This window comes from Enterococcus sp. FDAARGOS_553, from assembly GCF_003812305.1.
In the GTDB taxonomy this organism is placed as follows: Bacteria; Bacillota; Bacilli; order Lactobacillales; family Enterococcaceae; genus Enterococcus_D; species Enterococcus_D gallinarum.
The window spans coordinates 288357-1047500 of the sequence record NZ_CP033740.1 but is presented as its reverse complement, the minus strand read 5'-3'; the positions used below and the strand labels follow the sequence as shown (position 1 = coordinate 1047500).

Sequence of the window (759144 nt, the reverse complement as noted above, 5' to 3'; positions counted from 1 at the left end):
TTCGATTCCGGTCCTCGGCATTTCTTAATATGCGCCCATAGCTCAATTGGATAGAGTGTTTGACTACGGATCAAAAGGTTAGGGGTTCGACTCCTCTTGGGCGCGTAGTCTTTTTATTTTTTTAATATCTATTATCGGGAAGTAGCTCAGCTTGGTAGAGCACTTGGTTTGGGACCAAGGGGTCGCAGGTTCGAATCCTGTCTTCCCGATTTTTTGTCTGAAGAGTCTTCTTCAGGCTTTTTTTATTGGTGAGAAATTTATTCATGAGTTATAAATATGTTACAATAAAAAGAAATGAGGAGGAGAATTTTTGAAAGGACAAATAATCAAAGCTCTTAGTGGATTCTATTATGTAGAGTCTGAAGATACTATCTTTCAAACTCGAGCAAGAGGAAACTTCAGAAACAGAAAAATCACGCCGCTTGTTGGGGATGAAGTTATTTTTGAAAGTAGTAATCCAACTGATGGATACTTGTTAGAGATACTGCCGAGAAAAAATGAATTGATACGTCCACCAGTGGCCAATGTGGATCAAGGTGTAGTGGTGACAAGTTTGATCCAGCCTAATTTCTCATTTAATCTATTAGATCGGTTTTTAGTTACACTGGAGTATAAAGAGATTGAACCAATTATCTTTTTGAGTAAAACAGACTTAGTGAGTGATCAAAGTGAGGTTCAAAAAATTGCCGCTTTGTACCAACAAATTGGTTACCAAGTCATTGTTTCAAAAGCAGATAATAGCGATCTTCTGGAGTTACAAAGAATTTTCCCGGAACGACTGACAGTTTTTATGGGACAATCTGGCGCAGGAAAATCCACATTGCTTAACCGAATAGTCCCAGAGCTAGATTTGGAAACGGCCGAAATTTCTGAGTCATTAGGTCGAGGGAAACATACAACGCGACATGTAGAATTATTGACATTATATGATGGGTTAGTGGCTGATACCCCTGGATTCAGCTCAATCGATTTTTTGGAAATCGATAGTGGACAATTGCCCAAACAGTTTCCAGAATTTTTAGCATTGGCACACCAATGTCGTTTTCGTGAGTGTATGCATTTAAATGAGCCAAATTGTGCTGTAAAAGAAGCAGTTGAACAGCAAACAGTTGCACTTACCCGGTATAAAAACTATGTTCAATTTTTAGAGGAGATTGAAAATCGTCGTCCAATTTATAAAAAGAAAAATAAGTGAGGGAAACGAATATGATTAAACTAGCACCATCAATTTTAAGTGCGGATTTTGCGAATCTGCAACGGGACATTGAACTTGTAGAAAAAAACGGCGCGGATTACATCCATATAGATGTAATGGATGGCCAATTTGTTCCTAATATTACTTTAGGACCAAATGTTGTCAAAGCTATTCGTCCGATAACTAAGTTGCCACTGGATGTTCATTTGATGATTACTCAACCAGAAAATTATATTCATGCGTTTGCCGAAGCTGGTGCCGATATAATTGGAGTTCATGCCGAAGCTACTCCCCACATTCATCGCGCAATTCAAATGATTTTAAATGAAAATGTAAAGGCGGAAATTGTTATCAACCCTGGTACGCCAGTAGCCGCTATTCAACATGTACTATCCATGTGTGATCAAGTATTGGTAATGACTGTGAACCCTGGATTCGGTGGACAATCTTTTATCGAAGAAACAGTTGCTAAAATCAAGGAACTAGCACAATTGAAAGAGAAAAATGGGTATCACTATGATATCGAAGTAGATGGTGGAATCGTTCCAAAAACAGCTCGGATCTGTTTAGAAGCTGGTGCCAATGTGTTTGTTGCTGGTAGCTACATCTATGACGCGGACAGTCCTGCTGATCAAATCAAAGCATTGAAAGAAGTGTTGTAATAAATGAATATTCTTCTAGTTGCAGGTGGCAAAAAGCAAACTTGGCCGTCTCTAAAGAAGTATGATAAATACATTGGTATTGATCGGGGATCATTTTATCTGCTTGAGGAGGATTTGCCTTTAGATTTTGCGATTGGTGATTTTGACTCTCTTTCTTCTGAAGAAAGAGAACGAGTGCGACAGAATGCAAAAAATTTTTTTCAAGCTCCGGCAGAAAAAGACGATACGGATACGCAACTCGCATTATTGATGGCTATTGAGCATTTTCCCAATGCAAAGATTGATATTATCGGTGCAACTGGTGGAAGAATCGATCATTTTTTAGCAAATTTATGGATTGTACTGGAGAAACGGTTTCAGCCTTTCGCTCATAATATTAGTCTATTAGATAAGCAAAATGTCATTCGGTTCTTTTTGCCAGGGAAGTATTCCGTACGTAAAGAAAAGGGCATGAAATATCTGGCATATTGTTGTCTGACTCCCATTGACAATCTTTCATTAATGGAAAGCAAATACCTATTGGAAAATGTGAAGGTTGAACATCCTACATCATTTGCTAGTAATGAATTCATAACGGATGAAGCATCCTTTATATTTGAAACGGGAATTATTGCTGTTATTCAAAGCAAAGATTAAGAGACAGTCAAGTCTCTTTTTTTATTTTTGAAAATTTCAGAAAGCTAATTACAAAAAAAGCATTAAGACGTACAACTTAACTTTTGTTTACATCGTTTTAGTGGTAAAATAAAGGCTATCAGTTTGGAACTCATTGAGGTGTCTTTGTGAAAAAGTTTAATCCTAATAAAAATATCATAATCACGTTAATTATTGTGATTTTAGTTGTTTCTGTGTTGAGTGTGACGATTGCTAGAAGAGCAGTTGGGAATTCATCCAGTTTTGTGCAATCGGCAGTCAACGACACGATTGGTATCGTGGACAAGGTGATTACAGCTCCAGTACGGTGGATCGAAACCGGTGCAAACTCTGTAAAGAAACTTTTTGTCACGTATGAAGAAAACGAACGTTTAAAAGAGAAAATCGATAGTTATGATGAGATTGCTCGATCAAATGAAAATTACAAGCGAGAAATCGAATCATTGAAAGAAGAGCTTGAGTTAAACGAAACATTGACTAACTATGAAAAAATTACTGCCAATGTTATTAATCGTTCACCAGATACATGGCAAGACATGCTTGTTGTGGATCGTGGCACGAAAGATGGTGTCGAAGTAAATATGGCGGTTATGTCCCAAAAAGGTTTGATTGGGCGTGTGATTGAAGTGAATGCAGCATCTTCAAAAATCGAATTGTTGACTTCTGAAAATCAAAATTCAAATCATTTTCCTGTTCGAATCAGCGGGAAAGACGGCGAAACTTTTGGAATTCTAAGTAGTTATGATCAAAAAGAGAAGTCCTTGGTTATCAGTCAATTGACTGGAAGTACACAATTGAAAGAAGGCGATGTTGTACAAACCTCGGGATTAGGAGGGAATTCTCCAGCCGACCTTGCTGTTGGGACAGTTGTTAGTACCACCAAAGATGAATTTGGATTAGATACAAAAGTATATGTAAAACCTTATGCACAAATGTATGATATTCAAGCAGTTACTATTATCAAACGTTTGGCGGGTGACAAATAGGCATGAAAAAAAATACGTATTTAAAGTACTTTGCCGGAGCATTTTTTTTCTTGATGATGTTGTTAGATGGACAATTAACCCGTTTACTTGAGCGCTGGACGCAAGATAATTATATAGCGAGTGCACATTTACTATTGATTGCCTTCCTATGTAGTGCCAGATATTTGCCTAAAAACTACTTGATTATAACCGCATTGATCATTGGATGCTTGTATGATCTTTACTATATTGGCATAATTGGTATTTATGCTGTCGCATTCCCGATGATTGTGTGGATCATGTATATTTTAAATAAAACGCTATACCAAAACATATTCACCATGTTTTTTGGAATGATTATTTTCGTTACGGGTCTTGAAATGGTAACTTTGGGGATACAGTTGTTATTTAAAATAGCAACAGTCAATACTTCATTTTTTGTCTCTCGTTTCTTAGCACCGACACTGCTATTAAATATTATTTTATTTGTTATTTTAGTTATTCCATTCATGAAGCTATTCAAAGAAGAATAGCTTCATTTTTTTGTTATGTTTTGTATCGAATCTGGTAGATTATTTGAAATCTGTTTGTAACATTCTTTTTATCTGCTTGACATGTATCTATGTTACAATCGCTTTATCGTAAAAAGACTTTAGATATTCTTATATATTTTAAAATTAACTTAAACTTTCAATGAAAAGTCAGGCGGAGGAATGAAGGGTGAAAAAACGTATTCTATCAGTAATATTAGTGAGTTCCATTGCGCTTACTTCAGTTGTAGCACCAACACTTGTCGCGGCAGACGACTTTGATAGCAAAATCGAACAAAAAGATCAAGAAATCAGTAACCTAAAAAATCAACAAGCTGATGCTCAAGCACAAATCAAAGCATTGGAAAATGATGTTGCAGCTATCAATGAAAAAGCTGAAGCATTATTGACGCAACAATCTACTTTACATGCTGATTCAGAAAAATTACAAAAAGAAATCGACGACTTGAATGTTCGTATTGAAAAACGGGAAAAAGCGATTCAAGAACAAGCAAGAGATGTCCAAGTGAATGGACAAAGCACCAATTTTATCGATGCCGTTCTTGAAGCAGATTCTTTAACGGATGCTATCGGTCGCGTTCAAGCTATGACGACGATTGTTAGTGCTAATAACGAATTGGTTCAACAACAAAAAGCGGATCAAGAAACGGTTAAAACGAAAAAAAATGAAAATGATAAAAAACTAAAAGAAATTGAAGCAAATCAACTTGAACTTGAGAAACAAGTAGGAGCACTTCAATCGAAGCAAGCAGACTTGAATGTTTTGCAAGCAGATCTTGCTTTGCAACAATCATCTAAAGAAGATGAAAAAGCCGACCTAGAAAAACAAAAGGAAAGCTATCAGGCTGAACAGGCACGAATTGCTGCCGCAAAAGAAGCGGCAAAATCAGCTCGAGAACGTGAAGAAGCTGCGCAAGCCGAATCAAGCACAAGTAGTACAACAAAAACAGGCGAATCAACTTCGTCGTATGAGTCAAGCTCAAATGAATCAAGCTCAACAAATGAATCTTCCAGTACTAACAGTACCGGAACAAGTGACTCAGTAGAAAATGATACACCAAAACAAGAAACAATTGTAAATAAGCCTGAAAATAAACAAGAAAACAATACAAACGTTCCTTCACAATCTGTAAACGGGTCAGCAATTGTTTCAGAAGCAATGAAATATCTTGGTACACCATATGTCTGGGGCGGAACGACACCGAACGGATTCGATTGTTCTGGTTTTACTCAATATGTGTTTGCAAAAGTAGGAATTTCATTACCTCGTGTGACCTATGATCAAGAGTATTCTGGCACGGTTATCTCAATCAATGAAGCAAAAGCTGGTGACCTATTATTTTGGGGATCGCGCGGAAGTACGCACCACGTGGCTATTGCACTTGGTGGGGGACAATACATTCATGCACCTACCACTGGACAAAGCGTTTCAGTTAGCAGCTACTCTTATTACGCACCAAGTTTTGCTGTGCGTGTTAATTAAATAAAAAATGGTAAAAATAAGGCAATAACTTGAGCTGACGTTTTTCGTCAGCTTTTTTGGTACATTCAAAAGGAGGAAGCATAATCTATGGTTATTCCTTTTTAGAGAAAACCAAATTATACTAGTGTTAGGTAGGTGAGGAGGATGAAGGGAATAAAAGACAGAGGACAAACAATTCAATTTTTAAAACTCTATACTCATTATTTTTCTGATATGATGATGCCAAATGTAAGTATTTTTATTGCATGGGCAGTCATTGCGTTTGCCGTACCCGTACTACATGCGGATCAGGGGGGGTTGATCAAGTCAGAAGAAGCTATTTTACATTTTCTCTTACCAATATTGCTTGCTTACACTGGCGGAAAAATGGTTGAACCAACAAGAGGTGGAGTTTCAGGAGCAATTGCAATTTTAGGGATGATTTTAACCTCTCAATTTCCACAAGTTTTTGGAGCAATGATTATCGGTCCGCTAACGGGTGGTATGCTTCGATTCTTTGATCATATCTTTTCTCGAAAAGTAAAGACTGGCTATGAGATGCTCTTTCGTAATTTTTCTGCAGGCTTAATTGGAGGTCTTCTATTTTTATGTAACTTTTTTGTATTTGGCCCTTTGCTCGATCAGCTTAGTCAACAAAGTTATCATTTAGTTGATTTTTTTCTCAAGCAGAATTTATTTCCTGCTATTCATCTTTTTCTGGAGCCACTAAAGGTTCTTTTTTTTAATAATATTATCAATCATGGTCTATTTACGCCGTTGGGTGTTGAAGGCGCCAGTATTCATGGAACGTCGATTTTATTTCTGCTTGAAGCCAATCCTGGTCCTGGTTTAGGCGTCTTGTTTGCATGTATGAGGTATGGTTCTAAAAAAGCAAGAAATGGGGCGACTGCTGCTGCATTTGTGCAAGCAATAGGAGGTATTCATGAAGTTTATTTCCCATTTATTTTAATGAACCCATTATTGATTATCGCACCGATTTTAGGTGGAGCTACTGGTACATTTATTTTTCAATTGAGTAAAGTTGGCTTACGATCACCGGCTTCACCAGGTTCTATTTTGGCTATCTTAACAAATACGCCAAATCACATGTGGTCAGGCGTATTAGCTGGAGTATTGGTAAGCACGCTTGTTTCTTTTTTTGTTGCCTATTTTGTTTTGACCTATCACTCAGTGAATGAAAAAAGTACGGAAGGAACAATATGTATGGATAAAGTAAAGAGAATTATCGTTGCATGCGACGCAGGGATGGGATCTAGCGCAATTGGGGCAAGTTTATTAATTAAACATTTAGAAGAAGCAGCCATTTCCATACCTGTCGATTATAATTCAATTTATCAGTTGAAGGATGGAGAAGATCTTTTAGTTATTACCCAATCAGGGCTTGGTGCTTTAGCTCAAACAAAGACACCTCAAGCACAACATTACTTCTTGAGTAACTTTTTAGCGGAATCAGAGTATGAAACACTAGTTAAACTTTTAAAGCAAGAGCAAGAAACGGTAGCAAATGTTTCTTTTAAAGTTGGGGAAAAAATCCCAACATTGATTTTTTTGTATGAAGGCAAGAAAAGAGGCGCTCAAACGATGGCTGTTGCAATCGTTCGTAAAATTGCCAATGAATTAGCCATACCTATTGAGGTAAAGAAAGAAGATATTGAGACAACCCAGTTTAATCCAGAGGCATTATATATCGTTCAAAAAGATTTTCAGCAAATGGCTGCATTAACAAATGTCACCCACTTAGTTGTCGATGATTTAGTGACAACTTCCAAATATCGTCAATTGATGACAGAAGGAGTCGCCTATGTTCTTGACTAAGCGTGAAACTATTTTGTTGACTGAGCTAATGAACAGTAACGGTCCTGTTTCTATGGACCGAATGATGCAGCTTTTGAAAGTAAGTAAGCGGACTGTCTACCGCGAATTAGCCAATTTAGAGAATTCGTTACGTACTGTAGGGGCATCCTTAGAAAAAGAAGGTCGTGGACATTTTCGAGTCATTGTCGGGAATAGTATCACTCAGCTGCAAGAAGCAATTATGTCTGATCCATCCCAAGAGTTTGCGTCAATAGAGCGACAACATAGGATTTTGCTGCAATTAGCAACTACTGCTAAGCCGATTAGTAGCCATCGTTTTTTAGAGCTCTATCAAATCAGTAATACTACTTTTTTTTCTGATATTAAACAATTAGAAGAAAGTTTGGCGCGCCTTCCGTTGACAATTGTCCGTAATCAAGGATATGAGCTCAAAGGACCAGAAAAACATCGACGTTTAGTAGCAGCGAATACGTTGATGATGGAAATAAATGAATACCAGTTTTTTCATTTTCCTGAAGCAGAACAAACGGCGCATTTTTTATTTGAGTTTATTGAAAAACAGTACTTGATTTTAGCGCAAGATCTTATAAGAGAAGTGGTTGAATCTAAATATCCTGAGTTAAGTGATCGCAAGTTGGCTTTTATTGGTATTATGCTTGCTTTAGCCATGGAGCGAGTAGCAACAGGATTCTCAGTAGAGGAAGAAAGTTATCCAAGTCAAATCAACAAAGATTTGCTAAAGGTAGCTAAACAGATTTTTGCTCAAGTTGCTGAACAAACGAAGCGGTTGTATTCGGTTAATGAAATAGTTTTTTTTGCGATTTTATTAGGGGATTTTTCTAATTCTTTTGACCGCGATTTTTTTGAAGAGAATTTTGATACAACTTTGGCATATCAGGTAAAACGGTTGATCGAACTGATTAGCCAGCACACTGAGGTTGATTTTTTTGAAGATGAAATTTTATATAAAATGTTGCTAACACATATTTCTGGGGTAATGACCCGAGCGATTTTGGAAGAGAACCATCTAAACAATCCAATTTTAGAAAAAATAATGAAACAATATGAGGAAATTGCAGAAGCAATCCGTTTAAGCTTACCGCTTGTTTTCCCACAACAGCAGTTTTCAACAGAAGAAATTGCCTATATGGTATTGCACTTCGCAAACTCATTAGAAAAGAATCCTAAAGTGATGGAAGTCAATATTGCAGGTGTATCACCAAGCGGACTGGCTTCAATTAGTTTGTTAGAGATGCAGCTAAGAAAGCAATTTCCATTTATCAATAAAATTACTTTTTTCCGTGTGGGGGATATCGAACAGGATAAAATTGAGGGCAACTACGACTTGGTGATTTCCACATCTTTGTTGCCAGGTTATCGAGGAAAATATAAGCTAGTATCTCCTATTTTATTGGAAGAAGACATTCAGGAACTAAAAGAAGAATTTCGTCTGCTTAGTCAGAAAAAGAGACTTTCTCATGCAATACCTACGCCAGTTTCTACTAGGGAAGATACCTATGAAGATGTTCTAGCATTTATTGAGGAGATTAACCGCTTATTAGAATTGTTTACTCTTCAAACGATTGACAATGGCCCCAACTTAGAAGAAACATTATCTGAAGTGATGAAACATTTTTCCAAAGCGTTAGTGCAAGACAGAAAAAAAGTAGCCAATAAATTAGTGAAGCGCTATTTACAAGCCCCTGTTGGAATACCGAAGACTCACTTTGCCCTTTTTCATGCGTCAAGTACAGAAATTTTGCAACCAGTTTTCAAAATCTTTGATTTATCACAAGGACTATCACTTTATGCGATGGATAAACAAGAGATTAACGTAACTCGCTTGTTAGTTATGCTCGCTCCTTATCCAATCGATGAGCAAAGCAGTAAAATCTTAGGGAGGATTAGCGGTTCCATCATTATGAATGATCTCAATACAGAAATATTTAATTCAGGAAATTTTTCCATCATTTATCAATTGCTTGCTACGCTTTTGATTGAAGAAATCAAACAATAATGGGGAGGAGAAAATAGTGGATATTCCAGCAACACATATTTTGTTAGATCAGCGATTCCAAAGTGCAGAAGAAGCATTGCATGAGATAGGTACATTCTTAGTAGACCAAAAAATGGTTCAACCTCAGTATATAAACAGTTTAATTCAGCGACACAAAAAATATGGTGTTTATATAGGAAACTTTGTAGCCTTGCCTCACGGAGAAGAAGAGGCAGACAAATGGATTAATGAAGAAGGGATTTGTCTTGTTCAAGTACCAGACGGTGTCGATTTTGGCGATGCAAAAGAATCAAAGGTTACTACGATTCTGTTTGTGGTTGTTCTCAAAGAAAAGCAGTTGTCATGCTTGCAAGAAATTGCTTTTTTTTGTTCAGATATCCAAAATGTAAAACTATTAAGCGACGCCGCTACAATAGAGGAAATCCAAAAAATACTATCGCTAGAAGAGTAGAAAAGGGCATTTATTGATTAGTCATGCATTATGCATGGCTTTTTTTTGTAGATAAGAGACAAATTTTGGCACAGTTTCCTGTGACAAAGTACGACTTTCGAAGCTTTCGGAAAGCGCCTACAATCAAGGTGTAAAAACAAGTTGGGAGGAGAATGAAGATGGAACAAGTACAAGCAGACAGGAATGCGTCTTTAAAGTCGAGGGTCCAAAAACTAGGTAGTACATTGTCGAGTATGGTAATGCCCAATATTGGCGCATTGATTGCATGGGGCGTGTTAACGGCTCTCTTTATTCCAGATGGCTATCTGCCAAATGAATCCTTTGCTTCAATGGTCGGTCCGATGCTGACTTATCTAATCCCGATACTGATTGGATACACGGGCGGGAAAGTAATTGCTGGAGATCGGGGCGCAGTTGTTGGGGCAATCGCTACAATGGGGGTCATTGTGGGAACAGACATCCCAATGCTTTTAGGTGCAATGATTATGGGGCCATTAGGCGGATATACGATTAAGAAGTTCGATGAATTTTTTCAAGATAAAGTGCGGGCAGGCTTTGAGATGCTAGTCAATAATTTTTCTGCGGGTCTTCTAGGTTTTGCTTTGGCTCTGTTAGGCTTTGTTGTCATTGGACCTGTTGTAAACACATTGACAGAAGTAATGGCAGCAGGCGTTGCAGTGATTGTCAATGCACATCTGATTCCATTAGCAAATATTTTTATTGAACCTGCCAAAATCCTATTTTTGAATAATGCCATCAATCACGGAATTCTGACTCCATTAGGTACGGAACAAGTAAGCGAGTTTGGTAAATCAATTCTATATTTATTAGAGGCAAACCCAGGGCCTGGATTAGGTGTTTTATTAGCATTCACTTTCTTTGGCAAAGGCGCGGCAAAATCATCTGCTCCAGGAGCAATCATTATCCACTTTATAGGTGGTATTCATGAAATCTATTTCCCATATGTGATGATGAAGCCATTAATGTTTTTAGCTGTTATTGCAGGAGGTGTTTCTGGGAGTTTCACTTTTCAATTATTAGGTGCAGGTTTAAGGGCACCAGCTTCTCCAGGTTCGATTATTGCTATTTTAGCGATGACACCGTTGAATTCGGTGATGAGTGTCGTCTCTGTTTTAGCAGGGATTGCTGTTGGAGCAACCATATCGTTTCTTGTGGCGGCAGCAATTCTAAAAGCCGATGCCAAAGACACTGTAGATAATTTTGATGAGAAGGTACAGGAAATACACCAAGCAAAACAGCGTTCAAAAGGAGTGGCTCTAGAATCGTTAACAGGCATTCAGAAGATTATTTTTGCCTGCGATGCTGGTATGGGTTCAAGTGCAATGGGGGCTTCCATTTTGCGTAAGAAAGTTAAAGATGCTGGTTTGGCTCAACAAGTCACTAATCAAGCAATCAATAATCTGACAGATGATGCGCATACATTGATTGTGACACAAAAAGAGTTACAAGAGCGGGCAAAATTAAAAGCACCAAATGCAACATTTGTTGCTGTAGAAAATTTTTTGAATTCTCCTAAATATAATGAGATCGTGGCCACATTGTCAGGCTCAGGAGTTGAGGAAGAGAAAAAAACGAAAGCAGTAAATTATAAGCCACTGCCTCTAGAGGAATTAAAGGGCATTCATGAAGTTATTCTTGCCCATGACGATCGTGAAGGCTCAGCGACCATGGCGAGAAAGGTTTTTCAAGACTTATTAGCGAAAGAATCTCTCTCATTATCACTTAAAAAGGTTCATATCGATAATCTAAAAGCGGATGCTTCATCATTGGTAATTACCAAAGAAGAGCTGACAAAGCAAGCGCGGTCGCTAGCACCAGATGCAGTCCATCTATCTGTCAGCAATTTGATGCGAACGTCAAACTACCAGCGTGTAATCACAACACTTAAAGAAGCTCTTTAAGGAGGAAGAAAAATGAAACTATTAGAAAAAGAAATGATTGAGCTGAATCAACAGTTTGCGAACAAAGAAGAAGCGATTCGTTATTGTGGGAAAAAACTTGTTGAGGCCGGATATGTTGATCCGGAATACGTCAACGCTATGATCGAACGAGATGCAATGTTATCTGTCTACATGGGGAATTTCATAGCTATACCACACGGGACAGATGAAGCAAAAAAATATGTCAAAAAATCTGGTATCTGCATTGTTCAAGTGCCTGAAGGCGTAAATTTCGGGACAGATGAGGATGAAAAAATCGTTACGGTATTATTTGGCATTGCTGGAATAGGTGAAGATCATTTGCAGTTGGTACAACAAATCGCTCTCTTCTGTAGCGATATCGATAATGTGGTCGAATTAGCGGATGCTTTGAGCAAAGAAGAAGTCGCCGCTAATCTAACAGTGGCATAGGAGGGGAAAAAGATGAGAGCAGTTCATTTTGGTGCAGGGAATATTGGTCGAGGGTTTATCGGAGAGATTTTGGCAGCAAACGGTTTTGAAATAACCTTTGTTGATGTAAATGAAACGATTATTGCTGCGCTTCAGCAACGTAAATCCTATACAATTGAATTAGCAGATGAGAACCGCGAACAGATTTTTATTGAACACGTGACAGGAATCAATAACGCAAAAGAACCGGATGCGGTTGTTCAAGCAATTGTCGAAGCCGATATTTTAACCACTGCCATTGGTCCTGCAGTATTGCCTCGCATTGCACCGCTCATTGCAAAAGGGCTGGATCAGCGAGCAATCAAGAAAAAGGAGCAAGCAATTGATGTCATCGCTTGCGAAAATATGATCGGTGGATCCACTTTTCTAAAAGAGGAAGTAGAAAAGTATAGCCAACAACTCGCTTACCTGGAGAATAGTGTTGGTTTTCCAGATGCAGCAGTGGATCGCATTGTTCCGATGCAACAACATGATGATCCTTTGTTGGTTCAAGTAGAACCATTTTGTGAGTGGGTAGTTCAAGAAACAGCAATGAAATCAGTGCTTCGTCTACAAGGCGTACAATACGTACCAGATCTGAAACCTTATATCGAGCGTAAATTGTTTAGTGTGAACACAGGTCATGCTACAGTAGCTTATACAGGAGCTCTACAAGGCTATGAGACCATCGATGAAGCCATGCGTGACCATCTAGTTGTGATTCAGCTGAAATCCGTTCTAGAAGAAACTGGTCAACTTTTAGTCGCCAAATGGGATTTTGATCCTGATGAACATGAACAGTATATTGAAAAAATTATTCAACGATTCAAAAATAACTACATTTCGGATGCTATTGCTCGAGTAGCCCGCACCCCTTTGCGAAAATTAAGCGCACAAGAACGATTTATCCGCCCCGTCCTTGAATTGCAAATGAGAAATGTGCAACCGTTCCATCTCTATGAAACGATTGGTATGATTTTCAACTATCATGATCCTGAGGACGAGCAAAGTCAACAATTGAGAGAGTTATTGGAAGCAGCTAATCTTTCTCAAGTGATCACAGAAGTCACAGGTGTAGAGGATCAGAGAATCATTGAGAAGATCAAACAAAACATTGAAAAATATGCTTATGTAGCTGCATGATCATTGGCTGCCGATTGCTATTCCAAATCATGGATAAGCCATCGGTAGCCAGTGTTTTTTAGTCTATTTTGACAGGAAGTTTGACCTTCTGAATCATTCACGTGATAATAAAGGGAGAAATGAGGGATCGGGATGGAGAGATGGTTTGAAGAAGCCCAACTACATGTGATTGAATTACCTATCAGTTGGCAAGATGGTCGTCCTTGTTATAGTGCGTTTATTCGAGAATTGCCAATGCTGCAGGCAGAAGGTGGTTCACGGAAAGATGTCTATCGACAATTGGCGGAAGCCTATCAGATCTATTGGGAAAAACACCAACAAACGGAAGAAGAGGAGATGACTTCTTCTTTGCTATCACTCGATGAATTACTTAAATATTATGATGGTGAGACATTTGATGGTTTTGACATTTCTATGGATGAATAGAAATATTAATTAAAAGAACTTGCGAACAAAAACAGCAGGTAAAATCGCTAAAGGATAGAAAAATAGGGGGTACGATATTCGTACACCCTATTTGTGAGTTCTTCGTTTAAAATTTAGGCTTTATTTGTTGCCTTCAAGTGCTGTTGTAATGGCTTGATTAAATGCATCCAAATCATCAGGATTACGACTAGTGATCAAATGATGCGTGTCGTCAATCACCACAGGCTCATCTTTGACAGTAGCACCTGCATATGTTAAATCTGGACGAATGGAATCATAGCCAGTCAATGTTAATTCTTTTGTCAATCCGGTTTGAATAAAGAGTTGAGGTCCATGACAGATAGCAAAAACTGGTTTTTCAGATGTCAGAAACTCTTTGGTCAAAGTGACATAGCGTTCATCTGTACGTAATTGGTCTGGAGAAAAGCCACCAGGAATCAACAAAGCATCAAAATCGGAAAAATTGATTGTATCAATAGACGCGTCAACTGCAAAAGTGGTTCCTTTTTTTCCTGTGACAGTGTCCACGCCTTCATTACTGATAATGACAACTTCATGTCCAGCATTTTCCAGTGCTTCTTTTGGTGAGGTTACTTCAATATCTTCAACTAGATCGGTAATGATAGTGGCAATTTTACTCATCAAATCTCCTCCTTAAAAATTAGCTTTTATTCATCTTCAATTTCTATGCTAACGAAGATTCATACCGCTGACAAATAATCTGTTTAGAGCAAAAATAAATTAGATAAAAAAGAAAGAGAGAAAAAAATGGCAACAATTCAATTATTTATTACAGATGAGCCGCTCGTTTTTGAAAAAGCTGTCTTGCAATTTATGGGTGAAGAGCAAATAGTCGAAAAGAATCTGAGGTTCAAAGATGCTACTATAGAATTATCAAAGGAAGTAGAATCTACATGTGTCTCATTGGTCAAGCAAGGCATTCTATGGCTGGAAGAAACAGGTGAAGAAGAAGACTACATTGACTTGCTTTATTTGGATTTTCAAAATACAACCCACTCAAAGACAACGGCATCTATTTTGTCACGACCTTTTTATCAAGTAGAAGAGACTCTCCAACCTGTTCTTGAGGAAGTTGGAGATGTGCTCGCGGAGAAATTCTTCGAAGAGTGGAGCAATCAACTAGCCGAATTGTCTGATGATGAACTGTCCTATGCTTATTTCATCGACGGTGCTCGGATCACTTTAGAATTGACTGAGCCATTTGAGCTACAAGAATCGATCTTATTAAAAGAGCTGATAGTGGATTATCACTCTGCGTTAACTCGTTCTGTACAAAAGTTTTACGAATTTCTTATTTAGAGCCTAGCAGAAGCTAGTTTTTGTTTGTAACCGAAAACATTTTTACTTTTTTTTAAATCTGTTCCGTTAATCCTTCGTAGTCTTGACCATTTCCAAGGAAAGAACTATAAAGAAAGTAAGTACTCAATGAGTGCAAAAAAGATAAGAATCAAGACAAGGATGGAAAATTATGCGAAAAGTACCTCCTATTTTGAAACCAATTGCTCTCTTGACCATTTCAACCATCATCGCTACTGCAACTGGTGTTGTGAATTCCAGTAGCTATCGGCAGTCAAATGGAACTAGTCACTCGACTGAGATTACTGAAACGACCGAAACCAGCGATGTTAGTCACTCGCAATCGGTAGACAGTCAACCTGTGTCTGAAAGCACAGAACCTTCAACATCAGCTGAAGATCATGGAGGCACTACATCTTCCACAACAAATAATCAGCGAACTGTTCCTTCATCTTCGATAGAGGATAGCTCTACACCACCAGCTACAGATGTCCCTTCTTCAGAGAACGGGCAAAGCGAGGAAACGACGCCGTCAAGTCAGGATCAGAATGCGGCTGACCAAGAAGCAGTCATCAATGAGGATCAAGAAAATGAGTAGGTGAATAAATGACTTTTTTATTAGATATGATCAATGGGATTCATAAGTTCTTAGGTTATCTGGATATTAGTCCTAAATACTTGAATCGGGCCTATACATTACTTAGTTTGATTCCAACGGCTTATATTCTGCGTATTGTTTATGGTCTCTATCTCAATCAAAATTATTTACAGATGGCTTTATACGGGATAGGATTCTGCGTGTTGCTCTATTTCTGGGTTCTAAATATTTTTTATTACTTTTTTGATAAAAATCTTAAGGTAGATATTACTCAGCTTTTTGTGAAGTATTTACCTGATGAAGTATTCAATATTGAAGGAGAAAAAATTAGCACCACACAAATCGATCGTTTATCAACAGAGAAAGCAGTGATTGATTTTGAAGAAGACTATCAACTGGTATTGGCTGACTATTTACAGAAACTCATTTCAAAAGATGAATTAGCAACGAATGCTATCGCACAAGGATTTGTGATTCCTAAAAATACCCTTTATCCCTACTACTTTGTCAAACAACGGTCAGATTCTGAATACTCGTTGCAAATTGGTACGAGCTATAGTGACTTAACAACAATTGGCCGTATTTATTGGAACGGGGAAAAAGCTTTGGAACCAGTTGGGTTGTTCATTACTGGCGGAGATTTTGTCAAAAATGATGTAAAATATCATGAACCTTATAGTTTGAAGCTTTATGTCAAAAAAGAAGAAATACCCACAGCAACAACTCGACAAGCTTATCGTCAAACTGGTAAGGCAAGGTAGAAATACAACAAAAAAGACTTCAGAAACTGATATTTCTGAAGTCTTTTTTACTTTTTGCGATAATTCAATTATTCGATTGGAATATGCTTACCTGGCGCGTCTTTGTAACTTGCCTTTGGTAAATTCAAGGAAAGGACACCATCTTCGAACCGTGCTTTGATCGCTTCTTCATCAATGTCAGGTATAGTGAATGCACGTTGATAAGCACTGCTAGATCGTTCTTTACGCAAGTAGTGACCAAGATCATCTTTCTCTTCGCTTTCTTCAATTTGGGAAGCAGAAATTGTTAGAGTATCATTCACGAAACTAACACGGATATTTTCTTTTTTTATACCAGGAAGATCAGCTTTGACTACATAATGATCTTCATATTCTTTAATATCTGTATTCATTTGTCGTTCTTGCCAGAAACTGTTCATCAATTTGCCTAATAGTTCTTCTCCACCAGGTAGATCTCTAGGAATTAGATTTGCCATAATTTCCCCTGCCTTCTTGATCAAATTTGTTACTCTTATTTTACGAGGAACGATTTCAAAGAGCAACCCAAAAGCTGATAAAGATCAAAAACAGGAGAAATATCTCAACTATCTCTAAAGAATCTGCTATGATAGAACTAGTTAACTATCAGATGATTGGGTGAATAAGATGGAAATTATTGAAAAAGCGCCTGCTAAGATAAATCTAGGACTTGATGTTTTGGGTAAGCGAGCAGACGGTTACCATGAATTGGAAATGGTGATGTCCAGTGTTGATCTAGCCGACCGTCTGATAATGGAAGAGCTAGAAGAAGATAAAATCATTATCGAAACCAATAAGGCCTTCTTGCCGATCGATAAACGCAATAATGTATATCAAGCAGCCAGTATTGTCAAAAAACGCTATGGTATCAATAAAGGTATCTTGATTCGGATCACGAAAAATATCCCTGTAGCAGCAGGCCTTGGCGGTGGCAGTACAGATTGTGCAGCAGCGCTAAGGGGGATGGACCGCTTATGGCAATTAGGTCTGACGATGCCGGAATTGATCGATATAGGAATGGAAGTAGGTACTGATGTCCCTTATTGCATTTATGGAACGACTGCGTTCATCTCTGGTAAAGGAGAGAAAGTCACGCCGTTGCGCCCGATGCCGCAGTGCTGGGTGGTCTTAGTCAAGCCCCGACTAAGTGTTTCAACAGGTAAAATTTTTCAAGAAGTTGATCTAGATCAGTTGCATCATCCAGATATTCAAGAACTTTCTGATGCAATTCTTGCTGAAGATTATCAACGAATGATTGCTGCAATGGGAAATAGTTTGGAATCGATCACGATTCCTAAGCATCCAGTCGTACAACAAATCAAGGAACGAATGATGAAATATGGTGCGGATGTGGCACTGATGACTGGAAGTGGACCGACTGTTTTTGCCTTGTGCCAGAAATACTCACGGGCTCAGCGAGTGTATAATGCTTTAAAAGGTTTTTGTGAAGAGGTTTATCTAGTTCGCACATTAAAATAGTAGGAAACAAAAGGACAAATTAAAAAGCAGATGCACACATTCAAAAAATGTGACATCTGTTTTTTGCTTAGCGGATATATGAATCAATTTTCCCATGTTTTCCGATTTACTGGCAGAGGAACGCTCTAAATCGGAAAACATACGATTTGTCTTGACGAATGAGGTTTCCTTTGGTAGAGTAATTTTTGCTGATAAATCGGATTAGTTCCGTTTTAATAAGAAAAGAGGAATCATCATGAAAAAATTACTAGCTCTATTTTTGCTTACCAGTACTGTTTTATTAGGGGCTTGCGGAAAAGGATCAGAACAAGTCGCAGAAGAAAGTCAGGATTTGCAGGTTATTACGACTTTTTATCCAATGTATGAGTTTACCAAAGAGGTTGTTGGAGATACAGGTAAAGTATCTTTGCTTATACCGGCGGGCACAGAACCCCATGATTATGAACCTAGTGCGAAAGATATGGCAAAAATTATGGATGCAGATGCTTTTGTGTACAATAGTCCGGAATTGGAAACATGGGTGCCAACAATGACAGATTCGATCGATACTGACAAAACAGTTGTGATCGAAGCGGCCAAAGAGATTGATTTAGCTGAAAATGAAGACCATGGAGAAACGGAAGCAGAAGCAGAACATGGGACAGACGCCCATACCCATGAATTAGATCCGCATGTGTGGACAGATCCAGTAATGGCAATCAAAGAAGTTGAAACGATTCGAGATCAGTTAAGCGAGAAATTTCCAACGAAAGCAGCTACATTTAAAAAGAATGCCGCTGCTTATATTGAGCAATTGAACGCATTGGATCAAGAGTACACTGCTGCTTTGAAAGATGCGGTCAATCGAACATTTGTCACACAACATGCCGCTTTTGGATATTTGGCAAAACAATATGATCTAGTCCAAGAATCGATTGCTGGATTATCTCCAGATCAAGAACCAACTCCTAGTCGGTTAGCAGAGCTAAAAGAATATGTTGAGGATCATCAAGTCAAAGTTATCTATTTTGAAGAAAATGCTTCTTCTAAAGTCGCGGAAACTTTAGCGAATGAGACTGGGGTTGAATTGGCTGTATTGAATCCGTTAGAAAGTTTGACGGAAAAACAGATTAGTGATGGAGAAACATATCTCACAGTAATGAAGGAAAATCTGCAAGCTTTACAAAAAAGTATCAAGTAAGGAGGCACATCTGTGCGTTATATCGATGTAAAAGGACTAACGTTTTATTATGATGATGAGCCTGTATTAGAGGATATCTCTTATTTTGTTGAAGATGGGGAATTCGTCATTCTAACAGGAGAAAATGGGGCTGCAAAATCTACCTTGATTAAAGCAACATTAGGGTTGTTGAAACCATCAAAGGGAGAAGTAATACTGGCTACCAAAAACAGAGAAGGACAAAAGCTAAGTGTAGGCTATATTCCACAACAGATTGCCTCGTTCAATGTAGGCTTTCCAAGTACAGTCTTAGAATTGGTCCAATCTGGCCGTTATCCGAAAGACCGATGGTTTAAGAAGCTGACAAAGCGGGATCATGAACATGTTCGGCGAGCATTGGATGCAGTAGGTATGTGGGAAATGCGCAAAAAACGGATTGGTGAACTGTCCGGAGGGCAAAAACAGCGAATCAGTTTAGCACGTATCTTTGCGACTAATCCAGATTTATTTATTTTGGATGAACCAACGACAGGGATGGATGAGCAATCACGAAATTTATTTTATGAATTACTGCGTCACAATGCACACGATCATGGGAAATCGATTTTGATGATCACCCACGATCACGAAGATATTAAGGAGTATGCGGATCGACAAATTCGGTTGGTTCGAAAGGAGGATTCACCATGGCGTTGCTTTCATATGAATTCATGAGGCGTGCTTTTTTGGCTGCAATTTTTATTGCCGGAATCGCACCGATGCTAGGTGTGTTTCTTGTGATCCGAAGACAGTCTTTGATGGCCGATACACTCTCACATGTTTCATTAGCTGGTGTAGCATTAGGCTTTTTTCTTAATTTGAATCCAGATCTCACGACCTTATTAATCGTAATCATCGCCGCGGTCATTTTGGAATATTTACGAACACTTTATCGGAGTTATTCAGAGATCTCAATTGCGATTTTGATGTCAGGCGGTTTGGCATTAGCATTGGTCCTTATGAATCTGAGTGGAGGAAACTCAGCGACCAGTATCCAATCCTATCTCTTTGGTTCCATCGTGACCATTACTCAGGATCAAGTTTGGTTTCTAGGCTTTTTATTTTTAGCTGTATTCGTTCTCTTCTTTCTATTCAAACGTCCGATGTATGTCCTGACTTTTGACGAGGATACGGCTCATGTAGACCGTTTGCCAGTGCGGATAATGTCGATGCTTTTTAATGTTTTGACAGGGATTGCTATCGCTATGATGATTCCCATCGCTGGTGCGTTACTGATTTCTGCGATTATGGTATTGCCAGCTGCAATCAGTATGCGTTTAGGCAAGAGTTTTAATGCGGTGATTTTGATCAGTGTCTTGATTGGTCTATTCGGTATGCTGTCGGGATTGACTAGCTCTTTTTATCTCGATACACCTCCAGGCGCTACGATCACATTAGTATTTATCGGTTTGTTTTTAGTCATCAATGTGGTCAAGCGTATTGTCATTCTTTTCCAACGAAAACAACGGTTAAAACGATAAGAAACGAAAATTTTTCGTTTCTTTTTTTCTTTGATTGAATGAAAAGCGAACAATTCTTTAGATTTTCAAGATAATGCTCGCATTTATACGCAAAAAGCCTTATAATAAGACGAATAAATTAAAGGAGTGGGCATGTGTGAAAATTCGTCGAAGTGAACGATTGATAGATATGACACATTATTTATTGAATCATCCGCATGAATTGATTTCATTGTCATTTTTTTCAAAACGCTATGCTTCTGCTAAATCATCGATCAGTGAAGATCTAGCGATTATCAAAAAGACCTTCAAAGAACGTGGTACGGGAACTCTCGATACAATTCCAGGTGCAGCTGGCGGTGTTTTTTTTGTGCCTGAGATTTCAAAAGAAGAAGCCTATGCCTATGTTGAAGGGTTAGCGGAACGCCTTTCTGAGCAAGATCGACTGCTGCCTGGTGGTTACGTTTATCTCTCGGATTTGCTTGGAGAACCTGAGCTACTGCGGCAAGTAGGCCGTATCATTGCTTCGAAGTATCTGGATAAACAAATTGATGCAGTCATGACTGTTGCTACTAAAGGAGTGCCAATCGCACAAGCGGTATCTTATTATTTAAATGTTCCCTTTGTGATCGTTCGGCGAGATTCTAAAATTACGGAAGGGTCAACAGTCAGCGTGAACTATGTTTCTGGGTCATCTGAACGAATCGAGAAAATGGAATTATCAAAGCGTAGCTTAAAACGCGGTTCCAAAGTCTTAGTCGTAGATGACTTTATGAAAGGCGGCGGCACTGTGAACGGTATGAAGAGCTTGATCGAAGAATTTGAAGCTGAACTTGTTGGCATAACGGTTTTTGCGGAAGCTAAATTCAAAGGAAAACGTGCTATTTCTGATTATAGTTCGCTGCTGTTTGTTGAAGACGTTGATACTCAGACGAAAACGATCTCGGTCGTGCCGGGGAATTATTTTGAAACAAAAGACTGATTTTGAATCAGTCTTTTTTAATTGGTCTAGTTGTGTTTTTCCTTATATATTGAAAACCATCCTTAGTTGGGCTAAACTGGACATATACAGAAATCAATCAGTCGGAATCGATAGGAGTGGAACACGTGGAATCACGTTTTGCAATTATACTTGCCGCAGGCAAAGGTACTAGAATGAAATCCAAGTTATACAAGGTTTTGCATCCCGTTTGCGGAAAACCTATGGTAGAACATATCATGAATCGCGTAGTGGAGACAGAACCTGATGCAATCGTAACAATCGTCGGACATGGAGCAGAAATGGTCAAGCAACAATTAGGGGACCGCAGTGAGTATGCTTTACAAGCAGAACAGTTAGGAACTGGCCATGCAGTTGTTCAAGCAGAGCCTTTCTTAAGAGAAAAACGGGGAACAACGTTAGTAATCAGTGGAGACACCCCTTTGTTAACGACTGAGACATTGAATAATCTTTTTGAGTTCCATCAGGAACAAAAAGCCTCAGCAACGATTTTAACTGCGCAAGCTGAAGATCCGACCGGATATGGTCGGATTGTACGCAATCAAATGGGTGTCGTAGAAAAAATCGTGGAACAAAAAGATGCCTCTGTGGAAGAGGCGATGATCCAAGAAATCAATACGGGAACGTATTGTTTTGACAATGAATTATTATTTGATGCATTGGCAAAATTAGATACCGATAATGCACAAGGGGAATATTATCTAACAGATATTATTGAGATCTTGAAAGCAGAAGGGAAGATTGTAGCTGCTTATCAAACGGATGATTTCAATGAGTCGTTAGGAGTCAATGATCGATTAGCGCTGGCAGAAGCGAATCGTTTGATGCGCAAGCGTATCAATCAGCAGCATATGCGCAATGGTGTGACATTGATTGACCCTGATACTACTTATATTGATGATGGCGTGGAAATTGGAGCAGACACACTGATTGAAGCTGGTGTCGTCATCAAAGGTGCAACGAAAATTGGTGAAGACTGTGTCATCACTGCATCTTCTCAAATCATAGACAGTCAAATCGGTGATGATGTAACGATCAAGGCATCTGTGGTGGAAGAAAGTCGAATCTACAACGGGGCAGATGTCGGACCAAATGCACATCTGCGTCCAAAAGCAGACATTAAAGAAAGAGCCCATATTGGTAATTTCGTAGAAATAAAAAATGCAACGATCGGTGAGGGAACAAAAGTAGGGCATCTCTCTTATGTCGGAGATGCAACGCTAGGGAAAAATATCAATGTTGGTTGCGGCGTCGTCTTTGTAAATTATGATGGCAAAAATAAATTCAAGACAGTTGTCGGAGACAATTGTTTTATCGGCTCTGGTTCGAATTTAGTGGCGCCATTGCAGATTGAGGAAGAAACCATGATCGCTGCTGGCTCTACAATCACAAAAGATATTCCTAAACATAGCATGGCGATTGCCCGAGCAAGGCAGGAAAACAAAGAAGGCTATGCAAAAAAATTGCCTTATTTGAATGAAGAAACTGCGAAATGACTTGATTTATTTAGCAAAAATGACTACTATTTACTAGGAAGAAGATTCTGGTGAACTAGTAGTCTTTTTGCCAGATGAACGCAAAGAAAGTGGAGGTTCTCATGTCAAATCATTATTTTGATCCAAGATTGAAGATTTTTTCGCTGAATTCTAATCGTCCGTTAGCTGAAAAAATCGCAGCTGCAGTAGGTGTGGAATTAGGTAAGTGTTCAGTGAACCAATTTAGCGATGGCGAGATTCAAGTTAACATTGAAGAAAGTATCCGTGGTTCACATGTCTATGTTATTCAATCCACAAGCAGTCCAGTAAACGATAACCTAATGGAGCTACTGATCATGATTGATGCCTTGAAACGTGCAAGTGCGAAAACAATCAATGTAGTGATGCCTTACTATGGTTATGCGAGACAAGACCGTAAAGCTCGTTCCCGCGAACCAATCACTGCTAAATTGGTGGCGAACATGATCGAAAAAGCTGGCGCAAATCGTATGGTTACCTTAGATCTACATGCTTCACAAATCCAAGGTTTTTTTGATATTCCTGTAGATCACTTGATGGGTGCACCATTGATTGCTAATTATTTCTTGGAAAGAGATATTCAAGGAGATGACGTTGTAGTCGTTTCACCAGACCACGGCGGAGTGACTCGTGCGCGTAAATTAGCAGAATTCTTGAAATCACCAATTGCGATCATTGATAAACGACGTCCAAAAGCAAATGTTGCTGAAGTAATGAATATCATTGGTCACGTAGAAGGCAAAACGTGTGTCTTGATCGACGACATGATCGATACGGCCGGAACAATTACTCTAGCAGCGAACGCATTAAAACAAGCTGGTGCAAAAAGTGTTTATGCTTCATGTACTCATCCTGTTTTATCAGGACCTGCTTTGCAACGGATCGAAGATTCAGCTATCGAGCACTTAGTAGTTACTGATTCAATTTTCTTGCCAGAAGATCGTAAATCTGAAAAAATTGACGAAATCAGTGTTAGTGCATTGATGGGAGAAGCAATCAAACGAATCCATGAGAATAAACCTGTTAGTCCACTGTTTGAATCAAAATTATCGATTTAAAAATGATAACCCAAAAGAAGCATCTCGTCTAGATGCGGTTGAGATGTTTCTTTTTTTATCAGAGCGAGTTTTCTTTTCTTTTTTTTATTTTGTGGTATTCTTGAAGATGACTTGCAGCAGTGCAAGCAAAATAAAATAGAATCTAATCACAAAGGGGAGTCTGAAAAGGCTGAGAATGAGAGTACTCTAAACCCTTCGTACCTGTTTCGATCATGCGAACGTAGGAATTGTGACGAGTTGAAGTGTCTAACACTTCTCCTTTGTGAATTGTGATGATTCTAAAGGAGGAGTTTTTTTGTGGGAAATGGTACAAAAATTTGGATAGAGGGAACGATTATGGCGGCACTGGCGATGGTACTATCGCTGATTCCTTTAGACTTTGGAAGTAGTTTTTCAATTTCTTTAGGACAGATTCCATTAACAATATTTGCTATCCGTAGAGGCTGGAAGCCAGGATTAATGGCCGGATTGGTTTGGGGATTGCTGCATTTCCCATTAGGTAAAGTCTGGTTTTTGAGTGTTCTTCAAGTATTGATTGAGTACCCATTTGCTTTTACATTTGTTGGTTTTGCCGGACTTTATGCAAATAAAATTCATTTGGCGATTAGAAATGGTTCGAAGGGTAGCGTGCAACGACTACTTGTACAAGCAACATTCACAGGCGCATTTGCTCGTTATTTTTGGCATTTCCTTGCCGGTTGGGTTTACTGGGGCGCATATGCTCTCTGGGGGATGAAACCTTGGCTTTTCTCTCTGGTAATGAATACCGCCAGCGGACTTGCTACGGCAATCGTCACGGCAATTATCTTACTAATTGCTTATCGAACATCCCCAGAGGTATTTGTACCTAAGGACGATTATTTAAATCGGACTGCGTAAAAAAAGACTTGTTCTCCAAAATCAAAATAGGAGAGCAAGTCATTTTTTATCGATAAAACCAAAAGCTAGATCATCTTGATCCAATTCCAACTGCCATTCTTTTTTATTTGCAAAGTAGCGAAGCGTTGCCACTTGATAGTCTTCTTTCAGAGAGAGGTGACTATTTTTGAGCCCAGATTCCTCGACTAAGTAAATCGGGATTGTGTAGGTTTTATCGACCAATTGTTCTTGATGGAAACATAAGATGATTCCTTCCTGCATGACCCCCCGCAAGTCTTTGAGAAGATTTAAATCAAGTTTAGAGACCGGAGTAGGCTTTTTGAAGAAAGAAAGTCGATCATTTATTTTTTCTAGAACGATGTGCGTGATTTTGTCAGCTAAAATTCGGTAATATTCTTCCAGGTAGCGGTAGTAAACACGGGAACGCTGATCTTTGAGGTCGAAATAAACAAAGTTGTTTTGCAGTTTGTAGAAAAACGGAGAATGAAGATGCGTTTTCATATGCCCAAAATATAACAATTCTGAAATTTCTAGCGGTGTTAGCTCCTTTACCATTTCTAAATCATTAAAGTCGATCCATTTGATTTCTTCTGTGATCCGTCCGCGGTTGAGTTGTTGAAAGAAAAGGTGGACATCTTCAATGCCTCGGATAATCTTTAGCCCTGTATGCGACTCAAATTCACCAAATTCACTAGAGGGATCAAGCAACAACAGATTTTTTGGCTGGTGAACGATGCTCTTGTTGAAATCTTGAGCATCCACTCCGCGAGTCGAAACGGCATTGCTGGTTGTATCAATATGTACATAAATCGTGTTCGACATGCCAATTAATCCCTCCCTGATAATAAGTTCATTCTACAATAAAGTGTATCAAATTGCTTGTATCTTTTCGTTTAAAGTTATATTACAAAATAACGGAAAAAACAATTTTTAAGATTACGTTTTTTTATGAAGCAAAAAACTTTGCTTTTTTATTAAAAAAAATCCAAAATTGGCGCTTCTGCAATGATTTTGTTATGATAGGAGTAATAAAAATTGGAGACGAAAAACGATGAAAAAGAAACGAACTTTGTTCCATTGGCTCTCGAATCTATTTTTGGTCCTTTTGTTATTGATTGGTCTTGCTTTGATTTTTAATAATCAAATCAAAAATTTTCTGATCAAACACAACGGAGATGCTTACGCAGTTTCCGAGATCTCTAGAGCCGATGTCAAAAAAAATATGGAGGCAGATACTACTTTTGATTTTGATGCCGTTGAACCGGCCAGCTCAGAAGCAGTTCTTAAAGCGCAACTAAGTAACAGCACATTACCAGTGATCGGTGGTGTTGCGATACCTAGCGTAGCGATTAATTTGCCGATTTTTAAGGGGTTATCGAATGAAGCTTTGCTATATGGAGCAGGAACTCTTAGCCCAACACAAAAAATGGGCGAAGGAAATTATGCACTAGCTAGCCATCGTGCGCAGTCGCCAGACCTTTTGTTCACACCTTTAGATGATGTGGCTATTGGCGCAACAATTTATATTACGGATTTAGAAAATATTTATACATATACAGCAACTTCAACCGTGCGGGTTCAACCAACAGATGTTTATTTATTGGATGAAGTAGCAGGGAGAAAAATGATCACATTAATTACATGTGGTGAAATGGGTGGAGTAACCAGACGTGTGGTTCAGGGTGATCTTGAATCGGTTACACCAGTTGCTGATGCGACAGACGAGATGCGGGCCGCATTCAATATGGAACAGCGGACTTTTTAAATGATAAGAATACCACGAATGATGTCAGAAATTTTCATTGATCATCCGTGGTTTCTTTTTTGCATTTGAGGAGGAGTCGGATGAAGACAACAAAAATTTATTTTTCTGATTTATATGTATCCCAAGATGTGTTTCAACAAAGCCGACTAGTTTTCCCTTTTTTTTCTAGTCATTCGGAGGCGCGAGCCGCTTTTCAATCAGTGGTCAACGAACAGGGGTGGCGATTGACGAATCAACACGGCACAGTCTATCTGTCTTGTGTCCATGAAGGGCCGCTTCTGACCATTCAGAATTTGTTGCAGGTGCCAAGTGATGCATTTACTTGGGAGACACTTGTTTCGATGACTGAGAGTTTTGCTAGAAGCCGTTTCGTAGACCAGATACTTTGGGAAATGACAAGAAACCCCATCATGGATCAGTGGTTTGTGGGACGTGGATATGGTAGGGTGACACAGGGGTACCACAAGCAACTGGACTACCATACAGCTTTCGTCCTAGGTGGAGGAGGCGCCCATGGCGCCTATCAAATTGGCGTATGGCAAGCGCTGAAAAAACATGGAATCATATTTGAGTGGGTAGCGGGGACGTCAGTTGGTGCATTGAATGGTGCATTGGTTTTAATGGACGATATTGAAGCTGCTGAGCAATTATGGACGAATATTTCTAGTGAACAGGTCCTCCAATACCCAAAAGCTGCTGCTAAAAAAGAAACCTTATTAGATATGATGGAGCAATTACGCTCACTCGTAAAGACAGCACTTAAAGACAATGGTGCGAGTACAAAACCATTAGCACAGCTGTTAGCAGCGACTTTTGATGCAGAAAAATTTAATGCCAGCAAAAGCCAGCTCTTACTTTGTACGACTCGTCTGCCGGATTTCAAAGAGGTTGTTTATCAGTTTGATTCCAGCAAAATTGATTATAGTTTGCAATGGTTGCTAGCATCAGCGTCTTTTTATCCAGCAATGCAGGCACAATTGATTGATGGGATCTATTATATTGATGGAGGGTACCGCAACAATCTGCCAATTGATGTAGCCATTGAGCGAGGCGCTACAGAAGTCATTGCCGTCGATGTCCAAGGGCCTGGAATCAATAAGAAGGTTCAGGTCTCAGAATCAATTGCGCAGATTCAAATTGCTTCACCTTGGACTCTAGGTAGTTTTTTGATTTTTGATGCCAAACGTTCTCTAGAAAACATGACTCTTGGGTATTTAGAAACGATGAAATACTTTGGCAAGTTCAGTGGCTATTGGTATACTTTTGATGAAGAGGTCTTCAACGATTCGTGGAAGCCATTCGTTCATTTGCTTCGACAAGATGCACCGCGATTGTACGCATTTATGAAAAAAAAGGAATTTTGGAAGAAAGTGCGTAAGTTATATCAGCAAGAGGTCCCCTTGGAAATTTGTGGGCGCGTCTTTTTTGAATGCATAGGCAGATTACTACATCTTACACCGACCGTCATTTATACAAAGGAATCTTTCCTGCAAGCGATACGTGAGAAAATCATGGCAGAACCAACGAAAGAAACAGAAGTATGGTCAGTGTCAGAATGGTTGTATTACTATCGCGAACAGTTCTTTTTGTTATCTGAACAAAAACGGTTCTTGTTTTTCTATCGAACCCAACAAATTGAAACACCGGCATTTCAGCAGATTCGTGCGCGGTATCCAGAATTGGCTGTGCTGTCAGCCTATCTGGCTTATTTTTTAAAAGGAGAGGAACACAATGGATAATTTTTCTTATGAGATCGTAGAGGAGATCGCCGTTCTTTCGGAAAATCCTAAAGGGTGGCGTAAAGAGCTTAATTTAGTCAGCTGGAATGGTCGCCCGCCTAAGTTTGACTTGCGTGACTGGAGTCCAGGACATGAAAAAATGGGTAAAGGCTTAACGTTATCAAATGAAGAATTCACCGAATTGAAAAAAGCACTGCTTTCTATGTGAAAGGAAGAAATGAATGAAAAGCATGACAGGTTTTGGAAAAGGGAATGGAGAAACAGCTGATTATCAAATAGAGATTGAGATTAAAAGTGTCAATCAGCGATTTATGGATTTGCAGTTGCGCATGCCCAAACAATTGAATGATTTGGAAGCACTAATTCGACAAGAAGTCAAAAAAGTATTACAGCGTGGTCGGGTGGAGCTTTATCTGACATTGAACGAAAAGAATGCGGCTCATAAAGAAGTTATAGTCCAATGGGATTTATTGGTGCCTTTTTTGAAGCAGGTCGAAGAAGAAGCTGCTCAAAGGTTGGATATAAAAGAGCTGTCGAAAAAAAATCTTTTGGAAAAATTAATCGTCCATGAAGCATTTCTTGATATCCGAGAAAAACAACAAGAAGATACCCAGTTAGAGCAAGGTGTGTTAGATGCTTTGTCTCAGGCTCTAACAGCTATCGATCAAAGCCGTGAAATTGAAGGACAAGGGATTTATCAAGTGTTAAAAGAAAATCAGCAGCAATTACTTGGTAAAATCATGGAATTACAGACGTTTATTGCCGTTTATGAAGCCGATCATCGCCAACGTTTTGAGAAAAAGCTGACGGAATATTTAGGCGAGCAAGTAGATCAAGAACGTTTGTTGACCGAGATGGCCATCCTGTTGGAGCGGGGAGATATTCATGAAGAGTTGGATCGAATGATGATTCATTTAGATTCTATGACTACTTTGTTAGAGGCAAAATCGCCGATCGGCCGGGAGCTGGATTTTTTGATTCAAGAAATGAACCGAGAAGTAAATACCATAGGTTCCAAGTCAAGCCCAATTGAAATCAAGAATAGTGTAGTACAGATGAAGACGATTATTGAAAAAATAAGAGAACAAGTCCAAAATATCGAATAGGAGTGATCAACAATGAAATACTATGATATTACTTTTCATGAATTAAGCGGAAAAAACGTCATCAAGCGGAGCGTCCCATCAGATAAAGCAAACTTTGATGCTTGGCAAGATGCTTGTGTCGCGATTGATCAAGAGTTCTTGCAAATTTTGGTCAATGGAAATGCGGTATCGTTGAATCGTCGGTATATCGTTCGGATTGATTGCCAGGAAGTAGAAGATCCTACGGAGAAAGCTATCACGACAAAAGATGAGTTGGCAGGTGTGATCAATACGCTAAGCAACATGGGGTTCTAAAAGTAGGAGAGATGAGTAGTAATTTCATGAATTTCCCATTATAATAAAGTAGTTCTTGAAAGTTGCTGAAAAAAAGTGCAAAATAGACGTTAAGCAAAAGTCAGTGAAAGGACGTCATTATGTCAGAGCGAGGATTACTAATAGTTTTATCAGGACCTTCCGGTGTAGGCAAGGGCACTGTGCGAAAAGCAATTTTTGAAAGTGATGACAACGATTTTCAATATTCTGTTTCGATGACAACACGCAACAAGCGTGAAGGTGAGATCGAAGGCGTTGATTATTATTTCCGCACCCGTGAGGAATTTGAAGCCTTGATCGAAGCAGGCGAAATGTTGGAATATGCAGAATACGTTGGCAATTACTACGGCACCCCGTTGTCTTATGTTCAAAAAACATTGGACCAAGGGAAAGATGTTTTCTTGGAAATCGAAGTTCAAGGAGCTAAACAAGTCAAAGAAAAAGTGCCTGATGGGGTCTTTATTTTTCTTACCCCACCTGATTTAGCAGAGCTACGCTCACGTATCACTGGCAGGGGGACAGATTCTGCTGAAGTGATCGATGAACGAATGCGTGTTGCCAGAGAAGAAATCGAAATGATGGCTTTATATGACTACGCAGTCGTAAATGATGAAGTATCTAAAGCAGTACAACGGATTCGAGAAATTATATCAAGTGAACATTTTCGCGTTGATCGAGTAATCGGCAAGTATATCAAAATGTTAGAGGAGCTGTAAAACGAATGATGTTAAAACCTTCAATCGATTCATTATTGGATCGTGTGAACTCAAAGTATTCCCTTGTGATTTTAGCCAGCAAACGCGCGCATGAACTAGATGCAGGCGCCCAAGCAACATTGGAACAATTTGATTCGGTGAAAAGCGTAGGACAAGCATTGGAAGAAATCGAAGCAGAGCTTGTTGTTAATGATCCGCATCCAGAAATCAAACGTGCTCGCTTGAAAATGGAACAAGAAGAGCGCAAAGCGCAAAAAGACCAAGAGCAAAAAGAACTGGAAGCCCGGATTCGTGACGAACAGAATCTGTAGACAATTAAAAAAGCTAGAGCACAATGCGTGTTCTGGCTTTTTCTTTTGAGTCGATAGCCGTTAAATTTTCGTAAGGTTTACAGACAAATGTCTGTCATTTTAGTAAAATAAAGCCTGGAGGAGGTGAGAAGATGACCTATGCAGCAGAAGTGATCGTGGATGTACCAACGATGCAGACAGATCAACCTTTTACATATGAAATACCTGAATATTTGCGCGCTGTAGCAGAGACTGGCATGCGAGTCGAAGTGCCATTTGGTAATGGGGATCGGCATATCCAAGGCTTTATCGTAGGATTGACGGATACACCGCCAGGTCAACCATTGAAACCTATTCTTCGCTTGCTGGATCTTTCTCCTGTGGTGAATGAAGAATTATTACAGTTAGCTGATTACATGAAAAAAACGACATTTGCTTTTAAGATTACCTGCTTGCAGACCATGTTGCCTAGTGTGATGAAAGCAGAATACCAGAAGAATATTCTTTTATTGGATGATACGCACCCAATAAAAGCGCATTTTCCTGAGACGAATAGCCTGAGCTGGCAAGCTGCTGAGGAAGCGGGATTATTGTCGCAATTGAAAGTATTGCGTGAAGAAGCAGTCGTTGAATTGCAATATGTGGTAAAAAATAAAAATAAAGCCAAGAAAATCCGTATGGTGAAACGCCTGATCTCTCCAGAAGCAATTCCAGAGGCAATGAAGCAAATCAGGAAAGGGGCTAAACGGCAACAACAACTATTGACAGTCTTACAAGAATCTGATCAGCTTCCTGTTTCATTTTTTGCAGAAGCAGGCATTTCGACAGCTGTCTTGAATCAAGGGCAAGCATTAGGCTGGCTTGAATTTCATGAGGTTGAGACATATCGGGACCCCTTCAAAGATCGATCATTTCCCCAAACTGCAGCATTAGCATTGAACGAAGAACAAACCGATGCGGTTTCAAAAATTCTGTCAGCAGCAAAAAGACAAGAGGCACAAACCTTTCTTTTAGAAGGCATCACTGGCAGTGGGAAGACAGAAGTCTATCTTCAAACGATCGCTGAGCTGTTGGAACAAAAAAAGACTGCCATTATGCTGGTGCCAGAGATTGCTTTAACCCCACAAATGGTGGAACGATTCAAGAGCCGCTTAGGTAACGCTGTGGCTGTGCTTCACAGTGGACTGTCACAAGGGGAAAAATATGATGAATGGCGAAAAATTGAACGGGGAGAAGCCCAAGTAGTAGTCGGCGCACGTTCAGCTATTTTTGCTCCTTTAAAAAACATTGGCGTCATTATTGTCGATGAGGAACATGAAGCAAGCTATAAGCAGGAGGAGGCACCAAGATATCATGCGCGTGATTTAGCGATATGGCGCGGAGGATATCATCATTGTCCTGTTGTTTTGGGGAGTGCCACTCCCTCTCTCGAGTCACGGGCTCGGGCGCAAAAAGGCGTTTATCAATTGTTGCGTTTGAATCAACGAGCAAAACTCAGTGCTCGTTTGCCGCAGATCAATGTAGTAGATATGCGGGAAGAATTTGCCAACAAAAACTACCAGACCTTTTCTCGCCAATTACAGGAAAAAATTCAAGATCGCTTAGATAAACAAGAACAAATCGTTTTGCTGCTGAATAGACGCGGGTATTCTTCTTTTGTTATGTGTCGTGATTGCGGGTATGTTCTGCCTTGTCCGAACTGTGATATTTCTTTGACGCTTCATATGGATACCAAGACGATGCGCTGTCATTATTGCGGGCATGAAGAAAAGATCCCTCACCGCTGTCCTAGTTGTCATGCAGATAAGATCCGTTACTATGGAACAGGTACGCAGAAAGTTGAAGAAGAACTAATTGCTAGATTTCCAGAAGCACGGGTATTGCGGATGGATGTGGATACTACCCGCAAAAAAGGAGCACATGAAAAAATACTTACTTTATTTGGCGAAAAGAAAGCAGACATTTTACTAGGAACACAAATGATTGCCAAAGGGTTAGACTTTCCGGATATTACATTGGTAGGGGTCTTAAATGCTGACACAGCATTGAATCTGCCAGATTTTCGTTCTAGTGAACGAACATTTCAATTGCTGACGCAAGTAAGCGGCCGAGCTGGCCGGGCGGAGAAAGCCGGCGAAGTAATCATTCAGACATTTAATCCGGAACACTATGCGATTCAGCTAGCACAAACCCAAAACTATGAAGCTTTTTACCAACAAGAAATGTGGGTTCGGCATCAAAGCGGATATCCCCCTTATTACTACACGGTAAAAATTACCTGCAGTCATCTCGAAGAGCAGGCAGCTGCCCAAAAGATGTTTGCCATTTACCAAGAAGTACAAAAAGAATTATCGGGTCAAAGTATTTTGCTTGGACCGGCACCTAGCGCGATCATGCGTGTCAAAAATCGCTATTACTACCAACTGATTATTAAATACAAAAATGAACCACATTTGCCTGAACTGTTGACCCGGTTATTGGAACAAAGTCAGATCGATCAGCGAAAAGGACTCTATGTTTCCATTGACCAAGAACCGTTGAATTTTATTTAAAGGAGATATTATGCGCTATCCGATTATTATTCATCCCGACGATCAGCTTCGTCGAAAACCAAAACCGGTATCTATGATTACAGATGAGCTGGTACAACTACTAGAAGACATGTATGAAACAATGGTGGCGCATGACGGCGTAGGTATTGCGGCCCCTCAGATTGGTAAAAACCTGCAAGTGGCAATCGTTGAAGTAGATGAAGAGGATCGTTTCGAACTGATTAATCCAGAAATCATCGAGTCATCAGGAGAATCTGTTGATGTAGAAGGGTGCTTGAGTATTCCTCATACCTATGGTACGGTCAAGCGAGCAGATGAGATTACGGTTCGCTACTTTGACCGTGAAGGAGAAGAAATGGAGGTTCAAGCTTTTGGCTACTTGGCTCGGGCTATCCAGCATGAGATTGATCATCTGAATGGTGTCTTATTTATTGATAAAATGATCGATAAGATCCCAGAATCTGAACTAGAACAATATATGGAGGAACACGAAAATGACTAAAGTTGTCTTTATGGGAACCCCCGCGTTTTCTGTACCAATCTTAGAAGGATTGCTGGCAGAAGGCTATGAAATTGCAGCGGTAGTGACCCAACCGGATCGGCCCGTAGGTCGAAAACGAGTAATCACGCCAACGCCTGTCAAAGAAGCAGCATTGAAGCACCAATTGTTGGTTTTGCAACCAGAAAAAATCAGCGGTTCACTTGAAATGGAAACGATCAAAGAATTAGCACCAGACATTTTAGTCACTGCGGCCTTTGGCCAATTTTTACCGGAAAAGCTGTTGCAAGTACCAAAATTTGGAGCGATCAATGTCCATGCCTCCTTATTACCAAAGTATCGGGGTGGTGCCCCAGTGCACTATGCCATCATGGAAGGCGAACCGGAAACAGGTGTCACCATCATGGAAATGATTAAAAAAATGGATGCTGGGGGTATTTTTTCTCAAGCTAAACTGCCGATCACTAATCAAGACGATGTGGGGACTATGTTTGAGAAATTAAGTTTATTGGGTAAAGAATTACTGCTGAAAACATTACCTAAGATCCTATCAGGAGAACTGAAACCAATGCCTCAAGCTGAAGAGCAGGCAACATTCTCCCCCAATATTACGCAAGAACAAGAAGCAATTGATTGGACAAAGACAGCACAGGAGATCGACAATCAGGTCCGAGGGATGCGACCGTGGCCAATTGCTTTCACGACTTACCAAGGGAGCCGTTGGAAGATTTGGTCAGTAGCAGTAGTCGATGAAACAACAGATGCCGCGCCAGGAACCATCATACAACGAACGAAAAAGGCGCTATGGATCGCTTGTGGTCAACAGACAGTTTTAGCTTTAGAAGAGCTACAACCAGCTGGAAAAGGTCGTCAATCCATTGCGGCTTTTCTAAATGGCACTGGGCAACACATTCAACTAGGTGATAAGGTTGGTACTCATGAAGCGTAAAATAGGAAAAATCCAATATACTGTTCGCTTTGTTGCATTAGAGGCCTTAGTTCGTATCGAAAGAGGCGGTGCCTATTCGAACTTATTATTGAGAGAACTGATGAATCAAGGCCGTTTAAATGATAAAGATGGACGTTTATTGACAGAAATGGTCTATGGAACAATTAGTCGGCAGCTGCTATTGGATTATTATTTAGCGAACTTTATCAAGAATGCAAAAAAAGTCGATCCATGGGTCAGATCATTATTGCGTCTTTCTCTTTACCAAATGCTGTACTTGGACAAAGTACCTAATCATGCTATTTTAAATGAGGCCGTGGAAATCGCGAAAGCAAAAGGAAATCCAGGAATCGGAAAATTTGTTAACGGCGTGTTGCGTACGATTCAAAGAGAGGGTGTGCCGGCACTTGATCAAATCAAAGATCCCTTGGAGCGGTTAGCTATAGAAATCAGTATGCCATTATGGCTAACTGAAAGATTCGTAGCGCAGATCGGCAGCGATAAAACCCGGGAGTTAGGGCTGTCTTTACTAGTACCTAGCCATGCTAGTGGACGCCTTGATCTACAAAGAATTACTCGCAACGAAGCCATCCTTCAACTACAGGAAGAAGGAATCGAAGCTCGAGAAAGCCAACTATCTCCGTATGGGATTGTGGCTGATAAAGGATTTTTAGCCGGCTCTTCTTTATATCATGACGGATTATTGACAATACAAGATGAAAGTTCGATGTTAGTAGCACCGGCACTGCACATTGCACCAGAGCACCAAGTATTGGATGCTTGTGCAGCGCCTGGAGGTAAAACAACCCATATCGCGTCCTTTCTATCTGCAGAAGCAGGTGGGAAAGTCACTGCATTGGATATTCATCCTCATAAAGTTAAATTGATCACTGAAAATGCTGAAAGACTTGCGGTCTCAGAGGTGGTTCAAGCGGAAGTGATGGATGCAAGGGAAGTCGCTCAACATTTTGAGGAACAACAGTTTGATCGAATCTTAGTGGATGCTCCTTGCTCCGGTCTAGGATTGATGCGTCGTAAACCAGACATCAAATACAACAAGCAGGCAGCTGATCTAGAGCGTTTACCCGAAATTCAGTTAGCGATTTTAGAAAGTGCCGCCCCAACGCTAAAAAATTCGGGTATAATGATCTACAGTACATGCACTATAATGCTAGAAGAAAATCAGGCAGTAGTGGAGGCATTCTTAGCGGATCATCCAGAATTCGAACGAATCGATGTATCGGTAAATGCTGATATTGCTGCGAATATCAATGATCAGATGCTAACGATTTATCCGCAAGATTTTATGACAGATGGCTTTTTCATAAGCTGCCTTCGCAAAAAGTAATGAGGTGAAAAGAAGTTGGAAATCCATTTTCAAACAGATGTTGGTAAACGTCGGAATACGAACCAAGACTTTGCTGCTGTGTATGTCAACAAAAAAAGTATCACATTGGCGATCTTAGCTGATGGGATGGGAGGACATCGGGCAGGTGATGTAGCGAGTCGTCAGGCTGTGAGTGGCTTGGGAATCGCTTGGGAAAAAACAGAATTGACAGATAGTGAAAAGGCTGCTCAATGGCTGATCCAAAAAATCCAGGCAGAAAGTGTCTCGATCTATGAAAAAGGCATCGAGGATGAGGCGCTGAATGGCATGGGAACAACGATCATTGCTGTAGCACTCTTTGAGGATCAATTTACGATTGCGAATGTTGGCGACAGCCGCGCCTATATTTTGCGGGATCATGAGTTGATACAAATTACTGAAGACCATTCTCTTGTCAATGAATTGGTGAAATCTGGCCAAATTACTGCTGAAATGGCACTGAACCATCCACGCAAAAATGTTTTGACTCGTTCTGTTGGAATGCCTAATACAGTAGAAGTAGATGTAGCGATTCATTATTTTGCTGAAAGTGATTACTTGCTTCTTTGCTCAGACGGACTGACAAACATGTTGGCAGATGAAAAGATCGCAGCCATCATTGAAGGCGCGTCGTCCCTTAAAGAAGCAGTTCAGCAGTTGATCGATGCAGCCAATCAACAAGGCGGAGTCGATAATATCACAGTGTTACTGATCAAAGTTGGAGGAACTGCCCATGATTGAAATAGGGAAAAAGTTAAATGGCCGCTATAAAATCATTGGCAATATCGGCAGTGGCGGCATGGCAAATGTATTTCTGGCTCATGATTTGATTCTTGATCGAGAAGTTGCCGTCAAAGTATTGCGATTTGACTTCCAAAATGATAAAAATGCGATTCGCCGCTTTCAGCGTGAAGCATTGGCTGCCACAGAGTTGGTTCATCCCAATATCGTAACAGTGTATGATGTAGGCGAAGAAGATGGGATGCAGTTTTTGGTGATGGAATATGTCAAAGGCATGGACTTGAAGCGATATATTCAAACCCATTACCCAGTTCCTTATCTACAGATTGTCGATATCGTGCAACAAATTTTGTCAGCAGTGGCATTGGCTCACCAACATCGAATCATTCATCGGGACTTGAAACCACAAAACATTCTGATCAATGAAGAAGGCGTCGTTAAGATCACGGATTTCGGGATCGCGATTGCTTTATCGGAAACATCGATCACCCAAACCAACTCGATGTTAGGCTCTGTGCACTACTTATCGCCAGAGCAAGCACGGGGAAGTATGGCTACTAACCAATCTGATATCTATGCGATTGGAATCATCCTATATGAAATGCTGACGGGGAAAGTTCCTTTTGATGGTGAGTCCGCTGTCACAATTGCCTTAAAACATTTTCAAGATGAGATCCCTTCTATTCGTATCTATGATAAAAATGTTCCTCAATCATTAGAGAATGTCGTATTAAAGGCAACAGCGAAAGAGCAAGCCGATCGTTATAAGACCGCTGATGAAATGCGAGAAGATCTTTCAACAGCCCTGTCACCTGAGCGCTTGAATGAACCAAGGTGGGAGCCACATGCGCTAAACGATGAAACTCGAGCGCTGACCCCTATTACCGATGAAATGATAGCTGAACAGCCTGCAGAACCGGCAGTGACGGAGCCAGAAGTAGAAGAGACCGCAGACCAGAAACAAGAAAAACCAAAGAAGAAGCGGAAGAAATGGTGGCTGATCCTGCCAATACTAGTTATTGCAGCGCTGCTGGTCATTGGCGGCTATTTTGTTTTTGGCGGAGGGCGCGGCGATGTTGAGATCCCTAAAGTCAGCGGAGACACAGAGACCGTTGCTCGAGAAAAGCTGGAAGCAGCAGGATTAAAAGTTGCTGATGAAACCGAAGAAATTGCTGACGATGAGATTGAAGAAGGCAATGTCGTTAAAACGGATCCACAAGAAGGAACCGAAGTCAAAAAAAATAGCGAGATCACTTTGTATATCAGCTCAGGGACTGAAAAAATCACCTTAAAAAACTATGAAGAGAAAAATTTTGAAGATGTAAAAGCCGAGTTGATCAAGTTAGGTTTTTCAGAAGACCAAATCAAAGAAGAGACCAAATCCAGTGATGCTATCGGAGAAGGTCTGATCATTAGCCAATCACCAGATGTCGGCGAGAAAGTTTCTCCGAAAGAGGATGACATTACTTTTGTAGTCAGCACGGGACCTGAATCGTTTGCAATGGAAGACTATTATGGTCAAAGAATCGAAGATGTACGGGCGGCATTGACCTCAAAAGGAGTTCCAACCGAAAATATTTATGAACAATCAGCGCCAAGCGATGAACCGGTGGGGACTGTCATTAATCAAGCGCCAGGAGCAGGAGAATCAGTCATTACCTCTCAAACTGTTATCACGCTGACAGTCAGCAGCGGTCAAGAGATGGTTAATGTGCCACGAATCATTGGACAGAGTCGAAATGATGCTGTAGCAGCACTAAATGAGGCTGGGTTAAAATATTCGATCAAAGAAGAATCGGGCTACAATGATTCTGTTCCGGCTGGAGAAGTCACAGATGTTTCGCCAGGTGAAGGGACTTCGGTGGCTGTTGGTTCTTCAGTAAATGTTACTATTTCTAAAGGACCAAAACCAGAGTCCTCTACGAGTGAATCCTCCGCTAGCAGTGAATCAACAAGTACGAGTTCAACGAGCTCTGAAGATTAATCAATAGCTGAAAAAACTATCCGAATGATTTTTAAGTTTACTCTATAGGTCGCAGTGAGATGGCAACCAAAGACTGTAGAAGTAACCACTTGAAGATGCGGATAGTTTTTTTGTGATGCGAAAAAAGAGCTAGCTGTTTAAGTTTCTTTTAGTAATTCCGCATCTCTAGGCGTACATCTTTTCAAGTTTTCAAAAATTGGGTATAATGAAGGTCAGAATTAGTCAAGGGAGGGAATGAATTGAATCATCATAACACTTCCGATTTGATTGAGGCATATTTGAAGAAAATTCTTGAAGACAGCGAAACAATCGAGATTCGCCGAGCTGAAATGGCGAATTTATTCAATTGTGTGCCTTCACAAATAAATTATGTGATCAATACCCGTTTCACTATTCAAAGAGGGTATACTGTTGAAAGCAAACGTGGAGGCGGAGGATATATCCGTATCGAAAAAGTAAAGATCACGGATAACCACCACTACCTTGAAGAAATGAATCAATTATTTGATGAAACCATCTCGGAAAAAGATGCTTATGCAATAATCCAAAAACTTTATGAGGAAGGAATCCTGTCGAAGCGTGAGGGCAATTTATTGTTGACCGTCATTGCGAAGTCAGTATTAGGACGTTCTCCTTATGAAAATCGAACACGAGCAGACTTGCTCCATGCAATTTTAGAACGTTTAAGTTATGAAGACAGGAAGTGAATGAGATGGATGAACTATTTACACAACGAGCGAAAGCTGTGCTGACGATCGCACAGGAAGAAGCAAAGTACTTTAAACATCAGTCCGTAGGTTCAGAACACATCTTGCTTGCCTTAGTCATTGAACAAAATGGCATTGCCGGCAAAACGTTACGGGAAATGAATATCACTGAAAATGATATTCGCGAAGAAATCGAGCATTTAACAGGTTACGGAACTGTTCGCCAATATCCAGAGAATGCCTATCTAGCCTATTCCCCACGAGCGAAGCAAACATTTGTTTACGCTGGAGATGAAGCTAAGCGTTTAGGCGCTCTTCAAATCGGCACAGAGCATCTTTTGTTAGGATTGCTTCGGGATGAAGATATTTTAGCCTCAAGAATCATGTTGAACTTAGGTTTGAGTTTGGCTAAAATGCGGCAGTTATTAAAGAAAAAAATGGGTATCAATGACACAAAAAATGCCGGTGGTGCGGGTCGTCGTCGTCCTCAAGGAAAAGCACAAGGAACGCCGACGCTGGACTCACTAGCTCGAGATTTAACAAAATTGGCAAGAGATAAACGCTTAGATCCAGTAGTGGGTCGAGCAAAAGAAGTGAAACGATTGATTCAAATCCTAAGCCGCCGGACCAAAAACAACCCTGTTTTAGTAGGGGAACCGGGGGTTGGTAAAACAGCTATTGCTGAAGGATTGGCACAAAAAATCATTCACGGTGAAGTACCAGAAGATATGCAGAACAAACGCTTAATGATGTTAGATATGGGTGCTTTAGTAGCTGGCACGAAATATCGCGGTGAGTTTGAAGATCGAATGAAGAAAATCATCGACGAAATTTACCAAGATGGACAGATCATTTTATTTATTGATGAGCTGCATACACTGATTGGTGCTGGTGGTGCGGAAGGTGCTATCGATGCATCGAATATATTAAAACCTGCATTAGCCCGCGGAGAATTACAAACAATTGGTGCTACGACCTTAGATGAATATCAAAAGTATATCGAAAAAGATTCTGCATTGGAAAGACGGTTTGCCCGTGTTCAAGTGGATGAGCCAACGCCAGAAGAAGCAGAAGAAATTTTACGAGGATTACGTCCCCGTTATGAAGAGCATCACGGCGTAGAGATTTCAGATGATGCCCTGCATGCCGCTGTCCAATTGTCGGTACGCTATATCAATTCACGGCAGTTGCCGGACAAAGCCATTGACTTAATGGACGAATCGGCAGCAAAAGTGCGCTTGGATAAAACAGACGAAAGTTCTGAGTTGGCCGATTTGCAAAATGAAATCGCCAATCTGATTGAAGAAAAAGAAGCAGCGATTCGCCAACAAGATTTTGAAGCCGCAGCTCGTTTGCGCATCAAAGAGAAGAAATTGACCCAGCAGTTGACTGAAGTTGCGTTCATGGAAGTGAAAGAAGCTTCTGGCTACGCAGACAGTGTCACAGGCGAAGATGTTGCGGCAGTCGTGTCGCAATGGACGGGCGTTCCTTTACAGCAAATGGAGAAAAAAGAAAGTGAACGGCTTCTCGATCTAGAAAAAATCCTGCATCAGCGAGTTGTTGGTCAAGAAGAAGCTGTGAAAGCAGTCGCACGTTCGATTCGTCGAGCACGTAGTGGTCTAAAAGATCCGAATCGTCCAATTGGTTCATTCATGTTCCTAGGTCCTACGGGTGTCGGAAAAACAGAGCTGGCAAAAGCCTTGGCAGAAGCAATGTTTGGCAGTGAGGATTCACTCGTTCGTGTGGATATGTCTGAGTTTATGGAGAAATACAGTACAAGTCGTTTGATTGGCTCCCCTCCTGGTTATGTTGGTTACGATGAGGGTGGACAATTAACTGAAAAGATTCGTTCAAAACCTTATTCAGTGATTTTACTAGATGAAGTGGAAAAAGCTCATCCAGATGTCTTCAATATTCTCTTACAAGTCCTTGATGATGGTCATTTGACAGATGCCAAAGGGCGGAAAGTCGATTTCCGTAATACAATCCTGATTATGACCTCAAATATCGGCGCACAACAGATTCGTGAAGAAAAGAATGTAGGTTTCAATGTGGTGGATCTTAGCAAAGACCATCAAGCGATGCAAAAACGGATTCTGGAAGAACTCAAGAAAGCATTCCGTCCTGAGTTCTTGAATCGGGTGGATGAAACAGTTGTCTTCCGTTCATTAGGCGAAGATGAAATTCATGAAATCGTTAAAATCATGAGTAAAGCGATCATCAAACGTCTCAGTGATCAAGACATTCAACTGAAGATCACATCTGCAGCGATTGATGTCATCGGTAAAGCTGGTTTTGATCCAGAATATGGGGCTCGCCCAATTCGTCGAGCATTGCAAAAAGAGGTCGAAGACCGCTTAAGCGAAGCACTATTGTCTGGACAGATCCATTTAGGTGACCGGGTGACGATTGGGGCATCGAAAGGCTCAATTACATTGAATGTAAGAGAAGGCCAATCTCGTATTCTTCAACAAGTATAAGCTCTATTAGAAAGAAAAATGAAACTATCTAACTAGCAAACGACTGATGGTCAGCAGAATGCAGGCTGAACCATCGTTTGCTGCTTGGATAGTTTTTTTGTGGGCAAATAGTATTTGTTGGATTTCGAACAATTGAAATGGAGATAAAAACTCATAAAGTTCACAAATTTAAAAGAGCGTTAAAGTTGGATTACCAGTTCTCATCGCTGAGTATTCCTTTTTTTAGTGAAAAAAGTTCAAAAGGAAGTCTTGGAAAGCCGTGTTGCCTGTGATACTATTAGTGAGTTATAGAGGAGGAATATCATGGTTGAGATTATCGCAACGGTGGAGTCGATTGAACAAGCAAAACAGCTCTTACCTTATGTAGATACTATTTTTTTCGGAGAAGAAACTTTCGGTTTGCGTTTGCCGACATCTTTCTCACGAGAGGAACAAAGCGAATTGATCCGCTTAGCGCAAGCAGAAGGAAAACAAGCGATGGCGGCAGTCAATGGCATCATGCACCCGCAAAAAATGACGCTAGTTCCAGAATACTTGGCTTTTTTGAAGGCCAACCATGTTGATAAAATTTCTATCGGCGATCCAGGAATCATTTATCGTATGAAAAAGAATCCGGAATTGGCATTGCCGTTTGTATACGATGGAGAGACGCTGGTCACCAGTGCTAGACAAATCAATTTTTGGGGGCAAAAAGGGGCGATTGGAGCAGTTTTAGCAAGAGAAGTCCCCTTTGGAGAAATGACAGTTTTAGCACCACAGCTAACGATTCCTGCGGAAGTGCTTGTCTATGGGGCAACGTGCATCCATCAGTCGAAACGTCCATTGCTTCAAAATTATTATAATTATACGCAACAGGAAGATGAAAAATCTCGTGAGCGAGGTTTATTTTTATCAGAACCCAAGAAGGAGGATACCCACTACTCGATTTATGAAGACAGTCATGGCACACATATTTTCGCCAATAATGACATCAATTTGATGAATGAATTGCAGTCTCTTTTTGAAACGGGGTACCAGACTTGGAAGTTAGACGGTTTATTTACTCCAGGGACAGCGTTTGTCTCGATCGTAGCTTGTTTTGCACAGGCGAAGCAATTGCTTACTGAAGGCACATGGACTGCTGAACAAGCAGCTAGCTTGAGTGAACAAGTACGTCAGCTACATCCAGCTCAACGGGGGTTAGATACCGGTTTTTATGCGATCAATCCAGAGGATATCAAGTAAGGAGCAATGGAAATGACAGTCAAACAAAAATTGAAACGGCCAGAAGTATTGGCACCAGCCGGTACATTAGAAAAATTAAAAACAGCCATTCATTACGGGGCGGATGCTGTTTATATAGGCGGCAACGCCTATGGCTTACGCAGTCGTGCCGGAAACTTTACCTATGAAGAGATGGCTGAAGGGGTTGCATTTGCTAAAGCTCATAATGCTAAAGTATATGTAGCAGCAAATATGGTCACCCATGAAGGCAATCAAGAAGGAGCTGGGGAATTTTTCCGTCAATTGCGGGATGTGGGAATTTCGGCGGTGATCGTGTCTGATCCTGCTTTGATCGAGATCTGTGCGACAGAAGCACCAGGATTGCCGATCCATCTTTCAACGCAAGCTTCCGCGACAAATTATGAAACGCTAGAATTTTGGCGAGAAGAAGGGCTTGAGCGAGTTGTCTTGGCTCGAGAAGTATCCATGGAAGAAGTCGCCGAAATCCGCAAAAATACGAGTGTGGAGATTGAAGCTTTTATTCATGGGGCGATGTGTATCTCTTATTCTGGACGTTGTACATTGTCCAATCACATGTCGATGCGAGATGCCAATCGTGGTGGTTGCTCACAATCTTGTCGTTGGAAATATGATCTTTTTGATATGCCTTTTGCACAAGAAAGAAAGAGTTTGACAAAGAATGGAACGATCGAAGAAGAATTCTCAATGAGTGCAGTCGACATGTCCATGATCGAACATATTCCTGACTTGATTGAAAACGGCGTCGATAGTTTTAAGATCGAAGGACGGATGAAATCGATCCACTATGTTTCAACTGTTGCGAATGTGTACAAAGCGGCAGTTGACAGTTATATGGAAGATCCAGAGAACTATGTCTGCAAACAAGAGTGGATTGATGAATTATGGAAGGTAGCGCAAAGAGAACTAGCTACCGGATTTTATTACCATACACCGAGTGAAAATGAGCAATTATTTGGTCCTCGGCGTAAAATACCGCAATACAAGTTTATCGGGGAAGTCATGGCCTATGATGACGCAACAAAGATGGCCACGATCCGGCAGCGGAATTTGTTTTCGGTGGGGGACGAGATCGAGTTTTATGGACCTGGATTCCATCATTTCCATCAAAAGGTGGAAGTCATGTATAATGAAGACGGTGAATCGATCGATCGCGCGCCAAATCCGATGATGCTTCTAACGATGCCCGTCGCTGAACCTGTTCAGGTTGGCGACATGATCCGGAAGAAAAAATAAAAACTGTGACAGAAGTATCCAAGGCTGATAAAGGAAAAATAATGAGATTCGAGGGGTAGCGCACTGTGCTAAAAGCGAGTTTGAATTTCGTACATGTTATGTTCCTCTCCCTTTATCATTGACTCGGTGCTTTCTGTCGCATTTTTTTGTAAGATTTGAAAAATCCTTCGATATACACCAAAATGAAGTTGTTCCTAAGGAGGAGACCAATAATGCAAGAGTATGATTACATAGTGATTGGCGGTGGCAGTGGCGGGATTGCTTCTGCTAACCGTGCAGGAATGCATGGAGCCAAAGTTTTATTGATTGAAGGCAATGAGCTGGGGGGTACTTGTGTCAATGTGGGCTGTGTACCCAAAAAAGTGATGTGGCAAGCAAGTGAAATGTTAGAAATGATTAAGCGTGATGCCACGAGCTATGGTATTTATCCACATGTGGATAAATTTGATTTCAAGCAACTTGTGGATAACCGTGAAAAATATATTGATTTTTTACACACAGCATATCAAAAAGGCTTAGATAGCAACAGAGTAGAAGTTATCCACGGTTATGCACAGTTTGTGGATAACCATACTGTGACGGTCGATGGACAAGAATACAGAGCGCCAAAGATCTTAATTGCTACAGGAGGAAAACCTAGTGTCATGTCGATTCCTGGTGGTGAACATGCGATTGATTCCAATGGCTTTTTTGCCTTAGAAGAAGTGCCTAAAGAAATGATTGTCTTAGGAGCAGGGTACATTGCGGCAGAACTTAGCGGAATGAGTCAGCAATTTGGCAGTCACGTTTCTTGGGCTTATCGTAAAGAACGTCCATTACGGGCGTTTGATCATATGTTAACTGATAATTTAGTAGAAATTTATCGAGAAGCAGGAATGGACCTTTATTCCGGCTATGTAGCTGAAAGGATCGAAGAACGTGATGGACAATATACGGTTTTCTTTGAAAATGGTCAAACACTGACGGGGGACTGTGTATTGTTTGCTGGGGGACGAGTGCCCAATACCCAACACCTTGGTTTGGAAAATACAGATGTCTCTCTAGATGAAAAAGGCTTTGTCATTGTTGATAAGTACCAAAATACGACTGCTGAATCGATCTTTGCAGTTGGAGATGTGATCGGCAAATTAGAGTTGACGCCAGTAGCGATTGCAGCGGGTCGTCGCTTGTCTGAACGATTGTTCAATGGTCAAACTGAGGCACATTTAGATTATGATCTGGTGCCGACAGTCATTTTTACGCACCCACCAATTGCAACGATCGGTCTTTCAGAAGAAGCTGCAATCGCAAAATATGGCGAAGAAGAAATCAAAGTATATCATTCACGCTTTACACCAATGTACTTTGCATTGAATGACTATCGTCAAAAATGTGAAATGAAACTTGTTTGTTTAGGAAAAGAAGAGAAGATCATTGGTCTACACGGTATTGGAATTGGTGTTGATGAAATGCTGCAAGGATTCGCCGTCGCCATCAAAATGGGAGCAACTAAGGCAGATTTCGACAATACCGTTGCAATCCATCCGACTGGAGCAGAAGAGTTCGTTACAATGCGATAAACAGTTAAGAGAAAGTGAAGTAAAGAAAAAGAACGATCTCCGATTATAGAAGACGTGTCGTCTAATCAATCGGAGATCGTTCTTTTTTGTCTGAAAGACAGCTAGTTGAAAGCAGCTACCTCTAAATCACTTATCAAACTATTATTTATAGAAAAACCACTCAATTTGTGCGAGCTAGGATTTGGTTTGTGATCTGATACAAATAGTCTTTGGTATTTTTTCCAGGATCAGGTAATTTCTTGATTCCTTGCAGGGCTTTTTTTGTATAACGAGCAGCTAATTGATGTGCTTCTTCAACGCTATGGCTGTCGTGAACGATTTGGTAGACTTGCTGCGCTTCCTGATCGGTCATCTCGGCTTTTTTCTCCAGTAATAGTGTTAGCACTGCCCGCTCTTTTTTCAGTGCCAACAACAACGGCAGTGAGTAGACCCCCTGCTTGACATCTTCAAGGACAGGCTTACCCAAGGCACTTTCGCTTTGGCTGTAATCAAGGATATCGTCCATGATTTGAAATGCTAACCCGATGGATTGACCAATCGTTTTTGCCTGATTGGCTAAACGTAGAGAAGCCCCACTTTCATAAGCCCCGATAAAGCAGCTTAGAGCAAACAGTTCAGCTGTTTTACCGGAAATGTTTTCCAGATAGTCCTCAATCGTCACATTCAGGTCGTAGCGTTTGCTCATTTGTCCTAATTCTCCAGCTAAAATTGTTTCCATGCTGCGAGAATTGATTTGCAGACTTTTGAGAGAACCAGCGTAATCCGCCATTAGTTTAAAACAGCATACAAAGAGATAATCACCCGCGTAAACGGCGACATCATTACCGAATTGTGCACGGATAGTAGGCAAGCTTCGCCGAGTATCGGCTTGATCAACAATATCATCATGAATCAGTGAAGCAGTATGGAGCATTTCGATCGCTGCGGATAGTGCTACTGCTTTTTGAGAATCTTTCTCTTCTCCGAATTCAGAGAACAACAACTGATAGGCCGGGCGGAGCATCTTGCCGCCAGAATGGATCATCGCTAATATCGCTTGTTCTACTGCTTTATTTTTTAGTTTCAAGGATTGTTCCATTAATTGCAGCGATTCAGATAAATCGTTTTGCAACGCAGGATATGCTTGCCACATTGGATGAAGTTTCATAAATGACTCCTTTATTTTGAATCAGAACGCCACTTGACATTGGTTTGCCGTTCATAATCAAGCTGAAATCGCCGTAATGTGTCTACTCTTTGCAAAAGATAGTTGGCGGCGATGCCGATGGCGATCCCTGATAGAATACCGAAAAATGCGAGAACGGGTAGGTAAAGCATGACACTCCAGGATTGAGCAATCCAAGAAGCTGTGACCAATTGGCCAACATTGTGTAAAAAACCACCAGCTGCACTGATCCCGATAATGCTGACGCGCTTAGGTCCTAGTTGTTTTACTAGCAACATACCGAAATAGCTCAAAAGTGAACCACTCATACTATATAAGAATGTTGAAACAGTTCCGCCTAAGAGTGTAGTTAAGATCAAACGTAGCCATATCAGCAAAAAACTGTCTCGTTTAGGCATAGTGAACAAAGCAATGATCGTGATCAGATTGGCTAAACCTAATTTAGCTCCGGGAGCAAAGGCAAAAGGATACGGAATCATATTTTCAATCAAACCGATAACGACTCCTTGAGCAACTAATAATGAGATGAAAATGATTTTCTGTAAACGACTCATAGTATCACGATCAGTAGATTAGATCGTCTGTCTCACTCCCATCTGTTGCACGAACTTCGATCACTAATTTATGTGGCAAACATACGATTGTTTCGCCATTTTTTGAGGCCCAGCCGCGGCGGACGCAAATTTGATCGCCACAGTCAGCTTCTTTGATGCGGATGCGGTCACCAGCGATTTCAATGAGATTGTAATCACCATCTGGATCTTCGTATCGATACGTGTAGCTATCTTGTCCTTCAATCAAATCAAACTCTTTGATCTCCTTGCCATCAACTCGCAAAACAGCTTGTTTGGCGGCAGTAGGGGTACTTTGTGATTGCCCAAAAATCAAAATTGGTAAAAACGAGCTAAGTATCAGTACCAGAATGATGACCCCGTCCCAAGGCTTCAGGTGGGCACGACGGATAAATTCTTTTACTTTCATCAGAAAGACTCCTTTGAAGTTCTGTGTCTCATTCTAGCATAATCCGCTGGTTTTCTACTACTTTTAAGAGAAGGTTTTTCTAGTAGATAAAAAAGTGCTTAACTTGGAAAGAGACTGAGACATTGATCAAAGGATCAGGCTGCCTCAGTCTCGTTTAAAAAGCGATTATTTTTTACCGTATAAGGAACGCGGTGTACCGTACCACCATTTACCAAGTGTACGTTGTAACCATGGGATCACCCAACGATCCAAACCAACGGCACGGCCAGAACCGTTCATTAATGCAAAGGCTACTGGGATGAACCAAATGTTAACCCAATAGAACATACCTGACATACAGAATGTCAAGACTAAAACGATTGTCGTTGCATTCACTAACCAAGTAAACAAACCAGCCATCAATGCTAAAGCTAAAGCAATTTCAAAGAAGACCATGAATTTTTGGAAGAACATTGCTACATCGTTGTTAGGCATAATAAATTGCATCACTTTTGTAAACCAATCTGGTGATTTTTCGATCACGACCATTGGTTGTTCGCCGTAGGCATAACTTAAACCAAAGTGAGCTGCTTGGGTTGCTGCTGCGCCGGCAGCATCGCCTGCACCGCTTGCCGCACTGGCAGCGTCAGCTGCTTCACTCGCGCCGCTTGCTGCATCAGCAACAGTTTGATATTCCCAAGTCCAAGGGAATACGCTGTTTCCTTGGAACCAAGAACCTTCGCCAAACCATGTTCCTGGCTTAAAGACTTCACCATTTGTACCTAGAATTTTCTTGAAGGCTTCAACGAACCATACTAGACCGTAGAAGATTCGCAGTGGAACACTCCAAAGAACGTTTCCGTAACGTGAAGTATGACCACGCGCCACTGTCCGATCATCTTTGATATGGAAGATTTCATGCATCAAGTATTGGAACATGTAGTAGCCAGAACGAATGTCAAAGAAGTATTTCAAGTTGACGATATGTTTCATAATGATTGCTAAGAAACCGCTAAGGTGAATCTTATTGAATAAGTTGGCTACGCCCCATTTAGCGCCAATCGATACCATGAATCCTTGGTAATTTCCTTTAAATTTGTGTTTTTCGCCACCTTTGATCGCTGCGACGATATTTGATGCAGCTGTATGACCAGTTTGTTCAGCGGCTTGAACGATTTGTGGTGTTGGTGTATTTGGAAATTCTTCATAGAAGACCAAGTCACCAATGATATAGATATTTTTGTCTTCATAACCTTTTGCTTCCATATATTCGTTAGCAACAAGGCGGAAACCGCGAGCAGTTTCTAGACCAAAGTCTGCAGCGTCGCTCGTTCCTTTCACACCAGCTGTCCAAATCAGTGTATAAGTTGGGATCGTTGAACCATCTTTTAATTTGATGTGATCTTCAGCCACTTCAACGATTGGTGCGTTCAGAACTAATTCGACATTTTTTTGTTTCAAGTAGCGTTCTGCTTTGGCAGCATCGTTACGATCCAACATGTTAAGGATCGTAGGCATTGCTTCGACCACTTTCAAAGTGATTTCGCTTGGATCCAATTTGTAGTCTTCAGCCAAACGCTCTTTCCAGTCGATCAGTTCACCGATCATTTCAATACCGGTAAAGCCAGAACCGCAGACAACGAAAGTCAACATTGCTTTACGAAGTGCTGCATCAGGCTCGATTGCTGCTTTAGCAACAGTTTTTTCGATGTGTTCACGAATGCGAACAGAATCTTCAAATGACCATAGAGTAAATCCGTGTTCTTTTACTCCTGGAGTGCCGAAGTCATTTGGTTCGCCACCCATACCTAAGATCAAGTAATCAAAGGAATAGCTGCCTTGTTTTGTTTGTACGACTTTCTTTTCTTTATCGATAGCAGTTACCGTGTCGGTTACTAAGCGAACATTTTTCTTACGTGAAAATAAACGTTGCAAGTCATATTGGATTGCGGTCGGCTCGACACGTCCCCCGGCAACCTCGTGCAGTTCGGTCATCATGGTGTGATAAGAGTGACGATCGATCAATGTTATTTCTACATCATTGTCTTTTTTCAATTTTTTTGCCATGTACTTGGTTGCTGAAACACCGGCATACCCTGCACCGACAACGACAATGCTTTTCTTTGCCATTGCAAATCTCTCCTTAAAAAAAATAATCTATGATAATAAATACACAATCGTTCCTATTATATATAGAAATCCATCGTTTGTCTAACTCTTCTGATAGGAAAATACGATATTTCATGAAATTCGTGAAAATTTGCGAAAATCAAAAAAAGTTCAAAAATATTCACAAAAGCCATAGGGAAGCGGTTGACATATTTCTAATTTACTTTAAAATGTTAGATGAATCACAAACTTTTTTTGTGGGAAAATAATTAGTAAAAGGTGGAGCATTATGAAAGCAAAGAAATTAATGGTAGGTATGGCGGTATTTTCATTCTCAGCGTTAGTATTAGCAGGTTGTGGATCTGACAACAACACGTCAGCTTCTTCGTCAACAAAAGAAAGTACTTCACAAGTCGCTAGCAGCGAATCAGCAACAGCAACTTCTGAATCAGAAGCGAAAGTAGTCGCAGGAGCACCATTGCAAGATGGCACATATAAATTAGAAGAAAAAAATTATTCAAACGATTACCGCGTAGTTTTTGAAATCACTGTTAAAGATGGCAAAATCACTGAATCTAAATATGACAACATCAATGCAGACGGCGAATCAAAAACAAAAAATGCGGAATACAACGAAAACATGAAAGCCAAAGCAGGAATCAGTCCAGAAGAATTTATTCCTAAATTCAATGAAGAATTGGTTGCGGCACAAAGCCCTTCAGCAATTGAAGTTGTTTCTGGTGCGACACACTCATTCGATTCATTCCAAAACTATGCACAACAATTGATCCAAGCTGCTCAAGCAGGCAACACAGATACAATCGAGATCGACAACGGTGCAGACTTGAAAGATGGTACGTATAGCTTAGAAGAAAAGAACTATTCAAATGGCTACCGTGTAGCATTCTCAATCACTGTCAAAGACGGCAAAGTGTCTGAATCTAACTATGACTATGTTAACGAAGATGGCAAATCTAAAAAAGATGATGCGGAATACAACGAAAACATGAAAGCAAAATCTGGTACAAACCCAGAAGAATTTATTCCAAACTTCAACGAAGCATTCGTGACAGCAGTAAATGCTGAAGATGGTTCAGTTGCTGATATGGATGTTGTTTCTGGTGCGACACACAGCTTCCACAGCTTCGTGATCTATGCACAACAATTGTTGAACGCAGCAGAAAAAGGGGACGAAACACCTATCCAAGTGGACAACATCGTCACTGAATAATTCATAAATGAACAAGCGGTATTCTGATGTAGAGTACCGCTTTTTTTATGTTCAAAAGCGCTAAATAACCTACCAATAATAAAAAAATTCTAGTAGAAAACCTTCCTACGTGGACTCCCTCTGTCTGATAAAGAAACAGAAGAGATTAAAGAATCGCAAAAGAAACTAAGATTCTGGCGCCAACCCTTTTCATTTTAGAAAAAAAAAGCTATTATAATAAAATTGAATACAACAGAAAAGAGGAAGACCATGAAAAAGAAATTACCGTTTTTTGCATTGATTGTTTTTTTTATCACAATATTATCCGCTTGCGGCAGTGAAAAAGAAACTGTTCAATTAAGAGACGAACCATATTTTCAAGAAGAATTTTTATTAGGCACGTATACACGCATCAGAATTTACGATGAAGGCAAAGAATCTGCGATGAAACCAGCGTTTGCCCGCATCAAAGAATTGGGAGACAAGATTACGATCAACCAAGCAGGATCAGAAGTTGACGAGATCAATGCCCAAGCTGGAATCAAACCAGTCAAAGTTTCTGATGATATTTATTTTCTATTGAAGGATGCCTATGACTATAGCAAAAAATCTAATGGCGGGTTCAATATGGCTATCGGTGCGATCACCCAATTGTGGCGGATTGGATTTGATGATGCTCGCAAACCGGAACAATCGGAAATTGATGAAGCACTAAAACATATCGATTATCGGAAAGTTGAGTTCAATGATGATGAGAAGACCGTCTATTTAAAAGACAAAGATATGATCATTGACTTAGGAGCGATCGCTAAAGGATATATCACGGATGAAGTAGTCAAAGTATTGAAGGAACAAGGGGTTACCTCGGCAATCGTTGACTTAGGCGGCAATGTCTATGTGTTAGGACATAGCAATCGTGGTGAAGACGAACCTTGGAATGTGGGGATCCAAGATCCCAACGAAGCCCGCGGTTCCATTATTGGCAGTATCAAAGAAACCAACAAAACGGTGGTCACTTCAGGAATCTATGAACGCTATTTGAAAGTCGACGGCAAAACCTATCACCATATCTTTGATTCAGAAACAGGGTATCCGTATGACAATGACATTGCCAGTGTATCTGTGATCACAGATAAATCGATCGATGGCGATGGTTTGACGACGGTGGTTTTTGATAAAGGGATCAAAGCTGGTTTAGAATATATCGAGCAGCACACCGACAAAGGAACAGATGCGATCTTCATCACGAAAGAAGGGATCGTCTATGTTACGGATGGAATCAAAGATACCTTTAAGCTGTCTGAAGAATCAGGTTACACGATGGGCGATCGTGCCGATTTAAAATAAGAGGAGGGATCTTGTGTCTCTTGCAGTATTTTTAGAAGTTGTTGAGATTCGGACTAAGGTTGCAAGTATTTTTCCGTTTATTATGGGAATCTTGTTTTCTCTCGTATACTTCCATGAATTCCATCCATTGAACACCATTATATTTTTTGTAGGGATGATCTTGTTTGATTTAACGACAACATCGATCAATAACTACATGGATTTCAAAAAAGCAAAGTCTAAGGTTTATAAGTATGAACAAAATGTGATCGGTCGGGAAAAGATTCCCGAAACCCTTGTACGGAACATGATTTTTGGCATGTTGGCGCTAACGTTGTTGATCGGTCTTTATCTGACTTGGATGACAGGCTGGCTTTTATTGCTGATGGGATTAGTCGTATGCTTTATCGGGGTGTTTTATACCTTTGGGCCGGTTCCCTTATCTCGGATGCCATTGGGGGAAGTCTTTAGTGGAATGACGATGGGATTAGGTATTTTTGCCATCACCATCTATCTGAACACTGTCACACAAAAAGTTTTTTATTTAGACATTGATTTTGCGACCGGAACCTTCGGATTAGTGGGTCATCTGTGGGCGGTATGTGCCATTGTATTAGCATCCTTGCCCCTTGTATTTACGATTGCCAATATTATGTTGGCAAATAACTTGCGTGATTTAGAAACAGATATTGAGAACCACCGGTACACATTGGTTTATTACATTGGTCGGACCAACGGCATTCATCTTTTCCAAGGATTGATGCTGGCATCCTACGGTGCGATTTTGATCGGATTTTTGTTTGGTCTTTATCAGTGGCCGATTTTACTCGTCTTTCTAACCTTACCGAAGATTCGCCAAAACTTGAAAGAGCATCAAGCAAGTTTGCCTCACCCAAGAAGCTTTGGTTATTCAATCAAAAACATGATTTTATTTAACAGTAGCTATGCTCTAGGCCTAATTTTATGCCTGATCTGGCAAATGCTCGTTCACTAAATAGCAAGACAAAAACCCGTCAGACAAAGAATGGCTGCATCGTAAGAGCAGTCTTTCTTGATCTGACGGGTCTTTGTTTGGTTTTTTGAAAAAAATGCTGCTAAGAATATTTCTCCAGACTGATTTCACCAGAAGAAAGGACTTTGACATCATCTGTTGTCCGAACCACTAATTCACCAGTAGCAGTGATGGACTCTGCGACTCCTTCATAGCGGATGCCTTGTTGTGTGAAGCAAACGGTTTTACCAAGAACAAATGATTTCTGACGATAAATAGTTAGATAATCATCAGCCGGTAATTGATCCAACAAGTCAAAGAAGCGTGTCCATACTGCTGCGATCAAGCGCGCACGATTGACAGGAGCTTCCCCAGTTGGAAAGAGAGAGGTTGCCCTTTGCTGGATATCTTCTGGGAAAGCTGTCTGAGGGATCGCAAAGTTGATGCCTATGCCGATGACGATCGAAGCGATGCGGCCACTTTCAAAGTCACTAGTGGCTTCAGATAAAATACCGCAGACTTTTTTTCCTTCTAAGTAAATATCGTTGACCCACTTGATTTGTGTTTCTTTGCCGGTCAACTCATCGATTGCTTGTGCCACAGCTACCGCTGCCAATAATGTGTATTGAGGCAACTCGCTGAAGGTATGATTTGGCTTCAGCAATAAGCTCATATAGATTCCTTTTCCTTTGGGTGAAAAGAAAGGACGATTGAATCGACCATGCCCGCCTACCTGTGTTTCTGCTAAAAATAGAGCCGGAGTCGAAAGTTCAGATAAAGCAGCTAGCTTTGCTTCTTTCATCGTGGTCTCAACTTGGTCAGCGATCTGGATCGTTGCTACCATCGGCAGTGCTTCCTGTAACGTGCGTTGTTCGTAACGATCTGCTGATAAATAGCGATAGCCGCTGGCTGAATGTTCAAAGCGGTAGCCTTTTTTCTCTAATTCTTTAATCGCTTTCCAGACGGCAGTCCGTGATATGTCCAATTTTTGGGCAATTTTTTCTCCGGATAAAACGGAGGTTTCTTGTTGCAACAATGCCAAAATCTTTTCTCTAGTTGTCATAGTTGCTCCTTTCAAAATGTTTCACGTGTAACGCTCATGCTTTTTTTGCTAGCATAGCAAGAAAACAAGAAAATGCAAAGAAATTTCTCGTCATTTTTTCTAATTTTAGAGAATCCTTTCTTAAAGAAAACTTAGAATTTGCATGCATCGGAAAAGCGTTGCAACTTTCAATGAAAGCTTGACATCAATGTGCTTCATCTGTATAATAAGGAGTTGCAAAAACTATCTGAAAGAAAAAAGCAGAAACGAAATATTGTCCGTTTCGGCTTGGGAATAAGGAAACAAAAGTAGAAAATGCCCATTGCATCTGTTCTATTTTTGGTTTTTTTTTGCCTAAAAGCCGCAAAAAATGCTTTCTGTAATATATATTTAATATTTGTTACAGTTTTGTAAATAATCGGATAGCCTTTTTGAAAGACTTTATGAAGAGGTGAAGAGCTTGGCTGGACACGTAGTAAAATACGGAAAGCACCGCGAACGTAGAAGTTTCGCACGGATCAGTGAAGTATTAGAATTACCGAATTTGATTGAAATTCAAACCGACTCTTACCAATGGTTCTTAGATGAGGGCCTAAGAGAAATGTTTGAAGATATTTTGCCAATCGAAGGATTTAACGGCAATTTGTCCCTAGAATTTGTAGACTATGAATTGAAAGAACCTAAGTATACAGTGGAAGAAGCTCGTGCACATGATGCCAACTATTCGGCACCTTTGCATGTCACATTGCGTTTAACAAACCGTGAAACTGGCGAAATCAAGTCACAAGAAGTCTTCTTTGGCGATTTTCCATTAATGACGGAACAAGGTACGTTTATCATCAATGGGGCAGAGCGGGTCATCGTTTCTCAGTTAGTCCGTTCACCAGGTGTTTATTTCCATGGGAAAGTCGATAAGAACGGAAAAGAAGGATTCGGCTCAACTGTGATCCCTAACCGCGGTGCGTGGTTAGAAATGGAGACAGATGCGAAAGACATCTCTTATGTACGTATTGACCGTACTCGGAAGATTCCTTTGACTGTGTTAGTGCGTGCCTTAGGGTTTGGTTCAGATGACACGATCTTTGAAATTTTTGGAGACAGTGATTCGTTACGCAACACAATCGAAAAAGACTTGCACAAAAATGCAAGCGACTCTCGGACAGAAGAAGGACTGAAAGATGTTTACGAACGTCTGCGTCCAGGCGAACCCAAAACGGCTGACAGCTCACGCAGCTTGTTGAATGCTCGCTTCTTCGATCCAAAACGCTATGACTTAGCAAATGTTGGTCGTTACAAAGTAAACAAAAAATTAGACTTGAAAACACGTCTATTGAATTTGACATTAGCAGAAACATTGGTTGATCCTGAAACTGGCGAAATCATCGTCGAAAAAGGAACTGTGTTGACTCACCAAGTGATGGAAACATTAGGTGCCTTTATCGATAATGGTTTAAATAGTGTTACTTACTACCCATCAGAAGACGGTGTTGTTACAGAACCAATGACTGTTCAAGTCATCAAAGTCTTTTCACCAAAAGATCCAGAACAAGAAGTGAATGTTATCGGTAATGGCTATCCAGATACGACCGTTCGTACAGTACGTCCAGCGGATATCATTGCTTCTATGAGCTACTTCTTCAATTTAATGGAAGGTATCGGCAATGTTGATGATATCGACCACTTAGGAAACCGCCGCATTCGTTCAGTTGGGGAATTATTGCAAAATCAATTCCGAATCGGACTTGCTCGGATGGAACGTGTCGTTCGTGAACGGATGTCAATCCAAGACACAGAAACATTGACACCGCAACAATTGATCAATATTCGTCCTGTTGTAGCAAGTATCAAAGAATTCTTTGGTTCTTCTCAGTTGTCACAGTTCATGGACCAGACCAACCCATTGGGTGAGTTGACCCATAAACGTCGTTTATCAGCCTTAGGACCTGGTGGTTTGACGCGTGACCGTGCTGGATATGAAGTACGGGACGTTCACTATTCCCACTATGGCCGGATGTGTCCGATCGAAACGCCTGAAGGACCGAACATCGGGTTGATCAATAGCTTGGCGTCTTATGCCAAAGTCAATAAATATGGCTTTATCGAAACCCCTTATCGTCGTGTTGATCGGGAGACTGGCCGTGTGACAGATCAAATCGACTATCTGACTGCAGATATCGAAGACCATTACGTCGTTGCCCAAGCAAACAGTTTGCTGAATGAAGACGGTACATTCGTGAATGATGTTGTTATGGCTCGTGCGACTTCTGAAAACTTAGAAGTGTCGATCGACAAAGTGGACTACATGGACGTTTCACCTAAACAAGTAGTCGCAGTCGCAACAGCTTGTATCCCATTCTTGGAAAACGATGACTCCAACCGTGCCTTGATGGGTGCCAACATGCAGCGGCAAGCAGTTCCATTGATCAACCCTAAATCACCATGGGTTGGTACTGGTATGGAATACAAATCAGCCCATGACTCAGGTGCTGCATTATTGTGTAAACAAGATGGAATCGTCGAATATGTGGATGCTGCTGAAATTCGCGTTCGTCGCGACAATGGCGCATTAGATGTTTATTCGGTAACGAAATTCCGTCGTTCTAACTCAGGAACAAGTTACAACCAACGCCCACTTGTAGCCCTTGGCGAAAAAGTAGAAAAAGGCGACATCCTTGCAGATGGCCCATCCATGGAAAATGGTGAAATGGCATTAGGACAAAACGTTCTAGTCGCATTCATGACTTGGGAAGGGTACAACTATGAAGATGCCATCATCATGAGCCGCCGTTTGGTGAAAGATGATGTCTACACTTCTGTGCATATTGAAGAATATGAATCAGAAGCTCGTGATACAAAATTAGGACCTGAAGAAATCACTCGTGAAATCCCGAATGTCGGGGAAGACGCATTGAAAGATCTAGACGAAATGGGTATCATCCGCATTGGTGCGGAAGTCAAAGATGGCGATCTGTTGGTTGGTAAAGTAACGCCTAAAGGGGTAACGGAACTATCTGCAGAAGAACGCTTGCTTCATGCAATCTTTGGTGAAAAAGCCCGCGAAGTCCGCGATACTTCTCTGCGCGTACCTCACGGTGGTGGTGGAATCGTCCATGATGTGAAAATCTTTACCCGCGAAGCTGGCGATGAATTGTCACCAGGTGTCAATATGCTCGTTCGCGTGTATATCGTTCAAAAACGGAAAATCCATGAAGGGGATAAAATGGCCGGCCGTCACGGAAACAAAGGGGTCGTTTCTCGCATTATGCCAGAAGAAGACATGCCTTTCTTACCAGACGGTACACCAGTTGATATCATGTTGAACCCATTAGGGGTGCCTTCACGGATGAACATTGGACAAGTATTGGAATTACACTTAGGAATGGCTGCCCGCCAATTAGGAATCCACGTTGCTACACCAGTCTTTGATGGTGCCAGCGATGAAGATGTCTGGGCAACAGTTGCAGAAGCCGGCATGGCTAGCGACGCCAAAACCGTTTTGTATGATGGCCGTACTGGAGAACCATTTGATGGTCGAATCTCCGTAGGTGTCATGTATATGATCAAATTGGCCCACATGGTCGATGATAAATTACATGCCCGCTCAATTGGACCATACTCATTGGTTACGCAACAACCATTGGGTGGTAAAGCACAATTTGGTGGACAACGTTTCGGGGAAATGGAAGTTTGGGCACTGGAAGCATACGGTGCTGCTTATACCTTGCAAGAGATCTTGACGTACAAGTCAGATGACGTTGTTGGTCGTGTGAAGACATACGAAGCGATCGTTAAAGGGGAACCAATTCCAAAACCAGGCGTACCAGAATCATTCCGCGTATTAGTCAAAGAATTGCAATCACTTGGTTTAGACATGCGTGTCTTAGACATTGATGATGCAGAGATTGAATTGCGTGATATGGATGATGACGATGATGACTTGATCACCGTGGACGCCTTAACAAAATTTGCCGAACAACAAAATGCTCGTGAAATTGAGCAACAAGCACAAACAGAAGCTAAAAATGCCGCCGATGATTTGAACCAACAAATCGAGACAGCAGAAGATCGCTTGCAATAATAGAAACGAGGGGACACCCGTCAAAATCAGACGGAGGTCTCAACCTCGTGTTCTATCGGATATGTCCATGAAATGAAATGGAGGGAACCTTTTTTGATCGATGTAAATAAATTCGAAAGTATGCAAATCGGTTTGGCTTCTCCTGAAAAAATCAGAAGCTGGTCTTACGGTGAAGTAAAAAAACCTGAAACCATTAACTATCGTACGTTGAAACCTGAACGCGAAGGGTTGTTTGACGAGCGTATTTTCGGCCCAACCAAAGACTGGGAATGTGCCTGCGGAAAATACAAACGAATTCGTTATAAAGGAATCGTTTGTGACCGTTGCGGTGTTGAAGTCACTCGCTCAAAAGTTCGTCGTGAACGGATGGGTCACATTGAATTAGCGGCACCTGTATCACATATTTGGTACTTCAAAGGCATTCCTTCACGGATGGGTCTAGTGTTAGACATGAGCCCACGTGCCTTGGAAGAAATCATTTATTTTGCTTCTTATGTCGTGATCGAGCCAGGAAACACTAGTCTTGAGAAGAAACAATTATTGACTGAACGGGAATACCGTGAAAAACGTGACCAATACGGTCAAGAATTTTCAGCAGCGATGGGTGCTGAAGCCATCAAACAATTGTTGGATGGTGTGGATCTAGACGGCGAAGTGGCCGAACTAAAAGAAGAATTGAAAAATGCGACCGGACAAAAACGGACACGTGCGATCCGTCGTTTGGATATCTTAGAAGCTTTCCGTGCTTCAGGAAACAAACCAAGCTGGATGGTCATGGATGTTATTCCAGTTATCCCGCCTGATTTGCGCCCAATGGTCCAATTAGAAGGTGGCCGTTTCGCAACAAGTGACTTGAACGATCTTTATCGCCGTGTAATCAACCGGAACAACCGCTTGAAACGTCTATTAGACTTAAATGCACCGAATATTATTGTTCAAAATGAAAAACGGATGCTCCAAGAAGCAGTGGATGCCTTGATCGATAATGGTCGTCGCGGTCGTCCAGTTGCAGGACCAGGTAACCGTCCATTGAAATCTCTTTCTCATATGTTGAAAGGGAAACAAGGTCGTTTCCGTCAAAACTTGCTAGGTAAACGTGTTGACTATTCTGGTCGTTCCGTTATCGTCGTTGGTCCATTCCTAAAAATGTATCAATGTGGATTGCCAAAAGAAATGGCGATCGAATTGTTCAAACCATTTGTGATGCGTGAATTGGTTTCTCGTGAAATCGCGTCAAACATCAAAAATGCGAAACGTAAAATCGAACGCCAAGAAGATGAAGTTTGGGATGTCCTAGAAGACGTCATCAAAGAACACCCTGTTCTTTTGAACCGGGCACCTACGTTGCACAGACTTGGAATTCAAGCATTTGAACCTGTATTGGTTGAAGGCCGTGCGATTCGTTTGCACCCACTAGTCTGTGAAGCCTACAACGCCGATTTCGATGGAGACCAAATGGCTGTCCACGTGCCATTGAATGAAGAAGCGCAAGCCGAAGCACGGATGTTGATGTTAGCAGCACAAAACATCTTGAATCCGAAAGACGGTAAGCCAGTTGTAACACCATCTCAAGATATGGTCCTAGGGAACTACTACTTGACGATGGAAGAAGAAGGCCGCGAAGGGGAAGGCATGATCTTCCGCGACATGGACGAAGCAGTAACAGCTTGGCGCAATGGTTACGTGCATTTACACACCCGTATTGCGATCAATCCAAACACATTAGGGGACAAACCATTTACTGCAGAACAAAAAGAACGCTTGATGGTAACGACTGTTGGGAAAGTGATCTTCAACTCGATCATGCCAACAGAATTCCCTTACTTGAATGAACCAACAGATTTCAACTTGACAGTCCAAACACCAGATAAGTACTTTGTCGAAGCTGGAACAGATATTCCTGCTTTCATCAAAGAACAAGAACTAGTCGGACCATTCAAGAAGAAAAACTTAGGAAATATTATTTCTGAAGTCTTCAAACGTTTCCGCATCACTGAAACATCACGGATGCTTGACCGCATGAAAGACTTAGGGTATAGCCATTCTACAATGGCCGGTATCACTGTAGGTATTGCAGATATCATGAACTTGCATGAAAAACATGACATCATCGAAAATGCCCACAAACAAGTTGAAACGATCACGAAACAATTCCGTCGTGGTTTGATCACTGATGATGAACGTTATGAACGCGTAATCGGTGTCTGGAATGCCGCGAAAGATGAGATCCAATTGAAACTGATGGAATCATTGGAAGCGAAAAACCCAATCTTCATGATGTCTGATTCTGGAGCCCGTGGTAACATCTCCAACTTTACTCAGCTTGCTGGGATGCGTGGATTGATGGCTGCGCCGAATGGACAAATCATGGAATTACCGATCATTTCAAACTTCCGTGAAGGACTTTCTGTCTTAGAAATGTTTATCTCTACTCACGGGGCTCGTAAAGGAATGACCGATACCGCCTTGAAGACAGCCGATTCTGGTTACTTGACTCGTCGTTTGGTTGACGTGGCGCAAGATGTCATCATTCGTGAAGAAGATTGCGGAACCGACCGTGGCTTAGATATTCAAGCTATTCGTGAAGGTAACGAAATCATCGAATCATTGGAAGAACGCTTGATTGGACGTTACACACGTAAATCAGCGATCCATCCAGAGACTGGTGCAGTCATTGTCGGACCAGATCAATTGATCACTGAAGACCTTGCCAAAGAAATCGTTGACGCAGGAATCGAAACTGTTTCGATCCGTTCCGTCTTTACATGTAATACAAAACATGGTGTATGTAAACATTGTTATGGTCGTAACTTGGCAACTGGTTCAGAAGTTGAAGTTGGTGAAGCAGTTGGTACGATCGCTGCCCAATCAATCGGTGAACCAGGTACTCAGTTGACCATGCGTACATTCCATACCGGTGGGGTAGCCGGTGATGATATCACTCAAGGTCTGCCTCGTGTCCAAGAAATCTTTGAAGCCCGTAATCCGAAAGGTCAAGCGGTCATCACTGAAGTTACCGGTGAAGTAATCGATATCTCTGAAGATGCGTCTACTCGTACGAAAGAAGTGACGATCAAAGGGGAAACTGATACTCGGACCTATACTGTACCATTTACCGCACGTATGAAAGTGGTCGAAGGAGACTTTATCCATCGTGGTGCACCATTGACAGAAGGATCAATCGATCCAAAACAATTGCTGCAAGTACGTGACGTCTTGTCTGTTGAAAACTATCTATTGCGTGAAGTACAACGCGTTTACCGTATGCAAGGGGTAGAAATCGGCGACAAACATATCGAAGTAATGGTTCGTCAAATGTTGCGTAAAGTTCGTGTCATGGATCCAGGTGATTCAGACATCTTGCCAGGAACATTGATGGATATCGCTGACTTTAAAGACCGCAACTACAACACATTAGTTGCCGGCGGGGTTCCTGCTACCAGCCGCCCAGTCTTACTTGGTATCACAAAAGCATCCTTGGAAACAAACAGCTTCTTATCTGCTGCATCCTTCCAAGAAACAACGCGCGTGTTGACAGATGCTGCGATCCGCGGGAAGAAAGATCCATTACTAGGATTGAAGGAAAATGTTATCATCGGTAAGATTATTCCTGCAGGTACTGGTATGGCTCGCTACCGTGAAATGGAACCAAAAGAAGTCACTGTTGCGAGTGAAAATGTCTATAGTATTTCCGACATTGAAGCGCAAATGGCTGCAGAAGATGCATTGAACAACCAAAACTAAACAAAAGCCCGCTGTTTCGCTAATGAAACAGCGGGCTTTTTTGTTAAAGGAAACGCACGATGACTAATGCTAAACTCAAACAAGGAACAAAGGGCAGCATTCGTAATTGGTTTCTGACAAACAGCTTATGCAATGAAAAAAACAAGAGCCCGCAGCAGCTAGCGATAATCAACAGCCACAGGAGTTGGTGAGTAGACAGCCAAGGCGCCCAACCACCAATCAAGAATAAGTCACCATCTCCCAGCTGTTCTTGCCAAACGAAAAAGAATAATGGCAGAAGCAGCAGGAAGTTCTGCCAATGAAAAGGCTGTGCGTTCATGAGATTGGTAAAAGCCAATAAAAACAAAGAAGGATAGAGAATCTCTCCCTTGACACTATAATCGTAGAGATCTGTCAAAGTGAGGAGGTAAGCACTGTTCAACCAGACCAACGCCAGCCAACACTCCCCTACGGATGGTTGTAGGAAAGCAAGCCAGATCAGCCAAGCATAAACGCTTTTTGCCAATAAACTAGCAGCAGTGCAATCCAATAAAACTTGAGCATGCTTGATAAAAGGAAAAAATGGCTGCTGGGCCACGGAATAGAAAATAGGAGGTTTTCTATGAAAATCATCAAAATATTCGCTTGGATCATCCTGCCAGTAAATGGTTTGAATAAACGCATATACCGCTGCACCTAAAATATACCCCCACATCAGATACACTGTCTCCTCCTCCTTTGCCTCATAAAGAAATACGTGAAAAGCTGAGAAATTTTCTCAAGTAGTAGGTTTTGGTGTACTTTTTTTTAGATTCATACTATGCTTGAAATAGAGAATTTAAAGGAGGAATCGTAATGAAATTTGAACAAACAAAAGAAGTGTTGAATCAACTCGTTGCTGACTTAAGTCAAATGGCAATGGTCGTTCACCAAACACACTGGTACATGCGAGGACCTGGCTTTTTAACTTTACATCCAATGATGGATGATTTTATGGATGACTTGAATGATCAATTAGATGTGATCTCTGAACGCTTGATCACATTAGATGGCTCACCATACTCAACATTACGGGAAATGGCAGACAATACACAAATCCCTGATGAAATCGGCAACTGGGACCGTACGATCCCAGAACGTTTAGCTACACTTGTTGAAGGTTATCGTTATCTAGCTGACTTATACCAAAAAGGGATTGAAGTCAGTGGTGAAGAAGGCGATGATCCAACACAAGATATCTTTATCGGCTTCAAAACAGATACTGAAAAACGTATCTGGATGATCCAAGCGCACCTAGGTGAAGCGCCTCAAATCGATCCAGCAAAATCACGTGTGCGTCATTGATTCAGTGAGCATAAAAAAGATTTCTGATCAAACTGTATAAATAGAGTGGAAACCGGAACAGAAGTGTGACTTCTGTTCCGGTTTTTTTCTTTTGCTAAAGAACCTGTCCTTCAGATAGTTCGGTTAAATGAACGATTTTACGCTAAATCTGTCCTTTATTAATGATCAGGGCTTCTTTCGATTTCCAATTTTTTATTCCAAAGTCCACTACTACAGGGTTGTTTTGCTAAAAAATACCTTTTTAAAAGCGATAGAAAACGCTTTCGTATCAAGTGGATTGTGTCTGTCATCCAAAAAAGGAGATTTTTTTCGTTTGTTCAAACATATGAATATTTTCCCATTCGATTTAAATTATAGGTGAGGTGAGGAGAAATGATGAAAAAAATGAGTGTTACACAGAGAATCTATCAAACCGGTGCATTAGCAATTGTCCGCACGGAATCCTTTGAACGAGCGTGTGAAATTGCTGATGGGTGTATCGCCGGTGGTGTACCAGTGATGGAAATGAGTTATACATTGAATAGTGCTGGCGACATCATAAAAAAATTGACAGAAAAATATGGGGATCAATTATGTGTGGGTGCAGGGACAGTTTTTGATAGCGAAACAGCCAGACATGCAATACTGCATGGTGCACAGTTTATTATTGCACCGAATTATTCAAAAGAGGTTGCAAAGATATGTAACCGATACCAAATACCTTATGCACCGGGCTGTACTTCCTTTACAGAGGCTGTCGATTCATTGAGTGCGGGAGCTGCTTTCATCAAAGCCTTTCCAATCTCGGATTTTTATGGTTCTAAACTAGTAACTGTCTTTAAAACACCGATTCCAGATATGCCAATTTTAGCTAGTGGCGGGATCAATCTTGAGAACATAGAAACATGGCTACAACGTGGCGTTGATGTCTGTGGTATCGGGAGCCTATTGACAAAAGGAACGGTGGCAGAAATTAGGACCAATGCGGAAGCGATTCATACTGTCGTCCAAAAATACCGTAAGTAGTTTTGGAAAAAAGAGTGGGTAAAGGAAATTTAACAAGCAACAATTAGAAACCGCTTACTAAGTAATAGGAAAGAAAAGGGGAAAATATATGAGTATTGCACTGACAAGAGTAGATTTTAGACTAATTCATGGACAGGTGATCACTCGCTGGCTAAAGCAATGTGATATCAACGAAATCGTGACAGTAGATACAGCACTAAGCAAAGATGAGTTTATGCAAGATGTTTTTAAAATGGCTGCACCTAAAGGGGTTCGGATTCGGATTCTTTCTGTCGAAGAAGCTGTCGCAGCGCAAGAAAATGGCGAATTTGAGAGAAATCGTATTTTGGTTTTACTAAAAAGTGTTCAAGAATTGACCAATGCGATCAACGCCGGTTTGGCATTACCCGAAATTCAAATTGGCGGCTTAGGTGGGGGCCCTGGTAGAAAGGCAGTCAACAATGCCATTACGCTTGATCGCAAAGATGCCGATCAATTATTAGCGATTGAGTCTAAAGGAATCAATGTCTATTTTCAAACGACACCAGATTACCCTTCAGAAACACTTCAAAATGCAGTAAAAAAATTAGCATAAAGAGTAAGGAGTGAAAACATGGTTATTCAATCAGCTTTAGTCGGTTTAATTTATTGGTTAGCAATGGGTCGTGCGAGTTACTTCGTTTCTTTTGCCTTTAGAAAACCGGTAGTTTTAGGTGTTTTTATTGGTCTCGTATATGGGGATGTTCAAGCTGGACTATTATATGGAGCAACGATTCAGTTGATGTACATGGGTGGGATCGAGGCTGGTGGGAATATTCCAAGCGATCAAGCTTTAGCAGCATGTATCGCTATTCCAGCAGCCTTAGCTAGTGGTCTAGAGGCTAGCGCAGCAGTTGCTTTAGCAGTACCATTCGGTGTACTTGGTGTATTGATCAACAATGTTCGTCGTACGATCAACTCATTTTATAATACGCGTGCTGATGCGTTGGTTGAAGCGAATAAATATGATCAATTGTCTTTATTCTCTTTCGTGATTCCTTGGTTAACGAACGGTGTTCTATACTTTACACCGGTATTTATCGCAACCTTATTTGGCACAAATGTCATTCAGGCATTCTTAAATGTTATTCCGGAATGGTTAATGAATGGATTAGCCAATGCAGGAGGAATGTTGCCGGCATTAGGATTTGCATTGACTCTGGTCGTGATGGGTAAAAAACAATATTTACCATTTTTCGTTTTAGGGTTCTTTATGTATGCAGTTCTAGGATTCTCAATGTTGACAGGGGCAGTCTTTGCTGTATGTATTGCAATGATTAGTTCATTATTCAAACAAAATTCTGATGAGGGGGAATTTGCATGAGTGCAGAAATGACAGTTGCTACTGAAAAAAAGGTTACGAAATTGGATTTGTTAAAAGCATGGTGGAAATGGACATTAGCTGTCGAGGTTCCGGTTAGCTTTGACCGAATGCAGGCTTTAGCTTTCAGCTATTCATTAAATAAGACACTTCAAAAAATTTATAAAGATGACCCAGAAGAATTACAAGCAGCGATGAAACGACATGTACAAATGTTTAATACGAATTGTGATTGGGGAAGTATTATTCATGGAATCGTCATTTCTTTAGAAGAACAGCGGGCTAATGGAAATGAAGAGATTACACCTGAAGTCATCGAGTCGTTAAAAATTGGTTTAATGGGACCTTTAGCAGGGATTGGTGATAGCGTCGACCAAGGTATCGTAGCTACAATACCACTCGCGATTTTTGTACCTATGGCTTTGAACGGATCAATTCTAGCAGCATTTATCCCAGGAGTTATCTACATCGCATGGAGTTTTGGCTGGTCATGGTTTTTGATTAATAAAGGATACACTCTAGGAAAGAGTTCTGTATTAAATATTTTGAATTCTGGATCAATCAAAAAAGTCATCGACATTGCGAGTATTGTTGGTCTCTTTATGATTGGGTGTCTGTCTGCGGCGTATGTCAATTTTTCGACGATTCTTGAATTTAGCAATGAAACAGGGACAACCTCGGTTCAAGAAATTATTGACGGTATGCTACCGAGCTTTCTGCCTTTCTGTTTAGTTATGGCAATGTATTTTTATATCATGAAAAAAGGACCCAAATACCTGCAGATCATTATTGCGACGATGCTCTTTGCAATCGCGCTAACCTTTTTTGGTATTTTGTAAGGAAGATTGGAGAAAACGCAAATGAAGATAGTCATTACACCTCGCGGTTTTGCAAATTATGGGGAAAAGGAATTGGACAAACTGCGTTCTCACGGATTTCAAGTGAGTTATAACAACACTGGTCAAGCTTATTCACCTGAAAAATTTCTTGAATTATCAAAGGATGCGGATGGGATTATTGTTGGTGTCGATCTTATTGATCAGGCATTTATCGATCAGTGCCCACAGTTAAAAGTGATTTGCAAATTCGGTGTCGGAACCGACAACATCGATGTTGCTTACGCGGAATCGAAAGGAATTTATGTTGGACGAACCATTGGCTCTAATTCTATCGCTGTCGCAGAACATGTTATGGCGTTAATTTACAGTGAATCAAAAAATATTTATGAAACGGTTCGTGAAGTCAAAGAAGGAGAATGGCAGAAACCTACCGGCAGAGAATTATATGGAAAAACAATTGGTATCATTGGATTTGGTGCGATTGGGAAACAGTTAGCACGACAAGCACAGGGTGTTGGGATGCATGTTCGGATTTATGACGTTTATGATGTGCCGGTTGAAGAGCTGAAACAGTATGATGCAGAGCAACTAGCATTGGAAACATTGCTGCAGGAATCGGATTACGTCTCCCTACATTTACCTTTAACGGAAAAAACTAAAAATCTAATCTCAACTGCTGAATTAAAGAGAATGAAAGATAATGCTTGTTTAATCAATACTGCACGAGGAGGCATTGTTGACGAGGAGGCGTTATCTAAAGCTTTAGCTGGGAAAGTCATTCGCAGTGCTTGTTTCGATGTATTTAGTTCAGAGCCGCCGAAATCTGAGGACCCATTGCTTGCGAGGGAAAACTTCTATCTAACACCCCATACAGGTGCCAGAACGATTGAATCCGAAGCCAGAACTTGCGAAATTTCAACGGATATTGTTTTGAGTAAATTGCTAAACTATGAAGGAGAGAGAAAATGACTAAATTGAATCTAGTCGTGGCAACTCACGGATCATTTGGCGCAGAATTGATTCGTTCGGCTGAAATGATCGTAGGAAAGACGGTGAATGTCTATAGCCTATCACTGCTTCCCGATAAATCTTTTGAAAACTTTTTGGCAGAAGCCAATGAATTATTTGAAACCATTAGTGGGCCAACGATTGCTTTAGTTGATCTATTTGGAGGAACACCCTCCAATGTACTGACGGCGTTGACCAAAAAATACCAGCATAAAGTGGTGACTGGTGTAAACTTGCCAATGTTTATTGATTTATATATGAAAGGCACAACTGCCGAGACGATTGATCTGGATGCGTTTGTTGAGAGTTGTTTTACGGTTGCAAAAGAAAGTGTTGTTTTAACAAATGAACAGTTGTTGAGTGAAGGAGACTAAAAGATGTTTGAAGGAATAATTACCCCAATTGTCACCCCTTTTCATAGAGATACAGCTGAAACCATCAATTATGAGGCAATGGAAAACTTGGTGGATCATCTGATTGAAAAAGGTGTGTCTGGAATATTCCCCTTAGGAAGTAACGGGGAGTTTCATGTGTTAAATTCAGAAGAAAAAATGGCTTTTTCAAAAGCGGTCATTGATCATGTGGCAAAACGAGTACCTGTTTATATTGGAACTGGCGCATGTTCTACAAAAGAAACGATCGAACTATCACAAAAAGCGGAGTCACTGGGAGCCGATGCTTTATCTGTCATAACGCCTTATTTTATAACCCCATCTGATGAAGAAATTTTGCAGCATTATCAAAAGGTAGCGAACAGTGTACAGATCCCAATCATTCTATACAATATTCCTAAAAATACTGGATGTAATATTTCGAAAGAAGTTTTGAGAGAGTTGACAAAATTACCCAATGTTTTAGGAATCAAGGATAGCAGCGGAGACTTGAACAACTTAAAGGACTACCTAGAAGTAACTGAGGGCACAAAGGTTAACGTGTTGGTTGGATCTGACTCGAAAATTTTAGCCGGCTATAAACTAGGCGCATCTGGGGCAATTGCTGGTACAAGCAATTTAATCACGGAAACGATCGTGAGCTTGGATCAGGCAATCAGAGGGAATAACTGGGAATCAGCGGAGAAATTACAAAATGACATTGAAGAATTACGTGGTGCACTAAAATTAGGAACAGTACCTTCAATATTAAAAAGAGCAATTGAATTGGCTGCGATTGCCGAAGTAGGTCCCGCTCGACGACCAGTGAAAGAAACAACAGCATCCGATGACAGGAAAATTTTGTCTATGCTAAAGTATTACAATTTAATTGATTAAGTGTGAGGATTCTTTAAAAATTTGTTGATAAGAAATGTTATGTTTATGCTGGATCCGTATTTTTTAGCTTGAGGTGAATATAATGAATTTGGAGCAAATTTTTAAAGAATTTATTTTTGTTGTACAAGAAAACCCCAAATATACGATTGGCCTTATAGATAATTATGGAAAAGTTATTTCCAGTAGCGATAAAAGAAAAAATGGTACTTTGATCGACCTAAGTCAACAAGGTAAAGACGACCACTTCTATAAAATTGCTGTTGAAGAGAAAGACTATGGTTATTTATGGGTAAATGGACAGGATGATAGTTTAAGTATTGTGGCAAATTTGCTGTCAGAGTCGCTTAAAACAAGAATTATTTATGAAATGAATCAAGAAGCTGCTAGACAAAGTTTAAGTTTGGAAGAACAATTGATCAAAGCACTGATTGCCAAGAGGAATTTTAGCATTGACGAAGTTCTGCGTCTTGTTCAAGAACTGCACATTGATGGAACAAAGCCAAGAGTAGCAATCCGTATAGTCAAAGGAACAGCTTTTGATGTGCAAGAAGTGACAAACTTAAAGTACAAAATCAATGAAGATGAGACTATTTACTCATTGATGGCAGATAATGAGATAATTATGTTTAAAGTCATTCCAAAAAATTTGATGGAGCTGACGGTCAAAGACTATCTCAACAGTTTTATTCGCGATCTGCAAGAATGGGGATTAAGTGACTGCTATTTTTATGTAGGCAGTGTGCAAAATAAGTTGCGGCTATTCCAGTCAAGCTATCAACATACATATTGGCTGAAGAGAAATTTTGCAATGGAAGGACAAAAGATTTACCATTTTTGGGACTACGTCCTTAATTACCTAGCAAATCGAGTTCCTCACCAAGAAGTAACGAATCTGTTTGATTATTTTAATGGAGGAATCAACAAAATTGATACTGCTGAACTGATCAGTATTGCAAGACATTTATACACTAATGATTATAATCTGACACAGACAGCAGAAAGTTTGTTTTTACACAAAAATACTCTAGTGTATAAAATCAAACGATTTGAGGAACTATTTCATATCGATATTCGTGGGAGTTTTCAAGGTAAGATCCAGTTTTATTTACTAGCTAACTATTTAAGTGATAATGACAAGCGTGAGCAGGCAGGTGAGATCTATGAGTAAGAAAGTGAAATTAGTCAGAGTGGACAAACGGTTGTTGCATGCAACAGTGGCATTGAATTGGAACAACTTCATTAATGCTAGTTATATCGCGATTGTAGATCCTACTCATAAAGATGATCCTTTCCTGGAGAAAGTTTTGCAGCTTAGCTTTTCTAATAAAAGTAAAGTTAGTATCTTCTCAGTCGATCAATTATTGGAATTTTTAGCACAGGACACGGAAGAAAAATGCAATGTAATGATTATTTTCAAAAATATTTGTGCGCTAAGAGAGGCTGTGAATAAGGGGTTTTCTTCAAAAGAAGTGCAACTTCCTTATCCAGCAAGTCGAATTCTCTTGAAGAAAATCGATGAATATTTCACTCAGGAAGAAATGACAGCTATACGAGAAATCCAAGAAAAAGGCGTCAAGTTTTTCTTCCAAACGACACCTATGGATACAAAAGATTATTCGGTTTTCAATAAATAGAAATCAGGTGAAAGAATGGGATTGAGTTATGATCAGTGTGTACTAGATGAATTGGCTTTAGCGATGGACAAAATCGATGAAGGATCTTTAGAAGCTGCGAAAGAGACGATTCTCCAAACAGAAGCTGACGGAGGGCGCGTCCATGTAACGGGGATCGGAAAACCCTCTTATGTTGCGGGATATATTGCTTCATTGCTTTCATCCACCGGTACGCCAAGCTATTTTTTAGATGGAACGGAAGCGGTCCATGGATCAAGTGGTCAAGTAAAAGCTGGTGATGTAGTGATCGCTATTTCTAACAGTGGGGAAACCAAAGAACTACTCTATACAGTTGAGACACTTAAGAATAATGGTGCAAAAATTATCGGCGTCTCCAAAAGAAGTGACTCTACGCTCAGTCATTTATCGGATGTTTCCCTATGCGCGGCAGTTCATAAAGAAGGGGATCTATTGAACAAGCCGCCTCGCTTATCGGTTTTGGTACAAATTATTGTTTTACAAAAGCTATCGCTACTCTTGCAAGAAGCTCGAAAGTTAACCCCAGAAATGTATGTGCAATGGCATCCAGGGGGAGCGATTGGCGAGTCGCTAATACAGCAGGAAAATTGCTAAAGGATACGAATTTTGATTAGATGATTTTTGATTAAGATAGGTAACAATCAAAAGGTTAGTTGTTCTTAATCCAACAGGTACTTGTATAGGAAAACGATAACAAGTTTTTCACTATCAGAATTTATAAAGCACAGGCTTTCGTATTTCTGATAGACATAAAAAAGGCTTTGACAGAAGCCCTTCAGCAAACAGAATAATCAAACGATGAGATTGTCTCTGCAGTTAGCAGAACCGATTCGCAAATAGGTAATGGATCACACCATTCATTTATCATCGTTGAGATTATTTTGGTTAGCTAGTTCTTCTGCAGCCTTTTTTTTATGCCAATGCCAAGGATTGCTTGGCGGCTTCGATCTGTTGTTTGACTTGGTCAAATCCGGTACCGCCGTAAGAATGCCGGTTCTTGACTGCCGTATAAGAGTCCAGTTTATCGTAAATGTCAGCTTCGATCACTGGCTGGACTGCTTGATACTCTTCTAGTGGGATATCCTGTAGATAAATGCCTTTACTGAGGCACTCACTCACCAATTTACCAACGATTTCATGGGCTTGTCGGAAAGGAATTCCTTTACCTGCTAAATAATCCGCCAGTTCAGTGGCATTGGAAAAGTCTTTTTCTGTCGAACGTTTCATTCGCTCATGGTTGACTTGCATCGTTTGGATCATTCCGGTCATGATCTGCAAGCTTTTCACAATGGTTTCGGTGGTATCGAACATGCCTTCTTTGTCTTCTTGGAAATCTTTGTTATAAGCCAAAGGCAGACCTTTCATGACCGTCAATAAACTAAAAAGGTTGCCATAGACACGTCCTGTTTTGCCGCGGATCAATTCCGCCATGTCAGGATTCTTTTTTTGCGGCATGATTGAACTACCTGTAGAGAAAGTATCCGTCAATTCCACGAATTGAAACTCATGACTGCACCAAAGAATCAACTCTTCACAAAAACGAGAAAGATGCATCATCAAAATCGCGGCATTACTCAAAAATTCCAGAATAAAATCACGGTCACTAACGGCATCCAGACTATTGCTGTAAATCGAGCCAAAACCTAATGCTTCCGCACTATAGGCACGGTCGATAGGGAATGTGGTGCCAGCCAATGCAGCACTGCCTAAAGGCATGATATCGATCCGAGTGAGACTTTCTGTAAACCGTTCTTGATCGCGGGTCAACATGCTGTAATAGGCTAACAAGTGATGGGCAAAAGAAATCGGCTGTGCATGCTGCAGGTGAGTATAGCCGGGCATGATCGTGTAGATATTGCTTTCAGCTTGCTCCACTAGTACGTGACGGAACGCCGCAATCAAGTCGATGACTTCCTTTACCACATCCTTCAAGTACAAGTGCATATCCGTCGCAACTTGATCATTCCGACTCCGGGCCGTATGCAATTTGCCAGCGACGGGTCCAATTTCTTCATGTAAAAAGGTCTCGATATTCAAATGAATATCTTCGTTCTCAATCGAAAAGGTCAGTTCACCATCCGCTAATTTTTCTTGGATCGCTAACAAGCCTTGAATGATTTTGTTGCCATCTGCTTCATCAATGATCCCCGTGTGGATCAGCATTTTGACGTGAGCCAAACTGCCTTGGATGTCCTGTTTTGCCAATAATTGATCGAAAGGAATCGACGCTCCAAAGGCATCGATCCATGCTTCATTTTTGCCGTCGAAACGACCGCCCCATAATTTTGCCATTTTGCTCACCTCGAAAGAAACTTGACTTCACCCTCAAAAGGAAAAAGTCACCTTATTGACTAAATCAGTGTTTCTGTTAATTGCTGTTGTGCCTGAATCTCTGCGTGGACCTTGCTAGGCAGTCCCCATAATTTGATGAATCCGATCGCCGCGTGTTGATCGAAGGTATCGGCAGACGTATAAGTCGCCAAGTTTTCATCGTAAAGACTGTTCTCTGACTTACGTCCTTCACAGATGACATTGCCTTTGAACAATTTCAAACGTACGATCCCATTGACATAGACTTGTGTGTTTTTTAGAAAAGCGATCAAGGCATCGGTTAAGGGATTGAACCAGAGGCCATCATAAATTACTTGGGCCAGTTGCTGCTCGATGATTGGTTTGAAATGGGCCAGCTCGCGAACAAAAACCAAATCCTCTAATTCTTTATGAGCTGTCATTAGAGCCATCGCTCCCGGACATTCGTAGACTTCACGAGATTTGATTCCCACTAAACGGTTTTCGATGTGGTCGATCCGACCAATACCATGTTCGCCGGCTAGACGATTCATTTTCATAATCAATTCGGCCAGATTCAGTGTTTCGCCATCCAATGCGGTAGGAATCCCTTGATCAAAAGTAATCTCAACGATCGTCGGTACATCAGGAGTATCTTCCAATTCTTGCGTAATGGCATAAGCGCCTCTAGGGGGAGTCGCCCATGGATCTTCTAAGACCCCGCATTCGCAAGCCCGGCCCCAAAGATTTTGATCGATCGAATAAGGGTTATCCAAATCGGCAGGAATCGGCACCCCTTTTTCAGCGGCATAGGCAATCTCTTCTTCCCGGGACCATTTCCATTCCCGAACCGGAGCAATGACTTTCAAGTGAGGGGCTAATGCGGCAATCGCGACCTCGAACCGGACTTGGTCATTTCCTTTACCGGTACAGCCGTGAGCAACGGTAGTCGCTCCTGTAGCGATAGCTAATTCCACCAACTTCTTAGCAATCAATGGACGAGAAAGGGCAGAGACCAGCGGATAGGAGTTCTCATAGAAGGTATTCCCTTGTAAGGCAATCAATGCAAAGTCTTGGGCAAACTCTTCTCGGGCATCAATCGCATAGGATTCGATGGCACCCACATCGAGTGCTTTGTCTTTGATTGATTGTGTATCACGGCCTTCGCCAATATCCAGACAGCACGCCACCACATCATATCCTTGATCTGTCAGCCATTTAATGGAAACAGACGTATCAAGTCCACCAGAATACGCTAAAATTACTTTTTCTTTCATAATGATTAACTCCCATCCTTAAGTTCAAGTAAGATGAAGCTATCGTAACAGAATAAAAATAAGAAATCAAGAGAAAAAGTAAATATTTATACAATGAATTCTTCTTGTGTTTAGCAAGGATATAGATACAGATTGATATAATAATAAAAACCAGAGATACTTATTGCAGGAAGTATACAAATTATGCGTAAAATGTGTATAAAAGTGCAGGCTGTTTGGTCAGAATAACAACTGAAAGTTTTCGGAAAAGAATTGAAGGGAAATTTCAAAAAAACTGCGAAACACGTTGACATGTGGCGCTTAAGACGGTATTATGTTATATGGTATTGTTTGCCCCACGAGAGCCCCGGAAACTCAAGTGTATGTCAAACATTCGTGAAATTGAATTGGAGGAAAAAAATCGTGCGTACAACATATATGGCCAAACCAGGCGAAGTAGAACGTAAATGGTACGTAGTAGATGCAACGGATGTTCCTATGGGACGTCTTTCAGCAGTTGTGGCATCTATCTTACGTGGTAAAAATAAACCAACATTCACACCTCATGTGGATACAGGTGATTTCGTAATCGTCATTAATGCAGAAAAAATCAAATTAACAGGTAACAAAGCAAGCGATAAAATTTATTACCGTCACTCAAACTTCCCAGGCGGATTGAAATCAGTCTCTGCGGGAGAACTACGTGCTAAAAATTCTCGTCGTTTGATCGAAACTTCTGTTAAAGGCATGCTTCCTAAAAACACTTTAGGACGTAAACAAGGAATGAAACTTCATGTTTATGCTGGCGCTGAACACCCACATGCTGCACAACAACCAGAAGTATTGGACATCACAAACTTAATCTAATAGGAGGGAATTTCATTGGCACAAGCTCAATATATCGGCACAGGCCGTCGTAAAAATGCAGTAGCTCGCGTACGTTTAGTACCAGGTACTGGTAAAATTACTGTTAACAAAAAAGATGTTGAAGAATACATTCCACACGCTGACTTGCGTGAAGTAATCAACCAACCATTCGGCGTTACAGAAACTAAAGGATCATATGATGTTTTTGTAAACGTAAATGGTGGTGGATATGCTGGACAATCAGGTGCAATCCGTCACGGTATCGCACGTGCATTGCTACAAGTAGATCCTGATTTCCGTCTAGCTCTTAAACGCGCTGGTTTACTTACTCGGGACGCACGTATGGTCGAACGTAAGAAACCAGGTCTTAAGAAAGCTCGTAAAGCTTCACAATTCTCAAAACGTTAAAAACAGCTTCATATCAGTACTTTCAGGCGTTTCGCAATTCATTTTGCGAAGCGTCTTTTTTTGAGTTGACACCATTGTTGACACCATTCCGGTCTGACTCTTTTTGAGACAATTTACGATAGGCAATTTCACCAATAGGCATTTGAATCACATTTGGTGTATTTACATAAGTTCTTGTGATGTTGGTATCGCTGTGAGTCAATGCTTCAGAAATCTGTTCTAGAGCGATACCAGCTTGTTTGGCTAAAGTTGCCCCAGTATGCCGTAACTTGTGTGGAGTCGCATGGGTAAGGTGTTTATGTCGTCGCTCAATGGATTTCATACGGTAGTTCAAATAATCTGTATGAAGCCTTTGATTGATATTTCCTTTATCATCAAAGAAGGTAAAGAGTAGCTGTTCTTCGGTTTGTTCGATTTCAAATTGAGATAGTTCTTCTTTTTGTTGGACTTTCCACTGTTGAAGTAATTGCTTTAGTTCATTTGGAATATGGAAAATTGTCGTTTTATTCCCTTTGGTGCTTTTTTCATTGCCGAATTTATCTAAGGCTTTGCCAATCGTAATCTGGGAAGTAGTGAAATTCACGTTCTTCCATTTGATGGCGTAAGTTTCTGATTTACGATCAGATAAAAAGAAGGTAGTTAGAAATAATACATAGTCCTGTAAAGTCAGTCGCCCACTTTCATAATCGTTTTGGACGGCAGTTAGCCATTCTTGAAGTTGTTCAAAGGAGAGGTATAAATCTTCTTCTTTTTTAGCTTCTTGCAATTGGTTTTTCTTAGTAGCATTAATCCGTTTAAGAGATTTTTCTAGTTTATTCCGTTCAATGTATTCAAGCTCTTCCGCCCAATCGAAAATAGAATTAACGTAGCTACGTAGTATTTTGAAGTTTGCGTATTCGGCAGCCTTTTGAGTCATGATTTTTAAAACAAAGGCTTTGTTTTGATTCAGATAGTTCAATGTGTATTTCCCAAACATTGGTAAGATGTGAAGTCGAAAAATATCTTTTGTATTCGCGATTGTGACGGGAGTAGGAGACTTTGTGTTTCGAGAAGTTAAGCCAGCTGTATAAGCATCAATCCAGATATCTTCATAGAAATCTTTGAACAGTGCTTCGCCACCTAGTTCAAAAGCGTTCTTTTCTTTGTTTTCCCGTAGCTCTTTAATCTTGGCATAAAAATCAATTTCTGCTGCTTTTGCCTCCTTTCTAGTTTTAAAAGTTTTGGAATAAAGTTTGTTTACACCTATCATCTCTTGGATATCTTGTGGATAGTAAAGCCGTAAACGGTAAGTTTCATTTTCTGTTTTGCTAATTGCCATAGTATTTCCCTCCGAGTTTGCGAGCCGAAATCAAATACTATATATGGAGTATAACGATGTCGGAATTATTTTGCTAGGCTTGCTAGCCATTGATCAATGGCAATACGGTCAAATCTATTTGATCTGTGGATTTGAATGAAGGGCAAGCCATCTTTAATCCAGCCATCTAACGTATTATTGGAAACTTGTAGATAGTTACAAGTTTGCTTTTTATTCATATAGCGGTGTTGCAGGTTTTCCTGTGTCTTAATTTTTTCGATTTCAGTTGTGATTAAATCAGATAGTTGAGTAGAAATGATGCCCATCTGGTCATCACTGAGTAAAATTTTCATTTCGGTCATATTCTCACTTCCTTTGAATTTTGCGTAGGGAATAATGAATTATTTTTTTATCTTGGTATAACGAACAATGCTTTCTTGAAAATCCATCACTTGTTCTGGATTCCCATCTTCATTAACAGCACTGTAAAAAATCGGACGCCTTACGAGATACTCATTGGTATATAGCACGTCTTGGTTGGTGGTATCAAAAGGTTGCTCCACCAGTTGTTTTGTGACACTGGGCACTTTGAGGTTACGGGATTTGAAGAACGCTTTTTTCTTGTGATCTTTCATATCCAAATTCTTATCGAAGTATTTGCTGATGTAGCGCCCACGATTTTCGATACTATCCACATCAATCTTGTTGATTTTGACAAATCCATGTCCCCAGATGGTGGTAAGGCGATTCACGGAGATAAAAGGGAAGCCGAATAAGATAATGTGGTAATGGATCGCGCCTCGTTCTTGTTTTTCCCACGTGGCTAGGTATTTTAGATGTGCTTTTTTTGTGTGATAGAGTTCGTAGTTTAGTCGTTTGATAAATTTTTTGAATTCATTATTCGCATAGGCAATGTCTTGAATATTTTCTTTGAAAGTGAGGGTTAAAAATTTTGTCTGATTGTCAAAGTTTGTATCTACGAGTCGGGCAATTTCAAAACGCATATTTTGATAGTATTTTTGTTTTCGTTTTAAGCTGTCGTATTGCCCTTGAGCAGATAGGTCATCATAGTTTTTTCTTTTATCAGTAGTCGTATTTTCTTCTTCATAAAGCCAGGCTAATTCCTTTTTTCGTTTTGGATTGGTTTCATTTTTGTCTGCTTTTTGTTTAGGAGTAATTATCGCTTCATAATCATAAATTTCAAGGTACGTGGGAGTTTCAATGATTTTCTGATTATAAGCTTTCAAAAATCATCACTCCTTGATGTGTATTCAGTTGTCAAAGAACCATCATTTTTCGCCTGATGTTGTTCTATAAATCAAGTTAAGGGGAAGTCCTGCAAAGCAGTCCTTCCAGCCTATGTGTTCATTGGGCGGTTTTAACGGACAGAAGCGGCTCTATGGCGCTGCCTCGCCGTTTCGTCCTAACCACCCAACAAACCCATAGGAAAATTAGTTTTGCGCAGTGGGGCCTTGTTTTTTCGGAATCAAAGTTGCCGCATCTGCCGTGGCCGATAAGCCATAACTGGCGAATTGACCGTTGGAGCGCCCCCAAGGTGTAATTACTAAATTGGTAAATGTAACCATGGCTAAACCTTGTTGGGTAAGCTCTTCCGGAGTGATTATAGGCTTTTCAGATTTGACTTTGACACTGATTTTTTCGTAGCGGAGTTTTGGTAGGATACATTCATAACTCCAACCTAAAATTTCTCCGTCTTTTTGCCAGCGAGTGACGTTGACGACTTGGTATTCTTTTTCGAGTTTTTCTTTTGGTAAGGTGAGATCATTGATTTTAATTGGCATAATAGCCCTCCTTTTTTTGATATACGATAATTTATACGGTTGGTTTAAAAAAATATAGACGGCCGTCTATGATTTGTATTTTATACGTTTGTTTATACGAAGTCAAGAGATTTAGCAAAAAATATATACGAAATTTTATACGAGTGATATAATAGGGAAAAATGACAAGGAGGAAGTAATCTATGTTTGGCTTATTACAACCCGATAAAGTGAAGGTAGGACAACGAATCAAAGAAATCAAAGAGAGTATGAATTTGTCTTTTACAGAGTTGGGCAATCGCTTGGGGATAAAGAAACCAACAATCAGCTCGTATGTTCAAGGCTATGCGTTAGCCCCTGAAAGTGTCATTAACCAATTATCTAGTATTAGTGGGAAACCGGTAGGCTGGTTTTACTTTGGTGACATTGAAGAGTATATTGCGGACTACTTGCAGTTAAAAGGGCAGAACAGGATTGTGCTAGAACATCCAGAAGTTGTGAAAGCGATCAAAGAAGAGTTTTACACTGGGGAGTTTAAGAATCCGGCATGGGAAAATGAAATTGGTTATCCATGTGAGGAGTTTATGGATGATTATTTCTATGAGTTGCAGCAAGACGTAATCAAAGAAGAAATTCAAAAATTGACAGCCAATGAGATTGATCGTTTACCATTTTCCAGTGAATTATCTGATGCGAAAAAAGATGAAGCAATCATCATTATTATGAGTGATATCATCGAATACATGGATGTAGCCGGTGAATTTAATTATGAAAAAAAAGATGATATGATTAATCTGGTTAAGCAGGAAGTCGATAAGTACGATTTTTTTGCAGACAGTAATTTTGAAGATCGGTATTTAGTAGGAAAACTAATAAATATCTTAGCAGATCAACAAAAAACTGTCGAACTTATCAATCGATTGTCCGAAGAACTGACGAAGAAATCTTTTTCCGGAAGATTTGGTGGGGAAGAATTGATAGAAGCATTTGAAACGTTACGTCCGGCACTAATCAGAATTTATAGTAAAGTTACTACGGATGAAATGGAGGATTGGTTTAGAGAGGATATTCGTTAACATATAGATGACTTTTCTAATAAAAAGAACTATATTTAAAAAAATACGACAATGGAAGTAAACCTGAAATATGCATAAACAGTATACTGAGTGAGAGTCCATTTCAGCCTTATTTTTAATATAAAAAAAAGTTTTTTTCGATAATCGCTAAAAAAGATTGGATTGAGACTTTTCGAGAGAGATGTTTACTTTGCTAAGGCTTCATTCAAAAAAGTCTAAGAAAATTTTTATGGGTTTATGATTGTTTAAGAAATAAATCAAAAATGGGGGAAAAACGTGGAGGATAGATATAGTAATTTTTTAGATGAGATTAATGGAAAAAATATTAGCTTTTTGATTGGATCTGGTGCATCGGCTGGGATAGTCCCAACGTTGTGGATTGACTCATTCTCAAAGTCTTTCGAAGAATTGTTGACTTCAACAGAATATGATGATAATCAAAAAATAGTGCTTTATTATATATGGTTCAATCTTTGGATTAAAAAAACGCAAATATTGGAAATAAAAAGCGAACCTAAAGAAGTTTTTGAAAATTATGAAAATTTTATTTCTAATTTAATTACTATATCTAATCATGAAGGGTTTGACAAACCAAAAAGAATAAATATTTTTACTACGAATTATGATTCTTTATTTGAGGTTTCATTTGATAAGTTGGCTTCAAAAAATAGACTTACATTTTTCAACGATGGTAGTAGAGGATTTATAAAAAAATATGTCTCTTCAGAAAATTTTTATATCACTGCTTCACACTCAGGTATTAGTGATGGCTTCCAAAGGAGTATTCCAACTATTAACTTAATCAAATTACATGGATCGGTAACCTGGAAAAAAAATAATGAAAAGATTGAAATGAGCTTGGAAAATAAAATTTTTGAAGAGCTTGTTGAACGGACTGAAACAATCAATGAATTGATTTTGGGAAAGAAGGAAGAGGATTATCCAATTTGGGAATCTTCTGTTTTAAATGAAGCCATTGATTTTTTTGATAATAAAAATATCGAACAATCCATTTTTGATATTAATCTTACAGAAGAGACATTAAGAAATTATATTAATCAAATTTACTCTATTGTTGAAGAAGAGCTAAATGACTTTAAGAAGTGTTATGACTCGTTACCCATAGTAAGCCCAACGAAGAAGAAATTTTCCGAAACTGTATTTGAACAACATTACTATCAGATGTTGAGGATGTTAAGCTTTGAGTTGGAAAAAAAAGATAGTATTTTAATTGTCTTTGGTTTTTCTTTTGCAGATGAACATATATTGGAAATAGTTAGAAGATCTATGGTAAATCCTTTTTTAAAAATATATGTTATTGCATACAATGAACAATCAAAAAAATTGATAGAAGAAGCTTTGGGAAAGGGAACCCAAGTTGAATTTATACCAAAGTTTAATGAGGAAGCAGATGGTGGTTGTGTAAATGGGGACTTTAGTTTTTTAAATAATTTGTTAGGTGGTAGAAATGGATGAATGAGTCAAACGATAATTCTTCCCTAAACTTTGTGGTTGGTGCAGTTCGTGAGATTAGAGGTACTTCCGTACTGATAAGACTCTTCGAAAATACAAGTCAATTAGTGCATTTCTTTCATGGAGAAAAATATTCAGGCATAATCATAGGATCATATCTGGGAATTATTCGTGGGCAATACACAATTGTTGGTAAAGTGGAAAAGGAATACGCTTATGATCAAATGAAAGATTCTACTGTACAAGAGTTTCGAAAAGACCGGTTTGTTAGAGAAATTGAAGTGAAAATAATTGGTAGTTTCAAGAGAAATGAATATAAATCAGGTATGGTTGCTTTTCCACAGATATTTAATGACGTCATTTTATTGTCAGATAGTCAAAAAGGAAAAATTATTGGCGGATATGAAAGCTGCACTGATTCGAAGGACTTGATGATTCCGCGAATAAGTATAGGAAAAGTATGGCCTGATGGAATTAGATTTAATTTGAAATGGTATCGACTTTTTAATAATCATCTAGCTATTTTTGGGAATACAGGAAGCGGGAAATCGAACACTTTAGCCAAACTATATCACGAATTATTTAAACTGGATTTTGAAAATCAATTGTTGGATTTTGGAAAATCAAAATTCGTACTGTTGGATTTTAATGGTGAATATACAGGTGAGAAAACAATAACTGATAGTAAAAAAGTATATAATTTGACTACTAATAGAATTAAAGATAGTGGAGATAAAGAAATTGACTATTTAAATATTCCCGAAGAAAGATTTTGGGATAAGGATATGTTATCTGTTCTTTTTGGAGCAACTGAACAAACTCAACAGCCTTTTTTGAGTAGGGTTTAAAACTATTATTTTGAAGAAGAAGGAAGCTTTCAAGATAGCTTACCTCGATATATTGCTGAAGCTTTCTCTAATGTTTATATTGTCTCGAATAATAATAGTTTGGATCTCTTTAAGCAAGTTATAAAATTACTAGAGTTGAAAAATGAAGATGTTTCGGACTGGATTGACAATACATTATATAATAATACTAATGAAAATTTTTATTCAAAACAACCTTTAGATGGCTGGAACTGCCAGGGAAAATATTCTTACTGGAACCCAGATGAAGATTTATTACGTGAAGAAAAGCAAAAAGTTTTATCAAAGCTAAATGGACGAACTTTTAATGTAGATAATCCAATGAAAAATTTACAAATTGCTTCATATTTAAAAATGATATTTGAATTAAGACAGCATACAGTTCAGTACGATCATATAGCACCTTTACTTCATAGAATTGAATCCCGTGTAAATGATTTTTCCAAGGTATTTAAAATAGTAGGTGGTGACAAAGAAATATTTAATGATACCATCAACGTGGTATCATTCAAAAACGTTAACCAAGACATGAAGATGTTAATACCCATGGTTATAGCAAAAATGACTTATGAAATGAATCGTGAACAAAATAGCGATCGAGATAGAATTTTTAACTTGATTATTGATGAAGCTCATAACATCCTTTCAGAAACATCTAGCAGAGAGTCGGAGAAGTGGAAAGATTATAGGTTAGAAGTATTTGAAGAAATAATCAAAGAAGGAAGAAAATTTGGATATTACTTAACTGTTTCTAGTCAGCGACCGGCTGATATTTCTGCAACGATTGTCTCTCAAGTTCATAATTATTTTATTCATCGGTTAGTTAACGATAATGATCTACGACTTCTAGATAGAACAATGTCCTCGCTAGATAGTGTCTCAAAAGAAAGTATTCCCAATTTAGCCCCAGGACAAGTGATATTAACAGGTGTGCTATTTGATCTTCCAATAATTGTACAGGTTGATCAATTGAAAAAGGAAGAAGCTCCAAATAGCGAAAATACACCTTTATTGGATATTTGGAACTTGAAAAGTAGTAAGTTCAATTGAAGATCTTACAAGTTCATTCAATCAAATTTATAAATAGCAATGAGAAATAAAAAATATGTAAAGTAATCTTTGAGTTACTTTATAGTACGGAGGTGAATACTAATGATAAAGAGTAAGAGTATATGGGAAACGTATATAGATAATTTTCTTAGCAATGATGTAACCATTACTGATATTACAAATTTTTTAAAAAATATATATAACATCAAATTAGAAAAATATGAAATAAATGTTCAGCCTCGCACACATTGGAAAACTAAACTAGAAAAAGAAATAAAAGACAAAAAAAATATTGTATATATTAACTGTTATGAGATCAAGAATTATGGAAGTAAGCCACTTATTTGTGGAGTTACTAAAACTGGAAAATATGGTACAGTAGATTTTGATTTTAATAAAAATGCCAACAAAGATACACAAAATTATTCAATTACAGGGAGAGCCTTTTTAAATGATAAGGGTTTTGATTATGATAAACATGCAATTTATTTGTTCGGATGTCAGGATAAGCAAGAAGCATATCTATTAGAGCGTGAAATACAGCAACGCTTTCATTTGTTCGGGAGCTAATTATCAAATATGGAATTTTGTTCGAAATTTTTAATATACTCTGTATAGAGGTTTATTAAACAATTAAATCTTATTAGAAATTTCTTAGTAAGGAATTATTTTATTTCCACTCCATGAAATCATAAAAATAAGATTTATTTTATTGAAAATTTTAAAATGTTGGTAACAAAAATGGGTACTACTAGTAATTGTTGCTGAATGGTTAATGTAGAGGAATGGTGGGTTATGGAATACTTATATCATTATACTAATGTGGATACGTTAAACCTTATTATAAAGAATGGAACATTTCGATTTAATTCTTTACAAAATGTAGATGATTTGGAAGAAATGGAGACTGAAGATTTTGGAAATTTAGGGAGATTCTGCTATGTTAGTTGCTGGACTGATGAAATGAAGGAATCAATACCTATGTGGAAGGAATATACTTCTCCTAAAAAAGGATTAAGAATACGGTTGCCAATAAGTATTTTTGAAGAAGTACAAGATATAGGGTTTACTAGAGAACAATTAATACAATTGGGTGCTAAAAAGAAAGAAATTCAAGCTTTTGCTGGTTTTCCTTACACAAAGGGATTAGCTAGCTATGAAAGAGAAAATTTAGTTAAGTTTATGCCGCAGATTGTAGAATTATTTCCCGTAACATATACAAAAGATTCTAAATTACTTAGATATAGTGTTTATAACGAGGATGAAAATAGTTCCAGACTCGAAACAAAACTAATTGGGAAATTTAAAAATATTGATTGGAATTATCAATCTGAATGGCGATATAAATTATTTGCTTTTCCGCTTGGATTATTCACTATAGCTGCTAATCCTCAATTGATGGCTGATCCACAACAAATCTTAAAAATTATAAGGACGGTTCCTATTCCTTACGATTACTTTGATATTCCCTTCAGGAAAGAGTGCTTAAGTGAATTAGAAATTCTAACAAGTCCGATTTTTGATGAAGAGGCTAGCCAATTGTTAACAACTATTGTTGATACTTTACCAAATGTAAAGGTAAAACAATCAACGCAGCGATGGGTGAGATAATTTGAATAGATTATATTTTTGAGAGATAAACTATTTTTTGATTTGATTGACGATGTAATGATATTTGTTAATTTTGAAATGTTTTATGTATATCTATTAAATAGTATTGGATCGGCTCGCAAGTAATTGACACCATTGCTTTCAAATAATTTGAAAGTCAATAAAGTTTTTCGTGCTTTTATCTCTCTAAATCGTTGCCATTAAAGCATTATGAAGCTGTTTGAAAAGATGGTTGGGCTAACCAGGTCTTAAGAAAGCTCGTAAAGCTTCACAGTTTTCAAAACGTTAATATCCTTTATATATCAACGTTCAAGACGCTTTCCAATTATTTGGAAAGTGTCTTTTTTTTATATTTAGAACACATTAATTAGATTTTTGTAATCCTCGCTGAAACGCTTCGAACACAGCTTTATCAACTAAATCAGGTGTATTCACATAAATTTTTGTAGTTGAAATACCTGAATGTGTCAAAGCGTTAGAAATTTGATTCATATCAGCCCCACCTTGTCTAGCTAAAGTTGCGTAAGTATGTCGAAGTTTATGAGGAGTTAAATGAACCAAATGGGATGTCTTTTTTTTATAGAATTAATTCGATAATTTAAGTAATCAGTATGGACTGGACAATTTACTTCACCAGAAGGTTTGGAGTAACTAAAAAGATATTGGTCAGGTGTCTGTTTAATTTTCAACTTCAATAGTTGTTCAGCTTGCACTGATTTCCATTCTTGCAATAGTGTCATTACAATTTCCGGAACTTGGATAATAGTATCTTTTCGACCTTTTGTAAATTTCTTTTTTGTGTGTTTATCCAAGGCATATTTAAGACGGACTGTTTGGTTTTCAAAATCAATGTATTTCCATTGCAAAGCATAGGTCTCACTCTTTCTATCCCCAAGATATAAAGTAAGCATAAAAAGAGTGTAATCGTGAAAGGAAAGTAATTGATCATTGAAATCATCTCTTACAGTGTCTAACCAATCAGTGAGTTCTTTCGAAGATAAAGCTTGTTTTCCTTCTCGTATTCTTTTTTCTTCCAGAGCAACTTTCTTAGGTGCAGTAATACTTTGAATTATTTTTGTTGTACGATTAAATTCAATATAATTTAGAACCTCTGCAATATCAAACATGGAACGAACATAGCATTTAATGATTTTTATGTTTGCATATTCCTTCGACTTTTTTGTGAGTTCATCTGATATTATTTCGGTATTTGCATTAAGATAGCTCATGGCATACTCACCAAATATAGGCAGAATATGCAATCGAAATAAATTCTTTGTATTAATGATGGTTATATCGCTTGGAGCTTTATGGGATCTAGTAGTTTGCCCTAACTGATATCTAGGAAGCCATTTAGATTTATAAAACTCCTTGAATTTTATTTGACCTTTGAGCTCTAATGAATTTGCATTCTCCTCTCTTAAGACTTTTGCGATTTTCTTTTTCATTTCATTTTCGGCTTTAATAGCCAATTGCCTAGTTGGAAATGTTTTTTGGAATTTTTCTGAACTGATACCTGTAATTTCTTTAAATTTTTTTGGATATCTCAAATTAGTTTTATATTTTCCATTTGAAAGCTTCGTAGGCAACTTCCTCACTCCTTAATAAAAAAGTAAGGCAGTATATTTCGCTACTTTTAGTATATGCAGTCAAAAGTAAAATTCAAATCTTTTTGAACGTATCCATAAAGCCTTTGATATCTTCTACATCAAAGCGAATTATACCGTCTATTTTTATTACGGGAAAATTATATATACGAATCCATTTATCTAAAGTATTGTTATCAATTCCTAAAAACTCACAGGTTTGTTTTTTGTTTAGATAGACTATTGATTTAATAAAATCATCCCCTTATAAATGAACTAAAATTTTTGAATTGCCTTGGGTAAGCACATAGGAATTTCACCTCTCCCCAGTTTACGGCGAGCCTTACGGAAGTATCATTATCTACTGCTATTGTCATGGCATTTTGTCTTCCCAAAACAAAAAGAAATCTCTAAGTAGTTATCGCTAAATAGGTCATGGCGTACTTGAATTCTTAGCTCGAATAGCAGGGAACGTTATTCAAAAATTATATTTAATTGTCAATGGTCAAAATAGGAATATCATCCTAGTCACTATTAACAACGAAAAACCATATGAAAAGGAAACAAAAATGCTAAAAAAGATTTTAAAATTGGAAAACATATTTAGAAATGAACAATCATATTTTTTTGACAGATTATTTAGTTTTTCATAAACAGGTATGTAAAAATTTAAAATAATAAATTCTGATATTGAAATAAAGATAGAAAATTAAAAGGGATTACCTTTATTTTAATTCAAAAATTATGAAAAATAGGGTGGAGTTGCTGGAGAGAATCAATTAGGTTGTAGTATTAAGGATAACCAAGAGCTAAAGAACCATTTGCGCATATATTTGCATCTAAGCAGAAATTACTAAAATAAACTATCAAAAAGCCAACTGTTCTTTAGTTGGCTTTTTGCGATGTCACTACAATTCGAATGATTCTCTAGAAGTCAGGTCGTCCTGTTTTTCTTACCTAGATAGGCGTGCAATTGTTTCTGTGTACATACGACAGGTATGGTAAGGGGCCTTTCCAAGCGTTGGCGATATCTTCTGTAGAATCTGGTGTCCATCATTGATGAGGTAGGCATACCATTCACTGTTAGATCGAGTATCCACAAAGTTTCATTCTACCATTTCGAAGTGGTGAGTAGCCAATTCATAATAGACCTTACTATTAGTTAATTGATACAGGTTGTAAAAGCCGATGATTGCTTCTGCTAGCGTCCACCAAGTTTTTCGAGTCGAGGTTTGAAGGGTATTTGAATGATCACAAATGATTTTGTTGTTATCGAAGCCTTTGGTAGCTACTTGAGTACCAAGATTTTCAATAAATTGACTGACTTGCACATCTTTGATACCAGTAACAGTCAAAGTCCGTTGCAATACCCAAATGGTTTCAATGTCATGGCTAAAACTGATTTCTTGGCTTAGAGGACACCAATCAGCATTGAAAAATTGGAGGCAGTTTGCTGGGGTCGCAATCTTATCTGTAAAGACAATGAGTAATCTTTGCAAGGTAGTTTTTACATCGAATGTTGGCGTCGTCATGTAGAAATTTATGTATGCCTCTAAAAAGTGCAAATGGGTATTAGTGGTAAAGTCTAGATCTGGCAAATCGCTGGGTCCGATTGATTGGGAGGGAACGGGCTACCAGTTGTGGGAAAAATCCTCCTGATAACCATTTGTAAGAGGGTCATAAGACTTCTTTTCGAGAAAACTAAAGAGCGTGGTTGCCATTTTTAATGCAGACAGATCATGAAAGTCTAAGTAATACTCGCTAAGAACATAGAGGGCAAAACTATTAGCATAAGTGGTTTTATTGGGATCAGAGAGTATTTCAGTTGCGGTTAGCTCCCAGAAGATCCCCTGGGTTTTCCTGGTCCCAACAGACTTACCGGAAAAATTCATAGGCAGGATTCGCAGCAGTCTTTAGGCTAGCTAAAAAAGACTCAGTTAAGGATTTGTCTTGTAAAATGCGGCAGCAATGACTAAAACTCCATAAATACCGGGCGTTCATCAAGCAGCTCTTATTAGTAGTGGGATCTTATCCCGGCGACCGTAAAAACCATCATGAATTAGATCCATCTTACCTTGCCAGAAGGGGATGATTTTTTGAGTGAGCTGCGTGTACAATTTTTTCTTATCCAAAAAAGACCTCCAATTTTATTATATTTACTATATAATATTGTATAAATCATTATAATCAAAAGTATATATTTTTGTTGTTTTTTTCTTCTTCGTCCTTTATAATATAGAATTGAAATCGATTACAAAATAAAACGTGGAGAAGTGAAAAGATGGAAACTATCAATGGGATAACTTTTGGGTTTATGAGCCAACGGGGAGACTGGCAAGATCCAATGAGTCGAGAATCATTACGCATGATGAAAGAAGAGTTAGCTGCAAGTCATGTGATATTACCAATTACTGTCACACAAGCTCATCCTCAGTCTACCAAAATCGATTGGCAAAGTGACAACGTTTTAATAGATGCAGAAGTGAAAGGGATGATCGCTTACGCTCAGGGAATCGGGTTGAAAGTAATCTTGAAACCCATGGTCAATGTGGCAGATGATACGTGGCGAGCGCACATCAATTTTTTTGATTACGATGTTCCCTGCGAGCCGACTTGGAGCCAATGGTTTGATTCCTATCGTGAATACCTGAATCACTATGCAAAACTCGCTGAAGAGACAGGGTGTGTCATGTTGGTAATCGGCTGTGAATTGGTTAATAGTGATCGACGGGAAGCCCAGTGGCGGGAAACTATTTCCCAGATTCGACAGCATTACAATGGTCTACTAACTTATAATTGTGACAAGTATCAAGAAAATAATCTAACTTGGTGGGATGCTGTAGATGTCATCTCTTCATCAGGCTATTATCCGATTGACAAATGGGAACAAGAATTGGATCGGATTGAACAAGTGGTAAATCACTACCAAAAACCTTTCTTCTTTTGTGAAGTGGGTTGTCCAAGTCGTGAAGGAAGTCAATATCTACCCAATGATTGGAGTTTTTCAGGGGAAGTTAGCATGATAGCGCAATCACGATGGTTTGAAAAGATGTTTACTGCTTGTGACAAGAGAAACTGGATTCAAGGCTTTGGTATTTGGGACTGGAAGGCGCGGTTATATTCGCGAGAGATGGCGCTCAAAGACGACGATTACGGGGTTTACGGTAAACCGGCTGCGGCGATCATTCGAGAATTTTACAAAAGTACAAAACAATATATATAAAAGTATATACTTTGAAATGGGAATGTAGTATTATATTTATGTAATCGTTTTCCATTTCTGACGTAACAGGCCATGAACAGTTTTTGGTAACAGCACTTTATTAATTTATAGGAGGAAGTAACATGAAGAAAAAAATGCTAGGTTCAATGATCGTCTTGGGAGTAGCAGGTTTAGTTCTAGGGGCATGTGGAAACAACAAAGATTCAGCTAATGACAAGGATGGTGGGAAAACTGAGACCATTACCTTCATCAACCACAAAACCGACTGGGAAACCAATGGAAAATGGGATGAATACATGACAAAATTCAATGAGAAGTACCCGGATATCAAAGTAGAAATTCAAACGATTACAGACTATGCTGGCCAAATTAAAACCCGGATGAATAGTGAAGAATATGGGGATGTTTTGATGATTCCAGGAGATATCAAGCCAGAAGATTATGGGAACTTTTTTGAACCACTTGGTAAAAAGGAAGAGCTCAGCAAAGAGTATATGGGTTTAAATGATCGGTCCTATGATGGCACGAGTTATGGCTTACCGTCACAGATGAACGCCACTGGGATGGTGGTCAATCAAAAGGTCTTCAAAGATGCTGGTATTGACGAATTTCCACAAACACCAGAAGATTTTGTAGCAGCATTAAAAACAATCAAAGAAAAAAATACTGATGTGATGCCGCTATATACTAACTATGCGGCTGGTTGGACATTATCAAACTGGGACTTTGTTCGCAGTGGTGCTTCTGGTGATAAAGACTTTACCAATAAGATGACTTCAGACAAAGAGCCATTTGCAGCGGGTAAAGTGATGAATACGATTTATAAAACCCTATACGATGTTAGCAATCAAGGGTTGATTGAGGCTGACCCAACTACATCTGATTGGGAACAATCAAAAGTAGATATGGCTAATGGTAAGATTGGGATCATGGTTTTGGGAAGTTGGGCGGTACCACAAATCAAAGACATCAATGCTGATACTGCTGAGGACATTATCTTCCAACCATTTCCAATGACTGCCGAGGATGGTAAACAATATTTGCCAATTGGAGCAGATTATAACTATGGGATCAACGTTCATAGTAAGCACAAAGAAGCGGCGCGCAAGTTGATCGACTGGTTAGTCAATGAATCAGACTACGCGGAAGAAAACGGGGGCTTGTCAGCAAAAATTGGAGCAGATTATCCAGAATCATTGAAGGCTGCACAAGATGCTGGGGTTGAGTTAATTGAAGAAAATCCAGCACCAGCCGGAAAAGAATCATTGTTTAGTTCAATCAATGACCAATCTGAACTAGGTTTGGGTACGACAGATGCTGAAAAGCAACGAATCATCGATGCAGCAGTTGGTAACTCTAACGAAAGCTTCGAAGCTATTATGAAAGACTTCAATACACGCTGGTCAGATGCGATAGCAGAAGTGGGAGAGTAAAATTTTTTTAGAAGTCACCCTAGCAGTTAGGAAAAGACTTTTGATTGATAGCAAATAAAGTTTTGATTGTAGGCACTAACTTTTGTCTGGCAACTTGTGCCAGGCAAAAGCACAGTGTCGTAAAGAAAACTTATCTTGGTAGTAACTTCTTTTGCAGGAGTACATAGCGATTGCGGACCGTGGTCGATATGAGGGGTTTTAGAATAAGGAGGAGCCAACATGAATAAACAGGGAGAGTTTACCATGAATAAGACGGTGAAAAAATCCCGTTTTAGCCAAAAAACTGAAAAAAGAATCTTGATCTTTACTTTTACCATTATTCCGGTATTTTTATTATTAATGTTATCTTATTATCCTTTAGTGAAGATGTTCCAGTACAGTTTGACAGAGTGGAATGGTTATTCCCCAGACAGTAAATTTGTCGGACTAGATAACTACAAGACAGTCTTAACCAATCCAAAATACTTTACCGTTTTTAAAACCAGCTTGTATTACTTCTTTGCAACTTTTTTGCAATTGGGTGTCGCTTTATTGTTTGCAACGATTTTGTCCTTTAAGGTCAAATTTGCTAATTTTTGGAAGGGGATTTTGTTTTTCCCTTATTTACTAAATGGGGTAGCAATTGGATTTATTTTCTTGTACTTCTTTAAAGGTGATGGAACTTTGGATACAGTGCTATCGGCGCTAGGTTTGGAGAGTCAAATTCGGCTATGGTTAGGAGATCGCTCCATCAATAATATTTCTTTGGCCTTTACTTCCTTGTGGCGTTATACCGGCTTTAACTTTTTGATTTTTTTAGGAGCAATCCAGTCGGTCAATCCAGAAGTTTATGAAGCAGCCGAAATAGATGGGGCTAATCGTTGGGATGAGTTTCGTTATATCATCGTACCAAGTATTCGCAAAATCATCTTCCTAAATCTGATTTTGGGCATAAGCGGCTCCTTGAGTGTCTTTGATATTCCATATATTATGACTGGAGGATCCAACGGCACCATGACCTTTGTAATCCAAACCATCGATACTGCCTTTAAGTATAATAAAGTTGGTTTAGCTTCAGCGATGGCAGTTATTTTACTCGTGATTGTCTTAGTGGTGACGTTGATTCAACGGAAATTTATTAGCGAGAAGGAGGCATAGAAGATGAAAAGACAATTTTCTATCGGACGTATACTTCAATATTTGATTTTGATTATCGGGGCAGTGGTTGCCGTACTACCAATCCTGGTAGTTTTTATTGGCTCTTTCAAATCCAATAATGAATTTTTGTCTACCAGTGTCTTGTCGCTACCAAAGTCATTGGACTTTAGTAATTACAAAACTGCGTTTATCAATGGTCAGATGTTGACAGGTTTTAAAAATACGTTGCTTATTTTTTCAATTAGTATGGTAGGTAAGCTTTTGTTAGGCTCGATGTTTGCCTATGTTATGAGCCGTTTTGATTTTAAACTGAAAAAGCCGATTATGGCTTTGTTTATGATGGCAATGTTGATTCCTGGCATTACTAGTCAAGTAGCGACGTTCCAAATCATTGAAGGAATTGGCTTGTTCAACACGATTTGGTCAGTTATTTTACTAAATTTGGGAACAGATGTGATTTCCATCTATGTTTTTTTGCAATACTTAGATGAAATCCCAGTCTCTCTAGACGAATCGGCCTATTTGGACGGGGCCAACTATTTTGGTATCTTTTGGCGGATTATTTTACCGAACTTAAAGGCACCTATTGTCACTATGCTAATCATCAGCGGTGTGGGTGTTTACAATGATTTCTATAATCCATTCTTGTATATGCCCGATCGTAAACTAAAAGTGATCTCCACGGCACTCTTTGCATTCAAAGGCCCTTATGGAACCAACTGGCCAGTGATCTTAGCCGGGGTAATTATTGTTATTTTACCGATTTTGGTTGTCTTCTTGGCTTTGCAAAAATACATTTACAATGGTGTTGCTGGTTCTGTGAAATAAGCTTACCGGAAAAGGAGGGTTACTGGTGACCGAGAAGTCCAGTAAATTAGTAGTTGCAGTGGAATTACTCTATGTCCTAGTAAAGTGTTCCTTGCATTTTTGGGGCTGGTTAGTCACTGGTGGCTTTATTTATGGCTGGGTTAGTAGCCATAAAAAGTTAGTTTTTTGTGTCGACCATCCAGAAGCCTTACAAGAAAAGCTCTGTCGACTAACCAAGAAGCTACCACCTACGAAACTGTGCGAAAAAGTGCTATCTGTGGGCGTATTTTTGTCCTTGGCGATCTTTTTATCTGGTGCGTGGCTCGGTAGCACTTCACTAGGCTTGTTTTTTAAAGTTACTGGGGGATTATCTTTGCTTCTTTTCTTACTCTATAATGCACACTGGGTCTTGGGAACAGCGACGTATGACGAAATGAAGGAAGCTCCTGTTGCTATTGGGTATCAGCTATTACTTCAGACATTACGACCCAGTTTGCTAAATGGCTTCATCTTGGGGACCTATGCCTTTTGGATCCTATTATTGCTGGTCAGTCCCTTGCTGTTTTTCTTGGTGGCTCCTGGCGGAGTGGCCTATTTACTGAAAAAAGGCTCGCAAAAATTTCGTGAAATGGAAGGAATAAATCATGATTAGTGTCAATCCTGAAAGAAGAGAGTTTCACCTAAAAAATCAGAACATTAGTTATATTTTTCGGGTAATGGAAGAGTTAGACGTCTTGGAACAACTCTATTTTGGAAGTAGTATTCCTATTTATGATCAATATGATTTTTTGATTGAAAGAGAAATACGTCCCGCTAACAACCAAATCAAGCAAAACTACACTACTTCGTTGGAACATATCAAACAAGAAGTGGGCCTCTATGGTACCACTGATTTTCGCTATCCCATGCTACGGGTACGCTATCCAAAAGGAGATCGTATTAGTCACTTTACCTATCAACACTATCGGATTGAATTAGGAAAACAGGCACTTTCTGGCTTGCCTGGCAGTTTTGGTGAAGCGGGGGAGACTTTAATTATCACCTTGCAAGATCGTTATTCACCTTTGCAAGTCGAGCTTTACTATACCTTGTTTGGTGAAGAATCTGTAGTGACCAGACAAATGAAGATCATCAATCCTAGTGAGACGACCTTTGAGTTATTGGACTGTCTGAGTTTTAATCTGGATCTTCCAAATCAGCACTATGATTGGCTACACTTGGATGGAGCTTGGGCGAGAGAAACCCAGATTAGTAGAAATTCCATTGCTTATGGTGTGCAAGAAGTCGCCAGTACTCGTGGAGCCAGCAGTCATGTCCACAATCCTTTTATGGCTGTTTGTGAGTCCAATGCGACGGAAGAACAAGGAAAGATCTATGGCTTTAGCTTAATTTATAGTGGCAATTTTGTGGCACGTTTGCAGCTGGATACTTATGACATTTTGCGAATTCAAATGGGTATCAATCCTTTTGAATTTGCTTGGCAATTAACTCCAAAAAGCACATTTTTGACACCGGAAGCAGTACTGGTGTATAGTGAGGCCGGTTTTAATGGTATGAGTCAAAGCTTCCATCATTTTTTCCAAGAGCACTTGATATCACCTCGCTGGTCTCATAAGCAACGACCTGTTTTAATCAACAATTGGGAAGCCACTTATTTTGATTTTGACAGTGAGAAATTATTACAAATCGCTGAAAAAGCAGCAGCAATCGGTGTGGATCTGTTTGTGTTGGATGACGGCTGGTTTGGTACTCGGAATAGTGATAACGGCTCTTTAGGTAATTGGCAGGTGCAGCTAGCCAAAATACCAGAGGGGATCTCTGCCTTTGCGACGAAAATCAATCAATTAGGTTTGGAATTTGGGCTGTGGTTTGAACCCGAAATGATTTCTACGGATACACCCTTGTATGAGATGCACCCTGAGTGGGTAATTGGTAATTCTGAGAAGCAAATCTCTCATGGACGGAATCAGTTTGTCTTGGATTTTAGCAACCCAGAAGTGGTGGAGACAATTTTCCAGCAAATCGATTGCGTTCTTGCTTGTGGCAAAATTACATACCTGAAATGGGATATGAATCGTTATATTTCAGAACCATTTTCCAATTACCTCGCCGATGGTAATCAAGGAGAGTTGTTCCATCGCTACATTTTAGGTGTTTATGACCTGTATGAAAAAATCTTAGCAAAATACCCCGATTTGTTGATTGAATCCTGCGCTGGTGGCGGTGGCCGTTTTGATCCTGGGTTACTCTACTATGCACCCCAGACTTGGGCCAGTGATGATACTGATGGGGTCGAACGCTTGAAAATTCAATACGGGGCTTCGATGGTTTACCCATTAGCTAGTATCGGTAGTCATTTGTCACAGATTCCCAATCATCAAGTAGGGCGTTCGCCAGGACTGACTTTTCGTAATCAGGTAGCGATGTTTGGTACTTATGGTTTGGAGTTGGATATTACGAGGATGTCAGATGTAGAGCTACAACAGGTAAAAGCAGCGATTGCCACCTTTAAAGAATACCGAGAATTGATCCACGAGGGGCGTTTTTATCGTCTCAATAGTCCTTTTGATAATACCCAGTGTAGTTGGATGGTAGTTTCAAAAGATTTGAGTGAAGCTTTGGTGGCGGATTATCAAGTGTTGGGTAAACCGAATCCGGCTTATCGTCGTTTATTATTGGCCGGTTTAGATTTGGAAGCTAATTATCAAATCAATCAACTGCCACAATTACGTTCCGGTAAGGATCTTTCTAGCATTGGCTTGATTATGGGTGGCAACTATGTCGGTCGAGCAAAAGACTATTGGTCCCGTCAATTGCCGGGGGATTATGCGTCTCAACTGTATCATTTACGACGAGTAGATAAATAATTTCAAAAGGACAGTGGCTGGCTATTTCCATTCGGTAGCAGATAGGATAAGATATTAGGATAAGCCATAAGTGGAGGTAACATGACGATGAAAAAATATATCCTTATTTCCAGTGATATCCGTAAGAAGATACTGGAAGGTGTATATCAAGCAAATCAACAAATTCCCTTCGAAAAAGATCTTTGTGTGGAATATGACGCTAGTAAGATGACGGTGAAAAAGGCCTTAGATATGTTAGTGTCAGAGGGATTGATTATCAAACGTCGTGGATCCGGTACTTTTGTCAAGGATTTGGCGACCGATGAAATAGAACGAATTGCGGTGGCTAATCAGTTTCGTGGGACGACTGCTCTCAATCCAGGAAAAGAAGTTAAAAGTAAAGTTTTGGAGTTTAAGGTAATAGAAGCGGATAACTTGGTAAAAAATAAATTAAATATGCAGGAAGATACTTTCGTGTATGATATTTATCGGGTGCGTCACATTGATGGCAAGCCGTTGGTTATGGAAAAAATGTACATGCCTATCGATTTGATTCCTGGTTTGAAAAAAGCCAATATTGAAGGGTCCATTTATGAATATATTGAAGAAGATCTCGGTTTGAAAATCCAAAGTGGGCATCGACGCGTCAGTGTCCGAAAGGCGACTGAAATCGAACAACAGTATCTAGAATTGGATTCGGGAGATCCGGTGGCAGTGGCAGAGCAAATTGCTTATTTTGATACAGGCATCGCTTTTGAGTACTCCATTTCAGTTCATCGTTATGATAGTTTTTCGGTGGAGTTTGTCTTAACGAGAGAATAAGTAAGCGGAAAAATCCTCTTTCCGCTTTTTATTTTGATTTTCAAATTTTAAAAGTATATACCTAAAAATAAATAACTACTTACAATGAAAATTAGTGTAGGTAAGTAGACTGAGAAAGTAGGGGGAATTCTTGAGTATTTTAGCAATTGATATTGGGGGTACGAGTATCAAATATGCTCTGTGGGCAGCAGAAGCCTTGACCGAAAAAGGTTCCTTTGTGACACCCGTGACTTGGGAGCAAATGAAGATGGACCTAAAAGCCACTTTGCATAATTTAACCAGTTGTAGTCAGACACCGATTGAAGCGGTGTCGATCAGTGTACCCGGAGCAGTGGACAGTGATCAGGGGATTATCGGGGGCTACAGTGCGATCCCCTATATTCATAAAATTCATTTTGTTGCAGAATTAGAGGAGTTATTGGAAAAACCTGTCTTCGTGGAAAATGATGCCAATTGTGCAGGGTTAGCAGAAGCCTTTTATGGTGCTGCCAAAGATGCCAAAAGTTCAGTTTCTTTCATCATTGGATCGGGAATCGGTGGAGCCGTGGTGTTGGAGCGGAAACTAGTCAAGGGGCATAACTTATTTGGAGGCGAATTTGGCTACATGTTGGCGGAAAATGGACAAACGTTAAGTGAGTTAGCCAGCCCTGTTCATGCTGCAAAGCGCTATTGCGAACAGAAAGGTTTGGTATCAGGTATTACAGGTCGAGAACTATTTGATATTGCTGACACTGGAGATCAATTGGCTCAACAAGAAGTTCAACAATTGTTCCGAGCCTTGGCGATTGGTATTTATAATGTTTGCTTGGTCATCGATCCTGAAGTAGTCTGTATCGGTGGTGGCATATCAATGCGCAAAGATCTATTGGCTCCGGTAAAAGCCCAATTATGTTTGTTACAACAACATCATCATTCAGAGGACCAACGAATTACTGTGAAGATTTGTCAGTTTCAACAAGATGCTAATCTGATAGGAGCAGTGGCAAACTATCACTTACGAAAGGAGCAAGTTTAATGTATGCAATAGATGCAAAAAAAAGGTGGCAAAACTATCAAGGGAGTCAGCGAAAGCCTGCTGATTTTGAAGCTTTTTGGCAGGCAGGGTTTCAAGAGGTAGATGATTTGGGGACAGACTATCATTTAGAGCCTCATCCCTTGAATTCTTCAGTAGCAGAAGCATTTGATTTAACTTTTACAGGTGTTCAAGGAGCCACCGTCCATTGTCAACTCATTCGGCCTAAACGTCTGCAAAAAAAGTCTCCCCTCTTGCTTCAATTTCATGGGTATCACTCAGATGCTGGGGATTGGTCAGACAAGGTCGCTATGGCTGCTGAAGGCTTTTGGGTAGTGGCACTCGATGTTAGAGGACAAGGTGGTTTGTCAGAAGATGTGGGATTGACCACGAAAACCAGTCTGAAAGGGCATATAATCCGGGGAGTGGAGTCTGGACCAAATGATTTATTTTATCGAAGTGTGTTTCTCGATATTTACCAGTTGACTCGGCTAATGGTAGCAGAACCCCAAGTGGATACCAGCCAACTGTATACCTATGGTGCGTCACAAGGAGGAGCTTTGGCGTTGATTTGTGCGGCTGTTGCTCCGGAAATCAAGGAATCTTTTGTTTGTTATCCGTTCCTAAGTGATTATCGCGAAGCTTATCGCTTAGATGTAGAAAACTCCGCCTATGAAGAGTTGGCTTATTGGTTTCGCTTTAAAGACCCCTTGCACCAACGAGAAGAAGCTTTCTTTGAAACATTGGATTACATTGATTTGCAATACTTTGCTCCTTGGATCAAAGGGAAGGTGCATTGGGCAATTGGCCTTGCAGATACAGTCTGTCCACCGAAAACCCAGTTTGCTGTGTACAATCAGCTAAGTAGCGCAGCTGACAAAGAAATGCTATTTTATCCAGAGTATGGCCATGAATACTTGCCAAAATTTGGCGATCATATGCGGCAGTGTTTAGCCGACGTTTTGAGAGAAAAGGAGTAGAATGCTATGTTGACATTTCCAAAAGATTTCTGGTGGGGTGCAGCCACATCTGGTCCCCAATCAGAAGGCCGTTTTCAAAAGAAACATGCCAATATGTTTGATCATTGGTACGATATTGAACCTGAAGTTTTTTATGACCGAGTGGGGCCAGATATGGCTTCGAACTTTTACAATAGCTACCGAGAAGATATCGCATTGATGAAGCAAACGGGATTGAATTCCCTTCGCACCTCGATTCAATGGACCCGTCTCATCAAGGATTTGGAAACCAATGAAGTGGATCCAGTGGGTGTTGCTTTTTACAATAATGTGATTGATGAGTTCCTCTCTCAAAATATCCGACCGATTTTTAACCTCCATCATTTTGATTTGCCAGTGGAGCTTTACCATAAATATGGCGGTTGGGAATCGAAGAAAGTTGTCGATTTGTTTGTGGGATTTGCTGAACAATGTTTTGCTTTGTTTGGTGACCGTGTGAAAGACTGGGTGACCCACAATGAGCCGATGGTGGTAGTAGATGGGGAGTACTTGTTCCAATTTCATTATCCAAAATTGGTGGATGGCAAGAAAGCAGTACAAGTGGCATACAATTTAAATCTCGCTTCCGCTAAGGTCATGGCGAAGTTTCGCGAAATGGGTCAACCACAAGCTGGTGGCCGGATTGGTACCGTGTTAAACTTGACGCCAACTTACGCAGCTTCAGATGCTGAAGCAGATCAAGAGGCAGCCCGAATTGCCGAACTGTGGAACAATAAAATGTTTCTCGACCCAGCCATCAAAGGGGAATTTCCTGTGGAATTGCTAGAATTGCTGACTAAGGATGGGGTATTGTGGCAGTCAACTGCTGATGAGTTAGCTTTGATTAAGGAAAATACTGTTGATTTTATCGGAGTGAATTTCTATCATCCAAACCGGGTCAAGACACCTGACATTGCTCCAAATTCAGTGGGTGCCTGGATGCCTGATCGTTATTATGATGCATATCAAATGCCTGGCCGTCGCATGAATATTGACAAAGGTTGGGAAATCTATCCCAAAGCAGTGTATGACATTGCCATCAATATTCGCGATAATTATGGCAATCTACCTTGGTTTGTTTCTGAAAATGGCATGGGGGTTTCTCGGGAAGAACGCTTTATGGATGAAAAAGGGCAAATTCTAGACGATTACCGCATAGAATTTATCAAAGAGCATCTCCAATGGTTGCATAAAGGGATTGAAGAAGGTTCCAACTGCTTTGGCTACCATCTATGGACTCCTATCGATTGCTGGTCCTGGAGCAATGCCTACCGTAACCGCTACGGCTTAATCGCTAATGATATTCACACTCAGATTAAGACGATTAAGAAATCTGGGGAATGGTTTAAGACATTGGCGGAGAATAATGGTTTTTAAGAAGATTTAGGAGGGAGGAGTGAATTTGTTTTCAAAAACTCCTTTGTGTTGGAGTAAATGGAAAATCTGAACGAACAATAGGGTTTATTGATGAAAAGTCATTCTAGTTTCTTCAGTGCTTTGTCAAATGGTGTTGTTTTGACCAAATCACACTTTAGGAAATGCTTTGGCATTTCCTTTTTTGATGTACCCTGCACGGGTAGCAACTTTGTAGCTGATGGAATCTGAAGGAAACCTAAAGCAAAAAATTATATCATAGTTCATCCATTTTATAACTAAATCAAATATCATTCGAATTCAAGGAACAGTGGATGTGTTTATTGCGATAGGTGGTTCTTTTGGAGGCGCAATAATAGCTTTGTTAATATTTATTTACCTTAACAAAAAGACCAATAAACATAGCTAATAAAGTTCAAGTAAAGAGATATACTGCATCCAACGATATTTTTTCATAAAGTTATTCTTAACTTTATGATTCTTGATTTAGATCAATGCCAACACCAACTTTATTTCCTAAAATAGGACCATAAAAGTGAAAAGGAGTGACTTCAATATGTCAGATTACAAAAAAATTTACGAAACAACAGCGACTAATACCGGTGGCCGTGATGGAGTGAGCTATTTAAATGATGGATCATTTGAAGTGAAGATTTCTACACCTAAAGAAATGGGAGGATCTGGGAGTGGAGTAAACCCAGAACAATTATTTGCTTTAGGATACAGTGCTTGTTTTCACGGGGCATTAGAAATTGTTAAGGGTCAACGTAAAATTCATCAATCTTCACAAGTTACACATACAGTAAAATTATACAAAAAGCCAGACGATGTGGACTTTAAATTAAGTGTTGAGATTCAAGTTGCAATTCAAGATTTAGATTTAGAAGAAGTTCAAAAAATTGCTGAAGAAGCGCATAAAGTTTGTCCATATTCTAAAGCAGTAAAGGATTCCATTGAAGTTTCAGTACGCGCTGTTCTTTATGATGCAGATAAAGAAAAATAAGTATAGAAAATCGTTCACTGATGATATTACATGAGTGAACGTTTTTTTATGCTATACTAACCACAAAAAGAGGAGTAGTAAGAACATGATTGATTTCACAAAATATGATCATTGTATAAGTACAATGCCTTTATTTCAGGGATTGTCCCTCACTGAAATTCAATTTATCCAAAGTGATATTACAGAACAAGCTTTTTCTGCAGGACAGTTTATCTATCAAGCAGAAGATATACTTGAATCTCTTTATCTTATTCAAGAAGGAAAAGTAAAAGTTTATCGCTTAGGTTCTTCAGGTAAAGAACAGGTGATTCGTATTTTAGAACAGGGTGATTTTGTGGGCGAGCTGGCATTATTTGAAGAACAACATTATGGATGCTTTATAGAAGCAATATCACCAACTAAAGTATGTACCATTCAAAAGGACAACTTTAAGCGGATTTTACTATCGCATCCCCAAATAGCTCTATAACTTTTATCAGAAATGGCGAGACGTCTTGATAATACAGAACGATTAACTGTAGGAATCACGACTGAAAGAGCAGAAACACGCTTAATTCAGTATTTGTTAGAAGAAAATATAAAGCAAAATACAGAGCAGATAAAATTGGAAACTACGAAAAAAGAACTTGCTTCTTATTTAGGGATGACTCCAGAAACACTTAGTAGATATTTAACAAAACTCACTAGGAATAATCTAATAAAGCAGCCAATTCCTAATATAATCGAGTTAACAAATGTAACTGAATTGAAAAATTTAATGGATAAGGTGAGGTAGATAAGAAGAAAGGGAGAAGCAAAATGCATCTCCCCAAAATGAGCTTATTCCTTGATTTCAAATTTTGAAATTGCTAGATAGACTGCAATCATACATTCTTGATAACAATCTTGATCGTATTTTCCGTTTCTCCACGATTTTTTGTGCATCAACGAGCTGAATCTTTTAAGAATGGCTTCAATGGCTTCTTCATTTCCAGCTTTTGCTAAAATAAAATCTTCTTTCAGTGTATTCATAGACCATCTTCCTTTCCATAAATTTAAATATTATTTATGGGAGGTGGTCGTATTAAAAGTGAAATCGAGTAAGTTTTAAATAAGCATAATTTTCTCCTGTTTTATAATTGGACATTTTTTTCATCTCTAAACTTCTATTAATCATTCGATTGTAGAAATCATCTATACATTCAGAAATATCTTCTTTCTTGTAATAGACATTTTCCATAACTGTACCTAAATCAGCTGTAGGGCTTCAATAATTGTAAGAATGAAATATGTCTTCCCACCACCGGTACCGGGAGCGTCAATAATTTTGTGTAAATGATTCTTCCCTACTGCAGATTGTTTCTAATTCTCAATCAGTTGGCTTAGCATTTGTTCAAGTTCGCCTTCGGCCTGTTGAAAGCCTTTATGACTGCGACCTAGGAATTTTTGGCTGTAAGTATCAAAAGACGAGACTAAGAAACGTTCCATCGACTCTTCGTTTTGGAACTGTTCCTTGCGGTGGCTGTATTTCTTGATTTGCTTATTAAAGGATTCAATCAAGTTCGTAGAATAAATACTCTTGCGTATGGCCAAGGGGAAATCATAGAAAGTGAGCAAGTGATCGTTCGAAAGAATCGATTCCACCATTTTTGGATAGCTGGTTTTCCATTTTTCCGCAAAAGCACCACGTGCTTCCAACGCCACCTCTTTAGATGAGGCTTGATACACCATTTTAAAATCATCACAGACTTCCTTACGATCATCGACACGCACTTTGTGACTGATATTACGGGAAACGTGTACACAACAATGTTGAAAACGAGCTTTGGGATAGAACCGACTAATCGCTCCTACCATCCCCTTTAAGCCATCCGTGATGAACAGGAGGACATTTTTCAAACCGCGCTCTTGAAGGTCCAATAAAATTTCCTCCCAAATCGTGATGGATTCAGTCGGTGCAATCGCATAGCTCAATACTTCCTTTGATCCGTCCGGGCGAATGCCAACTGCGATATGAATAGCTTCCTTGGCGACGGTTTTCCGCTTTAACGGAATATACGTTGCGTCCATATAAATAGCAGCATAACGGTCATGAAGCTCCCGCCCTTTAAACGCCGTTACCTCTTCTGTAAATGATTTTGTTATATTGGACATGGTTTGGGGCGTGTAGTGATGCCCATACATTTTCTCAATCAAGTCTGCGATTTCCGACATGGTAATACCTTTTCGGAAGAGGTGAATGACGGTCTCCTCTAACGTGTCATTCGTCCGTCTATAAGCAGGAACAGTCTGTTGCTTGAACTCACCATTGCGGTCGCGCGGAATCTGGAGATGAAGTTCCCCATACTCGGTCTTGACCGTACGGTCATAGGAGCCGTTACGAGAATTACCCGTGTTAAAACCAATGCGATCATACTTTTCGTAATCTAGGAAAGCCGTTAACTCCGTTTTGAGAAGCGTATTGACTGCTTTCTCCAAATGGACACGGAATAATTCATTCAAATCGCCTTTGTTCGCTAGAGTCTTTAGAATTTCTGTAGTAAAATCGTTCATAGGGAAGTCCTCTCTTCTGTGAATGTGTTGTGGTAACTCTATTCTACAGAAGGGACTTCCTTTTTTCTATTTACACAAAATATTTTACACTCTCGAAGCAATTAAGCTCTACTGAATGTTTTAAACTGTCATAAAATTTGTAAATGCTAGGTAAATGAAGTGAAAAAATGTTGGTCATAGAATATGGTTTTAAGTGGAATGAATAATACATTGTGTTCTATGGTTGCGCTGGTTGGCAAACAAAGAGAGTAGTTAAAAATGAAGAAAATCAGTAGAATTTTATGGGTAATGGTAACAAGTTGTTTTGTGTTTCTATATACAGAGAAGAGTACTAATGCAAAAGAAGTTTCCATTTCAGAAGCAGACATCAGTGAAAATTATTCTGAACAGTCTGCTGTTGAAATAACTGATGAAAGCTTAGCCAATTTAGCTTTAAACTTTGCAAAAGAATTTAAAGGAACTGAAGATTTGGTTGTTTCTTCTATAATTCCCATTTATGATACAGAAGAAAAAATTATTTCTTATAGTGTAGATTTTATTAAAGAGGGTGTGACACACGGTTACGTTATAATTGATTTAAGAATGGAAGGTACTTATATTGCTCAATTTTCTATAGAACTTGGATCAAAAAGTTTATATGATTTTTAGCAGATAAATCACAAATGAAAGTTGATAATACTGAGGAATCTTATTTAATTGAGACTTTTCCCACTGAATATAATTTAGTTGTAGAAGACAAAGATTCAGTCATCAGTACCAACGGTGAGAACTTTTCACTAAATGAATTTGAAAAGTATGTAGAAGAAGTACAGCCTGTTGCTGAAATGGAAATAGAACACTTTTCTAGATATAATTCTCGTTCTACAAAGTATGACCATGCAAGCGCGGTATTTAGTAATTATCCAAGTAATTTACACTTGACAAGTGCACATTATTTAGCAATGTTTAATGCGCTATCCCAGAGTAGATCTGAAAAAGCCACTGGGAAATACGCTTGTGCAGTACATGCATTAGCAACTATAAGTTCTTCCTATAGATTCTTTAATTCTGGAAATGATTCGGAATTAAAGGTGGCATACAATTCATTGTGGAACTATTCAGGAACTACCGTATCTTCAACCAATAATGGAATCTCTTATGGAGGGACACAACCTGACCAAATTGGACCAGCACTAGTAAAATACGCAAAAGATAAAAGTGTTAGTTTAACATATCAGAGAAAAGTGTCTCCTTCGTTTTCGGATATCCAAACGAAAATTGCACAGAGTTATCCAGTAGCATTTACTTATTTTTACTATAAACCTAACGGAAGTATTGGAGGACATACGGTATTTACCCAAGGGGCATTATCGGGCACTATGAATGGGGCACAAGCAAACTTTATTGTAGTGGCAGATGGTTGGTACGAAAATGCTACTTATTTGAATTACAGTACGATTCCAAAAACTTTACAAAGTTACGAAATTTCAAGTTGGACTGGAAAAAAATTATTTCAATAATAGCAAAAAATTACTATGATCATTTTGCGGAGTCATTTTTAGTAAAGCTACCATTTTTTGAAAACAGTTTTTGTATGAAATGTCTATATTTTCAATGGTCAAAAGAATAAATATAATCTTAATAAATAAGACGTTCCCAAAATCATAATCGGTTTTAGGAATGTCTTATTTATTTTTAGGATAAAAAATCACTCATTTCCACCAGACTATCCATCTTTTTCATCCCCTATGTTGAAACTTTTCCTCAATGCACAATATTCTTCACCCAAAGATCGGATCGAATCAAACGATACCCAATCCCACTCTTGATCAGCTCTGCTAGTTGGCAGAACAAGTAGACTAAGACAATCGAAAGACTGGTGTGAGTGCTTAATACAAAGGCTAGAGGCAAGACGATCACCCAGGTAAAGACACTGTCAAATAAGAAGGTGATCAAGGTTTGCCCACCTGAACGTAAAATAAAATAGCTGGCATGATTAAAGGCGTACATAGGCATACACAGTGCGGCGACTTTGATGAATTGACTCGCCAGATGTTTGACTTCGGGTTCGGTTTGATAAATTTCTGGAAAGAATGGTGCGACTAGGATCATCAAAAGACCAAGTACAAGACAACTCATGACGGAAAAGAAAAGCAGCTTCCGGGCGCTGTCTTTGGCTTCTTCAAATTTAGCGGCTCCAAGAAGTTGCCCTACCATGACCGCAACGGCACCGCCGAGTGCCATATAGACAATATTGAACAAATTGGAGACGGTGGATGAGATGTTCAAGGAAGCAATCACTGATAGTCCTCGAACAGAATAAGCTTGAATAATCATTGTCTGCCCGATCGCCCAAAGGATTTCATTTGCCATCAATGGCGATCCTTTACGCAGAATCTGTTTCACCAAATGCAAAGGGACATGGAATTGATGGTAGACCCGAATGGCAAACGGATTCTCTTCCTCATGGCGATGTACCCAATACATCGTGATGGCACATTCGACGATGCGGGCAATCAATGTGGAGATCGCGGCACCTCGCACCCCTAAAGTGGGGAAGAAAAACAAACCAAAAATCAATAAGAAATTCAATGCTGTGTTCGTGACGACAGCGATACTGCTGGCAAACATCGGTACCATGGTTTTGCCCATTTCGCGTAAAGAACTGGCATAAGCTTGAGAAATAGCAAAAAACGGCAGACTAAACAAAAGAATGACTAGAAATTCTTTGGCAGACGTCAAAGCAAGTGTCAGTTCTGCACTGTCACCGGTACCGTGTAAATATAAGCGAATCAAAAAATCTTGGCAAAAAAACAGCAGCCCCATCGCCAACAAACAAATCAAAAGATTGCCCGCTAGCTTGAAACGAAAGGCATCTCGCATCCCTTGATAATCCTTTTTCCCATAAAATTGGGTACCAAAAATACTACCGGCAGAAACAATGCCAAAGATACTTAAGTTAAAAACGAAAATTAGTTGGTTAACGATCGCCACGCCAGACATTTGGGCCGTTCCGATTTGTCCTACCATTAAATTGTCTAATAAACCGACAAAATTAGTGATGGCATTTTGGATCATGATCGGAATGGCGATCGTTAAAACAGTCCTGTAAAAAGCTTTGTTTCCAATAAATTTTTGCATGGTTCCTCCATAAACAATAAAAATTTCGATATGTTCAATTAGTATAGCAAAAAGTGATTCGAGAAAAAAGAAGAGTTCTATGATGAGAGGATTAAGAAAGAAGTTTTTAGCGTATCGTCTCCTCAACGAAAGATGCTGGTTACAGAATGTGGAACATGCAAAGCTTATTCCATTCTACTAGAATAGTTATCTTAGGTAATGATGGTCTGTTCCATTGGAAGGGTCTTTTTTACGTACTTCTAGCCTAGATTTGCTGATATGGATTATAAATTTTATACTCTCTACAAAGCTTGTGAGATCGATTGCTGGGAGTTTACACTAGCTTGGTAATATGTCATATATATTTGATAGAAAAAGAGATAAGTAGTACGCTTGTGTCACATATATATGACTAAATAGGAGAAAAGAATGAATAGAGTCCGAGAATTTCGACAGAAGATGAATTTATCTCAGAATGCTTTAGCTAAAGAGATTGGGGTGGCAAGACAAACGATCAATTTGATTGAAAATAATAAGTATAATCCTTCTCTTGATTTATGTATTAAGCTTGCTAAAGTACTGCAAACGGATTTAAATTCTTTGTTTTGGGAGGTTGAAAGTGATGAAGGCTAAAGAAGGATTGGCAGTAAAAATAATCAAGCGGTTTTATGGTATTTCTGGTGTCTTAGATGAATACAAAAAAAGCCAAGTAGAACATATTGGCAATAATGCGTTTATGCTGATGTTTGGGTATACGCTGGTTGCTAATTTACTGGTAACGCTTTTTGCATCTAAGGAACCAGAAATGGCGCTATGGATTTTTATTGGCTGTAATATATTCTTTACAGTCTTTATCGTTTGCGGTTATGTCCTGTTTGCAACAGCACGCTTAAAATTGACAGAAAACGAAGTAGAAGCCAAAGATATGGCAAAAGAAAAGAAGAAGACGATTCTTAAAGGAATTGGACTGGGTATCTACTTTGCAGTTGCAATTCACTTATTGAATGGATTGCTTAGTATGATGGTGGATGAAGAAGATTTCCTTCCGTACATCGTTTCACCAGACAGGATCGTTGCTTCCCTTCTCGGGGGATGCTTTTTTGGAGGCATGATGTATCTTGTGTTGCGGTTAAGGTTAAAAAAAATAGAAGAATAGTGAAAAATATTTAGCGAACAGTCAATCAGAACCATAGTAAAATATAGCTAGGAGTGGCTGAAATCAAGCGAGTTGCTTTCTTTTTTTATTGTTTGTCTTGAAGGTAATTAGGAGGGAGGCTATCAACGTGAAAAAGATGGTAGCTAATGAAAAGATCGATTGGTTGTATTCGATTATTTTTTTCTTGTTAGGCTTGTTTCTGTTATTTGTATGTAAGGTATTTGACTTTTATTATGAATGGACCTCTTTCTTAGGGTTTATGGTGGTCATTTCTTCGCTAAACGTACCCATGGCTCTCAGAAGAAAAAAACAAATCCAAAAAATCGATGAACTAAGAAAAGAATTGAACTTATCGATCGAAGAAGTAAGAGCGATGGCTGACATCGGAAAGTATGACTTGGTGAACTGGGACTGGAAGAATGCATTTATCTCCCCCAGGAAGTTGTATTTGTTAGAGGACACTTTGGGAAAAATGTATCTAATAAAATTCGGCAAAGAGTTTGAAATGAAGTAGGCGAGTACAAACGGAAGTAGTTTTAACGACAAATGGCATAGCATTAGTGGGTTTTCGTTGGTTCTCAAGTGTATTGATCTTGAACTGTTTCTTCTCCTGATCCAATAAATAGCTGTTCAAAGTTAATCAAGATGGATATGTCTAACGGTTTCATTGATGCATAATCACCTGATTAAATAACAATCAGTCGAGAAAACGAACACGTTCATATCCTATTTCCTGGCACTTTCCAAAAGTTGGAAAGTGTTTTTTGCTGTTCAATGATGTCATGCGGGGAATCGATTTCTGATACATTGAGGTGAAGGGTATCTGTCAGTTGGATTAGTGTCATAAAATAAAAAAAGCAGAAAAAATGGCATCGAGATGTTGTAAAGGGACGACTTAGTGCAATAATTAATGGGTCCACGTTGCGGTTTTGAGGGGGGATAAGCTTGTGAATAAGTTGATGAGTTGTTAAATTACGATCATTTGCACTAAGTTAAGTGCAAACATTTCATATTGTGACTAGTTAAGAAAACGCTTATATTTAGCGGTGTAAGGAGCGAGAACGATGCAGCAGCTTACCAAAAGAGAAAGCCAACTTTTGATTTACTTGTTAGAAATGACAGAACCGGTAACGATCAAACAGTTAGCTGAAAAAGAAAGTGTCAGTGTACGAACGATCAAATATGATCTGGAGGATATCCGTGATTGGTTGATTGAGCGGAATCAAGAACTGCACAGCAAACGGAGCCAGGGTATTTGGCTAAGTGTGAGTGATTCTGATCGAATCAAACTAAAAAGCGAATTGATGGATGTCAATCGTCTGGAGCTGTTTGCCGATCAAGGCTTACGGATCAATCGCCTGTTGATCATGCTTCTTGTTACCAAGGAAGCAATCACGGCGCTAAAGTTAGCCAATGCGCTAGAAGTAAGTAAAGATACGATCATGAATGATTTAGATGAGTTGGAACATCACTTTCTCAAAGAAGGTTTAGTTCTGAATCGCCAAACACGAAAGGGATTTTGGATCACTGGCAATGAACGTTTGGTTCGGTTAACGATCGAGGAGATTCTGCAAAAAGAGTTTACGGACTATGACATCTATAAATTAATGGCGTTGTTGCTAAATGGCAGAGAAACGGAATGTTTCGAAATGTATTCTGCGAAGGAAACGCCGTTGCAGGAGGTCTTTAATCAAGTCATCATTCGGATGCGGCACTTACTGGAATCCGAAAATCTGGAAAAACTAAATTATGCAGAACTACTAAATATTCTGATTCGCGTAACGATCGCCACTGTTCGCTTGCGCAAAGAGGCCACGATTGGACGGTACCAATTGATTCCTGAACACGAAATAGAAAAAAACGATCTTTCGTATCGGGTGATGCAGCAGGTGTTTGATTACTATCAATTGCCATTATTTGAAGATGAATATGACTATATTTATAGTGATACCTTCGATACGATCCATCAGCAAGATGTCATGAAATTGGTAGAGAATATGATTTATAAGGTAAGCAAGAAAATCAATTTTCCGTTTTATCAAGACCCCCAATTATTGACGAATCTCTACGCCCATTTGTCTATGCGTCTCTCAAGAAGGAAAAATTTTGTCAATGAGTACAATCCGTTTAAAGAGGACATCAAACAGAAATATCCTGAATTGTTTGCTGCTATCAATCAAGCAGCCCTCCAAGAAATAAGCGAGAAACTCTTGATCAATGATTCTTTTGTTGCCTACATTGCGTTGCACTTTCTGGTTTCCTACGAAAGAGAAGAAGACTTGCGAAGTGTTCGAGCGGTTTACGTTTGTTCAACGGGTTTAGGCGTGACAAGTTTAATTAAGCAAAAGATCAACGAAGAATTGAACAATATTACTATTGTGGCTTTTGCTTCAGTCTTAAATGCACAAAAGGTGATTGCCGCGAAGGATCCGGATCTGGTCATTAGTATTTTTCCGATCAATGGCATTGATCGGCCTTTCATCAAAGTCCATCCACTGCCGACTGAGCAGGATCTGCAAAACATCCAGCAAATGATCAAAAAAATCCTCGCTTCAACAAGTCAGGATAGGCGGCACCAATTAGTTCTCAATGAAGCACCTATCAATAAGGAAACTCTGGAAGACTTCAGCAAGGAACTGATTTTAAAGGCATATACGATCTATGAACAGTTACTTGTCACATTAGAGTCTGAATTGATCCAAGAGTACCGAGAAGCCTTTTTGCTCCATGTTTTCTTAATGGTCCATCGCATCACATTTGATCAGCAATATTTAGCAGAAGGCAGCCAAGTCGACCAAATCATTTTGAACCGAGAAGCGTTGGTAGGAGAAATTGAAGCAATTTTTGCTGAAAATAATTTAGGCATCAACAAATCAGAAATCAGCGCATTATTTTCATATATAAAAGAAGGAGCGTCAAGCTAGTGAAACTGTCAGCAGAAGCGATAACTATGATCGAGGAAAGTCAAAACCAGGAAAAATTAAAACAAGTGATTGCTTTGGTCGAAGAGCGACTTGCAGAATTTGCCATTGAACCTACTGAACTTCAGTGGACGATTTTGATCAATCACTTGAACGAGATGCTGAAACGCTCTCAAAAAGGAGAAAAGATTCCCGCTGTTGATCGGGAATTGTTCCGAGAAGTATCCAAAGAAGCCATTGCGATTTCCGATGAGGTCGTTCGAACGATTGGTCATTTAAGTGAAGATGAGATCTATGTTTTATCGATTCATTTTGAAACAGCAAAAAATAATTAATATTTAGGAGGAAACAGTCATGATTACAGTAGTTATTGCAGATCGTATGGGAAAAGGACAAAACGTAGCTAAAGGTGTAGAAGCAGCTGGCGGCAAGGCAGTTGTTGTCCCGGGAATGGGCGCAGATATGCGTTTAGGTGATGTCATGCAACAAGAGAATGCCGATATGGGAATTTCTTTTTGCGGGAGCGGTGGGGCTGGAGCCTTAACAGCCGCAAATAAATATGGGTATCCAGAACGTCATGGGATGCGTTCGATTGAAGAAGGGATCACCGCCATCAAAGATGGGAAAACCGTGCTAGGTTTCGGTTTTATGGATCAAGAAGAGCTAGGAAGACGCTTGACGGAAGAATTTATCAAAAAGCACGGAAAATAGAAAGAGGGCACACAAGATGAGCGTTCAAAAGACAACTCAGCAAAAAGTCATCGTCTCCGGTAAAGGAGAAACTAAGCAACATGCCTTTGCATCAGCACTCGCAGAGATCCAAAACAAACTAATGGCATCGGCGAAAGTATTATTGCGCATCGAACCAGTCAATGTGGAGGTGTTGAAGGCGGTCGAAAACAAATACACAGAACGCTTTCTATTCTTCTTTTTTCCCCGGCAACGAGTGAATTATGAAGTCGAACTTTCTGTCACGGTAACTGTGACAGAAATACGTTTGGCAGATGTACCTTTCACTCAACACCTCACAGAAGACCCCAATGGGATTGTTTTACCGTTTGTAACGAAAAAAGTTTGATTTGAATCATAAGGAGGAGGGAATAACGTGGATTTTGTCATTATTTTAACTAAATCGATCATCATCGGGGGCTTACTCGGTTTCTCTGCATCTGTCGGAGCAGCTCGTATGTTTCATGCGCCCAGTACGCAAGGATTAGGAGCTTTTAGAACATTAGGGGAGATGAATGCCTGCATGGGGGATGCTGCCTCCCATTTTTCCTTTGGATTAGGTTTTTTCTTTAATGCTTGGGCTTCTTCAGTTGGCGCTGGAGCTTTCACGCAAGATGTGACCCACCGCATCGTGCCTAACTGGGCAGCTGCGGCTCTCTTAGCCAAAAACAAAGATGTCAGCCAGACAATGCATGATCCGAAAAAAATGGGGATCATTGGCGCTGTTATTGGCGCGTTAGTAGTCGCTTTCTTGAATACGACAGCTGCAGCGATTCCAGAGGCGTTACAAGTAACCGCTGTTTCCGTGTTGGTACCGGCAGCGACGATTCTGATCAATACCGTGATGCCAGTGATCTTCTGGTTGGCGGCTTTAGATGCAGGGAAACGAACAGGTTTCTGGGGGACGCTTTTTGGCGGGATTGCGCAACGGATCATGGGCAATGCGGTTCCTGGCGTTGTTCTAGGAATCTTAATCGGTAAAGGCGTCGATGAGAGTGGTTGGAATCGGGTCACGAAGAGTATGATGATTGCGATTGTTTTACTCTTTGTTTTCAGCGGATTTTTCCGTGGATTTGATATGGAAATGATCAAGAGTTTCCAACTTCAAGTACCTCATTGGCTTGATAACTTGCACAACATCTTTAGTGTGAAATAGGAGGGAAATCATGGAGACAGAAGAACAGGTAAAAGCAGTAGAAGCAAAACGGCAAAAGAGTTTTTGGTTTGCAGACTGGTCTTTCCCATTGATCGTAGGAATCATGTCAGCGGCTGTATTCTCAGGAACCCATATGTATGTCGTGTATGGCGTCGGTGCATTCAATGAAGTTTCGATCGTTGCGATGCTAAAAGCCGGCTTGGATGGCGGTTCCTATGGGGCTGCGGCAGCTTTTGGGGCGAGTTTCTTATTTGCTCGGATCTTAGAAGGCTCTTTGGTAGGGATCTTGGACTTAGGCGGTTCGATTTTGACTGGGATCGGGATTGGCGTTCCAGCCATTCTCCTAAGCATGAAGATAACAGCACCAATCGATAATTTTACCCTCTCGTTATTGACCGGATTGGTCTTGGGTCTGATCGTTGGCGGCATTATCGTGTTGATTCGCAAATTCACCATCAATCAGTCAAATTCAACTTTTGGGGCAGATGTTATGATGGGCGCCGGAAATTCCTCCGGCCGGTTTTTAGGCCCATTGATCATTTTAAGTGCTTGTGCAGCCTCTATTCCCATTGGCATTGGGGCGACATTAGGCGCGTTGGCTTTTTATGCTTGGAAAAAACCAATTGCCGGTGGCGCTATTTTAGGCGCAATGATCTTAGGTGCGATCTTCCCAGCGGTAATTCAATAGAAAGAAGGCAATGAAATGTTTGATACTTTAATCAAAAATGGCAAATTAATCGATGGCAGCAAAGTGGAAGTTGCGTTGGAAAAAGGCATAATCAAAGCAGTTGCTTCAGAGATCAATGAGCCGGCACGAGAAGTGATTGATTTATCCGGCAATTCCTATCTCTCTGCCGGTTGGATCGATGATCATGTCCACTGTTATGAAAAGATGAACCTGTATTATGATTATCCCGATCAAATAGGGGTCCAAAAGGGAGTAACAACGGTTATTGATGCAGGGACTACGGGCGCAGAAAATATTCGCGATTTTTATCAACTGACGAAATCGGTCAAAACCAATGTGTATGCACTAATGAACATTTCTAAATGGGGGATCGTGGAACAAGATGAACTTGCTGACCTGACAAAAATCCAAGAAGATCTAGTCAGAGCTGCATTAGCAGAGCTTCCGGAATTTATTGTAGGGATCAAGGCAAGAATGAGCAAAACAGTTGTCGGCGAGAATGGCATCACGCCACTAGAGTTAGCCAAAAAAATCCAATCAGAAAACAATGACTTGCCATTGATGGTTCATATTGGTTCGGCGCCTCCTGAATTAGAAGAAGTATTGACAAGAATGGAAAAAGGCGACGTATTGACCCATTGTTTTAATGGAAAACCGAACGGCATTTTAGACCAAGCCACGGATCAAATCAAAGACTTTGTTTGGGATGCGTATAAAAAAGGCGTTGTCTTTGATATCGGTCATGGAACAGACAGCTTTAATTTCCACGTTGCTGAAACTGCCTTAAAAGCAGGTCTCAAAGCCAACTCGATCAGTACAGATATTTATATCCGCAATCGTACGAATGGTCCAGTCTTTGATCTGGCTACTACGCTGGAAAAAATGAGAGTAGTAGGCTACTCGTGGGAAGAGATTATTGAGAAAGTCACCTCAGTTCCTGCCAAAAACTTCCACTTGGCGAAGAAAGGTCAATTGACTGTTGGTTTTGATGCCGATTTGACGATCTTTGAGATTGTCGAAAATGAAAAAGAACTGAAAGATTCCAATGGGGTTACACGGATAGCGAAAGAACAAATTGTTCCAGTCCAAACAATTATTGGAGGCGTCATTTATGACAATTAGCTATGAAAAGTTTGCTTTAAAGGAAGTCATCAATGCCTCGGGAAAAATGACGATACTCGGTGTCTCGAAAGTATCTGAAAATGTGCTAGCCGCACAACGATTTGGCGGTGAACATTTTTTTGAAATGAGTGATCTGACTGTGAAAACTGGCGCCTACCTTTCTCAGTTATTGAAGGTGGAAGATGCGCAGATTGTTTCTTCTGCTTCAGCAGGGATTGCCCAATCTGTCGCGGCTTTGATTGGTCAAGGCGACCTGTACCATGTTTATCATCCCTACACGGAAAAAATCACGAGACGGGAGATCGTCGTACCTAAGGGTCACAATGTAGACTACGGCACACCGGTTGAAGTAATGGTTGCTCAAGGGGGTGGACAAGTCGTCGAAGCGGGATATGCAAATATGTGTACACCGGCGCATGTCGCTAGGATGATCACGGAAGAAACAGCCGCACTTCTATATATTAAAAGCCATCATACCGTGCAGAAAAGTATGCTAACGGTGTCGGAGATGGTAGAAGTTGCCAAAGCCCATCACTTGCCATTGATCGTTGACGCAGCCGCGGAAGAAGACTTGTTCAAATACAGCGAAATGGGTGCCGACCTTGTTATCTATTCTGGCGCCAAAGCAATCGAAGGTCCGAGTGCCGGTCTGGTCATAGGGAAAAAGGAATACATTCAATGGATTCGTCTACAGTCTAAAGGGATCGGTCGGGCAATGAAAATCGGCAAAGACAATATTTTAGGCTTTACACAAGCAGTAGAAGATTACCTGCAAAATGGCAGTGAATCCGGTGAGTCCATGAAACAACGATTGGCACCTTTCGTGGCAGCGATCAATCAACTTCCTGATTTATCAGCGAAAATCGTTCAAGATGGCGCCGGGAGAGATATTTATCGTGCAAGTGTCACGGTTGCTGGCAAGAAATCTGCGAAAGAAGTCATTGAAGAACTAAAGGCACAAAACCCAGCAGTCTACACACGGGAATATCAAGCAAATAACGGAATTATTGAGTTTGATATTCGCTCGGTCAACCAAAACGAAATGGAAAAAATCATTAAACGCTTAAAAGAAATCATGTAGGAGGCTTTTAAATTGTCAGTTATTCCAAATTATTATAAAGATCGCGTATGTTTAAATGTATTGGCTCATTCAGTTGAAAATGCGAAGGCTTGTTATGAAGCAGCAGCAGGACATGTCGTACTAGGTGTGTTATCCAAAAACTATACTAGCGATGAAGCAGCGATCGAAGACATGAAAAAATATCAAGCGGCAACGGATAATGCATTGTCCGTTGGGTTGGGCGCCGGAGATCCCAACCAAAGTCAGATGGTTTCCCGTCTATCTGGTACTTTACAACCGCAACATGTCAACCAAGTATTCACTGGTGTAGGAACTTCCCGTGCTTTATTGGGACAAAACGATACAGTCATCAATGGATTGGTTTCACCAACAGGCAAGGTAGGGTACGTCAATATTGCCACTGGACCTTTAAGTTCACAGGCACCGGCGGCAGAGGTTCCCATCGAGACCGCCATTAAAATGCTGCAAGATATGGGTGGAAGCTCCATTAAATACTTCCCAATGAAAGGGTTAGCGCACAAAGAAGAATTCAAAGCAGTTGCGGAAGCTTGCGCCAAATATGATTTTTATTTAGAACCAACCGGAGGAATTGATCTGGAAAACTTCGAAGAAATTCTGCAAATCGCCATTGATGCAGGCGTTAAAAAAGTGATTCCGCATATTTACAGTTCGATTATTGACAAAGAAACTGGCGATACGCGACCAGAAGATGTGAAAACATTATTCGACATGGTCAAGAAAATCGTCAAATAAGTGAAGCATAAAGACTGTTTACTAGATGGGGAATCAGTCATTGGTAAGACACTCAGAGATGGGTGTCTTTTTTGCGTCAAGATTGCTACAAAAACAACTAAGAGACAAGTTTTCTATGTCCGCTTTGATTGCTCTTTGTAACCTAACCACTGGTTAATTTTTTTTAGAAAATAGAATCATTTAATCAATTGTTGCGTGTTCCGATTCTTGTTATGATCAAAGCAGTTACCACTATCAACCGAAAAGGAGACCACAGCGATGGAGATGAGGGAAGTGATTCGCCAGTATCGGAAGAAGAAAGGATTGACACAAGAAGAGCTAGCCAATCGCCTTGGTGTGACAGCGCCAGCAGTAAATAAGTGGGAAAAGGGGCATTCACATCCAGATATCTTGTTGCTAGCGCCAATTGCACGCTTACTAGACATTAGTCTTGATACGTTATTCTCATTTGAAAAAGAACTCACGATAACCGAAATCAATCAGATCATTCGTGAACTGGATCATAAGCTCAAAAAACAACCTTTTGAAGATGTATTTCGCTGGGCCAAAGAAATTTTGGATACCTACCCAAATTGTGAACAATTGATTGGCCAAGTAGCACTGCTTTTAGATGTACAGCTATTGGAACAAGCTGTTCCCGCTAAAGAAACATACCAGAAGCACATTCATCGTTGGTACGAACGGGCGTTAGAAAGTCGGGATGAAGATACCAGAAATCGAGCAGCCGATTCTTTGTTTGGATTTTACGTACGAAAAGAAGCGTACGAGAAAGCAGAAAGCTACCTCCATTATTTTTCCAATCAGAACCCAGAGAGAAAAATCAAACAAGCCTATCTTTACAGTAAGACCGGACGAGTAGCAGAAGCCTATCAAGCTTATGAGGAGCTGCTGTTTTCTGGTTATCAAAGGATGAGTATGGTATTCCAACAATTATATCTTTTGGCGATGAAGGATGAGAATAAAGCAAAGGCGCATCTGCTAGTGAAGAAACAGTCAGAATTGGCAAAATTATTTGAAATGGGGGAATATCACGAGGTATCCAGTGATCTTGACTTAGCTATTGCAGAAAAGGATGCGGATCGAACGATAGAAACAATGGAGAAAATCCTCGCCAGTGTTGCTAAAATCAACGATTTCACCCATTCAACGTTGTATGAACACATGACATTTAAGGAAATCGACAGCAACTTCGTTAACGAACTTTACGAGAATTTATTCCGCATGTTTAGTGATGAAGAAACCTTTTCTTGGTTGAAGACGAATGAACGATGGCAAGTGTTGGTAGGCAAGAGCAGATAAAGAAAGCGTGCTTTTCCAGTAATAAAAATCGACACAAGAACTGTTCCAATTAGTCATAAAAGACATGCAAGTTCTTCCAATAGGTAAAGTAAGAACAAGATAAAATGAGCAAATAAGTGTTAGTTAATTTGACGGCAATGTATTTGGTTAATCATTCAGGAAATCTTCTTGCTATTTTTACAGATCATTGAAACGCTTCATTATCTCTTGCTGTTTGGTAGGGTGTACCGGGGATTATCCAATGCTTAAGAGACAAAAAAGCGTTAAGTTTTGTAGCTGAAATCTATAATTGACAACCTTGCTAATCACCCTAATAAAAACATTTTTTCAGATAATTTTGAGATAGGAATAAAAAGCAGCTCATCAGTAGGTGAGCTGCTTTTTGTGTTGTTTTCTTAGGCATCTGCCTCTTCCGACAGCTGAATCAGTAAGTCTTTGATCACATCATAAACTGCGGCTGTTTCTGGGTAGGGGCTTTGGACGTTCTGGATAATAAACAGGTCTCGGTAACGGTATTCTGGGGCTAGTTCTTGCCAATTCAATGTGTCTGTGAGGGCAAGTTTGGAAATGATCGACTTGCCGATGTTATTCTCCAGTAGTGCTAGAATCATTTCGCTATTGTTGGCTTTAATGATCTGCGGGTTCAAATGATTCGAGTAAAGATACGTTTCATTGATATAGTACATTCCGGAATCATTCTCTCTGAGGATCCAGAAATCGGAATCAATATCTCCTGCTAGAACAAGTTCGTCTTTATAGACGAACTCTTTTTGGATCAAAGGAGAGACGATGGCTTTTTCGATCAGTCCGATATGGGCTTTGTTGGCTTCCACGGCATCAATGACTTCCTGAGAATTCATGATTTTGATTTCGAAAGCAATGAATGGAAAGTGTTCGATCAGCTGGCCCATGATCGTTGGGAGTAGGTGAACACCAGTTGTATTGGAGCAAGCCAATACGCAGTCCGTCTTGAAATTTTTGGCATTTTTAGCTTGTGCAAAGACACTAGCTAACGAATTTAACGAATCCACCACTTTAGGGTACAAGAATTCTGCTTGTTTCGTGGGTAGAATCAATTGTTTTCCTTTGCGTTCAAAGAGTTTGAACCCTAACTCGGTCTCCAATTTTTGAATTTGGACGGAGATGGTTGGCTGGGTCTTAAACATTTGTTTGGCGGCAACACTAAAATTCCTAGTTTCATAAACGACAACGAATGTTTTTAATAGTTCAAACAAAAGAATCCCACCTTTTTCTATTAATATAATTTATAACGGATATATAAAATCGTTATTTTACAAATAGTTAATTTGTGGTTATATTATAGATGACTACAAAAGATAACACAAGTACGATAGAAATTTTTAATCGTTCAGAAAGGATGGATCAATGAATCAAGCACTAAAAAATTTTTTGAATGCAATTCCGATACCTATTTGTGGGTTGATTTTAGGAACGGTTTCGTTAGGAAATTTATTGTTTGCCGAAGGGTTCGAAGCAATCGGCAATATCTTTTGTTTGATTGGTATTTTGATTATGGGATTGTTCCTTCTTAAGCTGTTTTTCACATTTAAACACACATTAGCGGATTTGAAAAATCCGATCATCGCTTCTGTTGCACCTACTTTTACCATGTCTTTGATGGTGATCTCGGTAGTGTTGGAGCGAGTATTTCCTAATTTACTGATGAATGACTTGCTATGGCTGACATCAATCGGGTTGCATTTGGGTCTCATGACTTATTTTGTTGTCGTTCATATTTTACCTGTCGACATTACGTTGGAATATGTGTATCCAAGCTGGTTTATTACTTTTGTCGGCATTGGAGTGATTCCAAATACATCAGCAGTCTTTATCAAAGAACTGGGGGAAATCGTTGTATGGATTGCACTGGTTCTATATTTTGCTCTACTACCAGTGATCCTGAAAAGAATCATGTTCCAAAAGATGACAGAAGCTTCAGCAGTACCTTTGATCACAATTTTGACCGCCCCTGGCTCCCTTTGTTTAGCTGGCTATCTGTCAGTCTTTAAAGAAGGATCGGCTTTATTTGTAGCTTTGATGCTGGTATTGTCCCAAGCAATTTATTTCTGCGTGGTATTTTACATGAAAAAAATGCTGGAAGTTGGCTTTTATCCAAGTTATGCAGCCTTCACATTCCCATTAGTCATTTCAGCAACAGCAATGTTCAAGTCTTCTCAATTCTTTATGGATCGCCCAATTTTATTTGGAGTGACTGAGTTATTGAGTATAGTTGAAACAGTATTAGCTATCGCAATGGTTTGCTATGTATTGCTGAAATACTTCGTTCATTTGTATAGTCAGACAAAGAGTTTGATCGCAGATCATGAATGTTAAGGTATTAATGGACGTGTCTTTGTAAGTTCGAGTAAGAAAATTGTTGTTATTGCGGGATAAATGAAAGTCATATTGTTTCTAAATAATAAAAAAGGATGTGGGTTCATATGAGAAATACAAGTAGAAAAGTAGTTGTCGTTGGAACTGGATTTGTAGGAACAAGTATTGCTTACTCAATGATCAACCAAGGGCTGATCAATGAATTGGTTTTGATCGATGTGGATCGTGAAAAGGCGGAAGGAGAAGCCCTTGATTTATTGGATGGGATGTCATGGGCCCAGGAAAACATCAAAGTTTGGGCTGGCGACTATACTGATTGCAAGGATGCAGATATCGTGGTGATCACGGCAGGTGTCAACCAAAAACCAGGACAAACACGGTTGGAACTAATCGATGTCAACGCGGGGATCATGACTAGTGTTGTAAGAGAAGTGATGGGGTCAGGTTTTGATGGGATTTTAGTCATTGCTTCTAACCCTGTGGATGTATTGACACACGTTGCTTGGCAAGCATCGGGTCTGCCAAGCAACCGCGTCGTTGGAACTGGGACAACGCTAGATACCACCAGATTCCGTAAAGAATTGGCGCAAAAATTAGAGATTGACCCAAGAAGTATCCATGGCTACATTATTGGCGAGCATGGGGACTCTGAAGTAGCAGTCTGGTCACATACGACAGTAGGGGGAAAACCGTTGCTAGAGTTTATCGTCAAAAACCATCGATTGACTGTCGAAGATTTGACAACCATTTCTGATCGGGTGAAAAATAGCGCTTATGAGATCATCAATCGTAAAAAAGCCACCTTCTATGGTATCGGTATGAGTGTTGCCAGAATCGTTCGAGCAATCTTGAACAATGAGCAAGCAGTATTGCCTGTCTCTGCCTATCTCGATGGGGAATACGGCGAAAAGGATCTATTTACAGGTGTCCCTTCGGTGGTTGACCAAGGAGGGGTGCGGGAAATCATTGAGCTGAATATCGACCCAGCCGAGAAGCAAAAATTTGCCCAATCCTGCAGCCAACTTAGAGAAGTGATCCAATCACTGGACAAAACGACTCATTGAGAAAGGAGAGATGCTATCACTATCGGCGATCATCCGCCAAAGTAATTGGTCAGTCGTTTCTCTCTCATAACAAATGACTATTTCCAAAAGGTAGTAGAATGGCGCAACGATTGTTCAGCCGATAAGACCACGATTAGTTGAAAATGAATTCCTTAGTTAATTGATAAGCCGTAATAGAAAAAGAGCAGCGCGAATCAACTCGAGCTGCTCTTTTTTGCTTACTTTGTTGGTAGAAAGATTCTTGGTTTATTCGTGGTATTTATCCAATAGTAGTGTACTGCTGCTTTTCTTGTTTGGCATGATAGGCTTCTACAGCAAGAATGGCTTGCTGGAACATCTCGCGAGTGATGGGATAGGGTACATGAACAATGTCGTTGGTGGTCATGGCTTTATCTAAGATGGCTTCCAAGTCCAATTGGGCATTGAGGTGCATGTCAGCCAAACAGACGGGCAGCTTGTTTTCTTTCATAAAAGCATAGACTCGTTGAAAGAGTTCGGTTTGCTGATCCATCATCAACAATGCTAGAACGCCGTAGCTGACAGAAGCCCCATGCAGATAATTCTCCATTTTTTCCAGAACAGTCGTACCATAATAGAACGAATGGGCCATGGCAGAATTGTAGTCATTGATGACTAAGACAGATACTAACCCGGTGGTCACGATGATATCTGAGACGACTTGTTGGATGGCATCCGAGGGGCGATTGGCGGCACTGTCTTTCAACGCTTGTGTGCCGTAGGTCAATAAGCGCTCCGTGCACATTTTGCTGATCTGAATGCCTAATGCATCGGTATGATCCAATTGATCCCCTCTAGAAGAAAAAGTGGCTTCGATTTCTTTCGATAAGGCGTCACCGATGCCGGCCCACAGGTAACTATCCGGCGCTGCGGCGATAATAGCTGTATCAATAAAGGCATGGACCGGCGGTTTTGAAGGAAAGAACAAGCCATGCATTTCGCCTGCTTCGGTGTAGATCACGCACACGGCTGTAACGGGAGAACAATTTGAGCCAATCGTCGGAAATGTGAAGACGGGCTTGGCTAATTTCTCACCTACGACTTTGACGGTATCACACACACGGCCGCCTCCAACGGCAAATAGGACCTCTGCTGCTTGGACACTTTCTTCCTGCAGTAAGCGTGCTACATTTTCATAGGTAGAATTTCCACCATACCATAGGCTGTCAATGACGAATACGTCTTGTGTCAAGGCAGACTTGATTTTGTGCTCTGCTTTCGCTAGTGCTGTTTTTCCACCAATCAGAACAGCTTTTGTCCCATAACTTTTAACGATATCATTTACTTTTTCGTAAGCGTCTGTTCCGATCGTATAATTTGGCAAAAAGATACTTTGACTCATATTGTTTTCCTTCTTTCTTTGCGACGATATTCGCTAATATTGGTCCTGTGATCTGATGAATGATCATGCCGACAGCAGCTGGAGTAACGGCAGCTGCGATCGTGGCGAAATGAGCATTCGCTAAGGAGATGGCTAATCCGGTATTTTTCATTCCTAATTGAAACATGATCGACTTGGCCTGTTGATCACTGACACCTAGTAGGCGGCTAATCCCGTAGCCTGCACCGTAACCGATAAGATTATGCAGCAAGACAAGGAAGATGACGATTATTCCAGACTGAACGATCACTGCCCCATTTTTCGCCACGGTTCCTGCAACGATCAAAAGGATGCTGACGGAAGAGACTAAGACAAAAGCCTGCATCCACGCATCGATATAGTTGGCAATAAGCTTATGGACGATGATCCCTAAAAGAATCGGCAGTAGTACCATCTGCAAAACCGACAAAAGCATGGCGAAAAATGAGATTTCTGTATACTGTCCAGCTAAAAAATAGACAAGAAAAGGGGTCACCACCGTTGCCATTAGCGTGGAGACAGTGGTCAAAGAGACCGTCAATGCGACATCTCCCTTGCCGATGAAGGTCATCACGTTGCTGGCGGTTCCTCCTGAAACAGAACCCAGCAAGACAAAACCGATGATCAGTCCGGAGGATAATCCGAAAAGCTGTGCCAAGCCATAAGCAACAAGCGGGCTGATGGTAAATTGGATCAATAAACCTAAAAGAAAAGCTTTTGGCTGAATCACCACCATTTTAAAAGCAGTGACATTTAACGTCATTCCCATACAAAACATGATGATGCTTAGTAACGTTGTTGTGCGCGTAGGTATCCACAAAAATGGTTGGGGAAACAGGTAGGAGATCAGCATCAAAAGGACCATGAGATAAATCAGGTATTTATTCACAAATTTGGCAATCGAATTTATTGTATTCATTAAGACTTTCCTTCCATCTTGACGTAAAGGGACTAGCAATCCTATCACCGTTTCCAACACCTGAGATGCTGCGGATCAGAGGAATCAATAGAAAACCAGCACAGCTACCAGCAAAAGTTTTCAACAAGCAAAGCTTTAAAAAGGGTATAAAAAAACATTCCACCCAAGAAGATTCTCTGTTCTTCTGGTGCAATGTGAATAGGGACTCTTTGAATAAAATACTCAAACAGTCCCGACTATAATAATAAAATAATTGCCTCTCTTCTACTAACAGTCATTCAATCACTTCCTTTGTCTAAATTTTCAGAATATTTAAATTGTTTTATCTAGTGTACAAAATAGTTTGGAATCTGTCAAAGGGAAAATGAGATTTTTGCTAATAAAGGAAATTAGAGACGGGATGAGAGAAAAAAGCTCAGAAGCGCAGACATCTTCTAAGCCTTTTTCATTGAAAGTAAAACTTTTCTAGGGTTTCAGTCTGCTTGAGAGGTTCAGATAAATCGAGGAAATAAGGCGTTTGCCAGTTTTGTGTTCGGGATGCGGTAGGATTTAAGTCCTGCACCCATGGTGGATACACGCGAAAAGCCATTTTCCCTGCGGTTGTTTCTGTTTTGATGATGCCGTTGGCGACAAGAACAGAAGACGGGAAGACAAATTGACCTTTTTGCTTGCCATCAAGGACAGTAATCATTCATTTGTCTGGATAGCCGCTTAATGAATAAGCTTGATTCTTTTCATGAGGGTGCTCCCACAATGCAGTGAAATAGCCTTTTTTCTTTGGTGTTTTCTTCGCCAGACGGCTACGAAAAGTCGTGTTTCCAACAACGAAAGTCATGCCTTCATATACGCTGTTTTGTCTCTCCGTTTGAATCTTAGTGGGGCCAGCTATATGGTGCATCTTCAATAATGCAGTCATCAATTTCTCTGATTGCCGCATTTTAGGCCATCACCAATCGTTTCCATTTTCTGATTTTTGTTCGGAAATTAGTGAATGGCGCCACTGAATTAATGTGGATCCATTTATACAGGGGCCATTGTGCTTTGGTTGTAGCCCACTTTCTCTGTCCGGGCTCAAACAGTTCGGTATCTGATAGTGTGCTGATCCATTGGCATAGTTCCTCCACCAGTTGGGTCAACTGCTGTTGTTGTTCTTTTAGGGAAAGCTGCCCATAGCGCTGATAAAATTGATCATAAAGTGCACCTAACTGATTCCACTTATAGCCTGCTGCTGGTGTTTGCACAGCAACGCCGTTTTTTTCTTGGGCTTCCCAGTCTAATAGAAGATGGAGCCACCCTAGTTGATAAGACAAATTTTCAGAGGGACTTTTATCTACCTCATCATGGTGCTGGTGTCTCCATTCTTCTGGAATCTCTTCAAATTCGGTGATGTATTTTTGAAACGTGTCTTGAATGGTTTGGATCAATTCTGCTTTTGTTTGATACTGACGCATTGATTTTCCTCCTACTCATCAGAAAGTGTTTTTTCTTTGGTGATTTGAATGACCAGACCAAACGGATCTTGCAAGATGGCGTAGAAGTCCGCAAATTCATTTTGAATAGGAGACTGATAGATCTTGCTCAATTGGTGTTGGCTCAATTTCTCGTAAATGGTTTGTGCTTTTTCGATCGTATCCGTAATGACACTCAATGACAAGGTATTTCCTTGCTGGCAAGGAATCCTAGGATCAATGGGTTGATCTGTCAACTGCATTTGCGTCTGGCCTATTTGCAGTACTGCGTGGGAAAGCCAATGCTCGGTGCCAGTTTCAATCACAGTATCGGGAGCCAATTGGGTTTTAAATTCTTGGAACGTCATTTTAAATAATAGTTTTCCATCAAAAATATCCTGATAGAAAGCCAGTGCTTCTGTTCCTTTTCCTTCTAAGGTCAAAAAAAGTGCTACATCGATGGATGCCAAAATCAATTCTCCTTTTCTCTATGATAAACTAACTGTAACAGTTAATGGTTTCATTTCATGACACCTTTGGAGGAGAATATGAAAAAAACAGAAAGAATCCAACAAGAAATGTGGTTCTGTTGCAAAGTTTTAAATAAAGAATAAAATCCCTTACGGTATCTATGATTTAAGCTGGGATTCCCAATAATACCTTGATTTCAGTACAGACCGAAAACCCGAAGAGAGTGCCTTCTTTTCGGGTTTTCTTATATAATCCTAGAATGGCTTCCATGCCTTTAATCGTGGTAGAGGCAGTGCGTAAACTTCGATAGAATTTATTGCGTCTCTTTACTGGACGATGGTCTTGTTCAATCAAATTATTCAGGTATTTAATGGTACGATGTTCTGTCCCTTGATAAAAGCCGTATTCTTTTAGTTTCTTAAAGGCACTTGTAATAGAGGGGGCTTTATCTGTGGCTACAACCTTCGGTTCATCAAACTGCTTCACTAACCGCTTAAGAAAAGCATAGGCTGCTTGTGTGTCCCGTTTTTTACGTAACTAAATATCCAAGGTTAAACCATCTGCATCGATGGCTCGATACAAATAATGCCATTTTCCTTTAATTTTGATGTACGTTTCATCCATTTTCCATGAATAAAAGGATTTTTTATTTTTCTTTTTCCAAATTTGATAGAGTAGTTTACCATATTCTTGCACCCAACGATAAATCGTCGTATGAGAAGCGTTAATGCCACGATCATATAAGATTTCTTGGACTTCACGATAGCTAAGGTTATAACGAAGATAGTAGCCCACGGCTACAATAATCACATCCTGCTGAAATTGCTTTCCTTTAAAAGGATTCATCGTCATTCCTCCTGCTATCTTTTTCTATTATTCTACCTTATTTGATAGTAGATTTAAAACTTTGCAACAGAACCCTTGATTGAATCCTTTAATAAGCAAATCAAGAAATACAGCCACCGCAAGGAACAGTTCCAAAACGAAGAGTCGATGGAACGTTTCTTAGTCTCGTCTTTTGATACTTACAACCAAAAATTCCTAGGTCGCAGTCATAAAGGCTTTCAACAGGCCGAAGGCGAACTTGAACAAATGCTAAGCCAACTGATTGAGAATTAGAAACAATCTGCAGTAGGGAAGAATCATTTACACAAAATTATTGACGCTCCCGCTACACTTAAAAAACTATTTGATTTCATTAACTAAAAACCACTTTTCTTTTACTTATCTTTATAAATTATTTTGTCAATCCATTGTTTAGCATCTTCATATGAATCTTGAGATTCAATTGCAGGTGTTAATGGCTCATCTGCATTATGATTCACCCCATCATTTGTTTCTATTGTTCTCGTAGAAAGTCCTAGATAGTAATCATCGTATAGCTTGAATCCTTCTCTGCCACTTAAATACCCTCCAGTGGATTGTCCAATAAATATACTTTGTTCTATATTACTAATAATAGTTAGTAATAATATTTCTGCTGAACTAGCAGTAGTATTGCTACCTAAAACTGCAACTGGTATATTTAATTTTTCTTGAGAACTTATAGGATAATTATAATCATCATAGACTATCTCAGAATCACTTAACCTAACAGGAAATCGATTGCTTTCATTATCCACGAAATTAAAAAGTATTCCGTTTGGTAAAAACTGAGCAAGACTTGCAATCAGCACGTCTAAATTTCCTCCGTTACTGGTAGATAGATCGATAATCACCCCCTTAATGTCCTTCTTATTTAATTCTATAAACTTTTGCACAGTCATTATATACTTCTCTTCTTCTGACGTCTTTCCAGAAAATCCGGGTAGTGTTATCGTAGCTACTTTATCTCTATCAATACTGACGATTGGTAAACTTACAAATTTTGAGTATTTCTCATCTTCTGATTCATATTTAATAATTTCTGTATGCTTGCCATAGTTTGCGGTTAGAAATGGTGTCAAATCTGAAATAGCTTCTGAAAAACTATCATATTTTTCCTTGTATACATATTCGTTCGTTTTTTCTTCCTCGTGTATTCCTTTACGCTTTGATATGTATATGATATCCGAAATAAACTTGTTTTTAGAAGGTGGGATAATATAAATTGCTTCATTCATGATATCTAAAGATATTCTAGGAACCCAATATGTTAAAATTGGTAGTATTATTACTGTGAGTAATACAATCCATTTTAGTCTTCTTTTCATATTGCCACTTCTCTCTTATGTGTATGTTAGTACATTTTATCGCTATTTAATGTACATTACTCAAACGGTATTTTACCACTATGAAAGATTACTTTAATTATTGGACTATAATATCGTCTACTGAGTGAAACTCGCATTATTTGATGCTAACACCAAACCTTACTTATAAATTATTTCCAACACAAACAATTTCAGAGAGTAAGGATTCTTTAATAGTTTGGAATTTATCACAGTCATTGGGCGTTATACATTGGATTTAACGAGTAATTATAAAATAATCGGACATATTACACTACGCATATGAGAAAATCAAAAATCAGCAGAAATTGGATACACTTTAAATAAAACATATTGGAATTTAGGATACGCTACTGAAGCATAATCTGAATTAATTCGTCTAACTTTTAAAAACCTAAAATTAGACGAATTAGTAGCTAATTATGTGATTGAAAATAGATCCAGTAGCCGAGTTTTAGAAAAAAGTTTTTTTGAAATTAAACAAGAAGAAAGAAAATCATTACGAAGAGTAATGTTGAATTATGCATTAATAAAAAAAGTAAATTAGTTATTTAAACCCTTAGTTAACATAATCAGATGTTATACTTAGTTATTTCTTACTCTATTTTTGAAAGTTCCTGTAATAAAGAGTTTAAAAAAGTAATAATGGAAGTATCAATGTTTAAGGAGTGAGTAAAATGAGTGAATCTATCCTATCAATAAAATTAAAAGAATATAGAATTGCTAATTCTCTTACTCAGCAAGAATTAGCTGAAATATTAGATGTTAGTGATAAAAGTATATCTAAGTGGGAGTTAGGTGATACTTATCCTAGTAAAAAAAATGTGATAAAAATATCAGAGTTATTAGGTATATCTATTGAGATATTGCTGATAGAAGAAATAGTTGAAGATAGACAAAAAGAGAATAAATTAATTAGATATATAGTCCCTGTATTGTTAGTTAGTATTTTTATTATGACAGTATTGAATCTTGTCAATTTGAAAACTATCAGAAATCAAGCTGATGAAATAACTGAAAAAAGTAATGAAGTACAAAAGCAGAAAAAAGAGTTAGACAAATTATATAATTACACAGTAACCTTTGTTTTAGCTCCCAAGACACCATACACTGATTTCAAAGAGTTTATTGAAAATTATGTTAATAATCTAAATAATGAGATATATGTATACAACGGAGAGGACCACATAGTTCTTTCATTCAACATGGGAGCTCATAATAATGATGAAATAGAATTTATTTTCCAAGAAATAAAAAGAGAAGCACCAGGGTTAACTAATTCAGAATACCATGCTACTCCTTAGTCAAATAGTTAACATAATGTGCATTAACACAAGACGCCCGTCAATCAAGCGATTGACGGGCGTTCTTTGTGATTTTCAATTGGTCTAGCTAGGTTTGATCACTAAAACGTTGGCAAATCAAGCTTCTTCTCTTTACGTATTTTGTGAAGAAACCGGGGGGGGCGAGTAAAGACGATGTTATGTTCCAAGCTGGACTTGTCGCAAGATAAGCGAAATGTTGCTTTTCTAACAAGCGTAAAATACAGCGGACTTGATCCGCTGTTTTGTCGGACGCTATGGCTAGGCATTCCACAAAGTCAGCAGGCAAGGAGAAAACGGAACGATTCGCTGTCTGCCAGCCGCTGAAGATCGTGGGATCAAATTCATACCGCCCACCCGCCGACAAAAATCACTCACCGACAAACCAAGGTGCCCCACGATATACGCAGTAATCGGATTGTTTTTTAGTAACAAATCGCGCAGTTGCATCATAATTACGAATCTGTGAAGCAGTCTTTTTAATATAACCAGAACGGACTGAAGCAACCACACTTTTACAAAAATGTTGTTCAGACTGCATTGCAACAGCATATTTATCTTGTAATTCAAGCTTTTTATTTTTAACCTTAAATGCCATTGAATGCTCCTTCCCAACAAAAAAAGACTTTTACCCTATCTCGGCAAAAGTCTTGAAAATTCAATGATATTCTAGTAGAAAAAGATATGAATTAAGGACGTTGGTGAGATAACGTTTCTTAATTGGTTAGTAAAGTTGCGTCAACAACTTACTAGCCTCTTTTTTTTTATGTTTTTTTATATATAATTCTGAATTGTTTCTACAAAATTAATTTTACAACTAAAAAATTGCAAACACAACTAAAAAAATCAAACAAAAAGACAAATGTCTTTAAATTCAACATAATAAATTTTCTAAACGAGTAAACAAACATCAAAATTAAAGATATAATAAGTGTGCTGTCTTCCTTTTGGCTGAAATCTTCAGCGAGAAAGGAGGTTAATATCTTGCGTACATTACTTGACGTCTTACTTGGAGTCGCGGTTGCTGTGATTGCACACCACATCAACAAATGGCTAGATTCCAAGGACAAATCAGACAGTTAGCCTCCCGCTTAAAAAAAGTGAAAAAAGAAAGAGCCGACGGTTGCACCCGATCGGCTCTTTTTGGTTAATATCTGCATACATTACTTGTACTTTTATTATAAATGCAAACTACCAAAAATGCAATCAGAGCAACCCTTTTTTAGAAAGTGGCACGAGAAACCTCTAAGTATCAAGAGAAGCTGATCCCTGCATAGCAGGGACCAAAAAAACAAAAGGCAATTCATATCTTTTCTAATAATTTTCTCTTTGATTCTGAAAATTCTTGTTCAGTTATAACACCTTGATCTAACAATTTCTTTAGTTCAGAGATTCTAAAAATCACATCATTTTCATTTTTTTGGTTTTGGGAAGTTAAATTTTCACCAAAATTAACCATCATACGCTTGGTTTCTTGCTTATTTTTCTCAGACCTAGACAAAATACCACCAACAAAATAAAAAGGTTCGAGAGACAGCAAACCACAAATTATGAAATATATAGCCCAACCATCACTATCAGGAATATTTTTAAGCCCAGCATACCCCAGAAATTGCAAAGGAACAAAAATAATAAGAATCGCAGGTACCCAAATAGCAACAATACCTATAAAAATGGTTCTCAGAACCCAACCAATACTCAATACTGTTTGAGCAGTTGAACTACGTATGTTTGAACTACGTACTTTTTCAACTCTTCTATTTATAGATTTACCAGAACCTCCAACAACAAACATTTTAGGATTATATATCCGAGCTTCAGATCGACAATACCACCACCCAACTAAATATATAGGATTGAATGTAAATAAAACTGCGGCTAAAGTAAAATAATTCCATCCATTTTGCACAGGTATTTTTCTAATAGCAAACAACATAATTAATTGAAAAATGATCATAACAGGTCCATTTTTAAAATAGTAATCAGAAAAATCCGAATACGTATATATAATCAAAAAAGTCCACAACCACCATCCAACCGCTACAATATCCCGACCCTTCGAAGGAATGAGCCCCCTCGAAAATAAAAGCATTTCTTTCATTCTTTATTGTCCTTCCAAAAATTATACTTTATTAAAAATTATATCACATATCAATTCAAAACCTTGGGCGCTGTCGCCCCAAACCCAGACGCCTCCCCACCGAATATTAAGCCGTATTCGCCCAGATTCGGATTTTCAATCTAAACTTGTTGTTGCCACACATCATTTTCAATTTTATCTAATAGGCTCCAGTCTGAAGGTTTAACAGCATACTTCACAACCTCTAAAACAGCTGAAGTAGTAGCATCAATAGACTTCCCCTTTTCATCAGCAGCACGTTGCAAATCAAAAGCTTTTTTGTTCAAAGAGCGATCATTATTCAATGCTTGCCATTTTTTAAATAAAACATCTTTTGTAGCATCTAAATCAATATCATCATCAGCTAAAATCAATAAATGAGCATGATAATTAAATAAATTACGAGTAGATTTGTTCAAAACCGCATCACGATTAAGAGTCAATTCAAAACTAACCAACCCGCCCAAAAAGATACCATCGCCAACCAACTGAAGTCCATTTTTACGTGAAGCCCCATCAGTCAAAGCCTTAATAAATTTACTTGTTCTATCTCTAAAAATTGAAGATTGTTCCTGCAATGAACCTTTGGAGAAATTAGGAACTGTCAAAGTCAGCAAAAATGCTTTAATATCGCCGGACACTTCGCCAGTGGCTTCGTGATCAGCTTGCGTCAATCGCTTTGCAACTTCTATTTGCTCAGTGACTAATCGAACACGTTCACTGCTTTTAGACTGTTCTTGAAGCGGTGAAAGACTATCACCACAGCCAAAAACAACTCTCATTTTTCCTGAAGTGTTATCAGAATTTGTTAAAAATTCAACATCTAGCTGTCAACGGCATACACAATCCATCCTTTCAGAGCTATCTTAGGGTTCACGGAAAAAGTGCCACCACTTCTTCTGTCTTTCTTGTTTCGGTCGCACGACTTCATTTTCAGAAGTGAATTTCTCCTCTTGCTCTGAGAGGTCCCTGCGAGCGATCTGAGGCGTTTTAAAATTTTCTGAACCCATTTATTCGATTATTTGTTTAAATCGTCTGATAGGCGTTCCTGTGGCGTCAGAAGCAGTATTTGTTTGTTCGCTTGCAAAGTTAGTTGTTGTTGCTGATCAAGAAGTTTTTGTTGTTGGGCTAATAACGACTGGAGCTGTTCAATTTGTGCGTCCTTTTGTTGCAACTGTGCAAACAACTTCGTTTCTATACTGTCATAGCTTGCTGTGTCAGGAATTTCGAACGCTTCAAGCAACTCGGGACGTCCTAGCTTGTCAGCAAGGTGCACCACCCCCGACCATAGCACTGTCTTGTATCCTTGGCTGTTTTTGCCAAGGTACGTTGGCTTTAGGTTGTCAACATGTTTCCTCATAGCTTGTCTGCTGATACCAAAAAATTCAGCAAGTTCTTTTACTGTCAACATTTGTTTTGGTTATCTGTCCGTTGTCACAAGGGTGCCACCTCGTTTGTTTTTCTTTTAGTATACATGAATTCGCTTTGCCAAGCGAAACCGATTGAATGCAGCAATCAAAGTGGAGGAACATGCCATAAGAAAACTACATGTTTTCTTCTAGGGGTAGCGTCAGGAAAATGCGGATTTACAACGCTAAGCACATTTTCAAGACGATTCCCCATTTTTTAACAACGTTAAGAAAACTTTTCCTGTTTTGCTTTGATTAAATCCTGTCCGTTGTTCGTAAAGTGTATGGCTGGTGTGAACCAATTAGAACGAGATCTTATCCGTATGCCTCAACGAGAAGGGATTGAGCTGGCTAAGAAAGAAGGGAAGTTTAAGGGTCGTTTAAAGAAATATCATAAAAATCAGGCAGGAATGAATTATGCAGTAAAACTATATAAAGAAGGCGGTATGCCTGTAAATCAAATTTGCGAAATTACTAATGTGTCTAGGGCTTCATTATATAGAAGGCTATCGGAAGGAAACAAATAGTTTGTCCTGATTCTATCAAAAGGTTTATTTTTTTTGATACCAACATTTTTAGGCATGAAATGTCGACAATTATTATCTATTTTGTTTTAAAGTAAATATTGAAAGGAAGTAAATTTATGGATTGGCTAGAAAGAATGAACAATGCGTTAAACTACATTGAAAATAGCTTGAATGAAGAAATAGACTACAAAGAGATTGCAAAAGCAGCTAATTGTTCAGAGTTTCATTTTTCAAGAATGTTCTCTTCAATCTCAGGTATATCGCTATCAGAATATATTAGACGTAGACGGTTAACACTCGCAGCATTTGAAATTCAAAAAAGTGATATCCGGATCATTGATGTGGCAATTAAATATGGTTATGTTTCTTCTGATACTTTCTCACGTGCTTTTCAAAAAATGCATGGAGTAACCCCTTCCAACGCTCGTAATAGAGGGGTACAGTTAAAAGCCTTTCCCAGAATTTCCTTTCAAATTTCTATTAAAGGAGATACCGAAATGGAGTACAGAATTGAAAACCTTGATTTTGAATTAAGAATTGTTGGAAAAAGTAAGCCAGTAAAAACAAGCAGAGCATTTAAAACAATCCCTACGCTTTGGAACACTGCGAAAAAAGATGGATTTATGCAAGAACTAGTAGATATGTCATGGGAAAATCCAAAATGCACGCTTGAAAGCCTTCTGGGGGTTTGCGGAAAAGAAGCCGCCATAACAGATGAACAATTTTCCTATTTTATGGGCGTAAGATACGATGGGGAATCCCCAGAAAATATGGAGACGCTTATTATTCCCGCAAGTACATGGGCAGTTTTTCCGAACATAGTGGATGCATGGAAACGTTTATATTCCGAGTGGGTCCCTACCTCCGAGTATGAACTTGCAAATTTACCGTGTATAGAATGTTATTACGGTCCGAAGCATAAACCAAGACACGAACTCTGGGTCCCTGTTATCCCGAAGTAAATTACATATTCAGTAATAGAATGCTGTTTATGGAGTAACGAAAAAAGAGCCGAATTTCTCAATTTAGGTGATGGGAAATCAGGCTTTTTATATTGGAAATTCCTTATCGTTGTAAATCCGCATTTTCCTGACGCTACCCCTTCTAGTAATTTTAGTATATAGTCTTCCGCTATGATCAACCGTAAATGGTCGAAAGGGATTTTTGTGGATTTACTGAGTCGATTCATTTCTTCCTCACTCTTGATCCTTTCATAAATTTTTTGGTTCGTTCGATTCGATCCCATTCTGTATTGGTCAAGTAGCGGGAGAGTTCATAGGTTAACCGAGAATCCTCTGCATCGTGCACAAGATCAACTCCTCTTTTTATGGATTATTATAAAGGCAATAGAAAATAAAGAAACAACTGATCACTTGAATTGTTCATGTTATACTCGTTAATGGCAACTGCCCCGTAAGGGGGTGTCACTATGATTAAGGAACTAATTTCGCTGATTATCGCCCCACTTTTGGTGGGTCTAGTACTTTTGCTAGTTGATCGCTGGTTAGACGATTAGCCGATAGTCGAAGCAGTTGCCATCTGGCCCCAACGCTGGAGTCGCAACAGCGCAAAAAAAGCCCTCCTATTCGCTGTAGGAGGGCTTTTGGTGTAACTATGATTTTAAACTAATTCCGCTTCGCACACTTATTATAGCAAGAAATTTGGAAAAAATCAAAATGCAGCAATCATTACTAACCAGTTTTTCCCACTGAAATTATTGGGAAATTGATATCAAAAAAGGTAGGTCACATTTTCAACTTTCTATGGTCGAAAATGTGACCTACCTTAAAAATGACCAATCCCATACAGCACTAACGTTTTACTGACCTCGTTACATGTAGGAAGTCGTTTCCTAACCCCCCTATTAGTAAATGGGGGTTCACGGTCACTTCAGCTCGCACAGCAAACGCTGTACGCCATTTCTCTTTTTAGCCATAGGGTTCTGTTGCAAAGTTTTAAATAAAGAATAAAATCCCTTACGGTATCTATGATTTAAGCTGGGATTCCCAATAATACCTTGATTTCAGTACAGACCGAAAACCCGAAGAGAGTGCCTTCTTTTCGGGTTTTCTTATATAATCCTAGAATGGCTTCCATGCCTTTAATCGTGGTAGAGGCAGTGCGTAAACTTCGATAGAATTTATTGCGTCTCTTTACTGGACGATGGTCTTGTTCAATCAAATTATTCAGGTATTTAATGGTACGATGTTCTGTCCCTTGATAAAAGCCGTATTCTTTTAGTTTCTTAAAGGCACTTGTAATAGAGGGGGCTTTATCTGTGGCTACAACCTTCGGTTCATCAAACTGCTTCACTAACCGCTTAAGAAAAGCATAGGCTGCTTGTGTGTCCCGTTTTTTACGTAACTAAATATCCAAGGTTAAACCATCTGCATCGATGGCTCGATACAAATAATGCCATTTTCCTTTAATTTTGATGTACGTTTCATCCATTTTCCATGAATAAAAGGATTTTTTATTTTTCTTTTTCCAAATTTGATAGAGTAGTTTACCATATTCTTGCACCCAACGATAAATCGTCGTATGAGAAGCGTTAATGCCACGATCATATAAGATTTCTTGGACTTCACGATAGCTAAGGTTATAACGAAGATAGTAGCCCACGGCTACAATAATCACATCCTGCTGAAATTGCTTTCCTTTAAAAGGATTCATCGTCATTCCTCCTGCTATCTTTTTCTATTATTCTACCTTATTTGATAGTAGATTTAAAACTTTGCAACAGAACCCTCGAGACTCTGTTCACAAAATCAAATAAAAAAGCTCTGTGAAATAAGTATAGTTAACAATAAAATATCCGAACGATAGAGAGAATGAACTGTGATCTAGCAGTTCCTCGTCGCAAATTCACTAGAATTAGCATTATTTACTCTAAATTGTTCGGATATTTTTTCTTGTTTTTAATTATGATTACAGTGCCTATTTTTAACGAAATTTGCTTATTTTCAAAATGTATGATTATATTTTAGTAAACACTTTCAAATATGAAAAGAGGAGCTATTATGGTAGGAATTAGGGATGTTGCAAAACGGGCGGGTGTGTCCATTGCAACAGTATCGCGCGTGCTAAATGAGGATCCGACACTTTCAGTAACCGATGAAACCAAACGAAAGATTGCAGAATCGGTTAATTTTTATCATTATGTCAAAAAAAGTCCCGTTGCAAAAAATTTAACAAATATTGCATTAATAACGACAGTTTCTGAAGTAGATGAGTTGGAAGATCCCTATTTTCGAACGATTCGCAGAGGGATTCAAGTCGAAGCAGAACAAAGCAAAGTCAATTTGAAGAAAATTATTCGTTTGTCAGAAACACCGTTGGAGCAAGACGATTTGCTAAAATGTCAAGGTGTGTTGATTATTGGGCAGGTGCTATCTTCTGTGATTGAAGAAGTATCAGCAATTAATTCGAATGTCGTAGTGATTGATGACCCTAGTATTGAAGCTGAAGTAGATGCAGTTTATACTGATTTAACAAAAGCAACGAATCAGCATTTAGATCGATTGTATAAAAAAGGACACCGAAACATTGCGTTTATCGGAGGAGGACGTGTTCGTTTAGATAGCCAAGGAAATAAACACGTGTCAGATGATGATTATCGAAAAATAGCCTATGAGACGTGGATGAAACAAAAAGGATTAGAAAAATATAGTCAAATTTATTTAGAAGGCTGGACCACACTTGACGGAATGCAGGCAGCAGATTTACTTTTGAAAAAACATGCTAAAGATAAGTTGCCGACTGCTATCATGGTAGGAAATGATCCTATTGCTGTGGGGGTTTATCGTTCACTTCAAAAAAATGGTCTACATATTCCAGAAGATATTTCGATTGTGAGTTTTGATAATATTGAAGTTGCTGAATTTTTAACACCTGCATTAAATACGGTGAATGTGAATACAGAAGAAATTGGAAAACTAGCAGTTCGCATGGTTAATGAACGAATAAAAGAAGTTAGAAATGTTTCGATCAAAGTGATTGTTTCTAATAATATTATTGTTAGAGAAAGTGAAAAAAATATCGATTAAAAAGTAAACATCCAAAAAAGGGTGTTTACTTTTTTGTTTACTAATATTTTTAGTAAAAAATCTCGACAAAACATTAAGTAAACAGTTATGGTGTTGTTAACAAAAAGAAAACGCATTCAAAACAGGAGGAATTAAGATGAAACATTTCAAAAAAATAGCTTTAACAGGGATAGCTGTTTTAACTGGGACATTACTCGCAGCATGTGGTGGGGGAGATAGTAATTCTAAAGACGGGCAAGTAACTTTAAGCTATGCGAGTTGGGATACTGACCAAGCTCCAGGACTAAGAAAAATGTTAGATGAATTTGAAAAACAAAATCCTGATATCAAAGTAGAAATGGAGACAACGCCTTGGGATCAATATTGGGTTAAATTAGAAGCTGCAACAACGGGAGGTAATATGCCAGATGTAGTAACCATGCACTCTAGCGAATCCTATAAATATATGTCACAGAATGCTTTGATGGGACTTGATGATGTTATCAAAGAAAATGATATTGACATGGGAAACTTTACTGAAGGAATTGCTGATTTCTATACGCTTGAAGACGAACTATACGCAATCCCTAAAGATGCTTCTGTAGTGGGGCTATGGTACAACAAAGAATTATTTGATAATGCAGGTGTCGATTATCCAGATGAAACATGGACATGGGAAACACTCAGACAAGCTGCAATTGATTTAACAGATGAATCAAAAGGCATCTATGGTTTTGCATCACATATTGGAACAGAGACTGGCTACTGGCCATTTATTTATCAAAATGGGGGAGAAGTATTTGCCGATGACAATACAAAATCAGGTTTGAATACCCCAGAAGCACAAGAAGCTTTAGCTTTTTATCGAGATATTGCACTTGTTGATCATGCTTCACCAACAATTACAGAATTACAAGATCCTGATAAGTTAAGTCGTTTTCAATCAGGTAGATTAGCAATGATGATTGAAGGAAACTGGTTTGCACCGGGATTTTTGAAAAATGACTATCTAGTTGAAAATGTTGCTTCTGCCGTGTTACCTAAGGGAAAAGTTAATGCAACAATTACAAATGGACTTGGTTGGGCTGCCAGTGCGAATACAAAATACCCAGAAGAAGTGAAAAAACTAATGGCATTTTTAGCTAGTGAGGATGCCAATAAAATCCAAGCGGAAACGGGGGCATCAATCCCAGCACTAAAAGGCTTTGAAGACGAGTGGGCTGCTTCTTCAGATACAATTGATTTGAATGCTTTTGGAAAAATGTTGGAGTATGGAGTCCCTCGTCCATACAATAAAGATGGATTACGAGCTGAACAAGCAGAAGTTCAAATTATTAACCGTATTCTGTCTGGTGAAGTAACTGTTGAAGATGGAACCGCTCAAATTGAAAAAGAAGTCAATGCGATATTGAGCGGAAATTAAATTAGTTAATTATACAATATACAGGCGAAAGGATTCTATTTCGTCTGTATATTAATGGATGAATACCAAAAAGGGGGATATTATGAAAAATCGAATTTTTGGAAAATATCGTAAAGATCAAGTGATATGAGGCTATATTTTTATTTTTCCAACGGCATTAGGATTAATTTTATTAAATATATGGCCAGCAATTCAAACAGCAATTTTAAGTTTTCAAAAAACGGTAGGGTTCGGTGATACTGAATGGGTCGGATTAAGAAATTACCAAAAAATGTTTGCAGACGGTGAAGTTTTTCAGTCTTTATTAAACACATTAATTTATGTAGTGGTTTCGATACCTAGTATTGTTGTATTATCCTTGTTGGTGGCAGTTTTAATGAATAGAAAAGTTAAAGGATTGTCGATTTATCGGACAATTTATTTTCTACCAGTCGTTGCTGCACCATCCGCAGTCGCAATGATTTGGCGCTGGATGTTCAATAATGATTATGGATTGATTAATAACATGTTGGCTAAAATAGGTCTCGATGGACCAGCATGGTTAACGGATCCATCGATTGCGATTTATTCTATTATCATTGTAGGAGTTTGGAGTGCTATTGGTTATAACATGGTGTTATTACTAGCCGGCTTATAAGAAATTCCTAAAGATTATTATGAAGCAGCGGAAATTGATGGTGCTAGTCCAATCCAGCAGTTTTTCAACATTACGTTACCATTAGTTACACCAACATTATTTTTTGTAGTTGTAACAACAGTTATCAATGCTTTCCAAGTATTTGATGTTATTTTTATGATGATTACTCCTAATAGTACCGCCATGTTTAAATCACAATCATTAGCCTATTTATTCTATAAACATTCATTTATTTTAAATGACAAGGGATATGGTTCGGCAATCGTTATGTTCCTTTTAGTGATTATATTAATTATTACTGCAATTCAAATGAAGTTGCAGAAAAAGTGGGTAAACTATTAAGGAGGCTATCAAATTATGAAAAATAAATTTTTTTCAAATGCGCCAATCCATATCATGCTTATTTTAGGTGGTATTGCAATGGCATTACCTTTTATTTGGATGATTTTAACTTCAGGGAAAACGTTGGTTGAATCTACCCAAATTCCACCTACAATTTTCCCTGAGAAATTTCAGCTAAGTAACTATCAACAAGTACTTGATTTATTACCATTCATGGCTTTTTATATCAATACATTTTTAATGGTTGTTGGACGAGTGATTGGCTCGGTTTTATTTTCAGCAATGGCTGCATATGCTTGTGCGCGTCTAAGTTTTCCAGGGAAAAATATCTTTTTCAGCTTAGTACTTATTCAAATGATGATTCCCGGTTCCATTTTTATTACTCCACAGTATTTATTAGCACAAAAATTGGGTATTTTAAATACAATTCCAGCATTAATATTACCAGGGTAGTTAGTGCGTTTGGTACGTTTTTATTAAGACAATTTTTCTTAGGTTTACCTGATGAATTGGAGGAAGCGGCCTATTTAGAAGGTGCCAATATTTGGACGATCTTTTTCAAAATTATGTTGCCGCTTGCTAAATCAGGATTGGTTGCACTTGGAATATTCACAGCGTTGTTTGCATTTAAAGATTTAATGTGGCCATTGATTGTCAATACTTCAATTGATAAGATGCCTTTAGCTCCGGGATTAGCAAACTTACAAGGACAATATGCCACGAACTTCCCACAATTAATGGCAGGTTCGTTATTAGCAATTTGGCCAATAGTTGTGATATTCATCGTTTTCCAAAGAAAATTCATTGAAGGAATTGCTACAACAGGTGGTAAATTATAAAACTATTAATTAGTGATTGGAGAGTAAGTACATGACAAAAATTACATTTATTGGTGCAGGAAGTACTATTTTTGCAAAAAACGTATTAGGCGATGCGATGTTAACTCCAAGTCTACAAGATGCACATATTGCATTGTACGATATTGATGAAAAACGACTAAAAGAATCAAATTTAATGCTTAAAAATATTAATAAAAATTCGAATGAAAATCGTGCTGATATTGTTTCTTATTATGATCGCAAAGAAGCGTTAAGAGAGGCTGATTTTGTTATCAATGCTATTCAAGTGGGTGGTTATAAACCTTCAACAGTGATTGATTTTGATATTCCTAAAAAATATGGGTTGCGACAAACTATTGGTGACACCATGGGGATTGGTGGGATTTTTAGAACCCTACGGACACTACCAGTAATGTTAGACTTTGCTAAAGAAATGGAAGAAGTTTGTCCAAATGCTTGGTTATTGAACTATACAAATCCGATGGCGATGTTAACCATGGGTGTTTTAAAAGCGACGAGTATTAAGACTGTTGGTTTATGTCATAGCGTTCAAGTATGCGTACCAGAATTGTTTGAGCATTTAGGAATAGCCGATCAATATGACTTAAATGACTTTCAATGGAAAATTGCAGGCATTAATCATATAGCATTCTTGTTGGAAATTACAAAAAATGGGGAAGATTTCTATCCAACAATTCGTCAGTTAGCTGCAGAAAAACCAAATCCACATCCAGATTCTGTACGTTTTGAATTGTTGAAACGTTTTGGTTACTATATTACAGAATCAAGTGAACACAATGCAGAATACCATCCATACTTTATTAAATCAAAATACCCAGAATTGATTGACGAATTAGGGATTCCGTTGGATGAATACTTACGTCGTTGTGAACAACAAATTAATGATTGGGAAAGCATGCGAGAGGACATTGTAAATAATGGGGAGTTAACACATACGAGAAGCCGTGAATATGCTTCATATATCATGGATTCTATTACGACAGGAACTCCGTCAGTGATTGCAGGAAATGTCTTAAATAAAGGCTTAATCACAAACTTACCGACAGATGTTTGTGTGGAAGTACCTTGTTTAGTCGATAAAAATGGCGTGCAACCAACCTATGTCGGTGAATTGCCAACACAATTAGCTGCTTTAAATCGGACGAATATCAATGTTCAAGAACTGACAGTAGAAGCCGCTTTAACACTAGATAAATCAAAAATTTATCAAGCAGCGTATTTAGATCCACATCTATCATCTGAATTGTCTTTAACAGATATCAAAAATTTAGTGGATGATTTAATCGAAGCACATGGGGACTATTTACCTGAATATAATTAAAAAGAAGCTGAAAGAGTAAGGAATTTTCAATTCCTTACTCTTTTCTTAGTTAAATTTAGTAAAAATATTGACAAAACACTTAGTAAACAGTTACATTAGTGTTAACAAAAAAGAAAACGCATTCAAATTGTATAAGGAGGAGCATAAAATGAAGTGGTCTAAAAAAATCATTTTAACTTGTATAGCACTAGGAGCAACGATCTCTTTGACTGCTTGTGGAAAAAATCAGGAAGATGCAAGCGGTAAGGTAGAAATAGAGTTTTTTAATCAAAAAAAAGAAATGACTCAAACGATTCAGGAGATTGCTAAAGATTTTGAAGCAAAAAACCCTGATATTCATGTAAAAGTTGTGGATGTACCGAATGCTGGTGAAGTAATTAAAACACGTATGCTTGCAGGCGATGTACCAGATGTCATTAATCTTTATCCTCAAAGTATAGAATTGAAAGAATGGGCGAAAGCTGGTTATTTAGAGGACTTAACCGAAGAACCGTATTTAGAGAATATCAAAAATGGATATGCACAACGTTTTGCTATTGAGGATCGTGTATATAGCATACCATTAACCGCTAATGTCTATGGTTTTTACTATAACAAAACTGCTTTTGAGGAAATGGGAATTCAAGCACCAGAAACTTGGGCAGAATTTGAAAAAATAGTAGCTGAGATTAAAGATCAAAACAAAGTACCGTTTGCGATTGCAGGAGCAGAAGGCTGGACTTTAAATGGTTATCACCAACTAGCTTTAGCGACTGCTGCTGGTGGTGAAGAGGAAGCGAACAATGTTTGGCGTTTCTCAGAAGTTAATGGAATTAATGCTGAAAGCAAAGAAATGCAAAAAGATTTTAATCGATTAGATTTGTTAAGAGAACCAAAAGCTTTGCAAAACAACTGGCAAGGTGCCGGTTATAACGATACAGTAGTTACTTTTACAAAAGGTGATGCGTTGATTATGCCGAATGGTTCATGGGCAATGCCGATGATTCATTCACAAAATCCAGATTTTGAAGTAGGAACTTTTCCTTTTCCAGCAGATGAAGCAGGTCAAAGTCTAACGATTGGCGCAGGAGACCTAGCCTTATCAGTTTCTGCAACTTCTCAACATAAAGAAGAAGCCAAACGTTTTGTAGAATATATGACAACACCTGAAGCGATGCAGAAATATTATGATGTAGATGGTGCACCGTGTGCTGTTGAGGGCGTTATCGAGAATACTCAGGATTCACCATTAAGTGGTTTAACTGAACTTGCTTTTACTGATCGTCATTTAGTTTGGTTAGCCAAAGATTGGAATAGTGAAAATGATTTTTATACCTTAACAACAAATTATTTACACAATGGCAATCAAAAAGCCATGATTAACGCATTAAATGCTTTCTTTAATCCAATGAAAGCTGACGGAAGGTAGGAAAATAAAATGAAAATAAAAGAAATTTTAAATCGTTACTGGGCAATCATTTTTGTAGCAATTCCAATTATTTTGCAGATGATTTTTTTCTACTTTCCAATGGTTCAAGGTGCTTTTTACAGTTTAACTAATTGGACTGGTCTGACTTATAATTTTGATTTTGTGGGTTTGAACAATTATAAGATTCTTTTTTCTGATCCGAAGTTTATCAAATCGATTGGCTTCACTTTAATTGTGACGCTTTGCATGATTGCTGGACAAATTGGTTTTGGTATTTTGATTGCGCGGGCGTTGAACGCAAATATTAAAGGGAAAACATTCTTTAGAGCATGGTTCTTTTTTCCAGCGGTCTTATCGGGCGTGGTTGTTTCCTTAGTATTTAAACAAATTTTTAACTATGGTTTACCAAAAATTGGTAGTATGTTAGGCATTGAATTTTTACAAACCAGTCTTTTAGGAACAACATGGGGAGCGATTTTTGCAGTAATTTTTGTTTTACTTTGGCAAGGAATTGCCATGCCAGTCATCATTTTCTTAGCGGGTTTTCAAAGTATTCCACAAGAAATTATTGAAGCTGCTAGAATGGATGGGGCGAATGATAAGCAAATTTTTTGGAATATTGAAATCACCTACTTATTACCAAGTATTTCAATGGTATTTATTATGGCATTAAAAGGTGGCTTAACAGCATTTGATCAAATTTTTGCTTTAACTGGTGGTGGACCAAGCGATGCCACAACATCTTTGGGGTTACTTGTTTATAATTATGCTTTTAAAAACAATCAGTTTGGTTATGCGAATGCTATTGCTTTAGTCTTATTTATCTTAATTGGGATTGTTTCACTGGCACAATTAAAATTATCGAAAAAATTTGAAATCTAGGAGGTTTCCCAATGAAAACATCAAAAGAAAAAAATATTTCTAAATACTTGCTTTTATTATTAGGGGGCTTCATGATTTTAGTTCCCTTAGTTTCAACGCTATTCGGTTCATTTAAAACAACACCCGATATTATGAATAATTTCTTTCGTTTTCCTAATCCAGCGACTTTGGAAAATTTCCGAAGATTGTTAGCGGATGGAATTGGTCATTACTTTTGGAATTCGGCAATCATCACAATCATTGCAGTAGTTGCTGTGACAGCAATTATTCCTATGGCTGCTTATTCACTAGCAAGAAAAATGACTCGTGGGAAAGCATACGGATTGATGTATTTATTTTTAATTTTAGGAATTTTTGTTCCTTTCCAAGTAATTATGATTCCGATTACCGTTATGATGAGTAAAATTGGTTTAGCAAATATGTGGGGATTAATCTTACTCTATCTCACTTATGCCGTACCACAGACACTATTTTTATATGTTGGTTTTATTAAACTAAATGTGCCTATCAGTCTGGATGAGGCTGCTGAAATTGATGGGGCTAGTCACTTTACAACTTATTTCAAAATTGTTTTCCCAATGTTAAAACCAATGCATGCGACGACTATTATTCTTAATGCTCTATGGTTTTGGAATGATTTCATGCTACCATTATTAATTTTAAATCGTGAGTCTAATATGTGGACACTACCATTGTTTCAATATAATTATACGGGACAATATTTTAACGACTATGGTCCAAGTTTTGCTTCCTATACAGTAGGAATTGTCACGATTACACTAGTTTATCTTGCTTTCCAAAGAAGTATTATAGCTGGAATGAGCAATGGAGCAGTGAAATAACCAATAAATTATTCTCATTATAAAGGAGTTCATAAACTTATGATTATATTTGACAATCACACACAAACATTTCATTTACAAAATAAAAAAATTAGCTATCTATTAGGAATCGAAGAAAATAATTATTTAACGCATCTTTATTTTGGAAAAAAGATTACGCACTATTCTGGTGGGTATCGCTACCCCCGAACAGATCGTTCCTTCTCACCCAACAATGCAAATGCACAAGATCGTTTATTATCTTTAGATACATTACCATTAGAATTTCCAGGATATGGACATGGTGATTTTAGAGAACCGGCGCATAATATTAAATTAGGAAACGGTAGTCGTGTAAATGATTTTCGTTATGATAGCTACGAAATTCAAAAAGGAAAGCCCAGCTTAGCGGGATTGCCAGCCTTATATACGGAAGATGATGATGAAGCTGAAACGCTGATTATTCAATTGAAAGACGCGATTAGTGGATTGACTTTACAGTTGTTCTACACAATTTATCAAAATCACAGTGTAATTATTCGTTCTACGCAATTAGTAAATAATAGTGATGAAACAGTGGAGATTAACCGCTTAGCTAGTCAATCAATTGATTTTTCAAATCGTCCACTCGAGTTAATTCATTTAAATGGTACCTGGGCAAGAGAACGTCAAATGACTAGAGAAAAAATTCACACAGGGATAAAAGTATTAGATAGTAAACGCGGATCAAGCAGCCATCAACAAAATCCGTTTGTTGCTTTAGTAGATGCCAAAACAGATGAATTTCAAGGAGAGGCATATGGATTTAATTTAGTTTATAGCGGTAATCACGAAACGGTGATTCAAAAAGATCCATTTGACCAAACACGGGTCATTATGGGAATTAATTCATTTAATTTTGGTTGGCAACTAAAAACTGGCGACTCATTTCAAACGCCAGAAGTCGTGATGGTTTATAGTAATGAAGGTCTGAATACGTTATCACAGACGTATCATGAATTGTATAATCACCGTTTAATTCGTGGAAACTATCGTTTACAAGAACGTCCCACGTTAATCAACAACTGGGAAGCAACGTATTTTGATTTTAACGAAGAAAAAATCATGAATATTGTCGATGATGCGAAGAACTTGGGCATTGAAATGTTTGTTTTAGATGATGGTTGGTTTGGCGGTCGTGAAAATGACTTCACTTCATTAGGTGATTGGGTTGAAACAGAAGGCAAACTTGCTTGTGGTTTGGAAAATTTAGCCAAGCAAGTGCATGATAACGGGATGAAATTTGGGATTTGGTTTGAACCGGAAATGATTTCTGAAGATAGTGAACTATTTCGAGCACATCCAGATTGGGCATTGGGTATTCCAGGTCGTGACCGCTCAATTAGTCGAAATCAATATGTTCTTGATTTTTCAAGACAAGATGTTCGTGATAATATCTATCAACAAATGACGGCGATTTTTGATCGTGTACCGATTGATTATGTGAAGTGGGATATGAATCGAAATATGACAGAAGTCTATTCTGTCTTGTTGGACTCAACGATGCAAGGTGAAGTGGCTCATCGTTATATGTTAGGGTTATATGAATTTTTAGAAAAGTTAACAACGAATTATCCAACTATTTTATTTGAAAGTTGTTCGGGTGGAGGCGGTCGTTTTGATGCAGGTTTCTTGTATTACATGCCACAAACTTGGACGAGCGACAATACCGATGCCGTGGCTCGTCTGAAAATTCAATATGGAACCAGCTTAGTGTATCCAATTTCAAGTATGGGTGCGCATGTTTCAGCAGTCCCAAATCATCAAACAGGAAGAGAAACGAGTTTAACTATTCGTGGCAATGCTGCGATGGCTGGTGTTTTTGGTTATGAGCTAGATCTAACGCAATTAACTTCTGAAGAAAAAGCAGAAATTAAAGAACAAGTTGCCTTTTATAAAAAGCATCGCCAACTTTTGCAATATGGAACTTTTTATCGCTTGGAAAGTCCGTTTGAAGGCAATGATACTGCATGGATGTTTGTCTCAAAAGACCAAACAGAAGCCATGGTCTTTTATTTCCGAGTATTAGCAGAAGCTGCGCATCCATTAGTCACATTGAAATTAGCAGGATTAGCAGAAGAAGCAACTTATCAAATGGAAGATGTAACATTTGCTGGCGATGAATTGATGAATCTCGGTTTTTATATTGACTCAGAACTACATGGTGATTATGCGACACAACGCTTTTATTTGAAACAGATATAGTAGCTTGAATTTACAATATAAGTGCAACACCAAAAGAGACTCATTCCAAACGAAGAAAATATGTTTTATTTACACGCATTTACTAAAAAGCAGCCTGATTTGAATTGGGAAAATGAAGAAGTACGTGAAGAAATCTATGCAATGATTAACTATTGGTTAGATAAAGGACTAGGCGGATTTAGAATCGATGCGATATTAAACATCAAAAAAAAACTAGAGTATGGCATCTTTGAATCTGATGGAGAAGATGGGTTAGCCTTCATTGGGCCCTGGATTCTTAATCAGTCGGGCATTGAAGTGTGGTTAAAAGAAATGAGAGAGCGGACATTTAAACCACATAATAGTATGACGGTAGCAGAAGCCGATGTTCCTAATGAACGTTTAGATGAATATATTGGTGAAGATGGCTATTATTCGATGGTTTTTGATTTTAGTTATACGGATATTGATGTACCTGAAACTGGTGAATGGTTTAAAGATAGCCAATGGACATGGACGGATATGCGTACCAATATTTTTACGAATCAATTAGTTACGCAAGATAAAGGTTGGGGCGCCTTATATTTAGAAAACCACGATCAACCACGTTCAATTAATAAATATATTCCAGAAGAATGGATCAATGATTATAGTAAAAAAATGTTGGCGACGCTTTTTATGTTACTAAGAGGTACCCCTTTTATTTATCAAGGACAAGAACTAGGAATGACCAACATAGAAATGGCATCATTAGAAGATTTTGATGATGTAGCTACGCATTCTCAGTATAAACGGGCATTAGAATATGGATTGGCACCAGAGCAAGCATTGAAAGCTGTCAATAAACGAAGTCGGGATAATTCTCGCACACCTATGCAATGGAATACGCAAAAAAATGCCAGATTCTCAACTTCTGATAATGTATGGTTAAAAGTAAATCCTAATTATCCAGAACTCAATGCAGAAGCTCAGTTAACCAATCAACAGTCGGTATTCAATTATTATCATCAATTAATTAAATTAAGAAAAAATAGTGTATACAAAGACGTGCTAATCTACGGACAATTTCTACCAGTGAAAGATAAAAATGAACATATTTTGCTTTATGAACGCCAATTAGAAGATAAAATCGTATTAGTTATCTTAAACGTTACAGCAACAGAACAAGAATATTATGTAGATGAACAGTACCAACAAGTATTAATCAATAATTATGAAGATGTTTTATTAGATCAAAGTCGAAAATTGCGTTTACGACCGTTTGAAAGTATTGTATTAGCTAATTATGGAGGACAATTATGAAAATTAAAAACGAAGCAATGCTCATCACCTATGCAGATAGTTTAGGAAAAAACATGGGCGAATTAAAACAAGTCTTAGACAAACATTTACAAGGTGTTATTGGTGGTGTACATCTGTTGCCTTTTTTTCCATCGACAGGTGATCGAGGCTTTGCGCCGAGTGATTATACGACAGTTGATCCAGCTCTTGGAACATGGGAAGATGTGGAAGCATTAGGTGAAGATTATTATTTGATGTTTGATTTTATGATTAATCACATTTCTCGTGAATCAAAATTTTTCCAAGATTTCAAAAAAAACCATGAGCAGTCACCATACAAAGAAATGTTTATCCGTATTCATGAATTTTTCCCAGAAAATCGACCAACACAAGAAGATATTGATTTAATCTACAAGCGTAAAGACAAAGCGCCGTTTCAAACGGTAGAATTTGCGGATGGTACGACAGAAGAGGTTTGGAATACCTTTGGGGAAGAACAAATTGATTTAGATGTGACCAAAGAAGTTGTGAAAGAATTTATTCGAGAAACCATCAAAGATATGGCGAACCATGGCTGTTCTTTAATTCGATTAGATGCGTTTGCTTATGCGATTAAAAAATTAGATACCAATGATTTCTTCGTGGAACCAGATATTTGGGAACTTTTAGACGAAGTGCGTCAAGAAGCAGCGAAATATGACGTCGAATTATTACCAGAAATCCATGAGCATTATTCCATTCAAATGAAAATTGCCAATCATGATTATTATATCTATGACTTCGCCTTGCCAATGGTCACTCTGTATTCACTTTATAGTGGAAAATCAGAACGTTTAGCCAATTGGTTGAAAATGAGTCCGATGAAGCAGTTTACAACATTGGATACGCATGATGGAATTGGTGTTGTGGACGCTCGTGATTTATTAACAGATGAAGAATTGGATTACACCTCTGAGGAATTGTATAAAGTCGGGGCGAATGTGAAGAAGGTCTATTCAAGTGCCAATTACAATAATTTAGATATTTATCAAATTAACAGCACCTATTATAGTGCATTAGGCGATAATGACCGTAGCTATCTGTTAGCACGTGCGATTCAAGTATTTGCGCCAGGGATTCCACAAATTTATTACGTTGGGTTATTAGCAGGAAAAAATGATATTGAACTGTTGGAAGCAACGAAAGAAGGGCGTAATATTAATCGTCATTACTATGATTTAGCCGAAATTGGAGAAGAAGTGCAACGGCCAGTGATTCAACAATTATTTGCACTTTTAAAATTTAGAAATGAATCTGCGGCGTTTGATTTGGATGGAACGATTGAAGTAGCAACGCCATCAGAATCAGAAATAGTGATTACACGTAAAAATAAAAACGGTAGTGATAGTGCAACATTAACGGCTAACTTGGATACGAAAGAATTTATCATTGAGTCTAAAGATATAAAAATTTTCACTAGTGTTGCATTAAAATTTTAACCTATTCCATAGAACAAAAAATCCTTTATACTAGCACTTGGATGACTTATCCAAGACCAATAAAAAGGACTCATACATGGATAAGTATAAAACAAATACAGCATTTAATAAATGGTTTTCTGCCATAAAATTAGGAAAACTTTCTGTCAACTCCCAAAAATGTATTTTTGATTACAATTCGTATCGTAAAAAACTGTCTTTTGAAGCTGTGCTCAAGCTCTTTCTCTACGCAGGGTTCTGTTGCAAAGTTTTAAATCTACTATCAAATAAGGTAGAATAATAGAAAAAGATAGCAGGAGGAATGACGATGAATCCTTTTAAAGGAAAGCAATTTCAGCAGGATGTGATTATTGTAGCCGTGGGCTACTATCTTCGTTATAACCTTAGCTATCGTGAAGTCCAAGAAATCTTATATGATCGTGGCATTAACGCTTCTCATACGACGATTTATCGTTGGGTGCAAGAATATGGTAAACTACTCTATCAAATTTGGAAAAAGAAAAATAAAAAATCCTTTTATTCATGGAAAATGGATGAAACGTACATCAAAATTAAAGGAAAATGGCATTATTTGTATCGAGCCATCGATGCAGATGGTTTAACCTTGGATATTTAGTTACGTAAAAAACGGGACACACAAGCAGCCTATGCTTTTCTTAAGCGGTTAGTGAAGCAGTTTGATGAACCGAAGGTTGTAGCCACAGATAAAGCCCCCTCTATTACAAGTGCCTTTAAGAAACTAAAAGAATACGGCTTTTATCAAGGGACAGAACATCGTACCATTAAATACCTGAATAATTTGATTGAACAAGACCATCGTCCAGTAAAGAGACGCAATAAATTCTATCGAAGTTTACGCACTGCCTCTACCACGATTAAAGGCATGGAAGCCATTCTAGGATTATATAAGAAAACCCGAAAAGAAGGCACTCTCTTCGGGTTTTCGGTCTGTACTGAAATCAAGGTATTATTGGGAATCCCAGCTTAAATCATAGATACCGTAAGGGATTTTATTCTTTATTTAAAACTTTGCAACAGAACCAAATCCTCTACTCTGCTATCCGTAATCTTAAAATTTAATTATTATTGTGAAGTTGTTCTTTTTTATAGTATTATTTAAATATGCATTAGACGTGTTTTTAATAATAAGTTAGGAGCAAAAAGGAGAATAAACAATGAGAGTGGATTTTCATATACATACTCAAAAGTGCAAATCTGGAGATAGTTCCAAAAGAATAATTAGTCCAGAAAATTTTATAAAAAAAATGGATGATAACAATGTAGTTATGTGCGCTATTACAAATCATAACAAATTTTGTAAAGAAGAATTTCAGGAGATAATGGATACGGCACCTAACTTTTCGATTTTTCCTGGAATAGAGTTAGACTTAAAAATAGATGATAAGAAACATTACCATACAATTGTTATTTGCGATCCAAATGAAATGGATCATTTTTATGAAACATTTGATAATGATAATAATAGAGATTACGATAACTTTTATTTAGAATATCAGGATTTTATTAATAAAGTGAAAGAATTTTCCAGCGAAAAAATTGTGATAATTCCTCATTTCTTAGATAAAGATAAGAAAAGAGCGTTTACAATTAAAGATAAAGAAAAACTAATTAATGATTTAGAAAATTATATAATAATTTTAGAACCTGGGAAAATTCAAACAATGGGGATTATAAATGGTCATGACGAGATTTCTTTACTTGGAAGTGATGTACAAGATTGGGAAAAATATAGTGAGTATGAGCTACCTGAAATAAAGTTTAAGATAAACTCTTTTAGTAAATTTTATGAACTTGCTAAAAACCCAAAACAGTTTATAAAACAACAATTAGATGCTGCTCAAAAGAGTGATGTTGTGATTAATGAAAAGCAAAATACAGTTCCTATATATGAAGATATAAATATTGTATTCGGAGAAAAGGGAGCTGGAAAAACAGTATTTATGTCTAAATATCTTTTGCCTCACTTTCAAAGAATGGGGAAAAAAGTATTTCTACACGAGGGCAAAAATTATAATACTGAATATGAAAATATTATAAAAAAATATGAGGATTCAGTAAAAGTAGATGAGTACTTGCAGCAGAATATAAGATATGGTTTTGATAAAATTATTGGATATAACGAAAATAGCATCCCTAATTTTGTTCAAGCAATATTGGAATATCATAAAGCAACAAAAGTTAGTGCAAATGCGCTATTAATTAAAAAAACAGAAGCAACATTTACTGAAACAAATAGTAGTAATTTTGAAAAATTATATAGTACAGCTATACAAAATACTAAAAAAATAAATGATGTAATAAGTATCAATAACGAACTCAGGGATGAGGGAGATAATAATAAAAATAATTTAAACGAAGAATTGGACAAGTTAAACAAGGATGTAATAAAAAAATTAAAGGTTAATTATAAAAATGTTTATATAAATAAGCATACTGATATATTACTACAATTGATTAAAGGATCTGTAACCAAAAAAACAGGAAAAATTGCTAAATTAAATAAGCTTGGATTTTCGGATTTAGTTTCAAAAAGGTTAGAGTTCATAGAAAACATTAATAATATAAACGATCATTTAGAGTGTATTAAACACGGGGGAGAAAGTGTAAGTTTAGGTGAGTTACCTAATAAAGGCACTATTATCTTAGAAGTAAAAATAGTCACCTTATCTCCTGAGTATATCTATAAACAAGGTTCTGTGTTTAATAGAAATAATATTAGTTTGTTTAGAGGTTTAGTAGAAAAAATAAGTCGATTTTCTGTCCAATCATTCATTGATATTAATAATTATTTTACACATTTAGAAAAAGATATTAACGGCAGTACATTTATATCTGAAGTAATAAAAAAAGAAGTAAACATAAAGAAGGAACATAAAAACACTTATGAAATTTATACTCCTTCAGAGGGAGAGAAAGCTATTTTATCAATAAGCGGATTATTAGAGAACACCCAGTTTGATTGCTATCTATTTGATGAAATAGAGAGGGGTCTAGGAAATAAATATATCTCGGATTATTTGATTCCTAAATTTTATGAAATTGATTTCTCATTTGTTTAAACAAAATTATCCTAATTATTTCTAATTGATTCTATAAGCACTTTACTTAGCGATACATAAAAATTGTGATACAATTCAGTTGTAGTTTTAAAGGATATTATGGTCACTAAGTTACACACATAAATTTTTATGGAGGTGTAGTAATATGGCAAATTTCTACGGAAATGATCCTTTTTTCAACAATGATATGGATGATGTTTTCAATCAATTATTTCGGCGCATGGATAATCAAAATTCGGAGCGTGCACGGTATTTAGTTAATGGGCAATCGTTGACACCGGATGAGTTTGCTCAATACCGAGCAACTGGTAAGCTACCCCAAAATAATAAAACAATAGAAGTATCTAAAGATGGTAAACAGGCTGTTAAAAAAGGAGGGATTTTAGAAAAGTTAGGGACTAATTTGACGGAACAGGCTCGTGATGGATTACTAGATCCAGTGATTGGACGTGAGAAAGAGATTCAAGAAACTGCAGAAATTTTGAGTCGTAGAACGAAAAATAATGCAATCTTAGTTGGTGATGCCGGTGTAGGTAAAACTGCAGTCGTCGAAGGTCTGGCACAAGCAATTGTGGCTGGTAAAGTTCCAGAAACGATTCAAGATAAAGAAATCTATTCGATTGATTTATCGTCTTTGGAAGCGGGAACTCAATATCGCGGTTCTTTTGAAGAAAATATTAAACAGCTGGTAGAGGAAGTTAAAGCAGCTGGTAATATTATTCTATTTTTCGATGAAATTCATCAGATTCTCGGCACGGGTGCCACTGGTGGTGAAGATGGTGGCAAAGGATTGGCTGATATCATTAAACCTGCTTTGTCACGTGGCGAGCTGAGTGTAATCGGGGCTACGACTCAAGATGAATATCGCAATACTATTTTGAAAAATGCGGCTTTGGCACGGCGATTCAATGATGTTGTGATTAATGAACCGACGGCCGCTGACACTTTACGTATATTACAAGGTGTTAAAGAGCTGTACGAAAAACATCATCATGTTGTATTACCAGCTGATGTTTTGAAGGCGGCTGTGGATTATTCAATCCAATATATACCACAACGCACTTTGCCAGATAAAGCTATCGATTTGATCGACATGACTGCGGCTCATTTAGCGGCTAAAAATTCGCAAACTGATGTTGAGACATTGGATCAACGCCTTAAAAAATTAGAGGCAGCTAAGGAGGCCGCCATTAAAGCGGAGGACTTTACAAAAGCCGCTGATATCAAGAAGTCGATCGAGGAAACCAAGCAAAAAATTAAAGAAACGGATCAAAAAGAAAAAATCACTGCCACGATTGATGATGTGGCACAATCGGTTGAACGTTTAACTGGTATACCAGTTTCTGATATGGGCGCTAATGATATTGAGCGCTTGAAAAATCTTGATAAGCGTCTGAAAAGTAAGGTAATCGGTCAAGATGAAGCGGTTGAAATGGTAGCAAAAGCAATTCGGCGTAACCGTGCGGGCTTTTCAGAGGGTAATCAGCCGATTGGAAGTTTTCTGTTTGTGGGCCCAACTGGCGTAGGGAAGACTGAATTAGCTAAGCAATTAGCCTTAGATATGTTTGGAAATGAAAATGCGATTATTCGGCTAGATATGAGTGAATATGCTGATCGTACAGCTGTGTCGAAATTAATTGGTACCTCGGCTGGATACGTAGGCTATGAAGATAATGCTAATACTCTAACTGAACGGGTTCGGCGTAATCCATATTCCATTGTATTATTAGATGAAATTGAAAAGGCTGATCCACAAGTATTAACGTTACTGTTACAAGTGATGGATGATGGGCGCTTAACGGATGGACAAGGCAATGTCATTAATTTCAAAAATACGATTATTATTGCTACTTCTAATGCTGGCTTTGGTAATGAAGCATTAAGTGGTGACAAGCAACGAGATCAGTCATTAATGGATAAGTTAGCACCATTTTTCCGCCCAGAATTTCTGAACCGTTTTAATGGAATCGTGGAATTTTCACATCTGACTAAGCAAGACTTAAGTCAAATTGTCGAGTTGATGTTGGCGGATGTACAAAAAACTTTAGCCAAAAAATCCATCAAACTTGAGGTAACTAAAGCGGCCAAAGATTGGCTGATGGAACAAGGCTATGATGAAGCAATGGGTGCGCGGCCATTACGGCGAGTAATTGAACAACAAATTCGTGATAAGGTAACGGATTTTTACCTTGACCACTTAGATGTCAAAAACTTGAAGGCTGATTTAGTGGATGATGAGATTGTGATATCGGCAGCTTAGCTTAAATCAGTGTTCATAAATAACTTTATATAAGAGGAGATTTATTGGGAAGGAGATTGCTTGATAGATCTCCTTTTTTCGTTGATTTTCACCATTTGATATTAATCTATTGAGTAATATGTGTAGCGTCAAGAATCTTGTGTAAATGAAATGCTTCCGTACATATAATATGTAGTTAATTTAAATAAAGGATGATTCCAGGGTGTCCTGAAGTCCTTTGAATCCGCGATGGATTCGCTTCATGGACTTCTCGTTGTAGACATTAAACTGAGAAACCAGGAATCGATCCAGTGAATCTTCCGTTGGAAATTGTTCTTTGTGGTTGGTGTTGCGTTTGAGATGTTTGTTAAAGTTCTCAATGAAGTTGGTTGAATACAATGAACCGCGAATAGCTGGTGGGAAATCCATGAAAGTGAGCAGATTCGGCATTTTAAGCAGATTTTTGATTAACTTGGGATAGGTCTGATGCCAGTTGTTGGCGAAGTCATTCAATTTTCGTACCTGGCATGATATTTAGTGGGACTTCAATACCATGGGGATTTGAATGGCAATAAAAAAGAGGGTGAGCTATCATGAAAAGTTCTAAATTTAAAATTTACCATATAATTTTAGTCGTTGTTTTTATTTTAGCTTTAGTATTTCTAAAATATGATCAAAGTTTGTACCGAAATATTTTTTATATAGTCTTAATTATTTCTTTAATTGTAAAAATTATATATGATTATGTAAAAAAGAATAAAACAACTAAAAAATTTAACTGATAAAAAAATTGTAATGACAAAAGAGCGGATCTATAAAAGATCCGCTCTTTTTTATTTTGCTACTTCAGTACGAGTTAATTCTGGCATATCAGCTTTAAGATAGTTACGTGCGAAATCCAGATCTGTGATCCAATCTTTTATATGATCTCTTTGAATAATAAGCGGCATACGATCATGTATTTGGGATACTGAATCGTTAGGTTTTGTCGTCATAATAATCGATTCCGTTTCAAATCCTGCACCTGTTTTATGCACACGATAAAATCCTCCCAAATAAAAAACATCATTATCCCCTGCAGTAAACAATAGTTTTCGTTTTTCGAAATCCCACTCATAGAATCCGGAGACTGGTATGATGCAGCGAGTTTCTCTGAAGGCTGTAGAAAAAGTCTTCTTTTCTTCTACTGTTTCTGAACGTGCGTTGATCATAAGTTGACCGGGCTTAAATCCTTGGAACCCCCACTGAGTGATTCCTGGTACTACCCTTGAATCCTGATTAAGTCCTAGTGTTACTATATAATTAGTTGGAAAAATTTCATTAAAACCAACACGAAAATGTTTACCTGTAGCATTTAAAACAACGTGATCATAGTAGCTTTTTAGTTCATCTGAAGATAAATCAAAAAAATATCTTCCACACATATTCTTCCTCTCCTTTTCTGATCTGTTTAAAAATCGTGTGCCACAGAGCCATTCTAAGACAATTTCAAAGTTAAATGATGGACAATGGACAATGATCTTCAATCGTCGTCTGCAAAGTCCTGATAATACTCATTTTTGATTAGCTCAATCTCTTTTTCTATTTTACTCGCTTTTTTCTTTTGTTTGTTGCGAGAAGACTCTCTGTCCTGAAAATAATCAACATTAAACCATTTTTCCTCTTTTTTTATGGATACATGTCGGACATCTGTCCAATTGATCGCTTGTTCATTGAGTACAAAATAACCTTCATATGCTTCACCAAGAAATTGTCCTTCGACAGGATCCAAAAATCGCCCAAATTCGTCTTTAGTGTTTAATTGCAGCGATATAGGCTTGTGATAAAGGAACGATTCTGATAGAATTGCGTCGATTTCCTCACGGTTCATTAAATCCAAACCAACAACTTCTTTTGTAGCCCAGGCTTCGTTTTCTAAGATACCTTTCATCAAATCATCCATGGCGTAAGCCGTTGCCCACTTCAATCCGAATGGTCGATCTTTGTATTGATTATAGTCCGTAAAAGTTTTCTTAGTACGTTTTACCATGACCTTCAGCACCTTCAAGTCCAGACATACCACCTGCATGCCCTCCGACAAGGCTGCTGCGAGCGATCGCACGTCCACCTTCCATTATGCTATTTGCATGAACGATCGACTTAAACCCGTATTTTTTGCGTATCGTATCTACCACATAATCGATTTTTAAGTCTTTTACTTGTTCGTCCGGGTTCTGTTGCAAAGTTTTAAATCTACTATCAAATAAGGTAGAATAATAGAAAAAGATAGCAGGAGGAATGACGATGAATCATTTTAAAGGAAAGCAATTTCAGCAGGATGTGATTATTGTAGCCGTGGGCTACTATCTTCGTTATAACCTTAGCTATCGTGAAGTTCAAGAAATCTTATATGATCGTGGAATAAATGTTTGTCATACTACGATTTATCGTTGGGTGCAAGAATATGGCAAACTACTTTATCAAATTTGGAAAAAGAAAAATAAAAAATCCTTTTATTCATGGAAAATGGATGAAACGTACATCAAAATTAAAGGAAAATGGCATTATTTGTATCGAGCCATCGATGCAGATGGTTTAACCTTGGATATTTGGTTACGTAAAAAACGGGACACACAAGCAGCCTATGCTTTTCTTAAGCGGTTAGTGAAGCAGTTTGATGAACCGAAGGTTGTAGTCACAGATAAAGCCCCCTCTATTACAAGTGCCTTTAAGAAACTAAAAGAATACGGCTTTTATCAAGGGACAGAACATCGTACCATTAAATACCTGAATAATTTGATTGAACAAGACCTTCGTCCAGTAAAGAGACGCAATAAATTCTATCGAAGTTTACGCACTGCCTCTACCACGATTAAAGGCATGGAAGCCATCCGAGGATTATATAAGAAAACCCGAAAAGAAGGCACTCTCTTCGGGTTTTCGGTCTGTACTGAAATCAAGGTATTATTGGGAATCCCAGCTTAAATCATAGATACCGTAAGGGATTTTATTCTTTATTTAAAACTTTGCAACAGAACCTTTGCTTTCCCTGGCGTTCATTGTATATTTAGATGAAAGCGTATTTAGGAGGTAGATCGAATGGAAAATAAAGGAACCTCAGTCAGAAGTCTTTTGTTGCGTTATTTAAATAATCAGAAAAAACAAGACAATAATTACTTTATTGCACAGGCGATTCTAAGAAGTTTTTCGAAAATCCCTAAGATGACCATTTATGAACTCGCAGAAGAATGTTTTGTGTCGACTGCAGCGATTTCGCGATTCACTCGAATTTTGGCTTTTTCGTCTTATACGGAATTCAAACAAGCGGTTGAAAAAGAGATCGATATCGTCAGCGATTATTCCAAAAAAGTGATCCAGCCCGTGGAACAATGGGAGGAATTTCTGGACGAATTCACCTCAAATCTTTTGATCAATTTGAGGTACGCCAAAGAACAGCTCTCGGTTTCAGAAATTGAAACAGTGGTCTCTGCGATTCATGAAACAGAAAATGTTGCTTTGTTTGGCTTAGAATTTGCTGCTTTTATGGGACAGCATTTGCAAAGCAAATTAGCAAGCATGGATAAAATTATTCGGATTGGTTTTACAGTGGAAGAACAATTAAAAATTGTGGAAGAAAGCTCGCCAGATAGCTTGGTTTTGATTTTTTCGATGGAGGGTGGTTTCTTTTACTTTAGTGAAAAAGTGATTGCAGCCTTGAAGAAAAAGGGAATCAAAATTATCGTCTTTACGTTTAAGCATTCTCCAATCATTGAACGAAGTGCAGACCAAATTATCCTCTGTGGAGAGATCAACGAAAACACCGAAGGACGGATTGCTATTCTATACATGATGGAGTTACTGATTTATATGTATATGAAAAAGTTCTATTTGCCTCAATAGTTTCATATTTTGAAACAAGACCTTTGTGTTTGAAACCAGAGGTCTTGTTTTGTTGTCGTTAGAATTAATTCTGAATGGTATCGTTTTCTTATAAGGGAAAGGTGGAAGGAACAATGGTCAAAAAAGATTTTTATTGGGGGACATCAACCTCAGCATTTCAAGTAGAAGGAGGCTTTGGTGAAGGTGGAAAAGGGATTGCAACAACAGATGTGCGTCACGTACCGGAGGGAATTGCAGATTCGAAGATCGCGTCCGATCACTATCATCATCTAAGCGAAGACATTGAATTAATGGCAGACTTAGGGATCGATCTCTATCGTTTTTCGTTCAATTGGACACGTGTCATGGGTGATGGTGATCAGCCGAATCAAGAAGGCATCGATTTTTATAATCGTTTGATTGATGGGTGTCTTGAAAAAGGAATCACACCTTTTCCTACCCTCTATCATTTTGAAATGCCGCAAGCATTGGTAACCAAATTTGGCGGATGGAAATCAAGAAAATGTATTGATTACTTTGTTGCTTATGCAAAAGTTTGCTTTCAGCATTTCGGTGATCGAGTCAAGTTGTGGGGAACGATCAACGAGCAATTGATCGTCACAGCAGCTTCTGATTTAAATGGCAATCACGAAACGGATGCAGATGAAAAAATGAAGCAGATGTATCAAATGAGTTACAATATGTCGCTAGCTGAGAAAAAGACAATTCAAGTTTTTCGAAAAATCGTAAGAGATGGGAAAATTGGACCGGTGTGCTCTATGCAAGTTGTTTATCCAGAAACACCTTCGCCAAGGAACATCTTAGCAGCTAAGAACGCCGAAGACTTTTTACAAAATTGTTTTCTCGACATGTCAGTATTCGGCGAGTACCCGAAAAGCTACTGCAATTATTTGAATGAGAAAGGTTGGTATCCAGAAACGGAACCAGCTGATCAAGAAATTTTGAAGAAGAATAAACCAGATCTTATAGGGATAAACTATTACTGTAGTACCTGTATACGTGCCGTTGAACCGGGAGAAGATACAAGCAAACTACCACCATTTTATCGAAATGAGCGATTTACCTTAGGGAACAATCCTTATTTAACGAAGACGAAATGGATGGAATTTGGTATTGACCCTGAAGGATTATATATAGGTATGCGGTCGATTTATGAAAAATACCATTTACCAATGATGGTGACTGAAAACGGTTTAGCGTATTCTGATCGTATTGAAGATGGGCAAATTCACGATGTCTATCGTATTGATTACTTAGAACAGCATATTAAGCAATGTGAGCGTTTTATGGAGGAAGGATATCCTTTATTGGGTTATAGTCCTTGGTCACTACTTGATCTGGTTAGTTCACACCAAGGGTTTAAAAAGCGATATGGTTTGATTTTTGTTGATCGCACAGATGAAGATCCAAAAGAATGTCGACGAATTCCCAAAGACAGTTACTATTGGTACCAAAATAAAATAAGAAACACTAAAAAGGGGTAAGAAAAATGAATGCATTTATCCACTTTATGGAAAAAAGATTTATTCCCGTTGCGAATAAAATTTCTTCGAATCGCTATTTAAAAAGTGTAAGTACAGGTTCGATGTCATTACTAGGCGTTATTATGTTAGGTGCCATCTTTACAGTTATTTCTAGTTTAAGCTGGGAACCGTATCAAAACTTTCTATCAGTGACCAACATTGGTACAGTAATGAATTATATTCCAGCTTACACAATTGATTTATTAGGTTTGTATATGGCATTTAGTATTGCCTACTGTGGAGCAGGAATATTCGGGATCAAAGAACAAGCCTTGGGGACGGGGTTCATCTCATTGGTATGTTTCCTGTTATTAACGCCACTCACTGAAAATCCCGAAGCAAGAGCTTCATTTTTAAGTACCAATTATTTAGGCGCGCGCGGGGTCTTCGTGGCAATTTTCGTTTCACTGATCACGATTCAACTGATGAAATTGTTTGTGGAAAAAAATATTACGATCAAAATGCCCGATGGGGTGCCAGAAATGGTGACCAAGTCATTTACTTCTTTAATTCCAGCAGTTGTGATTGCGTCACTTTTTGGAATTGTTAAATTTGGTTTTAGCGTAACTAGTTATAATTCAGCGACAGATTTTGTTTATACATTGCTTCAAGAACCATTGCAGCGATTGACGGGTTCCTTAACTGCCTTTTTGATTCTTATTTTGATCTCGAATCTCTTATGGTTTTTCGGGATTCATGGTTCAATGACCGTATTGCCGATTCTCATGCCGATTTTCTTGGGTTATCTTGCAGACAATAGTGCTGCTGTGGCGGCGGGAGAAGCAGTCCCTCATGCCATTAATTTTGGGTTATACGATTTGGCATGTTTAGGGGGGAGCGGTGCAACGATTGGTTTAGTGACTGACATGTTTTTATTTTCCAAGAGTAAGCGCTACAAATCATTTTCAAAAATCGTATTTCCAAGCGGTCTTTTTGGTGTAAATGAACCAGTTATCTTTGGAATGCCGGTAATGTTGAATGTGATGCTTTTGATTCCGTTCTTATTGACGCCATTAGTGATCACTTCTCTTGGGTACGCATTGATTTCTATGGGAATCATTACCGCACCGATTGGCATCCTAGGGGCGGGCTCGTTACCTCCGCTGATCCACGGCATCGTTCAAGGGAGTCTCTCTTTTGGTATCTATCAACTATTTGCAGTTGCTATTTCTATGGCTATCTATTACCCGTTCTTTAAAACCTTAGATAATCAAGCAGTTCAAGAAGAACGTTTAGCACAAGAACAAGCTGGATAAGAAACTCGCACAGGATTTACAGTTAACCATAATAACAACAAACGAGCGCAAGAGTGAAGTGATTCTTGCGCTCGTCGTCTGTGAAACTATCGATTGGAGGACAACTCAGTGAGAGAGACAAGAGAAACACTTTTCAAATTTACAGAGACAAGGAAAAAACAAATTCAGAAGATCGTAGAAAACATGTCAGTTATGGAAAAAATTGGTCAGCTTTTTTTCGTGATTGGACAATCAGGTTCTGTAAAGGAATTGACGGCTTTTATTAAGAAATACCAACCGGGTGGAATGATGTATCGCCCCGACAATGCTGAAAAATTGAAGGATCAGCTAAGAGCAGTCCAAGATGCTAGCACAATACCGTTATTTCTTTCAGCAAATTTAGAGTCAGGTGGGAATGGTATTCTTACGGAAGGGACATGGGTCGGTAATCCTATGCAGATCGCCGCTACAGATTGCACCGAAAATGCCTATTACTTAGGAAAAATTGCTGGGCTGGAAGCGGCTCGAATTGGTATTAATATGGCTTTTTCACCGATTGTCGATATTGATTATAACTTCAAGAACCCAATCACGAATACTCGCACATTTGGAAGTGATCAAAAACGAATTATTCGCATGGCTCAAGCGCAGATAGACGGTTTTTCTGAGAGTAACATCATTCCAGTGATCAAGCATTTTCCTGGGGACGGTGTTGATGAAAGGGATCAACATTTACTGAGTTCGATCAATTCACTCTCCGCGAATGAGTGGATGGAATCGTATGGGACTATTTATCGCCAGTTTATTGAAAAAAACGTCAGCTGTATCATGGTGGGACACATTTATCAGCCTGCGTGGGAGCGAAAACTTTCACCAACTATCAGAGAAACCGAATTGATGCCTGCTTCTTGCTCGAAACTTCTAGTTAACGGGTTACTAAGAGATACACTGAGCTTCAATGGTTTGGCTATCACTGATGCAACACCAATGGTCGGTTACACGACGATCATGCCTCATAGAGAGCGACTCGTTGCTTCAATCAATGCAGGAATCGATATGTTGCTTTTTAATAAAAATATTGATGAAGATTATGAAGTGATCGCATCTGCTGTAAAAGAGGGAAGCATTCGTATGGAACGTTTGGATGAAGCAGTCGCACGAATTTTAGCAGTCAAGATGTACCATGGTTTATTTACTGAAGTAAGGGAAGAGACAGTCAATAGTACTCCTAAAAGTGTCATCGATCGTACTGAATATCAGTGGGTAACGAAAAAAATTGCTGATGAGTCGATTACATTGGTCAAAGACAGAGAAAAACACTTACCACTCACCCCACAACGATACCCTCGAATCCGTCTCGTTATTTTGGGTGATTCTGACGACGGTGGATTTAAAGAGGGAGGACGAGTGGGTCCGCTTTTTAAAGCTGGATTAGAAGCTGCTGGATTTGAAGTCAACCTTTTCGATAATCAACAATTGGATTTCCAAGAGGTTTTCGAGGCAGGGGTTGAGGATCTTGGAAATAAATTTGATTTGGCATTGTATGTTGCTAATGTTGAGACCGCCAGCAATCAGACAACAGTTCGTTTGGATTGGAATCATTTGATGGCCGCAAATGCTCCCTGGTATGAAAAGGATCTCCCTACCATTTTTGTTTCTACTGCCAATCCCTATCACTTATTTGACATCCCTTATGTTTCAACTTTTATCAATGCGTATACAGGAAATCCAGAAACAGTGGAGGCTGTAATCCAGAAATTGCTAGGGAAAGAACCGTTTAAAGGTAAGAGCCCGATCGATCCATTTTGTGGGGACTTTTTAGCTAGAGCAAAATAACTTTTATAAGAAGGAGGAGAAAAAATGAGACAAAATCGATTACTGAATGATGGCTGGCAATTTCACTTAGGTGAGATAGAAGAGCCAATGAAAACAGTCAGAAAAGCCGCAGCTATCGGTGGCTTGGCAGCTCCGCTTGAAAATGAAGCGGGGGATACTGTTTTGATAGGTGCTGGTGGAGAACATTTTCTACGGCTGATTGCTCAAGGTGATCGTGAAAAAGGCTTGAGAATGTTGGCGAACACTGCTTTGGAAAGTGAACTTGACGAAGATTGGGTATCTGTTGATCTCCCCCATGATTGGAAAAATGAACTTCCGTATGTTAATGATCCCGATTTACTGATGAGTGGATCAAAGCCAGATGGCATTGCCTATTACCGTAAGACTTTTGCGTTAACTCTAGATGAAGTGAACGAAAAGCAAGTGACTCTCCACTTTATGGGCGTCATGCGTATGGCATCTGTCTGGTTTAATGGTGTATTTCTAGGTGATCATTACAGTGGATACTCTGATTTTTCTTTTGATGTCTCTGAACTGATACGCATCGGCTCAGAGGGAGTGAATGTGGTGTTGATCAAAGTGGATACGACGAAAGGCGCGGAAGGCTGGTGGTATGAGGGAGCAGGTATATATAAGGATGTATATTTAGAAATAAAACCAAAGCTTCAGATTGTGGCAGAAGCATCGTTTATCGAAACAACTGAAATAAACCAGCAGGAAGCGCTCCTTAAAATCACCATTGGTCTTGCTAACCATCATTTTGAGAAAAAACAAAAGTTAACGATCAAAAGTCAGGTGGCTGATCAACAAAATATCCATGAGTGTAACGTAGATCCTTTGGCGACAACAGAATGGAGTTATTGCCAAAAAATCTGCGCGCCTCAGCTATGGTCTCTCGAGAATCCACATCTATACCAAGCTACTTTTCAACTATTTGATGGCGAGAACCAAATCGATGACTATCAGCTTTGTTTTGGTATTAGGACAGTCGCATATACTACGAAAGGTTTTCTGCTTAATGGGGAACGTAAAGAATTAAGAGGGGTCTGTGAGCATCAAGACTTTGGTGGTCTAGGTGTCGCATTACCAAAAGATATTTTACGGTATAAGCTGTTGAAAATGAAAGAAATGGGGGTAAACGCCTATCGCAGTGCACATCACTTTGCTTCCAAAGATCTCCTTGAATTATGTGATGAATTAGGTATCATCGTTATGAACGAGAACCGCATCTTGGAATCTAGTGAGTGGCGGACAAATGAGCTGGTAAAAATGGTGAAGCAAACACGTAATCATCCTTCTCTTTGTTTTTGGTCCCTTTGTAATGAAGAGGTGATTGGTCATACGCCGCTTGCTTACCGAATGGCACAAAAATTAGCAGCTGTGATCCGAACCCATACTTCGCAAAGTCTCATTGTTTCAGCGGAATTACTTAATCCTGCTGGTCAGGTGGATGCTTCTTATATGCGTATTTTTGATGTGAACGGGGTCAATTATCCTGAGTCTGCTGTAAATGGGACAGGTTTAGTTGCTGTAAAGGAAAAGTATCCGCTATTTTCATATCTTAGTACGGAAAGTGCTTCTTACTTTTCGACAAGAGGGGTCTATCAAGATAACAGCGAAAAATGTCATACTTCAAACTTTGGTTCTCTTTATTCTATGGTCTTACCTGGGAAACGAAAGCCTGAAGAGCCAGGAACCGGTGGTACGGCTAAACCGAAAGAAGTACTGCGTTACTTAGAAGAACATGCCTATATGGGAGGTGTCTTCTTGTGGACATTTATGGATTACTACGGTGAGCCAGCACCGTTTCACTGGCCTGGAATCAGTTCTCAATTTGGAATTACAGATACGGTCGGATTTGAAAAGGATTCTTTTTATTATTATCAATCAAGGTGGACTGAAACACCAATGGTTCATGTGTTTCCTCACTGGAACAAAGAAGGGTTAACAATTGACCAAGGGGTTACGGAGGTGAGGACTTTTTCTAATTGTCATACTGTTGAGTTGTTTCTGAACGGGAAGAGTTTTGGAAAGAAAAAAAATGATAAAGATGGCCTATCTTGGCATATTCCTTATGAACCAGGTTGTTTAAAAGCCATTGGTGTCAAAGAGGAACAAACAATTGAAGCAACTCGAAAAACAAGCGGTACGACTGATTCTGTCACAGTTAAAGAACGATTCTGTGGAGCGGACTACTCTCTATTTGAGATCCAAGGAATCGATTCAGAAGGGATCGAGGTGCCAACTGCAGACGAACTTGTAGCGGTTTTGGTAAAAAATGGAACAATCCTCGGACTTGCTAATGGCGATCCCGCAGATCTAGACGGGTATAATTGCCAAGAGAAAAAACTTTTTTCAGGAAAATTAATGGCAATCATAAAAAAAGAACCAGGAAAAGTACCGCTTATCCAAGCAGCACTAAAAAAAGGAAAATAGCATTATAAAAATGTAAGTAATTTGAAAAAGTCAATGTTAGATGGTGACTTTGACGAAGGAACCATTACTATTTCTAGTGGAATAGAGTTTATTAAGTAAATTAAGAGTTGTAGTGATATATATAAGAATTAATGGGCGACGTTAGAAGCAGAAATTATAATTGAAATTTAGGAGAGCAAGTGGGTATAGACGATAAGTCTATTGATAACAAGTTACAAAAGGTGTTCAGAAAATGATGATATGCTCCCTATGGTTCTGTTGCAAAGTTTTAAATAAAGAATAAAATCCCTTACGGTATCTATGATTTAAGCTGGGATTCCCAATAATACCTTGATTTCAGTACAGACCGAAAACCCGAAGAGAGTGCCTTCTTTTCGGGTTTTCTTATATAATCCTCGAATGGCTTCCATGCCTTTAATCGTGGTAGAGGCAGTGCGTAAACTTCGATAGAATTTATTGCGTCTCTTTACTGGACGATGGTCTTGTTCGATCAAATTATTCAGGTATTTAATGGTACGATGTTCTGTCCCTTGATAAAAGCCGCCGTATTCTTTTAGTTTCTTAAAGGCACTTGTAATAGAGGGGGCTTTATCTGTGACTACAACCTTCGGTTCATCAAACTGCTTCACTAACCGCTTAAGAAAAGCATAGGCTGCTTGTGTGTCCCGTTTTTTACGTAACCAAATATCCAAGGTTAAACCATCTGCATCGATGGCTCGATACAAATAATGCCATTTTCCTTTAATTTTGATGTACGTTTCATCCATTTTCCATGAATAAAAGGATTTTTTATTTTTCTTTTTCCAAATTTGATAAAGTAGTTTGCCATATTCTTGCACCCAACGATAAATCGTAGTATGACAAACATTTATTCCACGATCATATAAGATTTCTTGAACTTCACGATAGCTAAGGTTATAACGAAGATAGTAGCCCACGGCTACAATAATCACATCCTGCTGAAATTGCTTTCCTTTAAAATGATTCATCGTCATTCCTCCTGCTATCTTTTTCTATTATTCTACCTTATTTGATAGTAGATTTAAAACTTTGCAACAGAACCACTTATTTTTATCCATTGGCTTTTTAGTCAATTGTATCATTCAATACAAATTTCTTCCGGATCATCCTACTTCTGAAGACTGCAAAGATGTGGATGTCACTAACGGAAATGTTACCGCTTCCCGTCTGCCGAGATGGAAAGAATTGACGACTTATGGTGTATTTATCTTTGCGGTCATCGGTATGTTGCTACAAAGTAAAATCGGCGATGCCGGCTATGCGATGGCTGGTTTATCTGTTGCGGTGATCTTATTGATTGGTGTCTTAGACTTTAAAGAAATCCGTGATGCCATCAGTGCACCGATCATCTTGATGTCAGCCGGGGTCATTGGTGTGGCAGACGCATTAGGAAGTACAGGATTGACCAATTTAGTTGGGACTTCGGTTGCGGGAATGTTGGGAACCAACGTGAATCCTTTTGTGATGATCTTTGCATTCTGTATTTTGACCAGTCTGTTGGCTACATTAACAGGATCGACCATTGGTACAGTCTATGTATTTACGCCGCTAGCGATCGCTACTTGCAGAAGTTTAGGCTTAGATCCTACAGCCGCAGCTTGCGCCATCGTGATCTCAGGTTGGTGTGGTCACTTCCTGCCAATTGATGGGATGCCAGCAATGATTTTAGGAACTGGGAAATACACAGCCGCACAATTTTGGAAATTTACGATTCCTCAATACTTTATCCGTCTCGTATTTCTAACCGTGGGATCGATTTTGATGTTCCCGATGTAATAATAATAACTGGAATCAACTGTTCAACAAGTATGAAAGAGGTGTAAGACAATGGAAAATCACTTTGAATTAGAACATATTGGTATCAACATGGAAAATGAAACCGAAGCACAAGAACTTGCCACCCAACTGAGCATGATCTTTAATCTGACGCCACGACATGGACAGAAATCAGAATTTGCCGGTGACTACTTCGAATGTATGAAAGCACCTTTCTTAGGAAAAAATGGACATATCGCTATGCGGACTTCCAACTTGGAAAGTGCAGTAGAGGAGCTAAAAGCCAAAGGACTCTCCTTTAATATGGATACAGCTGCCTATGACGAAGAAAACAAATTGAAAAATATTTATCTTGCCGGCGAGTTTGGCGGATTTGCCATTCATATCTTAAGAAAATAAAAGCATCCTTTGCGATCTGCTCCTTATTGAATATCAGTCATAGTAGAACCGAATTTCTTTCTGCTATGACATTTTTTGATAAAGGAAGCCAGATTGGTAAAACCGAATGAACGATGAAACTAACATTAGGAGATGAACACAGTGGATTTATGGTTTACCAAATCGAAAGAAGAAGTCTTACGCTCGTTGGATACCAATGCAGCTGCAGGGCTATCCAGTCAAGAAGGTGAAAAAAGGCTGCAGTCTTTCGGAAGAAATGAATTAGAAGTGAAAAAGAAAGAAAGTTTATTGAAAAAAGTGATCGGGCAATTAGAAGATCCAATGATTATCGTACTATTGATCGCTGCTTTTCTTTCTTATGTTTCCAGCGGTTTTGAAGACTGGATCGATTCCGTCATTATTTTGTTGATCGTCGTGATCAATGCCATCATTTCGATCTCACAAGAAAACAATGCCAATAAATCCTTGGAAGCATTACAAAAAATGTCAGCCCCGTTGGCTAAAGTGATTCGCAATGGGAAACTGGAACATGTTGAAACAGCTACTCTTGTTCCGGGAGATATCATTGAATTAGAAGCTGGCGATTTAGTACCAGCGGATGTGCGGATCTTGTCAGCAGCCAATCTAAAAGCAGATGAATCTGCCATGACAGGTGAATCAGTTCCTGTGAACAAAAAAGCACTAGAAGCATTGCCTGAAGATACTGTTTTAGCTGATCGCAAGAACATGCTGATTTCCTCCACAGTGATCACTAATGGGCGTGCAACTTGTGTCGTTACTAGTACCGGGATGAAAACGGAAGTTGGCCGTATTGCGAACATGTTGATCTCTGAAGATGACAATACGACACCGCTACAACGAAAAATGGCAGAAATCTCAAAATTGTTATCGATTATCTGTTTAGGGATCTGTGTCCTGATGTTTATCGTAGGTCTTTTATACAGTCGGCCAATTCTTGAAATCTTCATGATGGCTGTTTCCCTTGGGGTAGCGGCTATTCCCGAAGGACTGGCGGCCATCGTTACGATTGTTCTGGCATTAGGTGTCCAACGATTGGTGAAACGTCATGCCATCGTGAAGAAGCTACCTGCAGTCGAAACTTTGGGGGCTGCTTCAGTGATCTGCAGTGACAAAACGGGTACATTGACGCAAAACAAAATGACCGTAGTTGAAACCTTCGTTCATGGATCGGCAACCCCGCAGCAACTATTGGTCATCGGAGCATTGTGTAATGATTCTAAGTTAACGGTCAATGGCAGTGAGTTCCAAGTGACCGGCGACCCGACAGAAACCGCATTTGTCAGCAAAGCGTACGAAGAAAAATTAGACAAAAATGAGTTAGAAGCAAACATGCCTCGTGTGGCTGAGATTCCTTTTGATTCGGAACGCAAATTGATGAGCACGATCCATAAAACCGAACAAAGCTATCGCGTCATGGTCAAAGGAGCACCTGATGTTTTGCTGAAACGCTGTAGGGTTGATGAAGCAGAAGCTCAAAAAATTGCTGCTAAAAATGCTGATATGGCATCAAATGCCTTGCGCGTTCTAGGTGTTGCATATAAAGACATTACTGAAGTGCCCGAAGAGCTGACTTCAGAAGACATCGAGAACCATTTGACATTTGTCGGGTTAGTCGGAATGATCGATCCTCCCCGTCAAGAAGTCAAAGAAGCGGTGACTCAATGTTACGATGCAGGGATTCGCCCCGTCATGATCACTGGTGACCACAAATTGACTGCGGTTGCAATCGCCAAAGAATTGACTATTTTCCGCTCTGGAGATCTAGCCATGACAGGTTCAGAACTGGACATGATGCCGCAAGAAATATTGGAAGAAGAAGTAGAAAAGTATTCTGTCTATGCGCGAGTTTCGCCTGAACATAAAATGCGGATCGTTAAGGCTTGGCAGGCAAAAGGCATGGTCGTCGCCATGACAGGTGATGGTGTCAATGATGCGCCTGCCTTGAAAGTAGCCGATATTGGTTGTGCGATGGGAATCACCGGGACGGATGTGGCTAAAGGGGCAGCGGATATGATCTTGACGGATGATAACTTTGCCACGATCGTCCATGCGGTCGAACAAGGAAGAGGGATCTTCTCCAATATCAAGAAATCGATTCAGTATTTATTGAGTTGTAATATCGGTGAAATCATCACGATTTTCGTTGCAACTGCATTGAATTTCCATCAGATGCCATTAGTTGCGATCCAACTCCTCTGGTTGAACCTAGTCACTGATTCACTACCTGCATTGGCTTTAGGAATGGAACCAGTTGAGCCAGGCGTGATGAAACAAAAACCTCGCGATTCCCGGAAAAGCATTTTTGCTGATGGCTTTGCTGCAAGTATGATCTTTTACGGCGTTTTGGTAGGAGCAATCACGTTGGCAGCTTATTGGTTAGGGGAATACGTCTTGTCAGATCCAACCGTTGCTGACGGCACAACAAATACGATGACATTTGCTACACTTGTCTTTGGGGAATTGACTCGTGCGTTTGCTGTCCGCAGCGAAACACGTTCTATTTTCAGCATTGGTGTCTTCTCCAACAGTGCGATGAATAAAGCCTTTCTAGTCAGCTTAGCTTTGCAGTTGGCGGTCTTGTTCATTCCATTCTTGCAAGAAATTTTCAAAGTTCAAAGTTTGACAGGAATTGAATGGGTGATCGTGATTCTGCTCTCATTAGTCCCACTGATTGTTAGTGAATTGACCAAAGCTTTTCGCAGCAAAGACGCGAAAGTTTTAGAAGGCAAACTTTCAATGTAACAAACGTCACTGATTTATCGGCATTTTCCTTTTGGGAAATGCCTTTTTTGAATGTTAAAAATTTGTACTTACCTGATTCCTAGAGTTTTACATTTGGCTGTGGTGGCAAACTTATGGATCAAAAATAGTGGTTGCGTTTCCAATTTCTTCGTGGTATTATGCAATTAATAAACAGGCATGTGACTGGTTAAGCAGGCAGGACCTATATAAAGCAATGAGTGAATCGTTCTGATTCATTTGGTTGTTTTAATAGGTGTTGTCTGCTTTTTTCTTTGTTTGGCCAACGAAGAGAAAAATAATCTAAAGGAGAAAAAAACAATGAATGTAAAGGAAACGGCAACTGCCATCATCCAATTGATTGGCGGAAAAGAAAACATCTCTCATTTGGAACATTGTTCAACGAGGTTACGGTTTACCCTGAAAGATCATGCTCTAGTTCAAAAAGAAGCACTAGAAAAAGTGGAGGGTGTCATCGGAGTCCGGCAGAATGTCCAGTGTCAAGTTATCATTGGCAATGATGTTGTGGAAGTTTATGACGAAGTGATGTCACTGTTGGGGCATCAGTTAGACAATGCGGACAGCGGAAGTGCAACAAAGCAGTCTTGGGGAGCTGTCCTGTTGGATTTTGTTATTTCCATTTTTCAGCCACTTATACCGGCGGTTGCCGGAGGTGGTGTTTTAAAATCACTACTGTTACTCGCTTCTGTTACAGGAGTGCTTGATAATCAAAGCCAAACGTATCAAATTTTAAATCTTATAGGTGGAGCCCCCCTTTACTTTTTACCGATTTTAGTCGCTATGACCACGGCAAATAAATTAAAAGTAAATCAATTAGTGGCTGTTTCAGCAGTCGGGGCGCTGATTTTGCCTGAAATAACAGCGTTGCTGACAGATGGAGCAACCTTTTTGGGGATCGGATTACAGAATATTGCCTATGCATCACAAGTTTTTCCTGCAATTTTAACGGTTTTGTTTTATTCGCAAGTCGAAAAACTATTTACTCGTTTTTCTCCAAAACCGATTCGCATCTTCTTTGTTCCGATGATGAGTCTAGTAATCACAGTTCCAGTGGCGCTATTGATTTTAGGACCTTTAGGATTTGAGGTAGGTACAGTTTTCTCTGCAGCGATTATTTGGCTTTATACTCATCTAGGCTGGGTTGCAACAGGTATCTTAGCAGCTGTGTTACCATTGATGGTTGTGACCGGTATGCACAAAGCAATGATCCCTTATGCGGTCTCTTCCATGAGCGAGATGGGGGCAGAATTGCTTTATTTACCGGCTTCACTTGCCCATAATATTGCTGAAGCTGGGGCATGTTTTGCTGTCAGTCTGCGGACAAAAGATCAAAAGCTTCGCTCAACAGCTATTTCTGCTGGAATTTCTGCACTGTTTGGCATTACAGAGCCAGCATTGTATGGGGTAACGATTTTAAACAAACGGGTATTATATGGGGTGATGGCTTCTAGTTTGGTTGGTGGAGCAGTTGCTGGCATCTTTACAATCAAAGCGTTTGCATTAGTGGGTCCGGGTCTTGCTAGTATCACCATGTTCGTTGATGAATCAAATAGTATGAATTTAGTTTGGGCATTAGTCACTTTAGCAGTCTCTTTTCTTGCGGCTTTTGTTTTAGTCCTGTTTCTTTTTAAAGATAAAGTCATGGAGGCCGTTGAAGGAAAAGAAGACCCTCAATCAGAAGTTCTCAGTCAGCCTGTTGCGGGACAAGTTGTTAAGCTAGCCGAAATAAAAGACGATGTCTTTTCCAGCGGAATGATTGGTGAGGGATTCGGTATTATCCCCACATCTGGCGAACTAACAGCACCAGAGGATGGAGAAGTTACTATGTTGTTTGAAACCAACCATGCGATTGGCTTAAAGACCCAGAATGGTGCTGAAATCCTATTCCATATAGGGATCGACACGGTGCAATTAGAAGGAAAATATTTCACACCGCTTGTCAGTGCGGGGGATTATGTCAAAAAAGGACAACCATTGCTTCAATTCGATTTAGAAGCCATCAAACAAGCAGGGTATGACCCGACTGTTATCTGCGTTGTGACTAACAAAGAAAATTTCATTATCAAACCAATTGAACAAACAGAAAATATGTCTAAAAGCGAGGGTGTTTTATCCATCTCTCCATTTGTTTCGTAAAATTCAAGCAGCATAATCAAAAAACGTGAAGGAGAATACAACTATGAGTCAATCAACATTTCCAGAGAATTTTTTATGGGGCGGAGCGATTGCTGCCAATCAAGTGGAAGGTGGGTGGAATTTAGACGGGAAAGGGTTGTCTGTAGCAGATATCGCCACGTATAAACCAGATGTCGACACCAAAAATTTTGCAGCCCATATGCATGTGACGGTAAACGCCGTGAAAGAAGCAATCGCTGATCCAACAGACACGATTTATCCTAAACGTCGGGGAATCGATTTTTATCATCGTTACAAAGAAGATTTGGCGTTATTTGCTGAGATGGGTTTCAAAGTACTACGCTTATCGATTGCATGGACGAGATTATTTCCAACAGGAGAAGAACTGGAGCCAAATGAGTCGGGCATTGCTTTTTATCGAAATGTCTTTCAAGAAATGCAGCGTTTAGGAATCAAACCGATCGTGACACTTTCTCATTATGAAATGCCAGTCGCGTTGAGTTTGAAATATAATGGTTGGGTTGAACGCAAAGTTATCGCTGACTTTGTCCGATTTGCCACAGTCTGCTTTGAGGAATTTGGGGAATACGTAGAATACTGGCTGACCTTTAATGAGATCGACAGCATTCATCGTCATCCCTTTACAACAGCTGGAATTATTCCTGAACAATGTACTCCGGGGAAAGAGCATCAAGAGATCTATCAAGCCTTGCATCATCAATTTGTCGCTAGTTCACTAGTTACAAAAGTTGCACACGAAAAAAATCCTCAAAACAAAATAGGCTGTATGATAACAAAATTAATGACTTATCCGTTAACCTGTGATCCACTAGACGTGGAATTGACATTGAAGAAGAACCTAGAGAATAATTTTTATGCAGATGTTCAAGTAAAAGGAGAATACCCTCGCTTAATTTTGCGAGACTTGGAAAAACGTGGCATCAAGATTGAAATGGCACCGGAAGATCCTCAAATACTAAAAGATTATACAGTGGATTTTCTTTCTTTCAGCTATTATATGTCTATGGCGGAATCTGGGGATCCGCAAGCAGAACGAACACCAGGAAATACTGTACTAGGGGTGAAAAATCCTAAATTACCATCCACTGAATGGGGCTGGCAGATTGATCCTAAAGGACTAAAGATTTCGCTGATCGAGTTATATGATCGCTACCAAATTCCATTGATGATCGTCGAAAATGGAATGGGAGCAAAAGATATCCTTGAAGAGGGGAACGTTCATGATCCGTATCGTAGGGACTATTTCGAAGCGCATTTTAAACAAATGAAAGAAGCAATTGATGAGGGCGTAGATCTGATTGGTTATACAAGCTGGGCACCAATCGATTTAGTTAGTGCTGGTACCTCCCAACTGTCAAAACGATATGGCTTTATTTATGTGGATGCAGATGATGAAGGACATGGCACTTATGATCGATCCAAAAAAGACTCTTTTGACTGGTACAAAAAAGTGATTGAGACTAATGGCGCAATCCTAGCAGGAGAATGACGAAGGAGCGATAGTGCATGATTTATATCAAGAAAGTCTTAAATTCAAGTGTTGTACTTGTTGACAATGAAGGCCAAGAAATGATTGCACTTGGAAAAGGCATTGGATTTGGGAAAAAAGCCGGAGAGCAGATAACGGATTCTCAAATTGATCAAGTATTTCTCCCAATTGATGAAACGAGATCTCTGCAGTTTGCTGAATTAATTGATGAGATACCCATTAGGTTTTTTGAGATGACGAAAGAAATCGTTCAATTGGCCCAACAGTTAATGCCCAATCCGCTAAACTCTACGATCTATTTAACGTTGTCGGATCACTTGCATTTTGCTGTTGAACGCCAAGAGAAGGGGTTAAGTATCACCAATCGTTTGTATTGGGAAATCAAAAACTATTATGCAAAAGAATACGCAGTTGCAGAACAAGCGTTACTTTTGTTACGTGAAAAGTATCAAATCTTTCTTCCAGAAGAAGAAGCATCAAATATTGCTTTTCATTTGATCAATGCCCAATCTGCGTCTGCGGATAATCAGGATGGGTTGAAGAAAGCGAAATTGATTGGGATTATCGTAAACCTTGTCCGCTATTCGATCCAGCAAGATGTGAATACAAATTCGATTCATTATAGCCGCTTTATCACACATGTCCGTTTTTTTGTAGATCGTTTCTTTACAGAAGGATTATTGCAAGAAAAAGACGAAGGACTGTATCGGCAAATGTGGGCCCTTTACCCAAATGCTATGGAGATTGCAACAAAGGTAAAGGCGTATGTAGATAATGAATATCAAACGAAAATCCCTGAGAATGAGATCGTTTTTCTAGGTGTCCATATCAATCGTTTAATGAATCATTCGGCGATTGAACAATAAGAAGCCTGATTTTGGACCTGTCTGTAAGTCATATACCTGTGTAACGATCAGGTATATGACTTTATTCGTAATTTCAAGCAATACTTGATAAAATGACCTACAAATGAATGGGCTATTGTTTTAGACCAGAAGAGGTGTGTATAAAAGATGGAACTAATGAAATATCGAGATGAATACAAAGAAGATGTTGTCAATTATTTTCTGACTGACGAAATGACCTATTTCACAGGGACGCCACAAGAGAATATTGCACTTTCCCAAAAGAATCCCCAGCATCATCCGATCTTGGCTTTTTCCCAACAGAAACTGGTCACTTTTTTTGTTTTGGATGCAGGACCCCAAAAAGCAGACTATACGGATGAAAATGACGCTCTTTTGTTGCGGAGTTTCTCTACTGATGCGAGATTTCTAAGGAGGGGATATGCAAAAGAAGCATTGCGATTATTGCCTGATTTTGTAAAAACTCATTTTCCAGCAATGAAACAAATTGTTCTAGCAGTCAATAAAAAAAATAGTGCAGCAAAAAAACTGTATTATTCTGTGGGTTTTGTAGATAGTGGTGAAGAGAAAATGGGACCCAAAGGACCGCAGCATCTTTTGGTTTATCCGCTTTAACTTGTTTCTTACTAAATGGGTAATAAAGGAGAAAGGTATTCGCCCTTTTCGATTCGAACCATTCAGTGTCACTATCCGTTCTTTTATCGCGCATTAGAGTTATATATGGAAGCGGAGAAAAAAGTCATTGTTTCGGAGTATCCATTTAGCGAGAAGCAAAAAGGACGCTTGCGAGACCTTGCTGATACTTATGCTTATGAAGTAATCACGATTCGCTTAACGGCTGATTTCGAAGTGTTGTGGGAACGGCGTTACCAGCGAGATCGGGAGCCGGAACGGCATTTGAGCTATATCATGGATCACTATCATTATGGCGATAGTCTAGAAGACCGTTCATTAGGAACCAATCATATTACAAAGGAAGAATTCCGACGAATCATCAATGAACGAAAGTACGCTGAATTTGCTTTGGGAACGCTCTATGAATTTGATGTGACGGATTATCAGCGAGTAGATTATGGTCCATTGCTCGATCAGTTAGTGTACCAGATTCAACACGATGAGTAAGTAAAAATGATCGCTGAAATACTGCCACTGGCTTTTTATCGCTCAAATCATTCAATAATTATCTTCATGTGAAACGCTTATTGTTTTCTTACTACTAGTTTTTTGGTAGGGAAAAGGCAATAAGCTTTTTTCGAGATCTGTTAGGAATTGAAGGGTGAAACGCCCTATTGTCTTTAAAGCTTCTTAGAACCAAAAACTAAAAAAAAAGCCATATCCAAACGAATTGTTTTAGTTGTTTAAAAATATCTGAAATTAAGAAAAATTCTCATTGAAAATCACCACGGAATCAGCTAGTATTCTAGAGGTAGGTTTTTTAGATAGGAAAGGAGAAGGAAAAATGGAGTTATCAAAAGGTAGGATCATTTGGCTGTCCTTATTGCTTGGCACATTGAGCGCCTATGGCCCTTTACTAATGGATGCTTATTTACCGGCTTTTCCAGTCATTCAAGAAGAATTAGGAATCAGTGCTTCTCTCACACAAATGAGTTTGACCATGTGTCTGATTGGTTTAGCATTAGGTCCATTAGCAATCGGAACACTTAGTGACCGGATTGGGCGCAAGAAACCTCTTGCTATAGGGATTACCGTAGCGATTCTTTGCTGTTTACTTGTTCCCTTCGTGCGAAATATCTGGTTATTCCTAGCTTTGCGTCTCTTGCAAGGAATCGCCAGTTCCGCAGGGATCGTTTTGACCCGTGCGATTGCGAAAGATTTATTTACCGGCGAACGGCTGACGAAGTTTTTTGCGATGCTGATTGCAGTGAACGGTATTTTCCCGATCATTTCCCCACTGCTAGGCAGTGCGATTTTGGCAGTGGCTTCTTGGCAAACGATTTTTCTTTTTTTGGGTGGTTTAGGCATCTTGCTATTGCTTGGTATTCTCTTTGGCTATCAGGAAACATTACAGCCGCAAGAACACATCCATCAGATGGAATCTGGCTGGCGGGCAGTATTGTCTGATCGCATCTTTATGTTACTGGTGCTTATCCAAGGATTTATTTATGGTGCATTGTTTAGTTATATTTCAGGATCCTCTTTCATGTTCCAAAATGTCTATGGGCTCAGTGATCAAATGTATAGCCTCTTGTACGGTATCAACGGGATCGGTATCATTGTGACTGCGGAGCTTTCGGGGATTTTATCGCGGCGATTGTCCCTAGTCCAGCAATTAGGCAGCGGATTGGTGATCGGTTTTATTGGCAGTGTACTGGTGATGCTGAGTGGCATCAGAAATTCTATTGCATTAGCGATCATTGGGCTATTTCTGGTCGTGGCGACATTAGGGATCGTCAATTCGGTGGTAACTACATTAGCGATGGATCGGCAAGGTGAACACGCTGGGGTCGCTTCCTCGATCTTAGGGATCGGCATGTACAGCATCGGGATCATCTGTACGCCGCTAGTGGGTATCATGGGCAGTCATACCTATCTTCCACTAGCGTTACTGATCTTTTTGTGCGAAATCGGTGCATTAGGCGTCTATCGAGTAATGAAACAAGAAGCGAGACCATGAGTGCGGATGGTCTCGCTTTTTGCTTCTTTTGCTTATTCCTAGTATAATGACTATGTTTTTGTAAGTTGGATCAAAGAAGTGATCCGGTCACTAAGAAATGGAGCGGAAAGCATGACAACAAATTTTTGGGCGGAGTTACCGAAGCCTTTTTTTATTTTAGCACCAATGGAAGATGTGACAGATGTAGTGTTCCGCCATGTTGTGCAGACAGCAGGGGCGCCAGATGTCTTCTTTACGGAATTTACCAATTCAGATAGTTACTGCCATCCAGATGGGATCGAGAGTGTTCGTGGTCGACTGACATTCACAGAAGACGAGCAACCGATCGTCGCCCATATTTGGGGAGACAAGCCGGAATTTTTCCGGCAAATGAGTATTGGAATGGCGGAAATGGGATTTAAAGGGATCGATATCAATATGGGGTGTCCTGTCCCAAATGTTGCCGGTCGCGGCAAAGGCAGCGGCTTGATCTTGCGTCCCGATGTGGCGGCTGAGTTGATTGAAGCGGCAAAAGCAGGTGGGTTGCCAGTCAGCGTCAAAACACGGATCGGCTACACAGAAATGGCTGAGATGGAAGCTTGGATCACTCACTTGTTGCAGCAAGACATTGCCAATCTTTCTGTTCATTTGCGGACCCGCAAAGAGATGAGTAAAGTCCCTGCCCATTGGGATCTGATCCCAGAAGTTCTAGCGATTCGTGATCGAGTGGCACCTCAAACATTGATCACTATCAATGGCGATATTCCAGATCGTCAAGCAGGACTAGCGTTAGCCCAACAGTATGGCGTAGACGGAATCATGATTGGACGGGGCATTTTCAAAAATCCCTATGCCTTTGAGAAAGAACCAAAAGAACACTCATCGGAGGAATTATTAGGGTTGCTGCAATTGCAGCTAGACCTGCAAGACCATTATGCTACGATGGTTCCCCGATCCATTGCCGGATTGCATCGCTTCTTTAAGATTTATGTCAAAGGATTTCCTGGGGCGAGCGATTTGCGCGCACAATTGATGACAACTAAGTCGACAGATGAAGTTCGCAGACTTCTAGCAGAGTTTCATGCTAATAAAGCTGCGGGAACATTGTCTGAAGAAGTATCTGATGCTGCTGAGGAGCACAAATAACTGAGCATTTCTCTCCAAGGAGAGAAATGCTTTTTTTGTATGTAGAAGTAACCTTGACAATAGATAGGTACCTATGTAAAATAGAGAGCAGTCTGTTAAGTAGGTACCTATTTAATTGGTTTTAATGAACAAAAAAGGAGCAATACATATGTCTTACTCAGAGCAAAAGATCGTTGAACGGTTTTTTGAAGTGTATAAATTGAATCGTCGTTATTCTGAAAGAAAATATGGTCCCTTCATGCCTGGGCGGGGACAGTTCAACTGTTTGTTAGTTTTGGACGAGCGCGGCACACTGAATCAGAAAGACTTAGCCGCCTATTTGGCGATCCGCTCGACATCAGCAGGGGAGCTCTTAAAAAAAATGGAGAAAAAAGGCTGGATCAAAAAAGAAACATCTCCGCAAGATAAACGAATCCAGTTGATCTCATTAACGAAAGAAGGAAGAGCTGAAGCTGCTGCGATGAAACAAAAACGCAGCAAAGCACACCAAGATATGCTGACCGATCTAACAGAAGAAGAAAAACAAGCCTTTGGTCGCGGGTTAGAAAAAATTGAAGCTTATTACCAACGCATGGAGGCGGAATCTATTGAACCAACCGAGTAATCTGACAAACCGTAAAAGAACCTTTATTTTTATTAATCTGATTCTTACTTGTATCGCACTAACGATGTTATCCACCGCATTGACCACCGCATTACCGGCCATCGTGGCCGACTTGCAAATTTCTGTGACCACTGGACAGTGGCTGACCAGCGGCTATTCCCTCGCCATGGCTATCGTCATGCCGTTGACCGCTTTTTTGATGAATCGGGTACCTACCAAAAAATTATATCTTTCCGCATTGGTAATCGCTCTTATTGGGATGGTTCTATGTGCGTTAGCACCGAACTTCCCCATTATGATGATGTCTCGTATCCTCCAAGCCATTGGTAATGGTATTTTGATCTCAATGGCTCAAGTGATTCTATTGACGATCTATCCAATGGATCGAATTGGTGCAATCATGGGTTGGTATGGGTTATCGATCACTGCCGCACCAGTGATCGCCCCTACATTAGCTGGAATGATCGTTGATAAATTGAACTGGCATGCCATTTTTTATATTGTCGGTGCCATTGTTTTTGTTTCGTTGATTTGGGCGTTGAATGTCTTTGAAGATGTCTTGGATGTAACGAAGAAAAAATTTGATCTGCTCTCCTTTTTACTCAGCGCTGTGACTTTTGGCGGCTTCACATTAGGATTCGGGAATCTAGGAACCTATGGCTTTGCCAGTCTCCCTGTCTTGGGTGCATTGCTCATAGGTTTGATTGGCGGCATCTTATTTGCCCACCGCCAAATGAAAGCGGCAGTGCCCTTCTTGGATCTGCGGGTCCTCAAAACGAAAGAGTATGCGCTAAGTGTGTTTGGGAGTATTTTACTCTATCTTGTTTTAATGGGCTCTTCAATGCTGATGCCCTTGTATGTACAATCCATTCTTGGAAAATCTGCAACAATCTCAGGGTTGGTGGTATTGCCAGGTTCGTTAGTTTCTGCCTTTTTGAGTCCTATCGCTGGCCGTATCTATGACAAAGTCGGTATCCGCATCATAACGATCATTGGCGGCAGTTCGTTAGTTTTAAGTAATATCGGTATGTTTTTTATTCATATACACACAGGAATTTGGATGGCGGTCTGCCTGAATATTTTACGCTGTGCCGCCACGGGCTGTTTATTGATGCCATTTGTTACCTGGGGCAATAAAAATATCCCGCCAGAATTGACTGCTCATGGTACCGCATTACTGACATCGCTGCGGACGGTCGCCGGCGCCATCGGCACAGCTGTTTTTGTTGGGATCATGAATACGGTCGCCCGCAACAGTCATACATTGACTGGCTCCGCCGCTTTGCTCCACGGCATGAATGTTTCGTTTTTAGTCATGACCGTCGCTTCGGGACTGCTATTGTTCACGGGATTATTTTTGATCAAAGATAGTCGCACAGAAGTTCTGATAGAAGTAGAAAATTAATCAACTAGTCAAATCGCTTCGCTTTTTGCGAAGCGGTTTTTTTTTAATTTTGAATGTTTCTTTCATATGAAAAATCTCTTTTTGAAAAAAATAATCAAAATATTTAATAAAATATTGAAAAAAATAATCAGAAGGTCTATAATGAAGCTGTCACAAAGAGAAAGGCAGTGAATACTATTGAGAACGTTTTACTGGGGCGGTGCAACCGCAGCTAGTCAATATGAAGGTGGATATAAGGATGGGAAAGGGATAGATACACAAGATTGCCGTCCCTATCTTCCTCGAAGTAATAATGCAACAATCCAAACGCGATTGTTGACTCAAGAGGTGATCAATGAAGCAAAAGAATCAGAAACTACCCAATTTTATCCGTTTAGAAAAGGGACGAAAGGATACGAAAACTGGGAGGAAGATCTACAGCTGCTAAGCGAGTTAGGGATTGATTTATATCGTTTCTCGATTAGCTGGTCACGATTATTTCCACTGGGGAATGAAGAGCAACCAAATGAACAAGGTGTGGCATATTATGATTCGATTTTTCGGGAATTAAAGAAGAAAGGAATCAAAATTTTTTTGACAATGAATCATTATGCGGTGCCACTTTATTTGGTGGAAAGCATCGGTGGGTGGAAGAATCGTGAAATGATTGACCATTACCTCTCTTTTGCAGAGTTTGTTTTGTCTCGATGGGGAAATCAAGTGGATTTTTGGTTGCCATTTAATGAAATTAATGCCGGCTTTTTTAGTCCCTATAACGGTACAGGATTAATCAAACCAAGCAATGGTGACTATATCTATCAAGATGTATTTCAAGCACTACATTATCAATTTGTTGCAAATGCAAAAACGATTCAGCTGGCACGAAAAATGGATATTCCTGGAATCTTTGGTTCCATGGTGTCGTGTTTCTGCTATTATCCGTTGACACCAAAACCAGAAGATAATTTGAAATTAGTGAAAGAGGAACAGATTAATCAGTGGTTTTGCAGTGATGTGCTTATGCAAGGGGAATACCCCTATTATATGCATTCTTTTTTTGAGAAAAATTCTGTTGATCTAGATATAACCGCAGAAGATCGCCAGATTCTGAAGGAATATACTTGCGACTTTGTTTCTTTTTCTTATTATTCTTCCAGTGTGGTAACGACCGAGGAAGCAGAAAAAACTGCAGGGAATTTAGTAGTTACAACGAAAAATCCTTACTTAAAAGCAAGTGATTGGGGATGGCAAATTGATCCTATCGGTATGCGAACAACATTAAATAAAGTTTATGACCGCTATAGAAAACCAGTTATAATCGCTGAAAATGGCTTCGGTGCGAAAGATCAACTCGAGGCAGATGGCACAATTCATGATTCCTACAGAATTGATTATTTCAAAGAGCACTTTGCTGAAATAGTTAAAGCTAGAGATATCGATCAGGTCAACGTTATTGCGTATATTGCTTGGGGGATCATTGATATTGTATCCGCAGGCAGCTGTGAGATGGATAAACGCTATGGTGTCATTTATGTTGATGCTGATAATGAGGGGAATGGAGATTATCGTAGATACAAGAAAGATAGCTTTTATTGGTATCGTTCTTTTATTGAAAAGAATAAGAAGGGAAAGTAAATCAAATGAAAAAAGTTCTATTTATCTGTTCTGGTGGGATGTCTAGTGCAATTGTAGAAAAAGCGCTAGACAAAGAAGCCGAAAAAAAAGGAATTGCTCTAACAAGTTCTGCAGTAGGAAGTGGTGAGGCGGATTCAGTTATCCAAGAAAAAGATTGGGACATTATTTTTGTAGCCCCACAAGTAAAGCATCGCTTTAGCTTGTTTAAACAGTCCGCAGATGAAGCACATATTCCTATTGAATTGATCAAACCCACAGATTACAGTCCGTTAGGTGGCAAGAATCTCTTGAAAATTATTGAAAGTTTGAGTTGAGAAAAGGAGGATAAAAATGAATCATTTCTTTGAAATGCTAGAGGACAAGGTTGCGTTACCAATGTCGAAGATCTCTGAGCAACGACATCTTCGAGCGCTTCGTGATGGGGTTGTTTCGGCGATTCCGTTTATTATTGTTGGTAGTTTCTTTCTGATCATTGCTTTTCCACCTGTTCCAGAAAACTGGGCAATTCACCAATGGGCAACAGATCACATTACGGAAATTCTAATTCCCTATCGGATGACATTTTGGATTATGTCTCTGTATATTTGTTTTGGAATCGGATACAATTTAGCGAAAAGTTATCAGTTAGATCCTTTGACCGGAGCACAATTATCGGTGGCAGCTTTTCTATTAAGTATTATGCCGGTACAGTTCGATCAAGGATTGATGTTGCCAATGGAATCACTCGGATCAGTGGGGATTTTCCCGTGTATGGTTTTAGCCATTTTTGCGGTTGAAGTTTTACGATTTTGTAAAACCAAAAAGATTATGTTTAAAATGCCAGAACAAGTTCCTAGCTCTGTCGCACGCTCCTTTGAGGCCGTAATTCCAGCAGCAATTATTATCATAGTGATTGGAACGATTAATGTTGTCTTTAAAGTGAATATTGAACAAGTGATCCAAACTCTTTTTTCACCTTTAGTAAAAGCAGGAGATACTTTCTTAGGGGTCCTAGTTCCAGTTTTCTTGGTTACTTTTTTCTGGCTTTTTGGGATTCATGGTGACTCGATCGTTGGCTCAGTGGCACGTCCGATTTGGCTTCAATTTTTTACTGAGAATGCCGAAAAAGTTGCAAACCATCAAACCCCTACCCATATTGCTCCAGAAACATTCTTTCAATGGTTCATTTGGATTGGAGGATCTGGCGCGACAATTGGCTTGATTATTTGCGCGATTCTTTTTGGAAAAGCCAAGTATACCAAGTCCATTAGTCGAGCTTGTCTGATTCCAAGCATCTTCAATATCAATGAGCCAGTGATTTTTGGATTTCCAATCATGCTAAATCCGATATTCTTTGTTCCTTTTGTGTTAGCACCGATTTTGATGACAACGGTTACTTGGCTGGTATTTAAAGCTGGTTGGGTGCACTTGATGTTTGTGCAGCCACCATGGACTTTACCGGCACCAATCGGCGCGTATTTGGCTACCGGAGGAGATTGGCGAGCTATTCTATTGGTCATTGTTAACATATTGATCGCTACGGTCGTTTATTATCCCTTCTTCAAGATTTATGACAATAAACAATTAATGCAAGAAATGGAAGGCGAAGCATGAGAAAAACAAGAATGCAGTTCAAAGGTGCATTATTTTATTTAGGAACTGTTTTTAGCGTGAACATCCTGTTGATTGCAATCAATTCATACGTTCAGTCTGAGACGTTTTTATTTATAGGGAATTTGGTTTCTATCAGTCTTATCTTTCCAGCGATTGCGTTATATGTTGACCGAAAAGAAAAATTTACCATGAAACGATATGCTTATTTTTCGATTGTAACCTTTGCAGCAATGTTCCTTATTTGCGAGTTGTTTATTTATCAGTTCTAACCATGAAAAAAATGATTTTAAATGAAGTAGGTGATATCATGGAAAATATCGAAGCAGTGATTTTTGAATTAATCGTTCATAGTGGCAATGCGCGAGGAATGCTTTTTGAAGCGTTGGATGCAGCAGAAGCAGACAATCATGAGCAATCGGTAATGTGTATGCAACAGGCAGAAGCAGAGATGACCATTGCTCATAATTTGCAGACGAAATTGATTCAAGATGATCTAAAAGGTCAAGGGCAGATCAGTCTTTTGTTGATTCATGCGCAAGACCAGTTAATGACAACAATGAGCGAGCAAGCATTGATTGAACGACTGATTAAAATGCAACAGCAATTGAATCAATTCAATCAGAACTAACATCCATTAAGCTGTGATAGAAACGATCCTCGACAAATGATACAGTGACTCGTAATCTGCTGAATAAAGCCGTTCATAAAGCAATGGTTTGATAAGGATTTAATGAATAAGCCAAAACCTATTGGGGAAATCCTCTCTTCTTAGCAAGCAGTACTAAAGGAGATATAATGATCCATTATCTTCGAATACTGTTCGAATGCTGATAGTCGTTTTTTATCACTGATCAGATACTCACTAGATTGTCGGAACGTTTCTATTGCAGTTTTTTAGGAGGAAAAGAAATGAATTATGTACTAGGAATTGATGCTGGGGGGACAAAGACCCAATTTACTACCTATGACAAAAAGGGAAGAGCACTCTTTGATTTGCACCTGTCAGCTGGAAATATTGTGGTAGATACAAATCGTACATTAGCAGTTTTGAGACAAGGGATCCAGTCTGTTTTAGAACATCAATCAGGCAATTGCATCGGCGTTTTAGCTGGAATTGCAGGTATAGAGACGAGTGGGTTACATCATCTTGTTCAACATGAGCTGCAGCAGTTTCAAAAAACCAAAGTGATTTCTGATGCTCACTTAGGGTTAATCAATAAACTTGAAGGATCGGATGGCGCTTTGATTATTTCTGGGACCGGATCAGTCGCCTATGGATCTGTTGACAGAAACTTCTATCGAGTAGGGGGCTGGGGACATTTAGTAGGGGATGAAGGAAGTGCCTATGCTCTAGCACTGAAATGCTATCGCCATATTGCACAAGAAATGGACCATGGTTCACCTTTGTCTAGATTCTCCCAAGACTTTCTATCTTTTTTAGATATGAACGATCCAGCTAAAGCAATTAGTGAACTTTATCAGATGAACAAGGCTGAAGTTGCACAAAAATCATTGTTTTTTTCGAAGGCGCATTTAAACGACCCCATCACTCATCAACTATTGCAAGAAACTGCTGACGAATTGATCGAAATGATTCGTTTGTTACTAAACAGAATGAACCAAACCCAAGTGAAGTTAGCTTTAGCAGGTTCAGTGCTAGAAAAAAATCACTTTATTCGAGAATCGGTTGTTGCTCGTCTCCAAGATCAAATTACGGAAGTGGTTTTAAGTGATTCACCAAATACAAAAGGTGCCTTTTATTTTTATCGTAAACTTCTCAGTTCGACATGAATTTAATGTAAAATAGAAGTAACTAATTGCTGAAGCAACTATGCAGTAGAGGGGGACAGAAATGAGTGTAGTAACAACTATTGAAAGTATCAAAAATGAACTTTCGACTACGGATTTGAAGTTAGCAGATTATATTGTCGAGAATCTTGATGAAATACCTACTATGACATCTAATGTGTTAGCCGTTCATTCGAATACAAGTCCAGCAGCGGTCATTCGATTTTCTAAAAAATTGGGATTCAGTAAATTTTCTGACTTTAAGTTAGCCTTAACCAAAGATATTGAAAATCGAATCTATAATGAATATAGCGATATTCAAAATGATGATTCGTTTCAAACGGCTAAAAATAAGATTCTTAGAAACAATAAGATGATTATTGACGCAACGGATCCTATATTAGATGAACAAACCGTGCAACAAGTAGTAGACAAAATGTTTCATGCTAAACGAATCTATGTTTATGGTGTAGGAACTTCCGTTCTAGCAGCAGAGGATATTCGTCAAAAATGGACTCGGATTGGAAAAACAGTGATTTTTGATAAAGATCGGTATCTTCTGACACAACAAATGAAAAATGATGGCGCAGACAGTTTGTTTTGGGGAATCTCCCATTCAGGGAAAAACCGCGATGTTTTATCATTAGTAGAAATAGCGAAAAGCCTTGGTATGCCGACCTTAGGAATGTCTCAATTAGGGCAGAACCAGCTGACTAAAAAAGTAGATACACCTATTCATACAGCACGGACAGAAGATATCAAGAATGGTCATTACGGAAGTGGGGCCACTCATTCGATCATTTTGCAAATTGTTACGATTGATTTGCTTTTCTATTTTTATATGCGCCGCTTATCGGTAAAAGAAAAATAAGGTCGTCTGCTATGAAGTTAGTAACCAATAGAGTATAAGCAACAAATGATTAAACGTTGTTTCTCAAAAATCCCACCGATTTTTCAAATTTTGAAAGCTATCGGTTGGGACTTTTTTTGTTTTTTTCATGAAATACTAGGAAAAAACTTTATTTTCGTTATAATAAGATAACTTATATTTGAGGAGGGAAGTTTTTTTCTTGGACTATGGGTACGTTGACAAGGTAAAAAGCGACTAGGAAAATGAAAAATAAAGGAACCGTGTTGGGAATCACAGCGTATGTGCTGTGGGGGCTGATCACCCTCTATTGGAAACTGATCACTGGTGTCTCGCCATTGGCGATCATGTGCTACCGTATTATTTGGTCATTTGTCTTTATGCTTGGCTTTATCGGACTTAGCGGCAGATGGCAACAGTTTGTTTCTGAATTGAAGCGGATCTGGCAAAACAAAAAGTTTGCAGGAATGATTATTTTGGCGGCGATCTTGATTTCAATCAATTGGTTTACTTTTATATTTACTGTCAGTGCCGGCCATGTTATGGAAGCTAGCCTAGGTTATTACATCAATCCATTGGTCAATGTTTTGTTGGCAACTGTTTTTTTGAAAGAACGGTTGAGTCGGTCGGGGATGATTGCTTGTGGTTTGGCAGCTGTTGGAGTGATCATGCTTTCGGTGCAAACTGGTGCGATCCCTTATGCTTCACTGATCATGGCTTTTTCATTCAGCACGTATGGTCTCATCAAAAAACACATACCAATCAGTTCTGCAACGGGATTAACAGTTGAAACCTTTGTTATTTTGCCGGCGGCATTGATTTATATTTTAGGTTTTTCTTCTGTTGGATTGATGGCTTATCCATTATCTACCAATCTTTTACTTATTGGTGCCGGCGTCGTGACTGCCATCCCATTGTTGCTGTTTGCGGAAGCAACGAAAAGCGTTTCTTACATCACATTAGGCTTTATCCAGTATGTAAATCCGACGATCATGCTATTACTAGCTGTTTTCTTGTTTCACGAATCTTATTCTTTGGCGCAGTTCACCGCGTTTGGATTTATTTGGTTAGGTATCGCAGTATTCACGTATGGCACTTTAGGTGCAGTATGGAAACGCCGGCGAGACCTAAGCAACAACTGACAACAACTCCGTTAAGACCATTTTTGGAAATGAATTGTCTTAACGGAGTTGTTGCGAGCGAACAAGATTCTGAAAAATAAAACAACTATCTAGCTTGTCCATTAGAACCGCTAATTTTTTGGAGAAAGAATCTTGCGTGAAAAGGGTTGCAATCTCAAAAAGGATGTGCTATTATTTTTTCAGTTACATCGGATTGTTACTGTTCGGCAGGCAAAACCAGAATTGACCGCAGATTTATGGGGAAATTCTAGGTTTTTTTATTTTGGAATGAGGGAAAACGATGGTTATTGGAAAAATATTGAATAATAATGTCGTGGTCTCCACCAATGATGCCGGCGAAGAAGTCATCTATATGGGACGCGGCATCGCATTTAAGAAAAAAATCGGCGATGTGATCGACGACGCATTTGTGGAGAAAGAATTTGTTTTGAAGGACTCTTTCACCGCAAATCAATTTCAACAATTATTTGCGGATATTCCTGCAGAAGAGGTCGAAGCAGTCAAGCAAGTGGTCGACGAAGCAGAGCAAGTGTTGGGAGTCGAACTTTCACCGAATATTTACTTAACGCTGACGGATCATATTCACTATGCTTTGATGCGGGCTCGAGAAGGAATTGAAATACCGAATCCACTATTGTTTGAGACTCGAAAATTTTATCCTAAGGAGTACGCTATCGCTGCTAAAGCGGTCGAACGCTTTGAAAAGAACTTTGGTGTTTCGCTTCCCGAAGCGGAGAAAGGATTTATCGCCTTTCACATTGTCAATAGTGAGCAAGCCAATGGAACCATGGAGACGACGATGCAAGCCGTTGAGATCGTTCGTGATGTGTTAGCGATCATCAGTCGTTTCTATGGCAAAGTCTTTAATCCTGATTCCTTGAATTATCAACGGATCACGACTCATCTTCACTATTTCGCTCAACGGTATTTAAGTGATGACCTTTCAGGCGAGAAGGACGAATTCCTGTTTGAACTGATTCAGGCAAAATACCCGAAAGCCTTTCAGACAGTCCAGCGGATCAACGAATATCTGATCAAAACGTATGGCAAGCCAATCGGCGAGTCAGAAATGATCTACTTGACGATCCATATTGAACGCGTTGTCAACGAACCAAATTAACATTCAATCATTAACGGATTGTTACTGTACAGCAGGCAAGACCCAGATTGAAAAGACAGCAGTTAGCAAGTTTGCGCTTGTTAACCGCGTTTTTTCAATCTGGGTTTTTTATTTTATTAAAAAAGGAGTGTTTGGAAATGAGTACAAACAAAGAAATAGCAGTCCGCGTCCTGGATGCGGTCGGCGGCAAAGAAAATGTCAACAGTGTGGTCCATTGTGCGACGCGCTTGCGTTTCAAACTAAAAGATGAAGAAAAAGCGGATACAAATCGGTTGATTCAAGACGATGACGTGATCCAAGTCGTACAAAGTGGCGGACAATATCAAGTCGTCATCGGCAGCCATGTCAGTGATGTCTATCGCGAACTAACAGGGGTCGCCAATTTTGATGGCGAATCAGAAAAATCTGCTGAAAAAGGAAATCCGCTGAATCAATTGATCGATATCATCTCATCGATCTTTACCCCATTTTTAGGCGCAATGGCTGGGGCCGGGGTTCTCAAAGGATTTCTGACATTAGCAGTGACGATGAATTGGCTGGCGGCCGATTCTGGCGTCTACACGGTTTGGTATGCCATTGCTGATGGGCTCTTTACTTACTTACCTGTGATGTTGGCGTTTACAGCAGCGAAAAAATTTAAAACCAATGAATTTCTAGCTGTTTCTTTGGCCATGGCACTTGTTCACCCAAGTATCACAGAATTAGCAGGACAAACATTGAGTTTTGTAGGTATTCCAGTAATCATTGGGGCCAGCGCCTATACCTCCTCGGTCATTCCGATCATTTTGGCCGTCTTTTTACAAAGCTATGTGGAACGTTTCTTTAAAAAGGTGATTCCTAGTTTCCTACAGATCATCTGTGTGCCATTAGCTGTCTTCTTGATCATGGCACCAGTGACATTTATCGTTGTGGGTCCATTGGGAACGATCGTTGGGAACTTGTTAGGCAGCGGCTATGATGCAATCTATAATCTCAGCCCAATTCTTGCTGGAGCAATCATGGGGGGATTATGGCAAGTATTTGTGATGTTTGGAATGCATTGGGGCTTTGTGCCGATTGCGATGGTGAACTTGACACAATTTGGTTTTGATACAATGGTGCCGATGCTATTGCCAGCTGTATTGGCACAAGGTGGAGCAGCACTAGCCGTCTTCTTTATCACCAAAAACGTCAAGCTGAAAGGATTGGCTCTTTCATCAACGATCACGTCATTGTTTGGTATCACGGAACCAACTGTATATGGAGTAACGTTGCCATTGAAAAAACCGTTTATTGCTGCATGTATTAGTGGTGCGATCGGTGGTGCAATCGTCGGTTTCAGTCAAGTTAAGAACTATACTTTTGGTTTAGTCAGTCTCTTGAGCTTACCATCCTTTATCCCTCAAGACACACAAGATATGAGTGGTTTGATTGCCGCTGCGATTGGAACGGCCGTTGCTTTTGGCGCAGCTTTTGTCTTAACTTTTGTTTTGCGCTTTGAAGATCAACCGAATCCCGCAGATACAGATACAGAAAAATCAAAAGTACCTGCACCATCCATTACCAATGAGCGGGTCGTATTAAGCAGTCCATTGGCTGGTAGAGTTGTTCCACTGAATGAAGTGAAAGACCAAGTCTTTTCATCTGGAGCAATGGGCAAAGGGATTGCCATCGATCCAGCAAACGGTACATTAGTCGCGCCTGCTGACGGGACGATTACTACGCTATTTCCAACAGGACATGCGATTGGTTTGACAACGACAGATGGGGTAGAGATCTTGATGCATATTGGAATGGATACTGTTGAGCTTGAGGGCAAAGGATTTGAGATTTTTGTCAAACAAGAGGATCAAGTGAAAAAAGGTGATCTATTAGTCAAATTTGATCTTTCCCTAATCAAAGAAGCCGGGTATTCAACCGTTACGCCAATTGTTGTTACGAATACGCCGAACTATTTAGATGTGTTGGATATGAATCAAGAAGACGTCTTGCAAGGGGAAGATTTCTTAGCGATCGTCAAATAAACCTGGTGCGTCTTAATCAGTGAATTGTAATAGAAATAGCTATCCAACGGAAGGAACATCGCAGTCGCGAGTCCCTATGTTTGGATAGCTTTTTTAGTTATTCTTCTGAAGTTTTTGATGAAGTGTGCGGGTTGATGGATTCTTCGACTAAAAGTCCATCTTGCATGCGATAGACCCGATCGCTCCATTGGGTCATTCTTGGATCATGGGTTACCATGATGATCGCCTTTTGTTTTTCATGCGCTTCTTTAGCCAATAATTTGACAACATCAAAAGCATGTTCCGAATCTAAGCTGGCCGTCGGTTCGTCTGCCAAAATCAGTGAAGGATCATTGAACAATGCGCGTGCGATTGCTACTCGTTGACGTTCGCCTCCTGAGAGTTCTTTAGGGAATTTATTTCTGAGCTCCCAAATATCGAGGGAACGTAAAAGAGACGCTGCTTCTTTTTGGTTGTCTTTGTTCAGCTTGTTTACAAACTCAAACTGTTCACTGACTTTCAAAAAAGGAACGAGGTTTGAACTTTGCAGAATAAAGCCGATTTCTTTGAAACGGGCAGCAGATCGTTTTTTGTCAGGTAAATCAGTAAAGTCTTGCTGACCAATGATGATTTTACCTTCTGAGGGGCGTTGTAGTCCGCCGGCAATCGTTAAGAACGTACTTTTGCCAGATCCAGAAGGTCCAATGATGCTGACGAATTCACCGGCTGTCACTGAAAAATCGATTCCTTTTAGAGCAGTAACTGCGGTATGGCCAGAACCAAATGTTTTTGTAATGTGTTCCATAGATAAGACTGTTTGTGCCATCTTATTCGCCTCCAATCGCTGTAATCGGGTCGACTTTTGTGACTGTTCGAATGGAGAATAAACCACCGATGATCGAGACAAAAATCAGAACCATGCCATAAAGACACCACTGCAGTAAATTGACTGTAAACGGCATCGCAGCTGGCAATACTAGACTAGTCAAATAGCTGAGAACAAAAGCAATCAAAACGCCAGCAATACTTACGATCAATGACTGTCCCACGATGGAACGAACGAGATAGCCGGTAGAAACTCCCTGTGCTTTCAATACACCAAAGAGGGCTGTTTTTTGCAATGTCATCACATAGAGGAAAATCCCGACAATTGCTGCTACCACTACAAATAGAAAGTAAACCATTGCATTCAACGTCAATTTTTCGGCAGAATAACCAGGCAAGTTCTCAACAAAATCATCAAAAGTCAATGCCGTTAGTTTTGTTTGATCCTTTGATTGGATGAGTTTGACGTCAGATTTCGGCTCTTTAGTAGCGATCAATGAAATAGGGCCGTTGCTTTGATCAAACTCTTGATTACCATATTTAAGCTGAGCATAGGCATCTAGGTTGAGATAAAGCACGGGGACCACGCTGTAAGTCGTTGCTTTCGTGACGCCCACGATCGTAAAGACTTGATCATCGCCGCCTAATTGAATGTGATCCCCTAAGGCAAACCCCTCTGGCAGAAGGTTTTCTGAAACGATCACTTCATTTGTAGAGCGATAGTTTCGGCCGTCGATCACTTTTGGGACAACGAATTGATCGGCCTCAGCACCAAAGACGGAGATATTGGTCTTTTCGGTTTTTCCTTTATGGGAGATTGCAGAAGAAGCCAGACCAACTGCGGCTTTTTCTTTTGCTTCCACGCGGGATAAATCCCCGCGAGTCAGAATGGAAGCACTAGCGACCTTATTACTATCTTCGGATAGTACGATCGTCTGAGCGCCCCAGTCGGCGACTGCTTTCTTGTGACCATCTGACAGACCATTGGCCAATCCAGAAAGCATAAATACGACATATGCAACTAATACCATGATGCCAATGATCAAGCTATACCGTAATTTGGCATAGCGGATTTCTTTCCAAGCTAAATACATAATGATTTCCCCTTTCGAAATCCATCATACCTCAACGGTGACATTTTGTCACCGAATTAATTTCGGCCATCTATGCTATAATAAAGCAACGAATTCAAAGAAAGGACTGCGGCTTATGCCTAAGGCGACTTTTAATAATCTTCCTCCTGAGAAAAAAATAGTTGTGCGAAACGTTTTGCTGAAGATTTTTTCTGACAAACCGATTAGCCAGGTGAAAGTCAGTGAGATCGTTGAAGCACTGCAGATGTCTCGGGGAATTTTTTATAAGTATTTTGAAGATTTGAATGATGCTTATGATTACTTGATCCATGACTCAGCAAACAAAGTTCATGGTCGTATCCTAAGAAAAATTGGGAAACATCAGCAGGATTTTTTCAAAGGATTGGAGCTTTTTTTAGTTGAAGCGTTAGAATATGGCAAAGATAGTGAGGAATACAAAGAATTGCAGCTATTGATCCAGAATAGTTATTTGTTTTCATATCGCAGTGAGGATCCTCATGGCGCGGCAGCTTGGAAAAAAGTATTAACAGCAAATAAATTTCGGATCGAAAGTCAAAAAGAGGCCGATAGTTTTCTCTATTTCTCGATGAAACTGGTCATTGACAGCTTAACAGATGCTTACGCCAATCAATGGACAAGCAATGAACTGTTGACGGATTTTGCATTTAAAGTCAAATGGTTAAAGCAAGGCATTCAATAAAACAGCCCTTCAGAATGATGGCTTTCTGAAGGGCTGTTTTATTGAAATGACTAACATGCTATCTGTCAAGGCAACTTTAGAGGAGATAGCTTAGGTCAGTATCTGTAGTTAGAAAGAAGACATTGAATCACAGCTTAAAGAAATAGACTTTGGCAATCGCGGTTCCACTCAGAAGGTTCTCCATACGTAGATCCTTAGAATCTTTAGGAATGACTGAGATTTTCAGCAAGAACTTCTAAAGCAGAGCGGTCACGGATCACATACTTGCTTTTTTGCTTTTCTAAAATGCGGTTCTCACGGAAATTTGTGATCGTTCGTAAGAGATGACGATAGCTAACATTCAAGACAGCAGCACAAGTCGTCAACTGATGCGTAAACACCCCTTTTTCTTCATGAAGCAAAATGAATTTTGCTAAACGAGTTTCTACTGGCTCAGTGAGGGAATTGGCTAAGTTGATCCCTGAATTGAGCCGTGAGCTGAGGAGTTGGCAAATGTTCTGCAAAAACCGAACATCCTGTTGTAAAACAGAACGATAGCGATTCAAAGAAATGCACACGCAGATACAAGGTGTCACGGCCTTTACACTGCTTTTTGGCAATAATTCCCATAAAGAGGACGCTTCGCCTAAAAGAGTGGCGGGTTTGGCATAATCGATAAAGATATTTTGGGTATCAGAAGGGTAAGAGTAGACCATCACGGTTCCTTCCACAAGGAAGTAGAGATAATCGGATACGGTCCCTGTCTGGATCAAGTGCTCATCTTTGTCGAAAGAGTGTAATACCGCCATGTCAGATAACGCCGCATCTAAATAATTTTGCAAAGAAAAGGTGTCGATATAAGCAGATAACTGTTGCGCATCATGGATCTTTTTCATGGAGAAGGACCACTCCTTGGAGGTTTTTCTTTATTATAGCCTAGAATCAACAACGCCTCAACACGAACGATAATTAATATTATATGTAAAATGTATGTAAAAATAAGGTAAAATAGGACATGTGTCACTTCTTAATCTGAAGTTATTTGGTATGATTTACACGTAGTAGAAAACATTCACAGGAGGAATAAAAATGCGTTTCAAACAGGTTGCTAAAGGGATCATGGGAGTTATGTTGGCTGTTGCTTTAACTGGCTGTGCCAGTGGCAATTCAAAACAAGAGGATGCAGCAAAAGAAAAATTAGTGGTGCAGTTCGTACCGACCAACAACGATGGGACGATGGAAGCAAAAGCAAAACCTTTCGCTGAATATTTATCAAAGAAGCTAGATCGTCAGGTGGATGTGACCTTGGCTACGGATTACTCAACGATCGTTGAAGCAATGGCTTCTGGTCAAGTAGATATCGGGATCATGCCGCCAGCTGCCTATGTCCAAGCAAAAGATATGGACGCTGCTGAAGCCATTTTGACTTCGCAATTAGGGGATTATGATCAAGAAACGGGGTTGCCGTTAGAAGGTCAATTGACAAACACTTTCAAAGGGGAGATCTTAGTTCGTGCAGACAGCGGATTGAATGAATTGACTGATTTGAAAGGCAAGAAGATCGCTACTTTAAGTCCTAACTCAGCTAGTGGGTACATCTATCCAGTTGCTGAAATGAAAGATGCCGGAGTAGATCCTACCACCGAAGCGACTTTGACAACAGTCAATGATATTCCAAGTGAGATCACAGCAGTCTTGAATGGTCAAATGGATGCTGCGTTTGTTTTCGAAGGTGCGCGAAATGTCTTTGCTTCTAGCTTTGCAGACAATGATTTGTTTAAAGAGCTCAAAGTACTTTATCTGACCGAAGGGGATATTCCTAACGATGCTATTGCGGTCCAACCAAAAATGGACGATGCCTTGAAAAAAGAAATCAAAGATGTTTTCTTGAACATGAAAGATGACGAAGAAGGCGCAGAAGCGATGTCATTGTGGGGACATCAAGGATATGAAGAAGCAGCTGATTCTGCTTATGATACGATCCGTGAATATACCGAAAAAGCAGCCGAGTAAAACAATGGGCTGCGACAAGGAATAACAGAAAAATGATTGGACGAAGGGTGCAGATCTTTTTGCGAGGGCGGCTGATATAGTGAAAACGAGAGCGATCCCACCAAAGTATCCCTTCGTCTCTCATTCTTTTGGTATGATCCGTGTCACAATGCTTATAAAGATGGGGAAGAAGTATGATAATTTTCGAAAATGTGTCCAAAGTATACCCAAACGGGGTCAAAGGACTACAAAACATTAATTTGACGATCGAAGAGGGAGAATTTGTCTCAATCATCGGTCTGAGTGGGGCAGGGAAAAGCACCTTATTGCGCTCGATCAATCGTTTAGTGCCGATCACTGAAGGGGATATCCGCATTAATGAGACCTCGATCACTAAGGCAAGCAAGAAAGAATTACGATTGATCCGTCGTCAAATCGGATTGATCTCTCAAAGTTTCAATTTAGTCAAACGCAGTACCGTTCAAAAGAACGTCCTATCTGGACGTTTAGGGTATTATTCAACTTGGAAAAGTATTTTAGGATTATTTACAAAAGAAGACTATCAACGAACAAAAGAAGCACTAGCCACGGTTGGTCTGTTGGATAAGCTGCAGACCCGCAGCGATCAGTTGAGTGGCGGTCAGCAGCAAAGGGTCTCAATAGCAAGAGCGCTTGTTCAGCAAGCACCGATTATTCTAGCAGATGAGCCAGTAGCTTCATTAGACCCGATCACGACAGAGAAAGTCATGCAGGACTTGAAAAAAATCAATCAAGAAATGAAAAAAACAGTGATCGTCAACCTCCACTCTGTTCCGCTAGCACGGTCTTACTCCACACGAGTCATTGCTTTGAAAGCGGGAACGGTTGTTTTTGATGGTGTGCCGGAAGCATTGACAGATGAACGGCTGGAACAGATTTATGGCAAGGCGATTTTTGAAGAAAAGGCAGGAGAAACCCATGAAATTGAAAGAGACCGTTCACTTTAAGTGGTACAAGAACCTGCTGATCTTGCTCTTCTTAATTCTTTGCTTTCAAAGCAGTGCATGGATCACAGGGGCTGACTTTGCGCAAGTCTGGTCAAATTCCAACCAAGTAACGGCATTCTTTGCACGTTTCTTGCATCCGGATTTTAGCTATTTACCGAAATTAGTCTCGCCAATGCTTAAAACATTGGAAATGTCTTTAGTTGGAACGGTCATCGGTGTCTGTCTAGCGATCCCGGTCAGTTTCTTGGCTACGACAGTCATTACTGAAAATCGCTGGCTTTCGACGATCTTTCGCTTTTTATTGGGCTTGATTCGGACGATTCCTAACCTATTATTGGCTGCATTGTTTGTTGCTATCTTTGGGATTGGAGAAGCAACAGGGGTCCTGACGATTGCTGTCTTTACATTTGGGATGGTCTCTCAGTTGATGTTCCAAGCAATTGAAACAATCGATTTTGGTCCGATCGAAGCTGCGGCGGCGGTCGGGGCCAGCAAATTGCAGATTGCAGTCTGGTCAGTAGCTCCTCAAGTCATCAGTCAGTTTGCCAGCTATACCTTTTATGCATTTGAGGTCAATGTTCGTGCTTCGACAGTCCTAGGTTATGTAGGGGCTGGGGGGATCGGCGTCATTTTGAATTCGTCTTTGGCATTGCTGAAATATGAACGAGTGTCCATCATTATTTTGACGATTTTAGTCACTGTGGCCATCGTTGACCAATTAAGTGAACGAGTAAGGAGGTCCTTTCTATGATGATTCGTGAAGTGAGTAAAAAAACGTGGCTCCTATGGGGACTATTCGTAGTCCTGTTCCTGTTGTCTGCAATGGACTTAGACTATTCGGGATTAAGCACTTTTTCACTGGCAATGGGCAGAGATGTGTTGAAAGGACTGAGTCAGCCAGACTGGTCATTTTTCTATGACGGCAGCGGGGAAGATTTATTTAGTCTGCTGTTATTAACGATCGGCATCGCTTGCTTGGGAACCATGATCGCCACGGTTTTAGCCATTCCCATCACATTGCTGAGTGCGGCCAATCTCTGGTCAGCAACTCCTTGGGTCGCTAAAATCGGTAAATTTATTTGCAACGTCTTGCGGGCGTTTCCAGAACTGGTCTATGCGATCATTTTTGTTAAAGTCGTTGGTCCAGGACCTTTTGCCGGTGTGATGGCAATCGGTGTCCATCAAATCGGAATGTTAGGCAAGTTGTTTACGGAAGAGATGGAAGCGATGGATGAACGGCTGACCGAAGAGATGCAGGCGGTGGGTGCAAATTTCTGGCAAACAATGTTTTTTGTACGTGTCCCTTATTTGATGCCGATCTATAGTTCCTTTGCGTTGAATCATTTTGAGATCGCTGTGCGTAGTGCGGCAACACTAGGCTTAGTTGGTGCAGGCGGAATCGGTGCACCATTGATTTTTGCGATCCAAACACGTACGTGGAGTAAAGTTAGTATTATTTTGATCGGTGTAGTGATCACCGTCTTTGCTTTAGACCAAATAACAGGAATCATAAGAAAGAAATTGAGATAAAAGATGAATTTATTGCATATATCAGATATACATTTTCGCAGACAATACCCAGACTGCCAAGAGGGTTATCAAGGCATGTTGGCGGCCATGCAGAATCCATTGATTCCATTAACAGAATGTCTTCGCCATGCCCAGCAACGAGCAACGATTGACCTAGTCGTTATCAGTGGGGATTTGACGGAGGATGGAGACGTGGAAGACTATCGTTACTTGAAAGAACAACTGCATAGGCTGCTAGGCGATGTCGAAATAATCGTTACTTTAGGCAATCATGACATCAAAAGCAATTTCCACATAGGCTGGTGCGGTACAGCGGCCTCCGAGTCGCCATATAATCAAGTAAAATGTTATTCAGATATGGCGATTGTTGCCTTTGATAATTCCCGCTATGGAGCTTCTGATGGCGTTGTCGATGAACAACAATTCCACTGGCTGCAACAGACGTTAGCGGAATTAAAAAATCTGCCGATCGTCTTAGTGACCCATCATCATTTACTGGCACATCAAAGTACGACACCGGTGTGGCCCGGTACGGATCGTTTGTTGGACTTGCTGTCCTCCTATAACATTCGCTGTATCCTCAATGGTCACACGCATCATTCCTTTACCGGTGAGATCCAAGGGATTCCTTACTATACTGTCGCCAGTATGTCTTTTGTGGGAGAAGATGAAGGTCAAGGCATCGTGCGCTTCGAAGAACGATATGGCTATAATTTGTATCGTTTTGAATCCGGTAAATTGATTCATCAAACTTCTGAGAATTATTTGCCAAATCGACTGCTGAAAGTTGTAGATATGACCCAAGAATAGAAAACGGCCTTGTGCATCAATCGAAATAATCAGAAATCAACGGTACATCCGCGCGCCACTGATGAGTAGCGAATGTACCGTAAAGCTTTTAATGAGCGCTCTGTTTATGAACGTGACGGCACAGTGCCGTTTTTTGTTATTTAAGAAATAGTAAAGCTGTAGAATCGTATCAAGAAGTGTCTTCACTGATCCAAATATTGCCCAACGCTCACAGCTAGTAACTAAAAGGTTTTGATCACCTCAATGGTTCCATCTAATTGAAACAGCAACGTATACTGATTGTCTGTCTTGATTCCGTCAAAGCGTCGGGCATAGTAACAGACCGCATCTTTGAGCGTTCGCGTCGTTACCCCTAAAAAAGAGGCGCATTCTAGTAACGTTTTGCAGCCCTCTTCAAAGCAGGCGATGATATCGTAAGGTGTGACAACGATTGCTGCACCAATGTCACGTGCCTTACGTTCCTGTTTACGCTTTTCATTGGTATCTTGTGCAGTGATGTCTCCTGCACTTGTTAAATAGTGTCCGATTTCTTCACCCATGGTCCCTAACAAGTCTGCTTTCGATTGTTTTGGATTCAGATAAATATGATCATCGATATATAAGCCTTGTTGACCTTCTGGCATATTTTTATCAAAAATAAAATGCAGATCTGGGTATGCAGCCATTAGTTCTTCAACTTTATCCATATACATCAATCCTTTTGGGCATGCCGCTGTTTTATAAAGTCGATATAATTCAGAATGTCTTCCATTTGTTCATCGGTTACATTTTCATCAATATGGGCAGCTACTGTTTGCACCCGCTTAGAAGGTTGGGTGAAGTTGTCTATGGCATGTCGTCCTAACAAATAGTCTGTGGAGACATGGAATAATTCAGCTAATTTCACGATCGTTTCACCATCAGGCTCGTTTCGATCGTTTTCAAAATGCGAATAGGCGGCCCGGGTGATTCCTAGATGGTCAGCAATCTGTTGCTGCGTTTGATTCATTCCTATCCGCAGTGCTTTTAATCGTTCACCAAGCATGGTGATCCCCCCTTTTCGATCAGTATACCACAATTAGATACGAAGTGTATCTAATTTGATTGAATAAAGATATGCAATGTATCTTTTTAGTTGACGATATGAATCGTATCGAATATACTCCAATTAGTTGATACATTTTGTATCAAAAAGAGAATGAGAGAGGGGTTATCTATGGATACAACAGTTGCCGCAGTCGTTTTACCTTCCTTGATTACCGGTGTTCTAACCTACTTTGCTACTCGGGTGTCGAGCAAAGCAAACTTAGAGCAGACCAATATAGAAAATGCCAAGATCTTATATGAAAAGTATGAAAAGCTCAATCTCGAACTAGAAACAAAAGTGGATGAGCTGGAAGCTAGCGTAAGTGCCGCTCGGAGAGCCCACCAACAAGAGATAATTATCTATCAGGCAGAACTAGCAAAAGCCCGTAGTGAGCAGGAGCGTTTAGCCGCAGAGAACCGCCAACTGAAAGAGACAGCTGTTCAGAATCAGCAAAAGGGATGAATGATATAGATGAGAGAGGCTTGGACTCGTTCCTAGGAAAGACAGGGGATAAAGTGAAGGAGAGGAAAGCATTTTACTAAGAATATGCAGAACTAGCCCACTTCACTAATAAAGAGAAGTAAACTAGTAACTGGTTAAAGATATTCTGAAACAGTAGTAAAGTAAATGATTATGAGGAAAAGCTATCCATAAACGAGGAGCACGTTGCAGTCTTTACTATGGGATGGATGAGTTCAGGGGTGTTTTTTCTTGATTGACCAAATTATTGCATTGATTATGGCGTCAATCTTTATAGGACTGGTACTAGAACTTATTTCTAAGAATCCAATCATCAAAAGTAAGCTGCTTCTAGGACAGTCGCTAGCCGTTGCTTCCAGCACAAAATAAGGGCCGACCTATTCGCAGTAGGTCGGCCCTTTGTGTTGTAACTTGTACCAATTATCGTATTTCGCAAATAAATTATAACGTTAAGGCAATAAAATGAAAGCCACACGCTTTTGAACAGATGTCTTTAGATTTGTAAGATGATTCTAATGAAGGAACTTATAGAGAAAAGAAATACTTTTTTCGATTATTTAAGCTCGATGTAAATACGCTTGTATCCTTTAAAAGAAAGAATAATCGGAATTACAAGATTACAAGGAAGGCTGCTCGAGAGCAACCAGTACGCCAAAAAAGTGGTCTGTTTATGGATAAATTATTTTCGGTAAATCGTATAAAGAAGTTGAAGCAATAATTGGATTCAGTGATAGCACGCTTTCAGAATAAGGAAAAATCGAAAAGGGTAATCTTTCTTCAGTTTTTGATGAATACTAATTATTATTCTCTTACTAACTATTTTCTATTATTGTGTTGGATGAAGTGGACAAACACCGAAAGAACAATTTTATACATTGTTTAGTCGTGTATAATTGTGTGTTGTAATATTGTAAAAGTAATTAATTAAAACGAGGTAGATGAAAATGCTGAATAAGATTAAAGCGATTTGTGTGTGTGCTGCGATAATTTTAGGTGTTGGAACTATTGGGAATACTGTAGCAATTGCATCAGAAGTTAACACCAATACAAATGAAAATGAGTATGTAGATGAAGAAGGAACGTATGGTGTACTACTAGAATATCTTTCAGATGAGGTTATAGCAGAAATCACCAGTATAACTTTCCAAGACCTAATGAATTTAGCAATTGAGAAAGGTTATGATCCAGAAGATATTTGGACCAAGGAAGAAATTGAAATGAATACCAGATCAGTCATGCTACGTAGAGGCGTAAATAAAATGATTGTAATGAGCAATGACTTGAAGTACCTATATTTAGATAGTTCGTATTCAAAAGCAGCGTTAGCTCTAGGAGTTGGGGCTCTATCAAGTTTATTTTCCCCAATTGCAGGTGTTTTCGCATCGACTGCGGCAGCGTTCTTGATAGATAAAGCAGGAAGTGTGGATCTCAACAAAGGAGTAATTATAAGATTTTCGAGGAATAAAGCCCATCTCTTAGTTCCAACTGCTATATGGACACAGGATAGCTAGTAGGATCGAAGGTGAATGAAGTGACGGTAGATAGAAAAAGAAAGATAGCTTATGTAATAACATTCATAGCACTACTATTTTTGTTATTAGGATTTAGGTATTTTCCAAATCACGATACGATGATTATTGTTACAGTCCTATTTTTGATAGTACTTAATGATAAAATAGCATCGCTAATATTAAAAATGTGGAAAAAAAATGACAAAAAAATGTAAGACTCTGCTGCAAAATTTCAAATACAGAAGAGGTAACGGCGTTTAAAGGGCGGGAGCTTCATGACCGTTATGCTGCTATTTATATGGACGCAACGTATATTCCGTTAAAGCGGAAAACCGTCGCCAAGGAAGCTATTCATATCGCAGTTGGCATTCGCCCGGACGGATCAAAGGAAGTATTGAGCTATGCGATTGCACCGACTGAATCCATCACGATTTGGGAGGAAATTTTATTGGACCTTCAAGAGCGCGGTTTGAAAAATGTCCTCCTGTTCATCACGGATGGCTTAAAGGGGATGGTAGGAGCGATTAGTCGGTTCTATCCCAAAGCTCGTTTTCAACATTGTTGTGTACACGTTTCCCGTAATATCAGTCACAAAGTGCGTGTCGATGATCGTAAGGAAGTCTGTGATGATTTTAAAATGGTGTATCAAGCCTCATCTAAAGAGGTGGCGTTGGAAGCACGTGGTGCTTTTGCGGAAAAATGGAAAACCAGCTATCCAAAAGTGGTTGAATCGATTCTTTCGAACGATCACTTGCTCACTTTCTATGATTTCCCCTTGGCCATACGCAAGAGTATTTATTCTACGAACTTGATTGAATCCTTTAATAAGCAAATCAAGAAATACAGCCACCGCAAGGAACAGTTCCAAAACGAAGAGTCGATGGAACGTTTCTTAGTCTCGTCTTTTGATACTTACAACCAAAAATTCCTAGGTCGCAGTCATAAAGGCTTTCAACAGGCCGAAGGCGAACTTGAACAAATGCTAAGCCAACTGATTGAGAATTAGAAACAATCTGCAGTAGGGAAGAATCATTTACACAAAATTATTGACGCTCCCTCTTATAAATTAGACAAGAGAAAATAAATATTCCATATCTACTTTATTGGATCCATAACATGACTAAATTCTGAATACTTTTTAAAGCTTATCATTTGGTAAAACTGAATATAAGTTAATTATATAGACTGAAAATTTAGTCAAGTCCATAAAATTGTGTAAAATACAGTACACTGTTTTAAAGCTTTAACCTATAGGTTAAAATTGAATATATTTTCTGGTAGAGCTTAGCCAGTCTTCGTGACGGTCAATAAGAACTGCACCGATTAAACGATTGGCAGAGGCGTGATTCGGAAAGATTCGGATAACTTTTTCTCTGCGTCTGACTTCTTCATTTAACCGTTCAAGAAGATTCGTGCTTTTTAATCTCGATTGACCTTTACCGACAACGGCGTATTGAAAGGCATCTTCGAATCCTTCATCTAGTTTTTCACAGGCTTTATGGTATTTTGATTGTTCGCTATAGGCACTTACTATAGTATTTTTAGCCTTGCGAGCCGTTTCAATATCCGTAAATTTGAAGAGTGCTTTGACTTCTTCTCTGAAAGGTTTTGAATCTTTCTTAGGGATACAATTGAGAATATTACGCATAAAGTGAACCTGGCATCGTTGCCATGAAGCGTTTGTAAATGACTTCTTGATGGCTTTGACTAAGCCTTTGTGGGCATCGGAAATGACCATTTCCACTTCACTTAACCCTCTGGTTTTGAGGTAGTCGAAGAAGAGAGACCAAGTTTCGTCACTTTCTTCATCTTGAATCATAAAGCCAATAATCTCACGCTCTCCATCTTCTGATATGCCAATCGCTATATGGCAGCTTTTAGATACGACACGATGATTCTCTCTGATTTTGATGTAGATAACATCTGTCATAACATAAGGGAAAGACCTGTCTGATAGAGAACGATTTTGCCATTCAGAGACCATAGGATCTAACTGGGCAGTTAAACTGGAGACAAAGGATTTAGAGACTGATTTACTGCATAGTTCTTCAACGATTTGAGAGACTTTACGTGTAGAGACACCAGAAATATACATCTCTAACATAGAGGCTAACAAAGCCTTCTCATTGCGTTGATACCGCTCAAATACAGTCGGTGCAAATTCACCGTCGCGTGTTCGGGGAACTTTCAACTCAAGAGAGCCAATACGAGTCGTTAATTCTCTTTCATAATAGCCGTTGCGTTGGCTTCTTCGATCGTCTGATCGTTCATAGTTTGTGGCTTGAATATAATCTGTTCGCTGCTCGTCCATCAACTGATTAAATACAGTTTGTAAAATTTGTTTAGCCGCATTATCTTTGACCGACTGGTCAATTAAACTTTGAATATCTTCTGTTTCCAGTGTAAAATGTACTTGGGTCATATGATTGCCTCCTGGGTATGTTTTTAGTGGTTAAAAACATTGTACCGTAAAGAGGCGTTCATATGGCCTTTTTGCTTTTACATAATTATATGGACTTTATCGAAAATTTTGAATTTTCAGAATGGAATAACTTAAAAGTACTGACAAAATTTTTTAAAGGGGCAATATTAATGTTCTGAGATAATCAAATCTTACCGAAAATATCAAAAGCCTAATGTGACACAATCTGATTGTGTTACATTTGATGAATTAAATCTATTAGATCGATATACCAATATGAAGCATTAACATTGATAAAGAAAATTATCGATGTTAATGCTTTTTTGGTTCTATTGATTATTCATCAAGCATAAAAAATACAGAAACGATTGACGATTTATAGATATTTATCTATATTAATGCATAGATAAGCGTCTATGTTCAGGAGGATTAAGTATGAACTATGATGAAATGTCAGTAATGCTTAAAGCACTTGCTGATCCAAAACGGTTAAAAATCATTGATATATTGTCTTGTGGCAGCTTATGCGCATGCGATATTTTAGATCATTTTGATTTTACTCAACCGACCCTTTCACACCATATTAAAGTATTAGAAAAAGTTGGTATTGTGCTTGTTACCAAAGATGGAACATGGCACAGATATCAATTGACAGATAGCTTTGTAGATCAATTTATGGGTTCAATGATGCAATTATTTTCTAATGAAGAGAATTGCATTTGTGATACATCAAACTGTAATTGTAAAGAAGAAAAAGAAGATGAAAAAATGGGAACTATTTGAACCAGCAATGTGTTGCTCAACAGGAGTGTGTGGACCTTCTGTAGACGAAGAATTACTCATGGTGACTTCAGTTTTTGAGACATTTGAGGGAATAGATTCAGTAGAAGCTTCACGTCATAATCTTACAAGTGATCCAGATGCTTTTGTTAATAACTCCACGATTTTAAAGTTGTTACAACAAAAAGGAAATGATATTTTACCAGTTACATTGCTAGACGGAGAAATTGTCAAAGAAGGATCTTATCCTACGTTAGAAGAATTTGGAAAATATGGTGCGATTCACTTTGTTGCTCAGCCGGTTAATAACTCTGGTGGATGCTGTGGAGGAAATGATGGAAGCGAAGGCTGTTGTTAACAGCCTCTTTTCTAGTTTAAGTAAGGAGGAGAATAAATGTTACAATATATGCCCCAAAAGATGGGCTTAACTAAATATCTATTTTTCACTGGTAAAGGTGGCGTAGGGAAAACAACTACCGCTTGTGCGACAGCCACTTCTTTAGCACAAGATGGAAATAAAGTAATGCTGGTTAGTACAGATCCGGCCTCAAACCTACAAGACGTCTTTCAGACAACGTTGACTAATAAACCTACTCCAATAAATGGAATCAATAACTTAATGGTAGCTAATTTTGATCCGATCTCGGCTGCTGAAGATTACAATGAAGAAAATACCTTAACGAGGTGAAAAATAGTGTCTATTAAAACAGAAGAGCTAGTTAGTAAATATTTTTTTGACCTTAATGAGAATGATCTAGCAATCTGGAAATACATTTCTAACAATAAAAAAGAAGCCTCAGAATCAACATTAGTTAATTTGGCAAAAAAATGCAATTATTCCAAATCTAGTATTCATCGTTTTGCTCAAAAAATATCATATAAGGGTTTCTCTGAATTGAAGTATGCACTTAAAGCAGAATTAGAAGCAGAAGATTTGGAAGGAAACTTAATTGATCAGTATGTTTCGATTATCGCTAACTCTATGAATGAAATGAAGTACCGGGATTTCTCAACGATTTTTCAACTTATTCAAAGTAGTAAAAAAGTCTTTATTTATGGTACAGGAACTCTACAAAGGGCTGTCGCACAAGAGATGCGTCGGGTCTTTCTAGCAGGTGATGAACATTTTTACGTAGTTGAGGGGGTTGATGAGATTGGTTCCCTAACGGATACGTTAACGACAGAAGACTTGGTTTTTATTATTTCATTGAGAGGACGATCAGACAACGCTCATTCCTTTGCTAAAGACTTGAAGGTGAAGGGTGTGCCATTTGTTGTGATTACGAGCTTCTCAGAGAATCAAATCGCCCACTTCAGTAATGAAAATATTTTTGTTAATTTGGAGCAAGTTCCTATTGGTAATTGGAAAAAATACAGCGTGTTAGATCCCTATTTTATTTTAGTAAGTATTCTATTCTTACGCTATATGGAATATAAACAGAAAAAACTCTCTAATTAGGGAGTTTTTTTCTTTGACTATCTGGGAAAAATTTCAATTTTTGGGAAAAGAATCTAATGCTGAATCATTTATTTAAGTTCACAGACGCTATAGGCAGAAAAAAAGGATTCGCTTATACTTGAGTCAAATTTAAGAAAGAGGTTTTAACAAATGATGAAAGCGCTAGTAATTGAAGATATTAAAGTAATTACCACGGCTCCAGAAGGCATCAACTTAGTAGCAGTTAAAGTGACAACGAATGACCCAAGTATTTATGGAGTGGGTTGTGCAACATTTACACAGAGATATGAAGTAGTTGTAACAGCGATTGATAAATACTTAAAACCATTTTTGATTGGTAAAGATCCGCAACGGATAGAAGATATTTGGCGCACAGCTTCGGTGAGTAGCTATTGGCGAAACGGTCCGGTATTGAACAACGCTTTGTCAGGAATCGACATGGCACTTTGGGATATTAAAGGGAAACTGGCGAATATGCCGCTTTATCAATTGTTTGGTGGAAAGGTTCGTGATGCTGTTCCAGCCTATATTCATGCCGATGCACAAAGTGTCAGTGATGCTGTTGAGTTAGTGCAAACGCGAGTCGATCAAGGCTGGAAACAGATTCGCGTACAGATTGGCGGGTATGGCGGAAATAATCAGGCGATGCATTTACCTAAGGATAATACTCCCGGTGTTTACTACGATCCAGATGTTTATATGAAGACAATGATTGAAGGGTTTGAAAAATTGAGAGAAAAATTTGGAGACTCGATCAAGCTTTGTCATGATGTGCATGAACGCTTATCTCCCAGTGAAGCGGTAAAATTTGCTAATCAGCTGGAGAAATTTGACTTGTTGTTCTTAGAGGATGCATTGCCGCCAGAACAAGTCCAATGGTTTGAGCATTTACGAAGCCATACCAATATTCCGCTAGCAATGGGAGAACTGTTTAATAATCCCCATGAATGGACGGGGCTTATCCAAAACCGGACAATCGACTATTTGCGATTGCATCTGAGTCAGGTGGGCGGAATTACACCAACAAGAAAAATTATTTCCTTGGCAGATGCTTATGGTGTGCGAACTGCGTGGCATGGCCCAGGTGATATGACAGGGATCGGGCATGCGGTGAATACGCATTTAAGTATTACTTCCACGAACTTCGGTATCCAAGAATGGAGTTGCAGCATTAAAGAGAATACGTACAAAGTATTTCCGGGAACACCGGTTGCAAAGGATGGGTACATTTATCTGAATGATCAACCAGGTATTGGTGTCGATATTGATGAGGAAGCTGCGGCGGCTTTTCCAACACATGATCGGATGGCTGACTGGACATTGTGCCGTTTGCCAGATGGATCTGCAGGAAGACCTTAAGGAGGAGTTAAAAAATGAATCAAAATAAAGATGTTATGGTAGCAAATGCAATCATTGAAGCGATTGGTGGAAAAGAAAACATTCGAGCTGTAGGACACTGTTCCTCACGCTTGCGTTTGACCTTGAACGACAAAAAAGTAGTTAACGAAGCTGAGATTGAAAATATTGATGGGGTAAAGGGGCAATTTTTTGCTGGAGAGCAATACCAGATTATTCTTGGAACGGGATTTGTTGATCGTGTGTATGCTATTGTGGTTGGAAATACGAGTACTGAGTTAAATACAGATATTAAAGGCGATCTATATGAGGGGATGTCTTTACCTAAAAAAGTATCGCGAATTTTAGGGGATATTTTCATTCCAGTTATTCCAGTTTTGGTTGCTACCGGATTATTTAGCGGTTTTATCAATTGTATCAATGCTTTTGGTGTAGAAATGAACCCAAATGTTTTGACAATCGCAACTATTTTGATGAAAACAGCTTTCACATTTTTGCCTGTACTGATTGCATGGGCGGGAATGAAGCAATTTGGTGGAAGTCCAGTGTTAGGGATTGTTCTGGGTTTGATGTTGGTCAACCCGTTGTTACCAAATCCTAGCGATGTCGCTAAAGGGGTAGCAGACGCGATTACATTTACGTTTTTCGGATTAGATTTGAATGTTGTAGGTTATCAAGGTTCGGTATTACCGGCCCTAATGGTGGCGATTATAGCCGCAAAAACGGAAAAAGCACTAAAAAAGAAAGTTCCTGATGTCCTTGATTTGATTGTCACACCATTTACAACGATTTTAGTTGCTGGATTATTAGGTTTGATTATCATTGGTCCAATTTGCCAATACATTGAATTGCTTGTTTTGGGCGCTGCAAAAGCAGTAATTGGTTTACCCTTCGGATTAGGCGGTTTGATTATTGGAGGAACGCAACAAGCCATTGTTGTCACTGGAATGCATCATATATTTTTGGCTTTGGAAACAGATTTGTTAGCGAATACGGGATTTAACCCATTTAATGCAATGATTACTGGTGGAATTATTGCACAAGCAACTGCGGCCTTAGTAACTGGATGGAAAGTTCAGGATAAAAAGAAACGTGGCTTTTTGATGTCGGCTTCATTGCCAGCTTTCTTGGGGATCACAGAGCCAGCGATCTTCGGAGTGAATCTAAAATTTGGCAAACCGTTCCTTTTTGCCTTAACAGGTGGGGCAACTGCGGGTTTAGTTGCAGGATTGTTACATGCTAAAAGTACTGGTATGGGTGTGGCAGCTATACCCGGAATTGTTACTTATTTGTATAGCGCAACTGGTATCAAAGATTATTTCATTATTCATTTAACGGGAATGATTGTATCTGGCGGATTGGTCTATTTCTTTTTCGACCCTAATGAAGCAATGGAACAAGAAGAACAGAAGAAAGGGATTGTCAAAGAAGCTGGACATGAAAAGATCTATAACCCAGTTCAAGGATATGTTGTAAAAATCACAGATGTTAATGATCCCGTTTTTTCAAAGAAAATGATGGGTGAAGGATTTGCGATCAAGCCAGAAAATGGACAGGTGTATGCACCGTTTAATGGAACGATTATGTCAATTTTTCCTACAAAACACGCCATAATCATCAAAGGTGAGCATGGAGAAGAAGCATTGATTCATATGGGGATTGATACCGTGGAATTGCAAGGTAATGGCTATAATATTCTAGTAGAAGAAAACGAAAGAGTCACAAAGAATACGTTGTTAGCAGAAATTGATCTATCTCTTTTGAAGGAAAACAATAAGGATACTTCGATTATGGTTGTTTTTCCTGAAATGAAAGATCCTCATTTAACTATTCAGTATGGGATGCAGATGAATGGAAATGAGATAGGAAGTATCGTTTGAAAGACGGAGAAGGGTGCTAAAGAATGAAACGTGTAGAATTATTAACTAAAATTGAAGAATCAGGTGTCATTGCGGTAGTTCGCGGAGCTTCTAAAGAACAAGGAAAACGATCCTGTGAAGCATTGATTCAAGGTGGAATAAAGGGAATCGAAGTTACTTTTACATTGCCTAATGCTGCAGAGGTTATTAGGGAATTAGTTTCGGAGAACTTGGATTCTAGCGTAGTAATTGGTGCGGGAACAGTTTTAGATGTCACTACTGCCCGTTTAGCCATAATGGCAGGAGCTGAATTTATAGTTAGTCCGACCTTCGATCAAGCAACAGCAGAAGTTTGTAACCTGTATCAAATACCTTATTTACCAGGGTGTCTAACCGTAACGGAGATAAAAGAGTCTCTAAAAGCAGGCGTAGATATCGTAAAATTATTTCCCGGATCGGCATATGGCCCAGCAATCATATCTGCCTTCAAAGCCCCCTTGCCACAGATAAATATTATGCCAACCGGAGGGGTGTCGTTGGAAAACATGAAAGACTGGTTCAGGGCAGGTGTGGTAACAGTCGGCGTCGGGGGCAATCTTTTGAAGCCCGCTGAAACTGGAGACTATAAAGGTGTCACGCGTATCGCTAAAGAATACATGACAGAATTTAAAAAGATTAAGGATGATCTTTATGACTAAAATATTGACACTGGGTGAGATCATGCTTCGCCTTTCCACCTGTAACAATGAACGTCTAAGTGACAATAATTGTCTCTTAGCCCATTTTGGCGGAGCAGAGGCCAATGTTGCAATCTCTTTAGCGGTTCTGTTGCAAAGTTTTAAATCTACTATCAGATAAGGTAGAATAATAGAAAAAGATAGCAGGAGGAATGACGATGAGTCATTTTAAAGGAAAGCAATTTCAGCAGGATGTGATTATTGTAGCCGTGGGCTACTATCTTCGTTATAACCTTAGCTATCGTGAAGTTCAAGAAATCTTATATGATCGTGGCATTAACGTTTCTCATACAACGATTTATCGTTGGGTGCAAGAATATGGCAAACTACTTTATCAAATTTGGAAAAAGAAAAATAAAAAATCCTTCTATTCATGGAAAATGGATGAAACGTACATCAAAATTAAAGGAAAATGGCATTATTTGTATCGAGCCATCGATGCAGATGGTTTAACCTTGGATATTTGGTTACGTAAAAAACGGGACACACAAGCAGCCTATGCTTTTCTTAAGCGGTTAGTGAAGCAGTTTGATGAACCGAAGGTTGTAGTCACAGATAAAGCCCCCTCTATTACAAGTGCCTTTAAGAAACTAAAAGAATACGGCGGCTTTTATCAAGGGACAGAACATCGTACCATTAAATACCTGAATAATTTGATTGAACAAGACCATCGTCCAGTAAAGAGACGCAATAAATTCTATCGAAGTTTACGCACTGCCTCTACCACGATTAAAGGCATGGAAGCCATTCTAGGATTATATAAGAAAACCCGAAAAGAAGGCACTCTCTTCGGGTTTTCGGTCTGTACTGAAATCAAGGTATTATTGGGAATCCCAGCTTAAATCATAGATACCGTAAGGGATTTTATTCTTTATTTAAAACTTTGCAACAGAACCATTTGGAGATTGCCTTATTGATAAGTGAGAAAACCAATTATCAAGTGCAAGTCATTGGCGGTACCATTCGAAATGGCTATCCCTATGTTTCAGGCAGTTCTGTGGCATTGGGATTAGCGGGTTTTTCCGTGGATAAAGTGATTCTAGGCACCACTTCTTTTGACAAGAATTATGGGCATTCAACTCCTAATTATGAAACGGCTGAAATGAAGAAAAGCTTGATCAATATTAGTCGGATCAAAATTGTTCTATGTGAATCCAGCAAGATCAATCAGCGGAGCTTCAAGCAATTTGCTGCACCAGATGAATGTGATTATTTGATTACAGATTCTCATATCACACAAGAGCAGAAAGCTGAACTGGATGGCTTGCGTGTCAACTTGTTGATTGCTTAGGAAAACATATCTAGATATCTGGGTAACGAATTTTGTGAAAGAGCCATCTAAGAGACAGGCCTGAAAGGGAACGAAACATTCCGCTATTCCCTTGAGAGCACGTTTATGTCTTAGTGGCCTTTCCAAACAATTCGATGATTCATTCCAGCAAAAACCACGTCCGAGTGTTTCTAGGACGTGGTTTTCTTTTGATCGGATAATTTTTCTAAAATTGTTTCGGCAACGGCTTGCGGAATGCCCGCTTGCTGGATCTCTGCCACGGAAGCTGCTTGAATGTTTTTCAGCGATTTGAAGGTTTTCATTAGCTGTTGCTTACGTTTTGGTCCTAAACCAGGAATTTCATCCAATCTTGAAGAGAAACTGTTCTTGCTGCGCAATTGTCTGTGGAAAGTAATGGCAAACCGATGAACTTCATCTTGGATTCTTTGCAGCAAAAAGAATTCGACTGAATTTCGTTCGAGCTGAATCGGCTGCAGATCATCGCCAAACAGTAACTCACTGGTTTTATGTTTATTGTTTTTGACAAGACCAGCTACTGGAATATCTAATCCTAACTGGTTATGCAAGACATCTTGTGCGGCGCCTACTTGACCTTTCCCACCATCGATGACGATCAAGTCAGGAAATGGCAATTTCTCTTTCAAAACTCGCGAGTAGCGCCGGTAGATCACTTCCTGCATCGAACCATAATCATCACCGCCTTGTGCGGTTTTGATTTTGTATTTTCGGTAATCATCTTTTGAAGGCTTGCCGTCCACAAAGACGACCATTGCAGAAACTGGATCGGTTCCCATAATGTGAGAGTTGTCAAACGCCTCGATGCGATAAGGGACCGAAATGCCCATGGCTTCACCTAATTTTTCCACCGCACCGATGGTCCGTTCTTCTGTCCGCTCGATGAGAGCAAACTTCTGATCCAATGCGATTTGCGCGTTTTTATTGGCTAAGTCGACCAATTTTTTCTTGTCACCTCGTTGTGGCTGCAAGACTTTCGTTTTTAGCAGCACTTCTAGAGGTTCCCGTTCAATCGTTTGGGGGACAAAAATTTCTTTTGGGATGAAGTGCTCGTTCTTTTGGTAGAATTGACCGATGAATGTCAAAAAGTCTTCTTCCGCTTCGTTGTAAAAAGGAAACAAGGAGACTTCCCGCTCAATCAATTTTCCTTGGCGGATAAAGAACACTTGGACACACATCCAGCCTTTGTCCACACTGTAACCGAAGACGTCGCGATCAAGCAGATCGGTCAAAGTCATCTTTTGACGCGTCATAACGGTATCGATGGCTTGGATTTGATCGCGCAGTTCCGCAGCACGTTCAAATTCAAGGGATTCAATCGCTTCGCCCATTTTTTCCTTTAGTTCTTTTTGGATCTCAACATGGCCACCGTGGAAAAAGTGTTTGACTTGATCAACGATTTTTCGGTATTCCTTGGGATCCATGTGATGAACGTAAGGACAGACGCACTGTCCCAAATGATAGTAGAGACAAGGGCGTTTTTGCGATGCACCACATTTGCGTAATGGAAACAAGCGGTCCAAGATCCGTTTTGTTTCATTCGCTGCTCGGGCATCCGGATAAGGGCCAAAGTAAAGCGCACCATCTTTCAACACTTTGCGGGTGATGATCAATTTAGGATAGCGTTCATTCGTAACTTTGATAAATGGATAGGACTTGTCGTCCTTCAACATAATATTGTATTTTGGTTTGTTTTTTTGAATGAGATTGATTTCTAACAAAAGCGCTTCAGTATTGGATTCAGTGACGACATATTCAAAGTCGGCGATCTCCTGAACTAAGCGTTCCGTTTTCGTGTCATGACTTCCTGTAAAATAGGAACGTACACGATTTTTTAAAATCTTCGCCTTACCTACATAGATGATCGTACCATTTTTGTCTTTCATCAAGTAACAACCAGGTTGATCGGGTAAGAGAGCTAATTTGTTTTTGATCTGTTCCTTCATTTCAGGGTCCTTTCTAGGTGGTCGTTCACATCTGTTTTACTTTATAGGGGAACGTCAGAGCCCCTATTATTCTATCACAAAATAATTAAGAAACAATGAATGAGTTTTTTTACCAAAAAAATCAGTTCAATCGTAAGAAAAGATTAAGAAGTTGCCTGATGGCATCAAGAGATACCGATTATTCCTCCTGCCATTGTCGGATAAAAGAAGCGCAAGCAGCAAATTCTTTATAGGAATCGCGGGTCCGTTTGATCAAATAAAATTGGCGGCGATAACGCTCGCCTAAATCTTCATGGGGGACATCTCTAGCAGCTCGTGCAGAAATGATTGAACAGCCGAAGCCTTTTTTCAACAATGCAACGATCATCTCATTATTGGCGATTTGTAAAATAGGCGTCTGGATATTTTGCTCTTCTAGATAGCGTTTCATATAATAATAAACCCCAGAACTTTGTTCTCGCACGAGCCACGGTCCGACTGCCGGATCGCCAGCCAATACTAGCTGGTCACTCATCAATGGGTATCGCTCCACGGTAGCAGCGGATAAGGGCTTTTCAATGATCCCTAGGTCAAGCTCGTGTTGCTCTACCGCATGCAGGACAGCGGCAGAGTTCATCATCTCTACTTGAAATTGGATGTGGGGAAAGCGAGTGTATAAGCGCATCAGCAAATCCGGCAGCAAATAGATCGCAAAAGTATGGGAAACACCGATCCGACATGGAACCAACTGTTGCGTACCTTGTTGGATCTCTTGATAGAGATGCTGCCAATCGTCCAATAAATTTAGCCCTCTTTGATAAAGCAGGTGAGCTTGTGGGGTTGCTGAAATGTTCATGCGGCCATTTCGAATGAAAAGTTGGGTATTCAATTCTTCTTCTAATTGTTTGATATGGGCGGAGACGGTAGGTTGAGACACGAACAGCAACTCAGCGGCTTTCGAGAAATTCTGTGTTTCGTAAACGATTTTGAACGTTTCTAGTTTTTCCAGCAGTGTAATCACTTCCATTATAAAATCCTATTAAAACTATTATATCAATAAATGTTATAGATGAAAAATGCTGTGTATAATATAAGGCAGTATGAAAGGATGGACAAGAATGAATGTTGAAAAAATCAAACCCGTCAATCTGCAGCCATTTTTACCTGGCTTGTTGTTATCATTTATTGTAGCGGCTGTAGCGAAAGTCTTGGCTCTTTGGCTGCCGCAATTAGGAGGAGCGACTTTGGCGATTTTATTAGGGATCGTTCTAGGCAATACGTTCTTCAATCAAAAACAGTATGCGCAAGGAACGAAATTTGCAGAAAGTCGGCTTTTAGAATATTCGGTTGTATTGCTAGGATTTACTGTTACCTTTCAAACGATCAGTGAGATGGGGATTCGTGGTTTTGTTTTCATCGTATTGATGATGACGATCGTTATTACTGCGGCTTACTTGATTGGCAAGAAGTTGGGATTCAATCAAAAAATGAGTTTGATGATGGCAGGAGGCAATGCGGTCTGCGGTTCTTCTGCGATTGGCGCGATTGCACCAGCCATCCAAGCCGATGATGAAGAAAAAGGGCAGATCATCACACTCGTCAATTTGTTAGGAACAGTGATGATGTTGACTTTGCCGTTTCTTGGTCTGGCGTTGTTTGGTTCGGATGTTTTACAAAAAAGCGCACTGTTGGGAGGAACGCTACAATCCGTAGGGCAAGTCGTAGCGGGTGCCAGCTTACTTGATGCAGAGATTGTCAAATATGCCATGCTGTTTAAGATCGCTCGGATCATTTTATTGGTCGTGGTGGTTTTGATTTTCGAACGAATGGTGTCGCAACAAAATCAATCCGCATCCGTCGTAAAACAAAAACGATCGTTGCGTATTCCTTGGTATGTTTTAGGTTTTTTGCTGATTTGTATCTTGAACAGCTTCGTTGCATTGCCAAGTTGGTTGAATGATGCTGCACATTTCATCAGTACCTGGTTTGAGACCATCGCCCTTGCAGCAATCGGCTTGCGCTTAGACTTCCGTAAATTCATGAAAGAAGGACCTAAGTTCCTTTTCTATGGACTTTCAGTCGGTTTGGTTCAAACAATTGCAGCGCTCAGCTTGATCTGGTTGCTGAAAATCTAATACAGGATAAGAAAGAGGCTGGGACAGAAGTGTTAAACTCCGAGAAATAAGGAGGAATACACGGAAATTACTTTTCAAATTTGGGGGTATTTCGACTTATTTCCGAAGGAGTTGCTTCGCCTCTCACCGTTTAGACGTGTTTAGAGCGTGGAACAAAAGTGTTTTTTACTTTTGTTCCACGCTCTATTTTTGTTGAACGCTCTAAAGCATGGCTTGCAAACTTTTTTCAGCGATTTGTTCAATCGGTAGTAGACCGTACTCTTGGCTACTAAGCAAAAGAATCGGGGTGTGTGGTACGGCTTCTTGTAGTTCTTTTAATGCAAATTGAGCTTCAGGAGTCAGGAGGATCAAATCAGCAGCTGGCGCTTTTTCTGCGACTTTTGACAAGCTGTACATCTCTACCGCAATCGGCTGCCTTTGAACAGTAAAATATTTCTGTAATTTTAACTGCAGACGTTGTGTTTGCAGTTCTCCCTCGGTTATCCAGCTGTTGACACTAAAAATCATGATCTGTTTCTCAGATGAGGACAGCTTGTCTGTTTGGATAGTGGACGGAGTTGCTGGTACTTTTTCCATCGTTTTCCCTCTTTTCTTTTTTGAGAATAAGGAAGCAAAAAAAGTTGGTTTTGTATTGCCTAAAAGAGCATCGGTTGAAATATGGAACAACTGACTTAGCTTGACTAACATATCCAAATCCGGATAACTGATATTTCGCTCCCATTTAGAAATCGTTTGCGGCGTGACATTCAATTGATTAGCCACCTCTTTTTGGGTCATCCTTTTTGCTTTGCGCAACTTTTTGATATTTTCTCCAATCTCTACCATCAGAGTAGCCTCCTTTGATTGCTAGGTGCAAGAAATGAATCGTTGAATCAGGAAATAAAGAACGCAACGATTCGTTGAATTGCTGATATATTCGCATTTTTCGTCATTTGTAAGGGGAACTAGCTGATTAAAATGACATGAAAAATTTGTAGTCTAAACCGCTTTCTTCTACTATGATAATCGAAAAAAGGTGAAAAGGAAATGGTGAGTTCTTGGGTTGAAGGCAAAGAAGGAGTAGCGGAGCATCTAGTCTATCTAAACAAAGAAGGCAAAGAGCTGCAGAAATTGTTGGCGGGAGAAAAGAACGCCATCATCCGTGGGGCAGCAGGGCGCAAATCTCCGTTAGGTGGACGCGCAAAAGTTGGCGACCGTGTCTACTTCGTGGAAACAGGTGGCGATCTTTTAGTTACTCATCGTGGCATGATTGAGAACGTGATTGAAACGGAGAAAATGACACCTGAAGAATCACAACAATTTGTTGAGCAGCACCAATCAGAATTAAATTTATCCAAAAAACAAATGGAGCGTTGGGCAGGAAAGAAATTTTTGGCCATTTATCGAATTGCTGAACTGGAAGCGATTGAACCTTTTACGTATCAACGAGGGAAGAACATGGATGACTGGGTAAAATCACTTCTAGTATAGAGGAAATCAAATAAGAAACCTTAATAAAGCGACCACCTGAAAGAACAGTCTTTTAGGTAGTCGCTTTTACTTTTGGGATAGTAGCAAGACTTCTGTTAAAGTTCTTCACCGTTCGTAGCGATGACCCGTTGATACCAAGCAAAGGAATCTTTTTTCAAGCGTTGCAGACTTCCGTTGCCAGCATTGTCTTTATCAACATAGATCATGCCGTAGCGTTTCTCCATTTCTCCGCTGCCGAAACTGACGATATCGATGATTCCCCAAGGAGTATAACCTAAGACGGGTACACCATCTTCTATTACTGCTTTCTCCAGTTGTTCGATGTGCTGACGTAAATAAGAGATACGGTAGGGATCATGGATCGTGTTTTCTTCTGTTAATTGATCATAGGCACCAAAGCCATTCTCTACGATAAAGAGCGGCAAGTCATAACGTTGATAGATCGTGTTTAAAACATAGCGAAGTCCTACGGGATCAATTGGCCATCCCCAATCCGTCGCGGTGATATAGGGATTACGGACGATTTTTGCGTGAGGGATATCGTCGGTCGGTTGGCCTTCGACAGTTTCCAATGTCGTGATCGTTCCTGACATATAATAGCTGAAACCAATATAATCAACAGTCCCTGCCTTTAGTAAAGCCTTCTCTTCCTCACTGATTTGGATTTTGATCCCTTTTTGCTGCCAGTAAGTTTGTGCATAGGTCGGAATCTTTCCTCTGACGTGGATGTCACTATAGAAGTAACGACGTTCATTGGCTTTGACCGAAGCCATCAAATCTTCTGGTGCACAGGAATAAGGATAGATTGGGACATAAGCCATCATACAGCCGATTTGAAAGTCTGGATTGATTTTTTTCCCCTCAATGACTGCCGCCGCACTAGCGATCAGTTCGTTGACACCCGCTTGAAAGACCAGTTCTTCTTTCTTGCTTTCTTCTTCGATGATCATGGCGGAGTTTGTCCAGACATGTAATGGTTCCTGTCCGTCTGCTTGATTATTGATTTCATTGAATGTCATCCAGTAGGTGACTTTATCTTTGTAGCGTTCAAAAACGCAGGTTGCGAATTTAACGAAGAGGGGAATCACGGCTTTATTGACAAAGCCACCGTAGGTTTCATAAATCGCATAAGGTATTTCAAAATGAGACAGTGTAATGATTGGTTCGATCCCATTGTTTAATAGTTCGTCAAAAAGGTCATCATAATATTGCAGGCCTGCTTCATTGGGCTCGTCCTCTTGGCCGGTTGGAAAAATACGGCTCCAGGAGATCGATGTACGCAGACACTTTAAGCCTAACGCTTTGAATAATTGAATATCTTCTTTGTAGCGGTGATAAAAGTCGATCGCTTCGTGATTAGGATAATACACATCTTCTTTGATGCCTCTCGTGATTTCACGAGGAATCCCGTTTCCTCCAGCAGTCATCACATCAGCAATACTCATGCCGCGTCCTGCGACATTCCAAGCCCCTTCTGCTTGATGGGCAGCAATTGCGCCACCCCATAGAAAATCTTTTGGCATTTTGCTGCTCATAATTCTTTCCTCCTAAAAAAGTTACGCTTCGATTTTTTGTGAACGGTTTGAAGCAATCACGAATGGCAAGTAGATCAATACGGAAATCGCCAGACAGACCACACCAACGATTGCAGCTACTGCATTTCCGCCAGTTCCTAGGAACAAGTTGATGATTCCCGGTGTGGTCCAAGGCACACCGATTGCTGGTGTCGGCATGATCGGCCAAATGACTGTTACAAAATAACCAACTAGAATATTGACCATTGGAGTCAATATAAAGGGAATGATCATAATCGGATTCAAGACGATCGGTAACCCGAAGATAATCGGTTCGTTGATCTGAAAGATTCCTGGAACAAGTGACATCTTAGCGATCTCCCGTTGTTCTGGTCGCTTCGAGGCGATGAAAATGGCAATGATCAGCCCTAACGTCATTCCCGTTCCGCCCATATTAGCAAACATGTCGTTCAAAACGCCCCACGTTTCTTTGTAAGGTACATCCCACAAGGAACCGCCTTGATTGATGAAATCCAAGTTGGCTAAATCTTGTTCTGTAAAAATTGCTGAACGAACGGCATTCAATGTATTTGGTCCGTGAATCCCGATGGAGAAGAGCAGTGTTTGTAAGAAAGCTAAAATCAAGACACCAACGACATTTCCTCCTAAATCACGCAACGGACTTTGGATCCCTTTGTAGATCAATTCATTGATGCCCTCTGGCGCAATCATCAGTACTAGGAAATTGATCAATGCGGTAACTGCTACGATGATCACGATAGGAATCATTCCAGAAAACGAACGGGAAACTGCCGGCGGTACCATATCGGGCATTTTGATCTGTAATCGTTTGACTTTGAATAGTTTCGGCAAGAATTCTCCTACCAGACAAGCAACGATCATGGCGACGAATAAGCCTTGTGCGCCTAAATATTGGGTGGAGATGGCATTGACACCGTCAACTGAGAAAGAAGTCGGATATAAAATCATAAACGCAGCTACACTTGTCAAACCAACTAGTGTCGCATCTGCATCAAAGTGTTTTGCTAGCAGTTGGGCAACCAGATAAGCAATGAATACGCTCATGATATTGATGGTTCCGTTAGCAACAGATGCCAGTACTTGCTGGGCACTTTCTAAATTGGGAAAGATTTTTGAGAGTTGAAATAATTGCACGATAAAACTATCGTTGGAAAATAAGATATTGTTGACCAAAATAACTAATGAAGAAGAAATCGTCAACGGGAAAATCAACATAAATGCATCACGAATCGCTGCGACGTGTCGCTGGTTATTCAATCTGGTGGCAATTGGTACCAAGGACCGGTCTAGTAGATCATTAAATTTTTGCATAACAGTAACACCTTTCTCTATTTGATGGACTTATTATAGCGAAAGGTTGCCTGAAAAAGTAAGCGCATTCGTTTTTAGAATCAAATTCTGTGAGGAAGAAATTTATTCCACAGTCGGAACAAGTGGTTACAAAAAACAGAAAGCAGCAAGACAAACGCTTGATTGCAGCCACTAGTCAGAAAACTGCTGCTGTAAAGCGAGTGTTCTGGCTAGGGCGTTCTTCGTTGTCTGGTACTTTCTGTGCTCGTTCATCATTGAGGGGTAGGTTCATCTTGTAAATAACCAATCAGTGTTTCCACGATGGCGATGGCTGGAAGCTGGCTAGTCAGATCGAGGAAGATGTCTTTGCGCTCTTCTTTGACTGCGTATTCGATCGAGTAGTCACATAAATGGGCAAGAGAACTCTCTTTATTTCTCGTAATACAATATTTTTGGGCAATCGCTTTATTAGCTAATCCAGTAATGACTTCGATCAATTCTTTTGTTTCACCAGAAACACTCAAGAAAACCAGAACGTTTTTTTGATCGGCTCGTAAGAAGCTGCGGATCGGGTAAGTCAATTCATCGATGCTGATGCAGAAGTAGCCGATATTTGCGAGCTTGCGGGCGACATACTGTGCAATTGCGCCAGACGCCCCCATCCCCATAAATAAAATACAGTCCGCATCTCGCAGTGTTTGCGCCATCTTCTTGATTTGGTATTCGACATCGGGATGGAAAATCGTCATGTTCAATCCACGGATGCGTTCTTCAAGGGATAACTGTTTTTGATGTTCTTCATAATGGACTTTTTCTAAATGGGTCTTGATATAAAAGCGAAATTCAGGAAAGGAATCGAATCCCACTTTTTGAACAAAACGAAAGACAGAAGTGGAAGAAACATGGGCATCATCTGCAATATCCCGTACTCGCATATAAGGGATTTTTTCTAAATTATTGACAATAAAGCGATAGATCTCTTGTTCGACTGAAGACAATTTGTTTAAGTTCAAATGCTGAAAAACGGCCATAAATGTTCCTCGCTATCCCATAAGAGTATATGACGAGTATACCATGATTTAGCGAGTGAGTTGCTGATGAATCTGATAAACTGCACCAATTAATCCGGCGTCATTTTGCAATTTGGCAGGCAGCACAGGAGCAATCGTTTTTCCCCGCAAATAGTTGATGGCAGCGTGTTGTGTTTCGACAGTTGTTAATGTCTGTTGCAGTCGTTCAAAGAAATATGGGTTGGCACTGATACCACCGCCAATCAGAATGGCTTCTGGATCGAAACAGCTGATCAAATTGATCAACCCGACGGACAAATCTGTCAGGAACTGTTGGGTCACTGTTTCTGCTAATGTTTCTCCCATCTGTGCGCGCTGAAAAATTTCTCGAGCATCTGTCGTCGCTTGAAATCCTGCCAGCTGACCGCCTTTTTGATTGTAGATCCGAACGAGCCCATCAACGACAGCAGCTTTACGATTGATCGAAACTTCCTCACTATTACCTGTAGAAGGCAAGGCGTCGATCACCATCCAGCCAAATTCTCCTGCCATGCCGTGGGCACCGCGATACACTTGATCATTGATTACGATCCCTCCGCCTACACCAGTTCCTAAGACGAGGCAAAGGTAATTGGAGAAGGATTGGGCATTGCCGATCCATTTCTCTGCGATGGCGGCTGCATTGGCATCATTCTCGACAGAAACTGTTAAACCACAGCATTCTTCTAATGTGGTTTTGAAATTCTCGCCGTACAATGGTTTGATGGCGCCAGCTGTCAGCATCAAACCGTCTTTTTGCACGATGCCCGGCGCACTGATCCCAATTCCGGCGATCGGATAGCGACTTTTAGCTTCATTAATAATTGTGATTAAATTTTGATAGAAAGACTGGGGATCGTAGTTTGTCGGAAGCATATTTTTTTCCAGAATTGCTCCTGTTTCATCAAGAACCCCGTATTTGATCGTTGTGCCGCCAATATCAAATCCTACATACATCGTTATTCCTACTTTCTTCTTTTAATCAGTGTCTTTTCTGCATTGTAGCATGGCACTTGTTGGAATATTTTTCTTTTCGACGGCCAGAAACAAGGGTGGCGTTTGCGTGCTAAGAAAACTGTCAATCAATGATTTCGGCTTTTCCATCTTCTGTTAGTTGCTGCAGGTGGGATAACATCTGTTGAATCACTTCTTCCGAATGCCGTTCCCATGCCCCTAATTCTGCGACGACTTTCAGCGGAGAGGCAGAACGGTAGGAACGGGTCGGATTACCAGGGAATCGCTTATCGGTCAAGTTCGGGTCATTTTCAAAAGGCCCAGTCGGTTCAACCAAATAAATTCTTTCTTGCCCAGTTCCTTTGGCTAATTCGGCTCCCCATTTGGCTGCATCCAATGTTGCGGTGAAGTAAATGTAGTTTGAGATCCGACCGGCTTCAAAGTTGGATTCTTTTTTTGGTTCCAGTAATTCGCCTAATTGTAATGATGCTTTTGTTCCGTGGAAAAAAGGTCCTCGGTCTAATGAATCGTTTGTGTGCTCCATTTGGTTCATCCTTTCTATCATTCATTGTTTTACTTAGCATACAAGAATCCCTCCAGATTGAAAAGCTGTTTGTCTAGTGGTGGAATGGTCACTATGTGATACAATTACCAGATTAATGTGGTAATCAGATATTATTTACTATTATGCGCTGATTCCCTAATATATAGTTAAGGAAGCGCTTCCTGGAGGTGGTCAAATGGATTTGAGTAAAAGAGAGAAAGTGTTGTTGCAATTGCTGCTGACACAAAAAGAGTTCAGACCAGCCGCTTTTTTTCAAGAACAGCTCTATGTTTCTTTAAAAACAGTCTATACAGATTTGGCGAGTCTGGAAGAAAAAATCAAGCCTTACGGGTTGACCATTGCTCGTTTGCCTAGAAGAGGGGTCAAGCTTGAAGGGAATCCCACTGCAAGGGAAAAAGGCTACAAACTCATCGTTACTGAAGGTAAAATCGTTGACGAATATTCTCCTGAATATCGTAAATTGTTTATCTTTGCAAATTATTTCTTCTCGAAAAAGCCAATGCATTACCAAGGATTTGCAGAATATTTCTACGTTAGTTATCAGTCGATCAAAAAAGATGTAGATGAATTATTCGCTTTTTGTCAGAAGAAAAAAGTTCGTGCGTCAATGTCTGCAAAAGGGTTGAAGCTAGAGGAGGAAGAATCTGTTCAACAAGCAACTTTCAAATCTTTTCTTGAAAAACATACAGATTCTGCAAGATTGGATCACTCTGCCATTCAGACATTGTTTGATCCGAAGATCGTTACCTTGACTACAGCACTGATTTCAGAAATATCCTTAACACTTGGTCGCCAACTCAATAGTTATTTTGTGGAATCCTTGACGGTATCGTTGGAAATTTTTCTTTCACGGATTTGTCTAGGAAGACATTTGGAACAGCAAGAGAATTTGGGATTTGAGAAATTAAAACAGATGAAACTGTATATGGTTGCTGTTTCCTTTGCAGAACGGATTGAAAGTGAACTAGCTGTTTCCCTAGCAGAGACAGATATCCAATACATTTGTTCATTGCTTTTAGCTCATGGAATTGAGCCGTATATGCAGATTACGGAAAAAAGAGAAGCCAACGTGATCGAAACAACGGAAGAAATGATCGAGAAGATGTCCCGTTTGCTAGATACTGATTTGACACAAGATAACTTATTGTTGCAAGCACTGCTTTCGCATATTGTCCCTATGATCCATCGTCTGAAAAATGGCATGTTAGTCAAAAATCCTTTGTTGCGATTGATCAAGAAGCAATACTCGACCATGTTTACATTAACGAAATATGCGATTGGCGGACTAGAAAAAAACTTTGCACTCTTCTTGACAGAAGATGAAGTGTCATTTCTAACGATTCATTTTCAACTCGCTTTTGAAAAAATCAAAGTCACAAAGCATGTGCTGATCGTTTGCAGCTCTGGATTAGCCACTTCTGAGCTGATCTTTAACCGGATCAAACAAACGATTTCTGCTACGACAGTTTTAGAGATCATCAGTGCAGAGAAATTAGCCAGTACATCACTAGAATTAGTGGATCTGATCATTTCAACTGTTCCGTTGGAGGAAGTGTCACCCCCTGTTCTCTATGTTTCACCATTACCGACAACTGAAGAAATTGCCATGATTTCGGCAAATCTTTCAAACCTGAATGAAAATGAAAAGAAACTGCATTCATCCAAATACCAATCATCAGAGCTATTGCAGAAATATCTAGATCCGGCATTTTTGTACATTAACCAACCGTTTAACACCAAAAAAGACGTCTTAGATTTTCTTGCAGAGAGTTATTTGAGCCATCATTTAGTCACCAACGATTTTAAGCAGTCACTTTATGCACGAGAAGAATTAGGCAGTACCGGATTAAAGACAGGCGTAGCGATTCCGCATGCCGATCCGCAGACTGTCAAAACAACAAAACTAGCATTTGTTACACTACCTAAAGCCATAAAATGGGGAGATACGGAAGTTCAATTAGTCGTTCTCTTGGCAATCGCTGAAAAAAATATGTCAGAAGCAAAAGAATTGATTGCATCTATTTACGATTTATTCAACTCTCCTGAAGAAATACGATGGGTGGTTAGCAGTAAAAATCGAGAAGAACTTTATCGTAAACTTGTAAAAGGAGGGACCCCGAATGTTTTTTGACCAGCAAATTGCTTTATTAAACAAAGAAGTAGAATCTAAAGAAGCAGCATTTCGGCTACTTACAGAGGAATTTTTAAAGAATGAATGTGTGACAGAGGCGTATCTTGACAACGTGATTAAAAGAGAGGCGGTTTTTCCAACCGGTCTGATGATCAATGGGATTGGCGTGGCGATTCCTCATACAGATAGTCAGTATGTCAAGAGATCGCAAGTTGGCTTTCTTTCATTGACAGATCCATTGCCATTCATTGAAATGGGAACAAGGGACAAAGAAATTTCAGTTTCATTAATCTTTATGTTGGCATTAAAGGAGCCGCACGAACAATTACAAATGCTGCAAAACTTGATCGAAATGTTTCAAAAAAATGGTGTGTTGGAAAAGTTAAGAGACATCCATGATGTTGAGGAATATCGGATGATTTTGCAACAGTATGGATTGGAATAAGGAGGGAATATCATGTTAAATGCGTTACAGTGGTTTGTTGATTTAGGGTCAATCGTTGTACTCCCGATTTTGATATTTATTTTTGGTCTTATTCTGGGAACGAAACCAGGCAAGGCTTTCACATCTGCTTTAACAGTTGGTGTCGGTTTTGTGGGCTTGAATCTAGTGATCGACCTGTTAAGCAATAGCTTAGGACCAGCAGCGCAACAGATGGTTGAGCGATTTGGCTTGAATCTGACGACGATTGATGTTGGCTGGCCGGCAGCAGCTGCGATTTCCTATGGGACGATTCTAGGAAGTCTGGCAATTCCGATCGGTGTTGTGTTAAATGTTGTTTTGATTATTTTTGGCCTGACGAAAACATTGAATGTCGATATCTGGAATATTTGGCATGCGGCGTTCATTTCTTCGTTGGTCTATGCTTTGACTGGCAACTTTGCCATGGGGATCGCTGCAACCGTCATCTATCTAATGATGATTCTTTTGATGGGAGATATTTTAGGACCGATCATTAATAAATTCTATGGTTTCCCGAATATCACTTTCCCACACGGGACCGCTGCTCCAGGATTTGTTTTCGCTTTACCGATGAACTGGTTATTCGATCGTATTCCGGGATTGCGAGACTGGAAAGCTGACCCGGAATCGATTCAAAAACGTTTTGGTGTCTTTGGGGACTCGACAGTTATGGGCTTTCTGATTGGTTTGATCATCGGAATTCTCGCTGGCTATGATGTGGCAGGCACTGGCCAATTAGCAGTTAAAACCGGCGCAGTGATGGTCATTATGCCAAAAATGGTTGCTCTATTAATGGAAGGGCTTACACCTATATCTGAGTCTGCCAATGACTTTGTGAAGAAACGTTTCCCTGGAAGAGAGCTTTACATTGGGATGGATGCGGCGCTTTCTGTCGGACATCCAGCAGTATTGTCTTCGTCATTATTACTCGTACCAATTACGATACTTTTAGCGGTTGTTTTGCCAGGAAATACGACATTGCCTTTTGGAGATTTAGCAACGATTCCGTTTCTTGTCTGTTTGATGGCAGCAGTATTTGGCGGAAATATTATCCGGACGGTTATCGCAGGGACAATTTATATGACCAGTATTTTGTATATCACTTCTTGGGTCGCACCATTAGTAACAACAGCTGCTAAGTCTGCCAATTTTGACTTACAAGGAAATTCAACGATCACAGCTCTAGCTGAAGGCGGACTATGGACTACCTGGCTTTATGTCGGTTTGACAAAAGTATTGAGCTGGGGCGGATTAGCGATCATCGGTGCGATTGTTGTCATCGGTTTGATCTATGTTAACAAGGTGTTACCTAAAAAACAAAGCGTCATGTAGGAGGAAGAACAATGAAAAAATTATTGATCATGTGTGGAACCGGAGTAGCGACATCAACGATCGTAACCAATAAAGTCAAAGAATGGCTAAAAGAAAAAGAACTGACGAATGAAGTCAAATTGTATCAATCCAAAGTCGCGGATGAAATGAACAAGATCGACGATTACGACATTGTTGTGAGTACCACGGTAGTCCCTGATTCCATCAAAGACAAAGTCATCATGGGATTGCCTTTATTGACAGGGATCGGTATCGAAGAAATGTATGCAGAAATCGAAAAGAAAATCAGAGAATAAAGGAGTCTTGCAAAATGCTTGTTACCACAAAAGAAATGTTTGACCATGCAGAGGAATTCAACTATGCCATTCCCGCAGCCAACTTTTTTGATCTAGACAGTGCCCGCACCTATGTTGAAACGGCTGCTAGGCTAGGGTGTCCATTGATCTTGGCTTTTGCCCAATCACATATGGATATGCTGAGTTTGGAAGAAGCAGCCCTGATTGGGAAGTATTTGGCTGAAAAAAGCGCCTTCCCCGTAGCGTTGCATTTGGATCATGGTCAAGATGAGGAAGTCATCAAGGAAGCGATTCGTTTAGGCTTCACTTCTGTCATGATCGATGCGTCAGAAGACCCGCTTGAAGAAAATATCCGCCGCTCCAAAGCGATCGCCGATTATGCCCATCAATATGGGGTGGTCGTAGAGGCAGAAATTGGGCATGTCGGCTCTGGCGGCAGTTTGGAAGCAACGGGGCTTTCTGATTCGATTTATACCGACTTCCATGAAGCAGTAAGATTTGCTGAACAAACGAATGTTGATTCGTTAGCCGTTTCGATCGGCACAGCCCATGGGCATTACCGAGGAACGCCTAAAATCAACTTTGATGTACTAAGTGAGATCCATCAAGCCATTACTATTCCGTTAGTCTTACATGGCGGTTCTTCTTCTGGTGATGAAAATCTTGAAAAATGTGCACAAGGCGGGATCCGAAAAATCAACATCTTTACAGATTTCGTTACAGCCGCAATGACCAAGATTCAAGAACAGCAGCCTGCTGACTACTTTGAACTAAAGAAAGCAGCGAATCAAGGAATGGCAGATACGCTAGCACATTACTATCACGTTTTTCATACAAAAACTTGTTAGGAGGATAAGCATGAGGAAAAAGCAGTTACGAGCACCCTTTTTTGTAGTCAATCCCAAAGCCTATTTATACGGAAAAGAATCCTTGGCACTGGCAAAAGCCGCCGATCAATTAGCGGAAAAATATGACGTTGATATCTTGTTCACGGTGCAGCACGCAGATGCCGCAACGATCAAACAAGCTACGAATCATTTGTTCATTACGGTTCAACACATCGATGGCATGACTGTTGGACGGGGAATGGGCTACGTCTTACCTGAATCAGTAGCAAATGTCGGCGTAGCAGCGACATTTCTCAATCATGCAGAACACCCAATGACATTAGATGAACTCGCAAAAGCGATTAATCGGGCAGATGAGTTGGGGCTCATCACGATTGCTTGCGCGAATTCACTGCAAGAAGCTAAAGCAGTGGCAGCTCTGCAGCCTGACATTATGGTTTGTGAACCAACTGAATTGATTGGTACCGGTCAAACGAGCGACGTTTCTTATATGGAAGAAACCAATCAAGCCATCCGTGCCATCAACAAAGAAATCAAGATTTTACAAGCGGCTGGTATTTCGACCGCAGACGATGTGGCAAAAGCACTGCAATCAGGAGCCGACGGAACGGGTGGCACCAGTGGTATCGTCTGCGCGCCAGATCCGCAGAACGTTTTGACAGAAATGATCAAAAAAGTTGCTGAGCTAAGAGATGAGGGGATTAAAAGATGAAATTCGCGAAAGAACAGCTAACATTGACATCAAATGGCAATCGGGTATCTTATCATAATATTACGCAAAAAGTGAAGGACTTTGTAGAGAGAAGCCAAATCAAAAACGGCATCTGTTTAGTCCAATCCCCACACACAACTTGTTCCGTCATTTTCGAGGAATTCATGCATGATACGGATTTTAATGGGGATGAATTTTTACAAGTTGATCTGAATCGCATTTTGGATAAACTAGTGCCTAGAGAACTCTCGGAAAATACAAATTATCGTTACCCTGGACCGAAACATTTGGAATTTCTGATGAGCCTAGATGATCCTAACTATCCGACAGATCCAGCAACGATTTTAAATGGCGATGCCCATATCCGTTCTTCGTTTTTCGGGGCGAGTGAAAGTTTTATTTTACATGAAGGAAAGCTTGAAATTGGTTCTGTAGGGTATATTTATTTCGTGGATTTTGACCAAAACCGAGTTAGGAATCGAACCTGCCATCTTATGTTGATGGGTGAATAAAGCAACTGCTAGTGGCAACTGGGGCAGCAGTATTCTGCAAGGACATGGGAAAAGTCGAACGCTTGAGCCGAAATGCGTTATAATCAATGAGACAATGAAATTTATGGAGGGATCAATTTGATTATTCGCCCAATGACAGCTAGTGATTGTCGATCAATCGATCAAGCGTTTCTTGCACAACAATGGCCTAGTCGTCAAGCTACATTAGAGAGATATCTTCAAGAACAGAGCCGCGGACTGCGACAGGTCTTTGTCGCGGAAGACTCGGGACAGATTGCAGGCTATGCGACATTGATTCCCCACGCAAAAGCCGGTCCTTTTAAAAAGAATGGCTATCCGGAGATCACCGATCTAAATGTCTTTCAAAACTTTCAGCGGCAAGGAATCGGCGCTAAGCTGCTCCAAGCTGCAGAAGAACAAGCCAAAACATTTTCGTCTGTGATCACCATTGGTGTGGGGCTTCATTCTGGTTATGGCACTGCACAGCGACTGTATTTAAAAAATGGCTACTTACCTGACGGATCAGGGGTCTGGTTTGAGAATCAAGTCTTGGCAATGGGTGCTGCTTGTTACAATAATGACGATCTTGTGCTTTATCTTTCTAAGTCCTTTTGACAAGCAACCAGCGTGTTATTTCTATCTAACAGGTATAATCTACAGAAAATACGATGAACGTCAATGCTAGGAGCATACTAGCCTTGACGTTTTTTTCTACGACCAAACAAGCTTCGACGTATCTCGGTCCTGCTAGATATTTTAGGAAGAATGGTATGACCCGCATATTTGTTCGCCAAAAACAGCGTTCTTTCCTTTGATTAGAAAGGAAGAACGCTGTCTAGATTCTGTTCCATATTCAAAAAAATCAGTAACACTTCTCGCAGGGGGTCAATCCTTTGCTTAAAGCTTCGGACAACGTAGCTGGGAAATAAGTACCATTGCCGCATTTATGGGTGTGATACTTCTTCCCTGTACGGGTGATCATGACATATTCTTCTGCTTGATTGCTTGTGGTTTGATTTGACTGGCTGGCTTGGTTTGCCTGCTGTTCCGCAGCGGCGGCTGCTTGCCGTTCTTGTTCGGCTTTAGCAAGCTGCCGTTCTTGTTCTTCACGAATCGATTGGCGAACAGCTTCAGCTCGCTGCGTCAATCCATCATCTGCTGAGGGAAGCTTGGCAATCGCAGAAGTTGCACTAGCTAAGTTTGCTTCAGTCGGCTCTGCTTCGGCTTTTTCAACAGCTTTGGTCGCTTGTGCTTGCAATTTCGCTTGTGTTTCTTTCTCTTCAACTTTTGTTTGTAAAGAAGCCAGTCGATCTTCAAATTCAGTTTTCGTCAAACTTGTTGCTGCAACAAGCTTGGCAGCTGCCTCAAGGTCTGTTCTGCTTAGACTTTGTTCCGCTTTTTCTAACGCGCTGGCGATCTGCAGATGATCTTGGAGGACGGCCAAACGTTGATCATAATCGTCATATGTTTTGCTGAGAGAATGAACCAATGTTGCTGCTTCATCATAATTTTTTTGTGTTGGTTTAGATTCTGCCAACGCTAGTGCAGTTTCGACCCGTTTAATCAGTTCTTTCTCCGCTTTTTCTGCTTCTAAATAAGCCACAAATTCTTTGGAAGGTTTGATCAAGACTTCCTGTTCTTTTTTCTGATCATTTAAGGCAGCTTTTACCACAACTTGTTGCTCAGTGGCATCATTCAGGTGAACTGTGTAGCTAAAAGAACCTTTGCTGTTTTTGACCGTTTCTCCATTGATCGTTAGGACAGCATCGGCCGTGGCTTCCCCTTCGATAGTCGCTTTTCCTGTTTCATCCGTTTGTATTTCAGGTGAAATAACAGATAGTGTCAAATTGCTCGGAGATAAAATTGCACCAACAAAAAATAGAATAACGCTTCCGCATAAAATAAATCCCAATCTTTTTTTCGGTCGCTTCTTGATGGCAGCGATAATCAACAAAATACCGCTTACAATTACTGCTAAGAAACTGACCAAACTAATCCACATACCCATAACTTTTCTAGTTCCTTTCACTTTTTGATGTCTTTATTATAACATGATTTATATTAAAAACATGAAAAAAATAAGAAAATAAAACTAGATAATAACAATTTGTTTTTACGAATCGTTCTTATTTATAGAATCCTTTTTAGGGAGCGCTAGAAAACGGTTCCTTTTAATTGCTATTTTTTTAATACAGATGAAAATAGTGTATTATTCTTGATAAATAAAAGAAAAGTGCTATTATTAGTCGTGAGATTAATACAGATTTTGAAAAGAGGTAGTACAGTGAGTAAAAAAGGTTCAGAAATTATTGTTGAAAGTTTAGAAAATCATCACGTCCCCTATATTTTTGGGATTCCAGGAGCAAAAATCGATGGTGTCTTCGATACATTAGAAGACCATGGACCACAATTGATCTTAGCCCGGCATGAACAGAATGCTGCATTTATGGCACAAGCCATTGGCCGTTTGACTGGAGAGCCAGGAGTAGTCATTGCTACCAGTGGTCCAGGTGCCAGTAATTTAGCAACGGGATTAGTGACAGCGACAGCTGAAGGAGATCCAGTTCTGGCATTGGCTGGGCAAGTGAAACGTTCTGATTTATCGAAACTGACCCATCAAAGTATGAATAACGCTGCTCTCTTTAGTCCAATAACCAAATACAGCACGGAGATCCAAGATCCCGAAACATTATCTGAAAATATCGCAAATGCATTTCGAATCGCTAAAACCGCAAAAAAAGGTGCCAGTTTTCTGTCGATACCACAAGATGTAACGGATGGCCAAGTCGAAGGAAGTGCCATCAAGCCATTATCAGCGCCAAAATTAGGACAAGCGAATCCAGAGGATATCGAGGATCTCGTTGAACGCATCAAGGAAGCAAAACTACCGGTTTTATTACTAGGCATGCGGGCTTCTGCTGAAAGCGAGACGGAAGCCATTCGTCATTTGATAGCGAAAACGGGATTACCAGTCGTGGAAACTTTTCAAGGAGCAGGAATCATTTCTCGTGCTTTGGAAGACCATTTCTTTGGCCGTGTGGGCTTGTTCCGTAATCAGCCAGGAGACATGCTGCTAAAACGAAGTGATTTAGTGATCGCTGTGGGGTATGATCCGATTGAATATGAAGCGCGCAATTGGAATGCAGAGAAAGACGCACGGATTATTGTGATTGATGAAGTACCGATGGAAATCGATCCATACATGCAGCCTGAAGTAGAGCTGTTAGGCAGCATTGCCAAAATCATTGAGCAAGTGACACAAGCCATCGATCAATATACGTTATCAGCAGATGCACAGAACTATTTAGCTACGTTGCAAGAAAAATTAACCGAAAAGCAAATAGAGGCCCGTGGAACAGAACAAACATTGCATCCATTGGAGATCATTGATACATTGCAGCAAAAAGTGACGGATGAGATGACCGTGACTGTTGATGTCGGCAGTCACTACATTTGGATGGCGCGTCATTTCCGCAGTTATGAACCTCGCCATCTATTGTTTAGTAATGGGATGCAGACATTAGGTGTGGCATTGCCATGGGGAATTGCGGCAGCATTAGTGCGGCCGAATACGCAAATTATTTCCGTATCTGGTGATGGTGGTTTCTTATTCTCTTCACAAGAATTAGAAACGGCTGTTCGCTTAAAACAGAACATCATTCATCTTATCTGGAATGATGGCACCTACAATATGGTGAAATTTCAGGAAGAAATGAAATATGATCGTGCTTCAGGTGTTCAATTTGGTCCTGTAGACTTTGTCAAATACGCGGAAGCCTTTGGGGCAAAGGGATTACGTGCCACAACAAAACAAGAATTGACAGCCGCGATCGAAGAAGGGTTTGCAACTGATGGACCAGTCGTCATTGATATCCCAGTCGATTATTCCGATAATGCCGAATTAGGCAAGACGATTTTGCCGGATCAATTTTACTAAGAGTATTTATTTTACTTATAGAAGGAGCTTCATGATGAACGTGAAAAGCAAAAGTTATTTATATCAACACGGAACTTTAGGCGGGTTGATGGAAGATTTGATGGATGGTACCGAACAAATCGGCAAGATGTTAGCCTATGGTGATACAGGAATCGGTACATTAGCTGGTTCAAATGGTGAGATTATTTTCTTGGAGGGTGTGATTTATCATGTTGACGAAACAGGACAGGTGAAGCAGCTGACAGGGACCGAGACGACGCCGTATGCAGCTGTCGTTGATTTTGAAGCCACGGATGAACTTGCTTTTGACACAGAAGCTACAGATGAAGAAGTCAAGGGAAGACTATTAGCGACCATCAGTCCCAATTTGTTTGCGGCCATCAAGCTTCATGGAATGTTTGATACGATGCACGTGCGGGTAGCGCCTAAACAAGAAAAGCCCTATCCAAAATTCGTTGAAATCATTCAAAATCAACCTGAATTTACGGCGACAGAAATAGCAGGAACTATCGTAGGCTTCTTTACCCCGAAACTTTTCCATGGTGCTGCAGCAGCAGGCTTCCATCTGCACTTTATTAGTGACGATCATCAGTTTGCTGGTCATGTACTGGATTTTAGCTTAATCAGTGGTGAAGCAGAAGTAATGGAAGTAGCCGAGTTTCGTCAACATTTTCCCATTGAGAATGCTGAGTTCTTGCAGCGGGAAATCGACGTGGAAAAAATTGTCCGGGATATCGAAGAAGCGGAATGATTTTTTACTATAGTTAGGTAGATTTTGCGTTGCATTTGATTCTTCACTGATGGATTATTTTCTGAAAAAAAGTATCTGAAATACAGATTAGAAGGTTAGGAAGTAAATAGGAGAAAAGTGCAGATTTCATTGCTGATTTCCGACTTCACTCTGTATCAGATGCTTTTTTAGTATTGAATAGATTTCCTGCAGCTGTACATTCGCCCAAGGGGAAGAATTGTAGTTCTCGGATGGATCAAAAAGATGTGCGCCATAGAATGCAAAAATAAATTTCAGATAAGTCGAACAATTTGGCCTGTTTTTCCTATACAATAGAAAGTGAAAGGGCTTTTTTTGAGAAGGTAATTCCATTAAGGGCCGCTGTCCACGAAACGAATGAGAAAGAGGGAAGACACATGAAAGTTATCATCACGGAAGATTATCAAGAGATGAGCCAAGTAGCCGTACAGCACCTTTTAGGCGTAATGCACAGCCAGCATCGAAAGAATATTTCAATCACCGCTGGATCAACACCAAAAGGGGTGTATGAAATGCTGGTACCACTAGTAAAAAATAAAAAATATTTTGAGCACGTTCACTTTTATAACTTTGATGAGATTCCATTCAAAGGGGAAGAAGACCGCTATGGTGTCACGATGACGAACTTGCACAACCTGTTTTTTGGACCAGCGGAAATCGATCGTGAAAGAATCCATGTCTTGGACTGGACGAATTATGAAACACAAGATGAACGAATCAAAGCCGATGGTGGATTGGATATGGTGTTGCTGGGGGTTGGATCAGATGGCCATTTCTGTGGGAATTTACCGAACACGACAAAATTTGGAGATTTAACGAGTCGCGTGAATGCGAATGCGACACCCGAGATGGCTGACGTTTTGTTAAGTGAGGTTGGTGGAGACAAAGAAAAACAACCTGATTTCTATGTAACAATGGGACCAAAAAGCATCATGCAGGTGAAGAAATTGGTAATGATCGCCAATGGCAAGAAAAAAGCAGGCATCGTCAAACAATTAGTAGATGGAACAGTAATGGAGGACGTTCCGGCAACGCTATTGACGACCCATCCAGATATGACATTGATCGTTGATAAAGAGGCTGCCTCGCTGCTTTCATACTAACCAGCGGAATTTGATTTTTCTCTATATCTTAATGAAGTAGTTCCTAGTAGATTGGACAATAAACACCTGCTATAAATAGAAGTCAATCCCCCTCTTACCATTAGATCCTTTTTGCTTAAAAGGATTCTAATGGTAAGGGGGTTTTTGTTGTACGTTGACAAAGCTTGTTTCAGAAGGAAAGCAGATTGTTTTACGACTTACAAAAAGTAAGTTATTATTATCTCGAATTCGAAATAAATCGAGCGAGGTGAGGAAATGGATCATCAAGAGGAAGCATTGAAGGTCTATATTGGTTTATTACGCAGCAGCAGTCACTTAGAGCAGGTGGCTAAACAAGATGTCCGCTGTTATGGCTTGAATCTGACAGAGTTTTCCGTTCTGGAACTGCTTTATCATAAAGGTACACACACCACCCAAGCCATCAAAGAAAAAATCTTGATTGCCAGCAGCAGCACGACGTACGTCATCGATCAACTCGTAAAAAAAGGCTGCGTTCGTCGAGAAACAAGTCAAACGGATCAGCGAATCACCTATGTCAGTCTGACAGATAAAGGGGCAGAATTGATGGATCAGATCTTTCCAACTCATGCCACAAAAATTGCGGCAATTTTTGCCTCGCTTAGTATTGACGAGTTGCAAACATTAAAAACATTATTACGAAAAATAACTTATAACGAGAAATGAGGAAGAAAAAATGAGAAAACAAGACCAATTACTAGGGGTACACCATGTAACAGCCATGACCAGTGATGTCGAAAGAAACTATCACTTCTTTACAGAGATTTTGGGGATGCGTTTAGTGAAGAAAACCGTCAATCAAGATGATATTTATACCTACCACACATATTTTGCGGATGATCTAGGTTCCCCAGGAACCACGATGACATTCTTTGATTTTCCCAATACCGATCGTGGCAGTAAAGGAACAAATTCAATTACCCGTACAGGCTTTCGCGTACCATCCGATGCTGCATTAGACTATTATAAAAAGCGTTTTGAGACATTTGATGTGAAACATGAAGCGATCACAACAGAATTTGGCAAAAAAGTGTTGCGCTTCTGGGATTTTGATCAGCAATCTTACCAATTGATTTCTGATGAACACAATCAAGGCGTCAAAGCAGGTATTCCATGGAAACAAGGGCCAGTTCCAGAAGAATTCGCTATTTATGGTTTAGGCCCAGTCGAAATCTCCGTTTCTTATTTTGCCGATTTCAAGGGATTACTGGAAAATGTCTTTGGATTCAAAGCCATCGATCAAGAAGGAAATCGCACGCTATTAGAAGTTGGCGAGGGGGGCAATGGGGCAGAAATCGTCTTAGTCGAAGATACCACAAGCCCACAAGCACAACAAGGAGACGGGGAAGTGCATCACGTCGCCTTTCGTTTAGCCGATCGCCAATCTTTAGCCGTATGGCAAGAAGTTTTTGAAAATTTGGGTCTCGCGAATTCCGGCTATGTGGACCGCTACTATTTTGAATCGCTGTATGTACGTGTAGGACATATTCTTTTTGAATTAGCGACAGATGAACCTGGCTTCATGGGTGACGAGCCTTACGAAACATTGGGCGAAAAATTATCACTGGCTCCGTTTTTGGAAGACCAACGTGCAATGATCGAAAAAGCGATCAAGCCGTTTGATACCACTCGCAGCCATAACTAAGGAGATAAAAATGATGCAACCCATTCAACAAATCCACCATATATCCGCAATCGTCGGTGACCCGCAAGAAAATGTAGACTTCTACCGCGAAGTATTAGGCTTGCGTTTAGTCAAACAAACCGTCAACTTTGATGATCCTTATACGTATCATCTCTACTACAGCAATCTGTCCATTGAAAATGGCACGATCATTACCTTTTTCCCATGGGCCAACGCGCATCCTGGTCGTGTCGGTAGCGGACAGGTGGGCACGATTACCTTTCGCATTCCTAAAGGCAGCAGCGACTATTGGAAACAACAATTGGCCCATCATCAAGTCACTGTTCATGAGAGCCATCTATTTGGGCAACCAACATTGGAACTTCAAGATCCTCATGAACTGTCTTTAGCGCTAGTGGAAGGGAAGCAGCGGAAACAAACGCGATTCTTGGGTTCCATGGAGCGGTCTTACTTTCCGCTAAGCCAGAGGAAACATTCAAGACGTTGACCCATGATCTAGGGCTGCAAGTTGTAGCGGAGACAGAATCAAACCGACGATTGGTGACTGCCGGACCAGTGAAACACGAGATTCTCCTACCAACAGAGCCACTGAGACCTGGTACGATCCTTTTTGAGATTGCAACGGAATCTCCGGGATTTCTCATCGATGAACCATTGGAAACCCTGGGGACAGCACTCAAATTGCCCCCTCACTTTGAAGAGCGCCGCGGAGAAATCACAGCTCATTTACCCAAATTGACTGTTTAATTTACAAGTAGGAAGTCATCAATCATACACAAAAAAGAGAAAGCGGTGTTGCATGATTTATTTGGATCCCCAAAATCTGACGCAAAGAGAAAATTATAAATTATTGATCGGCTCGATCATTCCGCGGCCGGTTGCCATCGTAACGACACGATCGGCAGAAGGGACCGTAAACATTGCCCCCTTCAGTTTCTTTTCGATCGTCAGTTCAGAACCCGCCATCGTTTCGATCGCTGTTCAGCGAAAAAAGGGCACGATGAAAGATACGGCTCGTAACTTACTCACAACCAAGGAAGCAGTGATCCATATCTTGGATCGCAGCAATGTGGAAGCAGCCAATCAGGCAGCGGCACTGTTACCTGCAGAACAAAGTGAATTGACCGTCGCAAATTTTACGCCAGTCCCTTCTCAAACGGTTGGCGTACCCGGATTGCAAGAGGCGAAAATTCGCTTTGAAACCACCCTTTACCAACATGTACCGATTAACGAGGAAGAAACCAAGGAAAAAAACAAAGAAGAGATAAAAGTGGATCTGCTCTTACTTAAAATCACTGGGTATCAAATAAATGAACAGGTCTATGAAGAAGGAAAAATCAATCCCAAAAAATTGGCGGCAGTTAGCCGACTTGCGGGAAATTCGTATGCTGAGATCGGCGAGATCTTCGATTTGGCACGACCAAACGAGAAGGAGGACAAATGAACTTTATCTTTCACCAAGGAAAACCAGCTGCTCCCGTACTTGTCTTGTTACATGGAACCGGCGGCGATGAACGCTCTTTGCTTGATCTAGGTCACGACCTAGATCCCCAAGCATCATTGCTAGGTATTCGAGGCAATGTTTTAGAGAATGGCATGCCCCGCTATTTCAAACGATTAGCAGAAGGCATCTATGATGAAGAAGATTTAATGTTCCGGGGGCAAGAACTGGCAGCATTCATTCAAGAAGTCGCTAAAGAAAAAGGTTTCTCAATCGAACAAGTTGTCTTGGTTGGTTACTCTAATGGAGCCAATATTGCGCTCAATCTATTGCTGGAATTCAGTGCTCTTTTTCAAAAAGCGATTTTGTACCATCCAATGTATCCAGTATCGAAATTACCCAATCACTTACTGGCACAAACAAACGTATTTATGAGTTTGGGTCTGAAGGACCCTATCGTTTCTGTGGAAGACAGCAAGTATGTGCAAGCGATTTTTGAGTCTCGAGGTGCACAAATAGAATATGTTTGGACCCCAAGTCATCAACTGACCTATCAAGAGGTTGAAAAATCACGAAAGTGGTTAGAAAAGGCAGATTAACTGGTTGTGAAACAGGGTTTAACACTATATATACTGTAAAAAAACACAACTGAAGACAACAATTTAAAAAAACAGCAACCAAAGGGGCAGACAAGATCCAGTGGCTGCTGTTTTTTTATAGAAAAAGTTTAGAAATTCAGGTAGCGTTTACTGCTGCTTATTTTTATGCCATACTATTGATTAATAGGCAAACCAATTTATTAAATAGACTTTCTATTGAGGTCATAGAAGAAGTGAGAATGCTCTGCAAAAGTATCTGAAATAATCGAACGAGGTTCTTCTTGGAGGTGCCCTCGTGAGAGAGACAACTGATAAAAATAAAGGAGAAAAGAATTGGCAATTTCATTAAGAAAAGCAACAATAGATGATAGCCCACTGATCCAGAAATGGTGGCAAGACGGAAAGGTGATGGCAGCGGTCGGTTTCCCTCAAGGGTTAGCAGTGAGCATTGAGGAAGTACAGCAATCGCTTCATTACTACGAGGAGGTTTCTGGTGAGTTTTTATTGATTATAGACGAAAAAGGCCACCCCATTGGAGAATTTGCCTACAAGCCTATCGAAGCTAAAGGAGCAACGTTTGATATAAAGATTGGTGAACTGTCAAGGCAAAGGCAAGGCTATGGGAAAGCGGCTTTAGAAAAAGGCATGCAAAGGATTGCTGCCCAAAATCGCTTTAATCGAATCGAAATCACTGTCAATTCTACAAATGAGCCGGCACTGAAATTATACGAAAAAGTAGGGTTCAAACAAAGCGGTTTTTTGAAAGATCATTGGGTGAATCAAGTCGGTGAGCGTTGTTCGACAGTCGTGATGGTATATGAATTAGCAGATGCTGACAATGGCCTGAATAAAAGTAATTAAGGCACTAAATCATATTGCTTATTAAAGAGGTCTATCTGGATAAAAATCGCAGATAGCGCAAAAATAGATTTCCAGCAGGATACTGATTAAAGTCATCGGTTACAAGAGTCTTTCATAATCAATATCTTGATGATATCCATCGTTTTAGTTCATTCTCCTCTTTTTTTGAACTGGCTAGTTAGAGCAATGCTCTAACTATTAGGACATTTGTTTGAGCGAAGTCAAGGCATATGAATAAATTCGCTGTTGTAGAGATAACAACCTATGTGCGAAAGGTATTGGTCAACTCCTAAGTTAAAACGTATAATAAAGAAAAACAATATAGGAGCGTATATCATGAATTTAATAGGAATTGATTTGGATGGAACACTACTAAACTCGGAGCAAAAGATCAGTCATAAAAATGCCGCTTCTTTAAAGTCGCTTTCCAGTGATTGATTCCCTTTATTTGTTCGGGTCGAGAAGTAGGAGATATTCAGGCGATCCTCAAAGAAGCTGATTTAGCGATCCCGGCGGTCGGATTGAATGGTGCCATTGGGTACGATCAAGACAAGCTGTTTTTTGATTTTCCATTTGATCCCCAAGCTGTAAAAGAAGTGAGCCAGATCGTTTCAGCGTTTCCAACAAAAATATATACCAATCAAGGCAGCTATGAATCGCAAAACTATCAAGAAGAGATGAAAAACATTTTCTATGCGATTGGTCAAGAATTTCCTGTAGAAGAACTGAATTATGAACTTGATTATGAAAATACCATTCAGTCGACAGCTTACGATGCGATTGAAGAAATCATCAATCAAAAAAATATTAATGTTTATAAACTGTTTGTTTTCGTCCCTAATCGTGAGATAAAAAAAGAGCTATTTCCGCAGATAGAAAATATACCAAATGTCTCTGTTACTGAATCAGCGGCCGTCAATCTTGAAATCGTTCCTCGCTCCGTATCCAAGGGCTTTGTTTTTGATCATCTTAGCCGCATTTATGAATTAGACCAGCCAACAAAATTCGCTATTGGAGATAGTTTAAATGACTTAGAAATGTTTAAGAACGCGGATATAAGTTTTGCCATGGCAAACGGTCATCCAGCAATCAAAGAATTAGCAGATCATGTGACCGTTTCAAATGACGAAGATGGTGTTTCGCAAGCGTTAGCAATGATTAAAGGTACAAGATAAGCATGCTGTTTGGAGAAGGCACAGCCTGCATTTCGCCCTAAAAGTCCCTGCCACTATGTTGTCGCTTGAGAGACAACATAGTGGCAGGGTCTGCTTGTTAACGAAAGGGGACTATTTCATCAGATGGTTTTATAATTCGTGAATGGCCTCAGCAATTGGTGTTTCTCCGCTGATGACTTCAAATTCTTTGCCAATACTGTTTTCATTTTCCAAAACAGCGATCAATGTGGCAGCAACATCTGCCCGCGGAATCGAGCCGAACTCGTTGCGTTTGCCTGCTTTGACGTTGCCTGTTCCCGGATCGTCTGTCAAACCGCCGGGATGGACGATGGTCCAGTCCAAGTCGGTGCGGCTTCTCAACCATTCATCCGCATAATATTTGGCGATCGTGTAAGGCTGCAAACTATTTTGTTTCAACAGTTCTTCCCGATCATTTCTGAAAGTGCTGACCATGACGAAACGTTTGACGCCCGCTTTCTTTGCCGCTTCCATGGCTTTGACGGCACCATCTAGATCGACTGCTATCGTTTTTTCTAGTCCTTTGCCGCCGGCACCAGCACTGAAAACAATAGCGTCAACTTCGTTTGCTGCTTCTGCGATCGTTTCAATCGAGCTGGAAGCCAAATCCAGTAGTACCGTCTCGATCCCTTTCTCTTCAAAGAAAGGAACTTGTTCAGGATTTCGGATCAAGGCTTTTTCCTTGATCTGTGGATGATTCTTCAGTTGCTCGGCGAAATGCTGACCGACTTTGCCATATGCACCAATAAATAAGACTTTCATAGAGATTCTCCTTTTCAGAAAAGGGGATGACTGTAAGTATTTTAATAAACGGAAGATCTGAATACTAAGAGACAGGCTTCTGTGATCTCATAGATTCTGATCACAGCTTTATGAAAAGTATTCGACCGCTCCTCCAACTCAGATCATTTCGTTGGATGTTTACTTAGGTCATAGCCCTTTGTTATTGGTTTTCTCTTCAGAGATTGAAGGGAATTTTTTTAGCTAAACTTATATCGATAGATGATTGATCAAAAATCTTTCTAGATTAAGCATAGCATCCCTCCTACTATTCGACAAACAATGACAACTAGTTCTTTGTCCTCCAAAACAATAATGACTGACTATCCAGTTGCCTGTACCAACTAGTACTGGCTAAACCATTTCCTTAAGCTAGCTAGTGACCTGTCATTCCTCTTTAGTGTTATAATCAAGCCATCAAATAATCATTATTTAGCTAGTATTGGTGATTGATCAAATAAACGTAAGGAGAAAAGAAATGGCTTACGAAGTGGATTTTAAAAATGTAGTGACGGATGGATTAGAGAGCTCTCCTGTTGCAGAAAAATTAGCCGGTCTGCGGGCAAATGAAGCGCGTTACTTTTGGAACAAATACAAATATGTGTATACCACCTATCCAGCTGCTGAAAAGCCTGATTTGGTGGCACTGATCAAGCAGATCTTAAAAGAAGAACGGGATCTAGTTTTTGAATCACCCATTCTTGAAGTAGCACTTTACGAAGATGACGATCTTTTTTGGCCTGAATTCTATTATGAGAGTGGCATGGTCCTTAATTTACTCTATGAAAAACATGGAACCAGTGAAGGAAAGCCTCCGAAACGTGCAGTTGGTATCAAACTGTCGGAAGGGATGCCGGTTCCTGCTGAGCTAGAAGGGAAATTTAAATTCGCTCGTCAGCGTTCGAAACTTGCTGGCGAGATTCGCGGCTCATTTTTTGTTGTAAAGCAAGAATGGCTGTAAACTGTTGAAAGGCGTTAAAACCTGCTGCATTCTTTTTTTGAAGGATGTAATGTGTTTTAACGTCTTTTCTTTGCTTATCTTCCAGTGTAGAAGTTCAGACTTATGGTGGACAATATTTTTTCTCTGCTGTGATATATTTAGGCTGAAAAAATAAGTGGCTACCAGTTTATGGAGGATAGGATGGGAAAAAGAGTGAGTTATCCAGCATTGGATAGAATGAAATATGCAGGGGCTATCATGGTTATTATGATTCATTGTGATACCCTTATTCCTCAAGCGGAGACCAATTTTTTTATCAAAAATATTATTTGTCGTATTGCGGTGCCTTTCTTTTTTGTTAGCAGTTCATTTTTCATCCGTAAGGGGATGCAGATGAGACCGGAATATTTAAAAGAATATTTCCTGCATTTAATCAACTCTTACGTCGTATGGAGCATTCTTTTCCTTCCGATGGGGCTAGACTGGATTCATCAAAATCAAGAAGTGCCAATAGAACTACTTCCTGCGGCTTTGTTTGTTGGATTTGTCCATATCGGCACCTATTATCATTTATGGTACATCCCTGCATTTATCCTTTCGGTCATTTTTATAGTAAATTTGTTGAAACGTTTTTCGTATCAAAAAGTGTTTGTCATTTCACTAGTTCTTTATTTATTTGGAAGTTTGGAGACCTACTATGGTCTTCTACCATCTGGTTGGTTTAAAGATTTTTTTGATCTGGTTATTAGGCTAACATTTACGACTAGAAATGGTCTGTTCTTTGGCATGATTTTCACGCTTATTGGCTTTTTCATCTATGATCATCAGGAAAAGCTATCCCGAATGGGAAAACATAGTTCTAGTTTTCTTTTGTTATTTGGAAGTTTGTTCGTGTTGGAAGGTCTGTTCCTTTCTCACATTCACAGATTGGACATGAATTTTATCTTGATGCTTGTGCCGTTGAGTTTTTTCTTATTTCTTTGGCTGCTCTCAAAAAATCCAACGCAGAACTCCTGCTTAAAAAAATTACGAGAACTGTCACAATATTATTATTTTATCCATCCTATTTGCATTGTTCTGGTGGAAGAGACTGGTAAAGCATTGAAGCTAAGCATGCTCTCTTCCGGAATATTGAGCTTCCTAACCATTCTATTCCTAACCCATGTATTTGCTAAGGTCATTATCCACATTCGCAGCAAACCGTTAAGACCTGCTTTGTTGTTAAAAACTCTGTTTGCCAGTATCGGACTAACCCTTATTTTAGCTGGATCCTTGTATCAGTTCAAAGTGAGCAGCGCTGTGATTAAGTTTGAATTCGTTCCCTGTATATGGGTCATTTCTAGTTTCTTTTCACTCTTCTTTTTTATGAATTGGCGAATGGTTCTTCCTGCAGTCAAGAACTAAGGGTGTTGTCTTGTCTGCTCCTCGGATCATTCCTTATTGAGAGAAAGAGCCGACAGGAGAAACTTTATGAGCTATTTAGCAGATACAGCTTGATGGGGTATTACTTAGTCTCACGCCCGAGAGTAAGTTGTCTGCAGCTTTTTGAAAGCCAACTTTTTATTCAAGCGCCAAAACATGTGTCGGTCTTTTTTTTAGAAAAAAATTATGAAAAAAAATTCGAGAAATCTGGGAATCTATCATAGACTTTTCATATTTGACAGGTTAACTTTTTCGGACTGCGACTCCTCTTTTGAGATAGAATCACGGGTCATTCTTTTGTTAATAGGTTAAGTGAGAAATACGAGAGAAAAATCTCTCATTTTTATCACTGCTTCATAGAATGAGAACGGTTGAAAAAGCCCGGTTTGCTTGCTATTCTATTTTGTAAATCGATAGAGGAGGGCTGACAATGACGTCGTTACAAGAGAATCCTTTTTTGACTCGTCAGGATTACCAAGCGGCACTTGAACAAATCATGCAACCGTTGCGGGCAGCTATTTTGTCCACTGATCGTCCAGGATTGAATTTAGGTAGCAGCGGTGCTGTATATGATCAGAAGCGTGCAGAGATGGAAGCGCTTGTACGTCCGCTATGGGGGATCGCACCTTATTGGACAGCATGCCAAGATGATCCGTTGCGAGATGCCTATGTTGCTAAATTAATGACAGGAACCGACCCTGGCAGCGAAAATTATTGGGGAGAGATCACGGACTATGACCAATATATTGTTGAAGCAGCGGCATTGGCATTAACACTTTTACTACATAAAGAATATGTTTGGGAGCAATTGCCTGAAAGGAATCAACAAGCACTGAAAAAGTGGTTGTCACACGCATTAACCTGTAAGATTCCCAAAAACAATTGGACATTCTTTAAAGTGTTGATCCGGGTGGCATTGTATCAGTGTGGGGATCCATTGGCAAAAAACGAACTTACACAAGAATTAGCGTTGATCGATTCGATGTATATTGGTGATGGATGGTACGTAGATGGAAAAGTAACGCAACGCGATTATTATGTTGCTTTTGCCTTTCATTATTACGGTTTGATCTATGCTACTTTTATGAAAGAAGAAGATCCAGAATGGTCAGAGCGATTTATTGAGCGGGCTACTTTATTTGCGCAAGATTTTATTTACTACTTTGATGAAGATGGTGAAGCTTTGCCTTATGGGCGGAGTCAGATTTATCGTTTTGCTCAAAAGAACCCTCCTTTCTTCTGAAAATTGCTAAAAAACATATTAGCTCTTTTGATTTTCTTTCATTTTATTAAGAATAGTATACAAAATTAATTTTTATTTAAAAAGCAGAAGTTGAACATGTAAAGTAATACGACTAATCTCAGACGATGATATGATAACTGTTTCTCTATAGTATCTTTTCTTCAGTAAAAGAACTTCAAAAGCAAAAAAGAACCGTGAATCCCTTTAGTATCAAAGGATTCACGGTTTCTTTTATTATTCCCACTCAATATGAGTAGCCTCGTAAAGAAGCTATTATATCAGTGCTTTTTCAGCCTATTCCTCATTTTGGTAGGGAAATGGTAGGGTTAGATTTTTACTGCTTGATTTCCATTAAAGTTTGCAACTTTAGATTTTGTTGCACAGGTAAATTTAATGTTTCCTGTCATTTGTTCTGCAATTCCTTCATCATTACGGCTCCATAGATGAGCGTAGTGCTTTAAAGTGATTTCAGGGCTAGAATGGCCTAACCGTTGCGACACGACCAGAATGTCTGCGTTAAACTCATTGATTAGGTAGCTAACATGAGAATGACGTAATCCTTTTCCTTGTATTAGGGGTACCTTAGCTAGTTTGGCATAACGCTGAATAATTCGTTGAACAGTTGAACGATAGAGTGGGAGGTCAGTGTAGCTAAGAATAAATTGTTCTACACCATGATTTTTTTGAATAACTTTCCACTTTTTTAGCACTTCAATTGTATCATCGTCCAGAGAAATGATCCGCAAGCCGCTTTCAGTTTTTGTGTAAGGTTTCCGAATAAAATCTTTTTGATTTGTCATTTCCAAGGTGTGATGAACCCTCAACTTTTTACGTTTGAAGTCCACGTCATTCCAATTAAGTGCTAATCCTTCGCTTACACGAACACCAGTCATGTAATATAGCCAAATCATTACAAAACACATATGTTCGTAGAAATCATCTTTATAAATTTTTGCCAAAACTTCTTCAAATTCTTCTTTTGTCCAGTAAGGAACGATTGATTTTCCTTTTGGAATTGCTTTTGTTCTTTTGGAAATATTCTCATTCAGAAATTGCAGGGTGACCGCATAGTCTAATGATTTACGAAACATACCGTACATAAGTGAACTGTATGCTTGTGAGTATCCGCTATCGTTCAATAACCAAATTCGATAATTTTCACAATCTCGCACATTGATTTCACGAAGCTTCTTATCACCGAAAAATTCAGTAATCTGAATCAATCCACACTCACGAGAACTCCAAGTACTTTTTTGTACGCTAGCTTTGTAGTGTGGAACGTAAGACTGCTCCATAAATTCTTTGTAAGTTAAATCATAATTCGCAAATCCATTTACAACCATGTATTCATTTTTTATACGCATGACTTCTTTGTGTGCTTCACGAGCTGATGAGAATCGTTTTCCTAGAGAATCTTTTGTTCCTTTCTTCTGGATCCTCTTTCCAGTCACTTGATCTGTTCCTAACTCAACTAGATAAGAAAAGCGACCATTTTTATCTTGATACACACAAGGGTATTTTGTTTTCATAGTTATTCCTCCTGTGAAAGAGGAACACCTATAATTTCTTCAATTACTTGTCTGGGTACAACCCCAACTCTTTTATTATTATAGTATGGATATCCCTGATTTACCATTCTTGTTTTTGCTTGTCGGATTATTGTGGTAGCTTGATGTGTTTTAAATCCTAGAGCCTCTAAATCTTTTCGACAAATTGTATTTTTCATTGTATAAACTCACTTTCAAAGAAAACACTATCATTGGGTAATAGTGTTATTTCTTTATTTTTGTATAATGAACGGTACTTTCTTGAAAATCCATCACTTGTTCAGGACTTCCCAACTCATTTAAAGCTAAAGCATTGTAAAAAAATGGACGTCTAACTATATATTCGCTTGTATATAGTACATCTTGATTCGTGGAATCATAGGGTTTCTTTACCATCTTTTTGGTGACAGTTGGTAGTTTGAGATTCCGGGACTTGAAAAAAGCTTTTTTCTTATGCTCTTTCAATTCCAGCTCTTTATCGAAATATTTGCTGATATAGCGCCCGCGATTTTCGATACTGTCTACATCGATCTTGTTGATCTTAACGAAACCCTGACCCCAAATCGTAGTTAACCGGTTAAATGAGATAAAGGGGAAATCAAACAAGATAATATGGTAGTGGATTGCACCGCGTTGCTGCTTTTCCCACGTGGCGAGATACTTTAAATTTGCTTTTTTAGTTTTATAGAGGTCATAATTCAGTCGTTTGAGAAATTTTTTAAATTCATTATTTGCATACTCAATGTCTTGAATGTTTTCTTTGAAAGTGAGAGTTAAAAATTTCGTTTGATTGTCAAAATTCGTGTCTACAAGGCGGGCAATCTAAAATCGCATACTTTGATAATGTTTCTGTTTGCGTTTTAAACTGTCATATTGTCCTTGAGCGGATAATTCATCATAGTTTTTTCTTTTTTCAAGAGTAATATCATTTTCATAAATCCAAGCTAATTTTTGTTTTCGTTCCAGATTTACTTCGTTTTCGATCGTTTTACGTTTGGGAGTAATGATTGCTTCATAATCATAAATTTCAATATACGTGGGAGTTTCAATGATTTTCTGATTATAAGCTTGCAAAAATCATCACTCCTTGTTGCGTATTCGATTGTCAAAGAACCAGTCATTTTCTCCTGATGTTGTTCTATAAATCAAGTTAAGGGGGAAGGCCTGCGTGGAAGCCCTTCTAGCCTATGGGGTGTTGGGCGGTCTTAACGGACAGAAACGGCTCTGTGGGCGCTGCCCCGCCGTTTCGTCCTAACCACCCAACACTCCATAGTATAGTTAGTTTTGTGTAGTGGTACCTTGTTTTCTGGGAATCAAAGTTGCCGTATCAGCGGTTGCCGATAACCCATAACTGACAAATTGTCCATTCGAGCGTCCCCAAGGTACAATCACCAAATTGGTAAATGTAATTATGGCTAAACCTTGTTGGGGAAGTTCTTCCGGCGTGATCACAGGATGTTCAGATTTGACTTTGACACTGATTTTTTCGTAGCGAAGTTTTGGTAGGATACATTCGTAGCTCCAACCTAGAATTTCGCCCTCCTTTTGCCAGCGAGTGACATTGACGACTTGGTATTCTTTTTCGAGTGTTTCTTTTGGTAAACTGAGATCGGTAATTTTTATTGGCATCACAATTCTCCTTTTTTATACGAAAGTTTATACGATTTGATTAAAAAATATAGATGACCATCTACGACTTGTATTATATACGAGAACTTATACGTAGTCAAGAGATTTTCTAAAAAAATATATACGATTTTTTATACGAGTGTTATAATGAAAAAAATGATAAGGAGGAATTTGAATATGTTTGGTTTAGTACAACCTAATAAAGTGAAGGTGGGCCAACGAATCAAAGAAATAAAAGACGGAATGTCTCTCTCTTTTACAGAATTAGGGAATCGATTAGGTTTAAAAAAGCCGACGATCAGTTCCTACGTTCAAGGCTATGCGTTGGCTCCTAAGAGTGTGATCAACCAATTATCTAGTATCAGCGGAAAACCTGTCGGCTGGTTTTATTTTGGGCATGTGGAAGAATATATCCGAGAGTATTTGTTTCTCATTGGTCAGAAACAAATAGTGGACGATTATCCTGAAATCATTGAGAAAATAAAGCAAGAATTTTATACGGGCGAGTTCAAAAATCCTGCTTGGGAGAATGAGCTAGGCTATCCTTTGGAGGAATTTATCCAAGAATGTTTTGTAGAATATTCGAGTGAAATCATGAAGGACTATGTCGTACAGATTACGAAAGAGGTACTTGAAGAATCCAAAACGCTAAACAAACTATCATCAAAAGCAAAAGAAGAAGCTGGCACGATTCTTTCATCTGGATCATTGACTATATCGAGATGAGTGGTGAGATCAAGTATGGAGAGAAAGATCGCATTGCGAAAATGGTGAAAGAATCAATAAAAACCTTTGATGTGAAACAAGACCTGACATTTAATGATTCCTATTTGATTGGAAAGTTGATCAATATTCTTGGTACAGATGAAGATACGGAGCTGTTTCTTTCTTCTTTATCAATGATATTTACTGATAAGCATTTTTCCACTCGATTTGGTGGGGAAGAATTAGTCGAAATATTTCAATCGATGCGACCAGCGTTAATCAAACTCTATCGGGAGAAAACACCAGATGAATTTTATGATTGGTTTGAGAAGTAAAATAAGAAAAGTGGCTTAGATTACAAGTTGGTGAAAAAATTTTTTTCAGCGTAACATCAGTAATCTATAAAGGGGTTGTTGATTATACTGTAGAAGTTAAGTACTCAAGAGATTTTTTGTACGTAAACAAAGCAAAAAAGGGTGCAGTTTCACTAGAAAATGTACTCTTTTTTGTGATTTTTCTTAGTTATAGAGTTTTTTTGAAACTTTAAAAATGAGAAAACATATTGATTTTAAAGAGTGTAGACATAGCTTCTTTTGCTAAATAGATTAAACTTACTGGTGAGTGGTCTTGAACATACTTTTAAATCACATTTTACTGAGTTTTATTGGATTTTATAATTCATTGGAAACCTCGTACTTAATCTGTTTTTATCTATCGACTAGAATCTGTATATATTCTAGCTATCAATGAGGCCGCAGAAAAGGGTGCTTAAAAATAATCTGTTGTTTAAAATATTTTTATCAGAATACTTAGATACAAAATTCTGACACAAAGTAAAAAAAATATTGACTTAAAAAAATTACTGTGGTAATCTATAAACGAAAATAATGGAAACGTTTCCGAAAAACGTCTTTGTTGGATTTTTATTTTTTAAACAAAAATGGAAACGTTTCTAAAATTGTTGGGAGGAGATTGAATTGGAAAAGACATTGGGACCAGGTGGTGAGATAAGGGCAGAACAACGGGATAACAAAAACATCTCGAAGTGGAAAAAATTAAAGAAACAGTTGCGGCGTGATAAGTGGATGTACTTGTTGCTCTTACCAGGTATCATCATGACGTTTATCTTTAAGTATGTACCAATGTACGGTGCTGTGATTGCATTTAAAGACTATAATCCTATGCTAGGAATTTTGGAAAGTCCTTGGGTAGGACTAGATCACTTTAGGGAATTTATCAGTTCACCAAATTTTACGCTTTTGCTGAGCAACACATTAAAAATTAGCATTTATGGTTTATTGTTAGGTTTTTTTCCACCAATTATTTTAGCACTGAGTTTGAATCAAATTATCAATAAAAAAATAAAACAGAAAATCCAGTTGATTCTATATGCGCCGAATTTTATCTCAGTAGTTATTATCGTGGGGATGCTGTTTTTGTTCCTATCCGCAAATGGACCTATTAATGGGTTAGTAGAAAAGGTTACGGGGCAACCAATTATGTTCATGTCTAATCCAGCTTATTTCAGAACGATTTATATTTTATCGGGAATTTGGCAAGGAATCGGCTGGTCATCCATTCTTTACACCGCGACGCTGGCGGGAGTCAGTACCGATTTATATGAGGCAGCAAATATCGATGGGGCAAATATTTTACAAAAGATTTGGCATATCGATTTGCCTGCATTGAAGCCTGTGATGGTGATCAGCTTCATCTTGGCCGCCGGCGGTATTATGAATGTAGGATATGAAAAAGCCTACTTGATGCAAACTTCAATGAACATCCCTGCCTCAGAAATCATTTCCACTTATGTATACAAAGTCGGCTTGCAATCAGGTGATTATGCCTACTCTGCTGCTGTTGGTCTGTTCAATATGATTATTAATGTCGTTTTATTACTGATTGTCAACAATATAACCAAGCGGCTAAACGATGGTCAAGGCTTGTAATGAAAGGAGAAAATTATGAATAGTGCTTTATCAAAAATCGACCGTCAAATCTTATGGTTGAATCGAGTGATTGTAACTTTTTTAGTCGTCATCACCATTGTTCCGCTGATTTATGTACTGGTAGCTTCTTTTATGGACCCAGCTACTTTGATCAATAAAGGTATAAGCTTCAATCCGAAAGATTGGACAACACAAGGATATCAGCGGGTACTTGCAGATGACTCCATTTTACGCGGTTTTATAAATTCGTTGTTTTACTCTTTTAGCTTCAGCTTATTGACTGTATTTATTACGATGATCACTGCGTATCCTTTGTCTCGACCTAACTTGGCTGGGAAAAAGATTATTATGACTTTTTTTGTCATTACAATGTTCGTTGGTGGCGGCTTGATACCTACCTATTTATTGGTAAAGAACTTGGGCATGTTAGATAGTGTATGGGCGATTATCGTACCAGGTGCTATAAATGTGTGGAATATTATCTTAGCCCGTACCTATTTTAGTGCTTTACCCAAAGAACTTTCTGAAGCTGCTACTATCGATGGGGCCAATGATTTGCAAATACTGTTCAAAGTCATGCTTCCATTAGCTAAACCAATTATGTTCGTGTTGTTTCTATATGCCTTTGTTGGACAATGGAATTCATACTTTGACGCCATGATCTATATCAAAGATCCCGACTTACAGCCGTTGCAACTCGTATTAAGAAATATTTTGATCCAAAACCAACCCTCACAAGACATGGTGGGAGCCAATACAGCCATGGCAGAAATGAAACAAATTGCTGAGTTGATCAAATACGCAACGATCGTCATTTCTAGTCTGCCATTAATCATAATGTATCCTTTCTTCCAAAAATATTTTGATAAAGGTGTTTTAGTTGGTTCTGTTAAAGGATAAGTATTGTTCACTATTTGTATGAATAAAAATTATAAAGGAGATTTTAAGATGAAAGCAAAATGGATGCTGCCAATCGTTTTTACTTCCGTACTAATTTTGGGGGCTTGTGGAGGCTCAAAAGAAAAGAGTACATCAAGCCCTGATTATGAACTAGAAAATGTCTCTTTTCCATTGAAAGAAAAAGTATCTTTAAAAATGATGTCTCAAAGTGCCCCTTTGGCTCCCAATGATCCTAATGACAAATTGATTTTCCAACGGTTAGAAGAAGAGACCAATCTCCATATTGATTGGACAAACTACAGTAGTGATTTTGTCGAAAAAAGAAATTTAGATATCGCTAGTGGGGACTTACCAGATGCCATCTTCAACGCCGCTGCAAGTGACTATGATTTATTAAACTGGGCGGAAAGTGGCGTTATTGTACCGATTGAAGATTTGATCGAAGATTATATGCCAAATCTGAAGAAAATTTTTGATGAAAATCCCGAATACCGACAAATGTCTACTGCACCTGATGGTCACATTTACTCTCTGCCTTGGATTGAAGAATTAGGGGAAGGAAAAGAGTCGATCCATACAGTGAATGGGATGGCTTGGATCAACAAGGAGTGGTTGGATAATTTGGGTCTTGAAATGCCGCAAACCACCGATCAGTTGATGACTGTGTTGGAGGCTTTCAAGACGCAAGATCCAAATGGTAATGGTGAAGCAGATGAAATTCCTTTTAGCTTTATTAACAATGGAGGAAATGAAGACTTAAAATTTTTAATGGGGGCATTCGGTCTAGGTGATAATGATGACCACTTAGTCGTTGATAACGATGGCCAGGTACAATTTACTGCTAACAAAGAAGGGTATAAAGAAGCCATCAAATATTTCAATGAAATGAATAATAAAGGTCTTATTGATAAAGAGGCTTTCGAACAAGATTGGAATACGTATGTTGCCAAAGGGAAGGAACATAAGTATGGCGTGTATTTTACTTGGGATAAAGCAAATATCACGGGTGCAGATGATAGTTATGACGTCTTGCGAGTCTTAGCGGGACCAGATGGAACGAAACACGTTACTCGTACGAATGGCATGGGTTTCTCAAGAGATCGTTTCGTAATTACTAGTGCGAATAAAAACTTGGAACTTACAGCTAGGTGGATAGATAAAATGTATGAACCGTTACAGTCTGTCCAAAATAACTGGGGAACCTACGGTGATGAAGCACAGGCCAATATTTTTGAATTAAAGGATGGTATGTTAAAACATTTGCCTTTAGAGGGGACAGCACCGGGGGAACTAAGACAAAAAACCGAAGCTGGAGGACCATTAGCAGTTCTTGATTCCTATTACGGCACAATCACTACTATGCCAGATGATGCGAAGTGGCGTTTAGATTTGATGCATGACACGTATTTGCCATATATTACAGAAGACAATATCTATCCACGTGTCTTTTTAGAAAAAGAAGAAACAGATCGATTAGCAAAAATTGAAACAGATATGTGGGATTACATCTATCGCAAAAGAGCAGAGTGGATCACCGGCGGTAAAATCGATGAAGAATGGGAAGAATACCTTGCTGAATTGGAACGTGTAGGTTTGGAAGAATGGATTCAAATAAAACAAACTGGCTATGATAATTTTTTGAAGGGAGCACAATAAGTGTTAGTAGAAGAAACGGCGATTTTGGATAAAGCAAATCGATTTATTGAAGTGATGCGAGGAAAAGTTAACCCTCAGTATCGACAAAACTATCATTTTTCCGCACCCGTCGGGTGGATAAATGACCCCAATGGGTTTATATATTACAAAGGGCATTACCATCTCTTCTATCAATACTATCCTTACGATAGTCGATGGGGGCCTATGCATTGGGGACATGCGCGCAGTAGTGATTTGGTCCATTGGGAAGATCTACCAGTAGCGTTAGCCCCAGATCAACCTTATGATAGTGGCGGGTGTTTCTCAGGAAGTGCAATTGAAAGAGACGGAAAACTATATTTATTTTATACAGGGTGCCAAGAAATTGATGGTATTAGCCATCAGCATCAATGTTTGGCGGTCTCTGAAGACGGTATTCATTTTAGCAAATACAATGGTAATCCTGTGGTAGCAGAAAAACAACTAGGTGAAAATGGGCTGATACAAGAATTTCGTGACCCTAAAGTAATTGTTCACAACGATGTTTACTATATGGTAGTAGCTACTAAATCTACACAGTCTACTGGTAGAATAGTGATGTTTCAATCGTCAGATTTGTATACTTGGCACTTTTACTCTGTGTTGCTAGAAGGGACTTCAGAGCAAGGAATAATGTGGGAATGTCCTGATTTATTCCATTTAGACGGACGAGATGTCTTAATCATGTCACCGATACAAATCAAGAAGAACGGACTGGAATATCATAATATCAGTTCTACCATGGCTTGTATTGGTGAGGTAAACTGGGAAACAGGTCAGATGATAGTTGATAATTTCCATGAAATGGATTTCGGAATGGATTTTTATGCACCACAAACAACAACAGAACCTAATGGTGGACGGGTGATGATTGCTTGGATGCAGATGTGGGATCGTACATTGCCTACACATGAGTTAGGCCATCTTTGGGCAGGCTCTATGAGTTTGCCCCGAGAGTTAAGAGTGAAAAAAAATCGATTGGTACAAAAACCCATCTCAACTATATATAGTCATTTAGTTTATCAACAAGGCAGTGAAAATATCGCAGTGACTGACACATCAGTCGTATTTCGAAACGCACTGTCGGATTCTTCATATTTACATCTAGTCGCAGATTTGGAGAAAGCAGAAGTTTTTACAATTGAATTACTGCGGTCTAAGACGGATTGTCTCAAACTAGCCTATGACACTGCTACACAGGTTTTTGAATTGGATCGTCAGAAACTAGGAAGAGAGCTTACAGGGGCGGAAGAAGACCCTCTGAATGTCCGAAAAGTTGAAGTACCTTTGATTGATAATCAGCTCGTTCTTGAGATTTTTAGAGATACCTCATCAATTGAAGTTTTTATTAATGGGTTAGAAGTTATGACGGCTACTTTCTATGAGCTGGAAAAAGCTCGAGATATCTTGTTTCATTCGATCGGAGAAAGTCGTATTCAAGCTTTTGAAACAGCTAGTGTGAAATAAATGTTTGATTGCTTAGGCGATGAATCAATTATTTAATAGGTTTTGAAGGATAATGTTTTTAGAAAAGAACAGATAGCTAGATTTCCCATGGATTTGCTATTAGTATTTTGAAAAAATTAGTAATTTATGACAAAATTCATTATACTAAACTTGTGCAGAAATGTGAGGGATCAACTATGAAAGCAACAATGAAAGATGTCGCAAAATTAGCAGGTGTCGGAGTAGGAACTGTTTCCCGGGTATTGAATAACGGCTCTGTTAAAGCTTCTACTAGAGAAAAAGTTGAAGCAGCAATGACAGAGTTAAACTATCAACCAGATTTTTATGCCCGGGGGTTAAAGATGAAGCATACGAACACGGTTGCTTTGATTCTACCCACTGTATGGCATCCATTTTTTGGCGAATTTGCCTACCATGTAGAAACAGCATTAGAAAGACAAAACTACAAGCTTTATTTGTGTAACTCCAGTGGGAATAGTGAAAAAGAACAAGAATATATCCAGATGGTCAGCCAAAATAAAGTAGACGGCATCATTGGAATTACTTATTCAGATATCGATGAATACATTTCGAGTAATCTGCCTTTTGTTAGTATTGACCGTTATTTTACTGAAGAAGTGATTTATGTGACCGCTGACAATGCGGCCGGTGGACGTTTGGCTGCAAATGAACTTTATCGCCGAGGATGTCAGAATGTAGCATATATCGGTGGGTACCAAGAAACACCGAATGAAACGAAGAGTCGTCGAAAATATTTTGAGATCGAGTGCCGTCAATTGGGGATTTCCTATAAAGCGTTAGATATGTTAGAACCTTTAGACCATCTCTCAGAACGTGTAACAAATTTTTTGTTAGAGAATCCCGATATCGATGGTATTTTTACGATCAACGATCCAATGGCATTAGCTGTCATTGATATGCTTGAAAAAATAGGGAAAAACGTACCAGAGGATGTCCAAGTTATCGGATTTGATGGTCAAAAGATGACAGAAGGAGATCCTTATCTAGTCTCAACGATTGCCCAACCTACAAAGCAAATGGCGGAAGTGGCAGTGGCAAAATTAATTGCTGTCATTAATGGAGAGACAGTAGAAAAACGTACCGTATTGCCGATTGAATTTGGCGAAGGTGGCACAACGAAACCTTTAGTGAGAAACGATTTTGCTTAGTGCAAATACGTTTCTTTTTTTGAAAATGAGTGAATGAAAGGTGTAGATAAAATGTTATATGGTGGAATAGAAGCTGGTGGAACAAAGTTTGTCTGTGGGATTGGTAATGAACAATTACAAGTGATAGAACGGAAAAGCTTTCCAACCACAACACCAGAAGAAACGATGAAGCAAGTGTTTGATTTCTTTGATAAGTACAAAGGAAATATCGCATCAATTGGTGTAGGAGCATTTGGGCCTATTGATATTCAAATCGAATCAAGAACTTACGGATATATCACCAACACTCCGAAGGTAGCTTGGCAAAATTATCATTTTGTAGGAGCTTTGGAAAACGCCTTGTCGGTTCCCATCTATTGGACTACCGATGTAAATGCTGCTTGTTATGGAGAATATATGGCAGGTTATGGAAAAGGTAAAAATAGTGTTCTGTATTACACCGTTGGTACTGGTGTTGGTGGTGGTGCTGTAGTCGATGGAAAAATAGTCGCAGGTTTCAGTCATCCTGAAATGGGACATATGCTCTTACAACGTCATAATGAAGATCAATTTGAAGGGATCTGTCCTTTTCATCATGATTGTTTGGAAGGGTTAGCCTCAGGACCCGCGATTGAAAAACGGTTTGGAAGAAAAGCCCAAACCATTTCATTTGATCATCCTTATTGGGCGATTGAGGCAGATTATCTTGCTCAGTGTGTGTATAACACAACTTTACTATATGCACCGGAAGTAATAATTTTAGGTGGGGGTGTAATGAAACAGCCACAACTACTCGAGTTGATTCGCCAAGCGTTTAAAGAAAAAATGGGTTCCTACGTGGATACCCCTACTCTCGAAGAATACCTACTAACTCCAATGCTTGCTGACAATGCGGGCTTGATTGGCTGCCTAGCTTTAGCAATAAAGAAACTCAATCATTAGAATAGTATTTATTAGAACTATTCATAACATACCGGAAGTTTAAAAGAGTATTCTGAAACTTAAATAGTCTCAATTCATTCTTCTTTCTTGAGAATCTGAGTAGAGACTTTTATTCTGTTTCAAATTAATATAATTACGAAATGATATTGAGTACAAGAAAGTTCTTTTTACCAGATCTTTTAAATCGAAAAATCTGATATATATATTTATAGTACTAAAAATCTGATTAGATAAAAAGCTAATTCAATAGGAAAATAAAGGTAGTGAATAAAAGCAAAGCCCTTGTTAGTAGTTAATCTAACAAGGGCTTTGGTAGGGAAAATGGTAGGAAACCATCTTATTTTTTACGAAAATCAGGAACTTTAGTAATTGAATAATGTTGATTTATAGGTATTCCTCATCCATATTATGTTGGCTCTTTATTCCCACTCCACAGTTGCAGGTGGCTTACTCGTAATATCATACACGATTCGATTGACGTGTGCGACTTCGTTCACGATACGGACGCTGATTTTTTGTAAGACTTCCCATGGGATGCGGGCAAAGTCAGCGGTCATGCCATCGATGGAAGTGACTGCACGGATGCCAACAGTGTAATCGTACGTACGGCCATCACCCATTACACCTACAGAGCGGATACCTGGTAGGACAGTGAAGTATTGCCAAATGTCGCGATCCAATCCAGCATTGGCAATTTCTTCTCGCAAGATGGCATCTGAATCACGGACGATCTCTAATTTTTCTTCAGTCAATTCGCCAAGAACACGGATACCTAGACCTGGTCCTGGGAATGGTTGACGCCATACGATGCTGTCGGGCATGCCTAATTGGGTTCCTAATTCACGAACTTCGTCTTTGAACAATGTGTTCAATGGTTCGATCAATTTGAATTGCATATCTTCAGGCAGACCGCCTACGTTGTGGTGAGATTTGATCGTTTGTGCTGTTTCTGTTCCTGATTCGATCACATCGGTATAAAGGGTCCCTTGTGCAAGGAAAGACACGCCTTCTTCACCGGCCAGCTTGGTTGCTTCGTCATCAAAGACATAAACGAATTCATTCCCAATGATCTTGCGTTTTTCTTCTGGATCAGAAACACCAGCCAATTTGGATAGGAAACGCTCTTTGGCATCAACTTTGATAATATTCAAGCCGAATTTTCCGCCAAGACTTTCCATGACTTGTTCGGCTTCTCCTTTACGCAATAGACCATGATCAACAAAGATACACGTTAATTGGTCACCAATCGCTTTTTGTAAGAGAACACCAACGACAGAAGAATCAACACCGCCGGATAGACCTAATAAGACTTTCTTATCACCCACTTGTTCGCGGATCTTAGCGATCTCCATATCAATGAAGTTGTCCATTGTCCAGTCGCCTGTACATTGGCAAACATCGATTGCAAAGTGACGCAACAAATCATTGCCATATTCGGAATGACGAACTTCGGCATGGAATTGGATACCATACATTTTGCGCTCTGCATGTTGGATAGAAGCAATTGGACAGTCTTTGCTGGTGGCAACGACGTCAAAACCTGCTGGCGCTTGGGTAACTAAATCGCCATGACTCATCCAAACTGTTTGTTTCACAGGTGTATTTTGGAAAAGAGCAGCATCGGCAGAAGTGACTTCCAATTCTGCTTTACCGTATTCGCGGTTTTTGGCTGGTTCAACTTTTCCGCCTAATTTATAAGTAATCAACTGCATACCGTAACAGATTCCTAACACGGGGATCCCCAAATCAAAAATCTTTTCATCAATACCAAATGCCTTCTCATCATACACACTGTTTGGACCGCCAGAAAGGATGATCCCTTTAGGATTCATTGCCTTTACTTCTTCAGCAGTAATGCGGTGGCTCAATAACTCTGAGAAAACACCGAACTCACGAATACGTCGGGTGATCAGTTGATTGTACTGACTACCGTAATCGAGTACGATAATTTTTTCAACGTTTGGCATGTTGTCAACGTTTGTCACAATAAATTACCTCTATTCTTTTAGTTTTATTGAAAAAAGGAAGATTCCTTTTCAACAGCATAAGGGTGAATAATGAAGCAGTCAATATTTTCGCAAGAATACTTCATCGATTGAATGGTGCTTTGTTTTATGGAGAATTATATCGGCTCTGCTGCGTGTAGGCAAGATATACTCGTGTAAATTCTTTAAATTCACATTTTTCCATACTTCTTTTGCCATTTTGATTGCTTCACCGCGGTCGCCAATCGCATACTGATAGTAATAATTGTTTGGTTTTTGAAAAGCCGTATCCAAAAGAGATTCAAAACGCTCTAAATACCACTTTTCGATCAGATCGGGCTGCGCATCCACGAAAATCGAAAAGTCGAAGAAATCACTGACATAAATCTGCTGGTTTGCGGGCAGCTGTAATGTATTGATTCCTTCAACGATCAAAATATCTGGCTGATTGATGATTTCAAACGTATCCGGAATAATATTATAAACTTCATGAGAGTAAACGGGGATCTTGATTTCAGATTCTCCAGACTTCACCGCGTTCAAAAAATTGATCAATGCTTCCATGTCATAACTTTCAGGGAATCCTTTTCGATCCAAGATCCCTCGTGCTTCTAGAACCTCGTTTGGGTACAAAAAGCCATCAGTAGTAATCAGTTGCACGGTGCGCCGAGGGAAAAGCCGGCTCAACAGGTTTTGAACCAAACGCGCCGTTGTGCTTTTACCAACAGCGACACTGCCGGCAATGCCAATAATGAATGGCGGCATTTTGACATAACGATGCAAGAAAAGTCCTTTACTTAACGTGAGAGATTCAAATTCTTTCATATAAAGGTGGATCAGATGGCACAGTGGCACGTAAACATCTTCGACATCTTGGACCGAGATGCGGTCATTCAAACTTTTGATATTGTCTAATTCTTCTTGAGTGAAAGGCATCATGCCATTGGTGTAAAAGCCTTGCCATTGCTCCCGAGGAATTTGATAAAAATTCATGGTTTCTTGCATGTTCGACTCCTTCATATAGAACCTGTCTATCTTTGCAGACCGGTACTTGGCCTTCAGAAAAGGCTGATTTTCTGTATCTGGTTGCTGCTCGGAAATATTTTACCATAGAAATGGCAGGAACTTATAAAAAAACCAGGAAAAATCGTTGGCAAAGAAACGAAAATTATCTAAGATTCATTGAGGAAACGATTATCGGGAGTTTACTTCTGCAGGAATTTCGGTATCATGGAAAAGAGTCAGCAAATGAAATGCTTTTGATTGTCAAACAGATAAAGCGAGAACTATCGCTAGTTAAAAGAAAAAAGGGTGAACAAAGATGGGAAATCACTATTATACAGAAAATCCGGAAACAGCACATGATTTTGAACAATGGTCTTTTGAGTTAAAAGGAAAGAAATTTCAGTTTGTGACAGATAGTGGGGTATTTTCCCGGGAGACCGTCGATTATGGCTCTCGCGTACTGATTGATGCCTTTGAATGGGCGGATTTACCAGAGGGAACGATTTTGGATGTGGGGTGTGGCTATGGACCGATCGGGTTGTCATTGGCTTATGCATCCCAGCGTCCAGTGGAAATGATCGATATCAACCAGCGGGCGGTTGATCTTGCCCAAGGCAATGCGAAACGAAATGGCATCGAGAATGCCGACATTCATGCCTCAAACATTTACGAAACCTTGCATCAAGGCGAATACGCAGCAATTCTTAGCAATCCACCTATTCGGGCAGGCAAAGAGGTTGTTCATGAGATCTTGACAGGGGCTCTGCCGCTATTGAAAACGGGCGGCACATTAACGATCGTGATTCAAAAGAAACAAGGTGCCCCCAGTGCCCAAAAGAAAATGCAACAAACCTTTGGTAATGCCGAAATCATCAAAAAAGACAAAGGGTATTATATTATTCAAAGCTACAAAGAATAAGCGCGCAAAGCAGACGTTTTTCACGTTCACAATAGGTTTACCTGTTTTTTAAAGACCACGATCATTTGCTAGGAGCTGCCTAGAATCGCTGGTCTTTTATTTTTTGTTTTCTTTTGTCGATTTATTTAAGGAATGGAGCTGTTTTTTAACCCTTGTAAAAAGAAAATTTTGGAAGAAAGCAAGGGGTGCTATTTTTTTTAGAAAAAATTTGCTACACTTTAGGCAAGAAAGAGGTGAGAAGTAAATGAAACTGACAATCAAGCAGATTGCTGAAATGGCAGGGGTATCTGTAACTACTGTTTCGCAAATTCTGAACAATAAAGGTAGCCGTTTCAGTGAAGAAACCCGCAAACGGGTACTGGATATCGTTAATAAGCACCATTATAAGCCAGATTTTTTTGCTTCGAATCTAATCAATCGCCACTCAAAAACGATCGGTATGATTGTTCCTGACGTTACGGATTTTTTCTTTTCTAAAATCATTGAAGGAGCAGAAAGCTATTTCAATCCATTGGGGTATATGCTGGTATTGTGTAACTCCCGACATAGCCAAGAAAAAGAAATACAATATTTGAGAGAGCTGTCTCATCGATCAGTGGATGGTATTCTTTTGGCAACACCGCATCAGCTGCCTGACGAGTATTCATTGAAGAGCGGTTTTTTTGATGACCGACCAATTATTCTCGTCGATCGGGGAATCAATCAAAGAGACAATGGCCGTTTGATTGTGAAAGAATACGAAGGCGCTTATCAAGCAGTCAGCTATCTGATCAATAATGGCCATCAAAACATCGGTATGCTAAAAGAAAGTACTGGTTATTATCAATTGGAAGAACGTTTCAATGGTTATCGTCATGCGTTGAAAGATCATCAGATCCCGTTTAAAGGGCGTTACGTGGAGTCGGCTGAGTTAACAGTGACCGGCGGATACGATGCCTGCAAGAAATTATTGAAATACCGCGAGCTTACGGCTATTTTTTGTGGGAATGATGCTATGGCGATCGGCTGTTATCAAGCAATCTATGAAGCAGGGAAAAAAGTGCCCGAGGATATTTCTGTGATTGGTTTTGACGCATTGAAGCTAACGGAATACATCACACCACCATTGACCACGGTGATGCAGCCAACCTTTGAGATTGGCTTTACGGCAGCGAAATTTTTGGTAGACGCCATCGAGTTTCCTTCTCGAAGAATTCCAAATAAGATTTTTGATACAAAATTAATTCTTCGTGAGAGCGTGAAGGCATTGACAATTGCGAAATAGTGCGGTATATTTCCAATTGTAAGTGTTTTCATAGTTTTGTTTTATATAGTAAACCGTTTTACTAAAGTGGTTTACCTACAAGAAAAATATTGTATAATGTCAGAGGAAGCGAGGGTCATTTTGATGCGAATGGTGGATTTAATTGAAAAAAAGCGTGACGGTAAGTCATTGACAAAGGAAGAGATCGACTACATTGTAACTGCGTATACTGAAGGAAGTATTCCAGATTATCAGATGAGTGCTTTGTTGATGGCTATTTTTTATGTGGATATGTCCGATGAAGAAATCACAAACCTAACTTTAGCTATGGCAAATTCTGGTGAAGTCATTGATCTTTCTTCAATCGAAGGCATCAAAGTAGATAAACATTCAACAGGGGGTGTCGGTGATACTACCACGTTGATTCTAGCACCACTAGTAGCAAGTGTTGGTGTGCCAGTTGCCAAGATGTCTGGTCGTGGACTTGGTTACACAGGCGGTACGCTGGATAAATTAGAATCAATTCCCGGGTTTCAGATTGAGATTGCAGAAGAAGAGTTTATTCGCCTCGTAAACGAAAGCAAAGTGGCGGTTATCGGTCAGTCGGGGGATTTGGCCCCTGCAGACAAAAAATTATATGCGTTGCGGGATGTCACAGCGACCGTAAGCTCGATTCCATTGATCGCTAGCTCGATCATGAGTAAGAAAATCGCAGCAGGTGCGGATGCCATCGTGTTAGATGTGACGACTGGTGACGGTGCTTTCATGAAGAAAATTGAGGATGCCAAACGCTTAGCACAAACGATGGTTCGGATTGGCAAATTAGCGAACCGTCAGACAATGGCTGTGATCTCAGATATGTCACAGCCATTAGGCGAAGCCATTGGAAATAGTTTGGAAGTAGTGGAAGCTATTGAAACATTGCAAGGAAACGGTCCAGCTGATTTAGAAGAAATGTGCTATGCATTAGGCAGCCAAATGGTTGTTTTAGCCCAAAAAGCAGAATCGTTGGAAGAAGCACGCGCATTATTGGAAGAGGCACTGCACTCTGGTAAAGCGTTGGCTAAATTTCGTGAAATGATCCGTAATCAAGGTGGCGATGATTCAGTGATCGATGATCCAAGCCAAATCTTGACTGCCAATTATCAAAGAGCATTACCAGCAAAAACTTCTGGCGTCGTAACTAAGATCGTTGCCAATGAACTAGGCATCGCAGCTATGATGTTAGGTGCCGGCCGCAAAACCAAAGAAGAAGACATCGATCACGCAGTAGGAATCAAACTGCATAAAAAAGTGGGAGAGTCTGTTGAGCAAGGTGAAGCACTGTTAACGATCTACAGCAACACAGAAGCCATCGATGATGTCATCGAATTGATCTATCAAAATATTGAAATCGGAGAAAGCGGCGGTGAGCCACCGTTGATCCATGAAATCATTACAGAATAAGGAGCGAGTGGAATGGAATTAAATCGCATGATCGACCACACTATTTTAAAGGCAGATGCAACAAAAGAAGATGTCTTGCGCATCATTGAAGAGGCAAAAACCTATCACTTTTATTCTGTCTGTATCAATCCTACTTGGGTAGCTTTGGCAGCAGAAGAATTAAAAGGTGAACCGACGGCTGTTTGTACCGTGATCGGCTTTCCTTTAGGTGCCAATACATCAGAAGTCAAAGCTTATGAAACGGCAGATGCCATCAAGAATGGTGCCGATGAAGTGGATATGGTCATTAATATTGGTGCCTTGAAATCAAAACAGTTCAAAAAAGTTCAAGCGGATATCGAAGCGGTTGTTGCAGCAGCTAAAGACAAAGCATTAGTGAAAGTCATTATTGAAACAGCACTTTTAGACAATGAAGAAATCGTAAAGGCCTGTGAATTAGCGAAAGCAGCAGGAGCTGATTTTGTCAAAACATCGACAGGATTCTCTACTGGCGGAGCGGTTGTTGCTGATGTCAAACTGATGCGTGAAACAGTGGGCCCTGAAATGGGTGTGAAAGCATCTGGCGGCATCCATAACGAAGCAGAAGCAGCAGCAATGGTCGAAGCAGGAGCAAATCGTTTAGGAACCAGTGCAAGTGTAGCAATCGTTACAGGGTCAACGGGGGCTGGCTACTAATTCAATAAAGTGAGGTTCATCATGACAAAAGCGAAAAAAGAGTGGATCGAAACGGCAGTTGCCGCATTAGACAAAGCTTACGTTCCTTATTCTAAATTTCCAGTTGGGGCCTGCTTGGTCACCAAAAAAGGAACCATCTATCAAGGCATCAATATCGAAAATGCTTCGTTTGGCTTAACGAATTGCGCGGAACGCACCGCATTTTTCAAAGCAATTTCAGAAGGCGAAAAAGACTTTCAACACTTAGTTGTTGCTGGTCATACGCCAGAGCCTATCTCACCTTGTGGCGCCTGCCGCCAAGTAATGGTTGAGTTCTGTCAGCCGGATATGCCAGTCACTCTTGTGGGAGACGATGGTATAATCAAAGAGACAACTGTCGAAGGGTTGCTGCCATATTATTTTACGAACAAAGATCTATAAACCATGTTCATTCAGTCGAAGCGGCTGTTGAAAAATAAAAACTATTTTATAGGGGGCTTTACAGCAATGAAAAAAGCAAAATTATTTAGTTTAGGAATTGTTGCAGTGGCTGGGTTGACACTACTTGGTGCATGTGGCAATGGAGGAAAGTCAGGTTCGACTGATTCAACAGGCGGCGGTTCTGCAGACGGCAAAACAGATGCAGCACACAGTGTAGCAATCGTTACCGATATCGGTGGTGTAGATGACCGTTCATTCAACCAATCTGCTTGGGAAGGTTTGGAAGCTTGGGGGAAAGAACATAACATCGCTCGCGGTGTTGGTGGATATGACTACGTTCAATCAAATGAAGCTTCAGAATATACAACAAACGTAAATGGTGCTGTCCAAAACGGATTCAAAACGATTTTTGGTGTCGGTTACCTATTGAAAGATTCAATTGAAGCAGCTGCAGCACAAAACCCTGATACTCAATTTGGGATTATCGATGATGTCATCGAAGGCAAAGACAATGTTGTTTCTGCAACCTTCAAAGACAACGAAGCAGCTTACTTAGCTGGTTTTGCAGCAGCTTATACAACAAAAACAAACAAAGTTGGCTTTATCGGCGGTGAAGAAGGTGTCGTAATCGACCGTTTTGAAGCTGGTTTTATCAAAGGTGTCGAAGATGCTTCTAAAGCATTAGGCAAAGAGATTAAAATTGATTCTCAATATGCAGCATCATTTGGTGACCCTGCAAAAGGGAAAGCCCTAGCAGCTTCAATGTACCAAGGCGGCGTTGACGTAATCTTCCATGCTTCAGGTGGTACTGGTGCTGGTGTCTTCCAAGAAGCAAAAGCAATCAATGAACAATTGAACGAAGCTGACCTTGCAGACAAAAAAGTTTGGGTTATCGGTGTAGATAGCGACCAACAAGACGAAGGTGCATACAAAACAAAAGACGGCAAAGAAGACAACTTCACATTGGCTTCAACACTTAAAGGTGTAGGCGCAGCCGTACAAGATATTTCAACACGTGCATTAGAAGATAACTTCCCTGGCGGCGAACACATCGTTTATGGTTTGAAAGACGGCGGTGTAGATATCACTGAAGGTTTCTTATCAGATGATGCAAAAGCAGCGATCGAAACAGCAAAACAAGATGTGATCGATGGCAAAGTTGAAGTGCCAGAAAAACCAGAAAAATAAGCAAGTTTTTTTAAACAATGAAAAAAAAAGACAAGAAATTCTGAACGATAGTAGAGTTGAGCGATTCGCTATCGTTCAGATGCTCGTCTTGCTAATACATCTTTAGTGGTTAATGTCTTGATGAAAGCTGTTGAGTTTTCATGAGGATAATAACCATCCTAAGCAATAGCATTTATTTGTATTAAAAATTGTTGTGTCACTGAGTGTGAGAGCGAATTAGAAAGTAAGGATGTGAGAAACTTGGCTGAAGAAAAATATGTTGTAGAAATGCGCCATATCACCAAAGAGTTTGGAACCTTCAAAGCCAATGACGATGTCAACTTACAAGTAAGGCCGGGAGAAATCCACGCATTGCTTGGGGAAAACGGAGCTGGCAAGTCGACCTTGATGAATATGCTGTCAGGTTTGTTAGAACCGACATCAGGCGATATCTTGATGAATGGGGAGAAAGTGAATATTACTAGCCCTACAGCAGCTAATAAACTTGGCATTGGTATGGTCCATCAGCATTTTATGCTGGTTGACGCGTTTACTGTCACGGAAAATATCATTTTAGGAAGCGAACCAAATAAATTGGGTGTGTTGGACCGTAAAAAAGCCCGCAAAGAAATCAAACGGGTTTCTGAGCAATATGGCTTATCGGTTGACCCAGATGCTTATGTGCGAGACATCTCAGTCGGGATGGAACAGCGTGTGGAGATTCTAAAAACATTATACCGGGGTGCAGATGTACTGATTTTTGATGAACCAACTGCAGTACTGACACCACAAGAAATCGAAGAATTGATTGTCATTATGAGAGGACTTGTTCGGGAAGGAAAATCCATCATTTTGATTACTCATAAGTTGGATGAAATCAAAGCAGTAGCGGACCGTTGTACAGTGATTCGCCGAGGCAAAGGAATAGGTACAGTCAATGTCAAAGACGTAACGTCACAGCAATTGGCAGATATGATGGTTGGTCGTTCTGTTTCCTTCAAAACACCGAAAAAACCTGCAGAACCAAAAGAAGTCGTCCTGTCTATCGAAAACTTAGTTGTAAAAGAAAATCGCGGCCTAGAGGCTGTTAAAGGCTTAAGTTTGGAAGTGCGGGCTGGGGAAGTTCTGGGGATTGCCGGAATCGATGGCAACGGACAGTCGGAATTGCTACAGGCAATCACAGGATTAAGAAAATCCGAAAGCGGCAAAGTCTTATTGAATGGTGACGACATTACAAATTTCAAACCTCGTAAAGTAACGGAGGCAGGTGTCGGGCATGTGCCGGAAGACCGTCATAAATATGGATTGGTTCTAGACATGATGCTTTCAGAAAACATTGCTTTACAAACGTATTATCAAAAACCGCTGAGCAATTATGGCGTGCTGGACTACGGGGAAATGAATGAATTTGCCCGTGGATTGATCCAAGAGTTTGATGTCCGTACAGTCAATGAGATTGTTCCTGCTCGTGCCCTCTCTGGCGGGAATCAGCAAAAGGCGATTATTGCACGGGAAATCAGCCGTGATCCGGATCTTTTGATCGTAGCGAACCCAACACGGGGCTTAGACGTAGGCGCAATTGAGTTTATCCATAAACGTTTGATCGAACAGCGGGACAAATTCAAAGCTGTCTTGTTAGTCAGCTTCGAATTAGATGAGATTTTGAACGTATCAGACCGAATCGCCGTTATCCATGCTGGTGAGATTGTTGGCGTCGTTGATCCGAAAGAGACATCAGAAAAAGAACTCGGATTACTAATGGCGGGTTATTCATTAGAAGAAGCCCGACGCGAGCTACAAATGGAGGAAGTAGGTGGTTCTGTTGAATAACCGCAAAGAAAAAATTCGGAACCTGCTTGTGCCGATCATTGCTGTTCTGCTTGGTTTTATCCTTGGTGGAATCATCATGGCGGCATTTGGCTACAGCCCAATCGATGGGTATCTTCAAATGTTCCGTACCGTATTTATCAATGGTCAAAACGGCGGATTGAATGCTAGAAATATTGGTGAGATTTTCGTTACAGCTGGTCCACTGATTTTTACAGCTTTAGGATTCGCAGTAGCGAATTCTGCAGGATTCTTTAATATCGGTCTTTCTGGACAAGCATTAGCAGGATGGGTAGCAAGTATCTGGGTCGCATTGTCTATGCCAGATGCTCCTCGAATCATCGTGTTGCCTACCGCTATTCTTGTAGGGGCAGCCTGTGGTGCAATTGCTGCAGCTATTCCAGGTATCTTACGTGCCTTCTTTGGTACGAGTGAAGTTATCGTAACTATTATGATGAATTATATTTTATTGTATACAGGAAATCATATCGTCAATAACGTCATGAATGAATCCATGATCACAACAAAAGGTGTGACCAAAATGGTAGGCGACAATGCCTCTTTACAAACACCTTTCTTAGCAAATTTGACCAACAATTCCCGGTTAAACATTGGTATTTTCATGGCACTGATCTTCCTCGTGTTGATTTGGTTCATGATGAAGAAAACAACGTTAGGTTATGAGATTCGAGCAGTTGGTTTGAATCCAACCGCATCTGAGTATGCTGGGATGAGCAGCAAACGGACAATCATTATTTCAATGATCATCTCTGGAACATTAGCTGGATTAGGTGGCGTCGTTCAAGGTTTGGGAACTTTTGAAAACTTCTTCGTTCAAGGTTCGTCATTGAGTATTGGTTTTGATGGGATGGCAGTCTCATTATTAGGCAGCGGGTCTTCGATTGGGATTTTACTTTCTGCATTGCTGTTCAGTGTTCTTAAACTGGGCGGACAAGGAATGCAGTTTGCAGGGATTCCTTCAGAACTTGTTGATGTCGACATTGCGATCATCATCTTCTTCGTTGCGATCAGCTACGTGATTCGTTTTGTATTAGCTAAAATCTTTGATGGCAAAAAGGAAGTCGCTGTTGTCCAAGAAATTGAAGCAAAGCCAAATAATCAAGATCAGGAAGGAGGAACCATCTAATGAATATCAGTTTAATTTCTTCGATCGTCACACAAACGTTGATTTATGCTGCACCATTGATCCTGACTGCACTGGGCGGCGTTTTCTCAGAGCGAAGCGGGATCGTTAACGTAGGTCTTGAAGGAATCATGGTGATGGGTGCCTTCAGTTCGATCGTTTTCAATATTGAATTTGCGTCACAATTTGGTGCATGGACACCTTGGTTAGGAATGCTAGTCGGCGGGTTAGTAGGAATGGCCTTCTCACTGCTGCATGCTGTAGCCACCATCAACTTTAGAGCAGATCACATTATCAGTGGTACCGTAATGAATTTGATGGCGCCAGCGCTGGCTGTCTTCTTAGTTAAAGCCATCTACAACAAAGGGCAAACAGACAATATTCAACAAACATTAGGGTATTTCAATTTTCCTGTGTTGCGTGATATTCCTGTGATTGGTCCAGTCTTCTTTAACCAAACGTTTTTACCTGCTTACTTTGCGATCTTGATTTCTGTGATTGCTTGGTTTGTCATCTTTAAAACACGATTTGGCTTACGGCTACGTTCCGTGGGTGAACACCCTCAGGCAGCAGATACCTTAGGAATCAATGTCTATGTGATGCGCTATTCTGGCGTGTTGATCTCCGGTTTCCTAGGCGGAATGGGTGGCGCGTTATTTGCCCAATCAATCGCTGGACGTTTTGCTGTAACAACGATTGCCGGTCAAGGGTTTATCTCAATGGCAGCAATGATCTTTGGTAAATGGAATCCGTTAGGTGCGATGGGCGCTGCAATTTTCTTCGGCTTTGCGCAAAACATCAGTATCGTTGGCGGACAATTGCCAATCATTTCCTCCATTCCAGCGGTTTATCTACAAGCAGCACCATATGCGTTAACAATTATTGTTCTAGTGCTGTTCCTTGGGAAAGCGGCAGGACCTAAAGCTAACGGTAAGAACTACATCAAATCTAAATAATTTTTTCTGTATGAAAGGGTGGGGCTATGGGACATGTTTGTGTTGCTGTGCCCTGCCCTTTTTTGTGTGTAGCAGCAAGAAACCCAATATCTCAAACATCCTTAAAGGCAAATCTTTCTTATTTCTAGTATGATAAGAAAAGAATAACAATAAAAGAAAGTAGGGAAAAGAATGTTTAAACGTGTACATTTGATCGTAATGGATTCTGTAGGTATCGGTGAAGCGCCCGATGCAGAAAAATTTGGTGACGTTGGTTCTGATACATTAGGACATATCGCCAAAGAAGCTGGATTGACGATTCCTCATTTGGAACAGTTAGGTCTTGGTACGATCCGACCGCTGGATGGTGTCAAAAATGTAGCAGACCATGACGGCTATGCAACGAAACTAGAAGAAATCTCTGTCGGAAAAGATACCATGACTGGACACTGGGAAATCATGGGTTTGAATATTCAAAAACCGTTTCGTGTGTTTCCTGACGGATTTCCTCAAGAATTGCTGCAACAAATCGAAGAATTTTCTGGACGTAAAATCGTCTGCAACAAACCTTATTCCGGTACAGCAGTCATTGATGATTACGGTGAACACCAAATGAAAACAGGCGATTTGATCGTTTATACGTCTGCCGATCCAGTCTTGCAAATTGCAGCTCATGAAGAAATCATTCCGTTGGAAGAATTGTACCGCATTTGCCAATATGTGCGTGATATTACCAAAGATGAACCATATATGATCGGCCGCATCATTGCTCGCCCTTATGTTGGTGAACCAGGAAACTTCACCCGGACAAGCAACCGGCATGACTATGCACTGGATCCTTTTGGACACACAGTGTTGGATTCGTTGAAAGATGCTGGCAAAGACGTCATCGCTGTCGGAAAGATCAATGACATCTTCAATGGTCAAGGAATCACTGATTCAGTAAGAACAAAGAGCAATATGGATGGTGTGGATCAGCTATTGAATGTGATGAAGCAAGACTTTACCGGCCTAAGTTTTACTAATTTAGTTGATTTCGATGCGCTTTACGGCCATCGCCGGGATGTTGTCGGTTATGCTCATGCCATTGAAGATTTCGATTTAAGAATCCCAGAGATTCTGGATGCCATGGCTGACGATGATTTATTAATGATCACAGCCGATCACGGAAATGATCCAACCTTTACTGGGACTGATCATACAAGAGAATATGTACCATTATTGGTTTACAGCAAACAATTTAAAGGACAAGGCCAACTACCCCAAGGCCATTATGCCGATATTTCAGCAACAATTGCAGAAAACTTTGCAGTACCGGCAACAGAAAATGGGGAAAGCTTCTTAAATCATTTAAATTAGAGGTGGAGAAATGACAACATTACATGAGAAATTGCAGGAAACAACGACATTCATCAAGGAAAAAGGGGTAGGATCTATTGATTTTGGTTTGATCTTAGGTTCAGGATTAGGTGAATTAGCAGATGAGATTGAAAATCCAATTGTGCTGCCTTATAACGATATCCCTCATTTTCCAGTTTCAACAGTCGTCGGGCATGCCGGACAACTAGTTTATGGTACATTATCTGGAAAAAAAGTATTGGCGATGCAAGGTCGTTTCCATTACTATGAAGGACATTCCATGCAGACAGTTACTTACCCTGTTCGAGTAATGGCGGCCCTTGAAGCACATTCACTTGTTGTGACGAACGCATGCGGTGGAGTGAATGAAAGTTTCCAACCTGGTGATTTGATGTTGATCACGGATCAAATCAATTTCATGGGGGACAATCCATTGATTGGGGCTAACGAAGAAGAAATGGGACCACGATTCCCTGATATGAGCCAGGCTTATCATCCAAGCTACCGGGAAACAGCAAAACAAATTGCAGAAACAAAAGGTCTCCACTTAAAAGAAGGAGTTTACATGGGCTTTTCTGGGCCGACTTATGAAACACCTGCTGAAATTCGATTTGCTCGTACGATCGGTGCAGATGCTGTGGGTATGTCGACGGTTCCTGAGGTAATCGTAGCTGTTCATAGTGGCTTGAAAGTGTTGGGCGTTTCATGTATCACCAATCTAGCTGCTGGTATGCAAGCAAGCCTGAACCATGAAGAAGTCGTAGAGACAACAGAACGGGTCAAAGCCGAATTTAAAGCGCTGATCAAAGAAACTTTAGCGAATCTGTAAAACAAGCAAACCCTAAAAAAAGAGCATAAAAGAGAAGTAGAAAAGGAGCGAAAAGATGAGCGTTCATATTGAAGCAAAAGCTGGCGAGATTGCTGATAAGATTTTATTACCTGGCGATCCTCTACGCGCAAAATACATTGCAGAAACATTTTTAGAAGACCCGATCTGTTATAACAATGTCCGAGGGATGCTCGGTTATACCGGTGTCTACAAAGGTGAGCGAGTATCAGTACAAGGAACTGGTATGGGGATGCCTTCTGCGACCATTTATGCCCATGAATTGATCAATTCTTATGGCGTAAAAAAATTGATTCGTGTCGGCACTTGTGGCGCGATTTCTAAAGATGTTCATGTTCGGGACTTAGTGATCGCCCAAGCTGCAGCGACAAGTTCTTCCATGGTAGCAAAGAACTTTCAAAGTTTTCATTTTCCGCCAATCGCAGATTTCGACTTGTTGCGTAAAGCGTATGATACAGCGATTGCATCCGGCTTTACCACCCACGTTGGGAACATTTTATCGGAAGATACTTTCTATAAAGATGATATGGCAGAAACAGTGGAATTGGCTGATCTTGGTGTATTAGGTGTTGAGATGGAGGCCGCTGCGCTTTACTATTTAGGAGCAAAATTCCACGTACAGACCTTAGCGATCTGCACAGTCAGTGATCATATCATCACTGGAGAAGAAACAACAGCGGAAGAGAGACAAACAACATTCAATGATATGATCAAAGTTGGCTTAGAAACAGCTATCTCCTAATCCTTTTTCTTATCCTACAGCCTACAAAAAATTTTTTATTCCTGTATCGCTTTCTGATTGACTCCTTAGACAATGGGAGCCAGTCAGAAAGTGATTTTTTGTTAAATGATTGATTGAATCTTTCTAGCTAGTTGGAATAGTTGCACTTTTGGACGAAAATGGTTTAATTAAAGAAAAGGAGGTTGGAGCATGAATAATTTTACTTTTCAGGTGACAACGGATATACGTTTTGGGAAAGATCGGTTAAATGAGTTGCCGGAAGTATTGAATACTTTCGGAAAAAATGTCCTATTGGTCTATGGCGGCGGCAGTATCAAAAAAAGCGGACTTTATGATCAAGTCATGGCGCAATTGCAAAACAATGACAATCAAGTAACAGAATTAGCAGGAGTTGAACCAAACCCTCGGATTGAAACAGTAGCAAAAGGGGCAGAACTCTGCCGCACTGAAAAAATTGATGTGATTCTTGCAGTCGGAGGCGGCTCCGTGATTGATTGCAGCAAAGTGATCGCAGGTGCTGCTTGCAGTGAGGAAGATCCTTGGACTTTAGTGACTAAACGCAGCTACCAAGGGCCAGCATTGCCATTAGTTACGGTTTTGACATTAGCTGCAACTGGTAGTGAAATGAATCGGGGAGCAGTTATCACGAACCTTACAGCGAAACAAAAATTAGGGGTCCACGGTCCTAATTTCTTGCCGAAGGTTTCTTTCTTAGATCCCACCTGGACCTTTAGCGTCAATCGCTATCAAACAGCGGCTGGTTCTGCAGATATTATGAGTCATCTGATCGAAAACTACTTTAGTACAACAGAGAATACGGATGTACAAGACGGCATCGCAGAAGGGCTGTTGAAAGCGGTAATCACAAACTTGCCGATTGCTTTGGATACCCCAGATGACTATGATGCTCGGGCAAACTTGATGTGGGCAAGTACATTGGCGTTAAATGGGTTGACAGGTAGTGGGAAAGCCGGTGCGTGGTCGTGCCATCCAATGGAACATGAGTTGAGTGCTTTTTATGATATTACTCATGGGATCGGCTTAGCCATCTTGACGCCCCGCTGGATGCTTCATGTGTTGAATGAGACAACAGCACCTAAGTTGGCTCGCTTTGCCCGTGAAGTATTCCAAGTAGAAGAAGCGGTCCCAGAAATGGCAGCTCGGATGGGGATTCAAAAGTTATACGATTTCTTCCTTGCTTGTGGGATCCCAATGACTTTACCAGAAGTGGGGATCGAAGATGATCGTCATTTTGAAGAAATGGCCAAACAAGCAGTAGCATTTAGTTCAATTGCGACAAATGCCTACGTACCGTTGACAGAATCTGATGTCATTGCCATTTATCAAGAGGCTTTGACCCCTTCAGAGTATCTCTAAATGAAGAAATCCTGACAGAATAGACAAATAATCGGTAGGGTAATTGGTATCCTACCGATTATTTGTCTGCGTACTTCTATCAAAGAATTATCTTGAATAATGGATACGGCGCAAGATCTCTTGTGCGATCACACCATGTCCGGCGATTGTTGGATGGACACCATCTTCCCCAGTATAATAAGATGAATGTTTTTTGACAGTACGTTCAGCGAATAAGCCGTCTAAAGGAAGGTAGTCACAACCAAATTCAGCAGCTAGTTCACGAATGGAATGGATCTTGGGATCCAAATCCTTCCGCCATTGTTTGCGATCTGCTGGATAAGGAAGAACAAATGGCTCTAAAAGCAGGATTTTCTTGATCCCACTTTCGGTCACTTGCTGCAAAAATTGCCGATAATCACTAGCAAATGTCGCAGTTGCTTCGGGTGTGCCGAAAGAGGAGGTGCCAATATTGCGCCAGGTATCATTGATACCGATCAAGAAAATCAGTAGATCTGGCTTTAAATCAATGCAGTCTTCCTCGATGCGATTTAAGATATCGCGAATTTTATTCCCGCTAATGCCGCGGTTAACAAATGACAAGTTTGCATCTGGGTATTCTGCAGCTAGATGGGCTGCCACAAAGGCGGGAAATCCTTTTCCCAGATCCGTAGCATCGAGTCGATCACGGCCGCAGTCGGTGATGCTATCTCCAAGAAATAGTAGCGTATCATTTTTACAGAGTGTGGTCATCATTCCAAGCTCCTTTCGTATGCGGTTTCAATTATAACGAATATTTCTCAGGAAACCAATCAAAAAAAGACTGTGCCGTCAGTCAGGAAGAATACTCTTGCTCTGACTTGCAGCACAGCCTTGGCTGTTAATGATTATAAGTAATATTTTTTCGCAACTGTTAGATCATCGTTCAATTCATAAACAAGTGGTTGACCTGTTGGAATTTCAAGATCCATGATGTCTTCATCAGAGATACCTTCGATGTGTTTTGCTAACGCACGTAGAGAGTTTCCGTGAGCGGCAACTAAAACAGTTTTGTTGTCTTTCAATGCAGGTGCGATTTCATCTTGCCAGAAAGGTAATGCACGTTCTAGCGTTACTTTCAAGTTTTCGCCGCCAGGTACGTCGCGAGGATCAAGCATTGCATAACGACGATCGTTTGCTGCAGAACCTTCATCAGATGCATCCATCAATGGAGGCAATACATCGTAGGAACGACGCCAGATGTGAACTTGTTCGTCTCCGTATTTTTCAGCAGTTTCTTTTTTGTTCAATCCTTGTAGTTTACCGTAGTGACGTTCGTTCAAACGCCAAGATTTGATTGTTGGCACCCATAGTTGATCAGAATATTCTAAAATGTAGTTACAAGTTTTGATGGCACGAGTTAATACAGATGTGTAGGCAACATCGAATTCGATGCCGGCTTCTTTGATTTTACGTCCGCCCTCGATTGCTTCTTCGACACCTTCTGGCGCTAAATCTACATCGGCCCAACCAGTAAATTGGTTCAATTTATTCCATTCGCTTAGTCCGTGACGAGAAAATACTAATTTTGGCATGTAAAACTCTCCTTTTAGATATTAGATATTTTTCTGAAATTTTCAATTCCCTGTTTATTGTACACTTTTTCGCAAAGAATTTCTACGTATTTAGCGTAAAACCTTGTTTCTTAAAAAAAGAAACAGAAAAAAACGTCTTTCTTCAAGACGTTCTTTTTTATTTCTGAATCATTTTGTCTGACAGGATCGGCGCACAGAAAAAAAGATGAAGCACCGGATTCAGACAAGTGATTAATGACTGTATACTTTATCCAATTCTTCTTCTGAAAGTTTTATGTATTTATAGCAGGTTCCGACAGAAACACCGCATTTTGTGGAGATGAATTGAATCGTCTCTTTTTTATCGTAATAAAGCTGGCGAATTTTTTTGATGGTTTTTGGATCGATTTTTGGACGTCCGCCAATTTTGCCGTTCTTTCGGGCATTGTTCAATCCGACTAATGTCCGTTCTTTGATTAAGGCTTGTTCCATCGCTGCCAAACCTTCCATTAAATTGAAATAAATCGCCCCCATGGGTTCTCTCGTATCGATGTTTTCTGCTAGAGAAACTAGGTGAAGGTTTCTTTTTCTTAGAAGATCTGTCAATTCAGTTAATTGCCGGGTTGTTTTACCTAAACGATGAAGTTCAGAAACAACCAGCGTTTCCCCAGACTGCATACGAGCAATCACAGATTCTAATGAGTGGTTATCACAGTTTTCTTCGTAGGCATAGGTTTCGTGGAACAATTCTGTACAACCAAATTCTTTTAGTTTGTTTAATTGTTCACTTGATTCTTTATCAATAATTGTTGTGCGAGCATAACCGATGACTTTCATAGCCGCTCCTTCCTATTCTTTTTTATTTGAATGTAGCATAAATGAGGCATAAATGATAGAGAAAACTTGCACAAAAATGAATTTAACTCTAGAAAAATGAAGAAAAATACGTAGAACCTCGAACAAAAGGAGCACTTGCTCCTTTTGTTGCTAGAGGCATCAGCGAACGCTGCGGGTCTCAGGTCCATCTTCTTGTCCAATGATGATCGTATGTACCATATCCAAGAAGAGCCCGTGCTCTACAACACCGACGGTTTGATCTAGTTCATGAGCCAATGCAACTGGTTCATTGATGGTTTGTAGATGAAGATCAATGATGTAATGACCGCAATCAGTTTTTAGCGGGGTGCCATCTTCGGCTAGGCGAAGGACAGGGTGATAGTTTTTTTCTGTAAACAATCGCATCAATTGCTGACTGCCATAGGGAATCACTTCTACAGGTAATGGGAATGCGCCTAATTTTTCAACGATCTTTGATTTATCAACAATCCAAAGAACTTTTTTAGAGTAGGTTGCGACGATTTTTTCAAAAAGCAGTGCGGCACCGCCACCTTTGATTCCATGATAGTCTCCGCTGATCTCATCTGCACCATCGATCGTTAAATCGACACTTGCCACTTCATCGATCGTTTTGACCGGGATCCCTAACGATTCTGCTTGTTTTTTTGATGCCCAGGATGTTGGTACACCAACGATCGACAAGTTTTCTTCTTTCACTCTGCGCCCCAATTCTTCGATCATGTAATACGCAGTTGAACCAGTTCCTAAACCGACGACCATACCGTCAGTGACATAGCTGGCCGCTTCAATACCGACCATCTCTTTTAGATTCATTATTGACCCACCTCTAATAAAATACTATTTTCATCTTTATTATATAGTAAGAAGAAGTAAAAAGGAGGCGCAAGGGAGAGTTTTTTTTATAAAATTTTGGCAGTTGCTCCTTTCATAAAAAATCATTGGAGAGATGGTTGACAGAGTCTTTTTATCATGGTATTCTATCAAAGGTGCTTTATCTACAGGTCTCTCGTTGGAGACGTGCTGACTGTTTATCAAAGCATATTTGATAAGAATGCAGAGAATGCATTATTTTTTATCGCAAAAAAAGAACCACCTGGATGTGTGGAACTATAAAGCGAATCAAGGAAGGAGGAAAACTAGGGATGCCTACAATTAATCAATTAGTACGTAAACCTCGTAAATCCAAGGTTGAAAAATCAAATTCACCAGCATTGAACAAAGGATACAACAGTTTCAAAAAAGCTCAAACGAATGTTAACTCACCTCAAAAGCGTGGGGTAGCTACTCGTGTGGGAACTATGACACCGAAAAAACCGAACTCAGCTCTACGTAAATATGCGCGTGTTCGTTTGTCAAACTTGATTGAAGTGACAGCTTATATTCCAGGTATCGGTCACAACTTGCAAGAACACAGTGTGGTATTGCTACGCGGTGGACGTGTAAAAGACTTACCAGGGGTACGTTACCATATCGTTCGTGGTGCATTGGATACTGCCGGTGTTAACGATCGTAAACAATCTCGTTCTAAATATGGAACAAAACGTCCTAAAGCTTAATTTTGATTCAAACTACAAATGAAACTATTTAATCAGAACTGATATTTCGGAAGGAGGAGTTACGGATGCCTCGTAAAGGTCCTGTTGCAAAACGTGATGTTTTACCAGATCCTATTTATAACTCAAAATTAGTAACTCGTTTGATCAACCGTGTAATGGTTGATGGTAAACGCGGTGTTGCTGCAAATATTATCTACAATGCTTTTGGCATTATCAAAGAATCTACAGGAAATGATCCATTGGAAGTTTTCGAACAAGCAATGAAGAACATTATGCCTGTATTGGAAGTTAAAGCTCGCCGTGTCGGTGGTTCTAACTACCAAGTCCCAGTTGAAGTTCGTCCAGAACGTCGTACAACTCTAGGTCTTCGTTGGGTGGTAAACTACGCTCGTTTGCGTGGCGAACACACAATGGAAGAACGTCTTGCGAAAGAAATCATGGATGCAGCAAACAACACTGGTGCTTCTGTGAAGAAACGCGAAGACACACACAAAATGGCGGAAGCCAACCGCGCATTTGCTCACTATCGTTGGTAAGATCCTCACTGCTTTTTATTGGAAGGTACTGAGACAACCTTAGCTTAGGTTTAAGTAAGAATGAGAGGGGAACAACCTAGAATGGCAAGAGAATTTTCGCTAGAAAAAACTCGTAATATCGGGATCATGGCCCACGTTGACGCTGGTAAAACAACGACAACTGAACGTATCCTTTATTACACAGGTAAAATCCATAAAATTGGGGAAACACATGAAGGTGCTTCTCAAATGGACTGGATGGAACAAGAACAAGAACGTGGGATCACGATCACTTCTGCTGCGACAACTGCGCAATGGAAAGAAAACCGCGTAAATATCATCGACACTCCTGGACACGTGGACTTCACAATTGAAGTACAACGTTCACTACGGGTTCTTGACGGTGCTGTAACAGTATTGGACTCACAATCTGGTGTAGAACCACAAACTGAAACAGTTTGGCGTCAAGCGACAGATTACCGCGTACCACGTATCGTATTCTGTAACAAAATGGATAAAATCGGTGCAGACTTCTTATACTCTGTATCTACTTTACATGATCGCTTGCAAGCAAATGCTCATCCAATCCAATTACCAATTGGTGCGGAAGATGACTTTACTGGTATCATCGATCTAGTAAAAATGAAAGCTGAGATCTATACAAACGATTTAGGAACAGAGATTCAAGAAACTGAAATTCCTGAAGAGTACAAAGAATTAGCTGAAGAATGGCGCGAAAAATTAGTTGAAGCTGTTGCAGATACTGACGAAGAGCTAATGATGAAATTCTTGGAAGGTGAAGAAATCACTGAAGAAGAATTGAAAGCTGGTATCCGTCAAGCGACATTGACTGTTGAATTTTTCCCAGTTCTTTGTGGTTCAGCCTTCAAAAACAAAGGGGTTCAATTGATGTTGGATGCAGTCATCGACTACCTTCCTTCACCACTTGATGTTCCTGCAATCAAAGGGATCAATCCTAAAACTGACGAAGAAACTGATCGTCCTGCTGACGATGAAGCGCCTTTTGCTTCACTAGCATTTAAAGTAATGACTGACCCATTCGTAGGTCGTTTGACATTCTTCCGTGTGTATTCAGGTGTCTTGAACTCTGGATCATATGTCTTGAATGCTTCAAAAGACAAACGCGAACGTATCGGTCGTATCCTGCAAATGCACGCGAACACTCGTGCAGAAATCCAAACAGTTTATTCAGGCGATATCGCTGCAGCTGTTGGTTTGAAAGATACAACAACAGGGGATACATTGTGTGACGAAAAATCACCAGTTATCCTTGAATCAATCGAATTCCCAGAACCAGTTATCGAAGTAGCTGTTGAACCTAAATCAAAAGCTGACCAAGATAAAATGGGTGTGGCTTTACAAAAACTTGCTGAAGAAGATCCTTCATTCCGTGTAGAAACAAACGCTGAAACTGGCGAAACTGTTATCGCAGGGATGGGTGAACTTCACTTGGACGTCCTTGTTGACCGTATGCGTCGCGAATTTAAAGTTGAAGCAAACGTTGGTGCGCCTCAAGTTTCTTACCGCGAAACATTCCGTGCTTCTACGCAAGCCGAAGGTAAATTTGTACGTCAGTCTGGTGGTAAAGGTCAATACGGTCACGTATGGATCGAATTTACACCAAACGAAGAAGGTAAAGGCTTCGAATTCGAAAACGCAATTGTCGGTGGTGTGGTTCCACGTGAATACATCCCAGCAGTTGAAAAAGGACTTGAAGACTCAATGGCTAACGGTGTTCTAGCTGGTTATCCATTGGTTGACATCAAAGCCAAGCTTTACGATGGTTCATACCATGATGTCGATTCAAGTGAAACAGCCTTCCGTGTGGCAGCTTCAATGGCTTTACGTGCTGCAGCGAAGAAAGCTAATCCAGTGATTCTTGAACCAATGATGAAAGTTGTTATCACTGTTCCTGAAGATTACTTAGGTGATGTTATGGGACACGTAACTGCTCGTCGTGGACGTGTTGAAGGTATGGAAGCGCATGGTAACTCACAAATCGTTAACGCGATTGTTCCATTGGCTGAAATGTTCGGATATGCAACAACACTTCGTTCATCTACTCAAGGACGCGGTACTTTCATGATGACATTTGATCACTATGAAGATGTACCTAAGTCTGTTCAAGAAGAAATCATCAAGAAAAACGGCGGCAAAGCTGAATAATTGATGCACAAATGCGAAATTCAGTAAAAAGCTATATTTTTTATGAAGTTTCGTGTACAATATTATCGATGATAAGGGATGGGGGGCTTCGCGCCCTCTACCTATCAAATATAAAAAATAAACTGTATTTTTAGGAGGAACATTTTAAAATGGCAAAAGAAAAATTTGACCGTTCTAAACCCCACGTAAACATTGGTACGATCGGACACGTTGACCATGGTAAAACTACACTTACAGCTGCTATCACAACTGTATTATCTAAAAAAGGTTTGGCACAAGCTTCTGCTTACGACCAAATCGATGGTGCTCCAGAAGAACGCGAACGCGGAATCACTATCTCAACTGCTCACGTTGAGTATGAAACTGAAGCTCGCCACTACGCTCACGTAGACTGCCCAGGACACGCGGACTATGTTAAAAACATGATCACTGGTGCTGCGCAAATGGACGGTGCGATCTTAGTAGTATCTGCTGCTGACGGTCCTATGCCTCAAACTCGTGAACACATCTTGTTATCACGTAACGTTGGCGTACCATACATCGTTGTTTTCTTGAACAAAATGGATATGGTTGATGACGAAGAATTGCTAGAATTAGTTGAAATGGAAGTTCGTGACCTATTGTCTGAATATGACTTCCCAGGCGACGATGTTCCTGTAATCGCCGGTTCTGCTTTGAAAGCTCTTGAAGGAGATCCTTCATACGAAGAAAAAATCATGGAATTGATGGCTGCAGTTGACGAATACGTTCCAACTCCAGAACGTGATACTGACAAACCATTCATGATGCCAGTCGAAGACGTATTCTCAATCACTGGACGTGGTACTGTTGCTACAGGCCGTGTTGAACGTGGACAAGTTCGCGTTGGTGATGAAGTAGAAATCGTTGGTATTGCTGACGAAACTGCTAAAACAACTGTAACAGGTGTTGAAATGTTCCGTAAATTGTTAGACTATGCTGAAGCAGGGGATAACATTGGTGCATTGCTACGTGGGGTTGCTCGTGAAGACATCCAACGTGGACAAGTATTGGCTAAAGCTGGTACAATCACACCTCATACAAAATTCAAAGCTGAAGTTTATGTTTTGACAAAAGAAGAAGGTGGACGTCACACTCCATTCTTCACTAACTACCGTCCTCAGTTCTACTTCCGTACAACTGACGTAACTGGTGTTGTTGAATTACCAGAAGGAACTGAAATGGTTATGCCTGGCGATAACGTAACAATCGACGTTGAATTGATCCACCCAATCGCTATCGAAGACGGAACTCGTTTCTCAATTCGTGAAGGCGGACGTACTGTTGGTTCAGGCGTTGTAACTGAAATCAAAGCTTAATTGACTTGATAAATGCAAAAAGCAGAAGCGCTAGCGCTTCTGCTTTTTTTGCTTGAAAATTTTTATTTGATCAATTTTTGATCTTTTAGAAATTGATCAAAGCCTTGGTCAGGGACACGGCCGTAGAAATTGGCGAATTTTGGCTCTTTGTCAATAAGGACTGATGGGTTGTACAAAATCAAATCTGGGTCAGAATGAACCTCATTCTGGCTCAGATTTTTTGTTATCTTACTTTGATTAATTGATTGATCAAAAAGATTCTAATTCTCATGTTCTCAAATGATTTAAATCCGTAGGATACTCGTTTCATTGTCTTTATATGGGTATTCTTCGCTTCTATTTTTCCATTGGTGTAAGGATAGATCATCGCGTTGGTGATGCCTTCTTCATAGGTCAGAAGGTTTTGGAGCTTTTCCCGAAAGCCGTCATCTAACGTTTCGGGAAGTTCTGCCAATAAGGAGAAAAATAAGTCAGGGTCTTTGTCTCGAAAGGCTTCAACTAATTCATGAAAATAGGGATACGCCTCCTTCAGGGACGTAGAAAAGCCAAGCAATCGATCAATCATCATCGCTTCCGTAAGAAATGGGTATTTTGGTGATCGAAAACTTTTCCATGTTTTGTATTCATAATGGTTGATGTTTGCACGATTTTTTAGCAAAAAGCGCCAGTTCTTTTTCAGTTTTTCTGCCTGACTTTTCTGTCCTACTTTACGAAGTTCATTCATTTCACGGATACGCAACTCATTAAAGGCTTGATTCATGTGTTTGATAATATGAAACCGATCAATCACTACTTTCGCATTTGGCAGAATACGTTTGGTAAGCTGGAAGTAGGCGGCGTTCATGTCTGTGACTAAAAATTTTACTTCTTCAGGATTAGTGCAGCCTAAGAAATAGCTTGTTAATCGAGGCAATTTACGCGTAGGCAAGACATCAATTAATTGTCCTGTTTCGCCATCTGCGCAAATAAAGCTCATTTTATCTTCTATGGAAGCGTGCGAACGAAATTCATCAACCATCAATACTCTGGGGAGAATCCTCTTAGATTGCTTTGGTAAGTAGCTTTTAAACTCTTTCAACGTACGAATAACGGTGGTCAAAGATACCTGACAATTTTTCGCAATAAAAGATAAAGATACTTTTTCAGTCAGCAAAGAAGCAATTTTATATCTGACATGATTCGCGATTGAATGTCTGGGTTGAACAAAATAACTTTGAGCCGTCCAATGGGTTCGACAGTTTTTACAGGTATAGCGCTGCTTTTTTAAGCGCATAACCAAAGGCATGTGATTGTATTGTTCAAAGCGGACAATCGTTTCCTTCTTCCCATTTTTCACTACAATTACTTTCCCGTTTCCATCTACCACAGTAGAACCACAATTTCTACAGGTATGGGGAGCAGGTGAGAAAACAGCATCGACGATCAACGTCTTTTTCTTCTGAAAGGTCTCGTAAGAGACCTCTGTAATCATCAAATCTTTCTCTATTAATCGCAGCATTTTTTTGATAGAATCATTCATATAGCATATCGTCCTCTCAGTTGTTTATTTTGTCGTGATTTAATCATACTAGAGAACGATATGTTTTTTAATACCTAAAATAAAAATGGGGCTGAAGAATCAATTCTGATTCATCAGTCCCATAAATTATAGAGCCCGAATTTTTCGGACCAAGGCATTGTTTCTCTCGCTTCACCGAAGGCGGTCATGATTTGGTCATAGTCTTCGATCGCTTGATAGGAATAATCCTGGTATTTGTTGTAATGGATTACCGCCTCTTGAGGCAAGCGAGGCTTGAGAGCCATATCTACAATTGGTTTGCCAATACTTAATCCAGCCACAGGGTAAACGTATTCTGGCAGTTCGAGCAATTCGGCGATCGCTTTGCTGTCTTTGCGGACACTGCCGGAAATAACTGTTCCTAGACCAAGAGATTCCGCAGCAATGGCAGCTGACTGTAAAGCGATACTAGCATCGGTTGTTGCGATCAACAATGGTTGTAGACCTTCATCAACCAGATAAGGTGTTTGTTTTTTCTCAGCAACTTTCTTGGTGCGGTTTAAATCAGCCAAGAAAAGTAAAAAGATAGAACTTTCAGCGATATGAGGATTACCTGGATTCCAAGTAACCAGCTGTTGTCGAAGTGAACGATCATCGATCACGAGAATGGAATAAGCTTGCCCGTTCATCCAGCTAGGTGCTTGTCGTGCAGCAGATAAAATTGCTTCTAACTGCTCCTTTGATAATTGATAGTTGCTATCGAATTGGCGATAAGTGCGGTGGTTGGTTAATAGATCAATTGTCTCATTCATACAGATGCTCCTTTAATTGTGTTGTGATTTTTCTGAATTGCTGACAAAACAAGTCTAGTTGATTTTCCGAAAGTCGTGTATAGTTCAGACGAAATCCGTTTGTATCATTGCTGAAGAGAAAGGCTGGGGCAACTAGACAATCATTTTTTAAGAAAAGTGTCCAGTCTCTCCGTTTCAGTGGGGCGTGTTGCCATTGCAGCCAGAGGTATAGTCCCCCAGTGGTCTGTTGGAATGCCCAATCCTCAGAAAAAGCGTCCAGTCGCTGAATCAAGGCATGTTGCTTTTGAGCCATCTTTTTTAGCAAGTCCTGTTGTTGTTGAGGGTACTCCATGGAACGGAGAGCAAGATTAGCTAACAGTTGAGGAAAAATCGTTGTCTCGATAGACATCCTTTTTTTAGCTTGAGCAAATTGATCCGCCAATGCTTCAGGAGCTAATAACCAGCCGATTTTGATAGAAGACCCAAAGAGTTTTGATAAAGATCCGAGATAAATGACCGAATCTGGTGCTAGTGCCTTAAATTTTTCGGGTTGCGGCGTAAAGGCTAACTCACTAAAGATATCATCTTCTATGATCGGTACTTGATACCTCTGGCAAATAGCGATAATTTCTTTGCGGCGGCCAAGGCTCATGGTACGACCGGTGGGATTTTGGAATGTCGGATTTAAATAAACAAATTTGATTTTCTGCTCTTTCAATGCTTGTTCTAAGTCTTTCGGTCGCATCCCTTCTTCGTCCTGTTTGATTCCGAGAACGCGGACATTCATTGTTGTAAATAAGGGCAATGAAAACAAAAAGGAAGGATCTTCCGTAAGAATACTATCACCTGAAGTCAACAAAACTTGCATAAGCAGTGTGATACCTTGCGTGGAGCCAGAAGTGATCACGAGTTTTTGTCCAGATAAGGGGATTCCGAAATCTTCCGTCAAGTGCCGCATCAAGACTTCTTGCAATGGTGGATAGCCGGCTGGGGTGCTTTGCAGGCTTTCGTTGCGGATCATCTCCCAAGTAAAGGCAGGAAATTGGAAATCAGGAAGCAGTTCTTGTGGCAGATCACCTGTATAAAGGTCGAGAATTTGGTCTTTTGTGCGCAATCGCTGAATCTCTTCAACAAAGGGGTCTTGCTGTAAGTAGGGACTAGATAGAGACGAGCGGAGATAAGACAGAGGGGTCTGACGGTTGCCCCATCGACCTTCAGAGACTTGTGTGCCGCTGCCTCGTTTGCGCGTGATCCATCCTAAACTCCGAAGCTCATCCAGTGCCTTGACGATCGTTGAACGGTTGACCCCGAATTGAGTGGCTAGTTTTCGTTCGGCGGGCAACTGTTCACCAGGTGTGTAATCGCCATTTTGGATGGCCTCGATAAAGTAAGTGACGATTTGCTGATAGAGTGGTTGCTTCTTCTGTTTATCGATTTGCCAATCGGTCATTAGAGCCCTCCTTTTTTATTGGATGGTATAAAAATAAGCCAATTGGCTGTTTTCGTCAAGGGGACCATTGGTTATACTGAATAAAAGGAGTCGATAATAATGAAGAAAGTATTAACGATCGCCGGGTCCGATTCAACAGGCGGCGCAGGAATTGAAGCTGATTTAAAGACCTTTCAAGAGTATGGTGTTTTTGGTTTTGCTTCGATTGCCTCGATCGTCACCATGGATCCGTCAATGGGATGGACCCACGAAGTGACAGCTATGGACACTTCTTTGATCGAAAAACAATTGATTTCGGCTTTCACGGGGGAACCAATGGATGCCGTTAAGACAGGGATGTTGGGGAATGAAGCCAATATTGCGCAGGCTGCCAAGATGATCCAGCAACAACAAGTGAAACAGGTGGTGATCGATCCTGTTATTGCTTGTAAAGGGACCGCACATATTTTGCAGCCAAAGAGTGTGGATGCATTGATCGAATACTTGCTGCCTTTGGCGGATGTGGTGACACCTAACTTGATTGAAGCTGGAATTTTATCGGGGATGGGGGACTTAAAAGACCTTGTTGCTATGAAAGAAGCTGCGAAAAGGATTTATCATTTAGGCGCGAAGTGTGTCGTCGTCAAAGGAGGTCATCGGTTGCCAGGAGCGCAGGCAATTGACTTAGTTTATGATGGACACTCTTTTACTACTCTAGAAAGCCGGAGGATCGATACTGATTTCAACCATGGTGCAGGCTGTACGTTTTCTGCAGCCATTACTGCTGGATTAGCAAAAGGGCTGCCGTTACTAGAAAGCATTCGCTTGGCCAAAGACTTCGTCGTTGCGGCGATTCGACAAGGGGTTCTGATCAATCCTTATGTCGGTCACGTCTGGCACGGTGCTTATAATCATGCGGAAGAAAGGATGATACCACATGAATGATCACAGAATTCGAAGTATTGTCTTTGTGGCATTGTTTACAGCGTTGACAGTCATTGGTACGATGATCAAGATCCCATTGCCCACCGGCGCCTTTGTGCACTTGGGGAATGCCGTTCTTTTATTAGCAGTTTTATTATTAGGTTATGTGAAAGGCTCCCTTGCTGGGGGACTAGGCTTTGCGATTTTTGATTTGCTGAATGGGTATGCGACAGAGGCCCCTTATTTTATTTTGGAAAGTTTTATTGTGGGGGCTTTTGCATATGGTGCGTTTCTCTTATTTAAAAAACGTCCGCAAGCAATATGGCAGTTAGTGGTTATTGGGTCTGTTACTGGCTTGGCGAAACTTGCTATGACGCAAATCAAAAATACTGTTATGCTTTGGTATCTTGGCAGCAGCTGGTCAGGAGCTTGGTCGGCAGCGGTCATCAAATTGCCGGCAACAGTCATCAATGTAGTGGCCACGATTTTGATTGTCGCTATTGCTTATTTTCCGTTAAAAGCAGCAATCCAACGTGTGACTAAAGGATTAATCAACTAGTAGTAAATCGAGATGATTAGTGGTTTGAAGCGCTTTTTCTGGAGAATTATTCCGGAAGGGGCGCTTTTGCGTTAGTAGCTATGGTTGTTGGAAAAGCTTTTGCTTAGAGCAAGTCATTAGGCAAGGTTTTTGTTGTTTTCAAGAGAAAAGAAAGTTTTCTGAAAAAAACGCAAAAGAATCGTTTCTTTTCATTAAAAAAAGCTTGCAATCAGCGTTTATCCATAATATAATCATAAAGGTGCTGTTTACGTATATGCGTAAGTCACACTGGCAGCAAAGAAAAAACTGCCGGCTACGAAACGAGAGGTTGCGACACGCCCGGACGCTTTGCCATGGACGAGCGTGACGGAAATTTTCGTGGAGCTATGTCTACTTTTCAAAATAGGCGAAGGAGGGAAAACAATGGCAAAACAAAAAATTCGTATCCGTTTAAAAGCGTATGAACATCGTATTTTAGATCAATCAGCGGATAAAATCGTAGAAACTGCAAAAAGAACTGGAGCTGGCGTATCTGGTCCAATTCCATTGCCAACTGAACGCAGCTTGTACACGATCATCCGTGCGACACACAAATACAAAGATTCACGCGAACAATTCGAAATGCGTACACACAAACGTCTAATCGACATTGTGAATCCAACACCAAAAACAGTTGATGCTTTAATGAAGCTAGACTTGCCAAGCGGTGTAAATATTGAAATCAAACTATAATAATTAAGATGGAGGTGTAATCATGACCAAAGGAATCTTAGGGAAAAAAGTGGGAATGACTCAAATCTTCACTGAATCTGGCGAATTGATTCCAGTAACTGTAGTAGAAGCTACTCCAAACGTAGTGCTACAAGTGAAAACAATCGAAAATGACGGCTACGAAGCAATTCAAGTCGGCTACCAAGATATGCGTGAAGTTTTGTCTAACAAACCTGCGAAAGGTCATGTTGCAAAAGCAAACACGGCTCCTAAGCGCTTCATTCGCGAATTCAAGAATGTAGAGCTAGAGGGCTTAGAAGTAGGTTCAGAAATTAAAGTTGATATTTTTGAAGCAGGAGACATCATTGATGTAACCGGCACTTCGAAAGGTAAAGGATTCCAAGGCGTTATCAAACGTCACGGACAAAGCCGCGGACCAATGGCTCACGGTTCTCGTTATCACCGTCGTCCTGGATCAATGGGTCCAGTTGCACCTAACCGTGTATTCAAAAACAAACGTCTTGCTGGACGTATGGGCGGTAACCGCATCACGATCCAAAACTTGGAAATCGTGCGTGTAGACGCAGAACGTAACGTTATCTTGATTAAAGGTAATGTACCTGGCGCGAAAAAATCATTGATTACAATCAAATCAGCTGTGAAAGCTAAATAAGTAGATAGGAAGAAAGGAGGAACTAAGGAATGCCGAATGTAGCATTATTCAAACAAGATGGAAGCCAAAATGGCGAAATTACATTGAACGAAGAAATCTTCGGAATTGAACCAAATGAAACAGTTGTCTACGATGCAATCATCATGCAACGTGCTTCATTAAGACAAGGAACACACGCTGTGAAAAATCGCAGTGCCGTTCGTGGCGGTGGCCGTAAACCATGGCGCCAAAAAGGAACTGGTCGTGCTCGTCAAGGTTCAATCCGTTCACCACAATGGCGTGGAGGTGGCGTAGTCTTCGGACCAACACCACGTTCATACAGCTACAAACTTCCTAAAAAAGTTCGTCGCTTAGCAATGAAATCTGTATTGTCAGAAAAAGTTGCTTCAAATAACTTGGTAGCAGTAGAAGGGTTAAGCTTTGATGCACCAAAAACAAAAGAATTCAAACAAGTTTTAGCTAACTTGACTATTGACTCAAAAGTATTGGTAGTTTTAGAAACAGAAAACGACTTTGCTGCATTATCTGCACGCAACTTGCCATCTGTTTCAGTAGTAACTGCTGATAACGTGAGCGTATTGGATGTTGTTTCAGCAGATAAAATGTTGGTAACACAAACTGCTCTTACTCAGATCGAGGAGGTGCTTGCATAATGAACTTACTAGACGTCATCAAACGCCCAGTGATCACTGAGAAATCTATGCTTGCCATGGATGACAAGAAATATACTTTCGAAGTAGACACAAAAGCGAACAAAACTTTAGTAAAACAAGCTGTAGAAGCTGCCTTTGACGGAGTGAAAGTGGCTAACGTGAATATCATCAACGTACGCCCTAAATTCAAACGCATGGGTAAATATGCAGGATACACAAAAAAACGTCGCAAAGCTGTTGTGACTTTAACTGAAGATTCAAAAGAAATCCAAATTTTTGACGCTGCTGAATAAGCAGACCATATTTAAATACTAAATGGGAGGGAAAAAGACGTGGCGATTAAAAAGTACAAACCTACCACAAACGGCCGTCGTAATATGACAAGTTCTGATTTCGCTGAAATCACAACTTCAACACCAGAAAAAACATTGTTAGCGCCATTGAAAAACAATGCTGGTCGTAACAACAACGGACGTATCACGGTTCGTCATCAAGGTGGCGGTCACAAACGTCAATACCGTTTGATCGATTTCAAACGTAACAAAGACAATGTCGTTGCTACTGTTAAAACGATTGAATATGATCCAAACCGTTCTGCTAACATTGCGTTAGTACATTACGAGGATGGAGTAAAAGCATATATCTTAGCACCTAAAGGATTAGAAGTTGGCATGACTGTCGTTTCTGGACCAGATGCAGATATTAAAGTAGGGAACGCATTACCACTAGAAAATATTCCAGTTGGTACTGTTATCCACAACATCGAAATGAAACCAGGAAAAGGCGGACAATTGATCCGTTCAGCTGGTACAAGTGCACAAGTACTTGGTAAAGAAGGAAAATATGTATTGATCCGCTTGAACTCAGGCGAAGTACGTATGATCTTGGCAACATGCCGTGCAACAATTGGCTCTGTTGGTAACGAACAACATGAATTGATCAACATCGGTAAAGCCGGACGTTCTCGTTGGATGCGCAAACGCCCAACTGTACGTGGTAGCGTAATGAACCCTAATGATCACCCACACGGTGGTGGTGAAGGTAAAGCTCCAATCGGACGTAAAGCTCCAGTTTCACCTTGGGGACAACCAGCACTTGGTTACAAAACACGTAACAAGAAAGCTAAATCAGACAAACTTATCGTTCGTCGTCGCAAGACTAAATAATTTACTTGACCATGTGTCGCACATTTTGAGAGGAGGTACACCATGGGTCGTAGTTTGAAAAAAGGACCTTTTGTCGATGACCATTTGATGAAGAAGGTCGAAGCACAACAAGGCGCTGAAAAGAAAAAAGTGATCAAAACTTGGTCACGTCGTTCCACAATCTTCCCAAGTTTTATCGGATTTACAATTGCTGTGTATGATGGACGGAAACATGTACCAGTTTACATCCAAGAAGACATGGTAGGACACAAACTAGGTGAATTTGCACCAACAAGAACTTATCGCGGACACGCTGCCGACGATAAGAAAACAAGACGCTAATTTTGAGGGGAGGATATCCAAAAATGGCAGAACAAATCACATCAGCGAAAGCAACTGCTAAAACAGTCCGCGTTTCTCCTCGTAAATCACGTCTAGTTATTGATTTGATCAGAGGGAAAAGCGTTGCTGAAGCAATCGCGATCTTGAAGTTCACACCAAACAAAGCGGCTGGAATCATCGAGAAAGTCTTGATGTCAGCTATCGCTAATGCAGAAAACAATTTTGACTTAGATGTTGAAAACTTGATTGTTTCTGAAGCATTCGTCAACGAAGGACCAACAATGAAACGTTTCCGTCCACGTGCGAAAGGTTCAGCTTCTCCAATCAACAAACGTACAAGTCATATTACTGTAGTCGTATCAGAAAAATAAGGAGGGACAATCAGTGGGTCAAAAAGTACATCCAATTGGAATGCGTGTAGGCATCATCCGTGACTGGGATGCAAAATGGTATGCTGAAAAAGAGTATGCTGAATTTCTACATGAAGATTTGAAAATCCGTAAATTTATCGCATCTAAACTTGCTGATGCCGCTGTGTCAACAATTGAAATCGAGCGCGCAGCAAACCGCGTAAATATTTCAATCCACACAGCTAAACCAGGTATGGTTATCGGTAAAGGCGGATCTGAAGTCGAAAACCTAAGAAAAGAATTAAACAAATTAACTGGCAAACGAGTTCACATCAACATCGTTGAAATCAAAAAACCAGATTTAGATGCTAAATTAGTAGGCGAAGGAATCGCACGTCAATTAGAAAACCGTGTTGCTTTCCGTCGTGCGCAAAAACAAGCGATCCAACGCACAATGCGTTCTGGCGCTAAAGGAATCAAAACACAAGTATCTGGTCGTCTAAACGGAGCAGATATCGCTCGTTCAGAAGGCTATTCAGAAGGAACAGTTCCACTTCATACATTACGTGCGGATATTGATTACGCATGGGAAGAAGCAGATACAACATACGGAAAACTAGGAGTTAAAGTGTGGATTTATCGTGGAGAAATTCTTCCAACTAAAAAGAACACTGAGAAAGGAGGGAAATAAACATGTTAGTACCTAAACGTGTAAAACACCGTCGTGAATTCCGCGGGAAAATGCGCGGTGAAGCGAAAGGCGGAAAAGAAGTAGTTTTCGGTGAATACGGCTTGCAAGCTGTTGAATCACACTGGATCACAAACCGCCAAATCGAAGCTGCCCGTATTGCAATGACTCGTTATATGAAACGTGGCGGGAAAGTATGGATCAAAATTTTCCCTCACAAATCTTATACGGCCAAAGCAATTGGGGTACGTATGGGTTCTGGTAAAGGGGCTCCTGAAGGATGGGTATCACCAGTAAAACGTGGTAAAATCATGTTTGAAATTGCCGGCGTTCCCGAAGAAGTTGCGCGTGAAGCGTTACGTCTTGCTTCTCACAAATTGCCAGTGAAAACAAAGATCGTAAAACGTGAGGAAATGGGTGGTGAATCGAATGAAGGTTAAAGAAATCAGAGAATTAACCACTGCCGAAATGCTAGATCAAGAAAAACAATTGAAAGAAGAATTGTTTAATCTTAGATTCCAATTAGCTACAGGACAATTAGAAAACACTGCACGTATCAAAGAAGTACGTAAATCGATTGCACGCATCAAAACAGTATTGCGTGAACAAGCAAAGTAATAGTGGAAGGAGGCCATTTAGCGTATGACTGAAGAAAGAAATCAACGCAAAGTTTACCAAGGTCGCGTGGTATCCGACAAGATGGATAAAACAATCACTGTTGTCGTTGAAACTAAGAAAAACCACCCTATCTACGGCAAACGTCTGAACTATTCTAAGAAATACAAAGCACACGATGAAAACAACGAAGCAAAAGTTGGCGATATCGTGAAAATTATGGAAACTCGTCCATTATCAGCTACGAAACGTTTCCGTCTAGTAGAGATTGTTGAAAAGGCAGTGATTATCTAATCACACGAGATTTTCCTATATAGATTGTGAATTGCAAAATCTGAAAGGAGGATACACATCGTGATCCAAGCAGAAAGCCGATTAAGAGTGGCGGACAACTCAGGTGCCCGTGAAATTCTAACGATCAAAGTCCTTGGCGGATCTGGTCGTAAAACTGCGAATATTGGTGACGTGATCGTTGCTACGGTCAAACAAGCAACGCCAGGTGGGGTTGTCAAAAAAGGTGACGTCGTTAAAGCCGTTATCGTTCGTACAAAATCAGGAGCACGTCGTACAGACGGTTCTTACATTAAATTTGATGAAAATGCTGCGGTTATTATCCGTGACGATAAGAGCCCACGTGGAACTCGTATCTTTGGACCAGTTGCTCGCGAATTGCGTGAAGGCAACTTTATGAAGATCGTTTCCCTAGCACCAGAAGTATTGTAATAGTGATTCTTATCTAAAGGAGGTGCGAAACAAACATGTTTGTTAAAAAAGGCGATAAAGTTAAAGTTATCACTGGTAAAGACAAAAACAAAGAAGGCGTTGTACTTGCAGCGTTTCCTAAGAAAGACAAAGTCGTTGTTGAAGGTGTGAACGTCGTTAAAAAACACCAAAAACCTTCTCAAACAGCTCCTCAAGGCGGAATCGTCGAGATGGAAGCACCAATTCATGTTTCTAACGTGATGGTGGTTGATCCTTCGAACGGTGAAGCAACACGTGTAGGCTATAAAGAAGTTGACGGCAAAAAAGTCCGCGTTTCTAAAAAAACCGGAGAAGTTCTTGATAAATAATCAAATAAAGGAAGGAGGGGCTAACAGATGAACCGCCTTAAAGAAAAATATTCAAAAGAAGTTGTCCCATCATTAATGGACAAATTTAACTACAGCTCAGTTATGCAAGCACCAAAAGTTGATAAAATCGTTATCAACATGGGTGTTGGTGATGCTGTATCGAATGCAAAAAACTTAGATAAAGCTGTTGAAGAATTACAATTGATCTCAGGTCAAAAACCATTGATCACAAAAGCGAAAAAATCTATTGCTGGATTCCGTTTACGTGAAGGAATGCCAATCGGTGCGAAAGTTACTCTACGCGGCGAAAGAATGTATGAATTCTTAGACAAGTTAGTAACAGTTTCATTGCCACGTGTCCGTGACTTCCACGGTGTCAGCAAAAAAGCGTTTGACGGACGCGGAAACTACACATTAGGAATCAAAGAACAATTGATCTTCCCTGAAGTAGATTATGATTTGATCGATAAAGTACGTGGTATGGATATCGTTATTGTAACAACAGCCAACACAGATGAAGAATCTCGTGAATTGTTGTCACAATTAGGCATGCCATTCCAAAAATAAAAAAAGGAGGCGAACTACGTGGCTAAAAAATCAATGATTGCTAAAAACAAACGCCCTGCTAAATTCTCAACACAAGAGTATACTCGTTGCGAACGTTGCGGACGTCCACATTCAGTTTATCGTAAATTTCATCTTTGCCGTATTTGCTTCCGCGAACTTGCCTATAAAGGACAAATTCCCGGCGTGAAGAAAGCTAGCTGGTAAACTATACTCGCATAAAGGAGGTAAATTATCCCATGGTCATGACAGATCCAATCGCAGATTTTCTAACGCGTGTACGTAATGCCAATATGGTAAAACACGAAAGCTTAGAAGTACCTGCTTCAAAAATCAAACGTGATATCGCTGAAATCTTGAAACGTGAAGGTTTCGTTCGCGATGTTGAATATATCGAAGATGACAAACAAGGCGTGATCCGCGTATTCTTGAAATACGGCAAAAACGGTGAACGTGTTATCACAAACTTGAAACGTATCTCTAAACCAGGTTTGCGTGCTTATGTCAAAGCTGACGAAGTGCCAAAAGTATTGAACGGTTTAGGAATCGCGATCATCTCAACTTCTGAAGGTGTTATCACTGACAAAGAAGCAAGAGCAAAAAATGTTGGCGGCGAAGTAGTCGCTTATGTATGGTAATTTAAAATAATCCACAAGGAGGTGCCTCTAAGTGAGTCGTATCGGTAATAAGATCGTCGTTCTTCCTGCAGGTGTTGAAATCAAACAAGATGGAAACGACATTACAGTTAAAGGACCTAAAGGTGAATTGAAACGTACTTTTTCTTCTGATATCAAAATGAATATCGAAGGAAACGAAGTAACATTCACTCGTCCAAACGATAGTAAAGAAATGAAAACTATCCACGGAACTACCCGTGCAAACTTCAACAACATGGTTGTTGGTGTTTCTGAAGGTTTCCAAAAAGCGTTAGAATTGATCGGGGTTGGGTACCGTGCTCAATTGCAAGGTAAAAAACTTGTATTGAACGTTGGTTACTCTCATCCGGTTGAAATCGAAGCGCCAGCTGGAATCGAAATTGAAGTTCCTTCAAACACTTCTGTGATCATCAAAGGATCAGATAAAGAAGTTGTTGGCGAATTAGCTGCCAATATTCGTGGCGTTCGTCCTCCAGAACCTTATAAAGGCAAAGGGATTCGTTATGTTGGCGAATTTGTGCGTCGTAAAGAAGGTAAAACTGGTAAATAGTCGTAAGCATTTACGAATAGCGGCTTAGGCTAGCAAATAAAAAGAGGTGACAATTGTGATTACAAAACCAGATAAAAATAAAACACGTCAGAAAAGACATCGTCGTGTACGTAACAAAATCTCTGGTACTGCTGAGTGCCCACGCTTAAACGTGTTCCGTTCGAACAAAAACATCTACGCTCAAATCATTGATGACGTAGCGGGTGTGACGCTAGCAAGTGCCTCTGCCTTAGATAAAGAAATTTCAGGTGGAAACAAAACTGAACAAGCACAAGCTGTCGGCAAATTAGTTGCAGAACGTGCAGCAGCAAAAGGTATTAAAGTAGTAGTCTTTGACCGTGGTGGATACCTTTACCATGGCCGTGTAGCAGCTTTAGCTGAAGCAGCTCGCGAAAATGGACTGGAATTTTAAGAGAAGGAGGAACACCATTCATGGTTTATATTGATCCAAAACATTTGGAATTAGAAGACCGCGTTGTTGCGATTAACCGTGTAACTAAAGTTGTTAAAGGTGGACGTCGTCTACGTTTTGCTGCATTAGTTGTTGTCGGTGATAAAAACGGACACGTAGGTTTCGGTACTGGTAAAGCACAAGAAGTACCAGAAGCAATCCGTAAAGCAATCGAAGACGCGAAGAAAAACTTGGTAGAAGTACCAATGGTTGGTTCTACAATCCCTCACGAAGTTATCGGTGTATTCGGCGGCGGACGCATCCTTATGAAACCTGCTGTAGAAGGTTCTGGGGTAGCTGCTGGTGGACCCGTTCGTGCCGTATTGGAATTAGCTGGGGTAGCGGATATCACATCTAAATCTTTAGGTTCTAACACACCAATCAACGTTGTTCGCGCAACAGTTGAAGGGTTGAAACAATTGAAACGCGCTGAAGAAGTGGCAGCACTTCGCGGCAAATCAGTAGAAGAATTAATCGGTTAAGGAGGACACTATAATGGCTGAATTGAAAATCACTTTAAAACGCAGTATTATTGGACGTCCCCAAAACCAACGCGATACTGTAAAAGCGTTAGGTCTTACAAAGTTGAATTCAACAGTAGTAAAACCTGCTAATGATGCAATCAAAGGCATGGTCAACACTGTTTCTCACTTAGTGGACGTTGAAGAAGTCTAAGGATCAGCAGATCTAGTTTGATTAAGGAGGTGCCAAACCTATGAAACTTCATGAATTAAAACCATCAGAAGGATCACGCCAAGTACGTAACCGTGTTGGTCGCGGAACTTCATCTGGTAACGGTAAAACAGCTGGACGCGGACAAAAAGGTCAAAAAGCTCGTTCAGGTGGCGGAGTACGTTTAGGCTTTGAAGGGGGACAAACACCATTGTTCCGTCGTTTGCCAAAACGCGGATTTACAAATGTCAACCGCAAAGAATATGCAGTTATCAATCTTGATGTATTAAACCGCTTTGAAGACGGTGCAGAAGTAACACCTGTTGCTTTGCATGAAGCTGGAATCGTCAAAGATGAAAAAGCTGGAATCAAAGTATTAGCAAATGGAGAACTAACGAAGAAATTGACTGTGAAAGCAGCAAAATTCTCAAAAGCAGCTGAAGAAGCAATCGTTGCTGCTGGTGGATCAATCGAGGTGATCTAATGTTCAAACTACTAAAGGACGCCTTTAAAGTAAAAGATATTAGATCGAGAATTTTCTTCACCGTACTTATCTTGTTTGTCTTTCGTCTGGGTACACATATTACTGTGCCAGGCGTAGACGCAAGCCGTTTGCGGGAAATTGCTGATCTACCGTTTCTGAACATGTTGAACTTGGTCAGCGGTGGCGCGATGCAGCAATTCTCGATTTTCTCAATGGGTGTGTCACCATATATTACTGCGTCAATCGTTATTCAGTTGTTGCAGATGGATATTGTGCCAAGATTTGTTGAGTGGTCGAAGCAAGGGGAAGTTGGTCGTAAGAAATTGAATCAAGCAACTCGTTACCTAACATTGGTTTTGGCCTTTGTTCAGTCGATGACGTTAACTGCAGGGTTCAACTATTATACACAACTTGGCTTTGTCAACAATCCAAATATCTCGACGTTTGTGGTGATTGGTTTGATCTTAACAGCAGGTACGATGCTCGTTACTTGGTTAGGAGAACAAATCACAGAACGCGGAATCGGAAATGGTGTGTCAATGATTATCTTTGCAGGGATCATTTCACGCTTACCCGCTAGTATCAAGGAATTGGTAGAAGATTATTTCATCAACGTGGATCCATCAGATATTTGGATGAATGCATTGTTTATGGTCTTGCTTGTCGTTGCTGTTTTGGTCATCATCACATTTGTGACGTATGTACAACAAGCAGAACGAAAGATTCCAATCCAATATACGAAGCGAGTAGCTGGTGCGCCAACAAGTAGTTATCTTCCATTGAAGGTCAACGCTGCCGGTGTAATCCCAGTTATCTTTGCTAGTTCGTTTATTACAACACCAAATGCGATCATTCAAGCATTAGGTAGTTCGTACAAAGGCGAAACTTGGTATGAAGTAGTACAAACGATTTTTAGTTATAACACCGTACCTGGTGCGATCATCTATACTGTTTTGATCGTGGCGTTTACGTTCTTCTATGCATTTGTACAAGTTAACCCTGAGAAATTAGCGGAAAACCTACAAAAACAAGGAAGCTACATTCCAAGTGTGCGCCCTGGTAAAGGAACAGAAGAATACGTCTCACGTCTGCTTATGCGATTAAGTACAGTAGGATCGGTCTTCTTAGGACTAGTTGCGCTGTTGCCGATCATCGCTCAGATGGTTTGGAACTTGCCGCAATCAATCGGTTTAGGTGGAACAAGTTTATTGATCGTTATCGGGGTAGCTCTGGATACTGCGAAGCAGCTAGAAGGACTTATGCTGAAACGGAAATATACTGGTTTTATCAATTAAAGTTATTGAAGTGTTGAGGTCTTCCTCAACACTATTCAAAAACTTACAGGAGGAATTAGAATGAACCTCATTTTAATGGGACTACCTGGTGCCGGTAAAGGTACTCAGGCAGAACGTATCGTTGCTGAATACGGTCTTCCTCATATTTCAACAGGCGATATGTTTCGGGCTGCAATGGCGAACGAAACAGAATTAGGCCTGAAAGCAAAATCTTACATGGATCAAGGCGCTTTGGTTCCAGATGAGGTCACCAACGGTATCGTCAAAGAGCGTTTAGCTGAACCAGACACAGAGAAAGGCTTCTTATTGGATGGCTTTCCGCGGACTTTGGAACAAGCTGAAGCATTGGACGAAATGTTGAAAGACCTAAACAAAAAACTAGATGCTGTCATTGATATTCATGTTCCTGAAGAAGTTCTCGTAGAACGTTTAGCCGGCCGCTTCATGTGCCGCAATTGTGGGGCAACTTATCATAAATTGTTCAATCCGCCAAAAGTGGAAGGAACATGTGATCGTTGTGGAAGTCATGACTTCTACCAACGTGAAGATGATAAGCCTGAGACGGTCAAAAATCGTCTAGCTGTCAATATCAAAAGCAGTGAACCAATCTTAGCTTATTACAAAGAAAAAGGTTTATTGCAGTCGATTGATGGTGATCGCGACATCGATGCTGTATTTAAAGATGTTAAAAACATCATTGACTAATCATAGATTGCCCGTCACCGACTTGCAGCTACAAAACTTTCTCTTGAAACCTTTGACAGAGTATGATAAAATATGTCAGTCCGACTTCTACTGTTATTAAGTAGAAGCATAGTTTGAGAATATCAGGTGGGAACCCCGTTTCCGCCATTTTATCGTGTGAAAATCACAAGTACAAGGAGGTACTGTGCGTGGCAAAAGAAGATATGATTGAAGTCGAAGGTACAGTCGTCGAAACTTTGCCGAATGCAATGTTTAAAGTCGAATTGGAAAACGGACACCAAGTTCTAGCGACCGTTTCTGGTAAGATCCGGATGCACTACATTCGTATATTACCTGGAGACAAAGTGACGGTTGAATTATCACCGTATGACCTGAACCGTGGCCGCATTACTTATCGCTTTAAATAATTGTACTCCGTAAAACCACAGGAGGTATTATCATGAAAGTAAGACCATCAGTAAAACCAATGTGCGAACATTGTAAAGTAATTCGTCGTAAAGGACGCGTTATGGTGATTTGCCCAGCAAATCCAAAACATAAACAACGTCAAGGATAATCGGAGGTGTAACAAATATGGCTCGTATTGCAGGAGTAGATATTCCTCGTGATAAACGTGTGGTCGTTTCACTTACTTATATCTATGGTATTGGTAACACGACTGCAAAACAAATTTTAGCAAACGCTGGCGTTTCTGAAGAAGTTCGTGTTCGTGATCTAACGAATGAACAAACAGATGCTATCCGTGCTGAAGTTGATAAATTAAAAGTTGAAGGTGACCTTCGTCGTGAAGTGAACTTGAACATCAAACGTTTGATGGAAATCGGTTCATACCGTGGTATCCGTCATCGCCGTGGATTGCCAGTTCGTGGACAAAACACGAAAAACAATGCACGTACTCGTAAAGGCCCGTCTAAAACAGTCGCAGGCAAGAAAAAATAATTCCTAAGTGAAGGAGGTTAAAACTTCATGGCAGCAAAAAAAGTGAGTCGTAAACGCCGTGTGAAAAAGAATATTGAAGCGGGTATTGCACATATTCACTCAACATTCAATAATACAATCATTATGATCACTGATACTCATGGGAATGCATTAGCATGGTCATCAGCTGGTTCATTAGGTTTCAAAGGAAGCAAAAAATCTACTCCTTTTGCCGCTCAAATGGCAGCAGAAACAGCTACCAAAGCAGCAATGGAACACGGATTAAGAACTGTAGAAGTAACAGTTAAAGGACCTGGTTCTGGACGTGAAGCAGCAATTCGTTCATTACAAGCAGCAGGTTTGGAAGTGACTGCAATCCGTGACGTGACTCCAGTCCCTCATAATGGATGCCGCCCTCCAAAACGCCGTCGTGTTTAATGAGTGCTGCTCATTTTGAGTGTAACAATTACGTCATTGAACAAGACACTTTTCGTTTTGAAAGGGGTAAAAGATAAGAATGATTGAATTCGAAAAACCAAGAATCGCAAAGATTGATGAAGAAAAAGATTATGGCAAGTTCATCGTTGAGCCTCTTGAAAGAGGATACGGAACTACTTTAGGAAATTCCTTACGTCGTATTTTATTATCTTCTTTACCTGGTGCAGCAATCACCAATATTCAAATCGATGGAGTTTTACACGAATTCTCAACTGTTAAGGGCGTTCGGGAAGACGTTGCTCAAATCATCTTGAATATCAAAGGTCTTGCATTAAAAATGTACGGGGATGAAGAAAAAACCCTGGAAATCGATATTACAGGACCTGCTACAGTAACTGCTGGCGATATCATCGTAGACAGTGATGTAGAAATCCTTAACAAAGATATGTATATCTGCAACGTTTCTGAAGGAGCTTCATTCCATGCTCGCTTAACTGTGAAACCTGGACGCGGCTACGTTCAAGCAGATGAAAATAAAAAAGAAGACATGCCAATCGGTGTTCTTCCAGTCGATTCAATCTATACACCAGTACGTCGTGTGAACTACCAAGTAGAAAATACTCGTGTTGGTCGTCGTGATGATTTTGACAAATTAACGATGGAAATATGGACTGATGGCTCAATTGAACCATTGGAAGCAATGAGTTTAGCTGCAAAAATCATGACCGAACATTTAGACATCTTTGTAAACCTAACGGACGAAGCGAAAAACGCTGAGATCATGGTGGAAAAAGAAGAAACACAAAAAGAAAAAATGTTGGAAATGACGATTGAAGAATTAGACTTGTCTGTTCGTTCATACAACTGTCTAAAACGTGCAGGAATCAATACTGTACAAGAATTGACTAATAAATCTGAACCAGAAATGATTAAAGTACGGAACTTAGGCCGTAAATCTCTTGAAGAGGTCAAAGTGAAATTACACGATCTTGGTTTAGGACTACGTAAAGACGATTAATACGTCTTCGATTACGTTAGTTTCGGCTCGTCTGATCGAGACGACATACGAAAGTGAAGGAGGGAAACCACGTGAGTTATCGTAAACTAGGACGCACATCTAGCCAACGTAAAGCGATGTTGCGTGATTTAACAACTGATTTATTCATTAACGAACGCATCGTTACGACTGAAGCTCGTGCGAAAGAAGTTCGTTCAACTGCAGAAAAAATGATCACTTTAGGTAAACGTGGTGATTTGCATGCACGTCGCCAAGCTGCCGCATTTGTTCGTAATGAAGTTGCTAGCGTTCGTGAAGAAAACGAAGAAGTAGTTATTGAATCAGCTTTGCAAAAATTATTCAATGACATCGCTCCTCGTTACACAGATCGCCAAGGTGGCTACACTCGCATCTTGAAAACAGAACCAAGACGCGGAGATGCTGCACCAATGGTTATCCTAGAACTTGTTTAAAATCACACTTATCATCACTTTATAGATGTTTATTAAGAGTGTTATGATGTTGGAAGAAACTTTCCGAGTCTAGCTCAGCGCCTACACCTCGATGTATTTCGAGGTGTACGCACTCATCATAAAGTGCTTTTTTTTTACTTTCGATGATCTGTCTTGACAGGTCATGGCAAGTGAAAACAAAGTTCTGTTTGGAAATCTCATCGGAATGATTGAAAATAACTTACTTTTTTGGTAGTGTAAGTAAGAATTAACTGGAATGAAGGAGTATATCATGAAGCCGATCATTGAATTGAATGCTATCACCGTTCGTTATACCGAAGAAGATCGTCCGGCGTTGAAGAATGTCTCTTTGTCCATTGAGCAAGGAGAATGGGTTGCGCTTATCGGTCATAACGGTTCAGGAAAATCGACCTTGGCCAAAACGATCAACGGTTTGATTTTACCGCAAGAAGGAAGCGTTGCAGTGGGAGACATGCTGCTTAATGAAGAAAATATTTGGAATATCCGTAAAATGGTCGGAATGGTTTTTCAAAATCCCGACAATCAATTTGTCGGTTCAACTGTAGAAGATGATGTGGCATTTGGTCTAGAGAACCAAGGGATTCCTCGTGACGAAATGGTGATCAGAGTCAAAAATGCTCTAGAACAAGTCCGGATGGAAGAATTTGCAACACGAGAACCAGCCAGACTTTCTGGGGGACAAAAACAGCGAGTAGCCATCGCTGGTGTTGTGGCATTACGTCCCGATATCATCATTTTAGATGAGGCAACTAGTATGCTTGATCCTGAAGGAAGAGAAGAAGTTATTTCAACGATCAAGAAAATCAAGGAAGAAAATAATTTAACTGTTCTGTCAATCACCCATGATATTGATGAGGCAGCCAATGCCAATCGGGTCATGGTCATGCGCCAAGGAGAACTGGTTCGTGAAGGGACGCCGGCAGAAATCTTTTCGGCTGGCCCAGAATTGATCGAATTGGGTCTAGATTTGCCTTTTCCAGAAAAATTGAAGGCAGCTTTGAAGCAGCGCGGCATCTCTGTGCCTGCAGCGTACTTGACAGAGGAAGGAATGGTGGATTGGCTATGGACATTCGTTTTGAAAAAGTAGCATTTACTTATCAACCGCATTCCCCATTTGAGCAACGCGTGTTATTCGATATTGATCTCGAAATCAAAGAAGGCTCGTATACAGCATTGGTGGGTCACACTGGTAGTGGCAAATCAACATTACTACAACACTTGAATGCATTATTAAAGCCAACAGCGGGCAAAGTGACGATTGGTGATCGCGTGATCACTCCTGAAACTGATAATAAGAATTTAAAACCATTGCGTAAAAAAGTAGGAATCGTCTTTCAATTTCCTGAATCGCAATTGTTTGAAGAAACTGTGGCTCGAGATATCGCTTTTGGTCCCCAAAATTTTGGTGTGAGTGAAGAAGCGGCAGCTGAATTAGCGAAAGAGTACATTAAACTCGTTGGTTTAGATGAAAGCTTTCTTGAACGTTCCCCATTTGATCTCTCAGGAGGACAGATGCGCCGAGTAGCCATTGCCGGGGTCTTAGCAATGGAACCGGAAGTATTGGTATTAGATGAGCCAACAGCGGGTTTAGATCCACAAGGACGCAAAGAAATGATGGAGATGTTCCAGCGACTCCATCAAGAGAAAAATATGACCATCATCTTAGTGACCCATTTGATGGATGATGTGGCTAATTTTGCAGATTATGTCTATGTATTAGAAAAAGGACGAATCGTTAAAGAGGGTGCACCGAAGAATGTTTTTCAAGATATCGAATGGCTACAAGAAAAACAATTAGGCGTACCAACAGCAACTGCTTTTGCAGCGTTGTTGCAAGCGAAAGGGTTGCATTTCGAACGCTTGCCATTGACAGCAGAAGAACTTGCGGATCAACTGGTAGCAAAGGAGGCGACCGCAAATGATGAATAAACTAATCTTTGGCCGCTTTATTCCAGGAGATTCCTTTATCCATAAACTCGATCCACGGGTGAAATTACTTGCCAGTTTTTATTTTATTGGAATCATTTTTTTGGCAAACAATTGGCAGAGCTATCTTTTGGCAGCTGTTTTTACGCTATTTAGCATTTTTCTTTCCAAAATTGATTTGGGTTTTTTCGTTCGTGGTGTTCGCCCGTTGATCTGGCTGATTTTATTCACTGTAGCATTGCAGATTCTCTTTACGACGGGTGGAGAAGTCTATTGGTCCTGGTGGATCTTCAATATTACCGAATTTGGTTTGCAGAATGGTGCGTTCATTTTTTGCCGTTTTGTTTTGATTATTTTTATGTCGACATTGCTGACGTTGACGACACCACCTTTGGAGTTGTCAGATGCAATCGAATATATATTACGCCCATTAAAAGCCATCCGATTTCCCGTGCATGAAATTTCTTTGATGCTGTCGATCGCACTTCGCTTTGTGCCGACATTAATGGATGAGACTGAGAAAATTATGAATGCCCAGCGTGCCCGCGGAGTCGATTTCGGAGAAGGCGGGTTGTTGCAAAAGATGAAAGCTATCGTCCCATTGCTGATCCCTTTGTTTGTCAGCAGTTTTAACCGGGCAGAGGACCTAGCTACAGCCATGGAGGCTAGAGGCTATCAAGGCGGTGAAGGGCGGACCAAGTATCGGATTCTTCACTGGCACAACCGCGACACACTCGTAGTGTTGGTCTTTGTGCTCTTTACAGTAGGTTTAGTATTATTAAGAGGATAAAAGTAAATGTCTGGGGAGTGCAATCGGCTCCTCAGATTTTTTTGAGAAAATGAAAGCAGGTGAGAAGATGGTACGTTATAAAGCAACGATTGCTTACGATGGCACCAATTTCCAAGGATTTCAGCGCCAACCCAATGGACGCACAGTACAAGAAGAAATCGAAAAAACATTGACTCGCATGAACAATGGACAAGCAGTCCAAATCCACGGTTCAGGACGGACCGATGCGGGTGTCCATGCTTTAGGTCAAGTGATTCATTTTGACTTTGACGAACGTCCATTAGAAAAAATGCGCTTTGGACTTGATACACAAACACCGGAAGATATTGCTGTGAAACAGGTGGAAATCGTCGATGAACACTTTCACGCCCGCTATCTTGTGCGGGAGAAGACCTATCAATTTCGCGTAGATATCGGCAAACCACGAAGCCCTTTTCGTAGATATTACGCAAGCTATTACCCGTATCCGTTGGACCTAATGAAAATCCAGCAAGCTTTACCCGATTTATTAGGTACGCATGATTTTACCAGTTTTTGTGCCACTGGCAGCTCCGTAGAAGATAAAGTCCGGACGATTCACCAAGCTAGTATGGAAGTGAATGAGGCCGGAGACGAACTACTCTTTACCTTTCGAGGCGATGGCTTCTTATATAAAATGATCCGCATCATGGTCGGAACCCTGTTGAAGATCGGTAATGGACGCTTACCAGCAGATAGCATTCCCGCCATTATTGCCCAAAAAGACCGCAATGCCGCTGGACCTACTGCTCATCCGGAAGGGTTGTATTTGGTTCGCGTAGCCTATGAATAAAAGAGAACTAAAAGAAAGAAGCGCCTCCTAAGGTTCGATTCGTATCGATCCGTTGGGGGGCGCTTCTTTTCGCAGCTGACTGCTATTGTGGCAGATAAAGAAGGTATCGATTGCTCTCATCTGCCTGGCTTGTCTGTGGGTGTGTGTTCTATCTCAGCTGCTACTTTTCTTTGATAGAAATAGCGGAACAAAATAAAGAGCAGTAGGCAGCTAAAGAATAAAATGACTCCGATCACAAAACCTTGCGGTAAATAAGTCAGTTCAAGATGGTGGGTACCGCTTGGGATCTTCACACTGATAAACGCATCTTGGAAAGCGTCAATAGCGATAGGTTTGCCATCCAGTTTGGCAGACCAGCCCTTGTCATAAGGAATCGTAGTGATAAGCTGCTGTTCTTTCTCAGTAGTGATATCGGCTTCGGCATTTTGTTTGCCGACAGTCATCGCAACACCTCTCTCTTGAATGGCATCGATTGCCCGTTGAAAGGCGGTAGTGTCTAATGTCACCACCTGTGGGTTTTGGAAAGAAATTGACTGAGTGCCATAGAAACTTGCCGTAAACTGCACGGTCGTTGCCGTATCATAGTAGCCTAGATCATAATATTGACCATTGATTCCAATTTGACTTTCCCGCTGTTCCCCGTTCACAGTGATCGTAGCTGTAGAACTCTCTAATTCACCGAAGTTTGCCGGATACAGACTAAGATAGGCTTGGGAATGAGCAGGTACTTCTACTTGCCAAGTAATCTCTTTCGCCACATTGCTTTCTTGCTCTTGGAATGTCGTGTACATGCCATTTTCAGTGATATCGGTGTTTTTGCTGTGAATGACAGTGATCGGTTGAAAATCAAAATAGTTTTGTTCAATGTTTGCCAAACCGTTGATCAAATTCTTCTGGCTGGTTAGATTGTCGTTGGCAGGCTGTTGGATCTTATTGATCGAAGGCTCTGCTAACATGGCAAGGGGAAGAGCGTTGCTATTTTGATAAAGCTTGTAGTCTCCAGCTTCTCCTACGCGTTCAAAACCGTATTTTGTTAAGTTTTGTTTGCTAATATTGTATTTGATGCCGGTGAAAGCATCCATTAGCAATGTATTATTCGGATAACGGATATTAAGATTCGTTCCTCTTGAACGAAAACCTAATTTATCTAAGTAACTAGAGGAGTTGCGGTTGCGGATTGAAGAAAACATGCTGACACCGCTGTAACCATAGTTGATACTGTCATTGGAAGAAACGGGATCCAGATTTTCCAAACGGAAAAAGGTCTCATTGTCTTTATCGGCTTGATCCACCAATTGCTTGATTGAAGGATAAGGATCAGTGAACAGACTTCGAGAGGCGTAATTCCAATCATTTAAGATTCCGCGAACCATCCCACTCGTGTTGATCGCCATTTCACCGCAAACGAAAACCAACAAGAGAAGTGCCACTTTCTTTTTAGTTAGCATACCAAGTTGACCGAAACCGATACACAGCAAGTAAAGGGCAAAGAAAACAATCGTTAACGCAAAAGAGGCTGTGGTGACGAATTCATACGAGTTTCCTCCCAGTCCATAAGAAAGTGCAAAGAGAGCAATCGTAGATAGTCCGACAATCACAAACAGACCTCGGTCTTTTTGCTGCAGCTGTTCCCAACCACAACCAGCCAAAAGAATCACTAGAAAGGAGAACAAATAGGCATAGCGGAACAAGAACATGTTTGGGGCATGCATCCCATGCCAGAAGAGATTCAAGGGAACGATATAGAAACTGGCGATCAAAATGCTAAACAATCCAGCATATAGCAGTTTATCTTTTAAAGGAATTCTCTTAGAAACAAAGTATAAAATACAAAGTAGTAATGGCAGTAGGCCAATATAAATAAACGGGATCGAACCGTATTTAGTTGTATCATATACGCCAATCATATTTTTCATTACAAGATCGAAAACACCAGTAGCTTCTGTCTTGAACTTCGTGATAGTGGACAATTCTTCCCCATTTGAACGTAAATCAAGTACAGCAGGCAAAATGATGATCATGGAAGCCCCACCGGCTAATAAAGAAGTGATGCCGTAAGGGATGATTGCTTTCTTGTTTTGCTTCCAATCGCGACCTAATTGCACGAATAGATACAAGACGGAGAACACTCCGATCATGAATCCCATATAAAAACTTGAGATAAATAACAGTAGGTAACTGACAAACAGAAGAGTCGGTTTTTTTTGTTGCAAGAGCCGATCAATCCCTAGAATCACTAATGGCAGGTAAATAAGTGCATCTAGCCACATGATCAATTCGGAGTGAGCAGTGATAAAGGACATCAACGCATAGCAGACAGCAAGCGTAACATGATGCCACCGTTGGATTTTAAATGTTTGACTCGCGTAAAACCAAAATGCGAGTCCGGCGCTGCCGATTTTCAAAAGTGTCAGCACATAGAGCGTATCTGGCATCAATTGATTGGGAAACAATAAAACCAGCGGCGTAAAAAGACCACCTAAATAGTAAGAGATCAGTGCAAGATAGTTCAACCCTAAAGAGGCATTCCAAGTATAGAAGATACTCTGCTTGCCTAATAAGACATTACGAAAACTGGCATGGAAATTCGAAAATTGCGAAAAGGCATCGCTCGCTAAGACACTGCGGCTGCTGCCGGGATAGATTCCGATCGTTAAATAAATGACTGCCATAATCAGTAACGGCAGCAGAAAACTGGCGGTCATATAAGGCCAATGTTGTTTGATGAATGATTTGATAGTAGCCAAGAATAGTCACCTAATCCTTATGAATTTTTTATTAGTGTACCATAATTCAAAGGATTAAAAAAACAATGTCATTAGCTGTTTAAAGAAAAAACAAAGGACATAAGAAAGGAAAGGAGGAATGAAACGGAAGACAACAAAAAAGACCGCTCGCAAGAACGGCCGAAAATGTGTGGTTAAGATTATACGCGCTCAACTTTTCCAGATTTCAAAGCACGAGTTGACACCCAAACTTTTTTAGGTTTTCCGTCAATCATAACGCGAACTTTTTGCAAGTTAGGTTTCACAGTACGTTTTGTCGCATTCATTGCGTGTGAACGGTTGTTTCCACTTGTAGTTTTACGTCCAGTAAAGTAACAAACTTTAGCCATGTGGTTATTTCCTCCTTTGCCTTGATGTTGGAGCGCTATTTCAGCTCATACCATCTGAATTTATCATAGAAAGTTAGAAAATGCAAGGGTAATTTTCAAGAAAGATTGACTTTTAGCAGTAAACATTGTAAATTAAACAAGGTCAGAATACAAGAATATCTGATGCCAAGCCCCTTTTCATAAGTCACATCCTTTTATTTGACTAGCAGCTATGATAAAATGTGAGAGAAGAAAGATGGGAATATCCCGCTTAAGGAGGCTATATTATGGCTGTAAAAATCAAAACCTCATCAGGTATTATTGAAATCAGCAACGAGGTCATCGCCACAGTTGTCGGTGGCGCAGCAACAGATGTGTTTGGTATTGTGGGCATGGCCAGCAAGAAACAGATCAAGGACAACATCAATGAAATTTTACGCAAAGAAAACTATTCTCGCGGTGTCGTTGTTCGTCAAGAAGAAAACGGTATTGCAGTGGATGTCTACACGATCGTTAGCTATGGTACAAAAATTTCTGAAGTTTCCCGCAATGTGCAAGAAAAAGTGAAATATAATCTTGAAACAATGCTAGGCGTTTCAGCAAATTCAGTGAATGTTTTTGTCCAAGGTGTACGTGTACTGCCAGATTAGGCAAGTGATCCGCTTGCGGCGGATGATTTTAAGGAGGATTATCAGTGAAGGTAACGAATATCAGCGCAGGTCAGTTTCAAGAGATGGTGCAGGCAGGCGCGGCTCGTCTACAAGTAAATGCAGAGTTTGTCAATTCATTGAATGTATTTCCAGTACCTGATGGAGATACAGGAACGAATATGAATTTATCAATGACAAGCGGTGCTAAAGCAGTAGCAGATGCCACTTCAGAAAAAGTGGGCGATCTTGCCACAACTCTTTCAAAAGGACTACTAATGGGCGCACGAGGAAACTCAGGCGTCATTTTGTCTCAATTGTTCCGTGGATTTGCTAAAGCGATCCCCACGGTCGAAACATTAACTGCGCCAGAATTGGCACAAGCCTTTACACATGGGGTCGAAACCGCCTATAAAGCAGTCATGAAACCCGTAGAAGGAACGATTCTGACAGTAGCACGTATTGCTGCAGAATACGGTGAGAAAAAAGCACAAACTAGTGATGACTGTGTAGAAGTCATGAAAGCAGTCGTTCACGGAGCAAAACGTGCGCTAGCCAAAACACCAGATCTATTGCCAGTCTTGAAAGAAGTTGGTGTAGTCGATAGTGGTGGCCAAGGATTATTGTTCATTTATGAAGGGTTCTTAAATGCACTGACTGGAGAATATCAAGCCAATGAGGTCTATGAACCAACACCAGCAGCAATGGATGAAATGGTCAATGCCGAACATCATCGCAGCGTTCAAGGACAAATGGCTACAGAAGACATCAAATTCGGTTATTGTACAGAGATCATGGTCAAAATTGGTGAAGGACCAACAGTGGACAGTACGTTTGATTATGAAACATTCCGAAATTATCTAAACGAACTTGGAGATTCTCTTTTAGTCGTCAATGACGATGAGATTATCAAAGTCCATGTACACACAGAACATCCAGGTGAAGTCATGAACTATGGCCAAAAATTTGGTTCTTTGATCAAGATCAAGGTGGATAATATGCGTGTACAGCATGAAACAATTCTGGAGCACGATCAACCCTCTGCTGCAGTGAAACGTCCGCGTACACCTTATGCAATCATTGCTATCGCAGCCGGTGATGGATTAAATAAACTATTTACCAGCTTAGGTGCAGGCTATGTGATCAGCGGTGGTCAAACGATGAATCCAAGCACGGAAGACATCGTGACTGCTATCAATGAAGTGAACGCAGATCAGGTTATCGTCTTACCAAACAATAAGAATATCTTTATGGCTGCACAACAAGCAGCAGAAGTATCGGACATCCCAGTCGCTGTTGTTGAGACCCGTACGATTTCACAAGGGATGACAGCAATGTTGGCCTTCAATGAACAAGCAACGTTAGCGGAAAATCAACAAGCGATGACTGAAATCTTGTCAAGTGTTGTCAGTGGTTCGGTGACACACGCGATTCGTAATACAGCGATCGATGGAATTGAAATCACAGAAGGTGATTTCTTGGGAATGGTTGATGGGAAAATCGTGGTTTCTGTACCCGATTGTTTCTCTGCTTCCATGGATACATTGCAGAAGATGATTTCAGATGAAACAGAAATCGTTACGATTATTATCGGCGAAGAAGGAAAAGCAAAAGAAGCAGCAAAAATCGAAGCAGCATTGACAGAAATCTATCCGGAGATCGAAGTGGAGATCCATCAAGGAGATCAACCTGTTTATCCGTATCTTTTCTCGGCTGAATAAAACTTGAAAGCAGACGGGGCAAAAGTCGCAGGGCGATTTTTGTTTCCGTCTCTTTTTTGATTGATAGAGAAACAGCCTGTTTTTGCTCATCTTTTTTCATTCAAATTCTTCGTAATTTAAACAGAGAAGAGTAAAATAAAGAAAGCAATCTGCAAACAACTAGTTTTGAGGAGGGAAGAAATGCTTGATCAGCCAATCACTGTTTTGTCTGGTGTCGGAGAAAAGCGAGCAAAAGATCTCGCAGCGCTTGGAATCCAGACAATCGAAGATTTATTGCGATATTACCCCTTTCGCTACGAAGATATTCAAGAGCGTCAATTGAACGAGATACAAGATCAAGAAAAAGTCACGATCAAAGGAATCGTTGTTTCCCCGGCTGTTGTAAATCGTTTTGGTTACAAAAAGAGTCGGCTGCAGTTTCGAATGATGCAAGATCATGATGTATTCAATGTTTCCTTTTTTAATCAGCCCTATTTAAAAGATAAAGTTGTTTTGTCTGAAGAAATCGCGGTTTACGGGAAATGGGATGCGAAACGGAAATCACTAGCTGGGATGAAGATTCTTGGCAGCAAGAAGCCAGGTGATTTCGCTCCTATCTATCATGTAAACAAATCGGTACGGCAAAGCGTGCTGGTTGACTTGATCAGGCAGGCATTTGAATCATACGGAGACCAGATCGAGGAAATCTTACCTCTAACTTTAACGGAGAAATATCGGTTATTGGATCGCCAGACTGCTATGCGAGCTATGCACTTTCCAAAAGATCCGCAAGAAAGTCATCAAGCAAAGCGGCGAATCATCTTTGAAGAGTTCTTCCTATTTCAAATGCAGATCCAAGGATTGAAAATTTCCGAAAAGGCTGAAAAGAACGGCTTAGCCATTGACTATGATGTTCAGCGGTTAAAAGCTTTCACCCAGACACTGCCTTTCGAATTGACTGCTGCTCAAAAGCGAGTCACCAACGAGATCTGTCATGACCTCAAAAGTCCGCAACATATGCAGCGACTGCTGCAAGGAGATGTCGGTAGCGGCAAAACAGTTGTGGCTGCTATCGCACTGTACGCCACTATGACAGCTGGCTTTCAAGGGGCGTTAATGGTACCAACTGAGATTCTGGCACAACAACATTTGGAAAGCCTTAACCAGTTATTTGATCCGCTAGAAGTGACAACGGCACTGCTGACAGGGTCCACCAAGACAAAGGAACGGCGAGTGATCTTGGAGCAATTGGCTGCAGGTGAGATCGATATTGTCGTAGGGACGCATGCGTTGATCCAAGAAGGGGTCAATTTTGCCCGTCTAGGTTTAGTCATCACAGATGAGCAGCATCGCTTTGGTGTCAATCAGCGAAAAATATTGCGAGAAAAAGGATATTTGCCGGATGTTTTGTTCATGACGGCGACGCCGATACCACGAACCTTGGCCATCACGGCCTATGGTGAGATGGATGTTTCCATCATCGATGAGATGCCAGCTGGCCGGATTCCGGTCGAAACGCGTTGGGTACGACCACCTCAATTGGAATCTGTGCTGGACTGGGCTCGTCAGGAATTAGCGAAAGGACATCAAATGTATGTGATCTGTCCGCTGATTGAAGAATCAGAAATGTTAGATGTCAAGAATGCTACGGAGATTTACGAGCAGCTGCAGGCTTATTTTGCCCCTAACTACCAAGTGGGCATTCTCCACGGCAAAATGAAAAATATAGAAAAAGACGAGATCATGGAAGAGTTCAAGGACAACCAGTTACAGATCTTGGTATCAACGACAGTTATTGAAGTAGGGGTAAATGTACCCAATGCGACAGTCATGTTGATTATTGATGCAGATCGTTTTGGGTTAGCTCAGTTGCACCAGTTGCGGGGGCGTGTCGGCCGTGGTGCAGATGCTTCTTACTGTATTTTGGTGGCAAATCCCAAAAATGAAACCGGAATAGAGCGGATGAAAATCATGACTGAAACCACCAATGGCTTTGTCGTCAGTGAAAAAGATCTGCAATTGCGAGGTCCCGGGGAAGTCTTTGGTAATCGTCAATCAGGTTTACCTGAATTCGCCGCAGCCGATTTAGTAGCCGATGCCCATATTCTTGAAGTTGCACAAGTAGAAGCAACTCAAATCTGGCAGAAGCACCAATGGCAGATTTTACCGGAGTATCAAGCGCTAGCCGATTATTTAGCAGCAGAAAAACGAGACAATCAATTTTTTGATTAAAGAATATGGTATACTAACTTGGAAAAATGAAGGGAGTGGCGTATGTCATGAAAATTGCCGTAGATGCCATGGGTGGCGATAACGCACCAAAAGCGATCGTTGAAGGCGTCATGTTAGCAAAAAAAGAATATCCAGAAATCGAATTTCTATTATACGGAAAAGAAGATGAAATCAGAAAATATGTGACAGACGAAAGTCAGCTTACAATCATTCATACCGATGAAAAAATCAACAGTGATGATGAACCTGTTAAAGCGATCCGCCGCAAAAAGAACGCATCGATGGTCTTAGCAGCCCAAGCGGTCAAAGAAGGTCAAGCGGATGCCATTTTCTCTGCTGGAAATACCGGTGCTTTGTTAGCTGCAGGTTTGTTTATCGTAGGTCGTATCAAAGGAATCGAACGTCCTGGCTTAATGTCGACGATGCCTGTACTTGGGAAAGAAACTGGCTTTGATATGCTGGATCTAGGAGCGAATGCTGACAATAAAGCAGAACATCTCGTTCAATATGCTGTGTTAGGTTCTTTTTACGCTCAAAAAGTCCGAGGCATTCAACAACCGCGAGTAGGGTTGCTAAACAATGGGACGGAAGAGACCAAAGGCAGCGAGTTAACCAAAAAAGCGTTTGAATTGTTGACCAAAGAATCATCGATTCACTTTATCGGAAATGTTGAAGCTAGGGAACTTTTGAACGGTGCAGCGGATGTTGTGGTCACAGATGGATTCACTGGGAACGCCGTCTTGAAATCCATTGAAGGAACCGCATTGAATATGATGTCGTTATTGAAACAATCCATCATGAATTCCGGAACCAAAGGGAAATTAGGGGCTTTATTATTGAAAGATGCCTTGCGCAATTTAAAAAATGAGATGGATTATGCCAAACACGGAGGGGCTGTCTTGTTTGGTCTGAAAGCACCAGTGATCAAAACACATGGAGCGACTGGACCAGATGCCGTGGCAGCAACCATCAAACAAATCTATACCATGTTGCAGGCAGATGTGGTTCCTCAATTGGTGGCTCATTTTGAAGAAACACCTAAGCATGAAGAGCCAACGCAATGAGACTGCAATCATTGTAATGAAAATGCAAAAAAGGACTAGACAAATTTGCATGTAAGCAGTACAATGTTTGTTAGCCATTCTATGTTTTGTGCGAACGCGTGGAGGTGAAGGCAATTGACGCGAGAAGAAGTATTCAAGAAAGTTGCAGTAGTGATCGCAAACCATTTTGAGATCGATGCAGATAAAGTAACGGATACAATGAGTATTAAAGACGACTTAAATGCTGATTCAATCAGTGTGATGGAATTCGTCTTAGAATTAGAAGATGAATTTGGTACGGAGATTTCTGATGAAGATGCCGAACAGATTGAAACAGTCGGCGGAGCAGTTGATTATATTTCAAGCCATCTTGCTTAAGACAGATACAGGAGCTGAGTCATAGATGACCCAGCTCTTTCTTTATCAGAATTTGTTTAATAACCATTCGTTTCTCGAAAAAAAGTGCCTTTTCTTTGCACCATCCTGAAAAAATGTAAATGAAATGTAAGTATTCTGAAAATTCAGTATCTTAAAAATTTATAGACTTGCAATCTAGTGAGTGATTCTATATAATTATTAAGAAAATATTACACGATGTTAAGAAAGCATTTGGAATTTGACTTATAATTCCTACTTTTTTACATTAGAGGGCACTTCATCTTATAAAAAAGAGAGGGGTATTCGATTGTCAACTGATAATCAATTACTAGATGTTCAAAACCTACATACAGGTTTTCGTATTAAAGATGATTACTATGACGCTGTAGACGGTGTTTCTTTTACGTTGGAACGCAATGAGATTTTAGCGATCGTAGGCGAATCCGGATGTGGAAAAAGTACCTTAGCTACAACGATTATGGGATTGCATGATCCAAACAATACCAAAATCACCGGTGAAATCTTATACAAAGACTTGAATTTGTCAAACTTAAATGAAACACTTTACAACAAAATTCGCGGGAACGACATTGGGATGATTTTCCAAGATCCATTGTCCGCTTTGAACCCACTCATGCGTATTGAAGACCAAATCAAAGAAGGTTTATCTTATCATACAAATATGAATGCGGAACAGAGACAAGCCCGGGCCCTTGAATTACTAGATCAAGTAGGAATTCCAAATCCAGCACGGGTGGGTCGCCAGTATCCCCACGAATTATCCGGTGGGATGCGGCAACGGGTGATCATTGCCATTGCCATCGCATGCAAACCGCCAATTGTTATTGCTGATGAGCCAACCACTGCATTGGATGTAACCATCCAAGCACAGATCCTAGATTTGTTGAAAGATTTGCAGGCTGAAACACAAACGGGAATCATTTTGATCACCCATGACTTAGGTGTAGTGGCAGAAATGGCTGATCGTGTAGCCGTTATGTATGGCGGTCAGTTTGTTGAAGTTGCCACAGCGGAAGAGTTGTTTGCAAATCCAAAACACCCTTATACACGCTCTTTGCTGAACTCAATTCCACAAGAAGATTCTCAAGACAGTGAACTGCACGTGATTGAAGGCGTCGTTCCTTCATTGAAAAACATGCCAAGAACTGGTTGCCGTTTTGCTGCTCGTATCCCTTGGATCCCAGCTAGTGACCACGAAGAAAATCCTGTCCTGCATGAAGTTGCACCAGATCATTTAGTTCGCTGTACTTGCTATAAGCATTTTCATTTTAGAGACGAAGAAGGAGAAGTGTAGATGTCAGAATTAATCACAATCAAAGATCTGAAAGTCCACTATCCGATTCGCAGCGGTTTTTTCAACCGCGTAACGGACTATGTCTATGCTGTTGACGGTGTGGATTTCATCATCGAAAAGGGAAAAACTTACGGTCTGGTAGGAGAATCAGGCTCTGGAAAATCAACAACAGGGAAAGCAATCGTTGGCTTGGAAAAGATTACCAGCGGTGAAGTCATTTACGAAGGACAAGATGTCACAAAGCGCTCTGTCCGCAAAAAAATGAATTACAACAAGGATGTTCAAATGATTTTTCAAGATTCTATGTCAAGTCTGAATCCTAAAAAGCGGGTAGTGGATATTATTGCTGAACCGCTACGGAATTTTGAACGTTTGAGTGACCAAGAAGAAAAACAACGGGTGAAACGGCTTTTGGATATCGTTGGGATGCCAGAAGATGCTTTATACAAATACCCTCATGAATTCTCTGGTGGACAGAGACAACGTTTGGGGGTTGCCCGCGCAGTGGCATCGAACCCTAAATTGATCGTTGCTGATGAACCTGTTTCTGCATTGGACCTGTCTGTACAGGCACAGGTGCTCAACTTTATGAAACGAATCCAACAAGAGTTTGGCTTAAGTTTCTTATTCATCTCTCATGACTTGGGTGTTGTGAAACACATGTGCGACAATATCGCCATCATGTATAAAGGTCGTTTTGTTGAAATCGGTACACGCCAAGATATTTATCAAGATCCGCGTCATATTTATACGAAGCGGTTATTGTCAGCTATTCCTCAAATTGATGTGAAAAATCGTGAGGCGCATAAAGAAAACCGCCGTCGGGTAGAGTTGGAATATGTCACTCACCAAAAAGATTACTATGATGAAACAGGTCGTGTTTATGACCTTAGAACCATCACAGGAACACATCAAGTCGCTTTGAAAAATGGGGGTGCTGAATAATGTGGAAAACAATTCTACGTCGTTTGATATTAATGATCCCGCAAGTCATTATTTTGAGTGTCTTAATTTTCTTGATTGCACAAGCAATGCCCGGGGATCCATTTACAGGATTGATTAATCCGAACCAAGATCCAGCAGTTATTGAACGGATGCGGGAAGCAGCCGGATTGAATGATCCTTGGTATACACAATATTTCCGTTGGATCGGAAATGCACTTAAAGGAGATTTTGGTCAAAGTTTTATCTATAAACTACCAGTAGCAACATTACTTTCAGGACGGATCAGCAACACATTGTGGCTATCTTTGTTAACAGTTATCTTAACGTATGTGATCGCGATTCCTTTAGGAATGTTGGCTGGACGTTACCAAAATTCGATTTTAGATAAAGTCGTTGTCGTGTATAACTTCTTTAGTTTTGCGGTACCATTGTTTATCTTTGCATTGATTGCACTGTTTATCTTTGGTTATCGTTTAGGTTGGTTCCCAACTGGGGGGTCTGTAGCACCAGGCGTAACGGGAATGGCTGAGTTTTGGAGCCGTCTGTATCATCTGATCTTACCGGCTATCACTTCTGCGCTATTAGGTACCGCTGTGACGATCCAGTATCTGCGGAGTGAAGTGATTGATTCCAAATCATTGGATTTCGTGCGAACTGCTCGTTCGAAAGGGGTGCCAACTAGTAAAGTCTTCTCACGTCACGTGTTCCGAAATGCATCCTTGCCGATCGCATCTCAAATGGGGTATGAGATCACTTCATTGATCGCTGGTTCAGTGGTCATTGAAAAAATCTTTGCTTACCCAGGTGTCGGAAAATTATTTATCGATAGTATTGTACAGCGGGATTATGCCGTGATCACTTCGTTGACTTTGATATTAGGTCTGGCGACATTGATCGGTACATTGCTATCAGACATCATTATGAGTATTGTTGATCCAAGAATCAGAATCCAGTAGGAGGGGATAAACGTGTCTGAAAAGAAAGAAAAAGTGTTAAAACAAGAAAGTATCCCACCTATGGGATTACAAATGATTTTTCGTGAATTTTTAAAAGACAAGATCGCTATTTTTTCGTTGGTCTTGTTGGTAGCAGTACTGCTTTTCGTATTCATCGGCTCGGCAGTCATTGATCAAAGCCAAGTCATGCATGTAAGTATTCTAGATAAATATGCTGCACCAGGAGCAGTCTCACCAAATGGCGGCACCTACCTATTAGGGGCGGATGAAGGTGGCCGTGATGTTTGGGGACAATTGATCATTGGAGCGCGTAATTCGATTTTGATTGGGTTTTCCATCACGATCATTACATCGATCGTCGGAGTTGGCTTGGGGATCATTTCAGGTTACTATGGCGGGTTGATTGATAATATCTTGATGCGTATCGTCGATTTTGTCATGATCTTACCGATCATGTTGATCATTATCGTTATTGTTTCGATCATACCTCGCTACAATGTTTGGACGTTTATCTGGGTCATGAGTGCCTTTTATTGGGTCGGAAAAGCGAGACTCTTCCGCAGTAAGACCCTTTCTGAAGGGCGCCGAGATTATGTGAGTGCGTCAAAAACATTAGGGACCAATGATTTTGTGATCATGTTTCGCGAAATCATGCCGAACTTAAGCTCATTGATCATCACCAACTTGACGATGAACTTTGCAGCAAATATCGGTATCGAAACAACTCTAACGTTCTTGGGCTTTGGTCTGCCAACGAATGTTCCAAGTTTGGGAACATTGATTGGGTACGCCAGCAGCGGTGATGTGCTGGTCAACAGACAATGGATATGGTTACCCGCGTCAATATTGATTTTAGTATTGATGTTGAGTATAAACTACGTTGGTCAGGCATTTAAGCGTTCAGCCGATGCACGTCAACGACTAGGTTAAAACAAGGAGGATACAGGATGAAGAAAAATATTTTTGGTATGGTCACACTTTTGTCAGTCTTAGCATTGGCAGCTTGTGGCGGCAATAGTGGCGGAACAGATTCATCAGGCGGCAGCAACTCAGCAACTGAAACAGAAGATATTAGCTCTATGCCGGTTGAAGTCAAAAATGACGCAGAAGCAATCAAAGGCGGTACATTGGACGTCGCAGTAGTTATGGATACACAATTCCAAGGTTTGTTCCAAACTGAATTTTATCAAGACAATTATGATTCTCAGTTCATGCAACCAAGTAATGAAAGTTTATTCTTAACAGATGCTGATTTTCGAATTGTTGATGGTGGGGCTGCAAATCTTAAATTAGATGAAGATAATAACACAGCAACGATTACATTACGCGACAATTTGAAATGGTCAGACGGCGAAGATGTAACAGCAGATGACGTGATTTTCTCCTATGAAGTGATCGGTAACAAAGATTACACAGGAATCCGTTATGACAACAACTTTACAAATATTGTTGGGATGGAAGATTACCACGATGGCAAATCTGACACAATCTCAGGAATCACAAAAGAAAGCGACAAAGTCGTTAAAATTCAATACAAAGAAGTTCACCCTGGTATGATGCAAGCAGGCGGCGGTATCTGGTCTTCTGCTTTACCAAAACATGCGTTTGAAGGTATTGCAGTCAAAGATATGGAATCAAGTGATCCTGTTCGTAAAACACCAATCGTTTTCGGACCTTACGTAATGTCAAACATCGTAGCCGGTGAATCTGTAGAATACGTACCAAATGAGTATTACTACGGTGGCAAACCTAAAATGGATAAATTGTCATTTAAAGCAGTTCCAGCAGCTTCAATCGTAGAAGGTTTAAAAGCGAAGCAATATGATTTAGCATTGTCAATGCCAACAGATACTTACCCAACTTACAAAGATGCAGATGGCTACCAAATCTTGGGCCGTCCTGAGCAAGCTTATACGTATATTGGATTTAAGTTAGGTACTTGGGATGATAAAGAAGGAAAAGTTAACTACAATCCTGAATCAAAAATGGCGGACAAATCATTGCGTCAAGCAATGGGTTACGCACTAGATAATGATGCTGTCGGTAGCCGTTTCTATAATGGCCTACGTTCAAATGCGACAACATTGATCCCACCGGTATTTGGAACATTGCACGATACAGAAGTTAAAGGTTACACACAAGATATCGACAAAGCAAACAAATTGTTAGACGATGCTGGTTACAAAGATGTTGACGGCGACGGCATGCGTGAAGACAAAAACGGTGAAAAATTAACCATCAATTTTGCTTCAATGTCAGGTGGCGAAACAGCTCAACCATTGGCTGATTACTACATCCAACAATGGAATGAAATCGGCTTAGATGTGAAATACACAACTGGTCGTTTGATTGATTTCCAAGCATTCTATGATAAATTGAAAAATGATGATCCTGAAATCGATGTGTATCAAGGTGCATGGGGAACAGGTTCAGATCCTTCACCAACCGGACTTTATGGACCAAACTCAGCATTTAACTACACTCGTTTTGAATCTGATGAAAATACGAAGCTATTAGAAGCAATCGACTCTAAAGAATCATTTGATGAAGCAAAACGTAAAGAAGCATTTGATGCATGGCAAGAATACGCTGCGGATGAAGCATTTGTTATTCCTTCGCTTTACCGTAACCAAGTATTACCAGTATCTAATCGCGTCAAAGATTTCACATGGGCATATGATGCAGATCACAATCCATGGGCAACAGTTTCTGTAACAGCAGAATCTCGCTAATTTAGGAAAAGACGTTCTTTCGGGAACGTCTTTTTTTATTTTGTTCGCGGCAAAATCAATAAAAAACAATGAATCAGTCATGGAAACAAAGAGCAGGAGAATAAACGGTTAAAATTTTTTTATGGAGGCTTCAAGTTTTTGGACGAAACATTTCATAATTAGCCAAAAACCAGTATAATAGGGAAGTGTCGATAAACTAATGAAGGAATGTGGCAAATGAATACACAGCTAATGAACGAATTAAAAGAGGATTACGGCATTGTCTTCCATGATGTAGATTTACTCGAACAAGCGTTTACGCATTCATCTTATGTGAATGAGCATCGCAATTTGCACCTATCCGATAATGAGCGCCTAGAATTTCTAGGAGATGCTGTTTTAGAATTGATCGTCTCACGGTATTTGTACCGTGAACTGCCGGACCTTCCTGAAGGGAAGTTGACAAAGCTGCGGGCAGCAATCGTTCGCGAAGATAGCTTATCAATGTTTGCCAAAGATTGCCGTTTTGATCAATATATTCGGTTAGGCAAAGGAGAGGAAAACTCTGGCGGACGTAAGCGTCCCTCATTGTTATGCGATCTTTTTGAAGCTTTTTTAGGTGCGTTGTACTTGGATCAAGGTTTGGAGAGCGTCGACGGTTTCTTGACGGCTGTTGTTTTTCCAAAAGTAAAAGCAGGTGCTTTTTCCCATGAGATGGATCACAAGACCCGATTGCAGGAAGTCTTGCAGCGATCTGGCGATGTGTCCATCAACTATCGTTTAACGAAAGAAGAAGGTCCTGCCCACGAACGAATCTTTTGGACAGAAGTCTATTGTGACGATGTGCTGATTGGCGAGGGGCAAGGAAAATCAAAGAAATTATCAGAGCAAGCAGCGGCAGAAAATGCCTTAGCAAGTCTTGATCAATAAGAAAGGAATGGCGGAGTGTATTTAAAACGAATAGAGATTGCCGGTTTCAAATCCTTTGCAGACCGCACGATCATTGATTTTGAAAATAGTGTGACTGCGGTCGTAGGACCAAATGGCAGCGGCAAGAGCAATATTACTGAAGCGATTCGTTGGGTTTTAGGAGAACAGTCTGCCAAAAGCCTGCGTGGTGGCAAGATGCCTGATATCATTTTTGCAGGATCTGACACTCGCAAGCCATTAAATGTAGCGGAAGTAACGATTATTTTAGATAATACCGATCACTATTTACCAATGGATTACAGTGAGATCAGTGTGACTCGCCGGTTAAGGAGAACCGGTGAAAGCGACTTTTATTTGAACAAACAAAGTTGCCGCCTGCGAGATGTCCAGGAACTCTTTATGGATTCCGGGCTAGGAAAAGAATCATTTTCGATTATTTCTCAAGGGAAAGTCGAAGCGATTTTCAGCAGCAAACCAGAAGATCGTCGCGGTATTTTTGAAGAAGCTGCCGGTGTTTTGAAATACAAACAGCGTAAGAAAAAAGCAGAACAGAAATTGTTTGAAACAGAAGACAACCTTAACCGTCTACAAGATATTATTTATGAGTTAGAGGATCAATTGATTCCGTTAGCTGCTCAAAGTGAAGCGGCCAAACAATTTTTGTCATTGAAGGAAAAATTAACGGAAGTAGACGTGGCTTTTTCTGTCATGGAGATCCAGACAGCCAAACGGGCGTGGGAAACAGCTACAGAACAGCTGGAACTATTAAATCATCAGTTGGCTGAAATCACGCAGCAAATCAATACCGATGAACGCAGTGTGCAGCAATTGCGGCAGCGTCGAGCAGCCTTCGATGAATCATTGGAGCAGCTCAATCAGCAGCTGTTGCAAGTAACGGAAGGGCTGAAGCAAGCCGAAGGCCAAAAAGAAGTACTGTTGGAGCGCTCCAAGCATACGCAAAAAAGCACAGCAGAATATCAAGAGACCTTGGATGCCGTCAGTGAACGCCTCCAACAGTTGAATGACGAAAAAGCTGAATTGATTCATGAACTGTCGCAAAAGAATCGCAGTGTCCAAGAGGCAGAAGTAGCGATTGCTGATTGTCGAGCGGAACAAGAAAAGTATCAGAAATCGGCCAAAGAGATCATCGAAGAATTACGCAGTCAATATGTTGAAGCAATGCAGGAGCAAGCAACGGTCGGCAATGAGCTCAAATATCTTGAGCGCCAATACCAGCAAGAATCGGCAAAAAATCAAACAGCCGTTACGAAGCAGACAGAACTGTCGACAGCGATCAAAGAAAAAGCGACAGCCGCAGAAATCGTTAATGAACGCTTGCAAGCCGTGCAGCAACAGTTGGACGAACAGCGGAAGCAATATATCCATTTACAAGAGAAAGCCAAAGAGAACAAAGAAAAATTTGATGATGCACAGAAAAAAATGTATCAGTTAATGAACCAAGTCCAACAAGTGCGGGCAAAACAACGGAGTTTACAGGATATCCAAGAAAACTATGCTGGCTTTTATCAAGGCGTCAGACTAGTTCTAAAAAATAAGCAGCAGCTAACCGGTGTCGTGGGTGCTGTTGCAGAATTGATCGAAGTACCAGAAGAATATACAGTTGCTATCGAAACAGCACTGGGCGCTTCTGCCCAGCACGTAGTAGTAGAAACCGAACGTGATGCCAGAGCAGCGATTACCTATTTGAAACAAAATCGTGGTGGTCGGGCCACATTCTTGCCGTTGACGACAATCAAGTCTCGCCAATTACCTAGTTATGCTGTTTCTCAAGCACAACAAGTACCAGGATTTATCGGCGTTGCTAGTGAGCTGGTGCGTTTCAATGAAGATGTAAAAAACATTGCCGAAAATCTATTGGGAAGTATCGTCATCGCAGAAGATCTGACAAGTGCTAATGCATTAGCTAAAGCGCTGAACTATAGCTATCGTGTCGTTTCACTGGAAGGCGACGTGATGAATGCCGGGGGTTCGATGACCGGTGGAGCGACGAAGAAAAATGCCGGCAGCCTATTTAGTCAAAGCAATGAGTTGCAGCAATTAACGGCTCAAGCCGTTCAATTGGATGAACGCCTGCAAAAAACAGAGAAACAAGTGCAGCACTTCGAAACGGTGACAAAAGATGCTCAAGCAGCCTTGGAAGAGCTGCGAACCACCGGTGAAACGGCTCGAATGACGGAACACGAACTAAAAAATCAACTGCAAAACCTCACCAACGAGTTGGAACGGTTGAGAAAAGAGCAGCAAGTCTTTGACTTTGAAAATCGCGAGATTCAGGCCTTTTTTGAAGAGTATAACGAGAAGAAGACTCGGTTGGAATCGGAACAGCAAACCATTGCGCAGCAGCTGAAAAAAATCGATCACGACATTCAAAGCATGAATGCAGAAGAAGATTTAATCGAAGCAAAAAGAAGCCAGTTAGCAGCGACAGCCGCCCAATTACAAGCTGATTTTGCTGTTCAAAAAGAACAAGTGGAACATTTAAGACAAAAAATTGCTGCGAATGCGGAAGCGTTAGCGGAGAATGAAGCACGCCAACAGTCGCTAGAACGGCAGTTAGCAGCAATCAATTCGAATGTGAGTGACCATGAAATTTCGGAAGAAAGCCTGGATCAGCAAATCAGTGATTTTACTCAACGAAAAATAACACTGACACAAGAATTGGCGGACATTCGGCAACAAAGACAAATCGTCCAACAGGAAATTGGACAGTTGGATGAAGCTCTCAGTTTGGCAAACTTGCAACAAAAAGAAAAACTATCCGAAAAGACCAATGTAGAAATTGAGAAAAACCGCGCGGATTTGGTGATGGATAATCGGTTGGCTTACTTGCAGGAAGAATATGCATTGAGCTTTGAAAAAGCGGCCAATGACTATCCAGCAATCGATGACCCGGAAGCTGCAAAACGAGAAATCCAAGATCTAAAAGGAAAAATCGATGCGATTGGACCAGTCAATTTGAATGCTATCGAGCAATATGATCAAGTGGAACAGCGTCACAGCTTCTTGACCAGTCAAAGAGATGATCTGCTTTCTGCAAAAGCACAATTATTCGATACAATGTCCGAGATGGATGAAGAAGTCAAAACACGTTTCGGTGAGATTTTTGATGCGATTCGTCTGCAGTTCAAGCAAGTTTTCCCCAATATGTTCGGCGGGGGACATGCGGAATTGATTTTGACAGATCCAAAGGACTTACTAAATACTGGTATTGAGATCGAAGCCCAACCACCAGGTAAAAAGCTGCAAAACTTGAGTCTACTTTCTGGAGGCGAACGAGCGCTGACAGCCATCGCACTGCTGTTTTCGATCATTCAAGTCCGTCCCGTCCCGTTTTGTGTGCTGGATGAAGTTGAAGCTGCTTTAGACGAAGCCAATGTATCACGCTTTGGCCATTATTTAAGCGACTTCCAAAATGATACACAGTTCATCGTTGTCACACATCGCAAAGGGACCATGGAAGCGGCAGATGTGTTGTATGGCGTGACGATGCAGGAATCCGGTGTATCTAAGACCGTTTCTGTGCGTTTGGAAGATGTCAAAGAAGGCGGAAATTTTGTCGCAGATCAAGAAGGAGTAGCAAAATGATCAAATTAGTCGCAATTGATTTAGACGGTACCTTGCTGGATGGAAAGAAACAAGTATCGCAAAAAAATAAAGAAGTTCTTGCCCAAGCAAAAGCACAAGGAGTAAAAATCGTCCTTTGCACAGGTCGTCCTTTACGGGCAATTCGTCCTTATTTAGAAGAGTTGTCATTGAATGAATCAGGGGACTATAGCATTACTTTTAATGGTGGTCTGGTGCAAAAAAACGATACGGGAGAAATCATGGAAAAAGCCGCTTTGCAATTGGCTGATATTCATGAATTGGTTGCTGTCGCAGCAGAACTGGATTTGCCGCTGGATGTCGTATCCGAAGAAATCGTTTTGTGCTTGCCGACTTCAGCAACGAATCAGTCGATCTATGGTTCGCTGAATCCATTGCTGGATTGCCGCCCGTATGCGATAGAAGCTCTGGATGAGTCGAAACTCTATAATAAAGCTGTGATTGCTTATCATCAAGAAGTACTGGATCCGAAGATTTTGGCAATTCCTTCAGCAATCAGAGAGAAATATGAAGTAATCAAAACTCGGAATAATTTGCTGGAATTTATGCCTAAAGGAATTACGAAAGCCTATGGGATTGAATTGCTGGCTCGGGATTTAGGTATCACTATCGATGAAGTCATGGCGATCGGAGATGAAGAAAATGATCTGCCGATGATTCGCTATGCAGGACTCGGTGTAGCGATGGCTAATGCCGTGCCTTTAATCAAGGAAGCCGCAGATGTGGTAACAGATTCGAATGAAGCAGACGGTGTAGCAACTGTCATCGAAAAATATGTTTTGAAAGGAGGCGTTTGAAATGGGATTTTTTGACAAAATTAAAAAAGCTTTGATTGGTGAATCAAAAGAGCAAGACAAAGTGCAAGGCGAAGTAGAGGAACCAGTTGAATCTCCAGAGTCATCTGTCGATGAGTCATCCGTCGCAGATGACCATTCCGCACAAGAACAAACAGTAGAATCGACGGAACCAACACTGGATTCTCGTCCAGAAACTACTACCGATTCCGCGTTGCAGCCAACAGAAACAGAGGAGTCCGCGGCTGATACTTCATCATCAGAAGGAGCACAAGATCTGAAATCAGCTGAACCATTCGACGTCGTGACACCTAGTGAAACGGTAAAAAAACCTGAAGTACAACCTCAGCCAACAGCGGTTCACAAAGAGGATGTACAAGATAAGTACACGAAGGGACTATCGAAATCTCGCAAAACTTTCGGGCAACGACTCAATGAGCTGTTCGCGAATTTTCGCTCTGTAGACGAAGATTTTTTTGAAGAAGTCGAAGAGACATTGATTGGAGCCGATGTAGGCTTTGATGCAGCGATCAAGATCACGGATGCACTGCGTCAAGAGGTCAAGTTGCGAAATGTCAAGAAGCCGGCAGAGGTTCAAAATGTTATTATTGAAAAACTAGTCGATCTTTACGGTGAAGCAGGTGTCGACGAAGTCAACGAACTAAATATGCAACCTGGATTGACCGTCATTTTATTTGTCGGTGTGAATGGCGTCGGTAAAACCACCAGCATTGGAAAACTGGCGCATCAATTCAAATCAGAAGGCAAGAAAGTGTTGTTGGCAGCTGCGGATACCTTTCGAGCTGGAGCAATCGATCAGCTCGTCGTTTGGGGGGATCGAGCAGGTGTGGAAGTCGTTCGAGGGAAAGCTGGTGGTGATCCGGCAGCCGTCGTATTTGATGCGATGGAACGAGCGAAAGCAGAGCAAGCAGATGTTCTATTAGTTGATACCGCTGGTCGTTTGCAAAATAAAGTCAATTTGATGAATGAGTTAGAGAAAATCAAACGGATCATTCAACGAGTAGAGCCGAATGCGCCTCATGAAGTGTTGCTCGTGTTAGATGCGACGACTGGTCAGAATGCGATGAACCAAGCCAAACAATTCAAAGAAACCACGGATGTTACAGGATTGGTCTTGACGAAATTAGATGGAACTGCCAAAGGTGGGATCGTTTTAGCGATTCGCAATGAATTGCGTTTACCGGTTAAATTGGTCGGATTAGGGGAAGGAATCAACGACCTTGAGCCGTTTGATCCAAATGAGTTTGTTGTTGGGCTATTTAAAGGTCTCATCAACGAAGGTTGATGCTGTTCATCGCTTGAAATAAGACAAAAATATCCGAACTATGTTTGATTATTCCTCTTCATCATCTCGCGATGGCGTTAACGGTAGGAGTAATCAGTAGTAGTTCGGATATTTTTTGTTAAGGAACTTGCATAAAGCTCCTCGGTTATGGAAATAAACTTTATAGGCATACGTTTGACAGCTGCGATGTACATGAAGTACCACAGCAGAATACGTAACAGATGACGTGTGACTTCTGGTTCACAAAACCTCCCCATCAGCAGCTAAAAGGATGTAGCTGCTGTTCCTGAAATTGAAATCATTCCAAGAAAGATTCCTTGTCTTGTCAGAAATGTTCAGCGTGGACATTTCTCTGTGAACAAGAACAACTTGTTTCAGAAATCAGTTTTTTAGCTGTGCTTGCCGCTCTTTGATGATTTTTTCCAAATCATTCAATGTCTCGGCATCCTCACTGTTTTCAATGAAATTCGAGACTAGATTCAGCAACGATTGTTCAGAGAGTTCGGCAGCTAGAAAATCTTCTTGAGAAACATTTGGAGAATACAAGCGGGTCAAGACAGTACCGCTGTAGCCGATGTCAGCTACTTTCAATAAATCATGGTTCTTTAATTTTCTGACAACGGCTTGGATCGTGTTTTTACTTAAGTCCTGTTGTTGAACCGCAATGTCATTTGCAGACAAAGGTTTTTCAGCATTCCAGAAGATATTCATGATCTGACGTTCGCGTTTGGTAAGATTGAGTGGTTTCATTCACTATTCTTCCTTTCAAAAAAGTTGTAATATTGACATAATAATTTACTATTATATAGTAAGTATACTTTATTTAGAGGTCAAATATCAAATTTATTCAAGTAATTTGTAAAAACTTGGTAATTTTTAAAAAACTAGCAAAGAGAATCGCACAATTTCATTTTTTTCTGCTGGATTATTGACTATAATAAGGAAGAATCTAAGACAAAGAGGGCAATGATATGACACTAAAATCACTTTTTATACAAGAAGAACTGCGTCCCTACTTATTTGATGGGCGTTATGGGATCGAACGTGAGGCGCAGCGTGCACGTTTAGACGGAAGTTTTGCTGGGACAGATCATCCTGAAGCATTAGGCAATCGTAGTTTTCATCCGTACATACAAACCGATTTTGCTGAAAATCAGTTGGAATTGATCACGCCAGTCGCGGAAAGCTCAGAGGAACTATTTCGTTATCTGGCTGCGATCCATGATGTTGCTTATCGTTCGATGGCACCTGAGGAGATGCTTTGGCCATTAAGTATGCCGCCTGCGTTGCCGGAAAAAGAAGAGGATATCGTGATCGCAAAGCTGGATCGTTTTGAAGATGTTCTTTATCGTCGGTTTTTGGCAAGGACGTATGGGCGTCGTAAGCAAATGGTCAGCGGCATCCACTTCAATTTTGAATTTGGGGATGATTTTTTAAGAAAGTTATTTACCAAGTCGTCAGAAACAGATTATCGTAGGTTTAAAACAGAACTTTACTTGAAAGTTACCCGAAATTACTTGCATTACCGCTGGTTTTTGACTTATTTCTTTGGAGCAACGCCGCAAACGGAAGCCAATTATTTTATGGCGGGTTCTGGACCGCAAGAACCTGTCCGCAGCATTCGTAACAGCCGCTATGGCTACACGAATCATACCGATGTCAACGTGTCTTATGCCTCTCTTGAGACCTATCTGGCGGATATCGCTGAGCTGGTAGAAACTGGCAAACTATCTGAGGAAAAAGAGTTTTATGCACCAGTTCGCCTGCGAGGGGGGCAAAAGGTTGCCGACTTAGCAACAGCGGGAATTCGTTACATTGAATTACGCAATATTGATATCAATCCCTTTGAAATGTATGGTATTTCGCAAGATCAAGTGAAATTTCTGCACCTTTTCTTGTTATACTTAGCAACGAAAGAGGAGGGCGCTGATGCCGATGCTTGGGTCGAAGAAGGAAATCGCAAAAACAATCAAGTGGCATTGGAACACCCATTGAATCAAACGATCTATCTTGAAGAAGCTAAAGTAGTTGCGGAAGAATTGATCGCTTTTGCAAAGGAAATCAGTCTGCCGACAATGCCTTTACTGGATCAACTGCTGCCAATGTTGGAAGATCCCGGCAAAACTTTTGCCGGTCGTTTATATCAAGCCAGCCAAAGGTCAAGTCAGGCTCAAGTGGCAACTGAACTAGGAGTATCCTATCATCAAGTTGCTTGGGAAAAACCTTATCAGTTAGCAGGCTTCACCAACATGGAACTGTCAACACAAATTTTGATGTTCGATGCGATTCAAAAGGGAATCAAGGTGGAAGTGTTGGATGAATCTGATCAGTTCTTGAAATTATCGATCGATGAACATGTTGAATATGTCAAAAACGCTAATATGACAAGTAAGGATCGTTATATCGTTCCTTTGATCATGGCCAATAAAACGGTCACAAAAAAGATTTTAGCTGAGAATGGTTTTCGGGTTCCTGCAGGAGCAGAATTCGCCACTGTAGAAAAGGCGCTTGCTGCTTACCCGCAATTTGCTGACAGAGGTTTTGTCGTCAAACCCAAAACAACCAACTATGGCGTGGGAATCTCGATCTTTAAGGATGGCGCTTCGTTGGAGGACTATCAAGCTGCTGTCCGTTTAGCTTTTGCTGAAGACCAGTCGATTTTAGTTGAAGCATTCCTTGCTGGAACAGAGTATCGTTTCTTTGTGATCGATGGTCAAGTTGAAGCAATTTTGCTACGAATACCGGCAAATGTAATAGGAGATGGTCGGCGCACGATCAAGGAATTAGTTGCAGAGAAAAATACCGATCCATTACGGGGGACCCACCATCGGACACCGTTGGAGAAGATCCAATTAGGTGAATTGGAACAGTTGATGTTGAAAGAGCAAGGCTATCACATAGATTCTGTCCCAGAAAAAGGACAAATCGTTTACTTGCGGGAAAATTCCAATATCAGCACGGGCGGCGATTCGATCGATGTCACCGATCAATTTAATGATGACTACAAAAAAATCGCTGCAGATGCCGTGACCGCATTACAGGCACGAATCAGTGGGATTGATTTGATTATTCCTGACAAGGAAAAGCCCGCGGAGGATCCGGGAGCATACGGCATTATTGAAGCAAACTTCAATCCCGCTATGCATATGCATATTTACCCGTACCAAGGACAAAGCCGCCGCTTAACCATGTCTGTCCTCAAGCTGCTTTTTCCGGAACGATTTTAACAGCCGCTTAACAGTCAGAAGTTGAAAAAGGAACAGTGACAAGGCTTTTGTCACTGTTCCTTTTTTTAGAATAAATGGTTAGAAGTAGCTTCTTCGGAAATAAGCCGAAATATCTTAAAGCTGACCATTTCTAATACAACTTCTTTTGCTGTTCGTACTAGTGAAGGATCACTAGTAATTGATCCGTTGGTTTGTTTAGCGGAAGAATCGTTCCCAGAATGGTTTTTTTTCTTTGATGGGATCTTCTTCGGAAGATGATTTTGTCTTTTGAGGATACTTTTCTTCGATATCGATTACCTCTTCATTCACTGCCTCATTGGCAACGATCAGTAAACCGATACTGTCAGGATCAGCAGTCTGGGCGTCAGTCACCACTCGAAAATCGAGCTGTTGTTTCGTAATCAATGAAATAAAGGTCGTCTGAAGCGTTTCGGGCAATTTTCCGTTGATCAAGATCAGTGCCCCTTGATAGTTAGGGAGAACCGACTGTAACGTTTCTTGGTTGTCCTTTTTCTTCATTTCTGCTACCGTCATACTTAGATAACAACGTTCACGAAACGTTCCCAAGTATTTTCTTTGTTCATCTGGATTAACACGAGGTGTCCCGTACATTCCTGTATCTAGGCGTTTCTCCAATTCATCGGACATTGAAAATCCTCCTAAGCGTTTTCTTGCTTTATATTATAGCACAAAAAAGGGAGCGTCGATTATTAGAAACATTTAGCTATTTCAGTGAGGTCATAAGAAAGACTAAAAAAGATCAGAAAGAAAGCTGGTGAAAACATGGAAATCCAAAAGAACCACTTATTGATTTTAGCAGAAAATCAACGAATCGAGACACCACGATTATGGTTGCGTCCTGTGACGATGGCAGATGCCAATGATTTATTCGAATACGCAAGTGATGAAGAAACGACGGAGTTTGTTTTTCCGAGGCATCAATCACTTGTGGATACAAAAATCGCCATTGCAACGTATTTTTTAGCGGCGCCATTAGGTAAATTTGCTATTGAAGAGAAAATGAGGGGCAATATGATCGGAACGATCGGCTTGCGGGTGGACCCGCTAAAGGAAGTGGCAGAACTAGGCTATACCTTGAATAAAGCTTTCTGGGGGCAAGGGATCGTACCGGAAGCTGCTCGGATGCTTTTGTCTTTGGGTTTTGAAAAATTAGCGCTTGTTCGTATTTATGCACTGCACGATCAGCGAAATCATCGATCTGGTCGCGTGATGGAAAAAATTGGCATGAAAGTGGAAGCACAGATTCCGGCTGCGCGAAGATTTCGTGGGCAAGTAGTGGACGAAGTGATGCGGGGAATTACCCGAGACGAGTGGCAAAAACGAATCATGTAAAGGAGAATCGCTATGGAAATAACGATTGATATGGATGCAGCAGCAGTAGCAAAAATCTCAGAAGTCAAACAGGAGGGAGATCGAATTTATCTAGATTTTGAAGATGGTGTGGGACCTTTTCCGGCTACGGCGATCTCTTGCCGGTTAGATATTAGTTTTCGCTTGATCCTCGTACCAGCAGATTATCCAGAAGAAGGATTGTCTATCTATGATACGAAGCTGGATACAGCAATTGGAACAGTTTGGTTAAAACAAGGCGCAGCAATGTATTTAGAAGAGCGGACACGCTTGGTGGTCGATCCTGACTATCAGCGCTTGCAGTTGACTAGTGACAGCGGTCTGCTGGCATCTAACGTTCAACTGTTGCGCATGGACAAAAAGGTGGCAGGAAACTGATATGGGGAAATTAGCCGTTATCAGCGATTTGCATGTCGATATCAATCATTTCAGTGCAACAGACTTGCAGCTGATAGCCGAATTGCTAGACGCCAATCAAGCGACGCACTTGCATCTAGCTGGAGATATTGCAAACAAAGAGACAGCAGCGATGACCGTCATTGATTTCTTTCAAAGACAGCTGCCTACTACCTTTCATTGGGGCAATCATGAAATGGCTGATTTATCAGAATCATTGATCGAAACCTATCCTGATCCAGCTTTCTTGAACTTTCAAACAGTCGCTTTATCGGAAAAAACACTCTTGTTAGGTGTCAATGGCTGGTATGACTACGGCTATTCTGACTTGCAAAGCACAGAAGAGATCCTTCGTCTCAAGCACCTCTTTTGGTATGATCGTATGATTCAGCGGACAGGAACCGATCCGGAAATCAGTCATCAGATCAATGAAAGACTGCGTCAAACATTGCGAGGGCTCCCTCAAGATAAAGAAGTCATCGTAACGACTCATTTTGTTCCGAAAGCAACCTTTATCGTCAAACAAACGGGGAAGTATGTTCGTTGGAATCATTTGAACGCGTTTCTAGGTTCACCAGAATTTGGGGCAGTTATTGATGAGGCGGACAATGTGCGTCAAGTAGTCTTTGGTCATACCCATCGTCGGTTTGAAGATCAAGTGATTGGACAGACGATTTATAGCTGTCGTCCTTTGGGCTATTACTATGAATGGCAATTGACCCGACGATTTGTTCTGGAAAATCAGTTGACAGAAAATTTTCAGCCAACAAAGCTACGGGGACTTTTGCGAACTAATCAAGCAGCGTTCAATCAATACAAAGCAGCCCATTTAAGAGCAGAGCTCCAGCAAGCAATCACATGGATCAACTATTGATTCGCTACGAGATAAAAGCGTGCGGGACTGTGTCATAAGTCTCCTACAAGTAAAACTATCCGAACATTAATGATTATTGCTCCTGCGGTGCAGGGACTCCTCGTCGCAAAAGTCAGAGGAATCTATCCTAGCAACAGACTATTATTCGGTTTAACTTGTTGGATGATGACTTATGGCACAGTCCCTCTTTTTTTCGAATAAACGACTAACAGTAGCTTCTTCGGAAATAAGCAGAAATTTCAAAAAAATAAAGCAGCAATTTTCGGCAATTCCTTTTTATTGCTTGAAGCAGTCCACGTTTGCTACTTTCTCTTTTTTTACCGCTGCAATCTTTTCCGCAAGAAAATCCCTAAATAAGCCGCAGCAATGGCTTTGATCACACCGGGCAGAAGGAAGAGAACAAAACCGCCATTGATGGCAGCAGTCCAAGACATAGCGGTGCTCCATTTTAACCATAAGGTACCAAAAAACAATGTTGCTAATGCACCAGCGATATTCGCTAACATCCCTCTCACATATCCGGCGCGGCCTGTTTCCAAAAGTTTCCCCGTCAAGAGTCCATTAAAGATAAAACCAATCAGATAGCCGCCTGTAGGTCCGAATAAGACGCCGATGCCACTTGCTCCGCCGGCAAAAACTGGTAATCCGATCAACCCCAGCAATAAGTAAATAAGGATCGACATGGTCCCTGTGCGCATTCCTAGAAAGGTTACCGCCAAGCCGACAGCAAAGGTTTGGCCTGTCAGAGGAATCAATCCTAATGGGATGGTTAGTTGAGACAGCCCAGCAATAATGATGGCAAAAAAAGCAGCATAGATTTGTTCTCGCAATGGTAGTTTCATAGTATCCTTCTTTCGTTAACACATAATCCAATAGTTGGTTAACGAAATTATAAATCTTGGTTAACGAAAAGTAAAGAGTAAATCAACGTTTTTTTCGCAACGCTTGCAACAAAGTTTCTGTAGCCAAAAAAGGGGTAAACAGTTCAAAAACCTCAGAGGATACAGGAAAGTATCCGACAAGCGTTACTAACGTAGATTCATCGAGAAAAGGTAGCAGGTCTTCAAGCTCTGACAACCGTTGCTCCGGATTCACTGACGCTGCCAGGATCTTTTGAAGAATGCGTCCTAGATCTTGCTTTTCGAGAAAAGGGGCAATATCTTCCAACTCGTACAAAGACAGCGAGTTTGAGACAGCCTGCTCAACTTTTTGGGCTAAGAAAGTGGCAGATAAGTAGGGCGCTGCTTCTTCCAGAAAAGCGAAAGTATAGTCCTCTTTCATCAATTGTTCCAAATGATCTGTCTCTAAAAAAGGTAAAAATTCTTCTAGTGCTTCTTCGGTCAGCGGTTCTGTTATAGGTTTCAATAAAGCAAATAATTCTTCACTGCTCAAAAAAGGTGCCAATTGCTCCACTAACTCAAGTTCAAAAGGCTGGGCTTGAGTCGCAGCTGCCAATTCTTTAGGTTTAATGATCGGCGCCAACGTGGTGATTTCCTGAGAATCGGCGACTCCCTCGTGGTAATGCATTACTGCAACTCCGCTATTTCCTAATAGTTCGTCAATGGATAACTGCAAAATTGTTGCTAGCTGGGGCAATTTTTCGATGTCAGGCAATGTATTGCCTCGCTCCCAATTGCTGATAGCTTGATAACTGACCAATAATTGATCTGCTAAGTTGCTTTGAGTCATATTTAGTTCTCGACGTTTGCTGGCAATCCGTTGGCCGATTTGCCGTATGTTGAATTCATTCATGTGAACTCCTCCTTTCGTGTCTCCAGTATAGGGGAACTAGCAACTGAAATACAATCAAGCCTTCGTTGAGTTGTCTCAAAAAAATTCAAGCCCTCGTTGAGTTGTCTAAAATGACAAGTCAACGAGAGCGGTGAATGATTATGGAGTGATCAATGTGACCAGATAGTCACCGAACGCTTTGGTAGACAAACAATGCGCGTCAGTCATAGCTGCCGCAAAGTCAGTTGTGACTTTCTTTTCCTTGATTGCTGTCTCGATGGCTGTGGTAATAAGAACTGCTGCTTCATCCCACTGGATATATTCCAAGAGCATACAAGCAGAGAGCAACAACGAGCAGGGATTGGCTTTTCCTGTGTCAACGATATCGGGGGCAGTACCGTGGGTTGCTTCAAAGATTGCGGCACCACTTACATAATTGATATTTGCACCTGGAGCGATCCCAATTCCGCCGACTTGAGCGGCTAATGCGTCAGAAAGATAGTCGCCATTGAGATTGCAAGTTGCGATCACTGAAAATTTTTCTGGGTACAAAAGAATCTGTTGCAGGAAATTATCTGCGATCACATCATTGATAATGACTTTTCCGGCTTGTTGTGCAGCAGCAAGTGCTGCTTGAGCCGCTTCAATATTCTGCTCAGATTTAATTGTTGCCCATTGGTTCATCGTGAAGCACTGATCGGCATAATTCGTTTCCGCTAATTGATAGCCCCAATTTTTGAAGCCGCCTTCGGTAAATTTCATGATGTTCCCTTTATGAACAAGGGTGACAGACGGCAAGTGGTGTGCGATAGCATACTCGATCGCTCCGCTGATCAACCGCTGACTGCCCTCTTTTGAGATCGGTTTGATCCCGATGGCGCTGCTTTCTGGAAAGCGAATGTTTTTGACACTGAATTGTGTTTGCAGCACCTCAATTAATTGTTTCGTGAGGGGATCATTTTTTGCAAATTCGATTCCTGCGTAAACATCTTCTGTATTTTCACGGAAAATCACCATATTCGTCTTTTCCGGATGCTTCAAAGGAGAAGGTACCCCGGCAAAGTATCGAACGGGCCGAACACAAGCATAGAGGTCTAATGTTTGGCGCAATGTGACATTGAGGGATCGGAATCCTTTGCCAACTGGTGTGGTCAATGGTCCCTTCAATGCGATTTTAGCCTCTTGGATAGTGGTAAGAGTCGACTGCGGCAACCATTCGCCGGTTTGTCTAAATGCTTTTTCACCAGCTAAAACTTCTTGCCAGTGGATCCTTCTTTTGGGACCATACGCTTGTTTTACGGCCGCATCAATCACAGGTTGCGCTGCTTGCCAAATTTCTGGACCAATGCCGTCACCACTGATATAAGGAATTGTGAGAACAGTGTTAGATAAGGACGCTTCAGAATGCATTGCTAGTTCCTCCTGCTTCTATTTTTTTGCGAATGACCATTGGTAAGATTCCTTGATGTTTCCAGTAACGGATATCTGCTGGTGCATCGAAACGCAGCCGAGTCGGAAAGGTGATCATTGTTTCATCTGTACGTTTGGCTGTCACATCAATCTGCTGATTGACCTGCGGTTCTTCGGGCAGTTGGATAAAGAAGGATTCAGAGCCATCCAATCCCAAGGAAGCGGCAGTTTGCCCAGCAAGATATTCTAGAGGAATCACACCCATCATGACCAAATTGCTGCGATGAATCCGTTCGAAACTTTCTGCCAAGACTACTTTGACGCCTAAAAGTTGGGTCCCTTTAGCTGCCCAATCTCGGGAAGAACCCATCCCATAATCTTTACCAGCTAAAATAATGCAAGACTGTTCGTTTTTCTGATAATTCATGGCAGCGTCATAGATTGACATCGTTTCCCCTGTAGGAAAATAATGGGTGATCCCGCCAGTACTTCCAGGAACCAGCTGATTCTGTAAACGAATGTTGCCGAAAGTTCCCCGCATCATGATGTGATGATTGCCTCGCCGTGAACCAAAAGAGTTGAACTCACGGTAAGGAACAGCTTTGGTTTGCAAAAACCTGCCGGCGGGAGAATCTAATCCAATGCTACCAGCGGGAGAAATATGGTCTGTCGTAACAGAATCCCCCAATTTGGCTAACACTTTCAAATCAGACAAACTTGTTTGGATAGGTAATTCTTTGGTCAAGGAATCAAAATAGGGTGGGTGGGCAATATATGTTGATGTGTCCTCCCAAGCATAACAATCACTGGCAGTTGTATCGATACGGTTCCAACGCTCATTGGCGTCGAATAGATGCGCATAAGCTGCACGAAACGCTTCTGGTCCAACAAAAGCTTGAATATATTCATTGACTTCTTCGTTACTTGGCCAGATATCCGTCAGATAAATTTCTTGTCCTGCTACGACGCCTAGAGGCTCCTTCGTCAAATCTTTCCGGATGGTTCCAGCAATGGCATAGGCGACGACTAACGGAGGAGAAGCTAAATAATTGGCTTTGATCTGTGGATGGATCCGACCTTCAAAGTTGCGGTTTCCAGATAAAACAGAAGCGACCAGTAAATTTTCGTTTTCGATTGCTTCTGCTACGGGTGCTTCTAATGGACCGGAGTTGCCGATACAAGTCGTACAGCCGTATCCAACTAAATAAAAGCCTAATTGTTCAAGATAAGGCAATAATCCACTGGCAGTCAAATAGGTGGTTACGATCTGGGAACCAGGGGCCAAGGAAGTCTTGACCGATTTTGGCACGGTCAATCCTTTTTCTACCGCCTTTTTTGCTAACAATCCCGCAGAGAGCATGACGAAGGGATTGCTCGTATTCGTACAGCTAGTGATAGCTGCAAGTACGATATCTCCTGTCTGCAATGTTTCGGAAGGCTCGTTTGGCCAGTTAACTTGGCTGCTTTTTTGCCATTCCTTCTCCGAAAGACCGAAGCCTTTTGGTCCGATGTCAGCCGTGAGGGAACGATCGAAATCAGTGCCAACTTCCGGTAATAAGATACGGTCCTGTGGTCGTTTTGGTCCTGCCAATGCGGGCTGGATCTTGGCTAGATCGATGGTGACCGTTTTGGTGTAGTCTGGTATCTCCGTCGCATCATAAAAGAGATGATTGGCTTTTGTGTAGGCAGCAACCTTATGGATCAATTCGGGTGTTCGTCCCGTAGTAGCTAAATAGTTGAGGGTCTCTTCATCAATTGGACAAAAACCGCAAGTGGCGCCATATTCTGGTGCCATATTGGCAAGGGTCGCACGGTCAGCTAAACTTAACCGTTGGTAACCGGTTCCGAAATATTCAACAAATTTTCCTACCACTTGCTCCTTTCGCAAGACTTCAGTAACAGTCAACGCCAAATCAGTTGCGGTCGTACCGGCAGGCATTTCGTTCACAAAACAGACACCGATAACTTCTGGAGTCGGGAAAAATGACGGCTCGCCCAAAATCGCTGCTTCTGCCTCGATACCGCCAACGCCCCAGCCCAATACACCGAGACCATTGATCATCGTTGTATGGGAATCTGTTCCTTGCAATGTATCCGGAAAAAGAAACGACTCGCCAGCGATTTTTTTTTCCAAAATCACATCAGAAAGTGATTCAATATTTACTTGATGGATGATACCGGTCTCTGGAGGGACGACTTCAAAATTGTCAAATGAACCCTGAGCCCACTTCAAGAATTGGTAGCGCTCTTGGTTTCGTTCAAATTCACGCGCCGTATTGAAAGCCACTGCTTCCGGAGTCCCTGCACAATCGACTTGGACGGAATGATCGACAACCAAAGTCACGGGAATCTCAGGATTGATCGTATCTGCATTCCCACCTAAGGCAACGATGGCGTCTCGCATCGCAGCAAGGTCTACGACCGCTGGAACACCAGTGAAGTCTTGCAAAACGACACGTTCGGGTTTGAAAGGTACGACGCCTGTGGGCTGTTCAGCGTTCCAATTGACCAAATAATCCAAGTAAACAGCAGTAATCTCTTCATCTTGGTGACGGGCGACACTTTCTAGTAACACGCGAATCGAGTAAGGCAATCTTTTTAATTCAGCGTTAAAGTCAGCCGCGACCTTTGCTAAATCAATAAACGTATAGCGCTGATCATTCACGATCAGGTTTGTGTGCCAATTCATAAGCATCCTCCTTAAATATCAATCTATTAGGAATAATTATACGTTTATAAAAAGAAAAATCAATTAAAATTATGAAAAATATTTCATTTTATAAACATCGTGCTATAATGTTTAAAAGTTTTTATTTTTTGAATCAAATGAAGTTAGTAGCATGTTTACGTAAGGATGTTAGGAGGTAACATGGCTGTGGAAAAATTAGAAAAAGAAAAGAATATCGTATATCTTTCATCATTGTGTCAGAAACACAATCAAATCGATATGAATCTTTATTCAGAGTATGACGTAAAACGTGGACTGAGAGATTTAGATGGAAAAGGTGTCTTAGCCGGCTTAACAACCATTTCTACCATTTATCCAGAAAAAATCGTGGCGGGGAAGCCCCTCGAGGCTTGTGGGGAATTACGTTATCGAGGAATCGATATCAATGAATTGGTTGCAGGATTCGTTGAAGAAAATCGGTTTGGTTTTGAAGAGATTGCATATTTATTACTTTTTGGCGAGCTGCCAAAGTTATCTGAATTGCAGGGATTTCGTCAGTTATTGGCGGATAAACGTACGCTTCCAACCAATTTTGTTCGTGACGTGATCATGAAAGCACCTTCTGCGGATATCATGAATAGTTTATCTCGCAGTATTTTGACATTAGCCAGTTATGATCCGCAAGCCGATGATGTCAGTATTGAGAATGTATTAGAGCAAAGTTTGATGCTGATCAGTGTCTTTCCACTGCTGGCGATCTACGCTTACCACGCCTATAATCACTACAATCAAGAGGGAAGTATGTATATTCATCGCCCTTCGGAGGAATTAAGCACGGCAGAAACGATTTTGACCATGCTGCGTCCTAATAAAGCCTATAGTTTTCAAGAAGCTCAAACCTTGGATATGGCGCTGGTGCTTCATATGGAACATGGGGGCGGAAACAACTCGACCTTTACTACTCGGGTAGTTACTTCTAGCGGTACCGATACTTATTCGACGATCGCAGCCGCATTAGGGTCGCTAAAAGGGCCTAAACACGGTGGAGCCAATATCAAAGTGACGGAGATGATGAGTGATCTGAAACGCCAGATTGCTGATACAACAGATGAAGCTGCAGTTCGTCGTTATTTAGAAGCAGTTTTGGATAAAGAAGCTTTTGATCGCAAGGGCTTGATCTATGGTATGGGACATGCTGTCTACAGTGACAATGATCCTCGAGCGGCAATTTTTAAAAATTATGTAGCCAAACTCGCACAGGAGAAAGGCATCGGCGCTTGGCAAGAATATCAACTTTACACAACTGTTGAACGAATCGCTCCAGAAGTGATTGCTCAAAAACGAAAAATGTATAAAGGCGTCAGTGCGAACATTGATTTTTTCAGCGGCTTTGTTTATAAAATGTTAGACTTGCCAGAAGAACTTTACACACCGATGTTTGCGATTGCGCGAATCGTCGGCTGGTCTGCTCATCGAATCGAAGAATTAGTCAATGCCCAAAAAATCATGCGACCAGCTTATAAGGAAGTGTCTTCTGACCGGAGCTATACAAGGTTGAATGAGCGGTAGGATTGAGGAAGAATCTTTTTAGATAAATCAGATAAAATATAAGAAGCGATCGAGGAAAATATTTTCTGGAATCGCTTTTTTATATTAAAAAAACGTACCTTATTTCGGTAATTTGCAAAAAAAGTATCCGGTAACAAGTGTTTTTCTTTGTAAAAAAAACAAAAAACTTCTATGCTAATAGAGGAGGGGATTTTTACCTATGGTGGCAGATAACCGCAAAAGGTTGTTGGTTTTGGTGGATCTGTTACTAAAAAAAACGTTCTTTTTTCAGAAATGCAAACAAGGAGTGTGAAAAATGGAAAATGAACAAGCGGCAAATGTAGAGACTGCTTCGCTTACCTTTGAGGAGAAAGTCTTGCAGACGATCGTAGGTGTAGCCTTGGCGTCAATTGATGGCTTAATCAGTGCAGATGGAAAATTTTTTTCAAGTATGACGGAAGATTTGGCCGACCAGAGCAATGTGACATCGGGGATCGAAGTGGAAGTTGGCAAAGAACAAGTAGCAATTGATTTGGAAGTTATTGTTGCCTACGGGAAGGATATTCCCCGGTTGTTTGCTCAGATCCAAGAAATTGTTTTGCAAGAAGTTAGTCGGTTGACTGCTTTAGAAGTCAAAGAAATCAACATTCGCATCGTGGATGTCGTCAAACAAGAAACGATCGAAAAAATCACAGATAATCAATAAGAATCCGCAGAAAAATCAGAAAGGAAGAATGATCAATGATTTCACTATACACAACGCCTAGCTGTACATCATGTCGCAAAGCGCGGGCTTGGTTGACCGAAAATGAACTACCCTTCAAAGAAAGAAACATTTTTAGCGATCCATTAAATAGTGATGAACTACTGGAAATTCTTTCTTTGACAAAAAACGGGACAGAAGATATTATCTCAACACGTTCAAAAGTGTATCAAAAATTAGCCATTGATTTGGATGACTTGAAATTAGAAGAATTATTAGCGTTGATTGAGCAATACCCGAATTTATTGAAACGTCCCATCATTGTTGATGGCGACAAACTGCAAGTAGGATATAATGAAGATGATATCCGCAAATTTGTGCCACGCAATATTCGGAAAGTAATCTTTAAAAAGCGTCAGAAAGATTTGCTGTTGTTCAACTATCATCAAAAAAATTCATCCGGAGAGTCCGTCGTCAATATTATTTGAAGTCGACCTGCCGATTAATCGCGAACTGTGTGGTATTTCCTTCGGGAAACCAGCACAGTTTTTTTGATTTCTCAAAAAAGAGGTCATGTCAGAAGTAGTCTGCTTCAAGAGAGATGAAAAGGAGAGTTCGAAAATTGCTTGTCGGATTTCTGTGAAATTTTGACTTCTTTCCGAAGAAGTTATTTCTAACAATTTATAAAAAAAGAAGCTGTGACAAGATTTCTGTCGCAGCTTCTGGTGAAAATTCTTATAGTTTTTGGTTGTAGAATTCAACGACTAGTGCTTCGTCAACTTCTGCAGTCAATTCATCGCGTTCTGGTAAACGAGTCAATGAACCTTCTAATTTTTCATCATCAAAGCTTACAAATGCTGTACGACCAGTAGTTGCTTCGATTGCTTCTTTGATTGTTGAGATGTTTTGTGATTTTTCACGAACGCTGATCACTTGACCAACTTCAACATGGTAAGAAGGGATATCTACACGTTTGCCATCTACTAAAATGTGGCCATGGTTTACTAATTGACGTGCTTGACGACGAGTAGTTGCAAGACCTAAACGGTAAACGACGTTATCCAAACGTTGTTCTAACAAGATCATGAAGTTAACACCGTGTTTACCTTCTTTGATTTTGCTTGCTTTGATAAACAATGTACGGAATTGACGTTCGTTCATGCCATACATATGACGAAGTTTTTGTTTTTCAGTCAATTGCATACCGTATTCTGATTTTTTGCCACGGCTGTTTGGTCCGTGTTGTCCTGGAGCGTAAGGACGACGTGCCAATTCTTTACCAGTTTCTGAAAGAGAAATTCCTAAACGACGAGAAATTTTCCATGATGGTCCTGTATAACGAGACATAATTTAGTTCCTCCAATAAATATAGTTTGGAGTAAAATAATCCGTTGAAAAATTCACATCCGTGCAGTTCGTTCTTCAATCTTCACCTTTGCAGCCGTGGTTACGCAATTGAACCTTTTAGGCAACGAACTGGTGACGAGCTGTTATTTCCCTGCTGCATTATTTTACACAAGGAACAGTATACGATAAAATAAGAGGAAAAGTCAAGGTATGATTGAATTCAATTGCAATGAAAATGTGATGAAAATTTCATATAAAAAGTAACGTTTTTCAGAAAACACTTTACAAATAGGCGTTTGGTTATTAAAATGTGAAGGTATTGTGTACTTTATAACGAACTCAATTATCATACCCATAAAAAGGAGCAGAAAAATGAATCCAGTATCCCCATTATTTGAAAAAATTGATTCTTCCATTGAAAAGAAGGTCGATTTGATCAAAAGCAGTTATTTACGCTATGCTGTACGGGCCATGATGGCATGTCTTTTCTTGACGCTAGGAACAGCGATTGCCTTTGCGATTGCTATGAAAGGTGAGGACATTGCACATGGACTAGGAAAAATGTTGTATGCATTTATGTTTAGTTGGTCCCTTGTCATGATCTTATATATGAACGCAGAATTAGGCACATCAAATATGTTGTATATGACCGTCGGTGTTTATCGCAAACGATTGAGTGTTCCTTTGGCATTGAAGATTTTGTTCACTTGTGTGCTCTTCAATTTAGTCGGTGGTTTGATTTTTGGATCAATTATTTCTTTGACTGGACCTTTTCAAGGGTTGCCTGCGGATAATTTCTTATTGACTTCCATTACCGCAAAACTTGATAAGCCGACACTCCAAATCGTCGTCGAAGCAATGTTCGCAAACATTGTCGTTAATACAGCTGTTTTAGTAAGTATGCGGATGAAAGATGATGCAGGGAAAGTAGCTGCGATTATTTTCATTATCTTTATCTTTGCCTTCTTAGGCTATGAACACGTCATCGCTAACTTCCCAGCGTTTACGTTAGCTTTCTGGGCATCTGGCGGCCACTTAGCTGGTATGACTGTCGGCAGCGTGATTCACAATCTTGTCTTTGCCTTTATCGGGAACTATATCGGTGGCGGCTTGATCATGGGTCTGGGCTATGCATGGCTCAATCAATCAAAATCAACTTATGTGGATTAAACGAAGAAAGAAGCAGCAATGCTTCTTTTTTTTAAAATCAATATTGACACACTAAAATCATTCTGCTATCCTTGTTAAAAATCAATAAGTAAACACGTAGAAAAAGAAAGTAAGATTCTGTGGAATTTCTAACAGAGAGCCCCGACAGCTGAAAAAGGGTGAAAGAAAACGAATCTGAAAATGGCTTTTGAGTGGGTGTTTCGAGAACGCAAGTTTTAGAAGCGCACGGATGTCCCCGTTACTGAGACCCCAATATCACGCAACAGCGTCGCATTGGAGTAGAGGCATTCTTCGTAAGTCGGATGCAAACTAAGGTGGTACCATGTAAATTTATTACATCCTTAAGAGATAACTCTTAAGGATTTTTTTTTACCCAAAAAAGGAGGAGAAACTATGTGCCAAGTGATCAATCATTATGAAATTGTAGGAAGTTTTTTGCGTCCGGAGAAGTTGAAGCAAGCAAGGGAAGCGTTCGCTGAAGGAAAAATCACTCGATCCGAGTTAAAAGAAGTTGAGGATCAGGCGATCAGTGAGTTAGTCGCAAAACAAAAAGAAGTTGGCTTGAAATATGTCAGCGATGGCGAATTTCGCCGTAGTTATTGGCACTTGGATTTTTTCTGGGGATTTCAAGGAATAGAGCATATTTTGATGGATCAAGGCTACTTGTTCCATGGGGAAGAAACCCGTGCTGATTCTGCACGATTAGCTGGGAAAGTCGCATTCAATCCAGAACATCCCGTGTTTGAGGAATATCGCTTTGTCGCGGCTCAAGCAGATGGGGTGCCTGTTCGCCAGAGTATCCCAGCGCCTGCTCAATTGTTTGTCGAACTTGTTCGAGGCAGCAACGAAGAAAAAGTGAACGCTATCTATCCGGATCGGGAAGTATTGCTTGCTGATATTGCGCAAGCCTATCGTGAAACCATTTTAGCCTTGTATGATCTTGGCTGTCGTCATCTAAAATTGGATGACTGTACGTGGGGGATGCTGGTGGACAAAAATTACTGGCAGTCAAGGACCAACGATGAGTATGATACACAAAAATTACAAGAATTGTATCTGCGGTTGAATAACAGTGCATTGGTGGATCTGCCTAACGACCTGCACGTGACTACCCATGTTTGCCGTGGCAATTACCATTCGACATGGGCGGCATCGGGAGGCTATGAGCCAGTTGCGGATTCGCTGTTGGGACATGAAGCGGTCGAAGCCTTTTTCTTGGAGTTTGATGATGATCGCTCTGGGGACTTCCAGCCATTGCGATTTGTCCCAGAAACAAAGAAAGTTGTTCTCGGTCTAGTCACAAGTAAAAATGGGGCTCTGGAAGAGAAAGAAAGCTTGATTGCCCGGATCAAAGAAGCCAGCCAATACGTGCCCTTAGAGCGTTTGAGCTTGAGTCCGCAGTGTGGCTTTGCTTCAACAGAGGAGGGCAACATTCTGTCAGAAGAAGATCAATGGAAGAAATTGCAGCTGATCATTGAAGTGGCAGATGAAGTCTGGGGCACTCAACCAGTCACTGCCAAATAGACAAAGACGATTGAGGCAAACACTTCATGTGGTTGAAAATATTTCAGTTTCCCCAAAAAATGAGCCACCTTCATTGGTAAGCAAGAGTCATTCACCAAGATCCGCCACTTATTGAAATAGACAGCTTTTTATGTTAAGAATAGGGTATGCTTTTTGGAGAGAACATGATCCAAAAGTAAAAATTCTTGTTATTTCTTACAGAAAGAGAGTCTTAGTTTTTTATGGATATGAATCGGAAATTCTTTGCTTTTGATATTGATGGCACGTTACTGGATTCGAACAAGCAACCGTTGGAAAGTACGATTGAAGCATTGGAGTTGCTGCGAAATGCTGGGCATTTCGTGACAGTTGCTACAGGCCGCAGTCGTTTCCATGCGAAAGACATCATCCGCTCCCTTGCTTTTGATAATTATATTTTATGCAATGGCGCTGCTGCATTTTTGGCACACCAACAAGTGTACAAAAATTTATTAGATGAAGAACAGCTAAAAGCATTTGTTGCTGAAGCAAACGAGTTAGGGATCGATACCGCATTTGTGGGAATGGATACGGCTAAACGAGCTTCTTCTTTAAATATTGGCATCATGGATGAAGCAATGCGCTCTTTTGGCGCACAATTGCCTGAATTAGACATGCACTTTCCGGAAGAAAAAGAAGTCTATCAAGCGTTGGCTTTTTATGGGAAAGAGTATGAAGACTATTTTGACGATCGCTACAGTAAATTACGTTTTGTTCGCTGGCATGAAAACAGTGTCGATGTCGTGCCAAAAGATGGTTCAAAAGCAGCCACGATTCTTTCGGTGGCACACCAACTAGGAATCTCACAAAAAGATGTGATTTGTTTTGGCGATGGCCAAAATGATCGCGAAATGCTGCAAGCTGCCGGCGTCGGCGTGGCCATGGGTAACGCGGCTCCCGAGATTCAAGCGATTGCTGATAAAGTCACCGCCAGCAATGATGAGGATGGCATCTGGCAAGCATTGAAAGAACTAGACTTGATTTAAACAAACTGTGTCCTAAGAAACAGACAAACCTGAAATTTTTTGCAACAGCCAAATCAGAGAAATCAGCCCCGCAAATTGCCAGAAGGATTTCCTTCGGTGCCCCTTCTTAAGGTGGCAGCCTACCTATTTTACTAAGGGATCCGGTTGATTCTATGATGGAAGCTCTGTGTAAGATTAGGCAATGTCTTATTCTTGGGAGCACAGTTTCTTTTTTTCAGCAAGTATTGGTACAATGGAAAAAAGAGGAGGAGTGAAGATGAAAATAGCATTGATAGCCCATGACCGCAAAAAAGAATTGATGGTGAAGATGGTCACCGCTTATCGCGAAATCTTGGCACAGCATCAATTATATGCCACAGGAACAACAGGAAAACGAATCCAAGAAGCTACGGGACTATCCGTTCATCGCTATAAGTCTGGTCCTTTAGGAGGCGATCAACAAATTGGGGCGATGATTTCGGAGGATGCGTTGGATATGGTGATTTTTTTGCGCGATCCATTGGCAGCGCAACCACATGAGCCGGATGTGACCGCATTGATCCGTCTGTCAGATGTTTATGAAATCCCGTTGGCTACGAATATCGGTACAGCAGAAATGCTGCTCCGAGGATTAGATGCAGGATTTGCAGATTTCCGACAGATCATCCATGAAACGGACCATCGACCATTATCTTTTTGAAGGAAGTGACGAAAGTGAAGGACAAACCAATGATCGCCGATTTTTTGCGTTATGCCAAAATCAATACCCGTTCCGATGCAAGCAGCCAAACAATTCCTACTACCCCTGGACAAGTTGAGCTGGCACTTTTATTACGGGATCAATTGCAGTCTATGGGGCTTAACGATGTGTTGTACCATGAAAAGAATAGCTTTGTGATCGGACGTCTTGCAGGAAATCCGGACAAAACGGCTGTCGGATTTATCGCACATGTAGACACCGCTGATTTTGCAGCCGAAAACATCCAACCCCAGATCCATGAAAATTATGATGGCAAAGACGTTTGCCTCAATGAGCCGTTGGGGATCATGATGACAGTCGCTGAGTTTCCTAACCTCAAAGACTACATAGGTGAGACGTTGATCACTACAGATGGAACGACGCTCCTAGGTGCAGACGATAAAGCCGGGATTGCTGAGATCATCGATGCATTGCGGATTTTACAAACGATTGATCCACAAGAACGGGGAGATGTCTGGATCGCTTTTGGTCCGGATGAAGAAATTGGGAAAGGGGCGGATCTGTTTGACCCAGCCGATTTCCCAGTGGCTTTTGCTTATACAATGGACAGTGGTCGTGTGGGACATATGGAGTATGAAACCTTTAATGCTGCGCGGATCGATATCCAAATCAACGGAACAAGCGTCCATCCTGGGACGGCTTATGGTCGTCTCGTCAATGCATTAAAGATCGCCAACCAGATCGATGCGGCACTGCCGCAAGCAGAAGTCCCGGAAAAAACAAAAGACTATCAAGGCTTTTACTTACTTCACAATCTTTCTGGACATATCGGGCAAGCAGAACTCTCCTACATCATTCGTGATCACGATCAAACGCTTTTCCAAAAGCGCAAGGAGAAGATGGTGCAGATCATTGAAAAGTTGAATGAGTACTATGGTGAGCGGATCACCTATCAGCTGTATGATCAATACTACAATATGGGCGACCGAATCAAAGAAAATCCTCAAAGTGTTATCATTGCTCGTCAAGCAATGAAAGACTTAGGGATCACACCGATCGAAGCCCCTTTTCGCGGCGGCACAGATGGGTCCAAAATCACTTACAAAGGGATCCCAACCCCTAATCTATTTACCGGCGGCGAGAATTTCCACGGTCAATATGAATTTATCACTGTTGAAGCGATGGCAAAGGCGCGGGACTTAATCGTTGCGATCGTGAAACGTGTTGCTGAATAATGATGACTCTCCAAACGACCAACGTTGTTTGGAGAGTGTTTTATTTTCTAAAGGGTCCTAGAAGAGCAACAAGAGCAGTCGGTAGGAAGGAATTCCTGTAGTTTAAGGTTGTTTGCTGTTATGGAATAGCTCTTTTTTTTCTCAAGAAAAACACTTATAATAAAGAAAGATGTTAAAAGAGAAGAGGAAAAAGTGTGCGGGTATTATTTATTGGAGATGTGGTTGGATCGTTAGGGAGAAATACCTTGACAGAGTATTTACCAAAATTGAAGAAAGCCTATCGGCCGCAAGTGACGATCGCAAATGGCGAGAATGCAGCTGCGGGTCGGGGGATCACGGGGAAAATTTATAAGAAATTTCTTCAAGATGGCGTCGATGTGATCACACTAGGAAATCATACATGGGATAATCGAGATATTTTTGAATTTATTGGTGATGCAAAAAAAATGATTCGTCCGGCAAATTTTCCAGAAGGGACTCCTGGTACAGGAATGGTCTTTGTGAAAGTCAATGCGATCGAATTAGCAGTCATCAATATGCAAGCACGCTCTTTCATGGTCGACATTGATGACCCTTTTCGTAAAATGGATGAGTTGGTGACTATCGCCCGCAAGCGTACACCATTTATCTTTGTTGATTTTCATGGTGAGACAACGAGTGAGAAACAAGCCATGGGCTGGTATCTAGACGGACGAGTTTCTGCAGTCGTCGGCACACACACCCACGTACAAACCAATGATGCCCGAATTTTGCCACAAGGAACGGCTTATTTGTCAGATGTAGGAATGACTGGTCCTTATGATGGGATTTTAGGGATGAAACGAGAACCTATCATCGAAAAATTCTTGACGGCATTGCCGCAACGCTTTGAAGTGATCGAGAACGGACGCAGTATTTTGTCCGCTTGTCTGATCGAGATCGATGAACAAACTGGAAAAGCCAAATCGATTCGTCCAATCCAAATCAGCGAAGACCGGCCTTTTACAGAATAGGAGAATCATGGACCCATTAGAAAAAGAAACAGCAGTAGCACAAGAATTGGCTGCGTTGCGGCAATTATTGGCACAACACCCGGTAGTACAAGAGTTTCAAAGGATTCAACAACGGGCGCAAAAGAATCAAAAGCTGCTGGAGTTAGAAGAAGCAATCAAGCAAACCCAAAAAGAAATCGTTCAGTATGAACATTATGATAAACCGGAAGCAAAAAAGGATGCTTTGCGACGAGTGGCTGAGTTGACCCAACAATATGACCAGCATCCACTCGTGATCGCCTATCGTGCGGCACTTCAGGAAGCAGATGAATTGCTGCACTACGTCACAACAGAAATCCAAAAGCAAGTGAATAAAGCCATCGAGGAGGAAGATGCTCATGCCTCAAAAAACTAAAAACACTCCTATGATGGAACAATATTTAAGCATCAAGGCACAATACCAAGATGCTTTTTTGTTCTATCGTCTGGGAGATTTCTATGAACTGTTCAATGAAGATGCGATCAAAGCTGCACAAATCTTGGAGCTGACATTGACAAGCCGCAACAAAAATGCGGAAGAACCGATCCCAATGTGCGGAGTCCCTTATCATGCCGCCAGTAATTACATTGATACGTTGATCGAACAAGGCTATAAAGTCGCCATCTGTGAACAAGTCGAAGATCCCAAAACCACCAAAGGAATGGTCAAACGGGAAGTCGTTCAATTGATCACTCCAGGGACAGTGATGGATAGCAAAGGGCTGTCCGCCAAAGATAATAACTTCTTGACGGCTGTGATGAAAACGACGCAAGGTTACAGTTTTGCTTATGCAGACTTGAGTACCGGTGAGTTAAAGACCGCGCTTTTAGAAGACGAGGATGCGGTATTGAATGAGGCCGCTGCCTTACAAACCAAGGAAGTCGTTTTGTGCAGCGAAGTTCCTGACTCCCTTAAAGAACTGTTGACCACTCGCTTGAGTGTTGTTTTTTCAAAACAAGAGACATATGAAGAAAATGCTGAATTCCGTTTTTTGACTAGCGGATTGCCTGAAGATGAAAAGACGGTCACTGGCAAATTATTGAGTTATCTCGCAATCACCCAAAAACGCAGCTTGGCTCATATCCAGCAAGCAGTAGAATATCAACCAGATCATTCTTTGAAAATGGACTATTACTCAAAGTTCAATCTCGAATTGAGTCGATCCATTCGAACTGGCCAAAAGCATGGAACACTCTTATGGTTATTAGATGAAACCAAAACAGCAATGGGTGCCCGTTTATTGAAGCAGTGGTTGGATCGTCCTTTGATCCAACCAAAGAAGATCTTTGCACGTCAAGAAATGGTTCAATCATTGTTGGACAGCTTTTTTGAACGAGCAGACTTACAAGACGCACTGACAAAAGTATATGACATGGAGCGCTTAGTTGGGCGAGTTGCCTTTGGCAATGTCAATGGACGGGATCTTCTGCAGCTGAAATCTTCTTTGCAGCAAGTTCCTCTGATCGCCCAGTTGATCAAAGGCATCAATCGTGGAGAGTGGAATGACCTGTTGATCGAATTGGAGCCACTGGATGAGTTAGTGGCATTGATCGATAGCGCCATCGATGAAGACGCACCGCTGCAGATCACTGAAGGAAATGTCATCAAAGATGGCTTTCACGAACAACTAGACAAGTATCGGGAAGCGATGCGCAACGGCAAGCAGTGGCTAGCTGAGTTAGAAGCCAAAGAACGCCAAGAAACAGGCATCAAGAATTTAAAAGTGGGCTTCAACCGTGTTTTTGGTTATTACATCGAAATCACCAAAGCCAATCTGGCTGGTCTCGAAGAAGGCCGTTATGAACGAAAACAGACCCTTGCTAATGCGGAGCGTTTTATTTCACCTGAATTAAAGAAGCTGGAAACAGTGATTTTAGAAGCGGAAGAAAAATCGGTGGATCTGGAATACCAATTGTTCTTGGAAGTACGAGAAGAAGTGAAAAAAAGTATCCTTCGCTTGCAGAAATTAGCCAAAGCCATTAGTGCAGTCGATGTGTTACAAAGTTTTGCGACAATTGCTGAACGCTATCAATATGTACGGCCAGTTTTGAAAAAAGAGCGATCCTTGAATATCGTCGATGGGCGTCATCCCGTTGTGGAAAAAGTGCTGGGGCACCAAGAATATATTCCTAATAGCATCGTGATGCATGAAGACACCGATATTTTACTGATCACCGGACCGAATATGTCTGGTAAGAGTACGTATATGCGGCAATTGGCACTGTTAGTGATTATGGCTCAAATCGGTTGTTTTGTTCCTGCGCAATCAGCAGAAATGCCGATTTTTGACCGCATCTTTACCCGAATCGGTGCCAGCGATGACTTGATTGCTGGACAAAGTACATTCATGGTCGAGATGATGGAAGCCAATCAGGCGTTGCGTCATGCCACACCAAACAGTTTGATCCTATTCGATGAATTAGGGCGTGGAACAGCCACCTATGATGGGATGGCACTTGCTCAAGCCATCATTGAATATATCCATAAAGAAGTCAAAGCGAAGACCCTTTTTTCGACCCATTATCACGAACTGACCATATTGGACGAAGAATTACTGCGTTTGCGGAACATTCATGTAGGAGCGGTAGAAAAAGACGGTGAAGTTGTCTTCCTGCATAAAATGATGGAAGGTCCGGCAGACAAGAGCTACGGAATCCATGTGGCAAAAATTGCAGGACTGCCTAGCGGATTACTACAACGGGCGGCAACGATCTTGAAAGCTCTGGAAGAACATGAACCAACGATCGAAAAGCCTGTGATAGAAGAAACACAACAGCTTTCATTGTTTAGCGAGGTGTCCACAGAAGAAGTTGGCGTCATCGATCAGTTGAAAAAACTGAATCTCTTAGAAATGACCCCAATGGATGCGTTAAATAAGCTTTATGAATTGCAAAAACGAATCTAGAAAGAAGGAAAACAGATGGGCAAGATCCAAGAATTATCTGAACGTCTAGCGAATCAAATCGCTGCCGGTGAAGTCGTGGAACGGCCAGCCTCTGTTGTCAAAGAACTTGTGGAAAATGCAGTGGATGCCGGCAGCACACAGATCGATATCTTCATTGAAGAAGCCGGTCTACGCAAAATCCAGGTGATCGATAATGGCGAGGGGATTGCCGAAGAAGATGTCGTTACGGCCTTCAAGCGCCATGCCACCAGCAAGATCCATAACCGCGATGACTTGTTTCGGATACGGACACTTGGCTTTCGCGGTGAGGCATTGCCAAGTATTGCCTCAGTCTCGATTTTAACAATCGAAACAGCTGTCAAAGATGCTTCTCAAGGCTCATTCCTTCGGTTGAAGGGAGGCACTGTGGAAGAACATATACCAGCGAACTTGCGGCAAGGAACGAAGATCACTGTAGAAAACCTTTTTTATAATACGCCAGCGCGCTTGAAATATGTCAAAACATTGCAGACAGAATTGGCCAATATCGGCGATATCGTGAACCGTATTGCATTGAGTCACCCGGAAGTTGCTTTTCGCTTGGTCCATGAAGGCAATAAAATGCTGACTACTACTGGTAGCGGGGATTTGAAACAAACCATCGCCGGGATCTATGGTGTTGAGACTGCTAAAAAAATGTTAGCTATCAACAGTGAAGATCTTGATTTTAAGCTGACTGGTTATGTCTCGTTGCCTGAAGTGACCCGGGCTAGCCGTAATTATCTATCCACGATCATCAATGGACGATGCATTCGGAATTTTGCCTTGAATAAAGCAATCGTTGCTGGATATGGCTCAAAATTGATGGTGGGACGATTCCCGATTGCGGTCCTGGAGATCACGATGGACCCATTATTAGTCGATGTCAATGTTCACCCCACTAAACAAGAAGTACGTTTATCAAAAGAAGAAGAACTGACCAAATTGATCAGTAAATCGATCAATGACAGTTTGCGAGACGAGAATTTGATTCCGAATGCTGCCGATAATCTTCGTTTTAAGAAAAAAGTGACCACTGAACCTGTGGAACAAACGAAACTGGATCTGGGAACGAGTCCTACGACTTCTTCGGGATTAACTTTCAACCGCGAGACAGGAAAGTTTCAAGTGGCGTCATCAGGTTATCAACAGACTGTGGATAACTTTGTGGAAAACCCTGTGGAGGAAGGTGGAAAACTTCCAGAAAGCGCGGAGCAAAGGGAAAAGGCTCCGGAGTCTTCGGCATATTCTGTGGAAAATCAAGCAGTTTTCGATAGTCTGGAAGAAACACTGCCCAATAAAACGTTGCGAGATCCCTTTGCTGCGACAGTACCTGTGACAGAGATTGTCCAAGAAGTTGATCAACCAGCAGCGTCTGTTCTCGAGGATGCCAGTCAGCAGGACTTGTCGTTAATCGAAGAGCAGGCGCAAGAACGGCTGCATCCTGAACTGCATGCCGGACAGAAAAACTATACGAAATATGTGGATCGTTTGTTAGAAGAAACGCCTGCCAAGCAACGTTTCCCTCATTTAGAATATTTCGGACAGATGCATGGGACGTACCTGTTTGCTCAAAGCGACGAAGGACTTTATATCGTGGACCAGCATGCGGCCCAAGAACGGATCAAATATGAATATTTTCGGGAAAAAATCGGAGAAGTGAGCGACGATCTGCAAGAATTATTGGTACCGATCGTCTTAGATTATCCCAATAATGATGCGATCAAGTTGAAGGAACAAACTAAAAAATTACAAGAAGTTGGGATCCATTTGGAGGAGTTTGGGGCGAACAGCTTTATTGTAAGGGCGCATCCCACTTGGTACCCAGCAGGAGAAGAAGAAAGCATCATTCGAGAAATGATCGACATGCTTTTAGAGACAGGTTCAGTCAGCGTCAAGAAATTCAGGGAAGCAACAGCGATCATGATGAGCTGCAAACGTTCGATCAAAGCCAATCATTATCTAAATGAGGCGCAAGCACGAATCCTGTTGGCGGATCTTGCAAAGTGTGAGAATCCCTTCAATTGTCCTCATGGACGTCCGGTATTGATTCATTTTACCAATAGTGATATGGAGCGAATGTTTAAACGGATCCAAGATCCGCATCGTGCAAGGAGTGGAATGGAATGATTGTCTTAGCTTCTCAATCGCCACGGCGAAAAGAATTATTAGCGGAATTGGTCCCATCTTTTCAGATACAGCCGGCAGATATCGATGAGTCTGTGGTATTTGGAGAGGCACCAGAGGAGTATGTGCAGCGAATGGCGCGGGAAAAGGCAGCAACTGTCACAGCCTGCTTTCCCACAGATCTTGTGATCGCCAGTGACACTACCGTAGTGGTGGGCCAGGAGATTTTCGGCAAACCTGCTGATGAAGCAGATGCCAGACGGATGTTGCAGAAGATGAGTGGAAAGACTCATTGGGTCCATACTGCGGTCGTTTTACAAAAACAAGAAAAACGACGAGAAAAATTGGTTTCTGCACAAGTATCCTTTAGTCTGTTGACGGAGCAAATGATTACCGAGTATCTGAAAACTGGGGAATATCAAGACAAAGCCGGGGGCTATGGGATCCAAGGAGCAGCAAAAGTGTTTGTTGAAGCGATCCAAGGGGATTTTTATACGATCGTTGGCTTCCCTGTTAATACGGTTGCCAAGTTATTAAAAGAATTTCCGGAGGAGCTGGAAAAATGAATCTATCCGGCAGGTGTCTTTGTGGTCAAGTTACGATTGAGCTAACGGAGGTTCATCCCCAAGTGACTGCTTGTCATTGCTCAATGTGTCAGAAATTTCATGGTGGTCCTTTTTTAGCGCTGGCCGCTTGTTCCCGTGATCAAATCACATTTACTGGCGAATCCTTGATTCAACGGTATAACTCTTCTAATTGGGCGCAAAGATGATTTTGCCGCCAGTGTGGCTCTAGCTTATTTTATTATGCACAGGAGACGGCAGAATTCTTCTTTGCCACTGGTTTGTTTCAAGAATTGACAGAAGCAGTTTTCACAGAAGAAATCTATACGAAAGACCAGCCGCCGTTTTATCATTTTGCTGAAAGAACCAGAAGGTGGCCAGAACTGCCCTCTTCTTAAGTAAAGAAGCAAGTTCGTTTACAAACGATTGGAAAAAAGGCAAGATAAGAGAAGAAAGTAGGTGAGAAAAATGTCAGAATCAAAAGAAGATTTGATAGCGAAATTGTCACCGATCGAATATGCGGTCACACAAGAAAATGCGACCGAACGTCCTTTTACAGGGACTTATGATGATTTTTATGAAAAAGGGATCTATGTGGATATCGTCAGCGGCGAACCGCTATTCGCTTCGACAGATAAGTATGATGCTGGTTGTGGATGGCCTTCTTTTTCGAAGCCCATCGACCGCAAAGAAATCAAAGAGAAAGCAGATTTCTCTCATGGCATGCACCGTGTCGAAGTCCGCAGTAAAGAAGCAGATTCCCATTTAGGACATGTTTTTTCAGACGGCCCGCAAGACAAAGGCGGGTTGCGCTACTGCATCAATTCCGCAGCCTTGCGATTCGTCCCATTGGAAGAAATGGCTGAGCAAGGATATGGAGAATATACTTCTCTTGTTGAGTAAAGGAGCAAGCTTCGCTTGCTTCTTTTTTTGTCTTTCAGTCTATGCTACAATAAAGGGAACGTATGTACAGCTAGATGTATAGAAAGGAACGGTTATGTACGAATATATTATTGGAAAAGTCACGGATATCTTTCCGGCGTATATCGTTGTTGAAACGCACGGTATCGGTTATCAAGTGGCATTCGGCAATCCGTATGCGTTCAGCGGCAAGCTGAATCAAGAAGTGAAGATTTATCTGCATCAAGTAATTAGAGAAGATGCCCATAGTTTATACGGGTTTTCTACATTAGAAGGAAAGCAATTATTTTTAAAACTGATCAGCGTCTCTGGGATCGGTCCTAAAAGTGCATTGGCAATTATGGCGAATGAAGACCATGCGGGATTGATCACGGCTGTCGAAAACGGAGATGTCACTTATTTAACCAAATTCCCAGGTGTTGGCAAAAAAACAGCACAGCAAATGATATTGGACTTAAAAGGAAAAGTCGCAGAATTAGTCGGTGAAGAGCCAACGGCACCAGTCACTGTGGCGAATACCGCGTTGGACGAAGCGATGGCAGCTTTGAAAGCATTAGGCTATAGTGAAAAAGAAATCAAGAAAGCTGAGAAATATTTAGCGCCTAATACGACTAAATCAACAGATGAATACTTACGAGAAGCATTAAAATTGATGATGAAAAAATAAGGAGCGAGTTAGGTGACGGATGAACGGATTGTTTCACCGGAAACGAATGAAACAGAAGAATTGATCGAAAAATCATTGCGTCCGCAGTTTCTCGCGCAATATATCGGTCAAAATAAAGTAAAAGAAGAGTTGTCGATCTACATTCAAGCAGCCAAAAATCGGGAAGAAGCATTGGATCATGTGCTGCTTTACGGACCACCTGGATTAGGAAAGACGACAATGGCGATGGTCATCGCCAATGAAATGGCGGTCAACATCAAGACGACTAGTGGACCTGCTATCGAAAAGCCGGGAGACTTGATTGCGATTTTGAATGAATTGCAGCCGGGGGATGTCTTGTTTATTGATGAGATCCATCGTTTGCCGCGAGTTGCCGAAGAAATGCTCTATTCTGCAATGGAAGATTTCTTCGTGGACATCATGGTTGGCCAAGGAACAACTGCGCATCCGGTCCATTTCCCGTTGCCGCCATTCACCCTAGTAGGAGCTACGACTAGGGCAGGGATGCTTTCTGCACCATTACGGGATCGATTTGGGATCATTTCTCATATGGAATATTATGAAGACCAAGACTTAAAAGAAATCGTCTTACGTTCAGCGGATATTTTTCAGACGGAGATCGTGGAAGAAGGGGCATTTGAGATTGCTCGACGATCTCGAGGAACGCCAAGGATCGCTAACCGCTTGCTGAAACGTGTTCGAGACTTCGCGCAAGTGCAAGCGAATGGAATCATTGACCGCCAAATCGCAGATAAAGCTTTGCTGCTTTTGCAAGTCGATCATGCTGGTTTAGATTATGTGGATCAGAAGCTGATTCGAACGATGATCGAGTTGTATGGTGGAGGGCCTGTGGGCCTCAGCACATTATCTGTAAACATCGGTGAAGAAACAGAGACCGTGGAAGATATGTATGAGCCTTACTTGATTCAGAGAGGGTTTTTGAAACGAACACCACGTGGACGGATCGCTACCACACTTGCTTATACCCATTTTGGCTATGAAAATCATTTTGAAGAGCTGTAAAGCTCTTTTTTTTATGGTTTAGTGAAACGTTTTTCTATCGTTCATGTTCTAAAATTAGTTGCTTCGAGAAAAGAAACAACGCAATAAACAGTTGCAAGAGCTGTAGAAAAACAAAAATAAGTGATCTGGTGTAGCGGATAACCTTGTTATTAAAGGTTTTTGTTTGTGAAAAATATCTTTAAAGGATATGTAAGTCATTAAAAATAAGATAATGAAAAATGATAAAACTTTAATGATGTAAAGGCTTGCATTTCTTTCTAGCGCGATTTATAATCAACTCGTAGAAACGTTTCACTAAAAAGAAAAAGATAGGATGAGCGTTGAGACGATAACAGAAAGGGTTTTTGCGTATGAGTAAGCTGAAAGAGATATACCGGCAGCGGCAACTGCATTGGATGGTACTACCAGGCGTGGCATTCATGATCGTATTTAATTATATTCCAATTTATGGAATCATTATTGCTTTTAAGAATTATACGGTCATTGATACGATTTCCTCTGCACCATGGGTAGGGTTAGAGAATTTCCGAATTATTTTACACGACAGTTTTTTCTGGGAAGCAGTTGGGAATACGTTAGCAATCAGTATGATGAAGTTAGGCTTAGGCTTTGCGATTCCAATTATTCTCGCCATTATGATTTTTGAGATGCGGGACGGAAAATTGAAGAAATTTATTCAAACCGTTTCGTATATCCCTCACTTTTTTTCTTGGATTGTCCTAGGCGGTATGATGATTTCATGGTTGTCGACCAATGGGTTTATCAACCAAGTCCTGATGTCTTTAGGAATGATGGATAAAGGTGTCAATCATTTGTTGGATCCTGATAAATATTGGTGGATCGCTGTTTTATCTGACCTTTGGAAAGAAGTAGGATGGGGAACGATTTTATATCTTGCAGGAATGTCTCGTATCGATCCAACTTTTTATGAAGCGGCCAGAATCGATGGCGCCACCAAGTTGACGCAGATTCGGACAATCACATTACCACTTTTGACGCCGATCATTTCATTGAATCTGATCCTAAATGTGAGCGGCATCTTAGGATCTAATTTAGACCAGACATTGGTTTTGATGAATTCACAAAACCAAAACAAATCGGAAGTCATCAACTCATTCGTTTATAAAATGGGTCTGACACAAGGCGATTTCTCATATGCAACAGCGGTTGGCTTGGGAATAGCAATCATTTCTGTCATTCTTCTAGTCATCACCGATCGTGTGACACGCAAATTGAACAATGGCAATTCAGTTATCTTATAGGAGGGGTGACCAAGTGATAAAAAGAAGAACACAAGAGAACAAATGGTTTTATTTCTTTAACACAGTGATCCTCGTTCTGTTTTCGCTGCTGATCATTATTCCAATCTGGAATATCTTAGTCTCATCGGTATCTTCTAGTTCAGGGTTGGCTGAAAACGGTCTCGTTTTATGGCCGCGGGGATTTACTTGGGAGAATTACCGGAAAGTATTTTCCGATGACAGTATCCCACGGGCATTTTTGATCTCTGTACTGAAAACATTGATCGGGGCAGTGACACATACACTGTTTTGTGCCGTTGTGGCATACGGACTCAGTAAATCACGGCTGATCGGCCGGAATATCTACACCACGCTAGGAGTCATTACGATGTACTTCGGCGGGGGGATGATCCCAACCTATTTGCTGATCAAATCGTTAGGGTTATTAGATTCATTTTGGGTCTATATCATTCCAGCGTTATTCAGCTATTATGACGTCGTTATCTTGATGAACTTTTTCCGTGAGATTCCTCCTTCTTTGGAAGAATCGGCGAAAATCGATGGGGCCAGCGAATTTCAAATTTTTTACAAGATTTTCCTACCATTAACGAAACCAGCATTAGCTACCATCATATTGTTCAATGGTGTCGGACAATGGAACGACTTTATGACCACAAAATTGTACATCACCAAAGAATATCTCTATCCGCTGCAAATGAAGATCTATGAAATCATTGTGCAGTCCAACTTAAGCACGATGACCGAAAGCGGTAGTACCGACTTTGTCGTGCAGGCAACGACCCGCGGGGTGCAATTGGCTACTATCGTTATCACGACTGTACCAATTTTGATTATCTATCCATTACTTCAAAAACACTTCATCGGCGGTATGATGGCCGGTGCGGTAAAAGAATAGAAAGAGGGATCAGTATGAAAAAAGTATTAGGCAGTTTATTGGCAGCAACAGCATTACTTAGCTTAGCAGCATGTGGCGGCAGCTCGGATGACGCTAGCAGCTCAGATTTTTCGATCAAAGATCGTTATGAGCTTGATGAGAAAACACCAGCATGGAAACTTGATACCAAAAAAGAACCAACTAAAATCACTTGGTACATCAACTCAGACTGGACGGCATTACCTTTTGGGGAAGATGTTACCACCGCACAGATCAAGAAAGATTTAAATATCGATATCGAATTTATTTCCGGAGACGACTCGAAGTTGAATGCACTTATTTCAAGTGGCGATATGCCAGACATCGTGACATTGATGGACAAAACCAGTCAAGCAGCCACTAAAGCAGATAGCTGGGCTTACTCATTGAATGATCTAGCGAAAAAATATGATCCTTACCTATTGAATGTCGTAACAGAAGATACCTTCAATTGGTTTGCATTAGACGATGGCAAAACATATGGCTATCCAAACTATTCGAATACAGCAGCCGATTATGAAAGCGGCAATATTCCGGTAAATGATAACTTCGTCATTCGTGAAGATGTCTATGAAGCACTTGGCAAACCAGACATTTCTAAACCAGAAAATTTTGTCAAAGTAATGGATCAAATCAAAGAGAAATATCCTGATCTAACCCCAATGGGCTTCACGACTGTCGGTGACACAGCAGGTCCTTTCTTAGATAAATTACAAGACTTCTTAGGTGTTCCATTAGAAGATGAATCTGGTAATTACTATGACCGCAACTTAGATGAAGAATATATCAATTGGTTGAAAACATTCAACAAAGTATACCGTGAAGGCAACATCAGTGATGACAGCTTTACAGATGACGGTCCGACCTATGATGAAAAAGTGAAACAAGGGAAATATGCAACGATGCTTGTTGCAGGAACTAGTGGTCAAGGCGGCAACTTTACTGAATTTATGAAGAATTCTGATACTCGCTATATTGCTATTGATGGACCAGCCAGCACATCAGGCCGGAAACCAACATTGAATCAAACCGGTATCTCAGGCTGGTTGATCAACTATATCACAAAAGATGCAGTCGATCCAGCAAAAGTCACTCAACTATTCACTTACTTGATCGATGAACCAGGACAAATCTTGACGAAATTCGGTGTTGAAGGCGTCACTTATGAATACAATGACGAAGGCAAAATCGATTACTTACCTGAAGTAAAAGAAATGGAGAAAACAGATAACGAAGGGTACAACAAGAAATATGGTATCAGTCGCTTCAACTACTTCAACAATGACCGTGTCAATGCATTGAAAGTAGAAACAGAGAGCGCATTAACCCAAATGCAAGAATGGGGCGAAGGAAAACTTTATCCGCACTTTGTTATTGAGAACACAGATCCAGATGCTGGGACTGCAGAAGCTCGTTCCAATAATTCGATCAAAACAAAACTAAATAGCACAGTCATCTCCTTGATTCGTTCAAAAGATGAAAAAACGTTTGATTCAACACTGTCTGATTTTGAAAGTTTTTTAGATTCCAACAATTGGGATGCAATCAAAGAAGTCAAATCTGAAAAAATGGCAGAAAACCGCGAAAAACTTAAATAATCAGTTATAGAAAGGATGAAAAGAGGAAAGCGAGACCCAACGACCTTTCCTCTTTTTGCTTTGAAACACTGCGATTGGCTTGCAAAGCAAGGCATGCAAGTTCTTCTTGGCGCCAGCCTAGAAGCAACTGTAGGCGAAGCGCAGCGTAGACGAGCAGATGTAGAAAAGTACCTACTCGGTGCTTTGAAACACTGCGATTGGCTTACAAAGCAAGACATGCAAGTTCTTCTTGGCGCCAGCCTAGAAGCAACTGTAGGCGAAGCGCAGTGTAGACGAGCAGATGTAGAAAAGTACCAACAAAAGTATATGTAAAAGGATCTTTTTACTACTTTAGCAAAAGGATAATAAACAAGAGATGAGTAAGAAAACAACAAGAAATCAGTAGGATTGAAACTAGAAAGGGAGCAGGTGAGTGGAGATGAAACAAATTTTCTCTTATGAAGGATGGTACTATCGTGTCTTTTCCTTTGCCACGGATATGATCCTATTAAGTTTTTTGTTCCTTGTTCCTGCGGTCACGATTGTACTGACAGGACCAGCCTTGATCGCCTTGTATCAAACCATCGATCAGCTTTACCAAGAAAAAGATGTTCCAGTTTGGCAACGGTATAGTCGAGCTTTTCTAGCAAATATCAAACGTGGAATCGTACTTGAAGGGATCATCGTGGGGTATGTTGCTGTCACCGCGGCGATCATTTATGGATTGATGGGAATCACCACTTATCTTGGGGTGTTGGCAGTGATACTCAGCAGTTTAGCTGGTTTATTCTTGACGGTGTTTGTCCTACTGTTTTGTTTGTTTTCTTCCACAGTCAAACAAACCGCACACGAAACTGCCTATGCGGTGTTGAGCAGTACCGCAAATGCGATCATCTTGCTAGTGATTCCAGTATTCGTATTTCTATTGCTGAATAAGATCAATTCTTTCTTATTCGTATGTTTAGGTATTTCAGGATTCGCTTATCTGCAAGTACTGTTCTTTCATAAGGTGTGGGCAAAAGAGGGTGACGTCAATGAAATCAATTAGAAATGAACCATCTCAGGAGGAAATCGACCGTTTTTGGCGACAAGTCAAACAAGAAATCAAACAGATTCCATTAGCGTTTGAACGAAAGCAACAACCAGCATTGCTGACAGGAATCGATGTCTATCAGGTCAATTTCCAAAGTTTATACAATGAAACGATTTACGGCTATCTTTTAGTTCCGAAAAATAAGAGCCAACTTCCAATCGTCATCGATTATTTAGGTTATATGAATCACCTACAGGAACCCTTTCAGTTTGCCCACTGGGCATTGATTGATTGTGCCTGCTTGGTGATCGATAATCGCGGGCAAGGCGGCCGTACGAAAGATACACATCCTTATGAAACGACGCAACATGAGGCACCGTTTGGTCGAGGAATTTTAAAAAAAGAAGATTTTTATATGAAACGCATGATTGCAGATAGTCTTCGCCTGCTAGAGGTCGCAGCAGAGCTGCCGGAGATTGATTCTGAACGAGTGATTTTAAGAGGCGGGTCACAAGGCGGCGGGATTGCATTAATTGTCAATGCGCTGGCTGAAACGCCAATCTTTGCGACTTTTGCAGATGTTCCTAGTCACTCGAATATTTCTCACCGCATCGAAAGCAGAACTGGGAGCTATCATGTGATGCAAGAATATATCGATACCTTTCCAGATAGCAAGGAGACCATCTATTACCAAATGGCCTACTATGATTTGAAAAATCTGGCAGCAAAAATCACTGGCCCTGTCTTTGCTTCAGTAGGGAGCCAGGATCCTATCTGCCCAATGACCGATTTTTTTGTCAGTTATCATCGAATCTCAACCCCAAAACAATTAACTGTGTATTTAAACAAAGGGCATGGCGGCGGTGAAGCCAAACAGATTCGAAAAGAAATGCAACAGATCCAAAAATTGTTAAAAAGGATATGAAGAAATGAAAGTGGCAACTTACAATTTACGTGTGGATACGGATTACGATAAAGAGTGGCAATGGTCTTATCGTGCGGACAAAGTATTGGCATTGATCGATTATCATGATTGGGATATTTTGTGCGTACAAGAAGTCCGGCCAACGCAAGTCGCTGATTTAGCAAGATTGACTGATTACGAGTCGGTAACTGCTGAACGAGACGGCGATGGAACAGGAGAAGGTATCGGGATCTATTACAAGAAGACGATGTTTTCTAAAGTAGATTCAGGCTCATTTTGGTTATCTCTGACACCTGATGTGCCAAGTATTCATCCAGAAGCGGAATACTTGCGTCTGTGTTTGTGGACGGTACTAAGAGATAGAAAAGGACATGACTTTTTAGTCATCGACACGCATCTGGACAATATTTCAGAAATCGCCCGTTTTGAAGGGATGAAAGTCATCTTGGAACGGTTAGCGGATAAAATCGCCGCTTTACCCGTTTTACTAATGGGGGATCTCAATGCAGAAGCAGTTGAACGCGTCCATGAATCCCTGCAAACGATTTTTGTTAACGCAAAAGAACAAAATGAAAAAGGACATTACGGTCCCAGAGGTTCCTATCAAAATTTTGACTATCAACTCCCATGGAACCAGTTAGAAGAAATTGATTATATTTATACTAAAGGATTTCGAATCATTAAAACCGGGTGTTTGACGGATTCTTGTGACGGACGGTTTCCTTCCGATCATTTCCCGTTGGAAGCAGATCTCCGATTCGATGAACGATAAAGGTGGAACAAAAATGGAAAAGACAAAATTGACGCACTTACTTGAACAAATGACTATCGATGAAAAAATCGATCAATTATTGCAACTGGCTGCTGCGTTTTATTCAGACAAAGCGGAAGAAAAAACCGGACCGATGAGTGATCTGGGACTGACCCAAGAAACCATCAACAACGCTGGAACAACGCTAGGCGTTTCCGGTGCCAAAGAAGCGATCCGAGTACAACAAGAATACATCAAAAACAATCGCCTGCAGATCCCGACGATTCTAATGGCAGATATTATCCATGGGTTTCGAACAATCTTCCCGATTCCATTGGCTCTAGGTAGTTCGTGGGATCTGAATGCTGCGGAACAAATGGCCGAAATTTCAGCTAGAGAAGCCGCTGTGTCTGGGCTCCATGTGACGTTCTCGCCAATGGTGGACTTAGTCCGAGACCCTCGTTGGGGACGAGTGATGGAATCTACCGGAGAAGATCCCTACTTGAACAGTCGCCTTGCGGAGGCTTTCGTGAAAGGCTACCAAGGAGAAGACTTGACCAATGATTTTGAACGGGTCGCCGCTTGTGTGAAGCATTTTGCGGCGTATGGCGCAGCAATTGGCGGTCGTGATTACAACACAGTCAATATGTCTGAGCGTCAATTGCGGGAAAGTTACTTACCAGGCTACCAAGCCGCACTAGCAGCTGGGGCAAAATTGGTGATGACTTCCTTTAATACGGTAGATGGGATTCCGGCTACAGCGAATCGCTGGTTGTTCCGTGATGTGTTGCGAAAAGAATTTGGTTTTGATGGCGTAGTGATCTCTGACTGGGGTGCGGTCAAAGAAATCATTGCCCATGGCGCAGCAGAGGATGAGAAACAGGCGGCAGAATTAGCGATCAAAGCAGGCGTCGATATTGAAATGATGACGACTTGCTACAACGATTATTTGAAAGAATTGATCGAAGAAGGCGCTGTTGCGGAAGAGTTATTGGATGAAGCAGTATTGCGGATCTTGACCCTTAAAAATGATCTTGGTCTTTTTGAAAATCCTCATCGTGGGGCAGATGAAGCTGCTGAAGCTAGGGTCGTACTTTCGCAAGAACATCGAACAGCCGCGAGAGAAATCGCTCAAAAATCAATGGTTTTATTGAAGAATGAGAACATCTTACCATTTAAATCAACGGAGACGGTCGCGATCATTGGACCAGCGGCTCACTCTAAAGATATTTTAGGTGCATGGTCATGGCAAGGGAAACAAGAAGAAGCCGTTTCATTGATCGAAGGGAGCAAAGCAGTTTCAGAGAACATTCTTTATGGAAAAGAACCATTCGATTATTTTGCGCCAACAGAAGCAGCGATCAATGAAGCTGTTACATTAGCTAAACAAGCAGATAAAGTGGTTCTCGCACTAGGTGAACAAGACTGGATGAGCGGAGAAGCAGCGAGCCGCAGCGATATTCGCTTGCCTGAAGCGCAGTTAGCATTATTCAAACAATTGCAGGCAGTCAATGAGCAACTCGTTGTGACCTTGTATAATGGTCGTCCATTAGATCTTCAAGGCATTGATGAAGCAAAAGCCATCGTTGAAGCATGGTTCCCTGGAACAGAAGGTGGTCACGCATTAGCAAATCTTTTATGGGGACAATACAATCCAAGCGGCCGTTTGAGTATGTCTTTCCCAGAAACAGTTGGTCAAGTACCTGTTTATTACAATACTGAAACTACCGGTCGTCCTTATGAAAGTGCACCTGATGAAAAATATGTCTCGAAATATTTGGATGTCTCCAACTATGCAAAATATCCTTTTGGTTTCGGTTTGAGCTATCACGAGGCTCAGTATAGTGAGTTAAGTTTAGATAAATCACAACTGTCTGCTGAAGAGACACTGACAGTATCCCTTCAGATCAAGAATAATAGCGACTTTGCTGGTGAAGAAACCGTCCAGTTATATCTGCGAGACCTCGTTGGTGAAGTTGTCCGACCAATCAAAGAATTAAAAGGATTCCAAAAAGTATGGTTAGAACCAGGGGAAACCAAAGAAGTAACTTTTTCAATTACGGAAGATATGTTGCGTTACGTCCACAGCAATCAGGAAACATCCAGTGATGCTGGCACATTCCAAGCCATGGTCGGCAGCAACAGTCGCGATCTGCAGATGGCTACATTCAAATTCGTAAGATAAGGATAGGAAGGTTTATATGACACAATATATTACTCTTGAAAAGAATCAGACACGCCTGAGATTTTTGAAAACTGGGGATCTGTATGAAATAGATAGCAATGGCATGATGATCAATCAACTAAATGGCAATCCGTTAGACGGCAGTTTGAATCAATTGTATCTGCGAGTCTATACATCAGAAGGGATTCGTTGGACACCGATGGTCGGTTCTAATTCAGCCAGTAAGTTTGGGTATTCCCAACAGCAGTTGTCTTGGTCAGGAGAGTTTTTGGACGTTCATTATCAAGTGGACTTGCAACTGGCAGAAGATTGCTGGTTTTGGCGAATCCAGTTAACGGGTTCTGGAAAAGCAGATATCATTTATGGTCAAGATATAGGCAATGCACTAAAAGGAGCAGTTCAGTCCAATGAAGCGTATGTTTCTCAATATCTGGATCACCACGTGACTCAGGATAACGGAACGATCGTCGTCTCTTCTCGTCAAAATCAACCGCAATCCGGCAAATTTCCATTAGTCGAACAAGGAAGTTTCCAACCCTTGCGGAGTTATTCAACAGATGGGTATCAATTTTTTGGCAGAACATACAAGGTGACTAATTTGCCGCAAGCCTTAGCGCACGAAACATTAGCGAATGAAGTGTATCAATATGAATTTGCCTACATTGCTTTGCAGTCCGAGTCTTATCAGCTATCTGACGAAACAACAGAAGTCATTTTTTATAGTGCTGTCAAGGCAGATCAGCCACAAGCAGTATCCGGTCCGCAATTCGACCGCCCTTCTCTGAAGGAACAGTTTCAAAAATTGACTTTTGAGTCATTGACGACACAGCTACTTCCGGCAAAACAACTCGGAGCAGCATTGACTGGAGAGACCTTGTCAGAAGCAGATATTTCCGCGCTATTTCCAAAACAGGAAGCAATGGAACGAATCGATGGCCAAATGTATTCATTTTTTACCGAAAACTACCGTCACGTTGTGTTGAAGGAAAAAGAAAGTGCCGTGGAACGGGCTCATGGGCATATATTGCTGAGTGGCAGTGATCTAGTGGTAGATCAGCCGTTGCTTAGTACGACGGTTTATATGTATGGTATTTTCAATTCGCAGATCGTTCTAGGGAATACGTCAATGAATAAATTATTGAGTAACAGCCGTAATGCGTTGAATGTCATGAAACGATCAGGACAGCGGATCTACTTGAAAGAACAGGATACGTGGCGCTTATTGACGATGCCATCTGCGTTCGAGATGGGGCTGAACTCTGCAACGTGGTATTACAAAACAGCAGATGATTTGATCACGGTCACGACGTATACACTGCTTGACAGCCGTGAGATCCGAACGACGATCCATAGCAAAAAGGCTTATTCATGGGCCATCAGCAACCAGTTTTTGATGGGACCAGATGAAGAAGCACCGACAGCGGTTGTGAAAAAAGAGCAGCAAGTAGTGATCACAAGCGGGACTATGTCACCAGTAAAAGAAGCGTATCCAGAATTAACTTATTATCTGCAGGCGGATCAGCCTTTTGATGTGACAGATGATTCCTTGTTCTTACAAGAAAACAGTGATGGCGCACTAACTGTTCTGACATTTGCGGATCAGTCAGAAGTTACCCTTAAGATTCAAGGAACGTTGACCGGAGATCCTTACCGAGAACAAGCGTCTTCTAAGCAGCAAGAAGAAGCAAAATATGTGACGTTCATTGATTCACTGCTGAATCAATTTGAATTGACCCATGACCAAGCAGAAGTCCAAACTCTTAATTTGCTCTCTCGGTGGTACACGCACAACATGCTGGTCCATTATTTGTCTCCTCATGGTTTGGAACAGTATGGCGGTGCTGCTTGGGGGACCAGAGATGTCTCACAAGGACCAACAGAATTTTTCTTAGCAGTCAATCGTCCAGAGATCGTTGCGTCGATCATCAAACACCTCTTTGCCAATCAATTTGCCGACGATGGCAATTGGCCGCAATGGTTTATGTTTGACCGCTACGAAAAACAAAAAGCCGACGAAAGTCATGGAGATGTGATTGTGTGGCCAATGAAAGTCGTCAGCGATTACTTGGAAAAAACGAAGGACTTCGCGATTTTAGAAACGCAAATACCTTATACAGATCGCGAAACGTTCTTAAAGACAAGTCAAACTGCTTCTCTTTATGATCATTTACAGAAAGAGATTGCATATATCGAAGCGAATTTCTTGGAAGGTACGTATCTTTCATGTTATGGGGATGGGGACTGGGATGATACCCTGCAGCCAAACAATAGCAAATTGAAAAAGCAGATGGCCAGCAGTTGGACAGTTGCATTAACTTATGAAGTGATGAAGAAACTAGCGGCACAGCTGAAAGACTATGATCCAAATTATGCTGATCATTTACAAACCATCGTCAGCGGCATTCGTACAGATTTTGATAAATACATTTTGTCCTCAGGAACCATCCCAGGATTTGTTTATATGGAAGACCCTGAACATGTGGAATTGATGATCCATCCAGAAGACAAAAAGACAGGGATTCAGTACCGATTGTTGCCGATGCAGCAAAGCATGATCGGTGAATTACTTTCTCCGGACGAAGCCGAGCACCATTTAGGCATCATCAAAGAACACTTGCAACATCCAGATGGCGTTCGCTTGATGAATCGTCCAGCGGCTTATCATGGTGGGGTCAGTACGAATTTCAAACGTGCAGAGCAAGCAGCGAACTTTGGTCGGGAAATCGGGTTGCAATATGTTCATGCCCACATCCGTTTTACTGAAGCAATGGCCAAATTGGGACAAAAAGAAGAAACTTGGCATGCTTTAGGGGTCATCAATCCTATTCAGTTGCAAGAACGCGTGCCAAATGCAGAACTGCGACAAGCCAATGTCTATTTCAGCAGCTCTGACGGCGATTTCAAAACAAGGCTTGAAGCCCAAGAGAATTTTGGTAAACTTAGAGATGGAAGCGTCGGTGTAAAAGGCGGTTGGCGCGTGTACTCCAGCGGACCAGGTATCTATTTGAATCAATTGATCAGCAATGTCTTGGGCATTCGCGAAATGGCAGATGATTTGTTCCTTGATCCTGTCTTGCCAACTGAGTTATCTGACTTAACGATGACCTACCGGGTCTTTGATCAACCGGTTAAGATCCATTTTCACGAAGCGTCAAAAGAACAGGTATTGATCAATGGCCAACCGGTAGACTATACACTAGCAGAAAACAGCTATCGAAAAGGGGCCTTTTGTTTAGACAAATCAGCAGTGCTGCCGTTGTTCAATAAGGAAATAAATCATATCGATATTTATCGATAGAAAGGAGGAGCCATGGTAGGGATCAAAGATATTGCTAAAAAAGCCGGTGTGTCTATTTCCACTGTATCCTATGCTTTGAACGGCAGCCCTAAAGTGACGGAGGAGACGCGCGCCCGTATCCAAGCGATTGCTCGTGACTTGAATTATGTTCCGAACATGGCTGCTCGTACACTGAAGCGCAGACAAACGAACATCATTGGCGTGTACCTCGCAGACTACGCGGGGAGTTTCTATGGAGAGTTGCTAGACGGGATTAAAAAAAGTCTCGAGACTTTTGGTTACGAAATGATTGTTTGCAGCGGCAAAAAATCCCATTTGTTTATACCAGAGCGTATGATCGATGGAGCCATCATTTTAGATTGGACTTTTCCTTCAGAGGAAATTGAGCGGTATGCTCAGCGGGGACATCAAATCGTTGTACTAGATCGGATCCTCGATCATGAAAATATCCATCAAGTCCTTTTGGATAATAAAGGTGGTGCGGCACTGGCTATTGATAAATTGATTTCAGGTGGCAGCCAACATGTCTTTTTACTTGCTGGTCCTGAAAAAAGTTATGATAGTCAAGAACGGTTAGAAGCCAGTATCAAAGAGCTTACCCGATTTGGCATTTCCTATGATGTAATAGCTGGTGATTTTACTGAACCCTCAGGGTATCGGGGAGCAGAAGAAATTTTAGCAAAAAATCCGCTAAGACCAATCGATATCTTTGCCTTAAACGATGAAATGGCCATCGGGGTTTATAAGTATGTACGTAAAACAGACTTAAAAATCGGAGAAGATATCCGCATCATTGGTTTTGACAATACAGAATTAGGGGCGTTTATACAGCCGCGGTTGTCGACAATTTCTTACTCGAAGCATCGTTGGGGAATGATTGCTTCAGAGAAAATCGTCAAATCGATTCAAGGAGAGCAAGTAGAGGACGAGCATATCTATACAACATTTATTGATGGACGTTCTTTTCCAAATAATTGAAAATGAAGCACCAAACAGAGGACTGTTTGGTGCTTTTTTTGCGCACGGAAATAAAAATACATGCTGTTAAATTAGATTAATAGTTATTTTATTTTTTATGATTGTATTATTTTTCTAATGTTGTTTAGAAAAAATTATAAATTTTTTTTCGGTTATTATACTTTGAGTTATTTTATTTTAGAAAATACAGTGAATTATTATTCGTTATAACATTATTAATTCTATGAAATATAAATGATGTTAGCGATTTCTATATAGGGGCATCAAGTACAAATAATTCGGATAATAGATTAATTTTTCAGTGGTAAAGATTGCTTTATTATGTGATTTTTATAATCTTATTCTAATTATATCTCTTGAACTCTTACGTTTTTTTAGTATGCTAGGTGAAATTAACTCTAAATTTATCCTTTCCAAGCATTTCAAGTAAATGTCAAACAAACTGCCTGACAAGGCCAAAAATGAGAAGAAACAAGCGGTTAGGATGTCAATTTATAATCATAATTTTGGAATGGATGAAAAAAAAATTATAATCCTTTTTTTATTTGGATATAGACTATGGATAGCATAATGCGTGTATTGCGCAATATTTTACTCATTTTCACTCAGTCAGGAGGGATAAAGTGAATCGTTTTTTAACCAATTTTCTTGTTTTTCTATTAGTATCTTCTCCTTGTTTTTCATATACAGAGGTAGTTGCACATGCAGAAAGTATCGCGCAAAAAAGTGAAACAACGGATACTTTAAACGAGTTAGAAAAGCTTAGCGATATAGATAATAAGGAAAGTATCACGAGTAACAGAGAAAGTAGCAGTGAAAGCAGTGAAGGTACCGCAAGTCAGGATAACGAAACAAACGAAACATCTGAAGCGACTGAAACAGCAGAATCGGATGAATCGCCAGCACATTCAGCATCTGAATCTCATTCCCAAGAATCTGTTACTAGTTCTTCACAAGAGTCAGAAGAACTGACGATAACCTTCAAAAGTGCTGAAGGGCGTTTGTTGGAAACAGGAGAAACAAGCCTTCAAATCAGCAAGAAAAAAGGGGAACGTCTTACAGCAACGGACATTCCTTCCTTTAAAAATCCGGCATCCTTTGAAGGCTGGCAGCTAGAAGGAAAAATTTATAGTAATGAAGCATTGCAAAACGTGGACCTAGATCATGATCAGATCCTGCTAGCAGTTTTTAAACAGGGCGTGAGTGTCCGGTCTAGCGGTTCCTTAGTAGACCTGTCCATCAAAGATATTATTGCAAGTGCAGATCCTTCACGACTTGTTGCCGTTCCAAGTCCTGCAGGCGATGGGGAAACTTACGCTGAGTATGCAAATAGTGTCGATGGCTTTCGGCAAGCCTTGTTTGATATGTATCAAAATGGCAATGGCGGTGAGTTTGCTTTGTATGTCGGATCAGGGGGTACCTTGACTTTACCGGCTGATCTGACAGCCAAAACAATACCAAGCACAGTAGACAGTAGCAATATCACGTTTTATGCATTACAAGGGAAAGTTAGTCGCTTGATATTAACTGGTCATGCTAACGATCCCATCACAGATGCGACAACATTGGCTTCAGGCAGTCGACGGGTTGATTTCTCAACGAATAATTATTTTGGCTCGGATATCGTGTTTCGCAATATCGACTATAGGGGATCGACGATTTACATGAACGGGCACAGTCTTTTCCTCAATGGGGGTGCCGTTGGAAATGGCTTTACGATATATGGTGGCACAAACAGTGGGGATCTGGAAGGCAATCCGACGATCCATGTGAATAACACGGGTTCAGGTACTTGGAATATTTATGGGGGCAACCAAAGCGGCGGAACGTTGAAGGGGAATGTAACGATCAACGTAAACAATACCGTCTCTGGGATAAGTACCATTGCAGGGGGAGCCAATGTTGGAACGATCGATGGCAATACAAAAGTAGCGATCAAGCAATTGAATGGCACATTGACAAACTATTATGGCGGTGGTGTTGGATCAAGTGCTACAAATGCAGCCAATGTGACTGGGAATGTTGAAACGACGATTGCTACGAAAAATGCCAATTTTCGGTTGGGAACGTTTGTCGGAGGGGTTCAGTATGGAACGATCGACGGTAGAATCAACAGCACTGTTTCCGGTAGTGGAGGCTGGACTGGGACAGCCAATCGTTTTATCGGCGGTTCCTATTATGGAAATATTGGCTCGGAACCTGCTAAAGATGCCATCGTAACGAATCTTGATTCGAGTCTCTATTCTACAGGCCGGGCAACTTTTGAAGGTGGTAATCGATACTCTGGCACAATCAATGGAAACATCGTAAATACGGTCAAAGCGGGTCCTAGCGCTAGTGTCGGTGGGATCGGTGATTTCAATGGCGGCGGCGGGAACAATGTCAGCACGCTCTCACAAAGTTCGATGGGAGCTTCGAATACAACGACTTACGACAATTATACTCCCGCACAACGGGCTCAATTAGCAGAAGCGGGAGCAAGTTTCAAAGTATACGGCAATATTACCTCCCATCTGGTCAGCGGTTCTTTTTCAAATGGTGCAACATATACTACAGCTGCAGGTCGCGGCGGTTATATTGATGGGAATACCACGATTGAAGTGGGGTCGATTACAGCAGATGGCAGTCCAGGTGGAGACGGTATTGCTTATAAAGGATCAAAACCGACCAACCTTGCTTATTCCACAACAACCAAAAATCGAGGGGAACTATCTGGCTGGGATATTGTCGGCGGTGGGGGAGATCCGGGAACTACCTGGAATATCTACATCAAAGGGAATACTAAAACAATTCTAAATAATACGGTTGCTCGCTGGACCTATGGCGGCTCTTTCTCTGGAGTTATTGAAGGAAATGCATCGAATACATTGAACTCAGGGATCGTAGACACCCTTGAAGGTACTGGCTATACCGGTAGAAGAGTCTATGGTAATGGTGAAACGACAGTCAATAACGGACAAGTGGATTGGTTCTTGTCTGGCGGCGGCTGGAACGATCTCTTGATTGGTGGGAACGTGGCAGTAACGGTTTATGATGGGGTGATCAATGCCTCTCTAGGGGCTTCATACGGAGATTCCAGTTCTCATACGATCAACGGAAATTCGAATAATCGGATTTTCGGCGGGAACTTTTCCGGTACCCCACGAACTGGCTCTAATGGTTTTTCTGGCGGTGTGACTAATAATGGCAGACTATTGGGAAATGCAAGTTTAACATTGGATTTAAGAAATTATGACGGTGAGTTTAAGCTGCCTAGCGGGACCAATATTTCTGGCGGAAATCCATTCAACAGTACAAATATTGTCGGAACAGATACATCCAATACGATTACGCTGAACATCTATACAAAACCAGGATCGGATGTCTTGAACGGTGCCACGATTTATGGGGATGGCGGCCGAACTGCTAGCAATACGAGAAGCGGCAAGATCATGATGAACATTCAAGCGGAAGATTCCAGTATTGGTAATTTATATACCACCTATTACTCGAATATTTCCTCTAATCAGATTTTGCGCGATGTAGAGATGCGTATTCAAGGGGCGAAAAGTATCAATGGGATCTCTGGCGGAAATGCAACGGACAATTTCACCAATGCAATCGTTGCTAACAGCACCAATCAAGTCAAAATGAATTTTGGCGAGAATGTAGATGGAACCAATGCTTACCAAGATGAGCCCATATCTATGACAGGATTAGGTCTCGTGAATTTTACCGAATTAACTGTGACTAACGGATTGACATTGATGGCTACCGGTGGGGATATAAAAAATGGGCGCTCAGCTACAGCGGCCAACCATAGTACGACTTATCACCAGTTTGGGACGATCCAGCTGTCGAAAAATGCCGGTATTGGAATTTCTTCAGCAAACAACATGATTTCAGGCAGTAAGTTAACCATCGAAGATGAGGCAACCATTGAATCTCCTCCGGGTACTGGTCGGATCAACCTTTCCGATTTTGAAGTGCCAGATTCAAAAAAAGATCATTTGACTTGGATCAAAAATACGGAGAATGATGCTGCAGCACGAGCAAAAAGTCAGGGCACTTGGTTTGGAGAAGTCACAAGCTACCAAGTATTGACTATCAATCCAGTTGCAAACAATGCGACGCCGATCACGCCGATCACTTTTAGCGGCATCGAAAAAGCGACTGGTAAAACATTCATTGGGGACAATGATGTGACGGGAGTCAATGGCTACGGAATTGCGATTCCTGGTTCAGTGATCGACTATGAAGTCGAAATGCCCGGTATCGCTGATGGGCAAGGTTCAATCACTCATGACGTGACAGGCGTTAAAGAAAATAATGCGCCACTTGTGATTCAAGCATGGGGAACAGATATTGCTGGCATCCAGGTTCAAAAAGGGCGGCTGCTTATTCCGTATACTGGGTCAAATTTACCGATACTGACCTTTACACCAGAAACCCAGAATAAAGGTTCTTGGTTTTATGCTGGACAGATCCAGTCAAGCAAAGTTGCTAGTGCGACAGAAACAATCCCAGAACAATCGTCTTCAGATCCAGTCGATTGGCAGATTCCCGATGGTGAATACAGCTATCAAGTGAAGGTTTCTTACTCGAATCAAGCTGAACTTCGTGCTCAGAACGCAATCATTACAGAACAAGAAGCTGAGAACCTCACTAAAGAAGATGCACTGGACTATTTGCAGGCACAAGGACGCCCATTCTTTACAGATAGTCTGACGGAAGAAGCAATAGCAGAGATTCAAAAACCATTGGGGTCAGCAACTTCTCGCAAGCATCTTGTTTCATTCAAAGCAGGAGCAGCAAATCAATCATCTGTAGAACAAGCAGTCAATCTGGTAGTCGTGAAAAATGAGAGTGCCTTGGCAAGCAATCGGCAATTCGCTGTCTTTGCCAAAGATAGCCGCTTAACTTTAGGGGAAGCAACGGCTATCACGAATCAAGCTGATTTAGCAGCATATACGGAAGCCGCAACGATTTTTGCTGATGGTCGAGACGAGCAGTTGCCGCAAGTTGCACCAGAAGCACTCGAATCGATCCAGCAAACAAGCGAAGAAGAGCTGCTAAAAAATGTCACAACTACGTATCATTTCACCGAAAATGGGCAAACTGCTGAAAAAACAGTGAATGTGGCGATCGCTGGTGAGTTGACCTTGAGCAGTGTACCGACAACTATCGATTTTGGGGCACAAAAAATCACTACCACCACTCAAACGTATTGGCCTGACATTCAAGGAGATTTGATTGTCAAAGATACACGAGGATCTGAACGAAGTCCTTGGCGGCTCACTGTGAAAGAACAGCAGAGCTTGAGTAATGGGACAGATCATTTAGAAAATACGTTGTTCTTTGTAAAAAATGGGGAAGAGCAATTACTAACAAATGGGGAAATTATCGTTGAAGAGACGCAATTGACCGAAAACGGCGACTATCATGTGAATCAAGAATGGGGAGAAACAGCGAATAAAGGTCTTAAATTAGTTGTTCCGGTAGAAAAGCAAAAAATAGGCGAATATAGCGGAACGTTATCCTGGCAACTAGTATCTGCTCCAGGCAATCCATAAAAGGCAGAAGAGTAAAGATAAAAATAGTCATTAATGCAAGTTTGCTCGGCTGATTATTCTTGTTTTTGGCAACTACCTTAGCTGCTGAAATAGGCGCGGATGACAGCAATGGCGGAACGTCATTTTATGGCGTTTAGGAATATCCAGCAAAAAATCCAAGACCATAGGCGAAAGTACTGAGAAATCAGCCATTCGACCAACAAGGACATAAAATCTTACCCACAACGGGTTCTGACTCTTCCAGTTAACTCGCGATGGGGGTTGCTTGTTGGCAGCACTAGGTATTTTATCAAAAAGGAGCAAATGAAATGAAAAAGAGTTTAATAACGATGGGTATCGTCATCCTTAGTTCAATAATCTTGCCGATCACCGCAGTTGCAGCAGAGTATACATCAAATGGGGCAATTATTTTTGAAACGGATAATGATCTCACTAAACCAGTCGACCCTACCGATCCGGAAAAACCAGTCGACCCGGTCGATCCCACGGATCCAATGGGACCAAATCCAGGAACTGCTGGGCCGTTGTCAATTGATTTTGCCTCCAGTTTCCAATTTGGCAATCAAAAGATCACATCAGAAACAATGGATTACTATGCAAAACTGCAAGAGTTCACTTCAAGTTTAGCAGGTCCGAATTATGTGCAAGTCACAGATAAACGGGGGACTCAAGAAGGCTGGTCTCTTAGCGTCATACAGAACGGTCAATTTAAGACAGCACAGAGTGAAGTGCTAGCAGGGGCTTCATTATCAATTTCTTCCGGAACAGCAATTTCTGTGACAGATAAGCAGTATGCACCAACAGTAGTAGAGAATCACACATTTGTTCCCAATAGTGAAATGAACTTGGTGAATGTCCCGGCAGGCAAAGGGATGGGGACTTGGATCTATCGCTTTGGTGCTGATGCATCAGAAGGAGCGGCAGCTGTAAAATTAAACATTCCTGGTCGTTCGGTTAAATTAGCCAAAGAATATCGAACAACCTTGACTTGGTACCTCAAAAATGTACCAGAGACTGAATAAGAAGGGGCAGAAAAGTGAAAAAAATAGTAACCGCAGCAGTATTCGTAGGATTGGGAATGACGAGCACGATCACTGCTCAAGCAGCAGAAGTGGCAGCTTATCATTCAAATGGTCAAATTGTCTTTGAACCAAACACGGAGCCAACGGATCCAATCAGTCCAATAGACCCAGATCCAGACAATCCAATCAAACCAGTCGATCCCACCACGCCAGATGGCAAACCTGAACCAGGAACCAACGGACCGTTATCGATCGACTTTGCCTCCAGTTTGTATTTTGGCATGCAAAAAATCACTTCAAAAACGGAAGTCTACCATGCCTCATTGCAAAAATATGAGGATGCAGCAGGTGCAGAACAAGAAGGACCAAATTTTGTACAAGTCACAGATAACCGAGGAACGGAAAGCGGCTGGACGTTGCATGTCAAACAAAATGGCCAATTTAAAACAGGGAAAGACCAAGAATTAAAAGCAGCTCAAATTCGCTTGACTAACGGGACGATCGTTACACCATCCGAATCCCCAAAACCTTCTAATTTTAAAAGCACGATTACCCTGGATCCCAATGGGGCTGAATCATTAGTCATGAGTGCCCAAAAAGGGGAAGGAGCCGGTACTTATCTTATGAGCTGGGGTGACAGTTTATTCGCAGCAGTAGATAGTATTGAATTAGAAGTGCCTGGTTCAACAACGAAATATGCCGTGAAGTACAGTACCACATTTACCTGGCTGCTAACTGATACCCCGACAAATCCATAGCAACCAGTCCCTTTAAGTGTAAGGTTTTGATACGTAAGGGTGGTACATAGATAGAGAGGGAAAATCCATCATGAAAAAAAGTAAACAGCTCATTATACTGGTTTTGGCAAGTCTTTTCTTTTTTATTTCGGTAAGAGGCATGGCCTCTGAATTCAATTTTGCAGTAAATTCAGTCATACCAGAGAACCAAATAGACAAATCTAAGACTTATTTTGATTTGAAGATGTCACCAGGTGCTGTTCAAACGGTGGAGGTTCTATTAAGAAATGATACGGATAAGGACGTAGTGATTGAGCCGAAGATCGCTTCGGCAACCACCAATCTAAACGGCGTTGTTGAGTATGGTCAAAATGATATCGAACCTGATGAAACCTTAACGCACAATTTGAAGGATTTGGTAGACATCGCAGAGACCATCACGATTCCCAAACAGTCTCAAGTGACTTTGCCTTTAAAAGTAAGCATGCCTTCAGAATCATTTAAAGGCGTGATTTCCGGTGGACTGACATTAAAAGAAAAGCAGGAAGAAGCCTCTGATCAGTCCGAGGATCAAGGATTAGCGATCAAAAATGAATATGCCTATGTCGTCGCAATTTTGTTGAGACAAACAACGGATGAAATCGTTCCAGATTTGAAGTTGTTAGCCGTCGAACCTGATCAAGTGAATGCCCGCAATGTAATCAATGTGACTTTTCAAAATCCGACCGCTGCCTATTTGAATTCATTTTGTTTGATCAACGATGTCACTAAAAAAGGGCAAAACGACAGCCGCTATTCTTCTGATACTTCTGGTATGCAGATGGCACCAAATTCCCATTTTTCTTATCCCATCTCATTAGAAGGACAAAAGCTTGAAGCAGGTACTTACCTGCTGAAATCTGTTGCCTACAGCGGAAAAAGCGATGAAGGACAATATAAAGTCAAGAATGGTGATGAGGAAGAAAGATATTTATACAGATGGGAATTTAAAAAAGAGTTTACAGTGGCTGGCGATGTTGCGCGAGACCTCAATCGGAAAGATGTCACTATCGAAGAAGATCATACGTGGCAATATTTATTGATTGGACTCCTCTTGGTGATCATTGCATTTCTGATTGTTTGGCATCGTCAGAAAAAGAATGAAGGAGAGTAACTGGTTTTGAAAAGTGATGAGCGATAGCCGATTCATTGCGGAATCATTTTCTTTCCTGTTTCTCAAAGTAAGTCTTATGGAGAAAGATCTCCAGTTAGGACAACAAGTTAGCAGCAAGTAAGAACAGCTGGCTTTTTCAGCTACACCTAATGGTGTGGGGCTGTCTTTGATAGATTCATCGATTATTGATGGTACGTGAGGAGAGGCCCAAGTGAGATGCCAGATAGAACTATGTTAAGGCGGTGAAATAATCAATGAAACGCAAATTTGGCTTTGTTTTAGGAGCCTGTATTATTATCGGAATGATCGACCTTGTTACCGAACAGGTCGTATTCGCTACCATCTATAATCCGCTGAATCCTTCAGAAGAAATCGTTCCGAAAGACCCTCCAGAAATCAACGAGGCGCCTGTTGATGAGAAGACACCAAAAGCAGCAGAACCAGCATCGCCTAAGGAAGAACCCAAATCAAAAGAAAACAGTCAAAAGGAACAGCCGTTACTGAATCTAACAAAACCGTTTTTGGCTGATGGCAAGCAGCTGGCAAAACGCGTGACGGTGGAAGATATCTTCCTTGCAAATAGTCTGTCGGTCGACTTAGCAATGCCAGACGATGATTCAGGTGGTGATGGCAATGATCAGCCGTCTTATCTTACAAGCTTGTGCTATTTATTTACCGGAAGTGTCCTTTATGGGCAAAAGAATGATGGAGGCCTGAAAACGCATGTTTTTGACATTTTTGAATAAAGCGGATAAGCGAAAATTGGTGCTGCTTCAATACTTGGAAAATGCGGTTTCTTTATCCGAGACAAAAGAGGCATTGATGGATAATCTGACAATGTCCGAATTTTTGATCAACAAGACCGTTCAAGAATTAAACACGGACTTTTATGAATTTGGATTGGATGAAGAGTTTGGTATTGTGACTGATGGGACCGTGATCAAATTAAATGCTTCTGGTTTGGCAACCTCTGATAACGTCTTGACCTATTATTTGGACCAGTCACTGAAATTTTCCATGCTGAAAGAATGTTTTTTTGAACAACTGTCTTCACTTTATGAATTCGCTACGAACCATTTTTTAAGCCATACGCCTGTGTATAAAGAATTTAAACAATTCAAGCAGATCCTTAATGATTATGACATTGAGGTGACGAAGGAATTTCGATTGATCGGTGAAGAAAATGAAATAAGGGAATTCATATTATTGTTTTTTATGAAAGAATACTATTTGAATCAGTCGGTTTTTCCGAAAGAAATCGAAACAAAAAGAAAGACTTTCGATGCGCTTAATAGTCAAGGCTGGTTGAACCCTCAGCAATCTGCCCGAATGCAGATCCGCAAAGAACAATACTTAGGAATCATTATTACCCGAATGTGCAATGGTCATTTTCTGCAAAATACAGTTGAGGATGGTTTGATCAATGCTGAACACTTACGAATCATTGAAGAGCTGAAAGACTGGCTGGCGAAGATCTTGCCTACGGTGAGCCTGACTACCTTAGAGCGGGAAGCAAAGGAGATATTGCGGTTTCTGATCGTAGAAGGCTGGTTAGTAGAAAATGACCGCTACATTGATCAAAATCATTATATCACCCAATTAAATGAACATTTCTATACAGAACTTAGTGGTCGTTTTGCTCTTTCCCAAGAGCTTCTAGCACTGCTTACAACTGAATTGACGAACATTCATTACCAACTGCTTTCATTTTCTTTCAGTTCGCGATGCGAGTATCAACATTTGGACGTCACTTATTTCCTGCAAACATACCCTGAATATGTGGCTTTTTGTCGGAATTACCTTGAAGCTAACCGGAACCGACCCATTTTGTGGAACAACAAGGAATTTCTATTCTTTCGCTATCTGATTTTATTGATCTCAACGATCCCATTAAAAGAAATATCTGTTCCTCTCTATGTATGTGTCGATTTTTCTTATGGTCGTTCGTATAATCAAATGATTCGCAACAATATTGAAAAGATTCTCGATTTGAATATTCAGTTTCAAAGTTTTCCGGATGAAAAGACTCATCTGACTCTTTCAAACATGCCTTTTTATGGGGCAATGGGGATCAATCATATTTTGTGGCTGGCGCCGCCGCGTCCAGTGGATTGGGTCAACTTTACCGAGAAAGTCGTGGGCATCCGCAGAGAATTTTTGAAAAAAAAATTTGAGAAATAAGTTCACCCAACCGATTGGGACGTGAAGGATTGCATTATTAAAAAAAGAGCTGAAATTGTTTTCAGCTCTTTTTTTGATCCCAGCTAGTGAAATAGCTGGGATTTTTTCTGCAAGAATACTTTTTTAGTTGGAAATTTGGTATGATAAGGAGAGAATTTGAAAAAGAGGTGTACCATGGCAGAAGGGAATCAAACCAAAGCAGTCATTGGTCAAACATTCGTTGAACTTTGTGAGACAAAAGAATTAAACAAAATCAGCATTCAAGAGCTGGCTGAGATGGCCCAGATCAATCGACAAACCTTTTATTATCATTTCCCGGATAAAAAAGCATTGATTCGTTGGATCTACAAAACAGATGCGCTGATTTATCTAACATCTGAAAACATTTCGCTAGACAATTGGGAAGAAGCAGCTTTGAAAATGTTGAAGGCGATGCGGCAAAACGGAACCTTCTATCGGAAATCTGTTACTTATGACCGGGATATTCTGATGAGTGAGTTTTATCAAATTACGGAGCCTTTATTTCAGCGCTTGTTTGATGAAGTCGATGAAGAGCAACAATTGTCGCAACAAGACATTGCTTTTTACAGCCGTTTCTTTTCTTATGGCTGTAGTGGAATCTTAGAAACTTGGATTCGTGATGATTTTCCGGAAATGCCATTAGAAATCGCGACCCAACTCTTTCGCTTGGCAAAAGATGTGGAATTTTTTTCTTATCAAATTTATCAAAAAGAGGAGCAATAATCATGACGAAAGTTTTATTTGTCTGTTTAGGAAATATTTGTCGTTCACCGATGGCAGAAGGGCTTTTCAAGCAAGCAATAGCAGAACGTCAATTGCCTTGGCAGATCGATTCAGCAGCCACTAGTTCATGGGAAGCGGGTAATCCGCCTCATCAAGGAACTCGTCAACTATTAGCAGATGCGGGGATTTCTTGGCAGAACATGGTTTCCCGCAAGATCACTTCTGAGGATTTTGAAACCTATGACTGGATCATTGGCATGGATCGTAACAATTATGAGGACCTTTCAGCAATGGCTCCAGCAGGTATGCAGCATAAGCTTTACACGTACTTAAGTGTCGTTCCTGGAGAGGGAGAAGATATTCCAGATCCTTATTACACAGGAGATTTCAACCAAACATACCGCTTGATTCAAGCAGGACTGCCCCTTTGGATAGAAAAAGTAAAAAATGCTGCCCAATAAAGGGAATGTTCGCTTGTTTTTTCCTCAAAATTTGTTAAAATAAAAGCAATAAACGAGAACGTATGTGCGGTTTTAGAGAAACCCGCTGCTGTTAGCAGAAAGGAAAGACCAATGGAAAAGAAATCATCTCCCATCAGACAGCTGGGCAAGTTGATTGTCATGACTTCGACAACCTTGTTGGATACTTTCTTCAGTGACAATGCCGATAAAAAAAATCAAACTGAAAAGATCAATGAGATTCGGCAAATTTTGCAAAAAGCGGCCAGTGACAAACATCTGGTCGTCTTACAAGTGAAAACCGAGAAGGTTGGCAATTTTGAAACCGTTACCGGTTGGATCGTTGGAAAAACGGTTGCGAAAGAACAAGTCGTTTTGAAACTGCAAAGTGATCGGCAACAAATTCGTATGATCCCTTTAGCCAGCGTTTTAAAGGTCAGCACATTAAAGGTCAAAGCAACGCGGCCCGAAAAGTAAAAAAAGTCTGTGACGTAAGTAAAACAAGAGACCAAAACAGCAGATAGCAGCCATGTAGGCGGAAGAAGCAATCAAGCTGATCTTAGGACGTTGTTTTATTACACTCACAGACTTTTTTGTTACACTTTTTTAGTTAATCGGTAGTTGTTTTCGCTAAAACTTCTTGCAAACGCCAAGCGGTTATTCGAGCAATCAAATCATAAGGAATAGGTTCTGTAAACGAAAAACGGATTGTTCCTTTACTGGTCTTATAAGACTGCCATTCTTTTTCAAAAGCAAGAATGGCAGAGGGTGTTGGATAAAATCCTATGTGCTCTTTTGCACAGGCAAAGTGGACGATATTCTCTGTTTGGAAATAGGTTGGCATCTGATAACGAATCCGCTCTTCGGCATCCGGCAGGACTGTTTTGATCAAATTTCGGACCTCCTGCAATACAGTGGAATGATCCGGAAAGCCAGCAATATACTGATCAACCGTTTCAATGGTGTTTGTCATAAAGCTCCCCTTTTTGTATTGATTGTACTACAGAAAGGAATTTTACAAAAAAAGGAGCCTGTCAGTGGGTGGCTGACAGGCTAGGAGTTAAAAATGAAAAGTGTTAGTTAGGGTTGTTTGTTGGTATGCTTATACTATAGTCGGCAAATGTGAATTTTTTGTGGAGAAAAGCTTGGAAAGTTTTAAAGATTGCTTTCTAGAGAAAAAGAGACAAAAAATTACCCGCCGGTGGGTGGCCGGCGGGAAGGAGTTAAAAATGAAAAAGTGTTAGGGTTGTTTGTTGGTATGCTTATACTATACTAACTAAATATGAATATTCTGTGACAAAAGTTTTCGGAAGTTCTTAAGAAAAGATAACGATTCGGTTACACGTGCTGATTTTTTTCATTGAAGTATTTTTTCAACGTACGATAAAGATCGATGTATTGAGCATCAGCAGCTGCATAATCCCATAGATAAGTTGCCATCGTTGGGTTCATTTTTTTCATCAATTGATTGGAACTAATCACTAAATCATAGGGTTCCTTCAATTGCGGATCATAAGGATCCGCTTGCACAAAGGTCAGGTCTTGCAGAAATTGATTCAAGGATTGGACAAGTAAAAAGTTGTCTTCCAAAACGACACCGACATGCAGCCGATTGGCGTAGCGGATCTTATCATAGAATGGTAACAAGACGTGAGTAAACATCGCTGCTAACTGTTCTTGATTGGTGTCATTGATATAGTCTACATTATTGGAAGAGCGATAGTCGGTAAAGAATTGATCGATATGCTGATGCAATTGTTCCTGTGGCAGACCATGTCCCATGGAAAGGGTGAGCAGCCGGTAAATATTAGGAAACGGTTGTCGAAAGACGTAGTTGCCAAAGGTCGCATTGATTAGATTACCAATCAAGATAGGATCATCTAAAAGTTCCTGCTGTCCAGCAAAATAGGTCTGTTTCATTTGGGCAAGGAAATCAGAAACTAACGGATAGATCGGATTCTGTTTAGTCGTATAGAATGTCAATGTTTGTTGCAAGGAAGGATCTTCCTCAGACAAGTAGAAGGGTAGCATTTGGGAGAGCAAATAGATAAAACTTGATTCTCCTTTAAGCTGTTTTTCTGTTAATTCAGTATCGGCAGTCAACGTGGTACGCAAGCGATTGAAATCATAATAGCGATTGTTTTTCATCAAAAAATTATAACGGCGGTCGTATTTTGCAAAATTCGCTTTTCTAATGCGTAAAAGGACCAACGCAGCAAAATATTTTAACTCTAGCTTCCCTAGATAAGAACGAGAGATAGGAAAATAGCTAGCAAACTCATCGACGAAAGCTTCTGCATCAGACTCAGAAACGGCAAAAGGCCATTTGATCCCCCGGACGCCTAACCAAATGATATTGAATAAGGAAAGACGCACTAAGCGCTCGTCGCCAACGAGATTCGATTCTGTATAAGTAAAACGCAATTGAAACTGCTTCAAATGGTTTTTTAGATGTTCGAATTTTCGGGATACTGTTGAACGGCTGACATCATATTTCTTGCAAAAATCCGTAATGGTAGGATTTTCTTCATTCAGCATATAAAGAACATATAAGAATGGTACGCTCTTGTTCAAAAGATAAAACCGGTACTCATCAATCGTTGCCGCAATATTTTGGGGCTGCAGCTTGCCACCACGTCCAAGTATTGACAAGTGATCCGGGGTCAACTCGTGTAAATCTTGATCGATCTCAGTCAACTCAATGAATGTTTGCTGATAGCTCAAGTCCATTTCTTTGGCTAATTGCGCGATTGGATGATTTGGATTTTGTAAAGTAAGCATGCGCCGGAATAATTTAAATTTGATCAACGTTTGCGGATCCATCATAAGTTCTTCGTAAAACATAAATATCCTCCTTTAATGGGTCTATTGTACCTGTTTTTGTTTCAACTGTCAGTCTTTTATCAAAAAAAATGGCCTACCTTTCAAAAATGGTAGGTCATTTTTAATGAATTAATGATTTTTGACGGATTTCGGTTCTTTTTTGCACCAAGCCCAAACGAGACCTATGATGAAACCGATGATTGCAGGTGCCAGCCAACCCATGCCGATTTTGAAGAACGGCAAGTATTGCTCTGCAAATTTCAATAACTGCTGAACGACAGCAGTGTCTCTAATCAATGCCGGGCAAGCATTTAATCCGTCAATAACGGCTGCCACCAGGGTGAAATAAGTGGTCATACGGTACACACTGGCACGATGCTGGAACAATGGACTAATGATCGCCAACAAAATCAATGTAATGGCCAGCGGATAGACAAACATCAGAACAGGAGTTGAAAACTCAATGATTTTCGTCAGACCGATATTTGCAAAGATCGCCGGTAGAATGCTGGCAACAGCACTGAAAAACAAGTAGCTTCTTGCAGGAAACAATTCTGCAAAGGTTTCGGCAAATGCGGTGATCAATCCGATCGCAGTTTTCAAACAAGCTAAAATGACGATCAATGCTAAGAGCAGACTTCCAGAGCGGCCTAAGTAATGGTTGGCTACTTGTGCTAAAGTGATCCCACCATTGGCACTGATCGCAAATTTTCCTAGGCTCATCGCTCCCATGTAGGAAAGCAATGTGTAGATGATCCCCATCAGAAAGATACTGATAGAGCCAGAAAGAATCGTATCTTTCGCGATTTCGGAAGGTTTCGTGATACCCATGTTACGGATCGCAGTCACAATAATGATGCCAAAGGCTAATGAGGCTAGTGCATCCAACGTATTGTACCCATTTGTGAAGCCGGTGAAGAAGGCGTGTTCTTGGTAAAGCGGAGAAACAGGCGCCTCTTGGATTGTACCCATTGGCTGCGTAAAAGCAAAGACTAAAAGTAAGCCAAGCAATACCAAAAAGAGGGGATTCAAGAATTTTCCTACGTAATCCAATATCTTACTAGGCTTGCGTGAGAACCACCACGCAGCCCCAAAGAATAATAGTGAAAATACGGCCAACAAGGGTGCTTGGAGATCTTGGGAAACAAAGGGTACAAGTCCGATCTCAAAGGAAGTTGTGGCTAACCGAGGGAGTGCAAAAAAAGGACCAATCACTAAATAAAGCAACACAGTGAAAATAATGGCATAACGGCGGTTGATCCGTGAAGCTAATTCGAAGACACCCGTACTTTGGGAAAGACCAAATGCGATAACGCCTAAGAATGGTAACCCAATTCCGGTCACTAAGAAACCTAAATTGGCAAGGGCTACATTACTACCAGCTTCTTGTCCCATATGCACTGGGAAAATCAAATTTCCCGCACCAAAAAATAGACCAAACAACATAGAACCAACATACAAATAGTCTTGAATACGTAACTTTTTCTTCATATCAACTTACTCCTATAGTTCTCTAGTTTTAAAAAAAATAACAAAAAAATGATCAAATAGCAACTCTTAGTTGACCAAGGCCAAAAAAAGAAACCAGGGAACAAGCGACAAGAAGATGATTCGGTAAGGACAAGCAATGCCCTCTCGTAAGACAGGAAGGCACTGACTGTTCGTCTAAATCATTTTGTCTGCAACTTGTACCCTAGTTCAGCACAGGATCAATTAAGTACCCGCGATAGAAATTCTTTCGTCCGCTGTTCTTTTGGATGGATAAAGATTTCTTCTGGTGTGCCTTCTTCAGCGATCACACCTTTGTCCATGAAGATCACTCGGTCAGAGACTTCTTTAGCAAAGCCCATCTCATGGGTCACGATGACCATAGTCAGCCCAGTATGAGCTAACGCATTCATCGTTTTCAAAACTTCTCCGACCATCTCTGGATCAAGAGCTGAAGTTGGTTCATCGAATAACATCACATCAGGATCCATTGACAATGCCCGGGCAATGGCTACCCGTTGCTTTTGTCCACCAGATAATTGAGCCGGTTTTGCTTTGACGTAGCGGCTCATGCCGACTTTTTCCAAATTCTCCCGAGCAATTTTTTCTGCTTCGGCGCGATTTCTTTTTAGAACAGTGACTTGGCCCGTGACACAATTTTCCAGAACATCCATGTTATTAAAAAGGTTGAAGGACTGGAACACCATCCCTAAATGAGTCCGATAGTTTGGTAAGCTGTATCCTTTTTCTAGGACATTTTCGCCCATATAAATGATTTTTCCACTGGTTGGCTTTTCTAAAAGATTGATACACCGAAGCAGTGTGGATTTCCCTGAACCGGAGGAGCCGATAATCGTTACGACTTCACCTTTATTGACCGAAAGACTAATGTCTTTCAAAACGACATTGTCGCCAAAACTTTTCTTTAAATGATCGATTTCGATAATTGCTGACATCTGTCTTCCTCCTTATTCTGGGTTGATATCTTCTAGTTTGACATAAGAACTAGGACCATCCATTTTGCGTTCAACAAAACGTAAAATTTGAGTCGCAGAGATTGTCAAAACGAGATAGATTGCACCGATGATCGCAAATGTTTGGAAGTATTGATAATTTGTTCCGGCAGCCGATGTTCCTTGGAAGAAAAGATCGGCGACACTGATTACGCTCAACACGGCAGTATCTTTGATATTGATGATGATTTCGTTACCTGTTGCTGGTAAGATATTTCGCATAACTTGTGGCAAGACAACTTTGAACATCGTTTGCCAGTGAGTCATTCCAATTGCTTGTGCTGCTTCAAATTGACCATCATCCACTGCAAAGATCCCGCCACGGACGATTTCAGACATATAGGCTCCTGTATTGATAGAAACGATCAATAATGCCGCAATCGTACGATTCATGGAAACACCAAATGCTAGAGCAGTCCCATAAAAAATGACCATAGCTTGTACCATCATTGGTGTGCCACGGAAAACTTCAATATAGATCGTCAATAATGCATTGATCAATTTTTGGAAAAAGCGACTTACAGGATTTTCAGCAGCTGGCAGCGTCCGAAAGACACCGACTAATAGACCAATCAATAATCCGACGACAGTAGAAACGATCGCAATGAAAAGCGTCAATCCTGCCCCTCGTAAAAATAGAGAACCATAGTCATCGATGATTTTTTTGAAATCGGCCAGCAGACCTTGATTCGCTGAATCTCCGCTGGTGTCCGCAGGCTGCTCTTCGATAGCCGCATCCATGAGTTTCGTGCGTTCACTTTGAGGGATCGTCGCTAGAATCTCGTTGACCTTTTGGACATCGGGGTCACCTTTGCGCATACCAACGGCAACTTGGACATCCTCTGGGTTGGTTTCAAAACCTTGACCTTCGGCAAATTCGATCATCTTCAGATCAGGATTTGCCCCTGTAGCAGTGACGCCTTCAGGACGTTCGCTGACGTACCCGTCAATGATGCCTGAAGCCAACGCGACGCGCATGGAAGAAAAATCTTTCATGGCTTGTTCTTTTTGTACTTCTGGAATTTGATCGATCACTGTGTAATGGAATGTATTTAATTGGGCGGTGATTTTTGCACCTGTCAAATCAGCTAAACTTTTCGCATTTGCGAATTTACCATCTTTTTGAACGACAACGACTAAGTTCGATTCGTAGTAAGGATCGGTAAAATCGATTTGTTCCCGTCGTTCGGCTGTAGGGGACATCCCAGCGATTACCGCATCAATGGTCCCTGATTGTAATGCAGGTGCCAGGCCATCCCATTGTGTTTTGACGATCACTAATTCTTTGCCAAGACCATCAGCGATTTTCTTCGCGATTTGAACGTCATAACCGCCAGCATAGGCAGACCCTTTCTCGCCAGAAATAGGTACCGCTCCATGGGCATCGGTGGTTTGGGTCCAGTTGAAAGGGGCATAACCCGCTTCCATCCCCACTCGAAACTGATCAGCTGGAGTTTGATCATCTGCATGAGCAGTCATCGATACATTGACAAGTGTGAAACAGAGGGCGAAAAATGCCCAAAACCAATTCATTTTCTTCATTTTCTCTTTCCTTTCACGAGTGGCACTACAGACAGGCAAAGGTAACAAAAAAACAGCCGTACTCCATGATTGGAAAACGGCTGTTGACAATTTCGTCGACAAACCTTTCACAAAACATAGCGCAACTTAGCCAAGCTAAGACAGTACGCAAGTTGTTCACTTGCGTCCCAACAAAATAATTCAAGCAAGAATCAGTTTGTTTCGGCGATGTTCCCTAGCTCTGCTTTTGACGTGTTGCTTCACTCAGCAGGATTAATGAACCTCGCGACCTCTACCTAAATGTTAAAGGATACTCGTATTTGATTATGATACTTAATCGAGTGTAGAAGAAAAAGGTGGATTTGTCAATTCTTTTCAACAAAAAAAGCAGTCTCTTTTCTTTGGAAAAGGGAACTGCTTTTCTTTACTTTCGGCTACTTTAAGCAACTTTGGCTTTTGGTTCGCGGCCTAAGACAGCTTGAATAACTGTCAGACCTAGTAATAAGCCTAGAGCTAAATAAATGAGACTTGAGTATTGTGTAACGCCCCAGTCTTGACCTAATGTACGATAAACCAATAGAACGAGTGCTTGAATGATTGCTGTGATGACATTTAAGAAAGCAAACGCCCATAGATTTCCATTTTCTTTACGAGATAAATAGAAAATAGAGAAGTATAAGCTAACTGCCAACCAGCCGAAACTGATGATGATCATTGCCCAATAAATAATAGATGCTACCAATGTATTTCACCTCACTTTGATTCGTGAATAGTTTACCACGTTTTTTGTAGAATGTCATGAAAGAATCAATGAAATGAGCTGAAAATTCCAAGTGAAGATTTCCTTCCTGTTGAGGCTTTTTCAAGGGAAGGTTTGTGAAAAATCGCGGATGATGGTTATAAAAAATGGGGAAATTAGGTATACTATTAAAAAGTAGAACAATCACGGAAGGAGTTCAGCAAAATGTTAGTATCGATTGAAACAGCTGTCGAAAAGATTCAAGCTGCCGAGTCTATCACTTTTTTGACAGGAGCGGGCGTTTCAACCCCTTCCGGTATTCCGGATTACCGCTCTTTGAAAGGGATTTATCATGGCATTGAAGCGCCAGAATATCTGTTGAGTCATACTTGTATGGTCAGAGAGCCGGATAAATTTTATCAATTTGTCAAACATCTCTACCATCCTGAAGCAAAGCCCAATGTGATCCATCAGACGATGGCAGAGTTCGCTCAAGAACGGAACGTTTGGGTAGTCTCGCAAAACATTGATGGCCTCCATCAACAGGCGGGGAGTCAGCAGCGTATTGATTTCCACGGAACCCTTTACCGCTGTTACTGCCGTCAATGCGGTGCAGAAGTTCCTTGGCAAACCTATTTGACAGACTGGCATCATGCCGATTGCGGTGGACAGATTCGTCCAGCGATCGTCTTGTATGAAGAAGGTTTCAGCGAAGAAACAATTACTGCAGCTATCAACGCTGTGGCCAATGCACAGCTAGTGGTCGTGGTAGGCACCTCATTACAAGTCTATCCTTTTGCTGGTTTGTTGCAGTATCAAAATAGCCAGAATTGCTTGATCATCAACCAAACAATGCTTGAACAAAATACGACTCCTCAAGTTTTAGCAAGTGGGGAAACAGTTTTTGCAAAACTCTCACACTAAAATTGAAAAGGAGTATGGAGGCACATTATGACAGAACGTACAGAAAAAGAAAAAATGATTGCTGGTGAATTGTATTTTTCACCAGATCCAGAATTAGTTGCCGATCGCAAATTTGCCAGAGAACAAATGCACTTGATCAATCGGGAATCCGAACCGATGATCAAAGAACAACTGCTAAAAGAGACATTTGGTCAAGTGGCTGGCCGTATCTATATCGAACCGAATGTCCGCTTTGATTACGGCTATAATATTTCAGTTGGAAAAAATTTCTATGCCAATTATGATTGTATCTTTTTAGATGTTTGTCCCATTACCTTTGGTGATAACTGTATGCTAGCACCAAATGTTCGTCTCTTTACAGCTTCTCATCCATTGCATCCAGTCAAGCGTAATAGTGGCCTTGAGTATGGCGCACCAATTACAGTTGGCGACAATGCTTGGATCGGTGGCGGTGCAGTTATCCTTCCAGGTGTTCGCTTAGGCGATAACGTGGTCGTTGGTGCGGGAAGTGTCGTGACTAAATCGTTCCCTGATAACGTGGTGATCGCTGGAAATCCAGCTCGGATCATCAAAACCATTGAATCTGGTGAAACCATCGAAGAGATCGCAAAAGATGTCGTTCCCGCAACTAAAAGCACGACAGAAGTCGTTGCTGCTATCGATCATCAACGGGAGACGATCGATGCGATTGATCGAGAACTGACAGAATTATTAGAAAAACGCATGACAGCAGTCAGTGAAATCGTCCAATGGAAAAAACAGGAACAGACAGCAGTTCTGGATGAATCTCGGGAAGAAGCTGTTTTGAACAATGTTCGCCAGTCCGTTTCCAATAAAGCCTTCGAAGAAACGATTGTCGTAACCTTTGAGTCGATCATGGAACATTCTCGCACTTATCAAAAGAATCAATTGGAGGGATAATGATGGATGGAGCAACACGACGGGAAGCAATCATCAAGCAGTTGCAGACCGCCGAGAAAACGATCAGTGCTAGTAAATTAGCGGGTAAGTTAGGTGTCAGCCGCCAAATCATCGTTGGTGACATTGCCTTGTTGCGAGCAGCAGGAGAGGCTATCGTGGCTACCGCTCGCGGTTACCGCTTAGAAGCTGCAAGTGAGACAGGTCATGTCAGCAAACTTGCTGTGCAACACCGTCCGGAACAAACAGAAGAAGAATTGTTGACATTTGTCTCTTGCGGAATCGAAGTGATTGATGTGATCGTTGAGCATGAGATTTATGGGGAATTAACAGGGAATCTGCGGATCAAAACGGAACAAGATGTCGCAGACTTTATGCGGAAATACCAGCATTCACAAGCCCACCTGCTTTCTGATTTGACCAATGGGATCCATCTCCATACGTTACGCTACCAAGAAGCAGCAGAGTTAGAGCAAGCAAAGCAATTGTTGGCTGATAAAGGAATCTTATACCAAAACTAAAGGAGAAGTGGATGCAAGATATTCTGATCATCGTTGATTTACAAAAAGGCGTGTGTTCAAACAATGGCACCAAACTGGATCATCTCGATTCGCTGCTGTTGTTTGCCAACCAGCGGATCCAAACTTACCGTCATGCACAACGCCCCGTTTTATTTGTGCAGCATGAGGAAGAAGAACTCGGCTACCAAACAGATGAATGGCTCTTACATCCAGATTTGGCTGTGCAAGCAACCGACTTGTTTTTGCGCAAGACTCATGCGAATAGCTTTTTCAATACCTCCTTACAGTCCTTGTTGACAAAGCACCATGTTCGCAGCATCGAATGGATCGGTGCGCAAACTGAATTTTGTATGGATGGCACGATCAAATTTGCCCATGGATTAGGGTATCAGAATGTGTTGTATCAGCAAGCAACGACTACTTATGCATCCGAAGGCTGGTCAGCTGCTGAAATCATTCATTGGTATGAGCGGATCTGGCAAGATCGCTATGCCCAGATTCTAGCATTGCCAAAAAATTCTGAAAAAAAATAGTTTTCTGATTGACAAGGTATCCTTTTTCCGGTAAAGTACATTTCAACAAGAATAACTATCCGTTGATAAGGAAAGTAATCGTAGATACTTTAAAGAGAGACTCTGGTTGGTGGAAAGAGTTAAGTCTGAAACGTTGAAAAATGGCCTTGGAGGATTGATTGTCGATAAGTAGGCAATCACGGAATCTGCTCTACCGTTAAAAGGAGCACCAATCTCTTGATGGAATTTTCTTGATAGACGTTGGGTTGAGGGAAGGGAAACCTTCTGAACAAAAGGTGGTAACACGAGTGATCGTCCTTTTATCAGCAGATGCTGGTAAAAGGACTTTTTTTGTTTTCATCGATCTTTGAAAATAAAAAGCGGCATAAAAAAATAGAGTCAACACGATGAATTGGTAAGTACAAAAGGAATGTTCCTAAACAGAGAGCTTCGGTAGCTGAAAAGAAGCAGGAAACGAATTTTGGAAAATGGCCAAGGAGTGATTCGTCCCGAGCAATGATGCAAGGCGGCGACGGCAGCATCCGTTATCTTGCTAGAGTATGATCGTACTCGAAGAGGAGCTATATGTGAATATAGCTTAAACTGAGGTGGTAACACGCAAAAAGGCGTCCTCAAGCAAGCCATAACTGGCTTGCTTGAGGACGCCTTTTTGCTGTGAATCACTGCGATTGGTCAAAGACCCGAGCAGATGATGAACAGTACTAGGCGACCGGAGGGAGCGTAGTAACCTCACCCCGAATCACTGCGATTGGTCAAAGACCATGCAAGTTCTTCTTAGCGTCAGCTTAGAAGCAACTGTAGGCGAAGCATAGAGTAGACGAGCAGATGATGAGCAGTAGTAGGTGACCGGAGGAAGCGTAGTTGATCATCCCCAAAAAATCAACTAGTTAATCAATCGGCGATAATAAGGAGGAAAAAAATGATTTCATTAAAGGATGTATCGGTGACATTTACACAACCAAACAAGGAGACGATCCAAGCGGTCAAAAATGTGTCACTAGAAGTAGATAAAGGCGATGTTTATGGGATCGTCGGCTATTCCGGCGCGGGTAAAAGTACCCTGGTACGCGTAATCAATTTATTGCAGCGGCCAACGTCAGGGAGTGTCGTAGTCAATCAGACTGAATTGACCGCATTACCGGCTAAAGCATTAAGAGAAAAAAGGAAAACGATCGGAATGATCTTTCAGCATTTCAATTTGATGGATAGCCAGAATGTCTTTGACAACGTGGATTTTTCCTTGAAATATGCAGGAATCTCCAAACAGGAACGTCGTCAAAAAGTGACAGAATTGCTGTCCTTGGTTGGACTGGAAGAAAAGGCAAGGTCGTTTCCTAGTCAACTTTCAGGGGGACAAAAGCAGCGAGTCGCCATCGCACGAGCATTAGCCAACGACCCAGAGATCTTGCTCTGCGATGAGGCGACTAGCGCACTTGATCCTAAGACAACATTACAGATACTTGCATTATTGAAAAAACTCAATCGTAAATTAGGGTTGACGATCGTCATTATCACTCATGAGATGCAAGTGGTGAAAGAAATCTGTAATAAAGTCGCTGTAATGGAAAATGGCGAGATCATTGAACAAGGAAAGAGTGTTCAAATTTTTAGCCAGCCGGCAAAACCGCTGACAAAAGACTTTATTCGGACTGCTACTCATATTGATCAAGCGCTGGAAACGATTCTCGGCAGTGCGAAATTCTCCTCATTGGCTGCCAACGAATGGCTGGTGGAACTGTCTTATGTTGGGGATCAGACCAATGAACCATTGATCGCACAATTGTTTAGTCGTTATCAAGTTACGACGAATATCCTCTACGGAAACGTAGAGATTCTGCAAGATGTTCCCATCGGTAGTTTGATCGTTAGTTTATCAGGGGAATATGGGCAGCGTAAACGAGCATTAGATTTTCTCGCGGATCAAGGTGTTTACACGAATATCATTAAGCAAAATCACGCGGAACCATTGAATAACGTGATTGAAGGAGGATTTTAGATGAGCACTTTTTTTGAACGGTATTTTCCCAATGTCGTTGCTATCTCTGATGAATTTGTAGAAGCAACGATCCAAACATTATACATGACCTTTTGGACAGCACTGATTGCAGGGATTTTAGGAATCATTTTGGGCATTGTTCTTGTCGTGACCCGACCAGGAGGTATTTTGGAAAGCCGCGGGTTATTTGAACTTTTGGATAAAATCATCAACATCGTACGTTCCATTCCTTTTATTATCCTATTGGCTTTGTTAGGAACGACGACTCGTTTGATCGTAGGAACAACGATTGGGGAAACAGCTGCTTTGGTTCCATTGATTGCAGGGATCATTCCTTTCTTTGCTCGTCAAATCGAAATTGCCCTATTAGAAGTTGATCCTGGGGTTATTGAAGCGGCAGAAGCAATGGGAACCAGTCCATTGGGAATTATTGTGCGGGTCTATTTACCCGAAGGGTTGGCTGGGATCATTCGCGTCTCTGCTTTAACGATCATCAATGTGATTGGACTGACCGCAATGGCTGGTGCAGTTGGTGCTGGCGGTTTAGGGAACTTGGCGATCACTCGCGGCTATAATCGTTTCCAAAACGACGTCACCATCATGGCGACACTGATCATTTTAATTTTGGTCTTTTTTAGTCAATTTGTCAGCAATCTGTTGGTTAAAAAAGTCAGCCACTAAAAAGGACAAAAAAAACAAATAAAATTAAGTAGAAACTATTGGAGGAAGAAAATGAAAAAATTACTTAAAGCAATCGTGGTAGGTGCGGCATTATTATTTATTACTGGGTGCAGCAATAGCAATGCTGGAACAAAAGAGAAAGAAGTAACCGTCAAACTTGGAGTGATCGGTGCCGACACGGATGTTTGGGATGATGTCAAAGATCGTTTGAAAGATGAAGGTATCAACTTAGAATATGTTCAATTTTCTGATTATAATCAACCGAATGCGGCGTTGGCAGATGGTTCTATCGATATAAATTCTTTTCAACACCAGTTCTTTTTAGACAATTACAATAAAGAGTTTGGAACGGATCTTGTTTCTATCGGCAATACAGTCAATGCGCCGCTAGGGATTTATTCAGACAAGGTGAAAGATATCAAGGAATTGAAAGAAGGCGCGACAGTAGCAATTCCAAATGACGTCACCAATGGCGGCCGTGCGTTGTTGTTACTACAAAGCGCTGGCTTGATCAAAGTTGATGAAGCAGCAGGCCAGACGCCGACCGTTTCGGATATCACTGAAAACAATCAAAAGTTGAAAATCTCTGAGTTAGATGCTGCCCAAACTGCCCGCGCATTATCAGATGTTGATATTTCAGTAATCAATAGCGGAATGGCTGTGGATGCTGGCTTTGTTCCGACAGAAGATGCGATCTTCTTAGAGCCTGTAGATGAAACGGCTCGCCCATACGTGAACATCATTGCTGCGCGTAAAGAAGATCAAGACAACGAAGTGTATCAAAAAGTTGTTGCTGCTTATCAAACGGACGAAACAAAGAAAGTTATCGAAGAAACATCGAAAGGTTCTAGCGTTCCAGCCTGGGAGACATTTGGCGCGAAGTAAAGAAGAGTATAGCAAGAATGCCTACCTTTCTGAGGCAGGAGCTGTGAGACCACTGACTATTCATACTTATTTATCCATATTAAAGGGAGAGAAAATCATATGACAACAACTGTAAAAACTTCTATTAAAGAATTTATCGCACAACGCTTACCGGAATACCAAGAACTAGCTTTGGATATTCATGATCATCCAGAAGTCAGCAACTATGAATTTTATTCTGCAGATGCGCTGATTGCCCAATTAGAAAAAGAAGGATTCACCGTGGAAAAAGAAGTGGCTGGTCATCGTACAGGGTTCGATGCCCGTTATCAAAGCGGCAAACCTGGACCAACATTAGCTTTTTTGGCAGAATATGATGCGCTGCCCGGCATCGGTCATGCCTGTGGGCACAATCTCTTTGGAACTTATTCTGTATTGGCTGCTAGTGCGTTGCAACCTTATGTAGATGAACTAGGAGGAGAAATCCGCGTTTATGGTACTCCTGGTGAAGAGGGGGGCGAAAATGGCTCAGCAAAGGGCAGTTTTGTGCGTGAAGGATTTTTTGAGGATGTCGATGCTGCATTGTGCGTGCATCCAGCTTATCGCTATGGCAAAACCACCGCATCTTTGGCTAATGATCCTGTCGATATCAAATTTTATGGTCGGGCATCCCATGCGGCAGCGGCACCAGAGAAAGGCATTAATGCGTTAGAGGCATTGATCCAAGTTTTTAATGGGATCAATGGGTTGCGTCTTCATTTGCCGAAAGATGTCAACATTCATGGCGTGATCACTGATGGTGGTGTGGCAGCGAATGTTGTTCCAGAATATGCAGCTGGACGTTTTTATTTACGAGCAGCCAATCGGGCGACACTAGATGAAGTCTATGAGAAAGTGGAGAATATCGTTAAAGGAGCAGCTTTAGCAACAGGAACGACTTATGAATTTGGACTCTTCCAGAATTCAGTCGACGATGTGATCGTAACACCAAGTTTTGATGAACTATTCTTTGCCCATACTCAGGAAGTTGGCGTTCCCCAAGCAGAGATCGATGTGGAAACAAAAGCAAGTTTAGGCTCTTCAGATGTAGGAAACGTCAGCCAAGTGATCCCCACGATCCAGCCAACTGTCTCAATTTCGGATGAATACATTGCTGGTCACTCCGAGGAATTTAAAGCGGCTGCTCGTAGTACCAAAGGACTGAACTCGATTGCGATCGCAGCGGAATTACTCGCATTGACTGCATTAGATCTTTATCAAAAGCCAGAATTGTTGTCTCAAATCAAAGCGGACCATCAAGCCAGCTTGGCAAAGGGAAATTAATCCTAATGAATGACGACTAAAGTAAACAAGAGCGCATTCCCACTTGGGAGTGCGCTCTTGTTTGCTAATCGTTAATCGATCACTAAAATTCCTTCTTTTAATGAGAAAGGATTTTTTTCATTGATGTGATCATAGAACATGACACCATTCAAATGGTCGATTTCATGTTGCACGACGATAGCTGCATAGTTCTTCAAACGAACTTTTTGCTTCTTGCCTTGCATGTCATAATAGCTGATCGTGATTCGGGCGTGACGTACGACATAGCCTGGTACTTCCCGGTCTACAGACAGACAGCCTTCGCCTTCACCTAAACATGCCTCTTGTACGGAGTGGCTTAAGATTTTAGGATTGTACAACACATCTTTAAATTCAGGTTCTGGATTTTCAGGATCGCTACTAGGAACTAAAACAGCAGTGATTCTTTTAGAAATATCTAGTTGAGGTGCTGCTAAACCGACTCCGCCTCGTAAATTCAATTCTTCGGCTTTCACTGGGTCTTGGCTATTTTCTAGAAACTCCATCATGTCTTTCCCTAATTGAATGTCCGCTTCACTTAATGGAAAGGGGACTTCTTTTGCTACTTCCCGCAAAGTTGGGTTGCCTTCGCGAATAATATCATCCATTGTAATCATTGATGATGTGATTCCTCCTACTATGTAAAAATTACGCGCTCGTTGACTCCTTATAAAGTGTACCACAACTAATGGCCGAACCGCATTAGAAAGTTTAAGGGACAACTTTTTCTTAAAAAATACACCGTTATGAAATTATATTTCTTTTTATAATTATATATTACGAAATATAGTTGCAAAAACAAACAGGCCGTTGTATAATCATTTTGTAGAAAACGGTACCAGCAAGGAGGAATCAACAATGTTTGGGTTTTCAGTATTTATGAATGCCGATTTGACTACCACAGACATCGATGCCATCGAAGAAATGGCGCTTCAAGGTTTTTCTGGGATTTTTACATCCATGCATATACCAGAAGATGATGCCGCCAGTTATCGCCAACGATTGACAACACTTGGTGAAATAGCAAAAAAGAATCGGTTGTCATTAATGGTAGATATTTCAGGAGAGGCATTGGCTAAAGCAGGATTTTCCTATAAAGAGTTAAATGAACTGACGGATCGGGGAGTCACTGGGCTGCGAATGGATTACGCGATCGACAATCAGACCATTGCTCAATTATCTCGTAAAATAACTATTAGTTTAAATGCGAGTACATTGACTGAAAAAGATATTAACGAGTTGAACACCTATCAGGCAGATTTTTCTAATCTAGAGGCGTGGCACAATTACTATCCGCGTCCGGAGACGGGATTAGACAAAGAATGGTTTCAGGCCAAAAATCAGTGGTTGAAACAACAAGGTTTTCTTGTACAGGCCTTTGTTGCTGGGGATGCGAATAAAAGAGGTCCTCTTTACCAAGGATTGCCGACACTGGAAGCGCATCGCAGCATGAGCCCCTTCGCAGCAGCACTGGAGTTGTTGAGGGATTGTGCCGTTGATGCTGTCTACATTGGTGATGGTATCGTGACCCCTGCTTCTTTGAAGCAATTCAGTTCTTATCTAGCCGATCAGACCGTCCTTCTTCGCACAAAGGATATTGGTTCTGCCTATTATCAACATATTTTAGGAGAGCATGAGAGCCGGCAAGATGAGGCAAGAGATGTGATTCGCAGTGCAAATGCCCGATTTGCTGAAGTCCCATTGATTTCCCCAGAAACTGCTCAAAAACGGGTTGTCGGAGCTGTGACTATCGATAATCAAGATTACTTGCGCTATATGGGGGAAATCCAAATTTGTAAGCGAATCCTGCCCGCAGATGACAAAGTCAATGTCGCTGCGCAAGTGATTGAAGAAGATCTCCCCTTGCTCCAACAAATCAAAGCAGGAATGCGATTCAAAATAGAAAGAGATGAGAGAAATGACAATGATTAATTTAGAAAACTTAACGACTGAAAGACGAAATCAAGCAACATTTGGCTTGGATGAAATGACTGTGGCAGAGGCTTGTCAGAAAATGAATGCCGAAGACCAGAAAGTTGCTCAATCCGTTGAAAAGGAATTGCCAAGCATTGAAAAAGTAATTCAGCAAACGATTCAATCTTTCAAAAAAGGGGGACGATTGATCTATCTCGGTGCTGGTACCAGCGGACGACTAGGAGTTTTAGATGCCGCTGAATGTGTCCCTACTTTTGGGGTCTCACCGGATATGGTGATCGGTTTGATTGCTGGCGGTGAAGAAGCAATGACTGTAGCGGTTGAGGGGGCAGAAGATTCTGTTGAATTAGGGCGTCAAGACTTGATTGACCTGAAGCTGACGGAAAATGATATGGTCATTGGGATCGCAGCCAGCGGCCGCACACCTTATGTCATTGGAGCACTAGACTATGCAAATGAAATCGGGGCTACCACAGGAACGATCGCCTGCAACAAACAAGCAGAAATTTCAAAACATGCCAGCTTCCCGATCGAAGTGGATTGCGGACCAGAATTTCTGACAGGTTCTACCCGATTGAAATCAGGGACTGCTCAAAAATTGATTTTGAACATGATTTCCACGATTTCGATGGTAGGCATCGGAAAAGTGTACAATAATTTAATGGTCGATGTTAAACCAACGAACGACAAACTCGTTGAACGGGCCAAGAGAATCATCATGCAAGCCACCGAAGCAGATTATGAAACGGCGGCAGACTACTTTGAAAAAGCCGATCAAAATGTGAAGTTAGCGATCGTTATGCTGCTTACCAATAGTGAAAAAGAAGAAGCTGCTGCAAAGCTGGTACAATCAGAAGGGTTCGTTAAAGGAACGTTAGAAGGATAGGAGGAAAAAATCAATGGCAAAAGAAGAACTGACAGTTACACAACTAGCAGAAAAAATATTTCAAGAATCAGGCGGTATCGAGAATGTTGCCTCTGTCACTCATTGTATGACTCGAGTACGGATGACGGTTCGAGATCACAACAAGGTCAGCAAGCAAGGGTTACAAAACATTCCCGGAGTCTTAGGAGTAGTGGATGATGAACAACTGCAAGTGATCATCGGTCCTGGAAAAGTCAATAAAGTAGCAAATGCCATGGCGGCACAAGCGGGTGTTGATCTAGGGCAAGAAATTCCTGTGGCAGCTACCAGTGGAAAAGAGGCTGTGAATGCGAAAGCAGCAGAAATGAAAGCTGCTCAAAAAGCGAAACAAAAACAATCACCAATCAAGTCATTATTGAAAGATATTTCGAATATTTTTGTCCCAATGATCCCAGCGTTTGTCGGTGCTGGTCTCGTTGCTGGTATTGCTTCTGTTATGACGAACTTGATCACTGCAGGAAAAATCGATGGCGACACGTGGAATTATTATGTCATGATTTTAAATATCTTAAAAAACGGGATGTTTTCTTATTTAGTGATCTTCACAGGTGTCAATGCAGCTCAAGTATTTAAAGCGAACCCAACGCTAGGTGGTGTCATTGGGTCGGTCGTCTTATTGACTGGAATGAATCCAGAAGCCCCAATCACCAACCTCTTTACAGGAGATCCTCTGGCAGCTGGACAAGGAGGGATCATCGGTGTGATCTTTGCAGTCTGGTTGCTGGCTAAACTGGAAACTGTTTTGCACCGAGTGATTCCTGAAGCCATTGATATCATCGTTACCCCAACTTTGTGTTTGTTAGCGATCGGTTTGGCAGAGATCTTTTTGATCATGCCATTAGCTGGGTTTATTTCAGACAGTTTGGTTGGCTCAATCAATTGGGTATTAAATGTCGGCGGCGCATTCTCAGGTTTTGTTCTCGGAGCAACCTTCTTGCCAATGGTCATGTTTGGTCTACATCAAATCTTGACACCGATCCACATTCAAATGATCGAAGCAACTGGCAGCACACAGTTATTGCCAATCTTAGCAATGGCTGGCGCTGGTCAAGTAGGGGCGGCATTAGCCCTGTGGATTCGTCTGCGAAAAGATAAAGAACTTTCTGAAATGATCAAAGGCGCTTTGCCAGTAGGGATTTTAGGTATTGGAGAACCATTGATCTACGGTGTAACACTGCCATTAGGCCGACCATTTATTACGGCATGTATCGGAGGCGGAATCGGTGGGGCGGTTATCGGCGCATTGTCGAATATCGGCGCTACCGCCATTGGACCTTCTGGAGTAGCTTTGATTCCGTTGATTGCGAACGGTCATTGGTTAGGCTATGTCTTTGGTTTATTAGCAGGATATGCAGGTGGCTTTGTGGCTACTTACTTCTTTGGGATTCCTAAAGACCGTTTAGCTGCTGTCAATGCTGTTGATGAAGAAGTACCGGCGGCTACTTCAACGACGGCTACAACACCAGCAACGTCTGCAGCACCTGAAACCATTGAACTATATGCAGTTGCTGAAGGAACCGTTCATGCGATTACAGAGTCAAAGGATCCTGTTTTTTCTCAAAAAATGATGGGTGACGGATATTATGTAGCTCCTGCAAATGGAAAAATCTATGCACCAGCTGCAGGAACTGTAACAACGATCTTCCCAACCAAACATGCCATTGGAATCACGACACCAAATGGACTTGAGATTCTGCTGCATATGGGTGTCGATACCGTTGAGCTACAAGGCAAGCCTTTCAATATCCTCGTCCAAGAAGGGCAACAAGTGACTGCCGCTACACAAGTTGCTGAAGTTGATCTGGCAGAATTGGCAGCTAGCAATAAAGCAACTGATATGCTTGTGGTACTCACCAATATGGAACAAGTTATCTCAGAAACCATGACTGCTAAAGGAACAGTCACAAGTGCTAGTCCTGTGATGACTGTACAAGTCAAATAGTTAAAAAACAGCTAGATTCGAATGGTACAATTTTTTCTATCCATGTGTCATTCGGTGATTAAGAACGCTTCGTCCCGTACTGCTGAATGATGATCTCGTTAATGCTTCTGTTAATGTGAATCATCTGAAGTGGTTCGGGATTTTTTGTTAGGGAAGAAGCGGAGTGCATCGGAAGACATTGAATATCTTTTAAATTTCTTAAGGAAGTGCCTTTTTACATTGCGAATAATTTACTATTGTGTTACATTCGTGTTACAAAGAAATCCTGAGAATCCTGAGGAGGTAAAGGAATGAAAAAGAGTATCTGGTTCATGAGCTGTCTATTATTTTTACCAATTACTGCCATTGCAGAGGAAACAACGGAATCATCAGAAACGATTCAATCTACGCAATCAACTGAAGAAATCATTTCGACAGAAGCGACGGTTTCGAATACTGAAATGGAATCAACCGCTGACACTGCACAAAGTAGTGAATCCGTGACGACACAGCCCGAGGATGTGGTAGAAGCCATTGTCGCTCAAACAGGCGTTCAAGCAAGTCCTGAGTCAGAAACCATTACAGAACAAAGTGATTTGCGCTCTGCTTTTACTAGAGGCATCACTGATGGAAGTGTGACAGCTTTCACGCAAGATGAGTTGGATCAATTGACCGATCAGCAATTAAAAGATGCAGAGACATTAGCATTACGATATAGCCAAGATGTGATGGGAATGGATATCGGCTATTTTGCTCGGATCGTTCGCGCTCTTTTTATCGATCATCTCTTATCTTGGGAGAAGATTGAACCGCAGCTAGCCTTTGATCCAAGCAGCTACTCTTCTTTTGCAGCGTTGATTCCAGAACTGGATCGCTTAAAAACATATCTGCAAGTTGTTTACCCAACAAATGGTGTTTATATTTCCCCGGAACAGCCAATTTCAGATGAATGGTTGACATCGATTTTGTCACACTTAGATGAAGAAGTAGCTGCCAGTGGTTCAGAAACATTGTTTCCAGGTCGGATTGGCTGGATCATTTACGCTGTGAATCAAGGTCATTATCTCCCAGCAGCTTCTGAAGTAACGGGGAATACCGAATCTTCTGATACGTCTGCTGCCAACACTTCGTCGGAACAAACAACAACTAGCAAAACAGAAGTAGCTAGTGCTACTTCGGACAGTCGAGCATTGCCAAAAACGGGAGAGACCGTCAATTGGTTTTTGCCAGTCGTTGGAGTCGTTTTGTTAGTCGGAGTAGGCTGTGTCCTGTGGGTTAGAAAGAAAAAATAGATGTTATTTAAAATCGAAAAACGGCTGTTGTGCAGTGGCTTCCTTTCTTAAGGAATAGCCGCTGCTTTTTTTGTTTTCAGAAAAAGACAATGAATCTATTTTCAATGAAATGAAATCACTAAGCGAATTTCCTTTTTATAAAGAAAATGACTTTCATAAAATATTCAAACTTTTTTACTTGCATTCTCTCATGAGGGGTGTATAATGACACAGTGTCATATGACAACCTGTCATAATAATTGTTGTCATTTATCATTTGAACTGAAAGGAGAGATGACGATGCCAACGGATACGTTTTTCCATTTGCCATTAGATAAGCAAAAACGCATTTTAAGCGCTGCTAAGAAAGAATTTTCTCGGGTCCCATTGAAGGATGCTTCGATTGCCAATATCATCAAAGACGCAGAAATCCCTCGGGGAAGTTTTTATCAGTATTTTGAAAATAAGGAAGACTTATACTACTACTATTTTCATACGTTGAAAAAAAACAGTCAGCGGGATTTGATTCGTTCCATTCAACACGAAAAGGGCGATCTGTTTGCTGGCTTTGAATGGTATTTTTCTCGGATGATCGAAGAAGTGTTAGAAGGAAAAAATGCAAAATTTTATCGCAATCTCTTCATGAGTATGGATTATCGTTCTTTGCGAAAAGTGATGCCGGATATCCACAAAAAACCACTCTACGGCTCTCACAAAGAGCATCAAGAAGCGAGACAGAAGTGGGAAGAAGAATTTTTTGCTGAGATCGACAAAGACTTATTACGGGTCAAGGATGATCATGAATTGAAAATGCTCGTCCAACTGTTGATGCACACCGTTTTTTCTACGATTGCTGAAGCATACCGAGAGTTAGCAGAAAATCATGCCTATGATCCTTCGCTAGCAACGACTGATTTCAATAACAAAATCAGCTGGCTAAGAGATGGCGCACAAAAAGAAAGAGGGGAAAAGAATGACAAAGTTGATTAAACGAGTTTCACTCGTTTCGGCACTGATGGCCGTTGCCTTTATGGTTGTACAAGTAATAGCAGATCTCTATTTACCGACATTAACGTCGAATATCATTAATAATGGCGTTGCAACTGGAGACATTGATTATATCTGGCGTACCGGCTTTTTAATGATCGGTTTTTCACTGATCAGTATTCTGGCTGCATTAGGCAATACATTCTTTGCTACTAGAGAATCACAAAAATTGGGGCAAAAATTACGGACAGATATTTATGAAAAAGTAGAAAATTTCTCCGCACGTTCTTTTGATAAATTCGGAACTGCCTCTTTGATCACTCGTACGACTAATGACGTCAACCAAATTCAAATGGTGGCACAAATGTTCTTGCGGATGATGATCAATGCACCAATCACTTTGATCGGAGCAAGCTTCTTGGCCTATCAAAAAGACGCTCAGTTAACCAAAATCTTTTTAGTCGTTATTCCAATTATGATCGTTTTGGTTGGTGGAATCATGTATTTTGCTGTGCCACTTTTCAAAAGCATGCAGAAAAAAACTGACCGTCTGAATTTGGTCTTCCGTGAAGGATTGACTGGAGTGCGGGTCATTCGAGCTTTCGATAAGACCGGGTATGAAGCCAATCGCTTTGATGAAGCCAATAAAGACTATACCCACACGGCCATCAAAGTAAATACTATCGTGGCACTTATGATGCCTTTGATGACATTGATTATGAGTGGGACCAATATTGCCATCACTTGGTTTGGTGGACATTATATTGCTGAAATGACATTAGAAGTTGGGAATCTGATTGCATTCATGACGTATGCCATGCAAATCTTGATCAGTTTTATGATGCTGTCAATGATCTTTGTGATGGTCCCAAGAGCACAAGCCTCTGCAGATCGGATCAATGAAGTATTAGACGAAGAAGAAGAGATCGTTGATGATAAAGCACCTAAGATGATTCAATTAAAAGGTGATCAAGCCACACTTGCTTTTGATCACGTCAACTATCGTTACCACGGTGCAGAAAAATTAGCACTGCAAGACATTGATTTTCAAGCAAAATCGGGTGATTTTGTGGCAATCATTGGTGGTACGGGTTCTGGGAAGACGACATTGGTCAATTTGCTGCCTCGGCTCTATGATATCGAATCAGGAGCGATCCGCATCAATGGAGTGAATATCGCTGAAGTAACACAGCATAATTTGCGGGACTCAGTTGGTTTCGTCCCACAAAAAGCGGTTTTATTTACTGGTACGATTCGAGAAAACATGAAATACGGTAGACCAGATGCGACAGATGAAGAAATCTGGAAAGCACTGGAAATCGCACAAGCCAAAGAGTTTGTTTCAGAATTGAGCGAAGGCTTAGACAGTCATGTAGAACAAGGCGGCGGAAATTTCTCCGGCGGCCAACGTCAACGGTTAGCGATCGCTCGGGCATTAGTGAAACAAGCCGATGTGTATGTGTTTGATGATTCTTTCTCAGCGCTGGACTTTAAGACAGATGCACAGCTGCGAGCGGCATTGAAAAAAGACATGAAGAACAGCATTATGGTTGTAGTCGCACAACGGGTAAGTACAGTAATGGATGCAGACACGATCCTTGTCCTTGACGAAGGTCAATTGGTGGGTAAAGGAACCCATGAAGAATTGATGGCCTCAAACCAAACGTATCAAGAAATCGTATCATCTCAATTGAGAGAGGAGGATGTGGCATGAGTGAACGGAAAAACCAAGCACCTCGCGGCGGTGGACCGATGGGTGGCGGTCCAGGGCGCAACATTGGAGCGAAAGGACCAAAAGCAAAAAATTTCTGGGGAACGGTAAAACGACTTTTCGGTTATATGTCGAAACGTTCTATCGCAATCATTTCGGTATTTGTTTTAGCGATTGCCGCCGTAATCTTCCAGATTCAAACACCAAAGATCTTAGGGGAAGCAACAACCGAAATCTTTAAAGGTGTTATGATTGGTGCAGAGCAAATGAAAGCTGGAAAAACTGTCACCGAATTTCCGATCGATTTTGATAAAGTAGGACAAATCATTATGATCGCTATCGGTATGTATGTTATTTCTGCTATTTTCAATTTCTTGCAACAATTCATCATGACCCGTGTATCACAACGGACCGTCTATGAACTGCGTCGTGATTTAGAAGAAAAAATGAATCGCTTGCCGATTTCTTACTATGATACCCATTCAAACGGAGATATCATGTCACGGGCAATCAATGATATGGATAATATCGCCAGCACCCTCCAACAAAACTTGACCCAATTTATTACCAGTATTGTTACTTTAGTCGGAGTGTTGTGGATGATGCTAACGATTAGCTGGCAGTTGACATTGGTTGCATTAGCAACGGTGCCGCTAAGCTTGATCGTCGTAATGATCGTCGCACCAAAATCACAAAAATTCTTTGCTGCGCAACAAAAGAGCTTGGGATTACTGAATAATCAGGTTGAAGAAACCTATGGCGGCCATACCGTTGTCAAAACCTTTAACCATGAAGCGGCTGATCAAAAAGTATTTGAAGAAGAAAACGATCATCTGTATAGTGCTGGTTGGAAAGCACAATTCATTTCCGCAATCATTATGCCATTGATGAACTTCATCAAGAACTTGGGCTATGTCTTTGTCGCAGTTCTGGGTGGGATCAAAGTAGCGAATGGGAACATGACTTTGGGGGATGTGCAAGCATTCTTGCAATACACGAACCAATTCTCACAACCGATCACTCAAATTGCTAGTTTATTGAATACGATCCAATCAACTGTTGCATCAGCAGAACGGGTCTTTGAGGTCTTGGATGAAGAAGAAATGTCAGATGAACCTTCTGGATTACCCGTGGAAGAAAGCGACTATAAAGTTCGTTTTGACCATGTTCAATTCGGTTATACACCAGACAACTTATTGATGACCGATTTTAATCTAGACGTCAAAGCTGGGGAAATGGTAGCTATCGTTGGACCTACCGGTGCCGGTAAAACGACATTGATTAATCTGTTGGAACGATTCTATGATGTTTCCGGCGGTAGTATTCGCTACGACGGTCGGGACACAAGAGATCTGACCCGTGATGAGCTTCGTAGCAACATATCAATGGTTCTACAAGATACATGGCTATTTACAGGATCAATCTATGACAATATCCATTACGGCAATGACAAAGCGACGAAAGAACAAGTAATCGAAGCCGCTAAAGCTGCTCACGTGGATGACTTTGTTCGCAAGCTGCCGGACGGATATGATACGGTCCTCAATGAAGAAGCTAGCAATATCTCTCAAGGACAACGACAATTGATTACGATCGCGCGCGCCTTCTTAGCTGATCCAGATGTGTTGATCTTGGATGAAGCAACATCTAGTGTGGATACTCGGACCGAGATTCTCATCCAAAAAGCCATGAACAAATTGTTGGAAAATCGGACAAGTTTTGTCGTTGCTCACCGCTTATCTACCATTCGGGATGCCGACAATATTATTGTGATGAATCATGGTTCGATTGTCGAAACCGGAAACCATGACACATTGATGGCTAAGAATGGTTTTTATGCGGACTTGTATAACAGCCAATTTTCAGAAGATGCGGCCTGATACAAGAAGACAACGATTTTATTCAATCGATTTTTGTGAATATAAACAAGAATGAAGAGAAGCGTTAAGCTTCTCTTTTTTTTTGTTGGAATGAATATTTTCGTTATAAAATAAATAAATATTGCAATTTATTCGCTAAAAATGTATATTAATACATAAATATTCATAGGAGGTCGTTGATGGATGAGTCAGTTGTTTCCCAATTATACACGTTTGCCATTAGAGATTGCTGCAGGAAAGGGCAGCTATGTAACAGATACTCAAGGTCGGAGATATTTAGATTTTACAAGCGGTATTGGGGTCGCCAACCTTGGCTATGGGCAGCCTGAAATCCAGCAGGCAATGCTGCAGCAAGCGGACAAATTATGGCATGCGCCCAACCTCTACACCAATTCGTTACAAGAGACAGTCGCGCAAAAACTAACAAAAGGTCCATATCTTGCCTATTTTTGCAATAGTGGGGCTGAAGCAAATGAAGCAGCCTTAAAACTAGCTCGAAAAGCAACGGGTCGGACAAAGATTTTAACTTTTGAGGGCTCGTTTCACGGACGAACATTTGGTGCCATGACAGCAACGGCTCAAGAAAGCATCCATCAGGATTTTGGTCCGCTCGTACCAGATTTTGAGTATTTGCCCTTCAATGAATTTTCCCCGCTGCAAGCAGCGTTGGATGAGGAAACAGCTGCGGTGATGATGGAACTGGTCCAAGGAGAAGGCGGCGTGATCCCAGCTGAAAAAGAATGGGTCCAAAAGGTGGCCGCGTTATGTCAAGAAGCAGGTGCACTGCTGATCATAGACGAAATTCAAACAGGAATGGGACGCACGGGGAGTTTTTATGCTTTTGAGCAATATGGGATCGAACCTGATATTTTTACATTAGCAAAAGGGTTGGGCAATGGGCTGCCGGTTGGTGCCATGCTAGGAAAAACTGATTTACAGCAGGGGTTTGGCCCTGGAAGTCACGGTTCAACTTTTGGTGGTAATTTGTTAGCGATGGCTGCAGCAAATGCCGTATGTACGGTCCTAACCGATTCCCCTGTGTTAGTAAATGTTGCTGCCAGACATCAGCAGCTTATGGCAGGCTTAACGGATCTGGCACAGATCGTGGCTATTCGAGGGCAGGGCCTAATGATTGGCTTAGAGTTGAAGGATAGCACTGCTCTCCAACAGGCGATGACAGAATTGCGTCAAGCAGGGTTACTGGTGTTGAAAGCTGGAACGAATGTCCTGCGTCTGCTGCCAGCATTGACCATAACGGAAGCAGAAATGGCTGAAGGACTCGCTGTTCTACGTCATGTTTTAGGAACGAAAGAAGAAACCACTGAAAGGTGAGAATGAAGAAAGAAGAGCTGCTTTGGTTGTTGAAAGGTTGTTGAAAAAGAATTTGAGAACAAGTGAAAAAGGGGTGTAGTAAGTGAAAGCAGCAATCGTCGGGTTTACCGGCTATACAGGATTGGAATTGGTTCGTTTGATCCACTTGCATCCTGTCTTGGAGATAGGAACGTTACATAGTCATTCAGTCCAAGAAAATTCAGTCAATGTTTATCCCCATCTGCAGCAACTGGTCAACCAAAGGATTTACCCGTTTGATCCGCTGCAGATTATGCAAGAAAATGAATTGGTCTTTTTTGCGACACCGGCTGGTATTAGCAAAGATTTGGTCTCGCCATTTGTCGAACAAGACTTTCCTGTGATGGATTTATCCGGAGATCTGCGTTTGAAAGAAGCAGGTGTTTATCAGCAATGGTATCAGCTGACGCCAGCTGCGGATCGTTTATTGCATGCTGCAACATATGCATTGCCAGAGTTTCAGACGTCCCACGGAAATTTAATGGCCAATCCAGGCTGCTATGCCACTGCCGCAATTTTAGCCGCTGCGCCTTTAGTCAGAAGAAAATGGTTGGCAGGCATTCCCATTTTTGACGGCAAATCTGGGCTTTCTGGTGCGGGGAAAAAACTGTCAGATACCAGTCATTTTGTGACAATTTCAGAAAATATGCAGACATATAAATTGAATCAGCATCAGCATATCCCAGAAATTGTCCAGCAGTTTCAACAATGGGATCCAGAATTGACGGCCATCCAATTTTCCACTAGTTTGATTCCGGTTAACAGAGGGATCATGATGACCCTTTATGTGCCTGTAGCGCCAGAAAGAACAGCGGAAGATATTTATCAGAGGTATCAAGAAGACTATCAAGAACAACCATTTATTCGCTTGCAGCCGTTAGGAAAGCTGCCAGAACTGCGGCAGGTGACAGGAACCAACTTTTGTGACATTGGGTTGGTCTTAAATCCGATGACCCACATCGTGACAGTCATTGCGGTGATCGATAATTTAGTAAAAGGGGCTGCCGGACAAGCAATCCAGAACGTCAATAAATGGGCTGGGCTGGAGGAAACAGCTGGATTACGACAGATCCCTTGGTATCCTTAACGATACTTGGGAATTCGATTAGTTCAGAATAAGGAGCGTGTAACATGAAAGAAATTATAGGGACAATTGTTTCACCAAAAGGTTTTTATGCAGATGGCATCCATTGTGGGGTGAAAAAAAGAAAAGCCGATCTTGGCTGGTTGTTCTCTGAAGTTCCGGCAAGTGCCGCCGCAGTTTTCACAACCAATCAAGTACAAGCGGCCCCCGTCCTAGTAACAAGAGAACAGTTGAAAACAGGAAAGCTTCGGGGAGTGATCGTGAATTCCGGGAATGCGAATGCTTGTACTGGAGAACAAGGAATAGCAGATGCCAGAGAAATGATCGCTTTGGCTGCAGCACAAGCCGGAGTGGCCTCAGAAGAGGTGGCGGTGGCATCTACGGGAATCATTGGTCGACCACTACCGATGGCAACGATTGCTGCTGGGATTCGTCAATTAAGTCATTCTGGCAGTCCTACCGGATTTCAGAAGGCCATTTTAACGACAGACCTTGTTGAAAAAAATCAAGTGATTCAGACGGAGATTGCGGGCCACACTGTCACCATGGCAGGTTGCGCCAAAGGCTCAGGGATGATTCATCCAAACATGGCGACAATGTTGGCATTCGTCACTACCGATGTCGCTATTGCACCGTCCCTTCTGCAGTCATTGCTGCGAAAACTCACGGAAGTCACTTTTAATCAAATCACAGTAGATGGCGATACCTCCACCAATGACATGGTATTGGTGCTGGCAAATGGGCAAGCGGGCAATCCGCCGATTGAAGAAAATACATTTGCTTATAAGCAATTTCAAAAAATGCTACAGACAGTCTTAACGACATTGGCCAAAGCCATCGCTAAAGACGGTGAAGGAGCGACAAAACTGATTGAAGCTGAAACAAAAGGGGCTCCCACCGACTTAGCTGCCCGCATGATCAGTAAAACGATCGTAGGTTCACCACTCGTGAAAACAGCAATCTATGGAAAAGACCCCAATTGGGGCCGGATCCTTTGTGCAATTGGGTATAGCGGACAAAGAATCGATCCTGCCAATGTGGCGATCGAATTAGCGGCGATCCCGGTTTTTGCAGGAGGATCCCCCCTTGACTACGATGAAACACTGATGGAAGAACGCTTGACAGCCTCAGAAGTAAAAATCAATGTCATTTTACAAGAAGGGGCCGGTCGCGGGAAAGCTTGGGGCTGTGATCTTACGTATGATTATGTCAAAATCAATGCACTCTATCATACGTAATGCCTATCTCATGGAGGTATCAAACGAATAGAATCGGAATCATTGGCTGTAAGAATCAAAAAATCGCCACAAGATCCAACAGGAGGAAGAACATATGGAAATCATTGTCATCAAGATGGGTGGTGTTGCTTCAGATAATCTGACCCCCGTTTTTTTTGAACAAGTCGCACAATGGCAAGCTCTAGGAAAGAAAATCGTGATTGTTCATGGTGGCGGCCATTATATCTCGGAAATGCTGCAGAAATTGTCACTGCCGATTCAGATCAAAGAAGGCTTGAGGGTAACGGATGCGCAAACCCTTGAGATCACTCGCATGGTTTTGCTGGGACAAGTCCAGCCAATGATCACGACTTATTTTCAGCAAGCTGGATTTCAGGCAATCGGCTTAAATGCTGGCTGTGATCAGTTGATCCAAGGGGAAATGATCAATCACGCCACACTTGGCTATGTTGGGAAGGCTAAGACTATTAATCAGCAGTTGCTTCAGCTGCTGATCAAAGGCAATCATATACCGATCCTTGCCCCACTTGGGATCACAGCCGAAGGCCAGTGGCTGAATATCAATGCGGACGAAGTCGCTTGTAAAGTTGCCAGCAGTCTGAGAGCAGAACGATTGATTCTGCTGACAGATGTACCGGGAATCAAGAAAGACTCCCAGTGGCTGCAGCAAGTCTCATTGACTGACATAAAAACATTGATCAATGAGAAGGTGATCACTGGCGGGATGTTGCCAAAGTTAGTCAGTGCTAAAAAAGCGCTTATGAGCGGAGTAGCAACTGTCAGTATCACCGACCGATTAGAAAAAAACGGTACTCAGATCAGAAGAATGAAAGAAACAGCCTTCCTTCAATGAATAAAGGTAGATTTAACCACAAAAAAAGAAGTTCAGTGACCTTTTTTGTCGTTAAATCTATTTTTTTGTCAAAAAAAAATGCTTGATAATGGTAGAATGATAAAGGATTTCATTTGCTAGTATAACGGTTTATCAGTACAATAAGGACAAATGCATAGATAAACGCATACATATATAGGGGGAGAAATAATGACAGATTTTGTATTGGGGAAGAGCACAAAGTTGCGGACAATCGCGATTCGAGTAAAAGATCGGGATAAAGCGATTGCTTTTTATCGTGATGTTCTAGGTTTTGATTTGAAACGGGAAGAAAACGAATTAGCCATTTTGGGTTTCAAAGGTGCAGAAGGTGAAGTCATCTGGCTAGAAGAAAGTCCACGGGCCAATGATCATTTTGGGGAAATCAAAAAAATGCAACGGATCCGCTTGACCGTCGCTTCCTTAGAAGAACTGGCAGCAATTTGTAAAAAAGCGAAAGAACAGTCTGCGACTTTTGAAGAATCTATTTTTGAAGGAAGTCAAATCGCAGTTGTTTTGGCTGATCCTGAAGAAAACCGAATCGAAGTTTTTTACGAAGGCACTCAAGAAACAGATTTGCCAAAAACGCTTGAAGCATTGATCGAAGCTGCACCAAGTGAGGTAGTCCTGTTATCAAGCAAAGCTCGCTTCAACCAAATTCATCTGAATGTCAGTGATGTAGCGAAAGAACGCGACTTTTTGGAAGAGCTGTTAGGTTTGACGACCAAAGAAGCAGATGGTTTCTTACATTTGAATGAAGATGATTTTCAAGTTGGTTTGATCGAAGGCCAAGGCGGAACCATCGATTTACCGACACATGAGGTATTGGGATTGGACTTTTTGAAGATCGCTATTGATAAAGAAGACTTATTGACTTTGGAAGCTCATTTGACTGACAGCAAGCAAGAATTCTTTATTGATAAAAAGAAAAACTTACTGACTACCTACGATACCATCGGGATCGAATGGTGGTTCGTTGCAAATAAATAATGCGATTCACCACTAAGATGCAGAAGAATTTCTCTGGAAATCTCTTCTGTATTTTTTTGTGCAATTAGGGCCTGACTGGTATAATCAAAACAGTTTAGAGGCGCACGAAAGGAGGAACTGGTATGTATCCAGAAACGATTCGGCTAATCGCTGAAAAGCAACAGGAGGGCGTCTTACCGGGAGTTGTTTATCGATTCATCCATGGAGAGCAAATGGAGACTCATTGTTTAGGCTACGCGGCTCGGCAGCCCCAAATAGAATCACTTACGACGGAACACCTATTTGATGTGGCTTCTTTGACGAAAGTGGTTTGTACGACGACGGTGATTCTCAAACTATGGGAACAGGGAGTCCTAGCAATCGATGACCCTCTGGTCCGCTATTTGCCTGCTTTTACTGATCAGAAAGTAACGTTACGACATCTTTTAACCCACACCTCCGATATCCAGACTTGGATTCCTCGCCGCGATCAATTGTCTGCTGAAGAGCTACGTCACGCGTATCTTCGAGTCCAAAGCGGACCACAGCTTGACAAGCAAGTCCAGTACACGGATACGGGCACGATTCTTCTAGGCTTCATGTTGGAGGAACTTTTTGGCTGTTCTGTCACCGAGATCTTCCAGCAGGAGGTTCTGCAACCGCTAGAAATGACCAACAGTGGGTTTCCTCCTTTGCCGGCAGCAAGCAAGGTAGCAGCCACTCAGCGCCAAGAAGATGGGACTGTTCTGAAAGGAATCACCCATGATCCCAAAGCACGAGTTTTGGGCAAACATGCCGGAAACGCAGGGCTGTTTTCAACCATTGATGATTTGACTCAATTTGTACAAATGATGTTGAAGAAAGGTCAGACAGCGACGCAATCTTTTCTTTCAGCAGATATACTGGAAAGACTATATCTAGACCATACGCCATCTGAAACAGGACATCGCTCAATCGGCTGGGACTTGAAAGGTACGCCTGTACACCTCTATCATACAGGGTATACAGGGACCTTCCTTTTGATTGGTTCTGATGGCAAAGCATTTATTTTTCTTTCGAATCGCGTACATCCAGAGGATCACAGAGACAGCTATCTGAAACATCGGGATCAAATTGTACAAAGTTATTTAAAAGAATCCGTTCGTTGAAGTTTTTCGTGCTATAATATTAGCGAATCAATAGAGAGGGGATCAACTATGGAACCATTATTTATGAAACCTGTTTTTCAAGAAAAAATTTGGGGCGGTAGCCGTTTACATTCTGTTTTCGGTTTTGATCTGCCAAATGATAAGATCGGTGAAGACTGGGCGATCAGTGCACATCCTCATGGTGTCAGCGTGATTGAAAACGGCCCATTTAAAGGGAAGACATTAGCAGACTTATGGCGGGATCACCAAGAATTGTTTGGTCATTCGGAGGCGCCGGTATTTCCTTTGCTGATCAAAATCTTGGATGCAGAAGACGATCTATCTGTGCAAGTGCATCCAGACGATGCGTACGGCATGGAACATGAAGGTGAACTAGGCAAGACAGAATGCTGGTACATCATTGATGCAGAACCTGGGGCAGAGATCATTTATGGCCACCACGCACAAACCAAAGAAGAATTAAAAGCAATGATCGAAGACGGCCGTTGGGATGATCTATTAACGAAAGTTCCTGTTAAAAAAGGCGACTTTTTCTATGTGCCAAGCGGAACGATCCATGCAATCGGTAAAGGCATCATGATTTTGGAAACACAACAAAGTTCAGATACCACTTATCGGGTTTATGACTATGATCGGACAGACGATCAAGGCAAGACCAGAGAACTGCATATCCAACAATCTGTTGATGTGACGACTGTGCCCGCTAAAGCACCAGAACTGTCGATTCGTGAAATCAAGCAAGGATCTTCGGCAATCGTGACGTATCTGGAAACCGAATTTTTCAATGTTTATGAATGGGAAGTTCGTGGCAAATTGAATCTGGAACAACAAGCAGACTATACTCTGATGACCGTGATTGACGGATATGGTCAACTTGTGATCGATGGTCATTCCTATGAATTGAAGATGGGAACAAGCTGTATTCTGCCTAATCCAATCAAAAAATGGACATTACAGGGAGAACTGACGGTGATCGCCTCTGAACCTGGTGAGAACGCATAAGTGATTACTTTTTCTAAAAAAATACATTGAAGAACCAAATCATTCGCAGCAAGCAGAAGAAAACCTGCTTGCTGTTTTTTGCTATTCTTTTAAACTACCGGAAAATCAATCGTTAGGGATAGACGGTTGGTTTAGATTTGTTATAATGGCTTTAATAAAGGATAGGTGAAACGAATGGTTTATTTAGATCATGCAGCAACGACGCCGATGCACCCGGCTGTCATTCGAGCCATGAATGACACAATGACGACATTTTTTGGCAATCCTTCCAGTATCCATAGGTACGGTCGGGATGCCCATACCAAGCTAGAAGAAGCGCGACAAGTAATCGCCGATCAGTTAGGTGTCAAAGCCCACGAGATCATTTTTAATAGTGGCGGAACGGAAAGCGACAACACAGCGATCCTCGGCACCGCGTATGCAAAACAAGCAGTAGGAAAACACATCATTACTACGACGATCGAACATCCAGCAGTCATCGAAAGCATGAAGTTTTTGGAGAAGCAAGGGTTCGAGATCACTTACTTACCTGTCGATAAAAAAGGACAGCTCTTATCAGAACAAGTAGCAGCGGCACTACGTCCAGATACGATCCTCGTTTCAATTATGTTCGCCAATAATGAAACGGGCAATATTTTGCCGATCCAAGAAATTGGCGAACTGCTAAAAGAACACGCCGCTGTTTTTCATACGGACGCCGTACAAGCTTACGGCAAGCTGCCCATTGATCCTGCTGCGTATGGCATCGATTTGTTGAGTATTTCAGCACATAAGATCAACGGACCTAAAGGCGTTGGTTTCTTGTACAAACGAGACGGCTTGTCACTACCCACTCTCTTACACGGTGGTGAGCAAGAAGAAAAGCGCCGTGCCGGTACAGAAAATTTGGCAGGGATCGTAGGTATGGCAAAAGCTGTTTCCTTGCTGACTCCAGAAGTACAGCGTGCGTACAGTGAGACGTATCAGCAATTTGCTAAGCAAGTTTTTTCTGTTTTGGAAGAGCAAAGCGTTGACTACCGTTTAAATGGAGATCCTGATAGCAAGCTGCCTCACATCATCAATCTGCAATTTCCTGGTGTTACTAGTGATCTACTGTTGATGAAATTGGATCTAAAAGGCATTGCGATCTCGACGGGTTCAGCTTGTACCGCAGGGAACGTGGAACCTTCTCATGTTTTAGAAGCAATGTATGGCAAAGAGCATCCCGCTGTGGGAGAATCTGTGCGTATCAGTTTTGGTCTTGGTAACACAGAAGAAGAGGTCCATAGTTTTGCAGAATTACTTGCTCGAACCGTTTTAGGAACGAAGAAGTAGTACCCATAGTTTCGTGTTTTTAGAGGAATCGAAGGGGCTGCTCCTAGATAAGCGAAAAGAGAGCAGAAAGCAAAAAAAACTGGCACTCATGCAACCATTCATGATAATCTGAAGAAAGAAATACCGGATAGCAAAGAGACTTTCTCTAGAAAAAAGCACTTGTATTTTTTCTAGAGAAGCTTTTTCGGAAATCAAAACGTCGAACGAGGTGGAAAGCAAATGGCATTTGAAACAACAACAACTGTCTTAGGTGCAGAGACCCGCTACCAATTAGCACCAGAAGCAAAAAAGTATACACTGCGGGACAATGGATTTACTGAAACAAACAGTGGCAATTTCCAATTGATCCGCGGGTTGGAAGCAACTCCGCAAAGTAAAGAAGGCTTTAAATTAAAAATCACCGTCGCAAAGGACATCAAAACGTTTAAGATGTCGATTACGACAGCCAATGGATTGAAAGCAGTCAACATCTTTAAAGACCCGCAACACAAAATGCTGCAAGAAAAATTTTATTTCTTGATGGATGGGTTTATTAGTCGCGGATTATTCATCAAAGCGTAAACCATCGCGAACAAAATGATCCGTTATTTAGGAAAAGCAACCAAAAGATTTTCGTTTCAAAAGTGTATCTGGAAGACAATCATGAACAAATTATTCCGTGGACAATGTTGGATCGTCCACAGTAGCGAGTGTGGAGGCTAGCGCTAATCCACTACGTTAGCGGTTCCACACTATCAATGTGGATGTTGTTGTGACTTGTCCCTTGCTCTTTGGCAGAAATGAAATCGTTCGGTTGTTTTTTTGTTACAGTTGAAGGAAAGATCGTGACTTCAATCATGGCTTTTGTTTGCTGTTTTCTTTTTAGGCTAAGCGTATACTGACAGATATGTAAAACATTTACCCTGAGAAAGGAAGAGAAGATGCGCTATTTTACATCAGATACTCATTATTTTCATGAAAAACTATTAGGTTCGAATGATTTTGCCCCACGTCCGTTTGCGTCTGTCTCAGAGATGCATGAAGTCATGGTCGCTAATTGGAATCAGGTGGTTCAAGCACAAGATACGGTCTACCATCTAGGAGATATTGCACTCCATCCCGAACATGAAGCGGGGTTTGCAGAGCTTTTAGCGCTATTAGTACGGCTGCAAGGAAAGATCGCTTTTATCAAAGGCAACCATGATACGCGCGCACTCTTTCGTTATCTAGCAAAGCACGATCCCGGAATTTCCGGAGAGCCGAAGTTTTCTTTTGCGGATGTCGGTCTGTTGTTAAAATTTGATCATCACCAGTATTATTTGAGTCATTATCCGATGCTATTGGGAATGACAAAGAATAGCCGTAACCTTCATGGGCATATCCATCATCATAGTTTTCCTATCGCTGAGAATATCAATGTCGGTGTCGATGCGCCGGAATTAGCATTCCTTCCTCAACCTTGGCCGTTTGGACGACCAATTTCCGAAAACCAATTAGAAAGGATCTTTCAAGCCAAACAAGCAGAAATACACCAAACGTTTCATTGAGAAATAACAAGGAAAACAGTCGGTTAAAGAATTATAGTCATATATCTTTTTAACAATAGTTATAATAGCAAGACAAAATTTCTGCTTCTAGTAAGCTGAACATTGGTTATAGAATGAAAAAATAATCGGTTTCAAGGTTTATCATTTGAAGGATATTTAAGAAATGTGTATGCTTTAAATAGAAAGTAGTAAAGGAGGTTGCCTATGCGTAAGATTTCTAAAGTGATCATGATCATTGGGTTACTGTTATTGTTGCTCGTCTTTTTCTTTGGCATGATTGAGAATCAGCAAGCGGTAGATTTACCATTCTACTTGATTCCACTGCGTGAGTATCCGTGGGTCGGAGCTTCCATGAGCATGTTTTTGTTTTGGACATGTGTCGGCTTTGCACTGCTGACGATCATTGGTATTTTCGTTGTCTTGTTCTTTCCAAAGCGTTCGGATCGTTTGGTTATCCAGCAAAAATCCGGAGAATTGGTGATTCAAAAGAAAGCCTTGGAACATTTTGTTTTAAAGAATGTCCAACAAGCTGATTTTATCCATTCGCCATCAGTGAAGGTCAAGATTATCAAGAATAAAGTCCGAGTCATGATCGATGGAGAAATGAAACAGACCGCAGCCATCCCGCAACAACAAGAAGCATTGGTTGGTGAGATCAGCAGTAAGCTTCAAACGCTATTCGGTGTCACTCATGATATACAAACAGAAGTTGTCTTGAAAGACGCTGAAGAAACAAGAGAACATCACACACAACCCCGTGTCGTTTAGGAGGAGAAATGATGAACAAATGGTTCGAACAAAATAAGATCCCGGTTATCTTTGCTGCATTAGGACTGATACTAGCAATTCTCTTTCTGACAGTCGGCTTTTTGAAAACATTGCTACTACTGATTTTTACAGCACTAGGAGGTTACCTTGGCTTCTACCTCAAAGAGATCGGTTTCTTTGATCAATTTCAAAAGCCGCGGCGTTAGTGATCGGTAACATTTATTATTATAATTTTTATGAAGATATAGGAGGAATGTACAATGGAAAATCAAGTAAAACCAACAACTACTGCAGGTGTTAAAGGAGAATTGACTTACGAAGATAAAGTAATTCAAAAGATTGTCGGGATTGCGCTAGAATCCGTAGATGGACTATTAACGGTTGATGGTGGGTTCTTCTCAAATATCGCAGGAAAATTAGTGAATACGGATGATGTTACTTCCGGTATCAACGTTGAAGTTGGTAAAAAACAAGTAGCCGTAGATTTAGATATCGTAGCAGAATACGGTAGCGACATGACTGCCATTTACGACCAAATCAAAGAAGTCGTTTCAACACAAGTCAACAAAATGACAAACTTGGAAGTTATCGAAGTGAACGTTAATGTAGCAGATGTTAAAACTCGTGAACAATTCGAAAAAGATTCAGAAACTGTTCAAGACAAAGTTAGCAGTGCTGCAGAAACAACTGGAGAATTTGCTTCAAAACAAACACGTAAAGCCAAAGGCGCATTCAACAAAACTGCCAGCCGTATCCAAGAAAACAACGAACCACGAGTTCAATAATTACGGCAAATATAAAAACAGGCTAGCTAATCGGCTAGTCTGTTTTTTTTTGATGGTTCTCAGTCAACAGTGCAAGTCTGTAAGTTGCTTTTGAAAATCAAAGCCAAAAGCACCAATAATTCAATCCTTCAGCAGCAAGCAGTTCATTAGAGAAAGTTTTTTTGTAGTGGTTTTTATCTGGTGAATCATTTGGATCAAGCACTTGAATCCCCCCTTCTCTATTCAAAGCCAATACCATCAAATGGCCTGTGGTAGTAAATGTTCCCGGCTGTACGGAGACAATGACGGGAAATCCTTGCTGAATCATCTTGTAAGCTTCCTCGAAAGAATTTCCCAGATCTAAGAATTGATAGCCAAAATGTTCGGCAAACTGAGGAAAGATTTGCCAGCTAGTTCCTTGATCAGCAAGATAAAATTGGTTGCCTGCCCAGTTGAGAATATTGTCTGGTTCTGGTGCCTGATTTCGCCAAAAAGAATCAATCATTGCTAAAGATGCGATGGCACAACCATTATCGGCAAAGGTATTTTGCTGTTCCCCAGAGCCGTAACGTTTCATCCCCCAACGTTCGTCTCTTTGCAAAATCAAAGGGACTTGTTGGGACTTCGGCAGCACTTCTTGCAGCACTTGATTGGCTTGCTCTGAAAATTTCTTTGGCAATAATACGATATCTTGTGAGTCGGAATGCTTTACTCTTTCAAAGACTAATTGTCGTAAAAGGAAAGAACCGGCGACAATGATCAGTAAGACAAGAATACTTTTTTTGACGGAATTTTTTGGCTTTTTTCTATTTCTGCGGTCAGTCGTTGCGTGATTGTTCATGTTCTGTTACCCCTTTTGTCACTATCTAAGAGGAGTATAGCTGATCCTTGCAACAGACATTTCTGTATTTTATGAAGAAATTCATACGATTTTATGATAGTTTCTTTTTGCTTGAAAGCAGGCTAGCATTAGGCTTAAGCAGCAGCTGTCGGAGGAACTATTTATGTGGGAAAGGTTTTTTTGAATTTAAAGAAGTATCTAAGTTTTTTACAGGAAAAGCTAAACCGATGAAACTCTCCGTGAATTTTTTGCCAATCTGTTGTATAATGCAAATTACTGAAAAGTTGCGACCTTCAAATCGTAGATGATTTCAGAATCTATAATTGAAATGATGGTGAAAAATCATGTCTAACGAAAACACCCGTGTGGTGGTTGGAATGAGTGGCGGGGTGGACTCGTCGGTAACAGCACTTTTGCTGAAAGAACAAGGGTATGATGTTGTCGGGATCTTTATGAAAAATTGGGACGATACCGATGAAAATGGTGTATGTACTGCAACGGAAGATTACAAAGATGTGGCTAAAGTAGCAGCTCAAATCGGCATTCCCTATTATTCAGTCAATTTCGAAAAAGAATATTGGGACCGCGTTTTCGAATATTTCTTAGCTGAATATCGAGCTGGACGTACACCAAACCCAGATGTTATGTGTAACAAAGAAATCAAATTCAAGGCCTTTTTAGATTATGCCATGGATCTTGGTGCTGATTATGTGGCAACTGGACACTATGCTCAAGTCGAAACGGATGAAAATGGGGTTACCCATATGCTGCGCGGAGTGGATAGCAACAAAGACCAAACGTATTTCTTGAGCCAACTGTCGCAAGCACAATTGAGTAAAACCATGTTCCCTTTAGGCGGCATGGAAAAATCTGAAGTACGGGCCATTGCTGAACGAGCTGGTTTAGCAACAGCTAAGAAAAAAGATTCTACAGGTGTTTGCTTTATCGGTGAAAAGAATTTCAAACAATTTCTAAGCAATTACTTGCCAGCAAAAAAAGGCAACATGGTCACATTAGATGGTGAAGTCAAAGGACAACATGATGGTCTGATGTACTATACCATCGGCCAACGTCAAGGATTGGGAATCGGTGGCGGCGGCACTTCACAAGAACCGTGGTTTGTTGTCGGCAAAGATTTAGCAACAAACACATTGTATGTGGGACAAGGATTCCACCATCCAGCATTGTATGCGGATCGGTTGGAAGCAAGTCAAATCCACTTTACGACAGACACGGATCGTCCAAGTGAATTCAAGTGCACAGCCAAATTCCGTTATCGTCAACAAGATGTCGGCGTCTCTGTCCGCTTGCTAGATAATGACCGTGCCGAAGTGATCTTCGATGAACCCGTTCGGGCAATCACCCCAGGACAAGCAGTGGTCTTTTATGATGGCATGGAATGTCTTGGCGGTGGCTTGATCGATGCCGCTTACCAAGAAGCAAAAGAATTGCAATATGTCTAAACGATTCGAACGATTGCAGCAGTGATAATTGAAACGATCCGAATGATCAGTGATGCCTGTATGGATTTGCAGGCATGATCTTTCGGATCGTTTTCTATGTGATTCTAGGAGATTCTTATTGATCGGTACGTCTTTTTTCATCTTCAAAAGCTTCTTGATGCATTTGGAAAAAGCGGTAGTAGGTCTGAACATTTTCCAACTGTGTCCAGCGACGCACATCCACCGGCTTTTGATCCAAATCGTAGATCTTTGCTTCTTTGATGGAGAGGACAAAAGGGCTGTGGGTAGCGATGACAAATTGACAATGTTCGTAGCGGGTCATGTCTTCGATAAATGCGACTAACTCAATTTGTCGTTGGGCCGACAGTGAATTTTCTGGTTCGTCTAAAAGATACAGTCCATTAGGCACGATTTTTTCTTGGAAAAAGCTTGCCGCGTTTTCTCCGTTTGAGAATTCACGGACATTATCCATCAGATTTTTACGTGTGAATTTCGATTGTGTATTGGAACGTGCGAGGTTGATTTTTTTTAATCTCTCATAGTCTTCAAAGCCTTTAAAACGAAAATTTGCATATTTGGCTTCAAAATATTCGTCGAAGATTTCTTCTCGGCGGCGATCAATGCCTTGATTCAAATTGCGAATGTCGAGCATATAGTCGAATACGTCATCGCTGGTCAAAATTTGCTTGATTTTAGGTTCGTTGGTAACTATGCAATGGCATTGATCAAGGTAATCTTCAAAGAAGTTGGAACGATTATAAGCGGCGGACCGTTGCGCGCCGATCTTCTCAGCAAGGACGTTCAGTGCGGTGGTTTTTCCTGAACCGTTGCCTCCGTAAAGGATAGTGATTGGTTCAAAATCGATTTGAGAAAAGGCGTTCTTTGACAAGACTTGATAGGGGTAATAGGAATCATAGACAGTTCGCATAATCCCCGCAAAAAATGACCCTTCGGATTCACGATCAGGAAAAGTAATTTGATTAAGGTACATCAACGCGCCAACTCCTAACAGATTTTTTGTTTAGTGTAACATAATTGTTCTTGCCATAAAAAAATTTTCCAAGTAAAATAATTTCACCTATGTAGAGTTGTTATCTTTTCTTGTTATATTCACATTCCCTGTGTTCTATGCTAGACTAAGGGTAACATCATTTTGATGTCATCTTAAGAGACAGTATAAAAACATAAAAAAACGATGATTTTTTGAATTTTTTAAAGGGTGCTTAATTGTTGAGACTTATTCCTTGCAACTTTTGGTAAAAGTGACTAATATGGGAAAGGAATCTTGAGAGGAGCGATGGGATGTATCAAGTAATAGTCATGTATGGTGATAACGAGCCATGGTGGTTTTTTGAAGGATGGCAGGCAGATATTCAAGAGGCGTTCACATTTGCATCTTTTGCGGAAGCACAGTCATTTTACGAAGAAAAATGGCACGAGATTCGGAAAGAGTATTCGTACATAAATGCAAAAACCAACTTTATGACGGCTTTTTGGAATGAAGACGAAGAACGCTGGTGTGAAGAATGCGACGATTATCTCCAACAATATATTGGGTTGGCACTACTTAAAGAATACCAACAAGTCGTCGATGAAAGCAGGAAAGATTTTTATGAAACAACTAATTCTAGCGGAAAAGCCAAGCGTTGCCAAAGACCTCAGCAAAGTATTGGGTTGTAATCAAAAAAATAAAAATTATTACGAAGGACCCAAGGTAATCGTTACTTGGGCCCTTGGTCATTTATTAGGTCTAAAAATGCCCGAAGATTTAAACAAAGAATGGGCCTCGTGGCAGATGGAAACATTACCGATGGTTCCCAAAACGATCGGGATCAAACCATTGCCTAAGACGGGGCATCAGTTGAAAGCAATCAAACAACTGGCACATCGCAAAGATGTGTCGGAAGTCGTGATCGCTACCGATGCAGGACGAGAAGGCGAGTTGGTGGCCCGATGGATCTTAGAGTGGGTCCGCTGTGACAAACCTGTCAAGCGGCTTTGGATTTCCTCTCAGACCCCTAAGGCTATCAAAGAAGGGTTCTCAAAGTTGCAGCCGGCGAAGCAGTATGATAACTTGTATCATTCTGCCATTGCTCGGGCAAAAGCAGACTGGCTAGTCGGCTTGAATGTGACCCGTGCCTTAACAGTGAAATATCAGGATAATTTAAGCGCTGGCCGAGTTCAAACACCAACGCTTGCTTTGGTTCGCGCACAAGAGAAACAGATTGAAGGTTTCCGCCCCCAAACCTATTATGTCATCAACTTAGAAGTGGGCGACAGTAAAGCAAAGCGGCAACAAAGCAATCCTTATCAATTGAAAGACCGTAGCGAAGCCGAAGCACTGGTTCAAAAGATGAGTCAGCAAAATGGCCGTGTTGCGTCTATTGAAGAGAAGATCAAAACCGAAGCGGCTCCTTTACCCTATGATTTGACGGAGATTCAGCGAGAAGCCAATCATCGCTATGACTTTTCTGCCAAAAAAACGTTGTCATTGGTCCAAAGCTTGTATGAAACCCATAAAATCGTCACGTATCCGCGGACTGATTCAAAATACTTAACCAGTGACATGAAAGCAACGATGAAAGAACGGTTGCAAGCAGTGGCCGATTTTGCTCCTGAAGTCAAAAGCTATTTGAAAAATGGCGGTCAAGTTCAGCAGCAAGCTGTGTTTAATGATAAGAAAGTTACGGATCACCATGCCTTGTTGCCTACAGAGCAACGGGCACGTTATGAAAAATTGAGTAATGACGAACAGCGAATCTATCAAATGATCGTTGAACGTTTTTTGATGCTTTTTGCCAAACCGCATAAGAAGCAGCAGCAAAAAGTTACAGTCAAATTTGGTAATGAAGTGTTTGTCTTTACCCATAACACTGTGATCGAGGCAGGCTGGAAAAAGTCAAAAGAAGAAGCAACCACTGTTTCTTGGCAGGAACAAATGAGTGTCAAACCAACATTCAGTATTCAAAAGGAACTAACGACGCCGCCGAAACCATTGAATGAAGGTACGCTCTTAGGCAAAATGGAAAAACATAGCTTAGGAACGCCTGCAACGAGAGCTGAGATCATTGAGAAATTGATCAAGTCAGAGTTGATGGAGCGAACACCTAGCGGTTTACAAGTTTCGCCAAAAGGCAAGCAGTTGTTGGTGCTAGTCAACCCATCTTTAGTCACTCCGGAATTGACGGAGAAATGGGAAAAGGAATTAGAACTGATCGCTAAAGGAAAATACTCGGAACAAAAATTCCTTGCTCAGATAGAAAAACATACCAAGCAATTAGTCAAAGAAATCAAGCAAAGCGAAAGCAAATATCAAGACTTTTCCTTAACGCAAAAACGATGTCCTGAATGCGGGGAACCATTAAGGGAAAAGAGTACCCGAGATGGCAAGATCTATGTTTGTTCAAGTCAAACCTGTAAGTATCGTCGTCGTAAAGATCCTAAAGTGTCTAACCATCGCTGTCCACAATGTCATCGAAAGATGGAGATCATTGAAGGAAAGAATGGTGCTTTCTTCCGTTGCAAGTTCGATGGGATCACCGAGAAAATGGCAGATAAGAAAGAGCGTAACAAAAAATTGACCAAACATGAAGAACGCCGGTTGATGCAAAAGATCAATCAGGAAGAACCGCAAGAAAGTCCATTGGCTGCAGCATTAAAAGCGGCGATGGAGAAAAAAGAATGACGAACGGCTGAAGGCAAGACGCCAGTATTGATTTTGTTCGTTCAACGATTTTGCTTCTTGCATTATTTGCTAGCCTAAAAAACCAGTCCAGCCTTATGTATAAGGTTGGGCTGGTTTTTTTGAACTTCTGTCAATGGTGGATCTGACGATACTCTTTGGGTGAAATCTGTTCTTTTTTCTTGAATAGGAAAGAGAAGTAATTTGGATCATTGTAACCAATATCAAAGGCGATCTCGGAAAGGCGCAAATTTGTTGTGATCAGTAGTTTTTTTGCCAATGAAAGCCGCTGTTCTGTGAGGTATTCAATGAATGTGGCATCGGTTGCTTGCGAGAAAATCGTACTGAAATGGGCGGGGCTCAAGTTGACTTTTTCTGCAACGACATTCAACGAAATATTTGGATCAGAAAAATTTTTGTCAATAAACTGTTTTGCCTGACTGATCACACTTTGATACTTTGCCATTGCCGGATTGATTTGCTGCTTGACTAAGTATGTAAGCAGTGCAGTCACTTTGTCTTGGTAGTTGTGTGGCTCACTTGTCAGTTGGGATAAATAGTCTAAATCCGCAGTTTGAGCTAGCAAGTCCTTTTGTTCTTTGCCTTCACGCTTTTTTACCAGCGCAATCAATTCTACCAGAACAAAAAAACGATACATTTGGGTTCTTTCTGCAGTTCCTTGAGCGGACATGATTTCATTGACTAAGTCATTGATCGCCTCTGGCTCAGTCTGGGAGATTCGTTCGGCAAGGTCGATTTTGAAAGGATTCGTAGGAGATAATTCTCCTTCTTTCATATCATCCTCATAGCTAATGATCTTTTCCTTGCGGATGCCGCCATACGTTTTCAACATCCCGTTGGCTTTGTGATAGGAAGTTGGAATGTCCGAAAACCGCTCAACTACCGGTCCGATGGCAACTGCCACTTCCTCACTTGAGTCATGGGTGAGCGCTTGTGCCATTTGGTAGGCTTTCTCGAGTACAGCATCTTTGTTGAAATCAAAAAGCAGGAATTTGATGAAGCGACTGGAAATGCTGGAGAATAAGACTGTTTCATCGGAACCATAAGTAGAAGTCAACTGCTTACTGAAGCGGGTATAATCCGAAAAATTCTGATTGTATGGTGTCTTGGCCAACAAGACACAAAATTGTTTACCAGAAAAGGAACGCTTTAGCTCGGTCGCTTGCTGGAAAGCTTCTGAAATTGTGATTTTACTTGCGAAAAGAGTATTCAAAAAGAGATTCTTTCTGACCTCCATTCGCAGGAGTTCATCATCTTGTGAGAGATAGTGTTGTTCTTGGGACTGTTGGTCCAATGCAGCAATGACTTTAATCAATGTCTGTTCAAGGTCCTCATTTTTGATCGGTTTCAACAAATAGTCATCAGCTTGCAATTGTAGCGCTGTTTTTGCGTAATCAAAATCATCGAAGCCGCTAATAAAAATAATTCGAACAAGTGGCAATAATTTTTTGGCCTCTTTGGCAAAGGTCAGTCCATCCATAAAAGGCATTTTGATGTCCGTCAAAATGATATCTGGACGAATGTCAAGAATCGATGCAAGTGCCAACTCGCCATCTGCCGCTTCATTACTATAAATAATGGGGTATTTTTCAGCTAGAGAAATAATCTGATGCCGCAAGTTATCACGGATCAGGTGTTCATCTTCAACTATGAAGACTTTGTACATTAGTGGGCTCCTCCTTTTTTAGGAACGATGATCGAAATCGTTGTTCCTTGTGATTCAATACTCGCGATATCAAATTGTACGTCACTACCGTAATTTAGTAATAGACGACGATAAACATTATAAAGACCATACCCATTTTCTGGATCGGGATCTGTATTTTCTTTCAGATTATGCTGGATGGCCATTAATCGTTCGTGGGAAATGCCAATACCGTTATCACGGACAGACATCTGGATTGTCTGTTCATATTCCTGAATCGTGATGGTGATTTTTCCTACTCGGCGTACAAACTTGGTGCCATGATAGACGGCATTTTCAACTAAAGGCTGTAGGATCATCTTTAAAACTAGTAGGTCTTGGGAAGTGGTCTGCTGGTTGATTTCATAGGTCAGCATCTCCCCATAACGGATCTTTAGGATCGTTAAATAGTCAGCAACATGGCGCAACTCTTTTGAAAGAGGGATCCAGTCGTGCCCTTTGCTTAGTGAAATCCGAAAAAAATCGGAGAGGGCGTACGTCATTTCAGTTGCTTGTTCATATCGTTCTACTTCGATCAAAGAGACGATCGCATCCAAACTATTGTAAATAAAGTGAGGCGTGATCTGTGCTTGCAACACACGAACTTCACTTTGAGCCAAATGGTATTGTTTCAAAGCATTCTCTTCTAATAAACGGGTTAAATCATCCGCCATTTTATTCAAACTGCTCGTCAATGTGCGCAATTCCGGTGTATCAGGCAGGACTGCTCGAAAGCCGAGATGCCCCTTGGGCAAGTTCATCAGATAATTCGACTAGACGATCCAATGGATTTTGGAGATTTTCGCGAACAAAGCGGCGATTTTTAGAAATAAAGTAAATAATCAAAAGAATCAAAAGCAATTGAAAAGCGATCAATAACAAGACAGATTGAATCAAATCTTGATTGGTTTGACTTGCCAAACTAATCTCTACACGAACAAATTCCTGCAGGATTTCAGATAATAATTCAATTACAGAATCCACCTGGACCATCACATATTGATTTTTTTCTAGTGGTTCATCGTTAGCAATATTTTCGATGAGCTTGTTTTGGTAGGTTTCTAATGAATCCAGTGTACGTAAGGCAACAGCCAACGTGTTCTTTTCTTTGGCTGTATTCGTATTTGTTTGGATATGGTCAAGATCCGCGCGCAATTCTTCAATGACGTTATTGACTTGAACATCCGCCACGCTCTTTTGGCCAAAGACAAGATCCCACATTTCTTCTAAAACAATTGCATCCACTTTACCCGAGAGCTGATTGGCTTCTTCAATATTGTTGATCGTATTTTGATAAATAAAAATTTGGCGGGAATAAAAGATACTACTGATCAATAAAGGAAGAAAAGCGACTAAGATCATCAATTTATTGGTTTGTTGGAAGATGCCCTTTATACTTGTCTTTTTCATGAATGACTCCTTAATAATTTCGGGGTGGAATCTGGTCAAAATCCATATCACTTGAAAAAACTGTCTCGTGGACATAGATTTCTTTTGGAACTGCACTTCTGCCCCGACTTAAATAACGGGAAATAGCATTTTTAACGAAGATACCAGCATCGGGATTACATTCAACAACGCAATTAACGATGCCGTTTTTCAAATTGTCGATCATTTCTTTTTGAGCATCAATCGTAACGATAACAATGTCTTTTCCAGGGACGATATCTGTTTGTTTCAAGGCTTCTAACGCGCCGATAGTCATTTCATCGTTATGACTGAATAAAACATCGATGTCGGCCATTTTTCCTTCTGCAATATATTGTTCAATCACTTCTTTGCCTTTTCTACGAATGAAGTCGCCATTCAAGGCATCAGTTACTTGAATAGTGACATTGTTTTTCGCATAATCTCGTTTGATGGTTTCTCGAAAGCCATCTGAACGTAGTTGCGTAGGGGATGTATCACTGAGTCCGGTCAACTCCAGCACGTTGATCGTTTCATTTTCATGATGCTTGAAATAATTGCTGACATAAAGGCCAGCTCGATTGCCTTCCGCTTTGAAACTAGGACCGATATGTGTCAAAAATAAGGAAGGATCTGCCAGATCCACATGACGATCAACGATAAAAACAGGGATACCTGCATTGGCCGCCTCTTCGAGTATTGGTTCCCAACCATCTTCTTGTAATGGAGTAAAGACGATTGCATCTACTTGGTAAACGATAAAACTGCGGATATCTTGGATCTGTCTTTCTTGATTCATATAGCCATTTCGATAAAGTACTTCATACCCTTCTTTCTCTAACTCTGTCCGAATCGATTCAGTATGACGTTTACGCCAACTGCTTTCTGTACCAGATTGCGAAAAGCCAATGACAATGCTCTCTTTAGCAGATTCATTGGTCCCCTCAGCTGGTCGTTGGCAGGCGCTAAGACTGGTCATAAGCAGGATCGAAAGGAAGATGTGTAACCTTTTTTTATCCATAATTTCACCCCCGACCTCTATTTTACCAAAAAAAGGTAAGCGCTTTTCTTAATTTCAAGATTCCGAAAAAAAACAAGGTAATCGAAAGAAAATCAAGGTTTGAATTCCAATGTCCCAAGAAATCAAAGAAACTACCAAAAATAGTTAATGTAAGCGATTGCTGTTTTTTCTATACTTAGCCTGTAAGTAAAAGTATGGAGGGATCAATAAATGAAAAGCACAATGAAAAAAATCGTAGGTATCGCTTCAACCGTTCTCTTGGGAGGGATGTTGGCAGCTTGCGGAAACGGCTCAGATAGTGGTGGAGCCAGCAGCGGGGACAAAGGGTTTGTGGGAATCGCTATGCCTACAAAATCAGCAGAACGTTGGATTGCCGATGGAAACAATATGGTAGATGAACTGGAAAAGTTAGGCTACAAAACAGACTTGCAATATGGCGAAGATAAGGTTGAGAATCAGGTCGCTCAAATTGAAAACATGATCACTAAAGGCGTCGATACATTAGTGATTGCTTCTATTGATGGTTCCGCGCTTACCGATGTTCTCGAAAAGGCTCATAACGAGGACATCAAAGTGATTGCTTATGATCGGTTATTGATGAATTCGGAGTACGTCGATTACTATGCAACCTTTGACAATTTCGGTGTGGGTGTTTTACAAGCTTCTTATATTGAAGACAAGCTAGGCCTGAAAGATGGAAAAGGACCCTTCAATATCGAATTGTTTGGTGGTTCACCGGATGATAACAATGCGTTGATCAATTACAATGGCGTGATGTCTGTTTTTCAACAGTATATTGATAGTGGTCAATTAGTGGTTCCTTCGGGTCAGACGAATTTCAACCAAATCGCAACACTGCGCTGGGATGGTTCTACTGCACAGGCACGGATGGACAACTTATTGAGTGCCAACTATACCGATAAAACATTAGATGCCGTTCTTTCTCCTTATGATCCAATCAGTTTAGGAATCATCTCATCCCTAAAAGGTGTGGGGTATGGTTCTTCTGAAAAACCATTACCTGTAATTACAGGACAAGATGCAACCATTGCTGGAGTTAAATCGATCATTGCTGGAGAACAAACGCAAACGATTTTCAAAGATACCCGAGTTCTAGCCAAAAACACGATCGAAATGATCGAAGCAATCGCCAATGGCGAAGAAGTCCCAGTCAATGATACCGAAACTTATGACAATGGGGTCAAAGTGGTACCGACCTATCTATCTAATCCAGTCTCTGTAGATAGCAGCAATTATAAAGAAGAGCTTGTGGACAGTGACTATTACACGGAAAAAGATCTGGGCTAGTTGTTGACAGTGGGGCTGTCAAAAGCGCAAAAAAGGTAAAAGAGCAGCTGAAGGGATAATGATCGGGGCAAATCAGCGGATACTCCAATGTTTTGCCCTGTTCTTTCTTGTTTGTCAAAGAGCCGTTCTTTTGAATGGATCATTTTATTTCTTCTGCAGAATCTCTGACTACATAAAAAGAAAAGGGTGAAAGGACATGGCAGATTATATTCTCGAAATGAAGAATATCGTCAAAGAATTTTCAGGCGTACGAGCATTAAGCAATGTAAATCTTTCGATCGAACGTGGTGAGATCCATGCGCTATGTGGTGAAAACGGCGCAGGAAAATCTACATTGATGAATGTGCTAAGCGGTTTGTATCCACATGGCACGTATGAAGGTGAAATATATTACGAAGGAGAGCTCTGTAAATTTAAAGATTTACGAGATAGCGAAGAAAAAGGGATCGTAATCATTCATCAAGAGCTGGCTTTAAGTCCTTATTTATCCATCAAAGAGAATATTTTTTTAGGAAATGAACAAGCCAAAAATGGCATCATCGATTGGAATATCACAGAAAAGAAGACCGATAATTTATTAAAAACAGTTGGCTTGCGTCTTGATCCTAATACATTGGTTTCACAAATCGGTGTAGGGCAGCAGCAGCTAGTAGAGATCGCCAAAGCATTTTCTAAATCAGTCCGATTATTGATTTTAGATGAACCAACAGCCGCTCTGAATGAAGAAGAAAGTGCCAATTTACTAGAATTGATCAAAGAATTTCGTAATCAAGGGATTACTTCCATCATTATTTCTCATAAGTTGAATGAAATAGTCAATGTCGCCGATCGCATCACGATTTTGCGCGATGGACAAACCATTGAAACGATGGCTGGCAATCAGATTTCTGAAGAGCGAATCATTCGCGGGATGGTTGGTCGTGACTTGACGAATCGCTATCCGGAACGGCATCCCCAGATTGGTGATCCTTTTTTTGAAGTGAAGAATTGGACCGTTCATCATCCTATCGATACAAATCGAATCGTGAACGAAGACCTCAATTTGATGATCCGCAAAGGAGAAATCATCGGCATTGCTGGGCTTATGGGCGCGGGACGAACAGAATTTGCGATGAGTGTCTTTGGGCATTCCTATGGCAGCAATATCACGGGCGAAGTCTATAAAGAAGGGCAACAAATCTCCGTAAAAGATGTTCCAGCTGCCGTTAGAAATGGGCTTGCGTATGTCTCAGAGGACCGTAAAGCATTAGGACTTAATCTATTGATGGACATTCGGGAGAACACAACGATTGCTAGTCTGAATAAAATCAGTCGCAACGGTGTTTTGGACAAAGAGAAAGAAGTAATTTTGGCAGAAGAATACCGCAAAAAAATGCGGACGAAAACCAATTCAATCTATCAAAATGTTGGCAGCCTTAGCGGCGGAAACCAGCAAAAAGTTGTTTTGGCTAAGTGGTTGATGACGGAACCGGATATTTTATTTTTAGATGAGCCAACACGAGGAATCGATGTTGGAGCAAAATATGAAATTTATACGATCATTGAAGAAATGGCATCTGCGGGTAAAGCAATCTGTATCATTTCCTCCGAGCTGCCGGAACTTTTGGGTATGTGTGACCGGATCTATACGATGAATGAAGGGCGTTTTACAGGAGAAGTATTGCGGCAAGATGCGGATCAAGAACTGCTGATGAACTTGATGACATTAGAAGAGAGTGGGGTTTAGGATGGAAACAACGAATAAATTAAAAAAAGTGCAAAAACATTCTATCAAAGACAAAGCGTTAGAGATTTTTAGCAAATACAGCATGATTATTATCCTGGTCGTCTTATTGATTGCCTTTCAAGCAATGACAGATGGTATTTTCTGGCGACCATTGAACATCACCAATCTTGTTTTGCAAAATAGTCATATATTGGTTTTAGCTGCGGGGATGTTACTAGTTGTCTTGTTAGGGCATGTCGATTTGTCTGTCGGATCTGTCATGGCGTTTGTTGGCGCAATCGCCGGCGTCTTGATGGTCAATAATGGCATGAGTCCCTGGGTGGCTGTGCCATTATGTGTACTGATTGGTGCGTTGATTGGCGCTTGGCAAGGTTTCTGGGTAGCTTATGTGGGGATTCCTGCTTTTATTGTTACGTTGTCTGGACTGTTGATGTTCCGTGGATTGACTCAAGTCGTTCTGGGAGGACAATCTTTAGCACCATTTCCTACCTCGTTTCAAAAAATTTCAACAGGCTATTTACCTGATATTGTCAGCAGCGATCATATTCATCTCCTTTCAATGATTATCGGTGTCGGTATCACGGCACTATTGATTTTTGGTCAATGGCGAACCCGGGAACGCCGCAAGAAAAATTTGTTTGAAGTAGAGTCCACCAGTACCTTTTTGTTCAAAGCTCTTTTCATCGGCGTCGTTTTCATTGGCGCAACTTATGTGTTCGCTTCTTATCAGGGTTACCCGATCATCTTGATTTTATTAGGAGTCATCGTCGCAGCATATGGATTCTTAACAAATAAAACAGTTGCCGGTCGTCAAATCTATGCAACTGGTGGAAATAGGAAAGCCGCTGAACTGTCAGGAATCAAAACGAAAAAAATCACTTTCTGGGTCTTTGTCAATATGGGCGCGATGGCGGCATTGGCAGGTTTGGTTTTGGCTGCCCGATTGAACGCTGCGACACCACAAGCAGGAACCTCTATGGAACTGGATGCCATGGCTGCCGTTTATTTTGGCGGTGCCTCAACTTCTGGCGGAATCGGAACGATCATGGGTGCGATCGTCGGCGGATTAGTGATGGGAGTACTGAATAATGGGATGTCGATTCTAGGTGTAGGGGTCGACTGGCAACAGGCAATCAAAGGATTGATCTTGCTGTTAGCAGTTGTCTTAGATATTTATAATAAGAAAAAGAAAATATCTTAGGAGGCTGTAAATATGGGGACAGAAGCACAAAAGACGATCTTATTGATCTGTACAGCAGGCATCACAACAGGTCTATTAGTGAAAAACATGCAGCGAGCAGCGGATGAACAAGGAATAACTGTCCATATTTATTCAGCACCAGCAATCATTGCTGAACAAATCATTCAAAATCAGACTGTTGATGCATTACTGATTGGACCACAATCGAAATATGAAATCAATCGCTTAAAAGATTTTTTGAACTATAAAGCAGTTCCGTATAAACTAATCACACCAGAAGATTACGAGCTTCTTGATGGTGAAGCGGTCTTAGCAGATAGTTTAACATTATTGCAGTTGAATTAGTTCTCGGCTATTCTGGTGTTGCAATCCTGAACGCAACCTGTGGAAAAAAACTATGTGAAACAAACTAAACTATGTAATTTAGAGTAGTGGCTTGTCAATTCATTTGGCATCTACTACTCTATTTGCTGTAAAGACCAAAAACAAAACAACTGCGGTTAGTGAGCCATCGCCAGTAAGAACACTTATCTGAATGGGTTCCAGTTTGCTGACAATCAGTTGGAGAAAGGGGAAGTGCGATGAAAGTTGAAGAATTGACGGCGATCCGTCCGAGTTACCGTCAACTACTATGGCAAGCACGGGAATTTTATGGCTTTATTCATTTTGGCTTGAATACCATGACGAATCGGGAATGGGGAAATGGGAGAGAATCCTTAGCACTATTTGACCCGCAAGCAGTGGACTGTAAAGAGTGGGTCACGCTTTGCAAATGCAGTGGGATGAAAGGGATGATCTTAACCTGTAAGCACCATGATGGCTTCTGTTTATGGCCCAGCAACTATTCGCAGCAGACAGTCGCTTATACACCTTGGAAAAATGGCAAAGGAGATTTAGTCAAAGAATTGTCGGAGGCTTGTCAAGAAGCAGGGATGGCGTTTGGCATCTATCTTTCTCCGTGGGATCAGCACGCCGCAAGCTACGGCACCGGACAGGCCTATAACGAGGTGTATGTGGGTCAATTGACAGAATTATTGACGCAGTATGGTGAAATAGCAGAAGTGTGGCTTGATGGAGCCAATGGAGAAGGACCTAACGGAAAGCGGCAGTTTTATGACTGGCAAAGATATTATCAACAGATTCGGCAATTACAGCCGGATGCTGTGATTGCCGTTTGCGGTCCAGATGTTCGCTGGATCGGAAATGAAGCCGGGCACACAAGGCAGAATGAGTGGAGTGTCGTTCCCCGTGAGCTATTGGATGCCGAAAAGACGGCCGAAAAATCACAACAAACAGACACAGCAGAATTCCGGACGACAATCTCAAGTATGGCAGAAGATTTAGGTAGCCGATCTGTATTGAGAAACTACGATTCCAACAGAGATTTAGTCTGGTATCCCGCAGAGGTCAATCTATCAATCAGACCCGGCTGGTTTTATCATCCGGAAGAGGATACAGCAGTGAAAAGTGCCGAAACATTATTTTCTTTGTATCGGAAAGCGGTAGGAGGAAACGCGGTATTTTTATTAAATGTTCCGCCAATGCCCAATGGGGCGATCCACCCGAAAGATCAGCAGTCACTGATGCAATTAGGGCAATATCTACGGCCATTACAAACGGATCAGCCGTTGTACCAAGGACAGATCACAGCTTCTTCCCAAAAATCACCCTGGGATCAAGAAAGCCTGCAGAAGGTTACCTCATCAAAGAAGACGTATTGGCAACCTGCGGATAACGATCATGAGCCGTGGGTAACAGTGACTTTTGCACAACCAACACAAATCAATACAGTGATTTTACAAGAAGAAATCCGCGAGAGTCAGAGAATTGAAAAAGCAGTACTTTATTATGAAAAAGATGGCAAGGATTGCTTTTTAGCAGAATGCGGAACTGTCGGGTATAAGAAAATCATTGATGTCGACCCAGTTACTACTAAAAGAATCAAAGTTGTTTTCTTGGCATATCGTCAATACCCAACGATCAAAAAATTTTATGTACGCTTTCTTGAGAAGAGAGCTTCAAAGTAGTCCCTTCACCTAAAGAGAATCCACCCAAAAACAGACAGCCGCAGAGCTGTCTGTTTTCAGGGGATACAAATAAGGAATAAAAGTGGATATTAGTTAATTGCAACTGTCTAGGGGGCAAACCAAGGACAGTGCAAGAAAACTACAAATTAAGGTAACGTGATCACATTCTCAGATGTCTTATCAAAGAAGTGGGCTTTGTTGATGTTGAAAGCAAGATCAATCACTTCACCTGGACGATGGAAGTCACGAGCATCTACTTTAGAGATAAACTCAGTGGAACCAATCTTTGTATAAAGCATTGTTTCAGCACCAAGCAGTTCAGAAACGACTACTTCTGCACGGACAGTTGCTTCTGGTGAAGCTTCCAATGCGATTTGTTCGCTGTGGATATCTTCTGGACGGATACCAAAGACTAATTCCTTGCCTTCGTACCCTTTTTCGATAAGGACTTTGTTTTTGCCTTCAGGAATACGTAAGTTTAATCCATGGCCGTCTGAGATCATGCCGTTTTTCAAAGTAACTGTAAAGAAGTTCATAGCAGGTGAACCGATAAAGCCGGCAACAAACATATTTTTAGGTGAGTTGTACACTTCTTTCGGTGAACCGATTTGTTGAATAAATCCGTCTTTCATAATAACGATTCGGTCTGCCATTGTCATCGCTTCTGTTTGGTCATGGGTTACATAAATCGTAGTTGTTTCAAGACGTTGATGCAGTTTCGCAATCTCCGCACGCATTGCTACCCGTAATTTCGCATCTAAGTTTGACAAAGGTTCATCCATCAAGAAGACTTTGGCATCACGTACGATGGCACGACCCAAAGCTACCCGTTGACGTTGTCCACCAGATAGTGCGGCTGGTTTACGGTCTAGATATTCTGTCAATCCTAAGATCTCGGCAGCATTTTCTACCCGTTTTTTGATTTCTTCTTTATCGTATTTACGTAATTTCAATCCGAAAGCCATGTTGTTGAAAACTGTCATATGTGGATACAACGCATAGTTCTGGAATACCATGGCAATATCACGATCTTTTGGTGCGACATCGTTCATTACTTTGCCGCCGATGGATAATTCTCCTTCAGAAATATCTTCTAATCCAGCGATCATCCGCAGCGTTGTTGACTTTCCGCAACCGGAAGGTCCAACAAAAACAATAAACTCGCGATCAGAAATATCTAAATTAAAATCTGTTACAGAATAATTATCATTGTTGTCGTATTTTTTATGCACGTGTTTCAGAGCCATTTCTACCATTAGGATTACCTCTTTCCATTTAGTTTACACCTGTATCATAAATGAAAACGCTTTGATTCAGCAACGGAAATATGCACAAGAAAAAAAACGTTTTCTTGTGCAAGTTGTTCAATCGGCTGGATGAGCGAAATTTTTGATAAGAAAATAGCACAGCAGCAGATCATCCATTTCTTTTAAGTTCAGATTAGTCATACTTTGGAATTTATCGATCTTATAAAGTAGTGTATTGCGATGCATGAAGAGTGACTTGGCTGTAGAACTGGCATTTCCTTGATTTTTCCACAGCGACTCGATCAAATGGATAAGATCGCTTTCCTGAAACCAATCCTGATAAAGTGTTCGAAATAATAGTTGATAGTCGGAACCGGCAGTGCTTAGCAAATGGATCAGAGATGTAGCCAGATCCAAACTTTTTAAATTGGTTTGTCGAGTCAATTGTTGAAAAAGAGTCATTTCTTCAGTCAGCAGAAGTGTGAAATCATGGCTCGAATGGTGAAACGGCCCTACAAATAAATGCGAGTAGCAGTCAAAATCCATATCTAAAGCAACAAATAAACCATCCAGTTCATCTAAGCGCAAGTTCTCACCAGCCCGCTGTTCAACAATCAACGCACTGTCTTCGGTAACAAAAAAGAGGTCGACGACATGGGGGAGCATTTGCTGGATCTCTTGCAGCCACTCAGTCTGCAATAAATCGATCCCACTCGTAAATTTCACTTGCAACAAGCGATAATCACCGGTCTCATTTATCGGCTGATGTTCAAATAAAATCGGGTACCATGGTCGAAAACGGTTGTCGATTACCGGAAACAGTGCACCGCTGCCTAATTGCAGCATGATTCTTTCTTTTGCCGATAGATCGGCAGTAGGCAGCCAGATGAATTTCTGACCAAATGGAATCGATTCGATTCCTGGATCTGTTGATTTTGCTGGATGCAAAGCAGCGTTTGGGTAATTTTCTTTAATATCTTTAAAAGAGAAAATAGGAAGAACCTCCTTTGCTGTCGTTGTCATTTATTGTATAGCAATTCATCTTTTCTGAACAGTTGCAATTGATCGAATCGTGCATTTAGCAGAGGCTGCCACTGACTATTATATTTCTGCTTCAGGTAAAAAATTGATTTTTACAAAATTACATTGACAAGAAAGCGCATTCTAAATATACTATATGTACGGACAACTTTCGAAAGATGGGATTAATATGACAACGAAGTACGAACAACTTGCGAATGAATTACGGGAAAACATCCGTTTAGGAACCTATAAAGAAGGAATGACGATTCCTTCGGAGGCTGTATTACAAGAAGAATATCATTTGAGCCGACATACCGTGCGACAAGCGATTGCTTTGCTAGTAAACGAAGGCTATTTACGTAAGGAAAGAGGATCTGGTACGTACGTTTCAAAACCTGAGAATCTTCCGCAACGCAGCCATAAAACGATTGGCATCATCATGACGTATCTGTCGGATTATATCTTCCCTTCAATTATGCGCGGAGTCGAGCAGACATTGCGGGAACAAGGCTATTCTTTGCTGTTGGGATCAACAAATAATGACCATGAACAAGAACGAGCTTGCCTTCAACAAATGATGGACCAAGGAGTAGATGGCTTAATCGTTGAACCGACGAAGAGCAGTCAATACAATCCCAATTTGGCCTACTACATGGCATTGAAAGAAGCAGGGATTCCGCTAGTGATGATCAATGCCTACTATGAAGAACTGGATCTGCCTCATATTTGTGTCAATGACACTCGTTCAGGCTATCTAGCCACGAATTATTTATTGGAACAGCAGCATCAACACTTGATGCTGATCACTAAAATTGATGATTTACAAGGGAAATATCGGATGAAAGGTTTTGTCAAAGCTTTGGAACAAGCAAAGAAAACATTTGCTGCTGAAGATGTCGTGACTTATACCACAGAAACCAAAGAGGCTGTCATTGCACAAGCGATTGACCGGTTGAACCAATCGAATGAGATCACTGGAATCGTCTGTTATAACGATGAAATTGCACATGGGTTGATCCAGCAATTAGAAGCCAATGGAAAGCGTGTACCAGAAGATTATTCAATTGTAGGAAATGATGATTCACCTTTAAGTACATTGACTTCACCAGGAATAACCACACTGGCTCACCCAAAGGAAGAGATGGGGATTTTAGCGGCACAATGGGTCACCTCAGGAACTACGTTGGAAGAAACGTTTTATTATGAGCCAGAATTGATTGTTCGCGGCTCCGTCATGAGCCATTCGTGATTTCATGTATATCAAAATTCAAAAGGAGAGAAGAGAAATGGAGCAGCAAATAAGTGAAGCGATTCAAGAAGGGCGCACGGCACTTGGAATCGAGTTAGGATCCACAAGAATTAAAGCTGTCTTGATCGATGAGCAATTTCAAACCATCGCAACCGGTAGTTATGAGTGGGAGAATCAGTTATTAGATGGTGTCTGGACCTATTCTTTGGCATCTGTCTGGCAAGGAATCCAAGAAAGCTATCAAGCATTAGCAGCTTCTGTTCAATCCCGATACGGGGAACCTTTGACGAGAATTGGTTCAATTGGTTTTTCCGCTATGATGCATGGGTATCTCGCTTTTGATGAGAATGATCAGTTATTGGTGCCTTTCCGCACTTGGCGCAATGCCAGCACAGAAGCAGCCGAAAAGGCTCTAACTGAATTGTTCCAATACAATATTCCGCAACGCTGGAGTATCGCTCATCTGTACCAAGCCATTTTGAATCAAGAAGCGCATATACCGGAAGTCAACTTTTTGACGACATTAGCGGGCTATGTTCATTGGCAGCTGACAGGTGAAAAAGTAATCGGTATTGGGGATGCCTCGGGAATGTTCCCAATCGACAGCCTACAAAAAGACTATGATCGACAGATGATGGCCCAGTTTGATGATCTGATCCTTCCAGAAAATTTACCTTGGCAGTTAGCAGATATTTTGCCCAAAGTCTTAGTGGCTGGTGAAGCAGCAGGCACTTTGTCGGCAGCAGGTGCTTTGCGGTTAGATCCAACAGGAACATTGTTGCCGGGTATTCCATTCTGTCCACCCGAAGGAGATGCGGGAACCGGAATGGTTGCGACGAATAGTGTTGCGCAAAGGAGTGGAAATGTCTCTGCCGGAACATCAGCTTTTGCTATGATCGTTCTTGAAAGCGGTCTCTCTAAAGTCTATCCAGAAATTGATCTGGTAACAACGCCAGCAGGAGATTTAGTTGGCATGGTTCATACGAATAATTGTACTTCGGAGATCAATGCATGGGTCAAAGTTTTTCGGGAATTTGTAGAAGCAGCAGGGGTCGAAATGAGCACAGAAGCTCTGTTTACGACATTGTTCAACCAAGCACTGAAAGGAGATCCTGACTGTGGTGGGTTGTTGTCTTATGGGTATTACTCAGGAGAGAATATTACAAAAATAGCAGCTGGTAGACCATTGTTTGTTCGCTCCCCAGAAAGCCGCTTTACTTTAGCAAACTTTATGCGGCTCCATTTGTTTAGTGCGTTTGGTGCGATGAAGATCGGGATGGATATCCTAACTAAAGAACAAGTCAAGATCGACCGAATCGTAGGACACGGAGGGATTTTCAAGACTCCGACTGTTGCGCAGCGGGTGTTGGCTGCTGCGATGGAAGCACCAGTGACGGTGATGGAAACAGCAGGAGAAGGTGGTGCTTGGGGCATCGCTTTACTGGCAGCATTTATGAAAAAAAAATCGGTAGAAGAAACACTTACAGTCTTTTTATCCAGAGTTTTCCAAGGAAAAGAAGGGACAACTTTAGCGCCATTACCTGAGGATATAGTTGGTTTTACTGAGTTTGTTAAGCGCTACCAACACGGTCTGCCGATCGAGCAAGCAGCGATCGATGGATTGATTTAAAACAAAAATAGAGGTGAGTCATTTGTTAGAACAATTGAAAGAAGCCGTCTTCCAAGCCAATTTAGCTCTGCCAAAACAGGGCTTGATCAAATACACTTGGGGCAATGTGTCTGCCGTTGACCGCAGCCAGCAGCTATTTGTGATCAAACCTAGTGGGGTTGATTATGAAACGATGCAAGCTAGTGATATGGTGGTCTGCGATTTTGAGGGGAACGTTGTTGAAGGAAAGATGAATCCTTCTTCTGATACCCCTACTCACGCTGTATTGTATCGAGCGTTTCCAGAAATTGGCGGCATCGTCCATACCCACTCCACTTGGGCAACAAGTTGGGCACAGGCAGGAGTTGATTTGCCGGCAATGGGCACGACCCACGCTGACACCTTTTATGGCAGTGTCCCTTGTGCGCGCTTTTTGACACAGGAAGAAATTGACCGTGGTTATGAAGCAGAGACTGGAAACGTGATTGTTGAAACTTTCCAGGAACGCGGTATCCAACCTTTAGAGATTCCCGGCGTCTTGCTGCAGGGACATGGTCCATTCACTTGGGGCAAAGATGCTCAAAGTGCAGTCATGAACGCAGTCGTTTTAGAAGAAGTAGCAAAGATGAACGTTGTGACGCGTCAGATCAATAGTTATGCACCGGAACTGCCGCAGCGCATCCTTGACAAGCATTATCTACGAAAACATGGCAAAGATGCCTACTATGGGCAAAAATAATCAAGAAGGAGCAGACAATATGTTAGCAATCAGTAAAAAAGAATTTTGGTTCGTTGTAGGATCTCAGCACTTATATGGGGAAGAAGCCTTGCAAGAAGTCCGGGATCATGCAGCTGAAATGGTCAAACGCTTGAATGACAGTGGAAATCTGCCTTATCCAGTCGTTTTACAAGAATTGGCAGTCACTGCGGACACGATTACAAAGATCATGAAGGAAGTCAATTATCGGGATGAAGTAGCTGGTGTCATTACTTGGATGCATACCTTCTCACCAGCAAAAATGTGGATCCGGGGAACGAAACTGCTGCAAAAACCATTGCTTCATTTGGCGACTCAATACAATGAACGCATTCCTTGGGAGACCATCGATATGGACTTTATGAATTTGAATCAGGCAGCCCATGGGGATCGCGAATATGGTTTTATCAATGCGCGTTTGCAGAAACAAAACAAAATCGTTGTCGGTTATTGGAAAAAAGAGACGGTCCAAAAAGAAATCGCAGCTTGGATGGATGTGGCGGTTGCTTACAATGAAAGTTTTGCTATCAAAGTCGCTCGTTTCGGCGACAACATGCGCAATGTTGGGGTAACAGAAGGGGACAAAGTCGAAGCACAAATCCAATTTGGTTGGACCGTGGATTACTTTGGCATTGGTGATCTTGTTCAAGTAATCGATGCTGTGACCGATGAAGAGATCAATGACTTGTTTGAAGAATACCGTAATTTGTATGAGTTTGATCAGGGAGATTATGAAGCCGCAATCTGGGAAGCACATGTGAAAGTACAGGCCAAACAAGAAATCGGCATCCGCCGTTTCTTAGAAGCAGGAGGCTATAGTGCGTTTACGACCAACTTTGAAGATCTTTATGGCATGCAACAGCTACCAGGATTAGCTGTACAGCGACTCATGGCGGAAGGATACGGATTTGCTGGTGAAGGTGACTGGAAAACAGCAGCCATCGATCGTCTTATGAAGATCATGGCACATAATAAAGCAACCGGTTTTATGGAAGACTATACCTATGAGTTGACCGAAGGCAAAGAAGCCATCTTGCAGTCGCATATGATGGAAGTGGATCCAGTATTGGCTGTCAATAAACCAAAAATCGTCGTTTCGCCGCTATCAATGGGGGATCGAGAAGACCCAGCACGATTAGTCTTTGACGGACAAGGTGGCGCAGGAGTAGTTGTATCTATGGCCGACTTTGGCACTCACTATAAATTATTGATCAATGAAGTCGATGCTTTTGAGCCAACAGAAGCCGCACCTAAATTGCCGGTGGCTCGCGTGATGTGGACGCCTCGTCCCGACTTTCATCAAGGAGTCAAACAATGGATCGAAACGGGAGGCGGACATCATACGGTTGTTTCATTAGCGTTGACGTCAGATCAAATCGAGACGTGGGCAAAACTCGTTGGTTTGGACTATGTGACGATCAAGTAGCTATTAAAAAAGTAGACAAGACAACAGAAAAGAGCCAACACTGACAAGACCAAACCCTCTCATACTGAAACATGTTGGGAGGAACTCTGGTCTTGTTTTTTCTTGTGCTGAAGCAGACAAATCATAAGAGAGATGCAAGGTGTACAATCAGCAAAATTGACTTTTAAAATCGAGACGCATAGACTTTTAATTAAGAGAAAGCAAGGAGGAGTAGTATGGAGACAACATTTGATACCCAAGAGTATTTTGACAAAATGAATGCTTGGTGGCGGGCAGCCAACTATCTTTCTGTCGGACAAATCTATTTGAAAGACAATCCACTGTTACGGCGGCCCATTGAAGAAAAAGATCTGAAAGTCAATCCGATTGGTCACTGGGGCACCATTGCTGGTCAGAATTTTATCTACACCCACTTGAATCGTGTCATCAATAAATATGATTTGAATATGTTCTACATTGAAGGACCTGGTCATGGAGGTCAGGTGATGGTTTCGAATGCCTATCTAGATGGAAGTTATACGGAAATCTATCCAGAAGTAACCCAAGATGAGGCCGGGATGCAGCATCTTTTCAAAATTTTTTCCTTCCCAGGAGGAATTGCTTCCCATGCGGCACCAGAAACACCAGGATCGATCCATGAAGGGGGCGAACTAGGTTATTCCATCGCGCATGGAACAGGAGCTGTCCTTGATAATCCTGATGTGATCGCTGCTGTTGTGGTTGGAGATGGCGAAGCTGAAACCGGTCCGTTAGCGGGCAGCTGGTTTTCTAATACATTTATCAATCCGGTAAATGATGGGGCTGTTCTGCCGATCTTACATCTGAACGGTGCTAAAATCTCTAATCCAACGATTCTGGCTCGCAAATCTGATGAAGACCTAACCAAGTATTTTGAAGGAATGGGTTGGACACCTTATTTTGTTGAGGGAGATGATCCTGCTACTGTTCATCCGCAAATGGCGAGAGCATTGGACCGCGCCGTTGAGCAGATCAAAGCGATTCAAACCAAAGCTCGTCAAGGAAAAGCTGATGAAGCAGTCATGCCCCACTGGCCTGTTCTGATCGTGCGCACACCTAAAGGATGGACAGGACCAAAAATTTGGGAGGGAGAGCCGATTGAAGGCGGTTTTCGCGCCCACCAAGTACCTATCCCAGTCAATGCGCATCAGATGGAGCACGTGGATGCACTAATCGATTGGCTGAAATCGTATAAGCCAGAAGAACTCTTTGATGAATCTGGCCGCATCAAGGCTGAGATTCAAGAACTCGCGCCGAAAGGACAGCAACGGATGGCAATGAATCCCATCACTAACGGGGGAATCGATCCTCAACCGTTGAAAATCACCGATTGGCGACAGCATGCGATCGATATTGGTGTTCCTGGCTCAACCACTGCTCAAGACATGATGGAGTTCGGAAAGTTTGCTCGGGATTTGATTGTTGAAAACCCGACTAATTTTAGAATCTTTGGTCCGGATGAAGCCAAATCCAATCGTTTGAACCATGTTTTTGAAGTGACAAATCGCCAATGGTTAGAACCAAAACAGCCAAACTATGATGAATGGCTAAGTGCTACCGGACGGGTGATTGATTCCCAATTATCGGAGCATCAAGCAGAAGGCTTCCTAGAAGGCTACGTCTTAACTGGGCGTCATGGCTTTTTTGCTAGCTATGAATCTTTCTTGCGAGTGGTTGATTCCATGATCACTCAGCACTTTAAGTGGACGCGTAAATCGAAAGAATTGCCTTGGCGCCATGCCTATCCGTCATTGAATTTGATTGCTTCCTCAACCGTATTCCAGCAAGACCATAATGGGTATACCCATCAAGACCCAGGGATCATAACACATATCGCTGAGAAAAAAGCGGAATTCGTACGGGTCTATCTACCAGCAGATGCCAATAGCTTGATGGCTGTAATGGCAGAAACATTCCAAACTGAAGAACAGATCAATCTGATTGTTTCTTCGAAACATCCTCGGCCGCAGTTTTATACGGCAGAAGAAGCGGAGATATTGGTAAAAGACGGCTTAAAGATCATTGATTGGGCTTCAACAGACCAAGGAGAACCTGATTTGGTGATCGCTGCAGCAGGGACAGAGCCAAATTTAGAAGCTCTCGCTGCTGTAAGCCTGCTGAATGAGGCGTTTCCAGAGTTGAAAATCCGCTTTATCAATGTTGTTGATTTATTGAAACTACGTCATCCGGATGTCGATCCTCGTGGATTGACAGATGAAGAATTTGAGGCTTACTTTACTAAGGACAAGCCAATCATTTTTGCTTTCCATGGCTATGAAGGACTGATTCGGGACATTTTCTTCGGCCGCAAGAATCAGCGTCTGCATATTCATGGCTATCGTGAAAATGGCGATATCACCACACCATTTGACATGCGGATCTTATCTGAACTTGATCGCTTCCATTTAGCGAAAGACGGCGCTGAGTGGGTCTATGGCGAACAAGCTGCCGACTTTGCGCAACGAATGACAGAGACGGTTGCCTATCACCATGACTTTATCCGTGAGAATGGCTATGACATTGCTGAAGTCCAAGATTGGCAATGGAAACCATTGAAATAGAAGACGAATCAAACAAAAAACTGTCCAGCAACGATCAAGAGATCTGTTGTTGGACAGTTTTTTTTTAAACAGAAGTCAAAATGCGATAAATTCCAATGAAGAAAGCTTTGATGCCTCGAAAGAAGCGGTTCTTATCGGTCAATTCATGATAGACTTCGGCGATCGTGCGACGGGTCAATAAATAGAAGAGAAATCCAATCAAAAATGTGAAAAGGAAAAAGAAAAACAACAGTCGCATAAATCATCACCTAAATTCTTACTCATTATTTCTTTATCTTAACAAAAAAAGCAAGGATAGGCGAAGCGATTTGATTTGGAACTGTAGATAAGGTTGGAGTAAAAAGCAAATCAACTATTTCACTGTCTGGAGAAATAGTTGATTAAGAGAAAGCTGCGATGAATAGTAATATATTCAGAGAATGTAAAATAATCTATCTGTCTCAAAAACCTTCGTTTTTGGGACAACACGAAAATAGACATCCGAAAACTTCGAATGTCTTACAAAACTTGAATTATAGATTTTTGTCGAAAAAATGTCTAAATGAGAAACTATTATCTAAAAAACGAAGATTTTTGGCACTAGAAGAAGGTACATGCATACAGAAAGCCTCAGAAAATCCATTTGTCGAAGTTGAGGGTTGGGAACAACTTTTTAAAGAAAATTCTTTAGATCGAACCTTATTGAAAGCTTGAAAGCGAATCAGCAGGTAAAGCGCATGGTTTGATTAACAAAACACCTTTAGCACAGAGACAATACAAAACATGTAGGTAATAACATCCATTGATGATAATCGGAATATGGATACTAAAGAGAAAGACTAAAAGAGAAAGGATGACTTGGTATGGGAAAGTGTAGCAGGATACTATTGTTGGGAGGCTTGTTGTTAAATCAAGCGCCATGGACAATGGTTGTTAGCGCTGATTCAGTGACTGAAGATACTGTTTCTATACAGGATACAGTAGAGAGCACGATCGCTGTGGAACAAGAAGAAACTTTAATGTCTCGTGATAGTAAGGATGAACACATTCATTCAACGAAAGATAATGATGGAAGGAATACAGAGCCCAGTGAACTTAGTCAATCAGATAGTTCAGAACCTGTCGAACTGAACGAATCGACTTCTTCTTCAAGTGAGAATGAAGTTAGAAGTCAAAATGAAACAGATGCAATAGAGAATCAAACTACTGAAGATCCTACTGAAAATATGGCCTCGGGAACTTATGGTACTTCAGATTGGTATATCACTTATGACGGAGTTCTCCATATCGGATCTGGAACATTCCGATCTACTTCTGAGATTAACCCTTGGTCCCGGTATAGGGTTAAAAAAATTGTGTTCGAGGGGAATGTTATTGCTGGTGAGGATTCTTCTTATTTATTTGGTAACTCCGGCGGTACGTGGACTGACCTTACTGAAATAGAAGGCTTGGACAAGCTGGATACTAGCCGAGTAACGAATATGTCTGGCATGTTTAATAATACTCGAGGGTTAACAAAGCTCGATGTATCCAACTTTGATACAAGTAACGTTACTAATATGTATGCGATGTTCAATGGACTGTTCGATTTGACTAGTTTGGACGTCTCCAATTTTGATACAAGAAATGTAACGAATATGTCTTTGATGTTCGCGAATGTGATTAATATCGATAAATTTGATTTAAGCAATTTTGATACGAGAAATGTTACGGACATGTCTTTGATGTTCGCAAACCTAAGAAGAAGTGATCTCGATACATTCAGTATGGATCTAAGCAATTTTGATACTAGCCAAGTAACGAATATGGATCGAATGTTTCAGGGCTTAAATAGAGTCTCTAGTCTGGATATATCAAGTTTCGATACCAGTAAGGTAACGAATATGTCTTCTATGTTTAGCGGTATGCAATCGTTGAAGATCATCAGATTAGGCCAGTCATTTTCATTTCATACAAATGCAATGTTGCCTAGTCCAATTTCATCAGAAATTTATACAGGAAAATGGGTCAATGTTGGAACAGGATCAATAGATTTCCCGAATGGGCTAAATATTTGGTCGGCTTCCGAGTTAATGGCAAACTACAATGGAGAAACTGACTCCGATACGTATGTTTGGCAGCCCAATTTAATAGATGCAGCTCCTGTAACAGTCAAGTATCAGAATTCTGAAGGCGAACAGCTGAGTGAACCAACGGTTTTAAGTGGAAAAGTCGGTATGGCTTATGAAAGCAATCCGAAAGAGATCACGGGCTGGAACGTGGTCAAAATACCAGATAATGCAGTCGGTGTATTTACTGAAGAAGCACAAGAAGTGGTCTATGTTTATGAGCGTTCAGATGCGGCACCAGTCACAGTCAGATATAAAGATACAGACGGCAATGAGTTAAGCGACCCAACGATTTTGAATGGCAAAGTCGGATTGCCATATACCAGTGAAGCCAAAGAAATCTCAGGTTGGTATGTAGTAGAGACGCCAGCCAATGCCTCTGGAATTTTCAGCGAGGAAGCGCAGGAAGTGGTGTATATCTATGAACGTTCAGATGCCGCTCCAGTGACTGTGAAATACCAAGATAGTGAAGGAAATCAATTATCAGAGCCAACTGTCTTAAGCGGAAAAGTCGGATTGCCATATGCCAGTGAAGCCAAAGAAATCCCAGGTTGGTATGTAGTAGAGACGCCAGCCAATGCCTCTGGAATTTTCAGCGAGGAAGCGCAGGAAGTGGTGTATATCTATGAACGTTCAGATGCCGCTCCAGTGACTGTGAAATACCAAGATAGTGAAGGAAATCAATTATCAGAGCCAACTGTCTTAAGCGGAAAAGTCGGATTGCCATATGCCAGTGAAGCCAAAGAAATCCCAGGTTGGTATGTAGTAGAGACGCCAGATAATGCTTCCGGACTCTTTGGTGAAGAAGCGCTGGAAGTGGTCTACGTGTATGATCGCTCAGATGCGGCACCAGTTACGGTCCGATATGAAGATACAGACGGCAACGAATTAAGCGACCCAACGATTTTGAATGGCAAAGTCGGACTACCATATGCCAGTGAAGCCAAAGAAATCCCAGGTTGGTATGTAGTAGAGACGCCAGATAATGCTTCTGGAATTTTCAATGAGGAAGCGCAGGAAGTGGTCTACGTGTATGATCGCTCAGATGCGGCACCAGTTACGGTCCGATATGAAGATACAGACGGCAACGAATTAAGCGACCCAACGATTTTGAATGGCAAAGTCGGGTTACCATATGCCAGTGAAGCCAAAGAGATTCCTGGTTGGTATGTAGTAGAGACGCCAGCCAATGCCTCTGGAATTTTCAGTGAAGAAGCGCAGGAAGTGGTGTATGTATACGAACGCAGTGATGCGGCACCAGTGACTGTGAAATACCAAGATAGTGAAGGGAATCAATTAACAGAGCCAACGATTCTAAGCGGAAAAGTCGGACTACCTTATATCAGTGAAGCCAAAGAAATCCCAGGTTGGTATGTAGTGGAGACGCCAGATAATGCCTATGGAATTTTCAGTGAGGCAGCGCAAGAAGTGGTCTACGTGTATGATCGCTCAGATGCGGCACCAGTTACGGTCCGATATGAAGATACAGACGGCAACGAATTAAGCGACCCAACGATTTTGAATGGCAAAGTCGGGTTACCATATGCCAGTGAAGCCAAAGAGATTTCTGGTTGGTATGTAGTAGAGACGCCAGATAATGCTTCTGGAATTTTCAGTGAAGAAGCGCAGGAAGTGGTGTATGTATACGAACGCAGTGATGCGGCACCAGTGACTGTGAAATACCAAGATAGTGAAGGAAATCAATTAGCAGAGCCAACTGTCTTAAGTGGAAAAGTCGGGTTACCATATGCCATTGAAGCCAAAGAGATCCCAGGCTGGTATGTAGTAGAGATACCAGATAATGCTTCTGGAATTTTCAGTGAAGAAGCGCAGGAAGTGGTGTATGTATACGAACGCAGTGATGCGGCACCAGTGACTGTGAAATACCAAGATAGTGAAGGAAATCAATTAGCAGAGCCAACTGTCTTAAGTGGAAAAGTCGGGTTACCATATGCCATTGAAGCCAAAGAGATCCCAGGCTGGTATGTAGTAGAGATACCAGATAATGCTTCTGGAATTTTCAGTGAAGAAGCGCAGGAAGTGGTGTATGTATACGAACGCAGTGAAGCTGCTCCAGTGACTGTGAGATACCAAGATAGTGAAGGAAATCAATTAGCAGAGCCAACTGTCTTAAGTGGAAAAGTCGGATTACCATATGCCAGTGAAGCCAAAGAGATCCCAGGCTGGTATGTAGTAGAGATACCAGATAATGCTTCTGGAATTTTCAGCGAGGAAGCGCAGGAAGTGGTGTATGTCTATAGTGTTCTTCATAAAAATAATGAAAAAGAGAATGATTCTAGAGGGACTTTGCCAGCTACGGGAGAAGAAACGTTGGGACAATCAATGTTGGTGATTTTAGGAACCCTACTAATTCTCTTATCGTATAGAATCAGTAAACGAAAAAAGAACCTATAAAATTAAGTGTATTATTTATAGTAAGAACATGAATAAAGTGTCCGGATATCATTTTTTTCTGGATACTTTATTTTTTTAGTATATATTTATTTATAATCATGTTTGTTGAGATACAAATTGAGGAAATTATACCAAGAATCGATGAGAAAATCTTTCATTAAGTCAAAATATGAAAGCAAAAGGTAGTGATTAAATTTAAGAAGGAGTGAGGGTGCATGAGTTATAGTTGGATCTATTATGGACGAAAGGTGCGAAGAGTCGCTTTGTTTTCGATTAAGCTGATTGACTTTTTTCTACTGTATCTTGCTATTGGTAAACAAATTTATCTATCGTTTGGGCTGTTTATTCTGTTCACTTTGTGTTGGGCGGTCGGTTCAGAAGTGGCATTGATTAGAAGAAAAGTTAGACAAGATGATATTAAAGATAGACCAAAATCAGAAGCCTATCTTCATCCAAACCATGATCGTCGAGAAAATCTTATGTTATTCGCATGCATAGTACTATTAGTAGTCGAGCTATATATTGTCTCCTTGCCTGTTCCGTTATAGTCATGAAAAGACTGATTTTTTGCCCAATTTGCCCAATAGTTTTTAGTGGTTAGTTCTTTGTAACGTTCAAAAAAAGAATCGTATATAGTTTCTGGAGAACACAAATGAATAAAAAGGATCCTGTCTTTTTTATTTAAATATCCTTGTTTTATTTTAACTGTTGGTGTAAGTTTTTTTATGAGTATACAATGGCTATAATTTATTTGATTTAAATTGTGGTAAGCACATTGATTTTGAAGTGTCCCGTATTCGTAGCAGTTGAATGAAATACCATGTTAGTAGCGGTTTTTTCTTCAGCTGCTTACTATTTCAAGTACTATTATTTAGATATATTCATTACGTACATAAATTGAGAAGAGGTAAAAAAATGAAAAAGTGCATTGTAGTATGTGAAATAGTCAAACGTTAACACACCAAAAGGAGAAGAATATTATGACTACTTCATGAAATAAAATTTACCCAAGAACCAATGATACACAAACGATCTATCTAAAGAATGCCATCACTAACCCAAATATTAGCGTTGGAGAATACACGATTTATAATGATTTTGTAAATGATCCACGCGAGTTTGAAAGGAATAATGTGCTGTATCAATACCCAATCAATCATGACAAATTGATTATTGGCAAATTTTGTTCCATTGCTTGTGGATCAAAGTTTCTGTTTAATGCTGCAAACCACTCATTATCAAGCGTTCCAACGTATACATTTCCGCTATTTTTTGAAGAGTGGGGTCTTGATAAAGCCGATGTGGCTGCTGCATGGGACAATAAAGGCGATATTGTGATTGGCAATGATGTCTGGATCGGGTATGAGTCACTGATCCTGGCAGGCGTAACGATTGGAGACGGCGCCATTATAGGTACTAGAGCTGTAGTCACGAAAGATGTACCGCCATATACCATTGTAGGAGGCATTCCTGCGAAACCAATCAGAAAAAGATTTAATGATGAAACGATTCAGTATTTACAAAAGGTCCGTTGGTGGGACTGGCCGGAAGAAAAAATAAAAGCGAACCTTGGGCATCTCATGTCTGGGTCCGTTAGTCAATTATCAAAGAAATGAGTAATAGAACTTTAACCAATGTATCTAGAGAATTTCTTACTGATGATACGAGGATACTCAGATAATTCGTTAATAAGTTATCCTAAAACTGTTTTATGAACATCAAAGTGTATTCATTAGCTTTGATGTTTTTTGTATAAAAGCCTAATTTTCAGTTTAAACAATAAAGTACCTAAGAAATAACAGCTTTCTGGACACTTCATTTTTGTTTTGTATTTGAATGTTTGCTAGTTTGACTGTATCATCTAGTCATTCAATTTTTCTTTAGTAAAAATCACTTTTATGTTAAAAAATGGCACTTGTATCATACAGTAATGTTCTAGATGAAAATCCTATAGAATATATCTTTTTTCATATTCAATCATTGAAAAGTTACTGATTAAGACACTGGATTGTAACGCAGCATTGAAGGAAGTTGATTATGCAGATCAATAGGAGGAGAAAGAGAAAGGACACTTATGAGACAAAATGAAATAGGCTGGCTATTTAAGTAGAAATTTAAATAATTATCAAAAAAATCAAAAACATTATGGATTAATGCACAATCAATGATATTAGAAGGTAGAAGAGGTATAATTTATTTAAAGTAAGAGGTTAAGAGGTGAGGGCATGTATAAGTTTCTTTTAACTAAATTAGATCAAGATGTCTATGAAGTATTTGCTTATTTTTTTGAAAATGCTGAGGAATATGAAAGTATAAGCGACTTGGCAAATAAATTAAGTGTTTCGAAAAGAAGAATTGTTTTAGTTATTGACCGTGCACTGGATTTGAGAGAACGGTATCCCTTTTATGATATCGAAATAATTGACGGAAGAACCATTTCACTTCGATTTGCCTCAAATTTTTTACTTTCTAAGTTATATTCTGTCATGTTAGAAGAAAGCATGCCTTTTCAAATATTGGACCGATTATTCAGAGAGAAATATTTATCCTTGGAGAATACAGCGCAACAGCATTTTGTGAGTAATCGCACGGTTCAAAGAAAACTCAAGGAGATCATGGATATCCTTGAAAATTATAATATTTCGTTGAATTTAAAGAGGAAGCCGTTATTTGTAGGAGAAGAATATCGTATTAGGCATTTTTTTCATATCATGTATTGGCAAATTTTGGATGGCTCAAATGTACGTTATTTTGGCCTGACTCAAAAAAGTATTACTGGTTTCAAAGAAAGACTCGCGATGTATCCAAGTTGTTACCGAGGAATCGATCAAGAAAAGTTTATCCAATGACTGGCTTTAAGTCTCTATCGTTTAAAGAGAGGATTTGCTTTGAAAGAAATTCCACCGGGAATGACAGAAACATGCCATCTCACTATTCCTTTTGAGCAATTCAAAAAGGAGCTTATAATGCCCCTCTTAAGAGATAATTATTTGTTAAATGAAACTTCAGAAAATGAGTATATCTTCTTGTATTATATGTTTTCAGTAATGACCACCTATTTACCTGATGAGATCCCTACAGAGTTGACGATGACAAATCATTTTTCAGAAGAGAGCTTACAAGCCGCTAAACTTTTTTCGGAAACAGCGAAACAAGCTTTTCTTGTTCCTGATAGTGCTACAACGTATCTTTTTGTCAATGCATTGAACATCCATTCAACCTCTCTCATGTTTGCTTCTAAAAATAAGATTGATGCTTTTGGAAAAACAACAACAGACAAAGATTATCGAAGAGTATTCCCTAAACTATTTCCACTGGTTCAAGAGATGTACCAATCGTTATCAGAACAATCATCGATTTTTAGTACGCTGTATGTCTCAAATAACCGCCTGCTTTTTCAGTACAGTATGCTTCTTTCGATTGTAGCTAGAATTGATCGGTCAACTGTGCGGGTTTTTCATGAATCAAAATTTGGAAAAATTCAGGAAATTAGGCAAAAAGAGCGATTAAAACGATGGTTTGGATATACTCTTTCTTTTGTATCAGAAAAGCCGGATTTTGTCGTGATGGATTATCCTGTCGATCGTCAATACTTTATTAATCAAAATCGCGAAGTACGTTTCTTTAAATGGAATAGTTTCCCCACCGGAGATCGCTGGCTTGAATTAGTCGAGGCGATCGAAAAGTTCCAAAATGAGTCTATTAATGAGTCTATTCAAGAAACAGGGACAAATACCTCACTATAGAATCATTACAGATAACGTTAGATATCCGTATCTGCTAGTGACGATCTTTTTCGAATTGGCAGTATCAACAGCTAAGGTGTGAACTTGACTAAATCAAATGTTCAAGATCAACAAGCGAATACTTAGCAGACCCAAAACACGTGGCTGCAAGTATGACTGCTTATCCATTTTTATGACTGCAATATAAGTGACAGTGAAAACAACTCTAAACGATATTTTTGATGCAATGCTGCGCAAGTGGGCAAGTCCTTTTATCGTTGAGACAGTTGATTTGCTCAAACGCTTGTATTGCGGTTTTTTTGTCTTTTCTCTAAGTGAATGATTAGGAATAAAAAGAGATCTTCCATGTTCAAAATCTTTTCGCATAATCCGTTGAAATACTGATATGAATGTGATTATTTTCTTTTTTGTCATAATTTCCAAAGGATTTTAATTATTTTTTTTAAACAGGACGAATCTTGTCTTTTTTAGAGCAGATGTTGTCGTGTTCGCTACTCAGAGCCATGTGATAATACATACTTAAGGAATGAGGACAACAGGAGTATTAAAATATGTCTGAAGTAGTTGTCAGTTGACAGCTTTTTTGCATTGGATAGAACGAGACTGTGTTCATTCACTTAGATAGAAAGAAGGAAAAATAATGAGAAGATCGAAGAAGCAAGAAATCGTATCACGTATTCTTGTCAGTTCCTCTGTATTTATATTAGGCAGCCCGATTTTTACACAAGCACTTTTTAGTATTCCTGCATCAGCTGCATCAATTAGCACTACAGCAGCAGAAGAAACAACGAATAGTTCAGCAGCAGAAGAAACAATGCTTACTGCGGGGGAGTTGTTGCCTGAACAGCAAGAAGTAGAAAAAGTAGTCGAGGAAACTGTAGGAACAGAGTCAGAAGCAATAGAATCTGAAGAGCAAGCGACAGCAGAAGAATTTGCAGCAACTAAAACGGAATCTGAAGAAGATGCAGAGAAAAATAGTTCAGAAGCGTCGACAGACAGTACAGCAGCAACTGAAGAAAAGAAGGCTGCTCTTGCAGACAATATCCTTTGGAGTGGAATGTGGGGGACTGCTCCAGCAACCCTTGATATTGAGGGAGTTCTAACTGTAGGAGAAGGCACGCTTACTACAACGGTAGATCAAGTGATTCCAATAGCAGAAGTTTCATCAAACATGACTATTAGAAAAGTAGTTCTCACTGCCCCTGTTGTTCTTCCAGCAGATGTTCCTGGACTATTTGAAAGCACTGGCCATTATGGAAAAGTGCCTTCAGAGTTGGATGAAATCGTGAATCTACATTTGCTTGATACAAGTCAAGCCACAACAATGAACAGCATGTTTTATGGCTTTAGAGGGACTAGTTTAGATTTATCAAATTTTGATAGTACCAATGTAATCAAAGCCTTAGGGGCTGGAATGAATCAATTTCTAGCAAATGCACGATATCTAAAAGAAATACGACTAGGGGAAAAATTCAGCTTTGTCGGCTGGAACAATTGGCCAGGTAATGAGTACCCAGTTAATTTGACAAATCCAAGTGGAATGATTGGATTTAGTTCAAGCTATTATACCGGTTATTGGCAAAATGTTGGATCAGGTACGATAGACGCTCCTTATGGTGATCAGGTATTCCTGTCTAAGGAACTGGTATTGAATTATGATGGAGCGACTATGGCTGATACCTATGTATGGCAGCCAAGGTATATTGAAGGGGCACCAATCACAGTGAATTATATCGATGAAGAGGGGAAAGAATTACTTCCTCCAAGTATAATGACTGGTGGCAATATAGGCGATTCATATACGATTACTCCGAAAGATATCCCTGGATATATCTTGAAAGAAGTGCAAGGTGATGAGACAGGAATCGTTAGCAAAAATCCCCAAACAGTCACGTATGTTTACAGCCCTAAAATAGAAACGAGAGAGGAAAGTAAAATAATCGCACGGATAATCCATTATTTGTATGAAGACGGATCAGAAGCCGCGCCGGATCATGTGGATACAATAGAATTTATACGAACAGTCACCATTAATGAAGCAACCGGTGAAACCTCCTATGGTGATTGGGAAGCCAAAGACAATGACACCACTTTTGATGCGGTGGTCAGTCCAGAAATAGCCAACTACACGCCAGATAAAAAAGGTGTGGCAGAAATGGTTGACTTGACAGCAGAATCGAAAGACAGCGAAGTAACGGTTACTTACAAGGCAAACATGGTGGAATCAACCGAGACCAAAGAAGTGCAACAAACGATCCATTATCTGTATGAAGACGGTACAGAAGCCGCCCCAGACAAGGTGGATACAGTCACTTTCACCCGAACAGTCACCACCAATGAAGCCACAGAGGAAACAACGTATGGTGAGTGGCAAGCCAAAGACGATGACACAACCTTTGATGCGGTGACTAGTCCAGAAATTGAGCACTACACTGCAGATAAGCCAACTGTTGAAGAAGTCACTGGTTTAACGCCAGAGTCAAAAGACAGCGAAGTAGGCCAAGATGAGCAAATAAAGATCAATCGCTGTCTAGATATGCCAGTTTTTAAATACATTCGGCATAGTTATTTTTCAAAAAAATATATTTGTTCATCAGATGAAGCGACAATCGTCACCTATTTTATCTGCTTATTTTTAATTACAGTTGGTGGGATCCCCTATGAGGAAATTCGACTAGGATTATATACTAGCAAAAATCCCGTCTTTGAGATAACCGATGAAATAATGGCCGCGATCCAGTCGATTTATAAACTAAAGTCAAATTCAACCATTAAATCCAGTGTCTTTTCTCTCATCGCCCAAGTTTATTATTTTCATGGGGTCAATTATTCGATCGATAAAGTCACTTTGAATTATTACCATAACTTGTTTAACAATTCGTTTAGAAATCAGTTTGTCTTAGACATAATAGAAAATATTATTGAACCGACTAAATTGTTCAACCACACGAAATTAAAGTATTTGAAAAAAAGATTAGTGTTCTTAATTTACATGCTGTCTCCTAAAGAGGAGTATCAAGTGAGAATAGCGGTCTTAAATATGGGCTCTAGTATTTTGGCAGATGCCTCTATTTACTTATTAGAAAATGAGTTGAAAGGGAAACAAGACGTTGTTCTCCTACCCTATACAAGTGATGAACCATTTGATTTATTGATCTCTAATGCCTACCTTCCCGCATTAGGGAACAATTACAGTCAGTTCTATCAAGTAACGGCAATCGGCGCAGATTTAGAGATAAAGAAAATTTTTACTATTATCGATCAAATAGCCTATTCCAAGTATCGTTCTTTTGTTATTAAGTAATAGTTACTGTAGAAGACGTAGGATGGATGCAGCGAATGCGAGAACTAAAGAAAGGCTTAGAGTAACGGTGATTGTAAAGTGTCGCGCTCTATAACTAATTTAATAGCAGAATATTTTGTTAACATAGAGTAAGAAGAATTTTTTAATCTGATGAAATTTTATTTTAGTAGGAAGTCAATGAGCCTCAAACAATAACCCTCAAATGTTCTTTGTCATTAGTAGTATGACAAAGAACATTTTACTAGGTTCAGTTCTTTTTCTAACAAGTTCAAGGAGGGACTCATAAAGACAAGCGAATAAAGGGATCGTTTTGTTTTTTGAGGGGTAAAGCATCTAAGTGAATCAGCTCGTCAAAAGAGTCTAGAAAATCAGGACTAGTTGAATGAGTAACTACGATAATTATCTTATCATTGAAAGAGTTGATCAAATCTTTGATAATCAGCTCATTTCCACTATCGAGCCCAGAAGTCGGTTCATCCAATAGAATGATATCGGAATTTTTAAAGACAGCGCGAGCGATTTCGATTCTCCTTAATTCCCCTCCTGAAAGAAAATTTATCCATTTGTTTTCTTGGTCTTCTAATAATTTCTCGTAGTTAAAGCGATTGGCCAAGCCACTCTTATTTAATGCATCAACAACTCTTTCAAGTTCAAAATCATTAAAAACAGAGAGATTAGAAGCAATACTGGTCTGAAAAATAGCGGTCTTTTGTTGGACAAGTGAGACTTTTTGATACAAGGAATCTCTAGAAATTTGATTCATCTCTTGTTCATTGATAAATAGTTGACGGTCACCGACAGAATAAATGCCTGCTAAAATATTCAATAGCGTGGATTTACCGCTGCCACTCGCACCTGTAATTGCATACTTTTTCCCTCTTTCAAATTGATAGCTTAATTCATTGATTAATGTACGGGTACCATAACTATAGCTTAAGTTAGCAATCGACAAAGTTGTGATGGGACTTTCAAGAATGATTGATCGAGTCATTTCATCATCATCTGTACTATCGATAAAAGATATAAGATCATCAGCGACTTTCTTACTGGATAAAATATCGGTAATCGAGGTGCTGAAATATTCCAATGGACCGGCAATCGTACTCATTAAGGTAGTCATAGCAATGAGGTTAGGAAGGGTTATTATTTTTGCTGCAACAAAAAAACCACCAATAATCCACGTTCCAGAGTAGGCAAGGTCGCCAAGACCAAAAGAAATCGCGTAGGTAAGTCCTTGTAACGATTCAAAATGAATATTTTGCTTTTTCAGTCGCTCGCTACTTTCAGAAAAACGTGTAGCATATTTCGGGAATCCTCTGCCTACTCTTAGTGTCAGATAGCCAGAAAGAAGTTGTTCAAATAAACTGAGTGTATGATCTTGTGCCTCGACCGCCGCTTTACGACGAGTTCCAAGAATTTTTTTGGCAAAATAAGGAGCTAACAAGGGGCTAAAGGCTAGCAATAGCATGACAATTGAAAAGGAAGCACTAAGTCTTAAAGAGAAAAGAAGTGAAAAAATAAAGGTAAAGATGCTTAAAACCAATCCAAATCCAGGTTTCAAAAATTCTTGCTCAATAACTTTTATTTCATTGGCTAGCTTTGAAAGGTAATAATTTTTTTCGCTTTTTAAAAACTTTTCTGGATCCATTCGGACTATCTTTTGCGAGAGGCCGACTCTCAGCTGATCCGTTATTGAGTGGACCAAGATAGATTTACTGCGTCTGGGGACAAAGTCGCTCATGGTGTTTAATAAGATATAAAAGAAGGCGAATAAGCCAACAACCATAAGCTTTTGTATATTTCCTGACATAGCAACTTCTGTGATAAGGCTATAAACAAGTGCAACGCCAACCTGAATAAGCGCAGCGATTGCGCAAATAATCACATGCGTAACAAGCAGTTTTTTATTTTTTAGTACTATCTTTTTCATTTTCTCCCTCCTTAAGTAAACTATAACATAGTGATTTGATACATATATAGTGCAAAAAGATACTATTTTTTTGATTGTGGAGCATCATGGTAGGCTTACCATACAATCAAAGAAGAGTTATGGAAAAAATTTAGGATTGGTGTTAAACCTTCAGTTGCTATACTAGATTTAAGTGCAGTAACATCTGTTATAGGGGGGAGCATCAGAAATAGAACAACATAATCGTACGTCATTACTTGATATTGAAGAAATGCATACAATATAGTTCGAAAAACAATAAATGTAATTTTTTGAAAGTGTTACGTTTGGATTAAAAGCAGATAGAACGATAACTAACGAATAAAGAAAAAGCTATCTAGTTTTATGCTCTTCATTCTCCCCGTTATGAATATTGATAAGATATCAAATAATCAGTGTTCTTATTAGTAGAGACCTATCTAGGCGCTTAGATCAATTATTACTTGCTTTATTTTAGATAGGACGAAAGATAAATAATACATAACGACACCTCTTCTCATATTCATAAGTATGAGAGGGGTGTCGTTATTGTTACAAGCAGAAAAACTGTTCAAATTCCGCCTAAATTTAGGGCGTTCAGAATTGTTTTTCTGATAACTGTAGTATTTCCGGAAACCATATCTTTAAAAGAAACAGCAATGCCTTGTTTTTTTATTTCTTCGCTTAGATAGTTTGAATCCATATCATTAAAAACAAGTAAATCTGCAGCAGGAATATCATTACTTGAAATATCATAACTAATAAATTGAGTCTCAATTTCTGCTGGTAAGAGTGTCTTGATTTTTTCTTGAAATGATTTTGCTTGTCTAAGATTCATTGTTGTGCTGTAACCGAATGGTGCCATACCCCGAACATTGATAGAAAAAATCCAACAGATTTTTTTCATTGCTAAAACTCCTTTTTAAAAAGTGTATCATCTAATAAAGGGTAACTCAATAAATTTTCAAATTCATCCTTTTATTTTTAGATTTGACGAGAGAGTCTTCCTTGGGTGTCTGATACAAACTCATTAATTTATAATAAAATTAGAAATGAGATAGTTGAATAATAGATATACTTGATAAATTTTTCTAAATGAAACTACTTTGGTGGACTTTATACATCTTCTTACAGTTCAAAGTTTTATAGTTAATGTTTACTTTGATTAAAACAGATTATAATATGATTAGAATAAGACGTCTTAGAACAGAGATCACAGGGAGTTTCTTTCTATCCTCTTTTTAACTAAAGTGTTAAAAAATAGTTTCAATAGAACGTGTTCAAAAAAGCTAAATCTTGAAAGCAGATTTATGAGTGATAAATAAATCTTTGGATATATTTCTTTTGTAATCGTTTACACTCAAGGGCGTTAGGGGTATATTTTAGATGTTGATATGACGTCATAACGACTTGCTAATTCATTATAGAAAGGGGATTTATCATGAAAAATGAAAGGTTAGCCCAGCAGATTCTAGAGTATCTAGGCGGAACAGAAAATATTGAGTCAATTACTCACTGTGCAACAAGATTACGCCCAAGTCTGAAGAAACGTGAGTTAGTTCAAAGTGAAAAAATAGAATTATTGGATGGTGTGACAGGAGTAGTCAATAAAGATTCCGGGTATCAAATAATTATTGGAACGAATGTAGGGGAAGTTTATGAAGACTTCTTAAAAGTATTGAATAGAGAAAATAATGAGACGACCAATGAAAAAAATTCTAAAGTCCAGACAAAAAAGAGCTTAATAAATGAGTTTGTTCAACTCGTAGTGAGTATTTTCTCGCCTTTATTACCTTTATTAGCCGGATCGGGTCTTCTTCGAGGATTTACAATTCTTGCAAATGAGGTCGGAATTTTATCTACGGATAGCTCGACAAATTTGATGTTGACACTTGCTGCAACATCTGTCTTCTACTTCTTACCGTTACTAGTTTCGGTAACTGCAGCAAACCGATTTAAAACGAGTCCTTATATTGCCATTGCAGTCGCTGGTGCATTGATTATGCCAGACTTTATTAATTTGATCCAAGGGGACGGGGGCAATACGATTTCTTTCTTTGGTTTACCAGTTCCAGTCTTTAACTACACTTCGCAGATTCTGCCCGCAATTTTTACAACATGGGTACAATCGAAAATGGAACATTTCATGAAAAAAACAATTCCGAATAGTTTGCATATGATTTTGATACCAACCGTTCTTTTGTTTGTGTTAGTGCCTGTAACTGCCAGTATTTTTGGTCCCTTAGGTAACTATATTAGTATTGGTATTGCTGGATTTGTAAATTATTTAGCAGGAATCAATCAGATTATTACAGGGGCAATTACAGGTGGCATTTGGAATATTTTGATCATGTTTGGTGTTCATTGGGCACCAAATACCATGGTTATTATTCCGGAAATCGCTAGCACAGGTCACTCACCATTCATTGCGTATGGCGCAACTGCAAACTTTGGGATGGCAGGAGCAGCATTTGCAGTTTTCTTACGATCAAAAAATACCAAATTAAGGAACTTTTCTTTGACTGCAATTACTTCTGTCTTTTTATCTGGAATTGTAGAGCCTGCTATTTACGGTCTAGGAGTAAAATTTAAAACACCGTTGATTGCTGGCTGTCTTGGTGCTGCAATGGGTGGAGCTTTTATGGGTGCATTTAATGTTATTGGTAATGCCTTTGTATTTGGAGGATTAACCACCATTCCAGCTTTTGCGGGTCCTACACTTTGGGCGTACATTGTGGGTTTGGTGATTGCATTTTTTGGTGGAATGATCCTAACAATCATTTTAGGTATAAAAGACCCAGAAGCTGAAATGAAATAAAGAATAAGAGAATGGAGATAGTTTATATGAGTTTACAAATAAAAATTCAAGGTACATTGGGGGCAGCAGCTATTGCAGATGCTATGGGAGCTGCAACAGAAAATCTTACTTTTGATCAAATTAGAACAAAGTTCAATGGCAAAGTTTCTACCTTTTTAAAACCAGAGGAAGGTGCTTTTGCATTAGGGAATGAAGCTGGACAAGTCACAGATGATTTTTCGCAAATTTATACGTTGTGTCACAGTATTATAGAAAATAGAGGAGTAATTGATTCTGAAACAGTGAAGACAGCCATCTTGAAATGGTCAGAAAATACATGGTACTTCGATCGATTTGCAGGTCCAACTACGCGAAGTGCGATTGCAATGTATAAAAATCCTGATCAAAAAATGGCGCCTTTACCGGGAGCTATGGCTGTAGACTATGCTTCAAAAGCTACGAACGGAGCTGCAATGAAAATCGCACCTGCAGGGATATTAAACCCAGGAGATATTGAAAAAGCTATTCAAGAAGCGTTGATTATAACGCAAGTAACTCATGATAATGCACTGGCTATTTCTGGAGCAGCTGCAGTTGCGGCAGCAGTGTCAGCCTCTTTGTGTGACCATGCAACTGTGGACCAATTAGTAGCAATAGGGATTTATGGCGCTTGTCGGGGAGAAGAATTAGGCAAAGTTTATTCCCGAGAAGTTGGCGGTCCCAGCGTTGTTGAACGCATGAAACTAGCGTATACTATAGTTAATGAATCTGGTACCCATGAAGAAAAACTACAGCGACTAGCTCAAATCATCGGTAGTGGGCTCCATATCTCAGAAGCAGTTCCGTGTGCGTTTGGAATTATCGCCCTAAACAAACAAGATCCTTTTAATGCGATCATAGATGCAGTGAATGTAGGATACGACACTGATACGATTGCGACAATTGTAGGATCCATGGTTGGGGCATTGATTGATCCAGATGATGAACGTTTTACGCCACTGTTTCGTGATGTTCAATCAGCGAATAGCTACGATTTAACTAGTTTGGCTGAATCTTTAGCAAATGTGGTGAATGAAAATGATAAGTCCAAAGGTAAAATATCTCTCGATTTATGAAGAGCTGAAAAAAGAAATCAATGAAGGAAAATATCCAGTTGGGCAACCTTTTTTGACTGAACCGGAACTTCAAGAAAAATACGGAGTAAGCCGTATTACAGTTCGTCATGCCTTGCAACTTTTAGTAGATGAAGGTTTTATCAAAAGAATTCATGGTGTAGGTACAATTGTACTCAGTACGAAAGAATTACTGCAATTACAAACCCTTCTAAGTTTTTCGGAAGAAAATAAACTGCAGTCCAATCATTCAGAGTTAATTTCTTTAAATACATCTTTGGAAGCAAATGAGGTGTTGTGTAGTAAGTTAGATTTGCCAAAAGGAGCGGAGGTCAGCAAACACGAACGCCTTCGCTACGTGGATGATCAATGTATTGGATTTCAACGAGTATATTGTCCATCATACATTGATCTAAAAGAAAAAGATCTTGCTGACAAACATGCATCACTTTATCAAATTATGCGTAGTCAAGGTTTTATAGTAACAACAGCACAAGAAACCATTGAGTCAGTTGTGTCTGATGAAGAACTCTCCAACTTATTAAAAATTGAAATGAATACACCACTTTTATATGTCGAGCGTCTGACTAAAGACCACAAAAATCGCTTAGTTGAATATGCTGAAATTTATTATCGTGGGGACCGCTATCGCTATCATGTTCAACTGAAAGTACCATAGAGGGAATACAAAGTTGTACTGATCATTACGAAGTCTAAAATGCATTTAGGGCGGATAGAATGTTTCTATTCGTCTCTTATTTTGTGAAAATGAATTTTCCGATCAACAAACTGAAAAAAAGTATTTGACTTTTTTTCAGTTTGCGTATAAAGTAATAAACAACTTAATGAAACAGACATCGAAAAGAAGAGTAGCAAGGTTTCTTCGTTTTAAGAGAGTCTCTGGCTGGTGAGAAGAGACAACAAGGACTTGTGAACCACATCTTGGAGTCGTTTTTCTGAATCGAGTAGGAAAGACCGGGAGTGCCCGTTATAGCAGCAGTCATTGTTTGATGACTTTCTGAGATCAGTTGCTGTGAAGCACTGATAAACAAAGGTGGAACCGCGTTGATAACGTCCTTTAGCTGTAATGGCTAAAGGACTTTTTTTATTTAATGGCGGTATCAGCAAATCCATCAACTGACTGCATGAGGTTTTTTCTGTGAAGGAAAAACAAATTGAGGTGGAACCACGTATTAAACGTCCTCTGGCATTAGGCCGGAGGGCGTTTTTTGTTGGGCGCCTTTCATTTTAATGATTTTAATCAAGTGGAAACACGGCAAGATGGTGCTTGGTGATTGTAAATCAAGCAAGCAGTCATTGCCGCAAAATCAAGGAGGCAAAAAGAAATGATCGATTATTTAGTAAGTGTGATGCCGCAACTGCTTTCTGGGGCAGGGATCACAATCAAATTGTTTGGATTAACGTTAATAGGATCGATTCCATTAGGGATCATCTTGGCTTTTATTCTTGCTAGTCGACTACGGATCTTGAAAGCAATCGTGCAAGTGTATGTCTGGCTGATGCGAGGAACGCCTTTACTGTTACAACTGATCTTTGTGTTTTATGGTCTGCCGATCCTGAACATTGTCTTTGATCGGTTTGAAGCAGCACTGATTGCCTTTATTATCAATTATGCCGCTTATTATGCCGAGATTTTTCGGGGAGGGATCCAATCAATCCCTGCAGGGCAATACGAAGCAGCAAAAGTTCTGCGCCTAGCACCTTTACAGACGATTCGCAAGATTATCATTCCGCAAGTAGTCAAGATCACGCTTCCTTCAGTAGGGAACGAAGTGATCAATTTAGTAAAAGATACTTCGCTTGTCTATATTTTAGGTTTGTCGGATGTTATGCGTATCGGTAAAATCGCAATGGAACGAGACAGCACGTTGGTACCATTACTGGGCGTTGCGCTGATTTACTTAATGATGACTGGTATTTTTACACTGATTTTGAAACAGTTAGAAACAAAACTCGATTATTACCGTTAGGAGGCGTAGGAACATGTTAGAACTGAGACAAGTATCAAAAGCATTTGGCGACAAGCAGGTTATCGATCGCTTAGACCTGACAATTGAAGAAGGCAGCATCCTAGCGGTAGTCGGACCTTCTGGCGGTGGAAAAACAACCCTGCTGCGTACCCTGGCTGGATTGGAGACCATCGATTCAGGAACTTTTTTACTAGATGGACAACCTTTTGATCCCACGGATACGAAAAAACAAGAACAAGTAGTCGGTGTCGTTTTTCAAGACTTTCAGCTATTTCCGCATTTGTCGGTATTCGATAACATCACACTGGCACCAAAAATGGTATTGAAACAAGACAAAGCTAGCTATACCGAAAAAGCTGTTGCTTTGGCTAAACAGTTGGGATTATCTGAACTTTTAACGCAATATCCTTACCAACTTTCAGGAGGGCAACGCCAACGGGTAGCGATTGCGCGGGCGATGGCGATGGATCCGAAAGTATTGGCGTATGATGAACCTACGAGTGCATTAGATCCAGGTCTGCGCCAGCAAGTCGAAAAACTGATCTTAGATTTGAAAAAAGAGGGCGTTACTCAGATCGTGGTTACCCATGATTTGGTTTTTGCAAAAAATATTGCCGATCAATTATTAGAAGTTGAAGGGAACTAAGGAGGAAGAAAAATGAAAAAAATTGGATTAACGTTGTTAGCCGGAGCCAGCTTATTACTTTTTGCTGCATGTGGCAACAGTAGCGAGAAAGCAGAAAGTGCTGCAGACAAAGAGGAAGTCATCGTTGGGTTGGACGATACCTTTGTACCGATGGGCTTTCAAGATGACCAAGGGGACATCGTTGGTTTCGATGTTGACCTAGCAAAAGCCGTTTTTGATTTAACAGGAACCAAAGTCAAATTCCAAGCAATCGACTGGTCGATGAAAGAAACAGAATTAGATAATGGTACAATCGATATGATTTGGAATGGCTACACAAAAACAGAAGCCCGGGAAAAGAAAGTATTATTCAGCGATACTTATATGGAAAACAAGCAGGTTCTAGTAACTGCCAAAGACAGCAACATCACTTCATTTGATGCAATGAAAGACAAAGTTCTAGGGGCACAAGAAGGATCCTCTGGCTATGATACCTTCAACAATCAACCAGAAGTATTGAAAGACATTGTCGCCGATAATGAAGCAACTTTATATGCTAGTTTCAACGAAGCGTTTATCGATTTGGAAAATGGTCGGATCGATGGTCTTTTGATCGATCGGGTCTACGCGGAGTACTATTTGACTCAGACGAAAAAAGCGGACGATTACAATGTTATTGAAAGTCCCTTCAAAGCCGAAAATTTTGCAGTAGGAGTACGAAAAGACGATCAAGCATTGGCGGATAAAATCAATGAGGGATTAAAGAAACTGCAAGAAAATGGCACATTTGCTGAGATTTCCGAAAAATGGTTTGGAGAAGATGTTTCTCCTGAATAAATGAAAAACGATTGACGGCGACATAAGCCACAACAAAAACGATCACAGTAGCTACCTGGCATGAAGCGATTGATGAACAGGTGCAAGGTAGCTTAACTGTAGTCTTACTAAAGAGATTTTTAAGAAGCATTTCTTGTCTTTTCTCCTTTAGATCGTCTTTGTTTGATGGATTTATGGAGCGGTCTTTTTTTCATTAGTGGGATCTTTTATTTCTAGTAGTAAACTTTCTGACAGGAAAACTTTTGTTCGCCTTCTTTTTTCGTTATAATAGGTAGAGACGAAAAGAGGGATAAGAATGGCGCAAAAAAAACGCGCGAAGAAACGCAAAACAAAAAAACAACAAAAACAACAAGAGAAACTGATTCTAGTCGGCATCGGCTTGCTTTTCATCTTGTTTTCGATCTTTGGTTTTTTCCACTTAGGCTTTTTAGGAACGCTGATCGCTAACGGCTTTCGTATCATTGGAGGCAATACGTATCAAGTGCTTTGTCTCGCATTGGCCGTTTACGGGGGATGGTTGGCAATCAAGACCACAGAAGCTCGTTTTACGAGTTTACGTCGAGTGGTTGGCTGTGTGCTGATCTATTTGGGGATCTTAGTGATCCTACATGCGCATTTATTCAATAATGTCATGAATGAATCGCCGAATGTCTTGCAGACGACTTGGTCGACATTGCTGGATGATATTCGCCGCAGTCAAGTTTCACAAAATGTGGGAGGAGGCATGGTCGGCGCATTCTTCTATCGCGGAACCTATTTCCTTGTATCCCAGATCGGCAGTTACATTTTAGCTGTCTTGATGATCATGATCGGGGGCTTTTTGTTCAGTAAGATGAGCAGTCACGAGTTGTTGGAGCATCTGCAGCACGCTGGTGAAAAGGTTCAGCAATGGTTGGAAGGATCACCTGAAAAACAAGCAGCCCGCGAAGAACGAAAAGCGCAAAAAGCTGCTGAAAAAGCAGCGAAAAAAGAAGCAGAGCGTTCTGCTGTTTTGGCTGAGATCAAAGAAAAGAATCAAGTCCGTCCCTTCACGGAAGAAGAGCGAGCAGCCCAATCAGAACCAGATTTGTCGGAAATCGAACCAGAGCAGTTAAGTTTTGTGCCAATCGATCATTTTCAAGAATTGCCCAAAACACCGCCAGCTGCATCATCCTCTCCGGCTTCGGCACAGGAGAAAAAAGAAAGCGTTGAAGAAATGGAAGATGATGGCGAAGTATTGGAATTTGAAATTTCCGAAGAAGCAGAAAATCGCGACTATGAGTTGCCGTCCGCTGAATTGTTGGACTCGATCCCTGCAACCGATCAAAGCAGCGAGTACAAAAAAATCGAACAAAACATTGGTGTTTTAGAAAAGACTTTCCAAAGCTTTGGCGTCGATGCCAAGGTGGTAAAAGCTAGTTTAGGACCAGCAGTAACTAAATTTGAAGTACAGCCAGCAGTCGGAGTCAAAGTCAGCAAAATCGTTGGCTTAACAGATGACATCGCACTGGCACTAGCTGCTAAAGATGTACGGATGGAAGCACCGATTCCTGGGAAATCACTGATTGGGATCGAGGTGCCTAACAGTGCTGTCAGCATGGTTTCCTTCCGAGAGGTGATTGAAGCACAGCCGGATCATCCCGATAAGTTGTTAGAAGTCCCTTTGGGTAGAGATATTTCTGGCCGTGTCCAAACGGCCGATCTAACGAAAATGCCTCACTTACTGATTGCAGGATCTACTGGTAGTGGGAAATCCGTTGCAATCAACGGTATCATCACAAGTATTTTGATGCGGGCAAAACCCCACGAAGTCAAATTGATGATGATCGATCCGAAAATGGTTGAATTGAATGTCTATAATGGCATTCCTCATCTATTGACTCCGGTAGTGACGAACCCTCGGAAAGCAGCGCAAGCGTTGCAAAAAGTGGTTAAAGAGATGGAAGAACGGTATGAGAAGTTCGCTGCGACAGGAGTTAGAAATATCACAGGATACAATGAACTAGTGATCAATAAAAATTTAGAAGATGGTGAAAACCGACCAATCTTGCCATTCATCGTTGTCATTGTTGATGAATTGGCTGACTTGATGATGGTCGCAAGTAATGAAGTAGAAGATGCGATCATTCGTCTAGCTCAAATGGCGCGGGCTGCAGGGATCCATATGATCTTGGCGACACAACGTCCTAGTGTGGATGTCATCACAGGAATCATCAAAGCCAACGTACCTTCAAGAATGGCGTTCGCCGTTTCCAGCGGGGTCGATTCCCGGACAATCATTGACAGCAACGGCGCGGAAAAACTTCTTGGACGAGGCGATATGTTGTACTTGCCTATGGGTGAGAATAAACCAATCCGGGTGCAAGGAGCCTTTATCTCAGACCACGAAGTAGAACGGGTCGTGTCGTTTGTTACCGAGCAGCAGGGAGCGAATTACGAAGAGAAAATGATGGTTACCGAAGAAGATACGGCAAGTACCAGCAGTGGTCAACCACAGGATGAACTATTTGATGATGCCAAAGCATTGGTGATCGAAATGCAGACGGCAAGTGTCTCTTTATTACAACGCCGCTTTCGGATTGGCTACAATCGGGCAGCCCGTCTTGTTGACGAATTGGAAGACCAAGGGGTCGTAGGTCCTTCAGAAGGCAGTAAGCCTCGGAAGGTGCTGATCGAAGCAGCAGCCGAAGAAGTGCCGGGTTTTGATGAGTAACGTGCAAGTCCTCTTTTTGAGAGAGAATCAATGACTGGAAAGGCGAGGAAAGAAATGAAGCGTAAACATATTTTATATCGTGATGTGGCAGATAAAATCAAAGAAGACATCATGTCCGGACACTATCCTGTTGGTTCTTTTCTACCGACAGAAACCGAATTAGAAGCAGCCTTCAATGTGAGTAAAATCACGGTACGCAAAGCAATCGAGCTATTAGCAGCAGATGAATATGTCGAAAAGCGCAGTGGACGCGGGACCACGGTTTTAAGTAATCGACCTTATAACAAGTTGTCTAAAGGGACAACTTTCAGCCAGTTATTAGAAAAAACCGGCAAAGAATATACCAAGAAAAATCTTGATTTTAACCTAGTCGAGCTCGCAGAAGATCATCCAGCTTCTGCTTTGATGGGCAGAGAAGTCATGCGTTTGCGGCGCATGTACTATTTTGACCATCAACCATTTATTTATTATGAATATCATTTGCCCAAATTGTTAAAAGGCCTTGCCATGGAAGAATTGGAAGAAAAATCACTGTACCGTATTTTAGATGAACATCGGATGGTGATCGATACCTTTGAAGATTCATTTGCAGGACTGACGTTGAATGAGGAACAACAAAAATTTCTGATCACACCAGAGATTTCCGCTTTAAAGCGCGTCCGTCGCTCTTATGATCTGCATGGAGAAGTGGTAGAATATACAGAGGGCATCTATAATACAGCATTGCATCCTTATGTGATCGAGTTTGAAGCCTAATCTCTTGATTAGGCTTTTTTTACAAGAAACAGCGAACATAGGATCATAAATGTTAGAAGGAGTGAGTGTTATGAAAACCATCGCCTTTATCGGGGCCGGAAATATGGCAAAAGCAATTATCAAAGGATTGATCCAATCGGAACTATATCAACCAAAGGAAATTTTAGTCTACAATCATCGGTATGAACCGACACTTAAACAGTTGGAACAAGATTTAGGGATCACCCCTACATTAGAACTTTCTGAAGCCGCAGCTGCTTCCATTTTGATTTTAGCTGTCAAACCGTTTGTGTTTCCTAAATTATTGGAGGATCTAAAAGCGCAATTAAATGAACAACAGTTAGTTGTATCGATCGCAGCAGGCGTTACGATTGCGCAGATGGAAGAAGTTTTGGGTCAGCGCAAGATCGTTCGAGTGATGCCGAATACTCCGGCACTAGTCGGAGAAGGGATGACGTCTATCAGTAACAATCCGCATGTGACCGTAGAGGAAGTTGCAGAAATCCAAAAATTATTTGAAAGCATGGGAAAAGCAGCTCAAGTGCCTGAATCCATGATCGATGCTGTGATTGGGGTCAGCGGTTCTTCCCCAGCATATACCTATCTGTTCATTGAAGCATTGGCCGATGGCGCAGTCGCCGAAGGAATGACCCGCCAAATGGCCTATGAATTTGCTGCTCAGGCAGTTTTAGGCGCTGCGAAGATGGTGCTGGAGACCAAAGAACATCCTGGTGTATTGAAAGACAATGTCAGTTCTCCTGGTGGTACGACCATTCAAGCCGTAAAAACACTGGAAGAAAATGGCTTTCGTGCTGCGGTGATGAAGGCTGTTCATGCAGCTGCCGAAAAGAATCGTCAAATGTCTTGATTAAAATACTTATATTGAAACTGCTTGAGTATGAAGGAGAGAAGGAGTAAAGAGTCTATGAAAGAATTATTGATTTTTGATTTGGACGGATTGCTGCTAGATACGGAAAGAGTCTATCATGAAGGCTGGTTGGCACTTTTTGAAAAGTACCATCTACCGATCACATCAGCAGATATCGTTGCTTGGCGTGGGCAAAGTTGGCAACAGACAGCAACCTTACTAGCGAAAAAAGTTGGTGGTCTTCAACGTGTGGAGGAACTTCGGCAAGAACGAGAAGGGTACATTGAAGACCAATTGCTCAATGGAAACTTGCAGCCAAAACCATTTGCTCGTGAGACATTGGCTCTGGCACGAGAAAAAGGGTTAAAGACAGCATTAGCCACTTCTTCGATGGCTTTTCGAGGTGAAAAACTACTGGATCATTTTGAATTGCAGAATGCATTTGATTTCAAGACATTTGGTGACGATGTCCCAGCACACAAACCAGATCCGGCTCCCTATTTGCTGACATTGAAAAAAGCAGCACGAACCTCTGAATCAGCTTTAGTTATGGAAGACTCATTGCCAGGAGCTACCGCGGCAACTCGGGCAGGAATTCAAGTGGTGTTGATACCGGATCAAAGTTTCACTCATCATTTTTCAGCTGATGAAAAAGCAGGTTTGAACCTTTATGCCGAAACGACTTCTCTTGAGTACGTTTATCAACTATTGGCCACTGAGCAGTTGACAAACTAGAACAGGCACCAATGATCGTATCAAGGGAAACGGTCAATGGTGCTTTTTTTATGATTGCTTTTAGCAAACAAATTGTTCGTCTGCCAAAAGCAGTCGTGTTAAAGTTAAAGAAAAGATTAACAATAAGGGAAATTACGCGAAAAGTAAAGGGGTTTCATTTTGACAAATGGTACTTTTTGTCAAAAGGCTGATATCAAGGGAATCATTCCCATTGGCGGCGTACAAAAAACGTGGTAAATTATCCTTCGACGAAGAAAAGTGGGGGAAAGAAAATGAACAAAATCAAAAACGTGTTTTATTTATACAAATTAGACTGGAAACGAATTTTTAGTAATCCGATTTCCGCTTTTTTGATCATTGCTTTGATGATTTTGCCCTCGCTTTATGCGTGGTTCAATATCAAAGCATTATGGGATCCATATGGAAACACTAGTGAACTGCCCATTGCGGTTTACAGCGCGGATAAAGGCGCAGAATTCCAAGGGAAAGAGCTATCGATTGGGAATGAAGTGATCGACTCTTTACATGAAAATAAACAGTTAGGTTGGCATTTTCTAGATTCTAAAAAAGAATTAGTGGAAGGGGTCAAATCAGGTAAATATTACGCGGGAATTTACTTGCCTGCTGATTTTTCAAAAGATCTGGTCAGTTTTACCAGCGGTACGATCGTTAAACCGAAAATTGAATACTACAGTAACCAAAAAATCAATGCTATCGCACCTAAGATTACTGACAAGGGAGCAAGCAGTCTCCAAGAACAGATCTCAAAGAACTTTATTGAAACTGCTAGTTCTACATTAGTCAAAGTGTTCAACGAAATCGGGTATGATATTGATTCAAATCTAGTTAGTATCAATAAAGTCAAAAATATGATTTTAGAGACCGATGGCAATCTTGACACCATTGATAGTTACACGAAGCAAATTGTTGATTTGCATGACAAGTTCCCGGAAATCAAAGACAAAATCGCCAAAGCCGAAGAATTTACGGATTATATTCCTCAGGTCGATGAAATGGGGGATAAACTGATCGCATTGAATGACAAGCTGCCAGAATTAAAAAAACAAGCTAGTGTCATTCTGACATTGCAGAAAAAGATCCCTGAGATCCAAAATGCCGGCAAGCAATTAAAAATGATCGATGATGATTTTGATTCTATTGCTAGTACAATGACAGATGGTATTGATACAGCTAAACAAGGACTGCAAATCATTGATCAAGTACAAACCGCATTGCCAGAAATCCAACAATTAGGGGACCAAGCAACAGACTTTGCCTCAGCGACGAAAGAAGGTGCCCAACAGTTACAAGATGCGCTACCAAGTATTTCTAATAGTGTTCAAGTAACGATTGAAGCCGTTCGTCAAGTTGCGTCTTCAACCGCAAGTTGGTCAGAAGCGTTGAATGAGGCATTAGATGAAGAACAGTTAGCTAATGACCGTGAGTCTATCCTCAAAACGATTGATGGTTTTCAACAGAGCATCCAACAACAACAAAGTATGTTAGATTCTTTGATTACATTTTTAAATAGAATTGAAGGCTCAACAGAAAATACGCAAATTCAAAATATTATTACACATTTAAATGAGGTCAAAATCAAATTAACAAATCTATCTGATTTACTAGCGAGAGCAAGAAAAGCAGTTCAAGATGGTGATATTAAAGGAGTAAAACAATATTTAAGTGAGATAACAGGAGCTGCAAAAGAAATTGATGGACTTTTGGGATCCATTGATGTTCCTTCAATTACTAAAACAATAGAAAAAATTCTAAGTGATTTGATCACCACCATCACCACAGCTCAAGATGTATTGAAAAAAGCGCAAGCCATTGACTTCAAGTCTTTATTGGCATCAACCAAAAATGTGGTCAGCAATGCTATCAGTATCTTAGAAAAGTATCAAAAAGAATTACCTGCTATTAAGCAAGAGTTGCATGATGCCAATACGATGCTCAATGGTCACATGGATGAGATCGTCGCAGCCATCAACAAAGGGGCCGATCTTTACAACAATGAACTGCCAATCGTTGAAGATAAGTTAGGGATTGCGGCTGGTTTCTTACAAAATGACTGGCCAACCATCAAAGCTGAAATCACTTCGACCATGAACATGGTTGATGAGAAACTGCCAGATGTAGAAAAAGCATTGAATGCGGCAGTTGATTTGATCAATAATGATTGGCCAAATATCAAAACAGGCATTCATAAGGCAGCCAATGCGATTCGCAAAGGTGAAAGTGAAGTTGATCTAGGCGAGATCATCAAGTTGTTGAAGCTTGATGCAACTAAAGAAGCGGATTTCTTCAAACAACCAGTTGAATTGCAAACAAATGACATCTATCCGATTGCCAACAATGGTTCTGCCAGCACTCCATTCTATACAGCGTTGTGTTTATGGGTCGGGGCGTTATTGTTGTCAAGTGTGGCTACAACAGAGTATCATTTAGAGAAGAAAGATAAAGAACGCTTTACGCAACGAGAAACATTCGTTGCTCGAATGCTGACTTTCCTAACTATGGCCATTGCGCAAAGCTTGATCGTTACACTAGGAAATATGTTCTTATTAGGAGTAGATGTTCATAATCCGGTATACAGCGTCTTGTTCGCATTACTCGTTGGACTAGCATTTATGATGATCGTCTACGTCTTAGCCGGACTGTTTGGCAATGTCGGGAAAGGGATCGCGATCATTATCCTTGTTCTATCGATTTCTGGTGGGGGCGGAAATTATCCGATCCAAGTCTCTGGTAAATTTTTCCAATTTATTAATCCGCTGTTACCATTCACCCATGCAGTCAATCTGTTAAGGGAATCAGCCGGCGGGATCTATTGGCCAAACGCCATTCCTCAGTTGATTATTTTGTCACTGTTGTTTATTGTATTTGGCATCATAGGAACATGGGCTTATCCTTATCTAACAGATGTAACTAAGAAACTAAATAATGTCTCGAAAAAGAGTCATTTTTTCCATTAAAAAATCAAGAGCAGATAGGGCACGATGTTCTATCTGCTTTTCTTGAATCTTCTTGCGAATTCTGATAAAAAGAAGAGGGAGTTTGTTCAAATTTTTCATGCCATTTTCATTGACTTTTGTCGGTTTCAGGAGTAGCATACAGTCTTGTTAATTCAGTAATTATCAAAGAAATTTTGTATGTGCAATTATGATCTTTTTCATGAAAAAAGGAGTGTAAGAAAGTGGAATATTTGAAACGTTTGTTGGTCGGACGTCCATTGAAATCCGCGGAGAATGATGAACAAAAATTGACAAGGAAAGCCGCGTTGGCTTTGTTATCTTCGGATGCATTGTCATCGATTGCTTATGGGACCGAACAAATCGTTGTTGTCTTAGTTGCTTTGTCAGCTGCTGCTATCTGGTATTCACTACCGATCGCCGCATTCGTTATTATCTTGTTGATTTCATTGACCTTATCCTATCGTCAAATCATTCATGCGTACCCTCATGGTGGTGGGGCGTATGTCGTTAGTAGTGAGAATTTGGGCAAGAATGCAGGTTTGATTGCTGGCGGCTCTTTATTGATCGACTACATGCTGACTGTTGCCGTTTCGGTATCGGCTGGGGCAGAAGCGATTACTTCTGCCGTACCCGCTCTATATGGGCATCAGGTGGGTATCTCGATCACTATTGTTTTACTGATCATGATGATGAACTTACGGGGGCTACGAGAATCTGCGAGTTTCTTGATGGTTCCTGTATACACCTTTATCGCTGTGATCACGATCTTGATTCTTGTAGGATTATTTAATATTATCACTGGGGTACAGCCATTAAATGCCACAGCCTTACCAGGTGCTGTTGTGCCAGGGGTTTCTGTCGCATTGATCTTACGCGCTTTTTCTTCTGGTTCTTCTTCATTGACAGGGGTAGAAGCAATCAGTAATGCCGTGCCGTTTTTCAAAAAGCCGCGAGCAAAAAATGCAGCTGCAACATTGACGATCATGGCTGCGATCCTAGGTTTCTTCTTTGTGGGGATTACATTCATCAACTATTGGTATGGAATCGTTCCAGAAGCAGAAGTAACGGTCCTTTCGCAAATCGGAGCTGCGATCTTCGGTCACGGATTCATGTATTACGTTCTGCAGTTCGCAACGGCTTTGATTTTAGCAGTTGCAGCGAATACTGGATTCTCCGCATTCCCAGTGTTAGCCTATAACTTAGCGAAAGATAAGTATATGCCTCATATGTATCAAGATCGGGGAGACCGCTTGGGTTATTCTAATGGGATCATTACGCTGGCAGCAGGTTCGATCGTTCTATTGTTCATTTTCCAAGGATCGACGGAACGGTTGATTCCACTTTATTCGATTGGCGTGTTCATTCCCTTTGCGCTCTCACAAACAGGAATGGTAGTTCGATGGAAGAAAGCTGGTAAAGGATGGTTCTTGAAATCATTGGCCAACATCGTCGGAGCGTTGATTTCTTTTGCGATCATTGCGATCTTGTTTGTTTTTCGTCTAGGTGACATCTGGCCATTCTTTATCATCATGCCAATCCTACTGTTTGTCTTTTATAAGATCCATGATCATTATAAGAAAGTCGCTGAGCAGCTACGTTTGGAAAAAGAAGTGGCACTCCACAAATATGATGGCAATACCGTTATTGTATTAGTAGGAAATGTGACCCGTGTAAATATCGGGGCTTTGAATTATGCACAATCCATCGGAGATTATGTAGTTGCAATGCACGTATCTTTAGATGAAGATGTCAAGAAGGAAAAAGAAATCGAACAAGAGTTCAAACAAAATTTCCCGGATGTCCGTTTTTCTGTAGTGCATTCTTCTTATCGTTCAATTGAAAATCCAATCATTCGTTATGTAGATCTAGTCAGCAAAAACGCAACGAAACACAATTATACGACGACAGTTATCATTCCACAGTTCGTGCCACGTCGTCGCTGGCAAAATATTTTACACAACCAAACAAGTCTGCGTCTAAGATTCCGTTTATCATGGCGTGAAAACATTGTCGTAGGAACTTACAGTTATCATTTGAAGAAATAGATTAAGTTTTATAATCAAAAAAGACTATCTAACTCTAATATCGAGCGAGATGGTCTTTTTTGTCTTATTTTCAGCGAAGGAATCTTTTACCGCACATCAAAAATGATGAGAGAGTGTGCCTGTGATTCCTAAAAACGTTTAGCTGTAAAACATTTTGATTTTGATGTCTTGATCGTAATTTCCAAACCCTTTGCCAAACAATGTACAACCGCCCATATTTTCAGCATCTTCTTTTACCTCGACTCTTAAATGCCAAGTATCTTCATAAGCAGGAATATCCTTGATCGTGACGTCTGATAAAGGTTCTCCTTCCATATAAGTCCCATGATCCATGATTCGAATCGTCTTCAATAACCCATATTGATTTAAGTTATCAGGATACCAATCTGGCGTATACTTGCCGCGAATATCGGCGAAGTCACCGGGACTTGTCCAAGTTCCAAGCTCGATGCCATTTAAGCTAAAGGTAATGTCAGACGGCCAATTATTATTAGAAAAAGGGAATTCAGAAGAAATCTCCATGGAAATCTCCATCATCTCTAGTTTCTCATCTAGAGAAAGAAAATTAGGTGACTGGTACTCAACAAACCCTTTCGTAAACCAGAGGATGCGAGCATCCATTCGATTGGGGTCCATAAAAAATTTAGGTTCATCTACTGGACCGATAAAACCAGCAAGCGTGGCTAATCCACAAGTGGGTTCAACCGAATAATTTGTATAATGACCAATTGGAATTGACGTTTCTCTCGTATCGAATGCATTAAAGATTTTTTCTGGAAAATTGATATCGATATGATCGACTCTCAGACTAGATATCTTTCGCTGACCGACACGTTCTGTCTTGATAATTTTTGCTTCTTCTAGTTTTTTGATATGCATCGTGACGATAGCACTGCTTAATCCTAATTCTTGTGCGATTTCTTTCACATTCATTTTGTTTCTTGCAAGTAGTTGAATGATTTTGATCCGTACATTACTAGCTAACGCCTCATAGACGGGCAATGCTTCTTGATTGATTTCTAATTGCATCATTTCACCCCCATTATAGTTATAAATGATTTACTTGAATGTTAACATATTTGTTAATTTGTGTAAATAGTATTATTTATAGTAGTTACTATTAATATATATATTAATTAATAGATATATTATTTAGAGTTGTTTAATTAAAATATTGTTGACAGCGATTACAAATAAAGTTATTATTTAGTTGTAAATTGAAAGTGTTTGCAAACGTTGCTTTTATCATTTGTTTTAAATGAATTGTTGTAAATGAGGAGGAAGAACAGTAAAAACAGTTTGTAGCAAAACCACATAGGTATTATTTCCTCAAAAGTCTTTGTAGAAAGTGACACTTATCATACTTATCTATAGAGGAAAGTTTTTGACGCACTTCATAAATCGATTACAAATAATTTAGAGGTTAAATCTGAAAGGATGAAAAAAATGAAAATCAAAAAGTTGCTTTTTTCTGGCGCATTATTGGGTTTGAGCGGTTTGATCTTAGGAGCATGTGGAAATAGTGGTGGTAATGCGAACAATGACAACGGAAAAAAGGAAATCACTTTTATGTTCCGTGGCGGTGAAGATGAAAAGAAAGCCTATGAAACAGCTATTAAACAATTTGAAGAAGCAAATGACGTTAGCGTTAAAATAATTGCAACAGATGCCGATCAGTATGCTACAAAACTGCAAGCCGCAATTTCAGGTGGTAATATGCCTGATGTTTTTTATGTAGAACAAGGGAATTTAATGGCTTATGTAGATAACGGTGTTTTACTTGATATAACCGATCAAATCGAAAATTCCGACTTTGATTTGTCAAATATTTGGGAATATGGAGTGAATAGTTACCGCTACGATGGTGAGAAGGTAGGTGAAGGTGCACTTTACGGACTACCTAAAGATGTCGGTCCATTTGCTTTGGGATACAACAAGGATATGTTCAAAGAGGCTGGAATTGACTTACCCGACACAGACACTCCGTATACATGGGATGATTTTGTCAATGTTTCGAAACAGCTGACAAAAGATAAAGATGGCGATGGAAAAATGGATCAATGGGCAACTGGCTTTAATGTCAATTGGAGTCTTCAAGCATTTGTATGGAGCAATGGTGGAGATTGGATCAATGAAGACAAAGATACAGTGACTGTGGATACACCAGAATTTGCGGAAGCATTGCAATGGTTTGCCGACTTACAAAACGTTCATGAACTAACACCGTCGATCTCTGATGCACAAACCTTGGATACGTATCAACGCTGGATGAATGGCGAAATTGCATTCTTCCCTGTCGGTCCATGGGATATGAGCACCTATGCAGGATTAGATTTCGAATATGATTTGATCCCATGGCCAGCGGGATCAACTGGTAAATCAGCAACATACGTCGGTTCTTTGGGGATTGGTGTAGCGAGTAAGACAGATTATCCAGATGAAGCAGTGAAGCTTGTAGAATACTTGAGTGCTTCAGAAGACGGTCAACAACAATTGGTAGATGCACAGATTCAAATTCCTAACTTGATCGATATGGCAGAAGAATGGGCATCAGATACCGAAAGTGTCCCTACAAATAAGCAAGAATTCTTGGATATTGTTCAAGACTATGGTCGAGCTATGCCAGCAGCAACTACTTATAATGCTGAGTGGTACGATGAGTTTTTCATCAATATTCAACCGGTACTAGATGGCGACCAAACTGCTGCAGATTACGTGAAAGAAGTACAACCGAAGATGCAAGCTAAATTGGATGCCGCACTTCAGCAACAAGAAACGGCAAAATAAGTCACCAGGGCTATGACAGATGTCAAAAGACAGAGAGGTCGAGTACTTGTCAGTTTAAGACACCCCTGTTATGGCCCTAAATATTAGTTGAGAAGGGGCTTTTCGATGGAACAAGTTGAAATAAAGAAAAGAAAATCAAACAAAAGTAGTTTATATGCTAAAGAACATCGGGTTGCTTTTTTATTTGTCCTACTTCCTATCATTGGGTTTATCTTATTTTCGCTTATTCCGTTAGTTTATTCAGCTTATGCCGCATTTACTGACTGGAATGGGTTGGGACAAATGAACTTTGTTGGATTAGAAAATTTCCGGAAACTATTTAATGACGAATATTTTTATAAAACGATGTACAATACTGTATTTTTGATGTTAGGAATTCCGATTGGCTTGATTCTTTCTTTCATGTTGGCATCTGCATTAAGTCGAGGTATCAAAGGAACGACCATCTTCCGAACAATTTATTATATTCCAGTTATTTCTTCTCTGGCCGCAATTTCTATTTTATGGCAATGGGCTTATAACGGGGATTTTGGATTGGTCAATCAAGTGTTAGCTATTTTTGGGATAAGCGGTCCTAATTGGTTACAAAATCCCGCTACTGTTAAGCCAGCTATCATTATCATGTCTGTTTGGAAAGGATTAGGCTATTCTATGCTTCTGTATTTAGCAGCAATCCAAAGTGTTCCTAAGACATTTTATGAAGCGGCTGAGTTAGATGGTGCTTCATCGTTTCAAAAGTTCCGAAATATTACTTGGCCCATGGTTCGACCTGTTACTTTCTTTTTGGTAGTAACAAATATCATTGGTGGATCACAAATTTTTACAGAAATCAATATCATGACACCTACAGGTGGACCACAATATAGTAGTGCCACTGTAGTCTGGTATATCTGGCAAAAAGCCTTCAAAAATTGGCAGATGGGCTATGCCAGCAGTATGGCACTGATTTTAGCTATATTAGTATTTGGCATTACAGCATTTCAATTTTATATGAATAATCGTTCAAGCTACAAGTTGGACTAGGAGGAGAAATGATGAAAAAAATTAAACTAAGTAATATGCTCATCGTTTTGATTTTATCCCTTGGAGCTATCATCATGGTGGGACCACTTTTGTGGATGATCTCTACGTCATTAAAAGATAAAGCTGGAGTTTTTCAGTTGCCTCCACAATGGATTCCAAATCCAGTTCGATTTGATGCCTACAAGCGCTTGTCTGAACTAGATACATTATTCTCAGGTATCAAAAACACGGTGATTGTTTCTCTTTCGGTCACCATCATTGGAACATTGACTTCCAGCCTTGCTGCCTTTTCATTTGCAAAATTACGTATGCCTTTCAAGGATGTTTTATTTTTACTTTTGTTAGCAGCGCTTATGATTCCATATCCAGCTGTCATGATTCCACAATTTATGATGTTTTCGAAAATTGGTTGGGTCGATACATTGTTGCCATTGATCATACCAGGCATGTTTGGGAATATTACCATGATCTTTTTCTTGAGGCAGTATCTTTCCAATATTCCTGATTCTATCGTGGAAGCAGCAAAAATCGATGGCGCAGGATACTTACAAACATTTTTTCAGTTAATCTTTCCGTTGATCCGTCCAGCAATTGCTGCACAATTCATTCTCTGGTTTATGGGAGCTTGGAATGACTATTTAGCGCCATTGATTTATCTAAATAGTCCAGAGAAACAGACGTTACAAGTAGTCATTGCTAATTTAAATGCAGCTTATGCGATTCAAACAGATTATCCATTGATCATGGCAGCTTCCGTTGTTTCATTGTTGCCAGTATTAGTCGTATTTATTATTTTCCAGAAGCAAATTATTGAATCCGTAGCGCTTTCTGGTATGAAAGGGTGAAAAAATGTTTATTAAGGCAATGCATTGGATCAATGTGGTCATCCTTTTTATTGAATTGAATATATTATGGCTCCTTGGCATTATTGCCGGATTTTTCTTTGCTGGCTTAGTCCCAAGTACAAGAGCGGTACTTAAGCTTTTAAATAAGCAGGACCTGTTCACTGGTTATTACTCTTACAGTGAAATTTTTCAAAAATATTGGCAAGAATATATCCGCTCCATCAAAATTTTCCAATGGCGAGTGATTGTTTTTCCAATCCTTTTTTCACTTTTTTATGTTGAATTAGTATTCATTCAGCAAAGTAGTATCATGAGAGCTTATTTCCAATGGCCAATCTTGATCATGATGAGTTATCTCTTATTGGTTCTTTTGAATTTGATTTTAGCGACAGAGATGAGTGGAGACAGTTGGTTGAAAAAAATAGCTTTCTCGCTAGTAAGTCCAATAGTTTTGCCCGGTCGTTCACTAATGTGCGTAGTTATGATCCTCTCTTTTGCAGTTTTGAGCTTGGCTTATCACTGGTTCTTTTTTGTGGCTAGTCCATTGTTCTTTTATGTAGCTAGCAAATGTCTGATCTCAGGTTATCAAAAGAAAGGGTTGTTAAGATCTATATGAAAAGATTTTTCCTTGCTGGAGTGATGCTACTGCTTGCTGGTTGTCAGGTGAAAGAAGCGGAGCAAGTGATTGAACGACCAGAATATGCAGATGTTAGTGTGCATGACCCATCGATCATTAGAGATAAAGACACATATTATATTATTGGTTCTCATATGCAATTCGCAAAATCAGATGATTTGATTCAATGGAAACAACTCTCAAATTCGGTAGCTGATAGTTCGCTTTTCAATAATATTCGTGAAGAACTTGCTGATGAGTTTGACTATGCTCAAACAGATACATTGTGGGCAAGTGACATTCAGCAATTTAAAAATGGTAAATATTACTTGTATTATTGCTTTTGTCAAGGATCTTCCCCGCTTTCAGTTTTAGGCGTTGCTATATCTGATTCTATCGAAGGACCCTATCAAAAAGTAAAGTCATTTTTGTATTCAGGAACTTCACCTCAATTTGGGAAAGAATACAATGCCGCAGTTCACCCCAATGTGATTGATCCTCACGTCTTTTATGACAATGAAGAGAAACTATGGATGGTTTACGGTTCTTATTCTGGCGGTATTTTCATTTTAGAGATGGATGATGAGACAGGGTTGCCTAAAGAACAAAATACTTATGGAAAACACCTTTTGGGAGGAAATCATAGCCGCATTGAGGCACCCTATATTCAATATAATTCTGAAACTGGCTATTACTATCTTTTCACCTCTTTTGGTGGACTTGATGCAAATGGGGGCTACAACATTCGAGTTGCTCGTTCAAAGCAGCCAGATGGACCCTATGAAGATATTCAAGGAAATGCGATGAGTGAGGTGAAAGGAAAATATGGCACACAATTTGATGACACAAGCATTCAGAGTTTTGGAACCAAGCTCATCGGAAATTTTTTATATGAAGAAGATGACGGATTAACAAATGCCGGTTATATCTCACCTGGGCATAATTCATCCTACTATGATGAAAAAACAGGAGAATATTTTTTGATTTTTCATACGCGTTTTCCAAATAGTGGAGAAAATCATTCGGTAAGAGTACACCAAATGTATTTTACTGAAGATGGATGGCCTGTTGTCTCTCCTTTAAGGTACAGTAACGAAAAAATAGCTGATTACTCGGATGATCAAATTAGCGGAGAATACAGATTGATCCATTTTGATAAGTTGATTACTGATGATGCAAAAGCACCACTAAAAATCAATTTAAGTAAGGATAAAAAAGTTTCCGGGGCTGTTTCTGGATTATGGAAGTTAGCAGAGGATAATATTTCAAAGGATTCACTACTCATCCTTGACGATATTGAATACAAAGGGAAATTTATTTTTTCTTGGGATGAAAACCAAGGAAAACAAGTGATGACATTTACAGGAATTTCTGAAGAAGGTGTTCCGCTATTTATTGTAGAGAATGAGGGATAAGATATGCTGAAAAAAACAACGAATGATTTGATAAATCCAATTGTGTATGAACGAGCCGACCCTTGGGTCTACCATCATAGTGATGGGTATTATTATTTTACTGGTTCAGTACCAGGTTATCAATCGATTGAAATTAGGCGAGCAAAATCATTGAATGACTTAGAGAAAGCTGAAACAAAAAATGTTTGGCGGGCACATAAAGATGGTCCCATGAGCCAACTCATCTGGGCACCAGAAATTCATTTCATTCAGGGGAAATGGTATATCTACTTTGCTGCTAGTGATCATGGTACGATTCGCAATGAAGTCCATCACCATCGAATGTTTGTTATTGAAAATAAACATGATGATCCATTTGAAGGAAGCTGGACTGAAAAAGGGCAGATTAAGACCCAGTTTGAAAGTTTTAGTTTGGATGGCACGGTATTTTCGCATCGCGAAAGACTTTATTATGTTTGGGCACAACAAGATCCGCGAATCCCAGGGAATTCAAATCTTTATTTGTCAGAAATGAAAACACCATGGACTCTAACTGGGAAACAGTTATTACTCTCTGTTCCAGAATTTGAATGGGAAAAGATTGGTTTTATGGTTAATGAAGGTCCAGCAGTGATTACTAGAAATGGGAAGATATTCATTACTTATTCAGGAAGTGCTACCGATGAAAACTATGCGATGGGTTTGCTTTGGGCAGATGAAGATAGTGATTTATTAAATGGTTTTTCTTGGCATAAAAAAGCAGAGCCTGTTTTCAAATCATCTGAGAAAAATAGTCAATATGGTCCTGGGCACAATTCTTTTACTACAGGCTTAGAGGGTGAAGATATTTTAGTCTATCATGCACGACCAGAAAAAAATCAGTCTGGAGATCCTTTGGCAAATCCTAATCGACATGCGATGGCACAGAGCTTCACTTGGGATAAAGATGGCTTTCCTATATTTGGAGAGCCAGTAGCGATAACAAAATCTGAAGAGATGGTGAGTTAGATGACAATCAAAATTCTAAATACAAAATCAGGAACAACGATTAGCAAATATATTTACGGACACTTTTCAGAACATCTCGGCCGTTGTATCTATGAAGGATTATACGTAGGAGAAGATTCTCCTATTCCAAACAAGAATGGGATGCGTACGGATGTTGTGGAAGCTTTGAAGAATATCAAGATTCCAGTTTTACGCTGGCCAGGTGGCTGTTTTGCCGATGAATACCATTGGAAAGACGGTATTGGACCAAAAGAAAATCGAAAAACGATCGTCAATACTCACTGGGGGGGTGTGACTGAAAATAATCATTTTGGGACACATGAATTCTTTGAATTGGTCAAACAACTGGAATGTGAAGCATATGTCAATGGAAATGTCGGCAGTGGGACAGTCCAAGAAATGTCTGAATGGGTCGAGTACATTACCATGAACGGAATTTCTCCAATGGCAGATTGGCGTCGAGAAAATGGTCATGAAGAAGCTTGGAGCATGAAATTTTTCGGTGTAGGAAATGAAAATTGGGGCTGCGGTGGAAATATGCGTCCAGAATATTATGCTGATCTTTATCGTCGGTATCAGACTTACGTTCGTCAATACGGTGATCAAAAAATATACAAAGTGGCTGGCGGAGCAAATGTTGATGACTACCACTGGACAGAAACGTTGATGAAGAATGCCCATTGGCTGATGGATGGATTGAGCTTACATTATTATGTCCATCCCCAAGGGTGGGAGAAAAAAGGTAGTGCGTTAGCATTCGATGAAGCAGAATGGATTATTACCTGTCAAAAAGCTGCGCATATGGATGAATTGATTACGCGTCACAGTGCGATCATGGATCAATATGATCCTGAAAAACGGGTGGGCATCATTGTTGATGAGTGGGGAACTTGGTTTTCTGCTGAACCCGGAACGAATCCAGGATTCTTATATCAGCAAAACACGATTCGTGATGCAATGGTAGCTGCTATCACCTTAAACATTTTTCATAAGCATGCAGAACGAGTGCACATGGCAAACATTGCCCAGACAGTGAATGTTTTGCAGGCAATGATTTTGACTGATGGCGAAAAGATGGTCAAAACACCAAGCTATCATGTATTTGATTTGTACAAAGTCCATCAAGATGCCGAACGCATCGAGAGTCATGGAGCAGCAAGTGAAACGATCACCTACACGGTCTCGAAACAAGCAGATACCCTCCACCTGTCGATCTGCAATTTCGCAGTATCTGGCTCGGAAGCAATTAGTTTTGACTTTGAAACTGCCATTCAAGGAATCAAAGAAGCTCGCTATATTGTGGGGGATAAAATGAATGCACACAATGATTTTGATCATCCGGAAGACGTAGTGATCCAATCATTTGAAGACTACACAACAAATAATAGCCAATTAACGATCAATATACCCGCTATGAGTGTATTGACAATATCTTTGGCGGTGTAATTCAATGACGTGTAAAGGTTGCGATGTCAAGGAAACAGCAGCAACGGTAGATGTAGAAGCGTTGATTGAAGAACAGCTAGCCATCGAGAACGACCTTGCTGCACTTGAAGTCGTTCAGTACCGTATAAAAATTTGTGAAGCCTGCCCATTTCGGTCCAATCACACCTGTACTAAGTGTGGCTGCTTTTATAAATTTCGGGCAAACCTATCAAAAAAATACTGTCCTGCAGGAATGTGGGCACAAACAGGGCAGAGCATTCAATGACTGTCCTGTTTGTTACGCCATAAGCAGTTATAGAAACTCTAGCCTGGGGTAATCTTGGAGGTAGCAAAGATCAAGAGCAGATAGATTGTTTTTAATGAAAGTGGCGTAATAAGTAAGAAAGAACTAAATAAATATAGAAAAGAATCGATTCTGCTTTCGTTCACTGAAGTCAAACTAAAGTGAATCGATTACTGAGAGGAAGAATCTATGAACTGGAAAAATGGTGTTCATGATCCAACGATCATTGAACGAGACAGCGTTTATTACTTATTTTCAACAGATACGCAACAACCTAAAACGGCAGGAATACCGATCCGGACATCATTGGATCTCATACACTGGCAGTTTGAAAAGCAGGCCTTTCCTCAATTGCCACAATCTGCAAGAGAATGGAGTCAAGCAGAAGGGTTGTGGGCACCTGAAGTGATAGAGTACCAAGGGGAATATCGAATGTACTATTCCGCTTCTACATTTGGCAGTACCACTTCATTTATTGGTCTTGGAACAGCACCGCATCCTTTGGGACCTTGGGTAGATCAAGGAGAAGTTGTGAAAACGCATCGAGGCATCGCCGATCATAATGCCATTGACGCAAATCTTGCTCTAGATCGTATGGGACACCATTGGCTGATCTACGGATCATTTTTTGGCGGGATTTATATTGCACCTATAGATCAAAGCACTGGAAAGTTAGCCGAGAAGGGATACGGAAAAAAAATAGCGCAACGACCTGCTTCTGTTGATACTGCGATTGAGGGTCCTTTTGTTTATTATCATCCAGAAACGGATATGTATTACTTATTTGTCTCTTTTGATTCTTTGAATGAAACCTATAATATCCGGGTTGCAAGAGCGAAAGAGATTACCGGTCCCTATACGGATTGGAATGGCCTGTCTCTGTCGGAACAAGAGGCGGTACCGGAGAAAATTGGTGTTAAATTACTAGGGAGTTATCAATTCGAAGAACAGTCTGCAGTCTATGCACCTGGCCACAATTCTATATTCAAACGTTCAGATAATGAATTATTTATTATTCATCATGCACGGAGACAACCTTTTAGTGATGATTTCTTTTTAGATGTCAGAAAAATTTATTGGTTAGATAGTGGTTGGCCGGTCATATCAGCAATTAGTTATGCGAAATCAATTCCTGAAATCCCTATGAAAGAGGACCTCATAGGAACGTGGGAGATTATTCAGTTTACAGCAGAGTCCAGTCTCATTTCTTCAGAATTTGTCATGCTTACAGACATTCAGCAAATGGAGAAGAGCTATTTTTGGCAGGGGCATGAATTTACAGCTTATTATGAGACAGATTCTGAAGAATGTGTCTTGTGTTTATCAGGAATGGACCCGAACGGCATGGGGTTCATCGGAAAAAAAGTCCCAAAAGAAAGTAGGGGGAAGACGAAGCGTACAACTTAAAAGCGACCAAACTTCAGAATGATCTTTGGAGTAGCGATCAGAGCAGTGTTCGAGAAAAAACGACCCCATATCAGTATCAAGTATGGAATGATGGCATACCAGTCGTCCCTCAAGCAAAACGATGGGCGCCAATCCATTTGTATGGATCGAGCCTTGAAACAACCACCTCTAGGATATGATGCGTGATTCCCGATCATCTCAGGGAAAATCGAGAAGCGCATTCACCTGCTTTGAGTGAATTAGTTAATAAATATAGAAAAACAAGCATCCTTCTTGTATGTAAGGATGCTTGTTTTCTATATTTATAAAAGCGCTAAGAAATGGCCTTTATTTCGACGAGCGGCTTGCTGGATCTAACCGACGTTCAATAAAGCCTAAGCCTAAGTCGGTGATGATTGCCATCAATGCAGTGGGTAAAGCTCCGGCAAGAATGATTGAAGCGCCATTGGTTGCATTTGTCCCACGGATGATGATATCACCTAGGCCACCAGCACCTACGAAGGCGCCAATGGCAGTGATTCCAATTGCAACGACTAATGCATTACGAATACCTGCCATGATCACGGAGACGGATAAAGGCAATTCGATCATATACAGTCGTTGCCAACTTGTCATGCCCATTCCTTTACCAACATCTAGTGTATTACGGTCTACCTGGCGCATGCCGGTATAGGTGTTTTTGATGATCGGTAAGAGCGAGTAGAGAAAAATCGTCAGAATAACGACATTGACACCTAATCCCATTCCAATCATCAAAATCGAGATCATTGCTAGCGAAGGGATCGTTTGGATGATATTGGCGATGCGGATCACCCAATCGGCCATACGCATCTTTTTAGAAATCCAGATTCCTAGTGGAATACCAACGATTGCAGCGAATAAAACGCCATAGATAGAGATCAGGAAGTGACGAACAAACTGTGCAAAGACATAACCGCCATTTTCCTGAAAATAGGCAATAAATTGTTGAAATAGATTCATGTCATTCATTTCGTCACTCTCCTTCAAAATAATTATTTTCTTGTAAGAAACGTTCTGCGACCACTGTCGGTTCCAACAGGTCATTATCAACTTGATAATTTAGTTGCTGCATTTTTTCAGTGGAGATTGTATCAGCAAGTTTGTTCAAGGCGTCCGCTACTTCTGGTGTGTCTTTGATTAATTTGTCATCGACTACTGGAGCTGCATCATAAGGTGGAAAGAAATTCAAATCATCTTCCAACATTACGAGGTCATAACTAGCGATCCGTCCATCCGTTGAATACCCGAGTACGATATCCATTTTTCCGTTGTCAACAGCATCGTAAACGAGACCGATCTGCATAGGCAAAATGTTTTTGAAAGAAAAGCCATATGCTTCTTGAAAGCCATCATACCCGTCACCTTCACGGGTGATCCAAGCTGTATCGACACCAGCAACCAACTGATCGGCAACGCCTTTTAAATCACTGACTTTTTTCAGATTATATTTTTCTGCAGTGTCTTTTCTGACTAGAAAAACATATGTGTTATCAAAGCCGTAGGAAGGAAACCAGGTCTGATGGTAACGTTTCTCAAATTCTTTTTTTACGGTATTAAAGGCAGCAGTTGGATCAGATTCTGGCTCTAAGCCAAGTGTTGTTGTCAAATCTGTTCCGGTATAACGAGCGGCAGAGATAGACGCATCGCCATTCATCATTGCTTGATGATTGATTGTCGTTGTTGCTAAGTTATTAATGACAGTGGTATTTTTGTCCGTATAATGTTCTACCATTCCTGCTACAATAGCGCCAAGAATCTGAGCTTCAGAAGTGATTCCTCCTGTGATAGCTACGGTGTCTTCATTAGATGTAGAAGCAAGTCCTGGAAAGGAGCAGCCTGAGAGTAAAATAATGATCATGGATAACAAAAGACCAAATTTCGCTTTGATTTTCATTTAGGCATCCCCCTTTAATGCAGCTGGTGTTAGTTTATTCTCAAGTAATCCGAGTAACCAGTCTGCTAAAAGTGCAAAAATCGTCACTGGGATTGTGCCGGCAAAAATCAATGCCGGTTGATAGTTATTCAATCCACTAAAGATCAAGTCTCCAAGCCCCCCTGCACCAATGTACGAAGCCAAGGTTGCCCAAGCTAAGACATAGACTGCTGACAAGCGGATACCTGCCATGATCGTTGGGATCGCTAACGGCAGTTCCACACTAATGATCGATTGGAAGTTAGTCATTCCCATTCCTTTAGCGACATCTCGATAATTCCAATCGACTTTCTTCATGCCAATATAGGTGTTTCGCAAAATAGGCAGCAAAGAATAGATAAAGAGTGCAACAATAGCTGGGACCTTACCGACCCCTAAAATCGGGATCATCAATGCCAACAGTGCCAATGAGGGAACAGTTTGCAAGGCACTAGTCACACCGATCACGATAGAAGCGGCTTTGGGAAAGCGTGTCAATAGAACGCCCAAAGGGACTGCAACGACAATGCCTAGAAATAGTGCGGCAAAGGAGATGTATAAATGCTCAATGCTTTTCGTGACCAATTGGCCGCCATATTCATTAAAGAAGCTTTGCATGGCTAGACCTCCTCTGGTTTTGCGGATTCGATCGCTTCAAGAAGGGAGGATTCCTCGCCCCAAATAACGTCATAAACAATATCGACTAATGAAGCACGCGTCAAAATTCCTACCAAATGATTCTCAGCATCCACGACTGGCACATATTTCAAACCGCGTTTAAGGATTCGTTGCAACGTATCTCGCAGTAAGGCGGTTTCTTTTACATAGAAAACATCTTTATTAAGAATATCCCCGACACTGGTTACTTTGCCTCGATTGCGGTCGATCGATTCTACATCGATATACCCTTTTAAGACATTGCTATTATCCGTCACTAATAATGTATCTACCCGTTTTTCTCTCATCAGGCGAATCGCTTCTTGTAAAGATTTTTCAGGAGTGATGGCGATTGGTGTTTTGAGCATGACTTCTTTAACTGGTGTGGTGTCTGGTTTTGCTTGCAGAAGGCGGTCTTCACCGATCAATTCTTCAACAAAGGTAGTAGCAGGATTTCGCAGAATATTTTGTGGTGTATCGAATTGGATAACGCGTCCTTCGCTCATGATCACGATGCGGCTAGCTAACTTTAATGCTTCATCCATATCATGGGTAACGAAGACGACGGTTTTACCTAAACGTTCCTGCAAATCTTTGATCAAATCTTGCAGTGAATCGCGAGTGATGGGGTCCAAAGCACCGAAAGGTTCATCCATCAAAATGATATCTTGGTCGGCTGCCAGAGCCCGAACAACACCGATCCGCTGTTGCTGTCCACCAGATAATTCGTGAGGGTAACGATCCAGCATTTCACGAGGAAGTTCCACCAGATCGATCATTTTCTCTGCTGTCTTATTTCGTTCTTCTTGACTGACCTTCAAAAGTTTTTGTACTAATGTAATATTTTCTCGAATCGTCATATGAGGCATCAAGCCGATGCTTTGGATCACGTAACCGATTTGGCGTCGTAATTCTACTGGATTGATATCGGTCACACTTTTGCCATCAATCAGAATTTTTCCTTTGGAGGGGTCTGTCATACGGTTGATCATTCGCATACAAGTAGTTTTACCACTACCACTGGTACCAATGAAACAAATAAATTCTCCCTTTTCAAAGGATAGATTGACATCTTCGACAGCCACTTTGCCGCCTTTATAGATTTTGGATACATGCTGAAATTCAATCATGATTTCACCTCTAGTTTTATTTAGGCGCAGCTTATTTACGCCTAGGGTCTGTAATTAGTATGCCCAAAAGTTTGCTGTTATTCAAATATTCTGCCTTTTTTATTCATATTTGCATATTATAAGCAAAATGTTTGAAACAAATCCAATCGAAATGAAAATCCAATAGGGAATATATGCATTATTCTTCATTTTGATTGTTATTTTTAAATGGGGATGAGTAGACTTTCTTCTTCACTAAAAGTGATATACAACATTTTAATATTAAATTAAAAGCGAACATTGCTGCTACAAGCGAGCATGTATCGAGTCACCAAATACTAAATCGATACATTTCAGATACATTTTTCCTTTAATTTAGCAGCAGGAGGTGTTCCGATGCGGAAAATAATTCTTATTTTGCTTTTTGTTTCAGTAGTCCTTGTTGGTGGTATTACTGGCTGGGCAGTCTATTCTGCAAATAAAATAAATACAAAAGTGTACGAAAAATTGAATCCTTCAGATGAGCAGTATGACTTAGATTACGACCAATTGAAACAAGAACCTTTTAATGTTTTGCTACTTGGCGTTGATACTGGAGAGTTTGGGCGAACGGATTCTGGTCGAAGTGACAGTATGATAGTCGCTCATATCAATTTAAAAAAGAAAGAATACACATTAATGGGAGTTGAACGCGATCTTTTAGTTGATATCGCAGACCAAGGAATGCAGGATAAATTAAATGCGGCGTATGCTTATGGAGGTGCAAGCTGTTCCGTTAAAACAGTAGAAAAAATGTTGGATATTCAAATTCCTTATTTTGTTTCTATTGATATGGGAGATTTTCAAAAGATTCTCAAAGAAGTAGGAGCTGTTCAAGTAGAAAATGAATTTGAGTTTAGTTCTGATGGATTCGATTTTCCTAAAGGTAAACTAACGTTATCTCCAGAAGAAGCACTTTCTTGGGCGAGAATGAGGTATGAGGATCCACGAGGGGACTATGGCAGACAAATGCGGCAACAGTTGTTACTGAAAGGTGTTTTGGAAAATATGGCGCAATTGAACCAAGTCACAAAATGGAATGCATTTATCGATATCTTGACAGATAACATCAAAACCAATCTACCCATTACCAATCTTGTTCTTCATGCGAAGAAACTGATGAAAGAGCCAACAATTATTCATGACCAAGTGATTGGAGAGGAATTGATTCAGAATGGAATCTCTTATCAAACAGTTTCGACAGAAGAGATAGCAAGAGTTCATGATGTATTGACAACAAATAAGGAGGAAAAGCAATGAAAAAGATCCGTTTACTCATAACTGGCTTTATCTTTTTGTTAGTACTTTGCGGCTGTGCACGAATCAGTGAGGAATTTGCTAGAGGAAAAACAGAGAACAATCTGTCCCAGTCCTCCGAGTTAACAAGCAACAGTAGTTCTTCAAGAACAGTGACAAGTAACAATAAGGCTACTACAGAGACTAGTTTGGAAAATATACTAGAAAGCACTACAGAGACAGAGGAGATTCCTTCAAATAAAAAAAGGTCGCTTTGACATTTGACGATGGGCCAGATCCCAGCAATACACCTAAATTATTGGAACTATTGAAAAAAGAAAAAGTGCCAGCTACTTTCTTTTTAGTAGGACAGAACGTAGAGATGTATCCCGAGGTGGTGAAAGCCATCGCAAAGGATGGCCAAACTATCGGTAGCCATACCTATGATCATCAAGACCTCAGCACATTGGACGAATCTGGAATGACTAATGAGATCACGAAGACCGATCAATCTATCAAGAAACTCACAGGCAAAAAACCAGCCTATTTTCGCCGCCATATGGTTCTGTCAATGCAAAAGCTGCAGAATTGATCAATCGTCCCATCATCCAATGGTCTGTTGATTCAGAAGATTGGAAATCTAAAGATGCCCAAATGATCATTGATAAAGTAACGAGTTCTGTCTATGATGGTTCGATTATTTTGTTGCATGACATTCATCCGGAAACCATTGCTGCAGTCCCTGAGATTATTCGTGATTTAAAAAAAGAAGATTATCAATTTGTGTCTTTAGATACTCTTTTGAATAATCCTTCCAGCAATGAGACTTATTACGGAGAAAATGATCATCGGCCAGCCGGAGGTTAAACATGGATAAACACTATTCAGCAGGCATCGATTTTCTTAGGGCATTTGCGGTTATTGCTGTTATTCTCTACCATTTGCCTCAATATTCTTTTCAAGGAGGAAATCAAGGCGTAACGATTTTCTTTGTTATTTCGGGTTACTTGATGGCAAAGAATGCTTCCTATGCGTATCAAAAAAAACAGTTCTCCTGGATTGGCTTTTATAAGAAACGGATCAAACGGATTTATCCGTTTCTTTTATTCTCCTTACTTATCTTTATTCTGATAGCTGGGAGTATTCAAATCCGAATGCTAGGAAACATCAAAAGTGAACTTCCAAGTTTACTCTTTGGATATAACAACTGGTGGCAGATCCACGAAAAAGTCTCTTATTTTGATCGCTTCGCAAATTCGTCCCTATTTAAACATTACTGGTCTTTGGCGGTGGAATTACAATTTTATCTAGTTTTTCCACTCTTCTTTCTAACAGTCATGCGTTTGTCTAGAAAAAGAGGCTATCAGCTTATGTATCTTCTTACCATTATTTCGATTCTCACCAGTCTGTTATCGCCGTTTTCTATCGCTTATTACAATACCTTTGCTCGACTTTATCCGTTTATAGTTGGCATGTTTGGTTTTTTCAATAGAAAGAACATTAATGATGTCATTTCTTCAAAAAAAGTAACGAAGTTTTGGCTCATCATGAGTTGTTTGACTCTGGCTGTCTTTATTCCGCTGCCTTCGTTTACAGGTAGCTCATTGCTTGTCAGTGTATTAACAATGCTATTACTCGTTTTGATAAATGACAAAGAAGTGGAAAAAAGAACCAAAATCGCCAAATTCCGTCTTCAATATATAGGCAAAATTAGTTATGAATTATATTTGGTTCACTATTCGGTGTTTATTCTCCTAGTGAATATAGCACCTAAGATGAATCCTCTAATTGAATTGGTAGTGGTTCTGATCATGACGGTTCTGATGATTGCTGGCTTTCATTCTTTCATGCATTTAAAAAGAAAAGCAGGACGTTACCTTGGAGCAGGTCTTGTTGCTGTTGCAATCGGAATGATCATTTTTGCACCGACTAACCGTCTGACTGCGGATCAAAACGAATTGAAACAAGAGTTAAGCAGTAATCTGAAAAAGATAGAGAATCAACCCAATCAAAAAGGAAATATCTTATTTCTAGGGGATTCTGTGATGCTTGGAGCATATCAAGAATTGGAAGATACGTTTAGTGGGCAAGCAACCGTTGATGCGAAAGAATCACGGCAAATATCTAGTTTGGCAACGATTCTTCAAGGGTATCCCAATTTAGCTGATTATTCGACGGTAGTAATCGGACTGGGTACAAATGGTATTATTTCGGATGAGTCAATCGATGAAATCCTTACTCAATTAAAGGATAAACAGATATACTGGATAACTATCAAATGTCCGGAAGGCTGTCAAGAATCTGTGAATCAAAAATTAGCAGAGCTTCCTAGTCGCTACAAGAATGTCAATATCATCGACTGGTTTAGCCACAGCAAAGACCACCCAGAATACTTTTATGATGATGAAACTCATTTGAATGGGGAAGGACGCAGTGTTTATGCCCAATTAATGAAGTCTGTTCTTTCTAAATAGTGGGACAATGGCTAGGAGAGCGCGTTAAGACAGGAGGAACCATGTATTTACTAAATAAAACAATGAATGGGATTCGGTTATATTATTTGATTTTACTGGGAATCTTATATCTTTCATTTTATCAATCAAGTGTCTATTTTCTTTTCTTTACTAATACTATTTTGGCATATATTCCAATAGAATTAACCTTTCTTGCAATGTATTGTAAAAAAAAGTACATTATAGTGGTAGTTGTGTGTCTCTGGCTTGTTTTTTTACCAAATAATTTTTATCTCATGACAGATCTATTTCATCTTTCTTTATTGACACCTTATGATGAAGTAACATTGTTGATAAGTAAGGATTTAATGAATTGGATCAAACTTTTTCTGATTTTGTTGGCAGTGATGCCTTCAACAATTTTGGGCTGCTGGAGCATTGACAAGATTGCAAGAATATTAGTAGAGAAATTAACCATTGGTGTCTACCCAGCGCTTTTGATTGCGTGTCTTTTATTTATGGATTCTATTGGGATTTATATTGGGCGATTTACCCGTCTTAATAGTACAGATATTTTTGTGCGTCACAATCAAGCGCTTCAAAAAATTTTCGCTGATTTTGAAGATATTGACAATCGATCGATCGTACTTTTACTTTTGCTCTATCTTTTTTTGTGCGGTATCATGATCGGCTATCAGCTTATAAAACAGCTTCTTTACAAAAATTGGGAAGAAAGTGTGAAATCAAATGGATGTACTCATAGTAGAAGACAATCAAGCCATAAATAACCTGCTAGTAAAAAGCCTCGCAAAAAAAGGCTATCGAACGATCCCGATTTTTGATGGCAAAAGTGCCGCAGATTACATTGAAAATCATGAGGTGGATCTGATTCTTTTAGATATCATGTTACCAGAAATAAGTGGGGATGAATTAATAGACTATTTTGTCGAATTTGATATCCCAGTTATCTTTTTAACTGCCAAGAATACCTTGCATGATAAAGTGCGAGGATTAAAGTTAGGTGCAGAAGATTACATTACGAAACCTTTTGAACTAGAAGAATTATTTGCTCGAGTTGAAACAGTACTTCGCAGAAGGAAAAAGAGTTCTGTTTCTGAGATAAATTGGCACAACATCCGTATTGAAGACGAGAAGAGAAGTGTATTTTTTAACAATGAGTTGATTGCATTGACGCCTAAAGAATATCAATTGTTCATTTATCTCGTTCAAAATCGCGGAATTATTTTAGAGCGAGAAACGATTTATCAACGAATTTGGGAATCGCCAAGTGAGCCAGATAGCAGAACTCTTGATTTACACATTCAGCGGATCAGAAAGAAACTGCATTTGGAAAACGAGCTGCGAACGATTTATGGTGTAGGGTACTTATTGGAGGAATAAGATGAAATATGCGACAAAAGCATTCTATTGGCTGCTATTCTTTTTTTTACTTTTGTATTTAGGGATCAGCACCATCAGTTTGCGGATCATCGCTCAACATGCAATCAATCAGGAATATGATCAAGCACTAGCTACCCAAAAAAGTGCTGCGATACTATTTGCAGCCAAAATTGAAGATCAAGAACCTACGAAAGAGCAGTTACGGAATCTAAGTGATATAGTCAAGAGCACGGTAAAGAATGATTTTGAAATTTTGGATAAAGAAGGAAAGAGTGTGTATGCCAGTACAACTGACTTTCCAAGCATAACAGAGGTTGTTGATTACGATTCAATTAAGAAGAACACAATCAACATTAGCCCAATCATCACAATCAAACAAGAGAAGTTTTTATTTACAAGCTCGACAATTGGAACGACAGACTATTATTTGGTGTCTAAGCAGAATCTAATCACTTATCAAAGTATTCTGAAGAAAGCAAGTCATTATTTTCGAATGATTTTATTTCTTTTGCAGATCGTTTTGATTCCAATGTCGTGGTTTTTATCAACCCTCATCACTAAACCGATTCAAAAATTGATTGATCGCGCAACAGAGATTGCAAAAGGGCAAACAACAAAGCCTTTCGTTGTTGAAAAACGTGGAGATGAAGTTGAAAAGCTTGCCAACAGCCTAAACGACATGGCCAATAAATTAAATCAAGACATAGAACAAATCAGTCAGGAAAAAGAAAAGCAAGAATTATTTGTCTCAAGTTTATCCCATGAAATTTCTACCCCGCTAACGTCGATCATCGGCTATGCGCAAATGTTGCAGTGGGAGGATCTAAAGGAACCTTCTTCGGAATTTGTCGATTATATTTTAGAAGAAAGTTTCCGCTTGAAAAGCCTATCAGAAGATGTTTTGCGTTTATTGTACTCGAAGAAAAATGAAATGAATCTCGAAGCAATATCGACAGACCAGATTGACTCTTATATTACTCAATTTGTCTCTGGATTAGATGAGCGGATCCTTTTGCAGATGACTCTTCAAAAGGCCACCATACGAATGGACTTTAACCTATTTAAATTAGTCATTGCAAATATATTTTCTAACGCATTAGATGCGATGAAGGATAGGAAAGAGATGTGCATCACTGGCTACAGTAATGAAGGACGATATTATTTTATACTGAAAGATACTGGTCAGGGAATTCCCGAAGAGATTATTGATCAAGTCACTGATGAATTTTTTACGGGGGATGTCACTAGAAATTCTGGGCATTTAGGCTTAGGGCTTTCATTAGTGAAGAATATTATCTCACTTCATGAAGGGCAAGTGACGATCACTAGTGAGAAAGGTGAAGGAACGTTTATTACGATCGACTTTCCTTTAGATGAGGACTGAAGATGAGGAAAAGAATAAAGATAAGTCTGATCCTCCTATGGGTCGGTTTCAACGTATTTCTACTATTTTTACCAAATATGCTGTTTACAGATTCATTGTCAAAGCCAGTCGTATTTGAAGAATCCTTGGAGCTGCCTTCAAATAAAAGTACATTAGAAGAAGTGCTCACGAACGCCGGGAAAGTAACGCAATATAATAATACGGGAGAAGGAAGCCAGTATGTCAATACATATGCGGTGGAAATAGAGAAGCTGCTAAAAGAAATGGGAATCTCTTCAGAATACTTGGTTACGTTATCCCAGAATCTAAAGATTGATTCGGAAACTGTTTATTGGCAAATCAATTATTCTTCGATCGAAGGTTATGGGGAAGCCCTGATTGAGGAATCGACTAATAAAATCGTCCAATTTAAATATTACCCAGAGCAATCATTTCAAGAGATAGATCCTGAGAAAATTTTAGGGGCATATTTTAAGTATCTAAACATTGAAATTTCCTCAATAAAAAAAGATAGTCCACTATTTGAAGTATCTTTTGCTGACGGCCAAAACATCAAAGCGGTTATTGATAATTATCGTATTATTCTTAATTATCCCAGTGTTGAATAGGACAAGTAATGGAACAAGTAGCATTTTTTGAATATAGTTCTCCTTGGAGCGATTAAGAAAGGAATGAAAGGATGGCTTTATGAATTTTCGATAGAAGTGAATCGATAGAGACGAAGTGATTCGTAAAGCATAGGTTAGCAGTTCAACCTAAATGTCTTTCGTGGTTAGTTTGAATAATGGAAAAAGAATACTGGAAACGAATTTGCTTGCTTACTGCAATTCCCGATTGGAATAAAGATTCAGAGATTGTTACAGAAGTTGAACGATTAAGAAAGAAATATGAAGGCTATCGCAAAGAAATTGACTCGAAAAAAGTCATGGTTTTTTATAAAAACAACAGCAGTTATGTTTATGACACATTGAAAAAATGTGCTCAGCAAGAAAAAATCCCACGTGAAAAAATTTTGTTTTATTCACAAAACGATAAAGCAGATAAAAAAGGCAGAAGATTCCGTGTTATCGGTTAAAATTCTCTAATAGATTAGGAGCACCGTGAAAAGGTTCTAGTCTCTCTAGCGCTCTTTTTATTTAAAGCTATGCCTAGTTTCCTAATTGGCGAGTAATCTCTAAACATGATAGAATAGACGGGCATATGAAAGAAAGAGAGTGACGACATGCTTACAACAGAAGATTTTGACTTTGAGTTACCGGAAGAATTGATCGCTCAAACGCCGCTTAGCGATCGCTCCAGTTCCCGCCTATTGGTCGTGGACCGAGAAAGCGGTGCAATGGAAGACAAACATTTTTATGACATTATTGATGAATTAGCTCCTGGCGATGCCCTTGTGATGAATGATACTCGCGTTTTGCCCGCTCGTATCTATGGCGAGAAAATCGAGACCGGCGCTCATCTAGAGATTTTATTGTTAAACAATATCGAAGGGGACAGTTGGGAAACATTAATCAAACCTGCCAAGCGAGCAAAAGTCGGTACGAAGATCACCTTTGGCGACGGTCGCTTAGAAGCGGTCGTTGAAAAAGAACTCGAACATGGTGGCCGAATTATTCGATTCAGCTATGATGGGATTTTCTTAGAGATTTTAGAATCTTTGGGTGAAATGCCATTGCCGCCATACATCAAGGAACGATTGGAAGATCCAGATCGTTACCAAACCGTTTATGCTAAAGAGAATGGATCTGCAGCGGCACCAACGGCCGGTTTGCACTTTACGCCAGAATTATTGAAGAAAATCGCTGATAAAGGGGTCAAATTAGTTTATTTGACCTTACACGTGGGTCTAGGAACTTTCCGCCCAGTTAGCGTCGATAATATTGCGGATCACGAAATGCACAGTGAATTTTATCGATTGACGGAAGAAGCGGCGGCTCAATTAAACGATGTGCGGGCAAATGGTGGGAAAATCGTTGCGGTCGGAACGACTTCGATCCGTACATTAGAGACGATTGGTACCAAATTTGATGGCGATATCAAAGCCGACAGCGGCTGGACGAGTATTTTCATTACCCCCGGCTATCAGTTCAAAGTTGTCCAAGCCTTCTCAACGAATTTCCATTTACCGAAATCGACATTGGTAATGTTGGTCAGTGCCTTTGCCGGACGCGATCTAACATTAGAAGCTTATCAGCATGCCATCGATGAACGTTATCGCTTCTTTAGTTTTGGCGATGCCATGTTCTTAAAATAAAAAACTGAACGACAAGAGCGGCTCGTTAAGTTGGGATACTTCTCAACTTTTTGAACTGCTTTTTTGTCGTCCAGCTTATAACTAAGGGAAGGTATAAGTGGTGGTCGCTGATGGTTGGTTCATGCAAAGCAATTGTTTCTCAAAATTTGTTTTCTTTTACAAACTTACACATGTTTCGTGTGTACTGATACAACGTAATAGACGTATCCTTTTTTCGAAAAGATTCTCGATTTTGTGTTACGCTTTTCTGTTACTTTACACGCTTGATACTAGGTGAAACTTGTACGTTCAACAACTTTTAGTAGATTGAGTTTGCGATATTTACAAGACCACCAACAGAGTTGCTACCTTCCTTACACCTATACTATAGCATATTTAGGAAGCGTTTGCAAATAGGTAGGGTATACAAAGTACAACGATCAAATCACAATTTAAAATCTAAAAAGCTGACTTACTAAAACATCGTTTATTCAATAATCAGCAAATCAGCAATCACTCGTTGACGTTCCTAGAGAGAGTCCACTAATTGTTAGGATCGTTGGTAAACTTTATAAGGGCGTCCGATTTTGGTATAGATAATCTGACTGGTAACATAGTTATTTTTTTCTAAGTAAAGCATGTATTTACGGACTGAGACATGAGAAAATCCGCTGATCTCTACCAAGTCTGGGATCGTGAAAGTGTCTGGAAATGTTTGGATAGCCGCTTTGATGCGATCCATGGTATCAGGAGAGAGTCCTTTATCCAGTTCTGTAAGGGATGACTCGGGACTCTTCTTTGCAACCATTATTTGATCAATGGTTTCTTGGGCAAGACTGTCTTGTTCCAAAGCTTCTTGCCGTTTTAGAAATAGTTCGATGCTTTGCCGGAAACGTTCATAGGTAAAGGGCTTGACGAGATAGTCCAGAACACCTAAATGTAGTCCATGCTGAATAGTTTGTGTCTCATTGGCTGCTGTGATCAAGATCACTTCGATGGCTTGCTGAGAGTTCCGGATCTCTTTGAGCAAGTCTAAGCCGTTGCCATTTTTCAAATGGACATCTAGCAGCACTAAATCAACTTGTTTGTTTTGTAGTAAGTATTCAGCATCTGTCACAGCATCTGCCGAATAGATTTCTTGAAATCTGCCGATTTTTTCTAAATAATTCCGATGGATAAATTCCACCATTGGGTCATCTTCGACAATTAATCCATGTAATGGTTTCATTTTATCACCCCATGATAATGCGTTTGTAATTGGAGAACGACAAAGTTAGGTTGTTCTTCTATCAAAAACTCTGCCTGGTAATCTTTTAACATTTGTTGGAAATAGTTGCTGTGAAAACTATCCTGCAATTGCTGCTGATCCGTTGTGGTCAGCTGAATGGTATAGGTCGTTGTCAGCAGGCCTGTTTCATGATGGATCTCGATCCGCAAATCTTCTATGGTGTTTAGTTGCAACAAAACATGATGAATATACCGGTAAAGATCGATCAACGATTTTGTTTCAACTTCTTGCGAATTGGCGGGAATTTCTGGTGAAATCTCGATCATCAAGTGGATTTTACGCTCAAAGAACTTTTGACGTTCGCCAATCAAAAATCCAGCAACTTGCGGATTCTGAACTAAAAAAGACAAGCGATGAGAGAACTCTTTTTCTGGAGTCAAAATATCATCCAGATAAATTTTCAATTCATCATAGGCTTTTAAATCAGCGAGCCCATAGATCACATGCAGTTTATTCATAAACTCATGGGACTGAGACTGCAGCGCACTGGCGTAAGCAGTAGTATTGGCTAACTGATCCATGACGAATAACGATTCTGTCGCATTGCGCAAAAACACGATCCAACCGATCCGTTTCTGATCCACATTGATCGGTGCAGAGGAAAAAAGAAAATCCTGTCCATTTTGCCGATAGAGCTGTTCAACATTTCGCTCCAAGTCTACAGCATCGGTCTGCAAGATCAAATCCTGCAAATGTTTGCCGACCAAGGAGTCATTGTGTCCACTGTTCTTTTGGTAAAGCTCGTTGGCGGCGATATTTGCCAAATTGATTTGTTGGTTCAAATCCAATACAATGACCGCATCTTTAGTTTCTTCCAACATGGCATTGCGTTCTTCAAAGAGACGTGAGATTTCTTTTGGTTCTAAATTATGAAGTTGCCGTTTCAAATAATAGGCAAGTCCAGTTGCTGCAAAGGCGGCGATTGTGATACTTAATGCTAAGGCAAGTAGATACCCTTCCCGAGAACTCTTTACTAAAGCACTCAAGGACTGCATACGGATCCCTAAAGCTACTACACCGATTTGTTTTTGCGATTCAGTGAGGGAATAGACGGGAACGAATCCCCGCAACGAGCGACCCAATGTTCCTTCACTGACAGAAACATGTTCTTTTCCTTCCAATGCAGTGACTTCATCACCGCCTTCGAAGTGTTTGCCGATTTGGGTCTCATCTGGATGAGTCAAACGAATGGCTTGCATATCCATAACTACCACGAAATCCAACCCGTGTATGTGTGTCACTTCATTTGTGTAAGCTTCCAATTGATCGTTGGAACGTCCTTCTTCCAAAGCGGTAGTCACTTGTGGATCGATCGCCAGCTGTTTACCGACGGACAAGAGCAGGTGTTCTTCGTTGGAGCGAATAAATGTGGAATTTTGAATAAGGACTAAACCATAAAGAATGGAAGTGACAATGAGTAAGACGATTGTAAAGACTAAAGTCAATACCCCCCATAACCGTAACCCTTTTTTCACTACATTTCCCCCTTTATTCGTAAATTATAACATAGCGGCGGAATCCCTAAAGACGCTTTAATTAATTTAAATACTTAAAATAATTAAATAAACTACGAAAAAGAAAACGCTTGCTTTAATCTGTGTGTAACGAGGTACTCGTAGAACTAGTAGATCAATTTAGGAGGAAAGCAAAATGGAAAAGCATATCGAACCCCATGTGGCGAGAGAACAGGTTGAATCTAAAGCAAAAGAAGAGAAGCTAATTGATCGGTGGATGAAAATCAAAATTGGATCAGTTCCGCTGCCAGTATACATTGTTTTATCAACAGTCATCGTAGTCACGGGTCTGTTACAACAATTACCCGTAAATATGCTAGGTGGTTTTGCGGTCATTTTGACTTTAGGGTGGTTATTAGGAACGATTGGTGCCACTATTCCTTTTATCAAGAATTTCGGTGGTCCGGCAATTTTATCTTTATTGGTTCCATCTATTTTGGTTTTCTTCAACTTAGTCAATCCGAATATTCTTGAGTCTGCCGATATTTTGATGAAGCAAGCCAACTTCTTATATTTTTATATTGCTTGTTTAGTTTGCGGCAGTATTTTAGGGATGAATCGCAAAATCTTAGTCCAAGGTTTGATGCGGATGATTATTCCCATGATGATTGGGATGATCTGCGCCATGGGTGTTGGTACGCTAGTTGGTGTATTATTAGGTTTAGAATGGCAACATACGTTGTTTTTCATCGTTACTCCAGTGTTAGCTGGCGGGATCGGTGAAGGAATCTTGCCTTTATCACTAGGCTACAGTGCCATTACTGGTATGGGGAGTGAACAGCTGGTCGCACAACTGATTCCAGCAACGATCATTGGTAATTTCTTCGCGATCATGTGTACCGCATTGCTCTCTCGCTGGGGAGAAAAACGACCAGATCTTTCTGGGGGTGGACAATTGGTCAAAATGAAAAATGATGATGACATGGCAGATGCGTTAAAAGATGATTCCGGCGCTTTTGATATCAAGAAAATGGGCGCTGGTGTGCTGACCGCTTGTACACTGTTCATTGCTGGTAGTTTACTGCAGCATTTGACTGGGGTTCCTGGTCCTGTATTGATGATTGTCTTAGCCGCTTTTTTGAAATACTTGAATGTGGTGCCGGCAGAAACACAACATGGCTCCAAACAATTGTATAAATTTATTTCCGGCAACTTTACTTTCCCATTGATGGCTGGTTTAGGATTGTTGTATATTCCATTGAAAGACGTTGTGGGAACACTGAGTGTCTCTTATTTCTTAGTCGTCATCAGTGTAGTGTTCACGGTAATTGCCACCGGGTTCGTCGTATCACGTTTCATGAACATGTATCCCATCGAAGCCGCAATTATTTCTGCTTGTCAAAGCGGTATGGGAGGCACAGGAGACGTAGCGATCTTAAGTACCGCTGACCGTATGAACTTGATGCCTTTTGCCCAAGTAGCTACCCGTTTAGGCGGCGCCATCACAGTGATTGCCATGACCGCAATCTTGCGAATGATTTTTTAATAAAAAATAGAAAAAACGATCAACTATTGGAGGAACGAATCATGTCAGAAGATGTAAAAGAAATCGCTTTGCGACAAGCCAAAGAACATGGCGGTAAATTGGAAGTAGTATCAAAAGCGGCGATTGAAAATCGAAGAGACTTAAGCATTGCCTACACTCCGGGTGTCGCTGCCGTATCTTCCGCGATTGCAGAAGATAAACAGCTGGCCTATTCATTGACAACAAAGAAAAACACAGTCGCTGTTGTAAGCGATGGTTCTGCTGTGTTAGGTCTTGGTAATATTGGAGCAGAAGCAGCAATGCCGGTCATGGAAGGGAAAGCCGCTTTGTTCAAGCGATTTGCAGATGTAGATGCTATTCCTATCGTTTTAGATACTCAAGAGACAGAAGAGATTATTGCGATCGTCAAAGCAATTGCACCGACCTTTGGTGGAATCAACTTAGAAGATATCAGTGCGCCGCGTTGCTTCGAAATCGAACAGCGGCTGATCGAAGAGTGTGCGATCCCGATTTTCCACGATGACCAGCATGGGACGGCAATAGTTGTCTTAGCGGCTGCTTTCAACAGCCTGAAATTGATTGGCAAATCACTAGCAGAAGCCAAAATCGTTGTCAATGGCGGTGGTTCTGCTGGACTTTCTATTACTCGTAAGTTTTTGGCAGCTGGTGCAAAAAATGTCATTGTCGTAGACAAGGTGGGGATCTTGAATGAAGAAAATGATCAGTTACCACCTCATCACGCAGAGATTGCTAAAGTGACAAACCGTGACCATCTTTCTGGTGATTTGCAGACAGCGTTGAAAGGTGCTGATATCTTCATTGGTGTTTCTGCTCCAGGAGCACTGAAGAAGGAATGGATCGCTGAGATGGGAGATAAGCCTGTGATTTTTGCTATGGCTAATCCAGTACCGGAAATCTTCCCAGACGAAGCCTTAGCAGGAGGTGCCTATATCATTGGTACTGGACGCAGTGATTTTCCTAATCAAATCAACAATGTGTTGGCTTTTCCTGGTATTTTCCGTGGAGCTTTAGATGCTCAAGCCCGCAAAATCACGGTTGAGATGCAGATTGCCGCAGCAAAAGGAATTGCTAGCTTGATTCCAGACGAGGAGCTGTCACCAACAAACATTATTCCGGATGCTTTCCAAGAAGGAGTAGCCAAAATCGTTGCGAATTCAGTCAAAGATGCTGTGGAAGCAAAACGTGTCAATTAACGGAAGAAACATTACGTTGAGAACAATTTTTCATTCAATCAAAAAGGACCTTACTTTGATATGTCAAAGTAAGGTCCTTTTTTTAAGCTAATGTCTGTTTTGGCAAGTTTTCATAAAAGGCTGCTTTGGTAGCACTGATATAAGGTGTCAACCAAAGATACCCGATACCAGCTGTGATAATGGCTAGAATGTGCCAGCCAATAAAACTCAAATCAAGTAAGAACAGTTTTCCTTTATACCCTTTCATCAATCGGCGGCTAGCCGTGATGCAAGCAAGAAAATCTGGCCGTGTACCTGTTTGCTCATAGGTATCATAGTAGATGAAGTATGCTTGTGAGTAGGAATAGGATTTGATGATTCCTGGAATCACAAATAATAATGCCCATAAACTAACGAAAATCGTTGATAAAATATAGATGACAATGATACCAAGTGCGAATACACCGCTAAATCCACGAAAGACATCAGAAAATGGACGAATCTCTTGTTTATTGCCGCGTAACAAATCAAGGAATGTCCAAGAAATCCCGGCACCAAACAATGCTGAGAATAATCCGCTGATCAAGCCACCGCCACTACCGCCAGTTGAGTTCGACGCTTCATTGATGGATTGACTATCAAAGGCACCATTTTGACTTAATGCCATCAAAGGCAACACAACAATCACTACGATCACAACAGCAAAAGCAATAGAGATCAACGTAGGGACCAAGCACATCAATACGCTATCTTTCCAGCGTCCATTCAGAACGGATTTGGCTTCACTTTTTAGTTGTCCTCTAGTTTTCATAAAAAAACCTCCTTTCTATCTGTTTAACATGATAGCAAATGAGCATGGATTGTACAAAAAATAAAGCAAAGAAAGGAAAGTTTTTTTGAAAAAGAGGAAGAGAAGCTGAAACCTTCTTGCAAATTCCTAACGCAACCCTTATCATTAATAGCGTTGCACAGTTAATCGAGTCTATAAAGAAAGTAGGGAAATGAATGTCGCAACCTGCCATTCGTTATCGTCTGATCAAGAAAGAGAAACATACAGGTGCCCGTTTAGGTGAATTGATCACACCGCATGGCACTTTTCCAACGCCAATGTTTATGCCTGTAGGAACTTTAGCTACTGTTAAGACCCTTGCACCGGAAGAACTGAAAGCCATGGGCGCTGGTGTCATTTTAAGTAATACATATCACTTATGGCTGCGACCAGGAGAAGATCTAGTGGCCGAAGCAGGTGGGCTGCATAAGTTTATGAATTGGGATCAGCCGATTCTAACCGATTCTGGTGGCTTCCAAGTTTTCTCACTAGCAGATATGCGAAATATTGTTGAAGAAGGTGTCCATTTCAAGAACCATCTAAACGGTTCAAAAATGTTCCTTTCACCAGAAAAAGCTATCGATATCCAAAACAAACTAGGTTCGGATATCATGATGAGTTTTGATGAATGTCCGCCATTCGATGAAAGCTATGAGTATGTCAAAAAATCAGTAGAGCGGACTTCTCGCTGGGCAGAACGCGGATTGAAAGCTCATGCCAATCCAGATTCTCAAGGCCTATTCGGGATCATTCAAGGGGCCGGTTTTGAAGATTTACGGAAACAAAGTGCGCAAGATTTGATCAGCATGGACTTTCCTGGTTATTCGATTGGCGGTTTGTCAGTAGGCGAGCCAAAAGCTGAAATGAATCGCGTCTTGGAATTTACCACACCATGGATCCCTGACCACAAACCTCGCTATCTGATGGGGGTAGGAGCCGCAGATTCTCTGATCGACGGCGTTATTCGCGGGGTCGATATGTTTGACTGCGTATTACCGACTCGAATCGCCCGTAACGGAACATGTATGACGTCTAAAGGTCGTTTAGTCGTGAAGAATGCCCAGTTTGCCCGAGATTTCCGACCAATTGATGAAAACTGTGATTGTTATACTTGTAAGAATTACTCACGGGCGTATATTCGTCATTTGATCAAATGTGATGAAACATTCGGGATCCGATTAACTTCTTATCACAATGTTTATTTCTTGTTGAATTTGATGAAACAAGTCCGTCAAGCGATCATGGATGACAACTTGCTGGAATTCCGGCAACATTTCTTCGAAGAATATGGCTTCAATAAAGAAAATGCCAAAAATTTCTAATTTATTCTGGTAAAACGGTAGGAATACACGTCAGATTCTGATAAAGTATCTATAGAAAAGTAAAAAAATCGAGGTGAAAAAAATGGCACAATCTTTACCAATGCTCTTTATGCTTGTTGCTTTGGTGGCAATGTGGTTCTTCATGAGCCGTTCACAAAAGAAACAACAGCAAGAACGAAAAAACTTATTGGAAAATATGAAGGCTGGAGATCGCGTAGTAACAATTGGCGGACTTCATGGCGTTCTTTCTGAAGTAAATACAGACAAGAGTACAGTTGTCATCGACTGTGAAGGTATTTTCTTAGAGTTCGATCGGGCAGCGATTCGTACCGTGACACCTGGTACTGGTGCATCTGTTGCAACTGAAATCGAACCAGCTGATGTTGTTGATGAAACAAAAGCAGACGATACAAAAGAATAATTTTTTTCGATCCGTCTGACAAAGACAGCTAGGACTAGAGCGTGGGACAAAAGTAAAAAAAACTTTTGTCCCACGCTCTAAACACGTCTAGATGGTGGGAGCAGAAGCAACTCCTTCGGAAACAAGTCGAAATACCCCAAAATTTGAGAAGCAATTTCCGCGTATTCCTTCTTATTTCTAGGAGTTTAGCACCTCTGTCCCAGCCTCTTTTTTTATAGAGTGGCGTTTGTCCAGATTTTCGCTTGTTCTTTAGCAAGAGCAAAAAAATCAGCAAGCAAAGCATGGAGAACAGGTCTTTTTCTACATTAATAGCCCCCTTAACAAGCATTTCTGTTAAGGGGGCTGTTTGTTTGGTAAAAGTGATGCTGCTACTCGATCGGAATGGTTTTCTTAGGTTCTTTGCCGTGATCATCTTTTGGCAAAGTCAATTTAAGAATACCTTCAGAATAAGAAGCTTTGATGTCGTCTTCTTTGACATTTTCTAGCAAATATTGGCGACGAACACTTGTTAAACTACGCTCGCTGCGTACTAGTTTTCCTTTTTTATCTTCAGTCGTAGTATCCGATTGATGTTGACCAGCAATCGTCAAAATACCATTCTCATAAGTGACTTGAATATTTTCTTTAGGAATACCAGGCAGCTCTGCTTCAACGAGATATTCCGAATCATTTTCGTGAATATCTGTTTTGATCATGTTCGCTTTAAAACCATCAAAAAAACTGCGACCAAAATCTTCGAAGAAATTAAAAGGTGTCATACTATAGGCATCTGAGCGACGAGGTTCAATCTCATGTGACATAATAATCAATCCTTTCTTTATTTTTCTTTCCAATTATTATTTTAGTCAAAATTAGTCAGTTTTCAAGTATTTTACTCTCTTTTTCTAGCCCGCATGTCAGGATAAATTTTACCCCTCGATCCTGAGAAAGACTATGGATCAGCAAAGGCGGTTTCTTTAAAGAAAATAAGTTTTTTGATGACAGTATATACTTAATGATATATACTATAATCGAAGCGGAAGGAGATGCTTATGCCAAAAAGAATAAAACGATTAGCTGTTGCACTCATTTATGCACTGTTATCATCCATCGCATTGAATATGTTCTGGCTGCCAGGAAATATATTTGCCAGTGGAATTACTGGACTTTCACAATTATTGTCGCAGCTCTTGGAAGTATACTTTGGTAACGAGTGGTCAATCCCTGTGTTGGTCTTATTTTTTAACGCGCCATTGTTAGCGATTGCATGGTGCAAAATCGATCGTGATTTCGCGCTTATGACGGTTTGTACTGTCTTCCTCTCATCTGTTATGATGAAGGTGGTCCCAGTTGTCACATTGACTACAGATCCAGTCATCTGCGCTGTTTTTGGCGGTGTGCTCCATGGGTTTTCCGTTGGTCTGACTTTAAACGATGATTTTTCCACAGGAGGATTAGATATTTTAGGGATCTTAGTGAAGAGAATGACCGGCAAAAGTATTGGCAGTTTCTTTATCTTTTTCAATGTCAGTCTCCAACTCGTTGCTGGAATGATTTTTGGCTGGCCGTACACTTTTTATAGTGCAATCTCTTTCTTTATCAGTGGTCGAATGGTAGACTACGTGAATCTCAAGCAAAGGCGTGTGCAATTACTAGTAGTAACCGAAAAAGCAGAAGGTGTCATTGCAACATTACAATGTGCACTTCAGCGAGGGATCACAGTGATCAATGATGTTGAGGGGGGCTTTGATCATCAACAGAAGAAATTGTTGCTTTTAGTCATCTCCCAAAAAGAATTAAAGACAGTTGAAGGGATGATTCAATCCGTCGACAACCAGGCCTTTGTTAGTGTGGCTTCTGGTGTGAGTGCGAATCGTCCATTTTATGAATGGTAGAGTAGAAAGTAGGGAATCAAGTGAAAAAACAAGCCGTTTTTCAGGAAGTAGCAGATAAAATCGCCCAACGTGTCAATGATGGCACTTATGTAACGAGTCAGAAGCTGCCTTCTGATTATGATTTAGCGGAAGAATTTCAATGCAGTCGGCTAACTGTCCGCAAAGCCATCGATCTTCTGATCACCCAAAATATCCTAGTCAAAGAAAAAGGCAAAGGAACGTATGTGATGAAGCAGCCAAAGATCCAGAGTGGATCTGGCGGATTGCAAAGCTTCACCGAAACGGCCAAAGCCCAAGGAAAAAAGACCCGAACCGAAGTATTACAAGTAGAGACAGTGAAAGAATTACCGACTAAGATCCGACAGATGTTCGGCAACTATGGGAAAGAACCAATGGTGTATCTGACTCGTTTGCGTTATTTTGATGATGAACCGATGACGGTGGAGAACCTCTATGTATTGAAGCGTTATTTAGAAAAAGAGTCCGGCGAAATCACCAAAGATCAGTTAGAGTCTTCTTTATATGAAGTGATCGAAGCCAACATTGAGATTGGTTATTCCCATCAAGAAGTGGAAGCGGTCAAAAGTCCGCCAGACATTGCCAAGCTATTGCATGTATCCGAAGAGGAACCAATGCTTCTCGTCCATTCGATGACTTATTCCCCTTCTGCGAAACCGATCTTGTTCGATACATCTTTTTATCGTGCAGATAAATATACCTTTAAAAATACATTGGTACGTCAAAAATAAGGGGTGGCAAAAATGGACCAAATCAGCACAGCCATTGAGGAAAACTGGCTGGATTTTCTAAACTTACTCAAACAAGTCATGCAAGTTCCTAGTGTCAAATCTGAACCTATGCCACAGGCGCCCTATGGTACGGAAACTCGGCGAGTTTTGTCTTTGGTAATGGAAAAAAGTGCCGCTTTTGGATTTGGAACAAAGGTGATCGATGATGCGATCGGCTATGCACAGTGGGGACCAGAAGGGTCAGACTACATCGGTATCCTGGGACATCTCGATGTGGTGCCTGCGGGTTCAGACTGGGATTTTCCGCCGTTTGATTTAAGCGAAAAAGACGGCCGCCTTTATGGTCGGGGAATTCTAGACAACAAAGGACCAATCATTAGTTGCCTTTATGGGATGAAATTATTGAAAGAATTAGGACACCAACCGAAAAAAATCTGCGGATCATTTTCGGTACGGATGAAGAAAGTGGTATGTCGGATGTTCCTCATTATTTGGCCGCAGAACAACCACCTGTGTTCGGATTTACGCCAGATTGTAAGTATCCGGTAGTCTATGGCGAACGAGGGGTCGTCAATGTAGCGCTCCATTTTCCGCTGCCAGACGATGAACTACAGCAACTCACTTCGTTTCAGGGGGATCAATTCCGAGACCATGTTCCTGACGACTTGAGTGTAAGCATTGCCGATCAGAAGTTTGAAGTCACAGGGAAACGTTCTCCAAGCAATGCTCCTGAATTGGGAGAAAATGCAATTTCGATCCTGGCAGCCCAACTGGCTGAGAAACAAACTATTCCTCCAACCATACAATCTTATTTTTGTTGGATCTGTCAAAGCTTTCATCAGCAGCATTTTGGAGAAGGGATTGACTTGGCGCTGGCTGATGAAGATTCTGGTAAATTGATTTTGACGCCTGTCGTGATACAAAAGTCTCTCACAGGATTAGTGATGGAAGTTGCCTTTCGCTACCCAGTGACTGTTACAGAAACAGACGTATTGTCCCGTTTGAAAAGGCAACTGCCTATCGGTGTCGAATTAGAAGTCATTCGCAGTATTCCCGGGTTTTGCCGAGACAAAGAATCAACCGAAATAGCTAAACTGTCGACGATTTATCACACAGTCACAGGCAATGACCCTAAACCAGTAACCACAACAGGGGCAACCTATGCACGCAAAATGCCGAATATCTTGGCATTTGGTCCGTCTTTTCCTGGTCAAAAAGGGATTGCACACAATAAGAATGAGTACATGGACAGTGCTGACTTACGGATGAATTTAGAGATCTACATGCGCAGCATCAAAGCATTAACAGAATAAGAATGCCCTGGATGAATCCTCAACAATAAAAAAAATCCGAAACGAGTTTCTTATAAATCAATGAGAGTTGAAAGAAACTCGTTTTTTAGTATAGACATACTAGTATATACCATATAGAATATACTTGTAAGCGCTACAAATGATGGAGGGAAAGATATGTGGGGAATGATTGCAACTTGGCGAATGGCACACGATGGTGTACTGGCAGCCAAAGAACTTTTAGAAGGACAAGCGTCATGCAAAGATGCAGTAGAAACTGCCATCAAAGCAGTGGAAGATTATCCATTTTATAAATCAGTTGGTTATGGCGGATTGCCAAATGAACGCGGAATCGTCGAAATGGATGCCGCTTTTATGGATGGTGAAACATTTAAGATTGGTGCCGTTGCAGGGATTACCGATGTTGCCAATCCCATCTCAGTTGCACGCCAATTGAGTGATGAGAAATTCAATAGCTTTCGAGTAGGGCAAGGAGCCACCGAATACGCGATGTTGGCTGGATTTGAACGTAAGAATATGTTGACCGATCGGGCAAAAAAAATCTGGGAAAAACGATTAGCAGAAATCGCTGCTTCCAACCTCGATCCTTACGATGGCCATGACACGGTTGGCGTTGTTGCTCTCGATACGCAACAGCAAATGGCAGTCGGTACCTCTAGCTCTGGTTTGTTCATGAAAAAACAGGGTCGAGTGGGAGATTCGCCATTATCCGGCTCAGGATTTTATGTAGACAGTACGATTGGCGGAGCTGCCGCTACAGGTTTGGGTGAAGATTTGATGAAAGGCTGTCTTTCTTATGAAATCGTCCGCTTGATGGGAGAAGGTCTTTCACCACAAGCCGCTTGTGACCGGGCTGTTTATGGGTTTGAAGAACGATTACGCAAACGTTATGGCAAAGCAGGTGCCTTTTCGTTGATAGCATTGGATAAAAATGGGGCATGGGGGGTGGCAACAAATGTAGAATTCACATTTAGCGTTGCGACAGCTGACCAAGAAGCGGCTATTTATATGGCCAATCCTGGTCCAGATCAAACCACGGTGATCACACCGATCACGCAAGAGTGGCTTGATGCATATGAAGCACGCATCAAAGCACCGGTATGATTTCAAAAAAAGAGGATTGCAAAGAGCAAGATCTCGAAAGGAAGAGTGGAATGTTCGATAAATTAGAAAATGTGTTGATGCCGCTTGCGGTAAAGTTAGGGCAGAACAAAATTTTGATCGCAGTGCGTGATGGCTTTTTGATCACGACACCATTAGTGATTGTAGGATCGATTTTCTTACTGTTCGCAAATTTTCCAATACCAGGGTGGTCAGAGTTTTGGACAGGAATGTTTGGTACAGGTTGGGAGTCGTGGGTCACTCGGGTTTCTGGTTCTGTCTTTAATACAGTTGGCTTCTTTTCATGTCTAGGAACGGCGTATGCTTATGGACGGGAAAAGAAAACCGATCCCATCCAAGCGGCAGCGGTAGCCGTGATTGCGTTTTTGATTTTAACACCAAATAAGCTGATCGTTGAAGGAGTGGCAGATCCAATTAGCGGGCTTTCTTTTGATCACTTAGGAACAAATGGGATTTTTGTCGGTTTGCTCGTCGCACTTATTTCTGTAGAAATTTATGCTTATACAACAAAACGAGGCTGGACCATCAAGATGCCTGATGGGGTTCCACCTGCTGTAACGAAATCCTTTGCTGCGCTGATTCCAAGTGCACTAGTCATGCTCTTATTTTTTGTCATCAATATATTATTTGGTATGACCCCTTTTGGTACCGTCCATGATTTTATCTTTAATGTCTTGCAAATGCCATTAAAAGGAGCCGGTAATACATTAACCGCACAGATTTTCTATAGTTTAGCCTGTACGATTTTTTGGTTCTTTGGGATTAATGGTCCGGCGGTAGCCAATTCTGTATTTGCGCCGATCTTAAGAATTCTAACCATGGAAAACCTAGATGCCTTTCAAGCTGGTAAAGATTTGCCAAACATCTTCACGGATCCATTTTCGAACTTCTTTACCAACTTTGGCGGCGGTGGTTCTACACTTTCCCTTGTAATCATCATGGTCCTCTTCTGTAAATCAAAACGGATCAAAGAACTAGGGAAACTTTCGCTCGTTCCTGGAATTTTCGGGATCAATGAGCCAATCATCTTTGGTTTGCCAGTCGTATTGAATCCAATCATTATTATTCCTTTTATCGCTGTTCCAATGGTTAATCTGCTTTTATCAACATTGGTAACCAACCTAGGAATCATTCCTTATACAACCGGCGTTTCATTGCCATGGACGACCCCGATCGGCTTCTCAGGGTATTTGAGTACAGGAAGTCTGGTTGCCTCTGTCTGGCAATTGATTCTATTAGCCATTGGTTGTTTGATCTACTATCCATTCATTATGGCATTAGACAAGCAATACCTGAAGGATGAACGGGAAGCAGAACAAGCCAAAAGTGAAGAACTGGAATTGTCGTTTGATGATATTTCCATCGATCACTTGTTATAGAAGGGGGATCACAATGAAAATAATCTTTTTGCTGGATCAAATTCAAGCCGGACTTGGTGGGAAAGAACATGGGGATCAGCCATTAGGGGGGCAAAAGACAGCGATTGGTTCTGTCAAAATGTTCGAAAAGTTATTAAAGGAAAAGAATATGGAGGTTCTTGCCACGATTTATTGTGGTGATGACTATTACCGAAAGCATGCGAAGGAATCTTCTTTAAAGATTGCCGCAATGGTACAGAAATTAGGCGCAGATGTGTTGCTTTGCGGTCCATGTTTTAATTATGAAACATACGGGGAAATGGCTGCTGAAGTTGCGAAAGTTGTCGAAGAGAAGGTTCAGATCCCTGCTGTTGCGGCGATGTCCATTGAATGCCAAGAGGCAATCACAAGATTTAAAGATCAAGTAGATATTGTAAAAATGCCAAAAAAGGGTGGTACTGGATTAACAGAAGCAATGAACGAAATGTTGACTCTTTGTCAGTTGAAAGCAGAGAAAAAAGATACAACGGATTACGTGAAGGAACATTGTTACTAAGGAGTGGTAAAGCAGATGGGACAAATGGATCAGCTCGAAAAAGTGGTCAAAACTCCCGGAATTTCCGGAAGAGAAAAAACAATCTCTAAATTATTGAAAGAGTATTATGCACCTTACTGCGATGAAATCATCTATGACAATCTAGGTTCGATCTATGGGGTCATCAAATCTGAAAAGGAGAATCCAACCACTGTTTTAGTGACTGCCCATATGGATGAACTTGGGTTTATTGTCAAAAAAATCGAAGAAACCGGCTTGATTCGCGGACTGATAATGGGGAAAATCGAGCCGAATAGCTTATTGGGACAGGAAGTCCACCTGTACAATCGACAAGGGAAAGCCTTCCCAGGCGTCATTTTAGGACGAAACAAAGCAAACCAGGTTCAGGGAAAAGAGGACGTTTTATTAGATTTTGGTTTTTCTTCAAAAGAGGAAGCATTGTCAGAAGAAGTTTCTTTGGGAGATATGGTGACATTTGCGCCCAAATTTACTGTCAGCAAAAATGGAAAAGAATGGATCGCTCCAAATTGGAATGGACGGATTTCTGTCAATCAAACGATTGATTTGTTACGTCAAATTTATGAAAATCAACTCAGCTTCCCTTTTGATCTATATGTTGGATGTACGGTTCAGGAGCAAGTCGGTGCCAGAGGTGCTCAAACAGCAGCGAATCTGGTTGCACCAGACCTAACGATCATCCTAGATACAAATCGAGCCTGGGATTATCAGGAAGATGCTGGCGATGTACAAGGAGAACTCTCAAAAGGAGTTCTATTGACATATTATGATCCTTCCGTTTTGCCAAATCGGTTGCCGATGGAAGAATTGAGAAAAATCTGTGAAGAGGCAGCATTGCCATATCAATATTATTTCTCATTAGAAGACTCAGACGGTGCTTGGTTCAACAAATTACGGACGGGATGTCCAGTCTTATTTATGAACATGCCTGTAAGAAATATGAACACAGCAGCTCAAGTTGTTTCGCAAGAAGATTATGAAACAGTCGGTCAAGCCATCTATCTTTTTCTGAAAGACTTAGACGAAGCAGCGATTGTTTCATTCAAAGAAGAAAACCGCTAGGAGACGATCCCTATGAGAGCTGTAGACTTAGAAATCCTAAAAGAATTAAGTGAAGCCGATGGTATCGGCGGCCGGGAAAAAGAAATATCCAGAATCGTGAAGAAATATGCAGAAGGAGCAGTTGATTTCTGTTTTTATGACAACCTTGGTTCATTGATCTTAGTAAAAAAGAGTTCTAAAGCGAATGCGCCCAAAGTGATGTTGTCAGCCCACATGGACGAAGTCGGTTTCGTAGTTCGAAAAATCACCAAGGAAGGTTATTTGAAACTCTTACCGGTAGGCGGCTGGTGGGGACACGTCATGCCCGCACAGGAAATGCGTGTCACAACGATGGAAGGCAAGAAATACACAGGGGTCATTGGAAGTCGCGCGCCCCACGGGATGCCGCCAGAAGAAAAGAATAAAGTGATCCCAGCTAATGAATTTTATTTAGATATGGGGGTTCCGTCAGCTGAATATATTCGCCAGTTAGGAATAATGGTAGGCGACATGGTTACACCTAAGACGGTCTTTCGTGAAATGAATGATCCGAATTACTTGCTAGGGAAAGCGTGGGATGATCGAGTTTGTGTGGGTGTCTGTATTGAGGTCATGAACGCTTTAGCCAAAGAAGAGCTAGCTGTTGATGTCTACTTTGCGGCAACGACTCAAGAAGAAGTCGGTATACGAGGTGCCCGTACAGCTGCCCACAGCATTAAGCCCGATTTGGCGATTGCGTTAGATGTCACTACCGCTGTAGACACTCCCTTTGATCAAGGGGGATTGCAACTGGGAAAAGGTCCTGTACTCTCTGTTTTGGATTCGCTAACGATCGGTAATAGTGAACTGCTTGCAAAAATGGAAGAGATTGCAGTAAGACAAAAACTACCTTATCGGCATGACTTCATGACTGTTGGAGGGACAGATGCTTGCAACATCCATAAAGCAATGACAGGAGTTGTTGCAATGACAGTATCGATTCCGACAAGGTATATGCATTCCTCAAGATTAATCATCCACAAAGAAGATTATTTGCAAACAATCATTCTATTGAGTGAATTTTTGAAAAAAATCACCTCTGAAGAAACACGCTCCTTCAAAATTGGACAATAGAGTGTTATTGTTCATCTATGTAAATGCAAAACCAAAATCAGTATCCATCATACTAAGAATCGATATATTTGAGAATCAATCAAATATATCGGTTCTTTTTCTTGGAAAAAGCTTGATAAAAGCAACGATTGTTCAATAAAGCACATGGATACTCGAGTCACTTAAACATCAGATTAAAATAACTCGATATGTTGAAAACGCTTGATTTAACTTATTTTTAAAAAACTGTGAAAAAAATCACAGAAATTGTTTACAAACGAAAAGAGTTATTGTATGATGTGTATGTGAAGTAATTAACAAATAAATTGTTAACGAACTAGGAGGATTACAATGGCTAAGACATTGGAAAAAGAAGTGACGATCGATGTACAAGCAATGATCGATGATCTTGCAAAAAAAGCAAACGTGGCCTTAAAAGAAATGGAAAACTTTGATCAAGAGAAAGTAGACCATATCGTACACGAAATGGCTATGGCAGCCTTAGACAAACATATGCCGCTTGCAAAAATGGCAGTTGAAGAAACGGGTCGCGGAATCTATGAAGATAAAGCAATCAAAAATATGTATGCTTCAGAATATATTTGGAATAGCATCAAACATGACAAAACAGTTGGCGTGATCAATGAAGACAAACAAAAAGGGTTGATCGAAATTGCTGAACCAGTCGGGGTTGTCTGTGGGGTAACTCCAACAACGAACCCAACGTCAACAACGATCTTTAAAGCAATGATCGCATTGAAGACTCGGAACCCAATCGTGTTTGCTTTCCATCCATCTGCTCAAAAATGTTCAGCAGAAGCAGCGCGGATCGTTCGTGATGCAGCAATCGCAGCCGGTGCACCAGAAAACTGTGTGCAATGGATCGAACATCCATCAATCGAAGCAACAGGCTTATTGATGAATCACCCAGGAATCGCCATCGTATTGGCAACTGGTGGTGCAGGCATGGTCAAAGCTGCATACTCAACAGGAAAACCAGCCCTAGGTGTAGGTCCAGGTAACGTCCCTTCTTACATCGAAAAAACAGCAAAAATCAAACGCGCGGTCAACGATTTGATCGTTTCTAAAACATTTGATAACGGAATGATCTGTGCTTCTGAACAAGCAGTGATCGTTGATAAAGAAGTCTATGCAGCTGTTAAAGCAGAGTTTGAAGCTCATCAAGTATACGTGGTAAAACCAAAAGAATTGCAAAAACTTGAAGATGCAGTGATGAATGAAGGCAAATATGCTGTAAATCCAGCAATTGTTGGACATTCAGCAATGGAGATCGCAAAATTAGCAGGCATCAAGGTGCCTGAAGGTACGAAACTATTGATTGCAGAACTAGATGGCGTGGGTGCAGATTACCCATTATCTCGCGAAAAACTTTCTCCAGTTCTAGCAATGATCAAAGCAAACAACACAGAAGATGCTTTCCAAAAATGTGAAGCTATGCTTGATTTAGGTGGATTAGGACATACAGCGGTTATCCACACAGAAAATGAAGATTTGCAATTGGCATTTGGCTTACGCATGAAAGCTTGCCGTATCTTGGTGAATACTCCATCTGCTGAAGGTGGTATCGGTAATATCTACAATGAAATGATCCCTTCATTGACACTTGGTTGTGGTTCATACGGAAAGAACTCTGTTTCTCGTAATGTTTCTGCTGTGAACTTGATCAACGTTAAAACTGTAGCGAAACGGAGAAATAATATGCAATGGTTTAAATTACCGCCAAAAATCTTCTTTGAAAAGAACTCTCTATTATACTTAGAGAAAATGGAAAATGTTGAACGTGTCATGATCGTTTGTGACCCAGGAATGGTTCAATTCGGCTACTGCGATACCGTTCGCGAAGTTCTTGCTCGCCGCAAAAACGATGTGAAGATCGAAGTCTTCTCAGATGTAGAACCAAACCCATCAACAAATACCGTTTATGCTGGAACGAAGATGATGGTTGATTTCAAACCAGATACAGTAATCGCTCTTGGTGGTGGATCAGCAATGGATGCTGCGAAAGGCATGTGGATGTTCTATGAACACCCAGATACATCTTTCTTTGGCGCAAAACAAAAATTCTTGGATATCCGTAAACGGACATACAAGATCGACAAACCAGAAAAAACTCAATTTGTATGTATCCCAACAACTTCCGGTACAGGTTCTGAAGTAACCCCATTTGCGGTTATCACAGATAGCGATACGCATGTGAAATACCCATTAGCAGACTACGCATTAACACCAGATGTAGCGATCGTTGACCCTCAATTCGTCATGTCAGTTCCTGCTTCTGTAACAGCAGATACAGGTATGGATGTATTGACCCATGCGATTGAATCTTATGTGTCTGTAATGGCATCTGATTACACTCGTGGGTTGAGCTTACAAGCAATCAAGTTAGTCTTTGACTACTTAGAAAAATCAGTGAAAACACCGGATATGGAATCTCGCGAAAAAATGCATAACGCATCAACAATGGCAGGTATGGCCTTCGCCAATGCATTCCTAGGTATTTGTCACTCAGTTGCTCACAAAATTGGGGGAGAATATGGTATTCCTCACGGACGTACCAATGCGATTCTTTTACCGCATATTATCCGTTACAATGCCAAAGATCCTCAAAAACATGCGATGTTCCCTAAATATGATTTCTTCCGTGCTGACACAGATTACGCAGACATTGCGAAATTCTTAGGTCTTAAAGGAGAAACAACTGCGGAACTAGTTGAAGCATTAGCAACTGCGGTTTACGAATTAGGTAAATCCGTTGGTATCGATATGAACTTGAAAGCACAAGGCGTGACTCAAGAAGTATTGGATGCAACTGTAGATCGTATGGCTGAATTGGCTTACGAAGACCAATGTACAACTGCGAACCCTAAAGAACCATTGATTTCTGAATTGAAACAAATCATTGTGGATGCTTATAACGGCTAAGCAATGAATGCACCAATCCCCTCGGTATCTTAGCTGCCGAGGGGATATTTTTTGTAGTTGAGAGATACAATGAATTGAGTTAACTGTAGGGTGGTGCAGAAACTAGTAAATTTGACTATAAAAGAAGTGGTATGTGATATGTAATATACAGTAGAGAAAACAATTACTATTCAGCCCGTCTGTTTTTCAACATTATTCTCGAAGCTTTTCTTGACGAAGCAAAAGAAAAACGCAACAATAGAGTAGGAGGTGGTACCGATGGACACAGAGGCCTTAGTGTTAGATTTACTCGTTCAGCAAAAACAAATGGAAGCGTTACAAAACTATTTAATGAAAACATCAATGGTTGAAGATGAAGCAAGCCAAACGTTTCTTTTTGACTTAAAGGATTATGTCGATAGTTTATCTTTAGTGACTATTTACGAAACGGCACCAACGATAGAAGAACGTCAAGTGGAAGAGATGTCGGCTATTCTGGGAGATCAGGCTCAAACACTTCGAGAGTTAATCCGGCAACTAGAAGAACTTGAAGATGCTGGGAAGAAGGATTTCTATGGTCAACAAGACGGTGAGTTGCGCCGAACGATTGCTGGGTTAAAAGGTATCCTCGAGTTAAATGGATTACTTTTACAAGATAATCTTACGTTTCAGAGAAAGTGGAAGGACACCGATGGTACAGTGGTAGTCAAAGAAACAGCGTCCGAAAAAAATGGCTTTTTTCAACGTTTGTTTGGTAAAAACAAGTAGCTTCAGTTTTATTTTTCAGCAGTTTGATGTTTGAAAAGGAGAAAGATGAAAAATCATATACAATTGAAATCAATCACCGAAGAAAACCTTTCTGCTCTTTGGTCGATCAGTTATGGTCCTAAAGCTGACTTAGAGTGGAAAAAGTGGGATGGACCTTATTTTCAGGACCCTATCCTAACCTGGGAAGAATTCAAAAATGGATTTGGCAAAAATTGTTTAAATAATCCATTACGGAAGGCTATTTATTATCAAGGAAGGCTTGTAGGAATCGCCACTGCATATTGGGAAGATGGCAATCTGCATCAATGGCTTGAATTTGGTGTAGCAATCTATGATGCCACTATATGGAATCATGGGGTCGGTAGTCATGCGATGCGTTTGTGGATCACATTCTTATTTGAACAAGAACCACTCATCCAACGGATCGGATATACGACTTGGTCAGGCAATCACCGGATGATGAAGGTTGGGGAAAAACTGGGCATGACGAAAGAAGCACAAATCCGTAGAGTTCGTTATTGGGAAGGCCACTATTATGACTCAGTAAAATACGGTGTGCTGCGAGAAGAATGGAACCAAAGAATGGGCAGGTAAGAAAAAAACTGCACTGTACCAATAAACGGGATTTTTTGTTCCGTCTGTTGGCATCGATAACAGATCTAACTGCTAAAACGTAAAAAATATCTATTTGTGGATCCAGCTGGGGATATTCCTTGCTGGTCTTTTTTTGTCGCCAACTGTTATTGATTGTCTTGCTCCACAATATCGAAAGACGAGGAAGCTAAGAAGCAGCTTTATTTCAGCTGATCAATTTACAATTTTAGATGCAATCCTTTTTTGAAAGTCATGGGAGAGTAAGCGTAGATACACTGATTTTTGTTTGAAGCAAAGTCAAAGCAGGTACAGCTATTTTTTTTGCTACCATTATTCCTAGAAATACTTTGGTCTACAGATACAGTAGTTATTAATTTTTAGCAAATGAAATGGCGTGATTGGGGTGTGAAAAGTGCGTAACGTTCGTGCTATATTTCACTAGTTAAGTTATAACTTTACTATTTTCCATTTTAGGATTATTATTATTAAAATGAGAATATGGTTAAAAAAAGAAAAGGTAATGATTAGCAAAAAAGGAGATCAAAAATAAACGAAAAATATTTAGCTATGTATCTTTATTTGTCTTATTAAATTCACCACTGGCTACCCCCGTAGTGACAGTACTAGCAGCGGAGGGAAACGACTCTGTACAGTCTGACACCACCCAAGAAACTAGCAACGATTCAGTTGAGACTGTTACTGAATCTTCTACCTCTGAAAGTGTTACTTCTGATTCAAAGGAATCAAGTTCTGAGAGTGAAGCATCAACAACATCAACAGCATCAACAGTAGGTACAGAAGAATCATCGATTCCAGATACAAGTTCTGCCAAATCAAAGGAAAAATCAGCTAGAAGTTTGTTGCCATCAAATGCTCAACAGTTCGCAAATTCGTTGCCTGATAATCAAGCCAATACTGAGGATGTTTCTAGTTGGTTACCAGATCCTACATTACAGTCAATAGTGGCGAAGGCATTAGGAATCGAAGTATCAGAAATCACTAAAGAAAAAATCAGTAAAATGCAGACAATCTATATTTATTCGACTGATTCAGCTCTTGCTGATTTGTCCGGTTTGGAGTATGCCACAAGCCTGTCTTCCTTTTACATGAATGGAACCAATCAGATTTCTGATTTTTCGGTATTAACTAAGATAGATAGTTTAGTCTATGCTTATTTAATGGGAGCGAATGTTACAGATGACAATGTTCCTGATTTTGGGGACAATTTTACTCGATTGAACCTTTCTTCTGCTAATGTCACAGATGCTGTCTATCCGAAGATACTTGAAATGAAGAATTTAGAATCACTTACTTTTGAGTCGAATATGAATATTACTACGATTGCGCCATTGGCTACATTGCCGAATTTAAAGGAATTACGGATTCAATTTTGTGCGGTCAGCGATTTCACCGTTATCAACAATTTTCCTGTCTTAGAAAATCTGGCGGCTTATGGGCAGAATACAGGAAGAAGTGATGGAGTGACTACGATATCTGCTAAGGAGCTGAATTATGATGCTGCAACGCAGTCATTTTTTGTCCCGTTTTCGATCATGCCCAATCGACTAACAAATTTTGATGGCTATGTTCCACCTTTTTCAACATCCAATAGTCAAAGCCAAACGTATTTTGACTTAAACGGGGTTCAACTCCCTTCTTCTCAGCTATCTATTACAGATCAAGACGTCACTGTGTCTGATATAACCCCAGAAGAATTTGAAGGTATTCATACGATGAAATACAATTCACGTCTGAATAATCCAGCCGGGACATATGCACAACCAGATGGGTTTAGCTTCTACGCGATTTCTTCAGGTACCTATTTGCATCAATTTGCGATCAATCATCAAGAAGCAGCCGCAGATGTCACAGTAGAATATGTGGACACAGATGGAAATGAGATCCACGCACCACAAGTCATTACAGGAAATGTTGGAGATGACTACGACGCTACGACGGATGTATACAAACTAACGATCAATGGTTATACATTAGACACGAAACAGTTGCCAAAGAATGGCACTGGAGTAATGAGTGATCAAGCGCAAACCGTGACATATGTGTATACGAAGAATTCGGATAAAGGCAAAGATTCAGAAAGAGCGGCAGCTGTGACAGTTGTCTATGTTGACAAAGACGGCAAAGAAATTCATGCAGCGAAAACCATTCAAGGAAATATCGGTGATCACTATGATGCTACTACGAAAGAATATCAGTTGTCGATCAATGGTTATCATCTAGATGAGAGCCAATTACCAGAAAATCGGATCGGAAAGCTAGGGAAAGAGCCGCAAACCATCACATATGTATATACAAAAGATGCTTCTCCAGCAAAAACATCCACTTCAGAGCAAAAAAACAAGACATCAACATCTAAGAAAGAAAATACAAATTATCAAAAAGATTCAGAATCAAAAGCAAAATTACCACAAACCAATGACGTATCAAAAAGTTATTTAAACCTTATAGGAATTGGATTAGTCAGCTTTATTGGATTCTATTTAATAAAAAGACGAAAATAAAAGGTAGCAGTTCTTTTTGATTACGAGATGTCGATTCTTAAGTGGAGACAAGGATTGTTCATTAAGAACGATCGATGAGTAAACGACTAAATACCAAAACAAGGAGCCTATCTTCTTGTTTTGGTATTTTTGTGTGCGGTAGTCTTTAGGAATCAGTACATCGACAGCTCAAAAAAATAGATCTATTTACAAATACACTTTTTAAAACATAGAGAACGTTCATGCATTTAAAGGAATTTCTTGTTCTATGCTATACTTGGGGCATCAAAAAATACTTTTGACTAAAACCGATAAAACATGCAACGATAATACCGGGTGACGTTCTTTGAACTTTGTTATTGTGTAGGAGATGGGAGAGAAGACGAATGAATCCTTTAGAGAATATGAATCAGGCAATGGCCTATCTAGAAGAAAACTTGTTAGAAGAAATTGATTTTACACACATGGCTAAATTAGCTGGTTGTTCGGAATATCATTTTCGGCGGGTATTTTCCTATTTGGCGGGTATGTCTTTAAGCGAATATTTGCGATGCAGGAAATTGGTTTTGGCAGGAGACTTGTTGAAACAAGGAGCGAAAGTAATCGACACTGCAACGTTACTTGGCTATGATTCGTCGGATGCTTTTAGCAAAGCCTTTCGTGGGATGCATGGCATTTCTCCCTCACAAGCAAAACAGCTGGATGTTATTCTAAAAGCATTTCCACCAATGACTTTCCAGCTGACAATCAAAGGAGGTAACAAAATGGACTATCGGATCGTGCACAATGAACCTTTTCAAATCGTCGGTTTCAAAAAAAGGATCACGCTGCAGTATCAGGGAGAGAATCCGCAAATGACATCACTGTATGAAAAGCTGACGCCAGAGCGCATTATGGAACTCAAAAATCTGGCAAATATCCAGCCGCGAGGAATTATCAGTGTGTCGGCAAATTTTGTCGAACGAGAAGTGGAAGGAACAGCGCTTGATCAGTATGTCGGTGTAGCAACTACCCAAAAAGCATCAGAACCTTATGATGTGTTACAAGTGGAAGAATCTGATTGGGCAGTCTTTACAGTAGTAGGACCATTTCCAGAAGCAGTTCAAGAAACTTGGGCGCGTATTTACAGCGAATGGCTGGCAATGTCTGATTATCAATTAACTGGAGGACCCGAACTTTTGTGGCATGAAAGTTCCGATTTGTCTAAACCCGACTGCAAAAGCGAGCTATGGATTCCAGTCAGTAAAAGCTGATGATTGACGAATCAAACGTCACGAAAGAACGTGCAAAGTGAGGAATCAAAACAAGCCAAAAGAAGCACAGAAAGTTACTTCTGTGCTTCTTTTGTATATTCATTGAATAGGAGTTTGAGAAGAATCCATGATGTGGAATTTGTGAGAATAAGACGAGTGATGGTGCAAGAAACTTTGGGCGAAGCCCATTGCTCAAAATAAGTAAGCTAAAAAAATATATTCAAAATAAAAAATGTTATTGTATGTTTGAGAAGTAAGAAGTAGACTATTCTTAATAGTAGACTACTCTTAATGATAGAATGGCGCCTTTTATAGACAAACGTTTTTGAACAAGTATGCCAGGGAGGAGCTGGGTAAATGGACAAGCAAACGAGTAATCAATCATGGTTTTATAGTACATTTTCAAATGACATCCAAAAAATGTTACTCGATGGAAAGCGGGTAGCAGCACTGATTGAAATTGACGCCAAGGAATATCCTCAAGGGTTTGTCAAATGTTCAGCTGGAACGCCTAATTGCAAATGTATCATTGGAGAAGATACGATTGACATAATCAAGTTGGGGGAAAACCATTGTTTGTTTATGAAAAAGCAGGAACAGGAACTATTTCACATAAGAAGAGCAGACTTGGAATATCTTTATTTAGAGATAAGAAGATTAGGAGCTGCGACTAATGGGTACCATTTCTTATTTTTAGATTTGAAAAGCAAGATAAATCCGAACCCGCTAAAATTTGCTATCAATTCTTTGAAACCATTTTTGCTGCTGTGGAATCATCCAGCTTTTGCAGCAATTGAAAAAAGGATAGACGATCGCTTAACTCCTTTACTAAATTGCAATGATTCAGATAGGATCCCTGACGAAATCAAAAGTAATAGAATCGATATTCCTTTAGTGACTGATCGAATAGAATAGAGACAGATTCAAATTAGTCCAAGTGTCAGGTGAAACCCGACTATCGCATTTTCATTGAAACAAGCAAAAAGACTGCGAAGAACCTTTAGAAAGGTTCTGTCGCAGTCGTTTTCTTGTATACCATAATCAGTTCACCATTTTCTGGATCTATGTGGTGGGTATGCCTAAAGCCAAAAGCGGTATAAAACGAAAAGATCGTTTTGTTCTCTTTGTGGGCACTTAAATAGATTTTTTCCACTGTCCAATGGCAGAAAAGATAGTCTAGGAGCAACGGCATAAATTTCTTGCCTAAGCCTAATTTTTGCCAATGCTGATCGATCATCAAGCGATCCAACCAAATACTTTGTTCTTGTTCGTTATAGGCACCGACCATTGCAAAGCCGACAATGGTTTCTTCTTTGTACAAAGCAAGCGGGACCCAATGCAAAGAAGTATCATATGCAGCTTCCAGCAAGGAGGTGGTGTTGTCTTCAATAAAAGTATGTTGGGATTCTGATACTTTTAAGGCAGCAACTGTACGCCAAGTAGACTGGGACACTTCTTCAATTCTGACTGTCATAGTGTATGTCCTTTCTTCCATTTTTTTTAGTATAACGAAAGCTGTCTCAAAGAACAAATACAGTTGCCGCAATTAGCAGCTAGTCTTGCGTTAGGGGGAGAAGCCGGGCTGTACTTTTCGTATTTAATTTACTTTTTAGCAATAGTTTACTTTTTGTTTACTATTTCCTGTTACTATAGTATTGGCTCAGTTTTTATTATTCTGATAATCAAATTTTATTTTCTTTATTTAAAAAGGTAAGAAATCGGATCATTGCGTGTGCAAGGAAGAAAGAATTCACTCTTTCACAACTGACTGAAGGCATCGGTTGAAGTACCTATAAGTATGGGCTAAAATCGAAAAAAATAGACAGCACCTCCTTTCAATAAGAGGCGGATCACGTCGTGAAAACAGGCGATCCCAATTTTTTCAAAGAGAACACTTTAAATGATGGCTGCATAACTATGTTGAATCATCGCTATCAAAGAGAAGAGGAAAAGAATGACTATCAAGCAGCGTTTATTTATATCGCATATATTGATGATTATTGTCCCAGTTTTATTGAGCTTATTAGCTTCAGTGATTGCTTTTTTAATGGTCTGGCGTTATTTCTGGGGGCTAGATGAAGGAGCCATGATCAAGAATACCGAATTTCGTGCCCAGTATGCGACGGTTGAAAGTCTGGTGATCAAATGGGATACGGAGAAGACGACAGATGCAGAAGTAGTCGCCGACATGCAACATTTCAAAAAGACCAATCATAGCAAAAATATTGCATTGCTGGTTTATCGCGGCGACAAGCTAATTTCGTCTGTAGGGGAAGTAACAGATCAAAAAATGAAAGAAACTGCTCTTAAAGAAGAGGGAGAACATAGTTACTTAAAAGATCAAACCTTTCTTACGACATTTGATACCAGCAACTACAAGATTATCTTGATCAATTCAAATTATTACAATGATTTGTATTATCAAGATCCATTATGGGATCGCGATTACAAAGCGATGTTGTCTCGGATCATCGTGTTAGTCGTGATTTTGATTTTGTCGATTATTTTTATTACTAGCCGTGTTCTGACGCGATATCTCACAAGAAGTATTACCGATCCTTTGGAATTATTGACTGTAGGTTTCTATAAAATCAGAGAAGGAGATCTGCAATATCAGATCCAGTATACGAAGCAAGATGAATTTTTACCGGTCTCAAAAGACTTCAACGGTATGGCACGTCAGCTGAAAGAAATGATGGATAATCAAAACAAACTGGAAACCAATCGTCGAGAATTGATCGCGGGTATTTCCCATGATCTGCGAACCCCACTGACTTCGATCAAAGCCTATGTCGAAGGATTAGAGAAGGGGATCGCTAATACACCTGCCATGCGGACCAAATATTTTACGATTGTAAAAAAGAAGATCGATGATTTGGACCAAGTGATTGCACAGCTTTTCTTGTTTTCTAAGTTGGATACCGGTGAATTTCCTTTCAATCTAGTGACAACTACTAGTAAAAAACTGATCGATGAATACATCGGCTTTATCCAGCAGGAATACGAATTGAATGGATTGACGATTCTATTGGAACCGACGGATCAAAACGTTTCGCTAGAAGTGGATCCAGTTCAGTTTCGTACAGTCTTAACAAATCTATTTGAAAATGCCCGCAAGTATGTGGATCGCAACGATAAACAAGTGGTCGTCTCTTATGAAGTAGTTGAGGAACAGTTTATCTTGTCGATCATTGATAACGGCAGCGGTGTTTCGGAAGAGAATTTGGAAGACTTGTTTGAACTTTTCTATCGCGATGACCGCTCAAGAACCAACCCGAGCAAAGGCAATGGCTTAGGCTTAGCGATTTCGAAGAAAATCATTGAAGGATTCAATGGAACGATTCAAGCGTACAACCATCCAGCAGGGGGATTAGCGATCGTTATCACCCTCCCAGTTAAATCAAAAAGGAAGTGATCGAAGTTGAGTGTACGAGTATTAATTATTGAAGACGATGAAGATATTTCAATGATCGAAAAAGATTTTTTAGAAATGGAAGGGTATGAAGTCCATATCGTTAACGACGGTTGTGTGGGCTATCATGAAGCATTGACGGAGAAATACCAATTGATCCTATTGGATGTGATGCTGCCAGGAATGGATGGACATGAGATTTGTCGAAACATTCGCGATAAAGTCGATATTCCAATCATTATGGTCACGGCCAAGTCAGAAGAATTAGAAAAGCTGCGAGGTTTAGGTATAGGTGCGGATGATTATATTTCGAAACCTTTTTCGCCAACCGAACTTGTCGCTCGGGTCAAAGCGAACATTGCACAATACAATCGGATCAAGCGCGGACAACAGACAGAAACTGTATCTAGTGAAATCGAATTAGGCGGTATCCGAATCAATTCACAAACGCATCGGGTTTACGTGGATGGAATCGAAGTTGACTGCAAACATCGAGAGTATGAGTTATTGCTCTTTTTGATGGAAAATCCAGAGATCGTCTTCAGCAAAGAACAACTCTATGAAAAAATCTGGGGGATGGAAGCACTAGGCAACATCCGAACCGTCGCCGTCCATATCAATCGTTTAAGAGAAAAAGTCGAGGAAGATCCCACCAATCCACAATATATTCAAACCGTCTGGGGAGCAGGGTATCGCTTTAAGGCGTAACATTGCAGCAAAGTGGTTAGTTGCTGCCAAAAAATATAGCAGCAAGAATCTTTTTTCAGCATAGGTGCTGTTTAAAGAGATTCTTGCTTTTTTTATGAAGAGATGACAATTTTGTTCGTGAAAGCCATTTTGTATTACAAAAATGTAAGCAGATTAAAAAAAAACTAATAAATGAAATAAAAAGTTTATCGCCAGTTTATAAATTGTTTAACATTTCAAGGTCAATTATTTACTCCTTCATTCTAGAATCAATATAGCAAGAAAAGGAGGGATTTGGTGAAACAACGAATCAAAAATGAACATGTGCGTCAAGCACTCTTCTTTGCAGGCAAAACCCTTTTTTATTTCTGTATCATTTTGATGCTGATTTATCTTTATCATTATAAAAACGTGCAAGGTGGCACCTTTATCTATAATGAATTTTAGGAGGAATGTTCATGAACGTGGTAAATATTGTGCAAGCCATTGAAGAATGGGCACAAAAGGATCCAGAGAGGATTGCCTACCGAGAAGATGACCTAACATATACTTATGGACAATTAGCAGCTCGATCCGACCAATTAGCTGCCTATCTCGAGGAAACTCTGGAAACTCGCGGACCGATCGTGGTTTATGGCGAGTTAGAATTTGACATGCTAACAGCCTTTTTGGCAGCTTCCAAAACAGGTCGGGCATATATTCCGATTGAAAGTACCACGCCAAAAGAGCGTATTGAATTGATCCTCTCTGTGGTTACGCCAGATTTGATCATTAGCGTAGCTGACTGGCAAGGTCCGGAAACAATGATTCCAATGCTAGAAATAAATCAATTGGAAGAAATCTATCAAAGTGGGCGCAATTTAGGCACTACAAAAGTACTAGGGAAGGATGATATTTACTACATCATCTTCACATCAGGAACGACCGGCATCCCTAAAGGAGTTCAGATTAGTCATGGAAATTTATTGAGTTTCGTGCAATGGACATTGAAGGATTTTTCTTTACGCGAAGGGATGCATTATTTGGCACAGGCACCGTATTCCTTTGATCTCTCTGTCATGGGGTTATATCCAGCATTGACTTCTGGCGGCTGTTTGGTGCCTTTAAAAAAGGCGGTCATTAATGACTTCAAAACATTGTTTGGAACCTTGCCGCAATTGGCTATCAATGTTTGGATCTCGACACCTTCATTTATGAAACTATGTTTGATGGAAGAGACCTTTGACGGGATGCACGTTCCTCAGTTGGAACGTTTCTTATTCTGTGGGGAAGAACTACCAAAAAAAACCGCTCACGCACTGCTGGAACGTTTTCCAAATGCAAAAATCTACAATACCTATGGACCTACTGAAGCGACTGTTGCCGTATCCGGAGTGCAAATCACTGAAGAATTACTGGAGCAATATGATCGAGTGCCAATTGGGTATGTGAAAGAAGATTCGACGGTTTTCTTTATGGAAGAAGATCAACTAGTTCCTAAAGGGCAAGTAGGTGAGATCATCATTAGTGGTCCTAGCGTGTCAAAAGGGTATCTGAACAATCCCGAGAAAACAAAAGAGGCATTTTTTGTCCATGAAGGGCAACCAGCGTATCGAACCGGCGATAGTGGCAGAATGACGGAAGATGGTTTGTTGCATTATGAAGGGCGTCTTGATTTTCAAGTGAAGTTCCATGGGTATCGAATGGAATTAGAAGAGATCGACCATCATTTAAGCAATAGTTCGTGGGTCAAACAAGCCGTCGTAGTCCCTAAATATCAAGAAAAGAAAGTGGAACAGCTGATTGCTTATGTCGTTCCCGAAACGCACCCATTCGAGAAAGAGTTCCAACTGACAAAAGCCATCAAATCTTCACTGAGTGAAACAGTGATGGAGTATATGATTCCGCAGCGATTTATCTATGTTGAGCAGTTGCCTCATACGGCAAATGGCAAAATCGACCGCAAATGGCTGACAAATGAGGTGAATCCTTCATGAACCTGCAGCATATGATTCCTTATGCAAATCCCACCTATTTCATTTGGCTAATGGTAGGATTGCTTCCGATGATGCTTGTGCTGCTGTTCAAACAAAAGCGTTGGCAATGGTATCAAACGTTACTCACACTAGTGGTATTGTACGTAAGTTTTGGTGGTGAATATTGGCAACAGGGGCTAGCGCTGATCGGATACGTCGTGTATCAGACATTACTCGTCTATGGCTATTATCAGCATCGCCAACGAGCAAATACTTCAGGCGTCTTTTATGGTGCAGTGGTAGCAGCGATTTTACCATTGGCATTGAGCAAAGTCACCCCTTTCTTTGTTGGACATGCCTCATTGATTTATTTCTTGGGTATCTCTTATCTGACCTTTAAATCAGTGCAAATGATCATGGAGATACGGGATGGACTGATCAAAGAATACCATCCTTGGCGTTATATCCAGTTTCTACTATACTTTCCAACGATTTCTTCGGGTCCGATCGATCGGTATCGCCGCTTTGAGAAGGATCTGCTGAATCCGCCGACAAAAGAAGTGTATCTCGATTATTTAAACAAAGGAGTCGCCAAAATCATGCTAGGGCTCCTGTATAAGTTCATTCTTGGTTATTATCTCGGTCAAGTATTACTGCCGATCGTAACCAAAGAAGCCCTGCAAAATGGCTTGTTCTCTTGGGGAATGCTGAGTTATATGTATGTTTATAGTATGTATCTGTTCTTTGATTTTGCTGGCTATAGTTTGTTTGCGATTGGTGTCAGCAACTTCATGGGTTATGATACACCAGCTAACTTCAATAAACCTTTTCTGGCGCCTAATATCAAAGAATTCTGGAATCGTTGGCACATGAGTCTGTCTTTTTGGTTCCGAGACTATGTGTACATGCGTTTAATGTTCACACTGATCAAGAAGAAAGTTTTCAAAAGCCGTATCGTCGCATCCAATGTCGGCTATTTTGCCCTCTTTTTGTTAATGGGCATTTGGCATGGACTTACCTGGTATTACATTTTATACGGGGTATATCATGCGACATTGATTTGCGGAAATGATGCGTGGATCCGTTGGAAGAAAAAACAAGGAAATCTGCCATCGAACAACCTAACCAAAGCGGTGTCCACTGTATTGACCTTCCAAGCAGTTTGCTTTAGTTTTCTGATTTTCTCAGGAATCTTGGACAAATTATTCGTTAAATAAAAGGAGAAAAGAATATGACAACCAAAGAAGCAGTATTAGACATTTTAGAATCAGTTACAGGAAGTGATGAAGTAAAAGAAAACGAAACAATCGATCTTTTTGGTGAAGGATTATTAGATTCATTAGGATCTGTTCAATTGCTGGTTGAACTAGAAGGGCAGTTAGGAATTGAATTTCCCGTATCGGAATTTGACCGGGCAGAGTGGAATACACCAGCAAAAATCATTGAGAAAGTCGACACGCTGCAAAGCCGATGATGAAAAAACGACTACTCACGGCTTTTGGACCGCTTCTTTGTGTGGGGATTCTTGTCGGGGTACTCTTCCTTGGCCCTTGGAAGATCAATAGCCACGATCCGAAAGTCATCGCTCAAGCGGCGACGGCAATGAATGATGTGGTGTTTCGCGGGGATCGTATCAAAAATGAGGCAATAGCAACAGGAAAATATGTCCCATTTTTTGGCTCATCCGAATTAAACCGTGTGAGTGCCACCCATCCTTCCGTATTGTCGCAGAAATATCAACGTTCTTATACGCCATTTTTGATTGGTGCACCTGGCACCCAGTCGCTGACCCAGTACGCCATCATTCAATCAATGGCGAAAGAATTAGCAGGGAAAAAAGCAGTCTTCATCGTTTCCCCTCAATGGTTCGTTCCTAAAGGGTTGAAAGGAGACTATTTCAACCATCATTATTCCGAACAGCATGTGTACGATTGGCTCTCTTCGTTAAAGAAAGTCTCTGACACCGATCAATACTATGCCGAACGTCTCTTAGACTATTCGAAAGTGAAAGAAAATAGCTTGACGGAACAAGTCTTGAATGAAGTGAAATCCGGTAAGATACCGACTGATTGGCAGAAAAAACAGATTGATCTGCAACGATCTATTTTGAAACGGGAAGATGAGCTTTTTAGTGGTCTTGGGTTGGGGCACAACTTGACTGACAAAATCACTGCTGCTGCAAAGAAATTACCTTCTACCTATAATCTCGCTCAAATAGAACAAGTAGCCGATAATGAAGGAAAAGCAGAAACGACTAATAATTCTTTAGGGATCAAGAATTCTTTTTACCAACATAATCTGCAAAGCCGCATAGATAAAATGAAAGGCTCTCAAAAGAAATGGGATTATCGTTTTGGACCAGAATATAGCGACTTTCAACTAGTACTGACAGAATTTGCTCGCAACAATGTGGATGTCTTATTTGTGATTCCGCCCATCAATCAGAAGTGGATGGATTATACCGGCTTGCCGCAAGAGGTGTTGTCCGGTTTTGACAAAAAGATCCGCTACCAGTTAAGAAGCCAGGGCTTCATGAATATCGCTGATTTATCAACGAAGGGCAATCAACCCTATTTCATGGAAGATACGATTCACTTAGGCTGGCGTGGCTGGTTGGCAGCAGATGAATACATTCAGCCATTCTTGGATTCCAAGGTCAAAGAAAAACCGTTGTATGAAATCAACCATTATTTTCTCTCCAAAAATTGGCAGCAAGAGGCACCAAAAGATATTCAGGGGAAATGAAAAAGGAGGACTGTTGGAGAATAGGAATGCTGGAGGCTTCATTCAATGAGTAGACATACGAAAAGACATGCAAAAAGACGCTCAAAAAGACGCTCAAAAAGAAACGTTCAAAAACTATTGCTTGGGATTGATATCCTGGTAATCATTTGTGGTCTCATTGGCATCTACTACTTGTTTTTGCCAACGGAACCAACGGCTGCTTCTGATCATTACAGTGAGCAAGTCGCACATTCCAGTACTGCCAGCAGCTCCTCCTCCAAAAAGGAGCAACCCGCAAACAAGAAACAGGACTTGTTGGATGCGGGGAACTATGACAATCTCATTAGTGACCAAGAAGTCGTCACAGCCGAAGGAGCCAGCTACGATCAGAAAATTCTTTCCAGTGGTTTTATTGGAAGTGCATTGGTTGTAAAAAACGGGAAAGTCCTGCTGCACAAAGGGTACGGATATGCTGACAAAGCAGCTGATGTCAAAAACACCCCGGCAACATTATTCAATATTGGCTCGATGCAAAAAGGATTGACGGCGGTCTTGATCATGCGGGCAATTAAGGAAGGGAAACTATCCTTGACGGATACATTAGCGCGCTTTTATCCGTATATTCCAGGCGCTGCCAAGATTACGATTCAGCAAATGCTGCAGATGGCTTCCGGACTCAAACTTTCAGAAAATCCGCAAGGGCTGGAAGACGTGCAACAGATCCTCGACTGGGATGCCACCCATGCTGTCTTATCCGGAACCCAAGGAACATTCAAATATAGTCCCATCAACTACAATTTACTGGCAGGTATTTTGACAAAAGTATCAGGAAAAAGTTATGATGCGTTGTTAACGGATTTTTTTATCAATAAGAATGGGTTGAAACAATCTTTCTTGTATAAAGCCTTTTTACAGCAGGATCATCCTACGGTCAATTACAAAACGGATGGCGAAGCAGATCCTTACGGGAACCCTAACAATATTTCCTCAGCCAACTTGGCAGCTGAGGTAGGAACTGGAAATCTCTATATGTCAGTTGGCGACTTGTATCGCTATTATGATTTATTATTGAATGGGAAACTGCTGGATAAAGCTTCACTGAAGCAAATGTGGCAACCAGCCGCTGGCGGGTCCTATGCCGCAGGTTTTTATGACAAAGGGACTTATTTTCGGGCTCATGGTGGTAAAGGAGGATTCGAATCGTTTGGGTTGTTTTCTAAAGACAACAAAACCAGCGTGATCCTACTATCCAATCGTGGACGTAAAAGCGACACAGAATTAATGAATCAACTCTATCATCCGCTTGCAAATGTTGATGCTTCTTTTTGATTGCATCATTTTGCTCGTGCAAGCTTAGAGTTTTCAAGTAGGACACCCTCTGTTCCTAAAGACAAAAGCACATGCTTTCGTCGGGGCTGAGGGTGTCTTTTTTTAGTTTCTTTCAAAGGGGATCCTCACAGCAGTTTGTAATGATTCCAATGTATCTCTAGGGGCTAGATTAGAAGAATTTTAAAAAAGTAGGCAATTGCGTTTGAACTTCATTCTCAATTAGTCTAAAATAGTGAGAAAGAAAAGATACTGGAGGGAACAGAATGTCAGTTTTAGAAATCAAAAACCTGCATGTCCAAATTGAAGATAAAAAGATCTTAAAAGGTGTTGATCTTGTTTTAAAAACCGGTGAGATCCATGCCATCATGGGACCTAATGGGACAGGAAAATCTACCTTATCTGCAGCAATTATGGGAAACCCGAATTATGAAGTCACTGAAGGAGAAATCTTGTTCGATGGGGAAAATGTGCTGGAAATGGAAGTGGATGAGCGAGCACGTTTAGGTTTGTTCTTGGCGATGCAATACCCTAGTGAAATTCCAGGAATCACAAATGCTGAATTCATGCGAGCTGCTATCAACGCTAAACGGGATGAAGAGGACAAAATCTCTGTCATGGATTTTCTAAAGAAATTAGATCAAAAAATGGATCTATTGAACATGCCAGAAGAAATGGCAGAACGCTATTTGAATGAAGGTTTCTCTGGCGGGGAAAAGAAACGGAACGAAATCTTGCAATTATTGATGCTAGAACCAACATTTGCGATTTTAGATGAAATCGACTCTGGATTAGACATTGATGCCTTGAAAGTCGTCGCTAAAGGGGTCAATGAAATGCGCGGGGAAGGCTTTGGCGCGCTCATCATTACACACTATCAACGGTTGTTGAATTATATCACTCCTGACGTGGTACATATCATGATGGAAGGTCGCGTGGTAATGACGGGATCTGCTGATTTAGCGAAACGCCTGGAAGCTGAAGGCTATGCTGGAATCAGTAAAGAATTAGGGATCGACTACAAAGAAGAAGAAGCATAAGGAGGCAAGGCAAATGGCAAAATTACAGGATTATCTTGACCAAGTCAACGTGTTTTCAGCGTTGAAAGAAGAACCTGAATGGATGTTGGAACTCCGCCAAGCAGCCCTTGCAAAAGTGGATGAACTCCCGTTTCCAAAAATTGAACGGGTCCGTTATGAACGCTGGCCTTTGTTTAATATCAATGAAGCAGCACTTGTCGGTGAACAAGAATTCTCTGGCGTGATTGATCCAGCGGCAGCAGGATTGGGGGCAGTTCCATCCTTTGATGCAATGGATAGCCATCCAACGGTTGTTCAGTTTGATGAAACAACGGTCTTTGAACAATTACCGCAACATCTAGTGGATCAAGGTGTCATTTTTACGGACTTGTTTACCGCAATGAGAGAAGTACCAGAACTCGTCAATCAATACTATATGACTAAAGCAGTCCCAATGGATGAAGACAAAATGACTGCGGCCCATGCGGCATTTATGAATAGTGGTTTATTTTTATATGTACCCAAGAATGTCATCATTGAAGAACCACTAGAAGCAATCTTCTATCATAATGGCAATAGCCAAGCGCATTTCTTCAAGCATGTCTTGATCGTAGCAGATGAGCACAGTGAATTCAGCTACTTGGAACGTTTCCAAACCAAAGGGGATCAAGCCAAAAAGTTATCTGGAAATATCGTTGTAGAAGTGATCGCCAAAGCAGGGGCTAAAGTCAAATTCTCAGCTATTGATCAATTGGGGGTCAATATCACTACCTATATGAATCGACGAGGCTATGTCTTACGAGACGCTATGGTTGATTGGGCGATTGGTGTCATGAATGACGGCGATGTGATTGCTGACTTTGATTCAGACCTCGTTGGCGAAGGCGCCCATTCTGAAGTAAAAGCTGTTGCTATCAGTGCCGGTCGGCAAACACAAGGGATCGATACGCGAGTGACAAATAAAGCACCACATTCGATCGGCCACATTTTGCAACATGGTGTCATTAGAGAACGCGGCGTCTTGACCTTCAACGGTATCGGACATATTTTAAAAGGAGCCAAAGGTGCCGATGCCCAACAAGAAAGTCGGGTCTTAATGTTGTCTGACCAAGCTCGTGGCGATGCCAATCCGATTCTATTGATTGACGAACATGAAGTTACGGCAGGACATGCTGCCAGTGTGGGTCGTGTCGATCCAGAAGAAATGTACTACTTGATGAGTCGCGGCTTGCGCAAGGAAGAAGCAGAACGCTTAGTGATTCGCGGATTTCTGGGATCTGTCTTAACAGCCATTCCTGTGAAAGAAGTGCAACAAGAACTGGTGGCTGTTATTGAAGGGAAGTTACTTGCATGATCGATGCCCAAAAAGTGAAACAAGCGTTTCCTATCTTGGATCAAGTCGTCAATGATGAGCCATTAGTCTATCTTGATAATGCTGCCACCACCCAAAAGCCGGAAGCCGTTTTGAAGACGATCGCTGCCTATTATCATCAAGACAATGCCAACGTTCACCGTGGCGTTCATACATTGGCGGAACGGGCGACCCATTCTTATGAAGCCGCGCGGGAAAAAGTTCGCCATTTTATTCAGGCCAAAGAAACCGCCGAAGTGTTGTTCACTCGTGGTACGACGACAAGCCTGAATTGGGTAGCCCGCAGTTTTGGGGATCAATTTGTCAATGAAGGTGATGAGATCGTGATCTCTTACATGGAGCACCATTCCAATATCATCCCATGGCAACAACTGGCAAAACGCAAGAAAGCGATTCTGAAATATATCCAATTGACGCCAGAAGGTATCCTTGACATGGATGATGCACGTCAACAGATCACGGATAAAACAGCGGTGGTTGCCATTGCTCATGTCTCAAATGTTCTTGGTGTGATCAATCCAATTGCTGAGTTAACGCAACTAGCCCATCAACACCAAGCCGTGATAGTAGTAGATGGCGCCCAAGCAGTTCCCCATATGTCAGTTGATGTCCAATCATTAGATTGTGACTTCTATGCTTTTTCTGGTCATAAAGTGTGCGGCCCGACCGGCATTGGTGTCTTATATGGCAAACGTTATTGGTTAGATCAGATGGAGCCAGTGGAATTTGGCGGCGAAATGATTGATTTCGTTCATCTTCAAGAAAGCACGTGGAAAGAATTGCCATGGAAGTTTGAAGCAGGTACTCCAAACATAGCTGGCGCCATCGGGCTAGGGGCAGCGGTAGATTACTTGAGTGAACTTGGGTTAGCGGCCATCCATCAACACGAGGCTGAACTGGTCGCTTATGTTTTGCCAAAATTGCAAGCCATTGATGGACTGACGATTTATGGTCCACAAGAAGCAGCCAAACGAACAGGTGTCATCGCTTTTAACATCGACGGGATTCATCCCCATGATGTAGCGACTGCATTAGACATGGAAGGTGTCGCTGTCCGTGCCGGTCATCATTGTGCACAACCCCTCTTAAACTATTTGCACGTACCGGCAACTGCACGTGCCAGCTTTTACCTGTATAATACAAGAGAGGACGCCGATCGATTGGTTGACGCCATCAAGTTAACAAAGGAGTTTTTCCAACATGGCATTAACGAAATTAGATAATTTATACCGACAAGTCATATTAGATCATTCCAGTCACCCCCATCATCGCGGAACACTAGGAGATTCTACCTATAAAGTTGAATTGAATAATCCCACTTGTGGCGATGTGATTCATTTAGAACTCGCCGTTGAAGGGGAGACCATCAAAGACGTGGCATTTACCGGTGAAGGCTGTTCTATCAGCACTGCCAGTGCTTCAATGATGGGAGATGCAGTGATCGGCAAAACATTGACCGAAGCTGGAGAATTGTCAGGTTTATTTTCTGAATTGGTCCAAGGTCATACTGTTTCTGACAGTGACCGTCTAGGTGATGCTTCAATGCTAGGAGGAGTGGCTAAGTTTCCCGCGCGGATCAAATGTGCCACCCTTGCATGGAAAGCATTGGAAAAAGCGATCGCCGACGATACCCAACAATCAGATGTGGAACACAGACACTCGGAAACCGATGAGCATCAAGTAGAGTAGATTGCAGCAAAACAAAGGAGTGAGAACCATGGGTGTACCCGAATTAGAAGAATATAAATTTGGCTTCCACGATGACGTGCAGCCCGTATTTAGTACCGGTGAAGGCTTGACCGAAGACATCGTCCGTGAAATCTCACGGGTCAAACAAGAACCAGAATGGATGTTGGAATTCCGATTGAAGTCATTAGAAGCCTTCAACAAAATGCCCATGCAAAACTGGGGACCGGATCTGTCCGACATCGATTTCGATGCCATCAAATATTATCAAAAACCTAGCGACAGCCCAGCTCGAGACTGGGATGATGTACCAGAAAAAATCAAAGAAACCTTTGAACGAATCGGAATTCCCGAAGCAGAACGTGCCTATTTAGCCGGGGCTTCGGCACAGTATGAATCAGAAGTCGTTTACCATAACATGAAAGAAGAGTTTGAAAAGTTAGGCATCATCTTTACCGATACCGATTCAGCCTTGAAAGAATACCCAGAGATCTTCAAGCAATACTTTTCAAAATTAGTACCGCCAACCGATAACAAATTGGCTGCACTGAACTCAGCTGTTTGGTCCGGTGGAACCTTTATCTATGTACCAAAAGGCGTCCGCGTTGACGTACCGCTGCAAACCTATTTCCGGATCAATGCCGAAAACACCGGTCAGTTCGAACGAACATTGATTATCGTTGATGAAGGTGCCAGCGTCCACTATGTGGAAGGCTGTACCGCACCAACCTATTCCAGTAATAGTTTGCATGCAGCTATCGTCGAAATTTTCACCTTGAAAGATGCCTACTGCCGTTATACAACCATCCAAAACTGGTCCGACAATGTCTATAACCTCGTAACCAAACGAGCAAAAGCATTGGAAGGTGCCACAGTCGAATGGATCGACGGCAACTTAGGTGCCAAAACAACCATGAAATATCCAAGTGTCTATCTCGATGGCAAAGGCGCCCGCGGTACGATGCTCTCCATTGCATTTGCCGGTGCGAACCAAATCCAAGATACAGGTGCTAAAATGATCCACAACGCACCAAACACTTCCAGCTCCATCGTCTCGAAATCTATTTCAAAAGACGGCGGCGCCGTAAACTATCGTGGACAAGTCACCTTCGGCAAGAAGAGCGCAGGCTCTATCTCTCACATCGAATGTGACACTATCATCATGGATGATCTATCGAAATCCGATACCATTCCATTCAATGAAATCCACAACAGCCAAGTATCATTAGAACACGAAGCAAAAGTCTCAAAAATCTCAGAAGAACAACTCTACTACCTCATGAGCCGCGGCCTATCCGAAAGCGAAGCCACCGAAATGATCGTCATGGGCTTCGTCGAACCATTCACCAAAGAACTACCAATGGAATACGCCGTCGAGCTAAACCGATTGATAAGTTATGAGATGGAAGGCAGTGTAGGTTAAAACCTAACTATAGGCTAAGAACGTTGATATCATAGCGTTCTTGGCTTTTTATTTGCCTTCCATCTCATAAATACTATCCGAAAAACTATCTATTTGTCAGAAACCTAAATAGTTTGCTAACTTCTGACTGGTGTTTTCTGCTTGTTGCGGTGTAACATGGCTATAAATGTTCATGGTAGTTTTTACGTCTTTATGACCTAAGCGCTTCTGAACCTCATTAATCGTTGCGCCAGCTTCAAACATAAGTGAACAAGCAGTATGTCGGAAACCATGAGGACTTATTCTTTTTAAAGTTAAGCCTTCTTTTTCTGCTTTGTCATAAATCCAATCAAGCCAATCGTTTACCACTTGCGGATAATATAAATCATTACTCATATTGCTAAACATGAGTTGTTTTGCCTTTGAAGTATTAAACCCAAGTTTGAAATAATCTTCTTTTTGAATACTGAACCATTTTTGCAAAATTCGTATCGTTTCATCGTCTAAGCTGATGGTGCGGTATGAATTTTTTGTTTTAGGGGTCTGTAAAACAACCTGATCGTATTCATCAATGGCTATCGTTTTACCGATTGTTAGTGTCTTGTTGAATATATTTAAGTCTTTAATATACAGCCCTAACGCTTCTGATTTACGCATGCCAGTAATAGCAAGCAAACGGAAGAACGCATAGTATTTATAGTTATCAAGTGTTTTAACGAATGTCATAAACTCGTGTAATTCATTTTTACTATAAAAGTTAGGTTTCTTTTCCTCTTCTTTTTTGCGTGGAAGAATCGTCTTTTTCATGGGGTTACTTTCCATTAATTCCATGGATACGCCATAATTCATGACCTGAGCAGTAGCACGTCTTATATAGTGATATTGCTTGTATTTGTCGTGCCATTCGTTCACACATTTTTGACAAAAAGAAACGGTTATTTGGTCCAGTTTTAACTTGCCGAATTTTGGCAATACATGACCTTCAATAAACCGTCTATTGGTGGCTACTGTAGAAGATTTAACACTTTTGCGGTGTTGTTCCAACCAATCGTCATATAGCTCTTGGAATGTGATTGTACGCTTCTTTTTAGAACCTTTTAGAATGCTTGCTTTCAATTTATCAAACTCAAGACTTGCTTCTGCTTTGGTGTCAAAACCCTTACGAGTGGTGACAATCTTTTTTTCTGTAATAGGATCAGTAGCAACATATCCACTGAATAACCATTTTCTTTTATTGTTTTTATCTTTGTATTGTTCAAATTTTGCCAATATTGTTCCCTCCCAGTACTGCTGGGGGCAAGTGGTGGAGGTTAGTTTTCTATTTTTGGTATTTGCATGTCGCCTGGTATCTCTTTGAATTCTAATGAAGAAGAATATTTATCATTGCCTTGAATTTTAGATTCTTTTTTAAAAGTATCAAAATTCAATAATATGCCGAATCCTTTGTTTTTCTTTTCAACTTTAGCAATTAAAGGAATCCTAGTTTTTCTTCCTATGAGCCCAATATCGAAAAGTAAAAAATCTGAGAAGGCAATTTCAGATTCCTTTTTCAATAGTCTGTATATTGAGAACCAAGAATTGAATATATTTTGTGCTAAAGTGATTGCAGCTTCTGTATTCAGATTACCTAGAAAAGTATTTATATCGCTAATTTCAACTTCTTTCCCATTCTCATCAGTTCTATAAAATGCAATCAATAAAGTTGTTATTCTTTTTTCCTGTTGAAAAAGCAGGGGAGAAGATTGTCCTAAATTATCAATTGGGTACACAACGAAACTAAACTTATCCCCTATTTTTTCATTTTCCATCAAAACTGCATCGTAGGGCAAAGTTTGAGAAGGCTTCACCTCGACAAACCCATCATCTCTAGATTCGAGCTCTCCATTTTCTGCTTTGACTAAGTTTTCCTTTGAAGTGATAGTTTTAAATATAAACAAATTTTTATTAATTTTTTCGCCTATTAGCTCTTCTAAAGGTACTTTGAAATATTCCATCAGTTTCTCAAGAGTTTCGAACTGTACACCTCTAGATTCATTATTATACATAGCGGTAAGAGCTGGTCTGGAAATTTTCGTTTCTGAAGAAACTTTATTAATACTTAATTTTCTTTTATCCATTATTTTATCTAGTTTAAAATAGAGCATTACTTTCTCCTTTCTGAATGTATACGTTACAATTTTTTATAAAAACAGAATATATAGTTGACAAGTATTCGTTTCTGCCTTACTATGTATGTATAGTTTACAATATAAAAGCATATATGTAAATTAAATGTTCGAAAGAAAGTAGGTGAATGCTAATGAAGTTAGAAGTAGATTTAAGCCCAACTATCGAGCAACAACTGACAGAAGTCGCTAGTCGTGTATGGGTGGAGACGATGAAACGAGAAGTTGAAAAGCGAACTTTTCCAGAATGGATGGACTTAGAAACGACTTGTGATTATCTACAAGTATCACGATCTAATTTATCTAAATTTATCAAAGAGTTAGATTTTCCCGTTTCTACTATCAATCAAACAAAGCGTTGTAATCGAAAAAGAGTAGATGAATGGATGACGCAATTTGAAATTTAATTAGTTGCTGGGGGCAAAAGGAAAGCGGGTTAGTCAAGTGGCAGTCACAATAGAATTACTAATTGGAGGATTGAAATGCTGAAATTAGTTTGGATACCTAAGAAGTACAAGAATTTTTCTGTACGTGAAATTGTAGAAGAAGCAGAAAGTATTTTGAAAGAGTGTAAGGAAGCAGAAAAAGAGAATGCACGACTTTACGCTGATCTAATTGTTCTTCAAAATCAAATAGCTAATTTAACCGAAGAACAAGCAAGAAAAAATTTAGCGGTCATGATCCCATGGCTAGAAAGTCAGTTTCCAAGTTTAAAAGAAGTGGAGTAAAACCTATGGATAGAGAAAAGAAAAAAGCCTTTGCTGTACAATTCTTTGGCGAGAATCAGCAAATGGCTACACGTAGGTAAAATACCTATATTTCTTTTCTCTAGTATATCAAATATTGGAGGAATTTACTATGAAAACAAGAGAATTAAACAAAATTGCTTATGATATTGCAGATTTAGATGCTGTGATTGGCTTAACTCAAAATTATATTAGTTGCTTACAACTGCAAGCTGTCAGAGCGAAAGATAACAATGATAGATTTTTGATTCTGCATAGCCTGATACATGGAAAAGGATTTGACAATATTATGAGTAATTTAGAAATATTAAGCAAACAAATAAATTCATTAGCTGATGAAATTTTAGACCATGGGGATGAGGTGGCGCAATGATTTATATAGGAAAAGTGCGGCCATCCATTATGGAACCACCAATAGATAAAAGCATTATTCAATTCTTTTCAGAATATACACCGATTAAAGTTAATGTTTCTGATGATCCCGAAGAACAGAAGAAATTAAAAACGATTGTAATTGATGGGTTCATAGCTGGTGAAATGAAGGCCTTGATACGAAAAAATGAAAATTTGATCAATCGAGATTGCCTAATTTTAGATTTAGATGATGTGACCGTATCTGAAATTGATTTGATAGCTGTCATCAAACAAAAACTAGCCAAATTTGCTTATGTTCTTTATCCAAGTGTTAGTCATGGGTTAAAAGGCGTACGCTATCGGTTAGTAATTCCACTGGATAAACCAGTGAATGAACAAGAATACAAGCTACTGATTTACTTTTTTTTAAATAAAATACTGGATGGAATTATTCACACTGCGGATCAATCAAACCTCACTTGGTCGCAAATACAGTTACTACCAGTGTTGACACAATATACTAAGCAAGAACAAATTATTGTCCATGATGGAGAAAAATTATTTCCCATATCTGATGGTTTAGATGCCGCAAAACGTTGGCTGAAAGACTACAAACAAGACACAGAAGGCGTAACTTCAAGAAAATTGTACAAAAACACAAGCCAATTCAAAAAAGGCGGGTCAAGATATAGGAATACAACTACTGAACTTTTCGAAAGCATTGTATGCGGATGTGAAGAGGGAAATCGCAATAATCGCATTGCACAAATCACAGGGGGGTTATTGGCAAGAGCAGTAGACGTAAAGGCGGTATTCGAATTAGTTAAAGTCGCCAATCAATATTTTACAGAACCGCTATCCGAAAAAGAAGTGGAGGAAACATTCTATTCGATAGCGAAAAAGGAGTTGGGAGCCAATTGAGTGAAATTATTGAGTTACAAGAATTACAAAAAAAGAAGATTGGCGAAGAAAAGAAACTGCCTTCTTGGATTTACACAGATGAAAAAGGAAACACTAAAGTAAATGCTTCTAAGTTAGGCTATGAAATTATGAACGAGATACCAATGATCCGAACAAATGGTTTGCTCTACGGTGCGAGGTTTGATAAAAAAAACAGGATCATGGCGAATTGATAGTTTGAGCGACTTTTTAGACGGATATATCACTGACAAATTGGAATCTTTCAATAAGTGGAGCCAGCAAAAACTAGGCGAAACAAAAAAGTTCATCATGATTAAGATTTTTGACCCGACTATGAAAGAAAATCCTTTTAACAATAGCAAGCCGTATCTGGCCAATTTTAAAAACGGAACTTACAACATTAAAACTGGAGAATTGAAACCGCACGATACTAAAGACTATATTCTTCAAAGCCATGATTATGTTGTAGATCCGAAATCAAATTTGAAGCCAGAGAAGGCAATCGAATGGCTGCGAGATTTGACTGGTGATGAAAAAAGCGCACAGCATTTAATGGAAATCATAGGATACTGTTTCTACCGGAGTTATGCACCTTTTCAAACGATAACGATTTTGCAAGGGAGCGGCGAGAATGGTAAATCCACTTTCTTAGATTTTCTAACAAAAGTCATCGGTAAGGACAATACCAGCAATATGACGCTTCAAGAATTAGGGAACAAACAGAATCGTTTTGCTGGTGCCAACCTATTTCAGAAAGAAGCCAATCTGTTTGCGGATGTTGATTCCGAGTTTCTCAAGTCAACAGGGCTACTCAAAGCCCTCACTGGTGGGGATCGTTTATCTGCTGAGTTTAAAGGAAAAGATCACTTTATGTTTGTGAATTTTGCGAAGTTGATATTTTCAGCCAATGAGTTGCCAGCGTTCAATGACTTCACACACGGTTTTGAGAGGCGCTTATATGTAGTTCCTTTTGATTGCGTGATAGACGAAAGTTTTAAAACTAAGCACGATTTGAAGGCCATTGAGAAAGAGATTCCACTATTCGCCACCTATTGCATAAGGATGTTTAAAGAAGCGCTAGACCGCAAAGAACTGACTGTATCAGACAAGATGAATCAAGCAAAAGATAAATGGTTGAAAGAATCCAACCATATTATGAGGTTCATTGAAGAAAAATGCAGCATTGATATGGAATCCAGCGAAGGTGATTCTTCTAAAACAATTTACGAAGAATATCAAAAATTCTGTTACCAAGAAAGTTTACGTGAATTGTCACAACCTAAGTTTAGCAAACAACTCGAGAAAATGGGAATTGTAAAAGTTAAGCAAAGCGTTAGAGGTACACGATTATGGAGATACAGGCATTTACATTTAAGAAAAGAGTATACCCCGACGGAAAGCTTAGAAGCGTTGGCCAGTTTGGACATATAACTATAAACGCTGCTATATCAGCATTTTTAAACACAACAAATGAAGTTTGAACGAAAAACACTTGGACACCATGTTGGACAGGTTGAAGGGGTGTCCAAGTAGGTGTCCAGCGTAAAAACGAAAAAAAATTAATAATGTTACATTTAAACGCTGATATAAAAGCATTTCAGAACAGGTGTCCAATGTGGCCGTAGAAACATAATTTCTATTGAGGGTACACTGTTGTTGCAATCGAGAGTGCAACTGAAGAAGGCGGGAGTGAAAACACTGAAAACCAATAAAAACGAAAGAAAATACCCAATTTTAATCGCTTATGATACAGGATCACAATATGCAGTCTGGTGTCCGTATTGTTCGAAATGGCATTTTCACGGAAAGAAAGATGGAATGAGGGTGGCGCATTGCATTAACCCACACTCACCGTTTATAAAAACTGGTTACATTATCAAGTTAGCCACAAGAAATGATTTGGATTTTAAAAGTCATAATCTCTACCCAAATGACTATCCAATGTTTGAAGAAAATTAAAAAAATGAGCGGAGGCATGTAATGGAAGAACTTACGATTATTGAACAATCGGTACTTGAATTAATTCCGAGAGGGTTTGAAAGGAAAATTAAAGTACCTGATATATGCTCTATTATTGATCTGGACGAACGAGACGTAAAAGCAGTTATTCAAATGCTGCGAGCCAAAGGAGTGCCTATTGTTTCTGTCAGAGGATATGAAGGCGGCATGTTTATCGCTACCAACGAAGCTGAACGGACTATTGGTCTTCAAGCTTTCAAGAACCAATTTAAGAGTATGGAACAAACAATCACGAATATTGAACAAGCAGATCTAAAAAACTGGCAAGAATCATTAAAAATTGCAAAATAAGGAGAATGAACAATGAGTATGGATAAAGTATATATTGATAAACAAACAAAAAAAGTGGGTGTCGAGTTACCTAAATATGGGGAAATCATCCTGATCGTAAAAGATGGTCAAGTAGTTAGATATGAGACGAAAACAACAAATAAATTAGAGTGAAAAAAGTGTTTTAAAAGCTGATATATCAACGTTTTATAAAGATTTTATCGCTCAAATATGGTATAATAAAGACAACTTAATAATAATATCTGATTAGGAAGAACCAACGGATATGAGGCGAAAAAAGCCAGTAATATGGCAGACGTCTCGTGTCCGTTTTTTATTATTAGTTGTCCTTTGAAAACTGTATACTGCGGTTGCTGAAAAAGCCGTCCTAGATGATGACAATCCCAAGCTAGACCAACGATCAAAGCCGCAACATAATAGAATACTGTTTTTTAGGAGGGAAGCATGGATAGTGAATACAATTTAAACCGCTATTTGAACATAGAGGCTTATATCAGAAAGCTGGAAGAAGAAAAACGATTAATCAGGCAAGAACTTTATTGCCAAAGCCTATGCACAGGAATTGCCTATGATGAAATTGCTATCCATGCAAAAGCTCCCAAGATTGATTATTTAGTAGCAGATAACGTTGAAGCGTGTATGCTCATTGACAAGCGGATAGAGCGGTGGAAATTTAGGCACAAGCATTTTATGCACTTCTTAGATAAATTGCCTGTATCTGAACGTGAGAGCCTTTTAAAAGGGGTTGAAAGCCCATCGTTGAAACAGAAAGCACTCGATGAAATATACGAGATAGAAACAGCTATGGCGTTCAGATATGAATGGGAAGTGCCGCAAGAAAAGGTTGAATTAACAGACGATTTGTTTTCGAATATTGCACTAATGGCGGAGGTGTTTGGATAGTGGTTTATGATTATGACATTCGCCCAAAATGGATACTCACTCAATGGAAGGCCTTTGTTGTAAATAGAAATCATTTAAAAGAGGGGAATACAGCAGGATATGCTCGTTTGCTATTTACTGCTTTAAAAGAGCTGCCAAAAGAAGACGTTTTAATTCTTTCTGAGAAGTATTACGAAACTGAACAAGGTGCCAACTTTAGTTATATGCATAACGGTTATCGAACTTATATACCTATAACAGATAAAGTATTGGCTGACCGAAGAGGAATATCTGTTCTTGAATATCGAAAAATCAGGAGCAAGTCAGAGGCGAAATTACAGGCTATTCTCAATCGGTTGAGAAAAGAGTTTATCGAAATTGATGCTGACGAACTTGAGGAATACATTCTAGGCGTTGGGACTATTTATTTGAAGGATTATCAAATTATCGAGGGAAAGCGTGCGGATCCAGATTCTTATATCTTCACGCAAGATAGGTCCAAAGCGAAAAGATTCAAACAGGACTCTACACAGGGTCGCCAGCTAAAGATGTACCTTCGATTAAAGAAAATGGAACCTCGAGACGAGTATATAAAATTTATTGATATATGGTTTGACTGATTAAGCAGAAAGGAAAGTGTAAATGACTATTGTAGAGATTATGAAGACACGTAAAATCAAACAGAAGCATTTGTGCGAAGTCACAGGGCTAAGTCCTGAACAAGTGGAGAATGCTCTAAATGAGGATCGGGATGGATTGTTAGCTGATAAGAAGAAGTTGGTTTTGCTTAAAGGTATTTGTACCGCTGAGTTTAAACGCAAAGCAATGCTCACCTTGGTAGCAAAGAACACAAATGGGTTAGATCCTGATACTCGTAAGAAAGTAGAGGAGTTGGCAAATGAAAACAGAAGATGACTTCTTTAGCTATAGAGAATGGAAGAAATACCTGGAAGAACAACAAATGAAGCAAGAGCTGGAAGGAAATCCAGATGCTATTAAAAAGCTATCGCTGGTTGAATTAAATAAGCTGATCGAGGAAGACAGTACAAATGAAATTGCCATTGAGCGCCGCAGAGAGTTGTTGGCTCAATACAAGAAAGAACGAGTAACGCAGATCAAAGAACCTAAGAAAACAGTTGTAAGTAAACTCAAAGAAAAAATCAAAGGAGCGAATCAAGCATGACAACAGAGTACACAGTAACTACACCAGAGGTAAAAGAATTAAGAGAGATCGATATCAATATCAATGAGTTGGAAAAAGAGTTAGACACTCTGGTTGAAAAGAGAGACAAGAAAGCTTCAGCAAAAGGTAAGTATAGCTTAGAGACATTCAAGGCTAACAAAGAAGCAAATAAGGATATTGAAGATCTTGAGAAGGTAATTGCCGAGGCGTACCAAGAACGTGCAGAGATCACCGATAGTATTTATTTGAATTACATCAATCAGTTAAAAAATGAAACAAACAGAAAAGAAGCTGCTTTATTGTCTGAAGCAAAAGAACTATTTGACAACAAAGGATTCGCTGAAGTAACTGCTTTACTGGGAACAGAAACTACTAGACTGTTCCAATTAAATGATCAGTTAATCAAATCGCATAACAGCTCAATGAAACAACTTATAGATGTATTGGGCATTAAGAACAAAAACATATTGGAGAGGGTTCAACGAGAATACTACAAACAAAGTAGAATGGTTTAGGAATGGTGTGAATGCATTCTTTCAAGGTGTATCTGATGTTGCCGTTGAAGTGTTCAACTTTATTGGTGGATACATTAGTGGGGTATTCGAAGGACTTTGGACAAATATTTCCAACGTGTTCGAAGCTGGGAAACGCATATTCACTGGTTTTATTGATTTTATCACTGGAGTTTTCACAGGGGATTGGGAACGAGCTTGGAATGGCGTTGTAAACATTTTTGGTGGTATCTTCGATGGAATTGTTGCGATTGCGAAAATGCCACTAAACAACATGATCGGACTGATCAACGGATTTATTCGAGGGCTGAATAAAATCAAGGTTCCTAAATGGGTACCTGGTGTTGGTGGTAAAACCTTCAGTATTGGAGAATTACCTTATCTAGCGAAAGGCGGTCATGTATTGAATGGCCAAGCAATCGTTGGTGAAGCTGGACCAGAATTGCTTACGAACAAAAACGGCAAGACAACTGTTACTCCGTTATCAGACGAAGAAAAACGCAAAGGCATTGGCGGCAAAGTACAGCCTTCCAAAGTGGAACAACATATCCACATTGGGAATGTCGATGCGAATAACCCAAGCGAATTAAACAAAATGAACCGTAAATTTTACCGTGCAAGCAAACAAGCACTTGCCGGAATAGGAGGATAAATATAAGGCACCTAGCTTATCGGCTGGGTGTCTTTTTTGTTATGCTTGGAATATCGTATACTAGGAGGGTTATTGGCAAGACGAAGATTATGATTGAATATGAGTCTTTAAATAGGACGTTAAATGTGCTATAATGATTACGATGTAGAAACATAGTTTCACTTGCGCAGTGTATGTAAATACGCTGTGCTTTTTTGTTTAAAAATAAAAATTATTAAGTAAAAAAAAGACCTTAACTTTCACTAAGGTCTTTTCTATTTTCTAGAATTTCTTCTATAGGAAGTATAATAGGTAATCTTGACGCTTTTTGACTTAGAATAGATATAAAAAGACTTATTTCTGACAAAAGTGGTCTTATAAAATAATTTTGATCTTCAATGTCAAAATCAGAAAATTCCATATCTTCATTATCAATTTGTTTATTTAATTTGAAAACGGCTTGCATAGCTATCAATCCCTTAACTTCCTCATCAACAACAAACTCTGCTTTACCTTTAATATAAACATCTTTCTTTTTATTTAACTTAGGAGACACTCCAAATCTTACATCAATATTATTTTTCAATAAACTTTTTTTAAAGTCAACTTTTATAAGACTCGTTCCATAATACGCATAGTCGGTACTTTCCATTTAATTTCTCCATTCTTTTTATCCGAAGTCGTTTCTTCACTGAATTGACTAATATCATATTCCAGTAAGTTTACTCTATTAAGCATTTCGTTCGTTTGGTTTCTCAATTCTGAGAGTTCGTTTTGAATTTCTTCTTTTAATTCTGACAAACTTTCTTCTTCTCTTACACATAAGAAATCTATTTTTTTCAAAAATCCCTCAAAGTTCTCGTGTAAAAAAGATTCTCTTTCTTTATACACATTTCTGACAGCAAATGGGTCTTTAAAAGTTAGAAGCATATTATTCAGTAGTTTACTTTGTATACTTCCATTTTCAATCTCGCTTAACGTACTATAACTTACTCCAATAAGATCAGCCATTTGTCTCAATGAGAGAGAGTAAGATAATCGAATTTCTTTGAATTCTCGAGATGATAACAACCCATTTAATTTTTTGTACTTTTCAAAGTCAAGTTTTGCATTATAATCAGGGTCATCAAAAGGTTCAAATAATTCTCCGCAGTGACCACATTTATAATATATATGTTCATTTTCTATCATAGAATTTTTCACTTTGACTGTTTCTAAAATTCTAATCTCTTCAAATGAAGATAAATGCTCACATTCAGAACAGTACTTATTTTTTATAACCTTTTTAGTCATTCAGTACACCCCCTTAAAGGATAGTTCATTGGTCTCTCTGCAGGATGGAAGGACATGCATCCACAATGGTTTTCGTCGATTGAGATTTTCACATAAAGTTCGACACTACCTAGGAGCATTCCAAAAACAGTGACTGTTGTGCCTTCTATGAAATGATGTTCACTTGGCCCTTCACTATAGTTTGATATATGCAATTTTTCTCTTACGTATCTAGCAGCCTGAGTATTCGTCCAGCCCAATTCTCTAAAATATAAAGACGATTTTCTATTAAACTCATATTTAATAGATCCTTGATCAAACAATTTTCTAAAGTTGAGTAAGAACAATCTAACTCTGGCTTCTGTATCAAATCCCAAATATCTGTCCTCCGAAATAATATATATTTTTATTATTTCGTTAAAAACCTCTACTTGTCAACACTTATTTTGTTACTATCCAGTAACATTATATACACAATTAAAAATGAAATGCAATAACTTCAACTTCTCTTTTTGACTAATTAATACTATTTTTAATGTTATCTCTATGTACGAGCCCGCCAAAGCGGGCTATTTTTGTTTACCACGGAAGTTTATTGTTGTTAAGCGCCCGTTGTACTGCTTTTACCATATTAGAAGTTGGACTGATGGTGCCATCTTGTATGGTACCCAAAGCTTTCCGCATTGCTTTGATTGTTTTCTTTCCGCAAAGTCCATCGACTGCACCATTGTAATAATCTTTTGTTTAAAAATAACCCACCCTCAAGGAGAGTGGGCCTGAAAAAAGATAAAAAATGAAATAGCCCCGGTCAAGGCTATGACTCCATTCTACAAGGTAATATTTTTTATTTAAACAAAAAATCCACTCTATTCTGCCTAGAGTGGATTTATCAAAGAAGTGTAAATGAAAAAATAAACTTTGTGGTTATGAAACTACATTACACCTTTTATTAATTAAATTCAAGAAATTTATGACGGTTTTCTAAACAATAATATCTATTACGTTAAAATAATGATAAAATAAACAAGAAGAGTATTAGGCGCACTTCCCCAAGTTTTCACCGCCTAACTACTCTTCATAAAATATTGCACGCACTTACTAATTTATAGCATAAACTAAATTACTGCAAGTAATATGAATATATTTATGTACAAACTCGCCTTAGCAAGTCATTTGTTTACCAAGGAAATTTGATGAAGATAAGAAGAAAAAAATTATAGAACAATTGATTGCCCCCAGCTAAAAAAGCTATCTAAAAACTATCTATTTGTAAAAATAGTTGTGAATATATGGATTTTAGAAGATAACTTTTAGAGATTTTTTGTTGATATAACAGCATTTGTGCGTATTAAGATAGAAAATCGTTAAATGGAAGGTAGTGTGGGGTAAACCTATTATATGAGCTAGAACCCTTGATGTATAAGGATTCTAGCTTTTTTATTTTGCTTAAAACTATGAATGTAAGTGTTTTTGTAAGTGCTTTTGATTAAAAGCCAACAAAATTGGCGAATTTATCAGCAGTCTTTTCTGCCTCTTCAGGCATTACATGAGTATAAATTTCTAGCGTGATTTTCACATCTTTATGGCCTAGTCGTTCACTGACTTCTTTTACAGGAACACCACTTTGTAATAATAAGCTTGCATGAGTGTGCCTGAAAGCGTGTGGAGATATTACTTTCAGATCATACTTCTTTATCAAATACTTTAGCCAGTCATTCACAACTTGAGGATAATACAATTCATTGCGTTCATTGGTGAAAATGTATTGATCATCGCTAGAAGTATTAAAGCCCATGCTCAAGTAGTCTGTTCTTTGTACCGTTCGCCACTTGGCCAAGACTTTCACTGTTTCAGCATCTAAGCTTATTGATCGTGTACTAGAAGCTGTTTTAGGGGTTTGAATAATAATATTGGTATTTTCATCAAGGGCTAGTGTCTTGCCTATAGAAACACTCTTGCCAGCCAAATCAATGTCTTTCCACTGTAGAGAAAGCAACTCTGATTTTCTAGCACCACTAAATGCAAGTAAGCGGAAAAAAGCATATTGCTTAAAGTTACCGAACTCTTTTAAACAATCAAAAAAATGTGCTAGTTCATCTTTAGTGTAATACTGCAGTTTTTTCTCTTCTTCTTTGGCTCTTGGAAGAATCGTTTTGGACATTGGATTGCTATCCATAATTTCCATGGCCACACCATACCGCATAATTTGAGCAGTGACTTTACGAAAATAGTTGTATTGCTTATAACCTTGCTTGAACCACTTGTTTACCAAGTCCTGGCATTGAATAACCGTTATAGATGCAAGCTTAACATCGCCTAAGTATGGCAATACATGGCCTTCGACGAAACGTCTATTTAAAGCTATCGTGGATGGTTTTACATTAAGCCTATGTTGCGCTAACCATTTATCATAAAGATCTTTAAATGTGATAACAGTAGGCTTATTTGACAAGCCGTTATTCTCGTATTCCTCAATTATCTTGGACAAAGCAATTTGTGCTTGTTTCTTATTTGTAAATCCTCTTCTTCGTCGATATATATTCTTTCCATTATCTGTCTTTCCTAGATATACATTGAATTCGTACGCTGTTGATCCGTCTTTCTTTGTGTACTTCTGTATCTTTGTCATGTTTGTACTCCTATCTACCACCAACGCCAATTAGAGTAGATATAAAAGAAATTATATTTTATACACAGTTCTGTTAGTTCGGTATTCATTCCCGTCTTTTCTCGGAAGGTTAAAAAATAAATGTTCAACAGTATAGAGACCAATTCTTCTTGCAGAAAAAACAGATTCGTTTTCTAAGGGAATCTGTAATTCAACGGGGATAACACTACTGTTAGCATTAGGTAGTTTTAATTTTAGCCTGTTGAGTGAAATCTCCAAAAATTCGGAAATATCGTTATAAGTGGAGTTTTCAAGCATCCGGAATAGTGTGTTTAATAGAGCGTTGCTTTCATAATTGCAAAGTGTTAGAGAGAGATAGTATTCAATTTTTTCATTAACTTCGTAATTTTGTTTTTCTAATTCGAATAGAAATTCATTATCATCGTACGAATAACATAGCAATTGTTTCTTAACATCGGATCTTGAATCTATAAATTTAATGTCTTTCAGGGTTGAAATATTTTTTTCAAGTAAATCTAACATGGAAACACCAAGAAAGTCTGAAATCCTTCTCAGAGTTTCTAATTTAGTTTTACTAGGTATAGCATCATTGTTCACCAAAGGAGACAGTGTACTTTTTGATATTTGAGTACCTTCCTGTAACTCGTTAAAACCAATATCTTTCATAATCATAAATTTTTTTATGTTGTTCAATTTATAACCTTCTTTCCGGTTCTTTAAATAAAACTATTTTAACACTTGACAGTTCTTTTTTAAAGTAGTAAATTCTATATAGAACTTAAATTGTGTAATAAGTTCTTTTTAGAGTAATTAGTGAGGAGGTGATATTTTGTTTGAAATAGATCTTGAGATGGCTGCGAAAATAAGAGAAAAAAGAGCGAGGAAGAACTCGACTTTACAAAGTGCAGCCGAGGAAATCGGAATATCTTCTAAAACATTAGGAGAAATTGAAAATGAGAAAAAAACGATTGTTAGAAAAACTGTTTTTAAAAAAATTATTAATTGGTTGATTAACGAGAAGTCGAAAAATTACACAGGAGTTGATTAAATGGAAGCGGCTGAAGTGCCAAAAATGCAATTAGAAGTGTCTCACACGCTTTCTAATGAACAGTTGAAACAAATATCCGATAGTGTTTTTGAAGCGATTATAGAGGCAATTGTGGCGGCGAGAAACGCAAGCAAAGTTGATTCAGACATCTTAACAACTAAAGTAGCGTTGCAAAAGTGGCTCGGAGTTTCAGCTATTTACCTTGAAGAGTTTCTTTGAAATGGCGATTGATGCTTTGAAGAGTTTTAAAAGCTGGTGGGATTCTCTGGATCAAGGTACGAAGAACTGGATTATTACACTCGCTGGTATAGCTGCAGTAATCGGACCAGCTTTGGTTGTCATAGGAACGCTTATGAGTTCCGTTACTAAGATTACGGCTGGGGTTAAAGATCTGGCCACTGTGTGGAGTGGGCTAGGCAAATTATTCGGATTATCTGGTGGATGGTTTGCCGTAGCTGTAATAGCAATAGCCGCATTAGTCGCTGGGCTAGTTTGGGCTTATAACAATGTTGAATGGTTTAGGAACGGTGTGAATGCCTTTTTCCAAGGCGTTTCTGATATAGCGGTAGAAGTGTTTAACTTTATGGGCGGATACATTAGCAATATTTTTGGAGGAATCATTCAAAACTTCCAAAACTTTTTCGATGCAGGCAAGAGAATTTTCACCGGATTTATAGATTTTATAACTGGCATATTTACAGGTGATTGGGAACGCGCTTGGAACGGTGTTGTAAATATTTTTGGCGGTATTTTTGATATGATTGCTGCTATGGCTAAAGCACCGCTAAACACAATGATTGGATTGATCAATGCATTTCTTGGTGGATTAAACAACATTAAAATTCCAAAATGGGTTCCTGGCGTAGGCGGCAAAAGCTTTAGCATTTCCACTTTGCCTTATTTGGCAGATGGCGGTCATATATTAAATGGCCAAGCGATCGTTGGTGAAGCTGGACCAGAATTGCTTACGAATAAAAACGGCAAGACAACTGTTACTCCGTTATCAGACGAAGAAAAACGCAAAGGCATTGGCGGCAAAGTACAGCCTTCCAAAGTGGAACAACATATCCACATTGGGAATGTCGATGCGAATAACCCAAGCGAATTAAACAAAATGAACCGTAAATTTTACCGTGCAAGCAAACAGGCACTTGCCGGTGTGGGAGGTTAAATACAAGGCACCTAGCTTATCGGCTGGGTGTCTTTTTTTGTTGCAAATAAAGTTTGAATTTCGTATGTGTAAAGAGGTATTATGTAATTGAGAAAGTAAAGAAATACAAGGAGGAACCGAATGGATAGATTGGCAATTTTAAGAGCATTGGAAAATGGTGATTTTGATGGAATTAGCCACGAATATGAGCCGCGTAAAGGCTATAGTAAAAATGAAGTTTTTCAAACAAAGATGGTAGTTAAAGGGAGCTGTATAGAAGTTACTACAGAGTACAAAAATAAATTCTTTGACAACAAAGAGAATGTTAGTAACGAGCATAACAACGTAAAGGTATTAACTGGGAATGCGGCAGTGGACTTTATAGCAAGAAGACCATTCTATTTTAAAAAGGTTAGACCAGAATTATTTCTAGAATAATATATTACATTCATTCGTTCAGAAAGAGGGAGCTTTTATGCAACAATTTTTAGAAGCGAAAATACTTGTACCAGAAGATTATGTAATCATTTCTAGGGTTGAGTATGAGGAGCTTCTTCAAGCTAACAACCTAGGCCGGTGGATGACGTTAAAAGAAGTGCTTGATCGCATAAATAGAAAATATGATTGGTTTAGTCAGAAAGTTTTAAAAAATCCTAGATATAGAAATAGAATCGACATTTCAAAATCATCTGAAGGGTTTGTGTATTACCCAGGGGAGGGCAACGACAAGTATCTTTTTTTGAAATCAAAAACATTGGAGTTCTTAGAAGAAAACTTTGCGGATATCCTGAAAGAAAAAAGATGATTAGATTAAATGAATCATATAAATATTTGTAGCGAGGATGTTAACTTTGAAGAAAAACATGAAAAGCTTTCTATTGGGGATGATAGGCGGCATATTTGTTGTGATATTTTTTGTTATTGATAATAAACTAGACGGTCGAGCCATTGAATGGATAAGCGCAGGGTCTACATTAGCTGCAGTTTTAGTATCTTTATGGTTAGCTAAAGACAGAAAAGTAGATACTGATATAACTGGTGTATTTTTCGGATCAGAATTTTTCGATTCGTACGAACAAACGTTTAGCAGCGATTCAGAAGAAGTTCTAGTAATTAATGATCATTTTTTAAATGTAGACACTAATATCAGATTATATAATCCGTCAGATTTTTCTAAAGCTTTATACGATTTGAAAATCAACTATGTATCAGAAGACAATGAGGTTTACAGTAAAAAAGATCTTTTTTTAAACGATCAATTTGTTAACTATATATCTTTGTCTCCAAAAGAGACAAATGTTTTGAAAGTGAAATCTACAAGTTCTAATCTTGGAGAAGAATTCTTAAAATTAGTTCCTAAGGAAATATTCTTTTCTGGTATCAATGAAAAAGGCAAGGAAATTAGGATTATATGCGACGATTATTTAGAATATCTTAATCAAGAAAAAAATAATGGAGGAAACAGCAATGAGATTGTATAAAGAGTTTGAGGAATTTTTAAATGAGTATCAGGAAAAACCAAAACAGGCAGTAGTTACTCCAGAAGAAGTATGTATTCTTACATTAGTTAGTTATAAAGATTCCGAGAACAAATCGGATTTAAAACGATCAGCTAAAATGGTAAAAGATGTGGAAAGTAGTTTGAAGAAATTTGATTTGTGGAAATATGTAAATGAAACAGAACTTAATAACAATTTAAAGTAAGCGCCCCACGCGCAATGAGAATTATTGACCCACACATTGACCCACAAACACTTAACACGTTTTAAAATACAATGAAATGGTTTGGCGGTGCTATGTGGTTTTGCAAATATATTGAGAATGGACAATGCCCTATGACAAGCATTTATAATTCCTGTACACCTTTTATTAATTAAATTCAACCAATTTATGACGATTTTCTAATCAATAATTTCTATTACGTTGAAATAATGATAAAATAAAAAAGAAGAGTATTAGGCGCACTTCCCCAAGTTTTCACCGCCTAACTACTCTTCTTAAAGTATTGCACGCAATTACTAATTTATAGCATAAACTAAATTACTGCAAGTAATATGAATATAATTATGTACAAACTCGCTTTAGCAAGTCATTTGTTTACCAAGGAAAGTGATTGTTATTAAGCGCTCGTTGCAAAGCTGTGACTAATATGCCAGTTATGGTATATTAAACATAAATTTTATATGTTCGCCAAATAGTAGTATGTATTTAATATCGAAGCTGTAATATCGAATTTTTGATATCTATTCTAATTGGCGTTGGTGGATAAAATTGTAAGTGCGTTTGTAAGTGCATGCACTTACATTTATAATTTCCTAATGATGTTAAATATCAGTTGAAACCTGTTACACCAGTGTTAATTGCTCTTAATCACGATTAACAAAACCCATTCTTTTATATGGAAGGCAGTGTAGGTTAAACCTGTTATAGGAGCTAGAACCCTTGATATATAGGCTCTTTGTCAATAAGGACTGATGGGTTGTACAAAATCAAATCTGGGTCAGAATGAACCTCATTCTGGCTCAGATTTTTTGTTATCTTACTTTGATTAATTGATTGATCAAAAAGATTCTAATTCTCATGTTCTCAAATGATTTAAATCCGTAGGATACTCGTTTCATTGTCTTTATATGGGTATTCTTCGCTTCTATTTTTCCATTGGTGTAAGGATAGATCATCGCGTTGGTGATGCCTTCTTCATAGGTCAGAAGGTTTTGGAGCTTTTCCCGAAAGCCGTCATCTAACGTTTCGGGAAGTTCTGCCAATAAGGAGAAAAATAAGTCAGGGTCTTTGTCTCGAAAGGCTTCAACTAATTCATGAAAATAGGGATACGCCTCCTTCAGGGACGTAGAAAAGCCAAGCAATCGATCAATCATCATCGCTTCCGTAAGAAATGGGTATTTTGGTGATCGAAAACTTTTCCATGTTTTGTATTCATAATGGTTGATGTTTGCACGATTTTTTAGCAAAAAGCGCCAGTTCTTTTTCAGTTTTTCTGCCTGACTTTTCTGTCCTACTTTACGAAGTTCATTCATTTCACGGATACGCAACTCATTAAAGGCTTGATTCATGTGTTTGATAATATGAAACCGATCAATCACTACTTTCGCATTTGGCAGAATACGTTTGGTAAGCTGGAAGTAGGCGGCGTTCATGTCTGTGACTAAAAATTTTACTTCTTCAGGATTAGTGCAGCCTAAGAAATAGCTTGTTAATCGAGGCAATTTACGCGTAGGCAAGACATCAATTAATTGTCCTGTTTCGCCATCTGCGCAAATAAAGCTCATTTTATCTTCTATGGAAGCGTGCGAACGAAATTCATCAACCATCAATACTCTGGGGAGAATCCTCTTAGATTGCTTTGGTAAGTAGCTTTTAAACTCTTTCAACGTACGAATAACGGTGGTCAAAGATACCTGACAATTTTTCGCAATAAAAGATAAAGATACTTTTTCAGTCAGCAAAGAAGCAATTTTATATCTGACATGATTCGCGATTGAATGTCTGGGTTGAACAAAATAACTTTGAGCCGTCCAATGGGTTCGACAGTTTTTACAGGTATAGCGCTGCTTTTTTAAGCGCATAACCAAAGGCATGTGATTGTATTGTTCAAAGCGGACAATCGTTTCCTTCTTCCCATTTTTCACTACAATTACTTTCCCGTTTCCATCTACCACAGTAGAACCACAATTTCTACAGGTATGGGGAGCAGGTGAGAAAACAGCATCGACGATCAACGTCTTTTTCTTCTGAAAGGTCTCGTAAGAGACCTCTGTAATCATCAAATCTTTCTCTATTAATCGCAGCATTTTTTTGATAGAATCATTCATATAGCATATCGTCCTCTCAGTTGTTTATTTTGTCGTGATTTAATCATACTAGAGAACGATATGTTTTTTAATACCTAAAATAAAAATGGGGCTGAAGAATCAATTCTGATTCATCAGTCCCATAAATTATAGAGCCGATATATAAGGATTCTAGCTTTTTTTGTTTTGCCTGTATACTAGAAATGACCAGCTTTTGACCAGCTCTTTTACTGATGAGCCATCATATCAGCAAAGTCTTGACCTGTTTCTTTTGCTAGTTCTATTGGAATCAATTGTTGGTGTCAAGGGCCATAATAAAATGTTGGTTTTGGGCCATTGAAATTGTAGGTAGTTTTCTCTTTATCGTTTCGTTTCTTTTCCTTTCGTTTCACTATAACTTTTCATTCGATAGGAAGGTCCTGTAATTTGAATAATTTTAGAATGATGGACCAATCGGTCCAATAAAGCATTAGTCAATTTCTTATTACCAAAAATTTCGGACCATTGAGACAGAGGAATATTCGTTGTAATAATCGTTGATTTTCTTTCGTATCGCATATTAATTAGTTGAAACAGTAAGTTAGATCCTTCTTTTGAGAAGGGGAGATACCCGACTTCATCAATAATTAATACAGAATAGCTCGCATATTTTTTGAGCATGGTATCACTTGTCCCACGTTTATGTGCCCGGATAAGTCGATTAACCAGTTCTGTACTAGTGATAAATAAACAGCTCTGCCCTCTATCAATACACTCTAAACCAATTGAAACGGCTAAATGGGTTTTTCCAACACCGCTATTTCCAATGAATAAAAGGTTGTCATACGTGTCTAAAAAGCGTAATGTCACTAAATCTTGAATTTCACTTTTTTTGATTTTGGGTTGAAAATCAAAGTTAAAAATCATGAAGGCGTTTATGATAGGGAAACATTGCCCGTTTTAAAATTTTTCTTTGGGTCTCCTTTCTACGATAGCTAATTTCTTGATGTGTTAATTCAAATAAAGAATCAACTAGAGATTGTTCATTTTTAGCTACTTCATCTAAATGGGCAGGTAAAATTTCTTTGATACAGGTAAGATTTAAATCTGATAATTGATTTAATAACTGATGGTAATTTGACATATGAGCCTCCTTATAATTCATCGTAAGCATCTAAATTTTCTTCTACAAAGCGCTCCAACTCTTCGTCTTCTAAGTATTTGAAGACATCAGATCGAAGAATCTCAAGAGAGTCATCACGTTGATAATTTAAGGTTTTTTTGCTTAATGGGTGCGAGCGAATACATTGATGGCCATACCAAATGAATAGACTGTCCTTACGGACATCTAAAGTTACCTCTTTACCAATATATTTCACGGGAACAGAATACTTTGAGTTTTGATATTGGACCATGGATTCAATGGAAACTTTTCTAATTACGTGTTGGGTTCTAGAAACATATCTGACTAATTCTAAACGATTGAAAGGACGCAACACCGATTGTTCATCTATAAGAAGCTTAGAGGGATGATTATTCACTGCTTGAGAACGTTCATTATTTAAGTCATTCATAAACTCATAGACGATTCGTTTTAGCTCCTGCTCATTTTCAAACTCGTAGTTAAAGACCATTAAGCGGTTAACAGTACGAGCTAAAGCTTCTACTTTGCCTTTGGTTTGTGGACGAAAAGGGCGACAAGCAATCGGATTGAATCCAGCATCTTTAGCAAATTGACGAAATTTTCGGTAAAAACGGTTTGACTAAATTGGCTTTTACTTCTATCAACAACTGTTTTCATATTGTCAAACCAAATTTCTTGAGGAACACCATTCCCGCAGTACTCAAACGCATTGACCAAACAATTGAAGACATTCGCTTGGGTTCGATCAAAGGTTACCTCTAAGTTTTTCATGCGAGAATAGCCTAGAATATATAGAAAAAGATTGAAGTAAAAGACTTCACCATGTTTACTCACCATCTTAATATTTTCTTTCCAATCGACTTGAGCAGAAAGACCTGGCGTCGTTTCAATTCGAATGGTTGCTTTTTTTACACGCTTTTCTCGATAGTTCCGACAATATCGTTTGACGGTGGTATAGCCACCTTGATATCCTTTTTTCTTAATAAAATAATAAATTGAAGAAGCGGAACAGCTTAACTCCATTTTATCTTTAATAATTTCTTCAAAACCGCTTAATAAAAGAGGAGCAGAAGATTGTCTCTTTTTGATCTGTTCTACTTCCCATTTAGTTCCAGCTTCATAGTAACGCTTGACTGTTCGGTAATCACAATTATATTGCTTAACCATGGCTGCATAGTTAGGTTGAATATCGTTCATAATGTGTCGTAAGACTCCTTCTAAGACATCTTCTCGCATGAGTCACTCTCCTTGAATGGTTTCATGAAAAAGAATATCAGATTTTAAATCTAACCTACATTTTCGATGGCCCTTTTCCTACATTTTATCGTGGCCCTTTACACAATGAAGAAATGAAGATAAAAAAAGAAGTTGCGAAAATTGTTTGAATAGTGCTGCATGAAAGATACTTTTCTACTAGAATTGTCTAATTAAGTTCAATATTAAGAGTGTTTGTAAAAATTATAAAAATGAGATAAAGTATCTAATAAGTATTTTTTAAACACTATTTTTTATTAAAAAGGTTTAAAGAATTGAAATTCTTATAGAGTTAAGTTTTTTGTCATGATACCTTTGTTTAAAAGGAGGAAGAGACTTATGCTCTCATACACAATTTATTTTTTTGCAGTTTGGTTTATACCATTAGCCATAATTATTTATGGAATTTATAAAAAATCAAAGAAGTTTTGGCTTACAGGAATTTGCTTAATTCCAATCTTCCTTATCGTTATGCCGGTAATAGCTATGTTTTTTGGTGGAGATAATATGTAAATTATTTTAGATGAGTCAAAAAAATTGACTCTTCGTAAAATTTTTCATGTTAGTTTTTCCATTCTTGCTATTCTATAGGCTGATTATTTAGCTTATTAACGATAGACTCAATTGGTTTATTGAAACATACGCTACCTAAAAAATAATTAATCGTCAAATGATTTTTGAATATAGGAACAACAAAAAAAGTTGAAGCTAAAGAAATTGGAGCAGACGTTCAAAAAGACGGAACAGTTACAGTTAAAGGTTTAGACGGAAAAATGAAAGTTTTACCAAAAACAGGTGAAACAGCAAATATTGCATTGTCTGTCCTAGGTTCATTAATGGTATTAGGATCAGGAATCATTTTTAAAAAGAGAATTTAAGTAAATTTAAAAGCATGGTCGCAAGTTTCACTAGCAGCCATGCTTTTATTGAATCATTGTAGGACATTTTAAAGATAAAATTGCCCACTTTAAAATTAAACATGTGCTTAGAATCGTTCTAGGCAACACCAATAACAACAGATAGAATCAGCAACTTGGCTTCATTTTAAAATCATGCTATAATGAATGTGCGAAACGAGATAAGTTCTAATGAATAGCACAAAAGCCCAACCTATTGCGAGTAGGTCGGGCTTTTCTTTGCACTTGTTGCGAATACAAGCGTGTGAGTTAGACAGCAACTTGCTTGCTATCGTCTAATCATCTAACCAATGATCAACTAATGTGATTATTAGACCCACTAAAAGTGGTGCGATAACTAACGAGATAATTTGTTCCATGAATAGCACCCCCTTACGGGGCAAGTTGCCGTTAATTAGTATAGCATACTTAATATTCTAAACAGTTGATAAATTAAGATAAAAGCTAAAATCACTAATCACAAGTGATTTGTGATTAATCACTTGTGATTTACAAGGTGTAACGATATAATTAAATGGAAAACGTGCAAAATATTTACATAAACAGGGGGAGAAACTTGGAACTAGCATTTAGAGAAAACTTAAAAAAGATGAGAGGTACCAAATCAAAAGAAAAATTCTCCCAAGAATTAGAAATGAGTAGATCAAATTATTCACGAATAGAATCAGGAAAATCAGATCCAACCATAAAAACACTAGAACAAATTGCAAAGTTAACTAACTCAACGCTAGTAGTGGATTTAATCCCAAATGAGCCAACAGAACCAGAATCAGAACAAGTAACATTGGATTTAGAAATGGAAGAAGAAATAATCTCAACTCTCCAAAATCCTCAAAATACCGCTATATCAAGCCATTTCCAGCCTCTACTTATCCACCCTTATTATCAATCCCACCAACTCGATGTGGCTTGAGAGGACAGAATGAATGTCATTTGAGTATGTTCGTTCTCGGAAACATATCCACTGCGTTTTTAGCACTATCGGTAGACGGGAACATATCCATTCATGATAAAAAATAACGTGTCTAATTGCATAATCATGATTGAGTAGAGTTGTCAAAAGAATAAACATAACGTATTTCAGTAAGTTTTTTTCCTGTAATTTCAATAATGCATTCATCGTCTTCATTGCATCGCCACTTATTCTTCCGGCTGAATCAATACTACCCCCTGCTCTGAGATGACAATAATGATATCACCTGAAGCTGGTATCCCCTTGTTGGAAGTATATCTTTCAAAAAATTTGACAAAACTTATCATCTAGTACAATTTCCATGCCTAAAACCACAATATTAATATCCCTCGACTACTATAACTTCACCTTCTTCATCAGTTGGGGGTTGAAAATGATCATAATAAGTGGAAGCTGTTTGCTCCGTCAATATGATATCATTTTGATGATTTCCGTTTCTTTTTCGAATACGTTCCATAACAACTTCCTTAGGTGTCTTTATATAATAGATTTTGGGTTCTATGTCGTATTTCTTTAATAATGAAATATATTCATTTCTCATTTCTCTAGACCAAAATGAATAATCGAGAACAATATCAATGTTTTGCATGATAAGTGAAATTAGTTTTTCATCAAGATAGGTTTTAATATCTTCTAAAACCTCCTGAGGTAAAGGATGTTCATTCAAACCTCGTTTGAATGATTCTTCATCATAAGATAGTATTGTCATCCCGGTACTTTCAAATTTTTTTGCTAGTGTTGATTTACCTGCTCCCGCAGGGCCGCACATTAAAATAACTTTACTTTTCGACAAATTATCTACTGTATTTTTCATTGATATAACCTCCTATAACAAACCAAGAAAACATGACACTCTCCTTAAGCATTATTACTATTCGCTCTTTTCATGATTTCCTGTACTATTGATGTTTTAGCATTCGCATAGTGCTGGACATGCCTCCATTTATGCATTGGCACTTAATCTCTTATTACTGGAGTTAAATTCATATGATTTTTAATCTGCAAAAAAGTTTATAGCACCGTCGCTTATACCAGAAAATATAACAAACGCCGCATTGTTTTTTTGTGCACTTTAATAATCTATTCAACTAAGGAATTAAGCTGGCTGTCAAGAGAGTAATATCGTATTGAATCTCAGGTGGAAATTTTCTGCGGTATCTTTTTTGACTGAAATGACATTAGTGTCTTTTGGGGATTGTGTATGTAAGTATTTTTTAAAATCATTTTAACAAGTTTTGGACAAAAATTCTCATGAAAAAACAGAATTTAAATAGCATGATAAATTAGAGAAGATAGTTTAATGTGCTTATAGGAACACCCCACTTTTACAGTCACAATCAATAACCTTGCTACTTTCTTTCGAAATTGATAAGAGTCTAAAGGATTGACAACGCTTGATAGTGAGCATAAACTTAATGTACGCTAGTTAGTTTACAAGTGTAAACTAAAAAAGTATGATGTGTCGTCTCTGAAATTCTCCCTGATTCAAGTCATAACCAGAGTACATATCGGTTATTTTTTGATTCCATATTTTTTCCTTTATGTGCTGAGGATTAAGGGGTACCAATTGTAATTGCGCGTTATATGGTCTTTGTTTAGAATCGCTCTCCAAAAAGCCAATTTTTTTGCATAGAATTTTAGATGTGGTACCATTAATTAGAATTATTATAAATAAGAAGTAGGTATCATTGTTTCAGTACAAAGACTAGGAGGAATGGAAGATGGAAATAGACTACAAGGATCATGGGAAGAAGCCGTATATCATTAATATTGAAGACGCCACCACAGGAAATGATAATTACCGGACGACCATTTGGACAGGCAGTAAACTGCAAGTCACCGTAATGTCCATTCAACCGGGCGATGACATCGGTTTGGAAGTGCACGAAGGCATTGACCAATTTATCCGTATTGAAGAAGGAGAAGGCGTGTGTAAAATGGGGCCTTCTAAAGATAACTTACATGTTCAACAAAAAGTGATGGATGATGACGCCGTATTTGTTCCGGCGGACATGTGGCACAACATCGAAAACACCGGTGATAAGCCGCTCAGACTGTATACCATTTATGCTGGTCCAGATCACCTTGAAGGAACGGTTCACCCTACTCATGAAGACGCCAAAAACGATCCAAACGAACACTGAGGTACACTAGGATGAAACAAAAGCCCTGCACCCGTATGGATGGTCCACTGGTGCAGGGCTTTTTTATAAAGGAGAGAAGTGGTATGAGTGATTCATTGTTTCAATTAGAGAAGGTTGGTTTTCAGGCAAACGGAAACCAAATCCTTCAAGATATCTCTTTTACAGTAAACAAAGGGGAAGTGATTGTTTTTTCTGGTCCTTCTGGAAGTGGAAAAAGTACCCTTTTGAAATTAATTGGTACGCTGCTTTCCCCAACTTCCGGAAAAATTTATTATCGAGGTACGGATCTGCAAAAAATCGATCCTGTGGAGTATAGAAAAGAAGTCTCTTATTTCTTTCAAAACGCTTCTCTATTCGATGAGACAGTTCAAGAGAACTTGTCTTTTCCTGCCCGCATAAGAGAAGAAGGATTTGATCGGGAACGTGCAAAAAAATTATTAGAACGAGTTCAAATACCTGAAACTTACTTATCGAAAGAGGTCAAGGAACTATCAGGAGGGGAAAAACAACGGGTTGCATTGGTCCGAAATTTGATGTATCAACCGAAAGTGTTGCTCCTGGATGAAGTTACCAGTTCATTGGACCAAGAAAACAGAGCGATTGTCCTTGATTTAGTCCGAGACATGATGAAAGACCAACAAACTACGGTGTTGGCCGTCACTCACAACCAGGAAGAAATCGATCAAGCTTCTCGTCTGATTACTATCAAAGGTGGAAAAATGGAGGAATCGAAATGACAAACAATTTGGAAATCAGTAATCTTTCTTTGCTTTTATCCTCTGTCCTCTTGATAGTTGCCTTGTTGATTGATTACAAAGAGAAATTGGGATTAGGAAACGACATTTTTATTGCGGGAATTCGCGCTGTCGTTCAATTATTCCTTATTGGATATGTATTGAGCTACGTATTACGAGTGGATAACAACTTTCTCACTTTAGCGATGGTTTTGTTCATTGTGTTCAACGCTTCTTATAACGCCCATACACGCAGTGAGGGGATCAACCGCTCTTTTAAAATTTCAACGACGGCTATTGGAGTAGGAACAGCCTTGTCCTTACTCATTCTTGTTTTTTCAGGAGTCATTGACTGGTCCCCTTCCCAAATAGTTCCAATTACAGGCATGATTGCCAGCAACGCCATGACTGCGATTGGAGTGACCTATCGGTCTTTGAATTCAAAATTTACGGACCAACGCCAACAGGTATTGGAAAAATTGGCATTGGGAGCCAATAAAAAACAAGCGTCCATGAGTATTGTAAGAGAAAGCGTCAAAACGGGCATGGCTCCTTCTATTGACCGAACAAAAACGGTTGGACTTGTCAGCCTACCAGGTATGATGTCAGGGTTGATTTTTGCGGGAATTGATCCTGTTCAAGCGATTCGTTACCAAATTGTTGTGATGTTTATGTTGATTTCAGTTACTGCGATTTCTTCGTTTATTGCTAGTTATATGGCTTACCGTGAGTTTTATAACAATCGCAGTCAATTAATTATATGATTTGGGATGATACACTACTCTTAAAACCAGTGGTTACAATTTTATGTAGTTAAAAGAAGACCTCACGAGAATAATTACAAAAAGAACTTCATTTTTTAAGGAAGAAGGATATTTTTGTCATCGAATCTTTGGAACGACTAGGGCGAAACTATGATGAAATTTTTTATATAGTGCAGCAACTGGATTAATTGAATCCTTTAATAAGCAAATCAAGAAATACAGCCACCGCAAGGAACAGTTCCAAAATGAAGAGTCGATGGAACGTTTCTTAGTCTCGTCTTTTGATACTCACAACCAAAAATTCCTAGGTCGCAGTCATAAAGGTTTCCAACAGGCCGAAGGCGAGCTCGAACAAATGCTGAGTCAACCGATGGAGAATTAGAAACAATCTACAGTAGGGAAGAATCATTTACACAAAATTATTGACACTCCCTTAGCTTCCTCTAAAGTAGAAAATTTTTCGATATCAATATCGTAAATAAATAATTTGAGTTGAATATTGTGCAACTCTTTCAAATTTAGCACAGCAAATGACGTGATCAAAGGTGGTCTCGATTGAAAATCATACAAATTTGTTTTTGCTTTTGATGAATATAAACGGTAGTCCGAACTAAAAACTTCCACTGGATAAAAATTAGTATTCATATTTGAACACCTACTTTCATGGTACTTATCCAGTATAGCACTTAAAAGAAGTCAAAAGTAAAAATAGAAAAAACGTAAGGGATTCCTAAGCATTGCTTCTACATCGTAATTACTTGCAAAAAAGAAATATATAGCGTAGGCTGATTAAGCAACATGCATTAATCTAAGAAGAGTACCGGCACAGAAAACTTGGGGAAGTTTTTCTGGACTGCGCCGAATACTCTTCGTTTTTTTATTTTAACATTATTCTTACTTAATAAACATTAGAATATGAGAAGTTGCATTTAACTGATTTTATCTATTGCTTAATATTTTAATAGTCTACGGAATGTGAGGAGGTATTTAGTATAGTATTAGCATAGAGACAAGAGGCTTCTGGTTTCTCTAGAGTTAACTCCATGGTTTATTATAAATAAGAAGAATGAGGAGGAGATTCGATGAATATAAAAAAGCAGCTGAAATGTTTGATTTAAGTGTGGATACACTAAGCTATTATGAGCGTGTTGGCGTGATACCACCCGTTCACCGCCACGAGAGCGGCTACCGAGATTATACTACCAATGATTTAAATTGGATTTATCTAGCAAAAAACTTGCGAAATGCTGGATTGTCGATTGAATCTTTAATTGATTTTGCTCAACTAGTTCAATTACGTGAAACACAAAATGATGCTATATAGATAGAAGGAAAAATTTGGGAGGTTATCATTCTGGATGAAAAATAAGCGTAGCTATTAAAGAATTTTACATTTAACTGCTGAAAAGGAATGGTAAGATTCTCCAAAAATTGTCAATGAGGTTCAAACGATAGAAACAACTATTTTAGACGGACGCGCTTCGCCCATGAACTATTAGGAGTCAAACGGAATAAGAGTTACTGAATCATAAGAACAATGTCAGAAACTATGCAACGATCAGTGGCTGCGTAGCTAACGAACTACCGTGTCGAGTAATTATTACAAAACTTATTAAACCCGTGGTGCTAGTTAATTTTTTCCTAGAGGAAAATGTCTAAACATGTTGGTAAATCAACAAAAAAACGCATATAGTAGTCTCAAAACTCCCAAGAAATGAGGACTACATATGCGTTCATCAAAATATACTGAACATTATACAGATACTTTTATAACATTCAAGGAAATTATGAGAACTGTTTCTAACATATACCACAATTGTGTACCAGATAAGATTAAAAACCGAAGAAATACTGATCAACTGAAGCAACGCGATACAGTGATTATTGCTTGTGTTATATGGGGCAAAATTAATGGCTATACTAACCAAAGAGCCACGTATAGAGCGGTTTGTTCCGTCTTATTTCCTAATGGTGACTTTCCTAGTAGGAGTCGATTCACTCGCTTAAGTTCAAACTTAGCTTACACTATCAAGATTATTCGATACTTTTTCATCAAGAAGCTCACCAAAGGTGAACTAGTCGGAATTATAGATAGTTTTCCTAGTTTATTATGTAAACCAGTTAGAAATAGACAAGCAAAACTATTGAATCAAATAGCCAAAGTTGGCTATAACTCAACAAAAAAATCTTATTTTTATGGTCTTAAAATTCATATGATCGTTACTAAGACTGGCTTTCCGATTACTTACTAAATCACGAATCCAGGTGTCCATGACGTGAAAGTGTTAGAGACTTTATCGGAAGAAGCGAATCTTCCCAATATCCTAGGGGACAAAGGATATATTAGCCATAAAATCCATGAAAAGCTTGCCCTTAAGGGCATTACTATATCCGTTCCGCCACGTAAAAACATGGATAAATCTGAAAAACTAGACCACAGCTTACTTGGGAAACAAAGAAAAACAGTTGAGACTGTTTTTTCTTCCTTAGAAAAATTAGGTTGTCAAAATTTCAACTCACGTTCTGTTAAAGGGCTAGAGAGTAGATTTGAAAGCATATTACTGGCTTACAGTGTTCTATTAAGTCGAGCACAACGACGTTTTGAAGGAACTTTGAGATATTCTTTAGGATATTAAAATTAACTAGCACCACGGGTGATTTATAGTATACTATGTCAAAAGGAGGAGTTAGATGAACAATCAAATCACACTAGCGTATTTAGATTATGATGATCTAGATGCTTTACAAGTTGTAAGTGTTGTCAGTTTTTATGAATCGTTTATCGATGGCGCAGATCCACTTGATATGCAAGGATATTTACAGACACAATTGACAACTGAAATATTGGCAGTAGAATTGGCACAGTCAACCAGTAAATTTATTGGTATTAAGGATCATCAAATACTCATTGGTTATATGAAAGTCAATGATGAAAAAGATGCTATAGAGATTCAACGGCTCTATCTGCTCAAAGATTATCAAAACAAAGGGTTAGGGCAACGGTTACTCGATGAAGCGAATCGTTATGCTAAAACGAAACAAAAACGTTATTTACGTTTGACTGTTTATGAAAAAAATCATGCAGGTATTCGTTTTTATGAACGTCATGGATTTAAAAAAATCGGGATCAAACATTTTCCTTTAGGAAAACAAGATCGTATTTGTCCGATTTTAGAAAAAGAAATCTAAAAAAACGTCCTCACTTTTGATGCTGAGGACGTTTTTTTAGACTGGTAATGGAACCATAATTCGCTTTCCTTTTTGATAAATCGCTAATTCCGTCACATCTTTTGCTTTTAACAGAGCAAAAAGATCATCGAAATGGAAACGGAAATGTTCAAGGTAATGCCCATCTGATCCAACACTAAACAAGGTACCACCACGTGAAAGATATAAATCGATGACATATTCATATAACGCTAAATTGTCATACAAGTAAGCGCTCTTAGCATTTAATTCGAATGCCAATTTATTTTTGATTACTTGATCTAGAATCGGTAAAAACTGCGCTTCATATTGTTTAAATTCAGCAACGGATAGACCAAATACCCGAAAACCATAGTCAAAATGAGCAAAGACATCTGCTTCTATAACAACTAGTGCTTCTGAAAGTTGTGCAAAATACTGAGGAATCACAATAGCAGGATCCATATCTTTGACTTCGTCATCTAAATAATCAAATTGACCATTATGATGCACACTGAGTAATTTTAAATCGTAATCTTTATCGGCTAAATAGTCGATGATCCGATCCTTTTCAGAAGCGATGTAACCGATTTCGATGCCTTTTAAAACACGATTGCCAAAACGCTTATTTAAGCTATCGATTGTTTGACTGTACATTTCATAATCGGGGATATCATCGACTTTAGTAACAGGATTGGCTAAGTCAAAATGTTCAGTTGTCACGACGTAACCATCGTAGTTTGTTAAATAGTCCTCATTTCTTGGGAGTTTTGAGACTACTATATGCGTTTTTTTGTTGATTTACCAACATGTTTAGACATTTTCCTCTAGGAAAAAATTAACTAGCACCACGGGTAGTATTTTATATTCTTATATTAAAAAGAAAGATACCGTTTGCATCTTTCTTTTTTTAGTTAAAAGGGAGAATTTATAAAATTAATGAAGTTTTAGTAATGAATCTATTGAAAAATTTTTTTCCATTAGTAATATTGTCTAATAATCAGAATATTCAGAAAAAGGAGGGGCAATATGTCGGAATTTTTTCAGTGGAAATTAGTTTGGGAATATTTTCCAAAGGTTTTAAGTGCTTTGCCGGTTACGTTGATGATAGTAGCAGTGGCGTCGATTACAGGATTGCTTTTAGGGATTTTACTTGCATTTATTCGTGTCGAAAAAGTGCCATTTCTGAGTCAACTGGCGGCAGTCTTCGTTTCATTTATTCGAGGCACACCGATATTGGTTCAACTGTATGTTGTGTATTATGGTGTACCCGCCTTATTACAAATGATTCAAATCGATGTTTCCTCATGGAATAAAATTATTTTCATCTATATCACCTACGGATTAAATACTGCTGCCTTTCAGTCTGAAACTTTCCGGGCTGCGATTCTAAGTGTACCGGTCACACAGAAGGAAGCGAGTATTGCTTGCGGATTGACGAAAACACAAATGTATCGACAAGTGATTTTACCGCAAGTTGTCCGTGTCGCATTACCTGCATTTGGTACAACTACGATTGCACTGCTGCAAGACACATCGCTGGCTTTTACCATTGGGGTAGTGGATGTTGTCGGCAAAGCGCGAGCGATAGGCGCAGTGACCTTCCATACACTTGAAGGCTATGTCGGTGCGGCGATCTTGTTTATTACCTTAAGCTTCCTCTTAGAACGTGTTTTCACCGGTCTGGAACGTCGGATGAGTTTTTCGAAAACAAAACAACAAACAGCAAAAGTACCACTGATATCATGGACCAAAAAACAGCAAAAAATCAAAACAACATAGGAAAATTTTGGGTAGAGGGAAAGGGAGGAATTCAAATGAAAAAAACGATTTTAGGTGCAATTACATTGGTGACACTTTTGGTTTTAGGGGCTTGCGGAAGCAGTTCTGCCGACACTGCAAGCAGTGGAGCAAGTGATGCAACAGAAATCAAGGTGGGTACTGGGAATGAAGCATTGCCATATGCTTATTTAGACGAAAATGGTGAATATGATGGCTATGATGTCGCCGTCGTTAAAGCAATCGACGAAAAATTACTTGATTATACCTTTACCTTTGAAGGAGCGGATTTCCCAACGACGTTATCAAATTTAGAAAGCAATAAAGTCCAGATGGCTGCCTATGAATATGAAGTCAATGATGAACGGAAAGAAAAATTCGTCTATGGGGATGTTGGGTATGTGGTCTGGGATACGTATATTGTCTCTGATTCAGATGCCGGTACGGTCTACGATAGCTTCGAAGATTTAGCAGGAAAAAAAGTCTATGTGACGACTGCTACTAACCAAGCAGCAATGGCTGAGGCTTATCTGGCAGAAAATCCCGATGCTTTTGAATTGGTTTATGGGGAATACAACAACGAGCAAATCGTACAAGCAGTCACTTCAGGTGCGGTCGATGCAACGTTAGCACCAGAATATCAAGTCGATAATTGGAACAATTCATTTAGTGAAAATCTAGAGATCGGCAGCGAACCAGTCCACAACTCAGATGCCTACTTATTGTTCAACAAAGAAGCTGACCAAGACTTTATTGATGCGGTCAATACAGCATTAGAGGAATTGAAAGCAGATGGAACGATCAAAGAATTATCAGAAAAATATCTAGATGGGGATTACGTCCCAGAATAGGGAGGAATGGCGATGAGTTTTCAATTGTCTATTATGATCGAAGCGCTGAAAACAGCAAGTCATTATATTGGTACGACGCTTTTTATGGCGTTGACCGCACTAGTCATTGGCGCGGTGGTTGGGTTGATCATCGCCTTGATTCGTCTGTATAGGATCAAGATCCTCGCACCAGTTCTGCAAGTGATTGTCACGGTCTTAAAAGGGGTCCCAGTGGTTTTAGTGATTTTAGCGTTATATCTTATTTCTGCTAAACAGTTTGATATTTGGGCGGAGTCGATGCATTGGACTTTGCGGTTTAAAGATTTCAACATGGTTTGGATAGCGATCGCCGCCTTGAGTTTAATGTCTGCTATCAATAGCAGCGAGATTTTCAGGGGCGCATTTGCGGCAGTCAAAAAAGGGCAGTTCGATGCAGCCAAATCGATCGGCATGACGAACTTACAAGTCATCCGTCGTGTGCTGCTCCCGCAAGCCTGGCCGATTTCATTGCCCATGTTCAGTAATTTGCTGATCTCGTTGGTTAAAGCGTCGGCCTTAGCTTCCATGGTCAGTGTTGTCGATGTTTTTGCGGCAGCTAAAATCACGGCCCAGCAAAATTATCGGTTTTTAGAAGCGTATGTGGCTGTTGCGATCATTTATTGGCTGATTAGTTTGGTCATCGAAAAAGGGGCACAATTACTGGAAAATCGGCTGTTGCGCAAACTAAGGAGGGCCGCATTATGATGAAAGTAACGGATATCCATAAGCGATTCGGCAAACAAGAAGTGTTAAAAGGGATTGATCTTGATGTCGCTAAAGGCGAAGTAGTCGTCTTATTGGGGCCTTCCGGTTCGGGAAAAACGACCTTCTTGCGTTGTCTCAATTTTTTGGAACGAGCAGATCAAGGTGTGATTCAATTGGGAGAAACCACCACCACATTGCACAAAGCAAGTAAAAAAGAAATATTGACCCATCAACGGCAAACAGCGATGGTTTTCCAAAATTATGCCTTGTTTCAAAATAAAACAGCCAAAGAAAATATCATGATGCCATTGATCGTGACCAAAAAACAAAGCAAAGAAACTGCCCTGCGAACAGCAGAGGCTTTGTTGGATCAAGTCGGTTTGTCTGAACGACAAGATTTTTATCCTAGCCAACTGTCAGGTGGACAACAACAGCGTATCGGGATCGCCCGTGCGTTGGCGTTGAATCCTAAGGTCATCTTGTTTGATGAACCTACCTCGGCATTGGACCCGGAACTAGTGGGACAGACATTGGCGCTACTCAGAGAAATTGCGGAAGCCGGTGCGACCATGGTATTGGTGACCCATGAAATGAAATTCGCGTATGAAGTAGCAGACAAAGTAGTTTTCATGGAGAATGGACATATTGTTGAACAAGGCACACCGCAACAAGTATTCGAGGAAACCAAAGAAGAACGAACCAAAGCCTTTTTAGCCCGCTTTACCACACAGCTGGCCGGCTAACAACTATGTAGGGAGGAAATAGAATGGCCTATCAATTCGCACAACGTATCATGACATTAGAAGCATCTCCATTAAGAGAGAATGCAAAAAAAAATATGGAGTCTGCAGCAGCTATTTCCTTTGCTTACGGATTTCCACCGACAGAAGCATTTCCAATGGCTACATTGAAAGAGATCTCGCAAAAATTATATAACGAAGCGGACCCAGAGTCTTTCTTGCAGTATGGGGCATCAGAGGGGTATCCGCGCTTACGGACCTTGATCAAAGAACGTTTGCGTCAATTGTCAAATATCGATAACGAAGAGGAGGTGCTGGTGGTTTCGGGCTCGACCCAAGCCATGGATTTGGCGGTAAAAGTCTTTTGTAATGAAGGCGATGTGGTGTTATGCGAGGAGCAAACATTTTCCGGTGCGGTGAATGCTATCAAAGGATATGGGGCGATACCAGTGCCGGTACCGATGGATCTTGCAGCAGAATCAATGGATCTTGACGCTTTAGAAACAATCCTCAAAACAGACGCAAGAGTGAAAATGTTGTATCTGATCCCCACTTTCCAAAACCCTTTAGGCACATCAATGCCATTGGAAAAACGTAAAGCCATTTATGCATTGGCATGTCAATATGATGTGCTGATTTTTGAAGACGATCCTTACGGTGAGTTGTTGTATGAAGGTACACCGATCCCTAAGATGAAAACATTAGATACCGAAGGACGAATCATTTATGCGGGATCTTTTTCAAAAATTTTGGCACCCAGCAGCCGGATTGGTTTTATGATGGCTGCTGGTCCTGCAATGGAAAAATTGATTTTGGCCAAGCAATCCGCCGATTCCCACACCAATTTTTATTGGCAAGTGGTATTGGCCGAATATATGGATCATCATGATTTCGAAGGTCATGTGGCCCAATTGACCTTGTTGTATCAAGAGAAATATGCCCGCATGCTGCAAGCATTACAGGCACTGCCAACGGATAAGCTTACCTTTATCAAACCAACAGGCGGCTATTTTATCACCTGTTTCCTATCGACTGAGATGGACGCAGAGCGGTTCTATGATTACCTTGATGAGGCGAAAGTTGCGGTCATTCCAGGCAATATCATGAGTGTTGCGGGAAAAGGCTATGAGCATTCATTTCGGCTGAATTTTACGAAGCCGACATTGGCACAGATCGATCAAGGGATCGCTTTATTAGGTGATGCGTTGGAATACGCTATGCCGCCAGCATATGAAGGGGTCATTTAGGAGGTGTTGCCAATGAAATTGATTTATTACGGGGTAAGTGAAGAGGAAATTGCTTATATCGAACGGTGGCAATTTATCCACAAAACACCAGTGACGATCGTAATGGAGGGCTTGTCTTGGGAGAATATCCATTTGGCAGCAGGGCACGACGGCATCTGTTTGTATCCTAGTCTGGCTATGCAGCAAGATGAGTCCCTGTACCAACGCTTGCATATTTTAGGGATGAAGCAGTTATCGATCAAATCAACGGGGGTCGACGGTGTTCGTTTTGACTGGGCGCAAAAGCATCAGTTGACGGTCACCAATGTCCCTTCTTATAGCCCAACATCGGTGGGCCATTACACTGTGATGTCGATCTTGATGGCTTTACGCAATATTCCAGCAATGATCAAAGGAAAACTTGATCGACGGTCTGTGATTGGTCGGGAGCTACAAGACGTAACAGTCGGTTTGTTAGGCACTGGTCGAATCGGTGCTCTAGTCGCAGAAGCGATTTATCATATGGGGGGACATGTGATTGCCACTAGTAGGAGTGAAAATCCTCGGTTGAAGGGGATTGTCGAATATGTGTCCTTTGAGACCTTGATTGCTGCATCGGACGTCTTGTCGATCCATATCCCGCTGACAAAAGCATCAGAAGGGCTATTTTCGGCCTCTGTTTTTGCACAGATGAAGCCTGGCAGTTGTCTGGTCAATACGGCACGTGGGGGAATCGTTGATACGGATGCGTTGATTGCCGCACTCGCGCAAGGGCGTTTGTCTGGTGCTGTATTAGACGCTATCGCCAATGAAGAACGGTATTTTTCAGTTGGGTGGGATCAAAATCCTTATTATCAACAGCTGAATCAACTGCCAAATGTGCTTTTGACCCCGCATATTGCGTATTATACCCAATTGGCTGTACAAGAAATTGCAGAAACAGCTTTGAACAATGCAAGAGATATTTTGCTAGAAGGACAATCTGCCAATACGATCGCGCTTTGAGCGATAGAAAAGAAAGGGTGGGAGTATGCTGCAAGCAGAAATCAAAGGATTGAAGAAGTCTTTCGATAAACAAGTCATCTTAAAAAATGTTGGCTTACAAATTGAACGTGGGGAAGTTGTATGCATCATTGGTCCTAGCGGCTCTGGAAAAACGACCTTTTTGCGTTGCTTGAATTTGTTGGAGCAGCCTGATGCGGGGAGTTATTCTATCGGTGACTTCCAGTATGATCTCGCACATATTGGCAAAACCCAACGATTGGAGATCGCCCGCAAAACAGCGATGGTCTTTCAATCCTATGAGCTGTTCAGCCACATGAATGTGTTGCAAAATGTGGCGGAAGGACTACGCACACCACGGCGTTTCCCAAAAAAACTGGCAGAAAAAGCAGCGTTATCTGCCTTAGAAAAAGTGGGTTTGGCAGATAAAGCTATGATGTATCCTAGTCAACTGTCTGGCGGACAGCAACAACGTGTAGGTATCGCCAGAGCGATGGCTTTGACGCCAGAATTATTACTGTTTGATGAACCCACTTCAGCGCTCGATCCAGAACTTGTCGGTGATGTCCTAAATGTCATGAAGCAACTGGCTGATAGTGGGCAAACGATGATCATCGTGACGCATGAAATGCAATTTGCACAAGAAGTCGCGGATAAAGTGATATTCATGGCGGATGGTGTGGTGGTAGAAGCGGGAACACCAGAAGAAATTTTTGAGGATCCGCAAGAAGAACGTACACAGCAATTTTTGACACAAGTACGTTTTCAATTAGCTGTATAGAAGCGAGGCACAATATGGAAAAGGTGAACAGCTCTAGTCGGCTTTGGTCGAAAGATTTTTACTTAGTGATGGTGGTCACGGTACTAGCAATGACAGCCATCACGACCCAAATGGGGACTATGCCGTTATATGTTGCTTCTTTAGGTGGTTCTAAAGCAGTATCCGGCGCCATTGTAGGTGTCTTGGGGCTATCTGCTTTGTTTTGCCGTTTGCCAATCGGTGTGGCATTGGATCGATATGGACGCAAAGTCTTGCTTTGTATGGGATTAGCCATTCTGTTGATTGATTTTAGTTTATTGAATCTGCTGCAGGAGCTATTGATGCTTTTTTGTCTGCGCATCTTGCAAGGGGTGGGCAATAGTTTGCAAGCGACAGCAGCAGCGACGATGGCAGTTGATACGATTCCTGAAGGCAAATTAGCAGTCGGATTGGGGTATTTCAGTATCGCCCAGGCTGTGCCGAGTGCCATCGGCCCGTTGATAGGACTTGCTGTTGTAGAAAATTATGGATTTCCTGTACTTTTTCGGATGGCCGTCTTGTTGAGCGGAACAGCTTTTTTGTTGAGTTTCTTTTTGAAAGAACAGCCCTTTTCACGGAGGAATACGCACTCTGGCGAAGCGAAATCATCGTTACGAGAACTGCTTCGCATCAAAGCGGTTGTGTTTCCTAGCGGTATCCTTTTTTTGATATGCTTTGCCAATTCTGGCGTGGTGGCGTTTATTGCACAATATGCCCTTGAACGTGAGATTATCGGCGCAGGCTATTATTTTACGGTCATGTCGATCATGACGGTCACAACACGGGTCGTATTTCCACGTTTGCTCGCCAAAATCCAAACGGCTACATTGATTTATGGCAGTTTATTATTGATTTTGGTTTCTTTTTGTCTGTTGCCATTTACGACACAGCTCAGTAGCTTGCTTCTGGCCGCGAGTTGTTATGGTGTCGGTTATGCCGGCTTATTGCCTGTGATGAATACGATTGTATTAGAATCAGTGTCTGAGGCGCAGCGAGGGCAAGGGACAGCGGTATTTTCAGCAGCCTTAGATGTAGCTTATGGAGGTGGGGCTTTTTTGTGGGGAATCATCGCCAGTCTTTTTGGCTTTGACATGATGTTTTTTGGGTGTGGTCTGTTTGCTTGTGGGGCGATGATTGTTTATCGCTATTTCCAATTATCTCAGCGTTGATGTTAGGAAATTTAACATAGGATGTAATCTGCAACTTGCGCTTCTGTTGTTTTCTCGATAAACTGAGAAAATAATGAGAACGGGGGATGATTATGGATAACTTAGACCGCAAGATACTGAACATCATGCAGCAAAATGCCCGAGTCACTGTCAAACAGATCGCAGAGCAATGCTTTATTTCATCGCCATCTGTTTCTGTGCGGGTACAAAACCTTGAAACCCTTGGGTATATCCGTTCTTATCAGGCACTGATCGACTACCAAAAACTTGGTTATCTGATCAAAGCGTATGTCCATTGCGCAGTGAATGCCAAAGATAAAGAAGCCTTCTATGCCTATATCGCAGACATCCCAAATGTGATCGAGTGTGACTGTATCACTGGAGATTATTCTATGCTCTTGAAGGTTTATTTTAGTGATACGGTCGTCTTGGATCGGTTTATCACAGATTTGCAATTTTATGGGGATACCAAAACCCACATTGTATTTTCAACGAATGTCGGACCACGAGGGTTGCAAGTGCCAGTCGATGACCAGTGACCCCTGTATATAAAAAAAGCGTGCCTGTCTATGTGAGATAAGCGCGCTTTTTGGGTTTTCAGAATTGATATCCTCGAGAGGGAACTGGCGTCGAGAAAACGATTTGGGTGTTGGTTCGACCGAATTTTTGCAAGTCATTGATAAAGCTGTCCAATGATTTGGTAGAAGGGAAAACGACTTTGATTAACATTGAATAAGGGCCGGTGACACAATCACATTCCAACACATTGGGGATCGCCTGTATGAAAGGATAGAAACTTGCTTTTTGCTGTGGTTCGATCGACAGGTGGATAAATGCTTTGATCGGCAAGCCGGCTTGTTCATAGTCAATCGTCGCTTGATAATACAACAATTGCTCGGTTTCTTCTAAATGTTTTATTCGTTGGGAAACAGCAGGTGCAGTGATGAATAACGCTTCACTTAACTTTTTGATCGATAACCGACCATTTTGCTGCAACAGATTCAACAACTTTTTATCTAGTTCATCCAAATACTTTCCTCTTTTCTGTTTTTGTACTGTTTCTCTTTGTTTTTCAAAGTGAAAGGAATCAATTTCAAGGATTAACAAAGAGATGGCTGAAAAGGCTCGTGTCTTTTTCTCTTATGTGATATTTTATCACATATAATACAAAAAGGGGCGTTTAAATCATGATGAGGATCGAATCAGATACAATTGGCAGTCTACCTATATACGAGGGGGCTTATTATGGTATTCATAGTTATCGCGCAAAAGGAAATTTTGCTTTCACTGATCAAAAAGTTGATCTGACGATGATCAAACAAGTAGCACGTATCAAAGCCGCAGCTGCGCTAGCCAATCAACAATCTGGCACGCTATCCAAAGAAAAAGCACAAATCATTGTGACTGCTGCGGAAGAAATCATCATGGGCAAGTGGGATGAAGAATTTATTGTTGATACATTTCAGGGGGGAGCAGGAACATCCACCAACATGAATGTGAATGAAGTGATCGCCAATCGCGGGTTAGAATTGATGGGGCATAAGAAAGGGGAATATCAATATCTTCATCCTTTAGACGATGTCAATCAAAGCCAATCCACCAATGATGTCTATCCTAGTGCTGGGAAACTGGCTTTGCTTGTATATATTGAACAATTGGATGAAGCGCTGGTACAGTTGATTGACAGATGGCATATGAAAGCGAAAGAATTTCAGCACGTGGCAAAAATGGGGCGAACCCAACTGCAAGAGGCGGTGCCAATGACAGTAGGGGAAAGTTTCGCTGCATATGCCCACAGTTTGACGCGTTGCCGTGAACGGCTGCACCACTTATCGGCAGAACTATTGACCTTAAATATGGGTGGGACAGCCATTGGGACAGGTCTTAATGCGTCCTATCGCTATCAAGAATACCTCTATCAAGAATTGAACCGACGTTTTCCAAGACCCTTACGGCCAGCGAATGACCTGATTGATAGTACACAGCATACCGACAGTTTCGCCTCGATTTCAGGTGGATTAAAAACGATTGCCATCACATTGAACAAAAGCGCCAATGATCTGCGTCTCTTAGCCAGCGGTCCGCGAACTGGTTTTCATGAACTCAACTTGCCAGCAAGACAAGCAGGCTCATCGATCATGCCGGGCAAAGTCAATCCAGTCATTCCAGAAGTTATCAGTCAAATTGCATTTCAAGTGATTGGAAATGACGGTGCCATCACCTTTGCGGCAGCTTCCGGAGAATTGGAATTGAATGCTTTTGAGCCGGTGATGTTCCATAATTTATTTGAATCATGTCAACTGTTGACCAAAGCGTGTCAAATTTTTGCCGATAAATGTGTGGCAGGTATTACCGTCAATGAAACAGCTTGTTCGAAAGCTGTAAATAACAGTACAGGGACTATTACAGCCCTTTCACCGCAAATTGGTTATGAAAAAGCCACTGCTTTTGTCAAAGAAGCATTGGAAAAAAATTGTTCCATCGAGGAGCTATTAAAGCAAGAAGAATTCTTGCGGACAGAAACTTATCAGTAAGGAAAAACTGAAATATCCATATACCTAAAAGCCTAAAAGCATAAAAAAATAAAAAACTTATCTGTAGTAGGGATTTGTGTCTGGTAAAAGACACTCAATCTCGCTGAGGATAAGTTTTTTAGATTTTTGTCAATGAGTCAAACAAAAGTATGGTAATCCATCTTAAAATTTATATAGACAGAATGATATTCAGTTTAACTCAGGAGAGTGTAAAATATTTTGTGTAAATAGAAAAAAGGAAGTCCCTTCTGTAGAATAGAGTTACCACAACACATTCACAGAAGAGAGGACTTCCCTATGAACGATTTTACTACAGAAATTCTAAAGACTCTAGCGAACAAAGGCGATTTGAATGAATTATTCCGTGTCCATTTGGAGAAAGCAGTCAATACGCTTCTCAAAACGGAGTTAACGGCTTTCCTAGATTACGAAAAGTATGATCGCATTGGTTTTAACACGGGTAATTCTCGTAACGGCTCCTATGACCGTACGGTCAAGACCGAGTATGGGGAACTTCATCTCCAGATTCCGCGCGACCGCAATGGTGAGTTCAAGCAACAGACTGTTCCTGCTTATAGACGGACGAATGACACGTTAGAGGAGACCGTCATTCACCTCTTCCGAAAAGGTATTACCATGTCGGAAATCGCAGACTTGATTGAGAAAATGTATGGGCATTACTACACGCCCCAAACCATGTCCAATATAACAAAATCATTTACAGAAGAGGTAACGGCGTTTAAAGGGCGGGAGCTTCATGACCGTTATGCTGCTATTTATATGGACGCAACGTATATTCCGTTAAAGCGGAAAACCGTCGCCAAGGAAGCTATTCATATCGCAGTTGGCATTCGCCCGGACGGATCAAAGGAAGTATTGAGCTATGCGATTGCACCGACTGAATCCATCACGATTTGGGAGGAAATTTTATTGGACCTTCAAGAGCGCGGTTTGAAAAATGTCCTCCTGTTCATCACGGATGGCTTAAAGGGGATGGTAGGAGCGATTAGTCGGTTCTATCCCAAAGCTCGTTTTCAACATTGTTGTGTACACGTTTCCCGTAATATCAGTCACAAAGTGCGTGTCGATGATCGTAAGGAAGTCTGTGATGATTTTAAAATGGTGTATCAAGCCTCATCTAAAGAGGTGGCGTTGGAAGCACGTGGTGCTTTTGCGGAAAAAAGGAAAACCAGCTATCCAAAAGTGGTTGAATCGATTCTTTCGAACGATCACTTGCTCACTTTCTATGATTTCCCCTTGGCCATACGCAAGAGTATTTATTCTACGAACTTGATTGAATCCTTTAATAAGCAAATCAAGAAATACAGCCACCGCAAGGAACAGTTCCAAAACGAAGAGTCGATGGAACGTTTCTTAGTCTCGTCTTTTGATACTTACAACCAAAAATTCCTAGGTCGCAGTCATAAAGGCTTTCAACAGGCCGAAGGCGAACTTGAACAAATGCTGAGTCAACCGATGGAGAATTAGAAACAATCTACAGTAGGAAAGAACCATTTACACAAAATTATTGACGCTCCCAAGCTAAAACTCCTATTAATCGATCTACTAAAAATAAATAAAAAATTCTTTTCAATTTTTATTTATGGTATGACATAAATAAAGTAAAGTTATTCTTCTAGGTTAATCTTATTAATACTCTTTCTCACTAGTGTTGCATGCAACACTAGTGAGAAAGAGCATTAAATATACTGCAAGGCAAGACATATGGTAATTGAAGAATAACAAGCAAAAAAATAGCAGTCAGGTCTCTTGACAAAGTATAGTTGCTATTCTTTTTTTAGGCCCTACTTTAATGAAATTTTTGTTTGGAGGGAACGACTTCATTCCTTTGATTATTTCAGTTGAATTTAATAGAGAAGCCTGGCGTCTATTAAGAAATACTTTTCTTGATGAGCGTCAATTTTTTTAACGGAAATCTATCCTATACTAAATTCAGTAAAGAAAAAGGAGGAATCAAAGAAAGCTATTTTAAACAAACCAAAATTATAGGAGGAATAAATCATGACTGAAAATAAAGCTACTCAAGAAAGAACACCCCAAGAAAGATTGCAAGAAGAACAAGAACACAAGGAACATGTTCATCATACGAAAATTAATGCAGCGGCCATTGCGGATCATCTTTTAGGCAACATGCATACATTACATGTGAAACTGCACCAATATCACTGGTATGTAAAAGGAGCCAATTTCTTTACGTTGCATGAAAAATTTGAAGAGTTGTATAACGAAAATGAAAAATGGTTCGACAAACTTGCGGAGCGTCTAATTACTTCTGGGCATAAACCTGCTTCGACAACGGTTGAATTTGAAAAATATTCGATGCTTTCGGAAGATGCAGTTAATAAATACGCTAAAGCAGAAGACATGGTTGAAAATATTATCGAGGACTTCAGAAGCACTCGTGACCTAACTATTCGCGCGATTCGTTTAGCTCAAGACGAGGGTGACGATGCTTTAGAAGATACATTGATTGCTTTTAAAAATGACTTAGACAAGAACATTTGGATGCTGCAAGCGTTCATTGGTAAAGAAGCATTAGAAGATGATGACGCTCTTGATGAGGATGAAGATTAAGGTAAAAGTAGAAGCTGATTTAGGGATTGGAATTCTTTCCAGTCCTTTTTCCATTTTCTTGATGTGCATCAATTTTTTTGTAGTAAGAGACTTATATAATAAAAGCAGCGAATATAAACAAAATAAATAAAGGGGGAGAATGAATTGACTAAACATACCCATCATGAAATTGGCGACCACGCAGCCTGTATCCGCTTGGTTCCAATATTCAATCACTTAGAGGATAGCGCGATGAATTACATTGCTGAAAAAGCCCACACGAAACAGTATCAAAAAGGAGAGTTTCTGTTTCGTTCACAAGAAAAAGAGGATACTTTATATATTATCAATCGTGGGAAAATCCGTATTTATCGATTGGCAGACTCTGGCAAAGAGCAGCTAGTGCGGATCTTGAACCCTGGTGATTTCACCGGAGAATGGACCTTGTTCAACCCGGATGCAGTACACGAGGAATATGCCGAAGCAACCCGAGATACCGTTGTCTGTATGATTCAGCAAAAAGATGTCCAAGATTTTCTGGAACAATACCCAGCTATTTCTTTAAAACTATTGGCGGAAATGTCTAAACGGTTAGAAAGTTCAGAACGTCAAACGACACAAGTAGCCTTGGAGAGTGTCATTACCCGTTTAGTTTTGTTTTTGGCAGAAAATGTGGAACCTGAAATGGGCAACTCTCCCACCATCACCCTGCCGATGGAAAAAAAGGACATTGCTTCCTATTTAGGAACGACACCTGAGACCATCAGTCGCAAATTTGGAGAATTGGAGGACGAGGGATTGATTCAACAGCTGTCTGGGAAAAGGATCAAGATTCAGGATTTAGATGATTTATTGCTTTACAGCGAATAATCGGACACACTTTTTTCTACACGTTGGTGTTCTGTCGCTCTTCATTAACAACGGGACAGAACTCAGTGCTTTTGCTTCCATCTGTCCGTTTTTGGCTTTTTTAAGACAGAACGACCTTCATTCATTGGAAAAATAAAAGCACAAACATGATAACCCTCAAGTTTTTTTGTTTTATTTTTCTTTAAGATAGGGTTGTCGAACAAAACGTAAAAATAAGTAGGGGTGAATGTGCATTATTTTTGGGTGATAGTTGCCATCACGTTGTCAGCAGCGGGTGCATTCTTTGTCGTCCCTTTCACCAAGAACACGATTGGCGGCGAAGCAAAAACGTCTAACGTTGTTGAGGCAGATAGGTTAGCTATGGAAAAAGAAGAGGAAGTTGTAAAAGGAGCCGGCGTAATCGGACACGGAAAAGTGGCGTATTACGAAGCGAGTGACCAGGGAGATAAAAGTGTATTTACTGTTTGGTTTCCATGGAGCTTAGCCGGAATCTTGTTCAGCATCACCATGACTAGAATGACGCGAAAAATTGAAGAAATGGAGCAAATAGAATGGAAATCGTATTAGGCGTTTTGAATCCCCATGCGGTGGAGATTGGTTCTGTTGTGATTCATTGGTATGGAGTCATTATTGCAGCGGGCATATTAGCGGCTCTCCAGTTGAGCACCAAGGAAGCAAAGAAAAAAGGACTGGAAGAGGATACCGTTATCGATATGGCCTTATGGGCAATTCCGATTGGACTCCTCGGCGCTCGGCTTTATTATGTGTTATTTGAACGTGGTTATTATCTGCAAAATCCAGGACAAATCCTTGCGATTTGGAATGGCGGCATTGCGATTTATGGGGGATTGATTGCAGGAGGGGGTACGCTATATTGGTATGCAAAGAAAAAAGGTACTTCTTTGGCACTCGTTCTTGATATTTTAGCGCCCAATGTATTGTTAGCCCAGTCCATTGGTCGTTGGGGCAATTTTATGAATCAGGAAGCTCATGGAGGACCGGTTACTCGTCAATTCTTGGAAAATCTTTATTTACCTGAATTTATCATTGAACAAATGAATATCAATGGTACCTACTACCATCCGACTTTTTTATACGAGTCATTGTGGAGTTTGTTGGGCTTTGTCCTCATCGTCACTATACGGAACCGAAAACAGCTTTTGCGTCAAGGAGAAGTCGCTTTGAGTTACGTTTTGTGGTACTCAGTGGGTCGGTTCTTCATTGAAGGTATGCGAACGGACAGTTTATGGATTGGCGAGTGGATCCGCGTTTCGCAAGCCTTGTCTCTGGCCCTGTTTATTGGCGCGATTGTAGTATGGTTTATACGCAGACAAGACTATCCACCAATTTATTATTATTCTGATGGCAATAAGGGGCAGAAAAAGACTATTAAGATGGTGAATTGAGCAAAAAGATAAAAAGAAGTGCAAAACTTGATATGCGTCAATTTTCGTTTGCTAAAAGTGAGCTATACTACAGTTGTAAAGAGGAAAAGGCAGTGTTCATTAATCTGCTGCGGATAAAATAAAAACACATAAAGGAGATAGGAATTATGGAAAAAGCTATATTGCAATTAGAAACGTTGTCTTGTCCAAGTTGTATGCAAAAAATTGAAGGTGCCTTGAAATCAGTTAACGGTATTGATAAAGACAGCATTAAAGTATTATTCAACTCCAGCAAAGTCAAAACCAATTTTGATTCAGCTGTCACTTCGATTGAAGAGATTCAAAAAGCTATCGAAAACGTAGGCTATCCGGTCCTTAAAGCAAAAGTCAAGGCCGCTTAACAGATTAAATGAACTAGGCAATTCTGGAAGAAAAGCTATTTTTCCGGGATTGCTTTTTTGTTGCAATCCGATTCGAGGTGCTTAGAAACGATAAAAGAGAACTTTCTAAACTTGATAGCCGTAAATTTTTATTCGATAAAAAGAGGGTATCGTTATAACTATAAAGAGGAATAAGTGTCATTGAGGCTGTTAGATCAAAAAAATAGTGAGAAGGGACACGTATTTTTTCAAAACTTGATGTCAGTCAATTAATTACTTAGGCAATTATCTTATACTGTGTTTATCAATAAAAGAGAAATTAAATTTGGAGGGAAAAAGCATGCAACAATATATATTAAGCAAGAAAAATGTTATCACCGTCATCAGTGGATTGTTAATCGCACTCGGTTTCTTCAGTCACTTTGTTTTAGAAAACGTAGGACTTTCAGAGTGGTCTTTGATCATCGCCTCTGTCTTTGGGATTACGCCAATTGCCATTCAAGCGTTTCAAGCAATGAAAGTCAAAGTCATCAGTATTGATGTCTTAGTCAGTATTGCAGCGATTGGTGCGCTTTTTATTCAAAATTATGAAGAATCGGCTATTGTCACGTTCTTATTCTTATTCGGACACTACTTGGAACAACGAACATTGAACCAAACGCGATCTGCTATCAAAGAATTGACTGAAATGGCACCCGAAAGCGCCTTGAAACAAATGGATAATGGCGAATTTGAAGAAGTAGAAGTGGATGATGTAGATGAAGGGGATATCTTGCTCGTTAAAACGGGTGCGAAAGTTCCAGTGGATGGCACAGTCCTTACGGGCGAAGGGCATATCAATGAAGCTAGCATTACAGGGGAAGCTGTTCCGGTCAACAAGCTAGCTGATGCAGAAGTTTTTGCAGGAACCATTTTAGAAAACGGAACGATTCAAATCAGAGCTGACCGAGTTGGTGAGGACACCACATTTGGAAAAATTATTGAACTCGTGGAAGAAGCACAAGATTCTAAATCCGAAGCGGAACGGTTCATTGATCGCTTTTCTAAATACTACACACCAGCTGTCTTGGTTCTGTCAATTGTTGTATGGGCGTTCAGTCAAAATATTGAGTTAGCAATCACCATCTTGGTTCTAGGTTGCCCAGGCGCATTAGTTATCGGAGTGCCTGTCTCAAACGTTGCCGGTATCGGGAATGGTGCTCGTAACGGTGTTCTTTTAAAAGGGAGTGAAGTCATTCAAGACTTCAGCAATGTGGATACAATTGTATTTGATAAGACAGGTACTTTAACTGTCGGAAACCCAACCGTTGCAGCGACTGAACTGTATGAAAAAGATTCTGCTGAAACGCTTGGCTATCTGGCCAGTGTGGAACGGGAATCAGATCATCCATTAGCAAAAGCGGTCTTAAATCAAATTGGAGAAACAAATTTTTATCCTGTTGAAGGAACTGAAGTCGTGAAAGGCGGCGGAATCGTTTCAAGTGTAGCTGGACATAGAGTGGCTGTTGGGAATGTGGCCTTGATGGAAAAAGAAAATGTCACTCTCAGCAAAAAAGTGCAAAAAGATGTCAAACGGTTTGAACAACAAGGGAACTCTCTCGTTTTGACAGCGGTCGACGGTGAATTAAAAGTACTGATGGGCATTCGCGATCAAGTCCGTCCGGGTGTGAAAGCTAATTTGCAGGAATTAAAAGACTTGGGCGTGAAAAATCTAGTCGTTCTTTCAGGAGATAACCAAGGAACCGTTGATGTGGTCGCCGGCGAACTTGGTTTGACCGAAGCTCACGGCCACATGTTGCCGGAAGACAAATCGGCTTATATCGGAAAACTTCAACAACGTGGTCAAATTGTAGCCTTTGTTGGAGATGGCGTTAACGATAGTCCGTCCTTAGCTTTAGCAGACATTGGAATCGCAATGGGAAGCGGAACGGACGTAGCGATTGAAACATCCGATGTCGTTTTAATGAACTCGAACTTCAGCAACTTGCCTCACGCATTAGGATTAGTAAAAGCCACCGCAAATAATATGAAGCAAAATATCGTGATTTCAATTGGAGTAGTGTTGGTCTTGTTGACCAGCGTCTTCTTCAGCGAATGGATGAATATGTCTATCGGAATGTTGGTTCATGAAGGTAGTATCTTGGTGGTAATTTTCAATGGCATGAGATTAATGAAGTATAAGTTGAAAGGTCGAAAAGAACAAAAAGAAGTATCAGCACCTGCAGAGAAAGTAAAAATATCTTAAGAATAAATTAGAAGAGGCTGAGACAATAGTCCATCCTTGAAATGACAAAAGCGGAAACTCAGATTTTTAAATCTGGGATTTTCCGCTTTTTTGAATTCTTGAAAAAAAAGAAGAGTATTGTATTAACGGCAGTTGATCGTAAGTTAATTATTTTAATGGGAATCCGTGACCAAGTTCGAGCAGGTGTTAAACAAGACCTACAAAAATTAAAAATCACTTGGTGTTAAAAATCTCACTGTATTATCAGGGGATAATCAAGGCACAGTTAATTTAGTTAAAAAGGAGCTAGGATTAACCGAGGCTCATGGCGATATGTTACCTGAGGACAAGCAAGCGTTTCTAAAAGAAAGACAGTCTACTGGTGAAATTATTGCTTTTATTGGTGATGGTGTGAACGATAGCCCTTCTCTAGCTACTGCAGAAGTAGGGATTGCTATGGGAAATGGGACAGATGTGGCTATTGAAAGTTCAGATATTGTTCTAATGAATTCCAATTTTAATCGTCTCCCCCATGCTTTAGGTTTAGCTAAAGGGACATATGCGAATATGAGACAAAATATTCTAATTGCTGTTGGTGTGGTGATAATATTATTGGTTAGTTTAATATTTAGTGAATGGATGTCTATGTCGATAGGTATGTTAGTTCATGAGGCAAGTATTTTAGTAGTTATTTTAAATGCAATGAGATTAAGAAGATATCAATTAAGATAATTGATCTATGTCAATTATCTTAAAAGAAATGTCCTGTATAATTTATTTAAAGGAGTGATAGATATGACTAAAGCAACATTAAAATTAGAAACATTAACTTGTCCATCATGTTTACAAAAAATTGAAAGTGGTTTAAAACAGACAGCTGGTGTAGAAAAAGATTCTGTAAAAATACTGTTCAATGCAAGTAAGGTAAAAGTAGATTTTGATGAAGAACAAGTCAATTTGAGTACAATTGAAAGAGCTATTGAAAACCTAGGATATTCAGTTATTAGTTCAAAAGTAAAGGAAGGTGTATAAAATGACAACAGCAAATGAAAGACAAGAAAAATTAGCTGCTGAAAAAGCATATAAAGAACACATTCATCATACTAAGATTAATGCTGTAGCTGTCACAGATCATATACTTGCTAATATCCATACCTTACATGTAAAATTACATCAATATCATTGGTATGTATAAGGCACAAATTTCTATTCATTGCATAGTGTTTTTGAGAATTTATACAATGAGAATGAGACATGGTTTGATAAGATTGCAGAACGTTTACTAGCTTCAGGATTTAAGCCAGCTTCAACAACTACTGAATTTCAGGAATTTACAATAATTTCTGAAGATCCGTCTGAAAAATATTATTCTGCTGAAGAAATGGTCATACAGTTAGTAGAAGATTTTAGGACTAATCGTGAATTCACCGTTCGTGCAATGCGTTTAGCACAAGAAGAAGCAGATGATGCATTAGAAGATTTACTAATTAGTTATAAAGATTACTTAGAGATAAATATTTGGCAACTTCAAGCCTTTGTTAACAAGGATGCGTTAGAAGATGATGACTATATAGATAACGATTAATTAGGAGGAAAGTTGTATGGCACACCATCACCACCATAGTCATATAGATTGTATACGTTTAGTTCCGATTTTTAATCACCTAAATGAAGAACAAATGAGTTTAATTGCGCAATCAGCGCAAGAAGTACATTATGCAAAGAATGCGTTGTTATTTGGAAATGGTGATAAAGATGACACACTTTATATTATAAATAATGGGCGTGTACGTGTTTATAACTTAAATGAATCTGGTCGTGAACAAACTGTACGCATATTAAATCCTGGTGATTTTATGGGAGAAGTGGCTATTTTTCAAACTGAAAGTTACCATTCTAATTATGCTGAAGCAATATCAGAAGTGAGCATATGTAGAATTCATAAAAAGGATATGGATGACTATTTAGGCGCTTACCCAGAAATTATGAGAAGAATACTATCAGATGTTACGAAACGTTTACAGGTATCAGAAAAGCAAACGATGCAAGTTGGTATGGAGCAAGTAGAGTCTCGTATTATTGATTTTCTATCAGAATACGTTGAAGATGAAGAAAACCATACTTATGTGACTTTACCAATGTCGAAAAAAGATCTAGCCTCGTACTTGGGTACAACCCCAGAAACAATAAGTCGTAAGTTCTCATCATTGGAAGAGAGAGGTTTAATTAAACAGCATACTCAAAAATATGTTGAGATATTTGATTTAGATAAGTTATTATTTGCATCAAGTTAAGTTAAATGGTTCTGTGTCAAATAGTATTGGTCACCAACACTATTTATCATAGAACCCAATTTTTTAGTACAATGATCCATGGTGATATCCTTTCTTGGTGTAGTTTTGTTTTAGAAGCCTAAAATGGTAATTATGATATTGATTTTTGGGATTCTTTTCCAGCTGGAATGGACGAGTTAGCGAAAATTTTTAGAATGGTTGTCATGGGTGAAGATACCGTAAAAGGAATTGCAGTAACTATGGAAATATTGCGGATGCAGCGACTATAGCTAAAGAAGCCTTAGAGGCGTTCTGTGACTTAATACAAGAAGAAGGAAAAGGTTACTTTAAAGATCCAGAAAAAATTGCCAAATCATTCAACGTGCAATTACCATGAGTTATCGGTTAGGTAGACTTGCACAAGAATCCAGCAATGTCGTTCTAAGTGTTCTTGTACGTGAAATTCGTGCGCTTGAAAAGAACATCAAAGACTTGGAAAAGCAATCAAGCAATTATTTGTCGGCATTCGAGAATATCAATATTTGCCCGGTGTTCCAGGTATTGGAAAGGTGTACTCCACTTAATTAATCGTTGAAATCGGTCAAATTGAACGATTGGAAAATCAAACAAAATTGGCAAAATATGCAGGCTTATATTCGAAAGTCAAACAAGTAGTCACCGAATTCCAGTTAGAAACTACTTTGTAACTACGTTTTGAGGAGGAGTAAAATGCTTTCCTACGTTCGATATTACCCACTAGCGATAGCTAAATTAATGTGTCTGTGCTCCCCTAAAATCTGCTGATTTATTACTGACTAATACAGGAGGTTTTTTTATGGGACAGACAATCATATCTGCTATCGGTGTTTATATTTCCACCAGTATCGATTATTTAATTATATTGATTATTTTATTTGCACAGCTATCACAGAATAAACAGAAATGGCATATTTATGCGGGGCAATATCTAGGCACAGGCTTACTTGTAGGGGCGAGTTTAGTTGCTGCTTATGTCGTCAATTTCGTGCCTGAAGCATGGATGGTTGGATTGCTTGGTTTAATCCCTATCTATTTAGGGATTCGCTTTGCAATTGTTGGAGAAGGTGAGGAAGAAGAAGAGGAAGAAATTATTGAAAGATTAGAACAAAGCAAGGCAAATCAACTGTTTTGGACAGTTACATTGCTGACAATTGCGTCTGGCGGAGATAATTTAGGTATCTATATACCTTATTTTGCTTCGTTAGATTGGTCACAGACCCTCGTGGCGTTGCTTGTGTTTGCAATCGGCATAATTATCTTTTGCGAGCTTAGTCGGGTGCTATCCTCTATTCCGTTAATATCCGAGACAATTGAAAAATACGAGCGAATCATTGTGCCCTTAGTATTCATTCCACTTGGACTATACATCATGTATGAAAGTGGCACGATAGAGACTTTTCTGAACTTTATTTTATAGATAAAAAAGCCCCTTAAATGGAAAGCCCCTTAATGTAGTGATCCCAAAAAGTTAGACTTTTATGGAGTGGAGAAATCCACTCCTTTTTTGTATGATAAGATTAACTGTTAGACAGCTGTTTTTACAGCTTCTCGAAACTGAACCGGACTTCGCCAATTTAATTTCTTTTTGATGCGTTTATGGTTGTAATAATAGATATATTGGTCAATTTTTGTTTTCAATTCATCTAAACTCCGATAGACTTCTCCGTGAAAAATCTCTTGCTTTAATAAACCAAAGAAGTTTTCCATAGGTGAGTTATCTAAACAATTCCCTTTACGAGACATACTCTGGAAGATTTTATGCTGCTTCAATTTATTCTTATAAGCATTCATTTGATAGGCCCATCCTTGATCTGAATGGAAGGTTCTACGAAATGGACAATCATTTGTCATCTGGATTGCTTCTTCTAATCCTTCCATTATGGCTAGTGCGTTTGGTTTTTCAGAAATCCGATAAGATAGAATTTCACTATTGTAGAAATCCATGAAAGGATCTAAATACAGCTTTTTCTGACGAACGACACCTGTGGTGTCTACTTCATAATACTTAAACTCTGTGGTATCAGTTGTAATTTTTTGGTGACAGATATTTGTATAAAACCGACGATGAATACGATTTTTGGCGACAGTGCCAACCTTCCCACGATAAGAATTGTACCGTCGAGATTTTCGAGTGTAAGACTTTACTTCGATACCTAGTTTTTTTATCAGACGTTGAATCTTCTTTTTATTGACATGAATCCCTTGATTCTCTAATTCTTTTTTTAGTCGCAGACAGCCGTAATCTTTATGATCTTTGCGAATTTCAAGCATTTTTTCTTCAATTTCTTGGTCTGGGTTTGGTCTGTCAAACCGTTTCTGCCAATACATATAGGTTGCTTTAGGAAATTTCAATGTTTCAAGAAGCTCAACTAGTTTGAATGATCCTCGGAGGCTGGCGATGATTCGTGCGATTGATTCTTGCGTCTTTGCTGGGCTTCCTGTTTTCGCAGCTTCCTCAACTCTTTTAAAAAGGCATTCTCAATTTGAAGGGATCGGACTTGCTTTTCTAATGCCTTGATACGATCGCGTTCTTCAGTTGTTGTATTTTTCTTTTTTGTTTTCTTTTTTTCTAGTCAAAGTAAGTGGTCGCCCTTTCTCTTTTGAGAGCCCCTCAATACCTGCTTCTCTGAAATTACGCATCCAATTGGCAATAAGCGCAGGGTTGTTCATTTCTAAAGTGCTAGCAACTTCTCGATAGGACATCTCACTTGTTTGATATAACTCTAGCGCATTTAACTTAAATTGAACAGAATATTTCTGATTTTGATGCTTTCTCAATAGACCTTCCTCTCCGTATTCACGATAGACATTCACCCAATTACTTACTTGAGACTTGCTTGAAATACCGTATTTGTTGGCAAGATACCGATATCCGCCCACGTCACTAAGATATTCTTTAACGATTTTTAGTTTTAATTCAAAAGGATATTTTGCCATACAAATAACGACCCCCAAAAGTTAGATTTTTTGGTCTAACTTTTGGGGGGGCGCTTCATAAATGGGGCTTTTCTTATATTTTTTTGAATCCTAACTTCAAACCCCAGATACGTTTTTTTACCGCTAATTCGCCAAACCAAAGAATGGAGGACTTAGCGTGGATCCAGAGAACCAAATGATGCGTATTCAAGAAGTGGGTGCTGGCGAAATGAGTGCGCAACAGTTACGTATCACGAAAGAGGATGCCGATGTTTATTCTTTAATGTTGGATGAAGCAATGCAAGAAGGGGAGCCGTTGATCGTTCAGCTGGATCTAAAATAAAGTCAGAACCAGCCGTAGAAAAATTTTTTTCGACCAGTACAAATAAAAACCGATTTTCTTTTTTTAGAAAGTCGGCTTTTAATAACGAAGCTAATTTAGTTGAAGTAGTTGCTCAATAATCGAAGAGCTGCCTGGTAAAAATAAAAGTAGACTACCTATGACTAACAAGATCCCTAAAACAAAACAGGCTATTACGAATTTGGTTGATCTAGATACTTCTTTATTTGAAACACTTATGATCAACAAAGTTATACCGACAGCTAACGTTAAAAAATACCAAAATCCCATTGTTATCGCCCACTTTCTTTGAATAGTTTTTACTTTCAAACTGTTTAATAAATTTTATCATAGACAAGAAGAACTAATCCTTGTACAAGAAAAATATATGTAAAGTTTAAACTTTCTTATACTAAATAAACTAAGTATTTAGAAAATTGATCGTAAACCACCTTCAAGGAAACTGATAGAACAATTTAAAAATTGTTAGAGTTACTTTCAATTGTTTTGACAGTTTTATCTGTGAAGAATGCGGTCGACCGGTAAATCCTGAAAATGCAGGTAGTCAGCATCGCAACCACTGTCCCCACTGTTTAACGAGTCTTCATGCGGATACTCTTCCCGGAGACCGAGCTTCTTTGTGCCGAGGGAAGATGGATCCTATCAGTATTTGGTCCAAGGAGGATGGCGAATGGGCAATCATTCACCGTTGCCGAAATTGTGGTACTCTAAAGACGAATCGAATTGCGGCTGACGACAATCAGGAAAAACTCATTCACTTGGCGACAAGAGCGATTCAGTACCCACCCTTTGCTATCGAGAACTGTTAACTGTTTTGGTTTATAACGAAAGGAGAGCCACTGATGTATCAAATCCACCACATTCAAATTACTGTCAACGATGAAAAAAAGCGGAACCCTTTTATGATCAATTGTTCCATTTGTTAGGTTTTGATGTTCAAAAGAAATATTCAGGCTATCTCGAACATGCCGACATGGAAGTAGTAGAGTATTTGAGTGATACCTTTGATTTTGGGATCTGTTCGCCAAAGCAAGAATGGATCAATGAGACAATTGATTCTAGAAAGCCTGGTTCCCTCCAACACATTGCTTTTAAAGCAGAAAGCAGGGAAGCCGTAGACGCGATCTATCCAAAAATCAAAGCACTAGGAGTAAAGATTCTTCATGGGAAACCAATGGAATACAAAGAACGGATCGCGCCTAATTATTATGCACTATTCTTTGAGACGCCAGAAGGCCTCCGCTTTGAAATCTTTCATTATGCCTAAACCTGTGCTGACTTTTCAGGTCTTTTAAATGAAGGAGTTTTAACCAAAAAAGACAAATCCTTTTCTGATTCGAATCGAGTTGATTCGATGAATGGGAAAGGATTTGTCTTTTTTTTAGTATAAAGCAAAATCATTTAGCTGTTCTAGTTTTTGTTACGAAGAATGGTTATAGATTTTGATCGACTAATTTTGTCTTATTGTTCTCCATTACTTTAAAGAATGGATAATATATGAAGATACTGATGACGATCAACAGTAGGCAAAAGAGAATGTTGCGCCAGTCCATACTTGAAAGATAAGCTTGTGCAAAAAACGGTGTGAAGGAAGGATCAACAATAAAGCCAATTCCGATCCATCCAAGACTCTGAGCAAAGTAGGTCAGCAATAACGAAATGATCGGAGTGACCAAAAATGGGATTGCTAGAATGGGATTAAAAACGATTGGTAAGCCAAAGATCACTGGTTCGTTGATGGAGCAGATTCCAGGAATCAAGGATAATTTTCCGATGGTGCGATATTCGGGAACTTTGCTTCGCATCATCAATAAAACCAATCCCAAAGTACCACCAGCTCCGCCAAGGACTGAAATCCGAAACATTTGTAAGTTCATTAAGTGTGTCATGGTTTCGCCATTTGCCATTTGCTCGGCATTCAAGCCAGTTTGAGCCATTCCCAGTGTAAAGACGATGGGAAAGATGATTGAAGAACCGTTGATGCCAAACAGCCATAAGATGTTGCCCAAAGTCACGATCAACAAGAAACCGCCGAGACTGCCAGCGATGTTCGTTGCAGGAGTCAGAACTTCCATCACTGCTTCAGGAAAGATTTTGTTTGTTGCTGCTAAGAAGATCAAATTGATCCCATAGAAGATGATGATATTTGTCAACAGCGGAACGAGCATATTGATGAAGGTTGCCACCATGGGTGGAACGGTATCTGGCAGTTTCAATTTGATCTGTTTCACTTCAAACAAACGATTGATTTCTACCACTAACAAGCCGATGATGATTGCGACGAAGAGTCCGTTTGTTCCTAGAAAATTGAGGCTGATCGCGCCTTCTTTTACTGGTGTACAAACCATTAGAAAAATGACGGATGCAACCATACCATTCATGGAAGGGTTGATTTTGTATTCATTTGCAAGAGAGAAGGCAATCCCAAAGACGCTGATGAAACCAATGATGCCCATCGTCAATTGATAAGGCGCGGTGATGAGATCATAATTTGCTACAGCGAAATCTTTCCAGCCAGCCATAAATGTCATAAAGATATTGGCTGTTTCAGGATGGTACTGATCCATGTTGATGGGTGGGTTGGCAAAGATTAGAAAAAAAGAACCGATAACAATAAAGGGTAGTCCAAACATCATACCGCTGGATATAGCTTTTAAGTGGCGCTGATTGCCGATTTTTGCTGCGATGGGGCTTAGGACGTCATTCAGCTTCATGATAAATGCAGAGTTTTCCATGTAACTTCCTCCTATACTTGCCAAGGATTGAATGAAAACGCGCTTGGCACAACGTGATCTGGATCATAGTTCTCGATGATTTTTTCGTATTGTTCTTTGTAGTCATTAGTGACTTTTGCTTGTGGGATTACTTTGCTGGCTTCATGTAAGAAATGTTCGGAACCACGGCCCATTTCCTGTCCGCGGACAGTATGTTTATCCAAGGCAATATCAGGAATTTCTGGAACATAGCCCATCGCGAAACTCTTGATCACAATATTCTTGAGTAAGTCTGATGAGCGGTCTTTTTCCGACTGGCATAAGTAACGAATCGCATGGAAGAAATACATCGCCCGGTCGGATTCGTTGTATTGGAATTCCTTGCGCATCGTGTTTAAGTTATTGATCATAATGGCAGCCATTGGATTTCCCATACCTACATCTTCAACACTGATCGCTAGTAATCTTCTCCACAGTTTTTCTTCAAATTGCGGTGAGGTGATATACATTTCATAGGCAAATTCACACGCCTCTTTTTCTTTGCCTCGACGAATCGATTTTTGCAATGCCGAGATAACTTCATCTCCGCGTAAGCCGTTGCGGGTCGTCATTTTTGCCCAGGGATCTTGAATAAATTTCGTTTCTGTCATGATATAATACTCCTAATTGATAAAATTTGAGGTGGATCTTATGGATGTTGAAATGCTTATAGATAAATACCAACTGAATGATTCAGAAGCAGAAGTCTTGCGTTTTATGAAAAAAAATCGACAGTCATTAAAAACAATCGGGATTCGTGATGTGGCTAAAGCAACCTATGTCTCTACAGCAACAATCATCAATATGGCCAAGAAAATTGGCTATTCCGGTTATAGCGAGTTGGTTTTTGCACTAGGTAACAGCCAATCGGACATTGCGATGCCAAGCACTTTCTCCAATGAGGAAAAGGCGGCATTTATCGATTTACTCTCTGAGTATCGCAACAAGCGCATCATGATCCTTGGCTCCGGTTTCTCTCAGAATCTCGCCAATTATTTTTCGGAATCTCTTAATTTATATGGCTTTCGTGCGACTGCCAATAGCCATCTGGAATTTCTTAGACAGCAAGTGCAGCAAGACATTCTGCTCGTTATTATTTCTAATTCTGGGGATACAGTTCGGTTAGCTGAGCTAGCGAAAATGGCTAACGACCACCATATCGATGTGATTGCTTTTGTTGGTCAAAAAAATTCAAAAATCGGCAGCCTAGCCACACTGACCATTAGTACAGAAACATATACTCCCCAAAGAATCTCCGATTACCAACCGAATCTTTTCTTTGGCACAACACTGAACCAATTTGAGCTTTTGCTAAGTGCAGCACTGAAGGCTATTTTTGAATAGAAGAACGATGTGGCCACTGTTTCTTCAAAACCTAGTATAAAGAATCTCTTTTGAAATGTAAGTGTTTTCCCTTTGTTCTGAACATGTTTAGGAATTTGCAAACTTGTTTAGAAAAAAATTTCCATTCCCTCCACTATCCCATCATTGTTTGATTTTCGGCTAAACTGAGTCCAGATCAGATGGGAGGGAATGTATGAGCAAACAAGCAGCGATACAGGTTCATGGATTGTGCAAAACATTTGGGGAGAAACGAGTGATTGATGATCTTAGTTTCACAGTCGAAAAGGGCACCATCTTTGGTTTGTTAGGACATAACGGGGCAGGGAAATCCACGACGATCGATTGTATTTTGGGCACACAAAAATGTGATTCGGCAAGGATCTCGCTTTTGGGAAGAGATCCTAAGGCTGAACGGAAACGACTGTTTCAGTATGTAGGGGTCCAATTCCAAGAATCTGCCTTTCAAAATCAATTAAAGGTAAGAGAGATTTGCGAAATCACCCATTCGTTGTACGAAAACCCGCTAAACTGGATGCAGGCGCTCCATGAATTTGGTCTTGCCTCTAAATTGAATTCATTTCTCGGAACATTATCGGGGGGCGAGAAACAGAAGCTATGTATCCTTTTGGCTATCATGGGGAATCCGCAAATCATTTTTTTGGATGAATTGACAACCGGACTGGACCCCCAGGCCAGGCGCGAGGTTTGGCGATACTTGCTCGCTTTGAAAGACAAGGGGGTCACTATCTTTCTGACCTCTCATTACATGGATGAAGTGGAAACGCTGTGTGATCGGATTCTCGTGTTAAACAAAGGCAAAGAAGTTGCCAGCGGGACGGTAGCTGATATTCTATTAAAAGTGAATAAGAAGAATCTCGAAGAGGCTTTCTTGACGCTTGTTGGGGAGGAAGTGTAGGAATGAAAACATTTATATGCTGGCGGATAATCTAAAGCTGGATGTTGATGAGATCATCAAAGAGAAACTGCAGAAAAATGCGGTGAAATATCCGGTGGAACAAAGCAAGGATTCCAAGAAGAAATACCGCGAGTTGTGAGTAATAGCTTTTACGTAAGAGACCAGAATCGGAAGGATCCTTGGTCTCTTTTTGTGTAGAGAGTCATACTAGGAGTAACATTTACATAGTATTATTTAGGTTGGTAAATCCAATGAAATGGAGTTGCAGGCAATGAAAAATTAGTTTAACTTTTTGATAAAATTATATAGTTTGATATTAAATATTTATGGTATGCTGCGATTATAATACCAAAGGAGGAAGTAGATGTTAAAGAAGTTTAGACCAAAGAACAACGCTCAGTATTGTTTATCAGAAATTTTGTTTGATTTCTATACAAAAAAGAATCAAAGAAAAGTGGTAAAAGATATCTTATACACGCATGTAAAACAAGCGCGCACAAAAGCAGAATTAGTAGAACTGATTGATAGGGTTGCGGAAGAAGATGCGTTTATTTTGCGATTTTGGAGCACACGTTTTTCTAATACAGAGAAAGAGCTGCTTACATCATATGACAAAATGTCCTACTCGATGTCTGCGTTATCGATTATCTTAGCTATGTTGGCTTTGACATTCGAAATAAAAAGTCCAGAATTCACATTACCTGTGTTTTTGTTGTTGGTTCTCATTGCTGGGTATTACTTGCGTATTCCTTTTAATAAAGAGAAGGATAAATATTTGACTGTGATTTACTTATTAGACGAAGCACTGCGAAAGAAGGAACAAAACAAAGACCAGTAACTGCCCTACGGTTTGTGTTCTTAAAAGAAGAGCAGCAAGTCCTGTACATCCGTTTGATTCTTGTTAAAACAATAGAAATATCAAGGATAATCTCCATATCTCAATAAAATACTGCCATATTTTGAATGTTTTGTTCGTTTTTCCTCTGATGTTCGCTTGCAACCCCTTCCAAAATCGGCTACACTTATAACCGAATAGAAACCAAAAAAATAGGCACCTCGCAACTCTGTTGGCGCAGAGCGGCGAGGCCCTGATCAGTCAGCACTTTAACCAAGATGACCAATCAAGTTGCCATAGTTGAACGCCATCGGCATCAACGTGTTTATTGTACCCAAAATTTCCCTTCATTTCTAGTAGCGGGGTGTTTTTTTGGTAAATTTTCGCGGGATGCTAGACGCTTATTTTGCTATGTCAAAGGCATTGGACAGTCTTGTCCGATGCCTTTTTTGTTGTCTAAACATTCATGCGCAGAATCGTTTTTGACAAATGGCAGGCATAAAAGCCTCGTAATGATAATGCTTACTGATAAATAGGTAGTCATAGCTGAACGAATAGTAAGTCGTTACATTCGTCGGGTGAACAATCCTTCTATCCTAGGTCCAGAAGTTGGCAAGCCTTGGTTTCTATTCACCTATGGTTGATCCGATAGTCATTGGAGACAATCCGTCAATCGTTATCGGATCAACAGGGATCATATTAGCTGAGGAGTGAACACATGAAAAAATTCAAAGGGCTGGTTTGCTTGGGTGCATTCTTTCTCTTAACGGCCTGTGGAGAAGAAACAAAGGAGACCGATCAAACAGCGCAGGACTCTCAAACATTAGTGATCAATGGCGATTATGTTGTTCCGCCAACTGCCCATGGCAATCCCTATATTAGTGGTTTTATTGGTGGTGGGATTGAACCTTATGTGCAAGAAGCGTTGTTTTCATTCACCCCAGTAGGTGAAGGCGGCGAGAATTTCAAGCCTAGGCTAGCTTCGAGTTACAGCATTGATCAAAATGTGATCAATATCACACTGAAGGAAGGTATCAAATGGAGTGATGGCAGCGACATCACTGCCCAAGATGTACTGACCAGCTACCAAATGTGGGTTGGTAAGAAACAGATTTGGGAATTTTTAGAGAAAATTGAAGTCCCGGATGAGCAAACAGTGGCGTTTTATTTTAAAAATGAAAGTCACTTGATGCTGAATCTACTGACTGATGTAAAGGTAGCTGCTCGTTTCGAGGAATACGGTGATTGGGCACAGCAATATCAAGGCATCGCTGATGCAGAGCGGGAATGGCATGATGAGACCAATACGTATTGGTATTCAGAAGCAGGAAATGAACAATTACAAATCCTTAATGAAGAATTGGAAGGATATATGCCGCAAGTGACAGATATGGTTGGTTCGGGCGCATTTACGATTGCTGCTCTTTCTACCAGTGAAGCAGTCTTGGAGAAGAATGAACATTTTTATCAAGAGACTGGCATCGATTCATTAACGATTATTCGCGCTGTCACACCTGAAGTAGCTGCCAACAGTATGATCGATGGGACTCTCGATATGCACAGTGGCGGTATGACAGAAGATTTGATTCGCCAAGTTGAAAGTAAGTTGGACCATTTTACTGAATTTTATTTACCAGAGTATTCACAAATGTCCGTAGTTTTCAATGTAAAGCAGGCTTTTGCCCAGGAGCTGGCTTTCCGCGAAGCTGTGGCCTATTTGGTGAATCCTGATGAAATTCTTCCGTTAGCAGAAGTCGGCAGTATGCCAAGTGAGACGGGGAGTACAGGATTGCCGCTTTCCTTACAAGAAGTTTATGGATTGACAGATTGGGTGCAGTCGGAGCTCACCGCACGAGAATACAATGTTGAGCAAGCGGAAGCCGTCTTATTAGCAGCTGGTTGGACAAAAGAAGATACCTGGATCGATGCGCAAGGAAATAAAGTGGCCTTTGATTTTGCTTGCAATAATGGCTGGGGTTCAGCTTTGTTGCCGGGAGAAGCGATCGTTAATGAATTGAATAGTTTTGGCTTTGATGTGACATTTCTGCCAATGGAAGGCGCTTCTTATGATGCGTATTTGAGAAATGGAGAGCACACTGTTGCTATCGAATTTGCCCCGCCTTCTAATATTCTTTATGCCAATCCTTATGGGACGTATGAACAATTATATAAGGGCCGCAGTTGGCTATTCGGGCTTGAAACGGAGCCAACAGGAGAATTATACTTGACCAACGCTCAAGGGAAAGTTGATGTGATCGCTTTAACGAATCATCTGTTTGACAGTGAGGGAGACGATTTTATTGCGACCACCAAAGAATTGATGGCAGTGACAAATGAGCATATCTTGTTCATCCCTTATCTAGAAAAAGGTTTTCCAGTGCGTGTCCTTAATCCGGCTATCGACTTTCAAGTTCCTGCAAACCAATTGGTTCAAGACCCACGCTTTATTGGCGTTGGTGAATCAATGTTTTCTTCATTGATTGCGGAAGGAACGCTGCGAAAGAGCATGGGAATCACTGATTAAACAAATAGACTGGAAGGAGGCGTGTATAAGAAATGAAGAAATTAGCGAATGTTTTCTTTACGATAACCGCAGGCGTCTTTATGACTTTTTTGATTATCAAAATCATGCCTGGCGATCCAGTAACGATTTTGGCAAATGAGCTGCGAAGTACGCAAGGAATCTCAGAAGCGGATGCTATGAGCCGAGCGATCAGTATGCTGAATTATGATCCATCTCAGCCATTGCTGCAGCAGATCGGCCATTTCATTCTGCAGCTCTTAAAAGGAGATCTAGGCACTTCGATTCGTTTTCGGACGCCTGTTTTATCCATTGTTTTAAGTGCATTGCCTTGGACGCTTTTTTCAGCTGGCGTGGCGACTATTCTTTCTTACATGGCGGGTACACGAATCGGTTTGATGGTTGCATGGTCCAAGAATAAACGCTTAAATACGGTGACAGAAACACTGACCTCCATGGTTGGCTCGTTTCCGGATTACCTCATTGGTTTCTTCTTGGTCTCTTTGTTTGCCGTGCAGCTTGTCTGGCTGCCGAGCCGCGGTGCCTATGGATCACAAGTGACGGTTGGTTTGAACCTTCCGTTTCTCATTAGTGTGGCACGTCATGGGATATTGCCTATCAGCGCCATTTTTGTTGTTTATTTGGCGAACTGGATTCTGAATATGCGGGGAAGTGCTATGAATGTTATGCACCAAGAATACATCAAGTATGCCCGTGCGCGTGGGTTGAGCGATGGTGTGATCCGCAAGAAATATGTCGGTAAGAATGCTCGCTTACCCATGATTACTACATTAGGAACGACTTTTGGTCTTTTATTGGGCGGTGCGCCTTTGATTGAGAACATCTTTTCTTATCCAGGATTGGGCTATTACTTGAACACAGCTATTGCGGTGCGTGATATTCCTTTGATGCAAGGGATGTTCTTTATGATCATTGTCACAGTAGTTGGTGCCAATGTCATTGTAGATACACTATATGGCTATTTGGATCCTCGATTAAGGAGGCAGACAGAATGAAACAATTGTCTTCTTTTATCAAAGTGATTCGTGCAAATCGTCAAGCGGCTGTTGGAATGTATTTATTACTGATTTTAGTTGGTTTCGCTCTTTTTGGGCAATGGCTGATTGGCGACTTGCCCGCAGATTATACCAATCGATTATTAGGTCCCTCTTTGCAACATCCTTTAGGAACCGATTTTACTGGTAGAGATACATTGCTGCAGTTTATTTTAGGAACGAGGGATGTCGTCCTAATTGCCTTATTTTCAGGTTTTTTCTCGATTTTGATTGGGATGTCGATTGGCATTGTTGCGGGATTTGTGGGAGGAGCAACAGATAAACTCTTGATGTTCCTCACGAATGTTGTTTTGACGATTCCTTCTTTTCCCGTACTTATGGCACTTTCTTTGGTGATCAGTGCGGGAAATGTTCTGGCTTTTGGTTTTCTTTTGGCGATTTGGAACTGGGCAGGGTTAGCTCGCAGCGTTCGGAGTCAGGTCATGACATTGCGGGGAAGTGAGTACATTCTGGCTAGCCGGCTTTTGGGAATGTCTAAGGGATATATGATTCGGCAAGATATTTTACCTAGTCTGATCCCTTATATTGCAATCAATTTTGTCTTGATCATGCGGGCATCGGTTCTTGCTTCTGTCGGCTTGATGTTGCTTGGATTGGCACCTTTCAAAGGGGAGCATTGGGGAATCATGCTGAATTTGGCAATGACCAAAACCGGTGCCATGTTTGGATCCTCAGCTGCTATTTATTTGATTACACCGATCGTTGGCATCGTTGTTTTCCAGTCAGCCTGCTTTCTTTTTTCAAAAGGATTAGAAGATGCCTTTAATCCAAGGATTAGGAGTGAGATCGATGGGTAAGATACTTGAAGCAAACCAGCTAACTATAGGGTTTCGTCGTCACGCAACTTCGAAAAGTAGATCAAAATGGCGAATCAGTCGGAATCCTGACAAGCCGTCACGAAAGAATCAACTAAAGCCAGCAGGTTCAAACGCGCATGGAGAACGAGGGGGATCAGAAGCTTCGGAGATGCTTTTGAAGCAGATGGATCGTGGAACGATCAATGCAGTGGATCGAGTATCGTTAACGATTGAAAAAGGAGAGATTCTGGGAATCATTGGTGAGAGCGGCAGCGGAAAGTCCACATTGGCTTTTGGCCTTTTAAACTTGATTGATGAGCCAGGAGAAATACTGGCTGGACAAGTATATTATTGGCAATCTGGGGAGGCAGTTGACTTTCTTTCCTTGCCTTCACAGGAAGGGAATCGTTACCGCTGGCGGGAGATCGCAACGGTTTTCCAGGCGGCACAAAGTGCGTTGAATCCGATCTTAACAGTAGAGGAACATTTCTATGAAACAGCAGTAGCCCATCAAAAAACGGGCGATGCTCTACTGGATGCCAAAATCAATGATTTGCTGCAATATGTGCGATTAGATCAAGGAGTCAGAAAAATGTATCCCTTTGAATTAAGCGGCGGGATGAAGCAGCGAGTGCTGATTGCATTAAGTTTGCTGCTTGACCCGCAGGTGATTATTCTTGATGAACCTACGACAGCGTTGGACGTGATTACTCAATGGCATATTCTGGCTATTTTGCGGAAAATCAATCAAGAGAAAGGAATTACGATTGTTTTTCTTACCCATGATCTATCAATTGTTAGTTCAATGGTAGACCGTATTGCTGTGATGTATGCTGGACAACTGGTAGAAGTAGGCGAGGTGAGTGCCGTCATGACGCATCCTGCCCACCCATATACCAAAGCGTTATTGGCGGCAATTCCTAGCTTGACGGATGCTATTGATACACGTTCATCGATTCAAGGAGTGGCTTTTGATTTAGCTAAAGCGGACGCGACCTGCCGCTTTAAAGAACGATGCCCTTTCGCTGTGCGCATTGCTTGTGATGGCAGCGAGGAGACTTGCCATATGCTTTTTCCTGTCAGTAAACAACAAGCTGCGCGATGTATCCACTTCAAACAGGTACAGGAGGAAGACCATGAGTCCATTACTTGAATTAGTAGCTGTCCACAAAGCTTTTTCGCCAAATGAGCCAGCGATTCTCCGAGGAATCGATTTGTCGCTTGCTCCAGGAGAAAGCTTGGCATTAGTAGGAGAAAGCGGCTGTGGCAAGACGACATTAGGAAAGCTGATCACGGATCTCCATCAACCTACAGCGGGAAAGGTACTTTATAAAGGTCAAGACTTGCGCACGATGACAAAGAAAGAATATCAGGCGTATCGCCTCAAAGTGCAAATGATCCAGCAAGATTCCTTTGAAAACGATTTTCCATTCACTGCAAGCAGCGATGCGAAAGCATGGATTCGCTAAGGATCAGAATGAAGCGCGAAGGAAAGTGCATGGGCTATTAGCCGATGTCGGGTTATTTCCTACAGAACAGTTCATTGATAAATACCCGCATCAGTTAAGCGGCGGACAACGGCAACGTGTACTGATTGCACGGGCATTATCTGTAGAACCAGAATTGATCGTGGCAGATGAACCTGTTTCAATGGTAGACGTGTCTCTAAGGATCTCCTTGTTGAAGTTGTTGCGGAGAATGAATCAGAAGTATGGAATTTCTTTTGTTTATATTACGCACGATCTTGCCACTGCCCGTTATATTTCAGATCGTGGGAAACTCTTAGTCATGTATTTAGGAGAAGTGATGGAAGTCGGTGATATTCGACAAGCCACCAATCATCCGAATCATCCATATTTTCGGGCATTAGTAGCAGCCGTCCCGCAAGGAGTCGCTAACCGGCAATACACTGTCCCAGATTTGCCTTTGAAAGGTATGGATATTCCTGACATCAAGCAATTACCAACTGGCTGCATTTTTCATCCTCGCTGCATCTACGCGACAGAAAAATGCCACATGCAAAAACCCCGATTGATCCAACAAGGGGCGGCGGAAGTTGCTTGTTTTCATCTAAATGAGATCGAAGAAAGTTTTCAGTGATTATCATGCAGCAAACCGCAAGCATATACCCGTAAAGAAGTGTTCTGTTTGATGGACAGTGATACAACATTTATCTTTTAAGAAAAGCGCCTAGGCAATGATTTGCTTGTCTAGACGCTTTTTTGGTTTATCAGTTTATCAGCGGTTGGTTTGGCAGCAAGTCGTTACACCAAGAGTTGCAATAAACTAAGACTTCCTTCTAATGTTCTCTCCAATACTGCCCTCCAACACTCCCGCCCAACACTCTCTCAGCACGCTTTTTCCCAGTGTTGAATGCTGATAGAATCCTTGCTATGACAGCGCTTTATGAAGTTGGCACGCCTTTTGCTTATAGAAAGGTGTAAACAGACAGGAGGGTTAATGATATGGCAACAATCATTCTAGCAAGCCATGGAGAGTTATCTCAAGGATTAAAACAGACTGCTGCAATGATTATAGGAGATCATTCGAACATTTATGCATTATCTGCTTTTCGAGACGAAGATCAACCGATGACAGAGCAAATTCAGAATATATTAGCCAAAGTAGACTTGGCAGACACGTATATTCTTACAGATATTCTTGGAGGGAGTGTCAACAACGACCTGCTGAGGGTCGTTCAAGAGCACCCCGATTTGGAACTGATCGCTGGAATGAATCTTCCATTGGTGATCACGCTTGCGACACAAGTCAACCGAGTCTCGCAAGAAGAATTAGCAGCTATTATTCAGGAAAGTCAGCAATCTATTGTGAATTGTAAGAAATTACTAGTCGAAGCAACAGCAGAGGAGGATGAATTATGATCAAATTAGTACGGATCGACCATCGTTTGTTACATGGTCAGGTTGTTTTTTCTTGGAGTAAGTTTTTTAATATCAACCGCATTATTGTCGCAAACGATGAAGCTGCCAATGATGAATTCAAGAAGATGTCGTTGAATCTTTCCAAACCGGCGGGTATCAAGCTGACGATTTTAGCAACGGATCAACTAATTGCTAAAATGCCTAAGATCGAACAACTCGCCGAAAACATCATGATCATTTTTGGGAATACCCATGAGACGCGGCGATTTATCGAAGCATATCCTAAAGTCAAAGAGATCAATTATGGCGGAATCATCAAAAAAGCCGGTTCAAAGCAATACAGCAATGCCATTTTTTTGACAGATGCGGAAGCAGAAGATGCACGCAAAATGAAAGATCTGGGGATCGTGCAGTATATGCAGCAGGTACCAACCTCTAAGAAAGAGGATTTAAATACAATGCTATAAAGGAGGAAAAAAATGCTCATTCGGTCGATTGTATTAGGTTTAATTGGTGTTTTTTGTATTTTGGATTCACGGCTGTTGGGAAGGTTGAACTTTGAGCGACCTTTGATCGTTAGTACATTAGTTGGTCTAGCGTTAGGAGATTTGGAAAAAGGGTTGATCGTCGGTGCCTCATTGGAATTGATGTCTTTGGGACTTGTCAATATTGGAGCGGCAGCACCACCGGACATGAATATGGCGTCGATCATTGCGACATCTTTTGCTATTTTATCAAATGCCAATGCAGAGGCTGCATTGACGATTGCGATTCCAATCTCTGTTTTAGGACAAATGCTCGGGATTCTCATGCGAACGATTTTATCGAATTTGACACACGCGGCAGACAAATTTATTGAGCAAGGGAAGTTTAATCAAGCCCGAAGAATTCATATTTTCTATGGGACGGGCTTATACGCACTGATGTATTTCATTCCGATATTCATGGCCATTTATTTTGGCACGAACTTAGTCACACAAGTCGTTGAGGCTATTCCGCAATGGCTGACAGATGGCTTGACGGTGGCTAGTAAGATTTTGCCAGCTTATGGGTTTGCGTTGTTGCTGCAAACGATGCTGACGAAAAAAATGGTCGCATTTCTATTTCTAGGGTTCTTGATCACGGCTTATTCTGGTTTAAGTGTGACTGGAGTTGCGGCCTTTGCTTGTATTGTGGCTTTTGTCATGGTTCAAGTAGGAAATCGAGCAGGCAAGCCGCAAGAACCAGATCCATTAGATGACTTATAAGGAGGTTCATTCATGAAAAAGAAAGATCCAAATGCATGGAAATATCGTCAGTTTTTCTGGCGTTCCTGGGCGATTCAAGCGTCTTGGAACTATGAAAGACAGATGAATATGGGCTTTATGTATGGTATCGCACCGATTTTGGATGCCATCTATAAGAATCCTGAAGATGAGCAAAGAAAAAAAGAGGCCTACGAACGACACATGATGTACTACAACTGTACGCCGCAAACAAGTGCCTTTGTTCTAGGATTAGCTTCATCGATGGAAGAACAATATTACGAAGATCCAGTTAGTTTCAATCCGGAATCTATTAGTGCGGTGAAGACTTCTTTGATGGGACCGTTATCAGGGGTGGGTGATTCCTTCTTTCAAGGAACCATTCGCGTATTGGCATTTGGTCTAGGAATCAACCTAGCCCAGCAAGGCAGTATCTTGGGCCCAATCTTAGCCATGATCGTTTCCTTCTTGCCATCCTTTTTTGTGACTTATTATGGGGGCAAGATCGGCTATACCATGGGAAACAAGTATTTGGCCAAACTTTATCAAGAAGGCTTGATGGACAAGGTGATGTACATTTGCTCCATTGTAGGATTGATGGTAATTGGCTCCATGATCGCCAGTATGATCGGGATTACGACACCGATTCAAATGAGTGAAGCATTCGTGCTACAGGATGTCTTAGATAATGTCATGCCTCAGATTCTGCCATTAGGCATCACGTTCTTGATGTATTGGCTGTTGCAGAAAAAAGTGAAAACAGGGTGGATGTTAGCAATCTGTTTGATCGGTGGGATCGTGATGAGTCTTTTAGGAATACTTGCATAAGTGAACCAACCATTTATGGTTTATGGTTAAAAATTTAAAGGAGGAATTCATTCAATGAATCCAAAACAAATTGTCCAAGAAATTGTCAAAGAGAAAGAGGTAAAATCGATTGTCTTCGTTGGCTGCGGCGCCTCTAAAGCAGACCTATATCCAGCTAAGTATTTTCTCGACCAAAATGCGAAGCAATTACGGATCAGTCATTATACAGCCAACGAATTCAATCATGCGACACCTGCTTCCCTTGATGAAACGACTGTCGTTATTTCAGCTTCTTTAGGAGGTACGACTCCTGAAACCGTTGAAGCAAATGCAGTTGCGAAAGAAAAAGGTGCCACTGTCATTAGTTTAACACGAAGCGTAGATTCACCGTTAACAAAAGATGCAGATTATGTTATCTACCATCGCTTTGCAGAAAATTATGCCGCAAAACTGGAGAAGACCGGCTTCTGTTTGGAATTGGCAGTTGAATTGCTTCATCAAATCGAAGGATATGAACACTATGATGCCATGATGGCAGGCTTTGCTACTATCTATGATTTATCACAAAAGAGCGCCGAATCTGCCCGCAAGCAAGCAAAAGCTTTCGCTCAACGCTTCAAAGATGAACCAGTCATTTATGTGATGAGTAGCGGTGCGACCCATGAAGTGGCTTATTCCACGTCGATTTGCTTGCTGATGGAAATGCAATGGATCCATTCAGGTACATTCCATTCTGGCGAATTTTTCCATGGTCCTTTCGAGATCGTGGACAAAGATGTACCGTTTATCTTATTGATGAATGATGGAAAAACCAGAGAGATCGATGCGCGGGCATTAACCTTCTTAGAACGCTTTGATACGAAAACAGAAGTAGTCGATGCTTTAGACTATGGCTTGTCGGCTCATATCAGCAAAGAAGTGCTTGATTACTTCAACCCATTTGTGATCACCGCTGTGTTTAGAGTCTATGCAGAAGAACTTTCTGAAGCAAGAGAACATCCTTTGACGAAAAGACGTTACATGTGGAAACTAACTTACTAATAAAGAACTTACTAAAAAATGGTGATTGAAGTCAATAACCGACGAAATGATCCCAACAATCGCAAAGATGGAGGCCTCTCGTGACAGTGTCGCGAGAGGATTTGTTGGAATAGTACCATCCCTCCTGCGATTTTTCTTTGATTCGGAGAGTCGATACAAATCTCCTTGTTGTGTCGCTGATGAGGCAGGTTCTTTGCATCGATATTTGTCGGAAAACAATTTTGCAGTCAGAATTAGCAGCGGGATTCGTGTGATAATAATCTGCTATTTTAGGAGAAATCGCTTGGTTTTTCTCAGATCAAAGCCTCAAGATAAGGTAAAATAAATGGATCTTGGAAAGAGAGTAAATTCAATGAGGGAGTGGCAAATATGAAGACGTTAAACAATTATTTATTTAAGTTGACTTCAAAAATTGAAGAGATCGATGCGGCTTGTTTCTCGGCAAATAAGATTGCCAATGCAATGAATCTGAATCGCAGTACAGTCAGCAGCTACCTGAATGAAGGCGTGCGGCAAGGGGAATTGATCAAAGTCAAAACGTATCCCGTCTTATTTTTACATAGAAAAAGCTTAGAAGATCAAGGCTATGTCCTCTCTAAGAGTGAGTATGACTCCCTTGATTTTCTAAAAAAGGACGCTCCTGAGTCCGTTTTTCAAAAAGTGATTGGTGCAACGGGAAGTTTAAAAGAGAGCATTGATCAAATAAAAACAGCGGTACTTTATCCAAATCAGGGATTGCCATTGCTGTTAGTAGGTGCCAGCGGTTCAGGAAAGACCTTTTTGGCGAGTAAAATCTATGCCTATGCATTGGAAGAACACGTCTTGCAGCCGAAAAGTCCCTACATTGCCTATAATTGTGCCCAGTATTTTAATAATCCGGAATTGCTGTCTGCTGCACTCTTTGGCTATACCAAAGGGGCTTTCACGGGTGCCAATGAGCACCATAGCGGTCTACTTGAAAAAGCGGATGGCGGGATTCTCTTTTTAGACGAAGTCCACCGGTTATCAGAAGAAGGGCAGGAGAAACTGTTCACCTTTATGGACACGGGGGAGTATTCCCCGATGGGAGACAATAGTGTCCGTCGAAAAGCCAATGTCCGGCTGATTTTTGCGACGACAGAGAACATTTACACCACTTTTTTGCCCACTTTTCTGCGAAGGTTGCCGGTGATCGTTACATTGCCTACCTTTCAGCAACGCCCTTTATCAGAAAGGCTAGCGCTGATTGATGAATTTTTCCTGAATGAGAGCAAAATCTTAGATCGGAATCTGACCGTTTCTGATCAATTGATCGATTTTTTGATGAATAGCGATTTTGATGGCAACGTGGGCAATATCAAGAATATCATTAAATATGCTTGCGGCAATGCCTATGTCCATCAGAAACAGAAGCCCACGGTTCAAATCAAATTATTGGATATGCCGATCGAATACAGCAGCAAATTCAAAGAAAATTTTACAAAACCTCGAAAAAATTCCAGCGATCGGCATTATTCGCCTACGGATCAGAACAAAAATCTTTTAAGCACGAACAGCAACGATCTGCTGATCCAATTTTTTGATGAGATGTTTTTAGAATTTACTGAAGTTATCAATGACAACAAAAACTTCAAAGAGTACATGAATCGGCTATCGAAGAAAGTGACCCGCATCATGGATGCGTTTATTTTTCAAGAGTCCTATGATGAGGAACACTCGATTTATTCGGTATTGGTGTATCATATCCGCCAAACCATCGATTTTCTCCATGACAGCTATGGTTTTGAACAAGACGGCAATCGCGTGATCACATTGGCAAACTATCTCTATATCAAAGGCAATTATGCCTATTTTGATGATCGAAAAGAGAATGTGGCATTGAAAGAGACATTCCGTGAATTTTTAAAAAATATTGCCGAGACGCCGTACCTTTACGCGAAAAAGATCTTGTACCACTTGTCCCAAAATCTAGACTTGACAGTCGAAGAAGAGGATATCTATTTTATGACGATCTTCTTTTATAGCTTGAATAGTGCAACGGTTCAAACTGGCGTCAAAAGTGTCGTCTTGGCTCACGGATATTCGACCGCTAGCAGTTTGGCGAATGTGGCCAATCGGATATTGGGGAAAAATGTCTTTCAAGCCTATGATATGCCGATCGATATTTCATTGCGTAAAATAGAAGCACAGATCATTCGTTATATCAGCGAGAACCGCACTGATCATGGCTTGATTTTGTTAGTCGATATGGGTTCTCTCAATCAGTTGGGCGAGTCGTTGAAAAAGCAGCTAAAAGGACCATTACTGATTATTGACCATGTGAACACCCCCTTATTATTGGAAGTGGGTCAGGCCGTATTGTCTGGGAACAGTTTGACAGAGATTAATGAGAAAATCCAAGCACAGTTTACGATTCAAAAGCAATTAGTTCTTCCTGTCGTCAAGAAGAAAAAAGCCATCATCACTTGCTGTTACACAGGGATCGGCAGTGCACGACAGATTCAAGAAATCTTGATTCGCTGCTTGGGAGAAAAAGCTGAAGAGTTAGAGATCATTCCCTACGATTATAAAAAATTATTTGAGAATAAAAACTATGAGATTCCCTTTCAACTCTATGATGTCTTAATGATCGTTGGCACAGAGAATCCGCAGATCCCCCATGTTCCTTATATTGGTTTAGACTGTTTGATCAATGGGGAGGCGATCGGGACCTTTATCAATTGCCTTTATGGCAATTTTGAGATTGAAGAGGAGACGCTAAAAGAAGATCTGATCTTTAATTTTTCCCTCAGTAAAATCGTTGAGAACTTGACGATCTTAGATGCCGATAAAGTGTTGACGTCGGTCCAATCGGCCATCAGTGAAATCGAGAAACTAAGAACGCAAAAATTTTCAAATAATCAACTGTTTCTCTTGTATTTACACTGCTGTTGTATGATTGAACGTATTTTACGCAAAGAGTCTGTCGATGAACAAGAAGATCTGGCGGCTTATAAAAAAGAACATAAAAAACAAATGGAGTTGATTCATTTGGCATTCAGTGATATCGAGAAAGAATATACGATCCAAGTCCCTGATTTGGAAGTGCGCTTGCTGAACGATATTATCGAAGGATAGGAGCAGAGGTATGCAAAAAGGAATTATTTTTGATATGGATGGGGTACTGATCGATAGTGAAGTCTACTATTTCAAGCGCAGAATGAATTTCTTTGCGGAAGTACAGCTGTCACCAGGATCCCGGGCGATCAATGATTATGTGGGAAAGACAGAAGCAGAGATTTGGCAGATGCTGGTTCCAGAGAATCCTTCTTTGAGAGCAGAACTGAAAACAACTTATCGCGCTTATCAAAAGCAGCATCCCATTGATTTTGAACAAGCGTTAAGAAAAGAAGTAAAACCGGTTCTTAAAAAGTTATCAGCCGCTGGCATCCCCATGGCTCTTGCTTCTTCTTCTCCACGGCGGATGATTGACGAGATGTTGACGGCGTGTCAACTGCAGTCTTATTTCTGTTATGTGATCAGTGGGGAAGAGCTGACTCAAAGCAAGCCCCACCCGGAGATCTATCAACTGGCACAAAACCATTTAGACTGCGAGCAGATCGCAGCCGTAGAGGACTCGCCAATCGGCATTCAATCTGCCAAAGCAGCTGGTATTTATACGATTGCGCTGAAGCAGCCCTTTGATGTCGATCAAAGCCAGGCGGATCAGATGATTGACAGTCTGGAAGAGTTGTTATCTTTATTCATTGAGTAACAAACAGCGATTATCCTATCTTCCCTTTTACAGCGCTATCTGTGAACATTTTTCTGTTTAGTGTTGCATTCTTTGACAGGTGTTTTCAGATGGTAAATCAGCCATTCAAATAAAGGAGCGTTGACAGCGTGCTTGTCAATGCTCTTTTATTATTTTTCTTTTGTATAATTTGAGAAAACTGAGTGCACAAATAGGCGGCGATGAGTATTTATTAACAAGTCCTTGGGCTCTTTGGTGATAAAAAATAAGAGGATTTTAATATTTGCAAGAATCTATTGTCAAGTAAACCTTGCAGATTTACAATGTAAAAACGGACCATTTTCTGAAATAAATTTGATTGATTACATTTTTTTTAGTGTGTAAAATAGACAAAGTGACAATGGTCTATGCTCAAAAAAGATTGTTATTTGTTGATCATAGTGACTGTTGCAACGATTAGGATGAAAAAAAAGAAAAAGGGTTGAAAAATGAACATATACGTATTGATTGGCATAGTTGTTTGGCTGTATTTGTTGTCTGTGATGAAACGCTCCAAACTCTCAGCCTTTTATTTTATTCTGGGAAGTGTTGGCCTGTTTTATTTACTGATTGTATTCAGCCGACCTTACTGGGTGTGGTTTTTGACACAATTAGTGATCAAAGTCGTGGATTTATTTGGTTCGTTTGCCAATGTAACAGAGGAATTCAGCAAATATAGCTTGATTGTGATCCACAGCGCCAACGAGCAGATGTCTTTGTATGTTGATTACGAGTGTTCAGGCGTCATCGAAACGGCTGCTTATTTAGGCTTGCTGACCTTTTATCCTTTATACAATCGACAGGAAAAAGTGTTTTATGCCCTTTTTGGAACGCTGTGGATTTTTGCAAGCAATGTTATCAGATTACTCTTTGTTGTGGCATTTGTTCATTTCGGCGGCAGCGATGCTTATTTCCTCGCTCACTCGATTTTGGGTCGATTGTTCTTCTATGGACTTGTGATCACATTGTACTATCATACATTTACGTATTCTCAAGTCGCCAGAAGTTTGTATGAGAAGAAGAATCGCTTGTTTAGGAGAGGGGAGCACTGATGGATTACTTATTCAATTTAACCTTGACGCAGATGGGGTTCTGGATTACTTGGCTGTTGATTCCTTTACTCGTAGAGATCATCCCGGGCATCTATTCCACCTGTTACTTGTTTGTGAAAAATTTCCAAAAGAAGCAACTGGATATTCCAGAAAAACTGCCCTTTATCTCAGTGATCGTACCTGTTTATAATTCAGCCGAGACACTGTATGCCTGCATTCGTTCCATCAATGAATCGACGTATCCGAATGAGAACATTCAAATTCTCTTAGCAGATAATGGCAGTACCGATGAGAGTTTTGCAGTATTCAATGAGGCGCACAATCACTTCAATCAGCTGAATATGCATTGGATCCGCACTGAACAAGGCAAAGCCCAGGCGCTGAATTCCGCGATCTATGACAGTATTGGGACTTACATTATCAATATTGATAGCGATGGGTTCTTGGAACCTACGGCACTCATGAACATGGTTTTGAAGTTCGAGAATGACTATAGCATCTCTGCAATGTCTGGTACGGTCTTAACGCAAAAAGAAGCAATCAAAAAGACCAAATCACCTATGGTTCGCTGGCTGCAAAAAAGTGAGTACATTGAGTATGCCCAGTCTTTTTTGGCTGGACGGAATGTCGAAGCGTTGAATAATCAGTTGTTCACAATGGCTGGCGCTTTCTCTGGTTTCAGAAAAGAAGTTTTGGTCAATACGTATCTTTATAACACAGACACTGTCGGTGAAGATACTGATATGACTTTTCAAATCAGACATCGTCTGAAAGAAAAAGTTTCTTTATGCGAGAATGCTATTTTTTATGTTGAACCAATTCAAAGTGTTGACGAATTGTATATCCAACGGCAAAGATGGCAACGAGGTGAGGTAGAAGTAGCAAAAGAGTTTTCCGAAGAACAAGTCGGCTTAGGGAATTTCTTTAAAAACTTTCTGGTACGCCGCCTGATCATCGACCATACCTTCATTTTTCCAAAAATGATTTGGCTTTTCGCCAGCGCCGTTTTATTGTTTTTTGGTTATACGGCAAAAATATTGTTGCTGTCGTATTTGCTGATTTACTTGCTCTATTTCGTTGACTCGCTGCTCAAATTCATCAGTATCTCTTTACTCCTGAAATCATTTAAATCTGACCAGCGATTTTACATGAAATTATGGGGAGAGGTCATTACGTTTCCACTTTACAATTTCCTTGTCTCTTGGTTCCGTCTGATTGGAATCATTAACGGAATCACGTCTCCTGCAAAATGGAATACGACGCCAATCTCTAAAGAAATGAGCCAGATCAAAGACACTATCACCCAAGATATAATGAAAATTAGAAAGAAGTGACCTCAAATGGCGGAAAAACGCTGTATCTATAAATTTAAATCTCATGTGAATGCCAGTCATGCGATGCGCTGGGAAGGTGGTATGGGTGCTAAGCATAACCATACTTGGGAAATTATTTGTGAGATCAAATCTCAAGATGATGAGATGCATCTGTTTGAAGAAATAGAAGGGGTGCTGAAAGACTTTTTCCAACCTTTCTCTGGTAGTTTTTTGAATGAAATGCCGCCCTTTTTGGAAATCAATCCCTCTGTCGAAAATGTGACCAATTATTTTTATGACCAATTATCCCTACGACTAGCAGCGATCCAAACAGAACTGATTCGCATCGAAGTAGGGGAATCGCCTACTCGCTTTTATTGCATTGAAAAACAAGCATAGGTCGAGGTGGAAAATGAAATCAAAATTTTTTATCGCAGGTAATCGGATCATCAATGGACTATTTTGCTTATTCTTTGGGTTGACACTGATCTTTGCTTTGATTTCACCAAATATGACGATCGGCGATAACTCGGTCTTTGGAACAAGCACCACTTTAGCAACCACGTTTTTCGTTTTGGGGTCCATTGCATTCATCATTGCGGTGTACTGTTATCCAAAAGTCCAGCAGTTTTTAACTTGGCTTTTTGTGACCCATCGCTATGGGACGGTCACGGTATTCGTCTTAGGAGTATTGGCTTGGCAAATCGTCTTCGTCTCGTTTTTGCATTCGGCGATCGGCTGGGATGTCGCGGCTATCCATGATGCCTTGACGGATACAACGAATCCTGAGATTGTTGCTTATTATAGTTTGAACCAAAATAACTTGCCGATTCTTTTGTGGCAGCACCAATTAGCAGAATGGTTTTCTACAACTTCTTGGCTGTTCTTTGATTCTGTCACCTTGTTCTTAGTCGATCTCTCCGTCCTATTCAATATACTGACGATTCGTCTGCTATGCAAAAAATATCTAGTGCCTGCCATTTATCTGCATGGCGCTTGGCTACTGGTATTTCCTTCGATCATTGTGCCTTATACAGATACGTGGGTTCTACCTTTTGTTTCAGCAAGCTTATTCTTTTATGCTCTTATGATCAAAAAAGAGCTTCCGACTAAATACAACCTGTTAGGTGCAGTTGGTTTGGGGATTGCTGCGGTAGTCGGTTATTTCATCAAACCTTCGGCGCTGATCCTCCTGATTGCTGTTCTATTGATCGAAGCAATCAGCTTTTTTGCCAAGAAATGGCAATCAAAAGGGCGCATCGTTTTGCTGATGATTACTTTGATTACGGCTGGCGGCACGTATGCTGTATGCAATCATCAATTAGAAAATCAACAATACATTGCCATTGATGAAAGCCGCGCCATCCCGATGATCCATTTCATGAATATTGGCTTGACGAATGACGGTGGATATAGTCCTGAAGATGCGCAAGCAATGGCAGAATTGCCAACAAAACAAGCAAAAATCGATTACTCCAAAGAGAAAATCCAAGAGCGGCTAAAAGAAAGAGGCGTTCTTGGCTACATCAGCTTTCTTTTTCAGAAGCACCGCAACAATACCGCAGATGGGACGTTTGCGTGGTTGAAAGAAGGTTCGTTCATTCAAGAAGGAGAGACTCCAAAGGGCAAAGGCTTTACCCGCTGGCTGCAAGAAGGCTATTATTTATATGGAAATCGCATTGCCGATTTTCGTTTCATGGCACAAATCTGGTGGGTGATCTGCTTGCTTATCATGGCTTTCGGTTGGAAACGGCAAGGCAAGTACGAACAGATGCTGCGGTTGAGTTTGGTAGGCGGCTTCCTCTTCCTGCTTTTGTTCGAAGGTGGGCGTAGTCGTTATTTGATCCAGTTTTTACCATTCTTTTTATTATTGGCAAGCCTTACGATGGGTGATAGTATACGTTTTGTTAAGCGAATTTTTACACTGGATCAAAGGATCAAAGGGGATAAATAATGAATTATGATGAATTAAAATTTTATGGGCAGGGGATCCATCATGCAAAGACGAAGGAAATTGTTTTTTTTGAATTATTGTTGAGAAAAGAAGACAACAAAAACATTTTCCCTAAAGATTCTTATTTATCAATGATCAGCCAGCAGGAAGAGCATCAACAGTATGTAAAATGGCTGCAAAAAACATTGACCCGAATTTTAGAAGCCAACCCGACGAAGCGGTTTAGTTTTAATCTCGACCCGCAAGAACTGGAGTACGAAGAGACCTTTGATCTACTTGAGAACTTAAAGGAATACAAGCAGCGACTGATTATTGAGATCACAGAAAAACCGCCAATGAAGAGAAATTACCCTTATTTTTCCGCAGTCAATGTGGAGGCCTTCAAGAAAATCGCTCAGTATGGCTACCAAATCGCATTAGATGATATTGGCCAAGGCATCAACTCTTTGGACAATGTTTTGGAATTGAAGAATTATTTTCAGATCGTCAAATTTTCGGCATTGTCTTTTCAAAAGAAGGTTTCAGAAGATATTCTTCAGAAAATCATCGTGCTGTTTGCAAGCATCGCTGTCCAATTAGATAAGACCTTTGTCGTTGAGGGAATTGAAAATCAAAAATTTGCTAGTTGGTTAGAAACAAATGTTTGTTGTTATCATCAAGGCTATCTCTACTCGACACCGGAAAAAATAGTGACCATCGATTATTAAGGAGCGTGCTATGTTTGATGGATATCATATTATGGCTATATTATACAATCGTTCGTCTAATTGTTGTTCTAGGTGTTGTATTCCTTGACTACTTGATTTATTTATCGATGAAAGAATCCATTTTTTTGAAAACGAAAGCTGTTCTTAGAAAAATTGCTTGGATTGGTATCATGATTATCAGTTTGGTGATTTTGCAAGGGGTGCCCGTGTTATCGGAAAATCTTCTGCAAGATCGCTGTACCACGCTTATTCAAAATATGGATCTACAATTGATCGTTCTTTTTTATTTTTTGCATATGCTCAAAAGAACCATGATGCTGCACTTCAATGTGTTCGTATCTATTGCCATCACCTTTTATTATATGTACCAAGGGGAATACCAGACGATTCAAAATTATTTTATAGCAATCATCACGATTGTGCTGATTTACACTTGTTGTCGGATAGTCTTACAGTTAAAAGACAAAAATCTGAATAATATCGGTGTCTATTTCTTGCTGACATTATTTTATGGTGCGTCCTGGGGGTTAAAGATGTATCCGGCATTAGATTTTAGGTTTGCCGGCTATCTTTTCTTCTTACTAAACTTTGTCATGCTGATGATCATGGTTCGTATGATCAATAAGTTGGTACGAAGGCAGCTGACGAAATTCGATAATTTATCTCTTGAAGCACGAACCGATTTTTTAACAGGGATCGGGAATCGGCTGAGTTTTGATCGGGAGTTTAGCCAACGTTTTGCACTTTCTCATACCAAGGAAAATTTAGTTTTTGCTATGGTCGACATTGATTACTTTAAACGGATCAACGATGATTATGGCCATGATATCGGGGATATCATTATAAAAAACGTAGCTAAAATCATTAGTCAAACCCTTTTTCAGTACCAGCTTGAAAGTCAAGTCTTTCGTATTGGCGGGGAAGAGTTTGGGATTTTGTTTCAAGAAAAAAGCCAACACGATATTACAGAGATTTTAGAAACGATTAGTAAAAGAGTAGGTAATTTTTCTTTGAATATCCAAGGGGAAGAAGTTCGAGTTACGATTTCAGCCGGCGTTTCCCGTTGCCGAAAAACGGACACCGATAAAGAAGATCTATACAAGCGAGCAGACAAGTATTTGTATATCGCAAAAAGAGAAGGGCGCAATGCCATTTTTATGGAGGGAAAGATCAAACATATTTCGTAACGATCAAGTTTCCTTTCCTAGGAATATGTTAATGAAAACCAAAAGGAACCATGTTCATTTCTTTAGGCGGCTTTTCACCAGATTGAAGAAAGTTAGAAGGAGCAAAAAAATGAGAAAATATTATCCATTGATTTTAAGTATCTTAGCTGTAGTAAGTGTCTTTATACCAATCAATGCCCATGCGGACAATAAATACGGGATCGTCATTGACGGTGCTTTCAGTGACTGGTCAGGTTTACCGATGACGGAATTGTCTTTTTCGTATGAAAATGGACAGAACATCAAACATGCCAGTCTGGTCACCGATGAAGCAAATCTATATTTTTATTTGAACATGGCACCAGAAGGACACAATTACCATAACTTACAGCCTAGTGGACACAAGCTGACGATCGGAAACAAAGTATTCTGGATGACATTCAACAATACGTTTCCAAGTGAAGACTTATCCGTTATTGGACAAACCAAAGACGTGCAAGTCAATTTTTGGGCAGAGGATAATTCCGTTAATGTAACGATTCCCGGGAAACTTACGCGTGTAAAAACGGATTTCAGTGACACTTCCTACTCAGATGAAGTAGAAGTTGCGATTCCTTTTGAACAGCTGAAAGTAGAAGCAACCAGCAGTCAAACGATCACTTATAGCAACGCCAATCTAGGGGAACAAACCATCACAGTCACAGGAGGAAGCACCGGTCCGTGGATCCTTGCCGGAATTGCCGTCGTGATTGCAGGTTATTCTTTTTGGAAAATTAGAGGGAAATCTCTTAAAGCAATCAAGAATTAATTCGCCTTCTTTTCTGGTTTGCTGCTTGATCCAATGACTCTCGTTTCTCTTGGAGATTCGCCTGCTTCGCTTAGGGGGAAGTAACCAGTACAATAGATTCAACAAAAACAAAGCGCTAAATTCTACCTTGTGGGAGAATTTAGCGCTTTGTTTTAATTTGCTTTAATAAGTCGAACAGATTCTCGGATGTTCAGCTGCGGAACGATTTGCTGATGGACGATTGGCTCTTGGGGATGGGCGATTCGATGGACCAATGTTCGAATCGCCAACTGGCCCATAAACTGCAGATCGGTAGCGATATTTGTCAATTGAGGAATCGCCATGCGTGTAAATTCAGTTTCATCAAAACAAATCACACTGATATCTTTGGGGATCGTGTAACCAGAAGATTGAAGATAACTGTTTAACATGAAAGCTAGCCCAGAATTCACGCAAAACCATGCATCTGGCATTTGTTTTATATTCTTTAAGCTGTTAAATAAAGCACCTTGAGATTCTTCAATTTCTGTGATTTCAATCGTAGGATCATGTGTTAGATTGTGTTCTCGTAAAGCCCGTTGATACCCGCGATAACGCTCAAGATAGCTGGGAGAAAATGCTGTATCACCAATAAAGCCAATTCGCTTCATTCCATTTTCAATCAGAAGTGAGATGGCTTGGAACGTTCCGTCGGTGTTTTTTGTCAAGATGGCATCTGCTGTGAGTGAAGGATCATGGTGATCGATCAATGTGACAGGAAGCCCAGTATCAATTACTTTCTTGATGTAGGCATTTTTACTATGAGACAGGATCAGGATACCGTCATACTTTTTTAAGTTTGGCGGAAGCTTTAGGCTAAGTAAGTCTTCCTCTGTAATGGTATAAGTATCAAGTTTAATCGCTGTTTTTTGAGCTTCTACTTCTGCACTTTTAACGATTTCGCCAAAAAAACTCGTTTGAGAAAAAGCAAATTCGGTTGCCATCAATAAGAATGACATCGTGGTATCTTCATTCATCGTTTGATAACGATAGCCTAATTCATCTGCTTTGTTTTTAACGAGTAATTTGGTTTGTTGACTGACACCAGGCTTATTTCTCAACGCCTGTGAGACAGAATTTTTTGAGATGCCCAATGCATCGGCAATATCTTGCATAGAGGCTTTTTTCATATTTTCACCTTATTTCTCCTAGTCTTATATTGATTATACCATAATGTTACAAAATTAATAGCCTAAAACAATTACAAAAGTAATGTTGTAATTATAATTACGTAATGTTGACAATTAAAATGACGGGTGGTATGATGACGGTGTAAAAAGAAATCGCTTACTATTTAGGAGGAACGATCATGAAAATGAAAAAAATGCTTTTTGGTATTGCTGCGGTAGTGGCAGTGACAGTTTTATTCACTGGTTGTAGCAATCAATCAAAAGAGAGCGGTTCTGGGGCAACGGATGGGAAGACAAAGATTACTTTTTGGGCTGCACCCAATCCAACACAATTGAAGTATTGGCAAGAAATGGCCGCAGACTTTGAGAAACAAAATGAAGACATTACAGTTGAAGTTTCTCAAATGAAGGAAAGTCCATCTTCTGAAGCAACAATCCAAAGTGCGATTGCTTCTAACACCGCACCAACATTATCTGAAAACATCAATCGTAGTTTTGCTGCCCAGTTGGCTGCTAGTCAGGCTATTTTACCATTAGAAAAACAAGATTCTTTCGATACGATCGTCAAAGCTCGTAATATGAGTCAAACCATCGATAGTTGGAAATTCTCTGATGGTAGTCAATACGTGCTACCTGTTTATTCCAATCCGATTTTGTTTGGCTGGCGATTAGATAGTTTGAAAGAATTAGGCTTTGATGAAGTGCCAAGAACCTATTCAGATTTATTGAAAGTCGTCGACAAAATCAAAGGAACGGACAAAGCACTTTGGGCGAAAAAAGACTTAGCAGATCCAACGGCTTGGATGCGTTGGTTTGATTTCTTCCCACTCTACAATGCGGCCAGTGAAGGTGCGAGCTTTGTCGAAAACAATCAATTCACAGCTAATGAAGCAGCCATGACAGATGTATTTGGTTTGATGCATACATTAGCGGATGCAAAAGTACTGCGCACCGGTGAAGCAACGGATCCCTTTGAAAACGGCGATAGTATTATGACCGATTTGGGTCCTTGGACGTTCCCTAACTGGGAAGAAAAATACCCAGAGCTGAAGTTTGGTGAAAACTACACGGTTACTACGCCTGTGGTACCTGATGCTTTAGCGGATGCAGAACAAGTATCCACCTATGCAGATGCTAAAGGAATCGTGATGTACGCCCAAGCAACAGAAGAAGAACAAGCGGCAGCGATGAAATTCTTGGAATTTGTTTATTCTGATGAAAACAACGACATGAAATTACTAGAAATGACTTCGCTTATTCCAGCGCGCGATGATGCAACAGAAAACGATGCTTTCAAAGCCTACTTTGAAGAAAATCCAGCGATGAAAGTCTACGCAGAGAATGTACCGTATGCGGTTCCAGCAATGGACAACGAGAAATACAATGACATTCAGCAAGTATTTGGCGAACAAGCATGGGTGCCAGTTGTTCGGGGTGAAAAAGATGCGAAAACAGCTGTGAGCGATGCGAAGACAGCTGTCGAAGGGGCGCTACAATAATGAGTAAGAACACAAAATTGGGCTGGTCATTTACCAGCCCCTATCTGATTTTTACATTGATTTTCTTTCTACTTCCTTTATTTTGGTCATTTTGGCTAGCATTAACGAGTTGGAATATGATTTCACCGACCGTTGAATTTGTTGGATTTCAGAATTTTATTGATGCGATAAAAAGTCCAGCGATCCAATCTGCATTCGTCGTTACATATAAATTTCTGATTATCTTTGTACCAATGGCGCTGGTTCTTTCGATGGTGATTGCGCTATTAGTCAACAGCCTGCCAAAGCTGAAGGGGTTATACATGGTGGCTTTCTTCTTGCCTTACCTGTCAAGCGGGGTTGTCACTTCTTTGATCGTCAAAGGATTGCTTTCCTACAACGGTCCCTTTAATACCTTCTTGCGAACGAGACTAGGCTGGGATATTGATTGGCTAGGTAATCCCCATGCAGCCATCATCATCGTTTCTCTGATGATCGCTTGGAAGATGTCTGGCTACTATGCGCTGATCCTAATTTCGGGCTTAGGGAATATCAACAAAGAAGTGTATGAAGCAGCGGCAATCGATGGTGCGAGTCCTTGGACAAGGTTTTGGAAAATCACCTTTCCCATGTTGTACCCAGCATTCTTTACGGTTACAGTTCTGGCGGTGGGGATCAGCTTTGGTATCTTCACAGAGGTCTACCAGTTGACAGGAGGCGGACCAAACTTTGCGACCAATACATGGCAAATGGAAATCTACAATCAAGCCTTTGTTAATTTGAAATCCGGCTACGCGTCTGCAGTTGCACTAATGGCTTCTGTCGTTACTTTTGCATCTATCGGCGTTATTCGGAAGTTACTAGAAAAGTGGGGTGAAAAAAATGGTTGGCAATAAACGAACGAAGGGAAAGAACAGTGTCCTATATCTAGTAACCACCCTGGTGATGCTCCTCATGACGTTTCCTTTTGTCTATCTTGTTTTGCACTCGTTTGCTGCTTGGGATCAAGTCGATCGAAAAATTATCCCGACCACTTTTAGCTTACGTTCTTGGACGTGGCTGTTTGGCGGTTCGGCCACTTCAGCAGATGTTCCTTGGATCGGTGCATTCGTGAATACCACGATCGTGGCTACGATCGCAACGTTTTTAATGATGGTCTTTGCATTGATGGTAGGGTATGCGCTTGCCAAAATCGAATTTAAAGGGAAGAAATTCGTGAATCATTTTATTCTCTTTCAAATGTTTTTCCCAGCGATCATTTTGCTGATCCCCCAATTTCTAATGGTGACCAAAGTGGGATTATTGGATTCTTATGCTGGAATGATCATTCCGACTGCAATTAGTTTATGGGCGATTTTTATGTATACCAACTTTTTCAAAGCCATTCCCGATGCGTTGATCGAGGCTGCAAAGTTGGATGGGGCAACGGAAATGCAAGTGTTATTCAAAGTGGTATTGCCAATGTCTAAGTCGATCACAACGGTGATTTTTCTTTTCCTATTCACGGATCGTTGGACGAACCTGCTTTGGGATATGATCGTTTCAAAGAGTGACGCCACTGTTACGCTAAATGTCTTGATTTCGCAAATGTTTGGGCCTTATGGGACATATCCGGGACCAATGTATGCAGCCTCTGTGTTGCTCACGTTACCATTGATCCTTTTGTTTTTGATTTTTTCAAAACGATTCCAAGATGGAATGCAATTTACACTGAAGTAAGGAGACCAACGAATGTGGTGGGAAAATGCTGTATTTTATGAAATTTATATTGCCTCATTTGCAGATAGTGACGGAGATGGAATAGGCGATATCAATGGGATTCGTGAAAAATTGCCCTATTTAAAAGAATCCGGTATGGATGCCCTCTGGCTAACACCATTTTATCCTTCGCCTAAAGTTGACAATGGATATGATGTCTCCGATTATTGTGGGGTTGATCCTCAGTATGGTACTTTAGCCGCTTTTGATCTCCTTGTGGAAGAAGCCCATCAGCTAGAAATGAGAATTATCATTGATGTCGTAGTTAATCATACTTCTACCGAACATCCTTGGTTCATCGAATCAGCCAGTGGCAAAGAACATCCAAAGCGGGACTGGTATATATGGCAAGATCAACCAAACAACTGGGAAAGTTTTTTTTGTGGTTCTGCTTGGAAGTATGACGCGGCTACGGATCAATATTATTACCATAGCTTTGCCGAAGAGCAAGCAGACTTGAACTGGCAGAATCAAGAAGTGAGACAAGCCGTTTTTGATGTCTTGCAATTTTGGCTAGACAGAGGTGTCGATGGGTTCCGTTTTGATGTCATCAATAATTTGACGGTCAGTGATCAATTTATTGATAATCCAGTGGGAAAAGATGGGAAACAAGATCATCGCAATGATGTGAATCAACCGGGGATCAAACGTGTGTTAAAGGAATTAAATCAGTGGATCAAAGCAGTCGATCCATCAATTTTTACAGTGGCTGAAATTAGCTCGGATCAACTCTCATTGATCAACAGTTATACAGAAGATGGATTGTTCGATACCGCATTTCATTTTAATTTGGGCAGCATGGAAGCATTGGATCTTGAGAAACTAGCTAGGGATTTTAAAGAAATGAGTCAACAAAAGAAAATGCCTACGCTGTTCTTTAACAGCCATGATATGAGCCGTTCATGGCAGCGGCTTGCAAATGAAAACCGCGACATCTATCGCTTATTGACCGTGTTTCTGTTGATCAATCGTGGCATTCCCTTTTTATTTCAGGGAGAAGAACAAGGTGTCGGTGACTATTTGCCTCAGCAGCTAGCTGATATCAGGGATATTCAAGCAAAAAATAAATACCAAGAAGAACTGATTTTAAGAGGAAAGTCACACGCTTTAATAATGGCCAACCAAGTGAATCGTGACCGCTCGAGGGGCATGCTTCCTTGGCTATCAAATCAGCAAAGCGGTTGGATCGGATTGGCAGCGGTGAACCAGGAGGCGAAGGGGATTTTGGCAGATTATCAAAAACTGATTCGGTTGCGAAAAACAGAAGGACCTTTTACAGCCATCCGCAACATTGAGTTAACAGGAGATTGCTTGAGTTATCAAACGGAAAGCCTACAAATTATTTTAAATTTTGGACAGCCGATCAAGCACTCGTTAGAAGGAAATCGAAAGACCATTTTTGGAAATGGCATGTTAAGTGAAGATGGTCACTGGGTTCATCTGCCGGCAAAGGCATGTTGGATTGGAAAGGAGCAGCTATGATTTATATCAAGCAATTATTGCAGGAGTATCGAAATGAGAAAGCCAAAGTAGTCAAAAAAGCCGCAATTTTGCGATTTAGCGGTATGGGTGATCAAGATGTTTATAATATCACTGCCCCTTTTGAATTGGCGGGGAAAGAAGTGATTGCAGGTCGCATTGAATCAAGAGACAGTGAAGTTTCCACTGTCAGTTTATTTGAAGAGGTTGAATCAAACAGGTGGACACTAATCGCTGATAGTATCGAACTTTCTTTACAGGATCCTTTTTATACTCGAATTGACGGACAAGTCATCCTTGGGGGGGTTGAAGTTGTTTTTCTAGAAGATGGCACAGCGAATTGGCGTACGGTTTTTTATCACTTGGCGACTCTTTCCGAAGCAAAGAAAATCTTTGAGGGGCCGTGGGGGATGAAAGACTTGCGCTTGAAACAATTATCTTCTGGAGAAATCCTAGTGCTGACACGACCGCAAGGAACTAAAGGTGGCCGAGGCAAGATAGGTGCAACGATCGTTCATACTCTTAGTGATTTGACCATTGAAACAATTACAGAAGCCCCGTTACTGTCTGACCAGTTCTGTGAAAGCGAATGGGGTGGCGGCAATGAGATCCATGAGATTGATGGCGACATTTGGGTCTTAGGCCATATCGCGAATTTCGATGATCAAGGAAATCGTCATTATTATGCGATGGTTTTCTGTCTGGAACGAAATCAATTTGCTATGACACAGGCAAAAATTATTGCAGAAAGAAACGATTTCCAACAAGGACCAATGAAACGCCCAGATTTAGAAGATGTCGTCTTTAGCGGTGGTATTCATATATATAAAGATCATATTGTACTATATGCCGGCATCAGTGATGCAGGCGCGCAGAAAATCAAACTAGAAAATCCATTTAGATAGAGGTTAAGCAGATGAAAATAGAACGTTTTAATGAAAATCCATTGATCACTCCCGCAGATGTGAAACCATTACATGAAGGGTATGAAGTGATTGGCGCCTTTAATGGTGGAGTAGCAAAATACAACGATGAAGTCTTACTTTTATTACGTGTGGCAGAGCGCCCAATCTCTGACGACCTTAACGTTATTAAAGCGCCTGTATTTGATCCAAGAACACAAACGATGGAAGTATTAACATTCCACCGAGATGATCCAGATTATGATTTTGACGATCCGAGAATGATCCGCAAAAAAGACAAGTTGGATAGTTTTGTCTATCTGACATCTCTTTCTTATATTCGAATTGCCCGCAGTAAAGATGGGCATCATTTTACGATTGATGAGGAGGCATTCTTGTATCCTTTCAATGAATATCAATCATATGGCATCGAAGACGCGCGATGCACACAGATTGGCGATATTTACTATATCAACTTTAGTTCTGTCTCACCAATGGGTGTTTGTGATTCATTAGTAGCTACCAAGGATTTTCAATCCTATCAAGATTTAGGGAATATCTTTGCACCAGAGAACAAAGATGTGCTGATTTTTCCAGAACAAATCAATGGGCGTTATTACGCTTTACACCGTCCTTCTCTGAAAAGTATTGGCAACTATGACATTTGGATTGCTTCTTCGCCAGATTTAGTTAGCTGGGGGCAGCACCGACATTTACTAGGGATTCGTGAAGATTGTTGGGATAGTGGGCGTGTAGGTGGCGGGCTAGTTCCTATTAAAACCGACGAAGGCTGGCTGATTATTTATCATGGTGCGACTCCCGAACATCGCTATTGTATGGGCGCAGCCTTAGTAGACTTGCAAGACCCAACAAGAGTCCTTGCTAGAAGCCAAAAACCAATCATGGAACCAGAAGCTGATTATGAGAAGAATGGGTTCTTCGGCGATGTCGTCTTTGGCTGTGGTGGTATTCTAGTTGCTGATCAATTGACGATGTATTATGGCGTAGCAGATACTTCAATGGCTGGCTGCACCTTGTCGATTGCAGAGATTCTCAAACAATTAAAAGAGGAAACAAAATGAATTGGCAACGAAAATATCAAGAATGGTTAGATTATCCATCTTTGGAAGCAAACTTGAAAGATCAGCTGCTCGCTCTGTCTGATCCTGCTGTGATAGAAGAACACTTTTATGACTATTTGGCTTTTGGGACAGGGGGGATGCGGGGAGAGCTAGGTGTTGGCATCAACCGAATCAATGACTACACCATTAAGCGGGCAGCACTTGGATTAGCTCGCTATGTTCAAAAAGCGCATGCTGAACAACAGGGGGTAGTGATTTCTTTTGATAATCGACATGGTTCTAAACGATTTGCGGAATGGACCGCTCGCGTATTAGCCAGTCAGGGGATTCGGGTCTATTTATCTGATCAATTACGTCCGACCCCGCAATTGTCTTTTCTAGTTCGGTATTATAAAGCCTTTGCAGGTGTCATGATCACTGCGAGTCATAATCCTAAGCAATACAATGGATTTAAAGTGTATGCTTCGGACGGCGGTCAAATTACACTAGGAACTGCCGAAGAATTGATGGGAATATTAGCAAGTATTCAAAATGAATTAATGATCGAAGCGGATTTATTGTCAACTTATGTCGAGCAACAGTTGATTGATATTTTTGGGAAAGAAGTAGATGCGTTGTATTTAGATCAATTGATTCAGGTGGCCCAAAATCCTGAAAGGATCCGCCATTTTGGATCACAGCTTTCAATGGTTTATACCCCACTTCATGGTACTGGAAATGTATTGATACAAAAGGCCTTTCAACGCTTGGGATTTACGAATCTTCGGACAGTGAAAGAGCAAGAACTGCCTGATCCTGATTTTACAACTGTCTCTTCTCCTAATCCAGAAGACCAACAGGCGTTTACTCTAGCATTGAAAGAGGCTCAAACACAGCCAACACAGCTAATTCTAGCCACAGATCCAGACGCGGACCGCTTGGGTGCTGTTGTACGTAAGGACGGACAGCCAGTCTTTCTAAATGGCAATCAAATAGGGGTGTTATTGCTTGATTATTTGGTTCGAGTAAAACAAGCAGCAAATTCATTTATCGCAAAAACGATTGTAACATCTGATTTAGGGGCAAAAATTGCCGAAGCTTATGGCATTGAAGTTAGAAACACGTTAACAGGATTTAAATTTATTGGGGAACAAATCCAATTATCAGAAGAAACAAAAGATAAAACCTTTCTTTTTGGCTATGAAGAAAGTTTTGGGTACCTGGTAGCCCCATTTGTCAGGGATAAAGACGCGATTCAAGCAGCTGTATTATTAGTTGAGACCGCACTGGACTGTTTCCTTTCCGGAATTGATTTAGTTGATCGCTTGAATGAAATCTATGACCGTTATGGTTATTACGAGGAACAATTAGAAACCCAAGTTTTTCCTGGCAAAGATGGATTGTCGCAAATGAATCAGCAGCTAGATCGTTTAAGATCCCTGTCATTTTCTCATTTGGGGGATTTTGTCTTAATGGTCAAAGAAGATTTCCTGACTTCTGAACGGTGGGTTGCCGGTCAATCAATCGAAAGAATTACATTGCCATCATCCAATGTCCTAAAATATACATTTACTGATGGTTCGTGGGTCTGTCTGAGACCTTCAGGTACAGAACCAAAGTTTAAAATTTATTATTCTGTCAATGCGTCAAATCAACCATCCGCTACACAGAAGATGCAGCAGTTGCGAACAGCTTTTCATCAGCTGTTAAAATTTGAATAAAAGACTTCCAAAAAAGTGTCCTCCAAAAATTGGGAGGCACTTTTTTTCAGAAGATTTATAATAATGAGAATTTTTTGCTCCACGGTTCATGAACGACTAGCGTTCGCCATTGCAATCAGTTGATTTTCCGATGCTAAAGGTGCGCTGATAGAAATAATTTGATCAAATTTATGAAGGTTTTCTTCCAGTGGATGATGACTGATCATCACAACCGTCAACTCGTTGTCTTCCAAAAGGAGATTCTCAATGAGCAACGTATTCTTTTTATCTAATGAAGAGGTTCCTTCATCAAAGAGGATGACTGATTTTTTTTGAATAAAGGCTCTGGCTAAACCAATGCGCTGTTTTTGTCCACCGGAAAGATTGGTACCGTTGTTTTCAACTACTTTGTCAATATCATCTACAAAATCTGCCGCGGCTTTATTCAATGCTTCGGCTATTTCTGTGTTTGCGTAGTTGTTCCAAAGAGCGACATTTTCTTTATAAGAAGTGTTGAACAAATAATTGTCTTGGTCGATATATTGAATAAAAGAGTGGCTATCCATATCCATCAACTGATGACCATCCACCTTTATTTCGCCTGAATAGCCTTCCAAATCACCAATCAAGATTTTTAATAAAGTACTTTTTCCGCTGCCACTATCACCCGTGAGGAGATATTTCCCCCCTTTTTTATGTCTAAATTGAAATTTTCTAGGATCGGAAGATTTGCGTCATAGCCGAAAGATAAATTTTCGATTCGTATACAATCAGTGAATTCGTTGTAGGTTTTTTTCGTGGCGCGAACGATTGGCTTATCAACAAAAAATGTTTCTATGACGGGCTCTATGGATCTTAGTTCCATGGCCGATTGACCTACCAACGATACAGAGTTAAAGATGTTTGCTGCTAAATTGCCACTGGAACTAATAGCTCCAATCGTCGTTTGTCCGATAATTGCCAGAAAGCCTGTCACAATATCTACGACTACTTGACTCAATAAACTAGAAAAAGCAATGAGGTTCATAATCTTGTGATTTGTTTTTGCAATGGCATCCTTATTCTCAGGAAGGTCTTGAGAGTATTCGGTAATCTTTTTTGGAATTTCTGCCAGCCTATTATTGTAACGGAAAACGTTGTAACCTTTTAAGATATTGGCAATCCTTTTTGTATAAGAGGAATTACTAGTAGATAACTTTTGTCCAAGCGCCACAAGAACTGTCCCGAATTTATTAGGGATATAAAGGATCAATCCCGTTAAACCAAGGACCAAAACGACCAGCCAAAGGTTAAAAAGGGCCAATGCAACAATTGAGAACAAAATCAACCATCCGTTAGAAAAAAGACGATATAAACTCATCACGCCCTGCGTTTCGATTTGTGTGATATCATTTGTCAGCTTGGACACATAGCCATCAGCCGTGATTTTATTGAAGTCTGCTAATGGGACTGTCTTGATAGAGTCAGCTTCACGTTTTCGCAATGAAAGACTGATTTTTTGTAGTTCTTTCTCCTGATAAACTGAAAATAAATAGTTTGAGCAGACATAAATCAGCCAAAGAATGAGAATCACTAGGTCCCAAAAAAGAAATTGGCTGATATTTCTGGCAAAGATAGCATTCGTGGCAAAAGCCAGTAGATAACTTGGCAGAACGCGTAAAAAGGATAAGAGGCCTGACAGCAACAAAATTTTAAGAATATTGCTTTTATAATGTTTATAGAGTGTTTTCACTGATGATCCTCCAATCTCTGTCGGATACAATCCACTAAGAATAAGACGCCGATTTCCCCTGTGAGAAATCTCGCTTCTATTCTTGAATTGGTGCAGTCCGGGTATCGATTCTTTCCTTTGAAATTGACCTTGTAGGATAGTAGATTCGTTAATAGAGAGTTGTAATCGTTTCTTTTGAGATTATTTGTCAGAACTTTCAAATAGGCGATACCACTAATACCGTATCCAAAGCTGACATTTGAAGAAACCAGTGGCAGTTCTTTTATTTGCTCAAAGGTTTCATTTTTCATGGCTTCTGTCCCTAATCCACTTCGCAAAACATACCATTTTGCCAGTAGCAGACCGGCTTTACCATTTGCCAAATAAGGTGATTTATTCGCATTTCTTTTACTGATTTGCGGGAAATGTGTCTTGCCAAATTTTTCTGTATAGTTCAGCCAATCAGTAAGACTCTGGAGTATTCTTTCCTCACGAAAAAAACGATAAGCTTCCACCAATGAACAGACGATCATTGCTGCACCATCAAGAAGCCCCTCTCCCTCAACCCCATCAAATTCTGAAATAAAGCTGCCATCTTGATTCTGAGAACCGATTAATTTTTGTATCCAGAGGTGAATCATAGGTTTCAATCGATTGATCGTTTCTGCTGGACTCATAACCAAAACAAGAATAATCAAGTGAGCATAATCAACCGAACCGGTTTTATTTACATGTCCTATTTTTTCAAAAGAGAAATCTATGTTATTTGTAAAAGTTATTTTTTGATTGTCCATTAAATAACTGAGATAAGCCAAAATGAATAGTTCTTTTTCGTTTGCTAAGTCTGTTAAATCAACCGAACTGCTTTTTGAGTCGATCAAATGAACTGCATTCTTATCCACGTTGGAAAGATCATCAGCTAATAGATTTTCTTTTATTTCGTTATACGCTAATGAGACGGCTTCAAGTGGGTGGGTGCACATAAGATGGAGCTGGATTTCAAGGTTCGTCGAATGAGGTCTCAATAGTAAATTGCTGATCAGTGAATAATAACGAGGGTCTAGCTGATAATGACAAGCAAAAAGATAAAATGTCTCCAGTGCTGCTTGCTGATCCAATTGCGCCAGTTGGTTTGTTCCGATGAAAAGGTTAATAATCAGGAGCCCTAAGGAAACATAATCTCGCTTCATTCTGTCGATTGAATGATCCCCATTATCAAAACCAGGAGTCTTTACGATGTAATCGTATTGTTCAAAAGCAAATTTTCCACCTTCAAAATCTATGATTACTGGCTGTCCGTCTCGTAACATAATATTAGTATTGGAAATGTCATGAATCGTGATTCCAAATTTATGAATCGCTACTATCATTTTCATTAACTCGATGATTATCTTTTGAGCATCCTGGCGATAGCTGCCAGTAAGATCGTCGAAATACACTTCTTCAACTACTCGATCTGAGAACTCAGAGAGGGTGGGTCCTTCAATAAATTCGACTACCGTAAAATAATGCTCCCACTCGTAAAAACTGTCATAAACCTTTGGGTAATACTGCGGAAAAAGGTTAAAGAAGGCTATTTCTTTCTTGCGCATGTCAATACAATCACCTGATGAAGAGGATTCGATATAGGGGCGCGCTTCTTTAATAATCACCTTTCGATTGCCGATAGTATCCGTTCCTAAATATACATCGCCGGTATTGGAGTAATGAACAGCTGTTTCTACTTTGTATCTATTATTCAGCAATGCAGATGGGTTCTCTTGTTGTGAACTATCATGAAAAGGATCTTGTACAAAAGGCGGCTGAGAATAATAAGGCAACCGTTTGTCTTCGATAATAGAGCCATCGGGACAAATTAATTGCTTTCTTTCTGTCTCTGATTCATTTTCGTCCGCTCGACAACGTCCATACCTGTAGTAGAGGACTTTACAATCTTTATATCTCTTGTCTGAAAGAACGTAAGGTCCCTGAAAATCATTTAATCGGGTATATAACTTTTCGCACATCACAATAAACTTCTCTAAAGTTGAGGGATAGATTGTGATGAACTTTCCTGAATAGGCTCTAGGGGTACTTTTAGAAAGGTTGTTTGTAAACTGATCAAGATTCTTCAAAAATTTCATATCTACATCATTTTCGATACAGCATGAGATACATTCGCTCAGTATCAAAAAATAATTAGTATAAGTAGCAGAAACATGAATTTTCCATCCTTGCTTGGGAACGTTCTGGTTAATGTTTAAATAAGTAAATGCTTGATCTGTATATGTATTTTTTAGATCAGGATAGATGAAGTGGAATGTATTGATGAAATCCATTGATTCCCTCTTTTCTTGACGTATTGATTTCATTTTTTTGAAAAACTGGCTTTATTCCCCTTTTGCTCGACAAGGATCAAACCTAAGCAAGGGGGACTTTGACATCTCTTTGTATCTAATTAAAAAAGAATAGAATGACCAAGGGGGGAGTATTCTATTCTTTTTTAATCGCATTTATTTTGTTGCTGGTACTTTTAGTGAGATTTGACATTTAAACGTAAAGATTGAATTTGGAGAAACGGCAGAATCTTCTTTAAATGCTTGTAAGCTTAGTACTGTATTCATCTGAACACCACCTTTCCACTTGTTACCGTTACTATATCATCGGTAAATGTTCCCCCGTATTTAAAAATGTGTAGTATACTATACGTGAAAAGGAGTGGTCAGATGAAGGCGTATGGCCCATTGATCAAAAAAATCAGAATGTCGAAACACTACACTCAAAAAGAAGTTTATTCAGGTGTAGCTTCCCGCAGCTTTTATGCGAAATTTGAAGCAGGAGAGTATGCGATCGAAGCATTTAAATTCAAGCGTATCTTAGAAAATATGAATATGAGTGAACCAGAATTTTTCTTCCTTTATGATAAGGAGAATCCTGCAACTAAACGAATCACGATTAGAGACGTCATTGCTATTTACTATGACTTCAATCTGCATTCTGTCGATAAGTTATTAGTGATCTATAGGGACAATAAAGCGTCAGAGATAAGCTCAGATCGGTTGATCAGCTCTGCAGCATATGCTTTGGCTTGGTCACTAAAACCGACCATCGATCACTGGCCTTTAGTGACTTTAAGAGAATATTTCACACGTCTTGAGAGTTTTTCAATGATGGAACTGGAATTGTTCATTACAACTTTTTTTATCTTTTTTGATGAGGAAGAACGAATTGAGCCATTACTCTCAAAAGCGATTGCTGCCGCAATCACTTGGTGGTCACTTTACCCAGAGTTGATTGATCGACTAATCGGCGCATTGTATGTCAATATGATTCAATTCTTGATTACAAATAATGAGTTAGAGAAGGCATCACTCTTAGATGAAAAATTGACGGAATCGCTTACTGATTCTACCTTCTCTCTGACCACGCAGCTCTACTTTGCTTTTTTTAAAGCCTTTCTAGCAGAAGATCGCGCAGAAGTAACGAATATCTTAAACTTGCTCAGAAAGAATGATCGACAAACTTATACCATTCTTAGTAAGATCATCCAGTCGACAGCTTTTAGAAAAATTCTCGATATATCTTCGTAAGCAGGCTGCTTAAAGGAGGGGGTAGTGAGCAAAAAGACATTGACCGCTACCTAACTGTTTTCGTTTCTGACTCGGGGAGTAGTGGCTGCCGGTCTGTTTCCACTCGTGCTAGTTGATTGAAGGATCAACTGGCTTTTTTTGTTTGCCCTGCTGAATCATTCGTGAGAGTAAAAGTCTGAGACGTAACTATGCTTTTCCAGCGCCTGGTTGGAGATTATTTTCTAAAAGGATCAAAGCGATTAGCGAAAAGAGCTATCGAACGAGCAGCAATATGGATCACGTGTGTTCGAATCGCTGTTTTGATTCACTGTTGAAGGTAGGGGAACAAGACGCAACCTTTCTTTTTTTACATCAAACATGTCGCCTCATTTTCTAAGTGGTAGGCGATAATTAAAGGTGCAGAAAAAGCAGAGGAGGCATTGAGAGGTGTTGAGTATCTCGTTGGAACAAAGCAGAACAATTTTATGTATTTTAGTAAGAAACCAGAGGCTGTTTTTTCAGACAAAAATTTAAATAGATTATTTCAGGAGGCGAGTTAGATGAAGCGCTATGACATTAACCGAGATTGGGCAAATTCAGGAGTGATTGAGGCTGGGAATTTAGTCTTTGTTGGCTATTGTGTCGGAAATATCGGACAATCGGTCGAACAACAAATAATCGGTGCTTTCGATCACTTGGAAGAACGGTTGAAACTAGCGGGACTTATGTTAGCAGACGTGGTCCAAATGGACGCTCTTTTCAAAGATATCTTTGATATTCCGATAATGGAAAAAATCATCAAAGAAAAATTTAATGGACAATACCCTGTCAGAAAGTCTATTCAGACTTCTTTTGCGCACCGTGGTGAGGTAGGCATCTTGTTTCAAGTGGATGCCATCGCATTTAAAGGAAAGGACTTTGAATAATAAAAGAGCTGAATTAGTCATTCAATTCTAAGATATTCAACTCAAGAAGGGGATTTGCTTCTAGAGTGCTTCCCCAGATCAAAAACAAACGGATTCCTCGGTAAACAACGGACGTTGATTTAACCGGGGATTTTTTAATAGAATCTGATGAAAATTTCGTGAATTTTTTTACAATAACAATGCAAAATCAAAAACGATGGTGTTATAATCGTTGATGGAAATGTGAAGGAAATCACTATTGTTTTATATCAGAAAATCTATTGGAAAAGTAGGGATCAAAGAGTTATGCACACACCAGAAGAAATTATGGACATTAGTATTCATCTAGGCACCAAAAAAGTACAAAAACCGATCATTGCGAAACTTATTTTAGGATTTATCGGAGGGGCTATGATCTCTCTTGGCTATTTAGCCTATGTTAGAGTCTCTGCCTCTATTCCAGAATCACTTTCAAGTCTCACCAGTCTAGTTGGAGCAGCGGTTTTTCCAATCGGATTGATCGTCATCCTGCTTGGGGGCGGTGAATTGATCACAGGGAATATGATGGCGGTAGCGATTGCTTTTATGGATAAGAAAGTCACGTTTCTGCAACTAGTGAAAAACTGGCTGATCATTACCTTAGCTAATATGGTCGGTGCGATCTTTGTGGCGTATTTTTTTGGTCACTTTGTTGGATTGACAAGTTCAGGAGTTTATTTAGACCAAATCATTCACCTTGCTGATCATAAAATAGCTGCGTCTTGGTTACAAGCAATTGGTTCTGGTATCGGCTGTAACTGGTTCGTCGGTTTAGCATTATGGTTGTCTTATGGTGCGAAAGATGCGGCTGGGAAAGTATTGACGATATGGTTTCCAGTCATGATTTTTGTTGCCATCGGGTTTCAGCATAGTGTGGCAAATTGTTTTGTCATTCCAGCAGCGATCTTCGAAGGCCACGGCACATGGTTGGAATTCTTTGCGAATTTTATTCCTGTCTATATTGGGAATATCATCGGAGGTGCGCTATTTGTATCCGGCTTTTACTATGCCAGCTACAAACATCATTAAGAAGTTTTCGAATAACAACACAATCCTATTCGTTCGTTGATAATGAGCTTTTTATATGGAAACTTGGTTCATTGTAAAAATAAAATTACTAAAGAACATCGAAGCGCGTTTTGAACAGCTTCGATGTTTTTTTTGTGACAAAGTTGTTTAGTAATAAAAACAGAAAGTATGAGGCATTGGACAGGCCATGAAATAACAAATAAATGAAAGCGATTCTCTGTGAGATTTAATTTCGTCTTTAAAAGAAATTTTTCCGTGGTATACTCTTTTTTAACATTTGTTATTTCGAGGGCAAAGAAAGAGGTGTAGAAATGAATGTTGAAGTAGAAGTGACTACATGGAGCCGAGAATTAGCGAATCGTGCTACTAAAGAAGCGGTTGAATCGGGACTGTTTACAACAGCCGATATTGAAGCTCAACTCTCCTTTAGTCGAACACAAGCGAGTCGATTGGCCAATCGTTTTGTTGATCAAGGCATTTTTTTTAAAATCAATACACGGCCCGTCTTGTTTGGCAATCGAGGGGGTTATCAAGAAAAGTTCGCTATCGAAGTATCTGAAGTCCTGAATTCAGTAAAAGAGTTAAGCGACAAAATCGAGAAAGTACCTATCAATCGTGTATTTGAAAAAGTGATCGGTTACGATAAAAGTTTGGCTGAACCCATTGAACAATTGAAGACAGCTGTATTTTATCCAAATAATGGTCTTCCTGTTATGGTGATGGGGGATACAGGCATCGGAAAAAGTTATTTCGTGCAAATCATGTATGAATATATGGTCAAAGCAGAAGTTCTATCAGAAACAGCCCCATTTAAAGTATTAAATTGTGCACAATATTATAATAATCCAGAGCTCTTGTCAGGATTATTGTTTGGTTACTCCAAAGGAGCCTTCACTGGTGCCTACGAAAAGAAGCGCGGGTTATTAGAAGATGCGAATGGTGGTCTACTATTTCTAGATGAAGTCCATCGGTTGAATGCGGAAGGACAGGAGAAACTTTTTACTTTCATGGATAAAGGGACCTTTTCTCGGATCGGTGAATCAACCGAGCGAAAAGCAACTGTCCGATTGGCCTTCGCGACAACTGAGAAAACCACCGCTTTTTTACAGACGTTTTTGCGTCGAATTCCTATTACTATCTATTTACCTAATCTGAGCGAACGCAGTATTTTAGAAAAAAAAGAAATTATCGAGAAGCTCTTTCAAGTTGAAAGCAAACGGCTTGAAAAGAAAATAGTGGTCAGCTCGCAGGTAATGAATATTTTTCTTCATACCATTTATTCAGGAAATATTGGTGAAATTGAAAATGCCATTAAGTATGTTTGCGGCAGTGCGATTTCTCAAAATGTTACTTCAGATGAAGTCCATGTTTCCATCAAGGATCTGCCCGCACAAATGTATACGCTTCCTCGAAATAAAATCGTTAGCCAGTTTTCTGAGTCAACTAATTACGTTTTCGATGGGGAAAAACAATCTCTTTCCGAAAATGATGGCCGGCAAGACCTTTATGCGTTTATTCATCGATTAAATCAAATTTATTCGTTGAGAAAAAATGATGAGGATGCGGAGATGCGTACGTTGATCGATCAACAAGTGGCTGGCTTTATGGATCGGTTAGTCTTTACGGATTCAAAGCAAAAACCAGTTGCTTTGGAAGAGTTTGTGCATCAAACGATGCAAGAATTATTTCGGGAAATCGAATATCAGGCGTTCTTTCATTATGATGGAAGCTTCGTTCTATTTGTGTCTCACTACATTTACAAGTATATTTTGAGAACGTCTTTCGTTTCTCAGCCTTCTGAATTTTTACTGGAAGCCTACATTGAGCAGCATTATGGGAAAGAACGGCAAACGCTAAAGAAAATTTTTCCTGAAATTGAGCGACGTTTAGATATTCAGTTCGATTCATTAGACATTAATCTCTTCTCATTATTCTTTTCGACACTACGTTATACAAGAAAGAGCAAAGACATTGATGGATTGATCATTGCTCATGGTTTCGCAACCGCTAGCAGTATCGCCAATGTGTGTAATCGCATGCTAGGAGAGTCAATATTTACCAGCTTTGATATGCCAATCGAGGCCTCCATTCATGACATCTCTACAAAGGTAGAAGAGTATGTACGAGAAAACGGAACAGTCAAAGGACTGGTAATCCTAATTGATATGGGGTCGTTGAATATGATCTATGATTTATTGAAAAAGACCGTAGCAGTTCCAATTTTGTGTATGGATCAGCTAGGGACTTTGATGGCACTAGAGATTGGCAATATGATGCTTCAAGGCACTCCTTTAACCGAGATTGCGGAACGGATGAAGGAATCGATCTCACCGAACATTCAACTGTTCGAACCGGAAAAGGCTCAAAAAAAAGCGATAATCACCACTTGCTTTACTGGGATAGGTACAGCGATTCAGATTCAAAAAATGTTGTCGGAATGTTTGGAAGGATTGCTTGAGGTAGCGTTTTTCCCTATGGAATATAGTGAATTGGTTACCAACGGGATACCCGCTAGTATTTCTCAACACTATAATTTATTAGGCATTATTGGAACCGACGATCCTCTGATTCCAGAGGCCGAGTTTGTTTATTTAGAAACCATTATCTCTGGTGGGAACGCGCAAAAAATGTCAGAGATCTTTGGCGTTGATTTGGATGAAAATGGCATGAAGATTGTGAATGATCGGATGGTAAAAAATTTTTCCCTCATTCGAGTCCTCGATTCGTTAACTATTTTAGATACTCAAAAAATCATGTCGATCATAGAAGAATTAATTGTCACACTGGAAGAACGATTAGCACTGAAGCTAACGAATCCACGAAAAATCGGTCTTTATGTTCATATCTCCTGCATGGTAGAGCGTTTGATACGGCAAGTAGAAATTACCGAATTTGCAGATCTTGAACAATTTGTATTTATTCATCAACGTGAAATCAGAGTGATCAAAGATGCGGTCAGTGTGCTGGAAACAATCTATAGTGTGCAGATTCCATTGCCAGAAATTTGCTATATCCATAATATCCTTTTTCTTGACTGATAGATGAGGACTTTTCGAAGCGTGTCACTAGTTGGCACGCTTTTTGCATTATAAAAAAGTGTAGTGAGGAGGAAAAGAGATGAAATATTTAGTAGCAACCCACGGCACATTTTCTAAAGGGATTATTGATAGTTTGAAATTGATTGCTGGTGAAGATATCGAGATCGATTGTTTTTCAATGACCAAAGAAAAATCGAGTGATGATGCGGAAGCAGAGATGACTGCTTACTTAGAGCAGAATCAAGATCAGACGTTGATCGTCCTAACAGATGTCTTTGGGGGAAGTGTGGCAAATCTATTTACCAATCATTTATTAAACGGATATGAATTCCAGTTAATCACCGGTGTCAATTTACCTATGTTACTTTCTCTCATACTCTCAGAGGAAACAGCTGAGCTATCTGTTGAGGATTGGGTACTTAGGGGAATAGAAGAAGGGAAGAAAGGAATTTTACACATTAATCAACTAATCAAACAGCAAGGAGGACAAAACAATGACGATATCTTTAGTGAGGATTGATGATCGGTTGATCCACGGCCAAGTAGCTTTTGGCTGGACGACGGCCTTAGGGATCAATACGATTTTAGTGGTAAATGACGATGCCAAAAATGATCAAATGAAATCTATGGCTTTAAATCTGGCGAAACCTTCCAATGTTGTTCTATACATTCGAGGAGTAGCGGAATCCGGAGAAATCGTTCAAAAATTTGCATCATCAAAAAAGAGTAATGTCTTGGTTTTAGTTAAGACGACCGAGGATGCTCGCCGATTGGTCGAAGCTTCAGGTGGGGTAATTACCACATTAAATGTTGGGGGTTTGCGTTATGGCGAGGGGAAAAAGAAATTAACGGATCTAGTGGCAGTGGACGAAAAGGATATCGCTAACTTAAAAATGATTAAGGATGCCGGTGTCCAAGTAGAATTTCGGATGCTGCCTAGAGATAAAAAGAAATTGTTGACGGACTTTGACATTTAGAAGAAGGAGGGTTACACGATGGTTGCTCAAGCAATAATGTTAGGGTTAATTGCTGGAATCGGTATCTTGGATGGCAGAATATTTGGTCAGATGATGTTTGATCGTCCGCTTGTTACCGGTTTATTGGTGGGGTTGGTTTTAGGCGATGTAAAGAATGGAATTATCATTGGGGCGCAACTTGAATTGATCTGGATGGGGATCGCCGGTATTGGGGCTTCTACACCGCCAGATGTGGTGACAGGAGGGATTTTAGGAACAGCATTTGCGATTTTGTCTAATAGCGGTGTTGAAGTAGCTTTAGCATTAGCTGTGCCGATCGCAGTTTTAGCGCAATCTTTAGGCGTATTGGTTCGGATCATCAATGCTTATTTTACCCACAAAGCAGATAGCTATGCGAAAGAAGCAAATTACAAAGGATTAGCCTTTTGTATGTGGATTCCAGTTGGTTTGTTCTTTTTAAGTACATTTCTACCAACCTTCTTAGCTATTTTATTAGGTGCGGATAAGGTAACGGGAATGATCGAAGCTGTTCCAAATGTCATATTAGATGGGTTATCTGTAGCTGGAAATCTGCTTCCTGCCATCGGATTTGCTTTGTTGCTGGACATGCTTTTTTCAAAGAAAATGGCGCCCTTCTTTTTCTTGGGCTTTTTAGCAGCTGCCTACGGAGGACTAAATATTACTGCGATTGCTTTAATCGGTGCTTGTATCGCAGTGATCTTGCACTTCTATATTGAACAGAAGAAAGAGTCTATCCCCAGTGTCCCAGATAACTTGACGGAAGGAGAGATCGATTTTGAATAAGATTGAGAAGAAGCAGCTAAAAAGTGTATTCTGGCGGTCCTTTGCTCTTCAAGGTGCGTTTAACTACGAACGGATGCAAAATGTCGGTTACATGTATGCCATGTTGCCAGTCATCAAAAAGCTCTATAGAAATAAAGAAGATCAAGCAGCAGCAATCACACGCCACTTGGAAATTTTCAACACGACACCAGCGGTAGTACCAACGATCATGGGTATCAGCGCAGCGATGGAAGAAGAAAATGCGAACAATCCGGCTTTTGATGTCCAATCAATCAACGCTGTCAAAGCATCACTGATGGGGCCTTTAGCTGGGATCGGTGATTCGATCTTCTGGGGAACTGTTCGGATCATTGCTGCCGGTATTGGTGTATCGATCGCAAAAGATGGCAATCTTTTTGGTCCATTGCTGTTTTTAGTTTTGTATAATTTGCCAAATATATTGGTTCGGATCTTTGGATTGAAACTGGGGTATCAAGTAGGGGTCAATTCGTTGGACCGTATCCAAAAAGAGGGCTTGATGGATAAAATTATGGCAGTAGCAACGATCGTTGGATTATGTGTTGTTGGAGGTATGGTGGCGACGATGCTGAATATCACGACTCCATTAAAGTGGAATATCAGCGGAGCAGAAATCGTGGTTCAAGATATACTGGATCAGATATTACCAAAGATGCTGCCGCTAGCCTTCACCTTTGGCATTTATAAGCTGCTAAAAAAAGCGAGCATTACTAAGATTACGATCGGCATTATTATTTTTGGGATCGCTGTTCATTTGATTGGCATTCTATAATATTGGAGGAGAAAAAATGGCATCAATTCAAGAGTATTTACAAGAGACACCAAGTAAATTGTTAGAAATTATCGAAAAAGGAGACCGTCTTTTTTCAAGTATCAAAAAAGAAAAAATCACTCGGATTTTTTTGACAGGGTCTGGAACGAGCTATCATTCCGCGTTGCAAATGGCTCCGCAAATGCAAAAACTATTACAACTTGAAGTAAGAGCGGTCTATCCTTTCACGATCACTGAAGAGACTTTTTTAAGTGATAATGAACAGACATTAGTTGTCGGAATCTCTCAAGGAGGTAGCTCTTTTTCCACCTACAACGCTATGAAACTAGCGAAAAGCAAAGGTTGTATCACTGCTTCCATGGCAGGAGAAGAACAAGCATTTATTGATGAAATGGCTGATTTTGTTCTGACTGTCCATTGTGGACCTGAGAAAGCAGGGGCAAAAACAAAGGGCTTTTATTGTACAAAACTGAATCTATTATTACTTGCTCTCTATCTGGGACTTGAGCAAGGAACGATTTCTGAAGAGACATTTGAACAACAGATCCAAGGGGTGAAAACTGCTGCTGGACAGTTCCAAGCTGTTTATGAGACTTCATTAAAATGGATTTCTGCAAATCAGGAACGATTAGTCACTGCAAAAGAAATCCGTGTGACTGGTCCGGCAGCTATTTATGGAGATGTTTTAGAAAGTGCCCTGAAGTTGTTAGAGACGATGCGTTGTCCGGTGAGTGGATATGAATTTGAAGAGTTTATTCATGGCATCTATAATGCGATCAATGAAGATTCGATGGTCTTTATTTTAGACAACGGCGATGAGCCAAGGTCTGAGAAAATGAAAGAAGTTTTGTCCGAATGGTCGGATACTATTTTTCTGATTACGACTTATGAGTCAGACGCAGCAGATCTGGTCTTACCTGTGACCACCGATCCAGAGTTTATGACGTTCAATTTCATTGTCTTATTGCAATTGATCTGTGGAGAAATTCCTCATTTGCGAGGTGTCGATCCTTCCACACCAAAAGATCCGCAATTTCATATGAAATTAGGCAGCAAAAAATTCAATCGTTGATCTGTAATAATGATTTATAATACGGGACTATGACATAAGTCATCATCCAACAAGTTAAACCGAATAATAGTCTGTTGCTAGGATAGATCCCTCTGACTTTTGCGACGAGGAGTCCCTGCACCGCAGGAGCAATAATCATTAATGTTCGGCTAGTGTTACTTGTAGGAGACTTATGGCACAGTCCCTTTTTTTTGCTTCAAGTAGACTAGAAAATCTGACAATATTTTTCCCTTAGCTAACTCGTTGACAATGACAGGTGATCAACTGGGCGCACAACTTAGGATAACGCAAGATAACGCGTAGGAAAAGAAATATAAGTGATAGTTAGCAGCTAGGCTATCCTTCCTCTTTAAATCGCTCTTCCAGTTTTGCTTTATGATGACCCATAATGTCTTCGAGAGCAATATCGTATTTATCTGCGAGAATCAATACGTTGTCAAAGACATCGCCAAGTTCTTCCATCAAATTCTCTCGATAGTAGGCTTGATCTTTTGCAGACTCATCAGGTCGATCTCGCCCAATTTCAACGCCGCGAATGGCCCGGGATAGTTCTCCTACTTCTTCCGTAAGAAATCCAACACGAATAAAAGGATCATATTGATACCAGTTCCGTTTTTTATAAAAGTCGATCACCCATGAGTTGTATTCATTGATTTTCATATTGAGCCCTCCTTATTTCTCGACTATAATAACATGAAGTGCAATCAGATCGAAAGGGGATCATTTGAGAATGAATGTCGCAGTCTATTGTGGAGCAAGTATCGGAAGTTCAGAAGAATACAAGCAAATCACCAAAGAATTAGGTAGATGGCTAGGTGAAAATCAGTATAACCTTGTCTATGGAGGCGGTAATGCGGGATTGATGGGAATAATTGCCGAAACCGCTATTGAAGAAAATTGTGAAGTAACAGGCATCATACCAGAATTCTTGGTGGCACGAGAATTAGCAAAAGAGAATCTTACGTCACTGATCGTTGTCTCGAATATGCATGAAAGAAAACAAAAAATGATCGAGCTGGCTGACTTATATGTGGCATTGCCAGGAGGACCGGGAACCATTGAGGAAATTACAGAAGTCATCTCTTGGGGCAGGATCGGGCAACATGCCAACCCATGTGTGCTGATCAATTTCAACGGCTTTTTTGATCCATTGAAACAACAATACCAGGCAATGGTAACAGAAGGGTTCTTGACCCAAGAAGACTTCGACAAAATTCTTTTCGCCGAATCACTTGCCGAAATCAACGCATTTGTCACTGATTTTGTGCCTCCTGCGATTAGGGTGTATAAATAGAAGTATACTTGATCAAAAATAGAAGAATCGATTCGATCAATAATGGTTCTGTATTGAACAAGCCAACAGCTTTGTAACGAGGCTTTTGGCTTGTTTTTGTATATTAGTTATCTTTTTTAGAATGCGAATGGAGTAGTTGAATGAGGCTAACAGCTGAAATGATGCAGGATCAGCAGTGTTCAGAAAAATATCGATCGATCCCGGTTATGTAAACCGAATCGTTTGCTCGTAGAAGGAAATGGTTATTCTTTTGAATCAGATTATTCTTGCATCATTTATCGGAAAAAGTTGCCATTTTAAGTAAAGGGCTTACATTGTATAGTTTATGTGAAGGCGGGAGGAAATTATGCGACAAGAAAAAATTGTTGAATACTTATATGCAAAGAAGCAAGCAATTGCTCCCAAGGCATTGGCCGCTGAATTTCAGATTTCTGAGCGGACCTTGGCTAATGATATCAAGTGGTTAAGAGATATCGGACGAACAGAAGGATTTTCAATAGAGCGGATTCGTTCGGCAGGCTATCAACTGGAAATTTCTGATAAAAAAAAGTTTCTAAGATTTTTATCTCATGCAAAACGTCAAGAAAAGATCGATAACGGGAACCCGAACGAACGAATTAAGAATATCGAACTTCTCCTGCTGTTTCATGAAGAATACATTACGATGCAGCAGATTTCAGAATGGTTAGAGGTAAGTCTTTCAACAGTTAAAGCAGATATCAAACAAGTCGAATTGTTTTGCAAGGACTACGGATTAACTTTATTCAGCAAAGCACATTATGGTTTGAAGATTGTCGGGACTGAAGAGAAGAAAAGACAAGCAATTCTTTATTTGATTCGCAACATTATCCATACACCCGTCCTGACGGAACGATATAAAGCTTTTCACTTCGTCTTTGATGAAGAGGCGCTACGTTCCTGTTTATCAGAAAAGTTGCAACAGCATCAACTTAAAGCGAGCGATATTGTTTTTGAGAATATCATACAGCATATTCGATTGCTTGTTTTTCGAATCACACAAAATAACACTTTAACGAATGACGAACGAACCGTAAGGACAGCAACCGATAAGTATGACCTTTTAACAAAAGATTTGGTCTCCTATTTGGAAACGGCTTATCCCATTACTTTTTCTACTATGGAAAAAAATTATTTGCATGAGCAACTGAGAGGAAAATTTTCGGTCCTTGATGATCGAACCAGTAATCAGCAATTGAAACAAGCAATTGAAAAAACACTAGAGCTTGTCGATTTACGTTACCATACACAGTTTAGAACAGATCAAGAATTAGGTAATGCCCTGTTGATGCATGTCGCTCCATTACTTCAAAGACTGTATACCGGACATCAACTAGATAATCCGATCATTGATGACATTTATACGCAATATGCCAATGTATTCAACGTTGCGATGGTGTTCATCAGTGAATTAAACAAGGACTTGGACGCAGATATCAGCAAAGATGAGATAGGCTACGTTGCTATCTATTTCGCAGCTAGTCTTGAGAAGCAGGCGAATCAGTTAATCGATGATTATAAAAAAATAGCTGTCATTTGTTCTACGGGTGGCGGTGCTTCTTATTTATTGAAAGTTAATTTAGAGCGGCTTTTCAGCAATGCTGAAGTCACCACATTTGCTTTGAACGAAGTTGATCAGATTGATAAAAGTTTTGACTTACTGATTTCCACTGTTCCTCTGGATCAGGAACAGTTTGCTATCCCTATCATCTACACAAAAACGATTTTAAATCGGGCAGAAATCAATAAAATCGAAAAAGATTTAAGCCTATTGCGGGAATCGGAAAATAAAGTATTTGATGTACACCAGTTTATTCTCAGTTTATTTGATCCTCAGTGGTTTCAAATTGATACGGAATCAGAAGATTATTTGCAACTACTAGAAAGCGAAGCGGCTCGTTTAGAAGATGGGTGGGCCGAGCAGGGATTTAAGCACAGTGTTCTTGAGAGAGAAAAAATGATCGATACCATCTATCAAAATGGTATCGCAGGACCCCATCCTATGGAGCAGGCAGCGATCAGGGAAGTCATCGATGTCATTTTGTTAAGAAAATCAATTTGGTACAGTAAAAAAGAAATCAAGGTTATTTTCTTGATCAATATCAAGAAAGATCATTTAAATCTGCATAAAGAAATCAGTCGATTGATGATCAAAATGATGGAAGACCAAGCGTTAGACAATCAACTAGCCAAAATCACGAATTTTCAAGACTTTAAGTCTTATATACAAAGTTTAATGAAAGAAGGATGAAACAATGAACGAAAAAGAAGTTGATATTTTTAAAATCATCTCTGCAGCAGGAGATTCGCGAGGAGCAGCTTTTGAAGCGCTAAGATTCGCCCGTAAAGGGGATTTTGAACAGGCAGAAGCAAAAATGAAAGAAGCCAAAGAAAGGAGTATTGATGCCCATGATGTCCAGACAAAGTTGATTACCGGTGAACTGAATGGCGAGAAAACAGAAACTAGTCTATTAATGGTTCATGCGCAGGATCATTTAATGACAAGCTTATTGGCACGCGATTTGATTGAAGAAATGATTGGTATGTTAAAGGAAAAAAGCGAAGAAAATAAGTAATCAAAAAAAAAGTAGGAGGAAAGAAACATGAAAATATTGCTTGTTTGTGCAGGAGGCTTCTCAACGACAATGATGATGGAGTCAATGAAAAAAGTTGTCAAAGAATCAAAAAGCTTAGATGAAAAAGACTATCCAATGGAGGCAATCGGTGTCGACAAATTGGAACGCTATATCAATGACTATGATGTCATCTTAGTTGGGCCACAATTGAGTCACAAATATGATTTCATTAAAGGGGAAGCAGATAAAGTGAACAAACCAACTGTTTTATTAACGTCGGATATCTATGGGTCCATGGATGGGGCTACGGTAATGAAACAAGCGTTGGTTGCATATCGTAAGAATGAAGCATTGAAAACTCAATAATTAGGAGTGAAAAAAATGGAAAGTCCAAAAAAACAGGGTGCTTTTGAAAAAGTAGAAGCATTTATTCGTAAAACATTGGTGCCGGTTGCTAATAAAGTTGATAGTAATGCTTACTTGACTGCGATCAAAAAAGGAATGGTCGTAATGACACCAGTGCTATTATTAGGGTCTGTTGCAGCAATTTTTCCGTCTATTCCTGAGTTCATTACTACACAGGGAGTTGCAAATTGGTTTGAAAGCTACGGTTATATTTTTGGGATTATTTCAAAAGTTTCATTAGGGTTAGTTGGTTTGTATGCAGTTCTAGCAATTTCGTATTTCTTAAGTGAACACTATAAGCTTTATACAGTGGGATCAATGATGTTGTCAGCAATTGCCTTTTTGATTGTAGCAATGGATGTGGATGACAACGGCAATATCGTCGCCAGCTATCTTGATTCTAAGGGCTTATTTACTGCAATTTTCATAGCGATTATTTCGGTCAAACTCTACCAATTCTTCACGAAGCACAAGTTGGTGATCAAAATGCCAGAGGGGGTTCCGGATTTTGTTTCCAGTTCTTTCGAATTGATCACGCCCACTGCGGCTATCGGGGTTCTGTTTATTGTGATCCGTGCGGTTACCGATAGTTTATCTGGGGGTGTTCTTTTACCGCAAGTCATCATGGATATTTTAGCACCGGCTATTGGCAGTCTAGATTCGCTATGGGTGATTTATCTAGTATTAGTTTTACGGTTGGTTTTCTGGTTTTTTGGTATCCATTCAGCGGTTCTTTCCCCGATTCTTTCACCAATCGCAGTGCAATATTTGTCCGAGAACATTGCAGCGCACGAAGCGGGAGAACCATTACGCCATGTCATTACGAATGGTACCTTATCGGCCTTTGCCAACTTTACCGGTTCTGGTGTGACGATTGGCTTAGTTTTAGCAATGATCATCAGTAAGTCACAACGATACAAAAAAGTAGGGGCAGTTGCTTTACTCCCTTCCATGTTTGGTATCAATGAACCTGTGTTGTTCGGTGTGCCGATCATCTTGAATCCAGTTTTGATGATTCCATTTATCTTTGGTGGGGCATTAGTAGGAATGTTCCCAATGATTTGTATGAAACTAGGTTTACTGAACTACCCGATTTTTGATCCGCCTTATGTGCCAATATTTATGGAAGGGTTTCTCACAGGATTCGATTGGCGAGCAGTCATCATTCAAGTGATTCAAGTCGCTTTATCTTTTGGCTTATATTTGCCATTCTTCAAAGTATTGGAGAAACAAGAATTCGAGCGGGAAGCATTATTAGAAGCAGAAAAAGGCAACTCAGTCATCTCAGATGAAGATGAACAATACTTATCAGATATTGATTTCTAGCCAAAGGGGCTGGGGCATAAGTTAGAACAAGTAGCGGATAAACAATAGTGTGGGGAATCTTGTCTGGTAAATTGGGGTACTAGTCCTCTTGCAAAAGAAACCATTCTATCGGTCATCACTTATCTTGTGAACTTGTGCCCCGTTTTTACTATTCTGAGTATATTGTTTACCCTTGAGACGAGAATCAACTATTAAAGATGATTCAGGTTAGAAAAGGAATGAGGGGAAAATAGATGAGGATCGATGCATTAAGAGCAAAACTAGCGGAAAAAAAATTATCCGGACTTGTAGTCACAGATAAAACGAATCGTCGCTATCTTTGCGGATTTACGGGGTCAAACGGCTTACTACTAGTTACTGAAAATAAATTAACTTTGTTTGTGGACGGTCGTTATACAGAACAAGCGTCTCAACAAACAACTGGTGTGGAAATTTGTGAGATCCCGATTGGAAGTCATTTGATCGAAGTAATGCGACCATTTATTGCAGGAATGAAGGTAGGTTTTGAGGCGGAAACCATTTCCTATCAGACTTTTACTGAGCTTCACTTTTTAATGAAGGAGGCCAATGGTCAGCTAATCACCACCAAAAACATGGTGGAAAGTTTAAGAATGATCAAATCATCTAAAGAAATTTGTGCCCTCAGACAGGCGGCGCAGATTGCCGATCAAACATTAGAACGGATCATGCCAATGATTCGAGTAGGGATGACAGAACTAGACTTAGCGAATGAACTCGATTATCGTAGCAAGAAATTAGGTAGCGAAGGCCCGGCTTTTGAAACAATCGTCGCTTCCGGAGAGCGTACCGCGTTGCCTCATGCCCATGCTAGTCAGAAAAAACTTGAAGCGAATGAGCTGATCATGATTGACTTTGGAACGATCTACGACGGGTATTATTCGGATATCACACGGACGATAGGCTTTGGCGAAGTAAAACCCGAGATCCGAGAAACTTATGAGATCCTATTGGCAGCTCAAAAATCAGCTGTTCAAAAGGTTTCTTTCAATAAAACGTTAGGAGAGATTGATCAAGTTGCAAGACAAGCACTGAGGAAAGAGGGACTTGAGGATCATTTTAGTCATAATTTGGGACATGGCATTGGTCTTTCTTGTCATGAATATCCGGCCGTAGCACCCAAAAATGAGTTGTCAATTCAAGCCAATATGACGTTCACAATTGAGCCAGGAGTCTATTTCCCGAAAGAAAAATTCGGTATTCGCATCGAGGACGATATATTAGTAAATGATCTGGGGAATGCTGAACTTTTGACGAAATTCAGTAAGGAGTGGATAACTATTGATTGCAACCGATAAATTATTAATGCGTCTTTCTAATTTAGATGCATTGCCTGGTCAAGAGTCACAAGTGCAAGAGGTGCTGATGACGATCATTGATTCGAATGGCGTCAAAGATTCATTTGGAAACCTCTATTTTGGAGATTTGACAACAAAAAAGAAAAAAATCGCACTCTATGCCCATATGGATGAAGTCGGTTTTTTTGTCCACCGTATCACAGAGGAAGGCTTTGTCTACTTCTATCCGATTGGTGGATGGTGGGGGCATGTCATTTTGGGGCAGCAAGTGCGAGCAACTTGTCGTAAAAACGGCTCTATCATAGAAGGTGTGGTGGGAACGCTGCCAAAATCAACGCATGCAATGTCGGAAGTAGTACCAATCAGTGAGATGTATATAGATTTTGGGGCCAAATCAAAACTTGAATTGGAAGCTGCTGGTTTGCAGATTGGTGATATGATTTTGCCAAATACTCAAGCCAAGAAAAGTTATAATCAGCAGAAGATTATTGGTAAAGCATTGGACAATCGTGTTGCCTGTACGATCATGGCTCAGATCAAAAATCAGATTAAAACGCAACATGTCGAAATCATTGGTGTGGGGACTGTTCAAGAAGAGGCTGGGACACGAGGATCGAAAGTTGCCGCGCAGCAAGTAGATGCCGATATCAATATCGTTATTGATGTAGCCAATGGGAAAGATACGCCAAAAGCTGCGGACTATCCTAATCGTATTCAAGGCAAAGGTCCAGGTCTTGTTCTGGCCGATAAAACCGCATTAGGAAATATAAAGCTGTTGGATTACTGCAAGGAAGTTGCTGAAAGCAATCAAATTCCTTGGCAATATGATTTGTTAGCCGGAGGTGGAACGGATGCTGGTTCGGTTCAGTTAGATGCCGGTAAACCAACCCTAGTCTTTTGCGTGCCGGTTCGCTATTGCCATTCGTGGCATTCCATCGTGGACATCAATGACGTTGAAGCGACGATCGAGTTGATTTCTGCGGTTATTCGTTCCTTGGATGAAGGAGGGATCGATCTTGAGTAACTTTAAAGAACAGCGCTCTCGCTACGGCACGTATTCGACCCAGTGGGATTATGTCCAAGATCGTTTCGGAGAAAAAGGGCTATTGCCCTTCTCAATCTCAGATATGGATTTTATGATCCCTGATGGAACCAAAGAAGTATTGGCTAAAGCTGTGACTAGAGGTTTTTTTGGTTATACTCGCTGGAATCATCTTGATTATAAGCAGAGCATCAGCCATTGGTTTTTGCAGGAATTTGATTGTACGATTGATCCAAACTGGTGTGTCTACTCGCCAAGTGTCATTTATAGCTTATCTCTTTGCATCCAACTATTAAGTCGAAAAGGAGACAAAGTAGTAACATTTACTCCATGCTATGATGCTTTTTATCATTGTATCGCCGGTAACGAACGGGAGTTGATCCCATTTTCCTTAACCAATGATGGGGAACGGTTTACGGTTGATTTTGATGCTTTAGCCAACGTATTTGCTATCGAAAAACCAGCAATTTTTCTGCTATGCAATCCGCACAATCCAACTGGCCGAGTGTTCACTGATCAAGAACTATCCAACTTGGTTTCGCTATGCCAAATGCATAACGTCGCTATCTTGAGTGATGAGATCCATATGGATGTCCGGCGCCCAGGAGAAAAACATCGACCTATCTTAGAATTTATTGATTCGATAGAGGTGCCTGCAGTTTTGCTATCCTCCGCATCAAAGACGTTCAACACGCCAGGACTGGGTGGCTCTTATGCTATCTTTTTGGATGAAAAATTACGAGAAAGATTTTTGACGATATTGAAAGCAAGAGATGGTCTATCGTCGATTCCATATCCTGCACTACTAGCGACAATGGACTGTTATCGGAATCAAAAGAAATGGGCCGTTGAACTCAATCAAACAATCGACGAGAACTTTTTCGAAGCAAAGAAGATACTGTCTGCTGATCCGCGAATTCATTTCACTATTCCAGAAGCAACCTACTTAGGCTGGATCAACATAAAAGATTTACCTTATAGTATGGATGAATTGCAAAGTGTTCTGGTAAAACAAGAAAGAATCGCGATCATGAATGGTAAGGTTTATGGACCAGAAGGTAAGACTTACCTGCGGTTTAATCTAGGTGCACCAAAAGAGAAAATCATTGCTGGGTTGGAAGGTCTCATGCATGCCATTGACTCTTTGGATCAGAAACATTTGAATTAGTCAGAGCGTCATAGGATACTTGTGAATGAAAATTTACTGATCAAAAAAACGGAAATCATTAAAGGCTCAAAAACTTTGATAAAAAGTTTTTGAGCCTTTTTTGTCGAAGCGTGTTCTTTTAACTTTCATTCCAACCCTTTAGAATTTCTAAAGATAAAAAACAACCCGCAAAAAAGATGATACCTCTCTAGTTATTTATTTTAGCAGAAAGGGATTACGAGTATCGTTGATAGAACAAGGTTGCTGAATGTTCAAGTACTAAACAAACGAGGTCAGAAAGGAACATTATGCCAAAGCGTGACAGTGAAGTGACAAAAATGAAACGCCAAGCAGCAGCATATTATGCTATATTTTACACAATTAGGTCATCTTTTATGAGAGGATAAATTATTCTTTAGACTATAAAAAATAAAAGTTCCGCAAAAACCAACCGGAAGTCCTATAGATTAACCAGCCATTCTTACGTAAGATGGAATGAGAGTATGACAAATGATAAGAAGAAAGGGTGAGACATCATCGAAAACAAACATGGATTAACCTCAGCAGAGGTAAAAGCACGGATTCAACGGGGAGAAGTCAACAAATCAAAGAAAGATAAGACGAATTCGTATCCGAAAATCATTTTTACAAATGTTTTTACTTTTTTTAATCTGATCAACAGCCTCCTCTTTTTCTTAGTGGCATTAACTGGTTCTTATCAGAATGGCTTATTCGTTTTTGTCGTTTTTAGTAATGTGATCATTAACATGTTTCAAGAAATCCGTTCGAAGCGAACCCTTGATAAACTGGCGCTGTTAAAAGTTGCCAAAGTCAATGTGTATCGTGATGGCAATTTAGAAACATTGCCGATCCATAAATTAGTCCTAGATGACATTCTGTTATTGAAGAATGGTGACCAAGTTCCGGCAGATGCCAAAGTCATCGAAGGTTCATTGGAAGTGAATGAATCGCTATTGACAGGAGAAATGGATAGCATCAGTAAAGAACCTGATGCTGAACTGTTTTCAGGCAGCTTTGTCACAGCCGGTGAGGCATTTTGCCAAGTCATCCACGTCGGCGAAGAAAATTATATTGAAAAAATCAATAAGGAAGCGAAAACGATCAAGCGGCAAAAATACTTGATTCAAGGAAGTCTGAACAAAGTCATTCGCTGGATCAGTATGATTCTGATTCCATTGTGTACGTTGTTATTCCTTAAACAATATTTTATTACGCATGCCTCTTTCAACAAAGCCATTTTGCGAACTGTCGCCGCAGCTGTAGGAATGTTTCCAGAAGGATTATTTTTACTGACGAGTGTGACCTTAACCATCAGTGCCGTCTATCTGGCACGAAAAAAAGTCTTGGTGCAAGAGCTTAACTGTATCGATGCGTTAGCACGAGTGGATGTTCTTTGCTTAGATAAAACGGGAACGATCACAGAAGGACAAATGACAGTAGAGAAAGTGATCCCTTTTACCTCAGAAGAAGAAATGGCAGAGATCACACAAAATCTACTGGCACATTTACCGGACAAGAACCCAACGGCCATGGCATTAAGAGACTTCTTTCCAGAGAAGGAAACGTATGCGATGCAGCATGTCGTGCCTTTTTCTTCGGAACGAAAATTCAGTTGTGTTTCTTTTGAAGGAAAAGGGACCTACTTTATTGGTGCGGCCTCTATTCTTTTGTCCAACGAGCATGCCCCTGTTTTAAAACAAGAACGAGCGCTGGCTGAACAAGGGTATCGGGTCATTGTATTGGCACATAGCTCTCAGATTTGCGAAAATCATGAGTTACCTGCAACGATTGAACCTTTAGGATTTTTCTTATTATCGGATACGGTCCGATCAGATGCCAAAGCTACTCTAGAGTATTTCAGATCCCAAGCCATTCAGTGCAAGATCATTTCTGGCGATGATCCGGTCACGGTTAGTCAAATCGCCAAAAAAGTCAATCTTCCCGGAGCGTCTGATTATATCGATGTTTCGACGCTTACCTCCGAAGAACTGAAAGAGGTAGTCGGCAACTATCAGATCTTTGGTAGAGTGACTCCACAGCAAAAAAAAGAAATGGTCATTTATTTAAAAGAAATGAATCATACGGTTGCTATGACAGGAGATGGGGTCAACGATGTCCTAGCTCTTAAAGAAGCCGATTGCTCGATCGCAATGGCATCAGGAGTCGATGCAGCAAGACAAGTGGCAAATTTAGTTCTGCTGGAAAACCAGTTTTCGGCGCTGCCTTCGGTACTGGATGAAGGGAGAAGAGTCATCAATAATATTACCCGCTCAGGGTCGCTCGTTTTGGTTCAAGTGCTTTTCTCCATCTTGATCACTATGGGAACACTGTTATCGGGGACCGCTTATCCTTTTGAACCGATCCAACTTACGATCATCAATGCTTGTTTTGTAGGCATTCCTACCTTTTTGTTGAATTTCGAACCGGATTTCAATCGGATCAAAGGCGCCTTTTTGTCTACTATTTTCAAAAATGCCTTCCCGGCTTCGCTGTCAATCGCAATTGGAACATTACTTATTATTAATATCGGGCACTTGTTCGGCAGCAGTGGTCAAGCTTTATCGATCATGTGTGTGATTTTTACTGCATGGAATTACATCTTGATCCAGCGGAAAATTTATCCGCTAAACAGCAAGTACCGAACATTTGTCTTCTTCGGCACACAGCTCCTCTACTTTATCGCATTGATTGTCGGAAGAGATCTATTTAATCTCGGCAATACGACCTATATCAATTTGATTTTGTTGATCGCATTACTCAACTATTCCGTCTTTATCCAACGATTAGCGAGCAAACTGATCCATCGTGTTTTTCGGCGCTATGCTAAAAAAGGTGTCCTTCAAAAATCCTAACTTGAAAACAGCGCTTGTGAAGGCGCTGAGATAGAGTAGGTCAGAATCTAAGGAAAAAAAGTATTTTTAGTAAGGATTTTCTCAAATTGCTGGTTAATGAATGGACTTAAGCCATTTTAGTGCAGCATCTTCCGGGTGGTCAGTTATGACATCAGGAAGAATTGGCTTTTCTTCATACAGTATCCCATTGGAACCTTTGATTTTTGCACCTGCTAAGGACAAAGCGTATTTTCCATAAAGAGGAATCATTGAAACCCCTGTGGCATAACCAGCTGTTTCTTCTCCAAAAGAGGAAACATGGTCTTGTCCTAAAAGAGCAACCAGTACAACTTCAGCTGAACTAGCAGTCTGATGATCTGTTAAGACAGCAATAGGCAAGTGATGAAAGTTTAAGTTAGTTGGTAGACTTAAATTATCTTCTTCAAAACATATTTTCCCGTCTTTCTTGAAGACGGGGATTTTTTTGTTAGGAGAAGTAAATTCGAATAGTTTACCTTCTTTAAAGAAAGGAGCGCATGCCCCTAACATAGGCATCATATTGCCACCGGTATTCCCTCGTAGATCAATAATGACACCTTTGGGATCAGAAATCTTGGAAAGTTGTTCGAGTGCTGTAGTAACGTAAGTGTGCACATTTTCTTCATCACTAGCAGGAAATGAAGGCAAAATGAGGGTCACAATGTTGTCTTCTGCCAAGATTCTAGGGAAAGTAAGCAGAGCTGGATTGAAAAGTGGCGCTTTATCCTCTTGGACTTCAATAATAGCTGAATGATCACCACCAGCTTCCTTTATGGCTTCATTGAGCATGGGCACAACATCATCAAACGTATCGTCTTTTTTGACTTGAGCTAGATAGTTTGGTATTTCTTTCTCAAATCCTGTCTCTTTTGCATATACTCCATAATTCTCCATAATTGTTAATGCATCTTTTGTTAATCGATAGACGGAAGGTGGAATCATATAGATCGGTTTATTAAAAAGTGCGAGTCCGATCTGTAGTCCAAAGAAATGGATCGACAGTCCTAAAATTGCACCGACGGAAAAAAGAGCGATTAATACTTTCTTCATCTCGTACACTCCAATCAATTTTTTATAGGTGGGATTCATTCATTTTAACAGATTATATTGTCAAAATAGAATGATAAGTTATTTTGTTACTAATGAGGGGCTATATCTAACATTTGAAGGAATAAGTTTGTATTTGGAGGATAGATTGGATTTTATCGAAAATCGGAAATGTAAAGGAATCTTTACACAAGCTGTGAAATATGGTAACTTCTATGTAAAGGAAACTTGACAGGAGTGAGAAGATGCCAGTCATCAATCGTTTAAGAAGCATACGTGAGGAACAAGGATTATCACAAGGCGAATTAGCAGCGATTATGGGCGTTTCTCGTCAAACGATCAACGCCATCGAAACCCACAAATACAATCCTTCATTAGAGTTGGCATTACGGATTGCTCATTATTTTAAATTATCAGTGGAGGAGCTGTTTAAATTGACTGGAGGCACAAACGAATGAAAAACAAGTGGGCAAGTATTTTTGAGAAAGTATTACACGTGCTGTGGGTAGCAGCAAATTTGATTTTCTTTACCTGGGTAGGCTATTGGTTTATTGGAGTCTTATTTATTCTTGGCTTTTATCTCTTGTATGGATTACTTCTTCGATCAGTGAGTAGAATGGAAAAAGAGTCTTATGATGAACGGCAGAATCAGTTGAAAAGCAATAGCTATAAGTGGGGATTGAAAGTTGGATTTATATTATTATTTACTATGCCGGGTTTTTTCAGTAATCCTAGTGATTTTGCGTTTTTTCTCATGGGGATCGTAGGTAGTGTGATAGTAGGCTATCAAATGTTGAGCGGCAGTTTTTTTGGACACAATGCTAGTAAAGGTGAAATTTATACTACATTGATTGTCTCCCTAATTATCGGTGCAGGTGGAACATTTCTTTACTGTCGAGACATGGTCATTGGTTCACAGAAGCTAGTTGCAGAGGGGAGAATCACCATTGATTCCGGGTTTTGGCTTGTTTTAGCCAGTTTAATGATTAGCCTAACGGGCTGGATGTATGTGTTTAAGGAGCGTAGGGCATAATCTGAAAAAAAGTATTTTATAAGAAATAAAATTTATAAAGCAAACCTCATAATATTGTTTTACTAGCACAAAGAGGAACAATAAAGTAAAAAGACGAAATCGCTCTTTTTTGCGACTTTGTCTTTTTACTTTGTGTGTTTGAGGAGAAACAATCAATTCATTATTAAAGTAGAAAAATGATTATTCTGTGAGATAAAAGAGTCCTTTGGCTCATCGAAAAGCAATATAATACTTGTATTCATTCCCAGTATAATAGCATTCGGTGTATTCCTTGAAGTCATGCGATGTATCTGAGGCAAAACGGCTTCTTTTTAAAACGGGTGTGCCCAATTTGATCCTCAGATGGTAAGCGACTTCTTGCATCGGCATGATGGCTTCAATGACTTCTTTATCGTTGACAACTGTAATACCCTGTTCGTTTTTTAGATAAGTATAAAACGAACCATAATAATCAAACGGATCTAAACTAAAGGACTCACTAAATTTAAAATAGGTTAGAAAGTAACCAATATTTTTTTTGTCCTGCCCCATAAGACGTTTTAGTACGATTATTTTCTCTCCAACTTCGACATCTAAATAGGTGGCGAGTTTTTTGTCAGCGTGAGTAATCAATACATTGACTTTTTTTGTTACAAAAGAATCACCAAACTCTTCGATTTGATCGGTCAGACTCTTGATCAATGTGAAACGATTGTCCTCTAAAACACTATTCTTTTTAACGAAGGTCCCCTTGGAGCGTTCCCGCTGCAATAAATTTTCTTTGACTAGTTCATCAATAGCTTTTCGGATCGTAATACGGCTAACATGGAATATCTCGCAGAGCTGAAACTCGGTTGGGATTTTTTCCCCTTCACGCCATCTTTCCATTTGTACATTATTTCTCATTTCTTCTGCAATCTGTAAGTAATAAGGAATTCCGCTAGACATAATGAACCTCCTTTTATTGTTATATACAATAGAACATAATCTGAAATAAGCTGCTGTTTCAGCCGTTAAAAATGTACAATAAACGCTATTGAAAACGCTTCTTTTAACGATTATACTATTGTCATAACTAAAATACAATATCGTGTTTCAAATGATCGGACAAACGGAATTTTTGCATAGGCAATCTCAAATTTATTGGAAAAATCGAGACTGCCAGAAGGAGGAGCTTATTGGATCAGTTAGTTATTTGTTTAGATGTTGGGGGTACTTTTGTTAAAGGAACTGTATATAACAACAAGAATAAGCCAATACTCGAAGGGATAAATTATTATCCTGCCCATGCAAACAAAGGCAAAGAGGAGATATTGGAGAATTTTTTTCAGATTATGAGTGATTTGTATCAGCAAGTGGCTATCAATGAGAAAATAGTCCAAACACTAATGATCGCCTTTCCCGGTCCATGTGATTATGAGCAAGGTATTTGTCTTATTCAAGGGTTAAATAAATATGAGAGTTTGTATCAGACGAATATCAAACATGCTCTGAGACAAAGAATCAAGCATTCACAAGAGCTGCCCACTACAACTGACTTCAGTATTTCGATTTTTAACGATGGGACTGCATTTGCATTTGGGGAGTATGCTTCACAGTCTTTTGCCCAAAAAAAGGGCATCTATATTGCGATAGGAACGGGGTGCGGATCAACGTTTATCAAAAATGAGGAGATGATTCGCGGAGCCTATGGGATTCCTAGATCAGGAATGATTTTTAACGAACCGTATAAAGAAGGTGTTATTGATGATTATCTTTCAGCAAGAGGACTCGAACAAATGATTGAGCAGGTAATCGGTGAGAAATTAAGTCCCAAGACAATTTCAGATCGTGCCAAAAGGGGTGATCAAGCTGCATTGGCAATTTTTAATCAATTTGGCCAACGAGCGGCAGAAATATTGACGCCCTATGCCAGACTGTTTCACCCTGATGAGATCGTTTTTGGGGGACAGATCAGTAAAAGCTTTGAATTTATGGAGACAGGAATTCTGGCTGTCTTTACAAAGGAGAACATTCAGACAACGGTCAGGGCAACAAAGGATACCTCAAAAGCAGTTATTCAGGGATTAAATACCCTAAAAATAAAGAAAGCAGGTTTATAGATGGCGACAAAATTTAAGATGTATTTGATTTCTCATTCCCATACGGATATCGGTTACACAGATCGACAAGAGAAAATTGAACGGTACCATGTAGACTTTATCAAACAAGCAATCAATATTTTTCAGTCGATCGAGTCAGGCATCCACAAAGAATGGGAAGGATTCAAATGGACTTGTGAGAATTATTGGCAAGTTGAAAATTTCATCAATCATGCGACGGAAGCAGAAATTGCAGAATTTAATCGATTGGTTTTGGCAGGAAAAATTGATGTTTCACTGAATTACTTGAATATGACCGAGTTGGCTGATGATACAGTCTACCGATCAAAATTGGCAGCAGGGAAAAGGTGGGCGCAGGAGCTTGGATTTACCGGAAAATCAGCCATGACGGCTGATGTGAATGGGTATAGTTGGGGCTATGCTTCTGCGCTTGTTGACAACGGGATCGATCACTTGTTTTCATGTGTCCACGGGCATCATGGGTTAGCACCATTAAGGAGGCAGCAGCGACCTTTCAAATGGCGAACACCCGACGGTAAAGAGCTACTAGTATGGAATGGTGGACATTACATGTTAGGCAATGAATTTTTGCTGATCCCTAATACGCGTTTTACGTATCATTTAAAAGACGAATTTGAGAACGATACAACTACCGATCAATTTCAAATCACGGAACGACGTATTTTTAGATATGTGGCTTCGTTGAAAGAATATGGATATGCGTATGATTATGTGCCAGTAATGATTTCGGGGGTTGTTTCTGATAATGCGCCCGCTAATGGTGCATTGATGGATACGATCCATCAATGGAATGCGCGCCATGGCGATGAAATCGAATTGGAAATGATAACGCTTACTGATTTCTTTGCACTTGTTGAAAAAGAAACGGTGCCGGTATATTCAGGTGACTGGAATGACTGGTGGGCCGATGGTGTGGGCTCAACACCGGCTGCCACGAAGATTTACAAAGAAGCCCAGCGAAAGTATCACTTGGCGAAAAAATTGGATCCTGACGCAACGAGAGGAATTGCTTCAGAGGTGAAAACAGCTGAAGATAATTTGATCATGTATGCCGAACATACGTGGGGCTATTCTTCATCAATCTCTGAACCATGGAATACGCTGGTCAATGATTTAGAATATCGAAAAACCAGCTATGCCACGATTGCGAATGTGGCTGCTTCGAAAAATCTCGATGAGATTCTGGCAAGCTATGGGCAAGTATCCATCTATCCAAATCGGGAAAAGAAATACAAATTGCTCAATCCCCATGATCAATCGGTTACAGATATGGCAACGGTTTTGATTGAGGAATGGGAGCATGTTGATGGAACCTACATCACTGAGAAGAACATGTCTCTGATAACAGCCACAGATTGTGCTACAGGCGAAATCATCCCATCGCAAACAGTTAAAACGGCACGAGCGATCGAAGTAAAAGTATGGGTCACTTTGAATCCTAAAGAAGAGAAGATTATCAAACTTACAATTGGAAAAGTGCCCGAGAAATTATATGATCTTTCTTTGTCACAAGGATCAGAAGGCGTAGCAGATGTCGTACCATCTTCCAGCAAAGATATCGCTACAGTTAATCGAATTGAGAATGATTTTATTCGAATGAGCATTGATTCCACTCAGGGAATCGATGAATTGGTATTTAAGAAAGCCAAATCTGACATTCTACATCCAAAACGAGCGCAAGCTTTATTTTCGGGAATTTATGAATATACCCAGATACGAACAAATCCAGTAGAAGAGCGACGAGTGATGGGTAGAAATCGTAAAGGAAAATTTGCCAAACGTTATACAGCGGAACTAACAGATGTTCAGATTTTATCTGATGGTGACTTGTTTACGAGTGTTCTTTTAGACTATCAACTTGCAGGAACCAATATTTATGCTGTCTACCTAAAAATTTACAAAATGGCTTCCAGAATCGATGCCACGATCCGGGTGCACAAAACCAGCGAATGGGCACCAGAGAATCTTTATGTCGCACTGCCGTTTAACTTATCCAATAGTGAATTGTTCGTGGATAAAATGGGTTGTTTGATTCGTCCGGGCATCGATCAACTTCCAGATACAAATATGGATTTTTATCTGACTCAGAATGGCTTGCTTTATCAGTCTGAAGAAGAGCGGCTTTTGATCAATTGCAATGATGCACCGTTAGTGACATTTGGGGACTTAGCAGCAGATGAAATTACGTTAGCCAATGACCAGAGCGCATGGAAAAACCAAGAGATTGCCTATTCTTGGATAATGAATAATTATTGGGAAACGAACTTTAAAGCAGACCTCAGCGGTTTCTATGAGTTCAATTATTCGATCCAATACAGTGATGACATGCAGCAAGATAGTCAAACACAGTTTACGAATTTAGCACAAGGGATAATCGGTCTATCAATTTAATTCAACTAAAGGGAGGTCATCATGTGAAAATATCAAAAATTTTGTCAGGGGCCATGTTGTTTTCAGTTTTGCTCATTACTGTTGGTTGTGCCAAAGGATCGGATTCCACAGCAAGTAAAGATCAGAAAGACTCAATTGAGATTTTGAATGATAAGAATCAAGGGACAGGGAAAGCAAAAACATTTGTACCAATTTTAGAAAAAGAAACGGGATTATCAGTCAAATTTATCAATACACCAGATCTAAGCTCATATCAAACAAATATCCAACAGTCCTTACAAGGAAATGATGCACCAGCATTGTTTACTTGGTGGACAGGAAGTATGTTGAAAGACTTGGTCAAAAACGATTTAGTCGAAGATTTGTCTGATCAATGGGCGGATTATGAAGCAGCGGGTGTCAGTGATCAAATAAAGGATGCATTATCAGTGGACGGTAAAGTTTATGGAGCACCCTTGAATATGATTTATAACGGTGTTTATTACAACAAAGAGATTTTCAATAAATATGGCATTGAGGAACCACAAACATTTGATGAATTTCTCAATGTGTGTAAAGTGCTGAAAGAAAACGGAGAGACACCGATTGGAATTGGGAATACATGGCAGTCATTTTGCTGGCCGCAAGCGTTGATGGGAAGCCTTGATCCAGACTTGTACGAAGAATGGATCGCTGGGAAAGTGCCATTTACAGATGAACGAGTTAAAACTGTTTTCTATCAATGGATCGATATGATTCAAAAAGGCTATTTTTCCGATGTGCAGCAAGACCAGATCAAAGAGTTTTCCGGTAATAAAACAGCGATGTTCTATCATGCAACGAATTCTTTGACGAGTTTGAATGAGGATTACGGTCTGGAATCGGGAAAAGACATAGATATGTTTATTCTGCCAGCAAAAAACAGTGCAGATAAAAAAGCAATTTTTTATGAGGTGGCACCATTGCTGGTCGGTAAGAACAGCAGTAATAAAGAAAACGCAAAAAAAGTATTGAAAGGATATTTCACACAAGAAGTGCAGCAAGAGTATGCAGACAAAACTGGAATGGCCGCAGTGACAAACGTGTCATTTAATGACCCAATCAGTAAAAAACTGGTTGATGAAGTCAATGATACCGACAATTATTCCTTGCATCTACGGTATTATGAGCAATTCAATCCAGAACTTGTCAATTTCTCTATCGATGAATATTGGAAAATCTTTTCTGATCCTACGAAAGATCAGGTAGATAAAAGCTTAGAGGCCATCCAGAACAAATGGGAAAGTCTGAATAAATAAAGCGTGACGGAGGCTGCGAGATAGATGGAATCAGAATATAGACCTACTAGTCGAGCAGCCTCTTATGAGGAGGAACTATGGAACATACGGAAAAAGTACTACTGCGAAAAAAAGCAAAACGATTCTCTCTCAAATCACTGGTCCCTTATCTATATGTACTCCCGGCAGCTGTTTTGGTCACGGTGTTTTTTGTGATGTCAGCGATTTATACCCTCGGATTAAGCTTTACGGATTGGGACGGATTATCCGCGCTTCATTTTATCGGCTTGGATAATTATCTCCGATTGTTTCAGGATGAGTATTTTATTCAATCTTTTCTGAATACGTTGATTTGGGTGTTCTTTGCTTTGATCATTCCAGTGATTATTCCATTGTTGTTAGCAATAATGATAACCAATAGTCGTTGGGGGTCTATTTTCAAAAATCTGTTTTATTTGCCGAATGCCGTCTCTCCAACGATTGGTGCACTGATCATGACTTCATTATTGTCGAATTATGGATTACCGAAATTACTAGAGTTATGGGGTCTTACTGAGAACACCACCTATTGGTTAGGCATTCCACATGTCAACACATTTGTCATGATTGGCGCAAGTATCTGGCAGGGGATCGGCACAAATTTGATTCTGTTAATTGTCGGATTGAGCAATCTTCCCGGAGAGCCAATCGAAGCAGCAAAATTAGATGGTGCTTCGACTAATCAGCTTTATCGATATGTGGTTCTTCCTTTATTAAAACCAACATTGATCGTTGTGCTTTTAATGGCGATCATCAATAGCTTCAAAACCTTTGACGGCATCTGGTTAATGACAGGGGGAGGACCGTATAGGAGTTCCGAGACACTAGCAGTGACCATGTATAAAGAATCTTTCATCAATGGTTCCTATGGTTATGGATCGGCTGTAGCAACTGTGTTATCGGTCATTGTTTTGCTCATCTCAATCATTTACCTAAGACAAACATTTAAGGAGAAATAGATGGATAAAACAAAAAAAAATTTTAGGATAAATAATTTGATTTTATGTATCCTAGGGTTCATTTGGCTGTTTCCTTTTACTTTTGTATTAGTAAATAGCGTGAAATCAGGCGCTGAATACAACCAAGGGAATTTCTGGGATCTGCCTACGGGAATAGCAATCCAACAATCCATCGATTTTATCAGTGAACGGGTTTCCCTCATGAATGGGTTCTTGAATAGTTTGCTTTATGGAGTGCTTTCGGCAGCAATAGCGATTTTATTAGCGGCACTAGCCGCCTACGCCATTACCAAACTAAAGATAAAGGGGCGCTTCTTTTGGTTCATGCTGATATATAGTGGAACGATTTTTCCCTTTCAAATGTACCTTGTCCCCGTGTACAAAATGTATACTCAATTCAACTTATATGATACACAAATAGGGATGATCCTATTTTATTCAGCGATTTCCATTCCATTTTGTATATTTGTATTGCGAAATTTTTTTGACGGATTAGGCAATGAGCAGCTGGAAGCGGCTCGCATCGATGGTGCATCTGATTTTCACGTCTTCTATAAAATCTATTTGCCAATGGCTAAAGCACCTATTTCCGCATTGTTTTTGTTCCAGTTTTCATTCGTCTGGAATGATCTTCTATTTGGTTTTACGTTTAGCAAATCGGGAAACATTCGTCCGATCATGACTGTATTGTCCCAGTTGAATGGACCAAATGGAGCAACGACGAATGCGCCTGCAGTACTATTAGCTTGTGCGATCGCATCGATTCCAACGATTTTTCTTTATAGTGTTTTGAACAAAAACTTTGAAAAAGGACTGGTGATGACAGAGAAATAGTATTTTCTTCCTCCTAGTAGCAGGAATGCGTAGTGCATTCAGATATCAAGCTGTCAACACTCATGGTTAAGGAAGCGCATTCATTGTAGCTTGCTATTTTTTTCTGAATATATTATTGTTATGACAATAAAGCTAGTAGGAGGATGGACATTGAAAGACAAGTTAGCAAAAAAGAAAGGAACCAGCCCGCTCTATAGTCAAATCGCGGATGATTTAAGATTCAAACTCCTATCTGGAGAATGGAGAGCAGGAGAAAAAATCCCTCCGGAACTTGATTTATGTACAATATACGATGTCAGTCGAATCACGATCAGAAAAGCCATTGATGAACTTGTTCGAGAAGGACATTTGTATCGTGAACGAGCAAAAGGAACCTTTGTTTTGTCCTTGGATCACACGACAGAAAAAGAGCATTATACAATGGTCCGCGGTTTTACACGAGAGATGGAGGAGTTAGGAAAGACTGTTCGTACACTGATGGCGCACGTCCAATTGATTCATGCTTCTGAGCGGATTTCTCAGCAATTAGGGATTGAAAATGGCGGAGAAGTGCTTCAAATCAGACGGACAAGGGGAGTCGAGGGCAGCAAAGCATTCGCTTATTTTGTCACTCACATTCCATATACAGAGAAGTTCTCATTAGATAGCAGCGACTACTACGGGTCACTGTACGAGTACCTCAAACAATTCAACATTGTATTGAGCGAGTCCAAAGAATATGTGGAGGCAGTCATGGCGACACCTGAATTGCAAGCAATTTTAGAAATATCGGATGTGACGCCAATTCTAAAACGGGTACGGATGGTTTCAAGCAGTGATGGACAATACAAGGAAATCAGTGATTGTTACTACGTGGGTGACCAATATCGTTATTACGTTGAAATGTAATCGTAAAAAAGTAAAGTGCAAGATAGGCTAGCTATTTTGTACTTTCTTTATAACGATTATGAGAGAAACATATCTAACTGGAAATCTTCTCATTTTTAAATGTTATGACAAAATAACATAAAAGAAGCGGAGCAAAATTTAGTCCGCTTTTTCAACATCAAAAAAGTTAAAGAGAGGAATCCAAATGTATAATTTACAACCAGAAATCAAAATCAGTCAGACTGCAGACACTTGGGAAAGCTATGAAGCAATCAGCAAAGAGTTGAACCGTCTATTAAATGAAGGGAAGAATAGAATTGCTTTAGAATGCTATCCGGGTGTGAATCTCGAGGAACTAGAGCAACACTTGTTTCGTCATCTATCAGATATATGCTGTGTCAAAGCGGATGACTATGCATATGATGCTGAAACGGTAACGAAAATGATTGCAGCAAATCTAACGGATGACCGTGTGTTTGGCGTGATGTCTCATGCCGATCTTGCGCAATTTTTCCCCCACTATGAAATACAGCAATGGCGAAAGAAAGCATCTAAGATGGAAAAAATTCTTGTTTATGGAACTGGTGCAACCCTCTTGTTACCTGATCCAGATATTCTTTGTTATGCTGATTTGACGCGTTGGGAAATCCAAAAACGATACCGCAGAGGGTTGACCAACTGGAAAGCTGCAAATGCGCAGGAAGATAATTTAAAAAAAGTAAAACGTGGATTCTTCTTTGAATGGCGTGTCGCTGATCGACTGAAGCAGAAACTTACAGACAAAATCGATTACTTGATTGATACAAATGTAGCGAATCAGCCAAAGATGGTAACAGGATCAGGTTATCGTGCCGCATTAGACGAAATCGTCCAGCAACCTTTTCGGCTACTACCTTACTTCGATTCCAGTGTTTGGGGCGGGCAATGGATGAAGGAAGAATTCAATCTGGATTCCAGCCAACAAAATTATGGTTGGGCATTTGATGGCGTGCCAGAAGAAAATAGTGTGTGCTTAAATTTTGCAGGAACTAAAATCGAAATACCCGCGATCAACATTGTTCACCAAAGACCGGTCGCCTTGCTTGGCAAGAAAGTACAGGCCCGTTTTGGCAATGAGTTTCCGATCCGCTTTGATTATTTGGATACCGTTGGAGGAGGCAATTTGAGTCTGCAAGTTCATCCACGCGTGGACTATATTCAAGAGAAATTTGGCATGACTTATACGCAAAACGAAAGTTACTATATTTTGCAAGCTGGTGAACGTTCGACGATCTATTTGGGAGTGACCGAAGGAACAGAGAAGGAAGAATTATTTAGAGAATTGAAAAAAGCAGAGAATGGCGACTATCGTTTTCCAGACGAGAAATACATCAATTGTTTTCCAGTTAAAAAGCATGACCATTATTCGATTCCCTCAGGAACGATCCATTGCGGCGGACCAGATACGGTCGTTTTAGAAATCAGCCAGACACCTTATATTTTCACCTTCAAACTCTGGGATTGGGGACGTCTAGGATTAGATGGGATCCCCAGACCGGTCCATCTTGTACATGGAGAAGAAAATGTCAATACAGCGTATGATACCGCCTGGGTCCAAGAAAATTTAATCAATCCCTTTGAAACATTGTATGAAGATGAAGAAATCCGGGTGGAAAAGACAGGGTTGCATGAGCTAGAATTTATTGAAACACACCGCCATTGGTTCAAAAAAGAGGTCACCGTATCTGTCCATCAAAGTGTGAATATGTTGAACTTGGTGGAAGGAGAAAAAATCACAGTTGAAAGTGTGACCGACAGTTTTGCCCCCTTCGAGATTCATTATGGAGAAACATTCATTGTACCAGAAGCAGTGAAAAACTACCGATTAGTAAATCAAGGAGATCCCAACAAAGAAGTTGCTGTGATTCAAGCATTTGTTCGAGGATTATCTACAGAAGCAACCAAGCTTTGATCACAGAAAAATAGGAGTCGTTGTGACAAGCGAGTAGAATAGGGATTAAAGGCATTCATTGACATAAAGAAAATCAGCCGAAGGAATCGAGTCATTGAACATACAAGGACTAGGATTGAAGTGATTCGTTGATAATCTACCCGAAGAAATGGCTAATAATGAGCGGTTGAGAAAGTGCAACGAGGCTCATTGAGATTATGAACAAGCCAACTATTCTTCGGGTATTTTATGTTCACAGATTTTGTTTGGTAACTTTGACAGTGCCAAATACTCTTCATATATCGCTTTGTAGCAAATACTCCTGAAACGTTCCATCATAAATTTCATAGCCAGCAGTCTGTTCTTGGACTAGTTTTATGGTAGACTACAACTAGACAGAGGAAGATAAAGCAGCAGTGAAAATACATAGCATAAGGAGCAACTGTTTATGGCAACGATTCGAGATATTGCAAGAATGACTGGTTATTCCATCACTACGGTTTCCCGGGTTATCAACGGCCATCCGTATGTGGAAGAACAAAAGCGTCAAACCATTTTAGCCATGATGAAAGAACTGAACTATAAGCCGAATAAGATCGCTCAGAAACTAAGCTCAGGAAAAACATTCAATGTGGGAGTCATCGTACCATTTGTGAACCATCCCTTCTTCGATAGAATACTAAATGGCATTATGGAAGAAGCATTTGCGCAACAATATAAGGTGACGCTTTTACCAACTAATTTCGATAAAGCCTTGGAGAAGGACTATTTAGAAGAGTTCGCTGCCAAAGGGTTCGATGGATTGATTGTCATCACTCGTGCCAACCATATTGAGACATTTCGCCCCTATCTTGAAAATGGTCCTATCGTTTTTTGTGAAGATGCCAGCGGAACGGATGTCCCATTTGTAACGATCGATCAAGTTGGCTCAGTGACAGCCAGCATCCTTTATCTTAAAGAACAAGGCGTTAAACGGTTAGGCTTGACTCTTGGCCGCAGCAAACGACTCAGCTGTAATTCGATCAATACGATCGCTAAAGCAAAGGAGCTCTTTCCCGGGTTTTCAGAAGAGGACATTTTTTGGGATTGTATCAAAGCAGAAGATGGCGAGGCTGCGGCTGTTTTTTTCAAAGACCGGGGCGTTGACGGGATCATTACCAATGGAGATGAAATCGCAGCGACAATATTATCTCAATATGGGGAAAGAAAAGCACCTCTGATTATCGGTCAAGAAAACTTACTGATCAGTCGATTACTGAACTTTTCAACCGTTGAATTCCATTTGCACCTCTGTGGACGAGAAGCGTTCCGTCTATTCCAGGAACGGAGTAGGGAACAAATCGTTTTACCGTTTGAATTGCTTGTTCGCAGTTAAGCAATGCTCTAAAAATGTGTTATCAAAATCACCATTCTTTTTTAGGAGACTGCCGTTTCGCAAGAAAAGGATAAGAAAGCCCTCATGAGAATAGAGGGCTTCTTTTGTTGCTATTTTTTAGTGCATTCTTTTTTTACTTTAAAGAAAAATCTTTAATTTGTTATGAAATACCTATAATTTGTTCTTAGATATTTCATTAAGTAAGCGCTAACATAAAGTGTATCAAATTTTATTCTGAAAGGATGGATGTTGATGAAAAAAGTCGTTTTGGGATTGTTTGCCGCTAGTTCGTTGTTGCTTTGTGGGTTTTTGTTTGGGGTTGAGGGATCTGCCACGACTGTTGATAAATCGGAAAAAACATTTATGGTCTATTACCGCACATGGAGAGATCAAAGTATTCCATCTGAACAAAATAATCAGATCCGAATGACAGATATTCCTTATGGTATTGATGTGGTCAATGTGTTCCACGCAAATGTGAGTGATGCAGATAGTAAAGTCTTTTTTGATGAAGTCGCCAATGTTTATGGACCAGAATTACACAAGCGAGGAACAAAGCTTGTACGAGGATTAGATTATCGCGAACTATTGAAAGTTCCTACAACGCAGAGCCAACCAACAGCAAAAGAATTTGACGATTATGCAAAGCAGCTTTTAGATAAATATATGACACCAGGAATCGATGGCCTTGATTTTGATATGGAAAGTACTTATACTACCAGTCAACTGAAAATCGCCCATGGGGTGATCGAGGCCCTCTCACACTATATTGGACCGAAGTCAGACACAGATACACTGCTGATTTATGATACTGTAGATATCTTTTCCCTAGAGCCATTTACTCCTGTTTCATCAGCGTTCAGTTTTTTGGGTGCACAGCAATATGGATCGAATGCCACGCGGGCGGAGTCTTCATGGAACAACACGTTCTCAAAGACAGGTATCGAACGGTCTCAGTATTTAGTCGGTCTCTCGTTTCCTGAAGAACGTACCAATCAAACATGGGGAGATACCCGTGAACCTTATGAGTCCAGCAATCTCTATAGTGTCGCAAATTATGTCCGTACAACTGAAACTGGAGGCATGTTTCTTTATGCGATTGACCGCGATGGTATCCAAGGAAGAAACGATCAGTTGTTGAAGACGGACTTTCTCTGGACAAAAACGGCGATTTTGGAATCAAAAGGCTACTCTTTGGCGGAGTCGCAAGCTTTTGCTAAGCATTATCTTGCTAGAAAGAACGACCAGTTTTCCAATCGCCAAGTTCAAGAATTAAGTCAACAAATCGAACGTGCCACTTCTCATTATGAAGTGAATCGAGTGTTTTTGGCTGCTAAGTATGAAGAAGCGGTCAGCCCTGAATATGACCCATTGAAAGAAGCTGCGCTTATGGCAGCAGAACAATAGACTCTATGCAAAAAAACTCTTCGTAAATGATGTGTAAATATCTGATTATTATAGGAGGCGTTGACAGTGAACAATAAGAATCAACTAGCAGTGAAACCATCTCGAAGATTCACAGTTGCTTTTGTAATGATGGTTCTTTTAAGTCTCTTTTCTTTGGCCGCACCGGTTTTAGAAGCTCAGGCTGCCGATCAAGTCACACCGAAAACAGTGATGTATGTTGAAGTCAATGACAACGAATTTAGAAACATTGGGAAATATACGCTAGCCGGAACGGACAAACCTGCAATCGACATCGGGATCATTTTTGCTGCGAATATCAATTATGATCCAGCGACAAAGCAAGCCTATCTTCATTTAAATGAGCAAGTACAAAAAACACTAGCCGAAAAGGAAACCCAGATCAAACCGTTACAAGCACGAGGCACAAAAGTTCTCTTATCGATATTAGGAAATCACCAAGGAGCTGGTTTTGCAAATTTCACAGATTATGCCAGTGCTGATGCGTTTGCTGCGGAGCTAGAACAAGTGGTGAAAACGTATGGTTTAGACGGAATCGATTTTGATGATGAGTATGCAGAATACGGGAAGAATGGGACACCTCAACCAAATGATCAGTCATTCATTTGGCTTATTCAAGCATTGAGAAATCGTCTTGGGACAGATAAGCTGATCACACTATATAATATTGGTCCTGCTGCCGAGAATTCAATGTATAATGAAAATGTTTCAAAGACGATCGATTATAGCTGGAATCCATATTATGGCTCTTGGCAGGTTCCTTACTTTGTTGGAATGGGGGCCGACCGTTTAGGACCAGCGGCTGTAGAAGTAGGAAGAAACCAAGCGCAGAGCATTCAATATGCTAAACGGACGAAAGCTGAAAATTACGGGATTTTCCTAATGTATAATCTTCGCAGCACCAACTCTGCCGATTATCTTTCAGGAATCACACAGGAATTGTATGGAAAGAAGACTGTATATACAGAGACTATTCCAAACTAGAAGGATTCAAATCAAAATGAGAAATGTGTCATAGATAACGACTGTGGGGGACGCTTCAACAAGAAGTGCCTTCGCAGTTTTTTTATTCGAGGATAGGATTATCAGCAGATCTCCGTAGCTGGAAATTTATCAACAAAAGTAGAAGAAATGTTTTTTTATTGGGAGATTTGAGGGGAATAGAATAGTAAATCTTTGTTTTGCTCAGCAATAAGACCACTTGAAATTCGTAGAAGAATGGCTTACCATTGTTCTGTAGTTCCGAAAAACAAACAAGGAAGAGGTACCAGGCAAGAGCACTTGGGGAAGATTCTCTTGGGGGAAGCCTGATACATCTCCTGTTTTTTTATTTTAACATTATTTGCAAATAATGTAGAGAGATATTGAATAAATAAAATAAAAATACTTTATACATTTTGGTGTTTCAACGAAGCAACACTAATTGGGCTGCCTTTTTTCTGTCTTGGGGATCCTGTACCTAAAATCAGTTTCCTCAGTCTCTGAAAGTTTTATCCCACCAATGATGCAGTTTTGATTGAAAAGTTGCAAAGTTTCGCAACTCCTGTTTCAGAAGTACCTTGAATCAACACTGTAGCTGTATTTTCGTAAACATGAATAACGCTAACATCTTGTAAACCACTAAAGCCAATAACCTTTGCCTGATAGTCTTGACCAGGAAACACTTGATATTTTTCCATGTTTGCTCTCCTTTTTTATTTTAATTTATTCTTATTTCAAAAGAATAATAAGTAAAAAGCATAAAAAAGTAAAGGAAAACGAATTAAGAAATAGCACTCTTTTTGTTCACAATTTGTTGGTGCAGAAAAATATCTCCTCATAGAAAAGAGAAAGCTGCTTCAATTTAGATAATTATAAGGACTTATGTTATTTAATTTCCAGGTAAATCAAATAGGCATTTGGCAAGGTTTTCAAGTTATCTGGTGCTAGATTATTCGCCATATCATCATAGATCTTTAGTCCATCATTTCCTTCTGCTAAATAAAGCAGCGGGATTTTTTTGTTTTTCTCAAGTTTCACTTTGCCGTTTTTGATAGTAGTCACAGCACCAAATTGTCTGTCTTCCTGTGTAAGGGGAAAGTCATAGTCGGAAAGATCGGTGACTGTTTGTGACATGGCGCCATTGGAGAATAGCTTCACCAATAAATGATTCTGTCCTTCCGCAATACCAAAGTTTAGATAGCCACTGATGGAAACATCTTTTTCATAAATCAAAGAAGCAACTGAGTCATGAGTATTTAATTCACCTTTGCGATAGTGATCAAAATAGACTGTTAATGAGGTTGCCGTGGTGTTGAATTTTAGTTGCGAACCATATGCCAGTAGCAAACCCGTTAAATCTGGTTTATTTTCTAGTTGAACAAGCTGACCATCAGGGACACCGGCTATTTTGCTACCCTGAAAAGGCCAGTAATTGAAGTGATTCAAGAACAGACCCAACACTACAACAACCAGGGTAGGGAGGAGGATGAGAACAAGACGTTTTGGCTTGCGCGTTTTATGGGTTGTTGGCTTTTCAGATGGCTGCATGTTGATTCGCTCCTTTTAAGTTGATCTTTCTTCTTTGATTTTCTCACAGTATAGTGTTTAAAACAATATTCAAAGTGTAAAATTACTATATGGAACGACAGTACTTGTAAAAGTTGCACTAAGTGAGTTTGTTGCTGTCTGTTTCTCTCATTCATGAGCGGATTTGTAGCACCTCCGAGGAAAGATAATTGAAATGACTTTAGCAATAGAAGGATTTAAACAAAACTTTTTGACTTGGAAATAATTTTTGATTAATATAGGGGTGGGGGGTACCCCTATATTAAAGGAGGAGTCGACATGTCACATGCCAAAGAACATCAAACAGATGAATTACTTAAACGCCTGAATAAAATTGAAGGGCAAGTCTCTGGGATTAAAAAGATGGTCGTCGCTAATAAAGATTATGGGGATATCATGATCCAGTTGAACTCAGCTCGTTCGGCCATTCAAAAAATCAGCCAAATCCTCTTGGAGGCCCAAGCGGATCATGCATTGATGCATGTTAGTGAAGGATCGGATTTGGAGGAAGAAATGAAGGCCTTGAAACGGGTGATCACCCAATACAACAAGTTGAATTGAGTGACAGAATATGACTAAATTAAATGCAGATTTGCCAAAAGACATGCAAATCCAGAAACGAATCATTCATTTGGCATTGCCAGCAACTGTGGAGAATGTCTTGGAAACGACAGTGGGCTTTATTGACTCATTGATGGTTTCTAAAATCGGATTATTTGCTGTTGCAGGTGTTGGTTTGGCTAATGCAATATTGAATGTATATATAGCTATTTTCATTGCTTTAGGAATTGGGACATCTTCATTGATTTCACGAAGTATCGGCGCAAATAACCTAGAAAAAGCAAAGCAGATCGCTAAGCAATCGTTGTTGTTGGCAATCATCTCTGGTCTTTTTCTTGGAATTGTAAGTTTAGTAGCTGGATCTCAGCTTTTAACGATCATGGGAGCGACAAAAGAAACCCTTGATTCTTCCCTGCAATTTTTTAGTATTGTAGGGGGCGGAGCTATTGTTATTGCAACGATGTCTACTTTAGGAAGTATGCTACGAGCAATCGGAGATACCAAAACACCAATGAAAATCGGTATTATTACGAACGTATTGAATGTCGTAGTGGATTATGTCTTGATTTTTGGTGTAGGGCCAATTCCAGCTTTAGGTGTGATGGGAACAGCGTTAGGAACATTAATTGCCAGGTCGTTAGGTACGATATTACTTTATCGAAAAGTACAGCATTCTGTTATTGCTTTTCCATTGTTTACTCGATTGAATAAAAGTAGTTTCAATGAACTGTTGCGAATTTCTTTTCCAGCAGCGTTGGAGCGGTTAGTGATGCGTTTGGGACAGGTATTGTACTTTGGTCTGATCGTGGCGATTGGTGCCAAAACCTATTCAGCACACACCATTGCTGGCAGTATTGAAAGCTTTGTGTATATGCCTGCCTATGGGTTGGCGACGGCTGCTGCTACACTGACGGGAATGAGTATAGGAAAGAAAGATTATGATGAGACAAAACGAATTGCTTTTTTATCTGTAAAATATGGTGTGATTATTCTTAGTCTCTTAGGGATTGGACTATTTATTGGGTCTCCGATTGTTGCTACTTTGTTCACGAAAGATCCCGAAGCACTTCGTCAAATCGTGGTGGCTTTGAGGATCGATGCGTTCAATCAACCAGGATTAGCGATCAGTCTCATTCTAGCTGGCGTGCTGCAAGGAATGGGAGACACCAAGACACCATTGTATAGTACAGCGTTTGGGATGTGGGTGATACGAATAGTAGGTGTGATAGTGTTAGGCAATAGCTTGAATTTAGGGATCGCTGGTGTTTGGCTGGCAATTGGGATCGACTTGTACACTCGCTCGGCTTTTTTGTCCTATCGTTTTAAAAGAAATATCCGCAGACTTACGAAAAAAGGAAGCCCCGACTGAGGACTTCCTTTTTCATTACGAACCGGTAGAAACATACTTGCTCAGACCAAAGCGCCAAAACAAGAGGGCGGGAATACCAAATGGCAAGCATAGTAATGGAGCGAACGCCCACAGTGGCTGCTCCAGCCAACCAATGATAAATAAAAAGGGATAGTATTGAAACCAAGCCATTGGAATGACATAGGTCAAGATCCGCAAGACTTGTTTGCCGTAGATGCTAAATGGATAACGGCCAAATTCGCGGGCGCCGTCCGTGAAAATGTTCATGAATTCCAATCCCTGAAGGGTGAAAAAAGAAATGGCGGCATAAATCAAAAAGAGAAAAAAGAACAAGACGGCACCACAGAGAATCATCAAAGTCAGAGTCAGCACTTTGATTGGCTGCCAATCAATGCCGCTTGTTGGCAGTACATAGCAAAACAAGAGCAATGCTTGCAGGAGCCGACCAATGCGAGTGAATTCCATTTTAGCAGCCAGCACTTGAAAGACTAGCGGACGAGGCCGGACTAATGCTCGATCAAATTCGCCATTGGCGATCATTTGCGGGAATAGGTCGAAACCGCGGGCAAAACATTCCGCTAATGAAAAAGAAAAAAGGACTGTCGCAAAGCACAGCAGCACTTCCTCAAATGAGAAGCCATCCACTTGATGGAACTGGGAAAACATAAACAAAATTCCCAGAAAAGCGGTAAAGGAACCAAGGAATTGGCCTAATGCCGTCAAGAAGAACGAAACCTTATATTGCATTTGACTTTTCAAATGGATACTAAAATATTTCCAGTAAAGAGACATCTTCAACCCCCCTGTACAATCACTCGTTTTAACGCACGAGCCATCCAAAACTTGCCACCAGCTACCAATACCACCAACCAAAAGAGCTGCATTCCCAGCATCTGCCACAACGCATGTCCAACCAAATCCCCGCTATAAATCCGTAACGGGACATTTTGCATCGCGGCAAAAGGCAGCAATTCAGCGATTTGTCGAAAAGGCTGTGGGAAAAATGGCAACGGAATAATGGCGCCAGCGAGAAATTCACCGATTGCCCCCATCACAACTCGCACCCCGAGAGAAGAAAGGGTATAGAATGTCGAAATATAAATCAACATGGACACAGCCACTACGACGCCTAGACTTAAAACCAGCGACAGCATAAACAGCAGTATGCTCATCAGATTTTCTGGTAAGACCAAACGATAGGGCACTGGCAACAAAAAGACGATAGCAAAAATCGGCAGGCAGCGCAGCAAAGCTTTTGCACAGCGGTTCGCTGCTGATTGGCAAAACCAGCGGTCATAGAGATCCATTGGACGAGCCAACTCGTAAGCGATCGTTCCTGATGTTATGGCATCAAAAATCTCATTTTCAAAAAACCATAACATGAACAATGCTAAGAAAGCTTGCTGCATCCAGACATAAGAGACGGTTTGCTGAAAGGTCATTGGAAAAGCAGCTGGATCGGTCTGATAAAAGGCGCGGAAAGCGAAAATCTCCAACATGCCCCAAACGAATTGTGTCACCATTCCAGCGAATGCTGCCGATCGATATTGCAGACTATTTGTAAAACGGATGCGAAAAAGTGCCTGATACTTGTTCATATATGGTACTCCTTATACAACTTAGCAACCATTTCTTCTGCTGTGATACTGGAAACAGACAGATCAGTGATCTCCACTTGCTGGCTAAGCTGTGTGATAGCTTGCGGAACGGTCAGCTGATTTGGATCAATCGTTAGTTCCAATCGCCCGATTTCTGCTTGGGTTACAGTGACGCCTGCTGGAAGTGTCGGTGCGATTCCTAGATAATCGATCTGCAATGTTTTGGCGTCAGAGAAGCGTTGCTTCAACTCTGGCAATTGACCATCTAATAAAATTTGCCCTTTACCAATCAGTAAAATGCGTTCTGTCAATGCTTCAATGTCCTGCATGTCATGGGTCGTTAGGATGACAGTCGTTCCCTTTTCCTGATTACGCTTTTTGATGAATTGGCGCACTGCGATCTTAGACACCGCATCAAGGCCAATCGTCGGTTCATCTAGAAACAAAATCTTGGGATCATGGAGCAACGAAGCGGCAATCTCGCAGCGCATACGTTGCCCTAGACTCAAGGAACGGGCGGGGGTTTTCAACGTTTCGCTTAGATCGAGCAAAGTGACTAGCTCTTCCAGATTTTGCCGATAGACTTGCGGATCGACCCGATAAATATCACGAATCAGCTCGAAACTGTCGATGACTGGGACATCCCACCAGAGCTGACTGCGTTGACCAAAGACAACGCCAATGTCTCGGACATGATCGATCCGTTCTTTCCATGGAACGCGCCCGTTGATCAAGCACGTTCCGTCATCAGGTGTCAAAACGCCGCACATGATTTTGATGGTGGTACTTTTCCCGGCACCGTTCGGACCGATGTATCCGACCATTTCTCCTTCTTGAATCGTAAAGCTGATATCTTGTAAAGCGGGGATCATTGAAACCTCTCGATGAAAGAGCGCTTTGGTAGCATTACGAAAACCACTTTGGCGTTTCGCGACTTTGAAGCTTTTGTTGAGGTGTTGCACTTGGATCATTTGGATTCACTCACTTTCTTTTTTGGCAAAAAACGCGACAAAAAGAGCATCCGAAAACACGAATACTCGCAACGAGTTGGTCCAAACGAACATGGTTGGGGCAGCGGTTCGTCAGCCAAACAAAAGTAACGCTAGTGTAGCATAGCGAATGATTGAATTCAATGGAAGAAAAGATGTAAGTGATAAAAACGACATTCTAAACGAGCGATAAAGGAATAACGCCTTCGACTCTTAGCTTCTTTTTTTATGGAAAGCCGTGCGGTCTTTATATAGAAAAGGTATAATAAATGAGAAACGATCACTTGTACATGTCAATAGATCGTACCACAGATGAGTGATTGGTAGAGAGAAATAAGGAGGTTCCTGATGGTTCAACGAATCAAGAAATGGCTCGTGACGTTTGCACAAACGACCCCATTTCTTTTAAGTAATACGGTAATCGTGATTCCGTATTTGTTATTCCTAGGATTGAATGATGGCAAGAGTTGGTTAACGATTTTGCCGTTTACTTTATTTTATACATTACGGATGACAGGAATTTTTCTCATCCGCAGTATACGTTTGGGATTAGACAGTTATACACTGCTGATTGGTGCTTTGCTGATGGGTGGTGTTGGAGCCTTTGCTGGAGTTCTAGGTGTTTATTATTTTCCATTTTTCTATTTATCCGGTAGTCTGCTAGGGCTGAGTGCCTCTTGGCTAGTTCCAACGAATCGCACGGTCAATCTTCATGAAAAGAACTTGGGATTTATCAATATGACTCGTAAAAAAGTGCCTTTTGCATTGTTCTTACTGATTTTGTTGTTAGTGGTGATGGAATGGTCAGGCACAACGAAGCTGATAGCCGCATTTGGCTTGTATACGATGTTTTACGTCATGGCTTACCATACAGTTACCCACTATCCTAGATATAGCATCGACTTTAAGCAAATGAATTCAAAAGTGATCGCCTTTAAAGAATTGCTTCTTTTTCTAATCTTTTTCTTGTTACTCTTTTTGCTGCGGAATGCACGTTTATTGGCAAATATCCAATTGCTTGATTGGGCGATTTATGGTTTCTTTTTCCTCTTCTTAGGTGCCGTATTTTATCTGGGACGAGCGAAGAAGCATTGGAAGCTGCCCTCATGGCTCAACGTGCTAACTTTTTTAAATGGCATGTTAGGGAATTTTGTTTTCTTATTTGGAGCGCTTTATCTAGGAAGTCTACATGGGACAGAGGCGTTGACTCGCTATTTGTATTTGCCTTATCTTGGAGGAATGATTTTGTCCATGATCTTAGGCAAACGTATTCTGCAAGGGATTTTTCCAAATACAGTTCCAGTTCTGCTTGGTGGTTTGGCTCTTTCACTGTTTGTGCTTCTTTTTCCACAAAGTTTTGTTCTTGGTTTGCTTTTATTAAGCTTTTGGCAATCTTTGACTAGCAGCTGGTTGAATCAGCAGTATGCGCAGGAGTCTTCTTTGCCTGTTGATCAACGAATGATCGCCAAATTTACCACTCAAAATAAGGGGAGTGTCACGCATCAATTTGTCATGATGGCTTTTCTACTGATTATGACAACTCTCTTTGATCGCCCGATGAATATCTTGTTACAGCTATCGGGAAACGATCCATTGTCATCTCCAGATTTACACGTATTAAATGATGCCAAATGGTTGAATTGCGGTATCTTAATGGTTGCTGTCATCGTTGTGTACATCTTGTGGAAAAAAAACCACTCAACTGGAGAAAGTGACGAAACAATAAAAACGAACGATGATTTTCCATTGGAGTAAGGAAAATCCCACTAGACTAGCAACTAGTCCAGTGGGATTTTTACGTTTTGATAACCATTGGATTTTCCCAATCCGCTTAATTGATGATCCAGCTCAAGCAATGTCAGGGTTAGACAGACAAATTTTTTTCCTAATCGAAAGAAAGAGTGGAAATATTTGGATGTTTATTTCGTTAAGAAGGATTCTGCAATTAAGAGGTAGGCTTGTAAGCAACCCCAATTCACTTTATAATGAAAGTGAATACATGCACAAATTCAATCAAAAATAAGTAAAAGAAGCGGGGTTTATGAAGAAATATTACGATATCAATGTGTTGGCAGCTGCTGAGGAACGTCTGACGTATATATTCAATACCTTTTCTCATGTTTATTTCTCTTTTAGCGGTGGGAAAGACAGCGGAGCAATGGTCCAATTAGCTGACCAAATTGCCCAAAAAAGTGGAAAAAATTTGACTTGTTGATTTTAGACATCGAAGCCAATTATCGCTCAACTCGGAACTTTATGGAATCGATCAAACGGCTGAAAAGCGTTCAACAGGTCTATCATTTCTGCTTGCCATTTTATGAAGATAACACGACTAGTATTTTTCAACCTCAGTGGAAAATGTGGGATGAAGTCGAACGGGATAAGTGGGTCCAAGAAATGCCCAGGGATGCGATTTCGCTGTCAGATCTCGATGAATCAATGATGGAACTGTACCAAAGTGCGAATTTAAACCCAGATAAATTTCTGAAAAATTTTGCCTTTTGGTATGCGAATCATCATAAAGGCGAGCCGGTTGCCTGCGGCATCGGCATTCGTACCCAAGAAAGCTTGCATCGCTACCGGGCTATTTTAAATCGGAATTTCAATTATCAAGGACATTGCTGGATCAAGCATCAAACCAATCAAGGGGAGATTCTCAACTTTTATCCGCTTTATGACTGGAAGACAGAGGACGTCTGGGGGGCGTATGCGCACTTTGATTGGGAAATGAATGGTTTTTATGACAAGCTTTACACTTATGGAGTGTCCCTCTCCCAAATGCGGATTTGTCAGCCATATGGCCTGCAGCAACGAAAAGGACTTTCTCAATATGCGTTAGTCGAACCGGATACTTGGGAGAAAATCGTCAACCGTGTTTCTGGCGCGAATTTTGGCCGCTTGTATGCACGGACTTCCTTGTTGGCCCATTACAATACTCAAAAACCTGCCCACATGACTTGGCAGGAGTACGCTGTCTTTTTGCTGGAATCGATTGGGTTATATTCCAAAAATCTGCAAGACCATTACTACCGTAAAATATCGATTCTGATCGCTCACTATCGGGACAAGTACGGTGTTCATGTAGAGGCGATCCCCGATGAAACCAAACGCAAAGAATGGCTGAAGAATGAAGTACTTTGGCATGACTGGAAGGGGATCGCGAAAGCATTGGAAAAAAATGATTTTTCTTTGAGTACCAGACAATACGCATTGACCAAGAAAGACGAGTCTGAACTCTATGCGTTAGCCGTGGAATTTGGTGCGGCATTAGGCATCGAACACCTGCCAAAATACCAATTGAAGAAGTTAGGAAAGACCTATGAACAATTGACCAAGAATCAGCCGTAATCAGTTATTTGCTGAAAGGATGTGGAGTAGTTGAAAGAACAACTGATCGTCTTTTTTCCACCATATAAGAAAGGACATTTCTATCAATTGATGGGGCCTTTCTTTGCTGAGCGAATCTACCAAAAGCAATTTCCCTATCTCGTTAATTCTGGGGATTGCCATTGGTATGTGATCGTGGATTCGCTGAATCAGGTGATGGGCTTCTCTTACTATGAAAAAAAAACAGCTCGCATCGAGATTGGCGAATTCTATGAAAAAGAGCCTGCTTCAGGCAGAAAAACTCTTTTGTTAAGAAAAATGCTGCATGACATCCGAAAAAAACATCCGGATCAAGAAATCACAGTCACAACGAGTCACCCTAACGAAGTGGCGTTGTTCCAGACAAAAGGGTTCACCGTTTTTCGCCAAACGAAGAACTATTATTTTCTCAAAAGGGAGTGTTCTGTTTAATGGAAAAAATTGCTTTTCCTGTGCTAGCTGTAAAAATGGTTCCATTGATTCAAATTCACGCCAATCACTACAATCCCAATAAAGTAGCGGAACCCGAGTTGGAACTTTTGGAGTTGTCGATTCGGGAAGACGGATTCACACAACCATTAGTCTGTTATTTTGACAACGAAAAAGAAGGGTACTTACTGATTGACGGCTTTCACCGCTATCAAGTGGCCAAAGAACGGTTGAACCTAAAAGAAGTGCCAGTGACTGTTATCGATAAGCCATTGGAACACCGTATGGCTTCCACTGTTAGACATAATCGAGCTCGAGGCACTCATGGTATCGAGAAGATGAGCAAAATCGTTCAACAATTAGTAGCAAGCGGATGGACAGATGATCGGATTGCCAAAGAATTGGGAATGGAGGCAGAAGAAGTCTTTCGTTTCAAACAAAGCTCCGGCTTAAAGAGTGCCTTTTCGAATCATCAATTTAGCCGATCATGGACTGATTTCGAAAAAAAATATTATCAGAAACAAGAAGAACCAGAGAATATTTGATTAAACACTAGAAAATTTGCTGTGTTAAAATTAGAAAAAAGACCATTGGATTACTCGTGATGAGCTTGCTTTCATCGTAAAACAATGGTCGTTTTTTGATGTGGTTTGCTGGGTTAGCGAAGGAAAGCCAAGTGATCAGCCTTGCAATGCTGATTGTTTTAAATAACGATAAAACGTTGCTTTCTTGACACCGGTCTTTTGACAAACTTCTGCTACTGAATAGCCCTACTCTTGATACAAAAGGAGAGCTTTTTGGATTAACTGAGGATCTACCTTGGGTCTACCACCAATGTTTCCTCTTGCCCGTGCAGAAATCAGCCCTTCTTTGGTACGTTCGACAATAATATCACGTTCAAACTGACTAAATGCTTGGAAAACGGTCATCATCAATTTCCCCTGCGGTGTCTGAGTATCAAAATTTTCTTTGACACTGATTACTTTCACACCTTTTTGTTCAAAAAAATATACCAAATCAATTAAGTCTTTGGTACTGCGGCCAAGACGGGAAAAGCTTTCGATGATGATTTGATCCTGTTGCTTCACGCGCTTTTTTAATTTGATCAACTCTGGCCGATTGGCCTGCGTACCACTAATCTTTTCTGTATAAATATTATGGCAGTTATATTTCTCAAGTAAATCCAATTGACGTGAAAGATCTTGCTGTCTTGTAGAGACTCGCGCATAACCATAAACCATTCCTGACATCTATATTCCTCCAGTTGAAAATTTTTCTTAGTGAAAGAATACCTTTTTTTGTACATGAAGTATATAACGTAAAATAACGAATTATTTTGTCTGACTAAATGAAAATTCGTTTTCAAACATCCTATTTTTCCCCACTCATTTTTTTTCTTTGAAGATAGCAGATAAACCAAAACAATAATTGCTGAATTTGTTTGTCTAGAAGAGAGCAGGGCGTTGAGTAAGGACAAGAAAAAAATGGCGGTCGTTAAGTTTTTTTTGCTATTTACGGAAATAAAACATTCTAAAAAAACAATCCCTGTCACATTGCTGTTTTTAAATATATCGGTTCGTTTGTTATGTAATCCCCTGAGGAAGAAAATGTTTTCTGCTGAAGAAGGGGAACATCACGTCAATTTTTTCACTAGGTAAAGAAAATATTGGTGGGTTTTATTTTTTTTGAGTTGTTATGATTAATCTCGAGAAATTTAAATTTCTCAATCTTTTGTCTCAAAAGCCTTCGTTTTTGAGACGCTTACTTATGGGGGACACACTTCATCTGCGCTGTCTAGAGACAAAGGATTTTTGTCTTTATACAAAGTCATTTGTCCGTTTTTTTATTTGCTTATTAAAAACGAAGATTTTTGATTTTAAAAGGTGGAAGGAGGAATGTGTCTAAAAAATAGACAATAACAAACGGTCGAATGTTAAACGAGTTTAAAAACGCAGTTATTGCTTATGTAGAGTAGGAAACGCATGGTTAAATTCGCTAGTTTATACAAAAGGAGGGAATGATGGAAAAAGTAAAAAAAATGGATCAACTGATTAAATTTCTAGTTGTCTTCTCCATTCTTTTATCGCATATTCCCATAGATATGGTTTATGCAGAGGAGATCTCTCAATCCAATAATACCGTCGAATCAAATAGGCAAGAATCAGAACAAGTAATGAATCATCCTCTAGAGCGAAATAATCCCTTAGTCCAGTTAATTGCTAATCCGCCAGAAGGAGGAAATCCTCAACAATTTGTGAGTCCAACACCTACGGGATCGATCCCAGGTATAATGGCAAGACCCAATGTTAATTGGCGGTTTGTCAAGTGGGAGATTAGTAGCAGCATTGGGGTTTCTGTCAATGATGTTTATGCAGAATCTTCCTTGATCACGGTACAAGGAGCTGGTGAAGCAGTCATTCAAGCAATATATGAACGGATTCCTGGAGGAATAGTGACAGTTAGGCATGTCGATGAATCTGGAAATGAGATTGCGAATACCGTGCTTCTGAATGGCTATCAAGGAGAATCTTATACCGCAGAAGCCAAGAATATATCGGGCTGGGAACTAATGACAACTCCTCAAAATGCGGCTGGTACGTTTACTGGAGTTGACCAGACCGTCGTTTTTACTTATAAGCGAATTCCAGCCGGAGAAGTTCTTGTGAAATATGTTGATGAATCTGGAAATGACGTTACGGAGAGTGCGACATTGACTGGTTATTACGGAGACACTTATACCGCAGAAGCTAAAACAATCGAAGGCTGGGAATTAATTACGGTACCCGATAATGTATCAGGAACGTTCTCGGATACGGGACAGACAGTTGTGTTCGTTTATCAGCGTCAGCTTTCTCTCTGGGGAACTGTTCCATGGGACTATGATGAAGTTTCAAAAACAATTACGCTTTATGGAGGGGTTGCTGGGCTTGTGGATGCAGCACCTTGGAAACTTCCATCAATGGCTACTGAATTTATTGTTGTTAAAGAAACGGTTGTCCTACCAGCAAATTCAGGACAATTATTTATGGGGGCATCAAATTTAAGGGCAATCGAAGGTGCGAATAAATTTGATACGTCTTCAGTTACTCATATGAACTGGATGTTTGGGAATGCAAGCTCCTTGGAAAGTCTTGACTTGAATCAATGGGATACATCCTCGGTAATTGACATGACAGCCATGTTTAATGGCACGAGTTCACTTAAAGAATTGGCCATAGAAAATTTTGATACGTCCAAGGTAACCAATATCGATTATCTGCAAAATTTTTTACAGCATACGGCGGAATCACACTCAGGAACATTTATGCAAAAAGGCTTGATGGAGGGACAACGTCTGCTTCTTGAACAAAGTCGACCTGAAGCTGAAAAGATGTTTATCCATATTGGCGATGATAGTGCCAATCGCAGCTATTTACCTGCTGAAAATGCAACTGTGTATCCCAATACAGGAAAGATCAATGATTATAATGGTTATCATACTAGCAGCTATACCAAAGCTTTCCAAACAGCTAATCCTCAATACCATACAACAAGTAAGACTTCAACAGATAGTTTAGCAGTTCCAGTCAGCAGTCAAGTGGTGACTGATGAAACATTAGGAACGATCGTTGACATCAAGGAATCGAACTTTACGGTTTATTCAGTGGCAACGGCACCTTCGGCAAGGGGTGAATACATTGCCCGTAATCTTGCTACTGCACCGGCTAATTATTTGACGACGGACGAAAACCTTAGCGGTCTTGGTTCAGCATTGAAAGAAATTGCGAACCACATTGATAAAACGATTCCCAATGGAACGATCACAGACCCTATGGGGGAAGGAATCCTTTTACAAGGAGCCGGTACGTTTGATAATAGCCATTATCAATTGGTCGGGTGGCGCAAAAATGATCAAGGAGCATGGATCCAAGCTCCTGAAATTGTTGCAGCAGTTCAAGTAACTGAAGCTAATCAAACCATCTCTATCAGCAACATCGCGTTAGGTGAAAATGAAAAACTTACCCTAACTTATCAGGTTCGAATAAATACAGAATCCGCTGAGTTTCAAGGAGAAACATGGGTCTTGTGTAATGGACGTACGACATTAACAACAGGAAGTGATGGTGAATATTTAGATTTTCCTATTCCATCCATCAAGGCACCTGTCGTAGAATTGAAAATTATGAAGAAGTGGGTCAATGTTCCAGATGCTGAGATTCCTGATCAGATCGAATACCAAGTCAAAAGAACAACCACCGTTAGTGCTGAAAGTTGGCAAATGTCAGATAGTTTAACCTCGAATAAAGGCGAGGGCTATCAAGGAACACGCACAAAAGTCCCAGTTGAAGGCCAAAATGTAGTATTACCAAAGTACAATAACCAAGGGGAAGATTTCTTTTACACTGTCGAAGAAGTCAATGTTCCAGATGACTTTGAAAGTGCGGTAACCAATGAGGATGGTACCATCATTATTACCAATACTAAAAAAGAAACATCAAGTACGACAGAGCCAAGTGTCACAGAGCAAGCGTAACGGAGCCAAGTACGACAGAACCAAGTACGACAGAACCAAACACAACTGATTCGTCCATATTAGGGACTCAGAACAATCAATCAGAATCAAGTCACTCTGCTGCCTTAAACGCTTCAAATAAAACGAATGATAAAAAACTTCCACAGACAAATGATGAGAAGGCGAGTTGGATGCTTGTCCTCTGCATAATGATGGTGAGTGTTATAGGTGGGACAATTATCATACGCATGAAATAACTATCTATCTTTCACGATTAAATCGTGTTCTCAGCTAGGCTTTTGCCTAGCTTTTTTTGTTTATGTTCAGTAAAAACTCAAAAATTTTTTAATAAACAGTATATAACACTTGATAACAGTTGTGTACTGTTATATACTGTTTGCAACGAGAAGGGGGAAGAAAATGTGAGATTGATTATTAATACTTCCTTAATGGTGCCGATTTATGAGCAGATTGTCGATCAAATCAAAGGGCATATTCGAAATGGGGAGCTGAATGAGAATGATCCGTTGCCATCTGTCCGCACACTGTCAAAAGAATTAAAGATCAGTGCTTTAACGGTCAAAAAAGCCTATGATACGTTAGAATCTGAAGGTTTTACAGTAACGGTTCACGGGAAAGGAACTTATGTAGCTGCTACCAATACAGAGCTTTTATTGGAAGAGCAAAAAAAGGAGCTGGAACAAGACTTGGAACAAGCAATTCTAAAAGGGCGACGTTGCGGGATTAGTGATGAAGAGATAAAAAGTTTGTTTGAATTGATATTGGAGGGTTGAAACATGTTGAAAATTGAGCATCTAAAAAAGCAGTATGATAATTTTTCTCTTGATTGTTCATTAGAAGTTCAAAAAGGTACTATCACAGGGTTGATTGGTCAAAATGGAGCAGGTAAAAGTACTACGTTTAAAGCAGCTCTTGGTTTAATTCCTTTTGACAGTGGGAAGATCACACTTTTAGGCAAGGATAGTAAAGAACTCACCCCAAAAGAGAAGGAAAAGTTAGGTGTTGTTTTATCCGATTCTGGCTTCAGCGGCTATTTAAGGATTAAAGATATTGTTCCGATTTTACGGACAATGTATAGCGAATTTGACGAAGACTTTTTTACCGAACAAATTCAGCGATTCCAACTACCAGTGGATAAAAGACTCAACGATTTTTCAACAGGGATGAAAGCAAAACTAAAAGTATTAGTAGCTATATCGCATCACGCTAAATTGTTGCTTTTAGATGAGCCGACAGCTGGCTTGGATGTGATTGCCAGAGATGAATTACTTTTGATGTTGAGAGAGTTCATGGAAAAAGATGAAGAGTGTGCGATTTTGATCAGTTCCCATATCTCTAGTGATTTAGAAACACTTTGTGATGATCTTTATATGATCCATGATGGACGAATGATCTTACACGAAGAGACCGATGTCTTGTTAAGTGATTATGCACTATTGAAAGTTGATCCGGAGCAATACAAAGAACTGGATAAACAATTTATTCTCCGATACAAAGAAGAAAGCTATGGGTATAGTTGTTTAACGAATCAAAAACAATTTTATATGGAGAATTTTCCTAAAATAGTCATTGAAAAAGGATCAATTGATGAAGTGATTATGATGATGGTAAGGGGGCGTGAATAATGACAGGTTTGTTGGTAAAAGATTTTAAATTGATGGCCACACAAAAAAATTTCTTTTTGGTTATTCTTTTGATTGTAATAGGAATGATCTCGTTTACAGAGGATGTATCATTCCCACTAGGTTTCTTAACCTTTGCGCTTTCTTTATTCACATTAAGCACTATCAGCTATGATGAATTTGACAATGGGTATGCGTTTTTATTCACTTTACCTATTACTCGAGTGGGCTATGTGCTGGAAAAATATTGTCTAGGATTCCTACTGGGATTTAGTTCATGGCTTTTGGCAACCTGTTTAGGAATAATTGCATCAATGGTTAGACATAATACTTCTCTCATTGAAGTCTGGCAGATTGCAGCAATGATCCTGCCGATCATGATCATCATCCAATCTATTATGTTTCCCTTCCAACTAAAGTTTGGCGGCGAAAAGGGCAGAATTGCCATTATTGGTGCTGTTGGACTTCTGGTAGTCGCTGGTGTTGTAATTGTAAAAGGGGCAAAGCTCTTCTTTAATGTTGATCTGATTGCTCAATTGAACACATTGCCCATTGTCAGCATGGGAATGCTCTTTCTTATTGCATTAGTAATTGCTATGCTACTTTTTGCACTCTCTGTGAGGATCAGTATTTCGATTATGAAAAAGAAACAATTCTAAAGAGTTCTTTTTTGAATAAAAGAGAATACGTGTCAGAAAAACAGACAAAACGAACTGAGGGAAAAAATCAGCTAGTCTTTAGATAGAAGATACCTCTGACGGGTTCTAGTGAATGATCAATGGTTTAGCTCTATTCCTCCAAGCAATGAGCAAATGAAACAATCTTTGTTGTTAGTCATGTGGTTGGCGAAATATGATCAACTAGCAACAGAATGTATAAGTGATAAAAATATTTTTTAAAAGAGTGAAACATTGGTTTCGCTCTTTTCTATTCCGAAAAAATATTGCATTTGCAACAATAAAAAGGTAGGATAATGATAGAAGAGGAGAAAGAAGAATGAATGACATTTTACGAGAAATTGGCTCGATTAGCCGAATGCTTGATGCCATTGCCAATATTGAATTTAAAGAGTTAAAGCTGAACAAAGGGCAGTATATTTATTTGGTTCGTATTTTTGAGAATGAGGGGATTATCCCTGAACGATTAGCAGAGGTGATTAAAGTCGATCGGACAACGCTGTCAAGAGCTGTCCGAAAGTTGGAAGAGAATGGATTCATTTTAAAAGAATCCGATCCGTTCAATAAAAAAATCAAACATTTATACACAACTGAAAAAGGAAAGCATGTTGTGCAGTTTATCTTAAGAGAAAACGAATACTCGAACAAAATCGCTACCACTCAACTATCCGCATCAGAAATAGAAACGGTGTCAAATTTACTTTCAAAGATCAGAGAATCTATTGAATCGGATTGGGCGATTGTAAAGAATGGTGGAAAAAGAGACTACTAATTAGATAGGGCAAGAGAAATCGGCACTGTAGGATAGAAAATCGTTTTCTTTTTCAAAAATGTGATCAACCTTCCCTAGTTTAAAAGGACAGGTTTAAATAATGATCAACTTTTGGAATCAATTGGCGGAACTAGCAAATATTGTTTTGCCGCTTTTTTATTAATACATTTGGAGTGTGAAAGCAATGAAGAAAATAGTAATTGATCAAGCATTCTGGGAAATCTTTCCCCAAGCACAAATTAGTTGTCTCGTTGTGAAAGGGATCGACAATTCAATCGATCCTGCAAAAGAAAGTTATTTTACGGAATTGCTGGAAAACGGTAAGCGCGAAGCTAAGCGATTCTTAACGAATGCAACCTTCAGTGAAAATCCAGTTGTCCAAGAATGGCGGGAAGCTTTCCAAAAATTTAAAACAAAAAAAGGTGCCCGTTCTTCCATAGAAGCATTGTTGAAGCGTGTCAATCAAGATCGAACTTTTTTTCCAATCAATCCATTAGTAGATCTCTACAATAGTGTCTCTATGAAGTATGGGATGCCTTTAGGTGGAGAAGATTTGGCTGCAATCGCAGGTGATTTACACCTTGGACTAGCCAAGGGTGGGGAGTCATTTTTCCCATTAGGTGCCGAGGCGGATGCGCCAGCTCTAGCAGGAGAATTGATTTACTATGACGAGCAAGGAGCCATCTGCCGCTGTTTAAATTGGCGAGAAGCGCAACGCACGATGTTAAAAGAAGAGACCGTCAACGCAGTATTGTTCATTGAATCAATCAATGAAGAACAACATTTACGGGCTGATGCCGCAATGGCTGAGTTGAAAAAATTAGTCGAAGACTACTTCAAAGTCGAAACCAGCCTATATACCTTGAGCCGGGATCGTACGGAAGCAACGATTTAAGAAAGGAATAGAATGCAATAAGTAGAGAGTATTGTAAAGGAATAAAAAGGGAGGACTTGTTGCGGAACCGTCAGCTTTGATGATTTACTTTAGATTGCAAGAAATAGAAGTATCTATGAAAATGAAAAGAGTCTCTAGCGGAAGGGCAAGATCTGTGAACGGTCTAAAAAAAATATGACTGCCTTGAGTGATTTTTATTGGATCATAAATTTTATGCTAAGGACTCTTTTCAAGATGACCTATAGTCGAGGGAAATATCCTCGAAATTATTCATTCCAAGCAACTTCCTCTGTCACCTCTTGGCTTTTTAAGAATCGTAAGCTATGATAAACGGAGAAAGAGGACAAGGAGAACAGCGATGAAAGAACAATTACTTGCTTACTTGCAAAACCAGACGGCTTTTTTCTCTGCAGAAAATGTAAGCGATGTCTTTACAGCGAAAGATATTGCCGAGAAGTTTTCAGTCAAGAGAAACACGATCAGTCACTATTTGAATCAGCTAACGGAAGAAGGTCGTTTAGTGAAAATTGCGACCCGACCCGTTTATTTTTTTCATAAGCAGGCATTTGAGAGCCAAAACTACCCCTTAACACAAAACGTATACGAGAGTCTGGCTGCTGTTGCGGCGGAAAAACCTTTTTTTGATCAAAAAGAAGATTTCTTTTCCAGTGTGATCGGCAGCAAAGGCAGTCTGGCAGAAGTCATTGAACAGATCAAGATGGCCGCCTTCTATCCAAATGGTGGGCTTCCCTTCTTACTGACGGGGGAAAGTGGGACGGGGAAGAGTTTTCTGGTAAAAATGTTCCATCACTATTGTGTGGCCAATGAATTATTGGAGGTCGATGCGCCTTTGATCACCATCAATTGCGCACAGTACGCCAACAACCAAGAGCTATTGACTAGTAATTTATTTGGACATGTCAAAGGGGCTTTTACCGGCGCAGAGGAAGATCGTGCTGGTGCTTTTGAAGCAGCAGATGGCGGTGTCTTGTTTCTCGATGAAGTTCATCGGTTGAATGCTGAAGGACAGGAAAAATTATTCACTTTTCTGGATCAAGGTGTCATCTATCGAATGGGGGATACAAGACGACCAATCACGGTGGATTGTCGGTTGGTGTTTGCAACGACAGAAGATTTGAAACAAACTTTTCTAACAACTTTTTTGCGGCGAATCCCGATCCAAGCGACATTGCCTGCTTTGGAAGAACGAACGATTTCTGAACGGAAGCAACTGATCTTGCAAGCATTTTTTGAAGAGCAAAAGCGCATCGGTTTGCCGTTAGAACTCTCACCTCAAGTGATCGAAATGTTAACGACGAGTCATTTTTCTGGGAATGTCGGTGAATTGAAAAGTACGATCAAGATTATTACTGCCAAAAGCTATACTGCTAGTCTAAAGCGGAAAGCCAAAAAAATAGCAGTCACGGTCTATCATTTACCAGAACATTTACTGCAATTGACAGATGAACCCAATGAGTCAGCGACGACGCAATCGATTCTTATCGATGGGCAAACGCAAATCCAGCAGCTGACTGCCGAAAGTGAGCCAGAACAACAAAAGATCATTCAAACATATGAACAGATCCTGCTCAATTATGTCCAGGCAGGACAGGATTTTACAGCTGCAGCTGATCCTATTTCTAAAGTGATTGAAAGACTATTCGAAAATTTATTGTTTGATCATAAGCAAGAACAAAAGCAGCGGACGATGATTTTTGTGACCGAGCATGTCCAGCGAATGATGGAACAGATTGAACATTCCTTCCAAATCAGCTTTAACGGCAGCATGGTTTATACGATCAGTTATTATTTATGGCTGCGGCGAAATGTGGAGTGGCTGCCGGATGATCAAGACAAACTTTTATTGACAGAGAACCTACTGAAGAGCGTTAAAAAGCATTATTTGACAAGTGATCGCTACACCGAAAATCTGTTAGGGCTAGTACAAAAAGCATTGGATATCGAGTTAACCAGTATGGATCGCATTATCTTTACACTCTATATCAACGATATGGGGTATACCAAAGATTCATTGCTTCCGAGAAGTATCATCGTGGCTCATGGCTACGCAACTGCCAGCAGCATTGCGAATGTAGCGAATCGTTTGTTGAATGAATCGGTTTTTCAGTCTTTCGATATGCCATTAGATGTCACGCCCAAGCAAATTGCAGAAAGGGTCACCGCATATATTCAAAAAAATGATGTATCTAATGGACTAGTGGTCTTGTTCGACATGGGTTCGTTGAAAGAAATCTATCAGTATATTCCAGAATTGACGGTTCCAATCGTCATGATGAACAATGTAACGACAAGTGTAGCCATCGCTGTGGGGGAATGTATCCAGCAAAATGTTTCGCTGAGGGAAATTCCAGAACGGGTAAATGCCTACAGTCAAAATGAATGGGAGATTATTCTTCCGCAAACGAAAAAAGAGAAAGTTGTCATCACAACGTGTTCAACAGGGATTGGAACTGCGGTTCAAATCTCAAATTTATTAGAAAAGAGCATTCCAGATCATTTACAGATTCGAATTCTCCCTTATGAGTTCAATCAGTTGGAAAATAGGGAACATGTCAAACAGGCTTTGACATCGTATGACATTGTTGGTGTTGTAGGAACCAACAAACCTCGTCAAGAGCTGGCTCCTTTTATTTCTTTAGAAGAACTGATTTCTGGCGCAGGTACAGCAGTGCTATTAAGTTGGCTGAAAGAAGAATTGGATGAAGAGATGATTGCGTATGTGAACAATCAATTAGTAAGAAACTTTTCGCTGGATCGAGTGATTCAATCTGTGACGATTCTAGATACAGAGAAAGTGATTTCTCAAATGGAATTCTTTGTGGGGAATCTGGAACGTATATGGCAGCAAAGAATCACTAATGACCGCAAGCTTGCGTTGTTTGTCCATACAAGTTGTTTGATCGAACGACTGATTCGAAATGAAGCCATTGAGAATTATCATGCCAGCGACACACTGCTTCAGTGTCATGAAAAACAGCTGAAAGAGATCAAAAAGGCGTTTAGTGTCATTGAAAAGGTTTACAGTGTCGCGATACCAGAATCTGAAGTTTGCTATATCTATGATGTTTTATTTGGAAACACTGATTCTTCAATGGTTGAAGCGGATTTTTAATCGATAAGGAAAGCGTGCCACTTTTTTTGGCACGCTTTTTGCGTTTAATAAAGTGTAACTTGGCGCAAAGAGAGGTGAAAGCAGTGGAGCAAATCATTATTTTAGCATCACACGGTAAATTTGCATCAGGAATCTTGCATTCTTTAGAACTTATTTGTGGAAAAAAACAATCAGTCATTGCCATTGATTGTTATGTTCAAGAAACATTCGATCTAACAGCAACTATAGATACACTGATGGAAACCTATAAACAGCACGAAATGATCGTTATCACAGATATTTTCGGTGGCAGTGTGAACAATGAATTTTTACGTTATATCCAACAACCGAATTTCTACTTGATCGCAGGATTGAATTTGCCATTGTTGATTGAATTGACAACACAACTTCAAGGAGGAGGTGCCATCTCAGAAACGATCCACCAAACGTTGGCTAATTCGAAAGATATGATCCAGTTCTGCAATGAGAGTGTAGCAAAAGAAATCGAAGAAGAAGAATTTTAGGAGGAACGACATGATTATTTTGACACGAGTCGATCACCGACTCTTACATGGACAAGTTGCATTTTCTTGGACGCAAAGCTTAGGGGCAGATTGTATCTTGATCGCCAATGATGATGTGCCGACAAATGACATTCGTAAGACAACGATCAAACTAGCTAAACCACAAGGCGTTAAGCTAGTAATCAAAACAATCGAAGATTCTATTCATGCGTTGAAAAGCGGTGTGACCGATAAATACAAGTTGTTCATCGTGGTGGAATCCATTGAAGATGCCTATAAGTTAGCGGAAAACTATCCAGAGATCACTAAAATCAATTTGGGCGGGATCAAAGCCAAAGAAGGCACCAAGAATATTGGCAAAGCAGTCAATGTTTTACCGTTTGAAGAAGAACTTCTGAAAAAAATGGTTGCTAAAGGAATCGCTGTCGATATCCGGCAAGTACCTTCAGATAAAAAAGTCGCTGTCGAAGATGTTTTATAAAGAAAGGAGTAACAGAGATGCTGCAAGCAATATTACTTGGAATTGTTGCATTTATCGCGCAATCTGAATATGCATTAGGAACGTCATTACTGTCGCGTCCTATTGTTACTGGATTGTTTACAGGAATCGTATTAGGGGATGTCAGCACCGGAATCATTATGGGTGCAACACTGGAACTAGCGTTTATCGGCTCTTTTTCTGTTGGTGCGTCTATTCCGCCCGATGTCGTAACTGGTGGGATTCTTGGTACAGCCTTTGCAATTACAGCAGGAGCAGGAACGGAGACGGCTTTATTGTTAGGACTCCCGATCGCAACATTGACACTTATCTTGAAAAATGTTTACTTGGGACTGCTCATTCCTATGATGAACCAAAAAGCCGATTTGTATGCGGCAGATGGTAACTACAAAGGTGTGGAAAGAATGCACTTATTGGCAGGTTTTGGCTTATCACTGATGTTGGCTCTTGTAGTTACGATTTCCTTCATGGTAGGCAGTAATACGATTAGTAAATTGTTGGATATGATTCCGGCCTTTGTTCAGAACGGTTTATCAGTAGCAACTGGCTTGATCCCAGCCCTTGGATTTGCCATGTTGGCTAGGTTACTGATCAATAAACAAGTTGCCCCTTATTTCTTTTTAGGGTTTGCATTAGCAGCTTATTTAGAGCTGCCTGTTACAGGAATTGCAATCTTTGGTGCGATAACAGCCGTTGTAGTTGTGAATCTAAGAAACATACGCGAACAAGGGCAATCTGTTCAAACGACTTCAGGGGAGGTACTAGATGATGATGAAGACTTCTAATGAGAAAGCCGAAATTACCAAAAAAGAATTGAATCGTGTCTTCTGGCGTTCGTTTCAAATGGAGTTCTCATGGAACTATGAGCGGCAAATGAACCTGGCTTATGTCTATGCGATGATTCCGATTTTAAAGAAACTTTACAAAACAAAAGAATCGATGGCCGATGCATTGAAACGTCATCTGGAATTTTTCAACACGACCCCTCATATCGTGACACTTATTTTAGGAATCAATGCAGCGATGGAAGAAGAAAATGTGAATGATCCAAATTTTGATTCCTCAGCGATCGATAACATCAAGACATCCTTGATGGGACCTTTAGCTGGGATTGGGGATTCCTTCTTTTGGGGAACGTTACGGCTGATCGCCACTGGAGTAGGAACTTCATTGGCTTTACAAGGAAACATATTGGGACCGATTCTCTTTCTGCTGATTTTCAATATTCCTCATTTACTGTTTCGTTATTTTGCTACTGGTTGGGGATATAAGCTTGGAACAGGATTTTTAAAGAAAATCCAGGAAAACGGTATGATGGAAAGCTTAACATACGGCGCCGCGATCATTGGATTGATGGTCGTGGGAGGAATGACAGCTACGATGATCGATATCAATATCCCGTTACAGATCGGTTCGGGTGAAAATGCTGTTACAGTACAAAGTATCTTTGATGATATCGTCCCGAAAATTTTATCATTAGGTGCGTTTGGGGCTGTCTTTTATCTGCTGAAAAAAGAAGTCAAGCCGTTGATTATTCTGCTTGGATTAGCAGTAGTTGGTATTTTGGGATCCTTGATTGGACTTTTTTAAGGAGGAATTGTTGTGGCAACGATGATGGATTATATTCAGGAAGAGCAAGAAACATTAGTTGAGATATTGCAAGGATTTGTTCCTAAAAAAGAAGAAAGAAGATTAGCGATTGAACATTTAATGATTTTGGCAACAGGCTCTTCTGCCAATGCCTGTTTAGCAGCAAAGTACGCACTGGAGAAGTTGGCGCAGATCACTGTCACGATCGAGGAACCATACCACTTTAATCATTATGGTCATCTTTCAAAAGAAATTGAGACAGTTCTGGCGGTTTCTCAAAGTGGAAAAAGTGCCTCGACAATAGATGCCGTGGCGCATTTGTCAGAGCAAGGTCTTTACACCATCGGTTTGAGCAGTGATCTCGAAAGCCCCCTTGTGCAAAAAGTAAACGAAAGAATTGATTTAGGAACCGGGATCGAGACCGTTGGATTCGTGACGAAGGGATATGTCGCAACGGTATTGCAACTCTATCTGTTAGGCGTATCGATTGGCTACAGCAAAGGCTTATTGTCCGATGACCAAGTGTCGATTATCAAAAGCCAGTTAGAGAAGATGATTGAGGCCGTTCCTCAAGTCATTGATAAAACGATAGCTTTTTTTGAGAAAAACGTCAGTACTTTTAAACTAGCCAATCGGTTTGTGACAATTGGTTACGGTCCAAACTGGGGAACCGCAAAAGAATTTGAAACGAAATTTACCGAAACTGTTCGAGTACCTTCTCAAGGCGTGGAATTAGAAGCGTATATGCACGGTCCTTATCTTGAAGCAAACCATGAACATGTGCTTTTCTTTATTGAAGCGCCAAGCTCGAATCAAACAAGATCTCAGTTATTGTGTGATTATATGACTTCTCATGTGGGGAAAGCTTATACAATCACTGTAGCAGCAGCGGCTGACTCCGATACACTTGGGCTGGATGTTGCATGTGAGGAACTTTTTTCTCCGTTGCTCTTAGTTATTCCGTTTCAAATTTTCTCCTATCTTGGGGCAGCTGCTAAAGGAATCGATTTAAGTAAACGTATTTTTGACGATTTTGATCAAGTGTTAAAAAGTAAAATTTAGAGGTGGAAAAATGCTTAAATTTAATGAACAACAACAAATTGATGATATCCAAGGAATGTTAGACTTGCGCCCAGAAATTGAAAAGTTGGTCGACACCCTTGACGAAAAAGGCTTTGATGCGATCTATTATCTAGGAATTGGCGGCACGTATGCTTCTGCTATGCAAGCAGTTACTTATATCAATGGAAAAAGTGATCTGCCTGTTTATGTCCAACATGCGGCGGAATACTATACAACAGGGAACCGTCGCTTGACAAAAGACTCATTAGTTATCTTGTCATCTGTCACTGGTACGACACAAGAAGTGGTAAAGGCTGTCGCAGAAATCAAAAAAGTAGGAGCGACATTGCTAGGATTTATTGATACAAAAGGCAGTGTCTTGGCAGAACAGTGTGACTATGTCATCACGTATCCTGCACCAGGAACAGAACAAATCAAATTCTTTATGGTTGCGGATCGTTTAATGAAAAATCATGGGGATTTTCCTGATTACGAAGAGTATTATCAAGAATTGGATCAGCATCTAGCAAAAGGATTAGTAGAAGCAGAGAAACAAGCGGATGAATTTGGCCGATCGTTTGCGGAAAAACATCGTCATGATGCGATGCACTATTTCATCGGTGCGGGAAATCAATGGGGTGCTGTTTATTCTTACGCTATGTGTTACTGGGAAGAACAAAGCTGGTTGCGTTCTAAATCAATCCACGCCGCTGAATTTCTTCACGGGACGTTGGAAATCGTTGATGAAACAACCCCTGTGACCGTCTTTTTAGGCGAAGATGAACAGCGGCCATTATCAGAAAGAGTAGCTAAATTATTGCCAAGAATTTGTGGCGACTATACATTGATCGACACGAAAGACTATCCTGTTTCAGGAATCAGTGAGAAATATCGTGGCCGTGTACTGTCTCATTTATTGATGCATTGCGTGACACAACGCATTGATGCCTATGTCGAGCAAATGAATTGCCACCCAATGGAGATACGACGCTACTATCGCCAGTTTGAGTATTGATAGCATACAGAACTTAGATAACTCTTATAAGTTTCAAAGAAACGAGGCATATAACGCTTACTTCATAATGAAGAAGCAGGAATAGATTCAATTATGAACAAGCGGCCTACTGGTCAATCTACTCAGGATTGATCGATAGGCCGTACTTTTTTGACTTGTTAAGAGGTCTATGTGTTTAGCGATTGAAGATATATTAATAGACAAATAGAAGCGAAGGCTTTTTTCTTTTTTCTAATAAATTTTCTATTTAAATCACTTTGTCACAGGTGATTTTTTGTTTTTAATTGTGCATAGTGTAAATGATAGACTTTTCTTCCTATACTTGTTGCTGGGAAAAAATAGTGCCGCTTGATTGGAGTTGTGAGTTATTAAAAGGGTCTTATACCTAGACTCTCAAAAAAACATACTTTTTTCTCAGACGAAAAATTAATGTGGAAAGAATGAGCTATCACGGCATAATGCTGCCTTACATTGTTTAGTAAGCTGATTTTTTATAGATGAAAGCCTAGTGCATCTATTCTTCAACAACAACTGCTGTTCCGCTAGCTGTTACAACGATGAGCATGATATCAGAATTTACAAATTGATTATAACTAACACGGGTATTGATTATCGCGTTTGCAGATAGACTACGGGCTTGTGATTCTAATTCTAAAAGAGCCAATTTCCTTCCGCTTGAATATTCATTAGAATAAGTAGTAGATTTTCCGCCAAATATCCCTTTAATACCACTGATTGTATCTTTCACAATGTTAATTGAAATGACTTGTTCATTAAAGATAGCTCCTTTTACTTCACGAATTCTTTTATCCGCAATTGTTTCCGTTGTTACTGTAAACATATCCAATCCTCTTTTCTTATAATTTAATCTCAACAGTAAAAATGGTGGCATTATTATAGGCTAATGAACAATAGATATTTTCAAAAACTAAGAAATGATGTGGTGAAGTATCCTTTATAGCTAGTAATTTATCAGCTAAAAAAAGATCAATATTTTTTTTAATGCAGTCTTCCGTATTAACGATAAAGCTCATACTGGCATAAGTCCCTTTAGCAAAGAAAAGATCATCCTCTTTATTTTTGCTTTGAAAGCAAGGAATCACTTCATTTTCATTATGAACATAGAATAGTTGATCGAGGGACGAGAAGTTCATTTTTGTTGCTTTGATCAAATCAATCTCGGAATTATCAATAACCGTTTCCGGAAAAGGATGGAAGTAGCGATCCGCTCTTTCAAAGAAAGTTATTTCATTTAGCTTGTAGCGTTCTTGAGCCTGGATGATGTTCTGCACGGTATTTTTTATAGCAAGTAATTCGTCGATTTTTTTTTGAAGATTTTGTTCAGCTTCCAAAAAATAGTGGGCTACATCCTCTTCAGTTAAAACCGTTTTAATTGTTTTAAGAGAGTAGCCAATGTTCCTAAGAACGATAATTTGATATAATCTATAAACATTTTCTTCATCGAAAAAGAAATAACCATTGTCTCTCCTTTCCTTAGGTGTCAGCAAATCAATATCAATATAGTGCCGGATTGTGTGTTTTGAAATAGAAAATAAGGTTGCTAGTTCACTTGTTGTCAGTAATTTCATCGTTCGCCTCCTAATAATCAGTATATAGTGTCGGGTAACCACACAGTCAATAACAAATGTAATAAAGATAATAAATACGTTTGTAGTCAGTATCCTCAATATTGCGATAAAAAAACATTTTAATTTTTTCTTTAAACAAGTAGATCATAAATTTTCCTTCAAATCCGACCCTAGCCGTAGGTCGAAACGTATCTCTTATAGTACAATAATAGAAACAGGAAAATAGTTAGATGGAGGATACTATGAAAAAAAATATCAGAAAAAAACAAATGATTTTAGCCACTCTCTTGGTTTCTAGCCAAGTTTTAGTTGCCGCACCATTAGCATTTGCTGAAGAATCAACTTCAAGTGAAGGGCGCTCAGCAATCTCACAAACGATCGAAACCTCGTCTTCGGCAGCTTCAGAGACAGCAAGCTCAGAAACTGCGACTTCTACGACGGATAGTAAAGAAAAATTGCAGATCAATGCGGTAGCCATTGGTAATGCATTAACAAAAGAGCAAGAAAACTATACCCTGGATCAACTGGGGATCAAAGGAGAAACACCGATCTATACGACTTCAGGTTCCGATTTAATGAAATATATCCCTGATGGTGGCTTTACTAAAGATTGGGCGGTGTATAGTTCTGTCCGCATGCAGACCCTTGATAGTGGCGAAGGAATCACGGTGGATATTGCGACACCTAAAAATATCACCCGCATCACTGCCGCACAATACCAAAATGCCGCACTGACTGCTGGGATCACAGATGCTAAGCTAACAGTAGCTTCTGCTGTACCGATTGACGGTTCTGGGGCATTGGCAGGAGTCTACAAAATCGTTGAAGAATCCGGCGGCATCATCAATCAAGATCGTGTCAGTGTTGCGCAAGATGAAATGGATGTCTTATCAACCATTACAGAAGAAAACAAAGACAAAGAAGGCTATTCTGATGAAGCTCTGAATGCTGCACAAGAACAAGCGAAAACAGAGCTAGCTGCCCAAACAGCTGATGGCTCAGAATTGACCCAATCCGATATTCAAGCAACTGTTGAAAAAGCATTGAAAGACAATGGTTTAGAGGGAATCGTGACTTCGGATCAAGTTACTGAATTGACAACATTGATGAGCGACATGAAAGACAAAAATATTTTTGAAGATTTTGTCAAAGAGTTGGATCTTTCAGAAGCCCGCAAACAAATTGAAGAAAAATCCAAAGGACTATGGGAAAATGTTAAAAACTTCTTCAGTGGACTTTGGTCTTCGATCACGGGTGTATTTGGCGGAAATTCTAACGAATAAGCAGTTGGCTAAATGAATGTAATCAAAAACGAACGAAGGATAATGCAAGGCGGTCGTCATCTATGATGGCCGCTTTTTTCAAAGGAAAGGAATGTGATGAGTATGAGTTGTTTAGGAAACCTGATTTGGATGATTTTTGGTGGATTGCTTGGTGCAATTTCGTGGTTTTTGGCCGGTTGTCTGTGGTGTGTGACGATCATCGGTATCCCGATTGGTTTGCAGTGTTTTAAATTCGCTTCTTTATCATTGGCTCCTTTTGGAAAAGAAGTTGTCTATAGTGGTTCAGGGGTTTCTTTGCTATTGAATATCCTGTGGCTGATTTTTTCAGGAATACCTTTGGCAATCGCTCATCTGATGAGTGCCATTCTCTTAACGATTACGATTATTGGGATTCCTTTTGCGAAACAGTCGCTGAAACTAGCGGGTCTAGCATTGATGCCTTTTGGTGCCACGATCGTTTCAACAAATCGCTAAACAAAGTGATCTGCTTGATTTCCGGCAACAGCAATACCCATCTAGTAAAACTGCAAGATTTTCTTTTCGAATAGACAGATACGAAAAAGAGCCTTTTGACGGGCTCTTTTTTGCTTGCTCCGATAGTTGATTTACGACTCACTAGGGGAATGAAGCATAAATTTTCTAAGAAAGGATCGCTCAGGCAGCACAGTGAAAAGAAAGCGACTGAGTAAATAACCAAGTAATGCCCCAACGGTATTTGCAATCAAATCCACGACATCTGCCCCTCGCCAGCCGCCTAGGAAATAATTGCTTAAAAACTGCAGTACTTCGATACTAAAGCTGACCGAAAATCCCAGCAGAACAGCTCGAAAAATAGAAGTTTTGTTAGCCATCAAATAATAAAAAACAGCTAATGGCGCCAACATAATGAGATTAGGGAGTATCGAAAGATCTGCTGCTAAGGAGAAGTTGATGCGACTAAGCCAATCGGATTGATTGGCATAGACCCCTGTTTGGATTTGAAAAGGGAAAAAAGTCAAGTAAAGGACAGCGAAACTATAGAAAACAAAGCTCCAACCGTTATTTTTTGAAAAAGTGAAAGCTGAGCAGCATTGTAACGCAGAATCAAATAGCAAGTAACAAGAAATAACGGGATTAAGACCAGACCCGAGATCGTAAACTGCATTATTGATTGCTCCTCTCTAGATTAAGTGAGACAAGTATAACCAAATATAACAGTGTGGGCAAGAAGATAAATCCGCTAATTCGCTGTAAACAGACAGATTGTGTTACAGCTCATCGTATAAAGAAGATATAAAGAAATCCAGCGAACCTTGATACTATCTTTACAACATTTTTTTTAAGATAAGATCAAAGGAGAGGAAGAAGATGTTACTACTTTTAGGATGTTTGAGTTTTGGATTGATGCTTTATCTATTTTGGTTTCTGTTCAAGGGGGAAGAGTTATGATGAGCTTTGTTTTTCAAGGGCTGTTTTTCTTTTTTGTATTACTGATTTTAGCAGCCCCTTTAGGGTTTTATATCAAGATGATCATGACGGGGGAGACGCCCCGTTTCGTCCGCTTTATCCAACCGATCGAGCGGGGTTTCTATCGGTTGATCGGTTCAGAAAGTCAGCGAAAAATGTCCGCAAAACGTTATTTGATCAGTGTATTAGGGCTAGGAATCAGTTCGCTGCTGTTTTTGACGGTACTTTTAATGGTTCAAGGTTGGCTGCCGGGTGGAGCAAAGGTTGATAATCTGTCTTTTGATTTAGCACTTAATACAGCTGTCAGCTTTATCACTAATACGAACTGGCAAGCATATTCTGGCGAGTTGGCACTATCCAATAGTACACAAGTCTTTGGTTTGACTGTCCAAAATTTCTTGTCGGCGGCAGTTGGATTGGCTGTTCTTTGTGCATTCATTCGTGGATTGGTTCAGAAAAAAGAATCCTATTTAGGCAATTTTTGGCAAGACATGGTTCGCGGATTATTGTATATCCTATTACCACTGTCCACGATCATTGCGATTTTATTGATCTCTCAAGGAGTCGTTCAAACCTTCAGTAGCGGAATGGCCTACAACAGTTTGGAAGGAGAAAATCTTTGGTTATATCTTGGCCCTGTTGCTAGTCAGGTGGCTATCAAACAGTTAGGGACGAACGGTGGCGGCTTTTTTGGGGCCAATTCGGCCTATCCATTTGAGAATCCGACGATTTTTTCAAACTTTATCGAGAATTTAGCCATTCTCCTTTTACCAGCTGCGCTGATTTTTGCTTTTGGCTTTTGGGTAAAAGACTGGAAACAAGGACGAACGATTTTATTTGTTTCGCTGTTCTTCCTATTTGCCGCTTTTTTAGGTGTATTGATCAGTGAAAACTATGGACCGATTTTCAACGATGTCGTTGGTTCAGCCAATATGGAAGGCAAAGAAATTCGCTTTGGGATTGGCTGGTCAAGTTTGTGGGCAGTCAGTACCACGGCAGCTTCCAATGGATCGGTCAACGCGATGTTGGATAGCTTCACTCCATTAGGCGGTGCAGTGCCGATGTTTCTCATGCAACTAGGGGAAATCATTTTTGGTGGTGTCGGTAGCGGGCTTTATGGGATGTTAGCATTTCTGCTTTTAGCAGTGTTCATTGCCGGACTGCTTGTTGGACGCACACCAGAATATTTAGGCAAGAAAATCGAAGCCTTTGATATCAAAATGGCAAGTTTAGTCATTTTGACGCCGCTTCTGCTGACGCTGTTTGGGGCGATGGCGCTTGCGATGCACCCGGATATTTTGGAATGGTTGACCAACAAAGGGGCTCACGGATTTAGTGAGCTGTTATACGGAGCAACATCATTGGCTAATAACAACGGAAGTGCATTTAATGGGTTGTTAGCAGATACCCCATTCTTGAATGTCTTAGGTAGTGGACTCATGCTTTTCTCTCGGTATATTCCGATCATCGCCGTTTTATTTTTGGCTGAAAACATGGGACGCAAGAAGAAAGTAGCTGTGAATGACGGTACTCTTTCTACCGTCAATCCGACATTCGTCACGATGTTGATGATTGTGATTTTAGTGATCGGGGCATTAAGTTTTCTACCTGCATTGGCATTAGGTCCGATCGCAGATTTTCTTACACTGAAATAAAAAGGAGAAGAATAAAATGAAAAAGATATATCGCTGGGCAATCAAGCAAGCATTTCTCAAACTAGATCCGCGGCAACAAATAAAAAATCCAGTGATGTTCGTGGTTTATATTGGTGCCATCGCAGCGACGGTTCTCTGCTTTGAACAATCTGACATTCCATTGTGGTTTACCATCACGATCACCAGCTTACTTTGGCTCACATTGCTGTTCGCAAATTTTGCTGAAGCGGTCGCGGAAGGTCGTGGAAAAGCTCAGGCAGATAGCTTAAAACAAGCCAAAAAAGACGTCATGACTTACAAAATCAATGATTTACAGGATATCCAATCAGAGCAGTTCATCGAAATGAAGTCATCAGATTTGAAAAAAGGTGACTTGGTTTATGTCGTTTCTGGACAACAGATTCCGGCAGACGGCGACGTCATTGAAGGTGCTGCCTCGGTAGATGAAAGTGCCATTACGGGTGAATCAGCGCCAGTAATTCGAGAATCAGGTGGAGACCGCAGTGCAGTCACTGGCGGGACAACGGTGGTTTCCGATTACTTGGTCATTCGAGTGACGTCTGAAAATGGACATTCGTTTTTGGATAAAATGATTTCAATGGTAGAAGGGACACAACGCAAAAAAACGCCTAATGAAATTGGGCTGCAGATTTTTCTGATCACATTGACGATCATCTTTTTAGCGGTGGCAGTAACATTAGTCCCATTTACGGAATTAAGTAGTATTCTTTCGCAAAAAGGAACCGCGCTTTCTAGTATCGTGATTATTGCATTGCTCGTTTGTCTAGCCCCAACGACCATCGGTGCACTGATCTCTTCGATCGGGATTGCTGGAATGAGCCGTCTGACGAAAGAAAATGTTATTGCCATGAGCGGTCGTGCCATCGAAGCGGCTGGTGATGTCGATATTTTGTTATTGGATAAAACAGGAACCATTACACTGGGAAATCGTCGGGCAAGTGCCTTTCTACCTGTAGCCGGTATTAGTGAAGAACAATTAGCAGATGCCGCGCAGCTTTCCTCATTAGCTGACGAAACGGCAGAAGGCCGCAGTATTGTTATTCTAGCCAAAGAAAAATTTGGGATTCGAGAACGCGCTTTTGAACAATCCGAAGTGAAATTTATCGATTTTAGTGCCAAAACACGGATGAGCGGCATGGATTATCGTGGCGATCAAATTCGTAAAGGTGCGGCGGATACGATCAAGAAATATGTGCTCGCTCGTGGCGGTACCTACCCACCACAGTGTGACCAAATCGTAGCCAAAGTGGCGCACTCTGGGGGTACCCCGTTGGTAGTTGTCAAAAATGACCAAGTCATGGGGGTCATCTATTTGAAGGACATCGTCAAAAACGGTGTACAGGAAAATTTTGCCGATATGCGGAAAATGGGTATCAAAACTATCATGATCACAGGAGACAACCCGTTGACCGCAGCAGCGATTGCAGCAGAAGCGGGAGTCGATGATTTTCTCGCTGAAGCAACGCCAGAAAACAAAATGGAATTGATTCGTCAATACCAAGAAAAGGGACACTTGGTTGCCATGACCGGTGACGGAACCAACGATGCACCAGCATTGGCTCAAGCAGATGTGGCAATGGCTATGAATACTGGAACACAGGCTGCCAAAGAGGCTGGCAACATGATCGATCTGGATTCCAGTCCAACCAAATTGCTGCAGGTCGTACGAATCGGTAAACAGCTGTTGATGACTCGTGGTGCATTGACGACGTTCAGCATTGCCAATGATGTGGCGAAATATTTCGCCGTGATCCCTGTTCTTTTTTATGGCATCTATCCTGAACTGGCGCAATTGAACGTGATGCAGTTAGGTAGTCCGCTGACGGCGATCTTGTCAGCCGTGATTTACAATGCGGTCATTATCGTTGCTTTGATTCCATTAGCTCTAAAAGGAGTCAAATACAAAGAAAAACCAGCCAGCCAAATTTTGCGCCACAATTTACTGGTATATGGACTAGGCGGATTGATCGCACCTTTCATTTTTATCAAATTGATCGATATCGTGCTAAGCTTTTTCCTATTATGAACAAATTGAAAGAAGGATGCAGAAATGAAAAAGATTCTAGGGACTCAATTGCGTTTCTTGGTGTTTAGTATTTTGTTTTTTGGCGGGGTGTATACTGCTGTGATCACTGGTGTCGGTCAATTGTTATTTTCCAACCAAGCCAATGGTAGTCAACGAATGGTAGAGGGAGAAGTAGTTGGTTCAACACTGATTGGTCAGCAGTTCCTGCAACCAGGCTACTTTGCTGGCAGAAGCAATGCGGTCTCCCAATTGTCTCCGGTCTCTGCGGAACAAGAGGGACTGGTATCCGACAGAAAGACGGCGCTTCAAAGAGAAAATCAAATCACAGAGGTACCGGTTGATCTGGTGACTGCATCAGCCAGCGGATTAGATCCGCATATTAGTGTCGCTGCAGCCGAGATACAAGTACCTCGCATCGCCAAAGAACGTAAACAGAAGGAAACAGCCATTCGTGCTATAATAAAAGAAAAGACACAAAAAGATTGGTTTTCTGATCGAACATTTGTCAATGTGCTTGAACTGAATTTAGCATTAGATAAACTGTAAGTGATTGTTGATGGGAGAAGCAAACATGGATAGACCAATATCAGTAGATACATTGAAAGCAGAAAATCGAAAAAAAGGCCGGCTGCGGGTGTACTTTGGCTTTGCTGCAGGAGTAGGAAAAACTTACGCCATGCTTTTAGAAGCACAGGAACTAAAAGCCCTCGGCAAAGATGTGGTGATAGGCTACATCGAACCCCATGATCGTCCAGATACCAATAGTCTGCTGGCTGGTTTGCCGCAGATTCCGTTGAAAGAAATCCAATACAAAGGGATCACGTTGACTGAACCAGATATCGATGCGATCATTCAGCAGCAGCCTGCGATTGTCTTAATCGATGAATTGGCCCATACGAACGCTGAAGGATCAAGAAATCGCAAGAGGTATCAAGACATTGAAGAACTTTTAAATGCCGGTATTGATGTGCATACGACGGTCAATGTCCAACACATTGAAAGCTTGAATGATATTGTAGAAGAAGTCACTGGGATCGAAGTCAAAGAGACGGTCCCAGATACATTCTTCCAACAAGCAACATTGAAAGTGATCGATGTCGAGCCAGATGAGCTGATCAATCGGTTGGCACAAGGAAAAATCTATGCCAACGAAAATGCCAAGCGAGCGTTGCAGAATTTTTTTATCCCCAAAAAACTGGAACAACTGCGGGGATTGGCGATTCAGCGGGCTTCTGACCACATCAATCGAATCAGTGGCCGAACCAATGGAATCCAGAGCAAACTGATCACGATTGTCCAGGATGCATTCCCTAAAATGGCAGAAAAAAGTATTCGTTGGACAGCGCGATTAGCGCAAGGCCTAGGTGCTGAATGGACCGTGCTTTACATACGTTCGGAAGAAAAAAATGAAGCAACGACATTAGCCGAAAAGTTAGGCGCGGAAGTCGTTGTCATTGAAGAAGACAATTATTTTGAAACAATCATCGAATATGCCAAGCTGGTGGGAGCCACCGACATCATCATGGGTAAAAACCTGGCCAAGCCATGGTATGAGAAACTGTTTGTGGAAGAACTTGATGTGCGGCTACTGAAACGGTTGCCTGACACTGAGATTCATCTGATTCCTTACAAAGAAGAGCGTGCTTCTATTTTTTCTCTTTCCAAGAAAGTCATTGAAGGAGGGGGAAAGGATCTAGCGATTGCCCTGATCAGTGTTTTCTTAGCGACTGTGACCACTGAAGTGATGCAGTATTTGCATTTCGGTGATCAGAATTTGATGCTCGTCTATATCTTTTTTATTCTACTTGTGGCGCGGCTAACTTCGGGCTATTTCTGGAGCGCTCTTTCTTCGATCCTGAGCGTCCTAGCCTTCAACTGGTTCTTCGTTGAACCACTGTACTCCTTGACCGTCTATAAACAAGGTTATCCGATTACGTTAGTCATCATGCTGCTTGTCGCACTAATGATCAGTAATCTAATGGTTCGTTTAAAAAAACAAGCTGTTCATTCAATGGAAAAAGAACAGCAGATGGAAATACTTTATGAGTTGAACAAGCAATTTGTTCTAGCAGAAGACCGGCAGCAGATTTTTGATTTGTCAGCCACCTATCTGGCCCGCTTGTTAGATCGCGAAGTGATTTTGTATGATGCACAAGCGCAAAAGCAAAGCCAATATGGAGCAAAAAAACAATCCGCATTGAGTCATCCGGAAGAAGCGGCTGTTGCTTATTGGTCTGCCAAAAATCAGAAAGAGTCTGGCTATGGGACCGATACATTAAGTGGTGCAAAGGGATTTTATTTACCGATTATTGCCAATAGCAAAACATTGGCCGTTTTAGGAATTCGCAGAAGCCGTAATTTTTCACTTGAGAACAGCCAACTAAATTATCTGCGCTTAGTGTTGACCCAGTTAGCTGTGATTTTAGAACAAACAGAATTGAAGGATGAAAAAGAAAAAATTGAATTAGAAAATGAACGAGAAAAAGTTCGCAGCAATTTGTTGCGGGCCATCTCTCATGATCTACGGACACCTTTAACGGCGATTTCAGGAATTGCTGAAACACTCTTACAAAACAATGATTCCTTGAAAGAAGCGACTCGCAGCAAGTTATTGACAGACATTCAAAGTGAGTCTCAATGGCTGATCCGCATGGTGGAGAATTTGCTTTCGATCACTCGCATCAACATGGACACGATGCAAGTCAAGAAAACCGCAGAACCAATTGAAGAAATCATTGGTGCAGTCTATGAACATGCCAAAAAAGTCTATCCGGAAAAAGAGTTGATCGTTCAGCTGCCGGAATCGGTCCTGTTCGTGGAGGTAGATCCGATTTTGATGGAACAAGCAATTTTTAATTTGGTAGAAAATGCCTTTCGTCATGGTTCAGATTCGGGAAAAGTTTACTTGTCTGTCTTTCAAGAAGGAGCGAAAACGGTATGTGAAATAAAAAATACCGGGGAAATATCGATGAAGCAGTTTGAACGGATCCAATCAAATCTGTCTTCAGACAATGAAGTGCCGGTAGACTCAAAAAATGGTCTCGGCATCGGCCTGAGTATCGTCAAAACCATTGTTCATGCCCATCATGGCAAGTTGGAGATGGCCGTAGCAGATGGTCAAACGGTCGTACGCATTTATTTGAATTAACTGGAGGTGGGCATCATGGGAAGAACTGTCTTGCTGATTGAAGACGATCCGACGATCGCCGATTTTATGGAAGTCGTTTTAGAAAAAGAAAGGTATCATATTCGAGTAGCAGAGACTGGAATGGCTGCTCTGACGATTTTTCAGGAACAATCCTTTGATTTGATTTTACTTGACCTAGGACTACCCGATATTGACGGCATGGAGTTATTGAAAATCATTCGCAAACGGATGGCGGTGCCATTGATCGTGATTTCAGCTCGCAGCAATGAAAGCGAGAAAGTCAAAGCGTTGGATCTTGGTGCGGATGATTATGTGACCAAGCCATTTGGTATGAATGAATTGCTTGCAAGGATCCGCACAGCATTCAGGCATCGGAAGCAAGAGCCAATGCCGCTAGTCATCAAGAATGGTGAATTAACACTTGATACTGAAAGGCAGCTTTTGGCTAAGGCCGGAACAGAGATCCATTTAACCAAAAATGAGTACCGAATTTTAACTGTTTTGTTCCAACATCTAGGCAAAGTCGTAACGTACCAAACGTTGGCGACAGAAGTTTGGGGACCTTATGGCACTGATCCGCAAGTATTGCGGGTCAATATGTCAAATATACGAAAAAAGATCGAGACCAATACCATCAGTCCCGAATACTTGATCACTGAGATTGGTCTCGGTTATCGCTTAAGGGATCATCGCGACTTGTGAGGATTTTTAACAAGAGAAAGCAGACTGTTTTTCTATGAGGAAAGACAGTCTGCTTTTTTCTATTATCATGGACTAAAAATCGAACACGCTTATGCTTAGACGGTATCAGAACTTTAATCGTTAGCTTTGGTTTTTATTTAGACTAGCCATCAATCCTCTGAAGTCCAAAGAAAGGAGAGCAGAGGAAATTACTTTTTCATAACCCATTAGTACATGATTGAAAGGTTTTAAAGATTAGGCTGCTACGCTATTTAAAGAAGGCTATTCTTTGATTTTAGAAATCGTACGTCGAACTTTCGCAATGGAGTCTTGGGATTTGTTGCGGTTGATAAACATCAAAATCACATAGAGCGAATCGATGATACTTAGTTGAGAGATTCTGGAAGCAAGAGCTTCTGAACGAAATTCGATCTCTTCGGAAACAGAAATAAATACGACATCCCCTAATTTGGCTAGCGGAGATGCTGCGTGACTGGTAATAACGATAACTTTGGCGCCGCAATCTTTGGCGACTTGCGCAAGTTCAATCGTTTCTTTCGATTTACCCGTATGAGAAATCAACAGGGCACAATCTTCTGGGGTCAGTAACGCTGCTTCCATCAACTGAATGTGATAATCCGCACTGTGAACGACAGAAATCGGTGAGCGCAAGAATTTATGGTATGCATCAGCTGCAACGATTTCAGAACCGCCTACGCCAAAAAAGAACAATCGCTTGGCACTGTCGATCATTTGGACGGCTTGTTTCAAATCTTCTTCTTGCAGTAGTTTTCGCGTATCGGTCAATGTGGTGAGGTTGGAATCAAAGACTTTGCGCGCCATGGTCAGCTCGTTATCTGATTGCTGAATATTTTCGTGGAAAGAGATGGCGGATAAATCATTTTCTTGCATCAACATGGCCATCTTAAAGTCTTTAAAACCGTTGTAACCAAGTTTTTTTGTAAATTGAAAAAATGTCGAATCCGCCATTCCTAGCTCATTTGCTAAATCACTAATGGAACTATGGCTAACCTTACTGGGGTTTTCGAGTATGTAATCGGCGATTGCTTGTTCTTTGGGGCTTAAGTCTTTATAGAGGGTCTTGATTTTTAAGCGAATCGATATAGTCATAGTGTTTTTCTCCTTTTTCAATACATTCCGAAGCCTTCATTTTTAAAGTACAACGATTTCCAAAGAAATGCAAATAAAAAATATTTTTTATTATTTATATTTACAAAAAAATATTTTTTTGTATAATGAAGATAGAAATGGAGGCGCTATCATGGAGATTGGTATTATCGGTCTTGGCAAAATGGGCTTGAACTTAGCAAGCAATTTAAAAGATCATGGCTATCGAACGAAAGGGCTGGATCTTTCAGAACAAGCACGACTTGCTGCACGAAGGGAGGGAATAGAAACATATGAGACTATCAGCCAAATGGTCGCTTCATTTACTGGCAAACGAGTCATCTGGCTGATGCTGCCAGCAGGGGAAATCACAGAATCGGTACTAAAAGACTTGCTGCCACTTGTTTTACCAGAAGATATCGTGATAGAAGGTGGAAATTCAAATTATAAAGATTCGATTCGACGAGGGAAACAATTTGCAGACAAAGAGGTTGCCTATTTGGATTGCGGCACTTCAGGAGGAATCTCCGGTGCGCGCAAGAATGCTTGTCTGATGGTCGGCGGCGACTTAAATGCCTTTCATTCGATCGAACAAGTATTCAAAAATGTTGCTATTGAAGGCGGATATCTTTATGCAGGCGCATCAGGAAGCGGTCATTTCTTGAAGATGATCCACAACGGGATCGAATATGGCATGATGCAAGCAATCGGTGAAGGGTTCCAACTGATTGAGCAGAGTGAGTATGCTTTTGATTTAGCAGCAGTAGCCCATGTCTGGAACCACGGATCGGTAATCCGCAGCTGGTTGATGGAGATTGCCGAAGCACAATTTTCCAACAGCCCCCACTTAGAAGAATATCGGGGTATCGTTGCTGCTTCAGGAGAAGCCAAATGGACGGTGGAAACAGCACTGGAACTGGACGTTGCCGTTCCAACAATTGCATTAAGTCTTTTCATGAGAAATTTATCACAAGAACAAGACAGCTTCTCAGCAAAAGTGGTGTCTGCGCTGAGAAATGGATTTGGCGGACACGAAATCGTAACAAAAACGGAATAAAGGAAGGAGACTTAGGATGCTTGAGTATAACATTGCGATAGTCAACTCTAGTAGTTTTGGCAAAATATTTCCTCAACATATCCAGAGGCTCGAAAAAATCGGCACAGTGACTCATTTTGATGTGGAAAGTGACATTTCCGGGAAGGAATTGGCGCAACGTTTACAAGGTTATAATCTGATCATCGCCAGTGTGACGCCTCACTTTACAGAGGAATTTTTTGAACACAAAGATGAGCTATTATTGATCACTCGTCATGGTATTGGCTACAACAATATCGATCTAGAAGCTGCACGTAACCGTCAAACGATCGTTTCGATCATCCCAGCATTGGTGGAACGAGATGCGGTGGCAGAAAATAATGTGACGAATCTGTTGGCGCTTTTGCGGTGTACCGTAGAGTCATCTGTGAAAGTTCGGCAAGATCAATGGGAGTCACGAGCCAAATTCGTCGGGCGAGCATTGTTCAATAAAACAGTAGGTGTCATAGGTGTAGGCAACACAGGAAGTTGTGTCGTGGAGATTTTGCGCAATGGGTTTCGCTGTGAGGTATTAGCCTATGATCCCTATCAATCAGCACTCCACATACAAAGTTATGGCGGGAAGAAAGTTGAGTTAGATGAGTTACTGACTCGTTCAGACATCATTTGTCTGTGTGCCAATTTGACAGATGAAAATTATCATATGATTTCAACCAAAGAAATTGAAAAAATGAAAGACCAAGTATATTTGTCAAATAGTGCTCGCGGAGCACTTTTAGATGAACAAGCAATTGTAAACGGTTTAAAATCCGGGAAGATCGCTGGCTTAGCGACAGATGTTTTAGAAGAAGAACCGGGGCGCAAGGATCACCCATACCTGGCATTTGATAACGTAATCATGACACCTCATACGTCTGCTTACACAATGGAGTGTCTCGAACAGATGGGAGAAAAATGTGTGACGGACATCGAACAGATCATTCAAGGGCAATTACCAGAACGAGCTGTTCAAGATCAAAGCGATTTTCTTGTTTTCTCATAAGGAGGGAAGGAAATGTTAACTGATTTAAAAGTAAAAGTTGGTCCTCAGTTTTATCGTTACCATGAAGGTGCATTAGCCCATATTCCAGAGCTGCTGCAAGAATATCAAGCCAAACGATTATTAATCGTTCATGGCTCGATTTCATGGCAAAAAGCGCAACCCAAATTGACTTTTATCAACGAGGCGCCCCAGGATGTTTTTTATCATCAGTATACTGGGGAATGCAGTTACTACGGTGCAAATTTGATCAAAGATCAAGTAGAAGCACATCACATTGACTTTATCATCGGTGTCGGCGGCGGAAAATTGACCGATTTGGTCGGGTACGCAGCCCATCTGACCAATACGCCATTTGGTGTCGTGCCAACCTTAGCAAGTAATTGTGCACCATGGACACCGTTAGCTGTGATGTATAAAGAAAACGGCGAATCTGAAGGAATGTCAGAGCACTTCTTGCGGCAAGCAGCTTTTTTGATTACAGATCCGACACTAGTGATTGATGCGCCAGTTTCCTACTTTATTGCTGGACTAGCAGATACCTTAGCAAAGTGGTATGAATCAGAAACAATTTTGGCGCAACCACAGCTTCAACATGAGCCTTTTCTACAATTGGCTGGCTACACAGCCAAACTATGCGAGAAAGCGATTGTATCTCAGTCAAAACAAGCAATCCAAGATATGGAAGAGCAAAAGGTAACAGAAGAATTCATTCACTTGTCAGAGATTGTGTTTGCAGTTGCCGGTTTAGTTGGTGGATTGGGTGACAAATACGCCCGCAATGCGGCAGCCCATGCGATGCATGACGCAATCAGCAAATATCTACCAGCAAGTCATCAGTTTTTGCATGGTGAAAAAGTTGCTTACGGCATTTTTTATCAATTAGCGATTGAAGAAAGATGGACGGTCATTGATCAGTTATTGCCGTTTTATCGAGAATTGCAGTTGCCAATGTCCCTGCATCAAATGGGGATCTATCCAGAAGACCCGCAAGTGATCGATCAGTTGGTGGCATTTGTTGATTCAAAAGAGAAAGTTCATCTGATTCCGGTTTCTATAACGAAAGAACGGCTGAAAAAAGCACTTTTAGATTTAGAAAACTATATCGAGCAGGTTTAGGAGGAGGAAAAATGGAAACTTTAAGCATTACACAGAGTTTACTGATTGCTTTATGGGTTGCGGCAGTCATGTCTAGATGGCTTGGTGGTGGGGCAACACTAACCCTTCGTTTCTCGCCATTGATGACTGGGTTGGTTGTTGGGATCGTGATGGGGGATGTAGCGCAGGCGATGATCGTTACTGCTGCACTACAGATGATTTATATGGGGGTCTTCTCTCCCGGCGGCTCAATGCCAGCTGAACCATCGATTGCTGCGGCTATTGCTGTACCGGTAGCATTATTAGGTAATCTGAAGCCCGAAGCGGCGATCGCAGTTGCTGTCCCAGTGGGACTTTTAGGCAGTTATTTGTATCAGTTCCGGTTCTTTATCAATACATTTTTAGGGAAATATACGGATAAAGCAGTGGAAGACATGAATACAAAAGCAATTACTCGTTCGATCATTTTGTATCCAACGTTGGCCTCATTTATTTTATTTGTACCGCTTGTTTTCATCGCACTTTATCTGGGTGCACCACTGATCGCTGATGTCATCAATGCCCTTGAAGGGACTGTCGTCATCCATATTCTGGAGGTAGTAGGTGGTGGCTTGGCAGCGATCGGGATTGCAACGACTGTTTATGTCATTGGTCGGAAAGATTACATGGTTTTCTTTTTCCTTGCCTATTTTATGAGTGTCGTACTGAAATCATTGGAAATCACTATGGTTACTTACGCAATCTTTGGTGTTCTGATCGCATTGATCTTTGTACAATCACAAAAAGGAAAATTAGCTCCAGCTGCTGAAACGAATACGTCCAATGCATCCTTTGATGAGGACGATTACGATGATGGATTCTAAGAAACAAGGAGGAAGGAAAAAATGACAGAATCAGTGAAAGCAACACAGATCGCTCCAGAGGAGATCACAAAAAAAGATGTCACGAAAGCATATCTTCGCTGGCACTTTGCCAACGAGATCCCTCATTCATTTGAACGCTATCTGGCACCGTCACTTTTATACGCAATGATGCCGATTTTACGAAAATTATATAAGAACGAAGACGCCCTCAAGGCTGCCTATAAGCGGCAACTGCTCTTTTTCAACACGCAATTGAGCTGGGGGGGCGGCGTGATCACAGGCCTGATGTCTTCTATGGAACAGCAGCGGGCAGAAGAAGAACATGAAAACAAAGAAGTTCTGATGCAAGATGATTTGATGTACAACACAAAAGCAGGGTTGATGGGTGCTTTAGCAGGGATCGGTGATGCGATCGATTCTGGAACAGTACAGTATATCTTTATTGCGATCGCTGTCCCATGGGCCCAGCAGGGAAGTCCGCTAGGTGCATTGTTCCCATTTGTCTGTTTCGCTTTATACCAAGCATTTTTAGGTGTATTTTTTGCTCGACAAGCTTTTGCAATGGGACGAAACGCGACCGGATTGATGCAAAGCACCGGTGTTCAGACAGCAATCGAAACGTTGTCTGTTCTCGGGTTGTTTATGATGGGGGTCTTAGCTGGAAACTATGTCAATGTTTCTTCTTCGCTGAAATTTGATATTTCAGGACGAGAATTTATCATTCAAGATATTCTTGACCAGATTGTTCCAGGTATCTTGCCATTGGCTGTTGTAATGGGTGTTTATTGGTTCTATACGAAAAAAGGCTTAAAAGTTACGCAAGCACTGCTCTGGCTGACTTTGATCTTGATCATTCTAGCCGGCGTAGGGATTTTATAGAAAAGGAAGTGGAAAACAATGGGTGTAGTAAATTTAGCACGTGTGGATGAACGGTTGATTCATGGGCAAGTCATGATGACGTTGTCTCAAAAAAGCGGGGTCAACTCTATCTTCGTCGTTGATGAAGTGGTTGCTAAGGATAAATTCATGCGAGATCTATACAAAAATGCCGGCAGTCGCACAGGACAAAAAACGATTGTCGTGACACCAGAAAAAGCAAAATTTTATTGGGATGAATATGCGTTTAAAGAGTACAACTGCATCCTGATCGCAAAAACCATCAGTGTGATTTATGATCTGGTCACCCATGGTGTGCCAATGAAAGAGTTGAACATTGGCGGGATCGCACAGAAAGATCCAGAAAAAGATCTGTTAGTCACAAAATCCGTCTACTTGAATAAAGCAGATGCCGCAAGATTAAAGGAAATGAATGAACACTATGGAGTCGAAAACATCTATTTCCAAGCAACACCTTCTGCTCCTAAATCCTCTTTAAAAGAGGTCTTGAAACAATTCGGATTATAACTGCCAAATACAGCAACTGAGCTAGTTCCATCAATAACAAAAAAGCAACGGTCATTTGATGGTTGCTAGCTCAAAGGCTGTTGAAAACGTGCTGGATCCTTCGAAGAATGGGAGATGAAAAAGATGCAGAAAGACCGTTTCAATGATTGGCTGTTTCGTTACCGCTATATTTATCGTTCTCGCTTAAGTGACCGCAGCAAAAAAAGATTCCTAAATGCTTTAGTGACAGATATCTCACAAATAAGAAAAGATATTCGCGTAATCGAATATGATTTGAAACATAAAGCAGCTTCGAGAAATGTTTACATCGGAGATATTGCTCAAGCAGATCGAATCATTTGTACGTATTATGATACACCGCCGCAACATTTTGGCGCTTATCATTTTTTTGATCGAAAGGCGCAAGGTCGTCAAACAATGAATTTTATTCTTGTCAGCTCATTCATAACGATTGGGATCGGCGCAGTAGCGACATGGTTCTATAGTCAATTTGCTGCTGACGGTTTTGTACTTTTTTCTTGGCAAACATTTTTCTTAGTTCTGGCATTTGGTTCGTACTTTCTTTTATTGGGAAAAGTGGTAAAAGGGGCGGTCTTCCAGAAAAACTTAACGAGAAATACTTCTTCGGTTTTGGCATTATTGGCTTTAATCAGTGAAAATGAACGACAAAACACTGCGTTTGCGTTCTTGGATGAAGGAAGCTATGGCGAACGAGGATTAGAAGTTTTGCGAGACTCAGCCAAACGCAAGGCTACGATTTATTATCTGGATTCTGTTGGTGCCAAAGCACCTCTACATGTAGTAGGAACAGAGTTTGATCGCAAACAATTAGCACGACTCGGAATCCTTCAAGAAGAAGGAATCCATGCAACAATCAATTATGTGATCAGCGGAAATAAGGAATCAACAGAGGGATATTATCTGCCTAAACAATTATTAAGGCAAAAAGACATCAATATGGAAAATGTAAACAAGACGATTGCCTTGTTACAGTAAACGTTTTGCATGGAAATCCATGCAGGGAGACAAAGGAGGAATGACAATGTTGGGAATCGTACTTGCTACTCATGGCACATTAAGCGATGGACTGAAAGATGCGGCAACAGTCATCATGGGAGCAGTCGAAAATATAGCGACAGTCAATTTGTATCAAGGAGATGATGTTCAAGCACTGGGAGAAAAAATCAGTACCGCGGTACATCAAGTCAATCAACAAGAAGGGGTGCTGATCTTAGTAGACTTACTGAGCGCTAGCCCTTACAACCAGTCAGTTTTGACGATCAATCAGTTAGAAAAAGAGCTGCAAGAAGAAGTTTACGTTATTGGCGGTACCAACTTGCCGATGGTGTTAGAAGCAATCAATCATCAATTACTGCAAACACCAATTGCATCAGCGGCACAAGCAGTGATCGATCAAGGAGAAGATAGTGTTGCTTTTTGGCATATCTCGAATGAGACGCCAGCTGCTGGCGATGAGGATGACGATGATGATTTTTAAGAAAGGATGTTGACTATGAAATGGGGCTTTAGATGGTATGGCGAAGGAGACTCGATTCCTTTGCAAAATGTCCGTCAAATACCTGGCATCAATGGGGTCATCGGCACCTTGTTAAACAAACTGCCAGGAGATATTTGGGAAATTGCCGAAATTGAGGAATTAAAACAATCAATCGAAAAAGAAGAACTGACATTACTAGGAATCGAAAGTGTGGCGATCCATGACGCGATCAAGGCAGGAACAGAAGAACGGGATCACTACATCGATCATTACATTCAGACGATCAAAAATCTTTCTGCTTGTGGCATACATCTGATTTGTTATAGTTTTAAGCCGATTTTTGGTTGGGCAAAAACCAATCTTTTTTATGAAAATGAGGATGGCAGTTTCTCATTGCTGTATGACCAAGCAGTGGTTGATGGGATGGAACCTAGCGAAATGTACACATTGATCCACAGCCAATCAAAAGGATTCAAGCTGCCTGGTTGGGAAGAAGAACGGTTAAAGAAATTCAATCAGCTGATGAAGACTTATGACGGAGTGACAGAAGAGGTTCTTTTCGATAACTTGGCTTATTTTCTGAAACGAATTATTCCTGTTTGCGAAGAAATGAATGTTAAAATGGCCATCCATCCGGATGACCCGCCTTGGGAGATCTTCGGCTTGCCGCGAATCACCAAAAACTTGTCTGACTTGAAAAAAATATTGTCTATTGTTGACTCTCCTTATAATGGATTGACGCTATGCACTGGTTCGTTAGGCGCCGATCCGAAAAATGAACTAGTGTCGATCATCCATGAGGTTGGCGACCGAATTAATTTTGTACATTTCCGAAACGTTCTCTTTATGGGAGACCGCAAATTCAAAGAGTCTGCACACTTGTCTACAGAAGGTTCACTAGATATGTATGCCATTATGAAAGCCTTGGTGGATGTAGGATTTACTGGAGTGATTCGTCCAGATCATGGGCGAACGATCTGGGGGGAAGTAGCAATGCCAGGATATGGTCTGTATGATCGAGCTTTGGGGATTAGTTACTTGCAAGGACTGCATGAAGCGGTTGTCAAATCGCAAATGTCTGCAGAAATTGATCAGAAAGCGGGGGAATAGAATGGCAAACGTCGAATCATTGACCGAACATTTAGCGGCTACGAAAGTTTTACCGCTTTATACCGCCATAGACATGTCGTTGCTAGATCCACTAGAAGAATTATTGATTAAACATGATATTCGTTTGATTGAAGTGACTTTCCGCAGCGAACTGGCGTTAAAAGCAATCGAACACTTAGCACGCTCAGGGAAGTTGCTCGTGGGAGCCGGCACGGTGAGAACACTTGAAGAAGCCCAACAAGCGGTAGCAAAGGGGGCCCAGTTTATTGTCTCTCCAGCTATTGTTCCAGAAGTTATCGATCACTGTCTAAAGAATCAGATTCCGATTTTTCCAGGAACAGCGACACCAAATGATATTCAGAAAGCCGTATCGTTTGGGATCAAAACTGTGAAATTTTTTCCAGCAGATATTTATGGCGGGTTACAAGCAATCAAAGCGTTAAGCGGTCCCTTCTATGATGTTCGATTTTTGCCAACTGGCGGAATCTCTAAGGACAATTGCCAAGACTACCTTGCTCATCCGCAAGTAATCGCAGTTGGGGGTTCTTTCATCCTTTCAGAAGAGCTGGTCAGAGATTATGAGCAAGGGGATGCACATTTAGCATCCTTAAAAGCAATTCTTGAATCGACCTGAGTATCAAAACGAAGAGCGGTGCGATCTAATGCTAGACGCATGGCTCTTTTTTAAAATAAAGTAGGAGAAAGCGAATGAACACAATCCAACTAGTAATTTTTGACATGGATGGCTTAATGTTTGAAACAGGACGACTTGCCTACCGTGCCTATCTAAAATCTGCTGAAGAACACGATTTTGAATTGATCCACGATGTCTATTATTATTTGACCGGGAAAAGAGAAGCCGAGATTCGTCAAGGAATGAAAGAGTTGTACGGCGATGTCCCTGTCGACCAATGGCGGGATTCGATGAACCGATACAAAGAAGCCATTTTAGCCGAAGAAAAAAGAGTCTACAAAAAGCCAGGTTTGCTCGATTTACTAAAGGAGCTGAAGCAGCACACCTGCCAAATCGCATTAGCCTCCTCTTCTTCCCGAGAAAAAATCGCCACCTATTTTGAGCTAGAAAAGATGCCGTCTACCTTTGATATCATCGTAGCTGGCGATCAAGTCAAGCAAGGAAAGCCCGATCCGGAAATTTTTTTGACGGCTTGTCGTCAGGCGAAGGTTCTCCCAAAAGATGCCTTAGTCTTAGAAGACTCGTTTGCCGGGATAGCTGCTGCTGAAAAAGCGGGCATCTCAGCGTTTATGGTCGAAGATGATTTGACAGACTTACCGACAAGAAAAGGAAGATACCCATTGAGCAAACAACCAATCATCGACAAAGAGGCGCTCTTTCAAGGTGTTCGGCGTTTTACTGATTTAACCGAAGTCAAAGACTTTTTACTAGCCAATCAATTACTTGGATAAGCGGGACATTGTTTGGTTTAATCTAGATGAATGGTGCTGACTAGCTCTTGAGACATCTTGCAGACCATTCATCTTTTTCTTTTTTTCGGAATTTAGTGGAAAGAGAAAATGAATACGCATCCAAAAAAAAGATTGCAATTCTACAGAAACGTGCTATAGTTTAAAATTGAACCGGTTCAATTTTTTAACAAGCTGATGATTTTTATTAGATCGTGAAGGGGATCAACACTCGTTACCAAAAGCAAATCAATGAATCCAGCGATTCATAATCATTAGAAAATGGATCGTGAAAAATGGCATCAGAGAAAGGTGAGAAACATGGCTTCGATTCGAGATGTTGCGCAATTAGCAGGTGTTTCTGTAGGGACTGTTTCCCGATATTTGAATGGACATCAGCTGAAACAATTGAACAGAGAAAAGATTGCTGCTGCTATTGAGTCGCTTGACTACAAAGAGAATATTATTGCGAAGGGTTTAAAGAACAATCGTAGCTATTCATTTGGCTTATTGATGAATCGCATCTCCAGTCGTTTTGGCTCGGAAGTTGTTTCTGGTATCGAGAAAGTCGCGGAAGAAAATGGCTATAGTATTTTGCTGAGTGGTTTTACGAATAGCAAAGAGGACCATGACAAACTCGATTATTTATTGCAGCATGCTGTCGACGGATTGATTGTTTTCTTTTCTGATGAAAAAAAGTTTGATTTGTTGAAATGGCAGGACATTCAGATACCCATTGTCTTTTTGAATCATCCTGAGACACAAGGAATCGCCGATGTTCTCTTATTGAACGACCGTCAAAGTGTTTTTGACGTCATCAACCATTATTTAGCAGCTGGACATAAAAAAATCGGTTATCTTTCCGCTCCACAGTCGGATCACACTGCGAGAGAACGACTGTTTGGTGCGCAAGCTGCTATGGCAAACAATGAAGCAGAAATGAAAATCGTGGTGGGGGACTACACAAGACAAAGCGGTTATCGGGGAACTGAAGAATTAGTCGCATGGGGAGCGACTGCAATTTTTGTCAGTAACTACAACATGTCAGTGGGGGCTTTGGAATGTTTCAATCAAAAGAGACTGATCGTTGGAAAAGATATCGCCTTTGGTCACTATGATTATCTTTCTGAAGCAGAACAGAGTTTGTTGCCGCAAATAACTGTGAATCCGCCAGCAGAAAAAATGGGGGAGAAAGCCGCAGAACTTGTCTTAGAACGAATCAAAATGGGAAAAGCGGCCACTGAAAAACAAGTGGTCTTAATGGATAATCAATTACTAGGATTACCGAAGGGAGCAGAAACATGAAGGTTCAATTTCCAGAAAATTTTTGGTGGGGTTCCGCAGCAAGCGGCCCACAGACAGAAGGTCGGGTAGCCGGGGACGGTAAAGGCGAGAATATTTTTGATTACTGGTATGCCAAAGAACCGGAAAAATTTTTTGATCAAGTAGGTCCAGACAAAGCATCGGAAGTCTATCTCAACTACAAAGAGGATGTCCAATTGATGGTTGAAACCGGCCATAACTCTTTTCGGACTTCGATTCAATGGAGCCGTTTGATTCCTGATGGAACGGGGGCAGTCAATCCTAAAGCTGTTTCTTTTTATAATGATTATTTTGATGAATTGATCAACAATGGGATCGAACCATTTGTCAATCTGTATCACTTTGATATGCCAATGGCATTACAAGAAAAAGGCGGCTGGCTCCAGCGAGAGACTGTGGAGGCATATGCCAGATATGCCAAGACATGTTTCGACTTGTTTGGGGATAAAGTCAAAAAATGGTTTACTCATAATGAACCGATCGTTCCTGTTGAGGCGGGCTATTTGTATCAATTGCATTATCCAGAAGAAAGTAACATGAAACATGCCATTCAAGTCGGATTTAATGAAGCATTGGCTTCCGCTTTGGCGATCAAGGCTTACCATGAAAGTGGGCAAACTGGTCAAATCGGCATCATACTGAATCTAACTCCAAGTTATCCAAGAGACAGTAATAATCCCGAAGATGTTCGAGCAGCAGAAATCGCGGATGCTTTTTTCAATCGTTCATTTCTTGATCCTGCGGTCAAAGGAATTTTCCCAGAAGAACTGGTGAAAATCGTGAAAGAATTAGACATGGTACCTGAGATGCAAGCGAGCGATCTCGACATCATCAAAAATAATACTGTCGATTTGTTGGGGGTCAACTATTATCAGCCACGGCGGATCAAAGCGAAAGAAACGCCTGTCGATTCTGCAGCAGAGCCAATGCCAGAAAATTATTTTGATGTGTATGATATGCCAGGCAAAAAAATGAATCCTTATCGTGGTTGGGAAATCTATGAAAAAGGCATTTACGATATCCTGATCAACCTGCGGGATAACTATGGCAACCTGCCGTGCTTTATCTCCGAAAATGGCATGGGGGTTGAAAATGAACGTCGTTTCTTAGGTGAAGATGGGATGATTCATGATGACTATCGGATTGAATTTGTCTCAGAGCATTTGAAATATGTTCATCAAGCAATTCAAGAAGGGGCAAATTGCCTAGGCTACCACATGTGGACCTGCATGGACAACTGGTCATGGACCAATGCTTACAAAAATCGATATGGCTTTATTTCTGTTGATTTAGAAAATGACCGCAAACGGAGTATCAAGAAATCAGGATATTGGTTCAAGCAAGTCTCTGACAATAATGGCTTTGAGGGATGATTTTTCCGTGAGCGTGCGCCTATAAAATGTCTGGTAAATCCAAACTAGAAGAGCGGATCAAACAATTAAAGCAGATAGAGGAAAGGCGATCTTTCTTTTATCTGCTTTTTCGTTGGTTCATAAATAGGGTCTGGAAAGGTTAAATGTAGGATGATTCCGAGAAAAGCATGGAATATTTTACAAGAAATCGAAAGGTTCAATGCTAAAATAGATAGAAAAGGAGGAACAGTATGAAAAAGGTTCACTATGATGAAATAGTTGGCATTGAGGCCTATGCGTTAGAAAAGTATCAAAAGAGCTTTCCCCTCCATTTTCATGATTATTATGTAGTGGGTATTTTGTTAGCAGGAAGAAGAAAGCTGTATTGCGGAGAGACACAAATCCTCGAAAAAGGCGATCTGAATTTATTCAATCCCTATCAGCCTCATAGCTGCCAAAGTCTGGAGAACCAAGAAATTACCTACCACGCCCTCAACATTTCCAAGCAAGCAATGACACAAGTGGTAAAAGAAATTACCGGCAAAAAGGATCTGCCTTATTTTAGTCAAGTCATCCTGCGAAACAATAGCACAGGAGAACTAGTCGAAGAATTGTACCAAGCGATTCTTTCAAAGAAATCACCTCTATATCGAGAGGAATTGATGTATTTGCTTATTGAAAACTTACTTGCCTATACAGCAGAAGGGTATCAGAATGAACCCGTTGAAAATGTCCTGTTAGAAAATGTTTGCCATCATTTACAAAAAAATTATACAGAAGACATTCGTTTAGAGAATCTCGTTGCGTTGACGAATTTGAAAAAAAGTTCTTTCATTCATCAATTTACAAAAAACTATGGCATGACACCTTATCGGTATCTGTTATCGATCCGAATTGATGAAGCAAAGAAATTACTGGCAAAACAGCAGTCCTTATCAGAAGTGGCGTTGATGACGAATTTCTCCGATCAAAGTCATTTCTCCAATGTATTCAAAAGCTTTATTGGGCTGACACCAAAACAATATCAAAAAATGTATTTAAGGAGTACAGAATGAATCATTTATTTAAGAATCCCCATGTCACTGCCTTGATCACGGTTTTCTTCTGGTCAACAACTTTTATTGCCACAAAACTGCTGCTGATTGATTTTTCACCCACGGCGATATTATTTTTACGATTTATCATCGGACTAGTGGCGTTGAGTGTGTTATCCAAATTTAGCAGGATACACTATCACTTTCGTCAACATCTTTATTTGATGGCAGCAGGAATATCTGGCGTTTGTTTTTATTTCTTTTTAGAGAACATAGCTTTAAGTTATACAAGTACATCGAATGTTGCGGTGATTGTTTCCATTTCTCCACTCTTCATTGGCTTAGCCTCTGCTCTCATTTATCGAACGAAATTAAAGGGAACATTCTTTATTGGTTTTTTGCTTTCTTTTTGTGGTATTTTTCTGATCAGCTTTGCAGGAAATCTTTCGTTTCATCCCTTTGGCGACTTTTTAGCTATAGCAGCCGCCCTGATGTGGATGGTCTATTCACTGTTGGTCAAAAAGATCGCTAGTTGGGGACATTCCGTGATCGACACGACGAAAATGATCTTCCTATATGGCATTCTATTTATTATGCCGCTGTTCTTTTTGACGAAAAGTTCCCTTTCGTTAGATAAATTGCTTCAAACGGACAATCTGCTTTATCTGCTGTTTCTTGGACTGGGGGCTTCCGCGTTGTGCTTCGTTCTATGGAATTACACCGTCGAACAGCTAGGTGCTGTTATGGCTGGCCTCTATATTTATTTGGTTCCTGTGACGACATTATTTGCTTCTTTTCTTATCCTAGGAGAAGGGATCAGTTTAGTGAAACTACTAGGCGTGACGTTAACGCTATTCGGTCTTTTTGTATCAGAAGGAAAATCAAGCCTTCCAATAAGGGCAAGACTAAAAAAGACAAAACTAAAGAACCAAGATGAGTAATGATCAAAAGCAATGGGGAAAATTCAAGCAATTCTGACTTTGTAGGTCTATTCCTTTTTTAGAAGGGGAATAGACCTTTTGATTTTGAATAGGAGTAAATGATTGCAGTCGAAATATATCGTTGGCGGGATCACTGCAGGAGACATAAAAGAGTAAGCCGCTGGGAGAAGGGATTGATGAGGGGGGTTCAATATTGTCTTGCTGGCACTGTATGATATAAGGAAAAATAAAGAATGAGAACCAAAGTATCTGACAGGAGAACACGTATGAAATTGTGCAGGAGCACAGAGTACTCCTGCAGCGCAGCGACAGTCAGCTACCCAAACTTATGCCCCAGTCCATTTGTTGTGTTGCCACTTATTGAAGTTATACGGTGGCTAAATGAATGAGTGGATTTTCTGTATCAGAAAAAAATTTTTATGGATTAAAGGAAATCAATCGTTGGAAAGCGCAGATCTTCAATGTTTAAGAAGTTCTTGGCAATCAGAACATTACCACCGAACAGAGGTGCCTGTTCGCCCAAACGACTGTTTTTGATTTTCGTATTCTGAGTGAACTGACTGGTTAATTTTTGTTGCAGGTCTTTGGTCAATTGAGGGATTTTGCGATAGACAGAGCTGTTGATATAAACCTCTTCAGGATCGAAAAATGTAATGACATTATTTAAGCCGATACTCAAAAATTCGACATTTTGTTGTGCTAGTTCAAGCGCTGATTTCTCGCCAGAACGAATAGCCTTTGCAAAAATATCTGAATTGACAAGCTCTTTTTTTGTATAGTGACTGTAGGTATCGAATAAAACTTTATTAGAAGCGTATTGCTCTAAACACCCGCGATTTCCACAAGGACAAAGGTTTCCATGAGGGAACAATGTAGAATGACCCACTTCTCCAGCTGTTCCGTGAGTTCCTGTCTGTAAACGTCCATTTACAATAATGCCGACACCGATGCCGCTATGAATACTGACACTGAGCAGATTAGTTGAATCAGACGAAAAGCAATACTCTCCTAATGCAGTCAAATTTGCTTCATTTTCGATATAGACTGCGGTATGGTATTTCTGACTAAGGGGAGAGACCAAATCAATGTGTTCCAGATCATAATAGGGTGTAAAAGTGATGTTCTCCTGATTAACGATACCGTGGATCGCTAAACAAATACCAACCAATCCATGGGTAGTAGGAGGCATCTTGGGGGTAAATTCTGCCATTATCGAATCAATCGTGGTGAATACGTTGTCTTTTGTAATCAAGATATCTTGTTTTTCCAAAATGGCTATTCGTTGACCATTGATATAAGATAGCATGCCATTGACATAATTATAACCAATATCAAACGTAATCGCTAAGCTGCTTTGATGATTGAACTGAAGCTGGATAGGTTTGCGTCCGCCAATCGATGTGGAATCACCAATTCCTACTTCTTTGACAAAATCGGTTTCAATCAATTTTTTCATTATTTGCGAAACAGAGGCTTTGTTAAGATTCGTTAAGTTGGAAACTTCAGCTCTAGAAATATGTTCGTTATCAATGATGGTTTTCAGGACGGCAGCTTCATTCTGCTCTCGGATGCCCATTTTGTTAATAATCATAGTATCTCCTTCTTCGTCTATAGTAATGTTAGTTTACCGTGCAAATTAATAAAGTGCAAGTTTATCTGTAAAAGGAGATATTCCTCAGTTAGGTGCTTAAAAAAGTCTCAAATAACTATTGAAAGCGCTTGACAAAAATGGATGGGTCGTTTACTATCCAATTAGTTAGTTTTTTAAGCAAATTAACCTAAAAGCAATATTTTGTAAACCATAACAAATAAGAATTTCATCAGTAGCAAAGGAGAAGAATATGGCTTATTTACTAGGACTGGATCTAGGAACGAGTTCTTTGAAAGGATTGGTTTTTGATCACTCAGGGAATCTGATTAACACTGCTAGTGCAGACTATCCATTGTCGTCCCCCCGACCTGGATTCAGTGAGCAAGATCCTAATCATTGGCGTCAAGCGGCTCATGCAGTTATCAAAGCGTTGATCGATAAAGTGCCTGAGTTGCGCAAAAAATTGATCGGCATCAGCTTTTCAGGACAAATGCACAGTTTAGTCTTGCTAGACGAACAAAACAAGGTCATTCGACCAGCAATTTTGTGGAACGATGTTCGGACGACGAAGCAATGTCAGCGAATCATGGAAGAGATGCCAGAGATTCTTTCAATCACAAAGAACATTGCACTAGAAGGATTCACATTACCTAAAATCTGTTGGGTTCAAGAACATGAGCCTGAGAACTGGCAGAAGGTCCAGCACTTGATGCTGCCGAAAGATTTCTTAGCATTGTGGCTATCAGGTACCTATTCAATGGATTATTCGGATGCTGCTGGGACATTACTACTGGACAGTGAGAAGAGCTGTTGGTCTGCAGAAATCCTCAACAAGTTTGCTATTCCAGAAGAAATCTTACCGACACTTTTTGAATCAGCAGCTGAAGTCGGGACACTGGTCCCTGATTTACAAACAGAATTTGGCTTTGAAAAAGAAGTCAAAATCTTTGCAGGCGGCGCCGATAACGCATGTGCCGCGCTAGGATCTGGGATTATTGACGAAGGCATTGGGATGGTATCGATCGGTACTAGCGGTGTATTCTTATCTTTTGAAGCGCAGAACGTTGATTACCAAGGGAAATTGCATGTTTTCAATCATGCAGTGGCAAAAAAACAATACTCGATGGGTGTCACACTAGCTGCCGGTAACTCACTAAGTTGGTACCGAGATACATTCGCAGAAGGAGTAGACTTCTCCGAATTGCTAGCAGATATTGGGGAGGTTTCTCCCGGAGCAGATGGTCTGCTGTTCACCCCTTATATTGTTGGTGAACGAACTCCTTATACGGACAGCACTGTCAGAGGAAGCTTCATAGGGATAGATACCCATCACCGACGTCGGCATTTCAGCCGAGCGGTCTTGGAAGGCATCACTTTTTCTCTGAAAGACTCTCAACTGATCATGGAAGAAGAAGCAAAACGGAAATTTAGCAAAATCGTTTCTGTTGGTGGGGGTGCGAAAAACAAAGAGTGGCTTCAGATGCAGGCGGATATTTTTGCTGCAGAGATCACAACATTATCCACAGAGCAAGGTCCCGGCATGGGGGCCGCGATGTTAGCGGCAATCGGAAGCGGACTTTATCCTGACGAAGCGGCTTGTGTGAAGGCTTTTGTAAAGTATGGGTCAGTAATCCAGCCAATCGCAGAAAATGTAACGGAGTATCAACGGATTTATTCTGTTTATCATAAAGTGTATCAACAAACAGCACCTCTTTGTCGCGAATTGGCAGCATTGCAGTCAGAGTAATCAATGAAAGAATCGCCACTACTAAAGGTTTCATGTAACTTATTTTAGAAGTAAGTTAGTTTGTTATGTTAAAAAACTAAAAATGGAGGAACCAAAATGAATTATTTTCCAAGGATTGATAAAATCAAGTATGAAGGTCCAGAAACGGCCAATATGTTTGCTTTTCGGCATTATGATGCAGAAGAAGTAGTCCTAGGCAAGAAAATGAAAGACCATTTACGGTTTGCGATTGCCTACTGGCATACTATGACACAAGATGGTTCAGATCCTTTCGGGGCACCGGTCAATCAGCGCACTTGGTTCGGTGAAACGGAAATGGAAACCGCGAAAAATCGAGTAGAAGCATTCTTTGAAATTTGCGAGAAGCTAGGCGCTGAATTCTTCTGTTTCCATGATGTTGATGTAGCACCTTCTGGTGAAACTTTAGAGGAGTTCTTCCAAAATTTAGATGTGATCACAGACCTGATCAAAGAAAAGATGGATCAAACAGGCATCAAATTGTTATGGAACACAGCCAATATGTTTTCTCACCCACGATTTAACAACGGTGCAGCTTCAACGAACAATGCAGAAGTCTATGCCTATGCAGCTGCCCAAGTTAAAAAAGGGTTAGATATCTCTAAAAAACTAGGCGGCGAAAACTACGTCTTTTGGGGTGGTCGTGAAGGGTACGAAACGTTGTTGAACACAGATATGAAATTCGAACAAGACAATATTGCTCGCCTATTTAAAATGGCAATTGCTTATGGAGAAAAAATTGGTCACAAACCGCAATTTCTATTAGAACCTAAACCAAAAGAACCGTCGAAACATCAATATGACTTTGATGCCGCAACGACGATGGCCTTTATCCAACATTATGGCTTAGAAGGCGACTTCAAGTTGAATCTTGAAGCCAATCATGCAACTTTAGCTGGGCACACGTTTGAACATGAAATTGCTGTTGCTCGTAGCTATAATGCATTAGGATCTTTAGATGCTAACCAAGGAGATATGCTTCTAGGATGGGACACCGATGAATTTCCAACGAATGTTTTTGACTCAACGCTGGCATTATACGAAGTATTGGAAAATGGCGGTATCGCACCAGGCGGGATCAATTTTGACTCCAAAGTCCGTCGTTCATCTTTTGAAATGGAAGACTTGCTATTGGCACATATTGCTGGGATGGATACCTATGCACGAGCATTGAAAGCCGCAGCAAAAATCAAAGAAGATCGTTTCTTAGATGAATTGAAGGAAAAACGCTATGCCTCATTTAACGTAGGGATCGGCGCAAAGATTGTGGCAGATCAGGAGGATCTTGAAAGCTTAACGGATTACGCATTGGCACATGATCAAGTGGAGCTGGAATCTAGCCACATTGAATACGTGAAATCTCGTTTGAATGATTACTTGATTTAATGAAATAGGCTGTGACATAAGCCGAAACAGATAACTACCTAATTGCTACCAGAGAAGTCAGCAAGTTATGGCTTTTTGAGGCAAATCGACCATTTTCGTCAGGAGGCGACCCTTCTGATCGGGTAATTATTTGTTCAACTTATGCCACAGTTTTTTTTATGAAAAAAACAAAAATCTGTTATGTATGATTGAAAATATGATACGATCATATGTAATCGTTTTATTGTGATTGCTGGGAAGGATTATGAACAGGTCTTACAGCAAATGGGATTCTTTTTCCTCGGGATTTTCATGGGGCGATTGCTGCCGCGTACCAGATTGAAGGAGCCTGGAATGAAGGGGCAAAGGACTTTCGATCTGGGATACCTATTCTCAAATTGTCGGCAACCCCTTTGAAAAAAACAAGAGGAATTCGCCATCGATCGTTCCTTGACTTGACAAGTAACTACAGCTGGTCTAAAAATCTAGTATACTCATCTACAAATCAAAGAACCAGTTGTTAGCAAAATTATCATGAAATGAGGCAATTACTATGATCCATGAAGTGATCCAACCGTTTTCTAAAAGTGAAGCAACGCTTACTACCTATGCGATTGACAACTCTGAAGAGATGGAGCAGGATCGGTTGCGACCGGCAATCATTATTTGTCCTGGCGGAGGCTATGAGTTTTTATCAGACCGTGAGGCTGAACCCATAGCAATCAAGATGATGAGTTTTGGATTTCAGGCATTTGTTCTCCACTATAGTATCAAGCCCCATGTGTACCCATTAGCATTGCAAGAGCTTGCTGCGAGCGTTCAATTGATTCGCCAAAATCATTCACAGTGGCACGTTGATCCGGAGAAAATCATTGTCGCGGGCTTTTCGGCTGGTGGGCATTTAGCAGCAAGTTTGGGCGTATTTTGGCAAGAAGACTTTTTAACAGAAACATTGTCAGGAGCCAATCACGAATGGCGCCCAAATGGGTTGTTGCTAAGTTATCCGGTTCTTTCAAGCGGTGAATTTGCTCATGAAGGGTCTTTCCGTGCTCTTTTAGGAAACCGTTATGAAGAACAAAAGGCGCAGCTTTCCCTTGAAAAGCAAGTAAGTCGCAACACACCACCAGCATTTTTATGGCACACATTAGAAGATGGTCTGGTACCGGCAGAAAACAGTCTCTTGTTTGCAAAACAACTGCGTAAGTTTGACATTCCTTATGAATTACACATTTTTCCTAGAGGTGGGCATGGTCTAAGTCTCGGAACCAAAGAAACGGCCAGTGGTGGCGAACACGCCATTGAAGACTCGGTGGTTCGTTGGCCCGAGCTCTTTGCCGATTGGGTTCGATTTAATATTTAGTTTGAACCAAGATCACTCACGCTAAGAATGATTAAACTAAGGAAACGTGTAAAAGAACAGGACCGGACTTCTCGAAACCCAAAAGAACGTCCGGTCATTGTTATGTTTCATGGGTGCTGTATTTTAAAAACGCAATAGGCGCTCTTTACGTAGGCGAATTCCAAATACTCATGTCAGAAAAAATAGCCAATCGTTTGATTCTGAATGTCTTACATAAACAGAGCTATGATAGAATAGAGAAAGGACGATCCTTAAGGACTGGCGTAGAATAAAACAGGAAAGCGAGGAGAAGAAGAGTGAAGATCCGCTTGAAAGATATCGCTGAAGAAGTAGGCGTCTCGATCGCTGCTGTCTCACAAGTCTTAAATGACAAACCGATTCGCATCTCGGAAAAGAAAAAACGCTTGATCAAACAATTAGCGAAGGAAAATAATTATTCGCCTAATATTGCGGCAAAAAGTTTAGTGCTAAACAAAACAAATACGATCGGATTGGTCATACCAGACATCAATAATCCTTTCTTTGCACAATTAGCAAAAGTACTGGAAGACCAGTTGCGAAAAATTGGTTACCTTTTGATTTTAGTCAATTCAGATGATCACTTTGCGGCAGAGAAAGAATTGATTCAATTATTGATCGATCGTAATGTGGATGGACTGTTACTAGCCCTTTCGAGTGAATCTTATACTTACGAAGAAGAGTTGAAAGAGTTTTTAAGCAGTATTTCTGTACCATTGGTGCTGGTTGATCGAGGGTTGGATAATTTTCCGGTTGGACAAGTGTTTTATAATAATCGACAAGGCGGCTATCTTGCGACCATGGAATTGATCAATAATGGCCATCAAAACATTGGTATTATGATGAACCCCGATAAAAATATCAACTGTATTTATCGCTACCAAGGATATCTGGATGCTCTGAAAGAAGCGCAGCTGCCCCAGCAAGAAAGCTGGCGGGTGGTCACAAAATTTCAGTTTGAAGATGCCTATGACAAAGCAGACCAGCTTTTGAACAATCAAGCAATCACCGGTATCGTGGCGGGAAATGATTTGATTGCTTTAGGGATCATGAAAAGAGCCAAGGAGTTAGGAATCAATATCCCAGAAGAAATGTCCATCGTTGGCTATGATAATTTGATTTTAAATGATTTATTAGAAGTACCACTTACTTCTGTCGAACAAGATGTGACAGTTCTGGGGGAAAAAGCAGTTGCTTCTTTATTATCAGCGATGAAAGAACAAGCGCCGCGTTATCTTCAATTGACGCCAAAAATCGTACGAAAAAAAAGCGTTGGCAAACGGTTGGAATCAAAGATAGAATGAAAAAGGTAATCGTTGTGTTTATATCAGGACGTAGCTGTTTAACTGATCAACACAACGATTGTCTAGGTTAGAATTCAGCGCAAATTTATGGAAAGCTTTTTTGTATTCGTTATTGACAGCGCTTTACACAAGTGGTATTCTTTGGGAGAACAAATGATAAAACGTTTTATCAAACGTTTTTATTTTTAGCCAATTGATAAAACGTTTTATCAAAAAACGAAAGGGGTTTACTTATGAACAAAGCAGTAATTATTGATACGGATCCGGGAATTGACGATGCAGTAGCATTAGGAATTGGCTTGTTCAGTGATCAGTTAGACGTGAAATTAATCACGACAGTTGCTGGAAACGTAGGGATCAAATATGTGACGGAAAATATGTTGAAGTTGCTGACTTTTTGGAACTTGAAAATTCCTGTGGCCCAAGGCGCAGCTGGACCTTTGCTTCGTGAAGTAAAAGATGCCAGCGATGTTCATGGTGTAACAGGAATGGCAGGGTACGAGTTTCCAACACCAAATCGCAGTTGTTTATTGGAAGAGAGTGCCGTTGAAGCCATGCATCGCACATTGATGGCTTCTGCAGAGAAGATGACGATTATCGCAATCGGACCACTGACTAATATTGCACTTCTTCTTAAAACGCATCCTGAAGTCAAAGAAAGAATTGAAGAATTGGTTTTAATGGGTGGTGCGCTAGGCAGAGGAAACTTTGGTATTTTGTCAGAGTTCAATATCGCGATTGATCCGGAAGCAGCCAAAATCGTTTTTGAAAGCGGTCTTTCGCTAGCAGTCGCACCATTAGATGTCGGGTTGAAAGCACTGGTTTATCCTGAAGACAGCGAAAAAATCAAAGACATGAATCAAACTGGAGATATGATGTACCACCTTTTCAAGAAATATCGAGGTGGAAGTTTTGGTACCGGATTAAAAATGTACGACAGCTGTGCTTTAGCTTACGTTCTTTGTCCGGAAATGTTTGAGATCAAAGAAACCTTTGTCGCAGTAGAAACAAAAGGGGAGTATACTTCTGGCGCTACGATCATCGATCTGAACAATAAACTTGGCAAAGAAAAGAATTGCCGTGTCTGTGTCGATGTCGATGAGAATAAATTCAAGGAATGGTTTTTACATGCAATCAGTCAGTGTAAATAGGAGGGGAAAAAATGATTGAAGCAATTTTAGTATTAGTTGTTTTAGGTATCGTTGGTTATTTTATTATTAAGAGTTATAATCCAGCGCTTATTTTGATTATCGGTGCGATTGTCTTATTAGGTGCGTCGGTGGCATTGGGAAATCCTCTCTATCCTGAAGGAGAAGGAACTGGTCTGGCTTTCTTTGATATTTTTCTGAAACTGAAAGACACGATCATCTCACAAGTTAGCTCAGCAGGATTAGTGATCATGATTTTATTTGGCTATTCCGGCTATATGAATTTGATTGGTGCCAATCAAAAAGCGGTCAATATCTTAGTCAAGCCAATGACCAAAATCAAATCCAAAGCGTTGTTTATACCGATTGTTTTCCTGTTAGGAAATTTGATGTCTCTAGTTGTTCCAAGTGCCTCTAGTTTAGCAATTATTTTAATGGCTATTTTGTATCCGCTCTTACAAGGTATTGGAATTTCATCAATGACAGCAGCAGGGGTCATTGCAATGACCGCAACGATCATGCCAACACCATTAGGAGCAGACAATGTGATTGCTGCACAAACGTTGGATTACAACATTCTGACTTATGTGCTGTATCATGCGAAGGTCTCGATCCCAACCTTACTTATTTTAGCTGTTGTCCACTACTTCTGGCAAACGTATTGCGATAAAAAGGAAGGTTCAGAAGCGTTTGTCGAGATGAAAGAAGTTGAAAGTGCGGCGGATGAAAAAGTTGTCCCGACATTTTATGCCATTTTGCCATTATTACCTTTAGTCTTGATCATTATCGTTGGAATTATTGGTATTTTTAGAGAAAATGTGACGATGGACATTTTTGTTTTGACAATGATCTCATTCTTCGTAGCATTGATCATTGAAGGGTTCCGTAAGAAATCATTTAAGATTGCCCAAGAAAGTGCAGTCGAACTGTTCAAAGGAATGGGACAAGGTTTCAGCCAAGTCGTTATGTTAGTAGTCGGGGGTTCCTTATTCACCACAGCGATTCAAAGTCTAGGCGTGATCGATTCTTTGATGAGTGCGGTTGAAAACTCTCAATCTGCCGGTGTTCTAACCACACTGATTTTCAGTGGCGCGACAGCGTTATTTGGTATTTTGAGTGGTGGTGGATTAGCCATGTTCTATGCTGTGATCGAGCTGATTCCCAATATTGCCCAAAAAGCCGGTATCGATGGTATCTTGATTGCGCTGCCAATGCAAATGATTGCTAACTTAGCGCGGACGATTTCACCAGTTGCAGCAGTTGTCATGATCGTTTCGTCATCGATTGGTGTGAGTCCGGTTCGTTTGCTGAAACGGACCAGTGTTCCTACGATCATAGGAATTATCCTAGTAGTTGTCTTGTCGCTGTTGTTACTGCCTTATTGATTTGATGGATAAGTTAATATATGCATGCCATGAAGAACTGGATGAAATTTGGCAGTTGTTTGTTGATGCAAAAAAAAATATGGAGACACAGGGGATCTGCCAATGGACAAGCAGTTACCCTGATAAGGAGATCGTCAAAACAGATATCTGTAAAAAACAATTACTGATTCATAAAAATGAATCAGGAGAAATCGTTAGTGCAGGAACCCTTAGTCCAGAATTTTTGGCGCACGAAGAGAGTCATGGGTATAATGAACATACAAAATGTATCCAAAGGCTCGTGACAAAAGCATCAGAAATGGGGAATGGGTTGGGCTCGGCTTGGGTGAAAACTTGTCTAAGAGACTTTTGTAAAGCAGGGGATGCCATTTATTCTCTGACCAACCATACGAATAAGCCGATGCAGCACTTATTTGAGAAAACCGGTTTTTCTTTGATAGAGACAACTTCTGTTACGGGTCGCGAAGCGTTTGGCCCGTTCTATATATACAAAAGAAATAGGTGATTTAGTGGGTAAAATAGCAGTTTTGGGCAGTGTGAATATGGATATTGTTATCACGACTGGGCGAATGCCAAAAATTGGCGAAACGATCATAGGAGATCAAATTGATTATTTTGTCGGCGGGAAAGGGGCCAACCAAGCAGTTGCAGCCGCCCGTTTTGGCGGAACAACGACATTCTTAGGAAAAATTGGTCAAGATACGTTTGGGGAAAAAGTCTATCGACACTTAAGTGAAGAGCAACTGGATGTTCAGTCAGTTGCACAAGAAAAAAATATCTTTACTGGTATCGCAAGTATTTTTAAATTACCGCAAGATAATTGCATCACTGTAATCTCCGGTGCCAATGGACTGATAGATCGTGAATATGTAGATCAAATAGCTGATAAAATCATAGAAAGCGATGTTTTGCTGGTACAAATTGAGATTCCGGTAGATACGCTTCGGTATGCGTTACAGCTCGCAAAGGAAAATGGCGTGACAACACTACTGAATCCCGCACCTTATCATGATATCGTAGGGGAATTACTGCCTTATGTCGATATCTTAACGCCAAATGAGACGGAATTTGCCGCATTGATCGGTAAAGAATTGATCCCTGAACCTGAAATCGAAGCAACGATTCTAGCTTGGCAGCAAACGCACGCTACCAAATTGGTAGTGACACGAGGCAGTCAAGGGGTAAGTTTCGTTGATTCCGGTAAAATCGTGACCGTGGCATCAAAGAAAGTGACCGTCGTTGATACTACCGGTGCAGGAGATACCTTCAATGGTATCTTAGCGGCTGCATTAAGTGATGGGGTGCCATTTAAAGAAGCGGTCGTTTTAGCGAATCTTGGTGCAGGACTTTCTGTTCAAAAATTAGGTGCCCAAACGGGGATGCCTACAAGAAAAGAAGTCGCAGTCATCGAGAATAACTAAAAGGAGGACTGTCTAGTTTAAAGAATGACAGCTATCCCAATAAACACACCTCCGTTCTGACTCGTTCAGCGAGTCAGAACGGAGGTGTGTTTTTTTGTCTATTTGTAGTCGGATCGCTAATGTACTGCTTCGATAGAGGAACAGACGATCATCTAGAAATAACGGAATCTCCTTCAATCAACCGATAGCCGAGGTTGATCTTTTCAATCGTATCAGGATGAGCAATTTTTGTCAGTAAAAGATCAATGGCATGCTTGCCGATGGCTGTTTGGTCTTGCTCGATATGAGTGAAAATAAAAGCATTCAAGTCAAAAATGTTGACGGTAGGATGGTCAAAGCAAACAACTGAAAAGTCATGTGGGACTTGCCTTCCCAATTGTTCAATCGCACTCTTGGCAAGTAAAGCAATATTGTATTCTGTGGTAAAAAGAGCTGTGATCTCTGGGTTCTTTTGAAGAAAGGCCACGATAAGTGCCACATCATCTTCGATCTTGCGAGAAGAACTGGGGACCACAGAGTCGATCCTCGACAAGATCTGCTTTTGGCTGACAGCCCGGTTGGCATCCACATGCGCAGAGAGAAAACCATTGACTCGTTCATCAATCGTTGAAACACTGCTATCGGAAGTAATCAAGCCAATCTTGTCATGGTGTTTGGCAAAGAGATAATTTGTCAATTCTTTTGCAGCAGCAAAGCTATCCGTTTGCACACTGCAGATCGGCAAATTTGCCATCAGACGATCAATTACAACGATCGGGAAATTTTTAGAAATCAATTCTAATATTTTTGGCGAGGTATATTCTGATGATGTCGGCAGTAGGATCAAACCCTGAATGCCCATTTCAATCAATTCTTGGATCAACTCATTTTCGCGATCAGGATCACCATAACTGATCTTGACGATGAAATTGATTTCTTCAGTATTTGTTTCTAGAACTGTTCGCAGTATTTGAGCGCCAAAAAAGTCTGTAAAGTTGGTGATGATCAATCCGAAAATGAGTTTGTTCGGAACAATGTCTGCCTTCTTATTTGTGACAACGACAGAACCTTTTCGAGGCTTTCTGACAATGTAGCCATCCTCTTTTAACAGATCCAGTGCTTTTTTGACCGTGATCGTACTAACACTATAGGTAGTTGATAATTCTTTTTCAGTAGGCAGTGTGTCATTGATTGCGACAGTGCCTGTTTCGATTTGATGTTTCAAATCTTCATAAATCGTTTGGTACAAAGGTTTACTCATGCATGCGCCTCCATTTCTCAAAAAATAAAAGAACTATTTATGTATATATTAAATATATTATATTAATAAAGCAAGCAGTTTAGTCAAAAAAACTTTTTATGAAACCGTTGACATATTCTTTTTAATTCTATATAATTCGCTTTTAAAGATATTTAATATATTAAATAGTTTTATATTATATTTAATAAGAGGGTTAATAAATGGAGTTAGGAAAGAAAAAGAGAGGGATCAATGAACAGCAAAACATTGCCTATGTATTTATTCTGGTTCCTGTTCTTCTACTAGTTGTTTTTGCAATTATCCCGATAGTGATGGCACTTTTCTATAGTTTTACCGATTATACGATCATTGAAAGCCTCAATTGGATCGGTTTAAAGAATTTCACGCGTATCTTTCAAGATGAATTTTTCTTTATTTCCTTAAAGAACACTATCGTCTACACCTTACTGTATGTGCCATTGGGATTAGTCGTCTCTCTAGCAGCCGCCATGTTGCTGAATCGCAAAATGAAGACCACCAGTCTTTTCCGAACATTTTTTTATTTGCCAGTCTTATGTTCATCGGTGGCTACAGCAACCATTTGGTATTGGCTCTTAAATCCACAGTATGGTTTGCTCAATCAGTTGCTTAGTTTGATTGGAATCAATGGTCCAGCTTGGCTGTATAGTTCCAATTGGGCAATGACTGCAATCGTCATTATGAGTGTCTGGATGAGTTTTGGCGGAAACATGATGATTTTCTTGGCGGGTTTACAAGGGATCAATCCTGCTCTTTATGAAGCAGCAGATATTGAAGGCGCAAATGCGTGGCAAAAATTTAAGAGTATCACTTGGCCCCAATTATCCAAAACAACATTCTTAGTTAGCACACAATTGATCATCGGCGCTTTCCAAGTATTTGACCAAGCCTATATGCTGACAAAAGGCGGACCTGGAAATTCCACAATCACCCTTGTTTACTATATTTATAATAAAGGATTTGGTGGACTAGAAATGGGGTATGCTTCTGCGCTGTCATTTATCTTGTTCATGATCATTTTCATTTTTTCACTGGTGAATATGCGTTTGACCAATACAGAAACAAACTAAAGGAGAAAAAACGATGGCTAAAACAAAACATATGCAGTCATTCATCTGGTATTGCTTGGTGATTCTGATCAGTTTGACAACGGTTCTGCCGTTTATCTGGACCTTGTCGACATCCTTTAAATCCGATAGCGAGATTCTCAGCTCTGTAGCAAATCGGCTTTTTTGTCAGTAATTATTGGTTATGCGTTGTAGATTGGTTGTCCTTTAAAGAAACTGCAGCTGACGTGACCTTTGCGGGCGACAAATTCAGCCGTTGAAGAAACAGGGGTCAAAAGAAAATCAGCAGAATCGCCAACTTTTGGCCATTGTTGATTTCCTTCTTGATCTAATGGCACTCTGCCATCTGTTACCAAGCCTAATGCCTGGGTCAATGCCTCTTGTGATTGAACGCCAAAAATCTCTAAATAACGAGCGAGCTTTTCTTGCAAGGAGCCGTCACCCAGTGATGACCAAGAATCATAAATATTGTCACAACCAATGTGAACAGCAACCCCATAACTTTGTAATTCTTTAAGGGGAGGAATCGTTCCCTGACTGATTGGAATACTTGAAACGATATGAATGTCCTGATCTGCTAAAGCTTGAAAAACTTCTGTGCGTTCAGCTCCTTCAAAATCATTTAAGCCAAAGGCATGGCTGATGAAGACATTGCCTGCCATAGCATATTCTTTGGTCAGCCGAATGATTTCTTTGATCGTTGCACGACCGGCTTCTTTGCGGTCATGCAGATGAATGTCTATGCCAACATTGCCTTTTTTTGCCAGCTCAAAGGTTGTTTTTAATGATTGCTGATAATCTTGATCTAATGTATAAGGATCGACCCCACCAATGAATGCAGCTTTACCAGTAGTTAATGCTTCTTTGATTAATGCGACGGCATTTGATCGCAGCAGACCGTGTTGCGGGAACAAAACAAGTTCCGAACCAAATGGTTTGTCAGCAAGCAATTCAGTTAGTGCATCAAAATAGCGCAGTTCAGTCATTGGTTCAATATCAATATGGGAGCGAAAGGACACGACACCATGAGGCAATTCCAAATCGATCAATTGTTGTGCCCGTTCTTTAATCGAAAGAGGCAATGCATCCAATTGAGGAATCTCTGTTTCAAAACGTTCTACTAAGTTGGCTGCCGGTGTGACAGGACGCCATGGAGTTCCTAATTTGCTTTTATCCAAATGGCAGTGTTTTTCAATCAAGCCGGGTAATAATAACTGGCCTTGACCATCGATAACAGTTATTCCTGGCGTGTCTTTCCATTCATCCATGGGAAGGATCTCGGTAATTTTTTCTTCACTGATCCCAATTGCCGCCCGTTTGGTTTGGCTGCCAGAGGTCCAGCCATTTTCTTTGATGTAGCTTGTTTCCATTCGAATATTTGTTAGCCATAAATCCAAGTAATCGCCTTCTTTCAAGTTTGTTTCATGGTACCATACTCTGTCAGAAGAACCAAAGTAGATGCCCTTCCCAGCTGAAGTCGGATTCTTTGCAATGGGTGTTTAGTAGTGTAGGATAGAACTGAAAGAAAAAAGCGGAGGAGACGAACAGAGATGGACAAACGATTTTTATTGCAGGCACAAGAACTCTCTCATCAGAAACCGGAATATTTAGAAACGCTGTTTGCTGTGGGGAATGGTCAAATCGGTGTCCGAGCAGGGCATCCCCTTAAAGTGAATGCGAACTATCCTGGGAATCCCGGGGCTTTTGTCAATGGTTTTTTTGACAGTGAACCGATCCAATACGGCGAATGGGCTTATGGCTATGCTAAAGAACACCAAACCATCTGCAAGTTACCCAACCTGCGGGGGCTTTCTTTAAGCATCGGACAAGAGCAGTCGTCGGACGGCGTTTGGCAGACGGAACAAATCCAGCTGACATTAGATATGGCAGAAGGCATCCTTCATGAGTCTTACCATGTAGAAACCCCATTAGGCAAAAGCTTTGATCTTGAGATGCAATCTTTTGCCTCCATGACGCGCAGTGAATTTTATGTTTGTCGTTACACAATCAAAAATGCAAATTTCACAGAGCCAATCACTGTTTCCCATCCATTGGACCAGCGCTTCACAGTCAATCAAACAGATGATCCTCGTGTTGCGAATAAAGAGCATCAGCTTCTGAAAGAAGAGCATGGCGACTATGCCATTTGGACAGCCCCTCATAGTCAAAAAAAACTGGCGATTCGGGTGATAGGCGGCGATGGGCAAATCCAATCTGGAGAATCCCTGACGACGATTTTTCAACTGCGATTACAAGAAGCAGAGGGCGCACCCTTTTATCAAGAAGCGGTTGATTTTGAAACATTTGTTGCCGAACAGAGGGAAAGCTATCAGCAGTTTTGGGCAGCGAGTGATATCGAAATCACGGGTGATCAAGAACTACAAAAGGGGATCCGCTTCAATCTGTTTCACCTGAATCAGGGGGCAGGACGTGATGGCAGAACCAATTTTGCTGCCAAGGGGTTGACAGGTGAAGGGTATGAAGGTCATTATTTTTGGGATACTGAAATGTATTTGTTGCCTTTTTTTACTTACACCAATCCAGACACTGCGAAAGCATTGCTTACTTATCGAGCAACTATTTTACCGCAAGCGCAAAAACGGGCACAAGAGCTGAGCCAAGACGGTGCACTGTTTGCATGGCGCACCATTGATGGTCAAGAAACGAGTGCCTATTATCCTGCCGGAACCGCACAACTGCATATCAATGCCGATATCGTTTATGCTTTTCAACTCTATGAACGGGTCACAGGAGATGTCCGCTTTATTGAAGAAGTCGGCAGTGAAGTCGTTTTCGAAACGGCAAAATTTTGGTTGAGTTATGGTGATTTCATCGAAAAAGACGGCAAACCTTCTTTTTGTATCAATGGGGTCACCGGACCTGATGAATACAGTGCATTGGTCAACAATAACTTTTATACCAACAAAATGGCTCAAAACAATTTATATTATGCCATTGAACTGGCGAAACGATACGAAAAGCATATGGAACTGATCGATCAATGGCAGCAAGCCGCAGACCTCATGTATTTCGGTTATGATGCGTCTCGTGGACTTACCAAGCAAGATGATGAGTTTCTTGAACAATCTGTCTGGCCTTTTGAAGAGACACCAGCTGCTAACTATCCTTTATTGTTGCATTATCATCCGATGATAATTTACAAACATCAAGTCTGCAAACAAGCGGATACCGTATTAGCGCAAATGCTTTTTACGGGTGATTTTACCCTAGAACAACTAAAACAAGATTATCAGTATTATGAAAAAGTCACCACCCATGATTCTTCGCTGTCTCGTTCGATTTTCAGTGTGATGGCTAGTCGTATCGGAGAAACAGCAAAAGCATATCGCTATTTCATGGATACGGCATTGATGGATTTGACTGATCTGCAAAAAAACGTCGTCGATGGCATCCATGGGGCAAATATGGGAGGCAGCTGGCTAAGTTTGATTTATGGTTTTGCTGGTCTTTATTATGATGAAGGCATTCGCTTGTCCAATCACCTACCAAAAGAAATAACAGAACTTGCCTTTAAGCTTTTTTATCAAGGGGAAGAATTGCGAATTACTTTAAAGGAAGGTAAAGTTGAGTGTCAGCTAGCTCCTGAAACTGAATTATTTATTGAACAAACGGGTAAAGACATCTGGGTGAGAAAAACTAGCAAAGAACATCTGAAAGAAGGTCTGTAAATAGAGCATGACAACATTCTATAATGAGCAGATGTCAGCAACCGCTCTGAGGTTGTAAGCCGTGAGCAACTGTTTGCTGGATCATTCGCAAGAATCAATTGGTAAAAAAACCAATTGATTCTTTTTTTGAGGACTTCAATTTAGAGTGAATAAAAAAGAGATCTGATGCTTCCAGATCTCTTTTTTATGGTTGGGCGTTGCCTAATTTGGACAAAATGTTATAAATGCAGAATTCGCCGATTTGGTGACTATATAGGTTTCTTGCGTAGTTATTTAGTGAAAGCCGAAAATATTTTTTTGAAATTTCATAGGAGAAGTGCCAACCATTGATTTAAAGACGTGATGAAAGGTTTTGACGCTAGAAAAACCTGAGCGGGCAGCTACTTCTGCCATGGGAACCAGCTCTGTTCCTAAAATATACTTTGCCCGATGGATGCGGTATTCTGCCAGATAACTGGTAAAAGACATCCCGATATTTTTTTTGAAGAAGCGTGAGAAATAACTAGGACTAAACCCCACATGATCAGCAACATCCTGAATCGTGATCGCATGTAAATAATTGGACTCAATATAGTCGAGGATGGTGTCGATCTGGAACAATGTCTCGCGATTTTTTAATGTACTATCTAAAGCGGCTTTTTCTGTTTTTTTGTTCTTCAATGGCAGTTGGTACAAGAGATTCGCTAATTTATACAAACTGCTCAAAATACTGTATTGATACCCTTCACGCTGTTTCTGGTTTTCATGATAAATAGAAAGCAAGATAGTCTGGATCTCTTTTTGGATCGGGGTAGGCCAATCTTTACTGTAATTGACGACGGTCTCAAATACTTTGGCCAATGGACGATCATTTGGCGAGATATTGTCATGCCCTTGAAAGAGTTTGATATCAAATTGATAAACGATTCGTTCACTATTTGGCGAAGACAAGAAGAAGTGCGGTTCACCACTAGAAAAAAATAGATCTCGTCTTCATGCATTTGAATGATCTCGTCATCCACCCCTAATCTGACAGTTCCTTCCAAACAATAAATAAATTCAATTTCTTTGTGCCAGTGAGGATAAGTGATCGACCACCCTTCATTTGTAAAGGTTTTGAAAGGGAACAGCGGATTGATTTCAGGAATTTCCAAGTATAAGCTCATGTATTCTACTCCTTTGTTCTATAGATAGTGATGCGGTGTTGCTCTCTTTATTTTACTGTGTGATGTGCCTGATAGAATAAATGTAATCGATTTCTAATTTAGAAAATAGAGCCAAACAAAAATCGGGAATAAGGAACACATAACTCGGGAAGAAATATGTATTTTCGTTTTGTATAGTATAAATTGTAAAGAAAAACAGACAGCATTATTTTGGCAACATGAAGCAATCATTTTGTAAAAAATAATCCGTCTGATTTTCTTTTTGAACTATTGTATGCGCATACAAATGGAATATAAAAAGGCAGGAGCAAAGAAGATGAAAAAAATTGGTCTACTCATTTCCACATTGGTTATAGGCGGAAGTTTTTTATTATCGGGATGTGGGAGCAATGATGATGCTGGTGATCAAGCGAGTAAAGTTACCCTCAATTTTTCTTTTTGGGGCGATACATTGGAGAAAGCTTCGATCGATAAATTAATCAAAAACTTTAATGAATCACAAGACGAGATCCAAGTAAAAGCGCAGCAGATCCCTTATGACAATTATATGGAGAAGCTAAACACACAAGCTAGTACCAAAACACTTCCAGATGTCGGCTATATGGTTGAAACAAGCACGGCAGAGTGGGGGAAGAGCGGCAACTTAAGGGATCTGACAGAGCTGTATGAATCAGGAGGACCATTTGAGAACAAAATCGCAGAGACACGCTCGGAGTACAACGGGAAAGTCTTTGGATCGCCTGCAGGGCCAGGAATGCTTACACTGTTCTACAGTACGAAATATTTTGAAGAAAAGGGGGTTGAAGTTCCACCTCATGACGTCAATCAAGCGTGGGATTGGGATAAATTTGTATCCATTCTGAAAGAACTGACAGTCGACCGAAATGGCAATCATCCAGGCGATGCTGGTTTTGACGAAAAAAATATCAAAACCTATGGGATCTCCAATTTTACTGGTCTAGGCTATGAATCTTTCTTAATCAGCAATGGCGGTGGGGTGCTTAGTCAGGACGGCAAAAAAATCCTGATTGGAACAGATGCTTCGATTGAAGCGTTAGAGAAAATTCAGGATTTGATGTACAAAGATTATGTGATGCCGAAACCCTCACAGGCAAGTACGATTCCTTCAACTGATACCGCAATGCTGACAGATAGAGTAGCGATGACGATCACAGGATCTTGGGACTTACGTTCCCTGGGGGACGCTATCGAACAAAAAGGGTTAGCGTTAGGTATGGGTGTTTTACCAAAAATGGGAAAAGTCGTTCAAATGAATTTTGGTCCGCCAATCGTGGTTTTTGATAATGAAAACACACAAGAACATTGGGAAGAAACCAAAACATTTTTAGAGTATCTTTTAGACCCTGAGAATAGTTTAGATGTCATCGATTCAGGATTATGGTTACCTAACCAAGACAATTGGTTCTCAGATGAAACGTACCTTCAAAAATGGGCCGTAAGCGATCGTTCACCAGAATATAAAAAAGAAGCACTGGTTGAAGCGAAAGAGCAAGCGTTGACAAAAAACAAGGCCTTCTACAGTGAAGATGCTGCTTCGATCGAGCAAATCGTGAACCCCGCGTTAGAACAGGTCTGGACTGGCAAGAAAGCTCCAAGAGAAGTAGTTGAGGAAGACATTTTGCCAAAACTAGAGAAACAGTTCGGGGACAAATACGAGTATGTGAAGTAGGTGGACGAAGGAATGATCACACTTAAAACAGATGAACAATCTAAAAAGAAACAATATGATTTACACAAAGAAGAGAATCGTGCAGGGTATGCTTTTGCAGTCCCTGCAATTCTCGGATTATTGATTTTTACCATCATCCCAATGATCGTTAGTCTGATTCTTAGTTTTACAGATTATAATGTCATCGGTGATTTCAAATTTACCGGCATCGATAACTACCGTACGATTTTTATGGATGATCTTTTTTTCAAAAAATCGGTGGTTGTGACATTCACCTTTGCTTTTGGCAGTACGCTAAGTAGTTTGATCGCTGCACTAGTGATCGCATTGTTGATGAATGTCAAAGTTCGAGGACAGGCATTTTTTCGAACATTGTTCTACTTGCCGGTGGTAGTTCCAGCGGTGGCTTCAAACATTTTATGGATGTGGTTATTCAACCCGGATTTTGGCTTGCTGAATTCTGTTTTGCAATTTTTCCATTTGCCGCCGTCTAACTGGATTTTTGATGAACAAACAGCGATCCCATCTTTGATTTTAATGGCCGTATGGGGATGTGGCGGTACCGCTCTGGTTTTCTTAGCTGGGCTGCAGGATGTTCCCCAAGACCTAATGGAGGCTGTGGAAGTAGATGGCGGCAATTGGCGCCATAAATTTTTGTATGTGACATTGCCAGCCATCTCTCCCATCATTTTCTTTAACTTGGTGATGGGGTTGATTGGGTCTTTCCAGACATTCTCGCAAGCATACATTATGACTGGAGGCGGCCCCAATAATGCGACCTTGTTTTACGCATTGTTGATCTACCGGAAAGCATTCCAAGAAAATCAGTTTGGTTATGCATCCGCATTAGCATGGATCCTATTTGTGATTATTGGTTTGTTTACGATGCTGGTTTTTGGTACGGCAAAAAATTGGGTGTATTATGGAGGGCAAGAAAAATGACCATGAGAAAAGCAAAATACATGATGTATGTTCCATTAGTGGTGATTGGACTGATCTCATTGGTTCCATTTTTATGGCTAGTACGCAGCTCGTTTATGGATTCCTATGAAATTTTTGAGTTCCCCCCTAAGTGGCTGCCTGATCAATTATTATTTTCTAACTACGCAGATGTCTTTCAAGTTTTGGATCTAAAGACCTATCTCGTTAACACGTTTTTGATTATTATTCCCTGCATTATCGGGAATGTCTTTACTTCTTGCTTATGCGGTTACGCATTTGGCCGCTTGAACTTTAAATACAAGAATATGTGGTTTGCGATGGTCATTGCGACAATGATGCTTCCAGGTGCAGTGACGTTGATTCCGACATTTATGATGTGGAATAAATTAGGATTTGTAAATTCCTTTGTACCTTTGATCGCCCCAGCCTTTTTTGGCGGTGGTGGGTTCAATGTCTTTTTGATGCGACAATTTTTTGCTGGTATCCCAAAAGAATTAGATGAAGCGGCGATCCTGGATGGTGCAACCCACTGGCAGATTTTTTATAAGATCATGCTTCCGTTAGTTAAACCTGCCATGATGGTTGTAGGATTTTTTACGTTTATGAATACTTGGAATGATTTTTTTGGCCCCTTGATTTACTTGAATGATCCTAGCAAACAAACATTAGCTCTCGGATTATTGCAACTAAAAGGGCAATTTTCTTCTCAATGGAATATCATGATGGCGGCTTCTACATTAATGACGATTCCTGCGTTAGTCTTGTTTTTCTTCGGTCAAAAGTATTTCATTCAAGGAATCAGTCTTACTTCTGGAAGCAAAGGCTAGTTTGCCTCGTAATAAAAAAATTGAAAAGGAAAGGACGACTATGAACAGACCAGAATATCCGCGCCCACAATTTGAACGAAAGAAATGGCTGAATTTAAACGGTAAGTGGCAATTTGATTTTACCGACAACTTAGAGGAACAACAGCCACAAGCATTGACACAGATGATCGAAGTTCCTTATGTCTTTCAGTCCAAGCAAAGTGGAATTGAAATCAAAAGCTTTCATGACGGTGTTTGGTATCAGCGAGAGCTGATGGTGCCAGATACTTGGCAAGACAAACGTTTATTGTTACATTTCGGCGCTGTCGATTACCATTGCTGGGTCTACATCAACCATCAGTTAGTAGGGGAACACATTGGCGGACACACCTCATTTTCTTTTGATGTGACTCACTATTTGACCTTTGACAAAGATCTTCTCACACTAAAGGTCTTTGATCCATCAACAGATGAAGAAATACCAAGAGGCAAGCAATATTGGCAGGAACATTCTGCTGCTATCTGGTATACCCGAACAACGGGTATCTGGCAGACGGTGTGGTTGGAGGCAGTTGACAAAAACGGCTATTTAGAAAAGGTCTTTTATACCAGTGAGTTTGATCGGGGATCCGTAGAGATCGCCTATCATTATGCTGGTGATTTGACGGATAAAGAATTGTGTACCAGAATTTATTACGGCGAAGAGCTGATCGTTTCTGATCGCCAGCAGTTGACCGAGCACCAGTTCACACGCTCTTACAGTCTATTCAATCAAAAGATCGACCGCAGTGACTTTCACGGTCGCGGATGGACTTGGACTCCAGAGACCCCGAATCTCTTTGATGTCGTCTTTGATGTTTGGTCACAAGGAAAGTGTATCGATACCGTTAAAAGCTATTTTGGCATGCGAAAAATTCATATTCAAGATGGCATGGTCCACTTAAATAACCGCCCGTATTATCAGAAACTAGTGTTGGATCAGGGCTACTGGCCCACAAGTCTCATGACAGCTCCTACAGATGAAGATTACAAGAAAGATATCGAATTAGCCAAAGCAATGGGCTTCAACGGCTGTCGCAAACATCAAAAAGTAGAGGACCCCCGTTTTTTGTTTTGGGCAGATCAGTTAGGATTCATTGTTTGGGGAGAATGTGCCTCACCGAGTGTTTATACACGAACTAGCGGGGGGAAAGTGATGGCTGAATGGCAAGAGATCATCGACCGTGACTACAATCATCCTTGTATCACAACTTGGGTACCGATCAATGAAAGCTGGGGGGGACCGAACATTAGTGTCGATCGTCAGCAACAGCATTTTTCGCAGGCGATTTATCACTTGATCCATTCTTTAGATCCTACTCGATTGGTTATCTCAAATGATGGCTGGGAGATGACAGAAAGTGATATTTGTGGGATTCACAGCTATGTTCATGGAACGAAAGAAGAACTGGAGAAATACGACCATTTTGCGGCGAGTTTGCGAACAAAAGATACGATTTTAACTTCTGAACCCAATCGCAGAAAAATTTATTGTCCAGGATTTCAACATCAAGATGTTCCTATCTTGTTAACAGAATTTGGCGGGATCGGCTATGATACAGGGGCTCAAGGCTGGGGATATACCAATGCAGCTAATGAAGCAGAGTTTATTCAGGACTATCAGCGGGTGATTGATGCTGTCTATCAGTCAGAAATTCTTCACGGCTTTTGTTATACGCAGTTGACGGATGTGGAACAGGAAAAAAACGGTTTGTTAACAGCTGATCGACAACCAAAGTGTCCGCTTGATACAATCAAACAAATCAATGTTCGTTGGCATCCGACGATTATTAATAAAATACAATTATCTGATTAAAAGAGCAAATTTTTGCTCTTTTTTTGTTATTAAATTTACTGCTCAAAGGAGATAAGTTGGTAGAGTTATGCATAATCTGTATAAAAATAAAATTCAGAAAATTCAGAAAAAGTGTTGAAAAGAAAAAAACGGAATGATATAGTCAGTTTTAAGTTAGAGGGGGGAATGAAGATGAAAATTGAACGTGTGGAAATTGCTGCAAATAAAATGATGCTGCGCAAGCCATTTAAAATTGCATTAGGCGTTATTACTGAGGTCAGCAATTTGACCATTAAAGTGATCACTGACACAGGGGACTTTGGGATCGGTGAGGCAACACCTGAACCCTTAGTGACAGGGGAGACACTTGAAGGCTGTGAAGCTGCTCTAAAGTTATTGGCTGATGCATTAACTGGAGAAGATCCACGGCAATTAAGCCGGATCCATAGCATCATGAACCAGTGCATGAAAGGCAATGGGTCTGCCAAAGCAGCTCTCGATATGGCTTGCTATGATCTATTGGGAAAAAGTACAGGACTGCCTTTGTACCAGTTGTTAGGCGGTCAGGATAACCAAGTAGAGACAGATATGACGATTTCCATCGATACTCCAGAAGTGATGGCAGAGAATGCTCAATTGTTTGTGGAACAAGGATTTACTGCACTGAAGATCAAAGTCGGATTGGATGAGAAAGACGATATTGAACGAGTAAAACAAATTCGGGCAGCTGTCGGTCCAGCCATCGAATTGAGAATTGATGCCAACCAAGGTTGGCGAGCAAAGCAGGCAATAAAAATGATTGAACAGTTGCAGAAATATGACATCGCTTTTTTTGAGCAACCAACACCTGCTAGTGACATTGATGGATTAGCCTTTATCAGAACTCAAGTCAACCAACAGATCATGGCAGATGAAGCGGCATTTGTACCCCAAGATGCGTTATCATTGATCAAAAAAGATGCAGTAGATGCTGTCAATATCAAATTGATGAAATGTGGCGGCATCTATCCAGCGTTACAGATCAATAGTATTTGCGAAGCTGCGAATATCCCGTGTATGGTAGGTTGTATGGCAGGGGAGACCAATATTAGTATCGCAGCGGCAGCTCACTTTGTTGCTGCACAAAAAAATGTTCGTTTCGCTGACCTCGACGCGACGTTTGATTTAGCAGTTCTTGCGTATGAAGGGGTTGTTGGTACAGAAAAAACACCGGTGATTCAACTTAATGAAGCGGCTGGATTAGGCGTTAAACAAAAAGAGGAGGTGGCGCAGTGAGTATGGATCCTAATGATCTATCCAATCTAGTGGTTCCTTTGCCAGAAGACATTCAACGAGCCAAAGATTTTGGTGATTTTTCTTTAACACGTAGACTCATTCATCAGAAGTTGAACAATGCCCGTATCAGTGAAGTCTTAAAAGATCGTTTGCACACGGAATTAAAGGTTTTGACTGTTTTTGAAGCAAAGCAATATCCCTATGAAGAAACCAAAGCTCTGGAGATGATGCAACAGTCCTTTGTCGATTTTCAGCGAGAAGAACTGGATCGCTTAGTGGAAGCAGGAGAGGTTGAATGGATCTACTTGAACGGCAAAAAAGTTTTCCATGAACGCTTTATTGCTAATCTCGTTAAGACGCGCTCAGACTATTATACGCGCTATTTATTTGAGGAAGAAAACGGAATTGACAGTGCCCGACAAGTAGAACTGGATGAGAATGTAGAAAAAATGAAACAACTCGGACAAAGGACTGCTCGAATCGTTTTGAAACAATCACTTAGACCACTAACAACGCTTAATAAAGAAGACGGTCCTTTCTTGACGCACATTCCTTTGCCTCGAGACACTGGAAAGGTAGCAAATGCCAAGATTCTTCAGACAAAAGGAGCGGTCAAGCAGATTGATCCCTTCGCTGCACCACAGCGAACGATCGCATTTGAAACCAACGACCCTTCCTCAATTGAAGCGACTGTGGAACACAGCTATGAATTGACGGCTGTTTATACGGACTTATTCCAGTTGTTGGATGAGCAAACCATGATTCGTGAGTTGACTGAGTCGGAAAAAAACGCATTTGCATCAGCGCTCAATGAATTCGCTCCCCATATTCAATTTACGCCTTTTCTACAGCAATTATTGCAGGAAATTTTGCCGGAAGCAAAAAATCCCTTGGAACGTGCGTATGCGATTTATCATTTTGTGACCACCAAAGTGACCTATTCATTTATGCGAGAATATTATGCGATTCCGAATATCAGTGAGTACTGCGCAGTCAATCAGAAAGGAGACTGCGGGGTTCAAGCACTTTTATTTATCACTTTGTGTCGTATGGCGAATATCCCAGCTGAATGGGAGTCGGGTTTATATGTTTCAGAATTTTTTGTGGGCCCTCATGACTGGGCGCGCTTCTATCTACCAGAGTACGGTTGGCTTTATGTAGATGTTTCGTTTGGGGGCAGCGCATTTCGAGGCGGAAATGAAGAGCGCTGGCTTTATTATTTTGGAAACCTAGATATTTTTCGCTTACCTGCTAATAACTGTATTCAAGGGGGATTTACCGTAGCGAAGCAATTCTTACGAGCAGACCCCATCGACAATCAGCGGGGAGAATTTGAGTCTGCCAAGAAAGGCTACCGATATGATGAGCTGGATTGGCAAGCTGAATTGATTGAGATGACGATTTTAGAAAAAGCGCTTCGATAAGCGGTTGGGACGCATGTAAAAAAGGAGGACGTAAATGAGGAATAAAGGAAAAAAAAGAATGATGTTTTTGTTGGTTGTTGCTAGCGTCATCGGTTTTTCAGGTTGTAGTTATCAGAAAGAATCCAAAGCGACTGCCCAAGCGAGCAGTGTGGTCAATTTGATGGAACAAAGCGAAATCGGATCAATGGATACACTCTCTACACAAGATACGGCAAGTATCAATGCCCAAGTCAATGTCTTTGATGGATTGTATCAAATCGATGACACCAATAAGGTCGCACCGGCTATCGCCAAAGATTTCCCCAACATATCCGACGATGGTCTGACTTACACGATCACGTTGAGAGAAGATGCTACTTGGAGTAATGGGGAGCCAGTGACGGCTAAAGATTTTATTTATGCTTGGCAACGGCTAGCCACGCCAGCCAATCAAGCAAACTACATGTTTTTATTGGACGGTACATTTAAAAATGGCACCAAAATCATCAATGGGGAAAAAGACCCTTCTGAACTAGGTGCGAAAGCTACGGACGAGTACACGATCGAGATCCAATTGGAACAGCCAGTTCCTTATTTGACTTCGATATTGGCCTTTACTCCATTTTTTCCACAAAATGAAGCTTTTGTCACCGAAAAAGGGGATGCTTATGGCACATCAAGTGAAAATATTTTAACTAATGGCCCCTTTTTGATGAAAAATTGGGATCAAGCTTCCTCTACATGGGATTTGGAAAAAAATGAAGACTACTACAATCGTGATGCCATCAAACTGGAGAATATCCATTATGAAGTGATCAAAGAAGCTGTTACAGGATATAATCTTTTCAACGAAGGACAGTTGGATATGGCGGATATTTATGGGGAATACGTGAAGCAAAATGCCGCTAACGAAGAACTACAGACGGTGCTGACCTCTTATATCCACTATTTCAAGATGAATCAGAAAAGAGATGGTAAAGATACGATCTTTGCCAATGAAAATGTACGAAAAGCCGTTTATTATGCGATTGATAAAGAAGCTTTAGTCAAAGATGTCTTATCAGATGGATCAGAAGCAATCAATGGGTTTATTCCGAATAACTTTGTCTTCAATCCGGAAACTGGCAAAGATTTTCGAGAAGATGCGCCTCTCGAAGGACCGGATAAAGCCACTGCACTCGCTTACTGGCAAAAAGCCACTGCTGATATTGGGGATAAGATCTCCATCGAGATGTTAACCAAAGACACTGATGCAGATAAAAAAGTGGCTGAATTCATCCAGGATCAGTTACAGACAGTCTTACCGGGCTTGACCGTTGAAATCAAGTCTGTCCCATTGAATAATTCGATTGAATTGACACGAAAAAGCGATTACGAGTTAGCTATCGGAACATGGGGACCAGATTATCAAGACCCGATGACGTACCTTTACAATCTCGTTTCACCGAATAACACGAATTATGAAAATAAAGACTATGACCAGTTGATTGCTGATAGCAATACGACCTATGCCAATGATTTAGCGACACGTTGGGATACGATGATCAAAGCAGAAAAACTATTAGTAGAAGAAACCGCCGGGATTGTCCCAATCTACCAAAGAGCTCGTAGTATTATGGTCAATCCTTCCCTGAAAGGTGTGTACTATCCAACTTTCGGACCGTCAACGATCATCAAGTATGCATATATGGAAGAATAAGCCGTTCAGAGCAATGAATGACTGGTTTTTAAACTTTAAAAGGCCTGGAAGCGATCCTTCCAGGTCTTTTTTAGGCAGCTGCCTCATGGGTCTCTTTGTACTTTTCAAAAAGAATCATAATTTGCGTGCGTTTTTTTATCTCAAGTTTGATAAAAATGTTATGAACATGGGTTTTGACCGTTCCCAATGAAAGAAAGAGCTGATCGGCGATTTCCTGATTGGTTTGATGGGACAACAGCAACGCAAAGATTTCCGTTTCTCGTTGGGTAAACTGATGAATACGGCAAAAGTTTTGAATCAAGAGAGAGGCGTCTTGCTCTTGCGGTTTTTCTTCCTGTGGTTGGCGTTCTTTGATAAAGAAGTGCAGTAATAATATACAAACAACAATCGAAAAGATATCCTCTGAAATACTGCGATTATAAATCTTTGTCGCTAACGAGCTGTACTGGTCGACATTGAAAATCACGAAGCTATCTTCAATTATGATCAAAATACTAAAGAAGAGATTGATGATCATCAACTGTTTTAAATAGCGTTTGTTCAGTAGAGGGAGCTTCTTTTTGGTCCCTTGCCAACAATAAATTCCTAGATAAAAAAGGAAGAGTTGATTACCCAGATAATAGAGCCAAACTTTAAATGCTGAGTTTTCCATCAGTGGGGTCGTAATCATCCAAATGGCCAAAACGATCAATAGCGTATAATGGAGGGGAGAGGGTTTTTCTTTGTGTAGTTCGGCAAGAATAGAAATGGAGAAAAAGGCATTTCCCATAAATATAATAGTTTTAACTGCTGGTGCACTCATAAATGCTTGATCATAACTTTGGGCAAAGGAATTGAGAAATTCCGTCATATAAATAATTGTATTGTCAAAAATAAAGAATGCCAGATACAAACTAATCCAAAGAAATAATTTGTTTTTTTCTTTTAAGTAAGAATAAATAGCAAAAGTCATCGTGATTGAATATAGAATGATCAATAAAATATTGTATATAAAAATAGCTATCATATTGAATCCCCTTTCAATTTTTCTTACACCAATTTTCTTATCCTAATTATAACACCATTTGTTTTTTCTTTACTTTTAATTCCGCTAAACTTTCCTCTAAACTTTTGTAAACCCTTGGAAAATAACTGGTTTATATCCAAAAATAAACTTGTCCTCAGCAAGTATAGAATAAGTGTGATAACGTTTACAACTAATAGCTTATCGTAAACTCCGCCTTTTTTACCTAAAGTGAAGATGCAAAAGCAAACAAATCACTTAGGAGGTTTCATTATGGAAAAAAGAGATTTTATTACAACGGAAAATTACACGAAGGAGGAGATCCAACAAATCGTTGACCTGTCATTGAAAATCAAAGCGGCCATCAAAAATGGTTATTACCCCCCTTTACTAAAGAACAAAGTATTAGGGATGATTTTCCAACAATCATCTACCAGAACTCGGGTTTCTTTTGAAACAGCAATGACACAATTAGGAGGACATGCAGAATATCTCGCACCAGGACAAATTCAATTGGGTGGTCATGAAACAATAGAAGACACAAGCCGTGTTCTTTCTCGTTTAGTTGACATTTTGATGGCTCGCGTGGAACGGCATCATAGTGTGTATGACTTAGCAACGAATGCGACGATCCCAGTTATTAATGGTATGTCTGACTTCAACCATCCAACGCAGGAACTTGGCGATCTTTGCACCATGATCGAACATCTTCCAGCAGGCAAAAAAATCGAAGACTGCAAGATTTCCTTTATTGGTGATGCCACACAAGTCTGTTTCTCTTTAGGATTGATTGCAACAAAAATGGGGATGGAATTCGTTCAATTTGGTCCAGAAGGGTTCCAGTTAAACGAAGACCATCGCGCACGATTAGACGCGATTTGTAAAGATTCTGGCGGTTCCTATACGATATCAGATCAAATCGATGTGATCGAAGGTTCGGATTTTGTTTATACAGATGTTTGGTATGGACTGTATGAAGCAGAATTATCAGAAGAGGAACGCATGCGTATTTTTTACCCTAAATACCAAGTGAACGCTGACTTGATGAAACGCGCTGGTGAACAAGCGAAATTTATGCACTGCTTACCTGCCACTCGTGGAGAAGAAGTCACGGATGAGGTCATGGATGGACCAAACTCGATCTGTTTTGATGAAGCAGAAAACCGGTTAACGTCGATTCGCGGTCTCTTAGTGTACTTGATGCGAGATTATGCGGATAAAAATCCAATCGACGAGACCAAAAAAGCAGCGGCTGAAAAAGACTTGGAAGTTTTGTTAGATGAAACTAGACGCAAGAGATGAGGAAAGGAAATAGTCTGCGTATCAAGGGGATGCGTGAAGACTGTTTTGGTTCTTGAGGAGGGGCCAACGAACTGCGAATCGATTCTTTTGAGCGGAAGCTCGTTCTAATAATGTCGCAGCTTATGTGCTGAACTGGGATTCACGAGAGAGAAATCCGCTAGTTGCAAGAATCCTTCAATCGTTGGTCAACCCTTATTCCCTTGTACCGGAAAGGAAGAAAACAATGGGAGAAAAGAAAAAATTTAGTTTGATGAGTGCTATCTTATCGGTTATTTGTGTTGTATTTGTGGCAGAAGCGGCTGCACCGGTAGCAGCAATCGGAAATTCACAGTTTTTTTGGTGGATCTTTCTATTGGTTGCGTTCCTTTTGCCCTATGGGTTAATCTCATCAGAATTAGGAACAACGTATATTGGTGATGGCGGTATTTATGATTGGGTGACACAAGCTTTCGGTCATCGCTGGGGTTCTCGGGTTTCTTGG

General features: G+C 40.3%; 698 protein-coding genes, 3 tRNA genes, 37 pseudogenes, 2 riboswitches and 4 other annotated features (2 of these 744 running past the window's edge). Of the genes and pseudogenes, 592 read left to right on the top strand and 146 right to left on the bottom strand.

Translation table 11 applies throughout. The annotated features are described in order from the left end of the window. The 16 genes from EGX73_RS05435 to EGX73_RS05360 all read left to right on the top strand — a co-directional run. Positions 1 to 20: transfer RNA gene (locus EGX73_RS05435), tRNA-Leu, on the top strand; it begins 66 nt to the left of the window's first position. An 11-nt stretch (positions 21 to 31) separates the two neighbouring features. Beyond that, a tRNA-Arg gene (locus EGX73_RS05430) sits at positions 32 to 105 on the top strand. Between the two features lie 30 nt (positions 106 to 135). After that, positions 136 to 209 (top strand) — tRNA-Pro (locus tag EGX73_RS05425). A gap of 101 nt (positions 210 to 310) precedes the next feature. Continuing rightward, positions 311 to 1195, top strand: a complete 885-nt coding sequence (gene rsgA, locus EGX73_RS05420; protein WP_003128803.1) for a ribosome small subunit-dependent GTPase A — start codon at positions 311 to 313, stop codon at positions 1193 to 1195. A gap of 14 nt (positions 1196 to 1209) precedes the next feature. Continuing rightward, positions 1210 to 1857, top strand: a complete 648-nt coding sequence (gene rpe / locus EGX73_RS05415; protein WP_034707063.1) for a ribulose-phosphate 3-epimerase — start codon at positions 1210 to 1212, stop codon at positions 1855 to 1857. A gap of 3 nt (positions 1858 to 1860) precedes the next feature. Then, positions 1861 to 2493 (top strand): thiamine diphosphokinase, encoded by a 633-nt coding sequence (locus EGX73_RS05410; RefSeq protein ID WP_005469709.1) that lies wholly within the window; start codon positions 1861 to 1863, stop codon positions 2491 to 2493. Positions 2494 to 2639: 146 nt separating this feature from the next. Continuing rightward, positions 2640 to 3497: a rod shape-determining protein MreC gene (mreC, locus tag EGX73_RS05405; RefSeq protein ID WP_005469711.1), complete on the top strand. Its 858-nt coding sequence runs from the start codon at positions 2640 to 2642 to the stop codon at positions 3495 to 3497. 2 nt (positions 3498 to 3499) lie between these two features. After that, on the top strand, positions 3500 to 4009 hold the full coding sequence (gene mreD / locus EGX73_RS05400; protein WP_021150867.1) for a rod shape-determining protein MreD: 510 nt from the start codon (positions 3500 to 3502) through the stop codon (positions 4007 to 4009). A gap of 187 nt (positions 4010 to 4196) precedes the next feature. After that, positions 4197 to 5510 carry an NlpC/P60 family protein gene (locus tag EGX73_RS05395; RefSeq protein ID WP_005469714.1) on the top strand — a complete coding sequence of 438 codons (1314 nt, stop codon included), beginning with the start codon at positions 4197 to 4199 and terminating at the stop codon, positions 5508 to 5510. 144 nt (positions 5511 to 5654) lie between these two features. Then, positions 5655 to 7325: a PTS transporter subunit EIIC gene (locus EGX73_RS05390; protein WP_005469715.1), complete on the top strand. Its 1671-nt coding sequence runs from the start codon at positions 5655 to 5657 to the stop codon at positions 7323 to 7325. After that, positions 7312 to 9342 carry a BglG family transcription antiterminator gene (locus tag EGX73_RS05385; protein WP_005469717.1) on the top strand — a complete coding sequence of 677 codons (2031 nt, stop codon included), beginning with the start codon at positions 7312 to 7314 and terminating at the stop codon, positions 9340 to 9342. Before EGX73_RS05390 ends, EGX73_RS05385 begins: the two co-directional genes overlap by 14 nt. A gap of 13 nt (positions 9343 to 9355) precedes the next feature. Continuing rightward, on the top strand, positions 9356 to 9793 hold the full coding sequence (locus EGX73_RS05380) for a PTS sugar transporter subunit IIA (protein ID WP_029487365.1): 438 nt from the start codon (positions 9356 to 9358) through the stop codon (positions 9791 to 9793). 158 nt (positions 9794 to 9951) lie between these two features. After that, a complete protein-coding gene (locus tag EGX73_RS05375) occupies positions 9952 to 11715 on the top strand; it encodes a PTS mannitol transporter subunit IICBA (RefSeq protein ID WP_021150857.1) in 1764 nt (587 codons plus the stop codon). 12 nt (positions 11716 to 11727) lie between these two features. Beyond that, positions 11728 to 12165: a PTS sugar transporter subunit IIA gene (locus tag EGX73_RS05370; RefSeq protein ID WP_003128815.1), complete on the top strand. Its 438-nt coding sequence runs from the start codon at positions 11728 to 11730 to the stop codon at positions 12163 to 12165. Between the two features lie 12 nt (positions 12166 to 12177). Next, positions 12178 to 13326, top strand: coding sequence for a mannitol-1-phosphate 5-dehydrogenase (locus EGX73_RS05365; protein ID WP_003128816.1), 1149 nt, complete (start codon positions 12178 to 12180; stop codon positions 13324 to 13326). Positions 13327 to 13458: 132 nt separating this feature from the next. Continuing rightward, on the top strand, positions 13459 to 13752 hold the full coding sequence (locus EGX73_RS05360) for a hypothetical protein (protein WP_005469722.1): 294 nt from the start codon (positions 13459 to 13461) through the stop codon (positions 13750 to 13752). 120 nt (positions 13753 to 13872) lie between these two features. Here the strand turns inward: EGX73_RS05360 and EGX73_RS05355 are convergent, their stop codons facing one another. Next, positions 13873 to 14394, bottom strand: coding sequence for a type 1 glutamine amidotransferase domain-containing protein (locus EGX73_RS05355; RefSeq protein ID WP_029487366.1), 522 nt, complete (start codon positions 14392 to 14394; stop codon positions 13873 to 13875). Between the two features lie 126 nt (positions 14395 to 14520). Here EGX73_RS05355 and EGX73_RS05350 point away from each other — a divergent pair, with 126 nt between their 5' ends. The 3 genes from EGX73_RS05350 to EGX73_RS05340 all read left to right on the top strand — a co-directional run bounded on the left by EGX73_RS05350 (position 14521) and on the right by EGX73_RS05340 (position 16428). After that, positions 14521 to 15072: a hypothetical protein gene (locus EGX73_RS05350; RefSeq protein ID WP_005469738.1), complete on the top strand. Its 552-nt coding sequence runs from the start codon at positions 14521 to 14523 to the stop codon at positions 15070 to 15072. Positions 15073 to 15241: 169 nt separating this feature from the next. Beyond that, positions 15242 to 15667: a hypothetical protein gene (locus tag EGX73_RS05345; protein ID WP_003128822.1), complete on the top strand. Its 426-nt coding sequence runs from the start codon at positions 15242 to 15244 to the stop codon at positions 15665 to 15667. Between the two features lie 8 nt (positions 15668 to 15675). Then, positions 15676 to 16428, top strand: a complete 753-nt coding sequence (locus EGX73_RS05340; protein ID WP_005469742.1) for a DUF6681 family protein — start codon at positions 15676 to 15678, stop codon at positions 16426 to 16428. A 68-nt stretch (positions 16429 to 16496) separates the two neighbouring features. Here the strand turns inward: EGX73_RS05340 and EGX73_RS05335 are convergent, their stop codons facing one another. After that, entirely contained in the window at positions 16497 to 16904 is a 408-nt protein-coding gene (locus EGX73_RS05335; RefSeq protein ID WP_005469744.1) for an Hsp20/alpha crystallin family protein, read from the bottom strand. Positions 16905 to 17073: 169 nt separating this feature from the next. Here EGX73_RS05335 and ispE point away from each other — a divergent pair, with 169 nt between their 5' ends. From ispE to thiT, 8 genes are all read left to right on the top strand, one after another. Next, positions 17074 to 17925: a 4-(cytidine 5'-diphospho)-2-C-methyl-D-erythritol kinase gene (gene ispE, locus EGX73_RS05330; protein ID WP_003128827.1), complete on the top strand. Its 852-nt coding sequence runs from the start codon at positions 17074 to 17076 to the stop codon at positions 17923 to 17925. 235 nt (positions 17926 to 18160) lie between these two features. Further along, positions 18161 to 19105, top strand: coding sequence for a metal ABC transporter substrate-binding protein (locus EGX73_RS05325; protein WP_003128828.1), 945 nt, complete (start codon positions 18161 to 18163; stop codon positions 19103 to 19105). A 12-nt stretch (positions 19106 to 19117) separates the two neighbouring features. Then, positions 19118 to 19798: a metal ABC transporter ATP-binding protein gene (locus EGX73_RS05320; RefSeq protein ID WP_123866795.1), complete on the top strand. Its 681-nt coding sequence runs from the start codon at positions 19118 to 19120 to the stop codon at positions 19796 to 19798. Beyond that, positions 19771 to 20604, top strand: a complete 834-nt coding sequence (locus tag EGX73_RS05315) for a metal ABC transporter permease (protein ID WP_003128830.1) — start codon at positions 19771 to 19773, stop codon at positions 20602 to 20604. The genes EGX73_RS05320 and EGX73_RS05315 overlap by 28 nt, the downstream gene beginning before the upstream one ends. Positions 20605 to 20740: 136 nt before the next feature. Next, on the top strand, positions 20741 to 21565 hold the full coding sequence (gene purR, locus EGX73_RS05310; RefSeq protein WP_003128831.1) for a pur operon repressor: 825 nt from the start codon (positions 20741 to 20743) through the stop codon (positions 21563 to 21565). A gap of 125 nt (positions 21566 to 21690) precedes the next feature. Next, positions 21691 to 23079 (top strand): bifunctional UDP-N-acetylglucosamine diphosphorylase/glucosamine-1-phosphate N-acetyltransferase GlmU, encoded by a 1389-nt coding sequence (glmU, locus tag EGX73_RS05305; RefSeq protein ID WP_003128832.1) that lies wholly within the window; start codon positions 21691 to 21693, stop codon positions 23077 to 23079. Between the two features lie 101 nt (positions 23080 to 23180). Further along, positions 23181 to 24155 (top strand): ribose-phosphate diphosphokinase, encoded by a 975-nt coding sequence (locus EGX73_RS05300; protein ID WP_003128833.1) that lies wholly within the window; start codon positions 23181 to 23183, stop codon positions 24153 to 24155. 142 nt (positions 24156 to 24297) lie between these two features. Next, a riboswitch (TPP riboswitch) is annotated at positions 24298 to 24399 on the top strand. 92 nt (positions 24400 to 24491) lie between these two features. After that, positions 24492 to 25034, top strand: coding sequence for an energy-coupled thiamine transporter ThiT (gene thiT, locus EGX73_RS05295; protein WP_042620412.1), 543 nt, complete (start codon positions 24492 to 24494; stop codon positions 25032 to 25034). Between the two features lie 39 nt (positions 25035 to 25073). Here the strand turns inward: thiT and EGX73_RS05290 are convergent, their stop codons facing one another. Then, positions 25074 to 25856, bottom strand: coding sequence for a hypothetical protein (locus tag EGX73_RS05290; RefSeq protein ID WP_003128835.1), 783 nt, complete (start codon positions 25854 to 25856; stop codon positions 25074 to 25076). Positions 25857 to 26085: 229 nt separating this feature from the next. On the opposite strand from EGX73_RS05290, the gene EGX73_RS05285 reads away from it, so the two are divergent. The 18 genes from EGX73_RS05285 (at position 26086) to gor (ending at position 46277) form a co-directional block, all read left to right on the top strand. After that, positions 26086 to 26799: a class A sortase gene (locus EGX73_RS05285; protein ID WP_003128837.1), complete on the top strand. Its 714-nt coding sequence runs from the start codon at positions 26086 to 26088 to the stop codon at positions 26797 to 26799. A gap of 80 nt (positions 26800 to 26879) precedes the next feature. After that, complete coding sequence (locus EGX73_RS05280) at positions 26880 to 28538, top strand: patatin-like phospholipase family protein (RefSeq protein ID WP_123866794.1); 1659 nt, start codon at positions 26880 to 26882, stop codon at positions 28536 to 28538. Continuing rightward, positions 28531 to 28746, top strand: a complete 216-nt coding sequence (locus tag EGX73_RS05275; RefSeq protein WP_003128839.1) for a YdbC family protein — start codon at positions 28531 to 28533, stop codon at positions 28744 to 28746. The genes EGX73_RS05280 and EGX73_RS05275 overlap by 8 nt, the downstream gene beginning before the upstream one ends. Before the next feature lie 13 nt (positions 28747 to 28759). Beyond that, positions 28760 to 29644, top strand: a complete 885-nt coding sequence (locus tag EGX73_RS05270; protein WP_003128840.1) for a YicC/YloC family endoribonuclease — start codon at positions 28760 to 28762, stop codon at positions 29642 to 29644. Between the two features lie 12 nt (positions 29645 to 29656). Further along, a complete protein-coding gene (locus tag EGX73_RS05265; RefSeq protein ID WP_003128841.1) occupies positions 29657 to 29938 on the top strand; it encodes a hypothetical protein in 282 nt (93 codons plus the stop codon). Positions 29939 to 30057: 119 nt separating this feature from the next. After that, positions 30058 to 30672, top strand: a complete 615-nt coding sequence (gmk, locus tag EGX73_RS05260; protein WP_003128842.1) for a guanylate kinase — start codon at positions 30058 to 30060, stop codon at positions 30670 to 30672. A 5-nt stretch (positions 30673 to 30677) separates the two neighbouring features. Next, complete coding sequence (rpoZ, locus tag EGX73_RS05255; RefSeq protein WP_005469752.1) at positions 30678 to 30983, top strand: DNA-directed RNA polymerase subunit omega; 306 nt, start codon at positions 30678 to 30680, stop codon at positions 30981 to 30983. A gap of 131 nt (positions 30984 to 31114) precedes the next feature. After that, on the top strand, positions 31115 to 33514 hold the full coding sequence (priA, locus tag EGX73_RS05250) for a primosomal protein N' (RefSeq protein ID WP_003128844.1): 2400 nt from the start codon (positions 31115 to 31117) through the stop codon (positions 33512 to 33514). Between the two features lie 10 nt (positions 33515 to 33524). Further along, entirely contained in the window at positions 33525 to 34016 is a 492-nt protein-coding gene (gene def, locus EGX73_RS05245) for a peptide deformylase (protein WP_003128845.1), read from the top strand. Then, positions 34009 to 34962 (top strand): methionyl-tRNA formyltransferase, encoded by a 954-nt coding sequence (fmt, locus tag EGX73_RS05240; RefSeq protein WP_123866793.1) that lies wholly within the window; start codon positions 34009 to 34011, stop codon positions 34960 to 34962. Before def (EGX73_RS05245) ends, fmt begins: the two co-directional genes overlap by 8 nt. Then, the gene (gene rsmB / locus EGX73_RS05235; RefSeq protein ID WP_005469754.1) at positions 34952 to 36310 is read left to right on the top strand and encodes a 16S rRNA (cytosine(967)-C(5))-methyltransferase RsmB; all 1359 of its coding nucleotides are present in this window, start codon (positions 34952 to 34954) and stop codon (positions 36308 to 36310) included. The genes fmt and rsmB overlap by 11 nt, the downstream gene beginning before the upstream one ends. 15 nt (positions 36311 to 36325) lie before the next feature. Further along, the gene (locus tag EGX73_RS05230) at positions 36326 to 37069 is read left to right on the top strand and encodes a Stp1/IreP family PP2C-type Ser/Thr phosphatase (RefSeq protein WP_123866792.1); all 744 of its coding nucleotides are present in this window, start codon (positions 36326 to 36328) and stop codon (positions 37067 to 37069) included. After that, positions 37062 to 39053 (top strand): Stk1 family PASTA domain-containing Ser/Thr kinase, encoded by a 1992-nt coding sequence (pknB, locus tag EGX73_RS05225; RefSeq protein ID WP_005469756.1) that lies wholly within the window; start codon positions 37062 to 37064, stop codon positions 39051 to 39053. Before EGX73_RS05230 ends, pknB begins: the two co-directional genes overlap by 8 nt. Positions 39054 to 39292: 239 nt before the next feature. Next, complete coding sequence (locus EGX73_RS05220; protein ID WP_003128852.1) at positions 39293 to 39760, top strand: CtsR family transcriptional regulator; 468 nt, start codon at positions 39293 to 39295, stop codon at positions 39758 to 39760. A 5-nt stretch (positions 39761 to 39765) separates the two neighbouring features. Beyond that, positions 39766 to 42240: an ATP-dependent Clp protease ATP-binding subunit gene (locus tag EGX73_RS05215; RefSeq protein WP_123866791.1), complete on the top strand. Its 2475-nt coding sequence runs from the start codon at positions 39766 to 39768 to the stop codon at positions 42238 to 42240. Between the two features lie 303 nt (positions 42241 to 42543). Next, positions 42544 to 43464, top strand: a complete 921-nt coding sequence (locus tag EGX73_RS05210; RefSeq protein WP_003128854.1) for a peptidase U32 family protein — start codon at positions 42544 to 42546, stop codon at positions 43462 to 43464. Positions 43465 to 43476: 12 nt separating this feature from the next. Next, positions 43477 to 44718, top strand: a complete 1242-nt coding sequence (locus tag EGX73_RS05205; protein WP_005469760.1) for a U32 family peptidase — start codon at positions 43477 to 43479, stop codon at positions 44716 to 44718. Between the two features lie 212 nt (positions 44719 to 44930). After that, complete coding sequence (gor, locus tag EGX73_RS05200) at positions 44931 to 46277, top strand: glutathione-disulfide reductase (protein WP_003128856.1); 1347 nt, start codon at positions 44931 to 44933, stop codon at positions 46275 to 46277. Positions 46278 to 46437: 160 nt separating this feature from the next. On the opposite strand, the gene EGX73_RS05195 is transcribed toward gor, so the two are convergent. From EGX73_RS05195 to EGX73_RS05180, 4 genes are all read right to left on the bottom strand, one after another. Continuing rightward, complete coding sequence (locus EGX73_RS05195) at positions 46438 to 47424, bottom strand: polyprenyl synthetase family protein (protein ID WP_123866790.1); 987 nt, start codon at positions 47422 to 47424, stop codon at positions 46438 to 46440. Positions 47425 to 47435: 11 nt separating this feature from the next. After that, positions 47436 to 47996 carry a Gx transporter family protein gene (locus EGX73_RS05190; protein WP_003128859.1) on the bottom strand — a complete coding sequence of 187 codons (561 nt, stop codon included), beginning with the start codon at positions 47994 to 47996 and terminating at the stop codon, positions 47436 to 47438. A gap of 10 nt (positions 47997 to 48006) precedes the next feature. Beyond that, positions 48007 to 48423 carry a NusG domain II-containing protein gene (locus tag EGX73_RS05185; RefSeq protein ID WP_003128860.1) on the bottom strand — a complete coding sequence of 139 codons (417 nt, stop codon included), beginning with the start codon at positions 48421 to 48423 and terminating at the stop codon, positions 48007 to 48009. A 165-nt stretch (positions 48424 to 48588) separates the two neighbouring features. Next, positions 48589 to 50532 carry an NAD(P)/FAD-dependent oxidoreductase gene (locus tag EGX73_RS05180; protein ID WP_005469767.1) on the bottom strand — a complete coding sequence of 648 codons (1944 nt, stop codon included), beginning with the start codon at positions 50530 to 50532 and terminating at the stop codon, positions 48589 to 48591. Positions 50533 to 50800: 268 nt separating this feature from the next. Between EGX73_RS05180 and pplA the strand changes: the two genes are divergently transcribed. The 3 genes from pplA to menA all read left to right on the top strand — a co-directional run bounded on the left by pplA (position 50801) and on the right by menA (position 54041). Continuing rightward, positions 50801 to 51742: an extracellular electron transfer flavoprotein PplA gene (gene pplA / locus EGX73_RS05170; protein ID WP_003128866.1), complete on the top strand. Its 942-nt coding sequence runs from the start codon at positions 50801 to 50803 to the stop codon at positions 51740 to 51742. A 249-nt stretch (positions 51743 to 51991) separates the two neighbouring features. Then, on the top strand, positions 51992 to 53068 hold the full coding sequence (locus EGX73_RS05165) for an FAD:protein FMN transferase (protein WP_005469775.1): 1077 nt from the start codon (positions 51992 to 51994) through the stop codon (positions 53066 to 53068). Positions 53069 to 53081: 13 nt separating this feature from the next. Beyond that, positions 53082 to 54041, top strand: coding sequence for a 1,4-dihydroxy-2-naphthoate polyprenyltransferase (gene menA / locus EGX73_RS05160; protein WP_005469776.1), 960 nt, complete (start codon positions 53082 to 53084; stop codon positions 54039 to 54041). 100 nt (positions 54042 to 54141) lie between these two features. Here menA and EGX73_RS05155 read toward each other — a convergent pair whose 3' ends face one another. Continuing rightward, positions 54142 to 55101 (bottom strand): biotin--[acetyl-CoA-carboxylase] ligase, encoded by a 960-nt coding sequence (locus EGX73_RS05155; RefSeq protein WP_005469778.1) that lies wholly within the window; start codon positions 55099 to 55101, stop codon positions 54142 to 54144. 439 nt (positions 55102 to 55540) lie between these two features. Here EGX73_RS05155 and rpoB point away from each other — a divergent pair, with 439 nt between their 5' ends. Both rpoB and rpoC read left to right on the top strand, forming a co-directional pair. After that, positions 55541 to 59158 (top strand): DNA-directed RNA polymerase subunit beta, encoded by a 3618-nt coding sequence (rpoB, locus tag EGX73_RS05150; RefSeq protein ID WP_005469779.1) that lies wholly within the window; start codon positions 55541 to 55543, stop codon positions 59156 to 59158. A gap of 93 nt (positions 59159 to 59251) precedes the next feature. After that, positions 59252 to 62902 carry a DNA-directed RNA polymerase subunit beta' gene (gene rpoC / locus EGX73_RS05145; RefSeq protein WP_003128876.1) on the top strand — a complete coding sequence of 1217 codons (3651 nt, stop codon included), beginning with the start codon at positions 59252 to 59254 and terminating at the stop codon, positions 62900 to 62902. Between the two features lie 43 nt (positions 62903 to 62945). Here rpoC and EGX73_RS05140 read toward each other — a convergent pair whose 3' ends face one another. Next, entirely contained in the window at positions 62946 to 63596 is a 651-nt protein-coding gene (locus tag EGX73_RS05140) for a hypothetical protein (RefSeq protein ID WP_029487379.1), read from the bottom strand. A gap of 140 nt (positions 63597 to 63736) precedes the next feature. On the opposite strand from EGX73_RS05140, the gene EGX73_RS05135 reads away from it, so the two are divergent. The 11 genes from EGX73_RS05135 to EGX73_RS05085 all read left to right on the top strand — a co-directional run bounded on the left by EGX73_RS05135 (position 63737) and on the right by EGX73_RS05085 (position 71930). Beyond that, positions 63737 to 64225, top strand: coding sequence for a DNA starvation/stationary phase protection protein (locus EGX73_RS05135; protein ID WP_003128880.1), 489 nt, complete (start codon positions 63737 to 63739; stop codon positions 64223 to 64225). A 375-nt stretch (positions 64226 to 64600) separates the two neighbouring features. Next, the gene (locus tag EGX73_RS05130; RefSeq protein ID WP_029487380.1) at positions 64601 to 65230 is read left to right on the top strand and encodes a ketohydroxyglutarate aldolase; all 630 of its coding nucleotides are present in this window, start codon (positions 64601 to 64603) and stop codon (positions 65228 to 65230) included. 88 nt (positions 65231 to 65318) lie between these two features. Then, entirely contained in the window at positions 65319 to 65804 is a 486-nt protein-coding gene (locus EGX73_RS05125) for a PTS sugar transporter subunit IIB (protein WP_003128882.1), read from the top strand. Between the two features lie 18 nt (positions 65805 to 65822). Then, complete coding sequence (locus EGX73_RS05120; protein WP_005469783.1) at positions 65823 to 66572, top strand: PTS sugar transporter subunit IIC; 750 nt, start codon at positions 65823 to 65825, stop codon at positions 66570 to 66572. Further along, positions 66569 to 67408: a PTS system mannose/fructose/sorbose family transporter subunit IID gene (locus EGX73_RS05115; RefSeq protein ID WP_003128884.1), complete on the top strand. Its 840-nt coding sequence runs from the start codon at positions 66569 to 66571 to the stop codon at positions 67406 to 67408. Before EGX73_RS05120 ends, EGX73_RS05115 begins: the two co-directional genes overlap by 4 nt. A gap of 21 nt (positions 67409 to 67429) precedes the next feature. Further along, entirely contained in the window at positions 67430 to 68377 is a 948-nt protein-coding gene (locus tag EGX73_RS05110) for a phosphoglycerate dehydrogenase (RefSeq protein ID WP_123866789.1), read from the top strand. Then, positions 68374 to 68790: a PTS sugar transporter subunit IIA gene (locus EGX73_RS05105; RefSeq protein WP_005469784.1), complete on the top strand. Its 417-nt coding sequence runs from the start codon at positions 68374 to 68376 to the stop codon at positions 68788 to 68790. The genes EGX73_RS05110 and EGX73_RS05105 overlap by 4 nt, the downstream gene beginning before the upstream one ends. A 3-nt stretch (positions 68791 to 68793) precedes the next feature. Next, a complete protein-coding gene (dapA, locus tag EGX73_RS05100) occupies positions 68794 to 69684 on the top strand; it encodes a 4-hydroxy-tetrahydrodipicolinate synthase (protein WP_003128887.1) in 891 nt (296 codons plus the stop codon). 82 nt (positions 69685 to 69766) lie between these two features. Next, the gene (locus EGX73_RS05095) at positions 69767 to 70852 is read left to right on the top strand and encodes a CdaR family transcriptional regulator (protein WP_003128888.1); all 1086 of its coding nucleotides are present in this window, start codon (positions 69767 to 69769) and stop codon (positions 70850 to 70852) included. Then, positions 70845 to 71318, top strand: coding sequence for a PTS sugar transporter subunit IIB (locus EGX73_RS05090; RefSeq protein WP_005469787.1), 474 nt, complete (start codon positions 70845 to 70847; stop codon positions 71316 to 71318). The genes EGX73_RS05095 and EGX73_RS05090 overlap by 8 nt, the downstream gene beginning before the upstream one ends. A gap of 15 nt (positions 71319 to 71333) precedes the next feature. Beyond that, positions 71334 to 71930, top strand: a complete 597-nt coding sequence (locus EGX73_RS05085; RefSeq protein WP_003128893.1) for an SIS domain-containing protein — start codon at positions 71334 to 71336, stop codon at positions 71928 to 71930. Between the two features lie 318 nt (positions 71931 to 72248). On the opposite strand, the gene argH is transcribed toward EGX73_RS05085, so the two are convergent. Then, a complete protein-coding gene (argH, locus tag EGX73_RS05080) occupies positions 72249 to 73628 on the bottom strand; it encodes an argininosuccinate lyase (protein WP_041120323.1) in 1380 nt (459 codons plus the stop codon). A 59-nt stretch (positions 73629 to 73687) separates the two neighbouring features. Further along, entirely contained in the window at positions 73688 to 74902 is a 1215-nt protein-coding gene (locus tag EGX73_RS05075; protein WP_003128896.1) for an argininosuccinate synthase, read from the bottom strand. A gap of 399 nt (positions 74903 to 75301) precedes the next feature. On the opposite strand from EGX73_RS05075, the gene rplM reads away from it, so the two are divergent. Continuing rightward, complete coding sequence (gene rplM, locus EGX73_RS05070) at positions 75302 to 75748, top strand: 50S ribosomal protein L13 (RefSeq protein WP_301337271.1); 447 nt, start codon at positions 75302 to 75304, stop codon at positions 75746 to 75748. A 15-nt stretch (positions 75749 to 75763) separates the two neighbouring features. Further along, positions 75764 to 76156, top strand: coding sequence for a 30S ribosomal protein S9 (gene rpsI, locus EGX73_RS05065; RefSeq protein ID WP_003128901.1), 393 nt, complete (start codon positions 75764 to 75766; stop codon positions 76154 to 76156). A gap of 22 nt (positions 76157 to 76178) precedes the next feature. Here the strand turns inward: rpsI and xerC are convergent, their stop codons facing one another. From xerC to EGX73_RS05045, 4 genes are all read right to left on the bottom strand, one after another. Next, positions 76179 to 77474, bottom strand: a complete 1296-nt coding sequence (xerC, locus tag EGX73_RS05060; RefSeq protein WP_021150770.1) for a tyrosine recombinase XerC — start codon at positions 77472 to 77474, stop codon at positions 76179 to 76181. 65 nt (positions 77475 to 77539) lie between these two features. Next, the gene (locus EGX73_RS05055; RefSeq protein ID WP_021150769.1) at positions 77540 to 77815 is read right to left on the bottom strand and encodes an AlpA family transcriptional regulator; all 276 of its coding nucleotides are present in this window, start codon (positions 77813 to 77815) and stop codon (positions 77540 to 77542) included. Positions 77816 to 77854: 39 nt separating this feature from the next. Next, the gene (locus EGX73_RS05050) at positions 77855 to 78700 is read right to left on the bottom strand and encodes a Rep protein (RefSeq protein ID WP_104674391.1); all 846 of its coding nucleotides are present in this window, start codon (positions 78698 to 78700) and stop codon (positions 77855 to 77857) included. Between the two features lie 204 nt (positions 78701 to 78904). Beyond that, positions 78905 to 79255 carry a hypothetical protein gene (locus tag EGX73_RS05045; protein WP_021150766.1) on the bottom strand — a complete coding sequence of 117 codons (351 nt, stop codon included), beginning with the start codon at positions 79253 to 79255 and terminating at the stop codon, positions 78905 to 78907. 182 nt (positions 79256 to 79437) lie between these two features. On the opposite strand from EGX73_RS05045, the gene EGX73_RS05040 reads away from it, so the two are divergent. The 6 genes from EGX73_RS05040 to EGX73_RS05020 all read left to right on the top strand — a co-directional run bounded on the left by EGX73_RS05040 (position 79438) and on the right by EGX73_RS05020 (position 85310). Then, positions 79438 to 80310, top strand: coding sequence for a helix-turn-helix domain-containing protein (locus tag EGX73_RS05040; RefSeq protein WP_021150765.1), 873 nt, complete (start codon positions 79438 to 79440; stop codon positions 80308 to 80310). A gap of 276 nt (positions 80311 to 80586) precedes the next feature. Further along, positions 80587 to 81786: an SIR2 family protein gene (locus EGX73_RS05035; protein ID WP_104674390.1), complete on the top strand. Its 1200-nt coding sequence runs from the start codon at positions 80587 to 80589 to the stop codon at positions 81784 to 81786. Next, positions 81783 to 82631: a DUF87 domain-containing protein gene (locus EGX73_RS16195; protein ID WP_253764200.1), complete on the top strand. Its 849-nt coding sequence runs from the start codon at positions 81783 to 81785 to the stop codon at positions 82629 to 82631. The genes EGX73_RS05035 and EGX73_RS16195 overlap by 4 nt, the downstream gene beginning before the upstream one ends. Positions 82632 to 82766: 135 nt before the next feature. After that, a complete protein-coding gene (locus EGX73_RS16190) occupies positions 82767 to 83699 on the top strand; it encodes an ATP-binding protein (RefSeq protein WP_253764199.1) in 933 nt (310 codons plus the stop codon). Between the two features lie 102 nt (positions 83700 to 83801). Then, entirely contained in the window at positions 83802 to 84269 is a 468-nt protein-coding gene (locus EGX73_RS05025) for a hypothetical protein (protein ID WP_104674388.1), read from the top strand. Between the two features lie 225 nt (positions 84270 to 84494). Then, positions 84495 to 85310, top strand: a complete 816-nt coding sequence (locus EGX73_RS05020; protein ID WP_172956412.1) for a DUF2971 domain-containing protein — start codon at positions 84495 to 84497, stop codon at positions 85308 to 85310. A gap of 363 nt (positions 85311 to 85673) precedes the next feature. Here EGX73_RS05020 and EGX73_RS05015 read toward each other — a convergent pair. The 3 genes and pseudogenes from EGX73_RS05015 to EGX73_RS16385 form a co-directional block, all read right to left on the bottom strand. Next, positions 85674 to 86899: pseudogene (locus tag EGX73_RS05015) on the bottom strand (tyrosine-type recombinase/integrase). A gap of 1103 nt (positions 86900 to 88002) precedes the next feature. Then, complete coding sequence (locus EGX73_RS05005) at positions 88003 to 88428, bottom strand: hypothetical protein (RefSeq protein WP_002372632.1); 426 nt, start codon at positions 88426 to 88428, stop codon at positions 88003 to 88005. Positions 88429 to 88896: 468 nt separating this feature from the next. Then, the gene (locus tag EGX73_RS16385) at positions 88897 to 89028 is read right to left on the bottom strand and encodes a hypothetical protein (RefSeq protein WP_021150757.1); all 132 of its coding nucleotides are present in this window, start codon (positions 89026 to 89028) and stop codon (positions 88897 to 88899) included. A gap of 149 nt (positions 89029 to 89177) precedes the next feature. Between EGX73_RS16385 and EGX73_RS04995 the strand changes: the two genes are divergently transcribed. The 13 genes from EGX73_RS04995 (at position 89178) to EGX73_RS16180 (ending at position 102326) form a co-directional block, all read left to right on the top strand. Continuing rightward, positions 89178 to 90119, top strand: coding sequence for a 1,4-beta-xylanase (locus tag EGX73_RS04995; RefSeq protein ID WP_123866787.1), 942 nt, complete (start codon positions 89178 to 89180; stop codon positions 90117 to 90119). Positions 90120 to 90241: 122 nt separating this feature from the next. After that, complete coding sequence (locus EGX73_RS04990; RefSeq protein ID WP_003128918.1) at positions 90242 to 91552, top strand: ABC transporter substrate-binding protein; 1311 nt, start codon at positions 90242 to 90244, stop codon at positions 91550 to 91552. Between the two features lie 219 nt (positions 91553 to 91771). After that, positions 91772 to 92689: a carbohydrate ABC transporter permease gene (locus EGX73_RS04985; RefSeq protein WP_002320609.1), complete on the top strand. Its 918-nt coding sequence runs from the start codon at positions 91772 to 91774 to the stop codon at positions 92687 to 92689. 3 nt (positions 92690 to 92692) lie between these two features. Beyond that, the gene (locus EGX73_RS04980; RefSeq protein ID WP_002320610.1) at positions 92693 to 93517 is read left to right on the top strand and encodes a carbohydrate ABC transporter permease; all 825 of its coding nucleotides are present in this window, start codon (positions 92693 to 92695) and stop codon (positions 93515 to 93517) included. A gap of 25 nt (positions 93518 to 93542) precedes the next feature. Next, positions 93543 to 94148, top strand: a complete 606-nt coding sequence (locus EGX73_RS04975) for a hypothetical protein (RefSeq protein WP_002320611.1) — start codon at positions 93543 to 93545, stop codon at positions 94146 to 94148. After that, entirely contained in the window at positions 94141 to 96363 is a 2223-nt protein-coding gene (locus EGX73_RS04970; protein WP_003128922.1) for an alpha-galactosidase, read from the top strand. Before EGX73_RS04975 ends, EGX73_RS04970 begins: the two co-directional genes overlap by 8 nt. Before the next feature lie 87 nt (positions 96364 to 96450). Continuing rightward, a complete protein-coding gene (locus EGX73_RS04965) occupies positions 96451 to 97164 on the top strand; it encodes a GntR family transcriptional regulator (RefSeq protein WP_003128923.1) in 714 nt (237 codons plus the stop codon). A 130-nt stretch (positions 97165 to 97294) separates the two neighbouring features. Next, positions 97295 to 98179 carry an ROK family protein gene (locus EGX73_RS04960; RefSeq protein WP_002372641.1) on the top strand — a complete coding sequence of 295 codons (885 nt, stop codon included), beginning with the start codon at positions 97295 to 97297 and terminating at the stop codon, positions 98177 to 98179. After that, entirely contained in the window at positions 98179 to 99156 is a 978-nt protein-coding gene (locus tag EGX73_RS04955; protein WP_002372643.1) for an acetylxylan esterase, read from the top strand. Before EGX73_RS04960 ends, EGX73_RS04955 begins: the two co-directional genes overlap by 1 nt. Positions 99157 to 99162: 6 nt before the next feature. Continuing rightward, a complete protein-coding gene (locus EGX73_RS04950; RefSeq protein WP_003128926.1) occupies positions 99163 to 100551 on the top strand; it encodes a glycoside hydrolase family 1 protein in 1389 nt (462 codons plus the stop codon). 553 nt (positions 100552 to 101104) lie between these two features. After that, positions 101105 to 101551 (top strand): organic hydroperoxide resistance protein, encoded by a 447-nt coding sequence (locus EGX73_RS04945; protein WP_003128928.1) that lies wholly within the window; start codon positions 101105 to 101107, stop codon positions 101549 to 101551. 85 nt (positions 101552 to 101636) lie between these two features. Then, positions 101637 to 102020, top strand: a complete 384-nt coding sequence (locus EGX73_RS16185; protein ID WP_253764198.1) for a cyclic nucleotide-binding domain-containing protein — start codon at positions 101637 to 101639, stop codon at positions 102018 to 102020. A gap of 12 nt (positions 102021 to 102032) precedes the next feature. Then, positions 102033 to 102326, top strand: a complete 294-nt coding sequence (locus EGX73_RS16180; protein WP_253764197.1) for a Crp/Fnr family transcriptional regulator — start codon at positions 102033 to 102035, stop codon at positions 102324 to 102326. 44 nt (positions 102327 to 102370) lie between these two features. On the opposite strand, the gene EGX73_RS04935 is transcribed toward EGX73_RS16180, so the two are convergent. The 3 genes and pseudogenes from EGX73_RS04935 to EGX73_RS04925 all read right to left on the bottom strand — a co-directional run bounded on the left by EGX73_RS04935 (position 102371) and on the right by EGX73_RS04925 (position 104083). After that, complete coding sequence (locus EGX73_RS04935) at positions 102371 to 102562, bottom strand: helix-turn-helix domain-containing protein (protein ID WP_002372651.1); 192 nt, start codon at positions 102560 to 102562, stop codon at positions 102371 to 102373. Positions 102563 to 102614: 52 nt separating this feature from the next. Continuing rightward, positions 102615 to 102856, bottom strand: a pseudogene (locus tag EGX73_RS16175) (ATP-binding protein); the annotation flags it as partial. Between the two features lie 36 nt (positions 102857 to 102892). Further along, positions 102893 to 104083 carry an IS256-like element ISLgar5 family transposase gene (locus EGX73_RS04925; protein WP_123866786.1) on the bottom strand — a complete coding sequence of 397 codons (1191 nt, stop codon included), beginning with the start codon at positions 104081 to 104083 and terminating at the stop codon, positions 102893 to 102895. A gap of 258 nt (positions 104084 to 104341) precedes the next feature. On the opposite strand from EGX73_RS04925, the gene EGX73_RS04920 reads away from it, so the two are divergent. Together EGX73_RS04920 and EGX73_RS04915 are read left to right on the top strand one after the other, a co-directional pair. Further along, positions 104342 to 104731, top strand: coding sequence for a hypothetical protein (locus EGX73_RS04920; RefSeq protein WP_003128934.1), 390 nt, complete (start codon positions 104342 to 104344; stop codon positions 104729 to 104731). Between the two features lie 14 nt (positions 104732 to 104745). Next, positions 104746 to 105582, top strand: a complete 837-nt coding sequence (locus tag EGX73_RS04915; RefSeq protein WP_003128935.1) for a hypothetical protein — start codon at positions 104746 to 104748, stop codon at positions 105580 to 105582. 244 nt (positions 105583 to 105826) lie between these two features. Here EGX73_RS04915 and EGX73_RS04910 read toward each other — a convergent pair whose 3' ends face one another. Further along, on the bottom strand, positions 105827 to 107203 hold the full coding sequence (locus tag EGX73_RS04910) for an MATE family efflux transporter (protein ID WP_021150745.1): 1377 nt from the start codon (positions 107201 to 107203) through the stop codon (positions 105827 to 105829). A gap of 408 nt (positions 107204 to 107611) precedes the next feature. Between EGX73_RS04910 and EGX73_RS04905 the strand changes: the two genes are divergently transcribed. The 13 genes from EGX73_RS04905 (at position 107612) to EGX73_RS04845 (ending at position 118087) form a co-directional block, all read left to right on the top strand. Next, the gene (locus EGX73_RS04905) at positions 107612 to 107815 is read left to right on the top strand and encodes a helix-turn-helix transcriptional regulator (protein ID WP_003128937.1); all 204 of its coding nucleotides are present in this window, start codon (positions 107612 to 107614) and stop codon (positions 107813 to 107815) included. Then, a complete protein-coding gene (locus tag EGX73_RS04900; protein WP_123866785.1) occupies positions 107805 to 108338 on the top strand; it encodes a DUF3278 domain-containing protein in 534 nt (177 codons plus the stop codon). Before EGX73_RS04905 ends, EGX73_RS04900 begins: the two co-directional genes overlap by 11 nt. A gap of 136 nt (positions 108339 to 108474) precedes the next feature. Then, entirely contained in the window at positions 108475 to 108852 is a 378-nt protein-coding gene (locus EGX73_RS04895; protein WP_229080418.1) for a hypothetical protein, read from the top strand. Between the two features lie 550 nt (positions 108853 to 109402). Further along, positions 109403 to 111262 (top strand): HTH domain-containing protein, encoded by a 1860-nt coding sequence (locus EGX73_RS04890; protein ID WP_123866783.1) that lies wholly within the window; start codon positions 109403 to 109405, stop codon positions 111260 to 111262. After that, positions 111262 to 111594 (top strand): PRD domain-containing protein, encoded by a 333-nt coding sequence (locus tag EGX73_RS04885; RefSeq protein WP_021150740.1) that lies wholly within the window; start codon positions 111262 to 111264, stop codon positions 111592 to 111594. The genes EGX73_RS04890 and EGX73_RS04885 overlap by 1 nt, the downstream gene beginning before the upstream one ends. A gap of 19 nt (positions 111595 to 111613) precedes the next feature. Then, entirely contained in the window at positions 111614 to 111970 is a 357-nt protein-coding gene (locus tag EGX73_RS04880) for a glycine-rich SFCGS family protein (RefSeq protein ID WP_003128942.1), read from the top strand. Positions 111971 to 111986: 16 nt separating this feature from the next. Then, the gene (locus EGX73_RS04875) at positions 111987 to 112337 is read left to right on the top strand and encodes a DUF4312 family protein (protein WP_003128943.1); all 351 of its coding nucleotides are present in this window, start codon (positions 111987 to 111989) and stop codon (positions 112335 to 112337) included. Between the two features lie 27 nt (positions 112338 to 112364). Continuing rightward, complete coding sequence (locus EGX73_RS04870; RefSeq protein ID WP_123866782.1) at positions 112365 to 113144, top strand: DUF4311 domain-containing protein; 780 nt, start codon at positions 112365 to 112367, stop codon at positions 113142 to 113144. A gap of 10 nt (positions 113145 to 113154) precedes the next feature. After that, on the top strand, positions 113155 to 113832 hold the full coding sequence (locus EGX73_RS04865; protein ID WP_029487396.1) for a DUF4310 family protein: 678 nt from the start codon (positions 113155 to 113157) through the stop codon (positions 113830 to 113832). A 15-nt stretch (positions 113833 to 113847) separates the two neighbouring features. Further along, positions 113848 to 114954, top strand: coding sequence for an amidohydrolase/deacetylase family metallohydrolase (locus tag EGX73_RS04860; protein WP_021150736.1), 1107 nt, complete (start codon positions 113848 to 113850; stop codon positions 114952 to 114954). Further along, positions 114944 to 116035, top strand: a complete 1092-nt coding sequence (locus EGX73_RS04855) for a DgaE family pyridoxal phosphate-dependent ammonia lyase (protein WP_029487397.1) — start codon at positions 114944 to 114946, stop codon at positions 116033 to 116035. The genes EGX73_RS04860 and EGX73_RS04855 overlap by 11 nt, the downstream gene beginning before the upstream one ends. Positions 116036 to 116047: 12 nt before the next feature. Further along, positions 116048 to 116788 (top strand): KDGP aldolase family protein, encoded by a 741-nt coding sequence (locus EGX73_RS04850; protein ID WP_003128951.1) that lies wholly within the window; start codon positions 116048 to 116050, stop codon positions 116786 to 116788. Between the two features lie 258 nt (positions 116789 to 117046). Further along, positions 117047 to 118087 (top strand): helix-turn-helix domain-containing protein, encoded by a 1041-nt coding sequence (locus EGX73_RS04845; protein ID WP_123866781.1) that lies wholly within the window; start codon positions 117047 to 117049, stop codon positions 118085 to 118087. A 395-nt stretch (positions 118088 to 118482) separates the two neighbouring features. Here the strand turns inward: EGX73_RS04845 and EGX73_RS04840 are convergent, their stop codons facing one another. After that, entirely contained in the window at positions 118483 to 119322 is an 840-nt protein-coding gene (locus tag EGX73_RS04840; protein ID WP_021150732.1) for a LysR family transcriptional regulator, read from the bottom strand. Between the two features lie 151 nt (positions 119323 to 119473). Between EGX73_RS04840 and EGX73_RS04835 the strand changes: the two genes are divergently transcribed. Beyond that, complete coding sequence (locus EGX73_RS04835; RefSeq protein WP_005469843.1) at positions 119474 to 120442, top strand: TDT family transporter; 969 nt, start codon at positions 119474 to 119476, stop codon at positions 120440 to 120442. Positions 120443 to 120549: 107 nt separating this feature from the next. Continuing rightward, on the top strand, positions 120550 to 121506 hold the full coding sequence (locus tag EGX73_RS04830; RefSeq protein WP_123866780.1) for an L-lactate dehydrogenase: 957 nt from the start codon (positions 120550 to 120552) through the stop codon (positions 121504 to 121506). 259 nt (positions 121507 to 121765) lie between these two features. Here the strand turns inward: EGX73_RS04830 and EGX73_RS04825 are convergent, their stop codons facing one another. From EGX73_RS04825 to EGX73_RS04800, 6 genes and pseudogenes are all read right to left on the bottom strand, one after another. After that, positions 121766 to 122866, bottom strand: coding sequence for an iron-containing alcohol dehydrogenase family protein (locus EGX73_RS04825; protein ID WP_029486197.1), 1101 nt, complete (start codon positions 122864 to 122866; stop codon positions 121766 to 121768). Then, entirely contained in the window at positions 122802 to 123803 is a 1002-nt protein-coding gene (locus EGX73_RS04820; RefSeq protein WP_005469846.1) for a bile acid:sodium symporter family protein, read from the bottom strand. Before EGX73_RS04820 ends, EGX73_RS04825 begins: the two co-directional genes overlap by 65 nt. A gap of 445 nt (positions 123804 to 124248) precedes the next feature. Next, positions 124249 to 124638: pseudogene (locus EGX73_RS04815) on the bottom strand (MepB family protein). Between the two features lie 103 nt (positions 124639 to 124741). Continuing rightward, positions 124742 to 125254: a ClbS/DfsB family four-helix bundle protein gene (locus EGX73_RS04810; RefSeq protein WP_003128966.1), complete on the bottom strand. Its 513-nt coding sequence runs from the start codon at positions 125252 to 125254 to the stop codon at positions 124742 to 124744. 11 nt (positions 125255 to 125265) lie between these two features. Further along, complete coding sequence (locus EGX73_RS04805; RefSeq protein ID WP_060815327.1) at positions 125266 to 125721, bottom strand: VOC family protein; 456 nt, start codon at positions 125719 to 125721, stop codon at positions 125266 to 125268. A gap of 166 nt (positions 125722 to 125887) precedes the next feature. After that, positions 125888 to 126568, bottom strand: a pseudogene (locus tag EGX73_RS04800) (IS6 family transposase). 75 nt (positions 126569 to 126643) lie between these two features. Here EGX73_RS04800 and EGX73_RS04795 point away from each other — a divergent pair. Next, positions 126644 to 126841 (top strand): annotated as a pseudogene (locus EGX73_RS04795) (IS256 family transposase); the annotation flags it as partial. A gap of 101 nt (positions 126842 to 126942) precedes the next feature. Here EGX73_RS04795 and EGX73_RS04790 read toward each other — a convergent pair. Beyond that, positions 126943 to 127914, bottom strand: a complete 972-nt coding sequence (locus EGX73_RS04790) for a S41 family peptidase (protein ID WP_123866779.1) — start codon at positions 127912 to 127914, stop codon at positions 126943 to 126945. A gap of 695 nt (positions 127915 to 128609) precedes the next feature. Between EGX73_RS04790 and EGX73_RS04785 the strand changes: the two genes are divergently transcribed. Further along, positions 128610 to 129236 carry a helix-turn-helix transcriptional regulator gene (locus EGX73_RS04785; RefSeq protein ID WP_005231958.1) on the top strand — a complete coding sequence of 209 codons (627 nt, stop codon included), beginning with the start codon at positions 128610 to 128612 and terminating at the stop codon, positions 129234 to 129236. A 388-nt stretch (positions 129237 to 129624) separates the two neighbouring features. On the opposite strand, the gene EGX73_RS04775 is transcribed toward EGX73_RS04785, so the two are convergent. The 4 genes from EGX73_RS04775 to EGX73_RS04760 all read right to left on the bottom strand — a co-directional run bounded on the left by EGX73_RS04775 (position 129625) and on the right by EGX73_RS04760 (position 132733). Beyond that, on the bottom strand, positions 129625 to 129852 hold the full coding sequence (locus tag EGX73_RS04775; protein WP_123866778.1) for a hypothetical protein: 228 nt from the start codon (positions 129850 to 129852) through the stop codon (positions 129625 to 129627). Positions 129853 to 130557: 705 nt separating this feature from the next. Further along, positions 130558 to 131355: an SHOCT domain-containing protein gene (locus tag EGX73_RS04770; RefSeq protein ID WP_123866777.1), complete on the bottom strand. Its 798-nt coding sequence runs from the start codon at positions 131353 to 131355 to the stop codon at positions 130558 to 130560. A gap of 140 nt (positions 131356 to 131495) precedes the next feature. Continuing rightward, positions 131496 to 132155: a hypothetical protein gene (locus EGX73_RS04765; RefSeq protein WP_123866776.1), complete on the bottom strand. Its 660-nt coding sequence runs from the start codon at positions 132153 to 132155 to the stop codon at positions 131496 to 131498. Positions 132156 to 132391: 236 nt separating this feature from the next. Beyond that, complete coding sequence (locus tag EGX73_RS04760) at positions 132392 to 132733, bottom strand: hypothetical protein (protein WP_253764196.1); 342 nt, start codon at positions 132731 to 132733, stop codon at positions 132392 to 132394. Between the two features lie 333 nt (positions 132734 to 133066). On the opposite strand from EGX73_RS04760, the pseudogene EGX73_RS04755 reads away from it, so the two are divergent. Both EGX73_RS04755 and EGX73_RS04750 read left to right on the top strand, forming a co-directional pair. Beyond that, positions 133067 to 133309 (top strand): annotated as a pseudogene (locus EGX73_RS04755) (recombinase family protein); the annotation flags it as partial. 116 nt (positions 133310 to 133425) lie between these two features. Beyond that, entirely contained in the window at positions 133426 to 134271 is an 846-nt protein-coding gene (locus EGX73_RS04750) for an AraC family transcriptional regulator (protein WP_010731423.1), read from the top strand. A 223-nt stretch (positions 134272 to 134494) separates the two neighbouring features. Here the strand turns inward: EGX73_RS04750 and EGX73_RS16380 are convergent, their stop codons facing one another. Next, the gene (locus EGX73_RS16380) at positions 134495 to 134617 is read right to left on the bottom strand and encodes a hypothetical protein (protein WP_280115449.1); all 123 of its coding nucleotides are present in this window, start codon (positions 134615 to 134617) and stop codon (positions 134495 to 134497) included. A gap of 121 nt (positions 134618 to 134738) precedes the next feature. On the opposite strand from EGX73_RS16380, the gene EGX73_RS04740 reads away from it, so the two are divergent. Continuing rightward, positions 134739 to 134825 (top strand): type I toxin-antitoxin system Fst family toxin, encoded by an 87-nt coding sequence (locus EGX73_RS04740; RefSeq protein WP_123867079.1) that lies wholly within the window; start codon positions 134739 to 134741, stop codon positions 134823 to 134825. A gap of 476 nt (positions 134826 to 135301) precedes the next feature. Here the strand turns inward: EGX73_RS04740 and EGX73_RS04735 are convergent. Then, positions 135302 to 135982: pseudogene (locus EGX73_RS04735) on the bottom strand (IS6 family transposase). Between the two features lie 347 nt (positions 135983 to 136329). On the opposite strand from EGX73_RS04735, the gene EGX73_RS04730 reads away from it, so the two are divergent. From EGX73_RS04730 to clpL, 14 genes and pseudogenes are all read left to right on the top strand, one after another. Beyond that, complete coding sequence (locus EGX73_RS04730; protein WP_002338088.1) at positions 136330 to 137355, top strand: LacI family DNA-binding transcriptional regulator; 1026 nt, start codon at positions 136330 to 136332, stop codon at positions 137353 to 137355. 136 nt (positions 137356 to 137491) lie between these two features. Then, positions 137492 to 138757 carry an extracellular solute-binding protein gene (locus tag EGX73_RS04725; protein WP_123866773.1) on the top strand — a complete coding sequence of 422 codons (1266 nt, stop codon included), beginning with the start codon at positions 137492 to 137494 and terminating at the stop codon, positions 138755 to 138757. A gap of 136 nt (positions 138758 to 138893) precedes the next feature. Further along, positions 138894 to 139736 (top strand): annotated as a pseudogene (locus tag EGX73_RS04720) (carbohydrate ABC transporter permease). Positions 139737 to 139751: 15 nt separating this feature from the next. Next, positions 139752 to 140575, top strand: a pseudogene (locus EGX73_RS04715) (carbohydrate ABC transporter permease). 31 nt (positions 140576 to 140606) lie between these two features. Continuing rightward, the gene (locus tag EGX73_RS04710; RefSeq protein ID WP_123866772.1) at positions 140607 to 141917 is read left to right on the top strand and encodes an alpha-glucosidase/alpha-galactosidase; all 1311 of its coding nucleotides are present in this window, start codon (positions 140607 to 140609) and stop codon (positions 141915 to 141917) included. A gap of 148 nt (positions 141918 to 142065) precedes the next feature. Beyond that, a complete protein-coding gene (locus EGX73_RS04705) occupies positions 142066 to 143325 on the top strand; it encodes an extracellular solute-binding protein (protein ID WP_029486207.1) in 1260 nt (419 codons plus the stop codon). Between the two features lie 9 nt (positions 143326 to 143334). After that, complete coding sequence (locus EGX73_RS04700) at positions 143335 to 144207, top strand: carbohydrate ABC transporter permease (protein WP_002290370.1); 873 nt, start codon at positions 143335 to 143337, stop codon at positions 144205 to 144207. A gap of 11 nt (positions 144208 to 144218) precedes the next feature. Further along, the gene (locus EGX73_RS04695; RefSeq protein ID WP_002343071.1) at positions 144219 to 145049 is read left to right on the top strand and encodes a carbohydrate ABC transporter permease; all 831 of its coding nucleotides are present in this window, start codon (positions 144219 to 144221) and stop codon (positions 145047 to 145049) included. A 39-nt stretch (positions 145050 to 145088) separates the two neighbouring features. Next, complete coding sequence (locus EGX73_RS04690) at positions 145089 to 147272, top strand: alpha-galactosidase (protein ID WP_002343072.1); 2184 nt, start codon at positions 145089 to 145091, stop codon at positions 147270 to 147272. 60 nt (positions 147273 to 147332) lie between these two features. Then, entirely contained in the window at positions 147333 to 148553 is a 1221-nt protein-coding gene (locus EGX73_RS04685) for an alpha-amylase family glycosyl hydrolase (protein ID WP_002342361.1), read from the top strand. Then, positions 148550 to 150010: a sucrose phosphorylase gene (gene gtfA / locus EGX73_RS04680; protein ID WP_123866771.1), complete on the top strand. Its 1461-nt coding sequence runs from the start codon at positions 148550 to 148552 to the stop codon at positions 150008 to 150010. The genes EGX73_RS04685 and gtfA overlap by 4 nt, the downstream gene beginning before the upstream one ends. A gap of 307 nt (positions 150011 to 150317) precedes the next feature. Further along, a pseudogene (locus EGX73_RS04670) lies at positions 150318 to 150998 on the top strand (IS6 family transposase). A gap of 187 nt (positions 150999 to 151185) precedes the next feature. Then, a complete protein-coding gene (locus EGX73_RS04665; protein ID WP_253764195.1) occupies positions 151186 to 153090 on the top strand; it encodes a hypothetical protein in 1905 nt (634 codons plus the stop codon). Between the two features lie 145 nt (positions 153091 to 153235). Beyond that, positions 153236 to 155350: an ATP-dependent protease ClpL gene (gene clpL, locus EGX73_RS04660; protein ID WP_123866770.1), complete on the top strand. Its 2115-nt coding sequence runs from the start codon at positions 153236 to 153238 to the stop codon at positions 155348 to 155350. A gap of 180 nt (positions 155351 to 155530) precedes the next feature. Here clpL and EGX73_RS04655 read toward each other — a convergent pair. The 4 genes and pseudogenes from EGX73_RS04655 to EGX73_RS04635 form a co-directional block, all read right to left on the bottom strand. Beyond that, positions 155531 to 155845: pseudogene (locus EGX73_RS04655) on the bottom strand (transposase); the annotation flags it as partial. Positions 155846 to 156162: 317 nt separating this feature from the next. Continuing rightward, complete coding sequence (locus EGX73_RS04645; protein ID WP_123866769.1) at positions 156163 to 156753, bottom strand: SOS response-associated peptidase; 591 nt, start codon at positions 156751 to 156753, stop codon at positions 156163 to 156165. A 98-nt stretch (positions 156754 to 156851) separates the two neighbouring features. Further along, positions 156852 to 157358, bottom strand: coding sequence for a hypothetical protein (locus EGX73_RS04640; RefSeq protein ID WP_123866768.1), 507 nt, complete (start codon positions 157356 to 157358; stop codon positions 156852 to 156854). Next, positions 157342 to 157545 (bottom strand): annotated as a pseudogene (locus EGX73_RS04635) (excinuclease ABC subunit A); the annotation flags it as partial. The gene EGX73_RS04640 and the pseudogene EGX73_RS04635, both read right to left, overlap by 17 nt. 67 nt (positions 157546 to 157612) lie before the next feature. Between EGX73_RS04635 and EGX73_RS04630 the strand changes: the two are divergent. The 6 genes from EGX73_RS04630 to EGX73_RS04605 all read left to right on the top strand — a co-directional run bounded on the left by EGX73_RS04630 (position 157613) and on the right by EGX73_RS04605 (position 166238). Further along, positions 157613 to 158293, top strand: coding sequence for an IS6-like element IS1216 family transposase (locus EGX73_RS04630; RefSeq protein ID WP_172956411.1), 681 nt, complete (start codon positions 157613 to 157615; stop codon positions 158291 to 158293). A 114-nt stretch (positions 158294 to 158407) separates the two neighbouring features. Next, on the top strand, positions 158408 to 159208 hold the full coding sequence (locus EGX73_RS04625) for a MurR/RpiR family transcriptional regulator (RefSeq protein WP_029486209.1): 801 nt from the start codon (positions 158408 to 158410) through the stop codon (positions 159206 to 159208). Between the two features lie 113 nt (positions 159209 to 159321). Beyond that, positions 159322 to 160692, top strand: a complete 1371-nt coding sequence (locus EGX73_RS04620) for a glycoside hydrolase family 1 protein (protein ID WP_029486211.1) — start codon at positions 159322 to 159324, stop codon at positions 160690 to 160692. Between the two features lie 5 nt (positions 160693 to 160697). Beyond that, positions 160698 to 161987: a PTS sugar transporter subunit IIC gene (locus EGX73_RS04615; protein WP_123866766.1), complete on the top strand. Its 1290-nt coding sequence runs from the start codon at positions 160698 to 160700 to the stop codon at positions 161985 to 161987. A 108-nt stretch (positions 161988 to 162095) separates the two neighbouring features. Then, a complete protein-coding gene (locus tag EGX73_RS04610; protein WP_123866765.1) occupies positions 162096 to 163802 on the top strand; it encodes a glycoside hydrolase family 3 protein in 1707 nt (568 codons plus the stop codon). Between the two features lie 24 nt (positions 163803 to 163826). Next, the gene (locus tag EGX73_RS04605) at positions 163827 to 166238 is read left to right on the top strand and encodes a glycoside hydrolase family 2 TIM barrel-domain containing protein (RefSeq protein WP_123866764.1); all 2412 of its coding nucleotides are present in this window, start codon (positions 163827 to 163829) and stop codon (positions 166236 to 166238) included. A gap of 305 nt (positions 166239 to 166543) precedes the next feature. Here the strand turns inward: EGX73_RS04605 and EGX73_RS04600 are convergent, their stop codons facing one another. Next, positions 166544 to 167227 (bottom strand): IS6-like element IS1216 family transposase, encoded by a 684-nt coding sequence (locus EGX73_RS04600; protein WP_172956410.1) that lies wholly within the window; start codon positions 167225 to 167227, stop codon positions 166544 to 166546. 61 nt (positions 167228 to 167288) lie between these two features. Between EGX73_RS04600 and EGX73_RS04595 the strand changes: the two genes are divergently transcribed. From EGX73_RS04595 to EGX73_RS04490, 22 genes and pseudogenes are all read left to right on the top strand, one after another. After that, positions 167289 to 168035 carry an SLC13 family permease gene (locus EGX73_RS04595; RefSeq protein WP_231496564.1) on the top strand — a complete coding sequence of 249 codons (747 nt, stop codon included), beginning with the start codon at positions 167289 to 167291 and terminating at the stop codon, positions 168033 to 168035. Positions 168036 to 168086: 51 nt separating this feature from the next. Then, positions 168087 to 168434 (top strand): 2-dehydro-3-deoxy-phosphogluconate aldolase, encoded by a 348-nt coding sequence (locus EGX73_RS04590; RefSeq protein WP_029486217.1) that lies wholly within the window; start codon positions 168087 to 168089, stop codon positions 168432 to 168434. A 132-nt stretch (positions 168435 to 168566) separates the two neighbouring features. Further along, complete coding sequence (locus tag EGX73_RS04585) at positions 168567 to 171197, top strand: calcium-translocating P-type ATPase, PMCA-type (RefSeq protein WP_123866762.1); 2631 nt, start codon at positions 168567 to 168569, stop codon at positions 171195 to 171197. A 318-nt stretch (positions 171198 to 171515) separates the two neighbouring features. Next, entirely contained in the window at positions 171516 to 173351 is a 1836-nt protein-coding gene (locus EGX73_RS04580) for a beta-glucoside-specific PTS transporter subunit IIABC (protein ID WP_005469873.1), read from the top strand. Positions 173352 to 173394: 43 nt separating this feature from the next. After that, positions 173395 to 174861 carry a glycoside hydrolase family 1 protein gene (locus EGX73_RS04575; RefSeq protein WP_005469874.1) on the top strand — a complete coding sequence of 489 codons (1467 nt, stop codon included), beginning with the start codon at positions 173395 to 173397 and terminating at the stop codon, positions 174859 to 174861. A 17-nt stretch (positions 174862 to 174878) separates the two neighbouring features. Then, positions 174879 to 175727, top strand: coding sequence for a PRD domain-containing protein (locus tag EGX73_RS04570; protein ID WP_005469876.1), 849 nt, complete (start codon positions 174879 to 174881; stop codon positions 175725 to 175727). A gap of 147 nt (positions 175728 to 175874) precedes the next feature. Beyond that, positions 175875 to 176342 (top strand): N-acetyltransferase, encoded by a 468-nt coding sequence (locus EGX73_RS04565; RefSeq protein ID WP_003129278.1) that lies wholly within the window; start codon positions 175875 to 175877, stop codon positions 176340 to 176342. A 72-nt stretch (positions 176343 to 176414) separates the two neighbouring features. Next, a pseudogene (locus EGX73_RS04560) lies at positions 176415 to 176849 on the top strand (kinase); the annotation flags it as partial. A gap of 337 nt (positions 176850 to 177186) precedes the next feature. Beyond that, positions 177187 to 178362, top strand: coding sequence for a multidrug effflux MFS transporter (locus EGX73_RS04555; RefSeq protein ID WP_005469885.1), 1176 nt, complete (start codon positions 177187 to 177189; stop codon positions 178360 to 178362). A 111-nt stretch (positions 178363 to 178473) separates the two neighbouring features. Continuing rightward, the gene (locus tag EGX73_RS04550) at positions 178474 to 179487 is read left to right on the top strand and encodes a tRNA-dihydrouridine synthase (RefSeq protein ID WP_005469887.1); all 1014 of its coding nucleotides are present in this window, start codon (positions 178474 to 178476) and stop codon (positions 179485 to 179487) included. Between the two features lie 148 nt (positions 179488 to 179635). Next, positions 179636 to 180091 carry a MarR family winged helix-turn-helix transcriptional regulator gene (locus EGX73_RS04545; protein ID WP_005469888.1) on the top strand — a complete coding sequence of 152 codons (456 nt, stop codon included), beginning with the start codon at positions 179636 to 179638 and terminating at the stop codon, positions 180089 to 180091. Between the two features lie 64 nt (positions 180092 to 180155). Continuing rightward, the gene (locus EGX73_RS04540; RefSeq protein WP_331250884.1) at positions 180156 to 181496 is read left to right on the top strand and encodes an MDR family MFS transporter; all 1341 of its coding nucleotides are present in this window, start codon (positions 180156 to 180158) and stop codon (positions 181494 to 181496) included. 177 nt (positions 181497 to 181673) lie between these two features. Further along, positions 181674 to 183110, top strand: a complete 1437-nt coding sequence (locus tag EGX73_RS04535; RefSeq protein ID WP_123866761.1) for a glycoside hydrolase family 1 protein — start codon at positions 181674 to 181676, stop codon at positions 183108 to 183110. 5 nt (positions 183111 to 183115) lie between these two features. Further along, positions 183116 to 183424: a PTS sugar transporter subunit IIB gene (locus tag EGX73_RS04530; protein WP_003129287.1), complete on the top strand. Its 309-nt coding sequence runs from the start codon at positions 183116 to 183118 to the stop codon at positions 183422 to 183424. Between the two features lie 16 nt (positions 183425 to 183440). Continuing rightward, positions 183441 to 184703: a PTS sugar transporter subunit IIC gene (locus tag EGX73_RS04525; RefSeq protein ID WP_003129288.1), complete on the top strand. Its 1263-nt coding sequence runs from the start codon at positions 183441 to 183443 to the stop codon at positions 184701 to 184703. Then, a complete protein-coding gene (locus EGX73_RS04520) occupies positions 184700 to 184972 on the top strand; it encodes a hypothetical protein (protein WP_003129289.1) in 273 nt (90 codons plus the stop codon). Before EGX73_RS04525 ends, EGX73_RS04520 begins: the two co-directional genes overlap by 4 nt. Positions 184973 to 184974: 2 nt before the next feature. Further along, positions 184975 to 185331, top strand: coding sequence for a PTS lactose/cellobiose transporter subunit IIA (locus EGX73_RS04515; RefSeq protein WP_021150693.1), 357 nt, complete (start codon positions 184975 to 184977; stop codon positions 185329 to 185331). Positions 185332 to 185612: 281 nt separating this feature from the next. Beyond that, on the top strand, positions 185613 to 186494 hold the full coding sequence (locus tag EGX73_RS04510) for an N-acetylglucosamine kinase (protein WP_034705499.1): 882 nt from the start codon (positions 185613 to 185615) through the stop codon (positions 186492 to 186494). Positions 186495 to 186555: 61 nt separating this feature from the next. Then, positions 186556 to 187362 (top strand): MurR/RpiR family transcriptional regulator, encoded by an 807-nt coding sequence (locus EGX73_RS04505; protein ID WP_003129292.1) that lies wholly within the window; start codon positions 186556 to 186558, stop codon positions 187360 to 187362. Between the two features lie 242 nt (positions 187363 to 187604). Continuing rightward, positions 187605 to 188501 (top strand): EamA family transporter RarD, encoded by an 897-nt coding sequence (rarD, locus tag EGX73_RS04500; protein ID WP_021150690.1) that lies wholly within the window; start codon positions 187605 to 187607, stop codon positions 188499 to 188501. Between the two features lie 280 nt (positions 188502 to 188781). Then, on the top strand, positions 188782 to 189621 hold the full coding sequence (gene licT, locus EGX73_RS04495; RefSeq protein ID WP_003129295.1) for a BglG family transcription antiterminator LicT: 840 nt from the start codon (positions 188782 to 188784) through the stop codon (positions 189619 to 189621). Between the two features lie 137 nt (positions 189622 to 189758). Continuing rightward, on the top strand, positions 189759 to 191624 hold the full coding sequence (locus tag EGX73_RS04490) for a beta-glucoside-specific PTS transporter subunit IIABC (protein ID WP_029486230.1): 1866 nt from the start codon (positions 189759 to 189761) through the stop codon (positions 191622 to 191624). Between the two features lie 97 nt (positions 191625 to 191721). Here the strand turns inward: EGX73_RS04490 and EGX73_RS04485 are convergent, their stop codons facing one another. Together EGX73_RS04485 and EGX73_RS04480 are read right to left on the bottom strand one after the other, a co-directional pair. Further along, the gene (locus EGX73_RS04485; protein ID WP_003129297.1) at positions 191722 to 192429 is read right to left on the bottom strand and encodes an ABC transporter ATP-binding protein; all 708 of its coding nucleotides are present in this window, start codon (positions 192427 to 192429) and stop codon (positions 191722 to 191724) included. Between the two features lies 1 nt (position 192430). After that, on the bottom strand, positions 192431 to 193522 hold the full coding sequence (locus tag EGX73_RS04480) for an ABC transporter permease (RefSeq protein WP_003129298.1): 1092 nt from the start codon (positions 193520 to 193522) through the stop codon (positions 192431 to 192433). A gap of 115 nt (positions 193523 to 193637) precedes the next feature. Here EGX73_RS04480 and EGX73_RS04475 point away from each other — a divergent pair, with 115 nt between their 5' ends. Next, positions 193638 to 194222, top strand: coding sequence for a TetR/AcrR family transcriptional regulator (locus EGX73_RS04475; RefSeq protein ID WP_005469905.1), 585 nt, complete (start codon positions 193638 to 193640; stop codon positions 194220 to 194222). Positions 194223 to 194425: 203 nt separating this feature from the next. On the opposite strand, the gene EGX73_RS04470 is transcribed toward EGX73_RS04475, so the two are convergent. Continuing rightward, complete coding sequence (locus tag EGX73_RS04470; protein WP_003129300.1) at positions 194426 to 195097, bottom strand: cyclic nucleotide-binding domain-containing protein; 672 nt, start codon at positions 195095 to 195097, stop codon at positions 194426 to 194428. Positions 195098 to 195290: 193 nt separating this feature from the next. On the opposite strand from EGX73_RS04470, the gene EGX73_RS04465 reads away from it, so the two are divergent. The 5 genes from EGX73_RS04465 to EGX73_RS04445 all read left to right on the top strand — a co-directional run bounded on the left by EGX73_RS04465 (position 195291) and on the right by EGX73_RS04445 (position 199519). Continuing rightward, positions 195291 to 196214 (top strand): phosphate/phosphite/phosphonate ABC transporter substrate-binding protein, encoded by a 924-nt coding sequence (locus EGX73_RS04465; RefSeq protein WP_003129302.1) that lies wholly within the window; start codon positions 195291 to 195293, stop codon positions 196212 to 196214. A gap of 173 nt (positions 196215 to 196387) precedes the next feature. Continuing rightward, positions 196388 to 197179 (top strand): phosphonate ABC transporter ATP-binding protein, encoded by a 792-nt coding sequence (gene phnC, locus EGX73_RS04460; RefSeq protein WP_003129303.1) that lies wholly within the window; start codon positions 196388 to 196390, stop codon positions 197177 to 197179. Then, positions 197151 to 197930 carry a phosphonate ABC transporter, permease protein PhnE gene (gene phnE / locus EGX73_RS04455; protein ID WP_005469909.1) on the top strand — a complete coding sequence of 260 codons (780 nt, stop codon included), beginning with the start codon at positions 197151 to 197153 and terminating at the stop codon, positions 197928 to 197930. Before phnC ends, phnE (EGX73_RS04455) begins: the two co-directional genes overlap by 29 nt. Then, a complete protein-coding gene (gene phnE, locus EGX73_RS04450) occupies positions 197927 to 198709 on the top strand; it encodes a phosphonate ABC transporter, permease protein PhnE (RefSeq protein ID WP_003129305.1) in 783 nt (260 codons plus the stop codon). The genes phnE (EGX73_RS04455) and phnE (EGX73_RS04450) overlap by 4 nt, the downstream gene beginning before the upstream one ends. Before the next feature lie 3 nt (positions 198710 to 198712). Further along, positions 198713 to 199519 carry a metallophosphoesterase gene (locus tag EGX73_RS04445; protein WP_003129306.1) on the top strand — a complete coding sequence of 269 codons (807 nt, stop codon included), beginning with the start codon at positions 198713 to 198715 and terminating at the stop codon, positions 199517 to 199519. Between the two features lie 221 nt (positions 199520 to 199740). Here EGX73_RS04445 and EGX73_RS04440 read toward each other — a convergent pair whose 3' ends face one another. Then, the gene (locus EGX73_RS04440; protein WP_003129307.1) at positions 199741 to 200205 is read right to left on the bottom strand and encodes an ImmA/IrrE family metallo-endopeptidase; all 465 of its coding nucleotides are present in this window, start codon (positions 200203 to 200205) and stop codon (positions 199741 to 199743) included. Positions 200206 to 200210: 5 nt separating this feature from the next. Continuing rightward, positions 200211 to 200543: a helix-turn-helix domain-containing protein gene (locus tag EGX73_RS04435; protein WP_029486232.1), complete on the bottom strand. Its 333-nt coding sequence runs from the start codon at positions 200541 to 200543 to the stop codon at positions 200211 to 200213. A 171-nt stretch (positions 200544 to 200714) separates the two neighbouring features. Here EGX73_RS04435 and EGX73_RS04430 point away from each other — a divergent pair, with 171 nt between their 5' ends. The 4 genes and pseudogenes from EGX73_RS04430 to EGX73_RS04420 form a co-directional block, all read left to right on the top strand. Beyond that, entirely contained in the window at positions 200715 to 201047 is a 333-nt protein-coding gene (locus EGX73_RS04430; protein ID WP_123866760.1) for a hypothetical protein, read from the top strand. Positions 201048 to 201296: 249 nt separating this feature from the next. Continuing rightward, positions 201297 to 201434 (top strand): hypothetical protein, encoded by a 138-nt coding sequence (locus EGX73_RS15910; protein WP_155804651.1) that lies wholly within the window; start codon positions 201297 to 201299, stop codon positions 201432 to 201434. Positions 201435 to 202009: 575 nt separating this feature from the next. Next, entirely contained in the window at positions 202010 to 202576 is a 567-nt protein-coding gene (locus EGX73_RS04425; protein WP_050762678.1) for a hypothetical protein, read from the top strand. Positions 202577 to 202814: 238 nt separating this feature from the next. Continuing rightward, a pseudogene (locus tag EGX73_RS04420) lies at positions 202815 to 203582 on the top strand (IS256-like element ISLgar5 family transposase); the annotation flags it as partial. Between the two features lie 249 nt (positions 203583 to 203831). Here EGX73_RS04420 and EGX73_RS04415 read toward each other — a convergent pair. Further along, positions 203832 to 204998, bottom strand: a complete 1167-nt coding sequence (locus EGX73_RS04415; RefSeq protein ID WP_021150677.1) for an IS256 family transposase — start codon at positions 204996 to 204998, stop codon at positions 203832 to 203834. Positions 204999 to 205433: 435 nt separating this feature from the next. On the opposite strand from EGX73_RS04415, the gene EGX73_RS04410 reads away from it, so the two are divergent. The 10 genes and pseudogenes from EGX73_RS04410 (at position 205434) to EGX73_RS04365 (ending at position 212480) form a co-directional block, all read left to right on the top strand. After that, positions 205434 to 205781: a helix-turn-helix transcriptional regulator gene (locus EGX73_RS04410; RefSeq protein WP_123866759.1), complete on the top strand. Its 348-nt coding sequence runs from the start codon at positions 205434 to 205436 to the stop codon at positions 205779 to 205781. Further along, positions 205759 to 206136 carry an arsenite efflux transporter metallochaperone ArsD gene (arsD, locus tag EGX73_RS04405; protein WP_123866758.1) on the top strand — a complete coding sequence of 126 codons (378 nt, stop codon included), beginning with the start codon at positions 205759 to 205761 and terminating at the stop codon, positions 206134 to 206136. The genes EGX73_RS04410 and arsD overlap by 23 nt, the downstream gene beginning before the upstream one ends. A gap of 36 nt (positions 206137 to 206172) precedes the next feature. Further along, positions 206173 to 206439, top strand: a pseudogene (locus tag EGX73_RS04400) (ArsA-related P-loop ATPase); the annotation flags it as partial. 33 nt (positions 206440 to 206472) lie between these two features. Further along, complete coding sequence (locus EGX73_RS04395; RefSeq protein ID WP_003127877.1) at positions 206473 to 207237, top strand: MurR/RpiR family transcriptional regulator; 765 nt, start codon at positions 206473 to 206475, stop codon at positions 207235 to 207237. 150 nt (positions 207238 to 207387) lie between these two features. Beyond that, on the top strand, positions 207388 to 208596 hold the full coding sequence (locus tag EGX73_RS04390; RefSeq protein ID WP_003127878.1) for a D-galactonate dehydratase: 1209 nt from the start codon (positions 207388 to 207390) through the stop codon (positions 208594 to 208596). A 14-nt stretch (positions 208597 to 208610) separates the two neighbouring features. Further along, positions 208611 to 210473 carry a PTS transporter subunit IIBCA gene (locus EGX73_RS04385; protein WP_003127879.1) on the top strand — a complete coding sequence of 621 codons (1863 nt, stop codon included), beginning with the start codon at positions 208611 to 208613 and terminating at the stop codon, positions 210471 to 210473. A gap of 23 nt (positions 210474 to 210496) precedes the next feature. Then, complete coding sequence (locus tag EGX73_RS04380) at positions 210497 to 211150, top strand: bifunctional 4-hydroxy-2-oxoglutarate aldolase/2-dehydro-3-deoxy-phosphogluconate aldolase (RefSeq protein ID WP_021150673.1); 654 nt, start codon at positions 210497 to 210499, stop codon at positions 211148 to 211150. Further along, positions 211143 to 211274 (top strand): annotated as a pseudogene (locus EGX73_RS04375) (sugar kinase); the annotation flags it as partial. The gene EGX73_RS04380 and the pseudogene EGX73_RS04375, both read left to right, overlap by 8 nt. A gap of 73 nt (positions 211275 to 211347) precedes the next feature. Then, on the top strand, positions 211348 to 212031 hold the full coding sequence (locus tag EGX73_RS04370; RefSeq protein WP_172956409.1) for an IS6-like element IS1216 family transposase: 684 nt from the start codon (positions 211348 to 211350) through the stop codon (positions 212029 to 212031). Positions 212032 to 212102: 71 nt separating this feature from the next. After that, a complete protein-coding gene (locus EGX73_RS04365) occupies positions 212103 to 212480 on the top strand; it encodes a DeoR/GlpR transcriptional regulator (protein ID WP_231477886.1) in 378 nt (125 codons plus the stop codon). 170 nt (positions 212481 to 212650) lie between these two features. Here EGX73_RS04365 and uvrC read toward each other — a convergent pair whose 3' ends face one another. Together uvrC and EGX73_RS04355 are read right to left on the bottom strand one after the other, a co-directional pair. Next, positions 212651 to 214441 (bottom strand): excinuclease ABC subunit UvrC, encoded by a 1791-nt coding sequence (uvrC, locus tag EGX73_RS04360; protein ID WP_123866755.1) that lies wholly within the window; start codon positions 214439 to 214441, stop codon positions 212651 to 212653. Between the two features lie 178 nt (positions 214442 to 214619). Further along, the gene (locus EGX73_RS04355; protein WP_123866754.1) at positions 214620 to 215447 is read right to left on the bottom strand and encodes a LysR family transcriptional regulator; all 828 of its coding nucleotides are present in this window, start codon (positions 215445 to 215447) and stop codon (positions 214620 to 214622) included. Between the two features lie 91 nt (positions 215448 to 215538). On the opposite strand from EGX73_RS04355, the gene EGX73_RS04350 reads away from it, so the two are divergent. Beyond that, positions 215539 to 216555, top strand: a complete 1017-nt coding sequence (locus EGX73_RS04350) for a YeiH family protein (RefSeq protein WP_005469953.1) — start codon at positions 215539 to 215541, stop codon at positions 216553 to 216555. A 201-nt stretch (positions 216556 to 216756) separates the two neighbouring features. Here EGX73_RS04350 and EGX73_RS04345 read toward each other — a convergent pair whose 3' ends face one another. Beyond that, complete coding sequence (locus tag EGX73_RS04345; RefSeq protein ID WP_123866753.1) at positions 216757 to 217380, bottom strand: helix-turn-helix domain-containing protein; 624 nt, start codon at positions 217378 to 217380, stop codon at positions 216757 to 216759. Positions 217381 to 217581: 201 nt separating this feature from the next. Here EGX73_RS04345 and EGX73_RS04340 point away from each other — a divergent pair. Next, positions 217582 to 218039: pseudogene (locus tag EGX73_RS04340) on the top strand (hypothetical protein). Between the two features lie 81 nt (positions 218040 to 218120). Here EGX73_RS04340 and EGX73_RS04335 read toward each other — a convergent pair. The 5 genes from EGX73_RS04335 to arr form a co-directional block, all read right to left on the bottom strand. Then, positions 218121 to 219560: a 6-phospho-beta-glucosidase gene (locus EGX73_RS04335; protein ID WP_123866751.1), complete on the bottom strand. Its 1440-nt coding sequence runs from the start codon at positions 219558 to 219560 to the stop codon at positions 218121 to 218123. A gap of 21 nt (positions 219561 to 219581) precedes the next feature. Continuing rightward, a complete protein-coding gene (locus EGX73_RS04330; RefSeq protein WP_003127899.1) occupies positions 219582 to 220892 on the bottom strand; it encodes a PTS sugar transporter subunit IIC in 1311 nt (436 codons plus the stop codon). A 251-nt stretch (positions 220893 to 221143) separates the two neighbouring features. Then, the gene (locus EGX73_RS04325) at positions 221144 to 221902 is read right to left on the bottom strand and encodes a MurR/RpiR family transcriptional regulator (protein ID WP_005469956.1); all 759 of its coding nucleotides are present in this window, start codon (positions 221900 to 221902) and stop codon (positions 221144 to 221146) included. Between the two features lie 48 nt (positions 221903 to 221950). Next, complete coding sequence (locus EGX73_RS04320; RefSeq protein ID WP_005469958.1) at positions 221951 to 222877, bottom strand: ROK family protein; 927 nt, start codon at positions 222875 to 222877, stop codon at positions 221951 to 221953. A gap of 121 nt (positions 222878 to 222998) precedes the next feature. Continuing rightward, positions 222999 to 223439 carry an NAD(+)--rifampin ADP-ribosyltransferase gene (gene arr, locus EGX73_RS04315; RefSeq protein WP_071870181.1) on the bottom strand — a complete coding sequence of 147 codons (441 nt, stop codon included), beginning with the start codon at positions 223437 to 223439 and terminating at the stop codon, positions 222999 to 223001. A 175-nt stretch (positions 223440 to 223614) separates the two neighbouring features. Between arr and EGX73_RS04310 the strand changes: the two genes are divergently transcribed. The 8 genes from EGX73_RS04310 to EGX73_RS04275 all read left to right on the top strand — a co-directional run bounded on the left by EGX73_RS04310 (position 223615) and on the right by EGX73_RS04275 (position 230348). Then, a complete protein-coding gene (locus EGX73_RS04310) occupies positions 223615 to 225570 on the top strand; it encodes a transcription antiterminator (RefSeq protein WP_003127903.1) in 1956 nt (651 codons plus the stop codon). Beyond that, on the top strand, positions 225560 to 226015 hold the full coding sequence (locus tag EGX73_RS04305; RefSeq protein ID WP_003127904.1) for a PTS sugar transporter subunit IIA: 456 nt from the start codon (positions 225560 to 225562) through the stop codon (positions 226013 to 226015). The genes EGX73_RS04310 and EGX73_RS04305 overlap by 11 nt, the downstream gene beginning before the upstream one ends. A gap of 12 nt (positions 226016 to 226027) precedes the next feature. Continuing rightward, positions 226028 to 227365 carry a PTS galactitol transporter subunit IIC gene (locus tag EGX73_RS04300; protein ID WP_003127905.1) on the top strand — a complete coding sequence of 446 codons (1338 nt, stop codon included), beginning with the start codon at positions 226028 to 226030 and terminating at the stop codon, positions 227363 to 227365. A gap of 11 nt (positions 227366 to 227376) precedes the next feature. After that, positions 227377 to 227661, top strand: coding sequence for a PTS sugar transporter subunit IIB (locus tag EGX73_RS04295; protein ID WP_029486244.1), 285 nt, complete (start codon positions 227377 to 227379; stop codon positions 227659 to 227661). A gap of 14 nt (positions 227662 to 227675) precedes the next feature. Further along, positions 227676 to 228509: a class II fructose-bisphosphate aldolase gene (locus tag EGX73_RS04290; RefSeq protein WP_003127908.1), complete on the top strand. Its 834-nt coding sequence runs from the start codon at positions 227676 to 227678 to the stop codon at positions 228507 to 228509. A gap of 10 nt (positions 228510 to 228519) precedes the next feature. Beyond that, complete coding sequence (locus EGX73_RS04285; RefSeq protein WP_003127909.1) at positions 228520 to 229221, top strand: triose-phosphate isomerase; 702 nt, start codon at positions 228520 to 228522, stop codon at positions 229219 to 229221. Further along, positions 229218 to 229733: a YjbQ family protein gene (locus EGX73_RS04280; protein WP_005469964.1), complete on the top strand. Its 516-nt coding sequence runs from the start codon at positions 229218 to 229220 to the stop codon at positions 229731 to 229733. Before EGX73_RS04285 ends, EGX73_RS04280 begins: the two co-directional genes overlap by 4 nt. Before the next feature lie 132 nt (positions 229734 to 229865). Continuing rightward, positions 229866 to 230348, top strand: a complete 483-nt coding sequence (locus tag EGX73_RS04275) for a GNAT family N-acetyltransferase (RefSeq protein WP_086269291.1) — start codon at positions 229866 to 229868, stop codon at positions 230346 to 230348. Positions 230349 to 230595: 247 nt separating this feature from the next. Here the strand turns inward: EGX73_RS04275 and EGX73_RS04270 are convergent, their stop codons facing one another. After that, complete coding sequence (locus EGX73_RS04270) at positions 230596 to 231741, bottom strand: hypothetical protein (RefSeq protein WP_005469968.1); 1146 nt, start codon at positions 231739 to 231741, stop codon at positions 230596 to 230598. 276 nt (positions 231742 to 232017) lie between these two features. On the opposite strand from EGX73_RS04270, the gene alsS reads away from it, so the two are divergent. From alsS to EGX73_RS04215, 10 genes and pseudogenes are all read left to right on the top strand, one after another. Next, positions 232018 to 233670 (top strand): acetolactate synthase AlsS, encoded by a 1653-nt coding sequence (alsS, locus tag EGX73_RS04265; RefSeq protein ID WP_005469970.1) that lies wholly within the window; start codon positions 232018 to 232020, stop codon positions 233668 to 233670. A gap of 34 nt (positions 233671 to 233704) precedes the next feature. Beyond that, a complete protein-coding gene (gene budA / locus EGX73_RS04260) occupies positions 233705 to 234421 on the top strand; it encodes an acetolactate decarboxylase (protein WP_060815410.1) in 717 nt (238 codons plus the stop codon). A 395-nt stretch (positions 234422 to 234816) separates the two neighbouring features. Further along, positions 234817 to 235542, top strand: coding sequence for a glucosamine-6-phosphate deaminase (locus EGX73_RS04255; protein ID WP_003127916.1), 726 nt, complete (start codon positions 234817 to 234819; stop codon positions 235540 to 235542). 255 nt (positions 235543 to 235797) lie between these two features. After that, positions 235798 to 236226 (top strand): MarR family winged helix-turn-helix transcriptional regulator, encoded by a 429-nt coding sequence (locus EGX73_RS04250; RefSeq protein ID WP_005469975.1) that lies wholly within the window; start codon positions 235798 to 235800, stop codon positions 236224 to 236226. 10 nt (positions 236227 to 236236) lie between these two features. Beyond that, positions 236237 to 237205: a ring-cleaving dioxygenase gene (locus EGX73_RS04245; protein WP_003127918.1), complete on the top strand. Its 969-nt coding sequence runs from the start codon at positions 236237 to 236239 to the stop codon at positions 237203 to 237205. Positions 237206 to 237218: 13 nt separating this feature from the next. Further along, positions 237219 to 237952 (top strand): annotated as a pseudogene (locus EGX73_RS04240) (VOC family protein). Positions 237953 to 238004: 52 nt separating this feature from the next. Continuing rightward, the gene (locus tag EGX73_RS04235) at positions 238005 to 238649 is read left to right on the top strand and encodes a flavin reductase family protein (protein ID WP_003127920.1); all 645 of its coding nucleotides are present in this window, start codon (positions 238005 to 238007) and stop codon (positions 238647 to 238649) included. After that, positions 238646 to 239245 carry an alpha/beta hydrolase gene (locus tag EGX73_RS04230; protein WP_003127922.1) on the top strand — a complete coding sequence of 200 codons (600 nt, stop codon included), beginning with the start codon at positions 238646 to 238648 and terminating at the stop codon, positions 239243 to 239245. Before EGX73_RS04235 ends, EGX73_RS04230 begins: the two co-directional genes overlap by 4 nt. Before the next feature lie 333 nt (positions 239246 to 239578). Continuing rightward, on the top strand, positions 239579 to 240106 hold the full coding sequence (locus tag EGX73_RS04225; protein WP_081131070.1) for a GNAT family N-acetyltransferase: 528 nt from the start codon (positions 239579 to 239581) through the stop codon (positions 240104 to 240106). A 336-nt stretch (positions 240107 to 240442) separates the two neighbouring features. After that, a pseudogene (locus EGX73_RS04215) lies at positions 240443 to 241281 on the top strand (Cof-type HAD-IIB family hydrolase). 129 nt (positions 241282 to 241410) lie between these two features. Here EGX73_RS04215 and EGX73_RS04210 read toward each other — a convergent pair. After that, positions 241411 to 242061, bottom strand: a complete 651-nt coding sequence (locus tag EGX73_RS04210) for an SDR family oxidoreductase (protein ID WP_060815413.1) — start codon at positions 242059 to 242061, stop codon at positions 241411 to 241413. 496 nt (positions 242062 to 242557) lie between these two features. Between EGX73_RS04210 and EGX73_RS04205 the strand changes: the two genes are divergently transcribed. The 3 genes and pseudogenes from EGX73_RS04205 to EGX73_RS04195 all read left to right on the top strand — a co-directional run. Further along, a complete protein-coding gene (locus EGX73_RS04205) occupies positions 242558 to 243040 on the top strand; it encodes a hypothetical protein (RefSeq protein ID WP_003127927.1) in 483 nt (160 codons plus the stop codon). Positions 243041 to 243220: 180 nt separating this feature from the next. Next, on the top strand, positions 243221 to 244423 hold the full coding sequence (locus EGX73_RS04200) for an acyltransferase (protein ID WP_021150649.1): 1203 nt from the start codon (positions 243221 to 243223) through the stop codon (positions 244421 to 244423). A 448-nt stretch (positions 244424 to 244871) separates the two neighbouring features. After that, positions 244872 to 245663: pseudogene (locus EGX73_RS04195) on the top strand (DUF2264 domain-containing protein); the annotation flags it as partial. Positions 245664 to 246010: 347 nt separating this feature from the next. Here the strand turns inward: EGX73_RS04195 and EGX73_RS04190 are convergent. The 4 genes from EGX73_RS04190 to EGX73_RS04175 form a co-directional block, all read right to left on the bottom strand. Next, the gene (locus tag EGX73_RS04190; protein ID WP_076026824.1) at positions 246011 to 247213 is read right to left on the bottom strand and encodes a site-specific integrase; all 1203 of its coding nucleotides are present in this window, start codon (positions 247211 to 247213) and stop codon (positions 246011 to 246013) included. 2 nt (positions 247214 to 247215) lie between these two features. After that, positions 247216 to 247410, bottom strand: coding sequence for a DUF3173 domain-containing protein (locus EGX73_RS04185; protein ID WP_002351139.1), 195 nt, complete (start codon positions 247408 to 247410; stop codon positions 247216 to 247218). Between the two features lie 643 nt (positions 247411 to 248053). Continuing rightward, the gene (locus EGX73_RS16165) at positions 248054 to 248305 is read right to left on the bottom strand and encodes a hypothetical protein (RefSeq protein ID WP_250392000.1); all 252 of its coding nucleotides are present in this window, start codon (positions 248303 to 248305) and stop codon (positions 248054 to 248056) included. A gap of 204 nt (positions 248306 to 248509) precedes the next feature. After that, positions 248510 to 248860, bottom strand: a complete 351-nt coding sequence (locus tag EGX73_RS04175) for a hypothetical protein (RefSeq protein WP_002351133.1) — start codon at positions 248858 to 248860, stop codon at positions 248510 to 248512. Positions 248861 to 249037: 177 nt separating this feature from the next. Between EGX73_RS04175 and EGX73_RS16160 the strand changes: the two genes are divergently transcribed. The 8 genes from EGX73_RS16160 (at position 249038) to EGX73_RS04140 (ending at position 257645) form a co-directional block, all read left to right on the top strand. Next, positions 249038 to 249586: a helix-turn-helix domain-containing protein gene (locus EGX73_RS16160; RefSeq protein WP_214280677.1), complete on the top strand. Its 549-nt coding sequence runs from the start codon at positions 249038 to 249040 to the stop codon at positions 249584 to 249586. Further along, complete coding sequence (locus EGX73_RS04170; protein ID WP_214280678.1) at positions 249583 to 249900, top strand: hypothetical protein; 318 nt, start codon at positions 249583 to 249585, stop codon at positions 249898 to 249900. The genes EGX73_RS16160 and EGX73_RS04170 overlap by 4 nt, the downstream gene beginning before the upstream one ends. A 642-nt stretch (positions 249901 to 250542) precedes the next feature. After that, positions 250543 to 251514, top strand: coding sequence for a sugar ABC transporter permease (locus EGX73_RS04165; RefSeq protein WP_123866749.1), 972 nt, complete (start codon positions 250543 to 250545; stop codon positions 251512 to 251514). Between the two features lie 15 nt (positions 251515 to 251529). Further along, on the top strand, positions 251530 to 252414 hold the full coding sequence (locus EGX73_RS04160; RefSeq protein WP_002351130.1) for a carbohydrate ABC transporter permease: 885 nt from the start codon (positions 251530 to 251532) through the stop codon (positions 252412 to 252414). A 48-nt stretch (positions 252415 to 252462) separates the two neighbouring features. Next, positions 252463 to 254070: an ABC transporter substrate-binding protein gene (locus tag EGX73_RS04155; RefSeq protein WP_043951840.1), complete on the top strand. Its 1608-nt coding sequence runs from the start codon at positions 252463 to 252465 to the stop codon at positions 254068 to 254070. After that, the gene (locus EGX73_RS04150) at positions 254071 to 255555 is read left to right on the top strand and encodes a glycoside hydrolase family 32 protein (protein ID WP_123866748.1); all 1485 of its coding nucleotides are present in this window, start codon (positions 254071 to 254073) and stop codon (positions 255553 to 255555) included. 176 nt (positions 255556 to 255731) lie between these two features. Continuing rightward, positions 255732 to 256724, top strand: a complete 993-nt coding sequence (locus tag EGX73_RS04145) for a LacI family DNA-binding transcriptional regulator (protein ID WP_015510589.1) — start codon at positions 255732 to 255734, stop codon at positions 256722 to 256724. 51 nt (positions 256725 to 256775) lie between these two features. After that, on the top strand, positions 256776 to 257645 hold the full coding sequence (locus EGX73_RS04140) for an ROK family protein (RefSeq protein ID WP_123866747.1): 870 nt from the start codon (positions 256776 to 256778) through the stop codon (positions 257643 to 257645). 419 nt (positions 257646 to 258064) lie between these two features. On the opposite strand, the gene guaA is transcribed toward EGX73_RS04140, so the two are convergent. Both guaA and coaA read right to left on the bottom strand, forming a co-directional pair. Beyond that, positions 258065 to 259630 (bottom strand): glutamine-hydrolyzing GMP synthase, encoded by a 1566-nt coding sequence (gene guaA / locus EGX73_RS04135; protein ID WP_003127931.1) that lies wholly within the window; start codon positions 259628 to 259630, stop codon positions 258065 to 258067. Positions 259631 to 259711: 81 nt separating this feature from the next. Beyond that, positions 259712 to 260635, bottom strand: coding sequence for a type I pantothenate kinase (gene coaA / locus EGX73_RS04130; protein ID WP_003127932.1), 924 nt, complete (start codon positions 260633 to 260635; stop codon positions 259712 to 259714). Positions 260636 to 260951: 316 nt separating this feature from the next. On the opposite strand from coaA, the gene EGX73_RS04125 reads away from it, so the two are divergent. The 13 genes from EGX73_RS04125 to EGX73_RS04065 all read left to right on the top strand — a co-directional run bounded on the left by EGX73_RS04125 (position 260952) and on the right by EGX73_RS04065 (position 274736). Further along, complete coding sequence (locus EGX73_RS04125) at positions 260952 to 261554, top strand: class I SAM-dependent methyltransferase (protein ID WP_003127934.1); 603 nt, start codon at positions 260952 to 260954, stop codon at positions 261552 to 261554. 244 nt (positions 261555 to 261798) lie between these two features. Next, positions 261799 to 262818 carry a LacI family DNA-binding transcriptional regulator gene (locus tag EGX73_RS04120; RefSeq protein ID WP_003127935.1) on the top strand — a complete coding sequence of 340 codons (1020 nt, stop codon included), beginning with the start codon at positions 261799 to 261801 and terminating at the stop codon, positions 262816 to 262818. Between the two features lie 123 nt (positions 262819 to 262941). After that, positions 262942 to 264243 carry a pyrimidine-nucleoside phosphorylase gene (locus tag EGX73_RS04115; protein WP_003127936.1) on the top strand — a complete coding sequence of 434 codons (1302 nt, stop codon included), beginning with the start codon at positions 262942 to 262944 and terminating at the stop codon, positions 264241 to 264243. Positions 264244 to 264255: 12 nt separating this feature from the next. Further along, the gene (deoC, locus tag EGX73_RS04110; protein ID WP_005470021.1) at positions 264256 to 264918 is read left to right on the top strand and encodes a deoxyribose-phosphate aldolase; all 663 of its coding nucleotides are present in this window, start codon (positions 264256 to 264258) and stop codon (positions 264916 to 264918) included. A gap of 21 nt (positions 264919 to 264939) precedes the next feature. Then, positions 264940 to 265338, top strand: coding sequence for a cytidine deaminase (locus EGX73_RS04105; RefSeq protein WP_003127939.1), 399 nt, complete (start codon positions 264940 to 264942; stop codon positions 265336 to 265338). Between the two features lie 66 nt (positions 265339 to 265404). Next, complete coding sequence (locus tag EGX73_RS04100; protein WP_003127940.1) at positions 265405 to 266526, top strand: BMP family protein; 1122 nt, start codon at positions 265405 to 265407, stop codon at positions 266524 to 266526. 240 nt (positions 266527 to 266766) lie between these two features. Next, entirely contained in the window at positions 266767 to 268335 is a 1569-nt protein-coding gene (locus EGX73_RS04095; RefSeq protein WP_003127941.1) for an ABC transporter ATP-binding protein, read from the top strand. Then, complete coding sequence (locus EGX73_RS04090) at positions 268328 to 269479, top strand: ABC transporter permease (RefSeq protein WP_021150638.1); 1152 nt, start codon at positions 268328 to 268330, stop codon at positions 269477 to 269479. Before EGX73_RS04095 ends, EGX73_RS04090 begins: the two co-directional genes overlap by 8 nt. Then, positions 269479 to 270432 carry an ABC transporter permease gene (locus EGX73_RS04085; protein ID WP_003127943.1) on the top strand — a complete coding sequence of 318 codons (954 nt, stop codon included), beginning with the start codon at positions 269479 to 269481 and terminating at the stop codon, positions 270430 to 270432. Before EGX73_RS04090 ends, EGX73_RS04085 begins: the two co-directional genes overlap by 1 nt. 171 nt (positions 270433 to 270603) lie before the next feature. After that, the gene (deoB, locus tag EGX73_RS04080; RefSeq protein ID WP_005470022.1) at positions 270604 to 271770 is read left to right on the top strand and encodes a phosphopentomutase; all 1167 of its coding nucleotides are present in this window, start codon (positions 270604 to 270606) and stop codon (positions 271768 to 271770) included. Positions 271771 to 271780: 10 nt separating this feature from the next. Then, positions 271781 to 272599 (top strand): purine-nucleoside phosphorylase, encoded by an 819-nt coding sequence (locus tag EGX73_RS04075; protein ID WP_005470023.1) that lies wholly within the window; start codon positions 271781 to 271783, stop codon positions 272597 to 272599. Positions 272600 to 272654: 55 nt separating this feature from the next. Beyond that, positions 272655 to 273359 (top strand): purine-nucleoside phosphorylase, encoded by a 705-nt coding sequence (deoD, locus tag EGX73_RS04070; RefSeq protein ID WP_003127946.1) that lies wholly within the window; start codon positions 272655 to 272657, stop codon positions 273357 to 273359. Positions 273360 to 273548: 189 nt separating this feature from the next. Continuing rightward, the gene (locus EGX73_RS04065; protein WP_003127948.1) at positions 273549 to 274736 is read left to right on the top strand and encodes an iron-containing alcohol dehydrogenase; all 1188 of its coding nucleotides are present in this window, start codon (positions 273549 to 273551) and stop codon (positions 274734 to 274736) included. 87 nt (positions 274737 to 274823) lie between these two features. On the opposite strand, the gene EGX73_RS04060 is transcribed toward EGX73_RS04065, so the two are convergent. The 4 genes from EGX73_RS04060 to rpiA form a co-directional block, all read right to left on the bottom strand. After that, a complete protein-coding gene (locus EGX73_RS04060) occupies positions 274824 to 275471 on the bottom strand; it encodes an SGNH/GDSL hydrolase family protein (protein ID WP_227173404.1) in 648 nt (215 codons plus the stop codon). Positions 275472 to 275602: 131 nt separating this feature from the next. Next, positions 275603 to 276289, bottom strand: a complete 687-nt coding sequence (gene gpmA / locus EGX73_RS04055; protein ID WP_003127950.1) for a 2,3-diphosphoglycerate-dependent phosphoglycerate mutase — start codon at positions 276287 to 276289, stop codon at positions 275603 to 275605. A 231-nt stretch (positions 276290 to 276520) separates the two neighbouring features. Then, positions 276521 to 277105 carry a recombinase family protein gene (locus EGX73_RS04050; protein WP_003127951.1) on the bottom strand — a complete coding sequence of 195 codons (585 nt, stop codon included), beginning with the start codon at positions 277103 to 277105 and terminating at the stop codon, positions 276521 to 276523. Positions 277106 to 277264: 159 nt separating this feature from the next. Beyond that, a complete protein-coding gene (gene rpiA / locus EGX73_RS04045; protein ID WP_003127952.1) occupies positions 277265 to 277939 on the bottom strand; it encodes a ribose-5-phosphate isomerase RpiA in 675 nt (224 codons plus the stop codon). A 329-nt stretch (positions 277940 to 278268) separates the two neighbouring features. Between rpiA and rpsL the strand changes: the two genes are divergently transcribed. The 4 genes from rpsL to tuf all read left to right on the top strand — a co-directional run bounded on the left by rpsL (position 278269) and on the right by tuf (position 282721). Next, positions 278269 to 278682 carry a 30S ribosomal protein S12 gene (gene rpsL / locus EGX73_RS04040; protein ID WP_003127956.1) on the top strand — a complete coding sequence of 138 codons (414 nt, stop codon included), beginning with the start codon at positions 278269 to 278271 and terminating at the stop codon, positions 278680 to 278682. Positions 278683 to 278747: 65 nt separating this feature from the next. Continuing rightward, positions 278748 to 279218, top strand: coding sequence for a 30S ribosomal protein S7 (gene rpsG, locus EGX73_RS04035; protein ID WP_003127957.1), 471 nt, complete (start codon positions 278748 to 278750; stop codon positions 279216 to 279218). An 81-nt stretch (positions 279219 to 279299) separates the two neighbouring features. Next, positions 279300 to 281384, top strand: a complete 2085-nt coding sequence (gene fusA / locus EGX73_RS04030) for an elongation factor G (RefSeq protein WP_003127958.1) — start codon at positions 279300 to 279302, stop codon at positions 281382 to 281384. Between the two features lie 149 nt (positions 281385 to 281533). Then, positions 281534 to 282721, top strand: a complete 1188-nt coding sequence (gene tuf, locus EGX73_RS04025; protein ID WP_003127959.1) for an elongation factor Tu — start codon at positions 281534 to 281536, stop codon at positions 282719 to 282721. Between the two features lie 223 nt (positions 282722 to 282944). Here the strand turns inward: tuf and EGX73_RS04015 are convergent, their stop codons facing one another. The 3 genes from EGX73_RS04015 to EGX73_RS04005 all read right to left on the bottom strand — a co-directional run bounded on the left by EGX73_RS04015 (position 282945) and on the right by EGX73_RS04005 (position 286460). Further along, positions 282945 to 284240 (bottom strand): ISL3-like element ISEfa5 family transposase, encoded by a 1296-nt coding sequence (locus tag EGX73_RS04015; RefSeq protein WP_123866709.1) that lies wholly within the window; start codon positions 284238 to 284240, stop codon positions 282945 to 282947. A 113-nt stretch (positions 284241 to 284353) separates the two neighbouring features. Continuing rightward, positions 284354 to 285031 carry a nitroreductase family protein gene (locus EGX73_RS04010; protein ID WP_123866746.1) on the bottom strand — a complete coding sequence of 226 codons (678 nt, stop codon included), beginning with the start codon at positions 285029 to 285031 and terminating at the stop codon, positions 284354 to 284356. Next, a complete protein-coding gene (locus tag EGX73_RS04005; protein WP_005470028.1) occupies positions 285024 to 286460 on the bottom strand; it encodes a PLP-dependent aminotransferase family protein in 1437 nt (478 codons plus the stop codon). The genes EGX73_RS04010 and EGX73_RS04005 overlap by 8 nt, the downstream gene beginning before the upstream one ends. Before the next feature lie 99 nt (positions 286461 to 286559). On the opposite strand from EGX73_RS04005, the gene thiD reads away from it, so the two are divergent. The 35 genes from thiD to truA all read left to right on the top strand — a co-directional run bounded on the left by thiD (position 286560) and on the right by truA (position 305899). Continuing rightward, positions 286560 to 287384 carry a bifunctional hydroxymethylpyrimidine kinase/phosphomethylpyrimidine kinase gene (gene thiD / locus EGX73_RS04000; protein WP_123866745.1) on the top strand — a complete coding sequence of 275 codons (825 nt, stop codon included), beginning with the start codon at positions 286560 to 286562 and terminating at the stop codon, positions 287382 to 287384. Continuing rightward, positions 287377 to 287922, top strand: a complete 546-nt coding sequence (locus tag EGX73_RS03995) for an ECF transporter S component (RefSeq protein WP_021150626.1) — start codon at positions 287377 to 287379, stop codon at positions 287920 to 287922. The genes thiD and EGX73_RS03995 overlap by 8 nt, the downstream gene beginning before the upstream one ends. 402 nt (positions 287923 to 288324) lie before the next feature. After that, positions 288325 to 288633: a 30S ribosomal protein S10 gene (gene rpsJ, locus EGX73_RS03990; protein ID WP_003127966.1), complete on the top strand. Its 309-nt coding sequence runs from the start codon at positions 288325 to 288327 to the stop codon at positions 288631 to 288633. Positions 288634 to 288655: 22 nt separating this feature from the next. Then, on the top strand, positions 288656 to 289285 hold the full coding sequence (gene rplC, locus EGX73_RS03985; protein WP_003127967.1) for a 50S ribosomal protein L3: 630 nt from the start codon (positions 288656 to 288658) through the stop codon (positions 289283 to 289285). Positions 289286 to 289314: 29 nt separating this feature from the next. Next, the gene (gene rplD, locus EGX73_RS03980; RefSeq protein ID WP_003127968.1) at positions 289315 to 289938 is read left to right on the top strand and encodes a 50S ribosomal protein L4; all 624 of its coding nucleotides are present in this window, start codon (positions 289315 to 289317) and stop codon (positions 289936 to 289938) included. Further along, on the top strand, positions 289938 to 290231 hold the full coding sequence (locus tag EGX73_RS03975) for a 50S ribosomal protein L23 (protein WP_003127969.1): 294 nt from the start codon (positions 289938 to 289940) through the stop codon (positions 290229 to 290231). Before rplD ends, EGX73_RS03975 begins: the two co-directional genes overlap by 1 nt. Positions 290232 to 290270: 39 nt before the next feature. Continuing rightward, positions 290271 to 291104 (top strand): 50S ribosomal protein L2, encoded by an 834-nt coding sequence (gene rplB, locus EGX73_RS03970; RefSeq protein WP_003127970.1) that lies wholly within the window; start codon positions 290271 to 290273, stop codon positions 291102 to 291104. Between the two features lie 42 nt (positions 291105 to 291146). Continuing rightward, positions 291147 to 291425 carry a 30S ribosomal protein S19 gene (gene rpsS, locus EGX73_RS03965; protein WP_003127971.1) on the top strand — a complete coding sequence of 93 codons (279 nt, stop codon included), beginning with the start codon at positions 291147 to 291149 and terminating at the stop codon, positions 291423 to 291425. A gap of 23 nt (positions 291426 to 291448) precedes the next feature. Further along, positions 291449 to 291796: a 50S ribosomal protein L22 gene (rplV, locus tag EGX73_RS03960; RefSeq protein WP_003127973.1), complete on the top strand. Its 348-nt coding sequence runs from the start codon at positions 291449 to 291451 to the stop codon at positions 291794 to 291796. Positions 291797 to 291809: 13 nt separating this feature from the next. Further along, on the top strand, positions 291810 to 292466 hold the full coding sequence (gene rpsC, locus EGX73_RS03955; protein ID WP_003127974.1) for a 30S ribosomal protein S3: 657 nt from the start codon (positions 291810 to 291812) through the stop codon (positions 292464 to 292466). Between the two features lie 2 nt (positions 292467 to 292468). Beyond that, entirely contained in the window at positions 292469 to 292903 is a 435-nt protein-coding gene (gene rplP, locus EGX73_RS03950; RefSeq protein WP_003127975.1) for a 50S ribosomal protein L16, read from the top strand. Continuing rightward, on the top strand, positions 292893 to 293081 hold the full coding sequence (rpmC, locus tag EGX73_RS03945; RefSeq protein ID WP_002288664.1) for a 50S ribosomal protein L29: 189 nt from the start codon (positions 292893 to 292895) through the stop codon (positions 293079 to 293081). The genes rplP and rpmC overlap by 11 nt, the downstream gene beginning before the upstream one ends. A 24-nt stretch (positions 293082 to 293105) precedes the next feature. After that, positions 293106 to 293372 (top strand): 30S ribosomal protein S17, encoded by a 267-nt coding sequence (rpsQ, locus tag EGX73_RS03940; protein WP_003128005.1) that lies wholly within the window; start codon positions 293106 to 293108, stop codon positions 293370 to 293372. A gap of 60 nt (positions 293373 to 293432) precedes the next feature. Beyond that, complete coding sequence (gene rplN, locus EGX73_RS03935; protein WP_003128006.1) at positions 293433 to 293801, top strand: 50S ribosomal protein L14; 369 nt, start codon at positions 293433 to 293435, stop codon at positions 293799 to 293801. 35 nt (positions 293802 to 293836) lie between these two features. Continuing rightward, positions 293837 to 294148 (top strand): 50S ribosomal protein L24, encoded by a 312-nt coding sequence (rplX, locus tag EGX73_RS03930; protein WP_003128007.1) that lies wholly within the window; start codon positions 293837 to 293839, stop codon positions 294146 to 294148. Positions 294149 to 294175: 27 nt separating this feature from the next. After that, positions 294176 to 294715, top strand: coding sequence for a 50S ribosomal protein L5 (gene rplE / locus EGX73_RS03925; protein ID WP_003128008.1), 540 nt, complete (start codon positions 294176 to 294178; stop codon positions 294713 to 294715). An 18-nt stretch (positions 294716 to 294733) separates the two neighbouring features. Then, a complete protein-coding gene (locus tag EGX73_RS03920) occupies positions 294734 to 294919 on the top strand; it encodes a type Z 30S ribosomal protein S14 (RefSeq protein ID WP_003128010.1) in 186 nt (61 codons plus the stop codon). A 32-nt stretch (positions 294920 to 294951) separates the two neighbouring features. Further along, positions 294952 to 295350 (top strand): 30S ribosomal protein S8, encoded by a 399-nt coding sequence (gene rpsH / locus EGX73_RS03915; protein ID WP_003128011.1) that lies wholly within the window; start codon positions 294952 to 294954, stop codon positions 295348 to 295350. Positions 295351 to 295381: 31 nt separating this feature from the next. Next, entirely contained in the window at positions 295382 to 295918 is a 537-nt protein-coding gene (rplF, locus tag EGX73_RS03910; RefSeq protein ID WP_003128012.1) for a 50S ribosomal protein L6, read from the top strand. A gap of 55 nt (positions 295919 to 295973) precedes the next feature. Continuing rightward, positions 295974 to 296330 (top strand): 50S ribosomal protein L18, encoded by a 357-nt coding sequence (rplR, locus tag EGX73_RS03905; RefSeq protein WP_003128013.1) that lies wholly within the window; start codon positions 295974 to 295976, stop codon positions 296328 to 296330. A gap of 20 nt (positions 296331 to 296350) precedes the next feature. Next, the gene (rpsE, locus tag EGX73_RS03900) at positions 296351 to 296851 is read left to right on the top strand and encodes a 30S ribosomal protein S5 (RefSeq protein WP_003128014.1); all 501 of its coding nucleotides are present in this window, start codon (positions 296351 to 296353) and stop codon (positions 296849 to 296851) included. A gap of 13 nt (positions 296852 to 296864) precedes the next feature. Beyond that, the gene (rpmD, locus tag EGX73_RS03895; RefSeq protein ID WP_003128015.1) at positions 296865 to 297044 is read left to right on the top strand and encodes a 50S ribosomal protein L30; all 180 of its coding nucleotides are present in this window, start codon (positions 296865 to 296867) and stop codon (positions 297042 to 297044) included. 40 nt (positions 297045 to 297084) lie between these two features. Further along, on the top strand, positions 297085 to 297525 hold the full coding sequence (rplO, locus tag EGX73_RS03890) for a 50S ribosomal protein L15 (protein ID WP_003128016.1): 441 nt from the start codon (positions 297085 to 297087) through the stop codon (positions 297523 to 297525). Next, positions 297525 to 298820 carry a preprotein translocase subunit SecY gene (gene secY, locus EGX73_RS03885; RefSeq protein ID WP_003128017.1) on the top strand — a complete coding sequence of 432 codons (1296 nt, stop codon included), beginning with the start codon at positions 297525 to 297527 and terminating at the stop codon, positions 298818 to 298820. Before rplO ends, secY begins: the two co-directional genes overlap by 1 nt. A 60-nt stretch (positions 298821 to 298880) precedes the next feature. After that, positions 298881 to 299525 (top strand): adenylate kinase, encoded by a 645-nt coding sequence (locus EGX73_RS03880; protein ID WP_003128018.1) that lies wholly within the window; start codon positions 298881 to 298883, stop codon positions 299523 to 299525. A 188-nt stretch (positions 299526 to 299713) separates the two neighbouring features. Further along, complete coding sequence (infA, locus tag EGX73_RS03875) at positions 299714 to 299932, top strand: translation initiation factor IF-1 (protein WP_002288695.1); 219 nt, start codon at positions 299714 to 299716, stop codon at positions 299930 to 299932. 32 nt (positions 299933 to 299964) lie between these two features. Continuing rightward, the gene (gene rpmJ / locus EGX73_RS03870) at positions 299965 to 300081 is read left to right on the top strand and encodes a 50S ribosomal protein L36 (RefSeq protein WP_002288710.1); all 117 of its coding nucleotides are present in this window, start codon (positions 299965 to 299967) and stop codon (positions 300079 to 300081) included. Between the two features lie 17 nt (positions 300082 to 300098). Beyond that, positions 300099 to 300464 carry a 30S ribosomal protein S13 gene (gene rpsM, locus EGX73_RS03865; protein WP_003128035.1) on the top strand — a complete coding sequence of 122 codons (366 nt, stop codon included), beginning with the start codon at positions 300099 to 300101 and terminating at the stop codon, positions 300462 to 300464. Between the two features lie 27 nt (positions 300465 to 300491). Then, positions 300492 to 300881 (top strand): 30S ribosomal protein S11, encoded by a 390-nt coding sequence (gene rpsK / locus EGX73_RS03860; protein ID WP_003128036.1) that lies wholly within the window; start codon positions 300492 to 300494, stop codon positions 300879 to 300881. A 79-nt stretch (positions 300882 to 300960) separates the two neighbouring features. Then, the gene (locus tag EGX73_RS03855; RefSeq protein WP_003128037.1) at positions 300961 to 301899 is read left to right on the top strand and encodes a DNA-directed RNA polymerase subunit alpha; all 939 of its coding nucleotides are present in this window, start codon (positions 300961 to 300963) and stop codon (positions 301897 to 301899) included. Positions 301900 to 301970: 71 nt separating this feature from the next. After that, a complete protein-coding gene (gene rplQ / locus EGX73_RS03850) occupies positions 301971 to 302351 on the top strand; it encodes a 50S ribosomal protein L17 (RefSeq protein WP_003128038.1) in 381 nt (126 codons plus the stop codon). A gap of 271 nt (positions 302352 to 302622) precedes the next feature. Continuing rightward, positions 302623 to 303459 (top strand): energy-coupling factor ABC transporter ATP-binding protein, encoded by an 837-nt coding sequence (locus EGX73_RS03845; RefSeq protein WP_005470032.1) that lies wholly within the window; start codon positions 302623 to 302625, stop codon positions 303457 to 303459. Then, positions 303435 to 304301 carry an energy-coupling factor ABC transporter ATP-binding protein gene (locus EGX73_RS03840; protein WP_123866744.1) on the top strand — a complete coding sequence of 289 codons (867 nt, stop codon included), beginning with the start codon at positions 303435 to 303437 and terminating at the stop codon, positions 304299 to 304301. The genes EGX73_RS03845 and EGX73_RS03840 overlap by 25 nt, the downstream gene beginning before the upstream one ends. Then, positions 304291 to 305088 (top strand): energy-coupling factor transporter transmembrane protein EcfT, encoded by a 798-nt coding sequence (locus tag EGX73_RS03835; protein WP_003128042.1) that lies wholly within the window; start codon positions 304291 to 304293, stop codon positions 305086 to 305088. The genes EGX73_RS03840 and EGX73_RS03835 overlap by 11 nt, the downstream gene beginning before the upstream one ends. Positions 305089 to 305155: 67 nt before the next feature. Then, positions 305156 to 305899, top strand: coding sequence for a tRNA pseudouridine(38-40) synthase TruA (gene truA, locus EGX73_RS03830; RefSeq protein WP_003128043.1), 744 nt, complete (start codon positions 305156 to 305158; stop codon positions 305897 to 305899). A 116-nt stretch (positions 305900 to 306015) separates the two neighbouring features. On the opposite strand, the gene EGX73_RS03825 is transcribed toward truA, so the two are convergent. Beyond that, positions 306016 to 308646 (bottom strand): YfhO family protein, encoded by a 2631-nt coding sequence (locus EGX73_RS03825; RefSeq protein WP_123866743.1) that lies wholly within the window; start codon positions 308644 to 308646, stop codon positions 306016 to 306018. Positions 308647 to 308825: 179 nt separating this feature from the next. Beyond that, the gene (gene rpmB, locus EGX73_RS03820; protein WP_003128045.1) at positions 308826 to 309014 is read right to left on the bottom strand and encodes a 50S ribosomal protein L28; all 189 of its coding nucleotides are present in this window, start codon (positions 309012 to 309014) and stop codon (positions 308826 to 308828) included. A 266-nt stretch (positions 309015 to 309280) separates the two neighbouring features. Here rpmB and EGX73_RS03815 point away from each other — a divergent pair, with 266 nt between their 5' ends. The 14 genes from EGX73_RS03815 (at position 309281) to ftsY (ending at position 327574) form a co-directional block, all read left to right on the top strand. Continuing rightward, on the top strand, positions 309281 to 309643 hold the full coding sequence (locus EGX73_RS03815) for an Asp23/Gls24 family envelope stress response protein (protein WP_003128046.1): 363 nt from the start codon (positions 309281 to 309283) through the stop codon (positions 309641 to 309643). A gap of 44 nt (positions 309644 to 309687) precedes the next feature. Further along, on the top strand, positions 309688 to 311361 hold the full coding sequence (locus EGX73_RS03810; protein ID WP_123866742.1) for a DAK2 domain-containing protein: 1674 nt from the start codon (positions 309688 to 309690) through the stop codon (positions 311359 to 311361). A gap of 180 nt (positions 311362 to 311541) precedes the next feature. Next, the gene (gene recG, locus EGX73_RS03805) at positions 311542 to 313572 is read left to right on the top strand and encodes an ATP-dependent DNA helicase RecG (RefSeq protein WP_034705071.1); all 2031 of its coding nucleotides are present in this window, start codon (positions 311542 to 311544) and stop codon (positions 313570 to 313572) included. A gap of 47 nt (positions 313573 to 313619) precedes the next feature. Continuing rightward, positions 313620 to 314636, top strand: a complete 1017-nt coding sequence (gene plsX, locus EGX73_RS03800; RefSeq protein WP_003128049.1) for a phosphate acyltransferase PlsX — start codon at positions 313620 to 313622, stop codon at positions 314634 to 314636. A 114-nt stretch (positions 314637 to 314750) separates the two neighbouring features. Next, positions 314751 to 314993 (top strand): acyl carrier protein, encoded by a 243-nt coding sequence (acpP, locus tag EGX73_RS03795; RefSeq protein WP_003128051.1) that lies wholly within the window; start codon positions 314751 to 314753, stop codon positions 314991 to 314993. Between the two features lie 307 nt (positions 314994 to 315300). Next, entirely contained in the window at positions 315301 to 316308 is a 1008-nt protein-coding gene (locus EGX73_RS03790) for an ABC transporter ATP-binding protein (protein WP_003128052.1), read from the top strand. Further along, positions 316309 to 317253: an ABC transporter ATP-binding protein gene (locus EGX73_RS03785; protein WP_021150619.1), complete on the top strand. Its 945-nt coding sequence runs from the start codon at positions 316309 to 316311 to the stop codon at positions 317251 to 317253. Beyond that, positions 317253 to 318209: an oligopeptide ABC transporter permease gene (gene opp4B / locus EGX73_RS03780; protein WP_005470040.1), complete on the top strand. Its 957-nt coding sequence runs from the start codon at positions 317253 to 317255 to the stop codon at positions 318207 to 318209. The genes EGX73_RS03785 and opp4B overlap by 1 nt, the downstream gene beginning before the upstream one ends. Positions 318210 to 318221: 12 nt before the next feature. Further along, entirely contained in the window at positions 318222 to 319139 is a 918-nt protein-coding gene (locus EGX73_RS03775; RefSeq protein WP_003128055.1) for an ABC transporter permease, read from the top strand. A gap of 17 nt (positions 319140 to 319156) precedes the next feature. Further along, a complete protein-coding gene (locus EGX73_RS03770; RefSeq protein WP_003128056.1) occupies positions 319157 to 320941 on the top strand; it encodes an oligopeptide ABC transporter substrate-binding protein in 1785 nt (594 codons plus the stop codon). Positions 320942 to 321157: 216 nt separating this feature from the next. Beyond that, positions 321158 to 321850 (top strand): ribonuclease III, encoded by a 693-nt coding sequence (gene rnc, locus EGX73_RS03760; protein ID WP_003128057.1) that lies wholly within the window; start codon positions 321158 to 321160, stop codon positions 321848 to 321850. A 15-nt stretch (positions 321851 to 321865) separates the two neighbouring features. Then, on the top strand, positions 321866 to 325456 hold the full coding sequence (smc, locus tag EGX73_RS03755) for a chromosome segregation protein SMC (RefSeq protein ID WP_005470043.1): 3591 nt from the start codon (positions 321866 to 321868) through the stop codon (positions 325454 to 325456). Next, positions 325453 to 326271, top strand: coding sequence for a Cof-type HAD-IIB family hydrolase (locus tag EGX73_RS03750; protein ID WP_003128060.1), 819 nt, complete (start codon positions 325453 to 325455; stop codon positions 326269 to 326271). The genes smc and EGX73_RS03750 overlap by 4 nt, the downstream gene beginning before the upstream one ends. A gap of 1 nt (position 326272) precedes the next feature. Beyond that, on the top strand, positions 326273 to 327574 hold the full coding sequence (ftsY, locus tag EGX73_RS03745; RefSeq protein ID WP_060813268.1) for a signal recognition particle-docking protein FtsY: 1302 nt from the start codon (positions 326273 to 326275) through the stop codon (positions 327572 to 327574). A 381-nt stretch (positions 327575 to 327955) separates the two neighbouring features. On the opposite strand, the gene EGX73_RS03740 is transcribed toward ftsY, so the two are convergent. Next, entirely contained in the window at positions 327956 to 328324 is a 369-nt protein-coding gene (locus EGX73_RS03740) for a BlaI/MecI/CopY family transcriptional regulator (RefSeq protein ID WP_003128064.1), read from the bottom strand. Positions 328325 to 328545: 221 nt separating this feature from the next. Between EGX73_RS03740 and gshAB the strand changes: the two genes are divergently transcribed. Beyond that, positions 328546 to 330801 (top strand): bifunctional glutamate--cysteine ligase GshA/glutathione synthetase GshB, encoded by a 2256-nt coding sequence (gshAB, locus tag EGX73_RS03735; RefSeq protein ID WP_003128065.1) that lies wholly within the window; start codon positions 328546 to 328548, stop codon positions 330799 to 330801. Positions 330802 to 330996: 195 nt separating this feature from the next. Here gshAB and EGX73_RS03730 read toward each other — a convergent pair whose 3' ends face one another. Continuing rightward, positions 330997 to 331449, bottom strand: a complete 453-nt coding sequence (locus EGX73_RS03730; protein WP_041119905.1) for a YueI family protein — start codon at positions 331447 to 331449, stop codon at positions 330997 to 330999. Between the two features lie 135 nt (positions 331450 to 331584). Between EGX73_RS03730 and EGX73_RS03725 the strand changes: the two genes are divergently transcribed. The 3 genes from EGX73_RS03725 to EGX73_RS03715 are packed head-to-tail and all read left to right on the top strand — an operon-like array spanning position 331585 to position 333442. Further along, entirely contained in the window at positions 331585 to 332154 is a 570-nt protein-coding gene (locus tag EGX73_RS03725) for a GNAT family N-acetyltransferase (RefSeq protein ID WP_123866741.1), read from the top strand. Positions 332155 to 332166: 12 nt separating this feature from the next. Next, on the top strand, positions 332167 to 332550 hold the full coding sequence (locus EGX73_RS03720) for an iron-sulfur cluster biosynthesis family protein (RefSeq protein WP_003128068.1): 384 nt from the start codon (positions 332167 to 332169) through the stop codon (positions 332548 to 332550). A gap of 1 nt (position 332551) precedes the next feature. Further along, entirely contained in the window at positions 332552 to 333442 is an 891-nt protein-coding gene (locus EGX73_RS03715; RefSeq protein ID WP_003128069.1) for a metallophosphoesterase, read from the top strand. Positions 333443 to 333759: 317 nt separating this feature from the next. Here EGX73_RS03715 and EGX73_RS03710 read toward each other — a convergent pair whose 3' ends face one another. The 4 genes from EGX73_RS03710 to acnA all read right to left on the bottom strand — a co-directional run bounded on the left by EGX73_RS03710 (position 333760) and on the right by acnA (position 339272). Further along, a complete protein-coding gene (locus tag EGX73_RS03710) occupies positions 333760 to 334284 on the bottom strand; it encodes a biotin transporter BioY (protein WP_003128071.1) in 525 nt (174 codons plus the stop codon). A gap of 82 nt (positions 334285 to 334366) precedes the next feature. Next, entirely contained in the window at positions 334367 to 335194 is an 828-nt protein-coding gene (locus EGX73_RS03705) for a helix-turn-helix transcriptional regulator (protein WP_123866740.1), read from the bottom strand. A gap of 138 nt (positions 335195 to 335332) precedes the next feature. Continuing rightward, positions 335333 to 336583, bottom strand: a complete 1251-nt coding sequence (gene icd / locus EGX73_RS03700) for an NADP-dependent isocitrate dehydrogenase (protein WP_003128073.1) — start codon at positions 336581 to 336583, stop codon at positions 335333 to 335335. Next, complete coding sequence (gene acnA / locus EGX73_RS03695; RefSeq protein ID WP_123866739.1) at positions 336573 to 339272, bottom strand: aconitate hydratase AcnA; 2700 nt, start codon at positions 339270 to 339272, stop codon at positions 336573 to 336575. Before acnA ends, icd begins: the two co-directional genes overlap by 11 nt. A 186-nt stretch (positions 339273 to 339458) precedes the next feature. Between acnA and EGX73_RS03690 the strand changes: the two genes are divergently transcribed. The 3 genes from EGX73_RS03690 to spx all read left to right on the top strand — a co-directional run bounded on the left by EGX73_RS03690 (position 339459) and on the right by spx (position 341990). Beyond that, positions 339459 to 340820 carry a citrate/2-methylcitrate synthase gene (locus EGX73_RS03690; protein ID WP_172956408.1) on the top strand — a complete coding sequence of 454 codons (1362 nt, stop codon included), beginning with the start codon at positions 339459 to 339461 and terminating at the stop codon, positions 340818 to 340820. A gap of 295 nt (positions 340821 to 341115) precedes the next feature. Then, positions 341116 to 341505 (top strand): Asp23/Gls24 family envelope stress response protein, encoded by a 390-nt coding sequence (locus tag EGX73_RS03685; protein WP_003128077.1) that lies wholly within the window; start codon positions 341116 to 341118, stop codon positions 341503 to 341505. A gap of 35 nt (positions 341506 to 341540) precedes the next feature. Further along, positions 341541 to 341990 (top strand): transcriptional regulator Spx, encoded by a 450-nt coding sequence (spx, locus tag EGX73_RS03680; protein ID WP_003128079.1) that lies wholly within the window; start codon positions 341541 to 341543, stop codon positions 341988 to 341990. 247 nt (positions 341991 to 342237) lie between these two features. On the opposite strand, the gene rpsD is transcribed toward spx, so the two are convergent. Continuing rightward, on the bottom strand, positions 342238 to 342849 hold the full coding sequence (gene rpsD, locus EGX73_RS03675; protein WP_003128081.1) for a 30S ribosomal protein S4: 612 nt from the start codon (positions 342847 to 342849) through the stop codon (positions 342238 to 342240). Between the two features lie 372 nt (positions 342850 to 343221). On the opposite strand from rpsD, the gene EGX73_RS03670 reads away from it, so the two are divergent. The 33 genes from EGX73_RS03670 (at position 343222) to EGX73_RS03510 (ending at position 382942) form a co-directional block, all read left to right on the top strand. Then, positions 343222 to 344019: a formate/nitrite transporter family protein gene (locus EGX73_RS03670; RefSeq protein ID WP_003128082.1), complete on the top strand. Its 798-nt coding sequence runs from the start codon at positions 343222 to 343224 to the stop codon at positions 344017 to 344019. Positions 344020 to 344107: 88 nt separating this feature from the next. Beyond that, positions 344108 to 344365, top strand: a binding site (T-box leader). Between the two features lie 47 nt (positions 344366 to 344412). Then, complete coding sequence (locus tag EGX73_RS03665) at positions 344413 to 345543, top strand: 5-methyltetrahydropteroyltriglutamate--homocysteine S-methyltransferase (protein ID WP_003128083.1); 1131 nt, start codon at positions 344413 to 344415, stop codon at positions 345541 to 345543. A gap of 227 nt (positions 345544 to 345770) precedes the next feature. After that, the gene (locus tag EGX73_RS03660) at positions 345771 to 346547 is read left to right on the top strand and encodes a Cof-type HAD-IIB family hydrolase (RefSeq protein ID WP_003128084.1); all 777 of its coding nucleotides are present in this window, start codon (positions 345771 to 345773) and stop codon (positions 346545 to 346547) included. 256 nt (positions 346548 to 346803) lie between these two features. After that, positions 346804 to 347226: a methylglyoxal synthase gene (gene mgsA, locus EGX73_RS03655; RefSeq protein ID WP_003128085.1), complete on the top strand. Its 423-nt coding sequence runs from the start codon at positions 346804 to 346806 to the stop codon at positions 347224 to 347226. 29 nt (positions 347227 to 347255) lie between these two features. Then, a complete protein-coding gene (gene pepT, locus EGX73_RS03650) occupies positions 347256 to 348461 on the top strand; it encodes a peptidase T (protein ID WP_005470063.1) in 1206 nt (401 codons plus the stop codon). A gap of 194 nt (positions 348462 to 348655) precedes the next feature. After that, a complete protein-coding gene (locus tag EGX73_RS03645; protein ID WP_003128088.1) occupies positions 348656 to 349453 on the top strand; it encodes a TIGR00282 family metallophosphoesterase in 798 nt (265 codons plus the stop codon). A gap of 4 nt (positions 349454 to 349457) precedes the next feature. Further along, positions 349458 to 349847 carry a YlbF family regulator gene (locus EGX73_RS03640; protein ID WP_081131192.1) on the top strand — a complete coding sequence of 130 codons (390 nt, stop codon included), beginning with the start codon at positions 349458 to 349460 and terminating at the stop codon, positions 349845 to 349847. Next, complete coding sequence (gene mutS / locus EGX73_RS03635) at positions 349831 to 352377, top strand: DNA mismatch repair protein MutS (RefSeq protein WP_005470067.1); 2547 nt, start codon at positions 349831 to 349833, stop codon at positions 352375 to 352377. Before EGX73_RS03640 ends, mutS begins: the two co-directional genes overlap by 17 nt. A 15-nt stretch (positions 352378 to 352392) precedes the next feature. Then, a complete protein-coding gene (gene mutL, locus EGX73_RS03630; protein WP_005470069.1) occupies positions 352393 to 354525 on the top strand; it encodes a DNA mismatch repair endonuclease MutL in 2133 nt (710 codons plus the stop codon). Beyond that, complete coding sequence (locus EGX73_RS03625) at positions 354522 to 355088, top strand: nucleoside triphosphate pyrophosphatase (RefSeq protein ID WP_005470071.1); 567 nt, start codon at positions 354522 to 354524, stop codon at positions 355086 to 355088. The genes mutL and EGX73_RS03625 overlap by 4 nt, the downstream gene beginning before the upstream one ends. Next, positions 355085 to 355294 carry a GFA family protein gene (locus EGX73_RS03620; protein WP_003128094.1) on the top strand — a complete coding sequence of 70 codons (210 nt, stop codon included), beginning with the start codon at positions 355085 to 355087 and terminating at the stop codon, positions 355292 to 355294. Before EGX73_RS03625 ends, EGX73_RS03620 begins: the two co-directional genes overlap by 4 nt. A 259-nt stretch (positions 355295 to 355553) precedes the next feature. Further along, positions 355554 to 355988, top strand: coding sequence for a peptide-methionine (R)-S-oxide reductase MsrB (msrB, locus tag EGX73_RS03615; protein WP_003128095.1), 435 nt, complete (start codon positions 355554 to 355556; stop codon positions 355986 to 355988). A 94-nt stretch (positions 355989 to 356082) separates the two neighbouring features. Then, positions 356083 to 356673 carry a Holliday junction branch migration protein RuvA gene (gene ruvA / locus EGX73_RS03610; protein ID WP_003128096.1) on the top strand — a complete coding sequence of 197 codons (591 nt, stop codon included), beginning with the start codon at positions 356083 to 356085 and terminating at the stop codon, positions 356671 to 356673. 12 nt (positions 356674 to 356685) lie between these two features. After that, on the top strand, positions 356686 to 357696 hold the full coding sequence (gene ruvB, locus EGX73_RS03605) for a Holliday junction branch migration DNA helicase RuvB (protein WP_003128097.1): 1011 nt from the start codon (positions 356686 to 356688) through the stop codon (positions 357694 to 357696). Between the two features lie 350 nt (positions 357697 to 358046). Then, positions 358047 to 358958, top strand: coding sequence for a sugar ABC transporter permease (locus EGX73_RS03600; RefSeq protein ID WP_005470074.1), 912 nt, complete (start codon positions 358047 to 358049; stop codon positions 358956 to 358958). Between the two features lie 13 nt (positions 358959 to 358971). Further along, a complete protein-coding gene (locus tag EGX73_RS03595; protein ID WP_021150594.1) occupies positions 358972 to 359853 on the top strand; it encodes a carbohydrate ABC transporter permease in 882 nt (293 codons plus the stop codon). A gap of 14 nt (positions 359854 to 359867) precedes the next feature. Then, on the top strand, positions 359868 to 361469 hold the full coding sequence (locus EGX73_RS03590; RefSeq protein WP_003128100.1) for a hypothetical protein: 1602 nt from the start codon (positions 359868 to 359870) through the stop codon (positions 361467 to 361469). Positions 361470 to 361484: 15 nt separating this feature from the next. After that, positions 361485 to 361781 carry a hypothetical protein gene (locus tag EGX73_RS03585; RefSeq protein WP_123866738.1) on the top strand — a complete coding sequence of 99 codons (297 nt, stop codon included), beginning with the start codon at positions 361485 to 361487 and terminating at the stop codon, positions 361779 to 361781. 106 nt (positions 361782 to 361887) lie between these two features. Further along, the gene (locus tag EGX73_RS03580; protein ID WP_117474686.1) at positions 361888 to 362496 is read left to right on the top strand and encodes a DUF624 domain-containing protein; all 609 of its coding nucleotides are present in this window, start codon (positions 361888 to 361890) and stop codon (positions 362494 to 362496) included. Then, positions 362483 to 363406 (top strand): acetylxylan esterase, encoded by a 924-nt coding sequence (locus EGX73_RS03575; RefSeq protein ID WP_005470078.1) that lies wholly within the window; start codon positions 362483 to 362485, stop codon positions 363404 to 363406. The genes EGX73_RS03580 and EGX73_RS03575 overlap by 14 nt, the downstream gene beginning before the upstream one ends. 4 nt (positions 363407 to 363410) lie before the next feature. Continuing rightward, positions 363411 to 364178 carry an endonuclease/exonuclease/phosphatase family protein gene (locus tag EGX73_RS03570; protein WP_003128105.1) on the top strand — a complete coding sequence of 256 codons (768 nt, stop codon included), beginning with the start codon at positions 363411 to 363413 and terminating at the stop codon, positions 364176 to 364178. A 13-nt stretch (positions 364179 to 364191) separates the two neighbouring features. Beyond that, a complete protein-coding gene (locus EGX73_RS03565; protein WP_029486280.1) occupies positions 364192 to 366342 on the top strand; it encodes a glycoside hydrolase family 3 N-terminal domain-containing protein in 2151 nt (716 codons plus the stop codon). Positions 366343 to 366358: 16 nt separating this feature from the next. After that, positions 366359 to 369640 carry a sugar phosphorylase gene (locus EGX73_RS03560; protein WP_021150591.1) on the top strand — a complete coding sequence of 1094 codons (3282 nt, stop codon included), beginning with the start codon at positions 366359 to 366361 and terminating at the stop codon, positions 369638 to 369640. A gap of 12 nt (positions 369641 to 369652) precedes the next feature. Beyond that, a complete protein-coding gene (locus EGX73_RS03555; RefSeq protein ID WP_003128108.1) occupies positions 369653 to 370618 on the top strand; it encodes a LacI family DNA-binding transcriptional regulator in 966 nt (321 codons plus the stop codon). 623 nt (positions 370619 to 371241) lie between these two features. Beyond that, complete coding sequence (locus tag EGX73_RS03550) at positions 371242 to 376170, top strand: hypothetical protein (RefSeq protein WP_021150590.1); 4929 nt, start codon at positions 371242 to 371244, stop codon at positions 376168 to 376170. A 308-nt stretch (positions 376171 to 376478) separates the two neighbouring features. After that, on the top strand, positions 376479 to 377192 hold the full coding sequence (locus EGX73_RS03545) for a WxL domain-containing protein (RefSeq protein ID WP_021150589.1): 714 nt from the start codon (positions 376479 to 376481) through the stop codon (positions 377190 to 377192). Between the two features lie 56 nt (positions 377193 to 377248). Next, positions 377249 to 377950, top strand: a complete 702-nt coding sequence (locus EGX73_RS03540; RefSeq protein WP_123867078.1) for a WxL domain-containing protein — start codon at positions 377249 to 377251, stop codon at positions 377948 to 377950. 70 nt (positions 377951 to 378020) lie between these two features. Then, the gene (locus tag EGX73_RS03535) at positions 378021 to 379082 is read left to right on the top strand and encodes a DUF916 and DUF3324 domain-containing protein (RefSeq protein WP_123866737.1); all 1062 of its coding nucleotides are present in this window, start codon (positions 378021 to 378023) and stop codon (positions 379080 to 379082) included. A 254-nt stretch (positions 379083 to 379336) separates the two neighbouring features. Beyond that, positions 379337 to 379828 (top strand): hypothetical protein, encoded by a 492-nt coding sequence (locus EGX73_RS03530; protein WP_003128114.1) that lies wholly within the window; start codon positions 379337 to 379339, stop codon positions 379826 to 379828. After that, a complete protein-coding gene (locus tag EGX73_RS03525) occupies positions 379806 to 381263 on the top strand; it encodes a helix-turn-helix domain-containing protein (protein ID WP_029486289.1) in 1458 nt (485 codons plus the stop codon). The genes EGX73_RS03530 and EGX73_RS03525 overlap by 23 nt, the downstream gene beginning before the upstream one ends. A 174-nt stretch (positions 381264 to 381437) precedes the next feature. Next, positions 381438 to 382007, top strand: coding sequence for a TetR/AcrR family transcriptional regulator (locus EGX73_RS03520; RefSeq protein ID WP_003128116.1), 570 nt, complete (start codon positions 381438 to 381440; stop codon positions 382005 to 382007). Between the two features lie 2 nt (positions 382008 to 382009). Beyond that, positions 382010 to 382468, top strand: a complete 459-nt coding sequence (locus EGX73_RS03515; protein WP_003128117.1) for a low molecular weight protein-tyrosine-phosphatase — start codon at positions 382010 to 382012, stop codon at positions 382466 to 382468. A gap of 111 nt (positions 382469 to 382579) precedes the next feature. After that, positions 382580 to 382942: a hypothetical protein gene (locus EGX73_RS03510; protein WP_003128119.1), complete on the top strand. Its 363-nt coding sequence runs from the start codon at positions 382580 to 382582 to the stop codon at positions 382940 to 382942. Between the two features lie 133 nt (positions 382943 to 383075). Here the strand turns inward: EGX73_RS03510 and EGX73_RS03505 are convergent, their stop codons facing one another. The 6 genes from EGX73_RS03505 to EGX73_RS03475 form a co-directional block, all read right to left on the bottom strand. Next, a complete protein-coding gene (locus EGX73_RS03505) occupies positions 383076 to 383438 on the bottom strand; it encodes an iron chaperone (protein WP_003128121.1) in 363 nt (120 codons plus the stop codon). Between the two features lie 365 nt (positions 383439 to 383803). Then, positions 383804 to 385309 (bottom strand): helix-turn-helix domain-containing protein, encoded by a 1506-nt coding sequence (locus tag EGX73_RS03500; protein WP_029486290.1) that lies wholly within the window; start codon positions 385307 to 385309, stop codon positions 383804 to 383806. Between the two features lie 108 nt (positions 385310 to 385417). Next, on the bottom strand, positions 385418 to 386779 hold the full coding sequence (gene brnQ / locus EGX73_RS03495) for a branched-chain amino acid transport system II carrier protein (protein WP_029486291.1): 1362 nt from the start codon (positions 386777 to 386779) through the stop codon (positions 385418 to 385420). Positions 386780 to 386997: 218 nt separating this feature from the next. Next, the gene (locus EGX73_RS03490; RefSeq protein WP_003128125.1) at positions 386998 to 387732 is read right to left on the bottom strand and encodes an amino acid ABC transporter ATP-binding protein; all 735 of its coding nucleotides are present in this window, start codon (positions 387730 to 387732) and stop codon (positions 386998 to 387000) included. Positions 387733 to 387744: 12 nt separating this feature from the next. Further along, entirely contained in the window at positions 387745 to 389331 is a 1587-nt protein-coding gene (locus EGX73_RS03485; RefSeq protein WP_003128126.1) for an ABC transporter permease subunit, read from the bottom strand. 109 nt (positions 389332 to 389440) lie between these two features. Continuing rightward, positions 389441 to 389613: riboswitch (Lysine riboswitch) on the bottom strand. 136 nt (positions 389614 to 389749) lie between these two features. Continuing rightward, a complete protein-coding gene (locus EGX73_RS03475) occupies positions 389750 to 390052 on the bottom strand; it encodes a hypothetical protein (protein ID WP_003128127.1) in 303 nt (100 codons plus the stop codon). Between the two features lie 222 nt (positions 390053 to 390274). Here EGX73_RS03475 and EGX73_RS03470 point away from each other — a divergent pair, with 222 nt between their 5' ends. The 8 genes from EGX73_RS03470 (at position 390275) to EGX73_RS03435 (ending at position 397809) form a co-directional block, all read left to right on the top strand. Next, positions 390275 to 390973 (top strand): NAD-dependent protein deacylase, encoded by a 699-nt coding sequence (locus EGX73_RS03470; protein WP_003128130.1) that lies wholly within the window; start codon positions 390275 to 390277, stop codon positions 390971 to 390973. Positions 390974 to 391000: 27 nt separating this feature from the next. Then, positions 391001 to 391894, top strand: a complete 894-nt coding sequence (locus tag EGX73_RS03465; protein WP_003128131.1) for a chorismate mutase — start codon at positions 391001 to 391003, stop codon at positions 391892 to 391894. After that, a complete protein-coding gene (locus tag EGX73_RS03460) occupies positions 391894 to 392412 on the top strand; it encodes a transcription repressor NadR (RefSeq protein ID WP_172956407.1) in 519 nt (172 codons plus the stop codon). Before EGX73_RS03465 ends, EGX73_RS03460 begins: the two co-directional genes overlap by 1 nt. Before the next feature lie 11 nt (positions 392413 to 392423). Further along, complete coding sequence (locus EGX73_RS03455; RefSeq protein ID WP_003128133.1) at positions 392424 to 392945, top strand: isochorismatase family protein; 522 nt, start codon at positions 392424 to 392426, stop codon at positions 392943 to 392945. 53 nt (positions 392946 to 392998) lie between these two features. Further along, positions 392999 to 393247 (top strand) — a binding site (T-box leader). A 75-nt stretch (positions 393248 to 393322) separates the two neighbouring features. Further along, positions 393323 to 393561 (top strand) — a binding site (T-box leader). A gap of 303 nt (positions 393562 to 393864) precedes the next feature. Continuing rightward, positions 393865 to 394941, top strand: a complete 1077-nt coding sequence (locus EGX73_RS03450) for a methionine ABC transporter ATP-binding protein (RefSeq protein WP_003128134.1) — start codon at positions 393865 to 393867, stop codon at positions 394939 to 394941. After that, positions 394942 to 395622: a methionine ABC transporter permease gene (locus tag EGX73_RS03445; RefSeq protein ID WP_003128135.1), complete on the top strand. Its 681-nt coding sequence runs from the start codon at positions 394942 to 394944 to the stop codon at positions 395620 to 395622. It abuts the gene before it with no gap. Positions 395623 to 395673: 51 nt separating this feature from the next. Continuing rightward, positions 395674 to 396507: a MetQ/NlpA family ABC transporter substrate-binding protein gene (locus EGX73_RS03440; RefSeq protein WP_003128136.1), complete on the top strand. Its 834-nt coding sequence runs from the start codon at positions 395674 to 395676 to the stop codon at positions 396505 to 396507. 99 nt (positions 396508 to 396606) lie between these two features. Next, positions 396607 to 397809, top strand: a complete 1203-nt coding sequence (locus EGX73_RS03435; RefSeq protein WP_003128138.1) for a M20 family metallopeptidase — start codon at positions 396607 to 396609, stop codon at positions 397807 to 397809. A gap of 71 nt (positions 397810 to 397880) precedes the next feature. On the opposite strand, the gene def (EGX73_RS03430) is transcribed toward EGX73_RS03435, so the two are convergent. Continuing rightward, positions 397881 to 398444, bottom strand: coding sequence for a peptide deformylase (def, locus tag EGX73_RS03430; RefSeq protein WP_003128139.1), 564 nt, complete (start codon positions 398442 to 398444; stop codon positions 397881 to 397883). 241 nt (positions 398445 to 398685) lie between these two features. On the opposite strand from def (EGX73_RS03430), the gene EGX73_RS03425 reads away from it, so the two are divergent. The 20 genes from EGX73_RS03425 to EGX73_RS03330 all read left to right on the top strand — a co-directional run bounded on the left by EGX73_RS03425 (position 398686) and on the right by EGX73_RS03330 (position 420512). Further along, complete coding sequence (locus EGX73_RS03425) at positions 398686 to 399759, top strand: DUF871 domain-containing protein (RefSeq protein ID WP_021150573.1); 1074 nt, start codon at positions 398686 to 398688, stop codon at positions 399757 to 399759. After that, positions 399746 to 400648: an N-acetylmuramic acid 6-phosphate etherase gene (gene murQ, locus EGX73_RS03420; RefSeq protein ID WP_005470111.1), complete on the top strand. Its 903-nt coding sequence runs from the start codon at positions 399746 to 399748 to the stop codon at positions 400646 to 400648. Before EGX73_RS03425 ends, murQ begins: the two co-directional genes overlap by 14 nt. 13 nt (positions 400649 to 400661) lie before the next feature. Then, positions 400662 to 402629 carry a glucose PTS transporter subunit IIA gene (locus EGX73_RS03415; RefSeq protein ID WP_021150572.1) on the top strand — a complete coding sequence of 656 codons (1968 nt, stop codon included), beginning with the start codon at positions 400662 to 400664 and terminating at the stop codon, positions 402627 to 402629. Between the two features lie 290 nt (positions 402630 to 402919). Next, positions 402920 to 403900: an LPXTG cell wall anchor domain-containing protein gene (locus tag EGX73_RS03410; protein WP_041119883.1), complete on the top strand. Its 981-nt coding sequence runs from the start codon at positions 402920 to 402922 to the stop codon at positions 403898 to 403900. A 279-nt stretch (positions 403901 to 404179) separates the two neighbouring features. Beyond that, a complete protein-coding gene (locus tag EGX73_RS03405; protein WP_003128144.1) occupies positions 404180 to 404869 on the top strand; it encodes a TetR/AcrR family transcriptional regulator in 690 nt (229 codons plus the stop codon). Continuing rightward, positions 404853 to 406580, top strand: coding sequence for an ABC transporter ATP-binding protein (locus EGX73_RS03400; RefSeq protein ID WP_003128145.1), 1728 nt, complete (start codon positions 404853 to 404855; stop codon positions 406578 to 406580). Before EGX73_RS03405 ends, EGX73_RS03400 begins: the two co-directional genes overlap by 17 nt. Next, complete coding sequence (locus tag EGX73_RS03395; protein WP_123866735.1) at positions 406577 to 408457, top strand: ABC transporter ATP-binding protein; 1881 nt, start codon at positions 406577 to 406579, stop codon at positions 408455 to 408457. The genes EGX73_RS03400 and EGX73_RS03395 overlap by 4 nt, the downstream gene beginning before the upstream one ends. Before the next feature lie 183 nt (positions 408458 to 408640). Continuing rightward, positions 408641 to 409789: an acetylornithine transaminase gene (locus EGX73_RS03390; protein WP_003128147.1), complete on the top strand. Its 1149-nt coding sequence runs from the start codon at positions 408641 to 408643 to the stop codon at positions 409787 to 409789. A gap of 82 nt (positions 409790 to 409871) precedes the next feature. Continuing rightward, positions 409872 to 410894: an N-acetyl-gamma-glutamyl-phosphate reductase gene (argC, locus tag EGX73_RS03385; RefSeq protein ID WP_123866734.1), complete on the top strand. Its 1023-nt coding sequence runs from the start codon at positions 409872 to 409874 to the stop codon at positions 410892 to 410894. Between the two features lie 44 nt (positions 410895 to 410938). Beyond that, positions 410939 to 412129 carry a bifunctional glutamate N-acetyltransferase/amino-acid acetyltransferase ArgJ gene (gene argJ / locus EGX73_RS03380; RefSeq protein ID WP_003128150.1) on the top strand — a complete coding sequence of 397 codons (1191 nt, stop codon included), beginning with the start codon at positions 410939 to 410941 and terminating at the stop codon, positions 412127 to 412129. 94 nt (positions 412130 to 412223) lie between these two features. Continuing rightward, positions 412224 to 412982, top strand: a complete 759-nt coding sequence (argB, locus tag EGX73_RS03375; RefSeq protein WP_003128151.1) for an acetylglutamate kinase — start codon at positions 412224 to 412226, stop codon at positions 412980 to 412982. 189 nt (positions 412983 to 413171) lie between these two features. After that, entirely contained in the window at positions 413172 to 413990 is an 819-nt protein-coding gene (locus EGX73_RS03370) for a VOC family protein (RefSeq protein WP_003128152.1), read from the top strand. Positions 413991 to 414112: 122 nt separating this feature from the next. Beyond that, the gene (locus tag EGX73_RS03365; protein ID WP_003128153.1) at positions 414113 to 415117 is read left to right on the top strand and encodes a serine hydrolase; all 1005 of its coding nucleotides are present in this window, start codon (positions 414113 to 414115) and stop codon (positions 415115 to 415117) included. A 48-nt stretch (positions 415118 to 415165) separates the two neighbouring features. Next, on the top strand, positions 415166 to 416119 hold the full coding sequence (gene manA, locus EGX73_RS03360; RefSeq protein WP_003128154.1) for a mannose-6-phosphate isomerase, class I: 954 nt from the start codon (positions 415166 to 415168) through the stop codon (positions 416117 to 416119). 174 nt (positions 416120 to 416293) lie between these two features. Then, positions 416294 to 417433, top strand: a complete 1140-nt coding sequence (locus tag EGX73_RS03355) for a cysteine desulfurase family protein (protein ID WP_003128155.1) — start codon at positions 416294 to 416296, stop codon at positions 417431 to 417433. A gap of 219 nt (positions 417434 to 417652) precedes the next feature. Then, a complete protein-coding gene (locus tag EGX73_RS03350; RefSeq protein WP_003128156.1) occupies positions 417653 to 417994 on the top strand; it encodes a DUF1831 domain-containing protein in 342 nt (113 codons plus the stop codon). 359 nt (positions 417995 to 418353) lie between these two features. Next, positions 418354 to 418959 (top strand): metallophosphoesterase, encoded by a 606-nt coding sequence (locus EGX73_RS03345; RefSeq protein ID WP_003128158.1) that lies wholly within the window; start codon positions 418354 to 418356, stop codon positions 418957 to 418959. A 204-nt stretch (positions 418960 to 419163) separates the two neighbouring features. After that, positions 419164 to 419727, top strand: a complete 564-nt coding sequence (gene amaP / locus EGX73_RS03340; protein WP_003128159.1) for an alkaline shock response membrane anchor protein AmaP — start codon at positions 419164 to 419166, stop codon at positions 419725 to 419727. Between the two features lie 11 nt (positions 419728 to 419738). Then, positions 419739 to 419933: a DUF2273 domain-containing protein gene (locus EGX73_RS03335; RefSeq protein ID WP_029486300.1), complete on the top strand. Its 195-nt coding sequence runs from the start codon at positions 419739 to 419741 to the stop codon at positions 419931 to 419933. A gap of 54 nt (positions 419934 to 419987) precedes the next feature. Further along, positions 419988 to 420512, top strand: a complete 525-nt coding sequence (locus tag EGX73_RS03330; protein WP_003128162.1) for an Asp23/Gls24 family envelope stress response protein — start codon at positions 419988 to 419990, stop codon at positions 420510 to 420512. A 97-nt stretch (positions 420513 to 420609) separates the two neighbouring features. On the opposite strand, the gene EGX73_RS03325 is transcribed toward EGX73_RS03330, so the two are convergent. Then, on the bottom strand, positions 420610 to 421332 hold the full coding sequence (locus tag EGX73_RS03325) for a C39 family peptidase (protein WP_003128163.1): 723 nt from the start codon (positions 421330 to 421332) through the stop codon (positions 420610 to 420612). Between the two features lie 344 nt (positions 421333 to 421676). Here EGX73_RS03325 and mnmA point away from each other — a divergent pair, with 344 nt between their 5' ends. After that, positions 421677 to 422795 (top strand): tRNA 2-thiouridine(34) synthase MnmA, encoded by a 1119-nt coding sequence (mnmA, locus tag EGX73_RS03320; RefSeq protein ID WP_003128164.1) that lies wholly within the window; start codon positions 421677 to 421679, stop codon positions 422793 to 422795. Positions 422796 to 422910: 115 nt separating this feature from the next. Here mnmA and EGX73_RS03315 read toward each other — a convergent pair whose 3' ends face one another. Next, positions 422911 to 423786: an AAA family ATPase gene (locus EGX73_RS03315; RefSeq protein WP_005470119.1), complete on the bottom strand. Its 876-nt coding sequence runs from the start codon at positions 423784 to 423786 to the stop codon at positions 422911 to 422913. 311 nt (positions 423787 to 424097) lie between these two features. On the opposite strand from EGX73_RS03315, the gene EGX73_RS03310 reads away from it, so the two are divergent. Then, positions 424098 to 424475, top strand: coding sequence for a DUF1033 family protein (locus EGX73_RS03310; RefSeq protein ID WP_003128166.1), 378 nt, complete (start codon positions 424098 to 424100; stop codon positions 424473 to 424475). Further along, positions 424408 to 426480, top strand: a complete 2073-nt coding sequence (locus EGX73_RS03305) for a DNA topoisomerase III (RefSeq protein ID WP_005470120.1) — start codon at positions 424408 to 424410, stop codon at positions 426478 to 426480. Before EGX73_RS03310 ends, EGX73_RS03305 begins: the two co-directional genes overlap by 68 nt. 130 nt (positions 426481 to 426610) lie before the next feature. On the opposite strand, the gene EGX73_RS03300 is transcribed toward EGX73_RS03305, so the two are convergent. The 3 genes and pseudogenes from EGX73_RS03300 to EGX73_RS03290 all read right to left on the bottom strand — a co-directional run bounded on the left by EGX73_RS03300 (position 426611) and on the right by EGX73_RS03290 (position 430568). After that, positions 426611 to 428164: a response regulator gene (locus EGX73_RS03300; protein ID WP_005470122.1), complete on the bottom strand. Its 1554-nt coding sequence runs from the start codon at positions 428162 to 428164 to the stop codon at positions 426611 to 426613. Beyond that, positions 428142 to 429592: pseudogene (locus EGX73_RS16455) on the bottom strand (histidine kinase). The gene EGX73_RS03300 and the pseudogene EGX73_RS16455 overlap by 23 nt, the downstream one beginning before the upstream one ends. A gap of 10 nt (positions 429593 to 429602) precedes the next feature. After that, entirely contained in the window at positions 429603 to 430568 is a 966-nt protein-coding gene (locus EGX73_RS03290) for an ABC transporter substrate-binding protein (protein WP_021150555.1), read from the bottom strand. Between the two features lie 252 nt (positions 430569 to 430820). On the opposite strand from EGX73_RS03290, the gene chvE reads away from it, so the two are divergent. From chvE to EGX73_RS03265, 5 genes are all read left to right on the top strand, one after another. Further along, positions 430821 to 431918: a multiple monosaccharide ABC transporter substrate-binding protein gene (gene chvE, locus EGX73_RS03285; RefSeq protein WP_021150554.1), complete on the top strand. Its 1098-nt coding sequence runs from the start codon at positions 430821 to 430823 to the stop codon at positions 431916 to 431918. 196 nt (positions 431919 to 432114) lie between these two features. Then, entirely contained in the window at positions 432115 to 433644 is a 1530-nt protein-coding gene (gene mmsA, locus EGX73_RS03280; protein ID WP_003128175.1) for a multiple monosaccharide ABC transporter ATP-binding protein, read from the top strand. Position 433645: 1 nt separating this feature from the next. Continuing rightward, positions 433646 to 434845: a multiple monosaccharide ABC transporter permease gene (mmsB, locus tag EGX73_RS03275; protein ID WP_003128177.1), complete on the top strand. Its 1200-nt coding sequence runs from the start codon at positions 433646 to 433648 to the stop codon at positions 434843 to 434845. Positions 434846 to 434857: 12 nt separating this feature from the next. Further along, entirely contained in the window at positions 434858 to 435190 is a 333-nt protein-coding gene (locus EGX73_RS03270; RefSeq protein ID WP_003128178.1) for a PTS sugar transporter subunit IIB, read from the top strand. A 236-nt stretch (positions 435191 to 435426) separates the two neighbouring features. Beyond that, positions 435427 to 436872, top strand: coding sequence for an alpha-L-fucosidase (locus EGX73_RS03265; protein ID WP_029486307.1), 1446 nt, complete (start codon positions 435427 to 435429; stop codon positions 436870 to 436872). Positions 436873 to 437018: 146 nt separating this feature from the next. Here the strand turns inward: EGX73_RS03265 and EGX73_RS03260 are convergent, their stop codons facing one another. Next, positions 437019 to 438128, bottom strand: a complete 1110-nt coding sequence (locus EGX73_RS03260; RefSeq protein WP_003128181.1) for an ABC transporter ATP-binding protein — start codon at positions 438126 to 438128, stop codon at positions 437019 to 437021. 108 nt (positions 438129 to 438236) lie between these two features. Beyond that, a complete protein-coding gene (locus EGX73_RS03255; RefSeq protein ID WP_003128182.1) occupies positions 438237 to 439142 on the bottom strand; it encodes a helix-turn-helix domain-containing protein in 906 nt (301 codons plus the stop codon). Between the two features lie 154 nt (positions 439143 to 439296). Between EGX73_RS03255 and EGX73_RS03250 the strand changes: the two genes are divergently transcribed. The 5 genes from EGX73_RS03250 (at position 439297) to EGX73_RS03230 (ending at position 446762) form a co-directional block, all read left to right on the top strand. Continuing rightward, the gene (locus EGX73_RS03250; RefSeq protein ID WP_003128184.1) at positions 439297 to 440391 is read left to right on the top strand and encodes a GntR family transcriptional regulator; all 1095 of its coding nucleotides are present in this window, start codon (positions 439297 to 439299) and stop codon (positions 440389 to 440391) included. A gap of 37 nt (positions 440392 to 440428) precedes the next feature. Next, positions 440429 to 442021 carry a xylulokinase gene (locus tag EGX73_RS03245; RefSeq protein ID WP_041119874.1) on the top strand — a complete coding sequence of 531 codons (1593 nt, stop codon included), beginning with the start codon at positions 440429 to 440431 and terminating at the stop codon, positions 442019 to 442021. A gap of 22 nt (positions 442022 to 442043) precedes the next feature. Beyond that, positions 442044 to 442739, top strand: a complete 696-nt coding sequence (locus EGX73_RS03240; RefSeq protein WP_003128188.1) for an L-ribulose-5-phosphate 4-epimerase — start codon at positions 442044 to 442046, stop codon at positions 442737 to 442739. 19 nt (positions 442740 to 442758) lie between these two features. Continuing rightward, entirely contained in the window at positions 442759 to 444183 is a 1425-nt protein-coding gene (gene araA, locus EGX73_RS03235) for an L-arabinose isomerase (RefSeq protein WP_005470136.1), read from the top strand. A gap of 215 nt (positions 444184 to 444398) precedes the next feature. Next, positions 444399 to 446762 carry a phosphoketolase gene (locus tag EGX73_RS03230; protein WP_123866733.1) on the top strand — a complete coding sequence of 788 codons (2364 nt, stop codon included), beginning with the start codon at positions 444399 to 444401 and terminating at the stop codon, positions 446760 to 446762. 64 nt (positions 446763 to 446826) lie between these two features. Here the strand turns inward: EGX73_RS03230 and EGX73_RS15905 are convergent, their stop codons facing one another. Continuing rightward, a complete protein-coding gene (locus EGX73_RS15905) occupies positions 446827 to 447000 on the bottom strand; it encodes a hypothetical protein (protein WP_005470142.1) in 174 nt (57 codons plus the stop codon). 643 nt (positions 447001 to 447643) lie between these two features. Between EGX73_RS15905 and EGX73_RS03225 the strand changes: the two genes are divergently transcribed. The 5 genes from EGX73_RS03225 (at position 447644) to EGX73_RS03205 (ending at position 458314) form a co-directional block, all read left to right on the top strand. Continuing rightward, entirely contained in the window at positions 447644 to 451264 is a 3621-nt protein-coding gene (locus EGX73_RS03225) for a MucBP domain-containing protein (protein WP_172956406.1), read from the top strand. Between the two features lie 1133 nt (positions 451265 to 452397). After that, complete coding sequence (locus EGX73_RS03215; protein ID WP_353974004.1) at positions 452398 to 452880, top strand: CatB-related O-acetyltransferase; 483 nt, start codon at positions 452398 to 452400, stop codon at positions 452878 to 452880. A gap of 609 nt (positions 452881 to 453489) precedes the next feature. Then, positions 453490 to 454113, top strand: coding sequence for a helix-turn-helix domain-containing protein (locus EGX73_RS16145; protein WP_253764191.1), 624 nt, complete (start codon positions 453490 to 453492; stop codon positions 454111 to 454113). Positions 454114 to 454152: 39 nt separating this feature from the next. Then, entirely contained in the window at positions 454153 to 455010 is an 858-nt protein-coding gene (locus EGX73_RS16140) for a hypothetical protein (protein WP_253764190.1), read from the top strand. 640 nt (positions 455011 to 455650) lie between these two features. Then, positions 455651 to 458314, top strand: coding sequence for a MucBP domain-containing protein (locus EGX73_RS03205; RefSeq protein WP_029486315.1), 2664 nt, complete (start codon positions 455651 to 455653; stop codon positions 458312 to 458314). Positions 458315 to 458594: 280 nt separating this feature from the next. On the opposite strand, the gene EGX73_RS03200 is transcribed toward EGX73_RS03205, so the two are convergent. Both EGX73_RS03200 and EGX73_RS03195 read right to left on the bottom strand, forming a co-directional pair. Then, positions 458595 to 460244, bottom strand: a complete 1650-nt coding sequence (locus EGX73_RS03200; protein WP_029486316.1) for an ABC transporter ATP-binding protein — start codon at positions 460242 to 460244, stop codon at positions 458595 to 458597. A 568-nt stretch (positions 460245 to 460812) separates the two neighbouring features. Then, positions 460813 to 461148, bottom strand: a complete 336-nt coding sequence (locus EGX73_RS03195) for a hypothetical protein (RefSeq protein WP_003128211.1) — start codon at positions 461146 to 461148, stop codon at positions 460813 to 460815. Positions 461149 to 461682: 534 nt separating this feature from the next. Between EGX73_RS03195 and EGX73_RS03190 the strand changes: the two genes are divergently transcribed. The 12 genes from EGX73_RS03190 (at position 461683) to EGX73_RS03130 (ending at position 477674) form a co-directional block, all read left to right on the top strand. Further along, a complete protein-coding gene (locus EGX73_RS03190) occupies positions 461683 to 463059 on the top strand; it encodes a PTS transporter subunit EIIC (RefSeq protein ID WP_003128212.1) in 1377 nt (458 codons plus the stop codon). A gap of 26 nt (positions 463060 to 463085) precedes the next feature. Further along, positions 463086 to 464153: an ADP-ribosylglycohydrolase family protein gene (locus EGX73_RS03185; protein ID WP_029486318.1), complete on the top strand. Its 1068-nt coding sequence runs from the start codon at positions 463086 to 463088 to the stop codon at positions 464151 to 464153. Continuing rightward, positions 464110 to 464829 carry a GntR family transcriptional regulator gene (locus EGX73_RS03180; protein ID WP_227760792.1) on the top strand — a complete coding sequence of 240 codons (720 nt, stop codon included), beginning with the start codon at positions 464110 to 464112 and terminating at the stop codon, positions 464827 to 464829. Before EGX73_RS03185 ends, EGX73_RS03180 begins: the two co-directional genes overlap by 44 nt. 169 nt (positions 464830 to 464998) lie before the next feature. Then, positions 464999 to 465358, top strand: a binding site (T-box leader). A gap of 138 nt (positions 465359 to 465496) precedes the next feature. Further along, the gene (locus EGX73_RS03170) at positions 465497 to 466141 is read left to right on the top strand and encodes an amino acid ABC transporter permease (protein ID WP_003128216.1); all 645 of its coding nucleotides are present in this window, start codon (positions 465497 to 465499) and stop codon (positions 466139 to 466141) included. A 13-nt stretch (positions 466142 to 466154) separates the two neighbouring features. Next, positions 466155 to 466787, top strand: a complete 633-nt coding sequence (locus tag EGX73_RS03165; RefSeq protein WP_005470167.1) for an amino acid ABC transporter ATP-binding protein — start codon at positions 466155 to 466157, stop codon at positions 466785 to 466787. Positions 466788 to 466799: 12 nt separating this feature from the next. Then, complete coding sequence (locus EGX73_RS03160; protein WP_003128218.1) at positions 466800 to 467603, top strand: amino acid ABC transporter substrate-binding protein; 804 nt, start codon at positions 466800 to 466802, stop codon at positions 467601 to 467603. 295 nt (positions 467604 to 467898) lie between these two features. Further along, the gene (locus EGX73_RS03155) at positions 467899 to 470295 is read left to right on the top strand and encodes a DNA translocase FtsK (RefSeq protein WP_003128219.1); all 2397 of its coding nucleotides are present in this window, start codon (positions 467899 to 467901) and stop codon (positions 470293 to 470295) included. A gap of 54 nt (positions 470296 to 470349) precedes the next feature. Then, a complete protein-coding gene (locus EGX73_RS03150) occupies positions 470350 to 471051 on the top strand; it encodes a GntR family transcriptional regulator (protein ID WP_003128220.1) in 702 nt (233 codons plus the stop codon). Positions 471052 to 471121: 70 nt separating this feature from the next. Further along, on the top strand, positions 471122 to 471919 hold the full coding sequence (gene proC / locus EGX73_RS03145) for a pyrroline-5-carboxylate reductase (RefSeq protein WP_029486320.1): 798 nt from the start codon (positions 471122 to 471124) through the stop codon (positions 471917 to 471919). Positions 471920 to 471976: 57 nt separating this feature from the next. After that, complete coding sequence (locus tag EGX73_RS03140; RefSeq protein WP_029486321.1) at positions 471977 to 472654, top strand: HAD family phosphatase; 678 nt, start codon at positions 471977 to 471979, stop codon at positions 472652 to 472654. A gap of 272 nt (positions 472655 to 472926) precedes the next feature. Continuing rightward, positions 472927 to 475629: a YhgE/Pip domain-containing protein gene (locus tag EGX73_RS03135; RefSeq protein ID WP_029486323.1), complete on the top strand. Its 2703-nt coding sequence runs from the start codon at positions 472927 to 472929 to the stop codon at positions 475627 to 475629. 221 nt (positions 475630 to 475850) lie between these two features. Next, complete coding sequence (locus tag EGX73_RS03130; protein WP_003128226.1) at positions 475851 to 477674, top strand: APC family permease; 1824 nt, start codon at positions 475851 to 475853, stop codon at positions 477672 to 477674. A gap of 138 nt (positions 477675 to 477812) precedes the next feature. Here EGX73_RS03130 and EGX73_RS03125 read toward each other — a convergent pair whose 3' ends face one another. Next, positions 477813 to 478703: a transcriptional regulator gene (locus EGX73_RS03125; protein WP_123867077.1), complete on the bottom strand. Its 891-nt coding sequence runs from the start codon at positions 478701 to 478703 to the stop codon at positions 477813 to 477815. Between the two features lie 417 nt (positions 478704 to 479120). Here EGX73_RS03125 and EGX73_RS03120 point away from each other — a divergent pair, with 417 nt between their 5' ends. The 9 genes from EGX73_RS03120 to EGX73_RS03080 all read left to right on the top strand — a co-directional run bounded on the left by EGX73_RS03120 (position 479121) and on the right by EGX73_RS03080 (position 488483). Then, the gene (locus EGX73_RS03120) at positions 479121 to 480461 is read left to right on the top strand and encodes a sugar ABC transporter substrate-binding protein (RefSeq protein WP_005470172.1); all 1341 of its coding nucleotides are present in this window, start codon (positions 479121 to 479123) and stop codon (positions 480459 to 480461) included. A gap of 105 nt (positions 480462 to 480566) precedes the next feature. Beyond that, complete coding sequence (locus tag EGX73_RS03115; protein WP_113849191.1) at positions 480567 to 481484, top strand: carbohydrate ABC transporter permease; 918 nt, start codon at positions 480567 to 480569, stop codon at positions 481482 to 481484. Between the two features lie 11 nt (positions 481485 to 481495). Further along, positions 481496 to 482329, top strand: a complete 834-nt coding sequence (locus tag EGX73_RS03110) for a carbohydrate ABC transporter permease (RefSeq protein ID WP_005470175.1) — start codon at positions 481496 to 481498, stop codon at positions 482327 to 482329. Positions 482330 to 482333: 4 nt separating this feature from the next. Next, positions 482334 to 482945: a DUF624 domain-containing protein gene (locus tag EGX73_RS03105; protein WP_081131000.1), complete on the top strand. Its 612-nt coding sequence runs from the start codon at positions 482334 to 482336 to the stop codon at positions 482943 to 482945. A 65-nt stretch (positions 482946 to 483010) separates the two neighbouring features. Beyond that, positions 483011 to 484360 carry a glycoside hydrolase family 43 protein gene (locus EGX73_RS03100; RefSeq protein ID WP_253764189.1) on the top strand — a complete coding sequence of 450 codons (1350 nt, stop codon included), beginning with the start codon at positions 483011 to 483013 and terminating at the stop codon, positions 484358 to 484360. Positions 484361 to 484363: 3 nt separating this feature from the next. Further along, the gene (locus EGX73_RS03095) at positions 484364 to 485347 is read left to right on the top strand and encodes a family 43 glycosylhydrolase (protein WP_123866731.1); all 984 of its coding nucleotides are present in this window, start codon (positions 484364 to 484366) and stop codon (positions 485345 to 485347) included. Beyond that, complete coding sequence (locus EGX73_RS03090; protein ID WP_034705107.1) at positions 485348 to 486793, top strand: alpha-N-arabinofuranosidase; 1446 nt, start codon at positions 485348 to 485350, stop codon at positions 486791 to 486793. A gap of 4 nt (positions 486794 to 486797) precedes the next feature. Further along, positions 486798 to 487058 carry a DUF6171 family protein gene (locus EGX73_RS03085; protein WP_123866730.1) on the top strand — a complete coding sequence of 87 codons (261 nt, stop codon included), beginning with the start codon at positions 486798 to 486800 and terminating at the stop codon, positions 487056 to 487058. Between the two features lie 207 nt (positions 487059 to 487265). Continuing rightward, the gene (locus EGX73_RS03080; RefSeq protein ID WP_003128238.1) at positions 487266 to 488483 is read left to right on the top strand and encodes an arabinan endo-1,5-alpha-L-arabinosidase; all 1218 of its coding nucleotides are present in this window, start codon (positions 487266 to 487268) and stop codon (positions 488481 to 488483) included. Positions 488484 to 488810: 327 nt separating this feature from the next. Here EGX73_RS03080 and EGX73_RS03075 read toward each other — a convergent pair whose 3' ends face one another. From EGX73_RS03075 to EGX73_RS03060, 4 genes are read right to left on the bottom strand one after another with little or no spacing between them, the layout of a single operon-like run. Further along, complete coding sequence (locus EGX73_RS03075; RefSeq protein ID WP_003128239.1) at positions 488811 to 489473, bottom strand: ABC transporter permease; 663 nt, start codon at positions 489471 to 489473, stop codon at positions 488811 to 488813. Positions 489474 to 489477: 4 nt separating this feature from the next. Continuing rightward, positions 489478 to 490398 carry an osmoprotectant ABC transporter substrate-binding protein gene (locus tag EGX73_RS03070; RefSeq protein ID WP_003128240.1) on the bottom strand — a complete coding sequence of 307 codons (921 nt, stop codon included), beginning with the start codon at positions 490396 to 490398 and terminating at the stop codon, positions 489478 to 489480. Continuing rightward, complete coding sequence (locus EGX73_RS03065) at positions 490399 to 491034, bottom strand: ABC transporter permease (RefSeq protein ID WP_003128241.1); 636 nt, start codon at positions 491032 to 491034, stop codon at positions 490399 to 490401. A gap of 2 nt (positions 491035 to 491036) precedes the next feature. Continuing rightward, positions 491037 to 492203: a betaine/proline/choline family ABC transporter ATP-binding protein gene (locus EGX73_RS03060; protein WP_005470181.1), complete on the bottom strand. Its 1167-nt coding sequence runs from the start codon at positions 492201 to 492203 to the stop codon at positions 491037 to 491039. Positions 492204 to 492578: 375 nt separating this feature from the next. Here EGX73_RS03060 and EGX73_RS03055 point away from each other — a divergent pair, with 375 nt between their 5' ends. The 11 genes from EGX73_RS03055 to queA all read left to right on the top strand — a co-directional run bounded on the left by EGX73_RS03055 (position 492579) and on the right by queA (position 500949). Further along, entirely contained in the window at positions 492579 to 493481 is a 903-nt protein-coding gene (locus EGX73_RS03055) for an LCP family protein (protein WP_003128244.1), read from the top strand. Continuing rightward, on the top strand, positions 493478 to 493735 hold the full coding sequence (locus EGX73_RS16135) for a hypothetical protein (RefSeq protein ID WP_225585882.1): 258 nt from the start codon (positions 493478 to 493480) through the stop codon (positions 493733 to 493735). Before EGX73_RS03055 ends, EGX73_RS16135 begins: the two co-directional genes overlap by 4 nt. Beyond that, positions 493732 to 494049: a polysaccharide deacetylase family protein gene (locus tag EGX73_RS16130; RefSeq protein ID WP_021150522.1), complete on the top strand. Its 318-nt coding sequence runs from the start codon at positions 493732 to 493734 to the stop codon at positions 494047 to 494049. Before EGX73_RS16135 ends, EGX73_RS16130 begins: the two co-directional genes overlap by 4 nt. After that, positions 494046 to 494324, top strand: a complete 279-nt coding sequence (locus EGX73_RS03045) for a hypothetical protein (protein WP_103301070.1) — start codon at positions 494046 to 494048, stop codon at positions 494322 to 494324. The genes EGX73_RS16130 and EGX73_RS03045 overlap by 4 nt, the downstream gene beginning before the upstream one ends. A 2-nt stretch (positions 494325 to 494326) precedes the next feature. After that, entirely contained in the window at positions 494327 to 495931 is a 1605-nt protein-coding gene (locus EGX73_RS03040) for an acyltransferase family protein (protein ID WP_041120288.1), read from the top strand. 41 nt (positions 495932 to 495972) lie between these two features. After that, positions 495973 to 496698 carry a DUF1361 domain-containing protein gene (locus EGX73_RS03035; RefSeq protein ID WP_117474742.1) on the top strand — a complete coding sequence of 242 codons (726 nt, stop codon included), beginning with the start codon at positions 495973 to 495975 and terminating at the stop codon, positions 496696 to 496698. Continuing rightward, positions 496658 to 497311: a response regulator transcription factor gene (locus EGX73_RS03030; RefSeq protein ID WP_003128251.1), complete on the top strand. Its 654-nt coding sequence runs from the start codon at positions 496658 to 496660 to the stop codon at positions 497309 to 497311. The genes EGX73_RS03035 and EGX73_RS03030 overlap by 41 nt, the downstream gene beginning before the upstream one ends. A gap of 1 nt (position 497312) precedes the next feature. Further along, positions 497313 to 498695, top strand: a complete 1383-nt coding sequence (locus EGX73_RS03025) for a HAMP domain-containing sensor histidine kinase (protein ID WP_003128252.1) — start codon at positions 497313 to 497315, stop codon at positions 498693 to 498695. Between the two features lie 2 nt (positions 498696 to 498697). Continuing rightward, positions 498698 to 499303 (top strand): hypothetical protein, encoded by a 606-nt coding sequence (locus tag EGX73_RS03020; RefSeq protein WP_003128253.1) that lies wholly within the window; start codon positions 498698 to 498700, stop codon positions 499301 to 499303. Between the two features lie 176 nt (positions 499304 to 499479). Beyond that, positions 499480 to 499770, top strand: coding sequence for a hypothetical protein (locus tag EGX73_RS03015; RefSeq protein WP_086268973.1), 291 nt, complete (start codon positions 499480 to 499482; stop codon positions 499768 to 499770). A gap of 147 nt (positions 499771 to 499917) precedes the next feature. Continuing rightward, entirely contained in the window at positions 499918 to 500949 is a 1032-nt protein-coding gene (gene queA / locus EGX73_RS03010) for a tRNA preQ1(34) S-adenosylmethionine ribosyltransferase-isomerase QueA (protein ID WP_005470202.1), read from the top strand. 529 nt (positions 500950 to 501478) lie between these two features. Here queA and EGX73_RS03005 read toward each other — a convergent pair. Then, complete coding sequence (locus tag EGX73_RS03005) at positions 501479 to 502156, bottom strand: response regulator (protein ID WP_005470204.1); 678 nt, start codon at positions 502154 to 502156, stop codon at positions 501479 to 501481. After that, the gene (locus EGX73_RS03000; protein WP_003128260.1) at positions 502153 to 503691 is read right to left on the bottom strand and encodes a sensor histidine kinase; all 1539 of its coding nucleotides are present in this window, start codon (positions 503689 to 503691) and stop codon (positions 502153 to 502155) included. Before EGX73_RS03000 ends, EGX73_RS03005 begins: the two co-directional genes overlap by 4 nt. 256 nt (positions 503692 to 503947) lie before the next feature. Here EGX73_RS03000 and EGX73_RS02995 point away from each other — a divergent pair, with 256 nt between their 5' ends. Together EGX73_RS02995 and EGX73_RS02990 are read left to right on the top strand one after the other, a co-directional pair. Next, a complete protein-coding gene (locus tag EGX73_RS02995; protein WP_253764203.1) occupies positions 503948 to 505216 on the top strand; it encodes a 2-hydroxycarboxylate transporter family protein in 1269 nt (422 codons plus the stop codon). Between the two features lie 38 nt (positions 505217 to 505254). Further along, positions 505255 to 506430: an NADP-dependent malic enzyme gene (locus EGX73_RS02990; protein ID WP_029486340.1), complete on the top strand. Its 1176-nt coding sequence runs from the start codon at positions 505255 to 505257 to the stop codon at positions 506428 to 506430. Positions 506431 to 506512: 82 nt separating this feature from the next. Here the strand turns inward: EGX73_RS02990 and EGX73_RS02985 are convergent, their stop codons facing one another. After that, positions 506513 to 507220, bottom strand: a complete 708-nt coding sequence (locus EGX73_RS02985; protein WP_003128265.1) for a DUF975 family protein — start codon at positions 507218 to 507220, stop codon at positions 506513 to 506515. Positions 507221 to 507414: 194 nt separating this feature from the next. Here EGX73_RS02985 and tgt point away from each other — a divergent pair, with 194 nt between their 5' ends. Both tgt and yajC read left to right on the top strand, forming a co-directional pair. Next, a complete protein-coding gene (gene tgt, locus EGX73_RS02980; RefSeq protein ID WP_005470211.1) occupies positions 507415 to 508560 on the top strand; it encodes a tRNA guanosine(34) transglycosylase Tgt in 1146 nt (381 codons plus the stop codon). A gap of 82 nt (positions 508561 to 508642) precedes the next feature. Then, positions 508643 to 508981 carry a preprotein translocase subunit YajC gene (gene yajC / locus EGX73_RS02975; RefSeq protein ID WP_005470213.1) on the top strand — a complete coding sequence of 113 codons (339 nt, stop codon included), beginning with the start codon at positions 508643 to 508645 and terminating at the stop codon, positions 508979 to 508981. A 368-nt stretch (positions 508982 to 509349) separates the two neighbouring features. Here the strand turns inward: yajC and EGX73_RS02970 are convergent, their stop codons facing one another. Then, positions 509350 to 509781, bottom strand: a complete 432-nt coding sequence (locus EGX73_RS02970) for an Hsp20/alpha crystallin family protein (protein WP_003128269.1) — start codon at positions 509779 to 509781, stop codon at positions 509350 to 509352. Positions 509782 to 510012: 231 nt separating this feature from the next. Here EGX73_RS02970 and EGX73_RS02965 point away from each other — a divergent pair, with 231 nt between their 5' ends. The 14 genes and pseudogenes from EGX73_RS02965 to EGX73_RS02900 all read left to right on the top strand — a co-directional run bounded on the left by EGX73_RS02965 (position 510013) and on the right by EGX73_RS02900 (position 527057). Then, positions 510013 to 510855 carry a YitT family protein gene (locus tag EGX73_RS02965; RefSeq protein ID WP_117474726.1) on the top strand — a complete coding sequence of 281 codons (843 nt, stop codon included), beginning with the start codon at positions 510013 to 510015 and terminating at the stop codon, positions 510853 to 510855. Positions 510856 to 510875: 20 nt separating this feature from the next. Continuing rightward, entirely contained in the window at positions 510876 to 511604 is a 729-nt protein-coding gene (locus EGX73_RS02960; protein ID WP_003128274.1) for a GntR family transcriptional regulator, LSA1692 subfamily, read from the top strand. 12 nt (positions 511605 to 511616) lie between these two features. After that, positions 511617 to 512917 (top strand): annotated as a pseudogene (locus tag EGX73_RS02955) (Sapep family Mn(2+)-dependent dipeptidase). A 156-nt stretch (positions 512918 to 513073) separates the two neighbouring features. Next, a complete protein-coding gene (locus EGX73_RS02950) occupies positions 513074 to 514021 on the top strand; it encodes a N(4)-(beta-N-acetylglucosaminyl)-L-asparaginase (protein WP_003128278.1) in 948 nt (315 codons plus the stop codon). A 50-nt stretch (positions 514022 to 514071) separates the two neighbouring features. Further along, positions 514072 to 515418 (top strand): PTS sugar transporter subunit IIC, encoded by a 1347-nt coding sequence (locus EGX73_RS02945; protein WP_123866729.1) that lies wholly within the window; start codon positions 514072 to 514074, stop codon positions 515416 to 515418. Positions 515419 to 515431: 13 nt separating this feature from the next. Further along, a complete protein-coding gene (locus EGX73_RS02940) occupies positions 515432 to 515953 on the top strand; it encodes a GrdB-related putative oxidoreductase (RefSeq protein WP_003128281.1) in 522 nt (173 codons plus the stop codon). Positions 515954 to 515968: 15 nt separating this feature from the next. After that, positions 515969 to 517033 (top strand): M42 family metallopeptidase, encoded by a 1065-nt coding sequence (locus tag EGX73_RS02935; protein ID WP_005470220.1) that lies wholly within the window; start codon positions 515969 to 515971, stop codon positions 517031 to 517033. Between the two features lie 12 nt (positions 517034 to 517045). Beyond that, positions 517046 to 518125, top strand: coding sequence for a M42 family metallopeptidase (locus tag EGX73_RS02930; RefSeq protein WP_003128283.1), 1080 nt, complete (start codon positions 517046 to 517048; stop codon positions 518123 to 518125). 330 nt (positions 518126 to 518455) lie between these two features. Further along, the gene (gene adhE, locus EGX73_RS02925; protein ID WP_005470221.1) at positions 518456 to 521047 is read left to right on the top strand and encodes a bifunctional acetaldehyde-CoA/alcohol dehydrogenase; all 2592 of its coding nucleotides are present in this window, start codon (positions 518456 to 518458) and stop codon (positions 521045 to 521047) included. Between the two features lie 258 nt (positions 521048 to 521305). Further along, the gene (locus EGX73_RS02920) at positions 521306 to 521794 is read left to right on the top strand and encodes a hypothetical protein (protein ID WP_005470222.1); all 489 of its coding nucleotides are present in this window, start codon (positions 521306 to 521308) and stop codon (positions 521792 to 521794) included. Positions 521795 to 521839: 45 nt separating this feature from the next. Further along, the gene (locus tag EGX73_RS02915) at positions 521840 to 522388 is read left to right on the top strand and encodes a GNAT family N-acetyltransferase (RefSeq protein WP_003128287.1); all 549 of its coding nucleotides are present in this window, start codon (positions 521840 to 521842) and stop codon (positions 522386 to 522388) included. Positions 522389 to 523002: 614 nt separating this feature from the next. Then, the gene (locus EGX73_RS02910) at positions 523003 to 524910 is read left to right on the top strand and encodes a MucBP domain-containing protein (RefSeq protein WP_051661442.1); all 1908 of its coding nucleotides are present in this window, start codon (positions 523003 to 523005) and stop codon (positions 524908 to 524910) included. Between the two features lie 365 nt (positions 524911 to 525275). Further along, positions 525276 to 526142 carry an AraC family transcriptional regulator gene (locus EGX73_RS02905; protein WP_029486347.1) on the top strand — a complete coding sequence of 289 codons (867 nt, stop codon included), beginning with the start codon at positions 525276 to 525278 and terminating at the stop codon, positions 526140 to 526142. 357 nt (positions 526143 to 526499) lie between these two features. After that, positions 526500 to 527057, top strand: a complete 558-nt coding sequence (locus EGX73_RS02900) for a hypothetical protein (protein WP_003128291.1) — start codon at positions 526500 to 526502, stop codon at positions 527055 to 527057. 85 nt (positions 527058 to 527142) lie between these two features. Here the strand turns inward: EGX73_RS02900 and EGX73_RS02895 are convergent, their stop codons facing one another. Continuing rightward, positions 527143 to 527616, bottom strand: coding sequence for a GNAT family N-acetyltransferase (locus EGX73_RS02895; RefSeq protein WP_117474730.1), 474 nt, complete (start codon positions 527614 to 527616; stop codon positions 527143 to 527145). Between the two features lie 480 nt (positions 527617 to 528096). On the opposite strand from EGX73_RS02895, the gene EGX73_RS02890 reads away from it, so the two are divergent. From EGX73_RS02890 to sufB, 13 genes are all read left to right on the top strand, one after another. Continuing rightward, positions 528097 to 529557 (top strand): ATP-binding protein, encoded by a 1461-nt coding sequence (locus tag EGX73_RS02890; RefSeq protein WP_003128293.1) that lies wholly within the window; start codon positions 528097 to 528099, stop codon positions 529555 to 529557. 6 nt (positions 529558 to 529563) lie between these two features. Then, positions 529564 to 530262 (top strand): response regulator transcription factor, encoded by a 699-nt coding sequence (locus EGX73_RS02885; protein WP_003128294.1) that lies wholly within the window; start codon positions 529564 to 529566, stop codon positions 530260 to 530262. 303 nt (positions 530263 to 530565) lie between these two features. Further along, a complete protein-coding gene (locus EGX73_RS02880) occupies positions 530566 to 530688 on the top strand; it encodes a teichoic acid D-Ala incorporation-associated protein DltX (RefSeq protein WP_225585975.1) in 123 nt (40 codons plus the stop codon). Positions 530689 to 530699: 11 nt separating this feature from the next. Continuing rightward, positions 530700 to 532217: a D-alanine--poly(phosphoribitol) ligase subunit DltA gene (gene dltA / locus EGX73_RS02875; protein WP_003128296.1), complete on the top strand. Its 1518-nt coding sequence runs from the start codon at positions 530700 to 530702 to the stop codon at positions 532215 to 532217. Continuing rightward, positions 532214 to 533413, top strand: coding sequence for a D-alanyl-lipoteichoic acid biosynthesis protein DltB (gene dltB, locus EGX73_RS02870; RefSeq protein ID WP_003128298.1), 1200 nt, complete (start codon positions 532214 to 532216; stop codon positions 533411 to 533413). The genes dltA and dltB overlap by 4 nt, the downstream gene beginning before the upstream one ends. 14 nt (positions 533414 to 533427) lie before the next feature. Continuing rightward, positions 533428 to 533670, top strand: coding sequence for a D-alanine--poly(phosphoribitol) ligase subunit DltC (gene dltC, locus EGX73_RS02865; RefSeq protein ID WP_003128300.1), 243 nt, complete (start codon positions 533428 to 533430; stop codon positions 533668 to 533670). Next, positions 533667 to 534941 carry a D-alanyl-lipoteichoic acid biosynthesis protein DltD gene (gene dltD / locus EGX73_RS02860; protein WP_003128301.1) on the top strand — a complete coding sequence of 425 codons (1275 nt, stop codon included), beginning with the start codon at positions 533667 to 533669 and terminating at the stop codon, positions 534939 to 534941. The genes dltC and dltD overlap by 4 nt, the downstream gene beginning before the upstream one ends. A 45-nt stretch (positions 534942 to 534986) precedes the next feature. Beyond that, positions 534987 to 536249 carry a serine hydrolase gene (locus tag EGX73_RS02855; protein ID WP_029486352.1) on the top strand — a complete coding sequence of 421 codons (1263 nt, stop codon included), beginning with the start codon at positions 534987 to 534989 and terminating at the stop codon, positions 536247 to 536249. A 263-nt stretch (positions 536250 to 536512) separates the two neighbouring features. Further along, on the top strand, positions 536513 to 537286 hold the full coding sequence (gene sufC, locus EGX73_RS02850; RefSeq protein ID WP_003128303.1) for a Fe-S cluster assembly ATPase SufC: 774 nt from the start codon (positions 536513 to 536515) through the stop codon (positions 537284 to 537286). 13 nt (positions 537287 to 537299) lie between these two features. After that, positions 537300 to 538619, top strand: a complete 1320-nt coding sequence (sufD, locus tag EGX73_RS02845; RefSeq protein ID WP_003128304.1) for a Fe-S cluster assembly protein SufD — start codon at positions 537300 to 537302, stop codon at positions 538617 to 538619. Then, positions 538616 to 539860, top strand: coding sequence for a cysteine desulfurase (locus tag EGX73_RS02840; protein WP_123866728.1), 1245 nt, complete (start codon positions 538616 to 538618; stop codon positions 539858 to 539860). The genes sufD and EGX73_RS02840 overlap by 4 nt, the downstream gene beginning before the upstream one ends. Then, positions 539838 to 540326: a Fe-S cluster assembly sulfur transfer protein SufU gene (sufU, locus tag EGX73_RS02835; RefSeq protein WP_003128306.1), complete on the top strand. Its 489-nt coding sequence runs from the start codon at positions 539838 to 539840 to the stop codon at positions 540324 to 540326. The genes EGX73_RS02840 and sufU overlap by 23 nt, the downstream gene beginning before the upstream one ends. Positions 540327 to 540354: 28 nt before the next feature. After that, positions 540355 to 541746 (top strand): Fe-S cluster assembly protein SufB, encoded by a 1392-nt coding sequence (gene sufB, locus EGX73_RS02830; RefSeq protein ID WP_005470231.1) that lies wholly within the window; start codon positions 540355 to 540357, stop codon positions 541744 to 541746. A 96-nt stretch (positions 541747 to 541842) separates the two neighbouring features. Here sufB and EGX73_RS02825 read toward each other — a convergent pair whose 3' ends face one another. Next, positions 541843 to 542994, bottom strand: a complete 1152-nt coding sequence (locus EGX73_RS02825; protein ID WP_123866727.1) for a site-specific integrase — start codon at positions 542992 to 542994, stop codon at positions 541843 to 541845. Positions 542995 to 543035: 41 nt separating this feature from the next. Continuing rightward, on the bottom strand, positions 543036 to 543869 hold the full coding sequence (locus EGX73_RS02820) for a helix-turn-helix transcriptional regulator (protein ID WP_123866726.1): 834 nt from the start codon (positions 543867 to 543869) through the stop codon (positions 543036 to 543038). Positions 543870 to 544024: 155 nt separating this feature from the next. Here EGX73_RS02820 and EGX73_RS02815 point away from each other — a divergent pair, with 155 nt between their 5' ends. From EGX73_RS02815 to EGX73_RS02755, 15 genes and pseudogenes are all read left to right on the top strand, one after another. Beyond that, positions 544025 to 544297, top strand: coding sequence for a hypothetical protein (locus EGX73_RS02815; RefSeq protein WP_123866725.1), 273 nt, complete (start codon positions 544025 to 544027; stop codon positions 544295 to 544297). Positions 544298 to 544372: 75 nt separating this feature from the next. Further along, the gene (locus EGX73_RS02810) at positions 544373 to 544618 is read left to right on the top strand and encodes a hypothetical protein (RefSeq protein WP_010776730.1); all 246 of its coding nucleotides are present in this window, start codon (positions 544373 to 544375) and stop codon (positions 544616 to 544618) included. A 130-nt stretch (positions 544619 to 544748) separates the two neighbouring features. Beyond that, entirely contained in the window at positions 544749 to 545009 is a 261-nt protein-coding gene (locus EGX73_RS02805) for a hypothetical protein (RefSeq protein ID WP_123866724.1), read from the top strand. Then, on the top strand, positions 545006 to 545911 hold the full coding sequence (locus EGX73_RS02800; protein WP_123866723.1) for a primase alpha helix C-terminal domain-containing protein: 906 nt from the start codon (positions 545006 to 545008) through the stop codon (positions 545909 to 545911). Before EGX73_RS02805 ends, EGX73_RS02800 begins: the two co-directional genes overlap by 4 nt. After that, complete coding sequence (locus EGX73_RS16125; RefSeq protein ID WP_253764188.1) at positions 545908 to 546123, top strand: hypothetical protein; 216 nt, start codon at positions 545908 to 545910, stop codon at positions 546121 to 546123. The genes EGX73_RS02800 and EGX73_RS16125 overlap by 4 nt, the downstream gene beginning before the upstream one ends. After that, positions 546092 to 547342 (top strand): phage/plasmid primase, P4 family, encoded by a 1251-nt coding sequence (locus EGX73_RS02795; RefSeq protein WP_253764187.1) that lies wholly within the window; start codon positions 546092 to 546094, stop codon positions 547340 to 547342. The genes EGX73_RS16125 and EGX73_RS02795 overlap by 32 nt, the downstream gene beginning before the upstream one ends. A gap of 258 nt (positions 547343 to 547600) precedes the next feature. After that, positions 547601 to 547870 carry a hypothetical protein gene (locus tag EGX73_RS02790; protein WP_253764186.1) on the top strand — a complete coding sequence of 90 codons (270 nt, stop codon included), beginning with the start codon at positions 547601 to 547603 and terminating at the stop codon, positions 547868 to 547870. 21 nt (positions 547871 to 547891) lie between these two features. Further along, entirely contained in the window at positions 547892 to 548221 is a 330-nt protein-coding gene (locus EGX73_RS02785) for a hypothetical protein (RefSeq protein WP_003128325.1), read from the top strand. Between the two features lie 12 nt (positions 548222 to 548233). Continuing rightward, the gene (locus tag EGX73_RS15900; protein ID WP_086269381.1) at positions 548234 to 548374 is read left to right on the top strand and encodes a hypothetical protein; all 141 of its coding nucleotides are present in this window, start codon (positions 548234 to 548236) and stop codon (positions 548372 to 548374) included. A gap of 291 nt (positions 548375 to 548665) precedes the next feature. Continuing rightward, positions 548666 to 549124 carry a hypothetical protein gene (locus tag EGX73_RS02780; protein ID WP_123866722.1) on the top strand — a complete coding sequence of 153 codons (459 nt, stop codon included), beginning with the start codon at positions 548666 to 548668 and terminating at the stop codon, positions 549122 to 549124. Then, the gene (locus EGX73_RS02775; RefSeq protein ID WP_086273512.1) at positions 549124 to 549723 is read left to right on the top strand and encodes a hypothetical protein; all 600 of its coding nucleotides are present in this window, start codon (positions 549124 to 549126) and stop codon (positions 549721 to 549723) included. Before EGX73_RS02780 ends, EGX73_RS02775 begins: the two co-directional genes overlap by 1 nt. Positions 549724 to 549745: 22 nt before the next feature. After that, complete coding sequence (locus EGX73_RS02770; RefSeq protein WP_123866721.1) at positions 549746 to 550018, top strand: hypothetical protein; 273 nt, start codon at positions 549746 to 549748, stop codon at positions 550016 to 550018. Further along, a complete protein-coding gene (locus EGX73_RS02765; protein WP_123866720.1) occupies positions 550002 to 550286 on the top strand; it encodes a hypothetical protein in 285 nt (94 codons plus the stop codon). The genes EGX73_RS02770 and EGX73_RS02765 overlap by 17 nt, the downstream gene beginning before the upstream one ends. Beyond that, the gene (locus EGX73_RS02760; protein ID WP_253764185.1) at positions 550283 to 550801 is read left to right on the top strand and encodes a hypothetical protein; all 519 of its coding nucleotides are present in this window, start codon (positions 550283 to 550285) and stop codon (positions 550799 to 550801) included. Before EGX73_RS02765 ends, EGX73_RS02760 begins: the two co-directional genes overlap by 4 nt. Further along, positions 550782 to 551450 (top strand): annotated as a pseudogene (locus EGX73_RS02755) (phage tail protein); the annotation flags it as partial. The gene EGX73_RS02760 and the pseudogene EGX73_RS02755, both read left to right, overlap by 20 nt. Before the next feature lie 232 nt (positions 551451 to 551682). Here EGX73_RS02755 and EGX73_RS02750 read toward each other — a convergent pair. The 5 genes from EGX73_RS02750 to EGX73_RS02725 form a co-directional block, all read right to left on the bottom strand. Continuing rightward, a complete protein-coding gene (locus EGX73_RS02750; protein WP_123866718.1) occupies positions 551683 to 552081 on the bottom strand; it encodes a hypothetical protein in 399 nt (132 codons plus the stop codon). Continuing rightward, positions 552039 to 552722, bottom strand: a complete 684-nt coding sequence (locus tag EGX73_RS02745) for a helix-turn-helix domain-containing protein (protein WP_123866717.1) — start codon at positions 552720 to 552722, stop codon at positions 552039 to 552041. Before EGX73_RS02745 ends, EGX73_RS02750 begins: the two co-directional genes overlap by 43 nt. After that, entirely contained in the window at positions 552719 to 553078 is a 360-nt protein-coding gene (locus EGX73_RS02740; protein ID WP_123866716.1) for a hypothetical protein, read from the bottom strand. Before EGX73_RS02740 ends, EGX73_RS02745 begins: the two co-directional genes overlap by 4 nt. Before the next feature lie 1109 nt (positions 553079 to 554187). Then, positions 554188 to 555330, bottom strand: a complete 1143-nt coding sequence (locus EGX73_RS02730) for a site-specific integrase (protein WP_123866715.1) — start codon at positions 555328 to 555330, stop codon at positions 554188 to 554190. Between the two features lie 51 nt (positions 555331 to 555381). Then, positions 555382 to 556023 (bottom strand): helix-turn-helix transcriptional regulator, encoded by a 642-nt coding sequence (locus EGX73_RS02725; protein WP_113849212.1) that lies wholly within the window; start codon positions 556021 to 556023, stop codon positions 555382 to 555384. Positions 556024 to 556159: 136 nt separating this feature from the next. Here EGX73_RS02725 and EGX73_RS02720 point away from each other — a divergent pair, with 136 nt between their 5' ends. From EGX73_RS02720 to EGX73_RS02690, 7 genes and pseudogenes are all read left to right on the top strand, one after another. Further along, positions 556160 to 556378, top strand: a complete 219-nt coding sequence (locus tag EGX73_RS02720; RefSeq protein ID WP_113849213.1) for a helix-turn-helix transcriptional regulator — start codon at positions 556160 to 556162, stop codon at positions 556376 to 556378. Further along, on the top strand, positions 556379 to 556597 hold the full coding sequence (locus EGX73_RS02715) for a hypothetical protein (RefSeq protein ID WP_123866714.1): 219 nt from the start codon (positions 556379 to 556381) through the stop codon (positions 556595 to 556597). Further along, positions 556590 to 557549, top strand: a pseudogene (locus EGX73_RS02710) (phage tail tape measure protein); the annotation flags it as partial. The gene EGX73_RS02715 and the pseudogene EGX73_RS02710, both read left to right, overlap by 8 nt. Before the next feature lie 120 nt (positions 557550 to 557669). Continuing rightward, positions 557670 to 557966, top strand: coding sequence for a hypothetical protein (locus EGX73_RS02705; RefSeq protein ID WP_123866713.1), 297 nt, complete (start codon positions 557670 to 557672; stop codon positions 557964 to 557966). Positions 557967 to 558003: 37 nt separating this feature from the next. After that, positions 558004 to 558333, top strand: coding sequence for a DUF771 domain-containing protein (locus tag EGX73_RS02700; protein WP_123866712.1), 330 nt, complete (start codon positions 558004 to 558006; stop codon positions 558331 to 558333). Between the two features lie 46 nt (positions 558334 to 558379). After that, positions 558380 to 559009, top strand: a complete 630-nt coding sequence (locus EGX73_RS02695; RefSeq protein WP_123866711.1) for a hypothetical protein — start codon at positions 558380 to 558382, stop codon at positions 559007 to 559009. Next, positions 558996 to 559232, top strand: a complete 237-nt coding sequence (locus tag EGX73_RS02690; RefSeq protein ID WP_123866710.1) for a hypothetical protein — start codon at positions 558996 to 558998, stop codon at positions 559230 to 559232. The genes EGX73_RS02695 and EGX73_RS02690 overlap by 14 nt, the downstream gene beginning before the upstream one ends. An 830-nt stretch (positions 559233 to 560062) precedes the next feature. Here EGX73_RS02690 and EGX73_RS02685 read toward each other — a convergent pair. The 3 genes and pseudogenes from EGX73_RS02685 to istA form a co-directional block, all read right to left on the bottom strand. Continuing rightward, positions 560063 to 561358: an ISL3-like element ISEfa5 family transposase gene (locus tag EGX73_RS02685; RefSeq protein WP_123866709.1), complete on the bottom strand. Its 1296-nt coding sequence runs from the start codon at positions 561356 to 561358 to the stop codon at positions 560063 to 560065. A gap of 339 nt (positions 561359 to 561697) precedes the next feature. Further along, positions 561698 to 562460: pseudogene (gene istB / locus EGX73_RS02680) on the bottom strand (IS21-like element helper ATPase IstB). Between the two features lie 10 nt (positions 562461 to 562470). Then, a pseudogene (gene istA, locus EGX73_RS02675) lies at positions 562471 to 563696 on the bottom strand (IS21 family transposase). A gap of 695 nt (positions 563697 to 564391) precedes the next feature. Here istA and EGX73_RS02670 point away from each other — a divergent pair. Next, complete coding sequence (locus EGX73_RS02670; RefSeq protein WP_002337566.1) at positions 564392 to 564592, top strand: LPXTG cell wall anchor domain-containing protein; 201 nt, start codon at positions 564392 to 564394, stop codon at positions 564590 to 564592. 314 nt (positions 564593 to 564906) lie between these two features. On the opposite strand, the gene EGX73_RS02665 is transcribed toward EGX73_RS02670, so the two are convergent. Continuing rightward, positions 564907 to 564990: a type I toxin-antitoxin system Fst family toxin gene (locus EGX73_RS02665; protein WP_071869432.1), complete on the bottom strand. Its 84-nt coding sequence runs from the start codon at positions 564988 to 564990 to the stop codon at positions 564907 to 564909. A gap of 197 nt (positions 564991 to 565187) precedes the next feature. On the opposite strand from EGX73_RS02665, the gene EGX73_RS02660 reads away from it, so the two are divergent. Continuing rightward, positions 565188 to 565544, top strand: coding sequence for a helix-turn-helix transcriptional regulator (locus tag EGX73_RS02660; protein WP_034703964.1), 357 nt, complete (start codon positions 565188 to 565190; stop codon positions 565542 to 565544). 379 nt (positions 565545 to 565923) lie between these two features. Here the strand turns inward: EGX73_RS02660 and EGX73_RS02655 are convergent, their stop codons facing one another. Further along, entirely contained in the window at positions 565924 to 566418 is a 495-nt protein-coding gene (locus EGX73_RS02655) for an ATP-binding protein (protein ID WP_002337568.1), read from the bottom strand. Positions 566419 to 567325: 907 nt separating this feature from the next. On the opposite strand from EGX73_RS02655, the gene EGX73_RS02645 reads away from it, so the two are divergent. The 7 genes and pseudogenes from EGX73_RS02645 (at position 567326) to EGX73_RS02605 (ending at position 572435) form a co-directional block, all read left to right on the top strand. Then, positions 567326 to 567748 (top strand): cupin domain-containing protein, encoded by a 423-nt coding sequence (locus tag EGX73_RS02645; protein ID WP_002307506.1) that lies wholly within the window; start codon positions 567326 to 567328, stop codon positions 567746 to 567748. A gap of 83 nt (positions 567749 to 567831) precedes the next feature. Continuing rightward, positions 567832 to 568485, top strand: a complete 654-nt coding sequence (locus EGX73_RS02640; RefSeq protein WP_002307505.1) for an ATP-binding cassette domain-containing protein — start codon at positions 567832 to 567834, stop codon at positions 568483 to 568485. Further along, on the top strand, positions 568482 to 569246 hold the full coding sequence (gene fetB / locus EGX73_RS02635; protein ID WP_002318452.1) for an iron export ABC transporter permease subunit FetB: 765 nt from the start codon (positions 568482 to 568484) through the stop codon (positions 569244 to 569246). Before EGX73_RS02640 ends, fetB begins: the two co-directional genes overlap by 4 nt. A 163-nt stretch (positions 569247 to 569409) precedes the next feature. Continuing rightward, positions 569410 to 569628, top strand: a pseudogene (locus tag EGX73_RS02630) (IS256 family transposase); the annotation flags it as partial. A 684-nt stretch (positions 569629 to 570312) separates the two neighbouring features. Then, positions 570313 to 570558, top strand: a pseudogene (locus EGX73_RS02620) (MerR family transcriptional regulator); the annotation flags it as partial. 415 nt (positions 570559 to 570973) lie between these two features. Continuing rightward, positions 570974 to 571882, top strand: a pseudogene (locus EGX73_RS02610) (IS982-like element ISEfm1 family transposase). Between the two features lie 55 nt (positions 571883 to 571937). Beyond that, on the top strand, positions 571938 to 572435 hold the full coding sequence (locus EGX73_RS02605; protein ID WP_002295755.1) for a GNAT family N-acetyltransferase: 498 nt from the start codon (positions 571938 to 571940) through the stop codon (positions 572433 to 572435). Positions 572436 to 572471: 36 nt separating this feature from the next. Here the strand turns inward: EGX73_RS02605 and EGX73_RS02600 are convergent, their stop codons facing one another. Continuing rightward, positions 572472 to 573233, bottom strand: a complete 762-nt coding sequence (locus EGX73_RS02600) for a PHP domain-containing protein (RefSeq protein ID WP_306297871.1) — start codon at positions 573231 to 573233, stop codon at positions 572472 to 572474. A gap of 228 nt (positions 573234 to 573461) precedes the next feature. Between EGX73_RS02600 and EGX73_RS02595 the strand changes: the two genes are divergently transcribed. The 9 genes from EGX73_RS02595 to EGX73_RS02555 all read left to right on the top strand — a co-directional run bounded on the left by EGX73_RS02595 (position 573462) and on the right by EGX73_RS02555 (position 581260). Beyond that, positions 573462 to 574214, top strand: coding sequence for an amino acid ABC transporter permease (locus EGX73_RS02595; protein WP_003125416.1), 753 nt, complete (start codon positions 573462 to 573464; stop codon positions 574212 to 574214). A gap of 35 nt (positions 574215 to 574249) precedes the next feature. Continuing rightward, positions 574250 to 575062, top strand: a complete 813-nt coding sequence (locus tag EGX73_RS02590; RefSeq protein ID WP_003125418.1) for a transporter substrate-binding domain-containing protein — start codon at positions 574250 to 574252, stop codon at positions 575060 to 575062. Between the two features lie 12 nt (positions 575063 to 575074). Next, positions 575075 to 575785: an amino acid ABC transporter permease gene (locus EGX73_RS02585; protein ID WP_021150492.1), complete on the top strand. Its 711-nt coding sequence runs from the start codon at positions 575075 to 575077 to the stop codon at positions 575783 to 575785. Continuing rightward, positions 575782 to 576528, top strand: coding sequence for an amino acid ABC transporter ATP-binding protein (locus tag EGX73_RS02580; RefSeq protein WP_003125420.1), 747 nt, complete (start codon positions 575782 to 575784; stop codon positions 576526 to 576528). The genes EGX73_RS02585 and EGX73_RS02580 overlap by 4 nt, the downstream gene beginning before the upstream one ends. A 23-nt stretch (positions 576529 to 576551) precedes the next feature. Beyond that, entirely contained in the window at positions 576552 to 577772 is a 1221-nt protein-coding gene (locus EGX73_RS02575) for a PLP-dependent aminotransferase family protein (RefSeq protein ID WP_005470347.1), read from the top strand. A 12-nt stretch (positions 577773 to 577784) separates the two neighbouring features. Beyond that, positions 577785 to 578756: an NAD(P)-dependent oxidoreductase gene (locus EGX73_RS02570; protein WP_005470349.1), complete on the top strand. Its 972-nt coding sequence runs from the start codon at positions 577785 to 577787 to the stop codon at positions 578754 to 578756. Between the two features lie 25 nt (positions 578757 to 578781). Further along, the gene (locus EGX73_RS02565; protein WP_021150487.1) at positions 578782 to 579534 is read left to right on the top strand and encodes an amino acid ABC transporter ATP-binding protein; all 753 of its coding nucleotides are present in this window, start codon (positions 578782 to 578784) and stop codon (positions 579532 to 579534) included. 14 nt (positions 579535 to 579548) lie between these two features. Next, positions 579549 to 580721: an MFS transporter gene (locus tag EGX73_RS02560; RefSeq protein WP_123866708.1), complete on the top strand. Its 1173-nt coding sequence runs from the start codon at positions 579549 to 579551 to the stop codon at positions 580719 to 580721. Between the two features lie 92 nt (positions 580722 to 580813). After that, positions 580814 to 581260: an Lrp/AsnC family transcriptional regulator gene (locus EGX73_RS02555; RefSeq protein ID WP_005470356.1), complete on the top strand. Its 447-nt coding sequence runs from the start codon at positions 580814 to 580816 to the stop codon at positions 581258 to 581260. Positions 581261 to 581318: 58 nt separating this feature from the next. On the opposite strand, the gene EGX73_RS02550 is transcribed toward EGX73_RS02555, so the two are convergent. Next, positions 581319 to 581750 carry an Lrp/AsnC family transcriptional regulator gene (locus EGX73_RS02550; RefSeq protein WP_003125427.1) on the bottom strand — a complete coding sequence of 144 codons (432 nt, stop codon included), beginning with the start codon at positions 581748 to 581750 and terminating at the stop codon, positions 581319 to 581321. A gap of 158 nt (positions 581751 to 581908) precedes the next feature. Here EGX73_RS02550 and EGX73_RS02545 point away from each other — a divergent pair, with 158 nt between their 5' ends. The 13 genes and pseudogenes from EGX73_RS02545 to EGX73_RS02475 all read left to right on the top strand — a co-directional run bounded on the left by EGX73_RS02545 (position 581909) and on the right by EGX73_RS02475 (position 594417). Continuing rightward, complete coding sequence (locus tag EGX73_RS02545) at positions 581909 to 583255, top strand: aspartate ammonia-lyase (protein WP_123866707.1); 1347 nt, start codon at positions 581909 to 581911, stop codon at positions 583253 to 583255. Positions 583256 to 583552: 297 nt separating this feature from the next. Then, positions 583553 to 584743 (top strand): IS256-like element ISLgar5 family transposase, encoded by a 1191-nt coding sequence (locus EGX73_RS02540; protein WP_123866706.1) that lies wholly within the window; start codon positions 583553 to 583555, stop codon positions 584741 to 584743. Positions 584744 to 585277: 534 nt separating this feature from the next. Next, complete coding sequence (locus EGX73_RS02535; protein WP_002292150.1) at positions 585278 to 585850, top strand: Dps family protein; 573 nt, start codon at positions 585278 to 585280, stop codon at positions 585848 to 585850. Positions 585851 to 585994: 144 nt separating this feature from the next. Further along, positions 585995 to 586699 (top strand): Crp/Fnr family transcriptional regulator, encoded by a 705-nt coding sequence (locus EGX73_RS02530; protein ID WP_003125436.1) that lies wholly within the window; start codon positions 585995 to 585997, stop codon positions 586697 to 586699. 228 nt (positions 586700 to 586927) lie between these two features. After that, a complete protein-coding gene (locus EGX73_RS02525) occupies positions 586928 to 587266 on the top strand; it encodes a hypothetical protein (protein ID WP_096711217.1) in 339 nt (112 codons plus the stop codon). Further along, a complete protein-coding gene (gene lgt / locus EGX73_RS02520; protein ID WP_123866705.1) occupies positions 587251 to 588105 on the top strand; it encodes a prolipoprotein diacylglyceryl transferase in 855 nt (284 codons plus the stop codon). Before EGX73_RS02525 ends, lgt begins: the two co-directional genes overlap by 16 nt. A gap of 146 nt (positions 588106 to 588251) precedes the next feature. Next, positions 588252 to 588485 (top strand): heavy-metal-associated domain-containing protein, encoded by a 234-nt coding sequence (locus EGX73_RS02515; protein ID WP_003125439.1) that lies wholly within the window; start codon positions 588252 to 588254, stop codon positions 588483 to 588485. 319 nt (positions 588486 to 588804) lie between these two features. Beyond that, complete coding sequence (locus tag EGX73_RS02505; protein ID WP_086268992.1) at positions 588805 to 590709, top strand: heavy metal translocating P-type ATPase; 1905 nt, start codon at positions 588805 to 588807, stop codon at positions 590707 to 590709. Between the two features lie 113 nt (positions 590710 to 590822). Next, positions 590823 to 591420, top strand: a pseudogene (locus tag EGX73_RS02500) (HAD-IC family P-type ATPase); the annotation flags it as partial. A 63-nt stretch (positions 591421 to 591483) separates the two neighbouring features. Further along, complete coding sequence (locus tag EGX73_RS02495) at positions 591484 to 591720, top strand: heavy-metal-associated domain-containing protein (protein ID WP_003125446.1); 237 nt, start codon at positions 591484 to 591486, stop codon at positions 591718 to 591720. Between the two features lies 1 nt (position 591721). Further along, positions 591722 to 592273, top strand: a pseudogene (locus EGX73_RS02490) (DNA starvation/stationary phase protection protein). Positions 592274 to 592289: 16 nt separating this feature from the next. Next, positions 592290 to 592982, top strand: coding sequence for a Crp/Fnr family transcriptional regulator (locus tag EGX73_RS02485; protein ID WP_005225225.1), 693 nt, complete (start codon positions 592290 to 592292; stop codon positions 592980 to 592982). 814 nt (positions 592983 to 593796) lie between these two features. Beyond that, the gene (locus EGX73_RS02475; protein WP_005237707.1) at positions 593797 to 594417 is read left to right on the top strand and encodes a CadD family cadmium resistance transporter; all 621 of its coding nucleotides are present in this window, start codon (positions 593797 to 593799) and stop codon (positions 594415 to 594417) included. 107 nt (positions 594418 to 594524) lie between these two features. Here EGX73_RS02475 and EGX73_RS02470 read toward each other — a convergent pair. Continuing rightward, positions 594525 to 595937 (bottom strand): annotated as a pseudogene (locus tag EGX73_RS02470) (IS3 family transposase). 157 nt (positions 595938 to 596094) lie between these two features. Here EGX73_RS02470 and EGX73_RS15895 point away from each other — a divergent pair. The 3 genes and pseudogenes from EGX73_RS15895 to EGX73_RS02460 all read left to right on the top strand — a co-directional run bounded on the left by EGX73_RS15895 (position 596095) and on the right by EGX73_RS02460 (position 597544). Further along, positions 596095 to 596259 (top strand): hypothetical protein, encoded by a 165-nt coding sequence (locus EGX73_RS15895; protein WP_003125452.1) that lies wholly within the window; start codon positions 596095 to 596097, stop codon positions 596257 to 596259. A 479-nt stretch (positions 596260 to 596738) separates the two neighbouring features. Beyond that, a complete protein-coding gene (locus EGX73_RS02465; protein WP_117474467.1) occupies positions 596739 to 597086 on the top strand; it encodes an RNHCP domain-containing protein in 348 nt (115 codons plus the stop codon). A gap of 30 nt (positions 597087 to 597116) precedes the next feature. Then, a pseudogene (locus EGX73_RS02460) lies at positions 597117 to 597544 on the top strand (VOC family protein). 166 nt (positions 597545 to 597710) lie between these two features. Here the strand turns inward: EGX73_RS02460 and EGX73_RS02455 are convergent. Continuing rightward, positions 597711 to 599012, bottom strand: coding sequence for a PTS sugar transporter subunit IIC (locus tag EGX73_RS02455; protein ID WP_029486393.1), 1302 nt, complete (start codon positions 599010 to 599012; stop codon positions 597711 to 597713). Between the two features lie 11 nt (positions 599013 to 599023). After that, positions 599024 to 599641, bottom strand: a complete 618-nt coding sequence (locus EGX73_RS02450; RefSeq protein WP_003125462.1) for a hypothetical protein — start codon at positions 599639 to 599641, stop codon at positions 599024 to 599026. Positions 599642 to 599681: 40 nt separating this feature from the next. Between EGX73_RS02450 and EGX73_RS02445 the strand changes: the two genes are divergently transcribed. From EGX73_RS02445 to EGX73_RS16115, 24 genes and pseudogenes are all read left to right on the top strand, one after another. Beyond that, positions 599682 to 600374 (top strand): MurR/RpiR family transcriptional regulator, encoded by a 693-nt coding sequence (locus tag EGX73_RS02445; RefSeq protein ID WP_096710774.1) that lies wholly within the window; start codon positions 599682 to 599684, stop codon positions 600372 to 600374. 193 nt (positions 600375 to 600567) lie between these two features. Then, positions 600568 to 601290, top strand: a complete 723-nt coding sequence (locus tag EGX73_RS02440) for an ABC transporter ATP-binding protein (RefSeq protein ID WP_003125465.1) — start codon at positions 600568 to 600570, stop codon at positions 601288 to 601290. 13 nt (positions 601291 to 601303) lie between these two features. Next, a pseudogene (locus EGX73_RS02435) lies at positions 601304 to 601429 on the top strand (MazG-like family protein); the annotation flags it as partial. A 225-nt stretch (positions 601430 to 601654) separates the two neighbouring features. After that, a complete protein-coding gene (locus tag EGX73_RS02430; protein WP_003125466.1) occupies positions 601655 to 602128 on the top strand; it encodes a hypothetical protein in 474 nt (157 codons plus the stop codon). A 715-nt stretch (positions 602129 to 602843) separates the two neighbouring features. Further along, positions 602844 to 604649, top strand: coding sequence for an ABC transporter substrate-binding protein (locus EGX73_RS02425; RefSeq protein WP_005470397.1), 1806 nt, complete (start codon positions 602844 to 602846; stop codon positions 604647 to 604649). A gap of 32 nt (positions 604650 to 604681) precedes the next feature. Beyond that, entirely contained in the window at positions 604682 to 605662 is a 981-nt protein-coding gene (locus tag EGX73_RS02420) for an ABC transporter permease (RefSeq protein WP_003125468.1), read from the top strand. Continuing rightward, entirely contained in the window at positions 605659 to 606519 is an 861-nt protein-coding gene (locus EGX73_RS02415) for an ABC transporter permease (RefSeq protein ID WP_005470399.1), read from the top strand. The genes EGX73_RS02420 and EGX73_RS02415 overlap by 4 nt, the downstream gene beginning before the upstream one ends. Next, on the top strand, positions 606512 to 607672 hold the full coding sequence (locus tag EGX73_RS02410) for an ABC transporter ATP-binding protein (RefSeq protein WP_005470401.1): 1161 nt from the start codon (positions 606512 to 606514) through the stop codon (positions 607670 to 607672). Before EGX73_RS02415 ends, EGX73_RS02410 begins: the two co-directional genes overlap by 8 nt. Beyond that, on the top strand, positions 607656 to 607988 hold the full coding sequence (locus EGX73_RS16120) for an ATP-binding cassette domain-containing protein (protein WP_253764184.1): 333 nt from the start codon (positions 607656 to 607658) through the stop codon (positions 607986 to 607988). The genes EGX73_RS02410 and EGX73_RS16120 overlap by 17 nt, the downstream gene beginning before the upstream one ends. Further along, complete coding sequence (locus EGX73_RS02405; protein WP_253764183.1) at positions 607933 to 608619, top strand: ABC transporter ATP-binding protein; 687 nt, start codon at positions 607933 to 607935, stop codon at positions 608617 to 608619. Before EGX73_RS16120 ends, EGX73_RS02405 begins: the two co-directional genes overlap by 56 nt. Positions 608620 to 608984: 365 nt before the next feature. Then, positions 608985 to 609401, top strand: coding sequence for a PTS sugar transporter subunit IIA (locus tag EGX73_RS02400; protein ID WP_003125473.1), 417 nt, complete (start codon positions 608985 to 608987; stop codon positions 609399 to 609401). After that, entirely contained in the window at positions 609398 to 609868 is a 471-nt protein-coding gene (locus EGX73_RS02395) for a PTS sugar transporter subunit IIB (protein WP_081131919.1), read from the top strand. Before EGX73_RS02400 ends, EGX73_RS02395 begins: the two co-directional genes overlap by 4 nt. A gap of 12 nt (positions 609869 to 609880) precedes the next feature. Next, entirely contained in the window at positions 609881 to 610648 is a 768-nt protein-coding gene (locus tag EGX73_RS02390) for a PTS sugar transporter subunit IIC (RefSeq protein WP_021150456.1), read from the top strand. A gap of 12 nt (positions 610649 to 610660) precedes the next feature. Then, entirely contained in the window at positions 610661 to 611473 is an 813-nt protein-coding gene (locus EGX73_RS02385) for a PTS system mannose/fructose/sorbose family transporter subunit IID (RefSeq protein WP_060813856.1), read from the top strand. Positions 611474 to 611518: 45 nt separating this feature from the next. Further along, entirely contained in the window at positions 611519 to 612493 is a 975-nt protein-coding gene (locus tag EGX73_RS02380; protein ID WP_081131921.1) for an SIS domain-containing protein, read from the top strand. 369 nt (positions 612494 to 612862) lie between these two features. Continuing rightward, positions 612863 to 615589, top strand: coding sequence for a sigma 54-interacting transcriptional regulator (locus EGX73_RS02375; protein WP_021150452.1), 2727 nt, complete (start codon positions 612863 to 612865; stop codon positions 615587 to 615589). Between the two features lie 10 nt (positions 615590 to 615599). Beyond that, entirely contained in the window at positions 615600 to 616226 is a 627-nt protein-coding gene (locus tag EGX73_RS02370) for an HAD family phosphatase (RefSeq protein ID WP_021150451.1), read from the top strand. Between the two features lie 467 nt (positions 616227 to 616693). Further along, on the top strand, positions 616694 to 617296 hold the full coding sequence (xrtG, locus tag EGX73_RS02365; protein WP_021150450.1) for an exosortase family protein XrtG: 603 nt from the start codon (positions 616694 to 616696) through the stop codon (positions 617294 to 617296). Continuing rightward, positions 617296 to 618630, top strand: coding sequence for a TIGR03111 family XrtG-associated glycosyltransferase (locus tag EGX73_RS02360; protein WP_021150449.1), 1335 nt, complete (start codon positions 617296 to 617298; stop codon positions 618628 to 618630). Before xrtG ends, EGX73_RS02360 begins: the two co-directional genes overlap by 1 nt. A 6-nt stretch (positions 618631 to 618636) precedes the next feature. Next, a complete protein-coding gene (locus EGX73_RS02355; protein WP_021150448.1) occupies positions 618637 to 619008 on the top strand; it encodes a 6-carboxytetrahydropterin synthase in 372 nt (123 codons plus the stop codon). A 13-nt stretch (positions 619009 to 619021) separates the two neighbouring features. Further along, the gene (locus tag EGX73_RS02350; RefSeq protein WP_021150447.1) at positions 619022 to 620563 is read left to right on the top strand and encodes a TIGR03766 family XrtG-associated glycosyltransferase; all 1542 of its coding nucleotides are present in this window, start codon (positions 619022 to 619024) and stop codon (positions 620561 to 620563) included. Further along, positions 620563 to 621270, top strand: a complete 708-nt coding sequence (locus EGX73_RS02345) for an EAL domain-containing protein (protein WP_021150446.1) — start codon at positions 620563 to 620565, stop codon at positions 621268 to 621270. Before EGX73_RS02350 ends, EGX73_RS02345 begins: the two co-directional genes overlap by 1 nt. 17 nt (positions 621271 to 621287) lie before the next feature. Further along, positions 621288 to 622457: a GGDEF domain-containing protein gene (locus tag EGX73_RS02340; protein WP_123866704.1), complete on the top strand. Its 1170-nt coding sequence runs from the start codon at positions 621288 to 621290 to the stop codon at positions 622455 to 622457. Between the two features lie 109 nt (positions 622458 to 622566). Then, entirely contained in the window at positions 622567 to 623244 is a 678-nt protein-coding gene (locus tag EGX73_RS16115) for a Firmicu-CTERM sorting domain-containing protein (protein WP_229073454.1), read from the top strand. 152 nt (positions 623245 to 623396) lie between these two features. Here the strand turns inward: EGX73_RS16115 and EGX73_RS02330 are convergent, their stop codons facing one another. After that, positions 623397 to 624392 carry a LacI family DNA-binding transcriptional regulator gene (locus EGX73_RS02330; protein WP_123866703.1) on the bottom strand — a complete coding sequence of 332 codons (996 nt, stop codon included), beginning with the start codon at positions 624390 to 624392 and terminating at the stop codon, positions 623397 to 623399. Positions 624393 to 624571: 179 nt separating this feature from the next. On the opposite strand from EGX73_RS02330, the gene EGX73_RS02325 reads away from it, so the two are divergent. From EGX73_RS02325 to EGX73_RS02295, 7 genes are read left to right on the top strand one after another with little or no spacing between them, the layout of a single operon-like run. Beyond that, positions 624572 to 625891 carry an ABC transporter substrate-binding protein gene (locus EGX73_RS02325; protein WP_005470407.1) on the top strand — a complete coding sequence of 440 codons (1320 nt, stop codon included), beginning with the start codon at positions 624572 to 624574 and terminating at the stop codon, positions 625889 to 625891. Then, a complete protein-coding gene (locus EGX73_RS02320) occupies positions 625891 to 626766 on the top strand; it encodes a carbohydrate ABC transporter permease (protein ID WP_003125478.1) in 876 nt (291 codons plus the stop codon). The genes EGX73_RS02325 and EGX73_RS02320 overlap by 1 nt, the downstream gene beginning before the upstream one ends. A 58-nt stretch (positions 626767 to 626824) precedes the next feature. Then, positions 626825 to 627589, top strand: coding sequence for a carbohydrate ABC transporter permease (locus EGX73_RS02315; protein WP_021150439.1), 765 nt, complete (start codon positions 626825 to 626827; stop codon positions 627587 to 627589). Positions 627590 to 627601: 12 nt separating this feature from the next. Then, on the top strand, positions 627602 to 629110 hold the full coding sequence (locus EGX73_RS02310) for an alpha-amylase family glycosyl hydrolase (RefSeq protein ID WP_041118676.1): 1509 nt from the start codon (positions 627602 to 627604) through the stop codon (positions 629108 to 629110). After that, complete coding sequence (locus EGX73_RS02305) at positions 629107 to 630012, top strand: DUF1861 family protein (protein WP_123866702.1); 906 nt, start codon at positions 629107 to 629109, stop codon at positions 630010 to 630012. The genes EGX73_RS02310 and EGX73_RS02305 overlap by 4 nt, the downstream gene beginning before the upstream one ends. Positions 630013 to 630023: 11 nt before the next feature. Further along, positions 630024 to 631091 carry a glycoside hydrolase family 130 protein gene (locus EGX73_RS02300; protein WP_005470413.1) on the top strand — a complete coding sequence of 356 codons (1068 nt, stop codon included), beginning with the start codon at positions 630024 to 630026 and terminating at the stop codon, positions 631089 to 631091. Continuing rightward, positions 631088 to 632791, top strand: coding sequence for a phospho-sugar mutase (locus EGX73_RS02295; protein WP_123866701.1), 1704 nt, complete (start codon positions 631088 to 631090; stop codon positions 632789 to 632791). Before EGX73_RS02300 ends, EGX73_RS02295 begins: the two co-directional genes overlap by 4 nt. A gap of 86 nt (positions 632792 to 632877) precedes the next feature. Here the strand turns inward: EGX73_RS02295 and EGX73_RS16110 are convergent. The 3 genes and pseudogenes from EGX73_RS16110 to EGX73_RS02285 form a co-directional block, all read right to left on the bottom strand. Beyond that, positions 632878 to 633417: pseudogene (locus tag EGX73_RS16110) on the bottom strand (ATP-binding cassette domain-containing protein); the annotation flags it as partial. Next, positions 633405 to 634502 (bottom strand): ABC transporter transmembrane domain-containing protein, encoded by a 1098-nt coding sequence (locus tag EGX73_RS02290; RefSeq protein ID WP_253764182.1) that lies wholly within the window; start codon positions 634500 to 634502, stop codon positions 633405 to 633407. The gene EGX73_RS02290 and the pseudogene EGX73_RS16110, both read right to left, overlap by 13 nt. Next, positions 634499 to 636487: a hypothetical protein gene (locus tag EGX73_RS02285; RefSeq protein WP_253764181.1), complete on the bottom strand. Its 1989-nt coding sequence runs from the start codon at positions 636485 to 636487 to the stop codon at positions 634499 to 634501. The genes EGX73_RS02290 and EGX73_RS02285 overlap by 4 nt, the downstream gene beginning before the upstream one ends. A gap of 699 nt (positions 636488 to 637186) precedes the next feature. Here EGX73_RS02285 and EGX73_RS02280 point away from each other — a divergent pair. From EGX73_RS02280 to EGX73_RS02240, 9 genes are all read left to right on the top strand, one after another. Beyond that, positions 637187 to 638050, top strand: a complete 864-nt coding sequence (locus EGX73_RS02280; protein WP_034703999.1) for a helix-turn-helix transcriptional regulator — start codon at positions 637187 to 637189, stop codon at positions 638048 to 638050. Positions 638051 to 638589: 539 nt separating this feature from the next. After that, a complete protein-coding gene (locus EGX73_RS02275) occupies positions 638590 to 638955 on the top strand; it encodes a RidA family protein (protein ID WP_123866699.1) in 366 nt (121 codons plus the stop codon). Between the two features lie 285 nt (positions 638956 to 639240). Next, on the top strand, positions 639241 to 640002 hold the full coding sequence (locus tag EGX73_RS02270) for a formate/nitrite transporter family protein (RefSeq protein ID WP_005470423.1): 762 nt from the start codon (positions 639241 to 639243) through the stop codon (positions 640000 to 640002). Between the two features lie 311 nt (positions 640003 to 640313). Further along, a complete protein-coding gene (locus EGX73_RS02265) occupies positions 640314 to 643040 on the top strand; it encodes a sigma 54-interacting transcriptional regulator (RefSeq protein ID WP_003125493.1) in 2727 nt (908 codons plus the stop codon). A 79-nt stretch (positions 643041 to 643119) separates the two neighbouring features. After that, complete coding sequence (locus tag EGX73_RS02260; RefSeq protein ID WP_003125495.1) at positions 643120 to 643560, top strand: PTS sugar transporter subunit IIA; 441 nt, start codon at positions 643120 to 643122, stop codon at positions 643558 to 643560. Continuing rightward, entirely contained in the window at positions 643535 to 644017 is a 483-nt protein-coding gene (locus EGX73_RS02255) for a PTS sugar transporter subunit IIB (protein WP_003125497.1), read from the top strand. Before EGX73_RS02260 ends, EGX73_RS02255 begins: the two co-directional genes overlap by 26 nt. Positions 644018 to 644035: 18 nt before the next feature. Next, positions 644036 to 644821 carry a PTS sugar transporter subunit IIC gene (locus tag EGX73_RS02250; protein WP_003125499.1) on the top strand — a complete coding sequence of 262 codons (786 nt, stop codon included), beginning with the start codon at positions 644036 to 644038 and terminating at the stop codon, positions 644819 to 644821. Then, positions 644814 to 645611, top strand: coding sequence for a PTS system mannose/fructose/sorbose family transporter subunit IID (locus tag EGX73_RS02245; RefSeq protein ID WP_003125501.1), 798 nt, complete (start codon positions 644814 to 644816; stop codon positions 645609 to 645611). Before EGX73_RS02250 ends, EGX73_RS02245 begins: the two co-directional genes overlap by 8 nt. A 16-nt stretch (positions 645612 to 645627) precedes the next feature. Continuing rightward, positions 645628 to 646683, top strand: a complete 1056-nt coding sequence (locus EGX73_RS02240) for an SIS domain-containing protein (RefSeq protein WP_003125502.1) — start codon at positions 645628 to 645630, stop codon at positions 646681 to 646683. A gap of 336 nt (positions 646684 to 647019) precedes the next feature. Here the strand turns inward: EGX73_RS02240 and EGX73_RS02235 are convergent, their stop codons facing one another. Further along, positions 647020 to 647343: a MazG nucleotide pyrophosphohydrolase domain-containing protein gene (locus tag EGX73_RS02235; RefSeq protein ID WP_003125503.1), complete on the bottom strand. Its 324-nt coding sequence runs from the start codon at positions 647341 to 647343 to the stop codon at positions 647020 to 647022. A gap of 70 nt (positions 647344 to 647413) precedes the next feature. Between EGX73_RS02235 and EGX73_RS02230 the strand changes: the two genes are divergently transcribed. From EGX73_RS02230 to EGX73_RS02190, 9 genes are all read left to right on the top strand, one after another. Further along, positions 647414 to 647977, top strand: coding sequence for a TIGR00730 family Rossman fold protein (locus EGX73_RS02230; RefSeq protein WP_003125504.1), 564 nt, complete (start codon positions 647414 to 647416; stop codon positions 647975 to 647977). Positions 647978 to 648323: 346 nt separating this feature from the next. Further along, on the top strand, positions 648324 to 650246 hold the full coding sequence (locus EGX73_RS02225) for a BglG family transcription antiterminator (RefSeq protein WP_123866698.1): 1923 nt from the start codon (positions 648324 to 648326) through the stop codon (positions 650244 to 650246). A gap of 4 nt (positions 650247 to 650250) precedes the next feature. Then, entirely contained in the window at positions 650251 to 650571 is a 321-nt protein-coding gene (locus tag EGX73_RS02220) for a PTS lactose/cellobiose transporter subunit IIA (protein ID WP_003125506.1), read from the top strand. 27 nt (positions 650572 to 650598) lie between these two features. Next, positions 650599 to 650937, top strand: a complete 339-nt coding sequence (locus tag EGX73_RS02215) for a PTS sugar transporter subunit IIB (RefSeq protein ID WP_003125507.1) — start codon at positions 650599 to 650601, stop codon at positions 650935 to 650937. A gap of 15 nt (positions 650938 to 650952) precedes the next feature. Next, entirely contained in the window at positions 650953 to 652302 is a 1350-nt protein-coding gene (locus tag EGX73_RS02210) for a PTS sugar transporter subunit IIC (RefSeq protein WP_123866697.1), read from the top strand. A gap of 233 nt (positions 652303 to 652535) precedes the next feature. Further along, on the top strand, positions 652536 to 653618 hold the full coding sequence (locus tag EGX73_RS02205) for a Xaa-Pro peptidase family protein (protein WP_003125509.1): 1083 nt from the start codon (positions 652536 to 652538) through the stop codon (positions 653616 to 653618). Then, positions 653602 to 654642, top strand: coding sequence for a M42 family metallopeptidase (locus tag EGX73_RS02200; protein ID WP_005470430.1), 1041 nt, complete (start codon positions 653602 to 653604; stop codon positions 654640 to 654642). Before EGX73_RS02205 ends, EGX73_RS02200 begins: the two co-directional genes overlap by 17 nt. Further along, positions 654635 to 655828 (top strand): MalY/PatB family protein, encoded by a 1194-nt coding sequence (locus EGX73_RS02195; protein WP_003125513.1) that lies wholly within the window; start codon positions 654635 to 654637, stop codon positions 655826 to 655828. The genes EGX73_RS02200 and EGX73_RS02195 overlap by 8 nt, the downstream gene beginning before the upstream one ends. Positions 655829 to 656505: 677 nt before the next feature. After that, on the top strand, positions 656506 to 658680 hold the full coding sequence (locus EGX73_RS02190) for an HAD-IC family P-type ATPase (RefSeq protein WP_367613631.1): 2175 nt from the start codon (positions 656506 to 656508) through the stop codon (positions 658678 to 658680). Positions 658681 to 658773: 93 nt separating this feature from the next. Here the strand turns inward: EGX73_RS02190 and EGX73_RS02185 are convergent, their stop codons facing one another. Further along, positions 658774 to 659748: a S41 family peptidase gene (locus tag EGX73_RS02185; RefSeq protein WP_003125515.1), complete on the bottom strand. Its 975-nt coding sequence runs from the start codon at positions 659746 to 659748 to the stop codon at positions 658774 to 658776. Between the two features lie 242 nt (positions 659749 to 659990). Here EGX73_RS02185 and EGX73_RS02180 point away from each other — a divergent pair, with 242 nt between their 5' ends. Beyond that, a complete protein-coding gene (locus EGX73_RS02180) occupies positions 659991 to 660203 on the top strand; it encodes a helix-turn-helix transcriptional regulator (RefSeq protein ID WP_003125516.1) in 213 nt (70 codons plus the stop codon). Next, complete coding sequence (locus tag EGX73_RS02175; protein WP_123866695.1) at positions 660200 to 660778, top strand: hypothetical protein; 579 nt, start codon at positions 660200 to 660202, stop codon at positions 660776 to 660778. Before EGX73_RS02180 ends, EGX73_RS02175 begins: the two co-directional genes overlap by 4 nt. Positions 660779 to 660988: 210 nt before the next feature. Here EGX73_RS02175 and EGX73_RS02170 read toward each other — a convergent pair whose 3' ends face one another. Continuing rightward, positions 660989 to 661705, bottom strand: coding sequence for a GntR family transcriptional regulator (locus EGX73_RS02170; RefSeq protein WP_123866694.1), 717 nt, complete (start codon positions 661703 to 661705; stop codon positions 660989 to 660991). A gap of 230 nt (positions 661706 to 661935) precedes the next feature. Here EGX73_RS02170 and EGX73_RS02165 point away from each other — a divergent pair, with 230 nt between their 5' ends. From EGX73_RS02165 to EGX73_RS02120, 10 genes are all read left to right on the top strand, one after another. Beyond that, positions 661936 to 662859, top strand: a complete 924-nt coding sequence (locus tag EGX73_RS02165; RefSeq protein ID WP_172956405.1) for an ROK family protein — start codon at positions 661936 to 661938, stop codon at positions 662857 to 662859. Further along, positions 662860 to 665271, top strand: a complete 2412-nt coding sequence (locus EGX73_RS02160) for a glycosyl hydrolase (RefSeq protein ID WP_123866693.1) — start codon at positions 662860 to 662862, stop codon at positions 665269 to 665271. It abuts the gene before it with no gap. 23 nt (positions 665272 to 665294) lie between these two features. Beyond that, complete coding sequence (locus tag EGX73_RS02155; protein WP_096710754.1) at positions 665295 to 666548, top strand: ABC transporter substrate-binding protein; 1254 nt, start codon at positions 665295 to 665297, stop codon at positions 666546 to 666548. A 77-nt stretch (positions 666549 to 666625) separates the two neighbouring features. Continuing rightward, the gene (locus tag EGX73_RS02150) at positions 666626 to 667525 is read left to right on the top strand and encodes a carbohydrate ABC transporter permease (RefSeq protein WP_096710753.1); all 900 of its coding nucleotides are present in this window, start codon (positions 666626 to 666628) and stop codon (positions 667523 to 667525) included. After that, positions 667526 to 668359: a carbohydrate ABC transporter permease gene (locus EGX73_RS02145; RefSeq protein ID WP_096710752.1), complete on the top strand. Its 834-nt coding sequence runs from the start codon at positions 667526 to 667528 to the stop codon at positions 668357 to 668359. Between the two features lie 150 nt (positions 668360 to 668509). After that, a complete protein-coding gene (locus EGX73_RS02140; protein ID WP_123866692.1) occupies positions 668510 to 669247 on the top strand; it encodes a GntR family transcriptional regulator in 738 nt (245 codons plus the stop codon). A 184-nt stretch (positions 669248 to 669431) separates the two neighbouring features. After that, complete coding sequence (locus EGX73_RS02135) at positions 669432 to 671177, top strand: class I mannose-6-phosphate isomerase (RefSeq protein WP_123866691.1); 1746 nt, start codon at positions 669432 to 669434, stop codon at positions 671175 to 671177. 427 nt (positions 671178 to 671604) lie between these two features. Beyond that, complete coding sequence (locus EGX73_RS02130) at positions 671605 to 672531, top strand: LacI family DNA-binding transcriptional regulator (RefSeq protein WP_005470459.1); 927 nt, start codon at positions 671605 to 671607, stop codon at positions 672529 to 672531. A gap of 252 nt (positions 672532 to 672783) precedes the next feature. Next, positions 672784 to 673938 (top strand): glycosyl hydrolase, encoded by a 1155-nt coding sequence (locus EGX73_RS02125; RefSeq protein WP_253764179.1) that lies wholly within the window; start codon positions 672784 to 672786, stop codon positions 673936 to 673938. Positions 673939 to 674148: 210 nt separating this feature from the next. Beyond that, positions 674149 to 674940: an endo-beta-N-acetylglucosaminidase H gene (locus EGX73_RS02120; protein WP_234981437.1), complete on the top strand. Its 792-nt coding sequence runs from the start codon at positions 674149 to 674151 to the stop codon at positions 674938 to 674940. A gap of 506 nt (positions 674941 to 675446) precedes the next feature. On the opposite strand, the gene EGX73_RS02115 is transcribed toward EGX73_RS02120, so the two are convergent. Both EGX73_RS02115 and EGX73_RS02110 read right to left on the bottom strand, forming a co-directional pair. Continuing rightward, complete coding sequence (locus tag EGX73_RS02115) at positions 675447 to 675635, bottom strand: hypothetical protein (RefSeq protein WP_003125527.1); 189 nt, start codon at positions 675633 to 675635, stop codon at positions 675447 to 675449. Between the two features lie 187 nt (positions 675636 to 675822). Further along, positions 675823 to 676485 (bottom strand): hypothetical protein, encoded by a 663-nt coding sequence (locus tag EGX73_RS02110; RefSeq protein WP_123866689.1) that lies wholly within the window; start codon positions 676483 to 676485, stop codon positions 675823 to 675825. A gap of 297 nt (positions 676486 to 676782) precedes the next feature. Here EGX73_RS02110 and EGX73_RS02105 point away from each other — a divergent pair, with 297 nt between their 5' ends. Both EGX73_RS02105 and EGX73_RS02100 read left to right on the top strand, forming a co-directional pair. Further along, a complete protein-coding gene (locus EGX73_RS02105) occupies positions 676783 to 677064 on the top strand; it encodes a metal-sensitive transcriptional regulator (protein ID WP_005470466.1) in 282 nt (93 codons plus the stop codon). A gap of 10 nt (positions 677065 to 677074) precedes the next feature. After that, complete coding sequence (locus tag EGX73_RS02100) at positions 677075 to 678433, top strand: MATE family efflux transporter (RefSeq protein ID WP_005470468.1); 1359 nt, start codon at positions 677075 to 677077, stop codon at positions 678431 to 678433. A 15-nt stretch (positions 678434 to 678448) separates the two neighbouring features. Here the strand turns inward: EGX73_RS02100 and EGX73_RS02095 are convergent, their stop codons facing one another. From EGX73_RS02095 to EGX73_RS02085, 3 genes are read right to left on the bottom strand one after another with little or no spacing between them, the layout of a single operon-like run. Continuing rightward, the gene (locus EGX73_RS02095; RefSeq protein WP_029486423.1) at positions 678449 to 679225 is read right to left on the bottom strand and encodes an ABC transporter permease; all 777 of its coding nucleotides are present in this window, start codon (positions 679223 to 679225) and stop codon (positions 678449 to 678451) included. Between the two features lie 2 nt (positions 679226 to 679227). Next, positions 679228 to 680031: a hypothetical protein gene (locus tag EGX73_RS02090; RefSeq protein WP_005470472.1), complete on the bottom strand. Its 804-nt coding sequence runs from the start codon at positions 680029 to 680031 to the stop codon at positions 679228 to 679230. Next, positions 680028 to 680903: an ATP-binding cassette domain-containing protein gene (locus tag EGX73_RS02085; protein ID WP_253764178.1), complete on the bottom strand. Its 876-nt coding sequence runs from the start codon at positions 680901 to 680903 to the stop codon at positions 680028 to 680030. Before EGX73_RS02085 ends, EGX73_RS02090 begins: the two co-directional genes overlap by 4 nt. Before the next feature lie 12 nt (positions 680904 to 680915). On the opposite strand from EGX73_RS02085, the gene EGX73_RS15890 reads away from it, so the two are divergent. The 6 genes from EGX73_RS15890 to EGX73_RS02065 all read left to right on the top strand — a co-directional run bounded on the left by EGX73_RS15890 (position 680916) and on the right by EGX73_RS02065 (position 685360). Then, positions 680916 to 681131 carry a hypothetical protein gene (locus EGX73_RS15890; RefSeq protein ID WP_003125537.1) on the top strand — a complete coding sequence of 72 codons (216 nt, stop codon included), beginning with the start codon at positions 680916 to 680918 and terminating at the stop codon, positions 681129 to 681131. A 237-nt stretch (positions 681132 to 681368) separates the two neighbouring features. Further along, positions 681369 to 682775 (top strand): hypothetical protein, encoded by a 1407-nt coding sequence (locus EGX73_RS02080; protein WP_123866687.1) that lies wholly within the window; start codon positions 681369 to 681371, stop codon positions 682773 to 682775. A 286-nt stretch (positions 682776 to 683061) separates the two neighbouring features. After that, complete coding sequence (locus EGX73_RS16105; protein WP_021150400.1) at positions 683062 to 683235, top strand: Co-activator of prophage protein expression IbrA; 174 nt, start codon at positions 683062 to 683064, stop codon at positions 683233 to 683235. Next, positions 683229 to 684368, top strand: a complete 1140-nt coding sequence (locus EGX73_RS02075; RefSeq protein WP_253764177.1) for a DUF3440 domain-containing protein — start codon at positions 683229 to 683231, stop codon at positions 684366 to 684368. Before EGX73_RS16105 ends, EGX73_RS02075 begins: the two co-directional genes overlap by 7 nt. Before the next feature lie 30 nt (positions 684369 to 684398). Next, positions 684399 to 684818 carry a hypothetical protein gene (locus EGX73_RS02070; RefSeq protein ID WP_003125541.1) on the top strand — a complete coding sequence of 140 codons (420 nt, stop codon included), beginning with the start codon at positions 684399 to 684401 and terminating at the stop codon, positions 684816 to 684818. Beyond that, positions 684818 to 685360, top strand: a complete 543-nt coding sequence (locus EGX73_RS02065) for a ParB/RepB/Spo0J family partition protein (protein ID WP_005470480.1) — start codon at positions 684818 to 684820, stop codon at positions 685358 to 685360. Before EGX73_RS02070 ends, EGX73_RS02065 begins: the two co-directional genes overlap by 1 nt. 135 nt (positions 685361 to 685495) lie before the next feature. On the opposite strand, the pseudogene EGX73_RS02055 reads toward EGX73_RS02065, so the two are convergent. Continuing rightward, a pseudogene (locus EGX73_RS02055) lies at positions 685496 to 686065 on the bottom strand (recombinase family protein). A 770-nt stretch (positions 686066 to 686835) separates the two neighbouring features. On the opposite strand from EGX73_RS02055, the gene EGX73_RS02050 reads away from it, so the two are divergent. The 13 genes from EGX73_RS02050 (at position 686836) to EGX73_RS01990 (ending at position 701096) form a co-directional block, all read left to right on the top strand. Next, positions 686836 to 689328 carry a MucBP domain-containing protein gene (locus EGX73_RS02050; protein ID WP_244321579.1) on the top strand — a complete coding sequence of 831 codons (2493 nt, stop codon included), beginning with the start codon at positions 686836 to 686838 and terminating at the stop codon, positions 689326 to 689328. Positions 689329 to 689729: 401 nt separating this feature from the next. After that, entirely contained in the window at positions 689730 to 690101 is a 372-nt protein-coding gene (locus EGX73_RS02045; protein ID WP_003125548.1) for a GntR family transcriptional regulator, read from the top strand. Positions 690102 to 690104: 3 nt separating this feature from the next. After that, a complete protein-coding gene (locus tag EGX73_RS02040; RefSeq protein ID WP_003125549.1) occupies positions 690105 to 690953 on the top strand; it encodes an ABC transporter ATP-binding protein in 849 nt (282 codons plus the stop codon). Beyond that, the gene (locus tag EGX73_RS02035) at positions 690953 to 691609 is read left to right on the top strand and encodes an ABC-2 transporter permease (RefSeq protein WP_005470486.1); all 657 of its coding nucleotides are present in this window, start codon (positions 690953 to 690955) and stop codon (positions 691607 to 691609) included. Before EGX73_RS02040 ends, EGX73_RS02035 begins: the two co-directional genes overlap by 1 nt. A gap of 337 nt (positions 691610 to 691946) precedes the next feature. Beyond that, positions 691947 to 692399 carry a MarR family winged helix-turn-helix transcriptional regulator gene (locus tag EGX73_RS02030; RefSeq protein ID WP_003125551.1) on the top strand — a complete coding sequence of 151 codons (453 nt, stop codon included), beginning with the start codon at positions 691947 to 691949 and terminating at the stop codon, positions 692397 to 692399. Positions 692400 to 692583: 184 nt separating this feature from the next. After that, positions 692584 to 693294, top strand: coding sequence for a B3/4 domain-containing protein (locus EGX73_RS02025; protein WP_123866685.1), 711 nt, complete (start codon positions 692584 to 692586; stop codon positions 693292 to 693294). A gap of 358 nt (positions 693295 to 693652) precedes the next feature. After that, positions 693653 to 696427, top strand: a complete 2775-nt coding sequence (locus EGX73_RS02020; protein ID WP_123866684.1) for a sigma 54-interacting transcriptional regulator — start codon at positions 693653 to 693655, stop codon at positions 696425 to 696427. An 83-nt stretch (positions 696428 to 696510) separates the two neighbouring features. Continuing rightward, complete coding sequence (locus EGX73_RS02015) at positions 696511 to 696930, top strand: PTS sugar transporter subunit IIA (RefSeq protein WP_123866683.1); 420 nt, start codon at positions 696511 to 696513, stop codon at positions 696928 to 696930. 10 nt (positions 696931 to 696940) lie between these two features. Next, positions 696941 to 697411 (top strand): PTS sugar transporter subunit IIB, encoded by a 471-nt coding sequence (locus tag EGX73_RS02010; protein WP_029486434.1) that lies wholly within the window; start codon positions 696941 to 696943, stop codon positions 697409 to 697411. A 17-nt stretch (positions 697412 to 697428) separates the two neighbouring features. Continuing rightward, complete coding sequence (locus EGX73_RS02005) at positions 697429 to 698214, top strand: PTS mannose/fructose/sorbose/N-acetylgalactosamine transporter subunit IIC (RefSeq protein ID WP_123866682.1); 786 nt, start codon at positions 697429 to 697431, stop codon at positions 698212 to 698214. Further along, positions 698201 to 699019 (top strand): PTS system mannose/fructose/sorbose family transporter subunit IID, encoded by an 819-nt coding sequence (locus tag EGX73_RS02000; protein WP_029486437.1) that lies wholly within the window; start codon positions 698201 to 698203, stop codon positions 699017 to 699019. The genes EGX73_RS02005 and EGX73_RS02000 overlap by 14 nt, the downstream gene beginning before the upstream one ends. A gap of 12 nt (positions 699020 to 699031) precedes the next feature. After that, on the top strand, positions 699032 to 700081 hold the full coding sequence (locus EGX73_RS01995; protein ID WP_029486438.1) for an SIS domain-containing protein: 1050 nt from the start codon (positions 699032 to 699034) through the stop codon (positions 700079 to 700081). 10 nt (positions 700082 to 700091) lie between these two features. Continuing rightward, positions 700092 to 701096, top strand: a complete 1005-nt coding sequence (locus tag EGX73_RS01990; protein ID WP_123866681.1) for an SIS domain-containing protein — start codon at positions 700092 to 700094, stop codon at positions 701094 to 701096. A gap of 514 nt (positions 701097 to 701610) precedes the next feature. Here the strand turns inward: EGX73_RS01990 and EGX73_RS01985 are convergent. Both EGX73_RS01985 and EGX73_RS01980 read right to left on the bottom strand, forming a co-directional pair. Next, positions 701611 to 701937 (bottom strand): YbjQ family protein, encoded by a 327-nt coding sequence (locus EGX73_RS01985; RefSeq protein WP_029486440.1) that lies wholly within the window; start codon positions 701935 to 701937, stop codon positions 701611 to 701613. 16 nt (positions 701938 to 701953) lie between these two features. Continuing rightward, the gene (locus EGX73_RS01980; protein ID WP_096710739.1) at positions 701954 to 702685 is read right to left on the bottom strand and encodes a MerR family transcriptional regulator; all 732 of its coding nucleotides are present in this window, start codon (positions 702683 to 702685) and stop codon (positions 701954 to 701956) included. Between the two features lie 242 nt (positions 702686 to 702927). Here EGX73_RS01980 and EGX73_RS01975 point away from each other — a divergent pair, with 242 nt between their 5' ends. Both EGX73_RS01975 and EGX73_RS01970 read left to right on the top strand, forming a co-directional pair. After that, complete coding sequence (locus EGX73_RS01975; RefSeq protein WP_005470496.1) at positions 702928 to 703968, top strand: DUF1002 domain-containing protein; 1041 nt, start codon at positions 702928 to 702930, stop codon at positions 703966 to 703968. A gap of 102 nt (positions 703969 to 704070) precedes the next feature. Continuing rightward, positions 704071 to 704442 carry a YccF domain-containing protein gene (locus tag EGX73_RS01970; protein WP_003125563.1) on the top strand — a complete coding sequence of 124 codons (372 nt, stop codon included), beginning with the start codon at positions 704071 to 704073 and terminating at the stop codon, positions 704440 to 704442. A 131-nt stretch (positions 704443 to 704573) separates the two neighbouring features. Here the strand turns inward: EGX73_RS01970 and EGX73_RS01965 are convergent, their stop codons facing one another. Next, entirely contained in the window at positions 704574 to 704966 is a 393-nt protein-coding gene (locus tag EGX73_RS01965; RefSeq protein ID WP_005470500.1) for a VanZ family protein, read from the bottom strand. A gap of 426 nt (positions 704967 to 705392) precedes the next feature. On the opposite strand from EGX73_RS01965, the gene kdpA reads away from it, so the two are divergent. From kdpA to EGX73_RS01940, 5 genes are read left to right on the top strand one after another with little or no spacing between them, the layout of a single operon-like run. Continuing rightward, positions 705393 to 707069: a potassium-transporting ATPase subunit KdpA gene (gene kdpA / locus EGX73_RS01960; protein ID WP_003125565.1), complete on the top strand. Its 1677-nt coding sequence runs from the start codon at positions 705393 to 705395 to the stop codon at positions 707067 to 707069. A gap of 16 nt (positions 707070 to 707085) precedes the next feature. After that, complete coding sequence (gene kdpB, locus EGX73_RS01955) at positions 707086 to 709116, top strand: potassium-transporting ATPase subunit KdpB (protein WP_123866680.1); 2031 nt, start codon at positions 707086 to 707088, stop codon at positions 709114 to 709116. A gap of 24 nt (positions 709117 to 709140) precedes the next feature. Beyond that, the gene (locus EGX73_RS01950) at positions 709141 to 709662 is read left to right on the top strand and encodes a potassium-transporting ATPase subunit C (protein WP_003125567.1); all 522 of its coding nucleotides are present in this window, start codon (positions 709141 to 709143) and stop codon (positions 709660 to 709662) included. A gap of 25 nt (positions 709663 to 709687) precedes the next feature. Continuing rightward, the gene (locus EGX73_RS01945) at positions 709688 to 712264 is read left to right on the top strand and encodes a sensor histidine kinase KdpD (protein ID WP_123866679.1); all 2577 of its coding nucleotides are present in this window, start codon (positions 709688 to 709690) and stop codon (positions 712262 to 712264) included. 15 nt (positions 712265 to 712279) lie between these two features. Further along, complete coding sequence (locus EGX73_RS01940) at positions 712280 to 712966, top strand: response regulator transcription factor (protein ID WP_123866678.1); 687 nt, start codon at positions 712280 to 712282, stop codon at positions 712964 to 712966. Between the two features lie 261 nt (positions 712967 to 713227). On the opposite strand, the gene EGX73_RS01935 is transcribed toward EGX73_RS01940, so the two are convergent. After that, entirely contained in the window at positions 713228 to 714076 is an 849-nt protein-coding gene (locus EGX73_RS01935; RefSeq protein WP_003125570.1) for a MurR/RpiR family transcriptional regulator, read from the bottom strand. Positions 714077 to 714227: 151 nt separating this feature from the next. Between EGX73_RS01935 and gnd the strand changes: the two genes are divergently transcribed. The 15 genes from gnd (at position 714228) to EGX73_RS01860 (ending at position 728193) form a co-directional block, all read left to right on the top strand. Next, positions 714228 to 715130, top strand: a complete 903-nt coding sequence (gene gnd / locus EGX73_RS01930; RefSeq protein ID WP_123866677.1) for a phosphogluconate dehydrogenase (NAD(+)-dependent, decarboxylating) — start codon at positions 714228 to 714230, stop codon at positions 715128 to 715130. A gap of 16 nt (positions 715131 to 715146) precedes the next feature. Further along, the gene (locus EGX73_RS01925) at positions 715147 to 716151 is read left to right on the top strand and encodes a D-isomer specific 2-hydroxyacid dehydrogenase family protein (RefSeq protein WP_123866676.1); all 1005 of its coding nucleotides are present in this window, start codon (positions 715147 to 715149) and stop codon (positions 716149 to 716151) included. 12 nt (positions 716152 to 716163) lie between these two features. After that, complete coding sequence (locus tag EGX73_RS01920; protein WP_021150369.1) at positions 716164 to 717267, top strand: iron-containing alcohol dehydrogenase family protein; 1104 nt, start codon at positions 716164 to 716166, stop codon at positions 717265 to 717267. Between the two features lie 11 nt (positions 717268 to 717278). Continuing rightward, a complete protein-coding gene (locus EGX73_RS01915) occupies positions 717279 to 718109 on the top strand; it encodes a PTS sugar transporter subunit IIC (RefSeq protein WP_003125578.1) in 831 nt (276 codons plus the stop codon). Between the two features lie 21 nt (positions 718110 to 718130). Then, a complete protein-coding gene (locus EGX73_RS01910; RefSeq protein WP_003125580.1) occupies positions 718131 to 718988 on the top strand; it encodes a PTS system mannose/fructose/sorbose family transporter subunit IID in 858 nt (285 codons plus the stop codon). An 18-nt stretch (positions 718989 to 719006) separates the two neighbouring features. Then, positions 719007 to 719513 (top strand): PTS sugar transporter subunit IIB, encoded by a 507-nt coding sequence (locus EGX73_RS01905; protein WP_003125581.1) that lies wholly within the window; start codon positions 719007 to 719009, stop codon positions 719511 to 719513. 123 nt (positions 719514 to 719636) lie between these two features. Further along, positions 719637 to 720509, top strand: coding sequence for a hypothetical protein (locus EGX73_RS01900; protein WP_165483323.1), 873 nt, complete (start codon positions 719637 to 719639; stop codon positions 720507 to 720509). A gap of 46 nt (positions 720510 to 720555) precedes the next feature. Beyond that, positions 720556 to 721011, top strand: coding sequence for a PTS sugar transporter subunit IIA (locus EGX73_RS01895; protein ID WP_003125583.1), 456 nt, complete (start codon positions 720556 to 720558; stop codon positions 721009 to 721011). Positions 721012 to 721026: 15 nt separating this feature from the next. Continuing rightward, entirely contained in the window at positions 721027 to 722121 is a 1095-nt protein-coding gene (gene uxuA / locus EGX73_RS01890) for a mannonate dehydratase (RefSeq protein ID WP_003125584.1), read from the top strand. Position 722122: 1 nt separating this feature from the next. Continuing rightward, a complete protein-coding gene (locus EGX73_RS01885) occupies positions 722123 to 722755 on the top strand; it encodes a bifunctional 4-hydroxy-2-oxoglutarate aldolase/2-dehydro-3-deoxy-phosphogluconate aldolase (RefSeq protein WP_003125585.1) in 633 nt (210 codons plus the stop codon). 74 nt (positions 722756 to 722829) lie between these two features. Next, positions 722830 to 723546 carry an HAD family phosphatase gene (locus EGX73_RS01880; RefSeq protein ID WP_021150364.1) on the top strand — a complete coding sequence of 239 codons (717 nt, stop codon included), beginning with the start codon at positions 722830 to 722832 and terminating at the stop codon, positions 723544 to 723546. 318 nt (positions 723547 to 723864) lie between these two features. Next, positions 723865 to 724848, top strand: coding sequence for a LacI family DNA-binding transcriptional regulator (locus tag EGX73_RS01875; RefSeq protein ID WP_123866675.1), 984 nt, complete (start codon positions 723865 to 723867; stop codon positions 724846 to 724848). Beyond that, positions 724845 to 726239 carry a glycoside hydrolase family 1 protein gene (locus tag EGX73_RS01870; protein ID WP_123866674.1) on the top strand — a complete coding sequence of 465 codons (1395 nt, stop codon included), beginning with the start codon at positions 724845 to 724847 and terminating at the stop codon, positions 726237 to 726239. The genes EGX73_RS01875 and EGX73_RS01870 overlap by 4 nt, the downstream gene beginning before the upstream one ends. 230 nt (positions 726240 to 726469) lie before the next feature. Then, positions 726470 to 727273, top strand: a complete 804-nt coding sequence (locus tag EGX73_RS01865; RefSeq protein WP_003125590.1) for an AraC family transcriptional regulator — start codon at positions 726470 to 726472, stop codon at positions 727271 to 727273. Next, a complete protein-coding gene (locus EGX73_RS01860; protein WP_003125591.1) occupies positions 727270 to 728193 on the top strand; it encodes a DMT family transporter in 924 nt (307 codons plus the stop codon). The genes EGX73_RS01865 and EGX73_RS01860 overlap by 4 nt, the downstream gene beginning before the upstream one ends. A gap of 424 nt (positions 728194 to 728617) precedes the next feature. Here EGX73_RS01860 and EGX73_RS01855 read toward each other — a convergent pair whose 3' ends face one another. Continuing rightward, complete coding sequence (locus tag EGX73_RS01855) at positions 728618 to 729784, bottom strand: ROK family transcriptional regulator (protein WP_003125592.1); 1167 nt, start codon at positions 729782 to 729784, stop codon at positions 728618 to 728620. A gap of 250 nt (positions 729785 to 730034) precedes the next feature. On the opposite strand from EGX73_RS01855, the gene xylB reads away from it, so the two are divergent. From xylB to EGX73_RS01815, 8 genes are all read left to right on the top strand, one after another. After that, the gene (gene xylB, locus EGX73_RS01850; RefSeq protein WP_123866673.1) at positions 730035 to 731531 is read left to right on the top strand and encodes a xylulokinase; all 1497 of its coding nucleotides are present in this window, start codon (positions 730035 to 730037) and stop codon (positions 731529 to 731531) included. A gap of 96 nt (positions 731532 to 731627) precedes the next feature. Then, positions 731628 to 732935 carry a xylose isomerase gene (gene xylA, locus EGX73_RS01845; RefSeq protein WP_123866672.1) on the top strand — a complete coding sequence of 436 codons (1308 nt, stop codon included), beginning with the start codon at positions 731628 to 731630 and terminating at the stop codon, positions 732933 to 732935. A 532-nt stretch (positions 732936 to 733467) separates the two neighbouring features. Further along, positions 733468 to 734274, top strand: a complete 807-nt coding sequence (locus EGX73_RS01840; protein WP_003125596.1) for an alpha/beta hydrolase — start codon at positions 733468 to 733470, stop codon at positions 734272 to 734274. 296 nt (positions 734275 to 734570) lie between these two features. Further along, positions 734571 to 735596, top strand: a complete 1026-nt coding sequence (locus EGX73_RS01835; RefSeq protein ID WP_003125597.1) for a LacI family DNA-binding transcriptional regulator — start codon at positions 734571 to 734573, stop codon at positions 735594 to 735596. Between the two features lie 233 nt (positions 735597 to 735829). After that, a complete protein-coding gene (rihC, locus tag EGX73_RS01830; protein ID WP_005470538.1) occupies positions 735830 to 736747 on the top strand; it encodes a ribonucleoside hydrolase RihC in 918 nt (305 codons plus the stop codon). A gap of 11 nt (positions 736748 to 736758) precedes the next feature. Then, on the top strand, positions 736759 to 738129 hold the full coding sequence (gene dcuC / locus EGX73_RS01825) for a C4-dicarboxylate transporter DcuC (RefSeq protein ID WP_003125600.1): 1371 nt from the start codon (positions 736759 to 736761) through the stop codon (positions 738127 to 738129). Between the two features lie 4 nt (positions 738130 to 738133). Continuing rightward, a complete protein-coding gene (locus EGX73_RS01820; RefSeq protein WP_003125601.1) occupies positions 738134 to 738634 on the top strand; it encodes a GNAT family N-acetyltransferase in 501 nt (166 codons plus the stop codon). Between the two features lie 37 nt (positions 738635 to 738671). After that, on the top strand, positions 738672 to 739550 hold the full coding sequence (locus tag EGX73_RS01815) for a ribokinase (RefSeq protein ID WP_034704434.1): 879 nt from the start codon (positions 738672 to 738674) through the stop codon (positions 739548 to 739550). Positions 739551 to 739698: 148 nt separating this feature from the next. Here EGX73_RS01815 and EGX73_RS01810 read toward each other — a convergent pair whose 3' ends face one another. Further along, the gene (locus tag EGX73_RS01810) at positions 739699 to 740790 is read right to left on the bottom strand and encodes a substrate-binding domain-containing protein (RefSeq protein ID WP_005470543.1); all 1092 of its coding nucleotides are present in this window, start codon (positions 740788 to 740790) and stop codon (positions 739699 to 739701) included. A 200-nt stretch (positions 740791 to 740990) separates the two neighbouring features. Here EGX73_RS01810 and EGX73_RS01805 point away from each other — a divergent pair, with 200 nt between their 5' ends. After that, complete coding sequence (locus EGX73_RS01805) at positions 740991 to 741878, top strand: carbohydrate ABC transporter permease (protein ID WP_123866671.1); 888 nt, start codon at positions 740991 to 740993, stop codon at positions 741876 to 741878. Positions 741879 to 741891: 13 nt separating this feature from the next. Next, on the top strand, positions 741892 to 742050 hold the full coding sequence (locus EGX73_RS01800; RefSeq protein ID WP_005470545.1) for a hypothetical protein: 159 nt from the start codon (positions 741892 to 741894) through the stop codon (positions 742048 to 742050). Between the two features lie 7 nt (positions 742051 to 742057). On the opposite strand, the gene EGX73_RS01795 is transcribed toward EGX73_RS01800, so the two are convergent. Beyond that, positions 742058 to 743272: an amidohydrolase family protein gene (locus EGX73_RS01795; protein WP_005470546.1), complete on the bottom strand. Its 1215-nt coding sequence runs from the start codon at positions 743270 to 743272 to the stop codon at positions 742058 to 742060. A 153-nt stretch (positions 743273 to 743425) separates the two neighbouring features. On the opposite strand from EGX73_RS01795, the gene EGX73_RS01790 reads away from it, so the two are divergent. Continuing rightward, entirely contained in the window at positions 743426 to 745564 is a 2139-nt protein-coding gene (locus EGX73_RS01790) for a glycoside hydrolase family 65 protein (protein WP_123866670.1), read from the top strand. Positions 745565 to 745837: 273 nt separating this feature from the next. Here EGX73_RS01790 and EGX73_RS01785 read toward each other — a convergent pair whose 3' ends face one another. Next, the gene (locus tag EGX73_RS01785; RefSeq protein WP_253764176.1) at positions 745838 to 746494 is read right to left on the bottom strand and encodes an AraC family transcriptional regulator; all 657 of its coding nucleotides are present in this window, start codon (positions 746492 to 746494) and stop codon (positions 745838 to 745840) included. A 77-nt stretch (positions 746495 to 746571) separates the two neighbouring features. After that, positions 746572 to 746709: pseudogene (locus EGX73_RS16100) on the bottom strand (AraC family transcriptional regulator); the annotation flags it as partial. A 316-nt stretch (positions 746710 to 747025) separates the two neighbouring features. Between EGX73_RS16100 and EGX73_RS01780 the strand changes: the two are divergent. The 7 genes from EGX73_RS01780 (at position 747026) to EGX73_RS01750 (ending at position 756358) form a co-directional block, all read left to right on the top strand. After that, positions 747026 to 748399, top strand: coding sequence for an ABC transporter substrate-binding protein (locus EGX73_RS01780; protein ID WP_086269021.1), 1374 nt, complete (start codon positions 747026 to 747028; stop codon positions 748397 to 748399). Positions 748400 to 748411: 12 nt separating this feature from the next. Then, the gene (locus EGX73_RS01775; RefSeq protein ID WP_123866669.1) at positions 748412 to 749341 is read left to right on the top strand and encodes a carbohydrate ABC transporter permease; all 930 of its coding nucleotides are present in this window, start codon (positions 748412 to 748414) and stop codon (positions 749339 to 749341) included. Then, positions 749338 to 750168 (top strand): carbohydrate ABC transporter permease, encoded by an 831-nt coding sequence (locus tag EGX73_RS01770; RefSeq protein ID WP_003125619.1) that lies wholly within the window; start codon positions 749338 to 749340, stop codon positions 750166 to 750168. Before EGX73_RS01775 ends, EGX73_RS01770 begins: the two co-directional genes overlap by 4 nt. 40 nt (positions 750169 to 750208) lie before the next feature. Further along, complete coding sequence (locus EGX73_RS01765) at positions 750209 to 752002, top strand: glycoside hydrolase family 2 protein (RefSeq protein WP_123866668.1); 1794 nt, start codon at positions 750209 to 750211, stop codon at positions 752000 to 752002. Positions 752003 to 752173: 171 nt separating this feature from the next. After that, complete coding sequence (locus EGX73_RS01760) at positions 752174 to 753256, top strand: dipeptide epimerase (protein WP_003125621.1); 1083 nt, start codon at positions 752174 to 752176, stop codon at positions 753254 to 753256. 2 nt (positions 753257 to 753258) lie between these two features. After that, positions 753259 to 754680: a transglutaminase-like domain-containing protein gene (locus tag EGX73_RS01755; protein ID WP_003125622.1), complete on the top strand. Its 1422-nt coding sequence runs from the start codon at positions 753259 to 753261 to the stop codon at positions 754678 to 754680. A gap of 34 nt (positions 754681 to 754714) precedes the next feature. After that, positions 754715 to 756358: a peptide ABC transporter substrate-binding protein gene (locus EGX73_RS01750; protein ID WP_123866667.1), complete on the top strand. Its 1644-nt coding sequence runs from the start codon at positions 754715 to 754717 to the stop codon at positions 756356 to 756358. 70 nt (positions 756359 to 756428) lie between these two features. Here the strand turns inward: EGX73_RS01750 and EGX73_RS01745 are convergent, their stop codons facing one another. Continuing rightward, a complete protein-coding gene (locus EGX73_RS01745) occupies positions 756429 to 757364 on the bottom strand; it encodes a response regulator transcription factor (RefSeq protein WP_005470561.1) in 936 nt (311 codons plus the stop codon). A 270-nt stretch (positions 757365 to 757634) separates the two neighbouring features. Between EGX73_RS01745 and ptcA the strand changes: the two genes are divergently transcribed. Together ptcA and EGX73_RS01735 are read left to right on the top strand one after the other, a co-directional pair. Next, the gene (ptcA, locus tag EGX73_RS01740; protein WP_003125626.1) at positions 757635 to 758663 is read left to right on the top strand and encodes a putrescine carbamoyltransferase; all 1029 of its coding nucleotides are present in this window, start codon (positions 757635 to 757637) and stop codon (positions 758661 to 758663) included. Positions 758664 to 758886: 223 nt separating this feature from the next. Continuing rightward, on the top strand, positions 758887 to 759144 hold the 5' end (the start) of the coding sequence (locus tag EGX73_RS01735) for an APC family permease (protein WP_003125628.1). 1161 nt of this gene lie beyond the right edge of the window; the window shows 258 of its 1419 coding nt (coding positions 1–258); the start codon lies at positions 758887 to 758889; its stop codon lies beyond the right edge, outside the window.

Coding starts and splice junctions, on each gene's coding strand:
- rpoZ (WP_005469752.1), top strand. CDS start 30,678: ATGATGTTAAAACCTTCAATCGATTCATTATTGGATCGTGTGAACTCA.
- EGX73_RS03815 (WP_003128046.1), top strand. CDS start 309,281: ATGGCTGTAAAAATCAAAACCTCATCAGGTATTATTGAAATCAGCAAC.
- EGX73_RS04820 (WP_005469846.1), bottom strand. CDS start 123,803: ATGAATACAATAAATTCGATTGCCAAATTTGTGAATAAATACCTGATT.
- EGX73_RS02995 (WP_253764203.1), top strand. CDS start 503,948: ATGAAAATCAAAATTGGATCAGTTCCGCTGCCAGTATACATTGTTTTA.
- EGX73_RS04185 (WP_002351139.1), bottom strand. CDS start 247,410: ATGAAAAATACAATTTGTCGAAAAGATTTAGAGGCTCTAGGATTTAAA.
- EGX73_RS02110 (WP_123866689.1), bottom strand. CDS start 676,485: ATGCAGCCATCTGAAAAGCCAACAACCCATAAAACGCGCAAGCCAAAA.
- dltC (WP_003128300.1), top strand. CDS start 533,428: ATGACAACCAAAGAAGCAGTATTAGACATTTTAGAATCAGTTACAGGA.
- EGX73_RS02415 (WP_005470399.1), top strand. CDS start 605,659: ATGAAACAATTGTCTTCTTTTATCAAAGTGATTCGTGCAAATCGTCAA.
- EGX73_RS02970 (WP_003128269.1), bottom strand. CDS start 509,781: ATGTCACATGAGATTGAACCTCGTCGCTCAGATGCCTATAGTATGACA.
- EGX73_RS05270 (WP_003128840.1), top strand. CDS start 28,760: ATGAAAAGCATGACAGGTTTTGGAAAAGGGAATGGAGAAACAGCTGAT.
- EGX73_RS02495 (WP_003125446.1), top strand. CDS start 591,484: ATGACTAAAGCAACATTAAAATTAGAAACATTAACTTGTCCATCATGT.
- EGX73_RS03180 (WP_227760792.1), top strand. CDS start 464,110: ATGAAAATGATAAGTCCAAAGGTAAAATATCTCTCGATTTATGAAGAG.
- EGX73_RS04640 (WP_123866768.1), bottom strand. CDS start 157,358: ATGGTAAAACGTACTAAGAAAACTTTTACGGACTATAATCAATACAAA.
- EGX73_RS02175 (WP_123866695.1), top strand. CDS start 660,200: ATGAAAAACAAGTGGGCAAGTATTTTTGAGAAAGTATTACACGTGCTG.
- EGX73_RS04725 (WP_123866773.1), top strand. CDS start 137,492: ATGAAACATTTCAAAAAAATAGCTTTAACAGGGATAGCTGTTTTAACT.
- EGX73_RS05130 (WP_029487380.1), top strand. CDS start 64,601: ATGAAAAAAATGAGTGTTACACAGAGAATCTATCAAACCGGTGCATTA.
- EGX73_RS03055 (WP_003128244.1), top strand. CDS start 492,579: ATGCGGAAAATAATTCTTATTTTGCTTTTTGTTTCAGTAGTCCTTGTT.
- arsD (WP_123866758.1), top strand. CDS start 205,759: ATGAAAAAATGGGAACTATTTGAACCAGCAATGTGTTGCTCAACAGGA.
- EGX73_RS04695 (WP_002343071.1), top strand. CDS start 144,219: ATGAAAACATCAAAAGAAAAAAATATTTCTAAATACTTGCTTTTATTA.
- rnc (WP_003128057.1), top strand. CDS start 321,158: ATGAATACACAGCTAATGAACGAATTAAAAGAGGATTACGGCATTGTC.
- EGX73_RS03125 (WP_123867077.1), bottom strand. CDS start 478,703: ATGCAATTAGAAATCAATCAAGAAGCATTGCCCGTCTATGAGGCGTTA.
- EGX73_RS01805 (WP_123866671.1), top strand. CDS start 740,991: ATGGAGTTAGGAAAGAAAAAGAGAGGGATCAATGAACAGCAAAACATT.
- EGX73_RS02160 (WP_123866693.1), top strand. CDS start 662,860: ATGGCGACAAAATTTAAGATGTATTTGATTTCTCATTCCCATACGGAT.
- sufU (WP_003128306.1), top strand. CDS start 539,838: ATGGCATTAACGAAATTAGATAATTTATACCGACAAGTCATATTAGAT.
- mmsB (WP_003128177.1), top strand. CDS start 433,646: ATGGAAACAACGAATAAATTAAAAAAAGTGCAAAAACATTCTATCAAA.
- EGX73_RS02945 (WP_123866729.1), top strand. CDS start 514,072: ATGTTCGATAAATTAGAAAATGTGTTGATGCCGCTTGCGGTAAAGTTA.
- EGX73_RS02010 (WP_029486434.1), top strand. CDS start 696,941: ATGATTATTTTGACACGAGTCGATCACCGACTCTTACATGGACAAGTT.
- EGX73_RS05290 (WP_003128835.1), bottom strand. CDS start 25,856: ATGTCGAACACGATTTATGTACATATTGATACAACCAGCAATGCCGTT.
- gpmA (WP_003127950.1), bottom strand. CDS start 276,289: ATGCCAAAATTAGTATTTTCTCGTCACGGACTAAGCGAATGGAATAAA.
- EGX73_RS02065 (WP_005470480.1), top strand. CDS start 684,818: ATGGAAAAAATTGCTTTTCCTGTGCTAGCTGTAAAAATGGTTCCATTG.
- EGX73_RS05390 (WP_005469715.1), top strand. CDS start 5,655: ATGAAGGGAATAAAAGACAGAGGACAAACAATTCAATTTTTAAAACTC.
- EGX73_RS01910 (WP_003125580.1), top strand. CDS start 718,131: ATGACAGAATCAGTGAAAGCAACACAGATCGCTCCAGAGGAGATCACA.
- rpsM (WP_003128035.1), top strand. CDS start 300,099: ATGGCTCGTATTGCAGGAGTAGATATTCCTCGTGATAAACGTGTGGTC.
- EGX73_RS04690 (WP_002343072.1), top strand. CDS start 145,089: ATGATTATATTTGACAATCACACACAAACATTTCATTTACAAAATAAA.
- EGX73_RS02770 (WP_123866721.1), top strand. CDS start 549,746: ATGACTATTGTAGAGATTATGAAGACACGTAAAATCAAACAGAAGCAT.
- def (WP_003128845.1), top strand. CDS start 33,525: ATGCGCTATCCGATTATTATTCATCCCGACGATCAGCTTCGTCGAAAA.
- EGX73_RS03165 (WP_005470167.1), top strand. CDS start 466,155: ATGTTAGAACTGAGACAAGTATCAAAAGCATTTGGCGACAAGCAGGTT.
- EGX73_RS02935 (WP_005470220.1), top strand. CDS start 515,969: ATGGGACAAATGGATCAGCTCGAAAAAGTGGTCAAAACTCCCGGAATT.
- opp4B (WP_005470040.1), top strand. CDS start 317,253: ATGTGGAAAACAATTCTACGTCGTTTGATATTAATGATCCCGCAAGTC.
- EGX73_RS16160 (WP_214280677.1), top strand. CDS start 249,038: ATGTTTGGTTTAGTACAACCTAATAAAGTGAAGGTGGGCCAACGAATC.
- EGX73_RS05370 (WP_003128815.1), top strand. CDS start 11,728: ATGAAACTATTAGAAAAAGAAATGATTGAGCTGAATCAACAGTTTGCG.
- EGX73_RS02455 (WP_029486393.1), bottom strand. CDS start 599,012: ATGGAAAACTCTGCATTTATCATGAAGCTGAATGACGTCCTAAGCCCC.
- EGX73_RS05335 (WP_005469744.1), bottom strand. CDS start 16,904: ATGGCAAATCTAATTCCTAGAGATCTACCTGGTGGAGAAGAACTATTA.
- EGX73_RS03975 (WP_003127969.1), top strand. CDS start 289,938: ATGAACTTACTAGACGTCATCAAACGCCCAGTGATCACTGAGAAATCT.
- EGX73_RS05365 (WP_003128816.1), top strand. CDS start 12,178: ATGAGAGCAGTTCATTTTGGTGCAGGGAATATTGGTCGAGGGTTTATC.
- EGX73_RS02895 (WP_117474730.1), bottom strand. CDS start 527,616: ATGACAGTCAGAATTGAAGAAGTGTCCCAGTCTACTTGGCGTACAGTT.
- EGX73_RS04300 (WP_003127905.1), top strand. CDS start 226,028: ATGTTAAATGCGTTACAGTGGTTTGTTGATTTAGGGTCAATCGTTGTA.
- EGX73_RS02320 (WP_003125478.1), top strand. CDS start 625,891: ATGAGTAAGAACACAAAATTGGGCTGGTCATTTACCAGCCCCTATCTG.
- EGX73_RS02255 (WP_003125497.1), top strand. CDS start 643,535: ATGACGATATCTTTAGTGAGGATTGATGATCGGTTGATCCACGGCCAA.
- EGX73_RS03770 (WP_003128056.1), top strand. CDS start 319,157: ATGAAGAAAAATATTTTTGGTATGGTCACACTTTTGTCAGTCTTAGCA.
- EGX73_RS03995 (WP_021150626.1), top strand. CDS start 287,377: ATGAATGATCACAGAATTCGAAGTATTGTCTTTGTGGCATTGTTTACA.
- EGX73_RS03470 (WP_003128130.1), top strand. CDS start 390,275: ATGTTAGTATCGATTGAAACAGCTGTCGAAAAGATTCAAGCTGCCGAG.
- pepT (WP_005470063.1), top strand. CDS start 347,256: ATGATCGCCGATTTTTTGCGTTATGCCAAAATCAATACCCGTTCCGAT.
- EGX73_RS03840 (WP_123866744.1), top strand. CDS start 303,435: ATGGACATTCGTTTTGAAAAAGTAGCATTTACTTATCAACCGCATTCC.
- EGX73_RS03135 (WP_029486323.1), top strand. CDS start 472,927: ATGAACAAAATCAAAAACGTGTTTTATTTATACAAATTAGACTGGAAA.
- EGX73_RS04105 (WP_003127939.1), top strand. CDS start 264,940: ATGACAAAAGCGAAAAAAGAGTGGATCGAAACGGCAGTTGCCGCATTA.
- EGX73_RS04830 (WP_123866780.1), top strand. CDS start 120,550: ATGAGAAATACAAGTAGAAAAGTAGTTGTCGTTGGAACTGGATTTGTA.
- gtfA (WP_123866771.1), top strand. CDS start 148,550: ATGAAAATTAAAAACGAAGCAATGCTCATCACCTATGCAGATAGTTTA.
- EGX73_RS04545 (WP_005469888.1), top strand. CDS start 179,636: ATGTCTTACTCAGAGCAAAAGATCGTTGAACGGTTTTTTGAAGTGTAT.
- thiD (WP_123866745.1), top strand. CDS start 286,560: ATGAAGAAAGTATTAACGATCGCCGGGTCCGATTCAACAGGCGGCGCA.
- EGX73_RS01800 (WP_005470545.1), top strand. CDS start 741,892: ATGGCTAAAACAAAACATATGCAGTCATTCATCTGGTATTGCTTGGTG.
- EGX73_RS03415 (WP_021150572.1), top strand. CDS start 400,662: ATGGCAAAAGAAGAACTGACAGTTACACAACTAGCAGAAAAAATATTT.
- EGX73_RS02145 (WP_096710752.1), top strand. CDS start 667,526: ATGGATAAAACAAAAAAAAATTTTAGGATAAATAATTTGATTTTATGT.
- EGX73_RS01980 (WP_096710739.1), bottom strand. CDS start 702,685: ATGAAATTACTGACAACAAGTGAACTAGCAACCTTATTTTCTATTTCA.
- EGX73_RS04515 (WP_021150693.1), top strand. CDS start 184,975: ATGAAAAAAATGATTTTAAATGAAGTAGGTGATATCATGGAAAATATC.
- EGX73_RS16105 (WP_021150400.1), top strand. CDS start 683,062: ATGAAGAAATATTACGATATCAATGTGTTGGCAGCTGCTGAGGAACGT.
- EGX73_RS01860 (WP_003125591.1), top strand. CDS start 727,270: ATGAATCATTTATTTAAGAATCCCCATGTCACTGCCTTGATCACGGTT.
- EGX73_RS02930 (WP_003128283.1), top strand. CDS start 517,046: ATGAGAGCTGTAGACTTAGAAATCCTAAAAGAATTAAGTGAAGCCGAT.
- EGX73_RS04210 (WP_060815413.1), bottom strand. CDS start 242,061: ATGAAAGTCTTATTTATTGGTGCATATGGCAAAGTCGGTCAGCATTTC.
- EGX73_RS01790 (WP_123866670.1), top strand. CDS start 743,426: ATGGACAAACGATTTTTATTGCAGGCACAAGAACTCTCTCATCAGAAA.
- EGX73_RS16145 (WP_253764191.1), top strand. CDS start 453,490: ATGTATAAGTTTCTTTTAACTAAATTAGATCAAGATGTCTATGAAGTA.
- EGX73_RS04580 (WP_005469873.1), top strand. CDS start 171,516: ATGAATGTAAAGGAAACGGCAACTGCCATCATCCAATTGATTGGCGGA.
- EGX73_RS02440 (WP_003125465.1), top strand. CDS start 600,568: ATGAGCAAACAAGCAGCGATACAGGTTCATGGATTGTGCAAAACATTT.
- rplE (WP_003128008.1), top strand. CDS start 294,176: ATGAACCGCCTTAAAGAAAAATATTCAAAAGAAGTTGTCCCATCATTA.
- EGX73_RS02920 (WP_005470222.1), top strand. CDS start 521,306: ATGGACACAGAGGCCTTAGTGTTAGATTTACTCGTTCAGCAAAAACAA.
- EGX73_RS04625 (WP_029486209.1), top strand. CDS start 158,408: ATGGAAAATAAAGGAACCTCAGTCAGAAGTCTTTTGTTGCGTTATTTA.
- EGX73_RS03020 (WP_003128253.1), top strand. CDS start 498,698: ATGAGGAAAAGAATAAAGATAAGTCTGATCCTCCTATGGGTCGGTTTC.
- EGX73_RS02180 (WP_003125516.1), top strand. CDS start 659,991: ATGCCAGTCATCAATCGTTTAAGAAGCATACGTGAGGAACAAGGATTA.
- EGX73_RS03725 (WP_123866741.1), top strand. CDS start 331,585: ATGGAAATCCAAAAGAACCACTTATTGATTTTAGCAGAAAATCAACGA.
- EGX73_RS04935 (WP_002372651.1), bottom strand. CDS start 102,562: ATGAATACACTGAAAGAAGATTTTATTTTAGCAAAAGCTGGAAATGAA.
- EGX73_RS01915 (WP_003125578.1), top strand. CDS start 717,279: ATGGAAACTTTAAGCATTACACAGAGTTTACTGATTGCTTTATGGGTT.
- EGX73_RS02215 (WP_003125507.1), top strand. CDS start 650,599: ATGAAAATATTGCTTGTTTGTGCAGGAGGCTTCTCAACGACAATGATG.
- EGX73_RS02005 (WP_123866682.1), top strand. CDS start 697,429: ATGCTGCAAGCAATATTACTTGGAATTGTTGCATTTATCGCGCAATCT.
- EGX73_RS03250 (WP_003128184.1), top strand. CDS start 439,297: ATGTACGGACAACTTTCGAAAGATGGGATTAATATGACAACGAAGTAC.
- gnd (WP_123866677.1), top strand. CDS start 714,228: ATGGAGATTGGTATTATCGGTCTTGGCAAAATGGGCTTGAACTTAGCA.
- EGX73_RS04305 (WP_003127904.1), top strand. CDS start 225,560: ATGTTTTTTGACCAGCAAATTGCTTTATTAAACAAAGAAGTAGAATCT.
- EGX73_RS03715 (WP_003128069.1), top strand. CDS start 332,552: ATGGGGAAATTAGCCGTTATCAGCGATTTGCATGTCGATATCAATCAT.
- EGX73_RS01990 (WP_123866681.1), top strand. CDS start 700,092: ATGCTTAAATTTAATGAACAACAACAAATTGATGATATCCAAGGAATG.
- EGX73_RS04995 (WP_123866787.1), top strand. CDS start 89,178: ATGGAAACTATCAATGGGATAACTTTTGGGTTTATGAGCCAACGGGGA.
- EGX73_RS15905 (WP_005470142.1), bottom strand. CDS start 447,000: ATGCGACTGTTGTTTTTCTTTTTCCTTTTCACATTTTTGATTGGATTT.
- EGX73_RS04970 (WP_003128922.1), top strand. CDS start 94,141: ATGATTAGTGTCAATCCTGAAAGAAGAGAGTTTCACCTAAAAAATCAG.
- icd (WP_003128073.1), bottom strand. CDS start 336,583: ATGCATTCTGAAGCGTCCTTATCTAACACTGTTCTCACAATTCCTTAT.
- EGX73_RS02505 (WP_086268992.1), top strand. CDS start 588,805: ATGCAACAATATATATTAAGCAAGAAAAATGTTATCACCGTCATCAGT.
- EGX73_RS04525 (WP_003129288.1), top strand. CDS start 183,441: ATGAATCATTTCTTTGAAATGCTAGAGGACAAGGTTGCGTTACCAATG.
- EGX73_RS04605 (WP_123866764.1), top strand. CDS start 163,827: ATGAGACAAAATCGATTACTGAATGATGGCTGGCAATTTCACTTAGGT.
- EGX73_RS03120 (WP_005470172.1), top strand. CDS start 479,121: ATGAAAATCAAAAAGTTGCTTTTTTCTGGCGCATTATTGGGTTTGAGC.
- chvE (WP_021150554.1), top strand. CDS start 430,821: ATGAAAAGCACAATGAAAAAAATCGTAGGTATCGCTTCAACCGTTCTC.
- EGX73_RS04345 (WP_123866753.1), bottom strand. CDS start 217,380: ATGGTAGAGATTGGAGAAAATATCAAAAAGTTGCGCAAAGCAAAAAGG.
- EGX73_RS02785 (WP_003128325.1), top strand. CDS start 547,892: ATGGAAGAACTTACGATTATTGAACAATCGGTACTTGAATTAATTCCG.
- EGX73_RS04945 (WP_003128928.1), top strand. CDS start 101,105: ATGTCAGATTACAAAAAAATTTACGAAACAACAGCGACTAATACCGGT.
- ptcA (WP_003125626.1), top strand. CDS start 757,635: ATGGAAAAAAGAGATTTTATTACAACGGAAAATTACACGAAGGAGGAG.
- EGX73_RS04845 (WP_123866781.1), top strand. CDS start 117,047: ATGGAGATGAGGGAAGTGATTCGCCAGTATCGGAAGAAGAAAGGATTG.
- EGX73_RS05285 (WP_003128837.1), top strand. CDS start 26,086: ATGAAAAAGAAACGAACTTTGTTCCATTGGCTCTCGAATCTATTTTTG.
- EGX73_RS03750 (WP_003128060.1), top strand. CDS start 325,453: ATGATCAAATTAGTCGCAATTGATTTAGACGGTACCTTGCTGGATGGA.
- EGX73_RS05005 (WP_002372632.1), bottom strand. CDS start 88,428: ATGACGACGCCAACATTCGATGTAAAAACTACCTTGCAAAGATTACTC.
- EGX73_RS04325 (WP_005469956.1), bottom strand. CDS start 221,902: ATGGCCGTTTTTCAGCATTTGAACTTAAACAAATTGTCTTCAGTCGAA.
- EGX73_RS04285 (WP_003127909.1), top strand. CDS start 228,520: ATGAGGAAAAAGCAGTTACGAGCACCCTTTTTTGTAGTCAATCCCAAA.
- EGX73_RS02355 (WP_021150448.1), top strand. CDS start 618,637: ATGGCGGAAAAACGCTGTATCTATAAATTTAAATCTCATGTGAATGCC.
- EGX73_RS03530 (WP_003128114.1), top strand. CDS start 379,337: ATGAAACGCAAATTTGGCTTTGTTTTAGGAGCCTGTATTATTATCGGA.
- EGX73_RS03785 (WP_021150619.1), top strand. CDS start 316,309: ATGTCAGAATTAATCACAATCAAAGATCTGAAAGTCCACTATCCGATT.
- EGX73_RS05195 (WP_123866790.1), bottom strand. CDS start 47,424: ATGAAACTTCATCCAATGTGGCAAGCATATCCTGCGTTGCAAAACGAT.
- EGX73_RS04785 (WP_005231958.1), top strand. CDS start 128,610: ATGAGTGAATCTATCCTATCAATAAAATTAAAAGAATATAGAATTGCT.
- EGX73_RS02020 (WP_123866684.1), top strand. CDS start 693,653: ATGAAAGAACAATTACTTGCTTACTTGCAAAACCAGACGGCTTTTTTC.
- acnA (WP_123866739.1), bottom strand. CDS start 339,272: ATGAATTGGCACACAAACCTGATCGTGAATGATCAGCGCTATACGTTT.
- rpsK (WP_003128036.1), top strand. CDS start 300,492: ATGGCAGCAAAAAAAGTGAGTCGTAAACGCCGTGTGAAAAAGAATATT.
- EGX73_RS04765 (WP_123866776.1), bottom strand. CDS start 132,155: ATGAGAGTTGTTTTTGGCTGTGGTGATAGTCTTTCACCGCTTCAAGAA.
- mmsA (WP_003128175.1), top strand. CDS start 432,115: ATGGCAGATTATATTCTCGAAATGAAGAATATCGTCAAAGAATTTTCA.
- EGX73_RS03365 (WP_003128153.1), top strand. CDS start 414,113: ATGTATCCAGAAACGATTCGGCTAATCGCTGAAAAGCAACAGGAGGGC.
- rplD (WP_003127968.1), top strand. CDS start 289,315: ATGCCGAATGTAGCATTATTCAAACAAGATGGAAGCCAAAATGGCGAA.
- EGX73_RS02035 (WP_005470486.1), top strand. CDS start 690,953: ATGACAGGTTTGTTGGTAAAAGATTTTAAATTGATGGCCACACAAAAA.
- EGX73_RS04170 (WP_214280678.1), top strand. CDS start 249,583: ATGAGTGGTGAGATCAAGTATGGAGAGAAAGATCGCATTGCGAAAATG.
- EGX73_RS01815 (WP_034704434.1), top strand. CDS start 738,672: ATGGATATTGTTATCACGACTGGGCGAATGCCAAAAATTGGCGAAACG.
- EGX73_RS01840 (WP_003125596.1), top strand. CDS start 733,468: ATGATCCATGAAGTGATCCAACCGTTTTCTAAAAGTGAAGCAACGCTT.
- ftsY (WP_060813268.1), top strand. CDS start 326,273: ATGGGATTTTTTGACAAAATTAAAAAAGCTTTGATTGGTGAATCAAAA.
- dltA (WP_003128296.1), top strand. CDS start 530,700: ATGAACGTGGTAAATATTGTGCAAGCCATTGAAGAATGGGCACAAAAG.
- EGX73_RS02400 (WP_003125473.1), top strand. CDS start 608,985: ATGGCAACAATCATTCTAGCAAGCCATGGAGAGTTATCTCAAGGATTA.
- EGX73_RS04740 (WP_123867079.1), top strand. CDS start 134,739: ATGATTAAGGAACTAATTTCGCTGATTATCGCCCCACTTTTGGTGGGT.
- EGX73_RS04570 (WP_005469876.1), top strand. CDS start 174,879: ATGATTTATATCAAGAAAGTCTTAAATTCAAGTGTTGTACTTGTTGAC.
- EGX73_RS01870 (WP_123866674.1), top strand. CDS start 724,845: ATGAAGGTTCAATTTCCAGAAAATTTTTGGTGGGGTTCCGCAGCAAGC.
- EGX73_RS03030 (WP_003128251.1), top strand. CDS start 496,658: ATGGATGTACTCATAGTAGAAGACAATCAAGCCATAAATAACCTGCTA.
- EGX73_RS04790 (WP_123866779.1), bottom strand. CDS start 127,914: ATGAAAAGAAGACTAAAATGGATTGTATTACTCACAGTAATAATACTA.
- EGX73_RS02890 (WP_003128293.1), top strand. CDS start 528,097: ATGACTATCAAGCAGCGTTTATTTATATCGCATATATTGATGATTATT.
- EGX73_RS03305 (WP_005470120.1), top strand. CDS start 424,408: ATGAAACAACTAATTCTAGCGGAAAAGCCAAGCGTTGCCAAAGACCTC.
- EGX73_RS03260 (WP_003128181.1), bottom strand. CDS start 438,128: ATGGTAGAAATGGCTCTGAAACACGTGCATAAAAAATACGACAACAAT.
- EGX73_RS05345 (WP_003128822.1), top strand. CDS start 15,242: ATGCGAAAAGTACCTCCTATTTTGAAACCAATTGCTCTCTTGACCATT.
- EGX73_RS05055 (WP_021150769.1), bottom strand. CDS start 77,815: ATGACCGAAATGAAAATTTTACTCAGTGATGACCAGATGGGCATCATT.
- EGX73_RS02540 (WP_123866706.1), top strand. CDS start 583,553: ATGAACGATTTTACTACAGAAATTCTAAAGACTCTAGCGAACAAAGGC.
- EGX73_RS02270 (WP_005470423.1), top strand. CDS start 639,241: ATGCACACACCAGAAGAAATTATGGACATTAGTATTCATCTAGGCACC.
- EGX73_RS03140 (WP_029486321.1), top strand. CDS start 471,977: ATGAAAGAATTATTGATTTTTGATTTGGACGGATTGCTGCTAGATACG.
- EGX73_RS01775 (WP_123866669.1), top strand. CDS start 748,412: ATGATCACACTTAAAACAGATGAACAATCTAAAAAGAAACAATATGAT.
- EGX73_RS02235 (WP_003125503.1), bottom strand. CDS start 647,343: ATGAAAATCAATGAATACAACTCATGGGTGATCGACTTTTATAAAAAA.
- EGX73_RS04565 (WP_003129278.1), top strand. CDS start 175,875: ATGGAACTAATGAAATATCGAGATGAATACAAAGAAGATGTTGTCAAT.
- kdpA (WP_003125565.1), top strand. CDS start 705,393: ATGATGAGCTTTGTTTTTCAAGGGCTGTTTTTCTTTTTTGTATTACTG.
- EGX73_RS02475 (WP_005237707.1), top strand. CDS start 593,797: ATGGGACAGACAATCATATCTGCTATCGGTGTTTATATTTCCACCAGT.
- EGX73_RS03465 (WP_003128131.1), top strand. CDS start 391,001: ATGACAGAACGTACAGAAAAAGAAAAAATGATTGCTGGTGAATTGTAT.
- EGX73_RS03710 (WP_003128071.1), bottom strand. CDS start 334,284: ATGAAACTACCATTGCGAGAACAAATCTATGCTGCTTTTTTTGCCATC.
- gshAB (WP_003128065.1), top strand. CDS start 328,546: ATGACACTAAAATCACTTTTTATACAAGAAGAACTGCGTCCCTACTTA.
- EGX73_RS03290 (WP_021150555.1), bottom strand. CDS start 430,568: ATGACCAGTCTTAGCGCCTGCCAACGACCAGCTGAGGGGACCAATGAA.
- EGX73_RS04435 (WP_029486232.1), bottom strand. CDS start 200,543: ATGCTTGGTGAACGATTAAAAGCACTGCGGATAGGAATGAATCAAACG.
- EGX73_RS03105 (WP_081131000.1), top strand. CDS start 482,334: ATGTTTATTAAGGCAATGCATTGGATCAATGTGGTCATCCTTTTTATT.
- rpsD (WP_003128081.1), bottom strand. CDS start 342,849: ATGTCTCGTTATACAGGACCATCATGGAAAATTTCTCGTCGTTTAGGA.
- EGX73_RS04415 (WP_021150677.1), bottom strand. CDS start 204,998: ATGACCCAAGTACATTTTACACTGGAAACAGAAGATATTCAAAGTTTA.
- EGX73_RS02605 (WP_002295755.1), top strand. CDS start 571,938: ATGAACAATCAAATCACACTAGCGTATTTAGATTATGATGATCTAGAT.
- gor (WP_003128856.1), top strand. CDS start 44,931: ATGCAAGAGTATGATTACATAGTGATTGGCGGTGGCAGTGGCGGGATT.
- EGX73_RS01905 (WP_003125581.1), top strand. CDS start 719,007: ATGGGTGTAGTAAATTTAGCACGTGTGGATGAACGGTTGATTCATGGG.
- rpsJ (WP_003127966.1), top strand. CDS start 288,325: ATGGCAAAACAAAAAATTCGTATCCGTTTAAAAGCGTATGAACATCGT.
- EGX73_RS02595 (WP_003125416.1), top strand. CDS start 573,462: ATGTCGGAATTTTTTCAGTGGAAATTAGTTTGGGAATATTTTCCAAAG.
- phnE (WP_003129305.1), top strand. CDS start 197,927: ATGATGATTCGTGAAGTGAGTAAAAAAACGTGGCTCCTATGGGGACTA.
- EGX73_RS01935 (WP_003125570.1), bottom strand. CDS start 714,076: ATGACTATATCGATTCGCTTAAAAATCAAGACCCTCTATAAAGACTTA.
- rplC (WP_003127967.1), top strand. CDS start 288,656: ATGACCAAAGGAATCTTAGGGAAAAAAGTGGGAATGACTCAAATCTTC.
- EGX73_RS05350 (WP_005469738.1), top strand. CDS start 14,521: ATGGCAACAATTCAATTATTTATTACAGATGAGCCGCTCGTTTTTGAA.
- EGX73_RS04700 (WP_002290370.1), top strand. CDS start 143,335: ATGAAAATAAAAGAAATTTTAAATCGTTACTGGGCAATCATTTTTGTA.
- EGX73_RS04275 (WP_086269291.1), top strand. CDS start 229,866: ATGACAGCTAGTGATTGTCGATCAATCGATCAAGCGTTTCTTGCACAA.
- EGX73_RS05325 (WP_003128828.1), top strand. CDS start 18,161: ATGAAAAAATTACTAGCTCTATTTTTGCTTACCAGTACTGTTTTATTA.
- EGX73_RS03520 (WP_003128116.1), top strand. CDS start 381,438: ATGGCAGAAGGGAATCAAACCAAAGCAGTCATTGGTCAAACATTCGTT.
- sufC (WP_003128303.1), top strand. CDS start 536,513: ATGTCAGTTTTAGAAATCAAAAACCTGCATGTCCAAATTGAAGATAAA.
- EGX73_RS04320 (WP_005469958.1), bottom strand. CDS start 222,877: ATGTATGTAGGATTTGATATTGGCGGCACAACGATCAAATACGGGGTT.
- EGX73_RS04750 (WP_010731423.1), top strand. CDS start 133,426: ATGGATTGGCTAGAAAGAATGAACAATGCGTTAAACTACATTGAAAAT.
- EGX73_RS05280 (WP_123866794.1), top strand. CDS start 26,880: ATGAAGACAACAAAAATTTATTTTTCTGATTTATATGTATCCCAAGAT.
- EGX73_RS02855 (WP_029486352.1), top strand. CDS start 534,987: ATGAGTAGACATACGAAAAGACATGCAAAAAGACGCTCAAAAAGACGC.
- EGX73_RS02430 (WP_003125466.1), top strand. CDS start 601,655: ATGTTAAAGAAGTTTAGACCAAAGAACAACGCTCAGTATTGTTTATCA.
- EGX73_RS01885 (WP_003125585.1), top strand. CDS start 722,123: ATGGCAAACGTCGAATCATTGACCGAACATTTAGCGGCTACGAAAGTT.
- EGX73_RS02250 (WP_003125499.1), top strand. CDS start 644,036: ATGGTTGCTCAAGCAATAATGTTAGGGTTAATTGCTGGAATCGGTATC.
- xylB (WP_123866673.1), top strand. CDS start 730,035: ATGGCTTATTTACTAGGACTGGATCTAGGAACGAGTTCTTTGAAAGGA.
- EGX73_RS03395 (WP_123866735.1), top strand. CDS start 406,577: ATGAGTGAACGGAAAAACCAAGCACCTCGCGGCGGTGGACCGATGGGT.
- EGX73_RS05340 (WP_005469742.1), top strand. CDS start 15,676: ATGACTTTTTTATTAGATATGATCAATGGGATTCATAAGTTCTTAGGT.
- EGX73_RS04615 (WP_123866766.1), top strand. CDS start 160,698: ATGAATGCATTTATCCACTTTATGGAAAAAAGATTTATTCCCGTTGCG.
- EGX73_RS04590 (WP_029486217.1), top strand. CDS start 168,087: ATGGAAAATCACTTTGAATTAGAACATATTGGTATCAACATGGAAAAT.
- EGX73_RS04955 (WP_002372643.1), top strand. CDS start 98,179: ATGTATGCAATAGATGCAAAAAAAAGGTGGCAAAACTATCAAGGGAGT.
- EGX73_RS01970 (WP_003125563.1), top strand. CDS start 704,071: ATGAGTTGTTTAGGAAACCTGATTTGGATGATTTTTGGTGGATTGCTT.
- EGX73_RS04510 (WP_034705499.1), top strand. CDS start 185,613: ATGAATTATGTACTAGGAATTGATGCTGGGGGGACAAAGACCCAATTT.
- EGX73_RS02730 (WP_123866715.1), bottom strand. CDS start 555,330: ATGACAAAGATACAGAAGTACACAAAGAAAGACGGATCAACAGCGTAC.
- EGX73_RS01750 (WP_123866667.1), top strand. CDS start 754,715: ATGAGGAATAAAGGAAAAAAAAGAATGATGTTTTTGTTGGTTGTTGCT.
- EGX73_RS03195 (WP_003128211.1), bottom strand. CDS start 461,148: ATGAAAAAAATCTGTTGGATTTTTTCTATCAATGTTCGGGGTATGGCA.
- EGX73_RS03515 (WP_003128117.1), top strand. CDS start 382,010: ATGACGAAAGTTTTATTTGTCTGTTTAGGAAATATTTGTCGTTCACCG.
- EGX73_RS04475 (WP_005469905.1), top strand. CDS start 193,638: ATGCCTAAGGCGACTTTTAATAATCTTCCTCCTGAGAAAAAAATAGTT.
- EGX73_RS03110 (WP_005470175.1), top strand. CDS start 481,496: ATGAAAAAAATTAAACTAAGTAATATGCTCATCGTTTTGATTTTATCC.
- EGX73_RS04335 (WP_123866751.1), bottom strand. CDS start 219,560: ATGAGCAGCAAAATGCCAAAAGATTTTCTATGGGGTGGCGCAATTGCT.
- EGX73_RS03085 (WP_123866730.1), top strand. CDS start 486,798: ATGACGTGTAAAGGTTGCGATGTCAAGGAAACAGCAGCAACGGTAGAT.
- EGX73_RS01755 (WP_003125622.1), top strand. CDS start 753,259: ATGGATCCTAATGATCTATCCAATCTAGTGGTTCCTTTGCCAGAAGAC.
- EGX73_RS02700 (WP_123866712.1), top strand. CDS start 558,004: ATGCAACAATTTTTAGAAGCGAAAATACTTGTACCAGAAGATTATGTA.
- EGX73_RS02560 (WP_123866708.1), top strand. CDS start 579,549: ATGGAAAAGGTGAACAGCTCTAGTCGGCTTTGGTCGAAAGATTTTTAC.
- EGX73_RS03730 (WP_041119905.1), bottom strand. CDS start 331,449: ATGTCCGATGAATTGGAGAAACGCCTAGATACAGGAATGTACGGGACA.
- EGX73_RS04230 (WP_003127922.1), top strand. CDS start 238,646: ATGAACTTTATCTTTCACCAAGGAAAACCAGCTGCTCCCGTACTTGTC.
- EGX73_RS03425 (WP_021150573.1), top strand. CDS start 398,686: ATGTTTGGGTTTTCAGTATTTATGAATGCCGATTTGACTACCACAGAC.
- EGX73_RS04915 (WP_003128935.1), top strand. CDS start 104,746: ATGAAAGTTGATAATACTGAGGAATCTTATTTAATTGAGACTTTTCCC.
- EGX73_RS03410 (WP_041119883.1), top strand. CDS start 402,920: ATGAAAAAGAGTATCTGGTTCATGAGCTGTCTATTATTTTTACCAATT.
- EGX73_RS03405 (WP_003128144.1), top strand. CDS start 404,180: ATGCCAACGGATACGTTTTTCCATTTGCCATTAGATAAGCAAAAACGC.
- EGX73_RS03155 (WP_003128219.1), top strand. CDS start 467,899: ATGGCGCAAAAAAAACGCGCGAAGAAACGCAAAACAAAAAAACAACAA.
- EGX73_RS04120 (WP_003127935.1), top strand. CDS start 261,799: ATGAAACTGACAATCAAGCAGATTGCTGAAATGGCAGGGGTATCTGTA.
- EGX73_RS02780 (WP_123866722.1), top strand. CDS start 548,666: ATGGATAGTGAATACAATTTAAACCGCTATTTGAACATAGAGGCTTAT.
- EGX73_RS03345 (WP_003128158.1), top strand. CDS start 418,354: ATGCGCTATTTTACATCAGATACTCATTATTTTCATGAAAAACTATTA.
- EGX73_RS04125 (WP_003127934.1), top strand. CDS start 260,952: ATGGGAAATCACTATTATACAGAAAATCCGGAAACAGCACATGATTTT.
- rplP (WP_003127975.1), top strand. CDS start 292,469: ATGTTAGTACCTAAACGTGTAAAACACCGTCGTGAATTCCGCGGGAAA.
- EGX73_RS02425 (WP_005470397.1), top strand. CDS start 602,844: ATGAAAAAATTCAAAGGGCTGGTTTGCTTGGGTGCATTCTTTCTCTTA.
- EGX73_RS02485 (WP_005225225.1), top strand. CDS start 592,290: ATGGCACACCATCACCACCATAGTCATATAGATTGTATACGTTTAGTT.
- EGX73_RS02000 (WP_029486437.1), top strand. CDS start 698,201: ATGAAGACTTCTAATGAGAAAGCCGAAATTACCAAAAAAGAATTGAAT.
- EGX73_RS02395 (WP_081131919.1), top strand. CDS start 609,398: ATGATCAAATTAGTACGGATCGACCATCGTTTGTTACATGGTCAGGTT.
- EGX73_RS02260 (WP_003125495.1), top strand. CDS start 643,120: ATGAAATATTTAGTAGCAACCCACGGCACATTTTCTAAAGGGATTATT.
- EGX73_RS04585 (WP_123866762.1), top strand. CDS start 168,567: ATGAACACAGTGGATTTATGGTTTACCAAATCGAAAGAAGAAGTCTTA.
- EGX73_RS04290 (WP_003127908.1), top strand. CDS start 227,676: ATGCTTGTTACCACAAAAGAAATGTTTGACCATGCAGAGGAATTCAAC.
- EGX73_RS03170 (WP_003128216.1), top strand. CDS start 465,497: ATGATCGATTATTTAGTAAGTGTGATGCCGCAACTGCTTTCTGGGGCA.
- EGX73_RS05110 (WP_123866789.1), top strand. CDS start 67,430: ATGAAGATAGTCATTACACCTCGCGGTTTTGCAAATTATGGGGAAAAG.
- fusA (WP_003127958.1), top strand. CDS start 279,300: ATGGCAAGAGAATTTTCGCTAGAAAAAACTCGTAATATCGGGATCATG.
- EGX73_RS02915 (WP_003128287.1), top strand. CDS start 521,840: ATGAAAAATCATATACAATTGAAATCAATCACCGAAGAAAACCTTTCT.
- spx (WP_003128079.1), top strand. CDS start 341,541: ATGATTTCACTATACACAACGCCTAGCTGTACATCATGTCGCAAAGCG.
- xylA (WP_123866672.1), top strand. CDS start 731,628: ATGAATTATTTTCCAAGGATTGATAAAATCAAGTATGAAGGTCCAGAA.
- EGX73_RS03370 (WP_003128152.1), top strand. CDS start 413,172: ATGACAGATTTTGTATTGGGGAAGAGCACAAAGTTGCGGACAATCGCG.
- EGX73_RS05115 (WP_003128884.1), top strand. CDS start 66,569: ATGAGTGCAGAAATGACAGTTGCTACTGAAAAAAAGGTTACGAAATTG.
- EGX73_RS03575 (WP_005470078.1), top strand. CDS start 362,483: ATGAAATCAATTAGAAATGAACCATCTCAGGAGGAAATCGACCGTTTT.
- EGX73_RS04770 (WP_123866777.1), bottom strand. CDS start 131,355: ATGAAAGAAATGCTTTTATTTTCGAGGGGGCTCATTCCTTCGAAGGGT.
- tgt (WP_005470211.1), top strand. CDS start 507,415: ATGTCGCAACCTGCCATTCGTTATCGTCTGATCAAGAAAGAGAAACAT.
- dcuC (WP_003125600.1), top strand. CDS start 736,759: ATGATTGAAGCAATTTTAGTATTAGTTGTTTTAGGTATCGTTGGTTAT.
- EGX73_RS04645 (WP_123866769.1), bottom strand. CDS start 156,753: ATGTGTGGAAGATATTTTTTTGATTTATCTTCAGATGAACTAAAAAGC.
- EGX73_RS05045 (WP_021150766.1), bottom strand. CDS start 79,255: ATGCCAATTAAAATCAATGATCTCACCTTACCAAAAGAAAAACTCGAA.
- EGX73_RS01760 (WP_003125621.1), top strand. CDS start 752,174: ATGAAAATTGAACGTGTGGAAATTGCTGCAAATAAAATGATGCTGCGC.
- EGX73_RS04280 (WP_005469964.1), top strand. CDS start 229,218: ATGAAATTCGCGAAAGAACAGCTAACATTGACATCAAATGGCAATCGG.
- EGX73_RS02285 (WP_253764181.1), bottom strand. CDS start 636,487: ATGTGCGAAAAGTTATATACCCGATTAAATGATTTTCAGGGACCTTAC.
- EGX73_RS04270 (WP_005469968.1), bottom strand. CDS start 231,741: ATGGGTATGTGGATTAGTTTGGTCAGTTTCTTAGCAGTAATTGTAAGC.
- EGX73_RS03505 (WP_003128121.1), bottom strand. CDS start 383,438: ATGACAAACACCATTGAAACGGTTGATCAGTATATTGCTGGCTTTCCG.
- EGX73_RS03855 (WP_003128037.1), top strand. CDS start 300,961: ATGATTGAATTCGAAAAACCAAGAATCGCAAAGATTGATGAAGAAAAA.
- EGX73_RS05315 (WP_003128830.1), top strand. CDS start 19,771: ATGGCGTTGCTTTCATATGAATTCATGAGGCGTGCTTTTTTGGCTGCA.
- EGX73_RS04900 (WP_123866785.1), top strand. CDS start 107,805: ATGAAGGCTAAAGAAGGATTGGCAGTAAAAATAATCAAGCGGTTTTAT.
- EGX73_RS02765 (WP_123866720.1), top strand. CDS start 550,002: ATGAAAACAGAAGATGACTTCTTTAGCTATAGAGAATGGAAGAAATAC.
- EGX73_RS05140 (WP_029487379.1), bottom strand. CDS start 63,596: ATGTGGGGGTATATTTTAGGTGCAGCGGTATATGCGTTTATTCAAACC.
- EGX73_RS03060 (WP_005470181.1), bottom strand. CDS start 492,203: ATGATTGAATTTCAGCATGTATCCAAAATCTATAAAGGCGGCAAAGTG.
- EGX73_RS04855 (WP_029487397.1), top strand. CDS start 114,944: ATGACAATTAGCTATGAAAAGTTTGCTTTAAAGGAAGTCATCAATGCC.
- rpsS (WP_003127971.1), top strand. CDS start 291,147: ATGGGTCGTAGTTTGAAAAAAGGACCTTTTGTCGATGACCATTTGATG.
- EGX73_RS02265 (WP_003125493.1), top strand. CDS start 640,314: ATGAATGTTGAAGTAGAAGTGACTACATGGAGCCGAGAATTAGCGAAT.
- EGX73_RS02690 (WP_123866710.1), top strand. CDS start 558,996: ATGAGATTGTATAAAGAGTTTGAGGAATTTTTAAATGAGTATCAGGAA.
- EGX73_RS03845 (WP_005470032.1), top strand. CDS start 302,623: ATGAAGCCGATCATTGAATTGAATGCTATCACCGTTCGTTATACCGAA.
- EGX73_RS04910 (WP_021150745.1), bottom strand. CDS start 107,203: ATGCAAAAATTTATTGGAAACAAAGCTTTTTACAGGACTGTTTTAACG.
- EGX73_RS03625 (WP_005470071.1), top strand. CDS start 354,522: ATGATTGTCTTAGCTTCTCAATCGCCACGGCGAAAAGAATTATTAGCG.
- EGX73_RS03255 (WP_003128182.1), bottom strand. CDS start 439,142: ATGACAACGACAGCAAAGGAGGTTCTTCCTATTTTCTCTTTTAAAGAT.
- EGX73_RS03525 (WP_029486289.1), top strand. CDS start 379,806: ATGTTTTTGACATTTTTGAATAAAGCGGATAAGCGAAAATTGGTGCTG.
- EGX73_RS05155 (WP_005469778.1), bottom strand. CDS start 55,101: ATGACAACTAGAGAAAAGATTTTGGCATTGTTGCAACAAGAAACCTCC.
- pknB (WP_005469756.1), top strand. CDS start 37,062: ATGATTGAAATAGGGAAAAAGTTAAATGGCCGCTATAAAATCATTGGC.
- EGX73_RS04255 (WP_003127916.1), top strand. CDS start 234,817: ATGAAAGTTATCATCACGGAAGATTATCAAGAGATGAGCCAAGTAGCC.
- EGX73_RS03455 (WP_003128133.1), top strand. CDS start 392,424: ATGCAAGATATTCTGATCATCGTTGATTTACAAAAAGGCGTGTGTTCA.
- rarD (WP_021150690.1), top strand. CDS start 187,605: ATGAAAAATAAAGGAACCGTGTTGGGAATCACAGCGTATGTGCTGTGG.
- EGX73_RS01895 (WP_003125583.1), top strand. CDS start 720,556: ATGTTGGGAATCGTACTTGCTACTCATGGCACATTAAGCGATGGACTG.
- budA (WP_060815410.1), top strand. CDS start 233,705: ATGAACGTGAAAAGCAAAAGTTATTTATATCAACACGGAACTTTAGGC.
- EGX73_RS03390 (WP_003128147.1), top strand. CDS start 408,641: ATGAGTCAGTTGTTTCCCAATTATACACGTTTGCCATTAGAGATTGCT.
- EGX73_RS03080 (WP_003128238.1), top strand. CDS start 487,266: ATGAACTGGAAAAATGGTGTTCATGATCCAACGATCATTGAACGAGAC.
- EGX73_RS05215 (WP_123866791.1), top strand. CDS start 39,766: ATGGATGAACTATTTACACAACGAGCGAAAGCTGTGCTGACGATCGCA.
- EGX73_RS02340 (WP_123866704.1), top strand. CDS start 621,288: ATGGATATCATATTATGGCTATATTATACAATCGTTCGTCTAATTGTT.
- EGX73_RS03090 (WP_034705107.1), top strand. CDS start 485,348: ATGACAATCAAAATTCTAAATACAAAATCAGGAACAACGATTAGCAAA.
- EGX73_RS04950 (WP_003128926.1), top strand. CDS start 99,163: ATGTTGACATTTCCAAAAGATTTCTGGTGGGGTGCAGCCACATCTGGT.
- EGX73_RS02515 (WP_003125439.1), top strand. CDS start 588,252: ATGGAAAAAGCTATATTGCAATTAGAAACGTTGTCTTGTCCAAGTTGT.
- EGX73_RS02965 (WP_117474726.1), top strand. CDS start 510,013: ATGCCAAAAAGAATAAAACGATTAGCTGTTGCACTCATTTATGCACTG.
- EGX73_RS03720 (WP_003128068.1), top strand. CDS start 332,167: ATGGAAATAACGATTGATATGGATGCAGCAGCAGTAGCAAAAATCTCA.
- EGX73_RS16180 (WP_253764197.1), top strand. CDS start 102,033: ATGGCGAGACGTCTTGATAATACAGAACGATTAACTGTAGGAATCACG.
- EGX73_RS04430 (WP_123866760.1), top strand. CDS start 200,715: ATGGATACAACAGTTGCCGCAGTCGTTTTACCTTCCTTGATTACCGGT.
- EGX73_RS03660 (WP_003128084.1), top strand. CDS start 345,771: ATGAATCGGAAATTCTTTGCTTTTGATATTGATGGCACGTTACTGGAT.
- EGX73_RS05300 (WP_003128833.1), top strand. CDS start 23,181: ATGTCAAATCATTATTTTGATCCAAGATTGAAGATTTTTTCGCTGAAT.
- EGX73_RS01865 (WP_003125590.1), top strand. CDS start 726,470: ATGAAAAAGGTTCACTATGATGAAATAGTTGGCATTGAGGCCTATGCG.
- rpsE (WP_003128014.1), top strand. CDS start 296,351: ATGGTTTATATTGATCCAAAACATTTGGAATTAGAAGACCGCGTTGTT.
- EGX73_RS05020 (WP_172956412.1), top strand. CDS start 84,495: ATGGAATACTTATATCATTATACTAATGTGGATACGTTAAACCTTATT.
- manA (WP_003128154.1), top strand. CDS start 415,166: ATGGAACCATTATTTATGAAACCTGTTTTTCAAGAAAAAATTTGGGGC.
- EGX73_RS02665 (WP_071869432.1), bottom strand. CDS start 564,990: ATGGAACAAATTATCTCGTTAGTTATCGCACCACTTTTAGTGGGTCTA.
- EGX73_RS04985 (WP_002320609.1), top strand. CDS start 91,772: ATGAATAAACAGGGAGAGTTTACCATGAATAAGACGGTGAAAAAATCC.
- EGX73_RS02585 (WP_021150492.1), top strand. CDS start 575,075: ATGAGTTTTCAATTGTCTATTATGATCGAAGCGCTGAAAACAGCAAGT.
- EGX73_RS04825 (WP_029486197.1), bottom strand. CDS start 122,866: ATGAGTCAAAGTATCTTTTTGCCAAATTATACGATCGGAACAGACGCT.
- EGX73_RS04155 (WP_043951840.1), top strand. CDS start 252,463: ATGAAAGCAAAATGGATGCTGCCAATCGTTTTTACTTCCGTACTAATT.
- EGX73_RS02295 (WP_123866701.1), top strand. CDS start 631,088: ATGAATTGGCAACGAAAATATCAAGAATGGTTAGATTATCCATCTTTG.
- EGX73_RS02360 (WP_021150449.1), top strand. CDS start 617,296: ATGGATTACTTATTCAATTTAACCTTGACGCAGATGGGGTTCTGGATT.
- EGX73_RS02030 (WP_003125551.1), top strand. CDS start 691,947: ATGAATGACATTTTACGAGAAATTGGCTCGATTAGCCGAATGCTTGAT.
- rpsG (WP_003127957.1), top strand. CDS start 278,748: ATGCCTCGTAAAGGTCCTGTTGCAAAACGTGATGTTTTACCAGATCCT.
- coaA (WP_003127932.1), bottom strand. CDS start 260,635: ATGCAAGAAACCATGAATTTTTATCAAATTCCTCGGGAGCAATGGCAA.
- EGX73_RS02565 (WP_021150487.1), top strand. CDS start 578,782: ATGCTGCAAGCAGAAATCAAAGGATTGAAGAAGTCTTTCGATAAACAA.
- EGX73_RS02985 (WP_003128265.1), bottom strand. CDS start 507,220: ATGAAAACTAGAGGACAACTAAAAAGTGAAGCCAAATCCGTTCTGAAT.
- EGX73_RS04370 (WP_172956409.1), top strand. CDS start 211,348: ATGAGTCATTTTAAAGGAAAGCAATTTCAGCAGGATGTGATTATTGTA.
- EGX73_RS03560 (WP_021150591.1), top strand. CDS start 366,359: ATGACACAATATATTACTCTTGAAAAGAATCAGACACGCCTGAGATTT.
- EGX73_RS05105 (WP_005469784.1), top strand. CDS start 68,374: ATGACTAAATTGAATCTAGTCGTGGCAACTCACGGATCATTTGGCGCA.
- EGX73_RS05075 (WP_003128896.1), bottom strand. CDS start 74,902: ATGAAAGAAAAAGTAATTTTAGCGTATTCTGGTGGACTTGATACGTCT.
- EGX73_RS01820 (WP_003125601.1), top strand. CDS start 738,134: ATGGATAAGTTAATATATGCATGCCATGAAGAACTGGATGAAATTTGG.
- EGX73_RS04085 (WP_003127943.1), top strand. CDS start 269,479: ATGAATATCAGTTTAATTTCTTCGATCGTCACACAAACGTTGATTTAT.
- EGX73_RS03350 (WP_003128156.1), top strand. CDS start 417,653: ATGGCATTTGAAACAACAACAACTGTCTTAGGTGCAGAGACCCGCTAC.
- EGX73_RS04160 (WP_002351130.1), top strand. CDS start 251,530: ATGAATAGTGCTTTATCAAAAATCGACCGTCAAATCTTATGGTTGAAT.
- EGX73_RS05275 (WP_003128839.1), top strand. CDS start 28,531: ATGGATAATTTTTCTTATGAGATCGTAGAGGAGATCGCCGTTCTTTCG.
- EGX73_RS04505 (WP_003129292.1), top strand. CDS start 186,556: ATGAGTGTAGTAACAACTATTGAAAGTATCAAAAATGAACTTTCGACT.
- EGX73_RS02040 (WP_003125549.1), top strand. CDS start 690,105: ATGTTGAAAATTGAGCATCTAAAAAAGCAGTATGATAATTTTTCTCTT.
- EGX73_RS02230 (WP_003125504.1), top strand. CDS start 647,414: ATGAATGTCGCAGTCTATTGTGGAGCAAGTATCGGAAGTTCAGAAGAA.
- xrtG (WP_021150450.1), top strand. CDS start 616,694: ATGAACATATACGTATTGATTGGCATAGTTGTTTGGCTGTATTTGTTG.
- EGX73_RS04330 (WP_003127899.1), bottom strand. CDS start 220,892: ATGCAAAAATTTAATGATCTACTAGACCGGTCCTTGGTACCAATTGCC.
- EGX73_RS05025 (WP_104674388.1), top strand. CDS start 83,802: ATGATAAAGAGTAAGAGTATATGGGAAACGTATATAGATAATTTTCTT.
- EGX73_RS03490 (WP_003128125.1), bottom strand. CDS start 387,732: ATGTCAGCAATTATCGAAATCGATCATTTAAAGAAAAGTTTTGGCGAC.
- EGX73_RS03335 (WP_029486300.1), top strand. CDS start 419,739: ATGAACAAATGGTTCGAACAAAATAAGATCCCGGTTATCTTTGCTGCA.
- EGX73_RS02805 (WP_123866724.1), top strand. CDS start 544,749: ATGAAAACAAGAGAATTAAACAAAATTGCTTATGATATTGCAGATTTA.
- EGX73_RS02760 (WP_253764185.1), top strand. CDS start 550,283: ATGACAACAGAGTACACAGTAACTACACCAGAGGTAAAAGAATTAAGA.
- ispE (WP_003128827.1), top strand. CDS start 17,074: ATGGAAATTATTGAAAAAGCGCCTGCTAAGATAAATCTAGGACTTGAT.
- EGX73_RS01920 (WP_021150369.1), top strand. CDS start 716,164: ATGTTAACTGATTTAAAAGTAAAAGTTGGTCCTCAGTTTTATCGTTAC.
- EGX73_RS04810 (WP_003128966.1), bottom strand. CDS start 125,254: ATGCGTCAGTATCAAACAAAAGCAGAATTGATCCAAACCATTCAAGAC.
- EGX73_RS01985 (WP_029486440.1), bottom strand. CDS start 701,937: ATGTTTACAGTAACAACGGAAACAATTGCGGATAAAAGAATTCGTGAA.
- EGX73_RS04485 (WP_003129297.1), bottom strand. CDS start 192,429: ATGGCACAAACAGTCTTATCTATGGAACACATTACAAAAACATTTGGT.
- EGX73_RS01925 (WP_123866676.1), top strand. CDS start 715,147: ATGCTTGAGTATAACATTGCGATAGTCAACTCTAGTAGTTTTGGCAAA.
- EGX73_RS03310 (WP_003128166.1), top strand. CDS start 424,098: ATGTATCAAGTAATAGTCATGTATGGTGATAACGAGCCATGGTGGTTT.
- EGX73_RS04350 (WP_005469953.1), top strand. CDS start 215,539: ATGAATGTTGAAAAAATCAAACCCGTCAATCTGCAGCCATTTTTACCT.
- kdpB (WP_123866680.1), top strand. CDS start 707,086: ATGAAAAAGATATATCGCTGGGCAATCAAGCAAGCATTTCTCAAACTA.
- EGX73_RS03075 (WP_003128239.1), bottom strand. CDS start 489,473: ATGAATGACATGAATCTATTTCAACAATTTATTGCCTATTTTCAGGAA.
- EGX73_RS02390 (WP_021150456.1), top strand. CDS start 609,881: ATGCTCATTCGGTCGATTGTATTAGGTTTAATTGGTGTTTTTTGTATT.
- EGX73_RS02105 (WP_005470466.1), top strand. CDS start 676,783: ATGTCACATGCCAAAGAACATCAAACAGATGAATTACTTAAACGCCTG.
- EGX73_RS03510 (WP_003128119.1), top strand. CDS start 382,580: ATGGAAAAGAAATCATCTCCCATCAGACAGCTGGGCAAGTTGATTGTC.
- EGX73_RS02345 (WP_021150446.1), top strand. CDS start 620,563: ATGAATTATGATGAATTAAAATTTTATGGGCAGGGGATCCATCATGCA.
- EGX73_RS03040 (WP_041120288.1), top strand. CDS start 494,327: ATGGATAAACACTATTCAGCAGGCATCGATTTTCTTAGGGCATTTGCG.
- EGX73_RS05185 (WP_003128860.1), bottom strand. CDS start 48,423: ATGAAAGTAAAAGAATTTATCCGTCGTGCCCACCTGAAGCCTTGGGAC.
- EGX73_RS03315 (WP_005470119.1), bottom strand. CDS start 423,786: ATGTACCTTAATCAAATTACTTTTCCTGATCGTGAATCCGAAGGGTCA.
- EGX73_RS05085 (WP_003128893.1), top strand. CDS start 71,334: ATGGGATTGAGTTATGATCAGTGTGTACTAGATGAATTGGCTTTAGCG.
- EGX73_RS16120 (WP_253764184.1), top strand. CDS start 607,656: ATGAGTCCATTACTTGAATTAGTAGCTGTCCACAAAGCTTTTTCGCCA.
- rpsL (WP_003127956.1), top strand. CDS start 278,269: ATGCCTACAATTAATCAATTAGTACGTAAACCTCGTAAATCCAAGGTT.
- rpsQ (WP_003128005.1), top strand. CDS start 293,106: ATGACTGAAGAAAGAAATCAACGCAAAGTTTACCAAGGTCGCGTGGTA.
- EGX73_RS01875 (WP_123866675.1), top strand. CDS start 723,865: ATGGCTTCGATTCGAGATGTTGCGCAATTAGCAGGTGTTTCTGTAGGG.
- EGX73_RS02745 (WP_123866717.1), bottom strand. CDS start 552,722: ATGACTAAAAAGGTTATAAAAAATAAGTACTGTTCTGAATGTGAGCAT.
- EGX73_RS03185 (WP_029486318.1), top strand. CDS start 463,086: ATGAGTTTACAAATAAAAATTCAAGGTACATTGGGGGCAGCAGCTATT.
- EGX73_RS03535 (WP_123866737.1), top strand. CDS start 378,021: ATGAAAAAAAGTAAACAGCTCATTATACTGGTTTTGGCAAGTCTTTTC.
- EGX73_RS03880 (WP_003128018.1), top strand. CDS start 298,881: ATGAACCTCATTTTAATGGGACTACCTGGTGCCGGTAAAGGTACTCAG.
- fmt (WP_123866793.1), top strand. CDS start 34,009: ATGACTAAAGTTGTCTTTATGGGAACCCCCGCGTTTTCTGTACCAATC.
- EGX73_RS03620 (WP_003128094.1), top strand. CDS start 355,085: ATGAATCTATCCGGCAGGTGTCTTTGTGGTCAAGTTACGATTGAGCTA.
- EGX73_RS01780 (WP_086269021.1), top strand. CDS start 747,026: ATGAAAAAAATTGGTCTACTCATTTCCACATTGGTTATAGGCGGAAGT.
- EGX73_RS04050 (WP_003127951.1), bottom strand. CDS start 277,105: ATGAAAGTCATCGGTTATGCTCGCACAACAATTATTGATAAAGAATCA.
- EGX73_RS04550 (WP_005469887.1), top strand. CDS start 178,474: ATGACAACAAATTTTTGGGCGGAGTTACCGAAGCCTTTTTTTATTTTA.
- EGX73_RS02715 (WP_123866714.1), top strand. CDS start 556,379: ATGGAAGCGGCTGAAGTGCCAAAAATGCAATTAGAAGTGTCTCACACG.
- EGX73_RS05385 (WP_005469717.1), top strand. CDS start 7,312: ATGTTCTTGACTAAGCGTGAAACTATTTTGTTGACTGAGCTAATGAAC.
- clpL (WP_123866770.1), top strand. CDS start 153,236: ATGGCAAATTTCTACGGAAATGATCCTTTTTTCAACAATGATATGGAT.
- EGX73_RS04925 (WP_123866786.1), bottom strand. CDS start 104,083: ATGAACGATTTTACTACAGAAATTCTAAAGACTCTAGCGAACAAAGGC.
- EGX73_RS03300 (WP_005470122.1), bottom strand. CDS start 428,164: ATGTACAAAGTCTTCATAGTTGAAGATGAACACCTGATCCGTGATAAC.
- EGX73_RS04860 (WP_021150736.1), top strand. CDS start 113,848: ATGTTTGATACTTTAATCAAAAATGGCAAATTAATCGATGGCAGCAAA.
- EGX73_RS04440 (WP_003129307.1), bottom strand. CDS start 200,205: ATGGATAAAGTTGAAGAACTAATGGCTGCATACCCAGATCTGCATTTT.
- EGX73_RS02115 (WP_003125527.1), bottom strand. CDS start 675,635: ATGGAAAAATATCAAGTGTTTCCTGGTCAAGACTATCAGGCAAAGGTT.
- licT (WP_003129295.1), top strand. CDS start 188,782: ATGGTTATTGGAAAAATATTGAATAATAATGTCGTGGTCTCCACCAAT.
- argH (WP_041120323.1), bottom strand. CDS start 73,628: ATGGCAAAATTATGGGGCGGTCGTTTCGACGGCAAAAATGAAGCATGG.
- rpmB (WP_003128045.1), bottom strand. CDS start 309,014: ATGGCTAAAGTTTGTTACTTTACTGGACGTAAAACTACAAGTGGAAAC.
- phnE (WP_005469909.1), top strand. CDS start 197,151: ATGAAATTGAAAGAGACCGTTCACTTTAAGTGGTACAAGAACCTGCTG.
- rplO (WP_003128016.1), top strand. CDS start 297,085: ATGAAACTTCATGAATTAAAACCATCAGAAGGATCACGCCAAGTACGT.
- EGX73_RS04445 (WP_003129306.1), top strand. CDS start 198,713: ATGAATTTATTGCATATATCAGATATACATTTTCGCAGACAATACCCA.
- thiT (WP_042620412.1), top strand. CDS start 24,492: ATGGCGGCACTGGCGATGGTACTATCGCTGATTCCTTTAGACTTTGGA.
- EGX73_RS02445 (WP_096710774.1), top strand. CDS start 599,682: ATGGATGTTGAAATGCTTATAGATAAATACCAACTGAATGATTCAGAA.
- EGX73_RS02305 (WP_123866702.1), top strand. CDS start 629,107: ATGATTTATATCAAGCAATTATTGCAGGAGTATCGAAATGAGAAAGCC.
- rplX (WP_003128007.1), top strand. CDS start 293,837: ATGTTTGTTAAAAAAGGCGATAAAGTTAAAGTTATCACTGGTAAAGAC.
- EGX73_RS04760 (WP_253764196.1), bottom strand. CDS start 132,733: ATGAGGAAACATGTTGACAACCTAAAGCCAACGTACCTTGGCAAAAAC.
- EGX73_RS02570 (WP_005470349.1), top strand. CDS start 577,785: ATGAAATTGATTTATTACGGGGTAAGTGAAGAGGAAATTGCTTATATC.
- EGX73_RS02150 (WP_096710753.1), top strand. CDS start 666,626: ATGGAACATACGGAAAAAGTACTACTGCGAAAAAAAGCAAAACGATTC.
- EGX73_RS15900 (WP_086269381.1), top strand. CDS start 548,234: ATGAGTATGGATAAAGTATATATTGATAAACAAACAAAAAAAGTGGGT.
- EGX73_RS04250 (WP_005469975.1), top strand. CDS start 235,798: ATGGATCATCAAGAGGAAGCATTGAAGGTCTATATTGGTTTATTACGC.
- xerC (WP_021150770.1), bottom strand. CDS start 77,474: ATGGCAATTAGCAAAACAGAAAATGAAACTTACCGTTTACGGCTTTAC.
- EGX73_RS02685 (WP_123866709.1), bottom strand. CDS start 561,358: ATGAATGATTCTATCAAAAAAATGCTGCGATTAATAGAGAAAGATTTG.
- mutS (WP_005470067.1), top strand. CDS start 349,831: ATGCCTCAAAAAACTAAAAACACTCCTATGATGGAACAATATTTAAGC.
- EGX73_RS02280 (WP_034703999.1), top strand. CDS start 637,187: ATGAAGGCGTATGGCCCATTGATCAAAAAAATCAGAATGTCGAAACAC.
- EGX73_RS05265 (WP_003128841.1), top strand. CDS start 29,657: ATGAAATACTATGATATTACTTTTCATGAATTAAGCGGAAAAAACGTC.
- rplV (WP_003127973.1), top strand. CDS start 291,449: ATGGCAGAACAAATCACATCAGCGAAAGCAACTGCTAAAACAGTCCGC.
- deoD (WP_003127946.1), top strand. CDS start 272,655: ATGAGCGTTCATATTGAAGCAAAAGCTGGCGAGATTGCTGATAAGATT.
- EGX73_RS16135 (WP_225585882.1), top strand. CDS start 493,478: ATGAAAAAGATCCGTTTACTCATAACTGGCTTTATCTTTTTGTTAGTA.
- EGX73_RS05210 (WP_003128854.1), top strand. CDS start 42,544: ATGGTTGAGATTATCGCAACGGTGGAGTCGATTGAACAAGCAAAACAG.
- EGX73_RS04980 (WP_002320610.1), top strand. CDS start 92,693: ATGAAAAGACAATTTTCTATCGGACGTATACTTCAATATTTGATTTTG.
- EGX73_RS01810 (WP_005470543.1), bottom strand. CDS start 740,790: ATGAGTAAACCTTTGTACCAAACGATTTATGAAGATTTGAAACATCAA.
- EGX73_RS02210 (WP_123866697.1), top strand. CDS start 650,953: ATGGAAAGTCCAAAAAAACAGGGTGCTTTTGAAAAAGTAGAAGCATTT.
- rpmC (WP_002288664.1), top strand. CDS start 292,893: ATGAAGGTTAAAGAAATCAGAGAATTAACCACTGCCGAAATGCTAGAT.
- EGX73_RS04895 (WP_229080418.1), top strand. CDS start 108,475: ATGGTAGCTAATGAAAAGATCGATTGGTTGTATTCGATTATTTTTTTC.
- EGX73_RS03555 (WP_003128108.1), top strand. CDS start 369,653: ATGGTAGGGATCAAAGATATTGCTAAAAAAGCCGGTGTGTCTATTTCC.
- EGX73_RS04115 (WP_003127936.1), top strand. CDS start 262,942: ATGCGAATGGTGGATTTAATTGAAAAAAAGCGTGACGGTAAGTCATTG.
- EGX73_RS02840 (WP_123866728.1), top strand. CDS start 538,616: ATGATCGATGCCCAAAAAGTGAAACAAGCGTTTCCTATCTTGGATCAA.
- EGX73_RS02080 (WP_123866687.1), top strand. CDS start 681,369: ATGGTTCAACGAATCAAGAAATGGCTCGTGACGTTTGCACAAACGACC.
- EGX73_RS02135 (WP_123866691.1), top strand. CDS start 669,432: ATGTATAATTTACAACCAGAAATCAAAATCAGTCAGACTGCAGACACT.
- EGX73_RS03200 (WP_029486316.1), bottom strand. CDS start 460,244: ATGAAAAAGATAGTACTAAAAAATAAAAAACTGCTTGTTACGCATGTG.
- EGX73_RS03325 (WP_003128163.1), bottom strand. CDS start 421,332: ATGAACAATCACGCAACGACTGACCGCAGAAATAGAAAAAAGCCAAAA.
- EGX73_RS05355 (WP_029487366.1), bottom strand. CDS start 14,394: ATGAGTAAAATTGCCACTATCATTACCGATCTAGTTGAAGATATTGAA.
- EGX73_RS03115 (WP_113849191.1), top strand. CDS start 480,567: ATGGAACAAGTTGAAATAAAGAAAAGAAAATCAAACAAAAGTAGTTTA.
- EGX73_RS03460 (WP_172956407.1), top strand. CDS start 391,894: ATGATGGATGGAGCAACACGACGGGAAGCAATCATCAAGCAGTTGCAG.
- dltD (WP_003128301.1), top strand. CDS start 533,667: ATGATGAAAAAACGACTACTCACGGCTTTTGGACCGCTTCTTTGTGTG.
- EGX73_RS04005 (WP_005470028.1), bottom strand. CDS start 286,460: ATGACCGATTGGCAAATCGATAAACAGAAGAAGCAACCACTCTATCAG.
- EGX73_RS01950 (WP_003125567.1), top strand. CDS start 709,141: ATGAAAAAGATTCTAGGGACTCAATTGCGTTTCTTGGTGTTTAGTATT.
- mreD (WP_021150867.1), top strand. CDS start 3,500: ATGAAAAAAAATACGTATTTAAAGTACTTTGCCGGAGCATTTTTTTTC.
- EGX73_RS03485 (WP_003128126.1), bottom strand. CDS start 389,331: ATGAAGAAAATGAATTGGTTTTGGGCATTTTTCGCCCTCTGTTTCACA.
- rpsH (WP_003128011.1), top strand. CDS start 294,952: ATGGTCATGACAGATCCAATCGCAGATTTTCTAACGCGTGTACGTAAT.
- EGX73_RS05120 (WP_005469783.1), top strand. CDS start 65,823: ATGGTTATTCAATCAGCTTTAGTCGGTTTAATTTATTGGTTAGCAATG.
- EGX73_RS02940 (WP_003128281.1), top strand. CDS start 515,432: ATGAAAATAATCTTTTTGCTGGATCAAATTCAAGCCGGACTTGGTGGG.
- EGX73_RS02645 (WP_002307506.1), top strand. CDS start 567,326: ATGGAAATAGACTACAAGGATCATGGGAAGAAGCCGTATATCATTAAT.
- EGX73_RS02705 (WP_123866713.1), top strand. CDS start 557,670: ATGGATAGATTGGCAATTTTAAGAGCATTGGAAAATGGTGATTTTGAT.
- rihC (WP_005470538.1), top strand. CDS start 735,830: ATGAACAAAGCAGTAATTATTGATACGGATCCGGGAATTGACGATGCA.
- EGX73_RS03585 (WP_123866738.1), top strand. CDS start 361,485: ATGAAAAGAGGAAAGCGAGACCCAACGACCTTTCCTCTTTTTGCTTTG.
- phnC (WP_003129303.1), top strand. CDS start 196,388: ATGATAATTTTCGAAAATGTGTCCAAAGTATACCCAAACGGGGTCAAA.
- EGX73_RS02580 (WP_003125420.1), top strand. CDS start 575,782: ATGATGAAAGTAACGGATATCCATAAGCGATTCGGCAAACAAGAAGTG.
- EGX73_RS03670 (WP_003128082.1), top strand. CDS start 343,222: ATGAATCCAGTATCCCCATTATTTGAAAAAATTGATTCTTCCATTGAA.
- EGX73_RS02315 (WP_021150439.1), top strand. CDS start 626,825: ATGACGTTTCCTTTTGTCTATCTTGTTTTGCACTCGTTTGCTGCTTGG.
- EGX73_RS02350 (WP_021150447.1), top strand. CDS start 619,022: ATGAAATCAAAATTTTTTATCGCAGGTAATCGGATCATCAATGGACTA.
- EGX73_RS16195 (WP_253764200.1), top strand. CDS start 81,783: ATGAATGAGTCAAACGATAATTCTTCCCTAAACTTTGTGGTTGGTGCA.
- EGX73_RS02820 (WP_123866726.1), bottom strand. CDS start 543,869: ATGCTCTATTTTAAACTAGATAAAATAATGGATAAAAGAAAATTAAGT.
- EGX73_RS04140 (WP_123866747.1), top strand. CDS start 256,776: ATGTTATATGGTGGAATAGAAGCTGGTGGAACAAAGTTTGTCTGTGGG.
- EGX73_RS03330 (WP_003128162.1), top strand. CDS start 419,988: ATGGAAAATCAAGTAAAACCAACAACTACTGCAGGTGTTAAAGGAGAA.
- EGX73_RS05135 (WP_003128880.1), top strand. CDS start 63,737: ATGAAATTTGAACAAACAAAAGAAGTGTTGAATCAACTCGTTGCTGAC.
- amaP (WP_003128159.1), top strand. CDS start 419,164: ATGCGTAAGATTTCTAAAGTGATCATGATCATTGGGTTACTGTTATTG.
- EGX73_RS04875 (WP_003128943.1), top strand. CDS start 111,987: ATGAGCGTTCAAAAGACAACTCAGCAAAAAGTCATCGTCTCCGGTAAA.
- EGX73_RS02655 (WP_002337568.1), bottom strand. CDS start 566,418: ATGAAAAATACAGTAGATAATTTGTCGAAAAGTAAAGTTATTTTAATG.
- EGX73_RS01855 (WP_003125592.1), bottom strand. CDS start 729,784: ATGATTATTAACAAAATGGGCATCCGAGAGCAGAATGAAGCTGCCGTC.
- EGX73_RS02090 (WP_005470472.1), bottom strand. CDS start 680,031: ATGAACAAGTATCAGGCACTTTTTCGCATCCGTTTTACAAATAGTCTG.
- EGX73_RS04235 (WP_003127920.1), top strand. CDS start 238,005: ATGATTTATTTGGATCCCCAAAATCTGACGCAAAGAGAAAATTATAAA.
- EGX73_RS04470 (WP_003129300.1), bottom strand. CDS start 195,097: ATGAAAAAGATCCATGATGCGCAACAGTTATCTGCTTATATCGACACC.
- EGX73_RS03160 (WP_003128218.1), top strand. CDS start 466,800: ATGAAAAAAATTGGATTAACGTTGTTAGCCGGAGCCAGCTTATTACTT.
- EGX73_RS02310 (WP_041118676.1), top strand. CDS start 627,602: ATGTGGTGGGAAAATGCTGTATTTTATGAAATTTATATTGCCTCATTT.
- EGX73_RS02240 (WP_003125502.1), top strand. CDS start 645,628: ATGGCATCAATTCAAGAGTATTTACAAGAGACACCAAGTAAATTGTTA.
- EGX73_RS02130 (WP_005470459.1), top strand. CDS start 671,605: ATGGCAACGATTCGAGATATTGCAAGAATGACTGGTTATTCCATCACT.
- arr (WP_071870181.1), bottom strand. CDS start 223,439: ATGATAGAAAGGATGAACCAAATGGAGCACACAAACGATTCATTAGAC.
- proC (WP_029486320.1), top strand. CDS start 471,122: ATGAAAACCATCGCCTTTATCGGGGCCGGAAATATGGCAAAAGCAATT.
- EGX73_RS03245 (WP_041119874.1), top strand. CDS start 440,429: ATGGAGCAGCAAATAAGTGAAGCGATTCAAGAAGGGCGCACGGCACTT.
- rpmJ (WP_002288710.1), top strand. CDS start 299,965: ATGAAAGTAAGACCATCAGTAAAACCAATGTGCGAACATTGTAAAGTA.
- EGX73_RS05090 (WP_005469787.1), top strand. CDS start 70,845: ATGAGTAAGAAAGTGAAATTAGTCAGAGTGGACAAACGGTTGTTGCAT.
- EGX73_RS04520 (WP_003129289.1), top strand. CDS start 184,700: ATGAGAAAAACAAGAATGCAGTTCAAAGGTGCATTATTTTATTTAGGA.
- EGX73_RS02535 (WP_002292150.1), top strand. CDS start 585,278: ATGACTGAAAATAAAGCTACTCAAGAAAGAACACCCCAAGAAAGATTG.
- EGX73_RS04380 (WP_021150673.1), top strand. CDS start 210,497: ATGAAACGTGTAGAATTATTAACTAAAATTGAAGAATCAGGTGTCATT.
- sufB (WP_005470231.1), top strand. CDS start 540,355: ATGGGTGTACCCGAATTAGAAGAATATAAATTTGGCTTCCACGATGAC.
- def (WP_003128139.1), bottom strand. CDS start 398,444: ATGATTACAATGGATGATATTATTCGCGAAGGCAACCCAACTTTGCGG.
- EGX73_RS03580 (WP_117474686.1), top strand. CDS start 361,888: ATGAAACAAATTTTCTCTTATGAAGGATGGTACTATCGTGTCTTTTCC.
- argJ (WP_003128150.1), top strand. CDS start 410,939: ATGAAAGAAATTATAGGGACAATTGTTTCACCAAAAGGTTTTTATGCA.
- EGX73_RS03270 (WP_003128178.1), top strand. CDS start 434,858: ATGGGGACAGAAGCACAAAAGACGATCTTATTGATCTGTACAGCAGGC.
- EGX73_RS04865 (WP_029487396.1), top strand. CDS start 113,155: ATGGAGACAGAAGAACAGGTAAAAGCAGTAGAAGCAAAACGGCAAAAG.
- araA (WP_005470136.1), top strand. CDS start 442,759: ATGTTAGCAATCAGTAAAAAAGAATTTTGGTTCGTTGTAGGATCTCAG.
- EGX73_RS02410 (WP_005470401.1), top strand. CDS start 606,512: ATGGGTAAGATACTTGAAGCAAACCAGCTAACTATAGGGTTTCGTCGT.
- EGX73_RS04465 (WP_003129302.1), top strand. CDS start 195,291: ATGCGTTTCAAACAGGTTGCTAAAGGGATCATGGGAGTTATGTTGGCT.
- EGX73_RS02225 (WP_123866698.1), top strand. CDS start 648,324: ATGCGACAAGAAAAAATTGTTGAATACTTATATGCAAAGAAGCAAGCA.
- EGX73_RS02300 (WP_005470413.1), top strand. CDS start 630,024: ATGAAAATAGAACGTTTTAATGAAAATCCATTGATCACTCCCGCAGAT.
- EGX73_RS03230 (WP_123866733.1), top strand. CDS start 444,399: ATGGAGACAACATTTGATACCCAAGAGTATTTTGACAAAATGAATGCT.
- EGX73_RS04965 (WP_003128923.1), top strand. CDS start 96,451: ATGAAAAAATATATCCTTATTTCCAGTGATATCCGTAAGAAGATACTG.
- EGX73_RS04355 (WP_123866754.1), bottom strand. CDS start 215,447: ATGGAAGTGATTACACTGCTGGAAAAACTAGAAACGTTCAAAATCGTT.
- rsmB (WP_005469754.1), top strand. CDS start 34,952: ATGAAGCGTAAAATAGGAAAAATCCAATATACTGTTCGCTTTGTTGCA.
- EGX73_RS04390 (WP_003127878.1), top strand. CDS start 207,388: ATGATGAAAGCGCTAGTAATTGAAGATATTAAAGTAATTACCACGGCT.
- mnmA (WP_003128164.1), top strand. CDS start 421,677: ATGTCTAACGAAAACACCCGTGTGGTGGTTGGAATGAGTGGCGGGGTG.
- deoC (WP_005470021.1), top strand. CDS start 264,256: ATGGAATTAAATCGCATGATCGACCACACTATTTTAAAGGCAGATGCA.
- EGX73_RS02450 (WP_003125462.1), bottom strand. CDS start 599,641: ATGACAGAAACGAAATTTATTCAAGATCCCTGGGCAAAAATGACGACC.
- EGX73_RS03035 (WP_117474742.1), top strand. CDS start 495,973: ATGTATTTACTAAATAAAACAATGAATGGGATTCGGTTATATTATTTG.
- EGX73_RS05040 (WP_021150765.1), top strand. CDS start 79,438: ATGTTTGGCTTATTACAACCCGATAAAGTGAAGGTAGGACAACGAATC.
- EGX73_RS02025 (WP_123866685.1), top strand. CDS start 692,584: ATGAAGAAAATAGTAATTGATCAAGCATTCTGGGAAATCTTTCCCCAA.
- queA (WP_005470202.1), top strand. CDS start 499,918: ATGCTTACAACAGAAGATTTTGACTTTGAGTTACCGGAAGAATTGATC.
- EGX73_RS04065 (WP_003127948.1), top strand. CDS start 273,549: ATGAATAATTTTACTTTTCAGGTGACAACGGATATACGTTTTGGGAAA.
- EGX73_RS01745 (WP_005470561.1), bottom strand. CDS start 757,364: ATGATAGCTATTTTTATATACAATATTTTATTGATCATTCTATATTCA.
- fetB (WP_002318452.1), top strand. CDS start 568,482: ATGACAAACAATTTGGAAATCAGTAATCTTTCTTTGCTTTTATCCTCT.
- EGX73_RS03450 (WP_003128134.1), top strand. CDS start 393,865: ATGATTTCATTAAAGGATGTATCGGTGACATTTACACAACCAAACAAG.
- secY (WP_003128017.1), top strand. CDS start 297,525: ATGTTCAAACTACTAAAGGACGCCTTTAAAGTAAAAGATATTAGATCG.
- EGX73_RS04600 (WP_172956410.1), bottom strand. CDS start 167,227: ATGAATCATTTTAAAGGAAAGCAATTTCAGCAGGATGTGATTATTGTA.
- EGX73_RS04620 (WP_029486211.1), top strand. CDS start 159,322: ATGGTCAAAAAAGATTTTTATTGGGGGACATCAACCTCAGCATTTCAA.
- uxuA (WP_003125584.1), top strand. CDS start 721,027: ATGAAATGGGGCTTTAGATGGTATGGCGAAGGAGACTCGATTCCTTTG.
- EGX73_RS04775 (WP_123866778.1), bottom strand. CDS start 129,852: ATGGCATTTAAGGTTAAAAATAAAAAGCTTGAATTACAAGATAAATAT.
- priA (WP_003128844.1), top strand. CDS start 31,115: ATGACCTATGCAGCAGAAGTGATCGTGGATGTACCAACGATGCAGACA.
- dapA (WP_003128887.1), top strand. CDS start 68,794: ATGTTTGAAGGAATAATTACCCCAATTGTCACCCCTTTTCATAGAGAT.
- EGX73_RS05190 (WP_003128859.1), bottom strand. CDS start 47,996: ATGAGTCGTTTACAGAAAATCATTTTCATCTCATTATTAGTTGCTCAA.
- EGX73_RS04100 (WP_003127940.1), top strand. CDS start 265,405: ATGAAAAAAGCAAAATTATTTAGTTTAGGAATTGTTGCAGTGGCTGGG.
- EGX73_RS03205 (WP_029486315.1), top strand. CDS start 455,651: ATGAGAAGATCGAAGAAGCAAGAAATCGTATCACGTATTCTTGTCAGT.
- EGX73_RS02185 (WP_003125515.1), bottom strand. CDS start 659,748: ATGAAGAAAGTATTAATCGCTCTTTTTTCCGTCGGTGCAATTTTAGGA.
- EGX73_RS04425 (WP_050762678.1), top strand. CDS start 202,010: ATGCTGAATAAGATTAAAGCGATTTGTGTGTGTGCTGCGATAATTTTA.
- EGX73_RS03025 (WP_003128252.1), top strand. CDS start 497,313: ATGAAATATGCGACAAAAGCATTCTATTGGCTGCTATTCTTTTTTTTA.
- EGX73_RS02905 (WP_029486347.1), top strand. CDS start 525,276: ATGAATCCTTTAGAGAATATGAATCAGGCAATGGCCTATCTAGAAGAA.
- EGX73_RS02575 (WP_005470347.1), top strand. CDS start 576,552: ATGGCCTATCAATTCGCACAACGTATCATGACATTAGAAGCATCTCCA.
- EGX73_RS04920 (WP_003128934.1), top strand. CDS start 104,342: ATGAAGAAAATCAGTAGAATTTTATGGGTAATGGTAACAAGTTGTTTT.
- EGX73_RS01880 (WP_021150364.1), top strand. CDS start 722,830: ATGAACACAATCCAACTAGTAATTTTTGACATGGATGGCTTAATGTTT.
- EGX73_RS03445 (WP_003128135.1), top strand. CDS start 394,942: ATGAGCACTTTTTTTGAACGGTATTTTCCCAATGTCGTTGCTATCTCT.
- EGX73_RS02100 (WP_005470468.1), top strand. CDS start 677,075: ATGACTAAATTAAATGCAGATTTGCCAAAAGACATGCAAATCCAGAAA.
- EGX73_RS04410 (WP_123866759.1), top strand. CDS start 205,434: ATGAACTATGATGAAATGTCAGTAATGCTTAAAGCACTTGCTGATCCA.
- EGX73_RS03835 (WP_003128042.1), top strand. CDS start 304,291: ATGATGAATAAACTAATCTTTGGCCGCTTTATTCCAGGAGATTCCTTT.
- EGX73_RS02900 (WP_003128291.1), top strand. CDS start 526,500: ATGGACAAGCAAACGAGTAATCAATCATGGTTTTATAGTACATTTTCA.
- EGX73_RS03540 (WP_123867078.1), top strand. CDS start 377,249: ATGACGAGCACGATCACTGCTCAAGCAGCAGAAGTGGCAGCTTATCAT.
- uvrC (WP_123866755.1), bottom strand. CDS start 214,441: ATGAAGGAACAGATCAAAAACAAATTAGCTCTCTTACCCGATCAACCT.
- EGX73_RS03355 (WP_003128155.1), top strand. CDS start 416,294: ATGGTTTATTTAGATCATGCAGCAACGACGCCGATGCACCCGGCTGTC.
- truA (WP_003128043.1), top strand. CDS start 305,156: ATGGTACGTTATAAAGCAACGATTGCTTACGATGGCACCAATTTCCAA.
- EGX73_RS04685 (WP_002342361.1), top strand. CDS start 147,333: ATGTTTTATTTACACGCATTTACTAAAAAGCAGCCTGATTTGAATTGG.
- EGX73_RS04015 (WP_123866709.1), bottom strand. CDS start 284,240: ATGAATGATTCTATCAAAAAAATGCTGCGATTAATAGAGAAAGATTTG.
- EGX73_RS03070 (WP_003128240.1), bottom strand. CDS start 490,398: ATGAAAATCAAAGCGAAATTTGGTCTTTTGTTATCCATGATCATTATT.
- plsX (WP_003128049.1), top strand. CDS start 313,620: ATGAAAATTGCCGTAGATGCCATGGGTGGCGATAACGCACCAAAAGCG.
- EGX73_RS04145 (WP_015510589.1), top strand. CDS start 255,732: ATGAAAGCAACAATGAAAGATGTCGCAAAATTAGCAGGTGTCGGAGTA.
- EGX73_RS02420 (WP_003125468.1), top strand. CDS start 604,682: ATGAAGAAATTAGCGAATGTTTTCTTTACGATAACCGCAGGCGTCTTT.
- EGX73_RS02275 (WP_123866699.1), top strand. CDS start 638,590: ATGAAGCGCTATGACATTAACCGAGATTGGGCAAATTCAGGAGTGATT.
- EGX73_RS01940 (WP_123866678.1), top strand. CDS start 712,280: ATGGGAAGAACTGTCTTGCTGATTGAAGACGATCCGACGATCGCCGAT.
- EGX73_RS02640 (WP_002307505.1), top strand. CDS start 567,832: ATGAGTGATTCATTGTTTCAATTAGAGAAGGTTGGTTTTCAGGCAAAC.
- EGX73_RS02125 (WP_253764179.1), top strand. CDS start 672,784: ATGAAAAAAGTCGTTTTGGGATTGTTTGCCGCTAGTTCGTTGTTGCTT.
- EGX73_RS03265 (WP_029486307.1), top strand. CDS start 435,427: ATGAAAGTTGAAGAATTGACGGCGATCCGTCCGAGTTACCGTCAACTA.
- EGX73_RS02220 (WP_003125506.1), top strand. CDS start 650,251: ATGAACGAAAAAGAAGTTGATATTTTTAAAATCATCTCTGCAGCAGGA.
- EGX73_RS02555 (WP_005470356.1), top strand. CDS start 580,814: ATGGATAACTTAGACCGCAAGATACTGAACATCATGCAGCAAAATGCC.
- EGX73_RS02815 (WP_123866725.1), top strand. CDS start 544,025: ATGAAGTTAGAAGTAGATTTAAGCCCAACTATCGAGCAACAACTGACA.
- EGX73_RS04190 (WP_076026824.1), bottom strand. CDS start 247,213: ATGAAAACAAAATACCCTTGTGTGTATCAAGATAAAAATGGTCGCTTT.
- EGX73_RS02205 (WP_003125509.1), top strand. CDS start 652,536: ATGAGGATCGATGCATTAAGAGCAAAACTAGCGGAAAAAAAATTATCC.
- argB (WP_003128151.1), top strand. CDS start 412,224: ATGGAAATCATTGTCATCAAGATGGGTGGTGTTGCTTCAGATAATCTG.
- EGX73_RS03150 (WP_003128220.1), top strand. CDS start 470,350: ATGAAGCGTAAACATATTTTATATCGTGATGTGGCAGATAAAATCAAA.
- EGX73_RS01975 (WP_005470496.1), top strand. CDS start 702,928: ATGAAAAAAAATATCAGAAAAAAACAAATGATTTTAGCCACTCTCTTG.
- EGX73_RS03685 (WP_003128077.1), top strand. CDS start 341,116: ATGGAAAATGAACAAGCGGCAAATGTAGAGACTGCTTCGCTTACCTTT.
- EGX73_RS02095 (WP_029486423.1), bottom strand. CDS start 679,225: ATGTCTCTTTACTGGAAATATTTTAGTATCCATTTGAAAAGTCAAATG.
- EGX73_RS03600 (WP_005470074.1), top strand. CDS start 358,047: ATGAGTAAGCTGAAAGAGATATACCGGCAGCGGCAACTGCATTGGATG.
- adhE (WP_005470221.1), top strand. CDS start 518,456: ATGGCTAAGACATTGGAAAAAGAAGTGACGATCGATGTACAAGCAATG.
- EGX73_RS04060 (WP_227173404.1), bottom strand. CDS start 275,471: ATGATGACCACACTCTGTAAAAATGATACGCTACTATTTCTTGGAGAT.
- EGX73_RS15890 (WP_003125537.1), top strand. CDS start 680,916: ATGAAAGAGCGCTTTGGTAGCATTACGAAAACCACTTTGGCGTTTCGC.
- yajC (WP_005470213.1), top strand. CDS start 508,643: ATGGCACAATCTTTACCAATGCTCTTTATGCTTGTTGCTTTGGTGGCA.
- EGX73_RS03190 (WP_003128212.1), top strand. CDS start 461,683: ATGAAAAATGAAAGGTTAGCCCAGCAGATTCTAGAGTATCTAGGCGGA.
- EGX73_RS02545 (WP_123866707.1), top strand. CDS start 581,909: ATGATGAGGATCGAATCAGATACAATTGGCAGTCTACCTATATACGAG.
- EGX73_RS04075 (WP_005470023.1), top strand. CDS start 271,781: ATGACAACATTACATGAGAAATTGCAGGAAACAACGACATTCATCAAG.
- pplA (WP_003128866.1), top strand. CDS start 50,801: ATGAAAGCAAAGAAATTAATGGTAGGTATGGCGGTATTTTCATTCTCA.
- EGX73_RS04200 (WP_021150649.1), top strand. CDS start 243,221: ATGGGAAAAAGAGTGAGTTATCCAGCATTGGATAGAATGAAATATGCA.
- rpmD (WP_003128015.1), top strand. CDS start 296,865: ATGGCTGAATTGAAAATCACTTTAAAACGCAGTATTATTGGACGTCCC.
- EGX73_RS03740 (WP_003128064.1), bottom strand. CDS start 328,324: ATGAAACCACTCAATCTTACCAAACGCGAACGTCAGATCATGAATATC.
- deoB (WP_005470022.1), top strand. CDS start 270,604: ATGTTTAAACGTGTACATTTGATCGTAATGGATTCTGTAGGTATCGGT.
- EGX73_RS04880 (WP_003128942.1), top strand. CDS start 111,614: ATGATTACAGTAGTTATTGCAGATCGTATGGGAAAAGGACAAAACGTA.
- ruvA (WP_003128096.1), top strand. CDS start 356,083: ATGTACGAATATATTATTGGAAAAGTCACGGATATCTTTCCGGCGTAT.
- lgt (WP_123866705.1), top strand. CDS start 587,251: ATGGAAATCGTATTAGGCGTTTTGAATCCCCATGCGGTGGAGATTGGT.
- brnQ (WP_029486291.1), bottom strand. CDS start 386,779: ATGAAGAAAAAGTTACGTATTCAAGACTATTTGTATGTTGGTTCTATG.
- EGX73_RS01765 (WP_123866668.1), top strand. CDS start 750,209: ATGAACAGACCAGAATATCCGCGCCCACAATTTGAACGAAAGAAATGG.
- EGX73_RS02050 (WP_244321579.1), top strand. CDS start 686,836: ATGGAAAAAGTAAAAAAAATGGATCAACTGATTAAATTTCTAGTTGTC.
- EGX73_RS03545 (WP_021150589.1), top strand. CDS start 376,479: ATGAAAAAGAGTTTAATAACGATGGGTATCGTCATCCTTAGTTCAATA.
- EGX73_RS01945 (WP_123866679.1), top strand. CDS start 709,688: ATGGATAGACCAATATCAGTAGATACATTGAAAGCAGAAAATCGAAAA.
- rpiA (WP_003127952.1), bottom strand. CDS start 277,939: ATGAATCTAAAAGAGATGGTCGGTATTGAAGCGGCCAGCTATGTCACT.
- EGX73_RS03005 (WP_005470204.1), bottom strand. CDS start 502,156: ATGAAACCATTACATGGATTAATTGTCGAAGATGACCCAATGGTGGAA.
- EGX73_RS03440 (WP_003128136.1), top strand. CDS start 395,674: ATGAAAAAATTACTTAAAGCAATCGTGGTAGGTGCGGCATTATTATTT.
- EGX73_RS03565 (WP_029486280.1), top strand. CDS start 364,192: ATGGAAAAGACAAAATTGACGCACTTACTTGAACAAATGACTATCGAT.
- EGX73_RS03435 (WP_003128138.1), top strand. CDS start 396,607: ATGACAACAACTGTAAAAACTTCTATTAAAGAATTTATCGCACAACGC.
- EGX73_RS02375 (WP_021150452.1), top strand. CDS start 612,863: ATGAAGACGTTAAACAATTATTTATTTAAGTTGACTTCAAAAATTGAA.
- EGX73_RS03570 (WP_003128105.1), top strand. CDS start 363,411: ATGAAAGTGGCAACTTACAATTTACGTGTGGATACGGATTACGATAAA.
- EGX73_RS04990 (WP_003128918.1), top strand. CDS start 90,242: ATGAAGAAAAAAATGCTAGGTTCAATGATCGTCTTGGGAGTAGCAGGT.
- EGX73_RS04835 (WP_005469843.1), top strand. CDS start 119,474: ATGAATCAAGCACTAAAAAATTTTTTGAATGCAATTCCGATACCTATT.
- EGX73_RS03095 (WP_123866731.1), top strand. CDS start 484,364: ATGCTGAAAAAAACAACGAATGATTTGATAAATCCAATTGTGTATGAA.
- EGX73_RS04890 (WP_123866783.1), top strand. CDS start 109,403: ATGCAGCAGCTTACCAAAAGAGAAAGCCAACTTTTGATTTACTTGTTA.
- EGX73_RS04530 (WP_003129287.1), top strand. CDS start 183,116: ATGAAAAAAGTTCTATTTATCTGTTCTGGTGGGATGTCTAGTGCAATT.
- EGX73_RS03015 (WP_086268973.1), top strand. CDS start 499,480: ATGGAAAAAGAATACTGGAAACGAATTTGCTTGCTTACTGCAATTCCC.
- EGX73_RS03590 (WP_003128100.1), top strand. CDS start 359,868: ATGAAAAAAGTATTAGGCAGTTTATTGGCAGCAACAGCATTACTTAGC.
- EGX73_RS04205 (WP_003127927.1), top strand. CDS start 242,558: ATGGCTTACGAAGTGGATTTTAAAAATGTAGTGACGGATGGATTAGAG.
- EGX73_RS02330 (WP_123866703.1), bottom strand. CDS start 624,392: ATGAAAAAAGCCTCTATGCAAGATATTGCCGATGCATTGGGCATCTCA.
- EGX73_RS02170 (WP_123866694.1), bottom strand. CDS start 661,705: ATGTCTAGCGGAATTCCTTATTACTTACAGATTGCAGAAGAAATGAGA.
- EGX73_RS04010 (WP_123866746.1), bottom strand. CDS start 285,031: ATGAATGAGACAATTGATCTATTAACCAACCACCGCACTTATCGCCAA.
- EGX73_RS04480 (WP_003129298.1), bottom strand. CDS start 193,522: ATGTATTTAGCTTGGAAAGAAATCCGCTATGCCAAATTACGGTATAGC.
- EGX73_RS04710 (WP_123866772.1), top strand. CDS start 140,607: ATGACAAAAATTACATTTATTGGTGCAGGAAGTACTATTTTTGCAAAA.
- recG (WP_034705071.1), top strand. CDS start 311,542: ATGCTTGATCAGCCAATCACTGTTTTGTCTGGTGTCGGAGAAAAGCGA.
- EGX73_RS02800 (WP_123866723.1), top strand. CDS start 545,006: ATGATTTATATAGGAAAAGTGCGGCCATCCATTATGGAACCACCAATA.
- EGX73_RS05165 (WP_005469775.1), top strand. CDS start 51,992: ATGAAAAAGAAATTACCGTTTTTTGCATTGATTGTTTTTTTTATCACA.
- EGX73_RS05360 (WP_005469722.1), top strand. CDS start 13,459: ATGGAGAGATGGTTTGAAGAAGCCCAACTACATGTGATTGAATTACCT.
- EGX73_RS01900 (WP_165483323.1), top strand. CDS start 719,637: ATGCAGAAAGACCGTTTCAATGATTGGCTGTTTCGTTACCGCTATATT.
- EGX73_RS02370 (WP_021150451.1), top strand. CDS start 615,600: ATGCAAAAAGGAATTATTTTTGATATGGATGGGGTACTGATCGATAGT.
- EGX73_RS04705 (WP_029486207.1), top strand. CDS start 142,066: ATGAAGTGGTCTAAAAAAATCATTTTAACTTGTATAGCACTAGGAGCA.
- sufD (WP_003128304.1), top strand. CDS start 537,300: ATGGCAAAATTACAGGATTATCTTGACCAAGTCAACGTGTTTTCAGCG.
- EGX73_RS04630 (WP_172956411.1), top strand. CDS start 157,613: ATGAATCATTTTAAAGGAAAGCAATTTCAGCAGGATGTGATTATTGTA.
- EGX73_RS01770 (WP_003125619.1), top strand. CDS start 749,338: ATGACCATGAGAAAAGCAAAATACATGATGTATGTTCCATTAGTGGTG.
- tuf (WP_003127959.1), top strand. CDS start 281,534: ATGGCAAAAGAAAAATTTGACCGTTCTAAACCCCACGTAAACATTGGT.
- EGX73_RS02750 (WP_123866718.1), bottom strand. CDS start 552,081: ATGGAAAGTACCGACTATGCGTATTATGGAACGAGTCTTATAAAAGTT.
- EGX73_RS03500 (WP_029486290.1), bottom strand. CDS start 385,309: ATGTTTTACGAAGAACTTATGATGGATCCGCAAACGTTGATCAAATTT.
- EGX73_RS05205 (WP_005469760.1), top strand. CDS start 43,477: ATGACAGTCAAACAAAAATTGAAACGGCCAGAAGTATTGGCACCAGCC.
- EGX73_RS04295 (WP_029486244.1), top strand. CDS start 227,377: ATGAAAAAATTATTGATCATGTGTGGAACCGGAGTAGCGACATCAACG.
- EGX73_RS04310 (WP_003127903.1), top strand. CDS start 223,615: ATGGATTTGAGTAAAAGAGAGAAAGTGTTGTTGCAATTGCTGCTGACA.
- EGX73_RS02590 (WP_003125418.1), top strand. CDS start 574,250: ATGAAAAAAACGATTTTAGGTGCAATTACATTGGTGACACTTTTGGTT.
- EGX73_RS04730 (WP_002338088.1), top strand. CDS start 136,330: ATGGTAGGAATTAGGGATGTTGCAAAACGGGCGGGTGTGTCCATTGCA.
- EGX73_RS02385 (WP_060813856.1), top strand. CDS start 610,661: ATGAAAAAGAAAGATCCAAATGCATGGAAATATCGTCAGTTTTTCTGG.
- EGX73_RS02085 (WP_253764178.1), bottom strand. CDS start 680,903: ATGATCCCCGCTTTACAAGATATCAGCTTTACGATTCAAGAAGGAGAA.
- EGX73_RS05180 (WP_005469767.1), bottom strand. CDS start 50,532: ATGGCAAAGAAAAGCATTGTCGTTGTCGGTGCAGGGTATGCCGGTGTT.
- gmk (WP_003128842.1), top strand. CDS start 30,058: ATGTCAGAGCGAGGATTACTAATAGTTTTATCAGGACCTTCCGGTGTA.
- msrB (WP_003128095.1), top strand. CDS start 355,554: ATGTCAGAATCAAAAGAAGATTTGATAGCGAAATTGTCACCGATCGAA.
- EGX73_RS16185 (WP_253764198.1), top strand. CDS start 101,637: ATGATTGATTTCACAAAATATGATCATTGTATAAGTACAATGCCTTTA.
- EGX73_RS05375 (WP_021150857.1), top strand. CDS start 9,952: ATGGAACAAGTACAAGCAGACAGGAATGCGTCTTTAAAGTCGAGGGTC.
- EGX73_RS04575 (WP_005469874.1), top strand. CDS start 173,395: ATGAGTCAATCAACATTTCCAGAGAATTTTTTATGGGGCGGAGCGATT.
- EGX73_RS16115 (WP_229073454.1), top strand. CDS start 622,567: ATGAGAAAATATTATCCATTGATTTTAAGTATCTTAGCTGTAGTAAGT.
- EGX73_RS02120 (WP_234981437.1), top strand. CDS start 674,149: ATGTATGTTGAAGTCAATGACAACGAATTTAGAAACATTGGGAAATAT.
- mgsA (WP_003128085.1), top strand. CDS start 346,804: ATGAAAATAGCATTGATAGCCCATGACCGCAAAAAAGAATTGATGGTG.
- EGX73_RS04540 (WP_331250884.1), top strand. CDS start 180,156: ATGTTATCCACCGCATTGACCACCGCATTACCGGCCATCGTGGCCGAC.
- EGX73_RS04245 (WP_003127918.1), top strand. CDS start 236,237: ATGAGAAAACAAGACCAATTACTAGGGGTACACCATGTAACAGCCATG.
- EGX73_RS04490 (WP_029486230.1), top strand. CDS start 189,759: ATGAGTACAAACAAAGAAATAGCAGTCCGCGTCCTGGATGCGGTCGGC.
- EGX73_RS04175 (WP_002351133.1), bottom strand. CDS start 248,860: ATGCCAATAAAAATTACCGATCTCAGTTTACCAAAAGAAACACTCGAA.
- EGX73_RS04665 (WP_253764195.1), top strand. CDS start 151,186: ATGAGAGTGGATTTTCATATACATACTCAAAAGTGCAAATCTGGAGAT.
- EGX73_RS05410 (WP_005469709.1), top strand. CDS start 1,861: ATGAATATTCTTCTAGTTGCAGGTGGCAAAAAGCAAACTTGGCCGTCT.
- EGX73_RS03400 (WP_003128145.1), top strand. CDS start 404,853: ATGACAAAGTTGATTAAACGAGTTTCACTCGTTTCGGCACTGATGGCC.
- dltB (WP_003128298.1), top strand. CDS start 532,214: ATGAACCTGCAGCATATGATTCCTTATGCAAATCCCACCTATTTCATT.
- EGX73_RS02810 (WP_010776730.1), top strand. CDS start 544,373: ATGCTGAAATTAGTTTGGATACCTAAGAAGTACAAGAATTTTTCTGTA.
- murQ (WP_005470111.1), top strand. CDS start 399,746: ATGACAATGATTAATTTAGAAAACTTAACGACTGAAAGACGAAATCAA.
- mutL (WP_005470069.1), top strand. CDS start 352,393: ATGGGCAAGATCCAAGAATTATCTGAACGTCTAGCGAATCAAATCGCT.
- EGX73_RS02325 (WP_005470407.1), top strand. CDS start 624,572: ATGAAAATGAAAAAAATGCTTTTTGGTATTGCTGCGGTAGTGGCAGTG.
- EGX73_RS04905 (WP_003128937.1), top strand. CDS start 107,612: ATGAATAGAGTCCGAGAATTTCGACAGAAGATGAATTTATCTCAGAAT.
- EGX73_RS04555 (WP_005469885.1), top strand. CDS start 177,187: ATGGAGTTATCAAAAGGTAGGATCATTTGGCTGTCCTTATTGCTTGGC.
- EGX73_RS05125 (WP_003128882.1), top strand. CDS start 65,319: ATGAGTATTGCACTGACAAGAGTAGATTTTAGACTAATTCATGGACAG.
- EGX73_RS05095 (WP_003128888.1), top strand. CDS start 69,767: ATGAATTTGGAGCAAATTTTTAAAGAATTTATTTTTGTTGTACAAGAA.
- EGX73_RS03665 (WP_003128083.1), top strand. CDS start 344,413: ATGTGCCAAGTGATCAATCATTATGAAATTGTAGGAAGTTTTTTGCGT.
- EGX73_RS02950 (WP_003128278.1), top strand. CDS start 513,074: ATGTGGGGAATGATTGCAACTTGGCGAATGGCACACGATGGTGTACTG.
- EGX73_RS03065 (WP_003128241.1), bottom strand. CDS start 491,034: ATGCAAAGCTTCTTTAATGAATATGGCGGCCAATTGGTCACGAAAAGC.
- EGX73_RS03705 (WP_123866740.1), bottom strand. CDS start 335,194: ATGAATGAATTCAACATACGGCAAATCGGCCAACGGATTGCCAGCAAA.
- EGX73_RS04385 (WP_003127879.1), top strand. CDS start 208,611: ATGAATCAAAATAAAGATGTTATGGTAGCAAATGCAATCATTGAAGCG.